Below are 869,594 nucleotides of genomic sequence, written 5' to 3'. Positions count from 1 at the left end.
ACGCAGGAGATCGCTGGGTTCGATTCCCGTCGGGACCGTTGTTTTATTAGCGGGTGTAGTTTAGTGGTAAAAACTACAGCCTTCCAAGCTGTTGTCGCCGGTTCGATTCTCGTCACCCCGCTTTAAAAAAAATAGCGGGCTATAGCCCTCAGCTGGTTAGACAGCGCACGCGCTGATAAGCGTGAGGTCGATGGTTCGACGGTCCATTTAGGGCCCATCTACTAGTCTCAAATTTTTATACGATACTTTTAAAGATTATGGCCCGCTTTGCGTCAAGCGGTTAAGACACCGCCCGTGTCGACGGCGGGGTAAACACGGGTTCGAGTCCCGTACGGGTCATAAGTATTATGGAGGATTACCCAAGTCGGCTTGAAGGCCTCTGTGCCAGCGGTGTGCACAACGCCGCGCGGTGTCCGACCCACCCGCGCCGCGTAGTCGGTCGGGTGGCTCGGCAACCAACTCACACTAGATTACCCAAGTCCGGCTGAAGGGAACGGTCTTGAAAACCGTCAGGTGTGTAAAAGCACGCAAGGGTTCGAATCCCTTATCCTCCTTATTAATATCGCGGAGTGGAGCAGCTAGGTAGCTCGTCGGGCTCATAACCCGAAGGTCACAGGTTCAAATCCTGTCTCCGCAATTAGGTTCCGTGGTGTAGGGGTTAACATGCCTGCCTGTCACGCAGGAGATCGCGGGTTCGATTCCCGTCGGGACCGTCTTTAATGGCGCAGTAGCTCAGTTGGTAGAGCAACGGATTGAAGCTCCGTGTGTCGGCAGTTCGATTCTGTCTTGCGCCATTTTATTAGCGGGTGTAGTTTAGTGGTAAAACTACAGCCTTCCAAGCTGTTGTCGCGAGTTCGATTCTCGTCACCCGCTTTAAAATAAATAGGGCCTATAGCTCAGCTGGTTAGAGCGCACGCCTGATAAGCGTGAGGTCGATGGTTCGAGTCCATTTAGGCCCATTGTTATAATTTGGAGAAGTACTCAAGTGGCTGAAGAGGTGCCCCTGCTAAGGGTATAGGTCGGGTAACTGGCGCGAGGGTTCAAATCCCTCCTTCTCCATTATTATTTTTTATAATACTATATTGGCCCGTTGGTCAAGCGGTTAAGACACCGCCCTTTCACGGCGGTAACACGGGTTCGAGTCCCGTACGGGTCATAAACTTGAAATTGTATATACAATTTCAAGTTTTTTTTTATAAAAAATTGATGTTTGGAGGTTAATAAAAGGTATGAAAGAAAGATTATCACACAAAGAAAAGTTGTATATTGGAATTATGGTATTTGGCTTGTTTTTTGGAGCAGGGAATTTAATTTTTCCAATTCAAATGGGACAAGAAGCGGGTAAAAATGTATTATTAGCCAATAATGGTTTTTTAATTTCAGCAATAGGGATTCCATTTTTAGCAATTATTTCTTTTGGATCAACTGGAACGAATAAAATTTTTGAACTAGCTAGTCGAGTATCAACTTCTTTTGCTTATTTTTTTACCATTGTTCTGTATTTAATAATAGGACCAATCTTTGCAATGCCAAGATTAGCAACAACTTCTTATGAAATGTCTATCGCTCCATTTATTCCAGAAAATAAGAGTACATTATATTTATTTATTTTTAGTGCGGTATTTTTTTTATTAGTTTTAATTTTTTCGTTTAAACCGAGTAATATTTTAGATTATATCGGTAAATATTTAACGCCATTATTTTTAGTTTTATTGGGTGGTTTGGTTGTGATTAGTTTTATTTATCCGATGGGGAGCATTAAAGAAGCACCAGTACAACCTATTTATGAATCGAGACCATTTGTTGAAGGGTTTTTAGGTGGTTACAATACGCTTGATGCACTAGCCGGTCTTGCTTTTGGTGCAATTATCATTGAGAGTGTTAAAGGTTTTGGTATTGATAAGAAATCAAGAATTGCTGTTGAAACAATGAAAGCTGGAGTTTTTGGAATTGTTTTAATGGGAATCATTTATACATTATTATCATTAATGGGAGCAATGAGTCTTGGAACACTTTCTTTAAATTTAAACGGTGGGGTGACACTGTCTCAACTAGCTGACTATTACCTGGGAGTTCCGGGAAGTGTTTTACTAGGTTTAATTGTTATTATTGCTTGTTTAAAAACAGCGATTGGATTAGCGACCTCATTTGGTAAAGCTTATTCAGAGATTTTTTCAGAGAAGCATTATTTATCATTTGTATTAGGCTGTTTAGCAGTTGCGTTAATGGTTTCTAATATTGGGTTGAATGCGATTATCACAGCGTCGATTCCTGTTTTAATGTTTATATATCCATTAGCTATGGTACTAATCCTTTTATCTATTTTTAGTAATTGGACAGATAAAATGCCAAGTTGTTACAAAATCACGATGGGTTTTACAGTTATTGCTTCTATATTAGATGCAGTACGTGTACTACCTAATGAATTAAAACAAAATTCTTTTATTAGTAGTGTATTAAGTACTTCAGAACAATATATTCCATTTTTTACAAGTGGATTAAGCTGGATTATATTTGCTTTTATAGGAATAGTAGTTTCTCTAATAGTAAATATAAAAAGAAAACCATCGAGCGTTTAAGCTTGATGGTTTTTTGTATTATAGATAATATTTTTTTGATACGCTCAAGTCATCATTTAATTCATAGACTAACGGTTGTCCTGTAGGGATTTCAAGAGACATAATATCATCATCAGAAATGTTTTCAATGTGTTTTGCCAATGCACGTAATGAATTTCCGTGTGCAGCCACTAATACGACTTCATCTTTTAATAAGCTTGGTGCAATGTGATCATTCCAAAAAGGAAGGGCACGCTCGAGCGTCACTTTTAAATTTTCTCCTTCAGGGATAGCTCGTTTATCAAGATAACGATATTTTGGATCATGTGTTGATGATTCGGGGCTGTTAGGATCAAGTAATGGAGGCAGAGTATCATATGAACGTCTCCATAGTTGCACTTGGTCTGCGCCATATTTCTTAGCAGTTTCTGCTTTGTTTAAGCCTTGTAATGCTCCATAGTGTCGTTCATTTAAGCGCCAAGATTTTAATTCGGGTGTTGAGAGTTGATCAGATTCTTCTAAAACATAGTGACACGTTTTGATGGCACGTTTTAGATAAGAGGTATATGCTACATCAAATAGAATTCCAGCGTCTTTGATTTTTTTTCCTGCATTTTTTGCTTCTTCAATACCTTGTTCACTTAAATCAACATCCACCCATCCAGTAAATAGGTTTAATGAGTTCCAAAGACTTTGTCCGTGTCTAATAAAAACTAATGTTTTCATTTTTTCATCGCCCTTCATAAATGATCATCTAGAAATGTCGACTGTTTTAACCCCTTCATGTTGTGTTCCGATAATGACTCGGTTTACCATGTTTAAGAATAGACCGTGCTCAACCACACCAACTTGAGTATCTAGCCAAGCAGCTAATTCAATAGGGTTCTCAATTTTTTCTAGGTGTAAGTCTATAATATAATTTTTACTGTCTGTTAGCAAAGGATTACCATCGTCAGTTAGACGTAAAGTCGGATTGAGTTTATTTTCGTTAAATAGTTTAAATAACTGAGCACTACCGTAAGGGATCACTTCAATAGGAAGAGGAAAGGCTCCAAGGTGTTTTACCATTTTTGACTCATCAACAATCCAAATGATTTCTTTTGAATAAGTTCCGACAATTTTTTCAAATAAGAGGGCAGCACCACCACCTTTAGTTCCTTGATAATCTTCAGAAATTTCATCTGCACCATCTATTGTTAAGTCAACATAGTCTACCTCGTCAATACTTTTTAATGGTATATCCAAAGCTAGAGCTTGTACTTCGGTTGCTTTTGAAGTAGTAACACCAGTGATTGATAATCCTTCTTCTTTTACACGTCGTCCTAATTCTTCTACCATATAGTAGGCAGTTGACCCAGTTCCAAGACCGACTATCATTCCGTCTTTAATGTAATTTGCAGATTCAATTCCAACTAATTTTTTTAAGTTCATGATAAAAAGATTCCTCCTAATATTCTATAGATTTATTGTAAGCATTATCTTAAAAAAAAGATATACTAAAAAAATTATTTTTATAAATTAAACTATTGACGTTTATTAACAGAGTGTGTTACTATTACGAAGGTGCTTGAGAACAAGTCTTTTTAAATGTATGGACTGTATTAAAGCCTGTTTAAAGTGCAGGATTTCTTGCATTAATTTTTTTAATTTTAAAAAAGAACCACCTGGATGTGTGGCTCTAGGAAAGCTTTATAAGGAAGGAGGAAATTATCATGCCTACAATTAATCAATTGGTACGTAAATCTCGTAAATCAAAAACAACGAAATCTGGCTCACCTGCATTAGGTAAAAGCTATAATAGTTTCAAAAAATCTCAAACTAACGTGAACTCTCCACAAAAACGTGGTGTTTGTACACGTGTGGGTACGATGACACCGAAAAAACCTAACTCTGCGTTACGTAAATATGCCCGTGTTCGTTTGTCAAACTTAATCGAAGTGACAGCTTACATTCCAGGTATTGGACATAACTTGCAAGAACATAGTGTGGTTTTAATTCGTGGAGGTCGTGTAAAAGACTTACCAGGGGTTCGTTATCATATCGTACGTGGTGCTTTAGATACTGCTGGTGTTACTGATCGTAAACAAAGTCGTTCTAAATATGGTACTAAAAAACCTAAAAAATAAATTAAACTGATTAAATAAAATTTTTGGAAGGAGGAGTTACACATGCCAAGAAAAGGTCCTGTCGCAAAACGTGATGTATTACCAGATCCGATTTATAACTCAAAATTAGTGACTCGTTTAATCAACCGCGTAATGGTTGACGGTAAGCGTGGTGTTGCTTCTAGTATCATTTATGATGCTTTTGATATTATTAAAGAATCTACAGGGAATGATCCATTAGAAGTTTTCGAACAAGCTATGGAAAATGTTATGCCCGTTCTTGAAGTTAAAGCTCGCCGTGTTGGTGGTTCTAACTATCAAGTTCCAGTTGAAGTACGTCCAGAGCGTCGCTCAACTTTAGGTTTACGTTGGATTGTTAACTATTCACGTTTACGTGGAGAGCACACAATGGAACAACGTTTAGCAAAAGAAATCATGGATGCAGCTAACAACACTGGTTCTTCAGTTAAAAAACGTGAAGACGTGCATAAAATGGCTGAAGCCAACAGAGCATTCGCTCATTATCGTTGGTAAAATCCTCTGTTTAAAACGAAGAAAATACTGTTGTATTTAAATCAATCAAGTTTGAGAGGAGTTAGAAAAGAATGGCAAGAGAGTTTTCGCTAGAAAAAACTCGTAATATCGGAATCATGGCCCATGTTGATGCTGGTAAAACAACAACAACAGAGCGTATCCTTTATTATACTGGTAAAATCCATAAATTAGGTGAAACCCATGAGGGAGCTTCACAAATGGACTGGATGGAACAAGAGCAAGAACGTGGTATCACAATTACATCAGCTGCTACAACAGCTCAATGGAAAGGTTACCGTGTAAACATCATTGATACTCCTGGACACGTGGATTTCACTATTGAAGTTCAACGTTCATTACGTGTATTAGATGGTGCTGTTACCGTACTTGACTCGCAATCAGGTGTTGAGCCTCAAACAGAAACTGTTTGGAGACAAGCAACTGAATACAAAGTACCTCGTATTGTATTTTGTAATAAAATGGATAAAACTGGTGCAGATTTCTTATACTCAGTTAAAACAATCCATGACCGTTTACAAGCAAACGCTCACCCAATTCAATTACCAATTGGTTCAGAAGATAACTTCACTGGAATTATCGACTTAATCAAAATGAAAGCTGAAATCTATACAAATGACTTAGGAACAGATATCCAAGAAACTGATATCCCTGAAGAATATGTAGATATGGCTAATGAATGGCGTGAAAAATTAGTTGAAGCTGTAGCTGAAACTGATGAAGACTTAATGGAAAAATATTTAGAAGGTGAAGAAATCACTGAAGAAGAATTAAAACAAGGAATTCGTCGTGCGACAATCAATGTTGAATTCTTCCCTGTATTAGCTGGTTCAGCCTTCAAAAATAAAGGTGTCCAATTAATGTTAGATGCTGTTTTAGACTATTTACCAGCTCCAACTGATGTTGAAGCAATTAAAGGTATTGATACTAAAACTGATGAAGAAACAGAACGTCCATCAAGTGATGACGCACCGTTTGCTTCATTAGCATTTAAAGTTATGACTGACCCATTCGTAGGTCGTTTAACATTCTTCCGTGTTTACTCTGGAACATTAGATAGTGGTTCATACGTTTTAAATGCGTCTAAAGACAAAAAAGAACGTATTGGACGTATTCTACAAATGCATGCCAACTCACGTGAAGAAATCAGTACAGTTTACGCTGGAGATATCGCAGCTGCTGTTGGATTGAAAGATACAACAACAGGAGATACATTGTGTGCATTAGATGCGCCAGTTGTTCTTGAATCAATTGAGTTCCCAGAACCAGTTATTCAAGTAGCGGTAGAACCTAAATCTAAAGCTGACCAAGATAAAATGGGTATTGCTTTACAAAAACTTGCTGAAGAAGATCCGTCATTCCGTGTTGAAACAAACGTTGAAACGGGTGAAACTGTTATCTCAGGTATGGGTGAGTTGCACTTAGACGTTCTAGTAGACCGTATGAAACGTGAATTCAAAGTAGAAGCAAACGTAGGAGCTCCTCAAGTTTCTTATCGTGAAACATTTAGAGCACCTATAACTCAAGCAGAAGGTAAATTTGTTCGTCAGTCTGGTGGTAAAGGTCAATACGGTCACGTATGGGTTGAGTTCACACCAAACGAAGAAGGAAAAGGCTTCGAGTTTGAAAATGCTATCGTCGGTGGTGTAGTTCCTCGTGAATACATCCCAGCTGTTGAAAAAGGATTAGAAGATTCTATGGCTAATGGTGTTCTTGCTGGATACCCATTAGTTGACATTAAAGCAAAATTATATGATGGTTCTTACCATGATGTTGACTCGAACGAGACAGCATTCCGTGTTGCGGCGTCTATGGCTTTACGTGCAGCAGCTAAGAAAGCACAACCAGTAATCCTTGAACCAATGATGAAAGTAACAATTACTGTTCCAGAAGATAACTTAGGTGATATCATGGGACACGTTACAAGTCGTCGTGGACGTGTTGAAGGTATGGAAGCACATGGTAACTCACAAATTGTTAACGCAATGGTTCCACTTGCTGAAATGTTTGGATACGCAACAACATTACGTTCTTCTACTCAAGGACGTGGTACATTTATGATGGTATTTGACCACTATGAAGACGTACCTAAATCAATTCAAGAAGAAATTATCAAGAAAAATGGCGGTTCTCAAGATTAATTTTTTGACTAGGCTTTTTTCTGAATTTCATGTAGAATGATGATGTGTGAAGGAAGAGATTCATTAATTGATTTTTTTCCTTCATCATTATAATATAAAATAAATAACTTTTTAATTTTAGGAGGATATATACAAAATGGCAAAAGAAAAATTTGACCGTTCGAAAGCCCATGTAAACATCGGTACAATCGGACACGTTGACCACGGTAAAACAACTTTATCTGCAGCAATCGCAACAGTTTTAGCTAAGAAAAACGGTGGAGAAGCTTCATCATATGCTGATATTGATAACGCTCCAGAAGAAAAAGAACGTGGAATCACAATCTCTACTTCTCATATCGAATATGAAACTGACACTCGTCACTACGCACACGTTGACTGCCCAGGACATGCTGACTACGTTAAAAACATGATCACTGGTGCTGCTCAAATGGACGGCGCGATCTTAGTAGTATCTGCTGCTGATGGTCCAATGCCACAAACTCGTGAGCACATTCTTTTATCTCGTAACGTTGGTGTTCCATACATCGTTGTTTTCTTAAACAAAATGGATATGGTTGACGACGAAGAATTATTAGAATTAGTAGAAATGGAAGTTCGTGACTTATTATCTGAATACGACTTCCCAGGAGATGATACTCCAATCGTTGCTGGTTCAGCATTAAAAGCTTTAGAAGGCGACGCTTCTTACGAAGAAAAAATCTTAGAATTAATGGCTGCTGTTGATGAGTATATCCCAACACCAGAACGTGATACTGACAAACCATTCATGATGCCAGTTGAGGACGTATTCTCAATTACTGGTCGTGGTACTGTTGCTACAGGACGTGTTGAACGTGGACAAGTTCGTGTTGGTGACGAAGTTGAATTAGTAGGTATCGCTGAAGAAACTGCTAAAACAACTGTAACAGGTGTTGAAATGTTCCGTAAATTATTAGATTACGCTGAAGCTGGAGATAACATTGGTGCTTTATTACGTGGGGTAGCTCGTGAAGATATCCAACGTGGACAAGTATTAGCAGCTCCAGGAACTATCACTCCACATACAAAATTTAAAGCTGAAGTTTACGTTTTATCTAAAGAAGAAGGTGGACGTCATACTCCATTCTTTACAAACTACCGTCCTCAGTTCTACTTCCGTACAACTGACGTAACTGGTGTTTGTCAATTACCAGAAGGAACTGAAATGGTAATGCCTGGTGATAACGTAGCTATGGATGTTGAATTAATTCACCCAATCGCGATCGAAGACGGAACTCGTTTCTCTATTCGTGAGGGTGGACGTACTGTTGGTTCAGGCGTTGTAACTGAAATCGTAGGTTAATTTTTAATCTATTCAAATAAAGCATTGTTGTGTAAGGACGTAAGGTTGAGAACATTTGTTTTCAACCTTTTTTATTTGCTAATATTTTTTGAGGTTTAAATGTTGATTGAACTAAAATATTTTTTACAGATTGATAAATTTTCGAATTAAACTTAAAAAAGGGTTGCTTATACACCGCATTTTTAGTATAATTCTAGAGGTGCTGATAAAAAAGTATGTTAGTACCTCGTATGGAAATACGAAGGCGTTGAATCGAGAGGTTGCGACACGCCAGGGAGCATTGCCATGGTGGCGTGTTGGATATTTTCGAGGAGCTATGTCTACTTTTTAAAATAGGCGAAGGAGGGAACAAAATGGCAAAACAAAAAATTCGTATCCGTTTAAAAGCGTATGAACATCGTGTATTAGATCAGTCTGCAGAGAAAATTGTAGAAACAGCAAAAAGAACAGGTGCTGAGGTTTCTGGACCAATTCCATTACCAACTGACCGTTCAGTTTATACAGTAATCCGTGCGACACATAAATACAAAGATTCACGTGAACAATTCGAAATGCGTACTCACAAACGTTTAATTGATATTGTGAGCCCAACACCAAAAACAGTTGATGCTTTAATGAAGCTAGACTTGCCAAGCGGTGTAAATATTGAAATTAAATTATAATAACAAAAAGATGGAGGTGTACTCATGACCAAAGGAATCTTAGGTAAAAAAGTAGGTATGACACAAATATTTACAGAAAACGGCGAGTTAATCCCCGTAACAGTAATTGAAGCAACTCCAAACGTTGTTTTACAAGTTAAAACTGTTGAAACTGATGGATACGAAGCTATCCAAGTTGGTTTCCAAGACAAACGTGATATTTTGTCAAACAAACCTGCTAAGGGTCATGTTGCAAAAGCAAATACGACTCCTAAGCGCTTCATTAGAGAATTCAATGATGTTGAGCTGGGAGAATATGAAGTAGGTAAAGAAATCACTGTTGATGTTTTCCAAGCAGGAGACATTGTTGATGTCACAGGTACAACTAAAGGACACGGCTTCCAAGGTGCTATCAAGCGTCATGGACAATCTCGTGGACCAATGGCACATGGTTCTAGATACCATCGTCGTCCAGGTTCAATGGGTGGAGCGTCTGATCCATCACGTGTATTTAAAGGCAAAAAACTTGCTGGACGTATGGGTGGAGATCGTGTTACCGTTCAAAACCTTGAAATCGTAAGAGTAGATGCAGATAAAAATGTTATTTTAGTAAAAGGTAATGTACCTGGTGCTAAAAAATCATTAATTGAAATAAAAACAGCTGTTAAGGCTGCTAAATAATTGTGGGAGAGGAGGAACTAAGAATGACATCTGTAGCATTATATAAACAAGATGGAACTCAAAATGGCGAAATTGAATTAAATGAAGCTATTTTTGGCATCGAGCCAAACGAAAGTGTTGTCTACGATGCAATTATCATGCAACGTGCTTCTTTAAGACAAGGAACTCACGCTGTTAAAAACCGTAGCGCTGTACGCGGTGGAGGACGTAAACCATGGCGTCAAAAAGGAACAGGTCGTGCGCGTCAAGGATCTATCCGCTCACCACAATGGCGTGGAGGTGGAGTTGTCTTTGGACCAACACCACGTTCTTATGGCTACAAATTACCTAAAAAAGTTCGTCGTTTAGCAATCAAATCTGTTTTATCAGAAAAAGTTGCTGAAAACAAACTAGTTGTTGTTGAAGGTTTAGCTTTCGACGCACCAAAAACAAAAGAATTTAAACAAGTTTTAGAAAACTTAAGTGTTGATACTAAAGTTTTAGTAGTACTAGAGGGTGGCAATGACTTTGCTGCTTTATCAGGACGTAACTTACCAAATGTTTCTATTGTAGAATCAAACAACGTAAGCGTACTTGACGTAGTTGCTGCTGACAAACTATTAGTGACTAAAACTGCTCTAACTCAAATAGAGGAGGTGCTTGCATAATGGAATTAATCGACGTAATTAAACGCCCAGTTATTACAGAAATGTCTGTAGCAGCTATGGACGAAAAAAAATACACGTTTGAAGTTGACGTAAGAGCCAACAAAACATTAGTTAAGCAAGCTGTAGAATCAGTTTTCGACGTTAAAGTTAAAAAAGTGAACATCATGAACGTTAAACCTAAACTTAAAAGAATGGGTAGACACGCTGGTTACACTAAGAAACGTCGTAAAGCGATTGTACAACTAACAGAAGATTCAAAAGAAATTCAAATTTTTGATGCTGAATAATAACAGCATTGACTAAAGTAGGAGGGAAATCACGTGGCGATTAAAAAGTATAAACCTACCACAAATGGTCGTCGTAACATGACTGGTTCTGATTTTGCTGAAATCACAACTTCTAAACCAGAAAAAACGTTATTACAACCATTAAGCAAAAACGCTGGACGTAACAACCAAGGTAAAATCACTGTACGTCATCAAGCGGGTGGACACAAACGCCAATACCGTTTAATTGATTTTAAACGTAATAAAGATAATGTGGTTGGTACTGTAAAAACAGTTGAGTACGATCCAAATAGATCTGCTAACATTGCATTAATCCATTACACTGACGGTGTGAAGGCATATATTTTAGCACCAAAAGGCATCCAAGTAGGTGCACAAATTTCTTCAGGACCAGACGCGGATATCAAAGTAGGGAATGCTCTACCATTGAACAACATCCCAGTTGGTACTGTTATCCATAACATTGAGTTAAAACCTGGTAAGGGTGGACAATTAATCCGTTCTGCTGGAACTAGCGCTCAAGTGTTAGGTAAAGAAGGAAAATATGTATTAGTTCGTTTGAATTCAGGGGAAGTTCGTATGATTTTAGGGACTTGTCGTGCAACAATCGGTACTGTAGGTAACGAACAACACGAATTAATCAACATTGGTAAAGCTGGTCGTAATCGCTGGTTAGGTAAACGTCCTACTGTACGTGGTAGCGTAATGAACCCTAACGATCACCCACACGGTGGTGGTGAAGGTAAAGCACCTATCGGACGTCCATCTCCAATGAGTCCATGGGGCAAACCAACACTTGGATATAAAACGCGTAGTAAAAAAGCTAAATCAGATAAACTTATTGTACGTCGTCGTAAAACTAAATAATTTGATAGCTAAAACGAAATATGTGAGAGGAGGTTCACCATGGGTCGTAGCTTAAAAAAAGGACCTTTTGTCGATGAACACTTAATGAAAAAAGTGGAAGCACAAAAAGATCAACCGAAAAAGAAAGTAATTAAAACTTGGTCACGTCGTTCTACAATTTTTCCAAACTTTATAGGATATACTATCGCAGTATATGATGGAAGAAAACATGTTCCTGTTTACATTCAAGAAGACATGGTAGGACATAAACTAGGTGAATTCGCACCAACAAGAACTTATCGCGGACACGCTGCTGACGATAAAAAAACAAATCGCTAATTGAGGGGAGGACACGAATATGTCAGAAGAAAGAATTACTTCAGCTAAAGCAACAGCTAAAACAATTCGCACTTCACCTCGTAAGACAAGACTTGTTGTTGACCTAATCAGAGGTAAACAAGTAGGAGAAGCAATTTCAATCTTGAAATTCTCACCTAACAAAGCAGCAGGTATTGTTGAAAAAGTGCTTATGTCAGCTATTGCTAACGCAGAAAACAACTTTGATTTAGATGTTGAAGATTTAGTAGTATCAGAAGTATTTGTAAATGAAGGACCAACAATGAAACGCTTCCGTCCTCGTGCAAAAGGATCTGCTTCACCTATCAACAAAAGAACAAGTCATATTACAGTAGTAGTATCAGAAAAATAAGGAGGGACAACCAGTGGGTCAAAAAATTAATCCAATTGGAATGCGTGTCGGCGTCATTCGTGACTGGGATGCGAAATGGTATGCAGAAAAAGAATACGCTGAATACCTGCATGAAGATTTGAACATTCGTAAATTCATTTCGACTAGATTGGCTGATGCTTCTGTTTCAACCATTGAAATCGAACGTGCTGCAAATCGCGTGAACGTTTCAATTCATACTGCTAAACCTGGTATGGTTATTGGTAAAGGCGGATCTGAAGTTGAAGCTTTACGTAAAGAATTAAACAAATTAACTGGTAAACGAGTTCACATTAACATCGTTGAAATCAAAAAACCAGATTTAGATGCTAAATTAGTAGCAGAAGGAATTGCACGTCAATTAGAAAATCGTGTAGCATTCCGTCGTGCTCAAAAACAAGCTATCCAACGTACAATGAGATCAGGTGCTCAAGGTATCAAAACTCTTGTATCTGGACGTTTAAATGGTGCTGATATGGCACGTTCTGAAGGTTATTCTGAAGGAACTGTTCCATTGCATACATTAAGAGCAGATATTGATTATGCTTGGGAAGAAGCAGATACAACATACGGAAAACTAGGAGTTAAAGTGTGGATTTATCGTGGAGAAATTCTTCCTGAAAAGAAAAACACTGAGAAAGGAGGGAAATAATCATGTTAGTACCTAAACGTGTAAAACACCGTCGTGAATTTAGAGGTAAAATGCGTGGTGAAGCTAAAGGTGGTAAAGAAATCGCATTTGGTGAATACGGCTTACAAGCTGTTGATTCTCATTGGATTACTAACCGTCAAATAGAAGCTGCCCGTATCGCAATGACTCGTCACATGAAACGTGGTGGGAAAGTATGGATTAAAATTTTCCCTCACAAATCATATACATCAAAAGCAATTGGTGTTCGTATGGGTTCTGGTAAAGGGGCTCCTGAAGGATGGGTTGCACCAGTAAAACGTGGAAAAATCATGTTTGAAGTTGCCGGCGTTCCTGAAGATGTAGCTCGTGAAGCATTAAGACTTGCTTCTAACAAGTTACCTATTAAAACAAAAATTGTAAAACGTGAAGAAATGGGTGGTGAATCGAATGAAGGTTAAAGATATCAGAGAATTAACCACTACCGAAATGATCGCTAAAGAGAAAGAGTATAAAGAAGAACTTTTCAACTTACGTTTCCAATTAGCAACAGGTCAATTAGAAAATACAGCGCGAATTTCAGAAGTTCGTAAATCGATTGCACGCATCAAAACAGTTTTGCGTGAAGAAGCTGCTAAGTAATAGTGGAAGGAGGCCATTGATAGATGACTCAAGAAAGAAATGAACGTAAAGTTTATACTGGACGCGTAGTTTCCGATAAAATGGATAAAACTATCGTTGTTGTAGTAGAAACAAAGAAAACTCATAAGATTTATGGTAAGAGAGTTAAATACTCTAAGAAATATAAAGCTCATGATGAAAACAATGTAGCAAAAACGGGAGACATCGTTAAAATTATGGAAACTCGTCCATTGTCTGCGACAAAACGCTTCCGTTTATTAGAAGTTGTAGAAGAAGCAGTAATTATTTAATTCGAATTTTCCCATAGAGAAACCTGAAAGTTTGAAAGGAGGATACTCAAGTGATCCAACAAGAAAGTCGTATGAAAGTTGCTGACAACTCAGGAGCTCGTGAAGTACTTACAATTAAAGTACTTGGTGGTTCTGGTCGTAAAACAGCAAATATCGGTGACGTTGTGGTTTGTACGGTTAAACAAGCAACACCAGGTGGAGTTGTTAAAAAAGGCGAAGTAGTTAAAGCTGTTATCGTTCGTACAAAATCAGGAGCTCGTCGTAGTGACGGTTCTTATATCAAATTTGATGAAAATGCATGTGTGATTATTCGTGATGACAAGAGCCCACGTGGTACTCGTATCTTTGGGCCAGTTGCTCGTGAATTACGTGACAACAACTTTATGAAAATAGTCTCACTAGCACCAGAAGTGTTATAATACATACTCATGTTTAAAGGAGGTGCGAAACAAGATGTTCGTTAAAAAAGGCGATAAAGTAAAAGTTATCTCAGGTAAAGATAAAAACAAAGAGGGAATCGTACTCCAAGCATTTCCAAAGAAAGATCGCGTCATCGTTGAAGGTGTTAACATTATGAAAAAACACCAAAAACCTAGCGCGACAGCTCCACAAGGTGGAATTATCGAAATGGAGGCATCTATTCACGTTTCTAATGTAATGGTGGTTGATCCATCTAATGGTGAACCAACACGTGTAGGATACAAAGAAGTAGATGGCAAAAAAGTACGTGTTTCTAAGAAAACTGGAGAAGTTTTAGATAAATAAGAATATCAGGAAGGAGGCAATGTTGAATGAACCGCCTAAAAGAAAAGTATCTTAATGAAGTAACACCATCATTGGTGGAAAAATTTAATTACTCTTCTGTTATGCAAACACCTAAAGTTGATAAAATCGTTATTAACATGGGTGTTGGTGATGCAGTATCAAATAGTAAAAACTTAGATAAAGCTGTTGAAGAACTTGCTTTAATCTCTGGACAAAAACCAATTATCACAAAAGCTAAAAAATCTATCGCTGGTTTCCGTTTACGTGAAGGAATGCCAATCGGATGTAAAGTAACTTTACGTGGAGAAAGAATGTACGAATTTTTAGATAAATTAGTATCTGTCTCTTTACCTCGTGTACGTGACTTCCATGGTATCAGCAAAAAATCATTTGACGGACGTGGAAATTACACTTTAGGTGTAAAAGAACAATTAATTTTCCCTGAAGTTGATTATGATTTAGTAGATAAAGTTCGAGGAATGGACATTGTTATTGTTACAACTGCTAATACTGATGAGGAAGCTCGTGAGTTATTAGGTCAACTTGGAATGCCATTCCAAAAATAATTTAAGGAGGCGAACTACGTGGCTAAAAAATCAATGATTGCTAAAAATAAACGCCCAGCAAAATTCTCAACTCAAGAATATACTCGTTGTGAACGTTGTGGACGTCCACATTCAGTTTATCGCAAATTTAAACTTTGCCGTATTTGCTTCCGTGAACTTGCCTATAAAGGACAAATTCCCGGCGTGAAGAAAGCAAGCTGGTAAAAAAAGTAAACCGCAAAAGGAGGTAAAGGACTCAATGGTGATGACAGATCCAATTGCAGACTTCTTAACGCGTATTCGTAATGCGAATATCGTAAAACACGAATCATTAGAAGTGCCTGCATCAACAATCAAACTTGAAATCGCAAAAATCTTACAACGTGAAGGTTTTGTGCGTGAAGTAGAATTCATCGAAGATGACAAACAAGGAATCATCCGTGTTTTCTTAAAATATGGTAAAAACGACGAACGCGTTATTACTAACTTAAAACGTATCTCTAAACCAGGTTTACGTGTTTATGTAAAAGCTGATGAAGTACCTAAAGTATTAAATGGTTTAGGTATAGCTATTATCTCAACTTCAGAAGGTATCTTAACTGATAAAGAAGCAAGAGAGCGTAACACTGGTGGAGAAGTACTAGCATACGTTTGGTAAAAAATTATTAATCAAGGAGGTGGCCTAGAGTGAGTCGTATCGGAAATAAACCAGTCGTAGTTCCTGCAGGTGTTACAATAACACAATCAGGAAACACTGTTACGGTTAAAGGTCCAAAAGGTGAATTAACTCGTGAGTTTTCACCAAATATTACGTTAAACATTTCAGAAGGTGAAGTTGTCTTAACTCGTCCTGATGATACTAAAGAAAACAAAACCTTACATGGTACAATGCGTGCTAACTTAAACAACATGGTTGTTGGTGTTAGTGAAGGGTTTGAAAAAGCTCTTGAACTAATCGGGGTTGGTTACCGTGCTCAATTACAAGGGAAAAAGCTTGTATTAAACGTTGGATATTCTCATCCAGTTGAGTTTGAAACGCCAGAAGGTATCACAATTGAAGTTCCTTCAAACACACAAATCGTTGTAAAAGGGTCTAACAAAGAAGTTGTTGGAGAATTTTCAGCGAACATTCGTGGAGTACGTCCTCCTGAGCCTTACAAAGGTAAAGGTATTCGCTATGTTGGCGAACATGTAAGACGTAAAGAAGGTAAAACTGGTAAATAACAAATAAATTAATGAGGTGACAAGTGTGATTTCAAAACCAGATAAAAATAAAGTACGCCAAAAGAGACATCGCCGCGTACGTAGTAAAATCTCTGGTACTGCCGAGTGCCCACGCTTGAACGTATTCCGTTCTAACAAAAACATCTACGCTCAATTAATTGATGACGTAGCGGGTGTGACACTTGCAAGTGCCTCTACTGTTGATAAAGATATCGCAGGAGAAAACAAAACTGAAGCAGCTACAGCTGTAGGAGCTTCAATTGCTAAAAAAGCAACAGAAAAAGGTATTAAAGAAGTAGTCTTTGACCGTGGTGGATACCTTTACCATGGACGTGTAGCTGCATTAGCTGAAGCAGCACGTGAAAATGGACTAGAATTTTAGGAAAAGGAGGAACACCATTCATGGCTAATTTAGATGCTAGACAATTCGACTTAGAAGACCGCGTAGTAGCTATTAACCGCGTATCTAAAGTTGTTAAAGGTGGACGTCGTCTACGCTTTGCTGCTTTAGTAGTAGTTGGAGATAGAAATGGTCACGTTGGATTTGGTACTGGTAAAGCTCAAGAAGTACCTGAAGCAATTCGTAAAGCAGTAGAAGATGCTAAGAAAAACTTAATCGAAGTACCAATGGTAGGCTCAACAATTCCTCACGAAGTGATTGGATCATTCTGTGGTGGACGTATCCTTATGAAACCTGCTGTTGCCGGTTCTGGGGTTGCAGCTGGTGGACCAGTGCGTGCCGTCCTTGAGTTAGCGGGTATTTCTGATATTACAAGTAAATCATTAGGATCAAACACACCTGTCAACGTTGTTCGCGCAACTGTTGAAGGTTTAAGTAGACTAAAACGTGCAGAAGAAGTGGCTGAACTTAGAGGCATTTCTGTTGACGAACTAATCGGATAAGGGGGACTAAAAATGAGCGAATTAAAAATTACGTTAAAGCGTAGTGTCATTGGACGTCCTCAAAACCAACGTGATACAGTGAAAGCTTTAGGCTTGAAAAAAACTAATTCTACAGTCGTGAAACCTAACAATGAAGCGATTAAAGGAATGGTTAACACTATATCACATTTAGTGGACGTTGAAGAAATTTAATTATGATTTGTAGGTAGACTATTTTAAGGAGGTGCCGAATATATGAAACTTCATGAGTTACATCCGGCAGAAGGATCAAGACATGTACGTAATCGTGTTGGTCGTGGTTCATCATCTGGTAATGGTAAAACATCAGGTCGTGGACAAAAAGGTCAAAAATCACGTTCAGGTGGTGGTGTACGCTTAGGGTTTGAAGGGGATCGCTTACAACGTGGATTGTTATGCTAATCATCAAATGATAAGTCAGATACAACATCGTGTTACGCTTAGGGTTTGAAGGGGGACAAACTCCTTTATTCCGACGTTTACCAAAACGTGGATTTACTAACATCAATCGTAAAGATTATGCAGTTATCAACCTAGACGTGTTAAATCGTTTTGAAGATGGTACTGAAGTAACACCAACTACTTTAATTGAAGCAGGAATCGTTAAAAACGAAAAATCAGGAATCAAAGTTTTAGGTAATGGTGAATTAACTAAAAAATTAACTGTAAAAGCAGCTAAATTCTCTGAATCTGCAAAATCTGCAATTGAAGCGGCTGGTGGGTCAGCTGAGGTGATCTAATGTTTAAGCTGTTGAAGGATTCGTTTAAGATAAAAAATATTCGTAATAAAATATTTTTTACACTTTTCATTCTCTTCGCGTTTAGAGTTGGAGCACATATTACAGTACCTGGTGTTGATGCAAAAGCATTATCAAGTCTGAATGACTTAGCATTGATGGCGATGTTCAACACAGTCAGTGGTAATGCCATGGAGAGATTCTCATTGTTCGCAATGGGGGTGTCGCCATACATTACTGCGTCTATTATTGTTCAATTACTTCAGATGGATATTGTGCCGAAATTTGTTGAGTGGTCAAAACAAGGTGAGGTAGGTCGTCGTAAATTGAATCAAGCCACGCGTTATATTACGTTGGTTTTAGGTTTTGTTCAATCGATTGCTATCACAGCAGGTTTTAACATGTATTCAAATGCCGGATTAGTGAAAAGTCCAAGTATATTTACTTATGTAAGTATCGGAATTATCTTAACAGCTGGTACCATGTTAGTTACTTGGATGGGGGAGCAAATATCTGAAAAAGGAATTGGAAATGGTGTCTCAATGATTATCTTTGCTGGAATTATTGCAAGGTTCCCTTCTAGCATTAAAGAAATCTATGTAGACTATTTTGTCAATATTGATAAATCTGATATATGGAAATCTGTACTTTTCATGGTTGCTTTGGTTATTGCTATTCTTTTAGTAGTAGTTATGGTAACTTATGTGCAACAAGCAGAAAGAAAGATACCAATTCAATATACAAAACGTGTAGCTGGCGCACCACAAAGTAGTTATTTACCATTAAAAGTAAATGCAGCAGGGGTTATTCCTGTAATCTTTGCCAGCTCAATTATTGCAACACCACAAGCCGTGCTTACAGCGTTGAAAACTTCTCAAGGTGGAAAAGCTTGGTATGAGGTTGCAACTACATTGTTTAATTATTCAACTATCCCAGGTGGAATACTTTATACAATTATGATTGTTGCTTTTACATTCTTCTATGCCTTTGTTCAGGTTAATCCTGAGAAAGTAGCTGAGAATTTGCAGAAGCAAGGAAGTTATATTCCAAGTGTACGACCTGGCCAAGAAACAGAAAAATTCATTTCGTCTTTATTAATGAGATTAAGTGTTGTTGGATCTGTCTTCTTAGGATTAGTGGCAATTCTACCAATTATTGCACAAAATATTTGGGGCTTACCTCAATCAATTGGATTGGGAGGAACAAGTTTACTGATTGTCATTAGTGTGGCTCTTGAAACGAATAAACAACTTGAAGGGTTATTGTTGAAGCGTCAGTACACTGGTTTTATCAGAGAGTAAGAGTGTGTGTTGAGGTTTTACCTCAGCACTTTTCTCGAACTTAAGGAGGAAAACAAATGAATCTCATCCTAATGGGGTTGCCAGGAGCAGGTAAAGGTACTCAAGCGGAAAGAATCGTCGATGTTTATGAAATCCCACATATTTCTACTGGAGATATGTTCCGTGAAGCAATGAAGAATGAAACGCCTCTTGGTAAAGAAGCAAAATCTTATATCGATAAAGGCGAATTAGTTCCGGATTCTGTGACAAACGGAATTGTAAAAGATCGTTTATCACAAGCTGATACAGAAAAAGGATTTTTATTAGATGGATTTCCTCGTACACTAGCTCAAGCAGAAGAATTAGATACAATTTTAGAGGAGTTAGGTAAAAAGGTAGATGATGTTCTAAACATCCATGTAGCAGAAGATGTATTAGTTGACCGTCTTGCTGGTCGTATCATTTGTAGAAGTTGTGGCGCAACTTATCACAAAACAAACAATCCACCCAAAGTGGAAGGTACTTGTGATCGTTGTGGTAGTCATGATTTTTATCAAAGAGAAGATGACAAGCCTGAGACAGTTAAGAATCGTCTAGAAGTAAATATCAAAAATAGCGAACCAATCTTAGCGTATTATGAAGACAAAGGTGTGTTACATACCATTGATGGTGATCGCGATATTGATGCTGTTTTTGAAGATGTGAAATCAATCATAGATAAAGCCAATTAGAAAGCTCATCTAGTTATCTATTCTATGTCACTTACTATTTCTTACCCGCATTTTTTTCATTGAATTGATGTAGGTATCTTTTCTTTATATAGCATTTATGCTATAATACAAAAGTTGAAAAGAAATAGGTGTGAGTACTATTTTGTCAATTGTCAGATGCAAACACTGTATAAGGAGGTACTAGTTGTGGCGAAAGAAGATATGATTGAAATCGAAGGTACAGTCGTCGAAACTTTGCCGAATGCAATGTTTAAAGTTGAATTAGAAAATGGCCACGTTATTTTGGCTCACGTATCAGGAAAGATTAGAATGCATTATATTCGTATATTACCTGGTGACAAAGTAACTGTTGAGTTATCTCCATATGATTTAACTCGTGGTCGTATTACTTATCGCTTTAAATAATTGTACTCCGTAAAATTCAAGGAGGTATAATCATGAAAGTAAGACCATCAGTAAAACCAATTTGTGAAAAATGCAAAATAATTCGTCGTAAAGGTCGAGTTATGGTTATCTGTGAAAACCCAAAACATAAACAACGTCAAGGATAAAGGAGGTGTAACGAATAATGGCTCGTATTGCAGGTGTAGATATTCCTCGTGATAAACGTGTTGTTATTTCGCTTACTTATATTTACGGTATTGGAAAGAAAACTTCTCAAGAAATCTTAAAAGAAGCAGGAGTTTCTGAAGATATTCGTGTGCGCGATTTAACTAACGAACAAACTGATAGCATCCGTGCTGCAGTAGATAAATTAAAAGTAGAAGGTGACTTACGTCGTGAAGTGAACTTAAACATCAAACGTTTGATGGAAATTGGTTCATACAGAGGTATGCGTCATCGTCGTGGTTTGCCAACTCGTGGTCAAAACACAAAAAACAATGCTCGTACTAGAAAAGGACCAGCTCGTTCAATCGCTGGTAAGAAAAAATAAGATTAGAGTGAAGGAGGTTTAAAGCTTCATGGTAGCAAAAAAAGTTTCAAGAAAACGCCGAGTGAAAAAAAATATTGAAGCAGGTGTGGCACATATCCACTCTACTTTCAATAATACAATCGTAATGTTAACTGACGTACATGGAAATGCCATTGCATGGTCATCTGCAGGTTCATTAGGATTTAAAGGTAGTAAAAAAGCAACTCCATTCGCAGCTCAAATGGCAGCTGAAACTGCAGCAAAAGCAGCTATGGAACATGGCTTGAAAACTGTTGACGTAACTGTAAAAGGACCTGGTTCTGGTCGTGAAGCAGCTATTCGTTCATTACAAGCAACAGGATTAGAAGTGACAGCAATTCGTGACGTTACTCCAGTTCCACATAATGGATGTCGCCCTCCAAAACGCCGTCGTGTTTAGTGAGAGTTTATTCATTGGATAGGAATTATAGCGACATTGAACAAGACACTTTCGTTTTGAAAGGGGTATAGACAAGAATGATTGAATTTGAGAAACCAAGAATCACAAAGATCGATGAAGATAGAGATTATGGCAAGTTCGTCATCGAACCACTTGAAAGAGGATATGGAACGACTTTAGGGAACTCCCTACGCCGTATTTTATTATCGTCTCTACCAGGGGCTGCCATCACTAATTTACAAATCGATGGTGTGTTGCATGAATTTTCAACTGTCAAAGGTGTACGTGAGGATGTCACTCAAATTATTCTAAATATCAAGGGACTAGCTTTAAAGCTTTATGCTGATGAAGAAAAGACACTTGAGATTGATATAACTGGCCCAGCTGACGTGACTGCTGGAGATATTCTTACTGACAGTGATGTTGAAATTATGAATAAAGATTTATTCATTTGTAGCGTTGCTGAAGGTGCAACTTTCCGTGCAAGTTTAACTGTTAAGCCAGGACGTGGTTATGTCCAAGCTGAAGAAAATAAGAGTGAAGATATGCCAATTGGTGTATTACCAGTGGATTCTATCTACACGCCAGTTAACCGTGTTAACTACCAGGTAGAAAACACACGTGTTGGGCGTCGTGATGATTATGACAAATTAACTTTAGATGTCTGGACAGATGGATCTATCGCTCCACAAGAAGCTATCAGTTTATCTGCTAAAATCTTGACTGAGCATTTAGATATTTTTGTTAACTTGACTGATGAAGCGAAAAATGCCGAAATCATGATCGAAAAAGAAGAAACACAAAAAGAAAAAATGTTAGAAACAACAATCGAAGAGCTTGATTTATCGGTTCGTTCTTATAACTGTTTGAAACGCGCAGGCATTAACACATTACAAGAATTAACAAATAAATCAGAAGCCGAAATGATTAAGGTTCGTAACTTAGGACGTAAATCACTTGAAGAAGTTAAAGCTAAATTAGCAGATCTTTCTTTAGGATTACGCCAAGAGGACTAATCTAAACCGATTAAAGGAGGGAACACGACGTGAGTTATCGTAAATTAGGTCGCACAAGCAGCCAACGAAAAGCAATGTTACGTGATTTAACAACTGATTTAATTATCAATGAACGCATTGAGACAACTGAAGCTCGTGCAAAAGAAATCCGTTCAACAACTGAAAAAATGATTACTTTAGGTAAACGTGGGGATCTTCATGCTCGTCGTCAAGCTGCAGCATTCGTAAGAAACGAATACTTAGAAGCTCGTTTAGACGAAAAAGAAGAAACTATCATTGAAGAAAGTGCTTTACAAAAATTATTCAATGACTTAGGACCTCGTTATGCTGACCGTCAAGGTGGTTACACACGTATCCTTAAAAAAGGACAACGCCGTGGAGACGCAGCACCAATGGTTATCATTGAACTTGTTTAATTTTGATAATTGCATCACTTTATAGATGATCTTTTTAGAGTGTTATGATGTTGGAGAGTAATCTCCGAGTCTAGCTCGGTGCAGTCCTCTGTCTCTTGTGATAGAGGACTTGCGCTCATCATATAAAGTGCTTTTTTTATATCATCATTTATGATAAATGGTTATTATACATAAAAATGTTTCTTTGTATCCTCAAGTTGTTGAGTTTAGAAAGAAGCATTTTTTAAAAACTAAAATGACGTTATTTAAGGAAGGCAGTAAAATGAAAAATCCCTTAATTGAATTAAATAATATATCTTTCCAATATTATGGACAGGAACATAAAGCATTAAATGATGTATCGCTAAAGATTTATCAAGGTGAGTGGGTTGCTTTAATTGGTCACAACGGATCGGGGAAATCAACACTAGCTAAAACCATTAATGGATTGATTACGCCTGAGTCTGGTGAGATAAAAGTGAACGGAGAAATACTAACGGAAGAAAATATTTGGGATATCCGAAAAACGGTTGGAATGGTATTTCAAAATCCTGACAATCAATTTGTTGGTTCAACTGTTGAAGATGATGTTGCCTTTGGTTTAGAAAATCAGGGAGTACCTCGCGATGAAATGATTGTAAGGGTCAACAATGCACTTGAGAGAGTTCGTATGTCTGACTTTAAGATAAAAGAGCCTGCTAGGTTATCTGGTGGTCAAAAACAACGTGTGGCCATTGCTGGAGTCATTGCGCTAGCACCTGATGTGATTATTTTAGATGAGGCAACGTCTATGCTTGATCCACAAGGTAGACAAGATGTTATTGAAACTATTCGTGCATTGAAAGAAGAAACGAATCTGACAGTTATTTCGATTACACATGATATAGATGAAGCAGCGTATGCTAATCGTGTACTAGTCATGCAAGAAGGACAAATTATTCACGAGGGGATACCTAAAGAAATTTTTTCTCATGGAGAGGCATTGATAGGTATGGGACTAGACGTTCCATTTCCGGAAAAATTAAAAGCTTCATTACGTAAAAAAGGCATTGAGGTACCCAAAGAGTATTTGACGAGGGAAGGAATGGTGGAATGGCTATGGACATACGGTTTGAGAAAGTAGATTTTACGTATCAGCCTAATAGCCCATTTGAACAACGCGTTTTGTTTGATATTAATTTAGACATTCCAAGCAATAGTTATAGCGCGATTGTTGGTCATACAGGAAGTGGCAAATCAACGTTACTACAACATCTGAATGCGTTACTGAAACCAACAAGTGGGAAAGTGATTATCGGCGACAGAGAAATTACACCTGAAACAAGTAATAAAAACTTGAAACCAATCCGTAAAAAAGTTGGGATTGTGTTCCAATTTCCTGAATCACAATTATTTGATGAAACAGTCGCATTAGATATAGCTTTTGGGCCAAAGAATTTTGGTGTATCTGAAAAAGAAAGTGCTCGTTTAGCTAGTGAAATGTTAAAACTTGTTGGTCTTGATGATAGTTACCTTGAGCGCTCACCATTTGACCTTTCAGGAGGACAAATGCGTCGTGTGGCGATAGCTGGTGTATTGGCTATGGAACCTGAAGTATTGATTTTAGACGAACCAACAGCTGGCCTTGATCCTAAGGGTAGAAAAGACATGATGGATATGTTTTATCGTCTACATAAGGAAAGAGGGATTGGCATTATCTTAGTGACGCATTTAATGGATGATGTGGCTGAGTATGCTGATTTTATGGTGGTTGTTGAAAAAGGAAAAATCCAGAAACAAGGACATCCACGTGATATTTTCAATGATGTAGAGTGGTTACGTGAGAAACAGTTAGGTGTTCCGACAGCGACAGAGTTTGCTTTTGATTTAATGGCAAAGGGCATGGAATTTAGTCGCTTGCCACTAACCGCAGAAGAATTATCTGACGAGCTTTTACCGATTCTTGAAAAAAGGCAGGTACTCTCAGATGATGAATAAATTGATTTTAGGTCGTTATATACCGGGAGATTCTGTCGTACATCGTATGGATCCTCGTGCCAAATTAATCGCTAGTTTTTACTTTATTGGGATTATCTTTATTTGTAATAACTTTTTATCATTTGGTGTGATGTTTGCTTTCACGCTATTTTGTATTTGGTTATCAAAGATTAAACTAAGTTTCTTCCTTAAAGGAGTGAAACCATTAATTTGGTTGATTTTATTTACAGTGGGACTCCAGGTACTCTTTACGCGTGGGGGACATGTGTACTTTGAGTGGGGTTGGATAAGCATTAGCCAATTCGGTTTGGTCAATGGGTTCTTTATCTTTACACGTTTTGTGTTGATTATTTTTATGTCGACACTTTTAACGCTAACCACACCCCCATTATCACTTTCAGATGCGATTGAGTATTTGCTTAGACCGTTGGAAAAAGTAAAATTTCCAGCGCATGAAATTTCATTGATGTTATCTATTGCGTTGCGTTTTGTGCCAACGTTGATGGATGAAACAGAAAAAATCATGAATGCGCAACGTGCTCGTGGGGTTGATTTTGGCGAAGGAAACTTAATGGATAAGATGAAAGCTATTGTGCCACTTCTGATTCCGTTATTTGTAAGTAGTTTTAACCGAGCTGAAGAATTAGCGATTGCGATGGAAGCACGTGGTTATCGTGGTGGCGAAGGCCGTACGAAATATCGTGTTCTAAACTGGAATAAAACCGATACACTAGCTATGTTGTCCTTTGTCGTATTGACGATTGTACTGGTACTAGTTAGAAATTAAGACATTAAAAGCGAGGACTTGTGCCTCGTTTTTTCATTGGAAAAAATAAAGGAGATAAAGTGAATGACAAGATATAAAGCCATTATTAGTTATGATGGAACAAACTATGCGGGATTTCAGATTCAACCTAATGCTGTGACCATCCAAGAGGTCATAGAAGCCACTCTAAAGCGATTAAACAGTGGAAAGCCTGTGACAATCCATCCGTCTGGTAGAACGGACTCAGGGGTTCATGCAGTCGGTCAGGTGATCCATTTTGATTTGCCACAAAAACGAGACGTTGAAAAATTACGTTTCGCTTTAGATACTCAAACACCTGAGGATATTAGTATTTTATCGATTGAAGAAGTAACGGAAGATTTTCATGCGAGATACTTGGCGACAGGTAAAGAATATCACTATCATGTCGATACAGGTAAATCTCCCAATCCATTTAAACGATTGTACGCAGCCCATTTCCGCTATGAGCTTGATTTAGAGTCTATGAGGCGTGCCGCACGTTTTATTGAAGGAGAACATGACTTTAGTGTATTTTGTGCGACAGGAAGTTCTGTGGAAGATAAGACACGAACTGTTTACAGTGTGACAATAGAAGAAGTTGGCGAAGATGAATTATTATTTATTTTTAAGGGAAATGGATTTTTATATAAAATGGTGCGCATGCTTGTTGGGACGTTATTAAAAATAGGAAATGGACAACTGCCAGAAGACGCTATACAACGTGCCCTAGCGAACCAAGACAAGAAAATGACAGGACCAACTGCTCAACCTGAGGGGTTATTTTTAATGAAAGTCGATTATAACGGCGAGAAAAAGTGTCATAAATAATGTGAATTTTGTTGACATATCAACAAAATAAGGATAATATGGTTAGTGGTATTGTTTGCCCCACGATGAGCCCCGGAAACTTATTGTGTTATGTCAAACAACAGAAGAAAATTGGAGGAAAAACACCCATGCGTACAACATATATGGCCAAAAATGGCGAAGTAGATCGTAAATGGTATGTAGTGGATGCAACAGATGTTCCTTTAGGACGTCTATCAACAGTTGTAGCATCTATCTTACGTGGAAAAAATAAACCAACATTCACACCACATGTGGATACTGGTGATTATGTAATTGTAATTAATGCTGATAAAGTAAAATTAACTGGTAAAAAAGCAACTGACAAAGTATATTACCGTCACAGCCAACATCCAGGTGGTTTGAAATCTATCACTGCTGGTGAACTACGTGATAAAAACTCTCGTCGTTTAGTTGAAAATTCTATCAAAGGTATGTTACCAAAGAATACTTTAGGACGTAAACAATGGTCTAAATTATTCGTTTATGGTGGAAGCGAACATCAACAACAAGCTCAAAAACCAGAAGTATTAGACATTACAAACCTAATTTAAGGAGGAAAATAGATTGGCTAAAGTACAATATATCGGCACAGGCCGTCGTAAAAAATCTGTTGCTCGCGTACGCTTAGTACCTGGAACAGGTAAAGTAGTTATGAACAACAAAGACATCGAAGAATATATTCCACATGCTGATTTACGTGAAGTAATTATGCAACCTCTTGTTTTAACTGAAACAAAAGGCGCATATGACGTTTTCGTAAACGTTAATGGTGGTGGATATGCAGGACAATCTGGCGCAACTCGTCATGGTATTGCTCGTGCATTATTACAAGTAGATCCTGACTTCCGTGGAGCTCTTAAACGTGAAGGATTATTAACACGTGACGCTCGTATGGTAGAACGTAAAAAACCAGGTCTTAAAAAAGCTCGTAAAGCTTCTCAATTCTCAAAACGTTAATATATTCTATATATCAACATTTCAAGACATTTTCCATTTATTTGGAAGATGTCTTTTTATATTAAGAACCACCCTATCTAATTCCATCTACTAGTTTTGGGAAGTTTATTATAAGTAAAGTTGGCAGGTATAAGTTTAATGATATTATTTGAATTAATATATATTTTTGTTGTACTTGTTTGATAATCCGTAGAAACATAGTTAGCTGTTGAACTAAATAGTAAAATTAATTGTGATTTATCTACTTCATTTTCTTCTGGATCAATCGGATCAATCGGTTTAACTGGTGGTTCTGGATCAGTTGGTTTTATTGGATCAACTGGTTTAACTGGTGGGAGAGTTTCCTCTGGTTTTGGCTTAGTAGGAACTGTTGGAATATCAGGTAATGGACTTGTTCCAGAATTTCCTGTCTTAGGTGAGGTATAAGTACCAACATTATTCTCAATTTCTTTAGCTTTATTTGTTTCCTTTTGATTCACTAAAGGTTTATTTTCATCGGTATTGATAACAATTGATGTTTTTCCATTATTATCTTGAATAGCGACTACACGATTATCCTTCCCTGTTTTTGAATTAATTTCTCCACCAAAAACTAACTTATTTCCTGCATAAATTAAGTCAATATTTGTAATCTGATTGATTTCAGCAAGAGGATTAATTGAGATGTCAGTAGCAACAGATATGGTAGATAAAGTATCTCCCATTGGATAATATACTCGTTACCTTTAATGTCTGATTTGATTTGCTGTGAAGAACGTGGTTGCCAATTAGTATCAGTTTCAGAAGCTTGTGCTATTGGAGATGAGATGAATATTGTCCCACCAAGTACACTTGAATAGAGAGTGCTTTTTACAATTTTAGATGAATTATTCTTTTTCCTTTCTAAATATATGATAATCAAAGTTTATCAATAAAAAAAGAATTTGCAATACATTTTGTATTGCTTAAAGCAATGCATATTTATAGTGTGTAATGTCATATGATTTGAGTAGTAATAATTATATATAAAGAGGAATTGATATAATGAATGAATTCAAATTAAGATCAGATAAAAAGGAAACTGAGAATAAAACAATTCGTTTTCCATTACCATTAATAGAAGAAATTAATGAGGCAATAAAAAAAGAAGATGTAAGTTTTTCAGGTTTTGTAATTCAAGCATGTGAATATGCACTCAAGAATTTAAAGACAAAATAAAAATGTATAGAGTATAGATAATATTGGATTTATAGCGATAAGTTATTTTAATTAAAAGGGGTTTGTTAAATGAAATTAGGGATAATAAATTTTTCAGATATTCATCTGTTTGATGATAATGAAAAGAATTCAATTATGAGTAAAATAGATGGAATTGAAAACGCTGTGAAAAATAGAATTAGCTTTGTTGATAAGATTCTAATTCTTGTAAGTGGTGATACAGCTTTTTCTGGGAAAAATTCAGAATATGAAGTAGCGATCACCTTTTTTATGGATTTAATAGATAGAATAAAAACCGAAAATAAAGATATTGATTTTTTATTTATTCCGGGTAATCATGACTGTCATTTTATAAAGAAAAATGAAAATTTAAGGAATACTTTAATAGATGGAATAGATGAAAATGTGGAAATTGACGATTCTATAATTGATCAGATAATAGTACAGAACGAATATAATGAGTTTAAAAAAATAATGTATTCGTATAATGAAAATACTGAAATAATATTAGAGAACAAATTTTATGAGAAGGTTAATTATAATTTTACTGAAGAGATTAAACTATCTTTTCATTTATTTAACACTGCGTGGATATCTAAACTTAGAGAAGAACCAGGAACAATGTTTTTTCCAAACCAAGTATTTGAAATACTTTGCAAAAGCTTTGATAGTTTTATTAATATATCGGTTTTACATCATCCACCACACTGGTGTGAGCCAAATAACAAAAGACTTTTTGAATCTAGATTACAAGAAATTTCAGATGTTATTATTACTGGTCATGAACATGCTAATAATAGTGGAAAAAAAGAAGATAATTTTGGCGAGACGATTTTTATTGAAGGATGTGTACTGCAAGAGAGTTGGAATTCTGACAAGAGTGAATTTAATTATATAGAAGTTGATATGGAAGCATCTTTATTAAAACTTGAGCAACTTGATTTCAGAATAGATAAAAATGCTTATTATCCCAATAAAAAAGAATATGATTTATCAACTATGAAACAACACGAAATACGAGTTGCAGGTTCTCCAATATATTTAAACCCTGAAATTATTGATTTTTATGAAGATTTGGGAGCACCGATAGATCATCCTGATAAGGGAAGGTTATTATTAAAAGATATTTACGTTTATCCAGACTTTAGTGAAGTTTTAACTGAAGAGGTAGAAAATAAAGTTGAAGATGCAAAAATAGTTATTGAAGAACTTGAAGGATCAGAAAAGTATATTTATATTTTTCAAGGAGACAAAGAATTTGGAAAAACGTCATTATTAAAAAGTGTAGCACTTAGATTTTATAAAAATCAGATATATCCATTGTATTTAGATGCAGGTAATGTGAAGCAGAAAGAATATAAAAAAGTAGAGAAAATTATTAGAGATAGAATTCAAGAACAGTATGGAGAAGAATCATACGAAGACTTTTTCCAATTAGATAAGAGTAAAAAAGTATTATTGGTGGATGACTGGAATCTTATTAATTTAAATAAAGATGGAAAAAATAAACTTTTATTAGAATTATGTAAATATTTTGATAAAGTCATATTATCATCCCAAAATACAACAATGGATATCAAAGATACATTGAGTCTGATAGATACTCAAAATAGAGAGGTTAAAATTTTTAATTTAAAAAAATTTGGATATAAAAAAAGGGGTCAAATAGTTGAAAAGTGGCTAAATTTAAGCCATTTATATGAAATTGATGAAAAAGAAGAATATGTATTTCGTTTTGATGAGTATATAGTCTCACTTAATGAAATAGTTGGTAAAAACTATATTCCACAAGTACCACTTTATTTATTGATAATACTACAATCAATTGATAGCGGGAAAAAAAGTGTGGATTTTGATAAGCAAACGAATGGATACTATTATGAACTTTTGATAAAGCAACTAATATATGATATTCAAATAGGCTCAGATGATATAAGTACTTTAAATAATTATTTGAAACATTTAGCTTATCACATTTTTAAATCGAAAAAAAATACAATAAGTTATTATGAATTTAAAAAACTGTATGAAGATTTTGTGGATTATTATGATTTAGACGAAGCCCAATTTAGGTTTGAGCAAAACATAAAAAAACTTGAACTTGCTAATATTTTACAAGAAAAGGAAAATAATTATTATTTTAAATACAAGTATGTTTTTTATTATTTTACGGCTCAATATATTTCAGAAAATATAAATTCAACGTGGAATAATATTCATGAAAAAGATACTAAAGAAGACGTAATATATTTAATTCAAAATATACACGTGGATTTATATTCGAATATATTAATATTTTTAATACATGAATCAATAGATGAAATGGTTTTTGAAGAGGTTATTAAGCAGTCTAAACAAATATTACCTAAAGAAAATCTCATGGATATTGATGGAGAGTTAAATAATTTAGTGGAAAAATTACCTGAATTAATTATTAATACAAAAGGAAATGCCATGGAAAATAGAGCAAGTTTGTATGAATCTAGAGATGTTACTGAAGAGGTGTTAGAGGGTGAAATGAAAAAGTCACATGAAGAAATTAATGAGTTAGATGTTTATAAGGATCCGTTAATAATCGAATTTGAAAAAGCACAAAAATTTACTGAAGTAATAGGTCAAATATTAAAAAATTATGGAGGAATAATAAATAAGAGAACTAAAGAGTCGTTATTAACTAGTTCATATAGGGTATCTTTAAAGGCGGGAAATATTCTCAGTGAACTTGTTATTAATGAAAAAGAGGATTTAATAAAATTTGTTATTAATGAATTAGAAAAATTAAATAGCGACGAATTAATTAGTAAAAAGGATCTTGAAAATAGAGCTGGAAAGATGGTATTTGAATTTGTTGGACTAATATACTCTTCTATTATACAAAAAGCAATAGTAGATACAGGCACTAATAGAATGAAATCAACTTATGATAAGTATTTGAAAGAAGAGGAAAATACAGCAATTAAGTTGATACTAGTAGGTAGTTTATTAGAAAACACAAGATTAGATCAATCGGAAAAAGTAATTGAAAATTTATATGAAGAAAATAGTAGTAACTACATGGTTAAAAATATTTTAAGACACATGGTTGGTAGACATTTATATATGTTTGATATACCTTATAGTAAAAGGCAACAAATTTGTAAAACGTACGATATAATATATGATCCGTCTTTAAATAAGACAAGATTATTAAAATAATTGTTTGTAGCGAACTAACACAAATATTCATTTGAGCAAATTATTTCAAGGAATATCAAATAGTATCTTTTCAGAGTGAAGACAAACTAATTACTCATTAAGAGTAATTGGGTTGTCTTTTTTACATCCTATGATTAATTTAGGTAAATAATTAAAAATAGACAAAAAAATAGAGCCCTCTAGGTCTCTTAATTTAAGCATTTTTGCTAATTTTTTTATATTAAGACATGCGAAAGTAAGCCCAATTTTCATGTGCATTTTTTCTTTGCCTATTAAGTTGGTATAACGTAATCCATGAAATTCTTTGGCTGTTCCAAATAACCTCTCAATCGTCTGTTTACGATTATTATAGATAGATTTCATTCCAATGGAATGACGTATGTCCTCACATCGTTCCATATCATCTTCCCATAAATGACGTTGAACTTGCTTTCTCTTATCCTTTGATTGCGTACATTTATTTATTAAAGAACATGTCATACAATCATGAGGGTTACTTTTATATTCTCGATAACCATCTCGATTAGTTGTCGTATAAGTTAATGTTTTCATATTGGGACAAATATATTGATCATAGTATTCGTCATAAACATAATCATATTTTTTGAAAAAACCTTTCTTGGTCATGGGTCTCTTGTATGGAAAAATAGGTGTTAAGTTATCTTGAAATAACAAATGGGCAATACCTGGTGTCTTGTAGCCTGCATCCATCACTAATTTATTCAGAGTGAAATGACTTTTTAATTTATTGTAAATAGAGATAAAAGTACGACTATCATGTTGATTACCTGGATGCGTTGTATATCCTAAAACCCATCCGTTTTTATCACATGCCACTTGTGTGGTATAGGCAAAGACTTGTTTATGTTCTCCTTTATGAAACCAGCCACTGTCAGCATCGTTTTTACTAATTTTTTTAACCTTTGTATTTGTCTCACTTTTTTCTTTTCTTTTTAAGGGCTTTTTTAATTGTTTTTCTCTATCGATTTCAACTTCTTTTTGAAGTGATTTTACATAAAATAATGTGTCTTCAGTTATTTCTTTGCTTTCATACTTTTTATTATTTGCATGTGCTTTGATATGAGTCCCATCAATAAATATCTCAGACGTATCAACTAAATGAGCTTCTGTACACTGCGCTAAAATACCATAAAAAATTTGTTCAAAGATATCTGTTCCTTTAAATCTTCTTGAGTAATTTTTACCAAAAGTTGAAAAGTGAGGGACTGAGTCTTGGATATCTAAACCTAAAAACCATCTGTAAGCCATATTTACTTCGACTTCTTTAATCGTTTGTCTCATGCTCTTAATTCCGTATAAGTATTGTATCAAGGGAAGTTTGATTAACATAACTGGATCTAAACTAGGTCGTCCATTAGACTGATCATATTTATCCTCAACAAGTTGATAAATAAAACTAAAATCGACGTATTTATCAATATCTCTTAGAAGGTGTTCCTGTGGAACTAAGTCTTCTAATGAATAAAAACCTATTTGATTACGTTTGCTCATATCTTGCTTTTTCAACATTAATGGTCATTCCTTTCCTCTATTTTACCAAAAAAAACAAAGTATCGAAATTTATCAATACTTTGTCTACAGTCTGTAGTATCTTTTTTTAGTTATAAAATATATCTAGAGATATAAGTAAGTATTAATAGTTAGGTTTTTAAATAGAAAAGAGAGGTAAAGAGATGTTACTAGAAGAAATTAATAAGGCGACTAATAAAGAGTTGAAAGATAAAGGGTTAGTTTCAAATATATTAAAGGAAATGAAAATTCTAGAAATAGAATTAGATATTTATAGTAGTCAGCTTAAGGATAGTTATTACTGTCTTCCAGAAAGACCAGATATTTCTTTTTATTTACTTTGGATGTCGGTAAACAGAGCATATCGAGATTTTTATCTGAAAAATAAAACGATGGATAGTGAAACAGTTATGGGAGCAGAAATGGTTAATAAAATAACTAATCATCTCTCAGATCAAATATCGTCGACGCATACTATTGAATCTCTTATGATTGAATATATAAATAATTATGGAGAACAAATGTTTAATTTTATTAGTAATATCATATTAAAAGGATTGTGCACTGAAAAATATTGTAAAGAGAACTCTTTGACCAGTAAATCCTATACAACTTCACAATTTAAAACAATGAAGAATAGATTTGAAAATGTTGTAAAAGCAATAGAAGAAACATACCTGAAGAAATATTATGATAATTTAAATGATATTAAACAAGATATTAATAAAACAAAAGTATTAATAGAATCGTCTGCAATAAATCATTCGATACTTCGTAGTTTATCAAAACAATTAAGTGAATTGTTGAAGAGAGAAAAGGTTAAATTTTCACAGGGCTCTTTTTTTGAAGAAATTCAACTGTCGGATAATGATTTTGTTATGATGTATTATCAAACTTTAAATGCTATTAGAAATTCTAATATTCATGGAAATGGTAATTCTAGATTATCGTCACCTAATGCAAAGAAGAAATATATGAAAAGTTCAGAAGTCACATACTTAGCCGCATATTTTTATTTTGGATTAGAAATGTATATGTTAGGTGAAGTTACTTTAAAAGATTTGAGCATATTTGAAGAAAACTTAAAGATTATATAATGATATATATGATAAAAAAAGAATCATAATAAATTTAAATGTATTTAACTAACATTCATAAAATTTGGTTCAAATTGGTTCAAGTTATATCCATTTACAGTCCTTTTTATTTATCTCTATCCTTTTTTAAATCTGCTAACTATTGATAGGAAAGGATTCATATAGATAAAGATAGGCAAAAATATTAAACATTCGTTCTCAAAACGTTAATTCGTTTTTATACAGAATATCAAAACACTCTCCGTTTTTGGAGGGTGTTTTTTTGTTGTCATGTATAAATATTAGTTTTTATACACCACTAATTTTAAGAATTCTATTTTAAGTAAATCAGAAGCCCATATAGCCCCTACCGCTTCTTTTTTTCATTTAACCAATGAGAAAAAAGGTTAGTAACAATACCGACAAGTATAGGGTCAACTATCAGTGATACAACTTTATCCAATCTTAAATTCCCCTCTATCGTTTTAACATATCCTTTTCTAGTTTTTCTTTGGGGATTATTTCAGGATTCAATTGTTTAAAAAATATTTTTGTTTAATGATTAGAATGAATATTTTTTTGAAAAAGCACCCTGATTTTATCAGATTGTAGTGATCCACATACCTAAATTTTTTTAGTTTTACTAATTAAAAGTAAGCCTAATCAGTTTACTTTTTGTAAGTAATATTATATGATGATGTCAAGTAAGAGAGATATCTTTTTTTAATCATTTTTATCTCGAATTCGAAATAAATGATAGAGGTGATGACTATGAATCAAACAGAACAATCGTTAAACACATTTATTCAATTGATACGGGCAAGTAATAAATTGGAAAAAATCGTCAGACAAGATGTCACGCAGTATCAATTAAATATAACCGAATTTGCGGTGATGGAGTTGCTCTTTCACAAAGGAAAACAGACAATCCAAGTGATTAAAGAGAAAATTTTGATAGCTAGTAGTAGTACGACATATGTTATTGACCAATTAGAGAAAAAAGGATTTGTCACAAGACAAACCAATATTAACGATAAGCGAGTGACGTTTGTTGTATTAACAGAGCGTGGGACACTACTCATGAAAGAAATTTTTCCTAAACATGCTAAAACCATTACTGATTCAATGTCATGTTTAGAACAAAATGAATTAGAACAACTATTAAAGTTATTAGCCAAATTAAATAGGTCACTAGGAAAATAGTGACATCAGGAGGAATTGGAAATGAATGAACAAGATAAATTATTAGGCATTCACCACATAACAGCAATGACAAGTGATGCTAAAAAAAATTATGACTTTTTCACTAATATATTAGGTATGAGACTAGTTAAAAAGACGGTTAATCAAGATGATATCTATACTTACCATACTTATTTTGCTGATGATTATGGGACACCAGGTACCACGATGACGTTTTTTGACTTTCCCAATAATCCAAAAGGTATAAGAGGTACTAATGCTATCACGCGTATAGGGTTTAGAGTTCCTACTGATGCCGCATTAGAATACTATAAAGAACGATTTTATGAATTTAATGTTGATCATGATGATATTTTAGAAGAATTTGGTGTAAAAGTATTGTCATTTAGAGATGAAGATGGTCAGCGTTATCAATTAATATCAGATGAAAATAATTATGGCGTAGCGGCTGGAACTGCTTGGAAAAATGGTCCAGTACCTGAAGAATATGCCATATATGGTTTAGGTACAACAGAGATAACAGTTAGTTACTTTAAAGAGTTTAAATCCTTAATGGAGACCATATTCTCGTTTAAAGAAATTACTCATGAGGGAAACCGATATTTGATGGAAGTTGGTGAAGGGGGCAATGGGACACGGATTATTTTAGTTGAAGAGACTCAATTACCTGATGCTAGACAAGGATACGGAGAAGTGCATCATTTGGCCTTTCGTTTGAAACATCGTGTGTCTTTACAAGTATGGAAAGAGTTATTTGATCAGCTAGGATTACCTAATTCGGGTTATGTGAATCGTTTTTATTTTGAATCACTTTATGTCAGAGTAGGGCATATTTTAATAGAACTTGCAACAGATGAACCTGGATTTATGGAAGATGAGCCTTATGACACATTAGGAGAAGCATTATCACTACCCCCATTTTTAGAAAAGAAACGTGAATATATAGAAAGTGTTATCAAACCATTTAATACAAAAAGATAGAGGTGTTTAGATATGGAATCTATAAATAGAATACATCATATTTCTGCTATTGTTGGAAATCCTAAAGAAAATGTGAGATTTTACGAAACGATATTGGGACTTAGACTGGTTAAACAAACAGTTAATTTTGATGACCCACAAACGTACCATTTATATTTTGGTAATGAACAAGCTGAACCGGGGACTATCATAACTTTTTTCCCATGGGATACAACCAGTCGAGGGCGTGTTGGTAGTGGACAAGTTGGTCGCATTGCGTTTCGAGTTCCTAAAGGTAGTCTCGCTTATTGGAATAAACGTCTTACTTCTTTTAATGTTTCCTTTGAGATAAGTCAATTATTTGGAAAAACGACACTATTATTTAATGACTCTCATGGTTTAGATATAGCTTTGGTAGAAGGTGAAGAAATGAACGGATACCAAATTATGGGATTTCATGGCGCAGTATTGTTATCTAGCCAACCTAAAGATACGATGCAAACATTAAGAGATGATTTAGGGTTGAGTGTAGTATCCGAAGATAGTGATGCCTATCATGCTGAAACAATAGGTAAAGAAAAACATCATATTGTTATTCCAAAAGAAAGATTACCACGTGGACGTTTTGGAGTAGGTACTGTCCACCATATTGCCTGGTCAGTTCCGGATGATGAGACACATCGCATATGGCAAGATTATTTATATGAAGAAAAATATCAGGTAACAGAGATAAAAGATAGACAGTATTTTAAAGCCATTTACTTTATTGAAAAAGGAAATATCGTGTTTGAATTAGCAACGGATAAACCAGGGTTTACCATTAATGAGTCTTTAGACCATCTAGGTGAAAAGCTAATGTTACCGCCACAATATGAGCATATGCAATCACAATTAGAGAAAAGTCTATTACCACTTCGATAGGAGGAAAAGAGATGTTATCACTAAATCCAAACACCATGAGTGAACGAGAAAATTATAAAATGCTGATTGGCTCAATCATTCCTAGACCGGTCGCAGTTGTTACGAGTCTAGCGAAGGATGGGACACTAAACATTGCACCATTTAGTTATTTTAATATTGTAACCTCTAATCCACCGATTATTTCGTTATCGATTCAACGACAAAATGGTCAGATGAAAGATACAGCACATCATATTGTGACAAGTAAGGAAGCTGTGGTACATATAGCTGAAGAGTCTTATATCAAAGATATTAATCAAACTGCGACTAGTTTTAGCTCAGATGAGAGCGAGTTGAGCTTGACGAATTTTACATTAAATCAAGCTAAAAGTATATCAGTACCAATGTTGTCAGAGCTTCAAATCAAGATGGAAGTGACGTTGTATCAACATATTGAAATAAAAGATGACCATCAAGTGACAGCTGATTTATTGTTATTATCAGTTAATTATTATCATATTGATGATACATTATACGATCATGGTAGAATTGATTTTAAAAAGTTACGTCCAATGAGTCGTCTTGCAGGAAATGATTATGCCAAAATAGGAGAGGTCATCACAATTGAACGACCGGTTTAAGGGAGATAAATACGATGAATTATACAATTAAATATGGCGGTAAGGAACAGCCGGTTTTAATACTATTACACGGAACAGGTGGAAATGAATCATCTTTATTGGATGTTGGTAAAGACTTAATGTCAGATGCGACATTAATAGGTATTAGAGGAGAAGTATTGGAACAAGGTCAGTCTCGCTTTTTTAGTCGAGTAAGTGACGGTGTTTATGATGAAGTAGATTTAGAAATGCGTGCAAACGACTTACATAGGTTTATTAGTGAGCTTTTGCAAAAGAGTCAGTTAACTACTCAAGAGATTGTCTTAGTTGGTTATTCTAATGGTGCAAATATCGCTATTAAGTTATTGCTTAACTACCCTGATAAGTATCAAAGAGCAGTATTATTTCATCCTATGTACCCAATAGATGTTTTAGAGGATCACGATTTAAGTCAAACAGAATTATTTGTCACATTAGGAACACAAGATAGTATTGTTCCCATTGAGGAAAGTCAACGAGTTTTGACTTTATTTCGAAGATTTCATGCGAATATCCTATCAGAGTGGACATTAACGCATCAATTGACCTATTTAGAAGTTGAAAAAGCCAAAAAATGGTTGCATCGGATAATAAAACAAAACGAGCATGAATAATCATTGCTCGTTTTTATAGTGGTGAAGGATTAATATAGTGGGTTGTTTTATTCTAATTATATTGATTTACATAGCTATCAGACCAGAATTTTTTTGCGATTTTTTGTCCTTGATTAATTTTTGCCCATTGTTGTGCTTGGGTTAATTCATTTCCACAATCACATGACGCAAATCCACATTGATGAGATAAAAGTAATCTTTCTTTTGGTAAAATTTGACTCGCTTTTTCGAGTAATTGATAGATTCTTGTTTCATCATCTAAAGTAGCTGTTTTACTTGATAGTAAACCTAATACTACTTCCACATTTGGCTTATCTTTTAAAGCTTCTAAAGCTGAGATATCTCCTACACGTTCATCATCCCACTCTAAGAAGAAACGGTCATAGTGTTGCTCGCCTAAGAATTTTTTCGCAATCGTTTGGTAACTACCACCAGCAGCATGACGACTTTGATAATTTCCACGACAGTTATGTGTCCAAACTTTCAGTCCTAATGAATGACCAAAATCAGCCACTTCATTGTTAATGGCAATAAATGTATCAGCTAAATCTTCTAAACTTTCATTTCCTTCAGCGAAGAAACTATCTTGGTTATCTGAAGAGAATAGTGTCCATAAACAATCATCAAATTGGACAATTTCACCACCAATTTCTTTAAACTCTGTTAGAAATTCTTTGTAAGCATTAATCAAGCCTGTTTTCAAATCATCTTGTGTTTTATAAACTTGCCCGTCACCATATAATCCATTAAATACTGTCAGTTCTGTAAAGGCATGAGCAGCGCCCCATACAGTTAATTTTGCTTGAGTGTTACCAGCGTCTTTTTTGACTTCTTTAAAAATTTTAAGGAAATGGTGGTTTTTACCGCTTAAAGGAGCCACGATACGAATTCCAATATCTTTACGTGTTTCAAAATGTTCCCCATCATGATCTTTAAACGCATAACCATGATCTGTGATAAAACGCTCCACACCAGTTAATCCCCATAAAAAGTCAAGATGCCATAGTGCTTTTGAAAATTCACCGTCTGTCACAATATCAATCCCATGATTGATTTGTTCTTTGACAACGTCTTTGATAGCTTGTGCTTCGACTTCTTGATAACCAGTAAAATCTTCATAAAAAGGATAGGTAATATCATCACGCGCTTCGATTTGTTCTTTGTATGCTAATAAATTTTTTGGTCTAAGTAATGATCCAACTAATTGAAATTTTGATAATGTCATAAAAAATCCCTCCGTTTTTTAAGTGTTGAACGTATTGTAACAACATTTATTAAAAATAGATAATATATAATAATTTAGTGATATAATAGGTAAAAACTATAACTTAAGGAGGTCACTATGCGCATCCAACAGTTAGAATACTTAGAAAAAATAGCGGAAACAGGATCAATAAATGAAGCAGCAAAGCAATTATTTATTAGCCAACCGAGTTTGTCACAAGCGATGAAAGAGTTAGAAAAAGAGTACAATATGCAATTATTTTATCGTAGCAAGGTAGGGATTACGTTGACGAGTGAGGGACGAGAGTTTATGAACTATTCACGGATGATTCTTGATCAAGTCAACTTACTAAATGGTCGTTTTAAACAAGACACAACAAGAAAACGAACTTTCAGTGTATCTGCTCAACATTATGCGTTTGTCGTTCATGCCTTTGTTGAGTTAGTCAAAGAAGTTGGAAAAGATGAATATCATTTTACATTACGAGAGACCATCACTGAAAACACGCTAAATGATGTGCAGACATTTCGTAGTGAGTTAGGTGTGATTTATTTGAATGACTTTAATAAAACAGTGTTAAAACGCTTGATTTCTGAAAAAGATTTGACGTTTGTGCCACTATTTGATGCCAAACCTCATGTATTTGTCGGACGGGATAATCCACTAACTAAACAATCAAAGTTAACACTAGAGGATTTGGAGGACTATCCTTATTTGTCTTATGAACAAGGTGAAACCAATTCTTTTTATTTTTCAGAAGAAATATTGAGTACGCTACCTCATAAAAAGCACATTCAAATAAGTGATCGGGCCACCATTTTTAACTTAATGATTGGATTAAATGGCTACACAATTAGTTCAGGGATTATTAGTAGTGAGTTGAATGATGAAAAGATTGTGGCAATTCCACTTGATGTGGATGAGACTATGATGTTAGGGTATTTACGTCATAAAAAAATTGAACTAAGTCAAGTGGCACAAACCTATATTAAGTTGTTGAAGCAACACATTAAACATTTTGGATTTGAGGTATATGATTAATCTCATAAATCGTGCGAATAAAACAAAAATATGATAGACTATTAACCACTAATCAGGAGGAGTTAGGATGAAGAAGAAAGGGATATTGTTGATAAATTTAGGAACACCCAAAGAAGCGACACCACAGGAAGTAAAAAAATATTTGCGAGTTTTTTTATCAGATAGACGTGTTATCAAGACACACCCATTCTTATGGCAACCGGTATTACGGGGTATTATTTTAAATACACGCCCCAAAAAGTCAGCTAAGTTATATCAATCGATTTGGACAGAAGACGGATTTCCATTATTAAACTACACCTTGGCACAACGAGATAATGTGGCAAAGTTATTTCCTGATTGGGAAGTTGAAGTAGGGATGTCTTATAGTGAACCAACGATTGAACAGGCATTAGACAAGTTGTTAAAAAAAGGGGTAGAATATGTGACTATTATTCCAATGTACCCACAGTATTCTGGATCAACAGTCGGCTCTGTTTTTGATCGTGTGATGCGTTATTTTATAGGAACGGATAATATCATTGATATTCGATTTATTCGTTCTTATTATAATAATGAGTTATACACGTCTTATTATGCTGAAAAGATTAAAGAAAGTTTGTCACGTCACGACATTGATAAGATTGTTTTATCCTATCATGGCATACCTGTATCGTATGTTGAAGATGGTGATACATACCCCAAAGAATGCGAAGTGACCACACAAAAAATCATGGGAAAAGTCGGTAGTGACGTCCCATTTGTTCAAACGTACCAGTCGAAATTCGGACCAAATGAATGGTTAACCCCTGCGACAGATACCACATTAAAAGAATTACCTCATCAAGGAGTGAAAAAGGTATTAGTTGTCGCACCAGGATTTGTGGTGGATTGTTTAGAAACAATAGAAGAATTAGAAGAAGAAAACAAGGGATATTTTTTAGAAAATGGTGGAACAGAGTTTATTTATTTACCACCATTTAATGCAGATAAAACGTTTGCAGACATTGTCAAAGAGATTATAAACAATTAGAAGGAGGTCATTTATGACAGTAACATTTTCATATGCCACACGTCAGGATTTACCAAAAATTATTGAGATTTATAATCAAGCAGTTCCAACACGTATTTCAACAGCTGACACAAATCCTGTAACAGTGGAATCAAAAAAAATTTGGTTTGAGTCTTATAATCAAACGACACGACCATTATGGATAATGAAGAAAAAAGAAGTCATTGTTGGGTGGGTTGCGCTAGAGGATTTTTATGGACGACCAGCTTTTAAGGCAACAGCTGAAATTAGTTTATACATTGATGAAAATTATCAAGGACAAAGACTCGGACAAAAAGCATTAGATTGGGTATTTTCACAGCTTAAAACGTGTCAGGTTACCACGATTATGGCCTATGTGTTTCATCATAATGAAGCCAGTCAAAAACTATTTTTTAGAAATGGCTTTGAACAATGGGCCCATCTACCTAATATAGCCAATATGGATGATGCGTTATATAGTTTAGATATACTAGGAAAAACATTTGAATAAGATGTTAAAGTCGTCATTATAAAAATAGAAGAAATGTTTGGCCCAGTGACTATTTTAGTAAATAAAGTTAGTATGATTGCTTTTTACAAGAATAAGAAAAAACTTATTATGTCACCCATGGTCTAATAAAAAAACACTTGTTATTTAATTATGTTTAATTAGGTAACAAGTGTTTTTTTATTATGTTTTATATATAAAACTATCATGTTAGTGTTATATGTTAATAAAACCAAAATTTAAAAATATAATAAGTCCATTAATTGAACATTTTTTATTATTTGTTGTTATCTTTATGGTTTAAAATGTTAATAAATGATAAAAAAATAAAAATAGTGTACTATATATGTATATATTGTGTTTTTTATGATTTTTTAATTTATTTGGTTTTATTAATATAATAATAAGTGATTAAAGAATATCATAACTAATTTTCGTTTATGAAAAATCTATTTTTCTAGTTTGGAGGGGTGTATTCATTATATATGAAGCGGGTTTGAAGTCTCTTTAAAAGGGAAAAAAATAAAAAAGGGGTACGAAAAGTGGAATTCAAAAGGTTAATTAAAAAAATAGGGCTATTGGTTTTAATGGTTATACCATTTATTTACGCAGATGTTGTGAAAGCTTCAAACGAGGATTTAACGTATACCATATCTGTCAAACCGGTATCTAACCAAATAGATAAGCAAGCAACATATTATGATTTATTGGTTGAACCAAGTCAAAAAGAAACATTAACAGTGATTGTGAGCAACACTGGCAAAGAGGAAAAAACATTACGAGTGACGCCAACAAATGCTATTACCAATCAAAATGGTGTTATTGACTACTCTAGACAAGATAAAGATTACAAGTACGATTCTAATCTAAAAATACCTTTTACAAGTTTGGTTGAGAAGGAAAAGCAAGTAACCGTGCCGGCTGGTAAAAGCGAAGAGGTTAGGTTTGAGATGACGGTTCCTAAAGAGCCATTCAAAGGAATGATTCTCGGTGGTTTTTTGGTAGATGTGGTTGAATCTGAACAAGGAACAGATAATTCCGCATCTGGAGGGGTAAAAATTGTTAATAAATTTCAACTGGTTAAAGCGGTTATGTTAAGAGAAAGTGAGGAAACGGTAAAACCTGAAGTGGTACTGAATGAGGTAAAACCTGATTTAGTGTCTTATCGTACAGCAGTTACAGCTAATTTACAGAATACGGAACCAACTATGTTTGGAGATATGACAGTAGAAGCCAAAGTGACTGAAAAAGGAAAAAAAGAAATTTTAAAAAGTGATACTAAAAAGGGGTTAGAGATGGCACCTAACTCTAATTTTGACTACCCTATTATGTGGAATAACGAGCGATTAGATCCAGGAGAATATACGTTATCTCTGTTAGCAACATCGGGTACTAAAAAGTGGCAATTTACTAAAGATTTTACGATTACTAAGGATGAGAGTAACAAGTTAAACAAAGAGGCAGTAGAACTAGAAGAACCAGAAAAACCGTATTGGTTATATATTCTAATCATTGCCATATTTATCCTTTTATCTTTGATTTTATTAGTCTTAGTTTTACGACATAGAGCGAAATTAAAACAGCAACAAAAAAAAGCGAAAAGAGGTTCTCATGCTACAGGTCATAAAACAAAAGGTGGTCATAAAGGAGGAAGTAAAAAAAGGAGTAGAAAATCTGATAGAAAGGAGTAGAAAAGATTGAAAAAAACATGGGTGATAGTATTTAGTCTTATTCTTTTTTGGAGTTTATCTTATCCAAGTTTTGTTGAAGCGGTAGGAGAGCCATACACAATTGATCAAGCCCCTTTAGATGTTCCGGAGTTCGATGATTACACCGTAACAAAGGTTAGTTCATTATCTGAATTAAGTACAGCACTTAATAGTTCCACTTCTAAAGTAAGTATTGAACTTCAAAATGATATGACCATAACCAGTAGTATCATTATTAACGGCGATAAAGAATTAAACCTAAATGGTCATACATTAAATGCAGGGACAAACGGTTATTTATCGATAGATGGAAATAGTACGACAAATCAGTTTAAATTATTTAATGGAAAAATCATCGGAGGACCTGTTACACAAAGTCCAGGAAGCCGTGATACTCAAAATTCGGCCTTTTTAAATGTTTCTTATCAAAAAAATATAAATGTTGTATTTGAAGACATAGCGTATAAAAGTAATGATAATGGTGGTAACTTTTTTGTTGGATTGGCAACGAATGTGTTCTCTTTAGGTACAGTAACAGTGGAGACCTATGCACAAAATATACGTGCTGGAAATATCACGTTTTTAGGCGACTTTAACGGTTATTCTTTTGGAAATGGGTACCCTGACGAATTTGGTCAAGGAAAAGGTGGCGTTAACTTAACATTTGGTGGCAAGGCTTATTCGTATATTAATAAAACTAATGGTGGATCAACATTAATGTCTCAAGCAGTAGGGGACAGAAGGATATACATTGGTAAAAATAGCCATGTTGTGTTAAATAATACTAATAACGCAAATAACAACAGAGGTTATTTAGCTTATGCTAATAACATTGGAAACTTTTCAATTATTAATGTGGATGGAAGTTTAGAAGCGACATCAGTTGGAACATCTTTAAGAACAACAGCATCTCAAAGTAATAATGGGACGCCTTATAATAATCAAGCTGGTACGTTTAATGGTCAAGCAAATATATATGTCAATCAAGGAGCCAAGTTTAAAGTATCATCAACTAATGAAACAGCAACTTATGGGACATTATTTACTTACAATACTAATTTATATGTTTATAAACCTGATGTGTTGGATATGCGCTACTTTGGTAGGAGTAATTTCTTCTTTGCTTTTCCTGATTCACCACAATCTAATTTATATTTATATGATCAAAGTATTGGTGTTTGGCTTAAAGATGATAAAGGGATTGGAAATCCTACAAGAATTTGGCAAAATGTTGACTGGATGAGATTGCTTAATTTCTCTATAAATAGTGCAAATAACGTTAGCTCGTCTGATCCGACATTAACACCTGACACATTTAAAATAAACGATTACAGTCGTATATCTAATAATGTCGAGCTTCCTATGATAGTACTAGATCCGACATTTATCAATGAATCCGATCAAGCCTTTTTAAATAATGGGGATACTACCTTTAGCGGTACAACAGGTTATTATTTACCAGGAAACGTGAAGTTAGATAAAGCAGCGTCAAATGCAACTGTAACATTGAATTTAAATGGAAAGACTTATACGACACAAACAACAGACGATGGGACATGGCGCTTTGCAGACTTGGATTTATCAACAGTTAAAGGTGGAACGATAGGTACTGTTGACTTAGTGGACACAGACAAACGACTAGCCACTCAAATCAAATTTACCGTAAAAGATACCATCCCACCAAAAGCTACACCTAAATTAATAAAAGCTGATTTAGGAAGTACCACTAAATTAAATAATCCATTGGATGGTATTTCCACTTATAGCGACGAAACCACAACAAATGACAAGATGACAGTCGAATTTGTCAATAGCGATGCTGAACGAACTAAGATGGTCAATGAGTTAGGTGTTCATGATATTGGTATAAACGTTATTGATGAAGCGGGAAATAAAACACTCGTATCAACAAAAGTGGTTGTACATCCAAAAGGAGAAAACATTACAGATGGTTATGTTTTCGGAAAAGACTACGATATCGATTATCTAACATGGGTAAACGCGTCAGACAGTCAGAAAAGAGAGTTCGTCTTATCAAAGGATTATGGGAATACAAAGGGATATGCTATATCGGGAAACACCATTACAGATGTGTCGACTGATCCAAGTAACATGTTGATAACTATACCTAGTAACAACTGGGAGCCAAATAAAACGTATGATATTCCTGTAAAGGTTAACTCTTATACCAAAATAATAAAAGTTACCTTGGTGCCTAGTACCGTTAAGATGACTATTAAACAAGTATATAAGGGAACGGACACACCTATTTATAGTGATTTAGAAACTAAATCACTAGTAGAAAATGATGTGTATGAAGAAACCATTGGAGACAATATAGAAGAAGTTTTAAATAAGTTAATTTCTGATAAAAAAATAGTTTTAAATTATGAAGGGTATAATCCTGTAATTGTGTCAGATTACAAAATTTATCAACATGATAAAGAAATGACTAAGTCAGACACTGTACCAAATGACGATTTTTCCATTATTTATGAATACGAAGGGCAATTAAAATTTAAAGATATTGCTGAGAAATTAGACTTTGGTTCGGTTACTATCTCTGCAGAAGACACTGAAACACCATTGAGTGATTCAAGTGATAAGTCTCTTTCTATTATAAATACCATTCAAGATTCAACGTGGAAATTAAAAGCGTCGCTACCTTCAGGCATCACACAAGTCAATGGGAAGAAGTCTCCTTTTATAGGGAATGTTATCTATAAAGATATACTAGGAGATACCTTACGTATAGGGCAATCAGCGACTATTATTGAGACACAAAAAGATAATCAGTTATTTAGTCACATACAGTTAAAAAATAAAGACACGGGCATATTCTTAAAGCAAGAGGCTGGTAATTTAAAAGGTAGTTACTCAGGGGAACTTTTATGGACGTTGGAAGATTCACCTTAGCATAAATAAAAGAGAGGGATGTGAAAATGAAGAAATTACTTTATCTATGTTCTTTAGCGATGATTGTTATATTCGGTTATCAAGTCCAAGTGGCAGCTGAGACAAAAGAGAGTACATCTGAAACAATCATTTCAGAATCTGATATTTCATCATCAAGCGCCAAGGTGAATTCTCACGCAACCATCAGTTTTTCTAGAAAAACTATAAAAGAAACGAATGGAAATAGCGATTCATCGTCAAATAATAAGGCGTCAAGCACCATTCCCAGTTCAGGAGCACGACTTCCTTCTACTGGGGAAGCATTAGGTATAGGAGTATCGATGATAGGTTTTTTATTACTTTTTATTATTTTTAGAAAGGAAATCAAATCTATTTTTATTGAAAAAAAATTTAGTCAAAAGGAGAAGATATAAAATGAAAAAAATGTTAGGAACATTACTAATTAGTTCAACTGTATTAGTCGCAGGGTTACAAACCTATGCAGTGACTGTCGAAGAAAATGGACAAATTAACTCAGAGGCAACCATTACGGTAAATCCTGGTGCTAAAGAGCCAACAAAACCAGAAAATCCTGATACCCCTTCTGGCGAGACTGGACAAAGTGGTCCTCTAAGTATTGATAATGTCATTGTTTTTAATTTTAAAGACATGAATTTAAGTGGACGAACACAAAAAATTTCGTTAAAAAATGATGGAGCAGAATCTATTGCCAAAAGAAACATTCAAGTAACCGATACACGAGGAACAGGTGCTGGTTGGAATTTACAAATAAAACAAAGTGAACTAACTGATTCAACGACTAATCCAGGAACAACGAATACGTTAAGAGGTGCTTATATCACATTAAATAATGGATCAGTTGTAGCAGGTAGTGACAATGCTGTGGCACAAGATGACGCTGGTATTACACCAACGCTAAATGAGTACGCACCAAATGCTGAAAACAAAAATAGTTTTCAAAAAATTATAACGGCTGAAAAAGGTCAAGGCATGGGGACGTTTAAAGTTTTTTATAATAAAGACGCAACAGGTTTAGAGAAGGACGTAGCAGATGATATTCAATTAGTTGTTCCATCAGGTAATATGATTGGGACGTATCAAGGAACGGTTACTTGGGCATTATCTGATAGCCCATCAGCAAGTCCAGTAAAATAAAAAAGGAGAATTCACATGAAAAAAAATATTTATTTATCTAGTTTGTTAGTTTTAGGAACTCTTTTTAGTGTTAGCCAATTAACTGTAGCTGAAGAAGCACAAGGTCTTAATAAAGCTGGTACAGCCAATGTTCAAATTACTGCAGGTTCTGACGTTATTACACCTCCAAGTACAGACCCATATCCATCTACTGGCCCAATGTTACCAGTAAAAGATCTGGGGATTACGAGTGCAACGGATTTGTATTTTGATGCTATATCATTAACATCAACGACTACAACCAGAGATGCGCTATATGTTAAATCTACTGGTACACCTATTACTAATATCGGTGTGGTGGACAATACAGATATATCAAAAGATGATACTGTCTATACACCGGGTTATAGTGTGACTGACCGTCGTGGGACAGGCGCTGGTTGGAATTTAACCTTAACATTGGGTGATTTTATTGAACAAAATGTTGCATCAGATGATACTGAACATACGTTAAAAGGGGCACAATTATCTTTCCCAGAAATTACACCTAATACAACCAAAGATGCCTCTCATAGTGTAGCACCTACCAGTTTTGCTAAAACGTTTGATGCAGGTGGTACGGCAAAAGTGTTGATGTCTGCTGCTAAAGATCAAGGTATGGGATTATGGGAAGCACGTTATAATTCGAGAGCACTAGAATTATCAGATGGATCAACTACTGAAAAAAAACCGATTCAATTATCTGTTCCAGGAAATAATTATGCAGGTCAATATCAAGCAACACTTACATGGAACTTATCAGACTCACCAGCTGCACCAACTGCTGAATAAGAGAGAGTATAAAAAGGAGAGAGTATAATGAAAAAACAAGTCAAATTAATCAGTGTGATTTCTTTAAGTGCGATTTTTATGGCATCTTTTGGTACAACCATTATGGCAGCAGAAGGAGAAAATGCTGAATCAAACGCAACGATTAAAGCCATTGCAGGAGGAAATACTCCTGTGAAACCTGTTAACCCAACTGATCCCAAAGACCCTACTAAACCAGGTCCAACCGATCCAAATGATGGAAATACAACTGGACAAACTGGTGCTTTACAAATTAACTATTTATCTAACTTAGATTTTGGTAGTGATATTGAGATTACAAGTAAAACTGTGACAGCCAATGTTAAGAATGATACGCCTAGATTTTATCAAGTCAGTGATTTAAGAGGCACTGCAGCAGGTTGGAAATTAAATGTATCTCTAGGAGATTTTGTTCCAACTGATACTAAAAATACGAATAAGCCAATTACGGGTGCTACTATATCATTTAAAAATGGTGAAGCTGTTACAAGTAATGATACTGTAAATGGTAGTGATGTTGACCTTGCTAAGACACATGATATTAGTTTGTCTGCTGGTAATACAGGGGTACAAACCTTGTTATCAGCTGATAAGGGAACAGGACGAGGAACATGGTTAGCAAGATATACAGCAGAAGCTGGTGCAACAGATAATGAACATATTGTTTTTAGTGCTCCAACTAATAGTATCACTGCAAACACTGGTTATAAAGCAACATTGACTTGGCAATTAGTTGATGGCGTAAAATAAACAGATTACAAGTTAGGAGAAGTACTATGAAAAAAATATGGTTTTGTTGTACCTTACTTTTATCTACTCTAATCATAGGGGAAACTGTATTAGCAGTAGATATGGAACCTAAGACACAAAAAGCGACAGTTAACTTAATCGAAAATACCGATCCTTCTGTTTCATTGTTAGAGATTACTAAAGCATCTGATTTAAATTTTGGATCTAAGGCAATAGGTATTACAGATATGACATTAACAGAAGAACAATCACCTAATCTTGTCATAACTGATATTCGTGGAGATGCTCCGGGTTGGTCTCTTTCTGTATCTTTAGGCGAATTTAAAGATTCCTCCAATAGTCGAGTATTAAAAGGAGTTCAATTGTTTTATCCAGCCATTACCTTGACGACAAGTGCAACAGTTGATGTTGCTGAGCGTACACCAGAAACTCTCTCAACGGATGAAAGCTTTGAAGATTCTTTCGTCAAGGGTTTAAGGATTAACTCTTCAGATACACCAAGTAATAAAGTATTAATAAAATCTGTATCTGGAAAAGGAAATGGTCAATGGACGGGAACGTATGATGCAACTCATAAATTAGAATTAAACATACCTGCAGGTAACCTTGCGGGAAACTATGAATCATCATTGACTTATACCTTAACAGATGGACCAACAATATAATTTAGGAGGAGATAGAATGAAATCACATAATATAAAGAACATACTCTTTGGGTTAAGCTTGTCAGCTATTGCTTTAATGACAAGTAGTGTGACGTTTGCTGCATCCGTTAATCAAGATGCGACTGCTACATTTAATTTGGTGGCTCCGACAGAGACATTAAAACTGACAGAGGCATCAGATATTACATTTAAAGATGCGACTATTTCAGCAGAAGATATCGTAACAACTAATTCAAATGATGTGAATATTTCTATTCAAGAATTAAGTGGTAATGCTCCTGGATGGCAATTGTCTACCAAATTGAGTCATTTTACAGGAAGTACTAAAGGTAAGCAACTGACTGGTGCTCAATTGTTTTATCCTAGTGTGACACCAACAACCACAACAAGTGGTGATACTAGTGCCATTTTACCTAATACATTAACTACAGATAATGCCTTTACTGGAGATGAAAAAGGAAAGATTGTGTCTTCTGGTGAAGACGCTGTTAATATTGTGACAGCTGATGTCGGTAAAGGTTATGGTAGCTGGACTATACAGTATCCAACAGATAAAATTCAATTAAAAATCCCAGCTGGAAATTTACAAGATACTTATACAGCAACATTGACTTATACATTAACTGACTCACCAGTGTCACATTAAATAGCTGGTTACTCTATCTTAAAAGGTTTCCCAAAACTTTTAGTTAAGTCAATAATTTATTGCTTGATAAGCAGACTGAATTTCTTTATAAATAAAAACGGAATGGATCCCAAAACGGATGGCAAATATGAAAACACCTTCGTTGTATTCATGCAAATTGAAATTACTAGAGGTATGATTGTAGATTTATAAAATAATACAATAAAAATCATAGAAGTCTTCTATTTAGATAAGACTTCTACGATTATTTTTTATGGCTTTATAATTTAAAGGGCTGATGAATCAAAATTCGATTCATCAGCCCTTTTTAGTTTGTTTTATTTAAAAACATGTCGTCTATCTAGTAAAATTTAAGTACCAACAAAAACATTAGGTAGAAAGGACGACATGTCATGAATAATCATATCAAAAAAATGCTAAGAATAACAGGTAATTATTTAGATTTAGCCAGTACAGAAGAAGCTAACATTAATGGAAGAATACTTTAATTATTAAAGGGACTTATTCCCCCCTACCTTATGCTAGTAAAAATTGTAAACAAAATTGGACTACTCAATGCTCAATCGTTGAAAAAGTTGTCATATTAGTAAGTTTATTACTTTACAAATCTTAGAACTTTTAACTGAAAAATGTCTATGACGTTAATCGCTAAATTATGCCAAGTCTCCTTAACGACTTGTTATAAGGGTTATTAAATATGTTGAAACTCAATTACCACATCAACTTAAACCCCAGCGATTTCCTGACGTTCTAATGGTAGACGAATTCAAGTCGCATGCTAGTAGAGAAGACAAGAATACTCATATAAAAACACTAAAACGAGTGTCATACGGATTCAAATCATTTCATAATATGAGAATAAGGATTTTCTTGATAAACGGCCTTATAAAAAATAAAATAACTAAAAAAGATGATAAATGTGAGATTACTCTCACAATCATCATCTTACCAATTTAACTCATCAGTCCTATTTGACAAAGAGCCATTTTTATTAGAATGGGTTATAAGTGATTGTATTGTTTTGTGTGTCGCCGACTTGAGTATCTGTTTGTGAAAACGAGCTCGTTTCATTTAGTTTTTTTATTTTCTCCTGAGCAGTTTGGATGTCACTTTTTAGATCTTTTATTGTGGTATTTTTATCACTTAATTCTTTTGATTGTTTATCTATCGTTGCCTTTAATTCGTTTATTTGAATTTGCGCTTGAGCAATATCCTTATTATTTTGTTCTACTTTGTAGACACTTACTCCAGCAAATATAATTAACGACATTAATAGTACGATATTTAAAATACCTTGTTTTTTCATTATATCAACTCCTCATATCATCATACCAAAAAAATAATTAGTTTCATATATTATTTAGAAATTATTGTTAATAAAATAAATAGTTTACTCCACGTTAAAAGGTTGGCTAAATTCTTGTGCTAAATCAATAATTTTTTGATTAAATGTTGTCTGAAATGTATTAGATTGATGAATGTGTTTATTTACTATAAGACTTATATAGATTTGTGGCGGTTGCTCAATTTCAACTTTAACTAATCCCGGGTGATCTCGTACTAAAATATCACTTAAAAAGGCTATCATGTTTGTAGAACTAGCAATTGATAGAGCAGTCTGTATTTCTTTAGTATAAATTGTTTGAATATTTTTTAAGTGATGATCTAATACCCAGTCATCAAAGATTCGGTGGTGCATGTATCCTTTTTCTAATGAAATAAAGACATCTTCCTTACAAGTTGTAGGGGAGGTCTTTTTTTTAGTAGCAAGTGGGTGGCTCTTGGATACCCATAAAGCCATGTCTTCTTGTTTTAATGGAACTTGAATTAAAGAGTCATCGTTAAATACAGGTTCGTCACTTCCAATGATTGCAATGGGAACCTTACCGCTTTTTACTAGGCTTAACATAACATCAGAACTCTCTTCTTCAATGAATTTTATTGAAGAAGAAAATGTATTCAAATGAGGTAATAAACGGGACATAAAATAGCCTCCAATAGTTGGTAAGAAACCAAAATAGACGATTTGATGTTTAAAGTCATGAATCTCCTCTTCAGCTTGTTCAACTGACTTTAAAATTTGATGAGAATAACGATATAAAATGTTACCGGTTTCAGTTAAACTAAGCTTCTTGTGAATTCTTTTTCTATCAATTAGAATGGTATCTAGTTCGATTTCTAGTCGTTTTATAGCCATAGAAATAGAAGGTTGGGATATATAAAAATAATCAGCAGTAGCAGTAAAATTAAGCGTTTGCGCAAGATGATGAAAGTATGTTAAATCTTTTAAATTCATGGTAGGCTCCTCTAAAATATTGTGAAAAAACACTCATAAGTAAAATGTATATAAAAGCAATTTGCATAAACAACGCTTATAATATCATAAGGAAATAGTATTATTCAAAGAATCTATCTCATGCTATATTTATGTCGATAAAACGTTTACAAAACGAAAGTGAGTTGATTTTTATGAAGCAAATCAAACAATTTTTCTGGATTTTTTTATTTTCTTTATTAGGTGAAATAGTCTCTGCACTATTATCTAATTTTATTGCAATTCCAGGAAGTGTGATTGGTATGGTGCTCTTTTTCTGTGCTCTTCACTTTAAGTGGGTTAGGATGGACCAAGTCGATGAAGTGGGAACATGGTTAACTAATAATATGGGAATATTCTTTGTCCCAGCAGGCGTTGGACTTATGGCACACTTCGGCATCTTAGCCAATACGTGGTGGCAATTACTGGTTATTATGGTTGTGACAACAACACTAATGATTGCGTTTGTTGGACGAATTGTTCAAGCTGTTAAATCAAAAGAATTGGAAGCGGAAACAAAATCTGCAGATACTCTTGAAGAAGTTGAGGTGGAAGCAGATGTTGTCTAATGTAATAGAAAGCCCATTTTTATGGATAAGTTTAACAGTTGGTTTATATTTACTATCAGCAAGATTGAAAGCTAAATGGCCGAAAAATCCATTATTTACGCCATTAGTATTTGCGATTATAGCACTTATATTAATTTTAGTATTCTTGGATATCCCGCTTGAAACCTATAAAAATGGTGGACAGTTTTTAAGTTTATTTGTTACTCCAGCGACTGTTGCTTTAGCCATTAAGTTGGAACAAAATTTTGTTTATTTGAAAAAATATTACCTAGCTATATTAACGGGAATATTTAGTGGTGTGATTTTCCATACCATTATGATTTATGCTTTCAGTATGTTATTTAAATTCGAACAAGAGATGGGAGCAACATTAATTCCTAAATCAATTACGACGGCTATTGCAGTAGGAGTATCTGACTCTCTTGGCGGGATTGTATCACTGACTGTTGCAGTGGTTGTTTTTACGGGCGTTATTGGAGCGATGATTGGACCAACTGTCTTTAAGTTGTTTAACATTACAGATCCAGTGGCTCAAGGAGTCGCATTAGGAAGTTCTTCTCATGCTATGGGAACAGCAAAAGCGATTGAACTTGGTGAAGTTCAAGGAGCTATGTCAGGCTTATCAATCGTTGTAACAGGTATTACAGTTGTAATATTGGTACCATTTACAGGACCAATTACAAATCTTTTATTTTAATTAAGTTAGGGAATAAAATTTAAAAACCCAAAAATCAAAAAAGGATGAAAAAAATGACAGAACAACAAACATACAATGCACCAACAATCGAACAAGAAATCGACGTAATTAGTACGTATAGATTAGAAGAAGCGGCAAGCAAAGTGATTCCTAAAGGAGGGTTTGACTACATATCAGGTGGTTCCGGAAAAGAGTTTACTCTCCAACGCAATGATGAAGCTTGGTTAAGTAAAGGTATTTTACCTCGCGTGTTAGCTGATGTGGAAAATCCAGATACATCAACAAAAATCTTTGAACACGATTTAAAAGTACCATTTATCATGGCTCCAATTGCAGCTCACGGATTAGCTCATGCGACAAAAGAAGCAGGAACTGCAAAAGGTATTTCAGAATTTGGTGGCACCATTATGTCTATCAGTGCTTATTCTGGTGCGACATTTGAAGAAATCGACGCTGGTTTAAATGGCAATCCACGTTGGTTCCAAATTTATATGAGTAAAGATGAAGAGATGAATAAAAACATCTTAGATGAAGCAAAAGCAGATGGAGCGACAGCGATTATTTTAACAGCTGATGCAACACTAAGTGGTAACCGTGAACGTGATTTAGAAAATAAATTTGTGTACCCATTTGGTATGCCAATTGTTTCTCGTTATTTGACAGGTTCAGGGAAAAACATGTCACTAAATAATATCTATGCTCAATCAAAACAAAAAATTGAACCAGCAGATGTGAAATTTATTGCTGAATATTCTGGTTTGCCAGTATTTGTTAAAGGTGTACAAACGCCTGAAGATGCTGTATTAGCAATTGGTACCGGAGCAGCTGGTATCTGGGTATCAAATCACGGTGGACGTCAGTTAGATAATGCACCAGGATCGTTTGAAGTGTTAGCTGAAATCTCTGAAGCAGTAGCAGGTCGTGTGCCAATCGTATTTGATAGTGGTGTTCGTCGTGGAGAGCACATCTTTAAAGCACTAGCAAGTGGAGCAGATATTATTGCTTTAGGTCGTCCAGTATTATTTGGATTAGCTCTAGGTGGGTGGAAAGGTGTTAAATCTGTTTTGGAATATTTTGAAACTGATTTAAAACGTGTGATGCAATTAGCAGGAACACAAACAATTGAAGATGTCAAACATGCACGATTATTCGATATGAAAAAATAAACCTATTTTTTTATATTACCTTTATTTAATTATCTCTTATATTGAAGTTAGTGTTTCTTAGACAAAGCAAGCTATTAAAATGATATATATAAGTGTTATCAGTTTGTTTTCTAATATAATAGGAGTATAATTAACTTATACTTATTGAAGAGGTGTTTTCAAAATGACAAATTATGAAAAAAAAGAAGACAAAGTAATTGATGATGTTGTGAAAGTTTTAAATGAATTAGATGCTAATTTAGATAAATTAGATCAAGTCGAAACTGACCCTAAAAATCATAGTGTAAGAAAATGGTACTATGAATCTAAAGCATTACATAACATTAAACGTATTTTACATGACATTGAAAAATACGAAAAATATGACGAAAAAGAATTTGAAAAAATCGAAAAAGAATTTGAAAAATACGGTTTATAAGATAAAGACAGATAACTCATTTATGGGTTGTCTGTTTTTATTTTGTCATAGTTCGGGACTATAGGCTTTGCGTCTTTTTGTCATTATTAGTATAATACCAAGTGACTTAGTAAAAGGATTTAGAACGGAGAAACTTATATGACAACCAACTTTTGGCAAGAATTACCGAAGCCATTTTTTATTTTAGCACCAATGGAAGACGTGACGGATGTGGTATTTCGTCATGTGGTGAAAGAAGCGGGTGCACCTGATGTGTTTTTTACCGAATTTACTAACTCGGATAGTTTTTGTCATCCAGATGGTAAAGAAAGCGTTCAAGGAAGATTGGTCTTTGAAGAAGACGAGCAACCTATCGTGGCGCATATCTGGGGAGATAATCCTGAGTACTTTAGACAGATGAGTACAGAACTAAAAGAGATGGGATTCAAAGGCATTGATATTAATATGGGATGTCCTGTCCCTAATGTGGCAACACGTGGGAAAGGTAGTGGCTTAATATTACGTCCTGACGTGGCGGCAGAATTAATCGCCGCAGCAAAAGAAGGTGGACTACCAGTCAGTGTGAAAACACGTATTGGGTATCACTCACAAGATGAGATGATAGATTGGCTGACACATATTTTAAAACAAGATATAGCGAACTTGTCGATTCATTTAAGAACTCGAGATGAAATGAGTAAAGTACCTGCTAAGTGGGAATTAATTCCAGAAATATTGGCATTAAGAGATGAGATAGCACCTAATACACTCATTACTATTAATGGAGATGTGCTTGATCGACAGATGGGACTTGAGTTAGTCGAAAAATATGGTGTGGATGGTGTCATGATAGGAAGAGGGATATTCAAAAATCCATATGCCTTTGAGAAAGAACCTAAAAATCATTCAACAGAAGACTTATTAGGGCTATTGAGACTTCAATTAGACTTACAAGATGAGTATGCTAAACAAGTGCCACGTTCCATTGTTGGTTTGCATCGATTCTTTAAAATTTATGTTAAAGGCTTTCCAGGAGCCAGTGATTTACGTGTTAGTTTAATGAATACTAAATCAACAGATGAAGTACGTGCCTTATTAGATGCCTTTTTTCCAAAAGATAACTAAATAATCATTAAAAGACATTGTTTCTTAAATTTAAGAAGCAGTGTCTTTTTTAAGTGTTTAAGTTGTTTAGAAAAAAAGAAAAGTGTTTAAACAGTATAATTTACCTAAAAACCTTTTGTAACCGCATTCTGTGACTGCAGAAAAGTTGGCATCATACTTGCTTATATAAAAGCGAAGAGGTGAAAAAAATGGAGAGAAGTTATTTAATTGCAACTCATGGCAAATTTGCTAGCGGGTTACAAAACTCGTTGAACGTCTTAACAGGTAGTGGAGACAATGTCCAAGTAATAGATGCTTATGTTACGGATGATGATTACACACCAAATGTTCAACAATTTATTCAAGAGGTTAGTGAAGATAGTCAGGGGATTGTATTCACAGATTTATACGGTGGGAGTGTGAATCAAAAAATTGCCGCAGAAATTATGACATCAGGGAAAGACAACATTATGTTGGTATCAAATTCAAATTTAGCTATTATTTTATCGATTATGTTTCATGAAAATACTGGCATGTTGTCAAAAGAGGATATATTAGCTGCAATTCAAGAATCACAGGTTCAACTGGTTTCAACCACAATAGAAGAAGAGGACGATATTTTTTAGGAGGAGAAAAAATGATTACACAAATTAGAGTAGATGACCGATTAATTCATGGACAGGTGGCTGTTGTATGGACAAAAGAATTGAATGCCCCACTTTTAGTTGTAGCAAATGATGAGGCGGCAAAAAATCAAGTGATGCAAATGACATTAAAAATGGCCGTACCAAATGGCATGAAATTATTAGTTCGTTCAGTGGATGATGCGATTGAATTATTTAATGACCCTCGTGGAAAAGATAAACGCATGTTTGTGATTGTAAACTGTGTATCTGATGCGAATAAAATCGCGCAACACGTCGATGCTGTAGAAACAGTGAATGTGGCAAATGCGGGTCGTTTTGATAAATCAGATCCAAAAGACAAAACAACAATTTTCCCAAGTGTGTTACTTAATCCAGATGAATTAACGGCTGCAAAAGAATTGTCTGAGTTAGAACGTGTGGAGAGCTACAATCAAGTTTTACCAACTAATCCAAAATTAGAATTGAAAAAAGCATTGAAAAATGTTTAAGGGGGATAAAAAATGTTAATGCATGCACTTATGGCAGGACTTAGTGTGTTTATCTGTTTTGCTGGTAACTATTTAACAGGTCAAAGTATGTTGGAACGCCCATTAGTTGTGGGTCTTGTGACAGGGCTATTGATGGGAGATTTAAAAACAGGTGTTTTGATGGGAGCAGCACTTGAAGCCGTGTTTATGGGAAATGTGAATATTGGTGGCGTAATCTCTGCCGAGCCAGTGACAGCAACAACTCTTGCGACAACATTCGCGATTATTGCAAACGTTGAGCAAAAAGCGGCAATTACATTAGCCATTCCGATTGGGATGTTAGCAGCGTTTGTCGTGATGTTTTTGAAAAATGTCTTGATGAATGTTTTTGCACCAATGTTGGATCGTGTTGCACGTGAAAATAATCAACGAAAAATTGTGGCACTACATTATGGGACATGGATTTTTTATTACTTTATTATTGCTGCGATTTCATTTGTTGGGGTCTTACTTGGAAGTGAACCTGTTGCCGTTATGGTAAATAACATTCCACAAAATGTGATGAATGGATTGAGTGCGGCAGGTGGCTTATTACCAGCTGTTGGGTTTGCGATGTTGATGAAATTACTTTGGGACAATAAATTAGCGGTATTTTACTTATTAGGCTTTATTTTAACAGCTTACTTGAAATTACCGGCTGTCGCAGTGGCGGCTGTTGGGATTGTGATTTGTGTGATGATGGTTCAACGTGATGTACAAATGATGAATTTACCAACCACACAAGGAAAAGTAGCAAGTGGTGAAATGAGTAAAGAAGAAGAAGAGGAGGACTTTTTCGCATGAAACTAAAACAAGATATGTCAGTTGAAGATAAAAAAATGATGCGCTCAGTCTTTTGGCGCTCATGGACAATGAATGCTAGTCGTACAGGAGCAACACAATATCATGCGTTAGGTGTTATCTATACCTTACTTCCAGTCATCAATCGTTACTACAAAACAGAGGAAGAACGAGCAGACGCGATTGTCCGTCATACAACATGGTTTAATGCTACTATGCATATTAATAACTTTATTATGGGTCTTGTTACCTCAATGGAAAAACAAAATAGTGAAGATGAGAATTTTGATGCAAGCTCAATTACTGCCGTTAAAGCATCATTGATGGGACCTTTATCAGGTATTGGAGATTCATTCTTTTGGGGGATTTTACGCGTTATTGCTGCAAGTATTGGGATTTCAATTGCCAGTACTGGATCAGTTATGGGAGCCATCGTTTTCTTAGCACTTTACAATATTCCAGCTTTTATTATTCATTATTATGCTCTTTACACAGGCTATTCTGTTGGGGCCAACTTCATTCAAAAGCTTTATGAAAGTGGCGGTATGAAAATACTGACTAAAGCATCTAGTATGGTTGGATTACTAATGATGGGAAGTATGACTTCTTCAACTGTAAAATTCAAAACGATTTTAGAAGTAACAGTCAGTGGTTCTGATCCAATTAAAATTCAAGATTACTTAGATCAACTATTTGTAGGGATTGTTCCATTAACAGTAACATTGATTACGTTCTGGTTATTACGTAAAAAAGTAAATATCAATGTTGTGATGTTTGGCATTATGATTTTAGGGATTATTTTAGGGTTACTTGGTATTTGTTAATCAATTTATTACACAATACATAGGGTTTTGGTAATGAATCATGACACATTAATCAGGTAAACTATGCTAAAATTTAACAAGCAAAGCAACTGTGTGTCGTTATGTTATCGGTATGTAAGAGTGAAACGCATGGGCAATACGTGCCATGCGTTTTTTAGTATGTAGGGGGATTGGTAGAATGAAGGAGTCGACTAGAAGGCATTTGCTTCAAGGTATAGGGGAGGAACAAGTTGGGATTACGACAACTGAATTAGCTAAAAAAATTGGGTTAAGTCGCTCAGTCACGAGTTTATATTTAAATGAGTTAGCCAAAGATAAAGAGGTTATTAAAAGTGAAACATATCCAATCGTTTGGCGACTAACTAGTCACGATTTCCATACGTTACAAGATGTGTTTGAACAATTTATCGGTAGTAAAGGCAGTGCCAAATCTATGATAAAAACCTGTAAAGCTGCGATGTCTTATCCACCAAAAGGACTACCTGTTTTAATTTATGGAAATAGTGGGGTAGGGAAAACCTATTTAGCACACTTGATTTTTGATTACCTTAATCAACAACAGGCGAATTGCTCAGATAATATCGTGGTATTTAACTGTGCGGATTACGCAAATAATCCTGAATTGTTATCTTCAACATTATTTGGTCATAAAAAAGGGGCTTATACTGGTGCTGACAAAGATAAAAAAGGGTTACTTAGTAAAGCAGACAACGGTATTTTATTTTTAGATGAAGTCCATCGTTTGTCATATGAAAATCAAGAAAAACTATTTCAGTTTATGGATTCAGGTCAGTTTCGCTTAATTGGGGAAGAAGATAAAGTAGAAACAGCTAACGTTCGCTTGATTTTTGCAACAACAGAAGACCCTAAAGAGGTGTTATTACCAACCTTTTTACGTCGTATCTCTGCTGTATTGGAGTTAGCGGATTATCATCTACGGCCATTACAAGAGCGAGAGACGATTTTAAGAGTCTTGTTTTTAAAAGAAGCGAAATTGTTGAAAAAGGACATGATGATTGATCGTTTGATTTTTGATCGCTTTTTACATGAAAAAATGTCAGGAAATATTGGGCAATTAGCCAACAAGGTCAAGTTATATTGTGCTGATGCACTTCATTATCAAGAGGATAAAGATGTGCTATACATAGGTGATAATCACGATGATGTAGTGAAAGTGATTTATGATGAACCACTTAATCAACTAGTGGATGTGTCAAAAGAGATGCCGGAAAAACTAAATGTGTTACTACATTCCACGAGTGATGTATTGGAGTTACGAGAAACGCTACTGGGTTTTCCGCTATCCAAAGATGATTTTGGTGGAGAAACCTATGTTTTAAAACAAATTAGAGAAAAAATACTTGCTAATACTAAACAAATAATGGGTAAAGTAGATAGTGTGACACCTTATCTTGAAAAACTAACTACATACCTATTACTAAAAGATTGTATCAAGTTTGATCATCAACCAATAAAACAAATGATTAGTATGGACTATCCACGTACGGCACTTTTTGCTAAAAAAATTACGTCTAAACTACCCGTTGAATATAAAAAAGAAGCACGTTTTTTGTTGAGCCTATTTTTAATAGGATCTATAAAAGAAGAAATTGCTTATCATGCATTACTTGTTGCTCATGGTGATACAACCGCAAGCAGTATTCAAGCTGTGTCCAATCAATTATGTGGCAATTATGTGTTTGATGCGATTAACATGCCACTTGATGCCTCTATTAAAGACATTGTATTAGAAGTGAAATCGTGGCTTTCTGAGCGAGATACTTCTGAAGGGGTCATTATGTTGGTAGATATGGGATCATTGGTTCATTTTTATAAGAGTTTAAAACCAGAGATTATGGGAGAATTATTGGTTGTTAATAATCTTACGACCTCATTTGCACTGGAAATTGGTCAGCAACTACTGAATCATCACACATTTTATGACATCACCAAAAATATTAAACAAAAATTTATCACAGATATTCAATATTTTGAAGGCTTTTCAAATGATCGCAATGTCATTATTTCAAGTATATTGGGTTATGATATTGCCAAAAAATTGAAGAAATTATTTGAACCGTTTATTAATCCAGAAATAAAAATCATTGTGATGCATTTTAATGAATTGCTCGATATTTTAGACCGTGAAAACTCAGATAAAGGTTATCTTGATACAACAGAACTCATTATTACGACGTCTTATCTCGATAATAAAACAGCTGTGTCTTCCGTTAATTTATTAGATATTTTAGATGAGGATACCGAACATCAAGCGATGAAATATACGTTTCGTAATACCATTCACGAAAAATACATGACTGATTTGACTAATAAATGTATTTATTTCTTCTCAAAAGAAGGTCTATCTGAAAAATTAAATTTCTTAAATCCGGAAATCATTATTAAACAAGTAGAGCTAATTATCGAAAAATGTGAGAGACGTTTTGGCATTAAATTTAACGTCAAAATTAAATTCAATTTGACGATGCATTTAGCATTGATGATTGAACGTACGATTTTAGGGTCAGTTGATTATCCTGTGCCAACTGATTTGTCGTTATTAAAGGTCAATGACAATTATTTCTACTCAAATATTAAAGATTTATTGTCATCTATTGAGGATTTTTATCGTATTAGTATTTCTGATTGGGAATTATATGTCTTACATGAAATTATTGCGAGTTAATTAGTTTCAAATATAATATTTAGACATCATTGGAACATAAATTAAACAAACTAAAAGAAGATTATCATAGAAAAGACAATAATGATTTTTTTGTATTTCATCTTCTAATCAAGATAGTAGTTATATCAGTGGCTAATGCTTACACGTTAATGGTGGCGCAGTATTAAATGGCTAAAAAAATCCAGACAATTGTAAAAACTTGTCTGGATTTTTTTATTTTGGTAATACATCTTCAGGAATCGCAGACACATAAGTTTTACCATTTAAAACGTCTTGGTGTTCTGCTTTAGCTTTTTCGATTAATTCAGGGTTTGTTAATAGGTCATAAGCTGTTGTTGCGATGACTTTACCTGCGGCGATTAATCCTTTATGAGCGACGCTAGATTTCCCATTAGCAGCCCATTGCCAACTGTGAGCTGGTGTTCCTTGAGGCTCACACCCAATAAATACTTGTGCTGTTGGACAGATCCAGCTAACATCTCCAACATCAGTTGAACCTTGTGTGTCATCAGAGAAGACTAAAGGCATAACTTGTTCTGAAACAGGTAAACTACCCAATCGTTTTGCATCGCCGTCTGATAAAGTTGGATCGACTTGTTTCGCTCGATTAATCAAGTGTTCTTTTGTTGCATCAGGTAAAGTATCGTAGTAACGTTGAGCATATTCTTGATCTTCTTTTGTTAGATTCGCATTCCCATATTCTTCGAGATTTTTTTGCATGACGGTAGAGATAGCTTGATTAGGAATGTAGTCATAACATGCGGAATCAAACCCGATGTCTAATTCTGTCTCAGTCATCCATGCAGCACCTTCAGCGATTCGCGTGACACGTTTGAATATCTCATTGGCTTGTTCAATTTTTGGAGCACGAATAAAATAGTGTAATTCCGCAGAGGGTTGAACCACGTTAGCAGAATCTCCACCTACATCTCGAAAGGCATAGTGAACACGGCCTTCATCAATGATATGCTCACGTAAAAATTGTACGCCGACATTCATCAATTCGGCGGCATCTAACGCACTACGGCCATACTCAGGTGCAGCAGCGGCATGAGCTGCGATACCTTTGAAACGATAGTAGATTTGATACACTGCTAAGCTACTAATTGACCAAATCCCGCTAATGTCCCAAGGATGCCATGACAACGCAGTATCCACATCATCAAATACCCCACTTCTTGCCATATAGGCTTTTCCATACCCACTTTCTTCAGCAGGACAACCAAATAGTTTGATGGTACCACTTAGGTTGTTTTCTTCCATATAATCTTTAATCCCAACAGCACCAGCTAATGCACCAGTTCCAAGTAAGTTATGACCGCAAGCATGTCCATTACCACCTGGGACTTGGGCTTTCTGTTCACCTAAATCGGCAACTTGACTTAAATTGCTCAATGCATCATATTCGGCCAAAATACCAATAACTGGTTTTCCAGAACCATATGTGGCGACAAAACTGTGATCCATGTCTGCTAGCCCTTTTTCAATAGAGAATCCTTCTTTTTCTAAAATATCATAAAAAGGTTGAACGGATTTTTCTACAGCAAATCTCGTCTCAGGTGTTTCCCAAATTTTATCTGCTGCTTCAATAAAAGTTACTCTTTTTTTCTCGATTAATTCATTGATACGTTGTTTTGCTTTTTCCATATTATTTTTCTTCCTTTCTAATACCAAATAAGACAGTTAAACCAGCAAGGATGCTAGCAATTGCCATAAACACAAATGACAGAGTAAATGATCCACCACCAACTTTAATGAGTTGACCCAAAATCATAGGTGCAAGGAAACCACCGAGTGTGCCACCTGTATTGATAAATCCCATAGATGCCCCGATAATTTCTGGATTAATTAGCTTATGTGGTAGAGTAAACATAGCTGTAAAAGCACTGACAGATAAAATACTAACCAATACTAAGAAAATCATAGATAACACTAAGCTATTGGAAAAGATAAAAGCAATTACTAATACAGCAGTGAGTGCTGTTGTTAAAAAAATGAAGAGTTTTTCTTTTCCTAAAAACAGTTTGGATAGTAACACACCTGAATACATTGTTGCGATAGTTTGAAATAGAGCATTAACAGCTAATAGATACCCGATACTTTTTAAATCTAATTCAAACTTTTGATTTAAAACAGATGGTAACCAAGACATATTTCCATATAGTAAGAAATTTTGCAGTAACATAGCCATTGCAAGAAAAACAACGCTACGATTTAAGAACACATTTGAGAATGGAACACGTTTTTTGTCTTGTTGTTGCACGGGTGTGTTGTTAGGAACAAAAATAAAAATTAAGATTAGTGATAATATAAATAATCCAGCTAAGACAAAATAAGCGTAGCGCCAGTTTATATTGATAAGGTTCGCACCTAAGGTAAAGGCTAATATGCCACCAATCCCAGATGTTGATAAAATGATAGATTGGATTAGGGTGCGTTTTTCAGGTTCAAAATTTGTTGCGACAGCTTTTGTCACACTAGATGGGTATCCAGCATGTCCAACACCAGCAAAAAATCTTACTAAAATAAAAGCGGACAATGCACCAACTAAACCAAATGCGGCTGAAAAGATGGCAACTAATATCATGGATAGCATTAACACTTTTTTAGCTCCGATTTTATCAGCTATCCAACCACTAGGAATTTGCATGAGGGAATAACCTAAAAAGAAAAAGGACATGATACGGCCAGTTTGAGCAGAGTCTAGATTAAATTCTGAGGATATTGGGATAATAGCTGTTGAAATCATGCTTTTATCCATATAAATAATTGAGTAACCAACCATAAGTGATAGGACGATACCGATTGTATTTTTTTTTGTGGTGTTTGTATTATATTCCATACTTCCAACTCCTTATGTTAGGTAAGTTATGTATTATTAAAAAAATCTAACGTTTATTTAATAATACATACATTAAATGAAAAATACAATAAAAAAATAGGATTGATTTAAATAACTTCAATCCTATTGGTAGATAATTATGGTGTATTTTGCGATGCTTCCATGATTCGCTTGTTTCCTTTATACAAATCCCATATGGTCCAAGCTAAAAGAAGTAGCACTCCAACAATGAGCACATAGGCAATGCTGTGTGCGGTGGTTAGTTCTGTTTGACTTGGCGTGTCACCAAAAAAAGCTTCCATCTGACTGGGTAGTCCAGATAAGTTGAGGTAAGTTAAGGCAATAACTGACATCCACCCAAAAAATTTTACGATCCCATTATTTTTAAAGCGATGTCCCATTTCAGCTTCACTGTTTGTCATCATAAGGAGTGGAATCATTGAAAAAGGTAAGGCGAAAGCTAAGAATACTTGTGAGTTATTCATTAAATTGTTAAGGGCTTCGTGTTCTTCTAATGTCCCTTTTTTACTTGTCATCATGACACAGATAATAACAGGAATGACTGAAATTAAACGTGTCACTAGACGTCTTAACCAAGTTGGAAGCTTCATATGAATAAACCCTTCCATGATAACTTGTCCAGTTAACGTTCCGGTAATAGTTGAGTTTTGTCCTGATGCTAAAAGTGCGACAGCAAAGAGAGTGGATAAGATACCTGATTTTGCCACTGATACAAGAAGCCCATTGCTTAAAGTATTAGGGTCTGACAAAGCTTCATATAAACCAAAGAATGACGGGTCTTTGACAGTGCCGGATTTAAAAACGGCTACTCCCATAATTAACAATAAGGCATTAACGAAAAACGCCATAGTCAATTGAATATTTGAATCCCAAGTCGAAAAACGAACCGCTTCAGCTACATGGTTTTCATCAGAATGGTCAATTTTTCTTGTTTGAGATACCGCTGAATGCAGATATAAATTATGTGGCATAACCGTTGCCCCAATAATTCCTAGTGCACCAGTTAAAGGTGTTTGTCCTCCGATTCTTGGTGAGTCAGCAAAGGTGTCCTTAGTAGGAATTAAGCCTTCAAAAACAGCTCCCCATGATGGATTGGATAAGGCAATTTGATAAATAAAGACAAAAAGAATGACAAAAATTAGGCAGACAACTAACGCTTCAATTTTTCTAAAACCGATTTTTGTTAAAAGTAGTAATAGCAAAACATCAAATACAGTAATAAGTACGGCATAGAGCAGTGGAATACCAAACAGTAAATACAAGGCAATTGCAGCTCCAATAACTTCAGCAATATCAGTGGCCATAATGGCTAACTCAGTTAAAATCCATAAGACAATCCCCAGCTTTTTACTTGTTCTAGCACGAATCGCTTGGGCTAAATCCATTTGGGTGACAATCCCTAACTTAGCAGCCATGTATTGCAAGAGCATAGCAACTAAACTAGACATCAAAATGACAGACATCAATAGATACTGAAAATTTTGTCCACCTGTAATGGATGTTGACCAATTACCTGGATCCATATACCCAACAGCAACTAACGCCCCAGGTCCTGAATAAGCGAGTAATGTTCGCCAAAATCCTTTTCCTACAGGCACCTCAACTGATCCATTTATTTCTTCTAAAGAGCGTCCGTTTGTATGGGCGATTAGTTTGTGAGATTCATGATTATTATGAGGTTCACTCATTTAACCCCTCCTTTATTTTTTTCTGTACATATCATACACTTAAACCTGCAAATGTGAAAGTAAAGTTTATTGAAAGATTGATATCTGAGAAATAATGGGACATAAGACAGTTCATTAAAGATGAGAATATTTTTTAATTATAATCAACACCCTATTTCGGTTATTTTATAATCTATAAAGAAAGAACGATATAATCGACTAATTATGATGATATCGCATAGATACAACCTCATTGGCTAAAACTAATGAAGTGATAAATTATAGGTATAGTGGCTTATCATTATGATAAGTCACTCTTTTTTTCTATTTATTTGCAATAAAATGAGTAGCTTATAAAGTCATGATGAATTAATTATCTAATGATACTGAAATTAGTGTATAAAAAGACTTTTCATACAAAATATTGAAATAAGTTAGTTATTTTTTTGATGAAAAAAATATATATGATGAAATGATGAATAAAGAATGAGTAAGACAAAAAAATAAGCATTCTATTCTTATTTAGAACATAACATTCACAGGCTGATTACTAATAAATGAAATACAATCCACAAATAATTTACTTTTTATTCATAAAGGTATTAAATTTATCTAAAAATAATATTTAATATGATGATTTTGTTATTAATGTATCAAAGATTGTTTTAAAAAAAAAAAGAGTTATGATTTAATCACAAGCAATATAAAAACGAATTCATGAAAAATGGATGAAGAGGAGAGATGATATGTCATGAGTGCGAAAACAGCAACACCTAATAAAAAGTTGACGTTTACGTCAATTTATTTTTTGGGTATCAATGCAATTGTCGGATCAGGAGCGTTTTTATTACCGCAACAGATTTATAAAAATATTGGGGTAATGAGTATTCTGGTTTTGCTTACTGCAGCATTAACAGTAAGTATGGTTGCATTGTGTTATGCGGATTTATCAAGTCGATTTTCAGGATCAGGAGCAGCATGGCTTTATTCGTATAACGCATTTGGTAGATTTACTGGGTTTCAAATTGGATTATTTTCGTGGTTTTTAGGATGTCTGACATTTACAGCAGAATCTGTTGCCTTACATCGAACATTAAAAAGCATGTATCCCGTGTTAGATAATCCAATTGCAAAATATGCTTTTCCAATTGGTATGATAGTTCTATTAAGTATTATCAATCTGTTTGGTACAAGTATAGTTAAAAAAATCAACAGCGTGTCTTCAATTATTAAAATTGCTACTTTGGTATTTTTCCTTGTCGTCGGTGTGTTCTTTATTAAAACAGCATATTTTACCCCTATTGTTCCTGAAAGTGTTAAAACAACAGGTAGCTTCTTTGGTCACTTTGGTCAAGCATTTAGTGTCGTATTTTACATGTTCACTGGATTTTCATTTATCCCAGTAGCAGCTGGACAAATGAACAACCCAGAAAAAAATATTCCAAAAGCATTAATCGCCGTTATGTCTAGTGTGACTATTATTTATGTGTTAGTACAAGCAATAGCGATTGGTATCTTAGGACCAAATATTGCAAAATTTGATATTCCTATTGCTCAAGCACTAAACGCTTCTATTGGTCATTGGGCATATGTACTGATTGTCATTGGTATGATTATTTCAATTTTTGGTGTGGCTTTTGCCGTATCATTTAACACACCAGTTTTAGCTGCATCTTTATCAACAGAACATAACCTTTTACCCTCAGCTTTTGGTAAAAGAAATAAAAATGATGCACCTTATATTGCGGTCATTATTACGATGATTATCAGTATTTTCTTAGTGTCATTTAGTTATATTTTCTTAGTAGCGGCCATTGTTTTAGCATCATTTATCCAATATGTTCCATCAATTTTAGCCGTGATTAAATTTAAACATACAAAACAATTTCCAAATAACGGTTTCTCTTTAAAGGGAGGAGATACTATTCCAATTATTGCGTTGATTATCTCAATGTATTTATTAACTAACTTTAGATTAGATGTTTTATTACTAATCGTCGGTGTGTTTGTTGTTGGATTGATCATGTATTACACAAGTATCAAAAATAAACCAGATTCACCATCAGCACCACAAGCACCAAAAGGTAAAGTCGCTCAAGCAACCACAAAATTAGCTGACAAAGTCGCAACGACTACTCAAAGTGCACCAACACATGTTTCAACAAAATAAAAATAAATGAATGGAGTGTTCTATTATGACAAACGAATTAACTTTTGATCAAATTAATAACATGCAAGAACTTTTTGCAGGTGACAGAGCAAATGAAATCGCCCAAACAGCTGCCACAACAAACGGTATTTTTAAAGCGTCTGAAAATATTCGTGCAATTGATGATGCGAACTTTAACTTTTCGATTGATATTGATTCACATAAAGTAACAAACCAAAATCAAAGTGGTCGTTGCTGGATGTTTGCTTGTTTAAACGTCATTCGTTTCCAATTAGAAAAACAATATAATATTGAAAATTTTGAATTATCACAAAACTATTTATTTTTCTATGACAAATTAGAAAAAGCGAATTACTTCTACCAAAATATTCTTAATACAGCAAACGAGCCTATTTCTAGTCGCGACGTTCAATTTTTAATCAACTCACCACAACAAGATGGTGGCGATTGGAACTTAATCATCTCATTAGTAGAAAAATATGGGGTCGTACCAATTTATGAAATGAATGACTCAAGCTGTAGTATCACATCAGCTGAATTAAATACGATGTTAAATCGTAAATTAAGACGTGATGCTGTTGAGTTAAGACAACTTGTTAAAGATGACGCGACAGAAGCTACTATTAAAGATTACATCGAAAAAAGTCTATCTGAAGTTTACAGACTACTATCAATTGCTTTAGGGACTCCACCAAAAACAATTGACTTTACATTCAGAGACAAAGACAAAAAATACACTTCTTATCAAGGGCTAACACCACAACAACTTTACACTGACTACATTGATATTGATGTAACGGACTATGTTGGATTAATCAACGTTCCAGCTGAAAACATGCCTTTTGGTAAAGTTTACGAAGTGGCGTTATCAGGAAACATGGTAGGCGGTACACCAAACCGTTATCTAAACATTAAAATGGATGAGTTAAAACAATCCACAATTAAACAATTAAAAGCTGGTGAACCAGTTTGGTTTGGTTGTGATGTGTTAAAACATTTTGACCGTCAAAAAGGAATCATGTCTCATGATTTATATAAATTTGAAGAGTTATTCAACATGGACTTTTCAATGACAAAAGGCGATCGTTTCAACTACAAAGAAAGCTTACCAACACATGCTATGGTAATTGGTGGCGTAAATCTTGTAGGTGATATGCCAACTAAATGGAAAGTAGAAAATAGTTGGGGAGAAAAAATCGGTGACCAAGGTTACTGCGTGATGGATGACAAATGGATGGATGAATTTGTCTTTGAAGTCGTTGTGAAAAAAGACTATCTAACAGAAGACTTAAAACAAGCCTTAGTAACAGAACCAGTGGAATTGCCGTTTTGGAACCCTATGAACCCAATCGCTTAAGCGTGTATCAATAGAAAGAAGGAAATAGTATGTGTACAACCGTTGTTGTCGGAAAAAAAGCCTCTAGAACAGGATCAACTTTGATTGCTAGAAACTGTGACTCTGAAGAACCTATCCAACCCGTTCGTTTTATTACCGTTGCTGAAGATGCTCATGTGAGTGGTACTTATAAAAGTAATATGACGAAATTTACTGAAAAATACCCAAACAAATCATTGAAATATACAATGGTGCCATTTTTGGATGAAAGTAAACTTGGTATTTTTGGTGAAGCTGGAATTAACTCAAAAAATGTGGCCATGAGTTCAACAGAAAGTATTTTCTCAAATACAGATGTTCTAGCCATTGACCCATTAACTCCAGCAGGTTTAGGTGAAGATTCATTACTTAATATGGTCTTACCATATATTGAATCAGCAAGAGATGGTGTGACTTATTTAGGTCAACTGATTAAAGAACATGGTTCTCATGAAGGAAATGGTGTCATTTTTAGTGATAAAGATGAAGTATGGTATATGGAAATTCCATGTGGTCATCATTGGGTTGCTCAACGCGTGCCAGATGATTGCTGTGCTGTGATTGCCAACCAATCAATCATTGAAGAAATTAATTTTAACGACCCAGAAAACTTTATGTATTCTGAAGGAATTCGTGAATTTGTTGATGAGTATCAATTAAACCCAGATTATGAAGGATTTAATTTCCGCCATATTTTTGGAACAAGTACAAAAGAAGACAGACAATATAATACTGCCCGTGTGTGGTATGGTCAAAACTATTTAGGTCATAAAGTAGAAGATCCTAGAAGTAGCGATATGCCATTTGTCTTTAAACCAAATCGTTTACTGACAGTTGAAGATGTGGCTGCTGTACTAAGTTCACACTTTGATGAAACAATCTATGATCCATTTAATCCTGAGAGTGATGTCGATCGCAATGTATTTAGACCAATCTCTATGAACCGTACGGCTGAATCTCATATTTTAGAAATCAGAAACAACGTACCTGAAGAAATCGCTGCCATCATTTGGTTAAATAGTGCACCAACTGCCTTTAATCCGTATGTGCCATTCTTCGCTAATAGTTTAGATACACCAAAAAGCTACCGTGATACAACCGATAGCTATGATATTAAACAAGCCTATTGGATGTATCGCACATTAGCTGTATTAGTGGAACGTGATTACAACAAATTATCTTCTGTAAATTTTGACTATTTAACAGCTGCCAAAACATTAGCAAAACATCTTGTCTTAGAAACAGATAAAGCTGTTAAAGATGGCAATATTAAAAATATCGAAGAGTTCTTAACGGAACAAAATAATAAAAATATTGACCAAATGAACGAATTAGCGATGACTCATATCGGCGAATTGGTTAAGAAAGGGCTAGGCTTATCTAAACTCACCTTTGATATAACCAAAGATGTATAAAAATAAGAGAGGAGAACGTATTATGGAAAACAAAAGTGGTAGTAAGGCATCTACTGCTTCAAGTGTTGAACCGGTAGCAACTAATGCACAAGGAAATAACACTGCAAGTAAAAAAGGTACTTTATCAAAAATAACATTAGCAACATTTATTGGGTTAACATTCTCTCTTGTAGCAGGTCCATATTATTCAACACTGACAGCAACAGGCTGGAACATGTTTTTATTCATGGGTATTGCTGTGATTGGGTTTGCTTTACCAATTGCTTTAATGTCTGGAGAGTTTGGGACCACATTTCCTGGTCAAGGGGGTCCAGAGCTCTGGGTTAAAAACACCCTGGGACCTAAGTGGGGATTTGTAACATCTTGGCTCATTTGGGCAGCGATGTTTCCTTCCATGGTTGTAGTAGGAACTGGTTTTGCACCAATGGTTGCGTTATTACTGAAAAAAGAAAGTTTAATCGAGAATTCGATGTTTACATTGGTAGTTATTTTAGGATTAGTTTGGTGTATGACACTGTTGAATTTAAAATTCGACATGGCAAAAGTAAATGGTAAATTCGGTATTTGGTTAGGTTTGTATATTCCTGTTGTGATGCTATTTATACTTGGTGTATTTACCTTTGTAAAAATTGGTTTAAACCCAGATAGTATATTAGGAACCTTTTCATGGTCAAAATTAGTTCCTAAATCTTTCACAAGTGGTTCTGGAATGTACTTTAGTGGGATTATCTTTATCTTCTTAGGAATAGAGATGTCTTCTGTGTTTATTACTCGTCTGAAAAAACCATCTCAACAATATGCTAAAGGTGTTATTACATCCCTTATCTTATTAGCATTGTTCTCATTGATAAACTCATTTTTAGTAGCAAATGTTATCCCAGCAGGTAAAATCCAATTAAACAATGGGGCTCAGCCATTACAATTGTTTGCTGATCGTTTAGGTTTACCATATTTTGTTGTTCAAATTTTCTGCTTACTTTCTATTGTGAGTGTATTGACTAATATGTCCACATGGTTTATCAGTGCTCAAAAAACAATCACTGCAAGTGCTAGGGAAGGGGACTTCCCAGAAAAATTCAAATTCTGGAAAACAAATAAATTTAACTCATCAAATACCTTACTATTTGTTCAAGCGATTGCGATTACTATTTTGTCAGGAGCATACGTTGTCATCCCTGGAATTAACAAAGTATTCGTTATTATCACAAATAGTGGCACAATGATCTATTGTCTAGCTTATACATTAATGGCTTTGGGATTTATTGCGATGAGAAGAAAATCGCCCGATACAGAACATCCTTTCCGTGTAGGTAAAAAAGGGAATGGTCTTGGATTCTTTTTTGCAGGTTTATTGATGGTAACTATCGTGTTTGCTTTAACGTTAACCTTTATGAGTAATACGATTGAAAACTTAATCTTTGTTTTAATCTTTGTTGGTATTCTATTTAGTATCCCGTTAATCATCTATAACAAGAAAAAAGATAGCTGGTTAACTGACGTACAAAAAGAGATGGCAAAAGATAGTACCCAGACAACAAATAAATAATAACGGAATAACTGTTTATCTTTTTAGGTAAACAGTTATTATTTTGTACAAAAATTTAGTTAACTCACCATAAAAAAGTTGTAAGAGATTCACAAAAATAACGCGAGATATACATACAAAAGGAGTGATATATAAGTGTACCAATAAAAAGATAAATTTAGGAATGGCGTGTTTTATATGTCTAGGTCATTTGCTAGTGAACGACTCAATGAAATGAAGAAAGATTTCAATTCAAACTGAGGAAATCAAGTTGCCCAAACAGCTGCGACAACTAATGGCTTGTTTAAAGCAGCAGAAAATATCCAATCAATTGATGCGGATGAAGAAATTATACAGCCTAAATTATCGTGATTTTTCTATTATAATAATGAAAAAACTAGCATTAGAGTTAGGCACACAATGATTAATGGAATTGAGGTTGTTTCGGTACTATATAAAGAAAGTCGAAGAGAAATTAACCTCTTCGACTTTTCCCGTGGGATGAAATTGAAATCTGCTTAAAGCAACATAGCCCATTAAATAAAATTGGGCTGAGTCTGTCTCATTTTTTAACTTTGTATCAGAACCTAATGTACTAGGCTATAGCAAAAGAGTTAAAAATAAGAGTCTTTATTCAGTTAATATTATATGGTAACATTTAATTAATAAAGGTTTACAAGCTAACTTTTATGCTATTTTTTAATAATAATTTTCAAAAAACCATCTTTATAAAAACTGTTAGGAGTGTTCATAAAATAATTAATTTAATGCTTAAACAATCTATTTTATTAGTCTATACACTGCACTTGAAATTATTATGATTAAAGTTTATGAAAGATTATATGGAGGAGAAGCTGGATGTTGAAAAAATATAAAGTATACATCATTTCAATCGTTGTTTGTTTATTTTTTACTATATGGGGAGTAACACCACAATCTGTGTTGGGAAAATTTTCATTAAATGAAGTAACTATGGTAGCACAAAGATTTATATCAAATGAATTTGGCTGGTTATACACATTACTGATGCTATCTTTTATAATTTTATGTGTATTTCTAATGTTTTCAAAATATGGAGATATTAAATTAGGAAAAGAAAGCGATATTCCTCAATTTAGTTATGTATCATGGATTGCTATGCTTTTTAGTGCCGGAATGGGTATAGGGCTTATTTTTTGGGGAGTATCTGAGCCAATTATGCATTTATATGAGCCTGCCGTGGAGTCTGACAACTTAATTCAAAGTGCTCGTTTATCCATGAATTATACGTTTTTTCATTGGGGATTACAACCATGGTCACTTTATGCTTTTTTAGGATTAATTATTGCCTATAATACATTTAGACATGATCGACCAGCATTAATAAGTGAGAGTGTTATCTACTTGTTTAAAGAAAAACATCGGCCAAAAGTCACTACAGTTACCAATATAATTGCTATAATTGCTACAGTTTTTGGGGTAGCAACGTCACTTGGATTAGGTGCTCAACAAATATCAGGTGGATTAAATTATCTTTTTAAAGGTATACCAAATACTTTTTATGTGCAATTTATCGTAATCATAATTGTAACTATTCTATATTTAACAAGTGCTATGACAGGGCTAGATAAAGGTGTGAAAATTCTAAGTAATACTAATGTTGTCTTTGTTTGTTTATTAATGTTTGCAGTTTTATTTATTGGTCCAACATCGTTTTTACTTGATCTATTCGTTCAGAGCGTTGGAAATTACATTCAAGAATTGCCTGTATTAAGTTTTCATATGTCTATTTTTGATGAAAGTGGCCGTGAATGGATAAATAGTTGGACTTTATTTTATTGGTCATGGTGGATTTCATGGTCACCTTATGTATCCACGTTTATCGCACGCATTTCTAAAGGTAGAACAATAAAAGAGTTTATAGGTGGTGTTTTAATTATTCCAACAATTTTTGCTTTTTTATGGTTCACAATTTTTGGTGGGTCAGCTATTTGGCAAGAAATGTTTAATAATATTGAGATTTTTAGTGTTATACAAGAAAAAGGTGTTGAAATTGGTCTGTTTTCCATGTTAGAAAATTATGGTAGTTTTGGAAAACTTTTAACTGGTTTAGCAATGTTATTAGTATCATCATTCTTTATAACTTCAGCTGATTCAGCAACATATGTTCTAGGAATGTTCAGTTCAGAAGGAGAGCTAGTTCCAACAAAACGAGTTAAAGTATCGTGGGGGATAGTTCAGTCTTCTATAGCGATTATCTTATTGTATGCTGGTGGTCTTGAAACATTACAGGCTGTATCAGTGCTATCTTCGTTTCCATTTATCTTTATTATTATTCTTATGATGGTTCAGTTCTTTAAAACTATATCAAAGGATTATCGAATCTCAGAGTAAGACATCATTAAAAAGATGAAGACACTAGCGCTTACACATCTTACTACAGATGTACTCGCTTTAATAGAATCATATTACTATCAAAATAAGAAAGTAATATTTGCTGCTAAATAATTGAAACAATCTGGATAGACTATTTACAATATTTATAACGCATTAAACAATGGGTTATCTATTCTTGATTATTATCAACGATACCAAACAAATAAAAAAATTGCGATAGACGGTCTACCTGTTTACCTGATAACGAAAAAGAATATATCCAAAAGAAAGTGGTGCAAGGTTGGCCTCTGATGTGATTGTTGGACGTGCTGAGTTTTCTAGTTTTTGTTCTGCTCGCACTCTTTATCGTTTATTTTAAAGAGACGATTTTGATGTCTCTTCTTTACCAATGAGAGCCAAATGAGCATAAAGAAAAAAGAGGAAAACAAGCTTTTAAAAGAAACTTTCATCAACGTAATAAGAACTATCAACTCTTTAATAATGCATTTAGTTACCTTGAAGGCAGCAAAATTGTTGGGAAAGATCATAAAATTGCTGTTATCACACTCGTTGAAAGACTATCAAAAGTGATTATTACATTAAAACCAATAGACAGACGAGCAATAGATATAGATATCGAAAATAGTTCAAATAATTGGTTTAAGAAATTTCTATACCATCTATTTCAATCAATCACATTCGATTGTGGTAAAGAATTTTCTAATTGGAAATCAATCAGCAATCTAAATGATATTGATAGTTATTTTGCCGATCTAGGAACCCCTCACAACGTGGTTTAAATGAATACTCTAATGGGTGATTACGTAAAGATGGCTTACTTAAAAAAATGGATTTCAACAAAGTTGAGGAATCTTTTATCTAATCTATCGCATCTAAAAGAAATAATATTCCTAAAAAATCATTAAATTATAAAACACCATTGGAAGTATTTTTGAGTTATGTAGACAATGATATTTTGTCTAGCTTAATTTAACAAATGAAATAAAATAAACTAAAAAGGGCTGATGAATCGAATTTTGATTCATCAGTCCTTTAGATTATAGAGCAAAAAAAATAACTGTCTAACGACCGTTTAAAAGGTTAAGGAGACCGATTTATTGACCTTTTATTTTATTGACAAATCCTAAGAAAGTGAACTAAAATTAGGTCAGCGTTATGTATATCTTTTTTAAGCGATAGATGACTATAGACATAAGGATGGGTGATGTGTGATGGATGAGAAAAACCTGCAAATGATTATGGGACTCATTATGCATAGTGGAGATGCTAAAAGTTATGCGATGGAAGCAATTCAGGCAGCAAAGACAAACGATTTTGCTGCAGCAGAAGTAAGTTTAAATGAGGCGAAAGAATCTTTGATAAAGGCGCATCAATCTCAAACAGAGATGCTAACTAAAGAAGCTCAAGGAGATCCAATAGAAGTAACACTTCTTACTGTGCATAGTCAAGACCATTTGATGACGAGTATATCCTTTACTGATTTAGCCAAAGAAATGGTTGATTTATATAAAGTGATTAATGGAAGGTAAAAGAAAAATTTATAATTTTAGAAAGAAGGGAATATTATGCCATCATACGCTGTTCCCTTATCAACGGCAATTATCTGTTTTGCTGTAATATCATTTATTGGGACTGCTCCGTGGACGATTTATCAATACCGAAAATATGGTTATTTTAACTTTTGGCGTAACCTAGTATTTTTTAGTTTTATCTATTATTGTTTGACCGCTTTTTTTCTAGTAAGCTTACCGCTACCTAAAAATCGACACGATATAGAATTTAAGCATCATGTATATATTCAGTTAAAACCATTTAATTTTTTAAAGGATTTTACAACCATACCTGGATTTGAAGCAAACAATCCTAGGACATATATCAAGTTAGTGAAGTCTTTTACTTTTTTACAAGTGTTATTTAATATCATGTTACTATTGCCTTTAGGGGTATATTTACGTTTCTTTTTTAAGAAAGCGAAAAAATGGTACATCGCATTACCAATTATATTTAGTACGACACTATTTTTTGAGGTATCACAGTTAACGGCTTTATTTGGATACTATGAGTACCCATATCGTTTATTTGATGTGGATGATTTGATGATGAATACTTTAGGAGGAATGATTGGCTTTTTTGTTGCGCCAATATTATTATTCTTTGTTCCGAGTCGAGATCAACTACATAAACAAGATGATAGTTACACATCCGATCATATTGCATCATATGGGTCTCAACTAGTTGAAGTCCTCCTAACATTGGCTGTTTCTCAAATGATTGGCTCGCTGTTATCAACGTTTATTTTTCGAGAAAGTGACATGTATTCAATAAAATTAGTGATAAGTTTTCTTTTCATGGTAGTTCTGCCTTTTATGATGAAAGGGACAACTGTAGGAGGGAAAATAATCAAACTCACAATACGCTTGCCAGAAAAGAAACCCATCACGTCGCTTATCTATCGTTTTATTCTTATTTTTACTCCGTCACTTGTCAGTCGTTTGGGGCAAAGTATTTATGATTTTTATTCAGAAAATATCTATATGATTCTATTCCAACTATTGTATTCACTGATCGTATATTTTGTGGGCGAGTTTTTTATTTATTATTATAAGAGATTGGATTAATAAAAAAGACGTTGTATTTTTTAATCACTTATCTAGAATAATTTTCATCAGAAAATAAATATGAACCTACCTTTTAAAATTAAGAGGTAGGTTTCGTTGTGTGTAAATGATATGATACTTTATAAATAGTCATGAGAAAGTAGGAGAGAAAATGAAGGTTACAGAAGGATACATGCCATTTTTAGAGTATCAAACATATTATCGAATTGTCGGAGAAGCATCTGAAAAAAACCCTTTATTATTGTTACATGGAGGACCAGGGTCGACACATAATTATTTTGAATTATTAGATGAACTGGCAGATGATGGGCGACAACTAATCATGTACGACCAATTAGGTTGTGGTTTGTCATCTATTCCTAATAAACCAGAGTTGTGGACAGCTAAAACATGGCTAGATGAGTTGATTACATTAAGAGAATATTTAGGTCTAGAAAGAGTTCATATCCTTGGGCAGTCATGGGGAGGGATGTTGCTTATTAAATATATGTGTGACAAAGAACCTAGTGGTGTAGACAGTATTATTTTATCGAGTACCTTATCGTCTGCGGAATTATGGAAACAAGAGCAACATCGTTTAATCAAATTAATGGATGAAAAAGAGCAAGAGGCTATAGCATATGCTGAAGCAAACAATGATTTCTCAAAACTAGAGTATTTAAAAGCAAATGATCTATTTATGCAACGACATGCAGGTGATATGCCAACTAAAATATCTCCGGAACCTCTTAGACGTCAAAAAACCAGAGGAGAGCAAGCTTATCTGTATGCGTGGGGACCAAATGAATTCTTTCCTATGGGAACATTAAAAACATTTGATTATACCGCTCAGTTGCATCAAATTAAGGTACCAGCCTTGATTATTAGTGGGGCTGATGACTTGTGTACCCCTGTGATTGCCAAGACAATGTATGATGAAATTCCAAACGCAACCTGGGAGTTATTTCAACACAGTCGACATATGCCGTTTGTAGAAGAACGAGATAAATACATTAATATATTAGCTAGTTGGCTTGAAAAGTGAGCAGGTTAAGAGGATACTACCTATTTTTATTAATCTATGGTAGAATTTCCTAATAAGAATATTACGTTTCTTATTAAGAAATAATGAGGTGAAAGCGTGAAAGACAATCAATTGAAACCATATGGAACAGTATTGATTAAAGCGGCTAAAATACTAGATTGCTTAGCAGAAACAACAGGCGATATTACACTAAAACAGGTTGCAGACTTATCAGGCCTGACAACATCTACCGCGTTAAAAATATTGGATACATTAATACTTATTGGATATGTAACACGAAATGAAAAAAGTAAAACATATTATCTAGGTCCTAGCATAGTAAAATATAGTCAAGTATATTCAAGTAATTCGATGTTAAAAAACATAGCTGAGCCCAGTTTAGAAAAACTTCAGTTAGAAGTAGATGAAACAATACATTTAGGGATGTCTAATAATAATGAACTGATCTATATAGATAAACTAGAACCTAAGGAAAAGTCGATTTATATGTCATCTAAGGTTGGAGCAAGAAAACCTCTTTATTCGACAGGAATGGGAAAAGTGTTTTTATCGGCATATAATGATGAAGAATTAGAGCACTACTTTAAAACAGTTCCGCTACAAGCTTATACAGAAAATACTATTACTAACAAATTTTTGATGAAGAAAGAATTACAGAAGATAAAAGAAACAAATATTGCCTATGATGATGAGGAAATGGAAGAAGATTGTTATTGTATTGCTATGCCTATAATGACTAAACAAGGACGGGTTGAAGGAGCATTTAGTGTTAGTATGCCAAAATTTAGAGTAAATGAAGAATTTAGAAATTTTGTGATTGATAAAATGTTAGAGGCAAAAAATACTATCGAAAAAAATTTGAATTAAATATAAACAAATTAAACTGACTGTAAAATTAAGTAAAATAACTAAACAAAATCATTTGTGATCACTCTTCTTGTTTCCTTTGGTTGGAAATACAGTTTGAGTGTATCGCAAATGTTTTTTGTTTTTTGACCTACTTAGGGCATTATCACTGTCTATTAACAAAGATTATTAACATTATATTAAAAAAGTTGTTATAAATTGACTTTTAAGTTATAATTTAAACTAAAATAAGAATTTAACTAAATATATTAAAGGAGAAAAAATTGAAAAAAATATATATTATTATGATGCTAATTTGTTTTTCTATTTGTCTAGTTATTAAAACTGATTTGGTATGGGCATCATCGAATTCAGAAATCACGGGGATGTTACCTGAGCAAAATAAAAATATTGATGATCGTGTTCCCCTAGTCTATGGATATGAAATTAAGGAAGATATTGTTAAATTGAACAGTGCTAATGATGTTTTTAATATTTCTATTATTGGAGATAAGGAAAATAATATGTACTTTTGTTTAGACGAACGCAAATATAATCCAACTGATGGAGAATTAAATACGTTAGAACCTAGTAAACAATTAAAACCAGAAATTAATTGGTTATCGTCAAATTTTTATAATAATATTGAAAACCTTAAATGGAATAAAAACACACCCAATAAAAGTGGTGGAAACAGTCCTATAGATAGCTTTAATAAGGCTAATTTTTACAATAAGTATGTCTATACACAATTAGCAATTTGGCATTTTACTAATCCTACACAATTTTCGATGAGTCGTAATGTAATTAAAAATAATCCCGAGGTTATTGCATTAATTAACGAAGCAAATAAAAATAAAAATTTTTATAATCCGACGTATACCGATGCGTTAAATGTTATTAATAATATTAAATATGAAGCGACAGAATTATCTAAAGAAAGTGAAGATGATGATACTTATATTTTTTCAACTACTATTGTAAATTCAGGATCAACCGAATCGTTCGATGTTAAAGATATCAAGTATGCAGTGTCAATAGAAGATAAGAGTCAAAAACGTGATGTTACTAAGGACGTTACTATTACACCGCAATCAAATAATAAAATATATATACAAGTACCTAAAAAGCTTTTGCAAGAATCACAATCAAAACTTATAGTATCAGCAAGTGCAACAGTTACTTCAGATAAAGCATTTACTACTCATTATGACAATAAAAATAATAAACAACCAGTATTGGGTGGGTATAAATTTAGTAAAGTACTATTGACTGAAAAATCAATTGAAATCAACGATAAAACACATTATTCTGTCTACAAAAAATGGGATGATCAGAATAATCAAGATGGTAAAAGACCAAAAGAGATAACTGTCCAGTTATATGCTAATAATCAAAAACTGGGAGATCCCATAACATTAAATGCTAACAACAATTGGCAATATACATGGAATGATTTAGATGCTATTACGAATGGGAAAAAAATCGAGTATAGTGTGAAAGAGTTAGGAGAAATAGAGCCTTATAGTTCATCTATCACAACAGATAAAGATCAATTATCTACTACTATTACGAATTCTTATAGTCCAGAAGTGACTAAAATATCTGGTGAAAAAGTTTGGGATGATCAGAATAATCAGGATAATAAGCGTCCTAATTCAGTGACTGTTAATTTATTAGCAGATGGTGAGGAAATAGATGAAAAAATTGTAACACCTAATTCAGAAGGTCATTGGACTTATGAATTTACAAATTTACCTGTATATGCGAATGGAAAGAAAATAGTTTATAGCATTGCAGAAGATACCGTTCCTGACTATTCAACTGAAGTGAATGGCACAACGATTACAAATTCTTATACTCCAGGAAAAACGAGCGTTTCAGTCGCTAAGATGTGGGATGACAATAACAATCAAGATAACATACGACCAAGCAGTATTGAAGTTCAACTTTATAAACAAACTGAAAAAGGTAAGGTAGCGATAGGTTCTGTTGTATTGTTAGATGAAAAGAATAACTGGTCAACAACATGGTCAGATTTACCTTTAATGGATAGTGGAGAAAAAATTAAATATACAGTTGAAGAAGTGAATGGTTCTAAAAATATACCGGGTTATACAACAACTATTGATGATGATGATCATGGAAATATTATTATTACAAATAAGCATGATGTTGAGTTAACAAAGATTCAAGGTGAAAAGACTTGGAATGATGGCAATAATCAAGATGGTATTCGACCGGATAAAATTACAATCAGTTTATACGCAAATGGTGTTAAAACAGCTCAAAAAATTGTGACGGCATCAGATAATTGGTTATATGAATTTAATGATTTGCCTGTCTATTCACAAGGGGAAAAAATTAACTATACTGTACAGGAAACACCAGTAGAGGGATATGAAACAAAGAGTGATGGAGTGAATATAACAAACACACATACTCCAGAAACAACAACAGTTACTGGATCAAAATCATGGCATGACCAAGATAATCAAGACGGCATTCGGCCAAATAAAATTACAGCTATTTTATATGCAAATGGAGAGGAAGTTGATCGTCAAATAGTTACGGAAGAAACCAATTGGGTATACACATTTACAGATCTACCTAAAAATAGTAATGGGAAAGAAATAGAGTATACTATTAAGGAAATTCCTGTACCTGGATACGATCTAACAGTAAATGACATAAATTTATTAAATACTCATGCTGTAGATAAAACAAAAATCTCAGGAACTAAAACGTGGGATGATGATAACAATAACGATGGGAAACGTCCTAAATCAATTATTGTGTATCTTTATGCAGATGGTGAGCGTATAAAGCAACAAGAGGTAACACCTGATAAGTCTGGTGTTTGGTCATACGAATTTGATAATTTAGATAAATATAAAAACGGACAAGAAATAAAATATACTATTCAAGAAGAACCAATCCCTCATTATGAAACCACTATTAACGGAACAAATTTAGTTAACCATTATACTTCAGAAGTGACTGATATTAAAGGTATCAAAACATGGAATGATGCGAACGATAATGATGGAAAGCGACCTAAATCTATTACTGTTTATTTAATTGCTAATGGAAAACCTGAAGCTGAAAAAATAGTCGATGAAACGACCAACTGGGAGTATAGTTTTACCGGATTACCTGTATATAAAGATGGAAAGAAGATTACTTATACAGTTATTGAAGAACCCGTTCATGGATATGAAACATCTATTGATGGCTATAATATAACTAATACTTATTTACTTGAAAAAACCAGTGTCACTGTATCAAAACATTGGAATGACTCAAACAACCAAGATGGTATTCGTCCACAAGATATTAGTGTTCAACTTTATGCCGATGGCGAAGAATCAGGTAAACCTGTGACACTAAACGAAGGTAACAAGTGGCAATATACTTGGAAAGAATTAAATAAAAAGAAAAATGGTAAAACCATTGAATATACAGTGAAAGAAACAAATGTACCAAAAGGCTATAACTCAACCATTGCAAATAATGACAATGGCAATATTATAATCACAAACTCTCATGAACCAGAAAAAACAGAAGTTTCTGGCAAGAAAACCTGGGACGATGCCAACAATCAAGATGGTAAACGCCCAGAATCAATCAAAGTAAACTTATTAGCAAATGGTTCCCAAGTTGATTCGAAAACAGTGACTGAAAAAGATAATTGGGCGTATACGTTTAGTCATTTAGATAAATATAAAAATGGCGAACCAATTGTTTATACGGTTAGTGAAGACAGTGTGCCTGACTACACCGTCTCAATGAAAGACAACAATATTACAAATAGTTACACACCAGGAAAAACCAGTGTCACTGTATCAAAACATTGGAATGACGCAAACAACCAAGATGGTATTCGTCCACAAGATATTAGTGTTCAACTTTATGCCGATGGCAAAGAATCAGGTAAACCTGTGACACTAAACAAAGGTAACAAGTGGCAATATACTTGGAAAGAATTAGATGAAAAGAAAAATGGTAAAACCATTGAGTATACAGTGAAAGAAACAAATGTACCAAAAGGCTATAACTCAACCATTACAAATAATGACAATGGCAATATTATAATCACAAACTCTCATGAACCAGAAAAAACAGAAGTTTCTGGCAAGAAAACCTGGGATGATGCCAACAATCAAGATGGTAAACGCCCAGAATCAATCAAAGTCAACTTATTAGCAAATGGTGTCAAAGTTGATTCGAAAACAGTGACTGAAAAAGATAATTGGGCGTATACGTTTAGTCATTTAGATAAATATGAAAATGGCGAACCAATTGTTTATACGGTTAGTGAAGACAGAGTGTCTGACTACACCGTCTCAATGAAAGACAACAATATTACAAATAGTTACACACCAGGAAAAACCAGTGTCACTGTATCAAAACATTGGAATGACGCAAACAACCAAGATGGTATTCGTCCACAAGATATTAGTGTTCAACTTTATGCCGATGGCAAAGAATCAGGTAAACCTGTGACACTAAACGAAGGTAACAAGTGGCAATATACTTGGAAAGAATTAGATGAAAAGAAAAATGGTAAAACCATTGAGTATACAGTGAAAGAAATAAATGTACCAAAAGGCTATACTGCTACTGTCACAGATGATGGTAAAGGACACCTCACTTTGACAAACTCTCACAATGTATCAAAAGTACCCGGAACTAGTGGAAGTGGTACAACAAATAATAATAAATCGAATTTACCCAGTACAGGTGAAGGTCATTCAATGAGTCCTATTTTCTATGGAGCAGGCATATTATTAATGTCAATGGGTGCTTTTTATATTAGAAGAAAACACTAAAATCCATGTTTATAAACATCAATTTTATGGGCTCTTTGTCAAATAGGACTGATGAGTTAAATTGGGGCTCTTGGTCAACTAGTGTGGGTAAAAGATCAAACGTTAGAATTTAAGATCTAGAAAGCTTTTTAGTTTTCTAGATCTTTTTTGGTGATTTGAAAGCAGACTTCTTTAAACAAATTGATAGTCGTAGCTTAAAATTATAAAAACTTCTCATGCCATAGGCATTCCTCTTTATGACTTTAATATGGTTATTCATACATTCTAAGGGACCATTTGAATAAGATGTTTCAAAGGTGTTTTTTATTTCTTCTCGATACTTTTTAAATGTTTTAAAAACAGTAACAAACTCTTTAAATTGTGTCGGTTGATCATTTAATTCTATAAATAAAGAATAATCTTTTGTTTGAATCGCTCTTAAAATTTGTTGATAGGTGTTGTAAGTTTCTGTCAATTTAGAATCATAGGCTAGCAAGCGTTTAAGTAATTCTTTTTCAGAAAGATACGCTTTAAATAAAGGACTCCAATGTTGCTCGATATACTCTAATTTGTCATAACTTTTTTGAAGTATCTTCCAATATTTTTTAATTCTCCTATAGATAATGCCATTATCTTTATATTTTAATTGAGTCGTTATTTTAATCCGTATCTTTTGAAATGCTCTGCCGATATGTTGAACGAGATGGAATTTATCTAAAACTACTTTAGCATTAGGGAAAACCCGTTTAGTCAAAGTGATATAAGGTTGATAGATATCTGAAACAACATATTTTACGTGTTTCCTATTAGCTAAAGAGAAGCCGTTAAAATAATTCTCAATTTTTGGTAATCTTCGATCAGGTAAAATATCAATTAATTCATTTGTTTCGCCGTCCATCATAATAAAGCTCATTGAACCAGCTACTTTTTTAACGGATTTAAATTCATCAAAACAAAGGACAGATGGCAGCTCATAACTATATTTCTTGATTGGTTGATACCGTTCTTTTAATACTTGATAGACAGTTGAAGTTGAGATATTCGTTTGTTTTGCAATACCACTCATGGCGTATTTAGAGGTTAATTGTTTTGCGACAAGCCGTTTCAAATTATTAGAAATACAGTTGTTTCTAGAAACGAAAGGAGTATCTAAAACAAAGGTCGTATTACATTTTTTACAAAAGAAACGACGTTTCTTTAATCTAATATAAGTGACATATTCCGAAACACTAGGCATTTAATTAGACTAGTTGTATATCCCCATTTAATAATATTAGAGTGGTTACTTTGACAATGCTGACAGCATTGAGGAGATTCTTCTAAAAAGCCATGGAATATCCGAGAGAACACGCCTTTTATTTTTTCAGTAGATAAACAGTTTTCATTAAAAATAATATTTAAGTCTAGTATATTTAAGATATCTTTGATAGTCTGTGAATATGATATGTGGTATCCTCCTTGGTTTGTTTTTCGCAATTTCATTCTAACGGATAACACATGTTTTTGTGTACTAAAAACTGCTGGTAACTTTCGTTACCAACAGTAAAAATTATAGAGCCGTTTTTGTGTACAAAAAAACTGCCGGTAACTTTTGTTACCAACAGTAGAAATTATAGAGCCCAAAAAAACTACCAGCCACATGACTGGTAGAAAAAAGGAGTTGTTTTATTTACTTTGGGGGAGTAAATAAAGTAAAAAAATTGTAGGGTTGTTTGTTACTACACAAAGAATAATAACTCTTATCTATGAAATAAATATGAAGACATGTGTGCAATTGTTTGAATAAAATTCGATTAATTATCGGCTAAATAGGTTTCTTTTTTAAGACGTGTTAATTGTTTAAAGGCATATTCTTTTTGCATGGCTTCACTTTTTGTTTCAAATACTTCATGATGAATCATTTTTGCTGGTCGTCTTTTTTTTAGTCTAGTATATTTTGCGCCTTTACCAGAGTTATGCTCAGCTAGTCGTCTTTCTAAGTTTGTGGTATAACCAGCATAAAAAGTATTGTCAGCACATAATAATACGTAAAAATAGTGATGTTTAACTTGTGCCATGAAGCATCTCCTTAATCTCTGGTAAATACTCATTATCCTCACCATAAACATAAAGAGGAGGAAGAATTCTTAATCCATCTGTTTTCCCATCTTTAATTCCTTCAATGAGTAATGTATTGGCTTCTTTATTCGTTTTGGGATAGACAAATTGGATTCGTTTTGGCGCAATACGATTTTTTTCCATACTATGTAAAATATCAATCAAACGATCAGGTCTGTGTACCATCGCAATTTTTCCATTCATTTTTAATAGCTTAGAGGCTTGTTGAAACACATCATCAATTCCTAAATGAATTTCATGACGAGCAATCGCTAAATAAGGATTAGGGTTTTTTTTACTATTTGGCGCTTCTTTAAAGTAAGGTGGATTGCATGTGATAAAATCCACTGAATCGGGTTTTATAAATTGCGTGATGTTTTTAACATCAGCATGAATCATGGTCATTGAGTCGTTAAACTGGTTTAATTCGATACTGCGTTTCGCCATATCATAGAGCTTTTCTTGTAGTTCAACGCCAGTAATTGTTGCGTGTGTTCTAGGGTGCATAAATAAGCCGATAGCACCATTTCCAGCGCAAAAGTCGACGATAGCCCCTCTTTTAGGAATCGAGGCAAAATGAGCTAATAATACAGCATCTAGCGAGAATGAAAACACATCAGAGCTTTGAATGATTTGTATGTCTTGTGATAGCAGTTGGTCAATGCGTTCACCTGGATTGAGTTTTGTCATCAATTAAGTCACATCCTTTGATATCATTTGTACATTATATCAAAGTTACATAAAAATAGAATAAGAAAAACTTGCAAGTTTTGATTTAATTCGGCATACTGATAGGGAATTTAATGTAAAGGATGAAAAAAATGTATCGAGTACTTTTAGCGGTTGTTCGATTTTTAACGTTTGTCATCAATACCAACTCAAGATTTGTTGGTAAAGACAATCTACCAAAAGATAGAAATTATGTCCTAGTCAGCCCACATAGAACATGGTTTGAACCATTGTACTTTGCTATGGGAGCTTGGCCGAAAAAATTTGCTTTTATGGCAAAAAAAGAATTATTTAAAAATCCGATCTTATCTTATATTTTGAAAAAATGTCATGCTTTTCCTGTGGATCGTGATAATCCTGGCCCTAGTGTGATTAAAACACCAGTTAAAACGTTGAAAAACACTGATTTAAGCGTCATGGTCTTTCCTAGTGGCAGTCGTTACTCTGAAGAACTAAAAGGTGGTGCGGCACTTATCGCAAAAATGGGGAAAGTTGATATTATTCCAGCTGTGTACCAAGGACCATTGACATTCGGTGGATTGTTTACAAAACGTCGTGTGACAGTTGCGTATGGAACGCCAATTGATATCTCAGATATTAAAAAAATGGACAAAGATGGCATTGCAGAAGTGGAAAGACGTATGCAAGAAGCATTTAATCAATTAGATTATCAAGTCAATCCAGATTTCGTTTATGTGCCACCAGTTAAAAAAGAAAAAATAGACTCTTAGAAATTATTCTAAGGGTTTTTATTTTTTATTGTTGACATGTAGTTAATGCAACATCACGTTTGATGGGCATATTTAAATATTAAATGAATAAAAATTAGAGGTCGTGTTCTTAACTAATAGGTTATTATTTGTAAGGTCATAGTAGTTTTGTTCAAAAATCTGTATACAAAGAAGTTAACAGAAATACTAAAATAAGACTAATATGATCGTAAAAAATAAAAAACTCTCACCATAAAATGATGAGAGAAGGAAGGAAAAAATAAAAAAGTTATTTAGCTATTTATTTCTTTTTGGGGGAAAAGAAATAACGTGGATGGTAGGATTCGAACCTACACCTCAAAGGATAGAGAATGAACTGTCTGTTAAATCTCAATGAGTCAAAACACCTCGTTCACCCACAACATAATTAAGTTGTATTAATTAACTATAAACATAGTTTAACGTGATCCTCTTAAATTTAGCTTAAAAAAGTCTGTAGAATTTATGAAATGTGAGAAAAATTTTTCGTTAAAAAAGTAAGTAGGTCAAGATAAGGAATCCATTAAACAATCTGATTAAAGTTTGTTATAATGGAGAGAAGACCTTTTTGGAGGAATACGATGAAATTTTTACAGACAGCTGATTGGCATATAGGACGTAAATTAAATGGATTCAGTCTACTAGAAGAACAACGAGATGCATTTGATAAAATGCTACAGGTTGCGACAGAACAAGATGTCGATGCAATTGTTGTCGCAGGAGATTTATACGATCGCTCGATGCCGTCTGTTGAGGCAGTTGAGTTGTTAAATACGATGATGATTGAGATGAATCTGGTGCATAAATTTCCTGTTTTAGCCATTTCAGGTAATCATGACAGTGCGACAAGATTATCAACAGGATCTCCTTGGCTAGAAAAAGAGCAATTTTATTTATACACACAGTTGGAACAATTTTTTTCTCCTGTTGTGGTAGGTGATACACAGTTCTTTTTAATGCCTTACATTGAGCCGGTTCATGCAAGATTGTATTTTAATGACGATACGCTAGTGACTATTCCACTTGTTATGGAGCGTCTTATGACAGAAGCAAAATCATTCTTTTTACCAGATAAATATCATGTGTTAATTAGCCACTTTTTTGTGACTGGCGCGTGTAAAAGTGAATCTGAAACACCACTTGAAGTAGGAGGACTTTCTAGTGTGCCAGCTGATATGTTTGAGTTGTTTGATTATGTGGCATTAGGGCATTTACATGATAAAAATGCATTAAGTAATCAAGCGTCGATTAAATACAGTGGGTCATTATTGAAATACTCATTATCTGAGAGAAATCAGGATAAAGGTGTCCGTGTGGTGACTCTAAAAGATGACGGCGTAGAAAGTCAGTTTATCCCAATAGCTCCTTTACGAGATGTGGCCCTTTTACGTGGCGAATTTTCAGAATTAACAGATTATGAGTTTTATCAAGACGTTAATCGTGAAAATTATATTGCGGTTGAATTAACTGATAAAACAAGTGTGCCAAATGCGTTGTCAGAACTTAGACAAATTTATCCACGAATGATTAGTTTAGAACGTATCAGCGAACAAAAAGATATCACGGATGAGCGCTATGACGATATCGAGATAAAAAAAGTCTCTCCAAAAGAAGTCATCGCAAACTACTTTGAAGACGTGACCGATGAAGCTCTAACCATAAAGCAACATGAATGGTTAGAAGAAGCATTGATTGATGTAGAGAAAGAAAAATAGGAGGGAAATCATGAAGCCTTTAACATTAACGTTAGAATATTTTGGACCATATGAAGATGAGACGATTGATTTTTCTTCTTTTTACGCACAATCATTGTTTTTAATTTCAGGTAAAACAGGTTCTGGGAAGACAACACTTTTTGATGCGATGAGTTATGCATTATATGGAAACACATCAGGTGATTCTCGTGAAGCAAAAGAAATGCGGTCAAATTTTTCGACGATTGATGATGTGACACGCGTAACATTTGTGTTTGAACATGACAAAAAAACGTATCATATCGTTCGTGAGCCGGAGCAATTACGTAGAAGGTTACGTGGTGAGGGAGAAAAATTAGAAAAAGCCAAATCAGTTTTGACAATTTTTGATGAAGATGGGAAAGAAGAAGCACAGTATACCAAACAAATGGATGTTAACATTCATATCCAAGAGTTATTACAACTTAGTGCAAAACAATTTTCGCAAATCGTGATGTTGCCACAAGGTGATTTTCAACGGTTTCTACAATCTGATAGTGACAATAAAGAAGCTGTCTTACGCCAGTTATTTGATACTTCTAAGTATCAAGAAATCGCTAGAAAGCTTAAAGATAAGAAAAAAGAGCATTCTAATGAGTTAAAGAAAGAACAACAAAAATTACAAACGCTCTTTGAACAAGTCGAATGGGATGAAGAGTTCCTAGAAACTGTGTCAGGTGATAGGACAATCGAAGAAAAATTAGCGTTATATGATGAACAAAAACAAAAAAAAGAGCAACACATTGCTGATTTAAATGATAACGTGACGTTAGTTAAGAAAGAACGGGATGACCAACTTGCTGGATTAGAAGTAGCTCGAGCGTTAGAAAAATTATTTGTCGAAAAAGATGAAACCGAAAAAATGCTAGAGAAACGATTGCTTGAAACAGAGAAAATCAATGACTTGAAACAACGTATGACACGTTTTTCTCAATTAGAACCATTAGAAAAAGTACTGATTGATATCAGCACTTCTCAGACAAAGCTAGATGAACAAGTGCAACAACAAACGATAACCAAAACAGAACTTCACGAGGTAGAAAAACATCACTTGGAATTAGTTGATAAGAAAAAAGCGCTAGATAATCAAGAAACAACGATAAAAGAGCTTGAAACTTATTTGGTGAAATTAGAAGAACGTCTGCCATTATTTGAAGAAGAAGCACAGTTAGCTAAAAAACTAGCAGAGTTAGTCACAGAAGAAGAAAAACAAGCAGTTGAATTAAAAGAGCTTGAAACACATGTTGAAAACGCAAAACAAAACCAAGATGAGTTGCAACAAGCAGTGGATACTATTCCTTCTTTATACAAGGAACTGACTAACTTAAAAGAAAAACAAGTGAAAGAAACATCATTATTAGACGATGTGACATCTTTTCAAACTTATCTTGGTGAAGAAGAGTCTTTAAAAAAAGAGTATGAAAAACATGAAGAGACACTGTTGTTACGACAAAAAGAATTAGAGGACTTAAAGCTTAAATTAGCAGAGAAAAAAGATTCGTGGGCACGAGGTCAAATTGCTAGATTGAGTTTAGATTTGATAGACGGTGAACCTTGTCCAGTTTGTGGCGCGATTGACCATCCAGAACCTGCTCATGTAACACAACTATCCAAAGAAGAATTTGATGTCTTAGAACAGAAAATAGAATGTCTTACAACAAAAGAAGAGCAGTTAGTTCAAGATATCAGTCATCTACAAGCACAAAAAGATGCGACACAAGATAAGGTAACTAGTTTAGTATCCAAACAAACCAGTTTATCAGAGAAAATATCAACTAATATGGTAGAGATAGATAAGACACATTGGTTAGAAACAGTGACTAAACAAGTTAAAATAACCACTCAACAAGTGAGTGATTATACACAACAGCTAACAGAACTTGAAGTCAAACAAGAAGAGTTGGAACAAGCTAAAGCTGAGTTAGGTCAGCTTGATAAAAAACGAAGTGAAAGTCAGACTACTATCCAACAAATCAAAGAAGAAAAACGATTGTGTCAACATAGTAATGATGAGTTGAAAAAACGTATAGGAACAGATGTTACTTCTTTTGAAGAAGCAAAAAAAGAACAACAAACAATCAAGCAACAAATTGATACTTGGTATGAAGAAAGCAAACAATGTGACAAATCATTATCTGAGATGATGACTGATAAAACGAAATTACAAACAAGGCTAGAGGAATTAGAACATAATAAACAAGTCCTACAAAACGAATTAACCGAACTTGAAAAAAGTAAAACAGCCTTTTTATTTGATTATCAGTGGGATGAAGAGATGCTTCAAACTATCTTAGCCGATAAAGAAAATAAAGTAAGGTATGAAGAAACCATTGCTCAATTTGAAAAAGAAATTTACTCATTAAAAGAAACGTTATCGAGCTTGAAAGATAAAACGAAAGAAGCAGACAAACCAGATTTAACAAAATTAGAGAAACTATACCAAGTAGCAAACCAAAAGTATGAACAAGTGGTAGATGATAAACGTCAACAAGAAATTAAATTGGAGAATAACAATAAAACAATTCAAACGATTCAGACATTGATGACAGATATCAAAGAAGATATGCGAGTATTGCATGAGCTGAGTGTGTTATCAGATGTGTTAAATGGAGATAGTGACAATAAATTAAGCATTGAGCGATATGTGTTGCAAAGCTATCTGCGTAAAATTTTGGCCGTTGCAAACCACACATTGAAAAAACTCACACGAGGTCGATATACCTTTGCATTAAGAGATGTCAAACAATCCTCGAAGAAAAAAACAGGTTTAGAAATTGATATTTTTGATGACAATGTGGGGCAACTAAGAGGAGTCAATACTCTGTCAGGTGGCGAGAGTTTTATTGCGTCTCTTACATTAGCATTGGCACTAGCTGAAGTGATTCAAAGTGAAGCAGGCGGTGTGAAAATTGATGCGATGTTTGTTGACGAAGGGTTTGGCTCGCTAGATGAGGAGGCACTTGAAACAGCGATTCGTGCGCTTGAAACAATGGGTGAGAGTAATCGATTGATTGGCATTATTTCTCATGTTAATGAATTAAAAGAAAGAATCCCACAACAATTAAAAATATCAGTGTCTAAAGACAATCGAAGTCATGCGACACCACAGCTAGAATTCACGTAAGGAGTGGTAAAATGAAGTGGTCCATACCGGAAAAAGTAATAGAAGAAGGACGAGAGTGTGCCAAAGAAGGCAGGGTTGTCTCTTGGTCTAAAAATCTAGAAAGACGTGTATGGTACGCTGAAGTCATCGGAAGTGACATGCTTTATGTTGAACTAGACGGAACAGCTAAAGAAGATGATGTATGCCAGTGTATGTATTGGGAACAACATGGTTATTGCAAGCACACAGTAGCAGTAGAACTTGCAATGCGTGAACAAAGGGTATCACGATTTATTCCTCGTACGGAATTAAAAGAAACAGATGCACCAAAAGTTATTTCTCCAGCTGTTGTTTTTACAAAAGGATTTGAACGACTGCAAGAAGCAGAACTTAGAAAACTGATTAGACAAACAGATGATTTGTTTTTAACATATGGAATAGACATTGTCCCAACGTCTGAGTATCATGATGAACAATCCGTTTTGGGACTCCATTTAAGAATCGGAAGACGAGATACACCAAATAAAACGTATGTTGTAAAAAATATGGATGAATTTTTAGAAGCATACAAACAAGATAGGGAAATTCGGATTAGCACGATTAATTGGAAAGTCGGAGCAACTGCATTTAATTCAGAAGATAATGCATTGATTCACAGTATGTTGGCTATGAAAGAACAACAAACATTAGTCGTTAATAGTCGCTCACAAGCTAAATCTGTGATTGATAGACGCTATATGATATTAAGTAAGCAAGAAGCACGTGAGTTATTTGATCACTTTAAACATGACAAGGCATTTGTTATAAAAGGGTTTGATACTCAGATTAAACGTGCGGTGATTCATCAAGGGAAGATTCCATTGACAGTAACTTTATCACCAGTGGGTTTAACGGATTACGAATTGACAATTATTGATCCGTTTATTGTGTTTTTAGAAGAATACCGATGGTTAGTTGGAACAGATGGCTTTTACGAATTAACAGAAGAGCAGGCAGCTAGTTATCAAGTGTTAACCCAAATGCTGAAACGACTTGATAAGCCAACAATTTACTATACCAAAGATCAGGTGAGTTCACTCTTTTCGTATGTTTTACCTCAACTAGCATTGTTGTGTGACTTTGAATTACCCGAATCATTAGATGATGAGGTATTACGATATCCATTAGATATTAAGTTGTACTTCCACAAAGAAGAGGCATCATTAGTAGTTCGTGTTGATTTTTGTTACGGGGATTATGTCTTTTCAAATGAACCGAAATATAGCACGTCCATCGGTGAAGAAGGTGTCGTGTTACGTGATAAAGTACAAGAGGAACGGCTACTGACACTATTACGTCATTATGGGTACGGAACTTATGCACAAAAATATAGCAAAACTTTTCCAAATGATTTGGAACGTTTTTACTTCTTCACAAGAGAAATTCCAACGTTTGAAAAATACACGACTGTGCATCTTTCAGATGATATTAAAGCTTTGTATTTAACAGCAGATGAGCATCAACCAAAAGCTCGTATTATTGAAAATGGGTCATGGTTTGATATCCAATTTGATATTTCATCTGTTGATGAAACAGAAGTCAATGACGTATTAAGTAGTTTAATGCAAAATAAAGAGTATCATCAGCTACGCAATGGTCAGGTGTTGATGCTTGATGATGAGGCATATAAAGAAACCAATCAAATGCTACGCTTATTGCGTGAAGATATTCGTCTAGATGGTAATCGTTTAGAAGTCCCAACTTATCGTAGTTTAGTATTGAGTGAAGCTATGACACAGTTATCAGATGTCGAGACGAGTGATTATTTTGAAACGATGGTTGACGAGTTGACCCATCCTGAAAAGGTTGAAGTTTCTTTACCGAATAAATTAAATGCCACGTTACGTGACTATCAGTTAACAGGCTTTAAGTGGTTTAAAATACTTAGCAAATATCACTTTGGCGGAATTTTGGCTGATGATATGGGGTTAGGTAAAACCATTCAGACTATTGCGTATTTACTGTCAGAAAAAGAAGATGGCGAGTTGACAAAACCAAGTGTCATCGTAGCTCCAGCTAGTTTGTTGTATAATTGGCAACTTGAGTTAGAAAAATTTGCACCAAGTTTAAAATCTAAGTTGATTATCGGTGGAAAAGAAGAAAGAAACGAACAAATTGCGTCACTTGATGATGTTGATGTGGCGATTATTTCTTATTCAACGTTACGTCAAGATAGTACAGAATTTAGAAAAATTGATTGTCACAGTGTGATTTTAGATGAAGCACAAATGGTGAAAAATTCGACAACAAAAACGTTCCAATCAATATCTGGATTAAAATCAGATCGCGTATTTGCTTTAAGTGGGACGCCAATTGAAAATAGATTAGAAGAATTATGGTCATTATTTAAATTATTGATGCCGGGATTTTTCCCACCAAAACGTCGGTTTAAGCAGCTTGAAACAACTGAAGTCGCCACAATGATTAAGCCTTTTGTATTACGTCGAGTGAAAAAAGAAGTCTTGCAAGATTTACCAGATAAAGTGGAAACAGATCGATATTCTCAATTAACAGGGGAACAAAAAACCGTGTACGTGGCTTATTTAAAACAAATTCAAGAATCTATGTCACAGCTTAATGAAAAAGATTTTAACAAACAACGTATGTCAATTTTAGCTGGTATTACTCGGCTGCGTCAGATTTGTTGCCATCCAGGATTATTCATTGACGGGTACACAGGTGGTTCTGGAAAAATGGATCAAGCACTTGATTTAATTGAACAAGCCAAAAGTAATGGTCGACGCGTATTATTATTTTCTCAATTTACTGGAATGCTAAGCATTTTAGAAGATGAGTTAGCAAAAAGAGACGTCGGTACATTTTACTTGCGTGGTAGCACACCGGTTAAAGAGCGTCAAAAATTGGTTGAGAGATTTAATCGTGGCGAAAAAGATGTTTTCTTGATTTCACTTAAAGCTGGTGGAACAGGATTAAACCTTACAGGAGCAGATACGGTCATTTTATATGATTTGTGGTGGAATCCAGCAGTTGAGGAACAAGCAACAGGTCGAGCTCATCGTATAGGTCAAACAAAAAAAGTAGAAGTATGGCGATTATTAGCTGAAGGCACCATTGAAGAGCGAATGAATCAACTTCAATTAGAAAAAAAAGCACTGTTCCAAAAAGTCCTTCATTCAGAAGATGCACCAGAATTGTCATCAATGACGATGGATGATATTAAACATATTTTAGCCATTGGTGATGAGGATTAACATGAAAGGTCACTCTTTCATGTTTTTCTTTTTGTATGATATAGTTTATTTTACAGTATTTATTTAGGAGGAGTTAGATGGTAAAACGATTCTTTTCGTATTATCGACCGTATAAAGCATTATTCATTGTCGATTTTACATGTGCAATTATCGCAGCATTACTTGAATTATCATTTCCGGTTATTGTCAATCAAGTGATTGATAGAATTATGCCGTTAAAAAATATTCGCTTGATTTTATTAGTCAGTGCGGCATTGTTTGGATTTTACGTCATCAATACCACATTACAGTATGTCGTGGTTTATTTTGGACATAAGTTAGGGGTTAATATCGAAACGGATATGCGTAATGAGTTATTTACACACTTGCAAAAACAACCTTACGACTATTATGACAACCAAAAAACAGGAAAGCTGATGACACGTTTAACGAGTGATTTATTTGAAATTTCAGAACTGGCTCATCATGGACCAGAAGATGTGTTTATCACGATTATGACACTTGTTGGGTCATTTCTATTAATGTTTCAAATTCATCCTCAACTAGCTTTTGCGACAGCTGTGATGGTGCCTTTTATTACGATTGCATTAGTCTTTTTCAATAAAAAAATGACAAAAGTCAATACAACGATTTATGAAAATCTTGGCGAATTTAATGCAGGAATTGAAGCCAGTGTGAGTGGAATTCGTGTGACGCAAGCTTTTGCCAATGAAGAACATGAGGTCACTCGGTTTGCCGGACTAAACGAATTATATCGTCAATCAAAACTAGCTTTTTATAAAACGATGGCAGTGAGTTCATCATATAACTATTTGATGATTCGGTTGATTAATTTATTTGCTTTATTATTTGGGTCTTATTACACGATACGTGGGGACATAACCAATGGGAATTTCGTTGGGTTTATCTTGTTATCAAATGTGTTTGCTAGACCAATTGAGAAAATCAATACTATGATTGAGAGTTATCCAAAAGGGTTTGCCGGATTCAAGCGATTTGTTGAAGAGATTGACAAAGAGCCCTCTATCCAAGATAGTGACACGGCAGTTGACTTAAAACCAGTGACAGGAAACATTGAATACAGAGATGTTTCATTTAGCTACAGTGATGGCACGCAAGTATTTGATAACTTATCTTTAGATATAAAATTAGGGGAAACAGTGGCTTTTGTTGGGCCAAGTGGGGCAGGGAAAACAACCTTATGCCATTTATTACCACGCTTTTATGATATTGATAGTGGTGATATTTTGATTGATGGTCAAAACATTCAAGACGTTACATTAAAATCATTGCGTGAACAAATTGGATTAGTCCAACAAGATGTCTTTTTATTTCCAGGAACGATTAAGGAAAATATTTTATATGGAAAATTAGATGCAACAGAAGAAGATGTGTTAGAGGCCGTGAAACTCGCTCATTTAGAACAAGTTATAGACGGCTTGCCTGATGGGTTAGACACAGTCATCGGCGAACGTGGTGTGAGATTATCAGGCGGACAGAAACAACGTGTGGCGATTGCTCGCATGTTTTTAAAGAATCCACCAATTTTAATTTTAGATGAAGCCACATCAGCTCTTGATACAGAAACAGAACAAGTGATTCAAGAGTCACTAGGTTCACTGGCTAAAGGACGCACGACTCTCATCATCGCACACCGTTTAGCGACAATTAAGGATGCAACTCGTATTGTTGTCGTTGATACAACAGGTATCGTTGAAAGTGGCTCACATGAAGAGTTAATGCAAAAACAAGGAGCATATAAAAAATTATATGACGCACAATTTAGAAACTAAAAGCTAGGAGCAACTGCTCTTGGCTTTTTTCTTTTTTGTAGGAAACATGTGATAAAATAAAAGTAATCAAACTAAACAACTGGCCAGTGAGGCGATAATCATGGCTTATTTTCTTCAAATATCAACGCTATTAAATATATCGTTTTTAATTCCCATAGTTTTATCAGATTTAACCATAAAAATCGTTCGCTTGTTTCGCTATTTTGGATGGAGTATGGATATAGGACTGATAATTTCAGAACTATTTTTGTACCTTCTTATCTATGTGGTAAGTGTGCTAGTAAGAGATAAAGTTATACCGTTTATTCAATCTAGAAAAAAAGAAAAAGTAGCAGTCGGTTGTTTATTAATTCCTTTATGCAGGGTCAGAGTCATATGAATATACAGATATTATGTTGGGACAGAGGTACCAGTTCTCGTGAGTATCATCATTATTATGGCTTTTGCTGTATTGATTTATACGTCTATGCAATCTATATCAAATAGCCAAGAGCTTAGGCTAGAAGTCGTAAAGCAAACATTAGAAATGAAGTATATGAACGAATACGCCAAAGAAACAACAAGACAGTACAATGAAATCAGAAAATTTAAACATGACTATGTTAATATTCTATCTTCATTGGATTACTTTATTCAGTTAAAAGATATGGACAAACTATCTCACTGCTATCAAGAAGTTATTAGACCAACACAGGAACTACTAGACACAAACTCTTTTAACTTTAAAGAACTCTCAAATATAAAGTCTGATGAATTAAAAAGTATTCTGGCAATCAAAATGTTGTTAGCAAAAGACCAAGGTGTATTAGTTCAAATGGAAGTGCCAGATGTCATATCAGATAATTTGCCAGTGGATTTTGTGGTACTCATAAGGATGATAGGCATACTATTTGATAATACTATAGAGGAAGTCGTTCATATACCAGATGGAAAAATAGAAGTTGGTTTGTTTTCATTAGATGATAATTATTTATTTGTCATAAAAAATCCGATTAGGGATAACACCCTATCTCTGCATCAATTAGAAGTCGAAGGATTTTCAACTAAAGATGACAATAGAGGACTTGGTTTATCAAATTTAAGAGAATTGAGTAAACGAGAAAAACACCTCATGTTAGAAACATCTATGACAGACAAACACTTTATCCAAAAAATAATCATCAACTCAGGAGGTAAAAAGATGGTCCCCATATTTATTTGCGAAGACGACGCGATACAACGACACCGTTTAGAAGATATCATCAAAAAATATGTAATGATTGAAGACTATGACATGGAAATTGTTCTATCAACAGATAGTCCTAATGATTTATTACAGTATGTAGATGAGCATAGAGATGTGCGAGGACTTTATTTCTTAGATATTGATTTAGGTCAAGAGATGAATGGCGTCGGCTAGAAAAGTAAAACTATTGAAATGATAGGAGATGGTTATCATTAAACGATGTGAATGGGCAAACAGCAATGATTTAGAAGAACAATACCATGATAATGAGTGGGGCACACCAAATTATGATGATGCTACATTATTTGAATCACTCATTTTAGAAAGTATGCAAGCAGGATTAAGTTGGTCAACGATATTAAAGAAAAGAGACACGTTAAGAAAAGCCTATGATGGGTTTGACGTGGATAAAATTAGTCAGTATACGACAGCTAAAGTGGAGTTATTGATGAATGATGAGGGTGTGATTCGTCATCGCTTAAAAATCCAAGCAACAATTAGTAACGCACAATCTTTTAAACTTATACAAAATGAATATGGAAGCTTTAGTGATTACATTTGGTCATTTGTTGATTTTAAGCCAATTATAAACAGTTGGGAAACAATTAAGTCAGTTCCTTCATCTACCGAACTCTCCGATAAAATTAGTAAAGACTTAAAATCAAGAGGATTCAAATTTTTAGGTACGACAACCGTTTATGCTTTCATGCAGTCAGTCGGGCTTGTTGATGATCATGTGGTTGATTGTTTTAGACGAACGGGTATCACTAATTAACGTTTGAGCAATGATAAGTGTCATTTAGGGTATTTTTATAAATAAAGGACATTTTTATGATAATCTGTACTCATGATAGAACAACATAAATAGGAGCTGAGACAGATGAAAAAAATGATTGATTTACCTGATGTTATTTTTATTTCCCTCTTATTTGGTAGATTATTTTTGTTGACAGTAGGAAATGTTGAATTGGTCGTTGTGTTAGTGTTTATATTAATGGGTGTATCTATTTTGTATTACGTTGATCAAAAAGACGGCTGAATAAATAAAATAATGGAGGGATTGGCTTGAGTGATAAAGAGCAACAAAAGAAGTTTTCACAAAATGCTAATATCAAAAGTAGTGAGTTCAATCGTTTGAACACAAACCAAACAGAACATGCTAATTTTATTAGCAAAGGCCAGACTTTGCTCGTTCCTGATCTAGATAAAAAAACGGATACTGCCAGCTCACCTTATATCTTGATTTATGGTGTATCAGCAGTTACATTATTTTTTGCTCAATGGTTTATTGGAAAAAACTTCTTAGCCAAAGAAATCTATTCATCCACAAAATTTTTAATCATAGTATTAATTGTTAGTGTGTTATTACCGGAAATAGTCATAAAGACAGTGGTATTTTTAAGAAAAGAACATAAAAAAACCTTGAATGGATTAACCATTCAAGGAAGGAGTTGTTTTTATTTACTTTGGAGGAGTAAATAAAATGAAAAAGTTTGTTAGGGTTGTTTTGTTGGTACATTTATATAATATCTATAATTTGTGAATTTTTTGTTAACAAATAGTGTAATAATTATAAATAGTTGTTAAAGTTACTATTATTACAATAGACATTAGATAATAATAGGCTAACACATTAAAATATTATTAATATTATTAGTTACTTAAATGATGTATAGTGTAGATGTGATACATAATACGGTGAGGAATGTGAGTATGGAAAATAATTTAATGGAGAGATGGTTAGATTATACCAATCAACATAATAAGCTAGAAAAAAAATTAGAAAATACACTAAAAAGAAAAGTGAATTTATCATTAAATGAATATTATGTTTTATATTATTTGGGAAAGACACCTGGCCACTGTATTAAATTGATTGATATAAGTAAATATTTTAATTTAAGTCAAAGTGCAATGTCTAGAATGATGGTTAGAATGGAAAGTGAAGATTATGGTATGATAGAAAGAACGACGTGTCTAGATGACAAACGTGGTATATATATCCATCTAACAAAAAAAGGAAAAAATATGTTGATTGAAGCTGAGAGATATATAGATATTATCCTAAATGAACGTTTATGATTAAGTCATTATGCTTGCTCATAGACTTTTTTTATTATAACATACTATCCATAAAATGCGTGCGCATGCATTTATATAAAAATTCCCTAAAAGGTGAGGATCATGTTGAAGAATTTTACTGATAGTGTAACATTTAAGCGAGGATTAACATTAAAAAATAGATTGTTTATGGCCCCAATGACAACTAAGATGTCTTTTTACGATGGCGTTATTACAACGGATGAAGCAAATTATTATGGGTTGCGCTCAGGTGGTGTGGGAGCAGTAATCACAGCTGCGGCTAACGTTCAAGAAGATGGTAAAGGTTGGGAAGGCGAGTTGGGAGTTTATGACGATAGACAGATTCCTGGTTTGAGTAGCCTTGCAAGTAGTATTAAAAAAAATGGCACCAAAGCTATTCTACAAATTTTTCATGCTGGAAGAATGACAGATTCTCAGATTTTGCGTGGTACTCAACCAATTTCAGCCAGTAGTATAGCCGCAGAAAGACCAGATGCGGAAATACCACGTGAAATGACTGAAAGTGATATTTTACATTTAATCGATAGCTTCAAGAAAGCGACAATTCGTGCGATTAAGGCAGGATTTGATGGAGTTGAAATACATGGAGCAAATACTTATGTTATTCAACAATTTTTCTCACCACATTCTAATCGACGAAAAGATGAATGGGGTGGCACATTAGAAAAAAGATACCATTTTATTGATACTATTGTCGATGAAATAATTGATACAGTTGATCAATCAGAGGTAGAAAATTTTATTATTGGGTATCGATTCTCACCAGAGGAGTTTGAAAATCCTGGTATTAAATTTGAAGATACGTTGTTCTTAATCGATAAATTATCTAATAAAGGATTGGATTATCTTCATATTTCTTTAAATGATTATAATCGTAAATCTGTTTCTCCTTCTTATCAGGATAAATCGATGCTTGAATATGTTTATCAAAAAATAAATAATAGAGTCCCTTTAATTGGAATAGGTGATGTGAGAACTTCAAAAGATGTCAAAAATGTTCTAGAGAATGCTGATTTTGTAGCAGTTGGTCGTTCTATGATTATTGATCCTCATTGGGCACAAAAAATATTGGATAATAAAGAACCTCTTATTAGAACGTCTTTATCTATGTATGACAGAGAAGAATTGTTTATTCAAGATGGGTTGACTGAATTTCTTGAATTTATGATGCCTGAAAGATTAAAAGAATGATGAGATGACTCATCATTCTTTTTTTATAATAGGATTTAGTTATTTTTTGATAAAAAATAGACCTAACAGGATTTTGTGTTTTTTTGTCGTACGTTTCATATTGGAGTGCCTTTTGTTTCTCCAATAAATCTTAAACACCTGTTAGGTCTTATTTTGTTAATAAGGAAGATTTCAAATTCCCACGCCTTTCTATATTGTTTAAACTTCTAATTCACTTACATGTGTTTCTGTTTACATGTCAATCAGATACAAATCTTTTAAACATTACCTTTCTTATAAAGCTGATAAAATTTAAATATCTTGTTAACTAATTGTGGGAATTGTAGTTCCTTATGAGTTCATATTAACTCATTTCTAAATAAAATGCAAGCGATTACATTTTTAAAATACGTATTTGCTTCAGTTATATTTTATATAAGGAAACAGAAAAACAAAAGCCATTTTTAGCTTCTGTTTTCTTCACAGATATTTTTGTTCGATAAATAATTGTTAGGAAGGCTTAGTTAAATCGACGACACCCAACTAGGGTGGGATGAGGGTCAAAATCTTCAGATAGTGCTGGTACGTTTGTCACTATTTCTGTAGCATTGTGACCTATAATATGTGCAACAACAATGGCAATGGCAACAACTATTATCATAATCATCCACCTCCTAAAATTAAAAATAGCCCTAACCAAATAAAGAGGTTAGGACTTAAAAGAACGAACATATTTTAAGTAATATGTTGAGCTTTAGCACTATACAACGTAAAGAAAAATCTTAGCTATCTTATGAAAAGCCTTCACGACAATTCCTGTTCTACCCATTGGTGTCTCTCGACGTTTTTGGGCAATAGCCTGTGTTTGCATAGGAGCCTCACCTAACAAAATTCATTTATCGTGTTTTATTTTAACAGAATATAACGAATTGTCAATCATTAACTTGTTTTGTGAGTAGAAAAATAGTGATAGGGATGGTGATGGCAATACTAATACCACTAAAAATAATCGCCACCCACTCTGTCACAATTAATTTACTATTCACTAGCTGTGTCAGACTATATTTTAAATCAAATACCCAAATCAATAAGGCAAATTGGCTACCAATCGCTGCAAAAATTAATGTATTAATCGTTGGCCCTAAGACATCTTTTCCAACAGTTAGACCGGATTTTTTCCATTCAGATAATGACAAATCAGGTAATTTCTCTTTGATTTCTATCATAGAAGATGTAATCGAAATAGCGATATCATTAATCGCTGCAACGACGGTCATCAATAATACAGCGACACTTAAATCAACGAAAGATACTCCAATATGTAAGGAATACATATCCATCTCCATTAGGCCTTCAAGAGGAATTCCTTGAAGATGTAACGTTGAGGTAACAAAAAGTATCGGTAGGACCATTAAAAAGATGACAAAAGTACTGCTAATAAAAGCAGATTTAGTTGAGTCATTGTACCCATTGATATTAAATAAATTATTTGCGCTAATTAAAATCGACGTTAAAATCGTTAAAAAAATTGGTGAAAATCCTATATTAATACACAAAATCATGACAAATAACATCGCTAAATTAATAGCTAGTGTGATAAGAGTAAGGACACCTTTACGTTGTTGAAAATACCATAATAAAAAAATCAGAACCATAAATAATACTAAGTTAACGCTCATACTGATTCCCCCTTGTTAGAAAGATACTGGCGATGTAACTGGTGATGGGAATAGTCAAGACGATCCCAATGCTACCAATTAACGCACGTGTCATTTCAAGAGAGAGAGAGATAGGAAACGTATAGTTAAACGACATATCGTTTCTTAAAAAAATCAAAATTAAAGGAATCGATCCACTCAAATAAGAAAAAAACATGGTATTAATCATTGGCCCAATGACCTCAGAACCAACTTGAATCCCTGATTGATACAATGATTGAGGTGTTAATTGTTTATGCCTTTGAGAGATTTCATTCATGGCAGTGCTTAATGTAATCGAAATGTCCATGGAAGCACCCATTGTCCCAATTAATAAACTTGAGATAAATAAGACATGTTGTGGTCTAGTTATTAACTCCATCTCCTCATATCGTAGTCCTTTATGCTTTAGTAAAGTAATGATACTGACACCAAGAACAAAGGTAATAAGGGTGCTACATAAAGTTGTAAGTATAGAAATTTTTGTTTTTTGGTTCCAGCCATTTGAGACAATTAATGTACTGGCGACAATAATCGGGAAAAATAATAAAGAAAGCCAAATGAGTGATTGACTCGAGACATGTTCATACAGAACCAAAAGTAAGTAAAATAGTCCCGTATTGATAAGTAATCCAATCAATGATGCTACACCACTTTTTCGCCCAATTACAATCAGTAGTAAAACAAATCCTAACATCAATATTGCTAGTCCAGTATCACGTTTACTGTCAATGATAGTTGCTTGTGAAAAATCGTTGTCTTTAATAGACAAAAAGACTAAATCACCTGTTTTATACTCTTGATCTTTGATTCGTGATTGGCTAAATTTATTTAAAATAGTTAGCTCTTTTCCTTTATTTTTTGTAGATAAAAGAGTTAGATGGATTTGTTGGGTAGAGATAATATCTTTGTTTTGATGTTCATCAATGGTGTCGTTTTTTTCTACTATTTTAACTTTAGTTATTTTACCAAGTGGTTCTTGGTAGTGGTCGTATTGAAATGTTTGGAAAATCCACCAAGCATTTAATAATAAAATGACCACAGAAAGAACTTTCCAACTATATTTTTTCAACAAGAGAAACCTCCTCATACTTTAGGATTGATAACAGTATAGTTATATTATCCTGATTTTTTATGAGAAGGCTAATGATATCTATTCAAGATAACAGTTTTAATCTTTTTTTAATAAAGACGATTAAAGCAGTTATAAGCGAAATAATGATAGCGTATTTGAAAAAAGTTACCCAAAAAACAAGATTAGGAGCTAAAATAATCCACACCATCCAAAGCACAAAAATAATAGCTAATTGTTGTTTTAAATTTAGTTTTCTGATTAGTAACCATCTTAAAAAATCATCATCATAAGACTTGGTATCTCTATATTGTTCATATAATTTCATAGATTATTCCTCCTATATAAAAACTTTAACTATTTTCAAAAAATGATGGTTAATAAAAAATAAATGTGTTACTATTTATAATATATTAAATAAAATTGTATCATAAAAACAAATAGATTAAAAAGACCTAAAAATAAAAAAATCAAAAAAACTGTTGACAGTTTTACAAGATAAGTCTATATTTACTTTAATAATATTTTAATCAAATTCCAATTAAAGGGGAACATTATCATGAGAGAGAGCAAGAATAATTTAGTCATTATTTTATTACAGGTTAGGAACTAGGACACGTTGGGTGAAAAAACATCTACAGGTCGAGTTCCTATTTGTTGTAAGATAATGGGATTCTTGCCTTAAAGCATTCCATTGAGTGTCATACTTAAATGGAATGCTTTTTCTTTTATTCTTAGAGGAGGAAATTATAATGAGAAGTGACAAAATCAAAAAAGGTGTCGACGCAGCACCAGCAAGAAGTTTGTTGTACGCAACAGGACAAGTGAAAAATGCCAAAGACATGAACAAACCATTTATTGCTATTTGTAATTCATACATTGATATTGTACCAGGACATGTGCATTTAAGAGAATTAGCAGATATCGCAAAAGAAGCGATTCGTGAAGCTGGCGGCATTCCGTTTGAGTTTAATACAATTGGCGTTGACGATGGGATTGCGATGGGACATATTGGCATGCGTTACTCTCTACCTAGTCGTGAAATCATTGCGGATGCAGCCGAAACGGTGATTAATGCCCACTGGTTTGATGGGGTATTTTATATTCCAAACTGTGACAAAATCACACCAGGCATGTTAATGGCAGCTGTAAGAACAAATGTACCAAGCATCTTTTGTTCAGGGGGGCCAATGAAAGCAGGGATTGATCCAACCGGTAAGGCTGCAACCTTATCATCTATGTTTGAAGCAGTTGGAGCATTTAAAGAAGGTGGCATGACAAAAGAAGAATTCTTATTCATGGAACAAAATGCTTGCCCAACATGTGGCTCTTGTGCAGGAATGTTTACAGCAAATTCAATGAATTGTTTAATGGAAGTTTTAGGAATGGCTGTACCTTATAATGGAACAGCGTTGGCAGTCTCTGATGAGCGTCGTGAATTAATAAAACAATCAGCCGTTCATTTAATGGACCTTGTAGAAAAACAAATAAAGCCACGAGATATTATTACAAAAGAAGCAATTGATGATGCGTTTGCCTTAGATATGGCAATGGGCGGCTCAACTAATACGGTGTTGCATACATTAGCTATTGCCAATGAAGCAGAAATTGAGTATGACTTATCTGATGTTAATGAGATTGCTAAACGTGTGCCTTATTTATCAAAAATTGCGCCATCATCTTCTTATTCAATGCATGATGTACATGAAGCAGGTGGCGTGCCAGCTATCATGAATGAATTAACTAGTATCGAAGGAGCCATTCATCCAGATCGTATCACAGTTACTGGAAAAACAATTAGAGAAAACGTTCAAAATGCTTTGATTAACAATGAAGAAGTGATTCGACCAAAAGAGAATGCATACAGTCCTGTTGGTGGCTTATCAATTCTTTATGGAAATATTGCACCAGAAGGTTGTGTCATTAAAGTTGGAGGGGTTGATCCGTCTATTTCAGTATTTAAAGGAAAAGCGATTTGCTTTGACTCACATGATGAAGCTGTTGCCGCGATTGATAATCATACAGTACAAAAAGGACATGTTGTGGTGATTCGTTATGAAGGACCAAAAGGTGGCCCAGGAATGCCAGAGATGCTAGCACCAACATCAAGTATTGTTGGCCGCGGATTAGGAAAAGATGTTGCTTTAATTACTGATGGACGTTTTTCTGGTGCGACACGTGGAATTGCAGTAGGACATATTTCACCAGAAGCAGCCGAAGGTGGACCAATTGGATTGGTTGAAGATGGCGATGAAATTGAAATTGATTTAGTGAATCGTATAATCAATTTAGCTGTATCTTATGATGAATTAGATGAGAGAAAAGCGAAGAAAAAACCATTTAAAGCAAAAGTAACAAAAGGATATCTAGCACGATATACAGCTTTAGTAACCTCAGCACATACAGGGGCTATTATGAGAATACCAGATAATTTGATGGGTGAGTAAGGGGGCAAGTCGTATGAATAAAAAAGGAACAGAGCTATTCATTGATTCCTTATTGGATGAAGATGTTGAGATGATATTTGGTTATCCAGGTGGAGCGGTTTTGCCACTTTACGATAGCTTGTATGACAAAAAAATTCCGCATATTTTGACGCGACATGAACAAGGAGCGGTACATGCAGCAGAAGGATATGCTAAAGCCAGTGGCAAACCAGGAGTCGTTTTAGTAACAAGCGGCCCTGGAGCCACCAATGTGATTACGGGAATAGCCGATGCGATGAGTGATTCGGTACCATTAATTGTCTTTACAGGTCAAGTAGCCAGTAGTGGTATCGGGAAAGATGCTTTTCAAGAAGCCGATATTTTAGGATTAACTACTCCTATCACGAAATATAACTATCAAGTGAGAAAAGTAGAAGATTTACCTAAAGTGATTAAAGAAGCTTTTCATATTGCGACAACAGGAAGAAAAGGACCAGTGGTGATCGATTTACCAAAAGATATCACGTTAGATGAAACACCGGTCAAAAAAATAGCCGATGTGCATATACCAAGCTATCAACCAAATTATATGCCACATCCTAATCAAATAAAGAAAGTCGTGACTGCGATAAATCAAGCAAGTAAACCAGTTTTCTTAATTGGTGCGGGCATTCATCACAGTGATGGGACGACCGAATTTAGAGAATTATTAGAAAATTCAAAAATTCCAGTTGTATCAACTCTCCTTGGCTTAGGAATTGTACCAACAGATAATGATTTATTTTTAGGCATGGGTGGTATGCATGGTTCCTATGCAGCCAATCAAGCATTGATGGAAGCAGATTTGTTAATCAATATCGGATCTCGCTTTGATGATCGATTAGCTAGTTGCCCAGAAAGTTTAGCAAAAGATAAAACCATTATTCATGTGGATATTGATCCAGCTGAAATTGGGAAAATTATTCCAACAGATATTCCGATTGTAGGGGATGCTAAAGAAGTCATTCGATTATTAAATAAAGAAACATTTAATACAGAAAACTATGATGATTGGCGTGACACAGTTAAAAATTATCAAACAGAAGCACCATTTACTTATGAAGAAACTGTGGAAGAAATCAAACCACAACGAGCGATTGAACTTATTGGGAAAATTACTAATGGTGAAGCAATCGTCGCCACAGATGTTGGTCAACATCAAATGTGGGCAGCCCAATTTTATCCATTTAAATATCAAAATCAACTGATTACTAGTGGTGGTTTAGGCACGATGGGATACGGTATTCCAGCTGGTGTTGGCGCACAATTAGCCAAACCAGATAAACAAGTGGTGATTATTGTTGGCGATGGTGGCTTTCAAATGACCAACCAAGAGCTAGCTATCATAGAGCAGTATCATCTTGCACCGAAAGTCATTTTGATAAACAACCATTCACTTGGTATGGTTCGTCAGTGGCAAGAGAGTTTCTTTAACGAAAGACGTTCTGAATCGGTATTTTATAATCAACCAGATTTTCAAAAAATGGCAGAAGCGTATCATTTAAAATCTGTCAGACTAGATAATGCTGAAATATTGGAAGAAGAGTTGATTCAGGCGTTTAAAGAAAAAGAGCCAATGGTAATTGAAATTAATTGCTCACCAACAGAGCATGTGTTGCCAATGGTGCCACCAGGAAAACCTAATAATGAAATGATTGGGGTGGTGAAAAGATGAGACGAATAATTTCAGCGAAAGTTAGAAACACATCAGGTGTATTAAATCGTATTTCAGGAGTACTCACTAGACGTCAGTTTAATATTGAAAGTATTTCTGTAGGTGTCACAGAAAACCCTGATGTGTCAAGAATTACCATAGTTGTAAGTGTTGACTCGGATTTTCAAATGGAGCAATTGATTAAACAACTAAATAAACAAATTGATGTCATAAAAGTCATCGATATGAGTGCAGACTCTCATTTAGAGAGAGAACTGGCACTGATAAAAGTTGCAACAACTAGTATCAATCGACAAGAAATTATGTCGATGATTGAGCCATTCAGAGCAAGTGTCATTGATGTGAGTAGTCAATCTATTATCATCCAAATAGCTGGAAGCAGTGAAAAAATTGATGCATTAGTAGATGTATTAAAAGTATATGGGATTCAAGAGCTTGCAAGAACCGGAATTACAGGGTTACTTAGAAGTTCTATAAAATAATAAAATTTATCGGAGGAATTAATTATGGCAAAAGTATATTATGAAGATTCAGTTCAAGGTGATCAGTTAGAAGGAAAAAAGATCGCAATCATCGGTTATGGTTCACAAGGTCATGCCCACTCACAAAACTTACGTGACACAGGTCATGATGTGATTATTGGTATCCGTGAAGGGAAATCAGCAGATGCTGCAAGAGAAGCTGGCTTTGATGTATTCCCAGTAAGTGAAGCAGTAAAAAAAGCTGACGTTATTATGATTTTAGCACCAGACGAAATCCAAGGAGATTTATACAAAAATGAAATTGCTCCATACTTAGAAGCAGGAAATGCCTTAGCGTTTGGGCATGGATTCAATATTCACTTTGATGTAATCCAACCACCAGCTGATGTGGATGTATTCTTGGTTGCGCCAAAAGGACCAGGACATTTAGTTCGTCGTACATTTGAAGAAGGATTTGCTGTGCCATCATTATTTGCGGTACAACAAGATGCAACAGGAAACGCTCGTGACATCGCTTTAGCTTACACTAAAGGAATTGGCGCGACACGTGTTGGGGTTTTAGAAACAACATTTAAAGAAGAAACAGAAACGGATTTATTTGGTGAACAAGCTGTATTATGTGGTGGAACAACTGCATTAGTTCAAGCAGGATTCGAAACATTAGTAGAAGCTGGATACCAACCAGAAATTGCTTACTTTGAAGTATTACATGAATTAAAATTAATCGTTGATTTAATGTATGAAGGTGGTATGGAAAAAATGCGTGATTCAATTTCTAATACTGCTGAATATGGAGATTATGTTTCTGGACCACGTGTTGTAACAGCTGAAACAAAAGCACGCATGAAAGATGTATTAACTGATATTCAAGATGGAACTTTTGCTAAAGGATTTATCGAAGATAACAAAAATGGATTTGAAAAATTCTATGGATTAAGAAAAGAACAACAAGGACACCAAATCGAAGCAGTTGGTAAAGAATTGCGAGACATGATGCCATTTGTTAATAACAAATAGGAGGCGTTTCTATGGGGACGTTGGTGACAAGTGAACAAGTTGAAAAAGCCAATCATATATTGGAACCGGTGGTAACTAAAACACTACTCCAATACGATGATTACTTATCAAAAAAATACGATGCTGATGTATATTTAAAACGTGAAGACTTACAAATAGTTCGGTCGTTTAAATTACGTGGAGCATATTATGCTATCAGTCAATTATCAAAAGAAAAGTTAGCTAAAGGGGTGGTGTGTGCCAGTGCTGGAAATCATGCACAAGGAGTTGCCTATACATGTTTTAAAATGGGAGTTCCTGCTACGATTTTTATGCCAGTGACGACACCAAAACAAAAAGTTAACCAAGTAGAAGCATTTGGTGGAGATCAAGTGACAATCAAACTTGTTGGAGATACGTTTGATCAATCGAAAGATATGGCCATTCATTATGGTGAAGAACATGGATTAACGTTTATCAACCCATTTGACGATGAAAACATTATTGCAGGACAGGGAACTGTGGCTCTTGAAATTGTTGACCAATTAAATAAAAAAGAAGCGTCACCTGCTGATTACGTCTTTACCCCTATTGGTGGTGGAGGATTAATCAGTGGCATCAGTGCCTATTTCAAAGATAAAAGTCCAACAACAAAAATTATTGGAGTCGAGCCGGTTGGAGCAGCCTCTATGTCATTGTCCTTAAAGGAGAAAAAAGTGACACCCTTATCTCATCTAGATAAGTTTGTTGATGGGGCAGCTGTGCAAGAAGTAGGAGCAATGACTTTTTTACACAGTCAAGAATTGGTAGATGGCGTGTGTGAAGTACCTATTGGAAAAGTATGTAGCACGATTTTAGAGCTTTATACGAAACAAGCCATCGTTGTTGAGCCAGCAGGAGCCTTATCAGTAACGGCATTAGATGATTATAAAGATGATATCAAAGGTAAAACCGTTGTGTGTATTATCAGTGGTGGAAATAATGATATTCAGCGTATGCCTGAAATTGAAGAACGTTCACTGATTTATGAAGGATTAAAACATTACTTTGTGGTTAATTTCCCGCAAAGAGCAGGGGCGTTAAAAGAGTTTGTATCAGACGTTTTAGGTCCACACGATGATATCACTAAATTTGAGTATACGAAAAAAATTAATCGAGGAAGTGGCCCAGTTGTGATTGGTATTTTACTCCAAAATCATGCTGACTACGCTTCGTTAATTGAGCGACTCACAATTTTTGATCCAAATTATATTAATCTACAAGAAAATGAATCATTGTATACATTACTAGTCTAAAGGAGAGAGTGTTATGACAAAGTCAACGACAAGCATTTATCGATTATTATTAATGCAGGGCCCAGTGTAGATAGTACACTATGGGTCCTATTCGACTTTGTCTGACATGGGATTCTTGACTGAAAGACTTCTCATGTTTCTACGTGAGGAGTCTTTTTAATTTGTTAAAGGGGAGATAATGATGAAAACTATTCAATTTTTTGATACATCACTAAGAGATGGTGAACAAACACCAGGTGTTAATTTTAATACAGCTGAAAAAGTAAGAATCGCTAAACAATTAGAAAGTTATGGGATTGATGCATTAGAAGCAGGATTTCCAATCACATCACCAGGAGATTTCGAAGCTGTTTCAGAAATTGCCAAAGCTGTGGATAAGATGACTGTTGTTGGATTAGCTCGTTGTCGTAAAAAAGACATTGATGCTGCATATGAGGCATTAAAACACGCGAATCATCCACAAATCCATGTTTTTTTAGCGACAAGTGAGATTCATATGAAATACAAACTCCATATGAGTGAAGAAGAAGTACTAGCTTCGATTAAAGAGCACGTCGCGTACGCTAAATCACTGTTTGAAAACGTACAATTTTCTCCGGAAGATGCTACACGTACTGAAAAAGAGTTTTTAGTTAAAGCCATTCAAACAGCCGTTGATGCGGGTGCAACAATTATTAATGTTCCAGATACGGTCGGCTATTCAAATCCAACAGAGTATGGTGAATTATTTCAATATATTACCTCAAATTGTCAGAATATTGATAACGTGATTTTTTCTTGTCATTGTCATAATGATTTGGGGATGGCAACAGCAAATGCTTTAGCGGCCATTGAAAATGGTGCGGGACGAGTTGAGGGAACAATCAACGGGATTGGTGAGCGAGCGGGAAATACAGCGATTGAAGAAGTCGCACTAGCTCTTCATATTAGACAAGATTTTTATCAAGCAAAAACAAATATCATTTTAGAAAAAACGAAAATGACGAGTGACTTGATTAGCCGATTGTCAGGTATCCCAATTCATAAAACCAAACCGATTATTGGTGGCAATGCATTTGCTCATGAATCAGGCATTCATCAAGATGGGGTATTGAAACATCCTGATACCTATGAAATTATGACACCACAATTAATTGGACTAAAAACGAATCATTTGCCTCTTGGGAAATTATCAGGTAGCCATGCATTTGGTCAGAAATTAATTGAGTTAGGCTATACGAACTTAACTCCAGAGGAACAACAAATTTTATTTGATGAGTTTAAAGTATTGGCAGATAAAAAGAAGAACATTTTGGACAGAGACATTCATGCATTAGTTGCTGGTAATACTATTTCCACAAGTCAAAGTTTAGAATTAAAGAATTTACAATTGCAATTTACTTCAAATGGTCAACAAGCTGCTGTGATTGAAATTGAAACGGCTGAAAATGACCAATTATCAGATTCAGCAACAGGACTTGGAAGTATCCAAGCAATTTATAATACGATTAATCGAATCATGGATAAAGATGTTCAATTAGATGCGTTTAGAATAGAGTCGCTAACAAGTGGAAAAGATGCGCAAGCAGAAGTTCATGTAGAAGTATCTGACCCTGAAACACAGGAATCCGTTCATGGAGTGGGCATTGATTTTGATATTTTAACAGCTTCAGCTAAAGCATATCTCAATGCATTTAGTAAACTAAGAGAAGGTGAGAAACGTGACTAAAATTACAGTATTAAAAGGTGATGGTATTGGTCCGGAAATTATGGATGCAGGACTAGATATTTTATCAGTGTTTAAAGAAAATGGCTTGTTTGATTATGAAGTATCTGAGGAATTAGTTGGTGGAGCTGCGATTGATGCAGTTGGGAAACCACTTCCTGAAAAAACAGTTGAAAGTTGTCAGTCATCAGATGCGATTTTACTAGGAGCTATTGGTGGACCAAAGTGGGACCATTGTAAAGAACGACCAGAAGCCGGACTTTTAGCACTTAGAAAACAATTATCGTTGTATGCTAATATTCGTCCAATTCAAGTTTCAGAAGAACTCGTTCATTTATCACCTATTAAAGAAGATAGAATTACTGGTACGGATTTTGTGATTGTTCGTGAGTTGACTGGAGGTATTTATTTTGGTGAATCACGCGAATTAAATGAAGAAAATGCGTTAGATACATGCATTTATACAAAAGAAGAGATTGAGCGTATCATGCGTGCAGCATTTGAATTAGCTCAAACAAGACGAAAAAAAGTCACATCGGTGGATAAATCAAATGTACTAGCAACAAGCAAATTATGGCGTCAAGTGGCAATTGAGGTGAGTAAAGATTATCCAGATGTGACACTAGAACATCAATTAGTGGATTCTTGTGCGATGGTGATGATTACTAAACCAAAAGAATTTGATGTTATCGTGACTGAAAATATGTTTGGCGATATTTTAAGTGATGAAGCTTCTGTGTTAACTGGAAGTTTAGGAGTATTAGCTAGTTCTAGTTTATCTAAAACAGGTATTCATTTATTTGAGCCAATTCATGGATCAGCACCAGATATTGCGGGTCAAAACGTGGCTAACCCATTATCGATGATTTATTCCGTGTCGATGATGTTACGAGATAGCTTTAAACAATATAAATTAGCTGACATGGTGGATGAAGCAGTTAGACAAGTGATGAAAAAAGATATTATGACAAAAGATTTAGGTGGAAGTTATTCAACAACTGATGTCACTCGACACATTCGTCAGGAATTAATGGAAATTATAGGAGGTTAAACATATGAAAACAACACTATTTGATAAAGTATGGAACAAGCATGTCGTTGCAGGAAACCCTGGTGAACCTCAATTATTATACATTGACCTTCACTTGATTCATGAAGTGACGTCACCTCAAGCCTTTGAAGGATTGAGACTTGCTAATCGTCCACTTAGACGTCCAGATTTAACATTTGGAACAATGGATCATAATGTTCCGACAAAAGACATTTACAATATTTCTGATTTAGTTGCGAAAAAACAAATTGAAGCACTTGAAAAAAATTGTGCAGAGTTTAATGTGTCATTATTCGGTAATGGACATGACAAACAAGGGATTGTTCACATGATTGGACCAGAAATTGGTGTGACACAACCTGGTAAAACCATTGTTTGTGGGGACTCTCATACAGCGACTCACGGAGCATTTGGTGCGATTGCGTTTGGTATTGGGACAAGTGAAGTAGAGCATGTATTTGCGACACAAACATTATGGCAAACAAAACCTAAAAATATGGGTGTTAAAATTACTGGTGATTTGCAAAAAGGTGTTTATGCCAAAGATATTATTTTGTATTTGATTTCAAAATACGGGGTAGACTTTGGTACTGGATACGCAGTGGAATATTATGGTTCAACGATTGAAGGATTAACAATGGAAGAACGTATGAGTATTTGTAACATGTCCATTGAAGGTGGTGCGAAAATGGGAATGGTCGCGCCTGATGATACAACATTGGACTATTTAAAGGGTCGTGAGTTTGCACCCAAAAATTGGGATCAAGCTGTTGAAGAATGGCGGACATTAAAAACAGATGATGATTCATGTTTTGACAGAATTATTGAAATTGATGCCAAAGACATTGCCCCTCAAGTAAGTTGGGGAACTAATCCAGGTATGTGTGTATCTGTTGACGAATCTTTCCCAGAAATCAAAGATGAAAATGACACAAGAGCCTACGATTATATGGACCTAAAACCAGGTGGCTATGCTAAAGATATCGAGCTTGGTTATGTGTTTATCGGCTCATGTACAAATGGTCGCTTGTCTGATTTGGAGGAAGCGGCAAAAATTGTCAAAGGTAAAAAAATTCATGATGGGATTACTGGGATTGTCGTTCCAGGCTCACGTCCAGTGAAAAAAGCAGCCGAAAAAATGGGTTTGGATAAAATATTTGAAGAAGCTGGATTTGAGTGGCGTGAACCGGGATGTTCTATGTGTTTGGGAATGAATCCTGACCAAGTTCCAACCGGTGTGCATTGTGCTTCAACATCTAACAGAAATTTTGAAGGACGACAAGGGAAAGGTGCGAGAACACATCTTTGCAGTCCAGCAATGGCGGCTACAGCTGCAATCAATGGTCACTTTGTTGATATTAGAGAGGAGATGGCATAATGGAAGCAATCAATCATTACGAGGGATATATTGTACCGATATTAAATGATAATATTGATACAGACCAAATTATTCCGAAAAACTTTTTAAAACGAATCGAAAAAACAGGATTTGGTCAGTTTTTATTTGATGAATGGCGTTATTTAGATAATCGTGATGAAAACCCTGACTTTATTCTAAATAATGAAGAATATAAAAATGCAACGATTTTATTAACAGGTGATAACTTTGGGTGTGGATCATCTCGTGAACACGCGGTATGGGCCTTAGATGATTACGGATTTCGTGTGATTATTGCGGGTGGATACAGTGATATTTTCTACATGAATTCTATTAACAATGGACTACTACCAATTATCTTACCAAAAGAAGAACGAGAAAAAATTGCAAAAGTAAAAGCAACTGATACAATTAAAATTGAGTTGGACAATCAATTAATCAAAGTAGAAGATGAATCTATTCACTTTGACATTGATAAAAAATGGCGTGATAAATTAATTAGCGGTTTAGATGAAATTGATGAAACAATGGCTTATAAAGATCAAATTTTGGCTTATGAAAAAGCACACGGTATTTAATGATTAGTGAGTAAGTGGAGACATTTACTCGCTTTTTTGGTGGGTAAAGGAGAAAAGAGATGGATGTACAACTTGAACAAGTGACAGAAAAGGATGAAAAGGTCATTACAGAGATATTGATTAGGTCTTTTGATTCAGACACACAATATTATTTTGGTGAAAACGCAGTAGGTGGCCCCACCAGGATATGATGATGGATTATTAGCACGAAAAATCATTAAAGCAGAGAATTTAACTAGTTTTATGATTTGTCAGGACGAAAAAAAGATAGGGTGTATCAGTATAGATTTCTATAGAAGGGAAGTGGCCTATTTTTGTATCGTGTCAGAGTATCATCAACAAGGAATTGGTACATGTGTGTGGAAAATAATTGAGCAGATGTATGGATCAAATGAGTGGGTGGTTGAGACACCTGATTATTCTTTGAAAAATCACGCTTTTTATGAAAAATTAGGATTTGCAAAGATAGGTGAGACAGTTTATTCAGAAACAGCTAAATCATATGTTTTTGAAAAAATAGATAGAGCCAAACTGACGCGTGAAAAGGTAAAAAAGTTAGTTAAAGAACAACCTGATTTTATGAGGTTACTTAAAATAATTGATGATTTATCATTACAAGACGCTTGGATAGTCGCAGGTACTGTAAGAAATTATCTCTGGAATGTTTTATCAAAATCAAACGAGTTAGATGTTACGACGGATATTGATGTGGCTTTCTACGATAAGGATATTCCGTATGAAAAAAATCAAGAGATACAAGATGAATTAATGAAGAAATACCCAGACTTTAACTGGGAAGTGAAGAATCAAGTTTATATGCACATTCATAATTCAAATACATCAGTTTATAAGAGTAGTAGAGATGCAGTGTATCATTATCCAGAAAAATGTACATCTATTGCACTTCGAATTAACAAAGGAGAGATTGACGTATTTTGCCCATATGGATTAGAGGACATAGAACATTTTGTTGTCTCTCCAACCTCATATATTATGAGTGATAGAGAAAGAATTAAGTTATATAATGAACGACAAAAAACGAAAAAGTGGAATGAGAAATACTCGAGATTGAGTATTATTTTGGCAAAGATGGAGAAATAATGAAACAGTATCAAAAAAGAGTATATGAAAATAAAGTAAAGCATGGTTTTAACGTTGCAAATGTTGAAACAGAGTTTTTATTACTTTATGGCGAAGTTTCTGAAGCGTTCAATGCATTTAAAAAAAATGAAAACATAGGTGAAGAGCTAGCTGATGTTGCAATTTATTTATTAGGTATATCAGAGATTTTAGGAGTAGATTTAGAAACGGAAATGCTCAAAAAAATGGATATAAATGAGAATAGAGTATATAAATCAAATGGTACTAAATATCTAATAAAGGAGCCAAACGAGTTAGATGATTAAAATTTATTTAGAATCAAATCAGGTTAAGAAAAAATTGGTTATAAAAGATATTTTAAACGATCTACCTGAATGGTTTGGAATGCCTGAAGCAATACAAGAATACGTTGATTTTGGTATGGAATATCCGTTATATGTCGCATCAAAAAATAGCGAGGTAGTTGGGTTTATCAGTTTAAAAGAAACGAGTTTGAAAACAGTCGAAATTTATTGTATGGGAGTAAAAAAAGAATACCATCATCAGGGGATAGGTCGAATGTTGATGGAGAAAATAAAAGAGATTTGTTGTGAGCAATATGACTATTTACAAGTGAAGACTGTTGCAAAAGGACACTGTCCTCAGTATGATGCGACTAGTAACTTTTATGAATCGGTGGGATTTTGCGAATTAGAAGTTTTCCCCACTCTCTGGGACGAATGGAACCCCTGTTTAGTACTGATTCAAAAAATATGACAGTTGTTATGTAATCTGAAAAATCTATGTTTTTTAATTTATTTAAAGTATAATATTAGGAAAGTATTTATTTCTAACGCTAGGTTTATGAAAGGAGTGGGTGATGAAAAAGTTTTGGAATGTTTTATGGATTATTATGTATGCATTGAGCTTACCATTACAAGTACAAGGTTTACTAAGAGAGGATAATATCTGGCTGAAGTTTGTGGTGTTGTTATTCACTTCGACGATCACAGCGGTTGCGTTAATACAATCAATGAAAAACATTAGGGATGAGTGATCATTTTTAATGTTTTTTTGTGTTCACTTGTTTGATAAAATAAATCAAAAATCATAGGGTTAAAAAGATAAGGAATAAAGTCTCCTGATTCTACTAGCTGATTAAACTCAGATTGAGTAACGAAGGCAACGTGTTGAACTTCTTCTTTTTGCAATTTAAGTTGTGACATGTCTATATCTTGTTGAATAAAAAAATAATGGTCCCATCCTTCTTCAAAAGAACAAACAAATCTTGAAGGTGTATCTGCTAAATTGATTGATATACCTAATTCTTCATGTAATTCTCGCTCAGCTCCTTTAAAAACAGGCTCATCTGCTAGGACTTGTCCACTTGCAGAAAAATCCCATAGGTTAGGGAATGAATTTTTGTTAGAAGAACGTTGTTGAATTAATAATTCATTTTGATGGTTGAATAATAATACCGTTACAACCATACGATACTCTCCTTTTTTAAAGGGATGCTTCTGACACCAGTTTTTTTAGTAGGTTGTTGTTGGGCATTATAGATAGTAAAATGTTCTTCCAAGATATTTCCTCCTATAGTTAAACCACCAAATAGTATTCTATTCAGTGGTTAGTAATCTAAGATAATTTTTTTATATAATGAGCCAATGCACTAAGGTTTACTAATTCACCGATGATAATCAAAATGGACACAATCAATTTAGATTCATCCTTTAATAGTGAGAAAAGCAAAATAGCTAGTAAGATACTTAGCGTTATTAGACTGATAAGAGTAGCAAGTTGGAGCGTTTTTCGATTTGATTTTTTCATAATAGCAGTCAATAAAGTAGAATTATTAGTTAAAAAGAGTGAATCAAGAGAAATATCCAATAATTTTGCTAAGACAATTAAAGAATCCATATCAGGATACTCTTTATCATCTTCCCACTCAGCAATGGTATCTTTTTCAACACCCATTTGTTTCGCTAATTGTTCTTGTGTTAACTGTTTCTCAATACGTTTACTTGTAATAATATTTCCTAAATTCATGTAATCTCACTTTCTTTTTTAATGTTTTATATATAATGTAAAAACAATGTATTTGAAACATAGAACTCAATTTATCCACTAGTATGTATTATAATGTATTTTCAAAAAAAGTACTATATTAATGACTATGATTTACAAAATTAAGTAGGTAAACTAAAATGAACAATACTAGGATATATCATTTCGAAATAAAGAGGTAGACCATAAATGAAAGAGAAATTATTAACAAAAATTCAGTCAGAAAACGATGTGTATGCGGATGAAGAGATATATTGGTTAATGGATAATATCGGAAATACAGATGCTAGTATTCGTGATGATATCGTGTTTAATACTTTGGCAAATGGAATAGTAGAAGGAATGTTTACCGATAAACAGTTTATCCATATCAAAGATAAGACAATTGAGGAACATTTAATATTTTATCGTATAGAAGAACAATTACCATCTACACTGACAAGAAGTTTTACCGCACTTTTAAATGGATTCATTATTCAATCCGATGGTGATTTAAAATCACCTTACCATAATCTATTAACACATGACGAAAGAGAATATTTTTTTAATACAGCTATTATTTATTTACAAAAGGAAATAGATAAGACTGGCTATTCAGAAATATATGGATGGGTACATGCTTTTGCTCATGGTGGGGATTATCTTAGTAAAGTAGTACAACATTACTTATTTGAAGAATGTTTATCTAAAGAGGTCTTAGAGACAGTAAGTTATGTACTAGATAATATAGAAAAACCATTTTTAGATGAAGAGGAAAAACGTATAGCTCATGCTATCTTTGTAGGAATTAAACATCATAAAATATCAGATGAACTCATGATAAGTTGGATACATCAATTTAATTTTCCATTAGAAATAAATGCCGATTTTTACCGATTAGCAACATTTAAAAATATTTTAGCCTATATTTATTTTCATTGTTTAACAGAGGAATGTTTAACTAAAAATTTGGAACAAGTTCTTTTGGGTTACTTAAAAGAGTATTAGTATTTATTTTAAGGAACGTAGACAATTGATTAAATTTTACTATAATTAGAAACAGCTGCATCAGTCAATCACAATATGACACTACCAAGGAGGTTTTTCATGAAAAAAATAATGATTATCGGCTCACCTGGTACCGGTAAAAGTACACTTGGTCGCCAATTAGAAGATAAATTATCAATTAAGCTATATCACTTAGATAAATTGTTTTGGAAACCTCATTGGGAGATGAGTACAAAGCATGAGCAACAAACTATTCTATCAGATATCGTGGAGAAAGATTCTTGGATTATTGATGGAAACTATAGTAGTACGTTAGACATCAGAATGAAACAGGCAGATACTATTATTTATTTGAAGAAAGCAAGATTAGTTTGTTTGTATCAAGTTTTGAAGCGAGTGATTAAATATCGTGGAACAACTAGACCTGATATGCAAGAGGATTGTCCTGAAAAAATAGATATAGAATTTATAAAATGGATATGGCACTTCCCTAAAAACCACGAGCCATTGATAGAAGAACAAATGAATCAGCTGAATAAATCACAAGTGTTAGTCACACTATCTAGCAGAAAAGAAGTGAAACAGTTTTTAAAAAGAATGGAATATGTACAAGAATAACCTACAGTGAATAGTCGCTATAGGTTATTTTTTATATAAATTGTCTTTTCAATTATTTCCTTAATGACTGTATCAAGTGAAGTATCACTATTATTAATCTTTTCATGTTGTGGCACAGACTTAAACGCTTCAAGTATCTCATCCACTTTACTCTCGCCCCATTCAATTAGTGATTTAGGACGTTCTTGGAGTCTTGAAATAATGGTTTCTTTTGATACATCAAGTTGAATATGACAGACTGGTATATTTTCTTCACGTAACTTTCCAAGAATTTCAGAAACAGCTTCTGTTTTGTAAATTGTCATGGGCACAATAATATCCCCCTCGTATTCTTGATAAATTTTTTTAAGTAGATGAACATTCCACTGGCGCCATTCCGGATAATACTGAAAATCACTTTTTTGCATACTAATCGGCAAATTTGAACGAAAAAGGTCACCAATATTTTCTGGATCATACAAAAAAGAAGGCTGAATCTGTTTAACTAATTCAGTCGCCACTGTTGTTTTACCTGCGCCAAATGCCCCGTTTATCCATATAATCATAAGAATTAATCTCCATTCAATTTGTTTTGTTAAATATATCATGGTAGACGGATCAAGTACAAATGATGAATAAAACTAAACTTGTTAATCTATCTATGTATGATTAGGGGATAAGTCAATCAGTTAGTTTGAACAAAAAAGGTATGATAAATGATTGTTTTGCACATAGTATTTTGTTACTGGAAGGATTATAATTTGGAAAACGCTATCACGAAGAGGTTTGTGATTTTTGAAAGAGGGATAAGGCAATGAACGAGTTTAAAATCACGGCAACGGGTGTCTCAATGAACTATATGCCACAGTATTTAGCGCAAGAATGTGGTTTTTTTAAAGAGGAGGGTGTAGATGTAACAAGTTACACTCCAACTCCTTGGGTAGATGGATTAGATGATATTAACAAAGCAGAGGCTGATGTTCTTTTAGGTGGTATTTGGGTTCCTATTATGTATCACAACCATATAAAAAATTATGTCTCTGTCGCAAAGATTGCATCAAAATGCCCATTGTTTATCGTATCGAGAGAAAAAGTTGACTCTTTTTCATGGACGGCTATGGAAAATAAACGCGTATTAGTATCTGGTGGTGATGGTGCGAGTCATTATGTCGCAGCATTAGGAAGTGCTAAAAAAGGTGGGGCGAATGTAGAAACCATTCGTTTTGTTCATGATTTTTCCACCTCTATGTTATGTGAGTTATTTGAAGGGGGATTTGGTGATTTTATCGTCTTACAACCTGATGTTGCACACTCAATGATTGCAAGAGGTAAAGGATATTTCTATAAAAACTTGACGGAAAAAGATGAAAAAATTCCTTGGAGTGTTTACTACACATTACCTGAAACGATCGCAAAAGACCAAGATAAATTCAATCGATTTGTTGCGGGATTGCAAAAGGGAACGACCTATTTATTGGAAAATGGTGGGGAAGTATGTCGTCCGATTATTGAAAGGTTTTGGCCACATATGTCTGTTGATGAAGGGGTTAACACGATTGATACATTTATCAAACAAGGCATGTGGACCCCTAGCATTAAAATTGAAGAACGTGAATTAGAAACATGGCAAGCCGATTTAGTGTTAGGAGATTTAATTGATAAACCCATTTCTTATAACCAGTTGGTTGATAACAAACCTTTTGAAGCAATAAAAAAACAAGGAGGTATGTAGATATTATGAAAATAATGGTAGCTAATCCAAATAGTAATAAAGAATTAACAGATGTATTGATGGCATCAGCACGACGAGATATCAGATATTCATCTGTTGAACTCATTCCATTTACCAATCCTTTAGGGTCAAAACATATTGATTCAGTTTTTGGAGATTATCAATCAGTATGGTCATTTGTTCGCGAAATATTAAAAGAAATTGATGAGGTTAAACCAGATGCTGTCGTGTTGGCAGGATTTGGGAATTTTGGCATGTTTGCACTAAAAGAAGCGTTGTCTATTCCAGTTATTCCAATAGCTGAGGCGTCACAAATGATTGCCCCAATGCTTGGACATCGTTACTCTGTTTTGACAGTATTCAATCAAAATATCCCTTATCAAGAAGATTTAACTCGTTTGTTTGGGATAGAGTCTCGTTTAGCTTCTGTCCGTGGAATTGAAATGAATACAGATATTGTTGAAACGACAGACACGACGAAAGCGTCTCTTGAATATACCGTTGATAAATTAATTCATGAAGATGGTGCAGAAGTTGTTGTATTAGGCGGGGCGAGATTTGCACCGTATGCTCAAATGTTGAGTGACAAATTTAATATACCAGTAATTGATCCGGTCGCTGTATCTGTTAAATTAGCCATTTTATTTGTTGAAAGTGGATTGTCTCAAAGTAAGATAAGAAAATTCAATCAACCGCCACAACCATTAGTTAATTATTTTGTTGGTAAAGAAGGGGAGTAACGAAAAGATGTTAGAAAAAATAAAAAATTCAAGCCTATCTATGCGTATTGTCGCTGGATCGATTATTGGGATACTCATTGGTTTTGCTTTTGGCGAGAGCACAGCCAATATCCAGTTTTTAGGTGATATTTTCTTACGTTCAGTGAAGATGTGTGTGCCACTTCTTATTTTTTGTTCAATAGTAGAAGCAAGTGCCTCATTGCCTTTGCAAGAATTAAAATCAGTTGGCTTTAAAACATTAGGTGTATTTTTCGTGAGCACATCATTATCCGCTGTTTTATCAGTTATTGTCGCAAAATTTTTTCCACCAGTATTAAATATTACTGTTCCTGGAAAAGGTGCTTATGAAGGTGCAGCAGGAAGCGAGAGTATTCAAGAAACACTGGTAAATTTTATCCCAGATAATGCAGTTGCAGCTCTAGCAAATGGTACGATTGTTCAAATTATTATATTTGCCGCATTGTTTGGAATTTCAGTTAATGTATTGAAAGAGAATAACCCAGCAGTTAATAGTGTGTATGAATTTACATTAGGATTAAGAAAAGTTATTATGCAAATCGTGACTATCGTTATGATCTATGCTCCAATCGGTATTTCGGCTATGATTGCAGGGGTTATTGGAACGAGTGGTGTTAGTGCTCTTGCTTCACTAGGGCAAATATTATTATTAGTAAGTATTGTAGATATTATCTTTTTTGCAGTATACACATTATATATGTCAGTGAGATATAAATTAAATATTGTCCAATTATTAAAAAATAGTTCAAGCATTATATTAATGGCATTTACGACAACATCCTCAGCAGTCACTTTGCCAGTTGCTTTGAATGAAGTACCAAATAAAATGGGCGTTAAGGAAAGAATTTCTGATTTTGTGCTGCCACTTGGAAATGCTTTGAATACAAATGGTGCCCCAATTTCCAATATTTTATCAGCAGTTGCCTGTGCATCTATTTTTGATATAGAATTTACTACATCAAAATTAATTTTACTAGGTGTATTTGCCATCGTCGCATCATTTGGTAATCCAGGTGTTCCTGGCGGTGGGATTGTCTCAATGGCCATTGTGTTCCAAATGATTGGAATACCAGTTGAGGGAGTAGCAGTTTTTGCGGGATTAGATTATTTTTACTCATTAACACGCGCTCCATTAAATGTGATGGGGAATGTGTATTCATCCATTATTGTTAGCAATAAATTAGATGAATTTGATAAGAATGTTTTTAATGATTAAAGTTGTAAGAAGTTTTTCATAAAAGGAGATATAAAAACGAATAACAAAAAAGTACTTACTATAATAACAGTGTCAATAGTAACTTTGTTTACAGGTAGCATAGTGTACGAAAATGCCATGCAACATTATCAATATCAAGAAGATACTACCTCTTGGAATCAAAAAGAGGAAAGAAGAGATAATTTCCATAATGAGAATGCTAGACAGATAGAACGAAGAAATAGCTGTCATCAAATGATGGATTTTGATGGTTATAGTAGCAGTGAATCTTTATTTGAATAAATCAGAGTGAAGATACTCCAATTATTGTTAATGAATAACTAGTTTATCTTCACCCTGTAATACAATATTATCTTTTTTATGTGTTCTATGAAATAATTAAATGAAAAGGATGATGCATAAATATATTGACTTGTTTGTTAAAAATATATTTGATAATCTTTTTTAATCACCAATTGTAAAATTAAGCTAGGTAACTAAAAAAATCATTTGTAATAAACTCAAATTGTCTTTCCAACCAGAGAAAACAAGATGAGTGATCACAAATGGACTATACACATCTTACTATAGATGAGCAATAGACATCGAAAATAGTTTAAATAATTGGTCTAAAAATTTACTATGCTGTCTATTGAAGTCAATCACCTTCGATTGTGGTAGAGAATTTTCTAATTGGAAATCAAACAGCAATCTAAATGGCACTGATATTTATTCTGTCGATCAAGGAACACCCTCACAAAAGGTCTTAATTGAACACTTTAATGGGTTGTTACGTAAAGATGGATTACCTAAAAAAATGGATCTCAACGAAGTTGAAGAACCTTTTGTCTAATCTGTCGTTTCTAAAAGAAATAACCTCCCTAGAAAATCATTAAACTATAAAACACTATTGGAAGTATTTTTGAGTTATATAGACAACGATATTCTGCATAGTTTGATTTGATAAATGAAAGTTAAAAAAAAACATTGATTTTTTCAAAAAATATACCTATAATTATATTTAGTATGATTAATCATTAAATCCTTTAGTATGATAATTCGTAGCAAATGGTTAGAGATTAGTTATTTTCATTTATAGTGAGTATTTTTGATGGTAAAATTAAATAAAAATATAAAAAATCAAGGGAGTAGTTATGGAAAATAGATTAATAAATCCAATTTTAAAAGTTAAAAACATCTTATTATTAGTTATTTTACTAGTTAATATTTTAAATTTCAATTTAGTAAAAGTATATGCTGAAGAAGATAATTTAAACTATACTGTTTCTATTAAACCCGTAGAAAATCAAATTGATAAATCATTAACATATTATGATTTACTAGTAACTCCTGGACAAAAACAAACATTAACAGTTGTTGTCACTAACACAGGAGATAAAATCGGAAAATATCAAGTGGTACCAACTAATGCCATCACTAATCAAAATGGAGTTGTTGATTATTCAATTCAAGAAAAAAATTATAAATATGATAAAACTCTAAAACATCCTTTTACTAGTATGGTAGGCGAGAAACAGGTTGTGGAAGTTCCGCCAGGAGAAAGTAAAGAAGTTAATTTTCAATTAGAAGTACCAAATGAAACATTTAAAGGAACTGTTTTAGGTGGGTTTTTAGTGGAAATCCCAGATGCAGATTCTAGTGTCAAAGACAATTCTAGTCAAGGAGTTAAAATAGTTAATAAATTTCAGTTAGTAAAAGCTGTGATGTTAAGAGAAAGTGAAGAGACTATTTCTCCTGAATTAGTGTTAAATAATATTAAACCTGCTTTGGTTTCTTATAGAACTGCAGTAACAGCTAACCTTCAAAATATTGAACCTACTATGTTTGGAAAAATGACTGTAGATGCTAAAGTAATGAAAAAAGGACAAACTGAAGTTCTAAAGTCTGAAAAGAAAGAAAATTTGGAGATGGCACCTAATTCGAATTTTGATTTTCCTATTATGTGGGGTAACCAACGGTTAGAGCCGGGTGAATATACATTAAATCTTGTGGCCACTTCTGGAAAAAAAGAATGGAAATTTACCGAAGATTTTACTATTACTGCGGAAGAAAGTGATAAAATCAACAAAGAGGCGGTGGACTTAGAGGAAGTAGCCCCTCCATATTTGTTATATATAATAATTATAATAGTTGTTGTAATTCTTATAATGGCGATTCTTTTGTTAGTTAGAAAAAAAAGAAAAGCTAATAGAAAAAGAAAAGTGCAATCAAATAAAAAAAAGAACAAAAAAAAGAATAAAAAAAAGAACAAAAAAAAGTGAGGAAGGGAATTTAAAATGAAAAAGAATTTAATTTTGTTTGGGTCTATAATTTTAATAGGAGGAGGATTTCCTACTTTAGGATTAGCTGATACTTTAGGGACTGCATCAATTGATTTTATAGAGGATAGTGGAACAACAAGTCCAAAGGATCCAAATGATCCATCTAAGGACAGTGCTTCTCCATCTTTTCCCGATGAAGAAGGAAATAAGGAAACTGGTGGAGTAGGACCTCTTTCACTTGATGTTGTTCCAGGTAATATGAATTTTGGAACGCAAGTGCTTGATTATAAAGGAGGTGTATACAACGGAATTCCATCAAGTTCTAGTGAATCAAAAGGATTACATTTCATTCAATTAACAGATAACAGAGGTTTAGCTAATGGTTGGCAAGTAACTGTAAAAAGAACTGAGTTTTCAGACGGTAATAAAACAATAGATGGTAGTAGATTGCTGATTCCGATGGGGGTAGCAAGAAATTCACTATCAGACACACCAACAGCTGCAGATCAAAATATAGTAATCAATTCTATTTCAACAGAAAACGATCCATTCAAAGGGATGTATGAAATAGGATTAACGTCAAGTACACTATTAAGTGTTGGCGCACCAACTGAAAGTAATCCAGTTATTGGAAAAGGTACCACAGTATATTCGTGGGAAGTAGGTAATGAAAAATTAAGTATCCCAGCCGGTTTTGGAGCCATAGGGAATTATAGTTCAACAATCAATTGGACATTATCTGCAGGTGTTAGTTCTTAGTTTTAAATCGGATTAAGGAAATTGGATGAAGGGTGAGTATTATGTTTTGTGCAAAAAGAAAAGCTACATTGGTCATATCAGTTTTATTTATCCTTTTTTTTAATAAATTTGAAGTTTTGGCAACTGATACAGCTAAAAATTCTGGGATAGGATACAGCATACAGAAAATTTCTCCAGGTAATGAAATAGATGAAACCAATTCATTTTATGATATACGGGTTGTACCTGGAGAAAAGAAAAAAATAGAAGCAAAAATCATAAATCCTACAAAAGAAGAAATCACAGTTAAGTCACAAATATTTTCGGCATCGACCAATGATAGTGGTGATATTAATTATACCTCAGAAAATAAAAATCCAGACAAAACATTAATATATCCTTTGTCAGATATAGTGCAGATAACTAGTTCAGATGTAAAAATAACTATTCCGCCTAATGATGAAAAGGTAGTTAGTGCTAATATTGTTGTACCGAAAGGTGCTGAAGATGGTGTCATTTTAGGTTCTTGGTATTTTGAAAAATTAGGTCAAGAAAATGCTAAAGAAAATAAAAAAGGTATTACTATTAACAATAAATATAGTTATGCATTAGCAATTAAACTCACAGTAAACAAAGAGGTAGAAAAACCAGCGTTGGAATTGATTGATGTTAATGCAGAATTAAAAAATTATCAAAAAGTGATAGTATCAGAAATTCGTAATGAAGTTGCAGCTGTGGTATCTAAATTGGATGTTAGTGCTGAAATCGTCAAGAAAAATTCAAATGATACTCTTTATAAAAATGAACAAAAAGAAATGATTATGGCACCGAATTCCACTTTTAAATTTCCGGTTTATTTGGGAGAAAAGCAATTAATTCCTGGTGAGTATACAATGAAGATGAATGTAAGAACATCTGATTCAAAATGGCAAACACAAAAGTGGGATTGGGAGAAGGACTTCACAATAACAAAAACGACAGCACGCCAGTTGAATGAAAATGCTATAAATGATCCAAAAGTTGAAAAAAATTGGTTCAATATTATCGTGATAGTCTGTCTTTTTTTAATAATAATTTTTTGTATAGTTATATATACCATCTACAAATGGAAGCTAAATCAATCTAAAATTAAGAAAAGAAACAAAAAAATGAAGAAAAATAAAAAATCGAAAACAAGGAAACATAAAACATAATAGTGTAAGTATAAAAAAGTAGGTGAGGTAATGAAGCATTATAAGTATTTTGTATCTATTCTCTTTAGTTTAATCTTAGTAATAAGTATGGGTAGCAATGTTCGTGCAGCTGAAAATAGCTCAATGCAACCACAAGGACGAGGATTTGTTACTCCTGAAGGTAATTTACAAAATGATATGACGCCTTCTGAAGACTATCCAGCAGATATGACTGTTGATCAATATTTAGAGCAGTATACATATCCACATCTGCCTAAAGGAGGTGTCACTTCAGCATATAAATCTATAGAGGTAGATATACGCTCAGTTGATAAAAATAAAATTGCTTTAGTTAGAAATACTGAAGAATTAAATAGAGCCATAACTAATAATAATATTGAAGTGATAAGTTTTATGGCATCCTTTAGAGTAACTTCGTTAAGCAGTAATGGAGCTGCAAATAGAAAAATTGTCTTTGAAGGCAATAATATGTTAGTTGATTTTGGGACTAATTTAAGTAATTTAGATGGCGCTAATAGGGAAATAGTTATCCAAAATTTGAATTCATATCATGGTAACTACTATGGTTTTTTCAGACCAACAGCGAATACGTCTATTTTAAAGTTTCATAATTTAAATGATTATGGAAGTCAAATAATTAGTTCACAAAATCTTCCTGTTCAAATATCAGGTGATTTTCAAAATAGATTTACTAACAATGGTCCTAACAGTGCAGCTAATTTAGTTTATCGGTCACCAATTGATGGGACAACTAATGTGACTGCTCAGACTGTAGATCAGCAAAACTTTGAATCCTCTAATTTAGAATTTTTCGCAGATTCTAATGTCACTTTACAAACTGGTAATGGTATAAATATTGACCTTACATCTAATGGAAATATCGTTTTTTATGAGAATGCTAAAGTAAATATCATTGGAGCATCTTCGTCTAATGGTAGCGGGGAAGGATATCAAGGTTATGCAATAAGCACAAGAAATACCAGTAATTTTATAATGAATAAAAATTCTGAAATTAATTATACCTATACAGATCCAGGAAATGGAAATAGGAACTACGCAGGGTTGCTGTGGTTTCAATCTGCAGGATCAACTTTCAATATGTCTGATGGAGCAAAGTTAACTGTCAATAAGAATTCACATACTGGGAATAATGGTCTTATCCATTTCAATGCAAGTGGTAGTTTCAATATGAAGAATAATAGCTCAATTGAAATGAATGTGCAGGATGTAAGTAATGGGGCAACGGCTGTTAGTTTGGCCGCATCGGGTTCAACATTTAATGTAGATGAAGGTAGCAGTTTGAAAACCAATTTTACTAGTTCTGGATCTGGTAATAACCCTGTTATAAACCTAGGAGGTGGTGCTTCCTTTAATATTGGTAATAATAGTACAGTGGATTTAACTACTAAGGGATATAATAATAATATCCTAAGCCTAGGATCAGGAAATGCGAATCAAGGCACTCAATTTAATGTAGGTGAGAACGCAACTTTTAATATAAATTCAACAAATAGAAACTCATGGTCTGCTGATGTAATGAATGTAGGTAACTATGCCAACTTTAAAGTGAATCGTTTAGGTACTTTTGTATTATCAGCAGATCAAGCAAGATATCTCTTCAACGTTGGTACCAACTCAGTCTTTCAGTTTTCAGATGCTAAACTCGTAGAGTTTGGATTCACAAATAGTCCACCAGCTAATTCAGCATTGATTAATATGAACGGAAATTTTTCTATTGATGTGCAAAGGGTGAAAGCTTGGAACCGATCAAGTTCGGTGTTAAATAGTCAAAATCCTGACTATGATTGGAATCCCATGTTTGCAATGTCTATACCATATCAGGGTGTGAACATAAATAGATCTAGCTTGTCAGGATCATCGACTACACCAGGAACTGCGGAGAATTTTAAAGCAAATTTTAATACTGGTACAAACACTGGTTTTCAAAAATTAAGATTCGATTTTATTCCAGATGTTGATGTAATGATAGATAATAAACCCACTGACAATCCAGCTAGCACGGATTCGAAAAAAATAACAGGTACTGCCACGGCGGGGGCTTATGTACGTTTAACAGACACCGTAGTTGAGGGTGGATATAGTTCTTTCCCAAAATCTAATAATAATATTCCTAATCCGTCGATAAATTTGGATGGCTCTAGTGGAGAGACTTATACAGTTATCGCAGATGAAACAGGCTATTTTGAATTTACAGTACCTACTGAAACAGATGTTCCTTTTGTTGCTGGTAATACAATTCAAGCATATGCATTTAAAGATGGTAAATCGGCAACTACAGAAGCTGTTGTATCAGATACTACTCCTCCAGAAGCTGAATTAAAGGATTTATATTTTATGAAAGGTTCTCCTGTTCCAGATGTTAATGAATTTGTTGTTAAGCTAACTGATACTAATCCTTCAGGTTCACCATCTGTAGAGTATATCACACCCACAGAGACACTATCGGAGTATATGAATACAGTTGGTGTACATGAGATAGAAATTAAAGCACAAGATAATGCTGGTAATTCTAAAAATTATGTTACAAAATTACATATTCTAGAATCAACCAGTGGCATAAATGGAGATGATGTTACTTTAACCAGTACAGATATTATGGATTTAACAAACGATGAATTCCAAACATTAATAAAAAATAGAGTTAATGCATCAGCTTACGTCATAACCGATGGTAAATATAATGATTTAACTGATAAAATTCAATTTGATTTTAGTAGTGTTGTAAAAAAAGCTGGAGAATACGATTTAAAAATAAGTGTATCTTCGACAGATTCAGGTGTAGCGGGGGGACTAAATAAAACTGTTAAAATAACTATCGGTAACTTAGGACCTACTAATCCAGTGGATCCTGATAATCCACAAGAAGGCACTACGCCACCAAATGGGTCAGAAAATGGGGGAACAAATCAAGTAGGTGCGTTACGTATGGATTATGCACCAAGTAACATTAGCTTTGGAACTGTTAAATACAATCCAGGAACAACTATATATAGCGCTAAAGATAATAAAAACATGTCAGGTGCAGATTTATCTAAACAGTGGATACAGGTATCGGATGATCGTACTGAGGAGAATGGTTGGTCAGTAAAAGTTTCTCAGGAGCATGAGTTTACTGATGGGACAAATCAATTAAAAGGTGCAACGATTACTATTCCAAAAGGCGAAATTAGAAATTCTTTAGTTGAAGGTGTAATACCTACTACGGGTTCTGACGCAAAAATGACGTCTTCCACTGTTGAGATTAGTGCTGGAATGAGTAGTACAATGTTCAGTGCTAAAAATTTGGATAGAGATAGTCTCGGAAAGCAAATTACAACTTATCAATGGGATCCAACAAAAGTAACTCTAAAAGTTCCGAAAGGAACAGCTAAAGTAAACTCTTCCTATTCAACTACGATTAACTGGTCACTTGTAAGTTCACCTGATCAGTAGTTATAGTAAGAGAATTAAGGAGGAGGAGTAATGAAAAAAATCATAGTTACTTGTTTTTTAGTTATATCTTTATTGCTATTCGGTCAAAAAAGTTGTGCAATCGAAAGTAAGAATTCTGAAAGTTATACTTACAGTTCTAAAGCAGAATCAAAAGCAACAATTGGGTTTTCTAATAAAAACATTCAGAAAGATGGTGGAGGGGTTAAGCCACTTTTACCATCATCTGGATCATCTGGATCTTCTATATCCAGCAAATTACCTTCTACGGGTGAAAGTGTAGGAATAGGTTTGATGTTATTGGGGTTGATTTTTATCATCATATTCTTCAGTAAAGAACTGCAGAGTATGATTAAAAATAAAAATAATAAACATAAGGAGAGAGTATAAAATGAAAAAAATAATAAGCGGTCTTTTAGTAAGTTCAGTAACACTTGGTTTGGGATTGAGCGTTAGAGCAGCAACAACTGTTAATGACGATAAGTCAGTGACTTCGGATGCAACGATAACTGTTACAGAAGGAACAGATGTAACGCCTCCGGAAAATGGGAACAAACCGGGAGGAGAAACCGGTCAACAAGGGCCTTTATCTATTGACAATGTGATTGTGTTTAATTTTGAAGACATGAAATTAAGCGGAAGAACTCAACAGATTTCATTAAAAAATGATGGTACAAATTCTTCTGCAAAACGAAATATACAAGTTACAGATACACGAGGAACTGGAGCGGGTTGGAATTTACAAATTAAACAAAGTCCGTTGGTAAATGCAAATAATGAAGAACTTAAAGGAGCTTACATATCAATGACGGCCGGAAAGGTTGAAGCTGGCTCACAAAATGTATCTCCTGAATTAGCACCAACAACTCAAGCATACGGAGATGAAGGAACATTGAATTCTTCATTAGCACCGATTTTTACGGCAGCAAAAGGTAACGGTTTAGGAACGTGGATTAGTTGGTATAATAGTACCGCTGAAGATCCAAATGGTACTGTAACGGATGTTCAACTTAATGTTCCTTCTGGTAATAAAACAGGGGACTATTCTGGTACTGTTACATGGGTATTAAATGATAATCCTGGAGCTTCTGAAGCTCAATAATTAAAAGGAGAGTAAAAAATGAAAAAGAATAAAATTATAACTAGCCTAATATTAACAACAGGCATAGTTTTAGCAGCAGAAAAAATATCATACGCGGCCGATAATGACTTAAATAGAGAAAGATCAGCAAATGTTGAAATTACAGAAGGTTCTGGGGGAGATGCTAACCCTATAGACCCTTATCCACCAACTGGTCCTATTGTTCCTGTAGTAGGATCATTAGGAATTAGTAGTGCTACAGATCTTTATTTTGATGCTATACCTTTATCATCAAGTAAAGTTACTAGAGATGCTTTGTATTTACGTAAGGATAATGCAACAGGAGAAGTGTCACCTATTTCAAATATAACGGGAGAAAATGGCAATTTACCTGAAGTACCTTCAGATGCAAATACCTATGTTCCTGGATATAGTGTTATTGACACGAGAGGAACTGGTGCCGGTTGGACTTTAACTTTAACATTAGGCGACTTTATTCAACAAAACGTAGCATCAGGTGCGACCGCTCAAACATTAAAAGGAGCAACTTTATCCTTCCCACAGGTAAATGCAATTACAAATAAAGATGCTGTCGGAGTTGAGAATAAAGATCCTAAAGTATCTGCACAAATTTTAACTGCTGGCGATACAAGTTCTAAAGTACTGATGGCCGCCTCAAACCAAGGAGAAGGTATGGGAATGTGGGAAGCTCGCTATCACTCAAGAGAATTAACGTTATCAGATGATACAGTAGTAGCAAAGGCACCCATTCAGTTAACAGTTCCTGGGAATAACTACGCTGGTGTATATAAAGCTGATTTAACATGGAACTTGACGGATACTCCACGAGCTACAAACGCTCAATAAAAAATAATTAAATTAAAAGGGGAAAAATTATGAAAAAGCAATTAAGTTTATTAAGTACAATTTTTTTAGGAAGTGTATTAATTAGTACTGTTGGAACGAATGTAAGTTTAGCTGCACCTACGGCAGAGGTTGATTCTAACGCAACTCTAAAAGCAGTAGCAGGAACTGAACCTGTTAAGCCTGTAAACCCTACAGATCCAAAAGATCCATCTAAACCAGGTCCTATTCAACCAGCTGATAATGGTAATGAAATTTCACAAACAGGGCCATTACAAATAAATTATCTATCTAATTTGAATTTTGGTGACGATATTTCAATTACAAGTAAAACAGTTACTGCTAATGTTAAAGATGAAAGCACACGCTTTTTTCAAATTTCTGATTTACGAGGAACAGGAGCCGGATGGGATTTAAATGTGAAACTAGGTGATTTTCTTCCAGAATCAGGTGGAACTACAGAAGATGTTATTAAAGGAGCAAGTATCACGTTTAAAAATGGTGTAGCAAGAACTAGTAACGATATAAATGCACAGGGAACTGATGATAATCCAGCTACTGTGCCATCAGAGTTGGTTCTAAGCTCAGGTAGTGCAAGTGTATCTAAAATGATGTCTGCTGAGGCTGGAAATGGACGCGGTACATGGATTGCGGCTTTCGATAAACCAGCAAGTGAAGTTGATAATTCAAATATTACTTTTTCTGCACCTACAAATAATATCTCAGCAAACACAAACTACACTGCTAAGTTGACTTGGCAATTAGTAGATAGTCCAGCTCAATGATAAAAGTGATGGGGGTTTCTTATGAAAAAGTTACTTTTATTTAACGTACTTATTTTGAGTGTGATGTTTTTAAATGATAAAGAAGCATTTGCTGCAGAAATAGGTGAGTCTAAAAAGGCATCTGTAATTCTAACTCAAGATGAATCTCCTGGGGCTAATTTATTATCTATTACACAAGCTTCAAATTTAAATTTTGGAAGTAAAAGCATTACACTTGATGATTTAATTTTTAAAACAACAGAAGCTTCAACTATCCAAATTACAGATTTACGAGGATCTGCTCCTGGATGGAGATTATCGGTTAGCTTAGGTGAGTTTACAAGTACAGATAATAAGAAGTTATCAGGTGTTCAAATGTTCTACCCATCGGCAAATTTTTCAACTGTGGAAGGTGCTGTTAATTCAGATATTAGAAAACCAGTATCGGTTACTAATTCATCTGATATTTCATTTACCGATCCAAATGTAAAAGGTGTATTATTATCAGCTTCATCTACACCAAGTTCACAAGTGTTAATAAATGCAGCAAACGAAAAAGGTAATGGTCAATGGACAGCAACATATGCATTAGATAATTCAATTGAGTTAAAAGTACCATCTGGTAACTTTGCGGGCGCTTACTCAGCAAATTTGACATATACATTAACAGATGGACCAAGTGCAACATAAAAAGCGATGAAGAGGGGGGAGAATAATGAGAAAAAAAATGATAATAATGAGCTTTTTGTCTGTATCGGCTGTAGGTTTTCAAATGCCAATTTTAGCAGCAGAATCCGCTTCTTCGACTAATACAGCATCTTTTAATTTAGTTTCTCCAAAAGAATCATTAACTATTGTTGCTGATGATTTATCTTTTAGAACATCAACAATTACTGCAAATGATCTTGTCACCACATCAAGTACTAATTTAAAAATTAACATTCAAGAAATCAGTGGAAATGCGCCAGGGTGGTCTTTAACAGCTCAATTAGGGGATTTTGTTAATTCTGATTCTAGTAAAGTTATAAAAGGAACACAGTTATTTTATCCTAATGTTACGCCTACAACGACAACAATTGGAGATACGAGCAGTATACAACCAAAATCTGTCGGTATGGAAAAAGCATTTTCTGATGGGGTTTCTGAAGGTCAAGTCATTAATGGTGGAGGTGACCCAGTAACCATAGCAGATGCAGCAAAAGGAACTGGGTATGGTAGTTGGACTTTTAATTACGCAATGGATTCAGTAGAGTTAAAAATACCAGCGGGTAATTTAGCAGATGCATATACAGCAAATTTAACATATACATTAGCTGATAAGCCTACGACTGCAGGAGCCTCATAATACTATTTGATTTTTTATCAGAAAAGTTTGAATAATTGAGGATTTTATAATTTTTGTCTTTAAATGTTAGAATGAAGAGTTTGAATAATTAGTTTTTAAAATAAGGTCTTAAGGATGAAAAATATAACTCTTTATCAAATAGGACTGATGAGTTAAATCGGTAAGATGATGATTGTGAGAGTAATCTCACAATCATCATCTTTTTTAGTTATTTTATTTTTATAAGTCCGTTTATCAATAAAATCCTTATTCTCATATTGTGAAATGATTTGAATCCGTATGACACTCGTTTTAGTGTTTTTATATGAGTATCCTTGGCTTCAATTTTTCCATTGGAAAAATCATAAAGAAGGGCATTACGAATACCTGTTTCATAGGCAAGTAAGTTCTCTAATTTGTCTTTAAATAGCTTATCTAAGTTATTAGGTAAGTTTTTTAACAGGTCAAAAAATGATTGACCGTCTTTATTTCTAAAATGATACGTTAGTAGTTGGAAAATATCATAAGCCTCTTTTAGATTCGCAGAGAATGAGAGTAGTCGATCAATCATCATTGATTTCGTTAAAATAGGGTACTTTGGAGAAGGGAAACTTCTCCAGGTTTTAAATTCAGAAATAGAGATATTTTGTTGATTTTTTAAAAGGAATTTCCAATTTGATTTCAGTTTATTAGCCTCTGAGTTTTTCTTTTGGCGAATCAATACTTTCATTTCCCGTACCCTAAATTCATTAAAAGCAGTATTTAAATGCTTTATAACATGGAATCGATCGATGATGATATTAGCAGTTGGAAAGCCTGTTTTAGTCAATTGAAAATAAGCAGCATTCATATCAGTGACTAAAAACTTTACTTTTTTTTGTTCCTCCAAAGGCATACGATTAAAATAAACAGTCAGTTTATTTAATGTCCGACTAGGTAGTATATCAACTAATTCTCCTGTTTTTCCATCGGCACAAATAAAGCTCATCTTGTCTTCTCTACTAGCATGTGACTTGAATTCGTCTACCATTAGAACATCAGGAAATCGCTGGGATTTAAGTTGATGTGGTAATTGAGTTTCAACAGATTTAAGAACCCTTAGAACAGTCGTTAAGGAGACTTGGCATAATTTAGCGATTAACGTCATCGATATTTTTTCAGTTAAAAGTTCTAAACTTGCAAAGTAATAAACTTACTAATAGGACAAGTTTTTTCAGCGATTGAGCATTGAGTAGTCCAATTTTGTTTACAATTTTTACTAGCATAAGGTAGGGGGGAATAAGTCCCTTTAATAATTAAAGTATTCTTCCATTAATGTTAGCTTCTTCTGTACTGGCTAAATCTAAATAATTACCTGTTATTATTAGCATTTTTTTGACATGATTGTGCATGACATGTCGTCCTTTTTGTTTAGTTTTTTGTTTGGTATACTTAAATTTTACTAGATAGACGATATATTTTTAAATAAAATACAAAGGGCTGATGAATCGAGTTTTGATTCATCAGTCCTTTACATTATAGAGCCAATACAACTTGAGTGTATTACAAATGATTTTTTAGTTGTCTAGCTAATTTTATAATCGGCTTAGTAACACTATTCTTGTAATTGAATAATGGTTTGTACAGGGTGATGATCAGTGTATTTGAAGTTGTAGTCAAAACTATTCGTTCGTTTAACTTTGATATTATCTGAAACGATAAAGCCATCAATCACATAGACTTGAGAGGATTCATAATTACCAGTAAAAGCATGGTTTAATACTCTGACTGATGGATGGGTATCATCATATGAAAAAGAGAAATGGTTAGGGATATCAGTTGAACTAATACTCCCAGGTTTCCATCCATTCTGTCCTGTGTTTGGAAAGGGATTACTTCCATCAAAGACTTGATTAAAATCTCCCCCGGCAATGACATAATTACCTTTGTTATATTCTGTTTCAAGTATTTTTTTTAGTAATTTACTTTGTTCGATCTTCCCTTGTCCGTCATCATAGGCATCCAAATGTAAATTAAAAACAACTAATTCTTTTTTGCTATCCTTGATAGGAAATCTTGTTTCAAGCAATGCACGTTTTAAATTAGCTAGCCTGATTGGCCATGGAAAAGGATTTGGTAATGCAATACGTTTGGCTTCATTCATATTTAAGTTAGTCATAGTCGCTATACCACTTTCTACTTTGCCAATTGGAGGTAAAGGAAAGGGAACATAGGGAACATTGAAATTGTAAGCAAAAACACTAGGCACATGAAGTGATGTTGATAATATACTTTTTTGATTTATATAATATGAGCGTTTTGAATTAATATCGACTTCTTGTAAAAGATAGATATCAGAAGAATGCTCTTTTAACATGTTTATAATACCAGTTAAGTTTTGTTTTATAAACTCACTGGATTTTGGTTGAACTGTTTCTCCACCATCCATAAAAAAATCTTCGGAGCTAGATAAGCCCCCATAACCAATATTTAGTGTTAACAATGAAATATCATGGTGTTTCATCAACTCTTCTTTTCCATTCGTGACGGTTAAATTTTCCGTTTTTTTTGGTTTGTATTCATTTACAGTGAGATAACCAATAAATAACAATATAATGATTAACGAACTCACCATAACTCCAACTATTATTTTTAATATCTTTTTCATATTCTCTCCTTTATGTCAGTAAAATGACTAAGATTTATTATAAAACAAATCAGAGCACTTAAAAATAAGATGTTGTCATTTTTAAGATTAAAGTCATTGGAAGATCACATTTTTTTCGATGTAAGTCTCTATACTGAACATAATTCATTAGAAGGAGGTATCATTATGTTAACTATACCCTATTGGTTAACAGCTTTATCGTGGGTTAGTATCATACTTGCAAGTCTCTGTTTTATTTATATTGTATGTGATATCATCAAACATCCACAACAAATGAAAATAATGACTCTTGTTTGGCCGTTAACAGCTTTATTTGGTTCAATTATATGGGTTATAGCTTACAAAAAGTGGGGTGAAAATAACTCATCACATGAGATGGTAATGGATGGTTCAATGACTATGGAAAATTCAATGAACCCAAAACCTATGGCTGTGTCTGTTTTTATTGGAACGTGTCATTGTGGAGCTGGATGTAGTTTAGCTGACTTGATGATAGAATGGCTTTTATATTTTTTTCCAACACTTTATATTTTTGGTGGCTATCCTATTATTTTCTCTCAGAAATTATTCTCGGGATTTGTGTTAGCCTTTATTCTTGCACTTTTTATCGGTATTATGTTTCAATATTTTGCCATTGTTCCTATGAAGCATTTATCTAGAAAAGAGGGGATTGTAGCAGCTATAAAAGCTGATACATTATCTTTATCTTGTTGGCAAATTGGAATGTATATTACGGTATCATTATGTCAATTAGTTGTGTTTCCTCATTATTTTGGAGGAGCGATTCCCCCAACAAGTCCAGTTTTTTGGTTTATGATGCAGATTGCTATGTTAGTAGGTTTTTGTACAGCATATCCAATGAATTGGTTTCTTATAAAAACTGGTGTAAAAGAGCGAATGTAAGGTCATTGTTATTGGTATGGTATACAGTGAAGATAAAAATGTGCCAATGGTATAATAAAGTTATCAGAAAAAAGGAGGAGTTGTAATGACTTTATTGGCATTATTTCAAACTGTTTTAAGATTAGGGTTGTCGATTGTCATGGGAGGGACAATTGGCTATGAGCGAGAACAAAAAAATCGGCCAGCAGGAATGAAGACGCATATATTGGTATGTCTAGGTGCGACAATTATTGCATTAATTCAGCAAGAAATAGCTCAAGAAGCAATTCGTTTAGTAAGATCAAATCCTGATATTGCTCACATTGTCAAATTTGATCAGTCGAGATTAATTGCACAAGTGGTAAGTGGTATAGGTTTTCTAGGTGCAGGAACGATCATTGTGACACGACAACGTATCACGGGATTGACGACAGCAGCTTCACTATGGTCATGTGCTGCAATTGGTATAGGATTAGGAATGGGCTTTTATTTGGTTACGATACTAGGATTTCTTTCAATTATGTTTTCTCTTTCTTTGGTTAAAAGGATTATCACAGTGTCCAAAGTTAACAATTTAGAAATTCAATATGTGCATCGAAAGGAAACGAAAGATTTTATAAATCATTATTTTGATGCTCATCATATTGAAATAGATGATGTGACGTTTGAAGTACAAATTATAGATGGTGAAAAGTATTATAAAAATGTGTATACAATTGATTTACCAAAGTCGTTAACGTATGCAGATGTTATCGAGGAGTTATCAATGTATACAAATGTACGAGAAATAAGATTGGTGGCTATTAGTGACTGAATAATGATGCGTATGTTATTTTTTTAGAGTGTAAGTATAATTTCTTGCGAATTTAGTTACAAAAGAATAGTATGATAATAAACATAGAAGTTAAGAGAGGAAGAGGATTATGTCAAATGAACGAAATGGTTTTGATTGGTTTTCATTTTTACTAGGGATTTTATTTATTTTTGCTTCACTTACGTCTTTTCAAGACCCAACAGGAAATTTAGTGGCTATTGTGGTTGTGTTTGGAATCTTTGCTATTATAAAGGGGATTTTTGAATTATTTTTAAGAAAAAAAGTCAGAGAGTTTACGGGAATATCTTCCACAATGCCAATTATTGTTGGAGTGTTTGATGTAATTGTTGGAATTTTTTTATTGTTTAATATCTCAGCAGGTGTCATTGCGTTACCTTTTGTTTTTGCTATTTGGTTTTTAGTAGATTCTTTTGTTGGTTTGTTTAGTTCAGGGGTCTTAAAAAATAGTAGTACAGGTTATTATTGGTTTTCTATTATTATTAATATTTTAGGTGTGATTGTTGGGTTTATGTTATTAATGAATCCGGTATCGTCCGCTTTAACCTTAAGCTTTTTAGTAGGATTTTACTTTATGATGTTTGGTATTACAGAAATTACATATGCTTTTCGTTAGAAGATTAGATTACTATGTTATAATATAAACAAATTAATCATAGAAAAAGCAAAGGTGAGATAAAATGGAAAAAATTATCATTCATTGTACCACAGAAATTGTTCATGGTGGATGTAATGTTTGTCCAACAACTGCAACACCGACTTATGATGTAGAGATAGCTGGAAAAACAACCGCCATTCCTAATCTTGATGTTGTTTCCTTGTTACGTCCAATTTTAAGAGAACATGGTTACAAAGAGCGTCAGGAATATGATGTAGCTGGGGATTACGATGTATTTGAAAACACATTGAATACCGTAAATATTTTTGAATCTTATCAAGGATTACGTTTTGAAAATGGTCAATTAATTAAGCACGTAAAACCAAGTTATACAACTGACACGGAATTATTTAAAGTAGTCAATGAATTGTTAACAGAGCTATTTAAACTTGAAAAAATAGATTTTATTACTGATATACCTGGAAATTAAAACGACCTATTTTCTTTATTCACATGATGTGAGTAAAGAAAATAGGTCTTTTATATAGTAATAATATATAATCACCTCTATTTATAAAGATTTTGGAGATTGATTGGCTATTTTTATGAAAGCGTGTTATATTTGAGTAGAATTAAATACTAGAAACATTTGGGGTGCGTAAAGCTGAGATTATACCCATGGAATCTGCTCCAGTTAGTACTGGCGAAGAGAAATGTATCATTTATGATGAAAACATTGAACCTAGGTCTATTTACGCCCATCCAATTTATTTGGACGGGCTTTTTTATTGGAAAAGTGTCAATTTTTATCAAGATGAATCATCAAAAGCAACTCTCCTTTGTTTCTTATCATAGAGAAAAAGGAGGTTTTTTTATATTTAAAATTAACACTTATTTAGTATATTTCGAGGGACATAAAGGTAAATAGAATTAGGGAGATGGGCAAAATGAAGGAAAAGTGGACGTTACGTCAGGTTGTTTTGTTAGCATTATTAGCCTTTTTATTTGGTGGTGTATTTATGGGAGCAGGGTTTTTATATGCTGGATTATCAGCTATATTAACGCCCATTGGGTTAAGTCCTTTTGCTAATGAAATATTATTTGGTTTATGGACAATGGCTGCACCAATGGCAGGGATATTAATTCCTAGAAAAGGAAGTTCAATTTTAGGAGAAATGTTGGCTGCATTAGCAGAGATGTTGTATGGAACATATTTTGGACCAGGTGTTCTTATTTCAGGTTTTTTCCAAGGATTAGGGACAGAACTAGGGTTTATGGTAACACGATATAAACGCTACGACATCGTGCCATTATTCTACGGGGCAATTGGTACAACAGTCTTAAGTTTTGTGTATGAATTTTTTAAATTTGGTTATGGAACGTATTCAATTGGGATGATTTTATCACTTCTTGCTGTGCGGTTTTTATCGGTGACGTTCTTTGGCGTTGTTGTGGTGTCAATGGTCATGAAGCTTTATAACCGTTCACAAGAGCTTTCGGTAGTAAACGAATGAGAGGGATTGAATTAAGTGAGTTGACGATTAAACGTGGCGATAAAGAGGTGTTACGTCAGGTTGACTTTGTTTTTTCTCCTCATGAATTTATTTTGCTATCTGGTGCCAGTGGTAGTGGTAAATCAACATTATTAAAAGCCATTGCTGGATTCGCTGATGTGCCATATTCGGGAACAATCGCCGTTGATGGAAAGAGTCTAACACAAGCGAATATGTCTGATAAAGCTAGACAGATAGGCATGATGTTTCAAAATCCAGGGCAACAATTTACGATGAAAACGTTACGTCGTGAAATCATTTTTGTGTTAGAAAATTTGCAAACAAAACCTAGTGATATTACGGAACAAATGCAAGAAGCCGTCCTATTAGCAGATACGACAGAGTTATTAGATAGGCAGCTATCTACTTTGTCAGGTGGGGAAAAACAACGTGCGGCATTAACCGTTCTTTTAGCGATGAGAAGTCCATTTTTATTACTAGATGAGCCGTTTGCCAGTATTGATCCTAAAACAAGAAAATTACTCATTCAACAGTTACATCAATTAAAAAATCAAGGTAAAACGATTATTATTTGCGACCATGATTTTAATGATTATGCTGATGCGGTTGATACATGGGTGACACTAGATAATCAAGTATTACAAAACGTTCCAGTAGCTCTTTTAAAGCAGGTGCAGACAAATGTGTTCTTGACTGATCATAGAGCATCTACGGATGGCATTTTAAGATTAGAGGATGTCAGATACAAGCAAAATAAACGCGAGCTACTGAGTCGAGATTCTTTTCATTTTTCTAAAGGAATCACGACACTGACAGGAGATAATGGAACAGGAAAATCAACGTTGTTTCGTTCGATAGCACAATGTCATCGTTATAAAGGCAAGATGTTTTTATACGATAAAAAGCTTAAAAAAACCCGTACGCTATACCAGACATTGTCCTTAGTTACTCAAGAAGCAGAAAAACAATTTGTGACACTCACACCAGCTGAAGAATTTACTTATAGTGAGTATCAGTGGGAGGACGCTAAACGTCAAAGACAAGAAGCAATTGAGTTTTTAGGATTGGAACCACTACTTAATCGAAGCGTGTTTCATCTAAGTGAAGGACAGAAGAAAAGTATTCAATTATTGACGATGTTGAGTTTAGACGTTCCGTTTTTATTATTAGACGAGCCATTTTCAGGTTTAGATGAACGTGCTGCCAACTATTTTGCTAATTGGTTTAAAAGGCAAGCAAACAGACAAGATATGATGATTATTTCGCATCGATTGGCACCGCTTGATGGGGTTAGTCAGCATCATGTGCATTTAGATAAGAAACAATTATGGCAACAAGATTATTCGGCAGAGGAGGAGATAAAGGATGTCAGTGACGAAAAGTTCTGCTTTAGTGCTAAGCGGACTACTACTACTTTTGACTATTGAATTATCATTTACCTCATCCGTGACGTTAAGCTGGTTTGTTGTGTTAGTCAGTGCCTTGTATTTTATTAGTAAGAAAAAATGGTTTGGGTTGTTTGGTTTAGTTTTTTTTCCATTAATTCCAGCGTTAGGAACGTATTGGTCAGTTTATCTATATGGAAATAATCCTGATTATGGTCTTGTTCTAGTGAGTCGAACCTTTGCTTTTGCTGCGATTGGCATGGTGTTTGCGTTTGGGGTCGACTTAGAAGAATTACTATTAATTTTAGAGCAAAAAAAATTACCAGCGTCATTTGTTTATGGCATTTTAGTTGTTTTACATGCGATGCCTGTGATTCAACGAGAGATTGTGGCACTAAGAGAAGCTAGTTTATTTCGTGGAAAAAAATTATATTTTTATTCGCCATTGATGTATTTAAAAGTTATTTTTGTCGCCAACCATTGGCGGGATAGTTACACAGAAGCCATGTTTTCAAGAGGATTTGATGAAGAAGGCGAAAGGACGCATTATACACAATATAAAGTGTGTCCTAAAAGTTTAGTTATATTAGGTATATTAACGGTTATATCACAATTTATATTAATCATTACTTAGGAGGAAGAAAGATGTTTACAAAAATTGCACGAGAGAAATCAGCACCTTATTGGGAAGGAAGTTTTACTCATCCATTTGTTGCAGGACTTCAAGAAGGAACGTTATCTGATGAAGCGTTTCGCTATTATTTGATTCAAGATGGGTACTACTTAGACCATTTTAGCAAACTTCACCGTTTGATAGCAGAACAAGTAGAAGATGAAGAGGTAAAAGAGATGTTACTAACAGGAGCAGATCACTTAAAAGAAGGTGAGATGAGTATTAGAGAGGATTTCTTTACTGAGTTAGGTATTACAGATGAAGCAGTCGCTAGCACTGACATTGCTCCGACTGCTTATCATTATGTGTCACATATGTATCGCCAATTAATTGATGGGACGCCAAATAGTGCAGTCGCAGGGTTACTACCATGTGCGTGGTTGTATCAAGAAATTGGGACTGAATTAATAAAGACAGGTTCTCCTCATCAGTTGTATCAACGATGGATTGAAACATACTCTGGTGAAGAATCAAAAGAAGAAGTCGCTCATAAATGTGCTTTACTGAATCGACTGTATGAAGAAAGCGATAAGGAAGAACAAGAAAAAATGATTGAGGCCTTTTATGTGAGTGCTCAAATGGAATACCTATTTTGGGAAATGGCATACACACATCAAAAATGGCCGGAAGGAGAAAAAGATGCCATCTCAAACTACTAATTTAAAAAAACTACTGATTTTATCTCTGATGATTGCGATGGATGTGGTATTATCACCACTCTTTCGCATCGAGGGAATGGCACCAATGTCTAGTGTGATGAACGTGATTGGTGTGATGTTAATGGGACCCTTTTACGGTACCATCATGGCATTTGTTTGCGGTGTACTCCGAATGATGCTTCTAGGGATTCCCCCACTGGCCTTAACAGGTGCTGTTTTTGGCGCATTACTTGCTGGAATATTTTATAAACTTTATCCAACGATTTACAGTGCGATGTTTGGTGAATTTTTAGGAACAGGAATTATTGGTTCGCTATTATCTTATCCTGTAATGGCTTGGTTTACAGGAAGTCGTAATGGTATGTACTGGTTTTTCTATACACCAAGATTTATCGGTGGCGCGGTGATTGGTTCATTTGTAGCCTTTATTGTGATGAAAAAATTAGCGAATGTTCCAACGTTTCAACGAATTCAAGCGATGTTTTTTAATGTGAAAGTGGGTGAAGAGCAACATGTTACGAGTTAATCAATTTCAAACTCCCTTTCCTCTAATACCTTCTCCCCTAGTGCATTGTATTACGAACTCAGTGACATGTGAAACGGTCGCAAATAGTGTGTTATACATTGGAGGAAAGCCAATTATGACAGAAGATACGCGAGATTTTTCAGATTTATATGAACAAGTAGGTGGCGTGTTAATCAATATTGGCCATTTGTCAGAAGAAAAAGAAACTGCTATGGAACTAGCCGTGGAAGAGGCTCATAAGCACAACGTCCCTATCGTTGTAGATAATGTCGGCGTCTCAAGCTCAAGAATACGAAAAGAAGTAGCCAACAAATTATTGTCTTTTGAACCAACTGTTGTCAAAGGCAATGTGTCAGAAATGCGAACGTTGTGCAATTTAGCCAGTCATGGAAAAGGTGTCGATGCAGCCGAAGAAGACCAAGATTCGTCAGCGATGAAAGAATTGGAAGAAGGACTATTAGCACTAGCTAAAATCCATCTAAATACGTGTTTTCTAGCGACAGGACCAAGTGATTTAGTGGTGTATCAATCACAAATTGTGCTACTACAAAATGGCATTGAAGCGTTGGATCAATTCACAGGAACGGGGGACGTCGTTGGGGCATTAATTGCAGCACTTTTAGGTAGTGGGGTGGATGTATTGCCAAGTGTTTTACAGGCAGTAAGCTATTTTAATTTGTGTGGTGAAGAAGCATTAGAAATAGTTCAAAATGACGCGAAAATTGCGAGTATCCGTGAAGAAACATTGAATCAATTATCATTATTAAAACAAAATGAGTCATGGCAAAACGGGATAAAAGGAGATTGGTTATGATTGATGAGGCATTAACATTGTATTTAGTGACAAATTCAGATGGGTTATCTGATGACGTCTTTTTTACAAGAGTAGAGGAAGCTTGTAAAAATGGTGTGACACTTGTCCAATTAAGAGAAAAAAAAGCTAGCACACAAGAGTTTTATCAAAAAGCGTTAGCAATTAAAGGTATCACGGATAAATATGGCATACCTCTTATTACCAATGACCGAGTCGATGTGTGTTTGGCTGTTGATGCAGCTGGCGTGCACATTGGGGATGATGAGTTGCCGGTGGACATGACACGTCGTTTGATTGGTCCTGATAAATGGTTAGGTGTCTCAGCTAAAACCGTTGAGAGAGCACTTGAGGCCAAAGAACAAGGAGCAGACCATTTAGGTGTCGGGGCAATGTTTCCAACAACGACGAAAGAAAATGCTCCAACAACGGATATCTCAGTTTTGCAAGATATCATTCACGCAGCACAATTACCAGTTGTCGCGATTGGTGGGATTAAAGAAGAAAATATGGCGGCATTACGTGATACAGATATTTCAGGTGTCGCGATTGTGAGTGAGATTATGCAAGCAAACGATATTACCAAAAAAACGCAAGCATTAAAGCAACAAATTGTCGATATAAAGGAGAAAAATCATCATGACCGTTAACCAAACCCCACAAGTAGTAACCATTGCCGGGAGTGATTCAGGTGGTGGAGCAGGAATTCAAGCAGACTTAAAGACATTTCAAGCAAGAGATGTTTTTGGCATGAGTATTGTTGTTGCCTTGACTGCACAAAACACATTAGGTGTACAAAGTAGTTTACCGATACCATGTGACTTTGTTGCAGAACAATTTGATTCTCTCACAGCTGACTTTCGTATTCGAGCATGTAAAACAGGGATGCTAGCTGATAAAGAGCATGTTCAAATCGTTGTTCAAAAACTAAAAGAAGTGGATTTTGGCCCACTGATTGTAGATCCTGTGATGATTGCTAAAGGAGGGCATTCGCTATTACAAAAAGAAGCGGTAGATTGCATTAAAGAAGAGTTACTCCCACTAGCTTCGGTGTTAACCCCAAATATTCCAGAAGCAGAAGAATTAATTCAGCAAGAGATAAAAACAAGCGAAGATATGATTCAAGCAGCACACGTTTTACAAGAAATGGGTGTTAAAAATGTGGTAATAAAAGGAGGTCATTCAACCGATATTTTGGCAAAAGACTTTGTCTTACTAGAAAATAGCGAGACATTTTGGATGAGTTCAAAACGCATTGAAACGATTAAAACACATGGGACGGGTGATACATTTTCATCATGCATAGCTGCTGAAATAGCAAAAGGTAAGTCGGTTAAAGAAGCGATACAAATTGCGAAAAGTTTTATTCAAGGTGCGATAGAACAAGAGATATTTGTTGGGCATGGACATGGTCCAACGAATCATTGGGCTAATCCAGTTCAAGATATTATCATTGATTAACAGACTTTAAAATGGATGTTTATTATTGCCGAACTATCAAATGAATGTTACAATAATGTTACAAAGGAGCAACAACGTTGTAATGTTTTGTTGTTAAGGAGGTAATTGACATGAAAAAGTTAATTTGGAGTAGTATTTTAATAAGTACGTTAATGGTTGGTAATATTAGTCAAGCAGCTGATTCATCAACAGCAACAAAAGAAAGTGAGTCAATTAGTCAAGTGACGACTAATTCGACTGAAACGACAACAGAGTTTACAAGTGAAGCAATTCCAGATGGTCTTGCTATCACAAAATCAGATATTTCGTTATTAATCAGCGATATGGTAAATGAAGGCAAATTATCACAGTTTCAATACGAAGATTTCCAAGCACGTATAGAGAAAGCAACAACAATAGAAGAAGTAACTTTAGTTTATTCTGACGCGCTTGATTTAGCAAAATTGAATAAAGACTTATATCAAAGTAGTTTTGATGAAAAAGTTTATAATACAAAATATCAATTAGGCTTATTAGTTAAAGCAGGCAAACTGACACAAAAACAAGCAGATCAATTCATTGAAAAAATTGATAAAAGTACAACAATCGAAGAGTTAGATAATTTGTGGGCAGAAATTGAAGCTACAGTGAATAAATCAACAGATACAACAAGCAGTACTAACTCAAGTTCAAGCAGTGTTAAACAGACACAAGAAGTTAAAATAACACCCAAATCTGACACAAAAAATAGCTCATCCAATTTACCAAAAACAGGTGAAAAAGAATCGAATGTTGGATTACAGTTAATAGCTGTAGTGTCATTACTTATGACTGTTATATTGATAAAACGAAAATCATAAAAACTAAAATAAAAAGAGAGTCACAACCAGTTCATTTTGGTTCTGACTCTCTTTTATACCTATTCTGAAAATGTCACAGATAGTGTGGCTTCTGGATCGATACTGGTTAATAGTCTTTGATAATAATCTGTTGCTTGATCTTTTAACCATTCTTTATTCATATCAATGTATTTAACTAATGTATCATCACTCATCGCGTTGTTTGATAACTCGTGAGTGTCGATGTCTTCAGTAATGAAACTGAGAATGTCATTCTTACTGTTGACTACTTCAAAACTTGGGTTACTAATCCCCACCACGATAAATTCTGGAATGGCGATGTTGTATGTGTTTTGTAAACCGGGTGCTTTTTGTATCGTCACGTCATTGCCATCAAATCCTAATTTTGCTTCAAAAGTTCCTTTGACATATGTTGTTTTTTCACTAAAAGGAACGTCCATTCCTAAAAATGTTTTCACCTGACTTTTATCGTAAATATCTGTCATGCTCAGTCCTAGTATCGCCACTTGACTGCGTTTAGTCATGGCATTGACAACTTGTATTTCAGATGTTTTCGATTTGGTATGCCAAATCGAACCATTACCTGACATTAATCCAATAACCCACGTTCCAAGTAGTAGTGCTACAAAGCAAAAAATAACCCATATATGAACTTTTAGTTTAAAAAATTTTCGAATAATCAGTCACACATCCTTTTTTGTTTATTATACTATAAAAAAACATTTTGTTGATGAAATAACATTTAAATTTTATCTTCTCATTTTTCCTCAGACAATTTTTATCATTATACTTGTCATAAGAGAATTGATTTGCTATAATCATAAACAATAATTAAATAAAAGTTAGAGATGAGGCGCATTGATCATTATTAGATAAGGTTTGGAATCTGCAAGATACCTTATTGAAAGGGTGATATGCCGAAATGTATATGTTATTGCAGTAGCATATGCGTTGGATTTGTAGTTAATAGCTATAAGTCTGTCATTATTTTCAAAAATAATGGGGTGCATCGCTTGTAGATAGTTAAGACAAGTTCATGCCTGTGAACTTGTCTTTTTTATTTTTCGATGCCGATATAGGAGGAAAAATAAAATGACAAAAAGAAGTGTCATTAAATTTGGTGGAACATCGGTCGGAGATTTTTCAAAAATTAAAAACATTGCAAAATATCTAGCAAATCGTGCCAATAATGGTGAGGAATTAGTTGTCGTTGTTTCTGCGATGGGGAAAACGACAGATGAGTTGTTAAAAAATGTTGATTTGTTATCCAAGGAACCAGACCAATATGATTTAGCCCTACTTCTAACTACTGGAGAACAACAAACGATTTCTTACTTAGCTATTGCGCTAAAAGAGCTTGATGTCAAGGCAAAAGCGATGACAGGATTTCAAGCAGGGATAAAAACAAAAGGGCATTACATGAAGAGTAAGATACTAGAAGTCGATAATGAAGCTTTTAATAAAGCGTTCTGTTCAAATAAGGTGGTTGTCGTAGCGGGTTTTCAAGGGATGAATGCAGATGGCGAGTTAACAACGCTTGGTCGTGGAGGAAGTGACACAACAGCTGTTGCCATTGCATCATCTTTAGAAACATCTTGCGAAATTTATACAGATGTCGCAGGAGTGTATGGCACGGACCCACGAATATATCCAGCAAAACGAATAGATGTTGTGAGTTTTGAAGAAATGATGGAAATGAGCGCATTAGGCGCTGGCGTACTTGAAACAAGAAGTGTTGAAATTGCTAAAAATTATCATGTACCCATTTATTTAGGACAAACATTATCAGATGAAAGAGGGACTTGGATTATGCCACAAAAAGATATATTAGAGAAAAAAGCAGTAACAGGTGTTGCACTTGATAAAGACATGCATTATGTCACTTTTAGCTATCCAGAAAATGATGCCACTTTATTGAAACAATTGTTTATTTTATTAGAAAAAGAAGAAATTAATATAGATATGATTTCTCAAATTGTCAATGAAGACGGGTTGCAATTGTCGTTTACGATGAAAGACACAGATACGGTCGAATTAAAACATATATTTGATACGTTATACAAAGAATTTACTGAATTAAACTACGTGGTGAAATCAGACTATGTTAAAGTATCCGTGATTGGTTCAGGCATGCGAGATATGTCTGGTGTTGCAAGTAAAGTATTTATGACATTGTTAGAAAATGATATTGAATTTTATCAAGTAACCACCTCTGAAATTAGCATTTCTTATGTCGTGGATCAGACAAATGGTGTGTTAGCAGTTGAAAAATTATGTGAAGCGTTTGGGTTATAAAAGAGAGGAGAATGAATGATGACCCCATTATTTAAAGGTGCAGCTGTTGCAATTACCACTCCATTTAGTCATGACGAGGTAGATTATGCGACGTTTGAAAAACATGTAAATTTTTTAATCGAGGAAGGACTTCAAGCGTTATTTGTTAATGGGACAACTGGCGAAGGATCGACATTAACAGAAGAAGAACGACTTAACTTAATTCGTTCATCTCTTAAAGTATCAAACGGACGAGTACCAATTATCGCAAATACAGGAACAAATGACACAAAAGCTTCACTATCACATTCTTTAAAAGCAAAAGAAGCCGGTGCTGATGCGATTATGTTAATTACACCTTATTACAATAAAACAAGTCAACGTGGTTTAATCAAACATTTCACATTGATAGCAGATGCGGTAGGGTTACCAGTTGTCTTGTACAATGTACCTTCTCGAACTAATATGACGATTGAACCTGAAACGTTAGTTGAATTAGCAAAAAATCCTCATATTGTGGCATTGAAAGATGCAACAGGTGATATGGAGTATTTACGTCAATGTAAAGAATTATTGCCTAGTGATTTTGCTATTTATAGTGGTAATGATGATGCGATTATCCCGTTTTTTGAAGGTGGAGGAGATGGTGTGATTTCTGTTTTAGCTAACGCTACACCAAAAGAATTTCAAGAAATTTATACGACATTCCAGGAAAATCCTGCTAAGGCAAAAGAATTATTTGAACAAATTTTACCACTGATTAAAAGTTTGAGTGTTGATATCAATCCAATGCCAATTAAAGCTTTAGTTAATCATTTAGGTTATGCTAAAGATGAAGTTCGTTTGCCATTGGTCGAACTAGAAGACGATGCACGTGCGCCAATCGAACAAGCATATCATGTATTTAAAGGAGAGTAATCTATGAATATTATATTAGTTGGCTATGGTGCAATGAATCAACGAGTGGCTCATTTAGCGAGTGAGAGAGGACATCGTGTAGTGGGTATAGTGACGCCTGTTGAAGGAGAGTATCCTTATCCAGTGTTTCAAGTGACAGATGAGTTACCTAAAGCAGATGTTATGATTGATTTTTCTCATCCAAACTTAAGTTTACCGATGATTAAAAAAAATACTGGAATCCCGTTAGTTGTGGCAACAACTGGACAAAAAGAAGACATCATTGCGTCATTAGAAGCTGTATCCAACACAACACCAGTTTTCTTTAGTGCCAATATGAGTTACGGAGTCCACGTGTTGACGGAAATTATAAAATACAGCGTACCACTACTTGAAAATTTTGATATCGAATTAACAGAAAAGCATCACCGTAAAAAAGTCGATGCACCAAGTGGCACTCTCGTGAAATTATATGATGCGATTAAAGAAATCAAACAAGAGTCTTATCCTGTTTATGATAGACATGAACGCCATACGCCAAGAGATGATGACGAAATCGGAATTAGTGTGATTCGTGGTGGCTCGATTGTTGGAGAACATGAAGTGCTATTTGCCGGTGAAGAAGAAACAATTCAAATTATTCACCGAGCACAGAGTAAAGATATTTTTGCCAATGGTAGTTTAGATGTGGCTGAAAAATTGGTCCATAAACAACCAGGATTTTATACATTTGATAACTTATAGAAAGAAGGGGTATTTTTGGAATTACAATCAGCACAAGAAATTATTCAATATATTAGTGAGAGTAAAAAGCAAACACCAGTAAAAGTTTATGCCAATGGAGAATTTAAAGGAGTCGAATTTCCAGAAAGTTTTAAAGTGTTTGGTTGCAAATGCTCGAAAACAATTTTTGCAGATTATAGTGAGTGGGAAGTGTTTTATGAAGCGAATCAATCACTTTTTAAAGAGGTAGAGATTGAGTATGACAGACGTAACTCAGCTATTCCTCTTATCGATCAAACAAAATTAAATGCTCGTATTGAACCAGGTTCATTTATCCGCGAGCACGCAGTGATTAAAGATGGTGCAGTTGTCATGATGGGAGCGACCATTAATATTGGAGCAGTCGTTGGAGAAGGAACGATGATTGATATGAATGCCACACTTGGTGGGCGAGCAACAACTGGAAAAAATGTTCACGTCGGTGCCGGAGCGGTGTTAGCAGGTGTTATCGAACCACCTAGTGCTCAACCAGTTGTGGTAGAAGATGATGTGTTAATTGGCGCCAATGCAGTTATTTTAGAAGGCGTTCGAGTTGGAAAAGGAGCGGTTGTAGCTGCAGGCTCAATCGTAACAGAAGATGTTCCAGCTGGTAGTGTTGTAGCAGGAATTCCAGCAAAAGTGATTAAACAAGTGAGTGACGTAAATGAATCAAAAATTGAAATCGTTCAAGCATTGAGAAAGCTAAATGAAGATTAAACCAAGAAAGATTATAGATAACAGGAGATGGTCGTGTGACAGAAGAGTATTTAATACAGACACGTCGTTGGTTGCACCAACACCCTGAATTAAGTTTGCAGGAATTTGAAACAACTGCTTTTATTAAAAAAGAGTTGGATAAAATGGGTATAGCATATGACACGCCACTTGAAACAGGTGTTGTAGCTTATATCAAAGGAACTGGAGATAAAAGTATTGCGTTTCGAGCAGATATAGACGCGTTACCTATTCATGAAGAAAATAATGTGGATTACCGCTCACAAGTAGATAATGTCATGCATGCATGTGGTCACGACGGTCATATCACCATGTTATTAGCGTTTGTTAAACAGGTAAAAGAATTATCTAAGGTTTCTCCACTTAAATCAACGGTTTATTTCATTTTTCAACCGGCAGAAGAAACTTATGGTGGTGCAAATATCTTACTAAACCAGTATCAGTTTGATATGACACCATCGTTTGTTTTTGGGTTACATATGATGCCAGATGAAAAAGAGGGAGTCATTGTATCTAAGCCAGGACCTATTACAGCTAGTGCAACAGAGTATCGTTTTTTTGTTAAAGGACTATCGGCTCATGTTGCCAATAAAGAGCAAGGCCATTCAGCCGGAGAGGCATTATTAGCTATTTTAAATCAGTTATCTCAACTGCAACAGTATCATCTCGCCGGGTTACACCAAAATATTGTGCATATTGGCTCATTTAAATCTGGAGAAGCGATTAATACTGTCCCATCAAATGCGTATCTAGAAGGGACGATAAGAACTTATAGCCAAGAGGATTTAGACATTGTAAAAGAACAAATGACAAAAATTAAACAAGCAAGTGAGCTGTTGACAAATTGTTCGGTTGATCTAGTGTTTGCTGAAGGGTATCCTTCAACAATTAATGATATGACAGCTTATGACTTGATGAAAGACGCGAGTGAGGATACAAGTTTAACGTGGGTTGAAAAAGTTGAACCTTATCTATTTGGAGAAGATTTTTCATTTTATCAACAACTAGCCCCATCATCATTTGCTTTTTTAGGTTGTCGTAATGAGGACAAAGGTTATGTCACAGGGTTACATACATCGACCCTTAATTTTGATGAACGAGTACTGGAAAAAGGTGTTGAGTTATATACATCATTATTAAAACGATTCGAGGAAACAGTATGACAGCAATTTGGACGGTAAATAAATCAATTTTTAAAAAAAATATCACACAAGTCGCCGGAAATTCACCAGTGATGGCTGTTGTAAAAAATAATGCATATAATTTTGGATTAGACTTTGCGATTAAAACGTTTCTGGAGTCTGGAGTAGAAACGTTTAGCACGACATCTTTACGCGAAGCCATTAAAATTAGACAATTAGCACCGGAAGTAGTGATTTTTTTAATGAATCCCTCTATTGAATTTGACACGTTAAAAGAGTGGGACATTCAGATGACATTACCATCTTTATCTTTTTATCATCAATATAAGAATGAGTTATCTGGGATTAAAGTCCATCTAGAATATGAAAACTTACTTCATCGTTCAGGGTTTAAAACATTTGATGAGATGAAACAGGTGATAAAAGAAAATAGTGACTTACCTAAAGAAAAACAACTAGATATTACCGGTATTTGGACGCATTTTGGCTACGCTGATGAATTTGATGTGAGTGAATATGAGATAGAAAAAGAAGCATGGTTAACAGGATTAAACGATATATTAAAACAATATGATTTTCAATTTATTCATGCACAAAATAGTGCGAGCTTCATGCGGGATGAGTTATTTGAACACCACACTCACGCAAGATTAGGTATCGCGTTGTACGGTTGCCGCCCATATTCAAGTTTACCTAAAGGATCCGTAAAACAGTCACTAACATTAAGTGCTAATGTGATTCAATGTCGTGAGTTAAAACAAGGTGAATCAATTGGTTATAGTTTTTCTTATACTGCTGATAAAGATATGACGATAGCAGTTGTTGATATTGGATATGGCGATGGCTTATTACGCACGCGTAGTAAACATGACTGTATGATTAATGGTACACGTTACCAAATCAAAGCGCTCATGATGAGTCACTTATTGGTTGAAGTGGATAAAACGGTGAAACCACAAGATACTGTTGTGTTATATAGTAAAGACATGCGAGTTGACGAATACACGTTTAAAGGGGTAGGAGCTAACTCAGAACAACTCAGTGCACTAAATCATTGTACGTTAGAAAGGAAGATTATTGAATGACACTAGATTATATAAATGGTGAATTAACCTTACATGGTCATAAATTAACAGATATCGCACAAGAATACGGCACACCGCTTTTTGTTTATGACGAAGAGATGATTCGTAATCAGTGCCGAAGATTCCATCAAGCTTTAAAGTCTTCAGGTTTAACGTATACCATTTCTTATGCATCAAAAGCTTTTTCAGCTATTCAATTATTTAATTTAATGGCAGAAGAGAACATGGGACTTGATGTGGTGAGTGAGGGAGAGCTATACACTGCTTTGCAATCAAGTGTGTCACCAGATACGATTCATTTTCATGGAAATAATAAAACCAATCGAGAAATTCGTTATGCAATCGAGTCGGGAGTCGAGTATTTTGTGATAGATAGTTTATCAGAAATTGAACGATTAAACGAGTTAGCAACGAAAAAAATCAAAGCATTACTTAGAATCAACCCAGGTGTTGAAGCACATACACATGAGTTTATCCAAACAGGTCAAGAAGACAGTAAATTTGGTTTAAGCATTCAAAAAGGGCTGGCTCTTGACGGGGTCAGAAAAATTGAACAAGCTGAAAATATAGAGTTTATGGGAGTTCATTTTCATATTGGCTCTCAGATTTTTGAATCAACAGGAACGGTTGTGACAATTAAACAAGTCATCAATTGGCTGTCAGATAATCAGATTCAAGCTCAAGTATTAAATATTGGTGGTGGATTTAGTATCAAGTACACGGATGATGATGTGAGTTATCCAATTGAAGAAGGAATTAAAACCATTACAGATACATTGAAAACAGCATGTCAAGAAGCAAGTTACCCACTTCCTGCCATTTCATTAGAGCCAGGGCGTTCGATTGTGGGAGAAGCGGGATTGACACTATACGGGGTTGACCGAAACGGATATTCGGCGAGAAGAGTTGAGGTCGATGACGCTAGCGATATAGCAACAGAGGAGAAGCGGGATTGACACTATACGAAGTAGGAACGGTTAAAGATATTCCTGAAACAAATTATTATGTGTCGATTGATGGAGGAATGAGTGATCACATCAGAACGGCGCTTTATGGTGCTACGTATGATTTATTATTAGCAAATCGAGAAGAAGAACACGATAAACTGATGACAATTGCCGGTAAACTTTGCGAATCAGGTGATATTATTAGACGGGACATAAAATTACCGTCAAGTATACATCGTGGAGACTTACTTGTGGTATTATCAACAGGTGCCTATCATTACAGTATGAGTTCCAATTATAATCAAATGTTAAAACCTGCTGTAGTCTTTGTCACGCCAGAAAAAGTTCGTTTAGTGGTGAGACGCCAGACACTAGAACACCTTACAGCACAAGATGTAAGGTAAAACGAAAGAAGAGAAGAACAATGGAAGAGACACAATTTAACAAAAGAGCCATCAATCTACAAGTACCAGGAACAAGAAAATTTTCAAATCAAGTCAAAGAATATGAAGACGGGGTGGACTTAACACTTGGTCAATCTGGCTTTGCAACACCTGAGTACATTAGAGAAGCTATGATTGAGGCAATCAACCAAAATAAATTGAGATACACACACAATAGAGGATTAATCGAATTACGTGAAGCTATTTCAGCTTACAATAAAAAACGTTTCGATGTGACATATGATGCTGAGACAGAAATCATTGTGACTAACGGTGGGTCTGAAGCAATTGATAGTGTGTTACGAACGATTCTTGAAGAAGGAGACGAGGTGATTATCCCTTGTCCAACTTATTTAGCGTATGAACCAATTGCTAAACTTCAAGGAGCTAATACAGTCTTAATTGATACGACGAAGACCAATTTTGTCTTAACAAAAGAAGCTTTAAAACAAGCTATTACACCAAAAACCAAAGCGATCATTTTTAATTACCCAACAAATCCAACAGGTATGATTCCATCGTTGGAACAAATGAAAGAACTGGTTGATGTATTGAAAGACACGGATATATTTATTCTGACGGATGAAATATATTCTGATAATGTTTATGATGGTGAGTTTCATTCATTTATGGAGTTTCCAGAAGTTAGAGAACAATTATTTGTCATCAATGGTTTGTCTAAATCTCACGCGATTACAGGTGGGAGAATCGGCTACATATTAGCGCCACCTTTTGCAACAGAGCAAGTCACAAAAGTGCATTTGTATAATTCAGTTTGTGTGGCTACTCCTTCTCAATACGGAGCGATAGCTGCTTTTACAGATGAAACAGGACCAGGTATTTTAGCAAAAATGAATGAGGCGTATAAAGAACGACGAGATTTTACGTATAAACGTTTGAGAGAAATGGGGCTACCCGTTGAATTGCCAAAAGGTGCCTTTTATATTTTTCCGATTATAGCTGAATACAACAAAGATTCGTTTGAATTTGCCTCTGAACTTTTAGAAGCAGAACATTTAGCTGTGGTACCAGGAAGAACTTTTTCAATTTATGGTGAAGGTCATATTCGTCTATCTTTTGCGTGTTCAATGGAAGAACTTGAAGAAGGATGTAACCGATTGGAACGATTTTTATTAACGTATAACAAACAATAAAGATTAGATCTATTTTATTTATTATGTGATTACTACATCTTTGTGATGTGATAGCTTGTTTTTCTAGTCATAACCTTTTATGAATAGATGTTGTCGATTGAACAGTCTATCCTCATCTATTTAAAAAGTATTGTCAGAATATATCTTTTGAAGGATTCAAGTTTCCAACTAGGCGAGAGTCGTGGAATAGACTTGTGTCTTTCTTTTTTTAATCTATTAGAATAAATAGTTTAAAAAAAGAACAGCATCGTCGTTACTCAATTGAAATGATGTGTCATATTTGTTTAAATAGATGTAGTAAATAAAAGCGAAGAGGTATCTTATGAAGACACAAAGAGAACGAATGACTAATGGAGACATTTATTATCCAGGTAGTGGTGATTCTGAATTAAGACATTTATTTATGGAGAGCAGACGTTTGATGAGAGAGTACAATCAAACTAGTGAAAATGAGCCAGAAAAACGTAAAGAAATGTTGAAAAAATGGTTAGGCAAAACAGGAGACAACATATATATTGAGCCGAATTTTAAGTGTGATTATGGTTTTAATATATCTGTAGGAGAAAAATTTTATGCTAATTTCGACTGCATTATGTTAGATGTCTGCCCTATTACAATTGGAGATTATACCATGTTTGGACCCAGAGTGAGTTTGCTAACAGCCTCTCATCCGATTGATGCTGAAATTCGGACATCTGGTTTAGAAATTGGTTCACCAATTAGAATAGGCAATCAAGTTTGGCTTGGTGGCGGTGTGATAGTTAATCCAGGTGTAACGATTGGGGATAATTGTGTTATTGGTTCTGGTTCAGTTGTCACCAAAGACATTCCTGCTAATACAATTGCTGCTGGGAACCCGTGTCGTGTAATACGTGACATCACAGAAGAAGATAAAAAATATTGGGAAGAAAAAGCACAAATATATTGGGATGAAGTCGAAAGTCAGAAGTAATGACGGTATATGGTATATTGCATAAAGTTATGTTACTTTATATAAGTAGATAATCTAGCACAAAGGAGTTTTATTAGTGAAAAAGAAATTAAGATTGTTTGGGTTAGTATCAGTTGTAACATTAGGTTTGTTAGCTAGTTGTGGGACAAAAGAAGGAACACAAGAGAAAAAGACGATAGATACGTCGCAAAAAGAAACACTATCATTAAGTTTTGGTGCCATGCCAGCTGTAGATAGTTTACCAGTTTATATTGCAGAAAAAGAAGGTTACTTCAAAGAAGAAGGACTAGACTTAGAATTAAATAGTTTTAAATCACCTAAAGACCGTGATGCTGCGTTAACCAGTGGAAACTTAGATGGGGCTAATACTGACCTTATTGCACTAAGTACGTATAGACAAGGCGATATGGATGTGAAAATTGTTAGCCAATCAATTGGAACGTTTTCGATTTTAACAGGAAATAATGACATAACGTCTTTAACTGATTTAAAAGGAAAAACAGCAGGATATGCCAAAAATCAAGCACCGTATTACTTCTTAGACGAAGCATTAAAATCAAACGGCTTAGAAGTGAGTGAAGTTGACTTTGAAGAAGTGCCTCAAATTCCAATTCGAGTGGAATTGACTCTTAATCATAAAATTGATGCAACGGTAGTTCCTGATCCATTTAGAACAATTGGAATGGCACAAGGTTTAAGAGAATTAACTAACAGTCAAGAGTTAGACATTCAATCAACAGTATTTGGCTTTACAAATGATTCATTGACTAATAATAAAGAAGCCATTGAAGCTTTTTACCGAGCTTATAACAAAGCCGTTGATTACGTTAATGAGCATGATATAGATACGTATTATGATGTATTAAAAGAAAAAATTGGGTTTACAGATGAAATAAAAAAAGACGTGACATTGCCTAAATATGTTCATGCTGAACAAATTGATGGTAAACAAGTCGACAATGCTTTTAATTGGTCTAAAGAAGAAGGAATCTTTACAAAAGAATATAACCAAAAAGATGTGATGAGTGATTTACTCGTTAAATAAGTATAGAGGTGAAAGAGATGTTAAACATTAATAAAGTCAGCGCGTCGTATGATGATGTCGGCCTGATTTTGGATGACATCTCTTTTACTGTTTCTAAAGGAGACATTGTGGCATTGATAGGGCCTAGTGGAACGGGAAAGTCAACACTATTAAACTCGATTACGACACTTCATAAGGAGTATGAAGGGATGATTACTCTAAATGGTGACGTCATAAATCCAAAAAAACAAAAAATTGCTTGGATACCACAAAATTATGGTTTATTACCTTGGGAGACAGTAAAAGAGAATATTTTATTAGGTGGAACTATTCGTAAATTAAAACCATCTGATTTAAACTCACGATTAAATCATTTAGTAGAGGAGATTGGATTGGCGGCTCTTTTGGAACGTTACCCAAATCAATTAAGCGGTGGCCAACAACAACGCGTTGCTATTGCCCGAGCGATGCTAGTGACGCCAGATATCTTTTTATTAGATGAACCATTCTCAGCCCTAGATGCGTTAACACGTGAGCATATGCAAGAGTTATTCTTAACACAGTGGTCAAAAGAATTATCACCGACTATTTTAATAACCCATGATGTTGAAGAAGCAGTGTTTATGGCAAGTCAACTCGTTTTATTATCTGGTAAACCCGGAACAATCAAAGCAGTAATTGATAATCCTAGCTTTTCACTTTCATTAGAAGAAAAAAGGCTATCTCCATTGTTTTATGACACTATTAAACAAGTGAGAGGAGCGATGAAAAAATAATGAGAAAAAATATGTCAAAACTTATTCATGCTCTGATAGCATTTATTTTTTTAAATTGTTTGTGGTGGTTGGCTAGTGTGTCGCTCAATCAAAACATGTTGCCATCACCTTTTGCAGTGTATCGTCATTTATTTACAATGAATCCCTCCATCCTATGGTTACACACTTATAATAGTCTGGTTCGCTTATTTTGGGGCATGTTTATTGCAGTAGTAATTGGGTTTGTGATTGGAGTGTTGATGGGGAGATTTCCGAAAATAAATCAGTTATTAGATCCCATCGTGTATTTAACTTATCCAATTCCTAAAATTGCCTTACTACCTATTATTATGCTGTTATTTGGTTTAGGTAATGTGTCAAAAATTACTTTACTTGTTTTAATCATTGTATTTCAAGTGGTTTTATCTGTTAGAGATGGTGTAAAGACTATTCCAAAAAGTTACTATCATCATTTATATGTGTTAGGAGCTAGCCAATTTCAGCAGTTTTACAAAATTACCTTGCCGGCTGCTTATTCAGCTATTTTAAATGCGATAAGAATTGCGTTAGGAACAGCTATAGCTATTTTATTTTTTACAGAAGTGTATGGCACTAGCTATGGGTTAGGATTTTTTATTATGGATGCTTGGGGCCGACTGGATTACTTAGATATGTATAGTGGTATTTTGGTATTGAGTTTAGTAGCATTTATTTTATTTCAATTAATAGACTTGGCAGAAACTAGAGCTGACAAATGGCGTAAAACTAATTAAAATAGGTAGATAACGACAGTTAAAGCTGTCGTCAGAAAAGGAACAAACGCAATTTTTTCTATACGTTTTGATGAGAGTAAATTCATGAACAAAATAAATAGAATACCAAGTGATGATGCGATGAAAATGAGCCAAATGAGTTGTAAGCTAGACAAACATGTTGCCCACATGACTAAAAGTTTCACATCACCAAAGCCTAATTGATTAGGTAACAGGTAGCTGATTAGTCGTAATATCAGTAAGACCATCATAGGTAAAACAATTTGTATATGGGGTATCTGTGATATAAGTAAAGAGGTAAAAAATAGTAGGGATAGGAATGGATCGACGATGTATTGGTAAATATCAATAATCGATAAAGAAAATCCCATTAAAATAAGTAAAATATCAGTTGTAGAAGTATGCTGCAGACATAGTAGAATTAAAAAGCATATACATCCCAATAGATTATGTAAAGATATAATCCGTTTAGGGTGTGTCATGCTTTTTTCTTGATGAAACTGGTAAAAATAAAAGTAAAATAAGATAGTATAAAACCAAGATAAAAGTAAGTATATTAAGAACAATAGAATTCCCTCCTTTAAGAAAAGATACGTAATAAGACAAAACATTCTTTTTAAAAAAAAGTATGGTAAAATAATAGTAATAAAGTCAAATAATGGAGTGTAGATGGCATGTTTAAACATAAAAAAAAACTTGTTTTAGTATTTTGTATGATTGCTCTTTTCTTTTTTTCTGGATGTTCATCTAAAGGAGAAAATGTAGATAAAGTGGTGTCGTTATTTGCCAATCGTTTATTCTATGATACACAAGTGGATGACTATAAAGAAATGTTTTCAGATAGCCAATTATATAATAAACGAGCTCAAGAAGTAGAAGAAGATTTACAAAATAATTTTGCTACAGTTTTTGAACCAATTTCTGGAACATTATCTAAAAGCGAAAGAGAAGATATCTCAATATCATTAATTGATAAAATCAGGGACAAGGCGAGTTACTCTTATACAATTGATGAAACCACAAAAAATACTATAAAAGTGACATATCATATTAAAGGGTTTGACTATGCTCATCTAGTAGGCATGACGATGTCAAATTTAATCAAAAATGAGGATAAAATAGAGCCAGGATCTGTTGGGGCAAAACACATCGTGACATCTGCTTATTATGATGCATTGGAAAAATCATCAAGTGTTGATAAAGCAGTTGATGTCAGTGCTTACTTTAAGCAAGATAATAACAAAAAATGGTTAGTAGATAAAACAAAGTCAAAAGAAACAGATATTCAGAATTTATTATTTGCTTTTATGACCGGTAAAAAATACGATGATGATTATGAAAAAAAAATGTTGGAAGAGATCAATCAAATTACGACACAAGATTCAACAAAATAAGCAAAAATACCTTTTTTCCGATTAATTGGAAAAAAGGTATTTTTAAGCTAGATTAATTAAAGGGCTCTTCTTTTTTTAACTTTTTTTGTGTTTGTAAATATGTAGTAAATAATGAACAGTCCTGTAGCACTAAAGAAACATATGACACCAACAACAAAACCAGGAGGTAAGAAGCTTAATTCAATATCATGAACACCTGCTGGAACGTTAAATGTTAAGAACCCATCTTGAAAATCTTTTGTTGCGACTTGTTTATTATCAACTTTTACGGTCCAACCTTTGTCAAAAGGAATGGTCGTAAAGACGACTTGTTCTTCAGGAGTTTCAACATGAGCCGTTGCTTTTCTACCATTTACAACAAATTCTACCCCTTTATCTTTTATAGAGTTCATTGCAGCATCGAATTTTGGGATATCCAATAAAACAACTGGCGGATTAATTAATTCAACTTCATCTGTCCCATAAAGTGTCACAGAAAATTCAACGATCGAATCTTCTTTGAAATATCCTAGGTTGTAATATTGTCCAGTGATACCAATTTGTGACTCATAACTGACATTTTGCGTCGTTACTTTAGCCGTAGAACTTTTTAATGCTCCAAAGTTTGTTGGAAATAGACTATAGTAAGCTTGTTTTCCAGCAGGAACACTAACTTGGTAGTTAACTACTTTTGCGACATTCGGCTGTTGCTCTTTGATAGCTATTCGATTATTAGATAAATTAGTGATTTGAGCATTCTGTGTACTAATTACTGATGGTGATGTGAAGGTATAGTAAACTTCATTTAAATCAGCTAATTGATTGACTAAATTCGTTTGAGCACCTAAATTATCCTTTTCAGGTAGTTTTATTTTATACAACTCTTCATTTGTAAGCATTCCTATAGGTATAGCATTTTTATTTTCATATAATGTGTATTTTCCTCGTTTTTCTATAGGTAAAAAACCATACTTCAACACGTTTTGAGTACTGATATTATATTTAATCCCCATCAAGCTATCCATTAATAATGTATTATTTTGATAGCGTATATTTAAACTAGTCCCTCTCGATCTAAACCCTAAAGTATTTAGTAAAGCAGAAGAATGTCGATTTCTAATAGAAGAAAACATACTAATGCCGCTATAACCATAATTAAAGCTATCATTGCTTGAAATTGGAGATAATGATTCTAAACGTTGGAAAGAGTCTTTATCGTCTTCTTCAGCTTTATCAACCAAGTATTTATAATCAGGATATGGACTAGAGTAAAGACTTCTTGAAGCATAGTTCCAGTCTTCTAAAATACCATTTAACATAAATGATGTATTGATGTAGGCTTCCCCAGTTACTATGAGTAATAATAGAAAGACAAAAGATTTTCTAGGTAACTGATTGATTTGATAGAAAAAGATTCCCACAAGATATAAAGCCAAGAATAAAATGGTCAAGACAAATTGTTTCAATGTGACAAAAGCATAACTATCTTTACTTGAAGCAAAGAATGCCATTGAAAATAGTACAGCTAAAATTAAGACAATTCCTACCATCACATTTAAATCTTTTTTAGTGAATTTTTCCCATCCAAATCCAGCTAGCATCACAACTAAAAATGAAAATAAGAAGCTATATCTGAATAAAAACATGTTTGGAGCATGCATGCCGTGCCAGAATAAGTTAAGAGGTTCAATATAAAAACTTGCTATTAAGACGGCAAACAAACTGGCATAACCAATTTTATTCTTTAATGGAATTACTCGTGAACAGAAGTAGAAAATACAGAAAATAAGTGGCAAAATACCAACATAAATAAAAGGAATAGAACCATATTTTGTTGTATCATAAACACCTATCATATTTTTTATGACGATGTCCCAAAAGGCAGTTGCTTCTGTTTTAAATTTTGTCATTTCTGATAGGGTTTCACCATTAGATAGTAAATCAAAAACAGCTGGAAGAATCATAATCATTGATGCAACACCAGCAAGTAGTGACGTTGTTAAGTAGGGAACGATTCGTTTTTTATATAATTGTGAGTTTGTTGCCACTCTAACAACGAAATAAAGAAATGAAAACAATCCAACCATAAATCCAAAATAAAAATTCGAAACAAACAACAAGAAATATGAAACAAATAACAGTGCGGACTTTCCTTTTTCAAGCACGCGATTGATTCCTAAGAAGACAAGAGGTAGGTACATAAAGACGTCTAACCACATAATTAATTCTGATTGAGCCATAGCAAACGACATTAAGGAATATGATATGGCTAAAGTCACATGAGAGAGATTTGGTAATTTATACGTTTCTTTGGCAAAATACCAAAAAGATAGACTTGCAGCACCAATTTTAATCAACGTCATAACATATAATGCGTCAGGAATATTTTGATTATCAAAAAAGAAGACAATCGGTGTGAATATTCCACCTAAATAATAAGAAATAAGTGACCAGTAGTTCAACCCAAGTGAGGCATCCCATGTATAAAAGATACTTTGTTTACCATGTAAAACATTATTGAAACTTGCATGAAAATTTGAAAACTGTGAAAAGGCATCACTTGCTAATACGCTTCTAGCACTTCCAGGGTAAATTCCTAGGCTAAGATAGACGCCTATCATGATTAAAAAGGGAATTATAAAAGCGGTAAGTCCATACTTACCACTAGTTTTAAAACTTTTTTTTATTTTTGATGACATAATCGTTCATTTCCCTCCTGAAAAGTAAATTTATCTAATTTGGCCTTCCCCAAAAACAATATATTTTGTTGTGGTTAACTCATTTAATCCCATTGGTCCTCTTGCATGAAGTTTTTGTGTGCTAATCCCAATTTCGCCACCAAAGCCGAATACACTCCCATCAGTAAAACGTGAAGAAGCATTAACGTAAACCACAGCAGCATCAATTTGTTGCATGAATTTTTGTGAGTTTTGGTAACTATCTGTCACAATCACTTCTGAATGTTTTGTTCCATAATGATTAATGTGGTTAATGGCTTCATCCAAACCATCGACAAGTTTGATAGCTAAGATTAGATCGTTAAACTCTGTCGCAAAATCTTCTTCAGTCGCTAGTTTAGCGGTTGGAAGGTAGGGAAGAGCTTCTTTATCGGCGCGTAATTCAACATGATGATTATCCAGTTCAGGACCAACTAACGATAAAAAGTCTGTTGCTATAGACTTATTTACTAAAAGAGATTCTGTAGCATTGCAAACAGAAGGACGCTGGCATTTTCCATTAATGACGATATCTTTTGCCATCTCTAAATTTGCTTTGTCATCAACATAGATATGGCAATTTCCTGTTCCAGTCTCAATCACAGGAACAGTCGCATTTTTGATAACAGATTGTATTAAATTTGCTCCACCACGAGGAATTAAGACATCTAGATAGTCAGATAGTTGCATAAATTTTGTCGCCGTTTCTCTTGATGTGTCATCGATAAATTGGACACATTCTTTAGGGAAGTCAACAGCATCTAAGGCTGCTTGAATAGCGTGAACTAAAGCTTGGTTAGAATGAAATGCTTCTTTTCCACCTCTTAAAATAATGGCATTTCCAGATTTTAAGGCAAGGGAAGACGCGTCTGTTGTAACGTTTGGTCGTGACTCATAAATCATTCCAATTACGCCAAGTGGCACACGCTGTTTACCAATCAGTAAGTTATCTTCGTTTCGCCACATATGATCAACTTTTCCGATTGGGTCATCTAATTCAATGGTAGTTTTAATATCTTGTTGCATCGTGTGAATGCGCTCTTTAGTCAAGAGTAAGCGATCGACCATAGTTTCAGGAATACCGTTTTCACGAGCTAATTCAATATCTTTTTTGTTAGCGGATAGAATATCTTCCATATTATTATCAAGATGTTTCACGATTGATTCTAATGCATCATTTTTAGCTTTAGTCGTTGCATTGTTTAAAAAGAATGCAGCTTTTTTTGCCTGTTTACCAAGTGTCTCTAACAGTGTCATGTATAACTCCTCCTTTTTATCACATATTTGAAAAAAGTGTCCCAACTGTTTTACCTTCTAAAATATCAAATAAAATAGCCGGATCTTTTCCACTAGCTAAAATCATTTGAGATTGATTGTCTAGTACTCGTTTTGCTGCTTTTAGTTTACTAGCCATACCTCCAGTACCAAACTCGCTTCCTTTATCACCTGCTGCCATTTCCATAACATCTGTAATTTCCGAAATATGGGAGAAAAGTTGAGCTTCTGGATTTGTTTGTGGATTATCATCGTAAAACCCATCAATATCAGATAACATCAGTAATAAGTCAGCCTGAGCTAAGCTACATACAATAGCAGATAATTGGTCGTTGTCGCCAAATTTTGTTAAGTGGTCCAATTCATCAACCGACACGCTGTCATTTTCGTTAACGATAGGAATCACTCCCATATTAAGCAGTTCTTCAAATGTGTTAATGACGTTTTGTCTGCTTGTTGGAAAGTCAATCACGTCGCGAGTTAATAACACTTGGGCAGATTGCTGATAGTAGGCTGCAAAACGTTGTGTGTATATTTTAATCAGTTCAGATTGACCAATTGCAGCCACCGCTTGTTGTTTTGCGATTGTTTCAGGTCGTTTATCTAAACCAAGTAATTTCATTCCAACACCAATCGCACCTGAAGAAACTAAAATGACTTCGTACCCTAGTTGTCTAAGTGATGTGAGTGTAAAAGCTAATTGATCGATTGCTCGTAAATTAATCTCTGTATTTGGTAGAACCAACGAACTGGTCCCGACTTTAATAACGAGTCGCTTACTTTCTTTTAATAATTTTTTTCTCTCCAAAGTAATCCCTCTTTTTTGTTTAATGACTATTTTTTTTAGTGTCTATCCATGCTATAATAACTTATTTTTAATTGTGTTTCCACTAATAGAAAATGAATTTTTTTATTTGAGTGTTGACTTTAAAAAAAATGAGTATATGATTGTCATGAATACTAACTTTTTAAAGAAATGAGGAGTGAAAAAAGTGAGTCAAAAATCTAATCAACAAGCTATAGATCGTTTTACATTAGGTGGAACGCTTGTTGCTATGGGAGTTGTTTATGGAGATATTGGAACCAGTCCTTTGTACGTTATGAAAGCCATTGTGGATGGAAATGGAGGACTAGCCCACGTATCAGAGACGTTTATCTTAGGTGCGGTATCATTAGTTTTTTGGACATTAACTGTATTGACAACGATAAAATATGTCATGATTGCACTAAACGCTGATAATCACGGTGAGGGTGGTATTTTTTCACTTTTCACATTAGTTAGAAAGAATAGTCGTTATTTGCTTTATCCTGCAATGTTAGGTGGGGCGACATTACTCGCTGATGGGATTTTAACGCCAGCAGTGACGGTCACAACGGCTATTGAAGGCCTTAGAGGGATTCCTTCTTTTTACGAGACGTTTGGCGATAGTCAACAAATTATTGTCATTATAACGGTTATTATTATCTTTTCATTATTTATGGTACAACGATTAGGAACAAAAAAAGTCGGCACACTGTTTGGGCCGATTATGTTTGGTTGGTTTACATTTATTGGATTAATTGGTCTATCAAACTTCATGGGAAATCTTTCAGTTATTCGTGCACTAAACCCATATTATGCTGTTCATTTATTGTTTTCTGGAGAAAATAAATTAGGAATACTTATTTTAGGAAGCGTGTTTCTAGCAACAACTGGAGCAGAAGCATTGTATTCAGATTTGGGGCATGCTGGTAGAAAAAATATTCGTGTAAGTTGGCCATACATCAAAGTCTGTTTAGTTTTAAATTACTTTGGTCAAGCAGCGTGGATTATCCGTGTTAAAGATATGCCTGAGTATCAAAATATGGATATGCTTAATCCATTCTTTAGAATGATGCCACAAGCACTGACTGTTGTAGGGGTGGTTTTTGCCACAGTTGCGGCGATTATCGCGTCACAATCATTAATTTCTGGTTCGTATACATTGGCCTCAGAAGCGATTAAATTACGTTTACTACCAAGGATGAAAATTATTTACCCAACTGACCAAAAGGGGCAATTGTATATTCCAGGGATTAATAACATGTTAATGATTGGCTGTTTAGCTGTTGTGTTTGGCTTTCAAACATCTGCTCGTATGGAGGCTGCTTATGGATTAGCAATCACCATTACAATGTTAATGACAACTATCTTGTTACTTGTTTACTTACTACAGGAAGGAACCCCAAGGCCACTAGCGTATCTGATTTTTATCTTTTTTGCAGTAATTGAAAGTATCTTCTTTGTTTCCAGTGCATCTAAGTTTATGCATGGAGGCTATGTGGCATTAGGAATCGCGTTAATTATTTTCCTCGTCATGCTCATTTGGCATCGTGGAAATATCATCACGGAAGCAACATCTAAACGAATTTCCTTATATGACTACAAAGAGCAATTAGGTGAGTTAAGAGATGATACGGATTGGCCACAACTTCAAACTAATTTGGTCTTTCTAACATCTAAAATTAAGGGTCATTTAATTAATCGAGAAATCATGTATTCAATTTTAGATAAAAGCCCGAAACGTGCGAAAGTGTATTGGTTCGTGAATGTATTTGTTACCGATGAGCCATACACTAAGGAATATTATGTGGATATGATGGAGACGGATTACATCGTGAATGTACAATTACGATTAGGATTTAAAATGCCGCAAGAGGTGAATGTCTATTTAAGACAGATTGTCCATGATTTGATGAATGAAGGAAAGTTACCAAAACAACCTCAAAAATATTCGATTACACCAGGAAGAGATACGGGAGATTTTTCATTTGTATTGATACGTGAAGAACTATCGCGTGTGACCGAATTAAACTGGTTAGATACTTTAGTGATGCAAGCCAAACTTGGCATTAAGCGTTCAGCAGTTGATCCAGCTAAATGGTACGGATTAGAATATAGTGATGTGATTATGGAGTATGTGCCACTTGTGATTCAACCAAAGAAAAATAAAGTGACATTACGGCAAGTTCAGGTCAACGAATTTTATGAAGACGATGACGAGTAAGACAATTAATAAAAGAAAGAGTAAGATTTATTTTTACTCTTTTTATTTGCCCTGTTTTCGGGTAGGATTAAAGAAATTAGAAGTAAAGGAAGGTAAACTATGAGTAAAGTAAGAGGGTTTGAAAAAGTATCAACATTTGAGGACATTAATTTACCAAAAAGAGCAACTAAAAGTGCTGCAGGATATGATTTTGAGTCGGCTGTTGATATTGTGATTCCAAGTATTTGGAGGCAAGGCATTGCTAAAGTATTAAAAGCCGTTTTATCAAAAGAGGTGTTAACAGTGGATGCTAACATGCAAAAAGAGCTAAAAGCAACGCTTGTTCCAACAGGAGTAAAATCATATATGGGTGACGATGAGTTTTTACAAATTGCCAATCGTTCAAGTAACCCGTTAAAAAATTTTTTAGTGTTAACAAACGGTGTAGGGATTATTGATAGTGATTATTATAATAATGCAGAAAATGAAGGGCATATTATGATTCAATTATTAAATTTTGGTTTAACAGATAAGCACATCAAAAAAGGAGATCGAATCGCTCAAGGGATCTTTTTACCCTTCTTAAAAGCAGATAATGACTCGGCTAAAACAGAACGCACTGGCGGATTTGGTTCATCTGGTAAATAATTCTTAAGATGAAATGGACTCTTTATTAGAATCGGATGATTTATGTTAAAATAAAGTGTACTAGCAATACCTAATAAAAAAGCAAAAATTGTAAATTAAGGATGATTTTTTGGCAAAGAAAAAAAGAAGTGAATATGTCTGTCAAACATGTGGCTATATTTCCCCAAAGTATTTAGGTAGGTGTCCTAATTGCGGAGAGTGGAATACTTTAGTTGAAGAAATCGCCTCAGAGGTTCCAACTAGACATAGCAGAGTTAGTTTGACAGGTGAAGTGAGCAAACCCCAAAAACTTCAAGAAGTGACTGCTCAAAAAGAGCCACGGGTTAAAACACAGTTAGGTGAGTTAAATCGTGTGTTAGGTGGAGGAGTTGTCCCAGGGTCTATGGTGTTAATTGGTGGAGACCCTGGTATTGGAAAATCTACTTTACTATTACAAGTGTCTCAACAACTAAGCTTATTAAAGGGAACTGTGTTATATGTTTCTGGTGAAGAAAGTTCACAACAAATAAAAATGCGTGCGGAACGCTTGGCTGATGGTAGCAATGATTTTTATGTTTATCCTGAAACAGATATGGGACGAATCAAGCAAGTTATTGAGCAATTAACACCAGATTATGTGATTATTGATTCGATTCAAACGATGGTTCATCCTGAAACAGAGAGTGCTGCTGGAAGTGTGAGTCAAGTTCGAGCGAATACGGCTGAGTTAATGCAAATTGCTAAAACAAACAATATTGCCATCTTCATTGTAGGACACGTGACGAAAGAAGGCTCGCTTGCAGGACCACGGATGCTTGAACATATGGTGGATACAGTACTTTATTTTGAAGGAGATAGACACCATACTTTCAGAATACTGCGTGCTGTAAAAAATCGTTTTGGCTCAACAAATGAGATTGGTATTTTTGAAATGAGGCAAGCTGGATTAGTAGAAGTGTTAAATCCATCAGAAGCATTTTTAGAAGAGCGAATTGACGGGGCGACAGGTTCAGCGATTGTATGTTCGATGGAAGGTACGCGTCCTATTTTGGCAGAGATACAATCACTTGTAACGCCATCTGTTTTTGGAAATGCTAAACGAACGGCAACAGGGCTAGATTACAACCGTGTATCACTGATTATGGCTGTGTTAGAAAAACGTGCTGGATTATTATTACAAAACCAAGATGCTTATTTAAAAGCAGTTGGTGGAGTGAAGCTTGATGAACCAGCGATTGATTTATCCATCGCAGTGAGTATCGCATCAAGTTACAAAGATAAAGGGACTTCTCCTCAAGATTGTTTTATTGGTGAAATTGGGTTAACTGGTGAAATTAGACGAGTGAACCGAATTGAACAGCGTGTTGGCGAAGCACAAAAATTAGGCTTCAAACGTGTGTTTATTCCAATAAATAATCTGCAAGGTTGGACACCACCTAAAGACATTGAAGTGATTGGTGTCGAAACATTATCAGAAACATTATTTAAAGTATTTTCTTAAGTAAAGGAGGAGAGATAGTATGCAGAAAAAAATTTACGCGCTTGTTATGGCTTTAATTGGATTTAGTTTAGGTGTGGCATTATTCCCATTATTATGGAAGGCGACCAACCAAGAAACGTTAGGTTGGTTAAATAATGATATTACTAATGGAATTATTGGAGCAATTATTTTTGCAATTATCGCTACATTGACAGAACAACATTTAGTATCAGGTTTAAGAAAAATAGAAAAATTTATTACAGAACAAAGTTTATCTGATTTATTGTTTGGTAGTATTAGTACGATTATTGGGTTATTATTAGGAGCACTTATTTCGATTCCATTTTATTCACTCCCTTTAATTGTTCCGGCAATTATTATGTTAATCACAGGGTACTTAGGATTTAGAGTAGGCACCATGAAAACAGAGGACTTTAAGAAATTATTTGTGCCAAAATCCAAAAAAGTTTCGGAAGAAATTCTTGATCGTCGTGTTGATGACTATTTTCATAAATACAAGGTTTTAGACACAAGTGTCATTATTGATGGACGTATTTATGATATTGCAAAAACTGGCTTTATTGAAGGAACGTTATTAATCCCAAATTTTGTTTTATATGAATTACAATACATTGCGGATTCAGGGGATAGTATGAAACGCGTTCGTGGGCGTCGGGGGTTAGATATTTTAAACGCCTTGCAAAAAGAAGAAAATATATCGGTTGAAATGTATGAAGGTGATTTTGAAGACATTCAAGAAGTCGATAGTAAATTGATTAAATTAGCTAAAATGTTAGATGGTATTGTGGTTACAAATGACTACAACCTAAATAAAGTGTGTGAATTTCAAAATGTGCCAGTATTTAACATTAATGCCTTGGCAAATGCTGTTAAACCAGTTGTTATTCCAGGTGAGACGATGGATGTTATTGTGATGAAAGATGGTACAGAACGCCAGCAAGGTGTGGCTTATTTAGATGATGGAACAATGGTTGTGGTTGAAGATGGTAAACACTTTATGAACAAGAAAATAAATGTCATTGTAACGAGTGCATTACAAACGGCTGCTGGTCGAATGATTTTTGCAAAACCAAGTCATTCTCAAACAACGATAAATGCTGATTAAAGGTTACAAAACTCTTGTGAAAGTGCCTTTACTATTTGGGTAAATGCATGTAAACTTAGAAACATAGGAAGCGATAATACGTGAACAAGGAAGGTAATACCATGGGAAATAAAGTACGTGTCAGATATGCACCAAGTCCAACAGGTCATTTGCATATTGGAAATGCTCGAACAGCATTATTTAATTATTTATTTGCTCGTCATCATGGCGGTGATTTTATCATTCGTATAGAGGATACAGACCAAAAACGTAATATTGAAGACGGAGAAAAAAGTCAGTTAGATAACTTAGCATGGCTAAATATTGACTGGGATGAGTCACCTGATAAGCCAGGTGAATACGGTCCTTATCGTCAATCTGAAAGAAAAGATATCTATCAACCATTAGTAGATCAATTATTAGCAAGTAATTTAGCTTATAAATGTTACTGTACCGAAGAAGAATTAGAAACAGAACGTGAGAGCCAACGTAGTCGTGGACAAATTCCACGTTACAACGGAAAATGTGCTCACTTAACACCAGAACAACAAGCAGCTAAAGAAGCTGAAGGAATTACACCAGTTGTTCGTTTTAGAGTACCAAAAGGCGAAGAATACACATTTGATGACATTGTAAAAGGAAACATTACATTTGAATCTGATAGTGTTGGTGGCGATTTTGTCATTTTAAAACGTGACGGGATACCAACATATAACTTTGCGGTTGCTGTGGATGATCATTTAATGAAAATTACACACGTTTTACGTGGAGATGATCATATTGCGAACACACCAAAACAATTAATGGTTTATGAAGCATTTGGATGGACTCCACCAAGATTTGGTCATATGACATTAATCATTAATACTGAAACAGGTAAAAAATTAAGTAAACGTGATGAAACGATTCTACAATTTATCGAACAATACCGTGAATTAGGTTACTTACCAGAAGCGATGTTTAACTTTATTAGTTTACTAGGCTGGTCTCCAGTGGGTGAAGAAGAAATCTTTAGCCAAGAAGAGTTTATTAAAATCTTTGATGCAGATCGTTTAGGTAAATCGCCTGCAGCATTTGATAATAAAAAACTTGAGTGGATTAGCAATCAATACATGAAACAACTTGATAGAAAAACAATGGCAGAGATGGCTTTACCATACTTAATCGAAGCAGGTTTAGTAGAAGAAAACCCATCAGCTGAAAAACAAGCATGGGTGGAAGAATTGGTAAGTCTTTACCAACCACAAATGAGTTATGCAAAAGAAATTGTTGAATTATCCAGTTTATTCTTTAATGATACATTGACATTTGATGATGCCGCTAAAGAAGTCTTATCAGATGAGCAAGTACCAGAAGTATTAGAAGCATTTAAAAAAGAATTAAATGACTTAGAAGAATTTGATGTTCCAGCAATTAAAAAAGCAATTAAAGCTGTACAAAAAGAAACAGGTGCTAAAGGTAAAAAACTGTTCATGCCAATTCGTGTAGCCGTGAGTGGTCAAATGCATGGTCCAGAATTAGCAGAAACGATTCTTTTATTAGGTAAAGATCAAGCAACTGAACATATTAATTTAGCATTAAACGAAATACAAGGATAAGAAAAGTAAGTGATATCGTGTCTTTAGAGAGCTTGTGGTAGGTGCAAACAAGTGGCAATATATCAGTGAAATGCCTCTTTGAGTAGGACTAGTGAAATAAGTAGTTAGTCTCGTGTGATAGACGTTACATTATCAAAAAGATTCACTAAGTAAAGTGAATGAAAAAAAGTGGAACCACGTGAGAGCGTCTTTTAACAGTATATGTGTATTGTTAAAGGGTGCTTTTTTGTTTGTGAGAGGAGAGAATCATGGGAATAAAAATTTATAATACTTTAAGTCGTAAAAAAGAAAATTTTGTGCCAATTAAACCAAATGAAGTCAGCATGTATCTATGCGGACCAACTGTTTATAACTACATTCATATAGGAAATGCTAGAAGTACCGTAGCATTTGATACTGTTCGCCGTTATTTTGAATTTAGGGGCTACAAAGTTAATTATGTTTCTAACTTTACAGATGTGGATGATAAAATTATTAAGACAGCGAATCAAGAAGGTATTTCAACCAAAGAATTAGCAGATAAATTTATTGACGCATTTAAAGAAGACACTGGCAAATTAAATGTGCAACCAGCTTGTCTGCATCCACGTGTTGTTGATCATATTGATGACATTATCGACTTTATTTCTGTGTTGGTTGAAAAAGGATATGCCTATGAGTCACAAGGAGATGTGTACTATCGTACGCGTAAATTTGAACCATATGGTAAATTAAGTAATAAAAGTATTGATGAATTAGAGACAGGTGCGAGTCAAAGAACGGGTGCTGAATCAGCTAAAAAGGAAGACCCGCTAGACTTTGCTTTATGGAAAGAAGCAAAAGAGCATGAAGTATCATGGGATTCACCTTGGGGAAAAGGTCGTCCAGGCTGGCATATTGAGTGCTCTGTGATGGCAACTAAACATTTAGGTGATACAATAGATATTCATGCAGGTGGACAGGATTTAGAATTCCCTCATCATGAAAATGAAATAGCTCAAAGTGAAGCGAAAACGGGTGAAACGTTTGCTCATTATTGGATGCATAATGCGTATCTAACTGTAGGTGAATCAGGTGAAAAAATGAGTAAATCACTTGGCAACTTTATTACCGCACATGATTTGATGAAAGATGTGTCACCAGAAGTGGTGCGTTTCGCTTTATCAACGACACATTATCGTCGACCAATGCCTTTCAATGAGACAACCATCAAAGAAGCAACGACTAATTTAGGACGTATAAAAAGTAGTTACAATAATGCAACGTTTAGATTAGAAACAGCAGTGGATTCTTTAGAAAACGACCATGATTGGTTAAAAGAGTTGTCTTCATTAATGATAGAATTTGTCACAGAGATGGACGATGATTTCAATGCCGCGAACGGTATCACGGTTGTTTATCAATTAGTGAAATACTTGAATCGTTATCTAGAAGAAGATGCGGTGTCAAAAGAAGTTATCACGGCTTACCAAGAAACATTAGAAAAACTAATGCTTATTTTTGGGATTGAACTTGTTAATCAAACGGATTTATTAGACGGTGACATTGATGCGTTAATCGCTGAGAGAAATGCCGCTCGTAAAGAAAAAAACTTTGCTAGAAGTGATGAGATACGTGATTTATTAAAAGAACAAGGGATTATTTTAGAAGATACCCCTCAAGGAACAAGATGGAGTAGAAGTGAATGACAAATGAAAAAGATTATACCTTATTAAGTGGGTTAACACTAGCTTATGTGGGGGATGCCATATATGAGACATATATTCGCGATTATTTAGTAAAAAGTGGGCAAACTCGCCCGAATCAATTACACCGTTTAGCAACACATTATGTTTCAGCAAAAGCACAACATTATTTGATTGAACAAATGATGATGCAAGACTTATTAGCTGAAATAGAACAAGATATCTATCGCCGTGGACGTAATGCTAAAAGTCATACGAGTGCCAAAAATACGTCGATTGCTGTGTATCGATCATCAACTGGATTTGAAGCATTGATGGGGTATCTACATTTAACAGAGCAAAAAGAACGCTTAGAAGAAATTATTGCATGGTGTATTCAAACAATAGGAGAAAAAAACAATGAGAAAACCTCAAAATAAACGAAGACCAGATAGACAACGCCCAAAATTTGATAAAAAAAATCAACAAGAAGCAGATGAGTCAACGCCAGAAATGGATGATGTGGTGTTAGGAAAACATGCCACAATAGAAGCACTGCAAGCTAATCGAGGCAATAAATTATTTTTACAAGAAGATATTAAAGGAAATAAAATTGAAGAGATTAAACAATTGGCTCAAGAGAAGATTGTGTCTATCAAATGGGTACCAAAATCTAAATTAGATGAAATGGTGGATGGCTTAAATCATCAAGGCATCGTCTTAAAAATTACGCCATATGAATACCTATCGTTATCAGAATTACTAGAAAAAACCAAAGAAAAAGAAAATCGTTTTTTCTTAATTTTAGATAGCATTATGGACCCACATAACTTAGGTTCTATCTTAAGAACAGCTGATGCAGTAAATGTTGATGGTGTGATTATTCCAAAACATCGTGCAGTCGGAGTGACACCAGTGGTAGTGAAAACTTCTACTGGGGCGGTAGAACACATTCCTATTTCACGAGTGACAAACCTTTCGCAAACAGTTAAGGAACTAAAAAAAGAAAATATCTGGGTATTTGGGACAGATATGGAAGGCACAGATTATACTCAGTGGAATGTTTCAGGAGACATTGCTTTAATTATTGGTAATGAAGGAAAAGGAATGGGACAAGCACTTAAAAAAGAAGTAGACGAGATGATTACCATTCCGATAGATGGACATGTTCAAAGTCTCAATGCGAGCGTTGCAGCTGGCTTATTAATGTATGAAGTGCATAGAAAAAGGAGATAGATTATGGAGGGCATCACATGACACGAAAATTAAAACATCAAGTCCTCTTTGTTGATGGATACAACATGATTGGTGCTTGGCCTGAGTTAAATCGTTTGAAAAAACAAGATAAACTAGGTGACGCTAGAGACCAATTATTATTTATCTTATCCAATTATGCAAAGTATAAAGGAATCGAAATCATCGTTGTATTTGATGCCCAACTTGTTCCTGGAATTCAGCAAACATATGACAAGTATGGCTTGACGGTTATTTTTACAAAAGAAGATGAAACGGCGGATACTTATATTGAACGAGAGGTGCCTAATAAAATGAATGCATTGACCACTGTTCGCGTGGCAACAAGTGATTTAGCGGAACAATGGGTGATTTTCTCTCAAGGAGCACTACGAGTATCGGCACGAGAGCTGTTTAATTCGATTAAAGAAGTGGAAAAAGAAATTCATTCTGACACACAGGACTACCAATATCAAAATTTGAGACGAAATAGTCCTTGGAATCAAGAACAAGTCAAAACACTACAAGAGTTATTTGATGATTTAATGTATCATTAAACAAAATGACCCATTACCTTTATTATGGTGACGGGTTATTTTTTATTTTTTGGCAGAACGTATAAGTGAATCAAACACTATTTTAACCAAATATAATATACCAGTTGCGACTGAGCCAGTAAAAAGAATACTAGATACATCTGCAAAAAAGTTTTCTAAACTAGGATTAGCAAATAAGCCAATAAGGTAGAAAACAACGCATAAGCTCAATAAAACAACTGCAAATAATAAAACAATAGCATTTAATTTGAGTGTTTGCTCCTCTTTGTTTTTGTTATTAGTAAAGTTTGTCATGAGTAACTCCTTTTTTGTTATTAAATTATTTTTTATAATTATAATATAAAATCTAGTCAATAGTAAAGGTGCCATTTTGGTCAATAAAAAACCAGTATCGACACTTGAATCAGTGTGATACTGGTTTTGTCTATTTTGAAATATTTTTCAGAATATCAGACATCATTTTTTCTTTATATTCTTTAGCATAAGTTTCAGATAATTCTGTTTGTTTATCTTTATTTGTTGCGATAGCTGGATCCTTAGTAATCTCTTCTTTTAGTTTATCAGCAACATATTTTTTTATATCTGCTTCTAGGGTGTCCTTTTTAGCAGACATTTCTTCTTCTAGTTTTTTAGCTTGATCTGTGCTTAATTCTAACCAATCACTTGGAAGATAGAACGTATTTTTTCTAGAATCAAATTCTTTATTGTTTCCAGAAATACCAAATAATAAGTCATAAAAAGAATCTTTATATACCCAACGAGTCGTTTTTATTTCTAGAGCTGCTTTATCTGTATCGGCTGTTTTGACAGTGTTTGTTACATGATCTGTTCCTGTTTGAGAGACTTTTTTCTGAGTAGGTGTTGTTTTATACAGATAGACTTTATCTCCTTTTGTTCCTACAGGTTGGTATAATAGAATGTTTAAATTCTCTGCATCAGCTGAACTCACAAGAGAAATTTCTTTCGTTGTTGTTTCTTTCTCCATTCCAAAGTGATGAGCATAATTCATTTCCATTAATACAATACTTCCGATAAAAACAATACCGAAAATCACGGTTAAAATGTATTGCCATGTTGATTTTGAGAAAATAAATGTGAAAGCAAATAGTAACACACTAAGAATAACTAAGATGACAATCATGAGATGACCTCCTTACTTTGAGATGCTTTTTTAGAATTTTCGTGAATAAAGAATGTGGTGACTAAACCGATAATCCCGAATAAAACAGCAACTAAAAAGGCAGCATGGTAACCTGTTAAAGTGGCATGAGTGGCTAATTCTTTGTATTCAAGAGGAGATGATTTTAATAGAGATTCTTTTGGTAACGCATTTTTAGTTTGGTTTGTTAAGACACTAATTAAAATAGCTGTACCCACTGAGCTAGCTACTTGTCGTAAGGTACTGTTTACGGCAGTCCCATGTGTCATTAAATGTTTTGGTAATGAGTTCATACCAAGAGTTGTTAAAGGCATCATAACCATGGAAATACCAAACATACGAACAGCATATAACGTAATAATATAAATAACAGGAGTTGTTTCAGTTAGGAACATAAAAGGAATTGTCGCACTTGTCAGTAAAAACATCCCCATGATACCTAAACGTTTTGCTCCATGTTTATCAAAAATTCTCCCAGTAATTGGCATCATGAATCCCATGACTAATGCACCAGGCAATAACATTAAACCAGAGTGAAACGCAGATTCGCCTCGAATATTTTGAATGTATAAAGGAAGAACCATTTCAGCTCCAATCATTGCCATGTTTGCTAAACTGGAAAGAATTGTTGCAATCGTATAAGTTTTTGATTTAAACACTCTAAGCTCTAAAAATGGTGTTTCAATGGTTAATTGTCGCCAAGTGAAAATAATTAATGTCATAATCCCAACAGCTAAAAAGCTGATAACTTTTGTGCTGCCCCATCCATCATTGCCGACACTAGAAAATCCATAAAGTAATGAACCGAATCCTAGAGTAGAAAGACAGATAGATAAAACATCGATAGCAGGATTAGAAAGTTCTAATACGCTCTTCATAGCAAAAAGCGACAAAATGATAACTAATACAACAATAGGAATGACCATATAAAATAAGTCACGCCATACATAATGATCGATAATGTAACCAGATAGTGTTGGTCCTAAAGCTGGAGCAAGTCCAATAACAATTCCGGCTCCGCCCATCGCGGCACCACGCTTTTCTGGTGGAAAGATGTTTAACATAATATTTTGCATTAAAGGCATTGACACACCAACTCCAGCAGCTTGAACTAGTCTGCCAGTTAGTAGCATAGAAAATGTTGGAGCAATCGCACAAAGAATCGTTCCAACTAAGAAAATACTCATCGCACCAATGTATAAATTTTTTGAGTTGAATTTATTCATAAGCCACGCAGAAATAGGAATCATAATTCCGTTAACTAATAAAAATCCTGTTGTTAACCATTGAATAGTCGCAGCAGAAACATTAAAATCTTCCATTAATGTTGGAAAAGCAGTAGTAAGTAGCGTTTGATTTAATACTGTACAAAAAGTTCCAATTAAAAGTACAGTAACGAGTAGACTACGTTTATAGGTGTTACCATGAATATCTAAGGAATGTGTATCACTCATGAGATTTCCTCCTAGTAAGTTTATTTTTACAACAAAAAATAATATACACCTGGCGAACAATATTGTCAACTACATTGACACGGATGTTCGTCAGGTGTATATTAAGAAGAGATAAAAGTCGCTAGAAGGTAGGGATTAGGTTATATGGTGTCAAAGATTAAAGAGTGGATAGAACATGAGGATATACGTATGGGGATCAGCGAATTGACTAAAAAAACAGGAGCAACAACAAGACAACTAAGGTATTGGGAAAAGAAAGGATATATAAAGTCAATTCAACCAGATCCAAATAGTCCAAGAGCTTATAAGTTAAGTGACATTATAAAAGTAGAGCTAATAAAAGAATACTTAGATAGTGGGTATACTCTTTCTATGGCTTACGAGAAAGCAATTAAAAAGTTAAGTAAGATGCAACGATTTCGTGAGGTTTTTTCTAATTATATTAAAGATGTTGAAATATTAGATGATCAGTATGAAGTATTTACCATAGGACCATTTGATGAAACAAATGAAAAAATAACGATTACTCATGATTCGAAGAATAATTTATTACGTTATAGTATTAAACAAATAGAGGGTAGTTAGTTTTAAAAACCATATTTTGGGCAAATAAAAGAAACGAATTTTTCATATAAAATTCAAAAAATATTAAACCTACATTATAAATAAAGGTGTTATAATAAAACGCGAAGAGAGATAACGCTTTCAAAAAAATAAGGAGGCTTTATGGAAGAAGAGATTTTAGAACTACTTATTGAGAGAGCGAAAAAAGGTTGTTCATATTCTTTCGCTTATATTTTTGAAACGTATCAGCCGATCGTTTATCGTGTGAAACGGGTTTATCATTTGATGTATTTTGATACAGATGATTGGTTACAAGAAGGTCGGATTTGTTGTTATAAATCAATTCAAACATTTGATCGAAAAAAAGGTGCAACATTTGGTAGTTTTTTTCGTATGAATTTTAAAAATCATGTTTTTTCATTGATTAGACACCAAGAAGCGTATAAAAGAAGAGCAGATAAAGAAACTGGGGCGATAAGTGTCGAAGAAATCGATGGAACGAAAGCTTTAGTAGAAAAAAGGTCATCAGAAAATTTTAAGTATATTTTTTATAAGGAAAATGCGTTATTATTTTCTGAGTCATTATCTGAATACGAAAGACAAGTGTTTGTTAAAAATACTATAGAAGAGTGTAGCCAATTAAAGGATAAACGAGCGTTATCCCGTGTGAAGAAAAAGTTTATGCATTATTGTATTAATCCATAAAAAATAAAGTAGTTATCTCTCTTAATAAAAAATACTAATTATTCTATGAAAAAATAAAAATAGTGTTGAAAAATAAAAACAATTATGGTAAAATTTGTATTTTTTGTTCGTCTATGGTATACTTAGACAAAGAGGTGAATAAAATGTCTATAAATATCTCCACTATAAAAGAAGAATTAGAAAATAAAGTTGGTAGTAGAATAAAATTGGTAGCTCAAACTGGTCGTAAAAAGCAAACTGAGCGTCATGGCGTTTTAGCCGAATTATATCCATCCGTTTTTATTGTACAATTAGATCAAGAAGAAAATGCTTTTGAACGTGTATCATATAGCTATACTGATATTTTAACTCATTCAGTTGAAGTTTTATTTCACGACAGTGAAGAGGAATTAATAGGATAATAAAAGATATAGAGCCTAGAAGTCCTAAGGCTTTTTATTTTTTTAAGGGGGATAATGGATGAAGAAGGTATTATTTGTTTGTTTAGGGAACATTTGCCGCTCGCCTATGGCAGAAATAGTTTTTAGAGAAAAAGTTAAGGATAGTGGATTAGCGGATAAGATACAAGTGTCGTCAAGAGCAACTGGCAGCTGGAATGATGGAGATGCACCTCATAAAGGTACACAAGATAAACTAAAAGAAGTTGGCTTATCATGTGATGGGTTATTTGCTGAAAAAATATCTTCAGATGATTTTCATGAATATGATTACATTATTGCCATGGATGAAAATAATATCCGTGTTTTAGAAGGACTATCACCAGACATTGATTCACTACATAAAATTCACTTATTATTATCAGAAGAAGTTGGACTAGAAAAGGAAAATATTCCTGATCCCTACTATACAGGAGATTTTGATTTAACCTATGAGTTGGTAGATAAAGGGACAACTAAGTGGTTAGAAAAAATTAAAGAAGAATTATAAAAATATCCCCGTATCGATTAACTCAATACGGGGATATTTGTGTTTATTTTAATTCGCTAGATGATGAGATAATGTTTGATACAATACCATAGTCTTTTGCCTCATCAACTGACATCCAAAAGTTTCTGTCTGTGTCTTCAGAAATTTTTTCATACGTTTGCCCAGTTGCTTCAGCAATTAAACGGTTAATGCGTTCACGCATTTTAACAATTTCACGTGCTTCTATTTGAATTTCCGTACTTTGCCCTTGCACACCACCAGCTGGTTGATGAATCATGAAACGTGTATTAGGTAAAGCATAGCGATTTTCTTTCTTAGCAGCTAAGAAAATAGTAATCCCGGCACTTGCGACCCAACCAGTTCCAACGATTTTTACTTCGGGTTTTACAAATTTAATCATGTCATGAATGGTGTCTCCAGCTTCAACATGGCCCCCTTGACTATTGATATAAATTGTAATTGGTTCATCACTCAAAGCAGAAAGTAGTAGTAATTGACTACTTACTTCTTTTGCTAAGTCTTGATTGATTCCTCCATAAATTAAAATCGTACGAGTTTCAATCATTTTTTGAGTTAACATGGCATTGGTATCCATGGGTGCTTTATCTGACATATAAAAACTCTCCTTTCAATTATTTCTTTAGTATTAGTTTAGCATAAATACGTAATTTATAAAGAAATTAGCGTTTTGCTTTTCGTCCTAAGCCGACAGCATTTTTCATTTTACGTAATGTTTTATTTGCTACTTTAGATGCTTCAATAGCGCCTTCATCAAGGATTATTTGTAATTCTTCAGAAGTCAATAATTCATTATAACGTGTTTGAATAGGTTCAAGTACATTTACTACCACTTCAGCTAAATCATTTTTGAATTCAGCGTATCCAGCAGTGGCATATTTTTCTACTAATTCACCAATCGTGAAATCAGATAGAGATGAGTAGATAACTAGTAAGTTAGATATCCCTGGTTTGTTTTCAACATCATATTCAATGTTTCCACTTGAATCAGTGACAGCTGAACGGATTTTTTTTCGTATTACATCTGGTTCGTCCAACATTGAGATAAATCCCTTACTATTACTGTCAGATTTACTCATTTTTTTGGTAGGATCTTGTAAACTCATCACACGTCCACCAGCATTTTTATCTGGAATTTTCACCTCAGGAAGAACAAGAAGTGGTTGATTTTGCTTTTCTGCGTAACGAGAATTGAAGCGTTCAACGAAGTCTCTAGTTAATTCTAAATGTTGTTTTTGGTCCTCTCCAACAGGAACTAAATCAGCATTGTAGAGGATAATGTCAGCAACCATTAAGGGTGGATATGTTAAAAGACCTGCACTGACTGATGTTGAGCCTGCTTTTTGTGATTTGTCTTTAAATTGTGTCATACGTTCCAATTCACCAAGAGATGTGTTACACTGTACAATCCATGCTGCTTCTGCATGTGCTGGAACTTCAGATTGGATAAAAACAGTTGCCTTTTCTGGATCAATGCCCACAGCAAGATATAAAGAGGCTAATTGTAAAATTTGTTTTCTTAGTTTTAAACGATCTTGTGGTACAGTAATCGCATGTTCATCTACGATACAAAAGAAACAATGGTAGTCGTTTTGTAGTTGGACGAATTGTTTCATCGCGCCAATATAGTTTCCAATGGTCGGAATACCACTTGGTTGAATACCTGAAAAAATAGTTTTCATAAAATAATCATGCCTCCGTAAAAAATTTAGTTATAATAGTATTATACTAGAAAGTTATAATGAATAGGTGATAAAATAGTATTTTTTATCATGACAGAATATGTGTTATGAAAAGAGACACCAATATGTGAAAAATTCAATTAAAAGATAAAAAAACATGTTTTTTTATGTATCGGATATTATAAAAAAGTATTAAGAATGATGAGATAATCCTAAAAAAACCTAGTAATCATAGGTTTTTTATAGTACAATTTGTATATGGAAGATTTTAGTTAATAGATTTATTCTACTTATTACTTGTGAAAGGAAGTGACATATATGTTAAAATTATACACTTCACCTAGCTGTACATCTTGTCGAAAAGCACGTGCTTGGTTACAAGAAAATCAAATAGAATTTGTTGAGCGCAACATATTCTCGGAGCCGTTAACACAAGATGAACTAAAGGAAATTCTAAGAATGACTGAAGATGGTACAGAGGAAATCATCTCTACTCGTTCAAAAGTATTTCAAAAGTTAGATGTTGATTTAGACGAGTTATCACTTCCAGAGTTATTAGAGTTAGTACAACAAAATCCTGGATTACTACGTCGTCCTATTATGATCGATGAAAAAAGACTCCAAGTAGGATTTAATGAAGACGAGATTCGTCGATTCTTGCCTAGAGAAGTTAGAGCCATTGAATTAAAACAAGCTCAATTAATGGCAGGGATATAATAAATAAGTTTACAAAAATTAATAAAAATACTTGTTATAAGAAGATGGATTTGACTAGTTGTTCAAATGTATCTTTTTTTTCTTAAAATTCACTAATTTTCGTAGGTAAAACGGACTAAGTAAAGGTGATTTTCTTTACTTTTTATCAATATGCTTTACAATAGAACTATGTAAATACTTTTGAAAAGAGGTGTAGCCATATGGAAATGGAACGAATTAATGAGAATACAATTCGAGTATCAATTGGGAATGATGATCTTGCAGAACGCGGAATCACTTTTTTAGATTTGCTTGGGAATCAAAGGCAAATAGAGACATTCTTTTATAGTATTTTAGAAGAGGTCGATGTAGATGAACAATTCCAAGGAACAGATGCTGTAACGTTCCAAGTGCTACCCAACCATGATGGACTTGAATTGTTTATTAGTAAAAATACGGCGATTGAAGATGATTCAGATTTCAGTGATTTTGATAATACTCAAGCAGAAGGATTTGTTGATTATTTAAGAAATCAAATGACACCTCCAGAGTCGACCCAAAAAGAAAAGGAAGCATCATCTGATATTGGTGAGTTTAATTATTTAGAAGATAGTATTTTTGGTGCAACTTATGAGACAGTGTTTAGAACATCTGACTTTGAAAGTATTGTTGAGTTGGCTAATAATATCCAGTTACTAAACGCCTTATCCTCATTGTATTTTTATAATAATAATTACTACTTACAGTTATCATTCTTATTGGAAGATAGCACAGAAGGACAAGCAAGAAACGATGTATCTAAAATTTATGAGTATATGGAATTAACGAGCATTACACGAGATGTTTTGGATGAATATGGTGAATTGATTATTGACAGAAATGCATTAAGCATTATGAAGTACTACTTTAAGTAAGAGAATGTTTTCGGACATTCTTTTTTTATTAAAACGAAAAAAGTTAAGGGGTGATAGAATGATTAGACGTCGAGAATTACTGTGGTATAGTGTATTTGGTACGACAGCAACCTTTATCTATTTTTTTATACGATTTATGTCAAAAGGATGGACAGATAATGTTCTTGTAACAGTTACGCTAGCACAAACCGTCGCAATCACTTTTTCATTCTTTGCTAATAAGTTTTTCGTATTTAAAAATACTGGTTTGGGATTTTATTGTTCGTTCAAACAATTTGTTGAGTTTATAGCAGGACGTTTTTTCGTGATTATACTTGATTTAGGGATAGCTTATTTTTTTGTAGAAAAATATAGTAGAACAATGATCTCATTGTTTCATCTACAAAAAGTTAACTACCAGCAATTCGTATTTAGCCATCCTATAATTGGTCCATATATGGGAAATGCCTATTTGTTGAATGAATTTATCTTTACCGTATTGTCTCAAGTTATTGCGACGATTATAAACTATGTTGTATCAAAACGTATTGTATTTAATGCAAAAAAGAGTTATGAAGGAGAGCTGGTATCTTCTTCGTAACTCTTTTCTTTTTATTAATAGGTTGAGTTTTTATTTACAACAAGAGTATCTTCAGGAACAGATTTAGTAATCCATGTACCACTTCCAATGATACAGTTTTTTCCAATAAAAGTATCTCCACCCAAAATAGTAGCACCTGCATAGACAACCACACCATCTCCTATATTAGGGTGTCTTTTTCCATGTTTTGCAAGTGTGCCATCCTCAGCGATTTCAAAACTCCTTACACCAAGCGTGACATTTTGATAAATTTTTACGCGTTCACCAATCACGGTTGTTTCACCAATGACAACTCCTGTTCCATGATCAATGAAAAAGTATGAACCAATTTGGGCTCCTGGGTGAATATCAATCCCAGTTAGACTATGCATCTTTTCGGTTAACATACGAGGGATGATAGGGACTTTGAGTCGATAGAGTTCATGGGCAAGACGATAGATACTAATGGCTTTAAATCCAGGATAAGTTAAAATGATTTCATCCGTACTTTTTGCAGCGGGATCACTCTCATAAGCCGCCTGAACATCGGTTTTTATTATAGTGAGAATATTAGGCAGTTTATTGTTTAGTTCTTCAGCAATAGTCTTGATAGCTATTTCTTCCTCTATAACATAAGTTAATCCTGTTATAATGGATTCTTGAAACATGTCGTTTGTTGTCGTTTGTTCGTGTGAACCAAAAAAATTTGGAAATAGCAAAGAAAAGAAGTCAGAGATAACTTTTTCAATTGCTTGCTCCATTCCAACATAATTCCTAGACATAATAATCTTCCTATTCTGTAAACATTGGTGTAGATAAATAGCGTTCTCCAGAATCTGGTAACAATACTACAATACGTTTATTTTTATTTTCAGGTTGTTTTGCTAATTGAATAGCAGCATACGTTGCAGCACCTGAAGAAATACCAACTAACATACCTTCTTCTTCAGCGAGTAAACGACCTGTTTCAAAAGCATCGTCATTTGATACAGTGATAATATCGTCATAAACAGATGTATCTAAAATAGAAGGGACAAATCCAGCACCAATTCCTTGGATTTTATGACTACCAGGTACACCAGTAGATAAAACAGCAGAGTCAGTGGGTTCAACAGCAATGACTTTGACGTTAGGATTTTTTTCTTTAAGGTATGTGCCTACACCAGTTACCGTTCCACCAGTTCCCACGCCAGCGACAAAAATATCAACATTACCTTCAGTATCATTCCAAATTTCTGGACCAGTTGTTTGATAGTGGATTTCAGGGTTAGCAGGGTTTGAGAATTGAGATGGAATAAAACTATTATCAATTTCAGATGCTAGTTCTTCCGCTTTGGCAATCGCACCTTTCATTCCTTTAGACCCTTCAGTTAAGACAAGTTCTGCACCGTATGCTTTCATTAATTGACGGCGTTCAACCGACATTGTTTCAGGCATAACGATAATTAACTTATAGCCACGTGTAGCAGCCATCATAGATAAACCAATTCCAGTATTTCCAGAAGTGGGTTCGATAATGGTTGTATCTTTTGTTAATACACCACTTTTTTCAGCGGTATCTAGCATCGCTTTAGCAATTCTATCTTTTACCGAACCAGCTGGATTAAAGTACTCTACTTTAGCTAAAATAGTAGCATCTAGGCCAAGTTTATTTTCAATCCCTTTTAATTCAAGTAAAGGCGTTTTTCCAATAAGTTCATCAATTGAAGTGTAAATTTTTGTCATATAATCTCTCCCTTTTCTTATTTAATTTGTCACTTTTTTCTAATATATAAATTATAACGTGTTTAAGCTACTATTCAAAATATAAAGTCTAAATCTTAGAAAAATAGTTACTCGACAATAATTGTATAGGAATTATTTTGTCTCTTCATGTTATGCTAAGAGTTAGATGATTTAAATTGAGAAATTTTATTAGTAATCAAATGATTAAAAATGATCTTTAAAGCAGTATTACAGGGAGGATATTAATTTTTTAGTGTCATAGTTGTTCATAAAATTTTAGAATGATAAATAGGAGATTAATTCATAGTTTATTTGAGTGGGATATTGGTATGTAACAATGATTAGGAGTAAGAAAAGAGATGATGAGTATGAAACGAAAAAATTAGAAATATGGTTAGTTGCTTCGATTAGTATGATGTTAGTGGGTTGTACTCACCATTCCAATAAAGAGACGACAAAATCCACTAAATAAGATTTTGAGAAAAAACAAGTTGTGGTAAAAAATACTGAGACCAAAGAAGATGACAGATGAATCGTTGAAACCATACTATCGTCAGTCAAAATATTATTCATTAGACTATAATAAGGAAACAAATCAAGATTTTATTAAATTTGCTGATAAGTTAACTAAAGAAATCAAAAATAACCAAACGCTTGATATAGCTAATAATGAGCTTAAAAAACATCCATCTTATCAAACATATAACGAACTTCGTCAACAGTTAGATATAAATAAGATATGGTAAACTAAACCTAAGAATAGTTAGGAGGACATTTATGATTTTAATGGCAACAGTTCATGATCCATCAGGACAGTTATTAAGTTTATGTGATGGTTTAGGTGAAAAACTACAGCAACTATTTTCTGAAGTCTATTTATGTGTGAGTGATGTCACTCATCAAGAAGTCATTCATCAACTGTCAAATCAGTTCAAACGAGTAAAAGTAATTCCTAAAAATGGCGCAGCAGACGCGAGAAGACAAGTACTATCGTATGCATTAACAACTAAACAGTCACCGTGTAATCTGATGTATTGTGATTTTGATCGCATTATAACGTGGTTAGATACTAACCCAAAAGAATTATATCAGTTGGTCAATCATAAAGAAAAGATGGACTACATGATTGTAGGCCGAACGACAAAAGCTTTTTCCACGCATCCTTTGAGTTGGCAAGAAACAGAGCGTGTGACGAATTTTGTTGCTTCTAAATTTTTTGATATAGAAAACTTAGATGCTACTGCCGGTGCAGCTATTTTGTCAGATGAAGTGGGGAAACTAATCAATGATAAATCAATCCATACCCACACAGATTGTGAATGGCCTAAAATTGTTGTGGATAATGGTGGTAGATTATCACATATCAAAGTAGATGGTTTATCTTTTGATACAGTGAACGTTTCTAATATAACTAGCAATGACCATTACACCGAAAGACTAAAGCTATCTCTTAATATTTTAGCGATTTTTCATTAGTGTTACATGGCATATTAAGATCGAAAGTCTTCTAGGAATTAGAATGTGCTATTAATTTGTATTGAATAAATAATAAGATTATAGTGGGTTCACGTGGAATAACATGCCAGTGGAATAATCCTTTATGTAAGTTCGATTATGACTTATATAAAGGGTTTTTTAGTTTGGAGAAGTAAGAGCGGATAATTAGACAAATAAATAATCTAATCAAAAATAATTCAATGAAAAAAGGTCACAAATTAGCATAAGTAAGGTAAAAATTGAATTTATTGAAGAACGGAATCTAAAGAATCTTGTAGTGTCAATCGTTACTTGTTATTCGTATCATAAAAAAATTCTTTCTTGGTCAAAAAATAGATATATAGGAGTTACTTTTGTACATTATAAAAGATTATTGAACGTCATAGACTTCTTTTTGTAAGTAACAATACATTAAAAAGGGGCAATTAAAATAATTAATAACACTAAACAATTTGTAAAACATTGTTCAAATAACTAAGATATAAATAAAAAAAGAAGGTTAATTGTAGAATCAAGTTAGCCACCCTAAAATAATAAAAAAACACCATGGTAAAAATTCATGTATCGTTGAATTATCCACCCAACAACGAAAGGAATTTTTATCATGGAACAAACTCAGAATACCACACAAAAACTGCCTTATGAACATCTTTCCTTTGAGGAAAGACAACTTATTGAAGTTTGGCATAATAAAGGTACTTCTAATAGAGAAATAGGTAAACGATTAGGTCGGCACCATCAAACAATAAATAATGAGCTGAAACAGGACAAGCTAAATAGATAGAAAACAGAAAATGTTGTGGCGCTAATTCTGAGCTAGTCAGTGCTGTTGACTTTATTAATTATGCCTGTAAACAGATTATTGACTTTAATTGGTCACCTGATGCCATTGTTGGTTTTGTCAAGTCCTTAAGGACGTGGGATAAACCTCTTGTTTCTACTAAAACACTTTATAACTATATTGATAAAGGATTTTTACCTATTAGAAACCATCACCTCAAGATGAAGCTTAGGCTCTCATCTAAAAAGAAAAGAAGTCGTAAGCATAAAAAAGAACTAGGAAAATTAATTGATGAGCGACCAAGTACAATTAACAATAGAGAAAGCTTTGGTCATTGGGAAATAGATAGCGTTATTGGTGCAAAATCTAAAGATGACAATGCTCTACTTACTCTTGTTGAAAGAAAAACGCGTTACATGATTACTGTTGTGTTAGATGATCATACAGAAGAGTCTGTTTGTTATGCTGCTAATCGATTAAAATCCGAGCTCGGACAAGCTAGCTTTAGCAAGATGTTTCAGTCAATTACTGCTGATAATGGTAGTGAATTTAGCTCGCTACATGATGCTCTCCAACAAATAACTGATGTCTATTTTGCTCATCCTTATTCTTTCTGGGAACGAGGTACAAATGAAAGACATAATGGTTTATTAAAACAAGTTGTTCCGAAAGGAACTCCAATTTGTCACTATTCAAAACAGTTCATTCAACTAGCTACTGAAAAGATTAATCTTTTACCACGTAAAATCTTAAGTTATAGACAACCAGCAACATTATTTTTAGAAGAAATTCAAAAGCTTAAAATCAAAACATGTTGGTAAAAATGGATTTTAATAGAATAATATAGAAATTTAGATGTTTTTGCCTAGGTGGCTAACTTAATATTGCAATTTAGGAAAAAAATATTTTTTCATTTTATATCTATATATCTGTCATAAAATCTAGTCAGTGTCATTATATTCAAACAACGACCACTGTTCCTGAAGAATTTAATAGACATTTAGAAAAATTAATGAAATCATTAAAAAAACAGGATAGTTTAGATGTTTTTTTGATCACTAATGATCAATATAAAGATAGTTTGCAATTTATTTATGATTTATTTAGTCAGTAGGCTAAACATTATCATTCTGATGCAACACATGAACTAACCATACAATTTATTCAGTTAATTACAACAAGGATGCATGTTGAGAGTAGTGTGCTTGACTTTAATGGGATAAAAAAAGAATTAGCTTATGTCACCTTTTTGAACACAGAATATCCTTACCCAATGAATTTAGTTAGTTTGAGAAGTGAGTTAAATGCAACATCAATACAATCACGTTATCCTGTTTTTTATGAGAGTGTCACTAATAGTATTGATTTTTTGGCAAAAGAACTTGGCTTACCTATTATAACTATTTATTAATTAGTCGAGTCTTTCACTATTGGGACTATCGTTCATTTGAAAAACTATCCAAAATAAAGCCAGTTTCTCTTGCTATTTCGACAACTTTAGATAAAAATCATGTAGGTATTTTGGCTTATATGTTAAAATAAACGTTTCAATCTAAACTAGATATTGTGTTCAAAGAATATGGAAAGACATTATTCAACAGTGAAGAGAATAAAAATAGTTTAGAAAAAGTGGATCTTGTAATCAGTAATCATTCGTTTTACCACCAGTTAAGTCATAATATTATAGTAGATGATGTAATTAAAACATATCGTCTAGAAAAAATTAAGAGGGCAATCAATTTAATCTTAATGAAACATACTAGACAAGAGTCAATGGATAACGCATAACTGTGATTGAAAAAGATTGTGAAAAATGATAAACTAAATGTGAAAATCATCACAACTTTAGGAGGGGTCGATTGTGGAGGAACAAAAGGATATTAGAATGGTCCCAAAAGCAACAACTAAACGTATACCACTTTATTTTCGATATTTGAAAACATTACATGAAGCAGGTGTTAAACGCATCAAATCAAATGAGTTTAGTAAAATGATTCAAATTCCGTCAGCGACTATTAGACGAGATTTTTCTCATTTTGGTGAATTAGGACGTAGTGGATATGGGTATGATGTTCCTTATTTGATAGAAGTATTTAGTGATATTCTAAAAACAGATATTGAAAAACGTATTGCACTTGTTGGGGCTGGTAATCTTGGAAAAGCGCTTATTAAAAATAATTTCAGACGAGATACTAACTTAAATATCGTTGCAGCGTTTGATACAAATCCGGAACTTATTGGAGAAAAAATCAATGGTATCATAGTAAAAAATATGAGTGAGTTAAAAAGTATTGTGAAAAAAGAAGGAATCACGACAGTTATTATGACTGTACCGAGTAGTAAAGCCCAACAGGTCATTGACCAAGTGGTAGACGCAGGTGTAACGGCTATTCTTAATTTTGCTCCTAAACGGTTGAAAGTCCCATCTCACGTACAAGTCCAATACATTGATTTAACAACAGAATTACAAACGTTAATTTATTACGATGAAAATTATAATCATGCAAATGTTGACTTGATTTAGTTTTTTCGAGGCATGAACTTTGTATATTTGACTTTATTTAACTATAATGAGGTAAAGTCATGAAAAGGATGTGTCGACATGGAAGTATTGTTAAAAGGAAACCCAGTAGAATTAGTAGGGACACCACCAAAAGTTGGAGAAAAAGCCCCATTATTTAGTTTAAAAGATTTGTCAGATAATGTGATTTCATTAGAGGAATTAAAAGGAAAACCAGTTATTATTAGTGTGGTACCTGATATTGATACTAGTGTTTGTGCACTACAGACAAAACACTTTAATAAAGAAGCAGCGACAATTAAAGACGTATATTTTTTAACGATTTCAAATAACACAAAAGAACAATTAGCTAATTGGTGTGCAGCTGAATCAGTTGACATGACAATGTTAAGAGATGAAGAAGGTGTTGTTGGAAAAGAATATGGTATTTTAATTCCATCAATTAATCGTTTAGCACGTTCAATTTTTGTGTTAGACAAAGATGGCGTCATTACATATGAAGAAATCGTACCAGAAGTATCAAGTGAACCAAATTATGTTAAAGCATTAGATGCTGCAAAAGCGCTAATCTAAGTTTGACGAAATGATGCTATCAAGGTAAAATGAATGGCATAAACAACCACAAAGAATAGGAAGAGTAATACTTGGATATGTTGCAGAAAGAAAATCCATCGGCTGAAAGATTTTCCATTTAAAAGTATGAAGGTAGCCTAGGAGTGGGAACCGTATTGTCAACGTTATATGACCTAAAGAGATAAGCGTATTTGTATGCTTATAAGATAGGTGGTACCGCGAGATAATCGTCCTAAAGTTAGAAATAACTTTAGGACTTTTTTGTTTTGAAAAATAAAAAATAAGGAGAAATGTACATGACAGATGAACAACAAAACTTAGCGCCAAAGTTTGACCCAAAAGCTGTTGAAAAAGGGCGTTATAAAGAGTGGCTAGAAAAAGATTTATTTAAACCAAGTGGGGATGAAAGTGCACCAGCGTATTCTATTGTCATTCCACCACCAAACGTGACAGGAAAGCTTCACTTAGGTCATGCATGGGACACAACTCTTCAAGATATGATTATTCGTCAAAAGAGAATGCAAGGCTTTGATACATTATGGTTACCTGGTATGGACCATGCAGGAATTGCGACACAAGCGAAAGTGGAAGAAAAATTACGTGGTGAAGGTGTATCTCGATATGATTTAGGTCGTGAAAAATTCATCGAAACAACGAAAGAATGGAAAGAAGAATATGCCGGACACATTCGTGAGCAGTGGGCGAAATTAGGTTTATCTTTAGACTATTCAAGAGAAAGATTCACCTTAGATGATGGACTATCTGATGCGGTGAAAAAAGTCTTTGTGACACTTTATAATAAAGGGCTTATTTATCGTGGAGAGTACATTATTAATTGGGACCCACAAGCAAAAACCGCTCTATCTGATATCGAAGTCATCCATAAAGACATCGAAGGCGCGTTTTATCATATGTATTATCCATTAGCTGATGGCAGTGGAAAATTAGAAATTGCGACAACACGCCCAGAAACCATGCTTGGAGATACAGCTGTTGCCGTTCACCCTAAAGATGAACGTTATCAACATTTAATTGGCAAAACAGTGATTTTACCATTAGTGGATAAAGAAATTCCGATTGTCGCTGATGATTATGTTGATATGGAATTTGGAACAGGTGTCGTAAAAATTACACCAGCCCATGACCCTAACGACTTTGAGGTGGGTAATCGTCATGATTTACCTCGTGTTAACGTGATGAATGATGACGCGACAATGAATGATTTAGCTGGTAAATATGCTGGTATGGATCGTTTTACTGCACGTAAAGCAGTCATTAAGGATTTAGATGAGTTAGGACTACTTAAAGGTATTGAAAAAATGACTCACAGTGTTGGTCACTCTGAGCGAACTGGAGTCGTGGTTGAGCCAAGATTATCAACGCAATGGTTTGTTAAAATGGCGCCACTTGCGAAAAAAGCTGTTGAAAACCAAGCAACAGATGACGCCGTTGATTTTTATCCACCACGTTTTAATCAGACATTCTTAACATGGATGGAAAATGTCCATGACTGGGTAATTTCTCGTCAACTTTGGTGGGGACATCGTATTCCAGCTTGGTACCATAATGAAACAGGCGAAGTCTATGTTGGAGAAGAAGCACCTAAAGATATTGAAAACTGGCATCAAGATGAAGATGTATTAGATACATGGTTCAGTTCAGCTCTTTGGCCGTTTTCAACAATGGGTTGGCCTGATACGGAGTCACATGACTTCAAACGTTATTTCCCAACGAATACATTAGTGACTGGTTATGACATTATTTTCTTCTGGGTAAGTCGCATGATTTTCCAAAGTTTAGAATTTACTGGAGAAAGACCATTTGAAAATGTGTTGATTCACGGATTAATTCGTGCTGAAGATGGACGTAAAATGAGTAAATCTCTTGGTAATGGTATCGATCCAATGGATGTCATTGACCAATACGGAGCAGACGCTTTGCGTTGGTTCTTATCAAATGGTTCAACACCAGGTCAAGACATGCGTTTTAGTTATGAAAAAATGGATGCTGCTTGGAACTTTATTAATAAAATTTGGAATGCCTCTCGTTTTGTATTAATGAATGTTGAAGGTATGACGTATGATGATATTTCACTTGATGGTGATAAGACTGTTGCAGATAAATGGATTTTAACTCGTTTGAATGAAACGATTGAAAAAGTAACGAACTTCTTTGACCGCTTTGAGTTTGGTGAAGCAGGTCGTCACTTGTATAACTTTATCTGGGATGACTTCTGTGATTGGTATATTGAGATGAGTAAGGAAATTCTTTACGGGGAAAATGAAGAACAAAAACAAATAACGCGTAGTGTTTTAGTACATGTATTAGATAATATTTTACGTTTACTACACCCAATCATGCCATTTGTGACAGAAGAGATTTGGGAAAAAATTCCACATCAAGGTGAATCAATTGTAGTGGCAGCTTACCCAACAGTAAATGAAGTTTGGACAGATGAACAAGCGGCAGAAGGTATGGAAGTATTAAAAGAATTAATCCGCTCAGTTCGTAATATTCGCTCAGAAGTGAATGCACCAATGTCTAAGCCAATTACATTGTTAATCAAAACATCAAAAGATTCAGTTAAAGACTTCTTTGAAGCAAATACTAATTATATCGAACGTTTCTGTCATCCAGAAGTGTTAGAAATTAAAGAAGAATTTGATGTGCCTGATTTAGCCATGAGTGCAGTGATTACTGGAGCTGAAATCTATTTACCGTTAGAAGATTTAATCAATATTGACGAAGAAATTGCTCGTTTGGAAAAAGAGTTGGATAAGTGGACGTCAGAAGTAGCACTTGTTGAGAAGAAATTAAGCAATGAACGTTTTGTTTCAAATGCACCAGAGGCTGTTGTTGCAGCAGAACGTGAGAAACAAAAAGATTACTTAGAAAAACAAGCCTCTGTAAAAGAAAGACTGGCTTCTTTGAAAAAATAAATAAAGGTGGCTGTACAAGATGGAGTATGGAGAAATCATTTCATGGATACATGAACGCACAAAGTTTGGTATTCGTCCGGGGTTAACACGAATCAATTATTTATTAGAACAATTAGACAATCCGCAAGATAAGTTAAAAATTGTTCATATCGGTGGAACAAATGGAAAAGGCTCAACGACAACGTTTTTACGTTGTCTGTTAGAGCAACAAGGCTTAAGGGTCGGAACCTTTACCTCACCGTATATCGAATCATTTAACGAACGCATTGCGATTAACGGCCAACCAATTCCTAATGAAGATCTGGTTGAATTATGCGAAAAAGTGATACCTATCGTGAATAAGATGGATGAGGTACCTGATTTAGCTCATACTGTTGAATTTGAAGTATTAACAGCTATGATGTTTGATTATTTTGTTGATAAGAAAGTTGATATTGTTCTAGTTGAAGTTGGTTTGGGCGGACGTTTTGACTGTACGAACGTGATGACTCCACTTGTGTCAGTAATTACGACAATTGGTTTGGACCATGTCGATATTTTAGGAGATACGATTGAACAAGTTGCTAGTCAAAAAGCTGGGATTATTAAAGAAGGAAGGCCAGTTATTGTCGGAAATGTTTCAGATGAAGCATTTGATGTGATTAGTAAAGAAGCAAACTCATTACATGCTCCAATCAAACGTTATGGGGTTGACTTTGATAGTCAATACTTACAACCAACTGATAATTGGGGAGAGACATTCCATTTTAAATCTGATAAAGTAGATTTGAAACAATTATCCATTAATATGGTTGGAAAACACCAAGTAGATAATGCAAGTGTTGCCATTGAAGCATTTAACGAAGTGGCTGATATGCTTCATTTACCAGTGTCTAATCGTGATTATCAAAAAGGATTACAACAAGCATTTTGGCCTGGTCGTATGGAAAAAATTTCTGATGAACCATTTATTGTATTAGATGGGGCGCATAACGATCACGCGATGGAAGTATTGGTAGACAATCTAAGACGAGAATTTTCAGATAAAAAAATTCATACGATCTTTGGGGCGTTGACCACTAAAGATATTCAAGGTATGATTGGGTTATTACAGTCAGTAAACAATCTAGACTTGAAAGTGACCACGTTTGATTACCCAAAAGCTTGCACGAAAGAATTATATGAAGAGATGGGATTAACAGCATATAATCACTGGCAAGAAGCACTATCAGATACATTAAAAGAAGTATCAGGGGACGATTTGATTTTAATTACCGGCTCACTATACTTTATTTCCCAAGTAAGACAAATTTTATTAGGAGAGTGACATGTGAAAAAAATAAGCGGCGTTATTTTTGATATGGACGGATTAATCTTTGACACAGAAGCAGTCTATTCAAAAAATAATATTGAAATTGCACAAAAATTCAAGATGCCTGGCTACGATGAGGAATATTATAAATCTGAAGTTGGTTTAGGCGAGAAGGCAGTTTACCAAAAATATGTCAACGATTTTCCAATGTTGAGACAAGATGAGATTGACCAATTTTTTAAAGAAAGTCGAGCTAGTACATGGGAAGAATTTTCGACAGTGGGAGCACCGATTAAACCAGGTGTGGAAGAATTGTTAACGTATTTAAACAATCACGGCGTAAAGTGTGTCGTTGCTTCAAGTAATAACCGTGAAGCGATTGATATGTTATTAGACAAAGCTGGATTTATGGATAAGTTTAGTGGGATTGTCAGTGGTAATGATGTGACACATGCTAAACCACATCCAGAAATTGTTGAAAAAGCTATCGAAATATTAGGTACACCAAAAGAAGAAACGATAATGCTAGAAGATTCATTGAATGGCATTCGAGCGTCTTTCACTGCCAATGTACCAGTCATCATGGTGCCGGATTTGATTTTACCAAATGACGAAGCGAAAGAAAAAACACTGACTATTAAAGATAGTTTGTATGATGTGTTAGACTACATAAAATCAGTTTAAATCAAAAACTCCTTTTTTCACGTATGTTTTGAGTGAAGAAGGGAGTTTTTTTATATGACTAACATACTACACACATTCGACTACCAAGATCAGTTGTTACCAAGAGAACGTTTGATAGAACATGGTGCAGAAGTATTGTCTAACGAGGAGTTACTAGCAGTGATTCTTCAATCAGGTAATAAATCAAATTCTGTCATGGAGTTGGCAAGAAATATTTTGACTTATTGCGATGGTTTATATGGCATGAAGACGATAAAAATTGAAGAATTGATGAGCTTAAAGGGGATAGGGCAAGTAAAAGCCGCACAAATAAAAGCGGTCGTTGAGTTAAGTAAAAGATTGAATCAATCAACAAAAGAAAAATATGGTAGAATCTGTTCGAGTCAACAAATTGGTGAGAGTTTAGTTGAAGAAATGAAAGATTTAGTGCAAGAACACTTTGTGGTATGTTACTTAAATGCTAAAAATGAGATTATCAAAAAAGAGACTATTTTTATCGGAACGCTCAATCAATCTATTGCCCATCCTCGTGAAATATTCCATTTAGCAGTGAGGTATTCAGCCTCTCGTATCATTTTAGTTCATAATCATCCATCGGGAAACCCAGAACCGTCAGATCAGGATGAAGTATTCACAAAACGTTTGGTTTCTTGTGGTGAAATGATGGGAATTGAAGTGTTAGATCATATTGTTATAGGAGAATCCGATTATATCAGTTTTCGAGAAACGCAGAGATTATCATTGTAAAAACGGGACTTTACTTGCAATTAAAACAGACATGAGTTATCATGAATATGTAATATGGTTTTGGATTTCAATAGATGTTGTATGAAACACCCTCTATCGACCGAAAGCAAGTATTACAAAAATTAACATGTGCTACGGCACGAGGAGGAAGTAACATGGCTCAAGGAACAGTAAAATGGTTTAACGCAGAAAAAGGATTTGGATTTATCCAACAAGAAGAAGGAAATGACGTATTTGTACATTTCTCAGCTATCGAAGGCGACGGATTTAAAACATTAGAAGAAGGTCAAGCTGTAACATTCGAAATCGAAGAAACAGACCGTGGACCTCAAGCAGCAAACGTTGTTAAAGCGTAACTAAATTATAATGAAAATGTTTAGTGTAAGTAGGAGAATCTACTTACACTTTTTTATTTATAGAGATAAGTTGCATCAGCTATAAATATTAGATAATATGGATAAATAATTTAGTATAGATAGAAGGAGGAGTAAAGTAATTGGAAATTAAAACGTTATCAATGATCTTCTTGATTAATTTTTGTTACGTTACATTGAATACGATTCGTTTTATGTTAACGATGAAGGGGTCTAGAGTGGTTGCCCCATTACTTAGTATGGTGGAAATTTCAATTTATGTTGTAGGTTTATCGCTTGTATTAAATCAAATCGATAAGCCACTCAATTTATTTGTATATGCTTTAGGATATGCATGTGGTATTGTCGTAGGTATAAAAATAGAGGATTATTTAGCTCTTGGATATATTATGGTGACGGCAATTGTTCCTTTAAATGAGGAGAATCATAAACTTCCAGAAATATTAAGAGAGGAAGGATATGGTGTCACACAAACTATAGCTCATGGTCGTGAAGGTGAAAGGTTAGTTTTAGAAATTTTATCAGCCAGAAAATCTGAACGTTCATTATACAAATTAATCAAGGAATTTAATGACAAAGCTTTTATTATTTCATATGAACCCAAATATATATCTGGTGGATTTTGGACGAAAAAAGTACGAGAGAGGAATCGTTAGAAATGATTCAATTTGAACGAAAAAAATTTGCTGAACTCACCCATCAAGAGTTATTCTATATGTATAAACTACGTGTGTCAGTATTTGTTGTGGAACAAGAATGCCCTTATCAAGAAATAGATGATACGGATCTATCAGCTACACATATTTTAGGAAAAAATGAGACCGGCGAGTTGATTGCTTATATGAGAATCTACGAAACGAGTGATACTTGTTGGCATATTGGTCGTGTCATAGTCAAAAAAGAGGAACGCCAAGCAAATTATGGCCGGCTTCTAGTTGAATTTGGACTATCCCAAATTAGTAGTGGGTGTCTAATAAAAGCACAAGCTCAAGAGAGGTTACAACGCTTTTATGCATCATTTGGTTTTCAACCAGTATCAGAAGTATATTTAGAAGATAATATTCCACACATTGATATGGAATTTAAAAAAGTGTAAAAAAGCCAATGATTATCTAGTATTAGATAGTCATTGGCTTTTTGATTATTTATCAGATGTTTCTAAAACCATTGGTAAAATCATTGGATGACGTTCGGTTTTTTCAATTAAGAAAGGTTGAACAGTGTTTACAATAACTTCATTTAACATGATTTCGTCACAATCAGGATGTTTTAAGGCTTTTCGAATCGCATTAAATAAAAGACGTTGTGTTTCTTGTATTAGTTCGCCAGATTCTCTCATATAGATAAATCCACGAGATAAAATATCAGGTCCAGCAACAATCATTTGTGATTTATAATCAACTGTGGCAACAGCCAATACTAAACCATCTTCAGAAAGAATACGACGATCTTTAAGAACAATATTTCCAATATCCCCAATTCCGCTACCATCTACATACACATCTTCAGCGTTAAAGTGCCCAGCACGTCTTGCGCTATCACTCGTTAAAGCTAGGACATCCCCATTCTCTAAAATGAAACAATTTTCTTTTGGGACACCTGTTGCTTGAGCTAATTTGGCATGGATGTTTAACATACGATATTCCCCATGAACTGGCACAAAATATTTTGGTTTAAGTAATCTCAAGAATAACATTTGCTCTTGTTGACCACCATGACCAGATGTATGAATATTGTTTACTTTTCCATGAATCACGTTTGCTCCAGCTTCTGATAACAAGTTGATTAAACGATTCACACTTGTGGTGTTTCCAGGAATTGGTGAGCTTGAAAAGATAACAGTATCATCAGGTTGAATTGAAATTTGACGATGAGTTCCGTTAGCAATACGACTTAAGGCAGCCATTGGTTCACCTTGAGAACCAGTACATAGAATCATAATCTCGTCAGCAGGGTATTTGTTAATATCACGTGCATCAATAAATGTGTCTTCAGGTACAGTAATATGTCCTAACTCACGACCATTGACAATGGCATTTTCCATACTACGACCAAAAACAGCAATTTTCCTTCCTGTTTTCACTGCAGCTTGAGCTGTTTGTTGTAACCGGAAAATATTTGAAGCAAACGTTGCGAATATGACACGACCTTCAACTTTTTCAACGATTTTAGTAATGGATTCTCCAATTACTTTTTCAGATTTTGTAAATTCAGGTACTTCAGCATTGGTACTATCAGATAGTAAACAAAGGACACCTTCTTCTCCTAAGCGAGCCATTTTATGTAAATTAGCAGGTTCGCCAACTGGTGTGAAGTCAAACTTAAAGTCACCAGAATACACAATATTACCTGAAGGTGTTTTAACAACCACACCATTAGCTTCTGGAATACTATGAGTAGTCCTAAAGAAGCTAATTTGAGTTTTTCTAAATTTAATGACCGTATCTTCATTAACTTCATGTAAGACAGCATCACGTAACAATCCATGTTCTTCTAATTTGTTACGAATAAGTGCCAAAGCAAGAGGTCCAGCATAGATTGGAATATTTGCTTGACGTAAAAGAAACGGAATACCACCAATATGATCCTCGTGACCATGAGTGATGACTAATGCTTTTACTTTTTTAATATTTTTAACAATGTATTGGTAATTTGGTATGACATAATCGATTCCTAAAAGGTCGTCTTCTGGAAATTTAATCCCAGCATCAATAATGATAATCTCATCTTGAAATTGGACACCATAAGTGTTTTTACCGATTTCCCCTAGTCCACCTATTCCGAAAACACCAGTTTCATTGTTTTTTATTTGGGGTTTCATGACTAGTTAAACTCCACAAGTTCGAAATTAGTGTGCTCTTTTTCATATTCTAAGTGGTTTCCTTCTAGGGGTTGGATGAATTCGATATTGTAATTAGTGTGCTCAGTAATTAATCGGCGAGCAGTAATAGGTGAATCTGACTCGATGTAAAGAGATTGTGTTTTTTCTCTTTGTGGACTAAATTTTTTATCCTCTTGGTAATATACTTTGTAAATCATTTGACATTTCTCCTTTATAATAAATGACATTTTATCTTTAATTAATTTGTAAAAACACGACAAAATTAGGTGCAAGTAGACACCTTTTTGAAGTAATAGTTATCCTAAATACTTGATTTAAAATAACATGGAATCTTGTCTCATTCCACGGATGTTCACTATCTTTTTCACCGTCGTATTTTGGAGCATATTACTCCAACAATTAGGTTTATTTTATCATAATTGCAAATAATTGTATAGAAACATTCATCATGACAAAAAAAGGATAACGATTACATCGAAAAAATAAGATAATTCGCAATAAATCACTGACATTTTAGCCGAAAATCAGTTATGATAAATGAAATGCATTAAATACCTATTAAATGAAAAAGAGGGTGTATAAATGAAAACAATGTGGAATTACGCTATGAAACAAAAAAAGTTATTATTACTAAATTTTTTGTGCGTATTTGGCTTTATTTTAATAGAGCTAGGGTTGCCAACTTTACTAGCTAAGATGTTAGATCAGGGTGTCGCAAATAATGATATGTCAGTAGTGAAACAAGTTGGTTGGCAAATGGTATTAGTAACAGTAGTTGGTATTATTCTAAATATTAGTTTAGCCGTGGTAGGTGCAAAACTTAATACGGGAATTATTAAACATATGCGTGAGGATATGATGGAAAATATTCAACGATTTTCTCATAAAGAATATGAAGATTTTGGTATGTCGTCACTGATTACTAGAACAACTAACGACGCGTTTCAAGTGATGAATTTTATGGGTATGATTTTAAGAATGGGATTTATTACCCCAATTATGTTTATTGCAAGCTTGTATATGATTGTTAGGACGAGTCCTTCGTTAACTATATTTGTGTTTATCGGGTTACCATTTTTAATATTAGGCATGTTAGTGATTGCTAAGTTTTCAGAACCACTGTCAAGTCGTCAACAAAAAAATCTTGATAACATGAACCTGATATTGCGTGAGAACTTATCTGGATTAAGAGTGATTCGTGCGTTTGTTAATGAAAAATTTGAAGAAAAACGCTTTGAACAAGTGAATAAGGCATATGCAACAAATTCAATGAAATTATTTAAATTAATGGCTTCAGCTCAACCAGCATTTTTCTTTCTATTTAATATTATTATGGTGTTGGTTATCTGGTTTGGGAGTATCCAAATCAATGATGGTAGCTTAGAAGTGGGAAATTTAATCGCATTTATAGAATATATATTCCATGCCTTATTCTCATTTATGTTGTTTGCTTCTGTTTTCATGATGTACCCACGAGCAGCAATTTCAGCTGCTCGTGTACAAGAAGTCTTAGATGTTGAACCTGCTATTCAAGATAATCAATCTGGCATCACAGAAACAAAAACACAAGGTGTCATTGCATTTGATAAGGTATCTTTTGCTTATCCAGGACATAGTGAAAGTCCTGTCATACGAGACGTTAGTTTTACAGCTAATCCAGGAGAAACAGTAGCATTTATCGGAAGTACAGGTAGCGGTAAATCCACTTTAATCCAATTAATTCCTAGATTTTATGATGTGAGTCGAGGTTCTATAAAAATTGATGGGGTAGACGTGAGGGATTATAAATTAAAAAGTTTACGAGAAAAAATTGGTTATATCCCTCAAAAAGCAGTGCTTTTTTCTGGGACAATTGCTGATAATTTACGATTTGGTAAGCAAGAGGCAACAGAAGAAGAAATGAAAGAGGCACTAGACATCGCACAAGCAACGGAATTTGTTTCTCAAAAACCACAAGGGTTGTTAGAACCTATAACAGAAGGTGGTTCTAACTTCTCAGGGGGACAAAAACAACGTCTAGCTATTGCACGAGCAATCATTAGAAAGCCTGCTATTTATGTGTTTGATGATAGTTTTTCAGCACTGGATTATCGAACAGATGCCATGCTTCGTCAACGCTTGAAAAAAGAAACAACCGAGTCAACTGTACTTATTGTTGCACAACGAGTTAGTACAATCATGCACGCAGATAAGATTATTGTTCTAAATGAAGGTGACGTTGTTGGCATGGGAACACATAAAGAGTTATTGAAAAATTGTCAAGTTTATTATGATATTGCTTCATCACAATTGACAGAGGAGGAATTAAAATGACACACTCATTGAAACAATTAAAAAGACTGTATCAATATATTTCTCCTTATAAGTTTGGTTTTATTGGAGCACTATTTTTAGCAGTTATTGCAGTAATTATGAATGCTTTAATGCCTTTTGTAACGGGTTTACCAACAACTAAAATAGCTGAAAATATAAAAAAGGGCGAGTCGCTTGATTTCAAATATATTTTAAACGTACTCATTGTCTTATTTTTAATAGGACTCATTTATAGTTTAGCAAGTTTTTTTGCTCAATGGTTTATGACAAAAGTCGTTCAGCACGCAATGAGAGATTTACGAACAGATATCTCACAAAAGATTAATCGATTACCAGTTTCTTATTTCGATACACATCAATTTGGAGATGTTTTATCTCGTGTGACTAATGATGTTGATGCGGTAAGTAACGCATTGCAACAAGGATTAATTGCCATTGTTAATGCACTTCTTGGAATTACTATGGCTGTTGTGGCGATGCTAACCATTAATGTAAAGTTAGCGTTGCTGGTTATGTTGATTATACCAATGTCAATCGTGATTTCTAAACTAGTGGTTAGTTGGTCTCAACCCTACTTTAAACATCAGCAAGATTCATTAGGTGAGTTGAATGGGTTTGTTCAAGAAAATTTAACAGGATTTAACGTATTGAAACTTTATGGTCAGGAAGAAGAAACTATTCATAGCTTTAAAGATGTCAATAATCGCTTGACGACTAATGGTTTTAAAGCAGCAGCGATTTCTGGTATTATGATGCCATTAGTTAATTTAACAGCTTACAGTGCATATATAGGAGTAGCAGTTTTAGGATCATTTTATGTCATTTCCGGAACTTTACTTTTAGGAAATTTACAAGCCTTTATCCAATATGTATGGCAAGTCAGTCAGCCGATGGGGCAAATCACTCAGTTATCTTCCATGCTACAAAGTGCATCAGCTGCGACCAAAAGAGTATTTATGATACTAGATGAACCAGAGTCTATTGAAAATGAATCAGATATCCCGTTACCTGATATATTTCACGGTAATGTTGAATTTGATAATGTATCATTTAGTTATCAACCGGATCGTCCTTTAATCCAAAATTTTAGTGTATCAGTTAAAAGTGGTCAAACGGTGGCGATTGTTGGGCCAACTGGGGCAGGGAAAACAACTTTAATTAATTTGTTGATGCGTTTTTATGATGTGACAGATGGAGCGATTAAAATTGATGGCATTGATACGAAAAAAATGAATCGTAGTGATGTTCGGTCACTCTTTGGAATGGTATTACAAGATGCGTGGCTTTATAACGATACAATTGCTGAAAACATTCGGTTTGGTAAATTAGATGCAACTGATTTTGAAGTAGTTGATGCAGCTAAGACAGCTAACGTAGACCACTTCATTCGAACCATGCCTAGTGGTTACGAAATGGCCATTAACGAAGAAGGTGACAATATTTCGCTAGGTCAGAAACAACTACTTACTATCGCTCGAGCAGTAATTTCAGATCCGAAAATTTTAATTTTAGATGAAGCAACCAGTTCAGTTGATACGAGATTAGAGGGCCTTATTCAAAAGGCAATGGAAAAAGTAATGGAAGGGCGCACAAGTTTTGTGATTGCTCACAGATTATCCACGATTCGTGAGGCTGATTTAATTTTAGTTATGGACCGAGGACAAATCATCGAACAAGGAACACATGAGAGTTTATTAGCGAAAAAAGGGTTTTATGAAAAATTATATAACAGTCAATTTGCAGAAGATTTAGACGAATAAAAAGCAAACCACTTTGTCAGATAATCAATCGTTACTAGTAGACGTCGTTGCTATTAGCCAGTATGATTATAGTACAGGTGGTTTTTTATTTTTAATTTAGTCAGACATAAATGAAGGAAAAATGATATACTTTTGACTACGAAGTATAAGGATTTAAAACGATTCGCACGACAAAATAAAATAAAGGGGAATACGTCATGTTGAAACTAGGTGTTATTGGAACGAATTGGATTACCCATGCATTTGTTAATGCAGCCATAAAAAGTGAAGAGTATGAACTTAGTGCAGTATACTCACGCACTAAGGGAAAAGCAGAAAAATTTGCTAGTAAATACGAACATCCAGAGACTATTCATATTATGACTGAGTTATCAGGGTTAAGTGAGTCAGAAGACATTGATGTAGTATATATAGCATCTCCTAATAGTTTACACTACGAGCAAGCAAGATTACTGATGACACATGGTAAACATGTCATTGTTGAAAAGCCAGCAGTCTCGACGTTAGAAGAATTAGAAGAATTAATTGATTTGGCTGAAGAAAAAGAAGTGTTCTTTTTTGAAGCGGCAAGACACATACATGAAGATAATTTTCAACGAGTTGCTTCATTTTTGAAAAATAGAGAAGATATACTGGGGGCTAATTTAACGTTTATGAAGTATTCATCACGTTATGATGCTCTTTTACGAGGAGAAGAACCCAATATTTTTTCTGCTAAATACTCGGGTGGAGCCTTAATGGATTTAGGCGTATACTTAGTTTATACAGCAGTAGCTTGGTTTGGTAAGCCAAACTCTGTCTACTATTTTAACCAAAAATTACCTACAGGTGTTGATGGGTTGGGAACAATGATTTTCCGTTATGATACGTTTGATGTGACGATGACTGTTGGAAAAAATGCGGATAGCTTTTTACCATCAGAAGTGTATCTAAGCGATAGTACATTATGCTTGGATGCAGTCAATAGTATTGGTAGTATCATTCAAAAGAAACGAGAAAATAATGACTTGTTAGAAATTAATTTTGGAACAGAGCCATCTGAAGATGTGATGTTAGAAGAAGCAAGAGCATTTGCAAATATTATGGTTAATCCAATGGGCATTAAACAACAAAAAATATACCAAAATTGGGTACAACTTGCCAAATATGTTCATGGATTGATGGAAACGATGAGAAAAGAATCAGATATTATATTTGCGGCAGACGCAAAAGAAATTAGAGGGTAAACGTATGAGTATGTTAGAATTATTGCCAGAAGTTTGGCAAAAAGAATGGGATAAACAGAGCTACGGGGAACCAACATTAATTCAAAGTACCTTATATCCATTATTATTAGAAAATGAAAGTGTATTAGGTATTTCTCCGACAGGATCAGGAAAAACGGTGGCTTATTTGTTGCCGTTACTACAAAAAGTGATTCAAGGAAATGGAAATCAACTCTTAATTATTTTGCCATCACAAGAATTAGCAAGTCAAGTAGCTGACGTCACGAGAGTATGGGCTAAAGGACTAGAATTAAATGTTCAAGCCATTATCGGCGGGGCAAATGTTAAGCGACAAATCGAACGATTAAAAAAACGTCCCGAAGTGTTAGTTGGGACGCCAGGTCGAGTACTTGAATTAATTAAACTAAAAAAAATTAAAGCACATTTAATCCAAACATTAGTCTTGGATGAGGTAGATGATTTATTAAGTGATGCTGATTTTAACTCAACAAAAGGTATTATAAAAAGTGTTCAAGCTGATACTCAAGTTGTTGCAACATCAGCAACAGGGGAACAAATATTACCAAGAATGGATACGTTATTTAGAACAGCGTTACGTGTGATTGATGTGACAGAAGAAGATAATACTAAAGGAAGCATTCAACATGGCTTTATTATGACTCCAGTTAGAAAACGTTCTGAAGTATTGCGTCGATTGGCTCATGTAGAGGGATTTAAAGGGTTAGTCTTTTTTAATCAAGTGAGTGAGTTAGGGGCAGTATCTGAGCGATTAAATTATTTAGGTATTAAGCACCAGACTCTTGCTTCAGATCAGCACCAAGTAGAAAGAAAACGTGCTATTCATGATTTTGAAACAGGACAAGTGCCGCTACTCTTAACAACAGATTTAGGTGCAAGAGGATTAGATTTTTCTGACTTAGAATACGTTATTCAGTATGATTTGGCTCAAACAGTTCCTGATTATATACATCGTGCTGGACGAGTGGGACGTATGGGAAAAATAGGAACAGTGATTAGTTTAGTCAATGATGGGGAGAAACGAGAGTTAAACAAGTTATATAAAGAAGTGGGAAAAACAGGAATAGAGTATTTTGCTACTCATGGAAAATTATTAACAGAAAAACCTGATTCACGTTCTGATGAGGAAGAAATAGAAACGCTTAAGCCGGTTAAAGAAGAAAAAGTTAAAGCGACAGTTGTTAAAGAAGAAACTGTTCGTGATAAACAAGAAACGCCTAAAAAGAAAAAGAAAAAAAATCGCACCAAAAAGCAAAAGAACAAAGGAGCGAAGTGGAAATAATTTTTTTATGAGGGGGAAGGCATGAAAAAACGAATCGTATTAGTTTGTTTAGCAGGAATGAGCACTAACTTATTAGTGAATCGTATGAGACGCGCAGCGGATATGAAAGATAGAGATGTAGAAATTGTTGCCATCTCAGCGTCAGAAGTTGAAAAAGATATTCAAAATGAACAAACAGATGTCTATCTTTTGGGCCCACAAGTTAGGTATTTAAAAAATGATATCAAGCAAGCGTTAAATAATTCAGATATTCCGGTTAAAAATATAGATATGACAGATTATGGATTGATGGATGGCTCTAAAGTATTTGAATATGCAGAGAAATTGATGGATGGTGGAAATTAATACGCAAGATATTGTGACTAGACTTTTACTGATAAAAGTGAGAAAATCATAATGTCTTTGATGTCCCTGTAGCTCAGCTGGATAGAGCACCGTCCTCCTAAGACGGGTGTCGTACGTTCAAATCGTATCAGGGACGTTTAATTTACTGAAGCTAATAAAATTAATTATGTTTTGGTTGCTAGTTATGTTTGAATATTGTATGAAAGTATTAAAAATGTGTTGAAGCAAATAAAAACACATGGTATGATGAAGTCAAATAAGGATTGTAACTGGTCAAGCAGGCAAAACCTCAGACGAAGGCGTGTTCTCTAAATAGAGATGACGGCTTGTTTGAGGTTTTGCTTTTTTGTTTTTCAGAAAGGAAGTGATAGTCATTAAAATTATCAAGATACTAAATAATAATGCCTTCATTTCTCAAGATGATACAGGGAATGAAGTGGTTGTCATGGGTGTTGGCATAGCATTTGGTAAAAAGAATGGTCAAATAGTCGAGCCAAGTAATCGATACAAAATCTTTTCAAATATTAATTCTAAGATTATTGATCGCTTTAAAAATGTGTTTTCAGATATACCAGAAGATTATTTAGAAATAACTGAGCGACTTATTTTTGTTATGGAAAAAGAATATGGCAAAAAAATAGACGATATCATTTATGTTTCTTTAACAGAACATCTTCATGGTGCAATCGAACGTATTAATAAAGGGATTGAGGTTGCTAATCCATTGCTGATGGATATCAAACGCTTATTTAAAGATGAATTTGAAGTGGGCATGCTAGGTGTTAAAGAAGTTAATCAACGGTTCGATGTGGCATTTTCAGAAGATGAAGCTGCCTATATCGCACAACATTTAATAAACGGACAATTAGATAATTTAGTCGATATTAATGATATGTCAAAACTCATGCAAGAAATTATTAATATTATCAAGTTTACATTTCGGATTGAGTTTAATGAAGAATCGATTTATTACTATCGATTTGTGACACATTTAAAATTCTTTGCACAACGGGTTATTGATAAGCAAATTTACACGAGTGAAAATGACGATATGTTTGATTTATTTAAAGAAAAGTATGTGGAAAGTTATGAGTGTGTGGTTAAAATCGATAATTATTTATCTAAAAACTATCACTATCATTTAAATTCGGATGAACAATTGTATTTATTGTTGCATATAGAAAAAATTACAAAAAATGCGAAAATAACAAGTGAGGAAGGTTGATAAAATGGATTATCAGAAAGTAGCTTCAGAGATTTTAAAAGAAGTAGGTGGTGAGAAAAACGTTGTTAGTGTGGTTCATTGTATGACACGTCTAAGATTTGTTTTAAAAGACGAATCGATTGTCGATGACGCGAAAGTAGAACGTATAAAAGGCGTTCTTGGTATTATGAAAAAAGGTGGACAGTATCAAATTATTATAGGAAATGAAGTAGGTGCTGTTTATAAAGAAGTTGTTAAATTAGGAAACTTTAAAACTGATAGCAATGATGATGCACCTAAGCCAAATAATGATGAAGGTATTTTTTCTAAAATATTAGATGTCATTTCTGGATGTATGGCACCAGTTATTCCAGCATTGATTGGTGCGGCGATGATCAAAGTTCTTCTGACTGTTTTACCAATGCTTGGTTGGTTAAGTGAGGGTAGTCAGACTTACCAATTATTATCTGTTATTGGAGATGGCGCGTTTTTCTTCATGCCAATTTTAATTGGTATGTCAGCGGCATCTAAATTTAAAACGAATCCTTATTATGCTGCAACACTAGCTGCTATTATGTTGCATCCAAATTTTATTACTTTGATGAATACAGCAAAAGATGCTGGTGAAACTGTTAAATTCTTTAATATTATTCCTGTCACTTATGCAAACTATGCGTATTCCGTTATTCCAATTATTTTAACAGTGTGGTTATTATCTTATATTGAACCATTCGTGGATAAAATTACACCAGCTATTACGAAAAACTTTTTAAAACCGATGTTAGTATTACTGATTGCAGCACCAATTGCTTTAGTTATTGTTGGACCAATTGGGGCTATTATAGGTAATGTTTTATCAGACGTGATATACTTTATCCATGATAAACTAGGGTTTATTGCAATAGGATTAGTTGCAGGAGTCTACCCATTTATCGTTATGGTAGGAATGCACCATGTCTTTACGCCAATTAAGTTAAGCATGATTGCCACAACAGGTTATGAAGCCTTTATGTGTATTGCTGAATTATGTTCGAACTTAGCGCAAGGTGGGGCATCATTGGCCGTTGCGATTAAATCTAAAAATAAAGATTTGAAACAAGTTGCCGGTTCTTCAGCTTTTTCTGCGCTACTTGCAGGGATTACTGAGCCAGCTTTGTATGGGATAACCGTTCGATTAAAACGTCCAATGCTAGGAGCTTGTATTGGAGCAGCAACTGGTGGGATTATTGGTGGATTGTTCCAATTAAAAGCTTATGGTATTGCTACACCAGCTATTATTACGTTCCCACAATATATTGAAAAAGGAAACAGTGCATCAATTCTTTACGCACTAATTACTATGAGTGTGACTATCGCTGTTTCGTTTATCGCTACTTATTTATTAGGTTTTGAAGACATTAAAGATGATTCTTATGAAGAAGAAGTAGAAGAAGAAACGGTTGAACCATTAAATCAAATTAAAGATGTTTATAGCCCTTTACAAGGTGAAGCAATTGAATTAGCGAAAGTAAATGATAAAACATTTGCAGATAATCTATTAGGACAAGGGATAGCCATTATTCCTGAAAAGGGAGAAGTCGTAGCACCGTGCGATGGGACGATTGATGTCTTTTTTGAAACAGGGCATGCGATTGGGCTTAAATCAACAACAGGATTGGATATATTAATTCATGTTGGACTTGAAACAGTTAACTTAAATGGCGAACATTTTTCACCACAAGTTCATGTTGGTGATAAAGTGAAAACAGGTGACGTGTTACTTAAATTTGATTTAGAAAAAATCAAAGAAAAAGGCTATGATACAACAACCCCTGTAGTAATTACTAATTCAAATGATTTTAAAGAAGTTAACGTAGATAAAACTGGTTCAGTTAATGAATCAGATAAAATATTGACAATAATTTAATGAGGTGAAAACATGACAAAGTATCAAGTACCAAAAGATTTTTTATGGGGTAGCGCATCGGCAGCTTATCAAATCGAAGGGGCACATTTAGAAGATGGAAAAGGTGTGTCAAACTGGGACGAATTTGTTAAAATTCCAGGAAAAACTTTTGAGGGATCTACTGGTGAAACTGCAGTGGATCATTACCACCGCTACAAAGAAGACATTAAATTAATGGCTGACATGGGATTAAAAACCTATCGTTTCTCTATTGCTTGGACAAGAATATTTCCAACAGGCCGTGGCGAAGTAAATAAAAAAGGGCTTGAATTTTATCAAAATATCGTAGACGAGTGCTTAAAATACGGCATTGAGCCAATGATTACTTTGTATCATTGGGATATTCCACAAGCCCTAGTTGATGAATATGGTGGATGGGAAGGTTCACAAGTTATCGATGATTTTGTTAACTACTCAACATTTTTATTTGAACAGTTTAAAGGAAAAGTTAATTATTGGATTACGATGAACGAGCAAAATATTTTTACATCTTTAGGGTGGTTAACAGCGATGCATCCACCAGGAAAATTTGATGATCAAAAAACATTTTACCAAGTCAATCACCATGCTTTTTTAGCACATGCTAAAACTGTTATTGCGTTCAAAGACATTATTCCTGATGGGCAAATTGGGGCAAGTTTTGCTTATAGTCCCAGTTATGCTCTAGATTGTAATCCTGATAACGCTATGTCAAAAGTTGACTTTGATAATTTGAAAAACTTTTGGTGGATGGATGTTTATGCGTATGGTCGTTATCCTAAAAATGCTATGACTTATCTAGAAAAACAAGGCATTGCCCCAGCTGTCACAAAAGAAGATGAAAGCTTATTTAAAAAAGCTGCTTCTTTAATTGATTTTATGGGTGTTAATTATTACCAGACAACAGTTTGTGAATACAATGATTTAGATGGTGTAACACCATATGCGAAAATGAATACAACAGGTGTCAAAGGAACCAATGAACAAACGGGTATTCCTGGGGTATATAAAACAGCTAATAATCCTTATTTAGCTACAACAGATTGGGATTGGACGATTGATCCTGAAGGGTTACGTTATGCATGTAAAGAAATTACAAGTCGCTATAATTTGCCAATTGTTATTTCGGAAAATGGATTAGGTGCTTTTGATACATTGGAAAGTGATGGTAGCATTCATGATCCGTATCGTATTTCATTTTTAGAAGAACACGTAAAAGAAGTGATTAAAGCGATTGATGAAGGCTGTGATGTGATTGCGTACTGTACATGGTCATTTACAGATTTATTAAGTTGGTTAAATGGGTATCAAAAACGTTATGGTTTTGTATATGTTGACCGTGATGAAAAGGGTGGTAGCTTAAAACGATATAAAAAAGATAGTTATTATTGGTATGAAAAAGTGATTGAAACAAATGGTACCAGTTTGTTTGAGTAACTCATTATTATCCTATGACATGATTGCTTTAAGTAGTCATGTTGTAGGATTTTTTGTATGCTTGTTATTAAAAAAAACATAAATGATTTTTTTCACAATATAGATTGACGCTCATTCCTGACGAGTGTATGATTAGTTTATTAAATGAGAATGGTTTTCATTTCTGGTTAGTGGAGAAAAATAGACGTAGGTGAAAAAATGAAAAAATTGAAGAATTGTCAAATGAATAAAGTCTATCAATTTGTTGCATTTAATGGTCAAGAATCTCATGCGAAACATTTAAAAAATTTGGGGTTGTTACCAGGAACAGAGATAGTTTTATTATCGAATAAAAAAAATCAACCATTTATTGTTCTATTTAAAGGGACAAAAATAGGAATAGATGATACTATTGCAGAATTTATCCAAGTTAGTGAAGATATAGAAAAAAATTCTACCAATCTTAAAACATTGGGTGAAATTGGTATTGGAAAACATGCACAAGTGGTTGATTTTACTGTAAAAGGAGCGCTAAAACGTCGGTTGATGGATATGGGATTAACAAAGGGTGTACTTATTCAGGTGAAACAATATGCTCCTTTAGGTGATCCGATTGAAATTACCGTTAGAGGATATGAACTCAGCTTGAGAAAACAAGAAGCATCACTAATTTTAGTTAAAGAGGTGTAGCTATGACAAAAAAACAAATGGCCTTGGTCGGAAATCCTAATAGTGGAAAAACGAGTTTATTCAATGAATTAACAGGATCTAATCAATCAGTCGGAAACTGGCCAGGTGTGACAGTAGAAAAAAAAGAAGGTAAACTAAAAAAGAATACAGATATCGTGTTACAAGATTTACCAGGCATTTATTCCTTATCACCTTATACACCAGAAGAAGTGGTGGCACGCGATTATCTGGTGGAAGATAACCCTTCAGGTATGTTAAATATCGTTGATGCAAGTAACTTAGAAAGAAATCTTTATTTAACGACACAATTGTTAGAATTAGGCATTCCCATGATTCTATCATTAAATATGATGGATGTCGTTGAGAAAAAAGGGATTCGTTTAAATGAAGAAAAATTGTCATACTCTTTAGGGGTTCCTGTAGTAAAAATGAGTGTTGCCAGAAAAGAAGGGTTAACCGATGCCCTTGTAGAAATAGATAAATTATTTGTTTATGGACGAATTCCCGATTTTCCTCTATATGATAATCGCTTAGAAGTGGCTTTGTCTGAAATTAGCGAATTGTTACCAGAGAGTATACCAATTCATCAAAAAAGATGGTACAGTATCAAGTTATTTGAAAGAGATCAAACAGTTTGTTCACGAAACATCATGCCTGATAACGTGAAAAAAGAAATTGAAGACATTATCAGTATGACAGAAGAAATTATTGGGGACGATAGTGAAAGTATTATTATCAATGAACGATATAATTATATTAGTCAAGTTGTCGGTTTGTGTTGTGTGAAAGAGATGGATTACAAACTAAGTATGAGTGATCGAATCGACAAAATAGTAACGAATAGATGGCTAGCTTTACCTATTTTTGCGTTTGTGATGTGGTTAGTTTATTATCTATCCATTCAAACCATTGGGACTATCGGGACCGACTGGGTAAATGATGTATTATTTGGAGAAATTGTTCCAGATAATGTCACCAAGTTAATGGAGATGCTGGTTATTGCCCCTTGGCTACAATCCCTTGTTCTTGATGGAATTATTGCAGGAGTAGGTGCGGTATTAGGATTTTTGCCACAGTTGATGGTCTTATTTTTATGTTTATCTTTACTAGAAGATTGTGGATACATGTCACGTATTGCGTTTGTCATGGACCGATTTTTTAGACGCTTTGGTTTATCTGGCAAATCATTCATTCCAATGTTGATTTCAACAGGTTGTGGTGTTCCAGGAGTGATGGCTTGTCGAACAATAGAAAATGAGAAAGATCGCCGTATGACGATTATGACCACAACTTTTATGCCGTGTTCAGCTAAATTACCCATTATTGGTCTTATTGCAGGTGCTTTTTTTCCACATAGCTCTTGGGTTGCACCATCAGCTTATTTTGTGGGAATTGGTTCTATTGTTTTGTCAGGTATTATATTAAAGAAAACAGCATTGTTTAGTGGAGATACAGCACCATTTATTATGGAATTGCCTGATTATCACATGCCAAGATTTAAAAATAGTTTTAGACAAATGATCGAGCGATCAAAATCTTTTGTAAAAAAAGCAGGGACGATTATTTTTGCGAGTTCTGTTATGATTTGGCTTTTATCTTCATTTAACTTTAGAGGACAAATGGTAGAAACGGATCAAAGTATTTTAGCGTCTTTAGGTCAAATGATTTCATTTATTTTCGTACCACTTGGATGGGGAAATTGGAGAACAACCGTTGCAACGATAACAGGATTGATTGCTAAAGAAAATGTAGTAGGAACGTTTGGTATTTTGTATAGTCACTTGCAAGAAGTCTCAGAAACTGGAAAAGAATATTGGCCATTATTAAGTGCTAGTTTAACACCAGTTGCAGGGTATTCGTTTTTATTATTTAATCTATTATGTGCGCCATGTTTTGCTGCGATTGGGGCCATACGTCGAGAAATGAATGATTGGAGATGGACAACTCTTGCAATAAGTTATCAATGTATACTAGCTTATGTTGTCAGTTTAGTAGTTTATCAATTTGGTCACTTTCTATTTGAAGGAGGTACATTTGGTGTTGGACAGATAGTAGCATGTATTTTGGTTATAGGTATGATGGTATTACTAACTAAGAAACCTAAAAAAGAAAAATTGGTTGGCGTAGAAGGTATCAGTATATTATAGGAGTGGTAGTATGGGTACAATTATTTTAGCTGGAATTATATTTTTAGGAGTAGCTAGGGTTGTATATAAGTATGGTATAAAAAAAGAAAAAACATGTGATTGTTCTTCAGCGGAGTGTCCGATAAAAAATACAATATCAGATAAGTAGGTGCTACTTTTAAAAAGCACGACTAATAAAAAAACTCTCTGAAATTAAGACAATAAAACGTTGATTTCAGAGGGGTTTTTTTGTTGTTTTTATTTAACCTGAAAAACTTGATCTTGAATCAAAAAGATACATAGTTTGAATAGTAGAAAGTTTCGATAACCATAGGCCATACGTTTAATCACTTTAATTTTATTGTTAATGCCTTCTAAGAAACTATTGGAATAAGAGTATTCAAAGGTATTCATGACCCCTTGGGAGAACTTACCAAATATTTTGAATTTATCTCTACAATACTTTGGTAATTCAATAGGTATTTGTGAACATCACTATAAAAATAAGACATAATCGTTAGTTCTATAATCATGATTCAATTATTGGATAAAAAGATACGTTTTTTTAATAGAGAGCTATAAGAAAGTAACTCATCTACACAAAGATCCATAGGCAATAAGTTAAAATTCGGTTGCTGATTATTCGTAAATGACACTAACACACGTTTAACAGTATTTTCAGAGACACTGTGGTATTCTGCGATTTTTTTAACGTGATCGATTCTCCTTTAAGTCAAAAGCAATTTGGTATTTAAGTTGTTTAGAAATTTTACAATAGTCATCTACTAGAGAAGTAGAAGCACTGAAAGTTGAGCCACAGTTTCTACAAGGGTAACGTTCTCTGTGAAGTTTCAGATAAGTTGGACGACGTTCAATTTCAGGCAATTGACTAATGGTTTGATACATTCCGTTTTTAACGGGTTGATACAATTCATAAATCTTGCATTCTTTATCTTTATTCACTAATCTTCCTGTCTTCATGTTAACTGAGCGGTTGTTTCTTGCTTCGCGAGACAACCAATATTCATTAAAAATAAGAGAATCATCTGTTAAATTGAGTAGTTTTCTTGTATTATTATCCATAGGGGTATTCTCCTTTGTAATGTTAGTTATAGACGACTTAATTTTACCAATAAAAACGCCCTTTTTTCTATGCCTAAAACAAAAAATCACATTGATAGAATTTACTCTACCAACACGATTTAGTGTACAGTCGAAAAAAGTAGGTTTTTCGACAAAAGATAAGTTTGAAAAAGTTATTGCAACATTTGGATTATCAGATTACCATGAATATTTTAGTTTTGTTTTAATTTGGTTGTTATTTATGACTCGATTACGTTTTGGAGAGGCTTAAGTATTAGAGTGGGAAAAAGATATTGATTGAATTACTGAAACAATGAAAAATCTTCAAACTAAAAGTATTCTTTCTAAGTAGGTGCTACCATATAATTGAGTGCCAACAAATAAAAGTGCTACTTATCATGTAATAACACGTCATTCTAAGCTAGCAGGTGTTCATAGAATTAAAGCCTATGCACTAAGATATTCTCATACTTCCTTGTTAATTTGGGTGAAAATGCACTAGTTGTTCGAGATAGGTTAGGTCACGAGGATATACAAACAACTTTGGGAACATATGGACACTTGTATGAGAATGCTAATAAAGAAGTAGCGAGAAAACTAACAAATATAATTGATATTCCAAAAGCTAATGTGACTAGAAAACTTATTACTAATCAGTATATTAAACGAAAGTAAAGGAGTGGTTTTCAATGGATAAAGTTACCATCATGAGCCGAAAAAAATTTTTGGAGTGGATACCCCCAATTTCAAAAGAGCAAGTTGTTGCCATTAGAATTGGCGATAGACCACCAGTGAAAGACACTGCCTCTAAACGATATTTAGATACCTTATCTTTAGCTTTTTATGATGAATGGACGTTTGCTGATGAAATAGACCGAAGCACGCCAGAAGGTAGTAATCGATTAACTGAAAAAGACAAAGTAATTATAGATGAATTTATAGATCAATATGCCAACAAAAATTTTGTTCTCCATTGTGAGCAAGGCATTAGTCGAAGCTCAGCAATTGGTTATTATATTTTAAAACGCCTTGGATATATTGAAGAACTCAACGATAAAAAAGATAGTTCCTTATTCTTTCCGAATATTGAAGTATATGGGCTATTGATTGGGAAGCCTTATACAAAAGATACTGCTACGGAGCTAATGAATGAATTGAAGAGTTTAGAATAATTAGTCTCACAGAAGGTTGTGGAGCAATGAATAGAATAGGAATTTTTTTTATTTGTAGTAATGGTGAAATTATAGCAAATCATATACCTTATAAAAAAGGAAGGATGTTAAATGGGTTATATGATAGTAATAGCGACCATTGGGAGTTGTTCGATTCGCTTATTTTTAAATTTGATACAGATGACTATATCAATGTACCTCGAGGAAGAGTTATTTTTGATGAACTAAATAATCAAAGTATTATCTATATAGATAAGTGCTATCTTTCAGATAAGAAAGTTTTGAAAAAAATTATTAAATCATTTCAAGTGAAAAATTATGTTATAAAAACAGATATTCATTATCAGTGTCCAAATTGTTTGGGAAATATATGGGACGATTGATAACTGATTAAATAAATGAGATGAGCATATGGTATAATTATTGTAAATAGCAGTAAAGGAGAGTAAGTAGTGAGCACTCGAGAACAAGCAATTTTATACTGGCTTTTAGTTGTACTATTTCTTATTATAGTATTTGGAAGAAAAAACAATCTGCTGGACTCTTTAAAAGATGTTATTAAATACACGATAAAATTTTTATTAAATCCTATTGCTATGGTAATAATTTCAATTAATTTACTGTACATCTTTATAATTTATTATTTCGTATATAAAGATGATTTGCAAATTTCTTTATGGTATATAAAAGACTACTTAATTGTTTTACTTTTTTCAGTATTTCCAATTGTTGAGTATTTAAAAAGATTGAAATTTAGTGAAATATTTCATGAGAAAAAAACTGAACTGTTCAGTCTAGCAACGATTCCTCTCTTTATAAATTCAACGTATACTTTGCCCGTTGTTTGGGAAATGGTATTAGTATTTGTTGTAACGTTTCTTTCTATATTTATAGCAGTCGCAAATCAAAAGGAAGATACGAAAATTGTCTCTAAGTTTTTTAATTTTTTCTTGATAGGTATAGGTTTATTTATGATATACACGTCACTAGATCAATTTTTTAAAAATGTGAAAGATATTTTTTCGTTAGATTTTTGGATTTCCTTTGGAATAGAGCCTTTGGTATGGGTATTAAATATTCCTGTAATTTATCTAGCTAGAGAGATGATTTACATAGAAAAAAAAGTTATCTTCAGTGACCATAAAAATAGGATATATAGTTATTTTATATATTGGTTTCAAATGCTAGTGAAAAAAATAAAATTTCGAAAATATAAAGATATTTATCCTGTTTTATCTAATTCTATAAAGGAAGCTAAAGAACTATCCGCTATTGGAGGAAACCGTATTTATATAAAAATAAATATAGAAAATATATCAAATGAGATTTTAATATCCATTGTTAGTGACGCCATATTGGGACGCAATAAATATACGGGCGTGATTAATCAAAGAGAGAAGTACCCTAATGTAGTAGAAATAAGAAATGAGAATAACGAATTATTTGCATTTTGGCAAGATTCGTTTATAACTCCTGAATACAGAGATAATAGAATAGATGGTATGGAAACTATTGAATTAATAGAAGGAATTAAGTTAGTTCAGAATTAAAAGATTATTGGTTGCAAAATGGTTGCATAATATAAAAAAAAGAGCCTAGACCCCTTATAAATAAAGGATTCTAGACTCTTTTCTCTTATTCCCACTCTACAGTTGCAGGTGGTTTACTTGTAATATCATACACGATACGGTTAACGTGATCGACTTCATTTACGATACGAACTGAGATTTTTTGTAGTAAGTCCCAATCAATACGAGCAAAGTCAGCAGTCATACCGTCGATTGATGTAATCGCACGAATACCGATAGTGTAGTCATAAGTACGACCGTCTCCCATAACCCCAACAGAACGGATACCTGGTAAAACAGTAAAGTATTGCCAAATGTCACGATCTAAACCAGCGTTTGCGATTTCTTCACGTAAGATAGCGTCACTTTCACGCACGATTTCTAATTTTTCTTCAGTAATTTCGCCTAAGACACGGATACCTAATCCAGGACCTGGGAATGGTTGACGCCATACTATTGAGTCTGGCATGCCAAGTTCAGTACCTAACGCACGAACTTCGTCTTTAAATAATGTGTTTAATGGTTCAATTAATTTGAACGCCATATCTTCAGGAAGTCCACCAACGTTATGATGTGATTTGATCACTTCAGCTGTATCAGTTCCACTTTCGATAACATCTGTGTAAAGTGTTCCTTGCGCTAAGAATTCAATACCATCAAGTTTGGCTGCTTCATCATCAAATAAGTAGATAAACTCATTACCAATGATTTTACGTTTTTGTTCAGGATCAGATACACCTTTTAGTTTATCTAAGAAACGATCTTTTGCGTCCACTTTAATGATGTTTAAGCCAAATTTCCCACCTAAACTTTCCATAACTTGGTCAGCTTCACCTTTACGCAATAAACCATGGTCAACGAAGATACAAGTTAATTGATCCCCAATCGCACGTTGTAATAATACCCCAACGACACTTGAGTCAACCCCACCTGATAAAGCAAGTAAGACTTTTTTGTCTCCAACTTGTTCGCGGATTTTAGCGATTTCGATATCAATAAAGCTATCCATTGACCAATCACCTTTACATCCACAGATGTCAAAAGCAAACTGACGTAGCATATCATTACCATTGATTGAATGACGAACTTCTGGATGGAATTGAACAGCATACATTTTTTTCGCATGATTTTCCATAGCAGAGATTGGACAGTTTTCACTTGTTGCTGTAACAGTGAATCCTTCCGGCACTTCAGTAACTAAGTCACCATGGCTCATCCAAACTTGTTGTTCTTCCGGTAGAGAATCAAATAAAGTTGATTCGTTTGTTAGAGATAATACAGCTTTACCATATTCGCGGCTATCAGCTTCAGAAACAACGCCACCTAATTTGTGCGTCATTAATTGCATACCGTAACAAATACCTAAAATAGGAATGCCTAATTCAAATATTTCTGGGTCAATATTAAAACTTCCATCATCATACACACTGTTTGGTCCACCAGAGAAAATAATTCCTTTAGGAGCAATTTCTTTGATTTCTTCAGCAGTAATTTTGTGGCTCAATAATTCTGAGAATACGCCCAATTCACGAATACGTCGTGTGATTAACTGGTTGTACTGGCTACCAAAATCTAACACTATAATCTTTTCCATATCTTTAAGTTCAGATACTTTCGTCACTTACTTCACCTTTTCTTTCTATATATTAATATTATTAAAACTTACGTAAATAAATTTCATCAATCTCGTGATTTTGTGCTTTGTGCAAGATAACATCTGCACGGCTACGAGTTGGCAAAATGAACTCATTGAGGTTTTTTAGATTGACATCTTTCCACACACGACGAGCCATCGCTAATGCTTCTTCACGCGGACCATTAGCATATTCATAATAATAATTAGTTTTATCATTTTTTGCAAGAACCAATAAATCTTCGAAGCGTTTTAAATACCAACTTTCAATCAGTTGTGGATCAGCATCGACATAGACTGAAAAGTCGAAGAAATCACTGATATAAATGTGTTGGTTCGCTGGAAGTTGTAGGACGTTAATCCCTTCAACTATCAAGATATCAGGTTGCGAAATTGTTTCAAATTCCCCGGGAATAATGTCATAAACTTCATGAGAATAGGTAGGAATTTTTAAATTATCTCCACCGTTTTTAACAGCATTTAAAAAAGATAATAATTTTTCCATATCATAACTTTCAGGGAATCCTTTTTTATTTAAAATACCTCGTTTGGTTAATTCATCAGTAGAATATAAAAAACCATCCGTTGTGATGAGTTGGACATGACGTCGTTTAAAAATACGAGAGAGCATCATTTGCAGTAAACGAGCTGTCGTGCTTTTTCCAACGGCCACACTACCAGCAACCCCAATGATAAATGGAGAAGGAGGTAAAAACTTCTGCATGAATAACCCCTTACTTAGATGCAGTGATTCATATTCCTTCATATATATATTGATTAAATGAGTCAGTGGAATATAAATGTCCTGTACGTCTTGTAAGGAAATAGTATCGTTGTAACTTTTAATTTGTTGCAGTTCTTCATCCGTTAATGGTGCAGTACCATTACGATAAAAACCTTGCCACTCATCACGAGTTAAATGATAGAAATTTGTTTTTTCATCCATGAGTCGATTCCTCTACTTATCATCTTCAATCAGATTAGGTAATTGTTGAGAGATATATTGACCTAATTCTTTATTAAATGATAGTTCTCTTAGTCTATTTTCTCGTCGCTTTTTGTATCCTTTATGAATCATTTTCTCTTCGACTGATTCAGGTATGATTGCAGGAACGCTTGTAAATGTCTCATCCACTTTTACGACAACAAATGTCATAAAACAGGTTGCGGCTAAATAATGTTGTCCTGTTTTTAAGTTTTCGCCAGTTACTTTGACAAAAACTTCCATTGATTTTTTACCAGTACCTGAAACATATGCTTCAACCGTTACAGCATCATTTTCATAGATAGGATGTAAAAAATCTAAACTATCAGTTGATGCTGTCATTGTCGGAATACGGCAGTGGCGAGAAACAGCAATAGAAGCTGTGTCATCGATTAAAGACATTAGTTTTCCTCCAAATAAGGCACCGAATGAGTTAAGATCATTAGGAAATACGCGATGAGTTTGAATAGCGTAAGATTCCTTGCATTTTTTTTCATTTGGTAGTGATACAAACACGTTAAAAACTCCTTTTTTCGTGGTATGATATTATAAAGTCTAACTGATTATATCATAGATAAACGCTGAGATAATGAAATGAGGTTTGAAAGATGAAAAAAATAATATTATTCGGTGATAGTATAACTGCAGGTTATAAAAATGGTGAAATTGACATTGTTTTAAATACAAAGATCGAACAGTTGTTAAATAAAAAAGTTACGATTATAAATGCGGGAATTCCTGGTGATACCTCTAAGGGTGCGATTAGTCGTTATCAAGATCATGTCATGTCTTATGAGCCAGATATTGTGACGATTTTCTTTGGGGCAAATGATGCTGAAAAACTTTCAGGTATTTCATTATTACAATATGAAGAGAATTTAACTTACTTAGTGGAACAGATTGGTGCAAAAAAGGTCGTGTTGATTGGCCCACCTTATGCTCATCAAATGATGTATCGAAATGAACGCCCATTAGTTGATTTGATGCAATACAATAATGCGGCCCAACGAGTTGCTAAATTATTTAACATAAGCTACATTGATTTATTGGGAGAAATGATTGCCTCTGAAACCCCAACAAGTTATTTACAATCTGATGGATTACATTTTTCAGAGGATGGGTATAATTTATTAGCAAAATTAATAGTAGACACAATTAAAGAAAGAGTGTGAAAAATGACAGCACATTATTATACAAACAAACCTGAAACGGCTCATGACAGGAAAACGTTGACGTACCCATTATTAGGAAAAACATATCAGTTTATTACCGACAGCAATGTTTTTTCAAGAGATAAAGTGGATTTTGGTTCACGCGTTTTAATAGAAGCTTTTTCAGATGATGATTTACCAGAGGGGGACATATTAGATGTCGGCTGTGGTTATGGTCCTATTGGTTTATCTTTAGCAGATTCAACTAAACGCCATGTGCATATGGTTGATGTAAACGAGCGTGCGATGGAATTAGCAAGAGAAAACGCTGAATTAAATGGAATAACAAATACGGAAGTGTATGAATCAAGTGTCTATGATTCAGTGACAAAACAAGATTTTTCAGCTGTTGTAAGTAACCCTCCAATACGAGCAGGAAAAAAAATTGTGCATAGAATTATAGAAGGCGCGAAAGAACATTTACAACCAAATGGTACCTTAACGATTGTTATTCAGAAAAAACAAGGTGCACCGAGCGCGAAGAAAAAAATGGAAGAAGTCTTTGGACAAGTTGAGGTAATTACAAGTTCAAAAGGATATTACATTTTTAAAAGTTATAAAATATAACGTTAAATCCGAACGATTTAATACATAGGAAGCTATTCAAAAAAAGATTTAACGAACGTATTGCGTATGGATAGGAAAAAAGTGGGATAAAAAAATCAGTGAAAATCATTATAATGAAATAGCAGTTCCGTTTAGAGATGGTTTGTTATGAGACTTATACTTCGTTTTGTGTCTATAAGTCAGAACGCGTGTTTAACACACTGTTTTAGTATGAGTAAGGGCATATGAACAACAGGTTCCGATATAATGAAAAGAAAAGAACATTTAGTTGTTTATCTAATGACTTATCTAGGGGAATAGGATTAGGTAAGCAGGGAACGCCAGTCTTGATTAATTGACTCATGTAACTATTTTTTGTAGGGGAAAAATAGTTACGGGTAAGTTTGTTATGAGGGATTGTTTTATGGGGGATGAGCTAGAAGAGATTCTAGCTTTTTTTTTATTGGAAAATGTGTCAATCGAAAATAAAAATGTCCCAAAATGAGGGATCACATTAGCGCAATCTTTACTGCGTAAAATTTGCACTAATGTGACCATTATTGGTAAAATAGGGTACTTTTTGTTTCAGGCTGTTTTTTCAGCCTCATATTCTTCGATAGTACGGTCAATACTTTGAAGATACCTTTTGAAAGACTCAAGTTTCCACGGATGTGACTGTGGTGGAATGTACTTGCGTCTTTCTTTTTTTATATCTGAAGAAACCCCATCAAACTCTTTTGAATAGGTCTCGTGGGTTTTTAATCGTCTAGTAAGATAAATTTTTTCTGCTATATTAACATAAATCTCTCCGTTAAAAGCTTTTATAATTAATGCTTTCGTTTTCCTTGTAAAATATTTGTCGCTACCACCTTCCGTTGGAAGATAAAATTTATTTTGATACTTAATATGATGGCCATTATCGACTATACGATGAGAGACAGTAGCTAGTAATAAATTAATTTCAGCTGTTGTAGGAGAAGTTTCATAAACACTTTCTGCAGTTTTGTGACCAAATTGTCGATTAAACTTTCGAATCCATACAGATAGAAATTGATTAGCCTCCTCTATAGAATGTATGTTTGCTATCTCAAGATCAACAGGCAATCTTGATTGCACTGTCCCATTTAAACGTTCTACACGACCTTTCGCTTGAGGAATAGAGGATGTTTTTATGTCAATACCTAATTGATGACAAGCAAACCCAAACTGCGTGAACGTATCTTCTTCTACAGCTTTCGTTGATTTTCTGTTGTACTCAAAGACGGTTCGTTTATCTGTTAGAAAAGTGACAGGAATCCCTTGTTTTGTCAGAATTTGATGAAGAACATGGTAATAACCATTGAGCGTTTCCTGTTGGTCGAAATAAGCGCCAACAATATTACCTGATGCGTCATCAATAGCTAAATGAAGATGAGTTATTTGATTTCCAAACCAATTATATGAACTAGCATCTAATTGAATTAATTCTCCTTTGTATTTTTTTCTAGGTCGACTAGGATGGGTCTTTTCAGGGAGTTCTAGGTAGTCTTCAGCTCTTGGAACCAATAGGTTCTCTGATTGTTTGGTTTGTTGACTTTCTTGCTTTATTAATTGTTTGAGTCTTCTTTTTGTCTTTTTTTGAGCCTTTGGTGAAAGTATTTTTGCTTTGTATAGGATACTTCTAATTGTAGTATCTGTATAGCAGATATGATGGTCGTTTTTTAGTATTTCAGTAAAATGCTTAATATTCGGTTTAATACTAAACGATTGATAACTAGTGATTATTTGTTGTTTTATTTTTTCAGGCACAGAGTGCTTATTTTTTCTCCCTCGATTTTTATGGACAAATGCTGATTTACCATTTTCCCTGTATGATTTCACTAAACGGTTAATTTGTCGTATAGATAAATTAAGTTCAACACTAGCTCTCTTTTTTTGTTTTTTATTTTCAGCAACAGCTTTAATAACTTGATACTTTTTGGTTTCATTCATTGTTAGGTTTATCCTTTTCATAAAGTTATTCTATCATTTTGGGACATTTTGTCTTTCGACCTACTTAGGACATTATCACTTTCGAGTGATATTCTAGCTTTTTTTTTATTGGAAAATGTTGACAAATAAGTTTTTTTACGCTAGAATGGTTAGTTGCAGAAACCTTTATGTTTTGAATGTTGAAGGCGATGAAATATTGTCCATATGCCTTTATTTTATAGGAAAACAAAAATAGAACGACCATATCAAGATATGTTCAACGTCTATTTTTGGTTTTTTTTTACTTTAAAACACATAAGTAATGAAATTGTTATATTTTTTTAACATTTGTAACATAAGGTATTTTTGAAAAAACTCAGAGGGGTGACTAATTTGGTTGGACACGTAGTGAAATACGGAAAACACCGAGAAAGACGTAGCTATTCTAGGATTAGTGAAGTACTAGAATTGCCAAACTTAATTGAAATTCAAACTGATTCTTATAAGTGGTTTTTAGATGAAGGTTTACGCGAAATGTTTGAGGACATTATGCCAATTACAGATTTTAGCGATAAATTATCATTAGAATTTGTCGATTACGAAATGAAAGAACCAAAGTATACAGTTGAGGAAGCTCGCGCACATGATGCTAACTACTCAGCTCCTATCCACGTAACATTACGTTTGGATAATCAAGTGACAGGAGAAATCAAGTCGCAAGAAGTGTTCTTTGGAGATTTCCCACTAATGACAGAGATGGGAACATTTATTATCAATGGTGCTGAGCGTGTAGTGGTATCACAGTTAGTAAGATCACCCGGAGTTTATTTCAATGAGAAGAAAGAAAAAAATGGACATGAGGGATTTGGAACAACTGTTATTCCTAACCGTGGTGCATGGTTAGAGCTTGAAACAGACGCGAAAAACCTTTCTTATGCTCGTATTGATAGAACAAGAAAAATTCCTTTAACAGTATTAGTTAGAGCATTAGGATTTGGTTCAGATACGACTATTACAGAAATTTTTGGTGAAAGCGAAAGTTTACAATTAACAATTGAAAAAGATATTCATAAAAATTCTAGCGATTCTCGTACGGAAGAAGCGTTAAAAGATGTTTATGAAAGACTTCGTCCAGGCGAGCCAAAGACTGCTGAAAGTTCAAGAAACTTATTGAACTCTCGTTTCTTTGATCCAAAACGTTACGACTTAGCAGCAGTTGGTCGTTACAAAGTAAATAAAAAATTAAGCCTTAAAACACGTTTGTTAAACCAAACGTTAGCTGAAACATTAGTTGATCCTGAAACTGGAGAAATCCTTGTAGAAAAAGGAACAGTTATCACGCATACAGTGATGGATGAATTAGAAAAACATTTAGATAATGGTTTAAACAACGAAACATACTATCCAAGTGAAGATGGTGTTGTAACTGAACCAATGACTGTTCAAGTCATTAAAGTTGTGTCACCAAAAGACCCTGAACGTGTTGTAAACGTCATTGGTAACGGTCAACTTGATGCAGATGTAAGAACAATTCGTCCTGCTGATATTGTGGCTACGATCAGTTACTTCTTAAACTTAATGGAAGATATTGGAAAAGTAGACGATATTGACCATTTAGGAAACCGTCGTATTCGTTCGGTTGGTGAGTTATTACAAAATCAATTCCGTATCGGGTTATCTCGTATGGAACGTGTGGTTCGTGAAAGAATGTCTATCCAAGACACTGAAACACTAACACCACAACAATTGATTAACATTCGTCCAGTTGTGGCATCTATGAAAGAATTCTTTGGTTCTTCTCAGTTATCACAATTCATGGATCAAACTAATCCATTAGGTGAGTTAACGCATAAACGTCGTCTATCAGCTTTAGGACCTGGTGGTTTAACACGTGACCGTGCTGGATATGAAGTACGTGACGTGCATTACTCACATTATGGTCGTATGTGTCCGATTGAAACACCTGAGGGACCAAACATCGGGTTAATCAATAGTTTATCAAGTTATGCGAAAGTAAATAAATATGGTTTCATCGAAACACCATATCGTCGTGTTGACCGTGAAACAAAACGTGTTACAGAACATATTGATTACTTAACAGCTGACGAGGAAGACCATTACATGGTAGCGCAAGCGAACTCTCCATTAAATGAAGATGGTACGTTTGCAGAAGACTTAGTTATGGCTCGTATTCAAAGTGAGAACTTAGAAGTATCAGTTGATAAAGTTGACTACATGGACGTTTCACCTAAACAAGTAGTTGCGGTAGCGACAGCATGTATTCCTTTCTTGGAAAACGATGACTCTAACCGTGCACTTATGGGAGCGAACATGCAACGTCAGGCAGTACCTCTGATTCAACCACGTTCTCCACTTGTTGGAACTGGTATGGAATACAAAGCTGCCCATGACTCAGGAGCAGCACTTTTATGTAAACATGATGGTGTCGTTGAATACGTTGATGCACGTGAAGTACGTGTTCGTCGTAATGACGGTGCTTTAGATAAATATAATGTGATTAAATTCCACCGTTCAAATGCTGGTACAAGTTATAACCAACGCCCTATCGTTAGAAAAGGTGAAATCGTTGAAAAAGGCGATACACTAGCTGACGGTTCTTCTATGGAAGAAGGGGAAATGGCATTAGGACAAAACGTTTTAGTAGCATTCATGACTTGGGAAGGTTACAACTATGAAGATGCGATTATTATGAGTCGCCGATTAGTTAAAGATGATGTGTACACATCTATTCATATTGAAGAATACGAATCAGAAGCACGTGACACAAAATTAGGGCCTGAAGAAATTACTCGTGAGTTACCAAACGTTGGGGAAGATGCACTTAAAAACTTAGACGAAATGGGTATTATCCGTATCGGTGCTGAAGTAAAAGATGGTGATTTACTTGTTGGTAAAGTCACTCCTAAAGGGGTAACAGAATTATCAGCAGAAGAACGTCTATTACATGCAATCTTCGGAGAAAAAGCTCGTGAAGTTCGTGACACCTCTCTACGTGTTCCACATGGTGGAGGCGGTATTGTTCATGATGTTAAAATCTTTACTCGTGAAGGCGGAGATGAGTTATCTCCAGGTGTTAACATGTTAGTTCGTGTGTACATCGTTCAAAAACGTAAAATTCATGAAGGAGATAAGATGGCCGGTCGTCATGGTAATAAAGGGGTAGTATCTCGTATTATGCCAGAAGAAGATATGCCATTCTTACCAGATGGTACACCAGTTGATATCATGTTAAACCCATTAGGGGTACCTTCTCGTATGAACATTGGACAAGTATTAGAGTTGCATTTAGGTATGGCTGCTCGCTCGTTAAACATCCATGTTGCAACACCAGTATTTGATGGGGCAAATGAAGAAGATGTATGGAGTACTGTTGAAGAAGCAGGACTTGCTCGCGACGCTAAGACTGTTCTTTATGATGGACGTACAGGTGAACCATTTGATAACCGTATTTCTGTAGGTGTAATGTACATGCTGAAACTTGCTCACATGGTTGACGATAAGTTACATGCTCGTTCTATTGGACCTTACTCACTAGTTACACAACAACCACTTGGTGGTAAAGCACAATTTGGTGGACAACGTTTTGGAGAGATGGAAGTTTGGGCTCTTGAAGCATACGGAGCAGCTTACACTTTACAAGAAATCTTGACTTATAAATCAGATGACGTTGTAGGTCGTGTGAAAACTTACGAATCTATCGTTAAAGGTGAACCAATTCAAAAACCAGGTGTTCCTGAATCATTCCGCGTACTTGTTAAAGAGTTACAAGCTTTAGGATTAGACATGCGAGTATTAGATGCAGACGATCAAGAGATTGAATTACGTGATATGGATGATGAGGACGATGATTTGATTACTGTTGATGCCTTAGCAAAATATGCTAAAGAGCAAGAAGAAAAAGCATTAGCAGAAAAATCGTTGAAAGATGCACAAGAAAACCAAGAATAATCCAGCTGAATTATTCTGACAGACAAAGAAACGGAGGGACATCTTTTGATCGATGTAAATAAATTTGAAAGTATGCAAATTGGACTAGCTTCTTCTGAAAAAATTAGAAGCTGGTCATATGGTGAAGTGAAAAAACCAGAGACAATAAACTACCGTACTTTAAAACCAGAACGTGATGGTCTTTTCTGCGAGCGTATTTTCGGTCCTACTAAGGACTGGGAATGTGCTTGTGGTAAATATAAACGTATCCGTTATAAGGGAATCGTTTGTGACCGCTGTGGGGTTGAGGTAACACGTTCTAAAGTTCGTCGTGAACGTATGGGTCATATCGAACTTGCAGCTCCAGTAACACATATTTGGTATTTTAAAGGAATTCCTAGTCGTATGGGTCTTGTATTAGATATGAGTCCTAGAGCATTAGAAGAAATCATTTATTTTGCTTCTTATGTAGTCACAGATCCAGGTGACACTAACTTGGAATTAAAACAACTTCTAACTGAACGTGAATACCGTGAAAAACGTCAGCAATATGGCCAAGCATTTAAAGCTGGTATGGGTGCTGAAGCAATCAAACGTTTATTAGAACAAGTTGATTTAGAAAAAGAAGTCGCTGAATTAAAAGAAGAATTGAAAAAAGCGTCTGGGCAAAAAAGAACGCGTGCTATTCGTCGTTTAGATATCTTAGAAGCATTCCGTACATCAGGAAATGATCCTGACTGGATGGTAATGGACGTTGTACCAATTATTCCGCCAGATTTACGTCCGATGGTTCAATTAGAAGGTGGACGTTTTGCAACAAGTGATTTGAATGACTTATACCGTCGTGTCATTAACCGTAATAACCGTTTGAAACGTTTATTAGACTTAAATGCACCAGGAATTATTGTTCAAAATGAAAAACGTATGCTTCAAGAAGCGGTAGATGCGTTAATTGATAATGGTCGTCGTGGCCGTCCAGTAACTGGACCAGGTAACCGTCCACTTAAATCGTTATCTCATATGTTGAAAGGGAAACAAGGTCGTTTCCGTCAAAACTTATTAGGTAAACGTGTTGACTACTCAGGTCGTTCAGTTATCGTTGTTGGACCTTTCTTAAAAATGTACCAATGTGGGTTGCCAAAAGAAATGGCAATTGAATTATTCAAACCATTTGTGATGCATGAATTAGTTAAACGTGAAATTGCAAGCAACATTAAAAATGCAAAACGCCAAATCGAACGTCAAGAAGACGCTGTTTGGGATGTATTAGAAGATGTGATCAAAGAACACCCTGTATTACTTAACCGAGCACCGACTCTACATAGACTTGGTATCCAAGCGTTTGAGCCAGTTTTAGTTGAAGGACGCGCGATTCGTCTTCACCCATTAGTATGTGAGGCGTATAATGCCGATTTCGATGGGGACCAAATGGCGGTTCACGTTCCATTAAACGAAGAAGCTCAAGCTGAAGCACGTATGTTAATGCTTGCTGCTCAAAACATCCTTAATCCAAAAGATGGTAAACCAGTTGTTACACCATCTCAAGATATGGTCCTTGGTAACTACTACTTAACAATGGAAGAACCAGGACAAATTGGTGAAGGAATGATTTTCCGTGACTTAGACGAAGTTGTTCTAGCATGGAGAAACGGTTGTGTCCACTTACATACTCGTATTGGTTTACAAACAAGCTCAATGCCTGAGAAACCATTTACAGAGTGGCAACGTGAACGCATTTTAACAACAACTGTTGGTAAAGCAATCTTTAATGAGATTATGCCACCAGAATTCCCTTACTTAAATGAACCAACTGATTATAACTTGACAGTTCAAACACCTGATAAATACTTTGTTGAAGCTGGATCAGACATTCCTGCATTCATCAAAGAACAACCAGAAGTTGGACCATTCAAGAAGAAAAATCTTGGTAATATTATCGCTGAAGTCTTCAAACGTTTCAAAATTACTGAAACATCTAAAATGTTAGATAGAATGAAAGACTTAGGTTACAAACATTCTACTTATGCAGGTATGACTGTAGGGATTGCCGATATCGTTGTTTTACATGAAAAACAAGCAATGATTGAAGAAGCACATGACCAAGTAGAAAAAGTAACAAAACAATTCCGTCGTGGTTTAATAACAGATGACGAGCGTTATGAACGAGTTATTGGTATTTGGAATGCAACCAAAGATGCTATCCAAGAAAAACTGATGGAAAGTTTAGACGCACGTAACCCAATCTTCATGATGAGTGATTCTGGAGCTCGTGGTAACATCTCCAACTTTACTCAGTTAGCTGGTATGCGTGGACTTATGGCCGCTCCTAATGGTCGTATCATGGAGTTACCTATCGTATCTAACTTCCGTGAAGGGTTAACTGTCTTAGAAATGTTTATCTCGACTCACGGTGCTCGTAAAGGTATGACCGATACAGCCCTTAAGACAGCCGATTCAGGTTACTTAACTCGTCGTTTAGTTGACGTGGCCCAAGATGTTATCATTCGTGAAACTGACTGTGGAACTGACCGTGGTTTAGATATTTCAGTGATGAAAGAAGGAAATGAAATCATTGAAACTCTTGAAGAGCGTATGTTAGGTCGTTACACACGTAAATCAGTGATTCATCCTGAAACAAAAGAAGTGATTGTTGGCGCTAATGAAATCATTACAGAAGACATTGCAAAACAAATAGTTGATGCAGGTATTGAACAAATTACGATTCGTTCAGTCTTCACATGTAATACAAAACATGGTGTATGTAAACATTGTTATGGCCGTAACTTAGCGACTGGTTCTGAAGTTGAAGTTGGAGAAGCAGTTGGTACAATTGCTGCCCAATCAATCGGTGAGCCTGGTACTCAGTTAACCATGCGTACATTCCATACGGGTGGGGTTGCCGGAGACGATATTACTCAAGGTTTACCTCGTATCCAAGAGATTTTTGAAGCACGTAATCCTAAAGGACAAGCTGTTATTTCTGAAGTAGCTGGTGAAGTTATTGAAATTACAGAAGATCAAGCAGATCGTACAAAAGAAGTGATAGTAAAAGGAACAACAGATACAAGAACATATTCTGTGCCTTATACTTCTCGTATGAAAGTTGCTGAAGGTGATATTATTGACCGTGGTACTCCATTAACAGAAGGATCAATTGATCCAAAACAATTGTTAACTGTTAAAGATGTATTAGCTGTTGAAAATTACCTGCTTAAAGAAGTACAAAAAGTTTACCGTATGCAAGGGGTAGAAATCGGAGATAAACACGTTGAGGTTATGGTTCGTCAAATGTTACGTAAAGTAAGAGTTATGGATCCAGGTGATTCAGATATCTTACCAGGTACACTAGTTGATATTAGTGAATTTAAAGACCGTAACTACAACACACTTGTTTCTGGTGGAACACCAGCAACTGGTCGTCCAGTCTTGTTAGGTATCACTAAGGCCTCACTTGAAACAAACAGTTTCTTATCTGCTGCATCATTCCAGGAAACAACTCGTGTCTTGACAGATGCTGCAATTAGAGGTAAAAAAGACCACTTACTTGGATTGAAAGAAAATGTTATCATTGGTAAAATCATTCCAGCTGGTACTGGTATGGCTAAATACCGTAACATGGAACCAAAAGAAGTGGGCGTAGCAAGTGAAAATGTATATAGTATCAGTGATATTGAAGCACAAATGGCTGCTGCAGAAGCGTTAAAAAATCAAGAATAAATTTTAGAACTAGCATAAGTCGAATAGACTTATGCTAGTTTTTTTATCGAGTCGGTTATCATTTCGTGTTAAACTTAGTTTATCAAAATAAAAAATGAGGCGAGTATGATGAAAAAATGGGTAGTATTATTGTTATTATCTTTAGTGTTGGTTGGTTGTAGTCAAAACTCAAATAATGATGAGACGGAAATTAGTCAAACTAGTTCTAGTGAAGAAGCTAGTCAATCAACAACAAAACAAAGTTCAACGACAGAAACATCCGAACAAAGTTCAACTACATCTGAAGAGACAAACCAAAATGGTTCTGGTGAAACAACTCTATCAAAAGAGATGTTTTATCAAACTGGCGTGTTACAAAACATAAATCAGCAATTTTTAAACTGGGCAAGTGATAGAGCGAAGGTTGGAGGCATGGCTGTTACATCTGAGTTTTTTGATCACGGAGCAGCAGGTCGGGGAGATTGGTTTGCTGTAACACCAGATGGACTAGCAATGGCACAAGATCTGGAAAATCCTGGCTATGATTTTTTCCCACTTCATGTCGTAGGTGGTGTAACATTTTATTATTCGATAAATGGTACTCTTGGAGCCACAAATGAGCGTCAACAAAGTTCATTTGCAGCTGGATTTAGTGAAGTAGCTGATACCACTAAACCAATTGTTAAGTATATTCTATGTGATAATGGTATGATTTATGAGTTAAAAAGTGATGTATCATTATCAACTGGTTTTAATGAAGCAAGTGATGAAGGAACTATTCCAAAAAGTCAAATTAACGTAAAAGAGTTTAGTTATTCAGAAGATACAGATGCAATCAGTGAATTACAACGTATATTATCAATAGTAAATAAATAAGGAGAACAATATGACATTTGAAAAAATACTACCAGAATTAAAAGCAGGGAAAAAAGTAATTAGAAAAGGCTGGGGTGGTTTTGAGTTGTATGTCACACTTGTGTCAGGTAAAACATATGACGATTGTCCCGTGACTGATTATTTTTTAATTAAAACAAGTGATGAAGGTTTTTCAAGTTTTGCGCCAACTGTGTGCGATATCTTAGCAGATGATTGGGAGATAGTAGATTAATGAATTCTATTAATTATACAGAGTTTAAAGGGAAAGTAGTCTTTGTCACAGGAGTGGCGTCTGGTATAGGCAAAGAACAAGCTTGTTTGTTTTTAGAGCAAGGGGCATATGTGTTTGGTTTTGATAAAGAAGAAATAGAAAAACAATACTCAGAATCATTTACTTTTTTTAAAGGTGATGTCACTAAAAAAGATGATTTGGAACAAGCAGTTAGTGAGTGCTTAGCGAAGTATCGTAAAATAGATATATTATTAAATACTGCTGGTAAATTGGATGAGTTTAAGCCATTGAATGAAATATCTGAGGAACTATGGGATGTTATCTATGAAACGAACGTGAAAAGTTACTTTCGATTGACTAAATTAATATTACCGATGATGTTAAAACAACAAGGTGGTACGATTATCAATATGGCGTCTATCGCAGGGTTGATTGGTGGTGGGGGTGGTGTTAGTTACACCATGTCAAAACATGCTGTTGTCGGATTTACAAAACAATTGGCTTTAGATTATGCTGAACAAGGGATTCATGTGGTTGGGATTGCACCAGGAGCAATCAAAACGCCAATGAATGCAGCTGATTTTTCAGGAGATGGACACATGGCTAAATGGGTAGCAGATGAAACGCCTTGTAAACGTTGGGCATCGCCTGAAGAAGTGGCTCAATTAACCCTTTTTTTAGCAAGTCAAGCATCATCTTATATACAAGGAAGTATAGTTCCAATTGATGGTGGATGGATGACAAAATAGGATTGTTTTTTTGTAGAAAAAGTGTATCCTATTAATTAGCGAGTTTTCGCACTACAACACTTCGTTGGGAAATATTTCTCACATCCTTTGGTTGTAGTTATTAGCAAGGTAATTCCTTGTAAAGGAGAAATGTAAATGGAAAATAAAAAAGAACAATCTGTTGTGGCGTCTTGGACAACACAAGATACAGCAAAAATGGCCATTGTGGCAGGATTGTATGTTGCAGTGACGTTAGTGTTATCGGTCATTAGTTTTGGTGTGATTCAGTTAAGATTATCTGAAATGTTTAATTATTTGTCACTTTATAACAAACGCTATATAGTTGCTGTGACATTAGGTGTGGCGATAGCCAATGCTTTTTCACCATTAGGAATTATTGATGTATTGGTTGGAAGTATTAGTACGTTTCTAGTATTGGTCATCAATTATGCCATCACGAAACGTATCAACAATATGAAAATAAAAATGGTTGTAACAGCTATGACGTTTGCGATATCTATGTTTACTGTTGCAGGACAACTCACAGTATTATATAATTTACCATTTTTCTATAACTGGCTAATTATTGGCTTAGGAGAACTATTTTCGATGATAGTTGGTGGGGTTATGATATACTGGATGAGTAAAAAAATTGATTTTACTAAATAAACAAACCTCTATGATTGATATTGCTCAATCATAGAGGTTTTTAATTTATTTAACGTAGTCTTCTGTTAATTCTAAGAAAGTATTAACGTCTTGAATCATCATATCAATTCCAGCTTGCCAGAATTCACTTGATGTTAAGTCAACACCTAAATGTTTTTTGGCTAATTCTTCAGTTGTCATTGACGCTGTATCACGTAATAAAGCGATATAGTCATCTTCAAATGATGTTCCTTGTTTTTGAGCGAAGGCATAAATACCTAAGCTGAACAGGTAACCAAATGTGTATGGGAAGTTGTAGAATGGCACATCATCAATATAGAAGTGCAGTTTACTTGCCCAGAAATGTGGATGATAAGAATTCAATGAATCACAGTAGCTTTCTTTTTGAGCAGCGACCATTAAATCAGTGATTTCTGTATCTGTTAAGACTTTTTCTTTTCGTTCAGTATAGAAATTATTTTCAAAAATGAAACGTGCGTGAATGTTCATAAACATCGCTGTGGCGTTTTGCATTTTAATATCAAGTAAATTGATTTTTTCTTCGGCTGATTTAGCTTGTTTAAGCGTTGCGTCAGCGACAATCAGTTCGGCAAAAGTACTAGCTGTTTCGGCTACGTTCATGGCGTAATCTTGACTAACGGATGGTAAATCCCACATCACGTGTGAATGGAAAGCATGTCCTAATTCATGAGCTAATGTAGAGACTTCGTTGATTGATTCACCGTATGTCATGAAGATACGAGATTCTTCATTTTCTGGTAATCCAGTACAATAACCACCTGGACGTTTACCTGGTCTATCTTCTGCTTCAATCCAACTTTTTTCAAAGGCCATTTTAGCAAAGTCAGCCATTTTAGGACTAAATTTATTGAAATTTTCAATAATAAAATCAGCTGCTTCATTGAATGTGTAACGTTTTTCTTCAAACTCACCTAAAATAACAGGTGCATCTTGATCTTGCCAATCCATTTTTTCTTTACCAAATAATTGTGCTTTACGAGTTAAGAAATCAACGAATGGTTGTTTGTTTGCGGCGATTGTTCCCCACATAGCATCCAATGTTTCTTTTTTCATACGGTTATACTCTAATGGAATTTCCAAATGATCAGTGATACCATGTAGTTTGTTATTTGTTAATCGAAATCCATCTAAATGATTTAGGGTGTCTGCAAAAAGTGGTGCATAATTTGCCCAAGTTTTTTCCCATGTATCAAACAAACGTTGTCTAACATCTTTATCAGCGTCTCCCATCATACGGTTAAAAGCTTGACCGGCTGAAAGATACGTTGTTTTACCATCTTCTTCAAATGGAAATTGGATGTTTGCTACGATTGTATCGTAGTGAGAGCTCCAAGCATTGAATCCATCTGTTGATAATTGGTTAATAACGGACTCTTCATTTTCACTTAATAAGCGTTTGCTTTGTTCACGAGCTTCTGTTAAATTAAAAGCCACACCTTGTTTTTTGGCAAAGTCAGAATGAAGAAGTGTGTTCCAAGTATCAGTTGAAAGGTTAGTTAGTTTTTTATTAAATAAGACATTAGCGTTTTTAAAACCAGTCAATTTAGTAAATAAACCAGCTAATACACTACCAGCTTTTTTATTGTTTACATCTGCAGATTGAATGGCATTGACAAAACTAATTGTTTGACCAAATCCTTTAGATAGTTTTTCTTGAACAGTCATGATTGCCTCAAATGTTTGGAAATCAGGCGCATCTGTTTCTGGATTCCAGTCTGTGACAAGTGATTGGTATTCTGTAATCTCGTCATCTAGTAATAATAGGCGTTGTTCTAACTCTTTTGAGTCGATACCTCCGTTAAAAATTGAATCTAAATCCCATGTTATTGAATATGTCATTTTATCTGACTCCTTTCATTATGGTTATATTATACCCTATACTATTAAAAAACAATGATAAAAAAGCAAAAAAATTTAAGATTGGAGAAGTTCATTATGAAAAGTAAATTAAGTCAACCTAAAGTGTATACTGCAATCGCGATTGTGATTATGGTTATTTTATTTTATAGTTCATCAAAAACCTATACAGAGCAAAATTCTGTTCCACTACTTCAAAAGTGGTTGCAAAGTGAGCCATTTGCATCAAAACTTCAAGGAATAATGTTTAATTATGGTGACAGTGAAGTCAGTATTCGAGCAATGGGTTATTTTAAATTTGTTGAATTTTTTATCCGAAAAGCCGCTCATTTTTTTACATTTTTTATTCTAGGGGGAAGTTTGTTTTTAGTGTTACATTCTAAATTAAAGCAATCAATCTGGAGTTTGTTTTTTGCGTGGTTTAGTGCGACAGGTTATGCAGCGATGGATGAATATCATCAAATGCTAACAGGTGATAGAACACCACTTTTTCAAGATGTGATGCTTGATAGTGTTGGGGCGTTAACAGCATGTGTGATGCTAGTGATTTATTTTGGATTTATTCGCAATAGGTCAAAGAAGGTTAGATAAAGGTCTCATTATAGAACAACTTATGTTAAACTAAAGTTATGTATTTTATATTATTTTAGAAAGAGGGGAATTGAAATGGCAGGACATTCAAAGTGGAATAACATTAAGAATAGAAAAGGAGCACAAGATGCTAAACGTGGTAAAGTGTTTCAAAAATTATCACGCGAGATTTATATGGCAGCAAAAAGTGGTGGTCCCGATCTGTCTTCTAACCCTTCATTAAGATTAGTATTAGATAAAGCAAGAACAGCCAATATGCCTAATGATAATATCCAGCGTGCAATCAAAAAAGCAACAAGTGCTGGTGAAGGTGAAAACTATGATGAAGTAGTATATGAAGGATACGGCCCAGCAGGTGTTGCCATTTTGGTTCATACTTTAACAGATAATCGTAATCGTACATCGACTAATGTGCGTGTGGCGTTTAATAAAAATGGTGGTTCTTTAGGAGAATCAGGTTCGGTAGCGTATATGTTTGATCGTAAAGGATATATTGTGATTGAACGTGAGGGACTAGATGTGGATGAAGATACGATGACATTAAGTGTGCTTGAAGCAGGTGGAGACGACATCGAGGTGTCTGATGAAGTATTTGAAATCTACACGGATCCAAGTGAATTTACAGCGGTGCGAGATGCGTTAGAGAAAGATTACACATTAGCGCAAGCAGAATTAACAATGGTGCCACAAACACTGGTTGAATTGAGTGATAGTGACAAAGAAAAATTAGAGAAAATCGTTGATACGTTAGAAGACGATGATGACGTGTCAGAAGTCTTCACATCAGCTGACATGTAAATAAATGACCAACTAGATAACGTCTAGTTGGTTTTTTTGTGTTTTTTAGGTCAATTTCAAAAAAATCGCAAATATAAGTTATGAGAAAGGAAATGACAATGAAAAAACTTGCTATGACATTATTAGATTATGGTTTTTCCAATCAAATGAGTGATTTGTATGTCTTACCAAAATCATCACATTATGAATTATCATTTAGGCACCATCATGACATTCATCGTTACAGTCAGCTCTCTCATAAAACGGCAGAGCAATTGATTTTATATTTTAAATATCTAGCTGGAATGGATATTGCAGAAAAACGAAAAGTACAAATGGGTGGAACGACAATAAAACGCAAACAAGGAAACGTCAGAATACGTTTATCTGTGGTAGGAGATTTTCTAAATAGGGAGACATTGGTGATTCGTTTTTTATACCCGATGTCTTCAAAGACGCTTCATTTCATCAACCCAAAACAGTTAGATAGCATTAACCAACAAGTCACGCGTAATGGCTTGTTTTTATTTTCTGGTCCGACTGGTTCTGGAAAATCAACGACCATGCATACTTTGATGCAGCACCTGATTCATAAACAAAATAAACATATTATTACGATTGAAGATCCTGTTGAAATTGAAGACAGCCATCTTATGCAATTTCAAGTGAATGAAAAGATTGGGCTGACATATCAAGAATTAATTAAAGTATGTTTAAGACATCGCCCAGATTGTTTGATGATTGGCGAAATAAGAGATGGGGAGACAGCTCAGATGGCTATGCGAGCGGCTTTAACTGGACATTTAGTTTTTTCGACTATTCATGCAAAAAATAGGAAAGGAGTTGAAGCACGATTAATCGAATTAGGGATTCCTAAAGAGGAAATCAATCAAAGTGTACAAGGAATTATCTATCAAGAGATGATTCCACTGACGACAAAAGGAAAATATGGTGTGCTATATGATATATCAGACAAAGAAAATAAAAACAGCTGGGAAAAAAGCTTGCAGAAAGCCTACTATGAAAAAAGAATTACACAAAAAACTTACCAAACCTACCAAAATTAAGGCTTTATCACGTCAAGAGCAATATGAATTTGTATACCTATTAGGGAACCTTTTAGAAAATGGTTTTAGTTTAGAACAAAGCATCAAATTTATGCGGACAATCTCTATCAAACAGGATAAACAATTTAAATACATTGAAAAGAAGTTGTTGAAAGGAGAGAGGTTTGCTAATTGTTTGATGGGTGTAGGTTTTTCTAAAGAACAATTAGCGCCAATCAAGTTTTCTGAAGTACATGGAGACTTAGTAGGAACGTTAAAGCGAATGTCCACCCAAATGAAAGAAAGGGAAAAACAACGAAAAGACATGATAAAAGTACTAAGTTATCCAGTTTTATTGTTGTTATTTTTACTTGCAATGATAGTCGGAATGAAGTGGTTCATTTTACCTCAGTTGTCTGATTTATCCCAAGATGATTCACAACCTAGTATGTTTACTTTATTGGATAATGGGCTGAAGTATGGTGGTATTGGTTTGATTCTGATTTTTGCTAGTTGTTATTTGATAAATAAACGATTAAACCGAGAATCACAAATCAAAAAATTACAGTTGTATTGTAAAATACCGCTTGTCGGAAAATTATTAACAAGTTATTACACGTCTCTATTCGCAACAGAATGGGGAAATTTATTATCCCAAGGAATGGAATTTAAAGAAGTCGTTTTAATTATGCAACAAAAAGGCTATTCTGACTTGATGCAAGAGATGTCAAAAAAAATTAAAATAAAATTAGAAGAGGGTATTTTTATTGATGAGCCAATCAGTCAGTGGTCGTTCTTAAAACCAGAACTAACCTGGATTATAAGACAAGGAGAGGTTCACGGCAAATTAGGTCAAGAGCTAGTGGTATTTGGACAACGAGAGTGGGAAGTATTTATTGCCGAATGTGAGAAGAAAATTCAGTGGCTACAGCCAATCACATTTTTATTAATTGCTGTGTTGATTGTATCAGTTTATGGCTCTTTATTATTACCAATATACAGTGGAATGGGGGATTTCTATTGAATACGTTAAAGAAGTTAAGAAAAAAACATGACGGTTTTACGTTGCTTGAAATGCTGATTGTGTTATTAGTTATTGCTGTTTTGATTATTTTGTTTGTACCAAATTTGACGAAACAACAAGCCGGTATTAACAAACAAGGAGATGAAGCGCTAGGTAAGGTCATCCAAACGCAAACTGAAATGTACTATTTAGATCATTCTGAACGACCAAAAGATTTAGATGAATTAGTTCAGGGAGGATATATTTCAAAAGAACAAAAAGACAAAGCCGAGAAAATAGGCATTGTGATTGAATGATGAAGGTTTTACACTCTGGGAATGTTTATGTGTGTTACTTGTTATTAGTATTTTAGCTATCATGCCAATTTTAAAAATAGAGAAGTGGCGGGAAAAACAAACTGCTGCTTCTCAACTCATTTTGTTTGAACGATTATATGAAAGAAGTCAGCATAGTGCCGTTGTTGAACAAGAACAGAGCAAAGTTAAAGCAATAAGCTCCTCACAGTGTCTCTTCTTTAGTTACACCTTTAAGGGAGAAAAAATAGAAGAGAAGATTGAAATAAACAGGCCTTTATATATTCAAAAAGACAGTGAAGTAACGCTACAGAGTGGATCAGCTAGTCCAAGTGTTTTAGAAACCTTTGAGTTTTATGATGACTCAACTCAAACGAGCATTCGATATGTGGTTCAGTTAGGTAGTAGTAAGGTGTTTAAATATGTTGAGAAAAAATGATGGGTATTTATTATTAGAAAGTCTTTTAGCTATGCTTGCCTTAACAGTGGGAATCCTTTTTATGTGTGAAACCTTCGTTTTTATCAGATATGAACAGGAGAAAAGTCAGCATGATTTAGAGCTAGCGATTTTTGCCAAAGAATGGCAGTATGCTACCACACAAAAAGATAAGGAAGCCTTACGCAAAAAAGCAGAAAAAGAAAAGATAGTGATAATTGATGGGAGTGATCAACAGATTGTTTTAAAGAAAAATGGTCGCGTGTTAGATATCAGCAGAGATGGCTGACATCACAAAGTGGTTTTACACTGTTCGAGTGTCTTGTGGCACTTAGTTTAACGATGGGATTATTATTATTTGTGACACCATTTATCAAGCAGGTCAATGGCATATGGCAAGTACAAAAAGACGCATCTTATCTGGAAATACAGATTGGAAAACAACAATTAGAGTATGAAATAAAAGAACTGACACTTGTTGAGGTACAACCTAGTCAATTGATTTACAAAAAAATAGGTGCAGATAAAGAGGATAAAATCATTTTTGACTTATACAAAGACACATTGAGGAAGCAACCTGGATTTCACCCAATTATTGTAGGTCTTAAAACAGCGAACTTTATTGAGCACGACCGTATGATTGAGATGAATTTAGAAACGGAAAAAGGGGAGAGATATGTCTACTTTTTACAAAAATAATGAAGGAGGGATAGCGATCCCTTTTTTGTGTTTATTGGCACTTTTTACGATTAGCACCTTATATTTTATTGATGATTACCAGCAAAAGCAGTTGTTGATGAAGCAAGCAACAGACTCTTATTTAGCAGATATACTTGAAGAAAAATCTCAAGCAGATATTTTAATAATGGAAAATAATGAAACGAAAATTGTCAATTATTCTGTGGGGCAAGTGACACTGGAGAAAAGCAGATTTGGTAGTTTAGTGAAATTAAAAATAGAACTTCACAGTGGTTTTAAACGACATGTTTTTGTAAATAATTAGTAAAGGCTATCATCAGACGAAAAAAACCCTATCATTTTCAGTTTGAATGCCTTGAAATATCCAAATTCTTTCGATAGAATAGGAAAGTAAGAGATTTGTGAATAAGACAAGGAAGAGGTGACACATTTGTCTCAAACGAATGTTGAGATAGGCTTTCAAGATTTGAATGAATCTGTGAAATTGCTACAGAAGACATTGGACACGTCTTTTTTTGATGCCTATGTTGAAAACGGTGAAAATTTATTGGATGGTGGCAGTGTTCGTGTGATTGATAATGTGCCAAGTCAGTCAGAGGTGACACAACTTGAAACATATTATCAAGAATTATTAAATATGGACTTGTCAGTTGAAGAAAAACGAAAAATCACCCAGTTAACATTACTTAGTGGCTTAAAAGTGGAACCACTTCAAGCAAATCATCAACTAACACCAGATAGTATTGGTTTTTTATTTGTTTATATGATTGAACAACTAACCAAACATGAAAAAAGCAATATGGTTGTTGGGGACTTGTCAGTTGGTATGGGTAACTTACTCTATACAATTTTGAGTAATTTGGATTTAGCTGGTTACAAAGATATTCGAGGCGTTGGCGTTGATGCTGATGACTTGCTATTACAAGTAGCTGCAGTAAACAAGAATTGGTTAGGATTAGAGGTTGAATTATTTCACCAGGATTCTTTAGAGCCACTTCTTATCGAACCACTTGATGTGGCAATAGCTGATTTACCGATAGGGTATTATCCTAAAGACGAAGTAGCAAAAGACTTCATGACATCTTTTCCTACTGAACATAGTTATGCTCATCATTTAATCATGGAACAAAGCATGCGATATGTTAAAGAAGGAGGATTTGGTTTATTTTTATTACCAAATAACTTTTTGGAAACAGAGCAAGCAGATGTCCTAAAAAAATGGTTAGTGGAAGAAGTTTACTTACAAGGCATATTACAATTACCAAAAACTCTTTTTAGTCAAAAAGGTTTAGGAAAATCAATCGTCCTGGTTCAAAATAAAGGTGGAGAATCCTCGCAATCAAAAGAAGTATTGCTTGCAGAATTGCCATCTTTGAAAGAGAATCAAAATGTATTAAATTTTGTCAATCAGTTTCGTCAATGGTGCGAATCGAATATAAAATAGAGGAGAAAATAAAATGTCAAAAACAATCGCAATTAACGCTGGAAGTTCAAGTTTAAAATGGCAATTATATACAATGCCAGAAGAAACAGTAGTCGCTAAAGGAATTGTAGAAAGAATTGGTTTAAATGATTCAATCTTTACTATTAAATATGGCGAAGATGAAAAATATGAAGTAATCAAAGACATCGAAGATCATGAAATTGCTATTAACATGTTATTAGAACAATTAACAACATTAAACATCATTGACTCATTTGATGAAATCACAGGAGCTGGACACCGTATTGTAGCTGGTGGGGAACATTTCAAAGAATCAGCTATTATTGATGATAAAGCACTTGCTTTAGTTGATGAATTAGCAGAATTTGCACCATTACATAACCCAGCAGAAGCAAAAGTTATCCGTGTATTCCAAAAATTATTACCAAACACATTAAACGTTGGAGTATTTGATACATCATTCCATACAACAATGCCAAAAGTAAATTACTTATACAGTATTCCAACGGAGTACTATGAAAAATATGGTGCTAGAAAATATGGTGCACATGGAACAAGTCATCGTTACGTTGCAGAACGCGCAGCTGATATGTTAGGTAAACCAATCGAAGAGTTAAAAATCATTACATGTCATTTAGGTAATGGCGCTTCTATTACAGCTGTTGAAGGTGGAAAGTCAATTGATACATCAATGGGATTCACACCACTAGCAGGTGTTACAATGGGAACTCGTTCTGGTGATATTGATGCATCATTATTACAATACTTAATGGGTAAATTAGAATTAACTAACATTAAAGATATGATTGATATCTTAAACAAAAAATCTGGTTTATTAGGTTTATCAGGTATTTCAAGTGACATGCGTGACTTACAAAACTCTGATACAGAAGCAGCAAAAATTGCTTTAGAAATCTTTGAAGACCGTGTACGTAAATACATCGGTAGCTACGTTGCAACAATGAATGGTGTAGATGCGATTGTCTTTACAGCAGGAATTGGTGAAAACGCAGTAGATATCCGTAAAAATATTATTGATGGTTTAAGCTTCTTCGGTTGTGAAATGGACGCTGATAAAAACAATGTTCGTGGAGAAGAACGCATTATTTCAACTGATGATTCAAAAGTAAAAGTATTATTAGTTCCAACTGATGAAGAATTAATGATTGCTAGAGACGTTGAAGCATTAAAAAAATAATTAGATAGATAAAAAGACGAGAGCCAAATGATTGGTTTCTCGTCTTTTTTGATTTTTAAGGTTTGTTTTATTGTTTGTTATCCACGTCTGTGCGAACGACTAAAACATCACTTTTTGCATGAACAGAAACATAGCTAGAGACAGAACCTAATAAAATTCGCTCCATTGTATTTAATCCAGTTGCACCTAACATAATTAAATCAATTCCTAATTCTTTTGGTAAATCTTCAGATAGAACGATTTTAGGTACACCGATACGAATCACTGTTTCTACTTTGTCAAACTTGTGTTCATGAGCGTATTCAATATATTGTTTTAAGGCTTCATCAGCCTCTTTTTTAGCATTTGTTGCAAGTGTCTCGTCATAAGATGAAACAGTCTCAAATGCGCGCATATCAACAACATGAGTAATATAAAGGGTGGCATCGTTTCGTTTGGCTACATGCACTGCTTTTTTTAGTGCACGTTCTGATTCTTTTGATCCATCCATTGCGACCAATATTTTTTTGTATTCTTTTTGCATGATAATCCATACTCCCCTTAGTAAATGTTTTGAGATAATATTATACTAAATACAGCCGATACGCAAAGTACAATAATGATGAAAGCTAAGCTAGTTAACTTTGTTGCAAAAAATAACCCAATAACTATACCAATAATCGCTAATACAAGAAGTGATACTGAAAAAGCTTTTAATGTGGGTTGATTTTTTTTAGTAAAAACGACTAACAAAGCCTCTTGCTTTTTTGATAAAAAATAACTAATAACACATAAAATAAAAGCAAAAACTAATAGAATAATGTTATACAACGTATCACAACCTTTTCTTTTTAAACGCACAAAAAAATATCCGTCGATGCCGTTTTGTATCCCTGATGGTTGAACCCGCTAAAAAATGCAGGTGGGAATCGCTGTAAATACCTCAAACTACCAAATGAAAAGGCCTGTTTTTAATAAATACTCGTTGATTCCCAAAGTAAAACGATTTGTTCGGTCAACACTAATGGGGATACTGCGTACATCACAGATATCTTAGTTATATAATAGCACAGGAATTAAGATTCTTCAATTGTTAGGACTGGCCTTTCTTTTGCGATATTAGCCATTCCCACTGTTTTCCTAAAGCTATTTCGTATTTTCCAGTTTTAACAGGTTCGTAATAAGAGGCATTTTTAATTTTGTTTGGTAAGTACTGTTGTTTGACCCAATGATTGTCAAAACTGTGTGGGTATTTGTAATCGACTCCACGATTTAATTTTTCAGCACCGTTGTAATGTGAGTCCTTCAAATAATCAGGAACGTCTCCTGTATTTCCTTGTCTAATGTCACTTAAGGCCTTGTCAATCGCGACGATACTTGAATTTGATTTTGGTGATAAACACAAATCAATGACAGCATTAGCTAAAGGAATACGTGCTTCAGGAAAGCCTAATTTTTCAGCTGCTTGAACAGCCGAAACAGTTCTTGCACAAGCTCCAGGATTAGCTAGACCAATGTCTTCATACGCAATCACCATCAATCGCCTACAAATCGACATCATATCCCCAGCTTCAACGAGTCTTGCCATATAATGCAAGGCAGCATCCACGTCACTTCCACGAATACTTTTTTGAAACGCAGAAATCACATCATAATGAGCATCGCCGTCTTTGTCATGAGTGAGTGATTTTCGTTGCACACATTCTTCTATGATGTCTAAAGCAATGATTATTTTTCCATTAGTATCAGGTTTAGTTGATTTAACAGCAAGTTCTAAGCCATTTAGTGCACTTCTCAAATCGCCATTGGTTGCTCGTGTTAAATGAATCATAGCTTCATCAGTGACCGTCACATCCAAATCACCTAATCCATCCTGACTGTCAGCTAACGCTCTTTCAATCGCTTGTTTGATATCTTCTTCATTGAGCGGTTTGACTTCAAAAATCTGCGTTCGACTTCGAATCGCTGGGTTAATTGAAATATAAGGATTTTCAGTTGTCGCACCAATCAAAATCACCCGACCGTTTTCTAAATGAGGCAATAAAAAATCTTGTTTTGGTTTATCAAGGCGATGGACTTCATCTAGTAATAAGATAAGGGTGCCACTCATTTTTGCTTCTTCTACAACAATTTGTAAATCTTTTTTACTATCTGTTGCAGCATTCAACATGCGAAAAGCATAGTGAGTTGAGCCTGCAATCGCACTAGCAATACTTGTTTTTCCAGTTCCAGGTGGACCATATAAAATCATAGAGGATAATTGTTTGGCATCAACCATACGGCGAATGATTTTTCCTTCACCAACTAAATGGGTTTGGCCAACAACATCATCAATCGTTTTTGGTCTCATACGATAAGCGAGAGGTTTATTCATCTGTCTTCCCCCTTTAATAAACTCATTATAACATAGGATTAGTAATGACAAATGCTAGCAACTTTTGTATGATAGGAGAGACAATACAAAGAAAGTGTAAGTGTGTGAAAAAATGAAAGACAACATGTTAACAGAATTAGAAAAACAACTTGAAAAATCTTTAGGAGACTTTGATTTTGCGATTGATTGGGATGTTAGGCAACACAGAATTGAAGTATCTGTAGTATTATTTGCTGAAAATAAATTAAATGATGTCATTGAAGATGAAGAAGGAACGCAATCTGAAGAAAAAGTGATTGAGTTTGAAGATAGTTTAGTTTTATATGCTGATGATAAAGAAACACCTGATGAATTAGAATATTTAACTGTGATTCCATTTAATCGTAAAAAAGGAATGGCAAAAGGAGATATCACAGCGTTAGCAAACTATTTAGCAGAAGTATTAGTTAATGGACAAGATGATTTGCTAGATTTCTTAAATGATGAAACCATCGAAACGTTTGAGTTAGTATGGGATGATGCGGCGTTTGAAGAAGTGAAAAAAAATAATAACGAGACAGCTATGGTAGCTTATCCAAAGTATTAAAAGGGAGATTAGACAATGAAGTGGAATCAATTATCTGTTATTACTTCCAGTGAGGCAGTAGAAGCAGTATCAAGTATTTTAATGGAAGCAGGAGCTAACGGGGTAGCTATTGAGGACTCAATGGACCTAGTGAATTTTGAAAGTGACCCTTTTGGAGAGATTTTAGATAAGGAGACGTTTTCTCATCGAAAAGAAGGGGCAGAAGTGATTGCTTATTTCCCAGAAACATTATTTTTACCAGAAATCATTCCTAGTATTCAACTAAAAGTAGAAGAACTTACCACATTCGGTTTAGACATTGGCAAACATAGCATCACTGCTTCTGAAGTAGAAGAAAGTGATTGGGCAACTGCTTGGAAAAAATATTATCACCCGGTCAATATTAGCCGTTATTTAACGATTGTCCCTGAATGGCAAGACTATACACCAAACAATCCTGATGAGCATATTATCTATCTTGATCCAGGCATGGCATTTGGTACAGGGACACATCCAACCACACGTTTGACTTTACAAGCACTTGAAGTGACATTACGTGGTGGAGAGACAGTGTTAGACGTTGGAACAGGTTCTGGCGTATTAAGTATTGCGAGTAAGTTTCTAGGAGCAAAAGACGTCTATGCTTATGATTTAGATGAGGTTGCGGTAAATTCAGCAAAAGAAAATATGGCATTAAATCCTATCGCAACAGACGTACATGTTTCCGCTAATGACTTATTAAATGGTGTTGATAAAAAAGCGGACGTCATTGTGGCGAATATTTTGGCTGACATTATTGTGCTGATGTTAAAAGATGCGCATCGTTGCCTGAAAGATGACGGAACACTGATTATTTCAGGAATTATCGAAGACAAAGTACCAATGATTTTAGAAGAATTAGAAAAAGAATCATTTGTTGTGGATCAATTATTCAAACAAAAAGATTGGTATGCTATCATCGTAAAAAAACAATTGGAGGATTAAACATGCAACGTTATTTTTTGCCATATGATTATGACGAACAAGCAACGTTTGAATTAAGAGACAGCGATTTTCATCATGCGAAAAATGTGATGCGTATGACAGTAGATGATGAATGCTTTTTAGTCTTTCAAAACCAAGTGGCCATTAAAGCAATCATTGTGTCTATAGAAGAGTCTACGATTGTATTTAGTGAAGTCTCAAAAGAAGAAACGCAAAAAGAGATGCCAGTCAATGTGACGATCGCTTGTGGGTATACTAAAGGCGATAAACTAGAATTAGTCGCACAAAAAGGCACAGAGCTTGGCATGCATGAATTGATTGGTTTTCCTTCAAAAACGTCTGTCGTCAAATGGGATGAAAAAAAACGAGTTAAGAAAACGCAACGATTGGAAAAAATCGTAAAAGAAGCGTCTGAACAATCTCACAGACAGGTTGTGCCTAATGTCCAACTATATCGTTCTTTTAAAGAGTTATTAGAAAAAGCAAAGGAATTCACTCATTGCTTAGTAGCTTATGAAGAGTCTAGTAAGCAAGGTGAAAAAAGCCAGTTTGCTACCACATTATCAGCTTGTAATCCTGGTGAGTCTTTACTTATTATTTTTGGTCCAGAAGGTGGTTTAACACCAGATGAGATTAAGGTATTAGAAGAGTGTGACGTTAAAAGTTGTGCGTTAGGGCCACGTATTTTACGAGCTGAAACAGCACCACTTTACGCGTTATCAGCCATGAGTTATCAATGGGAACTATGTGAAAAATAAACAAATAAAAAAATCATGATAAATTGAAAATAGTGAATTAAGTGCGTTATAATAAGAGTAATAGAATTAAGTTAAAAAGTACTATTGTGGTACTTTTTTTTCATAAGGAGGGGAAAACATGCCAAAAGAAAAAGATTTGACCGCTGAAGAAGTAATAAAAATGGTATCGACTTATATGAACCCTCAGCATGTTGCATTTGTTGAAAAAGCAAGTGATTACGCAAGAGAAGCACATAAAGAACAATTTAGAAAATCAGGGGAGCCATACATTATTCATCCCATCCAAGTAGCAGGGATTTTGGCTGAATTAAATATGGATCCTCATACTGTTGCCACAGGGTTTCTACATGATGTGGTGGAAGACACAGATGTTACGTTAGAAGACTTGGAAAAAGAATTTGGTCCAGACGTTGCCATGCTAGTAGATGGTGTGACAAAACTTGGAAAAATTAAATACAAATCACATGAAGAACAACTCGCTGAAAATCATCGTAAAATGTTATTAGCCATGTCACAAGACTTACGTGTCATTATGGTGAAACTAGCGGATAGAGTTCATAATATGCGGACGTTAAACCATTTAAGAGAAGACAAGCAACGACGTATTGCAAAGGAAACGTTGGAAATATATGCTCCCTTAGCTCATCGTTTGGGTATTAGTTTGATTAAGTGGGAGCTTGAAGATCGCTCTCTTCATTATTTGAATCCTCGTCAATATTATCGCATTGTTCACTTGATGAAATCAAAACGTGGTGAACGAGAACAATATGTCGCTCAAGCAGTAGAAGAGATTAGAGAAGCGACAGAAGAGTTGGGAATTTATGGTGAGATTTATGGTCGTCCAAAACATATCTATTCAATTTATTGTAAAATGCATGACAAGAAAAAAGAATTCTCTGAAATTTATGATTTATTAGCTATTCGTGTGATTGTTGATTCAATTAAAGATTGTTATGCTGTTTTAGGCGCGATTCATACCAAGTGGAAGCCACTTCCAGGTCGTTTTAAAGACTATATTGCTGTTCCTAAAACAAATATGTACCAGTCGCTACATACCACAATCATTGGACCAAATGGTAGTCCAATTGAAATTCAAATTAGAACCCATGAAATGCATCAAATTGCTGAATTTGGGGTAGCGGCTCACTGGGCATATAAAGAAGGAAAAACAGATCAACAGACAGATAAAAATGCCAATCAGATTAGTCTGTTGCGTGAAATTATTGAATTACAAGATGAAAACTATGACGCCTCTGAGTTTATGGATAATGTAAAAGGTGAAATCTTTAGTGATAAAGTGTACGTGTTCACACCAAAAGGAGACGTAACGGAATTACCAAAAGGCTCAGGACCGCTTGATTTTGCTTATAATATCCATACTGAAGTGGGAAATAAAACCACTGGAGCAAAAGTAAATGGCAAGATGGTACCACTTGATTATAAATTAAAAAATGGCGATATCATTGAGGTTTTAACTTCTCAAAATTCATTTGGACCCAGTCAAGACTGTCCAAATATGAATAGTTCACCTGAAGTAAAAGAGCGTCAAATTGAAGTTGAGTGGGAAGATACAGCAGTCAATAGCGAAACGGAGTACAATGCTGATTTAGAGATTTATGGCTACAATCGCTCAGGATTATTAAATGATGTGCTACTCGTTGTAAATGCTAATACTAAAAAACTGATGAGTGTGGAAGCAAAGACAGCTAAGAATAAAATGGGTGTCATCCATTTAACAATAAGCATTCGTAATTTGGCTCATTTAGAACAAATTGTTGATAAGATAAAAAATATACCAGACGTTCATAGCGTGAAGCGAACAAAAGGGTAGGTGAGAACAGTATGCGAGTAGTATTGCAACGTGTATCAGAAGCAAGTGTCTCAATAGATAACAAAAAAGTAGCGAGTATTGAAAAAGGATATATGCTTTTAGTTGGTATTGCAGAAGAAGATACGAAAGAAGAAGCAGATTATCTGGCAAAAAAAATAAGTAAACTAAGAGTTTTTGAGGATGAAGAAGGAAAGATGAATCTAGATATCCATCAAATTGAAGGCAGTATTTTATCCATTTCACAGTTTACCTTATTAGCTGATACTAAAAAGGGCAATCGTCCAAGTTTTGCTAAAGCTGGTCGTCCTGATATGGCTAGTAAGTTATACGATTATTTCAACGAGCAGCTACGTCAAGAAGGCATAGAAGTAAAAGAGGGTGTCTTTGGAGCGGATATGTTAGTTGATATAAAAAATGATGGACCAGTAACGATTATTTATGATAAATAATTAAAAAGATATCAAACATCTAAAAACAGGTGTTTGATATCTTTTTTTAATTGTTATAAAAAAACAAAATAACAAAAAAACGAAATTTTTTCTTTCTTTTTGTGAATAATTATGATTTAATAGTAAAAATGGTTAAAAGAAGGAGAGATTGTTCGTGTCTAAGTATCAACGAAAAGTTTTAGTATCAACAGCGGCAGGTATCGGGTTAGAGAACATGGATATCATGTTTTTGGCATTTTCATTATCATCTATTATTTCATCACTACAGGTTACAAGTGCTCAAGCGGGATTTATTTCCACTATTACTAATTTGGGCATGTTGGCAGGTGGTATTTTTTTTGGTCTTTTAGCCGATAAAATAGGAAGAGTTAAAGTCTTTTCATATACAGTCATTACCTTTTCAATTGCATCATTGTTGATGTTTTTTGCTTCAAATATTTATTTGATTTATTTATTCCGTTTTATTGCAGGTGTGGGAGCAGGTGGAGAGTATGGGGCATGTATGTCACTTGTCTCAGAAACCTTTTCAAAGAAAAACTTAGCAAGAGCAACGTCGGTAGTTGCGATTGGTGGACAAGTAGGAGCAATTGTTGCGGCTATTTTAGCCTCATTGATTATTCCTGTACTAGGTTGGAAGATGTTGTATGTTATAGGTGTTTTACCAATATTTTTTGTTTTATTTATTAGACGAGGTTTAGAAGAACCTGAAAGTTTTAAAGAACGTCAAGAAAGTGGTGAAAAACCAAAATTATCTTTATTATTTAAAGATGTTCAAACGACTTGGCAAACAGTGGGACTAACTTTAATGGTGACAGTCCAAATTGCGGGATATTTCGGTTTGATGAACTGGTTACCATCTATTATGCAAAAACAACTAGGCTTGTCTGTATCAGGATCGTCATTGTGGATGATTAGTACTATTTTTGGCATGAGTTTAGGAATGTTGACATTTGGAACGGTGATGGATAAACTTGGTCCGAAATTATCATTTGGGTTATTTTTAATTTTTTCATCATTGTCAGTCTATTTAATTGTTTTAGCAAAAGGGCAATGGAGTTTGCTACTTTCAACGATGTTAGTTGGCTACTTTATTAATGGCATGTATGGTGGATACGGTGCCATAATCAGTTCTCTTTATCCAACTGAAATACGTGCGACAGCTAATAATGTGATTATGAACTTAGGTCGCGCAATTGGTGGTTTTTCTTCGGTTGTGATTGGCTTTTTAATGGATAATTATTCTTTAACAGCAGTAGTTGTGTGCCTATCAGCCATTTACCTTGTAAGTTTATGTGTGATGTTGACTATCCCAGGGTTTAAGTTATATAAAGAAAACTAAAGACATCACTATCTTTAGTTTTTCTTAACTAAAAGTTTAGATAAATTAATAAAAAAAAGCATGGTTTTGTCATGGGTTGAGACTATTATATAAACATACCAACGAAACAACCCTAACAAACTTTTTCATTTTATTTACTCCTCCAAAGTAAATAAACAACTCCTTTTTGTCACTAGAGAAATCTAGTGGCTTTTTTTATTTTAAAGTAGCCAATTGAACAACCCAATGAAATGTTTAGATACACACATATTGGGATATAAATCATATTATCCATTTTTGAAAAGGTCGTATCTTTTTCTCTTTTAAATATACCAAAACAGTTAAACTCGCCAATAATTCTACCTATAAAAACAAAACAAGCTATTGTTAGTAAAATAGAGACAATTTTAGGATTACCAATATGATAAGAATAAGTAATTTATAAAAAAGCTAATATGAAAAAGGCTAAAGAAACTAGAGAACACGTAAATGGTCCAGTTGTTTGATTAAAAAATTGTGGTTTGAGATTATATTTATATTCTGGAAGAACATACTCTTCAAAAATAATCTCACCAAAAGCCCAATAAATATGTAAGAGACCTATACTAATAAGTAACAGGACAGAAAATCAGAAAAAATAAATGACATACTTTCACGCTCTTTCAAGTTAGTTAATTCATTTTTGTATGTTAAGTATACTCTTATCAAGTTGAAAAAGCTTAATAGAAACAGGTAAAAAATATCTTTACTTTTTCTTAAGTAAAATATCACAAAAAGAATAAAATAGGACATCGTTTTTTCATAAATAGAGGTTATTATATATTCATACTAATAAAACAACCCTAACAAACTTTTTCATTTTATTTACTCCTCCAAAGTAAATAAACAACTCCTTTTTGCCACTAGTGAAAGCTAGTGGCTTTTTTTTAGACTAGGGGATTATAAGTTCAGCCATCAATGCCTAGCTCCCAAGTCCTGACCTAGTGAAAAAAAGATAAATTTGCCCCATTGCGCGCTTCGCTGCTCATTCAGGGTTAAATTTCTTATTTTTTCATAGGTCAAGGCGGACTTGTCCGCTTTTCTTATGTTATTGAGCTTTTTTCAAAAATGAAATGAGTATGACTTTTATGATGAGGGAATAAAACAGGCCAATCATTATTTTTGATAACTTGTTAAAAAATCATAAATTAAGGCATTTAGTAAATGATTAAATGAGATGAGTGAAGAGAGATAATTCCAAATTATTTTTACTCTTTCTTAAGTAAAAAGTCACAAAAAGAATAAAAAAGGACATCGTTTTTTCATAAATAGAGGTTATTATATAGTTATACCAACAAAACAACCCTAACAAACTTTTTCATTTTATTTACTCCTCCAAAGTAAATAAACAACTCCTTTTTGTCACTAGTGAGAACTAGTGACTTTTTTTATTATCATAAATGATCAACTATACTGATGAAATCATCGTATGAGATAGGGATTATTTGTTCTATAGAATATGGAAAAGGTAAGTTGAATGTATTGTTTAGATGTTCTGTCACATAGTAAATTTGTTTATCCAATGAAACAGCTAGTCTGAGTTCGAAGAAAGAAGTATGATCCATGTATCCAGTGATAGAAACTAGAGAACTGTTTTTTATGGTATCAACTGTTTGCTCTAATGAAGAACACATACCAGCCATAATGCAAAAATCATTGAGAAAACCAAATGCTGTTATTTTTTATTTTACATAAAAAGAGGATAGAGCGCTGTTTTCTATGATAGGATTAATTGAAATTTGGTAGATATATTTTGCTTTAGTAGACACATCTTTATCTACTTTATCATTGTTTTAATTATTGCACTATTATACACACTAGATATAAAATAAACCTCCAACAACTATCTTTGTTAGAGGTTTAAAGTAACTATTATTGTACAGTTTCCATTCTTTCAACGTCAAATTCTTCACCTAAGTCATGAATTCTTTTAATCCATTCTTCTGGTGTAATGTCATTTTCAGTGATGTAACGATTTCTTTCATGAATACGACAGTCATGAGAACACCCACGTACATATTTTGCTTCGTTTTCTTCAGAGCACAAGATCTGTCTGTTACATTCTGGGTTACCACAGTTAACGTAGCGTTCACAAGGTGTACCATCAAACCAATCAACACCAACGATAACTGGGTCAACATGATTGATAGGAACACTAATACGTTCATCGAACACATACATTTTTCCATCCCATAGTTCACCTTGAACTTCAGGATCGCGACCATAAGTAGCGATACCACCATGTAATTGACCAACATCATTGAAGCCTTCACGAACTAACCAACCAGAGAATTTTTCACAACGAATTCCACCAGTACAGTATGTCACAACACGTTTATCCATAAATTTTTCTTTGTTATCACGAATCCATTGAGGTAGTTCTCTAAATGTGCGAATATCTGGACGAACAGCTCCTCTAAAGTGACCTAAATCATACTCGTAATCATTTCTTGCATCGATTACAATCGTATCTTCATCTAAAATAGCTTCTTTAAATTCTTGAGGTGATAAATAGTTTCCAGTTAATTCTAATGGGTTAATATCATCTTCTAATTTTAAAGACACTAATTCAGGACGAGGGCGAACGAACATTTTTTTGAATGCTTGCTCATCAGCGGGATCAATTTTAAAGAAAATATCTTTAAATCGTTCGTCAGCATGCATGTAATCCATATAACGTTGTGTATTTTCGGTTAAACCTGAGAGAGTTCCATTGATACCTTCTTTAGCAACTAAGACGCGGCCTTTCAAGTTAAAAGATTTACATAATTCTAAATGCTCTTTGGCAAATTCTTCAGGATCTTCAATAGGGACATATAAATAATATAATAATACTTGATACTTTGACACTGTAATTCCTCCTAGAGTTTGTATCAGACAATTATAGATAAAAGTCTATAAAATAGCAATATTGATATTTTTTTCACAAGAATGTAAAAAGAGATTTAAATAAATAAGTTGACGATTTTTGAAATTAACGTTATCTTACTAAGAGTAGTGCTTGAAAGGAAATAAAGAGATGAAGATATGGCATGAACTAAAAAAGCAATGGCGGTATATGGATGGTGTAGTAATTATCTGCTTGATAGTTTTATCATTTGTTCCTTATGTGGTATTTGGTATAAATCAAGCGAAACATAAAGAGGATACTAGTGGAAATATTGCAATTGTTACAATAAAAGGTAAAGAAGTTGACCGTTTTGATTTAAATGAAAACACAAAACATTTTGAGAAAACCTACTACCCAGGTGGGGATAAATATAATATTGTTGAAGTTGATGGAACTCGCATACGAGTAAAAGAAGATAACAGTCCAGATCAAATTGCGGTTATGACAAGTTGGATTAGTCGAGTAGGACAAACAAGTATTTGTTTGCCTCATCAGTTAGTGATTGAGATAAAAGCTAAAAATCCAGATAATGATGAAGATGAAATGATTATGACGTATTAAAAACTCTTACGAAAAAGTAAGAGTTTTTTGTTATACTTATATAAGAAATAGGAAGCGTTATGGCAATGAAAAAAATCTATTATTTATTATATATTCTTATAGGAATATATTGTGTGTCATTGTTAATCTCTGGGAAAATATGGTTTATGATAGCATATTTATTGTTGTTAGGTATGACTAAGTATTATTCGGTTAAACGCAACGAAGAATTGAACTATATGTGGCAGCTAGCTAAAGAAAAAAATATTCCTATAATTACGTTGAGTGAACTTTCTAATATGGGACAACTCGATTTGAAAGCCACTCAACGTGAAGAATCTGGACGATATTTACCACCTCGTCAGTTAGTCCGACAAACCATCGAAAAGTTAGAAAATTACAAAGGATAGTGAAACATTTTTTTGTATAGTAATAAATATCGATATGGCTACTAATGACTAGAAGTAATAGCTTCTATTTTTTTACTAATACCACGCCAATTATTAAAAAAGCAATACCGATTAAATGAACCCAAAAACGTTGTGTAACTGATTTTGCTTGGAATAATGATAGTTGCTAGAACAATCACTAAACTAAAAATACCACCAGTCCACATCCACCATTGACTGAGTTGGCATTTTGGAATAGTGATTGGTCCCTTATGTAAAAAAATCCCTACTTTTATTAAAGTAGGGAAGACTAATATAAGAACATAAGCAAGCGTAATTATGATACGGGTTATGCCTTATAGTTAAGTCTATAAATAGTTTATCATAACCGTTCGAAAAAACAACGATAATTTTATGAAGATTGTCCACCTTTTTGATATATTTTTATTAACACACCAGTTATGGCACTTACTGCGATTCCTGCGATTAAAGCTTCAGGAACACCGTTGATAAAAATAACACTTAAAACGGCTTTATATAGTCCAGATCCAATCGCAACACCTTTTAGTTGAGAATATGCGTCTTGGAATACTAAATAAATTAAGTTCATTACTAAAAGTGTATTGACCATTGATGCAGCAACACCTGATAAAAACAATGATAGTTTTTCAGGCACTTTATTAGTGGATTTCAACCACTTGTAAATAAAGTAAGGCACAACCCCAGTTAAAATTCTAGGAATAAGTGCTATGAATATTGCCCATAAACTACCATTATTTGTTCCAAGAACAGGAATAAATGGTGAAAAGGCAAATGATAAAGCTGAAGGTGTCATGGTATTGATGGTCATACTAAGTAGTCCAAAAGATAACCCTAGAAAAGCACCTATTCTTGGTCCTAAAACAATTCCTCCAATAATAACAGGAATGTGTACCAACGTCGCTTTTATAAAACCTAAGTTGATAAACCCTAGTGGTGTAAATGAAAAGACGATGATAATTGCTAAAAATATAGCAGTGAGTGTTAAACGTTTTGTTTTCACGATGAAACTCCTTTTTTTATTTTTTGATTAATTTTTCTTTTACGGTATTAACGATCACATCGACATCAGCTAAAGCACCTTTACCATAATCTCCACAGGCCAGTAAACTTTCTTTTGGTTCGATGATTTGATACCCATCTTCTTCTAGTTGTGTGAGATTACGCTTCATCGCAGGGTTTGTATACATATATGTATTCATAGCTGGTGCGATTATTTTTGGTATATCATGGGCAGCTAAGGCAGTTGTCGACAGCATATCATCGGCAATGCCATTTGCTATTTTTCCAATAATGTTTGCTGTAGCGGGTGCGACTAAAAATAAATCCGCTCGTTTGACCACATCTATATGATTGATATCACTTGGTTTATGTTCATACATAACGTCTGTATGGACTGTTTCTTTTGATAAAACTTGAAGTGTCAAAGCTGGAATGATTTTTGTACTATTGTCCGTCATAATCACTTCAACATCAATATTTTGTTTTTTTAGTTGACTGATGATATCCGCTGCTTTATAGGCGGAAATACTAGCTGAAACACCTAATAATACTTTTGGCATATACTTATCCCTCCTGTTTAATCAATGTCAGTAGTGTGTTTGAGATGTCTTGTTTCGTATGACATCTCTTTTTGATCCCTTGATGATTAATAATTAAGGCTTCGTGTTTATCCGTTGAAATATTTTCTAAGTCATTAGCCACAATGTAGTCAGCCTTATTTTTTTTGATACTGTCTGTTGCAGCAGCTACTAAATCAGCATCACTCACACCAACTAATAACTTAAACCCAACTAATTGAGTTGTTGGTTGCCATTTTTTTATGGAGTGAATTACTTTAGGTGCTTTTTTTAATGCAATAATGAGTTGTTCAGAAGTTGAACGGATTTTTTTCTCACCAGTATTTGATGCTAATGCGTCAGAAGTAAGAGCTGTTTTTATTAAGTTTTCTAGTTCATCTTTAGTTGAAGGTGACTTAGTTGATATCATATCGGCTAAGTTTTTTGCTAAGTCAATTTCCGATGTCGTATAGTCTAACTCATAATCACTGACAGCCATACTATGAATGACAGTATGGATAGGTGTCGTAGTTAAAATGTCTTGCATCGTTTTTTCTAAATCTCTAACAGAAGCAATAGGAAAAAATTTGATAGCTGGATTATTTGGTAGGACTGCTTTTGGTCCATGAACATAAAAAATAGTATCAACATGTTCAGCAAGTGTTTCTGCTATTACTTTTCCTAACGAACCTGTTGCATGATTGGTTAAATTTCTTACCGAATCGATTGCTTCAGATGTTCCTCCTGCCGTAATTAAAATATTCACGTTAACGCGCTCCTTTATTGTGTTAAATCAACATATTTACTTGTTTTATCAGGTGACTTGACGACATTTAAAATGGCGCATGCCAAATGATTGACGTCTATTGGATAAACTTGTTTACACCAATGAGAAAGCACGGGTATCTTAGCACCGAGTTTCAATACAACGCCTTGTGTTTGTTTTAAGAGATGGTTCTTATCTGTTACTAAACCAGAATAAACAATAGTATTTTGATTGTCTTGAGAGGTAATCAAAGATTCAGCTTCTTTTTTTGCTTTGATATAGTCTGATGGCCCAAATTTTGCTGAGAGAAACAGATAAGCTATCTGCTTTGTTGTTGCCCAATTACTAATAATATCATTTGGTCTGATAATGCTATTAACATAGGTTTGTTTCGTTGTTTGCTTTAAAATGCCAATTAAATTAATACAATAGTGAATAGAATCTGGGATGTCGTTTTGCCAAGTGTCATGTTTTACTACATCACTTGCAATCCAAGTCATGTTCGCATGATTCACCCAATTTTCATTTATACTAGGTTTGCCGTGCGTTGAAATGCTATAAACGTGATAGCCTTGTTCTATCGCTTTTTGACAAATTTTTTGTCCAATAAAACCGCTTCCTCCAAAGATAAGTAGTGTGTTTGGCACGATGTTTCACCCTTTCAAGAGACACTATTTTTTCCATTCTAACATAAAAATAACAGAATGAAAGATAGAAAAAACTTTGATTTCTTTTATTTAGGTTTGAAACTTGTTAAAATATATAGGTAGCTAATTAGAAAAGAGGAAAATAAATGCGTTTATTATTTGTTGGAGATGTTGTCGGGTCATTAGGAAGAGAAATCTTAGGCACCTATCTTCCAAAGTTAAAGAAAAAATATCGTCCCCAAGTCACGATTGTGAATGGTGAAAATGCCGCAGCAGGTCGTGGGATTACAGAAAAAATATACAAAGAAATCTTGCAAGACGGGGCAGATGTGGTGACTTTAGGTAACCATGCTTGGGATAATCGCGATATTTTTGAGTTTATACAGGACGCAAAAAAAATGGTACGACCAGTTAATTTTCCAAAAGACACAACACCTGGACAAGGCATTGTGTATGTAAAAGTCAATACGATTGAACTGGCGGTAATAAACTTGCAAGCAAGAACGTTTATGACACCAATAGATGATCCATTTGATGTGATAGATAAATTAGTAGAAGAAGCATCGCAACGAACATCACACATATTTATTGATTTTCATGGTGAAGTGACAAGCGAAAAACAAGCAATGGGCTGGTTTTTAGATGGACGCATTTCAGCGATTGTTGGGACACATACACACGTTCAAACCAATGATGCACGTATTTTGCCAGAAGGAACAGCTTATTTATCTGATGTTGGAATGACAGGACCCTATGATGGTATTTTAGGAATGGAAAGAAGTGCGGTTATTGAAAAATTCCGTACAGCATTACCACATCGCTTTGAAGTTGTGACAAGTGGGCGTACTATCTTATCTTATTGCGTAATCGATATTGATGATAAAACTGGAAAAGCCACAAAAATCAAGGCAAGTACAATAAGTGCGGATAACCAATTTAGAGAGTAAACCTTGAAAGGAGCTTTTATGACAGAAAAAAGACCAGAGTACGATGATAATATTCAAGCGTCTATGGCAGAGTTGCTTGATGGTTTAAAAAATCATGACACCATAAAAGCCTATAAAAAAATTGAACAACGAATTGATGAGCATGAGGGATTAAAACAATTGGTTGAAGAGATCAAAGTGTTGCAAAAAGAAGCAGTTAAATTTGCTCACTATGATAAACCTAATGCAGAAAAAGAAGCCATACGTCAAGCAGATGAACTGCAAGAAGCGTTTGATACACATCCATTAGTAGTTGAATATAGAGAGTGTTTAGTTGAAGCAAATGATTTATTACATCATTTGGCTTCGATTTTACAAACTCAAGTGAATGATACATTAGAACAAAAGTTAAATGAAGAAGAGTAGGGAAGTGATGGTATGCCACAAAAAACAAAACATACACCTATGATGCAACAATATTTTGAGATAAAAGCTCAATATCCAGATGCTTTTTTATTCTATCGTTTGGGTGATTTTTATGAAATGTTTTATGAGGATGCAGAAAAGGTATCACAGCTATTAGAATTGACTTTAACGAGTCGAAATAAAAATGCTGAAGATCCTATTCCAATGTGTGGGGTGCCACATCATTCGGCTGCAAATTATATTGATATTTTAGTGGAAAAAGGATATAAAGTAGCTATTTGTGAGCAAGTAGAAGATCCAAAAACAACTAAGGGCATGGTTAAACGTGAAGTTGTCCAACTTGTTACACCAGGAACAGCTTTAGGAAAACAAGAATCAGATGCAAAACAAAATAACTTTTTAACAGCGATAGTTTATGATGATGAAACGAAAAACTATGGCTTTTCCTATACAGATTTAAGTACGGGAGAAATCAGTGTGGCCACGTTATCTGATGATGAAACGGTACAAAATGAGTGTAGTGCATTGCGTACAAAAGAAATCGTGATAGGTAGTGACTTACCAGAGGACTTATTATCATGGTTTGAGGCACAATCTATTGTTCAATCTAAACAAAAGATTGGTGATGTTGAAGCGGAGTTTAGCTACCTAATGGAAAAAGTGTCAGACAGTCTAGCTAAACAATCTATTCAGACGTTATTGTCTTATCTTTCAGATACTCAAAAAAGACAACTTAGTCACTTGCAACAAGCACAAGTTTATGAACCAAGTCATTTTTTAAAGATGGATTATTATTCGAAATATAATTTGGAATTAACACAATCTATTCGCTCAAAAGATAAAAAAGGCACGCTGTTATGGTTACTTGATGAAACACAAACAGCGATGGGGGGACGATTATTAAAACAATGGATTGATCGCCCGTTATTAAAATTATCTGAGATTAAAGAGCGACAAGAGATGGTCGAAAGTTTAACACAAGCTTACTTTGAGCGTATGGACTTAAAAGATTATTTACGTCATGTATATGATTTAGAACGCTTGGCAGGACGAGTGGCTTTTGGAACAGTCAATGGACGAGATTTACTTCAATTAAAACAATCTTTAGAACAAATTCCGATGATTCAATCAATTATTCAAGGATTAGATAGTGGGCAATTTGGAACATTGTTAGAAAAATTGACACCAATGGATGATTTAGTTGGGGTTATACGTGAGTCGATTAATGAAGAGGCGCCGTTATCTATCACAGAAGGAAATGTGATTAAAGATGGATACAATGACGAATTAGATACGTACCGTGATGCGATGAAAAATGGTAAACAATGGCTTGCTGAAATGGAAGCGAAAGAACGACAAGCAACGGGCATTAAAACGTTAAAAATTAAATTTAACCGGGTATTTGGTTACTTTATTGAAGTGACGAAAAGTAATATTCAAGATGTGCCAGCTGATCGTTATGAAAGAAAGCAGACATTAGCCAATGCAGAGAGATATATCACACCAGAATTAAAAGAGATGGAAACATTAATTTTAGAGTCGCAAGAAAAATCTCAAGATTTGGAGTATCGTTTGTTTTTGGAAGTCAGAGAAACGGTGAAAGAATCAATAGGCCGACTACAGTCCTTGGCAAAATCAGTGGCAACACTTGATATTTTACAAGGGTTTGCTGATATTAGTGAAACCTATCAATATGTTCGCCCAGAAATGACCACCAATCAATCAGTTATCCAGATAGAAAATGGTCGTCACCCAGTGGTTGAAAAAGTACTAGGCAGTCAAGAATATGTGCCTAATAGTATTGAGATGGATAAAGACACAATGATATTACTAATCACTGGACCGAACATGTCTGGTAAGAGTACATATATGAGACAATTGGCATTAACGGTTATTATGGCGCAAATCGGTTGTTTTGTGCCGGCAGAATCTGCGGTCATTCCTATTTTTGATCAAATTTTTACTCGAATTGGTGCGTCAGATGATTTGATATCGGGTCAAAGTACATTCATGGTCGAAATGATGGAAGCTAATCAGGCGTTGAGATACGCTACACCAAACAGTTTGATTTTATTTGATGAGTTAGGTCGTGGGACAGCTACTTATGACGGAATGGCATTAGCCCAGGCAATCATTGAGTACATTCATGAATATGTTGGTGCTAAAACATTATTTTCTACGCATTATCATGAAATTACAACGCTAGAAGATGAGTTAAAAGGTGTCAGCAATCGTCATGTTGGAGCTGTGGAAGAAAATGGTGAAGTGGTATTTTTACATAAAATGATGGAAGGTCCAGCTGATAAAAGTTATGGGATTCATGTAGCGAAACTAGCTGGATTACCAGAAAATTTACTCCACCGAGCATCTGATTTATTAGAAAATTTTGAGTCACAAGCTGTTCACACAACAGACGTAACTGAAATCGTTGTCGAAAAAGAAAATAAACAGGTAGACGATGTTGGTCAACTATCGTTATTTGGGGAAGAAACATCAGAATCAAGTGAAGTGGTAAATGAGATTAAAAACTTAAACCTGTTAGGTGTAACACCACTTGAAGCATTAAATATATTATCTGAGTTACAGAAAAAAGTGCAGTAAAAGGAGGCTAGAAGCATGGCGAAAATTGAAGAATTATCACAGATTTTAGCAAACCAAATTGCTGCTGGTGAAGTAGTTGAACGTCCTGCTTCAGTCGTCAAAGAGTTGCTGGAAAACTCGATTGATGCCGGTAGCACGAAAATTGATATTTTTATTGAAGAATCTGGATTAAAAAGAATTCAAGTGATTGACAATGGTGAAGGGATTTCTTCTGATGATGTCTTAAATGCTTTTAAACGACACGCAACTAGTAAGATTCATAACCGTGAAGATTTGTTCCGTATTCGTTCACTCGGTTTTCGTGGTGAAGCATTACCAAGTATAGCCTCAGTATCTGAAGTTACACTTGAAACGTCAACTGGTGAGGAAGGAAGTTACCTTTTCTTATCAGGTGGTGTAGTGAAAGAGCACAAAGCTCATTCCTTGCGTAAAGGGACAAGTATTACCGTTGAAAATATCTTTTTTAATACACCAGCGAGACTGAAATATGTGAAGACTCTCCAAACCGAATTAGCAAATATTGGAGATGTCGTCAATCGTTTGGCGATGAGTCACCCTGATATCGCGTTTACTCTGACGAATGATGGGCACAGTATGTTGCGAACAATGGGTAGTGGGGATCTGAAACAAGCGATTGCTGGCGTGTATGGTGTTAATACGGCAAAAAAAATGATAAAAATTTCTGGCGAGGATTTGGATTTTAAATTAACGGGCTATGTGTCTTTACCAGAAGTCACGCGAGCAAGTCGTAACTATATTTCTCTTATTATAAATGGTCGCTACATCAAAAATTTTATTTTAAATAAAGCGATTGTGTCAGGATATGGCTCAAAACTGATGGTTGGTCGGTTTCCGATTGCGGTGTTATCCATTGAGATGGATCCGTTGCTTGTTGATGTGAATGTCCATCCAACTAAACAAGAAGTTCGTTTGAGTAAAGAAAAAGAGCTTGTAGCATTAATTGAAACAAGTATTTCTAAAGCATTAGGTGAAGAAGTACTAATACCAAGAGTCAATGAGACTAAGCCATTTATGAAACAGGTTGATACTGTAAAAGTTGAGCAACAACAGCTCCCCTTTGAGCATTCAGCTAAACCACTCGAACGCAAACAACAAATTAAAGATACTAACTTAGCCTATGATTCCTTAACGGGTGAGTTTTATTTAAAAAATAATGAAGAAAAAGAGTTATTTAAAGAAGCAAAAGATTACACAAATGGTGTGTCAGAAAAATTAGATGATGCAGATTACACGCAAGAAAGTGACATAGAATCAAATACTGTTTCTCATGAAGTGGTTGAAGAAGTGGTTGATCTGCCAGAAACTGATACAAAAGACACGCCAACACATGCTTTTCCACACTTAGAGTATTTTGGTCAAATGCATGGCACCTATTTGTTTGCTCAAAGTGATGAGGGACTTTATATTATCGATCAACATGCTGCCCAAGAACGTATCAAGTATGAATACTTTAGAGAAAAAATAGGTGATGTAGGAGAAGACAAACAACAACTCCTTGTGCCGATTATTTTAGAGTACTCAGTGGATGATTACTTAAAAATCAAAGAGAATTTATCAGTATTTGAAAAAGTGGGGATCGAGTTAGAAGACTTTGGACAACAAAGTTTTATTATCCGGTCACACCCAACTTGGTACCCGATTGGAAAAGAAGAAGAAGCAACGATTCGTGAGATGATTGATATTTTTCTTGATGAAGGAAAAATTGACGTGAAAACATTCCGTGAAGATACGGCGATTATGATGAGTTGCAAGCAATCAATTAAAGCCAATCATCATTTAGATGAACGTCAAGCACGAGCATTGTTAGAAGAATTAAAAACATGTGACAATCCATTTAATTGCCCACATGGTCGTCCAGTCTTAATTCATTTTACAAATCAAGACATGGAGAAACTCTTTAAACGAATTCAAGAGCCACACTAGAAAGGAAGACGTATATGATATTAGCGTCAGCATCACCTAGAAGAAAAGAATTATTGTCATTTGTGACAAGTCATTTTACGATAAGTCCAGCTGACATAGATGAAACAGTCAGTGTAGATGAATCACCAAAAGATTATGTTAGTCGTATGGCTAGAGAAAAAGCTAAAGAAATCGTTAAACTTTATCCTAATGAAACAGTGATTGGGTGTGACACAACAGTTGTGTTGGATAATAACATTATGGGAAAACCAATAGATGAAAAAGATGCCTACAACATGCTAGAAAAACTAAGTGGCACCACACATAAAGTGATGACAGCCGTTTGTGTGATAACACCTGAAAAAATATATGAACATATCGAAGTTGTGGATGTTTTGTTTTATGATTTGGATGAACAAGACATCACTGGTTACATTAAAACAGGTGAACCAATGGATAAAGCAGGGGCTTATGGTATCCAAGGAAAAGCAAGTGTGTTTGTCAAAGAGATAAAAGGGGATTATTTTTCTATCGTTGGATTACCAGTTGGTTATTTAAACCAATTATTTAAAGAATTAGGAAGGTGAAGCAAGTTGGTAAATAAAGAAGAGTTAAAACAAACATTAACCCCTTTACAATATCAAGTGACTCAAGAAAATGGCACAGAACGTCCTTTTTCAAGTGAGTATGACAAGTTTGATAGAGAAGGAATATATGTCGATATCGTGAGTGGCGAACCACTATTTTCTTCCACAGATAAATACGATGCAGGATGTGGCTGGCCATCATTTACGAAACCTATTGCGACATTAAAAGAACTTGAAGATACAACACTTGCAAGAGTGCGAACTGAAGTAAGAAGTTCGCAAGCTGATTCTCACTTAGGTCATGTGTTTCCAGATGGACCACAAGACAAAGGTGGACTAAGATATTGTATTAATGGTGCTGCGTTACGTTTTGTGCCAGTTGAAGACCTAGAAAAAGAAGGTTACGCTGAGTATTCTACTCTTTTCAAATAATGAAAGCTTCCCATGTTTATGGGGGCTTTTTTTAATAAGGAAAGCATAGGATAATTGTTCGGGATATGGTACAATTTTAGGGAACATGCGTACGTGAAAGGAAGAAAAAAAGTGTATGAATACATCAAAGGGACAGTAACATTTACTAGTCCTTATTATATAGTCGTTGAAAAAAATGGATTAGGTTATCAAATTGCAGTGGCGAATCCTTTTCGCTACTCGGCTTATTTAAATCAAGAGGTGACCGTTTACTTACATCAAGTCATTCGAGATGATGCCCATTTACTTTACGGGTTTGCCACACTTGAAGAAAAGCAACTATTTTTAAAATTAATCAGTGTCTCAGGAATTGGACCAAAAAGTGGCTTGGCGATTATGGCATTAGATGACCATTCAGGTTTAGTTCAAGCAATCGAAGCGCAAGACGCGACATATCTAACTAAATTCCCAGGTGTTGGAAAGAAAACAGCACAACAAATGATTTTAGATTTACAAGGTAAATTAGATGATGTCGAAATAGATGTATCTGAAACAACGACTATTTCCACACAGGAAGATTTGTTTACAGTAGAGCCAACGCAACAATTAGATGAAGCAATCGAAGCGCTCAAAGCACTTGGTTATTCTGAAAGAGAGATTAAGAAAATCAAAAAAGAGCTTGAAAGTTATCAAGATAAAACAACAGACGAGTACTTACGTATTGGACTGAAATTATTAATGAAAAAGTAGGGGATGGTAAAGAAGATGTCAGAACAAGAAGAACGACTTGTCTCTTCTGAAACATTAGACGCGGAAGAAATGGTAGAAAAGTCACTTAGGCCAACACGGTTATCTCAATATATTGGCCAACAAAAAGTGAAAGATGAATTGACAATTTACATCAAGGCAGCCAAACAACGAAATGAAGCACTTGACCATGTCTTACTATATGGACCACCTGGATTAGGTAAAACAACAATGGCTATGGTGATAGCAAATGAAATGGACGTCAGCATCAAAACAACGAGTGGTCCAGCTATTGAAAAGCCAGGAGATTTAGTGGCAATACTAAATGAGTTAGAACCAGGTGACGTGTTATTTATTGATGAAATTCATCGTTTGCCACGTGTGGCGGAAGAACTTTTATACTCAGCTATGGAAGATTTTTATGTCGATATTATGATTGGTCAAGGCCCAACCTCTCATCCAGTTCATTTTGAGTTGCCTCCATTTACTTTGGTAGGGGCAACGACACGAGCTGGTATGTTATCAGCACCTCTTAGAGATCGTTTCGGGATTATTTGTCACATGGAGTACTATGATGAAGCTGATTTGAAAGAAATTGTCATTCGTTCGTCAGATATTTTTGACGTGATAATTGAGGAAAGTGGTGCTTATGAGATTGCAAGACGTTCAAGAGGCACACCACGTATCGCCAACCGCTTGTTAAAACGAGTGAGAGACTTTGCACAAGTCACAGGTGAAGGAATTGTCACAAAACAAATTGCTGATGACGCGTTAAAAATGCTTCAAGTAGATGATAAAGGACTAGATTATGTCGATCAGAAATTACTTCGTGCGATGATTGAGTTATACAATGGTGGACCAGTTGGGTTAACGACGATTGCTGTAAATATCAGCGAAGAACGTGAAACAGTAGAAGACATGTATGAACCTTACCTTATCCAGAAAGGGTTCATCAAACGCACACAACGAGGAAGAATTGTAACAGAATATGCGTATCAACACTTAGGTTATCCTTACAATCAAGAGAGTTAAGCTATCAGACTGTTTTTATTTGAGACTAAAAGTGTTAAAATACAACAGGAGAAGGAACAGAAAGGAAATAGGTGAGGATATGACATTAAAAACCTCTGACTTTGATTTTGATTTACCAGAAGAACTGATTGCACAAACGCCACTTGAAAACCGTGCATCATCAAAGTTATTAATATTAGATTCTAAAACAGGAGCAATTGAAGACACTCAATTTCCTGCGATTATAGATGAATTAAACGAAGGAGATGCTCTTGTTATGAATGATACAAGAGTTCTTCCTGCAAGACTTCACGGAGAAAAGCCTGATACAGGTGGACATTTGGAAGTTTTATTGTTAACAAATACAACAGGTGACACATGGGAAACCTTGATTAAACCTGCCAAACGTGCAAAAAAAGGAACGGTGATTTCGTTTGGAAACGGTGCTCTAAAAGCAGTTGTTGATGAAGAATTAGAGCATGGTGGTCGCATGATTACTTTTTCTTATGATGGTGTCTTTTTAGAGATTTTAGAATCACTTGGAGAAATGCCATTACCACCATATATCAAAGAGAGACTAAGTGATAATGACCGTTATCAAACTGTCTATGCGAAAGAGAATGGGTCAGCAGCCGCTCCAACAGCTGGGTTACATTTCACACCAGTTGTATTGAAAAAAATTGAAGACAAAGGTGTTAAATTAGTATATTTAACCCTTCACGTTGGACTTGGAACATTTAGACCAGTCAGTGTTGATGACGTGGAAAATCATAAAATGCATAGTGAATTTTATCGTTTAACTAAAGACGCCGCAGACACACTTAATGCGGTTAAAGAAAATGGTGGGAAAGTTGTGGCAGTAGGGACAACATCTATCAGAACACTTGAAACCATTGGGACAAAATTTGACGGCAAATTACAAGAAGACAATGGATGGACAGATATTTTTATTAAACCAGGCTATGAGTTTAAAATAGTCGATGCATTTTTAACTAACTTCCATTTGCCAATGTCGACATTGATTATGTTAGTCAGTGCTTTTGCCGGAAAAGAAAACGTCCTACATGCCTATGAACATGCTGTAAAAGAAAGATATCGCTTCTTTAGTTTTGGGGATGCGATGTTTGTCAAATAAAGAAAGAGAGAAGAGACATGACAGAACCAGCAATTAAATATCGATTGATAAAAAAAGAAAAGCATACTGGCGCAAGATTGGGTGAAATTATCACACCTCATGGAACATTTCCAACACCAATGTTTATGCCAGTTGGAACACTTGCGACTGTAAAAACAATGGCACCAGAAGAATTAAAAGAGATGGGTGCAGGAATTATTTTAAGTAATACCTATCATCTGTGGTTACGCCCTGGTGAGAACATTGTAGAAGGTGCAGGTGGACTACATAAATTTATGAACTGGGACCAAGGAATTTTAACCGATTCTGGAGGATTCCAGGTCTGGTCATTATCAGATATGCGACAAATTGAAGAATCTGGTGTTCATTTTAGAAACCACCTAAATGGCTCTAAGATGTTTTTATCACCAGAAAAAGCTATTCAAATTCAAAATAAATTAGGACCAGATATCATGATGAGTTTTGATGAGTGTCCACCATTCCAAGAAAGTCATGACTACGTGAAAAAATCAATTGAGAGAACATCACGTTGGGCTGAGCGTGGATTAAAAGCTCACCAAAATCCAGATCGACAAGGATTGTTTGGGATTATTCAAGGAGCTGGGTACAAAGATTTGCGTGAACAAAGTGCGCGCGAATTAGTTGGCTTAGACTTCCCTGGTTATTCTATCGGAGGGTTGTCAGTAGGAGAACCTAAAGAAGAGATGAACAGAGTGCTTGAATACACAACACCACTGATTCCAGAAAATAAACCTCGTTACTTAATGGGTGTTGGAACACCAGACTCATTAATCGATGGTGTAATTCGTGGAGTTGATATGTTTGATTGTGTGTTACCAACACGTATTGCAAGAAACGGAACATGTATGACAAGTCAAGGACGTTTAGTCGTTAAAAATGCAAAATACGCAGAAGACTATCGTCCAATTGATGAGAAATGTGATTGCTACACTTGTCGCAATTACACACGAGCTTACATTCGCCATTTAATTAAGTGTGATGAAACGTTTGGTATTCGTTTGACGTCGTACCATAATCTATATTTCTTATTAAATACAATGAAACAAGTGAGACAAGCCATTATGGATGATAACTTATTAGAATTTAGACAAGCATTTTTTGAAGAGTATGGATTTAATAAAGAAAATGCCAAAAATTTCTAAAATTTACTGAATTTTTGTAGTTAAACATTTAAAAATTTGTTACAGTTATAGTTGAGTGAAATAAGAAAGAGGTGAACAAAGTTATGCAAACATTGATACCATTGATATTAGTGATGGGTGGGATGATGTTTTTTATGAGTCGTTCTCAAAAGAAACAACAAGCTCAACGTCAACAATTATTAGATAGTATGCAACCTGGTAGTGAAGTTGTAACGATTGGTGGATTATACGGAATCGTTCATGAGGTAGATAAAGAAAAAGGAACAGTTACCCTTGATTGTGAAGGGATTTATTTAGAATTTGAACGTGGTGCAATCAAAACCGTAAAAGCTCCTACAGCTCCAACATCTAACGAACCAGTTGAAAATACTGAACCTGAAGTTGAAGTAACTGAAGTTGAAGTGGTTGAAGAACCAGTAACTGAAGACGAAAAAAAAGATAACGAATAATAAGAAAATAGTACTTTTTAAGTGCTATTTTTTTATTTTTAAATGAAAGGTGATTGATATGTCCAAACAGTTAGTGTCAGTAGTAGTGTTAAAAGAAAGATTAGTTAATCAAATCCGTTCACTTCAGATGCCATTTTTTGAAGAATCAATTTATTTAATAGAGTTAGAGATGGAGAAAAAGTCTAGAAAAGAAATAGCTCTAGATATAAGAAAAGAACTAAAAAAAGAGATAGATTTGAGTTATTAAAATGAATTTGGGGAAGAAATTAGTTGGTAGATTATTAAAATTATTGATGTATTTGATCCAATCTATGATATCAAAGAAATAGTATTACCTAATGAAGTATATTGTCGTCACTTTTCAGGTAAGTCCTTAGACAATATTATCGAAACATTTTATTCTGATTTTGTTTGGGAGGATGAATCATAGAATAATGAGTTAGATATAAAAATTTCTTCTATCCAAATATAAAAAAATAGCGTAAAATGAACCACAACAAATAGTTCAAAAATATAACGTATAAAAATGAGTGGAGGTAGTATTATGTTAACAGATTTAGCAGTTAAACCAGGGCCGCAGTTTTATCGTTATCATATTGGAGCGATTGATAATGTATCCGATGTGTTACGTTATTTTAAGGCGAAAAATGTTTTAATTGTCCATGGTCAGATATCTTTCATTAAAGCAAAACCAAAGCTAACTTTTCTAAACAATGACGTGTTCAACTATTTTTATCATCAATATGGTGGGGAATGTAGTTATAATGGGATAGAAAAAGTCATTGAACAGATAGAGTTACACGACATTGATTTTATTATCGGTGTTGGTGGAGGAAAATTGGTCGATTTGGTTGGGGTATCTGCCTATAAAGCTAATGTTAATTTTGGCGTTATCCCTACTTTAGCAAGCAATTGTGCACCATGGACTGCTCTATCAGTTATGTATAAAGATAGTGGTGAATCAGAAGGTATTCTTGAATACTATTATAGGCAAGCAGCTTTCTTTATCACAGACCCTGAACTAGTTATTGATGCACCTGTTGAATTTTTTATAGCAGGATTAGCTGACACTATTGCAAAATGGTATGAAACGATTACTATTTTAGAACAAGATTCTTTAAATCAAGAACCATTTCTAAATATTGCCAAACACATCTCGACTTTATGTAAAGATGAAATTATGGCAAATAGTAGTAAAGCGATTGAGGATATGAAAAATAAGCGAGTAACAGATGAATTTCTGCGTTTGTCAGAGATTGTTTTTGCTATTGCAGGGATGGTTGGTGGATTCGGTGATAAATATGCTAGATCTGCTGCAGCACACGCGATACATGATGCTGTTAGTCAATGTATTCCAAAAAGTCATACGTATTTACATGGAGAGAAAGTAGCCTATGGTATTTTATATCAATTAGCTTTAGAAAAAAATTGGACACAGATAGACGACTTATTGCCATTTTATAGTGAACTGGGACTACCTTTGTCTTTAACAACTATGTCATTGATGCCAACCGATATAAAGGTAATAGATGATATTGTTGAGATTATTTATTCGATGGATGAAGTTCACCTGTTACCGATTGAGGTGACAAAAGAAAAATTGAAACAAGCAATTTATGATCTAGAAGATTATATTAACAAATAAAGCAGTCGTTTAATCTCTTTTATGGGATTAAACGACTGTTTTATTCATATTTTTTGACGTAGTTGATTGATGTCTATTTTTGGATCAAGTAGGTTGGTTCCCTCAAATTCAATCACACCACTTGTCGGTGTTTCGAGTAAGTTTAAACAGCGTAGAAACGTACTTTTTCCGCTACTAGAAGGACCAATCACCACAACCACTTCACCGGCTTTTATATCTAAATTAATTCCTTTTAGGACATCATTATCACCAAAGGATTTTTTTAAATCATGTATGTTAATCATTGGCACCAATTCTCCTTTCAGCAACACCTAATGCACGAGATAAGGTAAAGGTTAATACAAAATAAATCAATGATGCAATTAAAATCGGCAAGAATGGTTTGAAACTTGCGCCACGTACCACTCCTGCTTGGAACATTAATTCAGATACCCCAATCACTGATACGACAGAGGATTCTTTAATAACTGTCACAAACTCATTTCCTAAAGCAGGTAAAATATTTTTAATCGCTTGCGGCATGATGATGTATCGCATCGCCTTTTTCTGACTCATTCCTAGAGATCGTGCCGCCTCAGCTTGTCCTTTATCAACGGCGTTTAACCCAGCACGAATAATTTCGGCCACGTAAGCACCGCTATTTAGAGATAGTGCCACACAACTTGAAGCGAGTGCACTTAAATTAATTCCTAACACATTTAAACCAAAGAACACTAAAAAGATTTGAACTAGTAGGGGAGTCCCACGCACGTATTCGATGTAGATGACCGAAATCCACTTAAATAATTTATTTTTAGATTGTTTCATTAATGCAAGCAGCGTCCCCAAGATACTACCAAACAACACACCGATAATTGCTAAGAAAATCGTGTAGCCAGTTCCTTTTATGTAGTAGGGAGCATATTTATTTAAGAAAGATTTTTCAGGGAACATTAGTGGTGTGACTTCATTTTTGTATTTTAGCATTAATCTTTTGTCATTAATTTCTTGGATAGAGTGATTAATTGTTTTAAGTAAATCAGGTGAGTTTTTTGGTAAAGCAATAGCGGTTTCTTTATCAGAATCTGTAATATCAATATCAGCAAACATCAAAGATTGGTCTTGCGTTAGATAGGCTTCAGCGACAGGTTCTTCAATGACGGCCGCATCAATTTTATTTTGTTGAAGCTGTAAAATAATGTCGGGTACATTTTGCAAAGACACCGTGTCAGCTTGTAGTTCTTCATTTGCCAGTTCTTCTTGTTTAGTTTGAACTTGTGCCCCAACTTTGACACCTTTTAAAGAATCTAGAGACGTATATTTTTCTTTATCGCTTTTACGAATCACGATTTTCTGTTGGACGGTCATATAAGAATCAGAAAAATCAACTTCTTTTAAACGCTCTGGAGTCGGGGTCATTCCTGAGATGATTAAATCAATTTTCCCAGTTTTTAAAGCTCCCAGTAAAGCATCAAAACTGTATTCTTCAATTTTTAGTTTAACTCTCATATCTTTTGCGATTTTTTCAGCAATTAGAATGTCTGTTCCGACAATGGTATCTTTTCCATCAACCGTAGCATGAAATTCATAAGGTGCATAAAAAGCCGACAACCCAACGACTAATTCCTTTTTGTCTTGAACTTTTTTGAGATACGGATCAGGTATTCCAGCTAAACTAATAATAGGGATAAGTAAAGAAAAGATAATAGTAATAAAAATAAAATGCTTAGTTTTTTGAACAATGCTCTCTTTCATAAAATCACTCCTTTTGGTTGAGAGTATTATATTACTAAATAAATAATTATGCAATTGAATAAGAATAATTGAATAAAACATCTTTTTATTCATAGTATTTGTGTTATTTATACAAAAAAACAGGAGATAGAATTTAATCTATCTCCTGAATATAATGATATATTTTAATTTTTGAGTGGTGTTAAAAGTCTTAATCCATTAAATAAGACAACTAATGTAGATCCTTCATGGGCTAAAATACCAATAGGTAAGTTCATTTGACCCAAAATATTTAATACAACAAGTAATGCGACAACACCCATAGAGAAAATAATGTTTTGTTTAACCACTTTATCTAATTTTTTAGATAAACGGTAAGCGTAACCTAGTTTGTCTAAGTCGTTTTGCATTAAAACAACATCTGCTACATCAATGGCAACATCTGTCCCATCACCCATAGCAACACCAATATCAGCTTTTACAAGAGCTGGTGCATCGTTTACCCCATCACCAACCATGGCTGTTAAACCATATTTGTTTTGAAGTGAGCTAACAATTTGTGATTTGTTTTCAGGTAGAACATTTCCTGCAACTTCGTCAATTTTAAGTGTATTTGCAACCGCACGACCAGTACGTTCAGCATCACCCGTGATCATTGTAGTGTGAATATTATGTTCTTTGAAATATGCAACAAGCTGTTGTGCTTTTGGATTTGGTAAGTCCATCATGGCGATTAATCCAATGACCACATCATCTTCAGAAAATAGTACGACTGTTTTTCCTTCTTCAGCATATTTTCTTTCAAATGATTCAATGTCAGAAGACACGTTAGTAAATTGAGAAGATCTCCCGATTTTGTATGTATGTCCTTTATAAGTTGATACGAGTCCTTTCCCAATTTGATTTTCAATAGTTAATGGAATGTCATTAACTCTTTCAATTGATTCGACAATCGCATTAGCTAATGGATGATTGGCTTGTTTTTCCATAGCTATAATTAAATCAGTATAGAATGTTTCTTCGTTTGTGATGTGATCAATAAAGTGAACATCAGTGACTTTTGGTTTTCCTTCGGTTAATGTACCAGTTTTATCAAATGCGATAGCTTTAATCTCTGAAAGGTTTGAAAGGTAAGATCCGCCTTTGAATAGAACCCCGCGTTTAGCTAAGTTTGAAATGGCAGATAGTGTCGCTGGAATATCACTTGCAGCAAGGGCACAAGGAGAAGAAACTGTTAAGAAGACCATGCCTTTGTAAAAACTATCATACCAAGCCATGTTGAAAACAAGTGGCATTAATACAATGTATAAGAATACAAGAACCATAACACTCGTTACATATTTGGGTTCTAACCGTTTAATCTTTGTGGCAGTTTTAGATAGGTTTGATTGAGATTCATTGACTAACTGTAAAATTTTAGCAAATACAGTGTCTGTACTATCTTTTGTTACAACCATTGTAATGGTTCCATCACCATTGATTGTACTACCAAAAACATTGTCACCAACTGTTTTTTCAGCAGGAATGCTTTCACCGTTGATTGATGATTCATCAATTGATGTGTATCCAGTTAGAATGGTTCCGTCAGTTGGAATTTGTTCCCCATTCAATACTTTCAAATGATCGCCAATTTTTAGTTGAGCAACATCTACTGTCTTAGTAGAACCGTCTGAAAGTATTAATTTAGCATTAGTTGGACTTATTTTCATTAAAGAAGTAATTTCTTTTTTACTTTTATTTTCCACATAATGTTCTAAAAAGTGAGCGGCAGCAAAGATAAGAATTAGAAGAGCCCCCTCAGTATAATCTCCTATAAGTGCTGCACCGATTGCTGCAAGAGACATTAAAACATGGACATTTGGCATAAATTTTTTAAGTCGTTTGGTTTCTTTAATGGTATCTTCAAAACCTTCAATCATAATGTGGTATCCAGAAAGAACAATAGTTGAAACGGACAGAATGGTTTTCAAAGTACCAACTGGTAAAAATAAACTAATCAGAAATGTTGCTAAACCTATAAAGAATAGAACGACTGGTAGATTACCATGGTCGTGATTGTGTGCGTGGCTGCATTTTTTATGATCATGTTCAATGGCATGTTGTGATTGTGACATGTGGTTCATCTCCTTTTTATATAAGTAAATAGTCATATGAACATTTATTCATATTTAAATTATATATCCTTATACAAGAAAAAGCAAATAAAACCTCGATTATTTTTTTGAATAATCAAGGTTTTATAATGTTAGTTAAATATGTTTTTGTAAATGCTCGTATCTATGACCGGCAATATCAATTTCACCAGATTTTTCAAAACCATTGTTCAAATAAATTCTTTTGGCATTGTCATTAACTAAATCACAATTCAAACCTATAATAGAAAGATTTGATTGTGTTGCTAATTCAGAAAGAGAGTTAAGCAACTCTTTTGCGACACCTTTACCACGATGATTAGGAGATGTTACTAATGTATCCAAATACCATTCATTATCAAAGGCTTCTTCTTCAGTAAATAAACGATATTTTTCTATTGGTAAGTTGTTTTGTTCAAGAATTTCAAAGAATCCTTCATCAATATTTTTTTCTAAATGATGTGGGTAGCCAAAAGCCACACCAGCGACTTCACCATCAATTTCTTTTACTAGTGCATTTTTGTAACCATAACGATGAATTGGTTTTTCTATAAAACTTGTAACGAGTAAATTTTTCACTTCATCTTCAGATAATTTATCAAAGATGTCTAGCTCCATATCTTTTAAGACAATCATAACTAAATCAATTGCTTGACTAGCATCTTTTTTTTCTGCAAAACGAATCATTTTGTACGGTTCCTCCTTTTTGGTATAAATTAAGTACAGTTACTATATCATGCGTATAATATAGTAGCAACTTGCAAAAAAGTAAAAATATAAAAAAGAGTATTGATTATTTTAAAAATGATAGTATAATATGAAGGTACGTGTAATACACGTATTTCTTTTTTATTTACAGTGTGGGAGGAGAAATTTACATCTCCATTAAACCACATCACGGACTTAAGGAGGTATGTCTCGTGGCAAAGAAAGTTGAAAAATTAGTTAAATTACAAATTCCTGCAGGGAAAGCAACACCAGCTCCACCGGTAGGTCCAGCATTAGGTCAAGCGGGTATTAACATTATGGGGTTCACAAAAGAATTCAACGCTCGTACAGCAGATCAAGCTGGTTTAATTATTCCAGTTGTAATTTCTGTATATGAAGACCGTTCATTTACATTTATTACAAAAACACCACCAGCTGCAGTTTTACTTAAAAAAGCAGCTAACATTGAAAAAGGTTCAGGAGAGCCTAACTCTAAAAAAGTAGCAACTGTTACTAAAGATCAAGTAAAAGAAATCGCTGAAACTAAAATGCAAGACCTAAACGCAGCTGATATTGAAGCAGCTATGCGCATGGTAGAAGGTACTGCACGAAGCATGGGTATCACTGTAGAGTAATATTCTACAGCGACTCTTGAAGTAGCTTCTCAGTCGAATTTATATTGAAAAATATAAATACGTGGGAGGTACAACCGTTATAACCACAATCAAGGAGGAAACAAAATGGCTAAGAAAAGTAAAAAAATGCAAGAAGCATTGAAAAAAGTAGATGTAACAAAAGAATACTCTGTAGCAGAAGCAGTAGCTTTAGCTAAAGAAACAAACATTGCTAAATTCGACGCAACTGTAGAAGTTGCTTACCGTCTAAATGTAGACCCTAAAAAAGCTGATCAACAAATCCGTGGAGCTATGGTATTACCTAATGGAACTGGTAAAACTCAATCTGTATTAGTTTTCGCTAAAGGTGAAAAAGCTAAAGAAGCAGAAGCTGCTGGAGCTGACTTTGTTGGTGAAGCTGACATGGTAGAAAAAATTAAAGGTGGATGGTTTGGTTTCGACGTTGTCGTAGCAACTCCAGACATGATGGCGCAAGTTGGTCAATTAGGACGTGTATTAGGACCTAAAGGATTAATGCCTAACCCTAAAACAGGAACTGTTACTATGGACGTAACGAAAGCTGTTGAAGAAGTTAAAGCGGGTAAAGTAACTTACCGTGTAGACAAACAAGGAAACATTCATGTTCCAATTGGTAAAGTATCATTCGACGATGCTAAATTAATTGAAAACTTTGAAGCGTTAAATGATGTTATCTTAAAAGCTAAACCAGCTGCTACAAAAGGTGCTTATATCCAAAACTTAACAATTACAACAACTTTTGGACCTGGTGTCAAAGTTGATAAATTTTCATTCTAATTAATAAAAACAGTTGACCTAGATAACTGTAGATGTTATAGTTATCTAGGTTAAAATATTATGCCGAAGACAGTAGGTGGTTCTAGAACCTTAATTTCCTACCGAGGACAATGATTAATACAATCAATAGTCCCTCTATGTCAACGGTGGCATGGAGTTTTTTTGTATAAAAAATTCCACCATCTATTAATTAACGGAGGTGAAAATAAATGAGTGAAGCATCAATTGCAAAAAAAGCACAAGAAGTTGAAGTGATTTCTGCTAAACTAAAAGAAGCTGCATCTGTTGTTGTTGTAGATTACCGTGGTTTAACTGTAGAAGAAGTAACTAACTTACGTAAACAATTACGTGATGCAAACGTTGAGATGAAAGTTATCAAAAATGGTATCTTACGTCGTGCAGCTGAAAAAGCTGGCTTAGAAGGTATGGAAGATGTATTCTTTGGACCAACAGCCGTAGCATTCAGTAACGAAGACGTTGTAGCACCTGCTAAAATCATGAATGATTTTGCAAAAGAAGCAGAAGCATTAGAAATTAAAGGCGGTATTATCGAAGGAAACGTTTCTTCTAAAGAAGAAATTATTGCTTTGGCAAAATTACCAAGTCGCGAAGGCTTACTTTCTATGTTACTATCTGTACTTCAAGCTCCTGTCAGAAACGTGGCTTATGCAGTCAACGCAGTAGCAGAAGCAAAAGAAGAAGAAGTTGCGTAATGGCAGCTTAATATCAAAAAAATAAAAAATAAAACAATCGAGAGATTTAAAATGGAGGAAAAAATAATGGCATTAAATGTTGAACAAATTATTGCTGATTTAAAAGAATCAACTATTTTAGAATTAAATGATTTAGTTAAAGCTATCGAAGAAGAATTTGGTGTATCTGCTGCTGCTCCTGTAGCTGTAGCTGGTGGCGCTGCTGAAGGCGGATCTGCTGCTGAACAAACTGAATTCACTGTAGAATTAACTTCTGCTGGAGATTCAAAAGTTAAAGTAATCAAAGCAGTTCGTGAAGTAACTGGATTAGGATTAAAAGAAGCTAAAGCATTAGTTGATGGAGCTCCATCTCCACTTAAAGAAGGCGCATCTAAAGAAGAAGCTGAAGAAATTAAAGCAAAATTAGAAGAAGTTGGCGCTGCAATTACATTAAAATAATCAGTTATTTTAATGAAAGAGAGGAAGAGAAATCTTCCTCTTTTTTGTTTGCCTAAAATCAAATAAGGATAAGAGTTGAGAATTTTGTATAGAAGACGTAAAATGAAAGGGATAGTAGAAAAGGAAAAAGGATTGGAGAGTAAAATGATTAATCGATTACATGACGATAGTTTAGCATTACACACAGATTTATATCAATTAAATATGATGAAAACATATTGGGAATTAGGTAGAGACGATAGACACGCTGTTTTCGAATGTTATTTCCGTGATATGCCATTTAAGAATGGTTATGCGATTTTTGCGGGCTTAGAACGAATTGTAGATTATTTCGATAATCTAGCTTTTTCTGATTCAGATATTGATTATCTACGTAAGGTGACAGACTATCCCGAAGAATTTTTGACTTATCTGAAAGAATTTAAATTTAAATGTACAGTGAGATCAGCTTTAGAAGGAGAATTAGTTTTCAATAATGAACCTATTTTCCAAGTTGAAGGTCCACTAGCTCAATGTCAGTTAGTTGAAACAGCTGTATTAAATATTATTAATTATCAAACATTGATCGCAACAAAAGCTGCAAGAATTCGTGCAGTATGTGATGATGATTTAATTATGGAATTTGGGACAAGAAGAGCGCAAGAATTAGACGCATCAATATGGGGGACAAGAGCAGCGTATATTGGTGGTTTTGATTCAACAAGTAATGTTAGAGCGGGTAAAATGTTTGGTATTCCTATTGCAGGAACTCATGCACATAGTTTGATACAATCTTACTTAAATGATTATGACGGTTTTAAAGCATATGCTCAAACGCATAAAGACTGCGTGTTTTTAGTAGATACATATGATACGCTACGTTCAGGTGTGCCAAGCGCAATCCGAGTGGCTAATGAAATGGGCGATAAAATTAATTTCGTTGGTGTGAGAATTGATAGTGGGGACATGGCTTATATTTCTAAAAAAGTAAGAAAACAACTTGATGAAGCAGGTTATCCTGATGTTAAAATCTATGCGTCAAACGATTTAGATGAATCAACCATTCTAAATTTAAAAATGCAACGGGCAAAAATTGATGTTTGGGGGATCGGAACAAAACTCATTACAGCTTACGATCAACCAGCGCTGGGTGCGGTTTATAAAATAGTTTCTATTGAGAATGATGATGGAAAAATGGTGGATACAATCAAGTTATCAAGTAATGCCGAAAAAGTGTCAACTCCTGGTAAAAAACAAGTTTGGCGAATTACTGGTAAAGATGGGAAATCTGAAGGAGATTACATCACACTTTGGACAGAAGATCCACGAAATCAAGAAGAGTTATACATGTTCCACCCAGTTCATACTTATATTAATAAAACAGTGAAAAACTTTACAGCACGTCCAGTTTTACAAGATATCTACATAGATGGTAATCGAGTGTATGAGTTGCCCACATTAGAAGAAATCAAAAAATTATCTAAAGACAATCAAGACTCATTGTGGGAAGAATACAAACGTAATTTAAACCCTCAAAAATATCCAGTTGATTTATCAACAGAGTGTTGGGAACATAAAATGTCGACCATTAAAAAAGTTCATGATATAACACGCAATCAATAATGATTAAAGGAGTTCTAGATGAATGAAAAAGAGATTGTTTTTTGGAAAAGATTTTTAAAAGACACGGAGATAAAGACACCTGTTTTTGGTGAGTCATGGGCGTTTGGAGGCTCACCTGACGAGCTAGCTAATTTAGTTTTACAAGGTAAGAAGACAGCGACTGCTAGTGCCAAAATAGAATATGAATGGTGCAATGAAGCTCTACCTAAAGCTAATGAGCACTATGATATGTTATTAGATGGTAATGGTAATCCAGTGGCTATTCTTATGACAACTAAAGTATATGTGACACCATTTAATCAAGTTTCAGCAGAACATGCTTATAAAGAAGGAGAAGGAGATTTATCTCTAGCATACTGGCGAGACGCACATTACAAGTTTTGGAAAGATCTATTCCAAAATCATTATCACAAGCAAGTAGATATTGAAAGCATGGATGTTGTGTGCGAAGAATTTAAAGTTGTATATCAATAAGTGAGAAAAGATAGTTTGTTTTAATGAAACTATCTTTTTTTGCTGTTTTAGGCTGAATGTTTATTATTAGTTCATCATTGATTTATCGCTATTTTAGTATAATATACTTGTTGTTTTGTACAAAAAAATTCATTTATTAGTTATTTTACGAAATAGTAGATTGATTTTTCATTAAAGGATTATTAATGTGGTATATGTTGCTTATATGAGTATACCATATGATAAACTATCGAGTATGATATTAAAAGAAGGGGTAAGTAATGGTGGAACAAAAAAGTATATATGTAAATAGTTTTGGTAAAAGGCGTTTACTAGATGATAAAGGCGAACGTATTTCAAATATTGTATTAATACAGTTTTTATTAGTATTTAGAGATAATTGTTTAAGTGACTTAGAGCTTTTAAGTGTTATCTTAGATTGTTTTGCACAGAGTAGAGATAAACTAATATTAACAGATGCTTAATAATACTGGGTGTCAGAACTATCGTGTGATTTACCAGAAGAGTTTATCAGTAAATATGAATAGAGTTTATACATTGTTAAGGATGTAAAAAGAAGTTGACCTAGAAGTCCTAAAATAGAAAAAATCCCGTGAAATCAGTTTATTAAAATATTGATTTCATGGGATTTCTATTTTATTAGTTTGGTGATTTTTACTAAATAAATTACTTTTGTGTCAGCTTCTTTTTATTATTTTCCCAAGTTGAGGTGAGGAAATCATATGTTAAATCATTTGTATTACTAACTAGTGATATATCGGTCCCTAAATCATTACTGCGTCCAATGCCGATAGGTAAAGCACTACTTTTTTTAATTGCCGTAATTCCCGCTTGCGAATCCTCAATCCCGATACAACTTGAAATAGGACAATCAATTGCATCTGCTGCAGCAATAAAAATATCAGGAGCAGGCTTTCCTAAAGCTATACTACTTGGATCGACTATAGCATCGAAATAGTGAGTTAAATTCATTTTTTCTAACAATAAAGGCCCGTTCTTACTTGCAGAAGCAAGGGCGATTTTTATATGATGTTGCTTTAATTCTTTTAGTAAAGAAAGAATTCCTGGGAAGATATCTTCTTCAGAAAAAGATTGAATCATTTTGACATAAACATCATTTTTCTTTTCAGCTAGTTTTCTAAATGTATCATCATCGACAGTGTTTCTTTTCTTTCCGTGCTTTAAAATTAAATCTAAAGAATCTTCTCTACTAACCCCTTTGAGTTGTTCGTTGAATTCTCTATCAATCTCAATATCTAACTCTTCAGCTAAACTTTTCCATGCTTTGTAATGATAGTCAGCCGTGTCAGTTATGACACCGTCTAAATCAAATAGAACTCCCTTAAACATTTAATTAACTCCTTTGTTTTTTAAATCGATAGTTAATGTCTTTTTTAATGTATAATTTTTTTCATAAACTGATAAATCCAGAGGTTCGCCACTCAATAAATTGATTTTAATATCAGTTGAGATATTAATATGAAGTAGTCGATTACGGTAGTTAATATGGAAAGCATATCCATTCCAGTTAGTTGGCAAGAATGGTGAAAAACTTAAAGATTCATTGAATACTTTCATTTGAGCGAATCCTTGAACGATTGTTAACCAACTTCCTGTCATAGAGGTAATGTGTAATCCATCTTCCGTATCATTGTTATAATTATCTAAGTCTAATCTAGCTGTTCTTTGATACATTTCAATTGCTTTTTCTTCCATACCTAATTCAGCTGCTAATATAGAATGGATACATGGTGAAAGTGATGATTCGTGAACAGTCATTGGTTCGTAAAATTCGAAATTTTTACGTTTTTCATCTAGAGTAAATTGGTCGTTGAAGAAATATATTCCCTGTAAAACGTCAGCTTGCTTAATAAAGCAAGAGCGAAGTATTTTATCCCAAGACCAATTTTGGTTTAAAGGAACCTCTTTTTTATTTAAGTCAGAGACAGGCATTAAATCTTTATCTAAAAAGGTATCATGCTGTACAAAGACATCAAGTTTCTCATCTTTTGGTAAATACATATGATTTATAATATCTTCCCATTTATCTAATTCAGATTCCGAAATAGAGACAGGTGTTTCGTTTTTGTATTTATCATAGTTTTCTAGTGTGTAGCTTAATACCCATTTGGCAATATAATTTGTATACCAGTTATTATTGACATTGTTTTCGTATTCATTAGGTCCTGTAACACCATGTATCATATAAGCGTTGTTACGTTTTGAAAAATGAACTCTATCTGCCCAAAAACGTGAAATTTCAGTTAATACTTCTAAACCTTCTTTTTTTATGTAGGAAGTATCACCTGTGTAATTAGTATAATTATAAATAGCATAGGCAATAGCTCCGTTACGATGGATTTCTTCAAAAGTAATTTCCCACTCATTATGACACTCGACACCGGTGAAGGTTACCATCGGGTAAAGAGCACCTTTTAACCCTTGCTGTCTAGCGTTATGTTGTGCTTGTGGTAATTGGTTATGACGATATTTTAATAAATTCTTTGTGACACTAGAATCAGCAAGAGATAAGTATAGTGGAATAGCATATGCTTCAGTATCCCAATAAGTAGCACCGCCATACTTTTCACCAGTAAAACCTTTAGGACCGATATTTAATCGTTCATCTTCTCCATAATATGTTGAGAATAATTGGAATAGATTAAAACGAATACCTTGTTGTGCTTCATCATCTCCTGAAATCACAACATCAGCTAGTTCCCAACGTTTTAACCACGCTTTTTTATGTTGTTCAACAAGTTCTTCTATTGAATAATGATTGACTTGTTCCATTAGTTCTATTGCTTTAGATACTTGTTTTTCCTCAGGAATATCACGACTTGTTATAATAACTACTTTTTTATCGAGTGCTAATTTATCACCTGAAGATAGTGTAGTAGAAAATGTTTCGGTTGCTTCAAATTCTTTGAAAGATTTATTAGATGTAATCGTGGAGTTCGAAACGTCATTTTGCATCATAGTTGTCACACAAAATTGATCTACACCAAATGGATTACTAATTGTTTTAGCTGTAACGGTGTTTTCGCTACTTTGACGGTGTTCCCAGAACATATCATCATAATTACTGTCTTCGTTATGAACATGGTTATCTAATTTGGAAACAAAAGTCACATCACCTATACCTTCTAACATTTCAACAGTAACGTTTATCAATGCTAATTCTTTAATTGTTAGGCTTAACAATCGTTTAAATGAACATTTAAATTTACAGTTATCAACTGATAAAATAAATGAGCGTGATAAAATACCATGTTGCATATCTAGTTCTTGATAAAAATTTGTTGGTTCATAATGATTCAAATCTATTTTTTTATCATTTAAATAAATATCGACAGCAATAAAATCAACAGCGTTAATTACTTTGCCAAAATAATCAGGATAACCATTTTTCCACCATCCAACACGTGTTTTATCGGGATACCAAACACCAGCCAAATAAGTCCCTTTATGGTTATTTCCAGAATATCCTTCTTCAAAGTTTCCTCTTAGTCCCATGTAGCCGTTCCCGATACTTGTTAAAGATTCTTGTAAACGGATATCTTCTTTGTTTAGTGAGTGAGTGGTTAATTTGAATGGATCAATGTCAAATAATCTTTTTAAGTGTGTCATTTATAATACCCTCCATGAATTTTAATGATTAATTATATAATATACGCAAACGATTGCGAAAGCAATATAAAAATAAAAATGTTTTGTTTATATTGTTTAATTATAATTTAAAAAAGTGTTTACTTTTCATAAACTGATACGTATAATATGAATTGCGCAAACGATTTCATTTAAGATTAATTTAAGAAAGAGGTAAGGTACAATGAAAAAGTTACTAAGTTTTGAGTTTTGGCAAAAATTTGGAAAAGCATTAATGGTTGTGGTAGCTGTCATGCCTGCTGCTGGATTAATGATTAGTATCGGAAAAACGATTCCGATGATGTCACCAGATATGGCGTTTTTAGTAACAACTGGTGGAGTAATTGAAAATATAGGATGGGGAATTATTGGAAATCTTCATTTATTATTTGCACTAGCAATTGGTGGTAGTTGGGCTAAAGAACGTGCAGGAGGAGCTTTTGCTGCTGGTATTTCATTTATTTTGATTAATCGCATTACTGGCTCAATTTTTGGTGTGACTTCAGAAATGCTGACAAACGATGAAGCATTTACTCACACATTATTTGGAACTAAAATCATGGTTAAAGGATTTTTCACTAGTGTACTTGAAGCACCAGCGTTAAATATGGGTGTTTTTGTCGGAATTATTGCGGGATTTGTCGGAGCGATGGCTTACAATAAATACTATAATTACCGTAAATTACCAGATGCATTATCATTCTTTAATGGTAAGCGCTTTGTTCCATTTGTTGTCATACTTTGGTCAACGATTGTTTCAATTGGTTTAGCTATTGTATGGCCAGTTATTCAATCAGGCATTAATAATTTTGGTTTGTGGATTGCTCAATCACAAGAATCTGCACCAATTTTGGCACCGTTTTTATATGGAACACTTGAGAGATTATTACTACCATTTGGATTGCATCATATGTTGACCATACCAATCAACTATACTCAGTTAGGTGGAACCTATGAGATTTTATCTGGGGCACAAGCTGGAACGCTTGTCTACGGACAAGATCCTCTATGGCTTGCTTGGGCAACTGATTTATTTAACTTAAAAAATGCTGGAAATATCGAACAATATAATTATGTGTTATCAAATTGGACACCAGCTCGTTTTAAAGTAGGGCAAATGATTGGCGCATCAGGTATTTTAATGGGCTTTACTTTGGCGATGTATAAAAATGTGGATAGTGATAAGAGAAAACAATATAAATCAATGTACGTCTCAGCAGCGTTGGCAGTATTTTTAACCGGTGTTACAGAACCGTTAGAATTCATGTTTATGTTTGCAGCCATTCCGTTGTATCTAGTGTATGCAGTGATTCAAGGAGCGGCATTTGCGATGGCCGACATCATCTCATTACGCGTCCATTCATTTGGAAATATTGAGTTATTAACAAGAACACCATTAGCCATTAAAGCAGGTTTATCACAAGATTTGATTAACTTTGTAATTTGTATTATTGTGTTTGCTATTGTTTCTTATTTTATTGCTGGATTTATGATCAAGAAATTTAATTTAGCAACACCAGGTAGAAATGGAAACTATGATGTGGATACGTCAGATAACCCAACTTCATCAGGAAGTTCTGAAGGAATCTCTCCACAAATTGTATCAATCATCCAACTACTTGGTGGAAAATCAAATATTTCTGAAGTAGATGCTTGTATGACCCGTTTAAGAGTTAGTGTCAAAGATGCAGAACTTGTCGGCTCAGAACAGGAATGGAAAAAAGCAGGAGCACTTGGTTTAGTGATAAAAGATAAAGGTGTTCAGGCGATTTATGGACCAAAAGCTGATGTCATTAAATCTGATGTGCAAGATGCTTTGGATAGTGGGGTTGACATTGATTCTCTTACTGTTGATACCGTTATTAATGAGCCAAACGAACAAACAACTGTTCAAAAAAATGTTACCATTCCATTTGTTTCTGTAGCAGACGGAGAAGTCATTTCGATAGAAACTGTTTCAGATGATGTGTTTTCGCAAAAAATGATGGGCGATGGTTTTGCGGTAAAACCATCGAATAGTCAAGTGGTTTCACCAGTATCTGGTGTGGTTCAGTCTATTTTTCCAACAAAACATGCCATAGGATTATTAACACCTGAAGGATTAGAAGTGTTAGTACATATAGGACTAGATACTGTAGAGATGACTAAACAAGTATTTGACGTATCAGTTAAAGAAGGTGATACTGTAAAAGCGGGTCAATTATTAGCAACAGTCGATTGGAAAACAGTTGAGAATGAAGGGAAGGGTACCACGATTGTAGTAGTTTTTACAAATACACAAGAAATTAAAACGCTCGAGTTATCAACTGTTGGTGAACATAAATCATCAGAAAAAATTGGTCAAGTATCATTATAAAGTGAGGAAAAAAAGATGAAGTGGTTAACACTAAATATACATAGTTGGATGGAAGAAGATACTGAAGAAAAGATGGATATACTGGTGCACTATATTATATCTAGTGGGTTAGATGGAGTGTCTTTACAAGAAGTCAATCAACGAATTGATGCGTTACCAGAGGAAAATCCACTTCATTTTGTTCCACCAATCAATGAAAAGACAATCATTAAACAGGATAATTATGCATTATGCTTAGTTAAACGATTAGCTGAGTTAGGGGAAGAGTATCATTGGAGTTGGACTTATAGTCATGTGGGATATGGTATCTATGAAGAAGGTGTGGCAATTTTATCAAAAAAACCTTTACAATCACAAGCAGTGTTAGTATCATCAGTGGATAAGAAGACAGATGTAACACGACGAATGATGCTTTGTTCAAAGCTAACAGTGCAGGATAAAGAACTATTTGTAACAAGTAGTCATTATTCTTGGTGGAATGAAGAAACGAAACAAGGGTTTCAAGATGAATGGACTTTAAGCAAACTCTTTTTAGATAAATTATCTGGTTTCATCTTGCTATGTGGAGATTTTAATGGCCCTGATACGATTAAAAATGAAACATATGATTTAGTCACGAAAAGCTTTGTGGATACATTTGAATTAGCCGAACATCCAAGTGGACGTTACACCATCCCAAAAGAGATTGATGGGTGGAAACACACGAAAGAACAGTTAAGAATAGATTATATATTTGCCTCTGAACCTTGTCAGGTGAGGTCGCATGATGTTATCTTCGATGGAGAAAATTATCCATGTATTAGTGATCATTATGGTGTCGTTGTGTCGATTGATATGGAATAACTAATGGGAGAGTAGATTATGGGAGTTACAATTAAAGATGTTGCAAAAGAAGTAGGTGTTGCCCCTTCAACAGTATCACGTGTTTTGAAAGATCATCCAAGTATTTCAGGAGAAACCAAAGAGCGCGTAAGAAAAGCGATGGATAAGTTAGGCTATGTTCCAAATATTTCAGCAAGAAACTTAGTTAGTAAACTATCTAATGCTATTGGGGTAGTCTTGCCAATTATTGAAACCAAAGAGCGAGCAAGTGAGCCATTTTATTTAGAAGCGATTACGGCAATGAATGAAGAAGCAAGTAAACATCAAGTAAGTCTTGCTATAGCATCAGGTAATACTGAAACAGAATTACTGGAAGCAGTGACACTACTTTATTTACAAAAACGAGTGGACTCTTTTATCTTGATGTATGTAAAAGAAAATGACCTCATTTTAGACTTTTTAATTGAGAAAAATATTCCATTTACAATTATTGGACACCCATATCGTTATTATAATGACACTAGCTGTGTTGATAATGACAATCAGCTACTAGGTAGGAGTGTCACACAGTACCTTATTGATAAGGGACACAAGGATATTTTATTTGTAACAAATAATTCAACTGAAAATTTCTTTAAGGAACGTTTTTATGGGTATGAAATGTGTTTAAAAGATAATCACTTACCCTGTTATCCGGTATGTGATTTAGAAAAAAGCAATGAATTTATTCAGTTAGATACCTTGTTAAGTGAAAGGAAAATCTCAGCATGCATTGCGATTGATGATATGTTTGCTTTAAAAGTGATTCAGTTTATCCAATTGATTGGTCTAACAGTTCCTGATGATGTATCTGTTATTAGTTTTAATAATTCTATTTTTTCAACATTAATTCACCCTTATATTACGTCAGTTGATATTAATACACGTGAACTAGCAAAGTCAGCTGTACTGGAGTGTCTAAACCAAGTCAATTATCCGGATGAGTTGAAAAAAAGAGTGATTATTCCACACAAATTAATTGAACGAGAAAGTGTCATAGACTATTAATAAAAAAATTCACCACATTCTTTTTAGAATATTGGTGGATTTTTTTATATAATACAAGAAAGACAACTTGAGATAATTAAGGAGGGAAGATAATGAGTTTATATTTAGAAATACCAGAATGGGATAATAGCCTACCTTTTAGGGCATTTGAAAACCAAGGAGAGATTGTTGTACCACCACATTGGCACAAAGAAATTGAGATGATATATGTGACAAAAGGGCTAGTCAATATTGGGTATGATAATCAATTATTTCAAGTGCAAGAAGGGGAAATTTTTATTTTTGGTAGTGGTGAGTCTCATTATTTTTTAGCTTCGCCAGGCAGTACACGGATTGTTTATCAATTTGATTTAGCAGTTTTTCAAAATTATTTAGTAAATCAATCAGATTATAAAGACATTGTCACGCTATTTGAAAAAGCGGAAAACCTTAGTCGGTTTTGGGGGAACGATGTCGAGCAAGAGATGAGAAGTCTTGTAGAAAAATTATTTAAAGAAGTACAGCAAAAAAAGTTGGGCTATGATTATGCTATATTAAGTTTGTTGCATCAACTATTGGTCTTCTATTATCGTGAGATTCCTCAAAAAAATTGTACTCTCAAAGAAGGAAATTTTGTTGAATCAACCCATCAAAAACAGACGTTAGAAAGACTGAATGATGTGTTTATTTACATAGAAAATCATTTTCAAGAGGTGATTACACTAGAGGATGTTGCCAAATATGTAGGATTTAGCCCATATTATTTTTCACGTTTTTTTAAGAAAAATACAGGGCAAAATTTTAGTCAATTCCTGACAGAGTACCGATTAAATCAAGCTAAATATATTCTTTCCCATGAAAATATTCCAATGATAGAAGTGGCAGAACGTTCAGGATTTAATAGTGTTAAAACCTTTCATCATGTATTCAAAGAACATGTTGGACTATCTCCTTTAAAATACCATAAGACAATATATGGGAATAATTGACCAAAATAACAGGAAGAAAACCTTATCATTTTTTTGTATGATGAATCTATTAACAAGAAAACGATGGAGGTTTTTTTATGACATTAAAAGTAGGGATTATTGGTTGTGGTGGTATTGCTAATGGAAAACATATGCCAGCACTAAGCAAAGTAGAAGAAGTTGAAATGGTCGCATTTTGTGATGTGATAGTGGAACGTGCTGAAAAAGCAAAAGTAGAGTATGGGACGATGGATGCAATTGTGTATCAAGATTATCATGAGTTATTAGCAGATAAAAGTATCGATGTGGTACACGTTTGTACACCAAATAATTCTCATGCAGGAATTTCCATCGCTGCAATGAAAGCGGATAAACATGTGATGTGTGAAAAACCAATGGCTAAAACAAGTCAGGAAGCAAGAGCGATGTTAGAAGCAGCAAAAGAAACAGGAAAGAAATTAACAATAGGGTATCAAAATCGCTTCACAATAGCTGCTAGTTACTTACATCAAGTATGTGAAGAAGGCGAGTTGGGAGATATTTATTATGGAAAAGCACATGCGATTCGTCGCCGTGCGGTACCAACTTGGGGAGTATTCCTTGATGAAGAGGCGCAAGGCGGAGGTCCATTGATTGATATTGGGACACATGCACTAGATTTAACCTTGTGGATGATGAATAATTATAAACCGAAATATGTGGTAGGAAATACCTATCATAAACTGTCACCAACAAAAAATGCAGCCAATGCATGGGGACCTTGGGATCCAGAAAAATTTACTGTAGAAGACTCAGCATTTGGTTTTATTACGATGGAAGATGGCGCAACGATTTCTTTAGAATCAAGTTGGGCATTAAATAGTCGTCAAATAGGAGAAGCCAAAACCAGTTTATCTGGCACAAAAGGTGGGGCAGATATGTTTGATGGCTTGACTATTAATGGTGAGGATCATGGTTTACTATATGAAAAACACATTGAATTAGAAACAGGTGGCGTTGATTTTTATGATGGTGAAGGAAATGATCCAGCCTTTTTAGAAGCACAATCTTGGGTACAAGCAATTATAAATGACACAGAACCAGTTGTTTTACCAGAACAAGCCTTAGTTGTCACAGAAATTTTAGAAGCGATTTACCAGTCTTCAAAAACTGGCGAGCCAGTATATCTTAATAAGTAGGTGAAAAGATGATTCACGTAACAGTGTGGAATGAATACAGACATGAAAAGACAGACGAAGAGGTAAAAAAAGTTTACCCAGAAGGCATTCATAACCAATTAGCTTCTTTCTTAGAAGAAGAGTTTGACGTTAAAACAGCGACACTTGATGAACCAGAACATGGTTTAACAGAAGATGTATTGAACAACACAGATGTATTGGTTTGGTGGGGACATATTGCTCATAATGAAGTGAGTGATGAGATTGTTCAGCGTGTGCATCAACGTGTCTTACAAGGTATGGGATTGATAGTACTCCATTCAGGTCATATGTCTAAAATCTTTATGTCATTGATGGGAACGTCATGTGATTTAAAGTGGCGTGAAGCAGATGAAACGTGTCGTATTTGGAACGTCAATCCAAGTCATCCAATCGTAGAAGGGGTTGGCGAGTATATTGAGTTAGAAAAAGAAGAAATGTATGGCGAACATTTTGATATACCAGCACCTGATGAATTGATTTTTGTGAATTGGTACAAAGGTGGCGAGGTATTTAGAGGTGGCTGTACCTTTAGACGAGGAAATGGTAAGATTTTTTATTTCCAACCAGGTCATGAAACGTATCCATCATATTACAACGAACAAGTTCAACTAGTGATTAAAAATGCAGTGAAGTGGTGTAATCCAATTGATAGCACCTACCCAACATATGGACATCATGAACCATTAGAAGAGTTATAAAAGGAGGAAACAAACATGAAATTAGGCGTTTTTACCCCATTATTTAACAATTTATCATTTGATGAGATGATTGAAAAAGTAGCAGAGCAAGGGTTACAAATGGTTGAGATTGGAACAGGTGGCTCTCCAGGAAGTGCTCACTGTGATGTGGACGCGTTACTCGCCAGTAGTGATAAACGAAAAGAATACCAAGCAAAATTAAATGATAAAGGATTAGAAATTAGTGCCTTTAGTGCGCATCATAATCCTATTTCACCAACACCTGCAGAAGCAAAAGAAGCGGACGAACTATTAAGAAAAACAATTAAGTTGGCATCTCTAATGAATGTACCAGTGGTGAATGGATTCTCTGGTGTTGGTGGAGGAAACGAAACAGATACATCTGTGAATTGGCCTGTTTTACCATGGCCAACAGATTATACAGATATCTATCATTATCAGTGGGAGACTAAATTAATCCCTTATTGGAAAGATATCAATAGCGAATGCCAATCAGCTGGTGTAAAAATCGGGATTGAGCTTCATGGTGGATTTTTAGCTCATACCCCATATACCATGTTGAAATTGCGCGACGCAGCTGGAGATAATATTGGGTGTAATTTGGATCCTTCTCATTTATGGTGGCAAGGAATTGAACCAGTTGGTGCGATTAAAATTTTAGGAAAAGAAAATGCGATTCATCATTTTCATGCAAAAGATACTTACCTAGATCAAGATAACATGAATATGTATGGTGTGACAGATATGCAACCTTATACAAACGTTCAATCAAGAGCATGGACATTTAGATCAGTAGGATGTGGTCATAGTTTACAAGATTGGTCAGATATAGTTAGCGCGTTGCGTTTATATGGTTACGATTATGTGTTAAGTATAGAACACGAAGACCCATTGATGTCAATTGATGAAGGTTTCTCACGTGCAGTGACCAATCTTAAGTCAATTATGGTTCATGATAAACCAACTGACATGTGGTGGGCATAGGAGGTCGTCAAATGCTTAATATAGGAATTATTGGTTACGGTGGTATGGGAAGTTATCATCACCGGGAATTAATTAAACAAAAAGATGGTGTACAAGTGACAGGTGTCTATGATATAAAATCGGAACGCATGGAAGTTGCGAAAGAAGCTGGTCTTAAACCATACAAATCGTTAGAAGAATTACTGTCTGATGACACGATTGATGCAGTGTTAGTGGCCACACCTAATGATGTGCATAAAGAGTTGTCTATCCAAGCGATGACAAGTGGAAAACATGTTGTTTGTGAAAAGCCAGCGATGATGTCAACACAAGAGTTAGATGACGTGATTAAAGTATCAAACGAAACAGGTCAAGTGTTTATGGTGCATCAAAACAGACGATGGGACAATGACTTTTTAATCATTCAAGATATGTATCAAAAGAAACCAATTGGCGAACTATTTCAAATTGAGTCGCGTGTTCATGGAGCGAATGGTATTCCAGGAGATTGGCGTCATTTAGAAAAACATGGCGGTGGAATGTTACTTGATTGGGGCGTTCATTTACTGGATCAACTTCTTTTTATGGTAGATAGTCCAGTAAAAGAGGTGTCCGCTGATTTAAGCTATATCTTGGGTGATGAAGTAGATGATGGCTTTATTGCGGACATCACATTTGAAAATGGTGTCAAAGCGTTAGTTGAAGTTGGTACAACCAATTTTGTTAAATTACCACGTTGGTATGTCAAAGGTTTGGAAGGAACAGCTGTCATTGATGATTGGGACCTATCTGGAAAAGTAGTGAAACAAACAGGCGTGATTGATCATCATAACTTAGTACCAATTAAAGCAGGACAAGGACTAACTAAAACAATGTCACCTCCTTCAGAAGATGCGACAACGACGTTACCAATTGTCGAAGTTGAGGCAGATTATGATGGATTTTATCAAAATTTCTACGATGTTGTAGTTAATAATGCAACACCAATTGTAAAAAATGAAGAAGTAAGAGATGTATTGGCATTGATTGAGAGAATATTTGAGGTGGCTAAAATCTAAAGTATGAAACACCAGTAAATGGATTTAAATCCATTTATTGGTGTTTTAACATAGTTAATTGTAATAGAATGATATTTAAATATCTTTTACTTTATTATCTTATATTAAATCTATTTCACCACGTCCAATTTTGTTTATAATGGGAAGCAAAGCACATTCATGTGCATTTAGTGAAACAGCATATGATTTAGCGAATGAACCAAAAGAATTGTTTGAGATAGAAGGAGCCAATCATGTTGACTTATACGACAAGGAAGAATTGATTCCTTTTGAAAAATTAGTGTGGTTTTTTACTGAACTTTAATATCATAGAGAGTAAAAACATTCCATTGAAAAATTAATGGAATGTTTTTATTATAGTTTCTCCATGGTCGTACCTCTAATAACAAGAGTTGGATTGAAAAGTTCATTTCCTTGAGGTGCTCCATCTTGTTTGATTTTATTAAGAATCATTGTCGCACAAGCCATTCCCATCTAAATGACAGGCTGCTTAATAGTAGTTAGTTGTGGATGAGCAATCTGATCTAAAAATACTCCGTCAAAACCGATGATACCATAGTCATCAGGTAATTTTTCTCCTTTATTCTGTATCCCTCTTTCAATTCCAATAGCTAATCTATCTGAGCTGCAAATAAAGGTAGTTTTTTTAGGGAAACGGTGAATATTTTTGTAATAAAGTCAAAAGTATATCGTGAGCGATTATCGAAGCGATATATTTTTGGTACCATTTTGTATTTTTGCATGGTGTTGATATATCCTGCTTCACGAGAATACTCAAAGGATTCTTTAACGTCGATGCCAATGTATACAATATTGGTATATCCCATATCTATCGCATGTTCGGTAGCATAAGTCGTTCCTAAAGAATTATCTGTGTCTACATAATCATACCCGTAACGGTTTTCACCAAACAGAACAAATGGTTTTTCAAGCCGTTCAATCCACTTAGAGTGATTTTCTCTCATACCTGTTATGATATAGCCATCACTTTGTCCTAAATCAAAACTATTTTGAGTGATTAATTGTAAAGAGTATTGGTTTTGGTCTAAGGTTTTTGAAATTCCCATTAATAGGTTCATATAATAAGGTTCAGTGGTATCAATCTCTTCTAGTATAAAGAATTTAATGACTTGCGTTCTATTATTAACTAATGCTTTAGCTGCAGCATTTGGTTTATAATTTAAGTCTTTCATTGCTTGAAAAACAAGTTCTTTTAATTCATCTGTTACTTTTTCTGGGTGATTTATGACTCTTGAAACTGTCATTTTTGAAACATTTGCTTTTCGAGCAACATCAGATAAAGTTACCATAAAAGTCGTACACTCCTTTACAAGGTTCTCTTAATTATAATTATACCTGTATTCGTATAATTTTCATCATATATTTTTAAATATTCTTATCCTAGTGTTGCTATATCAATAATGTTAACGTTAACACTATTTTTATGCTTGTATGTTAGTGCAATATTTTCTAGACTGATGTTAAATAAGGAGGGAGAGCATGCAAAAAAATTGGTGGCAGGAAGCAATTTTTTGTCAGGTGTACCCCAAGAGCTTTAAAGATACTAATGGAGATGGTATAGGTGATATTAAAGGGATTACTTCAACATTAGATTATATTAAAAGTATTGGGATTAATACAATTTGGATAAACCCAATTTTTGTTTTACCACAAATTGATAACGGTTACGATATTTCTAACTTTTATGCGATTGATGATATTTTTGGAAATATCGATGATGTAGAAACATTAATAGAAGAAGCACATAAACGAGAAATAAAAATAATTTTTGATTTGGTATTAAATCACACGTCATCAAAGCATCCATGGTTTCAAGAAGCTTTAAAAGGAAAAGATAATATTTACCGGGATTATTATATATGGGAAGATGCAGGTATCAATGGTGAAGAGCCAAATAATTGGGCCTCTTTTTTTGGCGGATCAGTATGGGAAAAGGATAAATTGAGTCATCAATATTATTTTCATCTTTTTGATAAAGAAATGCCAGATTTAAACTGGGAAAACCTAGAAGTTCAAAAAGCAATGTTAGATATAGCTAAGTATTGGATAAGTAAAGGCATAGATGGTTTTAGGTTAGATGCGTTTATTCATATAGCTAAAGCTAGCTTGTCCGAGCTCAGATTTTAATCGATTAACAGCATAACAAACAGATTATTCTGTATGATCATCTAACACAACAGTAATCATGTAACGCGTTTTTCTTTCAACCAGAGTAAGTAGAGCATTATCATATTTAGACTTTGCACCAATAAAGCTATCTATTTCCCAATGGCCAAAGCTTTCCCTATTGTTAATTGTACTTGGTCGTTCATCAATTAATTTTCCTAGTTTTTTTTATGCTTACGATTTCTTTTCTTTTTAGATGAGAGCCTAAGCTTCGTCTTGAGGTGATGGTTTCTAATAGATAAAAATCCTTTATCAATATAGTTATAAAGTGTTTTATTAGAAATAAGAGGTTTATCTCACGTCCTTAAGGACGTGACAAAACCAACAATGGCATCAGGTGACCAATTAAAGTCAATAATCTGTTTACATGCATAATTAATAAAGTCAACAGCACTGACTAGCTTAGAATTAGCGCCACAACGTTTTCTGTTTTCTATATATTTAGCTTGTCCTGTTTCAGCAAAATAGAGTTGTCTAGTTTTGTTATTTTCTTTGATTTGTGTTGTTGTACCACGTTTCAGCTCATTATTTATTGTTTGATAGTACCGACCTAATCGTTTACCGATTTCCCTATTAGAAGCACCTTTATTATGCCAAACTTCAATAAGTTGTCTTTCCTCAAAGGAAAGATGTTTATAAGTCAGTTTTTGTGTGGTATTCTGAGTTTGTTCCATGATAAAAATTCCTTTTGTTGTTGGGTGGATAATTCAATGATACATGAATTTTTACCATGGTGTTTTTTTATTATTTTAGGGTGGCTCACTTGATTCTACAATTAACCTTTTCTTTTTAGGGGTTTTTTTAATTGTTTTTCTCTATCGATTTCAACTTCTTTTTGAAGTGATTTTACATAAAATAATGTGTCTTCAGTTATTTCTTTGCTTTCATACTTTTTATTATTTGCATGTGCTTTGATATGAGTCCTATCAATAAATATCTCAGACGTATCAACTAAATGAGCTTCTATACACTGCGCTAAAATACCATAAAAAATTTGTTCAAAGATATCTGTTCCTTTAAATCTTCTTGAGTAATTTTTACCAAAAGTTGAAAAGTGAGGGACTGAGTCTTGGATATCTAAACCTAAAAACCATCTGTAGGCCATATTTACTTAATCGTTTGTCTTATGCTCTTAATTCCGTATAAGTATTGTATCAAGGGAAGTTTGATTAACATAACTGGATCTAAACTAGGTCGTCCATTAGACTGATCATATTTATCCTCAACAAGTTGATAAATAAAACTAAAATCGACGTATTTATCAATATCTCTTAGAAGGTGTTCCTGTGGAACTAAGTCTTCTAATGAATAAAAAACTATTTGATTACGTTTACTCATATCTTACTTTTTCAACATTAATAGTCACTCCTTTCCTCTATTTTACCAAAAAAACAAAGTATCGAAATTTATCAATACTTTGTCTACAGACTGACTAATCAGTTTTAAATAAACTGATTAGTTAATTCGTTTTTAGATATCATCTAGGATCTCCTAGTATTCCCATCTTAATTAATATTTAGGATGTAAATCATATTTATCAGTAGACATATAATGTTGTAAATCTGATATAAATGTTTCATATAAATCTTCTGGAATCAGATATTTGTGTTCTTTTCGTTTAAATTCTTTTTTGATTTCATCGTAATCATCCTCTTTAAAATAGACATGCATACAGTGTAATATATTAAACTTAAATAGAGTTTAAGTAAAAATAAAAAAAGTGATATAAGTCACAATATTTCAATTATTAAGAAAAATATCACTCGACTAAAGAATGAAATCAGATTTAAATGTTTATTTTAAGGTTTTATTAAGAGAAAACGTATTCACTTGAATAAAGTGAAAAAAATCACATAAAAGTATTTACAAGGTGGAAAAAGTATTGTATATTATATTTGTGAAATACATAACGAATTGAATTCAGGAGGGTATTACTTTGAAAGATAAAAATAAAAAAGCTGAAGTAAAAGAACAATCAGTAACAGAAACAATTGATCATTTAGTCGCTAATGCTCAAGAAGCATTAAAAGAAATGAAAACTTTTGATCAAGAAAAAGTGGATCATATCGTTCACCAAATGGCTATGGCTGCCTTGAATGAACATATGCCTTTAGCTAAATTAGCAGTAGAAGAAACTGGCCGTGGTATTTATGAAGATAAAGCAATCAAAAACATGTTTGCTTCTGAAAGTATTTGGAACAACATTAAAAATGATAAAACTGTTGGAGTTATTAATGAAGATGAACAAAAACAAATCATCGAAATTGCTGACCCAGTCGGAGTGGTATGTGGGGTAACACCAACAACAAATCCAACATCAACAACTATTTTCAAATCAATGATTGCGATTAAAACACGTAACCCAATTATTTTTGCTTTCCATCCGAGTGCACAAAAATCATCTGCAGCAGCGGCAAAGGTTGTAAGAGATGCAGCAGTTAAAGCTGGCGCTCCTGAAAATTGTATTCAATGGATTGATACGCCATCTATTGAAGCAACAAATACATTAATGAACCATGAAGGTGTTGCAATTGTTCTTGCAACTGGTGGTTCTGGAATGGTTAAAGCAGCTTATTCAACTGGTAAACCAGCTCTTGGAGTAGGTCCTGGTAACACTCCTGCTTATGTTGAAAAATCAGCTAAAATCAAACGTGCGGTAAACGACTTAATTACATCTAAATCATTCGATAATGGGATGATTTGTGCATCAGAGCAAGGTGTCATTGTTGATAAAGAAATCTACGATGCAGTGAAAAAAGAATTTGAAGCGCATCAAGTATACTTTGTAAAACCAAATGAACTAGAAAAATTAGAAAAAGCCGTGATGAATGAAACAAAAACAGCTGTTAATCCTAAAATTGTTGGACATTCAGCAGTATCTATTGCTAAAGATGCTGGAATTAAAGTACCAGAAGGAACTAAAATTTTAGTAGCTGAATTAGAAGATGCTGGTCCAGATTATCCATTATCACGTGAAAAATTATCTCCAGTATTAGCAATGTTTAAAGCTAATAATACTGAACATGGTTTAGAATTATGTGAAAAAATGTTAAAACTTAATGGTGAAGGACATACAGCGGTTCTACATTCTGAAGATGAAGACTTACAATTAGCATTTGGTTTAAGAATGAACGCTTGTCGTATTTTAATTAACTCTCCAGCGGCTCAAGGTGGTATTGGTGATATCTACAACGAAATGATTCCATCATTAACTTTAGGTTGTGGATCTTATGGTAAAAACTCAGTATCTAAAAACGTTTCAGCAGTTAATTTGATTAACACTAAAACTTTAACGAAACGGAGAAATAACATGCAATGGTTTAAATTACCTGAAAAAATCTACTTTGAATTAAATTCAATTCAATATTTACAAAAAATGAAAGACGTTGAACGTGTATTCATCGTTTGTGACCCAGGTATGGTTGAATTTGGGTATGCTCAAAAAGTGATTGATGAATTAATGAAACGTCAAAACAAGGTAAAATTTGAAATGTTCTCAGATGTTGAACCAAATCCTTCAACAAATACAGTTTATGCTGGTACAGAACAAATGATGAAATTCCAACCTGACACAGTTATTGCCATCGGTGGTGGATCTGCTATTGATGCGGCTAAAGGTATGTGGTTATTCTATGAACATCCAGAAACAGAATTCTTTGGCGCTAAACAAAAATTCTTAGATATTCGTAAACGTGCTTACAAAATTCCTGAAGCTAGAAAAGCTAAAATGGTTGCTATTCCAACAACATCAGGTACTGGTGCGGAAGTAACACCATTTGCGGTTATTACTGACAGTGAAACTCACGTGAAATACCCATTAGCAGATTATGCATTAACTCCAGATGTGGCAATTATTGATCCACAATTTGTTATGAGTGTTCCTGCTTCAGTTACAGCTGATACTGGTATGGACGTATTAACTCATGCAATCGAGTCATATGTATCTGTTATGGCAAGTGATTACACGAGAGGGTTAAGCTTACAAGCTATTAAATTAGTCTTTGAAAACTTAGAAGACTCAGTTAAAAATCCTAACTTAGAAAACCGTGAAAAAATGCATAATGCTTCTACAATGGCTGGTATGGCGTTTGCCAATGCATTCTTAGGTATTTGTCACTCAATCGCTCATAAAATTGGTGGAGAATACGGTATTCCTCATGGACGTACTAATGCGATTCTTTTACCACATATTATTCGCTACAATGCAAAAGATCCTTCAAAACATGCATTGTTCCCTAAATATGATTACTTTAGAGCTGATACAGATTATGCAGACATCGCGCGTTTCTTAGGACTTAAAGGTAACACAACAGAAGAATTAGTAGAATCTTTAGCTAAAGCTGTTGATGATTTAGGAAAACGTGTTGGAATCGACATGAACTTATCAGCACAAGGATTAAGCAAAAAAACATTGGATGAAACAGTTGATCGTATGGCTGAACTTGCTTACGAAGATCAATGTACAACTGCTAACCCTAAAGAACCATTAATTAGTGAATTAAAACAAATCATTATTGATTCTTATGAAGGTAACTAATGATAAATTAAAAAAGGTCGTCCTAATATGGGACGGCTTTTTTATTTGATTAAATCATAAGTTATGACATTTGGTTTATAGAGTAAATCTCGTTTGGAATTTGGCACGATAATAGACGAAATATCTGGACCAATTTTTTCTTTAAAGTCGATATCTTTAAATTCCTTATCAGATAATTTAGCACATTCTTTTGTGATAGATACATGAACAACAGGCTGAAATACTAGTCGATCACTTGATAAATCTAATTGAAAGATGTTTTTATCATCGGTAAAAAAATAAAAGACGTCATTTTTTCCAAGATAAGTAAGAGAATCAGTTTCTGTGGCAGTTTCTTTTTTATAGAATGGTAGATTAAGAGTTTTGTTTATATCATATAAGCTAGCATTAGTTGATGAGCTGTTTGACCGTCTCTCGTAATGAAGAATGGCTATTTGTCTTTTTCGATTAGCATTAGCTTCATATTTCGTCAAACTTCGATAATCTTTCGTGAAGATAGAAATACCAACAGTTAATATGACAGTTACACTTACTATGAGTGCGATGATTTTAAATATTTTTTTATTCGGTATGTTTGTGGAAAATGTGCCGAATAATATGAAGAGTGTGATGGTGACTAATAGGAATAATATAGGTGAAAAAAGTTGATTAAATGTTCGGATAGATACCAATAATTGCTAGACATTGTTATAATAACCCCTTCCTAATATCATTATAGTCTAAAGTAGGTCATAATGCTTACATTACTTTATTAAAATTTTAAAAACAAAAGGGTAGTTGTATGGTTAATACTAAAGAAAAATGGTAGAATCAAGGATGTATGTTTTTTAGATAATAAGGAGCTATGAGGTGGAATAGTGAAAAAAAATAATTCAAGTCGAAATATTATTATAGCTGTTACGATAGTGATAGTCATCATATTGTTAGTAACATTTAGTGCGATGCAAAGAGATAATAATAAAAAAAGTTTACCTGGACAGTCGCAAACGAATAATGTGATTGCAAAAGTAGATAATGTTGTCAAGGCACCATTCAGATTATTAGAAAGTGGTGTAAAGAGTATTAATAATTTGTTTAATACTTATACAGAAAATCAAGAATTGAAAAAACAAATTGATAAAAGTGTTTCACTAGAAGCAGAGTTGGCAAGTCAAAAAGCTGAAACAAGAAAATTAAAAGAGCAGTTGAAACTCAATGATACCTTAACTGATTATGACGTGATTAATGCAAGTGTGATCAATCGTTCGCCAGATAGTTGGCAAGATGTCCTTATTATCAATAAAGGAACTAAGGATGGCATCGAGGCTAACATGGCAGTTATGGGAGATAAAGGGTTAATTGGTCGTGTCATTATTGCTGAATCAGGAAGTTCGAAAGTAGAATTACTGACAACCCAAAATCAAAATACTAATCATTTTCCTGTGATGATTCAAACTAAAGGTGAAAAAACAGCGTATGGTTTGATGGAAGGTTACAATAGTAAAACTCACACATTGATTGTTTCTCAACTAACAAGTGTTGATAATATCAAAAAAGGGGATTTAGTGTCGACTTCTGGTTTAGGCAACAATTCTCCTGAAGGATTGGTTGTTGGTGAAGTAAAAGAAGTGAAGAAAAATAAAACAGGCCTAAATGCAGAAGTATTAGTAACTCCAGTTGCTGATATGTATGATGTGTCTAGTGTGACAGTTATTAAGAGATTAGCAGGGAAGCAAGAGGTGGAATAATGGAACAAAAATCATATTATCCATACTATTTACCTATATTATTGTTTATTGCTATGTTAGTAGATGGCCACGTTAGTAGTGCAATGATGGGGATGCTGTCTATTCCCATGACGTTTACAAGCCATTTGGTGCTTCTTATACTAATGTTTTCAACCTTTAAAGTGAGTCAAACTTATCTAATGATTTGTGCAACGATTATTGGCTTACTGTACGATTCCTATTTTTATAATGTATTAGGAATTAACTTGATTTTATTCCCTATAATTGTATTTTTTATGTATCGTTTGTTCGAATATGTTGAACCAAATACATTGACGTTGATTTTAAGTTTTATTGTATTTGTTACTCTTATCTCAATAGGAAGAGCAGTATTACTTAGTATATTTAAGTTAACAACAGCTAATTTTTTAGATTTTTTTACACGTAATCTGGCACCGTCTTTACTAATCAATGTTTTATATATATGTCTATTAGTCATCCCGTTATCAAAGGTATATGGTGTTAATGAAATAAAATGATTGATTGAAATGTTTTTGTAATATTTCTATCATACAAGTGACATGTATCTATGTTAAAATTTATTTATTATTAAAGTTAACGTAAAATTAAAAATTTAAATAAAAAATTAAGTAAAGAAAATAAATGTAGACGTAGAAAAATGGAGGATGGCAAATTTTGAAGAAGAAAGTATTATCAACAGTTTTGTTAAGTAGTATGTTATTAAGTACTGTAGGTGCTCCAACTGTTGCGACAGCAGCTAACAAAGATTCGAAAGTAGAAGAACAAGATAAAAAAATAAATGAATTAGCTACTAAAGAACAAGAAGCCTCAAACCAATTAGCAAGTATTAAAGAAAATATTTCGTCAATAAAAAACGAGGCATCTGCTTTACAAACAAAACAGGTAGAACTAACAAAAGAAATTTCAAACTTAAATGGTGAAATAAAAGATTTAGAAGCGCGTATTGCAAAACGCGATGCGTCAATCAAAGAACAAGCAAGATCTGTACAAGTTGATTCAAACAGCTCTAATGTTGTTGATCTAGTATTAAATGCTGATTCTGTATCAGATGCATTAACAAAAGTGATGGCGGCAAGTCGTTTAGTTGGTGCTAATAATGATATGATGAAACAACAAAAACAAGATAAAGATGCAGTTGAAACGAAAAAAGAATCTGTAGAAGAAAAAGCAAAAGAAGTACAGGAAGCAGCTGTTACTCTAGAAGCTAAAAAGGGTGAGTTAGAAGACCAAGAATTAGCACAACAAGCAGCAGTTAGCAAATTATCTGCAGAAAAAGCAACTGAAGAAAGTAAAAAAGAACAATACTTAGCTGAACAAAAAGCTGCAGAACAAAAACGTGAAGAACAACGTAAAGCTGTAGCAGCAGCAAAAGTTGAAACAAAAGCAACTGGAAACAAAGCAAAAGAAGATACAAATGCTGGTAAAATTGATAAACAAGAGAATTACGTGACACCAAACGATATTACTCCTAGTGAGAACAAACCAAATGAAAAGGAAGGAACTACTCAAAGTACACCAGAGCAAAGTACACCAGAGCAAAGTACACCAACACCTGCTCCAAGTACTCCAGTAGCAACAACTCCTACTCCAGCACCAACACCTTCAGCTCCAGCTGCAAACGGAAGTGCTATCGTATCAGAAGCCTATAAACATATTGGTAAACCATATGTTTGGGGAGCTAAAGGACCAGATTCATTTGACTGTTCAGGATTTACTTCTTATGTATTCCGTCAAGCAGCAGGAAAAGAAATTGGTGGATGGACTGTTCCTCAAGAAAGTGCTGGAACACAGATTTCATTAAGTGAGTTACAACCAGGAGACTTGGTATTCTGGGGTTCTAGAGGTGCAACGTATCATGTAGGTATCTATGTTGGTGGTGGACAATATATTCATGCACCACAGCCTGGAGAATCTGTAAAAGTTACAAGCATGTCTTATTACTCACCAGATTTTGGTGTAAGAGTTAACTAATTAAAATAAAAAATTAAAATGACTTATGGCAATTTTAGCTGTAAGTCATTTTTTTATTGACAAAAAATATATCATTCTATAATATATCAGTTAACAATATATTATAGAATGATATACAATATAAAAAAGATTAAAGGGGAGGGAAAATAAAATGGAATCAATGACGGACTCGACATACTTAATCTTACTAAGTTTACTAGAACCTAGACATGGCTATGCTATTATGAAAGGAATCAGTGATATGACATATGATAGTGTATCCATTGGACCAGCAAGTATGTATACAATACTTAAAAAATTAGAAAAGAAAGGTGACATTAGGTTAAAAGAAGATAAAGATAGAAAGAAAATTTATGTTATTACTGACCAAGGTAAGGCTGACTTGATTAAAGAAGTTGAGAGAAGGAGAATGTTTTATGAGGCAGGACGCTCTTTATTAAATGGAGATAAGGTGGATGTGTATGGTATTTAAAAACACAAAAATTAAACTATCTAAAGGATTGGCATTTTATTCTGAAAAAGAAAGTATTCAATTTGCTAAAGAAGCTAGAGAAGGGTGGCAGCTCAAAAAAATTAGTCCTTTTGGTTTTTATATCTTTAAAAAAGCTAAACCTGAAGATTCTACGTGGGTGATTGATTTTTATAGTGGAAAGAAAATAGATGTATGTGATTATGTTGAGCTTTATCAAGACTCAGGATGGTCACTAGTTGAAAATTATCGAAATAGATATTTTGTTTTTAAGTCGACAGGTAATCATATTTTTAATTATACTGATAGGCAAACGTATAAAGAACGATTAAAAAATGAGACGGTATGGATGTTATTACAATCGTTATGGCTGTTTTTTCCAAGTTTAATTATCTATTTATTTTTATTTCATTTTAATAATTTTAGTATGAGTCTATGGGTAAAGGTTATGGTAAGTGGTGTTTTATTTGTCGGAATGATTTTTCCAATTATGATGGCAGTGTTATTGTTGTATTTTAAGGTGATGTATCGAAAACGACCAGAGCTTTATAACAATCCTAAAGCAATAGACAGAAGTCAAAATTTTGGACGAGATATGGTGATTTCAATGGTTATAGGAGCAATTTTTGGTTTTATAAGTAGTATGTTATTTTTTAACTAATAGGAGGGAAAAGATGTTAGAAGTAGATGGGTTAACAAAGTATTTTGGTGATATGGCAGCAGTTGATGATGTGTCATTTAGAATACCGGATGGTAAAATATTAGGATTAATCGGGCAAAATGGGGCAGGTAAATCTACCACATTTCGTTTGATATTAAATTTTTTAGATACAGATGATGGCGATGTATTGTGGAATGGAAAGCCGTTGACTGAAAAGGATTATAATGTGATAGGTTACTTACCAGAAGAAAGAGGATTATATCCTAAAGTTACTATTGAAGATCAATTAATTTATTTTGGTCGTTTGCGTGGTAAAAAGAAAAAAGAAATTGTTCCTTTGATTGACAAATGGATGGATAAATTTCAAGTTAAAGGAAAAAAAACAGATAAAGTAAAATCATTATCTAAAGGAAATCAACAGAAAGTACAGCTTATCGCAACTTTAATCCATGAACCAAAGCTAATTATTCTTGATGAGCCGTTTAGTGGTTTAGATCCAGTAAATGCTGAATTACTAAAAGAAGGAATTATCGAATTAAAAGAAAAAGGGTCATGTGTCATTTTTTCTAGTCATAACATGGAAAATGTTGAAAAAATATGCGATCATCTAGTGATGTTACGAAATGGCGAGATGGTACTTGATGGTACGGTTCAATCGATTCGTGAATCATTTGGTCGAACTCGTTTAGAATTGGAAAGTGTGTTAACAAAAGAAGAAGTGGAGAGTATTCCAGGCGTGCTTAATGTAGAAAGTCCACGAGAAGGATATTATAATATTCGATTAGAATCGTCAGAAGTTGGTCGTTTGGTCTTTGATGAAGCGATGAGAGTTAGTGATTATATACCAGTATTTAATCAACAACCACCCACTTTAGAGGAGATATTTAAAATGAAAGTTGGTGAAGAAGATGAATAAGTTTTGGGTTGTTGCACTAGAAACATATAAAAAACATGTAAAATCTGCTAGTTTTATTATGATGGTATTGGCTCCTTTTTTATTGATTGCTTTTTCATTTGGTACAGGTTATCTTAGCTCAAAATTTGCTGATGTGAATGAAATTGCGATTGTATCAGAAGACAAAGGCATGACAGATAGTTATATTGAATTAGCTAAAAATGATTTTGATATTAATAAAAAGATTACGACAGAATCAACAGCTAAAAAAGCGTTAGAAAAAGAAGAAATAGATGGTTATCTGGTTATTTCAGTTAAGAATAACCAATTGACTGGACAATACACAGGTGTTGAAACATTGGGGAGCACGAATCAACAGTTATTGTTAGGGTATCTAAATCAAATGCAGTTAGGTCTTAATTCAAGCTCATTGGGACTCACATCTGATCAAGTAACGAAATTATTATCTCAAGCTTCATTGAGTGAAACGCAAGTGAAAATATCAGATGGAAAAATCGAGGAAAACAAAGACAATCGTATGGCTTTGACGTTTGTAGGGTTTTTTGTTGTTCTTGCGATGTATATGATTGTGTTACTGTATGCATCTATTACAGCACAAGAAGTTGCTTCTGAAAAAGGCACGCGTATTATGGAAATTATTTTATCAAGTACGACTGCGGCTAAGCATTTTTATGGGAAAATTATGGGGATTTTCTTAGTGATTTTAACTCAGGTTATTATTTATTTATTCTCAGGAATTGTGGCGTATTTCTTAGCTAAAGATATGGATACAGTTAAAGGATTTTTAGAGACGGTTTCTATGGATGAATTGATAAAAGGGATTCTTGGATATAACTTATTGTACTTATTATTGGGTGTATTGATTTATACGATTTTATCTGCTTTTACTGGGTCGCTTGTCAGCAAGTCAGAAGATGCAGCAAAAGCTGTGACCCCCGTTACTTATCTCATCATGATTGCGTCTTTACCAACGATGATGTTAGGAATGTCAGACCCTCAAAATATTTTAATTAAAATATTTTCGTTTGTTCCATTCTTTTCTTCATTTGCTATGCCGGTTAGAATCGCAAATGATAGTGTGACAAACTCAGAGATATTGATTTCACTAAGTATTTTAGTTGTAGCTATCGTATTACTTCTTAGAATGTCAGCAAGAGTTTATAAATCAACTGTTCTTATTTATAGTGATAAGAGTATGATGCAAGTGTTTAAAGATGCATTGAGAGTAACTAAAAAAGCATAAAATAAAGAGCCTTCCTTACATTGGGTAAAGAAGGTTCTTTTATTATGATAAAGTCTTTTTAACAAAGCCATTAGCATTGACTAATTTGGTTTTAGCAGTATGTTTGTCACTGTTAGTCAGTATCATCACAATCGCCAATTTAACATCTTCATCGGCATCATAAAAATAGTTTTCAGCCATTTCATAGTCACAGTCAGTTGCTTGCATGATAATTCTTTTTGCTCGTTCAACGAGTTTTTCGTTAGTTGCTTTAACATCAACCATTAGATTGTTGAAGACTTTTCCAATGCCAATCATGCTGATGGTCGAAATCATGTTTAGAACTAATTTTTGTGCTGTACCAGATTTCAACCTTGTTGATCCCGTTAAAAATTCAGGTCCAACATTAATTTCAATTGGAAATTCTGCGTGCTGACTGATTTTGGCGTGTTTATTACAAGATAAACTTGCTGTTGTTGCTCCAACAGATTGTGCGTAATTTAATCCACCAATAACATAAGGTGTCCGCCCACTTGCTGCAATACCTAGCACAATATCGTTGTCAGTTAGTTTTAGTTTCATCAAGTCCTCTCTACCAAGTTCTAAAGAGTCTTCAGCTCCTTCCACAGCTATTGTCATGGCTTTTTCTCCACCTGCAATTAAGCCGATAACCATATCTGGATTAACGCCAAAAGTTGGAACACATTCAGCAGCGTCTAAAACACCAAGCCGTCCACTAGTACCAGCACCCATATAGATAAGTCTTCCACCATTGTTAAAAGCATTAATTGTCTGTTCAATGATAGGTTCAATGCTATCAAGTTCTTTACGGACGGCTTCTGCAACTCTTTCATCTTCTTTATTCATTAAAACAAGGGCTTCTTTAACGCTCATTGAGTCTAATCCGAAAGTATCTTGATTTCGTTGTTCAGTTGTTAAGTTATTTAAATTGATTTTTGTCATAGTTTTCATCCTTTATGAATCTTTCGATAGTACAGTGTTTACTTCTTTATTATAACGATTTTGAAATATAATTTCAATATAGAAGATGTAAATAATAAAATTTTATTTCCTTTTAAATCATTTTAAGTGACGAATAAAAGAAGTTTGTATAAAATGAGGGAAATGGATGAAGGAGATGATTTGATGGAAGAAAAAGCAATATTTGCTGGAGGGTGCTTTTGGTGTATGGTAAAACCATTTGATGAGTTACCTGGCATTATTAAAGTAGTTTCTGGTTACACTGGTGGTCATACAGTCAATCCAACTTATGAGGAAGTTTGTAGTGGGACAACGGGTCATACTGAAGCGGTTGAAATTACATTTGATCCTAGTATTATAACTTATAAGCAATTAGTTGAAATTTATTGGCATCAAACAGATCCAACTGATGCTATGGGACAATTTGTCGATAGAGGAGACTCTTATCGCCCAGTTATTTTTTATAATTCTGAAGAGCAGTATGATGTTGCGACCCAATCAAAAAAAGAATTGGAAGAAAGTGGCAAGTTTGACCAACCAATAGTGACTCAAATAGAAGAAGCTCAAGTATTCTATCCGGCTGAAGAGTATCATCAAGATTTTTACAAAAAAAATAGAACTCATTATCAAAATTATCGACAAGCTTCTGGTCGAGATAAGTTTATCGAATCAAAATGGTAAAAATAAAAAGCTTTGCGTGACTCACGCAAGGCTTTTTAAAAATGAAAATCCACAATTTGTGTTCCGTGAACTTCTTTTACTTTTAGAAAAGAGGTAACGGTATCGATATTTTTATAAGAAATACCGCCACCAGGCAAAATAGTGATACGGTTATTAGCATACGAAATCAAATCATTGATGTATTCAAGATGTTGTTCAATTGGAACAAGATTAGAACCCCCATGAGTTAGTATGCGTGTTACTCCGTGCTCGCTTAACCAGTCGATAGCAGAAAATTGGTCATCGCGACTCATTTCGTCAAAGGCCATATGAAATGTCACTTGCATGCCTTCTGCAGCTTCTAGAAGAATAGACATGGCTTCAACATCGATTTTATTTTGTTCATTTAAACAACCAAAAACAACACCATCTACACCAAGTTGTCTTGCTTCTAAAATGTCAGCTTCCATAATTTTTAATTCAATGTCTGTGTAAATAAAATTTCCTCCACGAGGTCTGATAATTGCCATGACAGGCACACCTTTTTCACTACAGTAGGCCATCGTTTCAGCCATAACCCCTTTACTTACTGTCGTTCCACCAACAGCTAGGTTATCACATAATTCAATACGAGTTGCACCTGAAGCAATCGCGTTTGGAATATTTGTAAAGTTTTCAGCACAAAATTCTTTTATCATCACAAAGAAATCCTCCGATTTAATTCAATAGTTTAATCTTAGTATAGCATAAACAATCATTTACGGATTGAAATTATGGTATGATAGTCATAACATTTATTTAGGAGTTTATATATGCTTAAAAAGAAAAAAGAGTATGCGTTTGACCATTTAGGCCAATCAATTAATACCATGGAGTGTCCGAAATGTCACACTAGTTTTGAATTATCTCAAAGTGGATTAGTTTGTCAAAATAATCATCAGTTTGATGTGTCAAAAAAAGGAACCGTTCATTTTCCACTTCATCATATGGATAGTGATTATGATAAAGAGATGTTATCGCATCGACGTAAAATGATTCAAAAGGCTTATATGAGCCATCGACGTAAAATGATTCAAAAAGGCTTATATGAGCCATTAGAAACAGAAATTGCTAAACTGTTATCTAGCGTAAGTCATGATGATTTGATTGTTGATATGGGAGCCGGTGAAGGAAGTATCTTAGAGCGACTAGCAACGAGTCATCATGTGGAAGGCCATAAAATGGGGTTTGATTTATCTAAAGATGGCGTATTACTATCTAGTGATTTTTCAGAAGAAGCATTTTGGTTTATTGGTGACGTGACAAATATGCCTTTTAAATCGGAAAGTATCGATGTGTTGTTAAATATTTTTTCACCAAGTCATTATGAAGAAATGAGTCGAGTCTTAAAAAAAGATGGACTAGTCATAAAAGTGATTCCTGAATCATATTATCTAAAACAATTACGTGAGGCTTTCTATTATGATGATGAGGATAAAAAAGAATATAGTAATGTAAAAGTCTACCAAAAATTCATAAAAGACATGACGTTAGTTGAGGAAAAACATTTGACGTATGATTTTTTAGTGGAAGAAGAGGATTTTCAAGATGTTTTGAAAATGTCACCAATTCATTGGGGAGCAAGTGAGACAGCAAAACAACGTGCTCATGATAATTATTTTCAGAAATTAACAATGGACGTGAAAATATTGGTTGGGAAAAAGCAATGATTTACAAAAGTAAGGTTGTTTTTTCTAGTTGTTAGTGCTACAATAACATCAAGTCATTTTCAGCGGTTTTTATCAGATTCCTGTTCTGATAAAAGTTGGTGAGATGGCAAACCGCCAACGTAGCGACTCGCAGTGGATTGACACCGAGACGATACGTTTTTTTTATGCAAAAAAATAGGAAAGAAGAGACCCAAAAATGAATCATATCGTATTATTTGAACCACAAATACCAGCAAATACTGGAAATATAGCTAGAACATGTGCTGCAACCAATTCACCGCTGCATTTGATTGAGCCTTTGGGTTTTTCAACTGATGACAAACACTTGAAACGTGCAGGTCTTGATTATTGGCATGATGTAAATATTACGTACCATAAAAACTTAGAAGCCTTTTTAGCATCAATAGGAGAGTCTCCACTACATTTGGTGACAAAATTTGCTAGAAATACATATAGTGATGTGTCCTTTGATAATGAGGTCGACCATTACTTTATTTTTGGAAAAGAAACAACTGGTTTACCTGAAAGTTTTATGAGAGAAAACGAGGGAAAATGCATTCGTATTCCGATGAATGATGAACATGTACGTTCACTAAATCTTTCTAACACTGTTGCTTTGATCGTTTATGAAGCATTAAGACAACAAGGATTTCCCAATTTAGAAACAGTTCATATTTATGAGAATGATAAATTAAGTTAGGAGTGAAAGATTTGAAATTATATTTTGTCCGTCATGGAAAAACAGAGTGGAATCTAGATGATCGCTTACAAGGTGTAAAAGATTCTCCCTTATTACCACAAAGTTATGAAGATATGAAAAAGTGTGGCTTAGCTTTAAAAGATATTCCATTTGAAGCGGTTTATACTAGTCCAATTAAACGTGCGAAAGAGACGGCTGAGGGCATTGTTTCTCAATTCGATAGAGCAATCCCTATGTATGAAAGAGAAGGTTTTGTTGAGCTAAGTTTTGGTGACTTAGAGGGTGAAAAGTTTTTAGAAGCAAAAACTCGTTTTCCTGATGAAATGTTTTATCTTAGAAATCATCCAGATAAGTATGATCCGACTCCTTTTAATGGCGAAGATTACCAATCAATGATAGATAGAAGCACAAGAGTTGTCAAGGATGCTATAGCGGAAACAAAAGATGGACCATTATTATTTGTGGGACATGGAGCCATGTTGATTGCTTGTGTGCGTACTCTTTTAGGAGTGCCGATAGAAAGAATACGTGAAGTAGAAGGCATGATTGATAACAACAGTGTAACAGTGTTATCTTATGATGGTGATAAATTTACATTAGATGAATGGAATAACACAGATTTTCTATAAATTATAGAAATGTTGAGGTGATAACAATGGATAATTTGGAAGACATGTCTTTTTTAAAGGGAAGTGTTGAAGCCATCTTTTTTGAAAATGCGACAAACTTTTATAAGGTCATGTTAGTTAAAGTAAAAGAAACCAACACATCTTATGATGGCGATGAAATTGTTGTCACTGGGACATTTGGTCAAATACAAGAAGGCGAACCATATTGTTTTTATGGTGAGGTAGTCAACCATCCCAAATACGGCGAACAATTAAAAGTAGAACGATATGAGCAAGATAAACCAACGTCTACTGAAGGCTTGATTAATTATCTTTCTAGTAGTAAATTTCCAGGAATTGGGAAAAAAACGGCAGAGACGATTGTTGAACTGTTAGGTGAATCTGCGATTGATGATATTTTAGAAAATCCCGATTTGCTTGATAGAGTATCTGGATTAAATCAAAAGAAAAAAGATGTTTTAGTAACGTCACTTAGAGAAAATTATGGGATGGAACAAATTGTCGTGGGGCTTAATCGTTATGGATTTGGTAATCAGTTGGCATTTTCTATTTATCAATTTTATAAAAGTGATACATTAAAAATAATTGAAGAAAATCCTTATCAATTAGTTGAAGATATTGAAGGGGTTGGCTTTAAAAAGGCGGATATGTTAGCTGAGAGAATAGGTATTTCAGCTACGTCTCCCTCACGTATTAGAGCAGCACTGATTCATGAATTGTATCAAGGTTGTTTAAATGCAGGGGATACCTATATGGAAGCAAAACAATTATTAGAAGCATCACTGCAAGTTTTAGAGAGTAGTCGCCCTGTTGAAATTAATCCAGAACTGGTGGCAGAAGAAGTTCTTGCTTTATCAGAAGAAGGTGCGATTATTCAAGAGGGAACACGATTATTTGAAAAATCATTATATTTTTCTGAGATAGGTACAGCGGCTTCAATCAAACGATTGTTAGAAAAAAAGAAAAAATTACCATATAAGAAAAAAGAAATTGATGAAACCATCGAAATGATAGAAAAACGAACGGATATCAAATATGGTAAAAGTCAGAAAGATGCCTTAAAAGAAGCGATTATGTCGCACTTTTTTATTTTAACGGGTGGTCCAGGAACAGGAAAGACGACCGTTATTAATGGCTTGGTTTCTTTGTATGCTGAATTAAATGGTTTATCGTTAAACTTAGAAGATTATACACAAAAAGTGTTCCCGATTCTTTTAGCGGCGCCAACGGGACGAGCGGCTAAAAGAATGAATGACATGACTGGTTTACCGGCTAGTACTATTCATCGTTTGTTAGGATTGACCGGTCGAGAAAAAGAAGCGATTGGCGAAGCTAGAGAATTAGAAGGTGGCTTATTAATTGTCGATGAGTTGTCGATGGTTGATACTTGGTTAGTTAATACGTTACTCAAATCCGTGCCAAATAACATGCAAGTCATTTTTGTGGGTGATAAAGATCAGTTGCCATCAGTAGGGCCTGGGCAAGTTTTGACTGATTTATTAAGAGTAGAAGAGATTCCTAAAAAAGAATTAGTAGATATTTACCGTCAAGATGATGGGTCGTCGATTATCTCATTAGCACATCATATAAAAAATGGTGAGGTGCCTAAGGATTTAACTGAAAATAAAAAAGACCGATCATTTATCCAATGTCAAGTAAATCAAATTGAATCAGTGGTAGAACAAGTGGTTTCCAGAGCAAAAAATAAAGGTTTTTCTAATCAAGAAGTGCAAGTTCTAGCCCCGATGTATCGTGGAAAAGCGGGGATTGACCAATTAAACATTATGATGCAACAAATATTAAATAATAATGATACTGGTGAGAGAAAAGAAGTAAAATGGCTTGATAAAGTGTATCGAATCGGCGACAAGGTTCTGCATTTAGTGAACAGTCCAGAAGTTAATGTGTTTAACGGTGATATGGGTGAAATTGTTGGGATTACTTATGGAAAAGACACAGATGATAAAGTTGATGAGATGACAATTTTATTTGATGAAACAGAAGTTGTCTATAAACGGAATGAGTGGCAAAAAATAACGTTAGCATATGCTTGCTCGATTCATAAATCTCAAGGTAGTGAGTTTCAAATGGTTATTTTACCATTAGTAAATCAATATGGGCGGATGTTACAAAGGAAACTACTCTATACAGCTGTGACGCGAAGTCGCGATTTTTTAATTTTACTTGGTGAACCTGATGCGTTTGTTCGAGCAATTGAAAGTCAAACACTAGAACGCCAAACAACTTTAGCAGAACGTTTGATGGAAAGTGAAGACTCACTTGATAAACGAAAAGCTGAAGAAGAAAATTACCTACTTGAAAAAGAAGAAGAGGTAAAAGAAAATTTAAAACATTTGGTGGAAGAAAAAACAGCTAACATTCCGAAAAAGGAAATTGTGCAAGAAGTCTCTCTTTTTGAACAGGAAAAAGAGACATCATTGCCTAAGAAATATGTTTTGACACAAGATAATTTTACAGAAATTGATCCAATGATAGGGATGGAACATGTTTCACCTTATGATTTTAATACAAAAAAATAAGCGATGGTTTTAGTAGCCATGGCTTATTTTTTTACATCCAAAATAGTCTATGCGTCGTTTTAAATCGTAGTTTAAACTCTTGCTCTCCTAATTCTTCGCCATCAGCTTGGCCAACTTGAGCGATAGGACAAGTTAAAGTAAGTTCTGAGTCGACAAATCGGTGAAGGTAGGGTGAAGTCAAATGTTGTTTGAAAAATAGTTTAATAATTAACCACGCAAGTGACAAAGGAAATATTTTTTCCACAATGATTAAGTGAATATCATCCGTATAAGCAGATGCAGTGGGATCAATCGCAACACCACCACCAAAATAGGGATGATTTGTTGTGGTGCATAAAAAAGCTTTTTTAAATTCTTTCTTTTCAGTGCTTGTTTCAACAATTAAAGGAAAAGAGGGTTGTTTAAAAATAGACGATAATGCCGCACTAACATAAGACAACGATCCAAGCTTTAATTGATTCAGTAAAGATTTAGCTTTTGAATGATTCGCTGTTGCCACAATTTTTGCATCAATCCCGACGCCAACGTTATTTAGTATCAGACGAGTGTCGTTTGTTTCGACATCTGTTGCTTGCATCAAACTGATTGAGGTTGGGTGGGTGACTGATAGCAGCTGTTCTAATGCTTGATTAATTTTACGAGAAACCCCAACACCGCGTGCAAAGTCATTTCCAGAGCCACTTGGTAAATACCCTATCGGAATATCTGGATACTCTTTTAAGGCATTAACAACCTCGTGAAGTGTTCCGTCTCCACCTAATACAACAAGTAAGTGATTAAACGGTTTACCTGACACATAAGGTTTAAGCGTCGTTTGTAATAAAGTCTCAACAATTTCTTTTTCATGTCCTGCGTACTCAGTTAGATAGGACTCAAAAGGAATCTCTTTTTCTATTAGTTGTTTTTTTACTTCTTTATATTGTCTAGCACCTCTACCAGATCCAGCATGCTGGTTGACTAATAAATGCAGTACTAATTTTTTCATAGAGCAACTCCTTAAAATTTTGACGGGTTCTAGTGAAACAAGGCAATGCAATCACAGTTTCTTTTGCAGACGAAGGCGGTCTTTTAACTGAATACCGTGCTCATATATTGGTTTTTTATAATGAATGATAAAGTAGTCAGGCTGCACACTGATGATACGAAAGCCATGTTTTTGGTAAAAATAAAGTTGCCAGATACTAGTAGAACCTGTACAAACTTCAAGTATGACATAATGATTCTTTTTAGCAAACACATCTGCAAAATCAAGAAGGCTAGAACCAATTCCTTTATTTTGATGCGTGTCGCTAACAGATATATTTAAAATTTCTAGTGAATCTTGATTTATTTTTCCCAACGCAAGAATTCCTACAATTTTATTATTATAAAGGCATTCGAACAAAAAAGCACGAGAAATATAAGAATTAATCATATGTTCATCAGGATCTGCTTCTTTCAAAAGTGCTAAATGTATAGGTGTAATGGCGTTTATTCTTTTGATAATCAATGACATATTTTTCTTCCTTTTAGTTAGTTATGTTACTATCATAACAGAAAATTTTGACATTTTGTGCAACAAAGAGTAGGATAATATCGTTATGTTTTATAACCGCAGTTCGTTCATACCATCCTGCGATATCAAAACTAGGAAGGGAGAAAAGAAAAATGGAAAAATCAGTATCACGATCAAAGACAACCGTATTAGTTGTCAACGGGTTAATTGCAGCGTTATACGTTGTATTAACACTTGTTGTTGCACCTATCGCTCAAGGACCTATTCAATTTAGGGTTTCAGAGAGTCTGAATCATCTTGTAGTATTTAATAAAAAATTATTATGGGGTATATTTTTAGGGGTGGTCACCTTTAATTTACTCTTTGCTGAAGGAGGCATGATGGATGTCTTGTTTGGTGGAGGTCAGACATTACTAGCTCTAAGTATCACAGCATTTTCTGCTAGATGGATTAAGAGTGAGAAAACACGAATGGTTATCAATACGATTGCTTTTTCAGTGAGTATGATATTAATTGCCATTATGATTTGTATTATTTCTAATCAATCAATTGGCTCAAACTTTTTCTGGGCAACATATGGCTCACTATTTTTGAGTGAATTAATCATTATGAGTATTTCAGCGCCCATCATGTATGGGATTAATAAAGTCGTTCACTTTGATAAATTTAAATAAAAAAATGAGGCTGACCCAAAAGTCTCTAGAATAAACTAAAAGGAAGAAAATCTTTTTTCGATTTTCTTCCTTTTTTGACGTAAAAAATAGCACTATCCTATATAATTAAAGTGACGAAACCAACTAAAAAGGAGTGCTATTTATGTATAAGAATTATAACACGAAACAGGTTACTTTATCACTGAATTTAGATATTTATTTAGAAGAAAATGATATCGCTTTTGCGATTGATGAGTTAGTAGAAAGCATCCCTGTGGATGTGTTCTCAGTTTTTGAGCATCGAATGGGAACTTCGTCTTATCATCCAAAAATGATGTTGAAGCTTATTCTGTGTGGCTACACTCAATCTATTTTTTCAGGCAGAAAGATAGAAGCTATGTCTAAAGATAGCATTCGTGCCATGTGGTTAACGCAATCACAGACACCTAACTTCAGAACAATTAATCGATTCAGAGTGAACCCACTGGTTCAACCGATACTTCAAGAATGTTTTATTCAATTTAGAAATCAGCTTGTTTCTCAACAATTAATTGATGAAGAAGCTATTTTTATTGATGGAACAAAGTTAGAAGCCAACGCAAATAAATATACCTTCGTTTGGAAAAAGAGTACACAACGTTATGAAGAATCTTTGAGAGAAAAGTCAAAGTCCTATTATCAACAACTTGTAGAAGAGCAAATTATTCCATCTATTTGTTCAGAAGATGATGAGTTAAACACAGGAAATTTAAAACAAATCATTGATGAGTTGGAAATGAAAGTAAGTGATTTAAGCACTAAAATTGAAAATACTTCAGATGTTCAAGAGAGAAAAGAACTTCGTTCTGAGCGTAAAGAGCCTAAAAAAGCATTGAAAGCTTTTTCTGACTTTATCTATAGAAAGCAAAAATATAAAGAACAACATGATATTTATAACGGTAGAAATAGCTACTCTAAAACAGATCATGATGCCACTTTTATGAGAATGAAAGATGACCACATGATGAATGGTCAGTTAAAACCTGGATATAACGTTCAAATTGCAACCAATCATCAATACGTTTTAGCATATGAAACATTTTCAAATCCAACGGATTTTAAAACAATGATTTCCTTCTTAGATACTATCAAGAAATCTTATTTTGACTTACCTAAATACATTGTGGCTGACGCAGGTTATGGTAGTGAAGAAAACTATCAAGCAATTTTAGATGATTTTGAAAGAACTCCATTAATTACTTATACAATGTATCAGAAAGAACACACTAAAAAATATAAACAAAATCCATTCATTCCAGATAACTGGATTTATAATGAATTGGCAGATACTTATATTTGCCCGAATAATCGAGAAGTCAAATTTAGAAATTACTCTACTCGAACGGATAAATCTGGATTCAAAAGACAACTTAAAATATATGAATGTGAGTCTTGTTTAAATTGCCCAGTTAGAGCATTATGTACTCGTGCGAAGAGTAGTAAAAATCGAGTGATTCAAAGAAATGGGAATTGGGAATATTTTAAAGCTCACGTAAGAGAGCTTTTGAAAGAGGATGTCACAGGAGAAATATATCGTCAAAGAAAAATAGATGTTGAACCAGCCTTTGGAAATCTGAAGGCTAATTTGGCATTCAATCGATTCTCTGTAAGAGGAAAAGATAAGATTTCACAGGAGCTGGGATTTGCGTTAATGGCACTAAATTTAAGAAAACTGAGAAAAAATAGGAAGGATATTAGTAAGAAATCACGAAAAAACAAGCATTCTGAAATGAGAGGTTTCATTTTGGAATGCTTGTTTTCTGTAAAGAGACTTTTGGGTCAGCCTCTTATTTTTTAGCTTAAAGGCTGTTGTAAATCTTCAACTTGAGCAACAAAGAAATCTTTTTTCTCTAGTGCTTTGATGATTAAATCACATGTTTCTTTATCTGTGTCAGCTGGTAGTGTAATAATTGTACGACGGATGTACTCGTCACGACCCACATCAAGTGTGATACAACTTGCAATATCAGAGTATTTCGAAATAACTTTTGTCATGTTTGCCAAGTCACCTTTGCGACCAGTAGAAGCAATCGTTAATGCGAAGCGTCCTTCTTTAACGTTCCATGACTGAGATAAGATACCTAATAAACTACTATGTGTTAGAATGCCGTAAAATTGATCGTTTGCATCTAAAACAGCGATGTATGGTAACTCTTTAATTGTGAAAAATATTTTGAAGAAAGATGAATTCAAATGAATAAATTTTGTCGCATTTTTAATCAAATGTGTGACAGGTAAACTCATGTCCCCACCATTTGATTTGTGACGATATATATGCATTTTATAGATATTTCCTCTAAAGAATTTTCCTGTTTCGTCAAGTACAGGGACGCAACGGAAACCAGACTCTTCTAAGATATTCAACGCATCTTCTAGCGTACAAGTTTCACTAACTGTTGTTAGTAATCTTTTTGGAATACAGACTGATTCAATTAACATAATATGTAGCTCCCTTCATTTTTAATTACAACCTAATAATACCATAAATAAACGGTTAAATAAAAGAACAATAATTCTGTACAGTAAACGAACAAGTTTGACAAAAATTATAATAAACGTTATACTTTAAAAGTTATTAATATAGTGGGAGGATTCTACCCTTGGCTCAAAAAAAATCAGCACTTGCCTGTACCGTATGTGGTTCGCGTAATTACTCAAAAGCAGTTAGTGATTCACAACGTACAGAGCGATTAGAAGTGAAGAAATTCTGTAAGTATTGTAAAAAGCATACAGTACATAAAGAAACAAAATAAAAAAGACTTATCTTAGGAGGAGACAAAATGAAATTCTTAAAAAGTGTTATTGAAGAGATGAAACTTGTAACATGGCCAACACGTAAAAAATTAGTTAAAGATGTGATTACTGTCATCCAATCAACTATTTTATTTGCGTTATTCTTTGCAGCAGTTGACTTTTTATTAGCGAAAATTTCTTACTTAGGTCTTAAAGGTCTGTAGAAATTACTAGAAAAAAGCATATTTGAGTGTTACAATTAATTGAAAGAAAAACTTCGGCTCTCTGAGGTTTTTTTATTTTATCATGAAAAGGATGGTTGAATTCTGTGGAATCGTTTGAAAGACAGTGGTACGTATTACATACATATTCAGGATATGAAAACAAAGTAAAGACAAATATCGAATCTCGTGCACAAAGTATGGGAATGGAAGATTTTATTTTTCGTGTGGTTGTTCCGGAAGAGGAAGAAAGAGAAATAAAGAATGGGCAAGAAAAAATTACAGCCAAAAAAACGTTCCCTGGTTATGTGTTAGTTGAAATGATTATGACAGATGAATCTTGGTATATTGTACGTAATACACCGGGAGTGACAGGATTTGTCGGCTCACACGGAGCAGGAAGTAAACCTGCACCATTGTTACCAGAAGAGGTAACACACATACTTGGTAAATTAGGTATGAGTAAACGTGTAACTGACTTAGACGTTGAGTTAGGCGAAACAGTGACGATTACAGAAGGTGCTTTCTCTGGATTAACAGGAGAAATTACAGAAATCGATCTAGAAAAACAAAAACTAAAAGTAAATATTGACATGTTTGGTCGTGAAACAAGTACAGAATTGGACTTTGATCAAGTAGATAAACTGTAAAACCGATATTTTTATCGGTTTTTCTTTTTAATATAGGTCATTTAAGGAGGTTTTCTATTGCGTATTTCAAAGCAGTTTATTTTGTTAATGGGTATACTTATCTTGATATTATCAGGTTGTCGACTCAATAATTCAGTGAAACCTTTGTCTTCGGAAGAAAAGGCAGTAGATGTTGCATACTCTGATGTCCCTACTATATTTCTACATGGTGCTGGCGGTGGAAAGCACTCTTTAGGTGGCATGTTGAACCGTTTTACTAATCAAGAAGTGGCACAAAAATCATTAGTATTAACTGTGTCAAAAGATGGCATTGTAAGTGAGAAAAAAGCATTGAAGGATGGTCATTTCTCTAAAGACAATCCGATGGTTCAAGTATTATTTGAAGACAATCGAAATAATGAGTGGGAACAAGCTGCTTGGATAAAAGCTGTTTTAGTGTTTCTCCAAGAAAACTATCAAGTGAAAACAGTCAATCTAGTTGGTCATTCAATGGGTGGCATCAGTGAATTCAGGTATTTATTACAAGATGGCACAAACGCAACACTTCCTAAAGTAAATAAATTTGTTGCTATAGGTTCACCATTTAATGAGTTTTTAGATACGTTTGATAGTCAAAGTCTAGATGATTTACTAATAGCAGGACCTAGTCAAAGAAGTGAGCGTTTTATTCTGTATGAAAATGAGTTAGATGGTATGCCAAAAGACGTGGACGTGTTATTAATTGCTGGTAAATTATCTGAAAATGATTTGAGCGATAAAGTAGTCCCGTTGAGTAGTGCCTTGTCCGTTAACATGATGTTAATGAATAATGGAAATAATGTGGAGCATGTCATCATTACAGGTGCCGACCATAGTGGCTTACATGAAAACAAAGAAGTCGATGAAAAAGTGAGTCATTTTTTATGGTATAAAAATTAAAGGATTGACTTTTATTCAATAACTCGATAGTATGAATAAAAGTTTTACATTTTTTGCCAGTAGGGAATAAGAACTGTGTTTAGAAAGTCGATGGTTGCTGAAAATCGAACCAACTTATTTTTCCGAATTACACTTAAAATGATAGATAATTAAATAATAAATTAAGAGATGAAGATAGATATATTATCTTTAAATTAAGGTGGTACCGCGAAAAAGTCGCCCTTATGTGTAATAGCATACGGGTGACTTTTTTAGTGCATAAAGGAGAATGAAGATGAGCTGTGGTGGAATGATACGATATCGTTTTATTTAATAAACTAACTAATTTATTAAATGAAAAGAGGAAAAATCATGAAGAAAAAGATTGGCTTGTTAGAAGCAAGTGTTGTGTTATTAATTATTTTATGTTGTATTTCATTAGGCGTTATTGTGTTTAAATTGTCACCTAATGTGGTGATATTATTTGCGGTTGCGTTGACAATTGGCTACATGGTAATGAGAAAAATGCCATTAGAGTGGGTCAACGAAGGCATTATAAGCGGTTTAAAACCGGGGGTTATTCCAATTTTTATCTTTTTACTTGTTGGAGCACTTATAGCCGTCTGGATACAAGCTGGTATTATCCCAACCATTATGGTAATCGGATTTAAATTATTAAGTGTGAAGTGGTTTATTCCATCTATTTTTCTTGTTTGTGCTATTGTCGGGAGTGCCGTTGGGAGTGCCTTTACCGTCATGTCGACTATCGGTATTGCTTTTTTTGGAATTGGTGTGACACTGGGGTTAAACCCTCCTTTAATTGTTGGAGCAATAGCTTCAGGAGCGATTTTTGGTGACAAGATGTCGCCACTGTCTGAATCAACTAATTTAGCTTCAGCTGTGGTAGAAGCAGATTTATTTGACCATATAAAAAATATGATGTGGTCAACAATTCCAGCATTTTTAGTATCATTGATATTATTTACGGTTATTGGAAAATCTGATGCGACAGCTGAATTGACAAATGTTAAAGAAGTGACGCAAGTATTGGAAACCAATTTTCATATATCTTTGTGGTCGCTCATTCCAATTTTACTGATGCTAGTCTGTGCGTGGAAAAAACTTCCAGCGATCATGACGATTTTATTAAATGTAGTAGTAGCTGTTGTGATGATTATTATCCAACAAGGTTCAGTTGATTTGGCTAATTTAGCCAGTGTTATTGAAAATGGGTTTGTTTCTAAAACAGGGAATGAACAAGTAGACATGTTACTAACGCGTGGTGGGATTAACAGCATGACGTTTACAGTGTTATTGATTATTTTAACCTTATCACTTGGTGGTATTTTGATGCGAATTGGGTTAGTGACAACAGTGATTGAAGCTGTAGCGAAAAAACTTCATTCACCAAAACAATTAATTATTGTTAGTTTGTTATCTAGTATCGGGGTAAATATTTTTATCGGGGAGCAATTGTTATCAGTAATTTTACCAGGAAATGCTTTTAAAGATGTTTATAAAAAAATGGATTTAGATCCAGTTGTGTTGAGTCGAACGCTCGAAGATGGAGGAACGGTAATCAATTACTTAATTCCTTGGGGGATTGCCGGAAGTTTTGTTGCTAATACATTTGGCGTACCAACGATGAGTTATATGCCGTTTGTTTTCTTTAGTTTATTGTCACCAGTATTCTCTATAATAAGTGCCCTAACAGGAATTGGAGTAAGATACACAAAAAAAGTTGCCGATTAGGGCAACTTTTTTATTTAGTACAACATTTTACTTGTAAGAGCTTTTACCGGTTTATAAAGTAATGACACAATGATAATGGCGGCAATAGCGTTAATAACGGTAATATAAAGTGTTGAAAAACTAGCAAATGCAGACACGCCAAACGCATTTCCCATCATGAGTTGAATGACTAAATTTTTTAGAAAAGTCATGATGATTTTAGCGATAGCTGCAAAAAACATAATCGTTGGAATAAACCAAACTTTGTCGTCATATTTTTGAAGTCGTGAATAAGCCAAACTAAGAGCAGCACCAACGACAAAACTTTCTAACACGAAATAAGGTGCTTCAGCGGCAAATCCATTTAAAATATCAAAAATAGCAAAACCAATTCCACCGGCCAAAGATCCTTTAAAAAAGCCTAGCGTTAACACTGCTAACGATAAAATCGGTAAGCCAAAGTGAAAAAATGGATTTCCTACAAGGGCTGGTAGTGGGACACGAATACTTGTCCCAACAACCGTTAAAGCCGCGAACAATCCCATTAATGTGGTTTCTTTTATACTCCATCTTGTACTAGTCATACTAATCATCTCCTAAAGTCATTCTATTTGTTGCTTCTAAAAAGGCACCATGCCAAACATATCCTGTAAAGTCATTTAAATATAGTCCATGTTTTATTGCACTTGTTACATATTTTTTAGCTAACCTAACACTTGATTCAAGGGTTAATCCTTTTGCAAGTCCTGCAGTAATAGCCGCTGCAAAGGAGCATCCAGCTCCGTGGTTTGTAACAGTATCTAACTTGTCTTCGTGGATAAACAAAAGCTGTTCACCATCATAAAATAAATCCGTTGCAACGTCTCCTTTAAAACGAGCGCCCCCTTTGATGATGACAGATTTTGGCCCAAGGTCGAAAATCTTTTTGACAGCTTTCCTCATGTCTTCTTCTGTTTCAATTGTCGGCATATCAGACAATATACAGGCTTCGACAAGATTTGGTGTCACAATATCTGCTAAAGGCATCAATTTTTTTATCATGCCATTGACCAATTCAGGTTGTAACACATCTTTATTTGTTTTAACAGCCATCACAGGATCTAAAACGATATTTTTTTGATTTACTTTGACTAAATAATGTTCGAGTAAATCAATGACTGGTAAACTACCTAATAGCCCGATTTTTAATGCGTCAAGCGCGCCCCCAGAAAAGGCAGTATCGAGTTCTTTTTCCACAATATCAATCGGGATTGGGTAAATGGATGGTTTTTTTGTTTTGGGATCAACGGTTAAAATACTGGTGATACTGCTTATCCCAAATGTCCCGTATTCTTCAAATGTTTTTAAATCTGCTTGAATTCCTGCTCCGCCTCCTGCATCAGAGCCAGCAACGGTTAATATTTTTTTTACCATAGTGAACACTCCTTGTTGATGTTGTAGTAAAGTGTACCATGTTGATTTTAAAAACCTAGAGCCAATTAAAAAAAATTGGACCCATCCAATTTATGATATACTGATACAAAGAGGTGAGATAATGAATATTATATTAGAAAGAGAAACCAATACGCCATTGTATCGACAAATTATGAATCAATTGATTTATCAAATTGATGAAGGTATTCTGTACGAAAATTTTAGACTACCATCAGAAAGAGAGTTAGCTAATCAACTAGGTGTCAATCGCAGTACCGTTGTAAGAGCTTATGATGAGTTAAATGCTGAAGGGTTTGTCGAAAAACGAGCGAGCAGTGGAACGTATGTTATTGGCCAGTCAGAAGCACAGGCGGTTAATCATTTGAGAGAGCGAATTCAGTTTAATTATCAAAAATACCAACAAAATGATTACATGACAAAAGTCGAAGAGATGATAAAAATGGACGCGTCAAGTGTATTAGATGCTTATAGTGGTGAGTTACCTTATAATTTAATTCCTAATATCAGTTTGCCTAATGTAAATTGGCAATCATTTTTATCTGTAGAAGTATCTAGACTTGGATATAAGCCACTTCGAAAAAATATTGCGACATTGGTAGGCAAAATGTATTCGTATGAACCAAAAATCGAAGAAATCATGTTAACAGCTGGTGGACAACAAAGTTTAGTGTTACTAATCCAATCTTTACTAAAACCGGGAGACACTGTGGCATTGGAAGATCCGTCTTTTTTTAATGGCATTTCTGTTTTAAATGCCATGTCGATTAAAGTAGTTAGGATACCAATTGATAAAGATGGTTTGTGTTTGAATGAGTTAGAGGATGCAATAAAAAAAGAGAGTATCCAACTTATCTTAACTAATCCGAACTTTCAAAATCCAACAGGTACCACGATGAGTTTGACTAGACGAAAAAAATTAATAGCATTGTGTGAGCTATATCGCATTCCGATTATTGAAGATGATGTGTTTGGCCAGTTAGCTTATGAAGCTCCTAGTAGAATACCGTTACTTAAAGAATTATCTCCTCAATTAGTTATCTACATTGGGTCGTTGTCGAAAATACTAGGTAGTAGAATGCAATTAGGATGGATTGAAGCACCTGTTTATGTGCTGGATGAAGTTGCAAAGCTAAGAGATGAATATGAAACCCAGTTAAATATTTTTCCTCAGGTCATGGCATCATATGCCGTCTCAGACCCAGAGTTTTCTGAAAAATTGATGGTATTACGTCAGACTCTAGAAGAGAGAATGAGGTATTTTATTGAGGCCATCAAAAAAGAATTAAGTTCTAGTCTTGATTATACGATGCCAAAAGGTGGCTATTATATATGGTTGACCTATACTAAGCGCACGCTGATAAAAGAGGATTGGCGTTTGTTAATTAAAGACTCTATTGTTGTATTGCCAGGATTTGTGATGAGTAAAGAAATGCAAAGCTGCCGAGTGAATGTCTCACGACTAACGACAAAACAAATTGATTTATTTATCATAAAATTTAAAGACATCATCACGCAATGGAATAAACACATTGAAGAGTAATTAGTATTTTCATAATAGATGAGTGAGAAAGTATATCTTACAGAAATTTTTTGTTTTTTATGATAAAATGGTATCAACTTAAGACGTGTAAAATTTATCAAGTCGAAATAATTCGTTTGAGTGACAGGTAAGCAATTATTTTATGGCAAGTTATTGATAAATATAGATCGTGAACAAGAAAAATAATGAAAGAGCTATATATAAAGAATTATATAGCATAATTGAGGTGGAGAATTAGTGAGTGAAGTAAAAATAATTCCTCTAGGAGGAGTTAGAGAAAACGGGAAAAGTATCTATATAGCAGAAATTGAGGAAGAAATTTTTGTAATGGATTGTGGGTTGAAATACCCAGAAAATGAACAATTAGGAATTGATATGGTAATCCCTGATTTTTCTTATTTAGTTGAACGTCAAGATAAGATTGCTGGAGTATTTCTAAGTCACGGACATGCAGACGCTATTGGGGCCCTACCTTATCTATTAGAAAAAGTTTCAGTACCAGTATTTGGGTCTGAATTAACAATTGAACTAGCTAAAATTAATGTAAAAAATTACCCTAACACAAAAGATTTTGATGATTTCCACGTGATTGATGAAAACACAATCATTGAATTCAGCAAATCAGAAGTGAGCTTCTTTAGAACAACTCATACTGTTCCAGACTCTATGGGAATTGTGTTAACAACTGGAGAAGGGCAAATCGTTTATACAGGGGATTTCAAATTTGATCAAAGTGCAAGTCCAATGTACCAAACAGATTTTGCTAGATTAGCAGAGATTGGTAAAAAAGGTGTATTAGCTTTACTAAGTGACTCAACTAACGCCGAGAGTAATATATTATCTGCTTCTGAAAATGAAGTGGCTGATGAGGTAGTCGATACATTTAGATATTGGGAAGGTCGCATTATTGTGGCTAGTGTGGCAAGTAATTTGCAACGCATCCAACAAGTATTTGACGCAGCTTATTTGAGTGAGCGATTTGTTGTTCTAACTGGAAAAGATGTTGAGCAAATTGTTCGTACAGCGATTCGTCTAGGAAAACTAACATTACCAAATGATGAGTTGATAATAACAGAAAAACAAATGAAACATAAAGAACCACATGAATTAGTTATTTTAGAAACTGGTCGTATGGGTGAGCCATTAAACACATTGCAAAAAATGGCGAGTGGACGTCACCGTTTTATCCGTATAACAGAAGGCGACCTAATCTACATCACCACAACACCATCAACTGCTGTTGAAACAATGGTAGCCAAAACAGAAGACATGGTTTATCGCGCAGGTGGAACAGTCCAAACTATTTCAGATACAGTGAAAGTTTCAGGACATGCTAACCAAAATGATTTAAAATTGATGTTAAACCTAATGAAACCAACCTTCTTTATCCCTATTCAAGGGGAATACAGAGTGTTAGCCAAACATGCTGAATTGGCAAATCAAGTAGGTATTCCATTTAAAAACATCTTTATCTTAGGTAAAGGAGATATTTTAGAATTTGAAACAGGTCGATTGAGAATGACAGGCTCTATTGAAGTCGAAAATATCTTGATAGATGGACTCGGTGTAGGAGACATTGGAAATATTGTCTTAAGAGATAGAAAAATTTTATCTGAAGATGGTATTATTATCGCAGCCATTACGATTAGTCGTCGCGAGAAAAAAATTATTTCTCCAGCTAGAATCACGTCACGTGGGTTTGTTTACATGAAATCAAGTAATAATTTGATGAAAGAAAGTGGCGATATTGTAGAGACAGTCGTCCTTGAAAATCTTGAAAAGCAAGATTTTGACTGGGGTGTGCTGAAGCAAGAGATAAGAGACCAGTTAAGTCGCTATCTCTACGAACAAACGAAACGTCGACCAGTTATTTTACCAGTGATTATGGAGTCTAGTCAGAAAAGAAAATAAAATAAATAATAGTGAAAAACACAGGAAAGCAAATGTCGCTTTCCTGTGTTTTTTTGTATCTTTATTCATAAATCCAATCATCATATGGGGAAAAAAGTATCTTTTTTTGAAAAAACATTCTCAAAAAATTCAAAATATATTTTTAAAAATTGCTAATAAGTCATACAAAAAAACATAAAAATTAAAATAATGTCCGATTTTAGTCTATATAATCAACAAATATAAGAAATCGAAAATTAGTAAGACGTTTTAATATAACTTTTTTTATATTTATAAAATAACAAAAAAACAAAAGAATACTCCAAAAAAAGTTAATTTTAAATTTTAATCTATTATAAGTTGCTAAAAGTTTTTTAAATGATTAGCACATCATATTTAGAAAAGAGGTGAGAAAACTAATGCTTGGTGTGATTTTACTTTATGTAGGTATGGTTCTAATAAGTAATGGGTTGTACCGACTACAAGGAATAAAAGATAAATCTATTGTAGTAATGAATCTTTTTACAGGTGGGCTCAGTTTAATATTAAACATTGTTGCCCTATCCTATGGAATTATTGCTAATAAAGATGCTTCATGGTTTTACGCAAGTGCTACAGGATTATTATTTGCATTTACCTATCTGTATACAGCAATCAATTCAATCTTTAATTTAGACCAAAGATTATATGGTTGGTTTAGTTTATTTGTCGCTATTAACTCAATACCAGCTGGAATACTATGTTTTTCAGGGTATGGTGGAAATTCTTTATATGGAATTATCTGGTTCCTATGGGGAATTTTATGGTTGACAGGTTTTATCGAAAACACATTAGGGAAAGATCTTGGTAAATTCGTTGGCTATTTAGCCGTTGGCGAAGGCATAGTAACAGCTTGGATACCAGGATTTTTAATGTTATTAAGTATGTGGCCAAAATAGTATGAAAGGGGAATGAACATGCAATTAACAACAAGAGAACAAGAAAAAATGATGATCAGTTTAGCAGCTATGATAGCAAATAGACGGAGAGAAAAGAAAATTAAATTAAATCATCCAGAAAGTATCGCATTAATTACTGATTTAGTTCTAGAAGGAGCTAGAGAGGGAAAATCAGTTTCTGAGCTGATGAATGATGGGAGAACCCTTTTAACAAAAGATGATGTGATGGAAGGTGTTTCAGAAATGATCCCTATGATTCAAGTTGAAGCAACTTTTCCAGATGGAACTAAGTTAGTAACGATTCACGATCCAATTCAATAAAAATTATAAGGGGGAATACATTATGATACCAGGAGAATATAAATTAGCAAAAGATCCAGTTCTTTGTAATGAAGGCTATGAAGCAATAACTATCGAAGTTAAAAATATTGGAGATAGAGCTGTTCAAGTAGGTTCTCATTTTCATTTTTTTGAAGCGAATGAAGAAGGATTAAAATTTGACCGAGATAAAGCTAGAGGAAAACGATTAGATATACCAGCAGGAACTGCTGTCCGTTTTGAACCAGGTGAAGTGAGAAAAGTGAATTTAATTGATCTAGGTGGAAAACGTCGTATCTTTGGTTTCAACGATAAAGTAAATGGCTATTTAGATGATGATCGAAATAAATAGAAGATAGAAAAGAGGGAAAAATATGAGTTTTGAATTAGATAGAAAAAAATATTCACAAATGTTTGGCCCTGTGATAGGAGATAGCATTCGTTTAGGAGATACTGATTTATTTGCAGCTATCGAAAAAGATTATACAGTTCATGGTCAAGAGAGTAAATTTGGTGGAGGAAAAGTATTACGTGATGGAATGGGCGTTAGTGCGACAGAAACACGCCGTTCAAATCCTCTAGTAGTGGATACTATTATTACTAATGCGACAATTATAGACTACACAGGAATTATCAAAGCAGATATTGGTATTCGTGATGGAAAAATTATCGCAATTGGTAAAGGTGGAAATCCAGACAACATGGATAACATTGACTTTGTTGTTGGTGCAAGTACTGAAGCAATATCTGCAGAAGGTTTAATTGTTACTGCAGGAGGTTTAGATATCCATGTGCATTTTATTTCACCAGGATTAGCTCATGCAGCGTTGGATAATGGTATCACAACACTATTTGGTGGAGGGACAGGTCCAGCTGATGGAACGAATTCAGCGACAACCTCTCCAGGTAAATGGCATATCGAAAAAATGTTACAATCAGCTGAAAATTTACCAATTAACTTTGGTGTTATGGCAAAAGGATCTGGTGCTACGCCGGAAACTATCGCTGAGCAAATTGAAGCAGGCGCTATGGCAATTAAGACCCATGAAGATTGGGGTGCAACTAGTGCAGGTATTGATAATTCATTAAAAGCTGCTGATGAATATGATGTACAATTTGCTGTGCATACTGACTCATTAAACGAAGGTGGATTTGTAGGGAATACACTTGATGCTTTTGCAGGAAGAACAGTTCATACGTTCCATACTGAAGGTGCTGGTGGAGGTCATGCTCCAGATATTATGGTTGTAGCAGGGCATGATAATGTGTTACCTTCTTCAACTAATCCAACAAATCCATACACAGTAAATGAGATTAGTGAGTTATTTGATATGGTTATGGTTTGTCATAATTTAGATCCAAAATTACCTGAGGACGTATCGTTCGCTGAATCACGTGTACGTAAACAAACTATTGCAGCCGAAGATGTATTACATGATATGGGAGCTTTAAGTATCATGACATCAGACGCGATGGCAATGGGACGTGTTGGTGAAGTTGCAATGCGTTGTTGGCAATTAGCAGATAAAATGAAAAAACAACGTGGACCGTTAGAAGGTGATAGCGAGTTTAATGATAATAATCGTATAAAACGCTATATTGCAAAATATACAATCAACCCAGCTATTACTAATGGTGTATCAGACTATATTGGATCAGTTGAAGTCGGTAAATTTGCTGATTTAGTTATCTGGGAACCAGCTAAATTTGGGGCAAAACCAAAAATGGTATTGAAAATGGGGATGATTACTTACGGTGTTATGGGAGATGCAAGTTCTAGTTTACCGACACCTCAACCTAGACTTATGAGAGATCTTTTTGGTGCTTATGGAAAAGCGGTTGAAACAACTAATATTACGTTTGTTTCAACTTATGCCTATGAACATGGTATTAAAGATCAAATTAACTTAGGAAAAGTAGTTCTTCCAGTACATAATACAAGAAACTTAACGAAACGAGATATGAAATTAAATAATTATAGCCCAAAAACTATCTCAGTAGATCCACAAACATTCGATGTAAAAATCGATGATGAATTGATTACATGTGAACCAATTGATCAAGTAGCATTAAGTCAAAGATACTATTTATTCTAAAATGAAATAGTTGAATGTAGTTTTAGATGATAAATGTGAATAGGAATAATAGTAATTAGGATGATTCACATTATCATCTATTCTTTTAAAGAAATGGAGTAAAAAAAGTATGATTTTTAATAAAATAGATACAACAATAGATGAAGTAAATGATATAGAAACATTCCATGTCGAAACGGTATCTTTAACTCATGATGAATTGAATAAGAAAATACTACGTGTGACGTCTGATCATGGCAATGATTATGGGATTAACTTATCAGAAGATAGTGAAAAATTAAGTAATGGAGCAATATTTTTTATCGATGATCATAATGTATTACTCGTTACAGTCCGTTCAGAAAAAATGATTATAGTCAGTCCTTCAACAATTGATGAAATGGGAGAGGTTGCTCATATGTTAGGAAATACTCATAAACCTGTTGTCGTAGAAGATGGACAAATAGTTTTAGAGTTTGATCCGACAGTTGTCGAATTACTTGATGCCAAATCTGTTGATTATCGCATTGATGTGATTCAATTAAAAAAACCATTAAAACACGTGGACTTGTCTCATGTACATTAACAATAAATCATTTAAAAATTATTTAGACGTTGTACAGGTGTGTGATTCGACATTTCCCATAGGAACGTTTAATCATTCTTTTGGTATGGAAAATTATTTAAGAACGGACAAAGTAGATAATGCCGAAGATTTTGAATTATGGCTAGATACGTATTTGAAAACACAATTTAAGTATGGGGAAGGATTACTTATTTCGTTATGTTTTGATGCGTTAGAAAAAGATGAAATAGATAAAATATGGTTTTATGATCAATTAATTACTTGTTCCTCTCAATCAGTTGAAACAAGAAATGGGACAAAAATGATAGCCAAACAAATGATAGATTTAATCCAAATATTACATGATATTCCTTTAATTACAAAATATGCAGAGTTGATTCAATCGAAAGAAGTTTATGGTAACCCTGCTATAGTATTTGCTATTTTTGCGTATATTAAAGGATTAGAGAAAAATGAATCTATTTTCTTATATGGATATAGTATTAATTCTACCATGATCCAAAATGCAGTAAGAGCTATTCCCTTAGGTCAAAAGATAGGTCAGCTAGTCTTACAACGAACCTTTACAGTATTAAAAGACATAATTGAGGAAATAAAAGATTTAGATTCAAATTATTTAGGAGCTAATGTCCCTGGAATAGAACTATCTCAAATTAAGCATGAAACACAAATATTTAGACTATTTATGTCATAGGAGGACATTATGATGAAAAGAACAGTAGTAATTGGCGTTGGAGGTCCTGTAGGATCTGGAAAAACGTTATTAATCGAAAGATTAGTTAGAAAAATGAATGAAGAATTAAATGTAGCAGTTATTACAAATGATATTTATACAAAAGAAGATGCCAAGTTTTTAGTGAACAATTCTGTGTTAAATGAAGATCAAATTATTGGTGTGGAAACAGGAGGATGTCCTCATACAGCTATTAGGGAAGATGCTTCCATGAATTTTTCTGCTATTGAGGAGTTAAAAAATAGATTTGAAGATTTAGATATTATTTTTCTTGAGAGTGGTGGAGATAATTTAGCGGCAACTTTTAGCCCAGAATTAGTGGATTCATCTATTTACATTATCGACGTTGCTCAAGGAGAAAAGATTCCTAGAAAAGCTGGTCAAGGTATGATTAAAAGTGATCTTTTTATTATCAATAAAGTAGATTTAGCACCTTATGTAGGGGCAGATTTAGATGTGATGAAAAAAGATACAGAAGTCTTTAGAGATGATAATACATTTTTATTTACTAACTTAAAAGATCAAGACGGTTTGGATGCTGTATATGATTGGATTAAAAAAAATGTATTGTTAGAAGGTTTGTAAAATGAAAAATAAATCAGATGGATTAATAGATTTGATTTTTTCTGAAATAAATGGAAGAACAATTGCTAAGAGGATATATCATGAAGGAAATTCTAGAGTATCCTCTAATGTCCATTTACCATATGAAAATACACCCTACTATTTTTTAATTAATACTGGTGGTGGATTTATTGAGGGTGAAACATATGAAGTCAATATGACACTATTAAGTCATTCTCATGTAATTGTAACGTCTCAAGCACCTACTTATGTTTATAAATGCGATAACAGAATAGAAACTGGTCAGAAGGTATCTATTCATTTAGAAGAAAATAGTTTTTTAGAATATTTAACAGATGAGGTTATTCCATATAAAAACGCTGTGTATTCTCAAGAGACAATGATTCATATGACACCTACTTCAACACTGGCTTTAATTGATGGTGTGACTGCTGGATGGTCTGAAGATGAGAAGGACTTTCAATATTCTAGCGTTCAAATGAAGACAAGTATCTATATGGATAAAAAATTAATCTATAATGATCACTCATTTTTAACACCTGAAAAAGATGATATGAGACAGTTAGGTTTTTTTGAAGGCCATCAAAACTACAATAGTTTAGTCGTGATTAGTCATCTTTGTACGAATGATGTGATAGAAAAAATAAAAGAAAAGCTTTCTAAGTTACAGATTGAGGTAGATTTTGGTCTATCAACATTAGAGAAACCAGGATTTATTTTAAGAACAATGAGTGATAAGGGTGAAAAAAATAGAAAAGTGTTGATGCATGCATTAAACATTTTTAGGTCATTAGTATTTGAACTGCCAGAGTTAGAATTAAATAAAAATGACCATTATTTTAAATAGATTAATAATGGAGGAAACGCATATGGTAGTGAAAGATTTTAAAAAAGAAATGATTGACTATTGGGCTGATCGCTCAATAACATATGCTGAACAACATAAAGATGAATTACTAGGGGAACAAAAAAAAATTTGGCAAGATTATATTCATCAAGAGTTGCTATCTAGTGATATCAAAGTAAAAAAAGTGCTGGATATTGGGACGGGTCCTGGTTTTTTATCAATCATTTTAGCTGATTTGGGTTATGAAGTAACTTCTATTGATATGACTGAAGAGATGTTAACAAAAGCAAAATGTAATGCAGGTCATCTATCATCAATGATAGAGTGGCAATTGATGGATGCTCAAGAATTATTATTTGATGAAAATGAATATGACGCTATTGTAACTCGAAATGTTACATGGAATCTAGAAAATCCAGAAAAAGCTTACCAAGAATGGTTGAGGGTACTAAAACCTGGGGGTATATTATTGAATTTTGATTCTAACTGGTATCACTATTTATATGATGAAAAGGTTAGACAGGAATACAATGAAGCTAGACGTTTAGTTAAAAATTACGATGTGAAAGATTTATATGAAATGACTGATATTCAACGTATGGAAGAATTGGCTAGAAAGATGCCGATGTCTAAAATAGATAGACCACAGTGGGATATTGATATACTAAAGTCTTTAAATATAAGTGATATTTCTGTTCGTCATAATTTAAATAATTATTTGTTGAATGAAGAACAACAAGTAAATTGCATGTTTTCTCCTATTTTTTTGATTAAAGCAACTAATTAATTCTTTTTATGTAAAAAGTGTTTTAAAGATAAAATAAAATATTTTAAAAGTTTATTTTATTACAAATGTGTTATATTTGTGTTATAGAGTGAATATGATACTTTGGAGGATGATTTAAGTGAATAGAAGCAGGTTTTTAGGTTTTTTTGTATTTTTAATGTCAATAGTATTATTAACCGGTTGTGGTAAAAAAGAAGCACAAACGAGCAAAACAAATTTAAATTATGGAAGTACAAAAGATGTTAGAGATATCAATCCCCATCTTTACAATGGAGAAATGGCTGCTCAAAACATGGTTTTTGAAGGACTGACTAAAAATGAAGATGGTAAAGTCATTCCAGCTTTAGCAGAAAGTTGGGACATCTCAGATGATGGTAAAGAATATACATTTCACTTACGAAAAGGTGTGACATTCTCAGATGGTGAGCCTTTTAATGCAGAGGCTGTTAAGAAAAATTTTGATGCTATATTAAGCAATCGTGAAAGACATGCATGGCTTGATATGGTTAATGAAATAGATAATACGCAAGTCATTGATAATGATACATTTAAATTAACATTAAAACATGCATATTACCCTACTTTAGTTGAATTAGGATTAACAAGACCATTCAGATTTATTTCACCTAAATGTTTTGAAAATAACGAAACAAAAAACGGTGTAACAGACTATATTGGTACTGGAGCATATGTTCTTGAGAGTCATAAAGATGGTCAAGTAGCAGTCTTTAAAAAAAATAATCATTATTGGGGACAAGAACCTCAAATTGAAGAAATAACGTGGAAAGTAATACCTGATACTCAGTCATTGTTGTTATCATTAAAAAAAGGGGATATTGACTTGATATATGGATCAGATGGTGATCAATTAAGTATGGACACGTTTACTGAAATGGAAAAAGATAAAAAATTCCAAACATTATTTAGTAAACCTGTTGCATCACGTGCAATTTTATTAAATAGTAAGAGACCTAATTTAAATGATAAAAATGTCAGAGAAGCCATTACTCAAGCTGTTAATAAACAAAATATTGTTAAAGGAATACTAAATGGTGCAGAAGACGAAGCACAAACCTTATTACCAAAAACGGCCCCCTATTCAGATGTTGATTTAAAACACTATGCTTTTGATATAGAGAATGCAAAAAAATTACTAGATAATGCTGGTTGGAAAACTAGTGACGATGGTTTTCGTTATAAAAATGGTGAAAAATTATTATTAACATTTTCATATAATTCTCAAAATGCCCAAGAAGGATTAATAGCACAATCTATTCAATCTGATTTAAAAAATGTGGGGGTAGACGTTACTATCATATCTGAAGAAAAACAAAATTTTTTAGATAGACAAAAAAGTGGTGAGTTTGATTTACAATACTCATTATCATGGGGGACACCTTATGATCCACAATCATATGTTTCTTCATGGAGAATACCAGCTCATGGAGATTACCAAGCACAATTAGGTTTAGAGAAGAAAAAATGGTTAGATAACTTAATTACTGAAGTGATGATTGAACCTAATGAAGAAAAAAGACAGGAAGACTACAAAACAATTCTTTCTTATATTAATGACGAATGTGTTTATATTCCTATTTCTTATTCAAAAACAAAAGCGATTGGTTCATCAGATTTAAAAAATATAGAATTTAATGATTCTCAATATGAAATCCCATTTGAAAAAATGTCATTTAAAAAACAATGATAAGGAAATAGAGCGTGATGTTATGATTAAACGAATATTATCTTTGATTATAAAGGTTTTTGGCATAGTGTTCTTAACGTCATTTATCCCATTTTTTTTACTGACTTATCTATCTAAAGATCCAGCTGAAACATCACTACGAGTACAGGCAATTACACCGACACAAGAAAACATTATCCAAAGACGTCATGAACTTGGATTAGACACACCTTTTTTTATAAGGTATTTGAAATGGATAGGAAATGCGATACAAGGTGATTTTGGATTGAGTTATGTTTCAGGTAAAAACATAAAAAATATGATTTTAGATGCTTTTCCTTATACTTTTATTTTGATGATTATGACAGTTGTCTTTATTCTAATTACTTGTTTTATTTTTAGTATGCTAATGGTTCATCTATATAATCATTGGTTTGAAAAAATAATGAGAGTATTGAGTTTTATATTAAGTGCTGTTCCGTCATTTTGGTTAGGTATCTTGTTGATTTCATTATTTTCGGTGAAATATAATTTGTTTCCAACAGGAGGATTTGATGGTTTTTATTCTGTTATTCTACCTGCGATTACGTTATCAATAGTGTATTCGTCATCGTATATACGCCTAATTAGAAATGAATTTATCCAAAATAGAACACAACAATATGTGAATTATTATAAAGTAAGAGGTTTTTCTCAAAAAAAAATAGGACGTCACATTTTAAAGAATTCCTTAAAATCATCATTAGTGTCAATTGGAATGAGTATCCCTAAATTAATTGCAGGAAGTATTATAGTAGAAAGTGTTTTTGCTTGGCCAGGATTAGGGTTATTGTGTATTAACGCTATACATAATAGAGATATTCCAGTTTTACAAGCATATATCGTGTTAACAGCTTTGTTTTTTGTTTTTAGTGGTATGATTGTAGAAAAATTAATGACATATATTGATCCAAGGTTATCAGAAAGAGGCAGTGTATGAGAAAATTTAAAAAAATAAAAACTGATAAACTACTTTTAGTTTTCAGTATTATTTTAATTTTATTATTACTTTGCATTGTTTTTGCTCCGTATGTTACGGTGCACGATCCAAATAGTCAAGATATTCCGAATAAACTATTGAAACCATCTTTTCAGCACATATTAGGAACAGATTTATTAGGTAGAGATATTTTTTCTAGAATTGTTTTTGGTGGAAGAACAACAATATTATTATCAATATTAATTGTTATTTCGATTATTCTAGGTGGCGTTATTTTTGGAAGTATATCTGGCATGTCAGATGGTATATTTGACCGTATGATTGTTAAAATTTGTGATTGGTTGTTGTCTCTACCAAGTGAAATGCTGTCTCTTATTATGATAGGAATATTAGGACCGAGTATGTTAACAATTATTTTGGCATTAACACTAGTTCGGTGGCCTTGGTATATAAAAATGATACGTTCTGAGATAAAAGTCATTCGGAGTAAAAATTATGTGTTATTTTCTGTCGGATCTGGAAAAAATAAGTTATGGATATACTATCATCACGTCTTACGACAATTACTAAGAAGTATTATCGTTTACGCTACTTTGGATTTAAGCACAGTAGTGATGAGTATTAGTGCATTATCTTTTTTAGGAATAGGGATACAACCCCCAACGCCAGAGTGGGGGACTATGCTAAACGATGCTAGAGAGGTTAGTGTGATAAATCCTTGGCAAATGATTCCACCAGGTATGGTACTATTTTTAGTGATCGGCATGTTAAATTACATTAGTGATTTTATTAATGAACAATTTTATCAAAAAAATTAGAAGGTATGAAAAAATGACTCACATTATGTCTATTGCCCATTTGACTGTGCAATCCAATGACGAAAAAAAATTTTTAAATGATATTAGTTTTTGTATTAATAAAAATGAAGTGACTGGTATATTTGGACCAAGTGGAAGTGGAAAATCAACCTTATTGAAAACATTAGTGGGATTAAGCGAAGCTAATTTTTTGATTGATGGGCAAGTATCCTATTATTTTGATAATGAAGATGTTAAGAAGTTGAATACTATCATAGACAAGGATGGGATATCACTTATCAGCCCTAAATTATCCTATATTCCACAGAATGCTTATCAAGCGTTTGATCCCATTGAAAAGATAGGTAAACAATTTGAAGAAACCTTTCTTGAAAACCAAATAGATTCGACAGTTGGTAAAGAAAGAATAAAAGACCTATTTTTTAAAATGGATTTATCCACAGAAGCATTGACAAAATACCCATTTCAATTATCAGGTGGAATGTTACAAAGATGTATTATAGCACTTTGTCTATCTTTAAACCCTGAATGTGTTATAGCAGATGAACCAACAAGTGCTTTGGATAGTATTAATAAGAAAAAAGTAATTGATTTATTCTTAACGTATAAAAAAGAAGTAGGTAAAACATTGATTTTGTCTACTCATGATATCTCTGTTATGGATAGTCTATGTGATTATGTGATTGTATTAGATGATGGAAAAAAAATAGAAGAAACAAAAACTTGTGATATAGATAATAATGATCAGTCGTATATAGGAAAAGTTAGAAAAATAAAAGAAAAAATAGGTAAACCCTTTTGGAGGTTAAAAAATGGGTGAGTGGTTGGTTGTAACAAACTTATCAAAGTCTTATGGGGTATCTCGCTTTTTATTTTCCAAAAAAAAGCGAGATATTATAAAAAATATTAGTTTCTCATTTAAAAAAGATAGCGTTGCTATTTTAGGAGAAAGTGGTAGTGGTAAGACAACGCTTATCAAGATGTTATCAGGAATTGAAAAACCTAGCTCAGGGGATATTAAACTAAACGTGACACAGTCTCCCAAAAAGAAGAATCCAATTAGTATGATTTTCCAAGACTATTGGTCAGCAATTAATCCTAGATTTACCGTATATGAAGCATTAAAAGAAACAATGAATGAAACTGATGAAAAAAAAATGCTTGATGAGATGACTAACATACTCAAAAAAGTTGGGTTATCGGCTGACGTATTATATAAAAAAGCCACTGAAATGAGTGGGGGACAGATTCAACGCATTTGCATTGCAAGAAGCTTATTATCAAGAACTCAAGTATTAATCTTTGATGAGTCCTTTAGTTCTTTAGATTTAATAGTTGTTGATCAATTGCTTGATTTATTGATGGAACTTAGAAAGGAATACAAACTTAAATATGTATTTGTAACTCACAGTTTGGAATTAGCGACTTATTTCTGTGAGGAACTACTGGTATTGAAAGATGGAGAGGTAGAAGAATCACTATTAGTTAGTAATTTAATGCATAGTAATTCTGTTTACGTGAAAGAGTTGATTAAGGCGCAAATTTGATTTAGTTGGTATAAATCAAGTTGAAAGAGAGGAATTACTTTTATGACGCACTCAATAAATACAGGAGATACGGCATTTATCATACTATGTACAGCTCTAGTATGCTTAATGACCCCAGGGTTAGCTTTCTTTTATGGAGGATTATCTCGTAAGAATAATGTATTAATTATTATGTCACAATCTTTTGTGTCAGTTGGTATTACAACAATTATGTGGATTTTAGGTGGTTTTGGTTTAGCTTTTGGTACTGATATTGGTGGTATTATTGGAAATCCAGCTGATTTCTTTTTAATGAAAAATGTCGGTTCTTTATCAAATTTATTACATGGGGCAACCATACCATTTATTATGTTTTTTGCATTTCAGTTAATGTTTTGTATCATCACAGTTCCACTTATGACAGGAGCTTTTGCAGATAGAATGACAATGAAAGGGTATATATTATTAGTAATCGCATGGAATTTATTGATATATTTTCCTATTTGTCATTGGGTTTGGGGTGGAGGATTTTTATCTCATTATAATTTTAGAGATTTTGCTGGAGGAACGGTTATCCATACAACAGCAGGATTTGGGTCACTAGCCACCATCCTATTTTTAGGGCAAAGAAAGCTAACCAATAAACAAAAAAATCAACACAATAATTTGATGGTAGCAGCGATTGGAACGGGATTACTATGGTTCGGTTGGTTTGGATTTAATTCTGGTGGAGCATTAAGAGCGGATACGCAAGCTGTTAACGCATTTGTTTCTACTTTTATTTCTTTGGCTACAGCTTTAACAGTGTGGATTATTTTTGCTAAAGTAAAAAAAGGATATTATGACTTTGTTGATATATTAACTGGGTCAGTAGCAGGGTTAGCAACCATTACTCCTTGTGCTGGTTATGTGACACCAACAAGTGCATTTGTGATTGGGGCTATTGCTGGGATAGTTTGTAATATAGCAGTTGATTTTCGTAAGAAAAAAGGTTGGGATGATGCATTAGATGTTTGGGGAGTCCATGGTATGGGTGGGTTTACTGGTACTATTCTGATAGGAATCTTTGGTACAACAGATTCTTTAATTAGTTCAAATGGAGCACATGGTTTAGTGGTACAAGTACTAGGAGTATGTTTAGTTGCAATCTATTCATTCTTAGTAACACGACTTATTTTAATTCTTATTTCTAAAATTGCTAGAATTAAAACAACTGAGCAAGAACAAGAAGAAGGACTTGATAGTTATTTCTTCCATCAAGTAACTTATGATGAATAATAACACTACCCCACACGAAAACAACATATTGTTTTCGTGTGGTTTTTTTGAATCAGTTATTTGTTTTCTGTTATAGGATTCAAATGTATTTTTAACGTGTTTTATGATAGAATATAAACATTACAAAAGGATTTGTATTAATACAGATTTTTTAAATTAACTATAACAAGAAGAAAGCAATAAGGTGACACGTATGAGCATGACAAAACATGATCAAATATTAGCACATATTGAGTCCTTGCCTGTAGGAGATAAAATTTCTGTTCGAGGCATTGCCAAAATGTTAAGCGTTAGTGAAGGAACGGCTTATCGTGCCATTAAAGAGGCAGAAAATGTGGGATTGGTATCCACTATACAGCGAGTTGGAACGATAAGAATTGAAACGAAAACAAAAGAGAACATAAAAAATCTAACTTTCAAAGAAATTGTTAAAATTATCGATGGTGATGTATTAGCGGGGAAAAAAGGATTAAAAAAACCATTAGATAAATTTATTATTGGGGCGATGACAGAAAAAAGCATGTTACGCTATATTACGCCAGGAGCTTTAATGATTGTTGGTGATAGAGAAGGTGTTCAGCGGTTAGCATTAAATAATGGTGCAGCTGTTCTGTTAACTGGTGGATTTGAAGTCAGTCAAGATATTATAGACTTAGCAGATGAAGTTAAAATGCCTATTTTACGTACATCTCATGATACCTTTACTGTTGGAATGCTAATTAACCGTGCTATTAGTGATCAGATGATTAAAAAGGATATCGTGTTGGTAGAAGATATTCAAACGCCTGAAAGTGAAACATGCTATATGACAACGAAAGATACGGTTGAGGATTATGTTAAATTGGTTGAGAAAACTGGATACACACGTTTTCCTGTAGTAAATAAATCTAATCGCTTAGTGGGGATGGTAACAGCAAAAGACGTGTCTGATAAATCACTGACACAATCTATTGAAAAAGTTATGACGAAAGATCCACGACATGCTAAATCACATATGAGTGTAGCAAGTATCGGACATCAAATGATTTGGGATGGTTTGGAGATTATTCCTGTGGTGGAAGATGATCTAACGCTTGTCGGAATTATATCACGACAAGATGTGATGAGAACTGTTCAATTAGCACAAAAGCAACCACAGGCTGCACATAAATTGACGGATCATATTACTAACCAGATTGTGGAAAAAGAAATGCCTGAAAAAGGAGATGCTATTTTTACATTTGTTGTCACGCCACAGATGATTAATAATTTAGGAACGCTCTCTTTTGGTGTATTAAATCAAATTATTTCAAGTGTTGTTCGTTCAACGATGTTATCACGATACAATTTTCATTCGGTTATTGAGCAAAGTAGCTTATATTATTTCAAATTAATCCAAATGGACAGCGAAATAGAAATCAGAACTCAAGTGATAGAAGTTGGTAGACGTTCAGGAAAAGTTGAAGTAAGTGTATATAAAGATAATATCGTTTCTGCAAAAGCGATTGCAGTATGTCAGTTAATGGATCCAGTTTAGGAGGAAAAGTATGACTATTAGTCAAGAAATTTTAAAAGAAATAAAACATCATGATACCATCATGATCCATCGCCACCAAAGCCCAGACCCAGATGCACTAGGCTCACAAGGTGGTTTAGGAGAAATATTAAAAGAAAGTTTTCCTAAGAAATCCATTTATTTAGTTGGTGGCCCTGTGAATGATTTAGACTACCTTGTCACGATGGATGATGTGAGTGATGAGATGTATCAAGATGCTTTAGTTATTGTGACAGATACTGCGAATGCTCCACGAATAAGTGGAGAGCAGTATTACTTAGGAAAAAAATTAATTAAAATAGATCATCATCCGGATGATGAACCTTATGGTGATTTATCATGGGTAAATACACAAGCAAGTAGTACAAGTGAATTGATTTATGATTTTTATGAAGAAAATAAAGAAAATCTTGTTATGACAGATAATGCTGCTAGATTACTTTATGCCGGTATTATTGGAGATACTGGACGATTTTTATACCCTGGAACAACGTCTCACACATTGTGGGTAGCTAGTCGACTACTAACATACGACTTTGATGCGGCAAGATTAAGTCGATATATGGACGAAGTAGATGAAAAAATTTCGCGTTTGTCAGGATACATCTACGAAAATATGGTTTCGGATGAAAATGGTGCAGCGATGGTGTTGTTAACACAGGATGTATTGAAAGAGTTTGATGTAGTTGATTCGGAAACACCAGCTATTATTCCTTTACCAGGAAAGATTCGTGGGATTTTATCGTGGGCAATTTTTGTTGAGCAGCCTGAAGGATTTTTTAGAGTTCGCTTGAGAAGTAAAGGTCCTGTGATTAATGGTATTGCAAAACGACATCATGGTGGTGGTCACCCATTGGCTAGTGGAGCAAATGCTAAGGATATGGATGAAGTGGAAGAAATATTTGAAGAAATCAAAACAATTGTTAGTGAATATAAAATATCATAAGTAAAAAAGCGTAAAAATAAGTTAACCTTATTTTTACGCTTTTATATTATCCGAGTATTTTTTCAACGACTAATTGTTTGCCATAGTCACCCTCATGTGTAGAAATAGCTTTATAACCCTGTTTTTCCCAGAAACGACTCGCACGTTGATCATCGTCGATAAAAGTTAATCTTATGGTTTTCGTACCAGTATCTGAGACAGTTTTCTCTAAGGCTGTATATAATTCTTTCGCTAGTTCTGTGCCACGATATTCACTTTCTAATACAAAATAACCAAGCATCCCAGTTTCTTTTTGTGGAAAGTCTTCGACCCAGTCAATAAATCCCATCAATCTATCACGATCAAAAATCCCATACATGTATTTTTGTGATGGTGATGTTTTTGGTGGAAGTGATGTGAAGAACTCTTTAACTTGCTCTTTTGTAGGTTCAGCAGCAACATAATCTGTGAAGTAATCTGTTGTTCTTAATAAAAACTCTTTGAAGATGGCTAAATCAGCTTCGTTTTCTCCATCTAATAATCGAATATGAATGGATGGAAAATCAACAGTATTAAAATGTTTCATAAAATATAAACCTCTTTCTATCTGTAAGGAACAGTTATTACTACTTTAGAATAGCTTATATCAAGATTAATTAAAAGGTGTTAAGGATAAAAAAATGAAAAACGGACTAGAATCAATGAATTGTATTAATCATGAAAAAAAAACTTTGCGAAATGCTAATAAGCAAGTATAATAAAACAGGACGTTTTTGTGTTACAACTGAAACAATACATTAAGAAAGAGAAGTGAGACTAATGGGACGTAAATGGGCTAATATCGTAGCTAAGAAAACAGCTAAAGATGCAAATAACAGTAAAGTTTATGCCAAATTTGGAATTGAAATTTATGCAGCAGCAAAATCAGGTGATCCAGATCCGCACTCTAATCAAAAACTTCGTTTCGTTATTGATCGCGCAAAAACATACAATGTACCAAAACATATTATTGATCGTGCTATCGAAAAAGCAAAAGGATCCGGCGATGAAAATTATTCAGAATTACGCTATGAAGGATTTGGGCCAAATGGTTCGATGGTGATTGTTGATACGTTAACAAACAATGTTAATCGTACAGCAGCAGACGTTCGAGCAGCTTTTGGTAAAAATGGTGGGAACATGGGTGTATCAGGTGCTGTAGCATACATGTTTGACAACACAGCGATTTTTGGTTTTAAAGGCGAAGACGTGGATGAAATTTTTGAATATCTATTAGAAAAAGATATCGAAGTCAAAGATGTGTTCGAAGAAGAAGACCAAATCATCGTTTACGGTGAATCAAGTGATTTCCACGCGATTCAAGAAGCATTAAAAGAAAAAGGAATTACAGAATTTTCCGTAGCTGAAATTCAAATGATTGCTCAAAATGAAGTCGAATTATCTGAAGACGACCTAGCTCAATTTGAAAAAATGATTGATGCTTTAGACGAATTAGAAGATGTTCAACAAATTTTCCATAATGTAAATATGGATTAGTAGTAAATAAAAAAGTCAGAAGTTTAATTCTAAGTAGTTCAGTTTTGGAGTACAAAATGACAAAATGTACTTCAAAATGGACTACTTTTTTCATTTTAACTTACATACCAAATTACATACAAAATGATTTATAAAATGCAATTGAAAATGATAATTGAATGAAAATTTGTGATTTTGTGGTATTATGATAATATAACTTATAGAAAAAATTGCTTATTCAACTAACGGGCAGGATAATGAGAAAAGGTTTTTTGATAGAAATAAGAAATTAGATGGTAAATTAGTTAAAAAGGCTGTGTTATAAATGAAAGTTTCTTTGATTGCTGCGATGGATAAGAATAGAGTGATTGGCAAAGAGAATGACATTCCTTGGAGGATTCCCAAGGACTGGGAATATGTTAAAAATACTACAAAGGGACATCCGATAATATTAGGTAGGAAGAACCTTGAATCAATCGGAAGAGCCTTACCTGACAGAAGAAATATTATTCTGACGAGAGATAAGGGGTTTACCTTTAATGGTTGTGAAATTGTTCATTCAATAGAAGATGTTTTTGAGTTATGTAAAAACGAAGAAGAAATTTTTATTTTCGGAGGAGAACAGATTTATAATTTGTTTTTCCCTTATGTTGAGAAAATGTACATCACAAAAATACATCATGAATTCGAAGGAGATACTTTTTTTCCAGAAGTGAATTATGAGGAATGGAATGAGGTATTTGCCCAAAAAGGGATAAAGAATGATAAAAATCCGTATAACTACTATTTTCATGTATATGAAAGAAAAAACTTATTGAGTTAACGGGTGCGTTAATTGAAGAAGAACAGTAAAGATAAAGCACAAGAGCTTGGGATTACTCCAAGCTCTTTTTGTCATTTGAAATAAATTATATCTTTCCAATCAAATTGTTTATCTGTAATCCCTAATCTTTGAGCAGGTGTCAAAACCTTTTTATCCGCTGATTTAAAAGGGCGACAAAAGTTGTAGTAAGTTCTTAGAATTGTAATCGCAAATTGAGCATACTTCGGATTGAAGTTAGCGTAAATATAGCTCTTCTTATCACCACGAGCTGTTGTTAATGGTCTTTCAAGAGATGATATATAACGTCTTATCTGTTGAATAAAGCTATTGGTCGAATGGTCATTAACATTTAATAGCATCTTTGCGATTTCGTTTGGTTCCAGAGCAGATAAATCCGTTCTACAATCAACTGAATAAAATCCTTTATCCTTAGTGGCTAATGGATGTTTGATAGGGTTATCGGCATATTTGCGATATCTTTCTCCATCTTTACTAATAGCCTCTTCGTGGAATTGATGACTTGTTAGTAATTCAGTTAGATAATGAGATGCCAAAGTCCGTAGAAACTTTGTTTTGAATCCTCTGATATCTCCCCAATCGAGCAGTTCTGCTTTTGCTTGTCCGAATTCTTTTAAGCATTGTTTTCTGCTTTTCGTCTTGTTAACTTGGCAAATAAAATGATGTGCATCGCTCAACCTTAATTCTTTCGTGAATACTCTATAAAAGGCGTTTCTAATAGAGAAGTCATCATCACTAATCATTCGCCATTCGTCGGCATTAACCATTTGTTTAATTAACCAATAGTGAGCAGTTGTAGTATAAGGAGCATCAACATTTAAACCATCGACAAATCTACTCCTATTAGTAATTTTCCCTAATTCGTGAAGATAAGCATTCCTATTTTCGCTATCGTTAGCGGATGGTTCTTGTGGATAATAAGACCAATCTAACCTATCATTTTTACGACTAAAAGTATTGAGATGGTCTTCTTTGAATTTTCTTGTATCTTCATTTAATTCATCCATTGAAATATTCCAATCATAGGCAACATCAGAACGGAACACATATCTTGATAAGACCTCAGCAGATACAACTATATACGTTTGCATATTAAGGTCTTCAAACCCCGTATATTTCTTTGAACCTTGTCCTTTCTTACGGACGTTATTTAGGTAGTAGTGCATCTTGTCCGTATTAAGCCACATCTCGTTAAATTTCTTTGTTTGAAGGGGTTGTGTCTCATATCGTTCTAAAAACTCCAAACAACGCCTATACAGCCACTCCAGCTTATGATAGTAGGTTCCAACTCCAATTCCTAAAATATCACAAGTACGACTGACTGAAACCCTTCCAACAACCATCTTAGCGAACATTGGAAGAATGGTGTTCTTTTGTTGGTGATAAGTAGTGGTTTCTTCTCTTTTTGGTAGAACATTAGTGAACTTCTTACACGCCTTACATTGATAGCGTTGAGATTTGCCCCTACTTTTCCCCCTTTTGTAAAATTGCTTCGGCTCATTGAATGGGGTTGATTCTTCTTCCGAGCAGCCTTCTTTATGAAATTGATAATCTGGCTCAACATCTTGGATGCTATTGATTTCTATAAGGCGTTTAATTTCTTCAACAACAGACCAATTAGATAAAGGGGTTACTGTACAGTTTTGCGATACACCTCTGCCAATAGGATTGTCATTGCAGTACATACCTTTATGACCTTTATCTTTGGAACTACCAGTCATTTTATATCGACTTGGTTTCCCTTTTACATCTTTGAATTTGTGCTGTTCTTTCCCAAAATTACAACAAAACGGATTGATGCAGTAATTATATTGAATGGGATATTCAGAACCGTTCCATTTAAAAGACGTTGGCAAGAACAACATTTTGTTATACCTTGTTGCAAATCGTTTTGGAGTTAATAAATCATATTGTTTAGCCCTATCTTTTAATTCTTCGTTTGAAATCGGAATTTTAACATCTACAATTTCATCTTCCTTCGTGGCTAATCTTTTAAGCTTGGTCATTGTCTATCAACCCACTCTATCTTTGATACCCATTTTTTCAACAATCCGCTTATTACTTCGCTTGTTGGCAATCCATTCAATAAACTTCTTATCGTCTAAAATGTTCAATAAGAATTCATCCACTGCTTCGCTTTCAGTACGCTCTGCATATTCAGCGTATTGCTTAACTATCACCCTTACTTGCTCTGATATTTCCCAATCCACAGACTTAGCGTTCTTATTTTTTGGCTCAAGAAATTGCATAGGAAAATGCACCCCTTTTTGCTTAGTAAATTGTAACCATTTTAACACACCAATTTGCATTCCTACAATAATTATTTCACGTTCGCATTTTTATATACATTTTAACTTACATTTTGTGGTGTAAATTAACAACAAACGTTGATTTAACAATAAAAAACGAGTATCAAATTCAGTTGCAATTTGATACTCATTTAGGTTTACATTTTCACTTTTTGTACTCCAAAACTGAACTACTTAGTTTAATTCTTCTGACTTTTTTTTCGTTTACCGAGTATGCGTGTTTTTTTAACAGATTCGTTTTCTGATTCTGTAGTGTTTTTTGCTTCATCCGTATCTTTGACACGTAGTTCTAATGTATAAGGTTCTTTATAAATAATTCCGTCTTTTTCATAAGATCCACCATTAACAAAGACACCAAGAGGAACTAAAGAATCAGCATCATCATTTATTTTGATACTAGCCACTTCATTTAAATCTTTGTAGCTACTTCCAATCAGCAATTTTCCTTTTGAAATTTTATAGAAAGGAATAAGAGTATAGCTATTTAGTTCGTAAGCATAGTCATTGAGTTTTTTTGCTGTGATATAGTTTTTTTCCAATAATTCATGGACAACTGTATCAATTACTTGATCGCTATCATTATTTAAAGTTAGTGTTAATAGTTTTCCTTGAATTTTTGGAGTGGTTGAATTTGTTTGCACAGTTTCATCAAATGTCGCATCTTCCGGTACGATATTTTCAATTAAATTAGTGACATCCCATTTTACTTTCTGATTTTTAAAATAATAAATAAAGTTTAAAACGATAAAGTAAGCTAGAACAATAAAAATCAGTAGGTAAAGTATCATTCTGAGATAATTTCCGTTTTGAAAGTATCCTTTTACAATACGCAAGATATATAGTGTTGGAAAAACACTAACAACAGTCAAAATCTTATTTTGTAACCTTGGGTTGATATTTAAGTAGTTTAAGAATTTGGTTATATTACTCAAGATTAAAGTTAGTAAAGCATCCATTAGTTATTCCCCCCCATAACAGTTTTATTCTCATTTGTTTTAGGGGTCACCGTAGCATTTTGTGCATCAGGAGTTACCGTATTTTCAGTCTTTTCTTCCATATTTTGGGTGTTACTTGATGGTTGATTTTCAGAGGAATGGGTATTTTCTTCTGATGACGAGTGATTTGATTTGTTTTGTTTACTGTCTTTTGTTTTCTCTTGCGGTTCAGATACAGAATGTTCAGTTTGTTGGACGGAGCTATAAGTTGTATCCGAGTAATTGGTTGTAGTATTTGTATTGTCTTGAGTTGAATGAGTTATCGTTTCAGTTGTAGACGTTTCAGTTTTTTTGGTTTTATAATTACTACCGTCCACAACAGCAGTTGTTGCACTTATCCCTAAAGCAATACTAAAAATAGCAATAGGCTTTAAAAAGGGAGCAACGATTTTTTTATCTTTGGCCATACAATACTCTCCCTTCTAATAAATCATGTAAATCTCTTATTATCATAACAGATTTACTGTTTTTCTAATTAAAAAAATAACTATTTTCATTATTTTTAAACTAAATTTAATAAGATATTTGTTGTTATATAGGTTAAACAAGCCGTTTTTGTGGTTGCAACATGATTGATGACTATTTTATGTATTATCATAGAACCGTCTTTTTTTATGGTATAATTTGTAAAATTAGTTACTAGTGATAGGAGGAGTAATATGATTAAACCAAGACGATTAAAACGTGGAGATAAGATTGCAGTTGTCAGCTTATCAAAAGGATTACTGGGAGAAGAATTTGTTGAACATAATCTCATTTTAGGGAAAAAGAGATTGGAAGATTGTGGGTTAGAAGTTGTGTTTATGCCCCATGCTTTAAAAGGGATAGACTTTGTTGACAAACACCCAGAAAAAAGGGCAAAGGATTTGATTCAAGCTTTTGAAGATGACTCTATCAAAGGGATTATTTGTGCGATTGGAGGAGATGATACCTATCGAACGCTTCCTTATCTGATGGAGAATGATAAGTTTAAGGATTTAGTCAAAACTAAACCGAAATTATTCACTGGATTTTCTGATTCCACGACTAATCATTTGATGTTTTATCATCTTGGTTTAACAACTTATTATGGGATGGCTTTTATTCCTGATTTAGGTGAAATTAGTGATAGCATGTTGTCATATACTGAAAATTATTTTAGTTATTACTTTGAAGAGAGCCCACTGTATGAAGTGATAAAGCCAAGTGAAATTTGGTATGATGAACGACTAGACTTTTCTAAAAAAGCATTAGGGCAACAACGCATAAGCCATGTTGAGACAAAAGGCTATGAATTGCTACAAGGTAAGTCGGTATTTGAAGGAGAATTGTTAGGTGGTTGTATTGATAGTTTGTATGATATGTTAACACCATTTACAAATAGCGATGAACCAGACGTGATTGAACGATACGGTATTTTTCCAGATTTAACGACTTGGCAAGGAAAGATTTTATTTATTGAAACATCAGAAGTGAAAGAGTCACCAGAAACAGTTGAAAAAATGTTGGGAGTACTGAAAGACAAAGGTATATTTGATGTGGTGAATGGTGTTATTTTTGGTAAACCACAAGACGAAGTATTTTATGAAGAATACAAACAATCTTTAGTTAAAGTGATTGATAATAAAGAGTTGCCAGTAGTTTGCAATGTTAATTTTGGCCATGCTACGCCCAGATGTGTTTTGCCATATGGGGTTCGTGTACAAGCTGATAGCGAGAAACAAGAAATCAGATTGTTAGAGTCAGCATTTTATGAGGAGGAGAAACAATGAAATGGAGAGAAAATCGAATTAAGTCTGCGCAAAATGGTACAAATCCAATGTTGATAAAAGAGATGACAGGAGGCTTTTTAGTGTTTGGTGATGTTCAGTTTTTACCTGGATATTGTGTGTTATTACCAAAAAGAGAAGTAAATTCATTAAATAATTTGTCATTAGAAGAAAGAGAATCTTTTTTATTAGATATGTCGATAGTAGGAGATGCCTTGTTAAGTGTGTGTGGCGCTACTAGAGTAAACTACGATATTTTAGGTAATACAGATAACTATCTGCATGCTCATATTTTTCCTAGATACGATTGGGAAGAAGAGGAAAGACGTAAAATGCCTGTATGGTTGTATGATAAATCAAATTGGCGTAACCCAGACACAGCCTATCAAGAAGAAAAACATGGAGAAATTCGTTCAAGAATAAAAAACTATTTAGATAAAGAAAGCTAACTATTCTTCTCCATATAATCTAAGGATTTTTCACAAAGAATTAAAAAAATAGAAAATAACATAATCGTCTGAACTGGCAGAGAAACAGAAGCGACAAAATAATCAGTGATCATTAAAGAGATGACATTTTGACAAAACATCAACAAGATAGAGTCTTTTTTAGGCACCAGATGAAAAATGGAATCTATCAAAAAATCAATGGCTAAATAAATAACAAAAAATAAGATTAAGTTACCAGGATGTGAATAGGTGGCACCAAGTAGTTTTAATGCTCCTGAAACTATCAAAGCAATAAGAATTAAAGGAATTAGAATGATAACAGCAAGAATCAATTTTGTCATAAAGTTAACAGCCCTCTCAAATTATACTTTTGCTAAAAATAGTGTACTCTGTTTTATAGCCTTATATGACAATTAAAGCACCAATAAAAAAAGGGGTGTTGTTATGTTTAAAGTATCAAATTTTTGGGGTAATCATGATGTTATAGTCAAAAATGAGTTAGAGACTTTTAAAATAATAGAATATGTGAAAGAATTGAGTCTAACACCACAAGAAGCACAAATAGCCTATTTTTCAAGTAAGATGAATGTCAGAAAACGCCAAGTGATTTGTGACGTGGAACAAACAGATATCACATTACAAGCTGGTGCTATGCAGTGGACAGTTGGAGATGTCAGTGCAACGACAAGTGTAAAAGGTGTAGGCGACTTTTCAGTAAAACTGTGAGAGGTGCTGTAACGGAAGAATCTGCGATTAAACCTGAATATACAGGTAAAGGATTACTAGTGCTTGAACCAACGTATAAATATATTATATTACTTGATGTATCACAGTGGGATAATTCAATTGTACTTGATGATGGCTTATTCTTAGCTTGTGACTCAGGATTAAAACATAAGGCAATCATGCGTTCAAATATTTCATCTGCTGTTGCAGGGAATGAAGGACTATTTAATTTAAACATTAAAGGAAATGGAATTCTTTGTTTAGAATCGCCAACACCTCATGAAGAATTGATTGAAATCGAATTACAAGATGATGTATTAAAAGTAGATGGTAATATGGCGATTGCTTGGAGTGGTTCTTTAGATTTTACTGTTGAGCGTTCAGGAAAAAGTTTGATGGGATCTGCCGTTTCAGGTGAAGGACTTGTCAATGTTTACCGAGGAAGTCGGAAAGTATTGTTAGCGCCAGTTGGATAAACTAAAAAGGAAAGTATCTTAATAGATGCTTTCTTTTTTAATTATAAAATAGTTTATGGCTTTTGATAACTCTAAGTAAGAGTTTTTATTTAGTTCATGTTTTCCATTTGGGACAATACTTAAGTCAGAAGATGGAATGAGTGCGTGAATTTGTTTAGCATATTTCAAATTAACAGTGTCTTTTTCTCCACACAGTATCAGTGAAGGAAGGTTAATTCTTTTTAAAGACTCCGTTAAGTCAATATTAATAGATGAAGTGAGTTGAATCATTTGTTTTTTAGACAATCCAATTGTTTCGAAATTTTTTTTTGGAAGAATCGTAAAAAGTAATGATTGGAATAAATTGATTGTCTTAGGAATTGGCTTATGTATAGCACTAGCAATAATAATACCTTTTAAGTAACGATTAGTTGACTTACAAGTATACATCAGTGCCAGTAAACCTCCTAATGATAACCCACATAGATAGTAAGGTTCTGTTATTTCGTCAAGCTTTTTTGATATTTTGGGATAGATGGTTTCAATAGTCACATCCGAATTTTTGTTTATTGCTGTAAATAGGGGGATAATCTGACTATTTACATCAATATGTTCCACAACTTTTTCCCAGTCATCCTCGTTTTGACCTAAGCCATGTAAAATAACTAATTTTGTCATAGTGGCACACTATATATCATTTTTTTATTATATTTAATGTAGTTTACAGAGTAGGTGATAATTAATCGAGTAAATTTTCTCATGAAAGGAAAAAGCCCTAACCCTATTGCACAAAGAAAAATACTTGAAATAGATTGGAACATAGAGAAATCTTGAAGTTGTGTCACATTGGCTATCACTAAAAGGATAGGAGATATAATAAATGCTCCTATAATTATCCAAAAACTAGCTATAATAGCATATAGTGCTATCGCAAATCCCATTACTACAACTAAATTAAAAAAAATTAAACTTATTAAAGCAAACCAATTCTTTTTCATTTTTAACACCCCTTTTATAAAGAATAGCAAATTAACTAGTTTTTATAAATAGGGCTTAAGGAGTATTTTAAATATGCGAACATATGATACGTTATAAGTTAATAAAGATGATTAGTTAAATAGTTAATGCTGATTAAAGTAAGAGAAAATATTAGACGAATAGTTATATGAGTTGTTGTTAACCTATTGAGAATAAAAATGCCATTGAGAAGTGCTGCGATAAAAAGAATGACAACACCCACATATAATAGGCGATAGTATTTAACATAAAGTAGAAGGCATAAGACCCCTACTAGATTGATAATAAAAATGATAGGGTGTTCTGAAAACGGAATTATTTTAATAGTAGCTAATGCCATTAAAATACCATATAGCATAGATATAACTGATAAAATATAGAACATAAAAATACACCTCCTTTTTATATGGTTTATTAAATCATAGGTGGTATACCACATGACAATAGTTTTTAAGGAGGATTTTACATTATGTACATTGGAGAGTTTATCCAAACATTTGAGACAACTAGAGAAACAGTAAGATATTATATTGAAGAAGGATTACTCACACCAATAAAAGTAAATGGAAACTATTTTTTTACGGATTTAGATATATCTGATTTTAAAAATATTCGAGAATTACGCGACATGGGATTATCGATTCGAGTATTAAAGCAAATTAAGAAAAATAAAAAAGATTGTGGCAGTAAAAGACAGTGGGAGGACAATTTTCAAATCATTAATGATGAATTAGAGAGAGTAGAAAAGGAATTAGAAATCTTAGCCCAGCAAAAGAAAACGCTAGAGGCTGTTTCAAATCAGTTGCAGTTGGTACTAGATGAATGTAGTAAAAAAGAACTAGAAAATGAGTGATAGATTTCAAGAGTTTTTAGAAATAACTATATATTTAAATAAATTGAGTATAATCCCTTTACTAATAGCTTCATTGGGTTTGGAATATATGACAAAAAAGATTGGTCTGCTAGGAGTATTGATATTCATGTGAAAGGTGATTCACATGGTTGGGAAGCTCCTGAAGATGAAAAAATTGACGATTGGGAAAATATATAGTTAGTTATGAAAGACTTAGGGTATACTTTAATAGATTTACATGAACATGAATTTAACAAAGATGATTTTTCTGTAGAGTACGGTGTCATTGACATGTTACCTATTTTTTCAAACGTATCTTTAAGTGATTTAGAATGGAACAACTGGGATGGTGTTGAATTTCATACGTCATTGACTGAAGCATTGCTTAAAATCTATTTAGCTTCTAGTAAAGATAGTTATAGGGCAGAAGGTAATAATAACAAAGATTTTGAAAAAATAAAATATCTTAAATCCCTCTTAACAATAAATTGGTTTAGGAAAATACATCACTGTCCACATCAAAAAACCACATGAGAACTCAATCCTCATGTGGTTCCTTTTATATCAATGTAAATCTTTTAAAGAGTTTACATCATACCGCCCATCATTGATGGATCCATACCGCCAGGCATGCCGGCAGATTCTGGTTCTGGTTTGTCAGCAATCACGCCTTCAGTTGTTAAGATTAGTGCAGAAACACTTGCAGCGTTTTGTAAAGCTGAACGTGATACTTTAGTTGGATCCACGATACCAGCATCAATCATGTTAACCCAAGTATCATCTTTTGCATTGTATCCAACGCCTGCATCAGCTTGTTTTAATTTATCAACAACAACTGAGCCTTCCATACCAGCATTTTCAGCGATTTGACGAACAGGTTCTTCTAAAGCACGGACAACAATGTTCACACCAGTTTTCTCGTCACCTGTTACATCAAGTTCAGCTACTTTTGGTAATACGTTAACAAATGCAGTACCACCACCAGCAACAATCCCTTCTTCAACAGCGGCGCGAGTTGCGTTTAACGCATCTTCAATACGTAATTTTAATTCTTTTAATTCAGTTTCAGTAGCCGCACCAACTTTAATGACAGCCACACCACCAGCTAATTTAGCTAAGCGTTCTTGTAATTTTTCACGGTCAAAGTCTGATGTTGTTTCAGCAATTTGAGAACGGATTAATGATACACGGTTTTCAATTGCTTGTTTGTCACCATTTCCTTCAACAATTGTTGTGTTATCTTTGTCGATAACGACTTTACTTGCAGAACCTAACGCATCAATTGTTGTATCTTTTAAGTCTAAGCCTAAATCTTCAGTGATAACAGTTGCGCCAGTTAAAGCAGCAATATCTTGTAACATTTCTTTACGGCGGTCACCAAATCCAGGAGCTTTAACAGCAGCCACATTGAATGTACCGCGGATTTTGTTTAATACTAATGTTGGTAAAGCTTCGCCATCAACATCATCAGCAATGATTAATAATGGTTTACCTTGTTGTAAGATTTGTTCTAATAAAGGTAAAATATCTTGGATATTAGAGATTTTTTTGTCTGTAATTAAGATATATGGATTTTCTAAAACAGCTTCCATTTTATCGTTGTCAGTTACCATGTATTGAGATAAGTAACCACGGTCAAATTGCATTCCTTCAACAACATCTAATTCAGTTTCAATTCCTTTAGATTCTTCGATTGTGATAACGCCGTCGTTACCAACTTTTTCCATTGCTTCAGAGATTAATTCACCAATTTTTTCACTACCAGAAGAAACAGCAGCTACTTGTGCAATTGATTCTTTTGAGTCAATTTTTTTAGAAATAGCATGTAATTCTTCAACAGCTTTTTTAGTAGCTAATTCAATCCCACGACGAATGCCGATTGGGTTTGCACCCGCAGTGACATTTTTAAGTCCTTCACGAACGATTGCTTGAGTTAAAACAGTTGCAGTCGTTGTTCCGTCACCTGCGATGTCATTTGTTTTAGAAGCTACTTCAGCTACCAATTGAGCACCCATGTTTTCAAAACGATCTTCAAGTTCAACTTCTTTAGCGATCGTCACACCATCATTTGTAATTAATGGAGAACCAAATGATTTATCTAAAACAACGTTACGTCCTTTAGGTCCTAATGTTACTTTCACAATATTAGCTAATGTATCAACACCACGTACCATTGAGCTACGAGCATCTTCAGAAAATTTAATATCTTTTGCCATTGATTATTCACCTCATATTATTTTTTTATTCTACAATTGCGATTATGTCTTTGTCGTGTAATACTAAGTAATCTTCACCAGAGTCAGTTACTTCTTGTCCGGCGTATTTTTCGAATAGGACAGTTTGTCCAACACTTACAGATACGGATAATTTTGTCCCATTTTCTAATGTACGACCATCGCCAACAGCAACGACCTCACCAGTTTGAGATTTTTCTTTTGAAGCTGATGTTAAAACTAGTCCACTGGCAGTTTTTTCTTCCGCTTCTTTTACTTTAATAACAACACGATCTCCTAATGGTTTTAACAATGTGTATCCCTCCATAATTTTATTTTTTAGCACTCTTATTCAATGAGTGCTAATCACATCTTTTATAATACAGATAAATGTTTTTTTTTGCAAGTATTTTGATACAATAAGAAAAGATATCAAAATCAACGGTAGAAAAGATAGGTGTAAGCACAGATGACATTGAATCAAAATATGATTTATACAAGTTTTCTATATTTATTTTTATTGAACAGTCATTTATTTTTTTCATTAAATAACAATCAAACTATGTTGCTTTATAGTGTCATAGTATGGTTAATTTTAGTTATTTATTTTAAAACGTCAAAAAAAGATACGTTAACAAAATCAAGTTCTTCTATAAAAAAGATAGCATGGTGGGGAGTTATAGGTCTGTTGTTAAGTTTTATGGTCCAATGGGGATTTTTATTTATCACTAATATGATTTCTCCAAGTTTAAATCGCAACACAGATATATCAGGTCAATCAACTTATTTATTTTTGCTTGTCTCTATTTTATTTAATCCTATCATGGAAGAATTAGTTTTTCGGTTTAGTTTTGTCAATTGGATTGGACAAAAATTACCGATTTGGGTGGGGATTGTAGTAAGTTCGCTGATTTTTATGTTGATGCACACAAGTGGGAACCTGATGATTTACTTTGGTTTGGGTATGGTTTTTTCATATATTTATAAAAAAAGTGGAAGTATTTTAACATCTATTCTGGTACATATGGTGATGAATGGGATAGTGATTTGGCTAAATTAAAAAAGCTTAGCGACAGCGGTCGATAAGCTTTTTATTTAGTCTTCTTTGTAGTTAGATAAGAAGTAGATTAATGTTTGCATTTCATTTGTTAGGTCAACATTTTGAATTTGCACATCCTTTGGAACGTTGATACGAATTGGTGTGAAATTCATAATGCCTTTGATTCCGGCTTCAACTAGACGGTCAGCATTTTCTTGTGCATGTGCTGGTGGGACAGTTAAAATGGCAACATCAATATGTTGTGCACGAATTTGTTCAACCATATCATTAGCATCATAGATAGGAACGCCATCAAGTATGCGACCGACAATATCAGGTTTAACATCAAATGCAGCACTGATACGAATACTATCACTTTGATGGAAACGGTAGTTCAATAATGCGTGTCCTAAATTACCAACACCGACAAGAGCTACATTTGTTAAACGATCTTCATTTAACGTTTTAGCAAAAAAAGTCATTAAACTTTCCACGTCATACCCGTAACCACGTTTACCTAATTCCCCAAAATAAGAAAAGTCACGTCGAATCGTCGCACTGTCAACTTTCACAGCCTCACTTAACTCAGTTGAAGAGACTTTTTTCTTTCCTGAATCAAATAAAAATTTCAAATATCGATAATACAAAGGTAACCTTTTGGCAGTTGCCTTTGGAATAGTCGTGTCTTTCATAATAATTCCCCTCACTTTTCATATACCCTCATTGTTATAAAGTTCACGTTAATAGGATACCTTTACTAAGGGATAAAAGCAATTTTTACGCTTATACTTGAGTAATTATGAACGATAAATATACCAAACATATTTTGTGTTTTATGATAAACTGTTTTTAGAAATTAAAAGATGGAGGACGTCATGATTTTATTACAAGCTAACAATGTCTCTAGATTATTTGGAGATGACGTATTATTTGAAAATATTCAATTAGATATACAAGATAAAAGTCGAATTGCGCTTGTTGGACGTAATGGTGCAGGGAAATCGACATTATTAAAAATGTTAGCTGGCATTGAGGAGCCAGATACAGGTTTAGTTACGAAAACAAGAGATTTAACAATTGGTTATTTAGATCAACATACTGGTTTTGAATCAGATAAAACAATTTGGGAAGAGATGGTTAGTGTCTTTGACTATGTTCAAGAGATGGAAAAAAACTTACGACAATTAGAAAAAGACATCGCCGATCCAAATATCCATGATGATGAAGAAAAATATCAACAAGTACTAAAAGATTACGATAAATTACAACATGAGTTTAATGAAATGAATGGTTATGGTTATGAGTCTGAAATAAAATCTGTTTTACATGGATTTCGTTTTGATGAAAGCTATTTTGATGTACCAATTCAAAATCTATCAGGTGGTCAAAAAACTCGTTTAGCATTGGCACGTTTGTTATTGGAAAAACCTAATCTACTCATTTTAGATGAGCCGACTAACCATTTAGATATTGATACATTAAATTGGTTAGAAGGGTATTTACAAGGCTATCGTGGGGCTATTTTGATGGTATCCCATGACCGTTATTTCTTAGATAAGATTGTGAATGAAGTATATGATATTAGTCGAAGAAAAATTAGTCATTATAAAGGTAATTATTCGAAGTTTTTAGAAATGAAAGCTGAGAGATTAGAACAAGAAGAAAAAGAATACGAAAAACAGCAGGATAAAATTGCAAAACTAGAGGACTTTGTGGCACGAAACATTGTACGCGCATCAACAACAAAACGAGCACAAAGTCGCCGCAAACAATTAGAAAAAATGGAAAAATTAGAGAAGCCCTTAGGTGACGAGAAATCAGCTCATTTTCTATTTAAAATCAATCGCACGTCAGGTAGAGAAGTGCTAACGCTGGATGATGTGGCAGTGGGGTATGATGATCTTATTTTGAGTGAACCTATTAATCTAGCTTTGCGTAAACAAGAAGCCATTGCTTTAGTTGGCCCAAACGGAGTTGGTAAATCGACATTATTAAAGAGTATTATCGGAGATATTCCATTTATTAAAGGAACAGCTGATATTGGCCATAAAGTAGATATTGGTTACTATGACCAAGAGCAAGGAAAACTTAGTGGAAGTCAAAGCGTGTTGGAAGAATTATGGCGTGAGCATCCAACGACACCTGAAAAAGATATTCGTACTTTATTAGGTAGCTTTTTATTTTCTGGAGAAGATGCTAAAAAAACGATTAATTTATTAAGTGGGGGAGAAAAAGCCCGTGTCGCATTAGCAAAATTAGCGATGCAACGTGATAACTTTTTAATTCTAGATGAGCCGACTAACCACTTAGATATAGATAGCAAAGAAGTATTAGAAAATGCCTTAATCGAATATGATGGCACATTGCTATTTGTTTCTCATGACCGCTACTTTATTAACCGAATCGCGACAGGTGTTTTGGAGTTGTCAGAAGAGGGTAGTACTTATTATCATGGAAATTATGATTACTACATCGAGAAAAAAGAAGAAGAAGAGGAACGTAACGCATTACTTGATGGCGAACAAGATAATCCAACGAAACACATGACAGAGGTTAAACTAAGTTACGAAGAATCAAAAGAAAGACAAAAAGAACAGCGTAAATTAGAGAGATTGGTTGAATCATTAGAAGTTGAGCTGCAAGAGATGGAAGAAAAAATCGAAGCAATTCAAAAAGAGATGGAACAACCAGAAGTGCTTGAAGATCACGAGCAACTCTTGAATTTAGATAAAGAATTGAAAGAAACTTATAGTAAACAAGAAACGTTATTAGAATCTTGGGAACATGCTTCCTTAGAGTTAGAGGCGTTTTAATTAAACGTAAATGAAAGAAGGTGTCACTTATGAGAAAGAAAGATGGATTAGAGTATTTCTTACAAAATAAACTGAATGCTCGAGGTAAATTGATAGTGATTCTCTTTTTATTCTATCTTTGGTTGAGGTATTCAACTAATTTATATGTGATGTTAAAATTCTTTGTCGTGGTGGCACTTATCTCATTAGTTGTGTTGATTTATGAATTAATCTTTTATAAAAAAATATACAAAGAATAACAGCCAAAGCATCATGCCTTGGCTGTTTTTAGTTCATTTTTTTGTACGTCGTTCATATCGATTGAATAAAAGTAAGGCAATTAATGAGAATAATACAGGTCCGGCAATTTGCCATAGTGTATCTCCCCAAACAGGACCACCTTCTCTAAATAAAGGTTCGATAATGGTAAAGATATTAGCAAAACCAATGACAGCCATGACGACTATCGTACTCACCATATATTGCGTTTTGGTTTTGAAAATATTGATTGAATGATCAATGTCTGATTTTTGTTTAAATGCTGGAAAAGCACCTGTTAAAAATAGATAAGGAATCGTCATTGAGACGTTTACCATTAAGGTTAAAACATTATAGAATGATTGTGCGTCTTTACCACCAAATGATACTAAAGCTAAGATAAGAACCACAATCGCACATTGAATCCACATAGCAAAAGCTGGCATGCCTTTGTCATTTTCTCTAACCATTTTTTCAGGCCAAAGTCCTTTTGGTGTTCCTTTGATAATCGTTTTTAGTGGTGAATAGATTAAAGTAAAGAAAGCACCTAAGTAAGCTAGAAACATGGATAAACCTGTAAATCTAGCTAATCCATGCCCAATGGCTAAAGCAGTATCTGTCGATAAATTAATTGCTCGACCTAATTCAAATCCTAGATTATTCATTAAGACATAAGTGATATTGCCAAGATTGACATTATCACCACTTAAAACAGAATTCCAGTTTGTTGACACACCCCATAAAAGAATGGTTAATGCATACCCAATAGAGATGATGATAGCTGAAAGAATAACTCCTTTAGGGAAATTTTTCTCAGCATTTTCTGTTTTATCTACTAATCCACCCACAGCTTCTAGTCCACCATAAGCGAAAATAGCAAATACTAAAAATGAAATAATAGCTAGAGGAGAGTTGAAACCTGGATTTGGAGAATCAATAAAACTTTTCATTCCTTCAATCGGTTGAGCGACTTGACCTTTGTTAAAGATTAAGATAATCAAGCTGACAATGATTAATACCACATTTAAAAATGTAACGGCAATCCCACCGGCAGAAGTAATTTTTGTGATTTTATCTAATCCTCTTGCTGCAAAAAATGTTACAACGATAATAAATAAAATAGCTAATAACCCGATTGTTTGAGTGGAATCAAGTCCAAACAAACTCCAATAATTTGTTTTATCAGACCCTGAATAAGTTGTAGACAAGGTGATAAAGACTTTTGTAGAAACATTCACCATCCAAATAATGTAAGATGTATACCACATGAATGTCCCGATGAACGCATATTTTGGTCCAACAGATTTTTCCATCCAAGTGTACATCCCACCACTTTCATGTTTGAATGTCGACCCATATTCAGCCATCATTAGTGCATATGGTATAAAGAAAAAGAGTGCTGCTAAAATATACCAAATAATAGCACCATATCCCATACGATAAAAGGCGACTGGAGCATTACCAAACCCGAACACTGAGGTAAAAATCATTAAGATTAAACCGAACAGGGTTACCTTTTTTGTTGATTTTGTCATAAAAATCCTCCTTAATTTAAAATGCCCTATTATACCCCACAACTATAGTATCAAACATTCTAAGAAAAGATTAAAAGAACTGAGTAAAATGTTAGTAAATTTACTCAGTTCTTTTAAAATGTTTATTAAATTGTTACTTATCTGTTATCTAATTCTTAACAAAAAAGGTTAACTATCTTATTTTTATTTTAAATTCTCATTCTATCAATGGCGTTTCTCATTTCTTCTTTTGCTTCTTCGTCTGTTTCTTTTTCATGGTATTCAACTAAAAAGTCATAAATAGCAGGATTGGTTGGGTCGATTTTACTTAAAGACCAAGCGGCAGTTCCCCGTATAACCGGCCGTGGATCTTGTTCAATGCAGCTTAATAAATGAGGAATGCTGGTTTTATCTCTCACATTTCCTAAAGCAATAATAGCATTTCGTTGAATTGGTTTTTTTCCTCGCCATGATCCTGCAAGATAACCAAAACGTTCTTTAAATTCACGATTTGAAATAGTTAATAGAGGTTTTAACAAAGGTGTCACAACTTCTGGATCAGGTTCCATTTCTTCGTGAAAATGGAAGTTCTTTCCTTTATTGAAGGGGCAAACTTCCTGACAAATATCACATCCATAAATAATTGAACGAATCTTAGGTCGATATTCTTCTGGCATAAAGCCTTTTGTTTGCGTTTGGTAAGATAAACACTTTTGAGCATTCATGCGTCCATCTCCTAAAAGAGCCGAAGTTGGGCATTGGTCGATACATTTCGTGCATTCACCACACTGATTTTCCATAGGTGTATCTGGTTCAAAAGGAATATTAGTAATAATTTCACCAAGATAAACGTATGAACCAAATTCTTCTGTAATGAGTAGGCCATTTTTTCCGATGAAACCTAGACCAGCACGTTGCGCTACCACGACATCAATCAATTCACCAGTATCCACCATTGGCTTAAAATCTAATTCTAGCTCTTTAGGTGTTTCTTCTTTAATAAATGTGATTAATTTATCTAATCTATCTTTTAAAATATGATGATAATCCGTTCCCCAAGATGCTCTAGCAAATTTACCACGTTTTTCACCACGAACTGATTTGAGTCGCTCGTTCATTCGAGTCGGATAAGCAAGAGCAATGGAAATAATCGATTGTGGTTGATTAAAAATTAAATCAGGGTAGAGACGTTCATCAATATTTCCATGCTCAAATCCTGTTGTATGATTGTTTTCTTTTTGTTCTATTAAACTTGTTCTTAAATGGTCAAAGGGCTCAGCCGTTGTGAACCCAATTTTATCAATGCCTATATCTTTACTTGCTTCAATTATTTTTTGTTTCAATAATTCAGTATCCACAAGATATACCTCCAGTCAATTCTTTCTTAAGTATCAGATAATCCTCTCTTTTTTTCAACCTTTTTCTTATTTTTACGAATATTGAGTTAAAGAGGTGAGAAGGATGTTGATAGCAAAAAATGATGCACAACAAATGATTAGTAGTCATGAAGCAGTAAAATCAGAAATCTATTATTGTCCATGTTGTCAAAATGAAGTGGTTTTAAAGAAAGGAAAGATAAAATTCCCACATTTTGCTCATAAAACTCTATCAAATTGTGAGGCTACGAGTGAGCCGGAGACATTAGAACATTTAAAAGGAAAATCGTTGATTGCACGAAATTGTGCAACTTTTGGCTTAGCGTATGAACTAGAGGCATATCTTCCAGAAATTAATCAACGAGCAGATGTTTTGATACAAAATAAATTAGCAATTGAATTTCAATGTAGTTCTCTTAGTATTGAAAGGTTGATTGAACGAACAACACAATATAAAAAGCATGATTATCAAGTATTTTGGGTTTTAGGTAGTCGTTTAGGAACACAAAAACATCTAACAGAATTAAAAAAGCATTTTATTTATTTTGACTGCTTTAGAGGGTATATTGATTTTTGTTTACTAGTTGAAGATAATCTCTTAGTCGTAACTTATTATCTTTTTTCAAAAAACAAAAAAATAGTAACAAGAAAAAAACAGTTTTCTTTAGGTGAGATATCATTAGTTAATATATTGACAGAGTGTGGCTTAAAGACAGAGTATTTGATTCAACAGCCTTTTGAAGAGATGTTGAATAGACGAAAACAGTTATCTGACCAGCTACTATGCTCAGATAATATTGTTAAAGATTTACAGGAATACTTTTATCAACACAACCTTCATTTAGCTCACTTACCACCTTATCTTTATTTCCCTAATTTTTTTCATCCTTTACTACGAGGAGAGGATATACGGATTCGATGGCTTACTTTTGAAGTGTTACAAAATAAAAAAATGCTCACATATCGTGAGTTGCAACAAGATGTGCTAGAAAATTTACCACCTGAGGCAATGGATGACTATGCAAATTTAGGAAAACATCAAGTGTTTGATTATTGTTTATCTTTGTACGTAAGTTTTTTACAGGAGATAAAAGTAGTGAAATTAAGTGGCTCGAATATGTTATGTTTTAATGAGGAAAGTGTGATGAATAACGAGCAATTCAAAAAATTCTTTAAAAAAAGAAGTGAAAGACTAACTCTTCCGTTAAAATATGATATGATTATTAAGTGATAATGAGAAGGGAGTTATTTAAAATGAGTGAAACAAAACAATTACCAAATCGTTCGGAATTACCAGAGGAATTAACATGGGATTTAACTCCTATTTTTGCATCAGATGATGCGTTTAATGAGGCGTTAACATCATTGACTGCAGAATTAGAAAAAGCAAGTGAGTATCAAGGAACATTAAAAAATGGTGCGAAAGCTTTTCTATCAGCGATTGAATATGTATTGTCTATTCATCGTACGACAGAAAAAATTTATGTGTACTCACATTTAAAAAATGACCAAGACACAAGTGATGCACTTTACCAAGGACTTTATGCAAAAGCAAGTACTATTGCTGCTAAAGCAGGGGAAGCTGTTTCATGGTTTGGCCCAGAAGTGTTAACGTTATCTGATGATACGATTGATTCATATTTTAAAGAAGAAGCAGGTTTAGAAATCTATCGTCACTTTATTACTCAAATTACAGCAGATAGAGCTCATACGTTATCTGAAAAAGAAGAAGCACTATTAGCTGGAGCAAGTGAAATATTCTCAGCATCAAGTCATACATTTTCTGTATTAAACAATGCTGATTTAGAGTTTCCAATTGTGACTGATGAAGATGGACAAAAGGTGCAATTATCTTCAGGTATGTATGGTCAATTAATGGAAAGTACAAATCGTGAAGTACGTAAAGAAGCCTTTGAAGGGTTATATAAAGTTTATAAACAATTTAGAAATACATTTGCTAGCACATTATCGTCTCATGTAAAAAAACATAATTTCAATGCTCAAATCAGAAATTACAGTTCAGCACGTGAAGCAGCTTTAAGTGCTAACCATATTCCTGAATCTGTTTACGATACATTACTTAATGTGGTACATAAAAACTTACCATTGCTACATCGTTACGTGGCATTGCGTAAACGACTATTAAATGTTAACGAACTACATATGTATGATATGTATACACCAATATTAGGAGATGCACCAATTCGTTATACTTATGACGAGGCAAAATTAAAATCACTTGAAGGGTTATCTCCATTAGGTGAAGAATATTTAGAAATCGTTCAAGAAGCTTACAGCGATCGCTGGATTGATGTGGTTGAAAATAAAGGCAAACGCAGTGGTGCTTATTCTTCAGGAAGTTATGATACAAAACCTTATATTTTATTAAACTGGCATGAAAGTTTAAATCATTTATTCACGTTAGTTCATGAAATGGGACACAGTGTTCACAGTTACTACACACGAAAAAATCAACCTTATGTATATGGTGATTATTCTATTTTCTTAGCAGAAATTGCCTCAACAACGAATGAAAACTTATTAACAGATCATTTGTTAAAAACAGAAAAAGATCCTAAAGTTAGAGCCTTTATCTTAAATCATTATTTAGATGGTGTGAAAGGAACAATCTTTAGACAAACACAATTTGCTGAATTTGAACATTTTATTCACACTGAAGATGCAAAAGGAACACCGTTAACAAGCGATTACTTAAGCGAGTATTATGGTGAGTTAAATGCTAAATACTACGGTGATTCAGTAGAACGTGACTCTGAAATTGCTTATGAGTGGAGCCGTATTCCGCATTTCTACTATAACTACTATGTGTATCAATACTCAACTGGATTTTCAGCAGCGACAGCTTTAGCGGATAAAATTATCCGTAAAGAAGAAGGTGCGTTAGAAAACTACTTAACATTCTTGAAATCAGGAAGTAGTGATTATCCAATCGAAGTGATGAAACGCGCGGGAGTTGATATGACGCAATCTGCTTATATTGAAGAAACAATGAAAGTCTTTGAAGCTCGTTTAGATGAGTTAGAAGCGTTAATTGATTCATTTTAATCAAATAAAAAAGGAATGCTCTTAATGATGAGGGCATTCCTTTTTAGTATTTAAGTATTTTGGCACGGCAACTGTGCGTATCTTCTGATTTTAATAATTGTTTGATTAAATCTGATGATGAAAAAGCATCGATCAAGACGCCAAAATTACGTGTCGAGTCATAGTTAAAAATAACGGCCTTTGCAAAACGATTGACACCCATTTCATTAGCCACTTGTTGGTCAATTTTGAAAAAATCTTTGATTAATTTTGATTGTCTATCTAATTTAAATGTTTCTTTGTCAGCATTAATTTTGGTTAAGATGGTATCAACTAGTTCCTCAGAATAAGCCATTTTTTTCTTCCCAACTAAATCTTGCAAATGAAAAAGAAATTTTCTTCCCATTTTGTTTCCTTGTAGTTGGGCAGCTTTAACATCTAGACAAGCAGAATAGATCGTTTCAACTAACTGGTTTCTATGAGTCAGGTCATTTGTTGGATAATTATTATCAATCAGGTAGTGTTGGATAATTAAGGGATTTAATACTGGAATTAATTTTAAGTAGACTTTGTTGTTTTCTTTCTCTATTGCCTCTAAAAAACGCTTTTCAGATAACAAACAAAGTTCATCTAACGGATTCACAAATAAATATATCTCGACCATTATGCCCCCCCTTACCTTAAAAATTGTTCTACTTCTTACGTATAACGTAACAAGAATTCGTAAAAAACAAAAGGGAAAAGCCTTTCGTTTCAGAGTATTCAAATCAACCGTGATATTTTATCATACGTGCTATTTTTTTGCTAGCAGGATGTCTTTTTATCCCTTTTTTTATTAGAAAATCATTAAAAAACAATTCTCCTTTTTTTGAGTCGGTGACTTCCATTTCAAGTTCATAATCAATTATTTTTCCAAAATGACTTTCATCAAGAACAAGTAAACACTCGTTATTTAATTTTTTTTCGCGTCTATATGTCGTTAAAAAGCCAATCACTTTTAAATCGGTTACAGATATACCAATAGATTCTAGATAATTAGCTACATCTCTACCAAGTGGAACTCTTTCTTCTTTGATTAAAGTGTTAATCTCTTTTTCAGTTAGAGAATCTGTAATTTCTTGAAAAGCATTTGTATTAGAAGTTGGTACTTTTAAAGTACATTCATTTTTTCCTTGTCTTTTTCTTAGTCTAAGTCCCATTGCCTTTTTTTTCAACGCGTTATCAAGTGTATCAAAATAACAATTTGTCTGAGAAAAAGCAGGAGTATCAGGAAAATACGTTGTTAATAATTGCTGAAATTCATCTTTAGTTAACATGTTTTTGAATTCGATTTCTATCTCTTTTTCCACATTCCTCACCTCGCGAATAGTGTAATGAATTGGTTATGAAAAAACAACTATCTTGTCTTATTAGCGTGCTAACTTTTTATGGGTAATTATGTTAAAATATAGCATGTATGTTGACAGTAAAGGTGGCGAATGAAATGGAAGATAGAAATTGGCAATTATTTTTGGCACCATACGAACAGGCAGTTTCAGAATTAAAAGTGAAACTCAGAAATATTAGAACACAATATAAAGAAAATAATTTACATACCCCAATTGAATTTGTCACTGGGCGTGTAAAACCGAAAGATAGCATCTTAACTAAAGCAACATTGCGAGGAATTGATTTAAATCGGTTAGAAGACGATATGCAAGATATTGCAGGTCTTAGAATTATGTGTCAATTCGTAGAAGACATATATGAAGTGGTTTCTTTACTACGTAAGAGGACTGATATAAAAATTATTCATGAACGTGATTATATCACCAATAAAAAAGCTAGTGGGTATCGCTCGTATCATTTAGTGATTGAATACCCAGTGCAACTCATCATGGGTGAGAAAAAAATCTATGTTGAGATACAAATTAGGACGCTTGCGATGAATTTCTGGGCAACGATTGAACATTCATTAAATTATAAGTATGATGGTGAATTTCCAGAAGAAATAAATAAACGCCTTGAGTTAACCGCTGAAGCAGCATATTTATTGGATGAAGAAATGTCAAAAATTCGTGATGAGATACAAGAAGCTCAACATCTCTTTTCTTACCGAGATTTAGAGCATTTAGAACGATATGTTAATGAAAAGAGAGGTGAAAGCGATGAGGATTAGAGTGTATTCCAATCGAAAGCCAACATCTAGAAAGGTAACTCAAGAATTATTGGAAAAGTTACGCAAAGCTGGGTTTATTTTAGATAAAAAAACCCCAGATGTGGTTATTACAATCGGTGGTGACGGGACTTTATTGAGTGCGTTTCATGCGTATGAAAGTCAGTTGGATACTGTGCGTTTTATTGGTGTTCATACAGGTCATTTAGGGTTTTATACTGATTGGCGTGATTATGAAATTGATGAACTTGTTCGAAGTTTAAAAGAAGAAAAGCAAAATAGTGTGAGTTATCCTTTGTTAGATGTCTGTTTGACATACACCAATAATATGCCAGATAGACATTTTTTAGCACTTAATGAAGCGACAATTAAAAATGTGGATCGTACGATGGTAGCCAATGTTTTCATCAAGGATGAGCTGTTTGAGTGCTATAGGGGAGATGGATTATCAGTTTCAACCCCAACTGGTTCAACAGCGTATAGTAAAAGTTTAGGTGGTGCGGTGGTACATCCTCGTGTTAACACTTTACAATTAAATGAGATAGCTTCGCTAAACAACCGAGTATATCGGTCGTTAGGGTCTCCTATGATTATTGCACCAGATGAATGGATCAGATTAGATATGAAAAAAAGAGAAACATATAGTTTGCATGTAGATAATTTATCTTTAACAAATTCAAACATCAAACATGTAAAATTCTGCTTATCAGAAAAAAGAATTCATTTTGCTTTGTATCGACATACACATTTTTGGCGTCGTGTGAATAACGCCTTTATAGGAACTTCAAAAGAAAGTAGCGAGAGATTATGAGATTTAGCTGGACAGTAGATGAAGATAAGATTACGTTAAAACGTTTTTTAAATAATCAAGGCGTTTCAAGACGATTATTAGCTAAAATTAAGTTTCAAGGTGGAACACTTTTAGTAAATAAACAAGTGAGAAATACAAAATTTGAAGTAAAATTAGGCGATATTGTTACCATCATCATTCCAGATGAAGGGGAGCACGAAACGATGCTTCCTTTTGAATCTAGTTTAGATATTGTGTATGAAGATGATCATTTGTTGATTGTCAACAAACCAACAGAAGTGGCATCTATTCCATCTCAATATCATAAAAATGGTACAATGGCGAATTACGTCAAATATTACTATAATCAGCAAAATTATGTCAATCGTGTAATACATGTAGTGACGCGTCTTGATCGAGACACAACTGGGTTAATGATGTTTGCTAAACATGGATTTGCACATGCCATGATGGATAAACAACTTCAGTCGGGTGAATTAAAGAAATATTATCATGCGTTAGTTGGTGGCGATTTATCTCGTTTAAGCGAACATGAGATGATTGACTTACCTATAGGGCGAGATGAAACATCGATTATTAAACGATGCGTCATAGAAGGTGGACAACAAGCATTAACTGAATATACATTAGTCGAAAAAAATCAAGATATCGCACAAGTTTCGGTACAGTTACACACAGGAAGAACACATCAAATTCGCGTGCATTTTTCAGAGATTGGATGTCCGTTAATTGGAGATGAATTGTATGGTGGGGACTTAACAAAAGGATTGAATAGGCAAGCACTTCATTGTCAGAAGTTAGTTTTCCTACATCCATTTACAAGAGAGGAGTTAACATTTGAGTTGCCATTACCAAATGATATGAAAGAGTTAATAGAGTAAGGGGAGTTCGTTGGTATGACAGAAGTGTTAAACAAAGAAGAACAAGAAAAAGAATTACTAAAGTTATTACAAAGTCAGAATATGGATGTTTTTAGGGAAAAGTTTCTTGATTGGCATTTGTATGAACAGGGACAATTTTATTTATCTTTAGATAAAAAAGAACGTCATCTGATGTATGCTTATTTGTCACCCAAAGAGATGGCTGATATGCTTGATGTCATCGAGGAAGACCATGAAGGATTAACAGATTATATTACAGAGATGTCACCTAATTATGTCGTGGCCATTTTAGAAAACATGTATACCGATAATGCGGTTGATATTTTGAGTCAGTTAGAAGAAGAAACTGCTAGAACGTATCTAGATCGTATGAAACCTGAAACATCGGTTAATATGAAACGACTGCTTCATTATGAAGATAAAACAGCTGGTTCAATTATGGCAACAGAATATGTATCGATTGTAGCCAATCAAACAGTACGTTCTGCTTTAACGCTTTTAAAGAAAAAAGCACAAGAAGCTGAAATTATCTACTATGTGTATGTTGTCAGCTTAACAAATCAATTAGTAGGTGTTATTTCGCTAAGAGATTTAATTGTGAGTGATGATGACATGATGATTGAAGAGATGATGGGCGAGCGTGTGATTAGTGTTGGTGTAAATGAAGACCAAGAAGAAGTCGCAAAAATGATTCGTGATTATGACTTTCTTGCTATTCCAGTTGTTGATGATAATAATCACTTATTAGGGATTATTACCGTTGATGATATCATTGACGTTATTGATGATGAGGCAGCAAGTGATTACTCTGGTTTGGCCGGGGTCGATGTTGAAGCGACCACTGAAAGTTCTTTTCAAGCTGCATTGAAGCGATTGCCGTGGCTTGTGACACTTTTGTTTTTAGGTATGTCGACAGCATCATTGATAAGTCACTATGAAGTGCTGATTAGTGAAGCGAGTATTTTAGCCGTATTTATTTCGTTAATAACCGGTACTGCTGGAAATGCAGGAACGCAATCATTAGCCGTTGCAGTTAGAAAACTGGCCGTCTCTGATGATAAAGAACTGAACTTTTTCTCATTAATTATGAGTGAGATATTAACAGGGATTATCACAGGAGCAGTAACGGGTGTGGTTATTTTCTTAGTTGTTGGTTTTTGGAAACAAAATTTCCCGCTAGGAATGGTTATTGGTATTGCAATGCTTTGTGCGATAACAATCGCCAACTTAGCTGGTAGTTTAATTCCAATATTGATGGAAAAAATTGGTTTTGACCCTGCAGTAGCAAGTGGTCCGTTTATCACGACCCTTAGTGATTTGACCAGTGTGTTGATTTACTTTAATATAGCAGGTTTGTTTATGCCTTTAATCGTAGGTAGTGTATAATAAAATAGAAAGTAAAAAGAGGTCATGATTGATGACTTCTTTTTTATTAGTTAACAAAGAAAAAAGGGGCAATGACAATGTTGGTAGAACATCAGATAAATCCGTCTTTTAAATGGATTGAAACCCATCATTTATCAACGAGTGAAAAGAAGATATTAAGAAACGAGTTTCAAATACCAGAGGAAACGCTTGAATATGTCATGGATATTTATGAACGAAGTAATTATATTACTGATTCTGTCAATGACATAGAGTTGGTTGTGATTCATGTTCCGACAAAGCAACCTAAAGACATTCGCTATGTGTCAAGACCAGTTAGTTTTTTAGTAAAAGATGACATGTTATTTTCGTTTAATGAAGCGGAAAGTACGATTAGTTATGAGGGTGTGAAAGAAAGTATCGAGCAGGTGAGTTCAGCAACGCCAATGATTTTTTTGTTTGAATTAATTCGTGAATTAATCGACCGTAATTTACCGATATTAAGAGAGATTTCTAAAGAGCGTCATCAGTTAGATGACTTGTTAACAGAAAGAGTGAAGAATAAAGATTTGGTTCGCCTATCTTACTTACAACAAACTCTGACATTCTTACTTAGTGCGTCAGAAAATAATTTAGAAATATTGGAACAAATAAAACGATCAAAATTAGGAAGAAGTTTTGATGAACAAACGATGGAACGCCTTGAAGATGCGATTATTGAAGCCAATCAGGTAGCGCATATGACTGAACTTGAATCAGACATTGTAGACCGAATTGCTCGGATTTTCGATAGTATTATGAATAATAACTTAAATGATACGATGAAATTTTTAACAGTTTGGTCGTTAGCATTAGCTATCCCAACGTTAATTACAGGGTTTTATGGGATGAATATTGACTTGCCACGCTTGTCGTCAGATTATGAATGGATTTATGTGGTCATCTTATCCGTGATTCTAATTATCTGGTTAATTATGTTTATCAATCATAAGAGGAAATAAAAAAAGAGATGGCATGCCATCTCTTTTTTGTATAAAGATAATTGATAATCTTATAGTAATTTGTTGTAGAACTCAACTACGTAAGACTCGTCAACTTCTTGTGGTAATTCATCACGTTCTGGTAAACGAGTGATACTACCTTCTAATTTTTCAGCGTCAAAGCTTACAAATGAAGGACGACCTAAAGTTGATTCAACAGCATCTTTAATGATTGTTAATTCTTTAGATTTTTCACGGATAGAGATAACTTGTCCAACAGCCACTTCGTATGAAGGGATGTTAACACGTTTGCCATCAACTAAAACGTGACCATGGTTAACTAACTGACGTGCTTGACGACGAGTTGTAGCTAAACCTAGACGGTATACTACGTTGTCTAAACGTTGTTCTAAAAGAACCATAAAGTTAACACCGTGTTTACCTTCTTTAATTTTTCCGGCTCTCATGAAAAGATTACGGAATTGACGTTCATTTAAACCGTACATATGGCGTAATTTTTGTTTTTCAGTTAATTGCATACCATATTCTGATTTGTTTCTTCTTTGGTTTGGTCCGTGTTGTCCTGGTGCATATGGACGACGAGCCAATTCTTTACCAGTTCCTGATAAAGATACGCCTAAACGACGAGAAATTTTCCAACTTGGTCCTGTATAACGAGACATTTAAAAATCCTCCAATATAATTTTTTATTTGGAGTAAAATAATTTCTTGAAAATATTAATAGACGCTTAGTTTATTCTTCAATCTTCACCTTTGCAGCCGCGGTTACGCAATTGAACCCATAAAGGCAATAAACTAATAAACGTGCTACTTATTTTCTAGCTGCATTATTTTACACAAATTCCATTATACTTTATCAATTTTGAAAAGACAAGAATTAATTGATATTTTGTAGAAAAGTTTAAATAGAAAAATTTGACGTATTTTATCCACATTTTTATTAAACTTTTAGTAGATTTGGACGAGTTTTTAAGATATAGTATCTACTGTAAATAAAAGTTTGTTCAAAAAATAACAATGTTATCAAAGGAAGGAATAAGACAATGGCACAACATTCAGAATTGATGGCCAAACTAGATGCGTCCATCGAAAAAAAAGATGAATTAATCCAAAAACATTTTGGGAAATACGCGATGCGTTCGATATTAGCAACACTATATCTGAGCTTAGGATCAGCGATTGCAATAGGATTAGGATTGAAATTTACAGACCCAGCAGCGGGAAAAGCTTTATACGCGATGGCATTTGGTTTGGGATTAGCTTTAATCATTTTTCTTAATGCAGAACTTGGAACATCTAACATGATGTATATGACAGTTGCGACTTACCGAAAGAAATTAGCACCAAGTCGTGCGTTAAAAATATTGCTAGTTTGTGTGCTGTTTAATTTAATCGGTGCACTCGTTATTGCTTATATGTTATCTCTTACAGGATCTTTTAAAGGATTACCAGCAGATAATTTTTTAACGCATCTGGTTGAGGGGAAATTTGAAAAGGGAATCCTTCAAACATTAATAGAAGGGATTTTTGCCAATGTGATTGTTAACCTGGCTGTTTTGATGTCGATGAAATTAAAAGATGATGTGGGTCGATTATTTGGTATCATTCTAGTTATTTTTATTTTTACCTTCTTAGGATTCGAGCACGTTATCGCCAATTTTATTTACTTCCCATTAGCATATTTTTCATCAGGCGGGGTAATTGCTGGAATGACGGTTGGTGCAGTAGCGACCAATTTGATTTTTACTTTCATTGGTAACTTTATTGGTGGAGGATTGGTTATTGGGTTAACTTATTCTTGGTTGAACAAAGATGAATCTGTTGACTATTTAGATTAATCGAGTAGAACAAAAAAAGCTTGTCATACAATTTGTATGACAAGCTTTTTATTGGATAAAAATAACATCATCTGGTGCATAATTTGGATGTTCTTCATTAATATGATCGTAGAACATAATACCATTGATATGATCAATCTCATGTTGTACCACAATGGCCATATAATTTTTCAAACGAATTTTATGTTCTTCACCATTTATATCATGATAAGTAACTGTAATTCGTGCGTTCCTAATAACGTAACCTGGTACGGGTCTGTCAACAGATAAACAACCTTCTCCTTCTTCAAGAGCGGCTTGTTGAACTGAGTGACTTACTATTTTGGGATTATACATGACAGTGCTTAAAAGTGGTTCAGTATCTTCTTCTGACTGACTAGGAATTTCAATTGCAATAATGCGTTTTGAAATATTTAATTGTGGTGCGGCAAGTCCAACACCACCACGCAGTTTGTACTTTTCTGCAAGTTCTGGGTCTTGACTGTTTTTTAGAAACTCTTGCATACGTTTACCTAGTTCAATATCTTCTTCTGATAAAGGTAACTCAACTTCTTTGGCAACTTCACGAAGGGTAGGATGCCCCTCACGGATAATATCATCCATTGTAATCATCAATATCCCTTCCTTTCTATTCTAATATAGTACTTTTCATTTTACCATAAAATGAAAACATTGAGAAATAAATAAATCGCTTAAACCCTTAATAAATGTTATTTTTACTTATTTTATTTTGGTAATAGAACGATGAAAACTTTCATATTTTTCTAAGAAACTAAATCAGTTATGTTATTATTCTAAAGGATTTATAACTAATGAAAAAAGTTACAGGAGGCAATTGATTAAATGAGTAAGCAGCAGTTTGGTATGGTAGGATTAGGTGTTATGGGAAAAAATTTGGCTTTAAATAGTGAAAGCAAAGGATACAGCGTGTCCGTTTACAGTCATTTTTATCATGAAACAGATGAGTTTTTAAAGAATCATCCAGAAAAAAACATTAAAGGATTTGAAACAATTGACTCTTTTGTTGAATCAATTGAAACACCTCGAAAAATAATGCTGATGGTAACTGCTGGAAAGATAACAGATACTATGATTGAACAGTTAGTCCCTTATTTAGATGAAAATGATGTGTTGATTGATGGAGGAAATACTCATTACACTGATACACTTAGACGAAGTAACTACTTAAAAGAATTTGGAATTAACTTTGTGGGTTCAGGTGTGTCTGGTGGGGAAGAAGGTGCACTAAACGGTCCATCACTCATGCCAGGTGGTCAACGTGAAGCATATGATTTAATTAAACCTTTGTTTGAAGATATTGCAGCTAAAGCTCATGATGGAAAACCTTGTGTGTCTTACATTGGACCAGACGGAGCTGGACATTTTGTTAAAATGGTTCATAACGGTATTGAGTATGGTGACATGCAGTTGATCGCCGAGAGTTATGATATTTTATCTAAAGGATTGGATATTAGTATAGAAGAAATATCTCAAATCTTTAATTCTTGGAATGATGGCGAACTAAACAGCTATTTAATGACGATTACATCAGAATTATTAATGAAGAAAGATGATTTAGACACGCAAGATTACATCGTCACACACATATTAGATAAAGCAGGCAATAAAGGGACTGGGAAATGGACCAGTCAAAATGCACTTGATTTAGGTGTGCCATTACCTCTTGTAACAGAAGCAGTTTTTGCTAGATTTATGTCAGCTTTAAAAGAAGAACGATGCGAGGCAAGTCGTATTTTACCAGGACCAGATGCTACTATAGACATAGATAAAAACGTCATGATAGAAAAAGTCAGAAGAGCCTTATACTTTAGTAAGATTATGAGTTACGCGCAAGGCTTTTCACAAATGATGATGGCAAGTAATGAATACAATTGGTCATTAAACTATGGAGAACTCGCTCAAATATTTCGTGAAGGCTGTATTATACGTGCACAATTTTTACAAAAAATCACAGATGCTTATGAAAAGAATCCAACACTAAAAAATCTAATGTTAGATGACTACTTTTTAAGTATTGTTTCAGAATACCAAAGTGACATTAGAGAAGTTGTTTCTTTAGCAGTTAAACTAGGCGTACCAGTACCAAGTCTGTCTTCGGCGATTTCTTATTATGATTCATACCGCTCAAAAGACTTACCAGCCAATATTATTCAAGCACAAAGAGATTACTTTGGTGCACATACTTATGAGCGAAAAGACCGAGAAGGAATATTTCATTATGATTGGTACAAAAAAGATAAATAAAACGAGAATTAAGTGTATGAAACAGTTGCTTTTATGCTAAAAATCATGTAAAGTACCATTGTGTGATAAATCGTCACATGCCTATTACTTGGTACATCGAATCACCAACGATATACTCAGTTTTGGGGAAATAATATAGAAGAGGTGAAAGACATGGCAATTTCAAAAGAACGCAAGAACGAAATCATTAAAGAATACGCACGTCACGAAGGAGATACTGGTTCTCCAGAAGTACAAATCGCTGTTTTAACTGCAGAAATTAATGCATTAAACGAGCATGCACACGTGCATAAAAAAGACCACCATTCATACCGTGGATTAATGAAAAAAGTTGGTCACCGTCGTAACTTATTAGCTTACTTACGTAAAAATGATGTTCAACGTTACCGTGAATTAATCAAACGTTTAGGCTTACGCCGTTAATCAATTTAGCCAAAAATAAGAGGATAAGTGAGGTCGTTTTGATCTCGCTTTTCTTTTAATAAAAAACCGAGGATGAGCTGATTGTCTACTATGCAAATATGAGTTTTCTTATTTTTTTGAGAAGATTGATATTTGTTTAGTAGTCTGTTCACCTCGAGTATGCAAAGGAGAAAAATAATGCATAGTGAAAAACGTGTATTTGAAACAACTTGGGGCGGTCGTCCGCTATCAGTTGAAATCGGGCAATTAGCCAAACAAGCAAATGGAGCAGTGTTAGTAAGATATGGTGACACAGTGGTATTAAGTGTCGCAGTGGCTTCAAAACAAGCGAAAGATGTTGATTTTTTCCCATTAACAGTTAACTACGAAGAAAAAATGTATGCTGTTGGGAAAGTACCAGGAGGATTCATTAAACGTGAAGGACGTCCAAGTGAAACAGCAACATTAACTGCTCGTTTGATTGATAGACCAATCCGTCCAATGTTTGCTGAAGGATTTCGTAATGAAGTTCAAATTACGAACACAGTGATGAGTGTGGAACAAGATTGCTCACCTGAAATGGCAGCAATGTTAGGTTCATCTTTAGCTCTATGTGTATCTGATATTCCATTTAATGGCCCAATTGCTGGCGTCGAAGTTGGTTTTGTTGACGGTGAGTATGTCATCAACCCAACTGTTGAACAAGCAGAGCAAACAACGATTGAATTATCAGTAGCTGGAACAAAAGATGCCATCAACATGGTTGAAAGTGGTGCAAAAGAAGTATCTGAAGAAGATATGTTAGGTGCCCTTTTATTCGGTCATGAAGAAATTAAACGTTTGGTTGCTTTCCAAGAAGAAATTGCCAATGAAATCGGCAAAGAAAAAATGGAAATCGAGTTATTACAAGTTGATGCTGATTTAGAAAAAGAAATCAATGATACTTATATGCCTCGTATGACTCAAGCCATTCAAACAGAAGAAAAATTAGCTCGTGAAGACAATATTTCAGCTTTAAAAGATGAAGTGATTGCTGTTTACGAAGAAAAATTTGCTGAAGATGAAGAGTCTGCTAAATGGATGAAAGAAGTTCGTCAAATCTTAGAAGACATGGAAAAAAATGAAGTTCGTCGCCTGATTACAGTTGAAAAAGTTCGTCCTGATGGTCGTAAAATTGACGAAATTCGTCCTTTATCATCTGAAGTAGGAATTTTACCACGTGTACATGGATCTGGCTTATTTACTCGTGGGCAAACACAAGCTTTATCAGTTTGTACATTAGCACCACTTGGCGAACATCAAATTATTGATGGTTTAGGTGTGGAAGAAAGCAAACGATTCATCCACCATTATAACTTCCCACAATACTCAGTTGGTTCAACTGGTCCAATGAGATCACCAGGTCGTCGTGAAATCGGACATGGTGCATTAGGTGAACGTGCGATGGCACAAGTCATTCCAAATGAACAAGAGTTTCCATACATGATTCGTGTGGTTTCAGAAGTATTAGAATCAAATGGTTCTTCTTCTCAAGCAAGTATCTGTGCAGGAATCTTGGCCTTAATGGATGCTGGTGTTCCAATCAAAGCACCTGTTGCGGGTATTGCAATGGGACTTGTAATGGATGGGGATAACTACACTATCCTAACAGATATACAAGGTATGGAAGACCACTTGGGTGACATGGACTTTAAAGTTGCCGGAACAAAAGATGGTATTACAGCATTACAAATGGATATTAAAATCGAAGGAATTACAGAAGCTATCTTAACAGAAGCTCTAACTCAAGCGAAAAAAGCACGTATGGAAATTCTAACTGAATTGACATCAACAATCGCTGAACCTCGTAAAGAGTTAAGTAAATATGCTCCTAAGATTGAAATGATTCAAATCAAATCTGAAAAAATTAAAGATGTTATCGGTAAAGGTGGCGAAACCATCAATAAAATTATCGAAGAAACTGATGTTAAAATTGATATCGATCAAGATGGTAATGTAAGTATTGCCCATCAAGATCAAGATAAAATCAACCGTGCGATTGAAATCATTAAAGATTTGGTTCGTGAAGTTGAAGTTGGAGAAGTTTACTTAGCAAAAGTTGTTAGAATTGAAAAATTTGGGGCCTTTGTTAACTTATTTAAAGGAAAAGATGCCTTAGTACATATCTCTCAATTCTCACATGAGCGTGTGAATAAAGTAGAAGATGTAGTTAAATTAGGTGATGAAATCCTTGTTAAAGTAACTGAAATTGATCGTCAGGGACGTGTCAATGCTTCTCGTAAAGCGATGATTGAAAAACCAAAAGAAGAGAAAAAAGAAGAGAAAAAAGAAGAAACAAAAGAAAAATCTGAATAAAATCAAAAATCACCCATTAGAGTTATCTATTGGGTGATTTTTTCTTAGTATATTAGATAGTTGAAGGGTTTCTTCTTGCAAAATCGTAAAACAAAAATTTGTCAACACGGTGTCTACTTTCTGTGTATTGAAACTGTTCAGCATTAGCTAAAAAGACACGGCTTTGAATTGACACAATATTATTATCTTGTGAATTTAAATCTAAATGGTCTTTATCTAATTGATTTAAAGGAACAACCCTGATTTCTTTTTCGGCAAAAGAGATCTGTAAATTTAACTCTTTTTCGATATATTTGTAAATGGAATCCTCTCCAATCTCGCGTGTTAAATTAGGAATTAATCGACATAACAAATAATCTGTGTCACGAATTACTTTTTGATGATCAATTTCTCTTGTTCTTATTATTTTCCAGACATCTTCATCTTTTTCGAATCCTGTGAGACGACTTAAATCTTCAGAAATTTTTATTGTTTCTAATGAGACGACATCAGTGATACTATCATATCCATATGCTTGTTGTAATTCTTTGTAACTTGTTAAACCTGAGATAGGGAATCTTAGTTGTTCTCTTTTTAAAACCATGGATCCTTTGCCATGTATTTTTTGGATATGCCCATTTGTCATTAATAAATTCAATGCCTTTCTGACAGTATCTCTTGATACTTTAAACTGTTTCACATATTGATTTTCACTGGGTAAAAAATCTCCCGGACCGTACTCACCTTTTAAAATGCTGTTTTCAATTGTTTGATAAATTACTTCATAAGCTTTCATATAACTAACTCCTTTTTAACTTGTTCGAACAACTTATAGTAAGTATAAAATAGGTGATACTTCTTTTTATTCAAATGAGAAAATTTTAATAAAACATCTGTTCAAAAGTTGTGTTGTATTGGTTTTTATATACAAGTGAACGTTTTGTTGGTAAATAAACCAACAAATTAAGTCATTAATTAAATAAAAATGTGAAAGAAAATTAATATGAAGTGCAAATATAATGTTAGCGCTTTACAAATAAAAAAATAGGGTGTATATTTTATTTAACATAACTTGTATATACAAGTGAAAGGAGAAAGAAGATGGGAAAATTTAATCAAGATGCATTGCTATTACTAGACTATGTCGGTGGAAAAGAAAATATTGCGGCAGTTACGCACTGTGCAACACGTATGAGGTTTGTACTAAATGATCCATCTAAAGCACAAGAAGATAAAATAGAAGAAATATCTTGTGTGAGAGGTATTTTTACCAATGCTGGACAGTTTCAAGTTATTATTGGAAATGAAGTACCAACGTTCTACGAAGAATTTATGTCAGTAGCAGGAATTCAAGGTGGAACAAAAGAAGAAATAAAATCAGCGGCAAAACAAAATCAAAACATGTTACAACGAGCAGTCACTATGCTTGCAGAAATTTTTACGCCTTTATTACCAGCAATTATTGTTGGGGGATTAATATTAGGATTTAGAAATATTTTAGAAGCGGTACCAATGGGATTTTTAGATGGAAAAACGATAACAGAATCATCGACTTTTTGGAACGGTGTGAATGGCTTTTTATGGTTACCAGGTGAGGCTATTTTTCACTTCCTTCCAGTAGGGATTACTTGGAGTATCGCTAAAAAAATGAGAGGAACAGAAATACTAGGAATTGTCTTAGGGATTACACTAGTTTCTCCACAGCTTTTGAATGCTTATTCAGTCAACTCAACTAGTGCAGCAGATATTGCAGCTAACTGGAGTTGGGATTTTGGATTCTTTACCATGGATAAAATTGGCTATCAAGCACAAGTTATACCAGCTATGTTAGCAGGTTTTATGTTAGTATATCTAGAAAGATTTTTAAGAAAACATATTCCAGAAGCTGTTTCAATGATATTTGTTCCGTTTTTTGCTTTATTACCAACTATTTTAGCTGCTCATTTAATATTAGGACCAATTGGTTGGAAAATAGGTTCTGCTATTTCAACAGTTGTAAATACTGGATTAACATCATCTCTTAATTGGCTATTTGCTGCTGTATTTGGTACTTTTTATGCACCACTTGTTATTACAGGTTTACATCATACAACGTTAGCTATTGACCAACAATTAGTAGCAGATTTTGGCTCAACGAATCTTTGGCCAATGATTTGTTTATCAAACATTGCTCAAGGAGCAGCTGTTTTAGCTGTTGTATATGCTCATAGAGGAAATAAAAAAGAAGAACAAGTGTCTGTTCCATCCGTTATTTCAGCTTGGTTAGGTGTAACAGAACCTGCAATGTTTGGGATTAATTTAAAATATATGTATCCATTTGTTGCAGCTATGATTGGTAGTGGGATAGCTGGTTTATTTGTGACATTATTTGGTGTTAGAGCCTTATCAATTGGTGTTGGTGGCTTACCAGGTATTTTAGCTATCATGCCAAAATATTACGGGGTATTCTTTATAGGGATGATTATTGCAGTTATAGTCCCATTTATTTTAACATTATTCTTTAGAAGAGCAGGTATTTTCAATCAGCTAGACAGAGTTGGTGAAGCTATTTCACCTATTGATGATAGCTTAAGCATACCTGTGACATCTGAAAATGTTGCTAGTGAAGTTGTTTCGGTCTATGCACCATTAGTTGGAGAGTTATCACCAATTACTGATTCAAAAGATCCAGTATTTTCTCAAGGAACAATGGGACAAGGAGTGGTCATTGAGCCGATGGAAGGTCATGTTTACGCACCGATGAACGGAACGATAAGTTTAGTATTTCCTAGTAAACATGCAATAGGTATTGTAGATGATCATGGAATTGAAATGTTGATACATGTTGGTCTAGATACAGTTAATTTAAATGGACAGTATTTTGAAACACATGTCAAACAAGGCGATAAAGTGATGATTGGTGATTTATTACTAGATTTTGATATAGATGGTATTAGAGAGTCAGGATTTTTAACTCAAACACAAGTGGTCATTACTAATTCAGATAGTTATCAAGTAGACCCGATAATCAAAGATGGTAACGTGACAAATGATACAGGAATTTTGCAAGTTAAAACAATTTAGTTAGGAGTGACGTCATTGAGTTTTAAGGACAAAGTAATCTATCAGGTTTATCCAAAATCATTTTATGATAAAAATGGGGATGGTGTAGGAGACATACAAGGTATTATTGAAAAATTACCCTATTTAGAAACGTTAGGTGTTGATATGATTTGGTTAAATCCAATTTATCCAAGTCCACAAAAAGATAATGGCTATGATATCTCAAACTATACAGCGATTGACCCAATATTTGGCACAGAAGCAGATTTTAAAGAACTAGTAGAAAAAGCACATGAAAAAAAGATTGATATTATGCTAGATATGGTGTTAAATCATGTATCAATTGAACATGAATGGTTTAAAAAAGCATTGGCAGGTGATTCTTATTATCAAGACTTCTTTATATTAAGAAATGAACCAACTAACTGGGAATCAAAATTTGGTGGAAATGCATGGTCTCAATTTGGTGATACATCTAAATATTTTTTACATTTATTTGATAAAACGCAAGCTGATCTGAATTGGCGTAATCCAAATGTTCGAAAGGAATTATATAAGGTAGTTGATTTTTGGACAGCTTTAGGTGTAAAAGGACTGCGTTTTGATGTGATTAATGTCATTGGAAAAGATGAGGTCTTAAAAGACGCAGAAGATCAGGTTGGTAAGTTTGAATATACTGATAAACCAATTGCCCATGAATTTATTCATGAGATGAACCAAAAAACGTTTGGAAAAGACAAATCGATTGTCACAGTGGGGGAAATGAGTTCAACTACTATCGAAAATGGCATTCTTTATACCGCACCTGATAGAGAAGAACTGAGTATGATTTTTAATTTTCATCATTTGAAAGTGGATTATAGAAATGGTGAAAAGTGGACTAAAATGCCTTATGATTTTGAAGCATTGAAATTTATTTTACATGCTTGGGGAGAGGGTATGAGTGATGGAAATGGATGGAATGCCCTGTTTTGGAATAATCATGACCAACCACGAGCACTTAATCGGTTTATTGATTGGAAAGACTATCGAGAGCGTGGCGCTAAGATGTTAGCTGCATCCATTCATTTAAACCGAGGAACGCCTTATGTTTATATGGGAGAAGAGATTGGCATGTTAGACCCTGAATTTTCTGAACTAGAAATGTATCAAGATGTTGAGACACATAATGCTTATGATATTTTAATTAGTGAAGGGTTAAATCATCAGAAGGCAATGGAAATCATCCAAGCAAAATCGAGAGATAACTCCCGTACACCAATGCAGTGGGATTCGACGGAACACTCTGGATTTAGTACAAGTACACCTTGGTTATCTACAGGGAAGTATACTGACATTACGGTAGAAAAGGAATTAGAACAAGGAACTATTTTCACTTTTTATCAAAAGCTAATCCAATTAAGAAAAGAAAAAGAAGTCATATCAGAAGGAGATTATACACCTTTTGACGTTCCTAATACTAGAATATTTGGTTACGTGAGACGATTTGATGACGAAGCGTTACTTGTCTTAAACAACTTTTCACATGAATCCGTAACAATCGATATTCCAGATGAGTTTTTAAATGGTGAAGTTTTAATAAGTAATATCGATACTATTTCTTTAACGAAAAAACTGACCTTAGAGCCTTATCAGACAATAGGAATTTATACTAAATAATAGAAAAACCAGCGACAGTTATAGTCGTTGGTTTTTTGTATTTAAAAAAAGACTGTAACAAGTTTCATCATGATAGGGAAAAGAAAAAGATAGGCTAATAATGAGTAGGTTAGTGAAGAATCCGTAAAACCAACATCTACATGTTTTTCGCCAGCTAGGATGGCTACTGTATTCGAAACAGGAATACTAAATTGAAGTAAACATACAGCGCCCATAATATTTGAAATATGAAATAGATGAGCGAATAAAAGAACGATTAAAGGTGTAATGAAAAATCTACCAAAAAGAATCCCCAATACTTCTTTTGAAAACGTCAGATTTTTAATTCCAGTGCGAAAAATGGTTGTTCCAATAAACAGCATGGCTAAAGCTGATGTGGTGTTTCCAATATAGCCAAATAATGATTTAACAAAAAAAGGTAGAGGGATATTTAGTACAACGAGTAAACTAGCAACGATAAATGCAGCAATTGGTGGACTAAGTAATTCTTTGATAGTTCGTGATAAATCAAACGGTGTGTGTGTATGAGTGCTCAGTTCACTATCTCGGTTGAGAAGAGTAATACCGATTGTCCATGTAGATAAACTAGTCACCACATAAACGAGTAAAGCATAAGGAAGTCCTTTATCACCATATAGACCTAAAATAATCGGCATCCCAATAAAAGCGGCACTTGGTGAAGCAAAGCATAAGGTGAACGCTCCTTTTTGTTCTTTAGATACTTTAAAAAGTGAGGAACTAAAGTAACCAATGATAAGCACGAAACAAATAACGAGGATTGGAAAAAAAGATTCTTTAAATAAGTTTTCTAGTTTTTGTTTGTTAAAATCACGCATAATTCGAAGGAATATTTCTAAAGGTAGGGCAAAGTTAATCACAAAGAATGAAAGGGCAGAACTGACGTCATTTGTGAAAATTCCTCTTTTCGCTAAGATATAACCCAGTGCAATAATAATAAACAAAACAAGAATCGTTGAATAGCTGGTTAACATAGAAGTCATCTCCTTATGATAGTCAATTAATAGTTTAACTTAGAGATGAAACATATTGGTTAACATTATAAGAAATTTCTATATATATTGTGTGTGGTTTTAATTATAAAAGGAAAGAAAAAACTCTGCTCTTTTATAATTCAACACTATTTAATTTTTGTTTTTGGTAAATAGCTAACTTATTTATACCGTGTTTCTTTAGTAAGGAACCCATCTTTTCAAATCCCAGTTCATAATCTTCCACAACATGAGCATCAGACCCTAGTGTAAACAACTTTCCACCTAATGAAATGTATAAAGGGATGGCATATTCATACAGTGCTTTATTTCCATATTTGATAAAACTTTTAGCATTTAATTCAAACGCCATATCTTTCTCAATGATTATTTTAAAAATATCAATCAAATACGGTTCAGCATATTTTTTAAATTCATCAACAGATAAGTCTAATCGTCTCATTCCGTAATCAAAATGGGTTAACACGTTAGCGAAATCTGCTTTTTTCACGGCATCTAACATACGAGAATAATAATCATCAATTAAATCGACAACCTCTAGTGCTAGAACATCATCATCCATATAATCAAATCTGCCATTTTGATGAATGCTAAGTAAAATAATATCATAGTCCTTTTCATTTAAAAAAGAAGTAATTCTATCATGCTGATAGTCAACATAACCTACTTCAATTCCTTTAAGTAACGTTGTCTCATGTTTTTTATCTAATGACTCAATCTCCTTTTTATATGCCTCGAATTCCGGGATGCTATCAGTACCTTTGACATATGGATTATCAAAATCTAAATGTTCTGTCGAAACGAAGTAAGTAGGAGAATAAGTTTTTAAATAGTTTTCAAAAGTTTCGTTTGAATCAAACGAATGGTGTGTGTGCAAGTGTTGATCGTAGTAGTTCATAAAAAGCCTCCATAGTCTGTATTTATAAAAAAGCTTTAAAATTGGATTCATTCCAGTTTTAAAGCTTTTTATATATTATGATGAGTAACAATTAACTGATTTTTTCCATTTCGTTTTGCATCATATAGAGCTGTATCTGCTAGAGTAAATAAATCATCTGTACTAATTTTACTCTCAGAATAGGGGTCTTTATTAATAATAGCTAGACCACATGATAGATTAATATCAATTGACTGATTATTAAAACTAAATTCCACATGATGAATGCTAGATAACTTTTTTTTAAGGTAACTTTCAGGATCGTCAATTGGTGCTTTAAAGACCATTGCAAATTCATCTCCTCCAATACGACATATTCTAGGAGATTCAGTTGGTGCTTTATCTTTAGTCAAAAAATTCGCTACATGAGTTAATGCCTGATCTCCGGCTAGATGCCCATATTTATCATTTATAGATTTAAAGTTGTCGATATCTATAACAGCTACACCGCAAGATGATTGGTTTATAATCAAGTCATTATAAGCATGATCTAAGAAAAAATAAAAGGATTCTTTATTATATAATTTTGTGAGATGATCATAGATAGAAGCAGTTCTGTAAATATGTACCCTCTTTGAAATAGAAATAGAAGAGTCAATTAACCAAGCTGTAAAAAGAAAAACGAGGGAAAAAATGGTCATGTATACGACTAAGTTCATGAATTTGTCTAACTGCCAAATTGGATAAAAAATAATAGAAAATATAATAAATCGAATAGTTAGCGCAACTATTAAAAATGTAAAAACAGCCCTTTTTTGAGGTAGAAGCTGTTTTTTAATAATAGAGGCTAATATTACAAGTGATAACGTTAGAAAAACATTATTAAAATACTCATACGCAAAAGCACCCCTAAGAGAGTATTGTATCAATTTAAGAATTATTAAAGTGGTACCATTCGTAACGCCAATTAAAATAGAACCATAATAGATAGAAAAGAAAATAGGAAGATATCTTACATCTACTGAAATACCCCTATATAAAGGAACCGGTATTTTATTTAAAGAAATAAAAAAGCATAAAATACCAACGATTACTCCTAAAATAAGTTGATGTGTCTTAGTTAATGAAAGCATACCCGAAGTATTAATAAAACCAGTCTCGAGCTGGCTGTCCTTTAAGGATTGTCTGATGGATAGAAAGTAGAGTGTCAAAGAAATACTGACGATAATAGACAAATTTACCAATATTGCATTAACAAAATTAAGCATATTAAAGCTCCCTAATAATAATTATTGTTTAAATAAGTAATAACTTTTTCATCTAATTGATGTGTATTGTTTATAGCTCTACGAATAGTTCCCCAATCCGAATTTGAAGGAATATCATCAATGACTACTAATTTATCCTGTGGTAATAATTCAGAGTCAAAAGTACTCACTATAATATCATAGCTTAAAAAATACTCTTTAGGAATATCCTCAATAAAAATAACTGATTTCATATATGGTTCAATAATTGCTTTGTTTTCAAAGTTCTTGTGAATCATTTTCGATAAAAAGTCTGAATGATCTTGCCCTAAACTACTCATGACTAATATTTTAGCTTTTTGTTTTTTTGTTTCTAAAAGAGTAGGCAAGTCAGTCCATTGGATCATCATAGTACAGAGAACTTCATAAAAATAATCTGTATGCCAAGGAAAATTAGTCGACTTTTCAAGTTTAATTAGTTCTTGTTCAATCACTAAAGACATTGTCGGGAATAATTTTTTAATAGCTACAGCATTATAAAAATTTTTATTGAAAATAATATAGTTTGGAAAAGGATAGATGGTATGTTGTAAATAAATATGTTTCAGTGAATTTTCTATTTTATCAGATAATTTATTCGTTAATGTAAAATCAAAAACATTACGAATGTTTTTCATCAAGCGTTTAACTTCCTTTGTTATGTGAAGATACTCTTCTTCCGAGTGCCAATTAATTAAATGATAGTAAAGAGAAAACATTAAATCATAAATCAGTTGGTCATTGACGACTAAACCATAATATTTCACAATCTCTTCCAAATCATCTGATTTTCTATCAATAGAATGATACATTTTTTTTGTAAATATTCCTTTATCGTAACCTTCAATAAAATATTCTTGACTTTGACGAGTAAGCGAAATACATAAAATGTAGCTTATTAATAGGATGTCTTTTTCAGAAACATCTTCATTATAGTAATTGATAATATCTTTCACAAACTGAATTGTTTTCTTTTTATTTGAAGGAAAAGGCCATTCGGTTATTTGATAGGCTTCAAAAAAATAACTAGTATAGAAAAACCGTACAAAAAATTCATCTTTTCCAACAATTCGACATGGTTTTTTTTCTAAAGTCAGTCCATATTTACTTAATGATTTAGAAATATCACTAGTAATTCTATAAAGAGAAGATTCACTGATAAAGAGCTTTTCTCCCCATTTTTCAATGCTCAATGTAGTATCAAAGAAAACTGATTCAATTAAGCGAAATGCTTCAGAATTTTTTAAAACATAGCGATAAACAACCTCAATATGGCTACTGGGTTGTGTTTGAAGCCTAACCCCATTTTTTTTTGACGTTTCAATTAATAGATGGGGATACCAATTTTCTTTCAGGTAGCTTACGTCGTTATTTATTGTTCTTAGTGAAGCATTATTACTTTTTGCCAATTCGTTAGAACTAATCCAATCTGAGACTTCATTTAATTGTTCTAAAATATGAATTCTACGTTGAGTGGGTGTATCAAGAAGTTCGCGCATAGATGTATTCCTTTCATAATAAGTGCTTATATATTATAACATTTTACTAGATCCGTCTCTTATTAAGATACCTTATTTTGTATAAGAAATCTACTTAATAAAGAAGAGTTGGCTTTATATTAAGAATTTATTAAAACACCATTAAATATGTATGTTTGGTTATTTTTCAACTGTAATTTATAAACGTTTTTTATAAAATCTGTTACAATGACAGTATGATTAATAGCGAGGAGGCTTATATAATGTTTTACCCGTTTTTTGATAGTACGTATATTCTAGTTATTATTGGGATGCTTATTTCGATGTTGGCATCAAGTTATGTCAACAGTACTTATCGGAAATTTGACAAAGTAATGAACAGAAAAGGTTACACAGCAACAGATGTCGCTCGTTTGATTTTACAAGACTCTGGTATCCATAATGTTGGTGTGCAACAAATATCAGGAGATTTGACGGATAATTACAATTCAAGTACGAAGATACTGAGTTTATCACAAACTGTAGCAGATTCAAGATCTGTTGCAGCAATAGGTGTTGCAGCTCATGAGTGTGGTCATGCGGTACAGGACCAAAAACATTACGCACCATTAAAGTTAAGAATTGCTTTAGTCCCTGTCGTGAATTTTGGTGCTAAAATATCGATTCCATTAATCTTGATTGGTGCTATCTTCTTCAGCGCAACACCAGCTTTGGTGACAATTGGTTTATGGTGTTTTGCCTTAACATTTTTATTTCAAGTCGTGACATTACCAGTTGAATTTAATGCATCTAAACGAGCACTAGCTATTTTAAGTGATAATCATATCTTAGATGATGATGAGTTAGCGATGGCTAGAAAAGTTCTTATTGCAGCAGCCTTAACCTATGTGGCAGCAGCAGTTGCTTCATTACTCCAAGTACTACGTCTATTTCTATTATTTGGTAACAATAATAGAAACTAGAGTGAGAGAATAAGTAGATAATAAAGAGTCAAATCAGTCATATTTTTTAATGAAATACCTGTTTGCTCTGAAAATTTATCTAACTTATATTGTAACGTGTTACGGTGAGTATAGAGCTTTTTAGCACTTGAAGTGATGTTACCTTGCTCTTGCCATAAGGTTTTTATCATTCGTATCGTTTCTTCATCGAAATTCGTTGTATTGTATAAACTAGTCATCAAAGGACTATCCTTGATGGCTTTTTTTGTTAAATACTTAAGAGCAACATCTTGAAATTCAAACACATCATTTGCATGAAACGAAGTATTATATAGTTTGAAAATGGTCGTTTCTTCATTAAAGCAGTCGATAAAATCATGAGATATAGCTTGGTATTTTCCAACAAAAATAGTTGCTTGAATTAAAAACTCAGCTTCCAGTGTTAGTATCATTGATTTAATGTCTTCCTTTGAGTAGAAGATACTTGTTTGTTCTTCGACAATAATGGCTGTGGTGTCATCAACAAAGAAGGAATCTACTACACAGTCAAATAAACTAGAAAAATGGGCTAGCCAACTATCTTTGTTACTCGTATTTTTCCTTAAATTCATTTGAATAATACGGTAATGTTTAGGTGTACTTGGTAACTCACCATGATTAAATAAAATATTATACCAAACATGATTATTTACTTGTTTTTTGGGTTGCTTGTTTATCAGTAATTCTGTAATTAATACAATCTCTCTAGGAGATAAATCATCTTTATTTAGATAAAAATAGCCACTATCAAGAGGGATAACTAAATGTGTTTTTGTCTCTCTATAGACTGATTCAACTGTGCCGTTTGGAAATAAGGCTTGAAGAGATTGACTGTCCAAAGTAACTCACCCTTTATTTTTCGTTAAAGCTATTCTATCATAAATATGGGCACCAAAATTATTTTTTTATAGAGGGGTTAATCATGTTTCTAAGAGAAGTAGTACTGTCAACTGATGACAAAGAAAAATTTATGAAAGAAGCGCTAATAGAAGCAAAAAAAGCAGAATTAATGGGAGAAGTTCCAATTGGTGCTGTTGTGGTATTAGATGGTAAAGTTATCGGTAGAGGACATAATGTCCGTGAGTTTTCACAAGACGCAACGACGCATGCAGAAATGGTTGCAATTAGAGAAGCAAATCGAAACGTGGAGAGTTGGCGACTCGAAAAAGCGCAAATATTTGTTACGCTTGAACCTTGCCCTATGTGTAGTGGTGCGATTTTACTATCCAGAATTGACCAAGTTTTTTTTGGTGCAATGGATCCTAAAGGTGGGACAGTAGGATCATTAATGAATTTGTTACAAGATAATCGATTTAATCATTTTTGTTATGTAGAGAAAGGGATTTTAGAAGAAGAATGTTCGTCTATTTTAACCAATTTTTTTAGAACAATTCGTCAAAAAAAGAAAGAAGAAAAAAAGGCTAGCAATATAACGCAAAATGTTGTACAATAATACTTGCCGTTATGGCTAGGACAATGGTGGGCCGATGAAGCGTGTCAGATCTGGAAGGAAGCAGCACTAAGTTGGTGCCGCCATGTGTCTGAATTTAATATAAGCCTTGAGCTTATTTTTTTTGCCTTAAAAATATAAATAAAAATAATCCCACAGATAAATTTTTTCTGTGGGATTTTGTTATTTATTTAGTCTTCATTAGGGTCATCAATAGCATCTTGATGAGTTTTATGAACTGTTCCAGGAACATGATCAGGACCAGCATACAATGTATACAGTTTTAAAGGTTTGTCACCGATATTTTCTACATTATGCCACATATCAGCAGGAACGAAAATCGCATCATCATCTGACACTTCTTTAACAAAAGTTAAATTATCTTCCGCATCTCCCATTTTACAAAGTCCTTTACCTTCTTCAATACGTAAAAATTGATCAATGCCATGATGAACTTCAAGGCCAATATCATCACCTGGTTGGATAGACATCAATGTCATTTGCATTTTCTGACCAGTCCATACAGTTGTGCGGTAATTATCATTAGCCAAAGTCCATTCTTCAACATTTTCTACAACAGGTTTTTGTCCTCTATCAGTAAAATCAAACGTCATTTTTTATTCCTCCAATCTTATTTTATATCTCAATCATATCATAAATTTATCCGTTTTCAAGTGATTAGTATCACTTGATAATAATTCTAATTTAAATGTGTAATATTTTTAACCCCCTAATAGTTAGACTTCTATAGAAGAAAGGCTTTATATGAAAGGGGTTTATAAAAGTATTAATAAAACTAATAGTTTACATAATTTTTGTTAAGTAGCAATGTTCATGAAAACGGATTATTATTTGGTTGTAAGCAGGAAATAACAAAAAATAAATTTTTGGAGGAACATAACATGTCCTATTTAGAAGAATTGAAAGAGTTTTATCCGTTAGATTTGTATACCTTTTCAAGAAGGTTAACTGAAGGTGAATTCACTGTTCTTAAAAATTTACGAAAAGTTCTAGAAGAAAAAGTAAAACCGGTTATTAATGAGCACTGGGAAAAAGCTGAATTCCCATTTGAAGCGTTCGGTGAAATTGCCAAAGTTGGTGTAATGAACAGTTCATTATTATTTGAAGGACGCGAAGGAAAACGTAAACCAAGTGAATTATATAATGCCTTTTTATATTTAGAACTTGCTAAATTAGATGCTTCAATCGCAACATTTTATACAGTTCATGGTGGATTATGCTACAATACAATCTTAATAGGTGGTAGTGAAGAACAAATCGATCATTACGCACCAAAAGTGGCGTCATTTGAATGGCAAGGATGTTTTGGTTTAACTGAACCAGATCATGGATCAGATATTGCGGGTGGACTTGCAACAACTGCTGAGAAAAAAGGCGATAAATGGGTTATTAACGGAGAAAAACGTTGGATTGGTGGAGCAAACACTGCTGATATCTTACCAATTTTTGCTCGTGATAAAACTGATAATAAAATTAAGTGTTTCATCGTACCTGGTGGTTCAAAAGGACTTAGAGTTGATGTTATCCAAAATAAAGTAGCGTTAAGAGAAGTTCAAAACGGACATATCTACTTAGATAACGTTGAAGTTGACGACAGCACTCGCTTAGCAAATGTTAATGGATTTAAAGATGTTGCCCGTATTTTACGCGCAACACGTGCTGACATCGCTCATTTAGCAATGGGTATGACTTATGGTTCTTTAGAAGCTGCACTTAAATATGTTAAAGAGCGTGACCAATTTGGTAAAAAAGTTTCTTCATTCCAATTAGTTCAAGAAAAATTAGCCCGTATGGAAGCAAACGTTGTTGCAACATTAGCATACTCTGTACAATTAGCTAACTTGCAAGAAAAAGGTGAATTCTTAGAAGAAAACTCTGCATTAGCTAAAATGCATAATGCATTAAGAATGAGAGAAACAGTTGCTTTAGGTCGTGAAGTATGTGGTGGTAACGGAATTACATTAGAAACGGACGTAGCTCGTTTCTTCGCTGATGGTGAAGCAATTTACTCTTACGAAGGAACTCACGAAATCAACGCACTAATTGTTGGACGTTACTTAACTGGACAAGGTGCATTTGTTTAATCTTTAATCATTAAATTAAATTTTCCAATTATCAATAAAATTTTGAATTAAATAAGAGTATAAGCTGCTAAATTAGTCATGGATTTAGCAGCTTTTTTATGTAAAAAACGCGTTTGTGTTGCCTTTTTTTGAGTGTATGAGTATTCTTAAAACATAGGAAAGTAAAGGGGATAAAGGTATGGATATTCAACAGTTGTATTATTTTATGAATATTGTCGAGTGTGGATGTAATTTGTCGTTAGCTGCAAAAAAAATACATATTACACAATCAGCTTTGAGTCAGTTGATAATAAATTTTGAAGCAAATGAAGAGTTAGTGTTATTTTACAGGAAGAATGGACGTTTGGATTCTTTGACACCAAGTGGGGAAAAGCTATATGCTTACGCCCAACAAATAACAAAACTACATGAACAGATGAATGATATGGTAAGAAAAGAGGCGGCAAAGCAAAAAGGAACGATTCGTATAGGACTTCCTTCGCTGATTTTACGTATTTTCTTTTCTTCATTTTTCCCGAAATTCACTCTAGCCAACCCAGATATTCAAATTGAAATTATCGAGGGTGGTAGTAATCAGCTAAGAAAAATGTTGTTTCAAAATGATTTAGACTATGCTATTTTAATTGAGCCGACAAGTTTAGATCCGAAAGCATTTGAAGAACATGTCATTCAAATTGATGAAATGACAGCATTTGTTTACCATGATCATCCACTGGCTTATAAAAAAATGTTGAATTGGGAAGATTTAGAGCCTTATCCAATCGGTACCTTCAATGACAGCTTTACTACAAATGAATTAGTAAGAAATAAATTAGCAGAGATACAAAGTAAGGCGAAAATTATGTTCCAATCATCTTCGTGGGATTATCTAGTTGAAGCAACACAAGAATCTAAAATAGTAACAGTATTACTTACCTCTCTACACTACATAGCAACTAAAATGTAAAAGAATTCCAGTTTAAATATCCATTCTTTATACGATCTTATTCTAAATAGTAACAGTATTGCCATCACCTATTGAACGCACGATGGACAAATCGCTATTTAAAGAGATTCCGTTTAAAGATCCCATTCCGTTTAACGTCTTATTATGTCGCCCGATAAAATCAAATTATTCAGAAGTTGAGAGTAAAGTGTATGAATCAATATTAAGTTATTTCTATCAACCAATAATTTAAAGTATAATAAAAGGACATGAGACGAGATTAGTCTTTTGTTCTTTTTATTTTTAAAAGAAACAGTTAATCAATTATTAAAAAAAATTTATAGATAAAATGGTACTGTTTGGTAAAAGTATGTGATAAAACCTTGATTTTTAAAAGTATAAAACAACTATTAGTTTAACTAATAGTTGAAATTATATTTACTTGTTAGATTTTTACTAGAATTAAGGATAAAATAATAAGTGTAAATGAAGCGCTTTATTAATTGACGCTATAGGAGGAAACATAAGTGAAAGAAGTAGTAATCGTATCAGCAAGAAGAAGTCCAATCGGAAGTTTTGGTGGAAGCCTAAAAAACATGAACGCAGTTGAATTAGGCAAAAAAGTTTTGGAAGCATCACTTAAAGATATTAACCTTGATCCATCATTAGTTGATGAAGTTATTTTAGGAAATGTTTTATCAAGTGGATTAGGTCAAAACGTTTCTCGTCAAGTGGCGATTAATGCTGGCATTCCTCAAGAAAAATCGGCTTTTACAATTAATAAAGTCTGTGGTTCAGGATTAAAAACAGTCGTTCTTGCTGCTCAATCTATCATGTTAGGTGACAATGAGATTGTTGTTGCTGGCGGAACTGAAAGTATGAGTCAAGCACCTTACATTTTAGAAAGTGAACGCTGGGGTAAACGTATGGGAGATGCTAAAGTAATCGATACAATGTTATCAGATGGTTTAGTAGATGCTTTCCACGGAATTCATATGGGAATCACAGCAGAGAACATTGCAGAAAAATTTGGTTTCACAAGAGAACAGCAAGATGAATTTGCAGCTAAAAGCCAAAACAAAGCTGAAGCAGCCGTAACATCAGGTCGTTTCAAAGAAGAAATCGTTGAAATCGAAATTCCACAACGTAAAGGTGAACCAGTCATCTTTAAAGATGATGAATTTCCACGTTTTGGTTCTACAGCAGAAAAATTATCAAACTTACGTCCAGCATTTAAAAAAGACGGGACAGTTACAGCAGGTAATGCTTCAGGCGTAAATGACGGTGCAGCAATCTTAGTATTAATGTCACGTGAAAAAGCAGATGAGTTAGGTCTAGAAGTTTTAGCATCAATTGAATCATATGCTTCTGCTGGTGTGGATCCAACGATTATGGGAACTGGACCAATTCCTGCAACTAAAAAAGCATTGGAAAAAGCTGGTTTAACAGTTGATGATTTAGATTTAGTTGAATCAAATGAAGCATTTGCGTCTCAAGCAATGAGCGTAGCGCAAGAATTAGGATTAAATGAAGACATTACAAACGTTAATGGTGGCGCAATTGCTCTAGGACATCCAATCGGAGCAAGTGGTGCACGTATCTTAGTAACATTACTACATGAAATGAAAAAACGTGATGCGAAAAATGGTTTAGCAACACTATGTATTGGTGGCGGACAAGGTATTGCTTTAGTTGTTAAACGTGGCTAATTATTGAAGTAAAGGAGTCAACACAATGGATAAAAGACATGAGTTGGTATTACAAGTGACTGATTACTCTCATCAAGAGCTTGCTAAAGCAGCAAGATATTACGACACCGTGGACAAATTTCCAGAAGAACAAATGATTCATTTGTTTAGTCTGGCGATTCTCCCTAGTTTGTATAAAAATCTAAATGACTTAACGTACCATGATTACTTAAGTGTCATTCGCCTAGTCTCAAAGAATTTCCCCGCACTTGGAAGTATTTTGTTAACTCAAGAAAGCCATTGTGTTTGGCCTATTTCAACATTTGGAACAACACAACAAAAAGAACGCTATTTAGAAAAAGCATTACATGGAGAAATCTATGGATGCTTTGCTCTAAATGAGCCAATTACAGGTAGTGAGATTGAAGAAATGAAAACAGTTGCACACCAAACTGAAACAGGATGGGTGTTATCTGGTAATAAAGATTATATCTCCAACTCACCAATAGCGAGTGTTTTATTAATTGCTGCAAAAACAATTGCATTGGATGGAACACAAGGATATGCCATCTTTGTTATAGACAAAAAAACAAATGGCTTAAAAGTTGGCGAACTTGAAGAGAAAATGGGTATTAAGGCTCTTCCAGTAGCAAGCGTTCAACTTGATAAGGTTCAATTGACTGATGATAATCTACTTGGTGGGGTGGTAAATGGCTTACCACAAATCGACTCAATTTTAAATAGAAACCGCTTAGCAGTTGCAGCTCAATCGCTAGGTATTGCTGGTGGGGCATTAGATAGAGGGTTGAAATATGTTTCTTATAATAGAAATTTAGGAAAACGCTTAATCGATATGGCTTCGATTCAATATAAACTAGCTGATATTGAAACAGGGATTTATTCTGCCAGATCATTATTGATGCAAGTCATCAATTCAAGGCAAGAACAAGACGAGAGAATGGTTGCGATGACGAAACTGACAGCGTCAAATCTCGCTATAGAAACAACTGAGAGCATTATTAATATGAGTGGTGGTTATGGGTATATGCGAAATAACGACATTGAACGTTTCGTGCGTGATGCTAAAATCACAGCCATCTACGGTTCATCTTCAGATAGATTAAGAAGTATCATAGCAAAACCATGGGTAAATAAAAAATGTAAAGTAAAGGAAGAATAAAATGGATATTAAAAATGTAATGGTTGTTGGAGCAGGACAAATGGGTAATGGGATTGTTCAAGTATTAGCAACAGTTGGATACAACGTTTATATGAACGACATTAACGATACTGCAACACAAAACGGATTGGATAAAATTAAAAGGTTTCTAGAAAAGTCAGTTAAACGCGGATCTAAAACAGAAGACGAAGTAAAAGAAATTTTAGATAGAATTACCCTATCAACATCTTATGAAGATGCAAAAAATGTTGATTTAGTAATTGAAGCAGCTACTGAAAATAAAAAAATCAAATTAGATATTTTTAGACAGTTAGACGCGATTGTACCAGAACATATAATTTTAGCCACAAACACATCTTCTTTATCAATTACTGAAATCGCTTCAGTAACAAGTAGACCAGAAAAAATAGTCGGAATGCATTTCTTTAATCCAGTACCACTGATGAAATTAGTTGAGATTAACCATGGTCTGGCAACAAGTGATGAAACAGCAAACTCTATTTTAGATGTAGCGAGCAAAATGAGAAAAGTATCAATCGATATTAAAGATTCACCAGGATTTGCGGTAAACCGTATTTTAATTCCTATGATCAATGAAGCCATTTTTGTACTAGGTGAAGGCATTGCAACAGCAGCAGAAATTGATGAATCAATGACATTAGGTGCAAATCACCCAATGGGGCCTTTAGCTCTAGCTGACTACATTGGTTTAGATACATGTTTAGCTATCATGAACGTATTATATGATGGATTTAATGATTCTAAATATCGTCCAGCTCCATTACTTAAAAAATATGTTGAAGCAGGATGGTTAGGTAACAAAACTAGAAAAGGCTTTTACGACTATAAAAAATAATGGGAGGAATCAGTTATGAAATCATATAAATATCTAAGTTTATCTGTCGAAAACGGTGTTGGAACGTTAAAAATTGAACGCCCTAAAATGTTAAACGCATTAAGTACAGGTGTTTTAGAAGAAATTAGTAAAGCAATTGATGAAGTCAGCTCTCGTCAAGATATTGATGTCTTACTTGTTACAGGAACAGGTGATAGAGCATTTGTTGCAGGAGCAGATATTGCTGAGATGAAAGACAAAACAGTTTTTGAAGGACGTGCGTTTTCAGAAATTGGAAATGATGTATTTATGAAATTAGGTACATTAAGACAACCGACAATTGCTTGTGTCAATGGTTTTGCACTTGGTGGTGGATGTGAATTAGCTTTAGCATGTGATATGAGAATTGCTTCAGATAATGCAAAATTCGGTCAACCAGAAGTTGGTTTAGGAATTATTCCAGGATTTGGTGGAACACAACGTTTATCTCGTTTAGTTGGTACAGGTATAGCAAAAGAATTAATCTTTACTGGAAAAATTGTTTCAGCTGAAGATGCACTAATTATGGGATTAGTTAATAAAGTGGTTAGTTTTGATAGTTTGCAAAACGAAGCAATAGAATTAGCAAACCAAGTTAAAAAGAATGCACCACTTGCAGTAGAATTAAGCAAAGAAGTCATTGATGCAGGAATTGAAATGAGCTTATCAAATGGATTAAGACTTGAAGCAGAAGTATTTGGCTCGCTGTTTTCAACGAAAGATCAAACAGAAGGCATGGACGCTTTCATTAACAAACGTAAACCTAAATTTGAAAAAAACTGAAAATTCAGAAAAAACTGACAATAATAAGGAGAGTTTAACCATGAATTACGATAACTTATATAATGAAAAAATAAAGTCAGCAAAAGATGCAGTCAGCGTCGTTGAACCAGGAGACGCTATTGTTTTCCCTATAATGCCGGGTGAACCACCCGCATTATTAGATGCTATTCGTGAAATGGATACATTAGAGGGTAACTCTTTATATCGTATGCTACCTAGTTTTCCAACCGTTGATGTAGAAAAATCAAAATTACGCCAAATTTCAATCTTTTTATCAGGCATGGATAGAAAAGGAATGAATGCAGGGAACATTGATTTGCTACCAAATCATTTTTCTGACATCCCTTCTATTTTGAAAAAACGTGAAGGTGACAAATTAATCATTATGGCAACAGTATCGCCAATGGATGAAGATGGAAACTTTTCATTAGGTACTAGTCCATCTTACGTTGCCTCATTAGTCGAAGGTGCTAAACGAATTGTTTTAGAAGTGAACGAAAATATGCCAAGAACATTTGGTGAAAAAAATACAATTCACATCAGCCAAGTCGATGCTTTAATTGAAAATAATGTTGAGTTACCAGAACTTGTTAGTCCAACACCAAATGAAAAAGATTTAGCTGTTGGTCGTGAAATTGCGAAAAAAGTAAAAGATGGTGACACATTGCAAATTGGTTTTGGTGCAATGCCTAATGCTGTAATGGAATATTTGACAGAGAAAAAACATTTAGGATTGCATACAGAAATGCTTCCTGAAAAATTAGTTGACTTAACTGAAAAAGGCGTTATTGATAATAGTAAAAAAGAAATTCATAATGGTAAGTCAGTTGCGACTTTTGCCATCGGAAGCAAGCGACTTTATGAATTCATGAATAATAACCCAGACATTTTAATGTTACCGTGTGACTACACAAATAGTTTTGACACAATTAGTCAGATGAAACACTTATTTGCGATTAATTCTGCTATTGAAGTTGATTTCCTTGGTCAATGTAATTCAGAAAGAGTGAAAGGGCTTTACTATTCGTCGACAGGCGGCCAATCTGATTTTATGAAAGGGGTACGTTTAACAGAGAGTGGTACTGGAATTATTTGTTTATACTCGACAGCTAAAAATGATGAGATTTCGACAATCGTACCAACTTTATTCGAAGGTGCTCCTGTTGCAACATCAAAAAATGATATTGATACTGTAGTGACTGAGTATGGGAGTGCAGAATTAAAGGGTAGTACAATTTTTGAACGAACGGAAAGATTAATCAATATTGCTCATCCTAAATTTAGAGATGAATTAAAAGCAAAAGCTAAAGAAATGAACTATATGTAATCAACTACTAGGAGGAAATCAGATGGATACATTAACGTTTCATGATATGACATTAACCTGGTTAGAAGGTGGAATGACTTGTTTGGATGGTGGAGCGATGTTTGGCGTTGTACCAAAACCAGTCTGGATAAGAAAATATCCAGTGAACGAAAAAAATCAGATTGAGTTACCGACAGACCCTATATTAATTCAATATCAAGGTAAAAATTACTTGATTGACGCTGGTGTAGGAAATGGAAAATTTACGGATAAACAAAAGAAGATTTTCGGTGTTGCTTGGGAGTCTGAAGTTGAGTCATCTTTAAAAGAATTAGGATTGACTTTTGAAGACATTGACTTTCTGTTAATGACTCACATGCACTTTGACCATGCAACTGGATTAACTAAACCAACTGACGATGGTGGTTATGTATCTGTCTTTCCAAATGCAAAAATATATGTTCAAGCCATTGAGTGGGAAGAAATGCAACATCCTAATATACGCTCGAAGAGTACTTATTGGGCCTATAATTGGGAACCAATCGTAGATCAAGTAGCGATTTATGACGACGAAATTGAAGTGGCTCCAGGAATTACAATGATACATACAGGTGGACATAGTAATGGACACTCTGTCATTAAACTTGAACAAAATGGTGAGACGATGATTCATATGGCAGATATCATGCCAACTCACGCTCATCAAAATTCTTTATGGGTACTCGCTTATGATGATTACCCAATGACATCCATAGCAAATAAAGAAAAATGGTTAAAAGAAGCATATGAAAACAATTATAAATTTATTTTCTATCATGATGCCTTTTATCGTATGATTCAGTGGGACCAAGAGGGTAAAGAAAAGGTAGACACTCTAGAGCGTTCTAGAGAAAGAATTATAAGGTAAATGTAAAATAGGGGGAAGTATTTTGGTAAAAAAAGGTTTAGCAGAAGTAATAGGGACATTCTTTTTAGTCTTTATTGGTACAGGTACAGCAGTCTTAAGTGGTAATGTCGTTGGAACATTAGGTATTGGATTAGGTTTTGGTTTAGCTATTATGGTTGCGGCTAATACAATCGGTCAAATTTCTGGGGCACATTTAAACCCAGCTGTGACATTAGCATTTTTAGTGAACAAACGTATGGATGTCAAAGAATTTGTTGTTTATGTTGTTGGACAAATGATTGGCGCAATACTCGGTACTGGTCTATTAAGATTAATTTTAGGAATGACTGATTTAGGTGTAGAGAACTTAGCTCAAACAACTTATCAAGATATTTCAACAGCTGGTGCATTCATCATTGAAATGACACTAACAGCCATTTTGGTATTTGTGATTATGTCTGTAACAAGTAAAAAAGGTGAAACATCATATAATGGTTTAGCAATTGGTTTAACTTTAACAATGCTACATTTTATCGGTGTACCATTAACAGGTATGTCAGTTAACCCAGTTAGAAGTATGTCACCAGCCTTATTTGTAGGTGGCGATGCTATGAGTCAATTATGGTTATACATCTTAGCACCATTAGTTGGTGGATTGATTGCGGCAGTAATTGCAAAAACATTATTACAAACAGAAGAATAATATCTTAAAACAATCATGGTCAATAGGCTGTGGTTGTTTTTTGTTTTCATCTAGAGGTTAAGTATTAGTTAATAAATCTATTAGTCTGTTATAAAATGATTAGTAAACGCAATGGTTTGTTTTATAAGTTGGATAATTAAGGTTTTTATCTAGTTTTTTACAAAAAATGTACACTTTATTTATAAAAACTCAGATTAAATGAAAAGAATACTGATGCATGTTATGATAAGGAGGAGAATTTAGTTGTAGGAGGAATGCACATGGCAAAAGAAGAAGCAGTTAATAAAAAAAATGATGAACTAAAAAAACTGTCTAATCTAAGTGTTCGAGAGTTGATGATGGAGTTTCGAACCTCACCTGATGGACTTAGTTCAGAAGATGCTGAAAAACGGCTAGATGAATTTGGTGAGAACAAAGTGAATGTGCAAAAACCTAAACCTTGGTATAGAGTGTTATTTGAATCATTCATGGATCCATTTATTTATGTTTTAGCAGCATTATTAATCGTTTCAGCTTTAACAAAAGATTTTGAAGCGGTTCTTGTGATGACTACGATGATTTTAATCAGTGCTTTTATTCGTTTTACGCAAGACTTTAAAGCACAAAAAGAGTCACTGTCATTACAAAATTTGGTGAAACATACTAGTGCGGTTAAAAGAGATGGCGAGATAAAAGAACGTCCAATGGAAGATGTGGTACCTGGAGATATTGTGTATTTATCAGCTGGAGATATGATACCAGCAGATGGGGTTCTTATTTGGACGAAAGACTTGTTCGTTAATCAGTCTTCTTTAACAGGGGAGTCAATGCCAGTTGAAAAATTTGAGTCAGATAAAGTCGATGTAAAAGTTGATGAAGATACTTCAGCGATTGATTTAAATAATTTAGTATTTATGGGGACAGATATCTTGAGTGGTCAAGGTGAAGTCATTATTTTAAGAACAGGTCAAGATACATTCTTTGGGGATATTGCGAAATCTGCTAGTACAGCCCGTGCGTTAACAAGTTTTGACCGTGATTTAAATCGTATCAGTAAATTATTACTAAAGATGGTCACAGTATTGTTCCCGGTCGTATTTTTGATAAATGGTTTATCAAAAGGGGATTGGACACAAGCGTTCTTCTTTGCGATAGCAGTTGCAGTTGGGTTAACACCAGAAATGTTGCCAATGATTGTGACTAGTAACTTAGCTAAAGGGTCACAAACACTAGCTAAGAAAAAAGTAATTGTAAAAGAATTAAATGCTATTCAAAACTTAGGGTCTATGACCGTTCTTTGTACTGATAAGACAGGAACTATTACAGAAGATAGAGTGGTATTAGTAGAACATGTTAGTCCTTTAGGTGATTCAAATCAAAAAGTATTAGATATGGCCTATCTCAATTCAAACTATCAAACAGGTTGGAAAAACTTAATGGATCACGCCATTATTAATTATTATGAAACCAATCCAGATAAAATGATAACAGATAAAATTGAAAAAATAGATGAGATTCCATTTGATTTTTCTAGACGTCGTTTGACAGTTGCGCTAAAAAGAGACGGCCATCAACTGATGATAACAAAAGGAGCCGTTGAAGAGATGGCGGCAATTTGTTCATCTGTTGAAATTGATGATGAAATTGTTCCGCTCACTGATGAGTTGATTGAACAAATGTCAGATGTAAACAGACGAATGAATGAACAAGGGATGCGTGTGATTACTGTTGCTTATAAACGAGATGTCCATAACACGCCAACTTATGCTGTTAGTGATGAGTCAGATATGATACTGGTTGGGTTTGTTGGATTCTTAGACCCAGCAAAACAATCAGCAGTTACAGCGATTTCTTCATTGCATCAACATGGAGTCAATGTAAAAGTCTTAACCGGAGACAATGAAATTGTGTCTCGAAAAGTGTGTCGTGATGTTGGCATTGAAGTTGATAAATCATATATTGGAACAGACATAGACACTATGGATGATGACGAATTAAAACAAGCAGTGAATGAAGTGCAACTATTTGCGAAGTTAAACCCCATGCAAAAAGCACGAATTATTAATACGTTAAAAGATCAAGGTGAAACAGTCGGGTTTATGGGAGATGGGATTAATGATGCTCCAGCGTTAAGAGCGGCAGATGTTGGGATTTCAGTTGATACTGCGGCTGATATTACAAAAGAAGCAAGTTCCATCATTCTTCTTGAAAAAAGTTTAGTTGTATTGGAAGATGGTGTGTTAGAAGGACGTAAAGTATTTAAAAATATGATGAAATACATCATGATTACGATTAGTTCAAACTTTGGGAATGTCTTTTCTGTTTTAGTTGCGAGTGCTTTTTTACCATTCTTACCAATGTTATCAATTCAATTATTAATACAGAATTTAGTTTATGATATTTCACAACTTGCTATGCCGTGGGATAATGTCGATGAAGAGCAAATTATGAAACCAGTAAGATTTGATATAAAAAATCTGTTGCATTTCACTCTTTTTATTGGCCCAATCAGTAGTATTTTTGATATTATCACGTTTGCTGTAATGTGGTTTGTGATTGGAGCTAATACAGTTGCACAGCAAAGTGTTTTCCAATCTGGTTGGTTCTTAGTTGGATTATTTACGCAAACACTGGTTGTGCATGTCATTCGTACGGAAAAAATTCCATTCATTCAAAGTATAGCCAGTCCGCCTATGTTAATTATGAGTAGTTTAGCAATTGGTTCAGGATTATTTATTATTTTATTTGAACCACTCAGACAAGCATTTGATTTTGGAGCACTACCTAGTGAATACTGGATATGGTTAATAGGAATTAGTTTTTCATATCTTGTTTTACAACAATTAATCAAAAAAATATACATTAAAAAATATCATGAATGGATATAACGTGAAAAAAATCACTTTCTTTTAAAAAAAACAATAATGTTTTCTAATAAAAAAGAACTCTTACGTGTTAGGAGTTCTTTTTTATATCTCCATGATTTTATGCGTTTGTTTTTTAGTTTAGAAAATAAAGCTAGATAAGATAGCGTTTTTACAAAAGGTGATATATAACAGATTTTCATATTAAGTAATACAGTTTTGACTGTTTTAACATAGGATAAAAAGAATGAACTAAAATAAAACTAGAAAGTGATATTTTTCACTATGTTTTCGGTGCGTCATTCATTACGTTAATAAAGCAAAATAATTCAAGCGGATTGCTTGCAATGTGAATAAAGTCATGTTAAATTGAATTTGTCAAATTGAAAAAAAGTAATACAGTTTTTTTTCCTGTTTGAGAAACCAATATGATTACGTAAAAAAAGAGAGGAATGTGTAACAATATGGCTAAGAAAAAAGTAAACCCACTTGATTTTGCAGCATTGATGGAAGACATTAACGCAGATTTTCCAACGATTCAAGTGTTAGATAAAGAGGGTAAGGTTGTTAATAAAGATTTATTACCTGATTTATCAGATGAAGAATTAGTAGAATTAATGACAAGAATGGTATGGGCAAGAGTTTTAGATCAACGTTCAACTGCATTAAACCGTCAAGGACGTTTAGGATTCTACGCACCAACAGCTGGTCAAGAAGCAAGTCAATTAGCAAGTCAATTTGCTATGGATAAAGAAGATGTGTTATTACCAGGATACCGTGATGTTCCACAATTAATTCAACATGGTTTACCACTTAGAGATGCATTTTTATGGTCAAGAGGACATGCAGCAGGTAGTGAATATGCTGAAAGCTTAAAAGCTTTACCACCACAAATCATTATCGGAGCACAATATGTGCAAGCAGCTGGTGTGGCTTTAGGTCTTAAAAAACGCAACAAACCAAACGTTGCATTTACTTATACGGGTGATGGTGGTTCTTCACAAGGTGACTTCTATGAAGGAATCAACTTTGCAGGAGCTTACAAAGCAAACGCTGTATTCTTTATTCAAAACAATGGCTATGCAATCTCAACTCCACGTGAATTACAAACAGCAGCTAATACATTAGCTCAAAAAGGTATTGCAGCTGGTATTCCAAGTATTCAAGTAGATGGTATGGATGCATTAGCAGTATATAAAGTAACTAAAGCAGCTCGTGAATGGGCAGCAGCAGGAAACGGACCAGTTTTAATTGAAACATTAACATTCCGCTATGGACCACATACATTATCAGGGGACGACCCAACAAGATACCGTACTCAAGAAGTTGAAGATGAGTGGCATGCAAAAGATCCATTAACTCGTTTCAGAATTTACTTAACAGAAAAAGGTTTATGGTCTGAAGAAAAAGAAGAACAAATTATTGAACAAACTAAAGAGGAAATCAAAACAGCTATCAAAGCAGCTGATGCCGCACCAAAACAAAAAGTTTCAGATTTCTTGAAAAACATGTTTGAAGTAACACCTAAATTAATCCAAGAACAAATTGACACATTTGAAGCAAAGGAGTCGAACTAAATCATGGCACAAAAAACAATGATTCAAGCAATTACAGATGCTTTAGCAATAGAACTTGAAGCAAATCCAGATGTATTAGTATTTGGTGAAGATGTTGGTAATAACGGTGGGGTATTCCGTGCCACTGAAGGATTACAAGAAAAATTTGGTGTAGATCGTGTATTTGATACACCATTAGCTGAATCAGGTATCGGTGGTTTAGCATTCGGTTTAGCTTTAGAAAACTTCCGTCCAGTAGCAGAAATCCAATTCTTTGGTTTCGTATTTGAAGTAATGGATGAAATTATCGGACAAATGGCTCGTACTCGTTACCGTATGAGTGGTACTCGTAATATTCCAGTTACAATCCGCGCACCATTTGGTGGTGGGGTTCATACTCCTGAAATGCATGCGGATAACTTAGAAGGTTTAATCGCTCAATCACCAGGTGTACGTGTGGTTATCCCAAGTAATCCATATGACGCAAAAGGATTATTAATTTCATCTATTCGTGACAACGATCCAGTTGTTTTCTTAGAGCACATGAAATTATACCGTTCATTCCGTGAAGAAGTTCCAGAAGAAGCTTACACAGTTCCTTTAGATAAAGCAGCGGTAACTCGTGAAGGGACAGATGTTTCAATTATTACTTACGGCGCAATGGTTCGCGAAGCAATCAAAGCAGCAGAAGCGTTAGAAAAAGATGGCATCTCTGTTGAAATCATCGACTTAAGAACAGTTGCACCATTAGATGTAGATACAATTATTGCCTCTGTTGAGAAAACAGGACGTGTTGTAGTCGTTCAAGAAGCTCAAAGACAAGCCGGAGTTGGCGCTCAAGTTGTTTCAGAAATTTCAGAAAGAGCGGTTCTTTCTTTAGAAGCACCAATTGGACGTGTGTCAGCACCTGATACAGTTTATCCATTTGGTCAAGCAGAAGGTGCATGGTTACCAAATGCATCAGATATCGAAGCAAAAGTAAGAGAAATTCATTCATTCTAATTAATCGAAATTAACTGAATGCACAACAGAAGGAGAGAAATAACAGATGGCTTTTAAATTTAAATTACCAGACATTGGTGAAGGTATCGCAGAAGGCGAAATCGTTAAATTGTTTGTTAAAGAAGGCGATACAATCAACGAAGACGATACGTTATTAGAAGTACAAAATGATAAATCAGTAGAAGAAATTCCTTCTCCTGTAACAGGTAAAGTACTAAAAGTTCTTGTTTCAGAAGGAACAGTAGCAAACGTTGGTGACGTATTAGTTGAAATCGACGCACCAGGACATGAAGATGAGGAAGAAACAGTCGCTCCAGCTGAAGAAGCAACTGCACCAGCGGCAAGTGCTCCTGCAGCTAGTACAGGCGGAGTATTCCAATTCAAATTACCAGATATCGGTGAAGGTATCGCAGAAGGGGAAATCGTAAAATGGTTTGTTTCTGCTGGAGATACAATCAATGAAGACGATACATTATTAGAAGTACAAAATGATAAATCAGTAGAAGAAATTCCTTCTCCTGTAACAGGTAAAGTAGTTAACGTATTAGTACCTGAAGGAACAGTAGCAAATGTTGGTGATGTATTGGTAGAAATTGATGCACCAGGACATAACGATGCTCCTGCAACAAGTGCAACAGCTACTGAAACGCCAGCAGCTGCAGCTCCAACTGCAAGTACACCAGCAGCATCAAGTGAGCCAACTGGTAAACCAAGTGCTCGTGTATTAGCAATGCCATCAGTACGTCAATATGCTCGTGCTAAAGGTGTTGATATTACGTTAGTAACACCAACAGGTAAAGGTGGACGTGTGGTTAAATCTGATATTGATAACTTTGGTTCAGCCCCAGTCGCTCAATCAGTTGAAAAAGTTGCTGTATCTGAAGAGAAAGTTTCTGTTGCACCAGCAGCTGAAGCATCTAAACCAGCAGCACCATTTGTTGGTATGCCTGAAGTTGAAGTTCGTGAAAAAATGACTCCAACACGTAAAGCAATTGCTAAAGCGATGGTAAACAGCAAACATACAGCTCCTCATGTAACATTACATGATGATGTTGAAGTATCTAAATTATGGGATCACCGTAAGAAATTTAAAGATGTTGCAGCAACAAGAAATACTAAATTAACGTTCTTGCCATATGTTGTTAAAGCATTAACTGCAACTATGCAAAAATTCCCAACATTAAACGCATCAATTGATGACGCAACAAACGAAATTGTTTACAAACATTACTATAACATTGGTATCGCAACTGATACTGATCATGGTTTATATGTACCAAACGTTAAACAAGCTAACACTAAGAGCATGTTTGATATTGCAGATGAAATTAATGAAAAAGCAGCTTTAGCTATTGAAGGTAAATTAACTGCAGCTGATATGCGTGATGGTACTGTAACAATTAGTAACATTGGTTCTGTTGGTGGCGGGTGGTTTACACCAGTTATTAACTACCCAGAAGTTGCTATCTTAGGTGTTGGTACTATTACACAACAACCTGTCGTAAACGAAGATGGAGAAATTGTTGTTGGAAGAATGATGAAATTATCATTAAGCTTTGACCACCGTATCGTTGATGGAGCAACAGCACAAAAAGCAATGAACAATATTAAACGTTTATTAGCTGATCCAGAATTATTATTAATGGAAGGATAAGGTGAATAGTTAATGGTTGTAGGAGATTTCGCATTAGAATTAGATACAGTAGTAATTGGTGCAGGACCTGGTGGATATGTTGCCGCAATTCGTGCAGCACAAATGGGCCAAAAAGTAGCAATTATTGAAAGAGAATACATCGGCGGCGTTTGTTTAAACGTCGGATGTATTCCATCAAAAGCACTAATTAGTGCAGGACACAAATATCAAGAAGCAATGCATTCATCTATCTTTGGTGTAACTGCTGATAATGTATCACTTGATTTTTCTAAAACTCAAGAATGGAAAAACAACCAAGTAGTTGCAAAATTAACTGGTGGTGTTGAATTCTTACTTAAGAAAAATAAAGTTGAAATTATCCGTGGGGAAGCATTCTTCGTTGATGAAAACACTCTACGTGTTATCGATGGTGACCATGCACAAACTTATTCATTTAATCATGCTATCGTTGCAACTGGTAGTCGTCCAATCGAAATTAAAGGTTTTAAATTTGGTGGACGTATTATTGATTCAACTGGTGGATTAAGCTTAACTGAAGTTCCTAAAAAATTAGTGATCGTCGGTGGTGGCGTTATCGGTGCTGAATTAGGTGGAGCATATGCTAACCTAGGTGCTGAAGTAACAATTTTAGAAGGTTCTCCACAAATTTTACCAACATTTGAAAAAGATATGGTTAAACTTGTTGAAAAAGAATTTGACAACAAAGGTATCAAAGTTGTAACAAAAGCAATGGCTAAAGAAGCTGTTGACAATGGCGATAGCGTGACTGTAACTTATGAAGTTGACGGTAAAGAAGAAAAAGTTGAAGCAGATTACGTTATGGTAACTGTAGGTCGTCGTCCAAACACTGATGATTTAGGTTTAGAAATCTTAGGCGTTGAGATGACTGATCGTGGATTAGTAAAAGTTGATAACCAAGGACGCACTAACGTGAAAAGTATTTTCGCAATTGGTGACATCGTTCCTGGAGCTGCACTTGCTCATAAAGCAAGTTATGAAGCTAAAATTGCTGCAGAAGCCATTGCGGGTGAACCAGTAGCAGTTGATTATCGTGCAATGCCAGCTGTGGCCTTTACAGATCCTGAATTGGCAACTGTTGGTATGACAGAAAAAGAAGCAAAAGAAGCTGGGTTAAACGTGAAAGCATCTAAATTCTCATTAGGTGGAAATGGTCGTGCGTTATCATTAAACCAAACTGAAGGATTTGTACGTTTAGTTACAACTAAAGAAGACAACGTGATTGTTGGTGGACAAGTTGCTGGTATTAGTGCTAGTGATATTATTGCAGAAATTGGTTTAGCTGTTGAAGCTGGAATGAATGCTGAAGATATCGCTTTAACTATCCATTCACATCCATCATTATCTGAAGCTGTTATGGATACAGCTGAGTTAGCGTTAGGTATGCCAATTCACATGTAATTTTAAATAAAGCATTGTTTGTTCGGACGTATAAAGCATCTCTTTTCAGAGGTGCTTTTTTATTTTTAAAACGTGTATTATTCAAAAGTATATGTTATGATAATTTTCTTGGAAAAGAATTAAGGGAGGGAAAAAGGTGTTACTTAGTATAAAAAAGAATGAGTGGGTAGGGAACCCACGTGAAAATATTTTTGCTGGATTAGTGTCATCGGTCGCAATTTTACCTGAAGTAATAGGGTTTGCCATTATAGCGGGAGTGCATCCAATGTCGGCATTATTTGCTTCAGCTATTACCTTATTAGTCATTACGTTAACTGGTGGAAGACCTGCTATGGTATCTGCTGCAGCCGGATCGATGGCTTTAGTAATTGCAGGATTAGTACAGTCGCATGGGCTAAACTATATGATTGCTGCTACCATATTAACAGGTATATTTCAATTTATTTTAGGTTATTTGAATATTCATAAAGTCATGAAATACATACCTAAAAGTGTCATGATAGGTTTTGTTAATGGATTAGCGATTTCAATTTTTTTAGCACAAGTTCAACAATTACCTGAACAAAATGTGATTGGCTATGTCATGGTTATTGTTAGTATATTAGCCATATATTTACTACCCAAAGTGATTAAAGTTGTGCCACCAGCCCTTATTATTATTACGGTCATGACTATCTTATCATTTGTTTTTAAAGGTAGTTTCTTTACTGTTGGTGATTTAGGAGATATGTCCTCACTCGATGTATCGTTTGGCTTACCACTTGTACCAATGAGTTTAGAAACACTGTGGATAATCTTACCAACCGCCATTTCATTAACGTTTATCGGACTAATGGAAACACTATTAACAGTTCCTATAGTAGATGAGATGACAAACTCAACTAGTGATAGTAAACGTGAAGTGAAAGCACAAGGACTGGCTAATTTTATTACGGGATTATTTGGTGGCCAAGCTGGATGTGCGATGATAGGGCAAGCTGTCATAAATGTTAAATCAGGTGGACGGACACGTTTGTCAACATTTGTATCAGGTACGACGTTATTACTGTTCATTTTTGTTTTAAACTCACTCATGATGGTGATTCCAACGGCAGCTTTGATTGGGATTATGATAACAGTTGCAGGGGATACATTTGATTGGAAAAGTTTACAGTTAGTAAAATCATGGGAAATGATTGAAAGTACTGCGATGGTAGTCACTGTCGTTGTTATTGTTTACACAGGAAACTTAGCAATTGGGATTTTGTGTGGTGTCGTATTAAATGGATTACTTATATTATTGACAAAATTAAATAAAAAATAGTAAAAAGGCAATGAGAACTCATCATAATTTTTATATCACAGAGAGAAAAACTAAAAAACTAAAGAGTTTGTTTTGTTATTATCTATTGATTTTGCAAGAGCATTATGTGAAACCCGTTGTGTTTATGATTATCATACTATAATTAGTATATTATAAATAGAACAACACCAGTTCATAGAAAGAAGGGGTTAATTTAGATAGTGATGGTTATGAAAAAGTTGGGGAAGATATGAAAATTAGATGGATTTCATAATTAAATTCTTGACGAAACATCAAAAACCTTGTATCATACTTTTTGGGCACTCTTGAGAAATAGAGGCAGATAGACTTAAATTAAAGCTCCCTTATTCATACGAATAGGGGGCTTTTCTTTGTTTTTTATAAAAGTATCTTCCCCAAGAAATATATGAAAAGAGGCGAATGTTATGACAAAGTACATTTTTGTAACAGGTGGAGTGGTATCTTCAATTGGAAAAGGGATTGTAGCAGCATCGTTAGGTCGATTATTAAAAAATCGTGGATTGAATGTAACTATTCAAAAATTTGATCCCTATATTAACATTGATCCTGGAACAATGAGTCCTTACCAACATGGTGAAGTATTCGTCACTGAAGATGGGGCAGAAACAGATTTAGATTTAGGTCATTATGAGCGATTTATAGATATTAATTTAAATCAACACTCAAATGTGACCACAGGAAAAGTTTATTCTGAGGTAATCAGAAAAGAAAGAAAAGGAGAATATCTTGGTGCGACAGTCCAAGTAATCCCACATATTACCAATGAAATCAAAGAAAAAATGATGGCAGCAGCTGATACAAATGAAGCAGATGTGATTATCACTGAAGTCGGTGGAACAGTTGGTGATATTGAGTCTTTACCATTTTTAGAAGCACTAAGACAGATGAAAGCAGATGTTGGTAAAGATAATGTATTATATATCCACACAACATTGATTCCTTATTTAAGAGCAGCAGGGGAAATGAAAACCAAACCGACACAACATAGTGTGAAAGAATTACGTAGTCTTGGGATTCAACCAGATATTCTAGTTGTTAGAACAGAAGAAGAAGTACCACAAGAAATGAAACAAAAGTTAGCACAATTTTGCGATGTGCCTGAAGAAGCAGTTATTGAATCAAGAGATGTGAAAACATTGTATGATATTCCACTAAATTTAGAAGCACAAGGATTGGATGATATTGTGTGTGATCATTTAGGGATTGAAGCGCCTAAAGCAGATATGACAGAGTGGCAAGAAATGGCAAAACACGTGCTAAACTTAAAACACAGTACACGTATTGCATTAGTTGGGAAATATGTTGAGTTACCTGATGCTTATTTATCAGTTGTTGAAGCACTAAAACATGCTGGATATGAACATGATACAAACATCGAAATTGAGTGGATTCAATCAGAAAATGTCACAAAAGAAAATGTCTCTGATTATTTATCAACAGTAGACGGTGTTCTTGTGCCAGGTGGATTTGGCGACCGAGGAATTGAAGGAAAAATCGAAGCGATTCGTTTTGCAAGAGAAAATAATATTCCATTCTTAGGTATTTGTTTGGGTATGCAAATGGCCTGTGTTGAATTTGCAAGAAACGTCTTGATGCTTGAAGGAGCAGATTCAAAAGAAACTGCACCAGAAACGCCTTATAACATCATTGATTTAATGTTAGATCAAGAAGGTGTAGAAGATATGGGAGGAACGTTACGTCTAGGAGCTTATCCATGCGAGTTGAAACCAGACACTAAAACACGTGACTTATATAATGGTGAAGAGTTAATCAGTGAACGTCATCGCCACCGTTATGAATTTAATAATGCGTTTCGCGAGTCATTTGAACAAGCGGGGATGGTCTTTTCAGGTGTTTCACCAGACAATCGTTTAGTTGAAATAGTTGAAATTCCAGCAAATGATTTCTTTGTTGCAAGTCAATTTCACCCAGAGTTCAAATCACGTCCAAATAGAAGTCATCCGTTATTTAATGGATTTATTAGAGCTAGCTTAAACAACTAGAACGTTAATAAAAAATACATATTATCATGATATACTTAGATTATAAAAAATGAGTATGATAATGTATGTATTATATTAATGATTAGTTTAGGGATAAATTATTAAAAGGTCAGTAGGATTAACATTGTACTAAAGAATAGTAAAAATTTATTATTTTTTATGATCAAGATAAACGACACAAGATATGTTACAAAAATTAGAGAAAAAGTTAAGTTAAGTGTTAATCATTGTTGGTTGCAATTTTACCATTTATCCTAACTTTTAAGGAGGAAAACCATGAAAAAGCTAGGATTTGATTCTCAGAAATACATTGAAGAGCAATCAAAATTTATTTTAGAACGTGTAAATAATTATGATAAATTATATTTAGAGTTTGGTGGTAAATTAATCGGAGATAAACATGCAAAACGTGTGTTGCCAGGTTTTGATGAAGACTCAAAAATCAAAATACTACAAAAATTAAAAGATAAAGCAGAAGTCATTATTTGTGTGTATGCTGGAGATATTGAGCGCAATAAAATTCGCGGTGATTACAACATCACGTATGACATGGATATCTTAAAATCAATTGATGAGTTTAATGAGTATGGCTTATCTGTTAACAGTGTGTTAATCACACGTTACAGTGGCCAACCTTCAACGAAAATCTTTATTAACAAATTAGAAAAACGAAATATTAAAGTTTATACGCATGAAGCAATTGACGGTTACCCATATAACATTGACCAAATAGTCAGTGATGAAGGCTTTGGAAAAAATCCATATATTCCAACAACAAAACCAATCGTGGTTATTACGGCTCCAGGAGCTGGTAGTGGGAAATTGGCAACAAGTTTAAGCCAAATTTATCATGAAAATCGTTTAGGACGAGTGGCAGGGTACTCAAAATTTGAAACATTTCCAGTTTGGAATATCCCATTAAAACACCCGTTAAATATCGCTTATGAAGCGGCAACTGTGGATTTGAAAGATGTGAATATGATTGATTCATTCCATTTTGAAGCCTATGGTGAGGTTGCAGTTAACTATAATCGTGATATCGAAACATTCCCAGTTATTAAGCGAATTATTGAACGAATCACTAACCAAGAGTCAGTCTTTAAATCACCGACAGATATGGGTGTAAACCGAGTTGGCTTTGGTATAATTGATGATGATGTGGTTAAAGAAGCTTCAAAAGAAGAAATTATGCGTCGTTGCTTTGATACAGAGTGTTTTTATAAACGTGGAATGGTTGACGAGGACGTGGTTAATCGTATTCAACTTATTATGGAAGAGATGGAACTTAAAAAAGAAGATCGTCGTCCAGTTCTTCCTGCAAGAGAGTATGCTGACAAGTTGAAAGAAATGGCTGAAGGTGAAGAGGCTGTTAATCCAATGTCAGTTATGGCGTTTGAATTATCAACTGGAGAAATTGTAACAGGTCGTACATCAGATTTGATGGATGCCTCAGCTGCTGCTATTTTAAACTCAATTAAACGTTTAGCTAATATTTCAGATGACATTTTATTATTGTCTCCTGTTATTTTAGAAACCATTCAAAAAATGAAAGTGGACGAATTAGGCAATAAAATGACTGCTTTAAACGCCAATGAAGTCCTAATTGCATTATCAATAAGCGCTGTAACGAACCCAACAGCTCAACTAGCTTATGAACAATTGGCTAATCTTGACGGAGTTGAAGCACACTCAACCGTTATGCTGAACAAAGATGATGAACAGGTTCTTAAAAAATTGGGCATGAATGTGACCAGTGACCCAGCCTTTTCATCAGAAAATCTTTTCTATATCTAAAAGTAAATACTTGAAATAATAAGCAAACCTAGATACACTATGTGAGTTAGGTTTACTTGTTGTTTTTTGAAGGGAGAAATGAACAATGAAAGACAGTAGTATGAGAAAATCTTTTATATCAGTCATCATTATTTTTATAGGAACATTGCTAATATTAACCTTGTCAAGAACGATAGCAGGGACAAATGGTTATATCTATTTTTTTATTTCAGTATTTTGGTTTATTGGTTTATTTTTAAGAGATATTAACACAAAAAAAGAAATGTTATCACATCAATGGAAAGACTTTAAAAAGATGAAATGGCGCCATATATTATACGTTGTGATCACATTAATTTTAGTTTCATTTATTATTCAAATCACTAGACCGTTTTTTAATCAATTTATTCCAAAAAATCCGGTGTATAGTTATGCTTATGATATTAATACAGCATTAGGACTTTTGTTTTCTGTATTAGCTGGTATAGTTGATTTAATTGTAGCCTTTGTTGAAGAAATAACTTATCGCTATGAAGGTATGTATGTATACAAATCTAATAAGATGTTAGTATCTATCATGTTAATTTTATCTAGTATATTATTTGGTTTTTCTCATTACTATAATTTTGGTGGCAGTTTTATAGCTAGTATGCCGTATGCTTTCGCTGGTTTGGTATTTGGTTTAATGTATTTGCTATCAAAAAATATTTGGGTACCAGTTATTGCCCATTTATTGTTTAATAGTACAGCTATTTTATCTAGTTTATTTTTAGTGATTGTTAAGTTAATTAGTTAAGAAAGGTGTAAGCATCATGGAAGAAATGTATCGTCTAATAGGTTTTATTGCGATTACAATTGGTATTATTTTGGTATATTAGCTCAATCGTGGGTTAAAACTAGGTTATTATTATTTAGAGATACAAGCATGGTTAAACAATATATAATAAATATTATTTTTATTATGATAGGAATATATTTCTTTTATATAAGCGGTTCTTTTAATTGAATAAACATCTATTGAGGCGACTGTATGTTATAGTCGCCTATTTTTTTATGTATTTTTATAAACAATTGAGTTGTGAAAACGATTCTCATTTGCTATAATGATTTTTAGTTTAGGTTAACCTAAAAAATATTTAAATTAATCCAAAAAAATAGAAGAGGTGAAAGAAATGCAAGAAGAAGCATTGGCAATGTCTTATGAGTATTTAACTCATGAGCCAATAGATGTACAACATATATCAGTATCATATCAAGCTAAAGTAGCTTTAGAAGATATCAGTTTATCCATTGAGCCTGGAAAAATCACAGGGATTATCGGACCTAATGGTGCAGGCAAGTCGACTTTTTTAAAAAGTATTATCGGACTGATTAAAACAGATAGTGGTCGTGTCACGATAGGTGGGCAGTCCATTGATTTAATCAGAAAGAAAGTGGCTTATGTTGAACAACGAAGTGCCATTGATTTAACTTTTCCAATAAAAGTTGATGAAACGGTCATGTTAGGCACATATCCTAATTTAGGATTATTCCGTCGACCTAAAAAAGAGGATCGTGAAAAAGTAAAAGAGTCGCTTGAAAAAGTAAAAATGGAGAACTTTGCAAAACGACAAATAGGAAACCTATCAGGTGGACAATTACAACGCGTGTTTATTGCAAGAGCTTTAGCACAAGATGCAGATATTATCTTTTTAGACGAACCATTTGTAGGGATTGACATGGTGAGTGAAAAATTAATTGTTAAACTATTACAAGAGTTGAGAGATGAAGGGAAAACAATTGTGATTGTTCATCATGATTTACATAAAACCAAAGAGTACTTTGACAACTTAATTATTTTAAATAAAAAGTTAATCGCCAGTGGTCCAGTATCAAAAACATTTACGACTTCAACAATCCAACAAGCTTACGGGGAAACAATGGGTGAAATTGTAATTAAAGGAGTGAATGACTAATGATACAACATTTTATTGAAGGTTTAGTAAAATATGATTTTCTACAAAACGCTTTAATCACGTCTGTCATTGTAGGTGTTGTATCAGGTGTGATTGGGAGCTTTATTATTTTGAGAGGAATGTCTCTGATGGGAGATGCGATTTCTCATGCAGTATTACCTGGAGTTGCGGTGTCTTATATGCTTGGTGGTAGCTACATGATAGGAGCATCAATTTTTGGAATAATGGCAGCAGGATTGATTGGCTTTGTGACACAAAAAAGTAAATTAAAAAATGATACAGCTATCGGGATTGTCTTTAGTTCATTTTTTGCTTTAGGGATTATTTTAATCTCATTTGCCGAAAGCTCGACCGATTTATATCATATTTTATTTGGAAATGTTTTAGCAGTTAGACCAAGTGATATGTACACAACATTAGCTGTTGCAGTTGCAGTCATTTTATTTGTGGTTTTATTTTATAAAGAATTATTAGTCAGCTCGTTTGATCCAGTCATGGCACAAGCCTATGGACTAAAAGTTCAAGTCATTCATTATGCTTTAATGTTTTTCTTAACACTTGTTGCAGTGTCATCTCTACAAACAGTAGGAACTATTTTAGTAGTTGCTATGCTTGTGACACCTGCTGCTACAGCTTATCTGTTAACGGATAAGCTATCAACGATGATTTTAATTGCTAGTAGTTTAGGTGCTATTAGTGCCGTGATTGGCTTATTCTTTAGCTATTCCTATAACTTAGCTTCAGGAGCCACTATTGTTCTGACCACTGTTGTATTTTTTATCATTACGTTTATATTTTCACCAAAACAAGGATTTATTTTTAAAAGAAAAGAGGAAGTTGTCATTGAAGAAGTCTAGTCTTATTTTATCAAGTATTCTTGCCGGTTTAATGGTATTATTTTTAGCTGGTTGCTCAACAGGAAGTTCCTCTACAGAAAAAAATGTAGATAACGATAAATTAAAAGTCGTTGCAACGAATTCGATTATTGCAGATATGGTTGAAAATGTTGGTGGGGAACATGTTGAAGTTCACAGTATTGTTTCAAGGGGCACAGACCCACATGAATATGAGCCACTTCCTGAAGATATCTCAAAATCAACCGATGCGGATGTTATTTTTTATAATGGATTGAATCTTGAAACAGGTGGCAATGGTTGGTTTTTAAAGTTAATGCAAACCAGTAAGAAAAAAGAAAATGAAGATTATTTTGTTGTCAGTAAAAATGTTGAGCCAATGTATCTAACAAGTGAAGGTCAAGAAAGCGAACAAGATCCTCATGCTTGGCTATCATTAAAAAATGGGATTATCTATGTGAATAATATTAAAGATGTCCTAGTGGAAAAAGATGAGAAGCACAAAGAAGATTATGAAAAAAATGCCAAAGACTATACAGAAAAATTAGAAGCGTTACACAATGAAAATACCAGTCGATTTGCAGGTATTCCAAAAGATAAAAATCTGCTTGTAACGAGTGAGGGCGCATTTAAATATTTCTCTAAAGCATACGGGGTAAATGCAGCGTATATTTGGGAAATCAACACAGAAAACCAAGGGACACCTGATCAAATGAGTCGGATTATTGATAAGATTAAACAAACAAAAGTGCCCAATCTATTTGTTGAACAAAGTGTGGATGCTCGCAGTATGGAGACTGTTTCACGAGAAACAGGTATTCCAATTTATGATACGATATTTACTGATTCATTAGCGAAAAAAGGTGAAACAGGAGATACTTATTATGAAATGTTGAAATGGAATTTAGATACCATTCATGAAGGGTTAATGAAATAAATAAAAACACTCTATTTAGCTGCTAAACTAAATAGAGTGTTTTTATTTATTTAACAAATTTTGTCTATTTTTCTTAAAGGTGATGTATCCCATTAAACAAAATAAAAAGCAAATACCAAATGATACAAATTCAAATATAGGATTTTCATAGAAACCACCAAACAGAATAATTAATCCACCAACAATAGCTAAGATAGGAGAAATAAGTCCTGTGAAGGTTTCTTGGATGTCTTTATCTAAATAAAGTTGAATGACTTTAAAATAAAGAGCCATATACCACATGTAACCAAAAACAATGGCAATTTCTCCAATATCACCTAGTCCCATTAGTTGGAACGCTTGTGTGATGTAGTGAATGATAAACCAACCACATCCAGTTAATAGGGCAATAATAGCTGAAGTACTAACAAATTTTTTATGATGATAATCGTTTATAATTTTTTGACTGTTTGGTAACATATTTTTTGTTGCTAAAGCATAAGGCATACGAATATGTCCTAAGGTTACGCCATTAATGACACCAAATAGCGCAACTAAGATAAAGAGTAAAATTACTTTTTGGCCAATATGACCAAATAGCATTTCACCAATTTCCATGACAGCACCTTCACCCATTGATAAAATATATTCTGGTCCTAATATATGTGTTAATCCTAAAAAGTAAGACAGATAAACGACCAATACAATAACTGGTCCAAAACACAACGCTTTTTTCATCGTGTGACTACCACCTTTTACTTCGTGAGAAATAGATAGAGCAATAGGCCAACCATCATATGAAAAAGCCATTGGAGCTAAGGCGGCTAACCAACCAAGTCCAACATCTGTTGGCTCAATAAGTGTGGCAGTAGTAGGGACAGTGGGAACATCTTTTGTCCAGAAAATAGCGATTAATCCAATACCAATTAAAGGAATTAGTTTCGTGATGGTTGAAATAATTTGAAACCATCCAGCAAATTGACTAGATACGATATTTAATAGATAGAAAAAAACCATATAGCAAAATCCAATACCCATTTGATAGGGAAGAGTTTGTGGCAAGTTCAGTAATAGTGTTGTATAAGTTCCAGCGGCCCATGAAACCACGACACAAATAGTTGGAAAGTATAAAAATGTTTGATACCAACCAAAAGCACTAGCTACTGGTTCTGAAAAGAATTCTTCAAAATAAGCAACCATTCCACCGTTTTTAGTGGTGCGTTCAGCTAGGTTTGTCAAAGATAGGCTACCAAATATAATACATAATGCCCCAATGATAAAAACTAACACACCTAAGAAAATGTTACCTCCGGTAAAAGCTAGGATGTTTCCTACTTTGAAAAAGATTCCAGACCCTACACAAATACCGATAATCATCGCAATTGCGGTCCAAAGACCATATTGTTTTTTCTCGTCGATAATAAAACCTCCATTTCAATATTAGCAATATATCATAAATAACAATTAATTCAATGAAAATTTCATGAATTATAAAGAAGTAATGAGAGAGTTTTAAATGATGAGATATGTTAAAATTAAGGAGATAAATAAAGGGATTGAGGTGTTTATATTGAGTCTCCAGTTTGTATTAAATACAGCAGATGAAGACATTGTAGAAGACTTACTAACCATGTCAGGTGAATGGCTAGATAAATCTATGCATCATGAGGTATTTTATTTAGTGCCTAACCATGTCAAATTTGAAACAGAGATTAACGTGCTGAAAAAAATGCATACGCTACCTAAATTCAGTACACAACAATATATGGCAAGCATGAGACTACAAGTGTTTAGTTTTTCTAGGCTTGCGTGGTATTATATGCAGCAAACAAAAAGTTATCAAGCAACTAGACTAAGTGATTCAGGGAAGTTTATGTTGATTAGAAAAAGTTTGATCACATGTAAAGATGATCTAGTCTTATTTAAACGTGAAGTAGATCGCCCAGGATTTATTCAGCAGTTATTAGATTTGTTTAATGAATTGCAACAAGGCAATATTTCCCCGTTTGAATTAAAAGAGGTAATAGAAAGTGTGGATACTCTTGAGTCAACGAATCAAGAAGACTATGTCACAAAATTAGTGGATATTCAGTTAATCTATCAAACATATCAAGATATGTTGATATCACATCATATTGCTGATAAAGATTTATTGACGGAACTCGCTTTATTTTTACAAGATAAAGATTTATCACATGTTCAATTTATTGTATCAGGATTTACTAACTTTACAGCGATTGAAAAACAACTAATCGAGACTTTAATGCGTGTTGCTGGTGAGGTGAAAATGAATTTTGTTCTAGATCAGGCACCAAAGGACAATACACTAGATAGTTATCAATTATTTTATAATACATCAAGAATGTATCAAGACCTTTATCATGTAGCAAGAGAAAATAGTATTCCTGTGATGTTTGATTACCGAAAAAAAGTAGCCAATATGACACCAATGAGACAACTTGCAAGTGAATGGCAGAACCTCCAAGAATTAGTCCCTAAAAAATTAGAAGACAATCTTGTAACGAACGTATTATCATTATGGAGTTGCACAGATACATATCAAGAAGTGAAAGCAATCGGAACAAAAATTAGAGAACTAGTTTCTACTGAAGGATATCGTTACGAAGAAATTGCCTTAATTAGTCGAGATATCGAAACGTACACGTCTGAAATTATGTCAGTATTTGATGATATGGACATTCCTTATTACATTAATGAGGAAGAAGACATGGTAAATCACCCGTTAGTAGAATGGTTACGTTCACTCTTTAAAATAGATGAGTCGTTTTATCAATACAAAGATGTCATGCGTTTTTTAAGAACAGAGCTGTGTTTTCCTGATGTTGAATTGACAAAAGATTTTGAAACGTGGGAAGAAAAGATGCAAGCCTTTAGACAAGCGGTTGACTACACTGAAAATGTGGTCTTAGCTTATGGCTATAGTGGATCTGACTGGATAAAAAAATCTGATTGGGAATATGTGACATATCAATACGATACGGATGAAGAATCTTTAGACAACGAGCAAATCATTCAAGAGCAATCAAATGATATTAGGCATTTAATTCGTGATTACTTGCCAAATTTTTTCAAAGAAATCAAACAAGCAACAACCACTAAAGAAGCTATCGTATTGTTTTATCAGTTTTTATTAGCTATTGGGGTAGATAGACAATTGCAAGCGATGCAACAACAAGAAATAGAACGTGGTAATTTAACCGAAGCGAAAAATCACGAGCAAACTTGGCAAGCATTAATGGATTTAATGGATGAATATTATAACGTATTAGGCGAAGATGTTTTTGAATTTGAGATATTTAAAGAAATCTTACTTAGTGGGTTAGAAGGGGTTAGCTATAGTAAAGTCCCAGCTTCGATTGATGAAGTCGTGGTAACATCTCTTGATAGAGTACGTGCTAAAAAATATCGTGCGACGTTTATTTTTGGTGCCACAGATCAAGTGCTACCTAAAAAAATTGATAATAAAACATTGTTAAGTAATGAAGAAAGAGATGTCTTTTCACAATTACTAAGAGCAGATAGCTTTTTAAATAATAGTTTAACTGAATCCATGGCAAACGAGCCGTTCATTTTTTACTTAGCTTTATTATCAGCGACAGAAAAAATTGTGCTAAGTGCACCGAAAAATCGCGATCAAGTAAAAGATGTCAAAGTCTCACCATATGTTGAGCAACTAAGCCGTCATTTTACTATACCAATCGAGCATAAAGAAGCAGGATTAGTAGCTGATGAAACAGTACTAGACTCTATTTCTACAGATAAAATCCTACTAAGTGATTTAATAGGGGCGTATAGAACGTATGAAGAAAATAAAGAATGTGTACCGTGGTTATTCTTACAATTAGAAAAACGTGTTCACAAAGAATTACCAGTGGCGTCAAAACGATTGTTTGCTAGTCTGACACATAAAAATATTCCAGAAACATTGGATAATCATTCAGTTGATACATTATATGGTGACACGATTTATGCGTCTGTTTCTAAAATCGAGAATTTTTACCAGTGTCAGTACAAATACTTCTTACGTTATGGTCTTGGTTTACAGGAAAGAGAGCAGTTTGAGTTATCACCAGCTGCGGCGGGAGAATTTTACCATGAAGCACTAGATTTATTCTTTAAGGAATTGATTAAACAAAAAGTACAACTGACAAATATGACGGATGACGAGGTCAATCGTTTGGCACAAACAGTGTTACAAGAAGTGCTGGGAGATAAGCGTTTTTCTATTTTATCAACGACCAATCGTATGAAATATGTGTCTTATCAGCTTGAAAAAACAATTCAGCGAGTTTGCTTATCGTTAAAAGAACAAGCAAAAAGAAGTAATATGACGCCAATTCAAACAGAAGTTTTATTTGGAGAGTCTTTGAAACAAGCTGGATTAAATAGTTTAGAAATTGTTTTAAATAATAAAAAGAAAGTCAAAGTTAGAGGGAAAATCGACCGTTTAGATAAAATGGTCTTAGAAGATGATATTTATTTGAGTGTTGTGGATTATAAATCAAGTAAACATAATTTTGATTTTGTTGACGCTTATTACGGTTTAGCTATGCAGATGATTACGTATCTTGATGTTGCCTTAACCAATGCTGTTGAATTAGTTGGACAAACGGCAAAACCTGCTGGGGCATTATATATGCATATCAAAAATCCTGTCATCAGTGTTGACGAAAAATTTTCACTTGATACCTTAGATGAAAGGTTATTGGAGGAATACAAGTACAATGGTTTATTGGTTGAAGATGAGTTGATTTTAGAAAACTTAGATAAAACCATAGATCCACAAGTTAAATCATTAGTGTATCCTTATCAGCAACTAAAGAGCGGCAAAATGAAGTCGGCAAGTTTTGTTTCGTCTGACGACTTATCTAGTTTAGTCACGCATAACCGTGAAAACTTTAAAGAAGCAGGCGAAAAAATATACGAAGGTAGTACAAAATTAAACCCAGCTTATAAAGAACAAAAGAGGATAGCATGTGGATTTTGTCCTTATCGTAGTGTCTGTCAGTTTGATGTGATGCTACCAGAAAATAATTATCATCGTTTAGAATCACTAGACAAAGAAATGATTATCGAAAAAATACAAACAGAGCTAAAGGAGGAGACAAATGAGTAAAGTGAATATCCCGTTAAAACCCGAAAGTAGTCATTTTACAGACAAGCAGTGGCAAGCTGTTTATGATTCTGGGGATAATTTGTTGATTTCTGCTTCTGCTGGTTCTGGTAAAACAACGGTGTTAGTAGAACGTGTGATTCAAAAAATAAAATCTGGTGTCAATGTCGATGAGTTATTAATTGTAACGTACACTGAAGCAGCAGCAAAAGAGATGAAACAGCGAATAAAAGTGGCAATCCAATCAGCCATTACCGAAGAAGTCGATACCAAGCAAAAAGAACATTTGGTCAAACAATTAGGTTTATTACCTACAGCTACGATTAGCACATTGCATGCTTTTTGTTTACGAGTCATTCAAAAATATTATTATTTGATTCATATTGATCCAGTTTTTCGATTACTAACCGATGAAACAGAAAATCTCTTGTTAAAAGAAGATGTTTGGGATGAATTAAGAGAAGAATTATATGGTGAGGAAAGAGAAATTTTTTATCAATTAACAGAGAATTTCTCAAATGATCGTAATGATAATGGGGTTATGGAACTCATTTTTTCTCTACATCTTTTCGCTCAAGCCAACTCAGAGCCACAAAAATGGTTGGATGACTTACTCATTAATTATCAGTTAAGTGATAGTTTAGTGGCGTCATCACTGTATCAAGACTATATGAAACCTCAGCTGATGAACCAGCTTGTGTTAAGTCAAGCGACTGTCGATGAGCTAGTTAATCGTTGTCAAGGTGATGAAGAATTGAAAAAAACTCTCGAAACAATGATGAGTGATAAAGAAATGATCGATACACTGTTATCTTTATTCTCTGATGATCGATTGGATGAGTTTTATGAGTATCTAGCTAGCATATCTTTCTCACGAATTAAAGCACCATCTAAAAAAACAGCCTCTGAAGAAGTGATGGAGGAGTACCAAGAGATAAAATCAACTCGTGATGAAGTGAAAGATAGTATCTCAAAAATACGTAAACAATACTTTAAGCAAAGTCCAAAAGAGATGTTAGAGATACTAGAAGTTTCACTACCATTGATTCACGAGTTAATCCATGTAACCAAACAGTTTATTGAACGATTTACAAAAGAAAAAGACACACGGCATGTGCTCGACTTTAATGATTTGGAACATTTGACACTGGCTATTTTACGTAAATTTGAAGACGGTAAATGGGTCGAGTCGGAAGCAGCGACTTATTACCGTCATAAATTTAACGAGATATTAGTTGATGAGTACCAAGATATTAACCGACTACAAGAAACGATTTTATATTGGTTACGCCGTCCTACAAAGAATGAAGGAAACTTGTTTATGGTAGGGGACGTAAAACAATCAATTTATGGTTTCCGTTTAGCTGACCCAACTCTTTTTATAGAAAAATATGAGCAGTTTGCTACAGAAGATGATGGTCGTAGAATTATTTTGGCTGAAAATTTCCGTTCGCGAAGTAACGTACTAGATTTTACCAATTTAGTTTTTACTCAATTAATGGATAAAGAACTTGGTCAGTTAGATTATGATTCTAGTGCTGAATTAATTGTTGGAAATAAATCTTATCCAGAAAGTCAGGATTATGATACGGAATTATTGATTTATCAAACGGAATCTGAAGATAAGGTAGAAGACTCTTTAGAATTTCAATTAGACGGAAAAACAGAAGGCGAACTGCGTTTAGTTGCACTAAAAATCCGTGAACTAATAGATGGAAAGTTCCCATTGTTTGATAAAAAAGAAAAAGTGACTCGTCCGATTTCTTATAAAGATATTGTGTTACTGACACCAACTAAGAAAAATAATTTAGATATTCTTGATATTTTTAAAGAATACGATATTCCATTGATGGTTAATGACACACAAAACTATTTTCAAGCGACTGAAATCAAAATCATGATTTCACTTTTACAATTGATAGACAACCCATATCAAGATATCGCATTAGCGGCAATATTACGCTCGCCAATTGTTGGTATCGGGGAAAACGATATGGTTTTAATTAAAAGTTATGATATGCAAGGCTATTATTATGATGCTCTGAAACAATTTTTGAAAGAAGCTGACTCAACAACTGAGTTATACCAGATAATTGAGACCTTTAATCAACAATTTAACGAATGGCGTGAACTAGCAAGAAGGAAACGCTTGGTTGAATTGATATGGCGTATCTATAAAGACACAGATTTACTTGATTATGTGGCGGGACTACCTTCAGGAGCTCAAAGAAAAGCCAATCTACATGCGTTGTATCATCGTGCATCTAGTTATGAAGAGATGAGTTTTAAAGGACTTTTTCAATTTATTCGCTTCATTGAAAAAATGCAGCAAAAGAACAAAGACTTAGCTGAAGCATCTAATATCAATGAAGAAGCTGATGCTGTAAGAGTCATGACTATCCATGCTAGCAAGGGGTTAGAATTTCCTGTTGTCTTTTTACTAGATATGACCAAACAATTTAATCTAATGGATGTAAGACAACGAAAATTTGTATTTGATGAAGAACTTGGTGTGGGAATAAAGTATAAAGATGTAACCAAACGTGTAGAATATGATACCTTTCCATTTAGTTTGATTAGAGAGCACAAAAAACAAAAGCTATTAGCTGAAGAGATGCGAAAATTATATGTAGCCTTAACTCGTGCCGAAGAAAAATTATATCTAGTTGGTTCCTATAAAAGTATGGATGCAGCCTACAAAGAATGGCAAACAACCGCACAAACAGATCATATGGTGTTACCAACAGCAACAAGACAATCAAGTTATACTTTAATGGATTGGGTTGGGATGACGTTAGTTAGACATCCAAGGTTTGCAGAATTCTTTCCGGATAGTGAAATTTCTGTTCTACCAGGACTAAAAAAACATCCCGGTAATTTTTCCATTCATTTTTATGAGGAAGACGCTATTCTAGCTAATTACACACTACAACAAGATGAACAAATCGAGTATAAACAATCTGATATTGAACCAAATGTGCAGTTACTTAAAGAAGTGGTTGATCGACTGAATTATTCTTATCCAGAAAAAGATGCCACAATGACAACAAGTTATCAATCAGTATCAGAAGTAAAACGATTATTTGAAGATCCGGATATGAAAAATTTACCAACGCTTGATTTTTCGAAAAAACGACAAATAAAAGCTCATCGTGAAGTTGTAAAAGAGATGGCAAAACCAGAGTTTATGCAGGGTGATGTTGCTATTGAGTCAACAGACATCGGATCGGCTATTCATTTACTATTACAAATGCTACCTTTAGATAAACAGCCCACGATGAGTGAACTAGAAGAATTAGTTCAGCACTTCGTTGATGAAGATGTATTTACAAAAGAATTAGCTAGCAGGTTACCTATAAAACTTATTGAGACGTTTTTTAAATCAGATTTTGGTCAATACATGATTGATCATCATAAGGTCATTAGGCGAGAGCAACCTTTCTCTTTATTATTACCAGCTAAAGAGTTGTATCAAGATTATGTGACAAAGAAAAATGATAAAGTGTTGATTCACGGGATTATAGATGGTTTTATTTTAACTAATGACGAGCTTATTTTATATGATTTTAAAACAGACTATGTTCCTAAACAACGAACACAAAAGGATCTAGAGAAATTAAAAGACAGGTATAAAGGTCAGATGACACTTTATAAATTAGCTCTAGAAGAAATCTACCAACGCCCCGTTACGTCATCTAACTTAATACTATTGAATAGTGGAGATATTATAGAAATGATATAAAAGATGTTCATTTATTTAAAAAAGTGATAAAATAAATTTTAAATTAAAAAGGAGAAGGGTGCGATAGGATGTATAAGTCATCTAAAGAGCTAAAACAACAGGCGAGGGAATCGTTAAGAGGGCGTTGGAAAGAAGCCGTTGCATTAAATTTGATTCCATCCATTATTCAAATAATTTCGATGCTTCTGGTAATAGGAATCACGATATTTATTGGGTTGATGGCGACGGATAATAGAGATGTAGTCGATAGTAATTATCTTAGCACGCAACAAGAATACACATGGGAAGATGAATATGATGATGATTCTTTTAGTTCAAATGTTTCAGAGGTCTTTGCTTCAGTAACATCTATCCCCTTTGCTAGTCCAATTATGAGTTTTGTCATGACTTTTTTAACAATTGGTATTTCTTTTACGTTTCTTGATGTTATTCGAAAAGGTAAAGAAGCAGAGCTGTCATTTAGGCAATCTTTTCGATTGTTTAATGGTCATGACTTTGTACCAGTTTTATTAATTAATGTTTTGACTTATATTTTCCGATATTTATGGTTATTACTGTTTATTATTCCAGGTATTGTCAAGGGTTATTCATATTCACAAGCTAATTTTATTTATAAAGACTTAGCAGCTACAAGAGATACTCGTAGTATGGGAGCAACATCATTTATTACTGAAAGCCGTGACTTAATGAATGGTCATAAAAAAAGATTATTTTGGCTAGATGTTAGTTTTTTAGGTTGGTATCTTCTAGGTTTGTTGACAGTAGGGATAGGTTTCTTATGGATAAACCCATATATAAATGCAACAAAAGCAGCTTTCTATGATGATTTATCTAAAGGGAAATTTTTAGAAGATGTTGTGGAAGAAGATGATGAAATTTGGACGAATTTCTAAAGAATGAGATTATTCTCATTCTTTTTTTAGTGTATTGATACCATATAGTCAGATTTATTTAAGTCTTAAGTCGTATGATGGATGGCATACCAATTATCCCGAATTGGTTTTTGACTTCTATTTAAGTTTAGATAGAATCATTTACAACCTTCATTTCCACTAGAGCGACGGCTTTGGTGGTTTTTTTGTGTCCTCATGATATAATAAAGCGAACGCACATTCTATTAGGAGGGCAAATAATGTCAAATGGATTGAAATTTCCGTTAATAAATGATTTATCAAGAAAAATTATTCATATTGATATGGACGCTTTTTATGCTTCTATAGAAGAAAGAGATAACCCAAAGCTCAAAGGAAAACCATTAGTCATCGCAAAACACCCCAAAGATACAAACGGTCGAGGTGTGGTGACAACAGCAAATTATGAAGCAAGAAAATATGGGATTCATTCGGCTATGAGTGCCAAGAAAGCTTATGAATTATGTCCACATGCCACATTTGTAGCAGGCAATAGAGAGTACTATTCGGAAATATCGAAACAAATACATGAAGTATTTAAAGAATATACTGATATTATTGAACCTTTATCTTTAGATGAAGCATACTTAGATGTGACACATAATAAAAAAGGAATTAAAAGTGCGATAAAAATCGCTAGAATGATTCAATCCGATATATATGAAAAAGTCCAATTAACTAGTTCTGCTGGTGTAAGCTATAATAAATTTTTAGCCAAGATAGCATCAGATTTTGAAAAACCAAAAGGATTAACACTTATCCTGCCAGAACAAGCACAAGAGTTTTTGCTTGAGTTACCAATAGAAAAATTTTATGGCATTGGAAAGAAAACTATTCCGTTAATGCATGATCTAGGGATATATACAGGGAAAGATTTATATAACATTCCAGAAATGACCTTGATTGATTTGTTTGGAAAAAAAGGCTACAGCTTATATCGTAAAGTTAGAGGAATCCATAATGATCCAGTAGAAAATAATCGTGAGAGAAAATCAATTGGTAGAGAGAGGACTTTCTCTAAAACGCTAATGCAAGAACAAGATGTTTTGAAAAATATTAGAGAAATGGCTGAAGAAGTGAGTAAGAAGTTAATTGCTAATGAATTAAAAGCTCAAACAATAGTAATGAAGATTAGAAATAATTTATATGAAACAGTAACAAAGCGCATAACAATTAATCATTATATTTATCAATCTGAAGATATATTCTTTTATGCAACTCAGCTATGGGAAGAATTAAATTGGCAAACTATTAATGTTAGATTGGTAGGTGTAACGGTAACAACACTTGATAAACAAATGTATGAAGCGATTGAATTACCACTTTTTATTAAAAAAGGATAGGTTAATATTAATTATAAAAAATTGTAAATAAATTGTTGACGAATTGCGATATAATTGTTATATTAATTCATGTCGCTACGAGCGATACTAAATTATTGAATCAAACCTTTAAAAAACTTTTTAAAAAAAGTTGTTGACAAACGTTTCGATAGTTGGTATGATATAAAAGTTGTTACGGCAACAAAGTTTAGACCTTTGAAAACTGAACAAAGTAAGACAAACCAAATGTGTAGGGCGTTTCTACTATGTAGAAACAAACCATATTTAGTGAATACAATTCGCTAGCAAGTTTTAAACAAATGAGCTTAAACATCGTAAGATGTTATCAACTTTTTATTGAGAGTTTGATCCTGGCTCAGGACGAACGCTGGCGGCGTGCCTAATACATGCAAGTCGAACGCATTTCTTTTCACCGGAGCTTGCTCCACCGAAAAGAAATGAGTGGCGGACGGGTGAGTAACACGTGGGCAACCTGCCCATCAGAGGGGGATAACACTTGGAAACAGGTGCTAATACCGCATAATTGATTTTACCGCATGGTGGAATCATAAAAGACGCTTTAAGTGTCACTGATGGATGGGCCCGCGGTGCATTAGTTAGTTGGTGGGGTAATGGCCTACCAAGACCATGATGCATAGCCGACCTGAGAGGGTGATCGGCCACACTGGGACTGAGACACGGCCCAGACTCCTACGGGAGGCAGCAGTAGGGAATCTTCGGCAATGGACGAAAGTCTGACCGAGCAACGCCGCGTGAGTGAAGAAGGTTTTCGGATCGTAAAACTCTGTTGTTAGAGAAGAATAAGTGATAGAGTAACTGTTATCACCTTGACGGTATCTAACCAGAAAGCCACGGCTAACTACGTGCCAGCAGCCGCGGTAATACGTAGGTGGCAAGCGTTGTCCGGATTTATTGGGCGTAAAGCGAGCGCAGGCGGTCTTTTAAGTCTGATGTGAAAGCCCTCGGCTCAACCGAGGAAGGTCATTGGAAACTGGAGGACTTGAGTGCAGAAGAGGAGAGTGGAATTCCATGTGTAGCGGTGAAATGCGTAGATATATGGAGGAACACCAGTGGCGAAGGCGACTCTCTGGTCTGTAACTGACGCTGAGGCTCGAAAGCGTGGGGAGCAAACAGGATTAGATACCCTGGTAGTCCACGCCGTAAACGATGAGTGCTAAGTGTTGGAGGGTTTCCGCCCTTCAGTGCTGCAGTTAACGCATTAAGCACTCCGCCTGGGGAGTACGGCCGCAAGGCTGAAACTCAAAGGAATTGACGGGGGCCCGCACAAGCGGTGGAGCATGTGGTTTAATTCGAAGCAACGCGAAGAACCTTACCAGGTCTTGACATCCTTTGACCACTCTAGAGATAGAGCTTTCCCTTCGGGGACAAAGTGACAGGTGGTGCATGGTTGTCGTCAGCTCGTGTCGTGAGATGTTGGGTTAAGTCCCGCAACGAGCGCAACCCTTATTGTTAGTTGCCATCATTTAGTTGGGCACTCTAGCGAGACTGCCGGTGACAAACCGGAGGAAGGTGGGGATGACGTCAAATCATCATGCCCCTTATGACCTGGGCTACACACGTGCTACAATGGACAGTACAATGAGTTGCGAGACCGCGAGGTTTAGCTAATCTCTTAAAGCTGTTCTCAGTTCGGATTGTAGGCTGCAACTCGCCTACATGAAGCCGGAATCGCTAGTAATCGTGGATCAGCATGCCACGGTGAATACGTTCCCGGGCCTTGTACACACCGCCCGTCACACCACGAGAGTTTGTAACACCCAAAGTCGGTGAGGTAACCTTTTGGAGCCAGCCGCCTAAGGTGGGATAGATGATTGGGGTGAAGTCGTAACAAGGTAGCCGTATCGGAAGGTGCGGCTGGATCACCTCCTTTCTAAGGATAATTACGGAAAACACATTTTGTCTTTACTTTGTTCAGTTTTGAGAGGTCTACTCTCAAACAAATTGTTCATTGAAAACTGGATAGTTGAAGTTAGACATCAACATAAACCGAGAACACCGCGTTGAACAGTTTCTTTAAAAAGAACTGTGAAATGTATTAATGATTATCTATCGCTAGTTAGTCATTAATTAAAAAACAAGCTAACCGTAAGGTTAGAAAAGGTTAAGTGAATAAGGGCGCACGGTGGATGCCTTGGCACTAGAAGCCGATGAAGGACGGGACTAACACCGATATGCTTCGGGGAGCAGTAAGTATGCTATGATCCGGAGATTTCCGAATGGGGGAACCCAATATCTTTTATAGGATATTATCTAATAGTGAATACATAGCTGTTAGAAGGTAGACGCAGAGAACTGAAACATCTAAGTACCTGCAGGAAGAGAAAGAAAAATCGATTTCCTTAGTAGCGGCGAGCGAAACGGAAACAGCCCAAACCAACAAGCTTGCTTGTTGGGGTTGTAGGACTCAGCTGTGGTAGCTGTTGTGGATAGTCGAATCGACTTGGAAAGGTCAGCCGTAGCGGGTAAAAGCCTCGTAGACGAAATTGACAACACACCTATGAGTATCCTGAGTACGGCGGAACACGAGAAATTCCGTCGGAATCCGGGAGGACCATCTCCCAAGGCTAAATACTCTCTAGTGACCGATAGTGAACCAGTACCGTGAGGGAAAGGTGAAAAGCACCCCGGAAGGGGAGTGAAATAGAACCTGAAACCGTGTGCCTACAAGAAGTTAGAGCCCGTTAATGGGTGATAGCGTGCCTTTTGCAGAATGAACCGGCGAGTTACGATAGCATGCGAGGTTAAGCTGAAGAAGCGGAGCCGTAGCGAAAGCGAGTCTGAATAGGGCGAATGAGTATGTTGTCGTAGACCCGAAACCATGTGACCTACCCATGTCCAGGTTGAAGGTGTGGTAAAACGCACTGGAGGACCGAACCCACGTACGTTGAAAAGTGCGGGGATGAGGTGTGGGTAGCGGAGAAATTCCAAACGAACTTGGAGATAGCTGGTTCTCTCCGAAATAGCTTTAGGGCTAGCCTCGGATTTGAGAATGATGGAGGTAGAGCACTGTTTGGACTAGGGGCCCGTCTTGGGTTACCGAATTCAGATAAACTCCGAATGCCATTCATTTATATCCGGGAGTCAGACAGTGAGTGATAAGATCCATTGTCGAAAGGGAAACAGCCCAGACCACCAGCTAAGGTCCCAAAATACATGTTAAGTGGAAAAGGATGTGAGGGTGCACAAACAACTAGGATGTTGGCTTAGAAGCAGCCACCATTTAAAGAGTGCGTAATAGCTCACTAGTCGAGTGCCCTTGCGCCGAAAATGTACCGGGGCTAAACATGTTACCGAAGCTGTGGATAGAACCTTTGGTTCTATGGTAGGAGAGCGTTCTAAGGGCGTTGAAGCTGGATCGTAAGGACTGGTGGAGCGCTTAGAAGTGAGAATGCCGGTATGAGTAGCGAAAGACAGGTGAGAATCCTGTCCACCGAATGACTAAGGTTTCCTGGGGAAGGCTCGTCCTCCCAGGGTTAGTCGGGACCTAAGCTGAGGCCGATAGGCGTAGGCGATGGATAACAGGTTGAGATTCCTGTACTCGTTTGTTTTGTTTGAACAATGGAGGGACACAGGAGGCTATGAGATCGTGCGACTGGAAGTGCACGTTCAAGCAACAAGTCTTGATAAGAGTCAAATGCTTTTATCTATAAGGACAAGTTGTGATGAGTAGGGAAATAAAGTACCGAAGTCTCAATGTCACACTGTCAAGAAAAGCTTCTAGTTAGAAACAAATGACCCGTACCGCAAACCGACACAGGTAGTCGAGGAGAGAATCCTAAGGTGAGCGAGAGAACTCTCGTTAAGGAACTCGGCAAAATGACCCCGTAACTTCGGGAGAAGGGGTGCTGAACGCAAGTTCAGCCGCAGTGAATAGGCCCAAGCGACTGTTTATCAAAAACACAGGTCTCTGCAAAATCGAAAGATGACGTATAGGGGCTGACGCCTGCCCGGTGCTGGAAGGTTAAGAGGATGGGTTAGCAATAGCGAAGCTCAAAATTGAAGCCCCAGTAAACGGCGGCCGTAACTATAACGGTCCTAAGGTAGCGAAATTCCTTGTCGGGTAAGTTCCGACCCGCACGAAAGGCGTAACGATTTGGGCACTGTCTCAACGAGAGACTCGGTGAAATTTTAGTACCTGTGAAGATGCAGGTTACCCGCGACAGGACGGAAAGACCCCATGGAGCTTTACTGTAGTTTGATATTGAATGTTTGTGACACATGTACAGGATAGGTAGGAGCCGTAGAAGTCGGAACGCTAGTTTCGATGGAGGCGCTGGTGGGATACTACCCTTGTGTTATGACCATTCTAACCCGCACCACTAATCGTGGTGGGAGACAGTGTCAGATGGACAGTTTGACTGGGGCGGTCGCCTCCCAAAAGGTAACGGAGGCGCCCAAAGGTTCCCTCAGAATGGTTGGAAATCATTCGTAGAGTGCAAAGGCAGAAGGGAGCTTGACTGCGAGAGCTACAACTCGAGCAGGGACGAAAGTCGGGCTTAGTGATCCGGTGGTTCCGCATGGAAGGGCCATCGCTCAACGGATAAAAGCTACCCTGGGGATAACAGGCTTATCTCCCCCAAGAGTTCACATCGACGGGGAGGTTTGGCACCTCGATGTCGGCTCGTCGCATCCTGGGGCTGTAGTCGGTCCCAAGGGTTGGGCTGTTCGCCCATTAAAGCGGCACGCGAGCTGGGTTCAGAACGTCGTGAGACAGTTCGGTCCCTATCCGTCGCGGGCGTTGGAAATTTGAGAGGAGCTGTCCTTAGTACGAGAGGACCGGGATGGACATACCTCTGGTGTACCAGTTGTTCTGCCAAGGGCATTGCTGGGTAGCTATGTATGGACGGGATAAACGCTGAAAGCATCTAAGCGTGAAGCCCCCCTCAAGATGAGATTTCCCATTCCTTTAAGGAAGTAAGACCCCTGAAAGATGATCAGGTAGATAGGCTAGGAGTGGAAGTACAGTGATGTATGGAGCGGACTAGTACTAATCGGTCGAGGACTTAACCAAAATAAGCGGTGGACAATTATGATGATAGATAACTTTAACATCCAGTTTTGAGTGAGCAATTACTCATTATATAATGCACTTATGTGCGGTGACGATGGCAAGAAGGATACACCTGTAACCATGCCGAACACAGAAGTTAAGCTTCTTAGCGCCGAGGGTAGTGAAGGGTTTCCCTTTGTGAGAGTAGGACGTTGCCGTGCTAAGTGTTATTTTATATTTTTACGTTTATAATGATTATATATCAAATCGTGTTGATGGATAATAATATTGATAAAAAGCACTAAAAATGAAATAGAATTAATTGTAGTGAGGGGAGAAATTCTCTCTCTTTTTTATTTAACCCAAAAAACTTGATTTTGAATCAAAAAGATACGTCGTTTGAATAGTAAAAAGTTTCGATAGCCATAGGCTACGCGTTTAATCACTTTAATTTTATTATTAATGCCTTCTAAGAAAACATTTGAATAATAGTATTTAAAGGTATTCATGACTCCTTGGGAGAACTTATCAAATATCTTGAATTTATCTCTAAAATACTTTAGTAATTAAACAGGTATCCTTGAACATAACTCTAAAAATAAGACATAATCATTGGTTCTATAAGCATACTTTAATTATTGAATAAAAAGATACGTTTTTTAATAGAGAACTATAAGAAAGTAACTAATCGACCAATTCGGTAGAGGACATATTTCTGCGATTGTATCTCGCTTCGCGAGATAACCAATCCTCATTAAAAATAAGAGACTCATCTGTTAAATTGAGTAGTCTTCTTGTGTTATTATCCCTATGGGTATTCTCCTTTGTAATGTTAGTTATAGACGACTTAATTTTACCAGTAAGAATACCCCTTTTTCTATGCCTAAAACAAAAAATCGCATTGACAGAATTTAATCTATCAACACAATTTAGTGTACAGCCGAAAAAATTGAAGATGCTGTTTACATTTCTTTAAAAGTTAAAGTACCAGAATTAGTTGAGCGATGGATTGGATTTCCTAGGAGCTATCATAGATTTTTATTAAAATAAGTTTTAGATATTACTGATATGTACAACGATATTTTGTCTAATTTAATTTGACAAATATAATGACAATAGGATTGTTAAAAAAATATATATTTATGTTTGATTATAAAAAGTATACTTTTTATTAATAAAACTAGAATAAAGTATGAAAATACACAAAATGTTATAAAAAACTCTTCATATATGATAGAATCATATATGAAGAATTTTTAAGAAATACGGGAAATAAAATACGTCTTAGGTCGTATCCTGATATCAATCATATGTTTGATATTATTTGGCTTAAATGATTGTATAATAAGTTGAAGGTAAGGGAGTGATTTTTATGGAATTAAAAAAAAGAAAGATACCAGATACAACAAAAAGATGGTTAAGTTTTGTAGCTCGCTCCGTTTTCTATGCTGCTATTATACTTGTGTTAATTTATTTGTATCAATATAGTCACGTAGGTGGGGGCTCTTTCATTTATAATCAATTTTAAAAAGGAGCTAGTGAATAATGTTAAATGAAATTGTAACAAAAATTAAAGACATTTCATTAAATAGTGAAGAAACTGTCTTTTTTGAAGAAGCTGATCGTAAGTATACATATAAAGAATTAGATGAACTATCAGATTCTCTTGCAGGTTATTTAGAAGAAACTTATCCTTCTAAAACACCAATCATTGTTTATGGTGGGCAAGAAGCTATGATGGTTATATCATTTTTAGCATGTACGAAAGCTGGACATTCTTATGTTCCAATTGATGATCATACGCCAAAAGAACGCGTATCAATGATTGTTGAAGAGGCTAACGCATCATGTGTTTTATCTTTATCTGAATGGCCGCTTAATACAGAGAATGTTTATAACAGAGAAACTATTATTTCTTTAATGGAAAATAATAAAAACTACCTAGGTAAACAAGTTGTGTGTGAAAATGATATCTATTATATTATTTTTACTTCGGGGACAACTGGAAAGCCTAAAGGTGTACAAATTACTTATAATAATCTAATTAGTTTTACTAGTTGGATGTTGAGTGATTTTGATTTGAAAGAAAACCAACGCTTTTTATGTCAAGCGCCATTTTCATTTGATTTGTCTGTTATGGATTTATATCCAGCACTGTTAACAGCAGGGACATTGATTCCAATGCCTAAAACAATGATTGAGAATTTCCCTTTATTGTTTAAGTCAATTCCGGAAATGAATTTAAATGTCTGGGTATCAACACCATCATTAATTGAAATGGTATTATTAAATCCTGAATTTGATGGAGAACATTTACCAAGTTTAGAAAATTTTGAATTTTGTGGTGAGGAGTTACCCAAAAATACAGCGAAAAAGTTGTTAGAGAGATTCCCGAATGCAAAGATATTCAATACATATGGTCCGACAGAAACAACAGTTGCTGTTACAAATATTTCACTAGATTCTGATATATTAGATAAATATGAACGTGTGCCTCTTGGAAAAGTTAAAAGTGATACAGAAATTCATATTTTAAATGATAAAGGTGAAAAATTACCTGATGGAGAAATAGGTGAAATTGTTATTTCTGGACCAAGTGTCTCAGTTGGTTATTTCAATAATCCTGAAAAAACAAATGAAGTTTTCTTTGAATTTGAGGGTGTTCCAGCATATAGAACTGGAGATGCAGGTCTTTTAGAAGATGGTTTATTGTTTTATAAAGGTCGTATGGATTTCCAAATTAAATTGAATGGGTACCGTATGGAATTGGGTGATATTGACCATCATTTGATTACACTTACAGAGGTACGAGCAGCATGTTCTGTGCCAAAATATAATAAAGCAGGGAAAGTACAACAATTACTTGCTTACATTGTTCTAGAAGAAGATGTAGACGCATCAGATGAGAGAGCTTTGACACAACGATTAAAAGAAGATTTAAATAAAACTGTAATGGACTATATGGTACCACATCGTTTTATCTATGTGGAAAATCTTCCAATGACACAAAATGGAAAAATTGACCGCAAACAATTAATAAATGAGGTGAATAGTTAATGAGTCAGTTAACTCAGTTTATCCCGTACTTGACTCCTTACGAGAAGCCTTTTTACTTTATTTTACTAGGTGTATTATTTATTCCATCAATTATTTTATCGTTAAATGGTAAGAGGTTGATGTGGTATCAAAACTTTCTAACAATTTTTTTCTTATGGATTAGTTTTGGTGGTCCAAATTCAAAACAAGGGTTGGCTTTAATTGCTTACATTATATGGCAAACACTGTTAACATCAGTCTACTTTAAATATCGACAAAAAGAGAATAAAAGTGGTGTGTTTTATGTAGCTGTTCTACTGAACTTATTACCTATGTTTATTATTAAACTGTCACCATTCTTTGGATCTCAATCGATTTTGGCCTTTCTAGGTTATTCTTATCTGACATTTAAGTCAGTTCAGGTGGTAATGGAAATTCGTGATGGCATTTTAAAAGAATTTAATATTAAGTATTATATTCAATTTTTAATTTTCTTCCCAACGATTTCATCAGGCCCGATTGATCGATATCGTCGATTTTTAAAAGATTATTTAAATCCACCAGATAAAGAAAAGTATGTTGAGCTATTACAAAAAGGAATTCATTACATATTTCTAGGTTTATTGTATAAATTTATTATAGGATATGTGTTAGGTAGTCACTTATTGCCAGCAGCTCAAGGTATTGCATTAGATGGAACTACTCCTGTATTAGGAACCATTGGGTATATGTATGTGTATAGCTTTTATCTATTTTTTGACTTTGCTGGATATAGCTTGTTTGCAGTCGGGACTAGTTATTTACTAGGTTATGAAACGCCAATCAACTTTAATAAGCCGTTTATTAGCCCAAACATTAAAGAGTTTTGGAATAGATGGCATATGACGCTCTCTTTTTGGTTTAGAGATTATGTATACATGAGATTAATGTTTACATTAATTAAGAAAAAAGTATTTAAAAGTCGAATTGTAGCATCCAATGTTGGTTATTTTGCCCTATTCCTTTTAATGGGATTATGGCATGGCTTAACCTGGTACTATATCGTTTATGGTATTTATCATGCATTACTAATATGTATTAACGATGCATGGTTGAGATATAAAAAGAAACATAAAGACAAGTTACCAAGCAATCGTTTTACACATGTATTTTCTATTTTTATTACATTCAATGCGGTATGTTTTAGTTTCTTGATATTCTCAGGATTTTTAGATACATTAATTAAGCACTTTATTTTAGTATAGGAGATGGGTAAAAATGAACGTAAAAGAAACAATTTTAAATATTTTAGAAGATTTAACAGGAACAGATTTTTCTGATCAAATGACTGTTGATTTATATGAAGAAGGTATTTTAGACTCAATGGCAACTGTTCAAATGTTGGTTGAAGTTGATGGACAATTAGGCATTACTGTACCAGTTTCTGAATATGAAAGAAGCGAATGGGCGACTCCTGAACAAATTATCGCACAGGTTGAATCTTTACAATCATGACATTAAATAAAAAGATATTTTTCGCTGTTGGACCATTTGCTGTAGCAGCATTGTTCATAGTAGCATTATTGTATTCGCCAATTGATTTTATAAAAGATCCCTCAGACGAGAAGGTGTACGAAGCGGCATCTTCCATGTCTGTGAATGTGTTAAAAGGCTCAGAAATCAAACGACAAGCAATGGAGTCTGGAAAGTATTTACCATTCTTTGGTTCATCTGAATTAAGTCGTGTGAATCCTTTCCATCCATCTGTATTGGCTAAAAAATATGATAGATCTTATGAACCGTTTCTACTAGGAGCGCCAGGAACGCAATCTTTAACCCACTTTTTTATGCTAAATTCTGTAAAAAAACCATTGGAAAATAAAAAACTTGTGTTTATTATTTCGCCACAATGGTTTGTAAAAAAAGGTGTATCTGATCCAATGTACTCACTATTCTACTCACCAATTGAAACATATGAATGGTTAGTTGATTTAGACGAGACTGATAAAACGGATCAGTATGTAGCAGGACGCTTACTTGAGTTTGAAAGTGTTAAATCTGATACACAGTTAAAGAAAATATTGTTGAAAGTAAAAAATGGTGAAGAATTATCACAATCTGATAGAAGAAAAGCTTATTATAAATACAAACGTCTTAAAAATGAAGATTTATTATTTGGACAAATTGGTATTGTGTCTAAGAATAAACGAATAGATAAACAAGTAACAGAACTACCAAATCAATATAATTTTGACGAACTAGATACATTAGCTTACAAAATAGGACATGATAAAACAGATAACAACCCATTTGAAATTTCAAATAGTTTTTATTCAAATCGAATTATGCCTATGAAAGGTAAATTAAAAAATTCTCAAAAGAATTTCAATTATATGTCATCACCTGAATATGGTGATTTTGAGGCATTTTTAGAACTTTTAGATAAAAATAATATTGATGCTATGTTTGTTATTCCACCAGTCAATAAATTATGGTCGGATTATACAGGCTTATCTACTGAGATGTTAGATAATTTTTCTAAGAAAATTAATTACCAACTAAAATCTCAAGGATTTAATAATGTTGTTGATTTTACTAACAAGCGTGGAGAAAAATACTTCATGGAAGATACCATTCATATTGGATGGCGTGGTTGGTTAGAAATGGATACTTATTTACAAGAATTTCTGAAATCTAAGCAAAAACCAGACTATAAAATGAATCCAGAACTTTTTTACAGTAAAGAATGGCAAACGAAAGATTATCAATAAAATAAGATTGTAGATTAAATCGTGTTGATGGATAATAGCATTGATAAAAAAGTCTCAAAAATGAAATAGAATTAATTGGAGTGAGGGAAGAAATTCTCTCGCTTTTTTATTTAACTTGAAAAACTTGATTTTGAATCAAAAAGATACGTCGTTTGAATAGTAGAAAGTTTCGATAGCCATAGGCCACACGTTTAATCACTTTAATTTTATTATTCATGCCTTCTAAGAAACCATTTGAATAGGAGTATTTAAAGGCATTCATGACTCCTTGAGAGAACTTACCAAATATCTTGAATTTATCTTTAAAATACTTTGATAATTCAATAGGTATCTTTGAACATAACTTTAAAAATAAAACATAATCGTTGGTTTTATAAGCATACTTCAATTCTTGCATAAAATGATACGCTTTTTTTAATAGAGAACTATAAGAAAGTAACTCATCTACCAATTCGGTAGATGACATATTTCTCTTGAATAAAGGACGATAATAAAAGTGTTTATAGTTTAATTCAGAACTGTCCTTTAAAAGGAGTTTCCAATAACGCTTTAATCTTCGATACTGCTTTCCTTCCTCTTGATTGTAGCGTTTTAGCTGATTCATTTCTTTTATTCTTAAGGTGTTGAAAGAGCGGTTAATATGTTGAATGATATGAAATCGATCTGTAATGATTTCGGCGTTTGGAAAGACTGTTTTTAATAGTTGACCGTAACTTGCATTCATGTCCATGACCAAAAATCTTACTTTTAAACGTGATTTTCTGGAATACTTCATAAAGTAAGAAACCAATTTATGCAATCTTTTATCAGGTAAGATATCGATTATTTTTTTAGATGCCGCATCAGTACAAATAAAGCCCATTCCAGCATGACAATCAGAAGTAGAGCTAAACTCATCTACACAAAGAGCCCTGGGCAAGAAGTTAAAAGTTGGTTGCTGGTTATTCGTAAATGATACTAACACACGTTTAACAGTATTTTCAGAGACACTGTGGCATTCTGTGATTCTTTTACGTGATTGATTCTCTTTTAAGTCAAAAGCAATTTGGTATTTAAGCTGTTTAGAAATGTGACAATAGTCATCTACTAGAGAAGTAGAAGCACTGAAAGTTGAGCCATAGTTTCTACAAAGGTAACGTTCTCTGTGAAGTTTCAGATAAGTTGGGCAACGTTCAACTTCAGGCAATTGACTAATGGTTTGATACGTTCTGTTTTTAACGGATTGATAACATCCACATTTCTGGCATTGCTTATCTTTATTCACTAATCTTCCTGTCATCATGTTAACTGAGCGGTTGTTTCTCGCTTCGCGAGACAGCCAATCCTTATTAAAAATAAGAGAATCATCTGTTAAATTGAGTAGTTTTCTTATATTATTATCCATAGGGGTATTCTCCTTTGTAATGTTAGTTATAGACGACTGAATTTTACCAATAAGAATGCCCCTTTTTCTATGACTAAAACAAAAAATCGCATTGACAGAATTTAATCTATCAACACGATTTAGCGTACAGCCCAAATCCAGAGATACTCGTATACAATGGTTGTAAGGCATATGAATCTTCCTTGCTAAAATTTGGTTTTGTCACTTTAATTTTACCTAGAAGATTCGTATGTTTCTTTTTTATGTAAAAAATAGATGTAGATGAATTTCTTCATACACATCAAAAATTATATAGCCGAATTAATTCTATTTCATTTTTGAGACTTTTTTATCAATATTATTGGCTATCCACACGATTTGGCATAGAGCCTTTAACGATGTGTAAATCAAAATGTGATAATGAAGTATCTAAAAATGTAGAAAGTGCATTAAGAGCATTTAAAAATTTTATTTGTCAAATTAAGCTAGACAAAATATCATTGTCTACATAACTCAAAAATACTTTCAATGGTGTTTTATAGTTTAATGATTTTCTAGGAATATTATTTCTTTTAGATGCGATAGGTTGGATAAAAGATTCTTCAACTTTGTTGAAATCCATTTTTTTAGGTAAGCCATCTTTACGTAATAAACTATTAGAGTGTTCATTTAAAACTCGTTGTGAGGGTGTTCCTGGATCGGCAAAATAACTATCAATATCATTTAGATTGCTGATTGATTTCCAATTAGAAAATTCTTTACTACAATCGAATGTGATTGATTGAAATAGATGACATGGAAACTTTTTAAGCTAATTATTTAAACTATTTTCGATATCTATTGCTCGTCTGCCTATTGGTTTTAACGTAATAATCACTTTCGATAGTCTTTCAACAAGCGTGATAACAGCACTTTTATGATCTTTTCCAACAATTGTGTTACCTTCAAGATGACACAATTCATTATTAAAGAGTTGATAGTCCTTATTACGTTGACGGATGGTTCTTTTAAAGGCTTGTTTGCCTCTTTTTTCTTTATAACCATTTGCTTTCTTTTTACCTTTCATAGGTAATGCAGTCAAATCAAACAGACCTTGCTTAAATAATCTATAAAGAGTACTGAGAGAACATGAAATAGTAAACTTAGCACGACCAATAATGACATCTGGAGTCCATCCTTGAACAACCTTCTTTTTAATGTATTCTGTTTCATTATCAGATAAAGAAATAGGACATCTGCCGCAATTCTTTTTATTATTTTTGTATCTTTTATAGTAATCTAGTGCAGATAGCCCTTCGTCAAAAGCTTTGTAAACAGTATAAATAGTCTGTTTTTCTCGGTTCAATTGTTTCGCAACGTATGTTCCTTTTTTATTTTGATGGTAATAAAATTCTATCAAAACTAGCTCGTCTGTAGTCAGATGTATATAGGTCATTTGTGATTAAACTCCTTGTTTTCTTTAGTTGGAAAGACAATTTGAGTGTATCACAAATAATTTTTTTAGTTGTCTAGCTTAATTTTACAATCGGCGAAAGAAAAAATTAAATGACATTATGTGATTCTTAAATTAAAAGAAAACTGACTTGATAAGTCTTGATTATTAGATAAGATTATGACAAAATAAATGCTACCTTGATTATAAGGAGCAATGAATGAGTGATTAAAAAAGTTATAAAACGATTTTTTTTATTTTTAATAATAGGATTATTAGTAGCAAGTGGTTGGTATGTGTGGCAATTAAAACAACATGTCACTCAAACTTTAAAATGGGAACCACTTGTCAAAACGGTACTTGAAGAAGAGAACTTGGTAGAGTATGAGGATCTTGTCCTGGCAATTATATTTACCGAAACGAAAGGCAATAATGTTGATGTTATGCAAAGTAGTGAAAGTAAATATGGTGAACAAAATAAAATAACATCTGAAAAGGAAAGTATTACAAGTGGTGTTAAGCATTTATCAGACGCCATAAAGTACGCACTTGAGAATGAGTGTGACATTTGGACAGGTGTACAGGCTTATAATTTTGGTACTAGTTATGTTGATTATGTGGCGACTCATGGCAATAAAAGTTCTTTGTCCTTAGCAGAGCAGTATTCTAAAGATGTACTAGCACCAATGCTTGGAAACACAAATGAAGCGACTTATCATTATTATGAACCTATGTCACTAATTCATAATGGAGGAAAATTGTACCAAAATGGAGGAAATTTCTTTTATGCTGAATTGGTGAAACGAAATATGACAATAATAAAAAAATTATCCTAATGGTGTCTAGCCATTAGGATTTTTTGTTGAATGATTTAAATAAAACTTTTCGTCCATTAAGAGGTTGAGTATGACGACAATTGTTTGCATGATAGTTTCTTAGTATTTGAAGTTGTTTATGTGATATTTCAACCGTTTCTTTAAATACGTACCATTCTACATTTTCTGTTAGTGGTGGGGTTGTTAAAGAACCAAGATAGTGATAGTAATCAGAAATTCTTGGTAGTAAATCATATAGATACACATTGTGAATCGATTTATTTGTATTAATAGCATCAAGTAGATTTTGCAATGTCTCGTTATGACGACCTTCAACTAAAAATACACCTAAAACTGCTAGTCGACCATTTTGAGCTTCATGAACAAAATGAAGTTCCGCATCACACGTTTTTCCATCAACTTTATGCTCACTGTGAGTGTGAAAATGAAATTGTTGTAAATTGAAAAAACGATTATTGATATTAGCTGTTCCAGTTGCAATACCTTGAATGGCTGATCCAGTATCAAAAATAGCATCAACAGTTCGAGAATAAGTCAGCTGGATTTTTCCAGTATCCATCATTGTTTCAAGTGTATCAGTCTCTATATCAATGGGAGATTGTGATAAAGAATGTTCACAACACCAGTCATGTTGCGTTGCATAATTCCAATCAAGTATCGGCGCTTCAAAATGTTTCATCAAAAAACTCCTTCAAATAAATTATTAATGAAATTTTATCCAAAAAAGATAGCATTAGACAAGTCAGACACCTTGAAATATTGCTTTGTAAAGAATATTTTTTATTTATTATAAGTTTTGCGAACAGAGATAGATATAACAAAAAGGTCACAGAATAAATAAACTATTGACACGCATTTATGACATATCATAATATATAATACTAAGAGTGAGGTGGTATAATGTACAAAATAAAAAATAGTATAAAAAAATCACTTGAATTCATTAAAGATGGGGTACGTTCGTCTAAAAGTGTTATATTGGCCAACGTCATCATATTATTTATCATAACACCTTTGATGGTCACTTTAACTCGTTTTATATTAAGAATGGGAGATATTCCCTATCTGTCTTATGATACAGTCGGTTTAATTGTGTTTCATCATCCAATTGTTCTATGTTTACTTATTATGATGTTGTTTTTACTAGTGTCTACCATTTATTTTGAGTACACCTTTTTATTGTTGACGATGTATTTTATAAAAAATAAAGTCGCAATTTCGCTACGTCAATTGGCGAGAGAAACAATTGTACAGATGAAAAAATTAAAAGTAAATAATTTTTTATTCTTCTTATGCTACTTTATTCTATTAAGTCCATTGGGGGCTATTAGGTTTCATTCAGATTTGTTATCAAAGTTTAAGATCCCAGTTTTTATCGTTGATTTTATCTTTGAAAATCGTGTCATTTTCGTCGTTCTGTTTATATTAGTATATGTCAGTTTAATTGTGGTCGCGATTCGTTTGATGTTTACATTGCCTTTGATGATTTTAAAGGATTACACTTTTAAAGAAGCAAGTAAAATAAGTTGGCAACAAACTAAAAAACATTTCAAATCAATTGTATTGCAGTTTGTTTTTGTAATAGGAACTATTGCAGTGATAGCATTAATTGTAAATGGTTTAGTGATTGGTATACAAGAGTTAGCCGATACATATTACCAACATCAGAGTTTCTATGTCGCAATTGTCTTATTGACCTTGTTGCAGTTTAATTGGGTAGTTAATCTTGTTTTAACAACGATTGGGATTTTCTTTATTACGATTTCTAATATGGATAAACTAGGCTATTTACCTGATATCAAAGAAATTTTTTCATCAGTTAATCAAACAACTTATAGAAAAATTAGTTGGCCACAAAAAGCGATGTTGACTTTGGGTGGAGTGTGGCTAGTGATCAGTGTTTTATCCTATAATTATTTGTTTTTAACACAGCCAAGTATTCATCGTCCACTAACTATTTCACATCGTGGTGTAGATAATGGCAATCATGTTCAAAATTCTATCGAAGCTCTTGAAATGACGAGTAAAGACACACGTCCTAATTTTATCGAAATGGATGTACAAGAGACTAAAGACAAAGAGTTTATTGTCATGCATGATTTTAAACTCAATCATTTAATCCAACAAAAAGGACGTCCAAATGAGTTTACGTTAAAAGAACTTCAGGAAATGACGGCTAAAGAACATGGAAAAGAAGCGAAACTGGTATCGTTTGATGACTATTTAAAACGAGCGCAAGAACTCGATCAAAAGCTATTAATTGAAATTAAGGCAACGAAACAAGATAGTCCAGATATGATTGATCGATTTATCCAAAAGTACTATTCAATCATTAAAGAAGAAGGCCATGAAATTCAGTCACTGTCATTTGATGTAGTGAAAGAACTAAAAGAGAAAAAACCAGATTTATATGTAGGCTATATTATGCCTTTTACTCTTGCAGGGACACCTGAAGGAGATATGGATTTCTACTCGGTAGAATACACGACACTCACAAAAAACCTCGTTCAAACGATGCACAACCAAGATAAGAAGGTTTATGTTTGGACGCTAAATGATACAGACACCATGAATCGCATGATTTTTTATGGAGTGGATGGCGTGATTACAGATAATATGACGTTGTTAAATAGTGTGTTATCACGAGATATAAAAGCAACGACTTATGCAGATAAACTATTATACTTCTTAATTGGTATGGGGTAATTCATTAGTTTTTAATAAAAAATGGCGTAATAGCCATTTTTTTTATATAATGAAAAGAGAGCTGATGGGAGATGAAGAGAATGACTGTCGTTGTGTTTGATGTGGACGATACATTATATGACCAATTTGTGCCATTTGAGTTGGCCATGACACATAGCTTTCAAGATAAACCCTGGATAAAGGATATGGACTTATCAACTTTGTATTTGTTGTTTCGTCATCATAGTGATGAGATGTTTCCAGCTACTGTTTCTGGAGAATTATCATTAGAAGACATGCGAGTGTATCGTATTCAAAAAGCCTTAAAAGATTTAGGTGTTGAGGCAACAGATAGAAAATGCCAACTATTCCAAGATAGGTATTTCTATGAACAAAATCGAATCACTGTGCATCCAGAGATGGTTGACTTATTATTGATTCTAAAAGAACGCCAAATTTTAACAGGAATCTTGACTAATGGACCGACTAATCATCAACAACTAAAACTAGATCAATTAAATGTATCGACATGGATTGACAGTAACACTCATCATATTTCAGAAAGTATTGGATACAGTAAGCCAGATGCAAAAGCCTTTCAAGTTGTGGCGAACAGCTATCCTGAATCAACTGAGTTTTTATATATTGGGGATTCTTATGACAATGATGTGATTGGTGCAAAAAATGCTGGATGGCAAGTCATTTGGTTAAATAAATACAATAAAAAACTAACACAAGAGATGGTGAAACCAGACGTTGAAGTGACGTCTTATAAAGAACTCGCAGTAAACGTGTTAGATTTATTACAAGAGGAGTAAACACATGAATGTAAATCATGCAGATATCGTTATTAGTGCTGTTCAACCAGAGCAGTACCCGAAAATAAACTTACCAGAAATTGCCTTAGCAGGTCGATCTAATGTAGGTAAATCATCATTTATCAACACATTAGTTAATCGTAAAAATTTAGCAAGAACATCTGGTAAACCAGGAAAAACGCAAACACTTAATTTTTATATTATTGAAGATTGTTTACATTTTGTTGATGTCCCAGGTTATGGTTATGCAAAAGTTTCAAAAACTGAACGAGCTAAATGGGGACAAATGATTGAAACATATTTAACTGAAAGAGAACAGTTGAGAGCAGTTGTGTCACTCATTGATATGCGTCATGCACCATCAGCTGAAGATGTTCAAATGTATGAATTCTTAAAATACTACAATATTCCGGTCATTGTAGTGGCAACAAAATGTGATAAAATTCCAAGAGGTAAATGGAATAAGCATGAGTCAATGATTAAGAAAAAACTTGATTTTGACCCATCAGATGACTTTATTATTTTCTCTTCTGAAACAAAAGAAGGAAAAGATAAAGCGTGGAAAGCCATTGAAAGTTATATGGATTAAGACTACTTAATACAACGATGAGGTGTGTGCAAACATGTCTCATCTTTTTTATGAAAAAAGTAACATACTTTAAGATAAAATGGTTAATTTTGAGTTTAGAATATTCATAAAATAGTGTATTTGTGTTAGAATTTAAGGGGTTAGATTTGTGAAATTATAAAGATAAATAATAAGTGAGGGAGATAACATGGCGTTAGTAAAAATCGTTTATGCAAGCATGACTGGAAATACAGAAGGAATTTCTGAAATTATAGAAGATCAATTCATCGATGCTGGACTTGAAGTTGAACGTGAAGAATGTACCGATGTTGATCCAGACTTTTTTGAGGATGCAGATATTTGTATCGTCGCAACTTATACATATGGTGATGGGGAATTACCATTTGAGATGGAAGATTTCTTTGAGGACTTAGAAGATGAAGACTTAGAAGATAAATTATTTGGTGTTGTTGGCTCTGGAGACACTGAGTATGGTGAATATTTCTGCCAGTCAGCACGAGATTTTGTGGAACAATTTAAAAAGACTGGTGCAACAGAAGGTGCTGAGATGGTTGAGATTGAAAATGAAGCAGACGGAGAAGATACAGAACGTCTTCAAGCATTTGTTGACCAATTAGTTAGTAAAGTGGAGTAGTCAGGAGCAAGGGTCACACCTTGCTTTTATTTTTAGCATAGAAAAGGATGTAACGACAATGACAGAAAAAATTACCATGGATGGCAACACAGCTGCGGCTTATGTATCTTATGCATTTACTGAATTAGTGGCAGTTTATCCGATAACACCAAGTTCTACAATGGCAGAAGTGGTAGAAAATTGGTCAGTGAAACATCGTAAAAATATTTTTGGTGAACCAGTTAAAGTAGTAAACATGCAATCAGAAGCTGGAGCAGCAGGTGCGGTGCATGGGTCTTTAAAAGCAGGGACATTAACGTCTACCTATACAGCTTCACAAGGGCTTTTACTCATGATACCTAATATGTATAAAATAGCTGGAGAGTTGTTGCCGACGGTGTTTCATGTGGCATCTCGAGCAGTTACAACAAATGCATTAAGTATTTTTGGTGATCATGGAGATGTGATGGCCGCAAGACAAACCGGTTTCTGTATGTTAGCTGAGAGCTCTGTTCAAGAAGTGATGGATTTATCTGCAGTAGCTCACTTAGCTTCACTTGAAGCCAGTTTACCATTTATGAATTTCTTTGATGGATTTAGAACAAGTCATGAAATTCAAAAAATAGATGTGATTCCTTATGACACGTTAGGTGAATTAGTGAATCAAGAAGCATTAACAGCTTTTAGAAAACGTGCGATGAACCCAAATCACCCAAGTGTTTCAGGTTCTGCACAAAATCCAGATATTCATTTTCAGCAAAGAGAAACAATCAATCAATATTATGACCGAGTGCCAGACATTGTTCAAAAATATATGAATGACATTAATGCGATTCGTGGCACCAATTATGATTTAAGCACCTACTATGGTGATGAAGAAGCAACAGAAATCATTATTTCAATGGGGTCAGTTGCACAAACTGTTAGACAAACAGTTGATTATCTAAATAATCAAGGTCGAAAAGTAGGGCATTTAAATATTCATTTGTATCGTCCGTTTCCAACTGAAAATATTTTACAAAATATTCCAGATACAGTCGAACGAATTGCTGTTTTAGACAGAACTAAAGAACCTGGAGCAGACGGTGAGCCATTATTACTTGATATTCAAAGTGCAATGTATCGTCATAAAAATCGTCCAATCGTCATTGGTGGACGATATGGATTAGGTTCTAAAGATGTGCCACCTAACCAAATTAAAGCGATTTTTGATCATTTAAGTGGACCGGTGGATAAATTATTGTATCGTTTTACTGTTGGTATCAATGATGATGTCACACATTTGTCATTACCAGTGGGACCATTGCTTGATTTAACACCAAAAGATACTTACCAAGCAAAATTTTGGGGATTTGGATCTGATGGGACGGTTGGTGCTAATAAACAAGCCATTAAAATCATTGGAAATCACACTGACTTGTATGCGCAAGGGTATTTTTCTTATGATTCAAAAAAATCTGGTGGGTTAACGACCTCTTATTTACGTTTTGGAAAAGAACCAATCAATTCCCCTTATTTAATTGAAACAGCAGATTTTATTGGCTGTCATAATGGCTCATACATTCACCAATACGATTTGTTGCGTGGGCTTAAAAAAGGTGGGACATTCCTTTTAAATACAACGTGGGATAAAGAGCGAGTGTTACGCTTGTTACCAAAACGTTTGAAAAAAGAATTAGCTGAAAAAGAAGCAAACTTTTATATCATTGATGCAATGTCTATAGCACAAGAAGTTGGTTTGGGTCGACGTATTAATCAAGTCATGTCGACAGCCTTTTTTGAGTTGAATCAACTGATGCCAAAAAATGAATACATTAAATATTTAAAAGAAGAAGTCGTAGCAAGTTATGGTAAAAAATCGCAAGCAATTGTGGATAAAAACCATGCAGCCATAGATTTGACACTCTCAGATTTGGTGAAAGTAGACATACCTAGTGATTGGTTAGATATTGAAATAGACAAAGCAGTCGTTGATATGACAAAACCAAAATATGTCAGAGAAATATTAGAACCTGTTAATGCACAACAAGGTGATTCATTGAGTGTTAAAACACTTATTGATAATAACATGACAGATGGTAGTATACCAATGGGAACTGCCGCTTTTGAAAAACGTGGCATTGCGTTAGAAGTTCCAGAATGGATACCTGAAGCATGTACGATGTGTAATGAGTGTGCGTTTATCTGTCCACATGCCGCAATTCGCCCATTTTTAGCGGACGATGCCGAAATGGAAGAGGCACCTGAAGGGTTTATCGTGCGTGAAATGAAAGGCGCAGATGGCTTGAAATATCGTATTCAAGTGTCATTGGAAGACTGTACGGGTTGTGGATTGTGTGTGGATGTGTGTCCAGCAAAAGAAAAAGCGTTAGTCATGAAACCTTATGATGAGCAAAAAGAAGAAGCAATCAATTGGGCATTTGCTATGACGCTAAAACAAAAAGCAAATCCTGTGAAGAAAAAAGAATCAATAAAAGGGTCTCAATTTGAGCAACCTTTAATGGAATTTTCAGGTGCGTGTTCTGGTTGTGGTGAAACAACTTATATCAAGTTATTAACGCAACTTTATGGTGATCGTATGTTGATGGCAAATGCGACAGGTTGTTCATCTATTTGGGGCGCATCAGCACCAGCAACCCCTTATACAACCAATGCAGATGGACAAGGTCCAGCGTGGAGTAACTCTTTATTTGAAGACAATGCTGAGTTTGGTTTGGGGATGTATCTTGCTAACAAAACACAACGAGATAGTGTCCAACATTTACTAGAAGAAGCGATTGAACAACAAGTTGGAACGGACTCATTAAGAGAGTTGATGGCTGATTGGATTGAACATAAGGACGAAGGAAATGGGTCAAGACAACGGTCAACAAAACTTGAAGCAGCTTTGTTAGAAGAGATGGATGGTGTCGAATTACTCGAAGACATCTATTGTAAAAAAGATTTGTTTGTCAAACCTAGCCAATGGATTATTGGTGGGGATGGTTGGGCATATGATATTGGCTTTGGTGGTATTGATCACTGTTTAGCTAGTGGAGAAGATGTGAATATCTTTATCATGGATAATGAAGTCTACTCAAATACTGGTGGACAAACATCAAAAGCAACGCCAACTGCAGCTATTGCAAAATTCTCATCTGAAGGTAAGAGAACACCGAAAAAAGATTTGGGTTTAATTGCGATGACATATGGTGGAGTATATGTGGCGCAAGTTGCGATAAATGCTAATCCAACACAAGCAATCAAAGCAATAGCAGAAGCCGAAAGTTATCCAGGCCCGTCTCTTATTATAGGTTATGTTCCATGTATTAATCATGGTATTCAAGGTGGAATGAGTCACGCCGTTGAAGTAACCAAACGAGCGGTTGAATCAGGTTACTGGCCATTGTACCGTTATAATCCTGAATTAATAGATAAATGTAAAGAACCGTTGAAAATAGATTATAAGAAAGCTAATTTTGATAATCTAACAGAATTCTTTAACTATCAAACACGTTTTTCTGCTTTGGAAAATGTGCTAGAAGACGAATCAGAAGTGGCAGCATTGCTCGAAAAATCAGCAGATGATGCTATAGAAAAAGCTCAGACTTACAAAAAATTGTCAGGTAAATAAGTAAAAAGCATAGCAAAACAAGTGAAATCCATTTATATTATGTGTAGACATAGTATAGGTGGATTTTTTTTATCCTAAAAAGGAGTTTCAATATGAATCACAAAATATTTATTGTAGAAGATGATCCGGTTATTAGTCAGGGATTAAAAACACATTTATCTCAATGGGGATATGACTGTGTGGATGTGGATGATTTTGAACATGTACTAGATGAAATATTAGATTGTCAGCCAGATATGGTATTAATGGATATTTCATTGCCATATTACAATGGCTTTTATTGGTGTGAACAAATACGACAGATTTCAGAAATTCCGATTATATTCCTCTCATCAGCCAGTGATAATATGAATATGGTCATGGCAATGAATATGGGAGCCGATGATTTTATAGCCAAACCATTTGATTTTTCTGTTTTAGTCGCAAAAATTCAAGCATTGCTTAGACGAAGTTATCAGTTTGGAAATGTGATGTCTTATCAAAATGGTGCGTATCAATTATTATTTCAAGATAATCGAGTAAAATATAAGAATGAGGTGGTTGATATATCGCCGACAGAGTGTAAAATTTTATCTTTATTATTTCAATATAAAAATCAAGTCGTGACTAAAGAGATGATGATGGAAAAACTTTGGGAGGGCGATGACTTTATAGATAGCAATACACTCTCAGTCAATATGACCCGTCTAAGAAAGAAACTATCTGTGATTCAACTTGATGACCATATTCAAACAGTAAAAGGGAAAGGCTACTTGTTAGATGGGTTAGATAGATGACACAGTTTTTAAAACATTATATTAAAGAAAAATGGGTTATTTATGCATTGTTTGTTATGATGAGTGGCATGTTTTTGGCGACGTTCTTTTTATATGACTTAACCTTAACTCCTTTTATGGATGGGTTATTATTTGTGTTTTTTATTTTAGTGATTTGGTCATTAGTTGATATGAGAAAAATGTATAAAGAACATAGTATATTGCAAGACATCATCGAACAAGAATCAGTCGATAATGTGTTGTATCAGCAACTTGATATAGGTGACGATATGCTAAACAAAGATTATCAAGCATTGTTGAAAAAAGTGAGTGCCACAAACCAACATTTAGAGCATCAGTTAGTCAAAGAACAGCAATTACTATTGGATTATTATGCTATGTGGAGTCACCAGATAAAGACACCTCTAGCGGCTTTACAAGTTTTAATCGAAATAGAACCAGAGTCAACGACCAAAATAAAAAATGAAATTTCAACGATTGATGGATACTTGTCTATGATGCTTCATTATTTAAAAATGACGAATTTAGAAGATGATTTAGTTCTAAAAAAAGTAGAATTCTCAAGTGTCGTCAAAAAAGTAATCAAAAAATACCGCATGTTCTTTATACAAAAAGATTTGAGTGTTGAGTTGGTTCCATTTGAAAAAGAGATTGTCACAGATGAAAAGTGGTTATTGTTTGTTTTAGAGCAATTAATCTTTAACAGTATCAAATATACGAAAATCGGTGGAATAAAAATTGAGATGATAAATGACACACTGACTATCACGGACAGTGGTATTGGCATTTTATCGCAAGATTTACCACGAATATTTGAATCAGGTTATACAGGATTTAATGGCCGAGGACACCAAAAAGCAACAGGGTTAGGACTTCATATGAGTCAAAATATCGCAAATCACCTAGGGATAACCTTAGAAATATCATCAGAAATAGGAAAAGGAACCGTGGTCGGTATGACTTTTTTACAGTTTGAAAACATGTATGATTAGCCAAACTTACTAAGTTGTAAGTTTGGTTTTTTATCTGTAAGTGTGCATGTGTGACGATGTTTTGTATGATAGATTTATCAAGTAACCAAGAAAAAAGGAGAACATAGATGAAAATTTTAGAAGTCAATAATGTCAAAAAAACATATCATACACGCTTAGGTGGAGCAAAAGTAGAGGCTTTAAAACAAATCAACTTTTCAGTGGAAGCTGGTGAGTATGTTGCCATAATGGGAGAATCTGGTTCAGGTAAAAGCACTTTACTAAATCTATTAGCAACACTAGATACACCTACTTCAGGTGATATTTTATTAAATGGAAAAAACATGAATGAAATCAAGGAAAAAGAAGCGGCAGCTTTTAGACGCGAGCATTTAGGATTTGTATTCCAACAGTTTAATTTGCTGGATACTTTTTCGGTTCAGGACAATATTTTATTGCCATTAGTGTTAGCTAAAACACCGCTTGAAGAGATGATGTCTAGATTAGATAAGCTAGCACCACAACTTGGATTGAATAAATTGTTAGAAAAATATCCTTATGAATTATCTGGAGGTCAACAACAACGTGTGGCTGTTGCAAGAGCATTGATTACACAACCAGATATTTTACTTGCAGATGAGCCGACCGGAGCTCTTGATTCAAAAACATCGACTCAATTATTATCGTTATTCCAAGAAGTCAATAAACAAGGCCAAACGATCGTTATGGTGACACACAGTGTGGTAGCCGCAAGTCATGCGAACAGAGTATTGTTTATCAAAGACGGCCAAGTGTTTAATCAAATATACCGTGGCTTACAAAACAATGATGATTTTTTAAATCAAATCTCTGAAACGATGACAGTTTTGTTAACAGGGGAGGCGTAAGATGTTTTATTTAAAATTAGCCTTAACTAACTTAAAGAAAAATCAGCGAGCGTATGCCCCATTTATCTTGTCGATGATTTTTTTGGTCAACGTAAATGTAATTATGCAAATTTTGTTAAAAAATGATGGAATGAATTCTTTACCAGGAGCAGATTCAGCAAAATCATTGTTTGGTTTTGGATCAATCGTCATCTTAATCTTTACAACTATTTTTTCATTGTACACTAATAGTTTTTTACTAAAACAACGAAAAAAAGAATTAGGATTATACAATATATTAGGGATGGGAAAACGTGAACTTGGCAAGATTTTATTTATCGAGACTATATTAGTGTCATTGTTTTCAATAGTAGTAGGATTATTTACGGGGATTATTTTCTCAAAATTATCGTTTCTAATTTTGAAAAAAATGACAGGATTTGGTGAAGGGTTTACTTACAGTTTAAATGTCATGAGCTTAGGTTATGTGGTAGTATTTTTTATTGGTATATTCTTATTACTTTATGTGATTAATATGATTCAGTTAAAACTAGTCAATCCTATAGAGTTATTAAAAGGCACTCAAACAGGGGAAAAAGAACCCAAAGTAAAATGGTTAACAGGTATATCAGGCATTGTCTGTATTGGTGCTGGATACTATATGTCAGTGACTATCGAGTCCCCTTTGAAAGCAATTAGCTTATTTTTTATTGCGATTTTACTCGTGATTTTTGGAACGTATGCCTTATTTATGGCAAGTAGCATCATGATTTTAAAATGGTTGAAACGTCGTAAGAAATATTATTATCAACCAACACATTTCATCGCGATTTCAAATATGATGTATCGAATGAAACAAAATGCGGTCGGACTTGCTAGTATCAGTATTTTAAGTACAATGGTACTAGTAACACTTAGCACAACAGGTAGTCTATTTTTCGGAATGGATAATGTCATAAAAAATCGTAATCCATATGATATGAGTCTTATGGTGCCACAAGACAAAGTAAAAGAAGTGGAAACACTATTTAAGTCAGAGGCTAAGAAATATGATGTTAGATTAAAAGAAGTTGATCATGCAGATTTATCTGATGGATTAATGGTAATTAAAGACAATAATAATTATAAGTTTTTATCTAAAGACACTAAAAATTCAAATGATTTTAGTAAAGCAGAATCATTAAACTTTATGACAGAAGATGAGTACAATCGTTTGGAAAAAACTAATTTAAAACTGTCAGATGATGAAATTGCTTTGTATAGTATGAATGGTAAATTTGAAGGGAATTCGGCGTCATTTGGGAACAAACCATTTAAGATAAAACAAATTATTGATAACATCACATTTATTCCAAGAGTGAGTGGTATTTCAAATATGCTGTTTGTTGTCGTGTCAAATCAAAACGTGATGGAAGATACGCTCAAGGCTTTGGCACCAAATGACTATACAAATTATTCGGAAATGTCTCCAACCGTTTATGCTAATGTTAGTGGAGACAGTAATAAACAGTTAGCTTATGCTAAAGAGATGAAGAGTCAGCTAAAAGCAATGGGGATGACTGATAGTTTTTCTTCAGCAGCGATTGATAGAGAAGAATTACAAGCATTTACAGGTGGCTTTTTATTCTTAGGCATGATTTTAGGGCTAAGTTTTACCTTGGCAACAGGGTTAATAATTTATTACAAACAAATATCAGAAGGTATGCAGGATGAACATCGTTATGATATTATGCAAAAAGTTGGAATGAGTCATCAAGAAGTGAAACAAAGTATTAGAGGACAAATCATTATGGTATTCTTTTTCCCGATTATCCTTGCGACACTTCACTTAGCTTTTGCGTTTCCTTTGATGAGTAATTTACTGATGTTATTTGGATTGAGTGATAAAGTATTATTTATGATAATTTGTATCATTATGGTAGTAATCTTTTTACTAATTTACCTTGTGATGTATGCTCAAACATCTAAAGTGTATTATCGATTAGTGGAGAGAAAAGTGGTATAAGAAAAAACTGTCGTGCGGAAATAAACTGTTACGGCAGTTTTTTTATTTCGCCGATTGTAAAATGAAAAAGGGACATTTTTACCTAAGTATATTTACAGGATAATTTTTCTAAACTCATAGCGTTGATTACTTATGGAATCATGTTGAGAGAATAAAGTAAAACGTAGAAAACTGATAAATAGAAAGTTATGACTTGGAAATATTATGAGGAAGAAAATGATTATATTGATCCTAAAGGTGTTAGAGTTTCTTTCAATAATTATCGAAAAAAACTGATAAAGAAGGATTTATAAGATATTTTAAAGAATATGTAGCAGAAAGAAATGATAATAACAATCAAGTTATAAAGCCTGTACTAACGCCAAAAGGATATGTTAGAAAAATAAAGGTTAATCATTTTTGGGAATATTTTAAAGAAAAAAAGAACAACTTCATCTCCTTAAACTAGTAAGGTTTATAGTCAAAGAAAAATTGATGTTGAATCAGTTTTTTGATGGATAAAGGCTTCTTTAAATTCCACACGTTATCATGCCCGTGGTTTGGAGAAGGTATGAAAAGAAATTGTGCTACTAATAATGGCTTTAAATATAAGAAAATTAGAGATAATAATGAGGAAAATGGAAGATGTACTATATCAAAAAGACATCAAAAATGAAATATCGAATAGATTAATACTTTTGATGTCTTTTATTCATTATTTCAAAGACTTATGTCACAGTCTCTTATTTAGTCTAATGGTGTATCAGCAGGGATATTTTTCTCCATAGAATCTATTTCTTCTTCTAAAGAGGCAACTTCTCTTTTTTTTATAGCAAGTTGTTCTTTCTTTTCCTCAAGTGTTTCTTCTTTGTCTTCCAAAGGTGATTTAATCAAGTAGTTCCAGAGAATCGCAAATAGCGTGCCTATGAACGTATCAATAACACGGTCAATCGCGTAGGTAAAAGAACTTGTTTTAGGAATCGAAAAACATAAAAATAAAAGAGTGGAAACACCACCAATAATTCCTTTTTCATTTTTTAAACGAATGGAAATGGTGATAGTGACTAAGACAAAAAATGGGACTAAAAAGATTTCACCAATTGATTGATTTGGTAAGTTTAACAGACAAAGGTAGTATAAAATTCCCGAAATACCACCAATTGTGTTTCCTAAAATTCTTGATTTTCCAAAGCTCATAGTGGTAGACATGTCTTCTCTTAAAGCAAATACAGCTGCAAGTGTCGCAACCATAGGAGACCCTCGATGCGTAATATGAAAAAAGATAATACAACACATGACGGCAATCGCAGTTTTTAATGTTCGTAGACCTATTCGATATTTTCCAATAACCATTTTGACGACCATTCTCCTAGTTTATTTATGATTTGATGGAGCTGATTTTTGATAGTCATTAATCAAATCTGTTGTGTAAGAAATATTTTGCAGAGTTTCATTGGTTACGAGTAATGTCGCACCATTTGCTCTATCAATAGCTGAGAATAAGGCATCTGCCGTATCAACAGTGACATCATTATATAACTCTTTTTCTTGTGAAAGACTTGATTCTAGGTATAATTGTAAAGACTCGATGTTGTTGATTATAATATCAACGCTACTTTGTATGGCAACAAGTTTTGTATTATCCACATCAACTGCCTTTTTTGAAATAATCGCTTTTAGTTCTTTATTGTAAGACTTAATCAACTTATTATCTTTTTTCAAAGTAGAGAGTATTTCCTCACGCTCGTCATAACTTTTATTTAAGCTACTCATGTCGTTACCTAAGATGTCTGTTAGATTTTTTTCATGAATCTCTTTGTCATAAGTTGTAGAGAAGTGCTCGATAAGTGTATTTAAAGAGGAAATAGTTTGCTTTTCTTCTTTCAGTTGATGATTGATATTCTCCGTAACGGTCACGGATTGGTCTAACTCTTGTGTAATACCACACGCACTTAAAGTGAACACAAACACAGATAACAACAAAAATGATTTAATACGCGACATAATTTATCCCTCCTTGATATACCTTTTATGATAAACGAAAGAGACAGAATTTTCTAGTATTTGACGAGAAACAAATTTTGACATTAAATAGAGTAAGAACAAAGTGTGAAAAGAGGATGACAATGAAAATAGGATTACGCACAGTAAAAACGGCTGTCACAGCATCAATTGGCATATGGTTAGCAACTATTTTAGGATTTAAATATGCCTCAACAGCAGGAGTTGTCGCAATTTTAAGTGTAACAAATACGAAACGATCGTCTGTAAAAATTGGGGTGGGCCGTATATTAGCATTTATACTAGCAACAATCATGGCCTATTTTTGGTATCATGTGATAGGATATACCCCGCTTGCTTATTGCCTCTTATTACTTTTTTACATTCCTGTTGCAGGTAAGTGGAAAATGCCAGAAATTGTTCCGATTAACTCAGTATTGATGACACATTTTTTAAATGAAAAATCCATGGCACCTTGGCTTATATTAAATGCATTTGGATTATTATTAATTGGGATTACGTTGGCACTTATTGCAAATTTACATATGCCTAGTGTGAAAGAAGACATCGAAGAAAATAAACAAGTTGTTGATCAAACCATTCAAAAATTACTGCGTCAATTTTCGGAACTATTATATCGAAAAGATGTAGCAAATGAATGTAATGCTTTACTTGAAGGATTATCAAAATCAATTAAACAAGGAAGACAACTATCAAAACGTCACATGGAAAATCAATTATTATCTCAAGACGAGTATTATTTAAGTTACTTTAATATGAGATTAAGACAATTCGAAACACTTGAAGATATGAATGAACTAATAAAACAAATTGATGTTGATAAAGATGTGGCTGAGAGTGTGGAGACTTTATTAATTAATATTGCAGACACTTATGCCGAAGACAATGATGGTTTGGCTTTAAAAGAAGAAGTATTAGAAGTATTTCAAATGTATGAAACTAAACCATTACCAACATCACGTTCAGAATTTGAAAATCGTGCTAAATTGTATCAATTGTTGTTACAAGTCCAAACTTTTATAGATATTAAAGTGAACTTTAGTCGAATACATGAAAAAATGTTGTAGTTTTTTTTAACTTATATCATCAGGTAGTGTATTTAATTCAAAAGTCTATCTAAATATAGTAAAATGATATAAGATATCATTTTACTTATTGATTTAATGTAGAAAAGAGGATGACGTATTATGCATAAAGCAATGGTTAATATTATGTTAGACCGTATAAAAGATCAATTTATTAGTGAAGAGGTGTTTTGTAAAAATATTTTAGAATTACCTGTGTCTATGTGGATGGATTGGAAAAAAGGACTAGTTCAGTTACCAAATGATAAAATGCAAAAGATAAAAAATCTATTTTCCGATTATGAATGGATGCTACTTCATAAAATTGTTAGTCAGACGATTATGTTTCCAGAAAAAAGAAATTATGCAAGTGTCGAATACAAACGATTAAAAACAGTTATTGCAAATACATGGATAAAATCAGGTTTAGCTAATGTCGAGTTGATTACCCAACAACGTTTTAGTAATCAAGAATTGCTAAATGCACCACAAAAACATGTGGTGGTATTACGTGTTGTGATGAATTATGGTGAATGGGGTTATGATGATATTTTAGAATTCTTCATGCCAGGAATTGTCCAACAACAAATTGAAGAATCTAAAATTGATTTATTAGAATGGTTAGATGAAAATTTAACAGATACTTACGCTGAAGAAAATACTGAAGATAAAGGGAATGATTAGTCACTATGGCTAAAAAAGTATTTGTTGGGATTATAGGTTGTTTTATTGTGCTTGGAATATGGTTTAAAGTTGGGTCAAACCAAGAAGCAGTCGAAAAAACAGAAGAAAGCTCAACAAAACAAACGACAAAAATTAAGACAGATGATATTTATCCAGGTAACGCGTCAGATTGGAATTTAATCTTAGTAAACAAAGATAATAAAATTGAAAAAGAACCAACCAACTTAAAAGAATTACCTAATGGAAAGAAAATTGATAGTAGAATTTATGATGCATTTAATAACATGGTAGATGCTGCGAATAAAAAAGGTTTCAAATTAATTGTGATTTCTGGCTATCGATCTGTTGCCGAACAAACAGCTATCGTGCAACGAGATATAGAGACATATAAATCTCAAGGGTTATCTGATAAGGAAGCGAAAAAGCAGGCAATGGCTTACTTAACAGAGCCTGGGTTAAGTGAGCATCACACAGGTTTAGCTATTGATATTTTAGAACAAGAATGGTACAACCAAGGTAATATGTTAGAAGGAGCGTTTGGTGACACTCCAGCTGGAAAATGGATTGAAGAAAATGCTAGTGAGTACGGCTTTATTGTACGATATGAACATGACAAAGAAGATATAACCGGTATTAATTATGAGCCTTGGCACATTCGATATGTCGGTAAAGCTAATGCGTTATACATGAAAGAACATAATTTGTCACTAGAAGAATATGTAGAAATGATTAAGAGTAGGTAATTTATGGCAAAAAAATACGCAAGAAGGAAAAAAACTCGATATAAATTAACCTTACCTATATTGGTAGGTGCGTTGCTTTTAATGGTAAGTATGGTTGTCTTTTTATTAAGTTTAAGAGGATTAACTAGTACCACACAGACCATTCAGTCTGAAGAAACAAATACAACAAACAAGCAGGATTTTATCGATGAGATTGTACCAGTAGCTAAAGAAATGCAAGCCAGTCACGGGATTATGCCAAGTATTATTTTGGCTCAAGCCATTCTAGAATCTGATTGGGGGACAAGTGAATTGAGTGCGAAATATAATAATTTATTTGGTATTAAATCATTTAGTCCCAATGATCATTCTATCAAGCTTGAAACCAAAGAGTACAAAGATGGTAAGTGGGAAACTATTAAGGCTAATTTTAAAGTATATGCTAGTTGGTCTGATTGCATTAGAGATCATACTTTGTTATTTGTTCAGGGAGTTGACTGGGATCCTTATTTATATCAAGGTGTTCTTTTAGCAGATGATTATCAAACAGCAGCCAAAGCCTTACAAGTGGCAGGGTATGCAACTGACCCGGGTTACGCTGATAAGTTGGTATCACTTATTAAACAGTATCAATTAGATCAATATGATCATTAAATTTGGGCTTTAATAATTTATATTAAAGTTTAGTTTATTTTGGAGGAGAAAAAGAAATGCATCGAGAAAAAGGAATTGCACCTGAAATTGTGACAAATTTACGAAAAGATTTAATTCACGTGCCAAATATTATTCGGAATTGCTCAGGTATTAAAATATATGGCAAACGTATAAAATCTATTTGTTATTCAACTGATATTGCTATTATTAGGAATATTGATGCTGATGCAGTGATTGCAGTATACCCATTTACTCCCCACCCAACTATAACAAAAGCAATCATTGAATCAGCTGACGTGCCAGTTTTTTCTGGAGTGGGTGGTGGGTTAACACAAGGAAATCGTTCAGTAAATATGAGTATGTTTGCGGAAGCAAATGGATCAATTGGCGTGGTTGTCAATGCTCCTACACCTAAAGAAACAATATATGATATCTCACAAACTATTGATATACCTATTATTGGAACCGTCACATCAGAATTTACCGATATAGATGAAAAAATTGCAGCAGGCGTTCAGATATTAAATGTGAGTGGTGGAAAACACACAGCTCATATTGTTCGTACTATTCGTGAGAGATACCCACTATTTCCAATAATGGCGACAGGGGGACCAACAGAAGAGTCAATTATGGAGACCATTGATGCTGGAGCGAATGCGATTACCTACACGCCTCCTTCAAACGGAACACTATTTAGTAAGAAAATGCAGAACTATCGTGCAGTTGAGAAAGAAGAACACCATATTGAATAATATTTTTATCATTCAAAGGAAAATCTGCATAAATAAATATTTACATTTAAATATCGTGGCATTTCGTGTAGAATATAAAAGGTAGATAATTTATTTAGTTTTTTATAGTGCTAAATAGACTTAGGAGAGAATAAAATGGAACTTAAAAGACAACAGGAATTTGTACAATCATATCATTATGATGCATTACCAGAAGATCATTCAGAAGAAACATCAATTAATGTGAGTTTAAATCCTTTTGAAATCACAGAAGAAATGGACATTGATCCAAAAAATAACTCAATTTTAGGTTTAAGAATTGAATTTAAAATTATATTAGAGAATGTTGCGATAAGCGGAGATGTAGCTCAGTTCGTTCAAACTGTAGGACGTAAAGTAGATAAAATAGAAGATTTATCTTCTGATGAAGTAAATACCTTAGTGCATCCGTTATTTGTTTTAATCGAACGTCTAACTTATGAAGTAACAGAAATTGCACTGGATAAACCTGGTGTACAACTTAACTTTTCTCAAGAAGGCTAAAAAGGCTAAAAAAGTGTTGTTATACAACAACACTTTTTTAGTATAATTATAATTGAGTTAACAAATAACGGAGGTAATATAATGGAAAAGGAACAGGGGAAAATCAGTCTGCGTTTGTTTAAAAAAGAAAAAGTAAAGCCTCGAACTAAATCAATTATAGTGAGGTCTGATAACCCCATACCAAATAAGCTTACTAATCAATTAGAAGTATTATTTGATCCAGTTTTTACTTATCAAATTAATCAAAGATTATCAGTTTTTTTTCATAGATGGCAAACGGTACTAGCTATTTATCCGATAAAGAAAGCTTTTTATTATATTAATGATATTGGATTTATTAAATTATACATTTCATTTGGTGTAACAAGTTTATTAGATGATATGGAAATAAAACGTTTTTTCCAAACTGTTCAAGAGTTACTGACAGCACCAGACTTTGGGCCTAATCAAGCCGAGACAAGTGTATCTATTTTTTCGCCAACATTAGAAAAAAAGGTAACTCCTCAAAAAAACACCTTACTTGCTAAAGATTCAGTAATAGAAAGTTTACATGATAAATTATTAGAGCAAGACAAAAGAGTCAAACAATGGAGTGATAAACAGGATAGAGAGCAACAAGCTTTAATGGCGCAACTTGATACGATTGAAAATGAGAACCGATTATTGCAAGAGAATCTAGATAGAATTCAAACGGATGATTATTTAAACCTTCAAAAACAGCATATTTTAAAGGATAAAGTAGAAAATAATGGACATCAAAGTATTGAATACAGAGAAAAATGTAAAGAGTTATCTCAAAAATTAGATCAAGCTAACAAATTAATTAGTGAGTTAGAGCATAATAATGCAGTTCTTAGTTCCTCTTTAGAACAAATGACTGAGACAAAAAATGTATTGAGCGTAAAAGAACAAGAACAGTCTAAAGAGTTGGCAACAATAAAAGAGCATTTGATTCATACAGAAAGTGAAGTTCAACAATTAAAAGAATCATTAGAACAAGAACAATCTGAAAAAATAAGAGTTTTCGAGCAGTTACAAAATGACGTAAGAGAATTTGAAGCGACAATCACTTATCAAGAACAACAATTAGTTATTGCATCAACTACTGAATTTAAAATGCAATCAACCATTGATGAGTTAACAATGGAAAAGGGTGAACAACAAGCCTTAATGCAAGCTTTAAGACTAGAAAAAGATTCTGTGAAAAATGAGTTAGATAAATTATTAGTAGAAAAAGAGAACATTATAGACAGGCTAGAAGAGCAAAAACAATCTTATTGGGAATTGGAAAAGAAATTAAAAGAATGGATTGAAAAGAGCCAAGAAACAGAATCATTGTTAGAGGAAGAACGAAATCGTTCAGAGACCAACCAATCAAATTTAATCAGTGACGTGACACATTTAAGAGAGTTAAATGAAAAGTTAAGTGAGGAAAACTCCTATTATCAGAGTGAAATGAGTCGTATATTAAAAGAAGTTAATCGATTAAGCGATCGAGTCGTATATTTAGAACAGTTTATTGAGCGTTCTTTTTTTAATGAACAGTTAGAAGTTTTAGAGAAGAATGACACCAATGTTAATGATAGACCCAAAGAAAGACAAACTAATAAGAAATCTAAAAAACATTATAATGACCAAGGTGTATTAAATTTATTTCAAAAAGCAGATGATGCAGACGTGGAAGATGCTAAAGTACCCATTGAAGAATATCGAGAATATCGTTTGTCACTCAAATTTTTAGAGTATAGATGGTATCAAGCAAATATTATGCAGTCTAATACATTGAGTAAAATTGAACTATCGTGGTGTGATTTTTATGTATCAGAGTCAGTAGATTTTTATAAAGATTTAGAAAACTTGGTCAAGATGCCATTACTATCAAAAAATTATGTTATTATGGAAAAAGAGATATTACTACGCTTAAAAGCGTATCAAGCATTATCACGATTTTTAGAAAGACACTATTTTGAGTCGAGTAAGCATATTTTTGACAGGGAGAAGAATGAATAACTATGCAAGACACACAAGTATTTGACATTTTAGAAAAAGAATTACCGAATATAAAAAGAAAACAAATTGAGACTGTATTACACTTATTAAGTGAAGGGAATACGGTTCCTTTTATTGCGCGCTACCGTAAAGAACAAACAGGAAGTCTAGATGAAGTTGAGATTAGAGAAATTGAAGAACGTCACGCCTATATAGAAGGTTTGGTAAAACGTAAAGAAGAAGTTATCAGACTGATTAGCGAACAAGGAAAGCTAACAAAAGACCTAGAGAAAAAAATTAATGCAGCAAAAAAAATGCAACGAGTGGAAGATTTGTATCGCCCATTTAAACAAAAACGTCGTACTAAGGCGACTATTGCAAAAGAAAATGGTCTTGAACCATTAGCCGAGTGGTTACTGACTTTTCCAGAAAATGGGTCTGTAGAAGAAGAAGCGGCTAAATACATTAACAAAGAAAAAGAAATTAAGACATCTGAAGATGCGTTAACTGGAGCACATGAAATCATTGCAGAAGTGATTAGCGATGAACCATCTTATCGTGAATGGTTACGTGATATGACGAAACAAACAGGCCTTTATACAACAAAAGAAAAAGATAAATCATTAGATGAAAAAAGTGTCTATGAGATGTACTATGACTTTTCTGAACCTATGAAAAAAATGGTATCTCATAGAGTGTTGGCAACAAATCGTGGTGAAAAAGAAGGTGTCCTGAAAGTTTCGATTGAAATTGATAGCAACCGAGTGTTCCAATATTTTGAACGCCATTTAGTTAAGAGTGAAACAAGTGTTGCCACACCATTTATACGTGCAGCCTATGAAGATAGTTACAAACGATTTATAGCACCGGCAATTGAGCGTGAAATACGTAATGAATTAACGGAAAAAGCAGATGAACAAGCCATCTCGATTTTTGGAGAAAATCTAAAAAATCTCTTATTGCAACCTCCTTTAAAAGGGAAAGTTGTATTAGGGTTTGACCCGGCTTATCGTACAGGATGTAAGCTAGCTATTGTTGACCCAACAGGTAAATTATTGGCTGTGCATGTCATTTATCCACATAAACCAGCTAATGCTAAAAAACGTGAAGAAGCTAAACCTGAGTTTATTAAATTATTAGATGAATACAAAGTTGAAATGGTCGCTATAGGAAATGGAACGGCTAGCCGTGAATCTGAAGCATTCGTTTCAGAGTGCCTGAAAGAAATGAAACGTCCTGTTTTTTATGTGATTGTTAATGAGGCAGGAGCATCCGTTTACTCAGCAAGTGACACAGCTAGAGAAGAGTTTCCTGAGTTACAAGTTGAAGAAAGAAGTGCTGTTAGTATCGGACGACGTTTGCAAGATCCATTAGCAGAACTTGTAAAAATTGATCCAAAAGCAGTTGGTGTTGGTCAATACCAACATGATGTTTCTCAAAAACGCTTGGGAGAACAATTGGATTTTGTTGTGGAAATGGTAGTGAACCAAGTAGGTGTCAATGTTAATACAGCCAGTGCCCAATTATTGCAACACGTGGCTGGATTAAACAAAACAACGGCTAAAAATATTGTCATTTATCGTGAAGAAAATGGTGAATTTACTAGCCGTACTAACTTGAAAAAAGTGCCACGCTTAGGACCAAAAGCATACGAGCAATCAATTGGATTTTTACGTATTCCAAATGCTAAAAATATTTTAGATACAACAGGTATTCACCCTGAAAGTTATGGATTAGTAAAACAATTATTAAAAGAATTAGCGATTGATATGTCTGAAATTGGTACTGAGGAAACCAACGCCAAATTAGAAACCGTTTCTGTTGAAAAAATGAGTGAGACATTATCAGTTGGTAAAGAAACACTTGAAGATGTGATTAGTGCGTTAAGACAACCTGGACGTGATATGCGTGATGATTTAGCTGCACCACTTTTAAGAAAAGATATTCTTAAAATGGAAGATTTGAAACCAGGCATGCAGTTAGAAGGGACTGTCAGAAACGTAGTTGATTTTGGTGCATTTGTGGATATTGGAGTGAAACAAGATGGTTTAGTTCATATCTCAAAATTAAGCCAATCATACATTAAGCATCCAACAGATGTCGTGGCAGTTGGAGATGTTGTAACAGTGTGGATAGTAGATGTGGACGTACAAAAACAACGCATCACACTGACAATGATTGAACCAACTCAAAAATAAGGAGTGACACTAGGTGAACGATGGTGAATTACAGACTTTAGTAGAAAAAACGTCTCTAATGTATTTTGATAAACCATTTCTTCATCAAGCTTCTTTTAATAAAAGATTGAAAACAACTGGTGGGAGATATCATTTATCTTCTCACCAGTTAGATTTTAATCCAGCTATTTTAGATGTCTATGATGAGGAGGTTTTAATCGGTATTATTAAACATGAGTTATGCCATTATCATTTACATATAGAAAATAGAGGGTATAAGCATAAAGAAAAAGAGTTTAAAGAACTACTTAAACAAGTTGATGGTTTAAGGTTTACCCCACAACTTCGTGAACCACCAGAAAGAAAAGTCTATCTTATAGAATGTTCCAAGTGTAAGAAAACATTTCAACGTAAAAAACGATTGAATTTATCAAAGTACCGCTGTCAATGTGGCGGAAAATTACATTATTTATCAAAATAACTAAAATGTAGTGGAAAAAAACCAAGGATGTATGGTAGAATAACACTACGATTAGCGAGAATGTCGGAATTGGCAGACGAGCAAGACTAAGGATCTTGTGAAGAGTATTCTTCGTGAGGGTTCAAGTCCCTTTTCTCGCATTAACTAGTATCAGGTCATATGATCTGATACTTTTTTTATAGAAAAAGGATGACATAACATGATAGAAATTGGGTTAACGACGTTTAGAGAACACGGAAAATTACTGAATAAATCATTTTTAACATTATCTGATTACGCGTCACTATTTCCAGTGGTGGAAATGAATACGTCTTTTTACGGGATAAAAGCATCAACAGTCAGTGAAAATTGGATAAATAAGACACCAAATAATTTTTCTTTTAGCATCAAGGCGTTTAAAGTCATGACAAAACATGCAAAGTTAGAAGAGTATTATCAGGATGAAAAAGAAATGGATGAAGCGTTCAAATTATTTTTAGAACCCTTAGTTCAGCAAAAACGTCTCTCTACCATTTTGTGTCAGTTCCCTAGTTACTTTATTTGTAATAAAGAAAATGTAACCTATCTTCGTCAGTTGAGAGAACGATTCAAAGAGTATCCAATGGCTGTAGAGTTTCGAAGTAGCACTTGGTACAGTGAGTCAGTGAAAAAAGAGATGATGCAATTTATGACTCAGTATCATTACACATTGGTGAGTGTTGATGAACCACAAGTTGTGCATCATTCAGTTCCTTTTTTATCTGAAGTCACAACACCAGATTACGCGTATGTACGACTTCATGGTAGAAATAAACGCTATTGGGCAGAAAAATCGAGTGACTGGCGGAAAAAACGTACGCTCTATTGTTATTCTGATGAAGAACTAAATGAGCTAGCAAAAGAGATAGAAAAAATAAAAGCTAAAAAAGTGGTTGTGGTGTTTAATAATAATTCAGGTGGCGATGCAGGAGAAAACGCCTTAATACTAAAAGACAAATTAAAAATTGAGTATCAAGGACTAAATCCAACTCAATTAAATTTGTTTTAAATAGTTCACTAAAAAACAAAATTGTATGTATAAAAACTTGATACGTTATTTATAAAGTCAAGCCTATCAATCATTTAAATCGTTAGAAGAAGATGACCATTGTGTTATCTTCTTCTTTTTTTCTGATAGCTTTGCGTTTTTGTTTTAGAGCCTTTACTATGTGTGATGTCGATAAGCAGTACCGTATACGTAAAGGAGTATTAAAAGTGATTCAGTTAAATCAAGTAAGAAAAGTCTATGGGGAATTTAGTTTGGAAAATATCTCATTAACTATAAAAAATGGTGTCATCTATGGGGTTGTAGGTGAAAGTGGTTCGGGAAAATCAACGTTATTGAGTATATTAAATTTAAGTACATCAATAGATGGTGGAAAGTTTTGGATAGACGGTGTCGATTGTCGTGACTTAACAAGGAAACAAAAGAGTATTCTCAAACAGCAAATGGGTATGATCTTTCAAGATTATCATTTGCTTAATAATCTAACCGTTTTAGAAAACAGTCATTTACCTCTAAAACTAAAAGGTATTAAAGATAAATCACAAGCTCTTTTTTGGTTGGAAAAAGTTGGGTTACTAGACTATGCAACTGTTTACCCATCAATGTTAAGTGGTGGACAAAAACAACGTGTTGCGTTGGCAAGAGCTTTAGTGACAAAGCCAAAATATATTTTGTTAGATGAAGCAACAAGTGCGTTAGATGAGTATAATGCCCAGCTAATCTTGCAAATTTTAAGAGACGTGCATGATGACTACCAGCCCACCATCATTTTTGTGAGTCATGATTTAGATAAAGTGAAATCTTTTTGTGATGAATGCTTGATATTAGATAAAGGTCAAATTAGTCATATCGTTGAGGTGAATCATAGTCAAGATGAGGTAGAGTGTTATTCATACCCAACCAAAGCCTTTAGGAGGTTGAGTGAATGACATCTTTAAAAGATGCGATGATTTATTTACCAGAATTAGTGTTAGCTCTTAAACAGACGATGTATATGATTGGTGTGAGCATGGTATTTGGTATGGTGTTTGGTTTGATAATAGGGACTGTACTATTTCTATGTCGCAAAAAAGAAACATGGCAACAAAGATGTCTCTATAATATCTCATCAAGTTATGTTAATATTATTCGCTCATTTCCATTTTTATTATTGGTTGTAACATTGATTCCTTTGACACGTGTGATGGTTGGGACAGGATTTGGCCCAAAATCAGCATCCGTTTCACTTAGTTTAGTAGCAATTGCTATTTTCGCAAGACTATGTGAACAAGTGTTATTAGATATTCCTAAAAGTGTGCTCATCTTATCAGAGTCATTAGGTGTGACAAGATGGCAACACGTGTATCATTTTTTATGGCTTGAAGCAAGAAGTGGTTTGGTATTAAGTGCGACATCGATGTTAATTAGTTTGGTATCTTATTCGACTGTAATGGGAGTAGTTGGTGGTGGAGGAATTGGAGACTTCGCCATACGGTATGGCTATCAACGTTATGAATACATCGTGATGATGCTTGCTATCGTCATCATGATTGTGTTAGTTGGATTGATTCAATTAGTAGGGTATAAAATAGCAAAAAAATTAGATAAAAGGACGTTGTCATAATGAAAAAAAGTTTTAAATATGTGATGTTGTTAGGTTTAACATTAGGGTTAGTAGCATGTGGAAAAGCAGAAGAAAGTAAAAAAGAAGAAAAACCAAAAGAAGATAAAATCATCAAAGTAGCTTCTCAAGCACCACCAATGACTGATATTGTCAATGTCGCAAAAGAAGAAGCAAAAAAAGATGGATGGGATGTTGAATTGGTTCAAGTAACAGATAACATCCAGTACAATGAAATGTTAAAAAATAAAGAAGTTGATGCGAATTTCGCACAACACAAACCATATATGATGAAATTTAACCAAGAAAAAGATGCAAACTTAGTGGTGATTCAACCTATTTATAATGCAAAAGTTGGTTACTATTCAAAAGACTATAAATCAGTTGATGAGATTCCTGATAAAGCGAAAATTGCTATTCCAAGTGACGTTTCAAATGAAGGCCGTGCATTAGCGATTTTAAATGAGCAAGGATTAATTAAGTTAAAAGATGGTGTTGGCTTTAATGGAACACTGAAAGATATTGAAAAAAATCCAAAACAAATTGAATTTTTATCAGTTGATTTATTAAACTTAGCAGAAGCTTATAACGAAAAAGATGTGGCGATGGTTTACAACTATCCAGCTTACATTGCAAAAGTTAGCTTAACTCCAGATGATGCCATTTTATTAGAAAATACAGTAGATGAAAGATTTGCAATCTCATTAGTTGCAAGAGAAGACAATCAAGATTCTGAAAAAATTAAAGCTTTGAAAAAAGCGATGGCAAGTAAAGCAGTGAAAGAATATATCGAAAAAGAACATAGTAAAACAGCTATTCCAGCATTTTAAAAATTAGTTCCACTTTAATTTGTAAAATAAATTGATTAAAAATGTCATATTTTTTTATTATTTATTTTTTCAAATTAAGATAGACGAAATATCCCTGTCTATATAACTTAAAAAGATTTCTAACGGTGTTTTATAGGTTAATGATTTTCTAGAAATATTATTTCTTCTTGAAACAACAGAATGAATGAGTGTAACATCAAATTCGATTAAATCCATTTTTAGGTAATCCATCTTGACGTAGTAATCCATTATAATGTCCGTTTAAACCTCTTTGGGATGGGATTCCAGAATCAGAAAAATAGATATCAATTTAAAATAGTCAAGAATGGATTACCCACCGTTTAATGCGTTATAGACATATAGATAATCGTTTCAATTGTTTAGCAACAAACATTACTTTCTTATTTTGGTAATAATATGATTCTATTAAAATGAGTTCATCTGTATTAAGATGTGTACAGGTCATTTGTGATCGTTCTCATTGTTTTCTTTGGTCGGAAATACAATTTGAGTGTGTCACAAATGATTTATTTAGTTGTCTAGCTTAATTTTATAATTGGCGTTATTAAAAAAATTATTAATTTATTTTAAGTGAGGATTTAGATTACTTTAAAAGATTGTATTTTGCTAAAAGTAATTATTATTTTAAATGAAAATAATAAATAGATAAAGTGAGGATAATGGTATTAAAATAATTAAATATTAAACTTGTAAAAAGTAATTATAAAAAACGTAGTAAATAAACTAATGGAAAACATTTGTACTAAAAATAAGTATTTAATTGACAGATACTAAAGTTATTCGCTATACTGTAGACTATTAAAAAATGATTAAAAGATCCTTTAAATCAATTAGTCATGTAAAAAGGAGAGATTTGATGGAGAAAAAATGGGTTTTAGGGGCAGTAGTATTAGCGACGTTTGCTTTAACAGGGTGTAAGAGCGACAATGGTACAACTAAATCAACAGAAGCAAATAGTAAAAAAGACAAAGATACGTTTACTTATGCAATTAGTGGGGATCCCACATCATTAAACCCTATAACTACGAGTGATCGTTGGGGATTGACTGTCACAAATATGATTTATTCCCCACTAGTTAGAATTGAAGGTGACGGTAGTCAAAAAATGGAACTAGCGGAGAGTTTAGAACCAGCAACTGATGGGAAATCTTTAATTGTTAAGTTAAAAGATAATATAAAATGGTCGGATGGTGAGGATTTTACTGCTGATGATGTTGTGTTTACATATGGTGAAAAAGTTAAGAAAGAGAATGGAAATTCAGATAATTTATGGGTAGGAGATAAACCCATCACCATAGAAAAGATTGATGAAGCAACTGTTAAATTTAATTTACCTTCTGTGAGTGCAGCAGCAATTAATAATATCGCAACAGAAACATATATTATTCCTGAGCATATATTTAAAAGCGAACCCGATTTTACGGCGAATGAGTTAAAAGCTAATCCAGTTGGAACTGGACCTTATAAACAAACTAAATATAAACGTGGTGAATACATTCAATTTGAAGCAAATGACTCGTATTATGGTGGCAAACCGTCAATACCTAAGGTGACTTTTAGAATAATAAGTAATGCAGATACTACCAAATTAGCTTTAAAAAAAGGTGAAATAGATGCTTCTTTTGTTTTACCTAATGATATCAAAGAATTAGATGGCGATGATTTAAAAACATATGAGTACAGTGAGAATCGTGTAGGATACATGGGGCTTAATAATGCTTCTGATACTCTGAAAGATGTTAAGGTGAGACAGGCTGTTTTATATGCATTAAATAAAGATGAATTAAATAAGGCAGGATATTTGTCGGATAAATACTATGAAAATGTGTACTCGATATTACCACCAGCAAATCCGTTTTCAACAGAAGATGTAGAAAAATATGAAACTAGTATTGAGAAATCAAAAAATTTATTAAAAGAAGCAGGGGTAGAATCGGTCAATCTTAATCTAGCTTTTTCATCAGATGATCCCGTTCAAAAAATTCAAGCTACTTTGATACAACAACAGCTTCAAAAAGCAGGTATTACTGTTGAGTTAGCTGGAGGAGATGGAGCAGCTATCTTTACAGAATTAAAAAAACCAGGTTCAACTAAATATGATTTGTTTATGGGGGATACATAATGGGAAATGACCCTGACTTATATTCAAGGTTATTTGCTTCTGATGGAGCATCTAATTACTTCCAATACAATAGTGAAGTGACCGATAAGCTATTCGATAATGGTGCCATCCAAATGGATAAAAACAAACGAAAAGAAATTTATGTAAAGTTACAACAACAAATTGCAAATGATGCAGTATTTTATCCGATTGTTGATAATCGCAAGGTTTTAGCAACAAATAAGGCAATTAGTCATGTTGAAGAAGCTGGTTTAGTTCCAATCTATACATTTGAAGACTTATCAAAATTAACAATAGAATAAAGTAATAGAAGCTTCACAGGCACGATAATTACCTGAGACTTAGTTTCATGTCTACTCAGAAAAATTCGGCCTGTGAATTTTTTTCTAAAAATGTTTAAAATTTAAATAAGTCTAGTTATTACATAAAGGATGTGTGAATTTGGGTAAATATATTTTAAAACGAATGGTACAAGTTATCCCTTTGTTACTTATAGTTTCTTTTATTGTTTTTTCAATGATACATATAGCACCGTATGACGCTATTGATGCTATTACAACACCAAATATGTCACAAGAAACTATTGATATTATACGTGCACGATATGGATTAGATGAACCATTTATGGTTCAGTATGTACTATGGTTAAAACAAATAATTAGTGGCGATTTTGGACATTCTTTAGTTAGTCAAGCAAATATCGGAGATGAGTTAATGATACGAATACCGAACACTATAAAACTAGTATTACCGGCTTATGTTACAGCTTTAATTCTTTCTATAGTATTAGGATTAGTTGCAGGAGCTAATAAAGGAAAATTTGTAGACCAATTAATCGATGGTATTTGTTCAATAGGAATTTCTATGCCTACTTTTTGGTTTGCGATGATTATAATATATTTTTTAGGATATCGTTTTGATTGCTACCTATTATTGGTATGCATACTGTTGGAAAAGAAGACTCTTTATTGGATTTTTTACAACACTTTATCATGCCATATATGGTACTTGTAGTAGCCTTTTTCCCAAATTTAACACGTTACGTTCGTTCATCAACGCTACTTCAATTATCAGAAGATTATGTAATGGTACAAAGAGCATTTGGGGCAACAAAAAAAGAAATTTTCTTTAGACATGTTAGTAAAAACGTTTTACTTCCAATTGTGACACAAGTTGGTTTAGCATTACCGATGCTAGTAACAGGAGCTATTATAACGGAAAGTATTTTTGGATGGCCAGGCATAGGACCGTTTCTTATGTCTGCTACAAAAAGTTTGGATTATCCAGTTATTATGGCAGTCATGTTACTTTCTGCAACGTTAGTAATTCTAGGTAATTTATTGTCAGATGTATTGTACACGATAGTAGATCCACGAATCAGGCAAGGAGGTATAAAATGAAAGCAATAGAAAAAAGAATGAGGGTATTAAAAAAACACCCGAGTTACTGGATATCTATTATTTTCCTTCTCTTGTTACTTCTTTTAGCGCTATTTGCTCCATTAATTCCCATTGATCCTAATCACACCGATGTTTCTAATATGTCTTCAAGTCCAAATGCTAGACATATTTTTGGTACTGATGAAATAGGTAGAGATTACTTTATTAGAGTAATATATGGTGGGAGAATTTCACTTATTGTTGGTGTCTTAGCAATGCTGGCTTCAACGACTATAGGCACAATAATTGGTCTAGTATCAGGATATTTTGGTGGATGGATTGATAGTTTATTTATGAGGTTCGTAGATATATTGTCTTCAATTCCCTGGCTAGTTTTGGTAATAGTGTTGAGTGTATTATTGAAACCTGGGTTAGTTACCATTATTTTTGTGATAGGTTGTTTTTCATGGATGAGCATAGCACGATTAATCAGAGCTGAGACACTATCAATAAAACAAAGAGATTATGTCGTTTATGCTCAATTCATTGGCGAAAAGAACGGAAAAATTATTCGTCGTCACATTTTTCCAGCTGTGTTATCTACATTAATTGTAGCAGCAACCGGTAGCATATCAGGAGCTATTATGACAGAATCGGCACTTAGTTTTTTAGGAATTGGGATTCAACCTCCAGTTGCTTCATGGGGAAGTTTATTACAAAATGCACAAAGTAGTTTACAACAATCACCTCATATGGCAATATTACCTGGATTATTTATTATAATGACTGTTTATTCTTTTAATAATTTAGGAAATTTTTTACGAGATGTCACAATGGTGGAGGAATAGTGATGAAAAAAAGTAATATACTAACAATAAAGAATCTAGAAGTCGATTTTGTAAAAAAAGATGAACCAACCCAAGAAATAATTCGTGGAATTGATTTGGAAATTCCAAGAGGAGAGATTGTTGGGATAGTTGGAGAATCTGGGAGCGGTAAAAGTATTTCGATGAAAGCCATTATGAATCTTTTACCGGATAATGCAAAATTAAAATATGATGAATTTATGTTTGATGATATATCTCTGAATAATAAAGAAAAAAGTAAATTACCTATATCAATGATTTTTCAAGACCCAATGACGGCGTTGAATCCATTACGAACTATAGGATATCATTTAATAGAGGTTGTACAACGACAAAAGAAAACCTCAAAAAAAGAAGCCGAAAAAATAGCTGTGGCTAAGCTAAATGAAGTGGGAATTTTGCTACCTGAGAAACGAATGACCCAGTATCCACATGAATTATCAGGAGGTATGCGTCAAAGAATCATGATAGCTATGGCACTTTTATCAAAACCTTTATTATTGATTGCAGACGAACCAACAACTGCTTTAGATGTAACAGTTCAAGCACAAATTTTACATCTAATACGTGACTTACAAAAAGAAGAAAAATTATCAGTTATTTTAGTGACTCATGATTTTGGAATAGTTGCTGGAATGTGTCAAAGTATCATTGTTATGTATGATGGTGAAATTGTAGAAGAAGGAAAAACTGACGAAATATTTTACAATGCTCAACACTGGTACACGAAAGAATTATTAAAAGCTATACCAAACGGAAATAAAGATGAAAGACTTTACTCATTAAATAGTAAGTTAGTTGGTGGAAGTATTAAGAATAGAGGGTCTATGAAAAAAATATCTGATACTCACCGAGTACTAAGGAAAGGATAATCAATGGTTGATTTAATTAAAATAGAAAATGTACAAAAAACTTTTTTAGTAAAAAATGCATTTGGTCAAACGGATACTGTTGTTAAAGCTATAGATGATGTCTCATTGACTATTCGGAAAGGAGAAACACTTGGTTTAGTTGGAGAATCCGGAAGCGGTAAAACTACTTTAGGAAGAAGTATACTTCAACTGGAAGAAATTGATGAAGGTGAGATATATTTTAAAAATCAATCTCTTAAAAAAATATCAAAAGAAGAGAAAAAATTGATCCGTAAAGACATGCAGATTATTTTTCAGGATCCATATTCTTCTCTAAACCCAAGGATGACAGCTATTGAAATAGTTCTCGAACCATTAAATTTATTATATAGTAAAGAAGAGGCGCTAAGCAAGGCGCAAGAAATACTTGAACAAGTTGGATTGACTGGCTCAACTATTTACAAGTACCCGAGGGAGTTTAGTGGAGGTCAGCGACAAAGGATAGGTATTGCTAGAGCTGTAGCAGTCAATCCGGATTTTATTTTATGTGATGAGCCTATATCGGCGTTAGATGTTTCTATTCAAGCACAGATTATTAATTTAATGATGGATCTACAAAAGAAAAAATCATTAACTTATCTGTTTATTTCACACGATTTGTCAATGGTTCGTTATATATCAGATCGTATTGCTGTTATGTATTTAGGAAAAATTGTGGAATTAGGGCCTACAGAGGAGATTTTTAAAAATCCTCAGCATGAATATACAAAACGATTATTAGCATCTATTCCAATACCAGACCCAATCAAAGCACGTCAATCTTATCGAAGTGATAGTATACTAACTATTGATACAATTAATCCATCTAATGATATATATTGGGTAGAAGTAGATAAAGATCATTTTGTAGCAAAGGAGACTAAATAATGACTAACCAAATAATCAAATTAATTCAAGGAAAAAATGGGATAGAATTACCATTTGAGTCTGGTAACTGGGTGTTACTAAAAGAAGAAGGCTATTCACCTATCCAAATGTTGTTGGCATCTGTCGCAGGGTGTGGTGCATATGTGTATCAATCGATTTTGAATAAGTCAAACATATCGTACACCTTTAAGACAGTATCAGTAAAGTATACAAGAAACCAAGAAAAACAAAGTAAACCTATTGAAAGCATTGATATGACATTTGAGGTGAAAGTAGCTGATGAAGACCAAGAAAGAGCTCGTCGTGCTTTAAAACTAATTAGTAAAAATTGCCCAGTTATACAATCACTTGATTCGGCTATCTCAGTATCTGAGACAATCAAATTTATTTAACTATATTGACCAAGTTTATTATCCCCAACGTAATGAGTAGAAGACATCATTATGACGTTGGGATATTTTTTGTTTATTTCAACTAAATGTCTTATAAATTAAGTAAAGAAATAAAATTTGTCTTTTTAATTGCTAAAGGTTTAATAGATAAGTTATACTTAAACAGGTACAGCAATCATATGATTAAACTTTAAAAGTCATAGAATGAAAAGATGACTTTTTTAGAATAAACTAGTGATAGAAAGTAGTGAATGTGCTATAATCTTTCTTAGATGTAAATTTTCTAATATATTGATCAATTGTATGAAAAAGAGGTTTTAAGTGTACTTGTACTAGGCATTTAGCCCTCGTATTTCTGGTGAGTCGAAAGGGTAGTGGTCACAAACATATATGGAGGAAATTTCATGAATACTAAAACCTGGTTATGGGTATTACTTTTTGTAATTATCCTAGCAGTAGCAGCTTACCTAGTTGCGTTCTTGATGAAACGCAGAAATCAAGATAAATTGGAGGAATTAGAACAACGTAAAATAGCGTTATTCGATTTACCAGTTCTTGAAGAAGTGGATGAAATAAAAAAAATGCACTTAGTAGGCCAAAGCCAAAACACGTTTAGGGAATGGAACCAAAAATGGATTGATATATCTACCATATCTTTTGCTGAATTAGAAAGCCTAATTTTTGAAATTGAAAATTTAAATGAGACATACCGATTAATGAAGGCGAAAGAAGCCATCGTTGAAGCAAATGACACGTTAGACGGCATGGAAAAAGAAGTTGAAGAAATCCGTCAAGGTCTGAAAGAATTACGTGAAAGTGAAGAACGTAACTCTGAAGCAGTCCAAAAAGCATTAGATGCTTACGAGTCAATTAGCGATACCGTTTCTGAAAACCCAGAAAAATACGGTGTATCTTATAATGAACTTGAAAAACAAATTCAAAATGTTGAACGCGATTTTACTCAATTTGTTGCATTAAATACAGCTGGTGACCCTATGGAAGCTCGTACTGTATTAGAAAATGCTGAAAAGAGAACATACGAAATTCAAGGAATTGTTGAGCAAATACCTCCTTTAGTTGATACATTAACAAATGTATTTCCAAAACAATTAAAGGAAATAAAAGAAGGTTACGAAACATTGAAAAAAGATCACTACGTGTTTGAAAATGACATCGTAGCGGTTAATGTTGAGAAATTAGAAACGAAAGTTGATGCAACATTATCTAATTTAGAAAAATTAGAAATTGAAAATGTTTCAAAATTAAATACGGAAATTGCTAAAGAAATTGATCATTTATATGACATCATGGAGAAAGAAATTTCTTCTCGAGTTTACGTAAATGATAACAAAGCAAAATTAACGAGCCTTTTAGAACATGCTGACAAGAACAATCATCTATTAATGATTGAATTGGATCACGTTTCTCAAAGTTATATATTAAATAACAATGAATTGGGAAGTGTCAGAGGCTTCCAAGCTCAGATGGAAGAAATACAAAAAGAATTTGACGAAACTGAAGAAAAAATGAAAAATAAAGAAGCAATCTTCTCACAAGTAGCTTCTTTTTACCGCGAGAGTCTAGCCCAATTAAAAGATATCGAAAATGGGCAAGTTGAGATTAGCCGCTCTATCAAGGATTTTGCTCCGAGAGAACGTAAGGCAATCGAAAAAATTGATGACTATGAATTAGAATTGCGTATGTTAAAACGTTATGTTGAAAAACAACGCTTACCTGGAATACCAAGCAGTTACTTAGAGTTTTTCTTTGTAACTGGAGAACGAATCGAAGAACTAAGCCAAGAGCTTAATAAAATTAGAATAGATATGAATCATATCGATCACTTAGTTGCTGTATGTGATGAAGACATGCGCACGCTTCGTGAAAAAACGAATGAGTTGATTGATAGTTCAACATTAACTGAACAAATGATTCAGTACGCTAACCGTTTCCGTTTCTCTCATCCAGATATAAAACACGCAATTGATCGCAGTTTGAGTTTATTCTCAAGAGAGCATCAGTACAAAGATGCTTTGGATGTTATTTCTGAAGCGATTGAACGAATCGAACCAGGAGCAACAGACCGTATTAGAAAATATTATTTTGATAATAAAGAGACAACAATCTAAGAGTTTAGAAAAACCAAGAAAGCATGTTTGTTTTCTTGGTTTTTTTTATGAGCAAATTAGCTTAGTTGATGATTTATAAGTAGCACGTTATAATGAGTAGTGAATTTTTTTAGAAAGAGTGACGATATGATATATTTTGATAATAGTGCGACAACCATGATTCATCCACAAGTACTTGATACGTATAATAAGGTAAGTCAGCGTTTTATAGGGAATCCTTCTAGTTTACACAGGTTAGGTCAGCAGTCTTCTGTCCTTTTAGAAAAGTCACGTCAACAAATTGCGGATATTTTGGGAGTAGACTCAACTGAAATCTTTTTTACCAGTGGAGGGACAGAGGGTAATAACTGGGTTTTAAAAGGAACAGCAATTGAAAAACGTCCTTTTGGTAATCATATTATCGTATCAAATGTAGAGCATCCATCCGTGGCGAATACAGCCAAACAATTAGCAGAACTTGGCTTTAAAGTATCATTTTGTCCCGTCGATAGAGAAGGATTGATTGATTTAGCTGAATTGGAAAAACTATTATCGGATGAGACGATTTTAGTATCCACAGTGGTGGTGAATAGTGAAGTTGGGATGATCCAACGAATAAGGAAAATTAGTGAGTTACTTGAAAAGTATCCATCAATTCATTATCATGTAGACGCTGTGCAAGCTATTACTAAATTACCAGTAGAGACTTTTTTAACTAGTCGAGTTGATTTTATGACATTTTCAGCACATAAATTTCAAGGTCCAAGAGGCATTGGGTTTATTTATTGGCGTAATGGTGCTAAACTATCTCCTTTACTAACTGGTGGTGGACAAGAACGAAATAAAAGAAGTGGAACTGAAAATACACCTGCTATTGTTGCGATGGCTAAAGCGTTGCGCATAGCAACTGACGACCAGGATATAAAGGAAAGAAATATTCGCCAACTTAAAAATGCTCTTGCTAATGGATTAAATAAATATGACCATGTCACATTATTTTCTTCATTAGATGTAGAAAAATCAGCTCCTCATATTTTAACGTTTGGCTTAAAAAAAGTACGTGGTGAAGTCTTAGTTCACGCATTAGAAGAAAAAGACATCTATATTTCAACGACTAGTGCATGTTCAAGTCGCCAAAAAACAGATAATAGCACCTTACATGCAATGGGTGTCACACATCAATTTGCTGAAACGGCTGTTCGGATAAGTTTGAATCATCAAAATACAATGGCTGAAGTCGAACAATTTTTAGTTATTTTTAATCAATTATATAAAAAGTTTTCGAAAATCTATTCGTAAGAGGGGAACTCAATGAAAGCAACAGAAATCATGATTCGTTATGGCGAACTATCAACAAAAGGAAAAAACAGACGTATATTTATTAATCAACTAGCATATAATGTCAAACAGAGTCTGCATGGTTATCCAAAGGTTAAAGTTAGATCGGATAGAGATAGAATGCATTTAATATTAAACGGTGAAGATGATCGTCAAGTAATGACACAACTAGAACCAATTTTTGGTATTCAAAGTTTTTCACCAGTCGTTCGGATAGAAAAAGATCCTGAACTGATTTGTCAGACAGCAGTGGAAATGGTTAAAGATATATGGGAACCTGGAAAAACATTTAAAGTTCAAAGTAGACGATCTGACAAAGGATTTATATGGGATAGCAATGATATAAATAAAGAAGTTGGTGCAGCAATTTTTCATGGAATAGAAGGAATTCAAGTGAAAATGGTTCAACCAGATATTCGTGTAGAAGTTGAAGTACGCAATGAAGCGGCATACTTATCATGTGAAACTATTTTTGGAGCAGCAGGTTTGCCAGTCGGATCAAGTGGTAAAGGAATGTTAATGCTCTCTGGAGGAATTGATTCACCTGTAGCTGGTTATTTAGCGATGAAGCGAGGGGTAGAAATTGAAGCAATACATTTTTATAGTCCACCATATACAAGTGAACAATCACTAAACAAAGCAAAGGATTTAGCTGTAAAATTAACTCCTTACGTAGGTAAAATCCAATTTATTACAGTTCCTTTTACTGAAATTCAAGAAGAAATAAAACGTAGTATCCCACAAGGTTATTGGATGACTGTGACAAGACGTTTCATGTTACGTTTGACTGACAAAATTAGAGAAATACGTCATGGATTGGCTATTGTCAATGGCGAATCTCTTGGGCAAGTAGCATCACAAACGATGCGAAGCATGACAGCGATAAATGATGTGACAACAACCCCTATTATTCGTCCAGTTATTACAATGGATAAATCAGAAATAATAGAAGTAGCAGAAAAAATTGATACATTTACCTTAGCAACGTTACCTTTTGAGGATTGCTGTACCATTTTCGCTCCGCCAGAACCTAAAACAAAGCCTAAAGTAGAAAAAGTGCGTCAATATGAAGAACGATTGGATATTGATGGGTTAGTGTCAAGAGCATTAGAGGCTATTGCAATAGACGAAATAAAATCCGGGGATTCTTATTTACAAGCAAGAACCCAAGAAATGGATGATTTATTTTAAAAAAGTGGGCAAACTGCCCACTTTTTTTGGCTTTTTGTCAACTAGTGTTGGTAAGAGTTCAAACGTTAGAATTTAGGATACAGTATATTTAAGATATCTTTGATAGTCTGTGAATATGACATGTGGTATCTTCCTGGTTTTTTACAATTCATTCTAACGGATATCACATGTTGTTGTGTACAAAAAAACTGCCGGTAACTTTTGTTACCAACAGTAGAAATTATAGAGCCCTTTTTTTATGCCCATTCACCATTTCTGAATATTGGCACTTTAGTACCATCTGTTTTGATACCATCTATATTCATTTGATTAGAACCAATCATAAAGTCAACATGTGTTTGACTACGATTTAATCCAGCTTTTGATAGCTCTTCTTCAGTCATTTCTGTGCCGCCTTCAATATTAAAGGCATAAGCACTACCCAAAGCTAAATGATTTGAAGCATTTTCATCAAAAAGAGTATTAAAGAAAGTAATACCAGATTGAGAAATTGGAGAGCTATCTGGTACAAGAGCGACTTCACCTAAACTTTTCGCTCCTTCATCTGTTTCTAATAATTTTTTCAATACATCTTCGCCTTTTTCTGCAGTGACATCAACGACTTTGCCATCTTTAAATGTAAAGACCATGTTTTCAATTGTATTTCCAGCATAGCTTAACGGTTTTGTGCTTGATACAATACCGTCAATACGACGACAATCAGGAGCTGTAAAGACTTCTTCAGTTGGCATATTTGCCATGAAACGTTCGCCACGAGCATTTTTACTGCCAGCACCTTCCCAATGATGATGTTCTGGAAGACCGACTACTAGATCAGTACCAGGTGCGGTATAATGTAGAGCATCAAATTGATGAGCATTTAATTCATCTGCTTTTGTTTCTAACGTCTTATCATGATGATGCCAAGCTTCAATAGGATCCGTTTCGTACATACGACAAGCTTTAAAAATAGCATCCCATAATGCATCAACTTGTTCTTCGTTAGATGTTAATTCAGGGAATACTTTTTTTGCCCAGTCACTACCAGCAGCAGCAACAACAGTCCAGCTTAATTTGTTTGCTTGTGTTGCTTGTCGTAGTGGCATCATTGCTTTTCCATTTACTGATTGGAAAGTTGCTAAACGATCTCCATCTACACCAGAGAACGCATCAGGATTTTGAGATACGACACTAATACGACTCGCTCCTTTTTCCACCCAATCATTTGCTTCTTCAATTTTATAGTCAGGAACGTTAGAGATAACGTCATCATCAGCATGTAAGAAAAACTCTCTGTTTATAAAGTCATCTGACCATTGAACAACAACTTGCTTCGCTCCTAACTTGTATGCTTCTTTAACAATATAACGAGCAAGAGGTACTTGTTCTACTTGTATATTTAAGACAACAGTGTGTGATTTAGATACATTTACACCAACTTTAGTAATTAATTCAGCATATTTTTGTAATAAATGATCGAAGTTATTTAATACCATGTTATCATCCTCCTAGAATTATCATAACATTATATTAGCATACGATAGAGATGAGAACAAATTCGAGCATTTATAACTGTTGTGATGCCTTTCCACACTCCTGTCTTATTTTCTAAAATATTGCTTTATATCAAAAAAATGGATGCTTTTTCTGATATATTTATTTGTTTGCTCATAAGTTCATGTTATAATACATTAAATAAGTGTAGATTGACATGTATTGTTCATTTTATAAACATTTTAAGGACAAAGGAGAGGTTTTTATGGCTAGGAAAAAGACAATTACACGAGAACATATCCTATCAGCAGTGTTTGAAGTGATTTCGACTGAAGGATTTAGTGGATTTACCGCAAGGAATATTGCGAATAAAATGAAAACATCAACTCAACCAATTTATTTGGAGTTTAAAAATATGGATGAGTTACGTAATGTTTTTATCGATCAAGTGACAGCTGGTTTAAGAAATGAAGTTTACAATCAAAGCTATACAGACGATTGTATTGTTGATTTGATAGTTAATTATGTAAAATTTGCTTCTGAAAACAGTGTCTTTTACAAAGCACTTTTTGTAGATAATCACGATAGTGGGACGAAACTAAATAAGTTTACACGTAATTTGTTTTATGACAAAATTAATCAGGATGATGTGTACGCGAAACTATCTGATGAAGTGAAAGAAGCAATATTTACTAATTGTTGGGTTATGAGCGTAGGATTATCTTCATTAGCAGCTTCTAACAGGGCTAAACCCACAGTTGAAGAAATCGAAGTTATAATTAAAAATGTTATTGAAATGTCTAAAAAGCACCCTAAGGTTAGTTTAACAAAATTAAAGTGAGTTAAATGATTAAATAAATAAACCGCGTAAAGTCGATTTCGAAATCGACTTTACGCGGTTTTTATATGTTTAGATAGTGTGCTTAATCAAGTTGTTTTACTAATGCATCTGCAAATGCTTCAAGAGCAACAATATCATCTTCTTCAGCAGCTAAGTCAACTTTAACGGACTCAGCACCTTTTATCGCACCAGTTGATTGGAACGCTTTATCAAACTGATCGACTACTTGGCAGAAACATGGATAAAAGGTGTCTCCAGATCCGATGACACCATATATTTTTCCAGTTAAATCCAGTTCTAATAAATCTTCATAAAAGTCAGCAATTTCATCTGGAACTAAGACATCATCATAGGTATAACTACCGACAATACAAATATCTGCATCTAAAAACTCTTCAGCATCAACTTGTGTACATTCCTCAATCTCAACGTCTAACCCTTTTTCTTCTAAACGTTCTGCTACGATATCTGCTATTTCTTCCGTGTTGCCAGTAAGACTTGCATAAACAATTTTTGCAATAGCCATGTTTTTCCTCTTTCCTCTACATAATCATTTAAAAAAATTATAACAAATACACACCAGTTTTCAATAAATTTATCTTTTGCTAATTTTGTCGAACGGGTGTGTTTATGCTAGAATAAGAAAGCAAAGATGAAAAGGAGCGAAAATAAACATGATTACATTAAAATCAGCAAGAGAAATAGATGAAATGGAAAAATCTGGTCAATTATTAGCTAGTGTTCATGAAGCGTTAAGAGATTTTATAAAACCAGGTATAACAAGCTGGGATATTGAAGTATTTGTTAGAAATATGATTGAAGATCATGGTGGGGTTGCCGCTCAGATCGGATACGAAGGCTATGAGTATGCAACGTGCTGTAGTATTAATGATGAAATCTGTCATGGATTTCCAAGAAAAACACCATTAAAAGATGGCGATTTAATCAAAGTTGATATGTGTATTGATTTAAAAGGGGCTATGTCAGATTCTTGTTGGGCGTATGTTGTTGGAAAATCAACACCAGAAATTGACCATTTAATGGAAGTAACGGAAAAAGCTCTTTACAAAGGGATTGAGCAAGCAACAGTTGGCAATCGTATTGGCGATATCGGTCATGCGATTCAGACATACGTTGAAGGTGAAAATCTTTCTGTCGTTCGAGATTTTATTGGACATGGAATTGGGCCAACTATCCATGAAGCGCCATCTGTTCCTCACTATGGACAAGCTGGAAAAGGACTAAGATTAAAAGAAGGGATGGTTATTACGATTGAACCAATGGTAAATACCGGAACTTGGCAAATGAAAATGGATAACAATGGTTGGACTGCAAGAACACAAGATGGTGGTTTAAGTTGTCAGTATGAGCATACAATTGCCATTACTGCTGATGGACCGAGAATCTTAACTTTACAAGATGAATAGGAGCGTTTAAAGGAAATGGAAAAAACTACAGAAAAGAAGGATTGGCGATCGTTTATCAGAGACTTTTTATCTACTTTAAAACAGGCGGATGTTACTATCTACTCGATTGTCGTTACTTATTATATGTTGCTGTCTTTTTTTCCACTCCTCATTGTGATTGGTAACATATTACCTTATTTAAAAATTGATGAAACACAAATTTACCCATATATACGAGAATTATTACCACCGGATATTTATCGTATTTTAAAAGATACGATAGAGGATTTATTAACGAAAAGTAATGGTGGATTATTATCAATTTCCGCATTAGGTACATTTTGGGCTATTAGTAAAGGGATAAATGGGATACGAATAAGTTTGGATAAAGCATATGGTATTTCTAAACAAAAAACACAAGTTATCAGGCGATTATTATCATTTTTTATGGTGTTTCTATTGATGCTTGCTTTATTGGTATTAATGTTTATCATGGGATTTGGTCAAGTCATATTAGAACACTTACTGCCAATTGTTGGTATGCCTGAAGATATACTATCAACATTTCAAACGCTACGGTGGCCAGTAACAATCTCTGTTTTATTTGTTGTTATGATGTGTATCTATTATTTTTTACCAAGTGCGAAAATTCATTTTAAAACGATTTTGTTTGGTGCCGTTTTTACCACGTTAACATGGATGTTGGTTACTCAATTATTTAGCTTATATGTGACGCATTTTTCAGGGAAAATTTCTAGTTACGGTATTATTGGAGGGTTTATTCTCTTTATGTTTTGGCTGAATATTGCCTCGTCAATTATTATTATTGGTGGCGTAATAAACGTGACGGTTGAAAAATTTTTATATGGTCCAATTAATCCTAAAGAAAGTTTTGTTAGCCATTACGTGGAAACTAGGATGAAACAAGTTAAAGCAAAGCGAAAAGAAAAAAAGAAAGAATAACTCACTGATTCAGTGAGTTATTCTTTCTTTTTTTTTTGCTCGTATTCCGTTAGTTTTCTTTTTCGATATGCTTTATTCCCAATAAATTTTAACGTGTGAAGTAGAGGTTGGCGATTTTCTCCGCTCAATTCGATTAATTCGATAAATAGTTGTAAACCTAGTAAAGAGGCGATAGTGAGAAAAACATTACCCCATGTATTGGTAAACAAATATAAAAATGAAATAAGCGAAAAGATTAATGCCATACAATAAATCATAATAACCGCTCCACGATGCGTAAATCCTAATGAAATAAGTCGGTGATGCAAATGCATTTTATCGGCTGATGAGATAGGTTTTTTATTGAGTATTCGTCTAATCATTGCAAATACAGTATCTGTTAAAGGAACGCCTAAAATAATAAGTGGTGTGATAAGCGAGATAAAGGTAGCGTTTTTTAGACCTTGTAAGGATAATAACGAGATCAAAAAACCTAAAAATAAAGCACCAGTATCCCCCAAATAAATTTTTGCTGGAAAGAAATTAAAGGGGAAAAATCCCAATGTACTCATCAGCAAAATAAAAATACTAAGAGGGACCACAATATTCACTGCTCCGGTAGAGGCCCCAATGTATCCGATAATCCCAATAGTTGTCAACGCAATAATCGACACACCGGATGCTAAACCATCGAGTCCATCAATTAAGTTAATGGCATTTGTTAATCCAGCAATCCATAAAATAGTAATAGGATAGCTTAACCAACCAAATTCAATCGTACCAAAATAAGGTAATGTAATTGAGTGCATGATAATATCGAAAACAAAACACACATAGAGTGCGGCTAATATAATACCAATCATTTTTTGTTTGGGAGTAATTTCAAAAATGTCATCAATTAACCCAGTTATGACAATAATCCCTGAAGGAATAATCAAGTGCAAGGCGTAGCTTGTTGGAATAATATCATCAAATAAAAATAAAATGGATAATGAAAATGTGATAAAAATAGCTAATCCACCTGCAGTAGGCATTGGTTTAGTATTGATTCGTCGCTTATTAGGTTGATCAACTGCTCCAATGACAAAGGCTAATTTACGAATGAAAGGTGTTATAATAAAAGAAAAGAGCATCGTTAAAACTAAACGAAATGATATTTCAAAAATAAAGTCCATTCTCTTACCTACTTTCAGAATTCAACACATATTATAGCACGGCAACTCTTTAATGCACAATTTAATTCTAAATATAAGAATTCTTTAAAAAAGTATAAAAATATTAGATTAGTACCATAAAAATTTCTCATTATGCTATACTATCTTAGATTGAAATTATGTTACTATATTATTTATTATCTAGGAGATTGATAGAGTGAGTAAAAAGAAAAATAAAAAAAATCAGAAAAAAACTGACAAAAATCTTAAAATACAAGAATTCAGTTCCTTACACTCTAGAAAAAATAATCGCAAGAAAGATTCTGGGTTAAAGAAGACACTATTGAGTATTAGCAAAATTTTGGGTGTATTGCTCGCCATCTCTCTTTTGGGAATTGTCGTATACGGTATTAAGATGGTAGTCGATGGTAATAAATTTTTAAATGATGCTTATAAGCCAAGAGAGACAAGTCAAGTAGAAAATGAGAAGATTGATGTGCAAAAAGACCCAATTTCTATTCTTTTACTTGGTCTTGATGATGATGCAGAGGATACTCGAGGAACAGGCGGTGCTAGGACGGATTCAATGATTCTATTAACAATCAATCCGTCAAATGAGCTTGTCAGCATGGTAAGTATTCCACGTGATACCTATACACATATTTCTACTAAAAATTTTGATGGAAACGATAAAATAAATGCAGCATATGCTCACGGTGGGGTAGAAGGATCTATAACGGCTGTGGAAGAACTATTAAATGTCCCAATCAATTATTACGCGACAGCAGATTTCCAGGCATTTGAAGATGTTGTTAATGCAGTTGGTGGAGTAGAAATTGATGTTCCGTTTACGTTGACAGAACAGAATTCAAAAGGCAAAAAAGTAGTGAAACTAAAAGAAGGAAAGCATAATTTAAACGGTGAAGAAGCACTAGCATTTGCAAGAACTCGTTATGTTGATAATGATATTGAACGAGGAAAACGTCAACAAGAAGTGCTTGAGGCTATTGCTCAAAAAGCCATGGAAGTGGGATCATTGGCAAAGTATAAGAGCATATTGAACGCATTAGATGGTCATGTAACAACCGATATGCCACCAAGTCGTATTTTATCAGTAGCGCAATCTGGTTTAACGAAAGACTATAAGTTTGATTCATACGTCTTTTCATGGATGAGTTATAACTATGGTGAGCAAAGTATGGTGGGGTTACATAAAGATAGTATAGACTACATTTCACATAAATTACGTCTATCTTTAGGGTTAGAAAAAGCCGACGATCGTGATGACGCAAGTTACAAGTTTGAAACGGATGGACTTGTTGACCCAAGAACCTATCCACAAGATGGGATGGCAATTGATGATTATTAAAAGAGTTTAGGGGATTGTCCCTTAAACTCTTTTTTTAAATGATGAAGAATGACTTAAATTTAGGATGAAACTTTGATAAAATACAGATAATAGTGTAAAATGGTGTAGTTTTAACGAACTGAAAAAGAATAGGATGGGTCAACGTGAATCAAAAAGAAAATCCAAAAGTAGAATTAGCGATGATTACCAAAGAATATGATTTATATAAGAAAAAGTCCGATAAAATCAAGGCATTGTTCAAGTTCTCAGAAAAAAGTGTACCGCATTTTTGGGGACTAAGGGGAATAGATTTGAAGGTCTATCCAGGTGAAGCAGTGGGGTTAATCGGAATTAATGGATCAGGAAAATCAACGTTATCAAATATATTAGCAGGAATCATCCCTCAAACAACTGGGCAATTGACAATCAAAGGCGAAACATCTATTATTGCCATTGGAGCTGGATTGAAACCACAATTAACAGGTCTTGAAAACATTCGATTAAAATGTTTGATGCAAGGGTTAACCAATGAAGAAGTCGACGAAATACTACCAGATATTATGGAGTTTGCTGATATTGGGGATTTTGTTAACCAACCAGTAAAAAACTACTCAAGCGGGATGCGATCACGCTTAGGTTTTGCGATCGCCGTACACAATAATCCTGATGTTTTGATTATTGACGAGGCGTTATCAGTAGGGGACGATACGTTCTATCAAAAATGTGTGGATCGTATTTTACAATTTAAAAAAGAAGGAAAAACAATTTTCTTTGTATCACACTCTCTTAACCAAGTAAAAAAACTATGTGATAAAGTGGCATGGATTCATTACGGTGAATTACGTGAATATGGTGACACAGAAGAAGTCGTTGCCAACTACAATGACTTTATTAAATGGTTTAGAGCCTTATCAGAAAAAGAGAAAAAAGAGTATCAAAATGGCTACAAAGAAAAGCAAAAAAACTTTAATGTTAATGAATTAAAAGAAATAGCCGTTGAAAGAGGACACGGTAAATCTGTCTTAAGAGGTCCGGCCATTGGAACGATGTCAACGCTAACTAAAGTTGTTTTACTCGCAATGATTGCCGCGTTAGTAGTATTTGGTACGTTACACGTTAGAGGAAGATCGTTTAAGTCTTACTTTGCCAAAGATACCACACAGAAAATCGAACAAACAGTGATAGACAAAACCTCTATGGATAAATTGTATGACACATATATTGGTTAGTTACTTAAAAGAGCTATATAGTGTTGTCGTTAGACGATTATCTAAAAAAAATAAATTGAAACCAGTAATCAAAAGAGTCTGTTACTTGATGAGTTTTCCTAATAATAATCAAGGTCTGATTGAAGCTGTATCATACGAGCAACAAGTGATTGTTTTATATAAAAAAAATTGCTTAGAAGAAGTGAAACAACTTGAAAGTTTTGGGATTGAGTGTATCAATCTAGACACAGTTAGTGGTTTCATCAAAGGAATTAATTGTCTTTGTCAAAGTCAGGTGATAATAGCTGATAATTATTTTGCGTTTTTAGGAGATATTACCTTTAAACAAAATCAAACAGTTTACCAACTTTGGCATGCGACTGGAGCAATCAAACAATTTGGCTTAGAAGATAAGTCAGCTGCTAAACGCTCTGAAAAAGATAAAAATCGTTTTATACGAGTGTATGAGTCCTTTGATTATGTCTTTGTTGCGTCAAAAAAAATGGCCGATGTATTTAGAAGAAGTTACGGCTTTTCTAAAGAACAAATACTTTTTACTGGCTTTCCAAGAACAGATAGATTATGTCAAAGAATAGTTAAACAAAACAGTAACAAAAGACGTGTTCTATATTTACCCACTTACCGTGAAAATGAACCTGTTGAAACATGGTTATTAGATATCAAAAAAGTAGCTGATAGCTTAAAAAATGAGGGATTGCTTCAAGTGAAGCTACATCCCCACGTTGAGTTAGAACATATTAATCAAACAAATGTCGACTGGATATCGTCACACGAATCGGCTGATGAGTATATCATGCAAGCGGATGTTTTGATTACCGATTATTCTTCTGTGGCGTTTGATTTTACTCTAGCCAATCCGACTGGTCAGCTAATCATGTATTGGCCGGATGAAACGAAGTATCGTCAAGTCACTGGTATTCAACCAAATATTGAAGCCGATTTTCCGCAACCTGTGACGCATACAACAGACGACGTCATTAAACAACTAACTAATTACCCGATGCTTGAGGGAAATAAGCTGTTTAATGCATTATGGAATACATATAACGACGGACAAGCAACAAACAGAGTATTAGATGAAATCAAAGAAGTATTGGATGGAGAAAAATGACTAAAAAGGTAGAATATATTTTAAATACGCCTGTTGACTATTTGACCATGACAGATATTAAACAAGATTTATCCTGGTATTTTGACCATCATCAAAAAATGGTGCTTGCAAGTATCAACCCGCAAATCATTTTAATATCTGAAAAAAATAAGTGTGTCAAATCATTTATTGAGCATGCGACTCATCGCTTTGCTGATGGCATTGGTATTGTCAAAATGTCGCAATGGACAAACGGACGTATCAAAGAACGGGTTGCAGGGATTGACGTAATGGCAAGTGTGTTAGAATTTTGTCATGAAAATAAAAAATCAATCTTTTTATATGGAGCAAAACCAAAAGTGGTCGCACAAGCCGCACGTAACATACAAAAAGACTACTCAAACATTCGAGTGAGTGGATGGTTAGATGGCTATGACAAAAAAAGCAGTGGTGAAATTATTGATATAATTAATCAACATCATGCCGATGTGTTATTTGTTGCATTAGGATCACCTAAACAAGAGGAGTGGTTACAACGCTACATGCCACAACTCAATCCAACTATCTTTCAAACAGTTGGAGGAAGTTTTGATGTGTATAGTGGTGAAGTGAAACGAGCTCCTGAAGTATTTATCAAAACAAATTTAGAGTGGTTATATCGCTCGGTAAGTAACCCGAAACGCTTTAACCGTATTTTTCAAGTACCTTTGTTTGTCACAAAAGGATTAGTGTGGCATTTAAAACAAAGTAAACAGTAAGGAGAGCTAAAACGTGAATGACGTAAAGAACGTAATTACGGAACAATTTAAAAATTTTGGGATTATTCGTCGTATTTCGAAATATGAAGAAAAAGCCACTTATCAAAGTCACTATCTGGGCCTGTTGTGGCAAGTATTAAATCCAGCAATTCAGATTGGGATTTATTATTTAGTCTTTGGTTTGGGAATGAAGAGAAAAGACATAGATGGTGTGCCGTATATTATTTGGATGCTTGTAGGGATTATTGCGTGGTTCTTTATTAATAGTTCAATATTAGGAGAATCAAATAGTATCTACAAACAAATTGGAATGGTCTCGAAAATGAAGTTCCCAGTCAGTATTTTACCGACTGTTAATATGGCAAGTAACTTTAAAAGTTATCGATGGATGATGTTCATTTTATTTGTGTCCATGTTTACCGTTGGAATTTATCCTAATATCTATTGGTTACAGTATTTTTATTATCTATTCTGTATGTTTGCCTTTCTGTTTGCTTTTGGCATATTGAATTCAACTATTTCAGTGTTGGTGCGAGATTACCACATCATGCTTCAATCGATTTTACGTTTATTATTCTATCTATCAGGACCTATTTGGGAATTCCAACGTATTTTTGCAGGAACGAAACATGCTTGGGTAACACGTCTACTTGAATTGAATCCTATCTACTATATTATAGATGGGTTTAGAGATTCGTTGCTTTACGGTCACTGGTTCTGGGAAAAAGGCGTACAAACTGTCTTTTTCTGGTTAATTGTTGGCGTCTTATTGATTTTAGGATCACACATTCACATGAAATTTAGAGCACGCTTTATGGACTTTATCTAAAAGGGAGATTACCATGAAAAAATTGATAGAAAAATTGATTTCAATCTGGTTTAGTATGCTAGGCCATTTGCCGAAAAAAAATATTGTCTACTTTGAAAGCTTTCATGGTAAGCAGTTTAGTGATAATCCTAAAGCAATTTACGATTATCTAAAAGAAGAAAATACAACACTTGAACTAGTGTGGGGAGTGACAGCTGGATATGAGGAGACCTTTAAAGAAAAAAAGGTCCCTCATGTTCGACGTTTTTCTTTACACTGGTTTTTTATGATGCCCAGAGCTAAATTTTGGGTGATTAATACGAGAACACCATTATGGTTAACAAAATCAAAAAAGACAACTTATATCCAAACATGGCACGGAACCCCACTAAAACGAATTGGTGCAGATATAGAAGAGGTCAATATACCTGGTTACACCAAAGAAAGTTATGACAAAGAGTTTTTAGCAGAAAGCAAGAGATGGGATTATTTAACCACGTCAAGTCGATACACTACCACACATTTTAAACAAGCATTTGGCTATTCTGGAAAAATCATCGAAAAAGGATTTCCAAGAAATGACCAATTAGTTAATCTGAAACAAAATAATGATAAGGCTGATGATTTAAGAGCTATACTAGGCATTTCACCAGATAAGAAAATAGTTTTGTATGCACCTACTTGGCGTGAGACAGATAACAAGACATCAGAGGGCTATGAATTTAATATCGATTTTCCTTATACAAATTTTTTGAAACAGTTCAGTGATGAGATGGTATTGTTAGTCCGAATGCACTATTTAGTGGCACAAACACTTGATTTTTCAAGTTGGCCAACTGATCAAGTCATTGACGTTTCAACCGGGTATGATATGAGCGATTTGCTGCTAATCAGTGATGTGTTGATTACAGATTATTCCTCGTGTCTATTTGATTTTAGTTTAACCAACAGAGCAATGCTGTTCTTTATGCCAGATTCAACCCAATATGAAGAAGACATTCGCGGCTTTTATCTGCCCATTCAATCATTGTTGCCAGGACCGATTATTAAAGAACCTGATGCCTTAATCGAGCAATTAAAGCAACTAGATGATATTGTGGTGGATAAACAATACGAAGAGTTTAAACAAACATTTTGTGACCATGAAACTGGTAAGTCAGCACAAGCAGTCGCAGAGATAATAAAAAAAGAAATGAGTGAAACACGATGAGTATACTATCTCCAGTCAAAAGACTAGCTCAACCGTTTGTAAAAACTAAACTGTCACCAACCGGAAAACGTGTTGAGACTTATACACGTTTTTATATAAATGAACCCGTGCAACAAGATACCATCCTTTATGAAAGTCGAGATGGTAAATCTCTGACGGATTCACCGTTTGCTATTTTTAATTACTTATTAAAACAAGATATAGAGAAAAAGTATACACATATATGGAGTATTCAGTCATCTGACGAGATGACTTATTTTATGGCGCGGTTTAAATACCTTAGTAATGTCTTATTTGTCGAGCGAAACTCAGAAGAGTATTTGAAATGGCTAGCAAAAGCAGAGTATTTGATAAACAATGCGACCTTTCAATCGTTTGTTACGATTAAAGATGAGCAAACATATATTAATACGTGGCACGGGACACCACTTAAAACAATGGGATTTGACATTCCAGGTAATCCAAATGGTGCACGCAATGTGGTTCGTAACTTTTTTATGGCTGACGTGTTAATCAGTCCAAATGAACATACCACCAATATGTTTTTAGATAGTTATCGTTTGCGACATAATTATCAAGGTGTGATTTTAGAAGGTGGCTACCCTCGTATGGATGCAACCTTTAATAACAATCACGATACAATCATTCGTACACTTCATGAGCGAGGTGTGGCACTTGATTTGGGTAAAAAAATCCTGTTATACACGCCAACATGTAAAAGTGGTGAAGTGGCTTATACAGAACAAGAACTTCGCCAAATCATCAGCGAGACATCTGTTTTAAGAGAAACATTTGGTGACACATACAATATCTTAATCAAAGTTCATCCTTTTATTTATGACAAAGCCAAAAAAGAAGAAAGCATCTTACCGTACCTGATTCCTGATGGGATTGATACCAATGCTTTACTTGCTTTGGTAGATTGTTTGGTGACAGATTATTCCAGTATCTTTTTTGATTATTTAGTGACTGATAAACCAATTGTCTTCTATTGTTGGGATGATGATTTATATAGTCACGAACGTGGGAAATACTTTGATTACGATGAGTTACCCGGACCTGTGGCATTTAATCTTGATGAGTTGATGACTATTTTAAAAGAATTGCCGAAAAAAATGGAGGAAACACGCTGGAACTATGAGCGGTTCAAACGATTATATGTGCCATATGAAGATGGACAGGTCACACAGCGATATGTCGACTATCTCTTTTTCAATCAGCCACTTCCTGAGAAAATAAAAGAAGTCAGACAATCAGAAGACAAAGAGACACTGCTCATTTATCCTGGTGGGTTAAGAAAAAATGGGATTACCAGTAGTTTCCTAAATCTACTATCTAATGTAGACTATGAAAAATATGCTGTAACGTGTCTTTTAGATAATCCAAAATCACTCGAACAAATTGATTCGATTCACCGTATTCCCAAAGAAGCCTCTATCTTATTTAACTTTGGGGAGCCGATTTATACCTTTAGTGAAAGCTATCAAGATTTGTACTATCACATAAAAGGAGTCAACCAATCTAAAAAAGAAAAGTTTCCACTTAATATCTATCAAAGAGATGCAAGAAGACTACTTGGAAAAACTGCTTTTGATGTGAGTATTGATTTTAGTGGTTATAGTTTGTATTGGACTAAAACGATTCTAGGTACCACGTCAGAAAAGAAAGTGTGTTACTTACACAGTGACATGCTTGCTGATATGGATCGCGAAGTAAATGGCAAAAAAATCCACAAAATGAATGTTCAAGGAATCATCAGTGTGTATGATTTTTACGATAAATTAGTGTCAGTATCTAGTGTGATTAGTGACATTAATAAAGAAAACTTATCTCATTATGCTGATGCGTCAAAATTTGTTTACTCAGAAAACTTGTTAAATATTAATGACATCCTATCAAAAGAACAAGATGTACCTAAGCAAAAAGTTGATTACACGACACGTTTATTTAGAGAAGGTCAGCTCACAGGTGAAGAAGACGTCACAATCTATGACACTAGACCAGATAGTCGTTATGCAAAAGCAACGACAAAATCATTACTTGATAGTTCAGTCACTGTTTTAGGAGAGTTTAGTTATCAAGAAGAAACTTATTTGAAAATCAGTCAGTCAGATTGCTATATTGGTTGGATAAATGCAGCACACATTGATATTATGCCAGACAGTATCCAATCAGAGACAGATGTCTATGATTTATCAAAATTGATAGTAAGTAAAAACTCACAGCTCTTTACAGCACCTATTGGGTTGGATCATTCTAAACCAATATGTTCTCTAGCTAACTTTGATGAATTATATGTGTTGGTGACGAAAAAAGTTATCACGAATACAGGAACGAGCTTTTTAGTGTCCAATGGATCAGAAGATTTAGGCTGGGTAACACCAAACGTCTTGCGTGAGATGAGTTCAGTGGCAGTATTTAAACATCAAGTAGCTAAAAAAATGCTAAACAAGCTGTTCTCATCATCTAATCGCAAACAACTTGCTAAACTGACGGAAAAAGCTGCCAACCATCCAATCAACGAGCTCGTAAAAGTGACAGCACCGATGATGGTATCTGATAGAGCGAGTGAAGAAGCAATCAAAATAGCTCTACCAGTTGGAGTAAAAGTTGTGTTGATTTCAAAAAATACGAGCACACATTGGATGACTATTCTTTTAGATGATGGCAAACATTATTTTGTCAAAGATTCTGAATTAACAGTTGAAAAACTTGATGAGAGATTTGTATTAGAAGTTAAAGATGCACAATTTTCTGCGATCTTTACCCAATCAAAAGCGGTAATCTACGCCTCTATTGAGGATGTCCTCGGTGAAAAGGGATTACTATCTAAAGTACCTAAAGAAATTACCGTGACAAAATCCATCGTGAGAAATGACGGACAAGAATACTATCAAGTCTTACTCCAAAACAAACGTGTGTGGGTAAAAAAAGAGATGGTAGCCTTTGATTTTACGAAAGGTGTCTTGAATAAAGATGGCATCTTTTTTGATTACCCTAAATCAGATGAACCAACTTTTGTCACAGTGGGAAGATTATCTCAAGAAAAAAATCAGTCTTTATTGATAGAGGCTTTTCATCTTTACAGAAAAACTTACCAAAAAGGTCATTTATATATTATTGGTGATGGACCTGAGAGAGGAAATTTAGAGAAAAAAATCAAAGAACTGTCACTTGAAAATGACATAACGATGGTAGGTCAATTAAATAAACCATACATATTTATGTCATATTGTGATATATTTATTTTAACGTCTTCATATGAGGGACAATCACTCGTATTACTTGAAGCGCTGACTTTAAAAATGAAAGTAGTATCGACAGATATACCAGCGTGTCGCAACGTGTTAGATGGTGGTAAATACGGAATGTTAGCAAAAACAAATGATGCAACAGGGGTTTTCCAAGCGATAGAAGCTACACTTAAAAAGAAGAAAAATTTTAAAACTTTTAATCCAGTCCAGTATAATAAAAAAGCAATGTTGGATTTTTATGATAGGATAATGATATAAAAAATCAACTTTTAATGTAAATTAGGTTATGATATATTATTAGTTAGGTATAAATAGAAAATAAAAAATAGTTATTATGGAGGAAATAATGGAAGAGACAGTTAGTTTAGATGAGATATTTCAACTTTTGAAGAAAAAGTGGGCGTTGATTGTAAGCATGATGATATTAGGGATAATAACTTCAACAGCAATCACGTTATTTCTCATGACACCTAAATATAGTTCGGAAACACAATTAATCGTACAAACAAAGAATGCAGATGCTAATATTAATACAGATAAAATTAATTCAAATCTGTTGTTAATTAATACTTATAAAGATTTAATAAAAAGTCCAAGTGTCATAGAAAAAGCTAAAGATAAGCTAGAAAAATCTGGCATGGCAAATATTACAGAAGATTATTTAACAAGTGCTGTATCAGTCGAGCAAAATCAAAACTCACAGTTATTTTCTATTAAAGCTGTGACTAACGATCCAACTGAATCAGCTGCAGTTGCCAACACAGTTTCAGAAGTCTTCCAAGAAGAAGCAGTCAAAATGACCGAGACAAGTAAAATATCGGTAGCATCAAAAGCAACGCCAAATAATAAAGCAGTATCACCAAATAAAAAGGTTAACATTGCGATTGGAGCAGTATTAGGGTTAATCGTTGGTGTGATGTTTGCACTTTTAGGTGAATTACTTAATCGAACTGTTCGCTCAGAAGAATTCGTAACCGACACACTAGGATTACCAATTTTAGGCGTATTACCACTTGTTGCTGAACGTGAGATGTCTGAAATTAGAAAATTACAAAAAAACGCATTAGTCAATGAAGACCTATTTCTTGATGTCAGTAATGTATATGAAAATTCATTACACACAGAAATTGACGGTTTAGATTTAGACTTGAGAATGACGGAACAACTCGAGGAAAGATAATAAGGAGACTGACATGAGTAAACGAAGCCAACAAGTAAAAAAAAAGAACAAAACAAAACATAGTAAATTAGAAGCGTCAAAACCATCGACGCTTTTTACAGTCATAGAACCTAATTCACCAATTTCGGAACAATTTAGAACCATTCGTACGAATATTATGCATGCAAAATTTTGATGTTCGTACAAAAAGTATAGCTATAACATCGGCAGCACCAAGTGAAGGTAAATCAACAACAGCTGCCAATTTAGCTGTCATGTTTGCTAAATTAGGAATGAAAACATTATTAGTTGATGCGGATATGCGACGTCCAACCGCTCATATGACGTTTGAGTTAAATAATACAATGGGGTTAAGCAATATATTAAGTGTGAAACAACTATCAGTAGGAGAAATTGTTCAAGAAAGTAATATCCCTTATTTAGATGTCATAACAAGTGGTGTTAAAGCACCGAATCCGTCTGAACTTTTGGCAAGTGCGAGAATGAAAAAACTCATTAACGTATTAGAAAATCTGTATGATTTTGTCGTTTTTGATATGCCACCAGCTTCAACGGTTACAGATGTCCAGTTAGTTGCTGGGGAATTAGATGGTGTCGCAATCGTTGTTAGAAATAATGTCACTGATAAAAAGCAACTTAAACGAACTATTGAATTACTAGAAAAAGTAGACGCTAACATTATGGGATGCATTTATTTTTCTGAAAATGATTCAAGTTACACAGACTATTATTATACTTAAAGAGGAGGAAACGTACAGTGTTTGTTGATTTACATTGTCATATATTACCAGGAATAGATGACGGCGCTCAGACAATAGAAGATTCATTATTTATGGCAAGAGCAGCAGTGTCAGAAGGTATTTCTCATATACTTTGTACGCCTCACTATAATAATGGAAAGTACTTAAACAAAAAAAATGATATCATCTCATCCGTCGCCAATTTACAGACAGTGCTTGACGAACAAAAGATCCCACTGACACTATTTGAAGGACAAGAAATACGTATTTCTGCGGATTTATCTCGACGAATGTTAAATGGTGAATTATTATTTGCAGATTTAAATGACACCTATCTATTGATAGAATTCCCTTTTTCTACAGTGCCAGAGTATTCGCATGACGTGTTATCAGAGCTTTGTCGCAATGGTCATCAGCCAATCATCGTTCATCCAGAGCGAAATAATATGTTTTTAGAGCAGCCTAAACGTTTGGATCCGTTCATTGAGATGGGATGTCTCACACAGATAACTAATGGCAGTTATATCGGCCAATTTGGAAAAAAAATTCAGCGTGTCACTAAACAAATGATTAAGAACAATCAAGCACATATGCTCTCGTCAGATGCACACAATGTATCGTCTCGAGGGTTTTATACCAAGCAAGCATACGAGTTATTAGAAAAAGAGTTTGGAAAAGAAAAAAGGAATGCTTTTGAACAAATCACAAAAGACATTGTCAATGGTGAAAAAGTAAAAGTAGAACCCATTCATTATAGTAAAAAACATTGGGTATTCTCTTAAAAAAGTTAGGTGGGTTTTGTTGTGAGTCGTAAAGTAAAGATGTTTATATTAATCGGCGTAGACACTAGTATCATCATATTAACTAATATATTAGTTAATATGTATACTAATTTCGTATATGATTTAAATGACCCTATCTCGCCAAAAGTGATAGGGCTACAAGTTGCATTGTATTTAGTATTTGGTACGTTTTTTAAAGTATTTAATAGGTTAACTAGGTATACGAGTATAAATGCTCTCGTCTCGATATTTTTTGCGGTCAGTGCATCAAGTGCATTAGAGTATATTATGTTGGGATTTTATATTTCTTTAGATACTGTCCACTTACAATTACTATTGTCGTACTTTATGGTTTTATTGATAATTATTAGTTCTCGTATTGTATGGCGCTGGATTGTTGATTGCTTACATATGTACAATAATAAAGGAAACAAAACATGTGACAATGCTTTTATTATTGGTGCGGGAGACGGTGGCGAGCTACTTTACAATACCGTGAAGTATAAATCTGGACAGTTAGGATTGAACTTTAAAGGGTTTATAGATGATGATATTAATAAAAAAAATACTTACCTATCTGGTTTAAAAGTCGTTGGATCAATTGATGACTTACCAATGCTAGTTAAAGACTATGAGGTCAAAGTGTTGACGGTGGCGATTCCGTCGATGACAGCTAGTCAGTATGAGCATCTACTTGATGTGACACGTGATTTGGATGTCACTATCAACTCGATTCCGTCAATTGAAGAGTTGGCGATGGGCGAGGTTGCCGTCACAAAACTTCGCGAGATTGATGTCGTTGATTTACTCGGACGTGATGAAGTCAAACTTGATATGGATGCTATCAAAACACAACTAACCAATGAAACCATCCTTGTCACAGGGGCAGGTGGCTCGATTGGATCAGAAATCTGCCGACAAGTCATGGCATTTTCACCCAAAAAACTCGTACTACTGGGGCATGGTGAAAACTCGATTTATTTAATAGAAAAAGAATTACGACAAAAGTATGCGGATAAAATTACTGAAATAGTGCCAGCGATAGCGGACGTAAGAGATGCTAAACGAATGTTTGATGTGATTCATGAACACAAACCGTCAATAGTCTATCATGCTGCCGCTCATAAGCATGTCCCTTTGATGGAGTACAACCCATCAGAAGCGTTAAAAAATAATATTTATGGTACAAAAAACGTGGCTGAAGCTGCTTTAGCTAATGATGTTGATAGCTTTGTCATGGTATCAACAGATAAAGCAGTCAAACCACCAAATGTGATGGGATCAACTAAACGCATTGCTGAGATGATCGTGACCGGTCTAAATGGCAAAGGAAAAACAAAATTCTCTGCCGTTCGTTTTGGTAATGTATTAGGCAGTCGAGGAAGTGTGGTCCCACTCTTTAAAGAACAAGTCGCAAAAGGTGGACCAGTAACTGTGACGGATTTTCGTATGACACGCTACTTCATGACCATACCAGAAGCGAGCCGTTTGGTTATTCAATCAGGTGCTTTAGCAAAAGGTGGCGAAATCTTTATTTTAGACATGGGAGAACCAGTGAAGATAGTTGATTTAGCTAAAAAAGTTATCAAGTTGAGTGGGTATAGTGAAAATGAAATCCAAATAGTAGAGAGTGGTATCAGACCAGGCGAGAAACTTTACGAAGAGTTACTAGTCGATAAAGAACGTTCGAAAGAACAAGTTCATGAAAAAATCTTCGTAGGAAATGTCAATGGATTTACCTATGATGAAGTGATGAAAAAACTGGACGAGTTGCCAGAAGACTATACAGAGTTAGCAAAAGAGTTGGTACTATTTGCTAATCAATCAAGTGAGGAATAAAGGTATGTATACTAATTTTTTAAAACGAATCATCGATTTTATTCTGTCATTAGTGGGGATTATTGTTTTATCCCCACTGCTACTGATACTAGTAATCGCAATAAAAGTTGATTCAAAAGGGCCGGTTGTTTTTACTCAAAAAAGAGTTGGGAAAAATAAAAAACTATTTTCAATATATAAATTTCGTACCATGAAAATTGATACACCAAAAGAAATGCCCACTCACCTATTAAAAAATCCAGATGAATTTATTACAAGAGTTGGGAAATTTTTAAGAAAGACTAGCTTAGATGAGCTACCGCAATTATTTAATATTTTAAAAGGTGATATGGCAATCATAGGTCCTAGACCAGCTTTGTGGAATCAAGAAGATTTGATAGAAGAAAGAGACAAGTATGGAGCAAATGACATTCGTCCTGGTTTAACAGGTTGGGCTCAAATCAATGGTCGTGATGAATTAGAAATTGATATAAAAGCATCATTAGACAGATACTATGTAGAGCATGAATCATTTTGGATGGATGTTAAGTGTTTTTTTGGCACGATTGTATCAGTATTTAAGTCAGACGGAGTTGTTGAAGGTGGAACAGGGATTAAAACAAATGTAGAGGAGGAGTAACCATGAAACGTATACTTATTACTGGAAAAACAAGTTATATTGGTACCTCCTTTGCTTCTTATATAAAAGATAATCCTGAGTATCAAGTCGACACTATCTCTGTTAGAGGAGAGGACTGGAAGACTCAGGACTTTTCTGTGTATGATGTTGTGTTACATGTAGCAGGGATAGCACATGCTGATGTTGGTAAAGTCAGTGAAGAAGAAAAGAAAAGATACTATGATGTTAATTGTGATTTGTCATATGATGTGGCAAATAAATACAAGATTGATAGAGGTGAAAAATCATCTCAGTTTATCTACATGAGTTCAATCATTGTTTATGGTGAAGATGTTAGTATTAGAAAAAAAAGAGTTATTACTCCTGATACAGTCCCTACACCTTCAAATTTTTATGGAGATAGTAAGCTTCAAGCAGAAATCAAGTTGAAAAAACTAATGACAGAAAAATTTATTTTATCTATAGTTAGACCACCAATGATTTATGGTCCAGGTAGTAAAGGTAATTATCCAATGCTACGGAAAATTGCGTTAAGCTTGCCAGTTTTTCCTGATATACCCAATGAACGCTCGATGCTTTATGTAGGTAATTTGAATCTATTTCTGAAAGAATTGATAGATAAATCTAAAGAAGGTGTTTTCTATCCTCAGAATAATGAGTATGTTAGAACAAGTCATATTGTAAAAGAAATTGCACAGGCACATGGAAAGAATATTAAACTATTTAGCTTTATGAATTGGTCAGTATACTTACTATCTTATGTGCCAGGTAAAATTGGAGATTTAACCAATAAAGCATTTGGTAACTTGGTGTATGAAGAAAAAAAACAAAACCATTTTTTTACGACGCTAAAAAAAACTATTGTATTATCAGAATTGGAGAGAGAGTAGTCATGGAAGAGTCATTAGTTTCTATTATAATGCCAGCTTATAACGCAGAAAAGTATCTGCATATTTCTATAGAAAGTGTTTTGAACCAAACTTATAAGAGTTGGGAATTATTGATATGTGACGACTGTTCCACTGATAACACATTTTCAATCATTACTAAGTACTCTAAGTTAGATAAACGAATAAAAGCATATCAACTATCTACAAATCAGGGAGCTGCAAGTGCAAGAAATTTTGCAATTGAAAAGGCCAGTGGAGATTATATTTCTTTTTTAGATAGTGATGATATGTGGAAAAATAATAAATTGGAAAAACAGATTAGTTGGATGCAACGTAATAATATTAATTTTTCTTGTACTTATTATGGGAAAATTGATGAGAATAATAGAGATTTGGGTCAACTGGTATTATATGATGAAAGAGTGGACTATTTTGGCCTACTGAAAAATTGTCCTGGAAATTCAACGGTTGTGTATGATTCAAAAAAACTGGGCAAATTTTATATTTCAAATATAAAAAAAAGAAATGATTATTTAATGTGGTTACAAGTTATAAAATCATCAACATACTTATATTGTTTAGAAGAAGAATTATCATACCATCGAATTGTTGAAGGAAGTTTATCTAGTAGTAAGAAAACACTACTTAAGTATCATTGGTACATATATAGGAATCATGAAAAAATATCTTTGTTAAAATCTACATATTTAATAAATTACTGGGTATGTAAAGGTATTAAAAATAAAATTATATCATATTATAAGAGAAAGGAATACTAAAGTGATTAAAGTTGAGATGTTAATATCTACAATGAATTGTTTAGATTTTTATGATTTATATAGAAAAATGAATATTAAAACAGATGCAATTTTTATTAATCAATGTGATAAAAATTCTTTTTTTGAGTTTAAAGTCGGTAAGTCTAAGGTGAGATGTTTTTCTTTTAAGGAAAAGGGTGTGGGGTTAAGTAGAAACAATGCTTTAATGAGATCTAGTGCGGATATATGTATTATGTCTGATGATGATATGATATATAAAGATAACTATTTAGAAATCATAAAGAAACAGTATGATTTAAAACCTATGGCAGATATGATATTATTTAATTCTTTAGTAAAATCAAATGAAGGTGTGAGAAATAATGTAACTAGAAATGGTAGAGTACGTCATTATAATTGTTTGAAATATGGTACTGTAACCTTTACTTTCAAACGAGAGTCTATAATTAAGAACAATATATATTTTTCTTTACTATTTGGTGGTGGTACCCGTTATGGATCGGGAGAGGATTCTTTATTTATATGGTCTATTTTAAATAAGCGTCTTAAAGTATATTCAAGTACTGAAACAATAGCTATAGTTAATAACTATGTATCCTCTTGGTTTGAAGGATATACGTACTCTTATTTTTATGATAGAGGAGCATTATTTAAATCATTAATGCCATATAATTATAGAATTTTAATTATTCAGTTTTTATTACGACATAGAGATCTATATAAAAAAAATAATTTTAAATTTAAAGATGTTTATAAGATAATGAGGGAAGGAGCGGAAAATCTTTAATTATGAAGAATATTGCATATTTTTTACCACAATTTCATGAAACTGAAGAAAATAATGAGTGGTGGGGGGAAGGCTTTACTGAATGGACAAATGTAAAGAGCGCCAAGCCTCTTTTCAAAAAACATAATCAGCCTAAAAAACCATTAAAGTATTATAATTTACTTAATAAAGAAACCGTAGAATGGCAAACAAATTTAAGTAAGGAAAATGGAATATACGGTTTCTGTTATTACCATTATTGGTTTTCGGGACGTAAAATTTTAGAAAAACCAGCTGAAAATCTTCTGAACTGGGTTGATATACCTCAAAAATTTATGTTTTGTTGGGCAAACCATTCATGGAAAAAAACATGGAATGGAACAAATGAACTATTAATAAAACAAGAATACGGACATGAAGACGAATGGGACGAACATATTACTTATTTACTTAATTTTTTCAAAGATGACAGGTATATAAAAAAAGATAATAAGCCTGTATTTATGTTATATTCTGCTAATACCATAGATGATTTAGACAAAAGAATAGCTTATTATAATGATCGATGCATAAAAGAAGGTTTCTCTGGTATTTACATAATAGAATCAATGAATAACATAAAATCTACGGTATCAAGTGATCTGTCAGACGCAATTACGGTAAGAGAACCTGCTGTTGTTTTGAGTGCTGAACCGAAATTAAAGAAGATTCAAAGGTACATTTCTTCAAAGTATAAAAAAAATTATTTGTATTTTGTAACAAAATATAAATATGAACGTTTGGTTACTAAAAGTATTGATATAGCAAAATTATATACAAAAAAAATAGATAAAAAAATTTATTTTAGTGTTTTTACTGGTTGGGATTCTACGCCAAGACACGTTAGAAGAGGATATGTTGTTGTGAAAAATGATGAAGAAAATCAGCTTTATAGATATATAAAAGATATACAAAAGTTGGGATTGGACGATGATTATTTATTTATAAATGCTTGGAATGAATGGTCCGAAGGTATGTTCTTAGAACCTGAAAGTGATGGGAAAAATGGGATGTTAGAAGAAATAAGGAATAGTCAATATGATTAAAAAATTAAACATTCTTTTATTAATCTTCTGCTTAGTGCCAAGACCGCCATTTGATGCAGGGTCTAAACTATCTTATCCAATAATCGCAATGATATTGGTAATGATTATCTTAACTAAGAAGTATAAAAAAGTAAATATAGATTTACGGTTTATCTTAATTTTCATATCATTTATAGCATTAATCCTACTTTCTAGTATTAGTATTTTAGTAAACAATACAGCTATTTCAAGTTTATCATATATTATGAGAGTGGGGTTCATACTACTAGCATTCATTTATGGATATATAGACTTTTATAATAAAGATATTGAAAAGTTTAAAACATCGATTTTGAGAACTATTAATCTAGTATTAGTAGTTGAGATTGCTATTGTTATTACTCAATTGTTTGATATCAGAGTATTTCACTATTTTTATAGTATGAATAAAACACTGCCTCTTGGAACATTAGTAAGAGTTGCAGGCACTTTTGGTAATCCAAATCTATTTGGGTGGGTAATAATTCAATTTAGCATACTATTTTTATTACTAGAATCTAATTTAAAAAAAAGAATTCTTAAAATATTTATTTGCCTTATATTAGTATTTTTATCAGGTTCGAGGGTTAGTTTATTAGTATTTTTTGCTGCTCAGTTCGTTGTTCTGCTAAAGCAACAAAAAAAAGATATAGTCTTTCTTATAACCAAATTTCCCTTTATTATTATTATGGGAGTTATTTCAGTATCGACTTTATTTTTATTTTTATATCGTTATCAAGAATATTTTCCATATATGGGACAAATATTTTCTGTATTTACAACTAAGAATTTATCAAGTGTTAATTCCTTTTCTCTTCGTCAGGAAATGTGGCTGGAAGCCAGCATGAAATTTGATTCTTATCAAAAGTCTACAAAATACTTACTAGGTATGGGACCTGGCACAATGAAAGTATTAGATAATGATTATCTATTTTCTATGTACAATTATGGTTTTCTTTTTAGTTTAATTCAATATTCGCCATATATTTATATGACAATTAAGGGGCTTTTTACAAGGAAAAGTAGTTGGTTAGTGCTAATATTATTCGAATATGGATTGTTTTCATTGATAACTGGTTATCAATCAGAAACAATGTCAGGATGGGAATATCCAATTATTTTCTTTTACCTTTTTGGGGTGTATTTGAGTTACTCATTTCGTGAAAGGAGAAAATCATGATAATTTTTTTTATAAAAAAAGTAATGTTACGTCTAAATAAAAGTATAAAACTAATGGTATTTCAGTTTAAATGGAGAAAACAAAATAAAGATAATTTTACAGAAGCTATTAACTATTTTAATCCTAATAAGGTTTCTGTTGGGAAAGGAACCTATGGAAAATTAAAAGTTATCATGTATAATAATCCAGATGAAAACCTAGTTATAGGTTCCTTTTGTTCGATATCTGATAATGTTGAATTTTTATTGGGTGGAGAACACCATCCATATTTATTGTTTAATTATCCATTTTTAATAAACTATATAAAAAATGATACAAATTTTATAGATAATACTTCTAAAGGAGCTATATTAGTTGGTGATGATGTTTGGATAGGGAGAAATGTCTTAATTACTTCAGGTGTAAAAATAGGAAATGGAGCTATTATTGCTGCAGGAAGTACTATAACAAAAGATATACCTGCCTATTCTATCGCTACCACTAATAGGATTATTAAATATAGATTCTCAAATGAAATATGTAATATACTAGAAAATTTTAATTATTCATCAATTTCTGAGAAATGGATTTCAGACAATATCCAATATTTATATGAAAAAGATATCTCTATTGATTTGATTGAATCATTAATGAGAGGAGTCGATAAAAATAATTAGATTAAAGAGTTTGTTTATTAATATGGGGCATTCCATTTTTTCAAATGGAATAAACCTTTTGATTTCTTTATTGTTAGTGCTAATTGTTCCCAAAGCATTGGGTATTACTAGTTATGGCTATTGGCAACTTTATGTATTCTATACAACTTTTTCAGGTTTTGTAAATCTTGGGTGGGTAGAAGGCGTATATTTAGACTATGGAGGAAAAGACAGTCAATCAATTAATAGTAATGATATTACATTAGAGTATAAATTATTCTTATTATATGCTTTAAGTGCATCTTTTCTTTTATTTTCTTTTGGAACTTTTTTTGCTGATAGTACAAATGAGAGGTTTATATTCCAAATGTTCGCTATTGCAACTTTTCTTACAGTATCTAGAGGTTTTTTACAATATCTTTTTCAAAGTATAGATGAAATAAAGAGGTATAGTAAATCAATACTTTTAGATAGATTTGTATATGCTACTATCGTTACTATACTACTATCAAATGGATATAATGATTACAAAGGTCTGATAATATTAGATATATTATCAAAGTTGGTTGGATTTATTTATACATTACTTTTATCTAGAGACATCTTAGTAATAAAAACTAACTTTGATATTGGTATTTTGAGAATTATAAAAGGGCATTTTTTGATAGGAATTAGTTTATTTTTATCAAATATAGCCAGTCAATTAATTATGAGTGTTTCAAGAATAATGATAAAGAATAAATGGAGTATAGAAATATTTGGTAAAGTATCATTAGGGTTAAGTTTGATAAGTTTTTTCATGGTGTTTATCAATGCTATTGGTGTTGTAGTCTTTCCATTTTTGAAAAAAATGAATTCGAATAATTATGCATGCATCTATATTAAAAGTTATAATATTTTTTCAATTATAATGTGTTTAATACTAATTTTTTATTACCCTGTAAGTGCTTTCGTTAGTTTATGGCTACCTAACTACTTAGAAAGTATAAAATACATGGTCTTTTTATTTCCCATATGTATCTTTGAGTCGATAACTTTGATTTTAACAAATTCTTTTTTAAAAGCAGAAAGACAAGAAAAAAAAATGTTTAAAATAAACTTTATTTCATTTATACTTTCTTTTATTATAAATGGTATTACTTATTATTTGTTTAATAGTGTTGATATAATGTTATTTGGTTTATTGTTTTCTATAGGATTTAAGTCTATGTATTCGTCAACAATTTTGAGAGGGTCATTGAATATATCTGGTGTTATGACTATGGATTTTATATTAATTTTTTCTACATTGTTTTTCATAGGATTGAATCAAACATTTGTATTGTGGCATGCTTTTATTTTTTATTTAGTTTATATAATTGTTTTATTATTCGTTGGGAGGAGAAAAAAATTTATAAAGGTATAATTTTAGCAGGAGGAAGTGGAACGAGACTATATCCACTTACTAAATCAGTATCAAAACAGTTAATGCCTATATATGATAAGCCAATGATATATTATCCATTGTCTAGTCTTATGTTAGCAGGAATTAAAGATATTTTAATTATATCAACACCAACAGATACACCTAGATTCGAGGAGCTATTAGGAGATGGGCATGATTTAGGTATCAATATTGAATACGCTATTCAAGAAAGTCCTGATGGCTTAGCGCAATCCTTTATCATAGGAGAAGATTTTATAGGTGAGGATTCTGTTTGTCTGATATTAGGTGATAATATTTATTATGGAAGTGGACTATCAAAAATATTACAACGTTCAGCACAAAAAGAATCAGGCGCAACAGTATTTGGTTACCATGTAAATGATCCTGAAAGATTTGGAGTAGTTGAATTTGACGACAATATGAGAGCAATCTCTATCGAAGAAAAACCAGAAAAACCAAAATCTAATTATGCAGTTACGGGACTTTATTTTTATGATAATAGAGTAGTAGATATAGCGAAAAATATAAAACCGTCAGATCGTGGAGAATTAGAAATTACGGATGTTAATAAGGAATACCTACGACTCAATGAATTAGAAGTTGAATTAATGGGGCGAGGGTTTGCATGGTTAGACACAGGAACACATGAGTCACTATTAGAAGCTTCGACATTTATTGAAACGATAGAGAAACGACAAAATCTAAAAGTTGCTTGCTTAGAAGAAATTGCTTATCGCATGGGATATATAACAAAAGAAGAATTAAAGGTTTTAGCGAAACCATTATTGAAAAATCAATATGGCCAATACTTAAAAAGGTTATATGAAGATTAATTTTATTTTGGAGGTATATAGGTGAAGATTTTTAATACAAAATTACAGGATGTTAAAATTATAGAGACACCCGTTTTTGGAGATAATCGCGGATTTTTTACAGAATCTTATAATAAAGAAAAATTTTCTGAAATAGGAATTACAAATGATTTTATACAAGATAACCACTCACTTTCAGTTGAGGTTGGAACGTTACGTGGTATGCATTATCAACTACCTCCAAAGGCACAAACTAAGTTAGTTCGTTGTACTACAGGGGTAATATATGATGTCTTAGTAGATATGAGAAAAGGTTCTCCAACTTATGGACAATGGGAAGGATATATTTTAAGCGAGTACAATCACAGACAGTTGCTTGTACCAAAAGGATTTGCACATGGTTTTTGTACACTTACTCCGGATGTAAATATTCAATATAAAGTAGACGAATTGTATTCACCTGAGCATGATAGAGGGATTGCTTATGACGACCCTAGTATTGGTATCGAATGGCCAATGAATGCAACAGTATTATCTGAAAAGGATAAAAATCATCCTACTCTAAATGATGCTGAAAATAATTTTGTATGGGGTGAAGTATAATATGAAAAATATTTTAGTTACAGGTGGAGCAGGTTTTATAGGTAGTAATTTTGTACATTATATGTTAGATAAACATCCTGATTACATTATTATAAATCTTGACTTACTAACATATGCTGGTAATATCCATAATCTGGATGATGTCATTGATAATCCAAGACATATTTTTGTTAAAGGAAATATAACTAATAGAGAGTTAGTTAGTTATTTAGTAGAAAAATATTCAATTGATGCGTTTGTAAATTTTGCTGCAGAATCACACGTGGATAGAAGTATATTAAATCCATCTATCTTCGTAGAGACAAACGTACAGGGAACATTAGCCTTATTAGATGTAGCAAAAAAATATGAAATACAAAAATATTTACAAGTATCAACAGATGAAGTTTATGGAAGTCTAGGTTCTACAGGATACTTTACGGAGGAAACGCCATTAGCACCAAATAGTCCTTATTCTGCTAGCAAAACAAGTGCTGATTTATTAGTTCGTTCATACTATGAAACATATGATATGAATGTAAATATTACTAGATGTTCAAATAATTATGGACCATATCATTTTCCTGAAAAGTTAATTCCATTAATGATTTCTAATGCATTAGATGGGAAAAATTTACCAATATATGGTGATGGCATGAATGTAAGGGACTGGTTACATGTTTATGATCATTGTCAAGCAATAGATTTAGTCCTTCATAAGGGTAAAAAAGGTGAAGTATATAACGTTGGTGGACATAATGAACGAACTAATAATGAAATAGTAGATATTATCATTGACAAACTACAAGTGTCTCCTGATTTAAAAGTATATGTTGAAGACAGATTAGGCCATGATAAAAGATATGCAATTGACCCTACGAAATTAGAAACTGAGTTAGGATGGAAACCTAAATATACATTTGAAACAGGTATTGTGGAAACAATAGATTGGTATTTAGCAAATGAATCATGGTGGAGACCATTGCAAGAAAAAGCAAAATTAAACTAGTTCTATAGATTGGACAGGAGGAATTGTAGTGACTGTATTAATTACAGGTGCAAAGGGCCAATTAGGTAGAGAGTTAACTAATCTTCTAAAACAACAAAATATTGATTTTATTGCTTATGATAGTCAAGAGATGGATATTACAGACTTTGATAAGACACTTTCTATTATTAAAGATATTAAGCCCTCAGTAGTTTATCATTGTGCAGCCTATACAGCAGTTGACTTAGCTGAAGATGAAGGAAAAGAGATGAATTATCTTGTAAACGTGGACGGTACTAAAAATGTTGCTCAAGCATGTAAAGAAGTTGGTGCTACATTGGTTTATATCAGTACTGACTATGTATTTGATGGAAAAGCAAGGGAAGTTCCATACATTGAAACAGATAAAACATCACCAATTAATGAATACGGAAAAACAAAATTATTAGGAGAACAAGCGGTTCAGGATATTTTAAACAATTACTATATTATAAGGACATCTTGGGTTTTTGGTGAATATGGAAATAATTTTGTCTATACAATGAAAAAGCTGGCTAAAACCAATGACAAATTAATGGTAGTAAATGATCAAGTAGGCAGACCAACCTGGACAAAAAGTTTAGCAGAATTTATGACATATTTAGTACAAAATAATTGTGAATATGGAACTTATCATTTTTCTAATGATGATACATGCACATGGTATGAATTTGCACAAGAAATATTACAAGATGATAATGTAACTATTTCCCCTGTGACATCTGATCAATTCATTACTAAAGCAAAAAGACCAGAGTATTCAATTATGGATTTAGAAAAAGCAAAATCAACTGGATATGAAATAATTTCGTGGAAAACAGCATTACAGCATCTTTTGGAGGGAATTAAATGAAAGTCTCAGTTGTAGGTTTAGGTTATGTTGGTTTAGCTAATGCATTATTATTATCACAAAATAATGATGTAATAGCATATGATATAGTAGATGAAAAGATTGAATTATTGAACAAAGGAATCTCACCATTAGTAGATAATGAAATTGAGGAATTCTTAACAGACAAATCTCTATCTATAGAATTTACAACAGATTTTGATAAGGCAATCAATCATGGTGAGTATTGTATCATTGCAACACCAACAGATTATGATGAAAAGAAAAATTATTTTAATACATCAACAGTTGAAAGTGTGATAGAAAAAGGATTAGCAATCAATCCAGATACTATCTTTATTATAAAATCGACCGTTCCTGTAGGGTATACAAAAGGGCTAAAAGAAAAATACAACACAGAAAATATTATTTTCTCACCAGAGTTTTTACGTGAAGGAAAAGCCTTGTATGACAACTTACATCCATCAAGAATTATAGTGGGTGAGAGAAGTGATAGAGCTGAAGTATTTGCTAACGTACTGTTAGATAATTCTTATGAAGAGGATGTACCTGTACTGCTAACTGATTCAACAGAAGCTGAAGCAATTAAACTATTTTCAAATACATACCTTGCTTTAAGGGTGTCATACTTTAATGAGTTAGATACCTATGCAGAAGTGAGAGGGCTAGACACTAAACAGATCATCGAAGGTGTTGGTTTAGATCCTCGTATAGGAAGTCATTACAATAATCCTTCATTTGGTTATGGTGGTTATTGCTTACCAAAAGACACCAAACAATTATTGGCTAATTATGACCAAGTACCTAATAATATTATTGGGGCAATCGTTGAAGCCAATAGAACGCGAAAAGATTTTATCGCTGACCAAATCATTGCTAAACAACCAAAAGTTGTTGGTATCTATCGTTTAACGATGAAAGCTAACTCTGATAATTTTAGATATTCATCTATCCAAGGCATTATGAAACGATTAAAAGCTAAGGGAATAGAAGTGATTGTTTATGAGCCAACATTAAAAGAAGACACATTTTTTAATTCAAAAGTCTATACTGATTTAGATGAATTTAAAAAAGTATCAGAAGTTATCGTAACAAATCGTATCGAAAAAGAATTAGCAGATTCATTGGATAAAATTTATACAAGAGATATATTTAATCAAGATTAACTTTTAAGGAGAATATAATTGAAAAAAGTTAAGGTTATGTCAGTTTTTGGTACAAGACCAGAAGCAATCAAGATGGCTCCTCTTGTTTTAGAGATAGAAAAACATGAGGATTTAGAATCAATTGTTGTCGTTACAGCACAGCACAGAGAAATGTTGGACCAAGTTCTAGAGATATTTAAAATAAAACCTGATTACGATTTAAATATCATGCAAGCAAATCAAACACTATCAGATATTACAAGTCGTGCATTAGTAAAATTAGATGCAGTAATCAAAGAAGAAAAACCAGATATTGTATTAGTTCATGGTGATACAACAACAGCTTATGCGGCAAGTCTAGCTGGATTTTATAATCAAGTGAAAGTAGGACATGTGGAAGCAGGGCTTAGAACATGGAATATTTCGTCACCATTTCCAGAAGAAGCAAATAGACAGATGATTGATGTATTAAGTGATTTATATTTTGCACCAACTCAAAATAGTGCAAATAACTTAATTAATGAAGGAAAAGATTCAGCTAAAGTTTCAATTACTGGTAACACAGTGATTGATGCATTAAGTGAAACAGTTGAAGATAATTACAACCACGATGCATTAAAAAATATTGGTGAAGATGACAAATTAATTTTAATGACAATGCATCGCCGTGAAAATCTAGGCCAACCTATGAGAGAGGTCTTTACAGCAGCAAGAGAAGTTGTAGACAAATATGAAGACATTCATTTGGTTTATCCAGTACACCTTAACCCTAAGGTAAAAGAATTAGCCAATGACGTTTTAGGAAATCATGAACGTATTCATTTGATTGAGCCACTAGATGTATTTGATTTTCATAATTTCTCATATAGAAGTTACTTTATTATGAGTGATTCCGGTGGTGTTCAAGAAGAAGCACCATCATTTAATGTTCCAGTTCTTGTACTGAGAGATACAACCGAACGTCCAGAAGGTGTAGAAGCAGGAACATTAAAACTAATCGGAACAGATTATGACATTGTAAAAGAAAATATGATTGAATTATTATCTAACGAAGAAACTTACAAAAAAATGTCAAATGCAAAAAATCCTTATGGTGATGGATTGGCAAGTAAACGTATTGTGAATGAAATTAAAAAATATTTTGGATTAAAAGTTGAAGAGTTACCTTTATTTAAATAAACGGCTCTTTGTCAACTACTGTTGGTAAGAGTTAAAACGTTAGAATTTAGGATCTAGAAAACAACATGTTTTCTAGATCTTTTTTGGTGTCTTGAATACAGATTTTTTTAAACAAATTGCTATTCGTAATTTGAAATTATAAAAACTTCTCATGCCATAGGCATTACACTTAATGACTTTAATATGATTGTTCATACATTCTAAAGGACCGTTTGAATACGATGTTTCAAAAGTATTTTTTATTTCTTCTTGATACTTTCTAAATGTTTTAAAAACAGGTATATACTCTTGAAAAAGAGTTTTTTGATTGATTAAATCTACAAATAAAGAATAATCTTTTGTTTGAAAAGCTCTTAAAATCTGTTGATAAATATTATAAGCATCTGTAAGTTCAGCATTGTAAGTAAGTAGGCGTTCAAGTAATTCTTTTTCAGAAAGATACGTTTTAAATGAAGAGTGCCATTGTTGTTGAATAAAGTCTAGTTTGCCATAACTTTTTTGAAGTAATTTCCAATATTTTTTTATTCGTCTATAAATAATTCCATTATTTTTATGCTTTAATTGATTCATTATTCTAATTCGTATTTTTTGAAAAGCTCTACCAATGTGTTGAACTAGATGAAATTTATCTAAAACGACTTTAGCATTAGGAAAAAGTCTCTTAGTTAAGATGATGTAGGGTTGATAAATATCAGAAACAACATACTTCACTTGTTCTCTGTTAGATAAAGAGAATCCGTTAAAGTATTTCTCGATCTTAGGTAATCTTCGATCAGGTAAAATATCAATTAACTCCTTAGTGTCACCATCTATCATAATAAAACTCATAGATCCAGCTACTTTTTTGACAGATTTAAACTCATCAAAACAAAGAACAGCTGGTAAGGAATAACTATATTTCTGAATGGGTTGATACCATTCTTTAAGTACCCGATAAACAGTTGAAGTAGAAACGTTTGCTTGTTTTGAAATGTCACTCATAGATTGTTTAGAAGTTAGTTTTTTAGCAACAAGACGTTTTAAATTGTTAGAAATAGAATTGTTTCTAGAAACAAAAGGCGTATCTAAAACAAATGTCGATTTACAATCTTTGCACAAGAAACGACGTTTCTTTAATTGAACATATGTAACGTATTCAGAAATAGCAGGAACTTTAATTAAACTAGCAGTATATCCCCACTTAATAATGTGTGTATCCTTTTCTTCGCAATGAGGACAACATTCTGGTGTTTCATCTAAAAAACCTTCAAATACTCTAGAGAAAACTCCCTTTATTTTCCTAGTAAACAAACAATTTTCATTAAAAATAATATTTAGGTCTAGTATATTTAAGATATCTTTGATAGTCTGTGAGTATGACATGTGGTATCCTCCTTAGATTGTTGTTTCGCAATTTCATTCTAACGGATAACACATGTTTTTGTGTACTAAAAACGGCCGGTAACTTTCGTTACCAACAGTAGAAATTATAGAGCCCAAAAAAACTGCCGGTAACTTTTGTTACCAACAGTAGAAATTATAGAGCCAAATAAACAAACTCCCCCACAAGAAGTCAATTTGATTTCTCGTGGAGGGTTATTTTTATCCTAATCTATCTTTCTAACATAATCCTTGTGAAGTGTAACAAATACCTTGCGATGATTATAGAGTATACAAGCATGCGTTGTTGTTTTGGTGTGGCAAATTTGCTCAATATCAAAGACAGTACTTTTGGAAAAGTGCATGCCAGATGCTTTTTTAAATGATTCATCTGCTTGAATGACGAGTGTTCTTAATGCTTCAAATCGAGTTCCTGTTGTGTGATAAGCGTCCTTTTGTTGGGTGATGGTCTTTTTTGGTGCAGCATATTGTTGCCAAGCAAGTTTATCTCCGTAAAAATGACTTATATCAACAGGTGTACTAGTATATTGCCACATAGCATAGCTTGGCCATTGTTTAACGACAGGTGTGTTGTGAGAGTATTTGGCGACCCATAAACCATAATCACCCGCTACCACATCCAACCAATCATCAGAGTTGGCATCACTTTCATTCATATAGATGAGAGGTTTTACGCCAGTTTGTTTGTAGACATAATCTAAAAATTCTTTGGCTTTTTGTGCCCCTTGTTTGCCATACTCTTCATAATCAAGAACTAAGATAGCTTCACCTATATAGCCTTTGATATGCGTTAAGAAAAAGTCAGCTTGTTTGATGACATCATTTTGATCTAAAAAATGATACACACCATAAGGCTTGTTTAATTTTTTGGCTTGTTGGACAAAGGTGTCACATGTATCATCAATAAAATAAGTGCCTTCTGTTGCTTTGAAGATAAAGGCATCTGCTTTTAGTGCACCAAGTGACATTCCTCGTTGGTGGTTTGATAAGTCAATAACTTTTAGCATATAAAAACTCCTTTCTGATATAAGAAAAGACGACGTTTGTGGTAAACGTCGCCTAAATTGTTAGAACAACTCTGTAATAATCGTTTCACTATAGTGTGCTGATTTTGGTGTCACATAAAGTTGTTTGCCGTTTGCTTCAAAGATTCCTAAAGCTGAGATAGCCATCATCGCATCTTTTACTTCATCTTTTGTTAGTTCTTGACTGGCTACTTTTGGTACTAATGTTGTTTTTTTGTTTTCCTCGTTTAAAAAGTTTAAGTTTAATTTTTTCATGGTTATGTCCTCCTAGTATAGTTGTCTGATTGATTACATATCGTAGTGGTGAGTGTTTACGATTGACAGTCTTTCTAATGGTTCATCTTTTGGAGCAAGTGAGTCGAAGATATCACCTAAGTCTAAAATGTTTTCATCAGTGGCACTTTCTTTTAAGTTAGCTAATGTTTGTTTACGTGGTTTGTCGTCACCTACTGCTTTGAATGTTAAGATTGATTTTTTACTGTCGAAGATTTTTTCCATGTTCGTCACGTCCTTTTGTTAGTTTAGTAAGTTGCGCGCCTTACACTTATATAAACGTTTCCCAAATCAAAAGTGTTACCCCCTTTTTTCAAATTTTTTATATTTTTTTCTCACACCATCTCGCCAGCGATAAACTGTTTTCCTAGAAACCTTGTATTTATCAGCTATTTGGCTCATAGTGAGTTGGTCAAAAAAGCGATCAGCCAAATACTTTTTTTCGCAAGGAGTTAGCGTCTGAGCAAGTTGATGATACAAATCGGTCGTTGCTAAAGAAGAAGAGATATCATTATCCTCAGTGAGTAAGTCTAGTTGAGTATCTTCTATGATATCTTTGTCATATCGTCGTTGTTCTTTTCTGATTTTATCGACTGTCGCCCAACAGATTTTTTGATAAACAAACGGTCTAAAGGGAGCTCTGTTATCGGGCTGTTTTTGATAATCTCGATGTGTTAGTAGTAACTCTATACGAGCATGCTGCAAATAATCATCAAACTCTGGGTGTGATGGGGTAATGTAGTATTTTTTCAATGCGCCTAAGATAAGTGAATGATAGGTTGTAAATAGTGTCTCTTCCATAAAAATTATCCTTTCAAGTTATCATTTGGCTAGCCACTGTGAGTATAGATAATTTTTGACAATCAGGAAAAAACCAAAATTTGAATTTTCTGCGTAAAATTAATTATTTTTGTATGAAAACGCTTTTAAAATAACTTGAATATGTTAATATAAGGTGTAATTAAAAAACGTAAACTTAGGAGTGATAATCATGGATATCAATGCAAGAAAACTTTTAATTCACGAGGATTTAGTACATGGAGATGCGATTAAACTAGATGATTTATATAACAAGTTTTTACCTTGTTGTGTGAAGACAGGAAACACGTCGTTAACACGTGATGTCTATTTTATACATGATATATCTGAATTGGGCATAAAGTACAAAGCAATGCTATTAATGTCTAATCATCTACCTATTTTAACGACCTCCACAACACGTGAACTAATGAGTGAGTACAATCAATCTCATAATCGGATTTTTGAAAGGGTATACAACACGATCGAACTATATAATGGCTTTAAGCAAAAAAATTATAAACAAGCCATGATTGACAAGCAGTTGATCTTTATGCCGCTAAATGGCACCGTGAGAAAAAATACAAGTTTTATTAATCCAATGTATATCACCAATTTTCATAAGATTGGTCAACGACAAATGACGGTAAACTTTACTAATTTTTTAGGGATTGATCTGGATTATGGATGTCAGGCGTTTAATCAACGAGTAAACAAAGCTGTGAATCAATATATGTTATATTTTTTCCCTGAAACGTTTGACGTATTAGAGCAAGTTATTTCATGGAAAGGAGATTACTTAATGAGTGAACTAACAAAAGCAAGAAAAAAACGTCATAGTATTGATAGTGAAAAGTTAACTATATGTCGAAAGAAAGTGGACTATTTTTTAGTGATTCAGCAGTTTAATCAATCGCTTACGATTCAAGAATTTATTGAGGAGTTTGATAGTTATTGGGATAAAATTTAGTTAAAATGTGATATAGTAAAAAGGTGCAAGGGGGCTGAAAGAAAATGGAAGTCATTCAAAGCATCAAAAAAGAAAAAACAGGGTACTTGTTGGTAACAAAAAGTGGGATAAAGATTCCATTGTCTGAGGATTCTCTGGTGAAGCATCGTCTACTTAAAGGTAGTGAAGTATCAGAAGAATTATTAAACCAAGTAAAAGAAGAAGCCAGTTTTGATATTGGGTATCAAAAAGCACTAAACTATTTGAGCTACCAGCTTCGTAGTGAAAAAGAGATAAAAGATTATCTTAAAAAACAAGAGATTAACAACCTTCAAATCAAACAAATTATTGATAAATTAAAAGACTTATCACTTCTTGATGATAAGATATTTGCTGAAAGTTATGTTCGTACGGCTATTCGTACGACTGATAAAGGGCCACAAGGTGTCAAAGAATTTTTGATGAAAAAAGGCATGCCAAGTGACTTCATAGATGAAGCACTTATTTTATTTGATGACACGCATCAATTAGAGTTAGGTCAAAAGCTTGGCGAAAAGATGGCAAGAAAGTATCAAAAGAGTAGCCAAAAAGAACGTATCAATAAAATTCGTCAGCAATTATTTATAAAAGGGTTTAAATCGGATGTTATCTCTAGTGTCATAGATGGATTAGCTTTTGATGATGATGAGGACGAGTATGATTTATTAGTCAAACAAGGTGATAAATTATGGCATCGACATGAAAGAGTGGAGACACGTAAGAAACATCAAAAGATAAAACAAAGTTTGTATCAAAAAGGGTTTTCTATAGATGATATTAACCGTTACATAGAAGAAAAAGAGATGGAGTTAGAGTAAGAGATGAGTGAAGAAGTAACTTGGACGCAAGAGAAGATAGAGAGCTTTCAAGATGATTTGTTGGCATGGTATCATCATGAAAAACGAGATTTACCGTGGCGAGAGTCGACAGATCCATACCGAGTATGGGTGTCTGAGATTATGCTACAACAAACGCAAGTCGTAACGGTGATTCCATATTTTAATCGGTTTATGGAGTGGTTTCCCACGATAGAAGATTTGGCAAATGCTGAAGAAGATAAACTACTAAAAGCATGGGAAGGTTTGGGATATTACTCTCGTGTTCGCAACATGCAACATGCGGCAAAAGAAATGGTCGAAACGTTTGATGGGAAAATGCCACAGACGATAGAAGACATATTATCATTAAAGGGAATAGGTCCTTATACAGGTGGAGCGATTGGAAGTATTGCTTTTTCGTTGCCAGAGCCGGCAATTGATGGAAACGTGATGCGAGTATACAGTCGCTTATTTTGTTTGTCTGATGATATCGCGTTACCTAAAACACGAAAAGTTTTTGATAAGTATGTGAGAGAAACCATGTCACAAACTGAACCTGGTGATTTTAATCAGGCGTTGATGGATTTAGGTGCCACAATTTGTACACCGACTAAACCATCATGTGAGACGTGTCCAATAAAACATTATTGTGAGGCTAAAAAAACAGACACAGCATCTTCTTATCCAGTGAAGAAGAAAAAAGAAAAAGCGAAGCCACTTTACTATGTGGCAGATGTGATTAGAAATAAAACGGGTGCTTTTTTATTGGAGAAAAGACCAGAAGATGGTTTGCTTTCAAACATGTGGACATTTCCCATGCGTGACGTTACAAAAGAAGACTATGATCGTTTAGTGGCATCTTATGACTCTGTTGAAAAAAAAGAGTTACAAGTAGCAGAGCAATTGAGCTTGTATGAAGAAGAAAAAATAGACATCAAAGAAAAACAACTTTTAGGCATTGTGACACATATTTTTAGTCATAGAAAATGGCATGTGTTAGTAGTTGAGGATTTATTGAGAGACACAGATCGTGAAATGTTAGAAAAACAAAAATGGGTCTATCAAGAAGAGTTTGATCAGTATGTTTTTCCAAAACCACAGCAAAAGATGGTCGACTTACTAAAGAAAAGTATGAATAATTAGTGATATCATAGGCTAAGATATGCTATAATAATTCTGATATTGGTGTTAAAGGTTAAATTTAATACCCATGTGAAAAATTGACACAATTTGTCAAGGAAAGCAGGATTAGATAGTGATGCGTGTTCCTAAAGAAGGAGAGTTTATCACGATCCAAAGTTACAAGCATGACGGAAGTTTACATCGAACTTGGCGCGACACAATGGTCCTAAAAACAAGTGAATGTTCGATAATTGGTATGAATGACCATACACTTGTGACAGAGTCAGATGGACGACGATGGGTGACGCGTGAACCTGCTATTGTATATTTCCATACAAAATATTGGTTCAACATAATTGCTATGATACGAGAGAAAGGAGTTTCCTACTATTGTAATCTTGCCTCACCTTATGTTTTAGATGAGGAGGCTTTAAAGTATATTGATTATGATTTGGACATAAAAGTGTTTCCTGATGGAGAAAAACGCTTGTTGGATGTTGACGAGTATGAAGATCATCGAAAACTAATGAACTATCCAAATGAAATTGATATTGTTCTTAAAGAAAATGTGAAGATTTTAGTAGACTGGATTAATGAAGGAAAAGGTCCTTTCTCTGATGAGTATGTCGATATTTGGTATAAACGGTATCAACAATTATCAAGAAAATGAAATAACTGTGTGTTTCGTAAATTCAGGGTTTGATAAGCACTACAAAAAAATAGCGAGAGATTTTAAATGTTTGAAGTCTTTCGTTATTTTTTGTCATTTTGAAACGAAAAAAATAACGAATTTGTTTGAAGAAATTATGTTATAATTTTTACAAGATGAATAAAGGAGGGTATTTAAGTGAAGAAAAAACTATCTATCCTATTTTTAGTAAGTGCTGTATTGTGTATTGGTTTGATGCTATTGAAAGTGTACGAATCAAGAACAACTGCCTCAGAAAAAGTGATTAGAGAAGTCATTGAACCTGAAAAAAAAATCCTTACAATACCAAAAAAAGCATCTATTAATTATAGTAAAGAAAAACAAGTGATGTCGATTAAAGAAGTGTAATTATTCGAATAAAAAAACAGGAAACTTCACTAAAAAGTATCCTGTTTATTTTTATACCGTTTTTTTCATGTTTTGGTGCTGGATATTTGCTTCGATGTAGGGATTCCCAAAAGGCTCATACCCTAAAGAGTGATAGAAACCTAACGCGTGTTGTTGTGCTCCTAAAATGAGTGTGTTTGCCTGGTATTTTGTTGCTACTTGCTCTGCGTAGTTCATGAGTTGTATACCAATTCCTTTTCCACGAGCATCTTTAGCAACTGCCATGCGTTGGATTTTCATTGTTGTCTCATCAATAGGAAGTAATCTTACAGTACCTAAAGCCTGCTGGTTGTCATCATATAATACACAATGAATTGCTTGATCTTCATCAGCGATTTCAATCGATTCTGGTACGTGTTGTTCTATAACAAATACGTCTAGTCTAATGCGTTTAGCATCTTCATATACTTTTGACGTAAGATCTTGTGTATGAATTAAGTTTGCCATTTGTGTATCTCCTTTGTTATGCTTTTAATAAGTTTATCAAATTAACAGTTTTTTTAAAACAAATAGATTATAATAAGAATACGTAAAAGTTAGATAAAGTGAGGGGAATTTATGCTACAAAAAATTAAGGCTTCTAAATTAATGTTTTGGTCACTAGAGCTATTGATTATTGCAACATTAATTTTAGTTGGAACGAAAATCAATTTTATCTTTAAACCAATTGGAACACTATTTACAACAATGTTTGCACCGATTATTATATCCGGTTTTTTATTTTATTGTGTCAACCCAATTTTACAGTTTATGATTAAAAAAGGGATTAAACGGACATGGGCTGTGTCAATTATCATGATTTTTTTGATAGGTGTCGTGTTATTACTTATTATGTCGGTCATTCCGAATTTGATTAAACAAATGACCATGTTAACAAAAGCTGCACCAGACTTTTATATAGCAATAGAAAAAACAATCAATGAATTAGCGCACCATCCTGTTATGAAAAATGTTGATATTCAACAATATTTAGAACAGTGGAATGTGTCATTTGGAAATATTATTAAGACGACAATATCTAGTTTAGGAAATGGGTTAGGATCATTTATTTCTTCTATAGCTGGAATTGTTATGATTATCTTTACGGTGCCGTTTATTTTATTTTATATGTTAAAAGATGGGGAACGTTTTTTACCAAATGTGGCACGTTTTTTCCCAGAAACGCATCGTAAAGAAATGACAGAATTACTGATAAAAATGAGTCAAACAATTTCAAAATATATTAGTGGACAAATGATTGAGTGTCTGTTCGTTGGGGTTGCAACAAGTATTGGATACATGTTGATAGGTGTCAATTATGCCTTTTTATTTGGTGTAATAGCAGGTCTTTCAAATATGATTCCATACATTGGTCCCTATATCGGGTTAGCTCCTGCTTTATTTGTGACGATATTTACGGATCCAGTTAAAGCTGTTCTGGCATGTATTGTTGTATTAATTGTCCAACAGATAGATGGAAATATTATTTACCCAAATGTGATAGGGAAGAGTTTAGATATTCATCCATTAACTATTATTATCATTTTACTGGTTGCTGGAAATATTGCTGGACTACTTGGAATGATTTTAGGTGTGCCATTTTATGCAGTATGTAAGACGATTGTTGTTTATGTCTATGATATGGTTCAGCTTGATAAACGAATTAAAAAAGAAAATACTCCCGTTAAATAATTTGTTTAGCTATATCTTTTATATTGAATTTAATTGATGTTTATGATACGATTTTTGGAGGAATATTAAAAAGAACGAAAAAGTTAGGAGAGAAAAGCTTATGAACGCTGACCCCGAGAGTCAGTCTATTTTTATCAATATTATTATTTTGATTGTGTTAACATTACTAAACGCCTTTTTTGCAGCTGCGGAGGTTTCCGTTATTTCGGTAAACCGTAATAGACTGGAAAGTAAAGCAGAAGAGGGAAATAAAACGGCGATAAAATTACTGGCATTGATTAATGATTCAAGCAATTTTTTGTCTACGATTCAAGTAGGAATTACTTTAGTGACTATTTTATCAGGGGCTTCATTAGCCAATTCGTTTGCTAGAGAGTTAGCACCTGTTTTTGGTGGAGCTCCTTGGGCGAAACAAGCTTCGCAAGTCATTGTTTTAATCTTATTAACGTATATCTCAATTGTGTTTGGTGAATTATATCCTAAACGAATCGCTTTAAACAATCCTGAAGCTGTGGCAGGATTTGTAATGGGACCTATCACATTATTAGGTAAGGTAATGAGACCATTTGTATGGTTGTTGTCAAGCTCGACTAATTTATTGAGCCGTATCACCCCAATGACATTTGATGATGAAAATGAACGAATGACACGTGAAGAGATGGCCTATCTTTTGACGAATGAAGGTGTATTAGATTCTGACGAATTAGAGATGGTTCAAGGGATTTTTGATTTAGATACAACGATGGCAAGAGAAGTAATGGTACCTCGTACAGAAGCCTTTATGATAGATATCCATGATTCTGCAGAAGAAAATATTGATAAAGTATTAGCAAACAATTTCTCACGAATCCCAGTTTATGACGATGACAAAGACAAAGTCATTGGGATATTGCATCTTAAAAATTTACTAAAAGAAGCTCGTAGTAAAGGGTTTGAAAATTTAAACTTATTAAATGTGATTCATGAACCACTTTATGTTCCTGAAACCATATTTATTGATGATTTATTGTTAGAGCTGAAAAAGACTCAAAACCATATGGCAATTTTATTAGATGAGTATGGTGGAGTATCTGGCTTAGTAACATTTGAGGACTTGTTAGAAGAAATTGTTGGTGAAATAGATGATGAATCTGATGAATTAACGATTGACCATTTATTAAAACAAGTGAGTGACAATGAATTCTTAATCGAAGCTCGTATGCCAATCAATGACTTTAATGAAAAGTTTGGTACGAATATCTCTATGACGGATGTTGATACGATGGCAGGTTTTATGATTACAGAGCTTGGTGTAATTCCTGAAAAGGACGAACGTTTAACCATTCATGTTGATCATATTGATTTAACGACGTATAAAGCAGAAGGCACTCGCTTACTAGAGATATTAGTGACGATCAATGAGGTAGAAGATGAAGAAGAAGATAAATATTACAAATCACGCGATGATGATTAATAGATAGTGAGGTATAACAGTGAGAAAAGTTATTACATATGGTACATTTGATTTATTACACTACGGACATATTAATTTATTACGTCGTGCAAAAGAGCAAGGCGATTATCTGATTGTTGCCTTGTCTACTGATGAATTCAACTGGGACGAAAAGCAAAAGAAATGTTATTTCTCATATGAAAAGAGAAAGATGCTTTTAGAAGCGATTCGTTATGTTGACTTGGTCATACCTGAAGAGAGTTGGAACCAAAAGATGACAGACATTGAAGAGTTTAAAGTTGATGTGTTTGTCATGGGCGATGATTGGAAAGGTAAATTTGATTTTGTAAAAGAAACAGGTGCTGACGTTGTTTATCTTGAACGCACACCAGAAATATCAACAACACAAATCAAAAAAGATTTGAATAAGAGATGATGAATGTCCTTTGTTAAATAAGACTTATGAGCTAAATTTGTAAGATGATGACTGTGAGAGGAATCTCATATTTATGGATGTACACTAAATCGTGTTGATAGATTAAATTCTATCAATGCGATTTTTTATTTGGCTCTTTGTCAACTAGTGTTGGTAAGAGTTAAAACGTTAGAATTTAAGATCTAGAAAACAACATGTTTTCTAGATCTTTTTGGTGTCTTGAATACAGATTTTTTTAAACAAATTGCTATTCGTAATTTGAAATTATAAAAACTTCTCATGCCATAGGCATTACGCTTAATGACTTTAATATGATTGTTCATACATTCTAAAGGACCGTTTGAATACGATGTTTCAAAAGTATTTTTTATTTCTTCTTGATACTTTCTAAATGTTTTAAAAACAGGTATATACTCTTGAAAAAGAGTTCAGAGTGAAGACAAACTAATTACTCATTAAGAGTAATTGGGTTGTCTTTTTTATATCCTATGATTAATTTAGGTAAATAATTAAAATAGACAAAAAAATAAAGCCCTCTAGGTCTCTTAATTTAAGCATTTTTGCTAATTTTTTTATATTAAGACATGCGAAAGTAAGCCCAATTTTCATGTGCATTTTTTCTTTGCCTATTAAGTTGGTATAACGTAATCCATGAAATTCTTTGGCTGTTCCAAATAACCTCTCAATCGTCTGTTTACGATTATTATAGATAGATTTCATTCCAATGGAATGACGTATGTCCTCACATCGTTCCATATCATCTTCCCATAAATGACGTTGAACTTGCTTTCTCTTATCCTTTGATTGCGTACATTTATATATTAAAGAACATGTCATACAATCATGAGGGTTACTTTTATATTCTCGATAACTATCTCGATTAGTTGTCGTATAAGTTAATGTTTTCATATTGGGACAAATATATTGATCATAGTATTCGTCATAAACATAATCATATTTTTTGAAAAAACCTTTCTTGGTCATGGGTCTCTTGTATGGAAAAATAGGTGTTAAGTTATCTTGAAATAACAAATGGGCAATACCTGGTGTCTTGTAGCCTGCATCCATCACTAATTTATTCAGAGTGAAATGACTTTTTAATTTATTGTAAATAGAGATAAAAGTACGACTATCATGTTGATTACCTGGATGCGTTGTATATCCTAAAACCCATCCGCTTTTATCACATGCCACTTGTGTGGCATAGGCAAAGACTTGTTTATGTTCTCCTTTATGAAACCAGCCACTGTCAGCATCATTTTTACTAATTTTTTTAACCTTTGTATTTGTCTCACTTTTTTCTTTTCTTTTTAAGGACTTTTTTAATTGTTTTTCTCTATCGATTTCAACTTCTTTTTAAAGTGATTTTACATAAAATAATGTGTCTTCAGTTATTTCTTTGCTTTCATACTTTTTATTATTTGCATGTGCTTTGATATGAGTCCCATCAATAAATATCTCAGACGTATCAACTAAATGAGCTTCTATACACTGCGCTAAAATACCATAAAAAATTTGTTCAAAGATATCTGTTCCTTTAAATCTTCTTGAGTAATTTTTACCAAAAGTTGAAAAGTGAGGGACTGAGTCTTGGATATCTAAACCTAAAAACCATCTGTAAGCCATATTTACTTCGACTTCTTTAATCGTTTGTCTCATGCTCTTAATTCCGTATAAGTATTGTATCAAGGGAAGTTTGATTAACATAACTGGATCTAAACTAGGTCGTCCATTAGACTGATCATATTTATCCTCAACAAGTTGATAAATAAAACTAAAATCGACGTATTTATCAATATCTCTTAGAAGGTGTTCCTGTGGAACTAAGTCTTCTAATGAATAAAAACCTATTTGATTACGTTTACTCATATCTTGCTTTTTCAACATTAATAGTCACTCCTTTCCTCTATTTTACCAAAAAAAAACAAAGTATCGAAATTTATCAATACTTTGTCTACAGTCTGTACTCTTGAAAAAGAGTTTTTTGATTGATTAAATCTACAAATAAAGAATAATCTTTTGTTTGAAAAGCTCTTAAAATCTGTTGATAAATATTATAGGCATCTGTAAGTTCAGCATTGTAAGTAAGTAGGCGTTCAAGTAATTCTTTTTCAGAAAGATACGTTTTAAATGAAGAGTGCCATTGTTGTTGAATAAAGTCTAGTTTGCCATAACTTTTTTGAAGTAATTTCCAATATTTTTTTATTCGTCTATAAATAATTCCATTATCTTTATGCTTTAATTGATTCATTATTCTAATTCGTATTTTTTGAAAAGCTCTACCAATGTGTTGAACTAGATGAAATTTATCTAAAACGACTTTAGCGTTAGGGAAAAGTCTCTTAGTTAAAATGATGTAGGGTTGATAAATATCAGAAACAACATACTTCACTTGTTCTCTGTTAGATAAAGAGAATCCGTTAAAGTATTTCTCGATCTTAGGTAATCTTCGATCAGGTAAAATATCAATTAACTCCTTAGTGTCACCATCTATTATAATAAAACTCATAGATCCAGCTACTTTTTTGACAGATTTAAACTCATCAAAACAAAGGACAGCTAGTAAGGAATAACTATATTTCTGAATGGGTTGATACCATTCTTTAAGTACCCGATAAACAGTTGAAGTAGAAACGTTTGCTTGTTTTGAAATGTCACTCATAGATTGTTTAGAAGTTAGTTTTTTAGCAACAAGACGTTTTAAATTGTTAGAAATAGAATTGTTTCTAGAAACAAAAGGCGTATCTAAAACAAATGTCGATTTACAATCTTTGCACAAGAAACGACGTTTCTTTAATTGAACATATGTAACATATTCAGAAATAGCAGGAACTTTAATTAAACTAGCAGTATATCCCCACTTAATAATGTGTGTATCCTTTTCTTCGCAATGAGGACAACATTCTGGTGTTTCATCTAAAAAACCTTCAAATACTCTAGAGAAAACTCCCTTTATTTTCCTAGTAGACAAACAATTTTCATTAAAAATAATATTTAGGTCTAGTATATTTAAGATATCTTTGATAGTCTGTGAGTATGACATGTGGTATCCTCCTTAGATTGTTGTTTCGCAATTTCATTCTAACGGATAACACATGTTTTTGTGTACTAAAAACTGCTGGTAACTTTCGTTACCAACAGTAGAAATTATAGAGCCTTATTTGTTAACTATATGTCTTTTTTTTTATTTAAAATAAAAGTAGTTAATCATAACACGTGAAAAAAGTAAAACAAAAAATGTTCAAAATCCGAAATTTAGTTGAAATTAATATGTATAATATGTTAAAATTTTTTTAAAAGTACATTAAAAAGGAGGTTCTATGTGAAAAAAGATATTATTTTTGTGGGGATGATTGGTATTTTAGGATCTATTTTAGTTGGATGTTCAAGTGATAGTGGGAAAAAAAATACGGCAATGTCAACTGAGATTCCATCAGAAACATCAGAGTCTATAGATGCTACAAAATCGACAGAAGTAACAAATTCAACAACTAGTGAATTAGAACCGTTATCTAAAAAAGATACTGTTGAAGCTACTTTAGAATCTTTACAACAAGGCTTATCACAAATGTTTGACATAAGCTTTGATGAAAAAAATGAACGATTTTTACTTGAAGTGAAAAAGGATAGTCCTGTGGAGGCTACATTTTTAGAGCTTGTAAATAATCCCTCACCTGATAGCGAACAACAGGTTAAAGATTTATCTGCTTCATTAAGTGGATTTTCAGAATCAGTATCAGAAAGTTTAGGAGCAAATTATTCTATTGAACTAGTCAATAATTATAATGATAAAGGAAGCTTTTTTGTCATTAAAAATGGAGATATAAGTTTTCCATATTTAGAAAGTAAATGATAATTTTGGAGGATTATAGATGAAAAGTAAAAAATTTAATTATGTAATGTTGACGGTTTTGTTAGCTAATATAGCTACTTATCCTGTAATTGGTTTGGCCGAAAATACTTCTGAGGAACCTAAGTCAGAAAAAATAAATGGTGATACATCGACTTCATCACAAGTTATTAATGGTCAAGATAACCAGCTTGAATCCGCTACGTCAGATAGTATATTAACAGAATCAGAAATGTCTACGCAAACCACTAGTTTGGATGAAACAACAGCAACGACAACGACGGATACATCAGAAGAAAATAAAGAAGAAATAGAAAAAACACGTGCTGTAATAAATGAAAAATTAGGAATTAAGTATGAAGCACATATTCAAAACTTAGGTTGGCAAAAAGAAGTAAACAATGGAGAATTAGCTGGAACAACAGGTAGAAACTTAGCTTTAGAGGGATTAAAAATTTCCTTAGATAAAACAAATTCAGATTTATCTGGCGGAATAGAATACCGCTCTCATGTACGGAATATCGGTTGGCAAAATTGGACTTCAGAAGGACAAATTGCAGGAACAGTTGGTAAAGCATTGCCAACAGAAGCATATCAAATTCGTTTAACAGGAGAAATAGCTGAAAAGTATAATATTTATTATCGAGTTCATACAACAAATTTAGGCTGGTTAGGCTGGGCTAAAAATGGAGAGATGTCTGGTAGTGAAGGTTTTGCATATAATGTTCAAGCGATTGAAATTAAATTATTGGAGAAAAATGAAACACCACCAACAAGTACAGAAACTCCTTATGTTAAAAAAACTACGTTAAATTATCAAGCCCATGTTCAAGATATCGGTTGGCAATCAAATGTTTCAGACGGTAAAATTGCTGGAACGACAGGTCGAAATAAAGGCGTTGAAGGTCTAAAAATTAATTTAAGCGATGCAGCGGAATCAGGTAATATACAATATCGTGCCCATGTTCGAAATATCGGTTGGCAAGATTGGGTTACTGGTGGTCAGTTAGCAGGAACAGTTGGTAAAGCACTACCAACAGAAGCTTATGAAATAAAGTTAACAGGTGAATTAGCGAAAAATTACGATGTTTATTATCGAGTTCATTCTTCAAATGTTGGTTGGCTTGGTTGGGCTAAAAATGGTCAGTCTGCAGGGACTCAAGGATTTGCATTTAAAGTTGAAGCCATAGAAGTTAGATTGATACCTAAATATACTAGTGCTCCAGCTCTTGGAAATGCTTTTCTAAAAAGTGAACAAGTTTCATATCAAACACACGTGAAAAACATTGGATGGCAAAATGCTGTTACAAGTGGCGCAGTAGCTGGAACAACAGGTAGAAATCTATGGGTAGAGGGATTAAAATTATCCGTTCCAAATCAAACTATTAGCGGTAGTATTCAGTATAAATCACATATTCGAAATATCGGTTGGCAAGATTGGGTTGAGAATGGACAACTTGCAGGAACAGTTGGAAGAGCATTACCAACGGAAGCATATCAAATTAGACTAACGGGAGAGCTAAGTAAAATATACGATGTTTATTATCGTGTGCATGCTCAAAATTTCGGTTGGTTAGGTTGGGCTAAGAATGGTCAATCTGCTGGAACAGAAGGATACGCTTATCATGTAGAAGCTATACAAGTGACATTGGTACCTAAAGGAGGAAGTGCTCCTGGAAAATTAGGGGATTCATTTAGAGTTAAGAAAACATCTAATATAATTACCAGTGTGCCTTATGTGAGTCAATATGCTCCTATATATGCACCTTGGGGATGTGCTGTAGCTTCTATGACCATGTTACTAAGATCAAAAGGTGTTTCAGTAGATATGAAATACGCTTTAGATAATTTACCTATGTATCCTGCTGATAAAGGTGGGCAAAAAGGTGATGTTTATACAGGTGCCGGTTTTGGTTGGGTTATTACACCTCAATCGTTAACGCAATATATGAAAAAATGGTATCCAAACGTGTATAACATTACTGGTGTTACATCAAATGGAATTAAAAATCATATTATAGACGGAAACCCAGTATTATTTTATGGGTATACTTCTCATCAAAAAGATACTGTAAGAAACCATGCAAAAGTAGTAGTTGGATATAAAGATAATAAGTTTTTAGTATATGATCCATTATACTATAGTGAATCAGCAGGACCTATGTCTGGTGGAAAACACCCTAAATATGATAGAGGTGCTAAATATTGGGTAACAGAAAAAGACTTTAATGAAGAATTTGCTGGAAGAGCAATAGTCATAAAATAAAAAAGCTAGTGTTTTTTATTTCTATGTAAATGTAGGATTTAGTTAAATTACTTTTAAGGAGATAAAACGTAAAATGAACTATAAAGTGAGATTAGGAGTATTATCTTTAGCTTTGTTGTGTACGCCGGTATTAGCTAATGCTCAGAATGATATTGAATCAACTCATTCTGATTTATCGACTATCGCGACAGAATCTACTACTGAAACTTTTAAAGTGGAAGAATCAACATCGACAACAGGGTCTAATTCAGTTGAAGCTGAAACATATAATTCATCGACAACTTCAAGCGATTTAAACAATAAAAGAAGTAGTGAAGAAGAAGCATTGGAATTAATGATTTCTGATACAGAAAATGAATTTCCCTCAGATAGGTCTGATTTGTATCCCGATGATGTAAAACCAAGTGCTCGTGCAATAGGGACTCCATACATTGGATTATATGATAGAAATACTCCACAGAAAGGTTTTATCGATGTGTCTTCACATAATGGTGTGTTATCGGTTGAACAGTATAGAACATTGAAAAATGCAGGTGTAACGGGAGTTGTGGTTAAATTAACAGAAGCTACTAGTTATATCAATCCACTTGCACAAGGGCAGATTAATAATGCTAAAAAAGCAGGACTTAAAGTGTCAGCTTATCATTATAGTTGGCACAGTAATAATGCACAAGCACGCTTAGAAGCAGATTATTTTGCACAAGCAGCGGTTAGGTTTGGGTTAGATAAATCTACAATTATGGTGAACGATATTGAAGATCCTAAAATTTTTGGTAAAGCAGACCATAACGCAACATCTTTAGCATTCCAAAAACGACTAAATGAATTAGGATTTGGAAATGTGACACATTATGTAGGAGCGTATTGGATTACCAGTGGAGCAATTAACCCTAACAAATTAGGGTACAAAAATATATGGGTTGCAGCTTATCCTTATCAATTGAGTAGTCAGCAACAATATAGTAATTACGGAGCATGGCAATGGTCATCAAAATTAACTGTTCCTGGTATTAGTGGGACGTTAGATATTTCTTCAGATTACTCAGGTAAATACACTCAGCCTAAAACTCCGACTACTAGTGGTAATAGTATCAATAGCAATACAAATACGGGTAATAGCAATATTAAAGGTAACTTCCAACAAAACCCTAATCCTGCAATAGGACTATGGTATAGATCTCATGTAGCGGATAAAGGGTGGTTAGGTTATGCTGGAACAGAGTACACATCTGGCACAACTGGAGAAAACAGACGATTAGAAGCGATTGATGTTAGATGGAATAGAGAGAAAAATTCTATCCGTTCAAGTTTCCAAGATATTAATGGACGTTGGGTTGAGGTAGGTACAGATATTACAGGTACTACTGGACAAGCTCTAGCTATTCAACGTGTGTGTTTTGCGAGTAATGATGACTTATTAAAAACAGGTCGAAGAATCCAATATCGCGTACACTCACAGGATGTTGGTTGGTCAGCATGGAAAGAAGAAGGTAGGCCAGCTGGCACAACTGGTAAAAAAATTGAAGCAATTGAAATGAGAATGATAAAAAACGGAGTAGTTGAAAAAGGTTAGACTTTTTCAGATAATGAAAATCATTAGATTATAACTTAACTTTTGTTGAGTAAAATAGTCTAGTGGTTTTCTTTTTTATGGTATTAAGTTAAAATAAATAAGAATGTGTCATTAGCTTTAAATAAATAATAAAGGGAGAAAATAGTTATGACGATGCAAAATAATAATCATACATTTGTTGTATGTGCTTACAAAGAGAGCTCCTTTCTAGATAATTGTATTGAATCACTTAAAAATCAAACAGTGAAAAGTAATCTGTTAGTGTATACCTCAACACCAAATGAATATATAGAAAGTATCTGTAAAAAATATGATATATCTTTAGTTACTAAAGAGGGTGGATCTATTGGTAAAGATTGGAATAATGCATTATCGTTTGTTGAAACAGACTATGCCACAATTGCCCATCAGGATGATTTGTATTTACCTAATTATACTGAATCTATGATGAAATTATTCGAAAAGAATCAAGATGGTTTAATTGCTTATTCAAATTACCGTGAATGGAAAAATGGTGAAGTGATTCCAATTAATACGAATCTAAAGATTAAAAATGTAATGCTTAAAACAATTTCAGTATTTAATAAATCCAATTTTTGGAGAAAAAGAGTTTTAGGATTTGGAAATCCAATCTGCTGTCCAGCAGTTACTTATAATATGAAAAAGTTAAATGGTTTTCAATTTGATGAAAAAATGAAAGTATCATTAGATTGGCTAGCATGGTATGATATAGGAATGAAAAAAGGACGATTCTTATATGACTCTAGTGAGTTAATGATACATAGAATTCATGATGAATCTGAAACAACCAATACTATTAAGGATAATATTAGAACACAAGAAGATATTATGATGTTTAATAAATTTTGGAATAAACATATAGCTGATTTTATTATGAAGTTTTATGTAAAAAGTCAAGACTCAAATAATTAAATTCTTTAGGAGTGTTAATAATGAAAGGAATCATTTTAGCTGGAGGATCTGGGACAAGATTATATCCAGTCACAAAAGTCACATCAAAACAACTTATGCCGATTTACGATAAACCAATGATTTATTATCCATTATCAGTATTAATGTTAGCAGGTATTAAAGATATTTTAGTTATCTCAACCCCACAAGATGTTCCAAGATTTGAGGAACTGCTGGGTAACGGTCATGACTTAGGATTAAGTATAACTTATGCTGTTCAGGAAAAACCAGAAGGCTTAGCTCAGGCTTTTATTATTGGTGAAGATTTTATTGGAGATGACTCTGTTTGTCTTATTTTAGGAGATAATATTTATTATGGTCAAGGACTGTCTAAACTTTTACAAAGTGCTTCTAGCAAAGAAAGTGGAGCAACTGTTTTTGGTTATCATGTAAACGATCCTGAGCGATTTGGAGTGGTGGAATTTGATGAAGAGATGCGAGCTGTTTCTATCGAAGAAAAACCAGAAAATCCAAAATCTAACTATGCAGTGACGGGACTTTATTTCTATGATAATAATGTAGTTGATATTGCTAAAAATATAAAACCTTCTGAACGCGGAGAACTTGAAATTACTGATGTGAATAAAGCGTATCTTGAAAGAGGGGACTTATCTGTTGAAGTGATGGGACGTGGATTTTCTTGGTTAGATACAGGAACGCACGAATCTTTATTAGAAGCGTCAATGTTTATAGAAACAATCGAGAAACGACAAAATTTAAAAGTTGCTTGTTTAGAAGAAGTTGCTTATCGCATGGGTTATATCACTAAAGAAGATGTGATAAAACTTGCACAACCTTTGAAGAAGAATCAATATGGTCAATATTTACTTCGTTTAGCTGAGGAGGGAAAATAAGTGGGTAAGGTAAAAGTAACGGAAGCGTCTTTACAAGATGCTTATATAGTGGAACAAGCTGTTTATGGCGATCATCGAGGCTTTTTTACAGAAAGTTATTCGAGAGAAGATTTTAATGAAGCTGGTCTAACTTATGATTTTGTTCAGGATAATCATTCTCTTTCTCTTGAAGCGGGTGTTTTGCGAGGATTACATTTTCAAAAAGGCGAACACGCTCAAACTAAATTAATTCGAGTTATTACAGGAGTAGTATATGATGTGATTGTTGATTTGCGAAAAAATAGCCCAACTTATGGTAAGTGGGAAGGCTTTATTTTATCAGAATCCAATCAACGTCAATTACTTGTACCTAAAGGATTTGCTCATGGCTTTTTAACACTAACTAAAAATGTTAATTTTGTTTATAAATGTGATAATTATTATTGCGCACAGGCAGATGCAGGAATTGCGTTTGATGATAGCACATTAAATATTGATTGGCCAATTCATGTTGAAAAAGCGATTTTATCTGAAAAAGACAAAAATCATCCAACATTTATAGAATTTGGGCCAATGAATGATTTTATTTATGGGAGAATATAAGATGAAAAGAATTGTAGTTACAGGTGGGGCAGGATTTATCGGGTCTAATTTTGTACACTATGTTGCCAATCACCATCCGGAAATCGAAGTGATCGTATTAGATAAATTAACCTATGCTGGAAATAAAGAAAACTTACGTGGTTTGCCAGAAGAGCAAGTAAAATTAGTTGTAGGAGATATCACTGATAAGGAATTGGTAGACAAATTGGTTAGTCAGGCAGATGCTGTCGTTCACTATGCCGCTGAGTCTCACAATGATAATTCGTTAGTAGATCCCTCACCATTTATTGAAACAAATATTCTGGGAACATATACGTTACTTGAAGCTTGTCGTAAATATGATGTTCGTTTTCATCATGTGTCAACGGATGAAGTATATGGTGACTTGCCATTACGAAAAGATTTACCAGGTCACGGAGAAGGTGAAGGCGAAAAATTTACGGACCAGACACCTTACAACCCATCTAGTCCTTATTCTTCAACTAAAGCAGGCTCTGATTTATTAGTTAGAGCATGGGTCCGTTCATTTGGATTAAAAGCCACGTTATCTAATTGTTCCAATAATTATGGTCCTTATCAACATATCGAAAAATTTATTCCTAGACAAATTACGAATATCCTTTCAGATATTAAACCAAAGTTATATGGTACAGGTGAAAATGTAAGGGATTGGATTCACACAGAAGACCATTCTTCGGCAGTGTGGGCGATTTTAACTAAGGGAAGAATTGGCGAAACGTATTTAATTGGTGCTGATGGCGAAAAAGATAACAAAGAAGTATTAGAATTGATTTTAGAGTTGATGGGGAAACCGACAGATTATTATGAACATGTAAGAGATCGTGCAGGACATGATTTAAGATACGCGATTGATTCAACTAAATTAAGAGAAGAACTTGGTTGGACACCTAAGTTCACTGATTTTAGAGAAGGTTTGTCAGACACGATAAAATGGTATGAAGCAAATACATCTTGGTGGATTGATGAAAAAGAAATGGTGGAAAATAAATACAAAGAACAGGGTCAGTAAAAGAGGTGACAGGTAGGTGTATTTAGTAACAGGAAGCAACGGTCAATTGGGACAAGAATTATGTCACTTATTAGATGATAAAAAGTTACCATATATTGCCGCAACGAAAGAAACATTGGATATTACAAATAAAGAACAAGTAGAAGAAGTTGTTAAAAAAATAAACCCAGCTGTCATTTTTCATTGTGCAGCTTATACTCAAGTTGATAAAGCAGAAGATGAAGGCAAAGAGGTTAATCATGATGTTAATGTAACAGGAACTGAAAATATTGCTAATGTAGCTAAAAAAGTGGGGGCTACATTAGTCTATATTAGTACAGATTATGTATTTGATGGAGAAACCACATATGAATATGTAACAAACGCTGTGACTAATCCACAAAATGAATATGGTAAGGCAAAATTGTTAGGTGAAGAAGTTGTGCAATCAATCATGAAAGATGATTACTATATTATTCGTACATCTTGGGTGTTTGGTGAATACGGTAATAACTTTGTTTATACAATGAAAAAATTATCGGAAACTCATCCAACATTAACAGTGATTAATGATCAGATTGGTCGTCCAACGTGGACAAAGACTTTGGCTGAATTTATGGTGTTTGTGATTCAAGAAAATGCACCTTGTGGCATGTATCATTTATCGAATGATGGCGTGTGCAGTTGGTATGAATTTGCTAGAGAAATTTTAAAGGATACTGAGGTTGAAGTACTTCCAATTACTTCAAGTGACTATCCACAAATAGCAAAACGACCAATGTATTCTGTGTTAAACTTAGATAAAACAAAGCAATTAGGCTTTGTGATTCCAACATGGACAGATGCTTTAACAAGTTTTTTAAGGAGAGTGTAGATGAAGGTTCTAATTATAATACCTGCATACAATGAAGCAGCAAGTATCTTACAAACAGCTCAGTCTATAGAAGATTATAAGAAAAAAATATCGTTTGATTTAGATTATATTGTGATTAATGATGGTTCTAAAGACAATACTAGAGAGTTATTAATAACTCATGATATTCCTAGTATTCATTTAATTAATAATTTAGGTATAGGTGGTGCTGTGCAAACAGGCTATCTATATGCTTATTATAACAATTATGATATTGCTGTACAGTTTGATGGTGATGGTCAGCATGATATCGAATCTTTAGAGCATTTAATTACGCCAATTATGGAGAGTGGAGCAGATTTTACTATAGGCTCTAGATTTGTTGAAGGATCACCATCAGAGTTTAAAACATCTGTATTTAGGCGAATGGGAATTAATTTGATTTCATTTTTTATCAAAATGAGAACAGGTGTGACGATATTAGACGTGACTTCGGGTTATCGTGCAGCTAATAAGCAAATTATTGAGTATTTTGCTAAAAACTATCCTCGAAAATATCCGGAACCAGAGACGAATGCTATTCTTATTAAACAAAATAGACGAGTTAAAGAAATTGGTGTGAATATGTTTGAAAGAACAGAAGGAAAATCTTCTATTACACCATTTAAATCAGTTCGTTACATGGTCGAAGTGTTAACGTCTATTATTTTACTGTCGGATAAGGGGGACTAGAGAAATGGATGCATTATACTTATCAATGATTCTTTTTTCCTTACTTTTTTTATTTTTTGTGGTTCGTTCTATTAGAAAATCTACGTTTAGCTTAGAATATTCATTGATGTGGTTAGCAGTAGCTCTCATTATGGTGGTGTTTGCTGTATTTCCTAGTATACCAGAATCGTTAAGTAAGGTTTTAGGATTTGAAACAATGTCTAATTTCTTATTGGTGATGGCAGTGTTGTTTAGTTTACTTCAACTGATTTCTTCTACAAAACAAATCACCAAACAAAGTAATGAAATAAAAAAATTAATTCAAGAAGTGTCAATCTTAAAAGAAAAATCAGAAGAAAAGGAGAGGAATCAATGATATTATTTCTTATTTACGTGGTACTATCTTCATCAGGTATTATCTTGTTTAAATTAGGTTCATCAGATTTATCAATCAAAATCATTAATAATCAGTTGAATATGAATTTTCCTGGATTAAGCATTTTGGGTTTATTATGTTATTTAGGAAGTTTTGTTTTATGGATGATTATCATTTCAAAATCTGATGTTAGTTATATTGTTCCTTTAGGATTGGGAATAACAAATGTATTGATACTAGTTGGATCCTCAGTAGTCTTAAAAGAAGAGATTAGTTTATATGGAATCATTGGTATCGTACTTATTTTAGCGGGAACACTGTTGATTAATAAAGGTTAATCAACAGAGTTTTTTTAAAATCTACGAAAGAGAAAGAGTTTGATTGAACAAATGGAAAAATCAATAAAATCTTTATTTGATGTCTGCTGGGAAAATAAATATCTTCTACTTATTGCTGCTGGGTTAACAATATTTGGAGCAAGTTATTCCACAGGCTTTGATAATGTCTATTGGAAGTTTGTTGTTTTAATTTTTGGTCTATCGATTATTCCTATTTTAGCAACATCATTTTTTAAAACAGAAAATGTTGTATTTGTGACAATTGTTATGATGGGTTCTTTTTTTGTTATTTTTTCTCCTGTATTTGATGTGTTAGATGAGCCAGCTCACTTTGGACGAGCCGTCTATATATCAGAGGGAAATTTCAAATTACAAAATGATAATGATAAGTTACAGATTTCTAAAGATTATGACAAGTTGAACAAAATGACTGGATATAATGGTATAAATAGGTTAGATCCAAAGAAAAACTTCTTTCATACAAAATTATTTAGTATGAAAACTGATAAAAATAAGCAAAGTGAAACAAAAATTAAAGCAACGAGACCATACAGTACAGTGATGTATTTACCAAGTGCATTTGGTATTTGGTTGGGTAAAGTGTTATCTAATGGTAATTTAGGAGTCATGTTCTATTTGGGACGCTTTTTTAATTTATTAATGTATGCTATTATGGCATTTTTTGCAGTGAAAATGGCTGGAAAATGGAAAATGATTATTGCAGTTTTTTCTATACAACATTTACCTGTCTATATCGCTGCATCATTTAGTCAGGATGCTTTTTTTTACGGCCTATGTTTATTGATAGCAGCGAAATTTATTCAATTATTTGATAAAAAAGAAGCAATCACATATAAAGATGTGGCAGTGGTAGGAGTTCTTTGTGGACTGATGGCCTTTACAAAATTACCATATATTATGTTGATTGGGTTGATGCTATTTATCCCTATCAAACGATATGAGTCGAAAAAAGTTTATCTAAGTAATTTTATTGCGATTGTATTAATTATTGCAGTTGGTTTGTTATGGACTAAATATTATTCGACATTAGAACCAACAGATTTACCTGGTTCAGTTGACCAAAGTAAGCAAATTAGTCATATAATCTCTCATCCTAAGGCATTTCTTCAATCAATGTTGATTGGTGGAACAAATACAGTGTTGCTATTAAAACAATATTTTACGTTTGGTTGGTCATATCATGTTTCTGATATTGCGTATGCCTTATACTTGATGTTTATTGGTTCGGTTGTCTTTATGTATCCAAGACGGTTGGTAAATAAAATCAATCCATTTTTTAAATTAGCCATTATTGGTGTGTCACTAGGGATTATTTTGTTAACTAATTTTATTATGTATTTAACGTTTACAGGTGTTGGAGAACCTATTATTAAAGGTGTTCAAGGAAGATATTTCTTTGGTATATTTATTTTATTAACATTTATTTTGAATTTGTCAGAGAAGGTTTTTGCAGTAGATGATTTAAACCAACAAACTTATTTTAATGAAAAAGTCTATGACAAAACGATATTATTTATATCCATATTATTTTTAATTTGGATGGCTACTTTAAGGGTAGGTGCGTACTATTAATTAATAGAAGTATCAGTATGGAAAGGACTTTAAAATGGTTTTATATAAATTAAAAAGAAAATTTAAAAGTGACTTCAACAAGAAAAAGAGTCAGTATTATGGTGCCAATTATGAGTCGACAACTGTTGATGAGTACTTAATTGTTTATGAATCAAGAGATGGAAAATCAATTGTTGATTCACCATATGCTATGTTTTTATCCTTAGTTAGTGATACTCGTTTTTCGAAGTATAAACACGTCTGGGTTATTAATCCTGATGTTCCATTTATTAAAGAAAGCATTCCGCAAAATTTACAAAAAAAAGTAACATTTGTTGAACGGAATAGTTTGGAGTACGTAAACGTATTGCTAACAGCGAAATATTTGATTAATAACTCAACATTTGAATCTTTTTTTGTTAAGAAAAAAGAGCAAGTGTATATTAATACTTGGCATGGAACACCATTAAAACATATGGGGTTTGATATTCCTGGAAATCCTAATCATTCACAAAATGTTTTAAGAAATTTCTTAATGGCAGATTATATTTTGTCACCTAACGCTCATACATCAGAAATTTTTATAAAAAGCTACAAATTAGAAGGTATTTATCCAGGGATAGTTCTAGAAGGTGGCTATCCAAGAATTGATTTTACTCTTAATTCTAATAGGAGTGAGATTGTAAGAAAAATTGAAAACTATGGTGCAAAATTAACTGAAAAAAAAATCATCTTATTTTGCCCGACGTGGAAAGGAAGTTCTGTTCACAATACCACAGATGATATTGATCAAATTGTTGAAGAAACATTACAGTTAGCTAATCAATTTAAAAATGAATATGATGTACTAGTTAAAGTTCATCCCTTTATTGCAAACAAGGTCTTAGAGGATGGAAGGGTAAGTCAACATTTAGTGTCAGATTTAATTGATGCCAATGAAGTATTGGCTATTACGGATATTTTAGTGACAGATTATTCTAGTATATTTTTTGATTTTTTAGTGACAAATAAACCAATTATTTTTTATGCGTGGGATAAAGATTTGTATCAAAGAAACCGAGGAATGTATTTAGAAGAAAGTGAATTACCAGGGCCAACTGCAGAGACTTTACCAGATTTATTTGATTGTATCAGTCATGTGAAAGAATATTTTAAGGACTATCAAAATGCTTATAAAACGTTGGCAAAAAAAATGGTATCTTATGACGATGGAAATGTGACAAAAAAATATATTGAGCGAATTTTTGAAAACAAAAAGATAGAAGATATGAAAGAATATCACGTTGACTCCGACAAGAAAAAGATTTTACTATTTCCCGGAGCAATGAAAAGTAATGGAATTACATCTAGTGCATTAAATTTAGTTAACAATATTGATTATGACAAATATGATGTCACAGTTATATTAAATTCTAGAAGTCCGATTGAATCGGTTAAAAATATTGAAGAGATTAATAAAAACGCTCGATTGATTTTTAGATTTGGTCATGCTATTTTCAGTAAGGAAGAGGAAAAGTTAGATAGTAACTTTAATGTCAATGGTTTACCGAAAAATAATAGAAATGCTTATCCAAAACAGGCTTATGTACGAGAAATGGCTCGATTGACAGCTAATCTTGAGTTTGATGTATCAATAGATTTTAGTGGATATAGTTATTTCTGGGGGCGTCATATTTTATCGGCCAATGCAGAAAAGTATGTGGCATTTATGCATAATGATTTGGTAGCTGATTCAATGAGGGAAGTTGATGGCAAAATGCCACAGTACAATGACTTAAATGCACTATTTTCTATTTACTTTATGTTTGATAAATTATTAAGTGTGTCACCCATGACAAGAGATGTTAACTTAAAAAAATTAGGCGACTATGTAACTAAAGAGCAAATGTCTTATGTATACAATACAATTAATATCAATCAGATATTGGGGAAAGAAAACTCATCGGTTAAATCAGATGGTGAAAAGTTAATAGTTAAAAGGAAGCGGCTTAAAGTCTTAAATAATACTACTATTAAAGTTTATAAAAATTTATCTGATTTAGAGCTAGAAAAATCATTTGGACTATCATTGCGATTAGATGATAAAATAACACAATACGCTAGCTATTTATTTCATGACAAGATTTACGTCAAAATTAGTGTAAATGATATATACGTAGGCTGGATTGATCAAAATTATGTTAAAGAAGAGGAATTCGAATTATATAATGTTAAACCGTATCATACTATTTCAACTGCATCATACCCTTTAAAACAACCAATTTGGAATCAAATTCGTAAAAATAATGAAACAGATGAAATAATAACCTATATTGGATATTTTAAAGATAGATATATTGAAACTGATAAAATAGCCAAGACTAGTGGAGGACGTTATGTTAGAGTAAAATATAACGGAAAAGTAATCGGTTGGATGTCTCCTCGTCCTTTGAAAAGAACGCATAAACTAACGTCTATATCACCTTTAAAATTTTATTTCAATGGTAAATTGAAGAAAAAAGAGTTAGTTTCTCCTGTTGGTTATACGTCAAAAATAGAAAGAACAACATTATATGGTAAGTTCAATACTAATGTGTCAGTAAATATTTATAGTGAACCAAAAGGAACCACAAATAGTATGATTATTAGCACATCAGAAAATTATGTTGATGAGATTTTTTTAATCGATAAAATTGCATGGGTAGGAGAAGACAAATATTATCATATTTGTCTTAGTCTTGAAGAAAGTATAGGATATGTTCAAGCTGATTTTATTGATACTGTATCAGAAGATGTCTATTTTAATTTTAAAGAAAAAGAAAAACAAAATAATACAGAAGAATTTAGATTACCTAGGGTTGATTTGAGTTATCAAAAAGTCCCAAGTTTTGATTCAAATTATTATAATATTGTAAATATGGGAAGGCTATCACCTGAGAAAAATCAAACACATTTAATTCAAGCTTTTGCTAGATTTAATCAAGATGTTCCAAACAGTCGATTGTTTATTCTAGGAAAAGGACCTCTGGAAGCCTCATTAACCGAAACTGTTAAGACTGAGAAAATGCAAGGTAAAGTATTTTTATTAGGACATATTAAAAATCCTTTTAATTTTATCAAAAAAACAGATTTATTTATTTTACCCTCATATTATGAAGGGCAACCAATGGTATTGCTAGAATCTATGGTTTTGGGTTTAAAAATATTAGGTTCTAATATTCCTGCAAATATTAATGTTATTGGAAAAAATGAAGAATATGGTATGTTAACTGAGGGGATAGAAGTAGAAGATATATATCATGGTTTGCATCGTATTTATCAATTTGAAGGTAATTTTAAATCATTTGATTATATACAATATAATGAAAAAACAATTCAACGATTTTATCAAGAAATAGATCCGCTAAATAAATGAATTATTTTAAGAAGTTGACCCAAAAGCAACTTTTTAAATAAAAATCACTTAACTATCAAAATATAAATCCTATGAAATCAACGTTGTAATTAACGGATTTCATGGGATTTTTCTCTTATAATACTTTTGTGTCGGCCTCTTTTTTATTTTTATTGATTAACCCTCCAATAAAAAAATAATTGAATGTAAGCCTATTCTTTATAATGTCCGCATTGACAGTGTTTTGAGTGAGCTATAAAATGGGTTCAGACGTTTAGTAAGTATGGATGTGTAGCGTCAAGAATTGGGGGAAAGTAAGTTGGGAATGACCGTGTTCAATGAAACAATTGTATTAATTTTTTTTATGTTTGTAGGTGTTTGGTTAAATAAACGAGGTAAGTATTCACCAGGAGCCAATATTTATATTGGTTATTTACTGACAACAGTTGCTTTACCTGCGGCCATTATTAATAGTTTTCAAGTAGATAAAAGTGACCGGTTATTAATTATGATGAAACAAACGGCTATTTATACATTTATTATGATTGTGGCGACATTACTTATTACGTATTTAATTGCAACTTTATTTAAGAAAAAAGATATGTTACGAAGTTTATGGGTAGTTAGTTTAACTTTTTCCAATATATTATTTATCGGAATTCCGATTGTTGGAAAATTATATGGTGAAGTTGGATTGATTGTCTTAGTTGTGTGTAATACAGTAACAAGCTTGTTCTTATTCACAGTAGGGATTATGTTTTTATCAAATAGTCGAGAAATCAGAATTCGAAGTATTTTGACCACACCAGCTATTTTAGCAGCTGTAGTAGGTTTTGCGTTGTTTATGTTTGGTGTAAAATTACCAAAACCAATTCATACTTTTAATGTTGATTTGTCGATTATGACGGCATCTTTATCAATGATTATCAATGGTAGTTTGTTCTCACAAGTAAAACTAAAAGAGTTGTTCTTTGATAAAGATAATTTACAATTTCTATTTGTTAGAGCGATTATTATACCCATTATTTTTATTCCAGTATTGAAATTTTTTATCACAGATCCAACTATTTTAGGTGTTTTAGTGCTGCTTGCTTCAATGCCAGTAGGTTCGCTGGATGCTATTTTGGCAGAAGAATATGCTGGTGCAGGAACAAAAGTATCACAATATATTGCATTGACAACTGTCACAAGTATGGTAACATTACCAATTATTATGTCATTAATATAAACGAAAAAAGTATCTGAGAGGATGCTTTTTTTGTTTATATGGTATAATTTTTAAAACTAAACGTAGAGGAAGAGTGACGTGATTTATACACGATTAGCGAGAAAAGAAGATGTACCACAAATAGTGACCATCATTGAAGAAGCAAAGGAAGTATTAAAAAAAAGTGGAAGTCCACAATGGCAAGAAGGCAGCCCAAATGAGTCAATGGTTTATGATGATATTGATCATCATTATGGCTATGTCTTAGTTTATTATAACCAAGTGGTTGGTTATTTAGCTATGATTAATCAAGAGGATGAAGATTATAAGATCCTATCCAATTGGCAGCAAACGTCTGATTATGTTGTGATTCACCGAGTAGCCATTTCATCTAACTATCAAGGATGTGGGTTAGCAAATTATTTTTTCTCTAATATATTGAGCATTTCATTAAGTAAAGGTTGCTCAGCTGTGAGAATCGATACGCACAGAGTGAATTTAACCATGCAAGCTTTATTAGAAAAGTTTGATTTTGTTTACCGAGGGATAGTATATGTTGCCTCTGATATCGATGGTGAACGTTTTGCTTATGAGTTAGTAATTGAAGACTAATAAAAAGATGTTAAAACAGTTAAATATTTGCTAGAATCGATTTATAAAGCATGTGTTTTAAGATACTAAAGAAATCGATTTTTTATTGGTGTTGGAGGTGGGTAGAAATGAAGGTAATAATCGTTGGTGGCTCATTTGCGGGCATTCATTGTGCGATTAAGGTAAAAGAGTTGTATCCGTCATTTGATGTGGTACTGATAGAAAAAAAGGCAAAAATAGGTTATATCCCTAGTGGGTTATCTATGCTGTTGAATGGTGAAATTGATTCATTAGAAGAAGCCTATTTTATGACAAAGAAAGAATTAGAAAAGACTGGGATTAATGTATTAACGGATACAGAAGTTTTATCCTATGACTTTACGGGTAAAACAATCGATACAACAAAAGGATTGATGTCCTTTGATAAATTAGTGTTAGCAACTGGCTCATCACAAAAATCATCAAAAATGGAAGATGATTTTGATCGTATTAAAACGTATAAAGATAAAGAATCAGCTGAACAGATATTAAACACATTAAGTAATATTGATGAAGTTATAGTTATAGGAGCTGGACAAGCTGGAATGGAGCTTGCGAGTGGGTTAATCTATCAAGGAAAAAAAGTCCATATCATTGAGACGATGGATTATCCGCTATATAAGTATTTCGATAAGGATTTTTTAGAATCTTTTTACACTACAACAGGAGACATTCCCAATATGACGTTTCATTTTAGTGAGACAGTAAAGGAAATTGATGAGTCTAGGTTAGTACTATCAAATGGAAAAACGATGAACATCACTGATAAGATGGTACTTAGTGCAAATAGTGTACGACCTGAATTATCTATTTTTAATCAACAACTACGAGCTAATAGTGATAATACACTTTATGTTGATGATTATTTAGAAACATCTATTCCTGACGTTTATGCGATAGGGGACTTGATACAAGTGCCAAGTTTTCTATTTCATGCACGAGTTTATGCCCCATTGATTGTCAATGCGGTACAAACGAGTATGACGTGTGCCAAAAATATTGTGGAAAAAAAAGAAACCCTTAGACCAATGTTAAAAACAGTTGGAATTAAATTATTTAATCATTATTTGGCGAGTACTGGTTTAATGGAATCAGAAGATTTTTTATATGATGCGGAAGTTAAAAGTGTGATTATTACCTTGCCAATATCAACAGTTAGTAAAAAAGAAGTTAGTATTAAATTAGTTTATGGTGGGAAAAATTATCACTTGTTGGGTGTGCAGCTTATTTCTAAAGAACCAATTTTAGATAAAATAAACACCTTTGCCCTAATGATAAAAGAGAGGATAGATATAAGGAATCTTAGTCAATTACCTCATTTCTACAATGCTGTTTTTGCGAATACATCGTTAGGTCTGCCGGATGTGTTTGGAAAAGGAGATGATATGGGTGAGATTTGATGAGTTACTTGAAAAAAAAGAAGCCAAACAATTACAACTTCTAAAAAGTCTATTACTTCGTGGTGGTACGTCGAAGATTAGCTCATTAGCCAAGGAGCTTGGTATTAGTAAATCATCTCTTGAAACGTACATTGAGGATTTGATGTGGATCAATGATACATATAAAAAAGAAGCAACTTTGTTTTATGATGGGGCACTTGTCATGTTAGAGTTAGCTCCCAGTTTTTCTTTAGAAGTGATTGAAACACATTTGTATAAAGACTCCATTAAATATCAAATTATGAACTATCTGTATCATCATTTTGAGTATTCAACAGTTGCATTGACTAATAGAATAGGAATCAGTGAGTCGACACTTTTTCGTAAAATTAAAGAGTTGAATGTGTCGCTGAAAGAGTTTGGATTGACTATTTGGCAGGGAAAGTTAGTTGGAGAAGAAAGTCAGATTCGTTACTTTTACTATTGCTTTTATTGGTATTTAGATAATTATGCACAAAAAGAGATATCATTTAAACAACAATCATTGATTGTCGCAATAGAGCGAGGATTAGGTGTTAATTTTTTACTTGAAAACATGAAACGTATTAATCTATGGCTGATTATTTCAAAAAAAAGGATTAGTTACGCCTCACCAATCTATACAGAACTAAAAAAAGCAATAGAACCTTATGAACGAGACACACTTTATCTTGAGTTAAAATCAATTGTTTTACGTGTTTTAGGGCACTACGCTGTTGAAGTAGATGAGGAAGAAGCAATGATTCATTTTTGCTTTTTAATGAGTTTTCAAGCGATGTCTCAAAATGATTTTTATAAATATGAGATACTTCGCTCCAAATTTACACCGGTTGAATTAGTGGATACCTTTATTTTAGAGTCGTTGATTTTATACTATGCACCACTAAAGCTATCACATCAATTGGAAAGCCAAGTTAATTATTATTTGTCACGTGTGCATTATAGATTATATTTTTTTAGAGGAATTATTGAAGTATTATCACGTGAATACATTATAGAAACCGAAAAAGAATGGTCAGGGCATGTAATTTCACCGTTAATTGAAAGACTTTTTTCGTCAGTCGAAGGAGACTATGAAGGACTAAGCTTAGACCATAATAAGACGCTAATTGACTACTCAAAATTACAGTATCTTCATATTATTGCGTTAATCGATAGTCAAATTAATCGCACTGTAACAATTGGTGTCAAACTTGTATTAGAAGATGTGTATCAAGAAGTATCAACCACCCGCTTGATTAAAGAACTAAATTGTTTAAATGGTGTGAGATGTATGGAGTATGATGCGTCTAAATCATTTGATTTAGTGATAAGCAACAAGCCAATTAATCACGCTAAAGCTCAAACGTATCTTTTATCAGAATTAGGTACAACGTATGATGTGATTCATATTACTCGGCTCATTCGAGATATTTCTACAAATAAAATGACAAAAGAAATAAACGTTAAAAAAATCCAATTATAATTGGTCTAAGTAGTGTATGACTTAATAAACAACACGAAACAGTCAATTATTTGTAAAAATAAATAAATATTGACTGTTTGTTTTATAAAAAAAAGGGTAGAATGAATCTATCAAAAAGAAAACGCTATCTTAAGTGTTTGGGAGGAATTATCATGACAGAAAAATCTTATATTATGGCGATAGACCAAGGTACAACAAGTTCTAGAGCAATTATTTTTGATAAAGCAGGAAATAGTGTTGGAAGTTCTCAAAAAGAATTTACACAAATCTTCCCTGAATCCGGTTGGGTAGAACACAATGCAAATGAAATTTGGAACTCGGTACAATCTGTTATAGCCGGCGCATTAATCGAGTCAGGTGTTCGTCCAACTCAAATTAAAGGTATAGGTATTACAAACCAGCGTGAAACAACAGTTATCTGGGATAGAAAAACTGGAAAACCAATTTACAATGCTGTTGTGTGGCAATCAAGACAATCTGCTCCTTTAGCTGAAAAGTTAAATGAAGACGGTTACGCAGATATGATTCATAAAAAAACTGGTTTAGTCGTTGATGCTTACTTCTCAGCTACAAAAGTTCGTTGGATTCTAGATTATGTAGAGGGCGCTCAAGAACGTGCAGAAAAAGGCGAATTAGCTTTTGGAACAATTGATACATGGTTATTATGGAAATTAACAAACGGAGCAACTCACGTAACAGATTACTCAAATGCTGCTAGAACAATGATGTATAACATTCATGACTTAGAGTGGGATGACGAGATTTTAGAGTTATTAAACATTCCAAAATCATTATTACCAGAAGTAAAAAGTAACTCAGAAATTTACGGTTATACACAAAGTTACCACTTCTATGGTAGTGAAGTGCCAATCGCTGGTATGGCAGGGGACCAACAAGCAGCATTATTTGGTCAATTAGCATTTGAAGAAGGATCAATTAAAAACACTTATGGAACTGGTTCATTTATCGTCATGAACACTGGTGAAAAACCTCAATTATCAGACAACAAATTATTAACAACTATTGGTTACGGAATTAACGGTAAAGTTTATTATGCGTTAGAAGGTAGTATCTTTGTTGCTGGATCAGCTGTTCAATGGTTAAGAGATGGTTTGCGTATGATTGACTCCTCTGCTGAATCAGAAAAATTAGCAAATGAATCAACAAGTGATAATAGTGTTTACGTTGTACCAGCATTTACTGGATTAGGCGCACCTTATTGGGATTCAGAAGCACGTGGCGCAGTATTTGGCTTAACTCGTGGAACAACTAAAGAAGATTTTGTTAAAGCAACACTACAAGCAATTGCTTACCAATCGAAAGATGTTATTGATACGATGCAAAAAGATGCTGGTGTGAAAATTCCGTTAATTAAAGTAGATGGTGGAGCGGCAAACAATAATTCTTTATTACAATTCCAAGCAGATATATTAGATATTAATGTTCAACGTGCATCTAACTTAGAGACAACCGCTTTAGGAGCAGCTTATTTAGCTGGTTTAGCAGTAGGATTCTGGAAAGACTTGGATGAATTAAAAGAATTTACACAAGAAGGCGAAATCTTTACTCCTCAAATGAGTGAAGAAGAACGTACAGAATTGTATGAAGGATGGACAGAAGCTGTTAAAGCAACACAACTATTCAAGAGAATTAAATAATATAAGGACTGATAAAAATGAGTTTTTCTTTAAAAACGAGACAAGAAAGTATTAACTATCTAAAAGATCATTCCGTTGATGTATTAATTATTGGTGGCGGTATTACAGGAGCGGGTCTGGCTTTACAGACCGCTGCTTCTGGTATGAGTACAGCTTTAGTTGAAATGCAAGATTTTGCTGAAGGAACATCTTCACGTTCGACTAAGCTAGTTCATGGTGGTATTAGATATCTGAAAACCTTTGATGTTGAAGTTGTATCAGATACAGTGAGTGAGCGAGCAAATGTCCAAAAAATTGCTCCACATATTCCTAAACCAAATCCAATGTTATTACCAATTTATGATGAGCCTAATAACACATTCTCATTATTCTCATTGAGAATTGCGATGGATTTATATGATCAATTAGCTCACGTCACAGGAACCAAGTATGAAAATAGAGTATTGACAAAAGAAGAAGTGCTTGAAGTAAGTCCATATCTAGCTAAAGAAAATCTTTTAGGTGGCGGGATTTACCTTGATTTTAAAAACAATGATGCCAGACTTGTTATTGAAAATATCAAAAAAGCTCATGAAGATGGTGCTCATCTGTTAAGTAAAACTAAAGTAACGGGATTTATTTACGATGAAAACAATAAAATTTCAGGTGTTCATGTAGTCGATGTGTTAACGAATGAAACATATGATATTCATGCTGATGTCGTAGTGAATACAACTGGACCTTGGAGTGATACGATTCGTGGCTTATCAAATGATGAGACAATTGTTGGTCAAATGCGTCCGACAAAAGGTGTTCATTTGGTGGTTGATTATGACAAGTTACCTGTGACTCAACCAGTTTATTTCGATACAGGTTTATCCGATGGGCGTATGGTTTTTGTGATTCCAAGAGAAAATAAAACATACTTTGGAACAACAGATACTGATTATACAGGAGATTTAATGCATCCAACGGTGACACAAGAAGATGTTGATTATTTACTAAAAGTGGTTAATAATCGCTTCCCAGATCGTAATATTCGCTTATCTGATATTGAAGCAAGTTGGGCAGGATTAAGACCTTTATTATCTGGTAATGCTGGTTCAGATTACAATGGTGGTTCTAAAGACTCATTATCTGAAGAAAGTTTGGACTTAGTTATTCAATCTGTTAAAGAATTTGAAGCGGGAAATGGTTCTAAAGAAGTAATTGAGCAAACTATTAAAGATGCTAAGACAAGTAGTGGTGAAAAAGAAGTATCTTCTTCATCTGTGTCACGTGGTAGTAGTTTAGATGTGACAAAAGATGGCCTTGTGACGTTAGCTGGTGGTAAAATAACCGACTATCGTTTAATGGCTGAAGGTGCTCTTAAAGTGATTGCATCATTATTAAAAGAACAAAAAAATAAAAACTATAAGTTAGTGGATTCTAAAAACTACCCAGTGTCAGGTGGCGAGTTTGATGCAACGAAAGTTGAAGAGATGACACAGGAATTTACAAAACTTGCAATAGCTAGTGGTTTAACTGAAGAAGAAGCGGCAGATATTGCAAACCTTTATGGGGCTAATACGAAAAAAGTACTAGCTTATGACACAACAGAATTTAATGGTTTAACTAAAGCAGAATCAATGAGTTTAATGTATTCACTTGAAGAAGAAATGACATTAACTCCCGTTGATTATAGTTTACGACGTACAAATTATTTATTATTTAAACGTGATCGCTTAGAAGAAATAAAAGATGCATTAGTGAATGCTATGTCACATTATTTTGAGTGGACACAAGAAGAAGAAAGCAATTATAAAAATGAATTAGAAAAAGCAATGTCTGAATCTTTCTTAGAAGAATTAAAGACAGAAGGGTGAGTAAATAATGGATGCAAATAATTTACAGATTTTTAGTGAGTTTTTGGGAACATTGATTTTAGTGTTACTTGGAGACGGAGTTGTTGCTGCAGTTAGTTTAAATAAAAGTAAAGCACAAGGTGCTGGTTGGGTTGCTGTCACTTTAGGTTGGGGTGCAGCTGTAACTATGGCCATTTATGTATCTGGATTTATGGGTCCTGCTCATTTAAATCCTGCCGTAACACTAGGTTTAGCTATAACAGGTAATTTTTCTTGGGGCTTAGTAGTACCATTTATGATTGCTCAAGTCTTAGGAGGAATTGTGGGAGCTATTTTAGTTTGGATTACTTACTTACCACATTTTGCTGCAACAGAAGATGAAACAGCTATTTTAGGAACTTTTGCAACAGGACCAGCAATTCGTGATTATAAATCAAACGTTGTGACTGAAGCAATTGGAACATTTGTATTAGTATTTGCTTTACTAGCATTTGGCCAAAATGCATTTGCTGATGGATTTAACCCAGTAGTTGTTGGATTATTAATTTTAGCATTAGGTCTATCTTTAGGAGGACCAACAGGGTATGCGATTAACCCAGCACGTGACTTAGGTCCACGTATTGCTCATCAAATTTTACCAATTGCTAACAAGGGTGGTTCTGACTGGTCTTATTCATGGGTGCCAATTGTAGGCCCATTAGTAGGTGGTGCTTTAGCTGCTGGTTTATGGATGATGATTCCTTTATAGAATAAAAAGTATAAAAGTTGTTAGATTGAGCTTATCTCATCTAACAACTTTTTTAGTAAAAAACCCCCTTTTTTTGCGTTGTTAACTTGTATTATTTTTCTAAATAACTCATAATATATAATAAAAGTATTATTTATGAGATGTGATAGATCTCATATGAAAATAGATTTTTAAGGGGATAGGAAAATGAAAAAAGTTACACCGTATTTATTATTATCGACTTTGGTATGCCAAAGTTTATCTGTAGGGACCATCGTCCAAGCGACGAGTCTTAATAAGGCAGATAGTGAATTAATAAATCAAGAAGTAGTAGAAATGAATGATAGTACAACTGACATGGTATCAAGTCATGACGCTGATACTGTGATAGAGAATGTAACGGAAAACACACCAGAAGTAACACCAGAAACAAAACCGGAAGAAACGCCAGAAACAAAACCGGAAGAAACACCAGAAACAAAACCGGAAGAAACGCCAGAAACAAAACCGGAAGAAACACCAGAAACAAAACCGGAAGAAACACCAGAAACAAAACCGGAAGAAACGCCAGAAACAAAACCGGAGCAAAAACCAGAGCAAAAACCAGAGCAAAAACCAGAGCAAAAACCAGAGCAAAAACCAGAGCAAAAACCAGAGCAAAAACCAGAGCAAAAACCAGAGCAAAAACCAGAAACAAAACCAGAGCAAAAACCAGAGCAAAAACCAGAGCAAAAACCAGAGCAAAAACCAGAAACAAAACCGGAGCAAAAACCAGAGCAAAAACCAGAAACAAAACCAGAGCAAAAACCGGAAAAAACCAACAGTTAATTATCCATCACAAGCCAAAGATACATACTTTGCTGATACTAGTCAACTGACAACAAATAAAGCCAACTCTCCAATTAATTTTTCAGTGACAAAAACGACACAAGAATTTATTAATGAAATTGGAGAAGCAGCACGAAAAATTGGGCAGGAATATGATTTGTATGCTTCTGTCATGATTGCTCAAGCCATACTTGAATCAGGTAGTGGACAAAGTTCTTTATCGACACATCCTAACTACAATTTATTTGGCATTAAAGGTGAGTATAAAGGAGAATCAGCATCATTCTATACATTAGAAGATAATGGTACTGGTCAGCTTTATGGTATACAAGCTAAGTTTAGAAAATACCCATCAGTGAAAGAATCCCTAGAAGATTATGCTGAGTTGATGAAAATAGGCATTGCATCAAATGAAGATTTTTATAAAGGCGTGACTAAAAAAGAAGCTAAAACATACAAAGAAGCAACAGCTTATTTAACTGGTAGATATGCAACAGACACTAGATATGACGAAAAACTAAATGCTTTAATCGAAACATATGATTTAACTTATTTTGATCAAGCAGTAAAAAAAGGGAAACGTGTAACAAAAGGTAATGTTGAAGTAGATACCTATGAAATTATGAATCCAGAAACGAAGAAAACAGCTATCTTTACACTGCCGTTAGAAGAAAAATATGTAATTTCTAGTCCATTTGGTTATAGAGGGAATGAACATCACGATGGTATCGATTTAGCCATCGCAGCCAATACGCCAGTACTTGCTTCAAGTGATGGTGTGGTTGTAGGTACAGGATTTGACCCATCAGCAGGTAATTATGTCATCGTCAAACATTCGAATGATTTGTACACAAATTATTTCCATTTAAATTCAATTAGTGTGTCACTAGGAGAAAAAGTAACAAGTGGAAACATCGTAGGTCTTGTAGGAAGTACTGGGAATTCAACAGGAAGTCACCTACATTTTGGTATTAGCACAGATATGTGGCGTAACTATTTAAATCCAGCATCTTATTTTGAATTTTAGTAGATTTAAGTATAATTAAAAGAATCCCCATTATAATTATTATTGATGGGGATTCTTTTAATTTAATGGCTTAATATGTTTTGAGGCAAGTTCAAACGCCAATTCTTTATCTACTGTTGATAGCAATCCAATGGCAGATAGAATATAATCGTAATCAATAAACAAACGACTTTTTTCTGGAGTCAGCGTTAACTCATCTGTTGGGGTAAGGGCAGAAGCTAAAACATTTGTAGGTTGGTCGTTGTGTACAAGGATACCTCCAGTACCAATAATCGTTTGAAATTGTCTTAAGTCTTTACCATATTGATGATAAATGGTTCTTGAAGGAGTTTGCTCTTTTTTATAATAGCCAGCATGCCGGGCAATAGCAGTTTTAATCGCTAATTTAGCGATGGTATTATCTAATTGCTTTTCTTCCATAGTATCTGCTATATAGCCAGGATGTTGACTTCTGAATTCGCATTTACGTGTTAAGTCACTTTCGTTAAGGTTGATATAATCGTAAAATGCTTGAGGGGTGACACTCTCTAGAAGACTTTTAGCAGAATATCTCATGCCTAAGTCACCTTCAACAGTCCGTTTGCTGTAAGGTTCAGCCAATCCATCAAACTGTACATTTTTCTTTTCTTCTTTTCCACTTCCAATAGAATGAATATCAGTTGTTGCACCACCAACATCAACAATCAACGTATTGCCAAATCCTTTTTGAGTTGTTGTTCCTTCTGATAAGAGTTGTGCGGCATATAAAACAGCTGTTGGAGTGGGAATAATTTCCGCTGCTACTTGAGTTTGGATATCGCTCATCCCTTTTGCTTTGATAATATTATTAATAAAAATATCTCGTAATATTTTTCTAGTAGGTAAGGCATTTAATTGATTAATTTGAGGCATAACATTTTCTGTTAAATGGTAATTAATACAATATTGGTTAAAAAGCGCTTTTATTTTAGGGTAAGTTCCTTCATTTCCGGCCACTACAATAGGTATGTTTAAAGATAGTTCGGTTAATTGTTTTGCATCTTTTAAAATATTTTTATCATTTCCTCCATTTGTTCCTCCACTTAACAAAATGACGTCAGGATGTAGCACTTCGATTTCTTTGATATTATCAGATGTTAGGCCATAACTGTATACTTTCAGAATTCTCGTTCCAGCACCAAGAGCGGCACGTTTAGCTGCCTCAGCAGTTAGAGTAGGAGATAAGCCAATTGCTACCATCTTAAATCCACCTTTAGCAGATGAGCAAGCAAGGACTTGATCAAATGATTGTTGAGTAAGTTGTTTGGTCAAATCATCATAAGACTTATGATAACCATCAAGTACATTTGTTTCGATAGTTGTGTATGATTTACTAGTCGCTAATATCCTTCTTTCTTCATCATCAACTGCGGTTAATTTAGTGTAAGTGCTACCAAAATCTACTAATAAATAAGTTGTCATGTTTATCACCTCAAAAAATTTTTTTGTTATTTAATTATTTTTTTCTTCGTCTTTTATTATCTAATAATCGTCAAAATCAGTTTTGACATTTTAAACTTTCATTTTAAAAATGAGAATATATCGTTGTTGAATAAATAATGTTTTGTTCAAGTGATTTTCTATTTATAAAACAAATAAGTTAGTAGATTCATCGCAACAATGGCTGTTCTAGGTTTTTAATATCAATGTTTTTCCACTATCTAATAGTATTGAAAGTTAGATTTGTCAAAAAAAGGTCAAAAGATTAAGATTAGAAAAAATGGTTTTTTTAACTTGGTTTTTGTTAGCAAATAAAATAAAAATATTGTATAAAAAATGACTATTACTAATTGTTTCACAAGTTGTCTTTTTATATAAAAGTGGTGTTGACTTGTTATTTAAAGGGTGATATTCTTTGGGTGTCAATTGAAAGCGCTACCTAAGGGGTTGTGCTTTATTTTAACAAAAGTAAGGGAGTGAAAAAAAGAGTAAAAACTTACTTTTTATTATAAAAGTAGGTTATAGTATTTGTACATAGTTTTTACGCGTATCAAAATCATAAATTGAAAGGATGTTGTTTATAATGGCAAAAATAATTGAATGTGTACCAAATTTTAGTGAAGGTAAAAATGAAGAAGTAATTAACGGATTAGTTTCAGTGGCAAAAAGTGTCGGTGGAGTGACGTTGTTAGATCATTCTTCAGATAAAAGTCATAACCGTAGTGTATTTACACTAGTTGGGGATGAAGATGGTATTCAAGAGGTTGCTTTTCAATTAGTAAAATATGCAAGTGAAAATATAGATATGACAAAACATTCTGGTGAACATCCAAGAATGGGTGCAACAGACGTTGTTCCATTTATTCCGATTAAAGATGTGACACTTGAAGAATGTGTGGAAATTTCTAAAAAAGTAGCAAAACGAATCAATGATGAATTGGATATCCCAATTTTCTTATATGAAGAATCAGCATCTGCACCAACTCGTAAAAACCTTGCAAAAGTTCGTAAAGGTCAATTCGAAGGTATGCCTGAAAAACTTAAAGAAGAAGAATGGGCACCTGACTTTGGTGAAAGAGCTATCCATCCTACAGCAGGAATTACAGCAGTTGGAGCAAGAATGCCATTAGTAGCTTTCAACGTCAACTTAGATACTGATAACATTGACATTGCTAACAAGATTGCTCGTATCATTCGCGCTTCTGGTGGTGGATTTAAATATTGTAAAGGTATTGGGGTTATGTTAGAAGATAGAAACATCGCTCAAGTTTCTATGAATATGGTTAACTTTGAAGGAACACCACTTTACCGTACATTTGAAACAATCCGTTTTGAAGCAAAACGTTATGGTGTAAATATTATTGGTAGTGAAATCATTGGTTTAACACCAGCAAAAGCATTGATTGATTGTGCTGAATACTACTTACAAGTAGAAGACTTTGATTACGGTAAACAAGTATTAGAAAATCATTTATTAAATTAAGGAGCTGCTAAATATGAAATTAGTCGAATTAACAGTGAGTGAATTTGTTGAAACATTGGGATCAGATGCTCCCGCTCCTGGAGGAGGATCAGCAGCGGCATTATCTGCAACAATGGGAATTTCTTTAACAAAAATGGTTTGTGAATTAACAATTGGTAAAAAGAAATATGCTGAATATGAAGATGACATTAAATTAGTGTTCGATGAAACAAAACAACTCCAAAAGAATTTACTTGAAGCAATAGATAAAGATACAGAAGCATTTAACGCAGTTTCAGCAGTGTTTAGTATGCCAAAAGAAACAGATGATGAAAAAGCAGCTAGACGTGCGGCTATGCAATCAGCTTTAGAAGGAGCAGCTAAATCACCACTAGACATGATGAAATTAATGTTAGAAGCACTTGAAGTGACAAAACGTGCTATTGGAAAATCAAATACTAATGCAGCAAGTGACTTAGGTGTTGCAGCGCTTAGCTTAAAAGCTGGAATTCAAGGCGCATGGCTGAATGTTTTAATTAATTTATCAGGTATTAAGAATGAAGAATTTGTCGCATCTTATCGACAAGATGGTGAAGCATTATTAGCTAAGGGTTGTTTATTAGCAGATGAAATTTATGAGGAAACATTAAAAGTCGTTTAAAAAAGATGTTAATTAATTAAATGGAAGGGTTGAAGAAAAAGTTATGGCACATTTATCAGATATCGAAATCGCAAATTCAGTTGAAATGAAACCAATTAAAGAGGTAGCGGCTCCATTAGGATTAAAAGAAGAGGATTTAACACTTTATGGTAATTATAAAGCGAAATTAGATGCTCGTGAATTAACTAGGCTAGAAAATGAAAAAGACGGTAAATTAATTTTAGTAACAGCTATTACACCAACTCCAGCTGGAGAAGGAAAAACAACAACATCTGTTGGGTTAGCTGATGCCTTTACTAAATTAGGTAAAAAGGCAATGATCGCTTTACGTGAACCATCATTAGGACCAGTATTTGGTGTTAAAGGTGGAGCAGCAGGTGGTGGACATGCTCAAGTTGTCCCTATGGAAGATATTAACTTACATTTTACAGGTGACTTCCATGCGATTGGCGCAGCAAATAACTTGTTAGCTGCTTTGATTGATAACCATATTCATCATGGTAATGCCTTAGGTATTGATAGTCGTAACATCACATGGAAACGTGTTGTTGACATGAATGACCGTCAATTGCGTCATATTGTGAATGGATTACAAGGACGCGTCAATGGTGTTCCTAGAGAAGATGGTTATGATATTACTGTAGCATCAGAAATTATGGCTGTGTTATGTTTATCAAATGATATTGATGACTTAAAAGAAAAACTTAAAAACATGGTAGTAGCATATAATTTTGAAGGAAAACCAGTTACTGCTGGCGATTTGAAAGCAGAAGGTGCAATGGCAGCTTTACTTAAAGATGCGATTCATCCAAACTTAGTTCAAACATTAGAACACACACCAGCCATTATTCATGGTGGACCATTTGCCAATATTGCACATGGATGTAACAGTATTATCGCAACAAAAATGGCGATGAAATACGCAGATTACGCGATTACAGAAGCTGGCTTTGGAGCAGACTTAGGTGCTGAAAAATTCATCGATATTAAATGTCGTTTAGGAAATATCAAACCTGATGCCGTTGTATTAGTCGCAACAATTCGAGCTCTTAAAATGCACGGTGGCATTCATAAGAAAGAATTAGAACCAGAAAACGTAGAAGCTGTTGTTAAAGGATTAACTAACTTAGACAAACATATTGAAAACATTCAAGACGTTTATGGTTTACCTGTTGTTGTAGCAATCAATAAATTCCCATTAGATACAGATGCTGAAATCGAAGCAGTTGAAAAAGCATGTAAAGAGCGTGGCGTAGAAGTTGTTTTATCTGACGTTTGGGCTAATGGTGGCGAAGGTGGTATTGAGTTAGCTGAAAAAGTCATGGAATTAGCAGAACAAGATAATAGTTTCAGCTACGTATATGACTTAGAAGACTCAATAGAAGAAAAATTAACTAAGATTGTACAAAAAGTTTATGGTGGTAAAGGAATTGAATTAACTGGACCGGCTAAAAAACAATTGAAACAATTAGAAGAATTGGGTTACGATAAGTTGCCTATCTGTATGGCGAAAACGCAATACTCATTTTCTGATGATGCGACACTTGTTGGTGCACCAAAAGACTTTACGATTACGATTAAAAATCTCAAAGTATCTGCTGGAGCAGGTTTTATCGTAGCGTTAACTGGCGCAGTTATGACAATGCCTGGACTACCAAAATCACCTGCATCTGAAAGAATTGATATCGATGAAGAAGGTAACATTACTGGATTGTTCTAAAAGGTAGAGGCAAAAATATGTCGTATCATTTATTTAAACAGAATGATCATCAAACATCTCGTTGGAGTGGGGGAGAAACGACCCAAGTGTTTCTCTACCCACCAACGGGTAAGTATGAGCCTGGAAAATTTGACTACCGCATTTCTACGGCTTCAGTAGAAATCGAAGAAAGTACATTTTCAGCGTTACCTGGCTATAAGCGTTTGTTGATGTCATTGAATCATCCATTAGAACTGACACATGAATCAGAATCGTTTACTGTTAATAAAAAAATGAAACCGTTTGAAGTCGATGAGTTTGATGGAGCAGATAAAACAAAAAGTGTCGGGAAATGTCAAGACTTTAACGTTATCTTTAAACCAACCTACACTAGTGAAATGTCTGCTGTTTCAACTATTCGTGATAGACAATTATTACCTTGTGTTCGATACTTTTACTATATGTTAGTTGATGGAGTCATGACGTATATAGACCAAGAAGAAAAACATGTTGCCAAGTTGGAAGCCGGAGATTGTGTCATGGTAGAAGAGGGTCGTACGATTTCGATGATTAGTATAGAATCTCATCAACCACAACAATCACCAGCAGTTGTTGAAGTTGTTGTTTGGAAAAATGAAAAGTCGCTCTAATAAAAATAATTTGGATAGGAAGCATTTTTATATATTAAAAATGAACAAATTATGTTAACGATCAGATGATCGGAAAGGGGCCCCTTATGATTACCGAAACAAAAACACCGGTTGATGAGATTAAATTAACCGAAATAAACTCAGAAAGTTCAAAATTTAGTTTAGGTGGTGCAACGCTTTACGGTATTAATGCAGTAGTTGGTTCAGGTATTTTCTTATTACCACAAACAATTTATCGAGATTTAGGACCAGCTTCTCTATTAGCCATGGTATTTGATGCGGTGTTGGTGTTACTTTTGGCAGTATGTTTTGCTGAAGTGGCGTGTTATTTTGACAAAAATGGTGGTGCGTTCCAATATTCTAAATCAGCTTTTGGTGATTTAGTTGGGTTTATCGTTGGACTATTAGGTTGGTTTGTAACGATTATCGCTTGGTCAGCAATGGCAGCAGGATTTGCCAAATTATTAATTGTTACAATACCTGCATTAGAAGGGCATAATAAAGCGATTAGTGTTATTTTAGTGATATTATTATCTATTATTAATAGTACTGGACTTAAAACATCCAAAATTTTTACCATAAGTATCACAATCGCAAAATTGATTCCTATTATTGCGTTTACCTTTATGAGTATTTTCTTTATTAAAAATGGTTTTGACGCTGGTAACTTTACACCATTCCTACAACTAAAAGAAGGTATGACGTTATCTAAGGCTATGGCCGGAACATCAATGACAGTATTTTATGCGTTTATCGGATTTGAAGCTTTACCAGTTGTAGCTGGTGAGATGAGAAATGCGAAGAAAAATGTTCCAAAAGCAATTATTGGCTCAATTAGTATCGTATCAATTCTTTACTTCATGATTATCGCTGGAACCATTGCGATGCTTGGAGTGGGGATTTTAGAAACAAATGCGCCTGTACAAGATGCCTTTGCTATGATGATAGGACCTGCTGGTAGATGGATTATTTCCATCGGGGCACTTATTTCAATTCTTGGATTAAACGTTGGGGATTCAATGATGATTCCTCGTTATGGAGCAAGTATTTCTGATGAAGGTTTACTACCAAAAATCGTTTCTAAGAAAAATAAAAAAGACGCACCTTATGTAGCCATTATCATCTCTTGTGTATTGACTTGTTTATTATTATTAAGTGGAAGTTTCGAACAATTAGCAGAATTAAGTGTGGTATTTAGATTTATTCAATATATCCCAACAGCAATCGCCGTTATTTTCTTACGTAAGAAAAATCCTGGTGTTGAAACTGCCTTTAGATTACCATTTGGTCCAGTGATTCCACTACTTGCTGTCGCAGTTAGTGTGTGGATGCTTGTTATGGGAGCAAACAGTAAGAGTTTAATTGCTGGAGGTATTGGTATTGTGATTGCTGCAATTTTCTATTTCGTATTGAATGGTAAAAACGCTAGTAAAGTGAAATAAAGGGTTAAAAAGTATTGAATGAGTGAAGTGAGTTGTTAAGTTGAAAATGAGTTTAGGAGGAAGCAATAATGACTGAAGTAATTACATTAACAGGTAATGATTTAACATTGGAACAAGTGGTAGAGGTAGCAAGAAAAGGTGCAACAATTACGTTGTCACAAGAAGCAATCGAGGCAGTGAATGCTTCAAGAAAAATTATTGATGATATTGTCGACAGTAAAAAAGTAACTTATGGTGTCAATACTGGATTTGGTTCCCTTGTTAAAGTAAGTATTCCACAAGAAGAAACTAGACAATTACAAGAAAACTTAATTCGTACTCACTCAAGTGGATTTGGTGATCCTTTAGGAGAAGATGAAGTACGTGCTATTATGTTAATCCGTATCAACTCTTTATTAAAAGGCTATTCAGGTATTCGTTTAAGTACCATTGAAACCTTAATGGCTATGTTAAATAATGGCGTTGTACCACATATTCCAGAAAAAGGATCTTTAGGAGCTTCAGGAGATTTAGCACCATTATCACATATGGTGTTACCAATGTTAGGATTAGGGCGTGCTTATTACAATGGCGAATTATTAGAAGGTAAAGAAGCAATGGCTCGTGCTGGTGTTGAAGTGATTCACTTAGAAGCAAAAGAAGGTTTGGCTTTAATTAACGGTACAACAGTTTTAACCGCTATCGGAGCATTAGCAACACATGATTCAATCGAGTTATTAAAACTTTCAGACATTGCCGGAGCATTATCATTAGAAGTACACAATGGTATTGTAAATGCCTTTGATGAAGAATTACATATTATTCGTCCTCAAAGTGGGCAACTTGCAACAGCGAAAAACATTCGTCACATGTTAGAAGGAAGTACCTTAACAACGCAAGCAACAGCTGAACGTGTGCAAGATCCTTACACATTACGTTGTATGCCTCAAATTCATGGTGCAAGTAAAGATACTGTGGCTTACGTGAAGAAAAAAGTGGAAATCGAAATTAACTCTGTAACAGATAATCCAATTATCACTCGTAGTGGAGATGTTATTTCAGGAGGTAACTTCCACGGTGAACCAATGGCACAACCATTTGACTATTTAGGAATTGGTTCTGCTGAAATTGGTAACGTGTCTGAACGTCGTGTGGAACGTTTGGTAAATACTAACTTAAGTGGTTTGCCTTCATTCTTAGTGAAACATCCAGGCGTTAACTCAGGATTTATGATTACACAATATGCTGCAGCATCATTAGCATCAGAAAACAAAATCTTATCACATCCAGCAAGTGTGGACTCAATTACATCTTGTGAAAACCAAGAAGACTTTGTAAGTATGGGAACAACAGCAGCTAGAACTGCTAGAGATATTACGAAAAATTCTCGTCGTATCGTTGCAACTGAAATGATGGCAGCATGTCAAGCTATTGACTTCATTAAAGACCGTGGTGTATTAGGTAAAGGAACTCAAGTAGCGTATGATGTCTTTAGAAAATATGTAAAATTCATTGATTTAGATAAAGATATTGAAATGTATGACGAATTAGAAAAAGCCACAGATGTATTAATCAATGGCGAATTATTAAAAGCTGTTGAAGAAGTTGTAGACTTAGATATCGAATTTGATTTTGGAAAATAAATAAACCACTTATAAAGCTCTGAATTGATTAAGATTCAGAGCTTTATTTGCAAATAAGTCGTGATAACTATTGAGTATCGAATCAATATTATGTAGTATGAATATAACGAGAAAAGGATGGTGTATGACGATGAAATATCAGAAACCAAAAGGAACAAACGATATTTTACCAGGTGAATCAGAAAAATGGCAGTTTGTAGAATCAACTGCACGTGACGTATTAAAAAAATATGACTTTCATGAAGTCAGAACGCCAATGTTTGAGCATATTGAAGTTATTACACGAGGTGTAGGTGAGTCAACAGATATCGTGACAAAAGAGATGTATGATTTTAAAGACAAAGGTGATCGCCATATAACGCTTAGACCTGAAGGAACTGCTCCATTAGTTCGTTCATACGTTGAGCATAAATTATTCGGACCGGAACATCAAAATCCGTTTAAAGCTTTTTATATTGGCCCAATGTTTCGCTATGAACGCCCTCAAGCAGGACGTTTACGTCAATTTAACCAAATGGGGATTGAAGTATTAGGTAGCAGTAATCCAGCAACAGATGTTGAAGGGATTTTAGTCGCACTAGATTTCTTTAAACGTTTAGGCGTGACACATACTCAATTAGTGATTAACTCACTTGGAACAAGAGAAAATCGCATGGTTTATCGCCAAGCATTAATTGATTATTTAGAGCCTTTAAGCGACCAATTAAGTGATGACTCAAAACGTCGTTTACATACTAACCCACTTAGAGTATTAGATAGTAAAGATAAAAAAGATAAAGAAATTGTCGAAAATGCACCGTCAATTTTAGATTATCTAGATGAAGAGTCAAATGCTTTCTTTACTGAAGTGAAATCATTACTTGATGCAATGGGTGTGGAATATGTAGTCGATCATAGAATGGTTCGTGGTCTTGACTACTACAACCACACAGTATTTGAAATTATGAGTAATGCGCCAGGATTTAATGGTGCGATTACCACAATTTGTGCTGGTGGACGATATGATGGATTGGTTTCAGAATTTAATGGACCAGATAGCCATGATTCAGGATTTGGGTTTGGTATGGGAATTGAACGTGTCTTAATCACAATGGATGCTGAAGGAGTGGAAATTCCTGCAGCAAATAACGTGGATGTATATGTTGTTGGTCTAGGTGAAGAGACAAACTGTGAAAGTTTAAAATTAGCTCAAGCAGTAAGACAAGCAGGATTTGTTTGTGAACGTGATTTCCTAAATCGTAAAGCAAAAGCTCAGTTCAAGTCTGCAGATAAATTAAATGCTAAACTTGTTTTAATTATTGGTGAATCAGAATTAGCAGAAAAAGTTGTTCGTGTAAAAAATATGGTGACAGGTGAAGAGACAACCGTTTCATTAGATGATGTTTATACATCCTTTAGCAATGTTTACAACAACATAATAGGGGAGTAAACGTATCTTTGGAGGAGACTTACCATGAAACGATTTAGCAAGGACTCTAGTACCATTGCTGATAATACTCGTAAATTAACGGTTATATTTTTATACGCGTTATTATACGCGATTGCTTTAAACATGTTTTGGCACCCAGCTTCAATCTATACTGGTGGAATCACTGGTTTTTCTCAAATAGTAAACACTGTTTTTGACAAATGGTTTGGCGTGAGTTTGTCGATATCGGTCATTTATTATTTGATGAATGTACCATTTTTAATTTATGGTTGGAGAAAAATGAATAAAGAAATTGTCATTTTTACTTTAATAAGTGTGACAGCCGCATCCCTTGCAATTAGCATTGTACCTGAAATTGTACTAACTAAAGACCCAATTATTTGTGCACTTTTTGGTGGGGCCATTGGAGGAAGTTCTCTAGGTTTAGCGTTAAAAAATGGTATTGCTACAGGTGGACTGGATATTGGGATTATTGTGATTCGACGTAAGACGGGTCGTAGTATCGGCTCAATTTCGATGGTAATCAACGGGATTATTGTAATAGCAGCAGGCTATCTATTTGGTTTTCCGTATGCTTTTTATAGTTTGCTATCAATTATTGTGAGTGGAAAAGTGACTGACTTTATTTTTACTAAACAACAAAAAATGCAAGCTTTAATCATTACTAGACAGCCTGAAAAAGTGATAGCTGAACTTAAGGTGCGATTACTTCGAGGTGTGACGATTTTAAATGAAGCAGAAGGAGCATATGATCACCGTGAAAAAGTGGTTCTTTTGACGGTTATTACACGTTATGAAATGTCGTTATTGGAAGAAGCAATCAAAGAAGCGGATAATGAGGCCTTTGTTAGTATCTCAGAAAATGTCCACACAATTGGAAAATTTGATGATTTTGAATTTTAAATCAATAGAAAAGCCACTTAGCGATTTGCTAGGTGGCTTTTTATAAACTCATTTTCACATGACAGGTAAAAATAAGACTTACACAAGTTGTCGATTTTTTGAAACCAATTCTCCATTTTTATAAACATCTTTGACTAAGTTTGTTGCAAAGAAATATAATGGATAATCAATATTTTGTGCATCAAATACGGCAATGTCAGCACGTTTTCCTTCTGTGAAACTTCCGATTGATTCCCCTAAACCAACTGAGTAAGCAGCATTGATTGTCACGGCATTAAATACTTGGATTGGTGTTAAATGCATTTTGAAACAACCAAGTTGCATAATAAATTGGATATTAGCTGTCGGGCAGCTTCCAGGATTTGAGTCAGTAGACAATGTAATGGCCATACCAGCATCTAACATTTTTTTGGCAGGAGCGTAAGTATCAGCCATTAAACTGAACGTTGTTCCTGGTAATAAGTTACCAATAACACCTGCTTTGCTCATTTTTTTGATCCCTTCATCAGTAACAGCCATTAAATGTTCTGCACTCACTGTTTCAAGTTCAGCTGCAACGTCTACGCCACCGACTGAATCGATTTCATCAGCATGGATACGTAATTTGAAGTCTAAATCCTTTGCTGCTTGAAGTAAGCGACGAGATTGTTCTGCTGTAAATACTCCTGTTTCACAGAAAATATCACAAAAATCAGCTAATTTTTCTTCTTTTACTTTTGGAAGCATTTCTGAAATAATATGGTCAATGAATGCATCACCGTTACCATTAAATTCTTCAGGAATAGCATGAGCTGCCATAAATGTTGACACTAAATCAATTGGATGAGTATGATTTAATTCTTTTACCACATTCATTTGTTTTTTTTCTGTTTCCCAATCAAGACCATAACCACTTTTTGCTTCAACTGTTGTTACACCGTGGATTAACATCTCATCTAATAAATGACTTGATTTATCGTAAAGGGTGTCAAAAGAAGCACTCTTTGTCGAGCGTACAGTACTTAAAATACCGCCACCTTCTTTTAAAATATCTAAGTAAGAGACACCATTTAATTTTTTTGCAAATTCATTTTCACGGCTGCCACCATATACTAAGTGAGTATGACAATCAATCAATCCTGGTGTTGCAAGTTTTCCTGTATAATCATGGATTTTAGTATGATCACCAATTAGTGACTCATCAGGTTGTCCACTACCGATTTTGAGGATTTTACCATTTTTAATCGCGATATACCCATCTTCAATAATGGTTGCCTCAGACATTTCGCTTCCTTTTAAAGCACGTTGTTTATCTATCGGTGAAAAAATTTGACTAAAATGTACTAATAGTTTATCTGCTTGCATGAAAAAGTTCCTCCTTTTTATTTCTATACTAATTATAACCATTTAATGAGTATAATGTAGTCTTGTATCATCTAAAAAGGGTCAAAAAAATTTTTTTAGAAAAAAAAGAGAAAAAAGAGACTTTTTGCTGTGAATTGACCCATAATAGACTATGGGAGGATAAACTAAGGCCATAACTTAATGATTCATTCACTTATGTCTACAGGAAAAGAGATAAGTAACTCAAGATAAACTAAGGAGGAAGTAACAATGATTAAAAATACTGATATTAGTAAAGCAATGACGATTAAATTGCCAGATGTGTTACCAGATATGCCGAAATTCGAAGAAGGCATTCGTCGTGCCCCAGACAGAGGATTCCGTTTAACTGAAGCACAAACTGAATTAGCATTAAAAAATGCGCTTCGTTATGTACCAGAACAATTTCATGATCAAGTGATTCCAGAATTCTTAGAAGAATTAAAAACAAGAGGTCGTATTTATGGCTATCGTTGGTATCCAAAAGAACGCATCTATGGTAAACCAATAGATGAGTATAAGGGAAAATGTACTGCAGCTAAAGCAATGCAAGTTATGATTGATAATAACTTAGATTTTGACATTGCACTATATCCTTATGAATTAGTGACTTATGGTGAAACAGGCCAAGTCTGTTCAAACTGGATGCAGTATCAATTAATTAAACGTTACTTAGAAGAGATGACTGATGAACAAACATTGGTTCTTGAATCTGGTCACCCATTAGGCTTATTTGCTTCTAAAAAAGATGCTCCAAGAGTCATCATCACAAATGGTTTACTTGTTGGGGAATATGACAATATTCACGACTGGGAAATTGCAGAACAAATGGGTGTCACAAACTACGGACAAATGACTGCTGGAGGATGGATGTACATTGGTCCTCAAGGGATTGTACACGGAACATTTAATACATTATTAAATGCTGGTCGTTTGAAATTAGGAATTCCAGACGATGGAGATTTAACTGGAAAGCTATTCATAACATCAGGTTTAGGTGGTATGAGTGGGGCTCAAGGTAAAGCTGGTGAGATTGCTAAATCAGTGACAATTGTAGCTGAAGTTGACCGCTCTCGTATTGATACTCGTTTAGAACAAGGTTGGATTAGTCATGTGACTGAAACACCAGAAGAAACAATGAGATTAGCTAAAGAATACTTAGATAACAAAGATTCAACATCTATTGCGTATTATGGTAATGTTGTTGATTTGCTTGAATATGTTGACAAACATGATATTCATGTTGATTTATTATCAGATCAAACATCTTGTCATAACGTATATGAAGGTGGATATTGCCCAGTTGGTATCACATTTGAAGAAAGAACTCGTTTGCTTGCTGAAGATCAAGATACATTTAGAAAAATGATTGATGATACATTAGAGCGTCACTTTAACGTGATCAAATCACTAACAAGCAAAGGAACTTACTTCTTTGACTATGGTAACTCATTTATGAAAGCGATATATGATACTGGTATTAAAGAAATTTCTAAAAACGGTGTGGATGATAAAGATGGATTTATCTGGCCATCATATGTAGAAGACATTATGGGACCTATGTTATTTGATTATGGTTATGGTCCATTTAGATGGGTATGTTTATCACGTAAACATGAAGACTTAATGGCAACAGATAGAGCAGCTATGGAAGTAATCGATCCAACTCGTCGTTATCAAGACCGTGATAACTACAACTGGATTCGTGATGCTGAAGATAACAAATTAGTTGTTGGAACAGAAGCTCGTATATTATATCAAGATGCAATGGGCCGAGTGAATATTGCGCTTAAATTTAACGAAATGGTTCGCCGTGGGGAAATTGGCCCTGTGATGATTGGTCGTGACCATCATGACGTATCTGGAACAGACTCACCATTCCGTGAAACATCAAATATTAAAGACGGAAGTAATGTGACTGCTGATATGGCAACACAATGTTACGCTGGTAATGCCGCTCGTGGTATGAGTTTAATCGCTTTACATAACGGTGGTGGTGTTGGTATTGGTAAATCTATCAACGGTGGCTTTGGTCTAGTATTAGATGGAACTGAATTAACAGACGAGATCATCAAATCTGCGATTGCATGGGACACTATGGGTGGAGTTGCTCGTCGTAGTTGGGCAAGAAATGACCATGCGATTGAAACATCAATGGAATACAATGAAATGAGAAAAGGATCAGATCATATCACGATTCCATATTTAGCTGATGATGAAAAAGTAAAATCAGCAGTAAGTGAATTATTTAAATAACGATTAGAGTGGACTTCCTATCCAAATCTCTAAACCCTCTCGTTTTTACAGCGAGAGGGTTTTATTGTCTCAATTTGCCGAAAACGATTTCTTTTACTATAACAAAATAGTATAATTATGGTGACAGGGTATATGTGTATATCGTTAATATACAAAAAAGCATGATTTGTTAAAGTGGGGAGAGTTTTTACGGTATGGGAAATTATTTAAATTGTCGATTGTTTGGAACACCAGAAGTAAGTTTAGATGGTGAGATTGTTTTGTTTTCTTTTTCTAAAATCAATGCCATGCTTTATTATTTATTAATTAATAAAATCGTTAGTCGTGATGAATTATCAGGACTGTTATGGCCAGATAAGAGTGATAAGAATGCAAAAAAGAATCTTCGAAACGCCATTTATCAAGCAAATAAAAGTTTAGGCATGGAGCTAGTTATTTCTCCAAATAAATCATTGTTAATGTTAAATGACACAATAAACTTCACAAGTGATGTGGAACAATTTACTCAGGATCCTGAAACATATTATTATCTTTATAAAGGTGAATTTTTGAAAGGGTTTTATTTAAAAGAATGTGAAGGATTTGATTTTTGGGTTGTTAGGATGAAAAGCTTTTTTGAGAAAAAGTTCGTTGAGACCGTTCATCGCCGAATAGAACAAGATATTGCCAATGGTGTGAATGAGCATGTGGAAGAAGCGATTGAACAATTAATGTTTATTGATGAATTTAATGAAATTAACTATCAGTATTTGATGACTTTTTATCAACAACAAAGCCGAGATAATAAAGTAGTAGATGTTTATCATAAGTTATCTAATTTGTTGAAATCAGAGCTTGGAGTTACACCAAATAAACAAACAAAAGCCATTTATGAAACGTCACTTGAGAGGATTTTGTCAGAAAATACGACTAACAATCAGCGTTTTTCATCACTATTTTATGGTCGTTCAGAAGAGTTACAACAATTATCAGTGAATTTTGCGGCTTTTAAAAGTCGTCAGTCTTATCAATCTGTGGTGGTTCGCGGTGAAGCGGGTATTGGAAAAAGTACGTTGATAAATCGGGCAATAGATAGCGTATCAGATGAGTTTAAAGTCATCGAAACACAGTGCTATCAAGCAGAAGAAAATCATTTGTTACGTCCATGGAAAAAAATTATTGATCAATTGACGGTTATAATAGAAAATCAAGAATTAATTGATCCACTTGTTTGGCAAAAAGTGATTCGAAAAGTCTTTCCTAGTTTTACTCAGCCATTTCTTGAAGTGATTTCGCATGGAGAGACAGAACCTTACAAGGAAAAGATGTTGTCAGATTTGATGATAGAAGCTATTAATAAGTTATCTCAACAACAACAACTTATTTTCTTATTTGATGATATTCAGTGGATGGATGAATCCAGTTTAGATTTGTTGACGACTGTTATACTACATTGCCATACAAATGCGATGTTTATGATGTCCGCTAGAAGTGTTGAGCGTTATCCATTGGACAAATTTATCAATACATTAAAACAGAGTGGTAAGTTAGCAGTTATCAATCTAGAACCTTTCTCATATGAGGAAACAGATGGATTTATTCGCAAAAAATTGCCGCATTTTGATGTGACCACTACAATAGTCGATAATGTGTATCAACATACGGAAGGAAACTTATTTTTCTTAATTGAGTACGTGTCCCTATTAAATAGCAATATGAATTTAAATACCATGACAGTGAAGATGAAAGATGCTTTACGAAATCGCTTTTTATATCTAACAGAAGAAGAACAAGAACTAGTGTCTATTATTTCTTATTTTTATGATTATGCCTTAATTGATAGTCTGGTGTTTTTAACCAATAAATCAAGTTATGATATCGTGGCGATGATTGAAAGCCTCGTATCAAAAAATATCTTAGTTGAAAAAGTGGTTAGAGATAAAATTGCGACAAGTTTTACTCATGTGAAGTTACGGGAGTTTGTTTATATGAATCAATCTCTTGCTAAAAAACGTGTACTTCATCACCGCATTGCTGAATTTTTAGAATCGCAACTTAAACCTGGAGGCAATGATATTCTTCAGTATGATACGATAGCTTATCACTACAAACATGGAAAAGATGAATTAAGTGGTTTGAAATATCGTCTAAAATATTTTGAAGGGTACCTTGGTTTTTATCATGAGTTATTCCCAGTTGAAGGACAATACGGTGTGGATCCATTTAGTTTCAACAAAGAATGGGCAACAGAGCAATTTGCAAAAATTAATCAACGATTAACACAATTAAGTCCAGATGATAAACAAACAAATGTATATAACTTACTCAAACTTCAATATTTGTACCTGGAAGGTCGTTTTTTGATAAAATATGGAGAGTATGAGCGAGGTGTGGCAAACATTCAAAACGTGTTGATTAGAGCAAAAGAATTAAACGAGAGCTCTTATTTATTAAATGGGTATAAGCAAATGATTTATTATTATATTCAGATAAATGAACCTAAAGAGATGATTTATTACATAGAACTGGCTTTGGATTTGTCGATTCGAGAAAACAATCATCAATCAATCGGTATTTTATTACGTCTTAAGGGACTTTATCATATGATGAGCGGTAATAATACGGTGGCTGAGAAGTTACTAAAAGAGTCCATTAATACGTTTATGTTGACTGATGAAATCAGTAAAAAGTATTCAGTGAGCATTGCAGCAGCCTATAACTACTTAGGTGAAATACGGATGAATAATGGAGCGTATCAAGATGCTGTGGGTATGTTTGAAAAAGCCATTGATTTGTGTCAAAGTAATCAAGCACTCTCAAGTTTAACAATATTCTATATTAATGTTGGCGCGGCATTGTTTGCTTTAGAAAATTATGAAGAAGCAGAAATCTATTTCTTAAAAGCAGAAGAAATTTTTTCTAGTCTAAATTTTTACTGGAAACGAGCTAAATTAGATGCATATCTTTCTATTTTGTATGCACAAAAGAATCATATGCAGAAATCTCAATTTTATTTAATTCAAGGTGAAAAACACGCAAAACGGATGGGGAATTGTCGTGATATAGGTATGGTAGAATATGCAAAATATATCAATTATCACGTGTACCATCATGACGCTATAGATGATTTTTTACCAGTTGAAACGATTTGTGAGTATTTAAATGACTACCAAGATGCTTATGAAATTAGTAAATTAAAAGAAATTAGATAATAAATTCAAGTCTCAATAAGAGGCTTGAATTTTTTTATCTTTAATCATCGAAGATATTTAGTGAAACCAGTGATTTGATGTTAAAATAAAACTATAAAGAAAAAGAAGGGTGGATATGGGATGTATCCTTTAGCGATTGACGTTGGGACAACCAATATTAAGTTACAAATTTTTGAAAAAGACACGATTATAGAAGAATTAGTCTTACCGATAGAAACATTTACAGATAGAGGAAGTAGAGTTTTCCAAAGTCCAGCTCACATTTATCGTCAAATTGTACGAGGTATTCGTACCATGACACAAGAGGGTTACAACATTGATTCAATCGTTTTGACAACAGCTATGCATAGTATTATGCCAATAGTTGAGGGACGAGACGAAGAGATGTATATTTGGCTAGATGCACAGAGCAAGCCATTTGTTGAAACAATAAAATCAGAAAAAAACTATCTAAATTATTATAAAAAAACGGGGACACCCATTCACGAGATGTCACCTTTTGCAAAAATTGGGCATTTCCAAAAAGAAAAATGGTTTAACGATGTTATTCGGTGGGTTGGAATGAAAGATTACTTAATGGAACGATTGACAGGAGAATTTGTCGTAGATTATTCCATTGCCTCAGCAACAGGCTTATTTAATATCTATGATAAGAAATGGGATGAAGCCATTTTGAAAAAAGTTGGAACAGATGAATCAATGTTAGCTAAGTTAGTTGATACGGATTATTCTGCCCCACTTCTTGAAGATGTTGCGGATGAATTATTCTTAACACCAAATATCCCAGTTTATATTGGTGCAAGTGACGGTTGTTTAGCGAGTTATGCTAGTTATGTCGCAAATGGTACGCTTAATACCATCACGATTGGAACGAGTGGAGCGGTGCGTAAATTATCTAAAACAGTTGAGTTAGATGATAAAGGACAGACGTTTTGCTATTACTTAAACGATACTTATTGGGTCATTGGTGGTGCGACAAATAATGGCGGACAAATAATGACATGGGCTGAAAATGTCTTTTTTGAAGGTCAGTCTATTTATCAAGAGCTAAATCATTCTCTTAGTCAATCACCAATCGGAAGTGACGGGCTACTATTTTTCCCTTATTTAACAGGAGAACGTGCCCCAATTTGGCAATCAACTCCTCAAGGAAAATATATTGGACTAAGTTTACAACACACTAAACATCATATGGTTAGAAGTATAGTCGAAGGTATTTTTTATAATTTACGTTACATCAGTGAATTAGTTGAATTAGAGCCACGAGAGATTACTGTGAATGGCGGCTTTTTTGCGAATGAATTATTAGCCATGATGACAGCTGATATTTTTGGTCAAAATGTTGTTCAATCAGTTTATAATGAACCAAATTTTGGAGCAGTGAGCCTAATCCATCCAGTTAAGTCGTTTTTATTATCAGACCATCGTCGAACATTTTATACGGAAGATAACCACCATTTATATAATCATAGCTATGAATCATTTAAAAAAGAGTTAGAAGCGAACATTATAAACGAATAACTTTTAAAATTTACGTATATTTTTGACAGAATTTTTATCACTTGTTACAATGAACAAAAAGACAGAATGGAGAATAGTCATGAGTGATATTGCTGTGATTATGGGTAGTAAATCTGATTGGGATACGATGAAAGAAGCATGTGATGTCTTAGATGAACTAAATGTAACGTATCAAAAAAAAATTGTATCAGCTCACCGGACACCAGAGTTAATGTTCGCTTTTGCTCAAGAAGCAGAAAGTAAAGGCTATAAAGTCGTTATCGCAGGAGCAGGTGGTGCGGCTCATTTACCAGGAATGGTGGCAGCTTTAACGACGTTACCAGTGATTGGTGTACCAGTAGAATCAAAAAGTTTAAAAGGAATGGATTCACTTTTATCAATTGTTCAAATGCCAGGGGGAATTCCTGTCGCAACGACAGCTATTGGTAAACCTGGCGCTAAAAATGCCGGTTTATTAGCAGCTCAAATTATTGGCATTACAGATAAAAATATTAGAGAAAATCTGCATCAATATAGACAGCAGTTAAAGAAAACTGTACTAGAAAGTGGTGACTCTTTTGATTAATCCTATCTTGCCTTCGCAAACAGTTGGTATTATTGGTGGTGGACAACTCGGTCAAATGATGGCTCAAAGTGCAAAAGAAAAAGGATTTGTTGTCGGTGTACTTGATCCTAATGATAATTGTCCAGCTGCTCAAGTATGTGATTTTCATATTCAAGCGTCATATGATGATATCTCTGCTATTAAGAAATTAGCTAATCAATCAGATGTTTTGACGTATGAATTTGAAAATGTCGATGCTAAAGTATTAGAACCCTATGACAAAATAGGCAAACTTCCTCAAGGGTTGAAACTATTAAAAATATCGCAAAATAGACAATTTGAAAAAGAATTTTTAGTTCAACATAATATCCCAGTTTCTCCATTTGAAGTCATTCGTTCAGTCGACGAATTAAAAAAAGCACTTAAAGTGATTGGGTTTCCAAGTGTACTGAAAACGATCATTGGTGGGTACGATGGAAAAGGTCAAATTGTGTTGCGCAGTGAAGATGATATAAAAGACTGTCAAGAATTACTAAAAAATGCGACATGTATTTTGGAAAAATGGGTGTCGTTTGAAAAAGAAATCTCTGTGATCATTTCAAACAATAAGCGTCAAGAGATTAGTGTGTTTCCTGTGGCAGAAAATAAGCATGTGAACAATATTTTGTTTACTAGTATCGCACCAGCTAGAATTAGTGAAGCATGTGCAAAAGAGGCTATATCACTAGCCAAGCGAATTAGTAAAGAACTTGAAGCATGTGGCACAATTACGATTGAAATGTTTGTAACTGAGACAGAAGAATTGGTAGTCAATGAAATTGCACCAAGACCACATAATTCTGGTCATTACACGATTGAATCGTGTTCAGCAAGTCAGTTCGATACACATATATTAGGAATCTGCCAATGGGCAATGCCTAATATCAAAAGTTTTAGTGATGTAGTGATGGTGAACTTAATTGGAGACGAACAAAGCAAAGCAAAACAGGTTGTCTCTGAAAAAAATAATTGGAATTTTCATTTTTATGGAAAAAAAGATGAAAAACCAGGTAGAAAAATGGGTCACATTACGATATTATCAAATAGTATTTCAGAAACATTAACAGAAATTCAAAATCAAGATATTTGGCAATAAGAAAGGAAAAGACAATGATAGAACGTTATACTCGTAAAGAAATGGGAAATATCTGGTCAGATGACAACCGTTATGCTGCATGGTTAGAAGTTGAAATTTTAGCTGCGGAAGCATGGGCAAGCTTAGGAGAAATTCCTAAAGAAGATACTGTATTGATTAGAGAGAATGCGACGTTTGATATTGATCGTATTTTAGAAATCGAACAAGAAACACGTCATGATGTTGTGGCGTTTACGCGTGCAGTTTCTGAGAGTTTAGGACAAGAGAGAAAATGGGTTCACTACGGCCTAACAAGTACAGACGTTGTTGACACAGCTTATGGCTATTTAATGAAACAAGCTAATGATATTTTACGTAAGGATTTGTCTGAGTTTCTTGAAGTAATAAAAGAAAAAGCATTAGAGCATAAATACACAGTTATGATGGGTAGAACGCATGGCGTACACGCGGAACCAACGACATTTGGACTTAAATTAGCGTTATGGTATTCAGAAATGAAACGAAACATCGAGCGCTTTGAACATGCTGCTCGTGGTGTTGAAGCGGGTAAAATTAGTGGTGCTGTTGGAACATTTGCTAATACACCACCTGAAGTTGAAGCGTTTGTCTGTGATAAGTTAGGGATTCGCGCGCAAGAGATTTCAACGCAAGTATTGCCTCGTGACCTACATGCTGAATATATTGCAACAATTGCATTAATCGCCACAAGTATTGAAAAATTTGCAACAGAGATTAGAGGGTTACAAAAATCTGAAACACGTGAAGTCGAAGAATTTTTTGCAAAAGGACAAAAAGGTTCTTCAGCTATGCCGCATAAACGTAATCCAATCGGCTCTGAAAACATGACAGGGTTGGCTCGTGTGTTACGTGGACACGTGGTAACAGCTTATGAAAATGTGTCTTTATGGCATGAAAGAGATATCTCTCATTCATCTGCAGAACGTATTATTATTCCAGATTCAACGATTTTATTAGACTATATGTTACAACGATTTACTAACATTGTTAAAAATTTAACAGTATTCCCTGAGAATATGAAACGTAACATGGGTGCTACGTTTGGTTTGATTTATAGTCAACGTGTGCTATTAAAATTGATTGATAAAGGTATGTCTCGTGAGGAGGCGTATGATTTAGTACAACCAAAAACAGCTATTTCTTGGGATGAACAAACTGATTTTAGACCATTACTAGAAGCTGATGAAAAAATTATGTCTGTCTTGTCTAAAGAAGAATTAGACGATGCATTTGACTATAACTATCATTTAAAACATGTTGATGATTTATTTGATAGAGTAGGATTAATAAAATAATGACTTAGGTTCGCGAAATCTATTTTCGTGGCCTTTTTATTTTGTCTAAAATCACACTAATTATATTAAAAGCGAACATTTTAGAGAATGTTTTATTTTATCGTTAATAATTAATTGACGTTCAAAAAAACTCTTGTTACTATATGTTTATTAAATGAATAATGTTAAGAAAATATATGTAAATGTTCTCTAATGATGAAAGGAAGAAAAGAAATGTCAGAAGTTTTATATTTAGGTAAGGCTAAAAGCGTACATTCGACAGAAAAAGAAAATGAGTTAAGGTTGGTTTATCTAGATCAGGCAACGGCATTAAATGGTAAAAAGAAAGATGAAATTATTGGTAAAGGTCAATTGAATAATTCAATTAGTTCTGAAGTGTTTCGATATCTATCTTCAAAAGGAGTGGCACATCATTGGATTAAGCAACTTAGTGAGAATGAGCAGTTAGTTAAAGCTGTGACAATAATTCCGCTTGAAGTCGTCGTTCGAAACATTGCAGCAGGAAGTTTTTCAAAGCGTTTTGGTATAAAAGAAGGAACGATCTTACCAAAACCAATTCTTGAGTTTTATTATAAAGACGATGCCTTGGATGATCCATTTATGAATGAAGATCATATTGATTATTTAGATATTGCAACAAAAGAAGAAGTGGCTTTTATTAAAGAACAAGCTTTTACAATTAATGATTGTCTAAAAGAATTGTTTTCATCTATTGGATTGACATTAGTTGATTTTAAATTAGAGTTTGGACGAGATAGTGACGGACGCATTATTCTAGCAGATGAGGTAACACCAGATACGTGTCGTTTATGGGATGATAAGACGAACAAATCATTAGATAAAGACGTTTACCGAAAAGACATTGGAGATTTGATGAGTGTATATAAAGAAGTTGAAAAACGATTAAACGAAAGAAAAGGAGAATAATCATGTTTAAAGTAAGAGTGTATGTAAACTACAAAGCATCCATTTTAGATCCACAAGCTGCAGTTATTGAAGGAGCTATCAAACGTTTAGGTGAAGATGGTGTATCAGATATTCGCGTGGGAAAAGTATTTGATTTTGTGATTAAAGCAGATAGCAAACAAGATGCTGAAGCAAAAGTTGATAAGATTAGTGATAATTTATTAGCTAATCCAAACATGGAGACCTATGACTTTACTGTTACGGAGGTTAACTAATCATGGCAAAATTTGGTGTAGTAGTATTCCCTGGTTCAAATGGTGATCAAGATTTATTGTTAGCTATTCAAGATGTGATTGGTGAAGAAGCCGAATATGTGTCACACAGAGCAACTGACTTGTCAGAGTATGACGTTATTTTATTGCCAGGTGGTTTTTCTTATGGTGATTACTTAAGATGTGGGGCTATTGCTAAATCAAGTCCAGTGATGGAAGCAGTAAAACAGTTTGCCAGTGAAGGAAAACCAGTCTTTGGCACATGCAATGGATTCCAAATCTTAACAGAGACAGGTCTTTTACCAGGTGTTTTATTAAATAACACATCGCTGAAATTCATTTGTGGCATGCAACCATTAAAAGTGAAGAATAATCAAACAATGTTTACAAATGAATATGAACAAGATGAAATCATTACCTTACCGATTGCTCACGGTGAAGGAAATTATTACTGTGACAATGCAACTTTAAAAGAATTAAAAGAAAATAATCAAATTATTTTTACTTATGAAAAAACAAATCCAAATGGCAGTGTGGAAGACATTGCAGGCATTACAAATAAGGAAGGAAATATTATTGGTTTAATGCCCCATCCAGAACGCGCGATGGAAGATTTATTAGGTAGTTCTGATGGCAAAAAACTATTTCAATCAATCGTAAATCATTTAAGAAAGGTGACGGCATAACATGGTAAAAGCACAAACAATGACTCCAGAAGAAGTGAAAGAATCTAAGATTTATCAAGAATGGGGTTTGAAAGACTCTGAGTATGAGTACATAGCTGATTCGATTTTAGGTCGTTTACCCAACTACACAGAAACAGGTTTGTTTGCTGTCATGTGGAGTGAGCATTGTTCTTATAAAAATAGTAAACCTGTGCTAAAACATTTTCCAACATCGAACCAACATGTTTTACAAGGGCCTGGTGAAGGTGCTGGGATTGTGGATATTGGAGATGGGTTAGCTGTTGTGTTTAAAGCAGAAAGTCACAATCATCCATCAGCGGTTGAACCTTATGAAGGGGCAGCTACAGGAGTTGGTGGAATTATTCGTGATATTTTTAGTATGGGTGCTAGACCGATTGCCATGTTGAATTCTTTACGTTTTGGTGAAATTAAAACTAATCGTACTAAATATTTAATTGAAAAAGTAGTCGCGGGGATTGGTGGCTATGGTAATAGTATTGGGATACCAACTGTTGGTGGCGAGATTGCGTTTGACACGTGTTATGAAGGCAACCCACTAGTGAATGCGATGTGTGTTGGTTTAATTAGACATGAAGACATCCAAAAAGGACAAGCAAAAGGAATTGGTAATCCAATCATGTACGTTGGAGCAAAAACAGGACGAGATGGGATTCATGGTGCAACGTTTGCGTCAGTTGAGTTTGTAGAAGGTGAAGAACAACAACGTTCTGCGGTACAAGTAGGCGATCCATTCATGGAAAAAGGCTTAATGGAAGCGTGTCTTGATTTGATTTTAAATCATTCAGATTGTTTAGTCGGAATTCAAGATATGGGTGCGGCTGGTTTGGTTTCTTCAAGTTCAGAGATGGCGTCAAAAGCTGGATCAGGATTAGAACTTTACTTAGATGACGTGCCACAACGTGAAACAGACATGACACCTTATGAAATGATGTTATCTGAGTCACAAGAAAGAATGTTACTTTGTATCAAAAAAGGAAAAGAACAACAAGTCATCGAATTATTTGAATCTTACGGTTTAGATGCTGTAACAATTGGTCATGTAACAATGGACAAGCGTTATAAATTATTTTTCCAAGGAGAAAAAGTCGCGGATATTCCTGTTGACTCGTTAGCGGAAGATGCGCCGGTGTATCATAACGAACAAGAAAAACCAAAACGCATCATTGAATTTGAAAAACAAGAAGCATATAAACCTAAAATAAAAGACTTTAAACAAACAACATTATCTCTTTTAGCCCAACCAACTATTGCGTCAAAACAATCATTATACGGAACATATGACTCACAAGTTCGTACTAATACTGTTGTAGGTCCTGGTAGTGATGCTGCTGTCCTACGTGTAAGAGGAACACAAAAAGCTCTTGCGATGACAACTGATTGTAATGCGAGATACTTGTATTTAGATCCAAAAGAAGGCGGAAAAATGGCGGTGAGTGAAGCAGCTAGAAATATTGTGGCAAGTGGTGCAAGACCATTAGCTATTACAGACTGTTTAAACTTTGGTTCACCAGAAAAACCTGAAGGATTCTATGAGTTAGATCAAGCAGCAAGAGGAATTGCTCGAGCGTGTGAAGCATTTGATACGCCCGTTATTTCAGGTAATGTTTCGTTATACAATGAAACGAATAATCAGTCTATCTACCCAACACCTATGATAGGAATGGTTGGCGTAGTTGAGGATTTATCCCATGTTACAACTCAAGATTTTAAAGAAGCATCAGATTTGATTTATGTGTTAGGTGAAACGAATGCTGATTTTTCAGGTAGCGAAATTCAAAAATTATTAACTGGTAAGATTTCAGGGACTATATCAGCTGTTGATTTAGAAGAAGAAGTAGTCATTCAAGCTAAATTATTACAAGCTATTCAATCAGGTTATGTAAAAAGTGCTCATGACTGTGCTGAAGGTGGGCTATTAATTAGTGTGATTGAATCAACATTTGGAAATGGATTAGGTGTTGATATTAAGACGAACCTAGCAACAGAATTAGTGTTTGCCGAGACATCAGGACGATTCGTTGTCAGCGTGTCACCTGAAGATAAAGATGCATTTGAATCTGTATTAAAGAAAGATGCTACTTTATTAGGAAAAGTGACAAATGATGGTGTGATAAAAGTTAGTACAGCCGACGATTCATTAGAATTACCAGTTGCAAAAGCCAAAGAAGTATGGGAGGAAGCAATACCATGTCTCATGAAATAAAAGGGATAAATGAAGAATGTGGTGTGTTTGGTGTATGGAACCATAAAGATGCCAGTCAAATGACTTATTATGGCTTACATAGTTTACAACATAGAGGACAAGAAGGTGCAGGGATTGTGTCATTAGAGAACAATCGCCTGCATGGTCATCGAGGATTAGGGTTATTGCATGAGGTATTTGCTAACCCTGATTTATTAACACAATTAAAAGGCCACTCTGCGATTGGTCATGTGCGTTATGGAACAAGTGGCGAGGGAGATATTATTAACATTCAGCCCTTTTTATTTCGCTTTTACAATGCTGAAATTGCATTAGCTCATAATGGAAATTTGATTAATGCTAAAACGTTACGTAAAGAATTAGAAGAAGATGGGGCGATTTTTCATTCTAATTCTGATACAGAAATCTTGATGCACTTAATTCGTCGTAGTAATAAAGACACATTCATCGACAAATTATCTGAAGCATTAAATATTGTCAAAGGTGGTTTTGCTTATTTACTGCTAACTGATGACGCCATGTATGCAACGCTTGATCCAAATGCTTTTCGTCCTTTATCTATTGGTCGTATGAGTAATGGTGCTTACGTCGTAACAAGTGAAACGTGTGCTTTAGATACAATTGGTGCAACGTTTGTCAGAGATGTCGAACCTGGTGAAATTATAGAGATTAGCGATAACGGATTAAAAAGCTATCGTTACACTGATGAGACGATGTATTCAATTTGTTCAATGGAGTACATTTACTTTGCACGACCTGATTCAAACATCAAAGGAATTAATGTTCACTCTGCTCGTAAACGCATGGGAAAAACATTAGCTAAAGAACATCCTGTTGAAGCAGATATGGTCATTGGTGTGCCTAATAGTTCTCTTTCAGCGGCTAGTGGGTATGCTGAAGCAAGTTCTATTCCTTATGAAATGGGATTAGTAAAAAACCAATATGTCGCTAGAACGTTTATTCAACCAACACAAGAACTGCGAGAAGAAGGTGTTCGATTAAAACTATCTGCTGTTCGTGGTGTTGTGGAAGGAAAACGCGTGATTTTAGTGGATGATTCAATCGTTCGTGGGACAACATCAAAACGTATTGTTCGTTTGTTAAAAGAGGCTGGTGCAACAGAAGTTCATGTTAGAATTTCATCACCTCCATTAGCATATCCATGTTTTTATGGGATTGATATTCAAACAAAAGAAGAATTAATTGCTGCAAATTATTCAACAGATAAAATTAGAGAAATTATTGAAGCTGATTCGTTAGAATTTTTAACAGAAGAAGGTTTGATTAACTCGATTGGATTAAAGTTAGATGCCCCTTACAACGGGTTATGTATGGCGTATTTCAATGGTGATTACCCTACACCTTTATATGATTATGAATACAGAGAAAACAAGGAGGACTAGTATGTCAACAGCATATGAAAAATCAGGAGTCAATGTTGAAGCAGGATACGAAGTCGTAGAAAGAATTAAAGCTCACACAAAAAAAACAGAGCGTTTAGGGATGATGAGTGTATTAGGTGGATTTGGTGGCTGCTTTGATTTAAGTCAGTATCATGTGAAAGAGCCTGTCCTTGTTTCTGGAACAGATGGTGTGGGAACAAAATTAATGATTGCCATTGAAGCAGACAAACATGACACAATAGGGATTGATTGTGTTGCCATGTGTGCGAACGACATTTTAGCTCAAGGAGCGGAACCTTTGTTCTTTTTAGATTATATTGCTACAGGAAAAAACTATCCTGAAAAAATCGAAAAAATTATTGAAGGTGTAGCCAAGGGCTGTGTGGAATCCAAAATGGCTTTAATTGGTGGCGAAACAGCTGAGATGCCTGATATGTATGGTGAAAGCGATTATGATTTAGCTGGATTTGCGGTTGGATTGGCAGAAAAATCAGAATTAATCGATTCATCAACTATTTCTGAAGGTGATGTATTAATCGGCGTTGCATCAAGTGGGATTCATTCAAATGGTTTTTCACTAGTCAGACAAATCTTATTTAAAGATCATGATTTTTCTTTAGATACAGTTTTAGATGAGTTAAATGGAAAAACTTTAGGTGATGTGTTATTAACGCCAACAAAACTTTACATAAAAAGTGTTTTACCATTAATTAAAATGCAAAAAATTAAAGGCATTGCTCATATTACTGGTGGAGGTTTCTATGAAAATATTCCTAGAATGTTACCAGAGAATATATCAGCCACTATAACAAAAGGCACGTGGCCAGTACTACCTATTTTTGATTGTTTACAAAAACTTGGAAATATCAGCGAAAAAGATATGTTTAGTACATTTAATATGGGAATTGGTATGGTACTAGCAGTTGATAAAAGAGATGCTCAGACAGTTTTAGACTATATCAATGATCATGATGAACTTGCTTATACAATTGGACAAGTTGAACTAGGTGCGACAGGATCTGTTCACATTAAAGGAGAGAGTCGATGAGATTTGCCATTTTTGCTTCAGGAAACGGATCAAATTTTGAAGCAATAGTTAAAGCGAGTCAACAAGGAAATATTGCTGGAACATTGGTCTGTTTATTTTGTGATAAAAAAGATGCCTACGTGATTGAACGAGCAAAAAAGTATGATGTGCCTTATTTTGTGATGGAAAAAAAGGTACATCAGACAAAAGAAGAGTACGAACAAAACATTTTGACGATGCTAGAAAATGAAGAAATAGATCTCATTGTGTTAGCAGGCTATATGAAAATTATCGGCCCAACACTTTTGAATCAATATAAAAAGAAAATCATTAACTTGCATCCATCCTTATTACCAAAATATCCGGGAAATAAAAGCATAAAAGAAGCCTATGAAAGCACTGATGAAAAGACTGGTGTGACGATTCATTTAGTGGATGAAGGTGTGGATACTGGCCCAATTATCTATCAAGAAAGTTTAGCAATTAACCGTGAGCTTTCTTTAGAAGAATTTGAGGAAGAGATGCATCAATTAGAGCATCATGTATTACCAATTATTTTAAATCAATTTATCTTGGAGGAATTTAAGAATGTCTAAAAAGCGTGCACTCATTAGCGTTTATGATAAAACTGGTGTAGCAGATTTTGCAAAAGAGTTAGTTAAGTTAGGGTATGACATTATTTCAACTGGCGGAACAAAACGAATACTTGAATTTGAGGGAATTAAGTGTTTGAGTGTGGAAGAAGTAACGAAGTTTCCAGAGATGCTTGATGGACGAGTAAAAACACTGCATCCATTTATTCATGGTGGATTATTGGCTAGACGAGATAATTCAGAACACATGAACACATTAAAAGAACACCATATAGAGATGATTGATTTAGTGTGTGTCAATTTGTACCCATTTAAAGAAACCATTGCTCAACCTAATGTGACACAAAATGAAGCGATTGAACAAATTGATATTGGTGGCCCGAGTATGTTACGAAGTGCGGCGAAAAACTTTGCTAGTGTGACGGTTGTTGTTGATAGTAGTGATTATGAGATTGTTTTAAATGAATTGAGTGAAGCAGGGGACACAACACTTAAAACAAGACAATCATTAGCAGCAAAAGTATTTGCAACCACATCAGACTATGATGCAAGTATCGCTAATTACTTGTCAGAAGAAAATGATGAAAAAGGGTTACCAAACCAATTGTCACTAAACTATACAAAAGTTGATACTTTAAGATATGGTGAAAACAATCATCAAAAAGCGTATTTCTATCAATCAGATGATAATCAATCAGAAATCGGAATAGGAACAGCAAAACAATTACATGGGAAAGAATTATCTTATAACAACTATAAAGATGCTAATGCAGCGATACATTTAGTCAAAGAATTTGATGAACCAACAGTGGTTGCTGTGAAACATATGAATCCATGTGGTGTTGGTTTTGGAAAAACGATACATGAAGCTTACAGCCTAGCTTATGAAAGTGATCCGATTTCGATTTTTGGTGGCGTACTAGCTTTTAATCGCGAAATTGATACTGATTTGGCTGAAAGTTTAAATCAATTGTTTTTAGAAATTATTATTGCCCCAAGTTTTACAGCTGACGCTTTAGAGATATTAGAGAAAAAGAAAAATCGTCGTTTGCTTCAATTAGACACAACGAAACCAAACCAATCTGAGTGGGAATTAGTCAGTATCTCAGGTGGTTTACTAGTGCAAGAGTCTGATACTAAAATTGACGATGAGACAGAATGGACAGTTGTTACGGAGACATTACCAACAGCTGAAGACATTGATGCATTGAAAAAAATGTGGCTAGTGGTTAAATCTGTAAAAAGTAATGCGATTGTTGTCGGTAACGCTCGCCATACATTAGGTATTGGTGCTGGACAAATGAATCGTGTCGGGTCAGTAAAATTAGCAGTTGATCAAGCAGGTGATTTGGCCAAAGGTGCTGTATTAGCTAGTGATGCCTTTTTCCCAATGCCTGATAGTGTGGAATATGCAGCAAAACATGGGATAAAAGCAATCATACACCCAGGTGGTAGTGTGAAAGACCAGGAATCAATTGATGTAGCAAATGAGTATGGTATTGCAATGATTGTCACTGGAACAAGACATTTCAAACATTAAGAGGAGAAGACTTGATGAAAAGAAAACTATTGGTAATTGGTAGTGGTGGACGCGAGCATGCGATTGGTAAAAAATTATTACAAAGTCCACTAGTTGAAACAGTCTATTGTTTACCGGGAAACGCAGGAATGGTCATAGATGGGATTCAGTTAGTAGATAGAAACGAAAGTGATCAAAAATTTATTGCATCATTTTGTCAGGAGAAAGAGATTAGTTGGGTATTTGTCGGACCTGAAGTGCCTTTAATAGATGGATTAGTTGATTTTCTAGAGACAAAAGGGATTAAAGCGTTTGGACCTAAAAAAAATGCAGCCATTATTGAAGGTTCAAAAGATTTTGCAAAACAACTAATGGCCAAATATGATATTCCAACGGCAAATTATGAAACATTTACTGATAGAGATGATGCAATTGCCTATTTATCAACACAGGAATTACCGATTGTCATCAAAGCAGATGGATTAGCTGCAGGTAAAGGTGTTGTGATTGCCCAAACCATTGAAGAAGCAACACAAGCTGTTGATGATAATTTATTAAATAATGTTTTTGATAGTGAAGAACCTAAAATTGTGATTGAAGAGTTTTTAGTTGGTAAGGAATTTTCTTTATTGTCATTTGTGGGAGACTCTTTTGTGTACCCAATGGTTGCAGCGAAAGACCACAAAGCAATTTTTGATGGAGATAAAGGACCAAATACTGGAGGGATGGGTGTATTTACTCCAGTACCATATGTAACAGATTCAGTGTATCAAGCGTCACTATCAAAAATAGTTTCCCCAACAGTAGATGCGATGAAAAAAGAAGGAAGAGCTTTCCAAGGGATTTTATATACTGGATTAATCCTGACAAAAGATGGTCCGAAAGTCATTGAGTATAATGCTCGCTTTGGGGATCCTGAAACACAAGTACTGCTTGAAAGATTAGAAACAGATTTAGTTGAAGTAATCGAATCTATTTTGGATGATCAATCATTAGAAGTTTCTTGGAAAAATATTGGATTTGACTTAGGGGTTGTTGTCTCTGCAAAAGGGTATCCAAATAGTTATGAAAAAGGAAGGCCTTTAAACATTGATACAACGAATAAAGAAGTGAACCTTTTCTTTGCAGGAGTTGCAAAGAAAAATGATTCTCTTGTCTCAAATGGTGGTCGAGTATTTATGGCTGAAAGTAGTGGAGCAACACTCGAAGAAGCGAGACGAAAAGTATATGAATGGTTATCTAAACAACAGTTAACTGATTTTTATTATCGAACAGATATTGGAAAATAAAACAAGCTGACTAGGACTATTTTAACCTGGTCAGCTTGTTTTATTATTTTAAATTATTGCCAAAAACACTGATTAATCCGCCACCCAAATTATTATTAGTGTAGGGATAATTTGTGATAGTAAGATACAATTCTCCGGTTTCTTTTGATAACTGTCCACTTACAGCTAATGGAGTAAGTGACGCCCTTAAATCAGAAACGACACGTGGTAAGTAGCTGTTATTCTCAAGAGTTGTTTTAGCTTTTGTTAGTATCGCTTTTTCATTTTTGGGAATTTCTTTAAGTATCAGCTTATCAATACAACATATAAACTCCTTGTTAGACATTTGTTTTTGCATGAGATATCCTCTTTTCGTTTTTATGATAATATTACGACATGTTTTACTCTGTGTAGTAATAAAAGTTATTATTCTAGCCGTTTGTCAATAATGGAACGTAGTACTTTTTCTCTTAATTCAAGGGAATCAACATTATATTTAATTTCATATCCTTTAATTAGTAAATCACAAATATATAATTGGGACATTTTACCGGCAATTGATCCACCATCTAAAAATTCATCAACAGTTGTTTGAAGTACAACATCTGCTAATTGAGCGATTGGTGATAACAAATAATTTGTAATGGCTATAATTGTTGCCTGATTTTGTTTTGCGATTTTTAAAGAATCATAGGTGTCCTTAGTCTTACCAGAAAGAGATAATCCAATCACCAAATCTTCTTTGGTTAGTAATGAGGCAATTTGTGCTTGTAAATGGGGATCAATACTTGCATTAGCTTGAAGGCCGACTCTTAAAAACATAGATTCTAAATCATTGGCTGTATTCCCGCTTGATCCCATGCCAAAAATATGAATGTTTTTGGCCGAGCTTAGAAGATTAATGGCTGTATCCAAAGCATGATTATCTAATATCTTTTCTGTCATTTTTAACGTATGAGCCAAATTAGTAGCAAAATCACTATAGAAAAAGGTCGAATTATTTTGTTTTTTTTTGTTGGTGAAGTCTTCTTTAGCAATTTCTATTTTTAAGTCAGTAAAGCCAGAAAATCCTAATTTTTGACAAAATCTAATTATTGTAGCGTCTCCAACACCTGTTTCTTGTTTGACTTCACTCATTGTAGAATGGATAATTTTTTCATTAGTAGTTGTAATATAATCAGCAATTTTTTTCTCTGATTTAGTTAATATTCCGTAATAATCCTGCAATAGCTGTTTAAAGCTCATAATAATCCTCCATCAATATAGTTGCTATTATAAGTATACGATAAAAAAAATAAATTGACTAATCTATTTACATTTATGAAAACGTATGCTAAATTAATTTTGGAGAATAAATCCGAAATAAATCAAAAACGGAGTGAAAGTGGAGTATGAAGAAAGAAGAATTTTTATCGCAAATTCATAAGGGCTTAATTGTTTCCTGTCAAGCATTACCGGGAGAACCCCTATATACTAAAGAAGGTGGTGTAATGCCTTTATTAGCTTTAGCAGCAAAGGAAGCTGGAGCGGTTGGAATCAGAGCAAATTCAGTTAGAGATATTCAACAGATTAAGGAAAAAGTTGATTTACCAGTCATTGGTATTATTAAGCGAGATTACTTACCTGAGAAACCTTTTATCACAGCAACCATGAAAGAGGTAGATGAATTAGTAGAAACAGGTGTAGAGGTTATTGCTTTAGACTGTACGTTAAGACAACGTCATGATGGCTTAACGATTAATGAATTTATTAAACAAATCAAAGAAAAATATCCACAACAACTATTTATGGCGGATATCGCTACATTAGAAGAGGGGATAAATGCACATGAAGCAGGAATTGATTTTATTGGGACAACACTTTGTGGCTATACAGAAGAGAGTAAGGATATGTCAGTACCAAATGATGATTTAATTAAATCATTGATTGAATGTGGTGCTTATGTAATAGCTGAAGGACAAATACATACACCAGAAGTGGCAAAACGTATCATGGATTTAGGTGTGAGTGGCCTAGTCGTTGGTGGTGCAATTACACGTCCAAAAGAGATAGCAACTCGTTTTATTAACGAATTAAATAAGGAGGAAAACTAATATGTTTAAAAAATTCTCTCAATTGGGTAGAGCATTTATGTTACCAATATCGATTCTACCAGTAGCAGGGTTGTTACTTGGTTTAGGTGGTGCGTTAACAAATGAAAGTGCTGTGGCTGCCTATCCATTTTTAAATCAAGGTTGGTTGCAAACGATATTGACTGTGATGAGTTCAGCAGGAAATGCCGTGTTTGCTAACTTAGCACTAATTTTTGCTATTGGTATTTCTGTTGGGTTAGCTAAGGGAGACAAAGGAACAGCTGGATTAGCTGGTGGTGTAGCCTTTCTAGTTTATACAGCAACTATTAGTGGATTATTACAATTATTTTCAGCAGAAGGTGCCACGATTGATACAGGGGTTGTTGGGTCAATCGTTATAGGTGTCACTGTTGCTACGCTACATAATAAATATCGTAAAATTCAATTACCACAATTTTTAGGTTTTTTTGGTGGGTCAAGGTTTATTCCAATCGTTTCATCTTTTGCTGCAATTATTATAGGTAGTTTCTTTTATATTATTTGGCCACCAATTCAAGATGCGTTAGTTGTCGCAGGAAATCACATTGCTGATATGGGAAGTATTGGAACGTTTTTCTATGGATTCTTATTACGTTTAACTGGTGCAGTTGGACTACATCATACGATTTACCCAATGTTTTGGTATACCTCTCTTGGTGGTAGTGAAGTTGTGGCAGGTCAAACGATTTCAGGTGCACAAAATATCTTTTTCGCTCAGTTAGCTGATCCTCAACATACAGGACTATTTACTTATGGAACTAGATTCTTTGCTGGTCGTTTTATTACAATGATGTTTGGGTTACCTGCTGCCTGTTATGCTATGTATCGTGCTATTCCGAAAGCTAATAGGGAAAAAAATGGCGGATTATATTTTAGTGGAGCTTTGACATCATTCTTGACAGGTATTACAGAACCAGTTGAATACATGTTCTTATTTGTTGCACCATGGTTATACGTCATTCACGCTTTTCTGGATGGATTAGCCTTTTACTTTGCTGATATTTTAAATATTCGTATAGGTAATTCTTTTTCTGGTGGATTAATCGACTTTTTATTATTTGGTTTACTTCAAGGTGAAGATAAAACAAATTGGATAAAAGTCATTCCTTTAGGGTTGTTATGGGCAGTTATATACTACTTAGTCTTCACTGTATGCATTAAAAAATTCCATGTCGCCATTCCAGGAATGGAAGAAGCAAGTAGTACGTTAAATGAAGCTGATGTAGTGGATAAAAATAGTACATTGCATGAAGATGCTGTGAAAATTATCGAAGTGTTGGGAACAGAAGAAAATATTGAGTCTGTTACAGCATGTGCAACACGTTTAAGAGTATCAGTGAAAGATAGTCAAAAAGTTCAAGTAGATGTATTTAAAACTCTTGGTGCAACAGCAGTATTTGAAGTTCAAGGAGGAATTCAAGCTGTATATGGTGGTAAAGCCGATTTGTTAAGTCAAGAAATTAATCAAATTTTAGGGTTGGATGAGTAAATTTTTTAGTCGAATAAATGAATTAATCTAATCTTAATTATGTGAGGTGTTATAAATGTTTAAAATGTTTAAAAAGAAAGAAAAATCAATATATGCAGTAGCGACAGGACAATTGATTGAATTAGCTAATGTGTCTGATGCGATGTTCTCTCAAAAAATGATGGGAGATGGTTTTGCAGTATTACCAACAGATGGGAATGTGTCATCACCTATAGATGGAAAAGTAATGTCTGTTTTTCCAACGAAACATGCTATCACATTGGAAACAAATGATGGCTTAGAGTGTTTAATTCATATGGGGGTTGATACGGTTGAATTAAACGGAGAACCATTTACTATCCATGTTCAGGAGGGGGATAATGTATCTTCAGAGACGATATTAGCAACTATCGATTTAGATAAACTAAAATCAGCAAGTAAACATACAGATATTATCGTTGTTTTTCCAAATTATGCCGAAAAAATTAAATTAATGACAATGAACACGTTAAAGCAAGTCGTTTCAACAGATCAAATAGGCAAGCTAATTTTAAAATAAATTTGTTTTATTCATGGCTCTATAAAAGTAATGGATCAAATAAAGAAATGGTATATCTAGCACACTAAGAGTTAAGTGAATCATTCTGACTTTTAGTGTGTTTTTTTTAATTAGAGACTTCTTTTTTTCGATAGAAATTAATTAGTCGTAACGGATGAAATATCATTAAAAATAGCGTATAATAGCAATTGACGTAGAGTGCCTAGGAGCCTCTATTTTTTTTGAAAGGAAGAAACTATGTTTAATCAATATAAACCGACATGGATGGTAGATAAAATTTACAATATTACGCCTGCGCAATTGAAGTCAAAAGGAATTGATGCAGTGTTGACTGACTTAGACAACACTTTAATCGCTTGGAATAATCCTGATGGAACGCCTGAGTTATTGGAATGGATTAAAAGTATGAAAGAAGCTAATATTCCAGTGATTGTCGTGTCTAATAATAAAGCATCACGAATTGAACGAGCTGTTAATTCGCTAGGTCTTGATTATGTGTCACGAGCGATGAAACCTTTTAACAAAGGATTTAAGGAAGTTGAAAGACGCTATAAATTACCGAATAAACATCTAGTGATGATTGGTGACCAGTTGATGACGGATATTAAAGGAGCTAATAGTGCTGGTATTCGTACTATCTTAGTAAAACCGATTGTTGAAACTGACGCTTGGAACACCCAATTTAATCGTGCGATGGAAAAGAAAATAATGTCTTATTTAGTAAAAAAACATCCAGATATGAAATGGAGGACGTCATTGAATGACTGATGAACTAAAATGTATAGGGTGTGGCTCAACTATACAAACTGAAGATGCAAATAAAATAGGTTACACGCCTCAATCTGCTTTAGACAAAGGAATGGAATCTGGAGAGTTATATTGTCAAAGATGTTTTCGTTTAAGACACTATAATGAGATTCAAGATGTGGATTTAACGGACGCTGATTTCTTAGCCTTGTTAAATAAAATTGGTGACAAAGATGCATTAATTGTCAATGTTGTGGATATCTTTGATTTTAACGGTAGCTTAATTCCAGGCCTACACCGTTTCGCAGGAGATAATCCTGTGTTATTAGTAGGAAATAAAGCAGATATATTACCTAAGTCGTTGAAGAAACCCCGTTTAATTCAATGGATGAAAGAACGTGCTCATGAAGCTGGTTTACGTCCAATAGACGTGACGTTAACTAGTGCAAAACGCAAGCAGGATATTCAGGAGTTTTTAGAATTAATAGACAAATACCGTGAAGGACGAGATGTTTACATCGTTGGTGTGACAAATGTTGGTAAATCAACATTAATCAATGAAATTATTAGACAATCAGCAGGAGTTGATAATATCATTACAACGTCTCAATTTCCTGGAACGACACTTGACTTGATTGAGATTCCATTTGAAGATGGTAGTTGTTTAATAGATACACCTGGTATCATTCATCGTCATCAAATGGCACACTATTTAGGGAAAAAAGATTTACGTTTGGTATCACCAACTAAAGAAATCAAACCTAAAGTGTATCAGTTAAACGCAGGACAAACACTCTTTTTAGGTGGTCTTGCTCGTTTTGATGTGATTCAAGCTGAAAAGATGGGCTTTATTGCCTATGTATCTAACGATTTAATGATTCACCGTACAAAACTTGAAACAGCGACAGAGTTTTACAAAAAACATGTCGGTGGATTGTTACAACCACCTAGAGAAGACGAAGTAGAAGAATTTCCAGAGCTTGTTCGGTTTGAATTCTCTATAAAAGAAAAGACAGATTTAGTATTTGCTGGACTTGGTTGGGTTACTATACCAAAACCATGTGTCATCGCAGGATGGGCACCAAAGGGCGTTGATGTTATCATCAGAAAAGCCTTGATTTAAGAAAGAGGGATAAAACATATATGGAATTACGTGGAAAACAAAAACGATTTTTAAGAAGTCAGGCACATCATTTAGATCCAATCGTACAAATTGGTAAGAATGGTTTAACTGATACAGTATATGACCAAGTCGATGATATTTTAGAAAGACGTGAATTGATTAAAATTACGTTATTACAAAATACTGATGAAGATATTCAAGACGTTGCTTGGCGCATGGAAGAAGAACTCGATTGTGCGGCTGTTCAAATAATTGGACGCATTATAGTGCTATTTAGACCTTCTTCAAAAGAAAAATACCAAAAACTATCACCTCTTGTCAGAAAAATGTAGGAGTAGAGCTATGTCAACTCATGTAGATAACCATACAATCGTACACGAAAAAACTGAAATGATTAATGAGCCAAGAAAGCGAGTTGGAATTTTAGGTGGAGGGTTTAATCCAGTTCATTTAGGGCATTTGGTGATGGCTGAACAAGTGTATGCCCAACTAGCTTTAGATGAGTTTTATCTCATGCCAACTTATCAACCACCACATGTTGACAAAAAGACAGTGATTGATGCAAGCCACCGAGTTGCAATGTTAGAATTAGCGACAAAATCAAATCCTCATCTTAAGGTTGAATTAGAAGAAGTATATCGTGAAGGAAAAAGTTATACGTTTGATACGATGGAGTCTTTAATTGCAAAAAATCCAAATACGGATTATTATTTTGTTATAGGTGGAGATATGGTTGACTACTTACCAAAATGGTATAAAATTGATGAGTTAATGAAGATGATTCAATTTGTTGCGATTAAACGGAGTGGTTTTCCACAAACATCTGATTACCCATTAATATGGGTCGATTCTCCAAGGATGGATATCAGCTCTTCTTTGATACGACAAAATATTCAAAGAGGATGCCCAATTAAGTATTTAGTACCTGATAACGTGATTGACTATATACAAAAAAAGGATTTGTATCGCCATGACAACTGAGTTAGTTTATAGCAAACAATATACTGATTTAACTCGTGAAGACTTAATGCAAAAAGTATCTGAACAAATGTCTGATAAACGATTTCAGCATGTGTTACGAGTAGAAAAAAAAGCATTGGAATTAGCGAATAACTATCAAATTGATAAAGAAAAAGCAAGTATTGCAGCATTAACTCATGATTACGCAAAGGAAAGACCTGATGAAGAGATGATTGATATCATCCAAAACGAAGGTTTTTCTAGTGAATTATTAGAGTATGGAAATGCGATATGGCACGGTATACTAGGTGCTTATCTGGTCAAAACAGAATTAGGTATTACTGACCAAGAGATTCTTGATGCGATAACGTTGCATACGACTGGGGCTAAAGAGATGAGTGATTTGGCTAAGGTGATTTATGTGGCGGATTATATTGAGGATGGTCGTGATTTTCCTGGTGTTGTCGAGGCAAGAGAAAGTGCAGAAAGAAGTTTAGATGAAGCTGTTTCATATGAGACATATCACACCTTAACTTATTTATTAAAAAGTAAAAAGAAAATATACCCAAAAACATTAGAAACATATAATTATTGGGTTGTAAGTCATTAGGAGGGATTCATTATTAATAGTGAGCAGATTTTAGAATTAGTAGTAAAGGCAGCAGATGACAAACGTGCAGAGGATATCGTTGGTTTAGATGTATCAAAGGTGTCTCTTTTAGCAGATTATTTCGTGATTTGTCATGGGAATAGTGATAAGCAAGTATTAGCAATTGCAAAAGAAATTATTGACGAAGCGTATAAACATGAGGTTGATGTGAGACGTGTTGAAGGAAAAGAGTCAGCTCGTTGGATTTTAATTGATTTAGGTGATGTTATTGCACATATTTTCTACGGAGAAGAACGTGAATTTTATAATCTAGAAAAATTATGGTCTGATGCACCACTTGTTAATATCGATCATATGGTAGTTAGCTAATGACAATTTATAAAACGTTCGCTAAGATTTATGATGAGGTCATGGACGAAACGTTATATGAAGATTGGTTAGATTTTACAACGCGTCATATTGGCGAGTCACAAAAAAATATTTTAGAACTTGCGTGTGGCACAGGCATATTATCTGTTGAATTAGCCAATATCGGTCATCAGGTAACAGGCCTTGATTTGTCTGAAGAGATGGTTGAATTAGCGAAAGAACGAACAACAGAAGCTGATGAATTGTTATCTTTTGAAGTTGGAGATATGCTAGATTTGAAGAAAACAAATCAGTATGATGTGGTGACGTGTTTTTCAGATTCGTTGTGTTACATGCCAAATGAAGAAGCAGTTCAGACTGTTTTTAATGAAGTAAATCGTGCGTTGAAATCAGGTGGGATATTTTTATTTGATGTTCATTCTATTTTTAAAATAGAACACGAATTTCCAGAATATAGTTATCATTATCAAACGGATGAATTTGCCTTTTTATGGGAAAGTTATCCAGGAGATGTACCGTATAGCATTGAACACTTTTTGACGTTTTTTGTAAAAGAAACAGAAGAAGAGGACATCTTTAAACGTTATGATGAACTGCATGAAGAACGTACTTATTCAATCGAAACATATGAAAAAATGCTTTCTAAATCAGGGTTTACTGATATTAAAGTCGTCGCTGATTTTACAGATAATGAACCAAATGACGAAAGTACACGTTGGTTTTTCATTTGTCAAAAATAATTATGTAGCTTAGAGACTCGTTCTCTGAGCTATTTTAATACGTTGGGAGTAGTTTGATGAGGTTAACAAGTTGTGGTGTTATTGTAGAGTATAATCCATTTCATAATGGACATATCTACCATTTGAAAGAAGCAAGGAAAAAGTCAGAAGCAGATGTGTTAGTTGCGGTCATGAGTGGTAATTTTTTACAACGAGGAGAACCAGCTATCATTGATAAATGGCAAAGAGCCGAAACAGCCCTACATAATGGAGCTGATTTAGTCATAGAGTTGCCTTTTGCTTATGCGGTACAGTCAGCAGATTACTTTGCAAAAGGTGGCATTAAGTTGCTTCATAGTTTAAATGTGGAGTCACTTTGCTTTGGAACAGATTTAACACAGTCAATGGATTATGAATTATTTGGTCAAACATATGTAGAAAAAGAGAAACTTATAAATCAACGATACCAAGAAATAAAAAATAATGGCGAGAGTTATCCGCAACAAATGACACAGATTTATAGGGAGTTATTGCAACAAGTTCCGCTTGATTTCTCATCGCCAAATCATATTTTAGGGATGGCTTATGCCAAAGAAAATGCAAGGTATGCTAACCCAATGTCGCTCATTCCTATTACTAGACAAGGTTCCGGTTATCATGATGAAACCATAAAATCACAAGAGTTTTCCAGTGCAACAGCTATCAGGCAACGTGTTTTAGAAAAAGATATGACAAGTATTTCTCACACAGTACCAAGTGAAACACGTGACTTTTTAGAAAATACTGACTTACATTCTTGGGGGGACTATTGGCCATTATTGAAATATCATTTGTTAAATCACTCTTTTGATGAATTATCAGATACTTATCAACTTAGTGAAGGAATAGAGTATCGATTGAAAGAATCGGTAAAAAAAGCGGCTAGTTTTTCAGGTTTTATGTCTCTTGTTAAAACGAAGCGATACACATGGACAAGATTACAGCGTTTAGCTACCTATTTGTTGTTAAATGTAAGAGAAAAAGAAATCCATGATGTTTGGCAAAATTCTTATTTAAGAGTTTTGGGGTTCACTGAAAACGGTCGTCAATTTTTAAATCAAGAAAAAAATCATGCTACTTTGCCTATTGTGACAAAAATTGATCAAAAGAATGAGAAGCAGTTATCGTTGGACATTCGAGCAGGACAAATTTATCAGTTAGCCCAACAACATCATCATATAGAGCAGGATTATTACCGCTCGCCAATTTATTTGAAAGGGGAAACGTCATATGAAAGTTGTACTTCATATCCATGATTTAATTATGTGGTCTACTTGTTTAGCAAATGTAAATAATTTGCTTGAAGCAAGTGAGGATGACGAAATCAAAAATATTGAAGTGGTAGCCAATGGACCAGCGATTAAAGGTTATCTTGATCCAGATATTGGTCAAAAAATTGACTGGTTACAAGAGAATAGAGGGATTGTATTTTCTAGTTGTGCTAAGGCAATGTCAAATCAGGATGTAGCAAAAGAGAATTTGTTAGCCAATGTTCAAGTTGTTGCATCAGGGGTTTACCGATTAGTTAAACTACAACAACAAGGATACTTATATATAAAAGTGTAGCCATGGATTTATTTCCATCGCTACACTTTTTAGTTTATTGGTAGATGTCTTTGATGACACCAGTTTAATAATTGATTGTCTAATACAATTGATTTATCTTTTAAAGATTGAATATTTTTTGCCCCAACTAAAGTCATTAAATGAGTGAGTTCCTGTTTAAATCGATTGATTTGGCTGATTGTTTCATGCGTCCCTTTAGTTAAAATCAAATGGAGGAACTCTCCAGATAATCCAACAGCAGAAGCTCCAAGACCAAAAGATTTAAGCATATCGAGGGGTGTTTTAATACCACCTGAGGCGATAAAGGTGGCTTTATCTTGATAGATTCTAGTTTCAAGTAATGACTCAGCGGTTGTTTGTCCCCAATCATAGAGGTAGGTGTATTCTTTTAAGTCACGACGTTCATTTTCAATTTCGATAAAATTAGTCCCGCCTTTTCCTGCAACATCAATGATGGTTACACCGACATCAGTTAATTGTTTGATAGTTTCTTTTGATACACCAAACCCAACCTCTTTGATAATAACAGGAACAGATAAGGAATTAACGATTGCTTCTATATTCGTTAACCAGTCAGAAAAATTACGATCTCCCTCAGGCATGACTAACTCTTGTGGCGTATTAAGATGAAGTTGTAGAGCATTTGCTTCAATCATCTCAACTGCCCGTTTAGCATTATCAATTGAATGATGTGCTCCTAGGTTAGCAAATAAAATGCCATTCGGATTCGTTTTTCTCACAATCTCAAAAGATTCTTTATACTGTGGTTCTTTTAAGGCAATACTAATTGATCCAAGAGCCATAGCTAAATTTGTATCTCGAGCAACTTCAGCTAAATTTTTATTGATAATTGTCGCTTTTTGACTGCCACCAGTCATCGCGTTGATAAAAAATGGTGTGTCTAGTTCAATATCACCTAGAGTTGTTTTTAAACTAACGTCGTTTACTGACATTTCAGAAAGAGATTGATGGACAAATCTAACGCCATCAAGACCATTTGTTTTTGGTGAACTATATTGCATTTCAGCATAATGGATGTGTTGATCTTTTCGATTCCAAGATGTATTCATGCACTAAGCCTCCGCTTTAATTGATTGATGTGTGGTATTTGGCGTACGATAAACTTTTAAAGGCAAATTCGTTATACCGTGTGTTTCCCATTGTGCCAACATAGAGGATGCATCGTCTTCTTTTTTAAATAGTACGATACCACAATCACCACCACCAGCACCTGATGATTTAGCAGCACCACCGAATTCTTCTGCACTTTGACATAGGTTTAATAATGCTTCAGTCTCGATATCAACGCCACTTTTTTGAGCAAGAGATGTTAAAAGAGAACGATTTAAACGGATGCCCTCTTGAAATCGTTCGATATTGCTTTGTTTAAATGCTTCAATCAAATCAGTCACACAGTCTGCACTTTTTTTAAGAAAATCACGGTAAAAGCCATTCATTTCATGTTGTTCATCATTCATTGTATCAACAAGTAATGTGGTAGAAGCAGGTGTTCCAGTCCAACCAATATATAAATCTAAATTAGTTGGTGCTTCAAGTGGTTCAATCATTAATTTTGGCCATTTTTCTTTTAATAAATCGATTAAACTAATGGCTTTATTGGCTAAGCGATCAAGTACCCAATCTTTTTCAAAGCATGAGTAAGCAACCCATCCTTCAAAGGAACTAGCTGCCAAATCACCAAAAGAGCCATTGCTATGCAGTGAAAGATGAGTGATAGCTGATAATTTATAAAGTAGTTCAGCATCATAATCAATCTTATAAAATTGTAAAATAGCTTTAATTGTCGCAATCGTCACAGCGCCACTAGAGCCTAATCCGTATTTACGACCGTCTTTATTGTCTAATTCACTTTCAATGGTTAAATCAAAATATTTTAGCGGTAAGCCTAATTCTTTTAAGTACGATTCAACAATCGTGACAGAACCAGCGATATAAGAAAAAGGATTATCACGCTCATCCATATAAAATTTACCATTTTTTCGTGTCCAAGGAATTGAAATACCGTTTGAATAAGATGAACGGATACTTCCTTGTTTGTCTGCGGGCTTTAGCGTTACAGTAATGAATTGATCTAGTGCAACGATTAGCGCAGGATTTCCAGGTTCTAACACAGCATATTCTCCTGCTATATACAATTTTCCTGGTGCACTTGCTTTAATCAAAAAAATCTCCCCTTTAGTAACTCCATTCTTCGTCAGTTAATTCTCTGATGCCTTCTCCCACTTTTGAGCAAATTAACTGATCATTTGTGAAACTTTCTTCTAATTTGTTTAAGATGTCAGACATTTGTGATTGTCTACATAATACTTTTACATTCGGTCCAGCGTCCATTGTAACATAACAAGGGATGCCATTGTTACGAATTTCTTTAACTTTATTGATTGCTTTAACACTATCTGGTTCCCAGTAAGAAATAGGAGGAGTTGCACCAAGCATGGTGGCATGCATTTTCATTCCATTAGATTCAGTAATTTCTCCCAATCTGATAAAATCTTTTTCGTGGATGGCTTGTTTTATGTCGATTAAATCCTTTTTAGCTTCTGTAACCCATACTGGATAGAAAGGAGATGTATCAACTGTTTGTCTCATTCCAACACGACTTGAAAGTTTTTTTTGTTGTTTGTTGATAGCGATAATAATCATACCTAAATCCCATGAAGCATCATCAACTTCAATCGCGTGGCTGGTTTCAGATAGGTTTCCTTCACCCATATTCCACTCAACTAAACCACCATAAATACTTCGTGTTGAACTTCCGCTTCCTTGACGAGCATAGGTAGAGAGTGTTTGTTTATCAAGATTTAATTTCCAAGCACTGTTTGCAGCTCCAGCAAGTGCAGCAAAAGCTGATGCTGAGGAAGCTAGTCCAGCAGCTGTTGGTACATGATTATAGCTTTCTACTTTAGCAAATGTATTATCTTTTGCAGTTTCACGAAATAAATTTAAAAATCGATTTATTTTTGTTGTTTCAGTTTTATCTTGCTTTATACCATTTAAATAAAACACATCTTCGGTCAAAGTATCATCAAGTGTAACGGATGTATCGGTATAAAAAGCATCTAAAGTTAATGATAAGCTGCTATTCATAGGTAAGAATAATTCATTATTTCTTTTTCCCCAATATTTAATTAATGCAATATTCGTATGAGCACGACATCTGCCGATATTTTTCATAAATGGTCACTCATTTCATATACCCATGTTTGTTTTGCACCAAAATCTTTTAACGTTTGGGCAATTTCATGAGCTGATTTTTTATCCATTGCTAATGCTATCATACATCCACCGCGTCCGCCACCGGTTAGTTTTGCACCAAGTGCGCCGTGAGTCATGGCAGCATCAACTAGTCTATTTAATGATGGACTGGACACACCCAATTCTTTTAAAATTTGGTGTGCTTGAGACATGTAGGAACCAAGTTCTTTAGCACGATCTGATTCTAAAGCGATTCGTCCTTTGTCTGGTAAAGATCCTAATGTATGGATTAGTGCAAGTGTATGCTCTTTAGTGTTTCCTTTTAGTTTATGGCTAATGCTTTCAACCGCTTCTTTTGTTTGTCCTGTTTCACCAGTATCTGCTACGACAAGATAAGCACTCAACATCATGTGAAGAGGAACTTCCAACTGTCCTTTTTTAAAATAGTAAGGAGTTGAAGAACTGGTCATTAGAGCATCCAGTCCACTTGGATTTCCGTGAGCAATTTTTTCAGAAGTATTTACTAAATCAAGTAGTTTTTCTTGTGTTAATGACACGTCAAAGTAATCAAAAATCCCTCTAATGGTTGCAACAGCAACTGCAGCACTTGACCCCATTCCTCTTTCAGCAGGAATTGAGCTGTTAATGGTAATGTCTAATGGGTAGGATTTTTGATTTAATGTTTTTAAACTGAGATGAATCGCTTCTTTTAAGCTATCTAATAACTCAGGCATGTCACCTAATAATCCAGTGTAAAAATCACACGAAATAGTTGGTTCTTGGATTGCTTTTTTGACAATTGTTTGAATCGATGTTTTAGGAAAAGGTATAGCAATCGATGGATAATTATAAACTACTGCATGTTCACCTAGTAGAATAATTTTACCATGAGATTGTCCAATTCCGAATTGTTTTGGTGCCATGTACAAACTCCTTTGATAACTTGTCATGTTTCATAAAATTGAATCTCTTATAGCATAATACAATAAATGGCTATATAACAACTAAAACTAGCAAATATTTTATAAATTCTTATATTATTTTTAGAACAAAACAAATAATGTACTAAAATTAGTTTTATGTAATATATCTCTGTTGATAGTTATTTAATTAAAAAGAAATACTCGCATGAATAAAAATATTGTATTAATGATTTTATGGTCTATATTAGCAATTTTGTCTGATAGTTACTTTTTAAATAAAACATAAAAAACTTCCTACTAATCTGACTCACATCAGCTTAGTAGAAAGTTTTGTTTATTATTCAGTTGCTTCTTGTAAGATATTGATTTTTTCGATTTTGATATCTTTTTTCGGTTTATCATTTTCTCCTGTTTCGGATTTTGCAATTTTATCTACAACGTCCATACCCTCTATAACTTGGCCGAATACAGTATGCTTTCCATCTAGGTGAGGTGCGCCGCCTTTTTTATAAGCATCGATGATTTTTGCAGGCACATCTTCAGCTAACAATCCATCAGACATATCATCGCTATTTTGAACGATGAAGAATTGACTGCCATTTGTATTTGCACCAGAGTTTGCCATAGATAGAGCACCTCTTAAGTTATACAATTGATTTGAAAATTCATCTTCAAATGGTTTATCCCAAATACTTGAACCGCCAGTACCATTTCCCTCAGGATCTCCACCTTGAATCATGAAATCATTTATTACACGATGAAAAATAAGTCCATTATAGTATCCATCTTTAGCGTGTGTCATAAAGTTTTCAACTGCTTTTGGTGCAATTTTAGGGAACAATTTAATTTTAATTGATCCTTCAGTTGTCACCATTTCAACTAAGTCTTCGTCTTTTGCTACTTCTGTTGATAATTGTGGTAGCTCTAAAGAATTAATATCTACGGATTCTGAAGTTGCTGTACTTGAAGCAGCTGTTGATTGTTCTGTTTTACTTGTTGCAGTGTCTTTTTTTGCTGAATCGTTATTACCACAAGCTGAAAACAAAGCCAATGATAAAAGAAGAGTTGTTGACGCTAATAACAATTGTTGTTTCTTCATTATAAAAAAGCCTCCATATAATAGTTTGATTTGTAAAGTCTTTATAATAGTAACAGACTTTAAATAACTTTCCAAATAGAAAAGGTGGTTTAAATGGTAAGTTTTTAAGAATGATAATGAAAACATGATGAAAAGTCGTATCAATATACATTCAATGATATACTAATACTTGTTAACAAATATATAGGAGGCGTTAGATATGTTTAAAGAGTATGGTCCTCTTAGCACAATGATGTATCAGAAAACAAAAGCAGTCGGTCAATCCTTGGATGGTGATATTGACTATTATTACGATTTTTTACAAGATGTGAAGGGAAGTATTCTGGAAGCTGGTGTTGGAACAGGCCGGGTTCTTATTCCATTATTAGAAAAAGGACTAAATGTTGAAGGCGTTGATGTGTCGGAAGACATGTTATCACAATGCAAAAAAAATATGGAGGCATATTCTGTGTCAACATTTGTTTATCAACAAGATTTGTTTGACTTATCATTAAATCAAGAATATGAAGCGATTATTATGCCGACTGGAAGTTTTTGCTTATTAGAAAAAGATAGAATAGAAAAAGTTTTAAAGGGATTTTATCACTGCTTAAGTTGTAAGGGGAAAGTGATTTTAGATTTAATTGTCCCGAATGATTTTAAAAAAGGAAAAATCACACAATCTAAAATTGATTTATCTAATACTGAGACTATTATATATACTCATTACGATGAATCCATCGACTGGATTAGTCAACAAACAACCTCTATTGACAAGTATGAATTAATAAATGAAGGTAAAGTAGTTGAAACAGAGTATTCCCATTTTACTTTATATTGGTATGGTTTAAAAGAATTTGAGTGGTTGATACAGTCATTAGGATTTAAATTAATTAAATATGATGATGGATACAATCGAGGCGTTCCGGGTATTGTGACTGCGATATTGGAAAAACAAGATGAATGATTTTTAACATGTTTTATTATGAAAGTATGAAACGTGGTAGACAAATAAAAAACGAACAGATACAATAGAAAAGAGATTTTTTAAAGAAAAGAGGTGGACTAAGATGTCCATGTTTTTAGATCAAGTAACGATTGACGTAAAAGCCGGTAATGGTGGAGACGGTATGGTGGCATTTAGACGAGAAAAATATGTTCCAGACGGTGGACCAGCTGGTGGAGATGGTGGTCGTGGTGGAAGTATTATATTTCAAGTAGATGAAGGTCTACGTACGTTAATGGATTTTAGATACAATCGACATTTTAAGGCAACTCCTGGTGAGCATGGTATGAGTAAAGGCATGCATGGTAGAGGGGCTGAAGATACATATGTCAGCGTTCCCCCAGGTACAGTCGTAAGAGATGTTGAAACAGGTCAAGTTTTAGGTGATTTGTTAGTTAAAGGGCAAACACTTTTAGTGGCTAAAGGTGGACGTGGTGGACGTGGAAACATTCGTTTTGCAACACCAAGAAATCCAGCACCTGAAATATCTGAAAATGGTGAACCAGGTCAAGAAAGAAAACTAGAATTAGAATTAAAAGTTTTAGCAGATGTAGGGTTAGTAGGATTTCCTTCAGTTGGAAAATCAACGCTATTATCTATCGTATCAAAAGCTAGACCAAAAATCGGTGCATATCATTTTACAACGATTGTCCCAAACTTAGGGATGGTCACAACAAGTGATGGGCGTAGTTTTGTTATGGCAGATTTACCAGGACTGATCGAAGGGGCTTCAGAGGGTGTTGGTTTAGGAACCCAATTTTTACGTCATATTGAAAGAACTCGCGTAATTTTACATGTGGTAGATATGAGTGGAATGGAAGGGCGAGATCCATTTGAAGACTATTTATTGATTAATAAAGAGTTGGAATCTTATGATTTACGTTTAATGGAAAGACCGCAACTTATTGTTGCTAATAAAATGGATATGCCAGAAGCAGAAGAAAATTTGGTTGAATTTAAGAAAAAATTAGCTGAGTTAAAAACAGATGAATGGGAAGATGATATTAAAATATTCCCAATATCAGGTGTGACGCAACAAGGTGTGGCACCGTTACTAAATGCTACAGCAGATTTATTAGAAGTAACGCCAGAATTTCCTCTTTACTTTGAAGATGAAGAAGAGGAAGATGTGGTTAACTATACATTCAAAGAAGATGAACCAGAGTTTACTGTCTCTCGTGAAGATGACGCAACTTGGGTCTTATCAGGTGATAAATTAGAAAAACTATTTGTTATGACAAACTTTGATAGAGAAGAAAGTACCATGAAGTTTGCTCGTCAGCTACGTGGCATGGGTGTTGATGAAACACTTCGAACTATGGGAGCAAAAGATGGCGATTTAGTTCGCATCAAAGACTTTGTATTTGAATTTGTTGACTAAAAGAAGTGAGAAAGAGATATTCTTTCTCATTTTTTTGTTTTAAAGGTGCGATACTCTTTAAAAATTGATACAATAGTTGGTAGTAAAAAAGAATGAAAGAAAAGCAGGGGAAAAATGGAACTACAATTTTTAGGAACAGGTGCAGGTGTACCTGCCAAACAACGTAATGTGACAAGCATTGCTTTAAAGTTATTAGATGAAAGAAACGAAGTATGGTTATTTGATTGTGGAGAAGGCACGCAGCAACAGATTTTAAATACAACCATTCGACCTCGAAAAATTGCTAAAATATTTGTGACACATTTACATGGTGATCATATATTGGGATTACCTGGTTTAATCAGCAGTCGGTCATTTCAAGGTGGAACAGATAAACTTGAAATATATGGTCCTAAAGGAATCAAAGACTATATTGAGTTGAGTCTGAAGATATCTGACACACATTTAAAATACCCGATTAAATTTATCGAAATTGAAAAAGAAGGACTTATTTTTGATGACAAGACATTTAGTGTGTATTGTGATTATTTGGACCATCGAATTGAGTGCTTTGGGTATCGTGTTGTTGAAAAAGATTATCCAGGGGAATTAAACGTTCAGAAATTACGTGACGAAAACGTCATGCCAGGTCCAATTTATAAAAAAATTAAAGATGGTGAAATCGTTACTTTAGAAGATGGTCGTACTATTGATGGAAAAGACTACTTAGGACCAGATATTAAGGGCCGAGTTGTGACGATTCTTGGTGATACAAGAACGCATCCGAATTGTTATACATTAGCTGAAGGAGCAGATGTTTTGGTGCATGAAAGCACATTTAGTGCATCAGAAGGTAAACTTGCCCGTAATTATTATCATTCAACGAGTTTACAGGCAGCAACTGTAGCGAAAAAAGCAAATGCTAAACAGTTATTTTTAACTCATATCAGTGCCCGGTATTTAGGAAGACAAGCTTTAGAATTACAAACTGAAGCACAAACTGTTTTTAAAAATTCAACCATAGTTAAAGATTTTGATGTATTTGATATTCCTTTGGTAAAATAAAAGGAGGAGATATTTTGTCAGTAAAAACTTTAAAAAATAAACTGGTTTTAATTACTGGTGCTTCTAGTGGATTGGGTGAAGCAATCGCTTATGAAGCAGCTAAAAAAAATGCGTCACTAATACTTTGTGCTAGAAATGTAGACAAGTTGCAAAAAGTCGCAAGGACTGCGCAATCTATGACTCGTGGAACTGTTATGATAAAACAGCTTGATATTAGTGATTATACAAGTGTTGAAAACTTAGTGAGCTATCTTGATAAAGAAGAGATAGTTATTGATGTCCTTGTTAATAATGCTGGAGTTGGAATCTTTAAGCCGTTTATTGATACAAAACAAGAAGACATTGAGTTAATGTTTTCAGTTAATGTGTTAGGACTTATGACTCTAACACAAAAAATTGCTTTAAGAATGATTGAAAACAAAAAAGGGCATGTGATCAATATTGCGTCTCAAGCTGGAAAAATAGCGACACCAAAATCGAGTGTCTATGCTGCTACGAAGTTTGCCGTGCTTGGCTTTTCAAATGCATTACGTTTAGAATTAAAACCATTTGGGATTCATGTTTTAACAGTCAATCCAGGACCAATGAGAACAGCCTTTTTCGATACAGCAGATCCAACAGGTGAGTATTTGAAACAAGTATCAGGCTTTGTCACAGAACCAGAAAAACTTGCGAAAAAAGTAGTTGATAACTTTGGAAAATCCAAAAGAGAAATCAACACACCTTGGATTATGGAAGTAGGTAGCATTGGTTATACACTATTTCCAAGGTTAGGGGATTTTTTAGCAGGTGGATTGTTTAATAAAAAGTAAGGGGTTGAAGAAAATAAAATGAAAAACACAACGAAGACGATTGTTATTTTGTTATTACTATTTGTAGTCGTGTTGTTTGCTGTAATAAATGCTCAACCAATAACGATTAATTTTATATTTACCAAGCAACGTGTACCACTTGTTTTAATTATTATATCATCTGTTATCATTGGTGCGATTATTACATTAATTGGGACAATGGGGACTATTTGGAAGAAAAATAGAACGGTTAAAGAGCTAAATAAAAAACTTGAAGATTTAAAAGCTAGTCCACTTGATGACACCAGTTCAGAATATTTATCAACGTTAGAGGAAAAATATAAAGAAAGCCAGTTAGAATTATCAGATTTACGTCATAGACTAGTTAATCAAATGATGAGTACCCCAGCTGATCCCAACTCAAGTACACAAACAAATGAGTTAACAGAAACGATGAAGGATTAGTTTATGTTACGAACGGAAAAAAGGGAGTTTCATCAGATTAATTATCGGATTCTATTACCAGTTTTCTTTCTAAGTATTATCGGATTGATGTCAATGTATGTGGCAATCAGTGGTGAGTACTCTTCAACAGATGTTTTAAAAAAAATGTTACAGCAAGTACTCTGGTATGCCATTGGAGGAGCTTCATTGTATGTAACAATGATCATTAAACCAGAAATTATATGGAAACTAACGCCATATGCTTATATCTTAGGTTTGATTTTAATGATGTTATTATTATTTGTTTATGATGTCCCACTTGCGTTAGAAACCGGATCTAAAAATTGGTTTCGTTTTGGGTCAGTAACATTTCAACCAGCTGAGTTGGTTAAGATTTTATATATTTTGATGTTGTCTTATATTGTGACAGGTCATAATCAAATGTATCAAGTACGAGATATAAAAACAGATGGATTACTAGTAGGAAAAATGCTTTTAGTAACGTTACCTATTGCTATTTTGTTAAATCTACAAAATGATTTTGGTACGATGCTGGTCTTTTTAGCGATACTAGGTGGCGTGTTTTTAGTATCTGGTATTTCGTGGAAAATAATTTTAGCTGTGGTAACACTTGCGCTATTTTTAGGATTGATATTGATATATTTAGTCACAACAGATAGCGGTAGAGAATTTTTATATAAATTAGGATTCAAAGCTTACCAATTTGCTAGAATAGATGCCTGGATTGATCCTTTCTTTGATCCGAATAACCAATCTTATCAGCAAGTACAGGCCTTATTAGCCATTGCAACAGGTGGTTTTTTTGGTAAAGGATTTAATGTGACAGATATCTATGTTCCAGTGAGATCATCAGACATGATTTTTTCAGTAGTTGCAGAAAATTTTGGATTTATTGGAAGTGTATTTGTTATCTTGATGTACTTATTGTTAGTATATCGTATGATTAAAACTTGTTTTGAAACAAAAAATGTTTTTTTCTCATATATTACAGCAGGTGTTGTGATGATGATTGTATTCCATGTTTTTGAAAATATTGGGGCAAATATCGGTTTATTACCACTTACGGGAATTCCGCTTCCATTTATTAGTCAAGGTGGATCAGCTTTGTTAAGTAATATGATAGCTGTTGGCTTGGTGATGAATATGACATATCATTATACATCGATAAAAATTAAAAGGCAGCGATTATAGTTATATTCTATAGTCGCTGCTTATGTTTTAAGATGTTTCGTTTGTTGAAAAAATAATACTAGCCTGTTTATGGCTAATATGGTGTTGAGAATTATCCTTATTAATCTTAAATATAATTAGTTCATTAAATTCATCAATATCTATTATAGTGATAGTGTCACCAATTGATAGATTAATGCTGTCAAGATAAGTTAAGACTGACACATCGTCCATAACTCGGCCAATAATAGGAGTGTCGCCAATACTAAATTGGGTCAAGGGAATAATTGCTTGTTCTCTGTAGTTGTCTTGTGTTGGTATGATACCACCATGGGGACAGTTGGTTGGATTTCCTAAATAATCATATAATCTATTAAAGAATACGGAGTCTTTAACATGTTCTAGTTCTTCAGATAGGTGATGCAAATCGTATAAAGAATATCCTAATTTATCGTATAAAAAGGTTTCGATAATTCGATGGTTTCTAATGATAATAATCGTTTGATTTAATCCTTCAAGAGTCAATTTTGCTCCAGTATACGGTTTATACTCAATCAATCCATCTTTTTGTAGCTTTTCAACCATTTCGCTAACAGACGCAGGGGATACATGAAGATGTTGGGAGAGTGTTTTATTTGAAACAAATTCGTCAATGCCATTGTTCTCATAAATCGCTTTTAAATAGTCTTCTTTATTGGAAGATCTTGACATAATTGTCCCTCCTACTAATTAATTGCTAAAATATATTAACTCATTTATTTTATCATAAAAACTGAAAATATATCAGTAAAAAGGAAATTTGTCCCCTTTTTTTTAATAATTGATATGCTATACTAGATACGTACAAAATAAGGGAAGTGAAGGTGAGAAAATGACTACATTTTATTGGTACCCAAAATGTTCTACATGTAAAAAAGCCATTGCTTGGTTAGACGAGCACCAGATTGATTATAAATTAATCGACATGATTGAAACACCACCTACAAAAGAACAGCTTGTTTCTTGGATGGAAACAAATGATTACCCAATTCGCCGTTTTTTTAATACGAGTGGAGTAAGATATAGAGAACAACACTTAAAAGATATGGTAAATGATTTTTCTAAAGAAGAGGCTGCAACACATTTAACTGCTGATGGCATGTTGATTAAGCGTCCTATTTTAGAATTAGGCGATAAAGTGTTATTAGGATTTAAAGAATCAGAATATGAAGAGTTATTGTTAAAATAATAAAGGATGTGTTGGTATGTCAGAAGAAACATTATGGGTGAAAGAAGTATCAGAAGGTAAAAAAGTTGGCTTAACATCGACTGCTCAAGATGATTTAGGAAGTATCACATTTGCGATGTTACCAAAAGTTGGAAAAGAAGTAATAGCAGGTGAACCAGTTGTGGAACTTGAAGCTGAAAAAGCAGTTGTTGAGTATGACTCTCCTGTTTCTGGAGTGGTTGTGTCAATCAATGAAGCAGCAGAAAAAAATCCCAAGCTATTAGATGAAAAAGATGCTTGGTTATATATTGTAAAATAAAAAATCCGCAACGAGTGTTGTGGATTTTTTATTTTTTATCTTCTGTTTTTTGATTAACTGAAAAATTGACAGTTGTTGTTTCTTTCTTTACTTCAGGTGTATTTTTTTTATCTTCTTTTGGTTCAATGGCAAATTCTTCAAACATTTTTTCTAAAGAATCTTTTTTCTTAAATGTTAATCCCATCTGTTATTCTCCCTTCATCTTTGGTTGAATGTAATGATTAGGTTGATGTTTGTAAGACTCAAATAACGTCTTTTTATTGTATAACCAATCTACCATTGTTTTACCAATAATTGGCCCAGTTGTCAACCCAGATGAACCAAGCCCACTTGCTACTAGTAAATTACTTAGGTTTTCAACTTCACCAAAAAATGGTAGGAAATCAGAAGTATAAGCACGTGTTCCTACACGGTAACTATCAATGCCATAATCAGCTAGTTGACCAACTGTTTGAGTCGCTATTTCTTTTAATTGGTTGAGTAACTTATTTTCTGGTGTTAAGTCAAAGCCTTCATCATTTTCATGTGTGGCACCGACTAATATTTTTCCATTGTAAAAAGGAATGATATCTGATTCCCCAACAGGCATGATAACTGGTAAATCAGTTGTTTCTATATCTGTTTGGATTTCGATTAATTGTCCTTTTTGAGGTCTAATATCAACTGATAGGTTTAATGATTCGAGTAAACGAGGTAACCACGCCCCAGCGGCAATAATCACATCATCCACCACAACAGAGTCTTCATCTGTTGTGATAACCCATTTATCATCAGAAATAGATAGATTAGTAACACGCGTTTGTTTTAACTGCTTCTTTTCCTTTAATAAATGATGTATGTTTTTAACTAAATTTTCTCCGTCAATTTTTGCACCACCTGTAATAAAGAGAGCATCCTCATCAGATGTGACAAAAGGGAATTGCTCTTGAATATCTTTACCAGATAATCTTTCAATCTCGCCAATTTCAGGGGCTTCTTTGCGTCTATCATAAGCAATTTTTTCCAATTTATCCAATAATTTTGGTGTCTTTTTATAAAGTAAAGTACCTGTTTTTTTGTAGATTTTTTTTGTATCTAGATATTTAGCTAAATCACTCATATAGTCAGAGTAAAATTTAGCCCCTTCTCGAGCTAAAAAATACCATTCTTTGTTTCTTCTTTGAGATAGCCAAGGGGAAATAATACCTGCAGCCGCACTACTTGCTTGTCCTTTGCCATCATCAAACAATAGCAACTCAACTTCTGGATCGTTAGAAAGATAAAAGGCAGCAGTCGACCCAACGATTCCGCCACCTATAATTCCGATTTTGCGTTTTATTGACATAGTATCAAATCCTTATCACTTATTTACTTGGATAGAATGGTTCGACATGGACATCAATATCAAAAATCTCATATTTTTCTTTTAAGTCACTCTCTAGATTATCCACTAGATGGTGACTTTTTTCTACCGTTAAGTTTGGGTTCATTGATACAACAACATCTAAAAAGACATTAGCCCCTAAACTTCTTGCACGGATACTCACGACATCCATGATTCCATCCATTTTAAGGATATCATCTTTATATAAAGCTAACAAATCTTTATCAAAGCCATCGGATAAATAAAATGTACTTTCCTTAAAAATTTCAAAAGCTGTTTTCAAAATAATGCAGCCAATAATAATTGCTGTTAGTGTATCAAGCCATCCTAGTTTAAATGATGCGGCAAAGACAGCGACAGATGTACCAATACTTGTAAGCATGTCACTCAAATTATCTTTGGCAACCGCATGAAGTGCTTGGCTATTATTTTTTTGAGCAATTTTTTTATTGATAAGATACACTCCATACATAATTACAGCTGAAAATAATCCAACGTAAGCAGCCAGTTGACTAGGTTGTTCCATTTGCTTGTCAATAACCGAGTGAACACCGTCCATCACAACTTGAACCCCAACAGCAAACATAATTAGTGACGTTAATAAAGACGCGACATTTTCGGCTTTCCAGTGTCCATATCGGTGTTCGTTGTCAGCAGGCTTTCTTGATAACTTTAATCCAATTAATACTGCAATTGAAGCGATCATATCAGTAAAGTTATTTAACCCGTCAGCAGATAGAGCTTGTGATTGTCCATAATACCCTGCAGCCAGTTTAATAATAGCTAGGAAGATATAGGCAAATATCGAGATGATTGCTCCTTTTTCAGCTTGTTTGATTTCATTTATCCTTTTTGTCAATAAACTCACTCCTTAAATGATACGAAGGCAAGTATATCAGACAACCTATCATTTAGAAAAGATGGAAAAAAATATTAAGGCGCCCTAAAAAATAAAATAAAAAGCCCCAAAACTTATTGGGACTTAACCAGCGGGATTAATTAAAACACCATTGATATTGTGAACAGTGGTTAAATTGATATGATCATCGTACCGTTCATCGGTGCCTTTTCTTGAGAAATTGAGATACAAATCATTACCACTATAAACAAGTTCAAAAAATTCCATGTCGTCATAAACAAAGCGTTCAGAGTTATTATAAATGATAATTATTTTACCTTCTGAGATATACATATGTGATGAAAGAATACTATTTTTCAAATCAATTAGTGAATGTTTTTTTACCATAATCATCTCTCCTTTAGCGTAGTGTATCATAAAAAGTTTGATTGATAAAATAATAGAAAACTAAAATGTTAGTTTTTCAGTGCGATCAAAGGCTTCTTTTAAAACGGGGATATCTTGTGTTGCGGCCAGTCTGATAAAGTTTGTTCCACTTTCTCCAAATGCTTGACCTGGAATAACTAAAACTTGTTGTTCTGTTAGTAATTTTTTAGCAAAATCAACAGAATTTAATCCTGTTTGACTAATGTTGATAAAGGCATAAATACTTCCTTTAAGTGAATGCAAAGTCATAAAAGGAATGTCTTTCACACGTTTTTCGATGTATTCTAGTCTAGTTTTAAATAATTCTACGACATCTTTTGATACAGCTTGATAGTTATCAAGTGCATAAATACCAGCACGTTGAGAAGGGGTAGGGGCAGAGTAAGTCACATCTTCAGATAACAAATGACAGGCATCATTAATGTATTTGGGCGCAATCATATAGCCTATTCTCCAACCAGTCATAGCAAAAGTTTTTGAAAAACTACTAAATGTTATGGTGTTCTCAGGAGCAAGAGATGCTATTGGTGTAAATTCTTCACCAAACGTGAATGCTTCATATACTTCATCTGATAAGATAAATAAATTATGTTTTGTTGCAAGTTCCGCTATTTTCGTTAGTGTTTCTTTTGAAAAGACAGCACCTGTTGGATTATTTGGCGAATTGATAATAATTGCTTTTGTTTTTGGTGTGATAGCGTCTTTTAAAATAGTTGGATCAATTTGGAACCCATCTTTTTCATAAGTGGGAATAATAACTGGTATACCACCAGCTTCAATGACTTGTGTTTTATAAGGAGAAAAATATGGTTCATGTATAATCACTTCATCACCTTCGTTTAGTAGAACTTGAAGAGTTAAATACATTCCTTGTAAGGCACCTACAGTAGCGCGTACTTGATTTTTTTCAAATGTTAAACCATATTGTGTTTGGTAAAAATTTACCACACTTGTTAGAAAATCATCGCTACCATCAGAGGCGGTATAGTGCGTGTGTCCATTTGCCACATCTTTAAATGCGGCATCGATTATTTCTTTAGGTGTTGTAATATCTGGGTCTCCTATAGAAAGATTAAGTAAGTTTGGTGTTTTACTCGCTAAGTCTGTAAACTCCATTAATAAGCTTTCATTAGGTAGTTGATAATAAGTATTTAGCATGTTTTTATTCATTGATATCCCCCTTAATAATAAAAAGTCAAAGGCTTAACCTTTGACTTCATTTTATAGTACTTTTTCTAAAAAGTCTTGTGTTCTGTCATTTTTTGGGTGTAAAAAGATGTCTTCAGGTGTGCCTTCTTCTTGAATCACACCTTTATCCATAAAAATCACTCGATCTGCTACTTCCCTGGCAAATCCCATCTCGTGAGTCACGACGACCATCGTCATCCCTTCTTTAGCTAAGGCATTCATAACCGCTAAAACTTCACCAACCATCTCAGGATCTAGCGCACTTGTTGGTTCATCAAACAACATGACATCTGGATGCATCGCTAGGGCACGCGCAATCGCGACACGTTGTTGTTGACCTCCAGATAAACTTTTTGGGTATTGATTGGCTTTATCTTTTAGTCCAACACGTTCAAGTAAAGCAAGTCCTTCTTTTTCTGCTGTTTCTTGTGACTCGTTTTTAACTTTTACTGGGCTAATAGTCAAATTTTCTAACACTGTTTTATGTGGGAAGAGGTTAAAGTTTTGGAACACCATACCCATTTTTTGACGTAGTTGATTGATGTCTATTTTTGGATCAAGTAGGTTGGTTCCCTCAAATTCAATCACACCACTTGTCGGTGTTTCAAGTAAGTTTAAACAACGTAGAAACGTACTTTTTCCGCTACCAGAAGGACCAATCACCACAACCACTTCGCCGGCTTTTATATCTAAATTAATTCCTTTTAGGACATCATTATCACCAAAGGATTTTTTTAAATCATGTATTTTAATCATTGGCACCAATTCTCCTTTCAGCTACACCTAATGCACGAGATAAGGTAAAGGTTAATACAAAATAAATCAATGATGCAATTAAAATCGGTAAGAATGGTTTGAAACTTGCACCACGTACCACACCTGCTTGGAACATCAATTCAGATACCCCAATCACTGATACGACAGAGGATTCTTTAATAACTGTCACAAACTCGTTACCTAAAGCAGGTAAAATATTTTTAATCGCTTGAGGCATGATAATGTATCGCATCGCCTTTTTCTGACTCATTCCTAGAGATCGTGCCGCCTCAGCTTGTCCTTTATCAACGGCGTTTAACCCAGCACGAATGATTTCAGCCACGTAAGCGCCACTATTTAGAGATAGTGCCACGCAACTTGAAGCGAGTGCACTTAAATTAATTCCTAACACATTTAATCCAAAGAAAACTAAGAAAATTTGAACCAGTAAGGGAGTTCCACGAACGTATTCGATGTAGATGACTGAAATCCATTTAAATAATTTATTTTTAGAGCGTTTCATTAATGCAAGTAGCGTTCCTAATACACTACCACATAACACGCCAACAAATGCTAAGAAAATTGTATAACCTGTCCCTTTAATGTAGTAGGGAGCGTATTTTTTCATAAAAGACTCATCTTGGAACATATAAGGAATGACTTTTTGTTTATAGTCTTTCATTAAATCTTTATCATTAATTTCTTTGATAGACGTATTCACTAGATTAAGAAAACCAGGAGCATTTTTTTGTAGTGCAACGGCTGTTCCTTTGTCAGCATTATCTAGTTTAATGTCAGCAAACATTAAAGAGTCATCTTGTGTTAAGTAAGCTTCAGCAACAGGTTCTTCGATTACAGCCGCATCAATTTTCTTTTGTTGAAGTTGTAGAATAATATCAGGCACTTGTTGTAAAGAAACGGTATTAGCTTTTAAGTCATTGTTGGCTAATTCCTCCTGCATGGATTGAACTTGAGCCCCAACTTTGATTCCATTAAAGTCATCAACGGTTTTAAATTTATCTTGATCTTCTTTTCTAATGACAACTTTTTGTTGAACAGTCATGTATGGATCAGAAAAATCAACTTCCTTCAAACGTTCAGGAGAAGGAGACATACCAGAGATAATTAAATCAATTTTGCCAGTTTTAAGAGCCCCAATTAAAGCGTCAAATCCATATTCCTCTACTTTTAATTTAACCCCCATATCATCAGCAATTTTTTGAGCAATCAAAATATCTGTTCCGACAACTTTATCTTTACCATCAACTGTAGCATGAAATTCATACGGAGCGTAATCAGCAGATAGGCCAACTGTTAGCACCCCTTTATCCTTTATTCCTTTTAAAATGGCATCTTCCTCGGCTAATGAATGAAGAGGAAATAGAAAAGCTGTAAAACTTATAAAGAAAACAAATAATAGCGATAGTTTTTTATTTATGAATTGTTTCATTAAAATACTCCTTTCTTTTTGATCTTGGGTCTAATTATATACGTCTTATAATTAATATGCAAGTTTTTTTGAATAAATGTATAAAAATGATGTTTATTCAGTATTTTCGTTTTTTTTATACATTCCTTTTAAACCATTATGAATTTAAAATAATAAGATTAGAAAAAAATGATAAAACAATTGATTTTTTCTAATAAAACAGATAGAATAAATTTCATTAGTTATAAGAGGAGGAGTAGAATGAGTAAAAGAATAAAAGTAGGATTAGCACTAGTTAGTGCAGTTTGGTTATTAGCATCTTGCGGAGGAAATAATACGAAAAAACAAGAATCATCTAACGGAAAGATTGAGCAGGTTGCTAGATTAGCTATTCCACAAGAGGTAGCTTCAATTGATCCGGGTAATGCTACGGATTTAGTTAGTTTTGGTGTGATAAATCAAATTAATGAAGGTATTTATAGATTGGATGAAACAAACAAACCTACCGCTGCTGGAGCAAAAGAATTAGCAACCGTCAGTGAAGATGGATTAGAATACACAATTAAACTAAGAGAAGATGCAAAGTGGAGTAATGGGGATCCTGTTGTAGCAGATGATTATGTTTATGCATGGCAGCGAGTGATAGATCCTAGTACCGGTGCAGAGTATGCTTACCTTTTTGAAAATGTAAAAAATGGCTCAGAAATTATAGAAGGTAAAAAACAACCAACAGAATTGGGTATAGAAGCAGTGAATGATTATGAATTAAACATTACATTAGCTAATGCGACACCTTATTTTGATTATTTATTAGCTTTTCCAACATTTTATCCATTAAATAAAAAAGCAGTGGAAGAATATGGGAAAGACTATGGTAATTCAAGTGATAAAACAATTTATAATGGACCATTTGTCTTAACTAACTTTGATGGACCAGGTTCAGATGTGGAGTGGTCTTATGAAAAAAATCCTAATTATTGGGATAAAGACAATGTGAAAATGGAAAAAATCGATGCTCAAGTTGTAAAAGAAGCCTCAACAGCACTCAATTTATATGAAGATAATCAACTAGATGATGTTACTATTAGTGGTGAATTAGCTCAACAATATCGTGAAGATACTGATTTTGTTGGGGTGCCAGACGGAAGAACGATTTACTTAGAAATGAATCAAGAAAGAAAAAATAAACACTTTGAAAATGTTAATTTACGTAAAGCTTTATCGTATGCAGTAGACGGAGAAGCTATTGTTAACAATGTTTTAGGGGATGGTTCTCAGTCTGTTAAAGGTATTGTTCCTAAAGGATTGGCATCAAATCCGGAAACAGGGAAAGATTTTGTTGAAGAGTCAGGGGAATACAAGGAATTTAATGAAAAAAAAGCGAAAGAGTATTTTGAAAAAGCTAAAAAAGAGTTGAATATTGACACACTTAACTTTGAAATCTTGACAGATGATAACGATTCAACCAAAAAAATTGCCGAATATATTCAAGGAGCATATAAAGATGTCTTAGGGATTGAAACTGAAGTGGCTGTTGTGACAAAACCTATTCGTCTTGATCGTACGACAGCGGGTGATTTTGATATGGTAGTAACTGGATGGGGAGCTGATTACAATGATGTTAGTTCATTCTTAGACTTATTTGTTACAGGGAATAGTTACAATAAAGGGAAATATTCAAATTCTAAATATGACAAACTGATTGAAGAAGCTAGAACAACGAATGCTACAAATTTAGAAGCAAGATGGCAAAATTATTTAGATGCTGAAAAAGTATTACTAGGTGAGGATTATGCTATTATTCCACTGTATCAAGTAGTAGAAGGACATCTTATCAATCCTAAAATCAAAGGATATGTTCGTCATACTGCAGGAGCACCTTATGATTATAAATGTATGTCAGTTGAATAGGTAAACAATTTAACATCGAAGAATTATTCTTCGGTGTTTTCTATTTTGTTACCGTATAAAATATTATTGAAGAATATGTTAAATAAGAATAATATTTGCTATAATTCAATAGAAAGAAAAATGTAGATTATATAAAAGGAGGCGTGTTTGTATGTTACCTCAAACAGGAGAAGTTATTATGAATTGGTTACCATATATTGGCATTGCACTTATTGTCGTTGTAGCCTTTTTATTTTTTAAGAAGAAAAAATCTAATGATGATGAAGAACAAGATGAACAATAAAACAAGAAGCACCTTCTTAGGTGTTTTTTTGCTATAAAGAATAGGAGAGATAACATGTCAAAACTACTAGAACGCTTTATTGCGTATGCAAAACTAAATACTCGCTCAGATGCCACAAGTCAAACAATCCCCACAACTCAAACGCAAGTTGAATTTGCTATGATATTAAAAGAAGAGATAGAAAAAATGGGATTGGAAAATTGTCATTATAATGAAAAGAATGGGTTTTTAACAGCTAAGTTATCAGGAAATAGTACTAATAAAACAAAAGCAGTAGGATTTATTGCACATTTAGATACAGCAGACTACAATGCTGAAAACATCAACCCACAAATTTTTGAACACTATGATGGAAAAGATGTTGTACTAAATTCGGAAAAAAACATCGTGATGAAAATCAGAGAATTTCCTAACTTAACAGATTATATTGGCGAAACGTTGATTACAACAGATGGCACAACATTACTTGGAGCAGATGATAAGGCTGGTATTGTCGAGATATTAGAGATGTTAGATTATTTCATTGATCATCCTGAGATTGAACATGGAGATATTTATGTAGCATTTGGCCCTGATGAAGAAATAGGGACTGGAGCAGATCACTTTGATCCATCCTTTTTCCCCGTAGATTATGCTTATACAATAGATAGTGGCCGTATTGGTCATTTTGAGTATGAAACATTTAATGCAGCTCAGGCGACTATCACAATAGATGGGACAAGTGTCCATCCAGGGACGGCTTATGGCATGATGGTTAACGCCTTAAAAGTAGCGATGGCGTTTGACGCTCATTTACCACAACTAGATGTACCGGAAAAAACACGAGGTTACGAAGGATTTTACTTGTTGCACGATTTAGAAGGAAGCATCGACTTTGCAACAATGACTTATATTATACGCGACCATGATACAACGCGTTTTAATGAGCGAAAAAATTATATGACAAGATTAGTAGATGAAATGAATAAAACGCTTGATAGACCAAGATTGTCTGTAAATATGATTGATCAGTATTTTAATATGAAAGATATCATTGAACAGGATATGACAAGTGTTGATGTGGCAATTGAAGCAATGAAAAATCTGGCTATCACTCCAATTATTACTCCATTTAGAGGTGGAACAGATGGCTCTAAGATATCGTTTATGGGAATACCAACCCCTAATATTTTTACAGGTGGGGAAAACTTTCATGGTCAGTACGAATTTATTACGTTAGAGTCAATGCAGACAGTTGCTAAAACGTTGATTGAAATTATCAGATTGAGTAAATAAAAATAGGGAGAATAGACATGGCGGAGAAGTTATTAGATTGTGTAGATTTAACTATTGAGCAAGAAAATGATTTAAAAAATACATTTCCTAATATAGAAATCATTAAACTTAATGAACTAACCCAATAAAACACTGAAGACATAACAATTATGTATGGTTGATCGAAATATTTACCAGACATTGACCAGTTTCGTTAGTTGAAATGGGTGCAAACTTTGTCAGCGGGTGTTAATTACTTACCTTTGGATAAATTAGAGCGTAATAGCATTACTGTTACCACAACTAGTGGCATACATGGTCGTCAAATGACTGAAAGTGTGTTGGGAATGTTATTTAGTTATACACGAAATATACGTCAATCTATTTTAAATCAAGAAAAACGTGAATGGGGTATAACAGAAAAAGGAACAGACTTAGTTGGAAAAAAGTCATGATATTTGGTACAGAGAATATCGCAAGACAAATAGCCAAAACGTTACAAGTCTTTGATTGCGATGTATTTGGCATAAATCGAAGTGGTAGAGTAGTAGAGGGATTTACTCAAACATATTCATTTGAAGAAGGTAAGGAGATTCTTCGTACAGTAGACATTATGATAAATCTAATGCCAGGAACGCCAGAGACTTATCATTTTTTTAATGATGGTTCATTTTCGAATATGACAAACGGGGTTATCTTTATAAATATAGGACGAGGTAGCTCTGTAGACACTAGAGCCTTGATTAAGCATATCAAATCTGAAAAAATTGGGTTTGCCGCTCTGGATGTTTTTGAAGAAGAACCACTCTCTAAGGACAGTGAATTGTGATGTTTAGAGAATGTATTAATCACCCCGCATATTTCAGGTGCTACTGATAAATATAATGAAAGAGCGTTTAACGTTTTGATGGACAATTTATCTCATTTTACTCATCAAGAACCATTAAAAAATAGGGTTGATTTAGAGTTAGGTTACTAAATAAATATAGTAGAACCCACTTATGAAAATAAGTGGTTTTTTGTAATAAATTGGTATGAATGTCATATATAATTGACAAATAGAGAAGGAAACGTTGTAGTAAATTTAGTCATATATATATGTCTTTTTAAGAGAGGGAATCATGAACCGAATAAAAGAATATCGTAAACAAAAAAGTTGGTCGCAAGCTGAACTAGCAAAACGAGTCGGTGTTGCAAGACAAACAATTAATTTAATTGGAAATACCACCTACAATCCATCGCTAGATTTATGTATAAAGATAGCAAGAGAACTTGAAACAGATTTAAATACATTGTTTTGGAATATGGAAAATGATGAGTAAAAAAATGAAACAAACAGAACAAAAATTATTAAAACATTTTGTAGGACTTATTGACGACAGAGATGAATACCAATAAAAAATGATCTATAAAGTATTAGCAGATGCTAATATGATTACATTTATATTATTAACTATGTCCATGATGATTAGTTTTATCTAGGATGCTTGGCATCATATTATTTCATTAGGAACTATTTTTTTATTTCTCATTCAGCAATTTAATTCATATTATATTCTATTAAAAATATGATGTTGTTAAAACAGAAGTTTTTGATGATGAAACATATCAAAAAGAATTAAAAAAGATTAAACGAGGAGCAATAATAGCGGGTATTAATTGGGGGATTTTTATGTTTGGGTTGATGGAATTTCTATTTCCGCTTATTTTACATGAGCCAATCGAGTTGAAATGGTTTAATATTGGTGTATGGGTAGTAACGAGTACGATGTTTGGTGGTTCGATGTATGTAGTAGGTAAGGGAAAACTAAAACTAGTTAAAGAATAAAGAAAACGTGAGAACATTTAAAAAATGGCCTCACGTTTTTATTAATAGTTTTTAACACAAACGACTTCTGGAGCAAAAACATCTTTTTGTAAGAGAGTTAATAATCCAGTGTCGTTGTTTCTTTCAAAAAGTGTTAGATTATCAGAGTTTTGATTAGCAACTACGATGAAATCATCAGTTTTTGATAGATTAAAATCACGAGGAAAATCACCTTCAACCGAAATCCATTGTAAGGTATTTAGAGCTTTGCCATCTTCAGATATACCATAAACAACTAATGAATTATGCCCTCTATTTGACGCATATAAAAACTTACCGTCTTTAGAAATACGAATAGCAGCTCCACCATTAAAGCCAGTATGTGTCTCTGGTAAAGTTGAAATAGTTTGTAATTCTTTAAAACTACCAGTGCTAGCATCATAATCTAATACTAGAACATCGCTTGATAACTCACCGAAAAGATAAGCAATAGGTTTAGTTGGGTGAAAGACAAGGTGACGAGGTCCAGTTCCAGGAGATACGATAAACTTTGCTACTTCAGTTAATTTACCCTCATTGTCTACATCATAAGTATAAACCGTATCATTTCCTAAGTCGCAAACCACTAAGCGGTTATCAGGTGTCAAGTCAGCGTAATGAACGTGAGGCCCATCTTGATTTTCATGAGGTCCATGTCCATTATCTTGGATTTTGTCAGCCAATGTTAAAGAGCCATCTTCTGAAATTTTATAAGAGTACAAAATTCCTTGGTGATAATTAGCACCATAAACAACTTGACGTTTATTATCAACAGCGACATAACAAGGTGGAGCTCCCTCAAGCATGACACGGTTTAATAAAGTGTAAGTCCCATTATCATTTTGTTTATAGCTAGCAACGCCACCCAAATCACCTTCTTTTGCTACAGCATAAAGAATATCATTATCTGATACATCCAGATAAGTTGGGTTGTCTTCACTGATTAAGTGAGTTAATTGAACAAGTTCTTTCTTTTTTGTATCCAAAGTGATGTCATAGATTCCTTCACTTATTCTTCTAGTATATGATCCTAATAAAAATTTTTCCACACTACACATTCCTTTCAAGTTGATAAATATATTATAACATAGAATGTTTTATTCTTAACTTTGAAACAGATGTTAGTGGTTTATGTACTAAAGACACAAGTTTAAGACATATTTTTAACTTGTTTCTTTGTTACATTATATAGTAAGATGTTCAATGAAGACTATGATGGAACAAGGAAAGAGTAAGGTAGATAATGAAAAAAAATAAATCAAAAAAACCAACAAAATCAAATGGATTTCAACAGACCAAATTTACTGTTACTGAGGACGCTGAGTTGTTACCATTTTTATTAATTAATATTAATAAAAGTCGTAACTCAGTAAAATCAATCTTAACAAGAGGGCAAGTAGCAGTGAATGGCAAACCAACAACAAAACACAATGATAAACTAGTCAGTGGAGATGTTGTGAGTATTCAAAGCAATGAGTCATTGATGAAAGAAAAAGCGTTGGTTGGTTTGAGTGTTGTATATGAAGATGATGATATTATTGTCATTGATAAAGAAGCGGGATTGTTATCAGTTGCGACAGATAAAGGAAACGAACCGACTGCTCACAATCAATTAATGGGATATGTGAAACGTGACCATCCGAAAAATCGTATTTATATCGTTCATAGATTGGACAAAGATACATCGGGTGTGATGCTATTTGCTAAGAAAGAGTCAGTGAAGCATAAGTTACAAGAAACGTGGAAAGATTCAGTACAAGAGCGTCTCTATACAGCTTTGGTAGAAGGGGAAGTAACAAAAGATAAAGGTACCATTACATCATGGTTGACTGAAAGTAAAACCTTTAAAGTCTATTCAAATCCACATGACAATGGTGGTAAAAAAGCAGTGAGTCATTATAAAGTAACACGTAAAAATAATGACTACAGCCTATTAGAGGTTTCTCTTGATACTGGTAGAAAAAACCAAATCAGAGTTCATATGGAAAGTATCGGACATCCAATTGTTGGGGATAAAAAATATGGTGCAACGAGTAATCCGCTAAAACGATTAGGGTTACATGCTACGACACTAGTGTTTACACATCCAACAACTGGTAAAAAAATGGTGTTCAAATCAAAAGTTCCTCGCTCATTTATAAAGAAAACACAAGCCTCGAAATAGAAAAGTAGGAGTTAGAAAATTAATTTTTCTAGCTCTTTTTTAGATTCACTAAAAGACCTTTTGTCTATAGTTGGTAAGTCATTTTTCTTAACTTCTTCCCAACTCGAAACTCCTTTTATACCATTGACTACCCGTGGTGTTAGTTAATTTTAATATCCTAAAGAATATCTCAAAGTTCCTTCGAAACGTCGTTGTGCTCGACTTAATAGAACACTGTAATCCAGTAATATGCTTTCAAATCTACTCTCTAGCCCTTTAACAAAACGTGAGTTGAAATTTTGACAACCTAATTTTTCTAAGGAAGAAAAAACAGTCTCAACTGTTTTTCTTTGTTTTCCAAGTAAGCTGTGGTCTAATTTTTCTGATTTATCCATGTTTTTACGTGGCGGAACGGATATAGTAATGCCTTAAGGGCAAGCTTTTCATGGATTTTATGGCTAATATATCCTTTGTCCCCTAGGATATTGGGAAGATTCGCTTCTTCCGATAAAGTCTCTAACACTTTCACGTCATAGACACCTGGATTCGTGATTGAGTAAGTAATCGGAAAGCCAGTCTTAGTAACGATCATATGAATTTTAAGACCATGAAAATAAGATTTTTTTGTTGAGTTATAGCCAACTTTGGCTATTTGATTCAATAGTTTTGCTTGTCTATTTCTAACTGGTTTACATAGTGGATTAGGAAAACTATCTATAATTCCGACTAGTTCACCTTTGGTGAGCTTCTTGATGAAAAAGTATCGAATAATCTTGATGGTGTAAGCTAAGTTTGAATTTAAGCGAGTGAATCGACTCCTACTAGGAAAGTCACCATTAGGAAGTAAGACGGAACAACCCACTCTATACATGGCTCTTTGGCTAATGTAGGCATTAATTATGCCCCATATAATACAAGCAATAATCACTGTATCGCGTTGCTTCAGTTGATCAGTATTTCTTCGGTTTTTAATCTTATCTGGTACACAATTGTGGTATATGTTAGAAACAGTTCTCATAATTTCCTTGAATGTTATAAAAGTATCTGTATAATGTTCAGTATATTTTGATGAACGCATATGTAGTCCTCATTTATTGGGAGTTTTGAGACTACTATATGCCTTTTTTTGTTGATTTACCAACATGTTTAGACATTTTCCTCTAGAAAAAAATTAACTAGCACCACGGGTTTGCCACTTATTATTTTGATAAGTCTAACTATTGCTTATGGCATCAAAAGTGTCTTAGTGATACTGGTACTAATTATTCTGTCACTTACATTAGCATTATTTATTGCAAAATAAAAAGCAAAGCTTTTATAAAAAAAGTCTTTACCTTTTATTTTTCCCAAATCATATGATACTCTTTTGAATCAGTCTCAGTATCCATACCTACACTTTCTATGATAAAATCTTTATTCTCATAAAAATTAACGGTATTAATATTATCTACATAGACTGAAAGTGTTAATTTGTCGTTTATTTGTTTTAGGTAATTAATTAATCGGCTACCAACACCTTGGTTTCTGTAGTTTATGTCAACAAATAATCCAGCTATGTAACCATCTAATTCGCCTAAAAAACCGATAATTGTTTTATTATTCCTATACACAAAAATATTTGCTTCAGGCGACATTTTTTAATGTTCACAAATTGATTTTTCCAATACTGAGCGGGAATAAATGAATGTGTTTGTAAATTGCTATTCAACCAAATCTGTGCCAATTGTTCTAAATCCCTGTCTGAAAAACTGTTTAATTTTGTAATCATTGTAGCCCCTTTTTCCTAAAACAAGTTTAATAAAAAATAGGAGAGGATTCAATTATCTAAAACTAGGAAATGATATTAATTAATCATATATTTTCATTGTACGGACTGAATAAAAATAGTCCATTTTTTTAGTATAAGAGCAATTCCTTATGAGTTCTGAAAGAAACTAGATTTATAGTATACTATGTCAAAAGGAGGAATTAGATGAACAATCAAATCACACTAGCGTATTTAGATTGTGATGATCTAGATGCTTTACAAGTTGTAAGTGTTATCAGTTTTTATGAATCGTTTATCGATGGTGCAGATCCACTTGATATGCAAGTATATTTACAGACACAATTGACAATTGAAATATTGGCAGTAGAATTGGAACAGCCAACCAGTAAATTTATTGGTATTAAGGATCATCAAATACTCATTGGTTATATGAAAGTCAATGATGAAAAAGATGCTATAGAGATTCAACGGATCTATCTGCTCAAAGATTATCAAAACAAAGGGTTAGGGCAACGGTTACTCGATGAAGCGAATTGTTATGCTAAAACGAAACAAAAACGTTATTTACGTTTGACTGTTTATGAAAAAAATCATGCAGGTATTCGTTTTTATGAACGTCATGGATTTAAAAAAATCGGGATCAAACATTTTCCTTTAGGAAAACAAGATCGTATTTGTCCGATTTTAGAAAAAGAAATCTAAAAAAACGTCCTCACTTTTGATGCTGAGGACGTTTTTTTAGACTGGTAATGGAACCATAATTCGCTTTCCTTTTTGATAAATCGATGATTCCGTCACACCTTTTGTTTTTTACAGAGCAAAAAGATCATCGAAATGGAAACGAAATGTTCAAGGTAATGCCCATCTGATCCAACACTAAATAAGGTACCGCCACGTGAAAGATATAAATCAATGACATATTCATATAAAACTAAATTGTCATACAAGTAAGCGCTCTTAGTATGTAATTCGAATGTCAATTTATTTTTGATTACTTGATCTAGAATCGGTAAAAACTGCGCTTCATATTGTTTAAATTCAGCAACGGATAGACCAAATACCCGAAAACCATAGTCAAAATGAGCAAAGACATCTGCTTCTATAACAACTAGTGCTTCTGAAAGTTATGCAAAATACTGAGGAATCACAATAGCAGGATCCATATCTTTGACTTCGTCATCTAAATAATCAAAGTGACCATTATGATGCACATTGAGTAATTTTAAATCGTAATCTTTATTGGCTAAATAGTCGATGATCCGATCCTTTTCAGAAGCAATGTAACCGATTTTTATGCCTTTTAAAACACGATTACCAAAACGCTTATTTAAGCTATCGATTGTTTGACTGTACATTTCATAATCGGGGATATCATCGACTTTAGTAACAGGATTGGCTAAGTCAAAATGTTCAGTTGTCACGACATAACCATCGTAGTTTGTTAAATAGTCCTCATTTCTTGGGAGTTTTGAGACTACTATATGCGTTTTTTTGTTGATTTACTAACATGTTTAGACATTTTCCTATAGGAAAAAATTAACTAGCACCACGGGTCATTGAATTTTATTTTTAAGTAGGGATCTTGTTTTAGAGATTTGTTCATATGGTCATACGACTTTGGCATTAGAGTCAGGAATGAGTCAAATTGAGGTTAACGAGTTGTTAGGTGGAGGTATGTCAGAAGTTCCGAATGAGGAGCATATGGGTGATAGTATCATTATTAGGCATGATTCCAGTGGCATTAATCCAAGCGGTATTTGGTATCTTATTAGATTAACCCAAATCTTGTTTTAATTAAATTAAAAAAAAATGAGAAATAATATTGACATCACATGATATATTAAGATATACTACGTTTAACAAATTTAGATTGTGAGGAACTTGCTATGAATACAACAAAGCAACAAAAACCAACACAACTGAATAATTTTTACTTTAGCTACTTTAGATAGTGTTTGTAGACATGTCAGTCATGGATGCAAACCGGAAAGTTTGTATCTATGGGGCTAAGGAATTTTAACGAGCAACGTTCGCCACATAGATTGTTAAGATAATCTAAGTGGCTTTTATATTTTAAAAGATAGTCGTTTTATATCTTTTTAAAGCATTGGCTTAGATTATTGTATCTAGTCAATGCTTTTTTAATTGAGTTTCTTATGTGGTTGAACTAAGAAAATGGAGGAAGAAAAAAATGAAGAAAAAAATGTTAAGTAGTTTAGTCGGATTAGCAGCAGTGGGATTATTAGTTGGATGTGGAAATAACAGTGCGGAAACGGATTCGAGTGTACAAAGGATTGGGATTCTACAATATATGGAGCATAAGTCTTTAGACAAAGCCAGAGAAGGATTTATTGCTGAATTGAAGGATGAAGGTTATGAAGATGGGAAAAACATAAAAATTGATTCTCTAAACTCACAAGGAGATCAGGCAAATCTAAAAAGTATGAGTGAAAAATTAGTAAAAGAGAAAAGTAATGTGATTTTAACTATCGCAACCCCAGCAGCTATTTCAGTAGCGACAGAAACAACAGACATACCTATAATATTCACTGCGGTGACAGATGCTGTGTCGGCAGGTCTAGTTGATAGCAATGAAAAACCAGGTAAAAATATTACAGGAACGAGTGATATGGTACCAATTGACAAACAAACAAATCTATTGTTATCAATTGTTCCAGATGCAAAAGCGATTGGAATTATTTATAACTCAAGTGAGGAAAACTCAGTTATTCAAGCGAAATTAGCAAAAGAAGCCATTGAGAAAAAAGGTGTCAAAGTCAAAGAATCAACAGTGACTTCAACAAATGATGTGCAACAGGTTATGACAGCTCTAGCAGGAGAAGTAGATGGTGTGTATATTCCAACTGATAATACTTTAGCTAATACCATGGAGACAGTTGGTGAGATTGCACGAAATAAAAAATTACCGATAGTTACTGGTTCAGCGGAAGATGTAAAAGTTGGGGCTTTGGCAACTTACGGATTAGACTATGAAAAATTAGGTCGACAAACTGGAAAATTAGCAGTGAAGATTTTAAAAGGTGAAGCAAAACCAGCTGATTTAGCAGTAGACATGCCAACTGATTTAGACTTAGTAGTCAATGAAGATATGGCAAAAGCATTAGGGATTGACCCTTCAACGATAAAATAAGACAAAGATAAGCGGAGTGAATTGTAATGGATATCATAATTTCAAGTGTTTCTCAAGGATTTTTGTGGTCGATTATGGCTATTGGTGTGTACTTAACATACCGAATTTTAGATGTGGCAGACTTAACAGCAGAGGCTAGTTTTCCATTAGGCGCAGCAATTAGTGCTAGCCAAATTGTGTCAGGAACTTCTCCATTAATTGCAACGATAATGGGATTAGTTGGTGGATTATTAGCAGGACTTGTTTCAGGCTTACTTCACACTAAATTAAAAATCCCAGCATTACTTGCAGGGATATTAACCATGACAGGATTGTATTCAGTCAATCTAAGAATCATGGGGCAGGCCAATGTTTCATTATTAGGTAAAAAGACTATCATGCGTTTCTTTAATGATTTAGGAATGACTAATCAAATCGCCACTTTAATCGTTGGTGTGATTGCTTCATTAATTGTCATTTTATTCTTGTTTTTATTCTTTAGAACAGCCATTGGTTTAGCGATTCATGCTACAGGTGATAATAATGCGATGAGTGAGGCTAATGGGATTAACACAGACAATATGAAGATCATTGGCTATATGATATCAAATGGTTTAATTGCTCTATCAGGAGCTTTAATGGCACAAAGTAATGGGTATGCTGATATTAGTATGGGGATTGGCACAATCGTTATTGGATTAGCGTCAGTCATTATCAGTGAGGTTTTATTTAAAGATGTTAGTTTTGTTAAACGATTATTCTTAATTATACTAGGGTCAATTATTTACCGATTCATTATTTCATTAGTACTATATCTAGGTGTTGCGCCAACAGACTTAAAATTATTCTCAGCAATTGTTTTAACGATTTGTTTATCGTCACCTTTAATCAAAAACAAATTGAATCGAAAGAAAAAATAACGAGAATAAGGAGGAATCATCATGTCAGCAACATTAACATTAACGGATATACATAAAAGTTTTGAAGTAGGAACGGTGAATGAACATCATGTGTTACGTGGAGTAAACTTAACGTTAAACGAGGGCGATTTTGTTACGGTTATCGGTGGTAACGGAGCAGGAAAATCAACATTATTAAATTGTATCGCAGGAAATATTCCAGTTGATTCAGGGAAAATACTCTTAGAACATATGGATATTACCAATCAAAAAACTGAAAAACGTGCTGCTCATATCGGGAGAGTGTTCCAAGATCCACGTATGGGGACAGCGACAAGATTAAGTATTGAAGAAAATTTATCGATTGCTTATTCACGTGGAAAAAAACGTGGCTTGTCTTTAGGAGTAACAGATAGTCAACGAGAAGAGTTTAAAAAACAATTAGTGCGTTTAGATTTAGGATTAGAAGAACGACTTAAAAAAGAAGTTGGGCTACTATCTGGCGGACAACGTCAAGCACTGACACTACTTATGGCAACATTAGTAAAACCTAAACTATTATTACTAGATGAGCATACTGCTGCTCTTGATCCAAAAGCGAGTCAATCCGTTTTATCTTTAACCAATAAAATGGTTCATGAAGATCAACTAACGACACTCATGATTACGCATAATATGGAAGATGCTATAAAGTATGGGAATCGTTTGGTGATGTTATATGAAGGGAAAATAGTCGTTGATATTAATCAGGAACAAAAAGAAGGACTTAAAGTACAAGATCTAATGGATTTATTCCAAAAAAATAGTGGACAAGCATTAACAGATGATGCACTGATTTTATCATAATGTAAAATAGGGAAAACTCAAATCATTTTGGTTTGAGTTTTTTTATTTGTGAAAAATTATTTTTTGTTATTTGTGATAAAAGTTCTATAGTCATAGAAAAACTTGTAAAAACCATTTGTGAATTTGTTTTTAAAGGGTTTATTAAATGTTAAATAACTCACAATTATATTGTGTAAACGTTATTTTATGATATAGTAGTTACTAAGGTAGCTACTAAAAAAGAGGTTAAAAAAATATGGAAACAATAATACAAATAATGAAAAAATATCATTTTTCTGAGATGGAGACATTAGTGTATACCACCTTGTTAGAACAAGATAAACTAACAGGTTATGAAATTAGCAAACAGTCTGGTGTACCAAGGTCAAAAGTGTATAACATTTTAGAAAAGTTATTGAAAAAAAATTTAATTATTGTCAATAAATCAGAACCAAAGTTATATCGAGCAATTTCTTCAGATGAATTTATCGAACGCTTAGAAAAAGATGTTAAAAAAGATTTAGCAGTACTGGACAAGCAATTAGGCGGGATAAAAGAAGCTGAGGAAGAAGATTTATTGTGGAAAATCGAAGGGTATTCACATGTAATTGAAAAAGTTGAGCATTTAATCAAGCATTCAAAAAGTAGTTTGTTACTTCAAATATGGAAACAAGATGTCAGTAAAGAGCTATTATTATTATTGCAAAATTCGGAAAAAAGGTTAGATGAGTGTGTCGTAATTTTATTTGATGCTGAACATCATTATGACTTACCGCTAAATCATTATTATAAACATGGATTTGAAGAAGATAAATTGGCTGATTTTGGTTCCAGGTGGATAAATGTTGTGCGTGATGAAGAAGAAGTCGTTTTTGGGACTCTGTCAGAAGACGCAAATCAAACCGATGTCACTTGGACAAAAAACAATGCCATGGTGAGTTTGTCGAAAGAATATATCAAACATGATGCTTATACATTAAAAATTATTGAAGAGATGCCTCAAGAATTACGCAGTAAATATGGTCACGAATTTGAAAAAGTGCGGTCAATATTTAAGGGGGAATAAGTCATGGTCAGAACGGTATTATTAACACTTATTATTTTAGTCAATGGATTCTTTGCTTTTACATTTGTGAAAAATTTAATGAGTCATAAAGAAGAATTTAAAGAAGAAAAAGCAAATGTAAAATGGTTACCATTTACTTCATTTATCATGTTTTTCTTATCAACATTTGGGATTTCAGATTTTGCAATAGGAACAGTTCTTTATCCAAAACTAGGTTGGGTTAACATGAAAAAATTACCAGGGACACTAAATACGCAATGTGTGATTCCTGTTGCAGCTATGGCGTTATCGTATATTTCAGGAGTAAATGTAGGAATTAAAACATTAGCGATTTGTATTATAGCGCAAGTAATCGGTGCTTATATTGGACCAAAATTTGTAGTGAAACTACCAGAAGATACCATTAAAAAATTCGTTGGTGTAGGATTAATCATTGCAGCATTTTTAATTTTTGCGGGACAAGTTAATTGGATTCAATCAAATGGAACAGCAACAGAATTATATGGTGGAAAACTTATTTTAGCAGCATTTTTATTATTTGTGTATGGTGCATTAAACAATATTGGGATTGGGTCATATGCTTTAACAATGGTGACAGTTTATTTATTAGGAATGGATCCAATCGCAGCATTTCCAATCATGATGGGAGCTTGTACATTCTCAGTGCCAATCGGAAGTGTTCAATTTATTAAATTTGGTGAATACAGCCGAAAAATCACATTATTTACTTCTGTTTTTGGGGTACTTGGTGTATTAGTTGCAGTGTTTTTAGTCAAATCATTAAATACTTACATGTTAAAATGGGTTGTAATTTTTGTACTACTTTATAGCTCATATTCAATGTTAGCAGCACAAATTAAAAAAGGATCACAACCAGTTTAGGAAGGGGAAATAAATATGTTATTTTTGAAAAAAGAAGATATTGAAAAATGTTTTGATATGAGAGCGGCAATGGATGCGTCTTTAGAAGCGTTGAAAATTTATTCAGAAGGTCGCGCTACTATTCCATTAAGAACGAATATTCCAGTACCAAAATCGGAAGGTCAAAGTCTTTATATGCCAGGATATGTTGAATGTGATAATGGCAAAGACGCTTTGGGAGTCAAAATTGTATCTGTTTACCCAAAAAATATTGAGAAAAATATTCCAAGTGTTCCAGCCACAATGGTAGTGTTGGATGCAGAAACAGGTATTGTGAATGCCATGATTGATGGCACCTACTTAACCCAATTAAGAACAGGCGCTGTCCAAGGAGCCGCCACAGAACTTTTAGCAAGAAAAGACGCTAAAATTGGCTCATTGATTGGAACGGGTGGTCAAGCAGAAGGTCAACTACGGGCTATGCTAACTGCTAGAGATTTAACAGAAGTTCGCATCTTTGATATTGATTTTGAGAGAGCTTCAGCGTTTGCTAAAGAGATGTCAGATAAATATGATGTCAATATGATTCCTACAAAAACAGCGCAAGACTGTGTTGAAGGAGCAGATATCATTACAAGTGTGACAACATCTAAACAACCAACATTTTCTAGTGAATGGGTGAAAAAAGGAGCTCATATAAATGGTGTAGGAGCTTATACACATGATATGTGTGAAATTCCAAGAGAAATCATTAAAGAAGCAGATGTGGTTATTTTTGACACGATGGATGGGGTCTTACAAGAAGCCGGAGATTTCATGCAACCATTAGAAGATGGTTATGTATCAAAAGAAAAATATAAAGGTGAACTTGGTGAACTTGGTTTAGGTAAATTAACTGGTAGAAAACATGATGAAGATATTACGATTTTCAAAACAGTTGGCTCAGCAGTGTTAGATGTTTATGTCGCTCAAAAAATGGTGGAACAAGCCAAAGAAAAAAATATTGGTTTAACTGTTTAATAATAAAAAATCAATCGCTTATGTGGTTGATTTTTTTATTGGACAAAAATAGTTATAAAACCATCATATTTACTTATTAATTTAATGATTCAATTAGTATGGCTAGCTAGAAGAAAGGAGACAACATGAAAAAATTAATCAAGGTCTTTTTTGTTATTGGAATTATCTTGTTACTCCTTATTATATGGTATGCATACAACCATCAATTATGCCAGAATCCAACACAATTAAAACAGTTTATTCATCGTTTTGGGTGGTATGCACCGGTAGTTTTTACCATGATTCAAATCATACAGCCTATTTTACCTATTATCCCTGGTGGAATGAGTGATGTGGTTGGAGTTGTCGTTTTTGGCAAAATAATTGGAGTGTTGTACGCGTCTGTTGGCCTGATAATAGGGGAAGTCATACTATTTATACTAGTTCGTCATTATGGTCGTTCATTTGTTTTATCGATTTTGTCGGAAAAAAATTTACCTCGTTTAGATAAATTGATTCAACTAGGGAATAAACATACCATCTGGATGTTAATTATTGTCTTTTTGATGCCTTTTGGTCCCGATGATTTAGCTTGTTTAGCAGCAGGATTTACGAATATATCATTTAAAGATTATCTAAGAACCATTATTTTGTTTAAACCATTGTCTGTTGCGATTCATTGTTATTTATTATTAGATGTTTTTAAAATGGTGAAAATTAATTAATTAATTATGCTAGTAATTTAAGTAAAACATGTTACACTAATTAAGCTAAAATAAACAAATAGGCAAAAGCTTATTTGATGAAGGATGTTTACATGACAAAAAATAAATTTAATCTTTTCGGAATCGATGAGTCAATTATTAATGCACTTGACGTTTTAGGCTATACCTCACCAACTGAGGTGCAAAAAGAAGTGGTTCCTTTGTTACTTGAAAAAAAAGATATCGTGGTTCAATCTCAGACTGGTAGTGGAAAAACAGCGGCATTTGGTATTCCTGTATGTGATACTGTGGAATGGGAAGAACGCTACCCACAAGTTTTGATACTAACACCAACTAGAGAACTTGCGACACAAATCCAAGATGAATTATTCAATATTGGTCGATATAAACGTTTAAAAGTAGTGAGTTTATTTGGTAAAAGTTCTTATCAAATGCAAGTCAAACAACTTAAGCAACGAACTCATATTGTTGTAGCAACGCCTGGTAGGTTGTATGATCATATCATGCAAAAAACGATCAACCTAAGTAAAATCAATCAAGTGATAATTGACGAGGCAGATGAGATGTTTGCGATGGGATTTATCGAGCAACTTGACCAGATTATGCCGAGATTACCGAAGAAAAGAACGACCGCACTGTTTTCAGCAACCATGCCTGATGCGGTGAAACGATTATCTAAAAAGTATCTACATAATCCAGTGTATGTTGAAATTAAAAAAACTGATGACCAGAAGAAACGTATTTCACAATACTATCAATGGACGGCTGATGATGAAAAAAGCGCACAGTTTAAAGATACATTGATTGTTGAGAATCCTGAGACAAGTATTATCTTCTGTAATACTAAGATTATGGTTGAAGAGTTAACGAAGCAACTAAAAAATCTAGGTGTTAATTGTGAAATGTTACATGGTGGGATGGAACAACGAGATAGAACACGAGTGATTAAAGATTACAAACGTGGATACATTCATTGTTTAGTCGCAACAGATGTCGCAGCTAGAGGGATTGACGTATCAGACATTAAGCTAGTTGTGAATTATGATATTCCTGATAAGGTTGAAACCTATACGCATCGAATCGGTCGTACAGCTCGTTTTGAAAAAAGTGGGAAAGCTATATCATTTGTCAATTCGAAAGATAAATTCTCTTTTAAAGCTATTATGGCAAAAGAAGGCGACAGTCTTGAAGAAATGCGTCGTCCAAATCAAGAGTTAGTAAAAGAGATGAAACGTCCATTTTTAGATAGACAATTAGAATCTCCAAAATTACGCAAAGAAAAAGGATTATCATTTAAAGAAGATATCATGAAAATCCATATCAATGCTGGAAAAAAATGCGTGCCGGTGATATTGTAGGAGCTTTGTGCCAAATTGATGGTATGACTGCTGATGATATTGGCGTGATTGATCTATTAGATATTTCAACTTTTGTTGACATATTAAATGGTAAAGGTGATCTAGTTTTAAAAACGTTACAAACAAAACCTATTAAAGGTCGTTTACGAAAAGTTAATCAATCAAATATCACAAAATATGAGCAAGATTTACAAAAATATCAACGTTAAAAGAGTCTTTTTAAGGCTCTTTTTCCTTTTTTACGAATATAGTATTAAAGGAAGGTGTGACTTATATGTTGAATGGTTATATTTTATTATTTTTCCTTGGAGGCAGTTTGGCTTCTTTTTTTGTTTTAGTTGGTCAACGCACAAGAAATGGTCAGTCAATTGTACTACCAAAATCACATTGCAGTGTTTGCAAGCATGAACTGTCATGGTATGAACTGGTTCCTGTTTTTTCTTTTTTATTTTTAAGAGGAAATTGTTTGTTTTGTTTTTCAACGATTCCAAGGCAAAGTATGTGTTGGGAAGTTGTTTCAGGATTATTATTTATTTTATTATATTGTTTGTTGGAAAGTTTGAGTCTATTTATTGGTTTAAATGTGTTATGGTTTATAAGTGTCATAGTGATTAATTACAAAATATAAAATGGAGCCCTTAATATAATCTTAGTGAAAAAATCCAATAATAATAGTAAAAAAACAGTCGATTTGATGATTTTTTTCGAAAATTACAGTATACTATCATAGGATAAACTAAGGAGAGTATGATGAAATGGCTCAATTATTTTTTAAATACGGTGCAATGAATAGTGGGAAAACGATTGAAATTTTAAAAGTCGCGCACAATTATGAAGAACAAAATAAACCAGTCGTGTTGATGACAAGTGGACTAGATACAAGAGATGAAATAGGTATCGTTTCAAGTCGTATAGGATTACGTCGTGAGGCTATCCCCATTTTTCATGATACAAATATTTATGACACAGTGAGTGAGATGGATGACAAACCATACTGTATATTGGTTGATGAATCACAATTTCTTGAACAAGCTCATGTGGTACAATTTGCTAGAATTGTGGATGAACTTGATATTCCTGTGATGGCATTTGGCTTAAAAAATGATTTTAAAAATGAGTTATTCGAAGGCTCTAAATATTTATTATTATATGCAGATAAAATTGAGGAATTAAAAACGATTTGTTGGTTTTGTCATAAAAAAGCTACAATGAATCTAAGAATGGATAATAATAAACCTGTTTATACAGGTGAACAAATTCAAATAGGTGGCAATGAAGCTTACTACCCAGTTTGTCGTAAGCATTATGTGAATCCACCACTGTCAAATCGAAAGGATGAAGAAAATGTTTGATCAATTACAAGCGATAGAAGACCGTTATGAAGAATTAGCGGAATTACTAAGTGACCCAGATGTCGTAAGTGACACGAAGCGTTTTATGGAGCTATCAAAAGAAGAAGCAGGAACACGTGAAACAGTTGACGTGTACCGTCGATACAAAGAAGTCACTCACGGCATTTCAGATACGGAAGAGTTATTAGGTGAAAAACTTGATGATGAGATGCAAGAGATGGCTAAAGAAGAGTTATCTGAATTAAAAACTGAAAAAGAAGAATTAGAAGAACGTATTAAAATTCTTTTATTACCTAAAGACCCGAATGATGATAAAAATATTATCTTGGAGATCCGTGGTGCAGCAGGTGGAGATGAAGCCGCATTATTTGCTGGCGATTTATTTGAGATGTATCAAAGTTATTCACAAAATCAAGGTTGGACGTTTGAAGTCATGGATGCCAACATCACTGATATTGGTGGATATAAAGAAGTCACTGTGATGATTACAGGAGACAGTGTCTTTTCAAAACTAAAATATGAAAGTGGCGCGCATCGTGTACAACGTGTTCCATCAACTGAATCTCAAGGTCGTGTTCACACTTCAACAGCAACAGTCGTTGTCTTACCTGAAGCAGAAGAAGTTGAGTTAGAATTAGAAGACAAAGACATTCGTGTGGATATTTATCATGCAAGTGGAGCCGGTGGACAGCACGTCAATAAAACTGCCTCTGCCGTTCGTTTGACACATATTCCAACAGGGATTGTTGTAGCCATGCAGGATGAGCGTTCTCAGTTGAAAAATAGAGAAAAAGCGATGAAAGTGTTGCGTGCTAGAGTATATGATCAATTGCAACAAGAAAGCCGTAATGAATACGATGCTAACCGTAAGTCAGCTGTTGGTACGGGAGATCGTTCTGAGCGTATTCGTACATATAACTTCCCACAAAATCGTGTGACGGATCATAGAATTGGTTTGACCATTCAAAAATTAGACCAAATCTTAGCCGGAAAATTAGATGAAATTGTGGATGCATTGATTATTTATGATCAAACAGCTCAATTGGAGAAATTAAATGGATAAACCTGTTACATATTTTGAAGTCCTGAAATGGGCTTCTTCTTTTTTAGAAGAGCATAATAAAGAAACGGCGATTGCTGAATACCTATTGTTAGAATATAATAACTGGAATAAGACAAACCTCTTACTGCATTTTAATAAAGAAGTACCTAGAGAGATAGTTAATCGATTAAAAACTGATTTAGTTAAGGTGAGTGAAAATTATCCGCCACAATACTTAATTGGCTCTTGTGAATTCTATGGTGAACGTTTTGTTGTGTCAGAAGATACGTTGATTCCAAGACCTGAAACAGAAGAACTTGTTGAACTGTGTTTAACAGAAAATGATTTAACTAAAAAATCAGTTGTTGATATTGGTACTGGTACAGGTGTTATTGCGGTTTCTCTGAAAAAAAATCGTCCTAATTGGGATGTATCAGCCGTTGATTTATCATCAAGCGCTTTAGAAATTGCAAAGGAAAACGCGTTACAGCTAGATACATCAATTGATTTTTATTTAGGGGATGCTTTAGAACCAGTCATGGATGAAACGTTTGATATTATCATCTCAAATCCACCTTATATAGGAGAAGAAGAGTGGCCAGAGATGGACGAATCTGTTAGAATCCATGAACCTAAAATGGCCTTATTTGCTGATAATAAAGGATTAGCGATTTATGAAAAAATAGCTAAGGAAGCAACAAAGGTATTAAATGAAAAGGGCAAGATTTATTTAGAAATTGGCTACACACAAGGAATGAGTGTTGTACGTATTTTCGAAGAATACTTTCCACAAAAAGTCGTAGAAGTAGTAAAAGATATGTCTGGTCATGATCGAATGATTAAAGTTTATTAAAAGGAAGTGTAGGGATGAAGACAAAAATCTATCATCAAGAAGACATTAAACAAGCAGCACGCGTCATAAAACAAGGTGGTTTAGTGTCGTTTCCAACAGAAACAGTATATGGTTTGGGGGCAGATGCGACAAATAGTGAAGCGGTAAAAAAAGTCTATGAAGCAAAGGGCCGTCCTAGCGATAACCCATTAATCGTCCATGTTGCTTCAAAAGAAATGGTTACACAATTTGTGAGTGGCATTTCTGAGAAGGCAAATCAATTGATGGAAACTTTTTGGCCAGGACCTTTAACACTTATCCTACCGTTAGCTGAGGAAGCAAATCTGTCGATTAGTATGACAGACCAATTGGAAACAGCAGCATTTAGAATGCCAAATAATTCTTTAACATTATCATTAATTCGTGAATCTAATCTGCCACTTGTTGGTCCAAGTGCTAATACATCAGGCAAACCATCCCCTACAACATCTACACATGTGTTCAATGATTTAAATGGAAAAATTGAAGCTATATTAGATGACGGAGAATGTGAAGTAGGGATTGAATCAACAGTTATAGACATGAGTCAGCCAGATAAACCAACGATATTAAGACCTGGAGCTATCACAAAAGAAGAGATTGAAAAAATAATCGGAGCAGTATTTATTGATACGCATCTTGTAGATGATAAACAAGCACCAAAATCTCCCGGAATGAAGTATAAGCACTATTCACCTGACGCTGATGTCATCATTGTTGATGGATCAATTAATGACTGGAGACACGCGATTAACTACTATAAAACGCAACAAAAAGAAGTGGCGATTTTGTCAAGTCAAGCTATCTATGATGAATTAGATGATTATTCGGTATTTGCTCATTATATTTTATCTGAAAATAAAGACGTGAAATCAGCTATGCATCATTTGTTTAGCGGGTTAAGACAGTTAGATACTGATTTGTTGGGACATAATGGTGTTATTCTAGCTGAAGGATATGATGAAACAAGCGAAAATATGGGATACATGAATCGGTTAAAAAAAGCAGCAAATCAAACATTTTTTAGAAAATAAATAGTAATTATAAAGAAATATGGTACAATGGTATAAAAAATCGGGAGTGTGTTTGCATATGGATTATAAAAAAGAAGATGCTGTTTTATGGGATGCAATTGCTAATGAAAAACAAAGACAACAAGAAACAATTGAATTAATTGCTTCAGAGAATTTTGTATCAGAAGCTGTTATGGCAGCTCAAGGAAGTGTGTTAACAAACAAATATGCTGAAGGGTATCCTGGACGCAGATATTATGGTGGCTGTGAGTTTGTTGATGTAGTAGAAAATTTAGCAATTGATCGTGCGAAAGATTTATTCCAAGCAGATTTTGCTAACGTTCAAGCTCATTCAGGCTCACAAGCTAATACGGCAGCTTATTTATCATTAGTTGAAGAAGGCGACACAGTGATGGGGATGGACCTAACAGCAGGTGGCCATTTAACTCATGGGTCTCCAGTAAACTTTAGTGGTAAAACATATAACTTTGTGTCATATGGCGTAGACCCAGTGACAGAAGTCATTGATTACGAAGTTGTAAATATACTTGCAAGAAAACATCAGCCAAAATTAATAGTGGCCGGAGCGAGTGCTTATTCACGTGATATTGATTTCAAGAAATTTAGAGAAATCGCTGATGGTGTTGGAGCAAAATTAATGGTCGATATGGCTCATATAGCAGGTCTTGTGGCAACAGGTTTACACCAAAATCCAGTTCCGTATGCAGATGTTGTAACATCGACAACACACAAAACATTACGTGGGCCAAGAGGTGGTCTTATTTTAACAAACTCACCTGAATTGGCTAAAAAAATCAATAGTGCTATTTTCCCTGGTATTCAAGGGGGACCTTTAGAGCATGTGATTGCAGCCAAAGCTGTGGCTTTTAGAGAAGCATTATTACCTGAATTTAAAGACTATAGTAAACAAGTATTAGCAAACGCTAAAGCAATGGCTAGAGTAATCAATCGAACACCAGGATCTCGATTAATTAGTGGTGATACAGATAATCATTTATTATTAATTGATGTAACTGGTTTTGGATTGACTGGTAAAGAAGCAGAAGCTATTTTAGATAGTGTTCACATCACTGTCAATAAAAATACGATTCCATTTGAAAGCCAAAGTCCATTTGTGACAAGTGGTATTCGTATTGGAACACCAGCGATTACAACACGTGGATTTAAAGAAGATGATGCAACAAAAGTCGCTGAATTAATTGTTGAAGCACTAACATATCACGAAGAAGAAAGTGTTTTAGAAAAAGTCAGAAAAGAAGTAGTAGAGCTATTAAAGAGCCATCCACTTTATAAATAAAATTTTTAGGTAATTGACTAGTCAATTACCTTTTTTTCGGCTACAATAGATAAGAATAAAATTTAAAGGAGAATCGTATTATGGGAAAATTTCAAGTGATAGATCATCCGTTAATTCAACACAAATTAACAATTATCAGAGAGAAAAATTGTGGAACAAAGGTTTTTAGAGAAGTTGTTGATGAGATTGCTATGCTAATGGCTTACGAGGTATCTCGCGATATGCCTTTAGAAGATATTGAAATTGAAACACCAATGGGAACGTCAGTACAAAAAACGTTAACAGGTAAGAAAGTAGCGATTATCCCAATATTAAGAGCAGGAATTGGTATGGTTGATGGTATGTTAGAATTAATACCTGCAGCAAAAGTTGGACACGTTGGTTTGTATCGTGACCATGATACACTAGAACCAGTTGAATATTTTGTAAAATTACCAGCAGATATTGCTGATAGACAATTATTTGTAGTTGATCCAATGTTAGCAACAGGTGGGTCAGCAATTATGGCAATAGACTTATTAAAACGTCGCGGCGCAACAAACATTAAATTTGTATGTTTAGTAGCTGCTCCTGAAGGGGTAAAAGCTTTACAAGAAGCTCATCCTGATGTAGATATCTACACAGCAGGTTTAGATGAAAAATTAAATGACGAAGGTTATATCGTACCTGGGTTAGGTGACGCTGGTGACCGTTTATTTGGAACAAAATAATAAGATTCAAAAGAGATCAGACTACATATTCTGGTCTCTTTCTTTGTGAAAAAATCTCTTTTTTCGATTGTCAATAGGAAAAACCTATTAAAATAACTATTAGATTCCATAATATTCTATAACTTTTAATCGGTTGGTAGCGTCAAGAATTTTGTGTAAACGGAAAATCCATTCTATTATTTTAAATTAAAATATTAATTCTAACGTATCTTGAATTTCCTTAAATTTTTTACGGACTCTACCTGAAAATTTTTGGGTATATTCAATGAACTGAGAAACTAGGAATCTTTTCAGAGATTCCTTATTAGGGACTTGTTCTTTTCTCTTTGTATATTTTTAATTACTTATTAAATTCCTCAATTAAACTAGTTGAGTAGATGGTCTTTCTGAATTTATAAAAAGTTAATAATAGAAGGATTTATGAATAATTTAGTGACTTGTAGATACTGTTTTTTTCATTTTTAGCTCTTTATCAAGATTTGGCGAAACAATTGGATTAAGTTTATTATTCCTTTTTGGTGCAGTTGCTTGTTTCTTTTTTATCTATGCTGGAAATGTCCAAAGTAGTTATAATGTTTTAGAAGTACATGTGCCATATGAAGAGTACAAACGTTATCAATTTTTCCAAAAATTTGAGTCTTTGTATTGGATGATTATTCTATTAATCTTTTTTGGATGGGGAATTTTCTTCGATGGATGGGATATCTGTTGGATAGTGTTTCTAATAGGTGGAGTTTTGCAAGACACATTAAGTAAACGATCATAAAAAAGAGGCTGACCCAAAAGTCTCTAGAATAAACTAAAAGGAAGAAAATCTTTTTTCGATTTTCTTCCTTTTTTGACGTAAAAAATAGCACTATCCTATATAATTAAAGTGACGAAACCAACTAAAAAGGAGTGCTATTTATGTATAAGAATTATAACACGAAACAGGTTACTTTATCACTGAATTTAGATATTTATTTAGAAGAAAATGATATCGCTTTTGCGATTGATGAGTTAGTAGAAAGCATCCCTGTGGATGTGTTCTCAGTTTTTGAGCATCGAATGGGAACTTCGTCTTATCATCCAAAAATGATGTTGAAGCTTATTCTGTGTGGCTACACTCAATCTATTTTTTCAGGCAGAAAGATAGAAGCTATGTCTAAAGATAGCATTCGTGCCATGTGGTTAACGCAATCACAGACACCTAACTTCAGAACAATTAATCGATTCAGAGTGAACCCACTGGTTCAACCGATACTTCAAGAATGTTTTATTCAATTTAGAAATCAGCTTGTTTCTCAACAATTAATTGATGAAGAAGCTATTTTTATTGATGGAACAAAGTTAGAAGCCAACGCAAATAAATATACCTTCGTTTGGAAAAAGAGTACACAACGTTATGAAGAATCTTTGAGAGAAAAGTCAAAGTCCTATTATCAACAACTTGTAGAAGAGCAAATTATTCCATCTATTTGTTCAGAAGATGATGAGTTAAACACAGGAAATTTAAAACAAATCATTGATGAGTTGGAAATGAAAGTAAGTGATTTAAGCACTAAAATTGAAAATACTTCAGATGTTCAAGAGAGAAAAGAACTTCGTTCTGAGCGTAAAGAGCCTAAAAAAGCATTGAAAGCTTTTTCTGACTTTATCTATAGAAAGCAAAAATATAAAGAACAACATGATATTTATAACGGTAGAAATAGCTACTCTAAAACAGATCATGATGCCACTTTTATGAGAATGAAAGATGACCACATGATGAATGGTCAGTTAAAACCTGGATATAACGTTCAAATTGCAACCAATCATCAATACGTTTTAGCATATGAAACATTTTCAAATCCAACGGATTTTAAAACAATGATTTCCTTCTTAGATACTATCAAGAAATCTTATTTTGACTTACCTAAATACATTGTGGCTGACGCAGGTTATGGTAGTGAAGAAAACTATCAAGCAATTTTAGATGATTTTGAAAGAACTCCATTAATTACTTATACAATGTATCAGAAAGAACACACTAAAAAATATAAACAAAATCCATTCATTCCAGATAACTGGATTTATAATGAATTGGCAGATACTTATATTTGCCCGAATAATCGAGAAGTCAAATTTAGAAATTACTCTACTCGAACGGATAAATCTGGATTCAAAAGACAACTTAAAATATATGAATGTGAGTCTTGTTTAAATTGCCCAGTTAGAGCATTATGTACTCGTGCGAAGAGTAGTAAAAATCGAGTGATTCAAAGAAATGGGAATTGGGAATATTTTAAAGCTCACGTAAGAGAGCTTTTGAAAGAGGATGTCACAGGAGAAATATATCGTCAAAGAAAAATAGATGTTGAACCAGCCTTTGGAAATCTGAAGGCTAATTTGGCATTCAATCGATTCTCTGTAAGAGGAAAAGATAAGATTTCACAGGAGCTGGGATTTGCGTTAATGGCACTAAATTTAAGAAAACTGAGAAAAAATAGGAAGGATATTAGTAAGAAATCACGAAAAAACAAGCATTCTGAAATGAGAGGTTTCATTTTGGAATGCTTGTTTTCTGTAAAGAGACTTTTGGGTCAGCCTCTTTTTTTTAAAATTGTTTTGCTAATTCTTTTGTTTCTTCCATAATTCCTTGAAGAATCTCATCTGCTTTTTCTGGTTGATAATCAAGACCTTCAATAATAATCGTATCTGTTTCTTCAACCCCTATAAAGTTGAAAATTTCTTTAACAAATTTTGATGAAGTATCTTCACCAGCATGAATGCCACCACTAGCTTGGATGTGTAACATTTTTTTACCTGGAGCTAAAGGCATTTTACCATTTTCGGTGTATTTAAATGTTTTTCCAGCGACAACAATCGTATCAATCCATGCTTTTAGTCTTGTTGGGATATTTAGATTCCATAAAGGATTAGCAATGCTAATTTTATCAGAGTTCAGAAATTGTTCAGTCAGTTCAGAAAATCGTTCGATTTTTTTTGCTTGAACCTTATTAATTTCTTTACCATCTTTTAAATTAGCCCAACCTGTTAAAATATCTTTATCGATTTCAGGAATATGATTTTCATACACATCTAATACTTCGACTGTGTCATTTGGATGACTTTCTTCATAAGATGTTAAGAAGGCATCAAGTACAGTAAGAGTACGTGATTCATTTTTTGTTAGTGGATGAGCTTTAATAACTAATACGTTTGACATAATTTTTCCTCTATTCATTTATATTTTACTTATTATTTATCAGTAATTATTAATATAAAGTATTTTGTGAAAAATATCAAAGTTTTTTAAAAGAAGTATAAGTAAACGTCACACACCTATTATTTAAAGTTATAGGAGACTTAAGAAAAAGTTGTTTGAAATCGTTATCAATAACGAGTACTATTAATTTAAGTAAAAGACTCACAAACTATTTGAGTAGAAAGAGGATAGATATGACATTAATTAATGAGTTATTAGGAATAAAGTATCCACTGATTCAGGGTGCTATGGCAAAAATATCGACATCAGAGCTAGTTAGTGCGGTTTCAGAAGCTGGTGGTTTAGGTGTTATAGCTTCAGGTGGTATGACAACAGATCAAGTAAGAGATGAGATTCGCAAAACAAAACAATTCACAGATAAACCTTTTGCGGTGAATGTGATGTTGATGATGGAAAATCGTGATGAGATTATTGATGTTGTTATTGAAGAAGGTGTTAAAATTATTACGTCAGGAGCAGGAACACCAAAACCTTATATGAAACGTTTAAAAGAAAATGGTGTGATTGTAATGCCGGTTGTTCCTAATGTCAAAATAGCATTAAAAATGCAAGGTTTAGGAGCAGATGCAGTGATTGTTGAAGGGATGGAAGCAGGAGGACATATTGGTGAAGTTTGTACGATGCCATTAGTAGCCGCTGCAACTAAAGCTTTAAGTATTCCAGTCATTGCTGCAGGTGGATTATCAGATGGTCGTTCATTAGCCGCAGCATTAGCTTTAGGAGCAAAAGGGGTACAGATGGGGACAGTGTACCTGTCTACTGAAGAATGTCCAGTGTCGGCTCCTTATAAACAAGAAATTATTAATGGAAATGAAACATCAACTGTTGTAACAGGACGTAATAATGGGGCACCTGTTAGAAATATTAGAAACGTAATGACAACTAAGTATTTGGAATTAGAGCGACAAGATGTCTCAAGAGACGAACTTGAAGAGCTGACGATTGGCTCATTGTATCGAGCTGTAAAAGAGGGAGACATGGTTAATGGTTCAGTTATGGCTGGTCAAATCATTGGAACAATCAATGAGATAAAAACAGTTCAACAGCTTCATGATGAAATTATCCAACAATACAGAGTGTTGACATTGCCCAAAATTTAAAAAAGACAGCGTGCTATCGTTGTCTTTTTTTCTTGATTTGAAGTATACGTTTATTTAGTATGAGATGCTTTAAATAATGAATGCATATATTTGTAAGTTTAATCACTTCTATATAGCTTGCAAGAATCGTTTTAGATATGAGCCAGTGTTCTGTTTTTTTATTTATATTTTGTTATACTTTATAAGAAGGGGTGAGAAAATGATACCACTAAATATTTATTTGCAAAATGGCACAACATCAGTATCTAATTTACTATTTAGATACTATAAAAAGATTGGAATGACAGATACTGAATTAGTTTTTTACTTACAATTATTACAGTATCAAGATTCAGGAGATTATTTTCCAGATATGGATATGATTACTAAACGTATGGATATGTCTTTAGATGGTGGATACCATATTATTCAAGAACTTATGACAAAAGGTATTTTATCCATTGAAACAAAACGAAATAAGTTTGGTAAAACAGAAGATAAATATGACCTAACACGTGTTTACCAGAAAATTGAATTGGTACTTGAACAAGAACAAGAGATAAAAATGGAACAATTAGAAGAAAATAAACGAGTTGAGTTATTTAATAAATTTGAACAAGAGTTTGGCCGTTCTTTATCACCAATTGAATTTGAAACGGTTCAACAGTGGTTAGATAATGATAACTATTCAATAGACTTAATTGAACTAGCTTTACGTGAAGCTATTTTAAACCAAGCTTATAGTTTAAAATATATGGATAGAATATTGCTTAATTGGGAGAGAAAGAATTTAACATCCAAGCAAGCTATTCAAAGTGACCAAAAGCAACGTCTTAAAGAAATAGATGATAAAAATATAATTGACACGGAAGAAACATTACCAAAAGTACCAATGTATAATTGGCTAAATCCTGGTGATAAATAGGAGAGCTTATGTTATCAAAAAAACGGACGATAGAAGCAATTGATCTAATGAAAGAACTGTATCCTAATGCTAGAGGTGAGTTGAATTATGATACTCCATTTCAATATTTAATTGCGGTTATATTGAGTGCACAAGCGACAGATATCTCGGTTAATAAGGCAACACCATTATTATTTGAAGCTTATCCAACTGCTGAAAAATTAGCCCAAGCTTCTTTAGAAGACGTGATGATGCGGATTAAGACGATAGGATTGTATAAAACAAAAGCAAAGAACATTATTAAAGCGTCTCAAATGCTAGTTGAAACCTTTAATGGCGAAGTGCCAAAAACAAAAAAAGAACTAGAAAGTTTACCAGGTGTGGGAAGAAAAACGGCGAATGTTGTAGCAGGAGATTTGTTTAATGTTCCATCAATTGCTGTAGACACACATGTAGAGCGAGTGAGCAAAAGGCTTAGAATATGTAAACAATCAGCTACTGTCACTGAAGTAGAAGATACGCTTATGAAGAAAATACCAGAAGAACGATGGGTCGATACGCATCACACGATGATATTATTTGGAAGGTATCAATGTACGGCTCGCAACCCCAAATGTGAGGGATGCTTATTACTTGATCTGTGTGCTGAAGGTCAAAAAAATATCAATATAAAAAAGACAAACAAGGAATGACGAAATGTCTTTCCTTGTTTCTTTAATTTAATCTTTTTTTGTATCATTATTGCGAGGTTTGTTCTCTTGTGTTGGAGAGTTATTATTTCCTTGATTTGTTTGGTTATTACTATTATTCCCAAGGTTTGTTTGCTCGTTATTATTACTACTTTGATTTGTTTGACTATTATTTGTGTCAGGTTTTTTTTCTTCAACCGATGTTTCTTTTGAAGTTTCTGTATGAGTGTCTTCTTTTGTTTCTTCTTTGCTTTCAGAATGAGGAGTAACTGTTTGTTTTTCTGTTTCATAATAATACGTTGTGTTATCCGATTGAGGGCTATTGTATAAAGATTGTGTTTGCTTAGTATGCCCTTTTATGTAGACTTCATTTCCAACACGAACGACATTAGATGGTTGTTTCCAATCAGTGGGCTCAATATTTTGGTAGAGATACATCATAAACGACCGGTAAATATCCATGGCGAGTTGCTGATTGTACAATGTAATTGGTTGGAAATAGTCATCGTAACCTGTCCAAACAGCTAAAGAATACTTAGGAGTATACCCAACAAATGTAATATCCGGGCTTCCTTCTCCTTTAACTTTACCTAAAACATCATCGTCATAATTACTAGTACCAGTTTTACCAGCTTGAACAATACCATCGATTTGAGCCTGATTTCCAGTTCCTCGATTAATTACATCTTTTAGCATATCTGTTACAATAAATGCGGTTGATTCTTTCATCGCTCGTTTTCCTTGTGATTCAAAGCTTTCCTCTGTCCCGTCAGAATAAACGACTTTATTAACATAACTTGGTTCATAATAGATTCCACCATTAGCGAACGCTGCATATGCTGCAGCTAATTTTTCAGAAGAAGATTCAAATCCGATTGCAGTTCCCTCATAGACATTATTATCTAAACCAAGTTTTGAAATAAACTCTTTTGATTTATCATCTCCGACTTCTTTTAGAGCTTTTAATGCAGGAATATTTCTAGAGTCAACTAACGACTCACGCATTGTCAAGTTCCCACGATAAGATCGATCATAGTCGTAAACGGGAGTTCCATCTTCATACTTATATGGCATGTCTGCGTATATTTGTCCGGAACCATAGTTTAAGTCTTCTATGGTTGGAGCATATGCAACTAATGGCTTGGCAGTTGATCCAATATTTCGTTTAGCTGTCACGGCTTTATTATCATTCATTGCACCGTCACCAACATTACGACCACCTATCTGAGCACGAACATCGCCATTTTTTACATCAATTAATGTTGCAGTTGCTTGGAATTTTTCATCTGGAAAAGCAATAGAAGAGTTTTCGCTATTAATAAGATTATATAAGTATGTTTGTGCTGCCAAATCCATGTTAGTATAGATATCTAAACCATCTGTATAAACATTTTTCTTCGTTTTCTTTTGTACTTCATCAATAACTTGCTTCACATAATTATCTGTTACAACTTGTGTGGTTGAGTCTTCTTTTAATGAAATTAAGCCATCTTCAATTTTTGTATTTTTAGCTTCATCGTAATCTTTTTTTGAAATCACTTTGTCTTTATACATCTCACTAAGAACAAGATTTCTTCTTGTAGTGGCTAAATCAGGGTGAGTATATGGATCATAATCAATTGGAGCTTGTGGCATACCAGCTAATAGCGCATATTGAGCTAAAGAGAGATCACCTAGATTTTTACCAAAGTAAGTTTCGGCAGCTGTTTGCATACCATATATACCGTTTGCCATGTAAACACGATTTATATAATATGTAAGGATTTCGTCTTTTGATTTTTTACGCTCCAGTTCAACTGATAACCAAGCTTCTTGAGCTTTACGCTTAATGGTTTGATCTTCTTTTTTAGTCGAGAAAAATGATAATTTTATTAACTGCTGAGTTAAGGTACTACCACCTTGTCTACTCGTTCCTTTAATATTTGAAATAGCTGCTCCAACAATACGTATCGGATCAATACCAGCATGCTTTTCAAATCGTTTATCTTCAATTGAGATGATTGCTTGTTTTAGCGTTGGTGGAATTTGATTAGGTTCAATGGTTTCACGCTTCTTTTCCCCAATTTCTAAAATCATTTCCCCATTTGAGGCATAAATTTTCGACGAGCGAGTATCCTCTAATTTTTTATAATCAAGTGTTGGAGCATCTTTTGCGTAATAAAAGAAAAGACCAGCTCCACCAATTAAAGGTATTATGATTAGTGAGAGAATGACAGTTAGGGTAATTAACACCACTTTTTTTGTATTATGTTTTTTTTGTTTTGATGATTTATTAGGGTGTTTTGTCCCAATCGAACTATTTTTCATAAACAGAATCTCCTTTTAATATATAATGATCAATAACTGTCAGGTATGGAATAATAGGAGCGATTCCTAATTCTAATTCATACCCAACCTTTTCTATCACTTTCAATGGAATAGATTTTCGTTTGTTCTCTTTGCTTTCCCAGTATTCAATGACATGTTTAGCTGGGAGAAAAAAACACCTTTGTAAAGTGGAAAACCATATTAGTACAAAGACAACTCCCTGCTGGTTAAGACATTGTTTCATATGTTTTATTTGATGATCATGAAAATTATGAAGTGGAAAAGACGTTTTATTCTTTGTTTCTTTCGCTTCAAAGTCGATGTAGTGACCCTTATAAAGGCCATTATAATCAGTTGTAGAAGCTTCTCTAAAGTAAGCTTCAGTTATAACAGCAGCACTCCTTTTTGGATAATTAACATGAACAATTTGAACAGGGGTTGGTTTCTTATGAACAATGGCCATTTCTTTAGATAGGTAATACTCGTTACTTTGATTGATGTAATCTTCAAAAGACATCCCACGATTTGAAAAAGATGGTTGTTTTGTTTTAGTAACGAATTCTTTTTTTAAATGTTTAGACATACCATTAGGGTAATTAATAGTCAAAATACCACACTCCTTCTTTTATTATATCAAACCTTGAAATACAATGAAAAGAAAAAAAGAATAAACTTAAGCTAATGTATAGGAAATTACTAAAAATTTTAATTTTTTCATTAAAAGTGTTGTGTTATAGTAGAAAACTGATTATAGTATAATATGCAGTGTAGCGTATTTTCTAAGAAGTTTATCAGATTGATGTTACATATAGTACTTAAAAGATAACATGTTTAAAAATAATGAAATTTATAATGAGGTGTAATAATTGACTAAATTAAATTTATCAGCAAGAGATATTTTACAAAAAGAATTTAAATCAAAAGTACGTGGCTATGATCCAGTGGAAGTAGATGAGTTTTTAGATACCATTATTAAAGATTATGAAACATATAATCAAGAATTATTAGCTTTAAGAGAAGAAAATCATCGATTAGTTAATAAAGTGGATCAATTAACTCAAAGTCAAGCGACTCTTTCTCGTATGAAACAAGAAGTACCTAATCCAACTTCTGTGACTAACTTTGATATATTAAAACGTTTATCAAACTTAGAAAAAGAAGTCTTTGGTAAAAAATTAGAGGAATCATCGGGTTCTGTAAAAATTGATGTAAGTGAAAAAGCTCGTGCATCATTGTCATCAGCAGCTGAAAAAGTATTAAATAATGATGATTTGGGAGCGACTCGTCGTTTTTAATTAAATATTTAATTTGTAATTTTCGGATAATCGCAGTTTACGTTAAGTAAGGTGAGGAAAGTCCATGCTCGCACAAACTGAGATGTTTGTAGTGTTCGTGCTTAATGAAACCATAAATTAAGGTACTTCTTTTTTAGAGGTAACGGCAGGAAAAATAGCTAAGGTTTTTGCTATGCTAGAGTATCCTTGAAAGTGCCACAGTGACGAAGTGATTTTAGAAATAAAATCAGTGGAACGGGTAAACCCCTCGAGCGAGCAACCCAAACAATGGTAGGGGCACCTGTCCCAAGGAAATGAACTTAGGGATGGGACAGAAAAATTTCTGTAGACAGATGATTATCGTTGATTAGTGTTACCTGGCAGTAATCAATACAGAACATGGCTTATAGAAGATTACAACATCAGGTTGCCTTCCAGTTTGATGGAAGGCTTTTTTTCTAAAATAAAGTTAATTGGGGTTACAAACATGACAGAATATAAATTAATAGCAACAGCAGCTAGTGGTATTGAAGCACTTGTTGGACGAGAACTAAGAGATATGGGAATTGAATGTGAAGTAGAAAATGGTAAAGCTATTTTTTATGGAGATATTGAAACCATTGGACGAGCTAACTTATGGCTTAGAACAGCAGATAGAATCAAAATAGTTGTTGGTGAATTTGAAGCAAAAACGTTTGAATCGTTATTTGATCAAGTTAAAGCATTGCCTTGGGAAGATTTTTTACCAATGGATGCTAACTTTCCAGTATCAGGAAAATCAATTAAATCAACGTTATTTAGTGTGTCTGATTGCCAAGCTTTGACAAAAAAAGCAATTGTTAATCGTTTGAGTGAATACTATTCAAGATATGGTCGCTTACCAGAAACAGGCGCACAATTTCCAATTGAAGTGGCATTGTTAAAAGATAAAGTAACGTTAACAATTGATACAACAGGACCAAGTTTATTTAAGAGAGGGTACCGTTTGGAAAAAGGTGGCGCACCTTTAAAAGAAAATATGGCAGCAGCTATTATTTCTTTAACAACGTGGCGTAAAGATAGACCTTTCTATGATCCAGTTTGTGGGTCTGGAACCTTTTGTATTGAAGCTGCGTTGATTGGTCGAAACATGGCACCAGGATTTAATCGTGAGTTTTTATTTGAATCATGGCCTTGGGTTAATGATTCAGTGATGGAAACATTACGAGCTGAAGCTGACGCTCAAGTTGATTATGAAACAGAGTTAGATATTTTGGGAACAGATATTGACCCTAAGATGATTGAAATTGCAAAGAAAAATGCAGAAGAAATTGGTTTAGGAGAAGATATTACATTTAAACAAATGCAATTAAGTGACTTTACGACGGATAAAGAGTACGGTGTGATTGTCGCTAATCCACCATATGGTGAACGTTTAGGTGAAGAAGGTGCTGTAAGAGAATTATATAAACAAATGGGGGATGTTTATCGTCCACTTAAGACTTGGAGTAAATATATCTTAACAAGTGATTTACAATTTGAAAGTTTTTACGGAGCAAAAGCGACGAAGAAACGTAAATTGTATAACGGGGCACTTAGAACAGATTTATTCCAGTATTGGGGAACTCGTCCACCAAGAAAGCCAAAAACTGAAGGAGCAAACTAATATGAGTCAAGAACAAGAATTTTTAGCTTATTTGAAAGAAATTGCACTATTAAATGAAGCAGTCGGCCTAGCTGAATGGGATAGTCAAACTGGTATGCCAGAAAAGGGTGCTGAATATAGAGCTGAAATGTCTAGTTATTTAGCTGGTATAGCCTTTGATAAATCGACAAATGAAACAATGAGAAAATATATGGAATATTTTTCAGATCATCCAGAAGAATTATCCGACTTTGGGAAACAAGTATTTAAGAAAACTAAAGAAAACTATGATTTAAACAACAATATTCCAGCTGATCGCTTTCAAGAGTTTTCTCGCTTATTATCCAATGCTCATAGTGTATGGGTAACAGCTCGTGAGAAACAAGATTTTTCAATTTTCGAGCCAATTTTAACCGACATTATAGCCATGACGAAAGAATTCATTCCATTGTGGCGTAAAAATGAAGCCACAGACTACGATGTTTTACTAAATCAATACGAACCTGGTATTACAGTTGAAGTATTAGATAATGTTTTTGATCAAGTAAAAGAAGGTATCATGTCTATTCGCAAAGAATTAGAAGAAAAAGGGACAGCACCTAATACGGATTTTATTAACCGTACCGTACCAAAAGAAATTCAAAAAGAGTTTGTGACACAAGTTGTGGAACAATTAGGCTATGATTTTTCTAGAGGTCGTTTAGATGATACTGTTCACCCCTTTATGTTAAACCTGAACCGTAATGACGCACGTATTACAACACGTTGGGATGACAATGACTTTATTATGGCAACTTTAGGTGTGATACATGAAGCAGGTCATGGGATGTATGAACAAAATGTTGATGCCAAATTTGACTACACACCACTTGCAGGTGGAACCTCGATGGGAATTCATGAGTCACAATCATTGTTTAATGAGATCATCGTTGGGGGAAGCCAAGCATTTTGGTACAAACAATTTGAGTTATTAAAACAATTAACAGGTGACACATTTGCTGATATTTCAACAGAAGATTTTTACAAAGGATTGAAATTAACGCAACCAAGTTTAGTGAGAATTGAGTCAGATTCACTCACTTACCCACTTCATATTATTATTCGCTATGAAATTGAAAAAATGCTTTTCAATGGCGATTTAGAAGTGAAAGATTTGCCAAAAGTTTGGAATGATAAATACGAAGAGTATTTAGGTATTCGTCCTGAAAATGATACAGAAGGTGTGTTACAAGATGTTCATTGGTCAGGTGGTAGTTTTGGTTACTTCCCATCATATGCTCTAGGTTACATGTATGCAGCTCAATTGTATCATGCAATGAACCAAGATATTAATGTGGAAGAAGTTTTAGCAAGTGATGATTATTCATCAATTAGAGAGTGGTTAACTGAACGTATCCATCAATATGGTAGTTCTAAAAAACCAAACGAATTAATCGTTGGTGCAACAGGTGAAGAATTAAATCCTCAATATTTAATTGATTACATGCGTGATTTATACTTTAATGTATATGATGTAAAAGCTTAAATTATAAAAAGTTACAGATGATTCTGTAACTTTTTTTGTTGAGAAAGTATATGGCAAAGGGTACAATAGGGCAATATTGAATAGATAGTTAGAGGAGAAAAAGAGATGGAAGATCAAAAAAGAGGATTGAAGCGGTTTAATACGGTTCAATTTATTACCTTGATGTTTTTAATCATTATTTTTATTGGATCATTTTTATTATTTTTACCGATTAGTCATCAAGCGGGTAAACAGTTAAGCTATATTGATGCTTTATTTGTTGCCACTTCATCAGTATGTGTCACAGGGCTAACGCCTATAAATATTTCACACGTTTTAAGTCCATTTGGTCATGTGATTATGATGACTTTAATTGAAATTGGTGGCCTTGGTTTTATGTCCATAGCCTTAATTGTGGCAATGATGTTTCGAAAAAGAGTGTCACTTCAGTCACGTCTTGTCATTAAAGAGATGCTTAACATGAATAATCAAGGTGGAGTCGTAAAACTCCTTAAATTTGTGGTACGATTTTCGGTGAGTGTGCAAGCTCTAGGTGCGTTGCTTTTGAGTTTTCAATTAATTCCTCAATATGGATTAGGGAAAGGACTATTTTATAGTGTATTCCATTCAATTTCAGCTTTTTGTAATGCCGGTTTTGATTTATTTGGTGATAGTCTGCTTAGTTATCAACAAAACCCATACATGTTACTTGTGATTTCTGGCTTAATTATCGCTGGGGGATTTGGTTTTATTGTATGGTATGACTTGATTCATTTAAAAGAACATAAACGATTATCACTCCATACGAAGATAGCTTTAACTGTGACACTTAGTTTGTTAATTGGAGGCACTATTTTATTTGCTTTTACGGATAAATTTTATGACATGTCTTTCTTTAAACAAGTTACAAATACATTTTTCTTAAGCGTCACACCACGTACGGCAGGATTTGCTTCCATTGATTATGGTTCAATGAGTTATGCTGGACTAATATTAACCATTGTTTTAATGTTTATTGGTGGAACATCTGGCTCTACAGCTGGTGGTATTAAAACGACAACGTTAGGCGTATTATTAATTCAGTTATTTAGTACATTAAGAGGTCGAGATGAAGCGGAGTGGCAAGGGCGTTCAATTCCTCGTAATATTGTGATGAAATCTTTTGTGCTATTCTTTTTTGCGAGTTTATTGTGTTTGTTAAGTGCGTTGATTTTATCAATGACTGAGTATAGTCCACCACATTCAGGTATTGAATACGTGTTATTTGAAGTCGTGTCCGCATTTGCAACAGTTGGATTAACAATGGGCTTAACCCCTCATTTGACTATATTTGGAAAATTGCTTATTATGTGTTTAATGTTTATTGGTCGTGTTGGTTTATATACAGTCATGTATGCTTTGTTGAGAAAAGAATTGAATGATATGGGTAATAAGTTTAATTATCCAAAAGAAACAGTGTTAATTGGTTAGACAATCTGGTATTTTTTTAATGAAATTATTTTTGAAAATTTTCAAATTTTAATTTAAATTTTGATGTGTTATGTATTATAATGAGCATATTAAAAATAAAGGAGAATGTGACATGCTAGATGAAAAAACATTGACTATGGTAAAAACACATCCTGGATTTATTGCAGCGATGGATCAGGGTGATTTAAGTACGCCAGGTGCCTTAAGACAGTATGGTGTGCCAGATGAAACATATCAAACATCTGAAGAGATGCATAACATCATTCATGATATGCGTACGCGTATGATTATTAGTGATGAGTTTTCATCAAAATATGTATTAGGCGTTATTTTATACAAAGATGCTTTAGAGAGAACCATCTTTTCAGAGCCTATGCCTGACTATCTTTGGAATAAAAAAGGAATGTTACCTTTTTTAAAAATCGATCAAGGATTAGCTCCTTTAGTTGATGGTGTGCAGCAAATGGCAGAGTTAACAGAATTTGATACATTAGTGGAAAAAGCAAAAGATTTTCCATTTATCGGATTTAAGTTTCGCTCATTAGTTTGTGCGGCAAATGAAGAAGGAATTAAACAACTAGTGAAACAACAATTTGATTTAGCAAAAAAGGTGTATTCACTAGGTTATTTACCAATGTTAGAACCTGATATTGATTTGCATATTATTGACAAAAAACAAGCTGAAATCTATTTAAAAGAAGCTTTAATAAAAGAATTAAATGATTTAGATTCTGATATGAAAATTATGCTAAAATTAACGTTACCATCAGAACCAGACTTTTATCATGATTTACTTGATTTTCCACAAGTCGTAAGAATGTTGGCCTCTTCAAGTGGTTTAAGACAAACTGAAGCAGATAAGAAATTAAGTGAAAACCATGATATGATAGCAAGTTTTTCACGAGCATTAACAGAAGGATTAAGTTATCAAGAAAGTGACATGGAATTTGATTTCCATTTAAGACAAACGTTGCATGCAATTTTTGATGCTTCAAATACATAACCAAGTGGCCATCTGAAAAACAGATGGTCTTTTTATTGAAAAGTTGAAATTAGGAGAATGGGTATGAAAACATTAGTTGTTATTGCGCATCCAAATTCACATGAATCTGGTGTGCAATCATTTTTAAAAGAGAGTTGCGCCTCTCTGACAGATGTCACGATTTACGATATTCAAGAAGAGCTATCTTCTTTTGATTTGAAGAAAACACAAGAATTACTAGCATCGCATCAGCGAATTATTTTTCAATTTCCGATGTATTGGTATGCAGCTCCTGATATACTATATAATTGGTTAGAAAAAGTATTGACCAAATCATTGTACCAATCTGGATTGAAAGGAAAAGAACTAGGTATTGTGATGAGTATGGGACAAAAACTATCAGCATTTCAAGCAGGTGGCACAGAACATTTTACTATTTCAGAACTGTTAAGGCCGTTTCAAGCATTGGCTTATAAATGTCTTATGACTTATTTACCACCATTTCCTATTTCATTATTCCCATATCTAAAAGAAAAAGAAAAGCATCAATTACTCATTAGCTACCAACAGTATTTAACAAAAGAAAATGATCACCGTTTTGTGACAAGTGAGAAATGGGTGATTAATCGTTTGAAAGAATTATCTGATAAAGGATTAATCAATGACTTAGACAATCGACTGTCATTTATCCAAGATACATTGGAGAATAACCGTATGGAGCTTGATAGTTTACTAGCAACACTTGAAGAAATGAGGGTGGACTAATTGGAAGAAAAAGAGTGGATATTATCCGAATTGTCTTTATTACAACAAGAAGAACAGTCATATGAAGTTCAAGCATTTTTAAGTGAATTAGCGTTTATTTTAAAAGAGCAATACAAACGAATTGAACAAGCTGAAGGAGAGATTGATGGCTTACTTTGGAGCCCCAAAGAGTGGTAGTTATTTATCTTTTAGTCAAAATTTGTTATAGTAAAGAAAAATAGATTTGATAGGAGATCCAATGAAGTATGCAAACTATTTAATATTACTTTTTCTTTTGGTTGGCTTAAGTGGTTGTGGCGAAAAGAAAACACAAACACAAGAAACAACAGAAAGTACAACTGGAATGGTTGTAAAAGATAAAAAAGGGAAGCGTAGTACGGTTGTTAATAATATGCTAGTAGGTCACTCAAAAATTAGTTTTAATAATGAAAAATATGACATATTGTCTGAAGGGAAGTTTACGCAAGAAACTCTCTGGGGAACGTTTCAACAAGAAAATAATCAAAAAACATATATCCAAATAGATGCTTTTGATAATACACAAAAGATGTATGGTGATATTGAGGGGTATGTATTAGATGGCGTGCAATGGGATGAGGCAGAACCAGTTCAGTATCTAGGTGTGATGGAAGAAGCACTTCAACCATCTAAAGATAAAAAAGCATTGATGTATAAAGCTAGAACAGGTGATGTCATTTTTTCAGTAACAATGTTTGGTAAAGAGAAACTAACCAATAAAGATATTTTAAACCTAAAAGAGATTGCGAAAAGTATCAAAGTAGAATATGTCGCAGATCAAATGATTTCCGCAGGCGGTGAGTAACTTCATCGCTTTTTTATATTTTTTTGGAAAAAATTCAAATTTAATCTTATTAAATAAAACGTAAGTTTGGTAAACTGTATAGCGTAGTATATAAAATGACTTTTTAGGAGGAAATAGGCATGGATACATTAGTAAATTTTCGAGATTTAGGAGATATTGTAACCTTAGATAATAAAAAAGTGGTGCCACACCAATTTTTAAGAAGTGGTGAAGTTGTTAACATTTCAGAAAAAGATAAAGAAACATTAACTAAAATTTATGGTTTAAAAAAAATTATTGATTTTAGAGGAGATACTGAGGCTAGTCAAAGTCCAGATGATACATTAGTTGGAGTGATATACGAACACATTGATATTTTGGGTGAGTCAGCCAATCAAGGTGCCAGTTTGGAAGAATTATTGAGCCCTAAATACGATCCTAAAAAAGCCATGATGACAATTTATGAAGAATTAGTTTTATCAGAAAATGCACAAAAAGGGTATTCAAAATTTTTAAGTGATTTCATTAATCAGCCAAATGAAACAACTCTTTTCCACTGTTTTGCTGGGAAAGATCGAACAGGATTTGGTGCAGCGTTGATTTTACATAGTTTAAACGTCTCTAGAAAAGCGATTGAAGAAGATTATTTAAAAACGAATGAATCGCGTAAACCAGCTAATCAAGCTATTTTAGCAGAAATGAAAGAAAAAGGAGCAAGCGAAAAACAAATGTCGAATATGCTTATCATGTTGAATGTTGATAAAGCTTACTTAGATTATGCGTTTGAATTGATTGAAACACACTATAACAGTGTTGAAAATTATTTTACGACTGTTTTAAACTTACCTGAAACATTTTCAGAAGACATGAAAAAACTATACACTATCTAAAAGGAAATCAATTTTGATTTCCTTTTTCTAATGCTAAAAGAGATTGTTTAATGGATAAACCAAATTCAGATGAACCAAAGTAACCTATTAGTTTTCCTGACTGACTAATCACACGATGGCATGGAATAATAATGGGAATGGGATTTTTTTTACATGCTTGGCCGATAGCTTGATAAGCACGAGGATGATTTGTTTTTTCAGCAATATTTTTATATGAATAGGTTACACCATATGGAATATCACGTAGAGCAAGCCACACAGCTTTTTGGAAAGGAGTCCCTTTTTGTAAGTCAATCGGAACACTAAATTGTGTGATTTGTTTTGAGAGAAATTGTGTGATTTCTTGTATGCATTGTTGAGTAATTGGATTGTCTGAATAGTCGTAAATTTTTTCTGACGTATGTTCTAAAAAACAGATGTTAGTAACACCATACTGACTGGCTTTAATATCTAATAAAAAATGACCAACTTTATATGCCATTTTATCTCACTCCTTTGTTTATCATAATACCCAATTTTAGTGAGATATGATAGTATAAAAGGTATGAGAAGGGACGTTAATCATGAAAGAAATCATTCACTTATTGCATACAAACGATATGCATTCACACATAGAAAGATGGCCTAAAATAAGACGATGGCTAAACGACACAAAACGACTTTACACAGAAGAAAAAGAAACGGTTTTTACTTTTGATGTTGGCGACTTTTTAGACCGTGTCCACCCTTTAACTGAAGCAACAGATGGATTAGCCAATGTCGAGTTGATGAATCAAGTTCATTATGATGCGGTGACGATTGGAAATAATGAAGGAATTACGAATAGTAAACAAGTTTTAAATGACTTATACAAAGAGGCCAACTTTCCAGTTGTGTTAAGTAATCTAAAGGATTTAGATACCCATGATTATCCAGATTGGTCAAAGCCTTATATTATTACGAAGACTAAAGAGAATACAAAAATTGGTGTGTTTGGCTTAACAGCGCCAATGGAATTAAGTTATTATCCATTTGGTTGGCAAGTGATTGACCCATACATTTCAGCTAAAGAAATGGTTGAAGAGTTAAGAGAAAAAGCTGATGTGATAGTATTGTTATCCCATTTAGGCATTATAGATGACAAAAAAATGGCCCAACGTTATCCTGAAATTGATGTTATCTTAGGCTCTCATACGCATCATTTATTACCTGAAGGGCTAATGGAAAATGGTGTCCTTTTATGTGCGGCGGGACGTTTTGGTGAACATGTAGGAGATGTCACGTTAGAATTAACAGATAGAATCATCACAAAAAAATCTGCTAGAACTACTAGTTCAGATAGTTTATGGGCTGATAGTCATGATAAACAAGAAAGTGAAGAATTTTATCGTTATGGGAATTTTTTATTAGAAGAAAAGTCGGTGGCTAATTTAGGAGATGCATTAGACAAGGAAACGACTCTAATAATTGCCACATTAGAAGCAATGAAAGAAGCCAGTGGATGTGATGTAGCAATGGTAAATTCAGGATTATTTTTAACGGATATTGGCCCTGGATTAGTGAACGAGAAACAGCTCCATACAAGCTTGCCACACCCGATGAATTTGATTAAGGTCACCTTAAAGGGTAAAGAGATGATTCGACTAGCCAAAGAAGTAGTCAAAAATCGAGACTTTTTAAGAAGATTTCCAATTATTGGGATGAAATTTAGAGGGAAATACTTTGGTGAAGTATGGTATGATGGCTTTAATTATGATGAAACAACAAACGAAGGTTTTTGGTTAAATGAACCAATTGAAGATGAAGCAGAATATAGTTTTGTAACGGTCGACCATATAGCATTTGTACCGTTTTTCCCGACAATTGAGATTGCAGGAAAAATTGAAATACTTGGCCCAAGTTTTTTGAGAAATCATCTGGCGATTTATTTAAGTAAATTAAACATTAAAAGATAGAGGTAAACAGTATGTCGAGAAAGAATAAACAAGTAATAGAAGAAGTAGAAAATATCGACACTCAACCAGAGGAAGTTGATGACGTTCTCTTGGAAATGTTAGCAAATTATAATCCGGAGTCTTTTCCACTAGCAAATGGGACTTATCGATTAGTAAAAGATTATCGTGATGGGTTTGATTATGAAGCTTTAATTAAACGATATAACGATGTGTTGGCAAAATATGACTATATCGTTGGTGATTGGGGATATGATCAGTTGCGTTTACGTGGTTTTTTTAAAGATGACTTTAAGAGTGCCCCGCTTGATGCAAAAATCAACACGTTAAATGATTATTTATATGAGTTTTGTAATTTTGGATGTGCTTATTTTGTGATTGAACAAATTGGTGAGTTTAAACGAAAAGGTCGTTCATCAACATTTAAGTCATCAAAAAATAAAAACCAAGCTCATATTAATGAGAAAAAATATGACAGTATAAATAATAAAAAGCCTAAGTATAAGGGGAATAATAAGCAACAACAAAAGAATAATCAATCAACTAACAAGGAAACTAATAAATCAACACAAAATAATACCAATGTAATAAAAGAGCGTCACTTTAAGATAAAGAAAAAAGAAGGTTAGGAGAAAAAAATGACTTATAAAGGGTATTTGATAGATTTAGATGGCACTATTTATTTAGGAAACCAATCAATCGATGCAGGGAAACGATTCGTTGATCGATTAAAAGAAAAGAATATTCCTTTTTTATTCGTAACCAATAATACGACTAAAACACCTGAAGCAGTAAAAAATAGATTACATGATTCATTTGATATTGATGTATCTGACGAGACGATTTATACAGCCAGTTTAGCAACAGTTGACTACATGAAAGACAAAGGTCTTGGAAATAGAGTTTATGTTATTGGTGAAGAAGGACTTAAAGAAGCGATTTTTTCATCAGGTTTTATTCTAGATGAAGAGAATCCTGACTATGTTGTAGTGGCTCTAGATACAGATTTAACATATGAAAAATTAGCGGTTGCGACTTTAGCGATTCAAAAAGGGGCGCATTTTATTGGTACAAACCCAGACAAAAATATCCCGACAGATAGAGGATTAATGCCTGGAGCTGGAAGTTTAATTGCGTCTATTGAGACGTCTACCCAAACAAGTGCTGCTTATATTGGAAAACCAGAAGCTGTTATGATGGAAAAAGCGTTGGATAGATTGAAACTTAATAAAAATGATGTCATGATGGTTGGCGATAATTATGAGACAGATATTCGAGCAGGTATTGATAATGATATTGATACGTTGTTAGTTTTAACTGGATTTACTAAAAAAGAAGATATCCCAACGTTACCTATTTCTCCGACACAGGTGATTAACTCTTTAGATGAGTGGCAGGTATAATTCGTGGTAAAAGCAAAAGAGTATTTAAAAAGAATTGTGTTAATTTTATTTTTATTGAGTCTAGCCATTACGTTAACGATTAATGCAAGATGGTTGTATCAATTAGATATCAATTATTTAGGCATTACAGAATACACGGATTACTCCAAACAAACTATTATGTCTAATTATGACGACTTGATGCGATACTTGAATTTTTTCTGGATAAAAACTCTTTCGATGAAAGATTTCCCAACATCAGCTGAAGGCGCATTTCATTTTGTTGAAGTGAAGCAATTATTTCAGTTAAATTATGCCGTGTTTTTTATCACGTTAATTCCAAGTGTGATGTATCTATATCGTTTATTTAAAACAAAAATGGTGTGGACATTGTCACATATGATACAAGGTATTTTGATGGGACTAGCAACACTGTCTTTTTTTATGATTGTGGCGTTTGACCAATTTTTTGTGTTGTTCCACGAAGTTTTTTTTAATAACGATGCGTGGATGTTTTATCCTGAGACAGATCCTATTATTTTAGTCTTGCCTCAAGACTATTTTTTCCATTGTTTTACTTTGTTTTTTGTTTTATTTATTTTATTTTTAATTGTATTACTTATTAAAGGAAAAAAAGAATTAAAAAAAACCAGTGATGCGTAAAGTATCACTGGTTTTCGTTTAGTCGGTCGGGTTCAGAGTGAGCTAGACGACTTGCTGCAGCGGCTGCAATAGCTCCGACAATATCATCTAAAAAGGTATGAACTTGATTGCCTTCATGTGAATTCAATTTTTCTAAAATACCTGGTTTGACTTTATCTATATAACCATAGTTAGTAAAACCAATGGAACCATATATATTAACAATAGATAATGCTAATATTTCATCAATTCCATATAAACCTTCATCTGTTTCAAGAATTTCTTGTAAAGGTTCTAACACTTGATGATTTTCTGCAGCGATATCAAGTTGAATCCCTGTCAAAATAGCATTTTGAACTTCTCTTTTATTTAAAACAGCCTCAACGTTTTCTAAACACATATCAAGAGTTAAATCTTGTACGTATTTTTCTTGTAGAAAGTAAACTAGTTCTGCTATGTCCTTAATTGTTACACCACGATCTAATAATAATTGTCGAGACATTTTTTTAAGTGTTTCTTTTTTTATTGTCATTATGTCACCTTCTTAATTAGTATTGTTAACTAGTATAACCTAGTGTCAGAATTGTAACAAGTATGAGCTATTGGTCAAATAAACTAGTGCTATGCATCGGTTGAACACGTTCTTTAGGATTTATGTGGTTTACTGCGTGATTAACGGCAATCGGTGCTTCACCAAATCCAGTTGCGATAAGTTCAACTTTCCCATCATACGTTGAAATATCTCCAATCGCAAAAATACCGTCAACAGATGTTCTAGTAGCAGAATCCGTTACAATTGATTGACGCGTTAATTCTATTGGCCAATTCTTTATTGGCCCTAGTGAAGAAGAAAAACCGTAATTAACGAGTAAATTAGATACGTCAATTGTTTTTGAGTCATCTGTTTTTGGGTTAAATAAGGTAACACCTGTTAAGTGTTCTCCATCTCCATGTAATTCTTGAATAACAAAAGGCGTTTCGATTTCGACACTTGATTGTTCTAATAAGCTGATACTATGTTCATGCGCTCTGAACGTTGGACGACGATGAACTAGTTTGACAGATTTAGCAACATCTTCAAGCATCAATGCCCAATCAACCGCAGAATCACCACCACCACAAATCATGATATCTTTTCCTCTAAATTGTTCCATATCAGTCACAAAATAGTGTAGTCCTTTTCCCTCATACTGCTCATGACCTTCAGTTGTTAATCGTTTTGGTTGAAACGCGCCATTACCGGCAGCGATGATTACTGTTTTGGAATAGTGTGTGCCTTTTTTGGTAATAAGTTTAAACATGGCACCTTCTTTTTCAATTTGCAACACTTCTTCATCTAAACAAATGGTTTGATCAAACGGTTTAATTTGTTCAACTAATTGATCGACTAATTGTTGTGCTTTTATATTTGGAAATCCTGCTACATCGTAAATGAGCTTTTCCGGATAAAGTAAACTAAGTTGTCCTCCAAGTTGTGGTAGAGATTCAATAATTTTAGTTTTAGCTTGTCTCATTCCAGCGTAAAAAGCAGCGAAAATCCCAGCAGGTCCACCACCAATAATTGTAATATCATATATTTCTTTTGTCATGTGAAACTCCTTTACTAAATCAATACACAAAGTATAAATGACATTTTTAGATAAAGAAACTATTTTGAATTTTGAAGTGTTTTTAATTGATTTGTGACACAGCGTCATATACAATGACACCATGTCATAAATCAGTTAGGAGGTAAATTTATGCCAAGTCTCACATTTTTTCGTTTAGAAGAAGAAAAACAGCAAAAAATTATTGCAGCATGTGAAAAAGAATTTTCTGATGTTCCAATCCACCAAGCATCAATTGCCAATATTGTGAAGTATGCAGGTATTCCAAGAGGGAGTTTTTATCAGTATTTTGAAGATAAAGATGATGTGTTTTACTATATTTGCGATAATTTAGTAAAAGAACCTGAAACAACATTCATGGCATTATTTAAAGAAAATAAAGGAAATTTATTTTTAACCATGCAAGAATTTTTTGATTATTTTATTCATTTGGTTTTAAAAAGTAAGCATGCAAAGTTATTAAAAAACATCTTTATGTATATGGATTACAAACGTTCAAGTGAAATTTTTGATGAGTTAGGTGTTGAAAAAAGAACACAAAAACAAATAATGGGTCGAAAAAAACAACGATATCATCAGTATGAAGAATTAGTAAAAAATGTTGATTATTCATACCTAAAAATATCTGATGTGAAAGAGTTAAAAGTATTATTAAGATTATTGTTTTATACGATGCACGCATCAATTAATGAAATTTATCGTTCAGAACAAATGGGAAAAAAAATAAACATTGAAAAAGCGAAAGCGGAATTTAATATGAAGCTAGATTGGATTGCCTACGGGGTAATTGAAGATAAATAGGAGGATAGAAACATGTTAAGAATCATAAAACGAATGTCTCTACCAGCAGTTTTAGGGGCTATTTTATTCATCGTAATTCAAATTACGAGCGATTTGTATTTACCAACACTCACGTCAAATATTATTGACAAAGGAGTTACTAAGGGAGATATCTCATACATTTGGCGCGTTGGTTTTGTGATGATAGGTATTTCATTTGTCGGAATATTAGCATCTATTGCTAATACATTTATTGCCACAAGACAAGCGCAAAAACTAGGTAAAAAATTACGTTCTGAGATTTATGAAAAAGTAGAATATTCATCTCAACGCGAATTTGACAAGATTGGAACAGCGTCTTTAATTACCAGAACAACCAATGATGTTAATCAAATTCAAATGGTTAGTCAGATGTTCTTAAGAATCATGATTAATGCACCAATCACATTAATAGGTGCAAGTGTTTTGGCTTTTTATCGTGACAGAGAACTGACAAAAATATTTTTATATGTCATTCCAATGATTATATTAGTTGTAGGTGTCACAATGTATTTTGCGATTCCATTATTTAAAAGTTTACAAGAAAAAACAGATAGACTGAACTTAGTATTTCGTGAAGGACTAACAGGTGTACGGGTTATCCGTGCATTTAATCAAACAAAATTTGAAGAGTATCGTTTTGATGATGCCAATAAAGACTACACGAATACTGCCATAAAGGTAAATACACTGATGTCATTCTTATTACCTGTGATTACGTTCATTATTAGTGTGACAAATGTATCTATTATTTGGTTTGGAGGTCATAATATCGCGGAAGGAACGCTTGAAGTAGGGAATATGATGGCGTTTATGACGTATGCTATGCAAATTTTAATGAGTTTTGTGATGATGGCGATGATTTTTGTGTTTGTACCCCGTGCTCAAGCATCAGCTGTTCGTATTAACGAAGTACTTGACATGAAAGACGATATTAAAAATCCAGATTCACCAAAAGCATTTAATTCAGATAGTTCATTAACATTTAACGAAGTTAGTTATAGCTACAGTGGTGCTGAAAAACCTGCTTTATCTGATGTTGATTTTACCGCAAAAAAAGGTGACACGGTTGCGATTATTGGGGGGACTGGTTCAGGTAAATCGACGTTGGTCAATTTAATTCCACGTTTCTTTGATACAACAGAAGGTGAGATATTAGTTGATGAATGCAATGTAAAAGATGTCTTGCAACATGAACTAAGAGAAAAAGTCAGTTTTGTACCACAAAAAGCAGTGTTATTTACCGGAACAATCCGATCAAATATGCAATACGGGAAAGAAAATGCAACAGACGACGAGATTTGGCAAGCTTTAGAAACAGCACAAGCAAAATCATTTGTTTCTGAATTACCAGATGGTTTGGATAGTAAAGTTGAACAAGGTGGAACAAACTTCTCAGGTGGACAGCGTCAACGTCTATGTATAGCTAGAGCACTCATAAAAAACGCATCAGTCTACGTGTTTGATGACTCCTTCTCAGCACTTGATTTTAAAACAGATGCTGCTCTTAGAAAAGCATTGAAAGAGTCGATTACTGAAGCAGTAGTCGTCATAGTAGCGCAAAGAATTAGTACCGTGGTGGATGCTGATACGATTCTTGTATTAGATGATGGTGTCATGGTAGGTCGTGGCGATCACCAAACGCTAAAAGCAACAAATGATACCTATCAAGAAATTATTTCATCACAGTTGAGTAAGGAGGAAATAGCATGAGACAGCACGGACCTGGTGGAGTAAAAGGAAAAAAAGCAAAGCCAAAGAATTTTTGGAAAACAACTAAACGTTTAATGTCATATATGATGAAGCGTTGGTACTTAATTTTTTTAGTGTTTGTTTTAGCAACAGCCTCTACTATATTTCAAATTCGAACTCCTAAAATATTAGGAGAGGCAACAACTGAAATTTTTACTGGACTAATGAAAGCAAAAGAAACCATGATGAGTGGTGCTAAAGTAAGCAAAATAGATATTAACTTTGATAAAATTGGTAGCATATTAATGATTGTATTAGCGATGTACATTGCATCAGCTATTTTCAGTTTTATGCAACAATTTATTATGACACGTATTTCTCAACGAACAGTGTATCAATTAAGAAAAGAATTTAAAGAAAAAATGGGACGTGTCCCTGTTTCTTACTATGACACGCATTCAAATGGTGATATTATGTCTCGTGCGATTAACGACATGGATAATATTGCTACAACCCTTCAACAAACGTTAACTCAGTTTGTTACAAGTATTTTAATGTTTTTCGGGGTACTGTGGATGATGTTAACAATCAGCTGGAAGTTAACAATTGTTGCAGCGTTGACAGTGCCACTAAGTTTAATCATCACAATGATTATTGCACCAAAATCTCAACGATATTTTGGCAAACAACAAGCGAGTTTAGGTTTATTAAACAATCAGATTGAAGAAAGCTATAGTGGACATGCAGTTGTTAAAAGTTTTAATCATGAAAAAGACAATATAGATGTATTTGAAATTCAAAATCAACATTTATATGAATCTGGTTGGAAATCGCAGTTTATTTCAGCGATTATTATGCCATTGATGAACTTTGTAAAAAATATTAGTTATGTCTTTATAGCTATATTAGGTGGGATTCAAGTAGCAAATGGATATATGCCTTTAGGGGACGTACAAGCTTTTATGCAATACACTAACCAATTTGCTCAACCTCTAAGTCAAATGGCGAATCTGTTAAATACAATTCAATCAACAATTGCTTCGGCTGAACGTATTTTTGATGTATTAGATGAAATGGAAATGAGTGATACAACAGTTGATAATTCACTTGCTACACCAACAGACGCGGTTGTGTCATTCCAACATATGGCATTTGGTTATGATGATAGTGAATTATTGATGAAAGACTTTAATTTAGATGTATTTAAGGGACAAAAAGTTGCCATTGTAGGACCAACTGGTGCTGGTAAAACAACAATTATCAATTTACTGGAACGCTTTTATGATGTCTCAGGTGGTGCGATTTTGTATCAAGGAAAAGATACTCGTAATATTAAACGTGAAACATTACGCTCACATTTTTCAATGGTACTACAAGATACATGGTTATTTGCTGGCTCAATTTATGACAATATTCGTTATGGGAATATGGATGCTAGTGAAGAAGATGTTATCCGTGCAGCCAAAGCAGCACGTGTTGACGAATTTGTTCGTCGTTTGCCAGAAGGATATGATACTGTGTTAAACGAGGACGCATCAAATATTTCTCAAGGACAAAGACAATTAATCACAATTGCACGTGCCTTTTTAGTTAATCCAGATGTTTTAATCTTGGATGAAGCAACTTCTAGTGTTGATACAAGAACTGAAATATTGATACAAGAAGCAATGGATAGATTATTAGAAGGTCGTACAAGTTTTGTTGTGGCTCATAGATTATCAACGATTCGTGATGCAGATAACATTATTGTGATGGATCAAGGGGACATCGTTGAAACAGGAAATCATGATCAATTACTTGAAAAAGCCGGTTTCTATGCTGAATTGTATAATAGTCAATTTTCAACAGGGGTAAGTATTTAATAATTAAAATGATATTCATCTAATTTTTCGAATATAATAATGGAATTTCTTGGATAAAAGGTGTTACAATGTAAAGTGACGTTAAGGGAAAAGACATTGATTTTTAAAATTTAGGGGGAAATGAATATTATGGTTAACTTTTCATTAAATCCAAACACCAAATTGACTTCTGTTGCCATCAAAGTAAAAGATTTTGACAGAATGTTAAGTTTCTACCAACAAGTTGTTGGGTTTGATTTGATTAATGAAGAAAATGATATGGCTATTTTAGGTATTGGTAGTCAGAAAAGAAAATTGCTGGGATTGATTTCGACACCAGATGGCGTTGAAGGTTCAAATACTCAGACTGGATTAAACCATACATCGTTTGTTTTTCCAACTAGAGACGACCTCGCTCGTTTTATCAAACATCTCATGTTAATTAATTATCCAATTGAAGGCGAAAGTGACCATGGATTTTGTGAATCTGTTTATATCAGTGATCCTGAGAATAATCGTTTAGAGTTCAGTTGGGATAAGCCAAGAGATGAATGGCCAATGGTAGATGGTAAAATAGATGGTGTAACCAAAGAATTGAACATTCAGAAACGTTTAAATCGAGTAGAAGGAGAATATACATCTGTTCCAGAAGAAACCAAAGTGGGACATGTCCACTTGTCTGTTTCTGATTTAGAAGAAGTATACAAGTTCTATGCTGAAAAATTAGGCTTTAAAATTAAAGATGATGATTTTAGCTCAACTCATTTGCTTTCTGTGAATGACTATCATCACCAATTAGCAATTAATGAAGCTCAATCAAATGGAGTGTCTCCAGTTATCCATGAGACGGATTTGGGAGTAGACCATGTGACATTTGATATACCAACAATGGATGATTTACTTTTATTAAAAGAAAATCTAGAATCACTCGGGTGTGATTTTTATTATAATAAAGGAAAACGAATCATTGGATTGTACGATCCTAGTGGTATTCATTTATGGTTCATCGTTTTTAAAAAAGAAAATAAAAAATAAATAAAAGCTGATAATAGTTGCTAGTATTTGACTAGCTATTATCAGCTTTTTTCTTAAATAAGGAGACATTATGTTTGAAAAAACTATCGCTACTATTGAGTTGATGCATCAAGATAAGATCATACCAGGAGCCAATTATCTTTTTTTAAAACAAGGTGATATACAAAAAGGAGTCATTGGTTTTAAAGAAGTGATGCCAGAAGAGATAAGTGCAACTCATGACACACTTTACGATATGGCTTCTCTTACGAAAGTCATGATGACTAATACACTTGTTTTGCAATTAATCGAAAAAAATGTTTTAGACATTGATGCCCCATTTAAAACCTATTTACCATCATGGCATGAAGAACGTGTGACATTACGACATTTATTGACACACACGTCAGCCGTTTATGGATACATTGAAAATAGAGATGAGTTATCAGGAGAAGAACTTAAACAAGCAATTTTACGCTTACCGGTTAATAAATCAATTATAGGAAAGAAAAAAGTGTATACTGATACAGGCACATTATTGATAGGATTTATGTTGGAAGACTATTATAAGCAAAACTTACATGATTTGTTTACTGAAAAGGTCTTGCATCCATTAGGAATGACTTCAAGTGGCTTTACAAACATTGATAAAACGAAATGTGCACCTACTCAGGTTACTAAAACAAGAGGAGTCATAAAGGGTGAGGTTCATGATCCAAAAGCCTACCAACTAAAAGAACACTGTGGTAGTGCGGGTTTATTTAGTACAATTGATGATAGCTTTAAGTTTGTTCAAATGATGTTGAATAAAGGGGCATTACCATCTGGCGATAAGATGCTTTTACCCGAAACAATAGAAAGTTTATTACAAGACTACACGCCAACAGCTACTCTGTCTCGTTCCTTAGGGTGGGATTTAAGGTATCATTTAGAAAAAAAACATCCAATATTATATCATACAGGTTATACGGGTACTTTTATGTTGATAGATATTATAGAACAAGAGGCTTTTATTTTTTTATCAAATAGAGTTCATCCTTATGATAATAGACAAGATTACATAAGAAAACGTGATGAATTAATCGAGGTTTTTCAAAAAGAACAGACGAATTAGATAAGAAATGATATACTATTTTTATCAATAAAGATGAGGTGAAGGGAAAAGATGACAAAGCCATTATTTTTAAAACCAGTATTCCAAGAAAAAATTTGGGGTGGAGAAAAATTATCGACAGAATTTGGTTATGAATTAACTAGTAAAACGATTGGTGAATGTTGGGCAATTAGTGCGCATCCTCATGGTGTTTGTACGATTGAAAATGGGGAATTCAGTGGAGAAAAGTTAGATGATTTATGGAAAAAACATCCAGAATTATTCGGTCATCCAAAGGAAAAAGTTTTCCCATTATTGACTAAAATTTTAGATGCAGAAGATGATTTATCTGTACAAGTTCATCCAGATGATTTTTACGGATTAAGTCACGAAGGAGAGCTTGGAAAAACTGAGTGTTGGTATATTATAAGTGCTGAACCAGGATCTGAGATTATTTATGGTCATCATGCTAAAACAAAGGATGAATTAAAACGAATGATTGATTCTGGTGAATGGGATGATTTGTTGAGACGTATTCCTGTCAAAAAGGGAGATTTCTTCTATGTGCCAAGTGGAACAATTCATGCGATAGGTAGTGGGATTATGATTTTGGAAACTCAACAAAGTAGTGATACCACATATCGCGTGTATGATTACGATAGAGAAGATGATAATGGCATTACTCGTGAATTACATATCCAACAATCACTTGAAGTAACAACAGTTCCTCATGTTGATCCTAAAATAGCTGTTACACAACTGAATGAAAATAAATCAAGTATTACTACCTTTATAGAATCTGATTACTTTAATGTATATGAGTGGAATGTTAATGGTATTTTGGATATTCAGTCTCATGCGCCTTATACACTAGTTAGTGTGATAGATGGATTCGGTTATTTAAAATTTGATGAGCAATCATATGAGATTTCTAAGGGTATGCACTTTATTTTACCAAATGGAGTAGATACATGGTCATTAGAAGGAGATTTAGATATCATTGCTTCAGAACCTGGAAAGAAAAATAGATAGTATCAAAAAAGAGCTTGGCCTAAAAGTAACTTTTTAAATGAGAATCACTCAAAAACAGAAGTACCATGAAATCAGTGTTTTAAGAAAGTGATTTCATGGTATTTTTTTTAAGACTTTTGTGTCAGGCCCTGTTGCTTATTATAATAGGTTTGTTATCGGTTTGTACTCTGATAAACGATTTTGATCTTCGGCCACTTCTTTAGAAGTTAATACACCGTTATATGTATTGAAACCATTTAATAAGGCTATATCTGTTTTTATAATATCTGTCAAGGGCTTGTTTGCTAATTTAACAATATAAGGTAAAGTGTTGTTAGTTAAAGCAAGTGTTGATGTACGAGCTACTGCACCAGGCATATTGGCAACAGCGTAGTGAACAACACCATGTTTAATATATGTTGGATCATCATGGTTTGTTACATGGTCAGTTGTTTCAAATATACCACCTTGGTCAATGGCAATATCAATAATCACTGAACCAGGCTTCATTTGTCTAACCATATCCTCAGTTACTAAACGTGGAGCTTTTCGTCCAGGAATTAAAACAGCACCAATTACTAAATCAGCTATTTTAACTGATTTTTCAATGTTATGTGAATTTGAAATAACCGTTTCAATAGTATTACCAAAAATATCCTCTAATTCTGCTAATCGTTTTGGATTAATATCTAAAACACGGACTTTTGCACCTAATCCAACTGCAATTTTTGCAGCATTTGTACCAGCGACCCCACCACCTATAATAACGATTTGACCTTTTTCAACCCCGGGAACAGATGATAGTAAGACACCAGATCCTTGGTTGATTGATTCTAGGAAGTAAGCACCCGTTTGAGGAGCCATACGTCCTGCAATTTCCGACATTGGTGTTAGTAATGGTAAAGATCCATCAGGTAAACGAACTGATTCATACGCTATCGCTGTTACTTTATTTGCCAATAAAGCATCAGTTAACTCTTTATTAGGTGCTAAATGTAGATAAGTGAATAAGATTTGATTAGGTTTGAATAAATGATATTCAGATGCCAACGGTTCTTTAACTTTTAAAACCATGTCTACATCCCATACATCTTCTTGATTTTGAACGATGGTTGCACCCATTTCCTCATAAGCACTGTCTTCAAATCCAGCACCTGCACCTGCTTGAGTTTGTATGAAGACTTCATGCGAGTTCTCCACTAAAATTTTTACAAATGGAGGAGTCAATGCAACACGATTTTCATTGTTCTTAATTTCTTTTGGTACGCCAATTTTCAATTTTTTTCACTCCTATTCTTTCATAACTTATTAAAGTTATAACAATACTCATTATATATATAATGTCAAAAAAATGCTAATAAAATGGTATTTATATCAAAGAGAATACAAAAAGTGTTGGCTCTATAATTTAAAGGACTGATGAATCAAAATTCGATTCATCAGCCCTTTTTAGTTTATTTTATTTAAAAATATGTCGTCTATCTAGTAAAATTTAAGTACCAAACAAAAACATTAGGTAGAAAGGGCGACATGTCATGAATAATCATATCAAAAAATGCTAAGAATAACAGATAATCATTTGAATTTAACTAGTACAGAAGAAGCTAACATTAATGGAAGGAATACTTTAATTATTAAAGGGACTTATTTCCCTGTGCCTTCGGCTTGTAAAAATTGCCACTCAGCCGTTGTTGATAGTGATGGAAAGACAAATGTCGTGAGAAACGGGAAAAAAGAAGTCACTATTCGTCTATTACCTTATCAAAACCTACCTACTATTTTAAAGCTAAAGAAACAACGTTTCCATTGTAAAAATTGTAACCATAATTGGACTGCTCAATGCTCAATCGTTGAAAAAAATTGTCATATTAGTAAGTTTATTACTTTGCAAATCTTAGAACTTTTAACTGAAAAAATATCTATGACGTTAATCGCTAAATTATGCCAAGTCTCCTTAACGACTGTTATAAGGGTTCTTAAATCTGTTGAAACTCAATTACCACATCAACTTAAACCCCAGTGATTTCCTGACGTTCTGATGGTAGACGAATTCAAGTCGCATGCTAGTAGAGAAGATAAGATGAGCTTTATTTGTGCCGATGGAAAAACAGGAGAATTAGTTGATATACTACCTAGTCGGACATTAAATAAACTCACTGTTTATTTTAATCGTACGCCTTTGGAGGAACGAAAAAAAGTAAAGTTTTTAGTCACTGATATGAATGCTGCTTTTAATGAATTTAGGGTACGAGAAATGAAAGTATTGATTCGCCAAAAGAAAAAATCAGAGGCTAATAAACTGAAATCAAATTGGAAATTCCTTTTAAAAAATCAACAAAATATCTCTATTTCTGAATTTAAAACCTGGAGAAGTTTCCCTTCTCCAAAGTACCCTCTTTTAACGGAATCAATGATGATCGATCGACTACTCTCATTCTTTGCGAATCTAAAAGAGGCTTATGATATTTTCCAACTACTAACGTATCATTTTAGACATAAAGACGGTCAATCTTTTTTTAACCTGTTAAAAAACTTACCTAATAACTTAGATAAGCTATTTAAAGACAAATAAGAGAACTTACTTACCTATGAAACAGGTATTCGTAATGCCCTTCTTTATGATTTTTCCAATGGAAAAATTGAAGCCAAGAATACTCATATAAAAACACTAAAACGAATGTCATACGGATTTAAATCATTTCACAATATGAGAATAAGGATTTTCTTGATAAACGTCCTTATAAAAATAAAATAACTAAAAAAGATGATGATTGTGAGATTACTCTCACAATCATCATCTTACCAATTTAACTTATCAGTCCTATTTGACAAAGAGCCAGTATTTTATGCTCTAATTTAACTCTTTCAGTTTAAAGGTTTTTTCGTATTTTGTTTTCATAGCCATATTTAGTAATCTAAGTGCAAGTTGTTTATTTTTGGCTAATAAAGGTCCGTGAAAATATGATCCAATGACATTTTTATAAATAACCCCTTCAGTTTTGTCTTTCCCATTGTTTCCATACCCTTTTACAACTTCTCCAAGAGGTTTTTCACCTTCTCCTAAAAAAGTCATACCATTATGATTTTCAAAGCCGTAATATGTTTCGTCAAATTCTTTATTATAAATTTCAATATCACCGATAAAACGGTTATTATCCTGGCTAAGAGTATAGTGGGGAAGAGCGGAGATTCCTTCAATTTTTTCACCATGAGCGCCGATGTAATACTCACCTAATAATTGGAACCCTCCACAAATAGCAAGCATCACACCATCGTTTTCAATGTAACGAGTGATAGCGTCTTTTTTTGTTTGTATGTCTTCAGAAACGATTTTTTGTTCATAATCTTGACCTCCACCGAAAAAGACAAAATCATATTTCGTCTCATCAAAATCTTCAAACACGCTGATGATTTCAGTATCAATTGTAATGCCTAATTTTTTTGCATAGTAGTTTAATAAAAGTAGGTTACCATTGTCACCATATGTATTCAATAAATTTCCATACAGGTGACAAAATGTTAAATGATAGTTTGTCATACTAGGCTTCCTCCTTGATAAACCCTTGTTGGATTAATTCTTTTCTTAAGCCTAATACTGCAGTGTATGTGGCTAAAATATAAACATGTTCAGTTGGTGCTGATTTTATTTCTTCGATGACTTGTGTAAGTGACGATGTTTCAACTAAATTTTCTTCGTTAATGCCAGCTACTTTTAATCGAAGTGACATATCACTCTGACGTTCTCCACCTGAGATGACTTTAGGAATATCTAATTCACCTAATTCTTCTAATTGACTGTCCCAAATCCAGCTGACATCAATTCCGTCAGCATAGTTTGCATTCAGTAGTGCAGCTAGTGAAAATGGGTAAGGAGATAATTTCATCGTATCAATCACTTGATTTAGCCCAACTGGGTTTTTAACTAAAACAAGAGTGCATTTTTTATCTCCAATCTCAATGACTTCTTGACGGCCAAACACTTTTTCGTCGTACGCTAAACCTTTTCTGATTTTTTCTGATGAAATATTATAATGTTTCGCTACAGCCGTTGCTGCTAGAGCATTATAAATATTGTACATGCCACCCACTTCAATTTGGTAGTCATGCTCATCAATCGTAAAGGTAGAAGAGACATTAGTCATGTGTTTAATGTCAGTTAAGGCGACATTAAGTTCAGGGCGTTTGAAATCACAATTAGGGCAATAATAATCTCCTAAGTTACTATATGTAATCATTTTATAGTGAAGGATGTGATGACAGTGAGGACAAAGGACACCATCAGTATTGTAGTGAGCCATTTGTTCTTCGTCATCTTTATGGCTAAAACCATAATATTCACGTGGATTAACTGTATCAATCGAATTAAATATCGGTAAATCACCATTCATTAATATTGGTGCTTTTGGTGCTTTTTTCGCCCCATCAACAATTAATTGATAAGTCGTGTAAATTTCACCATAGCGATCCATTTGATCACGAAAAATATTGGTAAATAAGAATAACTCAGGTGTTAAAAATTCGGTCACTTTATTTAAACTGGCTTCGTCGATTTCTAAAACAGCGACGTTTTTGCCATGTTTGTTTTTCTTTCCTTGAAGGAATGTAGAAACAATTCCTTGTAGCATATTAGCACCTGTTGTATTCGTAACAACAGAATCGAATTCCTCTTTTAATATATTAACCGTTAACGCAGTTGTTAACGTTTTTCCATTTGTTCCAGTCACAACAATCACATCATAATCTTTTGCTAGACTTGAAAGAATTGTTGGATCTATTTTTAAAGCCAGTTTTCCAGGCAAGCTACTGCCACCTTTGAAAAACGTTTTTAATAGCCATTGTGAAGATTTACCAACAGTTGTCGCTAATCCACTTTTAAAACTCATATACATTCCTCCTGTGTATACATTAACCTAATCATAATACCATAAAAAAAGAATGGATAGATTAAAAAAATCCATAAGATTCTATTAATTAAGATAACAAAAAAACCTCAGAACATAAAACTATCTGTTCTAAGGTTTGAATTAACCAATAATAATTTTTTCAGCTGGATAAACATATCCGCGGTCATGTTTTTCTTTTGGAATGAAAATCATCAATGTGTAAAGCATGCCAATACGTCCGACAAACATTAAAATGGCTATGACAACTTTACCAACAGGTGACAGATCCGAAGTAATACCAAGGGATAGTCCTGTCGTTCCAAAGGCTGATGCGACTTCCACAATTAAGGCAATCATGGATTCATTTTCTGTAATGGTCAAAATAAGAATTGATAAAAAGCACATAAAAGCAGATAAGTTAAATACAACAATGGCTTTTTTGATATCTGTTTTGTCAATTCGGCGATTAAAAACCGTCACGTTTTCTTGCCCTTTGATAAAACTATACATGTATAAGCCCAGAATTGCGACAGTAGTTGTTCTGACTCCCCCACCAACTGAGCTTGGACTGCATCCAATAAACATCAACATAGAAAAAAGTAGAAGAGTTGGGGTTTGAAAGTCATTTAGATTATTCAGCTGCAACCCAGCATTTCTAGTGGTAGTTGAGTAAAACATGGAGGTTAGCCATTTTTGCGACTCTGTCATGTCGATAAACAGATGATTTTTTTCAAGTAAATAAATTAAAACAGTTCCAACAACAAATAAAATCAAGTAAATACTAATCGCTAAACGACTAAAAAGAGAAAAACGAAAAGGTAATCCGTGTTTTTTTCGTTTGTAAAAAAACCATTCCTTCACTTCCATTAACACTGGAAAGCCAATTCCACCAATCATAATTAAAATCATTAAAACAGGTAAAAAGAAGAAATCATTTTTATATGGAGTGACTGATTCACCCGTTACGTCAAAACCTGAATTAGTTACCGCGGATACGGATTGATAAAATCCATGAAATAATGAATCAATCAGATTTAAGTGATGTTCAGCAAAATAAAAATGTGCAGCAAACACAAAGCCAAAAATCAACTGGATAACTAATAAGGTTAACATGGTATTTTTAATTAATCTGATACTACCGCTCAATTTTGGTGAGTTCATATCAGTCATAATGAGCTGTCTACGTTTTAGGGATATTTTTTTCTTTGAGAGGATAAAGAAGAAGGTTGATACCATCATAATCCCGAATCCACCGATTTGAAATAGAATTTCAAGTAAAATAATCCCACGTTCATTAAATATCTCGTTAATATTAAACGTACTTAACCCCGTCACACTGATAGTACTGATTGCCATAAACACCATATCAAAGGTCGAGTATGATACATTATCTTGATGAAAATAAGGTATATTCAATAGAAAATAAGCGGCTGCTGTCATCAAAACATAATAGATAAAAATGATTTGAATACTTGATAGGTGCCGATTGATATAACGAGTTCCATAATATTTTAGTTTCATATAAGAAAAATCTAAACGAGGCAAGTCATCTCCTCCTAATCTAGTTATGTTTCACTAGTATAACAACTTCTGTATTATTAAACCAGTCTTTACAAAAAAGTCACGAAATTTATTCTATCAGTTAATAAAAAAATTTGTATACTTGACCATTTTGATAAAACAAAAAAGCCATAAGAGATATCTATAAATCCTCTCTTATGACTTAAACTTACATTATAGGTGAAAATAGTCTAGCTGTTTTTTGTTTGAATTTTAACCAAATAGACATATCATCAATCATTTGTTGTGTCATTTGCGTAGACTGTTTTAAATCTTTATCGAAGTAATGTGCTAACTCTGTGTTGATTGATTTATCATACATTACAGCACTTGCTTCAAAGTTTAGTTTATAGCTTCTTATATCTTGGTTTGCCGATCCAACGATACTGACATCATCATCCATAATGAGTACTTTTGAATGAAGAAAGCCGCCGTCGTATATAAAGACATCTACACCATACTTCATTACGACTTGTGCAAAGTATTGTGTTGCACGGTATATAAAAGGGTGATCTGGTTTGTTTGGAATCATGATTTTTACATCAACACCAGATTGTTTGGCGATTTTAAATGCGTCCAAAATCGTGTCATCAGGAATGAGGTACGGTGTTTGAATCCAAACACGTTTTTTAGCACTTGTAATGAGCTTTGTGAATGCTAATTTTATTTGTTGTTTTTCATCATGAGGTCCACTCGCAACGATTTGGATGTCTGTGTAAGCAGACTCATTTGGTTTTTCATGATAGAGATAGTCTAGTTTGCCTGATAATTTTTCATTTTCAGGAACTGAAACATTCCAATCAGATAAAAAACGTAATTCTAAAATAGAGGTAGCAGGGCCATTTATTCTAAGATGAGTATCGCGCCAATAACCAAATTTTTTAGTGATTTCAACATATTGGTCAGCAATATTAAATCCTCCAATGTAACTAACTTTTCCATCGATGATAACAATCTTTCGATGGTCATGGTAGTTGACACGGAATTTTAAAATAGCTTTCTTACTTGTAACGAAAGTTTGAATTTTTCCTCCAGCTTCTATTAATTTAGCAAATTTGCTTTTTTGGACACCTTTTGATCCTAACTCATCATAAAGTAAGCAAACTTCGACTCCTTCTTTTGCTTTTTCTGTTAATAAATCGACTACTTTCATACCAGTTTCATCTGTCACAAAAGCATAATATTCAATGTGAATAAATTTCTGTGCCTTTTTTATGTCATGAAGTAAGGATTCTAATTTCTTTTTCCCATCAACTAAAATCTTGACTTCGTTGTGGTGTGTTAGTGGTGTGTGATTTAAGTTCGACATAAAGTAGGCTAGTTGCTTGAACTTACTATCACTTGGAATATCGTCATAGAGTTGCAACGTTGAATCATATATATTATCTAACGACTCAAAATCAAGTGATATTTGATTTTTAATATTATAACGTTCTTTTTTACTTAGACCTAAACCAAAGAATAAATATAAAATAAATCCTAAAAACGGAATAAACATAAAGACTAATAACCAAGCCCATGTCACGCTGGTATCACGTTCTCTGTAGAAGATTAAAAACAGAGCGAACAATAGGTTGATTAAGTAAAGAATAATTAAAAGGATACTCACATGTTATCCTCCTTTCTGTGATACCTTATTTTAACAAAAAATAACCAATATACCTAGATATTTTTTGTGTGTTAATTGGCTTATTTCTTTTTCTTTAACTCTTTTTTCAATGCTTGTCTAGCATGATGATCAGCCATTTTATTTTGTGATTCTGGAATCCACTCAATAGCTAACTCCTCAAAATGACGACTTAATGTAAGAAGTTGCTCCAAAAGGGGAGAGAAGTCGTCGTTTTTTACGTATTTTTTATTAAAAGATTTTACGACAATATTACTATCAGAGTATATAAAAACCAGTTGTTTTTCTAATTGATGTTCTAAGCAGTATTCAAGGACTTTAACCATCGTTTGAAATTCAGCTGTATGATTATTTGTTGCTTCTAAAGGAAATGTCTCAATTATAGCGTCTGCTTCATTTTTTATAATAAAGCATCCAACACTTTTTTTATGTTTTGGGTGAGTAGACGCATCAGTGTAAATTTTTATCATAAAATTCCTCATTTCATTTTTTTATTCGTTTATATTGTGTTAGTATTATATCTTAGAATAGAGTAAGTAACGGAGGGAAGTAATGAGCGAGAATAAGATTCATATATATAGATATCAACCAATCTTAGCAGATACGGTGATTTATTGGTCTCTGACATTTGTCTTATTTTTTGCAAGCATGATCGGTTTACTAGAAGAACAAGGGCGAATCAATCTGTTTAGTATTGTGACATTTTTGTTATTCTTGTTTTTTTTCTATTTAGGAACAAGACGAAAATTAATTTTGACTCAGGATCAGATTAAAATAAATGCCGTTCTTAAAAAGAATGAGTATACAATTGATATTAATAAAATTAAAAAAGTACTTGTGGGTAAATATGGTTTTACATTAGTTACCAAGCAACATGAACGTTCTTATTTGATGTTACCCTCATCCAAGTCGAATTTTATCACTCATTTGGAACAATCAAGTCATTTAAATTGTGGTATAAATGGGTATAAAAAAGGAGTTGATAATTAATCAACTCTTTTTTCTTCATCTATAACTGATACATTTGAGGCTTGTAAGCCTCTAGCGCCTTCTTTAATATCAAATGTTACTTGTTGCCCTTCAAATAAGGTTTTAAACCCATCCTGATTTATTGCCGTAAAATGAACGAAGATTTCCTCATCTTGATCGTAAATAATGAATCCATATCCTTTCTTTACATCAAACCATTTAACTAAACCTTGCTTCATTTCACATTCCTCCAGGTTTTTTAGTATTACATCACTTATTATACGTTTCTAACGAACATTCGTCAAATAACAAAATTAACTTAAAATTGTCTATAAATAAAGTTTGTTCTTTCATAAAAATGTATTATACTGTACTTATTGCTTTAGACAAAACACATAGATTTATATTAATGAGGGAGACAAGTCGATGATTCTTTATTTGCTGATTATTATAGGAAGTATAGTACTAGATCAACTGACAAAAATAATGGTCGTACAACATTTAGATTTATATGAAACAACAATAAAAAATCCTATCTTTTCAATTACGCATATCCGTAATGAGGGAGGGGCTTGGAGTATTTTTGAAGGACATATGTGGTTTTTCCTATTAGTAGGTGTCATTGCATTATGTATTTTTTCTTATTTACTATATAAAAATAGATACAATAATAAGTGGTTGACTGTGGGATTAAGTTTTGTCATAGGTGGAACGGTCGGTAATTTTATCGATCGTTTTAGACAAGGTTATGTAGTGGATATGTTTCAAACTGAATTTATGAAGTTCCCGATTTTTAATGTTGCGGATATTTGTTTAGTGATTGGAGTAATTTGTATCTTTATTTACATTTTATTTTTTGATGAAGAAACTAACAATAAATAAGAATCTTGCGAAAAATTATAAAGAGTAGTAGAATGGAATTAATATAAATAGTGAGGATGATGCTATATGTCAAAAAATCACTTAGTTGACGAAGCAATTGAAAAATTAAAAGCAGCTGATATTAGAATAACACCACAACGATACGCTATTTTAGAGTATCTTATTGAGAGTCACACGCATCCAACTGCTGATGACATTTATAAAGAATTGGAAAGTCGTTTTCCAAATATGAGTGTCGCAACTGTATATAATAATTTACGATTGTTTACAGAAATCGGCTTTGTCGTTGAGATGGCATATGGTGATTCTTCAAGTCGATTTGATTTTGCTACGGATAAACATTATCATGCCATTTGCGAGAAATGTAAAAAAGTAGTCGATGTTAACTATCCGGGATTAGGGGACGTTGAAGCAGCGACAGAAAAACTAACAGGCTTTAAGATAAATGACCATCGTTTAGAAATGTATGGTATTTGTCCAGATTGTCAAAAATTAGAAGAAGATTTAATCTAAAGTAAAACACCCAAATCACGTTGTTTACAGAACAAGTGATTTGAGTGTTTTTTCTTATTTACTTCCTGACATTTCTAGTAATTTATTTTTCAAATCTTCTTCCATCATAGACAATTCTAATTCAGCATTACGGCGTTTTTCTTTACCTTCTTGTTGAATTTTGAGTGTTTCTTGGATAGTTTCAATTAAGTCATTTTGTGTTTTTTGTAATGTTTCGATATCGACAATGCCACGTTCATTTTCTTTAGCTGTTTCAATAGCAGAAATTTTTAGCATTTCTGAGTTTTTAGCCAATAAATCATTGGTTGTCTCAGACACCTGACGTTGAGCAGTAACGGCGTCTTTTTGTCGTAACAATGTTAAGGCGATTGCCACTTGATTTTTCCATAAAGGAATCGCTGTGTTGATAGATGCTTGGATTTTTTCAGCTAAAGCCTGATTTGTATTTTGAATCAAACGAATTTGTGGAGCTTGTTGAATCGTAATCTGTCTCGCTAGTTTTAAGTCGTATGTTCTTTTTTCAAGACGATCAACAAATTGGTTTAAGTCATTCACAATTTGTGTATCCATTTGGTCACCAGTTTTTTCAGCTAAAGCCATTGCTTCAGGAATTGTTTTAGTTTGAAGTTCTTCGATTTTCAATTCACCAGCAGCAATATAAATATTTAATGCATCAAAATAGTCTTTATTTTTATGGTATAGTTGTTCAAGCATCGCATTATCTTCTAATAAACCATTTTTTTCATGGTCTAATTTGACCGCTATTTTATCAATTTGAGCCCCAATTTTTTGATATTTGGCTGTGATTTCATAAATTGATTGTTTCACTTTTCCAAACATGCGTTTAAATAGATTACCATCTCTTGCTTCCAATTCACTTGGACTAGCTTCGTTTAAACGATACATCAATTCAGTTAAAGAATCTCCCATTGACCCAATATCTTGAGTTTGCACATGGTTTAACATAGTGTGTGAGAATTCACTTAATTTTTGTTGAGCAGCCACTCCATAACTTAAGATGGATTGACTGTCATTTGTATCGATTTGATTCGCAAGTTCTTGTGCTTGTTGTTTTCTTTCATCAGATAACTTGTCAATGACTTTTGTTGAAGTTTGAGCTTTAGTCACTTGTTGTTTTTTTTCTGCTTGAGTGAGTAAATCAGTTTGTTCAATCTCAGAAAAAGGGTTGCTAAGTAAATCATCTAATGTGTTGTCAACAGGTTTTACTTCTTTTAATTCATCAGACATTAGTTTTCCTCCTGATCTTCAGATACATCTGTCTTTTGTTTGTCTCGGTTTGCATTTTGTTTTGCAATAGATATTTCAACTTCTAAATCTTCAATATCATCGCTGACAAAATTTTCATAATCTTTAATAATGAGTTGAGCCACGTCTTCAATAGCAACAATGCTTTCATTTAATGTATCATAAGTTGCTTTACTTTTAATTTCATGATCTGAAATTTCAACGTATTTGTTGGTTAATTCCACTACATTAGGCAAATGGTTGTATAAGAATTTATCAGCTAGATGCAGCTTTTTTGGTTCTTTGACAAGTTCTTTAAACATCGCTTGAGATACTTTTAATGTATCGTATCTTAAATTTATCGCCTTTAGTTTTGGAACAGCTTTGAAGTTTTGCTCTAGTTGGTTGATTTGTTCTTTGGCTTCAGCTAAAGTGTTTCTAAAAAACTCAATCTCTTTGTCAGACATACCTGCTTCATAGTAATGTTCTTGTTTTTCTTTAGATAATCCTGGAACAATGTCTTTTTTATTTCGTTTGGAAAATTTTCGATAAACAAACCAAACGATCGCAATGATAAGCACTATTGGAATGAAATCTTCGTCAATCTCCGACAAAATACCTATTCCTATCAAGAAACCAATTATAGTAATGATTCTGTATTTCTTGTTTTTCATTTGTGTCACTCCTTCTATTTCTTGAATTTTTTGTATAGTACTAGTTTATCACAAGGAAGTAAAAACATTATCAGTCCCAAGTTTGATTTATAAATACGTATAAGGTTACATTAAGAGCTGTTGAAATAACATCTCTTTAAAGGTATCATAAACATAAATGACTCAAAATACAAGGAGCATACCAAGATGAAAGATAAATTTAATGAAGAGACTCTTGAGAGAAAAGAAATCTATAATGGCGCTATTATAGATGTGTGTGTAGACAGTGTTGAATTACCAAATGGTAAAACAGCCAAACGTGAACTAGTTTTTCATAATGGTGCAGTAGGGATTTTAGCCATAACACCAATGAATCGCATTGTACTCGTAAGACAATACAGAAAAGCAATTGAAAAAAGTATCTTGGAAATACCAGCAGGAAAAATAGAAAAAAATGAAACAGATCCATTAGAAACAGCCAAACGTGAGTTAGAAGAAGAAACTTATTACCAGTGTAATCGTATGGAACAAGTGGCTGATTTTGTAACGTCACCAGGTTTTTGTAATGAGCGTATGGTATTATTTCAAGCACACGGACTAAAACGAGTGGCTAATCCACTACCACGTGATGAAGATGAGTTTTTAGATATCGTAGAGCTATCATTAGAAGAAGCAAAAGAGCATATTCGTCTTGGTGACATTTGTGATGCAAAAACATTATATGCTATTCTATTATGGAAATTTCAAATGAAATAAGGAGTAAAGTATGTCAAAAGAAAAACCAAAAAAAACAGACACAACCTCACAACAAATTTTAACAAGAAGCCGCGTAAGAGAGGCAAATAAAAATGAAAAACGCAATGCTTGGTTAAACCGTGCGATTGTCATTATTGTCATTTTATTAGTCATTACACTATACGCTATCTTTAAACTATAAGGAGTATTTATATGAAAATTGGAATTATTGGGGCAATGGAACAAGAAGTTAGTTTATTAAAAAATCAACTTAAAAATAAAAAAGAGTGGCACGAAGCGGGTGTATCGTTTTACTCAGGAACGATTGGAAATCATGAAGTAGTTGTGACCCAATCAGGTATCGGAAAAGTATTAGCAGGACTAACAGCCACGCTATTGATTAGTCATTATGATGTGGAGTGTTTAATCAACACAGGATCTGCCGGTGGAATTGGTGCCGGATTAGCGATTGGTGATTTAGTTATTTCCGAAAAGTTAGCCTACTTTGATGCTGATGTTACAGCGTTTGGCTACAGTTATGGTCAAATGCCTCAGATGCCACTGTTTTATGAAGCAAGTGTCAAGCTGATAACTGCAGCACAACAAGCAGCTAAAGATAATCAACTAAACACACACAATGGGTTGATTGTATCAGGAGATACCTTTGTTCACAGTAAAGAGCAAATCAAACAAATTAAAGAGTATTTTCCAGATGTGTTAGCCAATGAAATGGAAGGCGCGGCGATTGCTCAAGTTGCTCATCAATATAAGTGTCCGTTTGTCGTGATTCGTGCAATTAGTGATGTCGGAGACGAGAATGCAAGTGTTAACTTTGATGAATTTATTATAGAAGCTGGCAAAAAATCTGCTGAAATGGTCATTCAATTAATTAAACAAATAAATTAAGGAGTGAGATGATGGAAGCTTTAATATCAATAGATTATACAAATGATTTTGTTGCAACTGATGGAAATTTAACGACCGGAGAGTTTGGTCAAGCAATAGAAACTGAGATGGTACGATTAACCAATCAATTTATCGACGAAGGGAATTATGTTGTTTTTGCTATTGATTGTCATGATTCACAAGATAAGTATCATCCTGAAAATAAATTATTCCCATCCCATAACTTAGTAGGCACAAGTGGTCGTGATTTATACAAGGGACTAAATGATGTGTATCAAAATAATAAAGACAAAGAGACGGTGTATTGGATTGACAAACGTCACTATTCAGCATTTAGTGGAACAGATTTGGATATCCGTTTGAGAGAAAGAAACATCCGTACAGTTCATCTTGTTGGTGTTTGTACAGATATTTGCGTGTTACATACGGCAATTGATGCTTATAATTTAGGTTATAATATCGTGATACATGAAAAAGCTGTCCAAAGTTTCGACCAAATAGGGCATAATTGGGCCTTAGGACATTTAAAAAACACACTAGGTGCGACAGTTGTTTAAACGAAAAGAGGCTGACCCAAAAGTCACTTTTTAAATAAAGATCACCCAACTAACAAAATAGAATTCCCATGAAATAAACGTTATAATTAACGGATTTCATGGGTTTTTTTCTATTTTAAGACTTTTGGGTCAGCCTCTTTTTATATTGATAACAATTTGATTAAACTAATCGCGACTATTGTTTGAATCAATCCAACACTACCGGCATAGGCTAAGAATCTTGGTCCTTCTTTTAAAAATTCTCTTGCATTGATACGTAAACCAATCGCAGCTAGTGCTGTAATTTCAAACCATCCACTAATAGAGTGTGTCGTTTGACTAAGAAGAGTAGGAAAGTGAATCACACTATTTAATACACAACACACAATGAATCCAATAATATACCATGGAAGTGGAAATTTTTTCTTTTTGTTTGCTACTTGTGTGTTAGTTTCTGCAGTGTCGTTATTTTGTTGAGCTACTTTTCCAAAGACAAATACCACAACCACTAAAAACATGATACGTAAAATTTTAAATAAAGTTGCCATTTCCACGACGTCTGGACTGACCATGTTAGCACTGGCAATCACTTGTCCAACAGATTGAAGTGTTCCTCCAATTAAAGCACTTTTTGCCATGACACTTTCTGAGAAAAAAGCTCCACCAACAAGTGGTAATGTTAACATCATGACTGTTCCAAGTAGATTAACCAGAGTGATGATTTGCCCTTTTTCTTTGTCCTTTGCACCAATTTCTGGAGCAATCGCCCCTATTGCTGACGAGCCACATACGGCATTTCCTCCAGCCATCATAAGAGACATCGTTTGACTAAATTTTAATTTTTTTCCAATAAAGTAAGCCGCTAGTATGGTAATCGTCATCTGCAACATAATAAAAATTACCCCAGAACCACCAATTTGAGCAATGGTTTGAAACGTAATAGTTGTTCCGAGTAGGACGATAGAAAGTTCTAATAACGTTTTTTCAGAGAACTTAGTTCCTTTTTGCCAGATAGGGTGATTGAAAAAAATATTTCCTAATAAAATTCCTAATAAAATGGCAATTGTTCCTGCACCTAATGACGGTAACCATATTGCAATTATTTTTGATAAACAAGCAACCCCCAAAGATAGAAGAAGGCCAGGTAAAAGTGTCTGATTAAATTGTCTCATGTTCATTCCTCCAAAGTTAACTTTACTTAATTAAATTATACTTGTTTCATTTACATTTTAAAAATAAATAGTTAGAATATTAACTATCAGAAAAATAAATAGTAGGTGTAAAAATGTTTAAATTGTTTGTAACATTTAAAGAAGCATATGAAACTAGAAACTTTACTAAAGCAGCTGAAAATCTGTATATTTCTCAACCATCTGTTTCTAGTCAGATAAAATTATTAGAAGAAGAATTAAACTGCAAATTATTTGTCAGAAAATCGAAACAAGAGATGTCGCCAACTAAGGAGGCAACTATTTTGTATAATCGACTATTAAATTTGGAAGACGATTGGTTAGAAACCAAGCGTTTGATTCGGAATGTTGGAAAGGATTCAGTGAAGTGTGTGATTAGCGCATCAAATACTTTTTCCATCTACTATTTACCAGATTTAATGAGTGTGTTGGTAGAAAAATTCCCAGATGTCTATTTCGAACTTGAAATGCATAATTCAGAAGAAGTATTAGAAAATGTGCAACAACATCGTGCTCATTTTGGCTTTATTGAAAAGCCATTAGAAACTGGCTCAGTGTATCGGCAAGCGTTTTTATCGGATGAACTGGTTATCGCTGGTGATTTAACAAGCGAGTTATGGCTGTGTCGCGAGGATATATCAGGAGTTTATCATTATACAAAACGCTATTTCTTACAGGAAAATATTCAACCAAAACGTTTATGTGTTAAGAATAATGAGATGGTTATTAGATTACTAGAAAAAGGAATCGGTAAAAGCATTATTTCTCGAGTATCTGTTCCTGAAAAAATGCCTTTTAAAGAGTTAGGCTCAAACTATAGACGTTTGTTTTATTTTCTTAAAAAGGATTATTTAACACATCCAGTTTTATTAGAAATTGAAAAAACAATTGAACAATATTCTAAAAAAAAGGACGGAGAATAACTTATTCTTCGCCCTTTTTATAATGCTTCTTTTTAAGAATTATATCTACTTTTTGTAGAAAAGTTAAATTTAATGGGAACTTAACCATGATGATTGGTGTACGTGTGTATAAAGATTGTTCGAAAGTTTCATGAAAAGGAGTAAGTACGATGTCTGTATCCCCTTCCATGTAGACAAGATCATAGTTAATTTGGTTGTTAAAGTATAGATTTAAATAGTCTTTGATTTGTTGCTGATGTAATTTATCAAAAGCAGGTTCGATATATATTGATAAGTTTTTGTATAGATGTTTTGAATCGACAAAATACAGAAATCTAAAAAAATATTGCTGCAGAAGCGTTTCTAATTGATTTTGAGGGATAAATCCTGTAGCGATTAACCTTTTTTCAATAATGTTAGAAAAAATAGATGTAATGATGGGGTATTGTTTTAGATTATAGTGAACAGTTACACCATACTTATATTCAAAGACTAATTGGTTAAAAATCATGGTGACAAAACTTGTATAAAAAATATCACGTTTAATCAGATAGGATTCTTCATCGCTTAATGGACGAAATAAATGAAATAAATCATTAAAAATTAAATCAGTAGTGGTCATTAGATCTAATTGATACTTATCGAAAAAATTATAAACTAAGTTGGTATCTTGCATCCGATTTAATTCTTCATCAAGGGTCATGATATAAAAAAAGTAAGCAATTTCTTTTTTATTAAATACGTAATAATGATTAAACAGCTCCTCAACGTATGGGAAAATAGGATGCATAATGAGTTCACGACTAAATTTATCATGAATCGAAATAAATTGGTTAAATCCAATGCGTTGTAGATGTATTAAAAAGATATTTAAGGTTTTTTGCTTTTTAACTGCAGATACAGTCATATTTGCCTTTTTAAAAAAGGTATCGAATTGTTTATTTAATTCTTGATAGTTAATTCCTTCCAGTAAAAAATAAGTTTCGCGACTTACCATCGTATCAAATAGTGCGATGAAATAGCGGATTTTTCTCTCATCTCCTACTAATTTTAAATGCATTAAATCGATACCATAATTTTGACAAGCTTCTTTAATTCGTTTTATATTTTTCCGGACCGTGGTCTCGCTTAGAAAATGTTTTTGACAATAGTTTGTAACCGAAATAATTTGCTGATTGATGATGTCATTAAGAAGGATTATAGTTTGACTTTGTTGAATCACAAACTTTTTAAAATCTTCAAAGTCATTGGAGTAATCAGTGATTTTAATTCCTTTAATCTTTAGATATTCAATAGTTAATTGATCATTGTTGATCAGATCGTACTGTTTTTTTAATTCCATAATATCTTTTAAGTAATGTTGCACTGTTCGTTCTGAGATATCTAATTCTTTAGAAAGATAGGATGTTTGAGTCCAATCATAATGATTATAGATGACGTTGATAATAGAAATGGTCATTTTTATTTTTGGTTCAAGCAATAAATTAATCAACTATTTCATTCCTTTCAAACAAATAAACTAGATATACTAGCATGTAAATTATAAGCTGTTTTATTAAAAAAAACAATTTGTATAAAAAAGATTTTAAATCAATAAAATCAAAGTTTATTAGTTTTTTTTTCATCATGTGTTCCAAGTTAAATATGAATTAAGCGTTATACTATCGTTGCGCTAAAAGTTGTGGGCAATGTCAGTTAACTCTTTGATGATTTTATCATGCTATAGCATTTTAATAGACATGTAAAAAATGAATTTATTTTTGGATGTATTAGAGAGGATTTAAATCATGCAGAATACAAAAAAATTATCTTTATTCAGTTTTTTTGCCATGACGGCTTCGTTATTTATCACAGTCTATGAGTACCCAACGTTTGCTGAATCGGGGAAGACACTTATTTTCTTATCATTAGTATGTGGTCTATTCTGGTTTTTACCAGTTGCCTTATGTGCAGCAGAAATTGGTACTGTAGAGGCATTTGATGGAGGGGGGATTTTTGGATGGGTAGGTAAAACGTTAGGAGAAAAATTTGGTTTTGCTGCCATTTTTTTCCAGTGGTTTCAAATTACAGTCGGATTTGTCACAATGAGTTATTTTATCATTGGTGCGTTATCATATGCATTAAAATGTCCAGAGATGAATGACAATAAGCTCATCAAATTTTTGGTTGTGGTTCTTATTTTTTGGTTGCTCACGTTTTTGCAGTTCAAAGGAACAAACACAACCTCACAAATTGCAAAAGCAGGCTTTGTAATTGGGATTATCATTCCAGTAACTGTTCTACTGATTTTTACCATTAAATATGTGATGAGTGGACATACTATTACTCACTCTTTTATGGATAAATCATTTTTCCCAAATAAGCAAACTTTCTCATCGTTGGTGACTTTTATTTTAGCTTATGTTGGAGTGGAAGCATCTGCCTCACATATTAAATCACTAGATAACCCACAAAAGAATTATCCCTTGATGATGATTTATTTGGTTATTACGGGCATTGTACTAAGCACGATTGGAGGAACCACCGTCTCAATGGTCGTACCAGCGAGAAATCTATCATTAAATAGTGGGGTGATTCAAGCATTTGAAACGTTGATTTTGAAAGGTAATCCTCATCTATCATGGTTAGTCGAAATCCTTGCGATTATGTTGGCATTTGGTGTTCTAGCTCAAGTTAGTTCATGGATTGTCAGTCCAACAGAAGGCTTGCGTTATGTTGCCGATCAAGGATTGCTCCCTAAAAGTTGTCAAAAAATTAATAAAAATGGAGTGCCAACTTCTTTACTAATCATACAAGGTGTTATCGTGACCATTTGGACTGCCGTTTTAACTTTTGGTGGAGGAGGGAATGCTGTGTCATTTTTAACCGCCATTTCATTGACCGTTGTGATTTATTTGTGTGGGTATTTACTATTTTTTATTGGGTATTTTGTTTTAATTTTTAAGAAATCAAATCAACAATTAAAACGAGCTTATGAAGTACCAGGAGGAAGAAAAGTAAAAGCGTTGTTAGCAAGTTTGGGTATGGTGATGTCTTTATTAGCATTAGTTTCTTCCTTTATTGCGCCAAGTGAATTAAAAGCAAACGAAGCGAAAACCTACTTAATAACACTAGCTTTTAGTTCTGTTATAACCGTATTGCTACCGTTTGTGTTTTATCACATATATGTAAAAAAACATTCGATTAATTTAAACAATGAAGAAAGAAAGTGATTAACGTGCAAATGATTAAACAGGAATTTAAACAGTTATTTCATAATAAAATACTACTAATATCTGTGATAGCTATCTGTTTTATTCCGATACTATATTCGAGTGTATTTGATAAATCTGTTTGGGATCCATATAACCGCTCGAGTCATTTACCTGTTGCCGTGGTAAATGAAGATCAACCTGTTGAAATGTTGGGTCAAAAAATTGATGTTGGGAAAAGTGTCATTGATGAGTTGAAGCATAACAAACAACTTAAATGGGAATTTGTTGATGCAAAGCAAGCAATGGATGGCATGAAAGGCTTAAAATATTACATGATTGTGACCATTCCAAAGAATTTCTCAAAAAATGCGGCGAGTCTTTTAAATCCTTCACCTAATCAAATGGAAATTCAGTATACAACAAATGGGTCACTGAATTATATTGGATTAGATATGGCACAAATTGGAGCAAAAGAGTTGGAAGCGAAAGTGCGAGAAAGTGTCACCGCAGCTTATGTTAAAACTGCTTTAGCACTTGGTCAAAAAGGAAAACAAGATTTAATAAAATTAACTAATGGCTCAAAAGAACTTGCAACAGGTAGTAAAAAGCTTGATAACGGTTTGGGTGAATATACGAATGGTGTGTCTACTGCAGCTAATGGCTCAAACACATTAGCAAACGGTGTAAACGAGTTAGCATCTAATGTTTCTCCGTTAAAACAAGGGGTAACGGAATTACAAAATGGTGCGACACAATTATCTAATGGACTCAATGAAGTGAATGACAAACTTCACCCACTTTCAGGGGAATTAAATGAAGTTGGAAGTGGTGTGACAGATTTATTAAACGGCACAAAAGAGTTAGAAGCCAGTTTAATAAATGTGGAAAGTAGTTTATCAGGATCTTCAGCTAGCCTGTTAAAACAAGATATTGAAAAGATTAACCAACAAGTTGAATCAGTTTTAAATGACTCAAAAGAGTTGAGTGAAGTTTCTAGTGTGTCGATTACTTTGTCAACTGATCTAGTTGGATTAAGTAATCAATTATCAGGGTTTAGCCAAGTGATTGGAAATATCAATCAGACAGTCTCTCGGGACACACAACAATTTGAACAAGTGTTAAAAGGAATCATTCAACAAAATAGTCGAATAAGTGATGACATTAAACAAGAGTTAATCGCACAACTATCACAGCAAGTTACTAGCTTCTCAACACAATTAGTGACAGATATTAAAAGTTCTTCAGCTGATATTGATAGTATTGTTGGTCAAGTTCAAACAGGGCTAAATGATGCAAGTCAGCAAGCAAAATCATTATCACAACAAGCAACGATGATGAGCCAATTAGCCAAAGGATTGTCAGAGAACACTGGAGGAATGAAAGAATCCATTTCAAATATAAAAGCAGGGACCACCGATTTGTTGGAAAGCCTTGGTAACAATGTCAACTTAGCCAACACACAAAATGTGTTACATGAATTAGAAACAGGATTATCCCAAGTAGATAACCTAGTGAATGAAGCGCCTGTTGCGTTAAATGGCATGAATCGTTTGTCTGTTGGAAGTGATGCCTTAACAAATGGACTAAATACGATGTCAAGTAAAATGCCAGAGCTAATATCAGGCGTCACACGGTTAGATGGTGGGGCCAATGAATTAAGCCAAGGACTTACAAAATTAACCGATAATACACCGAAATTAATGAGTGGAGCCAATCAACTAACAGTAGGTGCAACAACGATGGCAAGTGCTTTAACACAAGCAGATAAACTCGTTAGTCGTATAACATTTAATAATAAAAACGTCAAAATGTTTGCAGCACCAACAGGATTAAAAAATATTGAATACAGTAAAGTAAAAAATTATGGTCAAGCATTAGCACCATACATTATGTCACTTGCGTTATTTGTTGGCTGTATTGTATTCAACTTTATCTTCCCAATCAGACGCGTTTCAATGGAAGGGCAATCCAGTCGTGATTGGTGGTTAAGTAAAGTTGCGATGGGGTTTGTCGTTTCAACCATTATGGCGATTATTGAAGCGACTATTATGTTGTTACTAAAATTACCTGTCGATCAAGTTGGAAAACTTTATCTAGTGGGAATGGTGACTGCATGGAGTTATATGTTTCTAATCATGTTTTTAGCTATGACATTTGATAATCCAGGTCGATTTGTTGCGATGATTTTATTGGTGTTACAACTTGGTGGAGCTGGAGGAACCTTCCCGTTACCATTACAAAATAGTTTCTTTAATACCATCCATCCTTATTTACCAATGACCTATTCGGTTTATGGATTTAGAGAAGCCATTTCAAGAGGGATTGGGGCACCAATGTTTAATCGTAGTATCATAACGTTATTATGTATTTTTATTTTCTTTGTTATCCTTTTAAGATTTTCAATGGATTATTTACAAAGAAACCATTTAGAAAATATCTCTGTTTTAAATGATAATCAAAAATTACAAGCTTTAGAAAAATGATATTGTTTAAATGAGATACCTATTCCATTTTATATAATTTAAAATTTTTAGGAGGTCTAGTTATGACTAGCGAAAAAAATCAATCAGTCGTACCTATATTTGGCTCAAATGCATCAGAAGAAGCAGTAATGTTGGACAAAATGAGAATGGATCCAATTAATCCCTCGATTGCTTATCGTTTAATAAAAGACGAATTAATCAATGAAGGCAATGCTCGTCAAAACTTGGCGACGTTTTGCCAAACTTATATGGAACCAGAAGCCACAGAGATTATGGCTGAGACAATGGAAAAAAATGCTATAGACAAATCGGAATACCCACAAACCACAGCTTTGGAACAAAAATGTGTGAAGATGATTGCTGACTTATGGCATGCACCAAACCGAGATCGTGTGATGGGGACTTCAACTGTTGGCTCAAGTGAAGCTTGTATGCTTGGTGGTATGGCGATGAAATTTAGATGGCGAGATCGTGCTCAGAAAAATGGAGTAGATATCAATGCCAAACGCCCAAACTTAGTTATTTCATCTGCTTATCAAGTATGTTGGGAAAAATTCTGTGTGTATTGGGAGATCGTGTGTTGCGTGTTAGATGTTGCTAAGATAAGGCTTGTATGTGTGGTGTGTGTGGTGAGATTAGTGTGATGTGTGTGTGTGTTGCTTGCTTATCAAGTATGTTGGGAAAAATTCTGTGTGTATTGGGATATTGAAATGCGTGAAGTTCCAGTTGATAGTGAGCATTTAAGTATCAATACAGATACTGTCATGGATTATGTTGATGAGTATACGATTGGAATTGTCGGTATTTTAGGTATTACTTATACAGGGAAATTTGATGACATTAAAAAATTAGATGAGTTGGTTGAAGAATACAATCAAACACACAATCAAGATTTAGTGATTCATGTGGATGCAGCAAGCGGTGGTTTATTCGTACCATTTATCGAACCAGATTTATTATGGGATTTTAGATTAAAAAATGTGGTTTCTATCAACTCATCTGGTCATAAATATGGCTTAGTTTACCCAGGTGTTGGATGGGTACTGTGGAAAGATGAAGCGTATTTACCAAAAGAACTAGTTTTTGAAGTGAGTTACTTAGGTAGTGTCATGCCAACAATGGCAATTAATTTTTCTAGAAGTGCTAGCCAAATTATTGGTCAATACTATAATTTCTATCGTTTTGGATTTAATGGCTACAAAGAAATTCATGAGCGTACTAAACGTGTGGCAATGTCATTAGCTAAAACAGTAGAAGACACTGGTCTATTTAAAATGTTTAATACTGGCGAAAACTTACCAATTGTCTGCTTTACATTAAGAGAAGATGCTAATGTTGAGTGGTCACTATATGATTTATCAGATCGTTTGCAAATGCGTGGATGGCAAGTCCCTTCTTATCCATTCCCTAAAGATATGCAAGACACGATTGTACAACGCTTTGTGTGTCGTGCTGATATGGGACAAAATGTGGCAAATGCTTTTGCGAAAGATTTTAATGCGGCAATAAAAGAATTAAATCATGCAAGAATTTTGTGTCATGACGAACCAAAAAAAACAACAGTTAGACCGGAACACTAAAAACATATTGAATAAAGTGTGAAATTGTATTTCTTAATGTATCAAAAAATAAGAAAATAATATTCATGAATTAGATAAAATTAAAAAATATAATACTTATATTGAATCAATTAAATAACTAATTATTATTAGATGTTAGTTAAAATCAGGAGGAACAATCATGAAAAAAACTGCATTATTAAGTGTCACTGTCGGAGCAACATTACTATTACTTTTAGGTGGCTGTGGATCAAAAGAAGAAGTAAAAGGAACAGTTGAAGCAGGTACTGTATCATCTACAACAGAAAAGTTAAAAGACGGTGAAAAAGTTGATGTTGAAAGTGTTAGCTTAAAAGATGATGGTTCATTTAAAGAAATTATCAAAGGGGATAATGATCCTAAAGTAAAATTAGAAGCGAAATACGATACTGACTGGCAAGATAAAAGCTGGGAAAACGTTGATTTTAAAATTGACAAAGTAAAAATTGCTGAAGTGGATAAATATAAAGACAAAGAAAATAATGAATACAAAGGCTTAATGTCTATGGACTTTACTTTAAAAAATGATGGAAAAGAAGATGTTAGCATCCATCCAAGTGATGCAGTATTAGTCTTAAAAGATGGAACTGAAATAAAAGGAAAACACTTCAGAGATTATTGGGAAGATATCTTTGCTAAAGACAAACAAAAAGACGGACATGTTTACTTTACATTTGATAAATTAGAACAAGCTGATCAAGTAAAAGAAATTAAGTTAACATTTGACGGACACAAAAAAAGTGATGACAGCGATAAAGTTGAACACACTTATGATGTGAAATTACCTCTAGAATTACAAAAATAAAGAATAGGACGTGCTAACAATGACAGACTATGAAAAAAAAGAAGAAAAATCAATCAACAAAATCTCTAATATTTTAACAAATTTAGATGAAACATTAGCTAAAATTGACGATGAAATGGAAAAAAGTCATGAAAAATCAGTGAAATGCTGGTTTGAAGAAAAAAAAGCCATTCATGAAATCAAAAGAATATTACATGAAATAGATAAATACGAAAACTATAATGAAAAAGAATTAGATAATCTTGTAGATGAATGGGATTAATAATTGTTTGACAGTTTAGTCGACATTTCTTTTGAACATATCTTTTAATCAAGCGGAGTAATGAAAATTATTCCGCTTGATTTAGTATTAACGCGAGGGCGTCCTAGTCGATTTTTTTGATAACTGTCATACAGATAGGAGTCATAGATATGGAAACAGATTTATTTATGTTATTAGATACCAATAGTCGAAATATTTTATCGATTCTATCAATCATATCCGAAAAAAATGAGTGGTATACTATCCATGAAATTAGTGAAAAACTGAATGTGGTAGAAAGAACTATCCAACGTTATATCATTCATTTAAAGGATTGTATTGATCAGTTTAATGAAGGAGAAGAAGAAAACGATAGGTTGTTTTTAAGTTATGAAAAATATAAAGGGGTTCATCTTGAAACACCAAAAGGTCATGGTCTTCACCGGTTTAAACAGTTAGTTTTAGAACAAGATGAAACGTTCATTATGTTAAGAGACATTTTCTTTGAAGAATTTCAGTCGGTCACAAAATATGCAATGGAACATTATATTAGTGAGAGCAAGGTCAGAAAAAGTGTAAAAAAAATTCGCTATTATTTAAAACGATATCATTTATCATTATCAAATATAAGTTTTAAAATTATTGGAGAGGAGAAACAAATTAGATTGCTTACCTACTATGTGGTATGGTATGGACTAAAAGGTCATGATTGGCCGTTTAGACAAGTAAGTCAAAATAAAGTATATGAAGTAATTGATAGCTTAGATGAGTCTTTATCTATGAAATTAACTCGTACTCAACGAAAGCAATTAGGTTATATGTTAGCCATTAATTTATTTAGAATGGGCAAAAATCATCCAATTGAACTTGAAGCTCATTGGCAAAACTATGTTGATATAAATCGAGTAATGGATGAGATGCCGTTTCTATCTTTAGTTTTTATCAAAAGGAGGCAGGAATTAACAGCTGAAATCTATTTTTATATGTTACTCATTCAACTGAGAATCAATGTTTACCAGTCTAAACCATTCATTAAACAGACGCTCGAGTATCATAAACTTAATGGATCTGATGTTTATGAGACTACTAACCATTTTGTTGAAAAATTTCATACAGAGTTACACCCAATTCCATCAGAGTTTTATCACTCTTTTTTTTTAACAACCTTTTGTACTCATTTATTTTGTAGAATGTTTCGTTACGTTATTTTAACCGATGATGGCTGTAATAATATAAGAGAGTGGCAAAATAAATACACTGTTTTAATATCTCAACTTCATCAAATCATCGACAAGCTTTATATTCAAACAAACAATGTCCTTTTTTTGCAACGCCCCTTTTTAATGCAAAAATACATGATGCTCTTTTCCATGATAAAACCTTTAACTCATTTTGAACCGACGATTAAAGTACTAATTGAAAGTGATTTGCCGTATTTAAAGAAGACACTACTTGAAAATGATATAATAAAACGATATTCAGGTGATTATCATATTGAGTTTATCAATACAAGTGACGTAACTATCGATATCATATTGACAAATGTCCCAAACGTTTTAAAAAATAAAGAGTATTCGAACTCTGTCATCCATTTTTTTGAGTACCCTATGATGTTGAGAGATATTGAGGAATTGGATAAAGTTATTCAAAAAATCTACACAAAAAATTATTTAGTTGAGACATAACATATGAAAAAAGACTTAGTTTCATTAAAAATAGATAAATTGTGAAAAAAATACTTATTTTTTTATTGTTAAATTAACGTGTTTAAGTTATTATTTTTAAAGTATGTTAGTAATTTAACAATAAAAAAAGGGGATTAGACTTATGAAAACTAAGCTATTCAAATCATTAACAATTAGTTTTGCGACGATGATGCTATTGTCAGGTTGTGGGGGACAAAAATCTGCGGAAAAAACTGTAGAAAGTTCATCTACAAAAGCAAGTACGTCAGATGTCACTTCAGGGGCTTCAGAACAAAAATACACTGACCCTAAAGAGATGAAAGATGAGTACGATATTATTATTGTCGGAGCCGGTGGAGCAGGAATGTCAGCTGCTTTGCAAGCGAAAGAAGAAGGTAAAAACCCAGTTATTTTAGAGAAAATGCCTGTTGCTGGTGGAAACACATTGAAAGCTTCAAGTGGGATGAATGCTTCAGAAACAAAATTCCAAAAAGAAGCGGGGATTACAGACTCTAATGATAAGTTTTATGAAGAAACATTAAAAGGTGGACATAATACAAACGATAAAGAACTACTTCGTTATTATGTTGACAATTCAGCAAGTGCAATAGACTGGTTAGATTCAATGGGGATTAAGTTAAACAACTTAACAATCACAGGTGGAATGAGTGAAAAAAGAACGCATAGACCTGAAGATGGCTCAGCAGTTGGCGAATACTTAGTTCATGGATTATTAAACAATATACATGAAAAAGAAATTCCAATTTTTGTTAATGCTGATGTAACAGAGATTTTAGAAAAAGATTCAGTTGTTGATGGTGTTAAAGTAACTGTTGAAGGCAAAGAGAAAGAAGTACATGGTAAAGCCGTTGTTGTGACAACTGGTGGATATGGAGCTAATCCAGAAATGTTAGAAAAAGAAAAACCTGAACTTAAAGGTTATGTGACAACTAACCAAGAAGGTAGTACTGGTGACGGTATTAGAATGATTGAAAAATTAGGTGGTCAAACAGTTGATATGGATCAAATTCAAATTCACCCTACTGTTCAACAAGATAAAGGCATCTTAATTGGTGAAGCAGTTCGTGGTGAAGGAGCTATTTTGGTTAATCAAGATGGTAAACGATTCACAAATGAAATGGGAACACGTGATAATGTATCAGCAGCTATTACTGCATTACCTGATAAATCTGCTTATTTAATTTTTGATGCAGGTGTTAAAGAAAGAGTAAAAGCAATTAATTTTTATGAAAAACAAGGATTTGTAAAATCTGCTGATTCAATCGAAGCATTAGCTAAAGAAATCGACATGGATGGTAAAACATTAGACACGACTGTTCAAGATTGGAACAAAGCAGTTGAAGCAAAATCCGATACAGAATTTTCTCGTGAAACTGGTATGGACAATGCATTAAACAAAGGTCCATATTATGCGATTAAGATTGCCCCAGGTATTCATTACACAATGGGTGGTGTAAAAATCAACGATAAAACAGAAGTATTAAACAAAGACAACAAGCCAATTACTGGATTGTATGCTGCTGGAGAAGTGACTGGTGGGTTACATGGTAGCAACCGTATTGGTGGAAACTCAGTTGGTGATATCATCGTATTTGGTCGCCAAGCTGGTGAACAATCTGCAAAATTTGTAAAATAGTAGTATGAAGACTTCGTGTGAACGAGGTCTTTTTTATATTTTATATTTCCTAAAAGTAATACACTAGTATACAATAAAGATAGTGTATTGCTTTTAGGAGGTTAAAAATGAAACGAATTGATCAAGTATATAATTATGTTGTTGACCAAACTAAAAATTTGTCACCAAATGAGCTAAAAATGGACTCTGGTGTTACAACAAAGGAAGTAGCCGACTATTTAGGTATTCAACGATCAAATGCCAGTAAGGATTTGAATACACTTGTTCGAGAAGGGATAGTTGAAAAGTTAGATGGTCGACCTGTTAGATATGTAACAAAATCAATTTTTCAACACAAACCATTTTCAAAGTATGTTCCAAGTTATCAGGAGCAAAAAGAATCCATCTTTGTACCAGAAACGACTCGTTTTTATGAGAATGATGATATATTTAAACGAATTATCGGAATAAATGCCAGTATGAAAAATGCAATTATGCAAGCAAAAGCCGCGATTTTATACCCACCAAATGGATTAAATTGCTTAATTACAGGACCAACAGGGTCAGGAAAAACCTATTTTGCTCATACCATGTTTCAATATGCCAAGCAGCAACACGTTTTAGATGAGAAAAAAGAATTGATTGTTTTCAACTGTGCGGACTATGCGAGTAATCCAGAGTTATTGATGAGTCACTTGTTTGGTCATATTAAGGGTGCGTTTACTGGAGCAGACGAAGAAAAAGATGGGTTAATAAGCTTAGCCAATGATAGTTACCTATTTCTCGATGAAATTCATCGACTGCCCCCTGAAGGACAAGAAATGATTTTTTATTTTATGGATAATGGAAAGTATTCTAAGCTTGGTGAATCAACTAAAAATAGAGAAGCTAATGTTCGAATCATATGTGCGACAACGGAAGACCCTAGTTCAGCTTTACTAAATACGTTTGTTAGACGTATTCCTATTACGATTAAATTGCCAACGTTTAAAGAAAGAAGTGCTAAAGAAAAGGTTGAACTAGTAAAAAATATGATGATTATTGAAGCTAAACGAATTAATCGTCGTATCGTTCTAACAGAAGATGTGGTGAAAGCATTAATTGGGAGTGTCTCATATGGAAATGTGGGACAATTAAAGTCAAATATTCAACTCGTTACGGCACAATCATTTTTAAAACATATGGACCAATCCGATGTGACGATAACCATGGATGAGCTAAATGATGGCATTAAGGAAGGCTTAGTTCAATTAGCCACAGATCGCACAACATTGTCTGAGTTAACTCAAATTCTTGAGTCAAAGATGATCATTTCCCCAAATGAATCGTTTGATACATACGAGGGAGATAGTTACGAATTACCTTATAATTTATATGAAATTATTGGGGATAAAGCAGCTTTGCTAAAAGAAGATGGATTTAATCAAGAAGCCATCAATCATTTTATTACGACAGACATCAATGTGCATTTAAAATCATTTTATCGTAATCATGGCTTTAATTTTGATTCGGAAAATAAGTTAGGTGAAATTATAGATAGTAAAATAATCAAAACAACGCGTAAATTATATGAATATGCAACAGAACAAGTTGGCTATAAGTTTGAACAGAACTTTTTATATGCAATAGGTTTACATATTAGTTCTTTTTTAAATCGTTATAAAGAGGGAATTAAAATTGAAACAGGTAATGACGAGAATATTATTAATATGATAGAAGATTATCCTAATGAACATCGTGTGGCTAAAGTATTTAAACAAATTATTGAAGCAGAACATCAAGTCATTCTTCCGCAATCAGAAATTAATTATCTAACAGTGTTACTTATCTCTTTAAATGAGTCCGTAAAGAAAGGGCGTATTGGTATTATTGTCGCTGCACATGGCAGAAGTACTGCTTCAAGTATGGTAGAAGTGGTCAGCCAATTATTGAAGATTAATAATATTCGGGCAGTGGACATGCCTTTAGATATGAAGCCAAATGAGGCTTTAGAAAAAGTAGTTCATGAAGTACGACAAGTTGATGAAGGCAGTGGTGTGTTGTTACTAGTTGATATGGGTTCTTTAACGACATTTACCGACGACATAAAAGAACGCACATCCATTGATGTCAAAATTATTGATATGGTAACCACAGCTTTGGTATTAGAAGCAGGGAGAAAATCAAGCTTGCTAGAAGGAGATTTGGTTGATTTATATGAATCACTAAGTCATTTTCATGGCTATCATGCTAAGGAACTATCTGAATCAATTGAAGAGCTGGACAAACCTAAGGCCATTTTAGCTATTTGTGCTTCTGGTAAGGGAACAGCGCAACGAATGAAAGAGCTGATTAATGATTATTTAATGCTTTATATGGAAGAAGATATTGAAGTTATCACAATGTCAATCGCAGACTTAGATACACAAATAGATGACATTCAAGCACAATACCATCTTTTGGCTAGTACTGGAATCAAAAATCCTAATTTATCCATTCCGTTTGTGACGATGGACCAACTTTTTTCTAAAGATGGACCAACCTATATCGGAAGTATTGTATCCAATACACTAGATTTAGATGATAGTGTCACTTTGAATGAAGTAACAGCTAGACAAACATGTTTAGATTATATGGCGGAATACTTTACATTTATTAATCCAGTTAAATTAATTGATCCTCTGTGGCAACTCTCTCAACAGATTGATGAGGAGATTCTGTCTAACCAACAAGATTACTCATTCTACATGTCTTTGAGTATGCACCTAGCTGGAATGGTAGAGAGAATTCTAAAAAATGATACACTAACAGCTAACCAAGAAGAACTAAATCAATTAGCTAATTGTCAGTACTTAGATACTTTAAAAAACAGTCTAGAATTATTAGAACACTTATTTCATCTTAATATTCCAAAAGATGAATTTGTGTACGTTGTCAAAATTATCGACAATCAATTACCAACACTGTATTGATACACTAAAAATACACTTTTATTAGTGTATCTTTTTTTGTTTAAATCATTGATAATGGTATGTCTTGAAAAGTTGGCACATTAATTGCTTATATATTTAATGGAATGTTTAGTATGAAGAAGGGAGCATCATATGGATATTCGTTTAGTTCGTATCGATGACAGGTTAATTCATGGACAGGTAGCTACAGTCTGGACAAAACATTCAAAAATAAATCGTATTCTAGTTGTCAGTGATGATGTAGCGCAGGATTCACTCAGAAAAACGTTGCTAATTCAAGCAGCTCCACCCAACATTGTTGTCAATGTTATACCAGTTGCAAAAATGATAGAAGTTTATCATGATCCGCGGTTTAATAATTCGATTAAAGCGATGCTATTATTTACTAATCCAACAGACGTTAAACGAGTGGTAGAAGCTGGTGTCATTATTGATAGTGTGAATGTTGGCGGCATGAGTTATCAAAAAGGAAAATACATGTTAACTAATGCTGTAGCTGTTGATGAGGTTGATGAGGATGCTTTTTGTTATCTAGATGGCAGAGGCGTGTCAATCGAGATTAGGAAAGTTGTTTCTGATAGTCCTGTGGGTTTGATTCAATTACTTAAAAAGAATCAAACAAAAAACGACAAAAAGAAAGCGATACAATAGGAGGTCAAAAGTATGGTTGGAATTATTTTAGCAAGTCATGGTGAGTTTGCTAAAGGAATCTTACAATCTGGTTCAATGATTTTTGGCGAACAAGAAAATGTTAAAGCTGTTACATTAATGCCAAGTGAAGGTCCAGAAGATGTTAAGAAAAAAATTGTTGAGGCAATTGAAACGTTTGATCAACAAGATGAGGTTCTTTTCCTAGTTGATTTATGGGGAGGCACACCTTTCAATCAAGCAAACACATTGTTTGAAGAGCACAAAGATAATTGGGCTATTGTTAGTGGATTAAACTTACCAATGTTGATTGAAGCGTACGCAATGAGATTATCTGAAGAAAGTGCTCATAAAATTGCGTCACAAATTGTCACAACTGGTAAAGATGGAATCAAAGTTCGTCCAGAAGAACTTGAACCAGAAGAAGAGAAAAAAGAAGTAGCACAACCTGAAGCACAAATGGGCTCAATCCCACCAGGAACAGTGATAGGTGATGGAAAAATTAAGTTTGTGTTGGCTCGTATTGACTCTCGTTTATTACATGGTCAAGTCGCAACAGCATGGACAAAAGCAACTAACCCAACACGTATCATCGTTGTGTCAGATTCAGTGGCAAAAGATGACTTACGTAAGAAATTAATTGAGCAAGCAGCTCCTCCAGGGGTTAAGGCTAACGTTATTCCAGTAAGCAAAATGATAGAAATCGCAAAAGACCCTCGTTTTGGTGGGACACGTGCGTTATTATTATTTGAAAATCCAGCAGACGTTGTTCGTGTGATTGATGGTGGTGTGAAGATTGATGAAGTAAACGTTGGATCTCTAGCTCACTCTGTTGGAAAAGTTGTTGTGAATAAAGTTCTTTCAATGGGACAAGAAGACGTAGAAGCGTTTGAACAGTTAAAAGCAGATGGTGTGAAGTTTGACGTACGTAAAGTACCAAATGATTCAAAAGCAAATATGGATGAGTTGCTTAAAAAAGCTAAAACAGATTTAGCTAAATAAATTATAGGAGGGATATCATGTCTGTATTATCAATTATTTTAATTATTATAGTAGCCTTTTTTGCAGGAATGGAAGGGATTTTAGATGAGTTTCAATTTCACCAACCATTAATTGCCTGTACGTTAATCGGATTAGTATCAGGACACTTAGAAGCAGGGATTCTTTTAGGAGGATCACTACAAATGATCGCTCTAGGTTGGGCAAACATTGGGGCAGCAGTAGCACCAGACGCGGCTCTAGCTTCAGTAGCATCAGCAATTATTTTAGTTAAAGCTTTAGGAGCACAATCAATTTCAGTTAAAGATGCTGTATCATCCTCAATCGCAGTAGCTATTCCATTAGCAGTTGCTGGCTTATTCTTAACAATGATCGTTCGTACACTTGCTGTACCAATCGTTCATATGATGGATAGCGCAGCTGAAGAAGGAAATATGGGTAAAATTGAGCGTTTGCACATCATGGCTGTTTGCATGCAAGGGATTCGTATTGCCATTCCAGCAGCAGCACTTTTATTTATTCCAGCTGAAACAGTACAACACTTTTTAGAATCAATGCCAGCTTGGTTAACAGAAGGTATGGCAATTGGTGGGGGAATGGTAGTAGCTGTTGGGTATGCAATGGTTATTAACATGATGGCAACAAAAGAAGTATGGCCATTCTTTGCAATGGGATTTGTGATTGCCGCTATTTCAGATATCACATTAATGGGATTAGGAGCATTAGGTGTTGCCTTTGCATTAATCTACATTAACTTGTCTAAAATGGGTGGTTCATCAAATTCTGGTGGTGGAAGCAACACAGGTGATCCACTAGGCGATATTTTAAACGATTACTAATATAGGAGGAAAGAAAAAATGGCAGAAAAGATAGAATTATCGAAAAAAGATCGTATGACCGTTGCGTGGCGTTCAACATTTATCCAAGGCTCTTGGAACTATGAACGTATGCAAAATGGTGGTTGGGTATTCTCAATGATTCCAGCTATTAAAAAATTATACAAAACAAAAGAAGAGCAATCTGAAGCGTTAAAACGTCACTTGGAATTCTTTAATACACATCCATACATTGCTTCTCCTATTTTAGGAGTAACACTTGCCTTAGAAGAAGAGCGTGCCAATGGTTCGGATATTGATGATGTGGCTATCCAAGGGGTTAAAGTTGGGATGATGGGACCTCTTGCCGGTGTTGGAGATCCAGTATTCTGGTTTACCTTACGTCCTATGTTAGGAGCACTTGGAGCTTCTCTAGCAATGGGTGGAAGTATTTTAGGGCCAATTATTTTCTTCGTAGCATGGAACCTTATTCGTTGGGGATTCATGTGGTACACACAAGAATTTGGTTACCGTGCAGGATCTAAAATCACTGATGATTTATCAGGTGGGTTATTGCAAGACGTGACAAAAGGTGCTTCTATTTTAGGGATGTTTGTTCTGGCAGCACTGGTGGAAAGATGGGTATCCATTGATTTTAAACCAATTGTTTCTAAAGTACCATTAGATAAAGGAGCCTATGTTGACTGGGCAAATCTTCCAAATGGTATGGCTGGTGTGAAACAAGCGTTTGAAGAAGTTGCTTCTGGTCGTGCGTTAAGTGATATTAAAGTCACAACATTACAAAATAACTTGGATCAATTAATCCCAGGTTTAGCACCATTATTATTAACATTCTTCTGTATGTGGTTACTTAAGAAAAAAGTTAGTCCAATTGTTATCATCATCGGTTTATTCATCGTTGGTATTTTAGGACACGTCATCGGCTTACTATAAAAGGCAGAGGTCAACTTTTGACCTCTCTTTTTATTTAGAGATTTGTTCTTTGGATTAAAAATGATATGATAGTAAAAAGGACGTGAGAATGTGGTACAGTCTTTAAACACAAAAATTGATTTAGTAATTGATGCAACTGCTTATACAGGATTAACAGATTACGGTGAAATTATGATAGGTGATAAAGGGTTCGAGTTTTATCATGGTCGTGATCCAAGAAAATTTATCCAAATACCTTGGGAAGAAGTCGACTATGTTGTGGCTTCGGTTATGTTTAAAGGGAAATGGATTCCGCGATATGCTATTCAAACGAAGAAAAATGGCACGTATACCTTTTCATCAAAAAAACCAAAAGTTGTATTACGAGCTGTAAGAGAGTATGTTGATCCTGAAAAAATGGTTCATTCATTAAGTTTTATGGATGTCGTAAAACGTGGAATAAAATCAACATTTAAAAAGAATAAATGACAAACTTTCGAAAAAATGAGTATCAACTCGTTTCCTCGAAAGTTTTTTTATTTCCCAAACTATTGATTTAAACGTATTTTTAATGTTACTTCAACAAAAATCAATCCTTTTATGAAAATAAATTTGAAATATGATTGATTTTATCATCTCAATCATATATTATATTCATTATATTATTAGATTATTCTAATTTATTTCTAATTAAAAGGAGGAGCATTAAATGAAAAAGAAAATAAAGTATTTACTGATGTCTGCAACAGTACTAACTCTTGTAGCCTGTGGTAATAATACAGCAAAAAATGATACTAGTAGTAAAAACACTTCAGGAGGTACAGAAGAATTAGCAGATGAACAAGTTTTTACGGTTAACGTGCCACAAGAAATGCCAACAGCTGATTTATCATTAAGTACGGATGTTATTAGTTCCGTTGCGTTAAATAACGTATATGAAGGGATTTACCGTTTAAATGATAAACAAGAACTTGAACCAGCTGGTGCAAAAGAAAAAGTGGAAATCAGTGAAGATGGTCTAACATATAAAGTAAAATTACGTGAAGAGTCTAAATGGTCTGATGGCGAGCCTGTTACGGCGAAAGATTATGTTTATGGTTGGCAACGTACAGTTGATCCCAAAACACAGTCTGAATATGCTTACCTTCATGGTGCAGTGAAAAATGCTGAAGCGATCACTGCTGGTAAAAAGGATAAAAGTGAATTAGGAATTAAAGCAGTTGGTGATTATGAGCTAGAGATTACCTTGGAAAAACCAACACCTTATTTCGAAAAACTATTATCATTTTCAACATTCTTGCCACAACGTCAAGATATTGTAGAAAAATATGGGGATAAATACGCAGCAAATAGTGAGAATGCTGTATATAATGGGCCGTTTGTTTTAGCTGAGTTTGATGGACCTGGTACTGATACAGAGTGGGCATACGAAAAAAATGATACTTATTGGGATAAAGACAACGTGAAATTAGATAAGATTAAAGTAAGTGTTGTTAAATCTGATGCAACCAGTCTAAGTCTTTATGAAGATGGACAAGTTGAAGATATTAAACTAAATGGTGAATTAGCACAACAAATGGCAAACAGCGAAGATTTTGTCACTGATAAAGAAGCAGGTGTTCGTTATTTAGAATTAAATCAAGCTGATAAAGACTCACCATTTAAAAATGAGAACTTTAGAAAAGCTGTTGCTTACTCAATTAATCGTGAGGCATTAGCGACACAAATTTTATCAGATGGTTCTGTTGCCGCTACAGGTTTAGTTCCAACAGATGTTGCTGAGGGACCAAGTAGTAAAAAAGACTTCTCTGAAGAAACAAAAAATAAAGTGGGCTATGATGCAACAAAAGCCAAAGATTATTGGGAAAAAGCGAAAAAAGAATTAGGTAAAGATAAATTTGAAATCAACATCTTATCTTCTGATGATGATTCAACTAAAAAAGCAACTGAATTTATTAAGGGGTCACTTGAAGATGAGTTAGATGGTCTAACAGTTGAATTAAGTCCAGTACCATTTGCTGTTCGTCTAGAACGTTCAAACAGTGGTGACTTTAGTACAGTATATGGTGGTTGGGTAGCAGATTATGCTGATCCAAGTAGTTTCGTTGATTTGTTTGTTACGGGAAGTTCATATAATAGAGGGAAATACTCAAACGCTGAATATGATAAAAAAATCGAGTCTGCAAGTGTAACAAATGTTTCTGACCCTGAAAAACGTTGGCAAGATATGGTTGATGCAGAAAATATCATCATGGAAGATATGGGAATGATTCCATTAATCCAATCTGCAGAAGCTCATTTAAGATCACCAAAAATTAAAAATGTCGTGGTTCATCCAGCTGGAGCTCGTTATGACTATAAATGGGCTTATAAAGTAAAATAGCTTAATGATTTATATCATTAAGCTAAGTTAGTTAGATTATTATTAGTAGTAAGCTACTAGCTACTAGGATGACACCTACTATTAACCAGTAAACTGGAGAAAATGAAAATGTCGTAGAAAAGGGAGTGAACTCTTCCTTTTCTCTATTTTTTCTACGATGGAATAACTGATGCATTTGTTCTTGGCATCGGTCGAAAAAGCCAGATGAGAAGACAATAATAATTCCAGCAACAATCAAAAAGCCTAAAGAGAGTATAAAATACCCGTTAGATAAGGCTATTTTTGTAATAGGTTGGCCAGTAATAAGCTTAAAAACTGGAACAATAAGGTAACAAATAAGTAAACTGATAATCATTTTTTTAGACATAATGACCACTTTCTTGAAAAGGTATAATAAATATTATTTTAAGTGAAGTTAAAAGTAAAAGTCAATGTGTTTTTAATTACTTATAGGAGGAAACTAAATGGGGAATTTTGCTAAGTACTTTCTTAAGCGGGTAGGATACATGCTATTAACATTATGGTTAATTATTACCATTACATTCTTTTTAATGAAATTATTACCAGGATCACCATATGCTAATCAAGAAAAACTATCCCCTGAACAAAAAGAAATATTGGATAAACAAGCTGGTTTAGATAAACCAGTCATTGAACAGTACGGTATTTATATGACAAATGTAGTTAAAGGCGATTTTGGAACGTCATTTCAATTTAAAAACCAACCTGTTTCAAAACTTTTGAAAGAACGTGTGGGACCATCTGTTCAGCTTGGTGCTCAAGCGATTATTTTCGGGACGCTAGTTGGGATTCTACTAGGAGCAATTGCTGCGATGCGGCAAAACACGTGGGTAGATACTATCGCCACCTTGATAGCAATACTCGGCCGATCGATACCGAACTTCGTCTTTGCCGTGTTATTACAATACGTGTTTGCAATTAAATTAGGCGTGTTACCAATTGCCAAATGGGATCAAGGATTTGCCTCTACGATTTTACCGACACTTGCCTTAGCAATGTCTCCACTGGCTGACTCGGCAAGATTTATCAGAACAGAGATGGTAGAAGTATTAAGCAGTGATTACATTGAATTAGCAAAAGCTAAAGGGTTAAGTCGTATGCAAGTAGTATTTAGACATGGATTAAGAAATAGTTTAATTCCATTAATCACACTCTTAGGGCCATTAGCCGTTTCACTGATGACAGGATCACTAGTAGTTGAGAATATTTTTGCGATACCAGGAATTGGTGAGCAGTTTGTAAAATCAATTATGACAAATGACTACCCAACAATCATGGCTGTAACGATTCTATTTTCAACAATGTTAGTCGTAGTGATCTTAATTGTCGACTTATTATATGGTGTTGTTGACCCAAGAATTCGAGTATCAGAAGGAGGAAAAGACTAATGGAAAAAATAAATGTTAAAGATATACCAAAAGACTTGTTTAAACCATTACCCCCTTCAAAAGATTTAGAAAGAGAAAAGATAAGTGCCCCATCACTAAACTTCATGCAAGATTCATGGAGACGATTAAAGAAAAATAAAGCGGCGGTTGTGTCGATGATTTTATTAGTGATTGTCGCAATTGTAGCGTTTGGGTCAATTTGGATTACGCCACACAATCCAACTAAACAAAACCCACAATACATTAACTTGCCACCAAAAATTCCTGGGGTATCAATTAATGGATTTAATGGAACAGCTATTGTGGGTGGTAATAGAGTAGATAAATACGAACAAGCTAAAGTTCCAGAAGGTGAGTATTTTATTTTAGGGACAGATGGTTTAGGACGTGATGAGTTATCTCGTTTATTGATGGGGACACGTATGTCTTTAATTATTGCCTTGACTGCAGCCTTTCTTGATTTAACGTTCGGTGTTATTTACGGACTGATATCGGGGATGAAGGGCGGACGAGTCGATACCGTCATGCAGCGTATATTAGAGATTTTATCTGGTATACCAAACTTAGTTGTGATGATTTTAATGTTAATGATTTTTAAACCAGGGATGTTATCCATTATTTTAGCAATGATTATAACGGGTTGGATTACAATGGCTCGTATTGTCAGAGCTCAGACACTTAAAATCAAAGACCAAGAATATGTTTTGGCAGCGACAACTTTAGGAGAAAAACAATCTAAAATTGCGTTTAAACACGTGTTACCAAATATTTCCGGGGTAATTATTGTTCAGATGATGTTTAGTATCCCGTCAGCGATTTTCTTTGAAGCCTTTTTAAGTTTTATCGGGTTAGGTTTAACACCACCGACAGCTTCTTTAGGAACGTTACTTAACGAAGGATACAAAACATTTAGATTTTTACCTCATTTAATGTGGGCGCCAGCAATCACACTGTCTGTTATCATGATTTGTTTTAATCTGTTAGCAGATGGGTTACGTGATGCGTTTGATCCGAAAATGAACGACTAACAGGAGGAATCATAATGACAGTAGAGAAAATATTAGAAGTAAAAGATTTAAATATTTCATTTGATACTTTTGCTGGTGAAGTTCATGCGATTCGTGGGGTTAACTTTGATTTACATAAAGGCGAAACACTTGCTATTGTTGGTGAGTCTGGTTCTGGTAAATCAGTTACATCAAGAGCGATTATGCGATTATTGGCGAATAACGCCAACATCACTAAAGGAGATATTTTATTTAAAGGTGAAAACTTGCTAAATAAAACGGAAAAAGAGATGCAATCTATTCGAGGAAAAGATATTGCGATGATTTTTCAGGATCCGATGACATCTCTTGACCCAACAATGAATATCGGAAATCAAGTAGCAGAGTCACTTAGAAAACATAAAAAAATCAATAAAGAAGAAGCATTAGATCGAGCACTAGATTTACTTAAATTAGTTGGTATTCCGAATGCTGAAAAACGTTTAAAGAACTATCCTCACCAATTTTCAGGAGGGCAACGACAACGTATCGTTATTGCAATTGCCTTGATATGTTATCCAGAAATTCTGATAGCTGATGAGCCAACAACGGCTTTAGATGTGACCATTCAAGCTCAGATTATTGAATTGATGAAAGACATTCAAAAGAAAATTCAAACATCTATCATTTTTATTACCCATGATTTAGGCGTAGTGGCAAATGTTGCCGATAGAGTCGCGGTTATGTACGGAGGACGAATTGTGGAGATTGGGACTTCAGATGAAGTGTTCTATAATCCACAGCATCCTTATACGTGGGGGTTACTAAGTTCGATGCCAACACTTGAAACAAAAGAAGAAAAACTATATGCCATCCCAGGCTCTCCACCAGATTTATTGGATCCACCAACAGGGGATGCTTTCTATCCTAGAAATAAATATGCAATGGAAATTGATAAACTTGAAGCTCCACCATTTTTTGAAGTGTCGCCAACTCATTATGCAGCAACTTGGTTACTTGCACCAGGCGCACCAAAAGTGACACCTCCATTAGAGATTGTTAAACGACAAGAAGAATACAAAAAAGGTTTGCGTAAGGAGGATCCTATATGACAGTAGCGAATAAAACGAGACTTTTAGAAGTAAAAAATCTAAAACAATACTTTAATGTCGGTCGTCCTGACGAAGTAAAAGCAGTAAATGATATTAGTTTCTACATTAACGAAGGCGAAACATTTGGCTTAGTAGGTGAGTCTGGTTGTGGGAAATCTACAACAGGAAGAAGTATCATCCGTTTGTATAATACAACAGGTGGCGAAATTATTTTCGATGGTGAAGATATTACGACAATAAAGGGTCGTGATCGAATGAATAAATTCCGTCGTGACGTTCAGATGATTTACCAAGATCCTTATGCCTCTTTAAATCCTCGTATGAAAGTACGAGATATTATTGCTGAGGGAATTGATATTCATAAACTAGCTAAAAACGATGAAGAACGAAATAAACGAGTCAATGAATTATTAAAACTAGTTGGTCTTGATCCAAGTCATGGCACACGTTATCCTCATGAGTTTTCAGGAGGACAACGTCAGCGTATTGGTATCGCACGTGCCCTTGCAGTGGAACCAAAATTTATTATTTGTGATGAGCCGATTTCAGCTCTTGATGTATCAATTCAAGCGCAAGTTGTTAATCTTTTACAGGAATTACAAGAACAACAAAAATTGACATACTTATTTATCGCCCATGATTTATCAATGGTAAAATACATTAGCGATAGAATAGGTGTGATGTATTTTGGAAAATTAGTAGAAGTAGGTAGCGCGGAAGAAATTTATAAATATGGTTTACATCCATATACTGAAAGTTTACTCTCAGCTATCCCATTACCAGATCCAGAATATGAGCGTCATAGAGTAAGAACAACATATCATCCAACAGATACTGAGGCGACTGATTTAGAATTACGAGAAATTGTACCAGGGCATTATGTCTATTGTAGTGCGTCTGACGTAACAACCTATCAAGAGAAATTAAGAAAACTAAAAAAATAAAATATAGCAAAGTGACAGCTGAGAGTAGCTTAAAAAATTATACTTTCAGCTGTCACTTTGCTATATTTTATAAATATTATGAATTTGTTGTAGTAAATATAGTTTTAAAAACCCTTGTATAAGTGAGCAATATTTAATAATAATGTAATCCTTCTTTTTAATTTATTTAGATACAATTGAGAATTCTTTTATTTTTTATTCTTATTTTAAAAGAGTAAATAAAAAACGAAATGTGTGTCAAGGTTTTAATTATGTAAAAAAATATATTTTTTAATTTATAAATTGCATATATATATGAATTTTTTGAGGTTTTTAAATAACAAAATATGCTATTTTTGTGAATTTTCATTTAAAGATGATTAATTATCAGATTTTACGTATTGTTAGGAAAAGTTTGATATGGCGGGTTTTTTAAAAAAGAGATATAGTATGAACATAGCCAAGAAATAAAATAGAATTAAATTTTTACAAGAAAAAAATAACAGGGGGTAGGAGCTATGAAAAAAATAGGATATGTTTATGCTTCTAGTGAGGAAAATTACGTAAAGGAACAAATTGATGGATTAAACAGTTTAAATATTGAAACTGTTTCTATTGAAAAAGAAACAAATGAAGAAATTACACAAAGTGACACAGTTTTGAATGAAATAGTGGAAAATCTTGGATCAGGTGATCAATTAGTCGTTTATGAATTGAGATGTTTAGGGAAATCTGTGATTCAGTTGGCTGAGTTTTTGGGTCAATTAAAAGACAAAGGAATAGGATTAGTTGTTGTTAAAAAAGGTGAGGCATATAGTGATATTGATGATGCTGCCTACTTAGAAATGGTATTAAAAATTGCTGAGATGGAAAAGTTAATTATTAGAGAAAGAACAACTAAAGGTTTACAAGAAGCTCGTCGTAAAGGTCGTGTGGGTGGACGTCCAAAGATTTCTCAAGAAACAATCGATCAAATCAGATTCTTATACAATAATAATCGCTACACATTAAGACAAATCGCTGAAGAATGTAATATTTCTTTGGGAACAGCCTATAAATACGTGCAAGAAAGATAAATCAAAAGACTAGCTAACGAAAAATTAGCTAGTCTTTCTTTTATTTTAATTGAGATAAATCGTTAAAGTATTGTTTATATGATAAGTAGCTGGCTATCATCGTTGAAAAACCAGTTGTTGCAATCAACATGAACATGATGACAATTTGATATCTAATCGCTGTTGTTGGATCAATACCAGCAAACATTAAACCAGACATCATACCGGGTAAACTAACAAGACCAACTGTTTTTGCTCTGTCTATACTCGGAGACATCGCGGCTTTAATGCTTTCTCTAACAATAGGTAAAGTTGATTGTTTCTCTGTGGCTCCTAAAGCTAATTTTTCCTGTACTTGTTGACGTTGATCTTCGAATTTGGTTGCCATTGAACGATACCCAACCCCGACAGCCGTCATCGCATTACTCGCAATCATTCCGGTGATGGGAACAATTTGTGAAGGCGTCCATTTTAAAGTGCCAGATAAGAAAAGAATGGCTAAAGATAAAATCGTTCCAAATCCGATGGAGATTAAAGAAATTTGAAATGCTTTGTCTAAATGAGTCGCACGTTTTCCAGCATGGTGTGCCGCATTTAAAATGATAAAAGCTACCATAACTAAGGTTAAAAGAATATTGTCTAATTGAAACACAAAACCTAATACATATCCGATAATAAATAATTGCACGACGGTTCTAAAAGCTGAAATAAAAATATCCTTTCCAAGTCCGAGTTTTTCTTTGTAATCAATCACTAAAGCAACCACGATTAACAAACTCGCTAACAATAGTGACGTATTTGAAATATTTAAGTCTGTCATCTATTTCTCCTCCAAAATTCCATCAACAATACTTAGCTGACGTTTTCCAAGTTTAAATTCGCCATTATCATGAGTCACCCATATAATGGTTTTGCCTTTTAAATCTTCTGTGATGAACTGTTGAATGATTTCTTTATTTTCATCATCAAGTGCACTTGTCACTTCATCTAATAATAAAACGTCAGGTTCAAACACTAAGTTTCTTACAAAAGCAATTCGTTGTTTTTCTCCTCCTGAAAGGTCGACAATCTTTTTATCAAGGTAAGATTCGTTAAGTTTGAATCTCTTAAGCAGTTTTGTTACTCTTGATTTATCAAATTCGGCTTGTCTGATATCAAAAGGAAACTTTAAATTATCCATAACGGTTTCATCAAACAGTGTTGGTTGTTGAAAAAAATAGGAAACTTCTTTTCTGTAATCTGTGATCTGTTCTTTTTTTAGAGTTTCTCCTTTATAGGTTAAGCTTCCAGATGTTGGAGTAATCATTGACGCAAGTATTTTAAGTAATGTACTTTTCCCGCTACCAGAAGGTCCACTAATTGTGATAAAATCTCCAGCTTCAATAGTTAGATTGATATTGTTGAGGATGGTTTGATTTGGTACGGAATAAAAAATATTTTTCAAGTTAAATAAAGTTGTCATAATAATCTCCTTTTTCATTTTCTTTATTATAGTATAACATTATAATTATTACTATTTAATATAAATGAGTGTATGATAATTAATTCATTTTGTTTTTATTATTTTCTTTCTGTTGAAATCGTTTCGCTTATAGAGTAGGATATCAAAGAAGGAATAAAAAACGAGCGGGGGATATTAATGACAGCAACAAAAGGTAGACCAATTGTCATAGGTGTAACTGGTGGGTCTGGAAGTGGTAAAACAAGTGTCAGTCGTGCAATATTAAAAGCATTACCAAATCATTCTATATTATTATTTGAGCAAGATTCTTACTATAAAGATCAAAGCCATTTGTCATTTGAAGAACGACTAAATACTAACTATGATCATCCATTTGCTTTTGATACTGAGTTGTTAATCGAACATTTAAAAGATTTGATGGAATACAAAGCCATTGAAAAACCAGTTTATGACTATGAGGCACATACTCGTAGTAAAGAAGTAATCTACCAAGAACCAAAAGAAGTTATCATACTTGAAGGTATTTTAATTTTAGAGGATGAACGTTTAAGGGACTTGATGGACATTAAAGTCTATGTTGATACAGAAGACGATATTCGTATTATTCGTCGTATTAAACGTGATATGCATGATAGAGGACGGTCACTTGATTCAGTCATCGGACAATACTTAAGTGTTGTTAAACCAATGCATCAACAGTTTATTGAACCAACAAAAAAATATGCTGATATTATTGTTCCAGAAGGCGGAAAAAATCAAGTTGCAATTGACTTGTTAACAACAAAAGTAAGAAGTATACTTGATAAATAGAAATATTAGGAGGAATTAACATGACAACATTTCCACAATTAGATTTAGAAAATGCTAAAGTAACAGCAACAATTAAAACAAATAGAGGTGATATCAAAGTCGCTTTATTCCCAGAACAAGCCCCTAAAACAGTTAAGAACTTTATTGAATTAAGTAAAAAAGGATATTATAATGGTGTAATTTTCCATCGTGTTATTCCTGATTTTATGATTCAAGGTGGGGACCCAACAGGAACTGGTATGGGTGGCGAAAGCATCTACGGTGAAAAATTTGAAGATGAGTTCTCTAAAGATGTATTCAACTTAAGAGGAGCTTTATCAATGGCAAATGCAGGCCCAAACACAAATGGTAGCCAATTCTTTATCGTTCAAAATAAAAACGTTCCATCTAATATGTTATCTCAATTAGAAGGTGCTGGCTTTCCAGAAGAAATTATTGAAGCATACAATAATGGTGGTACACCTTGGTTAGATTTCAGACATACTGTATTCGGACATGTAATTGAGGGTATGGATGTTGTAGATGAAATAGCTGGTGTTAGCCGCGACTCACAAGATAGACCGATGCACGACGTAACGATTGATGAAGTCTTAATAGAAGAATAAAAATTTAAGTCCACTTAATTTAGGCTCTTTGTCAAATAGGACTGATGAGTGAAATTTGTAAGATGATGAATGTGAGAGTAATCTCACATTTATCATCTTTTTTAGTTATTTTATTTTTATAAGGCTGTTTATCAAGAAAATCCTTATTCTCATATTGTGAAATGATTTGAATCCGTATGACACGCTTTTAAGTTTTTTTATATGGGTGTCTTAGGTTCAATTTTTCCGGTCGACTCGTTTAAGTCATGATTATTATGTCATTTTAAATCCAAATATGATCATATATTTTTCTCTAAACTTATATAAACTATTATTCTATTAGGATGATTACAGTATTTAACTATGTTATGATATGAAGTAACAATACGAAAATAGGAGGTTTATTATGCGAGATATTATATCATTGGAACCTGTAGAGGAGTTAGTCGTCGAAAGAAATTTGATACCAGTTGCACTAACAGATGAAACCATGAATGAACGTCTTGAAAAAGTAATCAGTCGAATGATAGAGGAAAACTTGGACTCATTAGTCATTTATTGTGATTTAGAACATGGTGGCAATTTTGAATACTTAACAGGCTTTGTTACACGTTTTGAAGAAGGATTGCTCGTTTTACATAAAAATAAAGACGCCTACTTAATATTAGGTAATGAAAATTTAAATAAAGCACCTAAATCACGTATTAAAGCTAAGGGAATCCATATGCCGCATTTGTCATTAGCAAATCAACCAATGGATGATGATAAACCAGTTGTAAATTACTTTAACGAAGCTGGACTAACCAGTGATATGCAAGTTGGTGTAGTTGGGTGGAAATTATTTACTAGTCAATATGGTAATGACAAAACTTATTTTGATTTACCTAATTTTTTAGTTGATGGCCTAAAAGAAGTTGTTGGAGAAAAAAATCTATCGAACCAAACAGGTCTTTTTATTAATAGTGACACTGGAGCAAGAGTGACGAATAACAGCAATGAAGTCGCTCATTATGAATTTTGGGCACAATTATCTAGTCAAAGTATGTCTAAAGGATTGCAAAAATTTGATGTTGATGTATCAGAAATGGAAATTGGAGATGTTATGCAAGAAAAAGGTCAGCCAAGAAGTGTCGTGACCATTACAGCAACAGGCGAACGTTTTGTCAAAGCAAACATGTATCCAACAGATAAAAAAGTGACATTGGGTGATCCAGTATCAATGACGGTTGGCTATAAAGGTGGACTAACGTCAAGAGCAGGATATGCTGTTGAAAAAGCCAGTCAACTTCCAAAAGGGCAAGAGGATTATTTAGATGCTTTAGCTAAACCTTATTTTAATGCTATTGCGACTTGGCTTGAGACAATAAAAATTGGGATGACCGGTCGAGAAATGTATGACGTAATAGAAAAAGTGTTACCGCAAGAAACATACGGATGGCATCTAAATCCAGGTCATCTATTTGCGGATGAGGAATGGCTATCTTCACCAATTTATCCTAACTCCAATATTCGGCTAAAAAGCGGGATGATGTTTCAAACAGATATTATTCCTTCTCTTTCAGGCTATGCTGGGACAAGTTGTGAGAGTGGGATTTTATTAGCCAATAAAGAATTACAAAAAGAGATAAAAGAAAACTATCCAGAAATGTATGATAATTTTATGAAACGAAGAGAATTTATTAAAACACAACTAAATATTGATATTAGTGAAGATGTATTGCCTATGACAGATACAGTGGCTTATTATCGACCATTTTTCTTAGATAAAAAGCAGGCATTAAAACGAAACAAATAAAAAAATCATTATTTATTCCTATTATATTTTTATAATAGGAATTTTTTTTTGTTATAGTGGTACAGATATCTTGTTTGAAAGAAGGAACGAATCATGGATTCACAAACTAACTTTGATGATATCGTGCAACTCTGTCTGCTTTATGGCAAAATTTTACAAGAGAGTAATGCAACGAGTGATATGATAAATGGAAATATACAAAAAATAATTAACCATCTAAACGTAGAAAATGATGAAATATCAACATTTAATGCTGAAACGAGCTTTGTTATTATTAATCGTCACGATAATACGGTAAAAATGATTCCAGTTGAACATTCTGGATATAATTTTGAAAAAATACTTCGAGTAGAAAGGGTACTAGATGATTTTTTGGCTAATAAATTAGATACCCAATCTTTTCTAAATGAATTAAGAGTGATTAATAATAAAACTTATTCTTTCCCAAAGCGCATAAGAGTCATTAGTGCAGCCCTTGTTTGTGGTGGAATGAATGTCATTATGAATGGCTTGAATTGGAGTTTTTTGACGACGTTTTTCTTAGGTATTATTGGTTACTGGTTGTATTTAAAAATTAAAGAAACAACAAAAATTAATATCTTTGCGATTTTGTCTTATTCAACCATTATTTGCTTTTTGATTGTTGGTTTAGTTAAGCTTAATATTGTTGTAGAGCCGTATTCAATTTTATTTAGTTGTATAATGCCATTATTACCAGGCACGACATTTGTCAATGCGATTCGTGCCATGATGGATGGTAATTATTTAACAGGCATAATTCAGTCGATGGATGCTTTTAGTACGGCATTAATGTTAGGGTTACCTGTAGCAATTATTTTTTCAAGTGTGTTGTAAGGAGATGGCTGAATGCTGATTAAATTATTTTTTAGTTTTGTCGCCGGATGCGCGATTGCGATTCTTTATAATATAGAAAAAGATTACACACTGTTATGTGGATTGTCGGGGATGCTTACGTGGTTCATCTATTATATTTGTACAAAATTGTCCTTTAGTGAGGCGATGTCTTCCTTGATTGCCTTACTATCGTTAATCTTTTTTTCTCATCTTCTAAGTAAATGGAAAAACGTCTCTAGTTTGGTTTTTAATATGCCAGGAATTATGCCGATAGTTCCTGGGGGATTATTATTTAAAACGTTTAACAATTTAACTGAGAAACATTATGAAGTAGCACTACATTATGGGTTTCAAGCTTGTTTAGTGGGAGGAGCGATTGCGATAGGGTTTATTATCAATGAAGCGGTATCTAAAATTTTATTGGCAGCTAAAGTTAAAATAGAGGAAGAGCCATTTATTAACAAAAAAAATAAATCATCTTAAAATGTAAAACGGTATCAAATGATAGTCACCTGTAACTTTAAATGTTAAAATGGATAAGATGAGTATTTAAAGTAAGGAAGTGAAAAAATGGTTCAAGTTAAAGATATTGTTAATCAACTTCACTTAGATGTTTATTCAGGAGAGGATTTTTTAAATCATACTGTTACTTCTAGTGAAATATCAAGACCAGGATTGGAATTGACAGGCTACTTTAATTATTATCCATATGACCGAATCCAAGTCCTAGGGATGAAAGAAATTACCTTTATAGAAAAAATGACATCTGCTGAAAAATCAATGATTTTTAAAAAATTATGCAATGAAGACACACCTTGTTTTGTTATTGCACGAGGTCTGAGTATACCAGAAGAATTAGTTAATGCGGCAAATAAAAAAGAAATACCGATTATACAGTCAACAATCTCTACCTCACGTTTGTCTGGGATGATTTCAAATTTCTTAGAAAGTCAATTAGCAGAACGTGTGTCGATTCATGGCGTGCTTGTTGAAGTCTATGGATTAGGGGTATTAATTCAAGGAAGCAGTGGTATTGGAAAAAGTGAAACAGGTCTTGAGTTAATTAAAAAAGGACATCGCTTGATTGCAGATGATCGTGTCGATATTTACCGTCAAGACGAACGAACAGTCATAGGTGAGTCACCAAAAATTTTAGAGCATTTAATGGAAATTCGTGGTGTTGGTATTATTGATGTGATGAATTTGTTTGGGGCAAGTGCTGTGAGAAATCATGCCCATATCTCACTAGTTGTCAACTTACAAGACTGGAGTGTCGACAATACGTTCGACAGATTAGGTTCTGGTACAGAATCAATTGATTTAGCTCATGTTCCAGTACCAAAAATTACGATTCCAGTTTCCAATGGACGTAACGTTGCGACCATTATTGAAGTCGCTGCGATGAACTTTAGAGCTAAAACAATGGGGTATGATGCGACGAAAAAATTTGAAAATAATTTAGCACAATTAATTGCTGAAAATTCTGAGAGTGATAAGGAGTTTGATAAATGATTGCAGCGATAAATCCGACAGCTTTTCATATTTTTGGTATAGGCATTCAGTGGTATGCGATTATCATCGTGTCAGGAATAGTCCTTGTGTCATGGTTGGCAACCAAAGAGGCTGTTCGAGTTGGATTAAAAGAAGATGATGTTATTGATATGATGTTATGGGCGTTACCCATTTCGATTATTGGAGCAAGGCTGTACTATGTTATATTTGAGTGGCAATATTACTCACAGAATCCTATCGAAATTTTTGCGATACGAAATGGTGGGCTCGCAATATATGGTGGATTAATTGCCGGTGGACTGGTACTGTATTTTTACACGCGACATCATTTCATTAATACATGGACGTTTCTAGATGTTGCAGCACCAAGTGTGTTGTTAGCACAAGCAATCGGGAGATGGGGGAACTTCATGAATCATGAAGCCTTTGGAGAAATTACAACCAAAGGGTTCCTTATGAAACTTCATCTACCTAATTTTATTATTGAAAATATGTATATTGATGGGGCGTATAGACAACCAACGTTTCTATACGAAAGTTCATGGAATGTGTTAGGGTTTATCATTATAATTTTACTAAGACGAAAAGAACATTTCTTTAAGCAAGGTGAAATTGCTTTAACATATGTTTTATGGTATTCATTTGGGCGTTTCTTCATCGAAGGAATGAGAACAGATAGTTTGATGTTCTTTGGTGGCTTGAGAGTGTCACAAATACTATCTGCTGTTTTGTTTATTGGAGCAATGATTCTAATAGCAATTCGACGTCGTAATAAAGAGTTACCATACTATAATCGCTCGTATAGTATTAAATAAGAAGTAAGATGTGAGGCGTTTTCGTCTCTTATCTTACTTCTTTTAGTAACATATGATAAAATAGATTTACTAATGTTTTTTTAAGGAGACAATTAATTTTATGAAACAAAAAATTGCTGTTTTAGGAGCAGGATCATGGGGCACAGCTCTAGCTATGGTTCTCGTAGAAAATGGTCATGATGTGACGATTTGGGGAAATAAAGAAACGCAAATAAATGAAATAAATGAGAAGCACACAAATACGCATTACTTAAAGGAAATAACGTTACCAACGGAATTAGTGGCAACAATTAATCTAGAAGAAGCGATTAAAGACGCTGATGCTGTATTATTTGTTGTGCCGACAAAAGCGATGCGAGATGTATCGAAACAATTTAATGAAGTTTGTCAAAATAAACCAATTGTCATCCATGCAAGTAAAGGCTTAGAGCAAGACACACATAAACGTATTACTGAAGTACTTGAAGAAGAAATTTCTCCAAGTCATCGTGAAGCGATTGTAGTATTGTCTGGGCCAAGTCATGCTGAAGAAGTGGCTGTAAAAGATGTGACAACAATTACGGCAGCATCAAGCTCAATGGAAGCTGCTGAATACGTTCAAAAGTTATTTTCAAATGATTATTTTAGAGTATATACCAACAGTGATGTGATTGGTGTCGAGATGGGCGCTGCGTTAAAAAATATTATTGCGCTTGGATCTGGTGCTTTAAAAGGGTTAGGTTATGGCGATAATGCACGTGCGGCTATTATGACACGTGGATTAGCTGAAATTAGTCGATTAGGTGTGGCAATGGGGGCGAACCCTTTAACATTTATTGGCTTAAGTGGTGTCGGTGATTTAGCTGTAACGTGTGCTAGTGAACACTCTCGTAACTTTAGAGCAGGATACTTGTTAGGAAAAGGCAACTCTTTAGATGATGTGCTAGATAATATGGGCATGATTGTTGAAGGGGTTTATACAACAAAAGCGGCATATGAACTAGCGCAAGAAAGACAAATTGAAATGCCAATTACTGAAGCGATTTATGATGTTATTTATAACGATAAAGATGTGTCATCAACAGTTAAAAATATTATGCTTAGAGAACATAAATCTGAGCAGGAATTATAAAGGAGATAGTAAACAATGGTTAAAGTTAAAAAGGCTGTTATTCCAGCAGCAGGGTTAGGAACGCGTTTTTTACCAGCAACAAAAGCAATGGCAAAAGAGATGTTACCAATTGTTGATAAACCAACGATTCAATTTATCGTAGAAGAAGCACTTGCTTCAGGGATTGAAGATATTTTAATCGTCACAGGCAAGGCAAAACGCCCAATCGAAGATCATTTTGATTCAAACTTAGAACTTGAAACAAACTTAAAAGAAAAGGGTAAATTAGAGTTATTAGAGCTTGTTGAAGAAACAACTGGTCTAAACTTACACTTTATTCGTCAATCACATCCTTTAGGGTTAGGTCATGCTGTCTTGCAAGCAAAATCATTTGTAGGCAATGAGCCATTTGTCGTGATGCTAGGTGATGATATTATGGAAGATGATATTCCTTTAACAAAACAATTAATCAATGACTATGATGCGACTCATGCTTCGACACTTGCTGTGATGGAGGTGCCAAAAGAAGATGTGTCAAAATATGGCATCATTAACCCAGGTGGTGAAGTAGCTAAAAACTTGTTCAATGTCAAAAACTTTGTAGAAAAACCACCAGTAGAAAAAGCACCAAGTAATATGGCGATTATCGGTCGTTACCTATTAACACCAGAAATTTTCCAAGTTCTTGAAGAACAGGAACCAGGAGCTGGAGGAGAAATCCAATTAACAGATGCGATTGATACATTAAATAAAACACAACGTGTATTTGCACATAACTTTACTGGAATTCGTTATGATGTTGGTGACAAATTTGGCTATATGAAAACAAGTATTGAATATGGTTTGAAACATCCTCAAATTAAAGATGATTTAGCCCAACTTATTTTAGATTTGAGTGAAGACATCAAAAAAGAAAAAGGCATCACAACAAAAAAAACTGAGAGTAAAAAAACTGAGAAGGAATAATTCCCTTCTCTTTTTCTTGTTTAAAGGAGATTATCATGGAAATAAATAAAGCGATTTTGCACATTATTGATAAAGATTCAGGTCAATTGATTTGTTCACAAGCTGAACTTGACTTACGAGAATTTTATGTGAGTCAGTATATGGAAACTGTTTTAAAAAGACTTGATAAAGGGGAATACAAGCATGGTATATTGTCTGAAGACAATGAGATTGTTCCTTTTATTAAAGAAGTGGAAACAGATTTTATTAAGGCAACACAAGATATTGCGCAATCGATGTTTGATGTGTTAGCTATTAGTGAGGATGCACCAAGTGGGGATGTGTTGTTTTTAGATATGCAAGATTTAGAGGAAAATCACTCGTTAGTGGTGATTAAATTTAACTATAAGCCGCAGTTCACTCATCACGTAACTTATGTAGATGACGTGATGCAAAACAACATCATTTTAAATCGAACAGTGTTTCCTTCAGTAACCCAGAAAATAGATGAGTGTTTTATCGTTAATTTGAATGACTTAGCCACACGAGTGATTGAAAAACGTTACATGTTTGAAGGTGAGAAACGCTTCTACTTTACAGAACGATTACTACAGCTTGATCCACTTCCAACTGTTAGTGAGAAGTTAAAAATTGTTAAAAAGGCAGTTAAACAAGTCGCAAAACGATACAACGAAGAAGAATATGTCAGTATGAGCCAAGCACAACAAGCTATTTTTGAAAGTATCGAATCTGATGGAATCATTGACACACAAAAAGTGGCAGATGTTGTGTTTAAAGGCAATATTTCTGCCAAAGAAGAGTATCAAGAGATTATTGAGAAAACCAAATTCACAGAAGACATTCCAGAAAATATTGTGAAATATGAAAAAAAATACAGTAAACAAAAGTTTAAATTAGCAAATGGGATTGAATTATCTATCCCAAGTGATGTGTTTAACGATCCAAACATGGTTGAATTTATTAATAATCCTGATGGCACCGTATCAGTAATGATAAAAAATATTGAAGAAATCATAAGTAAGTTTTAATGTGTAAAATGTTTATCTAAAAATGTCGCCATTGTTTTCATCGTGTCTATTGTTAGAATATGGGGTTCATCAATCCCTGTGTCAAAGACCATTTGTTGTCCAAAAGATTTATGTCGATAGGTTTCAAAAAAATCGTGACTTGCATGGTATGGGACTTTTTCATCTTTTGTTCCATGCCAAAAATAGATTGGGCGGTCTGAAATCTTTTCTGGTTGAGCGTTTAAATCATAGTGTTTTGTCCATGATAAACTATCTTCTAAATCTTGTGGCAATTGGATATTTCTTTGCTTACTGTAAAACACTAATCGGTCAATAAATCCCTGATAATCAGGTGTTCCCATTAAGATTGCAGCAGAGGTGATATCGGGATGCTTGGTTAGTAATCCAGCACTTGTCATACCACCCATGGAAAAACCAGCAACAGAAAGTTGGTTATTTAGAACGAATTGTTTTTTATATAAATAATCTTTAATTAGATTAAACTCAATTAAATTATGTTGAATGCTAGACCAAAAAGTAAATGATGGAATTTTTGAACGATTTTCAACACGTCTTGAACCGTGATACATTGCATCAGGTATAATTACCCGATTATTTAGTTGTGCAAGTTTCCTCGCAGGAGTTAAAGCAAGTTCTTTTGAGGTTTGCCAACCGTGATAAAATACGATGCACGGAAGTTCGTCATATTGATAATCCTCAGGAACTACTTCAAGAACTGGAATATGTTCTATCATTCTCTCTTTCGTAATAGTTTTCATAAACATCACTCCTTTTTATTAAGGGTATCTGTATTTTAGGTAGAATGCAAATTATAGAACTGACAAAAAATAAGGACCAAGTAGATAAACTACTTCGTCCTTATTTTTTAAAAACTACCGCTACCTCCGCCGTGACTTGTTCCACTGCCACCCATGTGAGTACTTGACCCACTACTTGGTGGTGGTTTTGGTATATGTCTTGTTGTGGTAACATCAAATACTTTGTTAGTACGTGATTCTGTCAATTCTAGCTGACTCATTTCATAATACGGATAACGATATGTTGCTTTTTTTAGTAGATAATTTCTAAAAATATAAAAATAAAACCCAAGAGCTGACGCAATACCAGCAATACTAGCGATAATAATGGTCACAAACGTAAAAGAAGATTTATCACGAGAAACACGATGTGAATTAGCAGCAGGACCTTGTTGAACGTAGCTTTCTGATTTAGCTAAAACATTTTTTATGGCATCGTAGTAACGACCATCTGCCATATCACTTGTAGAACTCTCAATAATGTTATCAATACGATTGTCATTTAGTATATCAATCATACTTCCTGTAGTGGAGATGTGAAATTTACGATGTTCCATATCGATTAAAAATAGCATGCCACTTTTATCATCGCCAACCCCAAATCCATTACCATCATAGTAATCATCAGCATATTCTTCCCATGTTTTACCCTTAGTATCATTTGTTGAAACGAAAACAAAATCTTGGTTAGTTTGTTCTTTAAAAGACGCTATCGCTTGTTCAAGCGAATTTTTTTCATCAGAAGATAGTAACCCAGCGTCATCAAATACACGAGAGCTTGCTTCGGCAAAAACAGTCAGAGATGAAAAAGACAGTCCCAAAAGAATAAATGTGAAGAGGTATAGTAAGGTAACTTGTTTCTTTAAAATAGTAAATACCCCCCAACTAAAATAAGTAAAGTAACCAAAACACCAATTGAAATAGAAGTGCCGATTAATTTAGGTTTATTTAAAGGTAATTTTCCACTAGTTTTGCCTGTCACACCATTCATCGCATAATAAAATGGTTCATCGCTCATTTCTGATTGATATGTCACTACCCAAACAGGTAAAAGTAGGTATTTATTTGATTGATTGATGATTTGACTATTATGGTAAGTAGTAGAAATGGTCGTAAATCCTTGCATTTCATTTTCTAAAATATTTTGAGTATAGTGTGATAACTCACCCGTTAAAGAAGGCTCGATGTCAGAAAACTCAAGATCACGTTTTTCAGCCTGAAAACCAGATAGATATTTTGAATCAAAATTTGTCACATTAGTGAGTGGAAAAGGTTGAACAGACTCAATCATCAGTTGCTTAGTATTCTTTTGTAACGCATTTTTGATTAAATCTCTAAATTCGATTTTTCCACCGCGTGTTAGTTTATATTTTCTTGTACGAGTGTATTCTGTTTCACCAACACGCCAAACAGTGATTTTTGTTCCAGTTGCATCGACACGTCCTTTTGTAGTGGCATCTGTTTTCCAGTAAGGGAAATAAATACCAGTTATTTTTTCAATTTGAGACTCATCAAAGAAATCTTTTGGAATGAATTTTTTTGATTTTGCCCAAGATAAAAATTGCTCTTTAGCTTCATCTTCTGAAATTTTAAAAGGTAGAATATTGTTTGGTAAAAATTCACCACTAACTCTATCTTTCAAGACAACAGGATTATGACAATAATAACAAAATGTTGCAGCCGTTGTATCATCGGTGACTATTTCAGCTCCACAAGAAGGGCAATCATATAGATTAAATAGCTCGCTACTTGTGTGAGTTAAATTTTTTGCTGTTTCTTTTTGTTCTGTAGCACCTAAATCTTGCTCATTAAAAACACTTAAACAATATTCACAATGGAATGTTTGATTGCTTGGGTCAAATAAAAGAGGACCATCGCAATTTGGACATTTATGAGATATTACATCAGACATAAGCTAACCTCATTTCTTATTATAAAGGCAAGCCTTGGAAAGGAGCCCCACATTCTGGACAGAATTTTGGCATTTGAGTTGTGATTGTCACAACATTATGGCAGTTAGCACATTTCATTTGAATGCCTGAAGATGCTTGTTCAACTGGTTTAGCTTGCCCGCATTCAGAGCAGAATTTCCCAGTGTTTTCTGTTTGATCGTTTGGACACGACCATGTGTTATTATTTGTTTGTTTGGCCTGTTGCTTTTGCATTTGTTCTTGGTTTCCTTTAGAACTTTGGCTTAAATAATCACCCGTTGCATTCATTCCCATGCCGACACCCATAAAACCATTGACGCTGCCGTTAGGATTACTACCAGCATCTTGTAAACCTTGTGCCACTGAGCCTTGAACAAACCCTTCGCGAATAGATGCATCAGATAACATGGCACCTTTATTTCTCATATTGATTAATTCTTGTGAGTCGTCTGTATAAGAAATACTTGCGACTCCTACACTGACAACTTCCATTCCACGAAGTTTAGTCCAATCTTCATCAAGGGCAGACGCCATGAATTTACTTAGTTCCATACTTTTTGATGGGACATAAGATATTCTTTCGCCCATCTGAGACATTTGATTAATAGATGTTTGTAAGGCAGATAAGAATTCAGATAAAAATTGATCATTGATATCAGAAAAGGATACATGATTTTTATTCTTAGGTAACACATTTTTATAGAATAAAATAGGGTCAACCACTTTGACAGAATAAGTTCCATGAGCACGTAAAAATAGTTCTGCATTATAGAAATTATCAAAATAATTTAAAGGACTAGGCGTACCAAATTTGATGCCTTTAATTTCTTGTAGATTAATATAAATAACTTGTTGTGTTTGAGGTGGTAGGCCGCCAAACTTGAAACGATTAAAAGATTCTTCAATTGCTCCTTTTAAATTACCAGTAAACATTGAGGGAGCACTAGCATTATTCACTGTGTAGTAGCCTTCCTCAGCGGTAAAATCGATAATTTTTCCACCATCAACTAACAGCATCATAGTGTTTGGGTATACATAGACTACAGAACCATCTGTAATAAATCCATCTGTCCCTTTTTTATTTCCTTGACGTTTACTATCTTTTCTAACTGGAACACCTGTTGTCATAACAGTGTCATCACTTAAATTATATGGTTCAATGACTTCTAACCATTGATCAGCTAAGCCACCGCCAACAGAGTTTACTGCCGCTTTTATTAATCCCATAATTGTCCCTACTTTCGTTTAAAATACTTGATTTAGATAAGTTTACCATAGTTAGAAATCAGCGACAATCGGCCGAAAGAATGATTTATATATTTGCGGTCGCCTATTTAAGACATAGCTAGAAATTTTTGTGATTTTAACTTATAATAGAGAAGATTGAAATTAGAGGGGAGTGTTTATGTGGCATATCAAGCATTGTATCGTGAGTGGCGACCACAGACATTTGATGACTTAGTTGGTCAAGGAATTATCACACAAACGTTAAAACATGCCATTATGCAACAAAAAGTGTCACATGCGTACCTCTTTACTGGCCCAAGAGGAACAGGGAAAACCAGTGCGGCAAAAATTTTTGCAAAAGCAATTAACTGTCAGCATTCAGTTAATGGTGAACCGTGTAATGAATGTGACAATTGTATCGGGATTACAAATGGTCGAATCAATGATGTATTAGAAATTGATGCGGCGAGTAATAACGGGGTAGAAGAAATTCGTGATATAAGAGATAAAGTAAAATATGCCCCAACACAAGTTCCGTATAAAATCTACATCATAGATGAGGTGCATATGTTATCTACGGGTGCATTCAATGCGTTACTAAAAACACTTGAAGAACCACCTGAGCACGTTATTTTTATATTAGCGACAACTGAGCCTCACAAAATACCTGCGACCATTATCTCAAGAACACAACGATTTGATTTTAAACGAATTAATACGAGAGATATTGAAAATAGATTAGCTTTTATTTTAAAAGAAAAAGAAATCAATTTTGACGAACAGGTCTTAAAAATAGTCGCACGTTCTGCTGAAGGTGGTATGAGGGATGCGTTAAGTATTTTGGATCAGCTTATTTCATTTAGTGATGGAACATTGAGTGTGGCAGATGCGTTAGAAGTTACTGGTAGTTTAACTAGTCAAATGATGGATGATTACTTTTTTGCTTGTTTTAATCACGATACACAAAAAGCATTAGAGTTAGTAGATGATATGTTAAATGAAGGAAAAGAGAGCAATCGGATTGTTGAGAATTTATTAATACATTGCCGTGACGTCTTAATGTATCAACAAGCACCTAACGTTGTTGAAGCTCAGTTACCAACTATTAGCGAGTCATTTAAACAGTTGAGTCAAGATATTGATAGTAGTGTATTGTATAGTTGGATTGAAGAATTAAACGATATACAAAAAAATATGAAGTTTACCTCTCAACCATCGATTTATTTAGAAGTGTTAACAATTAAACTATCTGAAACTTCTGCTAAAAAAGAGATACATCGACCAGCCGTAGAGACTCGTGATGAGGTAAGTATATCAGGTAAGGTATCTGCCGATTATCAAGAACTGATTCAAAAAGTTCAACTATTAGAACAAAAAATTGAACGGTTACAAGAAAATGGTGGCCAGGTACAAGAGAAGAAGCAAAAAAGTAGTACGTCTCGTAATAAACAACCATTATACAAAGTACCAACTGAAAGAGTTTACCAGGTGTTAGAAAAAGCAACGAAAGAGCATTTGGTAAGTGTACGTGATGTTTGGGTGGATTTATTGCAATTACTATCTGTAACACAGCGTGCAATGCTTAAAGCTTGTGAACCTGTCGCTGCAAGCGAAACAGGATTAGTCATAGCTTTTGAGTATGATATTTTATGTCAAAAAGCGAGTAATGATGAAGAATTGCAAGTGGCAGTGTATAATAGTCTTAATAAACTAATTGGTTATACACCAAGTTTAATTAGTATCCCTAAAGATAACTGGAAAGAACTAAGACAGCAATTTATTTCACAGACAGATGTGACAAAACCAGAAACTAAAGAGGATACGCCTGATGAGGATGTACTCATTAGTGAAGCAAAAAAAATGTTCGGTGAACAAGCAATTGAAGTAGTAGAAGATTAAAATAATAGAAACGGAGACGATAATTATGATGCGTGGAATGGGAAATATGCAAGGAATGATGAAACAAGTTCAAAAAATGCAAAAAGAGATGGCTGAGGCAAAAGAAACATTAGATGCACAAGTATTTGAAGCTGAAGCAGGAAATGGTTTAGTAAAAATCACCATGACTGGTGAGAAAAAAGTAACAAATATCGAAATTAAACCAGATGTTTTAGACCCAGAAGATCCAGAGATGGTTCAAGATTTAGTCTTAGATGCAACAAATAAAGTAATCGAGAAGATTGATGCTGAAACAGAACGAGTAATGGGGAAATATGCAAAAGCCATTCCAGGATTATAATAATTAAAAGAAAACAGGGAGGAAACTTCCTGTTTTTTGACAGAAAAAGGAGGGTTTTGCATGCAATATCCAGCGCCAATTGCAAAGTTAATTGATAGTTATATGAAATTACCTGGTATAGGGGCAAAGACTGCAACGCGTCTAGCTTTTTATACGTTAAATATGAAAGAAGAAGATGTAACCGATTTTGCCAAAGCATTGATTAGTGTGAAAAGAGATTTACATTTTTGCGAAATTTGTGGCAATATAACAGAAGAAAAGTCGTGTGATATATGTCGAAATACTAATCGTGACCAATCAACCATTTTAGTTGTTGAAGAAACGAAAGATGTCATGTCTTTAGAAAAGGTTAGAGAATATAAAGGACTTTATCATGTATTACATGGTGTGTTGTCTCCAATGGATGGAACAGGCCCCGATGACTTAAACATCGCGAGTTTAATCAAACGTTTACACAATAATGAAGTAAAAGAAGTTATTATTGCAACGAATGCAACGACTGATGGTGAAGCAACTGCTATGTATCTTTCACGATTAATCAAACCATCTGGTATTAAAGTGACTCGTCTAGCTCATGGTTTATCTGTGGGTAGTGACATTGAATATGCTGATGAGATTACATTATTAAAAGCAGTTGAAGGACGTACTGAGTTATAACGGAGGAGAAAACATGGCAGAAAAAGGATTATTTATTACGATTGAAGGGCCAGATGGTGCTGGAAAATCAACCGTTATAAAAAAACTAGTTGAAACATTATCAAGAGAAGTCTCTCAACCAATAGTCACTACAAGAGAACCAGGTGGCATTCCCATTTCTGAAAAGATTCGGGAAGTCATTTTAAATCCAACACATACTATGATGGATGAGCGAACAGAAGCATTGCTTTATGCTGCAGCTAGACGGCAACATTTAATTGAAAAAATACTTCCGGCATTAGACTCTGGAAACATGGTATTGTGCGACCGCTTTATTGACAGCTCGATTGCGTATCAAGGTGCTGCTAGAGAAATTGGAGTGAAAGAAGTTCGTCAAATTAATGATTTTGCGATTGAAGGTCATTATCCAGATTTGACTCTTTATTTAGATGTAGAAGCATCAGTTGGTTTAGGTCGTATCAACAAAGGACGTAAAAAAGAAGAGTTAGACCGATTAGATAAAGAATCTTTAGCATTTCATGAGAAAGTAAGAGCAGCGTATTTAGATCTTTTAGAAGAAGAACCAAATAGGATCAAAAAAATCGATGCGAGTGAATCAATAGAAAACGTAGTAAATAATTGTTATACTTTAATCAAAGAAACATATCCAATGCTATTTACTAAATAATAAAAAGGGTGATCACAATGAAATTACTACTAGCAATTATCCAAGATAAAGACAGCTCTCGCTTGCAAAATAAGTTTAATAAAGAAAATGTCCGCGCAACGAAACTATCAACAACAGGTGGATTTTTAAAATCAGGTAATACAACGTTTATTATTGGGATTGAAGATGAGCGAGTGGAAGAGGTTTTATCCATCATAAAATCTGTTTGTCATTCTAGAGAACAATACATGACACCACCAATTTCTTTAGATATTGCAATGGACGCTCATTCAACTCATCCAATCGAAATACAAGTTGGCGGTGCAACGGTGTTTGTTCTTCCAGTTGAAGGGTTTTATCATTTCTAATGAGTACCATAAAAGAAACGGTTAAACTGCACCAACCATTACTTTTTGAAAAACTAAGTAAAGTATTTCATGAGAAATCGTTAAGTCATGCTTATATCATTCAAGGAAGTAATACTGAAGAAGAAAAAAGTGTTGCGTTGTTCATGAGTCAAGGTTTATTTTGTGACTCGCCTAGTGATGATGGTAGTCCTTGTGGTGCGTGTCGTTCTTGTCTAAGGATAGAGCAAGATGAACATGCCGATATAGCCAGTATTGAGCCAGATGGTCAGACGATAAAAGTAGATCAAATCAGACAAACAAAATCATTTTTTACAAGTAGTGGTGTTGAATCACGAAAAAAAGTGTTGATTATCTGTGAATCTGAAAAAATGACCGTACAATCTGCCAACAGTTTATTGAAGTTTATCGAAGAACCAGATGGAGAGCTATATATTTTCTTTTTGACGAATAATGCGATGGCATTGTTACCAACTATTCAGTCAAGATGCCAGTTGATTGTCTTGAAAAAAATAGCAAAAGATTACTTAAAAGAACAATTAAGTGAGTTGTCTTCTGGAAGTACTGAGTTGTTAGTAGAGTTAACAAATTCAGTTGAAGAGGCAATAGAACTTAATGAAGACGAGTGGTTTAATGAGACGAAATCGCTGTTAAATAGATGGTTAGAGTATTTAGAAAAAAAGGACTCTCGTTCGTTTATTTTTGTCCAACAATACTTAGTGAAACATGCACAAGATAAAAATCAACAGAAGGATTTGTTGGAAATGTTGATTGCGATGATGAAACTAAAGATGAGAAAACAGATAGATACACAGTTTTCTAATAGTGTCGACTATGTTAGAATGATTATGATTGCTACTGAAGCAAAACAAAAACTAACATCAAACGTTAGTTTTCAGAATACATGTGAACAACTAGCTTTGAGAATTATGACATCTCATTAGGAGGAATGCACTGTGGTAGAAGTAGTTGGCGTACGATTTAAACAATCTGGACGAATTTATTATTATTTACCTAAAAAAGGTGAACAATATAGCTATAGAGAAAAAGTCGTTGTTGAGTCTCAAAAAGTGAAAAATGTGGCAGAGGTTGCCCTTCCCAATAAAGAGGTTGAAAAACAAGATTTACCAAAAGATTTAAACACGATTATGCAAATTGCAACTGATAAACAACTAGAACAAGTTGAGAAAAATAAACAAGACGCATTAGTTGCTTTTGATATAGCGAAAGAAAAAATCACAGAACATGGACTAGATATGAAGTTAGTAGATGTAGAATATACACTCGATAGAAGTAAAATGATGTTTAGTTTTACAGCTGACGGACGAATTGATTTTCGTGAGTTAGTAAGAGACTTAGCATCAATGTTTAAAACGCGTATTGAGTTGAAACAAATTGGTGTAAGAGATGAAGCAAAAAAACTTGGAGGAATCGGCCCATGTGGACGTCCATTATGTTGTAGCACATTCTTAGGAGATTTTGTTCCAGTGTCCATTAAAATGGCTAAAGACCAAAACTTATCATTGAACCCAGCTAAAATTTCTGGCTTGTGTGGTCGTTTAATGTGTTGTTTAAACTATGAAAATGATGAGTATGTCAGATTAAGAAAAATGATGCCCGATTTTGGCGAGAGAATTGAAACTCCTGATGGAACAGGGAAGGTTATTGGTTTAAATTTACTCAGTGAAGTCATTAAAGTTAAACTAACTTCAAGAGAAACACCAGTTGAATATCAATATGATGAATTAGTAATGAGTCAAACAGAAAATGGTTAAAGAGGAAGAATAGCATGGATAAAATAAAATTATATGATGAGTTAGTCAATGTAGAGCGTCAATTAGAAACCATGTTATATCAAGTGAAAGAGATGAAGCCTGTTTTAGACGATTTAATCGAAGAGAACTTAAATCTGAAACTAGAAAACCAACATCTGCATGATAAGTTAGATAAATTAGAAAAACAAGAAGTAGCAGAGGATGGCAGACAAGAATTATCTAAATCAAGACTAAACTTAGAAAAATTATATGAGCAAGGATTTCATGTCTGTAAAGACTTTTATGGTTCTAGACGTGAAAATCAAGAGGAATGTGTTTTTTGTTCAAGTATGATTTATGGTAAATAAGCTGGTAGGGTTACTCCTCCCGGCTTTTTTTAAGGAGAGAAAATAATGAACAAACAAAAGAGTTTTTCTACACAAGAATATGGTAAATTATATCTCGTTCCAACGCCAATTGGAAACTTAGAAGACATCACATTTCGTGCTGTTCGATTGTTAAAAGAAGTTGATTTAATCGCAAGTGAAGACACTAGAAATACTCAGAAGTTGTTAAATCATTTTGGGATAAAAACAAAACAAATTAGTTTACATGAACATAACTCACATGAAAGGATTCCTTCTTTAATCGAGACGTTAAAATCTGGGCAGGATATTGCACAGGTAAGTGATGCAGGGATGCCTTCAATCAGCGACCCAGGACATGATTTAGTTTTGGCTTGTATCCAACAGCACATTTCTGTAGTGTCGATACCTGGTGCAACAGCTGGTATGACGGCTTTAATTGCGAGTGGTTTATCACCGCAACCATTTTATTTTTATGGGTTTTTACCAAGGAAAAAGAAAGAACAACTTGAAACGTTGCAAGAATTGAATAAGATAAGTGGTACGATTATATTTTATGAGTCACCCTATCGTGTATTAAAAACAATAGAAAATATTGGAACAGCTTTTACCACAGAAACTAACATTGTTCTGTGCCGTGAATTGACAAAACTGCATGAAGAGTATATTCGTGGAAGCGTAGAAGAAGTAGTTGCATATTTATCAGAAAATACGATTAAAGGAGAATGTTGTTTACTCGTTGAAAATATACAAGCAACGTCACAAGAAGAAGGGTTTGATTCTGACTTATCTATAATAGAACACGTAAATCTAGTTGTTGACCTAGAAGAAATATCTGTGAAAGATGCGATTAAAGAGGTTGCTAAAATTAGAGGATTAAAAAAACAAAAAGTATATAAAGAATATCATGGCTAAATTGAGATAAAGTGATGTTTTCAAGATCAAAGAGATATACCGAAAAATCTTGCATAATAATGACTGTGTGATATAATTTCATTATATATGTACAATTTCTATAATCAACTTTTTATGCTTAATTATAGAATTAAATACAAAAGAAGATAGGTAAATATAGTGAGGTGAAAGTTGGTTGTTTAATAGATGGCTAAGAAGACAAGACGATAATGCTGACAAGGATTATGAGGAAGAGTATAGTTCAGAGGAACTTCCCCAAACAACGAATGAGTTGTTTTATGATACGGAAGATAGTGATGATGACTATTATTATTACTATTATTATGAGGAAGAAGTAGCGGAAGAAAGTGAGAATCCTAGTATTCCTATTATTTCTGAAAATGATAGTAATGAAGAAGACGTGGATGATTTATATGATGAATCGAATCAATTTTATACAGAATCTTCATTTACAAGTAATACTATTACTCCAGCGAAAGAGGGTCTATCTGTTGGTATCAATACGAGTGAGCAATTTGATAAGCTAGTGTTGGAGAATGAGCAGCTTAAAGCCCAAATTGATCAATTGTTAATTGAAAAAGATGGTTACGTAAAAGAGACTGCTGAATCGGAAAAAATAAAAGAGCACAATGAGTTGTTACGTAGTCAAATTGCAGGGTATGAGACGATTCTTGATGAAAAACAACAACTGGAAAGAAATCTATTAGAGTTTAATCATGCAAAAGAAGAAAATAGTTTATTAAAAGATGAAAATGGTAAATTAAAAGCTAGTTTAGAAGAAAAAGATCAACAATTATCATCCATTGAATTAGAAGTTAAGAACAAAGATGAAGAAATTATTGATCTGGTCAATGAACTAGAATTGGCAAATAGTAAATTAAAAGAAACAACAGACTTAGAATCAACAAGAGTTAGCCAAATTGAAGAATTAACAACTAAGTTATCTGAAGCTGAAACTGAAATAGTGGAGTTAACTAGCAAGTTATCTATAAAAGATGAAGATGTTTTACGCTTAGCTGCTGAGTCAAATGAAAAAGATGATGAAGTTCAAGTTCTACAAAACGAAATATCTGAAAAAGAATCAACTGTTAATCAATTAATGGATGAATTAAAAGAAGCACAAGAATCAATTGCATCATTGAGTGCTGCAATGAAAGAGTTAAGAGAAAATCAACAAGTAGATAATATGGATGAGACTATTGCAAGTCTTGAAATACAATTATCTAGTAAAGAGTCTGTCATTGCGACAAACAAAGAAGTAATTGATACATTAACTGAAGAGAAAAATCAATTAGTAGTGAAATTAAAAAATGTTGAAGATGAGTTGAGCAACACGACAGTTGAATTGCTAGAATTAAAAGATGTTCAGAGAGCATTAACTGAATTACAAGATGAACTCCAACAATCAAAAGAATTGGAATTAAAATTAACTAGTGAATATAAAAAAGAACAAGATATAGCACAAGTTGCTAATGAAAAACGTGAGAAAATGGAACAGGAGTTAAATCAAATGACTGAAAATCTTGAAAATCAATTAAGCAAAACTGAAAAACTAGAAAAAGAACTAGCCGAATTACGTGAAAGTCAACGTATTATTGATGAGTTAGAACAACAAATTAATGGTATGAAATCTCAACAAGAACGTTTAACTGAGAGTTTAACTGATTTAAGTAGTGAGAAAAATCGTGCAAAAGAATTAGAAGATGAAGTTCAACGTTTACGTTCTGAAAAATCATCTCCAGAAGTTGAGTTACTTCAAGAAGAATTAAGGCAGACGAAAGAACAGTTGAGACGTGTTAAAGCTCAACAACAAATGGGCATGAATCAATCAGATATAGCACAAGTTATGATTGAGGCTCAATCAAAAGCTCGTGAAATTGTGGAAACAGCCAATCAAGAAGCTAAGCGTAGAATTGTCGATGCTGAATCTGAGTTAAGTACAATTAGCCAAGAAGCTCGTAATTATTATCGAAAATTGGAGACAATTAAATATGAATCTGAAAGTGTCTTTTCTGAGTTATTAAGAAAATTGGAATCAATTGGGGATATTGACCGTATTTAGTCAAGGGAAGGGGAGAAATATACATGAGAAAAAATAAAAAGAATATGTCAGCTAAAATTTTAATAAACACTGCTTTAGGCGTTAGTTTATCTGTTTTGTCGGTATGTACACCAGTGTTAGAAGTGATAGCTGTAACAAAATCAGATAATTCTCCCTTGAATCCAAAACCATTACTTAGTTTAAATGTAAATGAGAATATTTTAAAAAGTACAGTGAAAGAGACTAGTGGTGCCATTGAGTCATCACAATCAGAGGATCATGAATTATCATCGAGTCATTCATCGGATGAATCATCTACTGACAATCAAGAATCAAGTGAGTCCTCAAGTCAACAGGATACGGATCAAGATTCATCTGAGGGGCATACTGAGAGTTCAACATCCGGTACTTCCTCTTCTAGTGGGAATAATTCAGAGACTAAACCATCCTCAAGTGATAATCAAACATCCAGTAGTTCAAGTAGTAAGCCAAATTCATCTTCAAAACTTGAAAGTAATGGAGGGGAAAATACGTCATTATCATCACCTGGTGAAACAAAAAAAGATACGTCACCTATTACCTATGTTCGTAATCGAACCACAGGCGAATTTGTAGAAGAAATTGGTGAAGATGCTAGAGAAATTGCGCAAAATAAAAATTTATATGCTTCTGTTATGATTGCTCAAGCAATTCTTGAAAGTGGATCAGGTAATAGTAGTTTGGCTAGAACGCCAAATTATAATTTATTTGGAATTAAAGGTTCTTATAAAGGAGAGTCTGTTGAAATGTCCACTCTTGAAGACAGTGGAGACGGTGGGCTATACACAGTTAATGCAAAATTTAGAAAGTATCCTAGTTACAAAGAATCATTAGAGGATTATGCTATGTTAATGTCTGGAGGAGTTTCTGGTCGCTCTACTTTCTATCAAGGAGCATGGAAATCAAATACTCAAGATTATAAAGAGGCGACTAAATATTTAACCGGCCGATATGCATCAGATTCTCGTTATAATGAGAAATTAAATGGATTGATTGAAACATATGACTTAACACAATATGACTCAGTCAAACCTAAAAAAGAAACTATAGAAAAAACAAAAGAAACAGAGGCTTTTATTAAAGAAATTGCGCCTAAGATTGAAGATGTAGCAGATAAAAATGATTTATATGCTTCAGTTTTGATAGCGGAAGCTGTGATTAAGAGTAATTCTGGATTAAATGAGTTGTCTGAGCATTTTAATATATATCAAGTTACAGGAAAAAATAACAATAAATCGGTTAAATTTGATACATTAATCACTGATGCTAAATCTGGAAAAACTAAGTTAGATACTAAAGAGTATAAGGTATATTCAACTATGGATGAAGCAATTGACGACTATATTGTCGAATTAAAAAAAGATGAAACGATCTATCATGAAATGACACGCTCTAAAAAAGATACTTCAAGAAAAGTAACAGCTTATTTAACAGCTCAAAATAAAGAAGATAGACGTTATCATAAACGTCTCAATGGATTGATTGATACTTATAATTTAACACAATATGATAAATTGCCGAAAGAAAACAAAAAAGAAGATAATAAGAGTAAACCATCAGATATGGTTAATGAGTTAGGAATTAATATGGTGACGCAACTGGCTGAGAGTTTTTCACCAACTAAATTAACGTCACTAACAACTAAAAAATAAACACTTATATATGACTTTAATAAGGAAAGTCGTTTCTACCTGATACCGTAAATATCAGTCTATAAGTAAATGAAGGATAGCTCCCTTTTTTACTTAATTGTAAAATGGGAGCTATTATTTAATTGGAGGAATAAAATTGGACGCATTGAAGCAAATGATTCTTAAACAAGGTAAAGTATTGGATGAAAATATTTTGAAAGTTGATAGTTTTTTAACTCATCAAATCGATCCAAAATTAATGGATAAAATAGGTAGACATGTGGCAAATACATACAAAAATAAGGGAGTTACAAAGATTGTCACAATTGAATCGTCAGGTATAGCGCCTGCCGCATTTATTGGATTACATATGGATTTACCTGTTGTGTTTGCAAGAAAACAAAAAAGTTTAACTATGAATAGTGAACTATTGATGTCTGAAGTCTACTCTTTCACAAAACAGGTTACAAATACAATTGCTATCTCTAATAAATATCTGCAAGAGGGCGACAATGTACTTGTAGTAGATGATTTTCTTGCTAATGGTCAAGCTGCTTTAGGCTTGATTGAATTATGTAAACAAGCCGGTGCATCGATAGAAGCGATTTCAATTGTAATAGAAAAATCTTTTCAAGAAGGTAGAAAACTACTGGAAGATAAAGGTTATAAGGTAGATTCATTGGCTCGTGTTGGCTCACTAAAAAACAATCAGATACAGTTTATAGATTAATTGAATGTCTAATTAGTTTTTATCAATTAGGTGTAATATGTTATTTATATATAAATTTTATCAGGTTAATGATTATTTAATCTAATAAAGAAGATAAAATAAATGATTATAAAATAAAATATTCTATCAAAAGCAAGTGAGAGTGTCATCTATCCTTGCTTTTTATTGTTTAAACCTTTACACATTAACAATAGATTGATACTATTAAGGTGTTTTAAAAGAAAATGTTGAAGGTAGTGAAGGATTTGTCGGAAAAAATTTTACCTGGTAGTACAATAGGTATAATTGGCGGAGGAGTTGTATCCTATCAATTAGTAGTGTCCGCAAAAAAAATGGGATATAAAGTAGTTGTACTGTCCGAATCAAAAAATTGTATAGCCGGAAAAGCTGCCGACATGCATTATATAAGTGATATAAATGATGCAGTTTATTTACTCAAATTATCAGAAATATCAGATGTTGTCACTGTTGTCACTGAAAAATTAGATAAAGAAACATATAGATATTTAGCAGAAAAAACATTATTTGCCCAAAATATGTATTCGCATTCTATTATAAAAAATCGTTATCTACAGAAACAGTTTTTAGATGCTCATTCGATTAATATTACACCATATGAATCGGCTGTTGTGGTATCAGATATTTATGATGCGGCTGAAAGAATTGGGTACCCATGTATTATAAAGCAAGAGAACCGTCGTCATTACAATGAGGACAGTAGTTTAGTTATTCATAGTGCTTATGAGATAAATAAGGCAGTTCCTTTAATTCAACAAGGGCTCTGTATAGTTGAGTCATACATAGAAGTTGAGAGCGAATGGGAAGTGACTTTGTGTGTTAATGACGAAGGATATTATACTATCTTCCCATTTATGAGAATGGAAAAGACAAATGTCAATGATCTGTTTTATATTCAATCATTTGATGAATGGGATGATTTGAAAAAAGAAAGTACAACTCAAATGGAACTAATTACTAAAGTCATTGCTTCAGAGTTAGGTGTTTCAGGTACAGTAAAAGTGACTTTTTTTTTAACAAAAGAAGGGAACCTTTATGTCAATAATATTTCTATTTTTCCAAAAGAATACGATATCTTAACGATGACATCTTGTAATTTATCAATTTTTGATATGCATATTAAAAGCATTTGTAATTTTATGATTCCACCAGTGACGCAATTATCGCCTACATATCTTTTACCAATCGGTGAAGAAAAAAAAGAGGATATTGCTAATCTAATGGATAAAAAGAATAAATGGCAGTTTTATATTTATGAAGGATTTCGATACGAAAATATTTATGCTTTTGCACAAGTATATCCAACTAATTTACAAGAAAGTTTACAAGAAATAAAATATACAGGGTTAATTAGTGATTCTGTAAATGTTCAGGATGGTCAGAGTGAAAAAAGGTAAAACACAAAAGAGAGTTTATGATTATATCAAACAGCAAATTGAGACAGATACATGGTTAAATGGCTATCATATTATTGAACAAGATTTGGCAAATAGTTTATCTGTTAGTCGCACACCGATTAGAGGAGCGATTGCACAGCTAATTCAGGAAAAATATTTAAAAAAAGAAACAAATAGAGGCGTCATTGTTAGTAAAAATAAAATTAGTAACAAAGAGTTTGTTGAAAGAACACAACTAATTGAACTTCTTTGTTCACACTATTTATTCCAGCTTCAAATTAAAGAATACATGGTTGATAGAGAAGCATTTCTATCATTAGTCGAGATAAATAAAAACAAACAATTAAATAAAGAAGAGTTTTATGACAAGTTTTGGCAATGTTTTTTAGTGCCATTGAGTAATGACTTAATGAAAAAAACTATCATGACGCAAGTTTCAGCCATAAAGCTTGTAAAATTTCCTAATGCGTCGATTGATTTTTTATATGAAGAAACCGAACAGTTGGGTCAGAAAGTATCTCTATTGTTGCTGGATAGGAAATTTGAATTAGCTAGAAAAGAGCTGCGTGTTTACATTAATCGTTTAAATCTAGAGCTAATTGATCAACAAATATAAGGAGGAATTATGATGAAGTTATTACAAATTGGGACGTCTAATATCATGGCGTCACAACTTGCACTTGGGTGTATGAGAATGGCTGGTTTATCAAAAGAAAGAGCAAAAGAAGTAATAGAAACGTCTTTGGAATCAGGAATTAACTTTTTTGATCATGCTGATATTTATGGAGATGGAGAGTCGGAAGCGATTTTCTCTAAGGCAATAAAAGAAATAGATGTTAAACGTGAAGATATTTTTATTCAATCAAAGTGTGGGATTAGAAAAAGTTTCTATGATTTTTCTAAAGAGCATATTATTCAATCTGCTGAAGGCAGTTTAACCCGTTTAGGAACAGATTACCTTGATGTATTAGCGTTACATCGTCCTGATGCTTTAATGGAACCTGAAGAGGTGTCAGAGGCTTTCTACCAATTAAAAAAAGCTGGTAAAGTTCGATATTTTGGTGTCAGTAATTTTGCACCAACCACAGTTGAATTATTGCAACAATCAATGTCAGATAAACTAATTGTTAATCAATTACAGTTTGGATTACAACATGCTGGCATGGTATCTAGTCAAATGAATGTAAATATGGAAAATGAATTGGGAATCAATCGAGATGGAGCAGTTTTAGACTATATGAGGTTAAAGAAAATGACTGTACAGGCATGGTCTCCTTATCAATTTGGTTATTTTGATGGAGTATTCATAGATCATCCTAACTTTAAAGAGTTAAATGAATGTTTAAATAACTTTGCAGAATCTTATGGAGTTACATCAACAGGAATTGCGACAGCTTGGATTAGTCGACATCCGGCTAATATTCAAACAATTATTGGCAGTATGAATCCAAGTAGAATTAGAGATATCACTCAAGCAAGTGATATCAGGTTAACAAGAAAAGAATGGTATGAATTATATCAAGCTTCAGGCTTTACATTATTATAAACAGTAAAGGATAGAAATATGGATATAAAAATAACAAAGTTAGAAAAAAAATATGGCTCATTACAAGTACTATCAATTGATGATTTAATCTTTGAAAGGGGAAAATCATATGGAGTGATTGGCCCAAATGGTGCAGGTAAAACTACTCTTTTTAAATGTATGACTAATATCATTACTGACTATCAAGGTGATGTTAAAATTAATAACGTGTCAGTTCGCGACGATAATAGCATTCTATTTAATCTAGGGATTGTGTTAGATGGAGCTTCTGTTTATAAAGAAAGAACAGGTTGGTTTAATATTGAGTATTTCTCTGGATTAAGAGGAGAATTTGATGTAAACAAAGCAGAAGCTCTTGCAAGAGAATTAAATATTTCAGAATTTTTAGGTAGAAAAGTAAAAACTTATTCCTACGGTACAATAAAAAAACTAATTTTATTAATCGCCTTATTACATGATCCTAAAATATTAATTCTCGATGAGCCATTTCGTGGGTTAGATGCTGAGACAGTAGATTGGTTTAAGTTTTATCTTAAAAAAATGACTTCAGAAGGAATGACGTTAATCATTTCATCTCACGTAAAAAGCGATATTGAAACATTATGCGAGGAAGTTGTGATCTTGAAAAATGGTGAAAAAGTGCAACAACTATCATTAGCTGAAATGGAAGATAAAAAAATTCGAGACATCGATACATCAAATCAAGAGGCTTTCTTGGTGATTTTAGAAGACATGAACTATTACTCCAAAGTATTATCAAACGGCTGTGTAAGACTAGATATTGAAGATGTGAGATGGTCTGAAGTAAAAGAGAGACTAAATGAGCAAGACATCGAGATATTAGAAATGAAAAAAGTCACACTCTTAGATAATCATTTGAATGGAGGCAACAACTAAATGACAGCAACTCAGATTTTTAAGATGGAACTATTTAAATATACAAAGGACAGAACGTATATTATCACAACGGGTATATTAGCCATTATCAACATTCTTCTAACAGTATATTTTATGAATGTTTTTGATAATATAAACCAGGTCAATAGACTTGAAAATGATTATTTATTTGGATTAATGATTATCCTCTTAGTTTTTACTATTTTTGCTAATATGATTTTTATGTTTGTTTATCCATTTCATTTAGTTTCAATGGATTATAAAAACAATGTCATGAGTATGTTGGTTTCTTCGGGAGTAAATAGAACACAACTTTTTTTCGCTAAACTAGGTGCGATATTTTTATGGAATATTATATTAACGCTAATACTTGTATTCATTCCATCAGCACTTATTTTGTTCAGGTTCCAGCAAATAGTTGATATCCAAACCATTTTATCAGGAATCTCAGCAGGATTTAATACCGTTGGTTTTTCATTTTTAGGAGTGATTGCCTCTAGTTTTATTTCATACATAAACAGTCTTGTGATAATTGCAACAGCTACTATTATGCTAAAAGGAAGTAATTTAACCATCTTCTTATTTATGGGATTATCTATGCTACAAGGAGTTATTACAAATACGTTATCTATTATTCCTACATCATTAGGATTTTCGATGACAGGGATTTTAATTATGAATAATTTGATTGTTGTAGTAATTACTTTAATTTTCGTTTTAATTTCATTACACTTTATGAAAACACAAAATCTTTAATGATTTTCAAGTAAACACGAACAATATTGGAAAAAAGTAAGAACTTTCATAAAAGTTCTTGCTTTTTTTTCTATAATGATGTAGATTATCATAGGAATAGGAAACATTATTTAAAAAATTTTAAATAAATATTCGTCTTTTTATTCCCAATATCACGTTTTGACTCTCTAGGAGGATGGAAATGAAGATTTTTGATTATGAAGACGTTCAATTAGTACCAAACAAATGTATTGTATCTAGTCGTTCGGAATGCGATACAACAGTGACATTGGGTGGCAGATCATTTAAGATGCCTGTTGTACCAGCTAATATGCAGACGATTATAGATGAACCAATTGCTGAATATCTAGCATCAAATGGATACTTCTATATCATGCATCGTTTTAATGAACAAGCTAGAAAACAATTTATTACAGATATGCATGACAAAGGATTATTTGCTTCAATCAGTGTAGGTGTTAAGCCAACAGAATATGATTTTGTTAATGAACTAAAAGCTGAAAATTTAATCCCTGAATATGTTACCATTGACATTGCACATGGTCATTCTGATTCAGTGATTAATATGATTAAACATTTAAAGAAACAATTACCAGAAACATTTGTCATTGCTGGAAATGTTGGAACGCCTGAAGCAGTGAGGGAATTAGAAAATGCTGGAGCTGACGCAACAAAAGTTGGGATTGGGCCTGGTAAAGTATGTATCACGAAACTTAAAACAGGATTTGGTACTGGCGGTTGGCAACTTGCAGCACTTAGAAGATGTAGTAAAGCAGCAAGAAAACCCTTGATTGCTGATGGCGGTATCAGAACACATGGAGATATTGCAAAATCAATTCGTTTTGGTGCGACGATGGTCATGATTGGCTCATTGTTCGCTGGACACGAAGAATCTCCTGGTGAAATGAAAGAAGAAGATGGCGTATTGTACAAAGAGTATTTTGGTAGTGCTTCTGAATTTCAAAAAGGTGAACATAAAAACGTTGAAGGTAAAAAAATATGGACACCATTTAAAGGGAAACTAGAAGATACACTAAATGAAATGCAACAAGATTTACAATCCTCTATCTCTTACGCGGGCGGTAAAGATGTTGAAGCCATTCGTAAAGTTGATTATGTGATTGTTAAAAATTCCATTTTTAATGGTGATATTTTCTAAACAATAAAGTTTAGCTACTAAGTGTTAATTGCTTAGTAGTTTTTTGTTTCAAATATCATTAATAAAATGTGAGAGGTATAAAACATAATAGTAGAAGTTGTTTTTTTATTGATGTATCATAATCTCTGATAGTAAAAAGGAGGAAAAGAATGAGGATTTTAATAACAAAATTAAAAAAAAATAAGTCTTTAGTCAGTTTATCTTTGTTTATGACGGTTATCATGGTTGCTTCTCAGTTGTGGCAACCAAAATTATTACAAAAAATTATGAATTCAATCATGACTGAAAATCAATCTGAGTTGAAAAAAGTAGGCATCATGTTAATTGTAGTGGCATTATTTGGTTTAGTTGCAGGAATATTAAATACAATTTTTTCTGCGAAATTATCTCAAGAAGTCGCCTCAGATATTAGGTCAGATGGGTTCAAAAAGGTACAAGAGTTTTCGTTTGAAAATATCGAAACATTTTCGACAAGCAATCTTGTTATCCGTTTGACAAACGATATTACTCAAATTCAAAATGTCGTCATGATGATGTTTCAAAGTATCTTTAGAATTCCCATTATGTTTATCGGGAGCTTTATTCTAGCGATGATGACTTTACCAAAGTTATGGTGGATTATTATTTTATTAGTTGTTTTAGTTGTTCTAACAGTGATGATTGTTTTTAGTATGATGGGAAAACATTTCGCCAAAATTCAACACTACCTAGAGAAAAGTAATGGAATAGCAAAAGAAAACTTAGCCGGAATGAGAGTGGTAAAATCATTCGTTCAAGAAAAAAATCAAATTAATAAATTTTCTGCTGTATCTGAAAAACTAACAAGTCATACGATTTCGGTGGGGAACTTATTTTCAATTATGATTCCAACATTCATGTTAATCTCGAACTTAGCGATTGTCATGTCTATCTATTTTACAGCTAATTTAGCTAAGACAGATATTGAGGCCATTAGTGCGGTTGTATCATTTATGAATTACTTAATGCAGATTATGATGAGTATTATTATTGGTGGCATGATGCTGATGATGGCTTCACGTGGGATGGTTTCGATTAAACGTTTAAATGATATTCTTGAAACAAAACCAACATTGACTTATTTACCGGATAATGAATCAGAACCAATTAAAAATGGCGATGTATCATTTCACGATGTTAGTTTTACTTATGCTGGTGATGATACGCCAACTTTAGAAGATATTTCGTTTAAAGTTGATAATGGTATGTCAGTTGGGATAGTCGGAGCAACAGGGTCAGGTAAATCAACACTAGCGCAATTGATGGCCCGTATGTATGACCCAACTACTGGCTCAATAAAGGTTGGTGGTGCTGACCTAAAACATGTGAGCAAAGAAGAATTAAGAAACGCGATTGCGATTGTTTTACAGCGAGCAATTTTATTCTCTGGAACCATTGCAGACAATCTTCGCCATGGAGATGAGCATGCTGATGAAAAAGAATTGTATCGTGCGTCAACTATTGCACAAGCGTATGAATTTATCGAGCGTCAAATGGATGGGTTTGAAAGCCGAGTAGAAGAACGAGGATCAAACTTTTCAGGTGGTCAAAAACAACGGTTATCCATTTCACGTGGGGTGATTGGTCATCCGAAAGTATTGATTTTAGATGATAGTACAAGTGCATTAGATGCTAAAAGTGAAAAATTAGTCAAAGAAGCTTTAGCCAAAGAATTATCTGATACCACTGTATTCATCATTGCACAAAAGATTTCTTCTGTGGTTCAGGCAGATACTATCTTAGTGCTTGATGAAGGTCATTTAGTTGCACAAGGAACACATCAAGAACTTTTACAAACAAGTGAGGTCTATAGAGAAATCTATGACACACAAAAATCAAAGGAGGTTGAGGAAATTGACTAAAAAAGAACCCAGTGTATTAAGATTCTTTTGGACCTATTTAAAAGTCTATAAAGTGAAGTTTTTTGTTATTATTGTCGCAATTATTTTCTCAACTTACCTACAAGTTAAGGCACCCCAATTTACTGGTAAAGCAATAGAAGAATTAGCGAAATATGCGGGCACTTATATGTCTGTAGGACACGCAGATAAATCACCGTTTACGAGTGTGATAAAATTATTAGTTGGTTTATATGTGTTAAATGCTATTTCAATGTTTATTCAAAATATATTAATGTCTCGTGTGACAGGCCAATCAACGAATAGTATGAGAATTGGTTTATTTAAGAAGTTACAAACAATGACGATTCGTTTTTTCGATACACATCAACATGGTGATATTTTGAGCCGTTTTACCAGTGATTTAGATAATATATCAAATACAATGAATCAAGCACTGATTCAAGTATTGACTAATGTGTCGATGTTAATTGGTGTGACGTTCATGATGTTTAGAGAAAATGCTCAGATGACATGGATTACACTTGGTATGGCACCATTTGCAATTATTTTTGCAGTTGTCATCATCAAACAGGCTGAAAAGAAAGTTGGCATTCAGCAAGAAAGTGTCGGACGTTTGAATGGTTATATTGATGAAAAAATATCAGGTCAGAAAGTGATTATTACAAATGGTTTAGAAGACCAAACAATCGAGGGATTTGAAAAGGTAAATAATGAAGTAAAAGAAGCAACATTTAAAGGACAAGTATACTCAGGTCTATTATTTCCAACCATGCAAGGTATTTCCTTGTTAAATACTGCCATCGTGATTTTCGCTGGTGGTTGGTTAGTCAATAGTGGAAGTATTGAAAAAGCAGCAGGATTAGGTTTAATTGTGACGTTTATTCAATATTCACAACAGTTTTATATGCCACTCACTCAAATTTCTTCTCAGTTTAGTATGTTACAGTTGGCATTTACAGGAGCTAAGAGGTTGAATCAAGTGTTCATTCAGCCGGATGAACCAAATGACAGTCACCTAGAAGCATTGACAGGCCTACATAAAAATGTGACGTTATCACATGTTGACTTTTCATACGAAAAAGATCGTCCAATTTTAAAAGATATTTCGATAGAAGCTAAGAAAGGACAAATGGTGGCATTAGTTGGTCCGACTGGTTCAGGTAAAACAACTGTCATGAACTTATTAAATCGTTTCTATGACGTGGATTCTGGTAGTATTACGATAGATGGCCGTGATATTCGTGCTGTGACATTAGATAGTTTACGTTCACATATTGGGATTGTTCTACAGGATTCCATTCTTTTTTCTGGCACAATTAAAGAGAATATCAAGTTTGGAAAACCAGATGCGTCAGATGAAGAAGTCATATTTGCTGCTAAACAAGCGAACATTCATGAATTCATTATATCACTTGAAGATGGTTACGATACCCTTGTTAGTGATGAAAATAGTGTCTTCAGTGTGGGACAGAAACAATTAATTAGTATTGCTCGTACAATTATCACGAATCCAGATTTATTAATATTAGATGAGGCGACAAGTAATGTTGATACCGTGACTGAAAGTCGGATTCAAAAAGCAATGGAAACTGTCATAAATGGTCGAACTAGTTTTGTCATTGCCCATAGGTTGAAGACAATACTAGATGCAGACTTTATTGTAGTATTGAATCAAGGTGAAATTATAGAAGTTGGTACGCATGATACTTTGATAAATAAAGATGGATTTTACGCGGAGTTGTATCATAATCAATTTGTCTTTGAATAGAAAACAAAAGAACAATCTGTTATAGGTTGTTCTTTTTAAAGAAAATCGTTCAATTAACATATCTTTTTAACTAAATAAAATAATGATAATAGGCATCTATCCTATAATATTATTGAGTTTATAAAAATTATGACATAATTATAATAGATTTTTAATCAAAATATCGTTATAATGAGTGAGACTATGAAGAAATATATAAGTATACGAGAAAGGCATGTGTGTTTATGTCAAATAGGATTTTGATAATTGAAGATGAAAAAAATTTAGCTCGCTTTGTGGAATTGGAGCTAAAGCATGAAAAATACGAAACAGAAGTTCATTATAATGGACGTACCGGTTTAGAAGCAGCGTTATCACAAGATTGGGATGCGATTTTATTAGATTTAATGTTACCTGAGTTAAATGGTTTAGAAGTCTGTCGTCGAATTCGTCAGGTGAAAAATACGCCTATTATTATGATGACAGCAAGAGATTCGGTCATTGACAGAGTATCTGGTTTAGATCATGGAGCAGATGACTACATTGTTAAACCGTTTGCTATAGAAGAGTTACTAGCACGATTGCGAGCGTTACTTCGCCGAATTGATATCGAAGGTGATAAAAATGTGACGAAACAAACGACATTATCTTATCGGAACTTAACAATTGAAAAAGAAAATAGGGTGGTTCGCCGAGGTGACGATATCATTGAACTAACTAAAAGAGAATACGAATTATTACTTATTTTAATGGAAAATGTTAATGTCGTACTTTCTAGAGATGTGTTATTAAATAAAGTATGGGGCTATGAAATTGAAGTAGAAACAAATGTTGTAGATGTCTACATTCGTTATTTAAGAAATAAAATTGATGTTCCAGGTGAAGATAGTTATATCCAAACTGTTCGTGGAACTGGGTATGTAATGAGATCGTGATAAATAAGCTTAAAAGAAAATTTAATTGGCCCACTAAATTTTCTTGGAAATCAATTACGTTGAAATGGACCATTCTAACATCATTAGTGATATCAATTTTATTTGCTGTGTTTGCAGTTATTTCTTATCAAATTAGTTCACGATTAATGATTCAGCAAGAAGAGCTGACCTTTAATCGAACAATATCTGAGGTAACTAGCCGATTATCTAGAGGAACAGAGCCATTAAGTTTTAATAGCTCTGTTTTTTATCTAAAAGAATCAACTGAAGAATATGTCGGTGATGGGTATTATGGTGCTAATACGTTAGAATCAACTATGATGAATTTAAATAGTTTCATTTCAGAACTCTCACGACCAGAAATGGATTTAAAAGTTTACAATGCAGATGGTGATTTAGTATTTGAAACAAAAAATCGCTATGTACCATTCGATAAAAAAGCTCAATCTGAAACGACAATCAAAACTTATGAATATGTTACAGGTTTGGTTTTATTAAAGCCAGTTTATTCTAATCAAACAGGTAAACTGATGGGTTATGCGCAAGGTTTTTATGATTTAGGATTTTACTACAAATATCGCAAAGAATTACTTAAAAATCTCGTAATTATCGGTATTTGCGGCTTATTAGTTAGTGTGATGATGAGCTTTTTATTATCAAGCTATTTTACAAGCCCTCTTAGAAAAATGGTAAGAACGCTAAATAATATTGAAACGGCACATAAGACCGGTCTTCGAATGCCAGTACCAAAATCACATGATGAAATTTATGATTTAGCTAAAGCCTTTAATGATATGATTGAACGCATGGAGCGATTTATTACGCAACAACAGCAGTTTGTTGAAGATGTCTCACATGAATTAAGAACACCAGTAGCAGTCATAGAAGGACATTTGAATTTACTAAACAGATGGGGAAAAGATGATCCTGAAGTGCTGGAAGAGTCGTTGAGTGCCTCACTACAAGAAATCACTCGTATGAAAAGTTTGGTACAAGAGATGCTCGATTTATCAAGAGCCGAGCAATCTGAGTTTCATTATAAAAATGAAACGTGTTTAGCAAAAGAAACAATCCAAACAACGGTAAATAATTTTCAAATGCTTTATCCTGAATTTGTTTTTAATCTAGATGACGATGATTTAGATAATTCGGTTGAAATTAAAATGTATCGTAATCACTTTGAACAAATACTGATTATTTTATTAGATAATGCGGTGAAATATTCGAGAGATAGAAAAGAAGTGATTATCTCTGCATCAAAATCTTATCAAAATATTGACTTAATGATTCAAGATTTTGGAGAGGGGATTTCTGAAGAGGAAATTGAAAAAGTGTTTAATCGTTTTTACCGAGTGGATAAAGCAAGAGCAAGACACACAGGTGGTAATGGTTTAGGACTATCTATTGCTCAACAACTTATAGAAAATTATAATGGAACGATTAACGTAAAGAGTCATGTGGGGTTAGGCACGGCATTTTATTTATCTATTCCATATGTAGTCAAACAAAAAAATCCACAAATGCCAACTGTTACAGAATAAAAAAGTATCTATCAAGGTCTGCTACTAAAAGCGAGATTAAGATAGATACTTTTTATTTTCATTATCGTAATAAAGAAAGAAAATCGTCATTGGATATTTTTTGATCAAAATCAAACCCATCAACAATTAAAGTTGGAACAAAGTGCACATTGGCGTTTACAGCTTCTTCCATAACGTCTTGTAACATTTTATCATTATGTTGCTTAGTTAAGCCGAGAGTTGTCTCAGCAAACGCTCGTACTTCTTCTGGTGAACCAAGAATTCCCCATTGACTTTGAGTATTGTAGATATCAGTGATGATTTTAATTGCCTGGTCATTATTGGGCACATACTCATGCATCACATTACCTAATGATAAACTAGCAGAATCTTTATTAAAAAGTTTAATCACGTAATGTAGATTATCGTTTTTCACTTCTTTTGAGATTAAATCTAATTTTTCATCCCACCATTGTTTACAAAATGGGCAACGTAGATTAACAAATTCAAACAATAAATTTGGTGCATCAGATTTACCAATTTTGATTCCAACAGAGCTAGTTACTTTTGTTGTGTCGATTTTTGTTGTCCCCATTGACTTATCTCCTTATTTTAAGGCAGCACTGTTAACCATTACTTCATCAATCAAGCCGTATTCTTTTGCTTCCTCAGCTGACATGAAGTTATCACGGTCAGTATCTCTTTCGATGATTTGAAGTGGTTGTCCAGTGTTTTCCGCTAAGATTTTATTTAATCTTTCTCTTGTATTAAGGATGTGACGAGCTGCAATTTCAATTTCTGTCGCTTGCCCTTGAGCTCCTCCAAGAGGTTGATGAATCATGATTTCTGCGTTTGGTAATGCAAATCGTTTACCTTTTGTTCCAGACGATAATAGAAAACTTCCCATTGAGGCTGCCATACCTAAAACAATGGTTTGGATATCAGATTTGACAAAGTTCATTGTGTCATAAATGGCAAGACCAGCAGAGACACTTCCTCCAGGTGAGTTAATATAGAGGTAAATATCTTTTTCTGGATCTTGAGCATCTAAAAATAATAACTGTGCAATGACACTATTTGCAACGTTATCATCAATAGGACCGCTTAACATAATAATACGATCTTTTAGTAAACGAGAATAGATGTCATAAGCACGTTCACCTCTAGCAGATTGTTCGATAACTGTTGGTATTAAATTCATATAAATTCCTCCTAATAGTAACGCTACTAGTCATATTTTAACATACTCTTTTTAATCTACCTAGAATTTAGCGTAAAAATGGTCAATAAAGGTCAAAAAAATAAAAAGTAAAGAAAAAGGACATTTGTCCCCGAAATAATATGCTAAACTATGATATACTTTTCTTAAAAAGAAAGTAACACGCCCTAAGGGAATCGAACCCCCGTCTCAAGAACCGGAATCTTGCGTGATATCCACTACACTAAGGGCGCATCTACTTTTATTAGTTTACCAAAAATATCTTAAATAGCAAGATGAAAAGGAGGAAAGGTTAATGAAGTTTACTCAGAATTTTAGACAAGGTCAAGCTCAAGTTCAAACTCAAAAATTAGCTATGACCCAACAACTTCAACAATCAATTAAGATGTTACAGTTTGGTACTGATGACCTCCTGTCTTTTTTAAATGATAAAATGTTAGAAAATCCGCTAATTGATGTATCCGTTTCCGATATGGATACTCAGTATTTAGAAAGCAGTCACTATAATAAGTTGCAAGATAATGACACAACAGATTGGATAAATCAAATACCAGAAAATGAGCAATCACTATTTCATTATTTGATTGAGCAAATTCATCTTAATTATCGAGATACGCCACTTAGGAAAATTAGTTTATTTTTAATCGAGTTCATAGATACCAATGGTTATTTGACAATTTCTATAGAAGAAGCGATGGCTATAAATCGTGTCAGTTATATTGAAGTATTAGATGCATTGACGTTAATACAAATGCTAGAACCAGCCGGAGTTGGTGCACGGAACTTGCAAGAGTGTTTGATGTTGCAAACAGAGCGAGATGATGAAGCACCTAATCAAGCTTACCTTGTATTAGAAGAATATTTTGATGATTTAGCAAATAGAAAATGGCAACGAATTGAAAAAAAATTAGGTCTTTCATTAAAAGAAATACAAGAAATATTTGATTATATTCAAAAGTTACATCCCAATCCCGCAGCAATATTTAGTAGTGATGAGGACAGTTTAATTTATCCGGATTTAGTTGTAAAAGTGGATAAAGAAACGGATACTATTATTATTTCATCTACTAAAGCAGGGAAGCCAGAAGTCAACTTTCAATCAAACTACTTTGAACGAATGTCGCGTCAAGGTGACAAAGAAGTTGAAAAGTATTTAAATGAAAAAAAAGCAGAATATGAATGGCTAAAAAAATCTCTTGAACAACGTGGGGATACTATTTTAAGAGTCGGGAAAGAAATTGTTAAAAGACAATCCAACTTTTTTCTAAAAGATAGTCACCCGCTTAAACCCATGAAGCTAAAAGAGATCGCAAACGACCTATCACTTCATGAGTCAACTATCAGTCGAGCTGTAAATGGAAAATACTTAACTACAGAATTTGGTGTGTTTGAATTAAGAAGTTTCTTTACTACAGGATTAGAACAAAAGAATTCTTCTGACGTGATCGCAACTAGTGACATAAAAGAAACAATAAAAGAGTTAATAGAGGATGAAAACAAAGCGAAACCACTTTCAGATCAAAAATTAGTAGATCTGTTGAAAGAAAAAAACATTGATATTTCTAGACGTACAGTAGCCAAGTATCGTGAAGAATTAGGAATACAATCGTCAACAAAGAGAAAAAGATTTGATTATTAAACAAAAACTTGAGTGTCAGGCTTGTATTATTTAGTCATACTTGTTATTATAAGCATGTAAGGGTTGAACGAAATCATGAGTTATTTTGCATCAACCCTATCAAAATACAACATGTGGGTCATAAAAAGTCTATCATGGACTGAATTTGTCCCTGTACTTAAGGAGTATAATCTATGAGCGATGATTTTGATATTATTGAACAGATTGCTCCTGACATGATTCAAGTGATTGAACAACGGTTTCGTATTTTGCGAAATATATATTGGAATCAACCAGTTGGACGCAGAAAATTATCTGAAAAGGTAAATTTAACTGAGAGAATACTTCGAAGTGAAACAGAGGTACTAAAACAACTCAGATTAATCGAGGTCTCTAAAATTGGAATGTCGCTTACTGAAAAAGGATTAAGTCTTTATAGTGATTTAGAAATAGTCATGGCAGAGCAGACGGGCAATCGTGTCCTTGAGAAAAAACTTGCTAGTAAACTTGATATTGAAAGGTGCTTAATAACACCAGGAGATAGTGATGTTGAACGTAAAGTAATAGAAAAATTCGGAGAGTTAATCTCTGATATTCTTTCAACTCGTTTACCAGATGGTGAAAATATTATCGCCGTCATGGGAGGAACGACAATGGCAACAGTGAGCCAATGCATGTACCGACTAGAAACACCAGAAAGACACAATATATTTGTTCCTGCAAGAGGTGGGATTGGCGAAACCATTCAAACTCAAGCAAATTCAATAAGTGCAACTATGGCAGAGCAAACAGGTGGCGAGTTTAAAGTGTTATATGTGCCAGAACAAGTAAGTTCTGAAACGTATGAGTTACTCCTTCATGAGCCGACTGTTCAACGCGTATTAGAGTTGATATCTAAGTCAAACGTTGTGATTCACAGTATTGGACGTGCACTTCATATGGCAAAACGTCGTAACATGAGTGCAAGTGATTTAGCAATGCTTTCTAATAAAGGGGCAGTCGCTGAATCGTTTGGTTACTTCTTTAATAAAGACGGAGAGGTCGTCTATAAAATACCTCGAATCGGTCTTCAAATGAAAGATCTTCAAGAGATACCGTATGTCATTGCAGTTGCTGGCGGGAAAACAAAAGCCAAAGCAATTGAAGCATACATCAAAAATGCTCCTAAACAGACGTGGTTAATCACAGATGAAGGAGCGGCAAAACAGATTTTAAAAGAGGAAACTCTTTAAAATAAATAAATTTTTTCGATTTTCTAAAGGAGGAAATCTCACATGACAGTTAAAGTAGGTATTAATGGTTTTGGACGTATTGGACGCTTAGCATTCCGTCGTATCCAAGAAGTTGAAGGATTAGAAGTTGTAGCAATCAATGACTTAACAGATGCACAAATGTTGGCTCATTTATTAAAATATGACACAACACAAGGACGTTTCAATGGTGATGTTGAAGTTCATGACGGATTTTTCAAAGTAAACGGAAAAGAAGTTAAAGTAACTGCTAACGCTAACCCAGCTGAATTACCATGGGGTGAATTAGGCGTAGACATCGTTTTAGAATGTACTGGATTCTTTACATCTAAAGAAAAAGCAGAATTACATTTACAAGCTGGTGCTAAACGTGTTGTTATCTCTGCTCCTGGTGGAAATGACGTTCCAACAATCGTTTATAACACTAACCATGAAATTTTAACTGGAAAAGAAACAGTTATTTCTGGCGCTTCATGTACAACAAACTGTCTTGCTCCAATGGCAGATGCTTTAAACAAAAACTTTGGTATTGTTGAAGGATTAATGACAACAATTCACGCTTACACTGGTGACCAAATGACATTAGATGGACCACATCCAAAAGGTGATTTCCGTCGTGCTCGTGCAGCTGCTGAAAACATCGTACCTAACACAACTGGTGCTGCTAAAGCAATCGGTTTAGTTATTCCAGAATTAAATGGAAAATTAGACGGAGCTGCTCAACGTGTTCCTGTTGCAACTGGTTCTTTAACTGAATTAGTAACAGTTTTAGACAAACAAGTTACGGTTGAAGAAGTTAACGAAGCAATGGAAAAAGCTGCTAACGAATCTTACGGTTACACAATCGACCCAATCGTATCTTCTGATATCGTTGGTATGACTTATGGATCATTATTTGATGCAACTCAAACTAAAGTAATGACAGTTGGCGACAAACAGTTAGTTAAAACTGTTGCTTGGTATGATAACGAAATGTCATACACAGCTCAATTAGTTCGTACTTTACAATATTTCGCATCATTAGCTTAATTTTAATACACCCTATCAAGATTATCGAAGCGGGGAAGCAATCGCGCTTTCTCGCTTTTTTTGTTAATTCATAAGGAGGCGTCAACAAGCATGGCAAAAAGAACAGTTGAAGATTTAGATTTAAACGGTAAAAAGGTCTTAATACGTGTTGATTTTAATGTTCCAATTAAAGATGGAAAAATTACAAATGATAACCGTATTGTTGCAGCTTTGCCAACAATTAATTATGTTATCGAGCATGGTGGAAAAGCAATTCTTTTCTCTCATTTAGGTCGTGTAAAAACTGAAGAGGACAAAGAAGGTAAATCATTACAACCAGTTGCTGCTCGCCTTTCAGAATTACTAGATAAACCAGTTTCTTTCGTTCCTGAAACTCGTGGAGCTGAGCTTGAAAAAGCTATTAGCGAAATGAAAGATGGAGATGTGTTAGTTGTTGAAAACACTCGTTTTGAAGATATTGATGGCAAAAAAGAAAGCAAAAATGATCCAGAATTAGGTAAATACTGGGCTTCTTTAGGTGATGTATTTGTAAATGACGCGTTTGGTACAGCTCATAGAGCACATGCTTCAAACGTTGGAATTGCATCTAACTTACCTTCAGCTGCAGGTTACTTAATGGAAAAAGAAATCAAATTTATCGGTGGAGCTGTTGACGAACCTAAACGTCCATTCGTGGCAATTTTGGGTGGAGCAAAAGTATCTGATAAAATTGGTGTTATCGAAAACTTAATTGACAAAGCTGATAAAATCCTTATCGGTGGTGGGATGACTTATACATTCTACAAAGCCCAAGGGAAAAACATTGGTAAATCAATTTGTGAATTAGATAAAGTTGATTTAGCTAAAGAATTACTTGAAAAAGCAGCTGGAAAAATTATTTTACCAGTGGATACAGTCTGTGCAGCAGACTTTGATAATGATGCGCCAACTGAAATTCATGAAGGAAATATTCCAGATGACTTAGAAGGATTAGATATTGGTCCAAAAACAATTGAATTATTCACTAAAGAATTACAAGGTGCTAAAACAGTTGTATGGAATGGCCCAATGGGAGTCTTTGAATTACCTACATTTGCTAAAGGTACAATTGGCGTATGTGAAGCTATTGCAAACTTAAAAGATGCTACTACAATTATTGGTGGTGGAGATTCAGCAGCTGCTGCAATCCAATTAGGTTTTGCTGATAAATTTACACATATCTCAACTGGTGGTGGCGCATCACTTGAATACCTTGAAGGTAAAAAATTACCAGGTGTAGAATCTATTTCAGATAAATAAGACTAATGAGGAGTCGAGAACATGCGTAAACCAATTATTGCAGGAAACTGGAAAATGAATAAAACTGTTTCAGAAGCACGTGACTTTGCTGAAGCAGTAAAAAATAAAATCCCTAGTAACGATGTAGTGGATTCAGTTATTGGCGCACCAACTTTATTCTTAACAGATTTAGTTGACATTGCTAAAGGAACTGATTTAAAAATTGCTGCTCAAAACTGTTACTTTGAAGACAACGGAGCGTTCACTGGTGAAACGTCTCCAGCAGCTCTAGAAGATTTAGGTGTTGACTATGTGATTATTGGTCACTCTGAACGTCGTGAGTATTTCCACGAAACAGATGAAGACATCAATAAAAAAGCTAAAGCAATCATCGCACACAACATGACACCAATCGTTTGTTGTGGTGAATCTTTAGAAACTTATGAAGCAGGTAAAACTGCTGAATGGATTAAAGGGCAAATTACAGCAGCATTAGAAGGTTTAACAGCTGAACAAGTATCTAACTTAGTTATTGCTTATGAACCAATTTGGGCTATTGGGACTGGTAAATCTGCTGACGCAACGATCGCTGATGATATCTGTGGTGTTGTTCGTCAAACAGTTGCAGATCTTTATTCAGAAGACGTAGCTGGAAAAGTTCGTATTCAATATGGTGGATCAGTTAAACCTGAAAATATCGCTGAATACATGGCTAAAGAAAATGTTGACGGAGCACTTGTAGGTGGCGCAAGCTTACAACCTGATTCATTCTTAGCATTATTGGAGGCATTAAACTAATATGGAAAAAGCACCAGTAGCAATTATTATATTAGATGGTTATGGTAAACGTGATGAAGTTACAGGTAATGCTGTTGCACAAGCGAATACACCTAACTTTGATCGTTATTGGAATAACTATCCTCACAACACACTAAAAGCATCTGGTTTAGATGTAGGATTACCTGATGGTCAAATGGGAAACTCTGAAGTTGGACACACTAATATTGGTGCGGGCCGTATAGTTTATCAAAGTTTAACTCGTATCGACAAAGCAATCGAAGACAAAGAGTTTCAAACAAATGTTGCCCTAAATAGTGGGATTCAACATGCGTTAGACAATGATTCTGCGCTTCATTTATTTGGTCTATTATCTGATGGTGGAGTACATAGTCATCAAAACCATTTATATGCCCTGTTAAAAATGGCAAAAGATAACGGCGTAAAAGAAACTTACGTACATGCTTTCTTAGATGGTCGTGACGTAGCCCCAACTTCAGCTTATGGTTATATGGAAGAATTACTTAAAGTCATGAAAGAATTAGATTATGGAAAAGTTGCGACAGTTTCTGGACGTTTCTATGCAATGGATAGAGATAAACGTTGGGAACGTGTGTCAAAAGCTTATGAAGCAATTGTAGATGGTATTGGCGTGAAAGCGACTGATCCATTGCAAGCTATCCAAGAATCTTATGACAATGAAGTAAATGATGAGTTCTTAGTGCCAGTTGTAATCGAAGAAAATGGTAAACCTGTTGGACAAGTAAAAGACAATGACTCTGTTATTTTCTTTAACTTCAGACCAGACCGTGCGATTCAACTATCAAATGCTTTTACTGATAAAGAGTGGGAACATTTTGAACGTAAAAATCATCCCGAAAATGTTAAATTTGTGACAATGACTTTATATAATCCAAGTATTGTAGCAGAAGTGGCATTTCCTCCAATTGAAATGAAAAATGTCATTGGTGAAGTATTATCAGATGCAGGATTAAAACAATTAAGAATTGCTGAAACTGAAAAATACCCACACGTAACATTCTTCATGAACGGTGGACGTAACGAAGAATTTCCAGGAGAAAGTCGTATTTTAATCAACTCACCTAAAGTTGAAACATATGACTTGAAACCTGAAATGAGTGCTTATGAAGTAACAGATGCGTTACTTGCCGATATTAAAGCAGATAAACATGATGCGATTATCTTAAACTTTGCTAACCCTGACATGGTAGGTCATTCAGGTATTTTAGAAGCAGCGATTAAAGCAATTGAAGCTGTGGACGAATGTTTAGGTAAAGTAGTAGATGCAATTATTGCTAAAGGTGGATCTGCTATCATATTTGCCGATCACGGTAACTCAGAAACAATGACAACACCAGAAGGAAAACCACATACAGCTCATACGACTGTACCAGTTCCTGTTATTGTTACAAAAGCTGGCGCAACTCTTAGAGATGGCGGTCGTTTAGCAGATGTGGCTCCTACAATGCTAGATCTTTTAGGTATTGAAAAACCTGAAGAGATGACAGGTGAGTCATTAATTAAATAATTCACGGGCTTTTAATTGAAAGTATTCGTGAAAATGGTACAATGATTATGGAAGATTCCTTCCATAGCTATAAAAACAATATTCCTAAAGGAGAGAAATGTTAATGTCAATTATTACAGATATTTATGCTCGCGAAGTCTTAGATTCACGTGGTAACCCAACTATTGAAGTAGAAGTTTATACAGAAAGTGGTGCTTTTGGTCGCGGTATGGTACCTTCTGGTGCTTCAACTGGTGAACACGAAGCTGTTGAATTACGTGATGGAGATAAATCTCGTTATTTAGGTAAAGGTGTTTTAAAAGCTGTTGATAACGTAAATAACATCATCGCAGAACAATTAATTGGATATGACGTAAGAGACCAAATGGGAATTGACCGTCGTATGATCGAATTAGATGGAACTCCAAACAAAGGTAAATTAGGAGCTAACGCTATTTTAGGTGTATCAATTGCATGTGCTCGCGCTGCAGCTGATTACTTAGAAGTACCTTTATACCATTACTTAGGAGGATTTAATACTAAAGTATTACCTACTCCAATGATGAACATCATTAATGGTGGTTCTCACTCTGATGCACCAATCGCTTTCCAAGAATTTATGATTGTCCCTGTAGGAGCTCCTACATTTAAAGAAGCTTTACGTTGGGGTGCTGAAGTATTCCACGCACTAGCTAAAATCTTAAAATCTCGTGGATTAGAAACTTCTGTTGGTGATGAAGGTGGATTTGCACCTCGTTTTGAAGGAACTGAAGACGGTGTTGAAACAATCTTAGAAGCAATTAAAGCTGCTGGATTTGTACCAGGAAAAGACATTATGATTGGATTTGACTGTGCTTCATCAGAATTCTATGAAAATGGCGTATATGACTATACTAAATTTGAAGGCGAAGGTGCTGCAAAACGTACTGCTGCTGAACAAGTAGATTATTTAGAAGAATTAGTTAACAAATACCCAATCATCACTATTGAAGATGGTATGGATGAAAACGACTGGGATGGTTGGAAACTATTGACTGAACGCTTAGGCGAAAAAGTTCAATTAGTTGGTGACGATTTATTCGTTACAAACACTGAAATCCTTTCTCGTGGTATCGAAATGGGCGTAAGTAACTCAATCTTAATCAAAGTTAACCAAATTGGTACATTAACTGAAACATTTGATGCTATCGAAATGGCTAAAGAAGCTGGATTCACAGCTGTTGTATCTCATCGTTCTGGTGAAACAGAAGATTCTACAATCTCTGATATCGCAGTTGCAACTAACGCTGGACAAATCAAAACTGGTTCTCTTTCTCGTACTGACCGTATTGCTAAATACAACCAATTATTACGTATTGAAGACCAATTAGGTGAAGTAGCTGAATACAAAGGTTTACAATCTTTCTACAACTTAAAAAACAAATAATTAAAGTTTAAATATAGCTTATTCTAATGGAATTAAAACTGTTCGGACGTAGAGCACCCTCTAGGAAACTGGAGGGTGTTTTTTTATATTGTCTACGATATAATATAGACGAGTAGCAGTTAATGTGTTTAGTCATATATTTTATATAAGAATCGTTATGAGAGGAAGTTAAAGATGAGTGATCTAATACCAGAGTTTATGAATGTGCCATTGTTAGAAAGAGAAGATAGAATCATGCCTGAAGTAATCAGGTGTTTATTATCATTAGGTGGAGAAGCAAGTAAAAAGGAAGTTGTTAAAGAATTAACATTAACATCAGAGACTATACCTGAAGATTATATTGAATATACACGAGTATCTAAAAAAACAGGTAAAAGCTATAAGCCTTTTGATTATCAGTTTAATTTTGCTGTTAGAAATCTTGAATTTGCTGATTTTATAACGATACCTAAAAGGGGCATGATTAAACTTACCGACAAAGGACAGTCGATAAATTTAGAGTTGTTTAATAGTGATGAGATGGTAAGACAATTATCAGAGCCTGTTTTCGAAGCTAATCGGAAGAAAAAATTAGCTGTCAATAATTTACAAGATAATTATGAAAATGAAGCAAGTAAAAATGAAGAAATTGAGTTAGACAATAGCCCTGTTGATACTTGGAGGGAATTATTAATAGAAGCTCTAAAAGTTATGTCACCTAAAAAATTTGAACTGTTTTGTCGAAGATTAGTTAAACAAATGGGTGTTGAGATAGATACTAAGATTGGTGTTCAGACTGTAGCAGATGGAGGACTTGATGGATTTGGTTATATAACATCTGACGAGTTTAGAACAGCTCGTGTGGCTATTCAAGCCAAAAGGTGGGAAGGAACTGTCTCTTCCCCAGAGATTGATAAGTTTAGGGGGTCTATGGATAAGCATAATGCAGAGTTTGGCGTGTTTATTACAACATCTTCATTTACTAAAAATGCCATTGAAGCTTCAAGAGTTGGTACAAGAGTGATTACACTGATTGATGGAGATACAATATGTGATTTGGTAGCGAAATACGAATTAGAAGTCACACCAGTGTTGACATATGAATTGAATGATTTTTATTTAACTGAAGATTAAATTCGAAAATCAACTCAGGTATTTTTTTTAAATTAAAAAGATAATTTTTATACAGAAATGAGAAAAATTGTTGAAAATATCAAGAGCGAAAGCCAGAAAAAAATATTGAATAGATAAACTAATAAACCAAAGAATTCTTATAAAAATGGATAAGCGACATAAAGAAGAATATACATAGTTATATCATTTCATTAAATCATAATAGATACTATGATATACTCATCGTGGATATTAAATTTACGGAGGGTATTATGGATAATAATTCAAACGATATGAATCGATTGCTACAAGAGTTAGCAAATCAAAAAAATAAAGATAGAAAATATCTCTTAAAAATAGAAATAGCAAAGGCGACTGATAGAAGTGTGAAGTTAGCCTTACAAGAGATATTAGATGATATTGAGAAAAAAGAAAAGACCAGCCGTATCATTGGGATTATTGCCTTAGTTGTTATAATCGGTGCTGTTTTATTTGTATTAGGCACACGAGAATCTAATTCAAAGAATACGGATAAATCTCCAATCACGTCATCAAGTTCTAGCGAAGTAGTATATTCAAGTCAAAGTGATTCAACAGAGATAAAAGAAAGTGGCAAGAAAGAAGTCAGTTTAACAAATCATCAAGTAGAAGAATGGGTTAGTGCAGTGTGGGATAAAAGACATCAAAACTATCCTGATTTGAAAGATAAGCGACTGAATATTAGAACTGATGATACAGACAAACTTGTCTACATTGATGTATTACCACCAAGAGATAAAGAGGTAGATAAATATTCTGTTTTTCGTATCAATGCAAAAGGTGAGTTAGAAGAATCAGGTTATTTTAATCCAAATGGAGGAATTAATAATTGGGTGGTTGTTTCAAGAGAATTTATGGATACATCAGAGGTTGATGTTAAACCAAAAATCACAGTTGATCAAAGTAGTTCTAAACAAAGTATTACCTCTGATGAAGCAATAAAATGGGTACAAGATTATTTAAGATCACAGGCTACAGAGCCTCTAGATTTTGAGGAAGTAACTTTTGACACGCAACAAAGTAGTGAGGGATTAACAGAAATCATAATGTACACTTGGAATCCAGCACATACAGCAAAAACTTTTGTTGCTGTATACAGAGTGAATGCTGATGGTAAACTTGAAGAAGGTTCAATATATGGACATGATGACTGGCATGTTGTCAGCGATGAATTTATTAAATAATAAAGAAAGACGAGTCACCTATTTTTTAGGTGGCTTTTATTTATATAGAAAACCATGATAAAATTTACCATAACAACCCAATGAGTAAGTGGAGGATTTTATGACCATTATAGATGACTTATCAAGATTAACGCATGTTACGCCAAATGAAAAAGCATTAGTAAGCTATATTTTAGCTAATACACAAGACGTTCTAAACTATTCTCCCAAAGAGTTAGCTGATGAGGCTTTTGTGTCTATTGCAACGGTTTATCGTTTACTAAAAAAATAGATCAACCTGGTTTCAATGAATTTAAAGTTGCTTTAGCACAGTCTTTGTCTACAGAACGAGTTGAGTTAACTGACGTAAATGTAGATTATCCAATTAAAGAATTAGAAACAACAGATTCCATGATTAATGCTATGGAAAAGTTATAACAAAAAACGCTTTTAGAAACAAAAAAGGTGAGTAATGCTTCTTCTTTGAAAGAAGCCGTAGATTTAGTAATGCAAGCAAAACAAGTTGATGTTTACATATCAGCTGGTAATTTATATTTTGCACAGAATCTTCAGTTTCAATTACAAGAGATTGGTTATGTGATACAAGTACCACAAGAAGATTATCTCCAACGTTTATATGCAGCTAATAGCACATCAGACCATGTAGCATTAGTGATTTCTTATGGTGATAGAGGACACACGACTCGAGCAGTTGTAGATTTACTAGTGAAAAATCAAACACCGATTATTTTAATCACCTCAACACAATCAAATCCTTTAACCACGTTTGCAGATATTAAATTATATATGAGTTCAGTCGAAAATCATTACAATAAATTATCCTCTTTTTCGACACGTTTTTCTTTATTGATGGTACTTGACTTACTTTATGCTGAAATATTTAGTCGCGAATATGACTCTAATCTAGAGTATAAAGTAGCTAATTATCAGAAAATGAATGGTGAATTGAAATAGATGTTTCAATATAAGTTAAGCTTTTTAGTTGAAATTGATAACAATGTTTCAACTTGTTTCATAAAACCTCTTACGTAAAAAAATCGTGGTAGTATTTAATTACAAGGAGATGAGTTTTATGAAAACAATTGTATTAGATATAGATGGAACATTATTAACCACACAAAAAACTATTACGGAAGCAACGAAAAATTGTTTGATTGACTTGCAACAAAAAGGAAATAAATTGATTTTGGCATCAGGTAGACCAACTACAGGGATGCTACAATTATCTGACGAGTTAAAAATGGCTGAATATGATGGATTACTTGTATCTTATAATGGTTCAAAAGTGATTGATTGCCATACAAATATGGAATTATTTAATCAGGCAATGAGTATTGAAGAGGGAAAAGCGGTCTTAGAACACATGAAACAGTTTAAAGTGTCACCTATGATAGATAAAGATGATTACATGTTTGTGAATGATGTTTTTGGGTGCGTGATTGATTATAAAGATGCACCATTTAATGTTATTGAATATGAATCTCGTGGTGGTCATTATAAATTGTGTGAAAAAGATGATTTGGCTGAGTTTCTAGATTATCGAATTAATAAAATTTTGACAGCAGGAGAACCTAATTATTTAGCTGAAAATTATAAAAAAATGATGGAACCTTTCAAAGATACATTAAATTGTGTCTTTACGGCAGATTTTTATTTTGAATCTACGGCAAAAGGTATCGATAAAGCAAAGGCTTTGGATACTGTTTTACGCCCATTAGGAATTTTTCCAGAAGATGTCATTGCTTTTGGTGATGGTCATAATGATAGGACTATGCTTGAATACGCAGGTGTTGGAGTAGCAATGGAAAATGCGGTGAAAGAGTTGAAAGATTCTTCAGACATTACCACAAAATCAAATGATGAAGATGGTATTGTCCATTTTTTTAATGAATTATTTGGTTAGGCAGATAAATAGATAAGGTTTGCATAGTATGATACACTTTCTTTATAATTACTTTTAGTAAGTGAAAAGAGAGGTGTCGTGTATGACAAAAGGTAAACCCCGTTATTTATTGCAACACATAATAATTAAGTCGATATAGCAAAAGTATCGATAAATGCTGGAGTGGATGTTAACAAATAAGTTATATACTGTAGCAAAAGGTAAAGCAGAAATCTTATATCTTGCAACACGCAACGTCTAATTAGATAGTTTATAACCGTTTTGGTGGCAATGTGATTATTTCAGTGGCTGAAAAAGGCCATCTTGAAAATGTTAAACTATTGCTTAAATATGGAAAAATGGAGATCAATCATTAGAATGACTAAGGATACATAGCTTTAATAGAAGCAGCCGCGCTAAAATATGGTTCAAAAGTCTATAAACAAATCGTTTCTGAACTGTTAACAAATGGAGTTTGTAAAACATTAAAAGATAGTTTACAACGAATAGCAGAAGATATGCATCACAACTATGTTACGAAATTATTGAAACAGTATTAAAAATGTTATTAAAATGACCGTTTAAGTGCTACTATTTTGCCCTTATAATGGTTATTTTGTTTGAGAATGATAAATTTTAAAAAAATATCTCTTAATCGTCCCTTTTTTTTTTTAAAGAGTTTTATTTTTCATAAACAAATGATAGAATGTATAAGATGACCTTATTATGTAAGATGTCAGTACTTCTAGGAGAATAAGGATGAGAGGGTAGGAAAGAATTCATGGCTAATTTTTTAAAGCAATTAATTGAAAATGATAAAAAAGATTTAAAACGCTTAGGTCATATGGCTGATAAAATTGATAAACTAGCACCACAAATGTCAGAGTTATCAGATGAAGAATTAAAACAAAAAACTGAGGAATTTAAAGCACGTTATGCTAAAGGTGAAACACTAGATGATTTACTTTTTGAAGCTTTTGCCGTAGTAAGAGAAGCAGCAAAACGTGTATTGGGACTATTTCCATATAAAGTACAGATGATGGGGGGGATTGTGTTACACGAAGGTGGTATTCCAGAGATGAAAACCGGTGAAGGTAAAACATTGACTGCCACTATGCCTGTATATTTAAATGCATTATCTGGTGAAGGGGTGCATGTTGTAACTGTAAATGAGTACTTATCAACACGTGATGCGAGTGAAATGGGTGAATTATATAATTTCCTTGGATTAACAGTTGGTTTAAATATTAATTCAAAATCTTCTGACGAAAAACGTGTGGCCTACGCCTGTGACATCACTTACTCAACAAACAATGAATTAGGATTCGACTACTTAAGAGATAACATGGTTGTCTATAAAGAACAAATGGTTCAACGGCCATTAAACTTTGCAGTAGTGGATGAGGTCGATTCAATCTTAATTGATGAGGCAAGAACACCATTGATTATTTCTGGACAAGCAGAAAAATCAACGGCTTATTATACAAGAGTTGATAACTTCATTAAAACATTAGTTGAAGAAGAAGACTATAAAATTGATGTTCAATCTAAAACAATTAGTCTAACTGAGCAAGGGATTACTAAAGCAGAAAAAAACTTTGATGTAAGTAACTTATACGATATTGAAAACACATCATTAACTCATTATATTGATCAATCACTTCGTGCAAACTACATTATGTTACGAGATATTGATTATGTGGTACAAGAAGGAAAAGTACTAATTGTTGATCAATTCACAGGTCGTATCATGGATGGTCGTCGTTATTCGGATGGTCTTCATCAAGCAATTGAAGCTAAAGAAGGCGTTGAAATTGAAGATGAAACAAAAACAATGGCAAATATTACATTCCAAAACTACTTCCGTATGTATAAAAAGTTATCAGGAATGACTGGTACGGCGAAAACAGAGGAAGAAGAGTTTAGAGAAATCTATAACATGCAAGTTATTCAGATTCCGACAAACAAACCAATCATTCGTGATGATAGAGCGGATTTATTATATCCAACTTTATCAAGCAAATTCCAAGCTGTAGTAAAAGATATTAAAGAGCGTCATGAAAATGGTCAACCAGTCTTAGTCGGTACTGTAGCGGTTGAAACATCAGAATTATTATCTGATTTATTAACAAAAGAAAAAGTACCTCATCAAGTCTTAAACGCGAAAAACCACTTTAAAGAAGCGGAAATCATTATGAATGCTGGTCAAAAAGGCGCAGTAACAATCGCGACAAACATGGCTGGACGTGGTACGGATATTCGTTTAGGAGCAGGGGTTCGTGAAGCAGGAGGACTTGCTGTTATTGGTACAGAACGTCATGAATCTCGTCGTATTGATAACCAGTTACGTGGACGTGCGGGTCGTCAAGGAGATCCGGGTATGTCTCAGTTCTATTTATCATTAGAAGATGATTTAATGAAACGTTTTGGTTCTGAAAGAATTAAAGTATTCTTGGATCGCATGAAATTAGAAGACGAAGATGCCGTTATTCAAAGTAAAATGTTATCAAAACAAGTAGAATCAGCGCAAAAACGTGTTGAAGGGAATAACTACGATACACGTAAAAACGTCTTACAATACGATGATGTTATGCGTGAACAACGTGAAGTTATCTATAAACAACGTCGTGAAGTAATCATGTCAGATGTTGACTTAGAACCAGTATTATTAGGAATGGTTGAGAGAACAATTGGTCGTTATGTTGATGGTCACACTCAAGGAGAGAAAAAAAATTGGAATCTTGAAGGTCTAGTTGATTTTGTTGGTTCAACAATCACTCATGAAGATGCGATTAGTTTTGCTGACTTTGAAAATAAAACACCTGAAGAGATGAAAGCATTTATCTATGATAAAGCCAAAGCTATTTACGAAGAAAAAGCTGAAATCTTAAGCAGTGAAGAACAACTGATAGAATTCCAAAAAGTTGTTATTCTAAGAGTAGTTGATACAAAATGGACTGACCATATAGATGCAATGGATCAATTGAGAGAATCAATTGGCTTACGTGCATACGGTCAAAATAATCCATTGGTTGATTACCAAACAGAAGGATATGACATGTTCAACAATATGGTTGGGTCTATCGAGTATGAAGTAACACGTTTGTTCATGAAATCAGAAATTAGACAAAATGTTCAACGTGAACAAGTTGCTCAAGGTGAAGCGGTAAAACCAACTGTTGAACAAGGTCAAGTATCTAACGATGAGAAGAAACAACCGATTCGTGTTGACGAAAAAATCGGACGCAATGATTTATGTCCATGTGGCAGTGGCAAGAAGTATAAAAATTGCCATGGTAAACCATCATAATAAATCAAGGAGCGACTTAGTTTAACTGAGTCGCTTCAATTGTTTACAAAATAAGGAGATTATTTTATGGAAATAAGCGATATAAAAAATGAATTAAGTAAAATAGAGACAAAAATTACTAATTTTAGGGGGTCTCTTTGACTTAGAATCACTTGAGGAACAAATTGCTGAAGGTGAATATGAGATGGCGACTCCTGGTTTTTGGGATGATAACGAATCAGCTCAAGTTGTTATAGATAAAGTCAATCAGTTAAAATCACAATATGATACTTTTAAAAATACAGAAGAAGCCTATGAAGAATTAGAACTTTTACTTGAAATGGTTGAAGATGAAAATGATAGTGAGATGCAAAAAGAATTAGAAGAAAAATTAAATCAAACGATTCAAATTGTTGAAGACTACGAGTTATCTCAATTATTAAATGGTGAGTACGATCAGAATAATGCTGTATTAGAGCTGCATCCAGGAGCAGGTGGCACTGAATCACAAGACTGGGGTAGTATGCTTCTTAGAATGTATACTAGGTGGGCTGAATCAAAAGGTTTTCAAGTAGAAACACTTGATTATCAAGCTGGTGATGAAGCTGGTATTAAAAGTGTTACGTTATTGATTAAAGGATACAATGCTTATGGCTATTTAAAATCAGAAAAAGGGGTACATCGTTTGGTGCGTATCTCGCCATTTGATTCAAACTCCAGACGACATACGTCATTTTGTTCAGTAGATGTGATGCCAGAATTAGCGAATGATATCAATATTGAAGTGAAACCGGATGATATTAAAGTTGATACATTTAGAGCAAGTGGAGCAGGTGGCCAGCACATAAACAAGACTGATTCAGCCGTTCGTATTACACATATTCCAACTGGATTTGTGGTTTCTAGTCAGGCTCAACGTTCCCAATTAAAAAATAGAGAACAAGCAATGAGCATGTTAAAAGCAAAATTATACCAATTAGAAATAGAAAAACAGGAACAAGAAGCTGCGGCAATAAAGGGCGAGCAACTAGAAATCGGCTGGGGATCGCAAATACGTTCATATGTGTTTCATCCATACTCTATGGTAAAAGATCATCGAACAAATTATGAAGTTGGAAATACGCAACCAATAATGGATGGTGATATAGATGGGTTTATTGATGCTTACCTACGTTGGAAGTTGTAATACTTTATTTGACAGTTAACAAGTAATTGATATATATTTGTAATCAAATTCCAAAGAAGACATGTTATACTGTATGAGAATAAGATTGTGTCGTTTAAAATAACAGGTTGGAGAGATAAATCTATGATAGAAATGAAAAAAGTAACAAAAAAATACTCCAATGGGACAACAGCCATTCGTAACTTATCTATCACTATCAATCAAGGTGAGTTTGTATATGTCGTTGGTCCAAGCGGGGCAGGTAAATCAACTTTTATTAAATTGATGTACCGAGAAGAAGTCGCGACAAAAGGGACACTTAATGTGTGTGGTTATGATTTATTAACAATAAAAAATCGAAATGTACCATACTTACGTCGCGAAATAGGTATCGTGTTTCAAGATTATAAATTATTACCACAAAAAACAGTCTATGAAAATGTTGCCTATGCTATGCAAGTAATCGGTAAAAAACCGCGTGAAGTAAAACGCCGTGTTTTAGAAGTACTAGACTTAGTTGGGTTAAAGCATAAAGTACGTGTGTTCCCAGATGAATTATCAGGTGGGGAACAACAACGTGTGGCGATTGCTAGAGCCATCGTTAATACACCTAAAGTATTAATTGCTGATGAACCAACAGGGAACCTTGACCCAGAAAATTCTTGGGAAATTATGGAATTATTAGAAAGAATCAATAATCAAGGGACTACGGTCGTCATGGCTACGCACAATAGCACTATCGTAAATGAAATCCGTCATCGCGTGTTGGCTATAGAAAATGGACGTATTACAAGAGACCAAGATGAGGGGGATTATGGCTACGATGATTAGTAATTTTTTTAGACATTTAGGCAGTGCGTTAAAAAATTTAAAAAGAAATGGCTGGATGACAATAGCATCGGTTAGTGCTGTGACCGTAACGTTAACACTTGTAGGAATATTTTTGGGTGTCATATTAAATGTGGCGAAAATTGCCGATGATATCAAAGATAATGTCGATGTATCAGTTTTTGTTGATATTGGAACTCCTGATAATGAAGTGAAGGAATTAAGTAATAAATTAAAAGACATCAAGGGTGTGTCTAAAGTAACATTTTCGAGCAAGCAAGATGAATATAAAAAGTTAGTTGATAAATTAGGTGATACGTGGAAATTGTTTGGAGAAGATGAAAATCCGCTATATGATGTGTATATTTTAACTGCAAAAGATGCTGAGGATATCCCATCTATTCAAAAAGCGGCAGCAGCATTACCTAGTGTATCAAAAGCGGATTATGGTGGTCGAAATTCCGATAAGTTATTTAAATTATCTAAAGACATTAGACTTTGGGGAACAATTGCAGCTGTTTTCTTACTAGGTGTAGCAGTCTTCTTAATTTCTAATACCATTCGAATTACCATTATTTCAAGAAAACGTGAGATTCAAATTATGCGTTTAGTTGGAGCTAAGAATAGTTATATAAGAGGGCCATTCTTTTTAGAAGGAGCATTTATTGGTATTTTAGGTTCCGTTATCCCAGTTCTATTAGTAACATTCGCTTACCCAAGAGTTTATGTCATCTTTACGAAAAGTATGATTGCTAATGCTTCCTATGACTTAATTGCGCCAGGTAACTTAATTTGGCAATTAAATGCTTTATTAATAGTTGTTGGTGTAGTGATAGGGTCAATTGGATCAGTTATGTCAATGAGACGCTTTTTAAAAGTGTAATAGTAAAATTGTGAGAATAAGGAATGTGTTCCTTATTCTCTTTTTTGTACATTTTATTCACGAATGATACACCAGGTATGCTATAATGTAGAATAGAGAATATAGAAGGAGTGATGTATATGACTGATCACCAGACTGATAGTTTACAATTAGTAGTCATTACTGGAATGAGTGGTGCAGGTAAAACTGTAGCGGTACAAAGTTTTGAAGATATGGGTTACTTTTGTATCGACAACTTACCACCAACGTTAATTCCAAAATTTTGGGAATTGATTAAAGAGTCAGGTAAAATCACTAAAATTGCATTAGTTATTGATTTAAGATCTCGAGCGTTTTTTGAAGAAATTCAAAGCATGCTAGTTGAAATAGAGAATACAAAATTAGTTGATACGACGGTGATGTTTTTGGATGCGTCAGACCAAGAGTTAGTATCACGATATAAAGAAACAAGAAGAGCCCATCCTCTTGCAATGGATGGTTTAGTAACAGATGGAATCAAAAAAGAGCGTGCCCTTTTAGAAGAGTTAAAAGGGGAAGCACAACTTGTCATAGATACAACTGAACTAGCACCAAGAGAGTTAAGAGAACAAATCATGCAAAACTTTAAAAATCATGATTCTGATACCTTTAGAGTAGAAATGGTCTCTTTTGGTTTTAAATATGGTTTGCCTATTGATGCTGACATTGTCATGGATGTTAGATTTTTACCAAACCCACATTATGTTGAGGAGCTAAGACCGTTAACTGGAAAAGATAAGCCAGTGTATGATTATGTCATGAGTTCAGAGATGACAGAATCTTTCTATAAAAAATACGAAGATTTAATTTTAGATATATTACCAGGATACATTAAAGAAGGAAAAATGAGTTTGACGATAGCGATTGGTTGTACAGGAGGTCAACATCGTTCAGTTGCCTTAACCGAGCGATTAGGAAGCAAAATTTCGGAAAACTATAAGACTAATATTACCCACAGAGATATGATGAAACGTAAGGAATCAATCAATCGTTCATGAAAACGTATCGCATAAGAAAACCTAAAATTGTTGTGATTGGTGGGGGAACGGGCTTACCAGTCATATTACATGGTTTGAGAGATCAAAGTGCTGATATTACAGCAATTGTGACCGTAGCAGATGATGGTGGAAGTAGTGGGCTTCTACGTCAAAGCATTAATATGAGTCCTCCTGGCGATTTGAGAAATGTTCTTGTAGCTCTATCTGATATGCCACAAATGTATGAAGATATTTTTCAGTATCGATTTAAAGAAGAAGATAATTTTTTAGCGAATCATACGATAGGAAATCTAATTATCGCTGCGATGTCTGAGATGAAAAATAGTACTTATGAAGCAATTCAGTTATTAAGTAAATTTATGCATGTTGACGGGCATATTTATCCAGCAAGTGAGCAGTCAATGACGCTTCATGCTAAATTTTCAGATGGCAGTAATGCTACAGGTGAGAGTGTTATTGCAAAAGAAAGAAAGAAAATAGATTACGTATACGTAACCAATACAGCAGATGGTAAACCAGTAAAACCTGCTAGAAAAGTTATTTCAAGTATTCGTGAAGCAGATATGATTGTTCTTGGACCGGGTAGTTTATTTACGAGTATTTTACCTAACTTAATGATTAAAGAACTTGGCGAAGCTGTATGTAAGTCTGAAGCTGAAGTCGTTTATATTTGCAACATTATGACGCAAAAAGGAGAAACAGAGCATTTTTCTGATGCGGAACATGTAAAAGTATTACATAATCATTTAGGAAAACAATTTATTGATACTGTGTTAGTTAATACAGAACCAATACCTGAAGATTATATTGATCCTGATGTATATGACGAGTATTTATTACAGGTAAAACATGATTTTAAAGGATTGCGTGATGAAGGATGTCGCGTGATTTCTGCTGATTTTTTAGAATTAAAAGACGGCGGCGTTTTCCATGACCGAGCAAAAGTTGTAGATGAGCTGTTTCGTTTGGTTTTTGGAGCTAAATATTAGAAGAATGGGGTGGTCAACATGTCTTTTGCATCGGATGTTAAAAAAGAACTGACAACACTAGAAGTTCATAAAGAACATGCAAAAGCGGAATTGGCAGCTTTAATTCGAATGAATGGTTCGGTGACATTAGCCAACCGACAATTTGTGTTAAATGTACAGACTGAAAATGCGGCAATAGCTAGACGGATTTATACATTATTAAAAGATCACTATGAAGTAAATAGTGAATTATTAGTACGTCGTAAAATGAAACTGAAAAAGAATAATGTGTATATTGTTCGATTGAAACAAGGGACAAAAGAAATATTAAATGATTTAGAAATCATGGATGGTGTGATGTTTAACACACATGTTTCAGATAATATTATGGGCAATGAACAAAAAATGCGATCTTATCTTCGTGGTGCATTTTTAGCTGGTGGTTCTGTTAATAATCCTGAGACAAGTCGCTATCACTTAGAAATTTATTCGATGTATGAAGAACAATGTCTTGATTTGTGTGAAATGCTAAAGTTTTACGGCTTGAATGGCCGTGTCGTTGAAAGACGTACTGGGTTTATTACTTATTTAAAAGGGGCAGAAGAAATTGCTGATTTCTTAGTCTTAGTTGGTGCGACTAATGCCATGCTTAAATTTGAAGATGTCCGTATTGTTCGTGATCTACGCAACTCAGTGAATCGCTTGATGAATTGCGAAAATGCCAATATGAACAAAACAGCAGATGCGGCAAAACGCCAAATCGAAAACATAAAACTTATTAAAGATACAGTTGGTTTAGAGCAATTACCAGAAAAATTACGTGAAGTGGCTGAAGTAAGACTTGAAAACCCTGAAATTAGTTTGAAAGAACTGGGAGAGATGATTCCTTCTGGTCCAATCACTAAATCTGGCATCAATCATCGTATTCGAAAAATTAATGAATTTGCGAATACTTTAGTTGAAACGACTTAAATAAGTAACCAATGGGATAGCCTTATCTGTAAAATAAATAATGTTATTTACGGATGGGGTTTTTTTATGTTTTTTTCCTCTAAATATCTTTAATTAAATATGGTATAATGTGAAAGTGATTGTATGATATGAATCAGTTGGAGGAGGGGCGATATGGAAATCGAAAAAACAAATCGAATGAATGCTTTATTTGAGTTTTATTCAACTCTTTTAACTGAAAAACAAATGAATTATATTGAATTATATTATGCTGATGATTTTTCTCTAGGGGAAATTGCGGAAGAATATGATGTAAGTAGGCAAGCTGTCTATGACAATATAAAACGTACTGAAAAATTGCTAGAAACATATGAGAAAAAATTACATTTATATTCAAATTATGTGGTTAGACAAGAGATGATTGATGAAATTAAATCATTACTTAAAGAGTCTTATCCCGAAACAGAGAAAATTAAAGCATTATTAGATAATATTCAAGAAATAGAAGAAGAGTAGGAGTTTTAAATATGGCTTTTGAGAGTTTAACAGATCGCTTACAAGTAGCGATGAGCAAATTAAAGAAAAAAGGAACGGTAAAAGAAGAAGACGTTAAAGATATGATGCGCGAGATACGTCTTGCGCTACTTGAAGCCGACGTTAACTTACAAGTCGTTCGTGGATTTGTTAAAAGTGTTGGTGAACGAGCTGTCGGAGTTGAAATTCTAGAGTCTCTTAATCCAACGCAACAAATCGTAAAAGTAGTTGATGAAGAATTAACGAAAGTGTTAGGTTCTGAAGCAGTTGGTTTAAATAAATCACCAAAAATTCCAACAATTGTTATGATGGTTGGGTTACAAGGTGCTGGTAAAACAACTTTTACAGGTAAAATTTCAAACTTTCTGAAACAAAATGAAAAAGCCAGACCTTTACTAATTGCAGCTGACGTGTATCGTCCAGCCGCCGTTGATCAATTAAAAGTAATTGGTCAACAACTTGATATTCCTGTTTTTGAAATGGGAACTGACGTTGACCCAGTGGAGATTGTTCGCCAAGGTTTAGAACAAGCAAAAGAGAATAAAAACGACTATGTATTTATTGATACGGCAGGTCGTTTGCATATTGATGAAACTTTAATGGATGAGTTGAAACGTATAAAAGATTTTGCTCAACCAAACGACATCTTGCTAACAGTTGATGCGATGACTGGTCAAGATGCCGTAACAGTTGCTCAAAGTTTTGACGAGCAGCTAGATGTTACAGGGGTTGTGTTAACAAAACTTGATGGGGATACTCGTGGTGGTGCGGCACTCTCAATTCGAGCTATTACAGGAAAACCAATTAAATTTATAGGTACTGGTGAAAAATTAACAGATATCGAAGTATTCCATCCAGATAGAATGTCTAGTCGTATTCTTGGTATGGGGGATATGCTTACTCTAATTGAAAAAGCTCAAAAAGAATATGATGAAGAAAAAGCAGAAGAACTAGCGCAAAAAATGCGTGAAAATAACTTTGATTTTAATGATTTTATCGAGCAATTAGACCAAGTGATGGGCATGGGACCATTAGAAGATTTGATTAAAATGATTCCTGGAATGAACAATGTACCAGGTCTTGATCAATTACAAGTTGATCCAAAAGATGTGGCTCGTAAAAAAGCCATTGTGTTCTCAATGACTCCTGAAGAAAGAGAAAATCCAGATTTATTAAACCCAAGTCGTAGAAGACGTATAGCGGCAGGTTCTGGTAACTCAGTTGTTGAAGTAAATAGAATGATTAAACAATTTAATGAATCACGTAAAATGATGCAACAAATGACTAAAGGTAATATGCCAGCTGGACTTGAGAATATGATGGGTGGCGGAGTCAAAGGCAAACTTGGTAAAATGGCCATGAACAAAATGATGAAAAAGAACAAGAAAAAAATGAAAAACAAGAACAAAAAGAAAAAGAAAAAATAAAAGAAGGTCGTGTAGTGCACCCAAAAAGATAGATTAAAAAGTCTAACTTTTAGGGTATACAACACTAAGAGCCTTCTTTTTTTATTTAAACAAAATTATTTTTATACGGAATGAAAATAGGGTGTTTGAAACTATTCATAACTTAATAACGTTTATTTGTAGTAAGAAATAATTTAAATCGATAAACTGTACTTATATAAATGAATGAGGTGAAAAGAATGAAGGATGCTACTTATTGGGCAAATGAAGTGAAAGAAAAGCGAGTTTCAGTAGATGAATTACTGAATGAAACGTATAAAAAGGCGTTAGAAAACAACGAGTTGAATTGTTTTGTAGATCTTGATTTAGATAGAATAAAGGATAATCTTACAAGAACAGATTATAATGGAGCGTTCTATGGCGTTCCATTTCCTTTAAAAAATATCGGGCAGCAAAAAAAAGACTGGTTAAACACATCAGGTTCAAAATTATTTTTGAATAATCGATCGCATTTAACGGATAACTATGTCAGTCAAATAGAATCTGCTGGATTTATTCCATTTGGTGTTACAAATGCCCCTGAGTTTGGATTTAAAAATGTAACAGATCCAGAATGTCATGGCGTAACAAAAAACGCATGGAATAAGGATTATCATGCAGGGGGAAGCAGTGGGGGAGCAGCATCAGCTGTCGCATCTGGTATTGTTCCAATTGCTGGAGCAAGTGATGGTGGAGGGTCTATTCGAATTCCTGCAAGTTTTTCCGGTTTATTAGGATTAAAACCAAGTCGTGGGGTTATTACAACCGGCCCAAACGAATGGCGTGCATGGCAAGGGGCTTCTGTTAATTTTGTACTAGGTGTATCTGTAAGAGATGCAAGAAGTCTGTTGTCTATCTTGAAACCTAGACAGCAAGTGTCTCCTTTTTTATTCCCACAAGAAAACGTTCATGATACAAAACATTTAAAAATTGCTGTTTGTTTTGATTCACCAGTAGGAAATCAAGTATCAGATGAGGCTAAAAAAGCAGTAAAAAAAGCTATTCGTTTTTTTGAAAAAGAAGGCCATACTGTTACAGAAATAAACTACCCAATCAATGGTGAGCAGTTGATTAGAAGTTATTACACGATGAATGGTGGTGAAACTGCTGCAATGATGTCATCAATTGAAAATAATTTAAAACGTAATCTAACGATGAATGATATGGAATTAATGACTTGGACATTGTATCAATATGGTCAGAAATTATCCGCTTCAGATTATGTGCAAAGTTTTTATCCATGGGATGATTCGACTAAAATAATGGAAGAATTGTTTACTGAATATGACGTGTTTTTATCGCCTAGTGCTACAACTACAGCACCCAAAATAACTGATGATTTACAAAGTGGTACTATTCGTAAAAGTATGTACGCAGCAAACGAATTAGATAAGCATGAATTAGCTAACTTAGTATATGATATGTTTGATAAAAGCTTGCAAATAACACCATATACTCAACTTGCTAATCTGACTGGTCAACCAGCGATTAATTTACCTATATATATAGCAGATAATGGGTTACCAATTGGTGTTCAGTTAATGTCAGCTAAAGGAAATGAGGGTCTGTTATTAGATATAGCAGAAAGATTTGAATTAGAAGAGCAATTTATCCTACCAGCTTATTATAGATAAATAAAAAACTGACTAGTGAGAACTACATCTCGTTAGTCAGTCTTTGTTGATCGAGTAATTGATAATTATTATGATGTTCTTGGTATAAAGCTTTTCTTTTTTCTTCAGCACTGATATTTAATGCAATACCGACAAGTATGGATAGGGTCATTAAGTTTGAACCACCGTAACTCATAAATGGAAACGGTACACCAGTCATTGGCATGATACTCAAAATACCGCCTAAATTGACAAATAGTTGAAGCAAGATAGCCGTACTAATCCCAATACACGCTAGAGAGTTAAACGCATTGGTTGATTTAATTCCAATAGATAAAATTCTGAGAATTAAATAAAATAAAATCATCAGGATAATGATACTAGCAATTAACCCAAGTTCTTCCATAGTAATAGAAAAGATAAAGTCAGTTTCAGCTACTGGTAAAAATCCTTTTTTCTGAATACTTTTTCCTAAGCCTTTACCAAACCAACCGCCATTGTAGATAGCAAAGTATGAATTGACTAACTGAAATCCGTTATTTAACTTATCTTCAAAAGGATTACTCATAACAGAAAATCGTTTGTAGACGTGAGAAAAACGCTCAGGAATTAACATCCCGCCATTAAACATGACGATTTGCCAAACAAGTCCAATGAAAACAACTAAGCCACCAAAACTTAAGAAAGTATATCCCCAAGGAATTCCACTTGCTAATATTAATATGGAAAACAGGAAGAAGATAATTGCAGCTCCACCAACGTTTGGTTGGATAAAGACTAGCAGAATCATGCCACCGATAATGGCTGTTGGCACCAAGACTGACTTAAAAAAATTTTGATTAATTGACTTTTGTCGTTTTGAAAAAATAAATGAACAATATAAAATGGTGGAAATCATGACAAATTCAGACGGTTGAAAACTAAAACTTCCAATTGAAATCCATCGCTGTGCTCCACTAATGGTTTGTCCCAGGCCTAAAATACTTGTAGCAACCAATAAAATGTAGGTGATAGCTAACATAATTTTTTGAAAGACATCGGTTTGATAGACTCGTAATTTGGTTTTATAAATAATGGCTATAAGGATAAGTGAAATAATAAAAAAGATACCTTGCTTTGTTGCAATGGAAAAAATACTTTTTCCTTGTTGGTTTAATTTATAAGAACTAGCACTAAAAATCATCATAATGCCAATAATGTTAAGAATCATATATGGAATTAAAATTTTAAAATCAATAAATTGTAGTTTTTTCCTCATGGAGTTGTCCCCTCTATTGCAATTACATTTTGATACATACTAATTAGTATAACAAAAAATAACATTAAAAAAAGATGATTTAACAAAATATCATAATTTTATCAAACTTTTAAAGAGTTATTAGTCACTAGATAAAGTCTATCTGAAAACAAAGAAAAATGGTATGATAAGGTGTTGATTATTAAGGAGTGAAGTATGTGAGAAAAAAGATTGAAATGAATCCATTAACGAGTATTTCGATTCTATCTATTTCGTTTATTTTAACAAGTGGTGTATCAATAAATGGGACTCTCCCTTTTATCAAAAAATCGTTAGAATTAAGTCAAGTAAAAGCAGAGCTACTCAGTACAATACCAAGTATCACAGTTATTATATTTATTTTACTGTCTTCCAGTATCTCAAAAAAAATTGGCATGAAAAAAACAGTCGTTGTTGGCTTATTATTAGTTTGTACAGGTGGTGTATTACCAAAATTCACACCAAATAGTTATGCATTAATATTTTTAGGTAGATTATTATTAGGTGCTGGTTTTGGGATGTACAATGCATTATCTGTCAGTTTTATAAATGGTTTATATAATGGTAGAAAACGATCAGAGCTTTTAGGCATTAGAAATGCTGTTGAAGGGCTAGGTCAAATGATTCTAACCTTTATTGCAGGAATTCTTATCACAAGTAATTGGACAAATGCATATTTAATTTATTTTTTAAGTTTACCTATCGCTGTTTTATTTTACCGATTTGTTCCGGACATTGCGTCACAGACAAAAAAAGAAAAGGATGCATTCAAGCTGACAGTTCCGCTTCTTCTTACAGCATTATTTGCGTCAAGTTTAGTGATGAATTCAATTGCAGTAGCAGTAAGATTTCCATCATTAGCTATAGAAATTAAAGGAGAGCAAGTTAATACAAGTTTATACCTTTCTATCATGCCGATTTTAGGAATTATTGCTGGATTTCTTTTTGAAAAAGTTATTCGTCGCTTTTCATTTAATATAATTTATTTGGCATTAGGAATTAATATATTGTTTAACTTATTGGTTTATTTATCAGATATATCGTTTACATTGTTATTGATTGGTTTGTTTATATCTAGTGTCCCTGTCGCTTGGGTTTTACCATACATTTTTAATCATATTGAACAAATAGCAAAGGACATGGATATTAATCAATCAACTTCTGTTATTTTTATTGGCTGTAATTTAGGTGTTTTATCAGCTCCAGTTATCATGAGTCTATTGAATTCATTGTTTCATTCGATAGATTTAAAATTTCCATTTCTTTGCTTTACCATAATCTATACTTTAGTTTTTGTATTGATTCGTTTTAAACATAACAAGATTGAGAAATTCATGAGTTAATAATGAGAATTTATTCGTCTAAGCTTTTAACTGTAAAAACTGCTTTATAATGAGTCTAGAAAATAGATGAGGTGACATGATGAAAAGAGTTCTTGTTTTACACACAGGTGGTACGATATCTATGACCCAAGGGGATAGTGGTGGGGTTGGTTTATCTGATAAGCATCCATTAGGAGATAAATTTTTACCTTTACCAAAGAACATTGAATTGGTAACAGAAGAAATATTTAATCTCCCTTCACCACATATCACACCTAAAGAGATGTTGATTTTAAAAGAACGCATAGAGCAAGCTGAGTCACAAGATTTTGTTGGAGTAGTGATAACTCATGGGACTGATACACTAGAAGAAACAGCTTATTTTCTTGAATTAACTTTAAAAAATCATTTAGCAATGGTTTTAACAGGTGCGATGAGAAGTAGTAATGAAATTGGATCAGATGGATTGTACAATTTTCGTCAAGCAATAATTACAGCTTCACATGAATCTGCTCGTGATAAAGGCGTGTTGGTTGTAATGAATGATGAAATTCACGAGGCAAGATTTGTTACAAAGACTCATACAACAAGTGTTGATACTTTTCGAGCACCGACTTTTGGACCGATTGGAATATTATCTAAGAACAAACCAATATTCTTAAAAGATGTTAAAGAAGAAGAAGCATATTCAATTAGAACAGTTGAGGGAACCATACCGATTGTCAAAGCCTATGCTGGGATGGATGGGACTTTGTTCCATTTATTATCAGAGACAGAGATTGATGGGGTCATCATTGAGGCACTTGGTGCTGGAAATTTACCTCCAGAAGTTTTACCTAGTTTAGAAAAATTACTAGAAAAGGGTGTTCCGGTTGCTCTTGTATCCCGCTGTTCTAACGGAATTGCAGAAGATATTTATAGTTATGTTGGTGGTGGTGTTGAACTTAAACGTATGGGCGTGATGTTTGTTAGAGGGATTACTGGACCTAAAGCTCGTCTAAGATTACTTGTTGGTTTAAATGCAAAACTGAACAAAGAAAGTTTAAAACATTATATGACTGAAATTTAACATTTTAAAAGTGTTTAATTATAAGTTCTAAAAGAACTATCATAATTAGGCACTTTTTATTTTATGTATATGTTTTTAAAAAAGGTACATTATGTTATAATTTAGTTGCGTAAAAGTAATAAGAAAATGACAATATGAGGTGATTTCATACAAAATATTAAGAAATATAAGTTCAAAAAAACAAACGATTTATTTTTGTGTGGTTATTTATAGTATTTTTTTCATAAAAATACCTATAAAAGTTTGTGAAATAAATGCCCTATAAATAGTCAGATTGCACAAATATAGCCACAGATATGTAAGACCACACAATGAAAACGTTTTTTCTTTTGTGTATTATTTGAGTATAAATAAATTTGTCAAGGAGGACGTTATGGAAACGGGAAAGAAGGGTATCGCGTTACTTGAAAAAGGGATTGACGTTTCAACCGGTGAAGTCGAAAAGATTTCACAAAGAGGATACAACGAAGACTTGTTACCTAAGACAGAGGATCAACGTTCAATGAGTTGGAAAAACTATTTTACACTTTGGATGGGATCGGTTCATAATATTCCTAATTATGCAGCAGTTGGCGGTTTTTTATTTTTAGGCTTATCGCCTGCTAATATTATGTTTGCATTAGTGTTAAGTAGTTTAGTCGTTGCTGGACTAATGATTTTAAATGGAAAAGCCGGAGCAAAATACGGTATCCCATTTTCAATGCATTTACGATCTACTTATGGGACTCTAGGGGCTAAACTTCCCGGATTTTTAAGAGGGATTGTAGCAGCAATTGCTTGGTTTGGATTACAAAATTATACAGCATCATTGGCATTATTAATTCTTATAGGTAAGTTTTGGCCTGGTTTTTTAACTCTTGGAGGAAATTTTAACTTCTTTGGTATTGGTTTGCCAGGATTAATTGCTTTTACTATATTTTGGGGGATAAATGTATTAATTGGTTTAGGTGGAGGGAAAGTCTTAAATAAATTTACAGCTATACTAAATCCTCTTATCTATGTTGTGTTTATCGGCATGACAGTTTGGGCAATAAATGCAGCCGGTGGATTTGGCAATATTTTAGCCTATAGACCTAATTTAGAAGGTGTTACAACGTATTCTCCAATACTTGTTTATCTAATGATAATTAATTCAGTTGTTGCAGTTTGGGCAGCACCAAGTTCAAGTGTTGCAGATTTTACTCAAAATACTAAATCAATGAAAGACCAAGTATTTGGTCAAGGATTAGGTTTATTCATTGGCTATGTTATTTTTGCTGTATCAAGTGTGTCAATTTTAATAGGAGGCTCAATTTATTACGGTGTTGAAGAATGGAATGTTTTAAACATTGTAAATAATTGGGGGAATTTACCAGCAGTGATTTTATGTATTATCGTGTTGTTGATGACGACTATTTCAACAAATGCAACAGGTAATATTGTACCAGCAGCTTATCAATTGTCCGCTCTGTTTCCGAAAAAAATCAATTACAAAAAAGGTGTGTTAATCGCAGGAGTGATTAGTTATGTGATTATGCCTTGGAAATTAATGGAAAACCAAGAAAGTATTTATACGTTTTTAAACATGATTGGTGCGGTTATTGGACCAGTTGTTGGAGTCATGTTAGCTCAATATTATTTTGTTGCAAAACAAAAAATTAATTTAGATGATTTGTATATGGATGAAGAAAATAATAAAAGTAATAATGCGTATTATGGTGTCAATAAAGCAGCGTATATTGCGACTATTATAGCTTTAGTTGTTTCAATCAGTGGTGAATTTATTTCATCATTGAAAATGGTTTCAAGTCTATCATTCATAATAGGATGTGGATTGTCATTTGCTATATATTTATTATTAAAACTAAAAAAATAGGAGGAATTAAAAATGACTTTTGATTTATTAATTAAAAATGGTTTGGTTATTTTAACTAGTGGAGAAGTGAAAACCGATGTAGCAGTAAAGGATGGTAAAATTGTAGCTATTGGATCTCGGTTGGGTGAAGCTAAAGAAGAAATTGATGCAACTGGTTTAATTGTTAGTCCAGGAATGGTGGATGCACATGTCCATATCACTGATCCAGGTGGTGGTTACCGCGATTTATGGGAAGGTTATGTAACAGGAACTAAAGCATGTGCTAAAGGTGGTGTAACATCATTCATGGAAATGCCGTTAAACCAAGTTCCAGCAACTGTTGACAAAGAGTCATTAGAAATAAAATATGATGCAGGTAAAGGAAAACTATTATCAGACGTAGGCTCATTTGGTGGATTAGTTCCTTACAATCTTGAAGGAGGAATTCAAGAATTAGATGAGGGTGGTGTAGCAGCTTACAAATGTTTCATGGCAACATGTGGAGATAGAACAATTGATGGTGACTTCATGAATGTTGATGATTACTCATTATATGAAGGAATGAAGCAAGTTGCTAAGACTGGTAAAGTATTAGCTATCCATGCTGAAAATGCAGCGATCACTGATAAATTAGGAGATATTGCATACAAAAACGGAGAAACAACATTAGCAGCTTACGTTGCAACTCGTCCTGTATTTACTGAAGTTGAACCAATTCGTCGTGCGATTTTATTTGCTAAAGAAACAGGTTGTCGTATTCATATTTGTCATATTGCTTGTCCAGAAGGTGTAGAAGAAGTTGTTAAAGCACAAGCTGACGGTGTGGATGTAACGTGTGAAACATGTACACATTATCTATACTTCACAACAGATGAATTAGACGCGATTGGTCCTGTTGTAAAATGTTCACCACCAATCCGTGATAAAAAAGCTCAAGATGGTTTATGGGAATATGTAGCAAATGGAGGATTATCATTTGTTACATCAGACCACTCACCATGTACACCAGATTTAAAAGATAAAGAAAACGCATTTGAAGCTTGGGGAGGAATTTCAGGCGTACAAAACAATGTGGATGTATTATTTGATGAAGGTGTCCAAAAACGTGATTTACCATTAACAACATTCGCTAATATCATTGCAACTAATCCAGCTAAACGTTTTGGTTTGGATGAAAAAGGTGAAATTGCAATTGGTAAAGATGCAGACTTTGTTCTAATTAAACCTAATGCACCATACACATTAAAAGCAGAAGATTTGGAGTATAGAAATAAAATCAGCCCATATATTGGAAGAACAATTGGAGCACAAGTCGACACAACTATTTTAAGAGGTCATACAATTTATTCACAAAAAAATGGTGTGAATGATGAGGCAATTGGAGTATTTATCAAGAAATAGTTTTTTAGAAAATAGAGTCTAGTAATAGATTCTATTTTCTTCGTTAGTTTTGGACAAACGGGAATTATCATTTGGTTAAGAGTAACCAATGTAAATGGTCAAATAGTGTAATAAGATAAGAATATATCGTAATAAAGATTAGAAGGAGGTTTTTGAGTGACGATGCGTACAAACAATTCATCAAGAACAATTCTTCAACCATATTGGAAACAAGTTATATTAATCTCAACTTTAGGATGGATAGTGGTTTGGATTAATCGAACGGCTTTAACACCAATCTATCCTCAATTGAGTATTTTCTTTGACAATGCAAGTGATGCACAAATAGGAGCTATTTCAAGTTTCTATTTTTTAGGTTACGTGTTAATGCAAATACCTTCAGGCTTATTGGTTGATAAGTTCGGTAAGAAAACGGTTTTGATTCCAGGATTTATATTATTCGCGATAGGAACATTACTTTTAGCTACGTCAAGTTCATTAAATATCATGTATTTGGGAAACGTTTTAGCAGGTGTTGGTAGCGGAACATTCTATGGAGTGGCGTTCTCTTTAACCAATGAATATGTTCCTTATCAATACCGAAGTATTGCTACAGCAATTGTGAATTGCGGAACGGCGATTGGTAGTGGTATTGGGATGATTGCATCAAGTTACTTTATCTCGCAAAAAGGAATGGATTGGCAAATAATTGAGTATGTTTCTTTAGGTACTATTTTAGCGATGATCATACTATTCCTATTGTTCTTAAATCGAGACGTCAAACAAAAAAGAATAGATGATACCGTTGTGCCATTAGAAAATAAAATGACGTTTAAAAAGTTAATGGCACCTAAAATGCTAGGAGCGTATACTGTTTATTTTTCAACATGTTATGCTTATTATCTTGTAAATACTTGGTTACCTAATTTTTTAGAAACAGAACGAGGATTTACAGGAGCAACAATTGGACTTGCTACATCATTAATTTTCATATCGTCTGTACCAGGAGCGTTGATTTTTAGTCGATTGGCAGATAAATATAGTAATCGTAAAATAGATTTAGTGGTTTTTTTAGAAATTATGGCTGCTATCACACTATGTTTAACAGTTATGACAGGAAATAAAATAGTATTACTAATTGGTTTAATACTATATGGTTTTTTTGGGAAAGTGGCGGTTGAACCAATTATTATTTCTTGGCTAGGGGAAAATGTTTCTGTAAAAGGTTTAGCAACAACACTGGGTGTTTTTAATTTTCTTGGAATGAGCTCATCTGTAATAGCTCCTTCCCTTACTGGTGTCATATCAGATACAACAGGTTCGAAAATTACTGCTTTTTATTTATCTATTGTCATATTAATAATAGGTACTGTTTTCTTTTATATAGTCAATCGAAAAAGTAGCAATAATAAGAAAGGATGAAAAATAATGACAGATTTGCAACAAGAAATAGATCAAGAGATTACATGGTTGTCATCTATCGGACTTGACGACAAACAAGGAACAACACGTTTACTTTATGACAATCACTGGGTAGCTGCCCAACAAGGTTTAAAAGAAAAATTTGAACAAGAAGGTTTAGAAACATCTTTTGATGTAGTTGGAAATTTATCTGGAAAACTAGTTGGAAGTAAATATCCAAATGAAGTGGTTTTGACAGGATCTCATGTTGACACAGTAGTCAATGGAGGAGCCCTAGATGGACAATTTGGTATTATCGCATCATTTATCGCAATAAAACACTTGAAAGAAAAATACGGTCAGCCATTAAGAAGCTTAGAAGTAATCGCAATGGCTGAAGAAGAAGGTAGTCGCTTCCCATTTGCTTTTTGGGGAAGTAAAAACATTTTTGGGTTAGTTGATCCAGAAGAAGTAAAAGACTCGGTTGATTCAGAGGGCATTGTTTTTGCTCAAGCGATGGAAGACGCGGGATTTGATTTTCCAGAGAAAAAACAACCCGTTCGCGATGATATTCATGCCTTTGTTGAGATTCATATCGAACAAGGAAATGTTCTTGAAAATACGGGTAAACAAGTAGCAGTAGTTGATAGTATTGTTGGACAAAAGCGTTATGACATCACGTTAAAAGGTCAAGCGAATCATGCTGGAACAACACCAATGGGCTACCGAAAAGATACTGTTTATGCAATGAGTAAAATGATTAGTGAAGGCATTGATGATGCTAAAAAAGAAGGCGATCCACTTGTTTTAACATTTGGACATGTTGCGGTTAAACCGAATACTGTAAACGTTGTCCCAGGTGAAGCATTCTTTACAATGGATTGTCGTCATACTGATGGTGGAGCTTTAGATAAATTCACCTCTAATTTAGTGAAAAGGTTTAAAGAAATTGCCAAAGAGTGTGATGTTGAGATTGAAATTGATAATTGGATGGATGAAGAACCAGTTCCTATGTCAAAAGAAATCGTATCACTGTTACAGGAAGCGTGTGCTGAGGCTAATCTAAACTATACAACAATGCATAGTGGGGCAGGACATGATTCACAAATTTTTGCTCAACATGTTCCAACAGCTATGTTATTTGTTCCGAGTATTAATGGCGTGAGCCATAATCCTGATGAATCAACTAAATTAGAAGATTTAACTGAGGGAGTAAAAGCATTAATTGCTTCATTATATAAATTGGCATATCAAGAATAAAAATTGTGAAAGAGGTTATTGATTATGGGTTATCGTACAAATGAGTTGGGGTATCCGACAGATTTATTGCATTCAAGAGCAGTTGTGGAAAGAGGAAACTTTGCGTTGCTTCCACCACAAGGATTAGTTAAAAATATGTTACCAAACTTTGATGACTGTGAAATGACGATCTTAGCCACACCAAAACTTGGAGCAGAATTTGTTGACTATCTATGTCGTGTGCTACCTGGTGGAGGTAATAAAGCAGGATTTGGTGAAAAAGGAATTGAAACATTTTTATATGTTTTAGATGGTGAATTAATGGTTAGTGACGGAGAAAAAACATACGATTTAACAACTGGTGGATATATTTATGTACCAGAAGATAAAACATTAACATTTGAAAATAAAAGCCAAAAACCAACTGAAACATTCCTGTATAAAAAACGTTATCAATTTGTAGAAGGTCTTAAAGCTTATACTTATGTGGGTAATTCAAATGATGTTGAGGGTGTCGATTATGAAGATATGACGGATGTTGATTTTAAAACATTATTACCATCAGATTTAGATTTTGACATGAACTTTCATATCTTAAGCTTTGCAACAGGTGGATCTCATGGCTATATCGAAACACATTATCAAGAACATGGTGCACTTCTTTTAAGTGGAGAGGGTATGTACAACTTGGATAACAACTGGATTCCAGTAAAAGAAGGCGACTATATCTTTATGGGTGCTTATAACTTACAAGCATGTTATTCAGTTGGTCGTAATGCACCACTTAGCTATTTATATTCTAAAGATTGTAATCGTGATGTAGATATTTAAAAAGGGAGGATAACAATTAATGAGTGAAGAATTAGTTTATTTAAAAGCAAAAGACCTCCAAGATTTAATGCAAGTGAAATTTGAGCGTGCAGGTTTATTACCTGAACACGCTCAAGAAGTTGCAAAACATTTGACTTATGCAGATTCAAGAGGTGTTCATTCACATGGAGCCGTTCGTGTTGAATATTATTCAGAACGAATTGCCAAAGGTGGAACTACAATAACACCAAACTTTTCTTTTGAAAAAACAGGACCTAGTACTGGTGTATTTCACGCTGATAATGCGATTGGACATGTGGCAGCAAGAAAAGCGTTAGATTATGCGATTGATATGGCAAAAGAAAACGGTGTTGCTGTAGTCGGTGTGTCACAGATGGGACATAGTGGTATGTTATCTTACTATGTTGATATAGCCGCACAACAAGATTTGGTTGCGCTTGCTGTTTGTCAGTCAGATCCTATGTCAGTACCATTTGGTGGAACTAAACCATATTTTGGAACAAATCCAATTGCATTTAGTGCACCAACTAACGGTGAACGTCCAATTATTTTTGATATGGCGACGACCGTTCAAGCATGGGGTAAAATTTTAGATGCACGAAGTAAAGACAATGAAATTCCACCGACATGGGCAGTAGATGAAACTGGGGCTCCTACAACAGATCCACATAAAGTAAGAGGATTGTTACCAATTTCTGGTCCAAAAGGTTACGGATTAATGATGATGGTTGATATTTTATCAGGATCGTTATTAGGATTACCATTTGGTCAACATGTTAGCTCGATGTATGCTGATTTGTCAGCTGGTCGAAATCTTGGTCAATTATTTATTTTAATTAACCCTAGTTATTTTACAGATTTAGACAAATTTAAAGCGAATTTATCAAAAATGATTGATGAGTTACATGAGAATAGTCCTGCACCTGGATTTGATCAAGTGTATTATCCTGGAGAATTGTCAGAAATTCGTCATAACAAACATGAAGAAACTGGTATTCCGATTCCAACAGGGATTTATAACTATTTACAAAGTGAAGTTGTTCATAACAATCAATATGATAACTCTGATGCATTTGCAGAGAAATAATTTAATGGAGGGAAGATAATGCTACAAACAATTATCAAGAAAAATAGCTATCAAGATTCAGTAGTATTAATGTTATTAACAAGTAAATTAAATCAATTAGATGAAGTATTACGTGTATCAATTATGATGGGAACACCATCAAATATTGATATTTTTAGGGCAAGTGGGTTTGATACACCAGAATTATCAGACGCTTCTTCTAATGACATGGTAATCATGCTTGAAGTTTCAAGTGAAGATGACAAAGAAAAAGTATTATCAATCATCGACGAAGAGTTAAGTAGCACACAAGATAGTAGTGGAGAGGTAGAAGAAACAATTAATTCTTGGGCAAAAGCCATGAAGAAAGCACCAGATGCATCTGTAGCACTAATCTCTGTTCCTGGAGAATATGCTGCTCTTGAAATAGAACAAGCCCTAGATAACGACTTACATGCATTTGTATTTAGTGATAACGTGGCGATTGAAGATGAAAGACGCCTAAAAGAAAAAGCTCATGATAAAGGATTATTAGTTATGGGACCAGATTGTGGAACTGGCGTTATTCACAGTATTCCTCTAGCTTTTACTAATAATATTCGTAAAGGAAAAATTGGTGTGATTGGAGCTTCAGGAACTGGTATTCAAGAGGTGACAACACTTATTCACCGTTACGGTCAAGGCGTAACAAACGCAATTGGTACGGGTGGACGTGATTTATCTACTGAAGTTGGTGCGATTTCAATGTTAGATAGCATCGTAGCTTTAAATGATAATCCAGATACTGAAGTTATTGTGGTTATTTCAAAACCACCTGCAAAAGAAGTAGAAGAAAAAGTATTAAACGTTTTAAGAAAAGTAGATAAACCTGTTGTCACTCTATTCTTAGGAACAAAACCAACATTCCATGAAGAAAATCTTTATCATGCCTATACTTTAGAAGAAGCAGCGCAATTAAGTGCTAAGCTATTGGCTAAAGAAGAGGTTGTATACACACCTTCACCAATCATTAACTTAGAAAACAAACCAACTGGAAAAGGTATTAAAGGATTCTATTCTGGTGGGACGCTAGCTTATGAAGCAGCTTTCTTATTAGAAGATGCTCTGGGTATTGAACACGGATCTTCACCTGAAGGATTTACTTTAAAAACTGATTTACATGAAGTAATTGACTTAGGTGATGACATGTATACAAAAGGTAAACCGCATCCAATGATTGACCCAGAAATCAGAATCAATAAAATTAAATCAGTAGTAGAAGATGCTGATACAGGCGTTGTTGTGTTTGACGTAGTTCTAGGATATGGGGCACATGATGATATGGCAAGTGCTTTGAAACCAGCAATTGTTGAAGCACAAAAAGAATTAGAAAAACAAAATAGACAAGTTAATTTTGTAAGTGTTCTTGTTGGAACTGATGAAGATCCTCAAGGAATGGATGAACAAAAACGTATTCTAGAAGAAATTGGTGTCACAGTTTGTGAAAATAACGTACAAGCGATTCGCACAGCATTAAATCAAGTTGGCGCTACTCTAGATTTATTAGAAAAAGATGTGAAACCAAAACAAGCGAGTGATTTAGAAAAATTACCCGAAACATCAGCTAAATTAGCAGAATTATTAACAGAAGATCCTAAAATTATCAATGTAGGTTTACAAAGCTTTACTAAATCAATTATTGATAATAAAGCAGATGTCGTGCAATTTGATTGGCGACCAACGGCAGGTGGAAATGTTAAATTACAAAAAGTTCTGTATTTCTTAAATCACTATACTTTTTAATAGGAGGATAAAAGATGTCATTTAAAACAATCGACGAAGCAAATCAAGCAGTCATTGATAAAATTGTACAATCAGCACCATTTTTATTAGATGTAGTACCATCAAAAAGTGTTATCAAAGAATTAGAAGGTCATATGTTATTACATGCAGGACCACCTATTGCATGGGAAGATATGACTGATCCAATGCAAGGTTCATGTGTGGGAGCTGTTTTATTTGAAGAATGGGCAGATAATGAAGCAGATGCTCGTAAAATGTTAGCAAATGGAGAAATTACCTTTGCGCCATGTCATCATTACGATGCTGTGGGTCCAATGGGCGGTATTACTTCAGGTAACATGCCTGTATTAGTTGTAGAAAATAAAACAGATGGAAATCGTGCTTATTGTACGATGAACGAAGGAATCGGAGCAGTGTTACGTTTCGGTGCTTACTCTGATGAAGTCATTACACGTTTACGTTGGATGAGAGATACATTGGGACCAGTGCTCAGCCAAGCATTGCAAACAATGGACGATGGTTTAAACATCAACGTTTTAGTAGCAAAAGCTATTGCTATGGGGGATGAATTCCATCAACGTAATATTGCTGCATCTCTTGCTTTTTACAAAGAAGTGGGACCCATTATTACACGTTTATCAATTGACGAAACTAAAAAAGAAGAAGTGTCACAGTTTTTAGCTGACACAGATCAGTTCTTCCTAAATATCATGATGGCTGCAGCAAAAGCTGTGATGGATGGAGCAAGAATGATTGAAGAAGGAACCGTTGTTACAGCTATGTGCCGTAACGGAAAAGATTTTGGTATCAGAATTAGTGGTATGGGTGACGAATGGTTTACTGGACCAGTTAACACACCTCAAGGATTATACTTTGCAGGATATAGCGGAGAAGATGCTAATACAGATATTGGTGATTCTGCGATTACTGAAACATTCGGTGTCGGTGGAATGGCAATGATTGCTGCTCCAGCCGTAACACGATTTGTTGGATCAGGTGGTTTCTACGACGCGCTAAATACGTCGAATGAAATGTCTGAGATTTGTATTAGTCAAAATACAAACTTCCCTGTACCAACTTGGGACTTTAGAGGAATTTGTTTAGGGATTGATGCAAGGTTAGTTGTTGAATCAGGCGTTACACCTGTAATCAACACGGGGATTGCTCATAAACAAGCGGGGATTGGTCAAATTGGTGCGGGAACTGTACGTCCACCATTGACATGCTTTGAAAAAGCAATCACAGCTTATGCTAAGAAACTAGGAATGTCTAATTAATGAGTGCTTACACGTTCTCAAGTGATTATCATGGGGAAAAAGTAGAGGCATTGTTATCAGATAGCTCTAAAGACGTGTCATTTCATAGTGAATTTAAATCGGGTGTGAATGTGAAAGTAGGAGATGACTTATTGTATATCAGTTATCCCTACTTTCAAATACCACCATTTGGATTGATGTTAAGAAAAGAAGTAATGGATTATATCAAACCGTTATTTAAAGAAGCTAAACTCTCGTTTCATCAAGGAAGATTAGTCATTGGCGATTTTCAATTAACGATAGAAAATAGTAGAGAAGCATCAAATTATATTCAAAAAAAGGAATTAGAAACAGATTTTTTTTTAGAACCATTAGAAGTTTATGTCAAACAGTCACCATTAATAGAATACTCATTAAATGAAAACTTAGAGAAACTTGTAAAGGAGTTAATTGGATTTGGTCAAGGTTTAACACCATCTGGAGATGATTTCATAGTTGGGTTACTTGCTTTAAACAGTCGAATAAATTTTTTACCATCATCTATCTTTTCTGTGATTGAAAAAAAAATTAACGATAAACAAACGACAGATGTTTCTATTGCCTATTTGAAAAGTGCTTTAGAAGGTCAGTATAGTACAGCAGTTGTCGAAGTTATGAATGAATTAGACAATCCTGTGCGACTATCAAAAGCATTAGAATTACTAGCACAAACGGGACACACATCAGGAAAAGATACCATTTATGGGATGTACTATGGATTAACATTAATCCAAAAATAGGAGGAAATTATGGGGAAAAAAGTTGTATTAGCTTTAGGCGGAAACGCGATTTTGCAACCAGGACAAGTTGGAAATTATGATGTTCAAAAAGCAAACGTAGAAACAAGTGCGAAAAGTATTGCTAAAGTGGTAAATGAAGGACATAATGTTGTGGTGGTTCATGGTAACGGACCGCAAGTTGGTCAAATATTACGTCAAAATGAATTATCCAAAGAAGAAGTACCTGAGCAACCGCTACCAGTTTGTAGTGCAGAATCGCAAGGTTTTATTGGATACATGATGCAAGAATCGTTAAAAAATATGTTGCCTACTAAACAAGTTGTTACATTATTAACAATGACAGAAGTTGATAAAAATGATGAGGCATTTAATCATCCAACAAAACCAATAGGATCTTTTTATAGTAAAGAGGAAAGTGTTGAACTAGAAAAAAGTAAGGGATGGGTTATGGGAGAAGATGCCGGACGCGGTTATCGTCGATTAGTACCATCGCCTGAACCAAAAAGTATTGTGGAAGTAGATACTATCAAAACATTGATTGATAATGGAACGCTTGTTGTTTCAACTGGTGGGGGAGGCATCCCTGTTGTTAGAGATAAAGACAATCAATTATCAGGGGTTGCTGCAGTCATTGATAAAGACTCTTCAGCACTTAAATTATCAGAAGAATTAGATGCTGATGTATTAATGATACTAACTGATGTGCCAAATGTTTATATTAATTATGGTAAACCAAACCAAGAAAAATTAACGATGTTATCAATTGAAAAAGCGAAACAATATTTTGACGAAGGTCATTTCTCAGATGGAAGTATGGGACCTAAAATGCAAGCATGTATTGAGTTTGCGAAACTAGGTAAAACAGCTATTATTTGTTCATTAGAAGATGCTGCTCAAGCTTTAGCAGGTAATGCTGGAACACAAGTAATAGGAAAATAAAAAATGGCTCTATGTCAAATCGTGTTGATGGACAATAATATTGATAAAAAAGTCTCAAAAATGAAATAGAATTAATTGAAGTGAGGGAAGACATTCTCTCGCTTTTTTATTTAACCTGAAAAACTTGATTTTGAATCAAAAAGATATGTCGTTTGAATAGTAGAAAGTTTCGATAGCCATAGGCCACACGTTTAATCACTTTAATTTTGTTATTAATGCCTTCTAAAAAACCATTTGAATAGGAGTATTTAAAGGCATTCATGACTCTTGGGAGAACTTACCAAATATCTTGAATTTGTCTTTAAAATACTTTGGTAATTCAACGGGTATCTTTGAACATCATTCACTAATCTTCTTGTCATCATGTTAACTGAGCAGTTGTTTCTTGCTTCGCGAGACAACCAATCCTCATTAAAAATAAAAGAAACATCTGTTAAATTGAGTAGTTTTCTTGTATTATTATCCATAGAGGTATTTTCCTTTATAATATTAGTTATAGACGACTTAATTGTAACAATAAGATCTATACCTAAAACGAAAAATCGCATTGATAGCATTTAATCTATCAACACGATTTAGTGTACAGCCATAAAAATACGGGGGTGAAACAATGTCAGTATTTGGTGTGGATGCGTTAGTTCGAATTATGAGTCATTTTGTTTTTATTTATTTAACGTTTTGGGCTATTAATTCGCTACGTCTAGATATATTATTTAAAAAAGGAATACAGTACGATAGACAAATCAAACTTGCTTATGTATTCTTATCAGTTGCGATAGGTTTTCAAGTTAGTAATTTCTTTTTAGAGGTTATTTTCTTAGTGAGAAACTTCTTTGAGGGAATGATTGTCTAAGAAAATAATTAAGAACGTATGTAGTAATTTCTTTTTCCATAAAATCGTGCTATAATTACTAAGATTTGTACTAAGTTCCTTATATTTATGGAGGGGAAATTAATGGAATATATTGCAGTACGCGGTGGAAATCGCTTAGAAGGAAACGTTAAAATTGAAGGAGCTAAAAATGCTGTATTGCCAATATTAGCCGGAGCATTACTAGCTAATAAAGGTCAAACAACAATTACCAATGCACCAATTCTTTCAGACGTTTTTACAATGAATAACATGATTAAATATTTAAACACAGATATCGAATTTATTGAAGAAGAAAATACAATCAAAATTGATGCGACAAAAGAATTAGAAACGGAAGCACCTTTTGAGTACGTGAGTCAAATGAGAGCGTCAATCGTTGTTATGGGACCATTATTAGCTCGTACAGGTCGTGCGAAAGTCGCAATGCCTGGTGGATGTGCTATTGGAACAAGACCAATTGATTTGCATTTAAAAGGATTCCAAGCTTTAGGAGCAAAAATCACGCAACAAAACGGTTACATTGAAGCTGTTGCTGATGAACTTGTCGGAGCAAGAATTTATTTAGATTTCCCAAGTGTGGGTGCCACTCAAAATATTATGATGGCAGCTGTAAAAGCAAAAGGTACAACGATTATTGAAAATGTTGCAAGAGAACCTGAAATTGTCGATTTAGCCATCTATTTAAATAAGATGGGCGCTAAAATCGTCGGAGCAGGAACTGAAACGATTCGTATCGAAGGTGTGACAGATTTATATGGGACCAAACATAGTGTGGTTCAAGATCGTATTGAAGCTGGAACATTTATGGTAGCCGCAGCTGCAACACAAGGAAATATCTTTATTGAAGATGCAGTTGCAGAACATAATAGCCCACTAATTTCAAAATTAGTTGAAATGGGTGTTGATGTTATCAATGAAAAAAACGGTATTCGTGTGATTGGACCTGAGTACTTGAAACCAACTGATATTAAAACATTGCCTCATCCAGGTTTTCCAACAGACATGCAAGCTCAAATGAGCGTGTTGATGGTATTAGCTTCAGGAGATAGTGTCTTAACTGAAACAGTCTTTGAAAATCGATTCCAACATTTAGATGAATTACAACGCATGGGTGCTCAATATCGTACATCTAATAGTGTGGCTTACATTAGTGGTGTGCCAACACTTCAAGGTGCTCAAGTGAGTGCGACAGATTTACGTGCTGCTGCAGCATTAATTATTGCTGGACTTGTTGCAAGTGATGAAACTCGTGTGATGCGATTAGAACATTTAGATCGTGGGTACTACAAATTCCATGAAAAATTAGCTAAACTTGGTGCCACAATTGAAAGAATTGATGAAGATAGTGTTAAAGAATCTTCAGTTGAAGTAGTTAGCTAGCGTTATCCCGTTGTTAAGGAGGAAAATTAATTGAATTCAATTACCAAAAGAGTATTAATTCAGGTCTTATTGGTCATTTTACTGATTGCTGTATTAATCGGGTTATTTTTCCTAGGGATTTTTATTGGTTATGTTTATGTTGGAAAAGGGCAATCAAGTGATGCCTTTAATCCAGCAACATGGCAACATATTTTAGATTTTGTAAAATAATAACTAATGACCATCAACGATTGTGTTGGTGGTTATTTTTTAAATTGGTAGGAAGAGTCAATGAAAAAAATAATTATATTACCAGTACGTTTTTATCAAAAGTTTATTTCACCTTTGTTTCCTAAAAGTTGTCGATACCATCCAACGTGCTCACAATATATGATTGATGCGGTAAACTATCACGGAGCATTTAAAGGATTTATCATGGGAACTGGACGGATTTTGAGATGTCATCCATTTGTAAAGGGTGGTATTGACTATGTTCCACAAAAATTCAGTGTCAGAAAAAACCCTGATGAGACATATCGAGGTCCGTATAGCAGAAAGAATAAAATGAACAAGTAAATGACAAATTGTTGATTAGACTGTTTAAATTTAACGGTCTATTTTTTTATTTTAGAATTGTCTGAAAATTCTGTTGACTTATAACCAATATTAATTTATATTAATAAATATCTTATTTAAATCTAATGTAGAAGTGAGGAATATAAAATGAAAAAAATTATGGGAATGCTTATGGGTGCAACATTGTTGCTATCAGCTTGTGGAACACCTGGTGGGGGAGCAGCACAAAGCAATAACAAAGCAGACAAAGATGCAGAGACGGTTAAAATCGGTTTAAACATGGAATTATCTGGTGCAGCTGCTGGGTATGGTAATCAGGAAAAAGAAGGTGCCGAACTTGCAGTGAAAGAAATTAATGAAGCCGGTGGGATTAACGGAAAAAAAATTGATTTAGTCATCAAAGATAATAAAAGTGATACGGCCGAAGCAGCAACAATTGCAACAAGTTTAACAACAAGCGACAATGTAGTTGGGATAATTGGACCTGCAACATCAGGTGCGACAAAAGCAGCTAGTCCAAACGCAACAAAAGCTCAAGTACCAATTATCACACCATCAGCTACAGATGATTCAATCACTGTAGCAAATGATAAAGTGCAAGAATATATTTTTAGAACATGTTTCCAAGATTCGTTCCAAGGGGTTATCTTAGCTAACTATGCAACTGATAATTTGAAAGCGAAAAAAGCAGTGATTATTGGAGATGTATCAAGTGATTATGCTAAAGGATTAACGAAAGCATTTAAAGATACATTTAAAGGTGACATTGTTGCAGATGAAAAATTCAATGCCAAAGACAAAGATTTCAAAGCAATCTTAACAAAAATTAAAGACAAAGATTTTGATTTCATTTATTTACCAGGATATTACGAAGAAGCTGGTTTAATTATCAAACAAGCTCGTGAAATGGGAATTGAACAACCAATTATTGGAGCTGATGGATTCTCAGACTCTAAATTAATTGATATTGCTGGAGCTGAAAATATGAGTAATATTTATTACACAGCACATTTCTCTGAAAAAGCACCTGCTTCTGATAAAGTAAAAACATTTATTGATGCCTTTAAAGAAGAATATGGTAAAGCACCAAGTTCATTTAATGCTTTAACTTATGATTCAGTATATATGATTAAAGCAGCTCTAGAAGCTGAAAAAGAAAACACAAGTGAAGCTTTAACAAAAGGTCTCGCTACATTGAAAGACTTTGATGGTGTTACTGGAACAATGACAATGGATGAAGATCACAACCCGAAAAAACCAGCTGTCGTAATCGGACTTGAAAAAGGCGAAGAAAACACAGCAGAAGTTGTAAATCCGTAAGAAATCATGAAAACCAAGGAGCTTGATTAAAGGTTCCTTGGTTTTTCAAAAGGAGGGGAAACAATGAATGTCCTTCAACAATTAGTCAATGGACTCTCATTAGGAAGTATTTACGCACTATTAGCCCTAGGGTATACAATGGTGTATGGAATTATAAAGTTAATCAATTTTGCTCATGGTGAAATATATATGATTGGTGCCTTTATTGGGTACTATGTGGCTAATAACTTTGGTTTTGGTTTAGTTTTGACACTTTTAACATCTATGATTATCTGTGCGATTTTAGGGATGTTAATTGAGTTTTTAGCTTATCGTCCGCTTAGAAACTCGACACGTATTGCAGCACTTATTACAGCGATTGGGGTATCATTTTTACTGCAATCATTAATGATTTATTTCGTGGGAGCAGACACTCGTCCGTATCCACAGCTGATGAAAAATACAACTTATGATTTAGGGATTTTCCAAATTAGTAAAATTCAAATCGTGATTATTGCAACGTCAATTTTCTTAATGCTATTATTACAATTTATCGTGCAACAAACAAAAATGGGACGTGCGATGCGTGCAGCAAGTGTTGATCCTGAAGCAGCTCAATTAATGGGGATAAATGTTAATTATACTATTTCATTTACATTTGCTCTTGGTTCATCATTAGCTGCTGCTGGAGGAGTGTTAATTGGTCTTTACTATAATAGTATTGATCCAATGATGGGAGTTGCTCCTGGTCTTAAAGCGTTTATCGCTGCCGTATTTGGTGGAATCGGGATTATTCCAGGTGCCGCACTTGGTGGGTTTGCGATAGGTATCATCGAAACGGTCGTTAGTGCGTTAGGATTTACAGCATATCGTGATGCGGTGGTTTATTTGATTCTAATTATTGTGTTACTCGTTAAACCATCCGGATTACTAGGTAAAAATATTAAGGAAAAAGTGTAGGTGATAACAATGAAAGAACGATTGAAAATAAATGGTATTTGGTTAGCAATAATGGTCGTTGTTTTTGCCATTTTGGCAACAACTTACTCAACTGGATTGATGTCACCTGTTATCGAAACAACACTCGTCATGATTGGCATTAATATCATATTAGCTGTTGGACTAAACTTAGTTATTGGTATTTCTGGTCAGTTTTCTTTAGGTCATGCTGGGTTTATGGCAATCGGTGCTTACACAACGGCGATTATGACATTAAAAATTCCAACTATTGTTGGCTTTCTATCCGGATTAGCTCTTGGTTGTATTCTATCGGGAATTGTGGCACTTTTAGTTGGTATCCCAACACTGCGTTTGTCAGGTGATTATTTAGCGATTGCAACACTTGGAGTTTCTGAGATTATCCGCTCATTAATTATGAATATGGATCACATTACAAATGGTCCAGCTGGATTATTTGGTATTCCGCCATTTGTTACGTGGTCAATGGTTTACTTGTTTGTGTGTATTACGTTAATTTTAGTGACAAATTATATTCATAGTGCAGCAGGACGCGCGACGTTATCTGTTCGTGAGAATTTAATTGCAGCGGAATCAATGGGTGTGAATGTGACAAAATATAAAGTTGTCGCTTTCGTGATTGGTGCGATGACTGCAGCTGTAGCTGGTGGTATGTATTCAAGCTATGTTCAAACGATTGTGCCAGGGAACTTTGATTTTATGAAATCAATTGATATTCTAATCATCGTGGTATTTGGTGGAGTTGGAAGCATGACAGGAACTGTTGTAGCGGCCGTTTTACTTGGTGTATTGAATATGTATCTACAAGATTTTGGTGCCATTCGTATGATAATTTATGCGTTTGCTCTAGTTATCATCATGATTTTCAAACCTTCTGGTTTATTAGGAACAAAAGAGTTTTCAGTGAAAAAACTTCTAAGCAAAGGAGGAAAACAACATGTCTGAGTTGAATATTAGTCATTTAACAAAAAACTTCGGTGGGTTAGCCGCTATTCAAGACTTGAATTTGCACTTTGGTGACAATGAATTAATCGGCTTAATTGGTCCAAATGGAGCGGGGAAAACAACCCTTTTTAACTTGATTACAGGTGTTTATGAACCAAGTTCAGGTACGATTGAGTTAACTCATGATGGCAAAACAACTAAATTAAACGGGATTGCTCCTTTCAAAATAGCTCAACTAGGTATCAGTCGAACATTTCAGAATATTCGCTTGTTTAAAGATTTGAGTGTTCTGGATAATGTTTTGATTGCAATGACCGCCAATGCTAAAGAAAGTGTGTTATCTAGCATGTTACGGTTGCCTTCTTTTTATAAAAAAGAAGATAAAATGAGAGAAGAAGCAACGAAATTATTAGGTCTATTTGAATTAGAAGACAAGAAAGATAATTTAGCGAAAAATTTACCTTATGGGGAACAGCGTCGTTTGGAAATTGTCCGCGCTTTAGCAACAAAACCGAGCATTTTATTTTTAGATGAACCAGCTGCTGGTATGAACCCTCAGGAAACAGAAGAATTAACCCAGTTAATCAAACGCATTCAAAAGGAATTTGGGTTGACCATTGTCTTGATTGAACATGACATGTCCTTAGTTATGGAAGTCTGTGAAAGACTTTATGTATTAGAGTATGGTGCGTTAATTTCCTCTGGAACACCAGAAGAAATTAAGCAAAACAAACGCGTTATTCAGGCGTATTTAGGTGGTGAAGAGTAATGTTAAAAGTTGAAAATTTATCGGTGCATTATGGCATGATTCAGGCAGTAAAAGATGTGTCTTTTGAAGTAAATAAGGGTGAAATCGTCAGTTTAATTGGGGCTAACGGAGCTGGTAAAACGACTATTTTAAAAAGTTTATCAGGTTTAGTAAAACCTTCAGGTGGTTCGATGATATTTAATAATGAAGATCTAACGAAAAAATCAGCTCCGGCTATTGTAAAAAGTGGTTTAGTCCAAGTGCCAGAAGGTCGTCATATTTTTGCGGGGATGACGGTTATGGAGAACTTGGAGCTTGGTGGCTTTATTCATAATAATCATGATGAGAAAAAAGAAATTTTAGATTATATTTTTGAGACATTCCCTATATTGAAAGAAAGATTAAAACAAGATGCCGCAACACTTTCAGGTGGAGAACAACAAATGCTTGCTATGGGGCGAGCGTTGATGACGAAACCTGATTTACTTTTACTTGACGAACCATCAATGGGACTAGCGCCAATTTTTATCCGTGAGATTTTTAATATTATCGAACGTATCAATAAGCAAGGAACAACCATTCTTTTGATCGAACAAAATGCCAATATGGCGTTGAAACTTTCTGATAGAGGGTATGTATTAGAAACAGGTCAAGTTGTGCTTAAAGGAAGCGGTAAAGAGTTATTAGAGAGTGATGAAGTACAGAAAGCATATTTAGGAGGATAGTGTTATGTTAGTAAAAGACTATATGTCAACAAAAGTGATTACGATTTCCCCTGAAACACCTGTTTTTCAAGCGATGGACTTAATGAAACAAAAAAACATTCACCGTTTGCCAGTTGTAAAAGATGATCAATTAGTTGGATTGGTCACTGAAGGAACAATTCAAGAAGCAATGCCGTCAAAAGCAACCAGCTTAAGTGTATATGAAGTGAATTACTTGTTAAATAAAATGACTGTAGCTGATGTGATGATTAAAGACGTTCACACTATCAAGGCCGATGAGTTTATTGAAGAAGCCATCAAAATTATGCGTGAGCACAATATCGGTGTATTACCAGTCATTGATGATAAAAATATTATTAAAGGGATTATCACAAGTACCGACGCGTTTGATGCTTTCCTAGCGATTACAGGATACGGAGAAGATGGCACACGGGTGGCTGTTTCGATTAAAGACGATCATCCAGGTGTGTTGGCTGATTTAACTAAAGTATTAGCAGAAAATCAGTTTAATATCGTACAAATTGTGGTTTACAGAAAACAAAGTGACGTGATTATTGTGATACAAATTGTTGAAAAAGGTTCAGAAAAACTAAAAAATACGTTAGAATCAAACAATTATGATTGGTTGCTGTGTTTAGAAACAAAGAGAAGCTAAAAAGCTTCTCTTTTCTCTTAACAAACCGAAAATAATATGTTATTCTATATAAGTTCGATGTGTGAAGGGACGGGATGGATATGAAAAAAAATAAACCTGTTGAAGTTGAAATTAAAGAAGTAAACGGTCACGATGAGTTATTAATTGGTAAAAAAGTGATTGGTAAAGTAGCTAAAACTGCTGATGAAAAATTTCAAGTAGAAACAACAGATGGCATCCTTGGAGTATTTAAGTCACAAGATGATGCGTATGAAGAAGTTTTGAAACATTGGAATTTAAATAATTAAAAAATTTAAAAAAGTACTTGATTTTTTTTTTGAAATTCGTTATTATATGGAAGTCGGGTAATTAACCTTGATTGATACGGAGGGGTAGCGAAGTGGCTAAACGCGGCGGACTGTAAATCCGCTCCTTCGGGTTCGGCAGTTCGAATCTGCCCCCCTCCATTTATTGGGCTATAGCCAAGCGGTAAGGCAACGGACTTTGACTCCGTCACTCGTTGGTTCGAATCCAGCTAGCCCAGTATTATCTAACGCTGATGTCGGTGTTAGATTTTTTTTTTATTTTCTTTTGTGGTATGATACATATATATGATAGAAAATTAATTATAAAGGAGATTTAATCACATGAGCGAATTATCTGAAAAATTAGTATCTCAAATTTTAGAGTATCGTGACATTTTGACAAGTAATGAAGTAGTAGAAAATATTAAAGACAAAGCTCAAATGGTATTTCCAACAAAGGAATTTGTTGAGCCTAGTAAATCTGATAAGTTGAAACAAAGTCATCGTAAATGGCGTGCAAAAAATCGTTATTAAGATAATTACAAGTTATACAAAGGTGTAGAGAAATCTATGCCTTTTTTTGTTTATAAGAGTTGTTATCTAATGGTGTTGTCATTAATTATAAAAATCGCTATAATAAAGGTAATGAAATTAAAAGGACGTGAATGAATGACTCCAAAGTTGCCTGTTTATATTCAGATACATGATAAAATTAAACAAGAAATTGAAGACGGTATCTGGAAGATTGGGGACAGATTACCTTCTGAGAGGGAATTATCTGAAGTATTTGGTGTCAGTCGCATGACACTTCGACAAGCTATCCAAACGTTAGCAGATGAGGGGATATTAGAGCGAAAAATTGGCTCAGGAACTTATATAGCTAGACAAAAAGTTCAAGAGACGATGATTGGAACAACAAGCTTTTCAGATATCGTACGCTCGCAAGGAAGCAAACCATCAAGCCAAACATTATCTTATTTTGTCACTGCACCTAGTTCTAGCGAGATGGAAAAATTAGGTTTAACAAAAGATCAAAAAATATTGAAGATGGAGCGAATTCGTTATTCAGATGATATTCCGATTTGCTTTGAAGTAGCCAGTATTCCCCATCATTTGATTGAGGATTTTAGTAAAGAAGAGATAACACGCTCGCTTTATAACGTACTGGCTAGTCAAGGGCATCATGTGATTGGTAAATCGTCTCAAACAATATCGGCACTCAATGCATCAGAAAAAATTGCGCATTACTTAGAGCTTAAAAAAGGCGATGCGGTATTGCGTTTACGCCAAGTGTCTTACTTTGACAATGGGACACCGTTTGAATACGTGCGAAGCCAGTATGCAGGTGAACGATTTGAATTTTACTTAGAAAAATAAAAATAAATCCTGGAGAAATAGACTCTAGGATTTATTTATTGGCATCTCAAAATAATCAAGTCTCCCTTTTTGGGATGAATATTGAGCATTAAGTAAATTAGTTAATTTTTCTTCAAACAGTTGAACATTTTTTTCATCAATCATAATGTATAGAGTCACAGTATCGCTAAATTGTGTGTTACATAGAGTGTACTCAGGGTGATTACTTAAAAAGTGTTCTAATTTTCCGTGAGAGGAATAATCCACCGTAATAATCATTTCTTGTTGGAGTTTTCCTTCGACAAGACCTACGTGTTCAATGGCTTCGGAAACAGAAGAACTATACGCACGAATTAAGCCACCAGCACCAAGTTTTGTTCCACCAAAGTAACGTGTTACAACTGCTAACACGTTACGTAGCTCTTTAATTTTAAGGACTTCAAGCATTGGGACACCTGCTGTACCACTTGGCTCACCATCGTCACTTGAACGTTGAATTTCCTGATTGTCGCCTAAAACATAAGCCACGCAATTGTGATTGGCTTTCCAATGCTCTTTTTTTATTTGTTGTATGTGTTCTTTTGCTTCATCTTCATTGTTAATGCGTCTTAAATGACAAATAAAGGATGATTTTTTTATGACGATTTCATAATCACCGTCTTGTTTTATGGTATAGTAATTTGATAGCATCTTTAAACCCCCAAAGTTATTAGTAATATGTGTTAAAAAGGAGAATGGTTATGCAAAAAAAACGAATAGGGTTACTTATATTGGTTTTAACTTTCGTCTTAAGTGCCTGTACATCCACTAATAGTAGTTCGACAAGTGAATCAACGGATAAAAAGGATGATAAACTTGTTTACACACTAGAATATGATCATCATCAGTATCAGTTTAACATGCTTGATGGCTGGCGTAAATTTCCAAATAGTGATAAGTCGATTGCTTTTTTAGTTGGAAATAAAGATTCAAAGTCATTTATGTCTGCAGGATTTGAAGAAAAGAAAGATAAGTCACTAGATGATTATAAAAATGATTATTTGAAAAAGTTAAGTGAATCAAAAGCCACTATTGTGGTAGAGCCTGAGAAAAAAACGTTGAATGATTTAGAAACGTATTATCTTGGAGTCGAAATGAAAGACGCAAAAGACCGTGTGTTGACGTATCGTATATATTTAATCGAAACACCAGATTATTTTATTAATTTAGGGGCATGGACGAGCGAAGCAAACCCAACAGAAAAAAACATTCAAGGGTTAAATGATATTTTATCAACCTTTAAAGAAAAAGAATAATAAAAAAGCATGAGGCGGTAATAAACGCTTCATGCTTTTTTCTATAGTCTGTGAGACACCCAATCATAAATGTCTAGTGTGACATCAAGGGATTCTTTTTCATTCAGTATTTCATGTCGTAAGTCATGATATAGACGAAGTGTTACGTCTTTAAAATAGTTGTCACTTAATTCAAGTGCGACTTTTCTAGGTCCTTTACCATAGTTTCCAACTGGATCTTTTTCTCCGCTTATAATTAAAATAGGTAAGTCACGTTGAATCGTATTGTACCAATGTTTTTTTGTGGCACCGTGAACTAAACTTAAAAGAGTGTAGTAGCCGTTATTGGTGAAAATAAAGCCACATCGGTCATCTTTTTCGTAGTTTTCAACATTTTCCGGATTTTTTGATAACCAACTATAAGGTGAGTGAGCTGGTTTAAATGATTGGTTGTATGAGCCAAACATTAATTTATCTAAGGCCGGATTTTTCGTTCTAGGAGAGACTGTATTTAATCCTTTAGCTAATTTCAATGCCATTTTAACATTATTTCGTCTGCTTGTAGTTCCCATTAAGATAGCACCTTTTACTAGATGGGAATATTTTTTTAAGTAATTTCGCACTACAAATGATCCCATGCTGTGCCCTAAAATAAATAAAGGTGTATCAGGGTAACGACTTTTAGCGTATTGAGTAATTTGGAAGGTATCTTCCACCACGATAGAGGCACTATCGCCCTCACAGAAAAATCCATGTAAAGGATCATCCATATCAACTGATTCACCATGACCTAAGTGATCGTGACCAATGACAAGGATATTATGTGAAGCTAAATATTCTGCAAGTGGGGCATATCGCTCGATATATTCAGCCATGCCATGAACAATTTGCAAAATTGCCTTAGGTTTTTTCGTTGATGGGTACCAAACTATCCCATTTAAATCAGTGTTTCCATCTAAAGATTCAATAACAAATGTTTTCTTCATAATGATATCCTTTCCGTAAATAACTTATTCTCATTATAGTCTATTTGGCAGTTCGTCACTAGTCTATTGCGTATTTTATTTGTGGGAGGGATGATAGATGGATGAAATACTATATGGCAGACAACTACTTAAAAGCGATATACCAAAGTCATTAAGGCATGTAGTTGATAATGATAAACAGATAAAAAAAGTAGCGGGGATGTCGATTGATGGGCAATTTGTTGTTTGTCAAAGATGTGGTCATGAAAACCATTGCTCGCAGTGTCAAACAAGTACGGGATACTATTGTGTGTATTGTATTAACATGGGAAAAGTCAAAAGTGACGCGTTTCTTTACCGAATTCCTAGAAAATTAAAACAAGCTAAACGAGAGAGGTGTTGTGAATGGAGAGGAGATTTAACTAAGATACAACAACGTGTGGCAAATGACCTACTAACAGCTTACGACAATCAAACCAATCATTTTGTCCATGCTGTAACAGGTGCGGGGAAAAAAACAAGACGTATTCTTATACGAGATAGATATGTAGCTAGAAGAGATGAGGGATTTACTAGATGCAGAGTGAAAAGAGCAAAAATGACTTGATGATAAGCGACACAATCAAATCAAACATTTTGATATTGTATAGCAGGGTGAACAGAAAACAGAAATGTTGTTTCCCTTAATCGAAAAAGCTTTAACAGACGGTAAGATAATAGGTATCGCTACGCCAAGGATAGACGTGTGCTTAGAATTATTCCCTCGATTACAAGCGGCTTTTCCATCAATTAAAAGTAATTTGTTATACGGCAAGTCTAAACAGGAATTTGATGGTGCGTCACTCGTTATTTGTACCACACATCAATTGATGCGATTTTTTCATTATTTTGATATTTTAGTGATTGATGAAGCTGATGCCTTTCCTTATGTCAATTCAGCTGAATTACAATATGCTACGAAGAATGCCTTGGTAAAACAGGGAATGATGGTTTTTTTGACTGCAACGAGTAATAAGAATCTAGAAAATTATCAAAATACAACTAGAAGTGTGGTTTCAAGACGATTTCATGGTAGAGATTTGCCTGTACCTAACACGTTTTACTGCCCAAAATTGTCAACTCAGTTAAGAAAAGGAACACTGCCTAAAAAGTTAATTCAAACAATAGATAAGCAAACACATCCACTGATTGTATTTTTTCCTGATATTTCATTGATGTTAGATAGTTATAATGTGTTAAAAAAGAGATGGCCGGACAAACAAATGGGTGTTGTCTATGCGTCCTCTAAAACAAGAGAAGAAACTGTCGAAAAAATGCGACGAGGTGAGCTTGATATACTACTGAGCACTACGATTTTAGAGCGTGGTGTCACCTTTCACTGTATTTCTGTGATGGTGGTGTGTGCGGATCATCGTGTGTTTAACCGCGCGACATTAATTCAAATTGCAGGACGAGTGGGACGAAGCAGGGATTCAGCAGTTGGTAAGGTGCTGTTCTTACACGAAGGAAAAACGACGGCGATAAAACAAGCTATAAAAGAGATCAAGCAGATGAATAGGCGGTCACCATTATGATGTGTGTACTTTGTGGACGAGATATAATCAGACAGATGAGTTTAAAGAAACTACTTTTTGGAGATATGACAACATCTATAGCCTGCTGTGAATCATGTAAAGATAAGTTTACGCCAATAGAGACAGGACAATGTGGACAATGTCAGTACTGTGATGGTGAGAGTAAGACAAAGGTTTGTATAGATTGTCAGTATTGGCAAGCTCAAGGTATGATATTAGAACCGCATATCGCCTTATTTAAGTATGACGATACTATGAGTGACTTTATGTCGCAATATAAGTTTCAAGGCAATCAATCGCTTGCTGCTGTCTTTAGTGAGGATATCAAAAACAGATTGAGTGAATTGTCGTATGATATGGTAATTCCCATGCCATTATCAAAAAAGCGTCATTTAGACAGAGGGTTTAATCAAGTGGCTTTGTTACTAGATGAGGCAAAGATTGACTATCAGTTAATCTTAAAAAAATCAAAACATCATAAAAAACAATCAGCTAAATCACGACAGGATAGACTTAAAACTAGTATGTTTTTTAACATATCAAAAAAAGATACTCATAGCGTTGATGGAAAAGTGATTGTTTTGGTAGACGATGTGTATACGACTGGAAACACGATGATGCAAGCAAAACGTTATCTTATGGATAAAAAGGCTAAAAAAGTCATAACGTTTTCTTTAGCAAGATGATACAATAAAGCGTTTTCCACTAAAGTATTTGTCATTTTATGACAAGTTCGATATAATAGAGGTAGAAAGATGAAGGGAATTAAAAAACCTTATTTTTCTAGTTTTAGTGATAGATGAAAGGGGTAATAGTTATGTTTAGATACAATGTAAGAGGCGAGAACATTGAAGTTACTCAAGCCATAAGAGAATATGTAGAGAAAAAAATTGGCAAATTAGAAAAATATTTTACAAATGTGCCTGAATCAACAGCACATGTGAATTTAAAAGTTTATTCTGATAAAAATGCTAAAGTGGAAGTAACTATTCCATTACCATATCTTGTATTAAGAGCTGAAGAAACCTCTCCAGATTTATATGGAAGTATTGATTTAGTTGTCGATAAATTAGAACGACAAATTAGAAAGTATAAAACAAAAATTAACCGTAAATCAAGAGAAACAGCTTTAGATGTAACAAAAGAATTGGTATTTGCTCCGAATGATTCTACAGAAAAAATGGACGAACCAAGTTTAGAAATTGTTCGTACAAAACGTTTATCATTAAAACCTATGGATAGCGAAGAAGCTGTATTACAAATGAACATGTTAGGTCACAACTTCTTTATATTTGAAGATGCTGAAACAAATGGAACCAGCATCGTTTACAAACGTAAAGATGGCAAATATGGCTTAATTGAAACAAACTAAAAAATATAAGATAACATCTCGTAGAAAGTGTAAAAACTTTCTACGAGATGTTTTTTCTATATACTTATGGTAGATAAAACAGTTGAGTAAGTGTTGTCAACTTGTGGAGGTAAGATAAATCTGATAAACTAGTTAGGATTAAATGAAGATGGGTGATCAAATGAAGCTGTTACGAGCAGATAATTTAGATAAAAATTATGGAACTAAGCAATTATTGAATGACGTTTCTTTTTTGATTAAAGAAAAAGATCGTATTGGGTTAATTGGAATCAATGGAACGGGTAAATCGACATTGATGAAGATATTATCAGGAAAAGATCATTCAGAAAAAGGGTCAATTGATTATCCAAATGATTATAAAATTGGTTATTTATCACAAGACACTGTTTTTTCAGAAGATATTTCTGTATTAGATGCAGTATTTGAAGATGATACGCCAGTGATGAAAGCTATTCATGCTTATGAAAAAGCCTTGGTCGATTTAGCACAAGATGGTGAGAATGTTGCAGTGCAAAAAGCTTACGAAAAAGCAGAAGAAGCCATGAATAAAGAAGATGCGTGGTTAGCTGAAACAAGTGCAAAAACTATTTTAAATAAATTAGGCATTTTATTTTTAGATAAAAAAGTATCAGAACTCTCAGGTGGTCAACAAAAACGTTTAGGATTGGCACAAGTCTTAATCCAATCACCTGATTTACTTCTTTTAGATGAGCCCACCAACCACTTGGATTATCAAACAATCCAATGGTTAGAGGATTATTTAACACATTATCAAGGTGCGCTTATCGTGATTACGCATGATCGTTACTTTTTAGATCGTGTAACAAACCGTATTTTTGAGTTATCTGATGGAAAATTATATGAGTACACAACCGTATTTTGAGTTATCTGATGGAAAATTATATGAGTACACAGGTAATTATCAATCTTACTTATTACAACGTGCAGAACGAGAAGAAAATGAGAAAAAAAGCCTACATAAAAATAAGCAATTATTTAAACAAGAATTGGCTTGGATGCGTGCTGGGGTTAAAGCGCGTGGAACCAAACAACAAGCTAGAATTAATCGATTCCATGATTTAAAAGATAAAGTAAGTGGCTCAAGTGATAAAGGAAGTCTCGATTTTTCAGTTGGAACAAAACGACTTGGTAAAAAAGTTATTGAAATTGAGAACGCCAACTATACAATCAATCAAAATATTATATTAAAAGACTTTGAATTATTAGTTCAATCTCATGAACGTCTGGGTATTACTGGCGCAAATGGTTCAGGGAAATCAACTTTATTAAACATTATTGCCGGACGAGTTCCACTCGATAGTGGGGTAGTTGAGTTAGGTGAGACTGTAAATATTGGTTATTATACGCAAACAAACGACAATCTTGATGAGAGTAAACGAATTATTTCGTTTTTACAAGAAATTGCCGAAGAAGTGAAACAGCAAGATGGTTCTGTCATCAGCGTGACAGAAATGCTTGAGAGATTTCTATTTCCAAGACAAGTGCATGGTACACTCATAAGTAAACTTTCTGGTGGAGAGAAACGTCGGTTGTATCTTTTGAGTATTTTAATTCAGCAGCCAAATGTGTTATTATTAGATGAACCAACAAATGATTTAGATGTCGAGACGTTGACTATCTTAGAAGATTACTTAGCCGATTTTCAAGGTGCTGCCATTGCAGTCAGTCATGATAGATACTTCCTTGATAAAACGATGGATAAGTTATTAATTTTCAATGGTCAAGGAAATATGACGACCTTTTTTGGGTCAATGAGTGATTACGTTGAGCGAGTTGATCAAAATGCATCCAATGAAAAAGTGAAGTCAGTTCGTAACAAAAAAATTGACACGCCAATCTCAGATGACTCTGAGAAAAAGAAATTAACTTATAAAGAAAAAATCGAATGGGAAACCATTGAAGAAGACATCGCAACGTTAGAAGAAACGATTGAAACGTTAAACACACAAATGTTAGACAATAGCAGTGACGCGGTAAAATTACAGGAATTGCAAGCCACACTAACATCAACTGAACAGACGTTAGAAGAAAAATTAGAACGCTGGGAATACCTTAGCGAGTTTGTCGATTAATAGATTATTTTTGAGGGGTTATTATGGAAGAATCATATTTAGCATTAGGCCGAGAAATATTAACAAAAGGACACGAAAAAACTGATCGAACTGGTACTGGAACCAAAAGTCTTTTCGGGTATCAAATGCGTTTTGATTTAAGTAAAGGATTTCCCTTACTCACAACAAAACGTGTGCCATTCTCACTAGTAAAAAGTGAATTATTATGGTTTTTAAAAGGTGATACTAACATCAAATACCTTATAGAAAATAATAATCATATTTGGGATGAATGGGCATTTGAGAGATATGTCAAAAGTGAAGACTACAAAGGACCCGATATGACCGATTTTGGTCGTCGTTGTTTAGTGGATGACGCGTTTAATGAAGTCTATCAAAAAGAGACGACCCTGTTTATCGAAAACATATTACATGACGATGAATTTGCCAAGAAATATGGTGAGTTGGGAAATATTTATGGTTCTCAATGGCGACGATGGAAAACATCAACAGGTGACACAATTGATCAATTAAGAGATGTCATCGACATGATTCGTACCACGCCTGACTCAAGACGTTTGATTGTCTCAGCGTGGAATCCAGAAGACGTGCCATCAATGGCTTTGCCACCTTGTCATACTTTATTCCAATTTTATGTAGCAGATGGAAAATTGAGTTGTCAATTGTATCAACGTAGTGCAGACGTCTTTTTAGGTGTTCCGTTTAATATTGCAAGTTATGCTTTATTAACCCATTTAATTGCACATGAAACAAATCTTGAAGTGGGAGAGTTTGTTCATACATTAGGGGATGCTCATCTGTACAGTAATCATATAGAGCAAATGACAGAACAACTTTCAAGAAAACAAAGAGAGTTACCAACACTTTGGTTAAATAAAGAAAAACAATCAGTGTTTGATTTTGACATGGATGATATCAAGATTGAAGGATACCAGCCACATCCAAGTATAAAGGCACCGATTGCGGTGTAGGGGAATTTTGGGAGGAAATAAAGAAATATGATAGCAGCAATATGGGCTCAAGATGAAAATGGATTAATTGGGAAAGATGACAAACTACCCTGGTATTTGCCAGATGACTTACAATTTTTCAAACAAATGACAGAAAACAACACAATTGTTATGGGACGTAAAACGTTTGAAGGAATGGGTAAAAATCTATTACCTAATCGTCAAACCATTGTGTTAACATCAGACCAATCTTATGATGGAAATGGTGCGATTGTCATGCATTCGGTAGATGATGTATTGAAATATGCTGAAGAATTTGATGGGATTACTTTTATCACTGGTGGTGGTGAGATTTATAAAACATTCTTACCTTACACTGATGTATTATATCGTACATTGATTCAATCGACATTTGAAGGGGATACTTATTTTCCTTATATTGATTGGGGAGAGTGGAATATTGTCAGTACTAGCGAAGGCTCTGTTAACGATGATAATCCATTCCCACATGATTTTGAGACATACCAACGCCACCAAAAATGATGATAAAAAGACTGTAGAATATATGAGTTCACAGTCTTTTTAGTTAGATCATGGAGTAAATATTAAAAAAATATCAAGTCGTCTATTTTTTATTGAAAAATAGATTAACAAATGAGATACTTTATGACGTGATTAGACAATAATGGAGTATTTTAATACTTTCATTAATGAGGAGAATTAATGAATGAATCAAAGAAATAAGGGCAAATTTTTATCTAGTAAAAATAAACAAACAAAGAAAACAAAATCTCATGTTCCAATTCGACTAGATATTTTGTTTTTTATTGTGTTTATTTTGTTTACGATGTTAATAGTAAAATTGTCTGATTTGCAAATTAAAAATCAAGAAAAATACAAAAACATTGTCGCAAGTGGGCAAAAGAAAATAGTAGAAGAGAATGCACCTAGGGGGTATATTTATGACTCGAAAGGAAATATTTTAGTCGGAAATAAAGCAACACAGGCAATTCTTTTTACACGATCTGCTGGAATGAACGCAAATGATATTAGAAAAGTAAGTCAAGACATCGTTAAATTGATTGATATTGAGCCAGATAAACTAACTGAGCGTGATAAAAAAGATTATTGGTTAGCTAATCCAGATAACCTAGCAAAAGCCCAGAAACGATTAACCGTTAGTGATAAAGTAAGTTCTAATGGCCAAGAGTTATCTAATAGTGATTTATACGCAAAAACAGTGGATAAAGTCAATGATGATGAAATAAACTTTGATGAACAGCAAATGAAAGAAGCATCTGTTTTTAAACGAATCAATTCAGCGGCAGCTTTACAACCAGTGACCATTAAAAATGATAATGTCACGCCCGAAGAAATTGCTAAGGTAGGGGAAAATACAGCTGCTATTTCAGGATTATCAGCTGGAACAGATTGGAAAAGAGATTATCCAGAAAAAGACCAAATTCGTTCGATTTTAGGAACAGTTTCAACAGAAAAACAAGGATTACCTGAAGATGAGATTGATGAATACCTTAAAAAAGGGTATCAAAGAAATGATCGTGTTGGGCTAAGTTACCTAGAAAAATCTTATGAAGATACTTTAAAAGGTAAAAAAGGTCAATCAGAAGTTGTGACAGATAAAAATCAAAAAATAGTTTCTAAAACAGAGGTTAAGGCAAGTGAAAAAGGCGATAACTTAATGCTAACGATTAATTTAGATTTCCAAAGAAAAGTGGAAGAAATTGCTAAGCGTCAGTTTGAGTCATTGGAGCAAGCAGGTAAAGCAACTTATTCACCAGGGGTATATGTTGTGGTAACAGACCCGAATAATGGTGATGTGTTGTCGATGGTCGGATTAAGTAAAGACCCAGATACAGGGGAATTAATTGATGATTCGCTTGGAACAATTAATAAAGCGTTTGTTCCAGGCTCGTCAATTAAAGCAGCAACCGTTATGGCAGGATATGAGAATGGTATCATAAAAGGTAATCAAACAATGGTCGACGAACCACTCGTATTTAGTGATGGCACAACTAAATCATCACTATTTAATCACTATTCTTCTATACCTTTGACAACTGAACAAGCACTTGAAGTGTCTTCAAATGTTTATATGATGCGTATTGCATTAGGAATGATGGGGGTTGAGTACTCACCAGGAATGTCGTTACCAATGGATATTAGTGTGTTTGATAAGTTGCGTAAAACATATGAAGAATTCGGTCTTGGTACCAAAACAGGTATTGATATTCCACAAGAATCGGTGGGTGTACTAAACACAAACTACAAAGATAAAAATGGAAACTTTTTACCAGGCATTATGGCAAATGCTCTTGATTTATCTTTTGGTAACTATGAAGCTTATACTCCAATGCAGTTAGCTCAATATGTGTCTACTATTGCAAATGGTGGTACACGTTACGCGCCACATGTTGTGAAAGGTATTTATGGCAATGGCGATAATGGTGATTTAGGAAAAGAAAAAGAATTAATAGAGCCAAAAGTAATGAATAAGATTGAAGGAAAAGAAAACGAATTTGAGATTATTCAAGAAGGAATGTATCAAGTAGTTAACGGGTCAATGGGAACAGGAACTGTTTTACAGGGTGCTAGTCTTCCGATTGCTGCTAAAACAGGTACTGCTGAAACCTTTGCAGTAGATCCTAAAACGAATAAAACGATTTCCGTTATTAATAGTACTATTGTTGGGTATGCCCCATATAATGATCCAAAAGTAGCAGTTAGCGTGATGATTCCTCAAATTAGTGATGATGACATGGCGACAAATAGGTTAATACTAAAAGAAGTTATTAATGCCTATAATGAAGAGTATAATAAACAATAAAATTAAAAAACGTATTGTAATCTGTAAAGTAGAACTCCTTAACAAATTTGCGAAAAAGACTAGAAATTTCAATTAAAACATGATATGATATTCAAGTGTCAAGTGATACTTGAATATCTTAATTTATTTCGGAGGGAAAAAATAATGCGCGTAAATATTACTTTAGAATGTACAGAATGTAAAGAAAGAAACTATCTTTCAAACAAAAACAAACGTAACAATCCTGAACGTTTAGAAGTTAAAAAATATTGTCCACGTGAACGTAAAGTGACGTTACACCGTGAAACAAAATAATTTTTTCTATTATAAGCTAGAAGCCTTGTGTAGTAAGGGTTCTAGCTATTTTTTTAGGCTGTACACTAAAGCGTGTTGATAGATTAAATTCAATCAATGTGATTTTTGGTTTTAGGCATAGAAAAAGGGGCATTCTTATTGGTAAAATTAAGTTGGCTATAACTAACATTACAAAGGAGAATACCCCTATGGATAATAATACAAGAAAACTACTCAATTTAACGGATGATTCTCTTATTTTTAATGGGGATTGATTGTCTCATTAAGCGAGAAATAACCACTCAGTTAATATGATGATAGAAAGATTAGTGAATAAAAATAAGCACTGCAAGAAATGCGGATTTTATCAAACTATTATAAACGGAACGTATCAAACCATTAATTAATTCGTCAATTGCCTGAAGTTGAACGTCGCCCAACTTATCTAAAACTTCACAGAGAACGTTACCGTTGTAGAAAACAGTAATCAGCAACCGAATTTTAACTTCTTTTCTTGCTTACGGCTCTTTATTTAGATGAGTTACTTTCTTATAGTTCTCTATTAAAAAAGCGTATCATTTTATCCAAGAATTGAAGTATGCTTATAGAACCAATGATTATGTCTTATTTTTAGAGTTATGTTCAAGGATACCTGTTGAATTATCAAAGTATTTTAGAGATAAATTCAAGATATTTAGTAAGTTCTCCCAAGGAGTCATGAATGTCTTTAAATACTCCTATTCAAATGGTTTCTTAGAAGGCATTAATAATAAAATTAAAGTGATTAAACTGGTGGCCTATGGCTATCGAAACTTTCTATTATTCAAACGACGTATCTTTTTGATTCAAAATCAAGTTTTTCAGGTTAAATAAAAAAGCGAGAGAATGTCTTCCCTCACTTCAATTAATTCTATTTCATTTTTGAGACTTTTTCCTCAATATTATTGTCCATCAACACAATTTGACATAGAGCCGTGATTCATTTTATTGTCTCCTTTCGTCTATTATTATTTGTATGATATAGAATAGTCAATAAGCCTTAAATGAGGCTAAAAGTCTAGAATTTTCTATTTATAAAAAAATATGATATATTTAATAAAATAATTCGCTAATGGAGGTAAATATGAAAAGAGTCTATTTTTTTGTTATTTTATCTGTTTTAATTATGATTGCAGGTTGTACAAATAAAGGTACAGGAGACAAGGCTATTTATGGGGAAGTCAAATCAGCCTTAATGTCTAAAATAAATAATTTTAATGAAGAGAAAAAAAATGAGGTATTGAATGATTACGGACTGGATAATAAAACGTTAGATGAGTTACCACTGGCTATTTATAATATTGATGGTCGTTATGTGGGTGTCATCGAAAGTAAAAAAGATGATAAAAAGTATTTTTATTATAGTGTCAAAAAGAAAAAAGTTGTAATAAAGTTGGATGAAAAAATTGGAGGACTTGACTTGGAACATATGACACCGATATACTCACAGAATAATTTTAAATAATATCTTTTTAGCACATGCCAAAAGCATCGTGATTAATATAAATTGGAGGCATTTAATGAAAAAAATGATAGGGATTTCGGCTAATGAAATAATCGATTCAGGAGAGACGTTGCATAATTTGCCAATATCATATTTACCAGCTGGCTATGTTCGTGCAGTCCAAGAAGTGGGGGGTGTACCTGTTGTGATTCCTTTAGGTAAAAAAGAGGATGCAAAGACATACGTGAGTTTGATTGATAAACTTATTTTAACGGGCGGTCAAAATGTGACGCCAACACTTTATCTTGAAGGAAAAGAACCAATCAATGAGCATTTGTCATTACTTGAACGAGATGTTTTTGAAATGGCATTGATTAAAGAAGCGATTAAGCAACAAAAACCAATTTTTGGTGTTTGTCGTGGTATGCAATTAGTCAATGTTTATTTAGGTGGAACACTTCATCAAGATTTAAGTTTACGCAATCCAGAACCAATCCGCCATATGCAAGCCCCTATTGAAAGGTGGGTTGCGACGCATGATATTTATTTGGAAAGTGACAGTTTATTGCGTCCAATTTATGGTGCGAACGCAACAGTTAATTCGTTTCATTTTCAAAGTATCAACAAAATTGGTAATGATTTGAAAATAACAGCAGTCAGTGAAGATGGTGTAGTGGAATCAATCGAATCATCTTCTGATAATCATAAAATACTAGGTGTTCAATGGCATCCAGATTTTGCATATGACACGTTAGAAAAAGAAAAAGAAGTCTTTGATTTTGTGGTGAATTCTTTTTAAGTGAATTTTACTTTTATTGGTTGACAAGTGATGTTTTTTTTTTTAAACTAATAAGGGAATAAATCGTACAGATAACACAAGTCTGACTTGTGTCGAGAGAGAGGCGAAATTTATCTTTAGGGATAAGTTTCGTTTTTTTTATGGAAAAATGGAGGGATTTTTTATGTCAGAAAAGAAATTTCATGTTAATCTAGCTGTTCTAGCAACTGGTATGATGGCTTTTTCGGGAGTGTTGATTGAAACAGCAATGAACGTGACGTTTCCAACGTTAATGGAAGATTTTAGTATTTCAACATCACAAGTGCAATGGGTGACGACGATTTATCTATTGATGATTTCGATCGTTGTGCCACTGTCATCTTACTTAATAAAAAACGTTAGCCGCCGGAAGTTGTTTGCGGTTTCAAGTGTATTGTTTTTATTAGGAGTTGCTATCGATGCCTTTGCTGGTGGGTTTATTATGTTGCTGATTGGTCGTGTATTACAAGGTATAGCCACAGGTATTGCTTTACCTTTAATGTTTAACATTATTTTAACAAAAGTCCTAATGGAAAAACGTGGGATGATGATTGGTATTGGAAATCTTACAACCTCGATTGCACCAGCGATGGGGCCGACATATGGTGGTATATTGACGACCACACTAGACTGGACATATATTTATAAATTGTTGATTCCAGTATTGATTGTTTCAACACTTGTTGGATTGTATGCCATCCCAGAAGAAGAAAAATCAATTAGTGATTCAATTAATGTCAAAGCGGTTCTTTATTTATCCGTGATGTTTACTGGATTGTTGATGTTCTTTAGTTATTTAGAACAACCGTTAGGATGGGTAGCTTTAGTGATTGGATTAATCAGTGCTGGGTTATTCTATAAAACAAATAAACAAAAAACATTACTTAATTTAGTTGTTTTTAAAAATACTCGCTTTACGATTTACTTAATGTCATTCTTGGTTTATCAAATTCTTTTACTTGGTGTATCGTTTGTTTTACCAAACTTTATTCAAATCGTCCAAAATGTTCCAGCTTCGAATGCTGGGATGATGATGTTTCCCGGGGCTTTAATCGGTGCGTTATTTGCACCAGTGTCAGGAAAAATATTAGATAAGTTAGGATTTAAAAAGCCCATAGGTGTGGGAATATTATTTGCGATTTTAGGTTGGTTAATGTTAATTATGGTGATTCAAACAGGAAACATTGCATTGATTATTTTATCTCATGTCACTTTTATGATAGGTGTGGGCTTGTCTTACAGTAATGTCATGACTGTTGGCTTATCTTCTATTAAAGAATCTTTACAAGATGATGGAAATGCCATTTTTAGTACATTACAACAATTTATGGGTGCTATTTCAACGTCATTTGTCGCAATTGTTGTGGGAATTTTTCAATCAGGACAAAATGATTTTGTTCAAGGAACAAGTACTGGGTCAAAAGTAGCTTTAGTCTGTTTATTTATTTTATTACTAATGAGTAGTTTATTTGTTATTAAAACATTTAAATCGAATAAAAACGAAAATCTTTAGAGAAATCTAAAGATTTTTTAAATATACATATACTATAAAAAAGTGCTATTTGTATGTAACAGAAGAAAATAATGTCGTATGATTGTAATGAGGTGATTATTATGGTGACAAATACAAGTAAGTGGCAAAATAAAATGAACGATATGTTAAAAGAATCAGAAAACGAGGCTTTAGAAAGTTATAAAGATCAGCTTAAAGTATATAATATGATAAAAATAAAGTAAGAGCTAGTTGATATTAAGAAATCTGTTCACGAAAGCGAGAGGTTTCTATCTGATAAGATTAAAAACTAGAAATACTGTAATGAGTATATAACGGCATATAAAATTATTTTGACCAAATTAAGAAAAAATATCCTATTTACTTTCATTTAGATGCAATAGGAGTATAATATACAAGAATAAATGAAAGGGTGGATATTATTTCGATGAAGGTTGACTGGAAACGAAATATGTATATTGCTTGGATTGGGTGTTTCTTTACTGGTGCGAGTTATAGTTTAGTGATGCCGTTTATCTCAATATACATCGAACAATTGGGAGCACCAAGCGATAAAGTAGAATTTTATGCTGGATTATCTATTAGTTTAACCGCGTTGTCTGCAGCTATTGTAGCACCATTATGGGGTAGTTTAGCTGATAGAAAAGGCCGCAAAATAATGATGATTCGTGCAGCAGCAGGTATGACAATCACGATGGGGTCATTAGCGTTTGTTCCGAATGTATTTTGGTTATTATTTATGAGATTTTGTAATGGATTGTTATCTGGGTATGTTCCAAATGCAACAGCAATGATTGCTTCGCAGGCGCCAAAGGATAAAAATGGAATGGCTTTAGGAACACTAGCAACAGGAGCAGTAGCCGGAAGTTTAATTGGCCCGTCACTAGGTGGACTGTTAGCAGAGACTGTTGGTATTAAAAATGTTTTCTTAGTAACAGGGAGTATTTTATTTGTGACAACCATGCTTACTATCTTTTTTATTCATGAAGATTTTGAACCTGTTGAAAGAAAAGATATGGTATCAACAAAAGAAGTCTTTCAAAGTGTGAAACAACCGAAAGTATTAATTGGTTTGTTTATCACTACGGCTATTATCCAAATAGGAATGACTAGTATCAGCCCTATTTTAACTTTGTATGTGAGAGAACTTGGTGGTCAAACGAGTAATATTTTGTTTGTCAGTGGATTGATTGTGTCTGTTGCTGGTGTCTCTGAGTTTTTTGCTGCACCTTTTTTGGGTAAATTAGGAGATCGTATTGGCAGTCATTATGTCTTAATAGGTGGTTTGGTGTTGTCGTTTTTATTTATTTTACCAATGTCAATGGTCCAGTCGCCGTTTCAATTAGGTGTGTGTCGTTTTCTACTAGGCTTTTCAACAGGGGCATTAATGCCATCAGTTAATACGCTGATTAGTAAAATCACACCAATGAATGGTGTTGGCCGGGTTTTTAGTTTTAACCAAATGTTTACGAGTCTAGGGCAAGTTGCAGGGCCAATGGTTGGCTCACTTGTAGCAAATGGATTTGGTTATCGTGCGGTATTTGTCGCAACAAGTATACTGATTTTGATGAATATTACCATTAGTTTCTTTAACTTTAAAAATCAGCTATCTATTAAAGAGTTGATAAAAGAGTTTAAACATTAAATAAAAAACATGTAAGAGAAAAGTCTCCTACATGTTTTTTTTATTTTTTGATTTTTTTTCGTCGCTTGGCGCTGCTACTTCAGCAATAATCATTACGATGGCACAAGCAATTAAAGATACAATCACAGTTCCAGTGAAGTTGTAATCAGTGATTCCATGAAGTGCTCCACCAATATAACTAACCACTTGTCCTAATAAAATTGCCCAAATAAAGACAACAATTCTTCCCATGTCTAATGCACCTCTTTTCAAGAATAAGTTTACCAATCTTTGCTTTAAAAGTAAAGGATTGAAAGTGTTGTTTATAAAGAGAGTGCGACTTATTATGGTATACTAAAAAGAGAAGATTAATGGAGGGGTTTCATGGATTTGGGACAGTTACAAGTTAGATCAGAATATTCATTATTATCCAGTACCAATCGCATAAAGGATCTTGTGTTTGAAGCCAAAGAACGTGGCTACACAAGTTTAGCGATTACTGATATTGATACCCTTCATGGTGTCGTTTTATTTTATCAAGAATGTATCAGACAAGGGATTAAACCACTGATTGGAATGACCCTTTCATATAGAACGAAAGAACAAATTGATGCGCAACTTATTTTACTAGCTAAAAATCTTTCTGGTTACCATCATTTGATGAAAATTGCGACGGAAAAAGCGATGACAGACAGAAAAGAGTTATTTTCTTTAGAGGAAATCCAGCCTTATTTAAGTGATTTGATCGTTATTTTCCCGTGGCAAACAAGTGAGTTATATCAGTTGCAACGAGCAGTTGGTAGTGAGCAAATGGAGCATCGAACAATCGACTTGTTAGACCTGCTAAAAAATACAGATGTATATGGTGGAATAAATGCTTTAAAGGCTAAAGGTGAAGAGTTAGAGTATTGGCAATATTATTATAAAAAATATAGTTTACCAGTTGTGCCACTGCAAGATGTCCGATATTTAAACCCAAGTGATGACTTTTCTGTGACTGTCTTAGAACACATTGAAACAGGTGACGTGATTCATGTAGATTTTGAACAATTATCTGGTGATTATTATTTACCACAAATGACTGACTTTAAAATACTTTATGAAGAAAAGGGTTTGTCTGATTGTTTAATCAATAGTCAAAAAATTGTTGAGATGATTGATTTAGAGATTCCATTGCATCAAAAACTATTACCAAGTTTTCTAGTGCCAGAAAAGGAAACAGCATATACTTATTTGCGTCAATTATGCCAATCTGGTCTTGAGTTTAGATTGCAAGGACAACTAAATGAAGAATATCACGCACGTCTTGATATGGAGTTAGACGTGATTCATGAGATGGGATACGATGATTATTTTCTAATTGTGTGGGACGTCATGAAATATGCTAGAGATCATCATATCGTGACAGCTTGTCGTGGTTCTGCAGCGGGATCTCTCGTATCATATGTCTTGCAAATTACTGATGTTGACCCAATCGAGTATCAGTTACTTTTTGAGCGATTTTTAAATAAAGAACGGTACACCATGCCGGATATTGATATGGATATTCCTGATAATAGGCGTGAAGAATTACTACAATACGTTAATAAAAAATATGGTGAGAACCGAGTAGCACAAATTGCAACGTTTGGTACTCTTGCGGCGAAAATGGCTATCAGAGATGTCAGTCGCGTGTTTGGTTTATCACAAAATGAAGCTAATCGTTGGGCTAATGCTATTCCAAAAGATTTAAAGATAACACTTAGTGAGGCGTATGATAAATCGAAAACATTGCGTGAATTAGTGGGCCATTCTTATAAAAACAAATTACTCTTTGATACAGCAAAACGGATTGAAGGATTGCCAAGACATGTGTCAACGCATGCGGCAGGGGTTGTGATTAGTGACCAAGATTTAACAAACCTCATTCCATTGCAAGAAGGAAACAACGGTATTCCATTAACCCAGTTTGCGATGGGAGAAGTTGAAGAGATTGGTTTGTTAAAAATGGATTTTCTTGGTTTACGAAACCTGTCTATCATAGGAAACGCACTATCTTCAATCGAATATCAGACAGGAAAGCATTTATCATTAGCCGATATTCCTTTAGATGATGAAAAAACGTTAGAATTATTTAGCCAGGGCAACACGGTCGGCGTGTTTCAATTTGAGTCAAAAGGAATAAAAAATGTTCTGCGGAAATTAGGTCCAACATCTATTGAAGATATCGCATCAGTCAATGCGTTGTATCGACCGGGTCCAATGGAAAACATTGACACGTTTGTGCGACGAAAAAAAGGACAAGAGCCAATTACTTATCCGCATGACAGTTTAAAACCAATTTTACATTATACTTATGGGATTATTGTTTACCAAGAACAAGTTATGCAAGTGGCATCCAAAATGGCTGGATTTAGTTTAGGTGAAGCGGATATTTTACGTCGTGCAATTAGTAAAAAAAGCAAGGATGTGATTGATACAGAGCGTGATCATTTTGTCAATGGTGCGTTAAAACAAGGCTATACAAAAGACGTGGCGATGCAAGTGTATGATTACATCGAACGTTTTGCTAATTATGGGTTTAACCGCTCGCATGCAGTCGTGTATTCAGTGATTGCGTATCAGATGGCGTATTTAAAAGTTCATTATCCAACGGCCTTTTTCCAAGCAATTTTGCATTCAGTGAAAAATAATCCAGCAAAAATGAACGAATACGTGGTGGAGGCAAAAGAAGCCGGTTTAACGATTACTCCACCAGATATTAATAGAAGTGAATACAGTTTTACGTTTAATAAAGGCAATATTATTTATGGCTTTTCATCTGTCAAAGGGATTCGAAAAGATTTTATCCAACATCTTTTAACTATTCGAAAAGAAGGAGGTCCATTTAAGTCATTAGAGAATTTCCTGATACGAATTAGTGGCAAGTGGTTAAAACAAGCGAATATTTTGCCATTGATTTATATTGGTGCGTTTGATCGGTTGCATCAAAATAGAAAACAGTTGATTATTGACTTAGATTCTATGATACAAAATATCGAATATAGTGGTGGCAGTGTAGATTTATTAGATATACTTGCTTTAAAGAAGGAAACATGTACAGATTTTACTGTCGAAGAAAAATTGGAACAAGAAGTGGAGTACTTAGGGACGTATGTGTCTGCTCATCCAGTTGATTTTTATGCAAATAAATTCATTAGTCTATCTACTACTAAAGCATCACAGCTAATACCTAATCAAGAAGTGACGGTGTTGTTGTATTCATCTAGTGTGAAAAAAATTCGCACGAAAAAAGGGGAATCAATGGCGTTTCTTGAAGGAACAGATCAAACGGGTAAGTTGTCTGTCACGCTTTTTCCAACGGTTTACCGAGCAGTACAATCTATATTAGGGGAACAAGAAGTTTATGTTGTTAGAGGAAAAGTAGAAAAAAGTCGTTATAATCAAGAATTACAAATCATTGCCAATGATGTTCGTTTAGCTAAAGATGTGAAAGAAGTTTTAAGATGTTTCATAAATATAACGAAAGAAAATGACACGAATCAATTGTTAGCAGATTTACAAAGTGTGTTATTGTCATTTCCAGGAGAGTGCCCGGTTATTTTAGTATTTCGTCATAAACATGATAATACGTTGTTAAATAAGCGTTATTGGGTAAATGATAATTCTGAATTAATTAGTAAGGTGAGTTCTTTATTAGGTGAAGGGATGATCATATTCAAGTGAAATGATTCTTAAAAAAACATTAGAAGATAAAATGTATTTTCAATTTTTTTTCAATTTTTATAGATAGGCAAAGACATTTACAGAAAATAATGGTAGAATAGTCTTTGGATTTAAGTATTTTTTACATAATAAAAATACATGAGTAAGTACAACTTAGTAAAGGTGGTTATAACTATGAAACGCATTGCTATTTTGACGAGTGGTGGAGATGCACCTGGTATGAATGCTGCTATTCGTGCGGTAACACGTAAAGCCATTTATGAAGGTATGGAAGTTTATGGTATAAACTATGGATTTGCTGGTTTAGTCGCTGGTGATATTCGTAAGTTAGATGTTCCAGATGTAGGGGATATCATTCAACGTGGTGGAACTGTGTTATATTCAGCACGTTACCCAGAGTTTGCAACAGAGGAAGGACAACTTAAAGGGATTGAACAACTAAACAAATTTGGTATCGAAGGATTAGTTGTTATCGGTGGTGACGGTAGTTATCATGGTGCGTTAGCATTAACAAAACGTGGATTCCCAGCTGTTGGTATTCCAGGAACAATTGACAACGATATTCCAATGACAGATTACACAATTGGATTTGATACAGCTATTAACACTGTATTAGATGCAATGGATAAAATACGTGACACTGCAACATCTCACGTACGTACATTTATTATTGAAGTAATGGGTCGTGATGCTGGAGATATCGCTTTATGGGCAGGTGTTGCCGGTGGAGCAGATGATATTATTATTCCAGAACATGATTTTGATATGGCACAAGTTGCTCAAAAAATTCGTGAAGGCCGTGACCGTGGTAAAAAACATTGTTTAATCGTCTTAGCAGAAGGTGTGATGTCAGGTCATAAATTTGCTGACGAATTAGCAGAGTACGGAGATTTCCATGCTCGTGTATCCGTATTAGGACACGTTGTACGTGGTGGAGCACCATCAGCTCGAGATCGTGTTTTAGCTAGTAAATTCGGTGGATTTGCGGTTGACTTACTAAAAAATGGTCAAGGTGGATTATGTATTGGTTCTGTAAACAATGAAATTGTGGCAAATGATATCATTGAAACATTAGAACAAAAGAAACATCAGCCGGATTTGAGTTTGTATGATTTAAATCATCAAATCTCATTTTAATATAAATAAAAAAATACTAAGGAGCGTTTTTTACATGAAAAAAACTAAAATTGTTTGTACAATCGGTCCAGCAAGTGAATCTTTAGACACATTAGTTGAATTAATGAATTCAGGAATGAACGTAGCTCGCTTGAACTTTTCACATGGAGATTTTGAAGAACATGGAGCACGTATTAAAAATATTCGTGAAGCGGCAAAAATTACTGGTAAAACCATTGCAATTTTATTAGATACAAAAGGTCCAGAAATTCGTACGCATAATATGAAAGATGGCATCGTTGAATTAATGACTGGTGATACAGTTCGCATTGCAATGAGTGAAGTAGAAGGAACAAAAGAAAAATTCTCAATTACTTACCCAGGTTTAATTGATGATGTTCGTGTAGGAAGCCATATCCTTTTAGATGATGGATTAATTGACTTAGAAGTAATCGAAATCGATTCAGTTAATAAAGAAATCGTCACAAAAGTATTAAACGAAGGCGTATTGAAAAACAAAAAAGGTGTTAACGTACCTAACGTAAGTATTAACTTACCTGGTATCACTGAAAAAGATGCAGCTGATATTCGTTTTGGTATTGAAAACGATGTTGATTTCATCGCTGCAAGTTTCGTTCGTCGTCCAAGTGATGTTTTAGAAATCACTGAAATCTTAGAACAAGAAAATGCGACACATATTCAAATTATTTCTAAAATTGAAAACCAAGAAGGTATTGATAACTTAGATGATATCTTAAAAGTATCTAGTGGTTTAATGGTTGCTCGTGGTGACATGGGTGTTGAAATTCCAACTGAAAATGTACCAGTTGTACAAAAAGAAATGATTAGAAAATGTAATGCTTTAGGTAAACCAGTTATTACGGCAACTCAAATGTTAGATTCTATGCAAAAAAATCCTCGTCCAACACGTGCTGAAGCAAGTGACGTGGCAAACGCGATTTATGATGGAACTGATGCAGTTATGTTATCTGGTGAAACAGCTGCAGGGGAATACCCAATTGAAGCTGTTAGAACAATGAGAAATATCGCTGTTCGTACAGAAGCTGATTTAACTGATCGTGATGCATATGCTCTTAAATTACATAGAAAAACTGATATGACTGAATCAATTGGTCAAGCAGTTGGACATACAGCTAAAAACTTAGACATCCAAACAATTGTGGCTGCGACAGAATCAGGACATACAGCGCGTATGATTTCTAAATATCGTCCAAAAGCTCACATTGTAGCGGTAACATTTACAGATCGTGTAGCAAGAAGTTTAGCATTAAACTGGGGTGTATTCCCAATAGTGACATCTAAACCAGATTCTACAGACGATATGTTTGTTCTTGCAACTAAAATTGCAAAAGAAACAGGTTTCTCTAAAGATGGTGATTTAATCATCATTACTGCTGGAGCACCAATCGGTGAAAAAGGAACAACTAACTTAATGAAAATTCAGTTAATTGGTTCTAAATTATGTGCTGGACAAGGAATTGGTGACACAGCTGTTTCAGCTAAAGCAATTGTTGCTTCTTCTGCTGACGAAGCAAACAAAGTGATGGAAGATGGTGCTATCTTAGTTGTGAAAACAACAGATAAAGATTACATGCCAGCTATCTCAAAAGCTTCAGCAATCGTTGTTGAAGATGGTGGATTAACTAGCCATGCAGCAGTTGTTGCCATTGCTGAAAACATTCCAGTAGTTGTTGGTGTTGAAGATGCAACATCAGTTATCTCAAATGGAACAACTTTAACAATTGATCCTCGTCAGGGATATATCTACGAAGGCGAAACAACTATTTAATTAACAAAAAAAGAGTTTTAATAAAATATGGGTGGGAGTGGTAAACTCCTGCCCTTTATTTGTTTATATGTATAAAAAGCAGGTAAAAAAAATATTTTAAAATACTATGGCTTTTTTTTAGACGAGTGGTGTAGAATGGTCTAGATTAGACTTATAGGAAAGGAGCATAAAATAAATGACAAATAAAAAAAGTATGATGTACTTAGCAATTTCTAATTTATTTTTAGTGTTTTTGGGTGCCGGATTAGTTATCCCAGTCATGCCAATGCTAAAAGAAGACATGCATTTGTCAGGGTCTACTATGGGATTGATGATTTCTGTTTTTGCTGTGTTGCAACTAATCGTCTCACCAATAGCCGGTAGTTTGTCTGATAAAGTCGGACGAAAATTAATCATTGCAATCGGGATGTTAATTTTTGCTATTTCAGAACTGATTTTTGGTTTAGGTCAAGTGGTCAGTTGGTTGTACGTCTCTCGTGGACTTGGTGGGATTGCAGCTGCGTTAATCATGCCATCAGTTACAGCATATGTCGCTGACGTGACCACGTTTGATGAACGACCAAAAGCTATGGGATTAGTTTCTGCAGCCATTAGTGGTGGGTTTATCATTGGACCTGGAGCTGGTGGATTTTTAGCCCATTTTGGTATGAGGGTCCCATTTTTTGCTGCGGCGTTTTTAGCGTTTGTTGGATTCGTTATGACCATGCTCATTCTAAAAGAGCCTGAGAAACAATTAGTTCATGGTCAAGTAGCAGAGAAAGGCTCTGTAATGGATATTTTAAAAGATCCAATCTTTACATTCCCATTTGTTGTTATTTTGATTTCGTCATTTGGGTTGCAATCATTTGAATCAATTTATAGTATCATGGCGACCGTTAATTTTAGTTTTTCAACCTCAGAAATTGCGGCAATCATCACTGTAAGTGGTGTGTTGGCTTTGATTTGTCAGTTGGTCTTTTTTGATGGGATTATCAAGCGAATTGGTGAGGTCGGATTAATTCGAGTATCGTTTTTTGCGAGCGCTATATTTGTCGGGGTAATTGCCTTTACAGATAGCAAGTGGGTTGTTGTATTGTCGACATTTGTGGTATTTTTAGCATTTGACTTATTAAGACCTGGGATTACAACGTATTTATCAAAACACGCAGGAGACAGGCAAGGTACGGTTAATGGGTTAAACTCAACTTTTACCAGTTTTGGTAATATTTTAGGCCCAATGGCTTCAGGGATATTATTTGATATCAATCATTTCTACCCATACTATGTGTCAGCTATTGTGTTACTTTTGACAAGTTTCTTATCTTTAATGTGGAAAAAAGAATTACCAGAAAAATAAGAGATAATTGAGCAGTGACTCAGTTATCTCTTTTATATTTGTAATAGAGAATATGAGAATGTTTTATGATATAATGTGAGAACAACGAAAGGATGGGCAAAATACATGAAAGATTTAATAGGTAGCGTGTGGAGCGGGTTAATTATTGATGAAAACGATCAGTTGTTTTTTGTGCAAAAAAATGGTGTGACGTTTCATTTAAATAAGTCCGAAGGCGATTTTAAAATAGGAGATATGGTGGAAGGGTTTGGTTATGAAAATCAAAAGCATGATCGAATTTTTACAACAAACATTCCAGAGATTCAACAACATAAATTTGGCTTTGCTGAAGTAGTTGATTCAAGACGTGATTTAGGAGTGTTTGTTGATATTGGTTTACCAGATAAAGAAGTGGTAGTTTCTCTTGATGAGTTACCAGAGATGAAACAATTATGGCCGAAAAAAGGTGATAAGTTATTAGTTCGTTTGTCAGTAGATGAAAAAGCAAGACTTTGGGCGAACATTGCAGATGATATGACGTTTTTAGCTATGTCAAAAGCAGCAGATGAAGAATCAATGAAGAATAAAAATATCACAGGAGTTGTATACCGCTTAAAAATGGTGGGGACTTTTGTGTTTACAGATGACCACTATGTGGCATTTATCCACCCATCAGAACGATATGATGAACCACGTTTAGGTGAAATCGTAAATGGTCGAGTGATTGGTGTTCGTCCTGATGGTATGTTAAACATGTCATTAAAACCAAGAGCTTATGAAGTAATCTCTGATGACGCACAAATGATTTTAACCTTCTTAGAACGTTCTCAAGATGGAATGATTCCATTTAGCGATAAATCCACCCCAGAAGAAATTAAGCAAACATTTGCGATTAGTAAAGGACAATTTAAACGTGCTCTAGGGTCATTAATGAAAGAAAAACGCGTGATTCAAAAAGATGGAAAAACCTATTTAGTTAAAGATTAGCCATCTAATTGAGAATAGGTTGATTTTGTACATTAGATAAATTATAATTTATATGAACTTATGTTGAGTGATAATAAGAATGATTATAAAAAGGATGTGCAAGCTACTATGGAACAGCAAGGTCTAGCATTGCAGAGGATAAAAGATCAGTTACATGAAGCCAATTATAAATTAACGCCGCAACGTGAAGCAACAGTTTTAGTCCTACTTGAAAACGAAAAAGATCATTTGTCAGCTGAAGAAATCTACATGCTAGTAAAATTAAAAACACCTGATATCGGCTTAGCGACTGTCTATCGTACGCTTGAAATGTTGACAGAATTAAATGTACTGGATAAAGTAAATTTTAATGATGGGTTATCAAGATATGATATGAGAAAAGAAGGAGCTAAACACTTTCATCATCATTTATTATGCTTAGAATGTGGTAACATTGATGAAATCGAAGAGGATTTATTAGGTGATGTTGAGAAAATAGTGGAAACAAATTTTTGTTTTAAAGTGACAGATCATCGCCTAACTTTTCACGGCATTTGCCAATCTTGTCAAGAAAAAAACAAGTCGTCTGTTGAGTAGATGACTTGTTTTTTTATGTGATGTAAATAGGTGGGTGTTCTCTTTTCAAAAACTCCTCTTGCTCAGATACATAAAGTAATTTGAAATTATCCGCATCAATATGAAGATAGGGATTCACTATGTAGTTATCTTTTGATAGAAAAATGATTTGTTCGCTGACAAGCCCTCGAACCAATTCAAACTCAATCGGCAAGATAATTTGTTTAGATAGACGTTTGGTTGTACGATTAATCAAATTAATTTTTGCTAAAATAACTGGATTTAGTGGTCGGTTTTCAAAGAAAATATGTTTTGTTTGTTTGAATTGAGAGTTATTTAACGTCATGATTGGACAAACTGCTGTGCTTAGTGACTTGTTTTGCATAATCACATTTAAATCTTCTCTTGTTGCGCTTGTTAGGGCGATTAATTCAAATTCTTGATTTAATAATCGTTTTACTTTCGCATCCTTAGTGAAAAAATTTTGCTTAGCAAGCTCTGATAAGTGCTCATCTACTCTCTGACAGATATATTTTTCCGCTTCTGTACATTCTTTAATGAATGATTGATACATGGGAAGTGAAATAAAGAAAAAACCAATAATAGAAAACAAAATGAAAACTATCGGTGATAGCCACCACGGAACGGGAAAGTTAATCATCACAAAAATTGTTAGGATGAGAGAAACAGGGATGAAAAAAATTAACGACAGATAAAAGTAATTCTTTTTTTGACGGTATATATCATCAAATTCATCTGTATAATGTTTGCTATTTATATTTAAAAAATCTAATAGGTTGATATTTTTATATGTTTCTTTTCTTGGAAACACATATGTTCCTCCTTCCTTTTGACCAATATGTTTATTGTATAATTTAACGATTAAAAAGTCTATGTAAAATAATAAAAATTCATCTGTATTTTTAAGATAGTATTTGCGTATAAAAACTGTTAAAATAATTACTATTGATTGGGGAGGTAGTATGAGAACGTATTTGGAAGAGTATTTGCATTATTTAAAGATTGAACGAGGGTTATCATATAATACGATTGTCAGTTACGAACGTGATTTAAATCAATATTTGGCCTATTTAGATAATAGAGGAATTCATGAGTTAAGTCAGATTGATCGTTTTGTGATAATGGATTTTTTGACTTTTTTAAAAGAAGAAAACAAATCGTCTACCACGATTATTCGTATGGTATCGAGCTTGCGCAAATTTCATCAATTTTTACGTCAAGAGCGTCATACTGATACAGATCCCATGCAATATATTGATACACCAAAAAAAAGACAGTCGTTACCTAAAACGTTGTCAATTGAAGAAGTTGAAAAAATTATTGAAGCCCCTGATACGACCACTGTATTAGGTATGCGAGATCGTGCTATTTTAGAAGTGATGTATGCCACAGGACTTCGTGTGACGGAATTAATTACTTTAAAGTTAAGTGATTTACATTTGACTATTGGGTTGTTAAAAACGTTAGGTAAAGGTGATAAGGAACGAATTGTGCCTTTAGGGGATCAAGCGATATATTGGATTAACACATATTTAGAAAAATCACGTCCAGAGTTGGCAATAAAAAATAAAGCCGATGTGACAAACGATGTGTTATTTTTAAACTATCAGGGTAAACCATTTTCTAGGCAAGGAATTTGGAAAAATTTAAAAATTTATGTGACAGAAGTGGGCATTGAAAAAGATGTGACACCTCATACACTTCGCCATAGCTTTGCGACACATTTGCTAGAAAATGGTGCTGATTTACGCATTGTCCAAGAATTATTAGGGCATGCGGATATATCAACCACCCAAATATACACGCATATCAGCAAACAACGACTAGCTGATGTCTACAAAGAACATTTTCCAAGAGCGTGAGGTAGAAGTATGGAAGAAATAAATGTAAAATTAGATATTTTTGAAGGGCCACTGGATTTATTGCTTCATTTAATCAAAACACTTGAGATTGATATATATGATATCCCGATTGCTGAAATTACTGAGCAGTATATGAATTACATTCACACAATGCGTACACTTGATTTAGAGATTGCTGGAGAGTTTCTAGTGATGGCAGCTACACTTATGGCGATAAAAAGTAAAATGCTATTGCCACAAGAAGTCGTTGAAGTAGACGATGAGAGTGAATACGACGCACTGGATCCACGTGAAGTGTTGGTGCAACAATTATTAGATTATAAAAAATTTAAGTATGTGGCAACGGTTTTAAAGGAGATGGAAACCGAGCGTGGAGACTATTTTACCAAAGAAGCAACCGATTTATCTGATTATGAAAAAGAGTGTGCACCACTTGAACCCAATGAGGTGACAATGATTGATCTTTATTTAGCGATTCATGATGTCATGACTCGAGCAAAAGAAATGGAACCCATGGAAACAAGTATTGTGATGGAAGATTACACGATTGATGATAGAATAGAGTTTGTTATGAGCCGGGTGAGAACACTATCTAAAACTGAATATGTGTTGTTTGACGAGTTATTTACCGTTTATACACGCTCAGAGATTGTGATGACATTTCTTGCTATGTTAGAATTAATTAAGAAGAGAGATATCGTGGTGAAACAGTCATCAGTGGATGCGACTATCCAGATTTTTAATAAAGAGGGACAATAGATGTTAGGACAAAAAATTGAAGCGTTGCTGTTTGTATCAGGAGAAGAGGGCATTGGACTAAACGAGCTGAGTCATTTGATGAATGAACCCACAGCAACAATTTATCAAGCATTAGAAGAATTAAAGCAAGCATATGAAGATAACCCAAGTAGTGCGTTGACAATTTTAGAGGCAGGGAATCGTTTTATGATGACCACTAAAAAAGAGATGGCACCTTTATTAAAAGATTATGCCCAATCTTCTATTAATCAAAGATTGTCGAAAATTGCACTTGAGACATTGGCAATTATTGCCTATAAGCAACCTATCACACGTTCTGAAATTGAACAAATAAGAGGGGTGCAGAGTTCAGGGTCGATTCAAAAACTAATGCACAAGCAATTGATTGAAGAAAAAGGGCGAGTTGATGGACCAGGACGAGCGATTTTATATGGTACAACGGCTTACTTTTTTGATTATTTTGGATTAAAAAGTATTGCGGATTTACCAGATATTCATGAGTTAGATGAGGAATTAGAAGATGATTTAGAATCGACTGATTTGTTTTTTGACCGATTTAAAGAGCAGTTTGACGAAGAGAAAGAAGAGTGAACTAAATGGAACGATTACAAAAAGTGATGGCACATTGTGGTGTGGCTTCAAGAAGAAAATCAGAAGAATTAATCCAAGCAGGACGTGTGACGGTTAATGGCAAAAAAGTAACAGAATTAGGTGTAAAAGTCAGTCAGTCAGATAAAGTTGAAGTAGATGGTGTGCCAATTTATCAAGAGCAACCAGTGTATTATTTGTTTTATAAACCAAAAAATGTCATCTCAGCTGTGTCAGATGATAAAGATCGCCCAGTAGTAACAGATTATTTTCATAGTGTTCCTGAGCGTATTTTTCCAGTTGGTCGACTAGACTATGATACATCAGGACTATTGATTATGACCAATGATGGTGAATTTGCAAATCTGTTAACTCATCCAAAACACGAAATTGATAAGGTATATGTCGCAAAAGTTAAAGGCATTGCGACAAAAGAAATGTTAAAACCATTACGTAATGGCATTAGAGTTGATGGTAGAAAAACTGCACCAGCACGATTTAAAATTTTATCAACAGATGCTAGAAAAAATACTTCTGTCGTGGAATTGATTATCCATGAGGGACGTAATCACCAAGTTAAAAATATGTTAGCAGCAGTTGATTTACCAGTGATGAAATTAAAGCGAGAAAAAGTTGCGACACTTGATTTATTTGGTTTGAATCCTGGTGACTACAGAGAAATGACTAAAAAAGAAGTGAGTCAGTTATACGTTTTAGCTAACAAAGAGTAAGTTTTTGTTGCTTAATAAAAAAAAATACGGTATAATGAAATTATAAAAATATAAAAGGTCGTCTTCACGGGCAGGGTGTAATTCCCGACCGGTGGTTAAAGTCCACGAACTAGTTATCCTATGGTGACTAGCCGATTTGGTGAAATTCCAATACCGACAGTTAGAGTCTGGAGTAAAGAAGATAGGGCTTATTTGAGTATACAATCAAGTAAACCACTGTTTTTTTGCGCGCGTAAACGGCAAGAAAGCAGTTTTTTTGTGTACTTGATCCAAGTCTTTTCCGGGGATGGTCCTGAATAGGGGGATTTTCTTATGAACACAGGTAAGACAGAAAAAATGGTGACACTATCATTATTGGCGGGGATTGCGTATCTTTTAATGTTTATTGAGATACCAATTTTACCAGTATTTGGGTGGCTAAAATTAGATTTTAGTGACATTCCAATTTTAATTGGTACATTTTTATATGGTCCAGTTAGTGGTATTTTAGTAGCATTTATTCGTTCAACGCTAAATTTCATCACAAGTGGTGGAAATCTAGGAGCGTTAATCGGTAACGGAGCTGGATTTTTAGCAACAGTTTGTTATTTAGTACCAATTTATAGCATGATGAAGAAAAAACATTCAAACAAAAATTTAATTCAAGGTATTATGTATGCAACAGTTTTAATGACTATATTCATGAGTGTGGCTAATTACTTTGTTATTACACCGTTTTATTTAAATGTATTGGGCATGGATTTTGGTATGTCAATTGCAACAATGATTCTTTATGGAATTGTACCATTTAATTTAATTAAAGGAACAGCTGTTGGAGTCGCATTTTTTGTAGTTTACAAAAAAGTTATTCCAGTACTGGAAAAAAGAATTGCAAAAAAAGTTAGCAATTAAACAAAAAAACAACCAGTTTTTGGTTGTTTTTTTTAAATCAAATAATTCATAAGAAAATATAAAGGTTGGATAAATATGTTTGAAATATTTGTAAACTTAATTTAATATATGTTATATATTGTTTTATTATAGAGGAGTATAAAAATGCACAAAAGAAAATACATCAAAGGGATTGATGGCTTACGAGCAATTGCAGTCATCGGGGTAATCTTATACCATTTGATGCCACAATCGGTGTCTGGTGGGTTTTTAGGAGTTCCTTTATTTTTTGTCATATCGGGTTATTTAATGACAGATATACTCCTATTTGAATGGCAAAAAAGACAAAAAATTAAAATACGGGACTTTTACTTTAGGCGAGTGAAACGTATTTATCCTTCGTTGCTTGTTTTATTTATCGTGACTGGGAGTATATTTCCATTTATATCAAAAAAATATCTATTAAATTTTAAAGAAATTATAACTTCTAGCATATTTAATGTGAATAATTGGTGGCAGATTGCCAATGGGTTTTCCTATTTTGATCGTTTTTCAAACGAATCGCCATTTACCCATTTATGGTCGTTGTCTATTGAAGGTCAGTTTTATATAGTGTGGCCGATTATTTTAGCTATCTTACTTTATAAATTGAAAGATTATAAAAAAATTAATCAGATTATTTTATTTATTACGGGCTTGTCCGCGGTATTGATGATGGCATTTTACACGCCAGAGTCAATCAACCGAATTTATTACGGAACTGATACGCGACTATTTTCAGTGATGATGGGGTCTTCTCTTGCGTTTATTTTACGCATTTACCGTGAACAAATTGAATCAATTGATTTCTGGAAAAAGCTAACAACGTTTATTGTAGGATTAGTTTTAATAATAGGATCTTTATTCCTATTTTCAGATAGTGGTTTCTTTGTTTATCGTGGTGGGATGTTCTTATTTAGTGTGATATCAATGGTTGTGTTAGGCTTAGTTATAGAAGAAGAAAAATTTAGTGTGGCATTGACTAACCCCATTATACGTTGGATAGGCTCAAGAAGTTATGAGATTTATCTGTGGCAATTACCGGTTATGGTTGTTTATACAGACCAATTAAAATGGGATGGAACAAATGCTTTATTACACGGAGTCATTCAACTTACTATAATCGGCGTATTATCAGAATTAACCTGTCGTTTAATCAATAAAATTAGACGCATGGGTAATGTGAAAGAACTGTGGGTAATCGGTAAATCTTATTTCCAAAAAAATATTCCAGCTCTAGTTATTTTTTTACTATTCCTAGGGACGTTTATTTATGGAGTTGCCGTATCCCCGTCTGGTAAGATGGATTCGGCTGTTGCATTACAAAAAAAATTAGAAAAAAATAAACAAGCAGTAGAGCAACATAATAAACAACTTGCCAGCTCATCCAGTGAACCGAAAAAAACGAGCGGGTCGACAAACACAACGTCTTCAACGACTCAGGAAACGACAACATCAAGTACGACGGAATCGTCTAAGGAAGAAGCGAGTGATTTAAGTCCAAGTCAAAAAGAGAAAATTGCGAAAGTATCTCTTGGAGCGATTGGAGACTCTGTGTTACTAAGTGCTGCACCTGAACTTCAAACATATTTTCCACACAGCCACATTGATGCTGAAGTAGGAAGACAGTTAGTAGATAGTCAGAAAGTATTTGATAAGTTGGATAAAGACAAACAACTAGGTGATGTGGTTTTAGTTGTATTAGGAACAAATGGTAGTTTTAAAGAAAGTGATATTGATAAAATAATGCAAACAATTGGTGACAGACAAGTTTTCTTTGTTAATACTTTAGTTGATAGACCTTGGCAAGCTTCGGTGAATGGTACATTAGCTAAGTCAACCAAGAAGTATAAAAATGCACACTTGATAGATTGGAAAAGCTATGCTGTTGGCCATAGAGAATGGTTTGACGAAGACGGCATCCATTTAGTACCAGAAGGCGGAGAAAAATTTAGTGAGTTAGTTGCTAATGAGGTGTTGAATGTTTTACAATAAAAAAATCTATAAGCTTTCAATACGAAGGCTTATAGATTATTTTTTTAATTCAATAGCTCTTGTGGGGCATTTTTGATAAGCTTCAAGTAATGTATCAGCAATTGGTTCAGAAAAATGTTCTTCTAGTGTATTTGAGTCTTTAAATTTAACTAGACCATTATCATGATAATCAAATAGTTCTGGTGCTTTTATTTGGCATAAGCCACAAGCAATACATTTTTCTGGTATAATTTTACATAGCATATAAAAACTCCTTCGAGGTGGTAGTGTTTGTTCATAGAAGATATGATATTATATTTTTTTCATTCAGGTGATGTCATGCGTCATTCCACATTATATCATCTTTTAAAAGGTAAGAAAACAACATCTGTTTTAAGCTATGGGAGGTTGCATGGAATATTAAACTACTTCAATTTATTTCCGAAATTAACCAAAGAGCAATATAATGCATATATATTGAGGCTGATCTCTAATAATTACTTAGAAGAAGTAGAGGACCAACTTGTAACATTAACTGCTAAAGGTAAAGAAAAAATAACAACGCTAGAATTTTCTAGGCTGACACTTCAGTCGTTTGATTATGACAAAGTGGATGATGCTTTTTGGTTGCGTTTATTGTTTATCTCTCAAGTCATTAGTTATAAAAGTAACCGTAATTCAGATTACATTCCTATTGATAATAATCCCGTTCATCAATTACAACTGAAACAATGGTTGGTTCAAGTTGATGGACCACATTTGGTGCATGATTTTTTTAATGAATGGCAAACTGTTCTTTCATATTTACCAATAGAAGAACAGGAAATATTAGTGTCTCAATTAGTAGGTGATGGGGTGATTGGGTATACAATCTCTCAATTGTCACAGCAATCTGATAAAGGTCTGTTGTATTATTATTTGCATCATAAAAGTGCCATACACCTGTTGTTAGAGTTGGTATATCAAGAACCAGATCAGTATCCATTGTTTTTATCTATTATAAAAGACATAAAAAAGCAAGAAGAACAGGACACGGTAGATTTAACTCGACGTTTATTGGAAAAAGGGTATTCAATAGAAGAAGTGGCATATATGAGACGATTAAAACCAAGTACGATAACAGATCATTTTATTGAAATACATATGAAACAACCTAGTTCTCAGTTAATGACATATTTAACCCCCTCTTTGAAAGAAAAACTAAATAACTATAGCTTAAAGTACCCTGAATATAAAATGTGGAAATATTCTGTGGTTGTACGAGATATTCCTGAATTAACGTTTTATGAATTTAAATTTTATCAATTTTATTTACGTGACAATGTGAGGTGAAAAATGATGTTAGAGACCTTTCTTAAACAAAGATTCCAATTTGACACGTTTCGCAAGGGTCAAAAAGAAACGATTCAATCTATTGTAGAGGGGAAATCTGTTTTATCGATTTTGCCAACAGGTGCAGGGAAATCATTGTGCTATCAATTTCCTAGTTATTATGTAAATAAAGGACAGACGGTGATTGTATCACCACTTATTTCATTGATGGAAGATCAAGTGTCCTTACTAAGACGAAATGGTGAAAAATCGGTTATCGCGATTAATAGTCTATTAGAAAAACGTTCGCGCCGATTTGTATTAAATCGACTCAACCAGTATCGGTTTATTTTTATTAGTCCAGAAGCGTTGAGTCAAGAAGAGGTATTGTCCTATTTTGAAAAGCTAACGATTAGTTTGTTTGTAGTCGATGAAGCACATTGTATTTCTCAGTGGGGGCATGACTTTAGACCGAGTTATCTGGCTTTAAAAGATATTAAGCAACGATTAGGAAACCCTTTAACGTTAGCTTTAACGGCGACAGCAACTGAAGACGTAAAACGTGATATCGCACAACAGTTATTTGAATCAGAAACATTTGTCGAGGTTGCTCAATCCGTTAACCGTGAAAATATTTATTATGATGTTGTTGAAACGGATGATAAATTAAGTTACTTGGAAGACTTTTTAATGGAAAGAGAAGTGCCGGGGATTATTTATTTTTCTAGTAAAAAAGAAGCCGATCGCGTCTCTCAATATCTGAATAATTGCTTACCTTATACTGTTCAGAGTTATCATTCAGATATGTCGAGTGAGGATAGAATCAGAATTCAGGAGCAGTTTATTCATGATAACATCCGGATTTTATGTGCAACAAGTGCGTTTGGTATGGGAATTAATAAAGGAAATATTCGCTTTGTTATTCATTACCACTTACCAAATAGTTTGGAAGATTTTGTTCAAGAGTCTGGTCGAGCAGGTCGTGATGGAAAACAAAGTTTGTCGATTGTGCTATACCAATCAGGTGATGAGAACATACATTTCTTCTTGCAAGAGCAAACGCATCAAGAAAAACAAGATTTACTTTTCTTAGAAAACAAGTCACAAATTGATAGGCAAAAATTTTCTGAGGTAATGACAAAAACGCAAAAAAAATGGTTACAACAAATCGAAGAAAATCAAACAACTTGGGAAGATTATAAACAAACATTAATGACAAAAAAAAGGCAACGAGAGTTAAAGCTTTATAAAATGATTGAATACTGTCAAAGTAGTGAGTGTAAACGTGATATAATACAACACTATTTCGGTGAAAGTAAATCAGGGGATTTAACATGTTGTTGTCATATTTGTCAAACAGAAAGACCAGAAGTTAATATAGATAAAGTTAGTCAAAAAAGAGTTGAAACGTCTTTAAATGTAAAAGATAAATTAGAAAAAATGTTTTTTTTAGGTGTTTCAAGCGACATATAATGATAACTATGATAAAATGGTTTCAGATATTTTGAGGAGGTATTATTTTTGAGTGATAATAATTTAAATAATAATGACAACAAAGAAAATTTAGATGAAAATTGGGATCAAGAAATTTATGAAGATGATGGCTCAAGGACCAATAGACGTTCAAAATCAGAAAAAAGAACATGGTTTATCGTGAGCATCATTGTCATCTTATTTTTAATTGTATTGATTCCAACAGGTGCGATTCTTTATTCACAAATGAGCGGTAATTTAAACGCTGGCAAAACAGTGGCAACATCAAGTTCTACTACTACGATTAGTAGTTCAACTAAAGAAGAATCATCAACGAAAGAATCTAGTTCTTCAACATCGACTTCTTCATCTACAACGCCAAGTACGACAGAGTCATTTTCTGATGTAGAAGTTCCAAAAAATGATCCGTCAACACGAGGTCAAGTAGCCCAAAATGGAACTGAACAAAATCAAAGCGGTCAAACGAATGCACAAGATCAATCGCAAAATCAAACACAAAACCCGGGTGGGTCAACAGTAGCATATGGTCAAGGAGACAGCACGCGTTCTCTATGGAAAATCTCTCAAGAAGCGGGGATTACGTTAGACCAATTATACCAACTAAACCCAGGAGTAACACCGGAAAACGTTCAACCAGGACAACCAATTAGAGTCCAATAACCATCATAAAAGTCGTCTTAGGACGACTTTTTGATTATGTAGATAGGAAGAGGAATAAATTAGATGAGTAAATATGTTCAAGTGGCAATTGATGGTCCGGCTTCTGCTGGAAAAAGTACCGTTGCTAAAATTTTGGCAAAAAAAATGGGTTATATATATTGTGATACGGGGGCAATGTATCGTGTCGTTACGTTGTTTGCGTTAGAAAATAATCTTAGTTTAGATCAACCAAGCGAGTTAGTTAAAGAATTAGATAATTTAGTGATGACATTTGACTATGTTGACGGATTACAGCATGTTTATGCTAATGGAATTGATGTAACAAATGATATTCGTATGCCAGACGTGACAAATCATGTCTCAAAAGTTTCGGCAATCAAAGAAATTAGAGAAGAATTAGTTAATCGTCAAAAAGCGATTTCTAATTCACAAAATATTGTGATGGATGGACGAGATATTGGCACCGTTGTGTTGCCTAATGCTGATTTAAAAATATTTTTAGTCGCCAGTGTCAAAGAGCGTGCAGAAAGACGATACAAAGAAAACATCGAAAAAGGGATTATGACAAGCCTTGATGAGTTACAAAAAGAAATTGAAGATAGGGACTATTATGACTCACATCGAAAAGAGTCACCACTCGTTCAAGCAAGTGATGCTATAAAGGTTGATACAACAGGATTATCTATCGAAGAAGTCGTAAATGTCATAGAAAATGAACTAAAAAAAGTAATTTAAGCTCAAATCGGATAGATAATACTAGTAAAGTGTTTTTGTTTTAGGTAGAATATAAGTATGTAGTGAAAAATCAAGTAAGTGTTGCTTAGGAGGATAAGGATATTATGTCAGATGAAACAATGTTAGATGCAATCGAAAGTGTTCAAGAAGTAAAGGTTGGCGATTTAGTTCAAGGTGAAATCTTAGCAGTCGATGATAACAAACAAGCAGTTGTTGGTATTATTGGTGCAGGAGTTGAAGGAGTGATTCCTTTAAAAGAATTATCAACTATTCCAGTTGAAAATGTCACAGACGTTGTATCAATTGGAGATGTGATTGATTTAGTTGTCATTTCAGAAATTGGAAAAGACAAAGAAAATGGAAGTTATTTATTGTCTAAACGTCGCTTAGATGCACGTAAAGTATGGCAAGAAATCGAAGATAAATTCAAAGCTGGCGAAGTAATTGAAGGACCTGTCACTGATGTAGTGAAAGGTGGATTAGTTGTTGACGTTGGTGTGCGTGGATTTGTTCCAGCATCAATGGTATCTGATCACTTCATCTCAGACTTTTCTGAGTTTAAAGGCCAAACATTAACATTTAAAATTATCGAAATCGAACCATCAGAAAATCGCTTAATTTTATCTCGTCGTGCCCTTTTAGAAGCTGAAAAAGCAAAAGCAAAAGAAGAAGTATTTGGAAAATTAGTTGCAGGTGACGTGGTGACTGGTAAAGTCGCTCGTTTAACAGATTTTGGTGCATTTGTTGACTTAGGTGGCGTGGATGGATTAGTTCACGTTTCTGAAATTTCACATGCTCACGTATCAAAACCTTCTGATATTTTAAACTCAGGTGACGAAGTAACAGTTAAAGTATTAAGTGTTGACCCAGAAAAAGAACGTGTGTCATTGTCAATCAAAGAAACATTAGCAGGACCATGGGATGATATCGAAACAAAAGCAAGTGCTGGTTCTGTATTAGAAGGAACAGTGAAACGCTTAACAGATTTTGGTGCGTTTGTTGAAGTACTACCTGGAGTTGAAGGGTTAGTACATATTTCTCAAATCTCACACAAACACATTGCCACACCTCATGAAGAATTAAATGAAGGTGACGTGATACAAGTGAAAGTGTTAGACGTATCTGAAGAAAATAAACGTATTGGTTTAAGTATTAAAGCTCTACAAGAAAAAGAAGATGAAGTAGTCGTTGAAGAAGACGATTACGTTATGCCAGAAGAATCAACAGGCTTTACTTTAGGCGATGTGTTAGGTGAAGATTTAACAGGTAAATAATGAAAAGTCAGCTTAACGGCTGACTTTTTTTATGAATTATTTGACATTTATCTTGCACCAAGTCAGCCTTCGGGGTAAACTACATAAGGATAAAAAAAGTAAAAGGATAAAGGAGGAATGACTATGTCAATCCCTACACTAGCGATTGTTGGACGTCCAAACGTTGGAAAATCAACTCTGTTCAATCGTATGGCTGGAGAGAGAATTTCTATCGTGGAAGATGTTCCTGGTGTCACACGTGATAGAATTTATGCCCATTCTGAATGGTTGGGACGTGAATTTAGCATTATTGATACTGGTGGAATCGAGATGAGTGATGAGCCTTTTATGGATCAAATTAAACACCAAGCTCAAATAGCTATTGAAGAAGCAGATGTGATTATTTTAGTGACAAGTGGTCGTGAAGGTGTCACAGATGCTGATGAGTACGTGGCAAGAATTTTATATAAAAGTGATAAACCAGTTATTTTAGCAGTTAATAAAGTGGATAACCCTGAAATGCGTAGTGATATTTATGAGTTTTATTCACTAGGGTTAGGTGATCCAATCCCTGTATCAGGAAGTCACGGTATTGGTTTAGGAGATGTTTTAGATGAGGCTATCAAACATTTCAAGCCAGTTGAAGCGGAAGAGGAAGATGATATCATTCGTTTTAGTTTAATCGGACGACCAAATGTTGGTAAATCTTCTCTGATTAATGCCATGTTAGGCGAAGACCGAGTGATTGTGTCAAATGTCGCTGGAACTACTCGTGACGCGATTGATACATCGTTTGTCTCAAATACTGGTCAAGAGTTTATTATGATTGATACAGCTGGTATGAGAAAAAAAGGAAAAGTCTACGAGAACACAGAAAAATATAGTGCGATGCGTGCAATGCGTGCAATAGATCGCTCTGATGTGGTATTAGTTGTGTTAAATGCTGAAGAAGGGATTCGTGAGTATGATAAACGAATTGCGGGATTTGCTCATGACGCAGGAAAAGGTATTGTGATTGTCGTAAACAAATGGGATACATTAGATAAAGATAATCATACAATGAAAGAGTTTGAAGAAGACATTCGCTCTGAATTCAGATACCTTGATTATGCCCCAATAGTCTATGTATCAGCTAAGACAAAACAACGTTTGCATCAATTACCTGAAATTATCGAGACAGTGAGTCAAAATCAAACATTGCGTATTCCATCATCTATTTTAAATGATGTGATTATGGATGCTGTGGCAATTAACCCAACACCAACTGATAAAGGGAAACGTTTGAAGATTTTCTACGCCACTCAAGTAGCTATCAAACCACCAACATTTGTAGTGTTTGTTAACGAAGAAGAGATGATGCATTTTTCTTATGCTAGATTCTTAGAAAATCAGATTAGACGTGCATTTGAGTTTGAAGGGACGCCAATTCGCATTATTGCAAGACGACGAAAATAGCTAATTTTAACATACATTATTTATTTTGGCAAAAAATCGATGAAATGCCTAAATTATTGAGGATTTCATTTAATAACCTTGCTAAATCAATGTTCTTGTGGTATCTTTGTTTAAGAAATATTGTATTTGAATATTTCTACTCATACATATTGATTTTTCAAAATGGATGATTTAGAAAATGATGTCACGTAAACATCGAATCTTTTTCGAGGAGGTGAAATTAGAAATGGCAAACAAAGCAGAATTAATCGAAAAAGTTGCAGAAGCAACAGGATTAACTAAAAAAGATGCAACAGCATCAGTAGACGCTGTATTTACTTCAATCCAAGAATTTTTATCTGAAGGTGAAAAAGTTCAATTAATCGGATTCGGAAACTTCGAAGTTCGTGAAAGAGCTGCCCGTAAAGGACGTAACCCACAAACAGGTGAAGAAATTCAAATCGCTGCAAGTAAAGTACCTGCATTCAAACCAGGTAAAGCATTAAAAGATGCAGTTAAATAGAACATTTTAAAGCAAGTACCGATGTTTCGGTGCTTGCTTTTTTTTATAAAGTTATAGGTATTTCTAGGAAAAAACATAAAAATAGATTAGAATAGATAAGAATAATAGAATGAGGGTGATTAACATGCATTGGATAGCAGTCATAATTGTTGGAAGTATTATTGGTGCGGTTGCGACCATGATAACCGGAAAAAAAGATTCTCAAGGGTGTTTATTTAATTTGGTAGCAGGCTTACTAGGATCAGCTATTGGACAAAAGATGTTTGGTGATGACTGGGGTGGACAACTTGCTGGCATGGCACTTGTCCCTTCTATTCTTGGTGCGATCATCATTATAGCCATTGTCTCAATTTTTCAGAAAAAATAAGATTACGAGAGTTTAAGGAGAAAAAGTTATGTCATACAGTAAACAAATGTTAGAAGCCTTATCTTCAGGAGACTTAGCACAAGCAACGGTCTATTTTAATGAGGCATTATCACATGATTTGCCTGAAGAAAAATTGCAACTTGCAGATAATTTATATCAATTAGGATTTTTAGAAGAAGCGAGTACCTTATTTAAAGATTTATTAACTCTTTATCCTGATGAAGACAGTTTAAAAATTTCATTAGGTGAAATTGCGATTGAGGAAGATAAGCTAGAAGAAGCGTTTGAGTGGTTAGAGCAAATTAAACCAAGTAGTGATTTATACGCGCAAAGTCTCTTAACATTAGCTGATATTTATCAGATGATGGAAATACCAGAAGTCAGTGAACAAAAATTAAAAGAAGCCAAACAAATTTTGCCACAGGAACCATTAGTTGATTTGGCATTAGGTGAGTTATACTTTGCGACTGAAAGCTACATAAAGGCAATTGCAGCGTATGAAGAGATTAAAACGACGTATCCTACCTTTGAGTCGCCAATCGACTTAGATGAGCGTATAGGCGTGTCACTCTCACGAATTGGTGAGTATGAGCAAGCGGTTGAGTTTTTAGAGTCTGCAATTAAACAAGACGAAACAGTTGAGCGATTATTTCAGTTGGCTTTATGTTATTATCAAATTCGTGAAAATGAGCGAAGCATTGAGTTATTAACGAAAGTAAGTGAGATGAATTCAGAGTTTAACCAAGTGTATTACCCACTTTCTCAAATTTTATTTGATGAAGGACGATATGACGAAGCACTTGAAGTAGCAGAAAAAGGAATTCATGTGAATCCGTATGATGTGTCTGTTTATCATTTAGCTTCAGAAGCATCGTATCAATTAAATCAAAAAGACCAAGCAAAAATGTATTTGGAAGAAGTCATTTCTTTAGAGTTAGACAGTGATATTTCAAAATTAAAACTAGCAGAATTATTCTTAAAAGAAGAAGAATTCGAAGAAACCATTCATTTAGTTTCTTCATTGGATATTTTAGATCAAGGTGAAGCTTATTGGTATTTAGCTCAAGCTTATAATGGATTGGAAGAATACGCCGATGCGAAAAAATATTATGAATTAGCCTCTTCATATTTAGACATCGACGCAGACTTCTTAAAAGATTATGGATTATTTTTAAGAGAAGAAGGACAACTAGATAAGTCACGTGAGGTCTTGACGAGTTATTTGAGGATGGTCCCAGATGATTTGATGATTGTCTCTATGTTAGAAGAGTAGTGTGTCTATGGCTAATTTAGAGGACAAACGAGCATTTGTGACGTGGTTGATTGAAACCATTACATTAAAAGAGAAAGAGGCTTATTGGATTTTAAATTATTTATTAAATCATGATGCGATTTTAAACCGAGTGCATATAGTAGAAAAAGCGGATAAAACGCCTAGAGGACTGATTGTTTCAGATAATTCAGAAACAGAAGAAGGCTTAGTTTTATATAAGGAGAATCATCCATTTGGTGACGCACAACAAATATTTCATGACATCAGGATGAAATACAAAGAACCATTATTTTTAGAAGTTCGATTTAGTGGCCGTGATTTTAATCAACAGTATCAGTTAGTATTGGAAGAAAATCCATTTTTAAGTTCATTTGATACCATATCTGACGAGATGTTCGAGAAAGTATTACGTGATTTTGAAGAAAAACAATATCAAGAAAAATTAAATTGCATACTAGATAAGCTAAATCATGCCATCGATTCTGGGAATGAAGAAGAGTTTGTTTATTGGTCAATTGAATACCAAAAAGAAAAAAACAAAAGTGATGATTAGCTCACTTTTGTTTTTTTGCTTGTTCATGTATTTCTTGTAATTCTTTATATGTAAATCCTTCACCTGTCACTTCATTAATATTAAAGAAGGTCATAAAAGCTCGTGGGTCGATTTCGTAACTTATTTCTTTTATACGGCTCATTTCACTAATACTTGCCACACAATAGACCATCTGACGACTTTCCTTAGAAAAACCACCTTCGCTATTGATATACGTCACACCACGTTCTAATTCGGACATAATTCGCTCACCAATTTCTCGGTCATGATCAGAAACAACGAATACTCCTTTGGCACCATATGACGCGTCTTGGACAAAATCAACGACTCGACTAAAAACAAATACGGTAATTAGCGTATACATCATTTCTTTTAACGACAAGTAAGTCAAAGAAAGAAGAAGAACTACGACGTCTAAAGCAAAAAGTGAACGGCCAATTGTCATACCAAATCTGCGTTCAATGATTCGGGCGATAATATCTGTCCCACCAGTTGTCCCACCATATTTGTACACAATCCCGCTACCAAATCCACCACAAATACCTGCGAGTAGTGCGGCTATTAAAATGTCATTATCAACTGAAATGGCTAGCGGAACTTTTTGCCACAGCCATAAGTTTAAAGAAAGTGAGAGAGAACCCACTAAAGTTAAAATTAACGGCTCCAGACCTAACAGTTTGAGACCAATTAGGATGAGTGGCACATTTAACACTAACGTGGTTAACGCTGGATTGATGGAAAATAAATTATAAATAATCAGTGCGATACCAGTCATTCCACCTTCGGCTAATTTGTTTGCCATGTTAAAATTTACCAAACCAAAACTAAAAATGCTCGCTCCAAGAAAAATCATGATACAATTAATGAAAAATTGCTTATTTATACGCATAATACGCCCCCAAAAAACCAGATTTACTGCACTCAGGTTTATCTTATCACTGTGTCGGCAGGTCAACAAGAGGTAAGGGGGACCAAAAACTAGATGTATTTTAGAACATTTTTAAAGGAGTTAAACATGACACAACCAAAATATTTATCAGATATGCAACAAGAGGTGGATGATTATATCTCGCAGTTTAAGGCAGGATATTTTTCACCACTTGCGCAACTAGCAAGATTAACAGAAGAAACAGGAGAGTTAGCCCGCGAAATCAATCATTACTACGGGGAAAAAGCCAAAAAGACTGATGAAATACCGAAAACAGTGGAAGAAGAACTAGGAGATGTGTTAGTTGTTCTCCTTATTATGGCAAATTCACTCGACATTGATTTGACAAAAGTATTTGAAGATAACATGAAAAAGTTTTATGCTAGAGATAGTCATCGCTTTGAACGAGTCGATGAGGAAAAAAGTATGGATTAGAAAGTAGATAATTATGAAGATAAATGACTTACCAATTGAATTTAAACAAGCGTTACCAGTAATAGATAAGATAAATGAGCACGGTTATGAAGCTTACTTTGTAGGTGGTAGTGTGAGAGATGTGATTTTAAATCATGAAATTCATGATGTTGACATAGCTACAAGTGCTTTTCCAGAAGAGATAAAAGAAATTTTTCCTCGTACGATTGATGTTGGAATCGATCATGGGACTGTATTGGTGTTGTATGAAGAAGATCAATATGAGATTACAACTTTTAGAACAGAATCAACTTATCAAGATTATCGTCGACCAGATACAGTCACATTTGTTCGTTCACTTGAAGAGGATTTAAAACGCCGAGACTTTACGATGAATGCATTAGCTATGACACGTGAAGGGAATATTATTGATTTGTTTGATGGAATAGAGTCCATTCATGCAAAAGAAATAAAAGCAGTCGGTAATCCTGATGAGCGTTTTAGTGAAGACGCACTAAGAATGATGCGTGCGTTGCGTTTTGCGAGTCAGTTGAGTTTTGATATAGAAGAAAAAACGGAAGAAGCTATTTCAAAAAATCATCAACTGTTAACAAAGATTGCGATTGAACGAATTTATATCGAATGGGTTAAACTTCTTATGGGAGCAGAAAGAAAAAGAGGTATCATCCCTTTTGTTGAAACAAATTGTTTTATCTGTTGTCCAGGGTTTAGTCATAAAAAGGAATTGTTAGTTAGCTTTGCTAATCAAAATCCTGAGATGTTGTTGACGAGTGAAGAATTAGCTTGGAGCTGTTTATTAATTGCGATAGAAGAAAAGCATGCCAAGACGTTACTCGGTAAATGGAAAGCATCCAAACGATTGTCTAATTTAGTTGAAAAAGTAATTGATTGCTATAACGAGCGATTAACCAGTCAGTGGAGTGCCAAAGAGATGTATCAAGCTGGCATTGAAGTGATTTCTTTAGTTGAACAAGTCAGAGACTTTTTCGGCTTAGAGAACAACGAAGACGAGCTAATTAAGGCATATAATCAACTGCCAATCAAATCAATGGCAGATTTAAAAGTATCTGGGCGAGATATTTTAGCTTATATGGATAAAAAGCCAGGCCCTTGGTTAGGGAGAGTATTAAAACAAACTGAAAAACACGTAGTTGAAGGTCAATGGGAAAATGATAAAAAGGTATTATTAGAAAAAATAAAGGAAATGGTGGGGTAGAAGATGACATTTAGTACAACGTTGGAAGTCACAAAAAAATATACCGCAAAAGAACTTGGTTCTGGTACCTTTGCTGTTTTAGGTACACCAGGATTAATTGCAATGGTTGAGAATGTTTGTATGAATGCCGTGGCGCAAAAATTAGAAAAAGACGAAACAACAGTGGGATTAGCAATTAATATCAAACATTTAAAACCTTCAGCTCTTGGAGCGTTGATTACGATTAAAGTAGAACTTAAAGAATGCGAGAAAAAACATTTTGAGTTTGATTACCAAGCGTTTGATGGTGAAAAGTTGATTGCAACAGGTTCTCACTCTCGTGTCATAGTTAATTCGTTAACGTTTATGGAGCGTACTAACTAATAATAGATATAATTTGTGAAAAGTTTAATAAAGTTGTTTATTTTTGCTCACGACCGTGTTACAATAAACGTGTAAGAGATATGATAAGTTTCTAATTGGAAAGAGGAGATCATTTATGGCAAAAACAATGACAAGTTTTAAATTTTATTTTAGAAATGGTGAAACATGGACAATAGACCGTGAATGTATTGGCGATTTATGGATTAGTAAAGTATCAACAAGTTATGGTCGTATTCATGGTAGTGACTTCCAAAAAATCAGACCATGTGAAGGGTTTAAAATTGAGATTTTAAGTGAAGCAGATCATGTCCAAACAGATGATATTAACTTAGGTGGATTAGAGTCAGGTATGTTTGAACGTGCGACAAAATACCAAGATATTGAAAAAATGGACATTGTTTTTGATGATGGAACAAGTGATTTAATCTACTTCCCATACAAAGACAAAGAAACACCAGGACAAGAAGGACTAGATAACATTTATCAAACAACAAAAATTTCAAAAGATAATCGTTTGTATATTGTTATCGATGAAAACAAATCAGTGGACGACGTTTATAGTGAGTTTTTATAAAAATTTAATAGTATTTGTATAAAGAGTTATGCTAGTTTTGCTTAACTCTTTTTTTGGCTCTATGTCAAATCGTGTTGATGGACAATAATATTGAGGAAAAAGTCTCAAAAATGAAATAGAATTAATTGAAGTGAGGGAAGACATTCTCTCGCTTTTTTATTTAACCTGAAAAACTTGATTTTGAATCAAAAAGATACGTCGTTTGAATAGGAGAAAGTTTCGATAGCCATAGGCCATACGTTTAATCACTTTAATTTTATTATTAAAGCCTTCTAAGAAACCATTTGAATAGGAGTATTTGAAGGCATTCATGACCCTTTGGAAGAACTTACCAAATATTTTGAATTTATCTCTAAAATACTTTGGTAATTCAACGGGTGTCTGTGAACATCACTCTAAAAATAAGAGAATCATCTGTTAAATTGAGTAGTTTCCTTGTATTATTATTCATAGTGGGATTCTCCTTTGTAAGGTTAGTTATAGACGACTTAATTTTGCGAATAAGAATGCCCCTTTTTTTTATGAATAAAACAAAAAATCGCATTGAGAGCATTTAATCTATCAACACGATTTAGTTTACAGGCATTAAAAACAGATGGTATAAGTCATCTGTTTTTTTAGATTAATTTGCCCTATAATTTTTTAGTAAAATTGATGATGTAATGATATAATAAATAAGACAAATTTATATGGGGTGACAGAATGAGTTGGAAAAACACTTATCTAAAATGGAAAGAATTTAATGAATTAGAACCTAGTTTAAAGAATAATCTGTTTGAAATAGAACAAAATGAAACCGAATTACAAGATGCTTTTTATGCACCGTTAGAGTTTGGCACAGCAGGTATGAGAGGGATTTTAGGTGCGGGAATCAACCGTATGAATATTTATACTGTTCGTCAAGCAGCTAACGGTTTAGCTTTATTTATCGCAACATTAGGTGAGGATGCCAAAAAAAGAGGGGTTGCGATTGCGTATGATTCGAGACATCAATCACCAGAATTTGCGATGGAATCAGCTAAAACACTAGCTAATCACGGAATTACGTCATACGTATTTGAAAGTTTACGTCCAACGCCCGAATTATCATTTTCTGTACGACATTTTAATTGTATTGCAGGGATTATGATTACTGCAAGCCATAATCCGGCAAATTACAACGGTTTTAAAGTATACGGGGAAGATGGTGCACAGATGCCACCACAAGACGCTGACAAAGTAACAGAATTTGTGCGTAGCGTTGAAAATCCATTGGTAATTGAAGTGATTTCTGATGACAAGTCAGATGATTTTATCAATATCGTGGGTGAAGAAGTTGACACAATTTATTTAGAAGAGATGTTATCCGTGACGATAGACAATGAGTTAATCAAACGAAGTGGCGACAAATTAAACATGGTTTTCACGCCATTACATGGAACAGGGAAAATGCTTGGTGAAAAAGCATTATCACAAATTGGCTTTACCAATGTTTCCTTAGTTGAGGAACAAGCGATTGCAGATCCTAATTTTACTACAGTGAAATCACCAAACCCTGAAGAATTATCAGCATTCGAATATGCGATTCGTTTAGGTGAGGAGCTATCAGCTGATTTATTAGTAGCAACAGACCCAGATGCCGATCGTTTAGGTGCAGCCGTAAGACTACCAAGTGGCGAGTTTCGAGTGTTAACCGGAAATCAATTAGCCAGTTTGATGGTGCATTATATTTTGAGTAAAAAGCAAGAAAAACAAGAGCTACCATCCAATGGTATGGTATTAAAATCAATCGTATCAAGTGAGTTACCAACACGAATTTGTGACGCATATGATGTTGAAATGAAAAATGTGTTAACTGGTTTTAAATTTATCGCCGAACAAATCAAAGAAGCAGAAGCTAAAAACTCGGCAGAATTTTTATTTGGTTTTGAGGAAAGTTATGGCTACTTAGTGAAACCATTTGTTCGTGATAAAGATGCAATTCAAGCATTGGTAATGTTAGCTGAAGTGGCAACTTATTACATGGAAAAAGGGCAAACATTGTATGATGCCTTACTTGATTTGTACAAAGAATATGGTTATTTTGAAGAAAAAACGATTTCTGTAACCAAATCAGGTATGGAAGGGTTAAAAGAAATTGCAACTATCATGCATGACGTGAGAGAACAATTGCCAACATCATTTGGTAGCGTAAAAGTGAACTATACAGAAGATTATTCAGTTGGAAAACGTCTATTTGCTGATGGACAAGAGCAAACACTTGAATTACCAAAGGCAAATGTATTAAAATTCTTTTTAGAAGATGGTAGTTGGATTGCTATTAGGCCTTCTGGGACAGAACCAAAAATTAAGTTTTATATTGGAGCAGTGGATCAAACACAAGAGACTGTTACTGAAAAAATAGAATTATTTACGAATGAATTAGCTAAGTATAGTGCGTAAAGGGGGAGATGTCTAGTTGAAAGAGTTAAGTTCTCAAACGATTGAACAAACAAGTCGTTTTTTTAAAACGATAGGAGACCCAACCCGATTGAAAATACTCGTTGCTTTGTCTGAAAAGGAGATGAATGTCAGTAGTATTACTCAATTTTTAGAAATGGAACAATCTGCTGTATCTCATCAACTGAAGCTTTTAAGGGATAATCATTTGGTCAAATCACGAAAAGAAGGAAAGAGTGTTGTTTATTGTTTAGATGATAAACATGTTAAAAGTATTTTATCCCAAACATTCGATCATATGAATCATATATAATTCATAGAATAAAGTTTTGCTCATAAGGGTTCTCAACTGTTAGATAACATTCTAATAGTTGAGACCTTTTTTAATAATTCTACAATCAGCGAGTCTAAAAAAGGTCGTCGCTCATTAAAATTGAAAGAACAGAGTAAATGAAAACAGTTAAAGTAATGAACATTGTTGTTGGAGATGGTATTCCTAAATTAGTTGTTCCAATGGTTGGTAAAGCAAGTCAAGAGTTAATAGAAGAAACTAAAATTGTCGCGAACTATGGTGCAGATATTTGTAAAATAGCTGTTATGCTAAATACTACAACAGATGTATTAACGCTACTTGACGCAACGAATGAGATGCAAATTTTTTTGCTAATCGCCCAATTGTGACGATGTCAATGGGCAATTAGGGATGATAAGTCGAGTCAGTGGAGAAACGTTTGGATTAGTCTTGACATTTGGATCAGTCCAATCAGCATCTACACCAGGACAAGCATCAGTACCTGAGCTAAGGGATATATTAACAACTATTCGCATAAGACTTGTCAAAATACTTCTTTAAAGGTATAATTGGACTATACCATTACTGGAGGGAATAGACATGAAAGTCATTAAAGTAACAGATCAATTCGAAGGTGCGAAAGTTGCATTTGATATGATTCAAGAAGCAATGAAACAAGATATTAAAACATTGGGACTGGCGACAGGGAGTACACCTGAAGCGTTATATAAAGAAATGGTAGAAAGTGATGTTGATTTTTCTCATATGACATCTGTGAATTTGGATGAGTATGTGGGACTGGGGGCAGACGATCCACAAAGTTACCATTATTTTATGAGAGAGCATTTATTTAATAAAAAGCCATTTAAAGAAACGTTCTTACCTAACGGACTAGCTACAGATGCTAAAAAAGAATGTGAGCGATACGATGCAATCCTTGAGTCACACCCTATAGATATTCAAATCCTTGGTATTGGTGAAAATGGACATATTGGATTCAATGAACCTGGCTCATCGTTTGATGGAAAAACAAGCGAAGTAAACTTAACGGAATCAACCATTGAGGCGAATAGCCGTAATTTCTCTGATATTTCTGAGGTGCCAACTAAGGCTTATTCAATGGGAATAGGTTCGATTATGCAAGCTAACAAAATCATTTTATTAGCGTACGGAACTAAAAAGGCTGAAGCCATCTATCAAACAATAAAAGGACCTATTACAGAGTTAGTTCCAGCAAGTGCTTTACAAGTTCATCCTGATGTGACTATTATTGTGGATGAAGAGGCAGGAAGTAAACTATAATTTCTCAAATCTGTTTTTTTAAAGGATAAAATTCTTTAAAAAATCAGGTTTTTTTTATAGAAATAGTTTATAATATTGAATAGTTAAATAAGTAAAGGAGAATCAGAATGGAAGGCTCTCAAGTAATTTATGATTTTGTCAGTTCAGCTATTGAATCAGGAGGATGGATGAAAACAGATCGAGCTTATTTACAAAATAAGCTCACTGACATGACAGGGGTCGTTGTCTCTTCTAATAATGTAAATCAAGTATCTAATATGACGGCAGAGGAATTATGTCAAATACTAGTTGATATGGCCAAGGATAATAAAGCGAATGAGTATCAAACTGAGGAAGACATTGATCAGTTGAAACAAAGTATAATGGAGTTACTAACGCCACCACCATCAGTAGTGAATGCGATGTTTGCTAAAAAATTTGACAGATCACCGTTAGAAGCAACCAACTATCTTTATTGGCTTAATCAGATCAATGGGTATCTATCAGGAGGTAAAGAAACAAGTTATGGAATAGAATTTGATGCTCCAATGCATGGTAAATGTCCATTGTGTTTTGAAAATGAAGGTACCTATGAGCCTGGTTCGGCATTTTTGAAGAAAACGCGACGTTTTATCCGTTTGAACTTGAATAATGACAGTTGGGGATATCAATTGTCACCATTAGAAAAAGATAAAGAAGTCGGATTATTTTTTCCTGAAGAACATACAACCTTATTTATGACTAATCTTCTCATAGATCAGATGGTCCAATTAGTTGATTTATATACGCATTATGAGATACACTATTCACAGTTTAATTATTTTTATGGTCATAGTTTTTTAGTTGGTAAACGTGTGAATAAAGATAGACAGATTTTATGTGAGTATACCTTACCATTTTTTAGAGAATCTAAATTTGCTTATGATATGGAACAAGCAAATGATGTTGTGATTCAAACGAATCGACCTCAAGATATTTGGCTAATGATTAATTATATTTTTTCTTTAACAGTCTCTCATAAAAGAGGGTTGTATACAATGGATTTTGATTATTACTTATCGAAAACAGAGACAGATTATCAAATGATTGTGAGTATACACGATAATGCTTCTAATAAATCGAAAGATAATTGGTTGTTTACGTTAGAATTATTAAAAAATGAATTGGAGGTTAGATATTGAAAAAGTTTGTTGTCTTTATAAAAAAAGTCGGGTTGTATATTGTTGGGCTATTGATTATTTTGGGAATGTTGTTATTAAACGACGTACCAACATTAGTTCTTAATTTATTTGAACCAATCTTCAATAAAAAGTCAAATGGTGTAAGTATCATCTTATTCTTATGTTGGTTGGTTATTTTAGGTGCAATAATTTGGTTTATTTGGCGTTTTTATCAAAATAAATCACACGATACTGATATTAGTTTAAGCAAAAAAGATATTTGGCGAGCTTTTAAAATATTTTTAATTGGTCGAGTAATTGTCTTTATAGGGACTGGTTTAATGCAATTAATCTATGGCGATGCCCAAAGTGCAAATGATGATGCGATAGCGCAATTATTTGGTCCAAATCAAACCATTTACTATGTGTTAATTATGACAATTATCGTTGCAGTTAAAGCTCCGATTTTAGAAGAACTTATTTTTAGAGGGTTGCCTACAACATTATTATTTAAAAATATGCCGTATTGGGTGCCAATGATATTAACTTCTTTAGCCTTTTCAGCTGTTCATTTGTCGTCAAATATTATTTCGTTTGCAATGTATGCTGCTTTAGGAGCATTAATGTATTGGGCGTATTGCTCAAGAGGTCGAATAGTAGATTCGATGATGGTGCATTTTTTTAATAATATATTAGGAGCTATCATGTTACTATTATCTTACTTGTTTGGTCTACCATTATCATAATCATTTAAAGAGAAAGGGTGCAATGAGTACTCTTTTTCTTTTTTGTTTGCGAATAACACAAGTAGTGAGTCTTTTGTGCTACAATGAAACAGAAAAATAGAAAAAGGATTGGTATAACTATGACAATACTAGGTATTGATACATCAAATAAAACACTAGGTGTCGTAATTGGAGAAGAGAATCAGGTAATTTCCTCATATTATAGTCAAGCTAGCAAAAATCACAGTGAAACCTTGATGCCAGCAATTGACTTTTGTGTGAAAGAAAATCGGTTATCACCTAAACATATAGATAAGATAATTGTGGCAAAAGGCCCCGGATCGTATACTGGATTGCGTATTGGGGTCACAACAGCGAAGACATTAAGTTGGACTTTAGGTGCGTCTTTATATGCTGTGTCCTCATTAGCTTGTTTGGCGAAAAATAGTCAGGAAAAAGATAAGTTGATTGTGCCTTTTATAGATGCACGTCGTGGTTTTTTATATACAGGAGCATATAAATATGAAAATAACCAATTGATTAATGTGTTGCCTGATCAATATATTTCATTTGATGAGTGGCTAGATGTGTTATTAAAACAAGAACAAAAATTGGTCTTTATCGGAGAAGAATACGGGAAATTAGAAGAAAAATTTAATGATTTAAGTGAAAGTACCGATATTGAGGTTATCCTCCAACCTTCTAATCCGGCTGTCATGTTAGATATGTCTTGTTTATTAGAAAAAATAGAAGACGTAAATGAATTTGTTCCAACCTATCTAAAAAAAGTAGAAGCAGAAGAAGAATGGCTAAAGAAACAACAAGGAAAAGAAGTAGAACCACAATCTTACGTTGAACGATTAAGTTAACTAGTAGAGGAGTGGCAGTGTGATTGAGAAAAAATTAGAATTTCAGTTAGCAAAAGTAACTGATATTATGGCATTTCAACAAGTACTTAAACATGTTTATGGTGGTGAATCACCTTGGAGTACAGCTATTTTATGGATGGAACTTAGTAAGAAGAAATACGGTCGTTACATAAAAGCATGTCTAGATCATCAATTAGTTGGTTTCGGTGGGATACGGATTGAGTGTGATGATGCACATATTACTAATATTGCCGTGTTACCAGAATATCAGTCCCAAGGTATTGGAACATCACTTTTAAACGAGTTGAAAGAAGAAGCAAAAAATTTATCGTGTCACTCAATGAGTTTAGAAGTTAGAGTGTCTAATCAACAAGCTATCTCTGTATATCGATCATTTGGATTTGAACAGGTAGGTATTAAAGAAGGATATTATCTTTCTGCTAGGGAAGATGCTATTGAAATGCGATTAAAGTTCTAGGAAGTGATTCTAGATGGATAATAGACAGTTAGCAAAACGATTATCAGAATCAAGTGACATCATATTTAAGTATGGGAGTCCATGGTCTGAAGCACAATTTTATGATCAATTAGCTCAAAAAAACAATATCACGCATGTAAAACTTGAAGACGACAAGGTAATAGGATTTATTATTTGCCAATTTGTGCTAGATGAAGCAGAATTATTATTAATTGGCGTGCTGCCAGATTATAAAAATAAAGGCATAGCAAGTACACTTTTAACTGAAGCATGTGAGTTGTTAAAGCAAAGCAACGTATCTCATTTATTTTTAGAAGTAAGAAGTCAAAATGAAGAAGCAATAGGGTTTTACAAAAAGTATCAGTTTAAAGAGCTAGGTGTTAGAAAAAATTATTATCATCATCCGACAGATAATGCTGTGATGATGCAGTTAGAGATTTAGGATGTGAAGAAATGGAACAAACGGATATTTATATATTAGCTATTGAGAGTAGCTGTGATGAAACGAGTGTCGCGATTGTGAAAAATGGTCGTGACGTTTTATCAAATATTGTTGCGTCTCAAATAAATAGTCACAAACGGTTTGGCGGAGTTGTACCAGAAGTGGCAAGTCGTCATCATGTGGAGCAAATTATCGAGTGTATTGATTTAGCGATGGAAGAAGCAAGTGTCAAAATAGAAGATTTATCAGCAGTAGCTGTCACATATGGACCAGGATTAGTTGGGTCATTATTGATAGGGATTACAGCGGCAAAATCATTTGCATGGGCGAATGAGTTACCGCTTATCCCAGTTAATCATATGGCAGGACATATCTACGCAGCCCAGTTAATAGAGGAACTAGAATTTCCACTAATGGCATTGTTAGTGAGTGGTGGGCATACTGAGCTTGTTTATATGACAGAGCATGGAGATTTTGACATCATCGGCGAGACAAGAGATGATGCAGCTGGTGAAGCATATGATAAAGTTGGTCGAGTGTTGGGATTAACTTATCCAAGTGGAAAAGAGATTGATGAATTAGCTCATCAAGGCAAGGATAGTTATCATTTTCCAAGAGGGATGATAAAAGAAGATCATTATGATTTTAGTTTTAGTGGCTTAAAAAGTTCTGTGATAAATCTTGTCCATAATGCGAAACAACGAGATGAAGAGTTATGTGATGTTGATTTAGCCGCAAGTTTTCAAGAAAGTGTGATTGATGTTTTAGTTGATAAAACAATCCGTGCTTGTCAAGAATACAACGTAAAACAATTAGTCGTTGCTGGTGGAGTCGCAGCGAATAAAGGGTTAAGAAATCGTCTGAAACAAGAGCTAGACCAAGTGTTACCACAAGTTAAACTAATTGTACCACCAATAAACTTGTGTGGAGATAACGCCGCAATGATTGGTGCAGCTGCGTACGTAGAGTACCAAAAGCAACACTTTTCAGATATGCATTTAAATGCCAAACCATCTTTAACATTATAAAAGAAGAAGTGACAGGAAACTGTTACTTTTTTTATACTACAAAAGACATAATAAACCATTAAAATTCGATGCTTTAACTTGAAATATATCAAAAATAAAGGGAAAATAGAATTTAGATGAACAATATAAAGAACGAGGTAGATGTTATGAATAATCAGCCAATCGGTTTTTTGGATTCAGGTGTAGGAGGATTAACGGTTGTGCGTGAAGCATTAAAACAACTGCCGAATGAAACCGTCTATTATGTGGGAGATACAGCAAGATGTCCTTATGGACCACGTCCTGTTGACCAAATTAAAGAATTCACATGGGATATGGTACGGTTTTTATTAAAACAAGATGTCAAAATGATTGTGATTGCTTGTAATACGGCGACAGCTGTTGCGTTAGAAGAAATAAAAGAAGCACTAGATATTCCGGTTGTTGGTGTGATTGTTCCGGGATCAAGAGCGGCGTTACGTGAAACACGCAATGGTCGTATTGGAATTATTGGAACAGTTGGAACGATAAATAGTGAGGAATACACAAAAGAAATTAAACGTAAATCTTTGGATGTTGATGTGTTGGGACTTTCTTGTCCAAAGTTTGTACCAATAGTTGAAAGTCATGAGTATCAATCTGATATTGCTAAAAAAGTGGTAAATGAAACATTAAGTCATTTTAATGCATCAAATATTGATACGTTAGTTATGGGATGTACCCACTATCCGTTGCTAAAGCCATTTATTAAAGAAGCAATGGGAGAACAAGTTAAATTGATTGATTCAGGTGCTGAAACAGTCACAGAAGTCAGTGTGTTACTCGATTATTATGATATTTCAGCTTCACCCAATTCAGATAAAAAAGAACATCGTTTTTTTACAACAGGTTCTGTACGAAATTTTGAAACCATCAGTTCTGATTGGTTGCCAATTCAAGATATATCAGTGAAACATGTAGATATTACAGATATAGGAGATTAGAAAATGAGACATGACGGCAGAAAAAATAATGAAATGCGAAAAGTATCATTTGTATTAGATTACTTAGATTACCCAGAAGGATCAGTTTTCGTTAGTTTTGGTCATACAAAAGTCATTGTCAATGCAACAGTTGAAGACAATGTACCACCATTTTTACGTGATAGTGGGGCTGGTTGGGTGACGGCTGAATATAGCATGTTACCACGAGCAACACATACACGAAACAGACGTGAGAGCAGTAAAGGAAAACTTACGGGTAGAACGATGGAAATCCAACGCTTGATTGGTCGTAGTTTGCGTTCGGTCATTGATTTGAAAAAGTTAGGAGAGCGTTCGATTGTAGTTGATTGTGATGTGATTCAAGCAGACGGTGGAACTAGAACAGCTAGTATTACTGGTGCGTTTTTAGCGTTGAAATTAGCGACTGATCGATTAGTCCAACAAGGTGATTTACTTGAAAGTCCGATTACGTCTCA

The 869,594-nt window shown here is 33.9% G+C and carries 835 protein-coding genes, 15 tRNA genes, 3 rRNA genes, 3 other RNA genes, 27 pseudogenes, 5 riboswitches and 3 other annotated features (2 of these 891 only partly in view); of the genes and pseudogenes, 710 read left to right on the top strand and 173 right to left on the bottom strand.

What is annotated here, in order from left to right:
• The 11 genes from BHY08_RS10330 to brnQ all read left to right on the top strand — a co-directional run.
• Positions 1-38: transfer RNA gene (locus BHY08_RS10330), tRNA-Asp, on the top strand; it begins 36 nt to the left of the window's first position.
• A gap of 98 nt (positions 39-136) precedes the next feature.
• Positions 137-217 (top strand) — tRNA-OTHER (locus tag BHY08_RS10320).
• A 42-nt stretch (positions 218-259) separates the two neighbouring features.
• Positions 260-339: transfer RNA gene (locus tag BHY08_RS10315), tRNA-Thr, on the top strand.
• A gap of 224 nt (positions 340-563) precedes the next feature.
• Positions 564-637 (top strand) — tRNA-Met (locus BHY08_RS10310).
• A gap of 3 nt (positions 638-640) precedes the next feature.
• Positions 641-713 (top strand) — tRNA-Asp (locus BHY08_RS10305).
• An 8-nt stretch (positions 714-721) separates the two neighbouring features.
• Positions 722-794, top strand: a tRNA-Phe gene (locus tag BHY08_RS10300).
• A gap of 8 nt (positions 795-802) precedes the next feature.
• Positions 803-873 (top strand) — tRNA-Gly (locus BHY08_RS10295).
• Positions 874-885: 12 nt separating this feature from the next.
• Positions 886-959, top strand: a tRNA-Ile gene (locus tag BHY08_RS10290).
• Positions 960-971: 12 nt separating this feature from the next.
• A tRNA-Ser gene (locus BHY08_RS10285) sits at positions 972-1,059 on the top strand.
• 25 nt (positions 1,060-1,084) lie between these two features.
• Positions 1,085-1,156: transfer RNA gene (locus BHY08_RS10280), tRNA-Glu, on the top strand.
• Positions 1,157-1,229: 73 nt separating this feature from the next.
• Positions 1,230-2,579, top strand: coding sequence for a branched-chain amino acid transport system II carrier protein (brnQ, locus tag BHY08_RS10275; RefSeq protein WP_071457773.1), 1,350 nt, complete (start codon positions 1,230-1,232; stop codon positions 2,577-2,579).
• An 18-nt stretch (positions 2,580-2,597) separates the two neighbouring features.
• On the opposite strand, the gene gpmA is transcribed toward brnQ, so the two are convergent.
• Entirely contained in the window at positions 2,598-3,284 is a 687-nt protein-coding gene (gene gpmA / locus BHY08_RS10270) for a 2,3-diphosphoglycerate-dependent phosphoglycerate mutase (RefSeq protein WP_071457894.1), read from the bottom strand.
• Between the two features lie 24 nt (positions 3,285-3,308).
• Positions 3,309-3,989 carry a ribose-5-phosphate isomerase RpiA gene (rpiA, locus tag BHY08_RS10265; protein WP_071457772.1) on the bottom strand — a complete coding sequence of 227 codons (681 nt, stop codon included), beginning with the start codon at positions 3,987-3,989 and terminating at the stop codon, positions 3,309-3,311.
• Positions 3,990-4,270: 281 nt separating this feature from the next.
• Here rpiA and rpsL point away from each other — a divergent pair, with 281 nt between their 5' ends.
• The 39 genes and pseudogenes from rpsL to rpsI all read left to right on the top strand — a co-directional run bounded on the left by rpsL (position 4,271) and on the right by rpsI (position 27,605).
• The gene (rpsL, locus tag BHY08_RS10260; RefSeq protein WP_071457771.1) at positions 4,271-4,684 is read left to right on the top strand and encodes a 30S ribosomal protein S12; all 414 of its coding nucleotides are present in this window, start codon (positions 4,271-4,273) and stop codon (positions 4,682-4,684) included.
• 42 nt (positions 4,685-4,726) lie between these two features.
• Positions 4,727-5,197, top strand: coding sequence for a 30S ribosomal protein S7 (gene rpsG, locus BHY08_RS10255; RefSeq protein WP_071457770.1), 471 nt, complete (start codon positions 4,727-4,729; stop codon positions 5,195-5,197).
• Between the two features lie 71 nt (positions 5,198-5,268).
• The gene (gene fusA, locus BHY08_RS10250; RefSeq protein ID WP_071457769.1) at positions 5,269-7,356 is read left to right on the top strand and encodes an elongation factor G; all 2,088 of its coding nucleotides are present in this window, start codon (positions 5,269-5,271) and stop codon (positions 7,354-7,356) included.
• Positions 7,357-7,492: 136 nt separating this feature from the next.
• A complete protein-coding gene (tuf, locus tag BHY08_RS10245; RefSeq protein WP_071457768.1) occupies positions 7,493-8,680 on the top strand; it encodes an elongation factor Tu in 1,188 nt (395 codons plus the stop codon).
• Between the two features lie 353 nt (positions 8,681-9,033).
• Positions 9,034-9,342 carry a 30S ribosomal protein S10 gene (gene rpsJ, locus BHY08_RS10240; protein ID WP_071457767.1) on the top strand — a complete coding sequence of 103 codons (309 nt, stop codon included), beginning with the start codon at positions 9,034-9,036 and terminating at the stop codon, positions 9,340-9,342.
• Between the two features lie 24 nt (positions 9,343-9,366).
• Complete coding sequence (gene rplC / locus BHY08_RS10235) at positions 9,367-10,002, top strand: 50S ribosomal protein L3 (protein WP_071457766.1); 636 nt, start codon at positions 9,367-9,369, stop codon at positions 10,000-10,002.
• 23 nt (positions 10,003-10,025) lie between these two features.
• Entirely contained in the window at positions 10,026-10,649 is a 624-nt protein-coding gene (gene rplD, locus BHY08_RS10230) for a 50S ribosomal protein L4 (protein WP_071457765.1), read from the top strand.
• The gene (rplW, locus tag BHY08_RS10225; protein WP_071457764.1) at positions 10,649-10,936 is read left to right on the top strand and encodes a 50S ribosomal protein L23; all 288 of its coding nucleotides are present in this window, start codon (positions 10,649-10,651) and stop codon (positions 10,934-10,936) included. The genes rplD and rplW overlap by 1 nt, the downstream gene beginning before the upstream one ends.
• A 33-nt stretch (positions 10,937-10,969) precedes the next feature.
• Positions 10,970-11,803, top strand: a complete 834-nt coding sequence (rplB, locus tag BHY08_RS10220) for a 50S ribosomal protein L2 (RefSeq protein WP_071457763.1) — start codon at positions 10,970-10,972, stop codon at positions 11,801-11,803.
• Positions 11,804-11,842: 39 nt separating this feature from the next.
• Positions 11,843-12,121: a 30S ribosomal protein S19 gene (rpsS, locus tag BHY08_RS10215; RefSeq protein WP_071457762.1), complete on the top strand. Its 279-nt coding sequence runs from the start codon at positions 11,843-11,845 to the stop codon at positions 12,119-12,121.
• 19 nt (positions 12,122-12,140) lie between these two features.
• The gene (gene rplV, locus BHY08_RS10210) at positions 12,141-12,491 is read left to right on the top strand and encodes a 50S ribosomal protein L22 (protein ID WP_071457761.1); all 351 of its coding nucleotides are present in this window, start codon (positions 12,141-12,143) and stop codon (positions 12,489-12,491) included.
• Positions 12,492-12,504: 13 nt separating this feature from the next.
• Positions 12,505-13,161 (top strand): 30S ribosomal protein S3, encoded by a 657-nt coding sequence (rpsC, locus tag BHY08_RS10205; RefSeq protein ID WP_071457760.1) that lies wholly within the window; start codon positions 12,505-12,507, stop codon positions 13,159-13,161.
• A 2-nt stretch (positions 13,162-13,163) separates the two neighbouring features.
• Positions 13,164-13,598 (top strand): 50S ribosomal protein L16, encoded by a 435-nt coding sequence (gene rplP / locus BHY08_RS10200; RefSeq protein ID WP_071457759.1) that lies wholly within the window; start codon positions 13,164-13,166, stop codon positions 13,596-13,598.
• Positions 13,588-13,779, top strand: a complete 192-nt coding sequence (rpmC, locus tag BHY08_RS10195) for a 50S ribosomal protein L29 (protein ID WP_071457758.1) — start codon at positions 13,588-13,590, stop codon at positions 13,777-13,779. The genes rplP and rpmC overlap by 11 nt, the downstream gene beginning before the upstream one ends.
• A gap of 23 nt (positions 13,780-13,802) precedes the next feature.
• On the top strand, positions 13,803-14,069 hold the full coding sequence (gene rpsQ / locus BHY08_RS10190) for a 30S ribosomal protein S17 (protein ID WP_071457757.1): 267 nt from the start codon (positions 13,803-13,805) through the stop codon (positions 14,067-14,069).
• Positions 14,070-14,119: 50 nt separating this feature from the next.
• On the top strand, positions 14,120-14,488 hold the full coding sequence (gene rplN, locus BHY08_RS10185) for a 50S ribosomal protein L14 (RefSeq protein WP_071457756.1): 369 nt from the start codon (positions 14,120-14,122) through the stop codon (positions 14,486-14,488).
• A 34-nt stretch (positions 14,489-14,522) separates the two neighbouring features.
• Positions 14,523-14,834 (top strand): 50S ribosomal protein L24, encoded by a 312-nt coding sequence (gene rplX / locus BHY08_RS10180; protein WP_071457755.1) that lies wholly within the window; start codon positions 14,523-14,525, stop codon positions 14,832-14,834.
• Between the two features lie 26 nt (positions 14,835-14,860).
• Positions 14,861-15,400, top strand: a complete 540-nt coding sequence (gene rplE, locus BHY08_RS10175) for a 50S ribosomal protein L5 (RefSeq protein WP_071457754.1) — start codon at positions 14,861-14,863, stop codon at positions 15,398-15,400.
• Positions 15,401-15,418: 18 nt separating this feature from the next.
• Positions 15,419-15,604 carry a type Z 30S ribosomal protein S14 gene (locus tag BHY08_RS10170; RefSeq protein WP_016184192.1) on the top strand — a complete coding sequence of 62 codons (186 nt, stop codon included), beginning with the start codon at positions 15,419-15,421 and terminating at the stop codon, positions 15,602-15,604.
• Positions 15,605-15,638: 34 nt separating this feature from the next.
• Positions 15,639-16,037, top strand: a complete 399-nt coding sequence (gene rpsH, locus BHY08_RS10165; RefSeq protein WP_071457753.1) for a 30S ribosomal protein S8 — start codon at positions 15,639-15,641, stop codon at positions 16,035-16,037.
• Positions 16,038-16,066: 29 nt separating this feature from the next.
• Positions 16,067-16,603 (top strand): 50S ribosomal protein L6, encoded by a 537-nt coding sequence (rplF, locus tag BHY08_RS10160; RefSeq protein WP_071457752.1) that lies wholly within the window; start codon positions 16,067-16,069, stop codon positions 16,601-16,603.
• 25 nt (positions 16,604-16,628) lie between these two features.
• Positions 16,629-16,985 (top strand): 50S ribosomal protein L18, encoded by a 357-nt coding sequence (gene rplR, locus BHY08_RS10155; RefSeq protein ID WP_071457751.1) that lies wholly within the window; start codon positions 16,629-16,631, stop codon positions 16,983-16,985.
• Positions 16,986-17,005: 20 nt separating this feature from the next.
• Positions 17,006-17,506 carry a 30S ribosomal protein S5 gene (gene rpsE / locus BHY08_RS10150; protein WP_071457750.1) on the top strand — a complete coding sequence of 167 codons (501 nt, stop codon included), beginning with the start codon at positions 17,006-17,008 and terminating at the stop codon, positions 17,504-17,506.
• A gap of 12 nt (positions 17,507-17,518) precedes the next feature.
• Positions 17,519-17,698, top strand: coding sequence for a 50S ribosomal protein L30 (gene rpmD, locus BHY08_RS10145; protein WP_071457749.1), 180 nt, complete (start codon positions 17,519-17,521; stop codon positions 17,696-17,698).
• 42 nt (positions 17,699-17,740) lie between these two features.
• Positions 17,741-18,264 (top strand): annotated as a pseudogene (gene rplO, locus BHY08_RS10140) (50S ribosomal protein L15).
• Entirely contained in the window at positions 18,264-19,562 is a 1,299-nt protein-coding gene (secY, locus tag BHY08_RS10135) for a preprotein translocase subunit SecY (RefSeq protein ID WP_071457747.1), read from the top strand. Before rplO ends, secY begins: the two are co-directional and overlap by 1 nt.
• A 56-nt stretch (positions 19,563-19,618) precedes the next feature.
• Positions 19,619-20,272, top strand: coding sequence for an adenylate kinase (locus BHY08_RS10130; RefSeq protein WP_071457746.1), 654 nt, complete (start codon positions 19,619-19,621; stop codon positions 20,270-20,272).
• Positions 20,273-20,458: 186 nt separating this feature from the next.
• Positions 20,459-20,677 (top strand): translation initiation factor IF-1, encoded by a 219-nt coding sequence (gene infA / locus BHY08_RS10125; protein ID WP_071457745.1) that lies wholly within the window; start codon positions 20,459-20,461, stop codon positions 20,675-20,677.
• 32 nt (positions 20,678-20,709) lie between these two features.
• Positions 20,710-20,823, top strand: a complete 114-nt coding sequence (gene rpmJ, locus BHY08_RS10120; protein ID WP_071457744.1) for a 50S ribosomal protein L36 — start codon at positions 20,710-20,712, stop codon at positions 20,821-20,823.
• 17 nt (positions 20,824-20,840) lie between these two features.
• The gene (gene rpsM / locus BHY08_RS10115) at positions 20,841-21,206 is read left to right on the top strand and encodes a 30S ribosomal protein S13 (RefSeq protein WP_071457743.1); all 366 of its coding nucleotides are present in this window, start codon (positions 20,841-20,843) and stop codon (positions 21,204-21,206) included.
• Positions 21,207-21,234: 28 nt separating this feature from the next.
• On the top strand, positions 21,235-21,624 hold the full coding sequence (gene rpsK, locus BHY08_RS10110) for a 30S ribosomal protein S11 (RefSeq protein WP_071457742.1): 390 nt from the start codon (positions 21,235-21,237) through the stop codon (positions 21,622-21,624).
• A 77-nt stretch (positions 21,625-21,701) separates the two neighbouring features.
• The gene (locus tag BHY08_RS10105) at positions 21,702-22,640 is read left to right on the top strand and encodes a DNA-directed RNA polymerase subunit alpha (RefSeq protein ID WP_071457741.1); all 939 of its coding nucleotides are present in this window, start codon (positions 21,702-21,704) and stop codon (positions 22,638-22,640) included.
• A gap of 29 nt (positions 22,641-22,669) precedes the next feature.
• Positions 22,670-23,056: a 50S ribosomal protein L17 gene (gene rplQ / locus BHY08_RS10100; RefSeq protein ID WP_071457740.1), complete on the top strand. Its 387-nt coding sequence runs from the start codon at positions 22,670-22,672 to the stop codon at positions 23,054-23,056.
• A 262-nt stretch (positions 23,057-23,318) separates the two neighbouring features.
• Entirely contained in the window at positions 23,319-24,158 is an 840-nt protein-coding gene (locus BHY08_RS10095; protein ID WP_071457739.1) for an energy-coupling factor ABC transporter ATP-binding protein, read from the top strand.
• A complete protein-coding gene (locus tag BHY08_RS10090; RefSeq protein WP_071457738.1) occupies positions 24,134-25,012 on the top strand; it encodes an energy-coupling factor ABC transporter ATP-binding protein in 879 nt (292 codons plus the stop codon). The genes BHY08_RS10095 and BHY08_RS10090 overlap by 25 nt, the downstream gene beginning before the upstream one ends.
• Entirely contained in the window at positions 25,002-25,799 is a 798-nt protein-coding gene (locus BHY08_RS10085) for an energy-coupling factor transporter transmembrane component T family protein (protein WP_071457737.1), read from the top strand. Before BHY08_RS10090 ends, BHY08_RS10085 begins: the two co-directional genes overlap by 11 nt.
• A gap of 63 nt (positions 25,800-25,862) precedes the next feature.
• A complete protein-coding gene (truA, locus tag BHY08_RS10080) occupies positions 25,863-26,627 on the top strand; it encodes a tRNA pseudouridine(38-40) synthase TruA (protein ID WP_071457736.1) in 765 nt (254 codons plus the stop codon).
• A 128-nt stretch (positions 26,628-26,755) separates the two neighbouring features.
• A complete protein-coding gene (rplM, locus tag BHY08_RS10075; RefSeq protein ID WP_071457735.1) occupies positions 26,756-27,199 on the top strand; it encodes a 50S ribosomal protein L13 in 444 nt (147 codons plus the stop codon).
• A gap of 13 nt (positions 27,200-27,212) precedes the next feature.
• A complete protein-coding gene (gene rpsI, locus BHY08_RS10070; protein ID WP_071457734.1) occupies positions 27,213-27,605 on the top strand; it encodes a 30S ribosomal protein S9 in 393 nt (130 codons plus the stop codon).
• A gap of 77 nt (positions 27,606-27,682) precedes the next feature.
• On the opposite strand, the gene BHY08_RS11295 is transcribed toward rpsI, so the two are convergent.
• Entirely contained in the window at positions 27,683-28,309 is a 627-nt protein-coding gene (locus tag BHY08_RS11295) for a LysM peptidoglycan-binding domain-containing protein (protein ID WP_071457733.1), read from the bottom strand.
• 319 nt (positions 28,310-28,628) lie between these two features.
• On the opposite strand from BHY08_RS11295, the gene BHY08_RS11080 reads away from it, so the two are divergent.
• On the top strand, positions 28,629-28,802 hold the full coding sequence (locus BHY08_RS11080) for a YlcI/YnfO family protein (RefSeq protein ID WP_157093671.1): 174 nt from the start codon (positions 28,629-28,631) through the stop codon (positions 28,800-28,802).
• A 69-nt stretch (positions 28,803-28,871) separates the two neighbouring features.
• Complete coding sequence (locus BHY08_RS10060; protein ID WP_071457732.1) at positions 28,872-31,997, top strand: STAND family AAA ATPase; 3,126 nt, start codon at positions 28,872-28,874, stop codon at positions 31,995-31,997.
• 90 nt (positions 31,998-32,087) lie between these two features.
• Here BHY08_RS10060 and BHY08_RS10055 read toward each other — a convergent pair whose 3' ends face one another.
• The gene (locus BHY08_RS10055; RefSeq protein ID WP_071457731.1) at positions 32,088-33,527 is read right to left on the bottom strand and encodes an IS1182 family transposase; all 1,440 of its coding nucleotides are present in this window, start codon (positions 33,525-33,527) and stop codon (positions 32,088-32,090) included.
• Positions 33,528-33,691: 164 nt separating this feature from the next.
• Between BHY08_RS10055 and BHY08_RS10050 the strand changes: the two genes are divergently transcribed.
• Positions 33,692-34,624, top strand: a complete 933-nt coding sequence (locus BHY08_RS10050) for a hypothetical protein (RefSeq protein WP_071457730.1) — start codon at positions 33,692-33,694, stop codon at positions 34,622-34,624.
• A gap of 346 nt (positions 34,625-34,970) precedes the next feature.
• On the opposite strand, the gene BHY08_RS11075 is transcribed toward BHY08_RS10050, so the two are convergent.
• Positions 34,971-35,066, bottom strand: coding sequence for a type I toxin-antitoxin system Fst family toxin (locus BHY08_RS11075; RefSeq protein ID WP_118251202.1), 96 nt, complete (start codon positions 35,064-35,066; stop codon positions 34,971-34,973).
• A gap of 308 nt (positions 35,067-35,374) precedes the next feature.
• Between BHY08_RS11075 and BHY08_RS10045 the strand changes: the two genes are divergently transcribed.
• The 5 genes from BHY08_RS10045 to BHY08_RS10025 are packed head-to-tail and all read left to right on the top strand — an operon-like array spanning position 35,375 to position 38,939.
• On the top strand, positions 35,375-35,806 hold the full coding sequence (locus tag BHY08_RS10045) for a MarR family winged helix-turn-helix transcriptional regulator (protein ID WP_071457729.1): 432 nt from the start codon (positions 35,375-35,377) through the stop codon (positions 35,804-35,806).
• A gap of 21 nt (positions 35,807-35,827) precedes the next feature.
• Entirely contained in the window at positions 35,828-36,787 is a 960-nt protein-coding gene (locus tag BHY08_RS10040; protein WP_071457728.1) for a ring-cleaving dioxygenase, read from the top strand.
• Between the two features lie 12 nt (positions 36,788-36,799).
• Positions 36,800-37,687, top strand: a complete 888-nt coding sequence (locus tag BHY08_RS10035) for a VOC family protein (protein ID WP_071457727.1) — start codon at positions 36,800-36,802, stop codon at positions 37,685-37,687.
• Positions 37,688-37,698: 11 nt separating this feature from the next.
• Positions 37,699-38,307 carry a flavin reductase family protein gene (locus BHY08_RS10030; protein WP_071457726.1) on the top strand — a complete coding sequence of 203 codons (609 nt, stop codon included), beginning with the start codon at positions 37,699-37,701 and terminating at the stop codon, positions 38,305-38,307.
• Positions 38,308-38,321: 14 nt separating this feature from the next.
• The gene (locus BHY08_RS10025) at positions 38,322-38,939 is read left to right on the top strand and encodes an alpha/beta hydrolase (RefSeq protein WP_071457725.1); all 618 of its coding nucleotides are present in this window, start codon (positions 38,322-38,324) and stop codon (positions 38,937-38,939) included.
• 52 nt (positions 38,940-38,991) lie between these two features.
• Here the strand turns inward: BHY08_RS10025 and BHY08_RS10020 are convergent, their stop codons facing one another.
• Complete coding sequence (locus BHY08_RS10020; RefSeq protein WP_071457724.1) at positions 38,992-40,164, bottom strand: cobalamin-independent methionine synthase II family protein; 1,173 nt, start codon at positions 40,162-40,164, stop codon at positions 38,992-38,994.
• A gap of 117 nt (positions 40,165-40,281) precedes the next feature.
• On the opposite strand from BHY08_RS10020, the gene BHY08_RS10015 reads away from it, so the two are divergent.
• From BHY08_RS10015 to BHY08_RS11500, 12 genes and pseudogenes are all read left to right on the top strand, one after another.
• Positions 40,282-41,205: a LysR family transcriptional regulator gene (locus BHY08_RS10015; RefSeq protein ID WP_071457723.1), complete on the top strand. Its 924-nt coding sequence runs from the start codon at positions 40,282-40,284 to the stop codon at positions 41,203-41,205.
• A gap of 67 nt (positions 41,206-41,272) precedes the next feature.
• Complete coding sequence (gene hemH, locus BHY08_RS10010; protein WP_071457722.1) at positions 41,273-42,217, top strand: ferrochelatase; 945 nt, start codon at positions 41,273-41,275, stop codon at positions 42,215-42,217.
• 13 nt (positions 42,218-42,230) lie between these two features.
• Entirely contained in the window at positions 42,231-42,728 is a 498-nt protein-coding gene (locus tag BHY08_RS10005; protein ID WP_071457721.1) for a GNAT family N-acetyltransferase, read from the top strand.
• 539 nt (positions 42,729-43,267) lie between these two features.
• Complete coding sequence (locus tag BHY08_RS10000) at positions 43,268-44,416, top strand: WxLIP family cell surface protein (RefSeq protein WP_084657268.1); 1,149 nt, start codon at positions 43,268-43,270, stop codon at positions 44,414-44,416.
• 6 nt (positions 44,417-44,422) lie between these two features.
• Complete coding sequence (locus BHY08_RS09995) at positions 44,423-47,350, top strand: hypothetical protein (RefSeq protein WP_071457720.1); 2,928 nt, start codon at positions 44,423-44,425, stop codon at positions 47,348-47,350.
• A gap of 26 nt (positions 47,351-47,376) precedes the next feature.
• Positions 47,377-47,763 (top strand): hypothetical protein, encoded by a 387-nt coding sequence (locus BHY08_RS09990; protein ID WP_071457719.1) that lies wholly within the window; start codon positions 47,377-47,379, stop codon positions 47,761-47,763.
• A gap of 1 nt (position 47,764) precedes the next feature.
• Positions 47,765-48,505, top strand: a complete 741-nt coding sequence (locus BHY08_RS09985) for a WxL domain-containing protein (protein ID WP_071457718.1) — start codon at positions 47,765-47,767, stop codon at positions 48,503-48,505.
• Positions 48,506-48,520: 15 nt separating this feature from the next.
• Positions 48,521-49,315 carry a WxL domain-containing protein gene (locus BHY08_RS09980; protein WP_071457717.1) on the top strand — a complete coding sequence of 265 codons (795 nt, stop codon included), beginning with the start codon at positions 48,521-48,523 and terminating at the stop codon, positions 49,313-49,315.
• 27 nt (positions 49,316-49,342) lie between these two features.
• A complete protein-coding gene (locus tag BHY08_RS09975; RefSeq protein ID WP_071457716.1) occupies positions 49,343-50,083 on the top strand; it encodes a WxL domain-containing protein in 741 nt (246 codons plus the stop codon).
• Positions 50,084-50,109: 26 nt separating this feature from the next.
• Positions 50,110-50,748, top strand: a complete 639-nt coding sequence (locus BHY08_RS09970; RefSeq protein ID WP_071457715.1) for a WxL domain-containing protein — start codon at positions 50,110-50,112, stop codon at positions 50,746-50,748.
• A 16-nt stretch (positions 50,749-50,764) separates the two neighbouring features.
• Positions 50,765-51,394 (top strand): WxL domain-containing protein, encoded by a 630-nt coding sequence (locus BHY08_RS09965; RefSeq protein ID WP_071457714.1) that lies wholly within the window; start codon positions 50,765-50,767, stop codon positions 51,392-51,394.
• A 771-nt stretch (positions 51,395-52,165) separates the two neighbouring features.
• Positions 52,166-52,351: pseudogene (locus tag BHY08_RS11500) on the top strand (transposase); the annotation flags it as partial.
• Between the two features lie 34 nt (positions 52,352-52,385).
• Here the strand turns inward: BHY08_RS11500 and BHY08_RS09960 are convergent.
• A complete protein-coding gene (locus BHY08_RS09960) occupies positions 52,386-52,700 on the bottom strand; it encodes a hypothetical protein (protein ID WP_071457713.1) in 315 nt (104 codons plus the stop codon).
• 84 nt (positions 52,701-52,784) lie between these two features.
• Positions 52,785-53,690, bottom strand: coding sequence for a LysR family transcriptional regulator (locus BHY08_RS09955; RefSeq protein ID WP_071457712.1), 906 nt, complete (start codon positions 53,688-53,690; stop codon positions 52,785-52,787).
• 173 nt (positions 53,691-53,863) lie between these two features.
• Between BHY08_RS09955 and BHY08_RS09950 the strand changes: the two genes are divergently transcribed.
• The 10 genes from BHY08_RS09950 to BHY08_RS09905 all read left to right on the top strand — a co-directional run bounded on the left by BHY08_RS09950 (position 53,864) and on the right by BHY08_RS09905 (position 63,105).
• Entirely contained in the window at positions 53,864-54,277 is a 414-nt protein-coding gene (locus BHY08_RS09950; RefSeq protein ID WP_071457711.1) for a CidA/LrgA family protein, read from the top strand.
• Positions 54,267-54,974 (top strand): LrgB family protein, encoded by a 708-nt coding sequence (locus BHY08_RS09945; RefSeq protein WP_071457710.1) that lies wholly within the window; start codon positions 54,267-54,269, stop codon positions 54,972-54,974. Before BHY08_RS09950 ends, BHY08_RS09945 begins: the two co-directional genes overlap by 11 nt.
• A 53-nt stretch (positions 54,975-55,027) precedes the next feature.
• Positions 55,028-56,140 carry a lactate oxidase gene (locus BHY08_RS09940; RefSeq protein WP_071457709.1) on the top strand — a complete coding sequence of 371 codons (1,113 nt, stop codon included), beginning with the start codon at positions 55,028-55,030 and terminating at the stop codon, positions 56,138-56,140.
• 163 nt (positions 56,141-56,303) lie between these two features.
• The gene (locus tag BHY08_RS09935; RefSeq protein WP_071457708.1) at positions 56,304-56,558 is read left to right on the top strand and encodes a hypothetical protein; all 255 of its coding nucleotides are present in this window, start codon (positions 56,304-56,306) and stop codon (positions 56,556-56,558) included.
• A gap of 138 nt (positions 56,559-56,696) precedes the next feature.
• Positions 56,697-57,662, top strand: coding sequence for a tRNA dihydrouridine synthase (locus tag BHY08_RS09930; protein WP_071457707.1), 966 nt, complete (start codon positions 56,697-56,699; stop codon positions 57,660-57,662).
• Between the two features lie 188 nt (positions 57,663-57,850).
• Positions 57,851-58,267 (top strand): PTS sugar transporter subunit IIA, encoded by a 417-nt coding sequence (locus BHY08_RS09925; RefSeq protein WP_071457706.1) that lies wholly within the window; start codon positions 57,851-57,853, stop codon positions 58,265-58,267.
• 11 nt (positions 58,268-58,278) lie between these two features.
• The gene (locus BHY08_RS09920; protein ID WP_071457705.1) at positions 58,279-58,776 is read left to right on the top strand and encodes a PTS sugar transporter subunit IIB; all 498 of its coding nucleotides are present in this window, start codon (positions 58,279-58,281) and stop codon (positions 58,774-58,776) included.
• A gap of 12 nt (positions 58,777-58,788) precedes the next feature.
• Positions 58,789-59,598 (top strand): PTS mannose/fructose/sorbose/N-acetylgalactosamine transporter subunit IIC, encoded by an 810-nt coding sequence (locus BHY08_RS09915; protein ID WP_071457704.1) that lies wholly within the window; start codon positions 58,789-58,791, stop codon positions 59,596-59,598.
• Positions 59,595-60,419: a PTS system mannose/fructose/sorbose family transporter subunit IID gene (locus BHY08_RS09910; protein ID WP_071457703.1), complete on the top strand. Its 825-nt coding sequence runs from the start codon at positions 59,595-59,597 to the stop codon at positions 60,417-60,419. Before BHY08_RS09915 ends, BHY08_RS09910 begins: the two co-directional genes overlap by 4 nt.
• Positions 60,420-60,597: 178 nt before the next feature.
• Entirely contained in the window at positions 60,598-63,105 is a 2,508-nt protein-coding gene (locus BHY08_RS09905; protein ID WP_071457702.1) for a sigma 54-interacting transcriptional regulator, read from the top strand.
• Positions 63,106-63,318: 213 nt separating this feature from the next.
• On the opposite strand, the gene BHY08_RS09900 is transcribed toward BHY08_RS09905, so the two are convergent.
• The 3 genes from BHY08_RS09900 to BHY08_RS09890 all read right to left on the bottom strand — a co-directional run bounded on the left by BHY08_RS09900 (position 63,319) and on the right by BHY08_RS09890 (position 67,656).
• Positions 63,319-64,752 (bottom strand): M20 family metallopeptidase, encoded by a 1,434-nt coding sequence (locus BHY08_RS09900; RefSeq protein ID WP_071457701.1) that lies wholly within the window; start codon positions 64,750-64,752, stop codon positions 63,319-63,321.
• 1 nt (position 64,753) lies between these two features.
• Positions 64,754-65,947, bottom strand: a complete 1,194-nt coding sequence (locus BHY08_RS09895) for an MFS transporter (protein ID WP_071457700.1) — start codon at positions 65,945-65,947, stop codon at positions 64,754-64,756.
• 137 nt (positions 65,948-66,084) lie between these two features.
• Positions 66,085-67,656 carry an Nramp family divalent metal transporter gene (locus BHY08_RS09890; RefSeq protein ID WP_071457699.1) on the bottom strand — a complete coding sequence of 524 codons (1,572 nt, stop codon included), beginning with the start codon at positions 67,654-67,656 and terminating at the stop codon, positions 66,085-66,087.
• Positions 67,657-68,386: 730 nt separating this feature from the next.
• On the opposite strand from BHY08_RS09890, the gene BHY08_RS09885 reads away from it, so the two are divergent.
• The 12 genes and pseudogenes from BHY08_RS09885 (at position 68,387) to BHY08_RS09840 (ending at position 85,816) form a co-directional block, all read left to right on the top strand.
• On the top strand, positions 68,387-69,805 hold the full coding sequence (locus tag BHY08_RS09885; protein ID WP_084657264.1) for an APC family permease: 1,419 nt from the start codon (positions 68,387-68,389) through the stop codon (positions 69,803-69,805).
• Between the two features lie 25 nt (positions 69,806-69,830).
• Positions 69,831-71,162: a C1 family peptidase gene (locus tag BHY08_RS09880; RefSeq protein ID WP_071457698.1), complete on the top strand. Its 1,332-nt coding sequence runs from the start codon at positions 69,831-69,833 to the stop codon at positions 71,160-71,162.
• A gap of 29 nt (positions 71,163-71,191) precedes the next feature.
• Positions 71,192-72,595, top strand: coding sequence for a C69 family dipeptidase (locus tag BHY08_RS09875; RefSeq protein ID WP_071457697.1), 1,404 nt, complete (start codon positions 71,192-71,194; stop codon positions 72,593-72,595).
• A gap of 22 nt (positions 72,596-72,617) precedes the next feature.
• Complete coding sequence (locus BHY08_RS09870; RefSeq protein ID WP_084657262.1) at positions 72,618-74,141, top strand: amino acid permease; 1,524 nt, start codon at positions 72,618-72,620, stop codon at positions 74,139-74,141.
• A 396-nt stretch (positions 74,142-74,537) separates the two neighbouring features.
• Positions 74,538-74,632 (top strand): annotated as a pseudogene (locus BHY08_RS11185) (IS6 family transposase); the annotation flags it as partial.
• A 346-nt stretch (positions 74,633-74,978) separates the two neighbouring features.
• Complete coding sequence (locus BHY08_RS09865) at positions 74,979-76,493, top strand: BCCT family transporter (RefSeq protein WP_071457696.1); 1,515 nt, start codon at positions 74,979-74,981, stop codon at positions 76,491-76,493.
• Positions 76,494-76,508: 15 nt separating this feature from the next.
• Positions 76,509-77,469 (top strand): annotated as a pseudogene (locus BHY08_RS10850) (IS30 family transposase).
• Positions 77,470-77,704: 235 nt separating this feature from the next.
• On the top strand, positions 77,705-78,025 hold the full coding sequence (locus tag BHY08_RS09860) for a PTS lactose/cellobiose transporter subunit IIA (RefSeq protein ID WP_211267907.1): 321 nt from the start codon (positions 77,705-77,707) through the stop codon (positions 78,023-78,025).
• A 36-nt stretch (positions 78,026-78,061) separates the two neighbouring features.
• Positions 78,062-79,114, top strand: a complete 1,053-nt coding sequence (locus BHY08_RS09855) for a VanZ family protein (protein WP_071457695.1) — start codon at positions 78,062-78,064, stop codon at positions 79,112-79,114.
• 151 nt (positions 79,115-79,265) lie between these two features.
• Positions 79,266-80,138, top strand: coding sequence for a proline iminopeptidase (gene pepI, locus BHY08_RS09850; protein WP_071457694.1), 873 nt, complete (start codon positions 79,266-79,268; stop codon positions 80,136-80,138).
• A 96-nt stretch (positions 80,139-80,234) separates the two neighbouring features.
• Positions 80,235-81,005, top strand: a complete 771-nt coding sequence (locus BHY08_RS09845) for an IclR family transcriptional regulator (protein ID WP_071457693.1) — start codon at positions 80,235-80,237, stop codon at positions 81,003-81,005.
• A gap of 263 nt (positions 81,006-81,268) precedes the next feature.
• A complete protein-coding gene (locus BHY08_RS09840; RefSeq protein ID WP_071457692.1) occupies positions 81,269-85,816 on the top strand; it encodes a Cna B-type domain-containing protein in 4,548 nt (1,515 codons plus the stop codon).
• Between the two features lie 136 nt (positions 85,817-85,952).
• Here BHY08_RS09840 and BHY08_RS09835 read toward each other — a convergent pair whose 3' ends face one another.
• The 3 genes from BHY08_RS09835 to BHY08_RS09825 all read right to left on the bottom strand — a co-directional run bounded on the left by BHY08_RS09835 (position 85,953) and on the right by BHY08_RS09825 (position 88,582).
• Positions 85,953-87,032: an ISL3 family transposase gene (locus BHY08_RS09835; protein ID WP_245729981.1), complete on the bottom strand. Its 1,080-nt coding sequence runs from the start codon at positions 87,030-87,032 to the stop codon at positions 85,953-85,955.
• A 556-nt stretch (positions 87,033-87,588) separates the two neighbouring features.
• Positions 87,589-87,852 (bottom strand): GIY-YIG nuclease family protein, encoded by a 264-nt coding sequence (locus tag BHY08_RS09830; RefSeq protein WP_071457691.1) that lies wholly within the window; start codon positions 87,850-87,852, stop codon positions 87,589-87,591.
• Positions 87,839-88,582 carry a tRNA1(Val) (adenine(37)-N6)-methyltransferase gene (locus tag BHY08_RS09825; RefSeq protein WP_071457690.1) on the bottom strand — a complete coding sequence of 248 codons (744 nt, stop codon included), beginning with the start codon at positions 88,580-88,582 and terminating at the stop codon, positions 87,839-87,841. The genes BHY08_RS09830 and BHY08_RS09825 overlap by 14 nt, the downstream gene beginning before the upstream one ends.
• A gap of 131 nt (positions 88,583-88,713) precedes the next feature.
• On the opposite strand from BHY08_RS09825, the gene BHY08_RS09820 reads away from it, so the two are divergent.
• From BHY08_RS09820 to BHY08_RS09770, 11 genes are all read left to right on the top strand, one after another.
• Positions 88,714-89,352: a lysophospholipid acyltransferase family protein gene (locus BHY08_RS09820; protein WP_071457689.1), complete on the top strand. Its 639-nt coding sequence runs from the start codon at positions 88,714-88,716 to the stop codon at positions 89,350-89,352.
• 599 nt (positions 89,353-89,951) lie between these two features.
• Entirely contained in the window at positions 89,952-91,085 is a 1,134-nt protein-coding gene (locus tag BHY08_RS09815) for an exonuclease SbcCD subunit D (protein WP_071457688.1), read from the top strand.
• Between the two features lie 10 nt (positions 91,086-91,095).
• Entirely contained in the window at positions 91,096-94,227 is a 3,132-nt protein-coding gene (locus tag BHY08_RS09810) for an AAA family ATPase (RefSeq protein WP_071457687.1), read from the top strand.
• An 11-nt stretch (positions 94,228-94,238) separates the two neighbouring features.
• Positions 94,239-97,457 (top strand): DEAD/DEAH box helicase, encoded by a 3,219-nt coding sequence (locus tag BHY08_RS09805; RefSeq protein WP_071457686.1) that lies wholly within the window; start codon positions 94,239-94,241, stop codon positions 97,455-97,457.
• A 77-nt stretch (positions 97,458-97,534) separates the two neighbouring features.
• The gene (locus tag BHY08_RS09800) at positions 97,535-99,250 is read left to right on the top strand and encodes an ABC transporter ATP-binding protein (RefSeq protein ID WP_071457685.1); all 1,716 of its coding nucleotides are present in this window, start codon (positions 97,535-97,537) and stop codon (positions 99,248-99,250) included.
• A gap of 418 nt (positions 99,251-99,668) precedes the next feature.
• Positions 99,669-100,649 (top strand): GHKL domain-containing protein, encoded by a 981-nt coding sequence (locus tag BHY08_RS09790; protein WP_071457683.1) that lies wholly within the window; start codon positions 99,669-99,671, stop codon positions 100,647-100,649.
• 28 nt (positions 100,650-100,677) lie between these two features.
• Positions 100,678-101,250 carry a DNA-3-methyladenine glycosylase I gene (locus BHY08_RS09785; protein WP_084657260.1) on the top strand — a complete coding sequence of 191 codons (573 nt, stop codon included), beginning with the start codon at positions 100,678-100,680 and terminating at the stop codon, positions 101,248-101,250.
• 105 nt (positions 101,251-101,355) lie between these two features.
• Positions 101,356-101,514: a hypothetical protein gene (locus tag BHY08_RS11060; protein WP_157093670.1), complete on the top strand. Its 159-nt coding sequence runs from the start codon at positions 101,356-101,358 to the stop codon at positions 101,512-101,514.
• Between the two features lie 26 nt (positions 101,515-101,540).
• A complete protein-coding gene (locus BHY08_RS09780; protein WP_071457682.1) occupies positions 101,541-101,957 on the top strand; it encodes a hypothetical protein in 417 nt (138 codons plus the stop codon).
• 231 nt (positions 101,958-102,188) lie between these two features.
• Positions 102,189-102,557, top strand: a complete 369-nt coding sequence (locus tag BHY08_RS09775) for a transcriptional regulator, SarA/Rot family (RefSeq protein WP_071457681.1) — start codon at positions 102,189-102,191, stop codon at positions 102,555-102,557.
• Positions 102,558-102,662: 105 nt separating this feature from the next.
• Complete coding sequence (locus BHY08_RS09770) at positions 102,663-103,769, top strand: NADH-dependent flavin oxidoreductase (protein WP_157093687.1); 1,107 nt, start codon at positions 102,663-102,665, stop codon at positions 103,767-103,769.
• Between the two features lie 499 nt (positions 103,770-104,268).
• Here the strand turns inward: BHY08_RS09770 and BHY08_RS11055 are convergent, their stop codons facing one another.
• From BHY08_RS11055 to BHY08_RS09755, 4 genes are all read right to left on the bottom strand, one after another.
• Positions 104,269-104,409, bottom strand: a complete 141-nt coding sequence (locus BHY08_RS11055; RefSeq protein WP_157093669.1) for a hypothetical protein — start codon at positions 104,407-104,409, stop codon at positions 104,269-104,271.
• A gap of 71 nt (positions 104,410-104,480) precedes the next feature.
• Positions 104,481-104,645, bottom strand: a riboswitch (M-box (ykoK) riboswitch).
• 35 nt (positions 104,646-104,680) lie between these two features.
• Positions 104,681-105,427: a YibE/F family protein gene (locus BHY08_RS09765; protein WP_071457679.1), complete on the bottom strand. Its 747-nt coding sequence runs from the start codon at positions 105,425-105,427 to the stop codon at positions 104,681-104,683.
• Complete coding sequence (locus BHY08_RS09760; protein WP_158563531.1) at positions 105,417-106,520, bottom strand: YibE/F family protein; 1,104 nt, start codon at positions 106,518-106,520, stop codon at positions 105,417-105,419. Before BHY08_RS09760 ends, BHY08_RS09765 begins: the two co-directional genes overlap by 11 nt.
• A gap of 82 nt (positions 106,521-106,602) precedes the next feature.
• Entirely contained in the window at positions 106,603-106,845 is a 243-nt protein-coding gene (locus BHY08_RS09755; RefSeq protein WP_071457677.1) for a hypothetical protein, read from the bottom strand.
• 424 nt (positions 106,846-107,269) lie between these two features.
• Between BHY08_RS09755 and ilvD the strand changes: the two genes are divergently transcribed.
• The 12 genes from ilvD to BHY08_RS09695 all read left to right on the top strand — a co-directional run bounded on the left by ilvD (position 107,270) and on the right by BHY08_RS09695 (position 119,999).
• Positions 107,270-108,964 carry a dihydroxy-acid dehydratase gene (ilvD, locus tag BHY08_RS09750; RefSeq protein WP_071457676.1) on the top strand — a complete coding sequence of 565 codons (1,695 nt, stop codon included), beginning with the start codon at positions 107,270-107,272 and terminating at the stop codon, positions 108,962-108,964.
• Between the two features lie 13 nt (positions 108,965-108,977).
• A complete protein-coding gene (gene ilvB, locus BHY08_RS09745; RefSeq protein WP_071457675.1) occupies positions 108,978-110,657 on the top strand; it encodes a biosynthetic-type acetolactate synthase large subunit in 1,680 nt (559 codons plus the stop codon).
• Positions 110,654-111,139 (top strand): acetolactate synthase small subunit, encoded by a 486-nt coding sequence (gene ilvN, locus BHY08_RS09740; protein ID WP_071457674.1) that lies wholly within the window; start codon positions 110,654-110,656, stop codon positions 111,137-111,139. Before ilvB ends, ilvN begins: the two co-directional genes overlap by 4 nt.
• 24 nt (positions 111,140-111,163) lie before the next feature.
• Positions 111,164-112,156 (top strand): ketol-acid reductoisomerase, encoded by a 993-nt coding sequence (gene ilvC, locus BHY08_RS09735; RefSeq protein WP_071457673.1) that lies wholly within the window; start codon positions 111,164-111,166, stop codon positions 112,154-112,156.
• An 11-nt stretch (positions 112,157-112,167) separates the two neighbouring features.
• Positions 112,168-113,430 carry a threonine ammonia-lyase IlvA gene (gene ilvA, locus BHY08_RS09730; RefSeq protein WP_071457672.1) on the top strand — a complete coding sequence of 421 codons (1,263 nt, stop codon included), beginning with the start codon at positions 112,168-112,170 and terminating at the stop codon, positions 113,428-113,430.
• 181 nt (positions 113,431-113,611) lie between these two features.
• The gene (locus BHY08_RS09725) at positions 113,612-115,138 is read left to right on the top strand and encodes a 2-isopropylmalate synthase (RefSeq protein ID WP_071457671.1); all 1,527 of its coding nucleotides are present in this window, start codon (positions 113,612-113,614) and stop codon (positions 115,136-115,138) included.
• Positions 115,131-116,186, top strand: a complete 1,056-nt coding sequence (gene leuB / locus BHY08_RS09720) for a 3-isopropylmalate dehydrogenase (protein WP_071457670.1) — start codon at positions 115,131-115,133, stop codon at positions 116,184-116,186. Before BHY08_RS09725 ends, leuB begins: the two co-directional genes overlap by 8 nt.
• 4 nt (positions 116,187-116,190) lie before the next feature.
• Positions 116,191-117,564, top strand: a complete 1,374-nt coding sequence (gene leuC / locus BHY08_RS09715; protein ID WP_071457669.1) for a 3-isopropylmalate dehydratase large subunit — start codon at positions 116,191-116,193, stop codon at positions 117,562-117,564.
• Positions 117,564-118,142 carry a 3-isopropylmalate dehydratase small subunit gene (leuD, locus tag BHY08_RS09710; RefSeq protein WP_071457668.1) on the top strand — a complete coding sequence of 193 codons (579 nt, stop codon included), beginning with the start codon at positions 117,564-117,566 and terminating at the stop codon, positions 118,140-118,142. The genes leuC and leuD overlap by 1 nt, the downstream gene beginning before the upstream one ends.
• Before the next feature lie 171 nt (positions 118,143-118,313).
• Positions 118,314-119,243 (top strand): nucleotidyltransferase family protein, encoded by a 930-nt coding sequence (locus tag BHY08_RS10845; protein WP_084657256.1) that lies wholly within the window; start codon positions 118,314-118,316, stop codon positions 119,241-119,243.
• Positions 119,243-119,548: a nucleoside triphosphate pyrophosphohydrolase family protein gene (locus tag BHY08_RS09700; RefSeq protein WP_071457667.1), complete on the top strand. Its 306-nt coding sequence runs from the start codon at positions 119,243-119,245 to the stop codon at positions 119,546-119,548. The genes BHY08_RS10845 and BHY08_RS09700 overlap by 1 nt, the downstream gene beginning before the upstream one ends.
• A complete protein-coding gene (locus BHY08_RS09695) occupies positions 119,541-119,999 on the top strand; it encodes a GNAT family N-acetyltransferase (RefSeq protein ID WP_071457666.1) in 459 nt (152 codons plus the stop codon). The genes BHY08_RS09700 and BHY08_RS09695 overlap by 8 nt, the downstream gene beginning before the upstream one ends.
• Positions 120,000-120,265: 266 nt before the next feature.
• Here BHY08_RS09695 and BHY08_RS09690 read toward each other — a convergent pair whose 3' ends face one another.
• Both BHY08_RS09690 and BHY08_RS09685 read right to left on the bottom strand, forming a co-directional pair.
• Positions 120,266-120,712, bottom strand: coding sequence for an NUDIX domain-containing protein (locus BHY08_RS09690; protein ID WP_084657254.1), 447 nt, complete (start codon positions 120,710-120,712; stop codon positions 120,266-120,268).
• Positions 120,713-120,860: 148 nt separating this feature from the next.
• Positions 120,861-121,271 (bottom strand): helix-turn-helix domain-containing protein, encoded by a 411-nt coding sequence (locus tag BHY08_RS09685; protein ID WP_071457665.1) that lies wholly within the window; start codon positions 121,269-121,271, stop codon positions 120,861-120,863.
• A gap of 207 nt (positions 121,272-121,478) precedes the next feature.
• Here BHY08_RS09685 and BHY08_RS09680 point away from each other — a divergent pair, with 207 nt between their 5' ends.
• Positions 121,479-122,276 (top strand): DUF2785 domain-containing protein, encoded by a 798-nt coding sequence (locus BHY08_RS09680; RefSeq protein WP_071457664.1) that lies wholly within the window; start codon positions 121,479-121,481, stop codon positions 122,274-122,276.
• 99 nt (positions 122,277-122,375) lie between these two features.
• Positions 122,376-122,894: a DNA topology modulation protein gene (locus BHY08_RS09675; RefSeq protein WP_071457663.1), complete on the top strand. Its 519-nt coding sequence runs from the start codon at positions 122,376-122,378 to the stop codon at positions 122,892-122,894.
• 17 nt (positions 122,895-122,911) lie between these two features.
• Here BHY08_RS09675 and BHY08_RS09670 read toward each other — a convergent pair whose 3' ends face one another.
• Entirely contained in the window at positions 122,912-123,439 is a 528-nt protein-coding gene (locus BHY08_RS09670; protein ID WP_169817681.1) for an AAA family ATPase, read from the bottom strand.
• 248 nt (positions 123,440-123,687) lie between these two features.
• On the opposite strand from BHY08_RS09670, the gene BHY08_RS09665 reads away from it, so the two are divergent.
• The 15 genes and pseudogenes from BHY08_RS09665 to BHY08_RS09605 all read left to right on the top strand — a co-directional run bounded on the left by BHY08_RS09665 (position 123,688) and on the right by BHY08_RS09605 (position 138,275).
• Entirely contained in the window at positions 123,688-124,605 is a 918-nt protein-coding gene (locus BHY08_RS09665; RefSeq protein ID WP_071457661.1) for an ABC transporter substrate-binding protein, read from the top strand.
• A gap of 5 nt (positions 124,606-124,610) precedes the next feature.
• The gene (locus BHY08_RS09660) at positions 124,611-125,345 is read left to right on the top strand and encodes an aspartate/glutamate racemase family protein (RefSeq protein ID WP_071457660.1); all 735 of its coding nucleotides are present in this window, start codon (positions 124,611-124,613) and stop codon (positions 125,343-125,345) included.
• A gap of 7 nt (positions 125,346-125,352) precedes the next feature.
• Positions 125,353-126,579 (top strand): dicarboxylate/amino acid:cation symporter, encoded by a 1,227-nt coding sequence (locus tag BHY08_RS09655; protein WP_071457659.1) that lies wholly within the window; start codon positions 125,353-125,355, stop codon positions 126,577-126,579.
• A 69-nt stretch (positions 126,580-126,648) separates the two neighbouring features.
• A complete protein-coding gene (locus BHY08_RS11050) occupies positions 126,649-126,861 on the top strand; it encodes a hypothetical protein (protein ID WP_157093668.1) in 213 nt (70 codons plus the stop codon).
• Between the two features lie 292 nt (positions 126,862-127,153).
• Positions 127,154-127,522, top strand: a pseudogene (locus BHY08_RS11285) (transposase); the annotation flags it as partial.
• A gap of 190 nt (positions 127,523-127,712) precedes the next feature.
• Entirely contained in the window at positions 127,713-128,840 is a 1,128-nt protein-coding gene (locus tag BHY08_RS09650) for a WxLIP family cell surface protein (RefSeq protein ID WP_071457658.1), read from the top strand.
• Between the two features lie 15 nt (positions 128,841-128,855).
• Positions 128,856-129,599 (top strand): WxL domain-containing protein, encoded by a 744-nt coding sequence (locus BHY08_RS09645; RefSeq protein WP_071457657.1) that lies wholly within the window; start codon positions 128,856-128,858, stop codon positions 129,597-129,599.
• Positions 129,600-129,640: 41 nt separating this feature from the next.
• Positions 129,641-130,771, top strand: a complete 1,131-nt coding sequence (locus BHY08_RS09640) for a WxLIP family cell surface protein (RefSeq protein ID WP_071457656.1) — start codon at positions 129,641-129,643, stop codon at positions 130,769-130,771.
• A gap of 30 nt (positions 130,772-130,801) precedes the next feature.
• Positions 130,802-134,224 (top strand): WxL domain-containing protein, encoded by a 3,423-nt coding sequence (locus BHY08_RS09635; protein WP_071457655.1) that lies wholly within the window; start codon positions 130,802-130,804, stop codon positions 134,222-134,224.
• Between the two features lie 30 nt (positions 134,225-134,254).
• Complete coding sequence (locus BHY08_RS09630) at positions 134,255-134,611, top strand: LPXTG cell wall anchor domain-containing protein (RefSeq protein ID WP_071457654.1); 357 nt, start codon at positions 134,255-134,257, stop codon at positions 134,609-134,611.
• A 1-nt stretch (position 134,612) separates the two neighbouring features.
• Positions 134,613-135,323, top strand: coding sequence for a WxL domain-containing protein (locus BHY08_RS09625; protein WP_071457653.1), 711 nt, complete (start codon positions 134,613-134,615; stop codon positions 135,321-135,323).
• Positions 135,324-135,341: 18 nt separating this feature from the next.
• Positions 135,342-136,169, top strand: coding sequence for a WxL domain-containing protein (locus BHY08_RS09620; protein WP_071457652.1), 828 nt, complete (start codon positions 135,342-135,344; stop codon positions 136,167-136,169).
• Between the two features lie 29 nt (positions 136,170-136,198).
• The gene (locus BHY08_RS09615; protein WP_071457651.1) at positions 136,199-136,951 is read left to right on the top strand and encodes a WxL domain-containing protein; all 753 of its coding nucleotides are present in this window, start codon (positions 136,199-136,201) and stop codon (positions 136,949-136,951) included.
• A 21-nt stretch (positions 136,952-136,972) separates the two neighbouring features.
• Complete coding sequence (locus tag BHY08_RS09610) at positions 136,973-137,620, top strand: WxL domain-containing protein (RefSeq protein ID WP_071457650.1); 648 nt, start codon at positions 136,973-136,975, stop codon at positions 137,618-137,620.
• A gap of 25 nt (positions 137,621-137,645) precedes the next feature.
• Positions 137,646-138,275: a WxL domain-containing protein gene (locus BHY08_RS09605; protein WP_071457649.1), complete on the top strand. Its 630-nt coding sequence runs from the start codon at positions 137,646-137,648 to the stop codon at positions 138,273-138,275.
• Between the two features lie 208 nt (positions 138,276-138,483).
• Here the strand turns inward: BHY08_RS09605 and BHY08_RS09600 are convergent, their stop codons facing one another.
• Positions 138,484-139,401, bottom strand: coding sequence for an ISL3 family transposase (locus BHY08_RS09600; RefSeq protein ID WP_169817680.1), 918 nt, complete (start codon positions 139,399-139,401; stop codon positions 138,484-138,486).
• Between the two features lie 447 nt (positions 139,402-139,848).
• Positions 139,849-140,901: an endonuclease/exonuclease/phosphatase family protein gene (locus BHY08_RS09595; protein ID WP_071457648.1), complete on the bottom strand. Its 1,053-nt coding sequence runs from the start codon at positions 140,899-140,901 to the stop codon at positions 139,849-139,851.
• A gap of 165 nt (positions 140,902-141,066) precedes the next feature.
• On the opposite strand from BHY08_RS09595, the gene BHY08_RS09590 reads away from it, so the two are divergent.
• The 13 genes from BHY08_RS09590 to BHY08_RS09530 all read left to right on the top strand — a co-directional run bounded on the left by BHY08_RS09590 (position 141,067) and on the right by BHY08_RS09530 (position 151,081).
• A complete protein-coding gene (locus BHY08_RS09590) occupies positions 141,067-141,804 on the top strand; it encodes a DUF4396 domain-containing protein (protein ID WP_071457647.1) in 738 nt (245 codons plus the stop codon).
• An 85-nt stretch (positions 141,805-141,889) separates the two neighbouring features.
• Positions 141,890-142,597, top strand: a complete 708-nt coding sequence (locus BHY08_RS09585) for an MgtC/SapB family protein (RefSeq protein ID WP_071457646.1) — start codon at positions 141,890-141,892, stop codon at positions 142,595-142,597.
• Positions 142,598-142,706: 109 nt separating this feature from the next.
• Positions 142,707-143,231, top strand: coding sequence for an HdeD family acid-resistance protein (locus BHY08_RS09580; protein ID WP_071457645.1), 525 nt, complete (start codon positions 142,707-142,709; stop codon positions 143,229-143,231).
• Between the two features lie 64 nt (positions 143,232-143,295).
• Positions 143,296-143,703 carry a DUF4809 family protein gene (locus tag BHY08_RS09575; RefSeq protein ID WP_071457644.1) on the top strand — a complete coding sequence of 136 codons (408 nt, stop codon included), beginning with the start codon at positions 143,296-143,298 and terminating at the stop codon, positions 143,701-143,703.
• Between the two features lie 150 nt (positions 143,704-143,853).
• Positions 143,854-143,942: riboswitch (TPP riboswitch) on the top strand.
• A 218-nt stretch (positions 143,943-144,160) separates the two neighbouring features.
• A complete protein-coding gene (locus tag BHY08_RS09570; protein ID WP_071457643.1) occupies positions 144,161-144,727 on the top strand; it encodes an ECF transporter S component in 567 nt (188 codons plus the stop codon).
• Positions 144,724-146,154, top strand: coding sequence for an ABC transporter ATP-binding protein (locus BHY08_RS09565; RefSeq protein WP_071457642.1), 1,431 nt, complete (start codon positions 144,724-144,726; stop codon positions 146,152-146,154). Before BHY08_RS09570 ends, BHY08_RS09565 begins: the two co-directional genes overlap by 4 nt.
• A complete protein-coding gene (locus BHY08_RS09560; protein ID WP_071457641.1) occupies positions 146,093-146,746 on the top strand; it encodes a CbiQ family ECF transporter T component in 654 nt (217 codons plus the stop codon). The genes BHY08_RS09565 and BHY08_RS09560 overlap by 62 nt, the downstream gene beginning before the upstream one ends.
• Before the next feature lie 11 nt (positions 146,747-146,757).
• Entirely contained in the window at positions 146,758-147,444 is a 687-nt protein-coding gene (tenA, locus tag BHY08_RS09555; RefSeq protein ID WP_071457640.1) for a thiaminase II, read from the top strand.
• Positions 147,425-147,970, top strand: a complete 546-nt coding sequence (gene thiW / locus BHY08_RS09550) for an energy coupling factor transporter S component ThiW (RefSeq protein WP_071457639.1) — start codon at positions 147,425-147,427, stop codon at positions 147,968-147,970. The genes tenA and thiW overlap by 20 nt, the downstream gene beginning before the upstream one ends.
• Complete coding sequence (gene thiM, locus BHY08_RS09545) at positions 147,957-148,784, top strand: hydroxyethylthiazole kinase (RefSeq protein WP_071457638.1); 828 nt, start codon at positions 147,957-147,959, stop codon at positions 148,782-148,784. Before thiW ends, thiM begins: the two co-directional genes overlap by 14 nt.
• Positions 148,781-149,431 (top strand): thiamine phosphate synthase, encoded by a 651-nt coding sequence (gene thiE / locus BHY08_RS09540; RefSeq protein ID WP_071457637.1) that lies wholly within the window; start codon positions 148,781-148,783, stop codon positions 149,429-149,431. Before thiM ends, thiE begins: the two co-directional genes overlap by 4 nt.
• Positions 149,421-150,242 carry a bifunctional hydroxymethylpyrimidine kinase/phosphomethylpyrimidine kinase gene (thiD, locus tag BHY08_RS09535; RefSeq protein WP_071457636.1) on the top strand — a complete coding sequence of 274 codons (822 nt, stop codon included), beginning with the start codon at positions 149,421-149,423 and terminating at the stop codon, positions 150,240-150,242. The genes thiE and thiD (BHY08_RS09535) overlap by 11 nt, the downstream gene beginning before the upstream one ends.
• 110 nt (positions 150,243-150,352) lie before the next feature.
• Positions 150,353-151,081, top strand: coding sequence for an LPXTG cell wall anchor domain-containing protein (locus tag BHY08_RS09530; protein ID WP_071457635.1), 729 nt, complete (start codon positions 150,353-150,355; stop codon positions 151,079-151,081).
• A gap of 59 nt (positions 151,082-151,140) precedes the next feature.
• Here BHY08_RS09530 and BHY08_RS09525 read toward each other — a convergent pair whose 3' ends face one another.
• Positions 151,141-151,671 carry a hypothetical protein gene (locus BHY08_RS09525; RefSeq protein WP_071457634.1) on the bottom strand — a complete coding sequence of 177 codons (531 nt, stop codon included), beginning with the start codon at positions 151,669-151,671 and terminating at the stop codon, positions 151,141-151,143.
• Positions 151,672-151,921: 250 nt separating this feature from the next.
• Positions 151,922-152,099: riboswitch (Lysine riboswitch) on the top strand.
• Between the two features lie 74 nt (positions 152,100-152,173).
• Here BHY08_RS09525 and BHY08_RS09520 point away from each other — a divergent pair.
• The 13 genes from BHY08_RS09520 to BHY08_RS09465 all read left to right on the top strand — a co-directional run bounded on the left by BHY08_RS09520 (position 152,174) and on the right by BHY08_RS09465 (position 164,024).
• Positions 152,174-153,376, top strand: coding sequence for an aspartate kinase (locus BHY08_RS09520; RefSeq protein ID WP_071457633.1), 1,203 nt, complete (start codon positions 152,174-152,176; stop codon positions 153,374-153,376).
• 15 nt (positions 153,377-153,391) lie between these two features.
• Entirely contained in the window at positions 153,392-154,273 is an 882-nt protein-coding gene (gene dapA, locus BHY08_RS09515) for a 4-hydroxy-tetrahydrodipicolinate synthase (RefSeq protein ID WP_211267906.1), read from the top strand.
• Between the two features lie 3 nt (positions 154,274-154,276).
• Positions 154,277-154,996 carry a 4-hydroxy-tetrahydrodipicolinate reductase gene (gene dapB / locus BHY08_RS09510; RefSeq protein WP_071457631.1) on the top strand — a complete coding sequence of 240 codons (720 nt, stop codon included), beginning with the start codon at positions 154,277-154,279 and terminating at the stop codon, positions 154,994-154,996.
• Between the two features lie 15 nt (positions 154,997-155,011).
• The gene (gene dapD, locus BHY08_RS09505; RefSeq protein ID WP_071457630.1) at positions 155,012-155,731 is read left to right on the top strand and encodes a 2,3,4,5-tetrahydropyridine-2,6-dicarboxylate N-acetyltransferase; all 720 of its coding nucleotides are present in this window, start codon (positions 155,012-155,014) and stop codon (positions 155,729-155,731) included.
• Positions 155,732-155,766: 35 nt separating this feature from the next.
• Positions 155,767-156,912, top strand: coding sequence for a M20 metallopeptidase family protein (locus tag BHY08_RS09500; protein ID WP_071457629.1), 1,146 nt, complete (start codon positions 155,767-155,769; stop codon positions 156,910-156,912).
• Positions 156,909-157,976 carry an alanine racemase gene (gene alr, locus BHY08_RS09495; RefSeq protein ID WP_071457628.1) on the top strand — a complete coding sequence of 356 codons (1,068 nt, stop codon included), beginning with the start codon at positions 156,909-156,911 and terminating at the stop codon, positions 157,974-157,976. The genes BHY08_RS09500 and alr overlap by 4 nt, the downstream gene beginning before the upstream one ends.
• Positions 157,973-158,932: a diaminopimelate decarboxylase gene (lysA, locus tag BHY08_RS09490; protein ID WP_211267905.1), complete on the top strand. Its 960-nt coding sequence runs from the start codon at positions 157,973-157,975 to the stop codon at positions 158,930-158,932. Before alr ends, lysA begins: the two co-directional genes overlap by 4 nt.
• The gene (locus BHY08_RS11180; RefSeq protein ID WP_211267904.1) at positions 158,929-159,327 is read left to right on the top strand and encodes a diaminopimelate decarboxylase family protein; all 399 of its coding nucleotides are present in this window, start codon (positions 158,929-158,931) and stop codon (positions 159,325-159,327) included. Before lysA ends, BHY08_RS11180 begins: the two co-directional genes overlap by 4 nt.
• 20 nt (positions 159,328-159,347) lie before the next feature.
• Positions 159,348-160,520: an aminotransferase class I/II-fold pyridoxal phosphate-dependent enzyme gene (locus BHY08_RS09485; protein ID WP_071457627.1), complete on the top strand. Its 1,173-nt coding sequence runs from the start codon at positions 159,348-159,350 to the stop codon at positions 160,518-160,520.
• 322 nt (positions 160,521-160,842) lie between these two features.
• On the top strand, positions 160,843-161,472 hold the full coding sequence (locus tag BHY08_RS09480) for a sugar O-acetyltransferase (RefSeq protein WP_071457626.1): 630 nt from the start codon (positions 160,843-160,845) through the stop codon (positions 161,470-161,472).
• Between the two features lie 76 nt (positions 161,473-161,548).
• Positions 161,549-162,517: an ABC transporter substrate-binding protein gene (locus tag BHY08_RS09475; RefSeq protein ID WP_084657251.1), complete on the top strand. Its 969-nt coding sequence runs from the start codon at positions 161,549-161,551 to the stop codon at positions 162,515-162,517.
• Between the two features lie 17 nt (positions 162,518-162,534).
• Positions 162,535-163,272, top strand: a complete 738-nt coding sequence (locus tag BHY08_RS09470) for an ABC transporter ATP-binding protein (RefSeq protein ID WP_071457625.1) — start codon at positions 162,535-162,537, stop codon at positions 163,270-163,272.
• Between the two features lie 11 nt (positions 163,273-163,283).
• Entirely contained in the window at positions 163,284-164,024 is a 741-nt protein-coding gene (locus BHY08_RS09465; RefSeq protein ID WP_084657320.1) for an ABC transporter permease, read from the top strand.
• Here BHY08_RS09465 and BHY08_RS09460 read toward each other — a convergent pair.
• Complete coding sequence (locus BHY08_RS09460; protein WP_071457623.1) at positions 164,021-164,590, bottom strand: prepilin peptidase; 570 nt, start codon at positions 164,588-164,590, stop codon at positions 164,021-164,023. The genes BHY08_RS09465 and BHY08_RS09460 overlap by 4 nt on opposite strands.
• A gap of 108 nt (positions 164,591-164,698) precedes the next feature.
• Between BHY08_RS09460 and BHY08_RS09455 the strand changes: the two genes are divergently transcribed.
• Positions 164,699-165,418, top strand: coding sequence for a hypothetical protein (locus BHY08_RS09455; RefSeq protein WP_071457622.1), 720 nt, complete (start codon positions 164,699-164,701; stop codon positions 165,416-165,418).
• Positions 165,419-165,474: 56 nt separating this feature from the next.
• On the opposite strand, the gene BHY08_RS09450 is transcribed toward BHY08_RS09455, so the two are convergent.
• The 3 genes from BHY08_RS09450 to proB are packed head-to-tail and all read right to left on the bottom strand — an operon-like array spanning position 165,475 to position 170,197.
• Positions 165,475-168,096: a YfhO family protein gene (locus tag BHY08_RS09450; RefSeq protein WP_071457621.1), complete on the bottom strand. Its 2,622-nt coding sequence runs from the start codon at positions 168,094-168,096 to the stop codon at positions 165,475-165,477.
• A gap of 30 nt (positions 168,097-168,126) precedes the next feature.
• The gene (locus tag BHY08_RS09445; RefSeq protein WP_071457620.1) at positions 168,127-169,371 is read right to left on the bottom strand and encodes a glutamate-5-semialdehyde dehydrogenase; all 1,245 of its coding nucleotides are present in this window, start codon (positions 169,369-169,371) and stop codon (positions 168,127-168,129) included.
• A 19-nt stretch (positions 169,372-169,390) separates the two neighbouring features.
• A complete protein-coding gene (proB, locus tag BHY08_RS09440) occupies positions 169,391-170,197 on the bottom strand; it encodes a glutamate 5-kinase (RefSeq protein WP_071457619.1) in 807 nt (268 codons plus the stop codon).
• Between the two features lie 247 nt (positions 170,198-170,444).
• On the opposite strand from proB, the gene BHY08_RS09435 reads away from it, so the two are divergent.
• The 9 genes from BHY08_RS09435 (at position 170,445) to BHY08_RS09395 (ending at position 180,637) form a co-directional block, all read left to right on the top strand.
• Complete coding sequence (locus tag BHY08_RS09435; protein WP_071457888.1) at positions 170,445-172,415, top strand: KUP/HAK/KT family potassium transporter; 1,971 nt, start codon at positions 170,445-170,447, stop codon at positions 172,413-172,415.
• A 99-nt stretch (positions 172,416-172,514) separates the two neighbouring features.
• Complete coding sequence (locus BHY08_RS09430) at positions 172,515-173,042, top strand: dCTP deaminase/dUTPase family protein (RefSeq protein ID WP_071457618.1); 528 nt, start codon at positions 172,515-172,517, stop codon at positions 173,040-173,042.
• A 109-nt stretch (positions 173,043-173,151) separates the two neighbouring features.
• Complete coding sequence (gene radA / locus BHY08_RS09425; protein WP_071457617.1) at positions 173,152-174,522, top strand: DNA repair protein RadA; 1,371 nt, start codon at positions 173,152-173,154, stop codon at positions 174,520-174,522.
• 19 nt (positions 174,523-174,541) lie between these two features.
• Positions 174,542-175,627 carry a PIN/TRAM domain-containing protein gene (locus BHY08_RS09420; RefSeq protein ID WP_071457616.1) on the top strand — a complete coding sequence of 362 codons (1,086 nt, stop codon included), beginning with the start codon at positions 174,542-174,544 and terminating at the stop codon, positions 175,625-175,627.
• Positions 175,628-175,728: 101 nt separating this feature from the next.
• The gene (gene gltX / locus BHY08_RS09415) at positions 175,729-177,204 is read left to right on the top strand and encodes a glutamate--tRNA ligase (RefSeq protein WP_071457615.1); all 1,476 of its coding nucleotides are present in this window, start codon (positions 175,729-175,731) and stop codon (positions 177,202-177,204) included.
• Positions 177,189-177,399, top strand: a binding site (T-box leader). (Overlaps the previous gene by 16 nt.)
• Before the next feature lie 53 nt (positions 177,400-177,452).
• Complete coding sequence (gene cysS, locus BHY08_RS09410) at positions 177,453-178,871, top strand: cysteine--tRNA ligase (protein WP_071457614.1); 1,419 nt, start codon at positions 177,453-177,455, stop codon at positions 178,869-178,871.
• Positions 178,868-179,287 carry a Mini-ribonuclease 3 gene (locus BHY08_RS09405; RefSeq protein ID WP_071457613.1) on the top strand — a complete coding sequence of 140 codons (420 nt, stop codon included), beginning with the start codon at positions 178,868-178,870 and terminating at the stop codon, positions 179,285-179,287. Before cysS ends, BHY08_RS09405 begins: the two co-directional genes overlap by 4 nt.
• Positions 179,268-180,083, top strand: coding sequence for a 23S rRNA (guanosine(2251)-2'-O)-methyltransferase RlmB (gene rlmB / locus BHY08_RS09400; RefSeq protein WP_071457612.1), 816 nt, complete (start codon positions 179,268-179,270; stop codon positions 180,081-180,083). The genes BHY08_RS09405 and rlmB overlap by 20 nt, the downstream gene beginning before the upstream one ends.
• Positions 180,084-180,100: 17 nt before the next feature.
• Complete coding sequence (locus tag BHY08_RS09395; RefSeq protein WP_071457611.1) at positions 180,101-180,637, top strand: NYN domain-containing protein; 537 nt, start codon at positions 180,101-180,103, stop codon at positions 180,635-180,637.
• A 42-nt stretch (positions 180,638-180,679) separates the two neighbouring features.
• On the opposite strand, the gene BHY08_RS09390 is transcribed toward BHY08_RS09395, so the two are convergent.
• The 3 genes from BHY08_RS09390 to BHY08_RS09380 form a co-directional block, all read right to left on the bottom strand.
• Entirely contained in the window at positions 180,680-180,931 is a 252-nt protein-coding gene (locus tag BHY08_RS09390) for a hypothetical protein (RefSeq protein ID WP_071457610.1), read from the bottom strand.
• Positions 180,932-181,061: 130 nt separating this feature from the next.
• Positions 181,062-181,778 (bottom strand): DUF4811 domain-containing protein, encoded by a 717-nt coding sequence (locus tag BHY08_RS09385; protein ID WP_071457609.1) that lies wholly within the window; start codon positions 181,776-181,778, stop codon positions 181,062-181,064.
• The gene (locus tag BHY08_RS09380) at positions 181,775-183,250 is read right to left on the bottom strand and encodes an MDR family MFS transporter (RefSeq protein WP_071457608.1); all 1,476 of its coding nucleotides are present in this window, start codon (positions 183,248-183,250) and stop codon (positions 181,775-181,777) included. Before BHY08_RS09380 ends, BHY08_RS09385 begins: the two co-directional genes overlap by 4 nt.
• Before the next feature lie 144 nt (positions 183,251-183,394).
• Between BHY08_RS09380 and BHY08_RS09375 the strand changes: the two genes are divergently transcribed.
• From BHY08_RS09375 to BHY08_RS09360, 4 genes are all read left to right on the top strand, one after another.
• Positions 183,395-183,835: a MerR family transcriptional regulator gene (locus BHY08_RS09375; RefSeq protein ID WP_071457607.1), complete on the top strand. Its 441-nt coding sequence runs from the start codon at positions 183,395-183,397 to the stop codon at positions 183,833-183,835.
• Between the two features lie 141 nt (positions 183,836-183,976).
• Positions 183,977-184,519: a sigma factor gene (locus BHY08_RS09370; protein WP_071457606.1), complete on the top strand. Its 543-nt coding sequence runs from the start codon at positions 183,977-183,979 to the stop codon at positions 184,517-184,519.
• A gap of 143 nt (positions 184,520-184,662) precedes the next feature.
• The gene (locus BHY08_RS09365; protein WP_071457605.1) at positions 184,663-184,920 is read left to right on the top strand and encodes a Veg family protein; all 258 of its coding nucleotides are present in this window, start codon (positions 184,663-184,665) and stop codon (positions 184,918-184,920) included.
• A gap of 58 nt (positions 184,921-184,978) precedes the next feature.
• A complete protein-coding gene (locus tag BHY08_RS09360) occupies positions 184,979-185,446 on the top strand; it encodes a low molecular weight protein-tyrosine-phosphatase (RefSeq protein WP_071457604.1) in 468 nt (155 codons plus the stop codon).
• 43 nt (positions 185,447-185,489) lie between these two features.
• Here BHY08_RS09360 and BHY08_RS09355 read toward each other — a convergent pair whose 3' ends face one another.
• Complete coding sequence (locus BHY08_RS09355) at positions 185,490-186,059, bottom strand: ATP-dependent Clp protease proteolytic subunit (RefSeq protein ID WP_071457603.1); 570 nt, start codon at positions 186,057-186,059, stop codon at positions 185,490-185,492.
• Positions 186,060-186,126: 67 nt separating this feature from the next.
• Positions 186,127-187,146, bottom strand: a complete 1,020-nt coding sequence (gene trpS, locus BHY08_RS09350; RefSeq protein WP_071457602.1) for a tryptophan--tRNA ligase — start codon at positions 187,144-187,146, stop codon at positions 186,127-186,129.
• A 318-nt stretch (positions 187,147-187,464) separates the two neighbouring features.
• Here trpS and spxA point away from each other — a divergent pair, with 318 nt between their 5' ends.
• From spxA to BHY08_RS09335, 3 genes are all read left to right on the top strand, one after another.
• Positions 187,465-187,863, top strand: coding sequence for a transcriptional regulator SpxA (gene spxA, locus BHY08_RS09345; protein WP_071457601.1), 399 nt, complete (start codon positions 187,465-187,467; stop codon positions 187,861-187,863).
• 200 nt (positions 187,864-188,063) lie between these two features.
• Entirely contained in the window at positions 188,064-188,756 is a 693-nt protein-coding gene (locus BHY08_RS09340; protein ID WP_071457600.1) for an adaptor protein MecA, read from the top strand.
• 58 nt (positions 188,757-188,814) lie between these two features.
• Positions 188,815-189,336 (top strand): GtrA family protein, encoded by a 522-nt coding sequence (locus BHY08_RS09335; RefSeq protein ID WP_071457599.1) that lies wholly within the window; start codon positions 188,815-188,817, stop codon positions 189,334-189,336.
• 14 nt (positions 189,337-189,350) lie between these two features.
• Here BHY08_RS09335 and epsC read toward each other — a convergent pair whose 3' ends face one another.
• Complete coding sequence (gene epsC / locus BHY08_RS09330; RefSeq protein ID WP_071457598.1) at positions 189,351-190,097, bottom strand: serine O-acetyltransferase EpsC; 747 nt, start codon at positions 190,095-190,097, stop codon at positions 189,351-189,353.
• 10 nt (positions 190,098-190,107) lie between these two features.
• Positions 190,108-191,040, bottom strand: a complete 933-nt coding sequence (gene cysK, locus BHY08_RS09325) for a cysteine synthase A (protein WP_071457597.1) — start codon at positions 191,038-191,040, stop codon at positions 190,108-190,110.
• A gap of 521 nt (positions 191,041-191,561) precedes the next feature.
• Between cysK and BHY08_RS09320 the strand changes: the two genes are divergently transcribed.
• From BHY08_RS09320 to BHY08_RS09260, 13 genes and pseudogenes are all read left to right on the top strand, one after another.
• Complete coding sequence (locus BHY08_RS09320) at positions 191,562-191,786, top strand: hypothetical protein (RefSeq protein ID WP_071457596.1); 225 nt, start codon at positions 191,562-191,564, stop codon at positions 191,784-191,786.
• A gap of 31 nt (positions 191,787-191,817) precedes the next feature.
• Positions 191,818-192,516: a hypothetical protein gene (locus tag BHY08_RS09315; protein ID WP_071457595.1), complete on the top strand. Its 699-nt coding sequence runs from the start codon at positions 191,818-191,820 to the stop codon at positions 192,514-192,516.
• Positions 192,517-193,141: 625 nt separating this feature from the next.
• A pseudogene (locus BHY08_RS10835) lies at positions 193,142-194,139 on the top strand (IS30 family transposase).
• 380 nt (positions 194,140-194,519) lie between these two features.
• The gene (locus BHY08_RS09305) at positions 194,520-194,729 is read left to right on the top strand and encodes a hypothetical protein (RefSeq protein WP_071457594.1); all 210 of its coding nucleotides are present in this window, start codon (positions 194,520-194,522) and stop codon (positions 194,727-194,729) included.
• A 450-nt stretch (positions 194,730-195,179) separates the two neighbouring features.
• Positions 195,180-195,842 (top strand): redox-sensing transcriptional repressor Rex, encoded by a 663-nt coding sequence (locus tag BHY08_RS09300; protein ID WP_420855315.1) that lies wholly within the window; start codon positions 195,180-195,182, stop codon positions 195,840-195,842.
• Between the two features lie 78 nt (positions 195,843-195,920).
• Positions 195,921-196,412: a thiol peroxidase gene (gene tpx, locus BHY08_RS09295; protein WP_071457593.1), complete on the top strand. Its 492-nt coding sequence runs from the start codon at positions 195,921-195,923 to the stop codon at positions 196,410-196,412.
• Between the two features lie 42 nt (positions 196,413-196,454).
• Positions 196,455-196,650: a binding site (T-box leader), on the top strand.
• 58 nt (positions 196,651-196,708) lie between these two features.
• Positions 196,709-199,351: a valine--tRNA ligase gene (locus tag BHY08_RS09290; RefSeq protein WP_071457592.1), complete on the top strand. Its 2,643-nt coding sequence runs from the start codon at positions 196,709-196,711 to the stop codon at positions 199,349-199,351.
• Between the two features lie 19 nt (positions 199,352-199,370).
• Positions 199,371-200,657: a bifunctional folylpolyglutamate synthase/dihydrofolate synthase gene (locus BHY08_RS09285; RefSeq protein WP_071457591.1), complete on the top strand. Its 1,287-nt coding sequence runs from the start codon at positions 199,371-199,373 to the stop codon at positions 200,655-200,657.
• Between the two features lie 3 nt (positions 200,658-200,660).
• Entirely contained in the window at positions 200,661-201,326 is a 666-nt protein-coding gene (locus BHY08_RS09280) for an HAD family hydrolase (protein ID WP_071457590.1), read from the top strand.
• 54 nt (positions 201,327-201,380) lie between these two features.
• Positions 201,381-202,073: a RadC family protein gene (gene radC, locus BHY08_RS09275; protein ID WP_071457589.1), complete on the top strand. Its 693-nt coding sequence runs from the start codon at positions 201,381-201,383 to the stop codon at positions 202,071-202,073.
• 155 nt (positions 202,074-202,228) lie between these two features.
• Positions 202,229-202,429: a cold-shock protein gene (locus BHY08_RS09270; protein ID WP_071457588.1), complete on the top strand. Its 201-nt coding sequence runs from the start codon at positions 202,229-202,231 to the stop codon at positions 202,427-202,429.
• A 140-nt stretch (positions 202,430-202,569) separates the two neighbouring features.
• Positions 202,570-203,103, top strand: coding sequence for a DUF2179 domain-containing protein (locus BHY08_RS09265; RefSeq protein WP_071457587.1), 534 nt, complete (start codon positions 202,570-202,572; stop codon positions 203,101-203,103).
• Positions 203,104-203,105: 2 nt separating this feature from the next.
• Positions 203,106-203,543, top strand: a complete 438-nt coding sequence (locus tag BHY08_RS09260; RefSeq protein ID WP_084657247.1) for a GNAT family N-acetyltransferase — start codon at positions 203,106-203,108, stop codon at positions 203,541-203,543.
• Between the two features lie 45 nt (positions 203,544-203,588).
• Here the strand turns inward: BHY08_RS09260 and rnjA are convergent, their stop codons facing one another.
• The gene (gene rnjA / locus BHY08_RS09255; protein ID WP_071457586.1) at positions 203,589-205,268 is read right to left on the bottom strand and encodes a ribonuclease J1; all 1,680 of its coding nucleotides are present in this window, start codon (positions 205,266-205,268) and stop codon (positions 203,589-203,591) included.
• Positions 205,269-205,270: 2 nt separating this feature from the next.
• Entirely contained in the window at positions 205,271-205,486 is a 216-nt protein-coding gene (locus BHY08_RS09250) for a DNA-directed RNA polymerase subunit epsilon (RefSeq protein ID WP_071457585.1), read from the bottom strand.
• A gap of 385 nt (positions 205,487-205,871) precedes the next feature.
• On the opposite strand from BHY08_RS09250, the gene BHY08_RS09245 reads away from it, so the two are divergent.
• The 12 genes from BHY08_RS09245 to BHY08_RS11045 all read left to right on the top strand — a co-directional run bounded on the left by BHY08_RS09245 (position 205,872) and on the right by BHY08_RS11045 (position 219,762).
• Positions 205,872-207,602 (top strand): ABC transporter ATP-binding protein, encoded by a 1,731-nt coding sequence (locus BHY08_RS09245; RefSeq protein WP_071457584.1) that lies wholly within the window; start codon positions 205,872-205,874, stop codon positions 207,600-207,602.
• Positions 207,599-209,362, top strand: a complete 1,764-nt coding sequence (locus tag BHY08_RS09240; RefSeq protein WP_071457583.1) for an ABC transporter ATP-binding protein — start codon at positions 207,599-207,601, stop codon at positions 209,360-209,362. Before BHY08_RS09245 ends, BHY08_RS09240 begins: the two co-directional genes overlap by 4 nt.
• 197 nt (positions 209,363-209,559) lie before the next feature.
• Positions 209,560-210,588, top strand: a complete 1,029-nt coding sequence (locus BHY08_RS09235) for a Gfo/Idh/MocA family protein (RefSeq protein ID WP_071457582.1) — start codon at positions 209,560-209,562, stop codon at positions 210,586-210,588.
• A gap of 4 nt (positions 210,589-210,592) precedes the next feature.
• Positions 210,593-211,888, top strand: coding sequence for a DEAD/DEAH box helicase (locus BHY08_RS09230; protein WP_071457581.1), 1,296 nt, complete (start codon positions 210,593-210,595; stop codon positions 211,886-211,888).
• A 21-nt stretch (positions 211,889-211,909) separates the two neighbouring features.
• A complete protein-coding gene (locus BHY08_RS09225; protein WP_071457580.1) occupies positions 211,910-212,233 on the top strand; it encodes a PTS sugar transporter subunit IIB in 324 nt (107 codons plus the stop codon).
• Positions 212,234-212,295: 62 nt separating this feature from the next.
• Positions 212,296-212,369 (top strand) — tRNA-Arg (locus tag BHY08_RS09220).
• Positions 212,370-212,579: 210 nt separating this feature from the next.
• Positions 212,580-213,458, top strand: coding sequence for a BglG family transcription antiterminator LicT (gene licT / locus BHY08_RS09215; RefSeq protein WP_211267903.1), 879 nt, complete (start codon positions 212,580-212,582; stop codon positions 213,456-213,458).
• Positions 213,459-213,462: 4 nt separating this feature from the next.
• Positions 213,463-215,343 (top strand): beta-glucoside-specific PTS transporter subunit IIABC, encoded by a 1,881-nt coding sequence (locus BHY08_RS09210; RefSeq protein ID WP_071457579.1) that lies wholly within the window; start codon positions 213,463-213,465, stop codon positions 215,341-215,343.
• A 12-nt stretch (positions 215,344-215,355) separates the two neighbouring features.
• Complete coding sequence (locus BHY08_RS09205; protein ID WP_071457578.1) at positions 215,356-216,798, top strand: glycoside hydrolase family 1 protein; 1,443 nt, start codon at positions 215,356-215,358, stop codon at positions 216,796-216,798.
• 198 nt (positions 216,799-216,996) lie between these two features.
• Positions 216,997-217,467, top strand: coding sequence for a FeoA family protein (locus BHY08_RS09200; RefSeq protein ID WP_071457577.1), 471 nt, complete (start codon positions 216,997-216,999; stop codon positions 217,465-217,467).
• A 2-nt stretch (positions 217,468-217,469) separates the two neighbouring features.
• Positions 217,470-219,614, top strand: a complete 2,145-nt coding sequence (feoB, locus tag BHY08_RS09195; RefSeq protein WP_071457576.1) for a ferrous iron transport protein B — start codon at positions 217,470-217,472, stop codon at positions 219,612-219,614.
• Positions 219,615-219,624: 10 nt separating this feature from the next.
• Positions 219,625-219,762 carry a FeoB-associated Cys-rich membrane protein gene (locus BHY08_RS11045; RefSeq protein ID WP_118251027.1) on the top strand — a complete coding sequence of 46 codons (138 nt, stop codon included), beginning with the start codon at positions 219,625-219,627 and terminating at the stop codon, positions 219,760-219,762.
• A gap of 89 nt (positions 219,763-219,851) precedes the next feature.
• On the opposite strand, the gene BHY08_RS10830 is transcribed toward BHY08_RS11045, so the two are convergent.
• Together BHY08_RS10830 and BHY08_RS09190 are read right to left on the bottom strand one after the other, a co-directional pair.
• Positions 219,852-220,076 (bottom strand): transposase, encoded by a 225-nt coding sequence (locus BHY08_RS10830; RefSeq protein WP_276325600.1) that lies wholly within the window; start codon positions 220,074-220,076, stop codon positions 219,852-219,854.
• Between the two features lie 225 nt (positions 220,077-220,301).
• Complete coding sequence (locus BHY08_RS09190; protein WP_071457575.1) at positions 220,302-220,676, bottom strand: transposase; 375 nt, start codon at positions 220,674-220,676, stop codon at positions 220,302-220,304.
• Positions 220,677-220,695: 19 nt separating this feature from the next.
• Here BHY08_RS09190 and BHY08_RS11515 point away from each other — a divergent pair, with 19 nt between their 5' ends.
• The 5 genes and pseudogenes from BHY08_RS11515 to BHY08_RS09170 all read left to right on the top strand — a co-directional run bounded on the left by BHY08_RS11515 (position 220,696) and on the right by BHY08_RS09170 (position 223,398).
• Entirely contained in the window at positions 220,696-220,947 is a 252-nt protein-coding gene (locus BHY08_RS11515) for a hypothetical protein (protein ID WP_084657245.1), read from the top strand.
• A gap of 99 nt (positions 220,948-221,046) precedes the next feature.
• Positions 221,047-221,351: pseudogene (locus BHY08_RS11510) on the top strand (site-specific integrase); the annotation flags it as partial.
• Positions 221,352-221,365: 14 nt separating this feature from the next.
• Positions 221,366-221,848, top strand: a complete 483-nt coding sequence (locus BHY08_RS09180) for a protein-tyrosine phosphatase family protein (protein WP_010783935.1) — start codon at positions 221,366-221,368, stop codon at positions 221,846-221,848.
• A 26-nt stretch (positions 221,849-221,874) separates the two neighbouring features.
• On the top strand, positions 221,875-222,231 hold the full coding sequence (locus BHY08_RS09175) for a hypothetical protein (RefSeq protein ID WP_071457574.1): 357 nt from the start codon (positions 221,875-221,877) through the stop codon (positions 222,229-222,231).
• A 69-nt stretch (positions 222,232-222,300) separates the two neighbouring features.
• Complete coding sequence (locus BHY08_RS09170; RefSeq protein ID WP_071457573.1) at positions 222,301-223,398, top strand: hypothetical protein; 1,098 nt, start codon at positions 222,301-222,303, stop codon at positions 223,396-223,398.
• 85 nt (positions 223,399-223,483) lie between these two features.
• On the opposite strand, the gene guaA is transcribed toward BHY08_RS09170, so the two are convergent.
• The 3 genes from guaA to BHY08_RS09155 all read right to left on the bottom strand — a co-directional run bounded on the left by guaA (position 223,484) and on the right by BHY08_RS09155 (position 226,550).
• Entirely contained in the window at positions 223,484-225,010 is a 1,527-nt protein-coding gene (guaA, locus tag BHY08_RS09165) for a glutamine-hydrolyzing GMP synthase (RefSeq protein ID WP_071457884.1), read from the bottom strand.
• A 61-nt stretch (positions 225,011-225,071) separates the two neighbouring features.
• Positions 225,072-225,995 (bottom strand): type I pantothenate kinase, encoded by a 924-nt coding sequence (gene coaA / locus BHY08_RS09160; protein WP_071457572.1) that lies wholly within the window; start codon positions 225,993-225,995, stop codon positions 225,072-225,074.
• A 12-nt stretch (positions 225,996-226,007) separates the two neighbouring features.
• A complete protein-coding gene (locus tag BHY08_RS09155; RefSeq protein WP_071457571.1) occupies positions 226,008-226,550 on the bottom strand; it encodes an acyl-CoA thioesterase in 543 nt (180 codons plus the stop codon).
• A gap of 92 nt (positions 226,551-226,642) precedes the next feature.
• Here BHY08_RS09155 and BHY08_RS09150 point away from each other — a divergent pair, with 92 nt between their 5' ends.
• Together BHY08_RS09150 and BHY08_RS09145 are read left to right on the top strand one after the other, a co-directional pair.
• Positions 226,643-227,206, top strand: coding sequence for an SGNH/GDSL hydrolase family protein (locus BHY08_RS09150; protein WP_071457570.1), 564 nt, complete (start codon positions 226,643-226,645; stop codon positions 227,204-227,206).
• 3 nt (positions 227,207-227,209) lie between these two features.
• Positions 227,210-227,812, top strand: a complete 603-nt coding sequence (locus tag BHY08_RS09145; protein WP_071457569.1) for a class I SAM-dependent methyltransferase — start codon at positions 227,210-227,212, stop codon at positions 227,810-227,812.
• Positions 227,813-228,376: 564 nt separating this feature from the next.
• On the opposite strand, the gene BHY08_RS09140 is transcribed toward BHY08_RS09145, so the two are convergent.
• A complete protein-coding gene (locus tag BHY08_RS09140; RefSeq protein ID WP_071457568.1) occupies positions 228,377-229,762 on the bottom strand; it encodes an ISNCY family transposase in 1,386 nt (461 codons plus the stop codon).
• Positions 229,763-230,134: 372 nt separating this feature from the next.
• Here BHY08_RS09140 and rpoB point away from each other — a divergent pair, with 372 nt between their 5' ends.
• The 6 genes from rpoB to BHY08_RS09110 all read left to right on the top strand — a co-directional run bounded on the left by rpoB (position 230,135) and on the right by BHY08_RS09110 (position 239,890).
• Positions 230,135-233,710 carry a DNA-directed RNA polymerase subunit beta gene (rpoB, locus tag BHY08_RS09135; protein ID WP_071457567.1) on the top strand — a complete coding sequence of 1,192 codons (3,576 nt, stop codon included), beginning with the start codon at positions 230,135-230,137 and terminating at the stop codon, positions 233,708-233,710.
• A gap of 45 nt (positions 233,711-233,755) precedes the next feature.
• Positions 233,756-237,406, top strand: coding sequence for a DNA-directed RNA polymerase subunit beta' (gene rpoC, locus BHY08_RS09130; RefSeq protein ID WP_071457566.1), 3,651 nt, complete (start codon positions 233,756-233,758; stop codon positions 237,404-237,406).
• Positions 237,407-237,511: 105 nt separating this feature from the next.
• Positions 237,512-238,261 carry a hypothetical protein gene (locus BHY08_RS09125; RefSeq protein WP_157093665.1) on the top strand — a complete coding sequence of 250 codons (750 nt, stop codon included), beginning with the start codon at positions 237,512-237,514 and terminating at the stop codon, positions 238,259-238,261.
• A gap of 10 nt (positions 238,262-238,271) precedes the next feature.
• Complete coding sequence (locus tag BHY08_RS09120) at positions 238,272-238,493, top strand: DUF2829 domain-containing protein (protein WP_071457564.1); 222 nt, start codon at positions 238,272-238,274, stop codon at positions 238,491-238,493.
• On the top strand, positions 238,493-239,242 hold the full coding sequence (locus tag BHY08_RS09115) for a 3-oxoacyl-ACP reductase (protein WP_071457563.1): 750 nt from the start codon (positions 238,493-238,495) through the stop codon (positions 239,240-239,242). Before BHY08_RS09120 ends, BHY08_RS09115 begins: the two co-directional genes overlap by 1 nt.
• Before the next feature lie 135 nt (positions 239,243-239,377).
• Positions 239,378-239,890 (top strand): QueT transporter family protein, encoded by a 513-nt coding sequence (locus BHY08_RS09110; protein ID WP_071457562.1) that lies wholly within the window; start codon positions 239,378-239,380, stop codon positions 239,888-239,890.
• A gap of 45 nt (positions 239,891-239,935) precedes the next feature.
• Here the strand turns inward: BHY08_RS09110 and BHY08_RS09105 are convergent, their stop codons facing one another.
• Complete coding sequence (locus BHY08_RS09105; RefSeq protein WP_071457561.1) at positions 239,936-241,750, bottom strand: M3 family oligoendopeptidase; 1,815 nt, start codon at positions 241,748-241,750, stop codon at positions 239,936-239,938.
• Between the two features lie 96 nt (positions 241,751-241,846).
• Here BHY08_RS09105 and BHY08_RS09100 point away from each other — a divergent pair, with 96 nt between their 5' ends.
• From BHY08_RS09100 to BHY08_RS09050, 11 genes are all read left to right on the top strand, one after another.
• Positions 241,847-242,359, top strand: a complete 513-nt coding sequence (locus tag BHY08_RS09100; RefSeq protein ID WP_071457560.1) for a VanZ family protein — start codon at positions 241,847-241,849, stop codon at positions 242,357-242,359.
• Positions 242,360-242,434: 75 nt separating this feature from the next.
• Positions 242,435-243,157, top strand: a complete 723-nt coding sequence (locus BHY08_RS09095) for a YebC/PmpR family DNA-binding transcriptional regulator (protein ID WP_071457559.1) — start codon at positions 242,435-242,437, stop codon at positions 243,155-243,157.
• Between the two features lie 92 nt (positions 243,158-243,249).
• Positions 243,250-244,203: a competence type IV pilus ATPase ComGA gene (gene comGA / locus BHY08_RS09090; protein WP_071457558.1), complete on the top strand. Its 954-nt coding sequence runs from the start codon at positions 243,250-243,252 to the stop codon at positions 244,201-244,203.
• Entirely contained in the window at positions 244,157-245,206 is a 1,050-nt protein-coding gene (comGB, locus tag BHY08_RS09085) for a competence type IV pilus assembly protein ComGB (RefSeq protein ID WP_071457557.1), read from the top strand. Before comGA ends, comGB begins: the two co-directional genes overlap by 47 nt.
• 50 nt (positions 245,207-245,256) lie before the next feature.
• Positions 245,257-245,502 (top strand): competence type IV pilus major pilin ComGC, encoded by a 246-nt coding sequence (gene comGC, locus BHY08_RS09080; protein ID WP_071457883.1) that lies wholly within the window; start codon positions 245,257-245,259, stop codon positions 245,500-245,502.
• Positions 245,495-245,938 (top strand): type II secretion system protein, encoded by a 444-nt coding sequence (locus BHY08_RS09075; RefSeq protein WP_071457556.1) that lies wholly within the window; start codon positions 245,495-245,497, stop codon positions 245,936-245,938. The genes comGC and BHY08_RS09075 overlap by 8 nt, the downstream gene beginning before the upstream one ends.
• Positions 245,922-246,224 carry a hypothetical protein gene (locus BHY08_RS09070; protein WP_071457555.1) on the top strand — a complete coding sequence of 101 codons (303 nt, stop codon included), beginning with the start codon at positions 245,922-245,924 and terminating at the stop codon, positions 246,222-246,224. Before BHY08_RS09075 ends, BHY08_RS09070 begins: the two co-directional genes overlap by 17 nt.
• A gap of 35 nt (positions 246,225-246,259) precedes the next feature.
• The gene (locus BHY08_RS09065) at positions 246,260-246,634 is read left to right on the top strand and encodes a ComGF family competence protein (protein ID WP_071457554.1); all 375 of its coding nucleotides are present in this window, start codon (positions 246,260-246,262) and stop codon (positions 246,632-246,634) included.
• The gene (locus BHY08_RS09060; protein WP_071457553.1) at positions 246,612-246,938 is read left to right on the top strand and encodes a hypothetical protein; all 327 of its coding nucleotides are present in this window, start codon (positions 246,612-246,614) and stop codon (positions 246,936-246,938) included. The genes BHY08_RS09065 and BHY08_RS09060 overlap by 23 nt, the downstream gene beginning before the upstream one ends.
• Before the next feature lie 126 nt (positions 246,939-247,064).
• The gene (locus BHY08_RS09055) at positions 247,065-248,078 is read left to right on the top strand and encodes a class I SAM-dependent methyltransferase (protein WP_071457552.1); all 1,014 of its coding nucleotides are present in this window, start codon (positions 247,065-247,067) and stop codon (positions 248,076-248,078) included.
• A gap of 13 nt (positions 248,079-248,091) precedes the next feature.
• Entirely contained in the window at positions 248,092-249,276 is a 1,185-nt protein-coding gene (locus BHY08_RS09050) for an acetate/propionate family kinase (RefSeq protein ID WP_071457551.1), read from the top strand.
• A 67-nt stretch (positions 249,277-249,343) separates the two neighbouring features.
• Here BHY08_RS09050 and BHY08_RS09045 read toward each other — a convergent pair whose 3' ends face one another.
• The 4 genes from BHY08_RS09045 to BHY08_RS09030 form a co-directional block, all read right to left on the bottom strand.
• Positions 249,344-249,799, bottom strand: coding sequence for a universal stress protein (locus BHY08_RS09045; RefSeq protein WP_071457550.1), 456 nt, complete (start codon positions 249,797-249,799; stop codon positions 249,344-249,346).
• Positions 249,800-249,816: 17 nt separating this feature from the next.
• Positions 249,817-250,116, bottom strand: a complete 300-nt coding sequence (locus BHY08_RS09040; RefSeq protein WP_071457549.1) for a hypothetical protein — start codon at positions 250,114-250,116, stop codon at positions 249,817-249,819.
• A gap of 3 nt (positions 250,117-250,119) precedes the next feature.
• Positions 250,120-250,309, bottom strand: a non-coding RNA gene (ssrS, locus tag BHY08_RS09035) — 6S RNA.
• Positions 250,310-250,348: 39 nt separating this feature from the next.
• Positions 250,349-251,629 carry a replication-associated recombination protein A gene (locus tag BHY08_RS09030; protein ID WP_071457548.1) on the bottom strand — a complete coding sequence of 427 codons (1,281 nt, stop codon included), beginning with the start codon at positions 251,627-251,629 and terminating at the stop codon, positions 250,349-250,351.
• 112 nt (positions 251,630-251,741) lie between these two features.
• On the opposite strand from BHY08_RS09030, the gene BHY08_RS09025 reads away from it, so the two are divergent.
• The 6 genes from BHY08_RS09025 to BHY08_RS09000 all read left to right on the top strand — a co-directional run bounded on the left by BHY08_RS09025 (position 251,742) and on the right by BHY08_RS09000 (position 257,555).
• Positions 251,742-252,215: a DUF3013 family protein gene (locus tag BHY08_RS09025; RefSeq protein WP_071457547.1), complete on the top strand. Its 474-nt coding sequence runs from the start codon at positions 251,742-251,744 to the stop codon at positions 252,213-252,215.
• Between the two features lie 15 nt (positions 252,216-252,230).
• Positions 252,231-253,178: a 50S ribosomal protein L11 methyltransferase gene (prmA, locus tag BHY08_RS09020; RefSeq protein WP_071457546.1), complete on the top strand. Its 948-nt coding sequence runs from the start codon at positions 252,231-252,233 to the stop codon at positions 253,176-253,178.
• A 2-nt stretch (positions 253,179-253,180) separates the two neighbouring features.
• Positions 253,181-253,936: a 16S rRNA (uracil(1498)-N(3))-methyltransferase gene (locus BHY08_RS09015; RefSeq protein ID WP_071457545.1), complete on the top strand. Its 756-nt coding sequence runs from the start codon at positions 253,181-253,183 to the stop codon at positions 253,934-253,936.
• Positions 253,937-254,054: 118 nt separating this feature from the next.
• On the top strand, positions 254,055-255,767 hold the full coding sequence (locus BHY08_RS09010; RefSeq protein WP_071457544.1) for a RelA/SpoT family protein: 1,713 nt from the start codon (positions 254,055-254,057) through the stop codon (positions 255,765-255,767).
• A gap of 11 nt (positions 255,768-255,778) precedes the next feature.
• Positions 255,779-256,216 carry a D-aminoacyl-tRNA deacylase gene (gene dtd / locus BHY08_RS09005; RefSeq protein WP_071457543.1) on the top strand — a complete coding sequence of 146 codons (438 nt, stop codon included), beginning with the start codon at positions 255,779-255,781 and terminating at the stop codon, positions 256,214-256,216.
• Positions 256,217-256,370: 154 nt separating this feature from the next.
• Positions 256,371-257,555, top strand: a complete 1,185-nt coding sequence (locus tag BHY08_RS09000; RefSeq protein ID WP_071457542.1) for an MFS transporter — start codon at positions 256,371-256,373, stop codon at positions 257,553-257,555.
• Between the two features lie 1,890 nt (positions 257,556-259,445).
• On the opposite strand, the gene trhO is transcribed toward BHY08_RS09000, so the two are convergent.
• Positions 259,446-260,423, bottom strand: coding sequence for an oxygen-dependent tRNA uridine(34) hydroxylase TrhO (gene trhO / locus BHY08_RS08995; RefSeq protein ID WP_071457541.1), 978 nt, complete (start codon positions 260,421-260,423; stop codon positions 259,446-259,448).
• A gap of 169 nt (positions 260,424-260,592) precedes the next feature.
• On the opposite strand from trhO, the gene BHY08_RS08990 reads away from it, so the two are divergent.
• A complete protein-coding gene (locus tag BHY08_RS08990) occupies positions 260,593-261,024 on the top strand; it encodes a NusG domain II-containing protein (protein WP_071457540.1) in 432 nt (143 codons plus the stop codon).
• Between the two features lie 146 nt (positions 261,025-261,170).
• Positions 261,171-261,413, top strand: coding sequence for a hypothetical protein (locus BHY08_RS08985; protein WP_157093664.1), 243 nt, complete (start codon positions 261,171-261,173; stop codon positions 261,411-261,413).
• 391 nt (positions 261,414-261,804) lie between these two features.
• Here the strand turns inward: BHY08_RS08985 and BHY08_RS08980 are convergent, their stop codons facing one another.
• From BHY08_RS08980 to BHY08_RS08965, 4 genes are read right to left on the bottom strand one after another with little or no spacing between them, the layout of a single operon-like run.
• Positions 261,805-262,437 (bottom strand): ECF transporter S component, encoded by a 633-nt coding sequence (locus BHY08_RS08980; RefSeq protein ID WP_071457538.1) that lies wholly within the window; start codon positions 262,435-262,437, stop codon positions 261,805-261,807.
• 13 nt (positions 262,438-262,450) lie between these two features.
• Complete coding sequence (locus BHY08_RS08975; RefSeq protein ID WP_071457537.1) at positions 262,451-262,993, bottom strand: phosphopantothenoylcysteine decarboxylase; 543 nt, start codon at positions 262,991-262,993, stop codon at positions 262,451-262,453.
• Positions 262,994-262,997: 4 nt separating this feature from the next.
• Positions 262,998-263,756, bottom strand: coding sequence for a phosphopantothenoylcysteine decarboxylase domain-containing protein (locus BHY08_RS08970; protein WP_071457536.1), 759 nt, complete (start codon positions 263,754-263,756; stop codon positions 262,998-263,000).
• A 14-nt stretch (positions 263,757-263,770) separates the two neighbouring features.
• The gene (locus BHY08_RS08965; protein ID WP_071457535.1) at positions 263,771-264,403 is read right to left on the bottom strand and encodes an NAD-dependent epimerase/dehydratase family protein; all 633 of its coding nucleotides are present in this window, start codon (positions 264,401-264,403) and stop codon (positions 263,771-263,773) included.
• 146 nt (positions 264,404-264,549) lie between these two features.
• Here BHY08_RS08965 and BHY08_RS08960 point away from each other — a divergent pair, with 146 nt between their 5' ends.
• The 13 genes from BHY08_RS08960 (at position 264,550) to BHY08_RS08900 (ending at position 277,427) form a co-directional block, all read left to right on the top strand.
• The gene (locus tag BHY08_RS08960; RefSeq protein ID WP_071457534.1) at positions 264,550-265,350 is read left to right on the top strand and encodes a TIGR00282 family metallophosphoesterase; all 801 of its coding nucleotides are present in this window, start codon (positions 264,550-264,552) and stop codon (positions 265,348-265,350) included.
• An 18-nt stretch (positions 265,351-265,368) separates the two neighbouring features.
• The gene (locus BHY08_RS08955; protein ID WP_071457882.1) at positions 265,369-265,755 is read left to right on the top strand and encodes a YlbF/YmcA family competence regulator; all 387 of its coding nucleotides are present in this window, start codon (positions 265,369-265,371) and stop codon (positions 265,753-265,755) included.
• Between the two features lie 12 nt (positions 265,756-265,767).
• Positions 265,768-268,356 carry a DNA mismatch repair protein MutS gene (mutS, locus tag BHY08_RS08950; protein ID WP_071457533.1) on the top strand — a complete coding sequence of 863 codons (2,589 nt, stop codon included), beginning with the start codon at positions 265,768-265,770 and terminating at the stop codon, positions 268,354-268,356.
• 15 nt (positions 268,357-268,371) lie between these two features.
• Positions 268,372-270,300, top strand: coding sequence for a DNA mismatch repair endonuclease MutL (gene mutL, locus BHY08_RS08945; RefSeq protein ID WP_071457532.1), 1,929 nt, complete (start codon positions 268,372-268,374; stop codon positions 270,298-270,300).
• Positions 270,301-270,314: 14 nt separating this feature from the next.
• Complete coding sequence (locus BHY08_RS11175) at positions 270,315-270,866, top strand: Maf family protein (RefSeq protein ID WP_071457531.1); 552 nt, start codon at positions 270,315-270,317, stop codon at positions 270,864-270,866.
• Positions 270,867-270,872: 6 nt separating this feature from the next.
• Positions 270,873-271,298: a peptide-methionine (R)-S-oxide reductase MsrB gene (msrB, locus tag BHY08_RS11170; protein ID WP_071457530.1), complete on the top strand. Its 426-nt coding sequence runs from the start codon at positions 270,873-270,875 to the stop codon at positions 271,296-271,298.
• A gap of 111 nt (positions 271,299-271,409) precedes the next feature.
• A complete protein-coding gene (ruvA, locus tag BHY08_RS08930) occupies positions 271,410-272,027 on the top strand; it encodes a Holliday junction branch migration protein RuvA (protein ID WP_071457529.1) in 618 nt (205 codons plus the stop codon).
• Positions 272,028-272,042: 15 nt separating this feature from the next.
• Positions 272,043-273,056 carry a Holliday junction branch migration DNA helicase RuvB gene (gene ruvB / locus BHY08_RS08925; RefSeq protein WP_071457528.1) on the top strand — a complete coding sequence of 338 codons (1,014 nt, stop codon included), beginning with the start codon at positions 272,043-272,045 and terminating at the stop codon, positions 273,054-273,056.
• A gap of 79 nt (positions 273,057-273,135) precedes the next feature.
• Positions 273,136-274,170: a tRNA preQ1(34) S-adenosylmethionine ribosyltransferase-isomerase QueA gene (gene queA, locus BHY08_RS08920; protein WP_071457527.1), complete on the top strand. Its 1,035-nt coding sequence runs from the start codon at positions 273,136-273,138 to the stop codon at positions 274,168-274,170.
• A gap of 17 nt (positions 274,171-274,187) precedes the next feature.
• Positions 274,188-275,333, top strand: coding sequence for a tRNA guanosine(34) transglycosylase Tgt (gene tgt / locus BHY08_RS08915; RefSeq protein ID WP_071457526.1), 1,146 nt, complete (start codon positions 274,188-274,190; stop codon positions 275,331-275,333).
• Positions 275,334-275,416: 83 nt separating this feature from the next.
• The gene (yajC, locus tag BHY08_RS08910; protein ID WP_071457525.1) at positions 275,417-275,782 is read left to right on the top strand and encodes a preprotein translocase subunit YajC; all 366 of its coding nucleotides are present in this window, start codon (positions 275,417-275,419) and stop codon (positions 275,780-275,782) included.
• 58 nt (positions 275,783-275,840) lie between these two features.
• On the top strand, positions 275,841-276,029 hold the full coding sequence (locus BHY08_RS11280) for a hypothetical protein (protein WP_245729978.1): 189 nt from the start codon (positions 275,841-275,843) through the stop codon (positions 276,027-276,029).
• 297 nt (positions 276,030-276,326) lie between these two features.
• Entirely contained in the window at positions 276,327-277,427 is a 1,101-nt protein-coding gene (locus BHY08_RS08900; RefSeq protein ID WP_071457524.1) for an iron-containing alcohol dehydrogenase family protein, read from the top strand.
• Between the two features lie 47 nt (positions 277,428-277,474).
• Here BHY08_RS08900 and BHY08_RS08895 read toward each other — a convergent pair.
• The 4 genes and pseudogenes from BHY08_RS08895 to BHY08_RS08880 form a co-directional block, all read right to left on the bottom strand.
• A pseudogene (locus BHY08_RS08895) lies at positions 277,475-277,711 on the bottom strand (ATP-binding cassette domain-containing protein); the annotation flags it as partial.
• Positions 277,704-279,161 carry an ABC transporter substrate-binding protein/permease gene (locus BHY08_RS08890; RefSeq protein ID WP_071457523.1) on the bottom strand — a complete coding sequence of 486 codons (1,458 nt, stop codon included), beginning with the start codon at positions 279,159-279,161 and terminating at the stop codon, positions 277,704-277,706. The gene BHY08_RS08890 and the pseudogene BHY08_RS08895, both read right to left, overlap by 8 nt.
• Before the next feature lie 164 nt (positions 279,162-279,325).
• On the bottom strand, positions 279,326-281,263 hold the full coding sequence (locus tag BHY08_RS08885; RefSeq protein ID WP_071457881.1) for a heavy metal translocating P-type ATPase: 1,938 nt from the start codon (positions 281,261-281,263) through the stop codon (positions 279,326-279,328).
• A gap of 126 nt (positions 281,264-281,389) precedes the next feature.
• Entirely contained in the window at positions 281,390-281,959 is a 570-nt protein-coding gene (locus BHY08_RS08880; protein WP_071457522.1) for a GNAT family N-acetyltransferase, read from the bottom strand.
• A 233-nt stretch (positions 281,960-282,192) separates the two neighbouring features.
• Here BHY08_RS08880 and rplK point away from each other — a divergent pair, with 233 nt between their 5' ends.
• From rplK to BHY08_RS08845, 7 genes are all read left to right on the top strand, one after another.
• Positions 282,193-282,615: a 50S ribosomal protein L11 gene (gene rplK / locus BHY08_RS08875; RefSeq protein ID WP_071457521.1), complete on the top strand. Its 423-nt coding sequence runs from the start codon at positions 282,193-282,195 to the stop codon at positions 282,613-282,615.
• Between the two features lie 105 nt (positions 282,616-282,720).
• A complete protein-coding gene (gene rplA, locus BHY08_RS08870; RefSeq protein ID WP_071457520.1) occupies positions 282,721-283,410 on the top strand; it encodes a 50S ribosomal protein L1 in 690 nt (229 codons plus the stop codon).
• A 45-nt stretch (positions 283,411-283,455) separates the two neighbouring features.
• Positions 283,456-283,583, top strand: a sequence feature (ribosomal protein L10 leader region).
• 36 nt (positions 283,584-283,619) lie between these two features.
• Positions 283,620-284,123, top strand: coding sequence for a 50S ribosomal protein L10 (rplJ, locus tag BHY08_RS08865; protein WP_071457519.1), 504 nt, complete (start codon positions 283,620-283,622; stop codon positions 284,121-284,123).
• 66 nt (positions 284,124-284,189) lie between these two features.
• Complete coding sequence (gene rplL / locus BHY08_RS08860; protein WP_071457518.1) at positions 284,190-284,561, top strand: 50S ribosomal protein L7/L12; 372 nt, start codon at positions 284,190-284,192, stop codon at positions 284,559-284,561.
• Between the two features lie 144 nt (positions 284,562-284,705).
• The gene (locus tag BHY08_RS08855) at positions 284,706-286,163 is read left to right on the top strand and encodes a nicotinate phosphoribosyltransferase (RefSeq protein WP_071457880.1); all 1,458 of its coding nucleotides are present in this window, start codon (positions 284,706-284,708) and stop codon (positions 286,161-286,163) included.
• 18 nt (positions 286,164-286,181) lie between these two features.
• Complete coding sequence (locus BHY08_RS08850; protein ID WP_071457517.1) at positions 286,182-286,637, top strand: ASCH domain-containing protein; 456 nt, start codon at positions 286,182-286,184, stop codon at positions 286,635-286,637.
• A 260-nt stretch (positions 286,638-286,897) separates the two neighbouring features.
• On the top strand, positions 286,898-287,101 hold the full coding sequence (locus BHY08_RS08845; RefSeq protein WP_071457516.1) for a hypothetical protein: 204 nt from the start codon (positions 286,898-286,900) through the stop codon (positions 287,099-287,101).
• A 202-nt stretch (positions 287,102-287,303) separates the two neighbouring features.
• Here BHY08_RS08845 and pgmB read toward each other — a convergent pair whose 3' ends face one another.
• Positions 287,304-287,987, bottom strand: coding sequence for a beta-phosphoglucomutase (gene pgmB / locus BHY08_RS08840; RefSeq protein WP_071457515.1), 684 nt, complete (start codon positions 287,985-287,987; stop codon positions 287,304-287,306).
• Positions 287,988-290,267: a glycoside hydrolase family 65 protein gene (locus tag BHY08_RS08835; RefSeq protein WP_071457514.1), complete on the bottom strand. Its 2,280-nt coding sequence runs from the start codon at positions 290,265-290,267 to the stop codon at positions 287,988-287,990.
• Positions 290,268-290,469: 202 nt separating this feature from the next.
• On the opposite strand from BHY08_RS08835, the gene BHY08_RS08830 reads away from it, so the two are divergent.
• The 9 genes from BHY08_RS08830 to BHY08_RS11035 all read left to right on the top strand — a co-directional run bounded on the left by BHY08_RS08830 (position 290,470) and on the right by BHY08_RS11035 (position 299,679).
• On the top strand, positions 290,470-292,641 hold the full coding sequence (locus BHY08_RS08830; protein WP_071457513.1) for a PTS transporter subunit IIBC: 2,172 nt from the start codon (positions 290,470-290,472) through the stop codon (positions 292,639-292,641).
• A gap of 15 nt (positions 292,642-292,656) precedes the next feature.
• Entirely contained in the window at positions 292,657-293,484 is an 828-nt protein-coding gene (locus tag BHY08_RS08825) for an endonuclease/exonuclease/phosphatase family protein (protein ID WP_071457512.1), read from the top strand.
• Positions 293,485-293,502: 18 nt separating this feature from the next.
• Positions 293,503-294,510 carry a LacI family DNA-binding transcriptional regulator gene (locus BHY08_RS08820; protein ID WP_071457511.1) on the top strand — a complete coding sequence of 336 codons (1,008 nt, stop codon included), beginning with the start codon at positions 293,503-293,505 and terminating at the stop codon, positions 294,508-294,510.
• Positions 294,511-294,602: 92 nt separating this feature from the next.
• Entirely contained in the window at positions 294,603-295,478 is an 876-nt protein-coding gene (locus BHY08_RS08815; protein ID WP_071457510.1) for an AraC family transcriptional regulator, read from the top strand.
• Positions 295,479-295,555: 77 nt separating this feature from the next.
• Positions 295,556-296,635 carry a Gfo/Idh/MocA family protein gene (locus BHY08_RS08810; RefSeq protein WP_071457509.1) on the top strand — a complete coding sequence of 360 codons (1,080 nt, stop codon included), beginning with the start codon at positions 295,556-295,558 and terminating at the stop codon, positions 296,633-296,635.
• An 8-nt stretch (positions 296,636-296,643) separates the two neighbouring features.
• Entirely contained in the window at positions 296,644-297,354 is a 711-nt protein-coding gene (locus tag BHY08_RS08805; RefSeq protein ID WP_071457508.1) for a ThuA domain-containing protein, read from the top strand.
• 15 nt (positions 297,355-297,369) lie between these two features.
• Positions 297,370-298,338: a sugar phosphate isomerase/epimerase family protein gene (locus BHY08_RS08800; RefSeq protein WP_071457507.1), complete on the top strand. Its 969-nt coding sequence runs from the start codon at positions 297,370-297,372 to the stop codon at positions 298,336-298,338.
• Between the two features lie 11 nt (positions 298,339-298,349).
• Positions 298,350-299,375, top strand: a complete 1,026-nt coding sequence (locus tag BHY08_RS08795; RefSeq protein ID WP_071457506.1) for a Gfo/Idh/MocA family protein — start codon at positions 298,350-298,352, stop codon at positions 299,373-299,375.
• Positions 299,376-299,514: 139 nt separating this feature from the next.
• Positions 299,515-299,679, top strand: coding sequence for an alpha/beta hydrolase (locus BHY08_RS11035; protein ID WP_157093661.1), 165 nt, complete (start codon positions 299,515-299,517; stop codon positions 299,677-299,679).
• A 50-nt stretch (positions 299,680-299,729) separates the two neighbouring features.
• On the opposite strand, the pseudogene BHY08_RS08790 reads toward BHY08_RS11035, so the two are convergent.
• Positions 299,730-300,685 (bottom strand): annotated as a pseudogene (locus BHY08_RS08790) (LacI family DNA-binding transcriptional regulator).
• A gap of 190 nt (positions 300,686-300,875) precedes the next feature.
• Between BHY08_RS08790 and BHY08_RS08785 the strand changes: the two are divergent.
• Positions 300,876-301,511 (top strand): annotated as a pseudogene (locus BHY08_RS08785) (alpha-amylase family glycosyl hydrolase); the annotation flags it as partial.
• Here BHY08_RS08785 and BHY08_RS11485 read toward each other — a convergent pair.
• From BHY08_RS11485 to BHY08_RS11030, 3 genes and pseudogenes are all read right to left on the bottom strand, one after another.
• Positions 301,473-302,236, bottom strand: a pseudogene (locus tag BHY08_RS11485) (IS30 family transposase); the annotation flags it as partial. The pseudogenes BHY08_RS08785 and BHY08_RS11485 sit on opposite strands and share 39 nt — an antisense overlap.
• Positions 302,237-302,343: 107 nt before the next feature.
• Positions 302,344-302,900 (bottom strand): annotated as a pseudogene (locus BHY08_RS08775) (transposase); the annotation flags it as partial.
• Positions 302,901-303,071: 171 nt separating this feature from the next.
• Positions 303,072-303,233: a hypothetical protein gene (locus tag BHY08_RS11030; RefSeq protein WP_157093660.1), complete on the bottom strand. Its 162-nt coding sequence runs from the start codon at positions 303,231-303,233 to the stop codon at positions 303,072-303,074.
• Between the two features lie 265 nt (positions 303,234-303,498).
• Here BHY08_RS11030 and adhE point away from each other — a divergent pair, with 265 nt between their 5' ends.
• Positions 303,499-306,099 (top strand): bifunctional acetaldehyde-CoA/alcohol dehydrogenase, encoded by a 2,601-nt coding sequence (gene adhE, locus BHY08_RS08770; protein ID WP_071457503.1) that lies wholly within the window; start codon positions 303,499-303,501, stop codon positions 306,097-306,099.
• Between the two features lie 41 nt (positions 306,100-306,140).
• Here the strand turns inward: adhE and BHY08_RS08765 are convergent, their stop codons facing one another.
• Positions 306,141-306,572: a hypothetical protein gene (locus BHY08_RS08765; protein WP_071457502.1), complete on the bottom strand. Its 432-nt coding sequence runs from the start codon at positions 306,570-306,572 to the stop codon at positions 306,141-306,143.
• Positions 306,573-306,956: 384 nt separating this feature from the next.
• Between BHY08_RS08765 and mreC the strand changes: the two genes are divergently transcribed.
• The 7 genes from mreC (at position 306,957) to BHY08_RS08730 (ending at position 313,107) form a co-directional block, all read left to right on the top strand.
• On the top strand, positions 306,957-307,826 hold the full coding sequence (gene mreC, locus BHY08_RS08760; RefSeq protein ID WP_071457501.1) for a rod shape-determining protein MreC: 870 nt from the start codon (positions 306,957-306,959) through the stop codon (positions 307,824-307,826).
• On the top strand, positions 307,826-308,344 hold the full coding sequence (mreD, locus tag BHY08_RS08755; protein WP_071457500.1) for a rod shape-determining protein MreD: 519 nt from the start codon (positions 307,826-307,828) through the stop codon (positions 308,342-308,344). The genes mreC and mreD overlap by 1 nt, the downstream gene beginning before the upstream one ends.
• A gap of 157 nt (positions 308,345-308,501) precedes the next feature.
• Entirely contained in the window at positions 308,502-309,818 is a 1,317-nt protein-coding gene (locus BHY08_RS11370) for a C40 family peptidase (RefSeq protein WP_071457499.1), read from the top strand.
• Positions 309,819-309,969: 151 nt separating this feature from the next.
• Positions 309,970-310,290, top strand: a complete 321-nt coding sequence (locus tag BHY08_RS08745; RefSeq protein WP_071457498.1) for a PadR family transcriptional regulator — start codon at positions 309,970-309,972, stop codon at positions 310,288-310,290.
• The gene (locus BHY08_RS08740) at positions 310,280-310,948 is read left to right on the top strand and encodes a DUF2812 domain-containing protein (protein WP_071457497.1); all 669 of its coding nucleotides are present in this window, start codon (positions 310,280-310,282) and stop codon (positions 310,946-310,948) included. The genes BHY08_RS08745 and BHY08_RS08740 overlap by 11 nt, the downstream gene beginning before the upstream one ends.
• Positions 310,949-310,961: 13 nt before the next feature.
• Positions 310,962-311,864, top strand: coding sequence for an ABC transporter ATP-binding protein (locus BHY08_RS08735; RefSeq protein ID WP_071457496.1), 903 nt, complete (start codon positions 310,962-310,964; stop codon positions 311,862-311,864).
• Positions 311,857-313,107 carry an ABC transporter permease gene (locus BHY08_RS08730; RefSeq protein WP_071457495.1) on the top strand — a complete coding sequence of 417 codons (1,251 nt, stop codon included), beginning with the start codon at positions 311,857-311,859 and terminating at the stop codon, positions 313,105-313,107. The genes BHY08_RS08735 and BHY08_RS08730 overlap by 8 nt, the downstream gene beginning before the upstream one ends.
• A 42-nt stretch (positions 313,108-313,149) precedes the next feature.
• Here BHY08_RS08730 and murQ read toward each other — a convergent pair whose 3' ends face one another.
• Positions 313,150-314,049, bottom strand: coding sequence for an N-acetylmuramic acid 6-phosphate etherase (murQ, locus tag BHY08_RS08725; RefSeq protein ID WP_071457494.1), 900 nt, complete (start codon positions 314,047-314,049; stop codon positions 313,150-313,152).
• 183 nt (positions 314,050-314,232) lie between these two features.
• Here murQ and msrA point away from each other — a divergent pair, with 183 nt between their 5' ends.
• Positions 314,233-314,748, top strand: a complete 516-nt coding sequence (msrA, locus tag BHY08_RS08720; protein ID WP_118250375.1) for a peptide-methionine (S)-S-oxide reductase MsrA — start codon at positions 314,233-314,235, stop codon at positions 314,746-314,748.
• Between the two features lie 35 nt (positions 314,749-314,783).
• Here msrA and BHY08_RS08715 read toward each other — a convergent pair whose 3' ends face one another.
• Entirely contained in the window at positions 314,784-315,425 is a 642-nt protein-coding gene (locus BHY08_RS08715) for a copper homeostasis protein CutC (RefSeq protein WP_071457879.1), read from the bottom strand.
• 114 nt (positions 315,426-315,539) lie between these two features.
• Here BHY08_RS08715 and BHY08_RS08710 point away from each other — a divergent pair, with 114 nt between their 5' ends.
• From BHY08_RS08710 to recD2, 4 genes are all read left to right on the top strand, one after another.
• Complete coding sequence (locus BHY08_RS08710) at positions 315,540-316,436, top strand: putative RNA methyltransferase (protein WP_071457492.1); 897 nt, start codon at positions 315,540-315,542, stop codon at positions 316,434-316,436.
• A 196-nt stretch (positions 316,437-316,632) separates the two neighbouring features.
• Positions 316,633-317,136, top strand: coding sequence for a tRNA (uridine(34)/cytosine(34)/5-carboxymethylaminomethyluridine(34)-2'-O)-methyltransferase TrmL (gene trmL / locus BHY08_RS08705; RefSeq protein ID WP_071457491.1), 504 nt, complete (start codon positions 316,633-316,635; stop codon positions 317,134-317,136).
• An 11-nt stretch (positions 317,137-317,147) separates the two neighbouring features.
• Positions 317,148-317,765 carry a histidine phosphatase family protein gene (locus BHY08_RS08700; protein ID WP_071457490.1) on the top strand — a complete coding sequence of 206 codons (618 nt, stop codon included), beginning with the start codon at positions 317,148-317,150 and terminating at the stop codon, positions 317,763-317,765.
• A gap of 26 nt (positions 317,766-317,791) precedes the next feature.
• A complete protein-coding gene (recD2, locus tag BHY08_RS08695; protein WP_071457489.1) occupies positions 317,792-320,305 on the top strand; it encodes an SF1B family DNA helicase RecD2 in 2,514 nt (837 codons plus the stop codon).
• A 31-nt stretch (positions 320,306-320,336) separates the two neighbouring features.
• Here recD2 and BHY08_RS08690 read toward each other — a convergent pair whose 3' ends face one another.
• Together BHY08_RS08690 and BHY08_RS08685 are read right to left on the bottom strand one after the other, a co-directional pair.
• On the bottom strand, positions 320,337-321,290 hold the full coding sequence (locus tag BHY08_RS08690; RefSeq protein ID WP_071457488.1) for a diacylglycerol/lipid kinase family protein: 954 nt from the start codon (positions 321,288-321,290) through the stop codon (positions 320,337-320,339).
• A gap of 51 nt (positions 321,291-321,341) precedes the next feature.
• On the bottom strand, positions 321,342-321,800 hold the full coding sequence (locus tag BHY08_RS08685) for a GNAT family N-acetyltransferase (RefSeq protein ID WP_084657237.1): 459 nt from the start codon (positions 321,798-321,800) through the stop codon (positions 321,342-321,344).
• A 152-nt stretch (positions 321,801-321,952) separates the two neighbouring features.
• Here BHY08_RS08685 and BHY08_RS08680 point away from each other — a divergent pair, with 152 nt between their 5' ends.
• Positions 321,953-322,474 (top strand): QueT transporter family protein, encoded by a 522-nt coding sequence (locus BHY08_RS08680; RefSeq protein ID WP_071457487.1) that lies wholly within the window; start codon positions 321,953-321,955, stop codon positions 322,472-322,474.
• Positions 322,475-322,616: 142 nt separating this feature from the next.
• Positions 322,617-324,290, top strand: coding sequence for an IS1182 family transposase (locus BHY08_RS08675; protein WP_071457486.1), 1,674 nt, complete (start codon positions 322,617-322,619; stop codon positions 324,288-324,290).
• Here the strand turns inward: BHY08_RS08675 and cbpA are convergent.
• Complete coding sequence (cbpA, locus tag BHY08_RS08670) at positions 324,287-324,931, bottom strand: cyclic di-AMP binding protein CbpA (RefSeq protein ID WP_071457485.1); 645 nt, start codon at positions 324,929-324,931, stop codon at positions 324,287-324,289. The genes BHY08_RS08675 and cbpA overlap by 4 nt on opposite strands.
• Before the next feature lie 161 nt (positions 324,932-325,092).
• On the opposite strand from cbpA, the gene rpmG (BHY08_RS08665) reads away from it, so the two are divergent.
• The 5 genes from rpmG (BHY08_RS08665) (at position 325,093) to nhaC (ending at position 328,745) form a co-directional block, all read left to right on the top strand.
• Positions 325,093-325,245, top strand: a complete 153-nt coding sequence (gene rpmG, locus BHY08_RS08665) for a 50S ribosomal protein L33 (protein WP_071457484.1) — start codon at positions 325,093-325,095, stop codon at positions 325,243-325,245.
• A gap of 27 nt (positions 325,246-325,272) precedes the next feature.
• A complete protein-coding gene (gene secE, locus BHY08_RS08660) occupies positions 325,273-325,449 on the top strand; it encodes a preprotein translocase subunit SecE (RefSeq protein WP_071457483.1) in 177 nt (58 codons plus the stop codon).
• A 104-nt stretch (positions 325,450-325,553) separates the two neighbouring features.
• Positions 325,554-326,096, top strand: coding sequence for a transcription termination/antitermination protein NusG (gene nusG / locus BHY08_RS08655; RefSeq protein WP_071457482.1), 543 nt, complete (start codon positions 325,554-325,556; stop codon positions 326,094-326,096).
• Positions 326,097-326,153: 57 nt separating this feature from the next.
• Positions 326,154-327,014, top strand: coding sequence for an alpha/beta hydrolase (locus tag BHY08_RS08650; protein ID WP_157093659.1), 861 nt, complete (start codon positions 326,154-326,156; stop codon positions 327,012-327,014).
• A 351-nt stretch (positions 327,015-327,365) separates the two neighbouring features.
• The gene (gene nhaC, locus BHY08_RS08645; RefSeq protein ID WP_071457481.1) at positions 327,366-328,745 is read left to right on the top strand and encodes a Na+/H+ antiporter NhaC; all 1,380 of its coding nucleotides are present in this window, start codon (positions 327,366-327,368) and stop codon (positions 328,743-328,745) included.
• Positions 328,746-328,759: 14 nt separating this feature from the next.
• On the opposite strand, the gene BHY08_RS08640 is transcribed toward nhaC, so the two are convergent.
• Together BHY08_RS08640 and thiD (BHY08_RS08635) are read right to left on the bottom strand one after the other, a co-directional pair.
• Positions 328,760-329,308: an ECF transporter S component gene (locus BHY08_RS08640; RefSeq protein WP_071457480.1), complete on the bottom strand. Its 549-nt coding sequence runs from the start codon at positions 329,306-329,308 to the stop codon at positions 328,760-328,762.
• 1 nt (position 329,309) lies between these two features.
• Positions 329,310-330,137: a bifunctional hydroxymethylpyrimidine kinase/phosphomethylpyrimidine kinase gene (gene thiD / locus BHY08_RS08635; protein WP_071457479.1), complete on the bottom strand. Its 828-nt coding sequence runs from the start codon at positions 330,135-330,137 to the stop codon at positions 329,310-329,312.
• A 121-nt stretch (positions 330,138-330,258) separates the two neighbouring features.
• Between thiD (BHY08_RS08635) and BHY08_RS08630 the strand changes: the two genes are divergently transcribed.
• The 19 genes from BHY08_RS08630 to BHY08_RS08540 all read left to right on the top strand — a co-directional run bounded on the left by BHY08_RS08630 (position 330,259) and on the right by BHY08_RS08540 (position 349,222).
• Complete coding sequence (locus BHY08_RS08630; protein WP_071457478.1) at positions 330,259-331,698, top strand: aminotransferase-like domain-containing protein; 1,440 nt, start codon at positions 330,259-330,261, stop codon at positions 331,696-331,698.
• A 237-nt stretch (positions 331,699-331,935) separates the two neighbouring features.
• A complete protein-coding gene (locus tag BHY08_RS08625; RefSeq protein ID WP_071457477.1) occupies positions 331,936-333,609 on the top strand; it encodes a ribonuclease J in 1,674 nt (557 codons plus the stop codon).
• 398 nt (positions 333,610-334,007) lie between these two features.
• Positions 334,008-334,526, top strand: a complete 519-nt coding sequence (locus tag BHY08_RS08620) for an AmiS/UreI family transporter (RefSeq protein ID WP_071457476.1) — start codon at positions 334,008-334,010, stop codon at positions 334,524-334,526.
• A gap of 18 nt (positions 334,527-334,544) precedes the next feature.
• Positions 334,545-334,847 (top strand): urease subunit gamma, encoded by a 303-nt coding sequence (locus BHY08_RS08615; RefSeq protein ID WP_071457475.1) that lies wholly within the window; start codon positions 334,545-334,547, stop codon positions 334,845-334,847.
• A 22-nt stretch (positions 334,848-334,869) separates the two neighbouring features.
• The gene (locus tag BHY08_RS08610; RefSeq protein WP_071457474.1) at positions 334,870-335,196 is read left to right on the top strand and encodes an urease subunit beta; all 327 of its coding nucleotides are present in this window, start codon (positions 334,870-334,872) and stop codon (positions 335,194-335,196) included.
• 22 nt (positions 335,197-335,218) lie between these two features.
• Positions 335,219-336,940: an urease subunit alpha gene (gene ureC, locus BHY08_RS08605; protein WP_071457473.1), complete on the top strand. Its 1,722-nt coding sequence runs from the start codon at positions 335,219-335,221 to the stop codon at positions 336,938-336,940.
• A 109-nt stretch (positions 336,941-337,049) separates the two neighbouring features.
• The gene (locus BHY08_RS08600; protein ID WP_071457472.1) at positions 337,050-337,505 is read left to right on the top strand and encodes an urease accessory protein UreE; all 456 of its coding nucleotides are present in this window, start codon (positions 337,050-337,052) and stop codon (positions 337,503-337,505) included.
• On the top strand, positions 337,495-338,199 hold the full coding sequence (locus BHY08_RS08595; RefSeq protein WP_071457471.1) for an urease accessory protein UreF: 705 nt from the start codon (positions 337,495-337,497) through the stop codon (positions 338,197-338,199). The genes BHY08_RS08600 and BHY08_RS08595 overlap by 11 nt, the downstream gene beginning before the upstream one ends.
• A gap of 9 nt (positions 338,200-338,208) precedes the next feature.
• On the top strand, positions 338,209-338,823 hold the full coding sequence (gene ureG / locus BHY08_RS08590) for an urease accessory protein UreG (RefSeq protein WP_187363576.1): 615 nt from the start codon (positions 338,209-338,211) through the stop codon (positions 338,821-338,823).
• A 1-nt stretch (position 338,824) separates the two neighbouring features.
• The gene (locus tag BHY08_RS08585) at positions 338,825-339,670 is read left to right on the top strand and encodes an urease accessory protein UreD (RefSeq protein ID WP_071457469.1); all 846 of its coding nucleotides are present in this window, start codon (positions 338,825-338,827) and stop codon (positions 339,668-339,670) included.
• Positions 339,671-339,692: 22 nt separating this feature from the next.
• Positions 339,693-340,457, top strand: a complete 765-nt coding sequence (locus tag BHY08_RS08580; protein ID WP_071457468.1) for a class I SAM-dependent methyltransferase — start codon at positions 339,693-339,695, stop codon at positions 340,455-340,457.
• A gap of 118 nt (positions 340,458-340,575) precedes the next feature.
• Positions 340,576-342,162: a nickel ABC transporter substrate-binding protein gene (nikA, locus tag BHY08_RS08575; RefSeq protein WP_199566559.1), complete on the top strand. Its 1,587-nt coding sequence runs from the start codon at positions 340,576-340,578 to the stop codon at positions 342,160-342,162.
• 22 nt (positions 342,163-342,184) lie between these two features.
• Positions 342,185-343,120, top strand: a complete 936-nt coding sequence (locus BHY08_RS08570; RefSeq protein ID WP_071457875.1) for an ABC transporter permease — start codon at positions 342,185-342,187, stop codon at positions 343,118-343,120.
• Complete coding sequence (locus BHY08_RS08565; protein WP_071457467.1) at positions 343,117-343,938, top strand: ABC transporter permease; 822 nt, start codon at positions 343,117-343,119, stop codon at positions 343,936-343,938. The genes BHY08_RS08570 and BHY08_RS08565 overlap by 4 nt, the downstream gene beginning before the upstream one ends.
• A gap of 13 nt (positions 343,939-343,951) precedes the next feature.
• Complete coding sequence (locus BHY08_RS08560) at positions 343,952-344,758, top strand: ABC transporter ATP-binding protein (RefSeq protein ID WP_169817678.1); 807 nt, start codon at positions 343,952-343,954, stop codon at positions 344,756-344,758.
• Entirely contained in the window at positions 344,751-345,485 is a 735-nt protein-coding gene (locus BHY08_RS08555; RefSeq protein ID WP_071457465.1) for an ABC transporter ATP-binding protein, read from the top strand. Before BHY08_RS08560 ends, BHY08_RS08555 begins: the two co-directional genes overlap by 8 nt.
• Before the next feature lie 42 nt (positions 345,486-345,527).
• Complete coding sequence (locus tag BHY08_RS08550; RefSeq protein ID WP_071457464.1) at positions 345,528-346,742, top strand: ammonium transporter; 1,215 nt, start codon at positions 345,528-345,530, stop codon at positions 346,740-346,742.
• A gap of 199 nt (positions 346,743-346,941) precedes the next feature.
• Positions 346,942-348,258: a DRTGG domain-containing protein gene (locus BHY08_RS08545; protein ID WP_071457874.1), complete on the top strand. Its 1,317-nt coding sequence runs from the start codon at positions 346,942-346,944 to the stop codon at positions 348,256-348,258.
• Between the two features lie 10 nt (positions 348,259-348,268).
• Positions 348,269-349,222, top strand: a complete 954-nt coding sequence (locus BHY08_RS08540) for a DHH family phosphoesterase (RefSeq protein ID WP_071457463.1) — start codon at positions 348,269-348,271, stop codon at positions 349,220-349,222.
• Positions 349,223-349,268: 46 nt separating this feature from the next.
• On the opposite strand, the gene BHY08_RS08535 is transcribed toward BHY08_RS08540, so the two are convergent.
• Entirely contained in the window at positions 349,269-349,787 is a 519-nt protein-coding gene (locus BHY08_RS08535) for a GNAT family N-acetyltransferase (RefSeq protein WP_071457462.1), read from the bottom strand.
• A gap of 233 nt (positions 349,788-350,020) precedes the next feature.
• Between BHY08_RS08535 and BHY08_RS08530 the strand changes: the two genes are divergently transcribed.
• On the top strand, positions 350,021-350,737 hold the full coding sequence (locus BHY08_RS08530) for a YebC/PmpR family DNA-binding transcriptional regulator (protein ID WP_071457461.1): 717 nt from the start codon (positions 350,021-350,023) through the stop codon (positions 350,735-350,737).
• Positions 350,738-351,041: 304 nt separating this feature from the next.
• Positions 351,042-351,539, top strand: coding sequence for a trimethoprim-resistant dihydrofolate reductase DfrG (gene dfrG / locus BHY08_RS08525; RefSeq protein ID WP_000868795.1), 498 nt, complete (start codon positions 351,042-351,044; stop codon positions 351,537-351,539).
• A gap of 71 nt (positions 351,540-351,610) precedes the next feature.
• Here the strand turns inward: dfrG and BHY08_RS08520 are convergent, their stop codons facing one another.
• From BHY08_RS08520 to BHY08_RS08505, 4 genes are all read right to left on the bottom strand, one after another.
• Positions 351,611-353,563, bottom strand: coding sequence for a hypothetical protein (locus BHY08_RS08520; RefSeq protein ID WP_000163792.1), 1,953 nt, complete (start codon positions 353,561-353,563; stop codon positions 351,611-351,613).
• A gap of 6 nt (positions 353,564-353,569) precedes the next feature.
• On the bottom strand, positions 353,570-353,854 hold the full coding sequence (locus BHY08_RS08515; RefSeq protein WP_000922261.1) for a hypothetical protein: 285 nt from the start codon (positions 353,852-353,854) through the stop codon (positions 353,570-353,572).
• Positions 353,855-354,045: 191 nt separating this feature from the next.
• Positions 354,046-354,822 (bottom strand): DUF6681 family protein, encoded by a 777-nt coding sequence (locus BHY08_RS11270; protein WP_071457460.1) that lies wholly within the window; start codon positions 354,820-354,822, stop codon positions 354,046-354,048.
• The gene (locus tag BHY08_RS08505; protein WP_071457459.1) at positions 354,822-355,268 is read right to left on the bottom strand and encodes a hypothetical protein; all 447 of its coding nucleotides are present in this window, start codon (positions 355,266-355,268) and stop codon (positions 354,822-354,824) included. The genes BHY08_RS11270 and BHY08_RS08505 overlap by 1 nt, the downstream gene beginning before the upstream one ends.
• A 252-nt stretch (positions 355,269-355,520) precedes the next feature.
• Here BHY08_RS08505 and BHY08_RS08500 point away from each other — a divergent pair, with 252 nt between their 5' ends.
• Both BHY08_RS08500 and BHY08_RS08495 read left to right on the top strand, forming a co-directional pair.
• On the top strand, positions 355,521-356,612 hold the full coding sequence (locus BHY08_RS08500) for a S66 family peptidase (RefSeq protein WP_071457458.1): 1,092 nt from the start codon (positions 355,521-355,523) through the stop codon (positions 356,610-356,612).
• Positions 356,609-357,058, top strand: coding sequence for an HIT family protein (locus BHY08_RS08495; protein ID WP_071457457.1), 450 nt, complete (start codon positions 356,609-356,611; stop codon positions 357,056-357,058). The genes BHY08_RS08500 and BHY08_RS08495 overlap by 4 nt, the downstream gene beginning before the upstream one ends.
• Here the strand turns inward: BHY08_RS08495 and BHY08_RS08490 are convergent.
• Entirely contained in the window at positions 357,055-357,399 is a 345-nt protein-coding gene (locus tag BHY08_RS08490; RefSeq protein WP_071457456.1) for a YrvL family regulatory protein, read from the bottom strand. The genes BHY08_RS08495 and BHY08_RS08490 overlap by 4 nt on opposite strands.
• A gap of 103 nt (positions 357,400-357,502) precedes the next feature.
• Between BHY08_RS08490 and BHY08_RS11265 the strand changes: the two genes are divergently transcribed.
• Both BHY08_RS11265 and BHY08_RS11260 read left to right on the top strand, forming a co-directional pair.
• Positions 357,503-357,784, top strand: coding sequence for a hypothetical protein (locus BHY08_RS11265; RefSeq protein WP_245729977.1), 282 nt, complete (start codon positions 357,503-357,505; stop codon positions 357,782-357,784).
• Entirely contained in the window at positions 357,781-358,260 is a 480-nt protein-coding gene (locus tag BHY08_RS11260) for an AIM24 family protein (protein WP_245729976.1), read from the top strand. The genes BHY08_RS11265 and BHY08_RS11260 overlap by 4 nt, the downstream gene beginning before the upstream one ends.
• An 18-nt stretch (positions 358,261-358,278) precedes the next feature.
• On the opposite strand, the gene BHY08_RS08480 is transcribed toward BHY08_RS11260, so the two are convergent.
• On the bottom strand, positions 358,279-358,917 hold the full coding sequence (locus tag BHY08_RS08480) for an alpha/beta fold hydrolase (RefSeq protein WP_071457455.1): 639 nt from the start codon (positions 358,915-358,917) through the stop codon (positions 358,279-358,281).
• Entirely contained in the window at positions 358,914-359,237 is a 324-nt protein-coding gene (locus tag BHY08_RS08475; protein WP_071457454.1) for a DUF1700 domain-containing protein, read from the bottom strand. Before BHY08_RS08475 ends, BHY08_RS08480 begins: the two co-directional genes overlap by 4 nt.
• A 488-nt stretch (positions 359,238-359,725) precedes the next feature.
• On the opposite strand from BHY08_RS08475, the gene BHY08_RS08465 reads away from it, so the two are divergent.
• Positions 359,726-360,109, top strand: coding sequence for a MerR family transcriptional regulator (locus tag BHY08_RS08465; protein WP_071457452.1), 384 nt, complete (start codon positions 359,726-359,728; stop codon positions 360,107-360,109).
• A pseudogene (locus tag BHY08_RS08460) lies at positions 360,102-360,643 on the top strand (phosphoribosylanthranilate isomerase). The gene BHY08_RS08465 and the pseudogene BHY08_RS08460 overlap by 8 nt, the downstream one beginning before the upstream one ends.
• Positions 360,644-360,696: 53 nt before the next feature.
• Here BHY08_RS08460 and groL read toward each other — a convergent pair.
• Entirely contained in the window at positions 360,697-362,325 is a 1,629-nt protein-coding gene (gene groL, locus BHY08_RS08455; protein WP_071457451.1) for a chaperonin GroEL, read from the bottom strand.
• A gap of 25 nt (positions 362,326-362,350) precedes the next feature.
• Positions 362,351-362,650, bottom strand: a complete 300-nt coding sequence (groES, locus tag BHY08_RS08450) for a co-chaperone GroES (RefSeq protein ID WP_276325599.1) — start codon at positions 362,648-362,650, stop codon at positions 362,351-362,353.
• 141 nt (positions 362,651-362,791) lie between these two features.
• On the opposite strand from groES, the gene BHY08_RS08445 reads away from it, so the two are divergent.
• A complete protein-coding gene (locus tag BHY08_RS08445) occupies positions 362,792-363,382 on the top strand; it encodes a CPBP family intramembrane glutamic endopeptidase (protein WP_071457449.1) in 591 nt (196 codons plus the stop codon).
• 35 nt (positions 363,383-363,417) lie between these two features.
• Here the strand turns inward: BHY08_RS08445 and BHY08_RS08440 are convergent, their stop codons facing one another.
• Positions 363,418-364,053: a redox-sensing transcriptional repressor Rex gene (locus BHY08_RS08440; protein WP_071457448.1), complete on the bottom strand. Its 636-nt coding sequence runs from the start codon at positions 364,051-364,053 to the stop codon at positions 363,418-363,420.
• A 183-nt stretch (positions 364,054-364,236) separates the two neighbouring features.
• Between BHY08_RS08440 and abc-f the strand changes: the two genes are divergently transcribed.
• On the top strand, positions 364,237-366,174 hold the full coding sequence (gene abc-f, locus BHY08_RS08435; RefSeq protein ID WP_071457447.1) for a ribosomal protection-like ABC-F family protein: 1,938 nt from the start codon (positions 364,237-364,239) through the stop codon (positions 366,172-366,174).
• A gap of 29 nt (positions 366,175-366,203) precedes the next feature.
• Positions 366,204-366,413: a hypothetical protein gene (locus BHY08_RS08430; protein WP_071457446.1), complete on the top strand. Its 210-nt coding sequence runs from the start codon at positions 366,204-366,206 to the stop codon at positions 366,411-366,413.
• Positions 366,414-366,446: 33 nt separating this feature from the next.
• On the opposite strand, the gene yjeM is transcribed toward BHY08_RS08430, so the two are convergent.
• Positions 366,447-367,946, bottom strand: a complete 1,500-nt coding sequence (yjeM, locus tag BHY08_RS08425) for a glutamate/gamma-aminobutyrate family transporter YjeM (RefSeq protein WP_071457445.1) — start codon at positions 367,944-367,946, stop codon at positions 366,447-366,449.
• Between the two features lie 188 nt (positions 367,947-368,134).
• Positions 368,135-369,283, bottom strand: a complete 1,149-nt coding sequence (queG, locus tag BHY08_RS08420; RefSeq protein ID WP_071457444.1) for a tRNA epoxyqueuosine(34) reductase QueG — start codon at positions 369,281-369,283, stop codon at positions 368,135-368,137.
• Between the two features lie 103 nt (positions 369,284-369,386).
• On the opposite strand from queG, the gene BHY08_RS08415 reads away from it, so the two are divergent.
• Both BHY08_RS08415 and pepF read left to right on the top strand, forming a co-directional pair.
• Complete coding sequence (locus BHY08_RS08415) at positions 369,387-370,532, top strand: competence protein CoiA (protein WP_071457443.1); 1,146 nt, start codon at positions 369,387-369,389, stop codon at positions 370,530-370,532.
• Positions 370,533-370,555: 23 nt separating this feature from the next.
• Positions 370,556-372,367: an oligoendopeptidase F gene (pepF, locus tag BHY08_RS08410; RefSeq protein WP_071457442.1), complete on the top strand. Its 1,812-nt coding sequence runs from the start codon at positions 370,556-370,558 to the stop codon at positions 372,365-372,367.
• 43 nt (positions 372,368-372,410) lie between these two features.
• Here the strand turns inward: pepF and BHY08_RS08405 are convergent, their stop codons facing one another.
• Together BHY08_RS08405 and BHY08_RS08400 are read right to left on the bottom strand one after the other, a co-directional pair.
• The gene (locus tag BHY08_RS08405) at positions 372,411-373,010 is read right to left on the bottom strand and encodes a DsbA family protein (protein ID WP_071457441.1); all 600 of its coding nucleotides are present in this window, start codon (positions 373,008-373,010) and stop codon (positions 372,411-372,413) included.
• A gap of 103 nt (positions 373,011-373,113) precedes the next feature.
• Complete coding sequence (locus BHY08_RS08400; RefSeq protein WP_084657234.1) at positions 373,114-373,695, bottom strand: CYTH domain-containing protein; 582 nt, start codon at positions 373,693-373,695, stop codon at positions 373,114-373,116.
• 134 nt (positions 373,696-373,829) lie between these two features.
• Between BHY08_RS08400 and yjbM the strand changes: the two genes are divergently transcribed.
• The 5 genes from yjbM (at position 373,830) to BHY08_RS08375 (ending at position 378,559) form a co-directional block, all read left to right on the top strand.
• Complete coding sequence (gene yjbM / locus BHY08_RS08395; protein WP_071457440.1) at positions 373,830-374,504, top strand: GTP diphosphokinase; 675 nt, start codon at positions 373,830-373,832, stop codon at positions 374,502-374,504.
• On the top strand, positions 374,494-375,312 hold the full coding sequence (locus BHY08_RS08390) for an NAD kinase (protein WP_071457439.1): 819 nt from the start codon (positions 374,494-374,496) through the stop codon (positions 375,310-375,312). Before yjbM ends, BHY08_RS08390 begins: the two co-directional genes overlap by 11 nt.
• On the top strand, positions 375,309-376,193 hold the full coding sequence (locus BHY08_RS08385) for an RluA family pseudouridine synthase (protein ID WP_071457438.1): 885 nt from the start codon (positions 375,309-375,311) through the stop codon (positions 376,191-376,193). Before BHY08_RS08390 ends, BHY08_RS08385 begins: the two co-directional genes overlap by 4 nt.
• Positions 376,194-376,208: 15 nt before the next feature.
• Positions 376,209-377,579 (top strand): magnesium transporter, encoded by a 1,371-nt coding sequence (gene mgtE, locus BHY08_RS08380; protein ID WP_071457437.1) that lies wholly within the window; start codon positions 376,209-376,211, stop codon positions 377,577-377,579.
• Between the two features lie 77 nt (positions 377,580-377,656).
• Entirely contained in the window at positions 377,657-378,559 is a 903-nt protein-coding gene (locus BHY08_RS08375) for a magnesium transporter CorA family protein (RefSeq protein ID WP_169817677.1), read from the top strand.
• A 50-nt stretch (positions 378,560-378,609) separates the two neighbouring features.
• Here the strand turns inward: BHY08_RS08375 and rpsD are convergent, their stop codons facing one another.
• Positions 378,610-379,221, bottom strand: coding sequence for a 30S ribosomal protein S4 (gene rpsD, locus BHY08_RS08370; RefSeq protein ID WP_071457435.1), 612 nt, complete (start codon positions 379,219-379,221; stop codon positions 378,610-378,612).
• Between the two features lie 381 nt (positions 379,222-379,602).
• Here rpsD and BHY08_RS08365 point away from each other — a divergent pair, with 381 nt between their 5' ends.
• Entirely contained in the window at positions 379,603-380,397 is a 795-nt protein-coding gene (locus tag BHY08_RS08365; protein ID WP_071457434.1) for a formate/nitrite transporter family protein, read from the top strand.
• Positions 380,398-380,445: 48 nt separating this feature from the next.
• Here BHY08_RS08365 and def read toward each other — a convergent pair whose 3' ends face one another.
• Entirely contained in the window at positions 380,446-381,009 is a 564-nt protein-coding gene (def, locus tag BHY08_RS08360) for a peptide deformylase (RefSeq protein ID WP_071457433.1), read from the bottom strand.
• 231 nt (positions 381,010-381,240) lie between these two features.
• Here def and gndA point away from each other — a divergent pair, with 231 nt between their 5' ends.
• The 3 genes from gndA (at position 381,241) to pnp (ending at position 385,419) form a co-directional block, all read left to right on the top strand.
• Positions 381,241-382,662: an NADP-dependent phosphogluconate dehydrogenase gene (gene gndA / locus BHY08_RS08355; protein ID WP_071457432.1), complete on the top strand. Its 1,422-nt coding sequence runs from the start codon at positions 381,241-381,243 to the stop codon at positions 382,660-382,662.
• Positions 382,663-382,815: 153 nt separating this feature from the next.
• A complete protein-coding gene (rpsO, locus tag BHY08_RS08350) occupies positions 382,816-383,085 on the top strand; it encodes a 30S ribosomal protein S15 (RefSeq protein ID WP_071457431.1) in 270 nt (89 codons plus the stop codon).
• 177 nt (positions 383,086-383,262) lie between these two features.
• A complete protein-coding gene (gene pnp / locus BHY08_RS08345) occupies positions 383,263-385,419 on the top strand; it encodes a polyribonucleotide nucleotidyltransferase (protein ID WP_071457430.1) in 2,157 nt (718 codons plus the stop codon).
• A gap of 52 nt (positions 385,420-385,471) precedes the next feature.
• Here pnp and treR read toward each other — a convergent pair whose 3' ends face one another.
• The gene (gene treR, locus BHY08_RS08340) at positions 385,472-386,194 is read right to left on the bottom strand and encodes a trehalose operon repressor (protein ID WP_071457429.1); all 723 of its coding nucleotides are present in this window, start codon (positions 386,192-386,194) and stop codon (positions 385,472-385,474) included.
• Between the two features lie 305 nt (positions 386,195-386,499).
• On the opposite strand from treR, the gene treP reads away from it, so the two are divergent.
• Complete coding sequence (gene treP, locus BHY08_RS08335) at positions 386,500-388,461, top strand: PTS system trehalose-specific EIIBC component (RefSeq protein WP_071457428.1); 1,962 nt, start codon at positions 386,500-386,502, stop codon at positions 388,459-388,461.
• Positions 388,462-388,476: 15 nt separating this feature from the next.
• The gene (treC, locus tag BHY08_RS08330; RefSeq protein ID WP_071457427.1) at positions 388,477-390,099 is read left to right on the top strand and encodes an alpha,alpha-phosphotrehalase; all 1,623 of its coding nucleotides are present in this window, start codon (positions 388,477-388,479) and stop codon (positions 390,097-390,099) included.
• Between the two features lie 41 nt (positions 390,100-390,140).
• Here the strand turns inward: treC and BHY08_RS08325 are convergent, their stop codons facing one another.
• The 4 genes from BHY08_RS08325 to BHY08_RS08310 all read right to left on the bottom strand — a co-directional run bounded on the left by BHY08_RS08325 (position 390,141) and on the right by BHY08_RS08310 (position 394,771).
• Complete coding sequence (locus BHY08_RS08325) at positions 390,141-391,091, bottom strand: AEC family transporter (RefSeq protein ID WP_071457426.1); 951 nt, start codon at positions 391,089-391,091, stop codon at positions 390,141-390,143.
• Between the two features lie 133 nt (positions 391,092-391,224).
• Complete coding sequence (locus BHY08_RS08320; RefSeq protein WP_071457425.1) at positions 391,225-392,007, bottom strand: PHP domain-containing protein; 783 nt, start codon at positions 392,005-392,007, stop codon at positions 391,225-391,227.
• Positions 392,008-392,075: 68 nt separating this feature from the next.
• Positions 392,076-393,254 (bottom strand): GGDEF domain-containing protein, encoded by a 1,179-nt coding sequence (locus BHY08_RS08315; protein WP_071457424.1) that lies wholly within the window; start codon positions 393,252-393,254, stop codon positions 392,076-392,078.
• An 11-nt stretch (positions 393,255-393,265) separates the two neighbouring features.
• Positions 393,266-394,771, bottom strand: coding sequence for an AcpB/EbpR/MafR family transcriptional regulator (locus tag BHY08_RS08310; protein WP_071457423.1), 1,506 nt, complete (start codon positions 394,769-394,771; stop codon positions 393,266-393,268).
• Positions 394,772-395,013: 242 nt separating this feature from the next.
• On the opposite strand from BHY08_RS08310, the gene BHY08_RS08305 reads away from it, so the two are divergent.
• Positions 395,014-395,712, top strand: coding sequence for a zinc metallopeptidase (locus BHY08_RS08305; RefSeq protein WP_071457422.1), 699 nt, complete (start codon positions 395,014-395,016; stop codon positions 395,710-395,712).
• Here the strand turns inward: BHY08_RS08305 and BHY08_RS08300 are convergent.
• Entirely contained in the window at positions 395,709-396,569 is an 861-nt protein-coding gene (locus BHY08_RS08300) for a helix-turn-helix domain-containing protein (RefSeq protein WP_071457421.1), read from the bottom strand. The two genes, BHY08_RS08305 and BHY08_RS08300, sit on opposite strands and share 4 nt — an antisense overlap.
• Positions 396,570-396,652: 83 nt before the next feature.
• On the opposite strand from BHY08_RS08300, the gene tadA reads away from it, so the two are divergent.
• Both tadA and ffs read left to right on the top strand, forming a co-directional pair.
• Positions 396,653-397,183 (top strand): tRNA adenosine(34) deaminase TadA, encoded by a 531-nt coding sequence (tadA, locus tag BHY08_RS08295; protein WP_071457420.1) that lies wholly within the window; start codon positions 396,653-396,655, stop codon positions 397,181-397,183.
• Positions 397,184-397,190: 7 nt separating this feature from the next.
• Positions 397,191-397,289: signal recognition particle sRNA small type (gene ffs, locus BHY08_RS08290), an RNA gene on the top strand.
• An 82-nt stretch (positions 397,290-397,371) separates the two neighbouring features.
• Here ffs and BHY08_RS08285 read toward each other — a convergent pair.
• Positions 397,372-397,794: a cupin domain-containing protein gene (locus BHY08_RS08285; RefSeq protein ID WP_071457419.1), complete on the bottom strand. Its 423-nt coding sequence runs from the start codon at positions 397,792-397,794 to the stop codon at positions 397,372-397,374.
• A 288-nt stretch (positions 397,795-398,082) separates the two neighbouring features.
• Here BHY08_RS08285 and fadE point away from each other — a divergent pair, with 288 nt between their 5' ends.
• The 21 genes from fadE to efaA all read left to right on the top strand — a co-directional run bounded on the left by fadE (position 398,083) and on the right by efaA (position 424,950).
• On the top strand, positions 398,083-399,285 hold the full coding sequence (gene fadE / locus BHY08_RS08280) for an acyl-CoA dehydrogenase FadE (protein ID WP_071457418.1): 1,203 nt from the start codon (positions 398,083-398,085) through the stop codon (positions 399,283-399,285).
• A 178-nt stretch (positions 399,286-399,463) separates the two neighbouring features.
• The gene (locus BHY08_RS08275) at positions 399,464-400,231 is read left to right on the top strand and encodes a LysR family transcriptional regulator (protein WP_420855309.1); all 768 of its coding nucleotides are present in this window, start codon (positions 399,464-399,466) and stop codon (positions 400,229-400,231) included.
• Positions 400,232-400,737: 506 nt separating this feature from the next.
• Positions 400,738-401,919, top strand: a complete 1,182-nt coding sequence (locus BHY08_RS08270; RefSeq protein WP_071457417.1) for an acetyl-CoA C-acetyltransferase — start codon at positions 400,738-400,740, stop codon at positions 401,917-401,919.
• Between the two features lie 25 nt (positions 401,920-401,944).
• A complete protein-coding gene (locus BHY08_RS08265; protein WP_071457416.1) occupies positions 401,945-403,078 on the top strand; it encodes an acyl-CoA dehydrogenase family protein in 1,134 nt (377 codons plus the stop codon).
• Between the two features lies 1 nt (position 403,079).
• On the top strand, positions 403,080-403,934 hold the full coding sequence (locus BHY08_RS08260) for a 3-hydroxybutyryl-CoA dehydrogenase (RefSeq protein ID WP_071457415.1): 855 nt from the start codon (positions 403,080-403,082) through the stop codon (positions 403,932-403,934).
• A 15-nt stretch (positions 403,935-403,949) separates the two neighbouring features.
• Positions 403,950-404,735 carry an enoyl-CoA hydratase-related protein gene (locus tag BHY08_RS08255; RefSeq protein ID WP_071457414.1) on the top strand — a complete coding sequence of 262 codons (786 nt, stop codon included), beginning with the start codon at positions 403,950-403,952 and terminating at the stop codon, positions 404,733-404,735.
• 40 nt (positions 404,736-404,775) lie between these two features.
• Positions 404,776-406,062, top strand: coding sequence for an acetyl-CoA hydrolase/transferase family protein (locus BHY08_RS08250; protein WP_071457413.1), 1,287 nt, complete (start codon positions 404,776-404,778; stop codon positions 406,060-406,062).
• A 22-nt stretch (positions 406,063-406,084) separates the two neighbouring features.
• Positions 406,085-406,948, top strand: a complete 864-nt coding sequence (locus tag BHY08_RS08245; protein WP_071457412.1) for a YtnP family quorum-quenching lactonase — start codon at positions 406,085-406,087, stop codon at positions 406,946-406,948.
• A gap of 22 nt (positions 406,949-406,970) precedes the next feature.
• Positions 406,971-407,630, top strand: coding sequence for an MIP/aquaporin family protein (locus BHY08_RS08240; RefSeq protein WP_071457411.1), 660 nt, complete (start codon positions 406,971-406,973; stop codon positions 407,628-407,630).
• 260 nt (positions 407,631-407,890) lie between these two features.
• Complete coding sequence (mgtA, locus tag BHY08_RS08235; protein ID WP_157093657.1) at positions 407,891-410,497, top strand: magnesium-translocating P-type ATPase; 2,607 nt, start codon at positions 407,891-407,893, stop codon at positions 410,495-410,497.
• A gap of 440 nt (positions 410,498-410,937) precedes the next feature.
• Positions 410,938-412,050 carry a pyruvate dehydrogenase (acetyl-transferring) E1 component subunit alpha gene (pdhA, locus tag BHY08_RS08230; RefSeq protein WP_071457409.1) on the top strand — a complete coding sequence of 371 codons (1,113 nt, stop codon included), beginning with the start codon at positions 410,938-410,940 and terminating at the stop codon, positions 412,048-412,050.
• A gap of 3 nt (positions 412,051-412,053) precedes the next feature.
• A complete protein-coding gene (locus BHY08_RS08225; RefSeq protein ID WP_071457408.1) occupies positions 412,054-413,031 on the top strand; it encodes an alpha-ketoacid dehydrogenase subunit beta in 978 nt (325 codons plus the stop codon).
• A 46-nt stretch (positions 413,032-413,077) separates the two neighbouring features.
• On the top strand, positions 413,078-414,685 hold the full coding sequence (locus BHY08_RS08220) for a dihydrolipoyllysine-residue acetyltransferase (RefSeq protein WP_071457407.1): 1,608 nt from the start codon (positions 413,078-413,080) through the stop codon (positions 414,683-414,685).
• Positions 414,686-414,697: 12 nt separating this feature from the next.
• On the top strand, positions 414,698-416,104 hold the full coding sequence (gene lpdA / locus BHY08_RS08215) for a dihydrolipoyl dehydrogenase (protein WP_071457406.1): 1,407 nt from the start codon (positions 414,698-414,700) through the stop codon (positions 416,102-416,104).
• Between the two features lie 136 nt (positions 416,105-416,240).
• The gene (locus tag BHY08_RS08210) at positions 416,241-417,407 is read left to right on the top strand and encodes a SulP family inorganic anion transporter (RefSeq protein ID WP_071457405.1); all 1,167 of its coding nucleotides are present in this window, start codon (positions 416,241-416,243) and stop codon (positions 417,405-417,407) included.
• Between the two features lie 425 nt (positions 417,408-417,832).
• Complete coding sequence (locus tag BHY08_RS08205; RefSeq protein WP_071457404.1) at positions 417,833-419,431, top strand: CTP synthase; 1,599 nt, start codon at positions 417,833-417,835, stop codon at positions 419,429-419,431.
• Between the two features lie 276 nt (positions 419,432-419,707).
• Complete coding sequence (locus BHY08_RS08200; protein ID WP_071457403.1) at positions 419,708-421,225, top strand: DUF1846 domain-containing protein; 1,518 nt, start codon at positions 419,708-419,710, stop codon at positions 421,223-421,225.
• 85 nt (positions 421,226-421,310) lie between these two features.
• Positions 421,311-422,000, top strand: coding sequence for a CPBP family intramembrane glutamic endopeptidase (locus BHY08_RS08195; protein ID WP_071457402.1), 690 nt, complete (start codon positions 421,311-421,313; stop codon positions 421,998-422,000).
• A gap of 376 nt (positions 422,001-422,376) precedes the next feature.
• Positions 422,377-423,159 carry a metal ABC transporter ATP-binding protein gene (locus BHY08_RS08190; RefSeq protein WP_245729975.1) on the top strand — a complete coding sequence of 261 codons (783 nt, stop codon included), beginning with the start codon at positions 422,377-422,379 and terminating at the stop codon, positions 423,157-423,159.
• Positions 423,159-424,016, top strand: a complete 858-nt coding sequence (locus BHY08_RS08185) for a metal ABC transporter permease (protein WP_071457401.1) — start codon at positions 423,159-423,161, stop codon at positions 424,014-424,016. The genes BHY08_RS08190 and BHY08_RS08185 overlap by 1 nt, the downstream gene beginning before the upstream one ends.
• Positions 424,003-424,950, top strand: a complete 948-nt coding sequence (gene efaA / locus BHY08_RS08180; protein WP_071457400.1) for an Mn/Fe ABC transporter substrate-binding lipoprotein EfaA — start codon at positions 424,003-424,005, stop codon at positions 424,948-424,950. The genes BHY08_RS08185 and efaA overlap by 14 nt, the downstream gene beginning before the upstream one ends.
• A gap of 42 nt (positions 424,951-424,992) precedes the next feature.
• On the opposite strand, the gene BHY08_RS08175 is transcribed toward efaA, so the two are convergent.
• The gene (locus BHY08_RS08175) at positions 424,993-426,348 is read right to left on the bottom strand and encodes an APC family permease (protein ID WP_276325598.1); all 1,356 of its coding nucleotides are present in this window, start codon (positions 426,346-426,348) and stop codon (positions 424,993-424,995) included.
• Between the two features lie 97 nt (positions 426,349-426,445).
• Here BHY08_RS08175 and BHY08_RS08170 point away from each other — a divergent pair, with 97 nt between their 5' ends.
• The 7 genes from BHY08_RS08170 (at position 426,446) to rrf (ending at position 441,291) form a co-directional block, all read left to right on the top strand.
• Positions 426,446-430,066 (top strand): PD-(D/E)XK nuclease family protein, encoded by a 3,621-nt coding sequence (locus tag BHY08_RS08170; protein WP_084657231.1) that lies wholly within the window; start codon positions 426,446-426,448, stop codon positions 430,064-430,066.
• Positions 430,059-433,805 (top strand): helicase-exonuclease AddAB subunit AddA, encoded by a 3,747-nt coding sequence (gene addA, locus BHY08_RS08165; protein ID WP_071457398.1) that lies wholly within the window; start codon positions 430,059-430,061, stop codon positions 433,803-433,805. Before BHY08_RS08170 ends, addA begins: the two co-directional genes overlap by 8 nt.
• 68 nt (positions 433,806-433,873) lie before the next feature.
• Complete coding sequence (locus BHY08_RS08160) at positions 433,874-434,698, top strand: DUF975 family protein (RefSeq protein ID WP_071457397.1); 825 nt, start codon at positions 433,874-433,876, stop codon at positions 434,696-434,698.
• 239 nt (positions 434,699-434,937) lie between these two features.
• Entirely contained in the window at positions 434,938-436,059 is a 1,122-nt protein-coding gene (dinB, locus tag BHY08_RS08155) for a DNA polymerase IV (protein ID WP_071457396.1), read from the top strand.
• Positions 436,060-436,391: 332 nt separating this feature from the next.
• Positions 436,392-437,950 (top strand): 16S ribosomal RNA (locus BHY08_RS08150).
• 229 nt (positions 437,951-438,179) lie between these two features.
• Positions 438,180-441,091 (top strand): 23S ribosomal RNA (locus BHY08_RS08145).
• 84 nt (positions 441,092-441,175) lie between these two features.
• Positions 441,176-441,291, top strand: a 5S ribosomal RNA gene (rrf, locus tag BHY08_RS08140).
• The 16S, 23S and 5S rRNA genes sit together here, the layout of an rRNA operon.
• 132 nt (positions 441,292-441,423) lie before the next feature.
• Here the strand turns inward: rrf and BHY08_RS10805 are convergent.
• A pseudogene (locus tag BHY08_RS10805) lies at positions 441,424-441,618 on the bottom strand (transposase); the annotation flags it as partial.
• 824 nt (positions 441,619-442,442) lie between these two features.
• Here BHY08_RS10805 and BHY08_RS10800 point away from each other — a divergent pair.
• The 5 genes from BHY08_RS10800 to dltD are packed head-to-tail and all read left to right on the top strand — an operon-like array spanning position 442,443 to position 446,856.
• Complete coding sequence (locus BHY08_RS10800; protein WP_084657229.1) at positions 442,443-442,598, top strand: teichoic acid D-Ala incorporation-associated protein DltX; 156 nt, start codon at positions 442,443-442,445, stop codon at positions 442,596-442,598.
• Between the two features lie 17 nt (positions 442,599-442,615).
• Positions 442,616-444,127, top strand: a complete 1,512-nt coding sequence (gene dltA / locus BHY08_RS08135; protein ID WP_071457395.1) for a D-alanine--poly(phosphoribitol) ligase subunit DltA — start codon at positions 442,616-442,618, stop codon at positions 444,125-444,127.
• Positions 444,127-445,350 carry a D-alanyl-lipoteichoic acid biosynthesis protein DltB gene (gene dltB / locus BHY08_RS08130; protein WP_071457394.1) on the top strand — a complete coding sequence of 408 codons (1,224 nt, stop codon included), beginning with the start codon at positions 444,127-444,129 and terminating at the stop codon, positions 445,348-445,350. Before dltA ends, dltB begins: the two co-directional genes overlap by 1 nt.
• A 13-nt stretch (positions 445,351-445,363) precedes the next feature.
• Positions 445,364-445,600, top strand: coding sequence for a D-alanine--poly(phosphoribitol) ligase subunit DltC (gene dltC / locus BHY08_RS08125; protein WP_071457393.1), 237 nt, complete (start codon positions 445,364-445,366; stop codon positions 445,598-445,600).
• A complete protein-coding gene (dltD, locus tag BHY08_RS08120) occupies positions 445,597-446,856 on the top strand; it encodes a D-alanyl-lipoteichoic acid biosynthesis protein DltD (RefSeq protein WP_071457392.1) in 1,260 nt (419 codons plus the stop codon). The genes dltC and dltD overlap by 4 nt, the downstream gene beginning before the upstream one ends.
• A 106-nt stretch (positions 446,857-446,962) precedes the next feature.
• Here the strand turns inward: dltD and BHY08_RS08115 are convergent, their stop codons facing one another.
• Together BHY08_RS08115 and BHY08_RS08110 are read right to left on the bottom strand one after the other, a co-directional pair.
• Positions 446,963-448,240, bottom strand: coding sequence for an ISL3 family transposase (locus tag BHY08_RS08115; RefSeq protein WP_071457391.1), 1,278 nt, complete (start codon positions 448,238-448,240; stop codon positions 446,963-446,965).
• A 454-nt stretch (positions 448,241-448,694) separates the two neighbouring features.
• Positions 448,695-449,654: pseudogene (locus tag BHY08_RS08110) on the bottom strand (IS30 family transposase).
• A 221-nt stretch (positions 449,655-449,875) separates the two neighbouring features.
• Between BHY08_RS08110 and BHY08_RS08105 the strand changes: the two are divergent.
• Entirely contained in the window at positions 449,876-450,487 is a 612-nt protein-coding gene (locus BHY08_RS08105) for a lysozyme family protein (protein WP_084657228.1), read from the top strand.
• A gap of 13 nt (positions 450,488-450,500) precedes the next feature.
• Here the strand turns inward: BHY08_RS08105 and BHY08_RS08100 are convergent, their stop codons facing one another.
• Positions 450,501-451,166, bottom strand: a complete 666-nt coding sequence (locus BHY08_RS08100) for a carbonic anhydrase family protein (RefSeq protein ID WP_071457390.1) — start codon at positions 451,164-451,166, stop codon at positions 450,501-450,503.
• A gap of 221 nt (positions 451,167-451,387) precedes the next feature.
• On the opposite strand from BHY08_RS08100, the gene BHY08_RS08095 reads away from it, so the two are divergent.
• The 9 genes from BHY08_RS08095 to BHY08_RS08055 all read left to right on the top strand — a co-directional run bounded on the left by BHY08_RS08095 (position 451,388) and on the right by BHY08_RS08055 (position 463,423).
• A complete protein-coding gene (locus BHY08_RS08095) occupies positions 451,388-453,193 on the top strand; it encodes a glycerophosphoryl diester phosphodiesterase membrane domain-containing protein (protein WP_071457389.1) in 1,806 nt (601 codons plus the stop codon).
• An 80-nt stretch (positions 453,194-453,273) separates the two neighbouring features.
• On the top strand, positions 453,274-453,990 hold the full coding sequence (locus BHY08_RS08090; RefSeq protein WP_071457388.1) for an HAD family hydrolase: 717 nt from the start codon (positions 453,274-453,276) through the stop codon (positions 453,988-453,990).
• Positions 453,991-453,994: 4 nt separating this feature from the next.
• Complete coding sequence (gene yihA / locus BHY08_RS08085; RefSeq protein WP_071457387.1) at positions 453,995-454,579, top strand: ribosome biogenesis GTP-binding protein YihA/YsxC; 585 nt, start codon at positions 453,995-453,997, stop codon at positions 454,577-454,579.
• A gap of 187 nt (positions 454,580-454,766) precedes the next feature.
• Positions 454,767-455,213 carry a flavodoxin gene (locus BHY08_RS08080; RefSeq protein WP_071457386.1) on the top strand — a complete coding sequence of 149 codons (447 nt, stop codon included), beginning with the start codon at positions 454,767-454,769 and terminating at the stop codon, positions 455,211-455,213.
• Positions 455,214-455,271: 58 nt separating this feature from the next.
• The gene (nifJ, locus tag BHY08_RS08075; protein ID WP_071457385.1) at positions 455,272-458,805 is read left to right on the top strand and encodes a pyruvate:ferredoxin (flavodoxin) oxidoreductase; all 3,534 of its coding nucleotides are present in this window, start codon (positions 455,272-455,274) and stop codon (positions 458,803-458,805) included.
• A gap of 92 nt (positions 458,806-458,897) precedes the next feature.
• Positions 458,898-459,581, top strand: a complete 684-nt coding sequence (locus BHY08_RS08070) for a response regulator transcription factor (protein ID WP_071457384.1) — start codon at positions 458,898-458,900, stop codon at positions 459,579-459,581.
• Entirely contained in the window at positions 459,578-460,573 is a 996-nt protein-coding gene (locus BHY08_RS08065) for a sensor histidine kinase (RefSeq protein ID WP_071457383.1), read from the top strand. The genes BHY08_RS08070 and BHY08_RS08065 overlap by 4 nt, the downstream gene beginning before the upstream one ends.
• 107 nt (positions 460,574-460,680) lie before the next feature.
• Positions 460,681-461,439, top strand: coding sequence for an ABC transporter ATP-binding protein (locus tag BHY08_RS08060; RefSeq protein ID WP_071457382.1), 759 nt, complete (start codon positions 460,681-460,683; stop codon positions 461,437-461,439).
• A gap of 1 nt (position 461,440) precedes the next feature.
• Positions 461,441-463,423, top strand: coding sequence for an ABC transporter permease (locus BHY08_RS08055; protein ID WP_071457381.1), 1,983 nt, complete (start codon positions 461,441-461,443; stop codon positions 463,421-463,423).
• Positions 463,424-464,149: 726 nt separating this feature from the next.
• On the opposite strand, the gene BHY08_RS08050 is transcribed toward BHY08_RS08055, so the two are convergent.
• Complete coding sequence (locus BHY08_RS08050) at positions 464,150-464,755, bottom strand: FUSC family protein (protein WP_071457380.1); 606 nt, start codon at positions 464,753-464,755, stop codon at positions 464,150-464,152.
• A gap of 21 nt (positions 464,756-464,776) precedes the next feature.
• Positions 464,777-465,406 (bottom strand): LptM family lipoprotein, encoded by a 630-nt coding sequence (locus BHY08_RS08045; protein WP_071457379.1) that lies wholly within the window; start codon positions 465,404-465,406, stop codon positions 464,777-464,779.
• A gap of 122 nt (positions 465,407-465,528) precedes the next feature.
• Between BHY08_RS08045 and BHY08_RS08040 the strand changes: the two genes are divergently transcribed.
• The 14 genes from BHY08_RS08040 to BHY08_RS07975 all read left to right on the top strand — a co-directional run bounded on the left by BHY08_RS08040 (position 465,529) and on the right by BHY08_RS07975 (position 477,923).
• A complete protein-coding gene (locus BHY08_RS08040) occupies positions 465,529-466,491 on the top strand; it encodes an aromatic acid exporter family protein (RefSeq protein WP_071457378.1) in 963 nt (320 codons plus the stop codon).
• A 120-nt stretch (positions 466,492-466,611) separates the two neighbouring features.
• The gene (locus tag BHY08_RS08035) at positions 466,612-467,172 is read left to right on the top strand and encodes a hypothetical protein (protein WP_071457377.1); all 561 of its coding nucleotides are present in this window, start codon (positions 466,612-466,614) and stop codon (positions 467,170-467,172) included.
• Positions 467,173-467,177: 5 nt separating this feature from the next.
• Entirely contained in the window at positions 467,178-467,915 is a 738-nt protein-coding gene (locus tag BHY08_RS08030) for a M15 family metallopeptidase (RefSeq protein ID WP_071457376.1), read from the top strand.
• A gap of 3 nt (positions 467,916-467,918) precedes the next feature.
• On the top strand, positions 467,919-468,548 hold the full coding sequence (locus BHY08_RS08025; protein WP_071457375.1) for a glycoside hydrolase family 73 protein: 630 nt from the start codon (positions 467,919-467,921) through the stop codon (positions 468,546-468,548).
• A 56-nt stretch (positions 468,549-468,604) separates the two neighbouring features.
• On the top strand, positions 468,605-469,300 hold the full coding sequence (locus BHY08_RS08020; protein WP_071457374.1) for a beta/alpha barrel domain-containing protein: 696 nt from the start codon (positions 468,605-468,607) through the stop codon (positions 469,298-469,300).
• Between the two features lie 135 nt (positions 469,301-469,435).
• Positions 469,436-469,822 (top strand): DUF1149 family protein, encoded by a 387-nt coding sequence (locus BHY08_RS08015; protein ID WP_071457373.1) that lies wholly within the window; start codon positions 469,436-469,438, stop codon positions 469,820-469,822.
• A gap of 81 nt (positions 469,823-469,903) precedes the next feature.
• Positions 469,904-471,832: a coiled-coil domain-containing protein gene (locus tag BHY08_RS08010; RefSeq protein ID WP_071457372.1), complete on the top strand. Its 1,929-nt coding sequence runs from the start codon at positions 469,904-469,906 to the stop codon at positions 471,830-471,832.
• A 2-nt stretch (positions 471,833-471,834) separates the two neighbouring features.
• Entirely contained in the window at positions 471,835-474,009 is a 2,175-nt protein-coding gene (locus BHY08_RS08005) for a Tex family protein (RefSeq protein ID WP_071457371.1), read from the top strand.
• 13 nt (positions 474,010-474,022) lie between these two features.
• Positions 474,023-474,469 carry a SprT family protein gene (locus BHY08_RS08000; RefSeq protein WP_071457370.1) on the top strand — a complete coding sequence of 149 codons (447 nt, stop codon included), beginning with the start codon at positions 474,023-474,025 and terminating at the stop codon, positions 474,467-474,469.
• 54 nt (positions 474,470-474,523) lie between these two features.
• Positions 474,524-474,609: transfer RNA gene (locus tag BHY08_RS07995), tRNA-Leu, on the top strand.
• Positions 474,610-474,668: 59 nt separating this feature from the next.
• Positions 474,669-475,496 carry a DUF72 domain-containing protein gene (locus BHY08_RS07990; RefSeq protein ID WP_071457369.1) on the top strand — a complete coding sequence of 276 codons (828 nt, stop codon included), beginning with the start codon at positions 474,669-474,671 and terminating at the stop codon, positions 475,494-475,496.
• A gap of 206 nt (positions 475,497-475,702) precedes the next feature.
• Positions 475,703-476,422 carry an ABC transporter ATP-binding protein gene (locus tag BHY08_RS07985; protein ID WP_071457368.1) on the top strand — a complete coding sequence of 240 codons (720 nt, stop codon included), beginning with the start codon at positions 475,703-475,705 and terminating at the stop codon, positions 476,420-476,422.
• Positions 476,419-477,096, top strand: a complete 678-nt coding sequence (locus tag BHY08_RS07980) for a methionine ABC transporter permease (RefSeq protein ID WP_071457367.1) — start codon at positions 476,419-476,421, stop codon at positions 477,094-477,096. Before BHY08_RS07985 ends, BHY08_RS07980 begins: the two co-directional genes overlap by 4 nt.
• Positions 477,096-477,923 (top strand): MetQ/NlpA family ABC transporter substrate-binding protein, encoded by an 828-nt coding sequence (locus BHY08_RS07975; RefSeq protein WP_071457366.1) that lies wholly within the window; start codon positions 477,096-477,098, stop codon positions 477,921-477,923. The genes BHY08_RS07980 and BHY08_RS07975 overlap by 1 nt, the downstream gene beginning before the upstream one ends.
• Positions 477,924-477,992: 69 nt before the next feature.
• On the opposite strand, the pseudogene BHY08_RS11020 reads toward BHY08_RS07975, so the two are convergent.
• Positions 477,993-478,233 (bottom strand): annotated as a pseudogene (locus BHY08_RS11020) (IS30 family transposase); the annotation flags it as partial.
• A gap of 567 nt (positions 478,234-478,800) precedes the next feature.
• On the opposite strand from BHY08_RS11020, the pseudogene BHY08_RS07970 reads away from it, so the two are divergent.
• From BHY08_RS07970 to thiI, 9 genes and pseudogenes are all read left to right on the top strand, one after another.
• Positions 478,801-480,368, top strand: a pseudogene (locus BHY08_RS07970) (ABC transporter substrate-binding protein).
• A 139-nt stretch (positions 480,369-480,507) separates the two neighbouring features.
• Positions 480,508-481,466: pseudogene (locus BHY08_RS07965) on the top strand (ABC transporter permease).
• On the top strand, positions 481,463-482,293 hold the full coding sequence (locus BHY08_RS07960) for an ABC transporter permease (RefSeq protein ID WP_071457365.1): 831 nt from the start codon (positions 481,463-481,465) through the stop codon (positions 482,291-482,293). The pseudogene BHY08_RS07965 and the gene BHY08_RS07960 overlap by 4 nt, the downstream one beginning before the upstream one ends.
• A gap of 2 nt (positions 482,294-482,295) precedes the next feature.
• Positions 482,296-483,183: an ABC transporter ATP-binding protein gene (locus BHY08_RS07955; protein ID WP_071457364.1), complete on the top strand. Its 888-nt coding sequence runs from the start codon at positions 482,296-482,298 to the stop codon at positions 483,181-483,183.
• A 3-nt stretch (positions 483,184-483,186) separates the two neighbouring features.
• Positions 483,187-484,089, top strand: a complete 903-nt coding sequence (locus BHY08_RS07950) for an ABC transporter ATP-binding protein (protein ID WP_071457363.1) — start codon at positions 483,187-483,189, stop codon at positions 484,087-484,089.
• Positions 484,089-484,481 (top strand): OsmC family protein, encoded by a 393-nt coding sequence (locus tag BHY08_RS07945; RefSeq protein WP_071457362.1) that lies wholly within the window; start codon positions 484,089-484,091, stop codon positions 484,479-484,481. Before BHY08_RS07950 ends, BHY08_RS07945 begins: the two co-directional genes overlap by 1 nt.
• 404 nt (positions 484,482-484,885) lie before the next feature.
• Positions 484,886-486,610, top strand: coding sequence for a septation ring formation regulator EzrA (locus BHY08_RS07940; RefSeq protein ID WP_071457361.1), 1,725 nt, complete (start codon positions 484,886-484,888; stop codon positions 486,608-486,610).
• 126 nt (positions 486,611-486,736) lie between these two features.
• Positions 486,737-487,888 (top strand): cysteine desulfurase family protein, encoded by a 1,152-nt coding sequence (locus tag BHY08_RS07935; protein WP_071457360.1) that lies wholly within the window; start codon positions 486,737-486,739, stop codon positions 487,886-487,888.
• A gap of 12 nt (positions 487,889-487,900) precedes the next feature.
• Positions 487,901-489,118 (top strand): tRNA uracil 4-sulfurtransferase ThiI, encoded by a 1,218-nt coding sequence (gene thiI, locus BHY08_RS07930; RefSeq protein ID WP_071457359.1) that lies wholly within the window; start codon positions 487,901-487,903, stop codon positions 489,116-489,118.
• A 236-nt stretch (positions 489,119-489,354) separates the two neighbouring features.
• Here thiI and BHY08_RS07925 read toward each other — a convergent pair whose 3' ends face one another.
• Positions 489,355-490,593 carry an aminopeptidase gene (locus tag BHY08_RS07925; RefSeq protein WP_071457358.1) on the bottom strand — a complete coding sequence of 413 codons (1,239 nt, stop codon included), beginning with the start codon at positions 490,591-490,593 and terminating at the stop codon, positions 489,355-489,357.
• A 263-nt stretch (positions 490,594-490,856) separates the two neighbouring features.
• On the opposite strand from BHY08_RS07925, the gene BHY08_RS07920 reads away from it, so the two are divergent.
• Positions 490,857-491,432, top strand: coding sequence for a TetR/AcrR family transcriptional regulator (locus tag BHY08_RS07920; protein WP_071457357.1), 576 nt, complete (start codon positions 490,857-490,859; stop codon positions 491,430-491,432).
• A gap of 82 nt (positions 491,433-491,514) precedes the next feature.
• On the opposite strand, the gene BHY08_RS07915 is transcribed toward BHY08_RS07920, so the two are convergent.
• Entirely contained in the window at positions 491,515-491,958 is a 444-nt protein-coding gene (locus tag BHY08_RS07915; protein ID WP_071457356.1) for a flavodoxin, read from the bottom strand.
• Positions 491,959-492,106: 148 nt separating this feature from the next.
• Between BHY08_RS07915 and map the strand changes: the two genes are divergently transcribed.
• Both map and BHY08_RS07905 read left to right on the top strand, forming a co-directional pair.
• A complete protein-coding gene (gene map, locus BHY08_RS07910) occupies positions 492,107-492,859 on the top strand; it encodes a type I methionyl aminopeptidase (protein WP_071457355.1) in 753 nt (250 codons plus the stop codon).
• Positions 492,860-492,874: 15 nt separating this feature from the next.
• Positions 492,875-493,801, top strand: a complete 927-nt coding sequence (locus tag BHY08_RS07905) for a YihY/virulence factor BrkB family protein (RefSeq protein WP_071457354.1) — start codon at positions 492,875-492,877, stop codon at positions 493,799-493,801.
• Between the two features lie 17 nt (positions 493,802-493,818).
• Here BHY08_RS07905 and BHY08_RS07900 read toward each other — a convergent pair whose 3' ends face one another.
• Positions 493,819-494,955, bottom strand: a complete 1,137-nt coding sequence (locus BHY08_RS07900) for a glycosyltransferase family 4 protein (protein WP_071457353.1) — start codon at positions 494,953-494,955, stop codon at positions 493,819-493,821.
• Between the two features lie 196 nt (positions 494,956-495,151).
• On the opposite strand from BHY08_RS07900, the gene BHY08_RS07895 reads away from it, so the two are divergent.
• The 26 genes from BHY08_RS07895 (at position 495,152) to wecB (ending at position 522,165) form a co-directional block, all read left to right on the top strand.
• Complete coding sequence (locus BHY08_RS07895; RefSeq protein ID WP_071457352.1) at positions 495,152-496,303, top strand: LCP family protein; 1,152 nt, start codon at positions 495,152-495,154, stop codon at positions 496,301-496,303.
• 179 nt (positions 496,304-496,482) lie between these two features.
• Positions 496,483-497,511, top strand: coding sequence for an ABC transporter ATP-binding protein (locus tag BHY08_RS07890; RefSeq protein WP_084657314.1), 1,029 nt, complete (start codon positions 496,483-496,485; stop codon positions 497,509-497,511).
• On the top strand, positions 497,492-498,622 hold the full coding sequence (locus tag BHY08_RS07885) for a CDP-glycerol glycerophosphotransferase family protein (RefSeq protein ID WP_071457350.1): 1,131 nt from the start codon (positions 497,492-497,494) through the stop codon (positions 498,620-498,622). The genes BHY08_RS07890 and BHY08_RS07885 overlap by 20 nt, the downstream gene beginning before the upstream one ends.
• Positions 498,619-499,359, top strand: a complete 741-nt coding sequence (locus BHY08_RS07880; RefSeq protein ID WP_071457349.1) for a WecB/TagA/CpsF family glycosyltransferase — start codon at positions 498,619-498,621, stop codon at positions 499,357-499,359. Before BHY08_RS07885 ends, BHY08_RS07880 begins: the two co-directional genes overlap by 4 nt.
• Before the next feature lie 13 nt (positions 499,360-499,372).
• Positions 499,373-500,188: an ABC transporter permease gene (locus tag BHY08_RS07875; protein ID WP_071457348.1), complete on the top strand. Its 816-nt coding sequence runs from the start codon at positions 499,373-499,375 to the stop codon at positions 500,186-500,188.
• 13 nt (positions 500,189-500,201) lie between these two features.
• A complete protein-coding gene (locus BHY08_RS07870) occupies positions 500,202-501,377 on the top strand; it encodes a CDP-glycerol glycerophosphotransferase family protein (RefSeq protein WP_071457347.1) in 1,176 nt (391 codons plus the stop codon).
• Positions 501,374-504,889, top strand: a complete 3,516-nt coding sequence (locus BHY08_RS07865) for a CDP-glycerol glycerophosphotransferase family protein (protein ID WP_071457346.1) — start codon at positions 501,374-501,376, stop codon at positions 504,887-504,889. The genes BHY08_RS07870 and BHY08_RS07865 overlap by 4 nt, the downstream gene beginning before the upstream one ends.
• Positions 504,890-504,977: 88 nt before the next feature.
• On the top strand, positions 504,978-505,811 hold the full coding sequence (locus BHY08_RS07860; protein ID WP_071457345.1) for a YveK family protein: 834 nt from the start codon (positions 504,978-504,980) through the stop codon (positions 505,809-505,811).
• A gap of 13 nt (positions 505,812-505,824) precedes the next feature.
• Complete coding sequence (locus tag BHY08_RS11480; protein WP_420855306.1) at positions 505,825-505,986, top strand: hypothetical protein; 162 nt, start codon at positions 505,825-505,827, stop codon at positions 505,984-505,986.
• Positions 505,973-506,551, top strand: a complete 579-nt coding sequence (locus BHY08_RS07855) for a CpsD/CapB family tyrosine-protein kinase (protein ID WP_420855305.1) — start codon at positions 505,973-505,975, stop codon at positions 506,549-506,551. The genes BHY08_RS11480 and BHY08_RS07855 overlap by 14 nt, the downstream gene beginning before the upstream one ends.
• A 17-nt stretch (positions 506,552-506,568) precedes the next feature.
• Positions 506,569-507,333, top strand: coding sequence for a tyrosine-protein phosphatase (locus BHY08_RS07850; protein ID WP_071457344.1), 765 nt, complete (start codon positions 506,569-506,571; stop codon positions 507,331-507,333).
• Positions 507,334-507,372: 39 nt separating this feature from the next.
• Positions 507,373-509,172: a polysaccharide biosynthesis protein gene (locus BHY08_RS07845; protein WP_071457869.1), complete on the top strand. Its 1,800-nt coding sequence runs from the start codon at positions 507,373-507,375 to the stop codon at positions 509,170-509,172.
• Between the two features lie 4 nt (positions 509,173-509,176).
• Positions 509,177-509,791, top strand: a complete 615-nt coding sequence (locus tag BHY08_RS07840) for a sugar transferase (RefSeq protein WP_071457343.1) — start codon at positions 509,177-509,179, stop codon at positions 509,789-509,791.
• A gap of 2 nt (positions 509,792-509,793) precedes the next feature.
• Entirely contained in the window at positions 509,794-510,681 is an 888-nt protein-coding gene (locus tag BHY08_RS07835; protein WP_071457342.1) for an NAD-dependent epimerase/dehydratase family protein, read from the top strand.
• A 2-nt stretch (positions 510,682-510,683) separates the two neighbouring features.
• Positions 510,684-511,460, top strand: coding sequence for a glycosyltransferase family 2 protein (locus tag BHY08_RS07830; protein WP_071457341.1), 777 nt, complete (start codon positions 510,684-510,686; stop codon positions 511,458-511,460).
• A 1-nt stretch (position 511,461) separates the two neighbouring features.
• Positions 511,462-512,247: a glycosyltransferase family A protein gene (locus BHY08_RS07825; RefSeq protein ID WP_157093655.1), complete on the top strand. Its 786-nt coding sequence runs from the start codon at positions 511,462-511,464 to the stop codon at positions 512,245-512,247.
• Positions 512,248-512,249: 2 nt separating this feature from the next.
• Positions 512,250-513,311, top strand: a complete 1,062-nt coding sequence (locus BHY08_RS07820; RefSeq protein WP_071457340.1) for a glycosyltransferase WbsX family protein — start codon at positions 512,250-512,252, stop codon at positions 513,309-513,311.
• Complete coding sequence (locus BHY08_RS07815) at positions 513,304-514,509, top strand: O-antigen ligase family protein (RefSeq protein ID WP_071457339.1); 1,206 nt, start codon at positions 513,304-513,306, stop codon at positions 514,507-514,509. The genes BHY08_RS07820 and BHY08_RS07815 overlap by 8 nt, the downstream gene beginning before the upstream one ends.
• Positions 514,506-515,165 (top strand): CatB-related O-acetyltransferase, encoded by a 660-nt coding sequence (locus BHY08_RS07810; protein ID WP_084657223.1) that lies wholly within the window; start codon positions 514,506-514,508, stop codon positions 515,163-515,165. The genes BHY08_RS07815 and BHY08_RS07810 overlap by 4 nt, the downstream gene beginning before the upstream one ends.
• 58 nt (positions 515,166-515,223) lie before the next feature.
• A complete protein-coding gene (locus BHY08_RS07805) occupies positions 515,224-516,549 on the top strand; it encodes an MATE family efflux transporter (protein WP_157093654.1) in 1,326 nt (441 codons plus the stop codon).
• Positions 516,534-517,403 (top strand): glucose-1-phosphate thymidylyltransferase RfbA, encoded by an 870-nt coding sequence (gene rfbA, locus BHY08_RS07800; RefSeq protein ID WP_071457866.1) that lies wholly within the window; start codon positions 516,534-516,536, stop codon positions 517,401-517,403. The genes BHY08_RS07805 and rfbA (BHY08_RS07800) overlap by 16 nt, the downstream gene beginning before the upstream one ends.
• 21 nt (positions 517,404-517,424) lie before the next feature.
• Positions 517,425-517,985, top strand: a complete 561-nt coding sequence (rfbC, locus tag BHY08_RS07795) for a dTDP-4-dehydrorhamnose 3,5-epimerase (RefSeq protein WP_071457337.1) — start codon at positions 517,425-517,427, stop codon at positions 517,983-517,985.
• 1 nt (position 517,986) lies between these two features.
• Positions 517,987-518,973, top strand: a complete 987-nt coding sequence (gene rfbB / locus BHY08_RS07790) for a dTDP-glucose 4,6-dehydratase (RefSeq protein WP_071457336.1) — start codon at positions 517,987-517,989, stop codon at positions 518,971-518,973.
• Positions 518,974-519,001: 28 nt separating this feature from the next.
• Positions 519,002-519,844 (top strand): dTDP-4-dehydrorhamnose reductase, encoded by an 843-nt coding sequence (gene rfbD, locus BHY08_RS07785; protein WP_071457335.1) that lies wholly within the window; start codon positions 519,002-519,004, stop codon positions 519,842-519,844.
• Positions 519,841-521,007: a nucleotide sugar dehydrogenase gene (locus BHY08_RS07780; RefSeq protein ID WP_071457334.1), complete on the top strand. Its 1,167-nt coding sequence runs from the start codon at positions 519,841-519,843 to the stop codon at positions 521,005-521,007. The genes rfbD (BHY08_RS07785) and BHY08_RS07780 overlap by 4 nt, the downstream gene beginning before the upstream one ends.
• Before the next feature lie 18 nt (positions 521,008-521,025).
• A complete protein-coding gene (gene wecB / locus BHY08_RS07775; RefSeq protein ID WP_071457333.1) occupies positions 521,026-522,165 on the top strand; it encodes a non-hydrolyzing UDP-N-acetylglucosamine 2-epimerase in 1,140 nt (379 codons plus the stop codon).
• A 72-nt stretch (positions 522,166-522,237) separates the two neighbouring features.
• Here wecB and BHY08_RS07770 read toward each other — a convergent pair whose 3' ends face one another.
• The 5 genes from BHY08_RS07770 to BHY08_RS07750 all read right to left on the bottom strand — a co-directional run bounded on the left by BHY08_RS07770 (position 522,238) and on the right by BHY08_RS07750 (position 525,644).
• Positions 522,238-523,527 carry an ISL3 family transposase gene (locus BHY08_RS07770; protein ID WP_071457332.1) on the bottom strand — a complete coding sequence of 430 codons (1,290 nt, stop codon included), beginning with the start codon at positions 523,525-523,527 and terminating at the stop codon, positions 522,238-522,240.
• Positions 523,528-523,751: 224 nt separating this feature from the next.
• The gene (locus tag BHY08_RS07765; RefSeq protein ID WP_071457331.1) at positions 523,752-524,552 is read right to left on the bottom strand and encodes a GH25 family lysozyme; all 801 of its coding nucleotides are present in this window, start codon (positions 524,550-524,552) and stop codon (positions 523,752-523,754) included.
• A 60-nt stretch (positions 524,553-524,612) separates the two neighbouring features.
• Positions 524,613-524,825: a DUF2922 domain-containing protein gene (locus BHY08_RS07760; RefSeq protein ID WP_071457330.1), complete on the bottom strand. Its 213-nt coding sequence runs from the start codon at positions 524,823-524,825 to the stop codon at positions 524,613-524,615.
• A gap of 33 nt (positions 524,826-524,858) precedes the next feature.
• Positions 524,859-525,068 (bottom strand): DUF1659 domain-containing protein, encoded by a 210-nt coding sequence (locus BHY08_RS07755; protein WP_071457329.1) that lies wholly within the window; start codon positions 525,066-525,068, stop codon positions 524,859-524,861.
• A gap of 75 nt (positions 525,069-525,143) precedes the next feature.
• Positions 525,144-525,644: a sigma-70 family RNA polymerase sigma factor gene (locus tag BHY08_RS07750; RefSeq protein ID WP_071457328.1), complete on the bottom strand. Its 501-nt coding sequence runs from the start codon at positions 525,642-525,644 to the stop codon at positions 525,144-525,146.
• Between the two features lie 190 nt (positions 525,645-525,834).
• Here BHY08_RS07750 and BHY08_RS07745 point away from each other — a divergent pair, with 190 nt between their 5' ends.
• The 5 genes from BHY08_RS07745 (at position 525,835) to BHY08_RS07725 (ending at position 529,626) form a co-directional block, all read left to right on the top strand.
• Positions 525,835-526,611 carry a competence protein ComK gene (locus BHY08_RS07745; RefSeq protein WP_071457327.1) on the top strand — a complete coding sequence of 259 codons (777 nt, stop codon included), beginning with the start codon at positions 525,835-525,837 and terminating at the stop codon, positions 526,609-526,611.
• A 44-nt stretch (positions 526,612-526,655) separates the two neighbouring features.
• Positions 526,656-527,447, top strand: coding sequence for a recombination regulator RecX (gene recX / locus BHY08_RS07740; protein WP_071457326.1), 792 nt, complete (start codon positions 526,656-526,658; stop codon positions 527,445-527,447).
• Between the two features lie 3 nt (positions 527,448-527,450).
• Positions 527,451-528,590: an A/G-specific adenine glycosylase gene (mutY, locus tag BHY08_RS07735; RefSeq protein ID WP_071457325.1), complete on the top strand. Its 1,140-nt coding sequence runs from the start codon at positions 527,451-527,453 to the stop codon at positions 528,588-528,590.
• Positions 528,591-528,705: 115 nt separating this feature from the next.
• On the top strand, positions 528,706-529,239 hold the full coding sequence (gene ntdP / locus BHY08_RS07730; RefSeq protein ID WP_071457324.1) for a nucleoside tri-diphosphate phosphatase: 534 nt from the start codon (positions 528,706-528,708) through the stop codon (positions 529,237-529,239).
• 177 nt (positions 529,240-529,416) lie between these two features.
• Complete coding sequence (locus tag BHY08_RS07725) at positions 529,417-529,626, top strand: hypothetical protein (protein WP_071457323.1); 210 nt, start codon at positions 529,417-529,419, stop codon at positions 529,624-529,626.
• 51 nt (positions 529,627-529,677) lie between these two features.
• Here BHY08_RS07725 and BHY08_RS07720 read toward each other — a convergent pair whose 3' ends face one another.
• Positions 529,678-530,112 carry a GNAT family N-acetyltransferase gene (locus tag BHY08_RS07720; RefSeq protein ID WP_071457322.1) on the bottom strand — a complete coding sequence of 145 codons (435 nt, stop codon included), beginning with the start codon at positions 530,110-530,112 and terminating at the stop codon, positions 529,678-529,680.
• Between the two features lie 111 nt (positions 530,113-530,223).
• On the opposite strand from BHY08_RS07720, the gene BHY08_RS07715 reads away from it, so the two are divergent.
• The 3 genes from BHY08_RS07715 to tagD all read left to right on the top strand — a co-directional run bounded on the left by BHY08_RS07715 (position 530,224) and on the right by tagD (position 533,204).
• The gene (locus BHY08_RS07715; RefSeq protein ID WP_071457321.1) at positions 530,224-531,336 is read left to right on the top strand and encodes an AI-2E family transporter; all 1,113 of its coding nucleotides are present in this window, start codon (positions 530,224-530,226) and stop codon (positions 531,334-531,336) included.
• A gap of 100 nt (positions 531,337-531,436) precedes the next feature.
• Positions 531,437-532,789 (top strand): hemolysin family protein, encoded by a 1,353-nt coding sequence (locus tag BHY08_RS07710; protein ID WP_071457320.1) that lies wholly within the window; start codon positions 531,437-531,439, stop codon positions 532,787-532,789.
• Between the two features lie 19 nt (positions 532,790-532,808).
• Entirely contained in the window at positions 532,809-533,204 is a 396-nt protein-coding gene (gene tagD, locus BHY08_RS07705; protein ID WP_071457319.1) for a glycerol-3-phosphate cytidylyltransferase, read from the top strand.
• Positions 533,205-533,386: 182 nt separating this feature from the next.
• Here tagD and BHY08_RS10795 read toward each other — a convergent pair.
• The 3 genes and pseudogenes from BHY08_RS10795 to BHY08_RS07695 form a co-directional block, all read right to left on the bottom strand.
• A pseudogene (locus BHY08_RS10795) lies at positions 533,387-533,617 on the bottom strand (transposase); the annotation flags it as partial.
• 31 nt (positions 533,618-533,648) lie between these two features.
• Positions 533,649-535,091: pseudogene (locus tag BHY08_RS07700) on the bottom strand (IS1182 family transposase).
• Between the two features lie 67 nt (positions 535,092-535,158).
• A complete protein-coding gene (locus BHY08_RS07695) occupies positions 535,159-536,247 on the bottom strand; it encodes an ISL3 family transposase (protein ID WP_071457318.1) in 1,089 nt (362 codons plus the stop codon).
• Positions 536,248-536,526: 279 nt separating this feature from the next.
• Between BHY08_RS07695 and BHY08_RS07690 the strand changes: the two genes are divergently transcribed.
• From BHY08_RS07690 to BHY08_RS11165, 22 genes are all read left to right on the top strand, one after another.
• Positions 536,527-537,057 carry a hypothetical protein gene (locus BHY08_RS07690; protein WP_071457317.1) on the top strand — a complete coding sequence of 177 codons (531 nt, stop codon included), beginning with the start codon at positions 536,527-536,529 and terminating at the stop codon, positions 537,055-537,057.
• Positions 537,058-537,076: 19 nt separating this feature from the next.
• Positions 537,077-539,320 (top strand): C39 family peptidase, encoded by a 2,244-nt coding sequence (locus BHY08_RS07685; RefSeq protein WP_071457316.1) that lies wholly within the window; start codon positions 537,077-537,079, stop codon positions 539,318-539,320.
• Between the two features lie 73 nt (positions 539,321-539,393).
• Complete coding sequence (locus BHY08_RS07680) at positions 539,394-540,893, top strand: GH25 family lysozyme (RefSeq protein ID WP_071457315.1); 1,500 nt, start codon at positions 539,394-539,396, stop codon at positions 540,891-540,893.
• Between the two features lie 153 nt (positions 540,894-541,046).
• Complete coding sequence (locus tag BHY08_RS07675; protein WP_071457865.1) at positions 541,047-541,826, top strand: glycosyltransferase family A protein; 780 nt, start codon at positions 541,047-541,049, stop codon at positions 541,824-541,826.
• Between the two features lie 20 nt (positions 541,827-541,846).
• Positions 541,847-542,719, top strand: a complete 873-nt coding sequence (rfbA, locus tag BHY08_RS07670) for a glucose-1-phosphate thymidylyltransferase RfbA (RefSeq protein ID WP_071457314.1) — start codon at positions 541,847-541,849, stop codon at positions 542,717-542,719.
• Complete coding sequence (rfbC, locus tag BHY08_RS07665; protein WP_071457313.1) at positions 542,720-543,301, top strand: dTDP-4-dehydrorhamnose 3,5-epimerase; 582 nt, start codon at positions 542,720-542,722, stop codon at positions 543,299-543,301.
• A gap of 1 nt (position 543,302) precedes the next feature.
• Complete coding sequence (rfbB, locus tag BHY08_RS07660; RefSeq protein WP_071457312.1) at positions 543,303-544,331, top strand: dTDP-glucose 4,6-dehydratase; 1,029 nt, start codon at positions 543,303-543,305, stop codon at positions 544,329-544,331.
• 16 nt (positions 544,332-544,347) lie between these two features.
• Positions 544,348-545,184: a dTDP-4-dehydrorhamnose reductase gene (gene rfbD, locus BHY08_RS07655; RefSeq protein ID WP_071457311.1), complete on the top strand. Its 837-nt coding sequence runs from the start codon at positions 544,348-544,350 to the stop codon at positions 545,182-545,184.
• Positions 545,185-545,895, top strand: a complete 711-nt coding sequence (locus BHY08_RS07650) for a glycosyltransferase family 2 protein (RefSeq protein ID WP_071457310.1) — start codon at positions 545,185-545,187, stop codon at positions 545,893-545,895.
• A 4-nt stretch (positions 545,896-545,899) separates the two neighbouring features.
• On the top strand, positions 545,900-546,250 hold the full coding sequence (locus tag BHY08_RS07645; RefSeq protein ID WP_071457309.1) for a DUF2304 domain-containing protein: 351 nt from the start codon (positions 545,900-545,902) through the stop codon (positions 546,248-546,250).
• The gene (locus tag BHY08_RS07640) at positions 546,247-546,588 is read left to right on the top strand and encodes a DMT family transporter (RefSeq protein WP_071457308.1); all 342 of its coding nucleotides are present in this window, start codon (positions 546,247-546,249) and stop codon (positions 546,586-546,588) included. Before BHY08_RS07645 ends, BHY08_RS07640 begins: the two co-directional genes overlap by 4 nt.
• Before the next feature lie 39 nt (positions 546,589-546,627).
• Positions 546,628-548,181 (top strand): DUF2142 domain-containing protein, encoded by a 1,554-nt coding sequence (locus BHY08_RS07635; protein WP_071457307.1) that lies wholly within the window; start codon positions 546,628-546,630, stop codon positions 548,179-548,181.
• A gap of 34 nt (positions 548,182-548,215) precedes the next feature.
• A complete protein-coding gene (locus tag BHY08_RS07630) occupies positions 548,216-551,554 on the top strand; it encodes a CDP-glycerol glycerophosphotransferase family protein (protein ID WP_071457306.1) in 3,339 nt (1,112 codons plus the stop codon).
• A gap of 304 nt (positions 551,555-551,858) precedes the next feature.
• The gene (locus BHY08_RS07625) at positions 551,859-552,761 is read left to right on the top strand and encodes an AEC family transporter (RefSeq protein WP_157093652.1); all 903 of its coding nucleotides are present in this window, start codon (positions 551,859-551,861) and stop codon (positions 552,759-552,761) included.
• A 78-nt stretch (positions 552,762-552,839) separates the two neighbouring features.
• The gene (locus BHY08_RS07620; protein ID WP_071457304.1) at positions 552,840-553,352 is read left to right on the top strand and encodes a GNAT family N-acetyltransferase; all 513 of its coding nucleotides are present in this window, start codon (positions 552,840-552,842) and stop codon (positions 553,350-553,352) included.
• 107 nt (positions 553,353-553,459) lie between these two features.
• Complete coding sequence (locus tag BHY08_RS07615; protein WP_071457303.1) at positions 553,460-554,770, top strand: NAD(P)/FAD-dependent oxidoreductase; 1,311 nt, start codon at positions 553,460-553,462, stop codon at positions 554,768-554,770.
• Positions 554,760-556,253 carry a helix-turn-helix domain-containing protein gene (locus BHY08_RS07610; protein WP_071457302.1) on the top strand — a complete coding sequence of 498 codons (1,494 nt, stop codon included), beginning with the start codon at positions 554,760-554,762 and terminating at the stop codon, positions 556,251-556,253. Before BHY08_RS07615 ends, BHY08_RS07610 begins: the two co-directional genes overlap by 11 nt.
• A 152-nt stretch (positions 556,254-556,405) precedes the next feature.
• A complete protein-coding gene (glpK, locus tag BHY08_RS07605) occupies positions 556,406-557,911 on the top strand; it encodes a glycerol kinase GlpK (RefSeq protein ID WP_071457301.1) in 1,506 nt (501 codons plus the stop codon).
• A 17-nt stretch (positions 557,912-557,928) separates the two neighbouring features.
• Positions 557,929-559,755, top strand: a complete 1,827-nt coding sequence (gene glpO / locus BHY08_RS07600) for a type 1 glycerol-3-phosphate oxidase (protein WP_071457300.1) — start codon at positions 557,929-557,931, stop codon at positions 559,753-559,755.
• Between the two features lie 7 nt (positions 559,756-559,762).
• Entirely contained in the window at positions 559,763-560,482 is a 720-nt protein-coding gene (locus BHY08_RS07595) for an MIP/aquaporin family protein (RefSeq protein WP_071457299.1), read from the top strand.
• A gap of 186 nt (positions 560,483-560,668) precedes the next feature.
• Positions 560,669-561,289 carry a hypothetical protein gene (locus BHY08_RS11015; RefSeq protein WP_071457298.1) on the top strand — a complete coding sequence of 207 codons (621 nt, stop codon included), beginning with the start codon at positions 560,669-560,671 and terminating at the stop codon, positions 561,287-561,289.
• Positions 561,290-561,374: 85 nt separating this feature from the next.
• A complete protein-coding gene (locus tag BHY08_RS11165; RefSeq protein WP_071457297.1) occupies positions 561,375-562,316 on the top strand; it encodes a glucosaminidase domain-containing protein in 942 nt (313 codons plus the stop codon).
• A 57-nt stretch (positions 562,317-562,373) separates the two neighbouring features.
• Here BHY08_RS11165 and glmL read toward each other — a convergent pair whose 3' ends face one another.
• Positions 562,374-563,756, bottom strand: coding sequence for a methylaspartate mutase accessory protein GlmL (gene glmL / locus BHY08_RS07580; protein ID WP_071457296.1), 1,383 nt, complete (start codon positions 563,754-563,756; stop codon positions 562,374-562,376).
• Between the two features lie 601 nt (positions 563,757-564,357).
• Between glmL and ftcD the strand changes: the two genes are divergently transcribed.
• From ftcD to BHY08_RS07540, 8 genes are all read left to right on the top strand, one after another.
• Complete coding sequence (gene ftcD, locus BHY08_RS07575; protein ID WP_071457295.1) at positions 564,358-565,257, top strand: glutamate formimidoyltransferase; 900 nt, start codon at positions 564,358-564,360, stop codon at positions 565,255-565,257.
• 13 nt (positions 565,258-565,270) lie between these two features.
• Positions 565,271-565,897 (top strand): cyclodeaminase/cyclohydrolase family protein, encoded by a 627-nt coding sequence (locus tag BHY08_RS07570; protein WP_071457294.1) that lies wholly within the window; start codon positions 565,271-565,273, stop codon positions 565,895-565,897.
• A 43-nt stretch (positions 565,898-565,940) separates the two neighbouring features.
• On the top strand, positions 565,941-567,617 hold the full coding sequence (locus tag BHY08_RS07565; RefSeq protein ID WP_071457293.1) for a formate--tetrahydrofolate ligase: 1,677 nt from the start codon (positions 565,941-565,943) through the stop codon (positions 567,615-567,617).
• A gap of 17 nt (positions 567,618-567,634) precedes the next feature.
• Positions 567,635-568,246, top strand: coding sequence for a HutD/Ves family protein (locus BHY08_RS07560; RefSeq protein ID WP_071457292.1), 612 nt, complete (start codon positions 567,635-567,637; stop codon positions 568,244-568,246).
• 86 nt (positions 568,247-568,332) lie between these two features.
• Entirely contained in the window at positions 568,333-569,688 is a 1,356-nt protein-coding gene (locus tag BHY08_RS07555; protein ID WP_071457291.1) for an APC family permease, read from the top strand.
• 68 nt (positions 569,689-569,756) lie between these two features.
• A complete protein-coding gene (gene hutH / locus BHY08_RS07550; protein ID WP_071457290.1) occupies positions 569,757-571,310 on the top strand; it encodes a histidine ammonia-lyase in 1,554 nt (517 codons plus the stop codon).
• A 130-nt stretch (positions 571,311-571,440) separates the two neighbouring features.
• On the top strand, positions 571,441-572,739 hold the full coding sequence (gene hisS, locus BHY08_RS07545; RefSeq protein WP_071457289.1) for a histidine--tRNA ligase: 1,299 nt from the start codon (positions 571,441-571,443) through the stop codon (positions 572,737-572,739).
• A 24-nt stretch (positions 572,740-572,763) separates the two neighbouring features.
• Positions 572,764-573,642 (top strand): YitT family protein, encoded by an 879-nt coding sequence (locus BHY08_RS07540; RefSeq protein ID WP_071457288.1) that lies wholly within the window; start codon positions 572,764-572,766, stop codon positions 573,640-573,642.
• 78 nt (positions 573,643-573,720) lie between these two features.
• On the opposite strand, the gene hutI is transcribed toward BHY08_RS07540, so the two are convergent.
• Positions 573,721-574,986 (bottom strand): imidazolonepropionase, encoded by a 1,266-nt coding sequence (gene hutI / locus BHY08_RS07535; protein ID WP_071457287.1) that lies wholly within the window; start codon positions 574,984-574,986, stop codon positions 573,721-573,723.
• Positions 574,987-575,235: 249 nt separating this feature from the next.
• Between hutI and BHY08_RS07530 the strand changes: the two genes are divergently transcribed.
• The 15 genes from BHY08_RS07530 to purD all read left to right on the top strand — a co-directional run bounded on the left by BHY08_RS07530 (position 575,236) and on the right by purD (position 594,883).
• The gene (locus BHY08_RS07530) at positions 575,236-577,260 is read left to right on the top strand and encodes a urocanate hydratase (RefSeq protein ID WP_071457286.1); all 2,025 of its coding nucleotides are present in this window, start codon (positions 575,236-575,238) and stop codon (positions 577,258-577,260) included.
• A 194-nt stretch (positions 577,261-577,454) separates the two neighbouring features.
• Positions 577,455-580,451: an ATP-binding protein gene (locus tag BHY08_RS07525; RefSeq protein WP_071457285.1), complete on the top strand. Its 2,997-nt coding sequence runs from the start codon at positions 577,455-577,457 to the stop codon at positions 580,449-580,451.
• 120 nt (positions 580,452-580,571) lie between these two features.
• Positions 580,572-581,972, top strand: coding sequence for a gluconokinase (locus BHY08_RS07520; protein ID WP_071457284.1), 1,401 nt, complete (start codon positions 580,572-580,574; stop codon positions 581,970-581,972).
• Positions 581,973-582,021: 49 nt separating this feature from the next.
• Positions 582,022-582,537 carry a 5-(carboxyamino)imidazole ribonucleotide mutase gene (gene purE / locus BHY08_RS07515; RefSeq protein WP_157093683.1) on the top strand — a complete coding sequence of 172 codons (516 nt, stop codon included), beginning with the start codon at positions 582,022-582,024 and terminating at the stop codon, positions 582,535-582,537.
• Positions 582,521-583,651, top strand: a complete 1,131-nt coding sequence (gene purK, locus BHY08_RS07510) for a 5-(carboxyamino)imidazole ribonucleotide synthase (protein WP_157093651.1) — start codon at positions 582,521-582,523, stop codon at positions 583,649-583,651. Before purE ends, purK begins: the two co-directional genes overlap by 17 nt.
• Positions 583,652-583,665: 14 nt before the next feature.
• On the top strand, positions 583,666-584,964 hold the full coding sequence (gene purB / locus BHY08_RS07505) for an adenylosuccinate lyase (protein ID WP_071457281.1): 1,299 nt from the start codon (positions 583,666-583,668) through the stop codon (positions 584,962-584,964).
• 213 nt (positions 584,965-585,177) lie between these two features.
• Positions 585,178-585,891: a phosphoribosylaminoimidazolesuccinocarboxamide synthase gene (purC, locus tag BHY08_RS07500; protein ID WP_071457280.1), complete on the top strand. Its 714-nt coding sequence runs from the start codon at positions 585,178-585,180 to the stop codon at positions 585,889-585,891.
• A 2-nt stretch (positions 585,892-585,893) separates the two neighbouring features.
• Positions 585,894-586,145, top strand: a complete 252-nt coding sequence (gene purS / locus BHY08_RS07495) for a phosphoribosylformylglycinamidine synthase subunit PurS (protein WP_071457279.1) — start codon at positions 585,894-585,896, stop codon at positions 586,143-586,145.
• A 2-nt stretch (positions 586,146-586,147) separates the two neighbouring features.
• The gene (purQ, locus tag BHY08_RS07490) at positions 586,148-586,828 is read left to right on the top strand and encodes a phosphoribosylformylglycinamidine synthase subunit PurQ (protein ID WP_071457278.1); all 681 of its coding nucleotides are present in this window, start codon (positions 586,148-586,150) and stop codon (positions 586,826-586,828) included.
• A 1-nt stretch (position 586,829) separates the two neighbouring features.
• A complete protein-coding gene (gene purL, locus BHY08_RS07485; RefSeq protein ID WP_071457277.1) occupies positions 586,830-589,052 on the top strand; it encodes a phosphoribosylformylglycinamidine synthase subunit PurL in 2,223 nt (740 codons plus the stop codon).
• Complete coding sequence (gene purF, locus BHY08_RS07480) at positions 589,037-590,455, top strand: amidophosphoribosyltransferase (RefSeq protein WP_071457276.1); 1,419 nt, start codon at positions 589,037-589,039, stop codon at positions 590,453-590,455. The genes purL and purF overlap by 16 nt, the downstream gene beginning before the upstream one ends.
• Before the next feature lies 1 nt (position 590,456).
• The gene (gene purM, locus BHY08_RS07475; RefSeq protein ID WP_071457275.1) at positions 590,457-591,503 is read left to right on the top strand and encodes a phosphoribosylformylglycinamidine cyclo-ligase; all 1,047 of its coding nucleotides are present in this window, start codon (positions 590,457-590,459) and stop codon (positions 591,501-591,503) included.
• Entirely contained in the window at positions 591,500-592,078 is a 579-nt protein-coding gene (purN, locus tag BHY08_RS07470) for a phosphoribosylglycinamide formyltransferase (RefSeq protein WP_071457274.1), read from the top strand. Before purM ends, purN begins: the two co-directional genes overlap by 4 nt.
• Positions 592,071-593,615 (top strand): bifunctional phosphoribosylaminoimidazolecarboxamide formyltransferase/IMP cyclohydrolase, encoded by a 1,545-nt coding sequence (gene purH, locus BHY08_RS07465; RefSeq protein ID WP_071457273.1) that lies wholly within the window; start codon positions 592,071-592,073, stop codon positions 593,613-593,615. Before purN ends, purH begins: the two co-directional genes overlap by 8 nt.
• Positions 593,616-593,629: 14 nt before the next feature.
• Entirely contained in the window at positions 593,630-594,883 is a 1,254-nt protein-coding gene (gene purD / locus BHY08_RS07460) for a phosphoribosylamine--glycine ligase (protein ID WP_071457272.1), read from the top strand.
• Positions 594,884-594,926: 43 nt separating this feature from the next.
• Here the strand turns inward: purD and BHY08_RS07455 are convergent, their stop codons facing one another.
• Both BHY08_RS07455 and BHY08_RS07450 read right to left on the bottom strand, forming a co-directional pair.
• Positions 594,927-595,220 (bottom strand): bacteriocin immunity family protein, encoded by a 294-nt coding sequence (locus tag BHY08_RS07455; RefSeq protein WP_071457271.1) that lies wholly within the window; start codon positions 595,218-595,220, stop codon positions 594,927-594,929.
• Positions 595,221-595,288: 68 nt separating this feature from the next.
• Complete coding sequence (locus BHY08_RS07450; RefSeq protein ID WP_071457270.1) at positions 595,289-596,107, bottom strand: MurR/RpiR family transcriptional regulator; 819 nt, start codon at positions 596,105-596,107, stop codon at positions 595,289-595,291.
• A gap of 146 nt (positions 596,108-596,253) precedes the next feature.
• Between BHY08_RS07450 and BHY08_RS07445 the strand changes: the two genes are divergently transcribed.
• From BHY08_RS07445 to BHY08_RS07390, 12 genes are all read left to right on the top strand, one after another.
• Positions 596,254-596,955 carry an N-acetylmannosamine-6-phosphate 2-epimerase gene (locus BHY08_RS07445; RefSeq protein WP_071457269.1) on the top strand — a complete coding sequence of 234 codons (702 nt, stop codon included), beginning with the start codon at positions 596,254-596,256 and terminating at the stop codon, positions 596,953-596,955.
• Between the two features lies 1 nt (position 596,956).
• Positions 596,957-598,462, top strand: a complete 1,506-nt coding sequence (locus BHY08_RS07440) for a PTS transporter subunit EIIC (RefSeq protein WP_071457268.1) — start codon at positions 596,957-596,959, stop codon at positions 598,460-598,462.
• Between the two features lie 55 nt (positions 598,463-598,517).
• Positions 598,518-599,000, top strand: coding sequence for a PTS sugar transporter subunit IIA (locus BHY08_RS07435; RefSeq protein WP_071457267.1), 483 nt, complete (start codon positions 598,518-598,520; stop codon positions 598,998-599,000).
• 237 nt (positions 599,001-599,237) lie between these two features.
• On the top strand, positions 599,238-599,768 hold the full coding sequence (locus BHY08_RS07430; protein ID WP_071457266.1) for a YqeG family HAD IIIA-type phosphatase: 531 nt from the start codon (positions 599,238-599,240) through the stop codon (positions 599,766-599,768).
• Positions 599,761-600,870 (top strand): ribosome biogenesis GTPase YqeH, encoded by a 1,110-nt coding sequence (gene yqeH, locus BHY08_RS07425; protein WP_071457265.1) that lies wholly within the window; start codon positions 599,761-599,763, stop codon positions 600,868-600,870. Before BHY08_RS07430 ends, yqeH begins: the two co-directional genes overlap by 8 nt.
• 20 nt (positions 600,871-600,890) lie before the next feature.
• Positions 600,891-601,202 (top strand): ribosome assembly RNA-binding protein YhbY, encoded by a 312-nt coding sequence (gene yhbY / locus BHY08_RS07420; RefSeq protein ID WP_071457264.1) that lies wholly within the window; start codon positions 600,891-600,893, stop codon positions 601,200-601,202.
• A 10-nt stretch (positions 601,203-601,212) separates the two neighbouring features.
• Positions 601,213-601,851 carry a nicotinate-nucleotide adenylyltransferase gene (locus BHY08_RS07415; protein WP_071457263.1) on the top strand — a complete coding sequence of 213 codons (639 nt, stop codon included), beginning with the start codon at positions 601,213-601,215 and terminating at the stop codon, positions 601,849-601,851.
• Positions 601,841-602,440, top strand: coding sequence for a bis(5'-nucleosyl)-tetraphosphatase (symmetrical) YqeK (yqeK, locus tag BHY08_RS07410; RefSeq protein ID WP_071457262.1), 600 nt, complete (start codon positions 601,841-601,843; stop codon positions 602,438-602,440). The genes BHY08_RS07415 and yqeK overlap by 11 nt, the downstream gene beginning before the upstream one ends.
• A gap of 27 nt (positions 602,441-602,467) precedes the next feature.
• A complete protein-coding gene (rsfS, locus tag BHY08_RS07405; RefSeq protein ID WP_211267928.1) occupies positions 602,468-602,809 on the top strand; it encodes a ribosome silencing factor in 342 nt (113 codons plus the stop codon).
• Positions 602,809-603,549, top strand: coding sequence for a class I SAM-dependent DNA methyltransferase (locus BHY08_RS07400; RefSeq protein ID WP_071457260.1), 741 nt, complete (start codon positions 602,809-602,811; stop codon positions 603,547-603,549). The genes rsfS and BHY08_RS07400 overlap by 1 nt, the downstream gene beginning before the upstream one ends.
• A 53-nt stretch (positions 603,550-603,602) precedes the next feature.
• Positions 603,603-604,823: a nucleotidyltransferase gene (locus tag BHY08_RS07395; RefSeq protein ID WP_370447138.1), complete on the top strand. Its 1,221-nt coding sequence runs from the start codon at positions 603,603-603,605 to the stop codon at positions 604,821-604,823.
• A complete protein-coding gene (locus BHY08_RS07390; protein WP_071457258.1) occupies positions 604,798-605,133 on the top strand; it encodes a DsrE family protein in 336 nt (111 codons plus the stop codon). Before BHY08_RS07395 ends, BHY08_RS07390 begins: the two co-directional genes overlap by 26 nt.
• 29 nt (positions 605,134-605,162) lie before the next feature.
• On the opposite strand, the gene fni is transcribed toward BHY08_RS07390, so the two are convergent.
• The 5 genes from fni to BHY08_RS07365 form a co-directional block, all read right to left on the bottom strand.
• Positions 605,163-606,203 (bottom strand): type 2 isopentenyl-diphosphate Delta-isomerase, encoded by a 1,041-nt coding sequence (gene fni, locus BHY08_RS07385; RefSeq protein ID WP_071457257.1) that lies wholly within the window; start codon positions 606,201-606,203, stop codon positions 605,163-605,165.
• A 3-nt stretch (positions 606,204-606,206) separates the two neighbouring features.
• Complete coding sequence (locus BHY08_RS07380) at positions 606,207-607,316, bottom strand: phosphomevalonate kinase (RefSeq protein ID WP_071457256.1); 1,110 nt, start codon at positions 607,314-607,316, stop codon at positions 606,207-606,209.
• Positions 607,317-607,329: 13 nt separating this feature from the next.
• Positions 607,330-608,328 (bottom strand): diphosphomevalonate decarboxylase, encoded by a 999-nt coding sequence (gene mvaD, locus BHY08_RS07375; protein ID WP_071457255.1) that lies wholly within the window; start codon positions 608,326-608,328, stop codon positions 607,330-607,332.
• Complete coding sequence (gene mvk, locus BHY08_RS07370; RefSeq protein WP_071457254.1) at positions 608,325-609,272, bottom strand: mevalonate kinase; 948 nt, start codon at positions 609,270-609,272, stop codon at positions 608,325-608,327. Before mvk ends, mvaD begins: the two co-directional genes overlap by 4 nt.
• A 337-nt stretch (positions 609,273-609,609) precedes the next feature.
• On the bottom strand, positions 609,610-610,371 hold the full coding sequence (locus BHY08_RS07365) for a peptidylprolyl isomerase (RefSeq protein ID WP_071457253.1): 762 nt from the start codon (positions 610,369-610,371) through the stop codon (positions 609,610-609,612).
• Positions 610,372-610,570: 199 nt separating this feature from the next.
• On the opposite strand from BHY08_RS07365, the gene BHY08_RS07360 reads away from it, so the two are divergent.
• The 6 genes from BHY08_RS07360 (at position 610,571) to BHY08_RS07335 (ending at position 616,228) form a co-directional block, all read left to right on the top strand.
• Positions 610,571-611,317 (top strand): class I SAM-dependent methyltransferase, encoded by a 747-nt coding sequence (locus BHY08_RS07360; protein ID WP_071457252.1) that lies wholly within the window; start codon positions 610,571-610,573, stop codon positions 611,315-611,317.
• A gap of 103 nt (positions 611,318-611,420) precedes the next feature.
• The gene (gene obgE, locus BHY08_RS07355; RefSeq protein WP_071457251.1) at positions 611,421-612,737 is read left to right on the top strand and encodes a GTPase ObgE; all 1,317 of its coding nucleotides are present in this window, start codon (positions 611,421-611,423) and stop codon (positions 612,735-612,737) included.
• 114 nt (positions 612,738-612,851) lie between these two features.
• Positions 612,852-613,781, top strand: a complete 930-nt coding sequence (gene rnz / locus BHY08_RS07350) for a ribonuclease Z (protein WP_071457250.1) — start codon at positions 612,852-612,854, stop codon at positions 613,779-613,781.
• 11 nt (positions 613,782-613,792) lie between these two features.
• Positions 613,793-614,593 carry an SDR family NAD(P)-dependent oxidoreductase gene (locus BHY08_RS07345; RefSeq protein WP_071457249.1) on the top strand — a complete coding sequence of 267 codons (801 nt, stop codon included), beginning with the start codon at positions 613,793-613,795 and terminating at the stop codon, positions 614,591-614,593.
• A gap of 18 nt (positions 614,594-614,611) precedes the next feature.
• Positions 614,612-615,037, top strand: coding sequence for a lipopolysaccharide assembly protein LapA domain-containing protein (locus BHY08_RS07340; protein ID WP_071457248.1), 426 nt, complete (start codon positions 614,612-614,614; stop codon positions 615,035-615,037).
• Between the two features lie 3 nt (positions 615,038-615,040).
• Positions 615,041-616,228, top strand: a complete 1,188-nt coding sequence (locus BHY08_RS07335) for an FtsW/RodA/SpoVE family cell cycle protein (protein ID WP_071457247.1) — start codon at positions 615,041-615,043, stop codon at positions 616,226-616,228.
• A gap of 27 nt (positions 616,229-616,255) precedes the next feature.
• Here BHY08_RS07335 and BHY08_RS07330 read toward each other — a convergent pair whose 3' ends face one another.
• Positions 616,256-616,918 carry a metal-dependent transcriptional regulator gene (locus tag BHY08_RS07330; protein WP_071457246.1) on the bottom strand — a complete coding sequence of 221 codons (663 nt, stop codon included), beginning with the start codon at positions 616,916-616,918 and terminating at the stop codon, positions 616,256-616,258.
• Positions 616,919-617,078: 160 nt separating this feature from the next.
• Between BHY08_RS07330 and BHY08_RS07325 the strand changes: the two genes are divergently transcribed.
• The gene (locus tag BHY08_RS07325; protein WP_071457245.1) at positions 617,079-617,435 is read left to right on the top strand and encodes an arsenate reductase family protein; all 357 of its coding nucleotides are present in this window, start codon (positions 617,079-617,081) and stop codon (positions 617,433-617,435) included.
• Positions 617,436-617,451: 16 nt separating this feature from the next.
• Positions 617,452-617,733: a glycine cleavage system H family protein gene (locus tag BHY08_RS07320; protein ID WP_071457244.1), complete on the top strand. Its 282-nt coding sequence runs from the start codon at positions 617,452-617,454 to the stop codon at positions 617,731-617,733.
• Positions 617,734-617,761: 28 nt separating this feature from the next.
• Here BHY08_RS07320 and BHY08_RS11125 read toward each other — a convergent pair whose 3' ends face one another.
• From BHY08_RS11125 to BHY08_RS07290, 7 genes are all read right to left on the bottom strand, one after another.
• Positions 617,762-617,917 (bottom strand): SPJ_0845 family protein, encoded by a 156-nt coding sequence (locus BHY08_RS11125; RefSeq protein ID WP_169817675.1) that lies wholly within the window; start codon positions 617,915-617,917, stop codon positions 617,762-617,764.
• Between the two features lie 3 nt (positions 617,918-617,920).
• Entirely contained in the window at positions 617,921-619,057 is a 1,137-nt protein-coding gene (locus tag BHY08_RS07315; protein ID WP_084657219.1) for an NAD(P)/FAD-dependent oxidoreductase, read from the bottom strand.
• 19 nt (positions 619,058-619,076) lie between these two features.
• Positions 619,077-619,955 carry a cation diffusion facilitator family transporter gene (locus BHY08_RS07310; RefSeq protein ID WP_071457243.1) on the bottom strand — a complete coding sequence of 293 codons (879 nt, stop codon included), beginning with the start codon at positions 619,953-619,955 and terminating at the stop codon, positions 619,077-619,079.
• Positions 619,956-620,078: 123 nt separating this feature from the next.
• Positions 620,079-620,342, bottom strand: coding sequence for a hypothetical protein (locus BHY08_RS07305; protein WP_071457242.1), 264 nt, complete (start codon positions 620,340-620,342; stop codon positions 620,079-620,081).
• Between the two features lie 60 nt (positions 620,343-620,402).
• Complete coding sequence (locus tag BHY08_RS07300; protein WP_071457241.1) at positions 620,403-621,551, bottom strand: pyridoxal phosphate-dependent aminotransferase; 1,149 nt, start codon at positions 621,549-621,551, stop codon at positions 620,403-620,405.
• Positions 621,552-621,602: 51 nt separating this feature from the next.
• The gene (locus BHY08_RS07295; RefSeq protein ID WP_071457240.1) at positions 621,603-622,325 is read right to left on the bottom strand and encodes an amino acid ABC transporter ATP-binding protein; all 723 of its coding nucleotides are present in this window, start codon (positions 622,323-622,325) and stop codon (positions 621,603-621,605) included.
• Entirely contained in the window at positions 622,318-623,775 is a 1,458-nt protein-coding gene (locus BHY08_RS07290) for an ABC transporter substrate-binding protein/permease (protein WP_071457239.1), read from the bottom strand. Before BHY08_RS07290 ends, BHY08_RS07295 begins: the two co-directional genes overlap by 8 nt.
• Before the next feature lie 240 nt (positions 623,776-624,015).
• Between BHY08_RS07290 and BHY08_RS07285 the strand changes: the two genes are divergently transcribed.
• From BHY08_RS07285 to BHY08_RS11010, 7 genes are all read left to right on the top strand, one after another.
• Positions 624,016-625,665 carry a peptide ABC transporter substrate-binding protein gene (locus BHY08_RS07285; protein WP_071457238.1) on the top strand — a complete coding sequence of 550 codons (1,650 nt, stop codon included), beginning with the start codon at positions 624,016-624,018 and terminating at the stop codon, positions 625,663-625,665.
• Positions 625,666-625,816: 151 nt separating this feature from the next.
• The gene (locus BHY08_RS10785) at positions 625,817-625,948 is read left to right on the top strand and encodes an LPXTG cell wall anchor domain-containing protein (protein ID WP_084657218.1); all 132 of its coding nucleotides are present in this window, start codon (positions 625,817-625,819) and stop codon (positions 625,946-625,948) included.
• Between the two features lie 54 nt (positions 625,949-626,002).
• Positions 626,003-627,223, top strand: a complete 1,221-nt coding sequence (gene pepT / locus BHY08_RS07280) for a peptidase T (RefSeq protein WP_071457237.1) — start codon at positions 626,003-626,005, stop codon at positions 627,221-627,223.
• Between the two features lie 206 nt (positions 627,224-627,429).
• On the top strand, positions 627,430-627,657 hold the full coding sequence (locus tag BHY08_RS07275; RefSeq protein WP_157093650.1) for a Rossmann-fold NAD(P)-binding domain-containing protein: 228 nt from the start codon (positions 627,430-627,432) through the stop codon (positions 627,655-627,657).
• A complete protein-coding gene (locus BHY08_RS07270) occupies positions 627,654-628,031 on the top strand; it encodes an NAD(P)-dependent oxidoreductase (protein WP_071457235.1) in 378 nt (125 codons plus the stop codon). The genes BHY08_RS07275 and BHY08_RS07270 overlap by 4 nt, the downstream gene beginning before the upstream one ends.
• A 292-nt stretch (positions 628,032-628,323) precedes the next feature.
• Positions 628,324-628,524 (top strand): helix-turn-helix transcriptional regulator, encoded by a 201-nt coding sequence (locus tag BHY08_RS07265; RefSeq protein WP_071457234.1) that lies wholly within the window; start codon positions 628,324-628,326, stop codon positions 628,522-628,524.
• Between the two features lie 350 nt (positions 628,525-628,874).
• Positions 628,875-629,030: a hypothetical protein gene (locus tag BHY08_RS11010; protein ID WP_157093649.1), complete on the top strand. Its 156-nt coding sequence runs from the start codon at positions 628,875-628,877 to the stop codon at positions 629,028-629,030.
• Between the two features lie 41 nt (positions 629,031-629,071).
• Here the strand turns inward: BHY08_RS11010 and BHY08_RS07260 are convergent, their stop codons facing one another.
• Entirely contained in the window at positions 629,072-630,097 is a 1,026-nt protein-coding gene (locus tag BHY08_RS07260; protein ID WP_455344727.1) for a lactonase family protein, read from the bottom strand.
• A 194-nt stretch (positions 630,098-630,291) separates the two neighbouring features.
• Here BHY08_RS07260 and BHY08_RS07255 point away from each other — a divergent pair, with 194 nt between their 5' ends.
• Positions 630,292-631,212, top strand: a complete 921-nt coding sequence (locus BHY08_RS07255) for an RluA family pseudouridine synthase (protein WP_071457233.1) — start codon at positions 630,292-630,294, stop codon at positions 631,210-631,212.
• A 149-nt stretch (positions 631,213-631,361) separates the two neighbouring features.
• Here the strand turns inward: BHY08_RS07255 and BHY08_RS07250 are convergent.
• Positions 631,362-632,269 (bottom strand): IS982 family transposase gene (locus BHY08_RS07250; RefSeq protein ID WP_157093648.1). Its coding sequence is split into 2 segments (ribosomal slippage): positions 631,362-631,621 and positions 631,621-632,269, totalling 909 coding nucleotides; the frame shifts between segments, so codons are not numbered across the junction.
• Between the two features lie 259 nt (positions 632,270-632,528).
• On the bottom strand, positions 632,529-632,825 hold the full coding sequence (locus BHY08_RS07245) for a GNAT family N-acetyltransferase (protein ID WP_084657216.1): 297 nt from the start codon (positions 632,823-632,825) through the stop codon (positions 632,529-632,531).
• 338 nt (positions 632,826-633,163) lie between these two features.
• Between BHY08_RS07245 and BHY08_RS07240 the strand changes: the two genes are divergently transcribed.
• Positions 633,164-633,661 (top strand): GNAT family N-acetyltransferase, encoded by a 498-nt coding sequence (locus BHY08_RS07240; RefSeq protein WP_071457232.1) that lies wholly within the window; start codon positions 633,164-633,166, stop codon positions 633,659-633,661.
• Positions 633,662-633,697: 36 nt separating this feature from the next.
• On the opposite strand, the pseudogene BHY08_RS11005 reads toward BHY08_RS07240, so the two are convergent.
• Positions 633,698-634,380 (bottom strand): annotated as a pseudogene (locus tag BHY08_RS11005) (PHP domain-containing protein).
• A 214-nt stretch (positions 634,381-634,594) separates the two neighbouring features.
• On the opposite strand from BHY08_RS11005, the gene BHY08_RS11000 reads away from it, so the two are divergent.
• The 17 genes from BHY08_RS11000 (at position 634,595) to upp (ending at position 649,128) form a co-directional block, all read left to right on the top strand.
• Positions 634,595-634,753 carry a hypothetical protein gene (locus BHY08_RS11000; protein WP_157093647.1) on the top strand — a complete coding sequence of 53 codons (159 nt, stop codon included), beginning with the start codon at positions 634,595-634,597 and terminating at the stop codon, positions 634,751-634,753.
• 397 nt (positions 634,754-635,150) lie between these two features.
• Positions 635,151-636,110, top strand: coding sequence for an ABC transporter substrate-binding protein (locus BHY08_RS07230; protein ID WP_071457231.1), 960 nt, complete (start codon positions 635,151-635,153; stop codon positions 636,108-636,110).
• A gap of 26 nt (positions 636,111-636,136) precedes the next feature.
• A complete protein-coding gene (locus BHY08_RS07225) occupies positions 636,137-637,009 on the top strand; it encodes an ABC transporter permease (protein ID WP_071457230.1) in 873 nt (290 codons plus the stop codon).
• A gap of 21 nt (positions 637,010-637,030) precedes the next feature.
• A complete protein-coding gene (locus BHY08_RS07220; protein ID WP_071457229.1) occupies positions 637,031-637,834 on the top strand; it encodes an ABC transporter ATP-binding protein in 804 nt (267 codons plus the stop codon).
• A 235-nt stretch (positions 637,835-638,069) separates the two neighbouring features.
• Positions 638,070-638,879: a TrmB family transcriptional regulator gene (locus BHY08_RS07215; protein ID WP_071457228.1), complete on the top strand. Its 810-nt coding sequence runs from the start codon at positions 638,070-638,072 to the stop codon at positions 638,877-638,879.
• Between the two features lie 3 nt (positions 638,880-638,882).
• Positions 638,883-639,761, top strand: a complete 879-nt coding sequence (locus tag BHY08_RS07210) for a sulfite exporter TauE/SafE family protein (protein WP_071457227.1) — start codon at positions 638,883-638,885, stop codon at positions 639,759-639,761.
• A gap of 15 nt (positions 639,762-639,776) precedes the next feature.
• A complete protein-coding gene (locus BHY08_RS07205) occupies positions 639,777-640,760 on the top strand; it encodes an ornithine cyclodeaminase family protein (protein WP_071457226.1) in 984 nt (327 codons plus the stop codon).
• 125 nt (positions 640,761-640,885) lie between these two features.
• Complete coding sequence (locus BHY08_RS07200; RefSeq protein ID WP_071457225.1) at positions 640,886-641,464, top strand: TVP38/TMEM64 family protein; 579 nt, start codon at positions 640,886-640,888, stop codon at positions 641,462-641,464.
• Positions 641,465-641,556: 92 nt separating this feature from the next.
• Positions 641,557-642,822 (top strand): DEAD/DEAH box helicase, encoded by a 1,266-nt coding sequence (locus tag BHY08_RS07195; protein WP_211267902.1) that lies wholly within the window; start codon positions 641,557-641,559, stop codon positions 642,820-642,822.
• Positions 642,801-643,031, top strand: a complete 231-nt coding sequence (locus BHY08_RS11160; RefSeq protein WP_211267901.1) for a DbpA RNA binding domain-containing protein — start codon at positions 642,801-642,803, stop codon at positions 643,029-643,031. The genes BHY08_RS07195 and BHY08_RS11160 overlap by 22 nt, the downstream gene beginning before the upstream one ends.
• Positions 643,032-643,096: 65 nt before the next feature.
• Positions 643,097-643,450, top strand: coding sequence for a prepilin peptidase (locus tag BHY08_RS07190; protein ID WP_071457224.1), 354 nt, complete (start codon positions 643,097-643,099; stop codon positions 643,448-643,450).
• A 127-nt stretch (positions 643,451-643,577) separates the two neighbouring features.
• Complete coding sequence (locus BHY08_RS07185) at positions 643,578-644,174, top strand: thymidine kinase (RefSeq protein ID WP_071457223.1); 597 nt, start codon at positions 643,578-643,580, stop codon at positions 644,172-644,174.
• A complete protein-coding gene (gene prfA, locus BHY08_RS07180) occupies positions 644,167-645,237 on the top strand; it encodes a peptide chain release factor 1 (protein WP_071457222.1) in 1,071 nt (356 codons plus the stop codon). Before BHY08_RS07185 ends, prfA begins: the two co-directional genes overlap by 8 nt.
• The gene (prmC, locus tag BHY08_RS07175; RefSeq protein ID WP_071457221.1) at positions 645,230-646,069 is read left to right on the top strand and encodes a peptide chain release factor N(5)-glutamine methyltransferase; all 840 of its coding nucleotides are present in this window, start codon (positions 645,230-645,232) and stop codon (positions 646,067-646,069) included. The genes prfA and prmC overlap by 8 nt, the downstream gene beginning before the upstream one ends.
• A gap of 14 nt (positions 646,070-646,083) precedes the next feature.
• On the top strand, positions 646,084-647,121 hold the full coding sequence (locus BHY08_RS07170; RefSeq protein WP_071457220.1) for an L-threonylcarbamoyladenylate synthase: 1,038 nt from the start codon (positions 646,084-646,086) through the stop codon (positions 647,119-647,121).
• A 58-nt stretch (positions 647,122-647,179) separates the two neighbouring features.
• Positions 647,180-648,418 carry a serine hydroxymethyltransferase gene (glyA, locus tag BHY08_RS07165; RefSeq protein ID WP_071457219.1) on the top strand — a complete coding sequence of 413 codons (1,239 nt, stop codon included), beginning with the start codon at positions 647,180-647,182 and terminating at the stop codon, positions 648,416-648,418.
• An 80-nt stretch (positions 648,419-648,498) separates the two neighbouring features.
• A complete protein-coding gene (gene upp / locus BHY08_RS07160; RefSeq protein WP_071457218.1) occupies positions 648,499-649,128 on the top strand; it encodes a uracil phosphoribosyltransferase in 630 nt (209 codons plus the stop codon).
• A gap of 186 nt (positions 649,129-649,314) precedes the next feature.
• Here the strand turns inward: upp and BHY08_RS10770 are convergent.
• Positions 649,315-649,583, bottom strand: a pseudogene (locus BHY08_RS10770) (transposase); the annotation flags it as partial.
• Positions 649,584-650,034: 451 nt separating this feature from the next.
• Between BHY08_RS10770 and BHY08_RS07155 the strand changes: the two are divergent.
• Positions 650,035-651,741 carry an IS1182 family transposase gene (locus tag BHY08_RS07155; RefSeq protein ID WP_071457217.1) on the top strand — a complete coding sequence of 569 codons (1,707 nt, stop codon included), beginning with the start codon at positions 650,035-650,037 and terminating at the stop codon, positions 651,739-651,741.
• On the opposite strand, the gene BHY08_RS07150 is transcribed toward BHY08_RS07155, so the two are convergent.
• The gene (locus BHY08_RS07150) at positions 651,704-652,315 is read right to left on the bottom strand and encodes an FMN-dependent NADH-azoreductase (RefSeq protein ID WP_071457216.1); all 612 of its coding nucleotides are present in this window, start codon (positions 652,313-652,315) and stop codon (positions 651,704-651,706) included. The two genes, BHY08_RS07155 and BHY08_RS07150, sit on opposite strands and share 38 nt — an antisense overlap.
• 233 nt (positions 652,316-652,548) lie before the next feature.
• On the opposite strand from BHY08_RS07150, the gene BHY08_RS07145 reads away from it, so the two are divergent.
• The 3 genes from BHY08_RS07145 (at position 652,549) to nth (ending at position 655,050) form a co-directional block, all read left to right on the top strand.
• The gene (locus tag BHY08_RS07145) at positions 652,549-653,475 is read left to right on the top strand and encodes a nitronate monooxygenase (protein ID WP_071457215.1); all 927 of its coding nucleotides are present in this window, start codon (positions 652,549-652,551) and stop codon (positions 653,473-653,475) included.
• 199 nt (positions 653,476-653,674) lie between these two features.
• Entirely contained in the window at positions 653,675-654,379 is a 705-nt protein-coding gene (locus BHY08_RS07140) for a DnaD domain protein (RefSeq protein ID WP_071457214.1), read from the top strand.
• Positions 654,380-654,387: 8 nt separating this feature from the next.
• Positions 654,388-655,050, top strand: a complete 663-nt coding sequence (gene nth / locus BHY08_RS07135) for an endonuclease III (protein ID WP_071457213.1) — start codon at positions 654,388-654,390, stop codon at positions 655,048-655,050.
• A gap of 27 nt (positions 655,051-655,077) precedes the next feature.
• Here the strand turns inward: nth and BHY08_RS07130 are convergent, their stop codons facing one another.
• The gene (locus tag BHY08_RS07130) at positions 655,078-657,354 is read right to left on the bottom strand and encodes a PBP1A family penicillin-binding protein (protein WP_071457212.1); all 2,277 of its coding nucleotides are present in this window, start codon (positions 657,352-657,354) and stop codon (positions 655,078-655,080) included.
• Positions 657,344-657,961 carry a Holliday junction resolvase RecU gene (recU, locus tag BHY08_RS07125; RefSeq protein WP_084657214.1) on the bottom strand — a complete coding sequence of 206 codons (618 nt, stop codon included), beginning with the start codon at positions 657,959-657,961 and terminating at the stop codon, positions 657,344-657,346. The genes BHY08_RS07130 and recU overlap by 11 nt, the downstream gene beginning before the upstream one ends.
• Positions 657,962-658,220: 259 nt before the next feature.
• Between recU and gpsB the strand changes: the two genes are divergently transcribed.
• The 10 genes from gpsB to BHY08_RS07080 all read left to right on the top strand — a co-directional run bounded on the left by gpsB (position 658,221) and on the right by BHY08_RS07080 (position 666,665).
• A complete protein-coding gene (gene gpsB, locus BHY08_RS07120; RefSeq protein ID WP_071457211.1) occupies positions 658,221-658,649 on the top strand; it encodes a cell division regulator GpsB in 429 nt (142 codons plus the stop codon).
• 18 nt (positions 658,650-658,667) lie between these two features.
• An RNA gene (gene rnpB, locus BHY08_RS07115) (RNase P RNA component class B) lies at positions 658,668-659,040 on the top strand.
• 75 nt (positions 659,041-659,115) lie between these two features.
• Positions 659,116-660,273, top strand: a complete 1,158-nt coding sequence (locus tag BHY08_RS07110) for a THUMP domain-containing class I SAM-dependent RNA methyltransferase (RefSeq protein ID WP_071457210.1) — start codon at positions 659,116-659,118, stop codon at positions 660,271-660,273.
• A gap of 1 nt (position 660,274) precedes the next feature.
• Entirely contained in the window at positions 660,275-661,777 is a 1,503-nt protein-coding gene (locus BHY08_RS07105; RefSeq protein WP_071457209.1) for a carboxypeptidase M32, read from the top strand.
• Between the two features lie 105 nt (positions 661,778-661,882).
• A complete protein-coding gene (locus tag BHY08_RS07100; protein ID WP_071457208.1) occupies positions 661,883-663,226 on the top strand; it encodes a TrkH family potassium uptake protein in 1,344 nt (447 codons plus the stop codon).
• Positions 663,227-663,338: 112 nt separating this feature from the next.
• Positions 663,339-664,229: a class I fructose-bisphosphate aldolase gene (locus tag BHY08_RS07095; protein ID WP_071457207.1), complete on the top strand. Its 891-nt coding sequence runs from the start codon at positions 663,339-663,341 to the stop codon at positions 664,227-664,229.
• A gap of 63 nt (positions 664,230-664,292) precedes the next feature.
• Positions 664,293-664,973 (top strand): NAD(P)H-dependent oxidoreductase, encoded by a 681-nt coding sequence (locus BHY08_RS07090; protein ID WP_071457206.1) that lies wholly within the window; start codon positions 664,293-664,295, stop codon positions 664,971-664,973.
• Complete coding sequence (locus BHY08_RS11120) at positions 664,974-665,150, top strand: hypothetical protein (RefSeq protein ID WP_169817674.1); 177 nt, start codon at positions 664,974-664,976, stop codon at positions 665,148-665,150.
• Between the two features lie 61 nt (positions 665,151-665,211).
• Positions 665,212-665,796: a hypothetical protein gene (locus tag BHY08_RS07085; protein WP_071457205.1), complete on the top strand. Its 585-nt coding sequence runs from the start codon at positions 665,212-665,214 to the stop codon at positions 665,794-665,796.
• Between the two features lie 119 nt (positions 665,797-665,915).
• Positions 665,916-666,665, top strand: coding sequence for a tyrosine-protein phosphatase (locus tag BHY08_RS07080; RefSeq protein ID WP_071457204.1), 750 nt, complete (start codon positions 665,916-665,918; stop codon positions 666,663-666,665).
• Positions 666,666-666,672: 7 nt separating this feature from the next.
• On the opposite strand, the gene BHY08_RS07075 is transcribed toward BHY08_RS07080, so the two are convergent.
• Positions 666,673-667,146 (bottom strand): methylated-DNA--[protein]-cysteine S-methyltransferase, encoded by a 474-nt coding sequence (locus BHY08_RS07075; RefSeq protein ID WP_071457203.1) that lies wholly within the window; start codon positions 667,144-667,146, stop codon positions 666,673-666,675.
• A gap of 82 nt (positions 667,147-667,228) precedes the next feature.
• Between BHY08_RS07075 and BHY08_RS07070 the strand changes: the two genes are divergently transcribed.
• From BHY08_RS07070 to BHY08_RS07055, 4 genes are read left to right on the top strand one after another with little or no spacing between them, the layout of a single operon-like run.
• Positions 667,229-668,599, top strand: coding sequence for a bifunctional metallophosphatase/5'-nucleotidase (locus BHY08_RS07070; RefSeq protein ID WP_071457202.1), 1,371 nt, complete (start codon positions 667,229-667,231; stop codon positions 668,597-668,599).
• 11 nt (positions 668,600-668,610) lie between these two features.
• Complete coding sequence (locus tag BHY08_RS07065) at positions 668,611-669,225, top strand: YutD family protein (protein ID WP_071457201.1); 615 nt, start codon at positions 668,611-668,613, stop codon at positions 669,223-669,225.
• A 9-nt stretch (positions 669,226-669,234) separates the two neighbouring features.
• The gene (locus BHY08_RS07060; RefSeq protein WP_071457200.1) at positions 669,235-669,999 is read left to right on the top strand and encodes a TIGR01457 family HAD-type hydrolase; all 765 of its coding nucleotides are present in this window, start codon (positions 669,235-669,237) and stop codon (positions 669,997-669,999) included.
• A 3-nt stretch (positions 670,000-670,002) separates the two neighbouring features.
• Positions 670,003-670,641 (top strand): TIGR01906 family membrane protein, encoded by a 639-nt coding sequence (locus BHY08_RS07055; protein WP_071457199.1) that lies wholly within the window; start codon positions 670,003-670,005, stop codon positions 670,639-670,641.
• 4 nt (positions 670,642-670,645) lie between these two features.
• On the opposite strand, the gene BHY08_RS07050 is transcribed toward BHY08_RS07055, so the two are convergent.
• The gene (locus BHY08_RS07050) at positions 670,646-671,152 is read right to left on the bottom strand and encodes a phosphatidylglycerophosphatase A family protein (RefSeq protein WP_071457198.1); all 507 of its coding nucleotides are present in this window, start codon (positions 671,150-671,152) and stop codon (positions 670,646-670,648) included.
• 67 nt (positions 671,153-671,219) lie between these two features.
• A complete protein-coding gene (locus tag BHY08_RS07045; protein WP_071457197.1) occupies positions 671,220-672,209 on the bottom strand; it encodes an NAD(P)/FAD-dependent oxidoreductase in 990 nt (329 codons plus the stop codon).
• Between the two features lie 150 nt (positions 672,210-672,359).
• Between BHY08_RS07045 and BHY08_RS07040 the strand changes: the two genes are divergently transcribed.
• From BHY08_RS07040 to manA, 6 genes are all read left to right on the top strand, one after another.
• Positions 672,360-673,028 (top strand): TetR/AcrR family transcriptional regulator, encoded by a 669-nt coding sequence (locus tag BHY08_RS07040; protein WP_071457196.1) that lies wholly within the window; start codon positions 672,360-672,362, stop codon positions 673,026-673,028.
• 12 nt (positions 673,029-673,040) lie between these two features.
• Positions 673,041-674,759 (top strand): ABC transporter ATP-binding protein, encoded by a 1,719-nt coding sequence (locus BHY08_RS07035; protein ID WP_071457195.1) that lies wholly within the window; start codon positions 673,041-673,043, stop codon positions 674,757-674,759.
• Complete coding sequence (locus BHY08_RS07030) at positions 674,756-676,600, top strand: ABC transporter ATP-binding protein (RefSeq protein WP_071457194.1); 1,845 nt, start codon at positions 674,756-674,758, stop codon at positions 676,598-676,600. The genes BHY08_RS07035 and BHY08_RS07030 overlap by 4 nt, the downstream gene beginning before the upstream one ends.
• A gap of 129 nt (positions 676,601-676,729) precedes the next feature.
• Positions 676,730-677,614: a VOC family protein gene (locus tag BHY08_RS07025; protein WP_071457193.1), complete on the top strand. Its 885-nt coding sequence runs from the start codon at positions 676,730-676,732 to the stop codon at positions 677,612-677,614.
• A 70-nt stretch (positions 677,615-677,684) separates the two neighbouring features.
• Positions 677,685-678,707: a serine hydrolase domain-containing protein gene (locus tag BHY08_RS07020; RefSeq protein WP_071457192.1), complete on the top strand. Its 1,023-nt coding sequence runs from the start codon at positions 677,685-677,687 to the stop codon at positions 678,705-678,707.
• 51 nt (positions 678,708-678,758) lie between these two features.
• Positions 678,759-679,718, top strand: coding sequence for a mannose-6-phosphate isomerase, class I (gene manA / locus BHY08_RS07015; protein WP_071457191.1), 960 nt, complete (start codon positions 678,759-678,761; stop codon positions 679,716-679,718).
• A 138-nt stretch (positions 679,719-679,856) separates the two neighbouring features.
• Here the strand turns inward: manA and ald are convergent, their stop codons facing one another.
• The gene (gene ald / locus BHY08_RS07010) at positions 679,857-680,975 is read right to left on the bottom strand and encodes an alanine dehydrogenase (protein ID WP_071457190.1); all 1,119 of its coding nucleotides are present in this window, start codon (positions 680,973-680,975) and stop codon (positions 679,857-679,859) included.
• A gap of 277 nt (positions 680,976-681,252) precedes the next feature.
• Between ald and BHY08_RS07005 the strand changes: the two are divergent.
• A pseudogene (locus BHY08_RS07005) lies at positions 681,253-682,452 on the top strand (transposase).
• A gap of 96 nt (positions 682,453-682,548) precedes the next feature.
• Here the strand turns inward: BHY08_RS07005 and BHY08_RS07000 are convergent.
• From BHY08_RS07000 to BHY08_RS06980, 5 genes are all read right to left on the bottom strand, one after another.
• Positions 682,549-683,235, bottom strand: coding sequence for a type 1 glutamine amidotransferase (locus BHY08_RS07000; protein WP_071457189.1), 687 nt, complete (start codon positions 683,233-683,235; stop codon positions 682,549-682,551).
• A gap of 1 nt (position 683,236) precedes the next feature.
• The gene (locus BHY08_RS06995; RefSeq protein ID WP_071457188.1) at positions 683,237-684,580 is read right to left on the bottom strand and encodes a Mur ligase family protein; all 1,344 of its coding nucleotides are present in this window, start codon (positions 684,578-684,580) and stop codon (positions 683,237-683,239) included.
• A 141-nt stretch (positions 684,581-684,721) separates the two neighbouring features.
• Positions 684,722-686,101 carry a TrkH family potassium uptake protein gene (locus tag BHY08_RS06990; protein WP_071457861.1) on the bottom strand — a complete coding sequence of 460 codons (1,380 nt, stop codon included), beginning with the start codon at positions 686,099-686,101 and terminating at the stop codon, positions 684,722-684,724.
• 208 nt (positions 686,102-686,309) lie between these two features.
• Positions 686,310-687,749: a cardiolipin synthase gene (cls, locus tag BHY08_RS06985; protein ID WP_071457187.1), complete on the bottom strand. Its 1,440-nt coding sequence runs from the start codon at positions 687,747-687,749 to the stop codon at positions 686,310-686,312.
• Positions 687,750-687,829: 80 nt separating this feature from the next.
• The gene (locus BHY08_RS06980; RefSeq protein ID WP_071457186.1) at positions 687,830-688,237 is read right to left on the bottom strand and encodes a ribonuclease HI family protein; all 408 of its coding nucleotides are present in this window, start codon (positions 688,235-688,237) and stop codon (positions 687,830-687,832) included.
• 82 nt (positions 688,238-688,319) lie between these two features.
• Here BHY08_RS06980 and BHY08_RS06975 point away from each other — a divergent pair, with 82 nt between their 5' ends.
• Entirely contained in the window at positions 688,320-688,757 is a 438-nt protein-coding gene (locus BHY08_RS06975) for an EbsA family protein (RefSeq protein ID WP_071457185.1), read from the top strand.
• On the opposite strand, the gene BHY08_RS06970 is transcribed toward BHY08_RS06975, so the two are convergent.
• Positions 688,754-688,975, bottom strand: a complete 222-nt coding sequence (locus tag BHY08_RS06970; protein ID WP_071457184.1) for a cold shock domain-containing protein — start codon at positions 688,973-688,975, stop codon at positions 688,754-688,756. The two genes, BHY08_RS06975 and BHY08_RS06970, sit on opposite strands and share 4 nt — an antisense overlap.
• Before the next feature lie 187 nt (positions 688,976-689,162).
• Here BHY08_RS06970 and lspA point away from each other — a divergent pair, with 187 nt between their 5' ends.
• Together lspA and BHY08_RS06960 are read left to right on the top strand one after the other, a co-directional pair.
• A complete protein-coding gene (gene lspA / locus BHY08_RS06965; RefSeq protein ID WP_071457183.1) occupies positions 689,163-689,618 on the top strand; it encodes a signal peptidase II in 456 nt (151 codons plus the stop codon).
• A gap of 66 nt (positions 689,619-689,684) precedes the next feature.
• Positions 689,685-690,131, top strand: coding sequence for a Fur family transcriptional regulator (locus BHY08_RS06960; protein ID WP_071457182.1), 447 nt, complete (start codon positions 689,685-689,687; stop codon positions 690,129-690,131).
• 54 nt (positions 690,132-690,185) lie between these two features.
• Here the strand turns inward: BHY08_RS06960 and BHY08_RS06955 are convergent, their stop codons facing one another.
• Entirely contained in the window at positions 690,186-691,379 is a 1,194-nt protein-coding gene (locus tag BHY08_RS06955; protein WP_071457181.1) for a toxic anion resistance protein, read from the bottom strand.
• Positions 691,379-692,050 (bottom strand): 5-bromo-4-chloroindolyl phosphate hydrolysis family protein, encoded by a 672-nt coding sequence (locus tag BHY08_RS06950; protein ID WP_071457180.1) that lies wholly within the window; start codon positions 692,048-692,050, stop codon positions 691,379-691,381. Before BHY08_RS06950 ends, BHY08_RS06955 begins: the two co-directional genes overlap by 1 nt.
• A gap of 186 nt (positions 692,051-692,236) precedes the next feature.
• Here BHY08_RS06950 and BHY08_RS06945 point away from each other — a divergent pair, with 186 nt between their 5' ends.
• The 4 genes from BHY08_RS06945 to BHY08_RS06935 are packed head-to-tail and all read left to right on the top strand — an operon-like array spanning position 692,237 to position 694,227.
• Positions 692,237-692,785: an NUDIX hydrolase gene (locus tag BHY08_RS06945; protein WP_071457179.1), complete on the top strand. Its 549-nt coding sequence runs from the start codon at positions 692,237-692,239 to the stop codon at positions 692,783-692,785.
• Between the two features lie 10 nt (positions 692,786-692,795).
• Entirely contained in the window at positions 692,796-692,966 is a 171-nt protein-coding gene (locus tag BHY08_RS10995; RefSeq protein ID WP_157093645.1) for a hypothetical protein, read from the top strand.
• Positions 692,967-692,977: 11 nt separating this feature from the next.
• Positions 692,978-693,670 (top strand): 5'-methylthioadenosine/adenosylhomocysteine nucleosidase, encoded by a 693-nt coding sequence (locus BHY08_RS06940; RefSeq protein WP_071457178.1) that lies wholly within the window; start codon positions 692,978-692,980, stop codon positions 693,668-693,670.
• Between the two features lie 11 nt (positions 693,671-693,681).
• Positions 693,682-694,227, top strand: a complete 546-nt coding sequence (locus tag BHY08_RS06935) for a cysteine hydrolase family protein (protein ID WP_071457177.1) — start codon at positions 693,682-693,684, stop codon at positions 694,225-694,227.
• Between the two features lie 140 nt (positions 694,228-694,367).
• On the opposite strand, the gene BHY08_RS06930 is transcribed toward BHY08_RS06935, so the two are convergent.
• Positions 694,368-695,384 carry a YeiH family protein gene (locus tag BHY08_RS06930; protein WP_157093644.1) on the bottom strand — a complete coding sequence of 339 codons (1,017 nt, stop codon included), beginning with the start codon at positions 695,382-695,384 and terminating at the stop codon, positions 694,368-694,370.
• A gap of 107 nt (positions 695,385-695,491) precedes the next feature.
• On the opposite strand from BHY08_RS06930, the gene BHY08_RS06925 reads away from it, so the two are divergent.
• Positions 695,492-696,319, top strand: a complete 828-nt coding sequence (locus BHY08_RS06925; RefSeq protein ID WP_071457175.1) for a LysR family transcriptional regulator — start codon at positions 695,492-695,494, stop codon at positions 696,317-696,319.
• A gap of 1 nt (position 696,320) precedes the next feature.
• Here the strand turns inward: BHY08_RS06925 and BHY08_RS06920 are convergent, their stop codons facing one another.
• Positions 696,321-697,790 (bottom strand): helix-turn-helix domain-containing protein, encoded by a 1,470-nt coding sequence (locus BHY08_RS06920; RefSeq protein WP_071457174.1) that lies wholly within the window; start codon positions 697,788-697,790, stop codon positions 696,321-696,323.
• A gap of 295 nt (positions 697,791-698,085) precedes the next feature.
• On the opposite strand from BHY08_RS06920, the gene BHY08_RS06915 reads away from it, so the two are divergent.
• The 14 genes and pseudogenes from BHY08_RS06915 (at position 698,086) to BHY08_RS06845 (ending at position 716,669) form a co-directional block, all read left to right on the top strand.
• Positions 698,086-699,510 carry an amino acid permease gene (locus BHY08_RS06915; RefSeq protein ID WP_157093643.1) on the top strand — a complete coding sequence of 475 codons (1,425 nt, stop codon included), beginning with the start codon at positions 698,086-698,088 and terminating at the stop codon, positions 699,508-699,510.
• Positions 699,507-701,975 carry a YhgE/Pip domain-containing protein gene (locus tag BHY08_RS06910; RefSeq protein WP_084657210.1) on the top strand — a complete coding sequence of 823 codons (2,469 nt, stop codon included), beginning with the start codon at positions 699,507-699,509 and terminating at the stop codon, positions 701,973-701,975. The genes BHY08_RS06915 and BHY08_RS06910 overlap by 4 nt, the downstream gene beginning before the upstream one ends.
• A 92-nt stretch (positions 701,976-702,067) precedes the next feature.
• Positions 702,068-703,555: pseudogene (gene gad / locus BHY08_RS11475) on the top strand (glutamate decarboxylase); the annotation flags it as partial.
• Between the two features lie 160 nt (positions 703,556-703,715).
• A complete protein-coding gene (locus BHY08_RS06895) occupies positions 703,716-704,378 on the top strand; it encodes a hypothetical protein (RefSeq protein WP_071457172.1) in 663 nt (220 codons plus the stop codon).
• A gap of 19 nt (positions 704,379-704,397) precedes the next feature.
• On the top strand, positions 704,398-704,640 hold the full coding sequence (locus tag BHY08_RS06890) for a hypothetical protein (RefSeq protein WP_071457171.1): 243 nt from the start codon (positions 704,398-704,400) through the stop codon (positions 704,638-704,640).
• 149 nt (positions 704,641-704,789) lie between these two features.
• On the top strand, positions 704,790-706,304 hold the full coding sequence (locus BHY08_RS06885; protein WP_071457170.1) for an AcpB/EbpR/MafR family transcriptional regulator: 1,515 nt from the start codon (positions 704,790-704,792) through the stop codon (positions 706,302-706,304).
• Between the two features lie 142 nt (positions 706,305-706,446).
• Positions 706,447-707,961 (top strand): flavocytochrome c, encoded by a 1,515-nt coding sequence (locus tag BHY08_RS06880; protein WP_071457169.1) that lies wholly within the window; start codon positions 706,447-706,449, stop codon positions 707,959-707,961.
• Between the two features lie 107 nt (positions 707,962-708,068).
• Complete coding sequence (locus tag BHY08_RS06875) at positions 708,069-710,891, top strand: sigma-54-dependent transcriptional regulator (protein ID WP_071457168.1); 2,823 nt, start codon at positions 708,069-708,071, stop codon at positions 710,889-710,891.
• Positions 710,892-711,023: 132 nt separating this feature from the next.
• Positions 711,024-711,542 (top strand): mannose/fructose/sorbose PTS transporter subunit IIB, encoded by a 519-nt coding sequence (locus BHY08_RS06870; protein ID WP_071457167.1) that lies wholly within the window; start codon positions 711,024-711,026, stop codon positions 711,540-711,542.
• 12 nt (positions 711,543-711,554) lie between these two features.
• On the top strand, positions 711,555-712,541 hold the full coding sequence (locus BHY08_RS06865; RefSeq protein WP_071457166.1) for a mannose/fructose/sorbose PTS transporter subunit IIA: 987 nt from the start codon (positions 711,555-711,557) through the stop codon (positions 712,539-712,541).
• A gap of 17 nt (positions 712,542-712,558) precedes the next feature.
• On the top strand, positions 712,559-713,377 hold the full coding sequence (locus BHY08_RS06860) for a PTS mannose/fructose/sorbose transporter subunit IIC (protein ID WP_071457165.1): 819 nt from the start codon (positions 712,559-712,561) through the stop codon (positions 713,375-713,377).
• 18 nt (positions 713,378-713,395) lie between these two features.
• The gene (locus BHY08_RS06855) at positions 713,396-714,307 is read left to right on the top strand and encodes a PTS system mannose/fructose/sorbose family transporter subunit IID (RefSeq protein ID WP_071457164.1); all 912 of its coding nucleotides are present in this window, start codon (positions 713,396-713,398) and stop codon (positions 714,305-714,307) included.
• A 90-nt stretch (positions 714,308-714,397) separates the two neighbouring features.
• Positions 714,398-714,775, top strand: a complete 378-nt coding sequence (locus BHY08_RS06850; protein WP_071457163.1) for a DUF956 family protein — start codon at positions 714,398-714,400, stop codon at positions 714,773-714,775.
• Between the two features lie 220 nt (positions 714,776-714,995).
• Entirely contained in the window at positions 714,996-716,669 is a 1,674-nt protein-coding gene (locus BHY08_RS06845) for a peptide ABC transporter substrate-binding protein (protein WP_071457162.1), read from the top strand.
• Between the two features lie 31 nt (positions 716,670-716,700).
• Here the strand turns inward: BHY08_RS06845 and BHY08_RS06840 are convergent, their stop codons facing one another.
• Entirely contained in the window at positions 716,701-717,036 is a 336-nt protein-coding gene (locus tag BHY08_RS06840) for a DUF3899 domain-containing protein (protein ID WP_071457161.1), read from the bottom strand.
• 97 nt (positions 717,037-717,133) lie between these two features.
• Between BHY08_RS06840 and opp3b the strand changes: the two genes are divergently transcribed.
• The 5 genes from opp3b to BHY08_RS06815 all read left to right on the top strand — a co-directional run bounded on the left by opp3b (position 717,134) and on the right by BHY08_RS06815 (position 722,175).
• The gene (gene opp3b, locus BHY08_RS06835; protein WP_071457160.1) at positions 717,134-718,078 is read left to right on the top strand and encodes an oligopeptide ABC transporter permease; all 945 of its coding nucleotides are present in this window, start codon (positions 717,134-717,136) and stop codon (positions 718,076-718,078) included.
• Entirely contained in the window at positions 718,078-719,106 is a 1,029-nt protein-coding gene (gene opp3C / locus BHY08_RS06830) for an oligopeptide ABC transporter permease (protein ID WP_071457159.1), read from the top strand. The genes opp3b and opp3C overlap by 1 nt, the downstream gene beginning before the upstream one ends.
• Before the next feature lie 14 nt (positions 719,107-719,120).
• A complete protein-coding gene (locus BHY08_RS06825) occupies positions 719,121-720,176 on the top strand; it encodes an ABC transporter ATP-binding protein (RefSeq protein WP_071457158.1) in 1,056 nt (351 codons plus the stop codon).
• A complete protein-coding gene (locus BHY08_RS06820; RefSeq protein WP_071457157.1) occupies positions 720,173-721,120 on the top strand; it encodes an ABC transporter ATP-binding protein in 948 nt (315 codons plus the stop codon). The genes BHY08_RS06825 and BHY08_RS06820 overlap by 4 nt, the downstream gene beginning before the upstream one ends.
• A 497-nt stretch (positions 721,121-721,617) precedes the next feature.
• Complete coding sequence (locus BHY08_RS06815) at positions 721,618-722,175, top strand: recombinase family protein (protein ID WP_071457156.1); 558 nt, start codon at positions 721,618-721,620, stop codon at positions 722,173-722,175.
• A 40-nt stretch (positions 722,176-722,215) separates the two neighbouring features.
• Here the strand turns inward: BHY08_RS06815 and BHY08_RS06810 are convergent, their stop codons facing one another.
• Together BHY08_RS06810 and BHY08_RS06805 are read right to left on the bottom strand one after the other, a co-directional pair.
• Complete coding sequence (locus BHY08_RS06810; RefSeq protein ID WP_071457155.1) at positions 722,216-722,974, bottom strand: ABC transporter permease; 759 nt, start codon at positions 722,972-722,974, stop codon at positions 722,216-722,218.
• Entirely contained in the window at positions 722,975-723,616 is a 642-nt protein-coding gene (locus tag BHY08_RS06805; protein ID WP_071457154.1) for an ABC transporter ATP-binding protein, read from the bottom strand.
• Between the two features lie 177 nt (positions 723,617-723,793).
• On the opposite strand from BHY08_RS06805, the gene udk reads away from it, so the two are divergent.
• From udk to BHY08_RS06755, 10 genes are all read left to right on the top strand, one after another.
• On the top strand, positions 723,794-724,426 hold the full coding sequence (gene udk, locus BHY08_RS06800) for a uridine kinase (RefSeq protein ID WP_071457153.1): 633 nt from the start codon (positions 723,794-723,796) through the stop codon (positions 724,424-724,426).
• Positions 724,427-724,446: 20 nt separating this feature from the next.
• Positions 724,447-725,031, top strand: a complete 585-nt coding sequence (locus tag BHY08_RS06795) for a peptidylprolyl isomerase (protein ID WP_071457152.1) — start codon at positions 724,447-724,449, stop codon at positions 725,029-725,031.
• 394 nt (positions 725,032-725,425) lie between these two features.
• Positions 725,426-726,805 carry a M24 family metallopeptidase gene (locus tag BHY08_RS06790; RefSeq protein ID WP_071457859.1) on the top strand — a complete coding sequence of 460 codons (1,380 nt, stop codon included), beginning with the start codon at positions 725,426-725,428 and terminating at the stop codon, positions 726,803-726,805.
• A gap of 93 nt (positions 726,806-726,898) precedes the next feature.
• Complete coding sequence (locus BHY08_RS06785; RefSeq protein WP_071457151.1) at positions 726,899-727,660, top strand: threonine/serine exporter family protein; 762 nt, start codon at positions 726,899-726,901, stop codon at positions 727,658-727,660.
• A 12-nt stretch (positions 727,661-727,672) separates the two neighbouring features.
• Entirely contained in the window at positions 727,673-728,143 is a 471-nt protein-coding gene (locus tag BHY08_RS06780) for a threonine/serine exporter family protein (protein ID WP_071457150.1), read from the top strand.
• Between the two features lie 87 nt (positions 728,144-728,230).
• The gene (gene hprK / locus BHY08_RS06775) at positions 728,231-729,172 is read left to right on the top strand and encodes an HPr(Ser) kinase/phosphatase (protein ID WP_071457149.1); all 942 of its coding nucleotides are present in this window, start codon (positions 728,231-728,233) and stop codon (positions 729,170-729,172) included.
• Positions 729,169-729,987 carry a prolipoprotein diacylglyceryl transferase gene (lgt, locus tag BHY08_RS06770; RefSeq protein WP_071457148.1) on the top strand — a complete coding sequence of 273 codons (819 nt, stop codon included), beginning with the start codon at positions 729,169-729,171 and terminating at the stop codon, positions 729,985-729,987. The genes hprK and lgt overlap by 4 nt, the downstream gene beginning before the upstream one ends.
• 100 nt (positions 729,988-730,087) lie before the next feature.
• Positions 730,088-731,098, top strand: a complete 1,011-nt coding sequence (locus tag BHY08_RS06765; RefSeq protein WP_071457147.1) for an NAD(P)H-dependent glycerol-3-phosphate dehydrogenase — start codon at positions 730,088-730,090, stop codon at positions 731,096-731,098.
• 15 nt (positions 731,099-731,113) lie between these two features.
• Positions 731,114-732,043, top strand: a complete 930-nt coding sequence (galU, locus tag BHY08_RS06760; protein WP_071457146.1) for a UTP--glucose-1-phosphate uridylyltransferase GalU — start codon at positions 731,114-731,116, stop codon at positions 732,041-732,043.
• Positions 732,044-732,078: 35 nt separating this feature from the next.
• Positions 732,079-733,071, top strand: coding sequence for a nucleoid-associated protein (locus BHY08_RS06755; protein ID WP_084657207.1), 993 nt, complete (start codon positions 732,079-732,081; stop codon positions 733,069-733,071).
• Here BHY08_RS06755 and BHY08_RS06750 read toward each other — a convergent pair.
• From BHY08_RS06750 to BHY08_RS06735, 4 genes are all read right to left on the bottom strand, one after another.
• A complete protein-coding gene (locus BHY08_RS06750) occupies positions 733,068-733,829 on the bottom strand; it encodes an alpha/beta fold hydrolase (protein ID WP_071457144.1) in 762 nt (253 codons plus the stop codon). The two genes, BHY08_RS06755 and BHY08_RS06750, sit on opposite strands and share 4 nt — an antisense overlap.
• Positions 733,830-733,936: 107 nt before the next feature.
• Positions 733,937-734,689, bottom strand: a complete 753-nt coding sequence (locus tag BHY08_RS06745; protein ID WP_071457143.1) for a TPM domain-containing protein — start codon at positions 734,687-734,689, stop codon at positions 733,937-733,939.
• A 41-nt stretch (positions 734,690-734,730) separates the two neighbouring features.
• Positions 734,731-735,780, bottom strand: a complete 1,050-nt coding sequence (locus BHY08_RS06740; RefSeq protein WP_071457142.1) for a TFIIB-type zinc ribbon-containing protein — start codon at positions 735,778-735,780, stop codon at positions 734,731-734,733.
• Between the two features lie 19 nt (positions 735,781-735,799).
• Complete coding sequence (locus tag BHY08_RS06735; protein WP_071457141.1) at positions 735,800-737,026, bottom strand: SPFH domain-containing protein; 1,227 nt, start codon at positions 737,024-737,026, stop codon at positions 735,800-735,802.
• A gap of 180 nt (positions 737,027-737,206) precedes the next feature.
• Between BHY08_RS06735 and dnaX the strand changes: the two genes are divergently transcribed.
• From dnaX to BHY08_RS06625, 22 genes are all read left to right on the top strand, one after another.
• A complete protein-coding gene (gene dnaX, locus BHY08_RS06730) occupies positions 737,207-738,925 on the top strand; it encodes a DNA polymerase III subunit gamma/tau (protein WP_071457140.1) in 1,719 nt (572 codons plus the stop codon).
• A 25-nt stretch (positions 738,926-738,950) separates the two neighbouring features.
• Positions 738,951-739,265 carry a YbaB/EbfC family nucleoid-associated protein gene (locus BHY08_RS06725; protein ID WP_071457139.1) on the top strand — a complete coding sequence of 105 codons (315 nt, stop codon included), beginning with the start codon at positions 738,951-738,953 and terminating at the stop codon, positions 739,263-739,265.
• Positions 739,266-739,325: 60 nt separating this feature from the next.
• The gene (gene recR / locus BHY08_RS06720; RefSeq protein WP_071457138.1) at positions 739,326-739,922 is read left to right on the top strand and encodes a recombination mediator RecR; all 597 of its coding nucleotides are present in this window, start codon (positions 739,326-739,328) and stop codon (positions 739,920-739,922) included.
• Between the two features lie 13 nt (positions 739,923-739,935).
• Complete coding sequence (gene tmk / locus BHY08_RS06715) at positions 739,936-740,589, top strand: dTMP kinase (RefSeq protein ID WP_071457137.1); 654 nt, start codon at positions 739,936-739,938, stop codon at positions 740,587-740,589.
• A 17-nt stretch (positions 740,590-740,606) separates the two neighbouring features.
• On the top strand, positions 740,607-740,936 hold the full coding sequence (locus BHY08_RS06710) for a cyclic-di-AMP receptor (protein ID WP_071457136.1): 330 nt from the start codon (positions 740,607-740,609) through the stop codon (positions 740,934-740,936).
• Positions 740,936-741,877: a hypothetical protein gene (locus BHY08_RS06705; RefSeq protein ID WP_084657204.1), complete on the top strand. Its 942-nt coding sequence runs from the start codon at positions 740,936-740,938 to the stop codon at positions 741,875-741,877. The genes BHY08_RS06710 and BHY08_RS06705 overlap by 1 nt, the downstream gene beginning before the upstream one ends.
• Positions 741,878-741,889: 12 nt before the next feature.
• Positions 741,890-742,708, top strand: a complete 819-nt coding sequence (locus BHY08_RS06700; protein WP_071457135.1) for a PSP1 domain-containing protein — start codon at positions 741,890-741,892, stop codon at positions 742,706-742,708.
• Positions 742,709-742,722: 14 nt separating this feature from the next.
• Positions 742,723-743,055, top strand: a complete 333-nt coding sequence (locus BHY08_RS06695; RefSeq protein WP_071457134.1) for an initiation-control protein YabA — start codon at positions 742,723-742,725, stop codon at positions 743,053-743,055.
• Between the two features lie 45 nt (positions 743,056-743,100).
• Entirely contained in the window at positions 743,101-743,967 is an 867-nt protein-coding gene (rsmI, locus tag BHY08_RS06690; RefSeq protein ID WP_071457133.1) for a 16S rRNA (cytidine(1402)-2'-O)-methyltransferase, read from the top strand.
• A gap of 175 nt (positions 743,968-744,142) precedes the next feature.
• A complete protein-coding gene (locus BHY08_RS06685) occupies positions 744,143-746,029 on the top strand; it encodes a hypothetical protein (protein ID WP_071457132.1) in 1,887 nt (628 codons plus the stop codon).
• A gap of 23 nt (positions 746,030-746,052) precedes the next feature.
• The gene (locus BHY08_RS10990; RefSeq protein ID WP_157093641.1) at positions 746,053-747,699 is read left to right on the top strand and encodes a glucosaminidase domain-containing protein; all 1,647 of its coding nucleotides are present in this window, start codon (positions 746,053-746,055) and stop codon (positions 747,697-747,699) included.
• A riboswitch (purine riboswitch) is annotated at positions 747,684-747,781 on the top strand. It overlaps the preceding gene by 16 nt.
• 54 nt (positions 747,782-747,835) lie before the next feature.
• On the top strand, positions 747,836-748,408 hold the full coding sequence (locus BHY08_RS06675) for a xanthine phosphoribosyltransferase (protein ID WP_071457130.1): 573 nt from the start codon (positions 747,836-747,838) through the stop codon (positions 748,406-748,408).
• Positions 748,409-748,632: 224 nt separating this feature from the next.
• Complete coding sequence (locus tag BHY08_RS06670) at positions 748,633-749,823, top strand: ATP-grasp domain-containing protein (protein ID WP_071457129.1); 1,191 nt, start codon at positions 748,633-748,635, stop codon at positions 749,821-749,823.
• Positions 749,810-750,439: a GntR family transcriptional regulator gene (locus tag BHY08_RS06665; RefSeq protein WP_071457128.1), complete on the top strand. Its 630-nt coding sequence runs from the start codon at positions 749,810-749,812 to the stop codon at positions 750,437-750,439. Before BHY08_RS06670 ends, BHY08_RS06665 begins: the two co-directional genes overlap by 14 nt.
• Positions 750,440-750,451: 12 nt before the next feature.
• Entirely contained in the window at positions 750,452-751,369 is a 918-nt protein-coding gene (locus BHY08_RS06660; protein ID WP_071457127.1) for an aldo/keto reductase, read from the top strand.
• Positions 751,370-751,387: 18 nt separating this feature from the next.
• Complete coding sequence (locus BHY08_RS06655; protein ID WP_071457126.1) at positions 751,388-752,266, top strand: ATP-binding cassette domain-containing protein; 879 nt, start codon at positions 751,388-751,390, stop codon at positions 752,264-752,266.
• Positions 752,267-753,022, top strand: a complete 756-nt coding sequence (locus BHY08_RS06650) for an ABC transporter permease (RefSeq protein ID WP_071457125.1) — start codon at positions 752,267-752,269, stop codon at positions 753,020-753,022.
• Between the two features lie 181 nt (positions 753,023-753,203).
• Positions 753,204-754,181 (top strand): GMP reductase, encoded by a 978-nt coding sequence (gene guaC, locus BHY08_RS06645; protein WP_071457124.1) that lies wholly within the window; start codon positions 753,204-753,206, stop codon positions 754,179-754,181.
• Positions 754,182-754,330: 149 nt separating this feature from the next.
• Positions 754,331-756,061 (top strand): ABC transporter ATP-binding protein, encoded by a 1,731-nt coding sequence (locus tag BHY08_RS06640; RefSeq protein WP_071457123.1) that lies wholly within the window; start codon positions 754,331-754,333, stop codon positions 756,059-756,061.
• The gene (locus BHY08_RS06635) at positions 756,054-757,829 is read left to right on the top strand and encodes an ABC transporter ATP-binding protein (RefSeq protein WP_276325567.1); all 1,776 of its coding nucleotides are present in this window, start codon (positions 756,054-756,056) and stop codon (positions 757,827-757,829) included. The genes BHY08_RS06640 and BHY08_RS06635 overlap by 8 nt, the downstream gene beginning before the upstream one ends.
• Before the next feature lie 224 nt (positions 757,830-758,053).
• Positions 758,054-758,743, top strand: a complete 690-nt coding sequence (locus BHY08_RS06630; RefSeq protein ID WP_071457857.1) for a response regulator transcription factor — start codon at positions 758,054-758,056, stop codon at positions 758,741-758,743.
• 59 nt (positions 758,744-758,802) lie between these two features.
• The gene (locus BHY08_RS06625; RefSeq protein WP_245729974.1) at positions 758,803-760,284 is read left to right on the top strand and encodes a HAMP domain-containing sensor histidine kinase; all 1,482 of its coding nucleotides are present in this window, start codon (positions 758,803-758,805) and stop codon (positions 760,282-760,284) included.
• 61 nt (positions 760,285-760,345) lie between these two features.
• Here BHY08_RS06625 and BHY08_RS06620 read toward each other — a convergent pair whose 3' ends face one another.
• The 3 genes from BHY08_RS06620 to BHY08_RS06610 all read right to left on the bottom strand — a co-directional run bounded on the left by BHY08_RS06620 (position 760,346) and on the right by BHY08_RS06610 (position 761,715).
• Positions 760,346-760,858, bottom strand: coding sequence for a thioredoxin domain-containing protein (locus tag BHY08_RS06620; RefSeq protein ID WP_071457121.1), 513 nt, complete (start codon positions 760,856-760,858; stop codon positions 760,346-760,348).
• Positions 760,859-760,870: 12 nt separating this feature from the next.
• Positions 760,871-761,464, bottom strand: coding sequence for an ATP-dependent Clp endopeptidase proteolytic subunit ClpP (clpP, locus tag BHY08_RS06615; protein ID WP_071457120.1), 594 nt, complete (start codon positions 761,462-761,464; stop codon positions 760,871-760,873).
• Between the two features lie 179 nt (positions 761,465-761,643).
• Positions 761,644-761,715: transfer RNA gene (locus BHY08_RS06610), tRNA-Arg, on the bottom strand.
• A gap of 62 nt (positions 761,716-761,777) precedes the next feature.
• On the opposite strand from BHY08_RS06610, the gene rpoN reads away from it, so the two are divergent.
• The 22 genes from rpoN (at position 761,778) to BHY08_RS06505 (ending at position 787,277) form a co-directional block, all read left to right on the top strand.
• Entirely contained in the window at positions 761,778-763,121 is a 1,344-nt protein-coding gene (rpoN, locus tag BHY08_RS06605) for an RNA polymerase factor sigma-54 (protein ID WP_071457119.1), read from the top strand.
• Positions 763,122-763,294: 173 nt separating this feature from the next.
• Positions 763,295-764,332 (top strand): sugar-binding transcriptional regulator, encoded by a 1,038-nt coding sequence (locus BHY08_RS06600; protein ID WP_071457118.1) that lies wholly within the window; start codon positions 763,295-763,297, stop codon positions 764,330-764,332.
• 42 nt (positions 764,333-764,374) lie between these two features.
• The gene (gene gap, locus BHY08_RS06595; protein WP_071457117.1) at positions 764,375-765,379 is read left to right on the top strand and encodes a type I glyceraldehyde-3-phosphate dehydrogenase; all 1,005 of its coding nucleotides are present in this window, start codon (positions 764,375-764,377) and stop codon (positions 765,377-765,379) included.
• Positions 765,380-765,469: 90 nt separating this feature from the next.
• On the top strand, positions 765,470-766,657 hold the full coding sequence (locus BHY08_RS06590; protein ID WP_071457116.1) for a phosphoglycerate kinase: 1,188 nt from the start codon (positions 765,470-765,472) through the stop codon (positions 766,655-766,657).
• 21 nt (positions 766,658-766,678) lie between these two features.
• The gene (gene tpiA / locus BHY08_RS06585) at positions 766,679-767,434 is read left to right on the top strand and encodes a triose-phosphate isomerase (RefSeq protein ID WP_071457115.1); all 756 of its coding nucleotides are present in this window, start codon (positions 766,679-766,681) and stop codon (positions 767,432-767,434) included.
• A gap of 1 nt (position 767,435) precedes the next feature.
• A complete protein-coding gene (gpmI, locus tag BHY08_RS06580; RefSeq protein ID WP_071457114.1) occupies positions 767,436-768,962 on the top strand; it encodes a 2,3-bisphosphoglycerate-independent phosphoglycerate mutase in 1,527 nt (508 codons plus the stop codon).
• A gap of 103 nt (positions 768,963-769,065) precedes the next feature.
• Positions 769,066-770,367, top strand: a complete 1,302-nt coding sequence (eno, locus tag BHY08_RS06575) for a surface-displayed alpha-enolase (protein WP_071457113.1) — start codon at positions 769,066-769,068, stop codon at positions 770,365-770,367.
• A gap of 174 nt (positions 770,368-770,541) precedes the next feature.
• Positions 770,542-771,480, top strand: coding sequence for a restriction endonuclease (locus tag BHY08_RS06570; RefSeq protein WP_084657202.1), 939 nt, complete (start codon positions 770,542-770,544; stop codon positions 771,478-771,480).
• A 251-nt stretch (positions 771,481-771,731) separates the two neighbouring features.
• A complete protein-coding gene (locus BHY08_RS06565) occupies positions 771,732-772,682 on the top strand; it encodes a hypothetical protein (protein WP_071457112.1) in 951 nt (316 codons plus the stop codon).
• Positions 772,683-772,782: 100 nt separating this feature from the next.
• Positions 772,783-772,953, top strand: a complete 171-nt coding sequence (locus BHY08_RS10760) for a hypothetical protein (protein ID WP_084657201.1) — start codon at positions 772,783-772,785, stop codon at positions 772,951-772,953.
• Positions 772,954-773,144: 191 nt separating this feature from the next.
• Positions 773,145-773,636, top strand: coding sequence for a MurR/RpiR family transcriptional regulator (locus BHY08_RS10755; RefSeq protein WP_084657200.1), 492 nt, complete (start codon positions 773,145-773,147; stop codon positions 773,634-773,636).
• 118 nt (positions 773,637-773,754) lie between these two features.
• On the top strand, positions 773,755-774,585 hold the full coding sequence (locus BHY08_RS06555) for a Cof-type HAD-IIB family hydrolase (protein ID WP_211267900.1): 831 nt from the start codon (positions 773,755-773,757) through the stop codon (positions 774,583-774,585).
• 760 nt (positions 774,586-775,345) lie between these two features.
• Entirely contained in the window at positions 775,346-777,874 is a 2,529-nt protein-coding gene (gene secA / locus BHY08_RS06550; protein ID WP_071457110.1) for a preprotein translocase subunit SecA, read from the top strand.
• A gap of 66 nt (positions 777,875-777,940) precedes the next feature.
• Positions 777,941-779,039 (top strand): peptide chain release factor 2 gene (gene prfB / locus BHY08_RS06545; protein WP_157093640.1). Its coding sequence is split into 2 segments (ribosomal slippage): positions 777,941-778,012 and positions 778,014-779,039, totalling 1,098 coding nucleotides; the frame shifts between segments, so codons are not numbered across the junction.
• A gap of 123 nt (positions 779,040-779,162) precedes the next feature.
• Entirely contained in the window at positions 779,163-779,849 is a 687-nt protein-coding gene (ftsE, locus tag BHY08_RS06540; RefSeq protein WP_071457108.1) for a cell division ATP-binding protein FtsE, read from the top strand.
• Complete coding sequence (gene ftsX, locus BHY08_RS06535; RefSeq protein ID WP_071457854.1) at positions 779,842-780,729, top strand: permease-like cell division protein FtsX; 888 nt, start codon at positions 779,842-779,844, stop codon at positions 780,727-780,729. Before ftsE ends, ftsX begins: the two co-directional genes overlap by 8 nt.
• A gap of 119 nt (positions 780,730-780,848) precedes the next feature.
• Positions 780,849-781,745, top strand: coding sequence for an RNase adapter RapZ (gene rapZ / locus BHY08_RS06530; RefSeq protein WP_071457107.1), 897 nt, complete (start codon positions 780,849-780,851; stop codon positions 781,743-781,745).
• Complete coding sequence (locus BHY08_RS06525) at positions 781,742-782,734, top strand: gluconeogenesis factor YvcK family protein (protein ID WP_071457106.1); 993 nt, start codon at positions 781,742-781,744, stop codon at positions 782,732-782,734. Before rapZ ends, BHY08_RS06525 begins: the two co-directional genes overlap by 4 nt.
• 18 nt (positions 782,735-782,752) lie before the next feature.
• A complete protein-coding gene (whiA, locus tag BHY08_RS06520) occupies positions 782,753-783,685 on the top strand; it encodes a DNA-binding protein WhiA (RefSeq protein WP_071457105.1) in 933 nt (310 codons plus the stop codon).
• A gap of 153 nt (positions 783,686-783,838) precedes the next feature.
• A complete protein-coding gene (locus BHY08_RS06515; RefSeq protein ID WP_071457104.1) occupies positions 783,839-784,180 on the top strand; it encodes a putative DNA-binding protein in 342 nt (113 codons plus the stop codon).
• A gap of 11 nt (positions 784,181-784,191) precedes the next feature.
• Complete coding sequence (gene ffh / locus BHY08_RS06510; RefSeq protein ID WP_071457103.1) at positions 784,192-785,625, top strand: signal recognition particle protein; 1,434 nt, start codon at positions 784,192-784,194, stop codon at positions 785,623-785,625.
• Positions 785,626-785,843: 218 nt separating this feature from the next.
• Positions 785,844-787,277, top strand: a complete 1,434-nt coding sequence (locus tag BHY08_RS06505; RefSeq protein ID WP_071457102.1) for an amidase — start codon at positions 785,844-785,846, stop codon at positions 787,275-787,277.
• 22 nt (positions 787,278-787,299) lie between these two features.
• On the opposite strand, the gene BHY08_RS06500 is transcribed toward BHY08_RS06505, so the two are convergent.
• Positions 787,300-788,514 carry an FtsW/RodA/SpoVE family cell cycle protein gene (locus BHY08_RS06500; protein WP_071457101.1) on the bottom strand — a complete coding sequence of 405 codons (1,215 nt, stop codon included), beginning with the start codon at positions 788,512-788,514 and terminating at the stop codon, positions 787,300-787,302.
• A 197-nt stretch (positions 788,515-788,711) separates the two neighbouring features.
• Here BHY08_RS06500 and BHY08_RS06495 point away from each other — a divergent pair, with 197 nt between their 5' ends.
• The 12 genes from BHY08_RS06495 (at position 788,712) to arcC (ending at position 803,430) form a co-directional block, all read left to right on the top strand.
• On the top strand, positions 788,712-789,875 hold the full coding sequence (locus BHY08_RS06495; protein WP_084657198.1) for an MFS transporter: 1,164 nt from the start codon (positions 788,712-788,714) through the stop codon (positions 789,873-789,875).
• A gap of 79 nt (positions 789,876-789,954) precedes the next feature.
• Positions 789,955-790,923: an asparaginase gene (locus BHY08_RS06490; protein WP_071457100.1), complete on the top strand. Its 969-nt coding sequence runs from the start codon at positions 789,955-789,957 to the stop codon at positions 790,921-790,923.
• Between the two features lie 373 nt (positions 790,924-791,296).
• Positions 791,297-792,778, top strand: coding sequence for an allantoin permease (gene allW / locus BHY08_RS06485; protein ID WP_071457099.1), 1,482 nt, complete (start codon positions 791,297-791,299; stop codon positions 792,776-792,778).
• A 12-nt stretch (positions 792,779-792,790) separates the two neighbouring features.
• On the top strand, positions 792,791-794,158 hold the full coding sequence (gene allB / locus BHY08_RS06480) for an allantoinase AllB (RefSeq protein WP_071457098.1): 1,368 nt from the start codon (positions 792,791-792,793) through the stop codon (positions 794,156-794,158).
• A gap of 162 nt (positions 794,159-794,320) precedes the next feature.
• Positions 794,321-795,559: an MFS transporter gene (locus BHY08_RS10985; protein ID WP_071457852.1), complete on the top strand. Its 1,239-nt coding sequence runs from the start codon at positions 794,321-794,323 to the stop codon at positions 795,557-795,559.
• A 6-nt stretch (positions 795,560-795,565) separates the two neighbouring features.
• Positions 795,566-796,798 (top strand): allantoate deiminase, encoded by a 1,233-nt coding sequence (gene allC / locus BHY08_RS10980; RefSeq protein WP_071457097.1) that lies wholly within the window; start codon positions 795,566-795,568, stop codon positions 796,796-796,798.
• A 24-nt stretch (positions 796,799-796,822) separates the two neighbouring features.
• Positions 796,823-797,608 carry a (S)-ureidoglycine aminohydrolase gene (allE, locus tag BHY08_RS06465; RefSeq protein ID WP_071457096.1) on the top strand — a complete coding sequence of 262 codons (786 nt, stop codon included), beginning with the start codon at positions 796,823-796,825 and terminating at the stop codon, positions 797,606-797,608.
• Between the two features lie 19 nt (positions 797,609-797,627).
• Complete coding sequence (allD, locus tag BHY08_RS06460; protein WP_071457095.1) at positions 797,628-798,695, top strand: ureidoglycolate dehydrogenase; 1,068 nt, start codon at positions 797,628-797,630, stop codon at positions 798,693-798,695.
• A gap of 18 nt (positions 798,696-798,713) precedes the next feature.
• Positions 798,714-800,456, top strand: coding sequence for an acyl-CoA synthetase FdrA (gene fdrA / locus BHY08_RS06455; protein ID WP_071457094.1), 1,743 nt, complete (start codon positions 798,714-798,716; stop codon positions 800,454-800,456).
• A gap of 14 nt (positions 800,457-800,470) precedes the next feature.
• Positions 800,471-801,733, top strand: a complete 1,263-nt coding sequence (locus tag BHY08_RS06450) for a YlbE family protein (protein WP_071457093.1) — start codon at positions 800,471-800,473, stop codon at positions 801,731-801,733.
• Positions 801,733-802,491: an oxamate carbamoyltransferase subunit AllH family protein gene (locus tag BHY08_RS06445; RefSeq protein WP_071457092.1), complete on the top strand. Its 759-nt coding sequence runs from the start codon at positions 801,733-801,735 to the stop codon at positions 802,489-802,491. The genes BHY08_RS06450 and BHY08_RS06445 overlap by 1 nt, the downstream gene beginning before the upstream one ends.
• A 9-nt stretch (positions 802,492-802,500) precedes the next feature.
• Positions 802,501-803,430, top strand: a complete 930-nt coding sequence (gene arcC / locus BHY08_RS06440) for a carbamate kinase (RefSeq protein ID WP_071457091.1) — start codon at positions 802,501-802,503, stop codon at positions 803,428-803,430.
• A gap of 106 nt (positions 803,431-803,536) precedes the next feature.
• Here the strand turns inward: arcC and BHY08_RS10745 are convergent.
• A pseudogene (locus BHY08_RS10745) lies at positions 803,537-803,695 on the bottom strand (transposase); the annotation flags it as partial.
• A 345-nt stretch (positions 803,696-804,040) separates the two neighbouring features.
• On the opposite strand from BHY08_RS10745, the gene BHY08_RS06435 reads away from it, so the two are divergent.
• The 15 genes from BHY08_RS06435 to BHY08_RS06365 all read left to right on the top strand — a co-directional run bounded on the left by BHY08_RS06435 (position 804,041) and on the right by BHY08_RS06365 (position 813,250).
• Entirely contained in the window at positions 804,041-804,283 is a 243-nt protein-coding gene (locus BHY08_RS06435; RefSeq protein ID WP_071457090.1) for a DUF1146 family protein, read from the top strand.
• 102 nt (positions 804,284-804,385) lie between these two features.
• Positions 804,386-805,684 (top strand): UDP-N-acetylglucosamine 1-carboxyvinyltransferase, encoded by a 1,299-nt coding sequence (gene murA / locus BHY08_RS06430; protein WP_071457089.1) that lies wholly within the window; start codon positions 804,386-804,388, stop codon positions 805,682-805,684.
• A gap of 30 nt (positions 805,685-805,714) precedes the next feature.
• Positions 805,715-805,894 (top strand): DNA-directed RNA polymerase subunit beta, encoded by a 180-nt coding sequence (locus BHY08_RS06425; protein ID WP_071457088.1) that lies wholly within the window; start codon positions 805,715-805,717, stop codon positions 805,892-805,894.
• Between the two features lie 60 nt (positions 805,895-805,954).
• The gene (gene yidD, locus BHY08_RS06420) at positions 805,955-806,239 is read left to right on the top strand and encodes a membrane protein insertion efficiency factor YidD (protein ID WP_071457087.1); all 285 of its coding nucleotides are present in this window, start codon (positions 805,955-805,957) and stop codon (positions 806,237-806,239) included.
• 147 nt (positions 806,240-806,386) lie between these two features.
• Positions 806,387-807,559, top strand: coding sequence for an ABC transporter substrate-binding protein (locus BHY08_RS06415; RefSeq protein ID WP_071457086.1), 1,173 nt, complete (start codon positions 806,387-806,389; stop codon positions 807,557-807,559).
• A 63-nt stretch (positions 807,560-807,622) separates the two neighbouring features.
• Positions 807,623-808,498, top strand: coding sequence for a branched-chain amino acid ABC transporter permease (locus tag BHY08_RS06410; protein WP_071457085.1), 876 nt, complete (start codon positions 807,623-807,625; stop codon positions 808,496-808,498).
• Between the two features lie 9 nt (positions 808,499-808,507).
• Positions 808,508-809,461: a branched-chain amino acid ABC transporter permease gene (locus BHY08_RS06405; protein ID WP_071457851.1), complete on the top strand. Its 954-nt coding sequence runs from the start codon at positions 808,508-808,510 to the stop codon at positions 809,459-809,461.
• Complete coding sequence (locus BHY08_RS06400) at positions 809,454-810,230, top strand: ABC transporter ATP-binding protein (protein ID WP_071457084.1); 777 nt, start codon at positions 809,454-809,456, stop codon at positions 810,228-810,230. The genes BHY08_RS06405 and BHY08_RS06400 overlap by 8 nt, the downstream gene beginning before the upstream one ends.
• A complete protein-coding gene (locus BHY08_RS06395; protein WP_071457083.1) occupies positions 810,230-810,934 on the top strand; it encodes an ABC transporter ATP-binding protein in 705 nt (234 codons plus the stop codon). The genes BHY08_RS06400 and BHY08_RS06395 overlap by 1 nt, the downstream gene beginning before the upstream one ends.
• A gap of 4 nt (positions 810,935-810,938) precedes the next feature.
• Positions 810,939-811,589: a CBS domain-containing protein gene (locus BHY08_RS06390; RefSeq protein ID WP_071457082.1), complete on the top strand. Its 651-nt coding sequence runs from the start codon at positions 810,939-810,941 to the stop codon at positions 811,587-811,589.
• Between the two features lie 80 nt (positions 811,590-811,669).
• Positions 811,670-811,876, top strand: coding sequence for a DUF2969 family protein (locus BHY08_RS06385; protein WP_071457850.1), 207 nt, complete (start codon positions 811,670-811,672; stop codon positions 811,874-811,876).
• Between the two features lie 78 nt (positions 811,877-811,954).
• Positions 811,955-812,035: transfer RNA gene (locus tag BHY08_RS06380), tRNA-Tyr, on the top strand.
• A 5-nt stretch (positions 812,036-812,040) separates the two neighbouring features.
• A tRNA-Gln gene (locus BHY08_RS06375) sits at positions 812,041-812,112 on the top strand.
• A 103-nt stretch (positions 812,113-812,215) separates the two neighbouring features.
• Positions 812,216-812,407, top strand: coding sequence for a hypothetical protein (locus BHY08_RS06370; protein ID WP_071457081.1), 192 nt, complete (start codon positions 812,216-812,218; stop codon positions 812,405-812,407).
• A 135-nt stretch (positions 812,408-812,542) separates the two neighbouring features.
• The gene (locus BHY08_RS06365) at positions 812,543-813,250 is read left to right on the top strand and encodes a GntR family transcriptional regulator (protein ID WP_071457080.1); all 708 of its coding nucleotides are present in this window, start codon (positions 812,543-812,545) and stop codon (positions 813,248-813,250) included.
• Positions 813,251-813,274: 24 nt separating this feature from the next.
• Here BHY08_RS06365 and BHY08_RS06360 read toward each other — a convergent pair whose 3' ends face one another.
• The gene (locus BHY08_RS06360) at positions 813,275-813,919 is read right to left on the bottom strand and encodes a YigZ family protein (RefSeq protein ID WP_071457079.1); all 645 of its coding nucleotides are present in this window, start codon (positions 813,917-813,919) and stop codon (positions 813,275-813,277) included.
• A 50-nt stretch (positions 813,920-813,969) separates the two neighbouring features.
• Between BHY08_RS06360 and BHY08_RS06355 the strand changes: the two genes are divergently transcribed.
• Positions 813,970-814,524: a hypothetical protein gene (locus BHY08_RS06355; RefSeq protein WP_071457078.1), complete on the top strand. Its 555-nt coding sequence runs from the start codon at positions 813,970-813,972 to the stop codon at positions 814,522-814,524.
• A gap of 41 nt (positions 814,525-814,565) precedes the next feature.
• Here BHY08_RS06355 and BHY08_RS06350 read toward each other — a convergent pair whose 3' ends face one another.
• A complete protein-coding gene (locus BHY08_RS06350) occupies positions 814,566-815,489 on the bottom strand; it encodes an alpha/beta fold hydrolase (protein WP_071457077.1) in 924 nt (307 codons plus the stop codon).
• A 97-nt stretch (positions 815,490-815,586) separates the two neighbouring features.
• Here BHY08_RS06350 and BHY08_RS06345 point away from each other — a divergent pair, with 97 nt between their 5' ends.
• The 15 genes and pseudogenes from BHY08_RS06345 (at position 815,587) to BHY08_RS06285 (ending at position 830,033) form a co-directional block, all read left to right on the top strand.
• Positions 815,587-816,075, top strand: coding sequence for a hypothetical protein (locus tag BHY08_RS06345; RefSeq protein WP_071457076.1), 489 nt, complete (start codon positions 815,587-815,589; stop codon positions 816,073-816,075).
• 64 nt (positions 816,076-816,139) lie between these two features.
• Positions 816,140-817,042, top strand: a complete 903-nt coding sequence (locus tag BHY08_RS06340; RefSeq protein ID WP_071457075.1) for a helicase-related protein — start codon at positions 816,140-816,142, stop codon at positions 817,040-817,042.
• Positions 817,043-817,107: 65 nt separating this feature from the next.
• A complete protein-coding gene (locus BHY08_RS06335; protein WP_169817673.1) occupies positions 817,108-817,728 on the top strand; it encodes a ComF family protein in 621 nt (206 codons plus the stop codon).
• A 131-nt stretch (positions 817,729-817,859) separates the two neighbouring features.
• Complete coding sequence (hpf, locus tag BHY08_RS06330) at positions 817,860-818,414, top strand: ribosome hibernation-promoting factor, HPF/YfiA family (protein WP_071457073.1); 555 nt, start codon at positions 817,860-817,862, stop codon at positions 818,412-818,414.
• Positions 818,415-818,574: 160 nt separating this feature from the next.
• Positions 818,575-820,507: pseudogene (locus tag BHY08_RS06325) on the top strand (ABC-F family ATP-binding cassette domain-containing protein).
• 23 nt (positions 820,508-820,530) lie between these two features.
• Positions 820,531-821,478 (top strand): thymidylate synthase, encoded by a 948-nt coding sequence (locus BHY08_RS06320; RefSeq protein ID WP_071457072.1) that lies wholly within the window; start codon positions 820,531-820,533, stop codon positions 821,476-821,478.
• A gap of 27 nt (positions 821,479-821,505) precedes the next feature.
• Entirely contained in the window at positions 821,506-822,000 is a 495-nt protein-coding gene (locus BHY08_RS06315; protein ID WP_071457071.1) for a dihydrofolate reductase, read from the top strand.
• A gap of 184 nt (positions 822,001-822,184) precedes the next feature.
• Complete coding sequence (locus BHY08_RS06310) at positions 822,185-824,302, top strand: penicillin-binding transpeptidase domain-containing protein (protein ID WP_071457070.1); 2,118 nt, start codon at positions 822,185-822,187, stop codon at positions 824,300-824,302.
• Between the two features lie 144 nt (positions 824,303-824,446).
• On the top strand, positions 824,447-824,596 hold the full coding sequence (gene rpmG / locus BHY08_RS06305) for a 50S ribosomal protein L33 (protein WP_071457069.1): 150 nt from the start codon (positions 824,447-824,449) through the stop codon (positions 824,594-824,596).
• A gap of 540 nt (positions 824,597-825,136) precedes the next feature.
• Positions 825,137-825,448 carry a transposase gene (locus tag BHY08_RS10740; protein WP_084657196.1) on the top strand — a complete coding sequence of 104 codons (312 nt, stop codon included), beginning with the start codon at positions 825,137-825,139 and terminating at the stop codon, positions 825,446-825,448.
• 250 nt (positions 825,449-825,698) lie between these two features.
• Complete coding sequence (locus BHY08_RS06300) at positions 825,699-826,079, top strand: hypothetical protein (RefSeq protein ID WP_071457068.1); 381 nt, start codon at positions 825,699-825,701, stop codon at positions 826,077-826,079.
• 55 nt (positions 826,080-826,134) lie between these two features.
• Positions 826,135-826,857, top strand: coding sequence for a gamma-glutamyl-gamma-aminobutyrate hydrolase family protein (locus tag BHY08_RS06295; RefSeq protein ID WP_071457067.1), 723 nt, complete (start codon positions 826,135-826,137; stop codon positions 826,855-826,857).
• Between the two features lie 163 nt (positions 826,858-827,020).
• Entirely contained in the window at positions 827,021-828,388 is a 1,368-nt protein-coding gene (locus tag BHY08_RS06290; protein ID WP_071457066.1) for an MFS transporter, read from the top strand.
• Positions 828,389-828,489: 101 nt separating this feature from the next.
• A complete protein-coding gene (locus BHY08_RS11365) occupies positions 828,490-828,612 on the top strand; it encodes a hypothetical protein (protein ID WP_276325566.1) in 123 nt (40 codons plus the stop codon).
• A gap of 203 nt (positions 828,613-828,815) precedes the next feature.
• Positions 828,816-830,033: a multidrug efflux MFS transporter gene (locus BHY08_RS06285; protein ID WP_071457849.1), complete on the top strand. Its 1,218-nt coding sequence runs from the start codon at positions 828,816-828,818 to the stop codon at positions 830,031-830,033.
• A gap of 27 nt (positions 830,034-830,060) precedes the next feature.
• Here BHY08_RS06285 and BHY08_RS06280 read toward each other — a convergent pair whose 3' ends face one another.
• Positions 830,061-830,264: a YjzD family protein gene (locus tag BHY08_RS06280; RefSeq protein ID WP_071457065.1), complete on the bottom strand. Its 204-nt coding sequence runs from the start codon at positions 830,262-830,264 to the stop codon at positions 830,061-830,063.
• Positions 830,265-830,396: 132 nt separating this feature from the next.
• Between BHY08_RS06280 and dnaE the strand changes: the two genes are divergently transcribed.
• The 6 genes from dnaE to fur all read left to right on the top strand — a co-directional run bounded on the left by dnaE (position 830,397) and on the right by fur (position 839,521).
• Positions 830,397-833,717: a DNA polymerase III subunit alpha gene (gene dnaE, locus BHY08_RS06275; protein WP_071457064.1), complete on the top strand. Its 3,321-nt coding sequence runs from the start codon at positions 830,397-830,399 to the stop codon at positions 833,715-833,717.
• 174 nt (positions 833,718-833,891) lie between these two features.
• Complete coding sequence (gene pfkA, locus BHY08_RS06270) at positions 833,892-834,854, top strand: 6-phosphofructokinase (RefSeq protein WP_071457063.1); 963 nt, start codon at positions 833,892-833,894, stop codon at positions 834,852-834,854.
• Between the two features lie 34 nt (positions 834,855-834,888).
• Complete coding sequence (gene pyk, locus BHY08_RS06265) at positions 834,889-836,643, top strand: pyruvate kinase (protein ID WP_071457062.1); 1,755 nt, start codon at positions 834,889-834,891, stop codon at positions 836,641-836,643.
• A gap of 175 nt (positions 836,644-836,818) precedes the next feature.
• Complete coding sequence (locus tag BHY08_RS06260) at positions 836,819-837,979, top strand: MFS transporter (protein WP_071457061.1); 1,161 nt, start codon at positions 836,819-836,821, stop codon at positions 837,977-837,979.
• Between the two features lie 105 nt (positions 837,980-838,084).
• Entirely contained in the window at positions 838,085-838,945 is an 861-nt protein-coding gene (locus BHY08_RS06255; protein WP_071457060.1) for a CvfB family protein, read from the top strand.
• A 108-nt stretch (positions 838,946-839,053) separates the two neighbouring features.
• Complete coding sequence (gene fur / locus BHY08_RS06250; RefSeq protein WP_071457059.1) at positions 839,054-839,521, top strand: ferric iron uptake transcriptional regulator; 468 nt, start codon at positions 839,054-839,056, stop codon at positions 839,519-839,521.
• A gap of 13 nt (positions 839,522-839,534) precedes the next feature.
• Here fur and BHY08_RS06245 read toward each other — a convergent pair whose 3' ends face one another.
• Entirely contained in the window at positions 839,535-840,332 is a 798-nt protein-coding gene (locus BHY08_RS06245; protein WP_071457058.1) for a hypothetical protein, read from the bottom strand.
• Positions 840,333-840,483: 151 nt separating this feature from the next.
• Here BHY08_RS06245 and xerD point away from each other — a divergent pair, with 151 nt between their 5' ends.
• From xerD to BHY08_RS06215, 6 genes are all read left to right on the top strand, one after another.
• Entirely contained in the window at positions 840,484-841,383 is a 900-nt protein-coding gene (gene xerD, locus BHY08_RS06240) for a site-specific tyrosine recombinase XerD (RefSeq protein WP_071457057.1), read from the top strand.
• A gap of 9 nt (positions 841,384-841,392) precedes the next feature.
• On the top strand, positions 841,393-842,142 hold the full coding sequence (locus tag BHY08_RS06235; protein WP_071457056.1) for a segregation/condensation protein A: 750 nt from the start codon (positions 841,393-841,395) through the stop codon (positions 842,140-842,142).
• Positions 842,143-842,733: an SMC-Scp complex subunit ScpB gene (gene scpB / locus BHY08_RS06230; protein ID WP_071457055.1), complete on the top strand. Its 591-nt coding sequence runs from the start codon at positions 842,143-842,145 to the stop codon at positions 842,731-842,733.
• 5 nt (positions 842,734-842,738) lie between these two features.
• Complete coding sequence (locus BHY08_RS06225; RefSeq protein ID WP_071457054.1) at positions 842,739-843,461, top strand: pseudouridine synthase; 723 nt, start codon at positions 842,739-842,741, stop codon at positions 843,459-843,461.
• 56 nt (positions 843,462-843,517) lie between these two features.
• Positions 843,518-843,648, top strand: a riboswitch (FMN riboswitch).
• Positions 843,649-843,773: 125 nt separating this feature from the next.
• Positions 843,774-844,352 carry an ECF transporter S component gene (locus BHY08_RS06220; protein WP_071457053.1) on the top strand — a complete coding sequence of 193 codons (579 nt, stop codon included), beginning with the start codon at positions 843,774-843,776 and terminating at the stop codon, positions 844,350-844,352.
• A gap of 144 nt (positions 844,353-844,496) precedes the next feature.
• A complete protein-coding gene (locus BHY08_RS06215) occupies positions 844,497-846,365 on the top strand; it encodes an acyltransferase family protein (RefSeq protein ID WP_071457052.1) in 1,869 nt (622 codons plus the stop codon).
• Between the two features lie 36 nt (positions 846,366-846,401).
• On the opposite strand, the gene BHY08_RS06210 is transcribed toward BHY08_RS06215, so the two are convergent.
• A complete protein-coding gene (locus tag BHY08_RS06210) occupies positions 846,402-846,608 on the bottom strand; it encodes a ferredoxin (protein WP_071457051.1) in 207 nt (68 codons plus the stop codon).
• A gap of 27 nt (positions 846,609-846,635) precedes the next feature.
• Here BHY08_RS06210 and BHY08_RS06205 point away from each other — a divergent pair, with 27 nt between their 5' ends.
• The 10 genes from BHY08_RS06205 (at position 846,636) to BHY08_RS06160 (ending at position 855,947) form a co-directional block, all read left to right on the top strand.
• Entirely contained in the window at positions 846,636-847,676 is a 1,041-nt protein-coding gene (locus BHY08_RS06205; protein WP_071457050.1) for a YpbB family protein, read from the top strand.
• Positions 847,677-847,679: 3 nt separating this feature from the next.
• Positions 847,680-849,128 carry a RecQ family ATP-dependent DNA helicase gene (locus BHY08_RS06200; protein ID WP_071457049.1) on the top strand — a complete coding sequence of 483 codons (1,449 nt, stop codon included), beginning with the start codon at positions 847,680-847,682 and terminating at the stop codon, positions 849,126-849,128.
• A 48-nt stretch (positions 849,129-849,176) separates the two neighbouring features.
• On the top strand, positions 849,177-849,809 hold the full coding sequence (locus BHY08_RS06195) for a LysM peptidoglycan-binding domain-containing protein (RefSeq protein ID WP_071457048.1): 633 nt from the start codon (positions 849,177-849,179) through the stop codon (positions 849,807-849,809).
• A 63-nt stretch (positions 849,810-849,872) separates the two neighbouring features.
• A complete protein-coding gene (gene cmk / locus BHY08_RS06190) occupies positions 849,873-850,544 on the top strand; it encodes a (d)CMP kinase (RefSeq protein ID WP_071457047.1) in 672 nt (223 codons plus the stop codon).
• Between the two features lie 104 nt (positions 850,545-850,648).
• Positions 850,649-851,818: a 30S ribosomal protein S1 gene (gene rpsA, locus BHY08_RS06185; RefSeq protein WP_071457046.1), complete on the top strand. Its 1,170-nt coding sequence runs from the start codon at positions 850,649-850,651 to the stop codon at positions 851,816-851,818.
• A gap of 123 nt (positions 851,819-851,941) precedes the next feature.
• On the top strand, positions 851,942-853,252 hold the full coding sequence (gene der, locus BHY08_RS06180; protein ID WP_071457045.1) for a ribosome biogenesis GTPase Der: 1,311 nt from the start codon (positions 851,942-851,944) through the stop codon (positions 853,250-853,252).
• 226 nt (positions 853,253-853,478) lie between these two features.
• Complete coding sequence (locus BHY08_RS06175; protein ID WP_071457044.1) at positions 853,479-853,754, top strand: HU family DNA-binding protein; 276 nt, start codon at positions 853,479-853,481, stop codon at positions 853,752-853,754.
• Positions 853,755-853,878: 124 nt separating this feature from the next.
• Positions 853,879-854,121, top strand: coding sequence for a GlsB/YeaQ/YmgE family stress response membrane protein (locus BHY08_RS06170; RefSeq protein WP_071457043.1), 243 nt, complete (start codon positions 853,879-853,881; stop codon positions 854,119-854,121).
• Positions 854,122-854,149: 28 nt separating this feature from the next.
• Positions 854,150-855,394 (top strand): tetratricopeptide repeat protein, encoded by a 1,245-nt coding sequence (locus tag BHY08_RS06165; RefSeq protein ID WP_071457042.1) that lies wholly within the window; start codon positions 854,150-854,152, stop codon positions 855,392-855,394.
• Between the two features lie 7 nt (positions 855,395-855,401).
• Positions 855,402-855,947 carry a YpiB family protein gene (locus tag BHY08_RS06160; RefSeq protein ID WP_071457041.1) on the top strand — a complete coding sequence of 182 codons (546 nt, stop codon included), beginning with the start codon at positions 855,402-855,404 and terminating at the stop codon, positions 855,945-855,947.
• Between the two features lies 1 nt (position 855,948).
• Here BHY08_RS06160 and BHY08_RS06155 read toward each other — a convergent pair whose 3' ends face one another.
• Positions 855,949-856,836, bottom strand: a complete 888-nt coding sequence (locus BHY08_RS06155) for a YitT family protein (protein ID WP_071457040.1) — start codon at positions 856,834-856,836, stop codon at positions 855,949-855,951.
• A gap of 126 nt (positions 856,837-856,962) precedes the next feature.
• Between BHY08_RS06155 and BHY08_RS06150 the strand changes: the two genes are divergently transcribed.
• From BHY08_RS06150 to BHY08_RS06135, 4 genes are all read left to right on the top strand, one after another.
• Positions 856,963-857,310 (top strand): nucleotide pyrophosphohydrolase, encoded by a 348-nt coding sequence (locus tag BHY08_RS06150; protein WP_071457848.1) that lies wholly within the window; start codon positions 856,963-856,965, stop codon positions 857,308-857,310.
• Between the two features lie 13 nt (positions 857,311-857,323).
• A complete protein-coding gene (locus BHY08_RS06145; protein ID WP_071457039.1) occupies positions 857,324-858,526 on the top strand; it encodes a CCA tRNA nucleotidyltransferase in 1,203 nt (400 codons plus the stop codon).
• A 3-nt stretch (positions 858,527-858,529) separates the two neighbouring features.
• Entirely contained in the window at positions 858,530-858,889 is a 360-nt protein-coding gene (locus tag BHY08_RS06140) for a thioesterase family protein (RefSeq protein WP_071457038.1), read from the top strand.
• Positions 858,890-859,004: 115 nt separating this feature from the next.
• Positions 859,005-859,463: a hypothetical protein gene (locus BHY08_RS06135; protein WP_071457037.1), complete on the top strand. Its 459-nt coding sequence runs from the start codon at positions 859,005-859,007 to the stop codon at positions 859,461-859,463.
• Positions 859,464-859,619: 156 nt separating this feature from the next.
• Here BHY08_RS06135 and BHY08_RS10735 read toward each other — a convergent pair.
• Positions 859,620-859,808 (bottom strand): annotated as a pseudogene (locus BHY08_RS10735) (transposase); the annotation flags it as partial.
• 357 nt (positions 859,809-860,165) lie between these two features.
• Here BHY08_RS10735 and BHY08_RS06130 point away from each other — a divergent pair.
• From BHY08_RS06130 to rph, 13 genes are all read left to right on the top strand, one after another.
• Positions 860,166-861,884 carry a phospho-sugar mutase gene (locus BHY08_RS06130; protein WP_071457036.1) on the top strand — a complete coding sequence of 573 codons (1,719 nt, stop codon included), beginning with the start codon at positions 860,166-860,168 and terminating at the stop codon, positions 861,882-861,884.
• 16 nt (positions 861,885-861,900) lie between these two features.
• A complete protein-coding gene (locus tag BHY08_RS06125; RefSeq protein ID WP_071457035.1) occupies positions 861,901-862,194 on the top strand; it encodes an ArsR/SmtB family transcription factor in 294 nt (97 codons plus the stop codon).
• Positions 862,195-862,331: 137 nt separating this feature from the next.
• Entirely contained in the window at positions 862,332-862,562 is a 231-nt protein-coding gene (locus BHY08_RS11470) for a type I 3-dehydroquinate dehydratase (RefSeq protein WP_071457034.1), read from the top strand.
• 22 nt (positions 862,563-862,584) lie between these two features.
• Complete coding sequence (locus tag BHY08_RS11465; protein WP_420855303.1) at positions 862,585-862,734, top strand: type I 3-dehydroquinate dehydratase; 150 nt, start codon at positions 862,585-862,587, stop codon at positions 862,732-862,734.
• A 39-nt stretch (positions 862,735-862,773) separates the two neighbouring features.
• Positions 862,774-863,475 carry a glucosamine-6-phosphate deaminase gene (gene nagB / locus BHY08_RS06115; RefSeq protein WP_071457033.1) on the top strand — a complete coding sequence of 234 codons (702 nt, stop codon included), beginning with the start codon at positions 862,774-862,776 and terminating at the stop codon, positions 863,473-863,475.
• Between the two features lie 107 nt (positions 863,476-863,582).
• The gene (locus tag BHY08_RS06110; RefSeq protein WP_071457032.1) at positions 863,583-864,635 is read left to right on the top strand and encodes a hypothetical protein; all 1,053 of its coding nucleotides are present in this window, start codon (positions 863,583-863,585) and stop codon (positions 864,633-864,635) included.
• Complete coding sequence (locus BHY08_RS06105; RefSeq protein WP_084657194.1) at positions 864,632-865,360, top strand: CPBP family intramembrane glutamic endopeptidase; 729 nt, start codon at positions 864,632-864,634, stop codon at positions 865,358-865,360. Before BHY08_RS06110 ends, BHY08_RS06105 begins: the two co-directional genes overlap by 4 nt.
• 119 nt (positions 865,361-865,479) lie before the next feature.
• Entirely contained in the window at positions 865,480-866,208 is a 729-nt protein-coding gene (gene tsaB / locus BHY08_RS06100) for a tRNA (adenosine(37)-N6)-threonylcarbamoyltransferase complex dimerization subunit type 1 TsaB (protein ID WP_071457031.1), read from the top strand.
• 19 nt (positions 866,209-866,227) lie between these two features.
• The gene (rimI, locus tag BHY08_RS06095) at positions 866,228-866,686 is read left to right on the top strand and encodes a ribosomal protein S18-alanine N-acetyltransferase (protein ID WP_084657192.1); all 459 of its coding nucleotides are present in this window, start codon (positions 866,228-866,230) and stop codon (positions 866,684-866,686) included.
• A 13-nt stretch (positions 866,687-866,699) separates the two neighbouring features.
• Positions 866,700-867,128 carry a ribosomal protein S18-alanine N-acetyltransferase gene (gene rimI, locus BHY08_RS06090; RefSeq protein WP_071457030.1) on the top strand — a complete coding sequence of 143 codons (429 nt, stop codon included), beginning with the start codon at positions 866,700-866,702 and terminating at the stop codon, positions 867,126-867,128.
• A gap of 11 nt (positions 867,129-867,139) precedes the next feature.
• Positions 867,140-868,156: a tRNA (adenosine(37)-N6)-threonylcarbamoyltransferase complex transferase subunit TsaD gene (tsaD, locus tag BHY08_RS06085; RefSeq protein ID WP_071457029.1), complete on the top strand. Its 1,017-nt coding sequence runs from the start codon at positions 867,140-867,142 to the stop codon at positions 868,154-868,156.
• A 116-nt stretch (positions 868,157-868,272) separates the two neighbouring features.
• A complete protein-coding gene (gene racE, locus BHY08_RS06080; protein ID WP_071457028.1) occupies positions 868,273-869,118 on the top strand; it encodes a glutamate racemase in 846 nt (281 codons plus the stop codon).
• A gap of 3 nt (positions 869,119-869,121) precedes the next feature.
• On the top strand, positions 869,122-869,594 hold the 5' end (the start) of the coding sequence (rph, locus tag BHY08_RS06075; protein ID WP_071457027.1) for a ribonuclease PH. It continues 886 nt past the right edge of the window; only the first 473 of its 1,359 coding nucleotides appear in the window; it begins with the start codon at positions 869,122-869,124; the stop codon falls past the right edge of the window.

Origin of the sequence: Vagococcus teuberi (genome assembly GCF_001870205.1) — a bacterium.
Classification (GTDB): domain Bacteria; phylum Bacillota; class Bacilli; order Lactobacillales; family Vagococcaceae; genus Vagococcus; species Vagococcus teuberi.
This window is presented reverse-complemented; position numbering and strand designations above follow the sequence as displayed.

What these genes read in the sequence shown, in the direction of transcription:
- brnQ (WP_071457773.1), top strand. Translation starts at nt 1,230, where the DNA reads ATGAAAGAAAGATTATCACACAAAGAAAAGTTGTATATTGGAATTATG.
- gpmA (WP_071457894.1), bottom strand. Translation starts at nt 3,284, where the DNA reads ATGAAAACATTAGTTTTTATTAGACACGGACAAAGTCTTTGGAACTCA.
- rpiA (WP_071457772.1), bottom strand. Translation starts at nt 3,989, where the DNA reads ATGAACTTAAAAAAATTAGTTGGAATTGAATCTGCAAATTACATTAAA.
- rpsL (WP_071457771.1), top strand. Translation starts at nt 4,271, where the DNA reads ATGCCTACAATTAATCAATTGGTACGTAAATCTCGTAAATCAAAAACA.
- rpsG (WP_071457770.1), top strand. Translation starts at nt 4,727, where the DNA reads ATGCCAAGAAAAGGTCCTGTCGCAAAACGTGATGTATTACCAGATCCG.
- fusA (WP_071457769.1), top strand. Translation starts at nt 5,269, where the DNA reads ATGGCAAGAGAGTTTTCGCTAGAAAAAACTCGTAATATCGGAATCATG.
- tuf (WP_071457768.1), top strand. Translation starts at nt 7,493, where the DNA reads ATGGCAAAAGAAAAATTTGACCGTTCGAAAGCCCATGTAAACATCGGT.
- rpsJ (WP_071457767.1), top strand. Translation starts at nt 9,034, where the DNA reads ATGGCAAAACAAAAAATTCGTATCCGTTTAAAAGCGTATGAACATCGT.
- rplC (WP_071457766.1), top strand. Translation starts at nt 9,367, where the DNA reads ATGACCAAAGGAATCTTAGGTAAAAAAGTAGGTATGACACAAATATTT.
- rplD (WP_071457765.1), top strand. Translation starts at nt 10,026, where the DNA reads ATGACATCTGTAGCATTATATAAACAAGATGGAACTCAAAATGGCGAA.
- rplW (WP_071457764.1), top strand. Translation starts at nt 10,649, where the DNA reads ATGGAATTAATCGACGTAATTAAACGCCCAGTTATTACAGAAATGTCT.
- rpsS (WP_071457762.1), top strand. Translation starts at nt 11,843, where the DNA reads ATGGGTCGTAGCTTAAAAAAAGGACCTTTTGTCGATGAACACTTAATG.
- rplV (WP_071457761.1), top strand. Translation starts at nt 12,141, where the DNA reads ATGTCAGAAGAAAGAATTACTTCAGCTAAAGCAACAGCTAAAACAATT.
- rplP (WP_071457759.1), top strand. Translation starts at nt 13,164, where the DNA reads ATGTTAGTACCTAAACGTGTAAAACACCGTCGTGAATTTAGAGGTAAA.
- rpmC (WP_071457758.1), top strand. Translation starts at nt 13,588, where the DNA reads ATGAAGGTTAAAGATATCAGAGAATTAACCACTACCGAAATGATCGCT.
- rpsQ (WP_071457757.1), top strand. Translation starts at nt 13,803, where the DNA reads ATGACTCAAGAAAGAAATGAACGTAAAGTTTATACTGGACGCGTAGTT.
- rplX (WP_071457755.1), top strand. Translation starts at nt 14,523, where the DNA reads ATGTTCGTTAAAAAAGGCGATAAAGTAAAAGTTATCTCAGGTAAAGAT.
- rplE (WP_071457754.1), top strand. Translation starts at nt 14,861, where the DNA reads ATGAACCGCCTAAAAGAAAAGTATCTTAATGAAGTAACACCATCATTG.
- rpsH (WP_071457753.1), top strand. Translation starts at nt 15,639, where the DNA reads ATGGTGATGACAGATCCAATTGCAGACTTCTTAACGCGTATTCGTAAT.
- rpsE (WP_071457750.1), top strand. Translation starts at nt 17,006, where the DNA reads ATGGCTAATTTAGATGCTAGACAATTCGACTTAGAAGACCGCGTAGTA.
- rpmD (WP_071457749.1), top strand. Translation starts at nt 17,519, where the DNA reads ATGAGCGAATTAAAAATTACGTTAAAGCGTAGTGTCATTGGACGTCCT.
- secY (WP_071457747.1), top strand. Translation starts at nt 18,264, where the DNA reads ATGTTTAAGCTGTTGAAGGATTCGTTTAAGATAAAAAATATTCGTAAT.
- BHY08_RS10130 (WP_071457746.1), top strand. Translation starts at nt 19,619, where the DNA reads ATGAATCTCATCCTAATGGGGTTGCCAGGAGCAGGTAAAGGTACTCAA.
- rpmJ (WP_071457744.1), top strand. Translation starts at nt 20,710, where the DNA reads ATGAAAGTAAGACCATCAGTAAAACCAATTTGTGAAAAATGCAAAATA.
- rpsM (WP_071457743.1), top strand. Translation starts at nt 20,841, where the DNA reads ATGGCTCGTATTGCAGGTGTAGATATTCCTCGTGATAAACGTGTTGTT.
- rpsK (WP_071457742.1), top strand. Translation starts at nt 21,235, where the DNA reads ATGGTAGCAAAAAAAGTTTCAAGAAAACGCCGAGTGAAAAAAAATATT.
- BHY08_RS10105 (WP_071457741.1), top strand. Translation starts at nt 21,702, where the DNA reads ATGATTGAATTTGAGAAACCAAGAATCACAAAGATCGATGAAGATAGA.
- BHY08_RS10095 (WP_071457739.1), top strand. Translation starts at nt 23,319, where the DNA reads ATGAAAAATCCCTTAATTGAATTAAATAATATATCTTTCCAATATTAT.
- BHY08_RS10090 (WP_071457738.1), top strand. Translation starts at nt 24,134, where the DNA reads ATGGACATACGGTTTGAGAAAGTAGATTTTACGTATCAGCCTAATAGC.
- BHY08_RS10085 (WP_071457737.1), top strand. Translation starts at nt 25,002, where the DNA reads ATGATGAATAAATTGATTTTAGGTCGTTATATACCGGGAGATTCTGTC.
- truA (WP_071457736.1), top strand. Translation starts at nt 25,863, where the DNA reads ATGACAAGATATAAAGCCATTATTAGTTATGATGGAACAAACTATGCG.
- rplM (WP_071457735.1), top strand. Translation starts at nt 26,756, where the DNA reads ATGCGTACAACATATATGGCCAAAAATGGCGAAGTAGATCGTAAATGG.
- BHY08_RS11295 (WP_071457733.1), bottom strand. Translation starts at nt 28,309, where the DNA reads ATGGGAGATACTTTATCTACCATATCTGTTGCTACTGACATCTCAATT.
- BHY08_RS11080 (WP_157093671.1), top strand. Translation starts at nt 28,629, where the DNA reads ATGAATGAATTCAAATTAAGATCAGATAAAAAGGAAACTGAGAATAAA.
- BHY08_RS10060 (WP_071457732.1), top strand. Translation starts at nt 28,872, where the DNA reads ATGAAATTAGGGATAATAAATTTTTCAGATATTCATCTGTTTGATGAT.
- BHY08_RS10055 (WP_071457731.1), bottom strand. Translation starts at nt 33,527, where the DNA reads ATGTTGAAAAAGCAAGATATGAGCAAACGTAATCAAATAGGTTTTTAT.
- BHY08_RS10050 (WP_071457730.1), top strand. Translation starts at nt 33,692, where the DNA reads ATGTTACTAGAAGAAATTAATAAGGCGACTAATAAAGAGTTGAAAGAT.
- BHY08_RS10045 (WP_071457729.1), top strand. Translation starts at nt 35,375, where the DNA reads ATGAATCAAACAGAACAATCGTTAAACACATTTATTCAATTGATACGG.
- BHY08_RS10040 (WP_071457728.1), top strand. Translation starts at nt 35,828, where the DNA reads ATGAATGAACAAGATAAATTATTAGGCATTCACCACATAACAGCAATG.
- BHY08_RS10035 (WP_071457727.1), top strand. Translation starts at nt 36,800, where the DNA reads ATGGAATCTATAAATAGAATACATCATATTTCTGCTATTGTTGGAAAT.
- BHY08_RS10030 (WP_071457726.1), top strand. Translation starts at nt 37,699, where the DNA reads ATGTTATCACTAAATCCAAACACCATGAGTGAACGAGAAAATTATAAA.
- BHY08_RS10025 (WP_071457725.1), top strand. Translation starts at nt 38,322, where the DNA reads ATGAATTATACAATTAAATATGGCGGTAAGGAACAGCCGGTTTTAATA.
- BHY08_RS10020 (WP_071457724.1), bottom strand. Translation starts at nt 40,164, where the DNA reads ATGACATTATCAAAATTTCAATTAGTTGGATCATTACTTAGACCAAAA.
- BHY08_RS10015 (WP_071457723.1), top strand. Translation starts at nt 40,282, where the DNA reads ATGCGCATCCAACAGTTAGAATACTTAGAAAAAATAGCGGAAACAGGA.
- hemH (WP_071457722.1), top strand. Translation starts at nt 41,273, where the DNA reads ATGAAGAAGAAAGGGATATTGTTGATAAATTTAGGAACACCCAAAGAA.
- BHY08_RS10005 (WP_071457721.1), top strand. Translation starts at nt 42,231, where the DNA reads ATGACAGTAACATTTTCATATGCCACACGTCAGGATTTACCAAAAATT.
- BHY08_RS09990 (WP_071457719.1), top strand. Translation starts at nt 47,377, where the DNA reads ATGAAGAAATTACTTTATCTATGTTCTTTAGCGATGATTGTTATATTC.
- BHY08_RS09985 (WP_071457718.1), top strand. Translation starts at nt 47,765, where the DNA reads ATGAAAAAAATGTTAGGAACATTACTAATTAGTTCAACTGTATTAGTC.
- BHY08_RS09980 (WP_071457717.1), top strand. Translation starts at nt 48,521, where the DNA reads ATGAAAAAAAATATTTATTTATCTAGTTTGTTAGTTTTAGGAACTCTT.
- BHY08_RS09975 (WP_071457716.1), top strand. Translation starts at nt 49,343, where the DNA reads ATGAAAAAACAAGTCAAATTAATCAGTGTGATTTCTTTAAGTGCGATT.
- BHY08_RS09970 (WP_071457715.1), top strand. Translation starts at nt 50,110, where the DNA reads ATGAAAAAAATATGGTTTTGTTGTACCTTACTTTTATCTACTCTAATC.
- BHY08_RS09965 (WP_071457714.1), top strand. Translation starts at nt 50,765, where the DNA reads ATGAAATCACATAATATAAAGAACATACTCTTTGGGTTAAGCTTGTCA.
- BHY08_RS09960 (WP_071457713.1), bottom strand. Translation starts at nt 52,700, where the DNA reads ATGAAAAAACAAGGTATTTTAAATATCGTACTATTAATGTCGTTAATT.
- BHY08_RS09955 (WP_071457712.1), bottom strand. Translation starts at nt 53,690, where the DNA reads ATGAATTTAAAAGATTTAACATACTTTCATCATCTTGCGCAAACGCTT.
- BHY08_RS09950 (WP_071457711.1), top strand. Translation starts at nt 53,864, where the DNA reads ATGAAGCAAATCAAACAATTTTTCTGGATTTTTTTATTTTCTTTATTA.
- BHY08_RS09945 (WP_071457710.1), top strand. Translation starts at nt 54,267, where the DNA reads ATGTTGTCTAATGTAATAGAAAGCCCATTTTTATGGATAAGTTTAACA.
- BHY08_RS09940 (WP_071457709.1), top strand. Translation starts at nt 55,028, where the DNA reads ATGACAGAACAACAAACATACAATGCACCAACAATCGAACAAGAAATC.
- BHY08_RS09935 (WP_071457708.1), top strand. Translation starts at nt 56,304, where the DNA reads ATGACAAATTATGAAAAAAAAGAAGACAAAGTAATTGATGATGTTGTG.
- BHY08_RS09930 (WP_071457707.1), top strand. Translation starts at nt 56,697, where the DNA reads ATGACAACCAACTTTTGGCAAGAATTACCGAAGCCATTTTTTATTTTA.
- BHY08_RS09925 (WP_071457706.1), top strand. Translation starts at nt 57,851, where the DNA reads ATGGAGAGAAGTTATTTAATTGCAACTCATGGCAAATTTGCTAGCGGG.
- BHY08_RS09920 (WP_071457705.1), top strand. Translation starts at nt 58,279, where the DNA reads ATGATTACACAAATTAGAGTAGATGACCGATTAATTCATGGACAGGTG.
- BHY08_RS09915 (WP_071457704.1), top strand. Translation starts at nt 58,789, where the DNA reads ATGTTAATGCATGCACTTATGGCAGGACTTAGTGTGTTTATCTGTTTT.
- BHY08_RS09910 (WP_071457703.1), top strand. Translation starts at nt 59,595, where the DNA reads ATGAAACTAAAACAAGATATGTCAGTTGAAGATAAAAAAATGATGCGC.
- BHY08_RS09905 (WP_071457702.1), top strand. Translation starts at nt 60,598, where the DNA reads ATGAAGGAGTCGACTAGAAGGCATTTGCTTCAAGGTATAGGGGAGGAA.
- BHY08_RS09900 (WP_071457701.1), bottom strand. Translation starts at nt 64,752, where the DNA reads ATGGAAAAAGCAAAACAACGTATCAATGAATTAATCGAGAAAAAAAGA.
- BHY08_RS09895 (WP_071457700.1), bottom strand. Translation starts at nt 65,947, where the DNA reads ATGGAATATAATACAAACACCACAAAAAAAAATACAATCGGTATCGTC.
- BHY08_RS09890 (WP_071457699.1), bottom strand. Translation starts at nt 67,656, where the DNA reads ATGAGTGAACCTCATAATAATCATGAATCTCACAAACTAATCGCCCAT.
- BHY08_RS09885 (WP_084657264.1), top strand. Translation starts at nt 68,387, where the DNA reads ATGAGTGCGAAAACAGCAACACCTAATAAAAAGTTGACGTTTACGTCA.
- BHY08_RS09880 (WP_071457698.1), top strand. Translation starts at nt 69,831, where the DNA reads ATGACAAACGAATTAACTTTTGATCAAATTAATAACATGCAAGAACTT.
- BHY08_RS09875 (WP_071457697.1), top strand. Translation starts at nt 71,192, where the DNA reads ATGTGTACAACCGTTGTTGTCGGAAAAAAAGCCTCTAGAACAGGATCA.
- BHY08_RS09870 (WP_084657262.1), top strand. Translation starts at nt 72,618, where the DNA reads ATGGAAAACAAAAGTGGTAGTAAGGCATCTACTGCTTCAAGTGTTGAA.
- BHY08_RS09865 (WP_071457696.1), top strand. Translation starts at nt 74,979, where the DNA reads ATGTTGAAAAAATATAAAGTATACATCATTTCAATCGTTGTTTGTTTA.
- BHY08_RS09855 (WP_071457695.1), top strand. Translation starts at nt 78,062, where the DNA reads ATGCCATCATACGCTGTTCCCTTATCAACGGCAATTATCTGTTTTGCT.
- pepI (WP_071457694.1), top strand. Translation starts at nt 79,266, where the DNA reads ATGAAGGTTACAGAAGGATACATGCCATTTTTAGAGTATCAAACATAT.
- BHY08_RS09835 (WP_245729981.1), bottom strand. Translation starts at nt 87,032, where the DNA reads ATGCCTAGTGTTTCGGAATATGTCACTTATATTAGATTAAAGAAACGT.
- BHY08_RS09830 (WP_071457691.1), bottom strand. Translation starts at nt 87,852, where the DNA reads ATGGCACAAGTTAAACATCACTATTTTTACGTATTATTATGTGCTGAC.
- BHY08_RS09825 (WP_071457690.1), bottom strand. Translation starts at nt 88,582, where the DNA reads ATGACAAAACTCAATCCAGGTGAACGCATTGACCAACTGCTATCACAA.
- BHY08_RS09820 (WP_071457689.1), top strand. Translation starts at nt 88,714, where the DNA reads ATGTATCGAGTACTTTTAGCGGTTGTTCGATTTTTAACGTTTGTCATC.
- BHY08_RS09815 (WP_071457688.1), top strand. Translation starts at nt 89,952, where the DNA reads ATGAAATTTTTACAGACAGCTGATTGGCATATAGGACGTAAATTAAAT.
- BHY08_RS09810 (WP_071457687.1), top strand. Translation starts at nt 91,096, where the DNA reads ATGAAGCCTTTAACATTAACGTTAGAATATTTTGGACCATATGAAGAT.
- BHY08_RS09805 (WP_071457686.1), top strand. Translation starts at nt 94,239, where the DNA reads ATGAAGTGGTCCATACCGGAAAAAGTAATAGAAGAAGGACGAGAGTGT.
- BHY08_RS09800 (WP_071457685.1), top strand. Translation starts at nt 97,535, where the DNA reads ATGGTAAAACGATTCTTTTCGTATTATCGACCGTATAAAGCATTATTC.
- BHY08_RS09785 (WP_084657260.1), top strand. Translation starts at nt 100,678, where the DNA reads ATGGTTATCATTAAACGATGTGAATGGGCAAACAGCAATGATTTAGAA.
- BHY08_RS11060 (WP_157093670.1), top strand. Translation starts at nt 101,356, where the DNA reads ATGAAAAAAATGATTGATTTACCTGATGTTATTTTTATTTCCCTCTTA.
- BHY08_RS09775 (WP_071457681.1), top strand. Translation starts at nt 102,189, where the DNA reads ATGGAAAATAATTTAATGGAGAGATGGTTAGATTATACCAATCAACAT.
- BHY08_RS11055 (WP_157093669.1), bottom strand. Translation starts at nt 104,409, where the DNA reads ATGATAATAGTTGTTGCCATTGCCATTGTTGTTGCACATATTATAGGT.
- BHY08_RS09765 (WP_071457679.1), bottom strand. Translation starts at nt 105,427, where the DNA reads ATGAGCGTTAACTTAGTATTATTTATGGTTCTGATTTTTTTATTATGG.
- BHY08_RS09755 (WP_071457677.1), bottom strand. Translation starts at nt 106,845, where the DNA reads ATGAAATTATATGAACAATATAGAGATACCAAGTCTTATGATGATGAT.
- ilvD (WP_071457676.1), top strand. Translation starts at nt 107,270, where the DNA reads ATGAGAAGTGACAAAATCAAAAAAGGTGTCGACGCAGCACCAGCAAGA.
- ilvB (WP_071457675.1), top strand. Translation starts at nt 108,978, where the DNA reads ATGAATAAAAAAGGAACAGAGCTATTCATTGATTCCTTATTGGATGAA.
- ilvN (WP_071457674.1), top strand. Translation starts at nt 110,654, where the DNA reads ATGAGACGAATAATTTCAGCGAAAGTTAGAAACACATCAGGTGTATTA.
- ilvC (WP_071457673.1), top strand. Translation starts at nt 111,164, where the DNA reads ATGGCAAAAGTATATTATGAAGATTCAGTTCAAGGTGATCAGTTAGAA.
- ilvA (WP_071457672.1), top strand. Translation starts at nt 112,168, where the DNA reads ATGGGGACGTTGGTGACAAGTGAACAAGTTGAAAAAGCCAATCATATA.
- BHY08_RS09725 (WP_071457671.1), top strand. Translation starts at nt 113,612, where the DNA reads ATGAAAACTATTCAATTTTTTGATACATCACTAAGAGATGGTGAACAA.
- leuC (WP_071457669.1), top strand. Translation starts at nt 116,191, where the DNA reads ATGAAAACAACACTATTTGATAAAGTATGGAACAAGCATGTCGTTGCA.
- leuD (WP_071457668.1), top strand. Translation starts at nt 117,564, where the DNA reads ATGGAAGCAATCAATCATTACGAGGGATATATTGTACCGATATTAAAT.
- BHY08_RS09700 (WP_071457667.1), top strand. Translation starts at nt 119,243, where the DNA reads ATGAAACAGTATCAAAAAAGAGTATATGAAAATAAAGTAAAGCATGGT.
- BHY08_RS09695 (WP_071457666.1), top strand. Translation starts at nt 119,541, where the DNA reads ATGATTAAAATTTATTTAGAATCAAATCAGGTTAAGAAAAAATTGGTT.
- BHY08_RS09690 (WP_084657254.1), bottom strand. Translation starts at nt 120,712, where the DNA reads ATGGTTGTAACGGTATTATTATTCAACCATCAAAATGAATTATTAATT.
- BHY08_RS09685 (WP_071457665.1), bottom strand. Translation starts at nt 121,271, where the DNA reads ATGAATTTAGGAAATATTATTACAAGTAAACGTATTGAGAAACAGTTA.
- BHY08_RS09680 (WP_071457664.1), top strand. Translation starts at nt 121,479, where the DNA reads ATGAAAGAGAAATTATTAACAAAAATTCAGTCAGAAAACGATGTGTAT.
- BHY08_RS09675 (WP_071457663.1), top strand. Translation starts at nt 122,376, where the DNA reads ATGAAAAAAATAATGATTATCGGCTCACCTGGTACCGGTAAAAGTACA.
- BHY08_RS09670 (WP_169817681.1), bottom strand. Translation starts at nt 123,439, where the DNA reads ATGATTATATGGATAAACGGGGCATTTGGCGCAGGTAAAACAACAGTG.
- BHY08_RS09665 (WP_071457661.1), top strand. Translation starts at nt 123,688, where the DNA reads ATGAACGAGTTTAAAATCACGGCAACGGGTGTCTCAATGAACTATATG.
- BHY08_RS09660 (WP_071457660.1), top strand. Translation starts at nt 124,611, where the DNA reads ATGAAAATAATGGTAGCTAATCCAAATAGTAATAAAGAATTAACAGAT.
- BHY08_RS09655 (WP_071457659.1), top strand. Translation starts at nt 125,353, where the DNA reads ATGTTAGAAAAAATAAAAAATTCAAGCCTATCTATGCGTATTGTCGCT.
- BHY08_RS09650 (WP_071457658.1), top strand. Translation starts at nt 127,713, where the DNA reads ATGGAAAATAGATTAATAAATCCAATTTTAAAAGTTAAAAACATCTTA.
- BHY08_RS09645 (WP_071457657.1), top strand. Translation starts at nt 128,856, where the DNA reads ATGAAAAAGAATTTAATTTTGTTTGGGTCTATAATTTTAATAGGAGGA.
- BHY08_RS09640 (WP_071457656.1), top strand. Translation starts at nt 129,641, where the DNA reads ATGTTTTGTGCAAAAAGAAAAGCTACATTGGTCATATCAGTTTTATTT.
- BHY08_RS09635 (WP_071457655.1), top strand. Translation starts at nt 130,802, where the DNA reads ATGAAGCATTATAAGTATTTTGTATCTATTCTCTTTAGTTTAATCTTA.
- BHY08_RS09630 (WP_071457654.1), top strand. Translation starts at nt 134,255, where the DNA reads ATGAAAAAAATCATAGTTACTTGTTTTTTAGTTATATCTTTATTGCTA.
- BHY08_RS09625 (WP_071457653.1), top strand. Translation starts at nt 134,613, where the DNA reads ATGAAAAAAATAATAAGCGGTCTTTTAGTAAGTTCAGTAACACTTGGT.
- BHY08_RS09620 (WP_071457652.1), top strand. Translation starts at nt 135,342, where the DNA reads ATGAAAAAGAATAAAATTATAACTAGCCTAATATTAACAACAGGCATA.
- BHY08_RS09615 (WP_071457651.1), top strand. Translation starts at nt 136,199, where the DNA reads ATGAAAAAGCAATTAAGTTTATTAAGTACAATTTTTTTAGGAAGTGTA.
- BHY08_RS09610 (WP_071457650.1), top strand. Translation starts at nt 136,973, where the DNA reads ATGAAAAAGTTACTTTTATTTAACGTACTTATTTTGAGTGTGATGTTT.
- BHY08_RS09605 (WP_071457649.1), top strand. Translation starts at nt 137,646, where the DNA reads ATGAGAAAAAAAATGATAATAATGAGCTTTTTGTCTGTATCGGCTGTA.
- BHY08_RS09600 (WP_169817680.1), bottom strand. Translation starts at nt 139,401, where the DNA reads ATGACGTTAATCGCTAAATTATGCCAAGTCTCCTTAACGACTGTTCTA.
- BHY08_RS09595 (WP_071457648.1), bottom strand. Translation starts at nt 140,901, where the DNA reads ATGAAAAAGATATTAAAAATAATAGTTGGAGTTATGGTGAGTTCGTTA.
- BHY08_RS09590 (WP_071457647.1), top strand. Translation starts at nt 141,067, where the DNA reads ATGTTAACTATACCCTATTGGTTAACAGCTTTATCGTGGGTTAGTATC.
- BHY08_RS09585 (WP_071457646.1), top strand. Translation starts at nt 141,890, where the DNA reads ATGACTTTATTGGCATTATTTCAAACTGTTTTAAGATTAGGGTTGTCG.
- BHY08_RS09580 (WP_071457645.1), top strand. Translation starts at nt 142,707, where the DNA reads ATGTCAAATGAACGAAATGGTTTTGATTGGTTTTCATTTTTACTAGGG.
- BHY08_RS09575 (WP_071457644.1), top strand. Translation starts at nt 143,296, where the DNA reads ATGGAAAAAATTATCATTCATTGTACCACAGAAATTGTTCATGGTGGA.
- BHY08_RS09570 (WP_071457643.1), top strand. Translation starts at nt 144,161, where the DNA reads ATGAAGGAAAAGTGGACGTTACGTCAGGTTGTTTTGTTAGCATTATTA.
- BHY08_RS09565 (WP_071457642.1), top strand. Translation starts at nt 144,724, where the DNA reads ATGAGAGGGATTGAATTAAGTGAGTTGACGATTAAACGTGGCGATAAA.
- BHY08_RS09560 (WP_071457641.1), top strand. Translation starts at nt 146,093, where the DNA reads ATGTCAGTGACGAAAAGTTCTGCTTTAGTGCTAAGCGGACTACTACTA.
- tenA (WP_071457640.1), top strand. Translation starts at nt 146,758, where the DNA reads ATGTTTACAAAAATTGCACGAGAGAAATCAGCACCTTATTGGGAAGGA.
- thiW (WP_071457639.1), top strand. Translation starts at nt 147,425, where the DNA reads ATGCCATCTCAAACTACTAATTTAAAAAAACTACTGATTTTATCTCTG.
- thiM (WP_071457638.1), top strand. Translation starts at nt 147,957, where the DNA reads ATGTTACGAGTTAATCAATTTCAAACTCCCTTTCCTCTAATACCTTCT.
- thiE (WP_071457637.1), top strand. Translation starts at nt 148,781, where the DNA reads ATGATTGATGAGGCATTAACATTGTATTTAGTGACAAATTCAGATGGG.
- thiD (WP_071457636.1), top strand. Translation starts at nt 149,421, where the DNA reads ATGACCGTTAACCAAACCCCACAAGTAGTAACCATTGCCGGGAGTGAT.
- BHY08_RS09530 (WP_071457635.1), top strand. Translation starts at nt 150,353, where the DNA reads ATGAAAAAGTTAATTTGGAGTAGTATTTTAATAAGTACGTTAATGGTT.
- BHY08_RS09525 (WP_071457634.1), bottom strand. Translation starts at nt 151,671, where the DNA reads ATGTCAGGTAATGGTTCGATTTGGCATACCAAATCGAAAACATCTGAA.
- BHY08_RS09520 (WP_071457633.1), top strand. Translation starts at nt 152,174, where the DNA reads ATGACAAAAAGAAGTGTCATTAAATTTGGTGGAACATCGGTCGGAGAT.
- dapA (WP_211267906.1), top strand. Translation starts at nt 153,392, where the DNA reads ATGATGACCCCATTATTTAAAGGTGCAGCTGTTGCAATTACCACTCCA.
- dapB (WP_071457631.1), top strand. Translation starts at nt 154,277, where the DNA reads ATGAATATTATATTAGTTGGCTATGGTGCAATGAATCAACGAGTGGCT.
- alr (WP_071457628.1), top strand. Translation starts at nt 156,909, where the DNA reads ATGACAGCAATTTGGACGGTAAATAAATCAATTTTTAAAAAAAATATC.
- lysA (WP_211267905.1), top strand. Translation starts at nt 157,973, where the DNA reads ATGACACTAGATTATATAAATGGTGAATTAACCTTACATGGTCATAAA.
- BHY08_RS09485 (WP_071457627.1), top strand. Translation starts at nt 159,348, where the DNA reads ATGGAAGAGACACAATTTAACAAAAGAGCCATCAATCTACAAGTACCA.
- BHY08_RS09480 (WP_071457626.1), top strand. Translation starts at nt 160,843, where the DNA reads ATGAAGACACAAAGAGAACGAATGACTAATGGAGACATTTATTATCCA.
- BHY08_RS09470 (WP_071457625.1), top strand. Translation starts at nt 162,535, where the DNA reads ATGTTAAACATTAATAAAGTCAGCGCGTCGTATGATGATGTCGGCCTG.
- BHY08_RS09465 (WP_084657320.1), top strand. Translation starts at nt 163,284, where the DNA reads ATGTCAAAACTTATTCATGCTCTGATAGCATTTATTTTTTTAAATTGT.
- BHY08_RS09455 (WP_071457622.1), top strand. Translation starts at nt 164,699, where the DNA reads ATGTTTAAACATAAAAAAAAACTTGTTTTAGTATTTTGTATGATTGCT.
- BHY08_RS09450 (WP_071457621.1), bottom strand. Translation starts at nt 168,096, where the DNA reads ATGTCATCAAAAATAAAAAAAAGTTTTAAAACTAGTGGTAAGTATGGA.
- BHY08_RS09445 (WP_071457620.1), bottom strand. Translation starts at nt 169,371, where the DNA reads ATGACACTGTTAGAGACACTTGGTAAACAGGCAAAAAAAGCTGCATTC.
- BHY08_RS09435 (WP_071457888.1), top strand. Translation starts at nt 170,445, where the DNA reads ATGGGAGTTGTTTATGGAGATATTGGAACCAGTCCTTTGTACGTTATG.
- BHY08_RS09430 (WP_071457618.1), top strand. Translation starts at nt 172,515, where the DNA reads ATGAGTAAAGTAAGAGGGTTTGAAAAAGTATCAACATTTGAGGACATT.
- BHY08_RS09420 (WP_071457616.1), top strand. Translation starts at nt 174,542, where the DNA reads ATGCAGAAAAAAATTTACGCGCTTGTTATGGCTTTAATTGGATTTAGT.
- gltX (WP_071457615.1), top strand. Translation starts at nt 175,729, where the DNA reads ATGGGAAATAAAGTACGTGTCAGATATGCACCAAGTCCAACAGGTCAT.
- cysS (WP_071457614.1), top strand. Translation starts at nt 177,453, where the DNA reads ATGGGAATAAAAATTTATAATACTTTAAGTCGTAAAAAAGAAAATTTT.
- BHY08_RS09405 (WP_071457613.1), top strand. Translation starts at nt 178,868, where the DNA reads ATGACAAATGAAAAAGATTATACCTTATTAAGTGGGTTAACACTAGCT.
- rlmB (WP_071457612.1), top strand. Translation starts at nt 179,268, where the DNA reads ATGAGAAAACCTCAAAATAAACGAAGACCAGATAGACAACGCCCAAAA.
- BHY08_RS09395 (WP_071457611.1), top strand. Translation starts at nt 180,101, where the DNA reads ATGACACGAAAATTAAAACATCAAGTCCTCTTTGTTGATGGATACAAC.
- BHY08_RS09390 (WP_071457610.1), bottom strand. Translation starts at nt 180,931, where the DNA reads ATGACAAACTTTACTAATAACAAAAACAAAGAGGAGCAAACACTCAAA.
- BHY08_RS09385 (WP_071457609.1), bottom strand. Translation starts at nt 181,778, where the DNA reads ATGATTGTCATCTTAGTTATTCTTAGTGTGTTACTATTTGCTTTCACA.
- BHY08_RS09380 (WP_071457608.1), bottom strand. Translation starts at nt 183,250, where the DNA reads ATGAGTGATACACATTCCTTAGATATTCATGGTAACACCTATAAACGT.
- BHY08_RS09375 (WP_071457607.1), top strand. Translation starts at nt 183,395, where the DNA reads ATGGTGTCAAAGATTAAAGAGTGGATAGAACATGAGGATATACGTATG.
- BHY08_RS09370 (WP_071457606.1), top strand. Translation starts at nt 183,977, where the DNA reads ATGGAAGAAGAGATTTTAGAACTACTTATTGAGAGAGCGAAAAAAGGT.
- BHY08_RS09365 (WP_071457605.1), top strand. Translation starts at nt 184,663, where the DNA reads ATGTCTATAAATATCTCCACTATAAAAGAAGAATTAGAAAATAAAGTT.
- BHY08_RS09360 (WP_071457604.1), top strand. Translation starts at nt 184,979, where the DNA reads ATGAAGAAGGTATTATTTGTTTGTTTAGGGAACATTTGCCGCTCGCCT.
- BHY08_RS09355 (WP_071457603.1), bottom strand. Translation starts at nt 186,059, where the DNA reads ATGTCAGATAAAGCACCCATGGATACCAATGCCATGTTAACTCAAAAA.
- trpS (WP_071457602.1), bottom strand. Translation starts at nt 187,146, where the DNA reads ATGAAAACTATTTTTTCAGGTATTCAACCAAGTGGTATTCCGACCATT.
- spxA (WP_071457601.1), top strand. Translation starts at nt 187,465, where the DNA reads ATGTTAAAATTATACACTTCACCTAGCTGTACATCTTGTCGAAAAGCA.
- BHY08_RS09340 (WP_071457600.1), top strand. Translation starts at nt 188,064, where the DNA reads ATGGAAATGGAACGAATTAATGAGAATACAATTCGAGTATCAATTGGG.
- BHY08_RS09335 (WP_071457599.1), top strand. Translation starts at nt 188,815, where the DNA reads ATGATTAGACGTCGAGAATTACTGTGGTATAGTGTATTTGGTACGACA.
- epsC (WP_071457598.1), bottom strand. Translation starts at nt 190,097, where the DNA reads ATGTCTAGGAATTATGTTGGAATGGAGCAAGCAATTGAAAAAGTTATC.
- cysK (WP_071457597.1), bottom strand. Translation starts at nt 191,040, where the DNA reads ATGACAAAAATTTACACTTCAATTGATGAACTTATTGGAAAAACGCCT.
- BHY08_RS09320 (WP_071457596.1), top strand. Translation starts at nt 191,562, where the DNA reads ATGACAGATGAATCGTTGAAACCATACTATCGTCAGTCAAAATATTAT.
- BHY08_RS09315 (WP_071457595.1), top strand. Translation starts at nt 191,818, where the DNA reads ATGATTTTAATGGCAACAGTTCATGATCCATCAGGACAGTTATTAAGT.
- tpx (WP_071457593.1), top strand. Translation starts at nt 195,921, where the DNA reads ATGGAAGTATTGTTAAAAGGAAACCCAGTAGAATTAGTAGGGACACCA.
- BHY08_RS09290 (WP_071457592.1), top strand. Translation starts at nt 196,709, where the DNA reads ATGACAGATGAACAACAAAACTTAGCGCCAAAGTTTGACCCAAAAGCT.
- BHY08_RS09285 (WP_071457591.1), top strand. Translation starts at nt 199,371, where the DNA reads ATGGAGTATGGAGAAATCATTTCATGGATACATGAACGCACAAAGTTT.
- radC (WP_071457589.1), top strand. Translation starts at nt 201,381, where the DNA reads ATGACTAACATACTACACACATTCGACTACCAAGATCAGTTGTTACCA.
- BHY08_RS09270 (WP_071457588.1), top strand. Translation starts at nt 202,229, where the DNA reads ATGGCTCAAGGAACAGTAAAATGGTTTAACGCAGAAAAAGGATTTGGA.
- BHY08_RS09260 (WP_084657247.1), top strand. Translation starts at nt 203,106, where the DNA reads ATGATTCAATTTGAACGAAAAAAATTTGCTGAACTCACCCATCAAGAG.
- rnjA (WP_071457586.1), bottom strand. Translation starts at nt 205,268, where the DNA reads ATGAAACCCCAAATAAAAAACAATGAAACTGGTGTTTTCGGAATAGGT.
- BHY08_RS09250 (WP_071457585.1), bottom strand. Translation starts at nt 205,486, where the DNA reads ATGATTTACAAAGTATATTACCAAGAGGATAAAAAATTTAGTCCACAA.
- BHY08_RS09245 (WP_071457584.1), top strand. Translation starts at nt 205,872, where the DNA reads ATGAAAACAATGTGGAATTACGCTATGAAACAAAAAAAGTTATTATTA.
- BHY08_RS09240 (WP_071457583.1), top strand. Translation starts at nt 207,599, where the DNA reads ATGACACACTCATTGAAACAATTAAAAAGACTGTATCAATATATTTCT.
- BHY08_RS09235 (WP_071457582.1), top strand. Translation starts at nt 209,560, where the DNA reads ATGTTGAAACTAGGTGTTATTGGAACGAATTGGATTACCCATGCATTT.
- BHY08_RS09230 (WP_071457581.1), top strand. Translation starts at nt 210,593, where the DNA reads ATGAGTATGTTAGAATTATTGCCAGAAGTTTGGCAAAAAGAATGGGAT.
- BHY08_RS09225 (WP_071457580.1), top strand. Translation starts at nt 211,910, where the DNA reads ATGAAAAAACGAATCGTATTAGTTTGTTTAGCAGGAATGAGCACTAAC.
- BHY08_RS09210 (WP_071457579.1), top strand. Translation starts at nt 213,463, where the DNA reads ATGGATTATCAGAAAGTAGCTTCAGAGATTTTAAAAGAAGTAGGTGGT.
- BHY08_RS09205 (WP_071457578.1), top strand. Translation starts at nt 215,356, where the DNA reads ATGACAAAGTATCAAGTACCAAAAGATTTTTTATGGGGTAGCGCATCG.
- BHY08_RS09200 (WP_071457577.1), top strand. Translation starts at nt 216,997, where the DNA reads ATGAAAAAATTGAAGAATTGTCAAATGAATAAAGTCTATCAATTTGTT.
- feoB (WP_071457576.1), top strand. Translation starts at nt 217,470, where the DNA reads ATGACAAAAAAACAAATGGCCTTGGTCGGAAATCCTAATAGTGGAAAA.
- BHY08_RS11045 (WP_118251027.1), top strand. Translation starts at nt 219,625, where the DNA reads ATGGGTACAATTATTTTAGCTGGAATTATATTTTTAGGAGTAGCTAGG.
- BHY08_RS09190 (WP_071457575.1), bottom strand. Translation starts at nt 220,676, where the DNA reads ATGGATAATAATACAAGAAAACTACTCAATTTAACAGATGATTCTCTT.
- BHY08_RS11515 (WP_084657245.1), top strand. Translation starts at nt 220,696, where the DNA reads ATGTTAGTTATAGACGACTTAATTTTACCAATAAAAACGCCCTTTTTT.
- BHY08_RS09180 (WP_010783935.1), top strand. Translation starts at nt 221,366, where the DNA reads ATGGATAAAGTTACCATCATGAGCCGAAAAAAATTTTTGGAGTGGATA.
- BHY08_RS09175 (WP_071457574.1), top strand. Translation starts at nt 221,875, where the DNA reads ATGAATAGAATAGGAATTTTTTTTATTTGTAGTAATGGTGAAATTATA.
- guaA (WP_071457884.1), bottom strand. Translation starts at nt 225,010, where the DNA reads ATGGAAAAGATTATAGTGTTAGATTTTGGTAGCCAGTACAACCAGTTA.
- coaA (WP_071457572.1), bottom strand. Translation starts at nt 225,995, where the DNA reads ATGGATGAAAAAACAAATTTCTATCATTTAACTCGTGATGAGTGGCAA.
- BHY08_RS09150 (WP_071457570.1), top strand. Translation starts at nt 226,643, where the DNA reads ATGAAAAAAATAATATTATTCGGTGATAGTATAACTGCAGGTTATAAA.
- BHY08_RS09145 (WP_071457569.1), top strand. Translation starts at nt 227,210, where the DNA reads ATGACAGCACATTATTATACAAACAAACCTGAAACGGCTCATGACAGG.
- BHY08_RS09140 (WP_071457568.1), bottom strand. Translation starts at nt 229,762, where the DNA reads ATGAATGAAACCAAAAAGTATCAAGTTATTAAAGCTGTTGCTGAAAAT.
- BHY08_RS09125 (WP_157093665.1), top strand. Translation starts at nt 237,512, where the DNA reads ATGATGAAAAAATGGGTAGTATTATTGTTATTATCTTTAGTGTTGGTT.
- BHY08_RS09120 (WP_071457564.1), top strand. Translation starts at nt 238,272, where the DNA reads ATGACATTTGAAAAAATACTACCAGAATTAAAAGCAGGGAAAAAAGTA.
- BHY08_RS09115 (WP_071457563.1), top strand. Translation starts at nt 238,493, where the DNA reads ATGAATTCTATTAATTATACAGAGTTTAAAGGGAAAGTAGTCTTTGTC.
- BHY08_RS09110 (WP_071457562.1), top strand. Translation starts at nt 239,378, where the DNA reads ATGGAAAATAAAAAAGAACAATCTGTTGTGGCGTCTTGGACAACACAA.
- BHY08_RS09105 (WP_071457561.1), bottom strand. Translation starts at nt 241,750, where the DNA reads ATGACATATTCAATAACATGGGATTTAGATTCAATTTTTAACGGAGGT.
- BHY08_RS09100 (WP_071457560.1), top strand. Translation starts at nt 241,847, where the DNA reads ATGAAAAGTAAATTAAGTCAACCTAAAGTGTATACTGCAATCGCGATT.
- BHY08_RS09095 (WP_071457559.1), top strand. Translation starts at nt 242,435, where the DNA reads ATGGCAGGACATTCAAAGTGGAATAACATTAAGAATAGAAAAGGAGCA.
- comGA (WP_071457558.1), top strand. Translation starts at nt 243,250, where the DNA reads ATGACAATGAAAAAACTTGCTATGACATTATTAGATTATGGTTTTTCC.
- comGB (WP_071457557.1), top strand. Translation starts at nt 244,157, where the DNA reads ATGAAAAAAGAATTACACAAAAAACTTACCAAACCTACCAAAATTAAG.
- comGC (WP_071457883.1), top strand. Translation starts at nt 245,257, where the DNA reads ATGCTGATTGTGTTATTAGTTATTGCTGTTTTGATTATTTTGTTTGTA.
- BHY08_RS09070 (WP_071457555.1), top strand. Translation starts at nt 245,922, where the DNA reads ATGTTGAGAAAAAATGATGGGTATTTATTATTAGAAAGTCTTTTAGCT.
- BHY08_RS09060 (WP_071457553.1), top strand. Translation starts at nt 246,612, where the DNA reads ATGTCTACTTTTTACAAAAATAATGAAGGAGGGATAGCGATCCCTTTT.
- BHY08_RS09050 (WP_071457551.1), top strand. Translation starts at nt 248,092, where the DNA reads ATGTCAAAAACAATCGCAATTAACGCTGGAAGTTCAAGTTTAAAATGG.
- BHY08_RS09045 (WP_071457550.1), bottom strand. Translation starts at nt 249,799, where the DNA reads ATGCAAAAAGAATACAAAAAAATATTGGTCGCAATGGATGGATCAAAA.
- BHY08_RS09030 (WP_071457548.1), bottom strand. Translation starts at nt 251,629, where the DNA reads ATGAATAAACCTCTCGCTTATCGTATGAGACCAAAAACGATTGATGAT.
- BHY08_RS09025 (WP_071457547.1), top strand. Translation starts at nt 251,742, where the DNA reads ATGAAAGACAACATGTTAACAGAATTAGAAAAACAACTTGAAAAATCT.
- prmA (WP_071457546.1), top strand. Translation starts at nt 252,231, where the DNA reads ATGAAGTGGAATCAATTATCTGTTATTACTTCCAGTGAGGCAGTAGAA.
- BHY08_RS09015 (WP_071457545.1), top strand. Translation starts at nt 253,181, where the DNA reads ATGCAACGTTATTTTTTGCCATATGATTATGACGAACAAGCAACGTTT.
- BHY08_RS09010 (WP_071457544.1), top strand. Translation starts at nt 254,055, where the DNA reads ATGCCAAAAGAAAAAGATTTGACCGCTGAAGAAGTAATAAAAATGGTA.
- dtd (WP_071457543.1), top strand. Translation starts at nt 255,779, where the DNA reads ATGCGAGTAGTATTGCAACGTGTATCAGAAGCAAGTGTCTCAATAGAT.
- BHY08_RS08990 (WP_071457540.1), top strand. Translation starts at nt 260,593, where the DNA reads ATGAAGATATGGCATGAACTAAAAAAGCAATGGCGGTATATGGATGGT.
- BHY08_RS08985 (WP_157093664.1), top strand. Translation starts at nt 261,171, where the DNA reads ATGATAGCATATTTATTGTTGTTAGGTATGACTAAGTATTATTCGGTT.
- BHY08_RS08975 (WP_071457537.1), bottom strand. Translation starts at nt 262,993, where the DNA reads ATGCCAAAAGTATTATTAGGTGTTTCAGCTAGTATTTCCGCCTATAAA.
- BHY08_RS08960 (WP_071457534.1), top strand. Translation starts at nt 264,550, where the DNA reads ATGCGTTTATTATTTGTTGGAGATGTTGTCGGGTCATTAGGAAGAGAA.
- BHY08_RS08955 (WP_071457882.1), top strand. Translation starts at nt 265,369, where the DNA reads ATGACAGAAAAAAGACCAGAGTACGATGATAATATTCAAGCGTCTATG.
- mutS (WP_071457533.1), top strand. Translation starts at nt 265,768, where the DNA reads ATGCCACAAAAAACAAAACATACACCTATGATGCAACAATATTTTGAG.
- mutL (WP_071457532.1), top strand. Translation starts at nt 268,372, where the DNA reads ATGGCGAAAATTGAAGAATTATCACAGATTTTAGCAAACCAAATTGCT.
- BHY08_RS11175 (WP_071457531.1), top strand. Translation starts at nt 270,315, where the DNA reads ATGATATTAGCGTCAGCATCACCTAGAAGAAAAGAATTATTGTCATTT.
- ruvB (WP_071457528.1), top strand. Translation starts at nt 272,043, where the DNA reads ATGTCAGAACAAGAAGAACGACTTGTCTCTTCTGAAACATTAGACGCG.
- queA (WP_071457527.1), top strand. Translation starts at nt 273,136, where the DNA reads ATGACATTAAAAACCTCTGACTTTGATTTTGATTTACCAGAAGAACTG.
- tgt (WP_071457526.1), top strand. Translation starts at nt 274,188, where the DNA reads ATGACAGAACCAGCAATTAAATATCGATTGATAAAAAAAGAAAAGCAT.
- yajC (WP_071457525.1), top strand. Translation starts at nt 275,417, where the DNA reads ATGCAAACATTGATACCATTGATATTAGTGATGGGTGGGATGATGTTT.
- BHY08_RS11280 (WP_245729978.1), top strand. Translation starts at nt 275,841, where the DNA reads ATGTCCAAACAGTTAGTGTCAGTAGTAGTGTTAAAAGAAAGATTAGTT.
- BHY08_RS08900 (WP_071457524.1), top strand. Translation starts at nt 276,327, where the DNA reads ATGTTAACAGATTTAGCAGTTAAACCAGGGCCGCAGTTTTATCGTTAT.
- BHY08_RS08890 (WP_071457523.1), bottom strand. Translation starts at nt 279,161, where the DNA reads ATGAAAGAGAGCATTGTTCAAAAAACTAAGCATTTTATTTTTATTACT.
- BHY08_RS08885 (WP_071457881.1), bottom strand. Translation starts at nt 281,263, where the DNA reads ATGAACCACATGTCACAATCACAACATGCCATTGAACATGATCATAAA.
- BHY08_RS08880 (WP_071457522.1), bottom strand. Translation starts at nt 281,959, where the DNA reads ATGATTCGTTTTGCAGAAAAAAAAGATGCTAGTCAAGCAATTGATTTA.
- rplA (WP_071457520.1), top strand. Translation starts at nt 282,721, where the DNA reads ATGGCTAAGAAAAGTAAAAAAATGCAAGAAGCATTGAAAAAAGTAGAT.
- rplJ (WP_071457519.1), top strand. Translation starts at nt 283,620, where the DNA reads ATGAGTGAAGCATCAATTGCAAAAAAAGCACAAGAAGTTGAAGTGATT.
- rplL (WP_071457518.1), top strand. Translation starts at nt 284,190, where the DNA reads ATGGCATTAAATGTTGAACAAATTATTGCTGATTTAAAAGAATCAACT.
- BHY08_RS08855 (WP_071457880.1), top strand. Translation starts at nt 284,706, where the DNA reads ATGATTAATCGATTACATGACGATAGTTTAGCATTACACACAGATTTA.
- BHY08_RS08850 (WP_071457517.1), top strand. Translation starts at nt 286,182, where the DNA reads ATGAATGAAAAAGAGATTGTTTTTTGGAAAAGATTTTTAAAAGACACG.
- BHY08_RS08845 (WP_071457516.1), top strand. Translation starts at nt 286,898, where the DNA reads ATGGTGGAACAAAAAAGTATATATGTAAATAGTTTTGGTAAAAGGCGT.
- pgmB (WP_071457515.1), bottom strand. Translation starts at nt 287,987, where the DNA reads ATGTTTAAGGGAGTTCTATTTGATTTAGACGGTGTCATAACTGACACG.
- BHY08_RS08835 (WP_071457514.1), bottom strand. Translation starts at nt 290,267, where the DNA reads ATGACACACTTAAAAAGATTATTTGACATTGATCCATTCAAATTAACC.
- BHY08_RS08830 (WP_071457513.1), top strand. Translation starts at nt 290,470, where the DNA reads ATGAAAAAGTTACTAAGTTTTGAGTTTTGGCAAAAATTTGGAAAAGCA.
- BHY08_RS08825 (WP_071457512.1), top strand. Translation starts at nt 292,657, where the DNA reads ATGAAGTGGTTAACACTAAATATACATAGTTGGATGGAAGAAGATACT.
- BHY08_RS08820 (WP_071457511.1), top strand. Translation starts at nt 293,503, where the DNA reads ATGGGAGTTACAATTAAAGATGTTGCAAAAGAAGTAGGTGTTGCCCCT.
- BHY08_RS08815 (WP_071457510.1), top strand. Translation starts at nt 294,603, where the DNA reads ATGAGTTTATATTTAGAAATACCAGAATGGGATAATAGCCTACCTTTT.
- BHY08_RS08810 (WP_071457509.1), top strand. Translation starts at nt 295,556, where the DNA reads ATGACATTAAAAGTAGGGATTATTGGTTGTGGTGGTATTGCTAATGGA.
- BHY08_RS08805 (WP_071457508.1), top strand. Translation starts at nt 296,644, where the DNA reads ATGATTCACGTAACAGTGTGGAATGAATACAGACATGAAAAGACAGAC.
- BHY08_RS08800 (WP_071457507.1), top strand. Translation starts at nt 297,370, where the DNA reads ATGAAATTAGGCGTTTTTACCCCATTATTTAACAATTTATCATTTGAT.
- BHY08_RS08795 (WP_071457506.1), top strand. Translation starts at nt 298,350, where the DNA reads ATGCTTAATATAGGAATTATTGGTTACGGTGGTATGGGAAGTTATCAT.
- BHY08_RS11035 (WP_157093661.1), top strand. Translation starts at nt 299,515, where the DNA reads ATGGGAAGCAAAGCACATTCATGTGCATTTAGTGAAACAGCATATGAT.
- BHY08_RS11030 (WP_157093660.1), bottom strand. Translation starts at nt 303,233, where the DNA reads ATGCATGTCTATTTTAAAGAGGATGATTACGATGAAATCAAAAAAGAA.
- mreD (WP_071457500.1), top strand. Translation starts at nt 307,826, where the DNA reads ATGGAACAAAAATCATATTATCCATACTATTTACCTATATTATTGTTT.
- BHY08_RS08745 (WP_071457498.1), top strand. Translation starts at nt 309,970, where the DNA reads ATGGAATCAATGACGGACTCGACATACTTAATCTTACTAAGTTTACTA.
- BHY08_RS08740 (WP_071457497.1), top strand. Translation starts at nt 310,280, where the DNA reads ATGGTATTTAAAAACACAAAAATTAAACTATCTAAAGGATTGGCATTT.
- BHY08_RS08735 (WP_071457496.1), top strand. Translation starts at nt 310,962, where the DNA reads ATGTTAGAAGTAGATGGGTTAACAAAGTATTTTGGTGATATGGCAGCA.
- BHY08_RS08730 (WP_071457495.1), top strand. Translation starts at nt 311,857, where the DNA reads ATGAATAAGTTTTGGGTTGTTGCACTAGAAACATATAAAAAACATGTA.
- murQ (WP_071457494.1), bottom strand. Translation starts at nt 314,049, where the DNA reads ATGACAAAAATCAATTTAAATAACTTAACAACTGAACAACGAAATCAA.
- msrA (WP_118250375.1), top strand. Translation starts at nt 314,233, where the DNA reads ATGGAAGAAAAAGCAATATTTGCTGGAGGGTGCTTTTGGTGTATGGTA.
- BHY08_RS08715 (WP_071457879.1), bottom strand. Translation starts at nt 315,425, where the DNA reads ATGATAAAAGAATTTTGTGCTGAAAACTTTACAAATATTCCAAACGCG.
- BHY08_RS08710 (WP_071457492.1), top strand. Translation starts at nt 315,540, where the DNA reads ATGCTTAAAAAGAAAAAAGAGTATGCGTTTGACCATTTAGGCCAATCA.
- trmL (WP_071457491.1), top strand. Translation starts at nt 316,633, where the DNA reads ATGAATCATATCGTATTATTTGAACCACAAATACCAGCAAATACTGGA.
- recD2 (WP_071457489.1), top strand. Translation starts at nt 317,792, where the DNA reads ATGGATAATTTGGAAGACATGTCTTTTTTAAAGGGAAGTGTTGAAGCC.
- BHY08_RS08690 (WP_071457488.1), bottom strand. Translation starts at nt 321,290, where the DNA reads ATGAAAAAATTAGTACTGCATTTATTAGTCAACCAGCATGCTGGATCT.
- BHY08_RS08685 (WP_084657237.1), bottom strand. Translation starts at nt 321,800, where the DNA reads ATGTCATTGATTATCAAAAGAATAAACGCCATTACACCTATACATTTA.
- BHY08_RS08680 (WP_071457487.1), top strand. Translation starts at nt 321,953, where the DNA reads ATGGAAAAATCAGTATCACGATCAAAGACAACCGTATTAGTTGTCAAC.
- BHY08_RS08675 (WP_071457486.1), top strand. Translation starts at nt 322,617, where the DNA reads ATGTATAAGAATTATAACACGAAACAGGTTACTTTATCACTGAATTTA.
- cbpA (WP_071457485.1), bottom strand. Translation starts at nt 324,931, where the DNA reads ATGTTAATTGAATCAGTCTGTATTCCAAAAAGATTACTAACAACAGTT.
- secE (WP_071457483.1), top strand. Translation starts at nt 325,273, where the DNA reads ATGAAATTCTTAAAAAGTGTTATTGAAGAGATGAAACTTGTAACATGG.
- nhaC (WP_071457481.1), top strand. Translation starts at nt 327,366, where the DNA reads ATGAAGAAAAAGATTGGCTTGTTAGAAGCAAGTGTTGTGTTATTAATT.
- BHY08_RS08640 (WP_071457480.1), bottom strand. Translation starts at nt 329,308, where the DNA reads ATGACTAGTACAAGATGGAGTATAAAAGAAACCACATTAATGGGATTG.
- thiD (WP_071457479.1), bottom strand. Translation starts at nt 330,137, where the DNA reads ATGGTAAAAAAAATATTAACCGTTGCTGGCTCTGATGCAGGAGGCGGA.
- BHY08_RS08630 (WP_071457478.1), top strand. Translation starts at nt 330,259, where the DNA reads ATGAATATTATATTAGAAAGAGAAACCAATACGCCATTGTATCGACAA.
- BHY08_RS08620 (WP_071457476.1), top strand. Translation starts at nt 334,008, where the DNA reads ATGCTTGGTGTGATTTTACTTTATGTAGGTATGGTTCTAATAAGTAAT.
- BHY08_RS08615 (WP_071457475.1), top strand. Translation starts at nt 334,545, where the DNA reads ATGCAATTAACAACAAGAGAACAAGAAAAAATGATGATCAGTTTAGCA.
- BHY08_RS08610 (WP_071457474.1), top strand. Translation starts at nt 334,870, where the DNA reads ATGATACCAGGAGAATATAAATTAGCAAAAGATCCAGTTCTTTGTAAT.
- ureC (WP_071457473.1), top strand. Translation starts at nt 335,219, where the DNA reads ATGAGTTTTGAATTAGATAGAAAAAAATATTCACAAATGTTTGGCCCT.
- BHY08_RS08600 (WP_071457472.1), top strand. Translation starts at nt 337,050, where the DNA reads ATGATTTTTAATAAAATAGATACAACAATAGATGAAGTAAATGATATA.
- BHY08_RS08595 (WP_071457471.1), top strand. Translation starts at nt 337,495, where the DNA reads ATGTACATTAACAATAAATCATTTAAAAATTATTTAGACGTTGTACAG.
- ureG (WP_187363576.1), top strand. Translation starts at nt 338,209, where the DNA reads ATGATGAAAAGAACAGTAGTAATTGGCGTTGGAGGTCCTGTAGGATCT.
- BHY08_RS08585 (WP_071457469.1), top strand. Translation starts at nt 338,825, where the DNA reads ATGAAAAATAAATCAGATGGATTAATAGATTTGATTTTTTCTGAAATA.
- BHY08_RS08580 (WP_071457468.1), top strand. Translation starts at nt 339,693, where the DNA reads ATGGTAGTGAAAGATTTTAAAAAAGAAATGATTGACTATTGGGCTGAT.
- BHY08_RS08570 (WP_071457875.1), top strand. Translation starts at nt 342,185, where the DNA reads ATGATTAAACGAATATTATCTTTGATTATAAAGGTTTTTGGCATAGTG.
- BHY08_RS08565 (WP_071457467.1), top strand. Translation starts at nt 343,117, where the DNA reads ATGAGAAAATTTAAAAAAATAAAAACTGATAAACTACTTTTAGTTTTC.
- BHY08_RS08560 (WP_169817678.1), top strand. Translation starts at nt 343,952, where the DNA reads ATGACTCACATTATGTCTATTGCCCATTTGACTGTGCAATCCAATGAC.
- BHY08_RS08555 (WP_071457465.1), top strand. Translation starts at nt 344,751, where the DNA reads ATGGGTGAGTGGTTGGTTGTAACAAACTTATCAAAGTCTTATGGGGTA.
- BHY08_RS08550 (WP_071457464.1), top strand. Translation starts at nt 345,528, where the DNA reads ATGACGCACTCAATAAATACAGGAGATACGGCATTTATCATACTATGT.
- BHY08_RS08545 (WP_071457874.1), top strand. Translation starts at nt 346,942, where the DNA reads ATGACAAAACATGATCAAATATTAGCACATATTGAGTCCTTGCCTGTA.
- BHY08_RS08540 (WP_071457463.1), top strand. Translation starts at nt 348,269, where the DNA reads ATGACTATTAGTCAAGAAATTTTAAAAGAAATAAAACATCATGATACC.
- BHY08_RS08535 (WP_071457462.1), bottom strand. Translation starts at nt 349,787, where the DNA reads ATGAAACATTTTAATACTGTTGATTTTCCATCCATTCATATTCGATTA.
- BHY08_RS08530 (WP_071457461.1), top strand. Translation starts at nt 350,021, where the DNA reads ATGGGACGTAAATGGGCTAATATCGTAGCTAAGAAAACAGCTAAAGAT.
- dfrG (WP_000868795.1), top strand. Translation starts at nt 351,042, where the DNA reads ATGAAAGTTTCTTTGATTGCTGCGATGGATAAGAATAGAGTGATTGGC.
- BHY08_RS08520 (WP_000163792.1), bottom strand. Translation starts at nt 353,563, where the DNA reads ATGACCAAGCTTAAAAGATTAGCCACGAAGGAAGATGAAATTGTAGAT.
- BHY08_RS11270 (WP_071457460.1), bottom strand. Translation starts at nt 354,822, where the DNA reads ATGGATGCTTTACTAACTTTAATCTTGAGTAATATAACCAAATTCTTA.
- BHY08_RS08505 (WP_071457459.1), bottom strand. Translation starts at nt 355,268, where the DNA reads ATGGCCAAAGATAAAAAAATCGTTGCTCCCTTTTTAAAGCCTATTGCT.
- BHY08_RS08500 (WP_071457458.1), top strand. Translation starts at nt 355,521, where the DNA reads ATGATTAAACCAAGACGATTAAAACGTGGAGATAAGATTGCAGTTGTC.
- BHY08_RS08495 (WP_071457457.1), top strand. Translation starts at nt 356,609, where the DNA reads ATGAAATGGAGAGAAAATCGAATTAAGTCTGCGCAAAATGGTACAAAT.
- BHY08_RS08490 (WP_071457456.1), bottom strand. Translation starts at nt 357,399, where the DNA reads ATGACAAAATTGATTCTTGCTGTTATCATTCTAATTCCTTTAATTCTT.
- BHY08_RS11265 (WP_245729977.1), top strand. Translation starts at nt 357,503, where the DNA reads ATGTTTAAAGTATCAAATTTTTGGGGTAATCATGATGTTATAGTCAAA.
- BHY08_RS08480 (WP_071457455.1), bottom strand. Translation starts at nt 358,917, where the DNA reads ATGACAAAATTAGTTATTTTACATGGCTTAGGTCAAAACGAGGATGAC.
- BHY08_RS08475 (WP_071457454.1), bottom strand. Translation starts at nt 359,237, where the DNA reads ATGAAAAAGAATTGGTTTGCTTTAATAAGTTTAATTTTTTTTAATTTA.
- BHY08_RS08465 (WP_071457452.1), top strand. Translation starts at nt 359,726, where the DNA reads ATGTACATTGGAGAGTTTATCCAAACATTTGAGACAACTAGAGAAACA.
- groL (WP_071457451.1), bottom strand. Translation starts at nt 362,325, where the DNA reads ATGGCAAAAGATATTAAATTTTCTGAAGATGCTCGTAGCTCAATGGTA.
- groES (WP_276325599.1), bottom strand. Translation starts at nt 362,650, where the DNA reads ATGGAGGGATACACATTGTTAAAACCATTAGGAGATCGTGTTGTTATT.
- BHY08_RS08445 (WP_071457449.1), top strand. Translation starts at nt 362,792, where the DNA reads ATGACATTGAATCAAAATATGATTTATACAAGTTTTCTATATTTATTT.
- BHY08_RS08440 (WP_071457448.1), bottom strand. Translation starts at nt 364,053, where the DNA reads ATGAAAGACACGACTATTCCAAAGGCAACTGCCAAAAGGTTACCTTTG.
- abc-f (WP_071457447.1), top strand. Translation starts at nt 364,237, where the DNA reads ATGATTTTATTACAAGCTAACAATGTCTCTAGATTATTTGGAGATGAC.
- BHY08_RS08430 (WP_071457446.1), top strand. Translation starts at nt 366,204, where the DNA reads ATGAGAAAGAAAGATGGATTAGAGTATTTCTTACAAAATAAACTGAAT.
- yjeM (WP_071457445.1), bottom strand. Translation starts at nt 367,946, where the DNA reads ATGACAAAATCAACAAAAAAGGTAACCCTGTTCGGTTTAATCTTAATG.
- BHY08_RS08415 (WP_071457443.1), top strand. Translation starts at nt 369,387, where the DNA reads ATGTTGATAGCAAAAAATGATGCACAACAAATGATTAGTAGTCATGAA.
- pepF (WP_071457442.1), top strand. Translation starts at nt 370,556, where the DNA reads ATGAGTGAAACAAAACAATTACCAAATCGTTCGGAATTACCAGAGGAA.
- BHY08_RS08405 (WP_071457441.1), bottom strand. Translation starts at nt 373,010, where the DNA reads ATGGTCGAGATATATTTATTTGTGAATCCGTTAGATGAACTTTGTTTG.
- yjbM (WP_071457440.1), top strand. Translation starts at nt 373,830, where the DNA reads ATGGAAGATAGAAATTGGCAATTATTTTTGGCACCATACGAACAGGCA.
- BHY08_RS08390 (WP_071457439.1), top strand. Translation starts at nt 374,494, where the DNA reads ATGAGGATTAGAGTGTATTCCAATCGAAAGCCAACATCTAGAAAGGTA.
- BHY08_RS08385 (WP_071457438.1), top strand. Translation starts at nt 375,309, where the DNA reads ATGAGATTTAGCTGGACAGTAGATGAAGATAAGATTACGTTAAAACGT.
- mgtE (WP_071457437.1), top strand. Translation starts at nt 376,209, where the DNA reads ATGACAGAAGTGTTAAACAAAGAAGAACAAGAAAAAGAATTACTAAAG.
- BHY08_RS08375 (WP_169817677.1), top strand. Translation starts at nt 377,657, where the DNA reads ATGTTGGTAGAACATCAGATAAATCCGTCTTTTAAATGGATTGAAACC.
- rpsD (WP_071457435.1), bottom strand. Translation starts at nt 379,221, where the DNA reads ATGTCTCGTTATACAGGACCAAGTTGGAAAATTTCTCGTCGTTTAGGC.
- BHY08_RS08365 (WP_071457434.1), top strand. Translation starts at nt 379,603, where the DNA reads ATGGCACAACATTCAGAATTGATGGCCAAACTAGATGCGTCCATCGAA.
- def (WP_071457433.1), bottom strand. Translation starts at nt 381,009, where the DNA reads ATGATTACAATGGATGATATTATCCGTGAGGGGCATCCTACCCTTCGT.
- gndA (WP_071457432.1), top strand. Translation starts at nt 381,241, where the DNA reads ATGAGTAAGCAGCAGTTTGGTATGGTAGGATTAGGTGTTATGGGAAAA.
- rpsO (WP_071457431.1), top strand. Translation starts at nt 382,816, where the DNA reads ATGGCAATTTCAAAAGAACGCAAGAACGAAATCATTAAAGAATACGCA.
- pnp (WP_071457430.1), top strand. Translation starts at nt 383,263, where the DNA reads ATGCATAGTGAAAAACGTGTATTTGAAACAACTTGGGGCGGTCGTCCG.
- treR (WP_071457429.1), bottom strand. Translation starts at nt 386,194, where the DNA reads ATGAAAGCTTATGAAGTAATTTATCAAACAATTGAAAACAGCATTTTA.
- treP (WP_071457428.1), top strand. Translation starts at nt 386,500, where the DNA reads ATGGGAAAATTTAATCAAGATGCATTGCTATTACTAGACTATGTCGGT.
- BHY08_RS08325 (WP_071457426.1), bottom strand. Translation starts at nt 391,091, where the DNA reads ATGTTAACCAGCTATTCAACGATTCTTGTTTTGTTTATTATTATTGCA.
- BHY08_RS08320 (WP_071457425.1), bottom strand. Translation starts at nt 392,007, where the DNA reads ATGAACTACTACGATCAACACTTGCACACACACCATTCGTTTGATTCA.
- BHY08_RS08315 (WP_071457424.1), bottom strand. Translation starts at nt 393,254, where the DNA reads ATGCTTAATTTTGTTAATGCAATATTGGTAAATTTGTCTATTATCGTC.
- BHY08_RS08310 (WP_071457423.1), bottom strand. Translation starts at nt 394,771, where the DNA reads ATGCGCGAACTTCTTGATACACCCACTCAACGTAGAATTCATATTTTA.
- BHY08_RS08305 (WP_071457422.1), top strand. Translation starts at nt 395,014, where the DNA reads ATGTTTTACCCGTTTTTTGATAGTACGTATATTCTAGTTATTATTGGG.
- tadA (WP_071457420.1), top strand. Translation starts at nt 396,653, where the DNA reads ATGTTTCTAAGAGAAGTAGTACTGTCAACTGATGACAAAGAAAAATTT.
- BHY08_RS08285 (WP_071457419.1), bottom strand. Translation starts at nt 397,794, where the DNA reads ATGACGTTTGATTTTACTGATAGAGGACAAAAACCTGTTGTAGAAAAT.
- fadE (WP_071457418.1), top strand. Translation starts at nt 398,083, where the DNA reads ATGTCCTATTTAGAAGAATTGAAAGAGTTTTATCCGTTAGATTTGTAT.
- BHY08_RS08275 (WP_420855309.1), top strand. Translation starts at nt 399,464, where the DNA reads ATGGATATTCAACAGTTGTATTATTTTATGAATATTGTCGAGTGTGGA.
- BHY08_RS08265 (WP_071457416.1), top strand. Translation starts at nt 401,945, where the DNA reads ATGGATAAAAGACATGAGTTGGTATTACAAGTGACTGATTACTCTCAT.
- BHY08_RS08260 (WP_071457415.1), top strand. Translation starts at nt 403,080, where the DNA reads ATGGATATTAAAAATGTAATGGTTGTTGGAGCAGGACAAATGGGTAAT.
- BHY08_RS08255 (WP_071457414.1), top strand. Translation starts at nt 403,950, where the DNA reads ATGAAATCATATAAATATCTAAGTTTATCTGTCGAAAACGGTGTTGGA.
- BHY08_RS08250 (WP_071457413.1), top strand. Translation starts at nt 404,776, where the DNA reads ATGAATTACGATAACTTATATAATGAAAAAATAAAGTCAGCAAAAGAT.
- BHY08_RS08245 (WP_071457412.1), top strand. Translation starts at nt 406,085, where the DNA reads ATGGATACATTAACGTTTCATGATATGACATTAACCTGGTTAGAAGGT.
- mgtA (WP_157093657.1), top strand. Translation starts at nt 407,891, where the DNA reads ATGGCAAAAGAAGAAGCAGTTAATAAAAAAAATGATGAACTAAAAAAA.
- pdhA (WP_071457409.1), top strand. Translation starts at nt 410,938, where the DNA reads ATGGCTAAGAAAAAAGTAAACCCACTTGATTTTGCAGCATTGATGGAA.
- BHY08_RS08225 (WP_071457408.1), top strand. Translation starts at nt 412,054, where the DNA reads ATGGCACAAAAAACAATGATTCAAGCAATTACAGATGCTTTAGCAATA.
- BHY08_RS08220 (WP_071457407.1), top strand. Translation starts at nt 413,078, where the DNA reads ATGGCTTTTAAATTTAAATTACCAGACATTGGTGAAGGTATCGCAGAA.
- lpdA (WP_071457406.1), top strand. Translation starts at nt 414,698, where the DNA reads ATGGTTGTAGGAGATTTCGCATTAGAATTAGATACAGTAGTAATTGGT.
- BHY08_RS08205 (WP_071457404.1), top strand. Translation starts at nt 417,833, where the DNA reads ATGACAAAGTACATTTTTGTAACAGGTGGAGTGGTATCTTCAATTGGA.
- BHY08_RS08200 (WP_071457403.1), top strand. Translation starts at nt 419,708, where the DNA reads ATGAAAAAGCTAGGATTTGATTCTCAGAAATACATTGAAGAGCAATCA.
- BHY08_RS08195 (WP_071457402.1), top strand. Translation starts at nt 421,311, where the DNA reads ATGAAAGACAGTAGTATGAGAAAATCTTTTATATCAGTCATCATTATT.
- BHY08_RS08190 (WP_245729975.1), top strand. Translation starts at nt 422,377, where the DNA reads ATGCAAGAAGAAGCATTGGCAATGTCTTATGAGTATTTAACTCATGAG.
- BHY08_RS08185 (WP_071457401.1), top strand. Translation starts at nt 423,159, where the DNA reads ATGATACAACATTTTATTGAAGGTTTAGTAAAATATGATTTTCTACAA.
- BHY08_RS08170 (WP_084657231.1), top strand. Translation starts at nt 426,446, where the DNA reads ATGATGAGATATGTTAAAATTAAGGAGATAAATAAAGGGATTGAGGTG.
- addA (WP_071457398.1), top strand. Translation starts at nt 430,059, where the DNA reads ATGAGTAAAGTGAATATCCCGTTAAAACCCGAAAGTAGTCATTTTACA.
- BHY08_RS08160 (WP_071457397.1), top strand. Translation starts at nt 433,874, where the DNA reads ATGTATAAGTCATCTAAAGAGCTAAAACAACAGGCGAGGGAATCGTTA.
- dinB (WP_071457396.1), top strand. Translation starts at nt 434,938, where the DNA reads ATGTCAAATGGATTGAAATTTCCGTTAATAAATGATTTATCAAGAAAA.
- BHY08_RS10800 (WP_084657229.1), top strand. Translation starts at nt 442,443, where the DNA reads ATGGAATTAAAAAAAAGAAAGATACCAGATACAACAAAAAGATGGTTA.
- dltA (WP_071457395.1), top strand. Translation starts at nt 442,616, where the DNA reads ATGTTAAATGAAATTGTAACAAAAATTAAAGACATTTCATTAAATAGT.
- dltB (WP_071457394.1), top strand. Translation starts at nt 444,127, where the DNA reads ATGAGTCAGTTAACTCAGTTTATCCCGTACTTGACTCCTTACGAGAAG.
- dltC (WP_071457393.1), top strand. Translation starts at nt 445,364, where the DNA reads ATGAACGTAAAAGAAACAATTTTAAATATTTTAGAAGATTTAACAGGA.
- dltD (WP_071457392.1), top strand. Translation starts at nt 445,597, where the DNA reads ATGACATTAAATAAAAAGATATTTTTCGCTGTTGGACCATTTGCTGTA.
- BHY08_RS08115 (WP_071457391.1), bottom strand. Translation starts at nt 448,240, where the DNA reads ATGGATAATAATATAAGAAAACTACTCAATTTAACAGATGATTCTCTT.
- BHY08_RS08100 (WP_071457390.1), bottom strand. Translation starts at nt 451,166, where the DNA reads ATGAAACATTTTGAAGCGCCGATACTTGATTGGAATTATGCAACGCAA.
- BHY08_RS08095 (WP_071457389.1), top strand. Translation starts at nt 451,388, where the DNA reads ATGTACAAAATAAAAAATAGTATAAAAAAATCACTTGAATTCATTAAA.
- BHY08_RS08090 (WP_071457388.1), top strand. Translation starts at nt 453,274, where the DNA reads ATGACTGTCGTTGTGTTTGATGTGGACGATACATTATATGACCAATTT.
- yihA (WP_071457387.1), top strand. Translation starts at nt 453,995, where the DNA reads ATGAATGTAAATCATGCAGATATCGTTATTAGTGCTGTTCAACCAGAG.
- BHY08_RS08080 (WP_071457386.1), top strand. Translation starts at nt 454,767, where the DNA reads ATGGCGTTAGTAAAAATCGTTTATGCAAGCATGACTGGAAATACAGAA.
- nifJ (WP_071457385.1), top strand. Translation starts at nt 455,272, where the DNA reads ATGACAGAAAAAATTACCATGGATGGCAACACAGCTGCGGCTTATGTA.
- BHY08_RS08070 (WP_071457384.1), top strand. Translation starts at nt 458,898, where the DNA reads ATGAATCACAAAATATTTATTGTAGAAGATGATCCGGTTATTAGTCAG.
- BHY08_RS08065 (WP_071457383.1), top strand. Translation starts at nt 459,578, where the DNA reads ATGACACAGTTTTTAAAACATTATATTAAAGAAAAATGGGTTATTTAT.
- BHY08_RS08060 (WP_071457382.1), top strand. Translation starts at nt 460,681, where the DNA reads ATGAAAATTTTAGAAGTCAATAATGTCAAAAAAACATATCATACACGC.
- BHY08_RS08055 (WP_071457381.1), top strand. Translation starts at nt 461,441, where the DNA reads ATGTTTTATTTAAAATTAGCCTTAACTAACTTAAAGAAAAATCAGCGA.
- BHY08_RS08050 (WP_071457380.1), bottom strand. Translation starts at nt 464,755, where the DNA reads ATGGTTATTGGAAAATATCGAATAGGTCTACGAACATTAAAAACTGCG.
- BHY08_RS08045 (WP_071457379.1), bottom strand. Translation starts at nt 465,406, where the DNA reads ATGTCGCGTATTAAATCATTTTTGTTGTTATCTGTGTTTGTGTTCACT.
- BHY08_RS08040 (WP_071457378.1), top strand. Translation starts at nt 465,529, where the DNA reads ATGAAAATAGGATTACGCACAGTAAAAACGGCTGTCACAGCATCAATT.
- BHY08_RS08035 (WP_071457377.1), top strand. Translation starts at nt 466,612, where the DNA reads ATGCATAAAGCAATGGTTAATATTATGTTAGACCGTATAAAAGATCAA.
- BHY08_RS08030 (WP_071457376.1), top strand. Translation starts at nt 467,178, where the DNA reads ATGGCTAAAAAAGTATTTGTTGGGATTATAGGTTGTTTTATTGTGCTT.
- BHY08_RS08025 (WP_071457375.1), top strand. Translation starts at nt 467,919, where the DNA reads ATGGCAAAAAAATACGCAAGAAGGAAAAAAACTCGATATAAATTAACC.
- BHY08_RS08020 (WP_071457374.1), top strand. Translation starts at nt 468,605, where the DNA reads ATGCATCGAGAAAAAGGAATTGCACCTGAAATTGTGACAAATTTACGA.
- BHY08_RS08015 (WP_071457373.1), top strand. Translation starts at nt 469,436, where the DNA reads ATGGAACTTAAAAGACAACAGGAATTTGTACAATCATATCATTATGAT.
- BHY08_RS08010 (WP_071457372.1), top strand. Translation starts at nt 469,904, where the DNA reads ATGGAAAAGGAACAGGGGAAAATCAGTCTGCGTTTGTTTAAAAAAGAA.
- BHY08_RS08005 (WP_071457371.1), top strand. Translation starts at nt 471,835, where the DNA reads ATGCAAGACACACAAGTATTTGACATTTTAGAAAAAGAATTACCGAAT.
- BHY08_RS07990 (WP_071457369.1), top strand. Translation starts at nt 474,669, where the DNA reads ATGATAGAAATTGGGTTAACGACGTTTAGAGAACACGGAAAATTACTG.
- BHY08_RS07980 (WP_071457367.1), top strand. Translation starts at nt 476,419, where the DNA reads ATGACATCTTTAAAAGATGCGATGATTTATTTACCAGAATTAGTGTTA.
- BHY08_RS07975 (WP_071457366.1), top strand. Translation starts at nt 477,096, where the DNA reads ATGAAAAAAAGTTTTAAATATGTGATGTTGTTAGGTTTAACATTAGGG.
- BHY08_RS07960 (WP_071457365.1), top strand. Translation starts at nt 481,463, where the DNA reads ATGAAAGCAATAGAAAAAAGAATGAGGGTATTAAAAAAACACCCGAGT.
- BHY08_RS07955 (WP_071457364.1), top strand. Translation starts at nt 482,296, where the DNA reads ATGAAAAAAAGTAATATACTAACAATAAAGAATCTAGAAGTCGATTTT.
- BHY08_RS07950 (WP_071457363.1), top strand. Translation starts at nt 483,187, where the DNA reads ATGGTTGATTTAATTAAAATAGAAAATGTACAAAAAACTTTTTTAGTA.
- BHY08_RS07945 (WP_071457362.1), top strand. Translation starts at nt 484,089, where the DNA reads ATGACTAACCAAATAATCAAATTAATTCAAGGAAAAAATGGGATAGAA.
- BHY08_RS07940 (WP_071457361.1), top strand. Translation starts at nt 484,886, where the DNA reads ATGAATACTAAAACCTGGTTATGGGTATTACTTTTTGTAATTATCCTA.
- BHY08_RS07935 (WP_071457360.1), top strand. Translation starts at nt 486,737, where the DNA reads ATGATATATTTTGATAATAGTGCGACAACCATGATTCATCCACAAGTA.
- thiI (WP_071457359.1), top strand. Translation starts at nt 487,901, where the DNA reads ATGAAAGCAACAGAAATCATGATTCGTTATGGCGAACTATCAACAAAA.
- BHY08_RS07925 (WP_071457358.1), bottom strand. Translation starts at nt 490,593, where the DNA reads ATGGTATTAAATAACTTCGATCATTTATTACAAAAATATGCTGAATTA.
- BHY08_RS07920 (WP_071457357.1), top strand. Translation starts at nt 490,857, where the DNA reads ATGGCTAGGAAAAAGACAATTACACGAGAACATATCCTATCAGCAGTG.
- BHY08_RS07915 (WP_071457356.1), bottom strand. Translation starts at nt 491,958, where the DNA reads ATGGCTATTGCAAAAATTGTTTATGCAAGTCTTACTGGCAACACGGAA.
- map (WP_071457355.1), top strand. Translation starts at nt 492,107, where the DNA reads ATGATTACATTAAAATCAGCAAGAGAAATAGATGAAATGGAAAAATCT.
- BHY08_RS07905 (WP_071457354.1), top strand. Translation starts at nt 492,875, where the DNA reads ATGGAAAAAACTACAGAAAAGAAGGATTGGCGATCGTTTATCAGAGAC.
- BHY08_RS07900 (WP_071457353.1), bottom strand. Translation starts at nt 494,955, where the DNA reads ATGGACTTTATTTTTGAAATATCATTTCGTTTAGTTTTAACGATGCTC.
- BHY08_RS07890 (WP_084657314.1), top strand. Translation starts at nt 496,483, where the DNA reads ATGATTACCAAAGAATATGATTTATATAAGAAAAAGTCCGATAAAATC.
- BHY08_RS07885 (WP_071457350.1), top strand. Translation starts at nt 497,492, where the DNA reads ATGACACATATATTGGTTAGTTACTTAAAAGAGCTATATAGTGTTGTC.
- BHY08_RS07880 (WP_071457349.1), top strand. Translation starts at nt 498,619, where the DNA reads ATGACTAAAAAGGTAGAATATATTTTAAATACGCCTGTTGACTATTTG.
- BHY08_RS07870 (WP_071457347.1), top strand. Translation starts at nt 500,202, where the DNA reads ATGAAAAAATTGATAGAAAAATTGATTTCAATCTGGTTTAGTATGCTA.
- BHY08_RS07865 (WP_071457346.1), top strand. Translation starts at nt 501,374, where the DNA reads ATGAGTATACTATCTCCAGTCAAAAGACTAGCTCAACCGTTTGTAAAA.
- BHY08_RS07860 (WP_071457345.1), top strand. Translation starts at nt 504,978, where the DNA reads ATGGAAGAGACAGTTAGTTTAGATGAGATATTTCAACTTTTGAAGAAA.
- BHY08_RS11480 (WP_420855306.1), top strand. Translation starts at nt 505,825, where the DNA reads ATGAGTAAACGAAGCCAACAAGTAAAAAAAAAGAACAAAACAAAACAT.
- BHY08_RS07855 (WP_420855305.1), top strand. Translation starts at nt 505,973, where the DNA reads ATGCAAAATTTTGATGTTCGTACAAAAAGTATAGCTATAACATCGGCA.
- BHY08_RS07845 (WP_071457869.1), top strand. Translation starts at nt 507,373, where the DNA reads ATGTTTATATTAATCGGCGTAGACACTAGTATCATCATATTAACTAAT.
- BHY08_RS07840 (WP_071457343.1), top strand. Translation starts at nt 509,177, where the DNA reads ATGTATACTAATTTTTTAAAACGAATCATCGATTTTATTCTGTCATTA.
- BHY08_RS07835 (WP_071457342.1), top strand. Translation starts at nt 509,794, where the DNA reads ATGAAACGTATACTTATTACTGGAAAAACAAGTTATATTGGTACCTCC.
- BHY08_RS07830 (WP_071457341.1), top strand. Translation starts at nt 510,684, where the DNA reads ATGGAAGAGTCATTAGTTTCTATTATAATGCCAGCTTATAACGCAGAA.
- BHY08_RS07820 (WP_071457340.1), top strand. Translation starts at nt 512,250, where the DNA reads ATGAAGAATATTGCATATTTTTTACCACAATTTCATGAAACTGAAGAA.
- BHY08_RS07815 (WP_071457339.1), top strand. Translation starts at nt 513,304, where the DNA reads ATGATTAAAAAATTAAACATTCTTTTATTAATCTTCTGCTTAGTGCCA.
- BHY08_RS07810 (WP_084657223.1), top strand. Translation starts at nt 514,506, where the DNA reads ATGATAATTTTTTTTATAAAAAAAGTAATGTTACGTCTAAATAAAAGT.
- rfbB (WP_071457336.1), top strand. Translation starts at nt 517,987, where the DNA reads ATGAAAAATATTTTAGTTACAGGTGGAGCAGGTTTTATAGGTAGTAAT.
- BHY08_RS07780 (WP_071457334.1), top strand. Translation starts at nt 519,841, where the DNA reads ATGAAAGTCTCAGTTGTAGGTTTAGGTTATGTTGGTTTAGCTAATGCA.
- BHY08_RS07770 (WP_071457332.1), bottom strand. Translation starts at nt 523,527, where the DNA reads ATGTCATACTCACAGACTATCAAAGATATCTTAAATATACTAGACCTA.
- BHY08_RS07765 (WP_071457331.1), bottom strand. Translation starts at nt 524,552, where the DNA reads ATGCTAAAAGTTATTGACTTATCAAACCACCAACGAGGAATGTCACTT.
- BHY08_RS07760 (WP_071457330.1), bottom strand. Translation starts at nt 524,825, where the DNA reads ATGAAAAAATTAAACTTAAACTTTTTAAACGAGGAAAACAAAAAAACA.
- BHY08_RS07755 (WP_071457329.1), bottom strand. Translation starts at nt 525,068, where the DNA reads ATGGAAAAAATCTTCGACAGTAAAAAATCAATCTTAACATTCAAAGCA.
- BHY08_RS07750 (WP_071457328.1), bottom strand. Translation starts at nt 525,644, where the DNA reads ATGGAAGAGACACTATTTACAACCTATCATTCACTTATCTTAGGCGCA.
- BHY08_RS07745 (WP_071457327.1), top strand. Translation starts at nt 525,835, where the DNA reads ATGGATATCAATGCAAGAAAACTTTTAATTCACGAGGATTTAGTACAT.
- recX (WP_071457326.1), top strand. Translation starts at nt 526,656, where the DNA reads ATGGAAGTCATTCAAAGCATCAAAAAAGAAAAAACAGGGTACTTGTTG.
- mutY (WP_071457325.1), top strand. Translation starts at nt 527,451, where the DNA reads ATGAGTGAAGAAGTAACTTGGACGCAAGAGAAGATAGAGAGCTTTCAA.
- ntdP (WP_071457324.1), top strand. Translation starts at nt 528,706, where the DNA reads ATGCGTGTTCCTAAAGAAGGAGAGTTTATCACGATCCAAAGTTACAAG.
- BHY08_RS07720 (WP_071457322.1), bottom strand. Translation starts at nt 530,112, where the DNA reads ATGGCAAACTTAATTCATACACAAGATCTTACGTCAAAAGTATATGAA.
- BHY08_RS07715 (WP_071457321.1), top strand. Translation starts at nt 530,224, where the DNA reads ATGCTACAAAAAATTAAGGCTTCTAAATTAATGTTTTGGTCACTAGAG.
- BHY08_RS07710 (WP_071457320.1), top strand. Translation starts at nt 531,437, where the DNA reads ATGAACGCTGACCCCGAGAGTCAGTCTATTTTTATCAATATTATTATT.
- BHY08_RS07695 (WP_071457318.1), bottom strand. Translation starts at nt 536,247, where the DNA reads ATGTCATACTCACAGACTATCAAAGATATCTTAAATATACTAGACCTA.
- BHY08_RS07685 (WP_071457316.1), top strand. Translation starts at nt 537,077, where the DNA reads ATGAAAAGTAAAAAATTTAATTATGTAATGTTGACGGTTTTGTTAGCT.
- BHY08_RS07680 (WP_071457315.1), top strand. Translation starts at nt 539,394, where the DNA reads ATGAACTATAAAGTGAGATTAGGAGTATTATCTTTAGCTTTGTTGTGT.
- BHY08_RS07675 (WP_071457865.1), top strand. Translation starts at nt 541,047, where the DNA reads ATGCAAAATAATAATCATACATTTGTTGTATGTGCTTACAAAGAGAGC.
- rfbA (WP_071457314.1), top strand. Translation starts at nt 541,847, where the DNA reads ATGAAAGGAATCATTTTAGCTGGAGGATCTGGGACAAGATTATATCCA.
- rfbB (WP_071457312.1), top strand. Translation starts at nt 543,303, where the DNA reads ATGAAAAGAATTGTAGTTACAGGTGGGGCAGGATTTATCGGGTCTAAT.
- BHY08_RS07650 (WP_071457310.1), top strand. Translation starts at nt 545,185, where the DNA reads ATGAAGGTTCTAATTATAATACCTGCATACAATGAAGCAGCAAGTATC.
- BHY08_RS07645 (WP_071457309.1), top strand. Translation starts at nt 545,900, where the DNA reads ATGGATGCATTATACTTATCAATGATTCTTTTTTCCTTACTTTTTTTA.
- BHY08_RS07640 (WP_071457308.1), top strand. Translation starts at nt 546,247, where the DNA reads ATGATATTATTTCTTATTTACGTGGTACTATCTTCATCAGGTATTATC.
- BHY08_RS07630 (WP_071457306.1), top strand. Translation starts at nt 548,216, where the DNA reads ATGGTTTTATATAAATTAAAAAGAAAATTTAAAAGTGACTTCAACAAG.
- BHY08_RS07625 (WP_157093652.1), top strand. Translation starts at nt 551,859, where the DNA reads ATGACCGTGTTCAATGAAACAATTGTATTAATTTTTTTTATGTTTGTA.
- BHY08_RS07615 (WP_071457303.1), top strand. Translation starts at nt 553,460, where the DNA reads ATGAAGGTAATAATCGTTGGTGGCTCATTTGCGGGCATTCATTGTGCG.
- glpK (WP_071457301.1), top strand. Translation starts at nt 556,406, where the DNA reads ATGACAGAAAAATCTTATATTATGGCGATAGACCAAGGTACAACAAGT.
- glpO (WP_071457300.1), top strand. Translation starts at nt 557,929, where the DNA reads ATGAGTTTTTCTTTAAAAACGAGACAAGAAAGTATTAACTATCTAAAA.
- BHY08_RS07595 (WP_071457299.1), top strand. Translation starts at nt 559,763, where the DNA reads ATGGATGCAAATAATTTACAGATTTTTAGTGAGTTTTTGGGAACATTG.
- BHY08_RS11015 (WP_071457298.1), top strand. Translation starts at nt 560,669, where the DNA reads ATGAAAAAAGTTACACCGTATTTATTATTATCGACTTTGGTATGCCAA.
- glmL (WP_071457296.1), bottom strand. Translation starts at nt 563,756, where the DNA reads ATGACAACTTATTTATTAGTAGATTTTGGTAGCACTTACACTAAATTA.
- ftcD (WP_071457295.1), top strand. Translation starts at nt 564,358, where the DNA reads ATGGCAAAAATAATTGAATGTGTACCAAATTTTAGTGAAGGTAAAAAT.
- BHY08_RS07570 (WP_071457294.1), top strand. Translation starts at nt 565,271, where the DNA reads ATGAAATTAGTCGAATTAACAGTGAGTGAATTTGTTGAAACATTGGGA.
- BHY08_RS07565 (WP_071457293.1), top strand. Translation starts at nt 565,941, where the DNA reads ATGGCACATTTATCAGATATCGAAATCGCAAATTCAGTTGAAATGAAA.
- BHY08_RS07560 (WP_071457292.1), top strand. Translation starts at nt 567,635, where the DNA reads ATGTCGTATCATTTATTTAAACAGAATGATCATCAAACATCTCGTTGG.
- BHY08_RS07555 (WP_071457291.1), top strand. Translation starts at nt 568,333, where the DNA reads ATGATTACCGAAACAAAAACACCGGTTGATGAGATTAAATTAACCGAA.
- hutH (WP_071457290.1), top strand. Translation starts at nt 569,757, where the DNA reads ATGACTGAAGTAATTACATTAACAGGTAATGATTTAACATTGGAACAA.
- hisS (WP_071457289.1), top strand. Translation starts at nt 571,441, where the DNA reads ATGAAATATCAGAAACCAAAAGGAACAAACGATATTTTACCAGGTGAA.
- BHY08_RS07540 (WP_071457288.1), top strand. Translation starts at nt 572,764, where the DNA reads ATGAAACGATTTAGCAAGGACTCTAGTACCATTGCTGATAATACTCGT.
- hutI (WP_071457287.1), bottom strand. Translation starts at nt 574,986, where the DNA reads ATGCAAGCAGATAAACTATTAGTACATTTTAGTCAAATTTTTTCACCG.
- BHY08_RS07530 (WP_071457286.1), top strand. Translation starts at nt 575,236, where the DNA reads ATGATTAAAAATACTGATATTAGTAAAGCAATGACGATTAAATTGCCA.
- BHY08_RS07525 (WP_071457285.1), top strand. Translation starts at nt 577,455, where the DNA reads ATGGGAAATTATTTAAATTGTCGATTGTTTGGAACACCAGAAGTAAGT.
- BHY08_RS07520 (WP_071457284.1), top strand. Translation starts at nt 580,572, where the DNA reads ATGTATCCTTTAGCGATTGACGTTGGGACAACCAATATTAAGTTACAA.
- purE (WP_157093683.1), top strand. Translation starts at nt 582,022, where the DNA reads ATGAACAAAAAGACAGAATGGAGAATAGTCATGAGTGATATTGCTGTG.
- purB (WP_071457281.1), top strand. Translation starts at nt 583,666, where the DNA reads ATGATAGAACGTTATACTCGTAAAGAAATGGGAAATATCTGGTCAGAT.
- purC (WP_071457280.1), top strand. Translation starts at nt 585,178, where the DNA reads ATGTCAGAAGTTTTATATTTAGGTAAGGCTAAAAGCGTACATTCGACA.
- purS (WP_071457279.1), top strand. Translation starts at nt 585,894, where the DNA reads ATGTTTAAAGTAAGAGTGTATGTAAACTACAAAGCATCCATTTTAGAT.
- purQ (WP_071457278.1), top strand. Translation starts at nt 586,148, where the DNA reads ATGGCAAAATTTGGTGTAGTAGTATTCCCTGGTTCAAATGGTGATCAA.
- purL (WP_071457277.1), top strand. Translation starts at nt 586,830, where the DNA reads ATGGTAAAAGCACAAACAATGACTCCAGAAGAAGTGAAAGAATCTAAG.
- purF (WP_071457276.1), top strand. Translation starts at nt 589,037, where the DNA reads ATGTCTCATGAAATAAAAGGGATAAATGAAGAATGTGGTGTGTTTGGT.
- purM (WP_071457275.1), top strand. Translation starts at nt 590,457, where the DNA reads ATGTCAACAGCATATGAAAAATCAGGAGTCAATGTTGAAGCAGGATAC.
- purN (WP_071457274.1), top strand. Translation starts at nt 591,500, where the DNA reads ATGAGATTTGCCATTTTTGCTTCAGGAAACGGATCAAATTTTGAAGCA.
- purH (WP_071457273.1), top strand. Translation starts at nt 592,071, where the DNA reads ATGTCTAAAAAGCGTGCACTCATTAGCGTTTATGATAAAACTGGTGTA.
- purD (WP_071457272.1), top strand. Translation starts at nt 593,630, where the DNA reads ATGAAAAGAAAACTATTGGTAATTGGTAGTGGTGGACGCGAGCATGCG.
- BHY08_RS07455 (WP_071457271.1), bottom strand. Translation starts at nt 595,220, where the DNA reads ATGCAAAAACAAATGTCTAACAAGGAGTTTATATGTTGTATTGATAAG.
- BHY08_RS07450 (WP_071457270.1), bottom strand. Translation starts at nt 596,107, where the DNA reads ATGAGCTTTAAACAGCTATTGCAGGATTATTACGGAATATTAACTAAA.
- BHY08_RS07445 (WP_071457269.1), top strand. Translation starts at nt 596,254, where the DNA reads ATGAAGAAAGAAGAATTTTTATCGCAAATTCATAAGGGCTTAATTGTT.
- BHY08_RS07440 (WP_071457268.1), top strand. Translation starts at nt 596,957, where the DNA reads ATGTTTAAAAAATTCTCTCAATTGGGTAGAGCATTTATGTTACCAATA.
- BHY08_RS07435 (WP_071457267.1), top strand. Translation starts at nt 598,518, where the DNA reads ATGTTTAAAATGTTTAAAAAGAAAGAAAAATCAATATATGCAGTAGCG.
- BHY08_RS07430 (WP_071457266.1), top strand. Translation starts at nt 599,238, where the DNA reads ATGTTTAATCAATATAAACCGACATGGATGGTAGATAAAATTTACAAT.
- yqeH (WP_071457265.1), top strand. Translation starts at nt 599,761, where the DNA reads ATGACTGATGAACTAAAATGTATAGGGTGTGGCTCAACTATACAAACT.
- yhbY (WP_071457264.1), top strand. Translation starts at nt 600,891, where the DNA reads ATGGAATTACGTGGAAAACAAAAACGATTTTTAAGAAGTCAGGCACAT.
- BHY08_RS07415 (WP_071457263.1), top strand. Translation starts at nt 601,213, where the DNA reads ATGTCAACTCATGTAGATAACCATACAATCGTACACGAAAAAACTGAA.
- yqeK (WP_071457262.1), top strand. Translation starts at nt 601,841, where the DNA reads ATGACAACTGAGTTAGTTTATAGCAAACAATATACTGATTTAACTCGT.
- BHY08_RS07400 (WP_071457260.1), top strand. Translation starts at nt 602,809, where the DNA reads ATGACAATTTATAAAACGTTCGCTAAGATTTATGATGAGGTCATGGAC.
- BHY08_RS07390 (WP_071457258.1), top strand. Translation starts at nt 604,798, where the DNA reads ATGAAAGTTGTACTTCATATCCATGATTTAATTATGTGGTCTACTTGT.
- fni (WP_071457257.1), bottom strand. Translation starts at nt 606,203, where the DNA reads ATGAATACATCTTGGAATCGAAAAGATCAACACATCCATTATGCTGAA.
- mvaD (WP_071457255.1), bottom strand. Translation starts at nt 608,328, where the DNA reads ATGAAAAATATCGGCAGATGTCGTGCTCATACGAATATTGCATTAATT.
- mvk (WP_071457254.1), bottom strand. Translation starts at nt 609,272, where the DNA reads ATGGCACCAAAACAATTCGGAATTGGACAATCTCATGGTAAAATTATT.
- BHY08_RS07365 (WP_071457253.1), bottom strand. Translation starts at nt 610,371, where the DNA reads ATGAAGAAACAACAATTGTTATTAGCGTCAACAACTCTTCTTTTATCA.
- BHY08_RS07360 (WP_071457252.1), top strand. Translation starts at nt 610,571, where the DNA reads ATGTTTAAAGAGTATGGTCCTCTTAGCACAATGATGTATCAGAAAACA.
- obgE (WP_071457251.1), top strand. Translation starts at nt 611,421, where the DNA reads ATGTCCATGTTTTTAGATCAAGTAACGATTGACGTAAAAGCCGGTAAT.
- rnz (WP_071457250.1), top strand. Translation starts at nt 612,852, where the DNA reads ATGGAACTACAATTTTTAGGAACAGGTGCAGGTGTACCTGCCAAACAA.
- BHY08_RS07340 (WP_071457248.1), top strand. Translation starts at nt 614,612, where the DNA reads ATGAAAAACACAACGAAGACGATTGTTATTTTGTTATTACTATTTGTA.
- BHY08_RS07335 (WP_071457247.1), top strand. Translation starts at nt 615,041, where the DNA reads ATGTTACGAACGGAAAAAAGGGAGTTTCATCAGATTAATTATCGGATT.
- BHY08_RS07330 (WP_071457246.1), bottom strand. Translation starts at nt 616,918, where the DNA reads ATGTCAAGATCTTCCAATAAAGAAGACTATTTAAAAGCGATTTATGAG.
- BHY08_RS07325 (WP_071457245.1), top strand. Translation starts at nt 617,079, where the DNA reads ATGACTACATTTTATTGGTACCCAAAATGTTCTACATGTAAAAAAGCC.
- BHY08_RS07320 (WP_071457244.1), top strand. Translation starts at nt 617,452, where the DNA reads ATGTCAGAAGAAACATTATGGGTGAAAGAAGTATCAGAAGGTAAAAAA.
- BHY08_RS11125 (WP_169817675.1), bottom strand. Translation starts at nt 617,917, where the DNA reads ATGGGATTAACATTTAAGAAAAAAGATTCTTTAGAAAAAATGTTTGAA.
- BHY08_RS07315 (WP_084657219.1), bottom strand. Translation starts at nt 619,057, where the DNA reads ATGTCAATAAAACGCAAAATCGGAATTATAGGTGGCGGAATCGTTGGG.
- BHY08_RS07305 (WP_071457242.1), bottom strand. Translation starts at nt 620,342, where the DNA reads ATGGTAAAAAAACATTCACTAATTGATTTGAAAAATAGTATTCTTTCA.
- BHY08_RS07300 (WP_071457241.1), bottom strand. Translation starts at nt 621,551, where the DNA reads ATGAATAAAAACATGCTAAATACTTATTATCAACTACCTAATGAAAGC.
- BHY08_RS07295 (WP_071457240.1), bottom strand. Translation starts at nt 622,325, where the DNA reads ATGATTAAAATACATGATTTAAAAAAATCCTTTGGTGATAATGATGTC.
- BHY08_RS07290 (WP_071457239.1), bottom strand. Translation starts at nt 623,775, where the DNA reads ATGAAACAATTCATAAATAAAAAACTATCGCTATTATTTGTTTTCTTT.
- BHY08_RS07285 (WP_071457238.1), top strand. Translation starts at nt 624,016, where the DNA reads ATGAGTAAAAGAATAAAAGTAGGATTAGCACTAGTTAGTGCAGTTTGG.
- BHY08_RS10785 (WP_084657218.1), top strand. Translation starts at nt 625,817, where the DNA reads ATGTTACCTCAAACAGGAGAAGTTATTATGAATTGGTTACCATATATT.
- pepT (WP_071457237.1), top strand. Translation starts at nt 626,003, where the DNA reads ATGTCAAAACTACTAGAACGCTTTATTGCGTATGCAAAACTAAATACT.
- BHY08_RS07270 (WP_071457235.1), top strand. Translation starts at nt 627,654, where the DNA reads ATGATATTTGGTACAGAGAATATCGCAAGACAAATAGCCAAAACGTTA.
- BHY08_RS07265 (WP_071457234.1), top strand. Translation starts at nt 628,324, where the DNA reads ATGAACCGAATAAAAGAATATCGTAAACAAAAAAGTTGGTCGCAAGCT.
- BHY08_RS11010 (WP_157093649.1), top strand. Translation starts at nt 628,875, where the DNA reads ATGTTTGGGTTGATGGAATTTCTATTTCCGCTTATTTTACATGAGCCA.
- BHY08_RS07255 (WP_071457233.1), top strand. Translation starts at nt 630,292, where the DNA reads ATGAAAAAAAATAAATCAAAAAAACCAACAAAATCAAATGGATTTCAA.
- BHY08_RS07245 (WP_084657216.1), bottom strand. Translation starts at nt 632,825, where the DNA reads ATGTCGCCTGAAGCAAATATTTTTGTGTATAGGAATAATAAAACAATT.
- BHY08_RS07240 (WP_071457232.1), top strand. Translation starts at nt 633,164, where the DNA reads ATGAACAATCAAATCACACTAGCGTATTTAGATTGTGATGATCTAGAT.
- BHY08_RS11000 (WP_157093647.1), top strand. Translation starts at nt 634,595, where the DNA reads ATGAGTCAAATTGAGGTTAACGAGTTGTTAGGTGGAGGTATGTCAGAA.
- BHY08_RS07230 (WP_071457231.1), top strand. Translation starts at nt 635,151, where the DNA reads ATGAAGAAAAAAATGTTAAGTAGTTTAGTCGGATTAGCAGCAGTGGGA.
- BHY08_RS07225 (WP_071457230.1), top strand. Translation starts at nt 636,137, where the DNA reads ATGGATATCATAATTTCAAGTGTTTCTCAAGGATTTTTGTGGTCGATT.
- BHY08_RS07220 (WP_071457229.1), top strand. Translation starts at nt 637,031, where the DNA reads ATGTCAGCAACATTAACATTAACGGATATACATAAAAGTTTTGAAGTA.
- BHY08_RS07215 (WP_071457228.1), top strand. Translation starts at nt 638,070, where the DNA reads ATGGAAACAATAATACAAATAATGAAAAAATATCATTTTTCTGAGATG.
- BHY08_RS07210 (WP_071457227.1), top strand. Translation starts at nt 638,883, where the DNA reads ATGGTCAGAACGGTATTATTAACACTTATTATTTTAGTCAATGGATTC.
- BHY08_RS07205 (WP_071457226.1), top strand. Translation starts at nt 639,777, where the DNA reads ATGTTATTTTTGAAAAAAGAAGATATTGAAAAATGTTTTGATATGAGA.
- BHY08_RS07200 (WP_071457225.1), top strand. Translation starts at nt 640,886, where the DNA reads ATGAAAAAATTAATCAAGGTCTTTTTTGTTATTGGAATTATCTTGTTA.
- BHY08_RS07195 (WP_211267902.1), top strand. Translation starts at nt 641,557, where the DNA reads ATGACAAAAAATAAATTTAATCTTTTCGGAATCGATGAGTCAATTATT.
- BHY08_RS11160 (WP_211267901.1), top strand. Translation starts at nt 642,801, where the DNA reads ATGCGTGCCGGTGATATTGTAGGAGCTTTGTGCCAAATTGATGGTATG.
- BHY08_RS07190 (WP_071457224.1), top strand. Translation starts at nt 643,097, where the DNA reads ATGTTGAATGGTTATATTTTATTATTTTTCCTTGGAGGCAGTTTGGCT.
- BHY08_RS07185 (WP_071457223.1), top strand. Translation starts at nt 643,578, where the DNA reads ATGGCTCAATTATTTTTTAAATACGGTGCAATGAATAGTGGGAAAACG.
- prfA (WP_071457222.1), top strand. Translation starts at nt 644,167, where the DNA reads ATGTTTGATCAATTACAAGCGATAGAAGACCGTTATGAAGAATTAGCG.
- prmC (WP_071457221.1), top strand. Translation starts at nt 645,230, where the DNA reads ATGGATAAACCTGTTACATATTTTGAAGTCCTGAAATGGGCTTCTTCT.
- BHY08_RS07170 (WP_071457220.1), top strand. Translation starts at nt 646,084, where the DNA reads ATGAAGACAAAAATCTATCATCAAGAAGACATTAAACAAGCAGCACGC.
- glyA (WP_071457219.1), top strand. Translation starts at nt 647,180, where the DNA reads ATGGATTATAAAAAAGAAGATGCTGTTTTATGGGATGCAATTGCTAAT.
- upp (WP_071457218.1), top strand. Translation starts at nt 648,499, where the DNA reads ATGGGAAAATTTCAAGTGATAGATCATCCGTTAATTCAACACAAATTA.
- BHY08_RS07155 (WP_071457217.1), top strand. Translation starts at nt 650,035, where the DNA reads ATGTATAAGAATTATAACACGAAACAGGTTACTTTATCACTGAATTTA.
- BHY08_RS07150 (WP_071457216.1), bottom strand. Translation starts at nt 652,315, where the DNA reads ATGTCAAACGTATTAGTTATTAAAGCTCATCCACTAACAAAAAATGAA.
- BHY08_RS07145 (WP_071457215.1), top strand. Translation starts at nt 652,549, where the DNA reads ATGACATTAATTAATGAGTTATTAGGAATAAAGTATCCACTGATTCAG.
- BHY08_RS07140 (WP_071457214.1), top strand. Translation starts at nt 653,675, where the DNA reads ATGATACCACTAAATATTTATTTGCAAAATGGCACAACATCAGTATCT.
- nth (WP_071457213.1), top strand. Translation starts at nt 654,388, where the DNA reads ATGTTATCAAAAAAACGGACGATAGAAGCAATTGATCTAATGAAAGAA.
- BHY08_RS07130 (WP_071457212.1), bottom strand. Translation starts at nt 657,354, where the DNA reads ATGAAAAATAGTTCGATTGGGACAAAACACCCTAATAAATCATCAAAA.
- BHY08_RS07110 (WP_071457210.1), top strand. Translation starts at nt 659,116, where the DNA reads ATGACAGAATATAAATTAATAGCAACAGCAGCTAGTGGTATTGAAGCA.
- BHY08_RS07105 (WP_071457209.1), top strand. Translation starts at nt 660,275, where the DNA reads ATGAGTCAAGAACAAGAATTTTTAGCTTATTTGAAAGAAATTGCACTA.
- BHY08_RS07100 (WP_071457208.1), top strand. Translation starts at nt 661,883, where the DNA reads ATGGAAGATCAAAAAAGAGGATTGAAGCGGTTTAATACGGTTCAATTT.
- BHY08_RS07095 (WP_071457207.1), top strand. Translation starts at nt 663,339, where the DNA reads ATGCTAGATGAAAAAACATTGACTATGGTAAAAACACATCCTGGATTT.
- BHY08_RS07090 (WP_071457206.1), top strand. Translation starts at nt 664,293, where the DNA reads ATGAAAACATTAGTTGTTATTGCGCATCCAAATTCACATGAATCTGGT.
- BHY08_RS07085 (WP_071457205.1), top strand. Translation starts at nt 665,212, where the DNA reads ATGAAGTATGCAAACTATTTAATATTACTTTTTCTTTTGGTTGGCTTA.
- BHY08_RS07080 (WP_071457204.1), top strand. Translation starts at nt 665,916, where the DNA reads ATGGATACATTAGTAAATTTTCGAGATTTAGGAGATATTGTAACCTTA.
- BHY08_RS07075 (WP_071457203.1), bottom strand. Translation starts at nt 667,146, where the DNA reads ATGGCATATAAAGTTGGTCATTTTTTATTAGATATTAAAGCCAGTCAG.
- BHY08_RS07070 (WP_071457202.1), top strand. Translation starts at nt 667,229, where the DNA reads ATGAAAGAAATCATTCACTTATTGCATACAAACGATATGCATTCACAC.
- BHY08_RS07065 (WP_071457201.1), top strand. Translation starts at nt 668,611, where the DNA reads ATGTCGAGAAAGAATAAACAAGTAATAGAAGAAGTAGAAAATATCGAC.
- BHY08_RS07060 (WP_071457200.1), top strand. Translation starts at nt 669,235, where the DNA reads ATGACTTATAAAGGGTATTTGATAGATTTAGATGGCACTATTTATTTA.
- BHY08_RS07050 (WP_071457198.1), bottom strand. Translation starts at nt 671,152, where the DNA reads ATGACAATAAAAAAAGAAACACTTAAAAAAATGTCTCGACAATTATTA.
- BHY08_RS07045 (WP_071457197.1), bottom strand. Translation starts at nt 672,209, where the DNA reads ATGACAAAAGAAATATATGATATTACAATTATTGGTGGTGGACCTGCT.
- BHY08_RS07040 (WP_071457196.1), top strand. Translation starts at nt 672,360, where the DNA reads ATGCCAAGTCTCACATTTTTTCGTTTAGAAGAAGAAAAACAGCAAAAA.
- BHY08_RS07035 (WP_071457195.1), top strand. Translation starts at nt 673,041, where the DNA reads ATGTTAAGAATCATAAAACGAATGTCTCTACCAGCAGTTTTAGGGGCT.
- BHY08_RS07030 (WP_071457194.1), top strand. Translation starts at nt 674,756, where the DNA reads ATGAGACAGCACGGACCTGGTGGAGTAAAAGGAAAAAAAGCAAAGCCA.
- BHY08_RS07025 (WP_071457193.1), top strand. Translation starts at nt 676,730, where the DNA reads ATGGTTAACTTTTCATTAAATCCAAACACCAAATTGACTTCTGTTGCC.
- BHY08_RS07020 (WP_071457192.1), top strand. Translation starts at nt 677,685, where the DNA reads ATGTTTGAAAAAACTATCGCTACTATTGAGTTGATGCATCAAGATAAG.
- manA (WP_071457191.1), top strand. Translation starts at nt 678,759, where the DNA reads ATGACAAAGCCATTATTTTTAAAACCAGTATTCCAAGAAAAAATTTGG.
- BHY08_RS07000 (WP_071457189.1), bottom strand. Translation starts at nt 683,235, where the DNA reads ATGACAAACTATCATTTAACATTTTGTCACCTGTATGGAAATTTATTG.
- BHY08_RS06995 (WP_071457188.1), bottom strand. Translation starts at nt 684,580, where the DNA reads ATGAGTTTTAAAAGTGGATTAGCGACAACTGTTGGTAAATCTTCACAA.
- BHY08_RS06990 (WP_071457861.1), bottom strand. Translation starts at nt 686,101, where the DNA reads ATGAAACTAAAATATTATGGAACTCGTTATATCAATCGGCACCTATCA.
- BHY08_RS06980 (WP_071457186.1), bottom strand. Translation starts at nt 688,237, where the DNA reads ATGATAAAAATTTACACTGATGCGTCTACTCACCCAAAACATAAAAAA.
- BHY08_RS06975 (WP_071457185.1), top strand. Translation starts at nt 688,320, where the DNA reads ATGAGCGAGAATAAGATTCATATATATAGATATCAACCAATCTTAGCA.
- BHY08_RS06970 (WP_071457184.1), bottom strand. Translation starts at nt 688,975, where the DNA reads ATGAAGCAAGGTTTAGTTAAATGGTTTGATGTAAAGAAAGGATATGGA.
- lspA (WP_071457183.1), top strand. Translation starts at nt 689,163, where the DNA reads ATGATTCTTTATTTGCTGATTATTATAGGAAGTATAGTACTAGATCAA.
- BHY08_RS06960 (WP_071457182.1), top strand. Translation starts at nt 689,685, where the DNA reads ATGTCAAAAAATCACTTAGTTGACGAAGCAATTGAAAAATTAAAAGCA.
- BHY08_RS06955 (WP_071457181.1), bottom strand. Translation starts at nt 691,379, where the DNA reads ATGTCTGATGAATTAAAAGAAGTAAAACCTGTTGACAACACATTAGAT.
- BHY08_RS06950 (WP_071457180.1), bottom strand. Translation starts at nt 692,050, where the DNA reads ATGAAAAACAAGAAATACAGAATCATTACTATAATTGGTTTCTTGATA.
- BHY08_RS06945 (WP_071457179.1), top strand. Translation starts at nt 692,237, where the DNA reads ATGAAAGATAAATTTAATGAAGAGACTCTTGAGAGAAAAGAAATCTAT.
- BHY08_RS10995 (WP_157093645.1), top strand. Translation starts at nt 692,796, where the DNA reads ATGTCAAAAGAAAAACCAAAAAAAACAGACACAACCTCACAACAAATT.
- BHY08_RS06940 (WP_071457178.1), top strand. Translation starts at nt 692,978, where the DNA reads ATGAAAATTGGAATTATTGGGGCAATGGAACAAGAAGTTAGTTTATTA.
- BHY08_RS06935 (WP_071457177.1), top strand. Translation starts at nt 693,682, where the DNA reads ATGGAAGCTTTAATATCAATAGATTATACAAATGATTTTGTTGCAACT.
- BHY08_RS06930 (WP_157093644.1), bottom strand. Translation starts at nt 695,384, where the DNA reads ATGAACATGAGACAATTTAATCAGACACTTTTACCTGGCCTTCTTCTA.
- BHY08_RS06925 (WP_071457175.1), top strand. Translation starts at nt 695,492, where the DNA reads ATGTTTAAATTGTTTGTAACATTTAAAGAAGCATATGAAACTAGAAAC.
- BHY08_RS06915 (WP_157093643.1), top strand. Translation starts at nt 698,086, where the DNA reads ATGCAGAATACAAAAAAATTATCTTTATTCAGTTTTTTTGCCATGACG.
- BHY08_RS06895 (WP_071457172.1), top strand. Translation starts at nt 703,716, where the DNA reads ATGAAAAAAACTGCATTATTAAGTGTCACTGTCGGAGCAACATTACTA.
- BHY08_RS06890 (WP_071457171.1), top strand. Translation starts at nt 704,398, where the DNA reads ATGACAGACTATGAAAAAAAAGAAGAAAAATCAATCAACAAAATCTCT.
- BHY08_RS06885 (WP_071457170.1), top strand. Translation starts at nt 704,790, where the DNA reads ATGGAAACAGATTTATTTATGTTATTAGATACCAATAGTCGAAATATT.
- BHY08_RS06880 (WP_071457169.1), top strand. Translation starts at nt 706,447, where the DNA reads ATGAAAACTAAGCTATTCAAATCATTAACAATTAGTTTTGCGACGATG.
- BHY08_RS06875 (WP_071457168.1), top strand. Translation starts at nt 708,069, where the DNA reads ATGAAACGAATTGATCAAGTATATAATTATGTTGTTGACCAAACTAAA.
- BHY08_RS06870 (WP_071457167.1), top strand. Translation starts at nt 711,024, where the DNA reads ATGGATATTCGTTTAGTTCGTATCGATGACAGGTTAATTCATGGACAG.
- BHY08_RS06865 (WP_071457166.1), top strand. Translation starts at nt 711,555, where the DNA reads ATGGTTGGAATTATTTTAGCAAGTCATGGTGAGTTTGCTAAAGGAATC.
- BHY08_RS06860 (WP_071457165.1), top strand. Translation starts at nt 712,559, where the DNA reads ATGTCTGTATTATCAATTATTTTAATTATTATAGTAGCCTTTTTTGCA.
- BHY08_RS06855 (WP_071457164.1), top strand. Translation starts at nt 713,396, where the DNA reads ATGGCAGAAAAGATAGAATTATCGAAAAAAGATCGTATGACCGTTGCG.
- BHY08_RS06845 (WP_071457162.1), top strand. Translation starts at nt 714,996, where the DNA reads ATGAAAAAGAAAATAAAGTATTTACTGATGTCTGCAACAGTACTAACT.
- BHY08_RS06840 (WP_071457161.1), bottom strand. Translation starts at nt 717,036, where the DNA reads ATGTCTAAAAAAATGATTATCAGTTTACTTATTTGTTACCTTATTGTT.
- opp3b (WP_071457160.1), top strand. Translation starts at nt 717,134, where the DNA reads ATGGGGAATTTTGCTAAGTACTTTCTTAAGCGGGTAGGATACATGCTA.
- opp3C (WP_071457159.1), top strand. Translation starts at nt 718,078, where the DNA reads ATGGAAAAAATAAATGTTAAAGATATACCAAAAGACTTGTTTAAACCA.
- BHY08_RS06825 (WP_071457158.1), top strand. Translation starts at nt 719,121, where the DNA reads ATGACAGTAGAGAAAATATTAGAAGTAAAAGATTTAAATATTTCATTT.
- BHY08_RS06820 (WP_071457157.1), top strand. Translation starts at nt 720,173, where the DNA reads ATGACAGTAGCGAATAAAACGAGACTTTTAGAAGTAAAAAATCTAAAA.
- BHY08_RS06815 (WP_071457156.1), top strand. Translation starts at nt 721,618, where the DNA reads ATGAAAAAAATAGGATATGTTTATGCTTCTAGTGAGGAAAATTACGTA.
- BHY08_RS06810 (WP_071457155.1), bottom strand. Translation starts at nt 722,974, where the DNA reads ATGACAGACTTAAATATTTCAAATACGTCACTATTGTTAGCGAGTTTG.
- BHY08_RS06805 (WP_071457154.1), bottom strand. Translation starts at nt 723,616, where the DNA reads ATGACAACTTTATTTAACTTGAAAAATATTTTTTATTCCGTACCAAAT.
- udk (WP_071457153.1), top strand. Translation starts at nt 723,794, where the DNA reads ATGACAGCAACAAAAGGTAGACCAATTGTCATAGGTGTAACTGGTGGG.
- BHY08_RS06795 (WP_071457152.1), top strand. Translation starts at nt 724,447, where the DNA reads ATGACAACATTTCCACAATTAGATTTAGAAAATGCTAAAGTAACAGCA.
- BHY08_RS06785 (WP_071457151.1), top strand. Translation starts at nt 726,899, where the DNA reads ATGGATTCACAAACTAACTTTGATGATATCGTGCAACTCTGTCTGCTT.
- BHY08_RS06780 (WP_071457150.1), top strand. Translation starts at nt 727,673, where the DNA reads ATGCTGATTAAATTATTTTTTAGTTTTGTCGCCGGATGCGCGATTGCG.
- hprK (WP_071457149.1), top strand. Translation starts at nt 728,231, where the DNA reads ATGGTTCAAGTTAAAGATATTGTTAATCAACTTCACTTAGATGTTTAT.
- lgt (WP_071457148.1), top strand. Translation starts at nt 729,169, where the DNA reads ATGATTGCAGCGATAAATCCGACAGCTTTTCATATTTTTGGTATAGGC.
- BHY08_RS06765 (WP_071457147.1), top strand. Translation starts at nt 730,088, where the DNA reads ATGAAACAAAAAATTGCTGTTTTAGGAGCAGGATCATGGGGCACAGCT.
- galU (WP_071457146.1), top strand. Translation starts at nt 731,114, where the DNA reads ATGGTTAAAGTTAAAAAGGCTGTTATTCCAGCAGCAGGGTTAGGAACG.
- BHY08_RS06755 (WP_084657207.1), top strand. Translation starts at nt 732,079, where the DNA reads ATGGAAATAAATAAAGCGATTTTGCACATTATTGATAAAGATTCAGGT.
- BHY08_RS06750 (WP_071457144.1), bottom strand. Translation starts at nt 733,829, where the DNA reads ATGAAAACTATTACGAAAGAGAGAATGATAGAACATATTCCAGTTCTT.
- BHY08_RS06740 (WP_071457142.1), bottom strand. Translation starts at nt 735,780, where the DNA reads ATGTCTGATGTAATATCTCATAAATGTCCAAATTGCGATGGTCCTCTT.
- BHY08_RS06735 (WP_071457141.1), bottom strand. Translation starts at nt 737,026, where the DNA reads ATGGGATTAATAAAAGCGGCAGTAAACTCTGTTGGCGGTGGCTTAGCT.
- BHY08_RS06725 (WP_071457139.1), top strand. Translation starts at nt 738,951, where the DNA reads ATGATGCGTGGAATGGGAAATATGCAAGGAATGATGAAACAAGTTCAA.
- recR (WP_071457138.1), top strand. Translation starts at nt 739,326, where the DNA reads ATGCAATATCCAGCGCCAATTGCAAAGTTAATTGATAGTTATATGAAA.
- tmk (WP_071457137.1), top strand. Translation starts at nt 739,936, where the DNA reads ATGGCAGAAAAAGGATTATTTATTACGATTGAAGGGCCAGATGGTGCT.
- BHY08_RS06710 (WP_071457136.1), top strand. Translation starts at nt 740,607, where the DNA reads ATGAAATTACTACTAGCAATTATCCAAGATAAAGACAGCTCTCGCTTG.
- BHY08_RS06705 (WP_084657204.1), top strand. Translation starts at nt 740,936, where the DNA reads ATGAGTACCATAAAAGAAACGGTTAAACTGCACCAACCATTACTTTTT.
- BHY08_RS06695 (WP_071457134.1), top strand. Translation starts at nt 742,723, where the DNA reads ATGGATAAAATAAAATTATATGATGAGTTAGTCAATGTAGAGCGTCAA.
- rsmI (WP_071457133.1), top strand. Translation starts at nt 743,101, where the DNA reads ATGAACAAACAAAAGAGTTTTTCTACACAAGAATATGGTAAATTATAT.
- BHY08_RS10990 (WP_157093641.1), top strand. Translation starts at nt 746,053, where the DNA reads ATGAGAAAAAATAAAAAGAATATGTCAGCTAAAATTTTAATAAACACT.
- BHY08_RS06670 (WP_071457129.1), top strand. Translation starts at nt 748,633, where the DNA reads ATGTTGAAGGTAGTGAAGGATTTGTCGGAAAAAATTTTACCTGGTAGT.
- BHY08_RS06660 (WP_071457127.1), top strand. Translation starts at nt 750,452, where the DNA reads ATGAAGTTATTACAAATTGGGACGTCTAATATCATGGCGTCACAACTT.
- BHY08_RS06655 (WP_071457126.1), top strand. Translation starts at nt 751,388, where the DNA reads ATGGATATAAAAATAACAAAGTTAGAAAAAAAATATGGCTCATTACAA.
- BHY08_RS06650 (WP_071457125.1), top strand. Translation starts at nt 752,267, where the DNA reads ATGACAGCAACTCAGATTTTTAAGATGGAACTATTTAAATATACAAAG.
- guaC (WP_071457124.1), top strand. Translation starts at nt 753,204, where the DNA reads ATGAAGATTTTTGATTATGAAGACGTTCAATTAGTACCAAACAAATGT.
- BHY08_RS06640 (WP_071457123.1), top strand. Translation starts at nt 754,331, where the DNA reads ATGAGGATTTTAATAACAAAATTAAAAAAAAATAAGTCTTTAGTCAGT.
- BHY08_RS06630 (WP_071457857.1), top strand. Translation starts at nt 758,054, where the DNA reads ATGTCAAATAGGATTTTGATAATTGAAGATGAAAAAAATTTAGCTCGC.
- BHY08_RS06620 (WP_071457121.1), bottom strand. Translation starts at nt 760,858, where the DNA reads ATGGGGACAACAAAAATCGACACAACAAAAGTAACTAGCTCTGTTGGA.
- clpP (WP_071457120.1), bottom strand. Translation starts at nt 761,464, where the DNA reads ATGAATTTAATACCAACAGTTATCGAACAATCTGCTAGAGGTGAACGT.
- rpoN (WP_071457119.1), top strand. Translation starts at nt 761,778, where the DNA reads ATGAAGTTTACTCAGAATTTTAGACAAGGTCAAGCTCAAGTTCAAACT.
- BHY08_RS06600 (WP_071457118.1), top strand. Translation starts at nt 763,295, where the DNA reads ATGAGCGATGATTTTGATATTATTGAACAGATTGCTCCTGACATGATT.
- gap (WP_071457117.1), top strand. Translation starts at nt 764,375, where the DNA reads ATGACAGTTAAAGTAGGTATTAATGGTTTTGGACGTATTGGACGCTTA.
- BHY08_RS06590 (WP_071457116.1), top strand. Translation starts at nt 765,470, where the DNA reads ATGGCAAAAAGAACAGTTGAAGATTTAGATTTAAACGGTAAAAAGGTC.
- tpiA (WP_071457115.1), top strand. Translation starts at nt 766,679, where the DNA reads ATGCGTAAACCAATTATTGCAGGAAACTGGAAAATGAATAAAACTGTT.
- gpmI (WP_071457114.1), top strand. Translation starts at nt 767,436, where the DNA reads ATGGAAAAAGCACCAGTAGCAATTATTATATTAGATGGTTATGGTAAA.
- eno (WP_071457113.1), top strand. Translation starts at nt 769,066, where the DNA reads ATGTCAATTATTACAGATATTTATGCTCGCGAAGTCTTAGATTCACGT.
- BHY08_RS06570 (WP_084657202.1), top strand. Translation starts at nt 770,542, where the DNA reads ATGAGTGATCTAATACCAGAGTTTATGAATGTGCCATTGTTAGAAAGA.
- BHY08_RS06565 (WP_071457112.1), top strand. Translation starts at nt 771,732, where the DNA reads ATGGATAATAATTCAAACGATATGAATCGATTGCTACAAGAGTTAGCA.
- BHY08_RS10760 (WP_084657201.1), top strand. Translation starts at nt 772,783, where the DNA reads ATGACCATTATAGATGACTTATCAAGATTAACGCATGTTACGCCAAAT.
- BHY08_RS06555 (WP_211267900.1), top strand. Translation starts at nt 773,755, where the DNA reads ATGAAAACAATTGTATTAGATATAGATGGAACATTATTAACCACACAA.
- secA (WP_071457110.1), top strand. Translation starts at nt 775,346, where the DNA reads ATGGCTAATTTTTTAAAGCAATTAATTGAAAATGATAAAAAAGATTTA.
- ftsE (WP_071457108.1), top strand. Translation starts at nt 779,163, where the DNA reads ATGATAGAAATGAAAAAAGTAACAAAAAAATACTCCAATGGGACAACA.
- ftsX (WP_071457854.1), top strand. Translation starts at nt 779,842, where the DNA reads ATGATTAGTAATTTTTTTAGACATTTAGGCAGTGCGTTAAAAAATTTA.
- rapZ (WP_071457107.1), top strand. Translation starts at nt 780,849, where the DNA reads ATGACTGATCACCAGACTGATAGTTTACAATTAGTAGTCATTACTGGA.
- BHY08_RS06525 (WP_071457106.1), top strand. Translation starts at nt 781,742, where the DNA reads ATGAAAACGTATCGCATAAGAAAACCTAAAATTGTTGTGATTGGTGGG.
- whiA (WP_071457105.1), top strand. Translation starts at nt 782,753, where the DNA reads ATGTCTTTTGCATCGGATGTTAAAAAAGAACTGACAACACTAGAAGTT.
- BHY08_RS06515 (WP_071457104.1), top strand. Translation starts at nt 783,839, where the DNA reads ATGGAAATCGAAAAAACAAATCGAATGAATGCTTTATTTGAGTTTTAT.
- ffh (WP_071457103.1), top strand. Translation starts at nt 784,192, where the DNA reads ATGGCTTTTGAGAGTTTAACAGATCGCTTACAAGTAGCGATGAGCAAA.
- BHY08_RS06505 (WP_071457102.1), top strand. Translation starts at nt 785,844, where the DNA reads ATGAAGGATGCTACTTATTGGGCAAATGAAGTGAAAGAAAAGCGAGTT.
- BHY08_RS06500 (WP_071457101.1), bottom strand. Translation starts at nt 788,514, where the DNA reads ATGAGGAAAAAACTACAATTTATTGATTTTAAAATTTTAATTCCATAT.
- BHY08_RS06490 (WP_071457100.1), top strand. Translation starts at nt 789,955, where the DNA reads ATGAAAAGAGTTCTTGTTTTACACACAGGTGGTACGATATCTATGACC.
- allW (WP_071457099.1), top strand. Translation starts at nt 791,297, where the DNA reads ATGGAAACGGGAAAGAAGGGTATCGCGTTACTTGAAAAAGGGATTGAC.
- allB (WP_071457098.1), top strand. Translation starts at nt 792,791, where the DNA reads ATGACTTTTGATTTATTAATTAAAAATGGTTTGGTTATTTTAACTAGT.
- BHY08_RS10985 (WP_071457852.1), top strand. Translation starts at nt 794,321, where the DNA reads ATGCGTACAAACAATTCATCAAGAACAATTCTTCAACCATATTGGAAA.
- allC (WP_071457097.1), top strand. Translation starts at nt 795,566, where the DNA reads ATGACAGATTTGCAACAAGAAATAGATCAAGAGATTACATGGTTGTCA.
- allE (WP_071457096.1), top strand. Translation starts at nt 796,823, where the DNA reads ATGGGTTATCGTACAAATGAGTTGGGGTATCCGACAGATTTATTGCAT.
- allD (WP_071457095.1), top strand. Translation starts at nt 797,628, where the DNA reads ATGAGTGAAGAATTAGTTTATTTAAAAGCAAAAGACCTCCAAGATTTA.
- fdrA (WP_071457094.1), top strand. Translation starts at nt 798,714, where the DNA reads ATGCTACAAACAATTATCAAGAAAAATAGCTATCAAGATTCAGTAGTA.
- BHY08_RS06450 (WP_071457093.1), top strand. Translation starts at nt 800,471, where the DNA reads ATGTCATTTAAAACAATCGACGAAGCAAATCAAGCAGTCATTGATAAA.
- BHY08_RS06445 (WP_071457092.1), top strand. Translation starts at nt 801,733, where the DNA reads ATGAGTGCTTACACGTTCTCAAGTGATTATCATGGGGAAAAAGTAGAG.
- arcC (WP_071457091.1), top strand. Translation starts at nt 802,501, where the DNA reads ATGGGGAAAAAAGTTGTATTAGCTTTAGGCGGAAACGCGATTTTGCAA.
- BHY08_RS06435 (WP_071457090.1), top strand. Translation starts at nt 804,041, where the DNA reads ATGTCAGTATTTGGTGTGGATGCGTTAGTTCGAATTATGAGTCATTTT.
- murA (WP_071457089.1), top strand. Translation starts at nt 804,386, where the DNA reads ATGGAATATATTGCAGTACGCGGTGGAAATCGCTTAGAAGGAAACGTT.
- yidD (WP_071457087.1), top strand. Translation starts at nt 805,955, where the DNA reads ATGAAAAAAATAATTATATTACCAGTACGTTTTTATCAAAAGTTTATT.
- BHY08_RS06415 (WP_071457086.1), top strand. Translation starts at nt 806,387, where the DNA reads ATGAAAAAAATTATGGGAATGCTTATGGGTGCAACATTGTTGCTATCA.
- BHY08_RS06410 (WP_071457085.1), top strand. Translation starts at nt 807,623, where the DNA reads ATGAATGTCCTTCAACAATTAGTCAATGGACTCTCATTAGGAAGTATT.
- BHY08_RS06405 (WP_071457851.1), top strand. Translation starts at nt 808,508, where the DNA reads ATGAAAGAACGATTGAAAATAAATGGTATTTGGTTAGCAATAATGGTC.
- BHY08_RS06400 (WP_071457084.1), top strand. Translation starts at nt 809,454, where the DNA reads ATGTCTGAGTTGAATATTAGTCATTTAACAAAAAACTTCGGTGGGTTA.
- BHY08_RS06395 (WP_071457083.1), top strand. Translation starts at nt 810,230, where the DNA reads ATGTTAAAAGTTGAAAATTTATCGGTGCATTATGGCATGATTCAGGCA.
- BHY08_RS06390 (WP_071457082.1), top strand. Translation starts at nt 810,939, where the DNA reads ATGTTAGTAAAAGACTATATGTCAACAAAAGTGATTACGATTTCCCCT.
- BHY08_RS06385 (WP_071457850.1), top strand. Translation starts at nt 811,670, where the DNA reads ATGAAAAAAAATAAACCTGTTGAAGTTGAAATTAAAGAAGTAAACGGT.
- BHY08_RS06370 (WP_071457081.1), top strand. Translation starts at nt 812,216, where the DNA reads ATGAGCGAATTATCTGAAAAATTAGTATCTCAAATTTTAGAGTATCGT.
- BHY08_RS06365 (WP_071457080.1), top strand. Translation starts at nt 812,543, where the DNA reads ATGACTCCAAAGTTGCCTGTTTATATTCAGATACATGATAAAATTAAA.
- BHY08_RS06360 (WP_071457079.1), bottom strand. Translation starts at nt 813,919, where the DNA reads ATGCTATCAAATTACTATACCATAAAACAAGACGGTGATTATGAAATC.
- BHY08_RS06355 (WP_071457078.1), top strand. Translation starts at nt 813,970, where the DNA reads ATGCAAAAAAAACGAATAGGGTTACTTATATTGGTTTTAACTTTCGTC.
- BHY08_RS06350 (WP_071457077.1), bottom strand. Translation starts at nt 815,489, where the DNA reads ATGAAGAAAACATTTGTTATTGAATCTTTAGATGGAAACACTGATTTA.
- BHY08_RS06345 (WP_071457076.1), top strand. Translation starts at nt 815,587, where the DNA reads ATGGATGAAATACTATATGGCAGACAACTACTTAAAAGCGATATACCA.
- BHY08_RS06340 (WP_071457075.1), top strand. Translation starts at nt 816,140, where the DNA reads ATGTTGTTTCCCTTAATCGAAAAAGCTTTAACAGACGGTAAGATAATA.
- BHY08_RS06335 (WP_169817673.1), top strand. Translation starts at nt 817,108, where the DNA reads ATGACAACATCTATAGCCTGCTGTGAATCATGTAAAGATAAGTTTACG.
- hpf (WP_071457073.1), top strand. Translation starts at nt 817,860, where the DNA reads ATGTTTAGATACAATGTAAGAGGCGAGAACATTGAAGTTACTCAAGCC.
- BHY08_RS06320 (WP_071457072.1), top strand. Translation starts at nt 820,531, where the DNA reads ATGGAAGAATCATATTTAGCATTAGGCCGAGAAATATTAACAAAAGGA.
- BHY08_RS06315 (WP_071457071.1), top strand. Translation starts at nt 821,506, where the DNA reads ATGATAGCAGCAATATGGGCTCAAGATGAAAATGGATTAATTGGGAAA.
- BHY08_RS06310 (WP_071457070.1), top strand. Translation starts at nt 822,185, where the DNA reads ATGAATCAAAGAAATAAGGGCAAATTTTTATCTAGTAAAAATAAACAA.
- rpmG (WP_071457069.1), top strand. Translation starts at nt 824,447, where the DNA reads ATGCGCGTAAATATTACTTTAGAATGTACAGAATGTAAAGAAAGAAAC.
- BHY08_RS06300 (WP_071457068.1), top strand. Translation starts at nt 825,699, where the DNA reads ATGAAAAGAGTCTATTTTTTTGTTATTTTATCTGTTTTAATTATGATT.
- BHY08_RS06295 (WP_071457067.1), top strand. Translation starts at nt 826,135, where the DNA reads ATGAAAAAAATGATAGGGATTTCGGCTAATGAAATAATCGATTCAGGA.
- BHY08_RS06290 (WP_071457066.1), top strand. Translation starts at nt 827,021, where the DNA reads ATGTCAGAAAAGAAATTTCATGTTAATCTAGCTGTTCTAGCAACTGGT.
- BHY08_RS11365 (WP_276325566.1), top strand. Translation starts at nt 828,490, where the DNA reads ATGGTGACAAATACAAGTAAGTGGCAAAATAAAATGAACGATATGTTA.
- BHY08_RS06285 (WP_071457849.1), top strand. Translation starts at nt 828,816, where the DNA reads ATGAAGGTTGACTGGAAACGAAATATGTATATTGCTTGGATTGGGTGT.
- BHY08_RS06280 (WP_071457065.1), bottom strand. Translation starts at nt 830,264, where the DNA reads ATGGGAAGAATTGTTGTCTTTATTTGGGCAATTTTATTAGGACAAGTG.
- dnaE (WP_071457064.1), top strand. Translation starts at nt 830,397, where the DNA reads ATGGATTTGGGACAGTTACAAGTTAGATCAGAATATTCATTATTATCC.
- pfkA (WP_071457063.1), top strand. Translation starts at nt 833,892, where the DNA reads ATGAAACGCATTGCTATTTTGACGAGTGGTGGAGATGCACCTGGTATG.
- pyk (WP_071457062.1), top strand. Translation starts at nt 834,889, where the DNA reads ATGAAAAAAACTAAAATTGTTTGTACAATCGGTCCAGCAAGTGAATCT.
- BHY08_RS06260 (WP_071457061.1), top strand. Translation starts at nt 836,819, where the DNA reads ATGACAAATAAAAAAAGTATGATGTACTTAGCAATTTCTAATTTATTT.
- BHY08_RS06255 (WP_071457060.1), top strand. Translation starts at nt 838,085, where the DNA reads ATGAAAGATTTAATAGGTAGCGTGTGGAGCGGGTTAATTATTGATGAA.
- fur (WP_071457059.1), top strand. Translation starts at nt 839,054, where the DNA reads ATGGAACAGCAAGGTCTAGCATTGCAGAGGATAAAAGATCAGTTACAT.
- xerD (WP_071457057.1), top strand. Translation starts at nt 840,484, where the DNA reads ATGAGAACGTATTTGGAAGAGTATTTGCATTATTTAAAGATTGAACGA.
- BHY08_RS06235 (WP_071457056.1), top strand. Translation starts at nt 841,393, where the DNA reads ATGGAAGAAATAAATGTAAAATTAGATATTTTTGAAGGGCCACTGGAT.
- scpB (WP_071457055.1), top strand. Translation starts at nt 842,143, where the DNA reads ATGTTAGGACAAAAAATTGAAGCGTTGCTGTTTGTATCAGGAGAAGAG.
- BHY08_RS06225 (WP_071457054.1), top strand. Translation starts at nt 842,739, where the DNA reads ATGGAACGATTACAAAAAGTGATGGCACATTGTGGTGTGGCTTCAAGA.
- BHY08_RS06220 (WP_071457053.1), top strand. Translation starts at nt 843,774, where the DNA reads ATGAACACAGGTAAGACAGAAAAAATGGTGACACTATCATTATTGGCG.
- BHY08_RS06215 (WP_071457052.1), top strand. Translation starts at nt 844,497, where the DNA reads ATGCACAAAAGAAAATACATCAAAGGGATTGATGGCTTACGAGCAATT.
- BHY08_RS06210 (WP_071457051.1), bottom strand. Translation starts at nt 846,608, where the DNA reads ATGCTATGTAAAATTATACCAGAAAAATGTATTGCTTGTGGCTTATGC.
- BHY08_RS06200 (WP_071457049.1), top strand. Translation starts at nt 847,680, where the DNA reads ATGATGTTAGAGACCTTTCTTAAACAAAGATTCCAATTTGACACGTTT.
- cmk (WP_071457047.1), top strand. Translation starts at nt 849,873, where the DNA reads ATGAGTAAATATGTTCAAGTGGCAATTGATGGTCCGGCTTCTGCTGGA.
- rpsA (WP_071457046.1), top strand. Translation starts at nt 850,649, where the DNA reads ATGTCAGATGAAACAATGTTAGATGCAATCGAAAGTGTTCAAGAAGTA.
- der (WP_071457045.1), top strand. Translation starts at nt 851,942, where the DNA reads ATGTCAATCCCTACACTAGCGATTGTTGGACGTCCAAACGTTGGAAAA.
- BHY08_RS06175 (WP_071457044.1), top strand. Translation starts at nt 853,479, where the DNA reads ATGGCAAACAAAGCAGAATTAATCGAAAAAGTTGCAGAAGCAACAGGA.
- BHY08_RS06170 (WP_071457043.1), top strand. Translation starts at nt 853,879, where the DNA reads ATGCATTGGATAGCAGTCATAATTGTTGGAAGTATTATTGGTGCGGTT.
- BHY08_RS06165 (WP_071457042.1), top strand. Translation starts at nt 854,150, where the DNA reads ATGTCATACAGTAAACAAATGTTAGAAGCCTTATCTTCAGGAGACTTA.
- BHY08_RS06160 (WP_071457041.1), top strand. Translation starts at nt 855,402, where the DNA reads ATGGCTAATTTAGAGGACAAACGAGCATTTGTGACGTGGTTGATTGAA.
- BHY08_RS06155 (WP_071457040.1), bottom strand. Translation starts at nt 856,836, where the DNA reads ATGCGTATAAATAAGCAATTTTTCATTAATTGTATCATGATTTTTCTT.
- BHY08_RS06150 (WP_071457848.1), top strand. Translation starts at nt 856,963, where the DNA reads ATGACACAACCAAAATATTTATCAGATATGCAACAAGAGGTGGATGAT.
- BHY08_RS06145 (WP_071457039.1), top strand. Translation starts at nt 857,324, where the DNA reads ATGAAGATAAATGACTTACCAATTGAATTTAAACAAGCGTTACCAGTA.
- BHY08_RS06140 (WP_071457038.1), top strand. Translation starts at nt 858,530, where the DNA reads ATGACATTTAGTACAACGTTGGAAGTCACAAAAAAATATACCGCAAAA.
- BHY08_RS06135 (WP_071457037.1), top strand. Translation starts at nt 859,005, where the DNA reads ATGGCAAAAACAATGACAAGTTTTAAATTTTATTTTAGAAATGGTGAA.
- BHY08_RS06130 (WP_071457036.1), top strand. Translation starts at nt 860,166, where the DNA reads ATGAGTTGGAAAAACACTTATCTAAAATGGAAAGAATTTAATGAATTA.
- BHY08_RS11470 (WP_071457034.1), top strand. Translation starts at nt 862,332, where the DNA reads ATGAAAACAGTTAAAGTAATGAACATTGTTGTTGGAGATGGTATTCCT.
- BHY08_RS11465 (WP_420855303.1), top strand. Translation starts at nt 862,585, where the DNA reads ATGATAAGTCGAGTCAGTGGAGAAACGTTTGGATTAGTCTTGACATTT.
- nagB (WP_071457033.1), top strand. Translation starts at nt 862,774, where the DNA reads ATGAAAGTCATTAAAGTAACAGATCAATTCGAAGGTGCGAAAGTTGCA.
- BHY08_RS06110 (WP_071457032.1), top strand. Translation starts at nt 863,583, where the DNA reads ATGGAAGGCTCTCAAGTAATTTATGATTTTGTCAGTTCAGCTATTGAA.
- tsaB (WP_071457031.1), top strand. Translation starts at nt 865,480, where the DNA reads ATGACAATACTAGGTATTGATACATCAAATAAAACACTAGGTGTCGTA.
- rimI (WP_071457030.1), top strand. Translation starts at nt 866,700, where the DNA reads ATGGATAATAGACAGTTAGCAAAACGATTATCAGAATCAAGTGACATC.
- tsaD (WP_071457029.1), top strand. Translation starts at nt 867,140, where the DNA reads ATGGAACAAACGGATATTTATATATTAGCTATTGAGAGTAGCTGTGAT.
- racE (WP_071457028.1), top strand. Translation starts at nt 868,273, where the DNA reads ATGAACAATATAAAGAACGAGGTAGATGTTATGAATAATCAGCCAATC.